836 protein-coding genes, 6 tRNA genes and 27 pseudogenes (2 of these 869 only partly in view) are annotated in these 908,069 nt (G+C 68.5%); 497 read left to right on the plus strand and 372 right to left on the minus strand.

All coding sequences use genetic code 11. The features are described 5' to 3' along the window. Both MJQ72_RS14885 and MJQ72_RS14890 read right to left on the minus strand, forming a co-directional pair. A protein-coding gene (locus MJQ72_RS14885) for a PHB depolymerase family esterase (RefSeq protein WP_240599723.1) crosses the window boundary here: on the minus strand, window positions 1-393 show its start. Its footprint begins 546 nt before the window's first position; the window shows 393 of its 939 coding nt (coding positions 1-393); the start codon lies at window positions 391-393; its stop codon lies off the left edge, out of view. A gap of 146 nt (window positions 394-539) precedes the next feature. Beyond that, complete coding sequence (locus tag MJQ72_RS14890) at window positions 540-1,781, minus strand: glycoside hydrolase family 3 N-terminal domain-containing protein (RefSeq protein WP_240599724.1); 1,242 nt, start codon at window positions 1,779-1,781, stop codon at window positions 540-542. Window positions 1,782-2,062: 281 nt separating this feature from the next. On the opposite strand from MJQ72_RS14890, the gene MJQ72_RS14895 reads away from it, so the two are divergent. Genes MJQ72_RS14895 through MJQ72_RS14905 form a run of 3 tightly spaced genes read left to right on the plus strand, consistent with a single transcriptional unit; the run spans window position 2,063 to window position 3,509 of the window. Beyond that, window positions 2,063-2,413 carry a helix-turn-helix transcriptional regulator gene (locus MJQ72_RS14895; protein ID WP_240599725.1) on the plus strand — a complete coding sequence of 117 codons (351 nt, stop codon included), beginning with the start codon at window positions 2,063-2,065 and terminating at the stop codon, window positions 2,411-2,413. 29 nt (window positions 2,414-2,442) lie between these two features. Continuing rightward, the gene (locus tag MJQ72_RS14900; protein ID WP_240599726.1) at window positions 2,443-2,937 is read left to right on the plus strand and encodes an SRPBCC family protein; all 495 of its coding nucleotides are present in this window, start codon (window positions 2,443-2,445) and stop codon (window positions 2,935-2,937) included. Continuing rightward, the gene (locus tag MJQ72_RS14905; protein ID WP_240599727.1) at window positions 2,934-3,509 is read left to right on the plus strand and encodes a TIGR03086 family metal-binding protein; all 576 of its coding nucleotides are present in this window, start codon (window positions 2,934-2,936) and stop codon (window positions 3,507-3,509) included. Before MJQ72_RS14900 ends, MJQ72_RS14905 begins: the two co-directional genes overlap by 4 nt. 6 nt (window positions 3,510-3,515) lie before the next feature. Here the strand turns inward: MJQ72_RS14905 and MJQ72_RS14910 are convergent, their stop codons facing one another. Beyond that, window positions 3,516-3,929, minus strand: a complete 414-nt coding sequence (locus MJQ72_RS14910) for a MerR family transcriptional regulator (RefSeq protein ID WP_240599728.1) — start codon at window positions 3,927-3,929, stop codon at window positions 3,516-3,518. Between the two features lie 67 nt (window positions 3,930-3,996). Between MJQ72_RS14910 and MJQ72_RS14915 the strand changes: the two genes are divergently transcribed. Together MJQ72_RS14915 and MJQ72_RS14920 are read left to right on the plus strand one after the other, a co-directional pair. Then, window positions 3,997-5,091 carry an alkene reductase gene (locus tag MJQ72_RS14915; RefSeq protein ID WP_396426942.1) on the plus strand — a complete coding sequence of 365 codons (1,095 nt, stop codon included), beginning with the start codon at window positions 3,997-3,999 and terminating at the stop codon, window positions 5,089-5,091. Between the two features lie 28 nt (window positions 5,092-5,119). Continuing rightward, entirely contained in the window at window positions 5,120-6,445 is a 1,326-nt protein-coding gene (locus MJQ72_RS14920; protein WP_240599730.1) for an amidase, read from the plus strand. Between the two features lie 85 nt (window positions 6,446-6,530). Here MJQ72_RS14920 and MJQ72_RS14925 read toward each other — a convergent pair whose 3' ends face one another. The 4 genes from MJQ72_RS14925 to MJQ72_RS14940 all read right to left on the minus strand — a co-directional run bounded on the left by MJQ72_RS14925 (window position 6,531) and on the right by MJQ72_RS14940 (window position 12,027). Continuing rightward, on the minus strand, window positions 6,531-7,652 hold the full coding sequence (locus tag MJQ72_RS14925; protein ID WP_240599731.1) for a cell division protein DivIVA: 1,122 nt from the start codon (window positions 7,650-7,652) through the stop codon (window positions 6,531-6,533). Between the two features lie 118 nt (window positions 7,653-7,770). Next, complete coding sequence (locus MJQ72_RS14930; protein ID WP_240599732.1) at window positions 7,771-9,762, minus strand: SDR family oxidoreductase; 1,992 nt, start codon at window positions 9,760-9,762, stop codon at window positions 7,771-7,773. A gap of 99 nt (window positions 9,763-9,861) precedes the next feature. Beyond that, complete coding sequence (locus tag MJQ72_RS14935; protein WP_240599733.1) at window positions 9,862-10,545, minus strand: class F sortase; 684 nt, start codon at window positions 10,543-10,545, stop codon at window positions 9,862-9,864. A 12-nt stretch (window positions 10,546-10,557) separates the two neighbouring features. Then, window positions 10,558-12,027 carry a SpaA isopeptide-forming pilin-related protein gene (locus tag MJQ72_RS14940; RefSeq protein ID WP_240599734.1) on the minus strand — a complete coding sequence of 490 codons (1,470 nt, stop codon included), beginning with the start codon at window positions 12,025-12,027 and terminating at the stop codon, window positions 10,558-10,560. Between the two features lie 315 nt (window positions 12,028-12,342). Between MJQ72_RS14940 and MJQ72_RS14945 the strand changes: the two genes are divergently transcribed. The 5 genes from MJQ72_RS14945 to MJQ72_RS14965 all read left to right on the plus strand — a co-directional run bounded on the left by MJQ72_RS14945 (window position 12,343) and on the right by MJQ72_RS14965 (window position 17,697). Next, a complete protein-coding gene (locus MJQ72_RS14945; RefSeq protein WP_240599735.1) occupies window positions 12,343-13,179 on the plus strand; it encodes a Bax inhibitor-1/YccA family protein in 837 nt (278 codons plus the stop codon). 75 nt (window positions 13,180-13,254) lie between these two features. After that, entirely contained in the window at window positions 13,255-13,767 is a 513-nt protein-coding gene (locus MJQ72_RS14950) for a hypothetical protein (RefSeq protein ID WP_240599736.1), read from the plus strand. Between the two features lie 111 nt (window positions 13,768-13,878). Beyond that, a complete protein-coding gene (locus MJQ72_RS14955) occupies window positions 13,879-14,457 on the plus strand; it encodes a hypothetical protein (protein WP_240599737.1) in 579 nt (192 codons plus the stop codon). A 214-nt stretch (window positions 14,458-14,671) separates the two neighbouring features. Beyond that, on the plus strand, window positions 14,672-15,940 hold the full coding sequence (locus tag MJQ72_RS14960; RefSeq protein ID WP_240599738.1) for a YeeE/YedE family protein: 1,269 nt from the start codon (window positions 14,672-14,674) through the stop codon (window positions 15,938-15,940). A gap of 224 nt (window positions 15,941-16,164) precedes the next feature. Continuing rightward, entirely contained in the window at window positions 16,165-17,697 is a 1,533-nt protein-coding gene (locus tag MJQ72_RS14965) for a DHA2 family efflux MFS transporter permease subunit (protein WP_240599739.1), read from the plus strand. A 100-nt stretch (window positions 17,698-17,797) separates the two neighbouring features. On the opposite strand, the gene MJQ72_RS14970 is transcribed toward MJQ72_RS14965, so the two are convergent. Next, complete coding sequence (locus MJQ72_RS14970; protein ID WP_125694208.1) at window positions 17,798-19,018, minus strand: acetyl-CoA C-acetyltransferase; 1,221 nt, start codon at window positions 19,016-19,018, stop codon at window positions 17,798-17,800. 179 nt (window positions 19,019-19,197) lie between these two features. On the opposite strand from MJQ72_RS14970, the gene MJQ72_RS14975 reads away from it, so the two are divergent. The 6 genes from MJQ72_RS14975 to MJQ72_RS15000 all read left to right on the plus strand — a co-directional run bounded on the left by MJQ72_RS14975 (window position 19,198) and on the right by MJQ72_RS15000 (window position 25,266). Continuing rightward, window positions 19,198-20,568, plus strand: coding sequence for a cystathionine beta-synthase (locus tag MJQ72_RS14975; RefSeq protein WP_016337213.1), 1,371 nt, complete (start codon window positions 19,198-19,200; stop codon window positions 20,566-20,568). A gap of 233 nt (window positions 20,569-20,801) precedes the next feature. After that, a complete protein-coding gene (locus tag MJQ72_RS14980; RefSeq protein WP_240599740.1) occupies window positions 20,802-22,196 on the plus strand; it encodes a hypothetical protein in 1,395 nt (464 codons plus the stop codon). Between the two features lie 155 nt (window positions 22,197-22,351). Further along, window positions 22,352-22,912, plus strand: coding sequence for a hypothetical protein (locus tag MJQ72_RS14985; protein ID WP_240599741.1), 561 nt, complete (start codon window positions 22,352-22,354; stop codon window positions 22,910-22,912). Between the two features lie 37 nt (window positions 22,913-22,949). Continuing rightward, on the plus strand, window positions 22,950-23,420 hold the full coding sequence (locus MJQ72_RS14990) for a hypothetical protein (protein ID WP_240599742.1): 471 nt from the start codon (window positions 22,950-22,952) through the stop codon (window positions 23,418-23,420). 34 nt (window positions 23,421-23,454) lie between these two features. Beyond that, window positions 23,455-24,057, plus strand: coding sequence for a hypothetical protein (locus tag MJQ72_RS14995; protein ID WP_240599743.1), 603 nt, complete (start codon window positions 23,455-23,457; stop codon window positions 24,055-24,057). A 51-nt stretch (window positions 24,058-24,108) separates the two neighbouring features. After that, entirely contained in the window at window positions 24,109-25,266 is a 1,158-nt protein-coding gene (locus MJQ72_RS15000) for a cystathionine gamma-synthase (protein ID WP_240599744.1), read from the plus strand. Window positions 25,267-25,396: 130 nt separating this feature from the next. Here the strand turns inward: MJQ72_RS15000 and MJQ72_RS15005 are convergent, their stop codons facing one another. The 8 genes from MJQ72_RS15005 to hppD form a co-directional block, all read right to left on the minus strand. Beyond that, entirely contained in the window at window positions 25,397-25,675 is a 279-nt protein-coding gene (locus tag MJQ72_RS15005) for a hypothetical protein (protein WP_240599745.1), read from the minus strand. A 119-nt stretch (window positions 25,676-25,794) separates the two neighbouring features. Further along, window positions 25,795-26,661: a ferredoxin gene (locus MJQ72_RS15010; RefSeq protein WP_240599746.1), complete on the minus strand. Its 867-nt coding sequence runs from the start codon at window positions 26,659-26,661 to the stop codon at window positions 25,795-25,797. 20 nt (window positions 26,662-26,681) lie between these two features. After that, window positions 26,682-27,125 carry a hypothetical protein gene (locus tag MJQ72_RS15015; RefSeq protein ID WP_240599747.1) on the minus strand — a complete coding sequence of 148 codons (444 nt, stop codon included), beginning with the start codon at window positions 27,123-27,125 and terminating at the stop codon, window positions 26,682-26,684. Continuing rightward, complete coding sequence (locus MJQ72_RS15020; RefSeq protein WP_125694224.1) at window positions 27,125-27,571, minus strand: hypothetical protein; 447 nt, start codon at window positions 27,569-27,571, stop codon at window positions 27,125-27,127. The genes MJQ72_RS15015 and MJQ72_RS15020 overlap by 1 nt, the downstream gene beginning before the upstream one ends. Next, window positions 27,555-32,465: a hypothetical protein gene (locus MJQ72_RS15025; protein ID WP_240599748.1), complete on the minus strand. Its 4,911-nt coding sequence runs from the start codon at window positions 32,463-32,465 to the stop codon at window positions 27,555-27,557. The genes MJQ72_RS15020 and MJQ72_RS15025 overlap by 17 nt, the downstream gene beginning before the upstream one ends. Further along, window positions 32,465-32,779, minus strand: a complete 315-nt coding sequence (locus tag MJQ72_RS15030) for a type VII secretion target (protein ID WP_063277624.1) — start codon at window positions 32,777-32,779, stop codon at window positions 32,465-32,467. The genes MJQ72_RS15025 and MJQ72_RS15030 overlap by 1 nt, the downstream gene beginning before the upstream one ends. A 32-nt stretch (window positions 32,780-32,811) precedes the next feature. Next, window positions 32,812-33,369 carry a YbaB/EbfC family nucleoid-associated protein gene (locus tag MJQ72_RS15035; RefSeq protein WP_240599749.1) on the minus strand — a complete coding sequence of 186 codons (558 nt, stop codon included), beginning with the start codon at window positions 33,367-33,369 and terminating at the stop codon, window positions 32,812-32,814. 250 nt (window positions 33,370-33,619) lie between these two features. Continuing rightward, on the minus strand, window positions 33,620-34,819 hold the full coding sequence (hppD, locus tag MJQ72_RS15040) for a 4-hydroxyphenylpyruvate dioxygenase (protein ID WP_240599750.1): 1,200 nt from the start codon (window positions 34,817-34,819) through the stop codon (window positions 33,620-33,622). Between the two features lie 122 nt (window positions 34,820-34,941). Here hppD and MJQ72_RS15045 point away from each other — a divergent pair, with 122 nt between their 5' ends. Beyond that, complete coding sequence (locus tag MJQ72_RS15045; protein WP_038508367.1) at window positions 34,942-35,415, plus strand: Lrp/AsnC family transcriptional regulator; 474 nt, start codon at window positions 34,942-34,944, stop codon at window positions 35,413-35,415. On the opposite strand, the gene MJQ72_RS15050 is transcribed toward MJQ72_RS15045, so the two are convergent. The 3 genes from MJQ72_RS15050 to MJQ72_RS15060 all read right to left on the minus strand — a co-directional run bounded on the left by MJQ72_RS15050 (window position 35,412) and on the right by MJQ72_RS15060 (window position 37,452). Continuing rightward, window positions 35,412-36,215, minus strand: coding sequence for an MBL fold metallo-hydrolase (locus MJQ72_RS15050; RefSeq protein WP_240599751.1), 804 nt, complete (start codon window positions 36,213-36,215; stop codon window positions 35,412-35,414). The two genes, MJQ72_RS15045 and MJQ72_RS15050, sit on opposite strands and share 4 nt — an antisense overlap. Before the next feature lie 81 nt (window positions 36,216-36,296). Continuing rightward, window positions 36,297-36,797, minus strand: coding sequence for a transcription elongation factor GreA (gene greA, locus MJQ72_RS15055; protein WP_016337198.1), 501 nt, complete (start codon window positions 36,795-36,797; stop codon window positions 36,297-36,299). A 199-nt stretch (window positions 36,798-36,996) separates the two neighbouring features. Beyond that, the gene (locus tag MJQ72_RS15060; protein WP_240599752.1) at window positions 36,997-37,452 is read right to left on the minus strand and encodes a DUF4307 domain-containing protein; all 456 of its coding nucleotides are present in this window, start codon (window positions 37,450-37,452) and stop codon (window positions 36,997-36,999) included. A gap of 146 nt (window positions 37,453-37,598) precedes the next feature. Here MJQ72_RS15060 and mca point away from each other — a divergent pair, with 146 nt between their 5' ends. Both mca and MJQ72_RS15070 read left to right on the plus strand, forming a co-directional pair. Continuing rightward, the gene (mca, locus tag MJQ72_RS15065; protein ID WP_240599753.1) at window positions 37,599-38,492 is read left to right on the plus strand and encodes a mycothiol conjugate amidase Mca; all 894 of its coding nucleotides are present in this window, start codon (window positions 37,599-37,601) and stop codon (window positions 38,490-38,492) included. Next, window positions 38,492-38,812, plus strand: a complete 321-nt coding sequence (locus MJQ72_RS15070; protein WP_240599754.1) for a hypothetical protein — start codon at window positions 38,492-38,494, stop codon at window positions 38,810-38,812. The genes mca and MJQ72_RS15070 overlap by 1 nt, the downstream gene beginning before the upstream one ends. 279 nt (window positions 38,813-39,091) lie before the next feature. Here the strand turns inward: MJQ72_RS15070 and MJQ72_RS15075 are convergent, their stop codons facing one another. After that, on the minus strand, window positions 39,092-41,584 hold the full coding sequence (locus tag MJQ72_RS15075; protein ID WP_240599755.1) for a polynucleotide kinase-phosphatase: 2,493 nt from the start codon (window positions 41,582-41,584) through the stop codon (window positions 39,092-39,094). After that, window positions 41,581-42,948: a 3' terminal RNA ribose 2'-O-methyltransferase Hen1 gene (locus MJQ72_RS15080; RefSeq protein WP_240599756.1), complete on the minus strand. Its 1,368-nt coding sequence runs from the start codon at window positions 42,946-42,948 to the stop codon at window positions 41,581-41,583. The genes MJQ72_RS15075 and MJQ72_RS15080 overlap by 4 nt, the downstream gene beginning before the upstream one ends. 63 nt (window positions 42,949-43,011) lie before the next feature. On the opposite strand from MJQ72_RS15080, the gene MJQ72_RS15085 reads away from it, so the two are divergent. Continuing rightward, window positions 43,012-45,030 (plus strand): thioredoxin domain-containing protein, encoded by a 2,019-nt coding sequence (locus MJQ72_RS15085; protein WP_240599757.1) that lies wholly within the window; start codon window positions 43,012-43,014, stop codon window positions 45,028-45,030. Here the strand turns inward: MJQ72_RS15085 and MJQ72_RS15090 are convergent. After that, window positions 45,011-45,496, minus strand: coding sequence for a hypothetical protein (locus MJQ72_RS15090; protein WP_240599758.1), 486 nt, complete (start codon window positions 45,494-45,496; stop codon window positions 45,011-45,013). The genes MJQ72_RS15085 and MJQ72_RS15090 overlap by 20 nt on opposite strands. Before the next feature lie 156 nt (window positions 45,497-45,652). Here MJQ72_RS15090 and MJQ72_RS15095 point away from each other — a divergent pair, with 156 nt between their 5' ends. The 3 genes from MJQ72_RS15095 (at window position 45,653) to MJQ72_RS15105 (ending at window position 49,567) form a co-directional block, all read left to right on the plus strand. Continuing rightward, window positions 45,653-46,213, plus strand: coding sequence for a hypothetical protein (locus tag MJQ72_RS15095; protein ID WP_240599759.1), 561 nt, complete (start codon window positions 45,653-45,655; stop codon window positions 46,211-46,213). A gap of 69 nt (window positions 46,214-46,282) precedes the next feature. Continuing rightward, window positions 46,283-47,638, plus strand: a complete 1,356-nt coding sequence (locus tag MJQ72_RS15100; RefSeq protein WP_240599760.1) for a glycoside hydrolase family 28 protein — start codon at window positions 46,283-46,285, stop codon at window positions 47,636-47,638. Window positions 47,639-47,680: 42 nt separating this feature from the next. Beyond that, window positions 47,681-49,567 carry an acyl-CoA dehydrogenase gene (locus MJQ72_RS15105; protein WP_240599761.1) on the plus strand — a complete coding sequence of 629 codons (1,887 nt, stop codon included), beginning with the start codon at window positions 47,681-47,683 and terminating at the stop codon, window positions 49,565-49,567. Here MJQ72_RS15105 and MJQ72_RS15110 read toward each other — a convergent pair. From MJQ72_RS15110 to MJQ72_RS15120, 3 genes are all read right to left on the minus strand, one after another. Further along, entirely contained in the window at window positions 49,524-50,270 is a 747-nt protein-coding gene (locus MJQ72_RS15110; protein WP_240599762.1) for a potassium channel family protein, read from the minus strand. The genes MJQ72_RS15105 and MJQ72_RS15110 overlap by 44 nt on opposite strands. Window positions 50,271-50,308: 38 nt before the next feature. Further along, a complete protein-coding gene (locus MJQ72_RS15115) occupies window positions 50,309-50,680 on the minus strand; it encodes a pyridoxamine 5'-phosphate oxidase family protein (RefSeq protein ID WP_240599763.1) in 372 nt (123 codons plus the stop codon). Between the two features lie 290 nt (window positions 50,681-50,970). Beyond that, complete coding sequence (locus MJQ72_RS15120; protein WP_369797418.1) at window positions 50,971-51,657, minus strand: hemolysin III family protein; 687 nt, start codon at window positions 51,655-51,657, stop codon at window positions 50,971-50,973. Window positions 51,658-51,743: 86 nt separating this feature from the next. On the opposite strand from MJQ72_RS15120, the gene MJQ72_RS15125 reads away from it, so the two are divergent. Further along, window positions 51,744-52,520 carry an isoprenyl transferase gene (locus tag MJQ72_RS15125; RefSeq protein ID WP_037306485.1) on the plus strand — a complete coding sequence of 259 codons (777 nt, stop codon included), beginning with the start codon at window positions 51,744-51,746 and terminating at the stop codon, window positions 52,518-52,520. 59 nt (window positions 52,521-52,579) lie between these two features. On the opposite strand, the gene MJQ72_RS15130 is transcribed toward MJQ72_RS15125, so the two are convergent. Then, the gene (locus MJQ72_RS15130; protein ID WP_240599764.1) at window positions 52,580-52,825 is read right to left on the minus strand and encodes a hypothetical protein; all 246 of its coding nucleotides are present in this window, start codon (window positions 52,823-52,825) and stop codon (window positions 52,580-52,582) included. Between the two features lie 726 nt (window positions 52,826-53,551). Here MJQ72_RS15130 and MJQ72_RS15135 point away from each other — a divergent pair. Continuing rightward, window positions 53,552-54,838 carry a PhoH family protein gene (locus MJQ72_RS15135; RefSeq protein WP_126737523.1) on the plus strand — a complete coding sequence of 429 codons (1,287 nt, stop codon included), beginning with the start codon at window positions 53,552-53,554 and terminating at the stop codon, window positions 54,836-54,838. 60 nt (window positions 54,839-54,898) lie between these two features. Here the strand turns inward: MJQ72_RS15135 and MJQ72_RS15140 are convergent, their stop codons facing one another. The 3 genes from MJQ72_RS15140 to MJQ72_RS15150 are packed head-to-tail and all read right to left on the minus strand — an operon-like array spanning window position 54,899 to window position 59,009. After that, entirely contained in the window at window positions 54,899-56,497 is a 1,599-nt protein-coding gene (locus MJQ72_RS15140) for an alkaline phosphatase family protein (RefSeq protein ID WP_240599765.1), read from the minus strand. Further along, complete coding sequence (locus MJQ72_RS15145) at window positions 56,494-57,537, minus strand: glycosyltransferase family A protein (protein ID WP_240599766.1); 1,044 nt, start codon at window positions 57,535-57,537, stop codon at window positions 56,494-56,496. Before MJQ72_RS15145 ends, MJQ72_RS15140 begins: the two co-directional genes overlap by 4 nt. Before the next feature lie 32 nt (window positions 57,538-57,569). Further along, window positions 57,570-59,009 carry a GuaB1 family IMP dehydrogenase-related protein gene (locus MJQ72_RS15150; RefSeq protein WP_240599767.1) on the minus strand — a complete coding sequence of 480 codons (1,440 nt, stop codon included), beginning with the start codon at window positions 59,007-59,009 and terminating at the stop codon, window positions 57,570-57,572. Window positions 59,010-59,044: 35 nt separating this feature from the next. Between MJQ72_RS15150 and MJQ72_RS15155 the strand changes: the two genes are divergently transcribed. Next, window positions 59,045-59,515, plus strand: a complete 471-nt coding sequence (locus tag MJQ72_RS15155) for a DUF309 domain-containing protein (RefSeq protein WP_240599768.1) — start codon at window positions 59,045-59,047, stop codon at window positions 59,513-59,515. Here the strand turns inward: MJQ72_RS15155 and MJQ72_RS15160 are convergent. Then, window positions 59,501-59,905, minus strand: coding sequence for a helix-turn-helix domain-containing protein (locus MJQ72_RS15160; RefSeq protein ID WP_240599769.1), 405 nt, complete (start codon window positions 59,903-59,905; stop codon window positions 59,501-59,503). The two genes, MJQ72_RS15155 and MJQ72_RS15160, sit on opposite strands and share 15 nt — an antisense overlap. Window positions 59,906-59,914: 9 nt before the next feature. Here MJQ72_RS15160 and MJQ72_RS15165 point away from each other — a divergent pair, with 9 nt between their 5' ends. Both MJQ72_RS15165 and MJQ72_RS15170 read left to right on the plus strand, forming a co-directional pair. Then, entirely contained in the window at window positions 59,915-60,271 is a 357-nt protein-coding gene (locus MJQ72_RS15165) for a DUF4440 domain-containing protein (protein ID WP_240601332.1), read from the plus strand. 72 nt (window positions 60,272-60,343) lie between these two features. Further along, the gene (locus MJQ72_RS15170) at window positions 60,344-61,573 is read left to right on the plus strand and encodes an NADH:flavin oxidoreductase/NADH oxidase family protein (protein WP_240599770.1); all 1,230 of its coding nucleotides are present in this window, start codon (window positions 60,344-60,346) and stop codon (window positions 61,571-61,573) included. Here MJQ72_RS15170 and MJQ72_RS15175 read toward each other — a convergent pair. Continuing rightward, entirely contained in the window at window positions 61,517-62,218 is a 702-nt protein-coding gene (locus tag MJQ72_RS15175) for a Pr6Pr family membrane protein (protein WP_240599771.1), read from the minus strand. The genes MJQ72_RS15170 and MJQ72_RS15175 overlap by 57 nt on opposite strands. Window positions 62,219-62,334: 116 nt before the next feature. On the opposite strand from MJQ72_RS15175, the gene MJQ72_RS15180 reads away from it, so the two are divergent. The 3 genes from MJQ72_RS15180 (at window position 62,335) to MJQ72_RS15190 (ending at window position 64,058) form a co-directional block, all read left to right on the plus strand. Beyond that, entirely contained in the window at window positions 62,335-63,162 is an 828-nt protein-coding gene (locus tag MJQ72_RS15180; protein WP_240599772.1) for an NBR1-Ig-like domain-containing protein, read from the plus strand. 180 nt (window positions 63,163-63,342) lie between these two features. Continuing rightward, window positions 63,343-63,684, plus strand: coding sequence for a hypothetical protein (locus MJQ72_RS15185; protein WP_240599773.1), 342 nt, complete (start codon window positions 63,343-63,345; stop codon window positions 63,682-63,684). Further along, window positions 63,681-64,058 carry a hypothetical protein gene (locus MJQ72_RS15190; protein ID WP_037340871.1) on the plus strand — a complete coding sequence of 126 codons (378 nt, stop codon included), beginning with the start codon at window positions 63,681-63,683 and terminating at the stop codon, window positions 64,056-64,058. The genes MJQ72_RS15185 and MJQ72_RS15190 overlap by 4 nt, the downstream gene beginning before the upstream one ends. A 219-nt stretch (window positions 64,059-64,277) precedes the next feature. On the opposite strand, the gene MJQ72_RS15195 is transcribed toward MJQ72_RS15190, so the two are convergent. Both MJQ72_RS15195 and MJQ72_RS15200 read right to left on the minus strand, forming a co-directional pair. Beyond that, window positions 64,278-65,789, minus strand: a complete 1,512-nt coding sequence (locus tag MJQ72_RS15195; RefSeq protein WP_240599774.1) for an ATP-dependent DNA ligase — start codon at window positions 65,787-65,789, stop codon at window positions 64,278-64,280. A 256-nt stretch (window positions 65,790-66,045) separates the two neighbouring features. Continuing rightward, window positions 66,046-66,888 carry a helix-turn-helix domain-containing protein gene (locus tag MJQ72_RS15200; protein WP_240599775.1) on the minus strand — a complete coding sequence of 281 codons (843 nt, stop codon included), beginning with the start codon at window positions 66,886-66,888 and terminating at the stop codon, window positions 66,046-66,048. A 148-nt stretch (window positions 66,889-67,036) separates the two neighbouring features. Between MJQ72_RS15200 and MJQ72_RS15205 the strand changes: the two are divergent. Then, window positions 67,037-67,867, plus strand: a pseudogene (locus tag MJQ72_RS15205) (DMT family transporter); the annotation flags it as partial. Here MJQ72_RS15205 and MJQ72_RS45050 read toward each other — a convergent pair. Next, complete coding sequence (locus tag MJQ72_RS45050; protein ID WP_396426943.1) at window positions 67,865-68,365, minus strand: SRPBCC family protein; 501 nt, start codon at window positions 68,363-68,365, stop codon at window positions 67,865-67,867. The pseudogene MJQ72_RS15205 and the gene MJQ72_RS45050 sit on opposite strands and share 3 nt — an antisense overlap. On the opposite strand from MJQ72_RS45050, the gene MJQ72_RS15210 reads away from it, so the two are divergent. Continuing rightward, complete coding sequence (locus tag MJQ72_RS15210) at window positions 68,364-68,945, plus strand: TetR/AcrR family transcriptional regulator (RefSeq protein ID WP_240599777.1); 582 nt, start codon at window positions 68,364-68,366, stop codon at window positions 68,943-68,945. The genes MJQ72_RS45050 and MJQ72_RS15210 overlap by 2 nt on opposite strands. Here the strand turns inward: MJQ72_RS15210 and MJQ72_RS15215 are convergent. Beyond that, entirely contained in the window at window positions 68,942-70,339 is a 1,398-nt protein-coding gene (locus tag MJQ72_RS15215; protein WP_240599778.1) for a class II fumarate hydratase, read from the minus strand. The genes MJQ72_RS15210 and MJQ72_RS15215 overlap by 4 nt on opposite strands. Before the next feature lie 113 nt (window positions 70,340-70,452). Here MJQ72_RS15215 and MJQ72_RS15220 point away from each other — a divergent pair, with 113 nt between their 5' ends. Further along, window positions 70,453-71,442 carry an NAD(P)/FAD-dependent oxidoreductase gene (locus MJQ72_RS15220; protein ID WP_240599779.1) on the plus strand — a complete coding sequence of 330 codons (990 nt, stop codon included), beginning with the start codon at window positions 70,453-70,455 and terminating at the stop codon, window positions 71,440-71,442. A gap of 4 nt (window positions 71,443-71,446) precedes the next feature. Here MJQ72_RS15220 and MJQ72_RS15225 read toward each other — a convergent pair whose 3' ends face one another. The 6 genes from MJQ72_RS15225 to MJQ72_RS15250 all read right to left on the minus strand — a co-directional run bounded on the left by MJQ72_RS15225 (window position 71,447) and on the right by MJQ72_RS15250 (window position 75,922). Then, window positions 71,447-72,214: a trypsin-like serine protease gene (locus MJQ72_RS15225; RefSeq protein WP_240599780.1), complete on the minus strand. Its 768-nt coding sequence runs from the start codon at window positions 72,212-72,214 to the stop codon at window positions 71,447-71,449. Window positions 72,215-72,223: 9 nt separating this feature from the next. After that, window positions 72,224-73,294 carry a class II fructose-bisphosphatase gene (glpX, locus tag MJQ72_RS15230; protein ID WP_240599781.1) on the minus strand — a complete coding sequence of 357 codons (1,071 nt, stop codon included), beginning with the start codon at window positions 73,292-73,294 and terminating at the stop codon, window positions 72,224-72,226. 84 nt (window positions 73,295-73,378) lie between these two features. Continuing rightward, the gene (locus MJQ72_RS15235) at window positions 73,379-73,612 is read right to left on the minus strand and encodes an exodeoxyribonuclease VII small subunit (RefSeq protein WP_240599782.1); all 234 of its coding nucleotides are present in this window, start codon (window positions 73,610-73,612) and stop codon (window positions 73,379-73,381) included. Next, the gene (locus MJQ72_RS15240; protein WP_240599783.1) at window positions 73,609-74,010 is read right to left on the minus strand and encodes a hypothetical protein; all 402 of its coding nucleotides are present in this window, start codon (window positions 74,008-74,010) and stop codon (window positions 73,609-73,611) included. The genes MJQ72_RS15235 and MJQ72_RS15240 overlap by 4 nt, the downstream gene beginning before the upstream one ends. Further along, a complete protein-coding gene (xseA, locus tag MJQ72_RS15245; protein WP_240599784.1) occupies window positions 74,007-75,269 on the minus strand; it encodes an exodeoxyribonuclease VII large subunit in 1,263 nt (420 codons plus the stop codon). Before xseA ends, MJQ72_RS15240 begins: the two co-directional genes overlap by 4 nt. Beyond that, window positions 75,266-75,922 (minus strand): lipid droplet-associated protein, encoded by a 657-nt coding sequence (locus MJQ72_RS15250; protein ID WP_240599785.1) that lies wholly within the window; start codon window positions 75,920-75,922, stop codon window positions 75,266-75,268. Before MJQ72_RS15250 ends, xseA begins: the two co-directional genes overlap by 4 nt. Before the next feature lie 150 nt (window positions 75,923-76,072). Between MJQ72_RS15250 and MJQ72_RS15255 the strand changes: the two genes are divergently transcribed. After that, window positions 76,073-77,086, plus strand: a complete 1,014-nt coding sequence (locus MJQ72_RS15255; RefSeq protein ID WP_240599786.1) for a 4-hydroxy-3-methylbut-2-enyl diphosphate reductase — start codon at window positions 76,073-76,075, stop codon at window positions 77,084-77,086. Window positions 77,087-77,177: 91 nt separating this feature from the next. Here the strand turns inward: MJQ72_RS15255 and MJQ72_RS15260 are convergent, their stop codons facing one another. Both MJQ72_RS15260 and rmuC read right to left on the minus strand, forming a co-directional pair. Beyond that, entirely contained in the window at window positions 77,178-78,065 is an 888-nt protein-coding gene (locus MJQ72_RS15260) for a DUF6542 domain-containing protein (RefSeq protein WP_240599787.1), read from the minus strand. Between the two features lie 442 nt (window positions 78,066-78,507). Further along, window positions 78,508-79,422 (minus strand): DNA recombination protein RmuC, encoded by a 915-nt coding sequence (gene rmuC, locus MJQ72_RS15265; protein ID WP_016337155.1) that lies wholly within the window; start codon window positions 79,420-79,422, stop codon window positions 78,508-78,510. Window positions 79,423-79,601: 179 nt separating this feature from the next. On the opposite strand from rmuC, the gene MJQ72_RS15270 reads away from it, so the two are divergent. Both MJQ72_RS15270 and MJQ72_RS15275 read left to right on the plus strand, forming a co-directional pair. Continuing rightward, window positions 79,602-80,753 (plus strand): exonuclease SbcCD subunit D, encoded by a 1,152-nt coding sequence (locus MJQ72_RS15270; protein WP_240599788.1) that lies wholly within the window; start codon window positions 79,602-79,604, stop codon window positions 80,751-80,753. Beyond that, window positions 80,750-83,701 (plus strand): AAA family ATPase, encoded by a 2,952-nt coding sequence (locus tag MJQ72_RS15275; protein ID WP_240599789.1) that lies wholly within the window; start codon window positions 80,750-80,752, stop codon window positions 83,699-83,701. The genes MJQ72_RS15270 and MJQ72_RS15275 overlap by 4 nt, the downstream gene beginning before the upstream one ends. A 67-nt stretch (window positions 83,702-83,768) precedes the next feature. On the opposite strand, the gene MJQ72_RS15280 is transcribed toward MJQ72_RS15275, so the two are convergent. Both MJQ72_RS15280 and MJQ72_RS15285 read right to left on the minus strand, forming a co-directional pair. After that, window positions 83,769-84,269 (minus strand): methylated-DNA--[protein]-cysteine S-methyltransferase, encoded by a 501-nt coding sequence (locus MJQ72_RS15280; protein ID WP_016337152.1) that lies wholly within the window; start codon window positions 84,267-84,269, stop codon window positions 83,769-83,771. A 10-nt stretch (window positions 84,270-84,279) separates the two neighbouring features. Beyond that, window positions 84,280-85,724, minus strand: a pseudogene (locus MJQ72_RS15285) (DNA-3-methyladenine glycosylase 2 family protein). A gap of 105 nt (window positions 85,725-85,829) precedes the next feature. Between MJQ72_RS15285 and ychF the strand changes: the two are divergent. The 4 genes from ychF to MJQ72_RS15305 all read left to right on the plus strand — a co-directional run bounded on the left by ychF (window position 85,830) and on the right by MJQ72_RS15305 (window position 89,219). After that, the gene (ychF, locus tag MJQ72_RS15290; protein ID WP_240599790.1) at window positions 85,830-86,912 is read left to right on the plus strand and encodes a redox-regulated ATPase YchF; all 1,083 of its coding nucleotides are present in this window, start codon (window positions 85,830-85,832) and stop codon (window positions 86,910-86,912) included. 48 nt (window positions 86,913-86,960) lie between these two features. Next, window positions 86,961-88,061, plus strand: coding sequence for a hypothetical protein (locus MJQ72_RS15295; protein ID WP_240599791.1), 1,101 nt, complete (start codon window positions 86,961-86,963; stop codon window positions 88,059-88,061). Between the two features lie 31 nt (window positions 88,062-88,092). Continuing rightward, window positions 88,093-88,803, plus strand: a complete 711-nt coding sequence (locus MJQ72_RS15300) for a hypothetical protein (RefSeq protein ID WP_240599792.1) — start codon at window positions 88,093-88,095, stop codon at window positions 88,801-88,803. A gap of 89 nt (window positions 88,804-88,892) precedes the next feature. After that, the gene (locus MJQ72_RS15305; protein WP_240599793.1) at window positions 88,893-89,219 is read left to right on the plus strand and encodes a hypothetical protein; all 327 of its coding nucleotides are present in this window, start codon (window positions 88,893-88,895) and stop codon (window positions 89,217-89,219) included. Window position 89,220: 1 nt separating this feature from the next. On the opposite strand, the gene MJQ72_RS15310 is transcribed toward MJQ72_RS15305, so the two are convergent. Next, entirely contained in the window at window positions 89,221-89,589 is a 369-nt protein-coding gene (locus tag MJQ72_RS15310) for a hypothetical protein (RefSeq protein ID WP_240599794.1), read from the minus strand. Window positions 89,590-89,631: 42 nt separating this feature from the next. Here MJQ72_RS15310 and MJQ72_RS15315 point away from each other — a divergent pair, with 42 nt between their 5' ends. The 4 genes and pseudogenes from MJQ72_RS15315 (at window position 89,632) to MJQ72_RS45060 (ending at window position 91,870) form a co-directional block, all read left to right on the plus strand. Further along, complete coding sequence (locus tag MJQ72_RS15315) at window positions 89,632-89,772, plus strand: hypothetical protein (RefSeq protein ID WP_240599795.1); 141 nt, start codon at window positions 89,632-89,634, stop codon at window positions 89,770-89,772. Further along, the gene (locus MJQ72_RS15320) at window positions 89,760-89,927 is read left to right on the plus strand and encodes a hypothetical protein (protein ID WP_240599796.1); all 168 of its coding nucleotides are present in this window, start codon (window positions 89,760-89,762) and stop codon (window positions 89,925-89,927) included. The genes MJQ72_RS15315 and MJQ72_RS15320 overlap by 13 nt, the downstream gene beginning before the upstream one ends. A gap of 94 nt (window positions 89,928-90,021) precedes the next feature. Beyond that, window positions 90,022-90,683: pseudogene (locus MJQ72_RS45055) on the plus strand (DUF6357 family protein); the annotation flags it as partial. Then, window positions 90,680-91,870, plus strand: coding sequence for a DUF6357 family protein (locus MJQ72_RS45060; protein ID WP_396426944.1), 1,191 nt, complete (start codon window positions 90,680-90,682; stop codon window positions 91,868-91,870). The pseudogene MJQ72_RS45055 and the gene MJQ72_RS45060, both read left to right, overlap by 4 nt. 4 nt (window positions 91,871-91,874) lie before the next feature. Here MJQ72_RS45060 and MJQ72_RS15330 read toward each other — a convergent pair whose 3' ends face one another. Next, window positions 91,875-92,351 (minus strand): hypothetical protein, encoded by a 477-nt coding sequence (locus MJQ72_RS15330; protein ID WP_240599797.1) that lies wholly within the window; start codon window positions 92,349-92,351, stop codon window positions 91,875-91,877. 54 nt (window positions 92,352-92,405) lie between these two features. On the opposite strand from MJQ72_RS15330, the gene MJQ72_RS15335 reads away from it, so the two are divergent. Together MJQ72_RS15335 and MJQ72_RS15340 are read left to right on the plus strand one after the other, a co-directional pair. Next, window positions 92,406-92,777: a hypothetical protein gene (locus MJQ72_RS15335; protein WP_240599798.1), complete on the plus strand. Its 372-nt coding sequence runs from the start codon at window positions 92,406-92,408 to the stop codon at window positions 92,775-92,777. Window positions 92,778-92,790: 13 nt separating this feature from the next. Beyond that, the gene (locus MJQ72_RS15340) at window positions 92,791-93,852 is read left to right on the plus strand and encodes an ankyrin repeat domain-containing protein (RefSeq protein ID WP_240599799.1); all 1,062 of its coding nucleotides are present in this window, start codon (window positions 92,791-92,793) and stop codon (window positions 93,850-93,852) included. Between the two features lie 47 nt (window positions 93,853-93,899). On the opposite strand, the gene MJQ72_RS15345 is transcribed toward MJQ72_RS15340, so the two are convergent. The 3 genes from MJQ72_RS15345 to MJQ72_RS15355 form a co-directional block, all read right to left on the minus strand. Next, window positions 93,900-95,261: a M20/M25/M40 family metallo-hydrolase gene (locus MJQ72_RS15345; RefSeq protein ID WP_240599800.1), complete on the minus strand. Its 1,362-nt coding sequence runs from the start codon at window positions 95,259-95,261 to the stop codon at window positions 93,900-93,902. Between the two features lie 91 nt (window positions 95,262-95,352). Then, window positions 95,353-95,727 carry a hypothetical protein gene (locus tag MJQ72_RS15350; RefSeq protein WP_240599801.1) on the minus strand — a complete coding sequence of 125 codons (375 nt, stop codon included), beginning with the start codon at window positions 95,725-95,727 and terminating at the stop codon, window positions 95,353-95,355. 85 nt (window positions 95,728-95,812) lie between these two features. Further along, window positions 95,813-96,277, minus strand: a complete 465-nt coding sequence (locus MJQ72_RS15355) for a DUF2716 domain-containing protein (RefSeq protein ID WP_240599802.1) — start codon at window positions 96,275-96,277, stop codon at window positions 95,813-95,815. Between the two features lie 45 nt (window positions 96,278-96,322). On the opposite strand from MJQ72_RS15355, the gene MJQ72_RS15360 reads away from it, so the two are divergent. Further along, a complete protein-coding gene (locus MJQ72_RS15360; RefSeq protein WP_240601333.1) occupies window positions 96,323-96,685 on the plus strand; it encodes a helix-turn-helix domain-containing protein in 363 nt (120 codons plus the stop codon). A gap of 406 nt (window positions 96,686-97,091) precedes the next feature. Here the strand turns inward: MJQ72_RS15360 and MJQ72_RS15365 are convergent, their stop codons facing one another. Continuing rightward, the gene (locus tag MJQ72_RS15365) at window positions 97,092-97,382 is read right to left on the minus strand and encodes a 4a-hydroxytetrahydrobiopterin dehydratase (RefSeq protein ID WP_240599803.1); all 291 of its coding nucleotides are present in this window, start codon (window positions 97,380-97,382) and stop codon (window positions 97,092-97,094) included. Between the two features lie 75 nt (window positions 97,383-97,457). On the opposite strand from MJQ72_RS15365, the gene MJQ72_RS15370 reads away from it, so the two are divergent. The 3 genes from MJQ72_RS15370 to MJQ72_RS15380 are packed head-to-tail and all read left to right on the plus strand — an operon-like array spanning window position 97,458 to window position 101,145. Then, window positions 97,458-98,510, plus strand: coding sequence for a thiamine ABC transporter substrate binding subunit (locus tag MJQ72_RS15370; RefSeq protein ID WP_240599804.1), 1,053 nt, complete (start codon window positions 97,458-97,460; stop codon window positions 98,508-98,510). Beyond that, window positions 98,486-100,132: an ABC transporter permease gene (locus MJQ72_RS15375; RefSeq protein ID WP_396426945.1), complete on the plus strand. Its 1,647-nt coding sequence runs from the start codon at window positions 98,486-98,488 to the stop codon at window positions 100,130-100,132. The genes MJQ72_RS15370 and MJQ72_RS15375 overlap by 25 nt, the downstream gene beginning before the upstream one ends. Beyond that, on the plus strand, window positions 100,132-101,145 hold the full coding sequence (locus tag MJQ72_RS15380) for an ABC transporter ATP-binding protein (protein ID WP_240599805.1): 1,014 nt from the start codon (window positions 100,132-100,134) through the stop codon (window positions 101,143-101,145). Before MJQ72_RS15375 ends, MJQ72_RS15380 begins: the two co-directional genes overlap by 1 nt. Before the next feature lie 84 nt (window positions 101,146-101,229). On the opposite strand, the gene MJQ72_RS15385 is transcribed toward MJQ72_RS15380, so the two are convergent. From MJQ72_RS15385 to MJQ72_RS15395, 3 genes are read right to left on the minus strand one after another with little or no spacing between them, the layout of a single operon-like run. Continuing rightward, complete coding sequence (locus MJQ72_RS15385) at window positions 101,230-102,111, minus strand: ABC transporter permease (protein ID WP_240599806.1); 882 nt, start codon at window positions 102,109-102,111, stop codon at window positions 101,230-101,232. Next, window positions 102,108-103,103, minus strand: coding sequence for an ABC transporter ATP-binding protein (locus tag MJQ72_RS15390; RefSeq protein WP_240599807.1), 996 nt, complete (start codon window positions 103,101-103,103; stop codon window positions 102,108-102,110). Before MJQ72_RS15390 ends, MJQ72_RS15385 begins: the two co-directional genes overlap by 4 nt. Further along, complete coding sequence (locus MJQ72_RS15395; RefSeq protein WP_240599808.1) at window positions 103,100-104,185, minus strand: DUF2092 domain-containing protein; 1,086 nt, start codon at window positions 104,183-104,185, stop codon at window positions 103,100-103,102. The genes MJQ72_RS15390 and MJQ72_RS15395 overlap by 4 nt, the downstream gene beginning before the upstream one ends. Window positions 104,186-104,328: 143 nt before the next feature. Here MJQ72_RS15395 and MJQ72_RS15400 point away from each other — a divergent pair, with 143 nt between their 5' ends. The 3 genes from MJQ72_RS15400 (at window position 104,329) to MJQ72_RS15410 (ending at window position 106,949) form a co-directional block, all read left to right on the plus strand. Then, the gene (locus MJQ72_RS15400; protein WP_063277574.1) at window positions 104,329-105,057 is read left to right on the plus strand and encodes a response regulator transcription factor; all 729 of its coding nucleotides are present in this window, start codon (window positions 104,329-104,331) and stop codon (window positions 105,055-105,057) included. Then, window positions 105,054-106,382 carry an ATP-binding protein gene (locus MJQ72_RS15405; RefSeq protein ID WP_240599809.1) on the plus strand — a complete coding sequence of 443 codons (1,329 nt, stop codon included), beginning with the start codon at window positions 105,054-105,056 and terminating at the stop codon, window positions 106,380-106,382. Before MJQ72_RS15400 ends, MJQ72_RS15405 begins: the two co-directional genes overlap by 4 nt. A 177-nt stretch (window positions 106,383-106,559) precedes the next feature. After that, window positions 106,560-106,949: a (deoxy)nucleoside triphosphate pyrophosphohydrolase gene (locus tag MJQ72_RS15410; RefSeq protein WP_240599810.1), complete on the plus strand. Its 390-nt coding sequence runs from the start codon at window positions 106,560-106,562 to the stop codon at window positions 106,947-106,949. A 93-nt stretch (window positions 106,950-107,042) separates the two neighbouring features. Here the strand turns inward: MJQ72_RS15410 and trpS are convergent, their stop codons facing one another. Then, window positions 107,043-108,008 carry a tryptophan--tRNA ligase gene (trpS, locus tag MJQ72_RS15415; RefSeq protein ID WP_240599811.1) on the minus strand — a complete coding sequence of 322 codons (966 nt, stop codon included), beginning with the start codon at window positions 108,006-108,008 and terminating at the stop codon, window positions 107,043-107,045. Between the two features lie 345 nt (window positions 108,009-108,353). On the opposite strand from trpS, the gene MJQ72_RS15420 reads away from it, so the two are divergent. Beyond that, window positions 108,354-108,653 (plus strand): YciI family protein, encoded by a 300-nt coding sequence (locus MJQ72_RS15420; RefSeq protein ID WP_240599812.1) that lies wholly within the window; start codon window positions 108,354-108,356, stop codon window positions 108,651-108,653. Between the two features lie 7 nt (window positions 108,654-108,660). Here the strand turns inward: MJQ72_RS15420 and MJQ72_RS15425 are convergent, their stop codons facing one another. Beyond that, window positions 108,661-108,819: a hypothetical protein gene (locus MJQ72_RS15425; protein WP_007028942.1), complete on the minus strand. Its 159-nt coding sequence runs from the start codon at window positions 108,817-108,819 to the stop codon at window positions 108,661-108,663. Window positions 108,820-109,014: 195 nt separating this feature from the next. On the opposite strand from MJQ72_RS15425, the gene typA reads away from it, so the two are divergent. The 5 genes from typA (at window position 109,015) to MJQ72_RS15450 (ending at window position 117,466) form a co-directional block, all read left to right on the plus strand. Continuing rightward, a complete protein-coding gene (typA, locus tag MJQ72_RS15430; protein ID WP_240599813.1) occupies window positions 109,015-110,937 on the plus strand; it encodes a translational GTPase TypA in 1,923 nt (640 codons plus the stop codon). 601 nt (window positions 110,938-111,538) lie between these two features. Further along, window positions 111,539-113,248 (plus strand): ABC transporter family substrate-binding protein, encoded by a 1,710-nt coding sequence (locus MJQ72_RS15435; protein ID WP_240601335.1) that lies wholly within the window; start codon window positions 111,539-111,541, stop codon window positions 113,246-113,248. A gap of 287 nt (window positions 113,249-113,535) precedes the next feature. After that, window positions 113,536-115,341 (plus strand): ABC transporter family substrate-binding protein, encoded by a 1,806-nt coding sequence (locus tag MJQ72_RS15440; RefSeq protein ID WP_125689908.1) that lies wholly within the window; start codon window positions 113,536-113,538, stop codon window positions 115,339-115,341. Window positions 115,342-115,524: 183 nt separating this feature from the next. Beyond that, window positions 115,525-116,541 carry an ABC transporter permease gene (locus tag MJQ72_RS15445; protein WP_063277670.1) on the plus strand — a complete coding sequence of 339 codons (1,017 nt, stop codon included), beginning with the start codon at window positions 115,525-115,527 and terminating at the stop codon, window positions 116,539-116,541. Continuing rightward, complete coding sequence (locus MJQ72_RS15450; protein WP_123798646.1) at window positions 116,534-117,466, plus strand: ABC transporter permease; 933 nt, start codon at window positions 116,534-116,536, stop codon at window positions 117,464-117,466. The genes MJQ72_RS15445 and MJQ72_RS15450 overlap by 8 nt, the downstream gene beginning before the upstream one ends. A 269-nt stretch (window positions 117,467-117,735) precedes the next feature. Here the strand turns inward: MJQ72_RS15450 and MJQ72_RS15455 are convergent, their stop codons facing one another. After that, entirely contained in the window at window positions 117,736-119,514 is a 1,779-nt protein-coding gene (locus MJQ72_RS15455) for an ABC transporter ATP-binding protein (protein ID WP_240599814.1), read from the minus strand. 158 nt (window positions 119,515-119,672) lie between these two features. Between MJQ72_RS15455 and mshB the strand changes: the two genes are divergently transcribed. From mshB to MJQ72_RS15470, 3 genes are read left to right on the plus strand one after another with little or no spacing between them, the layout of a single operon-like run. Further along, window positions 119,673-120,515 (plus strand): N-acetyl-1-D-myo-inositol-2-amino-2-deoxy-alpha-D-glucopyranoside deacetylase, encoded by an 843-nt coding sequence (gene mshB / locus MJQ72_RS15460; protein ID WP_240599815.1) that lies wholly within the window; start codon window positions 119,673-119,675, stop codon window positions 120,513-120,515. Continuing rightward, window positions 120,512-120,919, plus strand: a complete 408-nt coding sequence (locus tag MJQ72_RS15465; RefSeq protein ID WP_240599816.1) for a hypothetical protein — start codon at window positions 120,512-120,514, stop codon at window positions 120,917-120,919. The genes mshB and MJQ72_RS15465 overlap by 4 nt, the downstream gene beginning before the upstream one ends. Further along, window positions 120,912-121,703, plus strand: a complete 792-nt coding sequence (locus MJQ72_RS15470; RefSeq protein ID WP_240599817.1) for a hypothetical protein — start codon at window positions 120,912-120,914, stop codon at window positions 121,701-121,703. The genes MJQ72_RS15465 and MJQ72_RS15470 overlap by 8 nt, the downstream gene beginning before the upstream one ends. Before the next feature lies 1 nt (window position 121,704). On the opposite strand, the gene MJQ72_RS15475 is transcribed toward MJQ72_RS15470, so the two are convergent. After that, the gene (locus tag MJQ72_RS15475) at window positions 121,705-122,466 is read right to left on the minus strand and encodes a site-2 protease family protein (RefSeq protein WP_240601336.1); all 762 of its coding nucleotides are present in this window, start codon (window positions 122,464-122,466) and stop codon (window positions 121,705-121,707) included. A gap of 171 nt (window positions 122,467-122,637) precedes the next feature. Between MJQ72_RS15475 and MJQ72_RS15480 the strand changes: the two genes are divergently transcribed. Further along, on the plus strand, window positions 122,638-123,021 hold the full coding sequence (locus MJQ72_RS15480; protein ID WP_007028952.1) for a WhiB family transcriptional regulator: 384 nt from the start codon (window positions 122,638-122,640) through the stop codon (window positions 123,019-123,021). Window positions 123,022-123,143: 122 nt separating this feature from the next. Then, window positions 123,144-126,416, plus strand: a complete 3,273-nt coding sequence (locus MJQ72_RS15485) for a glycosyltransferase family 2 protein (protein WP_240599818.1) — start codon at window positions 123,144-123,146, stop codon at window positions 126,414-126,416. A 551-nt stretch (window positions 126,417-126,967) separates the two neighbouring features. Here MJQ72_RS15485 and MJQ72_RS15490 read toward each other — a convergent pair. Further along, window positions 126,968-127,399, minus strand: a complete 432-nt coding sequence (locus tag MJQ72_RS15490) for a metallopeptidase family protein (protein WP_007028954.1) — start codon at window positions 127,397-127,399, stop codon at window positions 126,968-126,970. A 116-nt stretch (window positions 127,400-127,515) separates the two neighbouring features. On the opposite strand from MJQ72_RS15490, the gene MJQ72_RS15495 reads away from it, so the two are divergent. From MJQ72_RS15495 to MJQ72_RS15520, 6 genes are all read left to right on the plus strand, one after another. Then, on the plus strand, window positions 127,516-127,869 hold the full coding sequence (locus MJQ72_RS15495) for a DUF3499 domain-containing protein (protein WP_073848429.1): 354 nt from the start codon (window positions 127,516-127,518) through the stop codon (window positions 127,867-127,869). Window positions 127,870-127,941: 72 nt separating this feature from the next. After that, entirely contained in the window at window positions 127,942-129,297 is a 1,356-nt protein-coding gene (locus tag MJQ72_RS15500) for a phosphomannomutase/phosphoglucomutase (protein WP_240599819.1), read from the plus strand. Between the two features lie 52 nt (window positions 129,298-129,349). Next, on the plus strand, window positions 129,350-129,571 hold the full coding sequence (locus MJQ72_RS15505; protein WP_240599820.1) for a Trm112 family protein: 222 nt from the start codon (window positions 129,350-129,352) through the stop codon (window positions 129,569-129,571). Then, window positions 129,555-130,646: a hypothetical protein gene (locus MJQ72_RS15510; protein ID WP_240599821.1), complete on the plus strand. Its 1,092-nt coding sequence runs from the start codon at window positions 129,555-129,557 to the stop codon at window positions 130,644-130,646. The genes MJQ72_RS15505 and MJQ72_RS15510 overlap by 17 nt, the downstream gene beginning before the upstream one ends. A 66-nt stretch (window positions 130,647-130,712) precedes the next feature. Beyond that, a complete protein-coding gene (gene manA, locus MJQ72_RS15515; RefSeq protein WP_240601337.1) occupies window positions 130,713-131,936 on the plus strand; it encodes a mannose-6-phosphate isomerase, class I in 1,224 nt (407 codons plus the stop codon). Window positions 131,937-132,227: 291 nt separating this feature from the next. Then, window positions 132,228-132,737 carry a hypothetical protein gene (locus MJQ72_RS15520; protein WP_240599822.1) on the plus strand — a complete coding sequence of 170 codons (510 nt, stop codon included), beginning with the start codon at window positions 132,228-132,230 and terminating at the stop codon, window positions 132,735-132,737. 51 nt (window positions 132,738-132,788) lie between these two features. Here MJQ72_RS15520 and MJQ72_RS15525 read toward each other — a convergent pair whose 3' ends face one another. Then, complete coding sequence (locus MJQ72_RS15525; protein WP_240599823.1) at window positions 132,789-135,788, minus strand: BTAD domain-containing putative transcriptional regulator; 3,000 nt, start codon at window positions 135,786-135,788, stop codon at window positions 132,789-132,791. Window positions 135,789-135,932: 144 nt separating this feature from the next. Between MJQ72_RS15525 and MJQ72_RS15530 the strand changes: the two genes are divergently transcribed. The 3 genes from MJQ72_RS15530 (at window position 135,933) to MJQ72_RS15540 (ending at window position 139,559) form a co-directional block, all read left to right on the plus strand. Further along, window positions 135,933-136,847 (plus strand): cation diffusion facilitator family transporter, encoded by a 915-nt coding sequence (locus MJQ72_RS15530; RefSeq protein WP_240599824.1) that lies wholly within the window; start codon window positions 135,933-135,935, stop codon window positions 136,845-136,847. Between the two features lie 232 nt (window positions 136,848-137,079). Further along, complete coding sequence (locus tag MJQ72_RS15535; protein ID WP_240599825.1) at window positions 137,080-138,600, plus strand: amino acid permease; 1,521 nt, start codon at window positions 137,080-137,082, stop codon at window positions 138,598-138,600. Between the two features lie 257 nt (window positions 138,601-138,857). After that, window positions 138,858-139,559: an LPXTG cell wall anchor domain-containing protein gene (locus MJQ72_RS15540; RefSeq protein WP_240599826.1), complete on the plus strand. Its 702-nt coding sequence runs from the start codon at window positions 138,858-138,860 to the stop codon at window positions 139,557-139,559. Window positions 139,560-139,648: 89 nt separating this feature from the next. Here MJQ72_RS15540 and MJQ72_RS15545 read toward each other — a convergent pair whose 3' ends face one another. Then, window positions 139,649-141,943, minus strand: coding sequence for a hypothetical protein (locus MJQ72_RS15545; RefSeq protein WP_396426946.1), 2,295 nt, complete (start codon window positions 141,941-141,943; stop codon window positions 139,649-139,651). Between the two features lie 92 nt (window positions 141,944-142,035). Here MJQ72_RS15545 and ahcY point away from each other — a divergent pair, with 92 nt between their 5' ends. Next, window positions 142,036-143,508 carry an adenosylhomocysteinase gene (gene ahcY / locus MJQ72_RS15550; RefSeq protein WP_240599828.1) on the plus strand — a complete coding sequence of 491 codons (1,473 nt, stop codon included), beginning with the start codon at window positions 142,036-142,038 and terminating at the stop codon, window positions 143,506-143,508. Window positions 143,509-143,576: 68 nt separating this feature from the next. On the opposite strand, the gene MJQ72_RS15555 is transcribed toward ahcY, so the two are convergent. Then, window positions 143,577-144,572 carry a hypothetical protein gene (locus tag MJQ72_RS15555; protein ID WP_240599829.1) on the minus strand — a complete coding sequence of 332 codons (996 nt, stop codon included), beginning with the start codon at window positions 144,570-144,572 and terminating at the stop codon, window positions 143,577-143,579. A gap of 364 nt (window positions 144,573-144,936) precedes the next feature. Between MJQ72_RS15555 and MJQ72_RS45065 the strand changes: the two are divergent. From MJQ72_RS45065 to MJQ72_RS15570, 3 genes and pseudogenes are all read left to right on the plus strand, one after another. Then, window positions 144,937-145,209 (plus strand): annotated as a pseudogene (locus MJQ72_RS45065) (hypothetical protein); the annotation flags it as partial. A gap of 178 nt (window positions 145,210-145,387) precedes the next feature. After that, window positions 145,388-146,155, plus strand: a complete 768-nt coding sequence (locus MJQ72_RS15565) for a hypothetical protein (protein WP_240599830.1) — start codon at window positions 145,388-145,390, stop codon at window positions 146,153-146,155. 138 nt (window positions 146,156-146,293) lie between these two features. Beyond that, the gene (locus MJQ72_RS15570) at window positions 146,294-146,926 is read left to right on the plus strand and encodes a dTMP kinase (RefSeq protein ID WP_240601338.1); all 633 of its coding nucleotides are present in this window, start codon (window positions 146,294-146,296) and stop codon (window positions 146,924-146,926) included. Window positions 146,927-146,955: 29 nt separating this feature from the next. Here MJQ72_RS15570 and MJQ72_RS15575 read toward each other — a convergent pair whose 3' ends face one another. From MJQ72_RS15575 to MJQ72_RS15590, 4 genes are all read right to left on the minus strand, one after another. Then, complete coding sequence (locus MJQ72_RS15575; protein WP_240599831.1) at window positions 146,956-148,068, minus strand: aromatic ring-hydroxylating dioxygenase subunit alpha; 1,113 nt, start codon at window positions 148,066-148,068, stop codon at window positions 146,956-146,958. After that, window positions 148,065-149,210, minus strand: coding sequence for an N-methyl-L-tryptophan oxidase (gene solA / locus MJQ72_RS15580; protein WP_240599832.1), 1,146 nt, complete (start codon window positions 149,208-149,210; stop codon window positions 148,065-148,067). The genes MJQ72_RS15575 and solA overlap by 4 nt, the downstream gene beginning before the upstream one ends. Then, a complete protein-coding gene (locus MJQ72_RS15585) occupies window positions 149,207-151,645 on the minus strand; it encodes an FAD-dependent oxidoreductase (protein WP_240599833.1) in 2,439 nt (812 codons plus the stop codon). The genes solA and MJQ72_RS15585 overlap by 4 nt, the downstream gene beginning before the upstream one ends. 157 nt (window positions 151,646-151,802) lie before the next feature. After that, window positions 151,803-152,588 (minus strand): IclR family transcriptional regulator, encoded by a 786-nt coding sequence (locus tag MJQ72_RS15590; protein ID WP_240599834.1) that lies wholly within the window; start codon window positions 152,586-152,588, stop codon window positions 151,803-151,805. Between the two features lie 154 nt (window positions 152,589-152,742). Here MJQ72_RS15590 and MJQ72_RS15595 point away from each other — a divergent pair, with 154 nt between their 5' ends. The 8 genes from MJQ72_RS15595 (at window position 152,743) to secA (ending at window position 164,011) form a co-directional block, all read left to right on the plus strand. Then, window positions 152,743-153,060 carry a bifunctional 3-phenylpropionate/cinnamic acid dioxygenase ferredoxin subunit gene (locus tag MJQ72_RS15595; RefSeq protein ID WP_240599835.1) on the plus strand — a complete coding sequence of 106 codons (318 nt, stop codon included), beginning with the start codon at window positions 152,743-152,745 and terminating at the stop codon, window positions 153,058-153,060. Continuing rightward, window positions 153,057-154,205 carry an NAD(P)/FAD-dependent oxidoreductase gene (locus MJQ72_RS15600; RefSeq protein WP_240599836.1) on the plus strand — a complete coding sequence of 383 codons (1,149 nt, stop codon included), beginning with the start codon at window positions 153,057-153,059 and terminating at the stop codon, window positions 154,203-154,205. The genes MJQ72_RS15595 and MJQ72_RS15600 overlap by 4 nt, the downstream gene beginning before the upstream one ends. Before the next feature lie 189 nt (window positions 154,206-154,394). Then, the gene (gene mtrA / locus MJQ72_RS15605; protein WP_005150760.1) at window positions 154,395-155,072 is read left to right on the plus strand and encodes an MtrAB system response regulator MtrA; all 678 of its coding nucleotides are present in this window, start codon (window positions 154,395-154,397) and stop codon (window positions 155,070-155,072) included. 43 nt (window positions 155,073-155,115) lie between these two features. Further along, on the plus strand, window positions 155,116-156,795 hold the full coding sequence (gene mtrB, locus MJQ72_RS15610) for an MtrAB system histidine kinase MtrB (RefSeq protein WP_240601339.1): 1,680 nt from the start codon (window positions 155,116-155,118) through the stop codon (window positions 156,793-156,795). Further along, window positions 156,792-158,519, plus strand: a complete 1,728-nt coding sequence (locus tag MJQ72_RS15615; RefSeq protein WP_240599837.1) for an LpqB family beta-propeller domain-containing protein — start codon at window positions 156,792-156,794, stop codon at window positions 158,517-158,519. The genes mtrB and MJQ72_RS15615 overlap by 4 nt, the downstream gene beginning before the upstream one ends. A 550-nt stretch (window positions 158,520-159,069) precedes the next feature. Then, window positions 159,070-159,702: a ComF family protein gene (locus MJQ72_RS15620; protein ID WP_240599838.1), complete on the plus strand. Its 633-nt coding sequence runs from the start codon at window positions 159,070-159,072 to the stop codon at window positions 159,700-159,702. Window positions 159,703-160,254: 552 nt separating this feature from the next. After that, window positions 160,255-160,944 (plus strand): ribosome hibernation-promoting factor, HPF/YfiA family, encoded by a 690-nt coding sequence (gene hpf / locus MJQ72_RS15625; RefSeq protein WP_007028981.1) that lies wholly within the window; start codon window positions 160,255-160,257, stop codon window positions 160,942-160,944. Between the two features lie 235 nt (window positions 160,945-161,179). Next, window positions 161,180-164,011: a preprotein translocase subunit SecA gene (gene secA, locus MJQ72_RS15630; protein WP_240599839.1), complete on the plus strand. Its 2,832-nt coding sequence runs from the start codon at window positions 161,180-161,182 to the stop codon at window positions 164,009-164,011. Window positions 164,012-164,070: 59 nt separating this feature from the next. Here the strand turns inward: secA and MJQ72_RS15635 are convergent, their stop codons facing one another. Next, entirely contained in the window at window positions 164,071-164,574 is a 504-nt protein-coding gene (locus MJQ72_RS15635) for an Rv3235 family protein (RefSeq protein WP_240599840.1), read from the minus strand. Between the two features lie 112 nt (window positions 164,575-164,686). On the opposite strand from MJQ72_RS15635, the gene MJQ72_RS15640 reads away from it, so the two are divergent. Continuing rightward, entirely contained in the window at window positions 164,687-165,091 is a 405-nt protein-coding gene (locus MJQ72_RS15640) for an HAD family hydrolase (protein WP_240599841.1), read from the plus strand. A 69-nt stretch (window positions 165,092-165,160) separates the two neighbouring features. Here MJQ72_RS15640 and MJQ72_RS15645 read toward each other — a convergent pair whose 3' ends face one another. Further along, window positions 165,161-165,925, minus strand: a complete 765-nt coding sequence (locus tag MJQ72_RS15645; protein WP_240599842.1) for an RNA methyltransferase — start codon at window positions 165,923-165,925, stop codon at window positions 165,161-165,163. 34 nt (window positions 165,926-165,959) lie between these two features. Here MJQ72_RS15645 and MJQ72_RS15650 point away from each other — a divergent pair, with 34 nt between their 5' ends. Continuing rightward, entirely contained in the window at window positions 165,960-167,366 is a 1,407-nt protein-coding gene (locus MJQ72_RS15650) for a wax ester/triacylglycerol synthase family O-acyltransferase (protein WP_240599843.1), read from the plus strand. Further along, a complete protein-coding gene (locus MJQ72_RS15655; RefSeq protein WP_125689885.1) occupies window positions 167,363-167,854 on the plus strand; it encodes a DUF6912 family protein in 492 nt (163 codons plus the stop codon). Before MJQ72_RS15650 ends, MJQ72_RS15655 begins: the two co-directional genes overlap by 4 nt. 69 nt (window positions 167,855-167,923) lie before the next feature. Here the strand turns inward: MJQ72_RS15655 and MJQ72_RS15660 are convergent, their stop codons facing one another. The 6 genes from MJQ72_RS15660 to rsgA form a co-directional block, all read right to left on the minus strand. Further along, on the minus strand, window positions 167,924-168,808 hold the full coding sequence (locus MJQ72_RS15660; RefSeq protein WP_240599844.1) for an NAD(P)-dependent oxidoreductase: 885 nt from the start codon (window positions 168,806-168,808) through the stop codon (window positions 167,924-167,926). Window positions 168,809-168,869: 61 nt separating this feature from the next. Then, window positions 168,870-169,664: a hypothetical protein gene (locus tag MJQ72_RS15665; protein ID WP_240599845.1), complete on the minus strand. Its 795-nt coding sequence runs from the start codon at window positions 169,662-169,664 to the stop codon at window positions 168,870-168,872. 73 nt (window positions 169,665-169,737) lie between these two features. Continuing rightward, entirely contained in the window at window positions 169,738-170,418 is a 681-nt protein-coding gene (locus MJQ72_RS15670; RefSeq protein ID WP_240599846.1) for a hypothetical protein, read from the minus strand. Window positions 170,419-170,559: 141 nt separating this feature from the next. Next, the gene (locus tag MJQ72_RS15675) at window positions 170,560-171,435 is read right to left on the minus strand and encodes a hypothetical protein (protein WP_240599847.1); all 876 of its coding nucleotides are present in this window, start codon (window positions 171,433-171,435) and stop codon (window positions 170,560-170,562) included. Further along, on the minus strand, window positions 171,436-172,338 hold the full coding sequence (locus MJQ72_RS15680; RefSeq protein WP_240599848.1) for a hypothetical protein: 903 nt from the start codon (window positions 172,336-172,338) through the stop codon (window positions 171,436-171,438). A 60-nt stretch (window positions 172,339-172,398) separates the two neighbouring features. Further along, the gene (gene rsgA / locus MJQ72_RS15685) at window positions 172,399-173,409 is read right to left on the minus strand and encodes a ribosome small subunit-dependent GTPase A (protein ID WP_240599849.1); all 1,011 of its coding nucleotides are present in this window, start codon (window positions 173,407-173,409) and stop codon (window positions 172,399-172,401) included. A 101-nt stretch (window positions 173,410-173,510) separates the two neighbouring features. Here rsgA and MJQ72_RS15690 point away from each other — a divergent pair, with 101 nt between their 5' ends. Together MJQ72_RS15690 and MJQ72_RS15695 are read left to right on the plus strand one after the other, a co-directional pair. After that, window positions 173,511-174,269, plus strand: coding sequence for an SOS response-associated peptidase (locus tag MJQ72_RS15690; RefSeq protein ID WP_240599850.1), 759 nt, complete (start codon window positions 173,511-173,513; stop codon window positions 174,267-174,269). Beyond that, window positions 174,266-174,874: an alpha/beta family hydrolase gene (locus MJQ72_RS15695; protein ID WP_240599851.1), complete on the plus strand. Its 609-nt coding sequence runs from the start codon at window positions 174,266-174,268 to the stop codon at window positions 174,872-174,874. The genes MJQ72_RS15690 and MJQ72_RS15695 overlap by 4 nt, the downstream gene beginning before the upstream one ends. On the opposite strand, the gene MJQ72_RS15700 is transcribed toward MJQ72_RS15695, so the two are convergent. Next, window positions 174,824-175,387, minus strand: a complete 564-nt coding sequence (locus MJQ72_RS15700) for a hypothetical protein (protein ID WP_240599852.1) — start codon at window positions 175,385-175,387, stop codon at window positions 174,824-174,826. The two genes, MJQ72_RS15695 and MJQ72_RS15700, sit on opposite strands and share 51 nt — an antisense overlap. 314 nt (window positions 175,388-175,701) lie before the next feature. Then, window positions 175,702-176,178: a Cys-tRNA(Pro) deacylase gene (ybaK, locus tag MJQ72_RS15705; protein WP_240599853.1), complete on the minus strand. Its 477-nt coding sequence runs from the start codon at window positions 176,176-176,178 to the stop codon at window positions 175,702-175,704. A gap of 190 nt (window positions 176,179-176,368) precedes the next feature. Here ybaK and MJQ72_RS15710 point away from each other — a divergent pair, with 190 nt between their 5' ends. Next, complete coding sequence (locus MJQ72_RS15710; protein WP_026466946.1) at window positions 176,369-177,007, plus strand: sigma-70 family RNA polymerase sigma factor; 639 nt, start codon at window positions 176,369-176,371, stop codon at window positions 177,005-177,007. Beyond that, window positions 177,004-177,327: a mycothiol system anti-sigma-R factor gene (gene rsrA, locus MJQ72_RS15715; protein ID WP_240599854.1), complete on the plus strand. Its 324-nt coding sequence runs from the start codon at window positions 177,004-177,006 to the stop codon at window positions 177,325-177,327. Before MJQ72_RS15710 ends, rsrA begins: the two co-directional genes overlap by 4 nt. Window positions 177,328-177,393: 66 nt before the next feature. On the opposite strand, the gene MJQ72_RS45070 is transcribed toward rsrA, so the two are convergent. Next, on the minus strand, window positions 177,394-177,468 hold the full coding sequence (locus tag MJQ72_RS45070) for a 50S ribosomal protein bL37 (protein ID WP_369299112.1): 75 nt from the start codon (window positions 177,466-177,468) through the stop codon (window positions 177,394-177,396). Window positions 177,469-177,574: 106 nt separating this feature from the next. On the opposite strand from MJQ72_RS45070, the gene MJQ72_RS15720 reads away from it, so the two are divergent. Further along, the gene (locus MJQ72_RS15720; RefSeq protein ID WP_240599855.1) at window positions 177,575-179,095 is read left to right on the plus strand and encodes a sensor histidine kinase; all 1,521 of its coding nucleotides are present in this window, start codon (window positions 177,575-177,577) and stop codon (window positions 179,093-179,095) included. Window positions 179,096-179,413: 318 nt separating this feature from the next. On the opposite strand, the gene MJQ72_RS15725 is transcribed toward MJQ72_RS15720, so the two are convergent. Then, on the minus strand, window positions 179,414-179,668 hold the full coding sequence (locus MJQ72_RS15725; RefSeq protein ID WP_007028999.1) for a WhiB family transcriptional regulator: 255 nt from the start codon (window positions 179,666-179,668) through the stop codon (window positions 179,414-179,416). Between the two features lie 273 nt (window positions 179,669-179,941). Further along, on the minus strand, window positions 179,942-180,868 hold the full coding sequence (locus MJQ72_RS15730) for a diacylglycerol kinase family protein (RefSeq protein WP_240599856.1): 927 nt from the start codon (window positions 180,866-180,868) through the stop codon (window positions 179,942-179,944). A 245-nt stretch (window positions 180,869-181,113) separates the two neighbouring features. Here MJQ72_RS15730 and MJQ72_RS15735 point away from each other — a divergent pair, with 245 nt between their 5' ends. After that, complete coding sequence (locus tag MJQ72_RS15735) at window positions 181,114-181,653, plus strand: hypothetical protein (protein WP_016337065.1); 540 nt, start codon at window positions 181,114-181,116, stop codon at window positions 181,651-181,653. 63 nt (window positions 181,654-181,716) lie between these two features. On the opposite strand, the gene MJQ72_RS15740 is transcribed toward MJQ72_RS15735, so the two are convergent. Both MJQ72_RS15740 and MJQ72_RS15745 read right to left on the minus strand, forming a co-directional pair. Beyond that, window positions 181,717-182,199, minus strand: coding sequence for a GNAT family N-acetyltransferase (locus MJQ72_RS15740; protein ID WP_240599857.1), 483 nt, complete (start codon window positions 182,197-182,199; stop codon window positions 181,717-181,719). Further along, window positions 182,199-182,792, minus strand: a complete 594-nt coding sequence (locus MJQ72_RS15745; RefSeq protein ID WP_240599858.1) for an acid phosphatase — start codon at window positions 182,790-182,792, stop codon at window positions 182,199-182,201. The genes MJQ72_RS15740 and MJQ72_RS15745 overlap by 1 nt, the downstream gene beginning before the upstream one ends. 62 nt (window positions 182,793-182,854) lie before the next feature. Here MJQ72_RS15745 and MJQ72_RS15750 point away from each other — a divergent pair, with 62 nt between their 5' ends. After that, window positions 182,855-183,325 carry a hotdog fold domain-containing protein gene (locus MJQ72_RS15750; RefSeq protein WP_240599859.1) on the plus strand — a complete coding sequence of 157 codons (471 nt, stop codon included), beginning with the start codon at window positions 182,855-182,857 and terminating at the stop codon, window positions 183,323-183,325. 299 nt (window positions 183,326-183,624) lie between these two features. On the opposite strand, the gene MJQ72_RS15755 is transcribed toward MJQ72_RS15750, so the two are convergent. Beyond that, window positions 183,625-184,296, minus strand: a complete 672-nt coding sequence (locus MJQ72_RS15755; RefSeq protein ID WP_240599860.1) for a hypothetical protein — start codon at window positions 184,294-184,296, stop codon at window positions 183,625-183,627. 167 nt (window positions 184,297-184,463) lie between these two features. Here MJQ72_RS15755 and MJQ72_RS15760 point away from each other — a divergent pair, with 167 nt between their 5' ends. Next, on the plus strand, window positions 184,464-186,071 hold the full coding sequence (locus tag MJQ72_RS15760) for a GMC oxidoreductase (RefSeq protein ID WP_240599861.1): 1,608 nt from the start codon (window positions 184,464-184,466) through the stop codon (window positions 186,069-186,071). 1 nt (window position 186,072) lies between these two features. On the opposite strand, the gene MJQ72_RS15765 is transcribed toward MJQ72_RS15760, so the two are convergent. Beyond that, window positions 186,073-186,678 carry a dTDP-4-dehydrorhamnose 3,5-epimerase family protein gene (locus MJQ72_RS15765; protein ID WP_240599862.1) on the minus strand — a complete coding sequence of 202 codons (606 nt, stop codon included), beginning with the start codon at window positions 186,676-186,678 and terminating at the stop codon, window positions 186,073-186,075. 397 nt (window positions 186,679-187,075) lie between these two features. Between MJQ72_RS15765 and MJQ72_RS15770 the strand changes: the two genes are divergently transcribed. Then, window positions 187,076-188,236 (plus strand): NADP-dependent malic enzyme, encoded by a 1,161-nt coding sequence (locus tag MJQ72_RS15770; protein ID WP_240599863.1) that lies wholly within the window; start codon window positions 187,076-187,078, stop codon window positions 188,234-188,236. A gap of 96 nt (window positions 188,237-188,332) precedes the next feature. Here MJQ72_RS15770 and MJQ72_RS15775 read toward each other — a convergent pair whose 3' ends face one another. Continuing rightward, window positions 188,333-189,031 (minus strand): DUF4190 domain-containing protein, encoded by a 699-nt coding sequence (locus tag MJQ72_RS15775; RefSeq protein WP_240599864.1) that lies wholly within the window; start codon window positions 189,029-189,031, stop codon window positions 188,333-188,335. A gap of 46 nt (window positions 189,032-189,077) precedes the next feature. Beyond that, window positions 189,078-190,480, minus strand: a pseudogene (locus MJQ72_RS15780) (bis-aminopropyl spermidine synthase family protein). Between the two features lie 91 nt (window positions 190,481-190,571). On the opposite strand from MJQ72_RS15780, the gene MJQ72_RS15785 reads away from it, so the two are divergent. Genes MJQ72_RS15785 through MJQ72_RS15800 form a run of 4 tightly spaced genes read left to right on the plus strand, consistent with a single transcriptional unit; the run spans window position 190,572 to window position 193,925 of the window. Then, window positions 190,572-191,660, plus strand: coding sequence for an ABC transporter ATP-binding protein (locus MJQ72_RS15785; RefSeq protein WP_240599865.1), 1,089 nt, complete (start codon window positions 190,572-190,574; stop codon window positions 191,658-191,660). Continuing rightward, the gene (locus tag MJQ72_RS15790; RefSeq protein ID WP_240599866.1) at window positions 191,660-192,343 is read left to right on the plus strand and encodes an ABC transporter permease; all 684 of its coding nucleotides are present in this window, start codon (window positions 191,660-191,662) and stop codon (window positions 192,341-192,343) included. Before MJQ72_RS15785 ends, MJQ72_RS15790 begins: the two co-directional genes overlap by 1 nt. Further along, window positions 192,340-193,029 (plus strand): ABC transporter permease, encoded by a 690-nt coding sequence (locus tag MJQ72_RS15795; RefSeq protein ID WP_240599867.1) that lies wholly within the window; start codon window positions 192,340-192,342, stop codon window positions 193,027-193,029. Before MJQ72_RS15790 ends, MJQ72_RS15795 begins: the two co-directional genes overlap by 4 nt. After that, window positions 193,026-193,925 (plus strand): ABC transporter substrate-binding protein, encoded by a 900-nt coding sequence (locus MJQ72_RS15800; RefSeq protein WP_240599868.1) that lies wholly within the window; start codon window positions 193,026-193,028, stop codon window positions 193,923-193,925. The genes MJQ72_RS15795 and MJQ72_RS15800 overlap by 4 nt, the downstream gene beginning before the upstream one ends. A gap of 78 nt (window positions 193,926-194,003) precedes the next feature. On the opposite strand, the gene MJQ72_RS15805 is transcribed toward MJQ72_RS15800, so the two are convergent. Then, on the minus strand, window positions 194,004-194,519 hold the full coding sequence (locus tag MJQ72_RS15805) for a GNAT family N-acetyltransferase (protein WP_240599869.1): 516 nt from the start codon (window positions 194,517-194,519) through the stop codon (window positions 194,004-194,006). A gap of 393 nt (window positions 194,520-194,912) precedes the next feature. Here MJQ72_RS15805 and MJQ72_RS15810 point away from each other — a divergent pair, with 393 nt between their 5' ends. Continuing rightward, entirely contained in the window at window positions 194,913-196,478 is a 1,566-nt protein-coding gene (locus tag MJQ72_RS15810; protein ID WP_240599870.1) for a S8 family peptidase, read from the plus strand. Window positions 196,479-196,611: 133 nt separating this feature from the next. Continuing rightward, window positions 196,612-197,328 carry a hypothetical protein gene (locus MJQ72_RS15815; RefSeq protein WP_240599871.1) on the plus strand — a complete coding sequence of 239 codons (717 nt, stop codon included), beginning with the start codon at window positions 196,612-196,614 and terminating at the stop codon, window positions 197,326-197,328. Between the two features lie 87 nt (window positions 197,329-197,415). Here the strand turns inward: MJQ72_RS15815 and MJQ72_RS15820 are convergent, their stop codons facing one another. Next, complete coding sequence (locus MJQ72_RS15820; protein ID WP_240599872.1) at window positions 197,416-201,120, minus strand: multifunctional oxoglutarate decarboxylase/oxoglutarate dehydrogenase thiamine pyrophosphate-binding subunit/dihydrolipoyllysine-residue succinyltransferase subunit; 3,705 nt, start codon at window positions 201,118-201,120, stop codon at window positions 197,416-197,418. Between the two features lie 371 nt (window positions 201,121-201,491). Between MJQ72_RS15820 and MJQ72_RS15825 the strand changes: the two genes are divergently transcribed. Continuing rightward, complete coding sequence (locus MJQ72_RS15825; protein WP_240599873.1) at window positions 201,492-201,758, plus strand: hypothetical protein; 267 nt, start codon at window positions 201,492-201,494, stop codon at window positions 201,756-201,758. Here the strand turns inward: MJQ72_RS15825 and MJQ72_RS15830 are convergent. Continuing rightward, window positions 201,755-202,324, minus strand: a complete 570-nt coding sequence (locus MJQ72_RS15830; RefSeq protein WP_240599874.1) for a DUF4291 domain-containing protein — start codon at window positions 202,322-202,324, stop codon at window positions 201,755-201,757. The genes MJQ72_RS15825 and MJQ72_RS15830 overlap by 4 nt on opposite strands. Window positions 202,325-202,398: 74 nt before the next feature. Here MJQ72_RS15830 and MJQ72_RS15835 point away from each other — a divergent pair, with 74 nt between their 5' ends. Next, on the plus strand, window positions 202,399-202,710 hold the full coding sequence (locus MJQ72_RS15835) for a hypothetical protein (RefSeq protein WP_240599875.1): 312 nt from the start codon (window positions 202,399-202,401) through the stop codon (window positions 202,708-202,710). Window positions 202,711-202,912: 202 nt separating this feature from the next. Here the strand turns inward: MJQ72_RS15835 and MJQ72_RS15840 are convergent, their stop codons facing one another. The 3 genes from MJQ72_RS15840 to MJQ72_RS15850 form a co-directional block, all read right to left on the minus strand. Then, window positions 202,913-206,578 carry an ABC transporter ATP-binding protein gene (locus MJQ72_RS15840; RefSeq protein ID WP_240599876.1) on the minus strand — a complete coding sequence of 1,222 codons (3,666 nt, stop codon included), beginning with the start codon at window positions 206,576-206,578 and terminating at the stop codon, window positions 202,913-202,915. Between the two features lie 181 nt (window positions 206,579-206,759). Beyond that, complete coding sequence (locus MJQ72_RS15845) at window positions 206,760-207,644, minus strand: ABC transporter permease subunit (RefSeq protein WP_219148624.1); 885 nt, start codon at window positions 207,642-207,644, stop codon at window positions 206,760-206,762. Further along, on the minus strand, window positions 207,644-208,807 hold the full coding sequence (locus MJQ72_RS15850; RefSeq protein ID WP_016337043.1) for an ABC transporter ATP-binding protein: 1,164 nt from the start codon (window positions 208,805-208,807) through the stop codon (window positions 207,644-207,646). Before MJQ72_RS15850 ends, MJQ72_RS15845 begins: the two co-directional genes overlap by 1 nt. A 575-nt stretch (window positions 208,808-209,382) precedes the next feature. Here MJQ72_RS15850 and MJQ72_RS15855 point away from each other — a divergent pair. From MJQ72_RS15855 to MJQ72_RS15870, 4 genes are read left to right on the plus strand one after another with little or no spacing between them, the layout of a single operon-like run. After that, complete coding sequence (locus tag MJQ72_RS15855; RefSeq protein ID WP_240599877.1) at window positions 209,383-209,685, plus strand: YbaB/EbfC family nucleoid-associated protein; 303 nt, start codon at window positions 209,383-209,385, stop codon at window positions 209,683-209,685. Next, on the plus strand, window positions 209,682-209,954 hold the full coding sequence (locus MJQ72_RS15860; RefSeq protein ID WP_240599878.1) for a hypothetical protein: 273 nt from the start codon (window positions 209,682-209,684) through the stop codon (window positions 209,952-209,954). Before MJQ72_RS15855 ends, MJQ72_RS15860 begins: the two co-directional genes overlap by 4 nt. Continuing rightward, complete coding sequence (locus MJQ72_RS15865; RefSeq protein WP_240599879.1) at window positions 209,954-210,283, plus strand: hypothetical protein; 330 nt, start codon at window positions 209,954-209,956, stop codon at window positions 210,281-210,283. The genes MJQ72_RS15860 and MJQ72_RS15865 overlap by 1 nt, the downstream gene beginning before the upstream one ends. Beyond that, window positions 210,276-211,019 carry a WXG100 family type VII secretion target gene (locus MJQ72_RS15870; RefSeq protein WP_240599880.1) on the plus strand — a complete coding sequence of 248 codons (744 nt, stop codon included), beginning with the start codon at window positions 210,276-210,278 and terminating at the stop codon, window positions 211,017-211,019. The genes MJQ72_RS15865 and MJQ72_RS15870 overlap by 8 nt, the downstream gene beginning before the upstream one ends. Before the next feature lie 25 nt (window positions 211,020-211,044). Here the strand turns inward: MJQ72_RS15870 and MJQ72_RS15875 are convergent, their stop codons facing one another. Both MJQ72_RS15875 and ald read right to left on the minus strand, forming a co-directional pair. Next, entirely contained in the window at window positions 211,045-213,771 is a 2,727-nt protein-coding gene (locus MJQ72_RS15875) for a BTAD domain-containing putative transcriptional regulator (protein WP_240599881.1), read from the minus strand. 124 nt (window positions 213,772-213,895) lie between these two features. Next, window positions 213,896-215,011: an alanine dehydrogenase gene (gene ald / locus MJQ72_RS15880; protein ID WP_240599882.1), complete on the minus strand. Its 1,116-nt coding sequence runs from the start codon at window positions 215,009-215,011 to the stop codon at window positions 213,896-213,898. A 166-nt stretch (window positions 215,012-215,177) separates the two neighbouring features. Here ald and MJQ72_RS15885 point away from each other — a divergent pair, with 166 nt between their 5' ends. From MJQ72_RS15885 to MJQ72_RS15895, 3 genes are all read left to right on the plus strand, one after another. Beyond that, the gene (locus MJQ72_RS15885; RefSeq protein WP_240599883.1) at window positions 215,178-216,119 is read left to right on the plus strand and encodes a zinc-binding dehydrogenase; all 942 of its coding nucleotides are present in this window, start codon (window positions 215,178-215,180) and stop codon (window positions 216,117-216,119) included. Next, window positions 216,119-216,538, plus strand: coding sequence for a pyridoxamine 5'-phosphate oxidase family protein (locus tag MJQ72_RS15890; RefSeq protein WP_240599884.1), 420 nt, complete (start codon window positions 216,119-216,121; stop codon window positions 216,536-216,538). The genes MJQ72_RS15885 and MJQ72_RS15890 overlap by 1 nt, the downstream gene beginning before the upstream one ends. Window positions 216,539-216,654: 116 nt before the next feature. After that, window positions 216,655-216,882 (plus strand): hypothetical protein, encoded by a 228-nt coding sequence (locus tag MJQ72_RS15895; protein WP_007033850.1) that lies wholly within the window; start codon window positions 216,655-216,657, stop codon window positions 216,880-216,882. 121 nt (window positions 216,883-217,003) lie between these two features. Here the strand turns inward: MJQ72_RS15895 and MJQ72_RS15900 are convergent, their stop codons facing one another. Genes MJQ72_RS15900 through MJQ72_RS15910 form a run of 3 tightly spaced genes read right to left on the minus strand, consistent with a single transcriptional unit; the run spans window position 217,004 to window position 219,378 of the window. Further along, the gene (locus MJQ72_RS15900; protein ID WP_240599885.1) at window positions 217,004-218,557 is read right to left on the minus strand and encodes a CdaR family transcriptional regulator; all 1,554 of its coding nucleotides are present in this window, start codon (window positions 218,555-218,557) and stop codon (window positions 217,004-217,006) included. 36 nt (window positions 218,558-218,593) lie between these two features. After that, a complete protein-coding gene (locus tag MJQ72_RS15905; RefSeq protein WP_240599886.1) occupies window positions 218,594-219,031 on the minus strand; it encodes a VOC family protein in 438 nt (145 codons plus the stop codon). Then, window positions 219,028-219,378, minus strand: a complete 351-nt coding sequence (locus tag MJQ72_RS15910; RefSeq protein WP_240599887.1) for a PadR family transcriptional regulator — start codon at window positions 219,376-219,378, stop codon at window positions 219,028-219,030. The genes MJQ72_RS15905 and MJQ72_RS15910 overlap by 4 nt, the downstream gene beginning before the upstream one ends. 57 nt (window positions 219,379-219,435) lie before the next feature. Between MJQ72_RS15910 and MJQ72_RS15915 the strand changes: the two genes are divergently transcribed. The 3 genes from MJQ72_RS15915 to MJQ72_RS15925 all read left to right on the plus strand — a co-directional run bounded on the left by MJQ72_RS15915 (window position 219,436) and on the right by MJQ72_RS15925 (window position 222,309). Continuing rightward, window positions 219,436-219,834 (plus strand): VOC family protein, encoded by a 399-nt coding sequence (locus MJQ72_RS15915; protein ID WP_240599888.1) that lies wholly within the window; start codon window positions 219,436-219,438, stop codon window positions 219,832-219,834. A 79-nt stretch (window positions 219,835-219,913) separates the two neighbouring features. Next, entirely contained in the window at window positions 219,914-221,215 is a 1,302-nt protein-coding gene (locus MJQ72_RS15920) for a bifunctional o-acetylhomoserine/o-acetylserine sulfhydrylase (RefSeq protein ID WP_240599889.1), read from the plus strand. Then, window positions 221,212-222,309: a homoserine O-acetyltransferase gene (locus MJQ72_RS15925; RefSeq protein ID WP_240599890.1), complete on the plus strand. Its 1,098-nt coding sequence runs from the start codon at window positions 221,212-221,214 to the stop codon at window positions 222,307-222,309. The genes MJQ72_RS15920 and MJQ72_RS15925 overlap by 4 nt, the downstream gene beginning before the upstream one ends. A 136-nt stretch (window positions 222,310-222,445) precedes the next feature. Here MJQ72_RS15925 and MJQ72_RS15930 read toward each other — a convergent pair whose 3' ends face one another. After that, a complete protein-coding gene (locus MJQ72_RS15930) occupies window positions 222,446-222,943 on the minus strand; it encodes a hypothetical protein (protein ID WP_016337027.1) in 498 nt (165 codons plus the stop codon). Window positions 222,944-223,000: 57 nt separating this feature from the next. Continuing rightward, on the minus strand, window positions 223,001-223,591 hold the full coding sequence (locus MJQ72_RS15935; RefSeq protein WP_016337026.1) for a TetR/AcrR family transcriptional regulator: 591 nt from the start codon (window positions 223,589-223,591) through the stop codon (window positions 223,001-223,003). Between the two features lie 151 nt (window positions 223,592-223,742). Here MJQ72_RS15935 and MJQ72_RS15940 point away from each other — a divergent pair, with 151 nt between their 5' ends. The 8 genes from MJQ72_RS15940 to MJQ72_RS15975 all read left to right on the plus strand — a co-directional run bounded on the left by MJQ72_RS15940 (window position 223,743) and on the right by MJQ72_RS15975 (window position 232,931). Next, entirely contained in the window at window positions 223,743-224,552 is an 810-nt protein-coding gene (locus MJQ72_RS15940) for an SGNH/GDSL hydrolase family protein (RefSeq protein WP_240599891.1), read from the plus strand. A gap of 176 nt (window positions 224,553-224,728) precedes the next feature. Further along, on the plus strand, window positions 224,729-226,342 hold the full coding sequence (locus MJQ72_RS15945; protein WP_240599892.1) for a carboxyl transferase domain-containing protein: 1,614 nt from the start codon (window positions 224,729-224,731) through the stop codon (window positions 226,340-226,342). Between the two features lie 2 nt (window positions 226,343-226,344). After that, window positions 226,345-228,330 (plus strand): biotin carboxylase N-terminal domain-containing protein, encoded by a 1,986-nt coding sequence (locus MJQ72_RS15950; protein ID WP_240599893.1) that lies wholly within the window; start codon window positions 226,345-226,347, stop codon window positions 228,328-228,330. Next, complete coding sequence (locus tag MJQ72_RS15955) at window positions 228,327-229,481, plus strand: acyl-CoA dehydrogenase family protein (RefSeq protein ID WP_240599894.1); 1,155 nt, start codon at window positions 228,327-228,329, stop codon at window positions 229,479-229,481. The genes MJQ72_RS15950 and MJQ72_RS15955 overlap by 4 nt, the downstream gene beginning before the upstream one ends. 43 nt (window positions 229,482-229,524) lie before the next feature. Beyond that, window positions 229,525-230,292, plus strand: coding sequence for a type I methionyl aminopeptidase (map, locus tag MJQ72_RS15960; RefSeq protein ID WP_240599895.1), 768 nt, complete (start codon window positions 229,525-229,527; stop codon window positions 230,290-230,292). A 9-nt stretch (window positions 230,293-230,301) separates the two neighbouring features. After that, window positions 230,302-230,808 carry a GNAT family N-acetyltransferase gene (locus MJQ72_RS15965; RefSeq protein ID WP_240599896.1) on the plus strand — a complete coding sequence of 169 codons (507 nt, stop codon included), beginning with the start codon at window positions 230,302-230,304 and terminating at the stop codon, window positions 230,806-230,808. Window positions 230,809-230,894: 86 nt separating this feature from the next. Beyond that, complete coding sequence (locus tag MJQ72_RS15970; RefSeq protein WP_240599897.1) at window positions 230,895-231,758, plus strand: SDR family oxidoreductase; 864 nt, start codon at window positions 230,895-230,897, stop codon at window positions 231,756-231,758. 117 nt (window positions 231,759-231,875) lie between these two features. Further along, on the plus strand, window positions 231,876-232,931 hold the full coding sequence (locus tag MJQ72_RS15975) for an alpha/beta fold hydrolase (protein ID WP_240599898.1): 1,056 nt from the start codon (window positions 231,876-231,878) through the stop codon (window positions 232,929-232,931). 48 nt (window positions 232,932-232,979) lie between these two features. Here the strand turns inward: MJQ72_RS15975 and MJQ72_RS15980 are convergent. The 4 genes and pseudogenes from MJQ72_RS15980 to MJQ72_RS15995 form a co-directional block, all read right to left on the minus strand. Continuing rightward, window positions 232,980-234,187 (minus strand): annotated as a pseudogene (locus tag MJQ72_RS15980) (acyl-CoA dehydrogenase family protein). A gap of 18 nt (window positions 234,188-234,205) precedes the next feature. Then, window positions 234,206-235,501 carry an acyl-CoA dehydrogenase family protein gene (locus MJQ72_RS15985; RefSeq protein ID WP_240599899.1) on the minus strand — a complete coding sequence of 432 codons (1,296 nt, stop codon included), beginning with the start codon at window positions 235,499-235,501 and terminating at the stop codon, window positions 234,206-234,208. Window positions 235,502-235,611: 110 nt separating this feature from the next. Next, window positions 235,612-236,835 (minus strand): low temperature requirement protein A, encoded by a 1,224-nt coding sequence (locus MJQ72_RS15990; protein ID WP_240599900.1) that lies wholly within the window; start codon window positions 236,833-236,835, stop codon window positions 235,612-235,614. Window positions 236,836-236,873: 38 nt separating this feature from the next. Continuing rightward, window positions 236,874-238,061, minus strand: a complete 1,188-nt coding sequence (locus MJQ72_RS15995; RefSeq protein ID WP_240599901.1) for a TetR/AcrR family transcriptional regulator — start codon at window positions 238,059-238,061, stop codon at window positions 236,874-236,876. 145 nt (window positions 238,062-238,206) lie between these two features. Here MJQ72_RS15995 and MJQ72_RS16000 point away from each other — a divergent pair, with 145 nt between their 5' ends. Both MJQ72_RS16000 and MJQ72_RS16005 read left to right on the plus strand, forming a co-directional pair. Then, window positions 238,207-239,418 carry an acetyl-CoA C-acetyltransferase gene (locus MJQ72_RS16000; RefSeq protein WP_240599902.1) on the plus strand — a complete coding sequence of 404 codons (1,212 nt, stop codon included), beginning with the start codon at window positions 238,207-238,209 and terminating at the stop codon, window positions 239,416-239,418. A 10-nt stretch (window positions 239,419-239,428) separates the two neighbouring features. Continuing rightward, on the plus strand, window positions 239,429-241,600 hold the full coding sequence (locus tag MJQ72_RS16005; RefSeq protein WP_240599903.1) for a 3-hydroxyacyl-CoA dehydrogenase NAD-binding domain-containing protein: 2,172 nt from the start codon (window positions 239,429-239,431) through the stop codon (window positions 241,598-241,600). Between the two features lie 68 nt (window positions 241,601-241,668). Here the strand turns inward: MJQ72_RS16005 and MJQ72_RS16010 are convergent, their stop codons facing one another. The 3 genes from MJQ72_RS16010 to MJQ72_RS16020 form a co-directional block, all read right to left on the minus strand. Next, window positions 241,669-243,768: an MMPL family transporter gene (locus tag MJQ72_RS16010; protein WP_240599904.1), complete on the minus strand. Its 2,100-nt coding sequence runs from the start codon at window positions 243,766-243,768 to the stop codon at window positions 241,669-241,671. 109 nt (window positions 243,769-243,877) lie between these two features. Continuing rightward, window positions 243,878-244,546 carry a response regulator transcription factor gene (locus MJQ72_RS16015; RefSeq protein WP_037341177.1) on the minus strand — a complete coding sequence of 223 codons (669 nt, stop codon included), beginning with the start codon at window positions 244,544-244,546 and terminating at the stop codon, window positions 243,878-243,880. Continuing rightward, window positions 244,543-245,619 (minus strand): sensor histidine kinase, encoded by a 1,077-nt coding sequence (locus MJQ72_RS16020; protein ID WP_240599905.1) that lies wholly within the window; start codon window positions 245,617-245,619, stop codon window positions 244,543-244,545. The genes MJQ72_RS16015 and MJQ72_RS16020 overlap by 4 nt, the downstream gene beginning before the upstream one ends. A gap of 84 nt (window positions 245,620-245,703) precedes the next feature. Between MJQ72_RS16020 and MJQ72_RS16025 the strand changes: the two genes are divergently transcribed. From MJQ72_RS16025 to MJQ72_RS16045, 5 genes are all read left to right on the plus strand, one after another. Continuing rightward, on the plus strand, window positions 245,704-246,261 hold the full coding sequence (locus MJQ72_RS16025; protein ID WP_240599906.1) for a helix-turn-helix domain-containing protein: 558 nt from the start codon (window positions 245,704-245,706) through the stop codon (window positions 246,259-246,261). Beyond that, window positions 246,248-247,141, plus strand: a complete 894-nt coding sequence (locus MJQ72_RS16030; protein WP_240599907.1) for an SRPBCC domain-containing protein — start codon at window positions 246,248-246,250, stop codon at window positions 247,139-247,141. Before MJQ72_RS16025 ends, MJQ72_RS16030 begins: the two co-directional genes overlap by 14 nt. A 9-nt stretch (window positions 247,142-247,150) precedes the next feature. After that, window positions 247,151-247,903, plus strand: coding sequence for an SDR family NAD(P)-dependent oxidoreductase (locus MJQ72_RS16035; protein ID WP_240599908.1), 753 nt, complete (start codon window positions 247,151-247,153; stop codon window positions 247,901-247,903). A gap of 73 nt (window positions 247,904-247,976) precedes the next feature. Next, window positions 247,977-248,450, plus strand: coding sequence for a DUF3761 domain-containing protein (locus tag MJQ72_RS16040; RefSeq protein WP_240599909.1), 474 nt, complete (start codon window positions 247,977-247,979; stop codon window positions 248,448-248,450). Window positions 248,451-248,681: 231 nt separating this feature from the next. Next, window positions 248,682-250,109 carry an MFS transporter gene (locus MJQ72_RS16045; RefSeq protein WP_240599910.1) on the plus strand — a complete coding sequence of 476 codons (1,428 nt, stop codon included), beginning with the start codon at window positions 248,682-248,684 and terminating at the stop codon, window positions 250,107-250,109. 59 nt (window positions 250,110-250,168) lie between these two features. On the opposite strand, the gene MJQ72_RS16050 is transcribed toward MJQ72_RS16045, so the two are convergent. Both MJQ72_RS16050 and MJQ72_RS16055 read right to left on the minus strand, forming a co-directional pair. Next, window positions 250,169-251,722, minus strand: a complete 1,554-nt coding sequence (locus tag MJQ72_RS16050) for an acetolactate synthase large subunit (protein WP_240599911.1) — start codon at window positions 251,720-251,722, stop codon at window positions 250,169-250,171. A 12-nt stretch (window positions 251,723-251,734) separates the two neighbouring features. Next, entirely contained in the window at window positions 251,735-253,117 is a 1,383-nt protein-coding gene (locus MJQ72_RS16055) for an FAD-binding oxidoreductase (protein ID WP_240599912.1), read from the minus strand. 188 nt (window positions 253,118-253,305) lie between these two features. Between MJQ72_RS16055 and MJQ72_RS16060 the strand changes: the two genes are divergently transcribed. Next, a complete protein-coding gene (locus MJQ72_RS16060; protein WP_240599913.1) occupies window positions 253,306-254,097 on the plus strand; it encodes a Calx-beta domain-containing protein in 792 nt (263 codons plus the stop codon). Here the strand turns inward: MJQ72_RS16060 and MJQ72_RS16065 are convergent. The 3 genes from MJQ72_RS16065 to MJQ72_RS16075 are packed head-to-tail and all read right to left on the minus strand — an operon-like array spanning window position 254,081 to window position 257,066. Beyond that, window positions 254,081-254,938, minus strand: coding sequence for a lipopolysaccharide assembly protein LapB (locus MJQ72_RS16065; protein ID WP_240599914.1), 858 nt, complete (start codon window positions 254,936-254,938; stop codon window positions 254,081-254,083). The two genes, MJQ72_RS16060 and MJQ72_RS16065, sit on opposite strands and share 17 nt — an antisense overlap. Then, window positions 254,905-255,441, minus strand: a complete 537-nt coding sequence (locus MJQ72_RS16070) for a hypothetical protein (RefSeq protein ID WP_240599915.1) — start codon at window positions 255,439-255,441, stop codon at window positions 254,905-254,907. Before MJQ72_RS16070 ends, MJQ72_RS16065 begins: the two co-directional genes overlap by 34 nt. Next, window positions 255,387-257,066 carry an AfsR/SARP family transcriptional regulator gene (locus tag MJQ72_RS16075; RefSeq protein WP_240599916.1) on the minus strand — a complete coding sequence of 560 codons (1,680 nt, stop codon included), beginning with the start codon at window positions 257,064-257,066 and terminating at the stop codon, window positions 255,387-255,389. Before MJQ72_RS16075 ends, MJQ72_RS16070 begins: the two co-directional genes overlap by 55 nt. A 149-nt stretch (window positions 257,067-257,215) precedes the next feature. Between MJQ72_RS16075 and MJQ72_RS16080 the strand changes: the two genes are divergently transcribed. After that, on the plus strand, window positions 257,216-258,202 hold the full coding sequence (locus tag MJQ72_RS16080; RefSeq protein ID WP_240599917.1) for a hypothetical protein: 987 nt from the start codon (window positions 257,216-257,218) through the stop codon (window positions 258,200-258,202). A gap of 60 nt (window positions 258,203-258,262) precedes the next feature. On the opposite strand, the gene MJQ72_RS16085 is transcribed toward MJQ72_RS16080, so the two are convergent. After that, a complete protein-coding gene (locus MJQ72_RS16085) occupies window positions 258,263-258,760 on the minus strand; it encodes a DUF3830 family protein (protein ID WP_240599918.1) in 498 nt (165 codons plus the stop codon). Beyond that, window positions 258,760-260,010: an aspartate aminotransferase family protein gene (locus tag MJQ72_RS16090; protein WP_240599919.1), complete on the minus strand. Its 1,251-nt coding sequence runs from the start codon at window positions 260,008-260,010 to the stop codon at window positions 258,760-258,762. The genes MJQ72_RS16085 and MJQ72_RS16090 overlap by 1 nt, the downstream gene beginning before the upstream one ends. 88 nt (window positions 260,011-260,098) lie before the next feature. Here MJQ72_RS16090 and MJQ72_RS16095 point away from each other — a divergent pair, with 88 nt between their 5' ends. The 3 genes from MJQ72_RS16095 (at window position 260,099) to MJQ72_RS16105 (ending at window position 263,586) form a co-directional block, all read left to right on the plus strand. Further along, window positions 260,099-261,562 (plus strand): NAD-dependent succinate-semialdehyde dehydrogenase, encoded by a 1,464-nt coding sequence (locus MJQ72_RS16095; RefSeq protein WP_240599920.1) that lies wholly within the window; start codon window positions 260,099-260,101, stop codon window positions 261,560-261,562. Continuing rightward, window positions 261,559-262,620 (plus strand): tartrate dehydrogenase, encoded by a 1,062-nt coding sequence (locus MJQ72_RS16100; RefSeq protein WP_240599921.1) that lies wholly within the window; start codon window positions 261,559-261,561, stop codon window positions 262,618-262,620. Before MJQ72_RS16095 ends, MJQ72_RS16100 begins: the two co-directional genes overlap by 4 nt. A 489-nt stretch (window positions 262,621-263,109) precedes the next feature. Continuing rightward, on the plus strand, window positions 263,110-263,586 hold the full coding sequence (locus MJQ72_RS16105) for a DUF4262 domain-containing protein (protein ID WP_240599922.1): 477 nt from the start codon (window positions 263,110-263,112) through the stop codon (window positions 263,584-263,586). 4 nt (window positions 263,587-263,590) lie between these two features. On the opposite strand, the gene MJQ72_RS16110 is transcribed toward MJQ72_RS16105, so the two are convergent. The 3 genes from MJQ72_RS16110 to MJQ72_RS16120 are packed head-to-tail and all read right to left on the minus strand — an operon-like array spanning window position 263,591 to window position 265,842. Further along, on the minus strand, window positions 263,591-264,283 hold the full coding sequence (locus MJQ72_RS16110; protein WP_240599923.1) for a GntR family transcriptional regulator: 693 nt from the start codon (window positions 264,281-264,283) through the stop codon (window positions 263,591-263,593). 3 nt (window positions 264,284-264,286) lie between these two features. Further along, a complete protein-coding gene (locus tag MJQ72_RS16115) occupies window positions 264,287-265,057 on the minus strand; it encodes a maleate cis-trans isomerase (protein WP_240599924.1) in 771 nt (256 codons plus the stop codon). 44 nt (window positions 265,058-265,101) lie between these two features. Next, window positions 265,102-265,842: a maleate isomerase gene (locus MJQ72_RS16120; protein ID WP_016336992.1), complete on the minus strand. Its 741-nt coding sequence runs from the start codon at window positions 265,840-265,842 to the stop codon at window positions 265,102-265,104. Between the two features lie 100 nt (window positions 265,843-265,942). Here MJQ72_RS16120 and MJQ72_RS16125 point away from each other — a divergent pair, with 100 nt between their 5' ends. Together MJQ72_RS16125 and MJQ72_RS16130 are read left to right on the plus strand one after the other, a co-directional pair. After that, window positions 265,943-266,932: a D-2-hydroxyacid dehydrogenase gene (locus MJQ72_RS16125; protein ID WP_240599925.1), complete on the plus strand. Its 990-nt coding sequence runs from the start codon at window positions 265,943-265,945 to the stop codon at window positions 266,930-266,932. Window positions 266,933-266,940: 8 nt separating this feature from the next. After that, window positions 266,941-268,317, plus strand: a complete 1,377-nt coding sequence (locus tag MJQ72_RS16130) for an amidase (protein WP_240599926.1) — start codon at window positions 266,941-266,943, stop codon at window positions 268,315-268,317. A 52-nt stretch (window positions 268,318-268,369) separates the two neighbouring features. Here MJQ72_RS16130 and MJQ72_RS16135 read toward each other — a convergent pair whose 3' ends face one another. After that, window positions 268,370-269,590 (minus strand): MFS transporter, encoded by a 1,221-nt coding sequence (locus tag MJQ72_RS16135; RefSeq protein ID WP_240599927.1) that lies wholly within the window; start codon window positions 269,588-269,590, stop codon window positions 268,370-268,372. Continuing rightward, window positions 269,587-270,105: a helix-turn-helix domain-containing protein gene (locus MJQ72_RS16140; protein ID WP_240599928.1), complete on the minus strand. Its 519-nt coding sequence runs from the start codon at window positions 270,103-270,105 to the stop codon at window positions 269,587-269,589. The genes MJQ72_RS16135 and MJQ72_RS16140 overlap by 4 nt, the downstream gene beginning before the upstream one ends. A 107-nt stretch (window positions 270,106-270,212) precedes the next feature. Here MJQ72_RS16140 and MJQ72_RS16145 point away from each other — a divergent pair, with 107 nt between their 5' ends. Further along, entirely contained in the window at window positions 270,213-271,187 is a 975-nt protein-coding gene (locus tag MJQ72_RS16145) for an aldo/keto reductase (RefSeq protein ID WP_240599929.1), read from the plus strand. Here MJQ72_RS16145 and pqqB read toward each other — a convergent pair. The 5 genes from pqqB to pqqA form a co-directional block, all read right to left on the minus strand. After that, complete coding sequence (gene pqqB, locus MJQ72_RS16150; RefSeq protein WP_240599930.1) at window positions 271,184-272,041, minus strand: pyrroloquinoline quinone biosynthesis protein PqqB; 858 nt, start codon at window positions 272,039-272,041, stop codon at window positions 271,184-271,186. The two genes, MJQ72_RS16145 and pqqB, sit on opposite strands and share 4 nt — an antisense overlap. Continuing rightward, on the minus strand, window positions 272,038-273,117 hold the full coding sequence (pqqE, locus tag MJQ72_RS16155; protein ID WP_240599931.1) for a pyrroloquinoline quinone biosynthesis protein PqqE: 1,080 nt from the start codon (window positions 273,115-273,117) through the stop codon (window positions 272,038-272,040). The genes pqqB and pqqE overlap by 4 nt, the downstream gene beginning before the upstream one ends. Then, the gene (pqqD, locus tag MJQ72_RS16160) at window positions 273,108-273,380 is read right to left on the minus strand and encodes a pyrroloquinoline quinone biosynthesis peptide chaperone PqqD (RefSeq protein ID WP_240599932.1); all 273 of its coding nucleotides are present in this window, start codon (window positions 273,378-273,380) and stop codon (window positions 273,108-273,110) included. The genes pqqE and pqqD overlap by 10 nt, the downstream gene beginning before the upstream one ends. A gap of 2 nt (window positions 273,381-273,382) precedes the next feature. Next, a complete protein-coding gene (gene pqqC, locus MJQ72_RS16165) occupies window positions 273,383-274,063 on the minus strand; it encodes a pyrroloquinoline-quinone synthase PqqC (RefSeq protein ID WP_240601340.1) in 681 nt (226 codons plus the stop codon). A gap of 85 nt (window positions 274,064-274,148) precedes the next feature. After that, window positions 274,149-274,244, minus strand: coding sequence for a pyrroloquinoline quinone precursor peptide PqqA (gene pqqA, locus MJQ72_RS16170; RefSeq protein ID WP_007033797.1), 96 nt, complete (start codon window positions 274,242-274,244; stop codon window positions 274,149-274,151). A 279-nt stretch (window positions 274,245-274,523) separates the two neighbouring features. Here pqqA and MJQ72_RS16175 point away from each other — a divergent pair, with 279 nt between their 5' ends. Then, window positions 274,524-275,510, plus strand: a complete 987-nt coding sequence (locus MJQ72_RS16175) for a sorbosone dehydrogenase family protein (protein ID WP_240599933.1) — start codon at window positions 274,524-274,526, stop codon at window positions 275,508-275,510. A 51-nt stretch (window positions 275,511-275,561) separates the two neighbouring features. On the opposite strand, the gene MJQ72_RS16180 is transcribed toward MJQ72_RS16175, so the two are convergent. After that, window positions 275,562-276,938 carry a wax ester/triacylglycerol synthase family O-acyltransferase gene (locus tag MJQ72_RS16180; protein ID WP_240599934.1) on the minus strand — a complete coding sequence of 459 codons (1,377 nt, stop codon included), beginning with the start codon at window positions 276,936-276,938 and terminating at the stop codon, window positions 275,562-275,564. A gap of 96 nt (window positions 276,939-277,034) precedes the next feature. Here MJQ72_RS16180 and MJQ72_RS16185 point away from each other — a divergent pair, with 96 nt between their 5' ends. The 8 genes from MJQ72_RS16185 to MJQ72_RS16220 are packed head-to-tail and all read left to right on the plus strand — an operon-like array spanning window position 277,035 to window position 286,722. Then, complete coding sequence (locus tag MJQ72_RS16185; RefSeq protein WP_240599935.1) at window positions 277,035-278,048, plus strand: glutathione S-transferase family protein; 1,014 nt, start codon at window positions 277,035-277,037, stop codon at window positions 278,046-278,048. After that, entirely contained in the window at window positions 278,032-279,189 is a 1,158-nt protein-coding gene (locus MJQ72_RS16190; protein ID WP_240599936.1) for an FAD-binding oxidoreductase, read from the plus strand. Before MJQ72_RS16185 ends, MJQ72_RS16190 begins: the two co-directional genes overlap by 17 nt. Next, complete coding sequence (locus tag MJQ72_RS16195; protein WP_240599937.1) at window positions 279,182-279,805, plus strand: pyridoxamine 5'-phosphate oxidase family protein; 624 nt, start codon at window positions 279,182-279,184, stop codon at window positions 279,803-279,805. Before MJQ72_RS16190 ends, MJQ72_RS16195 begins: the two co-directional genes overlap by 8 nt. 52 nt (window positions 279,806-279,857) lie before the next feature. Next, complete coding sequence (locus MJQ72_RS16200; protein WP_240599938.1) at window positions 279,858-281,489, plus strand: thiamine pyrophosphate-binding protein; 1,632 nt, start codon at window positions 279,858-279,860, stop codon at window positions 281,487-281,489. Then, window positions 281,486-283,540, plus strand: a complete 2,055-nt coding sequence (locus MJQ72_RS16205; protein ID WP_240599939.1) for a hydantoinase/oxoprolinase family protein — start codon at window positions 281,486-281,488, stop codon at window positions 283,538-283,540. Before MJQ72_RS16200 ends, MJQ72_RS16205 begins: the two co-directional genes overlap by 4 nt. Next, window positions 283,537-285,234 (plus strand): hydantoinase B/oxoprolinase family protein, encoded by a 1,698-nt coding sequence (locus MJQ72_RS16210; protein ID WP_240599940.1) that lies wholly within the window; start codon window positions 283,537-283,539, stop codon window positions 285,232-285,234. Before MJQ72_RS16205 ends, MJQ72_RS16210 begins: the two co-directional genes overlap by 4 nt. A 2-nt stretch (window positions 285,235-285,236) precedes the next feature. Continuing rightward, window positions 285,237-286,022, plus strand: a complete 786-nt coding sequence (locus MJQ72_RS16215) for an SDR family NAD(P)-dependent oxidoreductase (protein ID WP_240599941.1) — start codon at window positions 285,237-285,239, stop codon at window positions 286,020-286,022. A 4-nt stretch (window positions 286,023-286,026) separates the two neighbouring features. After that, window positions 286,027-286,722 carry a GntR family transcriptional regulator gene (locus MJQ72_RS16220; protein ID WP_240599942.1) on the plus strand — a complete coding sequence of 232 codons (696 nt, stop codon included), beginning with the start codon at window positions 286,027-286,029 and terminating at the stop codon, window positions 286,720-286,722. Between the two features lie 41 nt (window positions 286,723-286,763). On the opposite strand, the gene MJQ72_RS16225 is transcribed toward MJQ72_RS16220, so the two are convergent. Beyond that, complete coding sequence (locus MJQ72_RS16225; RefSeq protein WP_240599943.1) at window positions 286,764-288,713, minus strand: NPCBM/NEW2 domain-containing protein; 1,950 nt, start codon at window positions 288,711-288,713, stop codon at window positions 286,764-286,766. A 216-nt stretch (window positions 288,714-288,929) separates the two neighbouring features. On the opposite strand from MJQ72_RS16225, the gene MJQ72_RS16230 reads away from it, so the two are divergent. Continuing rightward, window positions 288,930-290,201 (plus strand): aspartate aminotransferase family protein, encoded by a 1,272-nt coding sequence (locus MJQ72_RS16230; protein ID WP_240599944.1) that lies wholly within the window; start codon window positions 288,930-288,932, stop codon window positions 290,199-290,201. A gap of 158 nt (window positions 290,202-290,359) precedes the next feature. Here MJQ72_RS16230 and MJQ72_RS16235 read toward each other — a convergent pair whose 3' ends face one another. The 4 genes from MJQ72_RS16235 to MJQ72_RS16250 form a co-directional block, all read right to left on the minus strand. Next, entirely contained in the window at window positions 290,360-290,782 is a 423-nt protein-coding gene (locus tag MJQ72_RS16235; protein ID WP_016336971.1) for a VOC family protein, read from the minus strand. After that, entirely contained in the window at window positions 290,761-290,955 is a 195-nt protein-coding gene (locus MJQ72_RS16240; RefSeq protein WP_007028443.1) for a hypothetical protein, read from the minus strand. Before MJQ72_RS16240 ends, MJQ72_RS16235 begins: the two co-directional genes overlap by 22 nt. Window positions 290,956-291,312: 357 nt before the next feature. Beyond that, a complete protein-coding gene (locus MJQ72_RS16245) occupies window positions 291,313-291,807 on the minus strand; it encodes a GNAT family N-acetyltransferase (protein ID WP_240599945.1) in 495 nt (164 codons plus the stop codon). Between the two features lie 129 nt (window positions 291,808-291,936). Further along, complete coding sequence (locus tag MJQ72_RS16250) at window positions 291,937-292,716, minus strand: helix-turn-helix domain-containing protein (protein ID WP_315860906.1); 780 nt, start codon at window positions 292,714-292,716, stop codon at window positions 291,937-291,939. Between the two features lie 111 nt (window positions 292,717-292,827). Between MJQ72_RS16250 and MJQ72_RS16255 the strand changes: the two genes are divergently transcribed. After that, window positions 292,828-293,736: an SDR family oxidoreductase gene (locus tag MJQ72_RS16255; RefSeq protein WP_240599947.1), complete on the plus strand. Its 909-nt coding sequence runs from the start codon at window positions 292,828-292,830 to the stop codon at window positions 293,734-293,736. Here MJQ72_RS16255 and MJQ72_RS16260 read toward each other — a convergent pair. Both MJQ72_RS16260 and MJQ72_RS16265 read right to left on the minus strand, forming a co-directional pair. Further along, window positions 293,727-295,235, minus strand: a complete 1,509-nt coding sequence (locus MJQ72_RS16260; protein ID WP_240599948.1) for a PH domain-containing protein — start codon at window positions 295,233-295,235, stop codon at window positions 293,727-293,729. The two genes, MJQ72_RS16255 and MJQ72_RS16260, sit on opposite strands and share 10 nt — an antisense overlap. Then, a complete protein-coding gene (locus MJQ72_RS16265; protein ID WP_396426947.1) occupies window positions 295,232-295,771 on the minus strand; it encodes a PH domain-containing protein in 540 nt (179 codons plus the stop codon). Before MJQ72_RS16265 ends, MJQ72_RS16260 begins: the two co-directional genes overlap by 4 nt. Before the next feature lie 105 nt (window positions 295,772-295,876). Here MJQ72_RS16265 and MJQ72_RS16270 point away from each other — a divergent pair, with 105 nt between their 5' ends. Continuing rightward, on the plus strand, window positions 295,877-296,797 hold the full coding sequence (locus MJQ72_RS16270; protein WP_240601341.1) for a proteasome assembly chaperone family protein: 921 nt from the start codon (window positions 295,877-295,879) through the stop codon (window positions 296,795-296,797). A 65-nt stretch (window positions 296,798-296,862) separates the two neighbouring features. On the opposite strand, the gene MJQ72_RS16275 is transcribed toward MJQ72_RS16270, so the two are convergent. Next, window positions 296,863-297,516 carry an NAD(P)-dependent oxidoreductase gene (locus MJQ72_RS16275; RefSeq protein ID WP_240599950.1) on the minus strand — a complete coding sequence of 218 codons (654 nt, stop codon included), beginning with the start codon at window positions 297,514-297,516 and terminating at the stop codon, window positions 296,863-296,865. Window positions 297,517-297,659: 143 nt separating this feature from the next. Between MJQ72_RS16275 and MJQ72_RS16280 the strand changes: the two genes are divergently transcribed. After that, window positions 297,660-298,484, plus strand: coding sequence for a class I SAM-dependent methyltransferase (locus tag MJQ72_RS16280; protein ID WP_240599951.1), 825 nt, complete (start codon window positions 297,660-297,662; stop codon window positions 298,482-298,484). On the opposite strand, the gene MJQ72_RS16285 is transcribed toward MJQ72_RS16280, so the two are convergent. Continuing rightward, on the minus strand, window positions 298,481-298,807 hold the full coding sequence (locus MJQ72_RS16285) for a YciI family protein (protein WP_240599952.1): 327 nt from the start codon (window positions 298,805-298,807) through the stop codon (window positions 298,481-298,483). The two genes, MJQ72_RS16280 and MJQ72_RS16285, sit on opposite strands and share 4 nt — an antisense overlap. Before the next feature lie 8 nt (window positions 298,808-298,815). Continuing rightward, window positions 298,816-299,250, minus strand: coding sequence for a MarR family winged helix-turn-helix transcriptional regulator (locus MJQ72_RS16290; protein WP_240601342.1), 435 nt, complete (start codon window positions 299,248-299,250; stop codon window positions 298,816-298,818). A gap of 109 nt (window positions 299,251-299,359) precedes the next feature. Here MJQ72_RS16290 and MJQ72_RS16295 point away from each other — a divergent pair, with 109 nt between their 5' ends. After that, on the plus strand, window positions 299,360-300,019 hold the full coding sequence (locus MJQ72_RS16295; RefSeq protein ID WP_240599953.1) for a nitroreductase/quinone reductase family protein: 660 nt from the start codon (window positions 299,360-299,362) through the stop codon (window positions 300,017-300,019). Window positions 300,020-300,160: 141 nt separating this feature from the next. Beyond that, window positions 300,161-301,018, plus strand: a complete 858-nt coding sequence (locus MJQ72_RS16300; protein WP_240599954.1) for a hypothetical protein — start codon at window positions 300,161-300,163, stop codon at window positions 301,016-301,018. 143 nt (window positions 301,019-301,161) lie between these two features. Here the strand turns inward: MJQ72_RS16300 and MJQ72_RS16305 are convergent, their stop codons facing one another. The 8 genes from MJQ72_RS16305 to MJQ72_RS16340 form a co-directional block, all read right to left on the minus strand. Then, entirely contained in the window at window positions 301,162-302,382 is a 1,221-nt protein-coding gene (locus MJQ72_RS16305; protein WP_240599955.1) for an RNA polymerase sigma factor, read from the minus strand. Further along, window positions 302,383-302,778, minus strand: coding sequence for a YciI family protein (locus tag MJQ72_RS16310; protein WP_240601343.1), 396 nt, complete (start codon window positions 302,776-302,778; stop codon window positions 302,383-302,385). 206 nt (window positions 302,779-302,984) lie between these two features. Then, on the minus strand, window positions 302,985-303,977 hold the full coding sequence (locus MJQ72_RS16315) for an isopenicillin N synthase family oxygenase (protein WP_240599956.1): 993 nt from the start codon (window positions 303,975-303,977) through the stop codon (window positions 302,985-302,987). A gap of 31 nt (window positions 303,978-304,008) precedes the next feature. Beyond that, a complete protein-coding gene (locus tag MJQ72_RS16320) occupies window positions 304,009-305,574 on the minus strand; it encodes an MDR family MFS transporter (RefSeq protein WP_240599957.1) in 1,566 nt (521 codons plus the stop codon). 69 nt (window positions 305,575-305,643) lie between these two features. After that, complete coding sequence (locus MJQ72_RS16325; RefSeq protein WP_240599958.1) at window positions 305,644-306,981, minus strand: UDP-glucose/GDP-mannose dehydrogenase family protein; 1,338 nt, start codon at window positions 306,979-306,981, stop codon at window positions 305,644-305,646. Between the two features lie 104 nt (window positions 306,982-307,085). Continuing rightward, window positions 307,086-308,276, minus strand: coding sequence for a hypothetical protein (locus MJQ72_RS16330; protein WP_240599959.1), 1,191 nt, complete (start codon window positions 308,274-308,276; stop codon window positions 307,086-307,088). Further along, the gene (locus tag MJQ72_RS16335; RefSeq protein WP_240599960.1) at window positions 308,273-309,364 is read right to left on the minus strand and encodes a hypothetical protein; all 1,092 of its coding nucleotides are present in this window, start codon (window positions 309,362-309,364) and stop codon (window positions 308,273-308,275) included. Before MJQ72_RS16335 ends, MJQ72_RS16330 begins: the two co-directional genes overlap by 4 nt. Continuing rightward, on the minus strand, window positions 309,342-310,784 hold the full coding sequence (locus MJQ72_RS16340; RefSeq protein ID WP_240599961.1) for an FAD-dependent oxidoreductase: 1,443 nt from the start codon (window positions 310,782-310,784) through the stop codon (window positions 309,342-309,344). The genes MJQ72_RS16335 and MJQ72_RS16340 overlap by 23 nt, the downstream gene beginning before the upstream one ends. An 850-nt stretch (window positions 310,785-311,634) precedes the next feature. Between MJQ72_RS16340 and MJQ72_RS16345 the strand changes: the two genes are divergently transcribed. The 8 genes from MJQ72_RS16345 to MJQ72_RS16380 all read left to right on the plus strand — a co-directional run bounded on the left by MJQ72_RS16345 (window position 311,635) and on the right by MJQ72_RS16380 (window position 319,290). Continuing rightward, window positions 311,635-312,357, plus strand: coding sequence for an RICIN domain-containing protein (locus tag MJQ72_RS16345; protein WP_240599962.1), 723 nt, complete (start codon window positions 311,635-311,637; stop codon window positions 312,355-312,357). A gap of 140 nt (window positions 312,358-312,497) precedes the next feature. Then, on the plus strand, window positions 312,498-313,235 hold the full coding sequence (locus tag MJQ72_RS16350) for a bifunctional 2-polyprenyl-6-hydroxyphenol methylase/3-demethylubiquinol 3-O-methyltransferase UbiG (protein ID WP_240599963.1): 738 nt from the start codon (window positions 312,498-312,500) through the stop codon (window positions 313,233-313,235). Beyond that, window positions 313,219-314,310, plus strand: a complete 1,092-nt coding sequence (locus MJQ72_RS16355; RefSeq protein ID WP_240599964.1) for an iron ABC transporter permease — start codon at window positions 313,219-313,221, stop codon at window positions 314,308-314,310. Before MJQ72_RS16350 ends, MJQ72_RS16355 begins: the two co-directional genes overlap by 17 nt. Beyond that, complete coding sequence (locus MJQ72_RS16360) at window positions 314,310-315,098, plus strand: ABC transporter ATP-binding protein (protein WP_240601344.1); 789 nt, start codon at window positions 314,310-314,312, stop codon at window positions 315,096-315,098. The genes MJQ72_RS16355 and MJQ72_RS16360 overlap by 1 nt, the downstream gene beginning before the upstream one ends. Next, window positions 315,095-316,078 (plus strand): ABC transporter substrate-binding protein, encoded by a 984-nt coding sequence (locus tag MJQ72_RS16365; protein WP_240599965.1) that lies wholly within the window; start codon window positions 315,095-315,097, stop codon window positions 316,076-316,078. Before MJQ72_RS16360 ends, MJQ72_RS16365 begins: the two co-directional genes overlap by 4 nt. Continuing rightward, complete coding sequence (locus MJQ72_RS16370) at window positions 316,075-317,130, plus strand: cysteine synthase family protein (RefSeq protein WP_240599966.1); 1,056 nt, start codon at window positions 316,075-316,077, stop codon at window positions 317,128-317,130. The genes MJQ72_RS16365 and MJQ72_RS16370 overlap by 4 nt, the downstream gene beginning before the upstream one ends. Then, the gene (locus MJQ72_RS16375) at window positions 317,127-318,317 is read left to right on the plus strand and encodes an ATP-grasp domain-containing protein (protein WP_240599967.1); all 1,191 of its coding nucleotides are present in this window, start codon (window positions 317,127-317,129) and stop codon (window positions 318,315-318,317) included. Before MJQ72_RS16370 ends, MJQ72_RS16375 begins: the two co-directional genes overlap by 4 nt. Window positions 318,318-318,384: 67 nt before the next feature. Then, on the plus strand, window positions 318,385-319,290 hold the full coding sequence (locus MJQ72_RS16380) for an SDR family NAD(P)-dependent oxidoreductase (RefSeq protein ID WP_240599968.1): 906 nt from the start codon (window positions 318,385-318,387) through the stop codon (window positions 319,288-319,290). 430 nt (window positions 319,291-319,720) lie between these two features. Here the strand turns inward: MJQ72_RS16380 and MJQ72_RS16385 are convergent, their stop codons facing one another. Together MJQ72_RS16385 and MJQ72_RS16390 are read right to left on the minus strand one after the other, a co-directional pair. Beyond that, entirely contained in the window at window positions 319,721-320,287 is a 567-nt protein-coding gene (locus MJQ72_RS16385) for a hypothetical protein (protein WP_240599969.1), read from the minus strand. A gap of 48 nt (window positions 320,288-320,335) precedes the next feature. Further along, complete coding sequence (locus tag MJQ72_RS16390) at window positions 320,336-320,953, minus strand: TetR/AcrR family transcriptional regulator (protein ID WP_240599970.1); 618 nt, start codon at window positions 320,951-320,953, stop codon at window positions 320,336-320,338. 82 nt (window positions 320,954-321,035) lie between these two features. On the opposite strand from MJQ72_RS16390, the gene MJQ72_RS16395 reads away from it, so the two are divergent. After that, on the plus strand, window positions 321,036-321,740 hold the full coding sequence (locus tag MJQ72_RS16395; protein ID WP_240599971.1) for an SDR family oxidoreductase: 705 nt from the start codon (window positions 321,036-321,038) through the stop codon (window positions 321,738-321,740). Between the two features lie 99 nt (window positions 321,741-321,839). Further along, complete coding sequence (locus tag MJQ72_RS16400) at window positions 321,840-322,415, plus strand: dihydrofolate reductase family protein (RefSeq protein WP_240599972.1); 576 nt, start codon at window positions 321,840-321,842, stop codon at window positions 322,413-322,415. Window position 322,416: 1 nt separating this feature from the next. On the opposite strand, the gene MJQ72_RS16405 is transcribed toward MJQ72_RS16400, so the two are convergent. The 3 genes from MJQ72_RS16405 to MJQ72_RS16415 are packed head-to-tail and all read right to left on the minus strand — an operon-like array spanning window position 322,417 to window position 325,035. Then, window positions 322,417-323,088 (minus strand): response regulator transcription factor, encoded by a 672-nt coding sequence (locus MJQ72_RS16405; protein WP_240599973.1) that lies wholly within the window; start codon window positions 323,086-323,088, stop codon window positions 322,417-322,419. Then, the gene (locus tag MJQ72_RS16410) at window positions 323,088-324,197 is read right to left on the minus strand and encodes a sensor histidine kinase (RefSeq protein ID WP_240599974.1); all 1,110 of its coding nucleotides are present in this window, start codon (window positions 324,195-324,197) and stop codon (window positions 323,088-323,090) included. Before MJQ72_RS16410 ends, MJQ72_RS16405 begins: the two co-directional genes overlap by 1 nt. A gap of 16 nt (window positions 324,198-324,213) precedes the next feature. Beyond that, window positions 324,214-325,035: a hypothetical protein gene (locus MJQ72_RS16415; RefSeq protein WP_240599975.1), complete on the minus strand. Its 822-nt coding sequence runs from the start codon at window positions 325,033-325,035 to the stop codon at window positions 324,214-324,216. Between the two features lie 153 nt (window positions 325,036-325,188). Here MJQ72_RS16415 and MJQ72_RS16420 point away from each other — a divergent pair, with 153 nt between their 5' ends. Beyond that, window positions 325,189-326,661, plus strand: a complete 1,473-nt coding sequence (locus tag MJQ72_RS16420; protein WP_240599976.1) for a multicopper oxidase domain-containing protein — start codon at window positions 325,189-325,191, stop codon at window positions 326,659-326,661. A gap of 1 nt (window position 326,662) precedes the next feature. Here the strand turns inward: MJQ72_RS16420 and MJQ72_RS16425 are convergent, their stop codons facing one another. From MJQ72_RS16425 to MJQ72_RS16440, 4 genes are read right to left on the minus strand one after another with little or no spacing between them, the layout of a single operon-like run. Beyond that, window positions 326,663-327,040 carry a RidA family protein gene (locus tag MJQ72_RS16425; protein WP_240599977.1) on the minus strand — a complete coding sequence of 126 codons (378 nt, stop codon included), beginning with the start codon at window positions 327,038-327,040 and terminating at the stop codon, window positions 326,663-326,665. Window positions 327,041-327,099: 59 nt separating this feature from the next. Further along, the gene (locus tag MJQ72_RS16430; RefSeq protein WP_240599978.1) at window positions 327,100-328,341 is read right to left on the minus strand and encodes a WXG100 family type VII secretion target; all 1,242 of its coding nucleotides are present in this window, start codon (window positions 328,339-328,341) and stop codon (window positions 327,100-327,102) included. Next, entirely contained in the window at window positions 328,338-328,673 is a 336-nt protein-coding gene (locus tag MJQ72_RS16435) for a type VII secretion target (RefSeq protein WP_240601345.1), read from the minus strand. The genes MJQ72_RS16430 and MJQ72_RS16435 overlap by 4 nt, the downstream gene beginning before the upstream one ends. Next, window positions 328,667-329,242, minus strand: a complete 576-nt coding sequence (locus MJQ72_RS16440) for a YbaB/EbfC family nucleoid-associated protein (RefSeq protein WP_240599979.1) — start codon at window positions 329,240-329,242, stop codon at window positions 328,667-328,669. The genes MJQ72_RS16435 and MJQ72_RS16440 overlap by 7 nt, the downstream gene beginning before the upstream one ends. A 197-nt stretch (window positions 329,243-329,439) precedes the next feature. Between MJQ72_RS16440 and MJQ72_RS16445 the strand changes: the two genes are divergently transcribed. Then, complete coding sequence (locus tag MJQ72_RS16445) at window positions 329,440-329,916, plus strand: GNAT family N-acetyltransferase (protein WP_240599981.1); 477 nt, start codon at window positions 329,440-329,442, stop codon at window positions 329,914-329,916. 47 nt (window positions 329,917-329,963) lie between these two features. Here the strand turns inward: MJQ72_RS16445 and MJQ72_RS16450 are convergent, their stop codons facing one another. The 7 genes from MJQ72_RS16450 to MJQ72_RS16480 form a co-directional block, all read right to left on the minus strand. Continuing rightward, window positions 329,964-330,602, minus strand: coding sequence for an SRPBCC family protein (locus tag MJQ72_RS16450; protein WP_240599983.1), 639 nt, complete (start codon window positions 330,600-330,602; stop codon window positions 329,964-329,966). A 360-nt stretch (window positions 330,603-330,962) separates the two neighbouring features. Next, complete coding sequence (locus MJQ72_RS16455; RefSeq protein WP_396426948.1) at window positions 330,963-331,610, minus strand: response regulator transcription factor; 648 nt, start codon at window positions 331,608-331,610, stop codon at window positions 330,963-330,965. Window positions 331,611-331,704: 94 nt separating this feature from the next. Further along, a complete protein-coding gene (locus MJQ72_RS16460; protein WP_240599984.1) occupies window positions 331,705-332,037 on the minus strand; it encodes a DUF6235 family protein in 333 nt (110 codons plus the stop codon). A 79-nt stretch (window positions 332,038-332,116) separates the two neighbouring features. Continuing rightward, window positions 332,117-334,414: an excinuclease ABC subunit UvrA gene (locus tag MJQ72_RS16465; RefSeq protein WP_240599986.1), complete on the minus strand. Its 2,298-nt coding sequence runs from the start codon at window positions 334,412-334,414 to the stop codon at window positions 332,117-332,119. 149 nt (window positions 334,415-334,563) lie between these two features. Then, window positions 334,564-335,112 (minus strand): dihydrofolate reductase family protein, encoded by a 549-nt coding sequence (locus MJQ72_RS16470; protein ID WP_240599988.1) that lies wholly within the window; start codon window positions 335,110-335,112, stop codon window positions 334,564-334,566. A 32-nt stretch (window positions 335,113-335,144) separates the two neighbouring features. Further along, entirely contained in the window at window positions 335,145-336,386 is a 1,242-nt protein-coding gene (locus MJQ72_RS16475; RefSeq protein ID WP_240599990.1) for a cytochrome P450, read from the minus strand. 16 nt (window positions 336,387-336,402) lie between these two features. Further along, window positions 336,403-337,551: an MFS transporter gene (locus tag MJQ72_RS16480; protein ID WP_240599991.1), complete on the minus strand. Its 1,149-nt coding sequence runs from the start codon at window positions 337,549-337,551 to the stop codon at window positions 336,403-336,405. A gap of 301 nt (window positions 337,552-337,852) precedes the next feature. Between MJQ72_RS16480 and MJQ72_RS16485 the strand changes: the two genes are divergently transcribed. The 3 genes from MJQ72_RS16485 to MJQ72_RS16495 all read left to right on the plus strand — a co-directional run bounded on the left by MJQ72_RS16485 (window position 337,853) and on the right by MJQ72_RS16495 (window position 340,583). Beyond that, window positions 337,853-338,881, plus strand: coding sequence for an ATP-binding cassette domain-containing protein (locus tag MJQ72_RS16485; protein WP_240599992.1), 1,029 nt, complete (start codon window positions 337,853-337,855; stop codon window positions 338,879-338,881). Then, window positions 338,878-339,693 carry an ABC transporter permease gene (locus tag MJQ72_RS16490; protein WP_016336920.1) on the plus strand — a complete coding sequence of 272 codons (816 nt, stop codon included), beginning with the start codon at window positions 338,878-338,880 and terminating at the stop codon, window positions 339,691-339,693. The genes MJQ72_RS16485 and MJQ72_RS16490 overlap by 4 nt, the downstream gene beginning before the upstream one ends. Before the next feature lie 137 nt (window positions 339,694-339,830). Continuing rightward, window positions 339,831-340,583: a class I SAM-dependent methyltransferase gene (locus MJQ72_RS16495; RefSeq protein WP_240599993.1), complete on the plus strand. Its 753-nt coding sequence runs from the start codon at window positions 339,831-339,833 to the stop codon at window positions 340,581-340,583. A 516-nt stretch (window positions 340,584-341,099) separates the two neighbouring features. Here the strand turns inward: MJQ72_RS16495 and MJQ72_RS16500 are convergent. From MJQ72_RS16500 to MJQ72_RS16520, 5 genes are all read right to left on the minus strand, one after another. Continuing rightward, window positions 341,100-341,537 (minus strand): SgcJ/EcaC family oxidoreductase, encoded by a 438-nt coding sequence (locus tag MJQ72_RS16500; protein WP_240599994.1) that lies wholly within the window; start codon window positions 341,535-341,537, stop codon window positions 341,100-341,102. Between the two features lie 12 nt (window positions 341,538-341,549). Continuing rightward, window positions 341,550-342,719: an acyl-CoA dehydrogenase family protein gene (locus MJQ72_RS16505; RefSeq protein ID WP_240599995.1), complete on the minus strand. Its 1,170-nt coding sequence runs from the start codon at window positions 342,717-342,719 to the stop codon at window positions 341,550-341,552. Between the two features lie 76 nt (window positions 342,720-342,795). Further along, window positions 342,796-344,196 carry a cation:proton antiporter gene (locus MJQ72_RS16510; protein ID WP_240599996.1) on the minus strand — a complete coding sequence of 467 codons (1,401 nt, stop codon included), beginning with the start codon at window positions 344,194-344,196 and terminating at the stop codon, window positions 342,796-342,798. A gap of 11 nt (window positions 344,197-344,207) precedes the next feature. Next, entirely contained in the window at window positions 344,208-345,473 is a 1,266-nt protein-coding gene (locus MJQ72_RS16515; RefSeq protein ID WP_240599997.1) for an NAD(P)/FAD-dependent oxidoreductase, read from the minus strand. A 38-nt stretch (window positions 345,474-345,511) separates the two neighbouring features. After that, window positions 345,512-346,900 carry an NAD(P)/FAD-dependent oxidoreductase gene (locus tag MJQ72_RS16520; protein ID WP_240599998.1) on the minus strand — a complete coding sequence of 463 codons (1,389 nt, stop codon included), beginning with the start codon at window positions 346,898-346,900 and terminating at the stop codon, window positions 345,512-345,514. 204 nt (window positions 346,901-347,104) lie between these two features. Between MJQ72_RS16520 and MJQ72_RS16525 the strand changes: the two genes are divergently transcribed. The 4 genes from MJQ72_RS16525 (at window position 347,105) to MJQ72_RS16540 (ending at window position 352,258) form a co-directional block, all read left to right on the plus strand. After that, window positions 347,105-348,499 (plus strand): NAD(P)/FAD-dependent oxidoreductase, encoded by a 1,395-nt coding sequence (locus MJQ72_RS16525; protein WP_240600000.1) that lies wholly within the window; start codon window positions 347,105-347,107, stop codon window positions 348,497-348,499. A 186-nt stretch (window positions 348,500-348,685) separates the two neighbouring features. After that, window positions 348,686-350,071, plus strand: coding sequence for an NAD(P)/FAD-dependent oxidoreductase (locus tag MJQ72_RS16530; RefSeq protein ID WP_240600002.1), 1,386 nt, complete (start codon window positions 348,686-348,688; stop codon window positions 350,069-350,071). Between the two features lie 154 nt (window positions 350,072-350,225). Beyond that, window positions 350,226-351,200 carry an alpha/beta fold hydrolase gene (locus MJQ72_RS16535; protein ID WP_240600003.1) on the plus strand — a complete coding sequence of 325 codons (975 nt, stop codon included), beginning with the start codon at window positions 350,226-350,228 and terminating at the stop codon, window positions 351,198-351,200. A gap of 107 nt (window positions 351,201-351,307) precedes the next feature. Further along, window positions 351,308-352,258 carry an NAD(P)-dependent oxidoreductase gene (locus tag MJQ72_RS16540; protein WP_240600005.1) on the plus strand — a complete coding sequence of 317 codons (951 nt, stop codon included), beginning with the start codon at window positions 351,308-351,310 and terminating at the stop codon, window positions 352,256-352,258. Window positions 352,259-352,513: 255 nt separating this feature from the next. Here MJQ72_RS16540 and MJQ72_RS16545 read toward each other — a convergent pair whose 3' ends face one another. From MJQ72_RS16545 to MJQ72_RS16560, 4 genes are all read right to left on the minus strand, one after another. Then, window positions 352,514-353,212, minus strand: a complete 699-nt coding sequence (locus MJQ72_RS16545; RefSeq protein ID WP_240600007.1) for a bifunctional 2-polyprenyl-6-hydroxyphenol methylase/3-demethylubiquinol 3-O-methyltransferase UbiG — start codon at window positions 353,210-353,212, stop codon at window positions 352,514-352,516. Continuing rightward, window positions 353,209-354,447, minus strand: coding sequence for a glycosyltransferase (locus MJQ72_RS16550; RefSeq protein WP_240600009.1), 1,239 nt, complete (start codon window positions 354,445-354,447; stop codon window positions 353,209-353,211). Before MJQ72_RS16550 ends, MJQ72_RS16545 begins: the two co-directional genes overlap by 4 nt. Before the next feature lie 6 nt (window positions 354,448-354,453). Then, window positions 354,454-356,454 carry a glycosyltransferase family 39 protein gene (locus MJQ72_RS16555; RefSeq protein ID WP_240600010.1) on the minus strand — a complete coding sequence of 667 codons (2,001 nt, stop codon included), beginning with the start codon at window positions 356,452-356,454 and terminating at the stop codon, window positions 354,454-354,456. A 171-nt stretch (window positions 356,455-356,625) separates the two neighbouring features. Continuing rightward, on the minus strand, window positions 356,626-357,810 hold the full coding sequence (locus MJQ72_RS16560) for a cytochrome P450 (protein WP_240600012.1): 1,185 nt from the start codon (window positions 357,808-357,810) through the stop codon (window positions 356,626-356,628). A gap of 244 nt (window positions 357,811-358,054) precedes the next feature. Here MJQ72_RS16560 and MJQ72_RS16565 point away from each other — a divergent pair, with 244 nt between their 5' ends. After that, window positions 358,055-358,474: an enediyne antibiotic chromoprotein gene (locus MJQ72_RS16565; protein WP_240600013.1), complete on the plus strand. Its 420-nt coding sequence runs from the start codon at window positions 358,055-358,057 to the stop codon at window positions 358,472-358,474. Between the two features lie 254 nt (window positions 358,475-358,728). On the opposite strand, the gene MJQ72_RS16570 is transcribed toward MJQ72_RS16565, so the two are convergent. The 3 genes from MJQ72_RS16570 to MJQ72_RS16580 all read right to left on the minus strand — a co-directional run bounded on the left by MJQ72_RS16570 (window position 358,729) and on the right by MJQ72_RS16580 (window position 362,158). After that, on the minus strand, window positions 358,729-359,823 hold the full coding sequence (locus MJQ72_RS16570; RefSeq protein ID WP_240600014.1) for an LLM class flavin-dependent oxidoreductase: 1,095 nt from the start codon (window positions 359,821-359,823) through the stop codon (window positions 358,729-358,731). After that, complete coding sequence (locus tag MJQ72_RS16575; RefSeq protein ID WP_240600015.1) at window positions 359,820-360,818, minus strand: acyl-CoA dehydrogenase family protein; 999 nt, start codon at window positions 360,816-360,818, stop codon at window positions 359,820-359,822. Before MJQ72_RS16575 ends, MJQ72_RS16570 begins: the two co-directional genes overlap by 4 nt. 182 nt (window positions 360,819-361,000) lie before the next feature. After that, entirely contained in the window at window positions 361,001-362,158 is a 1,158-nt protein-coding gene (locus MJQ72_RS16580) for an acyl-CoA dehydrogenase family protein (RefSeq protein ID WP_240600016.1), read from the minus strand. 167 nt (window positions 362,159-362,325) lie between these two features. Here MJQ72_RS16580 and MJQ72_RS16585 point away from each other — a divergent pair, with 167 nt between their 5' ends. From MJQ72_RS16585 to MJQ72_RS16690, 23 genes are all read left to right on the plus strand, one after another. Next, the gene (locus MJQ72_RS16585; RefSeq protein WP_240600017.1) at window positions 362,326-363,465 is read left to right on the plus strand and encodes a steroid 3-ketoacyl-CoA thiolase; all 1,140 of its coding nucleotides are present in this window, start codon (window positions 362,326-362,328) and stop codon (window positions 363,463-363,465) included. A gap of 2 nt (window positions 363,466-363,467) precedes the next feature. Then, window positions 363,468-364,679 (plus strand): CaiB/BaiF CoA-transferase family protein, encoded by a 1,212-nt coding sequence (locus tag MJQ72_RS16590; protein WP_240600018.1) that lies wholly within the window; start codon window positions 363,468-363,470, stop codon window positions 364,677-364,679. A 37-nt stretch (window positions 364,680-364,716) separates the two neighbouring features. Then, window positions 364,717-365,457 (plus strand): 3-oxoacyl-[acyl-carrier-protein] reductase, encoded by a 741-nt coding sequence (gene fabG, locus MJQ72_RS16595; RefSeq protein WP_016336899.1) that lies wholly within the window; start codon window positions 364,717-364,719, stop codon window positions 365,455-365,457. Further along, complete coding sequence (locus MJQ72_RS16600) at window positions 365,454-365,831, plus strand: 3-hydroxyacyl-ACP dehydratase (RefSeq protein ID WP_240600019.1); 378 nt, start codon at window positions 365,454-365,456, stop codon at window positions 365,829-365,831. Before fabG ends, MJQ72_RS16600 begins: the two co-directional genes overlap by 4 nt. Then, on the plus strand, window positions 365,828-366,292 hold the full coding sequence (locus MJQ72_RS16605) for a 3-hydroxyacyl-ACP dehydratase FabZ family protein (RefSeq protein ID WP_240600020.1): 465 nt from the start codon (window positions 365,828-365,830) through the stop codon (window positions 366,290-366,292). Before MJQ72_RS16600 ends, MJQ72_RS16605 begins: the two co-directional genes overlap by 4 nt. A gap of 34 nt (window positions 366,293-366,326) precedes the next feature. Continuing rightward, window positions 366,327-366,581, plus strand: coding sequence for an acyl carrier protein (locus tag MJQ72_RS16610; protein ID WP_005155526.1), 255 nt, complete (start codon window positions 366,327-366,329; stop codon window positions 366,579-366,581). Window positions 366,582-366,584: 3 nt separating this feature from the next. Further along, window positions 366,585-367,787, plus strand: a complete 1,203-nt coding sequence (locus tag MJQ72_RS16615; RefSeq protein ID WP_240600021.1) for a beta-ketoacyl synthase — start codon at window positions 366,585-366,587, stop codon at window positions 367,785-367,787. Further along, window positions 367,784-368,893, plus strand: coding sequence for a beta-ketoacyl synthase N-terminal-like domain-containing protein (locus MJQ72_RS16620; protein ID WP_240600023.1), 1,110 nt, complete (start codon window positions 367,784-367,786; stop codon window positions 368,891-368,893). The genes MJQ72_RS16615 and MJQ72_RS16620 overlap by 4 nt, the downstream gene beginning before the upstream one ends. Further along, window positions 368,871-369,986, plus strand: a complete 1,116-nt coding sequence (locus tag MJQ72_RS16625) for a beta-ketoacyl synthase N-terminal-like domain-containing protein (RefSeq protein WP_240600025.1) — start codon at window positions 368,871-368,873, stop codon at window positions 369,984-369,986. Before MJQ72_RS16620 ends, MJQ72_RS16625 begins: the two co-directional genes overlap by 23 nt. Next, complete coding sequence (locus MJQ72_RS16630) at window positions 369,983-370,819, plus strand: beta-ketoacyl synthase N-terminal-like domain-containing protein (protein ID WP_240600027.1); 837 nt, start codon at window positions 369,983-369,985, stop codon at window positions 370,817-370,819. Before MJQ72_RS16625 ends, MJQ72_RS16630 begins: the two co-directional genes overlap by 4 nt. After that, complete coding sequence (locus MJQ72_RS16635) at window positions 370,816-371,613, plus strand: alpha/beta fold hydrolase (RefSeq protein WP_240600029.1); 798 nt, start codon at window positions 370,816-370,818, stop codon at window positions 371,611-371,613. The genes MJQ72_RS16630 and MJQ72_RS16635 overlap by 4 nt, the downstream gene beginning before the upstream one ends. After that, a complete protein-coding gene (locus tag MJQ72_RS16640; RefSeq protein WP_240600030.1) occupies window positions 371,610-372,530 on the plus strand; it encodes a thioesterase family protein in 921 nt (306 codons plus the stop codon). The genes MJQ72_RS16635 and MJQ72_RS16640 overlap by 4 nt, the downstream gene beginning before the upstream one ends. After that, complete coding sequence (locus MJQ72_RS16645; RefSeq protein WP_240600032.1) at window positions 372,527-373,159, plus strand: 2-hydroxychromene-2-carboxylate isomerase; 633 nt, start codon at window positions 372,527-372,529, stop codon at window positions 373,157-373,159. Before MJQ72_RS16640 ends, MJQ72_RS16645 begins: the two co-directional genes overlap by 4 nt. Next, complete coding sequence (locus tag MJQ72_RS44620) at window positions 373,156-373,278, plus strand: hypothetical protein (RefSeq protein ID WP_256464200.1); 123 nt, start codon at window positions 373,156-373,158, stop codon at window positions 373,276-373,278. Before MJQ72_RS16645 ends, MJQ72_RS44620 begins: the two co-directional genes overlap by 4 nt. Continuing rightward, a complete protein-coding gene (locus MJQ72_RS16650) occupies window positions 373,275-374,003 on the plus strand; it encodes a class II aldolase/adducin family protein (protein WP_240600034.1) in 729 nt (242 codons plus the stop codon). Before MJQ72_RS44620 ends, MJQ72_RS16650 begins: the two co-directional genes overlap by 4 nt. Before the next feature lie 20 nt (window positions 374,004-374,023). Then, window positions 374,024-376,894 (plus strand): cytochrome P450, encoded by a 2,871-nt coding sequence (locus tag MJQ72_RS16655; RefSeq protein WP_240600036.1) that lies wholly within the window; start codon window positions 374,024-374,026, stop codon window positions 376,892-376,894. Between the two features lie 105 nt (window positions 376,895-376,999). After that, the gene (locus MJQ72_RS16660; RefSeq protein ID WP_240600038.1) at window positions 377,000-378,670 is read left to right on the plus strand and encodes a (2,3-dihydroxybenzoyl)adenylate synthase; all 1,671 of its coding nucleotides are present in this window, start codon (window positions 377,000-377,002) and stop codon (window positions 378,668-378,670) included. A 218-nt stretch (window positions 378,671-378,888) separates the two neighbouring features. Continuing rightward, entirely contained in the window at window positions 378,889-380,211 is a 1,323-nt protein-coding gene (locus MJQ72_RS16665; protein ID WP_240600040.1) for an acyltransferase, read from the plus strand. Window positions 380,212-380,286: 75 nt separating this feature from the next. Then, window positions 380,287-382,023 (plus strand): CoA transferase, encoded by a 1,737-nt coding sequence (locus MJQ72_RS16670; RefSeq protein WP_240600042.1) that lies wholly within the window; start codon window positions 380,287-380,289, stop codon window positions 382,021-382,023. Then, window positions 382,020-383,240 (plus strand): aminotransferase class V-fold PLP-dependent enzyme, encoded by a 1,221-nt coding sequence (locus MJQ72_RS16675; RefSeq protein WP_240600044.1) that lies wholly within the window; start codon window positions 382,020-382,022, stop codon window positions 383,238-383,240. The genes MJQ72_RS16670 and MJQ72_RS16675 overlap by 4 nt, the downstream gene beginning before the upstream one ends. A gap of 74 nt (window positions 383,241-383,314) precedes the next feature. Then, window positions 383,315-383,671: a hypothetical protein gene (locus MJQ72_RS16680; RefSeq protein ID WP_240600045.1), complete on the plus strand. Its 357-nt coding sequence runs from the start codon at window positions 383,315-383,317 to the stop codon at window positions 383,669-383,671. Between the two features lie 43 nt (window positions 383,672-383,714). After that, window positions 383,715-384,098: a hypothetical protein gene (locus MJQ72_RS16685; RefSeq protein ID WP_240600047.1), complete on the plus strand. Its 384-nt coding sequence runs from the start codon at window positions 383,715-383,717 to the stop codon at window positions 384,096-384,098. A gap of 42 nt (window positions 384,099-384,140) precedes the next feature. Next, window positions 384,141-384,464: an ankyrin repeat domain-containing protein gene (locus tag MJQ72_RS16690; RefSeq protein ID WP_240600049.1), complete on the plus strand. Its 324-nt coding sequence runs from the start codon at window positions 384,141-384,143 to the stop codon at window positions 384,462-384,464. Between the two features lie 54 nt (window positions 384,465-384,518). Here MJQ72_RS16690 and MJQ72_RS16695 read toward each other — a convergent pair. Beyond that, a tRNA-Arg gene (locus tag MJQ72_RS16695) sits at window positions 384,519-384,591 on the minus strand. A gap of 232 nt (window positions 384,592-384,823) precedes the next feature. Here MJQ72_RS16695 and MJQ72_RS16700 point away from each other — a divergent pair. Together MJQ72_RS16700 and MJQ72_RS16705 are read left to right on the plus strand one after the other, a co-directional pair. Then, complete coding sequence (locus MJQ72_RS16700; RefSeq protein WP_240600051.1) at window positions 384,824-386,059, plus strand: epoxide hydrolase family protein; 1,236 nt, start codon at window positions 384,824-384,826, stop codon at window positions 386,057-386,059. A 39-nt stretch (window positions 386,060-386,098) separates the two neighbouring features. After that, window positions 386,099-387,016: a cation diffusion facilitator family transporter gene (locus tag MJQ72_RS16705; RefSeq protein WP_125689689.1), complete on the plus strand. Its 918-nt coding sequence runs from the start codon at window positions 386,099-386,101 to the stop codon at window positions 387,014-387,016. Between the two features lie 187 nt (window positions 387,017-387,203). Here the strand turns inward: MJQ72_RS16705 and MJQ72_RS16710 are convergent. Together MJQ72_RS16710 and MJQ72_RS16715 are read right to left on the minus strand one after the other, a co-directional pair. Next, window positions 387,204-387,901, minus strand: a pseudogene (locus MJQ72_RS16710) (DUF305 domain-containing protein). Window positions 387,902-387,910: 9 nt separating this feature from the next. Continuing rightward, a pseudogene (locus MJQ72_RS16715) lies at window positions 387,911-388,701 on the minus strand (DUF3105 domain-containing protein). A gap of 203 nt (window positions 388,702-388,904) precedes the next feature. On the opposite strand from MJQ72_RS16715, the pseudogene argS reads away from it, so the two are divergent. From argS to rho, 6 genes and pseudogenes are all read left to right on the plus strand, one after another. Next, a pseudogene (argS, locus tag MJQ72_RS16720) lies at window positions 388,905-390,559 on the plus strand (arginine--tRNA ligase). Window positions 390,560-390,565: 6 nt separating this feature from the next. Continuing rightward, entirely contained in the window at window positions 390,566-391,999 is a 1,434-nt protein-coding gene (gene lysA / locus MJQ72_RS16725; protein WP_240600053.1) for a diaminopimelate decarboxylase, read from the plus strand. A gap of 3 nt (window positions 392,000-392,002) precedes the next feature. Beyond that, window positions 392,003-393,313, plus strand: coding sequence for a homoserine dehydrogenase (locus tag MJQ72_RS16730; RefSeq protein WP_240600054.1), 1,311 nt, complete (start codon window positions 392,003-392,005; stop codon window positions 393,311-393,313). Further along, on the plus strand, window positions 393,310-394,371 hold the full coding sequence (gene thrC, locus MJQ72_RS16735; RefSeq protein ID WP_240600056.1) for a threonine synthase: 1,062 nt from the start codon (window positions 393,310-393,312) through the stop codon (window positions 394,369-394,371). Before MJQ72_RS16730 ends, thrC begins: the two co-directional genes overlap by 4 nt. Then, complete coding sequence (thrB, locus tag MJQ72_RS16740) at window positions 394,368-395,249, plus strand: homoserine kinase (protein WP_240600057.1); 882 nt, start codon at window positions 394,368-394,370, stop codon at window positions 395,247-395,249. Before thrC ends, thrB begins: the two co-directional genes overlap by 4 nt. A gap of 419 nt (window positions 395,250-395,668) precedes the next feature. After that, a complete protein-coding gene (rho, locus tag MJQ72_RS16745) occupies window positions 395,669-397,612 on the plus strand; it encodes a transcription termination factor Rho (RefSeq protein ID WP_240600059.1) in 1,944 nt (647 codons plus the stop codon). A gap of 299 nt (window positions 397,613-397,911) precedes the next feature. On the opposite strand, the gene MJQ72_RS16750 is transcribed toward rho, so the two are convergent. Continuing rightward, window positions 397,912-398,448 carry a CHAP domain-containing protein gene (locus tag MJQ72_RS16750; protein ID WP_240600061.1) on the minus strand — a complete coding sequence of 179 codons (537 nt, stop codon included), beginning with the start codon at window positions 398,446-398,448 and terminating at the stop codon, window positions 397,912-397,914. Window positions 398,449-398,670: 222 nt separating this feature from the next. Between MJQ72_RS16750 and rpmE the strand changes: the two genes are divergently transcribed. Both rpmE and prfA read left to right on the plus strand, forming a co-directional pair. Then, a complete protein-coding gene (gene rpmE, locus MJQ72_RS16755) occupies window positions 398,671-398,898 on the plus strand; it encodes a 50S ribosomal protein L31 (protein WP_007028345.1) in 228 nt (75 codons plus the stop codon). A gap of 80 nt (window positions 398,899-398,978) precedes the next feature. Further along, complete coding sequence (gene prfA / locus MJQ72_RS16760; protein WP_240600062.1) at window positions 398,979-400,049, plus strand: peptide chain release factor 1; 1,071 nt, start codon at window positions 398,979-398,981, stop codon at window positions 400,047-400,049. Window positions 400,050-400,065: 16 nt separating this feature from the next. On the opposite strand, the gene MJQ72_RS16765 is transcribed toward prfA, so the two are convergent. After that, on the minus strand, window positions 400,066-400,803 hold the full coding sequence (locus MJQ72_RS16765) for a hypothetical protein (RefSeq protein WP_240600064.1): 738 nt from the start codon (window positions 400,801-400,803) through the stop codon (window positions 400,066-400,068). A gap of 140 nt (window positions 400,804-400,943) precedes the next feature. Here MJQ72_RS16765 and MJQ72_RS16770 point away from each other — a divergent pair, with 140 nt between their 5' ends. Next, window positions 400,944-402,671 carry a hypothetical protein gene (locus tag MJQ72_RS16770; protein ID WP_240600066.1) on the plus strand — a complete coding sequence of 576 codons (1,728 nt, stop codon included), beginning with the start codon at window positions 400,944-400,946 and terminating at the stop codon, window positions 402,669-402,671. Window positions 402,672-402,674: 3 nt separating this feature from the next. On the opposite strand, the gene MJQ72_RS16775 is transcribed toward MJQ72_RS16770, so the two are convergent. Continuing rightward, complete coding sequence (locus MJQ72_RS16775; RefSeq protein ID WP_240600067.1) at window positions 402,675-404,108, minus strand: hypothetical protein; 1,434 nt, start codon at window positions 404,106-404,108, stop codon at window positions 402,675-402,677. 31 nt (window positions 404,109-404,139) lie between these two features. Continuing rightward, window positions 404,140-404,925 (minus strand): alpha/beta fold hydrolase, encoded by a 786-nt coding sequence (locus MJQ72_RS16780; RefSeq protein WP_240600068.1) that lies wholly within the window; start codon window positions 404,923-404,925, stop codon window positions 404,140-404,142. Window positions 404,926-404,984: 59 nt separating this feature from the next. Between MJQ72_RS16780 and MJQ72_RS16785 the strand changes: the two genes are divergently transcribed. From MJQ72_RS16785 to MJQ72_RS16870, 18 genes are all read left to right on the plus strand, one after another. Continuing rightward, window positions 404,985-405,332: a MerR family transcriptional regulator gene (locus MJQ72_RS16785; RefSeq protein WP_240600069.1), complete on the plus strand. Its 348-nt coding sequence runs from the start codon at window positions 404,985-404,987 to the stop codon at window positions 405,330-405,332. Window positions 405,333-405,340: 8 nt separating this feature from the next. After that, entirely contained in the window at window positions 405,341-405,889 is a 549-nt protein-coding gene (locus MJQ72_RS16790) for an HD family hydrolase (protein WP_016336863.1), read from the plus strand. A gap of 84 nt (window positions 405,890-405,973) precedes the next feature. After that, window positions 405,974-406,840 (plus strand): peptide chain release factor N(5)-glutamine methyltransferase, encoded by an 867-nt coding sequence (prmC, locus tag MJQ72_RS16795; RefSeq protein ID WP_007028336.1) that lies wholly within the window; start codon window positions 405,974-405,976, stop codon window positions 406,838-406,840. A 190-nt stretch (window positions 406,841-407,030) separates the two neighbouring features. Next, complete coding sequence (locus MJQ72_RS16800; RefSeq protein ID WP_240600070.1) at window positions 407,031-409,016, plus strand: M6 family metalloprotease domain-containing protein; 1,986 nt, start codon at window positions 407,031-407,033, stop codon at window positions 409,014-409,016. Window positions 409,017-409,100: 84 nt separating this feature from the next. Continuing rightward, window positions 409,101-409,751 carry an L-threonylcarbamoyladenylate synthase gene (locus tag MJQ72_RS16805; protein WP_240600071.1) on the plus strand — a complete coding sequence of 217 codons (651 nt, stop codon included), beginning with the start codon at window positions 409,101-409,103 and terminating at the stop codon, window positions 409,749-409,751. 88 nt (window positions 409,752-409,839) lie between these two features. Beyond that, window positions 409,840-410,991 (plus strand): glycosyltransferase family 4 protein, encoded by a 1,152-nt coding sequence (locus tag MJQ72_RS16810; protein WP_240600072.1) that lies wholly within the window; start codon window positions 409,840-409,842, stop codon window positions 410,989-410,991. A gap of 57 nt (window positions 410,992-411,048) precedes the next feature. After that, window positions 411,049-411,504, plus strand: a complete 456-nt coding sequence (locus MJQ72_RS16815; protein ID WP_016336858.1) for a hypothetical protein — start codon at window positions 411,049-411,051, stop codon at window positions 411,502-411,504. 379 nt (window positions 411,505-411,883) lie between these two features. After that, window positions 411,884-412,681, plus strand: a complete 798-nt coding sequence (atpB, locus tag MJQ72_RS16820) for a F0F1 ATP synthase subunit A (protein ID WP_240600073.1) — start codon at window positions 411,884-411,886, stop codon at window positions 412,679-412,681. A 62-nt stretch (window positions 412,682-412,743) separates the two neighbouring features. Beyond that, complete coding sequence (locus tag MJQ72_RS16825) at window positions 412,744-413,001, plus strand: F-type H+-transporting ATPase subunit c (protein ID WP_016336856.1); 258 nt, start codon at window positions 412,744-412,746, stop codon at window positions 412,999-413,001. 34 nt (window positions 413,002-413,035) lie between these two features. Further along, window positions 413,036-413,593, plus strand: coding sequence for a F0F1 ATP synthase subunit B (locus MJQ72_RS16830; protein ID WP_016336855.1), 558 nt, complete (start codon window positions 413,036-413,038; stop codon window positions 413,591-413,593). A 6-nt stretch (window positions 413,594-413,599) separates the two neighbouring features. Then, complete coding sequence (locus tag MJQ72_RS16835) at window positions 413,600-414,421, plus strand: F0F1 ATP synthase subunit delta (protein WP_240600075.1); 822 nt, start codon at window positions 413,600-413,602, stop codon at window positions 414,419-414,421. A gap of 54 nt (window positions 414,422-414,475) precedes the next feature. Then, window positions 414,476-416,113: a F0F1 ATP synthase subunit alpha gene (atpA, locus tag MJQ72_RS16840; RefSeq protein ID WP_240600077.1), complete on the plus strand. Its 1,638-nt coding sequence runs from the start codon at window positions 414,476-414,478 to the stop codon at window positions 416,111-416,113. Window positions 416,114-416,124: 11 nt separating this feature from the next. After that, window positions 416,125-417,063, plus strand: coding sequence for a F0F1 ATP synthase subunit gamma (locus MJQ72_RS16845; protein ID WP_063277154.1), 939 nt, complete (start codon window positions 416,125-416,127; stop codon window positions 417,061-417,063). Continuing rightward, on the plus strand, window positions 417,063-418,487 hold the full coding sequence (gene atpD / locus MJQ72_RS16850) for a F0F1 ATP synthase subunit beta (RefSeq protein ID WP_125673800.1): 1,425 nt from the start codon (window positions 417,063-417,065) through the stop codon (window positions 418,485-418,487). Before MJQ72_RS16845 ends, atpD begins: the two co-directional genes overlap by 1 nt. A gap of 114 nt (window positions 418,488-418,601) precedes the next feature. Continuing rightward, on the plus strand, window positions 418,602-418,967 hold the full coding sequence (locus MJQ72_RS16855) for a F0F1 ATP synthase subunit epsilon (protein ID WP_044852809.1): 366 nt from the start codon (window positions 418,602-418,604) through the stop codon (window positions 418,965-418,967). 25 nt (window positions 418,968-418,992) lie between these two features. Next, complete coding sequence (locus MJQ72_RS16860) at window positions 418,993-419,427, plus strand: DUF2550 domain-containing protein (protein WP_240600078.1); 435 nt, start codon at window positions 418,993-418,995, stop codon at window positions 419,425-419,427. A 117-nt stretch (window positions 419,428-419,544) separates the two neighbouring features. Next, on the plus strand, window positions 419,545-420,780 hold the full coding sequence (gene aroA, locus MJQ72_RS16865; RefSeq protein WP_240600080.1) for a 3-phosphoshikimate 1-carboxyvinyltransferase: 1,236 nt from the start codon (window positions 419,545-419,547) through the stop codon (window positions 420,778-420,780). A 68-nt stretch (window positions 420,781-420,848) separates the two neighbouring features. Continuing rightward, window positions 420,849-421,007, plus strand: coding sequence for a hypothetical protein (locus MJQ72_RS16870; protein ID WP_228688237.1), 159 nt, complete (start codon window positions 420,849-420,851; stop codon window positions 421,005-421,007). Between the two features lie 44 nt (window positions 421,008-421,051). Here MJQ72_RS16870 and MJQ72_RS16875 read toward each other — a convergent pair. Further along, window positions 421,052-421,623 (minus strand): annotated as a pseudogene (locus MJQ72_RS16875) (cob(I)yrinic acid a,c-diamide adenosyltransferase). 61 nt (window positions 421,624-421,684) lie between these two features. Between MJQ72_RS16875 and murA the strand changes: the two are divergent. Further along, window positions 421,685-422,959, plus strand: a complete 1,275-nt coding sequence (gene murA / locus MJQ72_RS16880; RefSeq protein ID WP_016336846.1) for a UDP-N-acetylglucosamine 1-carboxyvinyltransferase — start codon at window positions 421,685-421,687, stop codon at window positions 422,957-422,959. Window positions 422,960-423,155: 196 nt separating this feature from the next. On the opposite strand, the gene MJQ72_RS16885 is transcribed toward murA, so the two are convergent. The 4 genes from MJQ72_RS16885 to MJQ72_RS16900 form a co-directional block, all read right to left on the minus strand. Continuing rightward, window positions 423,156-424,028, minus strand: a complete 873-nt coding sequence (locus MJQ72_RS16885; RefSeq protein WP_240600081.1) for a trypsin-like serine protease — start codon at window positions 424,026-424,028, stop codon at window positions 423,156-423,158. Between the two features lie 149 nt (window positions 424,029-424,177). After that, window positions 424,178-424,768 carry a hypothetical protein gene (locus MJQ72_RS16890; protein ID WP_240600083.1) on the minus strand — a complete coding sequence of 197 codons (591 nt, stop codon included), beginning with the start codon at window positions 424,766-424,768 and terminating at the stop codon, window positions 424,178-424,180. A gap of 62 nt (window positions 424,769-424,830) precedes the next feature. Continuing rightward, complete coding sequence (locus tag MJQ72_RS16895; RefSeq protein ID WP_240600085.1) at window positions 424,831-425,454, minus strand: LysE family translocator; 624 nt, start codon at window positions 425,452-425,454, stop codon at window positions 424,831-424,833. Further along, complete coding sequence (locus MJQ72_RS16900; protein ID WP_125689671.1) at window positions 425,451-426,077, minus strand: LysE family translocator; 627 nt, start codon at window positions 426,075-426,077, stop codon at window positions 425,451-425,453. Before MJQ72_RS16900 ends, MJQ72_RS16895 begins: the two co-directional genes overlap by 4 nt. A 190-nt stretch (window positions 426,078-426,267) precedes the next feature. Between MJQ72_RS16900 and MJQ72_RS16905 the strand changes: the two genes are divergently transcribed. From MJQ72_RS16905 to ehuA, 7 genes are all read left to right on the plus strand, one after another. Continuing rightward, the gene (locus tag MJQ72_RS16905; protein ID WP_240600086.1) at window positions 426,268-426,819 is read left to right on the plus strand and encodes a hypothetical protein; all 552 of its coding nucleotides are present in this window, start codon (window positions 426,268-426,270) and stop codon (window positions 426,817-426,819) included. Between the two features lie 85 nt (window positions 426,820-426,904). Further along, the gene (locus tag MJQ72_RS16910; RefSeq protein WP_240600088.1) at window positions 426,905-427,531 is read left to right on the plus strand and encodes a hypothetical protein; all 627 of its coding nucleotides are present in this window, start codon (window positions 426,905-426,907) and stop codon (window positions 427,529-427,531) included. A 144-nt stretch (window positions 427,532-427,675) separates the two neighbouring features. Further along, window positions 427,676-429,697 carry a protein meaA gene (locus MJQ72_RS16915; RefSeq protein WP_396426949.1) on the plus strand — a complete coding sequence of 674 codons (2,022 nt, stop codon included), beginning with the start codon at window positions 427,676-427,678 and terminating at the stop codon, window positions 429,695-429,697. A gap of 117 nt (window positions 429,698-429,814) precedes the next feature. Then, window positions 429,815-430,708, plus strand: a complete 894-nt coding sequence (gene ehuB / locus MJQ72_RS16920; RefSeq protein ID WP_240600089.1) for an ectoine/hydroxyectoine ABC transporter substrate-binding protein EhuB — start codon at window positions 429,815-429,817, stop codon at window positions 430,706-430,708. 14 nt (window positions 430,709-430,722) lie between these two features. Then, window positions 430,723-431,418, plus strand: coding sequence for an ectoine/hydroxyectoine ABC transporter permease subunit EhuC (gene ehuC, locus MJQ72_RS16925; RefSeq protein ID WP_240600092.1), 696 nt, complete (start codon window positions 430,723-430,725; stop codon window positions 431,416-431,418). After that, on the plus strand, window positions 431,418-432,074 hold the full coding sequence (gene ehuD / locus MJQ72_RS16930; protein ID WP_016336837.1) for an ectoine/hydroxyectoine ABC transporter permease subunit EhuD: 657 nt from the start codon (window positions 431,418-431,420) through the stop codon (window positions 432,072-432,074). The genes ehuC and ehuD overlap by 1 nt, the downstream gene beginning before the upstream one ends. 7 nt (window positions 432,075-432,081) lie before the next feature. Continuing rightward, window positions 432,082-432,846 carry an ectoine/hydroxyectoine ABC transporter ATP-binding protein EhuA gene (gene ehuA, locus MJQ72_RS16935; protein WP_240601348.1) on the plus strand — a complete coding sequence of 255 codons (765 nt, stop codon included), beginning with the start codon at window positions 432,082-432,084 and terminating at the stop codon, window positions 432,844-432,846. Window positions 432,847-432,924: 78 nt separating this feature from the next. Here the strand turns inward: ehuA and MJQ72_RS16940 are convergent, their stop codons facing one another. Continuing rightward, complete coding sequence (locus MJQ72_RS16940; RefSeq protein WP_240600094.1) at window positions 432,925-433,485, minus strand: cysteine hydrolase family protein; 561 nt, start codon at window positions 433,483-433,485, stop codon at window positions 432,925-432,927. 72 nt (window positions 433,486-433,557) lie between these two features. Here MJQ72_RS16940 and MJQ72_RS16945 point away from each other — a divergent pair, with 72 nt between their 5' ends. Beyond that, a complete protein-coding gene (locus MJQ72_RS16945; protein ID WP_240600096.1) occupies window positions 433,558-434,544 on the plus strand; it encodes a GlxA family transcriptional regulator in 987 nt (328 codons plus the stop codon). Further along, entirely contained in the window at window positions 434,517-435,290 is a 774-nt protein-coding gene (locus MJQ72_RS16950; protein ID WP_240600098.1) for an enoyl-CoA hydratase-related protein, read from the plus strand. Before MJQ72_RS16945 ends, MJQ72_RS16950 begins: the two co-directional genes overlap by 28 nt. Window positions 435,291-435,297: 7 nt before the next feature. Here the strand turns inward: MJQ72_RS16950 and MJQ72_RS16955 are convergent, their stop codons facing one another. After that, complete coding sequence (locus MJQ72_RS16955) at window positions 435,298-435,840, minus strand: NUDIX hydrolase (protein ID WP_240600100.1); 543 nt, start codon at window positions 435,838-435,840, stop codon at window positions 435,298-435,300. Between the two features lie 37 nt (window positions 435,841-435,877). On the opposite strand from MJQ72_RS16955, the gene nucS reads away from it, so the two are divergent. The 13 genes from nucS (at window position 435,878) to MJQ72_RS17020 (ending at window position 448,255) form a co-directional block, all read left to right on the plus strand. After that, window positions 435,878-436,537 carry an endonuclease NucS gene (gene nucS / locus MJQ72_RS16960; protein ID WP_037341446.1) on the plus strand — a complete coding sequence of 220 codons (660 nt, stop codon included), beginning with the start codon at window positions 435,878-435,880 and terminating at the stop codon, window positions 436,535-436,537. 329 nt (window positions 436,538-436,866) lie between these two features. Further along, a complete protein-coding gene (locus MJQ72_RS16965) occupies window positions 436,867-437,829 on the plus strand; it encodes a patatin-like phospholipase family protein (protein ID WP_240600102.1) in 963 nt (320 codons plus the stop codon). 44 nt (window positions 437,830-437,873) lie between these two features. Beyond that, window positions 437,874-438,650 carry a hypothetical protein gene (locus tag MJQ72_RS16970; RefSeq protein WP_240600104.1) on the plus strand — a complete coding sequence of 259 codons (777 nt, stop codon included), beginning with the start codon at window positions 437,874-437,876 and terminating at the stop codon, window positions 438,648-438,650. 67 nt (window positions 438,651-438,717) lie between these two features. Continuing rightward, window positions 438,718-439,518 carry a hypothetical protein gene (locus MJQ72_RS16975; RefSeq protein ID WP_240600105.1) on the plus strand — a complete coding sequence of 267 codons (801 nt, stop codon included), beginning with the start codon at window positions 438,718-438,720 and terminating at the stop codon, window positions 439,516-439,518. A 164-nt stretch (window positions 439,519-439,682) separates the two neighbouring features. Continuing rightward, entirely contained in the window at window positions 439,683-441,380 is a 1,698-nt protein-coding gene (locus MJQ72_RS16980) for a sodium:solute symporter family protein (RefSeq protein ID WP_240601349.1), read from the plus strand. 10 nt (window positions 441,381-441,390) lie between these two features. Then, a complete protein-coding gene (locus MJQ72_RS16985; protein ID WP_240600107.1) occupies window positions 441,391-441,654 on the plus strand; it encodes a hypothetical protein in 264 nt (87 codons plus the stop codon). A gap of 47 nt (window positions 441,655-441,701) precedes the next feature. Further along, entirely contained in the window at window positions 441,702-442,703 is a 1,002-nt protein-coding gene (locus MJQ72_RS16990) for a DUF3558 domain-containing protein (RefSeq protein WP_240600109.1), read from the plus strand. A 69-nt stretch (window positions 442,704-442,772) separates the two neighbouring features. Continuing rightward, window positions 442,773-443,774, plus strand: a complete 1,002-nt coding sequence (gene dhaK, locus MJQ72_RS16995) for a dihydroxyacetone kinase subunit DhaK (protein WP_240600112.1) — start codon at window positions 442,773-442,775, stop codon at window positions 443,772-443,774. After that, the gene (gene dhaL / locus MJQ72_RS17000; protein WP_240600115.1) at window positions 443,774-444,397 is read left to right on the plus strand and encodes a dihydroxyacetone kinase subunit DhaL; all 624 of its coding nucleotides are present in this window, start codon (window positions 443,774-443,776) and stop codon (window positions 444,395-444,397) included. The genes dhaK and dhaL overlap by 1 nt, the downstream gene beginning before the upstream one ends. Continuing rightward, window positions 444,394-445,068, plus strand: coding sequence for a dihydroxyacetone kinase phosphoryl donor subunit DhaM (gene dhaM / locus MJQ72_RS17005; protein ID WP_240600118.1), 675 nt, complete (start codon window positions 444,394-444,396; stop codon window positions 445,066-445,068). The genes dhaL and dhaM overlap by 4 nt, the downstream gene beginning before the upstream one ends. Before the next feature lie 191 nt (window positions 445,069-445,259). Continuing rightward, entirely contained in the window at window positions 445,260-447,035 is a 1,776-nt protein-coding gene (locus tag MJQ72_RS17010) for a 3-hydroxyacyl-CoA dehydrogenase family protein (protein WP_240600122.1), read from the plus strand. A gap of 10 nt (window positions 447,036-447,045) precedes the next feature. Continuing rightward, window positions 447,046-447,411, plus strand: a complete 366-nt coding sequence (locus MJQ72_RS17015; RefSeq protein ID WP_240600125.1) for a hypothetical protein — start codon at window positions 447,046-447,048, stop codon at window positions 447,409-447,411. 10 nt (window positions 447,412-447,421) lie between these two features. Next, complete coding sequence (locus MJQ72_RS17020) at window positions 447,422-448,255, plus strand: hypothetical protein (protein WP_240600128.1); 834 nt, start codon at window positions 447,422-447,424, stop codon at window positions 448,253-448,255. Here the strand turns inward: MJQ72_RS17020 and MJQ72_RS17025 are convergent, their stop codons facing one another. After that, a complete protein-coding gene (locus MJQ72_RS17025; protein WP_240600131.1) occupies window positions 448,256-448,729 on the minus strand; it encodes an Lrp/AsnC family transcriptional regulator in 474 nt (157 codons plus the stop codon). A gap of 59 nt (window positions 448,730-448,788) precedes the next feature. Between MJQ72_RS17025 and MJQ72_RS17030 the strand changes: the two genes are divergently transcribed. After that, window positions 448,789-449,907, plus strand: coding sequence for a PLP-dependent aspartate aminotransferase family protein (locus MJQ72_RS17030; protein ID WP_240600133.1), 1,119 nt, complete (start codon window positions 448,789-448,791; stop codon window positions 449,905-449,907). Between the two features lie 234 nt (window positions 449,908-450,141). Next, window positions 450,142-450,525 (plus strand): DUF6401 family natural product biosynthesis protein, encoded by a 384-nt coding sequence (locus MJQ72_RS17035; RefSeq protein ID WP_240600136.1) that lies wholly within the window; start codon window positions 450,142-450,144, stop codon window positions 450,523-450,525. A 34-nt stretch (window positions 450,526-450,559) separates the two neighbouring features. Here MJQ72_RS17035 and MJQ72_RS17040 read toward each other — a convergent pair whose 3' ends face one another. Next, window positions 450,560-451,480: a mechanosensitive ion channel family protein gene (locus MJQ72_RS17040; protein WP_240600138.1), complete on the minus strand. Its 921-nt coding sequence runs from the start codon at window positions 451,478-451,480 to the stop codon at window positions 450,560-450,562. Window positions 451,481-451,578: 98 nt separating this feature from the next. Further along, on the minus strand, window positions 451,579-451,791 hold the full coding sequence (locus MJQ72_RS17045) for a zinc ribbon domain-containing protein (protein WP_240600141.1): 213 nt from the start codon (window positions 451,789-451,791) through the stop codon (window positions 451,579-451,581). Between the two features lie 50 nt (window positions 451,792-451,841). Here MJQ72_RS17045 and MJQ72_RS17050 point away from each other — a divergent pair, with 50 nt between their 5' ends. Continuing rightward, window positions 451,842-452,966 carry an alkaline phosphatase family protein gene (locus MJQ72_RS17050; protein WP_240600144.1) on the plus strand — a complete coding sequence of 375 codons (1,125 nt, stop codon included), beginning with the start codon at window positions 451,842-451,844 and terminating at the stop codon, window positions 452,964-452,966. On the opposite strand, the gene MJQ72_RS17055 is transcribed toward MJQ72_RS17050, so the two are convergent. Continuing rightward, a complete protein-coding gene (locus MJQ72_RS17055; RefSeq protein ID WP_240600146.1) occupies window positions 452,963-454,087 on the minus strand; it encodes a serine hydrolase in 1,125 nt (374 codons plus the stop codon). The two genes, MJQ72_RS17050 and MJQ72_RS17055, sit on opposite strands and share 4 nt — an antisense overlap. A 60-nt stretch (window positions 454,088-454,147) precedes the next feature. Beyond that, window positions 454,148-454,711: a class I SAM-dependent methyltransferase gene (locus tag MJQ72_RS17060; protein WP_240601350.1), complete on the minus strand. Its 564-nt coding sequence runs from the start codon at window positions 454,709-454,711 to the stop codon at window positions 454,148-454,150. 51 nt (window positions 454,712-454,762) lie between these two features. Between MJQ72_RS17060 and MJQ72_RS17065 the strand changes: the two are divergent. After that, window positions 454,763-455,514 (plus strand): annotated as a pseudogene (locus MJQ72_RS17065) (AraC family transcriptional regulator). A 351-nt stretch (window positions 455,515-455,865) separates the two neighbouring features. Continuing rightward, complete coding sequence (locus MJQ72_RS17070; RefSeq protein ID WP_037342519.1) at window positions 455,866-456,153, plus strand: hypothetical protein; 288 nt, start codon at window positions 455,866-455,868, stop codon at window positions 456,151-456,153. 1 nt (window position 456,154) lies between these two features. On the opposite strand, the gene MJQ72_RS17075 is transcribed toward MJQ72_RS17070, so the two are convergent. Further along, complete coding sequence (locus MJQ72_RS17075) at window positions 456,155-456,655, minus strand: GNAT family N-acetyltransferase (protein ID WP_240600149.1); 501 nt, start codon at window positions 456,653-456,655, stop codon at window positions 456,155-456,157. A gap of 40 nt (window positions 456,656-456,695) precedes the next feature. Between MJQ72_RS17075 and MJQ72_RS17080 the strand changes: the two genes are divergently transcribed. After that, entirely contained in the window at window positions 456,696-457,433 is a 738-nt protein-coding gene (locus MJQ72_RS17080; RefSeq protein ID WP_240600151.1) for an alpha/beta fold hydrolase, read from the plus strand. A 111-nt stretch (window positions 457,434-457,544) separates the two neighbouring features. Beyond that, window positions 457,545-458,753, plus strand: coding sequence for a glycosyltransferase (locus MJQ72_RS17085; RefSeq protein WP_240600152.1), 1,209 nt, complete (start codon window positions 457,545-457,547; stop codon window positions 458,751-458,753). Window positions 458,754-458,799: 46 nt separating this feature from the next. Here the strand turns inward: MJQ72_RS17085 and MJQ72_RS17090 are convergent, their stop codons facing one another. Then, window positions 458,800-459,639 (minus strand): aminoglycoside phosphotransferase family protein, encoded by an 840-nt coding sequence (locus MJQ72_RS17090; protein ID WP_240600155.1) that lies wholly within the window; start codon window positions 459,637-459,639, stop codon window positions 458,800-458,802. Window positions 459,640-459,774: 135 nt separating this feature from the next. Here MJQ72_RS17090 and ctaD point away from each other — a divergent pair, with 135 nt between their 5' ends. The 5 genes from ctaD (at window position 459,775) to MJQ72_RS17115 (ending at window position 465,810) form a co-directional block, all read left to right on the plus strand. Next, entirely contained in the window at window positions 459,775-461,553 is a 1,779-nt protein-coding gene (ctaD, locus tag MJQ72_RS17095; RefSeq protein WP_240600158.1) for a cytochrome c oxidase subunit I, read from the plus strand. 87 nt (window positions 461,554-461,640) lie between these two features. Continuing rightward, the gene (gene serB / locus MJQ72_RS17100; protein ID WP_240600161.1) at window positions 461,641-462,870 is read left to right on the plus strand and encodes a phosphoserine phosphatase SerB; all 1,230 of its coding nucleotides are present in this window, start codon (window positions 461,641-461,643) and stop codon (window positions 462,868-462,870) included. After that, a complete protein-coding gene (locus MJQ72_RS17105) occupies window positions 462,867-463,625 on the plus strand; it encodes a peptidyl-tRNA hydrolase (protein ID WP_240600164.1) in 759 nt (252 codons plus the stop codon). The genes serB and MJQ72_RS17105 overlap by 4 nt, the downstream gene beginning before the upstream one ends. 17 nt (window positions 463,626-463,642) lie before the next feature. Then, window positions 463,643-465,394: a serine/threonine-protein kinase gene (locus MJQ72_RS17110; RefSeq protein WP_240600166.1), complete on the plus strand. Its 1,752-nt coding sequence runs from the start codon at window positions 463,643-463,645 to the stop codon at window positions 465,392-465,394. A gap of 11 nt (window positions 465,395-465,405) precedes the next feature. Then, complete coding sequence (locus tag MJQ72_RS17115; protein WP_240600168.1) at window positions 465,406-465,810, plus strand: OsmC family protein; 405 nt, start codon at window positions 465,406-465,408, stop codon at window positions 465,808-465,810. 48 nt (window positions 465,811-465,858) lie between these two features. On the opposite strand, the gene MJQ72_RS17120 is transcribed toward MJQ72_RS17115, so the two are convergent. The 3 genes and pseudogenes from MJQ72_RS17120 to MJQ72_RS17130 all read right to left on the minus strand — a co-directional run bounded on the left by MJQ72_RS17120 (window position 465,859) and on the right by MJQ72_RS17130 (window position 469,042). Then, window positions 465,859-466,212: a hypothetical protein gene (locus MJQ72_RS17120; RefSeq protein ID WP_240600170.1), complete on the minus strand. Its 354-nt coding sequence runs from the start codon at window positions 466,210-466,212 to the stop codon at window positions 465,859-465,861. 57 nt (window positions 466,213-466,269) lie between these two features. Further along, a pseudogene (locus tag MJQ72_RS17125) lies at window positions 466,270-468,326 on the minus strand (ATP-dependent DNA helicase). 125 nt (window positions 468,327-468,451) lie between these two features. Then, entirely contained in the window at window positions 468,452-469,042 is a 591-nt protein-coding gene (locus tag MJQ72_RS17130; RefSeq protein ID WP_240600173.1) for a biotin transporter BioY, read from the minus strand. Between the two features lie 143 nt (window positions 469,043-469,185). Between MJQ72_RS17130 and MJQ72_RS17135 the strand changes: the two genes are divergently transcribed. Continuing rightward, window positions 469,186-469,380, plus strand: a complete 195-nt coding sequence (locus MJQ72_RS17135; RefSeq protein WP_240600175.1) for a hypothetical protein — start codon at window positions 469,186-469,188, stop codon at window positions 469,378-469,380. Then, window positions 469,359-469,850, plus strand: coding sequence for a choice-of-anchor P family protein (locus tag MJQ72_RS17140; protein WP_240600178.1), 492 nt, complete (start codon window positions 469,359-469,361; stop codon window positions 469,848-469,850). Before MJQ72_RS17135 ends, MJQ72_RS17140 begins: the two co-directional genes overlap by 22 nt. A gap of 67 nt (window positions 469,851-469,917) precedes the next feature. Here MJQ72_RS17140 and MJQ72_RS17145 read toward each other — a convergent pair whose 3' ends face one another. Genes MJQ72_RS17145 through MJQ72_RS17155 form a run of 3 tightly spaced genes read right to left on the minus strand, consistent with a single transcriptional unit; the run spans window position 469,918 to window position 472,468 of the window. Then, complete coding sequence (locus tag MJQ72_RS17145; protein WP_240600180.1) at window positions 469,918-470,571, minus strand: bifunctional 4-hydroxy-2-oxoglutarate aldolase/2-dehydro-3-deoxy-phosphogluconate aldolase; 654 nt, start codon at window positions 470,569-470,571, stop codon at window positions 469,918-469,920. Beyond that, the gene (locus tag MJQ72_RS17150; protein ID WP_240600183.1) at window positions 470,568-471,143 is read right to left on the minus strand and encodes an isochorismatase family protein; all 576 of its coding nucleotides are present in this window, start codon (window positions 471,141-471,143) and stop codon (window positions 470,568-470,570) included. Before MJQ72_RS17150 ends, MJQ72_RS17145 begins: the two co-directional genes overlap by 4 nt. 20 nt (window positions 471,144-471,163) lie before the next feature. Beyond that, window positions 471,164-472,468 carry a nicotinate phosphoribosyltransferase gene (locus MJQ72_RS17155; protein ID WP_240600185.1) on the minus strand — a complete coding sequence of 435 codons (1,305 nt, stop codon included), beginning with the start codon at window positions 472,466-472,468 and terminating at the stop codon, window positions 471,164-471,166. 74 nt (window positions 472,469-472,542) lie between these two features. On the opposite strand from MJQ72_RS17155, the gene clpS reads away from it, so the two are divergent. From clpS to MJQ72_RS17190, 7 genes are all read left to right on the plus strand, one after another. Continuing rightward, on the plus strand, window positions 472,543-472,842 hold the full coding sequence (gene clpS / locus MJQ72_RS17160; RefSeq protein WP_005165655.1) for an ATP-dependent Clp protease adapter ClpS: 300 nt from the start codon (window positions 472,543-472,545) through the stop codon (window positions 472,840-472,842). Next, a complete protein-coding gene (locus tag MJQ72_RS17165; RefSeq protein WP_007028265.1) occupies window positions 472,839-473,396 on the plus strand; it encodes a DUF2017 domain-containing protein in 558 nt (185 codons plus the stop codon). The genes clpS and MJQ72_RS17165 overlap by 4 nt, the downstream gene beginning before the upstream one ends. Further along, window positions 473,393-474,385 carry a P1 family peptidase gene (locus MJQ72_RS17170; RefSeq protein ID WP_240600188.1) on the plus strand — a complete coding sequence of 331 codons (993 nt, stop codon included), beginning with the start codon at window positions 473,393-473,395 and terminating at the stop codon, window positions 474,383-474,385. The genes MJQ72_RS17165 and MJQ72_RS17170 overlap by 4 nt, the downstream gene beginning before the upstream one ends. A 62-nt stretch (window positions 474,386-474,447) precedes the next feature. Further along, window positions 474,448-474,864 carry a Mov34/MPN/PAD-1 family protein gene (locus MJQ72_RS17175; RefSeq protein WP_016336788.1) on the plus strand — a complete coding sequence of 139 codons (417 nt, stop codon included), beginning with the start codon at window positions 474,448-474,450 and terminating at the stop codon, window positions 474,862-474,864. 75 nt (window positions 474,865-474,939) lie between these two features. Continuing rightward, entirely contained in the window at window positions 474,940-475,212 is a 273-nt protein-coding gene (locus MJQ72_RS17180) for a MoaD/ThiS family protein (RefSeq protein WP_005165659.1), read from the plus strand. Between the two features lie 3 nt (window positions 475,213-475,215). Further along, window positions 475,216-476,166 (plus strand): PLP-dependent cysteine synthase family protein, encoded by a 951-nt coding sequence (locus MJQ72_RS17185; protein ID WP_240600191.1) that lies wholly within the window; start codon window positions 475,216-475,218, stop codon window positions 476,164-476,166. 101 nt (window positions 476,167-476,267) lie between these two features. Next, on the plus strand, window positions 476,268-476,981 hold the full coding sequence (locus MJQ72_RS17190) for an aspartate/glutamate racemase family protein (RefSeq protein WP_240600194.1): 714 nt from the start codon (window positions 476,268-476,270) through the stop codon (window positions 476,979-476,981). On the opposite strand, the gene MJQ72_RS17195 is transcribed toward MJQ72_RS17190, so the two are convergent. Further along, a complete protein-coding gene (locus MJQ72_RS17195) occupies window positions 476,942-477,814 on the minus strand; it encodes an arylamine N-acetyltransferase (protein WP_240600196.1) in 873 nt (290 codons plus the stop codon). The two genes, MJQ72_RS17190 and MJQ72_RS17195, sit on opposite strands and share 40 nt — an antisense overlap. 82 nt (window positions 477,815-477,896) lie before the next feature. Between MJQ72_RS17195 and MJQ72_RS17200 the strand changes: the two genes are divergently transcribed. Genes MJQ72_RS17200 through rdgB form a run of 5 tightly spaced genes read left to right on the plus strand, consistent with a single transcriptional unit; the run spans window position 477,897 to window position 481,567 of the window. Then, complete coding sequence (locus MJQ72_RS17200) at window positions 477,897-478,565, plus strand: rhomboid family intramembrane serine protease (RefSeq protein ID WP_396426950.1); 669 nt, start codon at window positions 477,897-477,899, stop codon at window positions 478,563-478,565. Then, window positions 478,562-479,368 (plus strand): glutamate racemase, encoded by an 807-nt coding sequence (murI, locus tag MJQ72_RS17205; RefSeq protein ID WP_007028257.1) that lies wholly within the window; start codon window positions 478,562-478,564, stop codon window positions 479,366-479,368. Before MJQ72_RS17200 ends, murI begins: the two co-directional genes overlap by 4 nt. A 29-nt stretch (window positions 479,369-479,397) precedes the next feature. Then, entirely contained in the window at window positions 479,398-480,165 is a 768-nt protein-coding gene (locus tag MJQ72_RS17210; protein ID WP_240600199.1) for an MBL fold metallo-hydrolase, read from the plus strand. A 23-nt stretch (window positions 480,166-480,188) separates the two neighbouring features. Beyond that, on the plus strand, window positions 480,189-480,965 hold the full coding sequence (rph, locus tag MJQ72_RS17215) for a ribonuclease PH (protein WP_240600201.1): 777 nt from the start codon (window positions 480,189-480,191) through the stop codon (window positions 480,963-480,965). Beyond that, a complete protein-coding gene (rdgB, locus tag MJQ72_RS17220) occupies window positions 480,962-481,567 on the plus strand; it encodes an RdgB/HAM1 family non-canonical purine NTP pyrophosphatase (protein WP_240600203.1) in 606 nt (201 codons plus the stop codon). The genes rph and rdgB overlap by 4 nt, the downstream gene beginning before the upstream one ends. 51 nt (window positions 481,568-481,618) lie before the next feature. On the opposite strand, the gene bcp is transcribed toward rdgB, so the two are convergent. The 3 genes from bcp to MJQ72_RS17235 form a co-directional block, all read right to left on the minus strand. Next, window positions 481,619-482,092, minus strand: a complete 474-nt coding sequence (gene bcp / locus MJQ72_RS17225; RefSeq protein WP_016336780.1) for a thioredoxin-dependent thiol peroxidase — start codon at window positions 482,090-482,092, stop codon at window positions 481,619-481,621. Window positions 482,093-482,118: 26 nt separating this feature from the next. After that, window positions 482,119-482,664, minus strand: coding sequence for a hypothetical protein (locus tag MJQ72_RS17230; protein WP_240600206.1), 546 nt, complete (start codon window positions 482,662-482,664; stop codon window positions 482,119-482,121). A gap of 201 nt (window positions 482,665-482,865) precedes the next feature. Beyond that, complete coding sequence (locus MJQ72_RS17235; protein ID WP_007028251.1) at window positions 482,866-483,048, minus strand: hypothetical protein; 183 nt, start codon at window positions 483,046-483,048, stop codon at window positions 482,866-482,868. Between the two features lie 129 nt (window positions 483,049-483,177). On the opposite strand from MJQ72_RS17235, the pseudogene MJQ72_RS17240 reads away from it, so the two are divergent. Both MJQ72_RS17240 and MJQ72_RS17245 read left to right on the plus strand, forming a co-directional pair. Further along, window positions 483,178-484,136 (plus strand): annotated as a pseudogene (locus tag MJQ72_RS17240) (glycoside hydrolase family 25 protein). Window positions 484,137-484,231: 95 nt separating this feature from the next. Next, window positions 484,232-484,534, plus strand: coding sequence for a hypothetical protein (locus MJQ72_RS17245; RefSeq protein ID WP_240600210.1), 303 nt, complete (start codon window positions 484,232-484,234; stop codon window positions 484,532-484,534). A gap of 4 nt (window positions 484,535-484,538) precedes the next feature. On the opposite strand, the gene MJQ72_RS17250 is transcribed toward MJQ72_RS17245, so the two are convergent. From MJQ72_RS17250 to MJQ72_RS17270, 5 genes are read right to left on the minus strand one after another with little or no spacing between them, the layout of a single operon-like run. Further along, complete coding sequence (locus MJQ72_RS17250; RefSeq protein ID WP_038509022.1) at window positions 484,539-484,994, minus strand: (2Fe-2S)-binding protein; 456 nt, start codon at window positions 484,992-484,994, stop codon at window positions 484,539-484,541. Further along, a complete protein-coding gene (locus tag MJQ72_RS17255; RefSeq protein ID WP_240600213.1) occupies window positions 484,991-485,887 on the minus strand; it encodes a xanthine dehydrogenase family protein subunit M in 897 nt (298 codons plus the stop codon). The genes MJQ72_RS17250 and MJQ72_RS17255 overlap by 4 nt, the downstream gene beginning before the upstream one ends. After that, window positions 485,884-488,214, minus strand: coding sequence for a xanthine dehydrogenase family protein molybdopterin-binding subunit (locus MJQ72_RS17260; RefSeq protein ID WP_240600215.1), 2,331 nt, complete (start codon window positions 488,212-488,214; stop codon window positions 485,884-485,886). The genes MJQ72_RS17255 and MJQ72_RS17260 overlap by 4 nt, the downstream gene beginning before the upstream one ends. A gap of 4 nt (window positions 488,215-488,218) precedes the next feature. Further along, on the minus strand, window positions 488,219-489,184 hold the full coding sequence (locus MJQ72_RS17265) for a LysR family transcriptional regulator (RefSeq protein ID WP_240600218.1): 966 nt from the start codon (window positions 489,182-489,184) through the stop codon (window positions 488,219-488,221). 8 nt (window positions 489,185-489,192) lie between these two features. Then, window positions 489,193-489,702 carry a DinB family protein gene (locus MJQ72_RS17270; protein WP_240600221.1) on the minus strand — a complete coding sequence of 170 codons (510 nt, stop codon included), beginning with the start codon at window positions 489,700-489,702 and terminating at the stop codon, window positions 489,193-489,195. Window positions 489,703-489,756: 54 nt separating this feature from the next. On the opposite strand from MJQ72_RS17270, the gene MJQ72_RS17275 reads away from it, so the two are divergent. The 7 genes from MJQ72_RS17275 to MJQ72_RS17305 all read left to right on the plus strand — a co-directional run bounded on the left by MJQ72_RS17275 (window position 489,757) and on the right by MJQ72_RS17305 (window position 494,711). Then, a complete protein-coding gene (locus MJQ72_RS17275) occupies window positions 489,757-490,530 on the plus strand; it encodes an aminotransferase class IV family protein (protein ID WP_240600222.1) in 774 nt (257 codons plus the stop codon). Window positions 490,531-490,544: 14 nt separating this feature from the next. Further along, window positions 490,545-491,132 carry a short chain dehydrogenase gene (locus MJQ72_RS17280; RefSeq protein ID WP_240600223.1) on the plus strand — a complete coding sequence of 196 codons (588 nt, stop codon included), beginning with the start codon at window positions 490,545-490,547 and terminating at the stop codon, window positions 491,130-491,132. Then, entirely contained in the window at window positions 491,129-492,136 is a 1,008-nt protein-coding gene (locus MJQ72_RS17285; protein WP_240600225.1) for a methyltransferase, read from the plus strand. Before MJQ72_RS17280 ends, MJQ72_RS17285 begins: the two co-directional genes overlap by 4 nt. Window positions 492,137-492,169: 33 nt before the next feature. After that, entirely contained in the window at window positions 492,170-492,970 is an 801-nt protein-coding gene (locus tag MJQ72_RS17290; RefSeq protein ID WP_240600226.1) for a metalloregulator ArsR/SmtB family transcription factor, read from the plus strand. A 5-nt stretch (window positions 492,971-492,975) separates the two neighbouring features. Then, a complete protein-coding gene (locus MJQ72_RS17295) occupies window positions 492,976-493,575 on the plus strand; it encodes a dihydrofolate reductase family protein (protein ID WP_240600228.1) in 600 nt (199 codons plus the stop codon). A 133-nt stretch (window positions 493,576-493,708) separates the two neighbouring features. Continuing rightward, the gene (locus MJQ72_RS17300; RefSeq protein WP_240601352.1) at window positions 493,709-494,311 is read left to right on the plus strand and encodes a nucleotidyltransferase domain-containing protein; all 603 of its coding nucleotides are present in this window, start codon (window positions 493,709-493,711) and stop codon (window positions 494,309-494,311) included. Window positions 494,312-494,354: 43 nt separating this feature from the next. Continuing rightward, window positions 494,355-494,711: a hypothetical protein gene (locus MJQ72_RS17305; protein WP_240600230.1), complete on the plus strand. Its 357-nt coding sequence runs from the start codon at window positions 494,355-494,357 to the stop codon at window positions 494,709-494,711. 25 nt (window positions 494,712-494,736) lie between these two features. Here the strand turns inward: MJQ72_RS17305 and MJQ72_RS17310 are convergent. Next, window positions 494,737-494,810, minus strand: a tRNA-Leu gene (locus tag MJQ72_RS17310). A gap of 125 nt (window positions 494,811-494,935) precedes the next feature. On the opposite strand from MJQ72_RS17310, the gene MJQ72_RS17315 reads away from it, so the two are divergent. Then, window positions 494,936-495,157 (plus strand): DUF3618 domain-containing protein, encoded by a 222-nt coding sequence (locus MJQ72_RS17315; RefSeq protein ID WP_005165704.1) that lies wholly within the window; start codon window positions 494,936-494,938, stop codon window positions 495,155-495,157. Between the two features lie 3 nt (window positions 495,158-495,160). On the opposite strand, the gene MJQ72_RS17320 is transcribed toward MJQ72_RS17315, so the two are convergent. Together MJQ72_RS17320 and MJQ72_RS17325 are read right to left on the minus strand one after the other, a co-directional pair. After that, the gene (locus MJQ72_RS17320; RefSeq protein WP_240600231.1) at window positions 495,161-495,568 is read right to left on the minus strand and encodes a hypothetical protein; all 408 of its coding nucleotides are present in this window, start codon (window positions 495,566-495,568) and stop codon (window positions 495,161-495,163) included. A 233-nt stretch (window positions 495,569-495,801) separates the two neighbouring features. Beyond that, window positions 495,802-496,359, minus strand: coding sequence for a TetR/AcrR family transcriptional regulator (locus MJQ72_RS17325; RefSeq protein ID WP_240601353.1), 558 nt, complete (start codon window positions 496,357-496,359; stop codon window positions 495,802-495,804). A 122-nt stretch (window positions 496,360-496,481) separates the two neighbouring features. Here MJQ72_RS17325 and MJQ72_RS17330 point away from each other — a divergent pair, with 122 nt between their 5' ends. Beyond that, window positions 496,482-497,942: an NAD(P)/FAD-dependent oxidoreductase gene (locus MJQ72_RS17330; protein WP_240600234.1), complete on the plus strand. Its 1,461-nt coding sequence runs from the start codon at window positions 496,482-496,484 to the stop codon at window positions 497,940-497,942. Between the two features lie 70 nt (window positions 497,943-498,012). Here the strand turns inward: MJQ72_RS17330 and MJQ72_RS17335 are convergent, their stop codons facing one another. The 4 genes from MJQ72_RS17335 to MJQ72_RS17350 all read right to left on the minus strand — a co-directional run bounded on the left by MJQ72_RS17335 (window position 498,013) and on the right by MJQ72_RS17350 (window position 504,041). Beyond that, window positions 498,013-498,483: a helix-turn-helix domain-containing protein gene (locus MJQ72_RS17335; protein WP_240600237.1), complete on the minus strand. Its 471-nt coding sequence runs from the start codon at window positions 498,481-498,483 to the stop codon at window positions 498,013-498,015. 240 nt (window positions 498,484-498,723) lie between these two features. Beyond that, complete coding sequence (locus MJQ72_RS17340; protein ID WP_240601354.1) at window positions 498,724-500,130, minus strand: LCP family protein; 1,407 nt, start codon at window positions 500,128-500,130, stop codon at window positions 498,724-498,726. 377 nt (window positions 500,131-500,507) lie between these two features. Next, window positions 500,508-502,670, minus strand: a complete 2,163-nt coding sequence (locus MJQ72_RS17345) for a phospholipase A2 (RefSeq protein ID WP_240600240.1) — start codon at window positions 502,668-502,670, stop codon at window positions 500,508-500,510. Window positions 502,671-502,820: 150 nt separating this feature from the next. After that, window positions 502,821-504,041, minus strand: a complete 1,221-nt coding sequence (locus tag MJQ72_RS17350; RefSeq protein WP_240600243.1) for a GGDEF domain-containing protein — start codon at window positions 504,039-504,041, stop codon at window positions 502,821-502,823. 66 nt (window positions 504,042-504,107) lie between these two features. On the opposite strand from MJQ72_RS17350, the gene MJQ72_RS17355 reads away from it, so the two are divergent. Beyond that, window positions 504,108-504,302: a hypothetical protein gene (locus tag MJQ72_RS17355; protein ID WP_240600246.1), complete on the plus strand. Its 195-nt coding sequence runs from the start codon at window positions 504,108-504,110 to the stop codon at window positions 504,300-504,302. Between the two features lie 389 nt (window positions 504,303-504,691). Here MJQ72_RS17355 and MJQ72_RS17360 read toward each other — a convergent pair whose 3' ends face one another. Further along, complete coding sequence (locus MJQ72_RS17360; protein ID WP_240600248.1) at window positions 504,692-505,906, minus strand: MFS transporter; 1,215 nt, start codon at window positions 505,904-505,906, stop codon at window positions 504,692-504,694. Window positions 505,907-506,276: 370 nt separating this feature from the next. Here MJQ72_RS17360 and MJQ72_RS17365 point away from each other — a divergent pair, with 370 nt between their 5' ends. After that, entirely contained in the window at window positions 506,277-507,170 is an 894-nt protein-coding gene (locus tag MJQ72_RS17365; RefSeq protein WP_240600250.1) for an SDR family NAD(P)-dependent oxidoreductase, read from the plus strand. Between the two features lie 111 nt (window positions 507,171-507,281). Here MJQ72_RS17365 and MJQ72_RS17370 read toward each other — a convergent pair whose 3' ends face one another. Next, entirely contained in the window at window positions 507,282-507,938 is a 657-nt protein-coding gene (locus MJQ72_RS17370; protein ID WP_240600253.1) for a maleylpyruvate isomerase N-terminal domain-containing protein, read from the minus strand. Window positions 507,939-508,112: 174 nt separating this feature from the next. Continuing rightward, window positions 508,113-509,974, minus strand: a pseudogene (locus MJQ72_RS17375) (AMP-dependent synthetase/ligase). Between the two features lie 154 nt (window positions 509,975-510,128). Here MJQ72_RS17375 and MJQ72_RS17380 point away from each other — a divergent pair. The 6 genes from MJQ72_RS17380 (at window position 510,129) to MJQ72_RS17405 (ending at window position 516,186) form a co-directional block, all read left to right on the plus strand. Then, window positions 510,129-511,310, plus strand: a complete 1,182-nt coding sequence (locus MJQ72_RS17380; RefSeq protein ID WP_240600257.1) for a kynureninase — start codon at window positions 510,129-510,131, stop codon at window positions 511,308-511,310. 279 nt (window positions 511,311-511,589) lie between these two features. Beyond that, complete coding sequence (locus MJQ72_RS17385; RefSeq protein WP_240600260.1) at window positions 511,590-511,940, plus strand: hypothetical protein; 351 nt, start codon at window positions 511,590-511,592, stop codon at window positions 511,938-511,940. 373 nt (window positions 511,941-512,313) lie between these two features. Next, window positions 512,314-514,821, plus strand: coding sequence for a nitrate- and nitrite sensing domain-containing protein (locus tag MJQ72_RS17390; RefSeq protein ID WP_240600264.1), 2,508 nt, complete (start codon window positions 512,314-512,316; stop codon window positions 514,819-514,821). After that, the gene (locus MJQ72_RS17395) at window positions 514,822-515,232 is read left to right on the plus strand and encodes a roadblock/LC7 domain-containing protein (protein ID WP_016336740.1); all 411 of its coding nucleotides are present in this window, start codon (window positions 514,822-514,824) and stop codon (window positions 515,230-515,232) included. It abuts the gene before it with no gap. Further along, window positions 515,229-515,600 carry a DUF742 domain-containing protein gene (locus tag MJQ72_RS17400; RefSeq protein WP_016336739.1) on the plus strand — a complete coding sequence of 124 codons (372 nt, stop codon included), beginning with the start codon at window positions 515,229-515,231 and terminating at the stop codon, window positions 515,598-515,600. Before MJQ72_RS17395 ends, MJQ72_RS17400 begins: the two co-directional genes overlap by 4 nt. After that, window positions 515,581-516,186: an ATP/GTP-binding protein gene (locus MJQ72_RS17405; RefSeq protein WP_026466899.1), complete on the plus strand. Its 606-nt coding sequence runs from the start codon at window positions 515,581-515,583 to the stop codon at window positions 516,184-516,186. Before MJQ72_RS17400 ends, MJQ72_RS17405 begins: the two co-directional genes overlap by 20 nt. A 63-nt stretch (window positions 516,187-516,249) precedes the next feature. Here MJQ72_RS17405 and MJQ72_RS17410 read toward each other — a convergent pair whose 3' ends face one another. Next, window positions 516,250-516,675, minus strand: coding sequence for a DoxX family protein (locus MJQ72_RS17410; protein ID WP_240600267.1), 426 nt, complete (start codon window positions 516,673-516,675; stop codon window positions 516,250-516,252). Window positions 516,676-516,860: 185 nt separating this feature from the next. Then, window positions 516,861-517,297 (minus strand): annotated as a pseudogene (locus tag MJQ72_RS17415) (DoxX family protein). A gap of 141 nt (window positions 517,298-517,438) precedes the next feature. Here MJQ72_RS17415 and MJQ72_RS17420 point away from each other — a divergent pair. Further along, window positions 517,439-517,906: an NUDIX domain-containing protein gene (locus tag MJQ72_RS17420; protein ID WP_240600270.1), complete on the plus strand. Its 468-nt coding sequence runs from the start codon at window positions 517,439-517,441 to the stop codon at window positions 517,904-517,906. A 167-nt stretch (window positions 517,907-518,073) separates the two neighbouring features. On the opposite strand, the gene MJQ72_RS17425 is transcribed toward MJQ72_RS17420, so the two are convergent. Continuing rightward, window positions 518,074-518,718, minus strand: coding sequence for an HAD-IA family hydrolase (locus MJQ72_RS17425; protein ID WP_240600271.1), 645 nt, complete (start codon window positions 518,716-518,718; stop codon window positions 518,074-518,076). A gap of 147 nt (window positions 518,719-518,865) precedes the next feature. Here MJQ72_RS17425 and MJQ72_RS17430 point away from each other — a divergent pair, with 147 nt between their 5' ends. The 3 genes from MJQ72_RS17430 to MJQ72_RS17440 are packed head-to-tail and all read left to right on the plus strand — an operon-like array spanning window position 518,866 to window position 522,737. Next, on the plus strand, window positions 518,866-520,452 hold the full coding sequence (locus MJQ72_RS17430; RefSeq protein WP_240600273.1) for a discoidin domain-containing protein: 1,587 nt from the start codon (window positions 518,866-518,868) through the stop codon (window positions 520,450-520,452). Between the two features lie 60 nt (window positions 520,453-520,512). Beyond that, window positions 520,513-521,757: an MFS transporter gene (locus MJQ72_RS17435; RefSeq protein WP_240600276.1), complete on the plus strand. Its 1,245-nt coding sequence runs from the start codon at window positions 520,513-520,515 to the stop codon at window positions 521,755-521,757. After that, entirely contained in the window at window positions 521,754-522,737 is a 984-nt protein-coding gene (locus MJQ72_RS17440; RefSeq protein ID WP_240600279.1) for a hypothetical protein, read from the plus strand. Before MJQ72_RS17435 ends, MJQ72_RS17440 begins: the two co-directional genes overlap by 4 nt. On the opposite strand, the gene MJQ72_RS17445 is transcribed toward MJQ72_RS17440, so the two are convergent. The 4 genes and pseudogenes from MJQ72_RS17445 to MJQ72_RS17460 form a co-directional block, all read right to left on the minus strand. Then, window positions 522,720-523,259: an O-acetyl-ADP-ribose deacetylase gene (locus MJQ72_RS17445; protein ID WP_240600281.1), complete on the minus strand. Its 540-nt coding sequence runs from the start codon at window positions 523,257-523,259 to the stop codon at window positions 522,720-522,722. The two genes, MJQ72_RS17440 and MJQ72_RS17445, sit on opposite strands and share 18 nt — an antisense overlap. 13 nt (window positions 523,260-523,272) lie before the next feature. Continuing rightward, entirely contained in the window at window positions 523,273-524,070 is a 798-nt protein-coding gene (locus MJQ72_RS17450; protein WP_240600284.1) for an alpha/beta fold hydrolase, read from the minus strand. 23 nt (window positions 524,071-524,093) lie between these two features. Next, on the minus strand, window positions 524,094-524,738 hold the full coding sequence (locus MJQ72_RS17455) for a DUF998 domain-containing protein (RefSeq protein ID WP_240600287.1): 645 nt from the start codon (window positions 524,736-524,738) through the stop codon (window positions 524,094-524,096). Window positions 524,739-524,863: 125 nt separating this feature from the next. Then, window positions 524,864-525,996, minus strand: a pseudogene (locus MJQ72_RS17460) (metallophosphoesterase). A 137-nt stretch (window positions 525,997-526,133) separates the two neighbouring features. Here MJQ72_RS17460 and MJQ72_RS17465 point away from each other — a divergent pair. Next, window positions 526,134-526,976: a hypothetical protein gene (locus MJQ72_RS17465; RefSeq protein WP_240600290.1), complete on the plus strand. Its 843-nt coding sequence runs from the start codon at window positions 526,134-526,136 to the stop codon at window positions 526,974-526,976. Here MJQ72_RS17465 and MJQ72_RS17470 read toward each other — a convergent pair. Further along, a pseudogene (locus tag MJQ72_RS17470) lies at window positions 526,973-529,233 on the minus strand (ATP-binding cassette domain-containing protein). The gene MJQ72_RS17465 and the pseudogene MJQ72_RS17470 overlap by 4 nt on opposite strands. Window positions 529,234-529,311: 78 nt before the next feature. On the opposite strand from MJQ72_RS17470, the gene MJQ72_RS17475 reads away from it, so the two are divergent. The 5 genes from MJQ72_RS17475 to MJQ72_RS17495 all read left to right on the plus strand — a co-directional run bounded on the left by MJQ72_RS17475 (window position 529,312) and on the right by MJQ72_RS17495 (window position 533,353). Continuing rightward, the gene (locus MJQ72_RS17475) at window positions 529,312-530,094 is read left to right on the plus strand and encodes a TetR/AcrR family transcriptional regulator (protein ID WP_240600293.1); all 783 of its coding nucleotides are present in this window, start codon (window positions 529,312-529,314) and stop codon (window positions 530,092-530,094) included. Between the two features lie 10 nt (window positions 530,095-530,104). Further along, entirely contained in the window at window positions 530,105-530,536 is a 432-nt protein-coding gene (locus MJQ72_RS17480; RefSeq protein WP_240600296.1) for a nitroreductase/quinone reductase family protein, read from the plus strand. A gap of 115 nt (window positions 530,537-530,651) precedes the next feature. Continuing rightward, complete coding sequence (locus MJQ72_RS17485) at window positions 530,652-531,131, plus strand: pyridoxamine 5'-phosphate oxidase family protein (RefSeq protein ID WP_240600299.1); 480 nt, start codon at window positions 530,652-530,654, stop codon at window positions 531,129-531,131. Between the two features lie 30 nt (window positions 531,132-531,161). After that, the gene (locus tag MJQ72_RS17490) at window positions 531,162-532,709 is read left to right on the plus strand and encodes a GAF domain-containing protein (protein ID WP_240600301.1); all 1,548 of its coding nucleotides are present in this window, start codon (window positions 531,162-531,164) and stop codon (window positions 532,707-532,709) included. Then, entirely contained in the window at window positions 532,706-533,353 is a 648-nt protein-coding gene (locus MJQ72_RS17495; RefSeq protein WP_240600304.1) for a response regulator transcription factor, read from the plus strand. Before MJQ72_RS17490 ends, MJQ72_RS17495 begins: the two co-directional genes overlap by 4 nt. On the opposite strand, the gene MJQ72_RS17500 is transcribed toward MJQ72_RS17495, so the two are convergent. After that, on the minus strand, window positions 533,350-533,982 hold the full coding sequence (locus MJQ72_RS17500) for a sigma-70 family RNA polymerase sigma factor (protein WP_240600307.1): 633 nt from the start codon (window positions 533,980-533,982) through the stop codon (window positions 533,350-533,352). The two genes, MJQ72_RS17495 and MJQ72_RS17500, sit on opposite strands and share 4 nt — an antisense overlap. 244 nt (window positions 533,983-534,226) lie before the next feature. Between MJQ72_RS17500 and MJQ72_RS17505 the strand changes: the two genes are divergently transcribed. Continuing rightward, complete coding sequence (locus MJQ72_RS17505) at window positions 534,227-535,996, plus strand: chitinase (RefSeq protein WP_240600310.1); 1,770 nt, start codon at window positions 534,227-534,229, stop codon at window positions 535,994-535,996. 521 nt (window positions 535,997-536,517) lie between these two features. Here MJQ72_RS17505 and MJQ72_RS17510 read toward each other — a convergent pair. The 3 genes and pseudogenes from MJQ72_RS17510 to MJQ72_RS17520 all read right to left on the minus strand — a co-directional run bounded on the left by MJQ72_RS17510 (window position 536,518) and on the right by MJQ72_RS17520 (window position 540,222). Then, entirely contained in the window at window positions 536,518-537,855 is a 1,338-nt protein-coding gene (locus tag MJQ72_RS17510; protein WP_396426989.1) for a cellulose binding domain-containing protein, read from the minus strand. A gap of 37 nt (window positions 537,856-537,892) precedes the next feature. Next, window positions 537,893-539,529 (minus strand): annotated as a pseudogene (locus tag MJQ72_RS17515) (glycosyl hydrolase family 18 protein). Between the two features lie 261 nt (window positions 539,530-539,790). Continuing rightward, window positions 539,791-540,222: an RpiB/LacA/LacB family sugar-phosphate isomerase gene (locus MJQ72_RS17520; RefSeq protein WP_240600316.1), complete on the minus strand. Its 432-nt coding sequence runs from the start codon at window positions 540,220-540,222 to the stop codon at window positions 539,791-539,793. 60 nt (window positions 540,223-540,282) lie between these two features. Here MJQ72_RS17520 and MJQ72_RS17525 point away from each other — a divergent pair, with 60 nt between their 5' ends. Continuing rightward, window positions 540,283-540,912, plus strand: a complete 630-nt coding sequence (locus MJQ72_RS17525) for a TetR/AcrR family transcriptional regulator (RefSeq protein ID WP_063273720.1) — start codon at window positions 540,283-540,285, stop codon at window positions 540,910-540,912. On the opposite strand, the gene MJQ72_RS45075 is transcribed toward MJQ72_RS17525, so the two are convergent. From MJQ72_RS45075 to MJQ72_RS17535, 3 genes are read right to left on the minus strand one after another with little or no spacing between them, the layout of a single operon-like run. Further along, window positions 540,909-541,256 carry a DM13 domain-containing protein gene (locus MJQ72_RS45075; RefSeq protein WP_396426951.1) on the minus strand — a complete coding sequence of 116 codons (348 nt, stop codon included), beginning with the start codon at window positions 541,254-541,256 and terminating at the stop codon, window positions 540,909-540,911. The genes MJQ72_RS17525 and MJQ72_RS45075 overlap by 4 nt on opposite strands. After that, window positions 541,238-541,456, minus strand: a complete 219-nt coding sequence (locus MJQ72_RS45080) for a hypothetical protein (RefSeq protein WP_396426952.1) — start codon at window positions 541,454-541,456, stop codon at window positions 541,238-541,240. Before MJQ72_RS45080 ends, MJQ72_RS45075 begins: the two co-directional genes overlap by 19 nt. Window positions 541,457-541,502: 46 nt before the next feature. Further along, window positions 541,503-542,528, minus strand: a complete 1,026-nt coding sequence (locus MJQ72_RS17535; RefSeq protein ID WP_240600319.1) for a medium chain dehydrogenase/reductase family protein — start codon at window positions 542,526-542,528, stop codon at window positions 541,503-541,505. A gap of 169 nt (window positions 542,529-542,697) precedes the next feature. Here MJQ72_RS17535 and MJQ72_RS17540 point away from each other — a divergent pair, with 169 nt between their 5' ends. The 3 genes from MJQ72_RS17540 (at window position 542,698) to MJQ72_RS17550 (ending at window position 545,194) form a co-directional block, all read left to right on the plus strand. After that, a complete protein-coding gene (locus tag MJQ72_RS17540) occupies window positions 542,698-543,564 on the plus strand; it encodes a bile acid:sodium symporter family protein (protein WP_396426953.1) in 867 nt (288 codons plus the stop codon). A 14-nt stretch (window positions 543,565-543,578) separates the two neighbouring features. Next, complete coding sequence (locus MJQ72_RS17545) at window positions 543,579-544,382, plus strand: alpha/beta fold hydrolase (RefSeq protein ID WP_240600322.1); 804 nt, start codon at window positions 543,579-543,581, stop codon at window positions 544,380-544,382. Between the two features lie 203 nt (window positions 544,383-544,585). Beyond that, entirely contained in the window at window positions 544,586-545,194 is a 609-nt protein-coding gene (locus MJQ72_RS17550; RefSeq protein ID WP_240600323.1) for a hypothetical protein, read from the plus strand. Window positions 545,195-545,253: 59 nt separating this feature from the next. Here the strand turns inward: MJQ72_RS17550 and MJQ72_RS17555 are convergent, their stop codons facing one another. Then, on the minus strand, window positions 545,254-546,582 hold the full coding sequence (locus tag MJQ72_RS17555) for an aspartate aminotransferase family protein (RefSeq protein WP_240600324.1): 1,329 nt from the start codon (window positions 546,580-546,582) through the stop codon (window positions 545,254-545,256). A gap of 87 nt (window positions 546,583-546,669) precedes the next feature. On the opposite strand from MJQ72_RS17555, the gene MJQ72_RS17560 reads away from it, so the two are divergent. Continuing rightward, on the plus strand, window positions 546,670-547,566 hold the full coding sequence (locus MJQ72_RS17560) for a LysR family transcriptional regulator (protein WP_240600326.1): 897 nt from the start codon (window positions 546,670-546,672) through the stop codon (window positions 547,564-547,566). Here the strand turns inward: MJQ72_RS17560 and MJQ72_RS17565 are convergent. Beyond that, on the minus strand, window positions 547,487-548,713 hold the full coding sequence (locus MJQ72_RS17565) for an MFS transporter (protein WP_240600328.1): 1,227 nt from the start codon (window positions 548,711-548,713) through the stop codon (window positions 547,487-547,489). The genes MJQ72_RS17560 and MJQ72_RS17565 overlap by 80 nt on opposite strands. Before the next feature lie 64 nt (window positions 548,714-548,777). Here MJQ72_RS17565 and MJQ72_RS17570 point away from each other — a divergent pair, with 64 nt between their 5' ends. Together MJQ72_RS17570 and MJQ72_RS17575 are read left to right on the plus strand one after the other, a co-directional pair. After that, on the plus strand, window positions 548,778-549,140 hold the full coding sequence (locus MJQ72_RS17570) for a MerR family transcriptional regulator (RefSeq protein WP_240600330.1): 363 nt from the start codon (window positions 548,778-548,780) through the stop codon (window positions 549,138-549,140). A gap of 151 nt (window positions 549,141-549,291) precedes the next feature. Beyond that, a complete protein-coding gene (locus tag MJQ72_RS17575; protein ID WP_240600332.1) occupies window positions 549,292-550,431 on the plus strand; it encodes a Gfo/Idh/MocA family protein in 1,140 nt (379 codons plus the stop codon). Here the strand turns inward: MJQ72_RS17575 and MJQ72_RS17580 are convergent. Further along, complete coding sequence (locus MJQ72_RS17580) at window positions 550,428-551,171, minus strand: GAF and ANTAR domain-containing protein (protein WP_240600335.1); 744 nt, start codon at window positions 551,169-551,171, stop codon at window positions 550,428-550,430. The genes MJQ72_RS17575 and MJQ72_RS17580 overlap by 4 nt on opposite strands. Before the next feature lie 59 nt (window positions 551,172-551,230). Next, on the minus strand, window positions 551,231-553,126 hold the full coding sequence (locus MJQ72_RS17585) for a translation factor GTPase family protein (protein ID WP_240600337.1): 1,896 nt from the start codon (window positions 553,124-553,126) through the stop codon (window positions 551,231-551,233). A gap of 259 nt (window positions 553,127-553,385) precedes the next feature. Between MJQ72_RS17585 and MJQ72_RS17590 the strand changes: the two genes are divergently transcribed. The 6 genes and pseudogenes from MJQ72_RS17590 to MJQ72_RS45085 form a co-directional block, all read left to right on the plus strand. Continuing rightward, window positions 553,386-556,955 (plus strand): CARDB domain-containing protein, encoded by a 3,570-nt coding sequence (locus tag MJQ72_RS17590; protein WP_240600340.1) that lies wholly within the window; start codon window positions 553,386-553,388, stop codon window positions 556,953-556,955. A 99-nt stretch (window positions 556,956-557,054) separates the two neighbouring features. Continuing rightward, the gene (locus MJQ72_RS17595) at window positions 557,055-557,654 is read left to right on the plus strand and encodes a TetR/AcrR family transcriptional regulator (RefSeq protein WP_240600342.1); all 600 of its coding nucleotides are present in this window, start codon (window positions 557,055-557,057) and stop codon (window positions 557,652-557,654) included. After that, a complete protein-coding gene (locus tag MJQ72_RS17600) occupies window positions 557,644-558,525 on the plus strand; it encodes a crotonase/enoyl-CoA hydratase family protein (RefSeq protein ID WP_240600345.1) in 882 nt (293 codons plus the stop codon). Before MJQ72_RS17595 ends, MJQ72_RS17600 begins: the two co-directional genes overlap by 11 nt. After that, window positions 558,522-559,412 carry a diiron oxygenase gene (locus MJQ72_RS17605; RefSeq protein WP_240600348.1) on the plus strand — a complete coding sequence of 297 codons (891 nt, stop codon included), beginning with the start codon at window positions 558,522-558,524 and terminating at the stop codon, window positions 559,410-559,412. Before MJQ72_RS17600 ends, MJQ72_RS17605 begins: the two co-directional genes overlap by 4 nt. Window positions 559,413-559,429: 17 nt before the next feature. Then, entirely contained in the window at window positions 559,430-559,687 is a 258-nt protein-coding gene (locus MJQ72_RS17610; protein ID WP_037341666.1) for a hypothetical protein, read from the plus strand. 109 nt (window positions 559,688-559,796) lie between these two features. Further along, window positions 559,797-560,609, plus strand: a pseudogene (locus MJQ72_RS45085) (glycosyltransferase 87 family protein); the annotation flags it as partial. On the opposite strand, the gene MJQ72_RS17615 reads toward MJQ72_RS45085, so the two are convergent. Both MJQ72_RS17615 and MJQ72_RS17620 read right to left on the minus strand, forming a co-directional pair. Further along, window positions 560,603-560,764, minus strand: coding sequence for a hypothetical protein (locus tag MJQ72_RS17615; RefSeq protein WP_240600350.1), 162 nt, complete (start codon window positions 560,762-560,764; stop codon window positions 560,603-560,605). The pseudogene MJQ72_RS45085 and the gene MJQ72_RS17615 sit on opposite strands and share 7 nt — an antisense overlap. Window positions 560,765-560,936: 172 nt before the next feature. Continuing rightward, window positions 560,937-562,148, minus strand: a complete 1,212-nt coding sequence (locus tag MJQ72_RS17620; RefSeq protein WP_240600353.1) for a DUF3100 domain-containing protein — start codon at window positions 562,146-562,148, stop codon at window positions 560,937-560,939. Between the two features lie 50 nt (window positions 562,149-562,198). Between MJQ72_RS17620 and MJQ72_RS17625 the strand changes: the two genes are divergently transcribed. Beyond that, the gene (locus MJQ72_RS17625) at window positions 562,199-562,522 is read left to right on the plus strand and encodes a hypothetical protein (RefSeq protein ID WP_240600355.1); all 324 of its coding nucleotides are present in this window, start codon (window positions 562,199-562,201) and stop codon (window positions 562,520-562,522) included. 4 nt (window positions 562,523-562,526) lie between these two features. On the opposite strand, the gene MJQ72_RS17630 is transcribed toward MJQ72_RS17625, so the two are convergent. Further along, window positions 562,527-563,483 carry a helix-turn-helix transcriptional regulator gene (locus MJQ72_RS17630; protein WP_240600357.1) on the minus strand — a complete coding sequence of 319 codons (957 nt, stop codon included), beginning with the start codon at window positions 563,481-563,483 and terminating at the stop codon, window positions 562,527-562,529. Between the two features lie 48 nt (window positions 563,484-563,531). On the opposite strand from MJQ72_RS17630, the gene MJQ72_RS17635 reads away from it, so the two are divergent. Beyond that, window positions 563,532-563,960, plus strand: coding sequence for a hypothetical protein (locus tag MJQ72_RS17635; protein ID WP_240600359.1), 429 nt, complete (start codon window positions 563,532-563,534; stop codon window positions 563,958-563,960). 134 nt (window positions 563,961-564,094) lie between these two features. On the opposite strand, the gene MJQ72_RS17640 is transcribed toward MJQ72_RS17635, so the two are convergent. Then, window positions 564,095-564,397, minus strand: a complete 303-nt coding sequence (locus tag MJQ72_RS17640; RefSeq protein WP_240600361.1) for a hypothetical protein — start codon at window positions 564,395-564,397, stop codon at window positions 564,095-564,097. A gap of 801 nt (window positions 564,398-565,198) precedes the next feature. Next, window positions 565,199-565,271, minus strand: a tRNA-Lys gene (locus MJQ72_RS17645). Window positions 565,272-565,507: 236 nt separating this feature from the next. On the opposite strand from MJQ72_RS17645, the gene MJQ72_RS17650 reads away from it, so the two are divergent. Then, window positions 565,508-566,686 (plus strand): Ig-like domain-containing protein, encoded by a 1,179-nt coding sequence (locus MJQ72_RS17650; RefSeq protein ID WP_396426954.1) that lies wholly within the window; start codon window positions 565,508-565,510, stop codon window positions 566,684-566,686. Between the two features lie 53 nt (window positions 566,687-566,739). Here MJQ72_RS17650 and MJQ72_RS17655 read toward each other — a convergent pair whose 3' ends face one another. The 3 genes from MJQ72_RS17655 to orn all read right to left on the minus strand — a co-directional run bounded on the left by MJQ72_RS17655 (window position 566,740) and on the right by orn (window position 568,005). Further along, entirely contained in the window at window positions 566,740-567,129 is a 390-nt protein-coding gene (locus MJQ72_RS17655) for a hypothetical protein (RefSeq protein ID WP_240600364.1), read from the minus strand. Between the two features lie 114 nt (window positions 567,130-567,243). Beyond that, window positions 567,244-567,319: transfer RNA gene (locus MJQ72_RS17660), tRNA-His, on the minus strand. A 77-nt stretch (window positions 567,320-567,396) separates the two neighbouring features. Beyond that, window positions 567,397-568,005, minus strand: coding sequence for an oligoribonuclease (orn, locus tag MJQ72_RS17665; protein ID WP_240600366.1), 609 nt, complete (start codon window positions 568,003-568,005; stop codon window positions 567,397-567,399). A 112-nt stretch (window positions 568,006-568,117) separates the two neighbouring features. Here orn and MJQ72_RS17670 point away from each other — a divergent pair, with 112 nt between their 5' ends. Continuing rightward, window positions 568,118-569,644 carry a helicase HerA-like domain-containing protein gene (locus tag MJQ72_RS17670; RefSeq protein WP_240600368.1) on the plus strand — a complete coding sequence of 509 codons (1,527 nt, stop codon included), beginning with the start codon at window positions 568,118-568,120 and terminating at the stop codon, window positions 569,642-569,644. A gap of 47 nt (window positions 569,645-569,691) precedes the next feature. After that, window positions 569,692-570,069 (plus strand): DUF3224 domain-containing protein, encoded by a 378-nt coding sequence (locus MJQ72_RS17675; RefSeq protein ID WP_240600370.1) that lies wholly within the window; start codon window positions 569,692-569,694, stop codon window positions 570,067-570,069. Window positions 570,070-570,155: 86 nt separating this feature from the next. On the opposite strand, the gene MJQ72_RS17680 is transcribed toward MJQ72_RS17675, so the two are convergent. From MJQ72_RS17680 to MJQ72_RS17690, 3 genes are all read right to left on the minus strand, one after another. Then, on the minus strand, window positions 570,156-571,103 hold the full coding sequence (locus MJQ72_RS17680) for a S1C family serine protease (RefSeq protein WP_240600371.1): 948 nt from the start codon (window positions 571,101-571,103) through the stop codon (window positions 570,156-570,158). An 80-nt stretch (window positions 571,104-571,183) separates the two neighbouring features. Continuing rightward, window positions 571,184-572,512, minus strand: coding sequence for a M20 family metallopeptidase (locus MJQ72_RS17685; RefSeq protein WP_240600372.1), 1,329 nt, complete (start codon window positions 572,510-572,512; stop codon window positions 571,184-571,186). Continuing rightward, window positions 572,509-573,279 (minus strand): class I SAM-dependent methyltransferase, encoded by a 771-nt coding sequence (locus tag MJQ72_RS17690; RefSeq protein WP_240600374.1) that lies wholly within the window; start codon window positions 573,277-573,279, stop codon window positions 572,509-572,511. The genes MJQ72_RS17685 and MJQ72_RS17690 overlap by 4 nt, the downstream gene beginning before the upstream one ends. Before the next feature lie 142 nt (window positions 573,280-573,421). On the opposite strand from MJQ72_RS17690, the gene MJQ72_RS17695 reads away from it, so the two are divergent. From MJQ72_RS17695 to MJQ72_RS17705, 3 genes are read left to right on the plus strand one after another with little or no spacing between them, the layout of a single operon-like run. Further along, entirely contained in the window at window positions 573,422-574,363 is a 942-nt protein-coding gene (locus MJQ72_RS17695) for a DNA-3-methyladenine glycosylase (RefSeq protein ID WP_240600375.1), read from the plus strand. 35 nt (window positions 574,364-574,398) lie between these two features. After that, the gene (locus MJQ72_RS17700) at window positions 574,399-575,112 is read left to right on the plus strand and encodes a M50 family metallopeptidase (protein ID WP_240600377.1); all 714 of its coding nucleotides are present in this window, start codon (window positions 574,399-574,401) and stop codon (window positions 575,110-575,112) included. A gap of 52 nt (window positions 575,113-575,164) precedes the next feature. After that, window positions 575,165-576,397, plus strand: a complete 1,233-nt coding sequence (locus MJQ72_RS17705) for an aldehyde dehydrogenase family protein (RefSeq protein ID WP_240600379.1) — start codon at window positions 575,165-575,167, stop codon at window positions 576,395-576,397. 271 nt (window positions 576,398-576,668) lie between these two features. Here MJQ72_RS17705 and MJQ72_RS17710 read toward each other — a convergent pair whose 3' ends face one another. From MJQ72_RS17710 to ccrA, 4 genes are all read right to left on the minus strand, one after another. Further along, window positions 576,669-577,835 (minus strand): adenylate/guanylate cyclase domain-containing protein, encoded by a 1,167-nt coding sequence (locus tag MJQ72_RS17710; RefSeq protein WP_240600381.1) that lies wholly within the window; start codon window positions 577,833-577,835, stop codon window positions 576,669-576,671. Beyond that, window positions 577,835-578,284, minus strand: a complete 450-nt coding sequence (locus MJQ72_RS17715; protein WP_240600383.1) for a universal stress protein — start codon at window positions 578,282-578,284, stop codon at window positions 577,835-577,837. The genes MJQ72_RS17710 and MJQ72_RS17715 overlap by 1 nt, the downstream gene beginning before the upstream one ends. A 105-nt stretch (window positions 578,285-578,389) precedes the next feature. Beyond that, the gene (locus tag MJQ72_RS17720) at window positions 578,390-579,499 is read right to left on the minus strand and encodes a chromosome segregation protein (protein ID WP_396426990.1); all 1,110 of its coding nucleotides are present in this window, start codon (window positions 579,497-579,499) and stop codon (window positions 578,390-578,392) included. Between the two features lie 104 nt (window positions 579,500-579,603). After that, window positions 579,604-580,944, minus strand: coding sequence for a crotonyl-CoA carboxylase/reductase (ccrA, locus tag MJQ72_RS17725; RefSeq protein ID WP_240600387.1), 1,341 nt, complete (start codon window positions 580,942-580,944; stop codon window positions 579,604-579,606). Between the two features lie 204 nt (window positions 580,945-581,148). Between ccrA and MJQ72_RS17730 the strand changes: the two genes are divergently transcribed. Both MJQ72_RS17730 and MJQ72_RS17735 read left to right on the plus strand, forming a co-directional pair. Then, a complete protein-coding gene (locus tag MJQ72_RS17730) occupies window positions 581,149-581,517 on the plus strand; it encodes an SPW repeat protein (protein ID WP_240600388.1) in 369 nt (122 codons plus the stop codon). Between the two features lie 16 nt (window positions 581,518-581,533). Further along, on the plus strand, window positions 581,534-582,097 hold the full coding sequence (locus MJQ72_RS17735; protein ID WP_240600390.1) for a TetR/AcrR family transcriptional regulator: 564 nt from the start codon (window positions 581,534-581,536) through the stop codon (window positions 582,095-582,097). Here the strand turns inward: MJQ72_RS17735 and mce are convergent. Beyond that, window positions 582,091-582,540, minus strand: coding sequence for a methylmalonyl-CoA epimerase (mce, locus tag MJQ72_RS17740; protein WP_240600392.1), 450 nt, complete (start codon window positions 582,538-582,540; stop codon window positions 582,091-582,093). The two genes, MJQ72_RS17735 and mce, sit on opposite strands and share 7 nt — an antisense overlap. Window positions 582,541-582,671: 131 nt before the next feature. On the opposite strand from mce, the gene MJQ72_RS17745 reads away from it, so the two are divergent. Beyond that, entirely contained in the window at window positions 582,672-583,853 is a 1,182-nt protein-coding gene (locus MJQ72_RS17745) for an acetyl-CoA C-acetyltransferase (protein ID WP_240600394.1), read from the plus strand. A gap of 5 nt (window positions 583,854-583,858) precedes the next feature. Next, complete coding sequence (gene meaB, locus MJQ72_RS17750; protein ID WP_240600396.1) at window positions 583,859-584,827, plus strand: methylmalonyl Co-A mutase-associated GTPase MeaB; 969 nt, start codon at window positions 583,859-583,861, stop codon at window positions 584,825-584,827. 41 nt (window positions 584,828-584,868) lie between these two features. Here meaB and MJQ72_RS17755 read toward each other — a convergent pair whose 3' ends face one another. Next, a complete protein-coding gene (locus MJQ72_RS17755; protein WP_240600398.1) occupies window positions 584,869-585,456 on the minus strand; it encodes a hypothetical protein in 588 nt (195 codons plus the stop codon). 146 nt (window positions 585,457-585,602) lie between these two features. Here MJQ72_RS17755 and MJQ72_RS17760 point away from each other — a divergent pair, with 146 nt between their 5' ends. Further along, on the plus strand, window positions 585,603-586,283 hold the full coding sequence (locus MJQ72_RS17760; RefSeq protein ID WP_240601355.1) for a peptidylprolyl isomerase: 681 nt from the start codon (window positions 585,603-585,605) through the stop codon (window positions 586,281-586,283). A gap of 74 nt (window positions 586,284-586,357) precedes the next feature. On the opposite strand, the gene MJQ72_RS17765 is transcribed toward MJQ72_RS17760, so the two are convergent. Continuing rightward, window positions 586,358-587,737, minus strand: a complete 1,380-nt coding sequence (locus MJQ72_RS17765) for a PLP-dependent aminotransferase family protein (protein WP_240600400.1) — start codon at window positions 587,735-587,737, stop codon at window positions 586,358-586,360. Window positions 587,738-587,783: 46 nt separating this feature from the next. Between MJQ72_RS17765 and MJQ72_RS17770 the strand changes: the two genes are divergently transcribed. Continuing rightward, complete coding sequence (locus MJQ72_RS17770; RefSeq protein WP_016336647.1) at window positions 587,784-588,248, plus strand: carboxymuconolactone decarboxylase family protein; 465 nt, start codon at window positions 587,784-587,786, stop codon at window positions 588,246-588,248. Further along, complete coding sequence (locus MJQ72_RS17775) at window positions 588,245-588,988, plus strand: isocitrate lyase/phosphoenolpyruvate mutase family protein (RefSeq protein ID WP_240600402.1); 744 nt, start codon at window positions 588,245-588,247, stop codon at window positions 588,986-588,988. The genes MJQ72_RS17770 and MJQ72_RS17775 overlap by 4 nt, the downstream gene beginning before the upstream one ends. A 63-nt stretch (window positions 588,989-589,051) precedes the next feature. Here MJQ72_RS17775 and MJQ72_RS17780 read toward each other — a convergent pair whose 3' ends face one another. From MJQ72_RS17780 to MJQ72_RS17805, 6 genes are all read right to left on the minus strand, one after another. Next, a complete protein-coding gene (locus MJQ72_RS17780) occupies window positions 589,052-590,680 on the minus strand; it encodes a cation acetate symporter (protein ID WP_240600404.1) in 1,629 nt (542 codons plus the stop codon). Then, window positions 590,677-591,018, minus strand: a complete 342-nt coding sequence (locus MJQ72_RS17785) for a DUF485 domain-containing protein (protein ID WP_007031706.1) — start codon at window positions 591,016-591,018, stop codon at window positions 590,677-590,679. Before MJQ72_RS17785 ends, MJQ72_RS17780 begins: the two co-directional genes overlap by 4 nt. Window positions 591,019-591,085: 67 nt before the next feature. Beyond that, on the minus strand, window positions 591,086-592,819 hold the full coding sequence (locus tag MJQ72_RS17790) for a cation acetate symporter (RefSeq protein ID WP_240600405.1): 1,734 nt from the start codon (window positions 592,817-592,819) through the stop codon (window positions 591,086-591,088). After that, window positions 592,819-593,166 (minus strand): hypothetical protein, encoded by a 348-nt coding sequence (locus MJQ72_RS17795; protein WP_240600407.1) that lies wholly within the window; start codon window positions 593,164-593,166, stop codon window positions 592,819-592,821. The genes MJQ72_RS17790 and MJQ72_RS17795 overlap by 1 nt, the downstream gene beginning before the upstream one ends. Then, window positions 593,163-593,933: a LytTR family DNA-binding domain-containing protein gene (locus tag MJQ72_RS17800; RefSeq protein ID WP_240600409.1), complete on the minus strand. Its 771-nt coding sequence runs from the start codon at window positions 593,931-593,933 to the stop codon at window positions 593,163-593,165. Before MJQ72_RS17800 ends, MJQ72_RS17795 begins: the two co-directional genes overlap by 4 nt. Further along, window positions 593,930-594,976 (minus strand): sensor histidine kinase, encoded by a 1,047-nt coding sequence (locus MJQ72_RS17805; RefSeq protein ID WP_240600411.1) that lies wholly within the window; start codon window positions 594,974-594,976, stop codon window positions 593,930-593,932. Before MJQ72_RS17805 ends, MJQ72_RS17800 begins: the two co-directional genes overlap by 4 nt. A gap of 71 nt (window positions 594,977-595,047) precedes the next feature. Between MJQ72_RS17805 and MJQ72_RS17810 the strand changes: the two genes are divergently transcribed. Then, the gene (locus MJQ72_RS17810; RefSeq protein ID WP_240600413.1) at window positions 595,048-595,527 is read left to right on the plus strand and encodes a hypothetical protein; all 480 of its coding nucleotides are present in this window, start codon (window positions 595,048-595,050) and stop codon (window positions 595,525-595,527) included. A 65-nt stretch (window positions 595,528-595,592) separates the two neighbouring features. Here the strand turns inward: MJQ72_RS17810 and MJQ72_RS17815 are convergent, their stop codons facing one another. The 5 genes from MJQ72_RS17815 to MJQ72_RS17835 are packed head-to-tail and all read right to left on the minus strand — an operon-like array spanning window position 595,593 to window position 600,469. After that, entirely contained in the window at window positions 595,593-596,582 is a 990-nt protein-coding gene (locus MJQ72_RS17815; RefSeq protein WP_240600415.1) for an ABC transporter substrate-binding protein, read from the minus strand. A 29-nt stretch (window positions 596,583-596,611) separates the two neighbouring features. After that, window positions 596,612-597,673, minus strand: coding sequence for an ABC transporter permease (locus MJQ72_RS17820; protein WP_240600417.1), 1,062 nt, complete (start codon window positions 597,671-597,673; stop codon window positions 596,612-596,614). Then, entirely contained in the window at window positions 597,670-598,434 is a 765-nt protein-coding gene (locus MJQ72_RS17825) for an ATP-binding cassette domain-containing protein (RefSeq protein ID WP_240600420.1), read from the minus strand. The genes MJQ72_RS17820 and MJQ72_RS17825 overlap by 4 nt, the downstream gene beginning before the upstream one ends. Next, window positions 598,431-599,486: a class I mannose-6-phosphate isomerase gene (locus MJQ72_RS17830; RefSeq protein ID WP_240600423.1), complete on the minus strand. Its 1,056-nt coding sequence runs from the start codon at window positions 599,484-599,486 to the stop codon at window positions 598,431-598,433. The genes MJQ72_RS17825 and MJQ72_RS17830 overlap by 4 nt, the downstream gene beginning before the upstream one ends. Beyond that, window positions 599,483-600,469 carry a LacI family DNA-binding transcriptional regulator gene (locus MJQ72_RS17835; RefSeq protein WP_240600424.1) on the minus strand — a complete coding sequence of 329 codons (987 nt, stop codon included), beginning with the start codon at window positions 600,467-600,469 and terminating at the stop codon, window positions 599,483-599,485. Before MJQ72_RS17835 ends, MJQ72_RS17830 begins: the two co-directional genes overlap by 4 nt. A gap of 263 nt (window positions 600,470-600,732) precedes the next feature. Here MJQ72_RS17835 and MJQ72_RS17840 point away from each other — a divergent pair, with 263 nt between their 5' ends. Together MJQ72_RS17840 and MJQ72_RS17845 are read left to right on the plus strand one after the other, a co-directional pair. After that, complete coding sequence (locus tag MJQ72_RS17840; RefSeq protein ID WP_240600425.1) at window positions 600,733-603,120, plus strand: GH92 family glycosyl hydrolase; 2,388 nt, start codon at window positions 600,733-600,735, stop codon at window positions 603,118-603,120. 202 nt (window positions 603,121-603,322) lie between these two features. Beyond that, window positions 603,323-603,688: a DUF3817 domain-containing protein gene (locus MJQ72_RS17845; RefSeq protein WP_034315490.1), complete on the plus strand. Its 366-nt coding sequence runs from the start codon at window positions 603,323-603,325 to the stop codon at window positions 603,686-603,688. 58 nt (window positions 603,689-603,746) lie between these two features. Here the strand turns inward: MJQ72_RS17845 and MJQ72_RS17850 are convergent, their stop codons facing one another. After that, on the minus strand, window positions 603,747-604,247 hold the full coding sequence (locus MJQ72_RS17850) for a MarR family winged helix-turn-helix transcriptional regulator (RefSeq protein ID WP_037341773.1): 501 nt from the start codon (window positions 604,245-604,247) through the stop codon (window positions 603,747-603,749). Between the two features lie 87 nt (window positions 604,248-604,334). On the opposite strand from MJQ72_RS17850, the gene MJQ72_RS17855 reads away from it, so the two are divergent. After that, window positions 604,335-604,634, plus strand: coding sequence for a thiamine-binding protein (locus MJQ72_RS17855; protein ID WP_016336630.1), 300 nt, complete (start codon window positions 604,335-604,337; stop codon window positions 604,632-604,634). A gap of 1 nt (window position 604,635) precedes the next feature. On the opposite strand, the gene MJQ72_RS17860 is transcribed toward MJQ72_RS17855, so the two are convergent. Then, a complete protein-coding gene (locus MJQ72_RS17860) occupies window positions 604,636-605,019 on the minus strand; it encodes a hypothetical protein (protein ID WP_396426955.1) in 384 nt (127 codons plus the stop codon). Between the two features lie 131 nt (window positions 605,020-605,150). Between MJQ72_RS17860 and MJQ72_RS17865 the strand changes: the two genes are divergently transcribed. Further along, entirely contained in the window at window positions 605,151-606,122 is a 972-nt protein-coding gene (locus MJQ72_RS17865) for a tetratricopeptide repeat protein (protein WP_240600427.1), read from the plus strand. Between the two features lie 61 nt (window positions 606,123-606,183). Here the strand turns inward: MJQ72_RS17865 and MJQ72_RS17870 are convergent, their stop codons facing one another. Further along, window positions 606,184-607,647, minus strand: a complete 1,464-nt coding sequence (locus tag MJQ72_RS17870; RefSeq protein ID WP_240600428.1) for a neutral zinc metallopeptidase — start codon at window positions 607,645-607,647, stop codon at window positions 606,184-606,186. Window positions 607,648-607,791: 144 nt separating this feature from the next. Here MJQ72_RS17870 and glgP point away from each other — a divergent pair, with 144 nt between their 5' ends. After that, on the plus strand, window positions 607,792-610,332 hold the full coding sequence (gene glgP, locus MJQ72_RS17875) for an alpha-glucan family phosphorylase (protein WP_240600429.1): 2,541 nt from the start codon (window positions 607,792-607,794) through the stop codon (window positions 610,330-610,332). A gap of 104 nt (window positions 610,333-610,436) precedes the next feature. Then, window positions 610,437-611,258 (plus strand): hypothetical protein, encoded by an 822-nt coding sequence (locus MJQ72_RS17880; RefSeq protein ID WP_240600430.1) that lies wholly within the window; start codon window positions 610,437-610,439, stop codon window positions 611,256-611,258. On the opposite strand, the gene MJQ72_RS17885 is transcribed toward MJQ72_RS17880, so the two are convergent. Next, the gene (locus MJQ72_RS17885; protein WP_240600431.1) at window positions 611,255-611,650 is read right to left on the minus strand and encodes a rhodanese-like domain-containing protein; all 396 of its coding nucleotides are present in this window, start codon (window positions 611,648-611,650) and stop codon (window positions 611,255-611,257) included. The two genes, MJQ72_RS17880 and MJQ72_RS17885, sit on opposite strands and share 4 nt — an antisense overlap. After that, window positions 611,647-612,195: a cysteine dioxygenase family protein gene (locus MJQ72_RS17890; protein ID WP_240600432.1), complete on the minus strand. Its 549-nt coding sequence runs from the start codon at window positions 612,193-612,195 to the stop codon at window positions 611,647-611,649. Before MJQ72_RS17890 ends, MJQ72_RS17885 begins: the two co-directional genes overlap by 4 nt. A 323-nt stretch (window positions 612,196-612,518) precedes the next feature. Between MJQ72_RS17890 and MJQ72_RS17895 the strand changes: the two genes are divergently transcribed. The 6 genes from MJQ72_RS17895 to MJQ72_RS17920 are packed head-to-tail and all read left to right on the plus strand — an operon-like array spanning window position 612,519 to window position 617,492. Next, window positions 612,519-613,331: an ABC transporter ATP-binding protein gene (locus MJQ72_RS17895; RefSeq protein WP_240600433.1), complete on the plus strand. Its 813-nt coding sequence runs from the start codon at window positions 612,519-612,521 to the stop codon at window positions 613,329-613,331. A gap of 55 nt (window positions 613,332-613,386) precedes the next feature. Continuing rightward, a complete protein-coding gene (locus MJQ72_RS17900; RefSeq protein WP_005167845.1) occupies window positions 613,387-614,166 on the plus strand; it encodes an enoyl-CoA hydratase/isomerase family protein in 780 nt (259 codons plus the stop codon). Between the two features lie 5 nt (window positions 614,167-614,171). Continuing rightward, entirely contained in the window at window positions 614,172-615,134 is a 963-nt protein-coding gene (locus tag MJQ72_RS17905) for a class I SAM-dependent methyltransferase (protein WP_240600434.1), read from the plus strand. After that, window positions 615,135-616,304 carry a THUMP-like domain-containing protein gene (locus MJQ72_RS17910; protein WP_240600435.1) on the plus strand — a complete coding sequence of 390 codons (1,170 nt, stop codon included), beginning with the start codon at window positions 615,135-615,137 and terminating at the stop codon, window positions 616,302-616,304. 11 nt (window positions 616,305-616,315) lie between these two features. Then, window positions 616,316-617,080, plus strand: a complete 765-nt coding sequence (locus tag MJQ72_RS17915) for an HAD family acid phosphatase (protein ID WP_240600436.1) — start codon at window positions 616,316-616,318, stop codon at window positions 617,078-617,080. 37 nt (window positions 617,081-617,117) lie between these two features. Continuing rightward, on the plus strand, window positions 617,118-617,492 hold the full coding sequence (locus MJQ72_RS17920; protein ID WP_038509252.1) for a DUF427 domain-containing protein: 375 nt from the start codon (window positions 617,118-617,120) through the stop codon (window positions 617,490-617,492). Between the two features lie 3 nt (window positions 617,493-617,495). Here the strand turns inward: MJQ72_RS17920 and MJQ72_RS17925 are convergent, their stop codons facing one another. Further along, the gene (locus tag MJQ72_RS17925; RefSeq protein WP_240600437.1) at window positions 617,496-618,215 is read right to left on the minus strand and encodes a hypothetical protein; all 720 of its coding nucleotides are present in this window, start codon (window positions 618,213-618,215) and stop codon (window positions 617,496-617,498) included. Window positions 618,216-618,240: 25 nt separating this feature from the next. Between MJQ72_RS17925 and MJQ72_RS17930 the strand changes: the two genes are divergently transcribed. Then, window positions 618,241-619,059 carry a helix-turn-helix domain-containing protein gene (locus MJQ72_RS17930; protein WP_240600438.1) on the plus strand — a complete coding sequence of 273 codons (819 nt, stop codon included), beginning with the start codon at window positions 618,241-618,243 and terminating at the stop codon, window positions 619,057-619,059. 28 nt (window positions 619,060-619,087) lie between these two features. After that, window positions 619,088-619,513 carry a thioesterase family protein gene (locus MJQ72_RS17935; RefSeq protein WP_240600439.1) on the plus strand — a complete coding sequence of 142 codons (426 nt, stop codon included), beginning with the start codon at window positions 619,088-619,090 and terminating at the stop codon, window positions 619,511-619,513. Here the strand turns inward: MJQ72_RS17935 and MJQ72_RS17940 are convergent. Next, window positions 619,505-620,032, minus strand: coding sequence for an N-acetyltransferase (locus MJQ72_RS17940; protein WP_240600441.1), 528 nt, complete (start codon window positions 620,030-620,032; stop codon window positions 619,505-619,507). The two genes, MJQ72_RS17935 and MJQ72_RS17940, sit on opposite strands and share 9 nt — an antisense overlap. Window positions 620,033-620,060: 28 nt before the next feature. On the opposite strand from MJQ72_RS17940, the gene MJQ72_RS17945 reads away from it, so the two are divergent. Continuing rightward, entirely contained in the window at window positions 620,061-620,942 is an 882-nt protein-coding gene (locus MJQ72_RS17945; protein WP_240600443.1) for an aminoglycoside phosphotransferase family protein, read from the plus strand. Continuing rightward, entirely contained in the window at window positions 620,939-621,082 is a 144-nt protein-coding gene (locus MJQ72_RS17950; RefSeq protein ID WP_240600445.1) for a hypothetical protein, read from the plus strand. The genes MJQ72_RS17945 and MJQ72_RS17950 overlap by 4 nt, the downstream gene beginning before the upstream one ends. A 331-nt stretch (window positions 621,083-621,413) precedes the next feature. Here the strand turns inward: MJQ72_RS17950 and MJQ72_RS17955 are convergent, their stop codons facing one another. Further along, window positions 621,414-622,670 carry an HNH endonuclease signature motif containing protein gene (locus tag MJQ72_RS17955; protein WP_240600446.1) on the minus strand — a complete coding sequence of 419 codons (1,257 nt, stop codon included), beginning with the start codon at window positions 622,668-622,670 and terminating at the stop codon, window positions 621,414-621,416. 546 nt (window positions 622,671-623,216) lie between these two features. Between MJQ72_RS17955 and MJQ72_RS17960 the strand changes: the two genes are divergently transcribed. Together MJQ72_RS17960 and MJQ72_RS17965 are read left to right on the plus strand one after the other, a co-directional pair. After that, window positions 623,217-624,002 (plus strand): nitroreductase/quinone reductase family protein, encoded by a 786-nt coding sequence (locus tag MJQ72_RS17960; RefSeq protein ID WP_240601356.1) that lies wholly within the window; start codon window positions 623,217-623,219, stop codon window positions 624,000-624,002. A 450-nt stretch (window positions 624,003-624,452) separates the two neighbouring features. After that, the gene (locus tag MJQ72_RS17965) at window positions 624,453-625,439 is read left to right on the plus strand and encodes an acyl-CoA desaturase (RefSeq protein WP_240600448.1); all 987 of its coding nucleotides are present in this window, start codon (window positions 624,453-624,455) and stop codon (window positions 625,437-625,439) included. Window positions 625,440-625,442: 3 nt separating this feature from the next. On the opposite strand, the gene MJQ72_RS17970 is transcribed toward MJQ72_RS17965, so the two are convergent. The 4 genes from MJQ72_RS17970 to MJQ72_RS17985 are packed head-to-tail and all read right to left on the minus strand — an operon-like array spanning window position 625,443 to window position 628,453. Further along, window positions 625,443-626,243, minus strand: coding sequence for an alpha/beta hydrolase (locus MJQ72_RS17970; RefSeq protein ID WP_240600450.1), 801 nt, complete (start codon window positions 626,241-626,243; stop codon window positions 625,443-625,445). After that, window positions 626,240-627,181, minus strand: a complete 942-nt coding sequence (locus MJQ72_RS17975) for a sigma-70 family RNA polymerase sigma factor (protein ID WP_240600451.1) — start codon at window positions 627,179-627,181, stop codon at window positions 626,240-626,242. The genes MJQ72_RS17970 and MJQ72_RS17975 overlap by 4 nt, the downstream gene beginning before the upstream one ends. 5 nt (window positions 627,182-627,186) lie before the next feature. Then, window positions 627,187-627,843: an enoyl-CoA hydratase/isomerase family protein gene (locus tag MJQ72_RS17980; RefSeq protein WP_240600453.1), complete on the minus strand. Its 657-nt coding sequence runs from the start codon at window positions 627,841-627,843 to the stop codon at window positions 627,187-627,189. Between the two features lies 1 nt (window position 627,844). Then, window positions 627,845-628,453, minus strand: a complete 609-nt coding sequence (locus tag MJQ72_RS17985; RefSeq protein WP_240600455.1) for a TetR/AcrR family transcriptional regulator — start codon at window positions 628,451-628,453, stop codon at window positions 627,845-627,847. 133 nt (window positions 628,454-628,586) lie between these two features. On the opposite strand from MJQ72_RS17985, the gene MJQ72_RS17990 reads away from it, so the two are divergent. Then, window positions 628,587-628,934: a DoxX family protein gene (locus MJQ72_RS17990; RefSeq protein WP_240600457.1), complete on the plus strand. Its 348-nt coding sequence runs from the start codon at window positions 628,587-628,589 to the stop codon at window positions 628,932-628,934. A 2-nt stretch (window positions 628,935-628,936) separates the two neighbouring features. Here the strand turns inward: MJQ72_RS17990 and MJQ72_RS17995 are convergent, their stop codons facing one another. The 3 genes from MJQ72_RS17995 to MJQ72_RS18005 all read right to left on the minus strand — a co-directional run bounded on the left by MJQ72_RS17995 (window position 628,937) and on the right by MJQ72_RS18005 (window position 630,400). Next, window positions 628,937-629,191 (minus strand): VOC family protein, encoded by a 255-nt coding sequence (locus tag MJQ72_RS17995; protein ID WP_240600458.1) that lies wholly within the window; start codon window positions 629,189-629,191, stop codon window positions 628,937-628,939. Window positions 629,192-629,304: 113 nt separating this feature from the next. Next, window positions 629,305-629,961 (minus strand): transcriptional repressor LexA, encoded by a 657-nt coding sequence (gene lexA, locus MJQ72_RS18000; RefSeq protein WP_240600460.1) that lies wholly within the window; start codon window positions 629,959-629,961, stop codon window positions 629,305-629,307. Then, window positions 629,939-630,400, minus strand: a complete 462-nt coding sequence (locus tag MJQ72_RS18005) for a nuclear transport factor 2 family protein (RefSeq protein WP_240600462.1) — start codon at window positions 630,398-630,400, stop codon at window positions 629,939-629,941. The genes lexA and MJQ72_RS18005 overlap by 23 nt, the downstream gene beginning before the upstream one ends. A gap of 128 nt (window positions 630,401-630,528) precedes the next feature. Here MJQ72_RS18005 and MJQ72_RS18010 point away from each other — a divergent pair, with 128 nt between their 5' ends. Beyond that, a complete protein-coding gene (locus MJQ72_RS18010; protein WP_240600463.1) occupies window positions 630,529-630,963 on the plus strand; it encodes a hypothetical protein in 435 nt (144 codons plus the stop codon). Between the two features lies 1 nt (window position 630,964). On the opposite strand, the gene MJQ72_RS18015 is transcribed toward MJQ72_RS18010, so the two are convergent. Beyond that, entirely contained in the window at window positions 630,965-631,402 is a 438-nt protein-coding gene (locus MJQ72_RS18015; protein WP_240600465.1) for a MarR family winged helix-turn-helix transcriptional regulator, read from the minus strand. A gap of 7 nt (window positions 631,403-631,409) precedes the next feature. Next, window positions 631,410-632,264, minus strand: coding sequence for a helix-turn-helix domain-containing protein (locus MJQ72_RS18020; protein WP_240600466.1), 855 nt, complete (start codon window positions 632,262-632,264; stop codon window positions 631,410-631,412). A 102-nt stretch (window positions 632,265-632,366) separates the two neighbouring features. Between MJQ72_RS18020 and MJQ72_RS18025 the strand changes: the two genes are divergently transcribed. The 3 genes from MJQ72_RS18025 (at window position 632,367) to MJQ72_RS18035 (ending at window position 635,776) form a co-directional block, all read left to right on the plus strand. Beyond that, on the plus strand, window positions 632,367-633,272 hold the full coding sequence (locus tag MJQ72_RS18025; protein WP_240600468.1) for an MBL fold metallo-hydrolase: 906 nt from the start codon (window positions 632,367-632,369) through the stop codon (window positions 633,270-633,272). A gap of 9 nt (window positions 633,273-633,281) precedes the next feature. Further along, the gene (locus MJQ72_RS18030; RefSeq protein WP_240600469.1) at window positions 633,282-634,547 is read left to right on the plus strand and encodes a carboxylesterase/lipase family protein; all 1,266 of its coding nucleotides are present in this window, start codon (window positions 633,282-633,284) and stop codon (window positions 634,545-634,547) included. A 98-nt stretch (window positions 634,548-634,645) separates the two neighbouring features. Then, on the plus strand, window positions 634,646-635,776 hold the full coding sequence (locus MJQ72_RS18035) for an NAD(P)/FAD-dependent oxidoreductase (protein WP_240600471.1): 1,131 nt from the start codon (window positions 634,646-634,648) through the stop codon (window positions 635,774-635,776). 1 nt (window position 635,777) lies between these two features. Here the strand turns inward: MJQ72_RS18035 and MJQ72_RS18040 are convergent, their stop codons facing one another. Further along, window positions 635,778-636,302 carry a TetR/AcrR family transcriptional regulator gene (locus MJQ72_RS18040; protein WP_240600472.1) on the minus strand — a complete coding sequence of 175 codons (525 nt, stop codon included), beginning with the start codon at window positions 636,300-636,302 and terminating at the stop codon, window positions 635,778-635,780. A gap of 88 nt (window positions 636,303-636,390) precedes the next feature. Here MJQ72_RS18040 and MJQ72_RS18045 point away from each other — a divergent pair, with 88 nt between their 5' ends. From MJQ72_RS18045 to MJQ72_RS18060, 4 genes are all read left to right on the plus strand, one after another. Continuing rightward, window positions 636,391-637,740 carry a carotenoid oxygenase family protein gene (locus MJQ72_RS18045; protein ID WP_240600474.1) on the plus strand — a complete coding sequence of 450 codons (1,350 nt, stop codon included), beginning with the start codon at window positions 636,391-636,393 and terminating at the stop codon, window positions 637,738-637,740. A 26-nt stretch (window positions 637,741-637,766) separates the two neighbouring features. Then, window positions 637,767-638,711, plus strand: coding sequence for an RNA polymerase sigma-70 factor (locus MJQ72_RS18050; RefSeq protein ID WP_240600475.1), 945 nt, complete (start codon window positions 637,767-637,769; stop codon window positions 638,709-638,711). A gap of 82 nt (window positions 638,712-638,793) precedes the next feature. Next, a complete protein-coding gene (locus MJQ72_RS18055; RefSeq protein WP_240600477.1) occupies window positions 638,794-639,960 on the plus strand; it encodes an NAD(P)/FAD-dependent oxidoreductase in 1,167 nt (388 codons plus the stop codon). A gap of 21 nt (window positions 639,961-639,981) precedes the next feature. Beyond that, a complete protein-coding gene (locus MJQ72_RS18060; RefSeq protein ID WP_240600479.1) occupies window positions 639,982-640,800 on the plus strand; it encodes an NAD(P)H-binding protein in 819 nt (272 codons plus the stop codon). Here the strand turns inward: MJQ72_RS18060 and MJQ72_RS18065 are convergent. Continuing rightward, window positions 640,776-641,306: a hypothetical protein gene (locus tag MJQ72_RS18065; RefSeq protein WP_240600480.1), complete on the minus strand. Its 531-nt coding sequence runs from the start codon at window positions 641,304-641,306 to the stop codon at window positions 640,776-640,778. The genes MJQ72_RS18060 and MJQ72_RS18065 overlap by 25 nt on opposite strands. 4 nt (window positions 641,307-641,310) lie before the next feature. After that, window positions 641,311-641,931, minus strand: a complete 621-nt coding sequence (locus tag MJQ72_RS18070; protein WP_240600482.1) for a TetR/AcrR family transcriptional regulator — start codon at window positions 641,929-641,931, stop codon at window positions 641,311-641,313. Between the two features lie 101 nt (window positions 641,932-642,032). On the opposite strand from MJQ72_RS18070, the gene MJQ72_RS18075 reads away from it, so the two are divergent. Then, window positions 642,033-643,052 carry a hypothetical protein gene (locus MJQ72_RS18075; RefSeq protein ID WP_240600484.1) on the plus strand — a complete coding sequence of 340 codons (1,020 nt, stop codon included), beginning with the start codon at window positions 642,033-642,035 and terminating at the stop codon, window positions 643,050-643,052. Here MJQ72_RS18075 and MJQ72_RS18080 read toward each other — a convergent pair. Together MJQ72_RS18080 and MJQ72_RS18085 are read right to left on the minus strand one after the other, a co-directional pair. Next, window positions 643,049-644,182, minus strand: a complete 1,134-nt coding sequence (locus MJQ72_RS18080; protein ID WP_240600486.1) for a bifunctional lysozyme/C40 family peptidase — start codon at window positions 644,180-644,182, stop codon at window positions 643,049-643,051. The two genes, MJQ72_RS18075 and MJQ72_RS18080, sit on opposite strands and share 4 nt — an antisense overlap. Then, window positions 644,182-645,141, minus strand: coding sequence for a nucleoside hydrolase (locus tag MJQ72_RS18085; protein WP_240600488.1), 960 nt, complete (start codon window positions 645,139-645,141; stop codon window positions 644,182-644,184). The genes MJQ72_RS18080 and MJQ72_RS18085 overlap by 1 nt, the downstream gene beginning before the upstream one ends. A gap of 53 nt (window positions 645,142-645,194) precedes the next feature. Between MJQ72_RS18085 and MJQ72_RS18090 the strand changes: the two genes are divergently transcribed. After that, a complete protein-coding gene (locus MJQ72_RS18090; protein WP_240600490.1) occupies window positions 645,195-645,953 on the plus strand; it encodes an acyltransferase in 759 nt (252 codons plus the stop codon). Between the two features lie 69 nt (window positions 645,954-646,022). Here MJQ72_RS18090 and MJQ72_RS18095 read toward each other — a convergent pair whose 3' ends face one another. Beyond that, complete coding sequence (locus MJQ72_RS18095) at window positions 646,023-646,589, minus strand: NADAR family protein (RefSeq protein WP_240600492.1); 567 nt, start codon at window positions 646,587-646,589, stop codon at window positions 646,023-646,025. Window positions 646,590-646,684: 95 nt separating this feature from the next. Between MJQ72_RS18095 and ilvA the strand changes: the two genes are divergently transcribed. Next, window positions 646,685-647,941, plus strand: a complete 1,257-nt coding sequence (gene ilvA / locus MJQ72_RS18100; RefSeq protein ID WP_240600493.1) for a threonine ammonia-lyase IlvA — start codon at window positions 646,685-646,687, stop codon at window positions 647,939-647,941. 68 nt (window positions 647,942-648,009) lie between these two features. Here ilvA and MJQ72_RS18105 read toward each other — a convergent pair whose 3' ends face one another. Continuing rightward, window positions 648,010-648,834: an NAD(P)H-binding protein gene (locus MJQ72_RS18105; protein ID WP_240600495.1), complete on the minus strand. Its 825-nt coding sequence runs from the start codon at window positions 648,832-648,834 to the stop codon at window positions 648,010-648,012. Window positions 648,835-648,912: 78 nt separating this feature from the next. Next, window positions 648,913-650,340, minus strand: coding sequence for a short-chain fatty acyl-CoA regulator family protein (locus MJQ72_RS18110; protein ID WP_240600497.1), 1,428 nt, complete (start codon window positions 650,338-650,340; stop codon window positions 648,913-648,915). Between the two features lie 228 nt (window positions 650,341-650,568). Between MJQ72_RS18110 and aceA the strand changes: the two genes are divergently transcribed. From aceA to MJQ72_RS44625, 3 genes are all read left to right on the plus strand, one after another. Next, a complete protein-coding gene (aceA, locus tag MJQ72_RS18115; protein WP_072030536.1) occupies window positions 650,569-651,855 on the plus strand; it encodes an isocitrate lyase in 1,287 nt (428 codons plus the stop codon). A 100-nt stretch (window positions 651,856-651,955) separates the two neighbouring features. Next, window positions 651,956-653,560, plus strand: a complete 1,605-nt coding sequence (aceB, locus tag MJQ72_RS18120; protein WP_240600499.1) for a malate synthase A — start codon at window positions 651,956-651,958, stop codon at window positions 653,558-653,560. A gap of 453 nt (window positions 653,561-654,013) precedes the next feature. After that, window positions 654,014-654,145 (plus strand): hypothetical protein, encoded by a 132-nt coding sequence (locus MJQ72_RS44625; protein WP_256464201.1) that lies wholly within the window; start codon window positions 654,014-654,016, stop codon window positions 654,143-654,145. Window positions 654,146-654,342: 197 nt separating this feature from the next. Here MJQ72_RS44625 and MJQ72_RS18125 read toward each other — a convergent pair whose 3' ends face one another. Further along, entirely contained in the window at window positions 654,343-655,596 is a 1,254-nt protein-coding gene (locus MJQ72_RS18125; protein ID WP_240600501.1) for a glycosyltransferase family 4 protein, read from the minus strand. A 108-nt stretch (window positions 655,597-655,704) separates the two neighbouring features. Between MJQ72_RS18125 and MJQ72_RS18130 the strand changes: the two genes are divergently transcribed. Continuing rightward, window positions 655,705-657,471: a glycoside hydrolase family 2 protein gene (locus MJQ72_RS18130; protein ID WP_240600503.1), complete on the plus strand. Its 1,767-nt coding sequence runs from the start codon at window positions 655,705-655,707 to the stop codon at window positions 657,469-657,471. Here MJQ72_RS18130 and MJQ72_RS18135 read toward each other — a convergent pair. The 5 genes from MJQ72_RS18135 to MJQ72_RS18155 form a co-directional block, all read right to left on the minus strand. Next, window positions 657,459-657,686, minus strand: a complete 228-nt coding sequence (locus tag MJQ72_RS18135; protein WP_240600505.1) for a hypothetical protein — start codon at window positions 657,684-657,686, stop codon at window positions 657,459-657,461. The two genes, MJQ72_RS18130 and MJQ72_RS18135, sit on opposite strands and share 13 nt — an antisense overlap. Next, window positions 657,686-658,747: a S1 family peptidase gene (locus MJQ72_RS18140; protein WP_240600506.1), complete on the minus strand. Its 1,062-nt coding sequence runs from the start codon at window positions 658,745-658,747 to the stop codon at window positions 657,686-657,688. The genes MJQ72_RS18135 and MJQ72_RS18140 overlap by 1 nt, the downstream gene beginning before the upstream one ends. Window positions 658,748-658,974: 227 nt before the next feature. Beyond that, on the minus strand, window positions 658,975-659,460 hold the full coding sequence (locus MJQ72_RS18145; RefSeq protein WP_016336571.1) for a glutathione peroxidase: 486 nt from the start codon (window positions 659,458-659,460) through the stop codon (window positions 658,975-658,977). 16 nt (window positions 659,461-659,476) lie between these two features. After that, the gene (locus MJQ72_RS18150) at window positions 659,477-660,988 is read right to left on the minus strand and encodes a glycoside hydrolase family 57 protein (RefSeq protein WP_240600508.1); all 1,512 of its coding nucleotides are present in this window, start codon (window positions 660,986-660,988) and stop codon (window positions 659,477-659,479) included. Next, a complete protein-coding gene (locus tag MJQ72_RS18155) occupies window positions 660,985-661,758 on the minus strand; it encodes a class I SAM-dependent methyltransferase (protein WP_240600510.1) in 774 nt (257 codons plus the stop codon). Before MJQ72_RS18155 ends, MJQ72_RS18150 begins: the two co-directional genes overlap by 4 nt. A gap of 70 nt (window positions 661,759-661,828) precedes the next feature. Here MJQ72_RS18155 and MJQ72_RS18160 point away from each other — a divergent pair, with 70 nt between their 5' ends. Continuing rightward, complete coding sequence (locus MJQ72_RS18160; protein WP_240600511.1) at window positions 661,829-662,251, plus strand: hypothetical protein; 423 nt, start codon at window positions 661,829-661,831, stop codon at window positions 662,249-662,251. Here the strand turns inward: MJQ72_RS18160 and MJQ72_RS18165 are convergent. Next, a complete protein-coding gene (locus MJQ72_RS18165) occupies window positions 662,232-663,083 on the minus strand; it encodes a DegV family protein (protein ID WP_240600513.1) in 852 nt (283 codons plus the stop codon). The genes MJQ72_RS18160 and MJQ72_RS18165 overlap by 20 nt on opposite strands. A 243-nt stretch (window positions 663,084-663,326) precedes the next feature. Here MJQ72_RS18165 and MJQ72_RS18170 point away from each other — a divergent pair, with 243 nt between their 5' ends. The 4 genes from MJQ72_RS18170 (at window position 663,327) to MJQ72_RS18185 (ending at window position 666,940) form a co-directional block, all read left to right on the plus strand. Next, window positions 663,327-664,112, plus strand: a complete 786-nt coding sequence (locus tag MJQ72_RS18170) for an electron transfer flavoprotein subunit beta/FixA family protein (protein WP_007031634.1) — start codon at window positions 663,327-663,329, stop codon at window positions 664,110-664,112. Window positions 664,113-664,138: 26 nt separating this feature from the next. Beyond that, the gene (locus MJQ72_RS18175; protein WP_016336565.1) at window positions 664,139-665,098 is read left to right on the plus strand and encodes an electron transfer flavoprotein subunit alpha/FixB family protein; all 960 of its coding nucleotides are present in this window, start codon (window positions 664,139-664,141) and stop codon (window positions 665,096-665,098) included. 175 nt (window positions 665,099-665,273) lie between these two features. Then, the gene (locus MJQ72_RS18180; protein WP_240600515.1) at window positions 665,274-666,056 is read left to right on the plus strand and encodes a GNAT family N-acetyltransferase; all 783 of its coding nucleotides are present in this window, start codon (window positions 665,274-665,276) and stop codon (window positions 666,054-666,056) included. Next, a complete protein-coding gene (locus tag MJQ72_RS18185; RefSeq protein WP_240600517.1) occupies window positions 666,053-666,940 on the plus strand; it encodes a 1-acyl-sn-glycerol-3-phosphate acyltransferase in 888 nt (295 codons plus the stop codon). Before MJQ72_RS18180 ends, MJQ72_RS18185 begins: the two co-directional genes overlap by 4 nt. Window positions 666,941-667,014: 74 nt before the next feature. On the opposite strand, the gene MJQ72_RS18190 is transcribed toward MJQ72_RS18185, so the two are convergent. After that, window positions 667,015-667,905, minus strand: a complete 891-nt coding sequence (locus MJQ72_RS18190) for an NADP-dependent oxidoreductase (RefSeq protein ID WP_240600519.1) — start codon at window positions 667,903-667,905, stop codon at window positions 667,015-667,017. 134 nt (window positions 667,906-668,039) lie between these two features. On the opposite strand from MJQ72_RS18190, the gene MJQ72_RS18195 reads away from it, so the two are divergent. The 4 genes from MJQ72_RS18195 to mnmA are packed head-to-tail and all read left to right on the plus strand — an operon-like array spanning window position 668,040 to window position 673,055. Beyond that, window positions 668,040-669,293, plus strand: coding sequence for a LuxR C-terminal-related transcriptional regulator (locus tag MJQ72_RS18195; RefSeq protein ID WP_240600520.1), 1,254 nt, complete (start codon window positions 668,040-668,042; stop codon window positions 669,291-669,293). A gap of 24 nt (window positions 669,294-669,317) precedes the next feature. Continuing rightward, complete coding sequence (locus MJQ72_RS18200) at window positions 669,318-670,712, plus strand: MFS transporter (protein ID WP_396426956.1); 1,395 nt, start codon at window positions 669,318-669,320, stop codon at window positions 670,710-670,712. Between the two features lie 49 nt (window positions 670,713-670,761). After that, entirely contained in the window at window positions 670,762-671,958 is a 1,197-nt protein-coding gene (locus tag MJQ72_RS18205) for a cysteine desulfurase family protein (protein WP_240600524.1), read from the plus strand. A gap of 5 nt (window positions 671,959-671,963) precedes the next feature. Beyond that, on the plus strand, window positions 671,964-673,055 hold the full coding sequence (gene mnmA, locus MJQ72_RS18210) for a tRNA 2-thiouridine(34) synthase MnmA (protein WP_034315910.1): 1,092 nt from the start codon (window positions 671,964-671,966) through the stop codon (window positions 673,053-673,055). Window positions 673,056-673,131: 76 nt separating this feature from the next. Here the strand turns inward: mnmA and MJQ72_RS18215 are convergent, their stop codons facing one another. From MJQ72_RS18215 to MJQ72_RS18225, 3 genes and pseudogenes are all read right to left on the minus strand, one after another. Then, window positions 673,132-673,575 carry a GNAT family N-acetyltransferase gene (locus tag MJQ72_RS18215; RefSeq protein WP_240600526.1) on the minus strand — a complete coding sequence of 148 codons (444 nt, stop codon included), beginning with the start codon at window positions 673,573-673,575 and terminating at the stop codon, window positions 673,132-673,134. After that, window positions 673,572-674,609: an MBL fold metallo-hydrolase gene (locus MJQ72_RS18220; RefSeq protein WP_240600528.1), complete on the minus strand. Its 1,038-nt coding sequence runs from the start codon at window positions 674,607-674,609 to the stop codon at window positions 673,572-673,574. The genes MJQ72_RS18215 and MJQ72_RS18220 overlap by 4 nt, the downstream gene beginning before the upstream one ends. Window positions 674,610-674,786: 177 nt before the next feature. Beyond that, window positions 674,787-675,595, minus strand: a pseudogene (locus MJQ72_RS18225) (phospholipid scramblase-related protein). 121 nt (window positions 675,596-675,716) lie between these two features. On the opposite strand from MJQ72_RS18225, the gene MJQ72_RS18230 reads away from it, so the two are divergent. The 6 genes from MJQ72_RS18230 to MJQ72_RS18255 are packed head-to-tail and all read left to right on the plus strand — an operon-like array spanning window position 675,717 to window position 680,766. Then, entirely contained in the window at window positions 675,717-676,754 is a 1,038-nt protein-coding gene (locus tag MJQ72_RS18230; RefSeq protein ID WP_240600531.1) for a methionine synthase, read from the plus strand. A gap of 22 nt (window positions 676,755-676,776) precedes the next feature. After that, the gene (locus tag MJQ72_RS18235; protein WP_240600532.1) at window positions 676,777-677,469 is read left to right on the plus strand and encodes a hypothetical protein; all 693 of its coding nucleotides are present in this window, start codon (window positions 676,777-676,779) and stop codon (window positions 677,467-677,469) included. A gap of 10 nt (window positions 677,470-677,479) precedes the next feature. Beyond that, window positions 677,480-679,612 carry an NAD-dependent DNA ligase LigA gene (gene ligA, locus MJQ72_RS18240; RefSeq protein ID WP_240600534.1) on the plus strand — a complete coding sequence of 711 codons (2,133 nt, stop codon included), beginning with the start codon at window positions 677,480-677,482 and terminating at the stop codon, window positions 679,610-679,612. Beyond that, window positions 679,605-680,099, plus strand: a complete 495-nt coding sequence (locus MJQ72_RS18245) for a GNAT family N-acetyltransferase (protein WP_240600535.1) — start codon at window positions 679,605-679,607, stop codon at window positions 680,097-680,099. The genes ligA and MJQ72_RS18245 overlap by 8 nt, the downstream gene beginning before the upstream one ends. 33 nt (window positions 680,100-680,132) lie before the next feature. Continuing rightward, window positions 680,133-680,354, plus strand: coding sequence for a type II toxin-antitoxin system VapB family antitoxin (locus tag MJQ72_RS18250; RefSeq protein ID WP_240600537.1), 222 nt, complete (start codon window positions 680,133-680,135; stop codon window positions 680,352-680,354). Then, window positions 680,344-680,766: a PIN domain nuclease gene (locus tag MJQ72_RS18255; protein WP_240600539.1), complete on the plus strand. Its 423-nt coding sequence runs from the start codon at window positions 680,344-680,346 to the stop codon at window positions 680,764-680,766. The genes MJQ72_RS18250 and MJQ72_RS18255 overlap by 11 nt, the downstream gene beginning before the upstream one ends. 70 nt (window positions 680,767-680,836) lie before the next feature. Here the strand turns inward: MJQ72_RS18255 and MJQ72_RS18260 are convergent, their stop codons facing one another. Next, window positions 680,837-681,490 (minus strand): amino acid-binding protein, encoded by a 654-nt coding sequence (locus MJQ72_RS18260; protein WP_240600541.1) that lies wholly within the window; start codon window positions 681,488-681,490, stop codon window positions 680,837-680,839. A 244-nt stretch (window positions 681,491-681,734) separates the two neighbouring features. Here MJQ72_RS18260 and gatC point away from each other — a divergent pair, with 244 nt between their 5' ends. The 6 genes from gatC to MJQ72_RS18290 all read left to right on the plus strand — a co-directional run bounded on the left by gatC (window position 681,735) and on the right by MJQ72_RS18290 (window position 687,745). Then, entirely contained in the window at window positions 681,735-682,034 is a 300-nt protein-coding gene (gene gatC, locus MJQ72_RS18265; RefSeq protein WP_005162012.1) for an Asp-tRNA(Asn)/Glu-tRNA(Gln) amidotransferase subunit GatC, read from the plus strand. Beyond that, window positions 682,031-683,548, plus strand: a complete 1,518-nt coding sequence (gene gatA / locus MJQ72_RS18270) for an Asp-tRNA(Asn)/Glu-tRNA(Gln) amidotransferase subunit GatA (RefSeq protein WP_240600543.1) — start codon at window positions 682,031-682,033, stop codon at window positions 683,546-683,548. Before gatC ends, gatA begins: the two co-directional genes overlap by 4 nt. Next, complete coding sequence (gene gatB, locus MJQ72_RS18275) at window positions 683,545-685,050, plus strand: Asp-tRNA(Asn)/Glu-tRNA(Gln) amidotransferase subunit GatB (RefSeq protein WP_240600545.1); 1,506 nt, start codon at window positions 683,545-683,547, stop codon at window positions 685,048-685,050. The genes gatA and gatB overlap by 4 nt, the downstream gene beginning before the upstream one ends. Continuing rightward, on the plus strand, window positions 685,043-685,552 hold the full coding sequence (locus tag MJQ72_RS18280) for a hypothetical protein (RefSeq protein WP_240600547.1): 510 nt from the start codon (window positions 685,043-685,045) through the stop codon (window positions 685,550-685,552). The genes gatB and MJQ72_RS18280 overlap by 8 nt, the downstream gene beginning before the upstream one ends. 70 nt (window positions 685,553-685,622) lie before the next feature. Beyond that, on the plus strand, window positions 685,623-686,318 hold the full coding sequence (locus MJQ72_RS18285) for a cupin (protein WP_240600549.1): 696 nt from the start codon (window positions 685,623-685,625) through the stop codon (window positions 686,316-686,318). Window positions 686,319-686,344: 26 nt separating this feature from the next. After that, window positions 686,345-687,745: a DUF6351 family protein gene (locus MJQ72_RS18290; protein WP_240600550.1), complete on the plus strand. Its 1,401-nt coding sequence runs from the start codon at window positions 686,345-686,347 to the stop codon at window positions 687,743-687,745. A gap of 7 nt (window positions 687,746-687,752) precedes the next feature. Here MJQ72_RS18290 and MJQ72_RS18295 read toward each other — a convergent pair whose 3' ends face one another. Next, the gene (locus MJQ72_RS18295; protein WP_240600551.1) at window positions 687,753-688,976 is read right to left on the minus strand and encodes a sorbosone dehydrogenase family protein; all 1,224 of its coding nucleotides are present in this window, start codon (window positions 688,974-688,976) and stop codon (window positions 687,753-687,755) included. 62 nt (window positions 688,977-689,038) lie between these two features. On the opposite strand from MJQ72_RS18295, the gene MJQ72_RS18300 reads away from it, so the two are divergent. From MJQ72_RS18300 to MJQ72_RS44825, 5 genes and pseudogenes are all read left to right on the plus strand, one after another. Beyond that, complete coding sequence (locus tag MJQ72_RS18300; RefSeq protein ID WP_240600552.1) at window positions 689,039-689,944, plus strand: 2-hydroxyacid dehydrogenase; 906 nt, start codon at window positions 689,039-689,041, stop codon at window positions 689,942-689,944. Between the two features lie 32 nt (window positions 689,945-689,976). Next, window positions 689,977-690,795: a DUF72 domain-containing protein gene (locus tag MJQ72_RS18305; protein WP_240601357.1), complete on the plus strand. Its 819-nt coding sequence runs from the start codon at window positions 689,977-689,979 to the stop codon at window positions 690,793-690,795. Between the two features lie 222 nt (window positions 690,796-691,017). After that, window positions 691,018-691,560 carry a DoxX family protein gene (locus tag MJQ72_RS18310; protein ID WP_240601358.1) on the plus strand — a complete coding sequence of 181 codons (543 nt, stop codon included), beginning with the start codon at window positions 691,018-691,020 and terminating at the stop codon, window positions 691,558-691,560. A 162-nt stretch (window positions 691,561-691,722) separates the two neighbouring features. Beyond that, window positions 691,723-691,920, plus strand: a pseudogene (locus MJQ72_RS18315) (cold-shock protein); the annotation flags it as partial. Between the two features lie 30 nt (window positions 691,921-691,950). Next, entirely contained in the window at window positions 691,951-692,670 is a 720-nt protein-coding gene (locus MJQ72_RS44825; protein ID WP_315860907.1) for a cold shock domain-containing protein, read from the plus strand. 38 nt (window positions 692,671-692,708) lie between these two features. On the opposite strand, the pseudogene MJQ72_RS18335 reads toward MJQ72_RS44825, so the two are convergent. The 3 genes and pseudogenes from MJQ72_RS18335 to MJQ72_RS18345 form a co-directional block, all read right to left on the minus strand. Further along, window positions 692,709-692,810 (minus strand): annotated as a pseudogene (locus MJQ72_RS18335) (IS5/IS1182 family transposase); the annotation flags it as partial. A 122-nt stretch (window positions 692,811-692,932) separates the two neighbouring features. After that, window positions 692,933-694,777, minus strand: coding sequence for a dihydroxy-acid dehydratase (gene ilvD, locus MJQ72_RS18340; RefSeq protein ID WP_240600553.1), 1,845 nt, complete (start codon window positions 694,775-694,777; stop codon window positions 692,933-692,935). A gap of 63 nt (window positions 694,778-694,840) precedes the next feature. Further along, window positions 694,841-695,299 carry a PH domain-containing protein gene (locus tag MJQ72_RS18345; RefSeq protein WP_240600554.1) on the minus strand — a complete coding sequence of 153 codons (459 nt, stop codon included), beginning with the start codon at window positions 695,297-695,299 and terminating at the stop codon, window positions 694,841-694,843. 321 nt (window positions 695,300-695,620) lie between these two features. Here MJQ72_RS18345 and MJQ72_RS18350 point away from each other — a divergent pair, with 321 nt between their 5' ends. The 4 genes from MJQ72_RS18350 (at window position 695,621) to MJQ72_RS18365 (ending at window position 699,378) form a co-directional block, all read left to right on the plus strand. After that, a complete protein-coding gene (locus MJQ72_RS18350) occupies window positions 695,621-697,489 on the plus strand; it encodes an acetolactate synthase large subunit (protein ID WP_240600555.1) in 1,869 nt (622 codons plus the stop codon). Beyond that, window positions 697,486-697,992: an acetolactate synthase small subunit gene (gene ilvN / locus MJQ72_RS18355; RefSeq protein ID WP_240600556.1), complete on the plus strand. Its 507-nt coding sequence runs from the start codon at window positions 697,486-697,488 to the stop codon at window positions 697,990-697,992. The genes MJQ72_RS18350 and ilvN overlap by 4 nt, the downstream gene beginning before the upstream one ends. Before the next feature lie 33 nt (window positions 697,993-698,025). Continuing rightward, on the plus strand, window positions 698,026-699,039 hold the full coding sequence (gene ilvC / locus MJQ72_RS18360) for a ketol-acid reductoisomerase (RefSeq protein WP_016336537.1): 1,014 nt from the start codon (window positions 698,026-698,028) through the stop codon (window positions 699,037-699,039). A gap of 75 nt (window positions 699,040-699,114) precedes the next feature. Beyond that, entirely contained in the window at window positions 699,115-699,378 is a 264-nt protein-coding gene (locus tag MJQ72_RS18365; RefSeq protein ID WP_240600558.1) for a DUF397 domain-containing protein, read from the plus strand. Here the strand turns inward: MJQ72_RS18365 and MJQ72_RS18370 are convergent. The 5 genes from MJQ72_RS18370 to MJQ72_RS18390 form a co-directional block, all read right to left on the minus strand. Next, window positions 699,375-700,256: a nuclear transport factor 2 family protein gene (locus tag MJQ72_RS18370; protein WP_240600560.1), complete on the minus strand. Its 882-nt coding sequence runs from the start codon at window positions 700,254-700,256 to the stop codon at window positions 699,375-699,377. The two genes, MJQ72_RS18365 and MJQ72_RS18370, sit on opposite strands and share 4 nt — an antisense overlap. Window positions 700,257-700,337: 81 nt before the next feature. Continuing rightward, a complete protein-coding gene (locus tag MJQ72_RS18375; RefSeq protein ID WP_240600562.1) occupies window positions 700,338-701,279 on the minus strand; it encodes an NADP-dependent oxidoreductase in 942 nt (313 codons plus the stop codon). A gap of 121 nt (window positions 701,280-701,400) precedes the next feature. Then, entirely contained in the window at window positions 701,401-702,345 is a 945-nt protein-coding gene (locus MJQ72_RS18380) for an ankyrin repeat domain-containing protein (RefSeq protein WP_240600563.1), read from the minus strand. Beyond that, on the minus strand, window positions 702,329-703,165 hold the full coding sequence (locus MJQ72_RS18385; protein WP_240600564.1) for a TIGR03620 family F420-dependent LLM class oxidoreductase: 837 nt from the start codon (window positions 703,163-703,165) through the stop codon (window positions 702,329-702,331). The genes MJQ72_RS18380 and MJQ72_RS18385 overlap by 17 nt, the downstream gene beginning before the upstream one ends. Beyond that, window positions 703,162-704,070, minus strand: a complete 909-nt coding sequence (locus MJQ72_RS18390; RefSeq protein ID WP_240600565.1) for a TIGR03620 family F420-dependent LLM class oxidoreductase — start codon at window positions 704,068-704,070, stop codon at window positions 703,162-703,164. The genes MJQ72_RS18385 and MJQ72_RS18390 overlap by 4 nt, the downstream gene beginning before the upstream one ends. A gap of 96 nt (window positions 704,071-704,166) precedes the next feature. Here MJQ72_RS18390 and MJQ72_RS18395 point away from each other — a divergent pair, with 96 nt between their 5' ends. The 6 genes from MJQ72_RS18395 (at window position 704,167) to MJQ72_RS18420 (ending at window position 714,173) form a co-directional block, all read left to right on the plus strand. Further along, window positions 704,167-704,733, plus strand: coding sequence for a TetR/AcrR family transcriptional regulator (locus MJQ72_RS18395; RefSeq protein WP_240600566.1), 567 nt, complete (start codon window positions 704,167-704,169; stop codon window positions 704,731-704,733). 140 nt (window positions 704,734-704,873) lie between these two features. Further along, the gene (gene serA, locus MJQ72_RS18400) at window positions 704,874-706,472 is read left to right on the plus strand and encodes a phosphoglycerate dehydrogenase (protein WP_240600567.1); all 1,599 of its coding nucleotides are present in this window, start codon (window positions 704,874-704,876) and stop codon (window positions 706,470-706,472) included. 304 nt (window positions 706,473-706,776) lie between these two features. Further along, window positions 706,777-710,181: a S8 family serine peptidase gene (locus tag MJQ72_RS18405; RefSeq protein ID WP_240600568.1), complete on the plus strand. Its 3,405-nt coding sequence runs from the start codon at window positions 706,777-706,779 to the stop codon at window positions 710,179-710,181. Window positions 710,182-710,417: 236 nt separating this feature from the next. Further along, on the plus strand, window positions 710,418-711,461 hold the full coding sequence (locus MJQ72_RS18410; RefSeq protein WP_007031599.1) for a 3-isopropylmalate dehydrogenase: 1,044 nt from the start codon (window positions 710,418-710,420) through the stop codon (window positions 711,459-711,461). A 296-nt stretch (window positions 711,462-711,757) separates the two neighbouring features. Further along, entirely contained in the window at window positions 711,758-713,383 is a 1,626-nt protein-coding gene (gene cimA, locus MJQ72_RS18415; RefSeq protein WP_240600569.1) for a citramalate synthase, read from the plus strand. Between the two features lie 19 nt (window positions 713,384-713,402). Further along, window positions 713,403-714,173 (plus strand): fumarylacetoacetate hydrolase family protein, encoded by a 771-nt coding sequence (locus MJQ72_RS18420; RefSeq protein WP_240600571.1) that lies wholly within the window; start codon window positions 713,403-713,405, stop codon window positions 714,171-714,173. A gap of 50 nt (window positions 714,174-714,223) precedes the next feature. Here the strand turns inward: MJQ72_RS18420 and MJQ72_RS18425 are convergent, their stop codons facing one another. Beyond that, window positions 714,224-715,462, minus strand: coding sequence for an FAD-dependent oxidoreductase (locus MJQ72_RS18425; RefSeq protein ID WP_240600573.1), 1,239 nt, complete (start codon window positions 715,460-715,462; stop codon window positions 714,224-714,226). A 552-nt stretch (window positions 715,463-716,014) separates the two neighbouring features. On the opposite strand from MJQ72_RS18425, the gene MJQ72_RS18430 reads away from it, so the two are divergent. The 3 genes from MJQ72_RS18430 (at window position 716,015) to MJQ72_RS18440 (ending at window position 717,075) form a co-directional block, all read left to right on the plus strand. After that, entirely contained in the window at window positions 716,015-716,749 is a 735-nt protein-coding gene (locus tag MJQ72_RS18430; protein WP_240601360.1) for an HAD family hydrolase, read from the plus strand. A gap of 51 nt (window positions 716,750-716,800) precedes the next feature. Continuing rightward, window positions 716,801-716,872: transfer RNA gene (locus MJQ72_RS18435), tRNA-Gln, on the plus strand. Between the two features lie 130 nt (window positions 716,873-717,002). Continuing rightward, a tRNA-Glu gene (locus tag MJQ72_RS18440) sits at window positions 717,003-717,075 on the plus strand. Window positions 717,076-717,720: 645 nt separating this feature from the next. Here the strand turns inward: MJQ72_RS18440 and MJQ72_RS45090 are convergent. Continuing rightward, window positions 717,721-718,305: pseudogene (locus MJQ72_RS45090) on the minus strand (recombinase family protein); the annotation flags it as partial. Between MJQ72_RS45090 and MJQ72_RS18450 the strand changes: the two are divergent. The 20 genes from MJQ72_RS18450 to MJQ72_RS18545 all read left to right on the plus strand — a co-directional run bounded on the left by MJQ72_RS18450 (window position 718,204) and on the right by MJQ72_RS18545 (window position 740,873). Beyond that, window positions 718,204-718,749 (plus strand): hypothetical protein, encoded by a 546-nt coding sequence (locus MJQ72_RS18450; RefSeq protein ID WP_240600574.1) that lies wholly within the window; start codon window positions 718,204-718,206, stop codon window positions 718,747-718,749. The pseudogene MJQ72_RS45090 and the gene MJQ72_RS18450 overlap by 102 nt on opposite strands. An 883-nt stretch (window positions 718,750-719,632) precedes the next feature. Next, window positions 719,633-720,466, plus strand: a complete 834-nt coding sequence (locus MJQ72_RS18455; protein ID WP_240600576.1) for a transposase family protein — start codon at window positions 719,633-719,635, stop codon at window positions 720,464-720,466. Between the two features lie 64 nt (window positions 720,467-720,530). Beyond that, a complete protein-coding gene (locus MJQ72_RS18460; RefSeq protein ID WP_240600578.1) occupies window positions 720,531-720,773 on the plus strand; it encodes a hypothetical protein in 243 nt (80 codons plus the stop codon). Between the two features lie 2 nt (window positions 720,774-720,775). Beyond that, window positions 720,776-721,690 carry a conjugal transfer protein gene (locus MJQ72_RS18465; RefSeq protein WP_240600580.1) on the plus strand — a complete coding sequence of 305 codons (915 nt, stop codon included), beginning with the start codon at window positions 720,776-720,778 and terminating at the stop codon, window positions 721,688-721,690. Between the two features lie 8 nt (window positions 721,691-721,698). Continuing rightward, complete coding sequence (locus MJQ72_RS18470) at window positions 721,699-721,944, plus strand: hypothetical protein (protein WP_034315664.1); 246 nt, start codon at window positions 721,699-721,701, stop codon at window positions 721,942-721,944. A gap of 80 nt (window positions 721,945-722,024) precedes the next feature. Further along, the gene (locus MJQ72_RS18475) at window positions 722,025-722,420 is read left to right on the plus strand and encodes a hypothetical protein (protein ID WP_240600582.1); all 396 of its coding nucleotides are present in this window, start codon (window positions 722,025-722,027) and stop codon (window positions 722,418-722,420) included. Next, the gene (locus MJQ72_RS18480; protein ID WP_240600584.1) at window positions 722,420-724,981 is read left to right on the plus strand and encodes an ATP-binding protein; all 2,562 of its coding nucleotides are present in this window, start codon (window positions 722,420-722,422) and stop codon (window positions 724,979-724,981) included. Before MJQ72_RS18475 ends, MJQ72_RS18480 begins: the two co-directional genes overlap by 1 nt. Window positions 724,982-725,042: 61 nt before the next feature. Next, the gene (locus tag MJQ72_RS18485) at window positions 725,043-727,067 is read left to right on the plus strand and encodes a hypothetical protein (protein ID WP_240600586.1); all 2,025 of its coding nucleotides are present in this window, start codon (window positions 725,043-725,045) and stop codon (window positions 727,065-727,067) included. After that, on the plus strand, window positions 727,064-728,209 hold the full coding sequence (locus tag MJQ72_RS18490; RefSeq protein WP_240600588.1) for a bifunctional lysozyme/C40 family peptidase: 1,146 nt from the start codon (window positions 727,064-727,066) through the stop codon (window positions 728,207-728,209). The genes MJQ72_RS18485 and MJQ72_RS18490 overlap by 4 nt, the downstream gene beginning before the upstream one ends. A 22-nt stretch (window positions 728,210-728,231) precedes the next feature. Next, window positions 728,232-728,621: a hypothetical protein gene (locus MJQ72_RS18495; RefSeq protein WP_240600590.1), complete on the plus strand. Its 390-nt coding sequence runs from the start codon at window positions 728,232-728,234 to the stop codon at window positions 728,619-728,621. A 196-nt stretch (window positions 728,622-728,817) separates the two neighbouring features. Then, window positions 728,818-729,678, plus strand: a complete 861-nt coding sequence (locus tag MJQ72_RS18500) for a M48 family metalloprotease (protein ID WP_240601361.1) — start codon at window positions 728,818-728,820, stop codon at window positions 729,676-729,678. A 218-nt stretch (window positions 729,679-729,896) separates the two neighbouring features. Continuing rightward, window positions 729,897-730,394, plus strand: coding sequence for a hypothetical protein (locus MJQ72_RS18505; protein ID WP_240600592.1), 498 nt, complete (start codon window positions 729,897-729,899; stop codon window positions 730,392-730,394). Between the two features lie 490 nt (window positions 730,395-730,884). Further along, window positions 730,885-732,588, plus strand: a complete 1,704-nt coding sequence (locus tag MJQ72_RS18510; protein WP_240600594.1) for a type IV secretory system conjugative DNA transfer family protein — start codon at window positions 730,885-730,887, stop codon at window positions 732,586-732,588. Between the two features lie 3 nt (window positions 732,589-732,591). Beyond that, window positions 732,592-733,476 carry a replication-relaxation family protein gene (locus MJQ72_RS18515; protein WP_240600596.1) on the plus strand — a complete coding sequence of 295 codons (885 nt, stop codon included), beginning with the start codon at window positions 732,592-732,594 and terminating at the stop codon, window positions 733,474-733,476. Further along, window positions 733,476-734,573, plus strand: a complete 1,098-nt coding sequence (locus MJQ72_RS18520; RefSeq protein WP_240600598.1) for a ParB/RepB/Spo0J family partition protein — start codon at window positions 733,476-733,478, stop codon at window positions 734,571-734,573. Before MJQ72_RS18515 ends, MJQ72_RS18520 begins: the two co-directional genes overlap by 1 nt. 5 nt (window positions 734,574-734,578) lie before the next feature. Beyond that, complete coding sequence (locus MJQ72_RS18525; RefSeq protein WP_240600600.1) at window positions 734,579-735,685, plus strand: DUF4417 domain-containing protein; 1,107 nt, start codon at window positions 734,579-734,581, stop codon at window positions 735,683-735,685. Then, entirely contained in the window at window positions 735,685-736,008 is a 324-nt protein-coding gene (locus MJQ72_RS18530) for a hypothetical protein (RefSeq protein ID WP_240600602.1), read from the plus strand. Before MJQ72_RS18525 ends, MJQ72_RS18530 begins: the two co-directional genes overlap by 1 nt. 10 nt (window positions 736,009-736,018) lie before the next feature. Next, a complete protein-coding gene (locus MJQ72_RS18535) occupies window positions 736,019-738,442 on the plus strand; it encodes a hypothetical protein (RefSeq protein ID WP_240600604.1) in 2,424 nt (807 codons plus the stop codon). Further along, window positions 738,442-740,415, plus strand: coding sequence for a hypothetical protein (locus MJQ72_RS18540; RefSeq protein ID WP_240600606.1), 1,974 nt, complete (start codon window positions 738,442-738,444; stop codon window positions 740,413-740,415). The genes MJQ72_RS18535 and MJQ72_RS18540 overlap by 1 nt, the downstream gene beginning before the upstream one ends. A 14-nt stretch (window positions 740,416-740,429) precedes the next feature. After that, window positions 740,430-740,873: a hypothetical protein gene (locus MJQ72_RS18545; protein WP_240600608.1), complete on the plus strand. Its 444-nt coding sequence runs from the start codon at window positions 740,430-740,432 to the stop codon at window positions 740,871-740,873. A gap of 45 nt (window positions 740,874-740,918) precedes the next feature. Here the strand turns inward: MJQ72_RS18545 and MJQ72_RS44635 are convergent, their stop codons facing one another. Next, window positions 740,919-741,044, minus strand: coding sequence for a hypothetical protein (locus tag MJQ72_RS44635; protein WP_256464202.1), 126 nt, complete (start codon window positions 741,042-741,044; stop codon window positions 740,919-740,921). 273 nt (window positions 741,045-741,317) lie between these two features. Between MJQ72_RS44635 and MJQ72_RS18550 the strand changes: the two genes are divergently transcribed. Further along, entirely contained in the window at window positions 741,318-741,953 is a 636-nt protein-coding gene (locus tag MJQ72_RS18550) for an A24 family peptidase (protein WP_240600610.1), read from the plus strand. A 78-nt stretch (window positions 741,954-742,031) separates the two neighbouring features. Next, window positions 742,032-742,274, plus strand: coding sequence for a hypothetical protein (locus MJQ72_RS18555; RefSeq protein WP_240600612.1), 243 nt, complete (start codon window positions 742,032-742,034; stop codon window positions 742,272-742,274). Between the two features lie 10 nt (window positions 742,275-742,284). Here MJQ72_RS18555 and MJQ72_RS18560 read toward each other — a convergent pair whose 3' ends face one another. Together MJQ72_RS18560 and MJQ72_RS18565 are read right to left on the minus strand one after the other, a co-directional pair. Further along, window positions 742,285-742,692: a hypothetical protein gene (locus MJQ72_RS18560; protein ID WP_240600614.1), complete on the minus strand. Its 408-nt coding sequence runs from the start codon at window positions 742,690-742,692 to the stop codon at window positions 742,285-742,287. Beyond that, complete coding sequence (locus MJQ72_RS18565) at window positions 742,689-743,750, minus strand: hypothetical protein (protein ID WP_240600616.1); 1,062 nt, start codon at window positions 743,748-743,750, stop codon at window positions 742,689-742,691. Before MJQ72_RS18565 ends, MJQ72_RS18560 begins: the two co-directional genes overlap by 4 nt. A 996-nt stretch (window positions 743,751-744,746) precedes the next feature. On the opposite strand from MJQ72_RS18565, the gene MJQ72_RS18570 reads away from it, so the two are divergent. Continuing rightward, the gene (locus tag MJQ72_RS18570; RefSeq protein WP_240600618.1) at window positions 744,747-745,529 is read left to right on the plus strand and encodes a DNA/RNA helicase domain-containing protein; all 783 of its coding nucleotides are present in this window, start codon (window positions 744,747-744,749) and stop codon (window positions 745,527-745,529) included. A 178-nt stretch (window positions 745,530-745,707) separates the two neighbouring features. Here the strand turns inward: MJQ72_RS18570 and MJQ72_RS18575 are convergent, their stop codons facing one another. The 3 genes from MJQ72_RS18575 to MJQ72_RS18585 all read right to left on the minus strand — a co-directional run bounded on the left by MJQ72_RS18575 (window position 745,708) and on the right by MJQ72_RS18585 (window position 749,166). After that, window positions 745,708-746,259: a hypothetical protein gene (locus tag MJQ72_RS18575; RefSeq protein WP_240600620.1), complete on the minus strand. Its 552-nt coding sequence runs from the start codon at window positions 746,257-746,259 to the stop codon at window positions 745,708-745,710. 203 nt (window positions 746,260-746,462) lie between these two features. Continuing rightward, window positions 746,463-748,316, minus strand: coding sequence for a hypothetical protein (locus MJQ72_RS18580; protein ID WP_240600621.1), 1,854 nt, complete (start codon window positions 748,314-748,316; stop codon window positions 746,463-746,465). A gap of 256 nt (window positions 748,317-748,572) precedes the next feature. Further along, window positions 748,573-749,166 (minus strand): hypothetical protein, encoded by a 594-nt coding sequence (locus tag MJQ72_RS18585; protein ID WP_240600622.1) that lies wholly within the window; start codon window positions 749,164-749,166, stop codon window positions 748,573-748,575. 127 nt (window positions 749,167-749,293) lie between these two features. Between MJQ72_RS18585 and MJQ72_RS18590 the strand changes: the two genes are divergently transcribed. Next, the gene (locus MJQ72_RS18590; RefSeq protein WP_240600623.1) at window positions 749,294-749,455 is read left to right on the plus strand and encodes an AlpA family transcriptional regulator; all 162 of its coding nucleotides are present in this window, start codon (window positions 749,294-749,296) and stop codon (window positions 749,453-749,455) included. Window positions 749,456-749,883: 428 nt separating this feature from the next. Here MJQ72_RS18590 and MJQ72_RS18595 read toward each other — a convergent pair whose 3' ends face one another. Next, entirely contained in the window at window positions 749,884-750,177 is a 294-nt protein-coding gene (locus tag MJQ72_RS18595) for a hypothetical protein (protein ID WP_240600624.1), read from the minus strand. 359 nt (window positions 750,178-750,536) lie between these two features. Between MJQ72_RS18595 and MJQ72_RS18600 the strand changes: the two genes are divergently transcribed. From MJQ72_RS18600 to MJQ72_RS18615, 4 genes and pseudogenes are all read left to right on the plus strand, one after another. Beyond that, complete coding sequence (locus tag MJQ72_RS18600) at window positions 750,537-751,523, plus strand: TauD/TfdA family dioxygenase (RefSeq protein ID WP_240600625.1); 987 nt, start codon at window positions 750,537-750,539, stop codon at window positions 751,521-751,523. Window positions 751,524-751,603: 80 nt separating this feature from the next. Then, window positions 751,604-752,607, plus strand: a pseudogene (locus tag MJQ72_RS18605) (threonine aldolase family protein). Beyond that, a complete protein-coding gene (locus MJQ72_RS18610) occupies window positions 752,594-753,337 on the plus strand; it encodes an SDR family NAD(P)-dependent oxidoreductase (protein ID WP_396426957.1) in 744 nt (247 codons plus the stop codon). The pseudogene MJQ72_RS18605 and the gene MJQ72_RS18610 overlap by 14 nt, the downstream one beginning before the upstream one ends. A gap of 145 nt (window positions 753,338-753,482) precedes the next feature. Next, a complete protein-coding gene (locus MJQ72_RS18615; protein WP_240600626.1) occupies window positions 753,483-753,683 on the plus strand; it encodes a hypothetical protein in 201 nt (66 codons plus the stop codon). 484 nt (window positions 753,684-754,167) lie between these two features. Here MJQ72_RS18615 and MJQ72_RS18620 read toward each other — a convergent pair whose 3' ends face one another. From MJQ72_RS18620 to MJQ72_RS18650, 7 genes are all read right to left on the minus strand, one after another. Continuing rightward, window positions 754,168-755,037 carry a DUF3050 domain-containing protein gene (locus MJQ72_RS18620; RefSeq protein WP_240600627.1) on the minus strand — a complete coding sequence of 290 codons (870 nt, stop codon included), beginning with the start codon at window positions 755,035-755,037 and terminating at the stop codon, window positions 754,168-754,170. Window positions 755,038-755,558: 521 nt separating this feature from the next. Further along, entirely contained in the window at window positions 755,559-755,822 is a 264-nt protein-coding gene (locus MJQ72_RS18625) for a hypothetical protein (protein WP_240600628.1), read from the minus strand. A 334-nt stretch (window positions 755,823-756,156) separates the two neighbouring features. Then, window positions 756,157-756,942 carry an IS21-like element helper ATPase IstB gene (istB, locus tag MJQ72_RS18630; protein ID WP_240600629.1) on the minus strand — a complete coding sequence of 262 codons (786 nt, stop codon included), beginning with the start codon at window positions 756,940-756,942 and terminating at the stop codon, window positions 756,157-756,159. Further along, window positions 756,939-757,826 (minus strand): Mu transposase domain-containing protein, encoded by an 888-nt coding sequence (locus MJQ72_RS18635; RefSeq protein WP_240600630.1) that lies wholly within the window; start codon window positions 757,824-757,826, stop codon window positions 756,939-756,941. Before MJQ72_RS18635 ends, istB begins: the two co-directional genes overlap by 4 nt. 1,297 nt (window positions 757,827-759,123) lie before the next feature. Continuing rightward, window positions 759,124-760,626: an NAD(P)/FAD-dependent oxidoreductase gene (locus MJQ72_RS18640; protein ID WP_240600631.1), complete on the minus strand. Its 1,503-nt coding sequence runs from the start codon at window positions 760,624-760,626 to the stop codon at window positions 759,124-759,126. Continuing rightward, a complete protein-coding gene (locus tag MJQ72_RS18645; RefSeq protein ID WP_396426958.1) occupies window positions 760,623-767,585 on the minus strand; it encodes an SDR family NAD(P)-dependent oxidoreductase in 6,963 nt (2,320 codons plus the stop codon). Before MJQ72_RS18645 ends, MJQ72_RS18640 begins: the two co-directional genes overlap by 4 nt. Before the next feature lie 388 nt (window positions 767,586-767,973). Continuing rightward, complete coding sequence (locus tag MJQ72_RS18650; protein WP_240600633.1) at window positions 767,974-768,885, minus strand: helix-turn-helix transcriptional regulator; 912 nt, start codon at window positions 768,883-768,885, stop codon at window positions 767,974-767,976. A gap of 198 nt (window positions 768,886-769,083) precedes the next feature. Here MJQ72_RS18650 and MJQ72_RS18655 point away from each other — a divergent pair, with 198 nt between their 5' ends. From MJQ72_RS18655 to MJQ72_RS18670, 4 genes are all read left to right on the plus strand, one after another. Further along, on the plus strand, window positions 769,084-769,230 hold the full coding sequence (locus tag MJQ72_RS18655; RefSeq protein WP_240600634.1) for a hypothetical protein: 147 nt from the start codon (window positions 769,084-769,086) through the stop codon (window positions 769,228-769,230). A 664-nt stretch (window positions 769,231-769,894) separates the two neighbouring features. Next, entirely contained in the window at window positions 769,895-771,253 is a 1,359-nt protein-coding gene (locus MJQ72_RS18660) for a helix-turn-helix transcriptional regulator (RefSeq protein ID WP_240600635.1), read from the plus strand. Window positions 771,254-771,270: 17 nt separating this feature from the next. Further along, window positions 771,271-772,068 (plus strand): class I SAM-dependent methyltransferase, encoded by a 798-nt coding sequence (locus tag MJQ72_RS18665; protein ID WP_240600636.1) that lies wholly within the window; start codon window positions 771,271-771,273, stop codon window positions 772,066-772,068. A gap of 207 nt (window positions 772,069-772,275) precedes the next feature. Continuing rightward, complete coding sequence (locus tag MJQ72_RS18670; RefSeq protein ID WP_240600637.1) at window positions 772,276-774,948, plus strand: MFS transporter; 2,673 nt, start codon at window positions 772,276-772,278, stop codon at window positions 774,946-774,948. Here the strand turns inward: MJQ72_RS18670 and MJQ72_RS18675 are convergent. Further along, on the minus strand, window positions 774,945-775,328 hold the full coding sequence (locus MJQ72_RS18675; RefSeq protein WP_240600638.1) for a helix-turn-helix domain-containing protein: 384 nt from the start codon (window positions 775,326-775,328) through the stop codon (window positions 774,945-774,947). The genes MJQ72_RS18670 and MJQ72_RS18675 overlap by 4 nt on opposite strands. A 290-nt stretch (window positions 775,329-775,618) precedes the next feature. Between MJQ72_RS18675 and MJQ72_RS18680 the strand changes: the two genes are divergently transcribed. The 17 genes from MJQ72_RS18680 to MJQ72_RS18760 all read left to right on the plus strand — a co-directional run bounded on the left by MJQ72_RS18680 (window position 775,619) and on the right by MJQ72_RS18760 (window position 791,440). Continuing rightward, a complete protein-coding gene (locus MJQ72_RS18680; RefSeq protein WP_240600639.1) occupies window positions 775,619-775,786 on the plus strand; it encodes a hypothetical protein in 168 nt (55 codons plus the stop codon). Continuing rightward, entirely contained in the window at window positions 775,783-776,427 is a 645-nt protein-coding gene (locus tag MJQ72_RS18685) for a hypothetical protein (protein WP_240600640.1), read from the plus strand. The genes MJQ72_RS18680 and MJQ72_RS18685 overlap by 4 nt, the downstream gene beginning before the upstream one ends. Beyond that, window positions 776,424-776,987 (plus strand): hypothetical protein, encoded by a 564-nt coding sequence (locus MJQ72_RS18690; RefSeq protein WP_240600641.1) that lies wholly within the window; start codon window positions 776,424-776,426, stop codon window positions 776,985-776,987. The genes MJQ72_RS18685 and MJQ72_RS18690 overlap by 4 nt, the downstream gene beginning before the upstream one ends. Before the next feature lie 212 nt (window positions 776,988-777,199). After that, entirely contained in the window at window positions 777,200-777,859 is a 660-nt protein-coding gene (locus tag MJQ72_RS18695) for a hypothetical protein (RefSeq protein WP_240600642.1), read from the plus strand. A gap of 67 nt (window positions 777,860-777,926) precedes the next feature. Continuing rightward, complete coding sequence (locus MJQ72_RS18700; RefSeq protein ID WP_240600643.1) at window positions 777,927-778,493, plus strand: flagellar biosynthesis protein FlgA; 567 nt, start codon at window positions 777,927-777,929, stop codon at window positions 778,491-778,493. 136 nt (window positions 778,494-778,629) lie between these two features. Further along, window positions 778,630-779,397: a hypothetical protein gene (locus tag MJQ72_RS18705; RefSeq protein ID WP_240600644.1), complete on the plus strand. Its 768-nt coding sequence runs from the start codon at window positions 778,630-778,632 to the stop codon at window positions 779,395-779,397. After that, complete coding sequence (locus MJQ72_RS18710) at window positions 779,387-780,727, plus strand: CpaF family protein (protein WP_240600645.1); 1,341 nt, start codon at window positions 779,387-779,389, stop codon at window positions 780,725-780,727. Before MJQ72_RS18705 ends, MJQ72_RS18710 begins: the two co-directional genes overlap by 11 nt. Next, window positions 780,720-781,586, plus strand: a complete 867-nt coding sequence (locus MJQ72_RS18715; RefSeq protein ID WP_240600646.1) for a type II secretion system F family protein — start codon at window positions 780,720-780,722, stop codon at window positions 781,584-781,586. Before MJQ72_RS18710 ends, MJQ72_RS18715 begins: the two co-directional genes overlap by 8 nt. Continuing rightward, window positions 781,583-782,449: a type II secretion system protein gene (locus tag MJQ72_RS18720; RefSeq protein WP_240600647.1), complete on the plus strand. Its 867-nt coding sequence runs from the start codon at window positions 781,583-781,585 to the stop codon at window positions 782,447-782,449. The genes MJQ72_RS18715 and MJQ72_RS18720 overlap by 4 nt, the downstream gene beginning before the upstream one ends. Window positions 782,450-782,464: 15 nt before the next feature. Beyond that, on the plus strand, window positions 782,465-782,683 hold the full coding sequence (locus MJQ72_RS18725; RefSeq protein ID WP_240600648.1) for a hypothetical protein: 219 nt from the start codon (window positions 782,465-782,467) through the stop codon (window positions 782,681-782,683). Beyond that, the gene (locus tag MJQ72_RS18730; protein ID WP_240600649.1) at window positions 782,680-783,075 is read left to right on the plus strand and encodes a hypothetical protein; all 396 of its coding nucleotides are present in this window, start codon (window positions 782,680-782,682) and stop codon (window positions 783,073-783,075) included. The genes MJQ72_RS18725 and MJQ72_RS18730 overlap by 4 nt, the downstream gene beginning before the upstream one ends. A 20-nt stretch (window positions 783,076-783,095) precedes the next feature. Next, entirely contained in the window at window positions 783,096-783,485 is a 390-nt protein-coding gene (locus tag MJQ72_RS18735; protein ID WP_240600650.1) for a hypothetical protein, read from the plus strand. Beyond that, the gene (locus tag MJQ72_RS18740; protein WP_240600651.1) at window positions 783,482-783,886 is read left to right on the plus strand and encodes a pilus assembly protein TadG-related protein; all 405 of its coding nucleotides are present in this window, start codon (window positions 783,482-783,484) and stop codon (window positions 783,884-783,886) included. The genes MJQ72_RS18735 and MJQ72_RS18740 overlap by 4 nt, the downstream gene beginning before the upstream one ends. A 10-nt stretch (window positions 783,887-783,896) precedes the next feature. Then, the gene (locus MJQ72_RS18745) at window positions 783,897-786,590 is read left to right on the plus strand and encodes a LysM peptidoglycan-binding domain-containing protein (protein WP_240600652.1); all 2,694 of its coding nucleotides are present in this window, start codon (window positions 783,897-783,899) and stop codon (window positions 786,588-786,590) included. A 47-nt stretch (window positions 786,591-786,637) separates the two neighbouring features. Next, complete coding sequence (locus MJQ72_RS18750) at window positions 786,638-786,916, plus strand: hypothetical protein (RefSeq protein ID WP_240600653.1); 279 nt, start codon at window positions 786,638-786,640, stop codon at window positions 786,914-786,916. A gap of 1,986 nt (window positions 786,917-788,902) precedes the next feature. Further along, the gene (locus MJQ72_RS18755) at window positions 788,903-790,048 is read left to right on the plus strand and encodes an AMP-binding protein (protein ID WP_240600654.1); all 1,146 of its coding nucleotides are present in this window, start codon (window positions 788,903-788,905) and stop codon (window positions 790,046-790,048) included. 633 nt (window positions 790,049-790,681) lie between these two features. Further along, window positions 790,682-791,440 (plus strand): SDR family oxidoreductase, encoded by a 759-nt coding sequence (locus MJQ72_RS18760; RefSeq protein ID WP_240600655.1) that lies wholly within the window; start codon window positions 790,682-790,684, stop codon window positions 791,438-791,440. 46 nt (window positions 791,441-791,486) lie between these two features. Here the strand turns inward: MJQ72_RS18760 and MJQ72_RS18765 are convergent, their stop codons facing one another. From MJQ72_RS18765 to MJQ72_RS18780, 4 genes are all read right to left on the minus strand, one after another. Further along, window positions 791,487-793,280, minus strand: a complete 1,794-nt coding sequence (locus MJQ72_RS18765; RefSeq protein ID WP_240600656.1) for a fatty acyl-AMP ligase — start codon at window positions 793,278-793,280, stop codon at window positions 791,487-791,489. Beyond that, window positions 793,277-794,428, minus strand: a complete 1,152-nt coding sequence (locus tag MJQ72_RS18770; RefSeq protein WP_240600657.1) for a cytochrome P450 — start codon at window positions 794,426-794,428, stop codon at window positions 793,277-793,279. Before MJQ72_RS18770 ends, MJQ72_RS18765 begins: the two co-directional genes overlap by 4 nt. Before the next feature lie 104 nt (window positions 794,429-794,532). Next, a complete protein-coding gene (locus MJQ72_RS18775; RefSeq protein ID WP_240600658.1) occupies window positions 794,533-796,860 on the minus strand; it encodes a thioesterase domain-containing protein in 2,328 nt (775 codons plus the stop codon). A gap of 31 nt (window positions 796,861-796,891) precedes the next feature. Then, on the minus strand, window positions 796,892-798,373 hold the full coding sequence (locus MJQ72_RS18780) for a carboxylesterase/lipase family protein (RefSeq protein WP_396426959.1): 1,482 nt from the start codon (window positions 798,371-798,373) through the stop codon (window positions 796,892-796,894). A 641-nt stretch (window positions 798,374-799,014) separates the two neighbouring features. Between MJQ72_RS18780 and MJQ72_RS18785 the strand changes: the two genes are divergently transcribed. From MJQ72_RS18785 to MJQ72_RS18800, 4 genes are read left to right on the plus strand one after another with little or no spacing between them, the layout of a single operon-like run. Beyond that, window positions 799,015-800,667: a PfaD family polyunsaturated fatty acid/polyketide biosynthesis protein gene (locus MJQ72_RS18785; RefSeq protein WP_240600660.1), complete on the plus strand. Its 1,653-nt coding sequence runs from the start codon at window positions 799,015-799,017 to the stop codon at window positions 800,665-800,667. Between the two features lie 15 nt (window positions 800,668-800,682). Next, complete coding sequence (locus MJQ72_RS18790) at window positions 800,683-806,361, plus strand: type I polyketide synthase (RefSeq protein ID WP_240600661.1); 5,679 nt, start codon at window positions 800,683-800,685, stop codon at window positions 806,359-806,361. Then, entirely contained in the window at window positions 806,283-806,657 is a 375-nt protein-coding gene (locus MJQ72_RS18795) for a polyketide synthase dehydratase domain-containing protein (protein ID WP_240600662.1), read from the plus strand. Before MJQ72_RS18790 ends, MJQ72_RS18795 begins: the two co-directional genes overlap by 79 nt. Window positions 806,658-806,680: 23 nt before the next feature. Beyond that, entirely contained in the window at window positions 806,681-814,297 is a 7,617-nt protein-coding gene (locus tag MJQ72_RS18800; RefSeq protein WP_396426960.1) for a beta-ketoacyl synthase N-terminal-like domain-containing protein, read from the plus strand. Here the strand turns inward: MJQ72_RS18800 and MJQ72_RS18805 are convergent. Beyond that, the gene (locus MJQ72_RS18805; RefSeq protein ID WP_240600664.1) at window positions 814,294-814,521 is read right to left on the minus strand and encodes a hypothetical protein; all 228 of its coding nucleotides are present in this window, start codon (window positions 814,519-814,521) and stop codon (window positions 814,294-814,296) included. The genes MJQ72_RS18800 and MJQ72_RS18805 overlap by 4 nt on opposite strands. Before the next feature lie 421 nt (window positions 814,522-814,942). After that, window positions 814,943-815,611, minus strand: coding sequence for a hypothetical protein (locus tag MJQ72_RS18810; protein WP_240600665.1), 669 nt, complete (start codon window positions 815,609-815,611; stop codon window positions 814,943-814,945). Window positions 815,612-816,178: 567 nt separating this feature from the next. On the opposite strand from MJQ72_RS18810, the gene MJQ72_RS18815 reads away from it, so the two are divergent. Next, the gene (locus MJQ72_RS18815; protein WP_240600666.1) at window positions 816,179-816,487 is read left to right on the plus strand and encodes a hypothetical protein; all 309 of its coding nucleotides are present in this window, start codon (window positions 816,179-816,181) and stop codon (window positions 816,485-816,487) included. Window positions 816,488-816,741: 254 nt separating this feature from the next. Here MJQ72_RS18815 and MJQ72_RS18820 read toward each other — a convergent pair whose 3' ends face one another. Beyond that, the gene (locus MJQ72_RS18820) at window positions 816,742-817,086 is read right to left on the minus strand and encodes a hypothetical protein (protein WP_240600667.1); all 345 of its coding nucleotides are present in this window, start codon (window positions 817,084-817,086) and stop codon (window positions 816,742-816,744) included. Window positions 817,087-817,101: 15 nt separating this feature from the next. Here MJQ72_RS18820 and MJQ72_RS18825 point away from each other — a divergent pair, with 15 nt between their 5' ends. Beyond that, entirely contained in the window at window positions 817,102-817,299 is a 198-nt protein-coding gene (locus MJQ72_RS18825) for a hypothetical protein (RefSeq protein WP_240600668.1), read from the plus strand. Window positions 817,300-817,311: 12 nt separating this feature from the next. Here the strand turns inward: MJQ72_RS18825 and MJQ72_RS18830 are convergent, their stop codons facing one another. After that, a complete protein-coding gene (locus MJQ72_RS18830) occupies window positions 817,312-818,736 on the minus strand; it encodes a DUF6924 domain-containing protein (protein WP_240600669.1) in 1,425 nt (474 codons plus the stop codon). A gap of 583 nt (window positions 818,737-819,319) precedes the next feature. Between MJQ72_RS18830 and MJQ72_RS18835 the strand changes: the two genes are divergently transcribed. Both MJQ72_RS18835 and MJQ72_RS18840 read left to right on the plus strand, forming a co-directional pair. Continuing rightward, complete coding sequence (locus tag MJQ72_RS18835; protein WP_240600670.1) at window positions 819,320-820,186, plus strand: triacylglycerol lipase; 867 nt, start codon at window positions 819,320-819,322, stop codon at window positions 820,184-820,186. A gap of 93 nt (window positions 820,187-820,279) precedes the next feature. After that, on the plus strand, window positions 820,280-820,555 hold the full coding sequence (locus MJQ72_RS18840; protein ID WP_240600671.1) for a hypothetical protein: 276 nt from the start codon (window positions 820,280-820,282) through the stop codon (window positions 820,553-820,555). Window positions 820,556-820,908: 353 nt separating this feature from the next. Here MJQ72_RS18840 and MJQ72_RS18845 read toward each other — a convergent pair whose 3' ends face one another. Further along, entirely contained in the window at window positions 820,909-823,227 is a 2,319-nt protein-coding gene (locus MJQ72_RS18845) for a bifunctional diguanylate cyclase/phosphodiesterase (RefSeq protein ID WP_240601363.1), read from the minus strand. Between the two features lie 1,671 nt (window positions 823,228-824,898). Here MJQ72_RS18845 and MJQ72_RS18850 point away from each other — a divergent pair. The 6 genes from MJQ72_RS18850 (at window position 824,899) to MJQ72_RS18875 (ending at window position 830,605) form a co-directional block, all read left to right on the plus strand. Next, the gene (locus MJQ72_RS18850) at window positions 824,899-825,249 is read left to right on the plus strand and encodes a DoxX family protein (protein ID WP_240600672.1); all 351 of its coding nucleotides are present in this window, start codon (window positions 824,899-824,901) and stop codon (window positions 825,247-825,249) included. Between the two features lie 73 nt (window positions 825,250-825,322). Next, complete coding sequence (locus tag MJQ72_RS18855; RefSeq protein ID WP_240600673.1) at window positions 825,323-826,369, plus strand: monodechloroaminopyrrolnitrin synthase PrnB family protein; 1,047 nt, start codon at window positions 825,323-825,325, stop codon at window positions 826,367-826,369. After that, on the plus strand, window positions 826,369-827,637 hold the full coding sequence (locus MJQ72_RS18860; protein ID WP_240600674.1) for an FAD-dependent monooxygenase: 1,269 nt from the start codon (window positions 826,369-826,371) through the stop codon (window positions 827,635-827,637). Before MJQ72_RS18855 ends, MJQ72_RS18860 begins: the two co-directional genes overlap by 1 nt. Next, on the plus strand, window positions 827,634-829,391 hold the full coding sequence (locus MJQ72_RS18865) for a type I polyketide synthase (protein WP_240600675.1): 1,758 nt from the start codon (window positions 827,634-827,636) through the stop codon (window positions 829,389-829,391). The genes MJQ72_RS18860 and MJQ72_RS18865 overlap by 4 nt, the downstream gene beginning before the upstream one ends. Then, entirely contained in the window at window positions 829,388-830,350 is a 963-nt protein-coding gene (locus MJQ72_RS18870) for a beta-ketoacyl-ACP synthase III (RefSeq protein WP_240600676.1), read from the plus strand. The genes MJQ72_RS18865 and MJQ72_RS18870 overlap by 4 nt, the downstream gene beginning before the upstream one ends. A gap of 21 nt (window positions 830,351-830,371) precedes the next feature. Continuing rightward, window positions 830,372-830,605: an acyl carrier protein gene (locus MJQ72_RS18875; protein WP_240600677.1), complete on the plus strand. Its 234-nt coding sequence runs from the start codon at window positions 830,372-830,374 to the stop codon at window positions 830,603-830,605. Between the two features lie 144 nt (window positions 830,606-830,749). Here MJQ72_RS18875 and MJQ72_RS18880 read toward each other — a convergent pair whose 3' ends face one another. The 8 genes from MJQ72_RS18880 to MJQ72_RS18910 form a co-directional block, all read right to left on the minus strand. Continuing rightward, window positions 830,750-830,875: a transposase gene (locus tag MJQ72_RS18880; RefSeq protein WP_240600678.1), complete on the minus strand. Its 126-nt coding sequence runs from the start codon at window positions 830,873-830,875 to the stop codon at window positions 830,750-830,752. A 123-nt stretch (window positions 830,876-830,998) separates the two neighbouring features. Beyond that, on the minus strand, window positions 830,999-832,828 hold the full coding sequence (locus MJQ72_RS18885; RefSeq protein WP_240600679.1) for an amino acid adenylation domain-containing protein: 1,830 nt from the start codon (window positions 832,826-832,828) through the stop codon (window positions 830,999-831,001). A gap of 28 nt (window positions 832,829-832,856) precedes the next feature. Then, window positions 832,857-834,209: a condensation domain-containing protein gene (locus MJQ72_RS18890; protein WP_240600680.1), complete on the minus strand. Its 1,353-nt coding sequence runs from the start codon at window positions 834,207-834,209 to the stop codon at window positions 832,857-832,859. A gap of 23 nt (window positions 834,210-834,232) precedes the next feature. After that, on the minus strand, window positions 834,233-835,966 hold the full coding sequence (locus MJQ72_RS18895; RefSeq protein WP_240600681.1) for an acyl-CoA dehydrogenase family protein: 1,734 nt from the start codon (window positions 835,964-835,966) through the stop codon (window positions 834,233-834,235). 9 nt (window positions 835,967-835,975) lie between these two features. Further along, a complete protein-coding gene (locus tag MJQ72_RS18900) occupies window positions 835,976-836,770 on the minus strand; it encodes a thioesterase II family protein (RefSeq protein ID WP_240600682.1) in 795 nt (264 codons plus the stop codon). A 94-nt stretch (window positions 836,771-836,864) separates the two neighbouring features. Beyond that, a complete protein-coding gene (locus MJQ72_RS45095; RefSeq protein WP_396426961.1) occupies window positions 836,865-836,981 on the minus strand; it encodes an MbtH family NRPS accessory protein in 117 nt (38 codons plus the stop codon). Between the two features lie 23 nt (window positions 836,982-837,004). Continuing rightward, on the minus strand, window positions 837,005-839,989 hold the full coding sequence (locus MJQ72_RS18905) for a type I polyketide synthase (protein WP_240600683.1): 2,985 nt from the start codon (window positions 839,987-839,989) through the stop codon (window positions 837,005-837,007). Next, the gene (locus tag MJQ72_RS18910) at window positions 839,986-841,863 is read right to left on the minus strand and encodes an amino acid adenylation domain-containing protein (protein ID WP_240600684.1); all 1,878 of its coding nucleotides are present in this window, start codon (window positions 841,861-841,863) and stop codon (window positions 839,986-839,988) included. Before MJQ72_RS18910 ends, MJQ72_RS18905 begins: the two co-directional genes overlap by 4 nt. Before the next feature lie 640 nt (window positions 841,864-842,503). Here MJQ72_RS18910 and MJQ72_RS18915 point away from each other — a divergent pair. Beyond that, window positions 842,504-842,887: a VOC family protein gene (locus MJQ72_RS18915; protein ID WP_240600685.1), complete on the plus strand. Its 384-nt coding sequence runs from the start codon at window positions 842,504-842,506 to the stop codon at window positions 842,885-842,887. A gap of 21 nt (window positions 842,888-842,908) precedes the next feature. Here MJQ72_RS18915 and MJQ72_RS18920 read toward each other — a convergent pair whose 3' ends face one another. Then, window positions 842,909-843,817 carry a polysaccharide deacetylase gene (locus MJQ72_RS18920; RefSeq protein ID WP_240600686.1) on the minus strand — a complete coding sequence of 303 codons (909 nt, stop codon included), beginning with the start codon at window positions 843,815-843,817 and terminating at the stop codon, window positions 842,909-842,911. 340 nt (window positions 843,818-844,157) lie between these two features. Here MJQ72_RS18920 and MJQ72_RS18925 point away from each other — a divergent pair, with 340 nt between their 5' ends. Further along, the gene (locus tag MJQ72_RS18925) at window positions 844,158-845,204 is read left to right on the plus strand and encodes a DMT family transporter (protein ID WP_240600687.1); all 1,047 of its coding nucleotides are present in this window, start codon (window positions 844,158-844,160) and stop codon (window positions 845,202-845,204) included. Between the two features lie 952 nt (window positions 845,205-846,156). On the opposite strand, the gene MJQ72_RS18930 is transcribed toward MJQ72_RS18925, so the two are convergent. The 10 genes and pseudogenes from MJQ72_RS18930 to MJQ72_RS18975 form a co-directional block, all read right to left on the minus strand. Beyond that, window positions 846,157-849,720, minus strand: coding sequence for a hypothetical protein (locus MJQ72_RS18930; RefSeq protein ID WP_240600688.1), 3,564 nt, complete (start codon window positions 849,718-849,720; stop codon window positions 846,157-846,159). A gap of 236 nt (window positions 849,721-849,956) precedes the next feature. Further along, a pseudogene (locus MJQ72_RS18935) lies at window positions 849,957-850,341 on the minus strand (DUF4360 domain-containing protein). Window positions 850,342-850,735: 394 nt separating this feature from the next. Then, on the minus strand, window positions 850,736-850,900 hold the full coding sequence (locus tag MJQ72_RS18940) for a helix-turn-helix domain-containing protein (RefSeq protein WP_240601364.1): 165 nt from the start codon (window positions 850,898-850,900) through the stop codon (window positions 850,736-850,738). Window positions 850,901-851,061: 161 nt separating this feature from the next. Continuing rightward, window positions 851,062-851,357, minus strand: a pseudogene (locus MJQ72_RS18945) (tyrosine-type recombinase/integrase). 68 nt (window positions 851,358-851,425) lie between these two features. Then, window positions 851,426-852,241 carry a DUF5677 domain-containing protein gene (locus MJQ72_RS18950; RefSeq protein WP_240600690.1) on the minus strand — a complete coding sequence of 272 codons (816 nt, stop codon included), beginning with the start codon at window positions 852,239-852,241 and terminating at the stop codon, window positions 851,426-851,428. Between the two features lie 281 nt (window positions 852,242-852,522). Continuing rightward, complete coding sequence (locus MJQ72_RS18955) at window positions 852,523-852,801, minus strand: hypothetical protein (protein ID WP_240600691.1); 279 nt, start codon at window positions 852,799-852,801, stop codon at window positions 852,523-852,525. A gap of 1 nt (window position 852,802) precedes the next feature. Continuing rightward, window positions 852,803-853,009 (minus strand): hypothetical protein, encoded by a 207-nt coding sequence (locus tag MJQ72_RS18960; protein ID WP_240600692.1) that lies wholly within the window; start codon window positions 853,007-853,009, stop codon window positions 852,803-852,805. A 293-nt stretch (window positions 853,010-853,302) separates the two neighbouring features. Further along, window positions 853,303-854,820 carry a wax ester/triacylglycerol synthase family O-acyltransferase gene (locus tag MJQ72_RS18965; protein WP_240600693.1) on the minus strand — a complete coding sequence of 506 codons (1,518 nt, stop codon included), beginning with the start codon at window positions 854,818-854,820 and terminating at the stop codon, window positions 853,303-853,305. Further along, window positions 854,820-855,068: a hypothetical protein gene (locus MJQ72_RS18970; protein ID WP_240600694.1), complete on the minus strand. Its 249-nt coding sequence runs from the start codon at window positions 855,066-855,068 to the stop codon at window positions 854,820-854,822. Before MJQ72_RS18970 ends, MJQ72_RS18965 begins: the two co-directional genes overlap by 1 nt. 616 nt (window positions 855,069-855,684) lie before the next feature. Then, window positions 855,685-855,867, minus strand: a complete 183-nt coding sequence (locus MJQ72_RS18975; protein ID WP_240600695.1) for a hypothetical protein — start codon at window positions 855,865-855,867, stop codon at window positions 855,685-855,687. Window positions 855,868-856,076: 209 nt separating this feature from the next. Here MJQ72_RS18975 and MJQ72_RS18980 point away from each other — a divergent pair, with 209 nt between their 5' ends. The 4 genes from MJQ72_RS18980 to MJQ72_RS18995 all read left to right on the plus strand — a co-directional run bounded on the left by MJQ72_RS18980 (window position 856,077) and on the right by MJQ72_RS18995 (window position 863,037). Continuing rightward, the gene (locus tag MJQ72_RS18980; protein ID WP_396426962.1) at window positions 856,077-856,526 is read left to right on the plus strand and encodes an SRPBCC family protein; all 450 of its coding nucleotides are present in this window, start codon (window positions 856,077-856,079) and stop codon (window positions 856,524-856,526) included. 811 nt (window positions 856,527-857,337) lie between these two features. Further along, entirely contained in the window at window positions 857,338-857,541 is a 204-nt protein-coding gene (locus MJQ72_RS18985) for a cold-shock protein (protein ID WP_240600696.1), read from the plus strand. Between the two features lie 631 nt (window positions 857,542-858,172). Continuing rightward, window positions 858,173-858,556 carry an effector-associated constant component EACC1 gene (locus tag MJQ72_RS18990; protein ID WP_240600697.1) on the plus strand — a complete coding sequence of 128 codons (384 nt, stop codon included), beginning with the start codon at window positions 858,173-858,175 and terminating at the stop codon, window positions 858,554-858,556. Between the two features lie 38 nt (window positions 858,557-858,594). Then, the gene (locus MJQ72_RS18995; protein ID WP_240600698.1) at window positions 858,595-863,037 is read left to right on the plus strand and encodes a caspase, EACC1-associated type; all 4,443 of its coding nucleotides are present in this window, start codon (window positions 858,595-858,597) and stop codon (window positions 863,035-863,037) included. A 446-nt stretch (window positions 863,038-863,483) separates the two neighbouring features. Here MJQ72_RS18995 and MJQ72_RS19000 read toward each other — a convergent pair whose 3' ends face one another. Next, on the minus strand, window positions 863,484-864,419 hold the full coding sequence (locus MJQ72_RS19000; RefSeq protein WP_240600699.1) for an ABC transporter substrate-binding protein: 936 nt from the start codon (window positions 864,417-864,419) through the stop codon (window positions 863,484-863,486). Window positions 864,420-865,635: 1,216 nt separating this feature from the next. On the opposite strand from MJQ72_RS19000, the gene MJQ72_RS19005 reads away from it, so the two are divergent. From MJQ72_RS19005 to MJQ72_RS19060, 12 genes are all read left to right on the plus strand, one after another. After that, the gene (locus MJQ72_RS19005) at window positions 865,636-866,598 is read left to right on the plus strand and encodes a TOTE conflict system archaeo-eukaryotic primase domain-containing protein (RefSeq protein ID WP_240600700.1); all 963 of its coding nucleotides are present in this window, start codon (window positions 865,636-865,638) and stop codon (window positions 866,596-866,598) included. Between the two features lie 38 nt (window positions 866,599-866,636). Next, the gene (locus MJQ72_RS19010; protein ID WP_240600701.1) at window positions 866,637-868,226 is read left to right on the plus strand and encodes a DEAD/DEAH box helicase; all 1,590 of its coding nucleotides are present in this window, start codon (window positions 866,637-866,639) and stop codon (window positions 868,224-868,226) included. Between the two features lie 42 nt (window positions 868,227-868,268). After that, window positions 868,269-868,871 carry an ADP-ribosyltransferase gene (locus tag MJQ72_RS19015; protein WP_240600702.1) on the plus strand — a complete coding sequence of 201 codons (603 nt, stop codon included), beginning with the start codon at window positions 868,269-868,271 and terminating at the stop codon, window positions 868,869-868,871. 499 nt (window positions 868,872-869,370) lie between these two features. Continuing rightward, window positions 869,371-869,727 (plus strand): ACT domain-containing protein, encoded by a 357-nt coding sequence (locus MJQ72_RS19020; RefSeq protein ID WP_240600703.1) that lies wholly within the window; start codon window positions 869,371-869,373, stop codon window positions 869,725-869,727. Between the two features lie 1,433 nt (window positions 869,728-871,160). Then, window positions 871,161-871,403: a hypothetical protein gene (locus tag MJQ72_RS19025; protein ID WP_240600704.1), complete on the plus strand. Its 243-nt coding sequence runs from the start codon at window positions 871,161-871,163 to the stop codon at window positions 871,401-871,403. A gap of 816 nt (window positions 871,404-872,219) precedes the next feature. Beyond that, window positions 872,220-872,624 carry a hypothetical protein gene (locus MJQ72_RS19030; RefSeq protein WP_240600705.1) on the plus strand — a complete coding sequence of 135 codons (405 nt, stop codon included), beginning with the start codon at window positions 872,220-872,222 and terminating at the stop codon, window positions 872,622-872,624. Between the two features lie 331 nt (window positions 872,625-872,955). Beyond that, window positions 872,956-874,788, plus strand: coding sequence for a class III lanthionine synthetase LanKC (lanKC, locus tag MJQ72_RS19035; protein ID WP_240600706.1), 1,833 nt, complete (start codon window positions 872,956-872,958; stop codon window positions 874,786-874,788). Beyond that, a complete protein-coding gene (locus MJQ72_RS19040; protein ID WP_240600707.1) occupies window positions 874,785-875,729 on the plus strand; it encodes a lanthionine synthetase C family protein in 945 nt (314 codons plus the stop codon). The genes lanKC and MJQ72_RS19040 overlap by 4 nt, the downstream gene beginning before the upstream one ends. Before the next feature lie 20 nt (window positions 875,730-875,749). Continuing rightward, the gene (locus tag MJQ72_RS19045; RefSeq protein ID WP_240600708.1) at window positions 875,750-875,896 is read left to right on the plus strand and encodes a SapB/AmfS family lanthipeptide; all 147 of its coding nucleotides are present in this window, start codon (window positions 875,750-875,752) and stop codon (window positions 875,894-875,896) included. Window positions 875,897-875,964: 68 nt separating this feature from the next. Further along, on the plus strand, window positions 875,965-877,614 hold the full coding sequence (locus tag MJQ72_RS19050) for an ABC transporter ATP-binding protein (protein WP_240600709.1): 1,650 nt from the start codon (window positions 875,965-875,967) through the stop codon (window positions 877,612-877,614). An 8-nt stretch (window positions 877,615-877,622) separates the two neighbouring features. Continuing rightward, window positions 877,623-879,362, plus strand: coding sequence for an ABC transporter ATP-binding protein (locus tag MJQ72_RS19055; RefSeq protein WP_240600710.1), 1,740 nt, complete (start codon window positions 877,623-877,625; stop codon window positions 879,360-879,362). Window positions 879,363-879,556: 194 nt separating this feature from the next. After that, window positions 879,557-879,739, plus strand: coding sequence for a hypothetical protein (locus tag MJQ72_RS19060; RefSeq protein ID WP_240600711.1), 183 nt, complete (start codon window positions 879,557-879,559; stop codon window positions 879,737-879,739). A gap of 330 nt (window positions 879,740-880,069) precedes the next feature. Here the strand turns inward: MJQ72_RS19060 and phoU are convergent, their stop codons facing one another. Both phoU and MJQ72_RS19070 read right to left on the minus strand, forming a co-directional pair. Next, window positions 880,070-880,726, minus strand: coding sequence for a phosphate signaling complex protein PhoU (gene phoU, locus MJQ72_RS19065; RefSeq protein ID WP_240600712.1), 657 nt, complete (start codon window positions 880,724-880,726; stop codon window positions 880,070-880,072). Window positions 880,727-880,923: 197 nt separating this feature from the next. After that, window positions 880,924-881,328: a hypothetical protein gene (locus tag MJQ72_RS19070; RefSeq protein ID WP_240600713.1), complete on the minus strand. Its 405-nt coding sequence runs from the start codon at window positions 881,326-881,328 to the stop codon at window positions 880,924-880,926. Window positions 881,329-881,385: 57 nt separating this feature from the next. Here MJQ72_RS19070 and MJQ72_RS19075 point away from each other — a divergent pair, with 57 nt between their 5' ends. Further along, window positions 881,386-881,520, plus strand: coding sequence for an SAM-dependent methyltransferase (locus MJQ72_RS19075; RefSeq protein WP_240600714.1), 135 nt, complete (start codon window positions 881,386-881,388; stop codon window positions 881,518-881,520). A gap of 19 nt (window positions 881,521-881,539) precedes the next feature. Here MJQ72_RS19075 and MJQ72_RS19080 read toward each other — a convergent pair whose 3' ends face one another. The 3 genes and pseudogenes from MJQ72_RS19080 to MJQ72_RS19085 form a co-directional block, all read right to left on the minus strand. Next, a complete protein-coding gene (locus MJQ72_RS19080; protein WP_315860879.1) occupies window positions 881,540-882,919 on the minus strand; it encodes an EAL domain-containing protein in 1,380 nt (459 codons plus the stop codon). Continuing rightward, window positions 882,891-883,268: pseudogene (locus MJQ72_RS44830) on the minus strand (GGDEF domain-containing protein); the annotation flags it as partial. The pseudogene MJQ72_RS44830 and the gene MJQ72_RS19080, both read right to left, overlap by 29 nt. Before the next feature lie 189 nt (window positions 883,269-883,457). Further along, entirely contained in the window at window positions 883,458-884,309 is an 852-nt protein-coding gene (locus tag MJQ72_RS19085) for an SAM-dependent methyltransferase (protein WP_240600715.1), read from the minus strand. 237 nt (window positions 884,310-884,546) lie between these two features. On the opposite strand from MJQ72_RS19085, the gene MJQ72_RS19090 reads away from it, so the two are divergent. Both MJQ72_RS19090 and MJQ72_RS19095 read left to right on the plus strand, forming a co-directional pair. Then, window positions 884,547-885,464 (plus strand): MEDS domain-containing protein, encoded by a 918-nt coding sequence (locus MJQ72_RS19090; RefSeq protein WP_240600716.1) that lies wholly within the window; start codon window positions 884,547-884,549, stop codon window positions 885,462-885,464. Further along, window positions 885,461-885,859 (plus strand): ATP-binding protein, encoded by a 399-nt coding sequence (locus MJQ72_RS19095; protein ID WP_240600717.1) that lies wholly within the window; start codon window positions 885,461-885,463, stop codon window positions 885,857-885,859. The genes MJQ72_RS19090 and MJQ72_RS19095 overlap by 4 nt, the downstream gene beginning before the upstream one ends. On the opposite strand, the gene MJQ72_RS19100 is transcribed toward MJQ72_RS19095, so the two are convergent. The 3 genes from MJQ72_RS19100 to MJQ72_RS19110 all read right to left on the minus strand — a co-directional run bounded on the left by MJQ72_RS19100 (window position 885,816) and on the right by MJQ72_RS19110 (window position 889,950). After that, window positions 885,816-888,059 carry a LuxR C-terminal-related transcriptional regulator gene (locus MJQ72_RS19100; RefSeq protein ID WP_240600718.1) on the minus strand — a complete coding sequence of 748 codons (2,244 nt, stop codon included), beginning with the start codon at window positions 888,057-888,059 and terminating at the stop codon, window positions 885,816-885,818. The two genes, MJQ72_RS19095 and MJQ72_RS19100, sit on opposite strands and share 44 nt — an antisense overlap. Before the next feature lie 75 nt (window positions 888,060-888,134). Beyond that, on the minus strand, window positions 888,135-889,112 hold the full coding sequence (locus tag MJQ72_RS19105) for a sensor histidine kinase (protein WP_240600719.1): 978 nt from the start codon (window positions 889,110-889,112) through the stop codon (window positions 888,135-888,137). A gap of 1 nt (window position 889,113) precedes the next feature. Continuing rightward, entirely contained in the window at window positions 889,114-889,950 is an 837-nt protein-coding gene (locus MJQ72_RS19110) for an MEDS domain-containing protein (protein ID WP_240600720.1), read from the minus strand. Between the two features lie 181 nt (window positions 889,951-890,131). Here MJQ72_RS19110 and MJQ72_RS19115 point away from each other — a divergent pair, with 181 nt between their 5' ends. After that, the gene (locus tag MJQ72_RS19115) at window positions 890,132-892,489 is read left to right on the plus strand and encodes a LuxR C-terminal-related transcriptional regulator (RefSeq protein ID WP_240600721.1); all 2,358 of its coding nucleotides are present in this window, start codon (window positions 890,132-890,134) and stop codon (window positions 892,487-892,489) included. A 56-nt stretch (window positions 892,490-892,545) separates the two neighbouring features. Here the strand turns inward: MJQ72_RS19115 and MJQ72_RS19120 are convergent, their stop codons facing one another. Further along, window positions 892,546-892,920, minus strand: coding sequence for a hypothetical protein (locus MJQ72_RS19120; RefSeq protein WP_240600722.1), 375 nt, complete (start codon window positions 892,918-892,920; stop codon window positions 892,546-892,548). Window positions 892,921-893,178: 258 nt separating this feature from the next. On the opposite strand from MJQ72_RS19120, the gene MJQ72_RS19125 reads away from it, so the two are divergent. After that, window positions 893,179-893,628 (plus strand): CAP domain-containing protein, encoded by a 450-nt coding sequence (locus tag MJQ72_RS19125; protein WP_240600723.1) that lies wholly within the window; start codon window positions 893,179-893,181, stop codon window positions 893,626-893,628. Window positions 893,629-894,046: 418 nt separating this feature from the next. Here the strand turns inward: MJQ72_RS19125 and MJQ72_RS19130 are convergent, their stop codons facing one another. From MJQ72_RS19130 to MJQ72_RS19155, 6 genes are read right to left on the minus strand one after another with little or no spacing between them, the layout of a single operon-like run. Then, window positions 894,047-895,420 carry an acetyl/propionyl/methylcrotonyl-CoA carboxylase subunit alpha gene (locus MJQ72_RS19130; protein ID WP_240600724.1) on the minus strand — a complete coding sequence of 458 codons (1,374 nt, stop codon included), beginning with the start codon at window positions 895,418-895,420 and terminating at the stop codon, window positions 894,047-894,049. An 11-nt stretch (window positions 895,421-895,431) separates the two neighbouring features. Next, the gene (locus MJQ72_RS19135; RefSeq protein WP_240600725.1) at window positions 895,432-895,935 is read right to left on the minus strand and encodes a biotin/lipoyl-containing protein; all 504 of its coding nucleotides are present in this window, start codon (window positions 895,933-895,935) and stop codon (window positions 895,432-895,434) included. A 5-nt stretch (window positions 895,936-895,940) separates the two neighbouring features. Further along, complete coding sequence (gene accD / locus MJQ72_RS19140; RefSeq protein ID WP_240600726.1) at window positions 895,941-897,659, minus strand: acetyl-CoA carboxylase, carboxyltransferase subunit beta; 1,719 nt, start codon at window positions 897,657-897,659, stop codon at window positions 895,941-895,943. Between the two features lie 6 nt (window positions 897,660-897,665). Continuing rightward, window positions 897,666-898,097 (minus strand): nuclear transport factor 2 family protein, encoded by a 432-nt coding sequence (locus tag MJQ72_RS19145; protein ID WP_240600727.1) that lies wholly within the window; start codon window positions 898,095-898,097, stop codon window positions 897,666-897,668. A 39-nt stretch (window positions 898,098-898,136) separates the two neighbouring features. Beyond that, the gene (locus MJQ72_RS19150) at window positions 898,137-899,063 is read right to left on the minus strand and encodes an aldo/keto reductase (RefSeq protein WP_240600728.1); all 927 of its coding nucleotides are present in this window, start codon (window positions 899,061-899,063) and stop codon (window positions 898,137-898,139) included. Beyond that, window positions 899,060-900,229 carry a type III polyketide synthase gene (locus MJQ72_RS19155; protein ID WP_315860880.1) on the minus strand — a complete coding sequence of 390 codons (1,170 nt, stop codon included), beginning with the start codon at window positions 900,227-900,229 and terminating at the stop codon, window positions 899,060-899,062. Before MJQ72_RS19155 ends, MJQ72_RS19150 begins: the two co-directional genes overlap by 4 nt. A 378-nt stretch (window positions 900,230-900,607) precedes the next feature. On the opposite strand from MJQ72_RS19155, the gene MJQ72_RS19160 reads away from it, so the two are divergent. Continuing rightward, the gene (locus MJQ72_RS19160; RefSeq protein ID WP_240600729.1) at window positions 900,608-902,026 is read left to right on the plus strand and encodes a multicopper oxidase family protein; all 1,419 of its coding nucleotides are present in this window, start codon (window positions 900,608-900,610) and stop codon (window positions 902,024-902,026) included. A gap of 652 nt (window positions 902,027-902,678) precedes the next feature. Beyond that, on the plus strand, window positions 902,679-903,581 hold the full coding sequence (locus MJQ72_RS19165; RefSeq protein WP_240600730.1) for a hypothetical protein: 903 nt from the start codon (window positions 902,679-902,681) through the stop codon (window positions 903,579-903,581). A gap of 18 nt (window positions 903,582-903,599) precedes the next feature. Here MJQ72_RS19165 and MJQ72_RS19170 read toward each other — a convergent pair whose 3' ends face one another. Then, entirely contained in the window at window positions 903,600-904,166 is a 567-nt protein-coding gene (locus MJQ72_RS19170; protein WP_240600731.1) for a DUF402 domain-containing protein, read from the minus strand. Between the two features lie 212 nt (window positions 904,167-904,378). Next, complete coding sequence (locus MJQ72_RS19175; protein WP_240601617.1) at window positions 904,379-904,810, minus strand: hypothetical protein; 432 nt, start codon at window positions 904,808-904,810, stop codon at window positions 904,379-904,381. Between the two features lie 3 nt (window positions 904,811-904,813). On the opposite strand from MJQ72_RS19175, the gene MJQ72_RS44640 reads away from it, so the two are divergent. Both MJQ72_RS44640 and MJQ72_RS19180 read left to right on the plus strand, forming a co-directional pair. Further along, a complete protein-coding gene (locus MJQ72_RS44640; protein WP_256464203.1) occupies window positions 904,814-905,557 on the plus strand; it encodes a S8 family serine peptidase in 744 nt (247 codons plus the stop codon). Beyond that, window positions 905,554-908,069: the 5' portion of a S8 family serine peptidase gene (locus MJQ72_RS19180; RefSeq protein ID WP_256464204.1), read on the plus strand. 382 nt of this gene lie beyond the right edge of the window; 2,516 of the gene's 2,898 nt are visible here — the first part of the coding sequence; it begins with the start codon at window positions 905,554-905,556; its stop codon lies off the right edge, out of view. Before MJQ72_RS44640 ends, MJQ72_RS19180 begins: the two co-directional genes overlap by 4 nt.

The raw sequence follows: 908,069 nt of genomic DNA on the forward strand, positions 1-908,069 counted from the left end.
CGCGCCGGCCCATGCCGACTCCCCGTCCGTGCCCGGAAGTCCTTGTGGGTAGACGGAAATCGCGTCATACGCGGAAAACCCGGACAGCTCCTCCTGATATTTCGACGTCCGCTTGTGGCCATGGAACGACAACACCAGCGGATACGGCCGCGAAGACCGGTACTGCGCCGGCACGTGCACCGTGTACTCGCGGACCAGACCGCCGGACGTCAAAGTCCGCAACGTCGTCGCCCCGGCGGGGACCGGGGACGGACGCTGGCAGCCGGTCGTCCGCACTGGATGGTCGACCGGCGATGGCGTGGCCGACACCATCGGAGCGGTGAGCAGGCTCAATCCGGCAGCGGCGGCGGCCGTCAGCGCGAGACGGCGCAGGTATTTCGTGGGACCAGGCACGCGATCCTCCTTGATCGGGCGGCAGGGCGGTGATCAGGGTCACTCCTGACGCGCGCCTGGTCAGCATTGTGTTCATTGAGTTTTCGGACCGCTTTTCACGGGACCCTGCCGAGCGCCCGCCTGATCGCCGGCCTGGCCGTCGATGGTCAGCCGCAGGCGCGTTTCGCCGTGAGCACGCGGGTCAAGGCCTCGTCGACCCGGGCCGCGGGGAGGTCGCCGGACGCCAGCGCTTGCTCCAACGTGGCCAGCACCGTGCCGACATTGCCGCCGGAGGACCACAACGCCTGATCCGCCCCAGCCTGCAATGCCTTGAGCACAGCCGTCTGCAGCGGGTACTGCGACGTGATCGCCTTCATCGCCCCGAGATCGTCCGTGATCACCGGGCCGTCGAACGCGTAGTCCTTCCGCAGTAGCCGGTACGCCGGCGCCGACAGGGTCGACGGTGTCCCGCCGGTCAGGTCGGGCACGTCCAGATGTCCGACCATGACGCCGATCTCGCCGTACTCGCCGATGTCGCGGTACGGAACCAGGTCGACCTTCCGCAGCGACGCCAGCGGCGGTGTCCGCACCAGTCCCTTGTGGGAATCACCGCTGGCGTGCCCGTGGCCGGGGAAGTGCTTCAGTACCGGCTGCACTCCGGCGTCCCGCAAGCCCTGCGCGAACGCCAGAATGTACTTCCGCGCGACTTCGGGATTCGCTCCGAACGACCGGTCGCCGACGATGTCGCGGTCCGGTTGGTCGGTGATGTCGGCGTCGGGCGCGTAATCGACGGTGACGCCACGAGCCAGCATCTGCCGCCCTCGTTCGGCGGCCTTCGCTCGTACCTGTGCCGGTGTCAGGGTCGAGGCCATCTTCCGTGCGCTCGGCATGTCGCCGTCGAGGGCGTCGATCCGCTGGACACGGCCGCCTTCCTCGTCGATCGCCACCGATACCGGAACCTTCGCGGCACGCTGGACCTCGTCCAACGCGCGGTTGCGCAGGAGGGCCGTCTCGTTTCCGCCGAGGAAGATCCCGCCGATCTGCTGGTCGCGTACCAGCTTCACCGCCGCCTGCGGGTCACCGGCGTTCACGCCGACCACCACCAACTGGGCCAGCCGCTGCCGGGGGCTCATCCCGGCGATGACCGCTTCGCAGCCTGGAACGGGCGCCTGCTCCGCCCTCGGTGACGGCGAGGGCGCGGGCCTGCTGGAGCTGGGTGGGACTGAAGCGACGCTGCTGTGCAGCGGGGGTACCGTCCCCGCCGGCTGCGCGGATCCGGCCTCGTCGTTCGCCGTACCGCACTGCACGCTGGTGAGCAGAACGGTCGCGGCTCCCAGGACTACGGTCGCCCATCGCTTCGTCGTCTTCGGTCGCCCGGAGTTCATCGGCTCGTTTCGTTCGTCGTCCATGCCGGTATCGACGGTAACCCGGCTTGCCCGTTCGTACGCGCTTGCGTGCCCTTTCGGGCGTGGGCGCGCCTGCCGGACCTTCGGCCCCACCTCCCTTCTTCTCCGTGTTCTCCCTCGTCAAGCGGACGTTCGGACTTGACAGCTCGATCTGCTCCGCCGTAGATTACCACATGGTTATGGAACCGCAAGGTTATCCAGCAGGTCGGCGGATGCCGAAGCGATCGTGAGAAGTCGAAATCGTGAGAACTGCTCGAACAGAGGAAACGGAAAGGCGGGCGACCGTGGCACAGGATCTGCTCGATGTCACCTTCGCGGCGCTCGCCGACCCCACTCGCCGCGCGATCCTGGCCCGGCTCGCGCGTGGCGATGCCACGGTGACGGAGCTGGCCGAGCCGTTCGCGATGAGCCAGCCCGCCATCTCCAAGCATCTGAAGGTGCTGGAGCGGGCTGGGCTGGTGGCGAGGGGGCGCGACGCTCAGCGCCGCCCCTGCCGGCTGGTGGCCCAGCCGCTGAAGAACGCGAACGAATGGCTCGGTGGCTACCGCCGCTACTGGGACGAGACCTTCTCGAAGCTGGATCTCGTCCTGGAAGGGGAGATCCAGCACCCCGAACGCCGGGACGAGACCGATTGACCACCGCACGAGCGGAAAGGAACAGCACGATGGGACGAACTCTCAGCGTGACGAAATCCGGCGATCTCGAGATCGTCATGACGAGATCCTTCGACGCACCGAGGGCGTTGGTGTTCGACGCCTGGACGAAACCCGAGCTGGTACGCCGCTGGTTCGGTCCGCACGACTGTGAGGTCGTCGAATGCGAGATCGATCTGCGGGTCGGTGGCAGATGGCGTTACCGGCTGCGCCACGGCGGCGGGATGGAGATGCTGCTGCAGGGCGTCTACCAGGAGATCGACCCCCCAGGACGGCTGGTCTCCCTCGAGACGAACGAGGACTGCGAGGCGTCGGAAGGGCAGGCTTTGGCGACTTTGACCCTGGCCGAACACGACGGAGTCACCACACTGACCCAGGTGGTGCGGTACGGCTCGAAACGGATCCGGGACGCCGTGCTCGAATCCGGGATGGAGCGGGGCGTCGGTGAAGGCTTCGACAAGCTGGCCGAGGTCGTGGTCGCTCCGGTGCGGGCGGGAACACGATGAACGCCATCGCCGACCGTTATCGCGTCCGGGCCGACGCCTTCGAGAGCAAGGTCGCCGCTGTCGAAACAGGCCGGTGGGAGAGCAAGTCTCCCTGTGAAGACTGGAACGCCAGGGATGTCGTCGGGCACATCGTCGACATGCACGCCGCGATGCTGAGCCCGTTCGGACGTGACCTCGGGCCGGCGCCGTCGCTCATGGAAGACCCGCTGGGTGCCTTCCGGGCGGCTCGCGCCGATGTCGAGGCGGTCCTCGGCGACCCAGTGCTCGCGGCAACGGAGCACGAGACGCCGACAGGGAAGATGACCGCCGAACAGCACATCGATCAAGTCGTCAGCGCCGACATGGTGATCCACGGCTGGGACCTGGCCAGGGCCACCGGTCAGGACGACACGATCGATCCGGAGGAGGTCGCGCGGATGTGGCCGGCCGCGCAGGCCATCCCCGACCAGATGAGGATCCCGGGTGCTTTCGGGCCCGGCATCGTCGTCTTCGGTCCTGAAGTGAAGGTGCCCGAAGACGCACCCCTGCAGGACAGGCTGCTCGGATTGATGGGCCGAGACCCGAACGCCTGATACGGGTCAGACATGGATCCCGCGATGGCGCCGGACGGGCCGAGCGGGAACCGGTACCGCGGCGGTATCGGTCCCCTTGGCCGCGGCCAGGACACGTTCCAGAACCGACAGAGAGGTGGTGAGCAAGGAAATCTGGTTCTGGATGCGGGTTTTGGCGATCTCCAGCTCGTCGGTCATCTCCGGCGAGGGCACCAAATGCGTGTGGTCCCCGGAAACGCAAGGAAGGAGTTCCGCGATCTTGCCGCTGCACAACCCGGCTGAATAGAAGAGCTGGATCTGCAGCACCCTGGCGATGTCGTCTTCGGTGAAGGTCCGGTAGCCGTTGCCGCATCGGTCGGGCCGCAACAGGCCTTCCGTTTCGTAGTACCGCAACGATCGGACGCTCACCCCGGTTCGCTTCGCCAGTTCGCCGATCCGCATGAGTCCACAGTAGCCGCGGAATCCGCGGTTGACCGTGACGCCGGTGTCAGGGTTTAGCTTCGCGTCCATGAGGTTGCTAGAAGCGTTCCGCGGTACCGCGATCCGACTGCCGAACCGCATAGCGATGGCTCCGATGACCCGGGGACGCGCCGACGATCCCACCGGCGTGCCACATCCGCGGACGGCCGAGTACTACGCCCAACGTGCGAGCGCCGGGTTGATCGTGAGCGAAGGCATTTGGGTGAACAAGACCGGCAAGAGCGGCCCTGGAATCCCAGGCTTGGCGACAGAGCAGCAGGCCGAGGCATGGCGTGAGGTGACGGCGGCCGTGCACGAGAAAGGCGGCCGGATCTACGCGCAGCTCTGGCACGCGGGACGGGTCAGCCACCCCGGCGTGACGGGCCGGACACCGGTGGCGCCGTCGGCGGTCCGGCAGGCCGGGCGGATCTTCTCGGCCGGCGGCTGGACGGACACCGTCGAACCCCGGGCGCTCGGCGAGGAGGAGATCGGCGAGGTCGTCCAGGACTTCGCCGAGGCGGCACGCCGGGCCGTCGAGGCGGGATTCGACGGCGTGGAACTCCATGGCGCCAACGGCTACCTCATCCAGGAGTTCCTCGCCGGCAACACCAACCGCCGGGAGGATCGTTACGGCGGCTCGGTCGCCGCCCGGCTCACCTTCCCGCTCGAGGTGGTGGCGGCCGTGGCCGAGCAGATCGGTGCGGCCAGGGTCGCTCTGCGTATTTCGCCGGGCAACCCGGAGAACGACATCGTGGAAGACGATTGGAAGGAGGTGTACTCACGACTGCTCGCGGAACTCGGCCGGTACGAGCTCGCATACCTGCACGTCATCGATACCCCTGACGTCGAGGTGCTGTCGCACCTGCGGCTTTTGTGGCCAGGAACGCTCGTCGCGAATCTGCGATCCGAGAAGCCGACCAGCCGCGCCGAGGGTGAGTCCTTGATCGGAGCCGGTCTGGCCGACGTGGTCGCCTTCGGCAGGTTGTTCATCGCGAACCCGGATCTGCCTGCGCGATTCGCTCTCCACGCGCCGCTCGCCGAAGCGGATCGCGACGTCTACTACGGCGCCCGGCTCGACGGCTACACCGATTTCCCGGCGTTCGAACCGGACTCGGCGAAGTTCGCCTGTTCGGCGCGCAGCTGATCTTGCCCGCCCGTTCTACAGTGCGGGGATGGTCAAGACGGCAGTGGAAATCGCGGCGGCTGTCCGCGCCAAGGAACTCGACCCGGTCGAGGTGACGCGTGAGGCGTTGGCCCGGATCGCGGCGGCGGACGGGGTGGTCGGCGCGTTTCGCCGGGTCCGGGTCGAGGAGGCGCTCGCTGAGGCCGCCGCCGTCGGCGAACGCGCGGACCTGGCCGATCTGCCCTTGGCCGGGGTGCCCGTCGCGGTCAAGGACGTCGCGCCGATCGAGGGCGAATACGCCTCGTGGGGGTCACGCGCGGGTTCGTCGACGCCGTCCACAGAGGACGGTGAGATAGCGCGGAGGCTGCGCGCCGCCGGTGCGGTGATCGTCGGCCTGACCCGGGTGCCGGAGCTGTGCATCTGGCCGTCGAGTGACGATCCGGACGGGATGGCGCGTAATCCGCGCAACCCGTCGTACGCCGCCGGCGGTTCGTCGGGAGGGAGCGCCGCGGCCGTCGCGGCCGGACTCGTGCCCATCGCACACGGCACCGACGGTCTGGGCTCGATCCGGCTGCCTGCCGCGATGTGCGGGATCGTCGGTCTCAAACCGGGCAAGGGCGTGGTCCGAGTGCCGGGGGAGGACGGTTGGTTCGGCCTGTCCACGCACGGTCCGATGACGACCACGGTGGCAGACGCCGCCGTGCTGATGTCGGTCCTCGCCGAACAGCCCGGCTTGGCCGACCTCGCCGAACCGAAGCGGTCTCGCATCGCCCTGTCGACCCAGGTCCCGTTGACGAGGGCGCCGCTGCCGCGCGCGTTCAGCCGGGCCGTCACGCGGGCCGGAGAGCTGTTCCGCGAGGCCGGGCACACCGTCGCGCCCGGAACACCGCGGTACAACGCCGGAGCGATCGGTGGCCTTCTCGCGCGATGGGTCGCGGGTCCGGCCGAGCAAGCGGCCGAGTTCGACCTCAGCGCACTCCAGCCCCGTACCCGTATGCACGTCCGGCTCGGGCGGCTGATGGCCAAGCGGGTCCGGGAGGCCACCCGGGAGCGCTGGCTGGAGCGTGCCGAAGAGTTCTTCGCCGACCACGATGTCCTGGTCACCCCCATGATCGCGACCCTCCCGCTCAAGGCGCGCACGTGGCACGACAGCCGATGGATCGCCAACGTACTGCCGTCCCTGCGCGTGGCGGGTTTCGCCGGGCTGTGGAATCTCGCCGGCTATCCGGCGATGTCGGTGCCGATCGGCGTGCATCCTTCGGGCATCCCGGCGTGCGTCCAGCTCGTCGCCGCGCCCGGTGGGGAAGCGCTCCTGCTGGGCCTTGCCGCCCAGCTCGAAGCGGCCAACCCCTGGCCACGCACCACCGCCCCCTGACCGCGCCCGGAAAGAGAGCAAGGGACCTTTGCTATCACTCTCTTTTGGAGAGTGATAGCAAAGGTCCCTTGCTACTTCGCGCTGGTCAGGAGCCGGTTTTGGCCGGTGACGGCTTCTGCCCGTTCGCCTTCGGGCCGTTCTGCTCGGTCTGTCCGTTCTTCGGCGCAGCGGCGGCAGGCGCCGAAGAAGCGGGCTTGGCGGGAGCGGGTTTGGCGGCGGCCGGAGCGGCGGCCTTCGACGCGGGCTGCTCGGCCGGCTTGCCCGCCGGCTTCGTCTCCTCGGCCTTGCTGTCGCCGCCGACGAGCTTCGAAGCGTGCGGGATCACCGACTCCTCGGGCAGCGCCGCGAGCATCGCCTCGCTGCCCTTCAGGACCTCGTCGGCCTGCATGAGGCTCTTCCGGGCCTGCTCGCGGATCTCCGCCAGCCGTTCGACCTTCCGCTGGGCGGCCGTCGTGCGCTGGGCGGCTGTCGTCGTGGCTTCGTCGAGCCGACGCTTGGCCTCGGTCGTCGCCTCGTCGATGCGTCGCTTGGCCTCCGCGGTGGCCTCCGCGATCCGGCGTTCGGCCTGGTTCTTGCTGGCCGTCTGCTGGTCGGCGATGTGCTTCTCGTGCGCCGCCTTCTGCGCCGCGATCGTCTGCTCGAACTCGCGCTCGATCTTCCGGCGCTTGCGCTCGGCTTCGTTGTCCAGCAGTTCCCGGCGCTGGGCGGCCTCGACGGTCAGCCGCTGGACCTCGGCTCGCGTCTCGGCGAGTGCGGACTCGTGCTCGGAGTGCAACGCGTCCGCCTGCTTGTCCAGTTCGGCGACGAGCCGCGTGTAGCGCTCGCGGAGCTTCTTCGAGGCTTCGCTCGAAGAAGCCCAGTGCTTCTCGGCGGCGACTTCGGCACGCTTCGTGATCTCGTCCGCGCGCGCCTGCGCGAGCGTGACGGTGCGCTGCATCCGCTCGTCGAGGTCTTCGAGCCGCTCCGGCGGCTTCTTCAGCTCCTCGATCCTGGCGTTCAGCTTCGCCACCTCGTGGCGAACGGTTTCGAGTTCGCGCGTGGCCGAGGTCGCCTGCGCGATCGCGGCGTCGCGGTCGGTGATCACGCGATGCAGCTGGGCTTCGAGATGATCCAGATACTGGCGCACTTCGTTCCGGTCGAAGCCGTGCCAGGCCTGGGTGTACTCGCGCCGCAGGGGCAACAGGCCGTTGTCTCGCTCGGGAACCATGGCCACGACGGTACCTGCGTACGCGGGGTCGCCGTTGTCAGGCTTGGTGATTCACCGACGTGTGTCGTCTCTCAGCTGCTATCCCTCACCTGAACGGCCGCCACCCGTGTGCGCAGTGTCACCAATGGAAGCCGCGGCTGAGCCGGGCGAGCGCCATCGCCGCGCGGGACAGATGCTGCTCGCCCTTCCCGATCTTGAGTCCGCCTTCGCCGCCCGCGGCCGCGGAATCCGGGAACACGCGGAATCCTTGGTAGGCCACGGCATCCGTGAGCCCCGGCGTGAGCGTGTACGCGAGCCCGATCGCCTGCCCGGCGGGCGTGCCGATGTGCTTGGGACGTTCCCGCAGTGCCTTCATCACCATGTCCGCGGCCTGGTCCGGCGATTTGGTCGGAAACGCGTCATAGATCTTCGTCGGCCGGATCATCGGCGTGCGCACGAGTGGCATGTGGATGGTCGTGAAGGTGATTCCGTCGCCGTGGGTCTCGGTCGCGGCGATCCGGGAGAAATAGTCCAAAGCGGCCTTCGACGCCGCGTATGCCGAAAAGCGCGGCGCGATTCCCTGCACGCCGATCGACGAGACGTTGACGATATGCCCGAATTTCCGCTCGGACATATGCGGCAGCACCGCGAGGATCAGCCGCACCGCGCCGAAGTAGTTGATCGCCATCGCGCGTTCGTAGTCGTGGAACCGGTCGTACGACAGTTTGATCGACCGCCGGATCGAGCGGCCGGCGTTGTTCACGAGCATGTCGATGCGGCCGTGCTCGGCGAGCATCGCGTCGACGGCCTTGTGCACCGATTCCTCGTCGGTCAGGTCGGCGGGGTACACCGACGCCGTGCCGCCGGCGGCGATGATCTCGTCCCGCACTTCTTCGAGTTCGTGACGGCGCCGCGCGACGAGCAGCGGCACCCCGCCCGCGGCCGCGACCTTGATCGCGGTCGCGCGGCCGATACCCGAGGACGCGCCGGTGATGATCACGCGACGGCCGTCCAGTTCGCCGCGCGGGCCGTGCTTGCGCGCGCGGAACGGGTCGAGGTGCTCCCGCCAGTAGCGCCACAGGGTGGGCGCGTACTCCTCGATCCGGGGTACCTCGACACCCGAGCCGATGAGTGCCTTGCGCGTCGACGCCGACGAGAACACCGACGGGAAAGCCATGGTCTCCAGCAGCACCGGCGGGATGCCGAGCCGCTCCATCACGGCGTCGCGCGCGATCGTGAAGCCGGGGATGTGCTCGCTCAGCTTCACTAGGTTGACGATGCCCTTGGACACGCGTTCGTTGAGCTGCACGGAGATGGTCGGCGCGCCCGCGGCTTTCGCGAAGGCGTTGTAGACCGAGACGACCGGCTGGGGCTCCGGGTTGACCAGGTGGAACGCGCGCCCGTCGAGGCCCTTCGTGGTGATCAGGGCGTTCAGCGACTCGGCGACGTAGTCGACCGGGACGACGTTGGTGTCGCCGAGGTCGGGGCCGACGATCGGCACGTCGGGCAGCCCGGCCAACCTGCTGATGGCGGGGAACAGGTAGTACGGGCCGTCGATCTTGTCCATTTCGCCGGTCTCGGAGTTCCCGACGACGACCGCGGGCCGGTACACCCGCCACGGCACGTCCTGCTGTTCGCGCACGAGGCGCTCCGCCTCGAACTTCGTGCGGTGATACGGCGTGACGAGCCGCTGGCCGACGTCGAACATCTCCTCGGTGAACATGCCCTCGTGGTCGCCGGCGACGGCGACCGAGGACACGTGGTGCAGGCAGCCTGCGTTCAGATCCGCGGCGAGGGCGATCACCTGCGCGGTGCCTTCGACGTTGGCCTTGATGCTGGCTTCATCGTCGGCGGTGAGGTCGTAAAGGGCGGCGAGGTGCACGACGTGGTCGACGCCGCGAAGCTTCTCTCGATCCTCTTCGCCGACGCCGAGCAGGGGCTCGCCGAGGTCGCCAGTGACGAGGGTGACGCGTTCGGGATGCGGCCAGGCGTTCACGAGTTTCGCGAGTTTGTCCCGCGAGGAGGCGCGGACGACGAGCGCGACCTTGTCGACGTCGTCCCTGGTGAGCAGTAGCCGGGTGAACTGGCGCCCGATCAGTCCGGTCGCCCCGGTCACCAGAAAAGTCGCCATCTGCCTCACCCTTCACCGTGCTCGCCCGCGTCCCCCGGCATTCTGCTGCATCGGGACGGCGAGGACCACCACGGCGCCGGTGAAGTTACTCACGGGTAACTAGGCTGGGTCGGCGATGACGACCCGGTTCTCGGCGTAGCCGGTCTCCCCGCCGACCCAGCGGCCGCCGCAGGTGACGAGGACTATCCGATGTGGACCGGACTGGCCGAACAGCTCGTCCGCCCGCTGTGGCAGCTCGTTCTTCTTCAGCGTGATCAGCTGGGAGACCTTGTACTGCCAGGACTTCCCGGCTTTGTCGACCACGGTGACGGCGCCGCCGATCCGCTCGGTCCACAGCTCCGCGAACGGGCCCGTCGCGCCCTTCCAGTTCACGTGCCCGGCGAACACGCTCGCCCCGGTGGCCGAATTCAGCTCGGCGCCCCACCAGGTCACCTCGCCGAGGTTCTCCGGCACCGGGAGTTCCGCGCCCGGTCCGAGCTCCTTGCGCACGAGTTTCGCCGCGCCGCCCGCCGGCAGCCGGATCGTCCCCGGACCCTGCGGCTTCGGGGCTTCAGGCTCCTTCGGCGGCGGCGGAGCTGCCGTCGGAGTCGTGGGGATGATGTCCGGCGGAGGCGGGACCTCCTGCTGTGCGGGCGCGGCGGGGGCGCCACCCGCGACGGAAACGGAGACGGCCTGAGCCGTCCCCGTCACCACGGTCGTCGGCGGCCAGATGAGCAGGGCCGCGACGAGGTCCGCGCACAGGACCGTGACCGCTCCCAGCGCGAACCCGCGTCGTACTGACATTCCAGAACCCTCTTAGCGTCGCGAAGACCGCCGCGCGGCCACGCCCACCATCACCGAACCGAGCAGCGCGAGCGCGCCGACGCCGAGGATGCCGGCGGTCGACGCCGAGTTCTCGACGGTGCCCTGCATCATCGCCACCGGCCGGTCGCCGGCGGGGATGGTGCGCGGTACCTCGTTGGGCGTGTTGGCGACCTTGAGCGCCAGCGTCTCACCCGGCTTGAGCTCACCACAGGCGGACGGCGGATTCTTCGGGTCGAACGCGTTGGTGTAGCCCGGCGGCGCGCTGACCTCGACCACGCAGATCTCCTGCGGGGTCCGCAGGTTCTCCACGGTGACCGTGCCGTTCTCGCCTTCGGTGGTGACGACGGCGGGTTTGCCGTCGGCGCCGTTGAGCGGTTTGCCGTCGTGGCCGACGGCGGCGGTGGACTTGTCCTTGGCGGTGATCCGCAGTGCGGCGCCCGCGATGCCCTTGCCGGTCTTCGCGTCGACCTTGGTCACCTGGACCTTGCCCGGCTTCGAAACGACCGCGACGCCCTGGGCCTTCAGCTCCTTCTCGCCGCCGGTCGACACGACCTTCTGCACGCCGGTCTCGACGGGGAACTGCACGTACGGGCGGTCCGCGGGGGCGGACAGCGAGCTGGCCAGCTTCGGCTGGTCACCGGTCGGCGTCACCTTGACCGTGACGGTGCCGTCTTCGCCGGTCTTCACCGTGGTGGCCTTCTCGGCCTTGGCGTTCGAGGTCGACGCGGGTTTGGTGCTTTCACCGCTTTCGATCGTCGCGTTCGACGGCGTGAGCTGCACGGGCACGCCGGAGACACCCTTGCCCTTGGCGTTCTTGACGCTGATCGTCCACTCGCCCGCGGTGCCGATGTGCTGGTCTTCCTTCGGCGGCGCGATCGCGGTGGTCCACGGACCGCGGTTGGCTTCGGCGTCCTTGGTCAGCTTCTCGACGGCCGTGGCGGCGTCGGCGTGCTGCGCCTTCAGCTTGTCGAGGTGGCTCTGGACGTCGTAGCCGATCTTCTCCGGGGGGAGGTTCGGCTTGAGGTCGTCGGCGGTACGCGGCTTCGACGTCCACGAGTGCAGCAGATGCGCGAGCGCCGCCGCCTCGGCGTTGTCCTTGGTGCCGCCGTAGCGAAGCAGAAGGTAGGAGATGTTGGCCGCGGTGTCCTCGGGGAGCTTCGCGCCCCACTTGTCGAGGAGTTCATCGCCGGGCTGGTACTTCTCGTTGGTGTCCGGCGCCTTCAGCTGGAAGGAGACGCAGAACACGTGCTTGCCGTTGACGACGTAGGAGCCCAGCCAGTCGCGATCTCTGGGCTTGCTGTCGACCGTCTGGCCTGGCGTGACCTGGTAGCCGACGCCTTCCTCCTTGGCGGCCGAGGCCGGTGTCGCCGCGACGGTGGCGGACAAGGCGCCGAGCAGGCACGTCGCGATCAGGCTGGTCAAGGCGCGCGAACGCACGCTCGGGCGTGTGGTCCACCCCATGGTGTGTTGACTCCTTTGGCCGTGCTCTGCCCTCGACGCCTGTACGTCGACGCAGGTCACACGATCGATAGGTTCCCCGACACGCCTTCGGTGATTATCCGAACACGCAACGTGGAGGGTGGCGTGTGAGCAGCGGTTTTGGCAATAGGGCATCAGGTGGGGTATCGGTGAACGGTCGGTGATCTCCGCCGCATACGGTGTGGGGGATGGGCGCCGCGCCGATTGTGAGTAAAGTCGTCTTTACTTCGACGGGAACCGGGCGGCCCACGCGGTCGTTGAACCCGATGCAGGTGCCAGTAGATCCAGGAGGATCAGGTGCGATCCAGTAGCAACCCGGCGTTCCGGAACCTGCCGCGTGGCGCGGCTCAGTACGGACCCAACGTAGGCTTCAACCAACCCCAGGGCGGCGTGCCCGGCTACGGCCCTCCGCAGACCTCCGCCGGCGCCGACGACCGTCCGATGACCGTCGACGACGTCGTCATCAAGACGGCGCTGAGCCTCGGCACCGCGCTGGTGACCGGCGTGCTCACCGCGATCTGGGCGATCAGCCAGCTGCCCGTGGACGCCGCGGGCCGGATCACCGGTATCAGCGGCGGCGTGATCGGCGCCCTCGTCGGCGGCATGCTCGTCGGCCTCGTGATCTCCCTCGTGATCATCTTCAAGCAGAAGCCGAGCGGCCCGCTCACGCTGGCGTACTCGGCGGCCGAGGGTGTCTTCCTCGGTGCGATCAGCGGCCTTTTCGAGGCGCTGTACCCCGGTATCGCGCTGCAGGCGATCATCGGTACCGCGGGTGTCTTCGTCGCGATGCTGGTCGTCTACAAGACCGGCGCGGTCAAGGTCACCCCGAAGCTGACGAAGTGGATCATCGGCGCCGTCGTCGGTGTCGCGATCCTGATGCTGGTCAACCTCATCACCAGCTTCTTCGGCTTCAACCCGCTGCGTGACGGCGGGCCGATCGCGATCATCTTCAGCCTCGTGGTGATCGGTGTCGCGGCGTTCAGCTTCCTGCTCGACTTCGACCAGGCCGACCGGATGATCCGCGAAGGCATGCCGTCGAAGTGGGCGTGGTTCGCCGCCTTCGGTCTCATGACCACGCTGGTCTGGCTGTACCTCGAGATCCTGCGGCTGCTGTCGTACTTCCAAAACGATTGACGCCGATTCTCCGCGAAAGGGCGCTCCGAGCGATCGGGGCGCCCTTTTCCGTGGTGGCGAATACCCTCTGCTGACATGACCGAACACAGGCGTTCCAAATGGTTCTGGGTGAGCATCCTGGTGCCGGTCGCGATCGTGGTGCTCAGCGCGTCTTCGTGGATCTTCGGGTACCTCGCCGACACCGACGACGTCCGTGTCGGCGACTGCTACGCGGTCACCACCTTCGGCGATGTCGGCGACGACCCGGTCAAGGCGGACTGCGGTTCTGTCGAGGCCAACGCGAAGGCCGGGGCGAAGACCGACGCCGGCGGCGCGTGCCCGGCGGGCGAATACGACCAGCTCACCGTCGACAAGACGTTCGCCTCGTACCGGCTCTGCATGATGATCAACGCGAAGCAGGGCGACTGCCTCGAGAACTTCCTCGCCGACAGCGTGGCCTATCAGAAGGTGCCCTGCTCGGACCCCGCGAAGGACGCCGAAGTCCTGAAAGTGGCCGACGGTGTCGCGACCTGTGACGACACGGAAGCCACTCATCTCAAGAGCTACTCCACACCGCCCTCGACGGTTTGTGTGAAGAGCCTCAAATAGCCGGTTCGACCAGGGTGTTTCACTCGTTCGGGGGCCCGGTGCGTGTGGTTGATCACGGTACGTGTTTGATACCGAGGTTCTTATTCCTCTTCACACCTGTGAGGTTTCTCGGTGACCACTTCCCAGCCGGCCCCTGGGGGCCAAATGCCGGTGGGACAGCCCGACGCTTTCGGCCAGCCGTCAGCGCCCAAGAAGTCCAAGCTCCGCTGGCTGAGATTCGCCATCCCGGTGCTCGTCGTCGTGATCGGCGGCGGCCTGTTCCTCTTCAACTACTTCACCGGGACGGGCAGCGCCCAGGCCGGTGAATGCCTGAGCGTGACCGAGTTCTCCCGCGCGGCCGACGAGCCGAAGAAGGCCGACTGCGGCGCGCAGGAGGCGAACGTCAAGATCGCCGCCCGCGTGGGCGGCGGCGAGTCCTGCCCGGAGGGCGACTACGACACCATTTCGATGTCCGGCCGGATCTCGTACAAGCTGTGCCTGATCGTCAACGCCAACCAGGGCGACTGCCTGACGGGCTTCAAGTCGGATACCGCGGGCTACCAGAAGGTGTCCTGCACCGATCCCGCCAAGGACGCGGAACTGGTGAAGATCGCCAATGTCGCGGACAAGGCGTCCTGTGAGGGCACCGAAGCCACGGCAGTGGCGGTGTACTCGACGCCGCCGACCACGATCTGCATCAAGACGGCGTAGTAGACCGAAGCGCGTGAAGGCCCCCTTTCCTTGGCTCAGCGGAGGGAAGGGGGCCTTCGCGCGTGCCGGGGGGAGCAAGGGACCTTTGCTACCACCCGCCATCCGGCCGCGCGGGAGCCGCCGTTCGTCGCACAGTGTGGGACGGGCTGCGATCGGGCGGTCACCGGTCCTAACGTTGCTCGTCCCCCACCCCGCCGATCGATCTGGAGTCCAGGTGGCGACGACGGAAACCCAAGCCGGTGAGAAGAAACTCCTCGACTTCCCGACCTCATGCGCCGCCCCGGTCCCGCAACCGGAAGAGCCGGTCAAGGTCGTGCCGCTGGCGGTCGCGGGCGCGCTCGCGGTTGGGCTGACCTGGTACGTCTGGGCCGCGCATGGGGCGAAGTTCGGTGTGCTGCTCATCCTCGGCCTGCTGCTCGGGCTCGCGCTCTTCCACTCCCGTTTCGGGTTCACCTCGGCCTGGCGCCAGCTCATCGCGGTCGGGAACGGCCAAGGCCTGCGGGCGCACACGCTGCTTCTCGGTACCGCCGCGACGTTGATCGCGCTGATCGTGGGCACCGGCTCCGGGCTCTTCGGCAGCACGCCGAAGCCGACCGCGGGCGGACTGGGGCTGGCGTTGTTCGCCGGCGCGACGATCTTCGCGATCGGCATGCAGCTGGGCGGCGCGTGCGCGTCGGGAACGTTGTTCGCCGTCGGTTCCGGGCAGTCGACGATCGTGCTCACCCTCGGCGGGTTCATCACCGGTTCGGTGCTCTACACCTGGGCGTATCCGCTGCTGTCGGGCTGGCCCGAGTTCAAGGGTGTCCTGCTCGCCGACCACGTCGGCTGGTTCGGTTCGTGGGTGATCACCGTCGCCGTCCTCGCGGCGATCGTGCTGGGGACCCGGTTCGTGCAGAAGCGCCGCAACCCGCCGCCGGTCGACGTCGTCCCGACCGCGCGCGGTTTCGCCCGGATCTACCGCGGGTCCTGGCCGATTCTCGTCGGCGCCGTCGTCCTCGGCGTGCTGGCGGGCGCGGTCTTCCTGGTCTCCGGCGGGATCTGGGGTGTCACGAGCGCGTTCAGCCTGTGGGGCGCCAAGATCCTGCAGGTGTTCGGCCTGCACCCCGAGACCTGGGAGTTTTGGCGGATCAAGGCGAACGCGGCTTCGCTGGCCGGGCCGATCTGGACGGACAAGAACAGCCTCACCGACATCGGCATCATGATCGGCGCGGGGGTCGCGGCCGCGGCGGCCGGCGCGTGGAAGATCCACAGTTCGATCCCGTGGCGGACCGCCGTGGCCGCGGTGCTCGGCGGGATCCTGATGGGTGTCGGCGCGCGGATGGCGGGCGGTTGCAACATCGGCGCCTACCTCGGCGGTATCTCGGTCGGCAGCCTGCACGGCTGGCTTTGGGGCGTTTTCGCGCTCGGCGGCACCTGGATCGGGCTCAAGCTGCGACCGCTGTTCGGTCTCGGCAATCCGGCTCCGACCGACAGCGTCTGCTGATCACTCTTCGTGACATCTCGTATGCGGGCCTGCCCTTTCGGCCCGTATACGGGGAAAAAGTTGGCAGGTAAAACCCGTGTTCGGCTACCCTCGGCTACATACCTGAGCTTGCGCCTAAATGCACAAGCTCGGTTGGGGAAGGCCCGGCGCCGCGCCGGGCGTCGAATCCGTAGTCGCGACCACGGGGGTCGTCGCGTCCACTCAGTAACAGGGACGGACTTTTCATGTCAACGCAAAGCCCGGCCGCACCGGGCGGCGACAAACTCGACGCCGGGGTGCTCAAGGTCGCCGGCGTCGTCATCCTCGGCGCGATCATGGCGATCCTCGACACGACGGTCGTCAACGTCGCGCTCCAGAAACTGACCATCGAGTTCCAGACCTCGTTCGACACCATCCAGTGGATCGCGACCGGCTACATGCTCGCCCTGGCGACGGTCATCCCGATCACCGGCTGGGCTTCGGACCGGTTCGGCACCAAGCGGCTCTACCTCACCGCGATCGGCTTGTTCCTGATCGGCTCGATGCTCGCCGGCATGGCCTGGGACGTCGAATCGCTGATCATCTTCCGGGTCCTGCAGGGCTTCGGCGGCGGCATGCTGATGCCCGCCGGCATGACGATCCTGACCAGGGCCGCGGGACCGCACCGGATCGGGCGCGTGATGGGCGTGCTCGGGGTGCCGATGCTGCTCGGCCCGATCGGCGGCCCGATCCTCGGCGGCTGGCTGGTCGACGCGGTGAGCTGGCGCTGGATCTTCTACATCAACGTGCCGATCGGCCTGATCACCATGGCGCTGGCCTGGCGTGTGCTGCCGAAGGACCGGCCGGAGCCCAGCGAGCGGTTCGACTTCGTCGGCATGCTGATGGTGTCGCCGGGGCTCGCGGCGCTGATCTTCGGTGTCTCGAACATCCCGTCGGCGGGTGGTGTCGGCGCGGTCGACGTCTGGCTGCCCGCGCTGGCCGGGATCGCGTTGCTGGTGGCGTTCGTGTTCCGGGCGAACCGGGTCACGAACCCGCTGCTCGACCTGAAGCTGTTCAAGAACGGGTCGTTCACCGTCGCGATGGTGACGATGACCTTCTTCTGCGTCGCGTTCTTCGGCGCGATGCTGCTCCTGCCGACGTATTTCGTGCTGGCACGCGGTGAAACGGCGATGAACGCCGGTCTGCTGCTCGCCCCGCAGGGGTTCGGCGCGATGCTGACCATGCCGATCGCGGGCAGGCTCGCGGACAAGATCGGCGCGCGGAAGATCGTGCTGCCCGGTCTCGTGCTGATGCTCGCCGGGCTGGTCGCCTTCACCCAGCTCTCCGCGACGACGCCGTACTGGCTGCTGCTTTCGGCGCTGTTCGTGATGGGGCTCGGCATGGGCGCGACGATGATGCCGATCACCTCGGCCGCGTTGCAGACGCTCAAGTCGGAGGACATGGCGAAGGCGTCGACGGCGACGAACATCTTCCAGCAGACCGCGGGGGCGATCGGTTCGGCGGTGCTGTCGATCATCCTGGCGGCGCTGCTGGCCGGGAAGTTCGGCGTGCCGACCGCGCAGGGGCAGCTGGCCGCGACGGCGGCGGTGATGAACCCGGCGACGCGCGAAGCCGCTTCGGGGCTGACCGCGGACGCGTTCTCGACGACGTTCCTGTGGTCGATGATCCTGCTCGCGCTGTGCCTGATCCCGGCGGCGTTCCTGCCGAAGACCAAGCCCGCGCTGCCGGAGGGTGCGGACGGTGAGGGCGCCGCGGCCCCGCCGATCCTGACCCACTAGGACGCCAAAAAGAGAGCAAGGGACCTTTGCTACCGCTTACTTAGCCACGCTAAGCGAGTGGTAGCAAAGGTCCCTTGCTCTCTTTCCGCAGGTCAGCGGGTCAGGAGAGGCGCTCCAGCACCATCGCCATGCCCTGGCCGCCACCGACGCACATCGTCTCGAGGCCGAACTGCTTGTCGTGGTGGCGCAGCGAGTTGATCAGCGTCGAGGTGATCCGCGCGCCGGTCATGCCGAACGGGTGGCCGACGGCGATCGCGCCGCCGTTGACGTTCAGCTTGTCGAGGTCGATCCCGAGGTCCTTGTAGGACGGGATGACCTGCGCGGCGAACGCCTCGTTGATCTCGACGAGGTCGATGTCGCCGATCGACATCCCGGCGCGCGCGAGCGCCCGCTTCGACGCCTCGACCGGGCCGTAGCCCATGATCTCCGGCGACAGCCCCGAAACACCGGTCGAGACGACGCGGGCGAGCGGGGTGAGGCCGAGCTCCTTCGCCTTGGTGTCGGACATGATGATCACCGCGGCCGCGCCGTCGTTGAGCGGGCAGCAGTTCCCCGCGGTGATCCGGCCGTCGGGGCGGAACACCGGCTTGAGGCCGGAGACGCCTTCGAGGGTGACGCCGGCGCGCGGGCCGTCGTCCTTCGAGACCACGGTGCCGTCCGGCAGGGTGACCGGCGTGATGTCCTTGGCCCAGAAGCCGTCCGCGATGGCCTTCTCGGCGAGGTTCTGCGAACGGACGCCGAACTCATCCATCTCCTCACGCGAGACGTTCTTCAGCCGCGCCAGGTTTTCGGCGGTCTGGCCCATCGCGATGTAGACGTCCGGCAGGGCGCCGTTCTCGCGCGGATCCGTCCAGCTGTCGGCGCCCTCGGCCGCCACCTGCGCGGTGCGGGCCTCGGCGTCGGCGAACAGCGGGTTGTGCGTGTTCGGCCAGGAGTCCGAGCTGCCGTTGGCGAAGCGGGAAACCGTCTCGACGCCGGCGGAGATGAACACGTCGCCTTCGCCCGCCTTGATCGCGTGCAGCGCCATGCGGGTGGTCTGGAGGCTCGACGAGCAGTACCGCGTGATCGTGCAGCCGGGCAGGTGGTCGTAGCCGAGTTCGACGGCGACGGCGCGGCCCATGTTGAAGCCCTGCTCGCCGCCGGGGAGACCGCAGCCCAGCATGAGGTCTTCGATCTGCGTCGGGTCGAGCTCGGGGACCTTGTCGAGCGCGGCGCGGACCATCTGCACGGTGAGGTCGTCCGGGCGGATGCTCACCAGCGATCCCTTGCCGGCGCGGCCGATCGGGGATCGGGCGGTGGAGACGATGACGGCTTCGGGCATGGAACGACACTCCCTTGTTCTCGATCCAGACGCGCTAAGCGGTTGCTCACCTCGCATCCTCCACCGGAGGGAGGTGCGGGTCAAAGGCGAACGCGACCCACGCCACTCTCCGAAAGTGCGGTTTTCACGCCGCCCGGTTGAGTGGACACATCCCGACCAGCGGCGTTTAGGCTGTGGGAGTGGAATACGTCGAGCACATCGTGGACCTCGTGGGCAACACCCCTCTGGTCAAGCTGAACGCACTGGCCGAGGGGCTGCAACCGCTCATCCTGGCCAAGGTCGAGTACGTCAACCCCGGCGGCAGCGTCAAGGACCGCATCGCGCTGCGGATGATCGAAGCCGCGGAGCGTTCCGGCGAACTGAAGCCCGGCGGCACCATCGTCGAGCCGACGTCCGGCAACACCGGCGTCGGGCTGGCCATGGTGGCGCAGCGCAAGGGATACAAATGCGTGTTCGTCTGCCCGGACAAGGTCAGCGAGGACAAGCGCAACGTGCTCAAGGCCTACGGTGCCCGCGTCGTGGTCTGCCCGACGGCGGTGGCGCCGGAGCACCCGGACTCCTACTACAACGTCTCCGACCGCCTCGTTCGTGAGATCGAGGGCGCCTGGAAGCCGAACCAGTACGCCAACCCCGAGAACCCCGCCAGCCACTACCACTCGACGGGCCCGGAGCTCTGGAGCCAGACCGAGGGCAAGATCACGCATTTCGTCGCGGGCGTCGGCACGGGCGGCACGATCTCGGGCACCGGCAAGTACCTCAAGGAGGTCAGCGACGGACGCGTCCAGGTCATCGGCGCCGACCCCGAAGGCTCGGTGTACTCCGGCGGGACCGGGCGGCCGTACCTGGTCGAGGGTGTCGGCGAGGACTTCTGGCCGGACACCTACGACCGCGACATCGCCGACCGCATCATCGCGGTTTCGGACGCGGACTCCTTCGACATCACCCGCCGCCTCGCGCTGGAAGAGGGGCTGCTCGTCGGCGGCTCGTGCGGCATGGCCGTCGCCGCCGCGCTCAAGCTCGCCGAGGGGCTCGGCCCGGACGACGTCGTCGTCGTGCTCCTGCCCGACGGCGGCCGCGGCTATCTCACCAAGGTGTTCAACGACAGCTGGATGTCCTCCTACGGCTTCCTGCCGCCGGACTCCAGCGGCGCGACCGTCGGCGACGTCCTAATGAAGAAGAGCGGCTCGCTGCCCAGCCTCGTGCACAGTCACCCGAACGAGACCGTCGCCGAAGCGGTGGCGATCCTTTCGGAGTTCGGCGTCAGCCAGATGCCCGTGGTCAGCGCGGAGCCGCCGGTCATGGCGGCCGAAGTCGTGGGCGCGGTCAACGAGCGCGACCTGCTCGAAGCGCTCTTCACCGGCAAAGCCCAGCTCGCCGACCGGCTCGAGCAGCACATGTCGCCGCCGTTGCCGACCATCGGCGCCGGTGAGCAGGTCGGCGCGGCGATGAACGCGCTCTCGGGCGCGGACGGCGCGCTGGTGCTGGTCGACGGCAAACCGGCGGGGGTCGTCACCCGGCACGACCTGCTCGCGTTTCTCGCGGGACGGTAAAGAAGCATTTCATCGGATGGTCGGGCCGGGGCGTTACGAGCGGCCCACCCGGCTATCCGATAGCGTGTCGGGTGAGTTGAACTTTTATGTCCTCGTCAAGGGGGTTCAAGACCCAAATGAGTGCTCCGCAGCCACCGAATCAGCCTTGGGGTGGCGCCCAGCCACCGCAGGGACCCCCGAGTGGCCCTCAGCCGCAGCAAGACAACCCGTTCGGTTCCCCGGAACCGACCCAGGTGGTGCAGCCCGGTCAGCCGGCCCAGCCCGACTACGGGCAGCCGCAGTACGGGCAGCAACCTCCCCAAGAGCAGCAGCCCCAGGGCGGCGGGTTCGGCGACACGCCGGAGCCCACGCAGGTAGTGCAGCCGGTCCAGCCGGGTTCCGGTGACGCGAACGCGACCCAGGTCGTGCAGCCGGTGAGCGGTGGCGGGGAAAGCCCCACCGCCGAGTCCACCCAGCTCGTGCCGCCGGGTTCGCAGCCGCCTGCCATCCCGTACGCCCCGCCGCCGAGCGCGGCCGACAACCCGGCCGCCGGTGCCTACGGCGCCCAGGGCGGCGGCTTCGGTCAGCAGCAGGGCTTCGGCGGGCCCCAGCAGGGCGGGTTCGACCCGTCGCAGGGCCAGCAGCAGCCTGGTTTCGGCCAGCCGCAGCAGGGCTTCGGCGGACCGCCGCAGGGCGGCTTCGGCCAGCAGCCCGGTTTCGGCGGGCCGCCCCCGGGCTACAGCGCCGCGGGTGCCGGCGGCGGCGGTGGGAACCAGATGTTCGGGTTCATCGCCGGCGGTGTCGTGGCGTTGCTCGGCCTGATCGCCTTGATCGTGTCGTTCGTCTACTTCGGTGACGCCAGCGACTACTCGAAGATCTTCGACAGCGCGCCGAACCAGGAACAGATCGACAAGTTCCTCGACGAGGCCGGTGTCGCCGGTCCGGGCGCCACGTGGTTCTACGTGATCATGCTGCTGGTCGGATCGCTCGTCTCCCTCGCCGGTGGTGTGGGGCTCGCCCTCGCGGGCAAGCTCCCCGGCACGGTGAAGAAGATCGCGCCGATCATCGTCGCCGCCGGTGGTGCGCTGCTGGTGCTGTTCGGCGTCCTCCTGCTCAGCGGTTCGACCCCGTCGTCGGACTTCCTGGACAAGCTGCCGCCTTCCGCCAGGGAAGGCGCCGGTATCGGCGGTGGCCTGCTGCACCTGCTCCTCGGCATCGTGATCCTGATCGTCGGTGTGCTGGGCCTGATCCCGGCGACCGCGCAGTTCGTCGGCCTCGGTGGCGGCGGTTCGGTGCTGGGCGCTCCGCAGAGCGGACAGCCCGGTGGGTTCGGCGGTCCGCCGCAGGGTGGCTTCGGCCAGCCGGGACAGCCCGGTCAGCCGGGTCAGCCCGGACAGTTCGGCCAGCCGCAGGGTGGCTTCGGTCAGCCCGGGCAGCCCGGTCCGTCTTCGGGTGGTTTCGCGCAGCCGGGTCAGCAGGGCCCGCCCAGCGGAGGGTTCGCCCAGCCGGGTCAGCCGCCGCAGGGTGGTTTCGGCCAGGCTCCGCAGCAGCCCGGCGGTTTCGGGCAGCAGCCCGGGCAGCAGGGGCCGCCCAGTGGCGGCTTCGGCCAGCCGGGCCAGCAGCCCGGTCAGCCCCCGCAGCAGTGGTGATTCGCCGCCGCTGAACGGTTTCGTTCGAAACGCCCCCGGCCCGTGGCCGGGGGCGTTTCGTTTTCGCCGGGGTATGCCGATTCGCCTGCCACGGCCAGTGCCCGCGGGCTAGGGTGAGCGCCGTTAACCTCCACACCCGGCCTGACGGGAGCGACGTGACCGGTCCGTACGGATATCCCGCCCAGCAGCCCGGACCGCCAGGTTTCGGGTATCCGGCACCGCAGGCCAAGCCGTCCGGGGCGACGGCGATCATCGCCGCGGTGCTCGGCCTCGTCGGGGCCCTCGCGTCCGGTTTCATCCCGATCCGCTACTTCATCGAGCTCCCGTCGGGGTTCAGCCTTTCGAACCTGCCCGGCTTCGCGCTCGTGGAGCTGGTGCTGTACCTGGTCGCCGCGTTGTTCCTCCTGATGGGCGCGTTGACGACGTTCTTCCGTTCACTGATCGGCGCCATCCTGCTGATCCTCGGCTCGCTGCTCGCCATCCTGGCCGTCGTGCTGGAACCGATCGCGTTCCGCGTGCCGTACCGGATCCATCTCGACATCCTGCTCCGGTTCGCGACCTTCGACGGCGTGCTCCGGCTGGCCATGGTCGTGTTCGGCCTGGTGGCGCTGCTGCTGGCGGTGCTCCCTCCGACGTTCAGGTACCTGCGCTGGCGGCCTGCCCCCGTGCAGCCGTATCGGCCGCAGAATCAGGTTCCCCGCCAGGGCGGATGGTGAGATCCTGAGCCGTCCGGCTCGGCTTTGGGGGAGTTCGATGGGTCAGAACCAGTCTTCGCGGACCGCGATCGGCGCGGCCGTTCTCGCCATCCTGTGCGGCATGCGGTACTTGTCCGAGGCGGGCACCTTCGTCGGGCAACTCGCCTTTCTCGAACCGGCTCCGCGGTACTTCGTCGGAATGGCGTGGAACGGGGCGCTGACGGCGGCCCTGTTCGTGGGCGGCGTCTTGTTGCTGCTGCGCAGGACACTCGGCCGCACCCTCGTCGCGGTCGGGTCGGCGCTCGCGCTGGTGGCCACATTGCTCGCGAACGGCGCGGCCCGCCCCTACTTCTTCGCCGAAGTGGACGGAGAGACGTTGGTGACGGGTGAGGTGGTCGCCTTCATGCTGTTCGTGATGACCTTCTCCGCGCTGGTGCTGTCGGTGATCAGGCCGACCTCGGACTGGCTGGAGGGACGACGGCGCGACGACGAAGAGCCGTCGAAGCAGGATCGGCTTCCCGGCTGGTAGCCGGGGTTGGCACAAGGAATCGGCAAGGGGAGAAATGACTTACCAGCACTACCCGCCGCAGGGCGGCTACCCGGCACCCGGCGCCTACCCGCCGCCGGGAATGGCACGGCAGCCGAGCGGTGCGACCGCGATCATGGCCGGGATCTTCGCGATCCTCGGCGGGCTCTGGTTCCTCGCCGGGACCGTGTCCCACGTCATCGAGCTCTCCCATTACGTCATTTCGTTCCTCGTGGTCGGGGCGGTGCTGGACCTCGTCAGCGCGGCCTTGCTCTTGAGCGGCGGGATCCTGCTGCTCGTGCGCAAACGCGCCGGGCGGCTGCTCACCGTGATCGGAGCCGCGGCCGCGATCGGTTTCGTGGCGCTGACCTTCCTGCTCCGGGCGCTCGGCTCGCATTTCTACTTCTCGTACGGCGGGGTGATGCTGCATTTCGGTTTCGGCTGGCTCCTCTTCGTGGTCCTGATCCCGGCGATCGTGACCCTCGTGCTGGCGCTGATCCCGCCGACGGCGCGCTGGCTGGCGGCCAAGAACACGGCCGCGGGCGCCGTGCAGCCGCCGAACTTCGGATACCCGCCGCAGCCCGGGTACCCGCCCGCTCCCGGTGCCCAGCAGCAGGGACAGCCACCCGCGCAGTGGTGAGTTCAATCCCAGACGATGGGATCTCGAGTGGGTGGCCGTACCCTTGGAGGTATGGCCGACGATTACTCTCTGCTGGGCTTCGAGACGCGCGCGATCCACGCCGGGCAGACCCCTGATCCCCGGACCGGCGCGGTCATCGTGCCGATCTATCAGACCTCGACCTACGCGCAGGACGGCGTCGGCGGCACGCGCGAAGGCGACTACGAGTACTCCCGGACCGCGAACCCCACGCGCACCGCGCTGGAGGTCGCGCTCGCGGCGCTCGAAGGCGCGCGGCACGGTCTGGCGTACGCGTCGGGGATGGCGGCCAGTGACGTCCTGCTGCGGGCGACCCTGCGGCCCGGAGATCACCTCGTGCTCGGCAACGACGCGTACGGCGGCACGTTCCGGCTGATCGACAAGGTGCTCAGCCTGTGGGGTGTCGAGCACACGGTCGCCGACCTGGGGAACATCGCCGAGGTCCGGGCGGCGATCCGGCCGGAGACGAAGCTGATCTGGTGCGAGTCGCCGACGAACCCGATGCTGGGGATCGCCGACATCGCCGCGCTGGCCGAGGTCGCGCACGGCGCCGGCGCCCGCCTGGTCGTCGACAACACCTTCGCCACCCCGTACCTGCAGAACCCGCTTTCGCTGGGTGCCGACGTCGTCCTGCACTCGACGACGAAGTACCTCGGCGGGCACTCCGACGTCGTCGGCGGCGCGATCCTGACGAACGAGGACGAACTGCGCGAGCAGCTGTTCTACCTGCGCAACGCCGCGGGCGCGGTGCCCGGCCCGTTCGACGCGTGGCTGACCCTGCGCGGGATCAAGACGCTCGCGCTGCGCATGGAGCGGCACAGCGACAACGCCGAACTGATCGCCCGGATGCTGCTGAAGCACCCGAAGGTCGAGCGCGTCTACTACCCGGGCCTGCCGGAGCACCCCGGCCACGAGGTCGCTTCGAAGCAGATGCGGCGCTTCGGCGGGATGATCTCGTTCACCCACGTCGACGGCGAGCAGGCCGCTCTCGAAGCCGCGTCGAAGACGAAGCTGTTCATCCTCGCCGAGTCGCTGGGCGGGATCGAGTCGCTCATCGAGCACCCGGGCCGGATGACCCACGCGAGCACCGCCGGGTCCACCCTGGAGGTGCCGGACAACCTGCTGCGCCTGTCGGTCGGCATCGAGGACGGCAGCGACCTGGTCGCCGATCTGGCCAAGGCCCTGGGCTGACCGCCGCCGAGCCCAGGGAGTGAGCAAGGGACCTTTGCTGTCGTTCGCGTAGCCATGCTAAGCAAATGGCAGCAAAGGTCCCTTGCTCTTTCGCGCTGGTCAGCGCGGTGTGGTGGGAGGAAGCGCCCGGTCAGGGGCGGTAGTTGCTGGGGGTGACGCCGCTCTTCGCGTCCGCCTCGTGTGAAGTCCCCTTCGGCGTGGCCGGCAGCTCCGAGCCGTCGATGCAGCCGCCGACGAGCTCGATGTGGTTGTCGTGCCGGATGTACTGGCCCGGGTCCACGCAGCCGGCATGGTCGACCGTGTAGACGGCGGCGCCGGTCAGCAGCGCGGCCGAGGTGAGGGCCAGCACGACCGGGAGCATCCCGGCGGAGCGGGTCGCCCGGACCCTGCCGATGTTCCCCCGTGCCATGTTCGCTCCCTGGTCGCCTTCGCCGACGCCGTCAAGAGTACCCGGACCGCGAACTTGTCACGTGACGTATCCGTCAGGTGGCAACTTCCGGCCGCGGATCGGCCTCGGCCGCCTGAGTCCTAAGTGGACGGCCGGCCGGTGATCGCGGCGACCGCGAGCTCCCGTTCGGGCTCGCCGACCTCGGGCAGGGTGAACCGCAACGCCCGGATGTGCCCGAGGAGCTCGGGGTCGGGAGCGACGTCGTGTTCGCGCAGGTAGTAGGCGACCGCGCCCGGCCAGTACCACCGGCCGTCCGTGCGGAAGTTCAACGGCACCAACGGTTCCCTGTCGGGGTCGAAGGCATCGGCGTCGTAGGTCCGCGACGCCAGCACGACCGGCGCGCCGTCGAGGTACTGCAGCACGCGATCCCGCTCGGCCGGCGACAGCGGCTCGCGGTTCACCACCGGATGCCCTGACTCGTCGAGGCCGTCGTGGACCCGCGGGACGCGCAGTGCCTCCGGGGTTTCGGCGAGCGGAGTCGCCACCGCGGGTTCGGCCGGCGGGGCGGCGTCGAGCCCTGCTCGCTGCCGCAGCCAGGGCGGGATGGACTGCTCGGCGCGCGGGAAGAACCGCAGTTCGTCCTGGAAGCCGATCTGCGGCGGCGCCTGCCGCCACGGCGGCTCCACGTCCGCGAGGAAGTCCGTGCTGAGCACGGTCGCCGAACCGTAGACCAGGATCGCGCTCAGCCAGGTCCCGCGGCCGGGCAGGTACATCCCCGCCCGCAGGTTGCCGAGCAGCTGCACGGCTTCCTGGCTCGGCTGCACCGGACGCGGCAACCCGTCCTGGCCGGTGACGAGCAGGTCGACTTCGACATGCCTGCCCGCAGCGCGGTACTCGACGCGCATCTGCTGCCAGCCGGGCGGCAGCGGCGTCGCGAGGGCATGGCCGATCTGCCAGACGAGCTGCTGTTGCTGCTGCTGGTTCAACGGCACTTGTGGTCGGCTCATGTCCCCTCGCTCACCGATGGTCAGTCCGCCTGGCCGGCGGCACGTCGCTGAAGCCACTCCGCGCGTTCACCGGTCCGCGGGTAACGCTCCAGCTCCTGGGCGAAGAACCCGGCGGGCGGGACGTGATCCCAGTCGGGCTCGCCGTCCCAGTCGTACTCCACGGAGTATCCGCCCGGGTGCACCATGTGATAGCGGACCGAGGTCCAAGCGCCCTCGTCCGGCTGGGCCATGCTGTCCCGCAGCTCCACGAAGAAGTCCGCGACCCCCGTCGGCGGCGTCCACGGCGTGCTCGTGCCCATCACGGTCAGCACGTGGGCCGAGATCTCGACGTAGTCGCCCACCGAACGGAAGTTGAGGAACAGCTGCTCGTAGTCCGACGGTACGGAGTGCACCATCCAGGTGGTGAAGTCCTTGAACAGTTGATTGGCCTGTGCCGCGCTCGTCGGCACAACGGGCATGGGCATCAGTCGCGCTCCTTGTCGTTCGCCGCCGCGAGCTTCTCACCGAGCCAGGCCGGGATGTGTTCGGGATCCCTGGGGAACATCTTCAGGTCTTCGACGTAGTGCTCGGGCTCCATGGGCGGCGTGAGCACCGGTTCGTAGTCGTTGTTGTAGTTGTAGAAGATCGCTCCCGGCGGATTCATCGAGATCCGGGCGGAGAACCACGTGCCGCGGCCGGGCCGGTACAGCAGCGTGCGCAGCTTCGCCAGGATCACGTTCAGCTCGTGCGGCGGCGAGATCTCCGGCCGGGAACCGTCGTCCATGATGACGGTGAGGCCGAGATCCTGCGCCGGCACCGTCATCGCGCTGACCAGGTCGATGCGCCGCCAGCCTTCCACGGGGACGAGATTCAGCAGCGCGGTGCCGAGCTGCTGGATCAGGTCCTCGTGACTCTCACCCCCGGAAGTCATTGGGCCAGAGTGGGTCGTTGTGGTCATTGGGGAAGCTCCTGACGATTACCGAGATCCGGCCTTCGGCGTCCGGGCCGTATGCCCGGTACTGGCGGGTGTGCGCGTCGTCGACGCCGGGATCCCGGAGTTCGAAAATATCCTCGTTCTCCAACCTACTAGCGAGGCCGGAGTCGTCCCGATTCCGCTCCATCTGGTACCAGCTGTCGTCGGGATCGTAGGTGCCTTCGAGCTCCTTGGCGCCCGCGTTGCTGTTGTCCACCCTGCCTTGCGCGCCCTGGTTGCTGCCTTCGCCGGAGCCGCCGACGGACGTGCCGCGGTGGTGGCCGCCGTCGTCGATGTTCTTCCCCGACGCGTCCTTGCCGCCGTCCGCCCCGATGGTGGACTGCGCCGTACCGTCGCGCCGGACGTTGCTGGCGCCACCGGGATCCGGCGGGGCGGAGGTCACCACCGAGTTGCCCCGCTCGTCGGTCCGGTGGATCTCGCCCGGGGAACGACGGTTGAGCGGGTTGCCGTCCTTGTCGTGCATCTCCAGGCCGTGGTCGACCCGGATCGTCGCGTTGGGCGGCGGATTGTTCAGATCCGGGTTGAACGGCTGCCCGGTGTGCAGGTGGGTGATCCGGCCGTCCGGCCCGGTCTGGAACGAGCCGTAGGGCAGGCCGTCCTTGTCCACCACGTGGATACGGGTGTTGGGCGGCAGGTTGTCGCGGCCCGCGATCGGGTCCTTGGCCGCGATCTTGTCGCTGATCGCCTTGCGCTGGGCGTCGCTGAGCGCGTCCGGGTCGCCGTCGACGAATCCGCGTGGATCCTTGCTCCGCGGCGGCGGCTGATGCGAGTAGGTGACCTCGCGATCGGGCGTGGGCCAGGAATCCTGGACCTTGCTGGCGTTCTTGGTGCCGTAGTGGCCGTCCTGGGTGATGTCCGCGCCCTGGGCGGCCCCCACCTCGGCGTTCGTCCGGCCACGCTGACCGCTGGTGGTGTCGACGTGGGTGATACGGCCCGTGTCGTCGGTGTAGAAGTCGCCTCGCGGATGCCCGTACTCGTCGGTCGGCTGGTGCACGCTGTTCGGCCTGAGCGTGGGGTTGCCGTCCGCGTCGAGCTTTGGGCTGCCGTCCTCGTTGGCGTGGAGGCGGTTGAAGGGCTGGTCTTGGCGCACGGCGTTCGGGTGCGGCACCGGATCGCCTTGCGGCGGCGGCGGGTTGAACTCCTGGCCGTGTTCCGGGCGCCCGTCCGGCCCGACGTGGTACTCCTCGTGGAGCGGCCCACGGTCGATCCGGTAATTGCTGTCCGGCAACGGTTCCCTGAGTTCGGGGTTCGGCCGGTCCGGTGTGCTTTCCGGGGTTTCGACCCATTTGACCTTGCCGTCACCGTCGGTCTGGAAGCTGCCGCGGGGATTCCCGTCGGCGTCCGTGACGTGGTAGCGGGTGTTCGCGTCGAGGTCGGTGCGCCGGCTGAACGCGTCGTTCGCGCCGGGTGCGCGTGGGTCGTCCGCCTCGATCCGCACCTGATCGCGGGGCTTCGGCGGCGACTCGATGTGGTCGACCCGGGTGACGTCCTGTTTGCCGTGCGGGGTCTTCACGTCGGTGTGCGTCACCGTCCGGACGTTGCCGTCCGCGTCGGTCGGGAAGGTGTCGTGCCGATGGCCGACCTGCACGCGGTAGTCGGAGTTCGGCGCCGGGCGCATGACCTCCGGGTTACCGGGGCCGTGCAGCTTGTTCGGCGCGACGGCGTCGACATGTGTCACGTTGCTGTTCGCGTCGGTGTAGACCCGGCTGCGCACATTGCCGTCCGCGTCGGTGATGTCGTACCGCGTGTTGGCGTCGAGCCTGCGCGGAGGCGTCGTGGGGTCGAAGAACGACTGATCGTCGCCCAGCCGGACGGGACGGGCGGGCGGCGTGAAGTCGGGCTCCTCCCAGCGTCCGTCGATCTGATGCTGAGGGTTGAGGTCGTCGCCCTGCCCGCGATCGCGGGCGCTGTCGGCGTCCACGTCCTGCTTGTCCGCGTGCGAGGTGTCCGGGGTGAAGCCGTCGTCACTGGCCCGGCGGGCGGTGCCGTCGGGGCTGTGGACGTCCCATTCGCCGTTCGGCGGGATCTTGGGCCGGGGGCGGCCATCGGGACCGATCTCGTAGTCGGACGAGAAGACGCGCCCGTTCGAGTCGGTCCAGGCAGGCTTGCTCGGTGCCATCACCTCGGTGTCGAGTTCCTGCGACAGACGGCGCGCGAAATCGTTCGAGCCGGCGTCGCAGCCGATCAGCCGGACCGGGCGGCCGTCGTAATCCCCGTTGCGGCGCAGGATGTCCGCGAACTCTTCCGGGGTGTAGGTGCGGTTGCCGATGCGGGCGTGCCCGTCCGGCGTGACGTGCACGTCGACGGTGTAGCGGCCGTCCGGATCCGGGTGGACCCGGTGCGGCAGGTCGCCCATGTCGGCGTCGCCGCGGTGGTACGAACTACCCGCGGGCGTGCTTTCGGAATGCCGCTGGTTGACCTCGTCCGGCGTCAGCGGGCGATCGGGCTCGCCGTCGGGGCCGCGGTCGTGCGGCGAACCGTCGGGGTGACCGTTCGGGTCCTGGCGCGGGCCGTGCCCGTCCGGCGAGTGTGGCGGCCCGGAGTGGCCTCCGGGGCCGCGGCCGCCCGGGCCGGTGTTCCCGGGGCCGGTGCCGCCCGGCCGGTTGCCGGGGCCGTGCGTGCCCGGCGAACCGGGGGTGCCGGTGTGCGGCTGGGCGCCGGGGCCGAAGTCGTTGCCACGGGCGACCGGCTGAGGCTGATGCGGCTGGTTCGGCCGTCCGCCGGGGCCGGTCTGACCTGGACCGCGGCTGGGGCCGGTGTGGGTGTCGGGCGTGCGCGGGGCATGCGGGTCCGGGGTGCGCGGCGAACCGGGCGTGCCCGTCCAGCCGCCACCCTGCGGCCTGCCGCCGGGTGAACCCGGAGCGCCGCCGGGGGTGCCGCCCGGAGCGCCTTGAGGCGGCATGCCGCCGGCGATCGGCTGGCCCTGCGGCGGGACACCCGGCGAACCGTCGCCGCCGGTGCCGCCGCGCTGCGAAGGCATGTGCGACGGACCGGCGTCGCCGAGACGCGGTGCCGTGGGCGCGGTGCCGCTGGTCGTCGTGCCGCTGTCGGTCGGCCTGGTGGGGCTGCCGCCGTCGTTGCCGCCGTGGTGGCCGGGCGACGAGTCGGTGCGCGGGGTGGGGGAACCGCCGCCGCCGTCGCCGCCGTGCGTGCGGGGCGAGCCGCCGCCGTCGCCGGTGTGGCTGGGGGATCCGCCGCTGTCGGCGCGTGCGTGCGGGGCGGGGGAACCGCTGTCCGGGGTGTGGCTGGGGGAGCCGCTGTCGGTACGGGTGTGCGGAGCGGGCGAGCCCCCGTCCGGGGTGTGGCTGGGCGATCCGCCGCTGTCGGCCCGCGTATGCGGGGCAGGGGGACCGCTGTCGGGGGCGTGGCTCGGGGAGCCGCCGGTGTCGGCCCGCGTGTGCGGAGCGGGCGAACCGCTGTCGGCGCGGGTGTGCGGGGTGGAGGAGCCGCTGTCCGGGGTGTGGCTGGGCGAACCGCCGCTGTCCGCCCGCGTGTGCGGGGTGGGAGAGCCGCTGTCGGGTGTGTGGCTGGGCGAACCGCCGGTGTCCGCGCGGTTCGGGCTCGGCGAGCCGCCGTCGGACCGGGTGTGCGGAGACGACGTGTCGGAGCGGGCGGTGCCGGGGGAACCGTTGCCGCCGGCATCACCGTCCGAAGTGGACGGTCCATCGCCGGCGCGGTTGGGGGAGCCGCCATCGGAACGGGAAGACGAGCCGCCACCGTCGCCGCTGCGGGTGGTGTTCGACGGGGTGTCCCCGCTGGACCCGCCGTTCGAGCCGGAATCACCCGGCCGGCCGGTGTCACCGCCGGAGCCGTCGTTCGGGCCGCTGCCGGTGTCGCCGGAGTTGCCGCCGCCGGATCCATCGCCGGAACCGCTACCGCTACCGCTACCGGAACCGTCGCCGTCCGGACCGTCCCCGGAACCTGAGCCCGACCCGCCGCCGGACCCACCGGATCCGCCGCCGCTGCCGCCGCGCTGGATGAATCCGCCCGGCTTGATGTTCTTGGTGTTGATCACGTCCAGGCCGGTGACCTTGCCCGCGATCTTGCCGAAGATCTTGATGATCTTCTCGAAGACGTCGGCCAGCTTGCCGAGCAGCGGCGAGACCCGCCGCATCGCGTCGCACAGTTCCTTGAGCTTGTCGGCGATCTTCGCGGCCCACTTGGCGATCGCGGTGACGGCCTGCGCGACCACCACGGGCGTGCCGAAGCCGAGGGAGAACACCGTCTCCATGACCCACGCGATGAGCTTGCCGACCGCGTCCGCGATCAGCTGGCGGATGAACTCGCGGACGAACGCGACGATCTCGCCGAAGATCATCACGACGGTGCTGATCGCGCCCGCGACCGTCGCCGCGCCGCTGATCGCCTCGGCCTGTTCCGCGGCCTGCTTGCGGTACTGGTCGGCCGCCTCGCCCGTCCAGCCCGTGGTGCCGTTCTTGACCGCGTTCGAGAACTCGACCTGGGTGTCTTCCAGCTTCTTGGCTACGTTGCCCCAGGTTTCGGAGTACGACTGGATGACCGGCGGGTCGCCGGCGACGGCGTCCAGCATGTCCTTCAGCGGCTGCATGTGTTCCATCAGGAACGAGGCCACCGACGACATCAGATAGCCGAACGGGTCGATCGCGGCGCTGGCGAGCTCGCCCGCGAGGCTCAGCACACCGAGCCCGCCGCCGATCCAGTCGCCGTTCGAGATGCCGTTGAAGGCGTCCATCGCCGACTCGGCGACACCGATGCCCGCCGCGTAGCCGTATTCGCTGTTCCCGGCTGTCAGCGGCCCTGGGCCGTCGCCATCCGTCGGCGCCTTTGCGACGAGCGGGTTTCCCTCGGGCATCAGTCAGGCACCTGCGCGTTCTTGAACTCGGCGGCGAAGTTCTCGTCCTGCGTCTGGTAGGCGTTCGACGCGGACCGCACGTTGTTCGCCACCGCGGTCGCGGCCTCGACGGCCTTGTTCAGCGCGTTGATGCCGAACTCCTCGACCGGGTCGAGCATCATCCGGAACGGCTGGCAGATGATGCCGTACGCGTCGGTCGGCATGCTCACCTGCTGCGCGGCGTCGACCGCCGTGCGCAGGCCGTCGGCGATGCCGTCGATCTGCTTGGCGTGCGCGTCGAGGTCGGCGCCGAGCTCAAAACCCTTGCCTGCCATGGTTTCTCCCCTCTACCAGGCCGGATGAACGTCTACGAAAGGATGCTGCCGCCGAAGTCGTCGTCATCGTCGTCCTGCGTGCGGCGGCGGCGCGGGATTGGCTTCGGCTGAGGTGGATTCTGGGGCGGGTTCGCCTGCGCGGGCGGCAGCGAGGGCTCGTCCTCCTCCGGGCCGAAGCGGTGGTGCCGCTCGGGTTCCGGCGGTGCGAGGTTCTCCTCCGGCGGAGCTTCCGGGAAGGTGCTCTGCGCTTCCGCGATCACCCTGTTCGCCGTCTCGTCGGTCGTGCCGACGGTCTCGGCCATCGCCGCCTGCAGCAGTTCGGGGATCCGCGACTGCGCGAGCTGGACGAGGCGCATGACCTGCGACGAGATCTCCGCCATCCGTTTGCCGCTCGCGGCTTCGGAGATGACGAGGTTCGTGAGGAGGCCCTTCGAGTCGATGGTGACCTCGATGGTGTTGTCCTTCGACCGCTCGGTCACGGTCTGGCCCTGCATGCGGGCGGCCATCGCCTGATAGCGCGCCGCGGTCTCCTGGATCTGCTTCGTCCAGTTGTCCACCATGCGTTCGCTGGCGTCGACGTTGTCCGGCATCGGGACCCTTCCAAGCTGCGTGCTGACGTCTTCACACTGACGGTTCGAAGACGCCACCGGTTCCGGTGTTTCGCGTATTTCGTCGAACAGCCTAGTGCTCGTCCGGTGTACCACCCCGGGGCGACAAAGTCGGCCCCGTCACGCAGCGAAAGGGCTCTTCACCACACGAAGTGCGATGAAGAGCCCTTTCACGCCTTGCGAACTGCCGGGGTCAGTGGTCGCCTTGGTCCAGCCTGATGGCGTCTCGCCGTCAGAGGTTGCCGCGGCGCTCCTGCTCACGCTCGATGGCCTCGAACAGGGCCTTGAAGTTGCCCTTGCCGAAACCGAGCGAACCGTGCCGCTCGATGAGCTCGTAGAACACCGTCGGGCGGTCGCCGATCGGCTTGGTGAAGATCTGCAGCAGGTAGCCGTCCTCGTCGCGGTCGACCAGGATGCGGTTCTCCTTGAGCTTGTCGATCGGCACCCGGACCTCGCCGATCCGCGCGCGCAGCTCCGGGTCCTCGTAGTAGGAGTCCGGGGTGTCGAGGAACTCGATGCCCGCCGCGCGCATCGCCTTCACCGTCGTGACGATGTCGTTGGTGGCCAGCGCGATGTGCTGGCAGCCCGCGCCGCCGTAGAACTCGAGGTACTCGTCGATCTGCGACTTCTTCTTCGCGACCGCCGGCTCGTTGAGCGGGAACTTGACGCGGTGGTTGCCGTTGGAGACCACCTTGCTCATCAGCGCCGAGTACTCGGTCGCGATGTCGTCGCCGACGAACTCCGCCATGTTCACGAAGCCCATGACACGGCGGTACCAGTCGACCCAGTAGTCCATCTTGCCGAGCTCGACGTTGCCGACGCAGTGGTCGATGGCCTGGAACAGCCGCTTCGGCGCGCCTTCGGGGCGGACGATGGCGCTCTCGCGCGGCACGTAGCCGGGCAGGTAGACGCCGGTGTACTTCGACCGGTCGACCAGCGTGTGGCGGGTCTCGCCGTAGGTCGCGATCGCGGCGACGCGCACGGTGCCGTGCTCGTCGGAGACGTCGTGCGGCTCCTCGAGGACGGTGGCGCCCTGCGCGCGGGCGTGCTCGATGCACCGGTCGACGTCGGCGACTTCGAGGGCGAGGTCGATCACGCCGTCGCCGTGGCGGCGGTGGTGGTCGAGCAGCGGCGAGTCGAGCTGGACGCCGCCGGTGATCACGAAGCGGGCCGAGCCGGACTTCAGCACGAACGACTTGCGCTCGAAGTTCCCGGTCTCCGGACCGGAGTACGCGACGAGCTGCATGCCGAACGCGACCTGGTAGAACCACGCGGTCTGCGTGGCGTTGCCCGCGATGAACACCACCGCGTCCATCGACTTCACCGGGAAGGGATCGGTCGAAGAGTCGTGGTCGACGAGGCCGACGAGCTGACGCAGCTGGTCGTAGCTCACGTCGTCAAGAGCACCCTGGGGTTCCGCTGTGTGCGTCATGTCCTGAAGCATCGGAGCACGTGACAAAATGTGCAACGGTCAAAGATTTCACTGCGCACTATGACCAGTCGACGAGGGGGATGCGCAGTCAAAGTGGACAACCTGTTCAGGAGGTAGGCCCGATGTCGGAAGCGCTCGACGCACTGGACGCGCGGCTGCTGCTGTTGCTCACCGACTCGCCCCGGCTCGGCGTGCTCGAATGCGCCCGCCGTCTCGGCGTCGCGCGGGGCACCGTACAGGCGAGGCTGGACCGGTTGACCGAGCGCGGGATCCTCGGCGGGTTCCCGCCCGAACTCGACCTCGCGGCGATGGGATACGGCCTCACCGCGTTCGCCGTCCTGGAGATCGCGCAGGGCCGCCGGGCCGAGGTCGCGGAGGCGCTGTCCGCCATCGACGAGGTCTGCGAAGTCCACGCGACGACCGGGCAGGGTGACCTCTTCGTGCGGATGGTGGCGCGCAACAACGACGACCTGCAGCGGGTGGTGGACGAGGTGGTCGGCGCGCCGTACGTGCGGCGGACGTCGACGTCGATCGCGTTGTCGACGCCGGTTCCGCCGCGCGTACGGCCGCTGCTGGAACGGCTGGCGAGGAGCTAGCCCACCTGGCTCAGATACCGCTTCGCCGACCGCTGGACGGCCTCGTGCCCGTCGGTGCGGATGATCGCATCCCACCAGGCGCCGTAGATCGCCTCGAACGCGTACGGTTCGAGCAGTTCGGCCGCCCGGCGGACGACCTCGGGCCGCTCCGGGATCAGGTTCGGGTAGCTGTACATCATGCCGACGAAGCGGCGGTCCGGGATGACCTGCAGGATGTCGCCCGAGAGCACCGCGCCGCGGCCGTTCTCCCCACCCGGCCAGTGCAGCACGGTCCCGCCGGCGAAATGCACGCCGAGGTTGATGAGCCGCAGGCCGGGGGCGACGTCGAGGGTCGTCCCGCTCCACAGCTTGATCGCCGGATCCGGCCTGCCGATCCACTGCCGGTCGCCCTCGTGCAGGTAGATGGGCGCGTCGAAGGCGTGGGCCCACTCGACCATGGTGGTGTAGTAGTGCGGGTGGCTGATCGCGATGCCGGTGAGGCCGCCGAGGTCACGGACCTTGGCGACGAGGTCGTCGTCGATGAAGCCCGCGCAGTCCCACAGGAAGTTGCCTGATTCGGCCTTGACCAGCAGCGCGCGCTCGCCGATGGCGAAATTGGGAGTGGACCCGACCCCGATGAGGCCGGGGCCCTGCTCCTCGATGCGTGCCTGGTACGTCCCGCTCGCGCGGACGGTGTCCAGATCGGTCCAGCGCTGTCCGGCCTGCGGGATGTACTGACGTTCGTCCTCGCAGATCGGGCAGTCGGACCGGGGTTCCGCGTACTGCATGCCGCAGGCGACGCAGATGGGTAGTTCGCTCATCGTTTCCCTCCAGAATTCTCCGGAGGTCACGCTAACGGCTCATATGCGCGCCCGGCCATGTCGGGCCGGGCGCGCGGAGGCTCACTTGCCGGTGTACGGCACGGCCTTGACGAGCGTCACCTTCTGGATGCTGCCGTTGGGCAGCTCGTACTCGCGGGTCTCGCCCTCTTTGGCGCCGAGCAGCGCCTTGCCGAGCGGCGACTCCGGCGAGTAGACGTCCAGGTCACCCTCGGTGCCCTCTTCACGGGTCGCCAAGAGGAAGTTCTCGTCCTCGTCGTCGCCGTCGTAACGCACGGTGAGGACCTTGCCCGGTCCGGCGCTGCCGTCGTTGGCGGGCGGCTCGCCCACCTTGGCCGAGCGGAGGAGCTCCTGGAGGTGGCGGATGCGGGCCTCGTGCTGGCCCTGCTCCTCACGGGCGGCGTGGTAGCCGCCGTTCTCCTTGAGGTCGCCCTCTTCCCGGCTGTCGTTGATCTTCGCAGCGATGACCGGGCGGAGCTCGATGTAGTGGTCGAGTTCCTGCTTGAGCCTGTCGTAGGCATCCTGGGTCAGCCAGGTCACCTTTGTGTCGCTCACGGTCACCATCTCCTAGTAGGGCCTGCCAGGCTTGGGTGTACAAGCCGGCCACCGGACCGGCATGGCGCGCCGGCCTGGCTGAGATAAAGGAAAAACACGGCCCGTCTTGGGCCGTGCCGGTAGATCAGAGTAACACGGCGCGAGGTATCGCCGCCGGTGGAATTCGGTCGCGCCTCGGCGTTGGGCGCCTGTTTCACCCCGTTGGCCGCTATGGCCTTGACAGGTACCGTGGTACGTCGTATGAGCATCCGAAGATATCAGCCGTGACCGGCTTTCCGATGCTCTTGATGGTGGTCGTCACCCGGCTGTTCTTCGAACCAGGCTGAACGAGGACCTCTTTACGGCCGCTTTCCGCGCCGGCCTTGTCACGGACCCGGACGACGCAGACGCCGGGACGGTTCACATCGTCCCTGGTCACGTTGATGGTGATCTCCATCGCGTCGCCCGGCTTCTCGTCGAACGAGACGCGTTCGCCCTCGATGGGCGCGCTGCCGAAGTTCGTGTACGCGACATAGGCGATCCCGCCGCTGACCAGCAGCGCGATCACGCCGAACACCAGCCGCCGCCAGCGGGCGGGCTTCGCGGCACGGGCCTTGCCGTACCGGCCTTCGGGCACGTCCGTCCGGGTGCTTTCCGCGCTGGGAGCGTCCTGTCCCGTGCTCAACCCGGGCCTCCCGGTTGGTGTCGTCGTGCTCGCAGGGACAATGGGGTCGTATGCGAGTGGTTCCCCTCGAGTATCCGCGCCCGGCCGGGCGGCCCGTCAGGCAGGGTCTGGAGGGGAATAGGGAACGAGAAGGGGACGTTCGGAGCATGGTGTCTGCCGAAGAACCGCCGAAGTCACGCCTCCGCCTGATGGCGGTGCACGCGCACCCCGACGACGAGTCGAGCAAGGGTGCCGCCACCATGGCCAGGTACGCCGCCGAAGGGCACGAGGTCATGGTCGTGACCTGCACCGGCGGTGAAGCGGGCAGTGTGCTGAACCCGGCCATGGACCGTCCCGAAGTACTGACCAACATGACCGAGATCCGCCGGGAGGAGATGGCCCGCGCGGCCAAGATCCTCGGCGTGAGCCACACCTGGCTCGGGTTCGTCGACTCGGGCCTGCCCGAGGGCGACCCGCTTCCCCCGGTCCCCGAGGGCTCGTTCGCGGTCGTCCCGCTCGAAGAGTCCACCGGTGCCCTGGTGAAGGTCATCCGCGAGTTCCGCCCGCACGTGATCGTCACCTACGACGAGAACGGCGGGTATCCGCATCCCGACCACATCCGCACGCACGAGATCTCGGTCGCGGCCTTCGACGCCGCGGGCGAGGCGGAGCGGTACCCGGACGCGGGCGAGCCGTGGCAGCCGATGAAGCTGTACTACGTGCACGGGTTCTCGCGCGCCAGGATGACGGTGTTCCACGAGGCCCTGCTCGAACGCGGCCTGGAGTCGCCGTACGAGGAGTGGCTCAAGTCGTGGGACCCGGACAAGGCCGACGTCATGGAGCGGGTGACCACCCGCGTCGAATGCGGCGAGTACTTCGAGCAGCGTGACGAAGCGCTCAAGGCGCACGCCACCCAGATCGACCCGAACAGCCGCTGGTTCGCCGTCCCGCGCGACCTGCAGCGCGAGGTCTGGCCGACCGAGGAGTACGAGCTGGTCCGCTCACTGGTGGACAGCACCCTGCCGGAGGACGATCTGTTCGCCGGCTTGAAGGAGGGCTAATGAGTTTCGTGGTGCCGGCGTTCGCCGTCGTTCCGGTGACGGTGTCGTCGCAGTTCCTGGCGCAGCAGCCCGGCAACGGCGACAACGGCGGCCAAGGTGAGGACTTCGGCAAGTCTTCGCCGGTGGGTTTCCTGATCCTGATCCTTTTCCTGATCGCCGTCGCGCTGCTGGTGCGGTCGATGACCAAGCATCTGAAGCGGCTGCCGGAGAGCTTCGACGAGCCCGCCGCCGCTTCTTCCGCGGAGGAGCCCGAGGCGCAGAAGGCCGAAGCGGCGGAGCCTGAGGCGAAGGCCGAGAAACCGACCGCCAAGTCCGACTGACGCCTCGCCGCCGCCCTTGCCCTGGAAGTAGGTGAAGGCCCCCTTCACCGCGCTAGACGCGGTGAAGGCCCCCTTCACCGCGCTAGACGCGGTGAAGGGGGCCTTCACGCGCTACCGCTGTGGCTGCTGGGGCAAGTGGTGTTGCCGGGGCCTCGGGTGGCGATCGCGTAGTCCGTGAGGGCCTCCTTCTCTACCCTCAAGGTAGGCAAGGAGGCCCTCACGGACCTGCGACCAACGGCCACGTCCGGTAGGTCGCCTCGGCGCGAGAGCCGAAGCGCGTCAGAGGCGCGGGTCGACCGGATCCGACTCCAGCGCCAGCACGGCGAACACGCATTCGTGCACCCGCCACAGCGGCTCCCCGCGCGCCAGCCGCTCCAGCGCCTCCAGCCCCAGCGCGTACTCGCGCAACGCCAGCGCCCGCTTCCGGTTGAGACCCCGTTTGCGAAGGCGCGAGAGGTTCTCCGGCAGCGTGTAGTCCGGCCCGTAGATGATCCGCAGGTACTCCCGCCCGCGCACCTTCACCCCGGGCTGCACCAGTCCGCGCGCGCCACGAGTCAGGTTCGCCGCCGGTTTGACGACCATGCCCTCGCCGCCCGCGCCGGTCAGCTCCAGCCACCATGCGACGCCGCGCGCCACGGACGCCGGGTCGGTCGTGTCGACGGCCAGCGTCCGTGTGCGTGTGAACAGGTCGCCGGTGAGCCGGTCCAGCAGCGCGAGGTGCCCCTCGTGCGGCCGGTCGTGGTACGTGCGGCCCTCCGACGCCAGGATCTGGAACGGCGCCAGCCGGACGCCTTCGAGGCCGTCGGTCGGCCAGCAGTAACGCCGGTACGCCCGCCGGTAAGCGTCCACAGTGGACTCGCGGGTCCGGGTGCGCGCCAAGAGCTCCGACACGTCGATCCCGCGAGCGGCGGCCGCGTCCAGCGTCGCGACGGCGGCGGGCAGCACGGACTGCGCCGCCGCGCCCACGGCCGCGTACTGGCCCGAGATCAGCGACCCGGCTTTCGCGCTCCACGGCAGCAGTTCCGTGTCGAGCAGCAGCCAGCCGGTGTCCAGTTCCTCGAACAGTTCCGCCGCCGCTTCCCGCACACCGGCGAGCAGCCGCGCGTTCTGCTCGGGCGCGAAGAACGGACGGCCGGTGCGGGTGTACACCGCGCCGGAGCCGTGGATCCCGAACCGCGCGGGAGCCACGTCGTCGTCGCGGCACACGAGCACGACGGCACGTGAGCCCATGTGCTTCTCTTCGCACAGGACGTGATCGACACCCGCCGCGCGGAATTCGGCGAAAGCCTCCTCGGGGTGTTCGAGGTAGCCGTCCACGTCGGACGTCGAACACGGCGCCATGGTCGGCGGCAGGTACGGCAGCCAGCGCGGGTCGACGGCGAAGCGGCTCATCACCTCGAGCGCCGCCGCCGACTGTTCGGCGAAGACCCCGACCCGGCCGTGGTGCCGGGTCTCGACGATCCGCTTCCCGGTGACGTCGCCGAGCTCCAGTACCGCGGGCTCGCGTCCGCCCAGCGGCCGCGCCGGTTCGAGCGGACGTGACGGCTCGTACCAGACCTTTTTGGCCTTCACCGAGACGACTTCCCGCTCCGGGTAACGCAAAGCGGTCAGCTTGCCGCCGAAGACACAGCCCGTGTCGAGACACATGGTCCCGTTGATCCATTCCGGTTCCAGCGTCGGCGTGTGTCCATAAAGGACCATCGCCTTGCCGCGGTAGTCGCGCGCCCACGGCAACCGGACCGGCAGGCCGTATTCGTCGGTCTCGCCGGTGGTGTCGCCGTAGAGCGCGGTGCTCCGCACCCGGCCGGACGCGCGCCCGTGGAACTTCTCGGGCAGGCCCGCGTGCGCGACGACGAGCTTGCCGCCGTCGAGGACGTAGTGCGCGATGAGTCCTTCGCAGAAGGCGTGCGCCTTCGCGCGGAACTCCTCGTCCTGCACGGAAAGCTGCTCCAGCGACTCCGCGAGGCCGTGCGTGGTCTTGACGTTGCGCCCGTTCAGCGCGCGGACCAGTTTCTGTTCGTGGTTCCCGCAGACGACCAGCGCGCTGCCCGCCTCGGCCATCGCCATCACCCGCCGCAGCACGCCGGGTGTGTCGGGCCCGCGGTCGACGAGGTCGCCGACGAACACGGCGGTCCGTCCCTCCGGGTGCACGCCGTCGACGTACCCCAGCTCGGAGAGCAGTTCGTCCAGTTCCTCGCGGCAACCGTGGACGTCGCCGATGACGTCGAACGGCCCGGTCAGCTCGCGGCGGTCGTTGCGCAGGGGCTCGACGACGATCTCCGCTTCGGCGATCTCGGCCTCGCTCCGCAACACGTGCACCCGGCGGAAACCCTCGCGCTCCAACGACTTCAGCGAGCGGTGCAGTTCGCCGCGCTGACGACGGACGACGTGCTCGCCGAAGTCGCGATCCGGCCGGGCCTCGTTGCGTTCCTGGCAGACCTTCACCGGCAGGTCGAGCACGATCGCCGTCGGAAGGACGTCGTACTCCTTCGCCAGCTTCAGCAGGCTGGCCCGCGACGCGCGCTGGACGTTCGTCGCGTCGATGACGGTGATCCTGCCCGCTTCGAGCCGCTTCGCCGCGACGTAGTGGAGCACGTCGAAAGCGGCGCCCGACGCGCTCTGGTCGTTCTCGTCGTCGGCCACCAGGCCGCGGAAGTAGTCGCTGGACAGTACCTGTGTGGGCGCGAAATGCGTCCGCGCGAAGGTCGACTTGCCGGAGCCGGAGGCGCCGACGAGCACGACGAGGGACATGTCGGGGATGGTCAGTTTCATGCCACGGCCTCCTTTCGAGACGTGAAGACCGCCATCTGGGTCGGCGGTCCTGATTCCTGGGACTCCTGTCCCACCGGCAGGTGGCGGACGTCGTAACCGCGCCGTCCCGCGACGCCTTCGGCCCACGTGCGGAACTGCTCGCGTGTCCACTCGAAACGGTGGTCGGCGTGCCGGAACCGGCCTTCTTCGAGGAATTCGAAGTGCCGGTTGTACTCGGCGTTCGGCGTCGTGACGAGCACCGTCCGCGGCGCGGCGACCCCGAACACGGCGTGCTCCAGCGCGGGCAGGCGCTCCTCGTCGACGTGCTCGATCACCTCCATCAGCACGGCCGCGTCGTATCCGGCCAGCGACGGATCCGCGTAGGTCAGCGCGGACTGCTTCAAGGTGATCCGGGACTTGTCTTTGAGCCGTTTCTCGGCGATGTCGAGCGCGCTCGCGGACACGTCGACACCCACGATCTCCGTGAACGACGGCTCCTTCTGCAGCACACGCAGCAACGCGCCACCACCGCAGCCGAGGTCGAGCACGCGCCGCGCGCCCGCCGCCCGGAGCGCCGCGAGCACGCTGCCCTGACGCTGGACGGCCAGCGGTTCCGGCCGGTCCGGCAGCTCGGTGACCCGGGCTTCGGCTTCGGCCGGCACGTCGTCCGCTTCGGCGAGCCGGTCGAGCGCGTACGAGACGATCGGGCGGCGTCGTTCGAGGTACCGGTTGGTGATCAGGTCACGTTCCGGGTGCCCGGCGAGCCAGCCTTCGCCGACGCGCAGCAGCTTGTCCGCTTCGTCCTGGCCGATCCAGTAGTGCTTGTCGCCGTCGAGCGCGGGCAGCAGGACGTACAGGTGCCGCAACGCGTCGACGACCCGCTGGGTGCCGGTCAGCCGGAGATCGACGTAGCGGGAATCGCCCCACTGCGGGAACTCGGGGTCGAGCGGGACGGTCTTCGCTTCGACCTGCCAGCCGAGCGGCTCGAACAGCTTGTGGACGACCTCGGCGCCGCCGCGCGCGGTCAGCGACGGGACCCGGATCTCCAGCGGGAAACGCTCGTCGACGAGCTCCGGCCGGTTCGCGCACCGGCCCGCCAGCGCCGTGGTGAAGGCGGCTCGCAGCGCCACCGCCAGATACGAGCCACCCGCGTACGGGCGGTCGTTGACGTACTGGGTCAGCGACGTGCCGCCACCGCGCACGAGGTCGACCGGGTCGATCTCGACCAGCAGCGCGACCGTGCAGCGTTCGTCGGCCGCCTCCGGGTAGAAGACGTGCGCCGTGCCGGCCGAGAGCGTGAGCGATTGCGCCTTCTCCGGATGCTTGTGCAGAAGAAAGCCGAGGTCGGTGGCCGGGTTCCGGGTGGTCGTCATGGTCAGGAGCACCGGACGAGTGTCGCGCAGACCGCCGCTCTGCACCCCCGCTTTTCCGCATGCGACCCTGGTGACATGTCGAACCGCCTGAAGGCCGCGACCAGTCCGTACCTGCTGCAGCACGCCGAGAACCCGGTGGACTGGTGGCCATGGGGCGAGGAGGCGCTGGCCGAGGCGAAACGGCGGAACGTGCCGATCCTGCTTTCGGTGGGCTACGCCGCTTGCCACTGGTGCCACGTCATGGCGCACGAGTCCTTCGAGGACGAAGCCACCGCGACGCTGATGAACGCGAACTTCGTCAACATCAAGGTGGACCGCGAGGAGCGGCCGGACATCGACTCGGTGTACATGGCGGCCACGCAGGCGATGACCGGTCAGGGCGGCTGGCCGATGACGTGTTTCCTGACGCCGGAAGGGGAGCCGTTCCATTGCGGCACCTACTATCCGCCGTCGCCGCGTCCGGGGATGCCGTCCTTCTCGCAGCTGCTCGTCGCGGTCGCCGAGGCCTGGGGCGAGCGGCCGGACGAGCTGCGTTCCGGCGCGCGGCAGATCATCGCCCACCTCACCGAGAAGAGCGGCCCGCTGCCCGAGTCCGTTGTGGACGGTGCCGCGCTGGAGGCCGCGGCCGCCACCCTGCGCAAGGAATTCGACACCGCGAACGGCGGCTTCGGGGGAGCGCCGAAGTTTCCGCCGACGATGGCGTTGAACTTCCTGCTCCGCCACCACGAACGCACCGGCTCCGACCTCGCCGTGGTCGAGCACACCGCCGAGGCGATGGCGCTGGGCGGGCTGAACGATCAGCTCGCGGGTGGGTTCGCGCGGTACTCGGTCGACGCGCGCTGGGAAGTGCCGCATTTCGAGAAGATGCTGTACGACAACGGTCTGCTCCTGCGGTTTTATGCCCAGTTCCACGGCGTGACCGGGCACGGGTACGCGCGGCGGGCGGTCGAAGAGACCGCGGAGTTCCTGCTGCGCGACCTCGGGACGGCCGAAGGCGGTTTCGCGGCGTCGCTCGACGCGGATACCGATGGCGTCGAGGGGCTCACCTATGTCTGGACGCCGGCGCAACTCGCCGAAGTGCTCGGCGAGGAGGACGGTGCCTGGGCGGCGGAGCTGTTCCAGGTGACCGAGCGGGGCAATTTCGAGCACGGCGCCTCGACGCTGCGGCTGCGTGAGCCGCATCCAGAGGACGAAACGCGTTATGAGCGGGTCCGGCGCGCGCTGCTGGCCGCCCGTGACGAGCGCCCCCAGCCCGCCCGCGACGACAAGGTGATCGCCGCGTGGAACGGCCTCGCGATCGGCGCGCTCGCCAAGGCGGGCTCGCGGCTCGATCGTCCACAGTGGATCGAAGCGGCGGCTCGCGCGGCGGCTTTCCTGATGGACACCCATTTCGTGGCCGGACGCCTGCGCCGGACCTCCCGCGACGGCGTCGTCGGCACGACGGCCGGGGTGCTGGAGGACTACGCGTGCCTCGCCGAGGGGCTGCTCGAACTCCACCAGGCGACCGGGGAACCGCGGTGGCTCGCCGACGCCCTCTCCTTGCTGGACCTCGCGTTGGCCCATTTCGGCGTCCCGGACTCGGCGGGCGCCTACTATGACACGGCCGACGACGCGGAAGTCCTGGTGCAGCGGCCGTCCGACCCGACGGACAACGCGAGCCCGTCGGGAGCCTCGGCGCTGGCGAACGCCTTGCTGACCGCGTCCGTGCTGGCCGGGCACGAACGGGTGGGCCGCTACCGCGAGGCGGCAGAACAGGCGCTCGCCCGCGCGGGACGGCTCGCCGCCCACGCGCCGCGGTTCGCCGGGCACTGGCTCACCGTGGCCGAAGCCGCCGCGGCAGGCCCGGTGCAGGTCGCCGTCGTCGGTCCGGATGCCGCTTCACACGCGGATCTGCTGGCCGCGGCGGTCGCGTCGTCGCCCGACGGCGCGGTCTTCGTGGGCGGGGTCCCGGACGCCGTCGGCGTGCCGTTGCTGGCCGATCGGCCGCTGGTCGACGGCGCCGCCGCCGCGTACGTGTGCCGCGGGTACGTGTGCGAGCGCCCGGTCACCACCGCGGAGGAGCTGCGGTCTCAGCTCACCAGTCCCACGCCATAGGGGCGAAAGCGCCGCCACCGGTCTGCGGCGCCCCGACCGGCTTCACCGCGACCTGAGGCTTCGGCTTCGGCTTTGGCGTGGTCTTGGTGGGTTTCGGCGGCTTCGTGGTGCTGGACGGCGGGACCCCCGTCACCGTGAACGTCCGGGTCGACTTGCGGCCGTCGGTGCATTCGAGGGTCGCGACGTACTTGCCGGGTGTCTTCACCACGCGTCCGTACCCGCCGTACTTCCCGAAGTTCCCGCCGATGGTCCACCCGATCGGCTCGGCGAGCCCCGGCGAGGTCACCGGGCCTTCCGGGACACAGCCGCCCGCGCCCGCCCTGGTTTCGGCGTAGATCTGCTCGCCCGGCCCGAGCGGGCTCGGGCCGAGGTACCAGCTGGGATCGGTGGTCGCCGCGGCCGGCGCGATCACCGCCAGCTGGGCGGCTCCGAGCACGAGAGCGCCGATCATGGCCTTCTTGAGCATGAGGTTCCCCTTCCTCGTCCACTGCTGGTGGGAACACGTCCACGCAGGTCATCAGGTTGCCCTGGGTTTTCGCCGGGGGAGAACACGCGTGAATATCGGCCGTTGCGAGCGTAGCGTCGGTAGCGTTGTAATCATGTAATCGTTGAGGAGACGCAGATGGGACGCGGAAGCTGGAAAGGCCGGGGCGGCTGGCAGCAGGCGGACATCCCGGCGGCGGACGACGCGGCCGCGTGGTTCGGCGGCAGGCTCCCCGAGGGCTGGTTCACCGGAGACCCCGAGGTCACGGTGGATCGCGAAGAGATCGTCATCGTCGGTGAACTCCAGCCGCTCGGTGGTGAGTACGCCGACGACGCCGCCCGCGCGGCGGCCGAGGACGGCCGGATCAGCCGGTTCCGCGAGGAGACCCGCGACCAGCGGATCGAGATCGCGCGGCAGGCCGAGCACCGTTATCAGCGCAAGGTCGCCTGGGGCGCGAGCCTCGGCGGCACGCGGCACCTGTTCACCACGCATTCGGCGCCGGTGATGACCAGGCTGCGGCAGCCGGAGCGCCTGGTGCTCGACACCCTCGTCGACGCGGGTGTCGCCCGGTCACGCTCGGAGGCCCTGGCCTGGGCGGTCCGGCTGGTCGGGGAACACGCGGACGCCTGGCTCGCCGAGCTTCGGGAGGCGATGACCAAGGTCGACGATCTCCGCTCACAGGGACCGGATCTTTCCTGAGACCGGGGTCCGCCCGTAGAGTCGGGATTCCGCCGTCTTCACCGAAGTCCTCTTGCGAAAGAAGGCATCATGGACGGCAGATTCTCCCGGCGTCGGCTGATCAAGGGCGGTCTCGTGGTGGCCGCGAGCCCACTGCTCGCGCCCACCGCCTCGGCGGCCCCCGCCCTTCCCTGGCCCGCGGCGGAAGCCATCGTCGCGCGGACGAAGCGGCCGGTCTTCCCGGACCGGACCTTCTCGGTGCTCGACTTCGGCGCCAAGGGCGACGGGAAGACCGACGACACCGCCGCGATCAGGAAGGCGATCGAGACGGCCAACGCGCGCGGCGGTGGACATGTCGTCGTGCCGAAGGGCACCTTCGTCACCGGTGCGGTGTACCTCAAGAGCAACGTGGACCTGCACCTCGCGGCGGGCGCGGTGCTCGCTTTCGGTTCCGACGCCTCGAAGTTCCCGAACGTGCTCACCCGCTACGAGGGCATCGAGTGCGTGAACCGGTCGCCGATGATCTACGCGTACAAGGAATCCAACATCGCGGTGACCGGGAAGGGCACCCTCGACGCGGCCGGTACGGCGTCCTGGAACAAGGGCAAGGATCGCGAATACCTGGAATCGCTGGTGGCCGAGGGGATTCCGCCGGAGCGCCGGATCGTCCCCGGCTCCGGGCACGCCCTGCGTTCCACGTTCGTCGAGCCGTACTCGTGCGACACCGTGCTCATCGAAGGGATCACACTGAAGAACCCGATGTTCTGGCAGCTGCATCCCACGCTGTGCCGGAACGTCACGATCGACGGCGTCCGCACGGACGCGAGCACCGCGCGTTCCAACACCGACGCCTGCGATCCCGAGTCCTGCGACCACGTCGTGATCGTGAACTCCCACCTCGGCGCGCACGACGACAACATCGCGCTGAAATCGGGCCGGGACGACGACGGCCGCAGGATCGGCGTGCCGTGCCAGAACATCGTCGTCGCGCACTGTGTGATGGACGGGAACTGGGGCGCGATCACCTGCGGCAGCGAACAGACCGGCGGCATCCGGAACGTCTACGCGTACAAGCTCACCGTCACCGGCGAGACGAAGTACGGGCTGTACGTCAAGTCGAACACCTTGCGCGGCGGGTTCACCGAAAACGTCAACCTCGCTCATGTCTCCGGCACGTTCGTCCGCTCGGTCGTCTATGTCCTGCCGGACTACAACGGACAGACCGGCGCGCACGTCCCCCGGTTCGGGCCGTTCACCCTCAGCCGTTCCAGCGGTACGAAATGCGGGCAAGCGGCGTTCAACGTCCGGGGGTTGCCCGACTCACACGTTCGGGGGCTGCGGGTGAGCGATTGCCGCTTCGACGGCGTCGCGAACCCGGCGAACACCCTGAACCACGTCGACGACCTGCGGTTCGAGAACACGACGATCAACGGGGAACCGGTCTGATTCGTCCTGCGCTTCCCGATGCGGTGCGGCAGGCTTGGTGAAGTGGACACACCAGGACTTCCCGCGAAGATCGACCCGGACGTGCTGACCACCGTCCTCGATGGACGGTGGTCCGGGCTTCGCCGCGCGGTGCGCGAGCAGATGGCCGCGGAGGACTTCAAAGACCCGGTCGACATCGACACCGAAGCGCATCGCGCCCAGGTGCTCGAATGGCTGCGCAAGCTCGCCGAAACCGACCGCCCGGGCCTCGGCTTCGACCCGGCGTACGGCGGTGGCGGCGACGTCGGCGGCGCGTTGACGTCGTTCGAGATGCTGGGCTTCGGCGACCTCTCGCTGATGGTGAAGGCCGGTGTCCAATGGGGGCTGTTCGGCGGTGCCGTCCAGCTACTCGGCACCGAACGCCACCACGAGCGCCATCTGCGCGCGATCAAGGATCTGGAGCTGCTGGGCTGTTTCGCGATGACCGAGCACGGCCACGGGTCGGACGTCCAGCATCTGCGCACCACCGCGACCTACGACCCCGCGACGCGCGAATTCGTCGTGCACACGCCGGACCGCGGCGCGATGAAGGAGTACATCGGCAACGCCGCCCGCGACGGCGAACTCGCGGTGGTGTTCGCGCAGCTGATCACCGGCGGCGAGTCGCGCGGGGTGCACGCCTTCCTGGTGCCGATCCGCGGCGAGAAGGCGCGCGGCGTCGAGATCGAGGACTGCGGCCGTAAAGCCGGCCTCAACGGCGTCGACAACGGGCGGCTCACGTTCGACCAAGTGCGGATCCCGCGCGAGGCGCTGCTCGACCGGTTCGGCGACGTCGCCGAGGACGGGACGTACACGAGCCCGATCGAAAGCGACGGCCGCCGGTTCTTCACGATGCTCGGCACGCTCATCCGCGGCCGGGTCAGCGTCGCGGGCAGCGCCGGCAGCGCGACGAAACGCGCGCTGGCGCTGGCCATCCGGTACGGCGAGCAACGGCGGCAGTTCGCGCGGCCCGATGGCGAGGAGGTCGTGATCCTCGACTACCGCGCCCACCAGCGGAAACTGCTGCCCGCGCTGGCGACGTCGTACGCGCTGCACTTCGCGCAGGAAGGGCTCGTCTCGAAGCTGCACGACATCGCCGAGGACGCGCCGGAGGAGGAGCAGCGAGAGCTGGAATCGCGCGCCGCCGGGATCAAGGCCGTCTCGACCTGGCACGCGACGGCGACGATCCAGGCGGCCCGAGAGGCCTGTGGCGGCTCCGGCTATCTCTCGGAGAACCTGCTCGCCGGGCTGAAGGCAGACACGGACGTCTTCACCACCTTCGAGGGCGACAACACCGTGCTCCTGCAGCTGGTCGCGAAGGGCCTGCTGACCAGCTACAAGGACCACTTCCAGGATCTCAGCCCGCTCGCGACCGCGCGGTTCGTGGCGGAGCAGCTCGTCGAGGCCGTGATCGAACGGACGTCCGCGCGGAAGGTCGTCGAGCGGCTCACCGAAGCCGACGACGGCGACGTGCTCTTCTCGCGCGAATGGCACCTGAAGCTGTTCGAAGACCGCGAAGAGCACGTGCTCGCCGGCGTCGCGCAGCGCCTGCGTAAGGCGGGCTCGGACCCCTTCGGCGTCTTTAACGACGCGCAGGACCACGTGCTGCGCGCCGGACGGGCGCACGTCGACCGAGTGGTGCTGGAAGCGTTCGCCGACGCCATCGAACGCTGCGCCGACGCCGAGGCGCGTGAGCTGCTGGAGCGGGTCTGCGACCTCTACGCGCTCGCGAACATCGAGGCGGATCGGGGCTGGTTCCTCGAACACGGACGCCTGACCTCCGGACGCTCGAAGGCCGTCACCGCCGCGGTGAACGCGCTGTGCGCCGACCTGCGCCCGCACGCGCGGACGCTCGTGGACGCGTTCGCTATCCCCGAGCAGTACCTAGCGGCTCCGATGCTGCGGGACTGACCTCGGCACGCTGCTCGGCGAGCTCGGCCCGCAACGCCTTGACCTCGCGGGTCAGCTCGTCGATATGCTCGCGGGTCACGGCCTGCGCGTTCTCGTCGGCCTCGGTCACGCGGCGGATCAGCCACGACGCGAGCGTCGCGGTGACCACGCCGAGCAGGGCGATCCCGGCCACCATCAGCCCGACCGCGACGACCCGGCCGGTGCCGCTGACGGGATAACGGTCGCCGTAGCCGACCGTGGTGATCGTCGTGATCGACCACCACACCGCGTCCGGGAAATCGGTGATCGGCGCGTCGGGTGTGGTGCGTTCGGCGTCGAGTACGGCGAGCGCCGAACAGAACACGATGAGCGCCGTCGCGCCCACCGTGTAGACCACGACGCGGCCGCGCAGCGACAGGCCGGCGTTGCGGTTGAGGACGTTGAGCACCGTGACCAGCCGGAGCAGCCGCAGCTGCCGGATCAGCGGGAGCACGATGATCAGCAGGTCGAAGAGGTTCTTCTTCAGGAAGTCACGCTTGTTCGCGGCGTGCTTGAGGCGGACACCGTAATCCAGGGCGAAGACCGCCCACGCGAGCCACGTGACGACCTCGCACCAGACCCGCCCGGTGTGCCCGAGCGAGGGCTGGAGGATCGGCCAGGCGTAGGCGGCCAGGAACAGTACGGCGGCGGCGTTGAGCGGCCACTCCATCCGCTTTTCCCACATCGGACGTCTCCTCACCTGGCCTTTCCCAGGTGCGTACGTTAAGCGATGTCGAGGGCCGTTCCATAGAGTTTGTCGGTTTTGAGGGTGATGTAGAGCCTTCGCTCGCCTTCGGGTGTTCGCGTGACTTCGGAGAGTTCCGCCTTTCCTTCCACGACGGCGAATTTCCAGTGGTCGTCGCTGGAGACGTAGAGGGAGGCCGTCGGGTTGTTGCGCAGTTGCTTGACCTTGAGGCGGTCTTCGGTCGTGCTGATCCTGATCTCGCGCGTCTCGGGGTCCCACGCGTAGAGGACGGTGGAGAGATGCGGGCGGCCGTCACGCTTGACGGTCGCGAGGGCGCCGAAGGTGTGTTCGGCGAGGAAGTCGCTGAGGGCCGCGTCGTCGAGGCGGCGGGGCGGTGCGTTCTTGGCCATGGGGCGATCATGGCTCCTCGGCCGAGACGCCGGAAGAAGGCACTTTCTTGTGCCAGAGGGAACACGCGTGTGTCCGTCCTGGTCATGGTGGTGACGCGGCGCCGACAAACGAGCCGATGATCGCCCGACCGCGGTTCCCCCAGGTTCCCGATTCGGGTTGATGCGGGCCTGCATTGCCTGATGCGAGGTGACCCGGCCTCGTCGTGCCGTTCAAGCCTGGTGCCGACATGGCGAGCGGGGAGGATTCCGGACGTTCAACGTCCGAAATCCTCCCCGCTCACCGGGATCGCCTAGGCGTACATCGCCAGCCAGATCGCGATGTAGTGCGAAACCGCCGCGAGAACCGTGCAGGCGTGGAAGTACTCGTGGTACCCGAAGGTGTCCGGGAAGTGGTTCGGCCACTTCACCGCGTAGAACACCGCGCCCAGTGTGTAGAACAGACCGCCGACGCAGAGCAGGACGAGCGCCGCGACGCCGGCGTGCGTGGCCAGTTCGGGCAGGACGAAGACGGCGACCCAGCCCAGTGCGATGTAGATCGGCACGCCCAGCCAGCGTGGCGCGTTCGGCCACAGCATCTTGAGGGTGACGCCGCCGATCGCGCCGCCCCATACGATCGCGAGCACGATGTACCCGGTCGGCTGGGACATGGCCAGAAGGGTGAACGGCGTGTAGGTGCCCGCGATGAACAGGAAGATCATCGAATGGTCGGCGCGCTTCATCCATTCGTATGCTCGTGGGCTCCACAAGCGACGGTGGTACAGCGCGCTGACGCCGAAGACGCCGAGGACGGTCAGGCCGTAGACCGAAGTGGACAAAGCGGCGATACCCGACACGGTGGACGCCGCGAGGCTGATGAGGGTCGCGGCTCCGGCGACAGCGCCGAAGAAGGACCAGAAATGGATGTGCCCACGCAATCGAGGACGCGTGTCCACCACGGGCGCGGGGCCGGACGGCTGGGGTTCGGTCGCTACGCTCACTCACTCAGGTTACGGCACCGTAGGTTTTTCGCCAGTGTCCGTGGCGCGTCCCACTGGGGCCCGTGGGGTGACTACTCTCCACTGGCGTGAGTCTTCGGTCGTTCTTGTCAGACGTCGTGTACAGCGCCTACGGCAGGCGCCTGATCCAGCAGGCCAAGGGGCGCCATCCACGCCACATCGCCATCATGCTGGACGGCAACCGCCGCTGGGCGCGTGAGGCCGGCTTCACGGACGTCGCCGACGGACACCGGGCCGGTGCCAAGAAGATCGCCGACTTCCTGAGCTGGTGCAACGAGGCCGACGTCGAGGTCGTCACCATGTGGCTGCTTTCGACGGACAACCTCGGCCGCGCGGCCGAGGAGCTCAGCCCCCTGCTGAAGATCATCACCGACGTCACCGACGAACTCGCCGCACCGCACACGCCCTGGCGGCTCCGCATCGTGGGAGCACTCGACCTGCTGCCGCCGGAGGTCGCGAAGGCCCTCAGTGCGGCCGCGGAGCGCACTGAGGGGCGTTCCGGGATGGAGGTCAACGTCGCGGTCGGTTACGGAGGGCGTCAGGAGATCGCCGACGCGGTCCGCAAACTCCTGCTCCAGCACGCCGACGAGGGCACCTCGATCCGCGAGCTCGCGAAGATCCTGGACGTCGACCATATTTCCGAACACATGTACACCTCGGGCCAGCCCGATCCGGATCTGATTATCCGCACCTCGGGTGAGCAGCGGCTTTCCGGATTCCTGCTCTGGCAATCGGCGCATTCTGAATTCTGGTTCACCGAAGCTTATTGGCCCGCATTCCGCCGGGTCGATTTCCTTCGCGCCATGCGCGATTACGCGTGGCGGCATCGGCGCTTCGGTTCCTGACCGGTGACATGACGAAGGCCCCGGCGTGCACTCCGGGCCTTCGACGTCGTCACTGAAGATCAGTGGTTGTGCTCCAGCGAGTGGAGGATCAGGGCCGGGGTGGTGGCGATGCCCGTGTAGGCACCGGCGACCAGCGAAGCGGCACCGTAGCCGAGCGCGCCGCCACCCTCGATGAAGGTGTTGTAGGCGTCGCCGAACGTCGGGTCCGGGGTGCCGGAGGTGTCGCCGGTGGCGGCGAACGCGGTCCCGCCGGCCATCATGATGCCCGCGGCGACGGCGGAAACGAAAGCAGCCTTCTTCAGCACTTCGCACTCCTTGGTAGAGATATTCAGGGGTCGGGGGCACCGAATCCGGTGGGGGTGTCCCGCAGTGAGAAAATTACTCGCTATTCAGGATTTGTGACCGTCTCGTAAGCCCATTGTGTGAGGCGAAAAAGGCGCGTTTCACTCGGTCCGGTTCTCTGTCTCGGTCACAAAATGCGGCCCGCTACCAAGCGTGGTAGAACCCTCGATCCCATCAGGTGAGCGCCCTGCGTCGCGTTAATCCGTCCGGGTCGCATCGACGAGCGTCCCTGAATGGAGATCATCATTACCCACGGTGACGGTGACCAGGTGTTGATGTCACGCGACCGACAGTGAGATGACGGTTTGGCGAATCACCGTGGTGGCTGCCTGCGCGATCGGCCGGACGCAGGTACCTTCCGGAAGTGAGGGTTCGCGTCCCATGCGGACTCTCGCGGGAGGCCCTGGTCGTGGCGGTTGTCGACAGGGCGGCTCAGCCGCCCAGTGGATGCACGAGGGGGCCGGCACCCGGCCCTCGTGGCCGTGCCGACTGACGCGAAGAGCGTCAGAAGGAGCGGTTAGCCAGGGAGGTGCCCGGCCCAGCGAGTGCGGGCGTGGTGCCACGCCCACGAGGGAGATGCCGTCGTGACTGCGCAGCGTTCACCCCGCAAGGCCTCTGGCCGTTCTTCGACCGGTGCCTCTGGCCCGGAGAAAGCCTCGATCTCGCCCGAATCCCAGCGGTCCACTTACGTGCTCGACACGTCGGTCCTGCTCTCTGACCCCTGGTCGGTGACTCGTTTCGCCGAACACGCGGTCGTGCTCCCGCTGGTCGTCATCAGTGAACTGGAGGCGAAACGTCACCATCCCGAACTGGGGTGGTTCGCGCGCGAAGCGCTCCGCATGCTCGACGACCTGCGTCGTCAGCACGGCAGGCTCGACGCGCCGATCCCGATCGGTGAGCACGGCGGCACCCTGCAGGTGGAGTTGAACCACTCCGATCCCACGGTGCTCCCGGTCGGCTTCCGCACCGACTCCAACGACCACCGCATCCTCGCCTGTGCGCTCAATCTGGCGGCGGAACGCGCGTCGGTCACGCTGGTGACCAAGGACATCCCCTTGCGCGTCAAAGCGGGCGCGGTCGGTCTCGAAGCCGACGAGTACCGCGCGCAGGAGGTGACGCCTTCGGGCTGGACGGGGATGGCGGACGTGGACGTCCCGCAGACCCTGGTCGACGCGCTGTTCAGCGGGTCTTCCGTGGATCCGGCGGAGTTCGGGATGCCCGAGGTGGGCGAGCTGCCCTGTCACACCGGCTTGCGGCTGCTCGCGGGCAGTTCGAGCGCGCTGGGCAGGGTCACCGCGGACAAGCGGATCCGGCTCGTGCGCGGTGACAAGGAGGCGTTCGGGCTGCACGGCCGGTCGGCCGAGCAGCGGGTGGCGCTGGATCTCCTGCTGGACTCCGACGTCGGCATCGTCTCGCTGGGCGGGCGAGCCGGGACGGGCAAATCGGCGCTCGCGCTCTGCGCGGGGCTGGAGTCGGTGATGGAACGCCGCCAGCACCGCAAGGTGGTCGTGTTCCGGCCGGTGTACGCGGTCGGCGGCCAGGATCTGGGCTACCTGCCCGGTTCCGAGAGCGAGAAGATGCAGCCGTGGGCGCAGGCGGTGTTCGACACCCTCGGCGGGCTGGTCAGCCAGGACGTCCTCGACGAGGTCTTCGACCGCGGCATGCTCGAAGTGCTCCCGCTGACCCATATCCGCGGCCGGTCGCTGCACGACACGTTCGTCATCGTCGACGAGGCGCAGTCCTTGGAGCGCAACGTGCTCCTGACCGTGCTTTCGCGGCTGGGCACGGCCTCGCGGGTCGTGCTCACGCATGACGTCGCGCAGCGCGACAACCTGAGGGTCGGGCGGCACGACGGCGTTTCGGCGGTGATCGAGAAACTCAAGGGGCATCCGCTGTTCGCGCATGTCACGCTGACCCGTTCCGAGCGTTCGCCGATCGCGGCGCTCGTCACCGAGATGCTGGAGGACCACGGCTAGCGCGTGCGCTGAAAGGTCCTTTCCTTGCGGAATTCGCAAGGAAAGGACCTTTCATAGCGCCTAGGTGACCGGTTTCGCCCAGGGGAGCGGCCGTCCGTCCACGTCGTCGGTGAGTTCGACACCGAGCATGGCCGAAAGGGTCGAGCCCAGATCGACGACGTCCAGATCCGGCAGTTTCGCGCCCGGTTCGAAACCGGGGCCACTGGCGAGCAGGAGCCCGTCCGGCCGGTGGTCTCCGGTGCGCCAGTGCTCGTCCGGGCCGTAGACGACGCCGGTCTTGGGCGACCAGACCGTCTCGATCGGCCCGGTGCGGGCCCAGTCGATCAGCAGATCCGGCAGGGTGTCGTCGGCTTCCCGGTCGTAGTGGTCGCTCGTGCGGGAAACCTCGCGCACGACGGGTTTCCCCGACGCGACGTTCACCAGCGAGAGCAGGTCCTCGGTGAGCTGCTCGCACACGGCTTCGTATTCGGCGCCGGGCCGGACGACGCCGTGCGGCTCACGGCCGGCCAGGTTGATCCGCACCCCGCCGAAGACGAAGTTGTTGGGAGACAGGTAGAACCGCTGCTTCGACCGCTGTTCGGCGGTCGCCCAGTTCGGCACCGCGGGCAGCGGGGACGCCGCCAGCCGCTTGCGCAGCAAGGGCATCGCGGCCGACGCGAGCTTCGTCCTCAAAGGATAGGGGAGCGCGGAGTAGGCGCGTTTTGCCTTCGTCATCGCGCCGCCGCCTCGCAACCCTTCGGTCTCCACGGTGTCGAGGAGCCGCAGGATCTCGTGCAGCAGATGGCTTCCCTCGTACCGTGATCCCATGCCGTGGCTCAACAGCACGAAGACGGTGGTGTCCGGTCCGGTCAGCGCGAGATGTTCGCCGATCGCCTTGTCCAGCTCGCGGTAGACCGCGCGGATCGGGTCCAGCTCCGCGGCGAGCGCGACGTCGTGGTCGCGGTGCCCCGGGTCGTGCAGATGCCACTGCTGATGGCCGATGCTGTGGGATTCCCCGTACACCGAAAGGAAAAGATCCCAGTCACCCTCGGCGAGCAGCTTCGTCGACACCTGGGTCTTCTGCCCGATCCCGGCGACGAGCCCGTTGGTCAGCGCGCGTTCCTCGTCGGGTGTCCGATGTGGACCTTCACGGTGGAGGTAGTCGTCCGGTGCCCAGTCGCGGACCAGATCGGGCTCGGCGGTGAGGATGGGCGTGAGCCCGAAGTCGGCCTCGATCTCCTTCGCCAGCTCCGGCGGCGAGGTGTGGAAGCCGAAATGCCGGTCGTGGCAGGCGTATTCGCTCACCATGACCCCGTTGAGCGGCTTGTCCGCGCGGGAATGCGGGACGTCGAGCACGGCGACGCGTTTCCCGGCGCCGGAAAGCGTCTCCCAGAACGGGGTGCCGCGGATCTCCAGCGGGCTGGTCAGCCGCCGTTCGTAGGTTTTGGTGTCGACCTCTTCCCAGCAGTGGAATCCGGTCCGCGCGGCGGTGCGCGCGGTGAAGAAACTGCTCCACAGCGAGCCGACGAACAGGCCGTAGGGATTGTGCGTGGTCGCCGAAGCGCTGGTTTCGAGCAGACGCGCCAACGTCGGCACTTCGCCGGCGGCGGCCAGATCGCGGATCGTGTCGGGATCGCAGGCGTCGAGGGCGACCACGAGGATCTTGGCGGGCTCGGTCATGGTCGGTGCTCCGGTCCTGAATGCTTGCGGCGGATGGCCGCGAAGTCGTCGTCGTAGGTCGGGCCGTGGGACAGCCGGTCCCCGGAAGTCGTGGTGTAGAAACAGGAGATCGCCGGGACGACCAGGGGCGCGCGGTCCGCGGTCAGCGCCAGGAGCAGATCCCAATCGCCCATCTCGACCAGCGATTCGTCGAACCGGGCTTCTCGAAGGCCCGCCCGATGCGCGACGGCGCCGATGTCGGCGAGATTCTCTCGCAGCAGGGTCTTCCGGTCGTAGCGGCGCAGGAACAAGGTCGGCAGGCCGCCGATGTCGTCGATGACGAAGCCGCCGTAGGCCGCCGTGATCTCCGGATGCCCGCCGAAGGCCCAGCCCAACGCCTTGAGCCACAACGGATGCATGGTGTTGTCGTCGTCGAGGTAGGCGACCACGTCGCCGGTGACCTCGGCCAGCCCGGCGTTGCGGGCGGCGCAGACGCCGCCGTGTTCGACCCGGATCGAGCGGATACGCGGGTCTTCGAAACCGGCGATCACCTTCGGCGTGGAATCCGAACTGGCGTCGTCGACGATCACCAGTTCCCAGTTCTCGTAACGCTGCGCCAGCACCGAAGCGACGGCGCGCGGCAGCAGCGCGGCCCGGTCGTGCGTGGGCAGGACGATCGAGATCTTCGGCGAGGCAACGAGTTCGTGCTGATCGAGCCAGTGCGTGAAGGTGCGGACGTCACGCGCGGCTTCGAGGCTTTCGGTGCGGAGGTGCAGGCCTTCGAACGCGGTGTCGTGGCCGCCGAGCCAGCCGTCGAGCGCTCCCTGCCGTGCGTCGAGGGCGGCCTGCCTGTCCTCGACGGTGGAGATACGCGCGTCACCGTCTCGCAGGGCTTTGCCGTGATCCTCGAGCCAGGCCGTGCGATGTTCCAGTGTCGCGCGCAGCCGCTCGATCTCCGCCGCCTGCTCCGCGAGCGCGGACCGCAGCTCGGCGATTTCCCCGTTTTCCGCGTGGCGGCGGTCGTCCCTCGCCGCCGCCACGATCCGTCTCAGGCGTCTCACCCGGTGCACCCTAGTGCTTCCGGGGTCCGGAATCACCAGCCCGACGGCAGCGGGCGTCCTTCCGCGAATCCGGCGGCGGACTGGATCCCGAGCAGCGCGCGCTCGTGGAACTCCTCCAGCGTCCGGGCGCCCGCGTACGTGCAGGCCGAACGGACACCGGAGCCGATGGAGTCGAGCAGGTCTTCGACGCCGGGCCGAGCCGGGTCCAGTGCCATCCGCGACGCCGAGATGCCCTCTTCGAACAGGCCCTTCTTGGCGCGCTCGAAGACGTTGTCCGTACGCGTGCGGGCGCCGACGGCGCGCTTCGACGCCATGCCGAACGACTCCTTGTACGGCTTGCCCTGCTCGTCGTAGCGCAGGTCGCCGGGGGATTCGTGGGTGCCGGCGAACCACGAGCCGACCATGGCCGCCGACGCGCCGGCGGCCAGCGCGAGCGCGACGTCCCGCGGATGCCGCACGCCGCCGTCCGCCCAGACGTGTTTGCCCAGTTCACGCGCCGCGGCCGCGCATTCGGCGACGGCGGAGAACTGGGGCCGCCCGACCCCGGTCATCATCCGGGTCGTGCACATGGCGCCGGGGCCGACGCCGACCTTGACGACGTCCGCGCCCGCGTGGATCAGGTCGCGCGTGCCCTCCGCGGTGACCACGTTCCCGGCCACGACCGGGACCTGCGGGTTCACCGACCGGACGGCCTTGAGCGCGGAGATCATCTTCTCCTGGTGGCCGTGCGCGGTGTCGACCACCAGCACGTCGACGCCCGCCGCGAGGACGGCCTCGGCCTTCGCCGCGACGTCGCCGTTCACGCCGATCGCGGCGGCGACACGCAGGTTGCCGCCGTCGTCGACGGCCGGGGTGTAGATCTCCGCGCGCAGCGCCGCGATCTCGGTCAGGACTCCCGCGAGCCTGCCGTTCTCGTCGATGCCGAGCGCGAGACGGCCACCGTGGTCGTGCAGGCGCTCGAACACCTCGCGGGGCGGAGTGTCCAGCGGCACCGTGACGACCGCGGGCTCCGCGACGTCGGCCAGCCGCGCGAAGCGGTCTACGCCGGCGCAGGCCGCTTCGTCGACGACGCCGACGGGTTTGCCGTCCTCGTCCACCACGACGACGGCGCCGTGGGCACGTTTGCCGACCAGGTTCAGCGCGTCGGCCACCGCGTCGCCGCCGGTCAGCACGAGCGGGGTGTCCCATACGGTGTGACGGCTCTTGACCCAGGTGACGATGTCGGCGACCGCGGCCGCGTCGACATCCTGCGGGAGGACGACGAGCCCGCCGCGCCTGGCGACCGTTTCGGCCATCCGGCGGCCGGCGACGGCGGTCATGTTGGCGACCACGATCGGGATCGTCGCGCCGGTGCCGTCCACAGTGGACAGGTCGACGTCGAAGCGGGACTCCACGTCCGACCGGTTCGGCAGGAGGAACACGTCGTCGTAGGTCAGGTCGTGAGCGGGCCGATGCCCGTCGAGAAAGCGCACGAGGCCCCAGGATACCCGCGTGGGACACTGGCGGCATGACGGACCGGGACCGTGACGAAGCCGGACGAGCCCGCAACGCGCGCCCGCGGGACGGTCTCGGCAGGCCGCTCCCGTACGGCGCCGACGGTGTCGAACGGCAGCCCGAGGGCATCGAACGCAGCCCGGAGGACACCATCTCCGAGGCCCAGGGCCTGCTCGACGCGGGCCGCCCGTTCCACGCGCACGAGGTGTTCGAGGACGCGTGGAAGTCCACCGACGGGCCGGAGCGGGAGCTGTGGCGCGGTCTCGCGCAGCTCGCCGTGGGCCTGACCCACGTGGCCAGGGGGAACGGCAACGGCGCGGCCTCGCTGCTGGAGCGTGGCGCGGACAACATCGAGCCGTTCCGCGAGGCCGGACCGCACGGGATCGACGTCGCGGGGTTGCAGGCCTGGGCGCGGGCGATGGCCGAAGAGGTGAAGGTGCGGGCTCGGGTGGAGCCGGTCGCGCCTCGCCTAATGGGCCAGTAACACCGAACCCGAGCGATACAGCTCGATCAGCAGCGGCCGCAGCGAGAGTCCCGCTTCGGTGAGCCGGTAGCTGGTCCGGCTCGGGAAGCCCGGCAGTTCCTCGCGGACGGCGAGGCGCCGGGCGGTCAGGTCGCCGAGGCGCTCTGTCAGCACCTTCGCCGACAGCTCGGGCAGCGCCGCGCGTAGATCGCTAAAGGACTGAGGCCCGCCCATCAGTTCTCGCAGTACCAGCGTCGTCCAGCGGCCCGAGATCGCGGCGAGCGCGACCTCGACCGGGCAATCCGGCTCCGGCCGGCGGGTGCGGCCGCGGGCGTCCGGCACGAGTTCGCCGTCGAAGGTTTCCGTTTGGTGACCTGCTTCGCGGTCGGTTTCGCTGTCCGCATGACGCATTCCTCCAGTGTGCCCTTGACCACCGAAGCCGCCGAACATCCCTTCGTCTTCCAGGCCGCCTTCAACACCGGATCCGCCGAAATCCTCGACACGGTCTACGAACCGGGCGCCGTGTTCGTCCGCCGGGACGGCGTGCGGGTGACCGGCGCGGAACGCCGGGCCGCGAACGGCGGGATCCTCGCGCTCGGGCGGCCGATCGAGGTGACCCCGCGCCAGGTGCACGTCGCCGGTGACCTGGCCCTGCTGATCGTCGACTGGATCATCGAGGGCCACCTCGCGGCGACGGCGACCGACGTCGCGAGGCGCGGCGAGGACGGGCTCTGGCGCTACGTGATCGACAACCCCTTCGGCATCGACGCACCTTGAGTACTCGACATACCGCGAGTATGTTACTTCAAGTAGGGATACTGATCGGTAGGTAACGGCGGGAGAAGCGCGATGAGCGAGCCCAAGGAACTGCTGGCCGAGCCGCTGAAACTGCGCTGCGGCGCGACCCTGCCGAACCGGCTGGCCAAGGCCGCGCTCAGCGAGCAGCTCGGTGACCGCCGCAACCGGCCGACCGCGGAGCTGACCGAGCTGTACCGGACGTGGTCCCGCGGCGGCGCCGGGACGCTGATCACCGGCAACGTCATGGTGGATCCCACCGCGCTCGGCGAACCGCGCAACGTCGCCGTGCCCCGGGAACCGGACGCGACCGAGTTCAAGCCGTGGGCGCGGTCGGTCGACGGGACCGAGACCCGGCTGTGGGCCCAGCTCAACCATCCGGGCAGGCAGAGCCCGCGCTTCCTGTCCCGCCAGCCGGTCGCGCCGTCGGCGGTGCCGTTCGGCGACCGCGGTATCCGCTCGGTCTTCGCGACGCCGCGCGCGCTCACCGTCGGCGAGATCGAGGCGATCGTCGACCGGTTCGGCGTGGCCGCGCGGACCGTCGTCGACGCGGGATTCGCCGGTGTCCAGATCCACGGCGCGCACGGCTACCTCGTCTCGCAGTTCCTTTCACCGCTGACCAACCAGCGCACCGACGGCTGGGGCGGCGACGCGCTCCGGCGGCGTCGTTTCCTGCTCGAAGTGGTCGCCCGCGTCCGTGCCGAGGTCGGTGACGCGGTGCCGATCGCGGTCAAGCTCAACAGCGCGGACTTCCAGCGCGGCGGTTTCAGCGAGGAGGACTCGCTCGAAGTCGTCCGCGATCTGGGTGAAGCGGGTATCGACCTGCTGGAAGTCTCCGGCGGGACCTACGAGAAGGCCGCCATGATGGGCTCGGCCAAGGCGAGCACCCTCAGCCGCGAGGCCTACTTTCTCGACTACGCCGCGAAGGCGCGGCAGGTCACCGACGTCGCGCTGATGGTCACCGGCGGCTTCACCAGCGCGGAGGGTATGGCCGAGGCGCTGCGGTCCGGGGCGCTGGACGTCATCGGTCTCGGCAGGCCGCTGATCGTCGACCCGGCGCTGCCCGGACGGCTGCTCGGCGGCGAGGACGTCCGCGCCCGGCGCACGGCGCCGAAGACCGGCATCCGGCTGGCCGACAGCCTGCTCGAGATCCAGTGGCACACCCAGCAGATGCACCGGGTGGCCGCCGGGAAACCGGTGGACCCGCGGCTCGGGGCGGTGCGGACGCTAGTACGTGCCGGCGTCGCGGATCCGCTCAACGCTTTCCGCCGGGTCCGGGGCTAGGTAGTCGTCGGGTTCGTCTCGACGGCTGAAGGTGCGGTCGAAGCCGACCGCGGCCGCCGCGAGACCGATGAACAGCACACCGATCAGCACGCAGTTGAACGCGACACCGCCGTAGCCGTTGATGCCCGGGTCGACGAACGGGTACGGGTAGAACCCGATGATCGCGCCCCGCACCAGCGTGACGGCGAGCCAGGCCAGCGGGTACAGCAGCGACCACCACAGGACCCGCCACGACAGCTGGCCGCGCGGCCCGAACAGCAGCCAGCCCGCGACGCACATCAACGGCGACACCTTGTGCAGCATCGTGTCGGCGAACACCGCCCAGCCGTGCAGCTCGTAGAGATCGGCGAGCGCGACCTGGAAGACGACGCCGGTCACGGTGATGCCGACGAGCCCGGTGAGCCGCAGCACGCCGAACCAGGTCGACCGGCCCGCGACGCCGAGCGCGAGCAGCAGGCCGCCGACGCCGACCAGGATGTTCGAGTCGATGGTGAAGAACGCGAGCAGGTTGGCCACCCGGCCGGCCGGGGTGTGGAAGGTGCCGCCGGTGGTGCCCGCGGAGACCGGGATCTGCGCGGCGAGCCCGGCGATCACCACCAGCGCCGTCAGGGCGGACCAGGCACGCGCGATCTTGGAAGCCTGCATTCGCCCACTTTATGGGTGATCGGACGGGGACGTCCCGTCACCACCGCGCGCCGCCACTCGATCGGGGCGGGACGCCGCACGGTCTTCCCGGCCATCGGGTCATATCGTGGGAACCGATGGACGTCGAGCGGAGGCCCGGACGCCGCGGCCGGGTCGCGCGGGGGCCGGCGGAGGACAGCGGACCCGTCGCCGAGTTCGCGCGGCGGCTGTGGGAGCTGAAACGGGCCGCCGGTGACCCTTCCTATGACCGGATGCGTGACGAGTACGGCGCGCTCGCGTCGAAGTCGGCTCTTTCGGCGGCGGCCCGCGGAGAGCGGCTGCCCAGCTGGGAAACATCCTGGGAGTTCGTTCGCGTGCTGGCCGCCGGGGTGCTCGGCGGCGACGAGGACGAGGTCCGCCACGAATGGCGCGGCGAGTGGGAACGCGCGCGGGACGCGTTGACCGCCGGTGCCGTGACGGCTCCGGCGCCCGAAGCCGCGCCGGAGCGGTCGCGCCGGACGGCGTTCGTCCTCGCCGGGGCCGTGGCGCTCGTGCTCGTCGCGGCGCTGGTGTTCGTCTTCGCCGCCCCGTTCGGTTCCGAGCCCGCCGCCCCGGCCGGCGACGCGTCGGAATTCGTCGCCGACGTGACCGTGCCCGACGGCAGCGAGGTCGCGGCCGGGTCGGTCTTCGTGAAGACGTGGGAGTTCCGCAACGCGGGAACGGTCGGATGGGTGGGCCGCTATCTGGTGCGCGCCGGTTCGTTCGGGAATCCCGGCGAATGCGCCACACCCGAACGTGTCCCGGTTCCGCAGACCGCACCCGGCGAGCGAGTGCGGGTCTCCGTCGAGGTGCGTGCGCCCGACCGCCCCGGGCATTGCCAGGTGTACTGGAAGATGGCCGACGAACAGGGCCACATCCTGCTGCCGAACACCCGCGCCGTGTTCTTCTCGGTCCGCGTCATTTGACTTTCCGGGCCGATGGCCAAAGCGCTGACCTGCGCGGACATCGTTCCTTCGGCCATGGCCATTTCGCGGCCGTGAATCGCTTCCGGAGCGGCTTCCGGCGCCCTTAACGTCGTCGGCGTCCGGGAATTCCGGATGGGGATTTTCCGAAACACTCTCACATTATTTGCGGAAAGGGAATCCATGCGTCCGTACGTCAAGGTCGCCGCACTGGCCGGGGCCGCGCTCACCGTGGCGCTCCTGCCGGCCACCGCCGCACAGGCGGCTCCGGCGCCCGCTTCGGGCAGTGATCCGATCATCACCTGCGAATCCGGCTATCACGGCTGGATGCGCCGGGCCGGGAAGGACGCGATCTGCCTCAAGCCGGGCACGCGCACCTGGGACGTCAAGGTGTTCGAATGCGCCGGGGATCTGACGGTGCATTTCAAGAACGGCGAGAAGGCCTACTGCGGGGGAAACATGAAGATCGGCCTCGACCTGGCCGTCCAGTCCAATGTCGTCAAGACCGTTGTGGGGAACCGATGAAGAAGAAGCTGTTCGCCGTCGTCCCGGTCGCGCTGGCCGGCACCCTGCTGATGGCACCGTCCGCCTCCGCGGCGTCGAAGGTCTGTGAGGGCGGACCGTTGATGGGCGGCAAGACGAAGGTCGTCGAGGTGAGCGCGGGGCAGAGCATCGACATCACCGTGCACAACCACGACTACCGGGGAATGCTCGTCCAGATCATCGACGACGTCTTCGACAAGGGCCTCTGGAGCGGGGCCATCGCGCCGGGCAAGGAGCGTACCGTCAAACACGGCGTGCTCGGGGAGCCGCCGGTGTACCACAAGATCCGCTTCGAGGTGACCTCCAACCTTTCGAACAACTACACGTACAAGATCTCGTCGGACCGCTGCTACTGACGCGTTTCGTCCTCTGGACGCGGTCAGGTCCGGGTGGGGAGGAATCCTCCCCGCCCGGCGTCGGGACCCGAGCGGCCCTCGACGGTGGAGGATTCAGGACACTCGACGTCCCGAATCCTCCACGCTCGACCGTGCCGCTCTTGTGCGCGCGTTTAGTCCTCTGGATGCGATCGTTGCACGCGCAAGGACCGCATTCAGAGGACTAAACGCGCGGAGGGGTCAGGGCTTGAGGAGGCCGCGCACGGTGTCGATAGTGTCGGCGTCCGCGGCCTCCTTGTCCGGCCGGTAACGCACGACCCGCGCGAAGCGCAGCGCCAGCCCGCCCGGATACCGCGTGCTCACCTGGGCCCCGTCGAGCTCGATTTCGACGACGAGCTCCGGCCGCACGTGGACCGCCCAGTCCGTGCGATGGGTCTCGATCTCCTGGAACGTCTTCGTCTGCCAGGCCAGCAGCTCGTCGGTCATACCCTTGAACGTCTTGCCGACCATGATCGGCGGACCGCCGTCGGGGTCGCGGGCACCCAGATGCAGATTCGACAATGTGCCGGTGCGCCTGCCGTGCCCCCATTCCGCGGCGAGCACGATCAGATCGATCGTGTGCACCGGTTTCACCTTCAGCCACGCGCGGCCCCGGCGCCCCGCCGCGTACGGCGAAGCGAGATCCTTGACCATCACGCCTTCGTGCCCGGCGGCCATCGCCGCTTCCAGCACTTCCCCGGCCGAGGCGGGCCTGAGCTCGCCCGGGATGACGTGCTCGCCCGCGACCCGGCGCAGGGCGGTGTTCCGTTCGGAGAGCGGCGCGTCGAGCAGGTCGGTGCCGTCGAGGTGCAGGCAGTCGAAGAAGTACGGCCGCAGCAACAGCGCCTTGACCTGCTCCTCGCGGCTGCTGCCGAACCGGCTCATCGTCTGCTGGAACGGCCTGGGCCTGCCGTCGTCGGTCAGGGCCAGCGTCTCGCCGTCGAGGACCACCGACGTGCAGGGCAGGGACCGCACCAGGTCCACCAGTTCGCCGACGCTGTCGGTGATCTCCCGCAGCGTCCGCGTGTAGATGTGCACCTCGTCGCCTTCGCGGTGGACCTGGATCCGCGCGCCGTCCATCTTGTACTCGACCAGCGCCTCGGCGTGCTCCGCGATCGCCTCGTCGAGGGACTCCGCCGGGGAGGCCAGCATCGGCCGGATCGGCCTGCCCAGCGCCAGTTTGAACTCCGCCAGCCGCTCGCGGCCGCCCGTCATCGCGGCCAGGCCCGTCACCGGGAGCTGCCCGGACAGCATGAACGCCCGCCGGACGTCCTCGGCCGGGATTTCGGACGCCGCCGCGATGGCGTCCACCATGATCCCTTCGAGCGCGCCCTGCCGGAGCTCGCCGGTGAGCAGCCGGAACAGGAACTCCTGCTCCTCCTTCGTCATCTTGGTGAGCAGGGCCCGCAACGTCTCCGCGCGCAGCTTCACCGACCCCGAACCCGCCGCCGCGCCCACCGTGTCGAAGGCCGTGTCGACCTCGGACACGGTCAACGACGGCTCGGCGGCCGGGGCCGCGTCCAGTGCGGCCAGCGTCCGCCAGCCGGCGCCGATGCGGCCCTGGGTCAGCTGCCCGGTGAGGAACGCGACGACCGCGGGCAGCTCCAGCTCGCCGGCGGCGCGCAGCACCGCTGCCAGGGTGGCGATCTTCGCCTTCCTGGACCTCGTGGCGGCGAGCTCGGCCGACGCGGTCACCACCGCGGTGAGCAACATGGATCCATCATGGACCCGGGCACCGACAGTTTCGCGTTCAAGCGTGCTCTTCGCCGCTCGCGATTCGGACCGGCCTTCGCCGGCTTTCCGGTGACGTGGTGTCCCCGCTGACCGGCGGCCGTCCGACCGCCGGAGTCCTGGCGCTGGTCGCAAGGAAAGGGGGCTTCACGTACTTGGAGTACTCGGTTCTTTGTGGATGGCCAGGATCCCGGGAGCCGCCCGCTCAAGGGAGGGAAGGGGGCCTTCACGGACCGGGCTAGGCGTGCGCGGGATCGGCGACCCAGCTGGCGAGCAGGCGGAGCGCGCGCTCGCTGTCGGAGCCGGGCTCGGCGGTGTAGATCACCAGGGCCTGGTCGGGATCGTCGGGCAGCCGCAGCGTCTCGTAGCGCAGCCGGAGCTCGCCGACGATCGGGTTGAGCATCACCTTCCACGCGTGCGCCTTCTCGCGCACGGTCTGCTTCGCCCACAGCTTCCGGAAGTCCTCGCTGCCGAGGGAGAGTTCGCCGACCAGCTGGGCGAGGTACGGGTCGTCCGGATACCTCCCGCTCTCGGAACGCAGGTTCGCGACGATCTCCTTCGCCACGGTTTCCCATTCGGGATGCAGCACGCGGGCTTGCTCGTCGAGGAAGAACATCTTCGGGATGTTGCGCTCGCCCGCCTGCCGCGAGGCGAAGTCGAAGGAGAGCGCGGCGCCGAGGGGATTCCACGCCAGTACGTCCAGGTAGCGGCCGAAGACGAACGCCGGGGACTGGAGGGCGTTCAGCATCGTCTGCAGTTCCGGCCGGAGCCGCTGCGCCCGCGGCCGCGCGACGCGGTTGCGTTTCGGGGCGGCCAGATTGCGCAGGTAGGTGTCCTCGTCGCGATGCAGCCGCAGCGCCCGGCTCAGCGAATCGAGGACCGAGTCGGACACGTTGCGCGCCCGGCCCTGTTCGAGCCGCGTGTAGTAGTCGACGCTGATCCCGGCCAGCTGCGCCAGCTCCTCACGCCGCAGCCCGGCGACCCGCCGCTGGTTGAACCCCGTCGGCAGGCCGAGATCCGCCGGGTCCAGCGCGGCCCTGCGTGCCTTGAGGAACTCGCCCAGTCCGGCCGTCTCGGTCATGTCGGCAAGTATCCCGGATCTCGCGGGGCGCCTGCCTGGTCCTGGCAGACCCAGGCTGGCCGCGTGACGCCGCTCGCACTTATGGTCCTGTCGGTACGCCAATATTTGGCTCTTCGGTTCGGGCCAAAGAGCCGTCATCGTGAAAGCCATGGACATCGAACGAAGAGGCGTGACGATCGGCGTACTGGGGGTGCTGATCGTCGGCGCGTCCGTGCCGGTGACGGGGATGCTCGACGGCTACCCCGTGATCACCGGGCAAGCGCTGCGGTACGCGCTGGCGGGAGTGCTCCTGCTGGCGTGGGCCCGGCTGAGCGGGCGTCCGTTGCCGTTGCCGGGCGCGCGCGACCTGCCGTCGCTGATCGCCCTCGCGGCGACCGGGATGATCGGGTTCCAGGCGTGCCTGCTGTTCGCGCAGCGCTACGCCGAACCCGGCCTCGTCGCCGCTTTCCTCGGCGGCACACCGCTCGTGCTCGCGCTCGCCGGCCCGCTGGCGAAGGGGAAACGGCCGTCATGGGCGCCGGTGACCGGGGCGGTGCTCGCCGGGCTCGGGATCGCCGTGCTCTCCGGCGGAGGTGCGGCGCGCTGGCAGGGGCTGGTGCTCGCCGCGCTGGCCATGGTGTGCGAAGCGCTCTTCACGTTGCTCGCCGTCGGCGTGCTCGAAAGGCTCGGACCGCTGGCGACCGCGACCTGGGGGTGTTTCGCCGCGGGAGCCGGGGGCGCGGCCGTCGGGACGATCGCCGACCCGTCCGGCGCCTGGGCCTGGCCGGACGGGCGTGAACTGATCGCGCTCGGCTACCTGACGGTCGTCGTGACCGCGATCGCGTTTCTTCTCTGGTACTCGGCGGTTTCCGCGCTGGGGGCCGACCGGGCCGGGGTGCTGGTCGGCTTGATGCCGGTCTCTGGGCTCGCCGTGTCGCTCCTGCTGGGAATGCAGGATTTCCGCTTCTCACAGGTGATCGGGGTGGCGCTCGTGTCCTCAGGCGTCGTGATCGGCTTGCGTCGTCGCAAGCTCGACGAGCCTGGCGCATTTGACGTCGAAGTGCTTCACGACGTCGCCGCCGATGATCGCGACCATGACCGCGCGCATCGGCCCGCCGAAGGTGACCTTCTGGACGAACTCCGTCCCGCCGTCGACCGCGGTCAGCCGCAGCGCGAGATCCATGGCGCCCAAGGGAATCGGCTGCCGAAGGGCGATCTCGCGGTCCTGGATCAGGGACGTGATCGTGAACGGCTCGGCGACCCGTGAGTGCACGCGGCCGCGGAATCCGTTCGGTATGAGGAAACCGGTCGAGCCCACCTCGGCGGGGCCGTGCAGTTCGACGCCGACGAGGTCGGGATCCCAGTCGGGCCACCGGGTGAAGTCGGCCAGTGTCGCCCAGAGCGCCGACGGCGGGCAGGGAAGGATTTCGCGGGAGGTTCTCGTCCAGGTCATACCCGGACGATATACGGAACTGCCAGTCTCGTAAACTGGGGGCATGGCACGAGGCAGGCCGAGGGAAGAAGGAATCGACGACGCGGTCCGCGAGGCCGTGCGGGCGTTGCTGACCGAAACCGGTTACCAGCGCTGCACGATCGACGCGGTCGCGGCGCGGGCGGGCGTCGGCAAGGCCGCGGTGTACCGGCGATGGCGATCGAAGGCGGAGCTCGTGTTCGCCGCGGTGATCCATCCCGTCGAGCTCGACCCGCCGTCGGACACGGGCTCGCTGCGCGGCGACGTGGCGGCGGTCCTCGCGGTGATCCAGTCCTCTTTGGACGGTGTGGAACTCCGGCAGGCGCTGCCGTCGCTGCTCGCCGACGTCCGGGCGGACCCGGCGCTGGAGGCCCGGTTCGGCGAGGTCTTCCTCGGCCGCGAACGCGGTTATCTGGTCCAGATGCTGGATCGGGCCGTCGCGAGAGGGGAGCTCTCGCGACGGCCCGATCCGGCTCTCGTCCACGCGATCCTGCTCGGCCCGGTGCTGACGTGGCTGCACCTGTTCACCGAGACACCGCCTTCGGGTGGGCTGGCGGCTTCGCTCGCCTCACCACTTCACGCGGCTGTGGTCGCTCTCGGCGCTTAGCGGCCTCCGCGCGCCATGCGGAGGACGTCGAGAGCCTCGTCCAGCTGCGCTTCGGTGAGTTTGCCGTTCGCGACGTGACCGCGTTCGATCACGACCTCGCGGATCGTCTTCAGCTCTTTGAGTGCCTGCTTCGCGATGGCGGCGGCCTCTTCGTAGCCGATGTATTTGTTCAGCGGCGTCACGATCGAAGGCGAGCCCTCGGCGTACTCGCGCGCGCGGTCGGCGTTCACCGTCACACCCGCGAACACCTTGTCCGCCAGCAGCCGCGAGACCGCGGCGAGCAGCCGCGCCGATTCGAGCACGTTGCGCGCGATCACCGGCAGGTTCACGTTGAGCTGGAAGTTGCCCGCCGCGCCGGCGAAGGCGACCGCCGCGTCGTTGCCGATCACCTGGGCGACCACCTGCAGCGTCGCCTCCGGGATCACCGGGTTCACCTTGCCCGGCATGATCGACGAACCCGGCTGGAGATCCGGCAGGGCCAGCTCGGCGAGCCCGGTGCGCGGGCCGGACCCCAGCCAGCGCAGGTCGTTCGCGATCTTGTTCAGCGACACCGCGACCGTGCGCAGATGCCCGGACGTCTCGACGACGCTGTCCTGCGTCGCCTGCGCCTCGAAGTGGTCGCGCGCCTCGGTCAGCGGAAGACCGGTCACCGAAGCCAGCTCCTGCGAGACCGCCGCGCCGAAGCCCTCGGGCGCGTTCAGCCCGGAGCCGACCGCGGTCCCGCCGATCGGCAGTTCGCCGAGCCGCGGCAGGCCCGACTTCAGCCGCTCGACACCGAACCGGACCTGCGACGCCCACGCGCCCGCCTCCTGGCCGAACGTGATCGGCACGGCGTCCATCAGATGCGTGCGGCCGGATTTGACGATGTCCGCCCATTCGCCCGCGCGCGTCTCGATGGCGGCGGCCAGGTACTCCAGAGCGGGGATCACATCGGAGAGCACTGCTTCCGTCGCGGCGACGTGGATCGTCGTCGGGAAGGTGTCGTTCGACGACTGCGAGGCGTTGACGTGGTCGTTCGGGTGCACGTCGCGGCCCAGCGCCTTCGACGCGAGCGTCGCGATGACCTCGTTGGCGTTCATGTTCGACGAGGTCCCGGAACCGGTCTGGAACACGTCGATCGGGAAGTGCGCGTCGTGCTTGCCTTCGGCGACCTCGTCCGCGGCCTTCGCGATGGCCTCGGCGACCTCGGCGTCCAGTACGCCGAGCTGCGCGTTGACCCGCGCCGCGGCGGCCTTCAGCAGGCCGAGCGCGCGGATCTGGGCGCGCTCCAGGCCCCGGCCGGAGATCGGGAAGTTCTCGACGGCGCGCTGCGTCTGCGCGCGGTAGAGGGCGTCGACGGGGACGCGCACCTCGCCCATGGTGTCGTGTTCGATCCGGTATTCCTGTTCAGCCATACCCCAAGTCTCGCGCAGCGCCTCCCGGCGCGCTCCGTGTCTTTCGGCACGCGAGGGCTAGGATCGAATGTGTTCTCGATCACGCCGCCCACCACCGGCCGGGAGAGTGCCGAATGAGCGAGTCCGCTGGGGAAACGTCGTACGACCTCGTCATCATCGGGGCCGGTCCGACAGGTCTTTTCGCCGCCTACTACGCGGGATTCCGCGGCCTTTCGATGGCCGTCGTGGATTCACTGCCGGAAGCGGGTGGCCAGGTCACCGCGATGTACCCGGAAAAGATGATCTACGACGTCGGCGGGTTCGCCGAGGTCCGCGGCCGCGACCTGGTGCGCGGTCTCCTCGACCAGGCGGCGCCGTTCAAACCCGTGTATCTGCTCGGGCGCAAGGCCGAGAAACTCGAAAGCGTCGAAGGCGGCGTCACCATCACCCTCGACGGCGGGCAGGTCCTGCGTGCCGGCGCGGTGCTGATCACCGCGGGGATCGGCGAGTTCACCCCGCGACCGCTGCCCGCCGGCGACGGCTGGCTGGGACGCGGCATGGTCCATTTCGTGCCCTCGCTGCGGGCGCACGAAGGGCAGCACGTGGTCGTCGTCGGCGGCGGGGACTCGGCGTTCGACTGGGTGCTCGCGCTGCACCCGGTCGCCGCGAGCGTCACCCTCGTGCACCGGCGCGCGAAGTTCCGCGCGGCCGAGTCGATCGTGCGGCAGGCACGCGAGCTCGGCGTGCGGATCGTCACCGACGCCGAGGTCACCCGGTTCCTCGACCGTGACGGCACGCTGGCCGAGGTCGAGATCCAGGTCAAGGGCGCCGAGCCCGAGGTGCTGCGCGCCGACACGGTGGTCGCCGCGCTCGGCTTCACCGCGGATCTCGGGCCGATCGAAAGCTGGGGGCTCCAGATCGACCATCGCGCGATCGCCGTCGACTCGACCATGGCGACACCGCGGGAGCGGGTCTACGCGGCGGGCGACGTCGCGGCGTATCCGGGGAAGGTGAAGCTGATCGCGACCGGGTTCGGGGAAGCGGCGACGGCGGTGAACAACATCGCGGTCATGCTCGACCCGGAGGCGCATCTGTTCCCCGGTCATTCGAGCAACGCGGAATAGCGCGTCACGCCGCGGGCGGCGTGATCTTCTCCGCGATCCACTGCGCGTACGCGACCACGGAAGTCGCGATCGACGGCGAGGTCGCGCATACCGGATCCGCGTTGCCCGGGCGGCTGATCGTGCCCAGCAGCACCCACTTCTCGTCGACCTTGGCGATCTCCGGCCCGCCGGAATCGCCGTAGCAGGAGCCCGTGTTCCCGCCGGGGTTGTCGGTGCACAACTCGACGGCGCCGTCGAACTTCGCGGTGCATCGCGTGCCTTCGACGATCTTCGTGTCCAGTTGCTGCAGCTTCGCCGGACCCTTGCCACAGCCCGAAGTCGGGCACGTCTGGCCCCAGCCGAGCAGCCTCGTCGGGGTCCCGGGCGCCACGACGGCCCCGATCGCGATCGGCGCCGCCTTCACCGGTGCGGCCAGCCGCACCAGCGCGAGATCCCCGCCCGCGTGCTCGGGTTCGGGGTTGTAGGACGGGTTCACGATGATCTCGGCGAGCTTCGCGATCTCACCGCCCTGGGTGTTGTCGGTGCTGCCGATCCGCGCGCCCAGATTCGCCGAGTTCTTGCCCTCGACGCAGTGCCCCGCCGTCACGAGCCAGTCCGCCGCGATCAGCGTCCCGGCGCAGAAAGCCTTGCCGGAGGCCGAATGCAGGGACGCGATGAACGGATAGGGCTCGTCGGCCTCTCTCCCGCCGACGAGGTCGCCCGCGCCCGTGGCCTGCCCGGCCGGCGTGAGGACCATCGCCGCGAGCAGGACCACGAGCACGCGCTTGAGCACGGTTTCTCCTTAGGGGAGCGGGGGAACGACGTCGGCTTCCAGAGAATCGTCGAGGTGACCGTCGAAGTTGACGGACGAGTACGAGCGGAGCTTGGTCAGCCGGTGGTAGCCGTCGATCATCCGGACCGTGCCGGACTTCGACCGCATCACGATCGACTGGGTCGTGGCGCCGCCCGCGCGGTAGTGCACGCCGCGCAGCAGGTCGCCGTCGGTGACGCCGGTGGCGCAGAAGAACACGTTGTCGCCGCGGACGAGGTCGTCGTTGCCGAGCACGCGGTCGAGATCGTGGCCCGCGGCCAGCGCCTTCTCGCGCTCCGCGTCGTCCTTCGGCCACAGGCGGCCCTGCAGTTCGCCGCCGAGGCACTTCATCGCGCAGGCCGCGATGATGCCTTCGGGGGTGCCGCCGATGCCGAGCAGCATGTCGACACCGGTGCTCGGCCGCGCCGCGGCGATCGCGCCCGCGACGTCGCCGTCGGAGATGAAGCGGATCCGGGCGCCCGCCTCGCGGACCTCCTTGATCAGCTGTTCGTGGCGCGGCCGGTCGAGGATGCAGACGGTGACGTCGGAGACGCTGGAGTTCTTGGCCTTCGCGACCCGGCGGATGTTCTCCGCGATCGGGGCGGCCAGGTCCACCTTGCCGGCGGCGTCCGGGCCGACGGCGAGCTTCTCCATGTAGAACACCGCGGACGGGTCGAACATGGCGCCGCGTTCGGCGACCGCGAGCACGGCCAGCGCGTTCGGCATGCCCTTGGCCATCAGGGTCGTCCCGTCGACCGGGTCGACCGCGACGTCGCAGTCCGGCCCGTCGCCGTTGCCGACCTCTTCCCCGTTGAACAGCATCGGGGCTTCGTCCTTCTCGCCCTCGCCGATGACGACGACACCGCGCATCGACACGGTCGAGACCAGCTGGCGCATCGCGTCCACTGCGGCACCGTCCCCGCCGATCTTGTCCCCGCGGCCGACCCAGCGGCCCGCGGCCATCGCGGCGGCTTCGGTCACGCGGACCAGTTCCATCGCGAGGTTGCGATCGGGGGCTTCAGGACGTCGCGAAGAGCTGGCGGACGAGGTGGGGGTGGGCATGCGGCCTCCCGGGTCAGGAACTCGGCGGGGTCCCAGTCTCTCAGATACCCACGGTGGTTCGGTGGCGCACGAGCATGGTGAACGTCACTGACCGTCGCCGGCCTCGTCCTCGACGGACGACAGCGCGGCCTCGATCCGCTCACGCGCGCCCTCGAGGTGGTGCTCGCAGACCTTCGCCAGCTGCTCGCCCTTCTCCCACAGGGCGAGCGACTGTTCCAGGGACAGCCCGCCCGCTTCGAGCTCGCGGACGACCTCGACCAGCCTGTCGCGGGCCTGTTCGTAGCCGAGTTCGGCGGTCTCGCCACCGGGTTTGCTCACGCTGTGCTTCCTTCTACCGGACGTCGGTGCTTGCCGATACCCGCGCACACTACCGCGCCGGCCATGGCGTTGTCGTAACCCACGAAGGCGAGAGCGAACTCCTGGCCGTCACCCTCCGCGATCGCGGCGACAAGGTTCTCCTGGGCCCGCGCCACCCGTTTGCGGTGCACGGAACCGCCCGCGAACCACCATCGGGTGCCGACGTGGTCGGCCGTCGCTTCGGAGAGTTTGCGCAGCTGGGCGTCGAGACCCCGCTTCGCCGAAAGCTCACAGCCCGCCAGCAGCACGGTCCAGCATTCGGCGGCCGCGCGATCGGTCAGCAGCGCGTTGCGCAGTACCTCGGGTGCGTCGGCCCGTCTCGCGGCGTCGATGGTCAAAGGCAGGAAACTCGCCGTCAACGCCCCTCCTCCGGCTCTCCTGAGACGACGGCGCCGAGCGCGCCGTCGACCACGCGGACGCGCAGTTTCGCGCCGTCCACGACCTCGGAGACGGACCGGAGTACCTGGAGGTTGCCTTCGGAATCGGTGTACTGCACCACGGCGTAGCCGCGTTCGAGGGTCGCCGCCGGGCCGAGCGCGGTCAGGCGCGCGCGGGCGCTGGCGATCTCGGCCTGGTCCTTCGCGAGCAGCGTGAGCATCGCGCGGCGCCCGCGTTCGCGGTGGATCTCGACGTCGTCCGAGCGCCGCTGGATCGGCCCGAGCGGGTCGGCGAGCACGGGGCGGCTGCGCATCTGGTTCAGCAGCCTGACCTGTGTGTCCACCCAGCCGTGCAGGGCGCGGCGGCCGCGATCGCGCATCTGCCGGACGCGCTGGGTCTCCTCGCGCACGTCGGGCACGATGCGCTTGCTGGCGTCGGTCGGCGTCGAACAGCGGAGGTCCGCGACGTGATCGAGCAGCGGGGTGTCGGGCTCGTGCCCGATGGCGCTGACCACCGGCGTCCCGGCCGCGGACACGGCGCGGCACAACGCTTCGTCGGAGAACGGCAGCAGGTCTTCCACGCTGCCGCCGCCGCGCGCGATCACGATGACGTCGACGTCCGGGTCACGGTCCAATTTGGACAGTGCCTGGAGGATCTGCGGGACGGCGAGCGAGCCCTGCACGGCGGTGTTGATCACCTTGAACGCGACATGCGGCCAGCGGGCCTGCGCGTTCACCAGCACGTCGCGTTCGGCGGCGGACGCACGGCCGGTGATCAGCCCGATTCCCTTGGGCAGGAACGGGAGCTTGCGTTTGCGCTCCGGCGCGAACAGGCCCTCGGCGGCCAGCAGCCGTCGCAGCCGCTCGATCCGCGCCAGCAGCTCGCCGATGCCGACCGCGCGGATCTCGTTGGCGCGCAAGCTCAGCGAGCCGCGGTTCATGAAGAACGTCGGCTTCGCGTGCACCACGACGCTCGCGCCCTCGCGCAGCGGCGGTTCGATCGTGCGCAGCAGACCCATCGGGCAGGTCACCGACATCGAGACGTCCGCGGACGGGTCGCGCAGGGTCAGGAACGCGGTGTTGGTGCCCTGGCGGGCCGAGATCTGCGTGACCTGGCCCTCGACCCAGACCGCGCCGAGGCGGTTGATCCATTCGCCGACCTTGCGGGCGACCGTGCGGACCGGCCACGGGTTCTCGGCGGTGGTGGACGGGCCCGCCGCGGAAGTGGGTTCGGCGCTCACTGGCCTTCCGCGCCGTCGCCGTCGGCCTTCTTCACGTTCCCGATCCGCCGCGCGAGCATGCCGACGAAAGACGCCCTGTCGGCGTTCGCTTTCTCGTAGGTCAGCAGCTCTTCCAGCTGTGCGAGGTCGAACCGGCGCAGCCGGGCGCGCAGTTGCGGCAAGGTGAGCGTGTCGTAGTCGTCGAGCCCGGCCGGGCCGGAGGTCACGGGGGCGCTCGCGCTGTCGAACTCGCCGTCGGCGTGGTCTTCGGCGAGCGCGCGCTCCTCCTCGGCCCACGGGTCCTCGGTGAGCGCTTCGAGATCGTGAAGATGGCCGTTGGTCTCGGCGCGTGGCTCGGGAACCTCGGCGTCTTCTCGCAGCGGGACGACGCACGAGTCGCGTTCGTACCGGCGTTCGCCCAGGTCCGGCGGGAGATCTTCGTCGAAGGTCGCCCAGCTGGGCGTGTCCTCGACCGGGCGAAGGCCCGACAGCGCGTCGTCGCCCTTGATCGCGAGCTCGGTGACGTGCTGCTGGACGCGCATGGAGAACTGGAGCACCTGGCTGACCACCGTGACGGGGAGCCCGGTGAGCTGCTTGGGGAGTTCGCGAACCCGCTCGGCGGTGGTGACGGCGAGGCCCGCGGCGACCCGGAGGGGGAGCGGGAGAGGCTTCATGCGTCTAGCCTGCCGTATTCGGCCCATCCTGCCCAACCGAACGGGTGTGTCGGCTCACAGGACGTGACTCCCCGCACATACTTTGGAGGGGTTCCCTGGTCACCTGAACGTGAGTGCGAGGAGCCCCGGGGCAGCCCGTACCCTGGGGGCATGAGTTCTGCGAGTCCCGGAATCACGCCCGCCGGCAGTCCGACGATCACCGAGTCCGGTGTGCCGGCAGGTGGCAAACGTGTCCTGCTCGCCAAGCCTCGCGGCTATTGCGCGGGTGTCGACCGCGCGGTCATCGCCGTCGAAAAGGCACTCGAGCTCTATGGCGCACCCGTGTACGTGCGCAAGGAGATCGTGCACAACCGGCACGTCGTGGAGACCCTGCGCGAGCGCGGGGTGATCTTCGTCGACGAGACCTCCGAGGTGCCCGAGGGCGAACTGGTGGTGTTCTCCGCGCACGGCGTCTCGCCCGCGGTGCACGCCGAGGCGGCCGAGCGCAACCTGCGGACCATCGACGCGACCTGCCCGCTCGTGACGAAGGTGCACAAGGAAGTCAACCGGTTCGCGAAGGACGACTACGACATCCTGCTGATCGGCCACGAAGGTCACGAAGAGGTCGAAGGCACCGCCGGCGAGGCTCCCGACAAGGTGCAGCTCGTCGACACCGCCGAGGACGTCGACAAAGTCCAGGTCCGCGACCCGTCGAAGGTCATCTGGCTTTCGCAGACCACCCTTTCGGTGGACGAGACCATGGAGCGCGTGGATCAGCTGCGGGACAAGTTCCCCGGCTTGGCCGACCCGCCCAGCGACGACATCTGCTACGCCACCACGAACCGCCAGGTCGCGGTCAAGGCCATGGCCGCCGAGTGCGACCTGGTGCTGGTGGTCGGCTCGACGAACTCGTCCAACTCGAAGCGGCTGGTCGAGGTCGCGCTGAAAGCGGGGGCGCGCGCGTCGCACCTGGTCGACTTCGCGCACGAGGTCGACGAAGCCTGGCTCGAAGGTGTCGAGACCGTCGGTGTCACCAGTGGTGCTTCGGTGCCGGACGTGCTGGTGATGGACCTGCTGGCGTGGCTGGCCGAGCGTGGCTGGGACAACGTCGACGAGGTCACCACGGCGAACGAGAAGATCGCGTTCGCGCTTCCGCACGAGCTGCGCAAGGCCGCGAAGGCCTGACGTTCCTGACGAGAAAGGGCCGCCCGAGGAAGTTCCTCGGGCGGCCCTTTCCGCTGGTCAGCGACTCAGGTGGTAGCAAAGGTCCCTTGCTTCACCGCTCGTCGTCCCACGGACGGCGGCGGGGCGGCTGCCCTCCTCGGCGTGGGTCGTCCGCACGCGGCGGGCGGCGGCGCGGGGCGCCAGGGGCGCTTTCGCCACGGGGGTCGCGGCGGCGCGGTTCGCCGTCTTCCGGACGCGGCCGCCGGGGCTGACGTCCCGGGGGCGGCGGTTTGCGGGCGCCGGGTTCGGCGTCGCGGCGGGGACGGCGCTCGTCGTCGATCGGACGGCGGCGGGGCGGAGCACCGTCACGCGGCCCACCGTCCCGCGGAGCTCCGCGACGCGAAGGCGGCGGCGGGGTCTGGCCGGTCCGGGCGGCCGGACGGCCACGTCCCGGCGCGGCGGCCGCGGCGGGACGGGCGGCGGGCTTGGCCTCGTCGCGACGTTCCGGTTTGGTGCCCGGTTTGACCTTCACCGGGGCGTCGGGATCGCGTTCGCGGTAGATCCGGAAAAAGCCGATCGCCAAGGTGACACCGGTGGTGATGGCCATCGTCGGGAAGCCGTTGATCAGCGGCGTGCCGACGTCGAAGGCTCTCGAAAGAAGATCCGTGCCCTTGCTGCCGTCCGAGGTCAGGAGGATGACTCCCGGGACGGTCACGGCGAGGACCAGGGGCGGCTGCACCATCGGGCCGAACAGCCCGCGGCGCTGGACGGCCACCACCGCGGCCACCGCGCCGAGCGCGTAGCAGGCCTTGAACAGCAGGCCCAGGTCCTTCTGCATCATCATGTCGACGAAGGCGCCAAGGATGGCGAGCCCGAAGCCCACCAGGACGGCCGCCCACCAGGGCAACCCGCGCCTGGCGCCGACGAGCGGACGCTCGTCCCAGGCAACGGGGACGTCGTCGGCATCAGGATCGCTCTGGCGATCGCGAATCGCGGTCACAGGCTCCACCGTATATCCAAGCTGCGGGCATACCGCCAACAGGCGGTGTGTCTATCGCCTGGTAGTGGTCATTCCGGACCACCCGGACGGACCGTCCGGGTGCTTACCGGAGGTACTACGAGTAAGGGGGCGACAAGGTTGCCGGCCGGGCCGAAACGGAGCCCGCGATTCCGGAAACCGCTGGTGGGGCGGTTCGGTCCGCGTTGGGCTCGTGGGTTCCAGGGTGCTCCTTCGCTCTCCGGCGGCCACTCGATGTGCTTGATCGGCGCGTCAGTGTTACCGCGGGTGAGGGGTGTGGGCCGCTTCGAGGCGGGACTGTGTGGATTTCCGGTCATCCAACGCCCCGAAATCCACACAGTGGGCGTCCGGGGGGCGACGTCACGCAAAGTCGCTGACCTGCGCCACGAACTCGCCACCTTTGCGTCAACCCTGGTCAGACCCCTCACGAGGCCGGGAGTTCGTCCGCCTTCCTGATCAGGGGCACCGGCGCCGGGCTGCCCGCGGCGTCCGTCAGCGGCGAGACCGTGCTCCGGAAGCTTTCGAGCGCCTCCAGCTCCCGCCGCCGGGCCGAGATGAAACGTTGCAGGTGGGTGCTCGACAGGTTCAGGGCGTCGACCGCGTTGCCCGCGGCCCGGTGCGCGGCCGCGGCGCCCGCTCGCACCTGCTCGACGTCCTCGACCAGTGCCCGTTCGGTCGCGGCGAACAGCGCGGCGGAGGCCAGCACGGCGAACCCCGTCGGCCCGCAGAGGAAGACCCGCCTGTCCAGCATCCAGCGCAGCAGCTCCGGATCGGTGTCCAGCGCGGCCACGACGGCCGCGTCGGACGGGACGAACATGATCGTCCCGTAGATCGCGTCCGCCCAGCGCTGGTAGCCCTTGCCCGCCAGCTCGGCCGCGCGCGACCGGAGCTGCCGGACGTGGACGCGCAGCGCGTCCAGCCGTTCTTCGGGGTCGTCGGTCTCGACGGCCTCGGCCCAGCAGGCCATGCTCGCCTTCGCGTCGACAGGCACCGTCCGGCCGCCGCCGACCCGCAGCACCATGTCCGGTTTCGCGGCACCGCCGCCCGCCAGGTCCGTCTGCAGCGTGAAGTGCAGCTCCTCACGGAGCCCGAGCGCGCGAGCGGTCTCCAGGAGCACCTGCTCACCGAGCTCGCCCCGGCCGCTGATCGAGGCGAACGCGACCTCGTACCGGCGCAGCGCGAGCTGCTGCTGATCCGCCTTCGCCCGCTCGGCCGCGACCTGTTTCGCCGCCGCGTCCGCCCGACGCATGCCGTCGTTGTACAGCCGCCACAGCAGCGCGACGGCCGCGAGCAGCAGCAACGCGAGCACGACGGCCGCGGTGGTGATCACCGTCGCCACCGGTACCTCCCCTCCGGATCCGAGTCGGAGGACATCATGGCGGAACCCACCGACAAAACCGGAGCGGCGCGGTCGCGCTCCGTATCTGACCAGCGCCGTCCCCGGCGTGTCGGAAAGCGCGGTGCCGCCAAGGGCGCGCCTCCCCTGTCCGGCCGGTGCGCGGCCCTACCTTGGGCTGCGTGAAGCTCCTGCACACCTCCGACTGGCATATCGGCCGCACCTTCCACGGCGCCGATCTGCTCGCCGAACAGGAAGCCGTGCTGGGTCACCTCGCCGATCTCGTGGTCGCCGAGTCGGTCGACGTCGTGCTCGTGTCCGGGGACATCTACGACCGTGCGGTGCCCTCGGCGGAGGCCGTGCGCGTGGCCACCACGGCGCTGGGCCGGATCCGCCAGGCCGGGGCGAAACTGGTGATGACACCCGGCAACCACGACTCCGCGCCGCGGCTGGGCGCGTTCGCCGAATTCGCCGCGGCGGGCGGGCTGCATCTGCGCGCCACGATCGACGGGCTCGCCGAGCCGGTGCTGCTGTCCGACGAACACGGCGAGGTCGCCCTCTACGGGATCCCGTATCTGGAACCGGAACCCGCGCGCCACGCCCTCGGCGTCCCCGAGGCCCGCGGCCACACCGGCGTGCTCACCGAAGCGATGCGGCGGATCCGTGAGGATCTCGCCGGGCGGCCGTCCGGGACGCGGTCGGTGGTGCTCGCGCACGCCTTCGTCACCGGCGGCGAGCCGACCGAATCCGAGCGGACCATCGCGGTCGGCGGCGTCGAGCAGGTGCCGGGTTCGGTGTTCGACGGCGTCGATTACGTCGCGCTCGGTCACCTGCACGGCCCGCAGACCCTCGCCGAGCACCTGCGCTATTCGGGCAGCCCGCTGGCGTACTCGTTTTCCGAGACACGCCAACGGAAATCGGTCTGGCTGGTGGAACTCGGCGCCGACGGGCTGGCCGAGGTCCGGCGCCACGAACTGCCCGTGCCGCGCCGGCTCGCGATGCTGCGAGGCGAGCTGGCGGAGCTGCTTTCGGATCCTGACCACGACGGCCTCACCGAACACTTCCTCTCCTTCACCGTCACCGACCGGGTCCGCCCGATCGACGCCATGCGCAAGCTGCGTGAGCGGTTCCCGTACGCGGTACACATGGACTGGCAGCCGGAAGGCGGCCACGACGGGGCCGCGCTGAAATACGCCGAAGCCGTCCGCGGGCGGTCCGACGTCGAGATCACCCGCAGTTTCCTGGAGGACTGCCGTGGCTCCGCGCCGTCGGAGAGCGAGGAGCGGCTGGTGCTGGCGGCGCTGGGCGCGGCGGGCAGGGAGCGCGAAGTATGAGGCTGCACCGGTTGGAGGTCGCCGCTTTCGGTCCGTACGCGGGCCGGGAGGTGGTGGACTTCGACGCGCTCGGCGCCGACGGCCTGTTCCTGCTGCACGGTGACACCGGCGCGGGGAAGACGACGCTGCTCGACGCGATCGCGTTCGCGTTGTTCGGCACCGTCCCCGGCGCTCGCGGCGAGGTCAAACGGCTGCGCTGCGACCTCGCCGAGCCGGATCAGGTCACCGAAGTCGTCCTCGAACTGACCGTGCAGGGCCAGCGGATGCGGATCGCGCGCAACCCCGAGTACCAGCGGCCCAAGCGCCGGGGCGAGGGGATGACCGTCCAGCAGGCGAAGGCGGTGCTGAGCTGGGTCGGCACGGTGCCCGCCGGCCACGTGGCCGAGGGCATCACGCGGATCGACGAGGTCGCGCGCACGGTCGAACGGCTCATCGGCATGACGCACGAGCAGTTCTTCCAGGTGGTCCTGCTGCCGCAGGGCGAATTCGCGCGGTTCCTGCGCGCGAACACGGCCGAGCGCGAGGAGCTTCTGGAGCGGCTGTTCGGCACCGAGCGCTTCTCGGATGTCGAGCACTGGTTCGCGAATCTGCGTGCCGAACGCGGCCGGGAGTTGCACGCCCGGCAGCAGACCCTGCGGGAATGGGTCGCGCGGTTCGCGCAGGTCGCTGGGCAGGAAGCACCCGAAGAGGGGCAGGCCGAATGGGTCGGCGAGGTGCTCGCCGAGTCGGCGCGCCAACTTGGCGAGGCGCAGGAACGCGACACGAAGGCGCGTGCGGCGGCCAAGAAGGCTGAAGCCGTTTGGCAGGAGAACCGGAGCACCGCCGAGCGGATCCGCCGGGTGCGCACCGCGTACACGCGGCTGTCGGTGATCGCCGAGCAGGCGGACCAGCGCGCGGAGTGGGCGGAAGAGGTCGAGGCGGCTCATCGCGCGGCCGGGGTGGTCGCGGAAGCCGATCTGCTCGAACGCAGGCTGGACCAGCTTGCCGAGGCCGAAGCCGCCGAAGCTCTCCGGGCCACGGAAGTCCCGGACGCCGCGGACAGCTCCGCCGCGGAGCTGCGCGCTCGGGCCGGTGGTCTGCGTGAAGAGGCGGGGGCGCTCGCCGAACTCGTGGCGGAAAGCGAGCAGCAGCACCGGGATCTGGCTCGGCGTGAGCAGCTGACCGCCGTCGCCGTCAAGGCGGAGAAGCAGGCTGAGGAGTTCGCCGCCGAGCTGGGCGCCGCACCGGAGAAGGTCGCAGCCTTGCGTGCCGAGGTGGCCGCTGCCGCCGAGGCCGAGGCGAAGCTCGACGGTGCCCGCACGCGCGTCGACGAGCTGACCGCGCTGGCCCGGGACGCCGACGAGATGCCTCGGGTGAAGCAGGCCGTCGAGCGGGCGCGTGTGGCGGTCAGCGAGGCCGTGGACGCCCAGCAACTGGCCCGGCAGCACCGGCTGGATCTGCGGGAGCGGCGTCTCGAAGGGATGGCGGCCGAACTCGCCGCCGGTCTCCGCGCGGGTGAGGATTGCCCGGTCTGCGGGGCGACGGACCATCCGTCGCCGGCGACGCACACCGGCGGCCTGGTCGACCCCGAGGACGAACGCCGCGCCGAAATCGCTGAGCAGCAGGCGCATACGCGGCGTGAGAAGGCGAAAGCCGTGTTGCAGGAGGCCGAAAACCGCCTGACCGTCCTGATCGAACGGTTGGGCGAGCACACCGCCGAAAGCCTGTGGGCCGGGCTCGGCGAGGCGCGCGACCTGGTCGCCACGCTGTCGGAAGCCGCTCGCCGGAGGCCTGCGCTCGAGACCCGGATCGGTGCCCTGGAACGGAAGATCGAGCAGCTGACCGGCCAGCGCGGGGCGGCCGAGCGTCGGGCGGTCGAAATCGCGACCGAGGTACGCGGTCTGTCGGAGCGGCTGGCCGAACGTGAGCGTCGGTTGGAGAGCGCGCGCGGGGAATTCGCCGACGTCGCGGCCCGGCGGCGGCATCTGCTCGGCTTCGCAACCCGACTCGACGCGCTCGCCGAAGCACGGCTGAGCGTCGCGGGGGCAAGAGAACGGCGTGACGAGCAAGCGAAGCTGGTCAAGGAAGCGTTGCGGGCCAAGGGTTTCGCCGATCTCGACGAGATGCGTGCCGCGGCGCGGCCGGACGAGCAGATCACGAAACTGGAGGCCAGCCTCGCCGACGCGAAGGTGATGGAGCGGGCCGCCCGCGAGGAACTCGCGCAACCCGACCTGTTCGGCATCTCGCCGGAGGACGAGATCGACGTCGGCGCTTCGGCGGACGCGGCGCAGGACACACGAGGCGAGGCCGAACAGGCTTTCGCGGCCCTGCGGACGGCGAAGACGCGGCACACGGACCTGACCGGCCTCGCCGAGCGGGTGACGTCCTTGATGGCGGAGCTGGCGCCGGTCGAAGAGCGGTACCTCGAACTGAGGGCGCTGGCCGAAGTGGTCAACGGACGCGGGCAGAACGCGCGGAAGATGTCGCTGCGCTCTTATGTGCTGGCCGCGAGGCTGGAGGAGGTCGCGGTCGCGGCGACCGCGCGCCTGCGGACGATGAGCCAGGGCCGCTACTCCTTCGTGCACTCCGACGCGGCCGGGGCGCGGGGCACGCGCGGCGGCCTCGGGCTCGACGTGCTCGACGACTACTCCGGCACCATCCGGCCCGCGAAGACGCTTTCGGGCGGCGAGTCCTTCCTCGCGTCACTCTCGCTGGCCCTGGGGCTCGCCGACGTTGTCGCCGCCGAAACCGGCGGAGCGCTGCTGGACACGCTGTTCATCGACGAGGGCTTCGGCACGCTGGACGCCGAGACGCTCGACATCGTCATGAACATCCTCGACGAGCTTCGCGCCGGCGGGCGAGTGGTCGGGCTGGTTTCGCACGTGGAGGAGCTGCGGCAGCGGATCCCGACGCGGCTACGCGTCCGGAAGGCGCGTACGGGCTCTTCGGTGGAGATCCACGCCGCCTGACAAGACCGCGATGGGTCTCGTGAGTGGTAAGGACGGTTAGAACCGTCCTTACCACTCACGAGGCGGTTCAGGCGGCTTCGTGGGTCAGCAGCCACTGCTTCGCCGGAACGCCCCACCGGAAGTTCCCCACGCCGCCGCCGGTCCGCACCACCCGGTGGCACGGCACGAACAACGCCGCCGCGTTCTTCGCGCACGCCGACGCGGCCGCCCGTACCGCCGCCGGGTTCCCCGCCAGCGCCGCGTACTCCGCGTAGCTCACCGGCTCGCCCGCGGGCACCTTCCGCAGGATTTCCCAAGCGTGCTCCCGGAAAGCGCCGGACCGTTGCCGCACCTCGATGTCGGCGACGGCGTCCAGGTCGCCGTCGTGGTACCGGCGGATCGCGGTGCTCACCGGCCCCAGATCCCGTCGCTCCTTCACCTCGCCGGGGGCGAGCGACGGCGAGATCAGCGGCGTCAGTTCGGCGACGTCGCCGGTCCAGCCCGAGGCGAGCACGGCCCCGTCACCCGCCACCACGGCGGTGAACGGGCCGATCTTCGTGTCCATTGTGGACCAATACGCGATGCTCATCGTCTTCCTTTCAAGCGCGCAACAGGTACATGCCGGCGTACGAGGACCAGGGCTGCCAGGCCCGTCCGCGTTCGGCCAGCGTCTTTTCGTCGTCGGTGATGCCCAGCGCCGCCGCTCCACGGCGCAGCGCCGGGTCGCCGGTCAGCAGGACGTCCGGTGCGCCGAGCACCCGCATCAGGACGTAGTCCGCGATCCCCGGCCCGATCCCCGGGAGCTCCAGCAGCTCCGCCCGCAACTCCAGGGGATCGCGGCCGACGTGGACCGACACCTCGTCCGCCAGCGCGCGGGCCACCGCGGCCACACGGTCCGGGCCGTGTTCGGCGATCTGGGCCGCCGTCGGGAACACGATGGTCAGCCCTTCGAGTGACTCGTCGCAGCTGGGCACGCGTTCGCCGAGGCTTTCGGCGAGCGCGGCCGTCTCGGCGGGGGTGAGCATCGCGCGCAGCACGAGCTCGTCGCCGTCGACGGCACCGGGCACCCGGATGCCGGGGATCGCCTCGACCAGCGGCGCGAGCGCCGGATCGGCCCCGAGTACCCGCGCGACCGCCTCGGGGTCGGCGTCGAGGTCGAGCAGCCGCCGCACCCTGGCCACCGCACTGCCCAGGTCACGCAGGTCGGTGAGCCGCAGGTCGCAGCGGACGTGGTCGTCCTTCGCCGTCAGCCACACCACGCCGATGCCGTGCGCGAGCCGCAGCGTGCGGCCGTAGCCGGTCACCTCGGATTCGTCGCGCGTCACGTGCTCGACGCCGGGAATCGCCTGGTCGGCCAGGAAGTTCAGCGTCCCGTCCGCGTCGAACGGTTTCCGGAACGGCAGCCGCAGGCTCAACCGCGTCCCGGTCGGCGGCTCCTCGGCCTTGCGACGGCGAAGGCTCGCCGCGCGAAGCTGCGAGGGCGTCGTCGCGAAGACCTCTCGGATCGTCTCGTTGAACTGGCGGACGCTGGAGAACCCCGCGGCGAACGCGACGTCGGTCAGCGGGAGCCCGGACATCTCGATCAGCAACCGCGCCGAATGCGCCCGGTGCGCCCTGGCCAGCGCCAGCGGACCGGCCCCGAGCTCCGCGGTGAGGACGCGCCCGAGCTGGCGTTCGGAATAGCCGAGCCGCCGCGCGAGCCCGGGGACGCCGTCCCGTTCGACGGTGCCGTCCGAGATGAGCCGCATCGCCCGCGCGGCGAGGTCGGCCCGGATATCCCAATCGGGGAGCCGGGGACCGCGTCGGGCAGGCAACGGCGGCAGGCGCGGAAACCGTGGGACTGGGCGGCCGCCGACGTCGGGTAGAAGCGGACGTTCTGCTGCTTCGGCGTCGAGGCGGGGCACGACGGACGGCAGTAGATCCCGGTGGTGGAGACGGCCATGATGAACTGGCCGTCGAACCGGGAATCACGGGCGGCGACGGCGCGGTAACACCGTTCGGTGTCGCGCCACACGGCCCGCTCGGCCAGGGTCTGCTCGGTCATGACATCGATCGTGCCACCAGGTCGGGGGCGCGGCTGGCGGAAATCCGACACCGCGATCAAGGCCTCGGCGGATGGGGCGGCGGGCGGCACGTAGACTTCTGGCCCGTGAGTCTCACCCTCGGCATCGTCGGCCTGCCCAACGTCGGCAAGTCCACCCTGTTCAACGCGCTGACCCGCAACGACGTGCTCGCCGCGAACTACCCGTTCGCGACGATCGAGCCCAACGTCGGTGTCGTCCCGCTGCCGGACCCGCGGCTGGACAAGCTCGCCGAGGTCTTCGGCTCCGAGCGGACCGTGCCCGCCGTCGTGTCCTTTGTGGACATCGCGGGGATCGTGAAGGGTGCCTCCGAGGGCGCCGGTCTCGGCAACAAGTTCCTCGCGAACATCCGCGAGGCCAACGCGATCTGCCAGGTCATCCGCGTGTTCGACGACCCGGACGTGATCCACGTCGACGGCCGGATCGACCCGGGCAGCGACATCGAGACGATCAACACCGAGCTGATCCTCGCCGACCTGCAGACCCTGGAGAAGGCGCTGCCGCGGCTGGAGAAGGAAGCGCGGACGAAGAAGGAGAACAAGCCCGCGCTCGACAACGCCCAGAAGGCGAAGGAGATCCTCGACGCCGGCCGGACGCTGTTCCAGGCGCAGAAGGAGGTGGACTTCGAGGCGCTGCGCGAGCTGAGCCTGCTCACCACGAAGCCGTTCCTCTACGTCTTCAACGCCGACGAAGGCATTCTCACCGACGAGTCGCGCCGCGAGGAGCTGGCCAAGCTGGTCGCCCCGGCCGACGCGGTGTTCCTCGACGCCAAGGTCGAGGCCGAATTGCTCGAACTGGACGACGAGGAGTCCGTGCGCGAGCTGCTGGAGTCCGTCGGCCAGCACGAGCCGGGCCTCTACTCCCTCGCGCGCGCCGGCTTCCACACCCTCGGCCTGCAGACGTACCTGACCGCCGGCCCCAAGGAGTCGCGCGCCTGGACGATCCCGCAGGGCGCGACCGCCCCGCAGGCCGCGGGCGTCATCCACACCGACTTCGAGCGCGGCTTCATCAAGGCCGAGGTCGTCTCGTTCGACGACCTGATCGAGAACGGGTCGATGGCCGCCGCCCGGTCCGCGGGCAAGGTGCGCATGGAGGGCAAGGACTACGTGATGGCGGACGGCGACGTGGTGGAGTTCCGCTTCAACGTCTGATCGATCGAGGCAACTTGCGGTCTGCGGTTCACCGCGTGGAGTGACTGTTTGGTGTTCGGTATTGACCGAACACCGAACAGTGTGGAACATATGCTCGTGGATCCCCTTCAGCGAGCGAGGAATGCTCTGGATGCCCTGACCAGCGCGGTCGGGTCACTGGGGCTCTCCACGCGTCAGGGAGATGTCGATGCGCCCCCCGGCCGCGATCTCGTCATCGTGTTTCCTGACGACAGGGAAGTCGCCCTTCAGGTCAAGACGGTCGCGTTGATCACGACCGACAGCTTGCCCGGTCTGCTCCGTCGCTGGTCGACGAGCGAGATCGAGGGAGGCAGAAGAGTGGTGGTGGCGGACAGGATTACGGCGGAGGCGCGGAGCACCCTCAACCAGGCTGGTTGGGGATGGCTGGACCTACGCGGCCATCTGAGGCTTACCGGTCCAGGGCTGTTCATAGACTCGGATGTTCCCGTCCTCGTAGGGCCGGAGACGGACCGGCAGGGGATCATCGGCAGGGTCGGTATCGAGCTCGCCGCTCTGCTGCTGCTCGACCCCGCTCGGCGGATCGGTGTTCGTGCGGCTGCTGCCGCGTTGTCTCGCGCGCCCAGTTCGATCTCCGAAACCTTCGCGGCATTGCGAGGCGCGGGCCTCGTGGATGAAGACAACAAGCCGGTTCTGCCTGCACTTTTCTGGGAGCTCGCCGAGCACTGGAAGCCGGTCAGCCGTGATGTGGCGAGTGTCCCTGCTCCGGACGGAGGACGGGACAACGCCGCGCTCCGGTTGGGCATGGACGACGTCGAATCGAACGTTGGATGGGCCTTGACCGACACTGTCGCGGCCGCGGCCTACGGTGCACCTGTATCCATCCGTGCTGATCACCCGCCGGATTTCTACGTTCCTGATCAGGGCACGCTGAGACGATCCGTGCAACTGCTGGGGACGGCCACGACGGCCACCATGCGGGCGGGTCGTGTCCGTATCGCCCCGGTGCCGCTGGTGTGCGCTCGTCGCATAGATGCCACAGAGTGGTCGGACGAGAAGTGGCCGCTGGCGAATCCGCTGTTCGTCGCCCTGGATCTGGCGCAGGATCCGGGTCGGGGCGCGGAAATCCTTGACGGCTGGACTCCTGAGAGGGTCGGGGTCCGTGTCTGGTGAACCGGCGGTCGTGGTTCTCGCTGGCAGGTCGATGACCCAGATCGTCAGCGCGATACCCGTGGTCGCCGAGCAGACGGGACGTCCGGTAGTGCTTGTGGGCGGTCTTGCCGTCATGTGCCGGCTGACGACGCCGTACCGGGTGACAACCGACCTCGACACGGTTGATCGTCGGGCCGTGAACGAGGACTCTCAGCTGCAACTCCTCGTGGCGGCCGGTGCGACGCCGAGCGGGCCGGCCGGTGCCTTGGTCCGTACCCCGTGGGGCGAGGTGCAGGTCGACGTCCTTGAGGTTACCGACGCAGACATCGATGAACTTCCGGATGACCCGACCGATCGCCTTCATGTCCAAGCTCATGCGTGGGCGGCGTCTACTGCGTCTGAGCTCCTGCTCAGCGCGGAGGGGATTTCGCCCCTCGCAGTGCGAGTAGCCGAGCCGGGTCCCATTGTCGCGATGAAACTGCAGTCGATAATGAATCGCGGCGCCGCCAAGGAGGGGACGGATCTCTTGGACGTCGTGCGCATCACGCTTGACCGCACCTGCGGGCCAGTGTCGCGAGATCAGCTTGAGTCCGCTGAAGCGCAGTTACGCGCCGACGCACTCCTTCATACTCGACAATGGTTCGATCGTTTTGAAGCTCAATCGCTGAGAAAGATCAGAGCCGTGCCCGAGGGTCGAGATGTGGAGATCGACGACTTGAGGTTGGTCGGTGACCTGCTCGCCGGGGCGCTCGACCGGCCATGAGACCGCTTGGTCCGTAGCCAGCTGACGTTGTTTCAGCGGGTAATTCGGCGGAGTTCCGCTTCAACGTCTGACACCAAGGAGCCAAGGGCATGAGTGCCGATCGCGACGTCTCGTTCATCGATCGCTGGGGCGTCCAGATCGAAGACGACATCTCCGTCGAGGCCTTCGGTGCCCTGCTCGACGCGCTCAACGACGACGACGATGCCGAGCACGTCGTCGTCGACATCAACGACAGCGACGACTGGTTCGTCGAGTTCACCCGTCGCTCTGTCAGTTTCCAGCAGGCAGAACGAGGCGGGGAAGTCGTCGGCACCCTTGACTACGCCGACCGCGACGAGGCGCTCGCGATCGCCAAGGAGTTCATCGACGGTGACTTCGAGGCGCTTCGCGCACGCTCCTGGAAGTCCGACGGGTGAATCACACGCCGTAGCGATCCTGGAACAGCTTCGCGGGTGCCTCGCCGTGCCTCGCCGTATAGGCCGCCACGATCTCGTCCGCGACATCCTCACCGGCTTGAAGACGGACGAGATACGGAACCACCCAGTGCAGCTCGGCGGCGTCGAAGTTCTCCTCCCACAGCGGGCTGAGCCCGGCCCGCGACTCGTCGAGCACCGCGGAGAGCGGGACCTGCCCGCCCGCGTTCACCGGATGCGGGCCCACCGAGATCGAGACGCGGGAAGCGGCCCCCGCGGGGTGCAAGGCCACCTCCATGGGATGCGGGTGACGGCCGGGCGCCGTGCGTGCGATCACGAGGAACCGCAAGGGCCGCCGTTTCGTCTTCTTCATGCGGCCATTCGAGCACGCCGCCACGGACCGAGGATGAACCGCATGACGAGCCCCGCCCTCTCCCCGCTCGCCGGTGCCCTGGCGCGCACGGACTTCGCGGAGAACAGGTACCGCTGGTGTTCGCGCGGCCGGCGCCAAGGTCTCGCGAGGCTCGGCAGGCAGGAGACGTCGTGTGCGGCCTGACGGTCCAGCTCGGACGCGTGCTCGACTTCGCGGACGACAAGCGGCAAGGGGAGCCCGAGATGCTGCACGCGCCGGATCCGGAAGCGCCCTACCTGCGGCCGATCATCGGCGGCCGCGGTCAGCTGGGCCACGTCGCCCGAGGCCGGACGTCATGACCGAGGTCCTCTTCTCCCGCGAGAACGGCTGGATCCCCGCGTGATTCGCGAGGATGGTGAGCTCAGGCTCGAACTCGGCGCGGGAGCCGACGCCAACCACGACCCCGCAGGTTCACCGTCCCGATCTCGGAAGCCCATTTCGAGGTGATCCGCGACGATCTGCTCCGGCATCTGCTGCTGTGGAGCGCGATCCTCCCGCTCTGCGCGGCGGCCGGAGTCCGGGGCCCGCTCGACGAACGCGCGGCGGCCGCCTTGCTGGACCCGATCCTCCTCGGCGCGCCCGCCGACGTGGAGTCGTTGTTCCGGGACATCCGCTGGGACGAACGACGGCTCGTCGCCCAGGGCGCGGACGTCGAACTGCTCGGGCAGGGACGGCTCTTCGCCGCGTTGGGTTCCGCGACGGAGCGGTCCGACTGGTCGCTGGTCCAGCAGTACGACGCGAACCGCGAGCGCGCCCGGCGCGGCGTCCGGCTCGGCCCGCTCGACGAGGCGCTCCTCAGGTATACGGGCCGCTACCTGCATGGCGGGAAGGTCCCGGGCCGGAACCCCGATGCCGTCGATCCCGCGCTGCTGCCCGAGGTCCTGCGGGTGATCGCCACGGCGGAAGAGGCCCGGCTCCCGTTCGCCCGGCGGAAGCGCGCGTGGCGGCGGATCGAAGAGGCGGTCGAGCGCGCGGTTCGCCGCGCCTACCCCGACCTCGTCGACGACGCGGTGCGCACGGTGAGTTTTCTGATGTGTTCGGAAGGACGACGATGAGGCCACTGACCTTCAGTGACGACAAGGACAACGAGGAGAAGTGGGTCCCGGGCGGTGCCCGATCCGCCCCCGACGCGTTCCGCGCGTTCGTCGATCGGCACCGTGCCGACGACAACGCGTCTTTCTGCATCGAGGACGAGGAGAACGAAGAGGCACTGCTGCTCATGTTCGACGCCGGCACCATCTGCCGGATCAAGGGCGCACAGGATTCGCGGGTCGAGTACCGCCTCGTCACCAACGGCGGCGACTACCGGAGCCAGGTGGCCAACTTCGTTCGCGGCGGGCTGACCGCGCTCGACCGCAGCGGGCCGTGGTTGCCGGACGTCGCCGCCCTCAACCGGGCGAGTCTCCGCTTCGCGTTCGACGGGTCCGTGTTGCGACGGACCCATCCGCGCGAGCTGCGCCGCCGCCTGGAGATCCTGACCGTCATCGACGGGCACGAGCCGGTGACGGTCGACGGGGTCACGCACGTCGGCTTCGGCAACGGTGGCGGCGACACGGTCAACGCCTGGTTCACCGCCGACGGGCGCGGCCTGGTGACGACGTTCGACCACACCGGAGCGCTCAACTTCTCCGAAGACCCGCAGGCACAGGCTGCCCTGTACGACGGCGTCCCGGCGGACCTTCTCGCCATGGTGAGGAACGTGCCGGAGGCGGACACGACGCTCGCCGTCTCCCATCCGGACGGCGGCACCGTGGTGGCCGCCAGCGGCGTCTTCACCTTCTCGGGACCCTGCGCCATGGCGGAGGGACTGGTGTCCCGGCTTCAGGAAGCACAGCTGGGCATCGAGGACACCGGGGTCGGCTGGCTGCTGGAAGGCCTCCTCTCGCTGGAAGACTTCACCCCCGCCGCGGTTTCGGAGGCAGTGGCCTGGTGGAGCGCCGGGGAAATCGAGAAAGGGTTCGCCGCGGGCGCCCAGGAACAGCCCGCCCCGCTCGACCAGGATGTGGTGGATCGCTTCTGCAAGATTTGGGCCGACTCCGGGTACAACGATCGCTGGGACGTGCACTACGTCCTTTTCGACGGCCACACGGTCGAGGACGCGGGCGAGGCCAGGGACGAGCTCCTGGCCTTGGTCCGGACACTCGGGCTCGAGCGCGTCGACGCCCCGCCCGGAGCCCCCACCGGCGAAGTGTGGGTGCGCACCGATCCCCGTATCGACGCCGGGCTCGAGCGCTGGTCGTGACCCGTCAGGGCAGGCCCCGGACTTGCCGCCCGGCGGTTCGGATGAACACGGACAGGGTTTCCTGGCCGCGCTCTTCGTGCTGTTTCACGGCGGCGAGATCCGGGGCTCGATGCAGGGCCGCGATCGGTTCGAAGGCGGCATCGACGAGCCGGAGGATCTCGGCGTCCTCGGTGAGCATCTGGATCCTGAGCCGCGCGTGATCGGCCGTCGCTCCGCGTTCATCCGATTCCGTGTGCGCGGCCCGCAACTCGTCGTCCGGGGCCGAGCGTTGCTTGAGGAACCACTTCGCGATCACGCCTTGCCGCAGCTCGGTCATGGCTTCGGCGAAGGCGACGTAAGCGGCGATCCGTTCCTGCCGGAGGCGCTCGTCACGAGCGGTCCGCTCGGTCCGTCGTGTGTTCAGTAAGCCGAGCAGGTACGTGAGGGTCGAACCGGCCAAGGTTCCGGAGATGGCGACCACACTGGTCAGCACGCCGTTCATGGTCGGGATCGTAGGATCCCCGCAGTCGCGCAGGAACCGGATCAAGGGAGAACAGTGCCGAACGACGCCACCGTCGATCTCATCGGGTCGCTGGTCGATGCCATGGGACCGGCCGACGGCTGGGAATCGTTCGCGATGATCCTGGAGTTCGGGGAAGGGTTTCGCAGTGCGTACGGGTACGCGTACTCGCCCGAAGGCGTCACGCCCGTGGCCTGCGAGTGGCCGAGCATCGAAGCCGCGGTGGACGCGTACCTGGGCGGCCACTACCGGCCCGGTGAGAGGTTGCCGGTGAAGATCCTCGTGCAGTTCGACCGGACTGCCGGGAAGTACGAGGTGACCTTCGAGGACACCGACGAAGACCGCTGGGCCGTGAAGCCGAAGAACTTCCGGCAGATGCGCGAACAGCTGCGCCCGAAGTTCGGCTGAGGGGACGAGAACGATGGCACGGAAGCGGAAGACTCTTCCCAAGGACTTCGAGGAGATGTTGACCTCGGCCTCGGTGGAGGAACTCAAGGCAGTCTTCGGCAAATGCGAGATCGACGCGCGGGGCGGCTATTACAAGGGCACCGCCATCAGCTTCCCGGCCTGCCCGGACGAGCTCGTCGTCTGGCTGACCGGGCAGGGGCTCGCCGTCGACACCCCGGACAGCTACGGCAGGACACCGCTTCACGCGCGGGCTTCCCGCGGTGCTCCGAAGCAGATTCCCTTGCTGCTCTCGCTCGGCGCGGACATCGATGCGGCCGACACGTCGGGGCAAACACCGCTCGGGTCCGCCGTGGGCAGGCTGAGCGTCGAGACGGTGCGAGCGCTGATCGAGCACGGGGCCTCGACCGAGGTCGTCGACCGGCGCGGCAACACCTTGCTGATGTGCTGCCTGATCCGTACGGAGAACGCCTATATCCGGGAGTCCGCCGAGATCGCGAAACTGCTGCTCGAACGCGGGGCGAGCATCACGCCCGAAATGCGCCGGAAGGTCGAGCGGATCGGTAGTGGGTTCGAGTTCCATCGCGAGACCTTCAACCGCGACCTCCTCGAAGAGACCGACGCCGCGCTCGGTGAGCTGTACCGGATCTTCGGGGTCGAGCCGGTCGCCCGGCGGTCGAAGCACGACGGGGTTTCGCCGATCGTCGTTCCCGACGGATCCTGGCGGGAGCGGCACAAAGCGCTCTGGGAGTTCCTCGTGCCGTCGAGCGGCGCGGGTGAGACAGTGCAGTGCGAGGCCATCCGCGTCACCGGCCGGATCTCCGACGAGATGTTCCGGAACGGCGGGGCGAACTGGGACCGTGATTATCGTGCGATGGCCGACGCGTTCCCGGGTTTCCTGGCGCAGGGCGAGCCTCTCCGCGAGGAAGAACTCCAAGAGGCCAAGGAGATCGCCAAGCGGGTCAGGTCCGGTCGCGGCGGGGACGAACAGCTCGATCGCTTGAGCGAACTCGCCGTCGCCTGGGTCGCGAGGAATCCGGGCCCGATCGCCTTGGAAGCGGTGGACTACTCACGATGAGGACCGCCGGGTGTCCCCGATGAAGCGTCGAGGACACCCGGCGCGGCTCACTTCCGCAGCAGGCTGTACGCCGCCGAACCGATCAGCTCCAGCGAGACCTGAAGCCGCTCAAGGGAAACGTTGTCCTTGATGGTGTCTTCCGGCGTGTGGTAGGTCGGCTCCAGCAGCGCCGGGCCGGTTTCGCCACGCCAGCTGAAGTTGCCCGACGCGATCCCGCGCTCGAAGAACGGCACGTGGTCGCTCGAACCGCGCGCCACCGGGCCCTTGACCTGAGGGTCGTAGCCGAGCCGCTTGGCGGCGGCGTTGACGGCCGCGGTCGTGGCGTTGTCGGCACCGTCGACCGAAAGCAGCCAGTAGGTCACCGCCGGGTCCCAGCTGGTGGCGACCATATCGTTCTGGAAGCAGCCCGCGATCCGCTTCGCTTCCGGTTCGGACAGGTTCTTGACGTAGTGCCGCGAACCGATCAGCCCGTACTCCTCCGAGCCCCACAGCGCGAACCGCAGCGTCTTGTTCGTCGGCAGGTGGCGCAGGACACGCGCCAGCTCCAGGCACAGCACGGTGCCGCTGCCGTCGTCGTTGGCACCGGGGGAGCCGGGGACGCTGTCGTAGTGCGCGGTCACCATGACCACGCCGTCGTCCTTGCCGGGGAACGTGGCGGGCCGCTCGGCGATGACGTTGTAGGACGTCAGGTTCTTGTGGTGCGTCGCCGTCGCCTTGACGGTGACCGAGCCCTTGGCGAGCCGTTCGCGCAGGCGCTCCACCTGTACTTGGGCCAGGCCCAGCACCGGGATGGTGACCGGCGTGGCGAGCGTCGGGGAGAACGCGGACAGCTTGCGTGCCGGGTCGGCGCCGATCCGGCCGAGCAGCACGGCGTCCGCTCCGCGCTGCGCCGCCGTCAGGTACGCGTCGGCCTTGTTCGCCACGGCGGCGATCAGCACGATCTTGCCGGTCAGGTCGTCGGGCAGGGTGCTGCCGTCACCGGCGTCGACGACGACCGCCTCGCGGGTGACGTCCTGCAAGCCTTGCGGCGACGAGCCGGTCTGCCAGCTGTCACGCCCGATCGACAGGCCGCCCAGGAACTTGTCGGCGATCGGGAACGGCTGCAGCGTGACCTGATAGCGCAGGTCGCGAAGCACCTTCGCGATGTAGTCCCTGGCCCGCAGTTCGCCTTCGGTGCCGGCGATCCGGGGACCGATCTTGTCGCTGAGCACCCGGAGGTGCTCCAGCGCCCGCCGCGAACGGACTCGTGCGACCACGGGGTAATCACCGAACTCCAGCGACGGCGGGAACTGCGCGCCCGGACGTTGTTGCGTGGCCGCGGCGGCGGTGCCGGGGTTCAACCCGATCGTCGCCGCGCCCGCCAGTGCCACCGCGCCCGCGAGCACCTCACGTCTGCGCAGACCTGCCATGGAACACCCCTCACTTCTCGGAGAAACTCGTTCGAGTAGCCAATAGTGCGCCGGTCACCGGAGCAACCTCCGATCGTCCCCTTTTTCCGGTTCAGCGCGCGGCGACCCGGCGGTAGGCGTGCGAGACGGCGACGACGCCGGAGACCGCCGCGGCGATCACCCCGCCGATCAGCAGCACGGTCCCGACGAAGGGCCCGAAGCCGCCGACGTCGGCGAGCCGCCCCCAGAAGGAGCCTTCGAGGAGCGCGCCGACGAGGATGAAGACCGGCGCGGCGACGCCGAGGAAGAGGATCCACCGGTACTTGGCGGCGAGCGTCAGTACGAGGATCCCGGTCACGCCGAGGATGAACGGGCCGGGCGGGATGTCCGGAAAACCGGGGACGCCCGAGGCGATCTGGATGAGCAGGCCGGCGACGCCGACGAAGAGGAAGAAGGCGTTGGAGACGGCGGCGGTGGAACGGTTCATGGTGAACTCCTCACTGGGTTTCAAGACCACTGAAGAGTCCCGTTCACGGCGGCCGAGGGCGTCCGCCCGGAAGCGGCAATCGGGCCTACGCGGACCTACGTAGCGGCTTGCCGAGGATCAGGGTGAGTTCGGCCGAAATCGCGGTCACCAGTGGTTCGCCGAACACGCAGATCGTGTACTCCCAAGGGTGACCGAACGTGCCGAGCCGGAAGTCCGGGGTCAGGTAGATGTGGTAGTCGCCGTCCGGGAACGGGCTGAGCGGCCACTCCTTCGCGGTGGTCGCGAGCCGGTACGACTCGTGGCGCCAGTCGAGCGCGTACACCTCGTCGGCACACGAGATCAGGCCTTTCCGGATCACGGAGACCATCCACTCCAGCAGCTCGTACTCCGGATGCTTGTCGAGGGCGGTCAGGCGCCAGGTCGCCGACCCTGGGGGCTCCACGATCCCGGGCCAGTTGAGCGGGTCGTTGCCGGCTCGGAACGAGAAGTCCGCGAAGAAACGCTTCCACACCCGTGTGTATTCGGGGCCGGGCAGCGGCTCGACGCTCATCCAGCGAAGGGTAACTTCGGAGTGGTGAAGCCGCTGAGTCCCGACATGTTCGCGCCCGGCTGCCCGTCGAACCTGACCCCGTTCCGGATCGGCGACAAATGGGCGGGCCTGGTCGTGCAGTGCCTGGAAGAAGGGCCGCGTCGGTTCTCCGAGCTGCGGGTGCCCTTGAGGGGAGTCACGCCGAAGGTCCTCACGGAGACCCTGAGGGCTCTGGAGCGCGACGGCATGATCACGCGGACGGCGTACGACGAGACGCCGCCGCGGGTGGAGTACGAGCTCACTTCGCTCGGCCGGACGTTGTTCGAGCCGATGGAGGCGTGCCGTAAGTGGGCGGCGGAGCACCTTCCGGAGCTCGTCGCCGCCCGTGAGGCCTCCTTGGCCGGCAGCCAGGCGAAGCCTGCCCGTTGAGGGTGGCGGTGGGGCGGGGCCCGGGCTAGCCGAGCAGGCCGAGCACGACGATCGTCAGCAGCGTGATGGCGGCGGCGAACGTGGTCACCCAGGCGCGCTGGGCGGCGGTGATGGAGGCGTTGTTCACGGCGGTTCCCCGGGGGAGAGAAGCGACAGGTCCGCCGGGAACAGCGCGTTGATCAGGCTCCGCGTTACCTGCCGGGCGCCGGTGTGATCAACGTCACTGGTCGTGCTGGTGATGCCGTTCGCGCGCCGTGTACCAGAGCACTCCGGCAGCGGCCGCCACCATCGCGCCGAACGCCGAGAACCCCACCACGATCGCTTGCGTCATCACTCGTCCTCTCTCGTTGTGTCCCTACCGGGAAGACGTCCGAGACGCGGGGTTGTGGCGCGGTCGTAGCGGACGTCACATGCCCGCGAGTACCCCGTCGATCTGCGACGCGAGCGAGAAGTCCTTCTCCGTCAGCCCTCCGGCGGAGTGCGTGCTGAGCCGGAACGTCACCGTCCGCCAGCGGATGTCGATGTCGGGATGGTGGTCGGCCGCCTCCGCCAATTCGGCCACCTTGTCCACCGCTTCGATGGCCTTGGGGAAGCTCGGCAGCTTCGCCGTCCGCTCGATCGTCGCGCCGTCACGGGTCCAGCCGGAGAGCTTGCTCACGGCTGCGTCGGCCTGCTGGTCGTTCAAGATTTCCGCCATGACTCCATGGTGGTACGCCGTCGGCTACGCTGCACGTTTGCCACGGGTCCCCCCTTGAAGAACGCAGGAGGCTAGATGAAACGCGCCCTCCGCACGGTCGTTGCGGCTGGCACGGTGGCCGCCCTCGTCGCGGGCTGCTCGCTCTCCGGGAACACGGGGAACGACCCGCAGGCGCCGGCGACGGTCACGCTCGTGACACACGACTCGTGGCTCGCGCCCCAGGAGGTCCTCGACGCGTTCGAGCGGCAGTCCGGGATCAAGATCTCCGTGCTCAAGCAGGGGGACGCGGGCGCGCTGACCAACAAACTGGTGCTCACCAAGGCGAACCCGATCGGTGACGTCGCGTACGGCATCGACTCGACGTTCGCCTCGCGCGCGCTCACCGAGGGCGTTTTCGAGCAGTACACCAGCCCGGAGGCCGACCGCGGCCCGCAGCGCTACTCCGTCGACCCCGAGCACCGGCTCTCCGCGGTCGACCTCGGAGACGTCTGCGTCAACGTCGACACCCGGTACTTCGCGGACAAGGGGATCCCGGAGCCGAAGTCGTTCGCGGACCTGGCCGACGCCAAGTACAAGGACCTGATGATCGCCGAAAGCCCCGCGACGTCGTCGCCCGGCCTGGCGTTCCTGCTCGGCACCGTCGCCCAGTTCGGCGAGCAGGGCTGGCAGGGGTACTGGACACAGCTGAAGGCCAACGGTCTCAAGGTGGTCAGCGGCTGGGAAGAGGCCTACTCCAAGGAATTCTCCGGTTCCTCGGGGAAGGGCCCGCGCCCGATCGTCGTCTCCTACGCCTCTTCGCCCGCCGCCGAGATCGGCGACGACGGCAAGCCGCGTACGAAGGCCCTGCTGGACACCTGCTACCGCCAGGTCGAGTACGCGGGGGTGCTGAAGGGCGGCAAGCAGGTCGAGAAGGCCCGCAAGGTCGTGGACTTCCTGCTGTCCCAGCAGTTCCAGGTGACGGTGGCGAGCAACATGTACGTGTACCCGGCCCGTCAGGGCGTCGAGCTCCCGCAGGGCTGGGCACAGGCCGCGCCGCAGCCGCAGCAGCCGAAGACGCTCGAACCGGCCAAGATCCAGGCCGGGCGCGAGCAGTGGATCGCCCAGTGGCGCACGCTACTCGAAGGCTGACCTCCAGGCCGACTTTCCGCGGAGCCGGGCTGGCCGCCCTCGCCGTGCTGCCGCTCGGTTTCCTCGTGGTTTTCTTCGCCTGGCCGGTCGCGGCGATCGTCGCGCGCGGATTCGGCTCCGGCGGGGTCGGCACGGCCATCGGCGACCCGCTGACCTGGGAACTCGCCGGGTTCACCGTCGCCAGTGCCGGTGTCTCGACGATCGTCGCGGTGCTGGCGGGCCTGCCGGTCGCGTTCCTCCTCGCGCGGGTGCGGCTGCCGGGGGTCTCGCTGGTCCGGACGCTCGTGCTGGTGCCGTTCGTGCTGCCGACCGTCGTGGTCGGCCTGGCGTTCCGCGCGCTCTGGCCCGACGGCGGGCTGCTGCCGCTGGTGCTGGCGAACGCCTTCTTCAACGTCGCCGTCGTCGCGCGCACGGTTTCCGGGCTGTGGAGCCATCTCGACCCGCGCGCCGTGGACGCGGCCCGTGCGCTCGGCGCGTCGCCGTGGCGTGCCTTCCGTTCGGTGACGCTGCCCGCGCTCGCCCCGGCCATCGCGTCGTCGGCCGCGGTGGTGTTCCTGTTCTGCGCCACCAGTTTCGGGGTCGTGCTCATCCTCGGCGGAGCGAAGTACCGCACCCTGGAGACCGAGATCTACCTGCGCACGGTGGAACTGCTCGACCTCTCCGGCGCGGCGGCGTTGTCGCTGGTGCAGTTCGCCGCCGTCGTCGCCGCGCTCGTCGTCGGCGCGCTGGCGAGGCGGCGCCGGGAGAATGCGGTGCGGCTGCGTTCGCGCAGCGAGACCGCGCGGCGGCCGAGGGGCGGCGAGTGGTGGGCGGTGTCCGCCGGGCTCGCGGTGGTCGCGCTCCTGATGACGCCGATCGTGGCGCTGCTGGTCGAGTCCGTGTCCACTTCGGACGGTTGGAGCCTCGCAGGCTACGAGGCGCTCGCCGGACAAGGCTCCCGTGGCGCCCTTCAGGTCTCCGGCTGGGACGCGGCGTCGATGTCGCTGCGGACGGCGTTCGACGCGACGACGCTCGCGATGATCGTCGGGGTGCTGGCCTCGGTCGTGCTGGTGGCTTTGCGCCGCACGCCGGGCAGGCTGGCCCGCGGCATGGGCGAGACGATGGACGCCGCGCTGATGCTGCCGCTGGGCGTGTCCGCGGTGACCGTCGGTTTCGGCTACCTCGTCACGCTCGACGCGCTGCCGGGCGACCTGCGGACGTCACCGCTGCTGGTGCCGCTCGCGCAGGCGCTGGTGATCATCCCACTGATCGTGCGGATGGTGCTGCCGGTGCTGCGGTCGGTCGACGTCCGGCTGCGGCAGGCCGCGTCGACCCTCGGCGCGAGCCCCGGCCGGGTGTGGCGCGAGATCGACCTCCCGCTGACGGCGCGTTCGCTGGTCGCGGCGGCCGGCTTCGGTTACGTGGTCGCGCTCGGCGAATTCGGCGCGACGAGCTTCCTGGCCAGGCCGGACGCGCCGACGCTGCCGGTCGCCGTCGCGACGCTGATCTCGCGGCCGGGGGAGCTGAACAACCAGATGGCCTACGCGGCCTGCGCGCTGCTCATGATCGTGACGGTGGTGGCGGTGGTGCTGATCGACCGGTTCGGCGCGGTCCGCGGGCAGAATTCGGTAGGGGAGTTCTAGTGTCGCTGTCGGTACGGGACTTGACCGTCCACTATGGATCCTTCGCGGCGGTGAAGCACGCCTCGCTGGACATCGCCGACGGCGAGGTGCTGGCGCTGCTCGGCCCGTCCGGTTCGGGGAAGTCGACGCTGCTGCGGGCGATCACCGGCCTGGAGCCGCTGACGTCGGGCACCGTGCGGTGGGACGGCGAGGACCTCGCGGGTGTCCCGGTGCACCGGCGGGAGTTCGGGCTGGTCTTCCAGGACGGGCAGCTGTTCCCGCACAAGGACGTCGCCTCGAACATCGCGTTCGGCCTGCGGATGCACGACGTCCCGCGCGCCGAGCACGCGGACCGTGTCGGTGCGCTGCTGGAGCTGGTCGGGCTCGTCGGCTACGAGCGGCGGAGGGTGACCGAGCTGTCCGGCGGGCAGGCGCAGCGCGTGGCACTGGCCCGCGCGCTGGCGCCGGAGCCGCGGTTGCTGCTGCTGGACGAACCACTGTCCGGTTTGGACGCCGGACTGCGCGAACAGCTGGCGATCGACCTCGCGGCCCTGCTGCGGCGCAGCAAGATCACCGCGCTGCTGGTCACACACGATCAGGAAGAGGCGTTCACGCTCGCCGACCGGGTCGCCGTGCTCGACGACGGCGAGATCCGGCAGGAGGGCGCCGTGCGCCGCGTCTGGCGGCAGCCGGTGGACGAGGACGTGGCGCGGTTCCTCGGCGTGACGACGTTCGTCGAGGGCGAGGCTTCCGGCGGTGTGGTGCGGACTTCGCTCGGGGAGGTCGCGCTGCCGGACGTCGAGGACGGCGCGGTGCGGCTGGGGCTGCGGCCGCACGGTCTCCGAGTTGCACCGGACGGCGTCGAGGGCGAGGTCGTCGCCGTCGTGCACCGGCGGGAACACGTCCGGCTCGTGGTCGCGCCCGGCGGTGATCTGTCCACTGTGGACGCCGTCGCACCGGTCACGGCCGATCTGCGCCCCGGCGACACCGTGCGGCTCGCCCTGGACCCGGACGGCGTCGCCCTCGTGGGCTGAAAGGGCCTTTCACCTCATCTCACGCGACGAAAGGGCCCTTCACCGCGTCGCATGCGGTGAAGGGCCCTTTCAGCCCACGTCGGGTCAGCCGTCTCGCGTGGTCAGGCGCGAGTAGGCGATCGAGAGCCCGATGACGATGTAGCAGGCGGCCCGCAGGGCGCCCTCGCCGAGCATCGACACATCCAGCGGATCCATCAGCACCGCGGCCGGCGCCTGCGCCCAATCCTTGTTGAGCAGGAACGGATGCAGCCACGAAACCGCGTCCAGGAAGCCGAGGATGGTGAACACGATCGTCCCCGCGAGCACCGAGGCGACCACCAGCATCGGATGCTCGGTGAACGACGAGATCGCGAGCGCGACCGCGCCGACCGCCCACAGCTGCAGGGTGATCCACAGCGCCACCACCAGAAGCCTGCCCAGCGCGTCCCAGACGGTCAGCGTCGACCCGGTGAGGGTGAACATCGAATCGGTGCCGCTGATGATCAGCCCGGTGACGAAACCGGTGAACGTCATCGCCAGCACCGCGACCACCGACACCGTCGCGACGCCGAAGGCCTTGATCGCGAGCAGCCTGCCCCGCCCGACCGGCGCGATCAGCCAGCCTCGCAAGGTGCCGTGCGCCGCCTCGCCGGCGATCGCGTCCGCCCCGGCCATCGCCGAGGCGAGCGGCAGGAGCAGCGCCAGCGTCATGGTCAGCGCCGCGACCGGCAGGATGAAGCCGTTGTTCATCGCGGAGGCGAGCAGTGCGCCGTCCCCGCCGCCGCCGTTGCCGCCGTTCGCTTCCGACGGGTCCACCAGCGTCAGCGCGACCCCGATCACGATCGGGATCAGCGCGAGCAGGCCCAGTACGGCCAGCGTGCGGGGTCGCCGGAAGATCCAGCGCAGTTCGGCGCGGTACAACCGGAGCAGGCCGATGCTGTCCCGGCCGGTCCTCGCCGCGGGTGCCGCGGCCAGAGTGTGGGTCACGACTCCCCCTCACCGTCTACAGTGGACTCCGGCTGGGTCAGCCGGGCGAACAGGTCCTCCAGGCCGGTGCGCGCCCGCGCCGCCTCGTGCACGGCCACCCCGGCCGTCACCAGATGACGCAGCACGTCGGGGGCCTCGGCGGCGGTGAGGTCCACGCGGACGCCGTCCGGGGTGAGCCTGCTGCCGATCCTGTTCTCCCGCAACGTCTCCACCGCGAGTTCGGCGTCCGGCGTCCGCACCAGCAGCGCCGCGTTCCCCGATTCCAGCAGCTCCGAGAGCTCGCCCTGGGCGATCACGTTCCCGGACTGGAGCACCGCGACATGCGTGCAGGTCGCCTCGACCTCGGCCAGCAGATGCGACGACACCAGCACGGTGACGCCGTCGGCGTGCAGTTCGGCGATGATCCGCCGGATCTCCCGCGTCCCCGCCGGGTCGAGGCCGTTGGTCGGCTCGTCGAGCACGACCATCCGCCGCGGCACGAGCAGCGCGCTCGCCAGCCCCATCCGCTGCTTCATCCCCAGCGAATACCCCTTGTAGCGCCGGGTGGCGGCGTCGGTCAGCCCGACGCGCTCAAGCGCCGCGTCGACCGCTCCGGGGATCCCGGCCGAGGCCAGCCTCGGTTCGGCCGCGGCCACGCGCAGCAGGTTCTCCCGCCCGGAGAGAAAAGGGTGGAAACCCGGCCCTTCGACGAGCGCGCCGACGTCGGGCAGCGCGTGCGCCGCCTCGTCGGGCATCTTCTTGCCGAAGAGTTCGACCTCGCCCTCGGTGGGCCGCACGAGACCGAGCAGCATCCGGATGGTCGTCGTCTTGCCCGAACCGTTGGGGCCGAGCATCCCCAGCACGGCGCCTTCGGGAACGTCGAGATCGACGTGGTCCACGGCCACCGTGCGGCCGTAGACCTTGCGCAGGCCCCTGGTGCGGGCCGCCATGGGTACCGCCGGAGCGGACGCCTCCTGGGAGGCGTCCGTCCCGGCTTCGAACGTGGTGGTCACTTCGCGGCCAAGGCCTCGAAGAGGACCTGCTCCGGCACCGCGCCGACGGCGTAACGGCCGTCGTCGGTCAGCACGCCGCTGCCGACCTTGGTGGTCACCAGCCAGCCGCTGCCCCAGGCACCGCTGACCGGCTTGGCGAACCGCGAAAGCAGCGCCTTCGGGTCGACCTGGCGGCCTTCCTCGTCCTTGGCCTGGCCGGCCTTGGCCAGCGCGTCGGCCGGGATCTTGCCCGTGATCGCGGTGTCCCAGCCGTCGCCGACGACCTTGAGGTCGGACTTCGCCTGCTCGGCCAGCTCACGGTTCTTCGGGTCGACCTCGGCGGTCTTCTCGGTCACCTTCGCGCCCTTCGGCGGGGTGAACTCGAAGTTCGACGCGGGCTGGGCCGCGAAGTTGATCTCGCTGAACGAGACCTCCAGTGCCGGGGACGAGGTGCCGTTCGCCAGCACCGTGACGCGCAGCGGCAGCCGGGTCTGGTCGTCGATCGCGACGCGGATCTCGCGCAGGAGCGTCCGCTCGGTCGGCTTCGGGGTCAGCACCAGTTCGTACGCGGACCGGTTCGCCACCGAGGCCGTCCCGCTGACGGCGATCGTGCTGCTCTCGCGCACCTTGCCGAGCAGTTCCGACGCCACCGTCGCCGGGTCGACGTCCTTGCTCTTTTCCCGGTGCTCCTTGGCCAGCCCGTCCGGGATGGTCACCTTGGTGGCCGAGTTGTCCTTGGAGCTGTACTCCCAGACGGTCTGGCCGTTCCGGACGATGGTCTGCTGGCTGGAGCCCTCGGTGAGCGAAACCTTGCTCTTGCCCGCGCCGTCGGTCGAAATCTGCGCCGAGTCGACGTCGAGCGCCGAGACCCCGGGCAGGGTGCTGCCGACCTGCGGCAGGCCGAGGTCGTTGCTGACCTTGACCTTCCCGTCGAACGCCGACGGCTTCGCGTTGAGCGTCGACTGCACCAGCTCTTCGGCGCTGATCTGCGGCAGGACGGGCGCGTCGCCCGCGGTGGCCGGCATCGCGACGACGGCGAGCCCGCCGACGCCGAGCGCCGTACCCACCACCGCCGCGGTGAGGGCCTTCCTCTTCGGATCCATGCTGTCTCTCCCTGTTTCCCCGAACCCCAGTGTGCTCGGGTCTTGGCGACAACGCTTCCCCGGAAACGCTGAGACACCACTCAGACTCCGCCCCGCGGCTGAGATGGCGCTGAGAGGTCGCGCGTGAGCTGGTGAAAGCGTGAATGATGAAGGGCGTGAAACCTCGAGTACTGGTGGTCGACGACGAGCCCGGCGTGCGCAAGGCGTTGCAGCGGGGGCTGCGCGCCGAAGACATGGACGTGGTCACGGCGGCCGACGGGCCCAGCGGCCTGCGGCTCGCGCAGACGGGCTCCTTCGACGTCGTCCTGCTCGACATCATGCTTCCGGGGCTTTCCGGCTACCGCGTGCTCGAACGGCTGCGCGCGCTCGGCGTCACCACGCCGGTGCTGATGATCTCGGCGAAGGACGGCGAGGTCGATCAGGCCGACGGCCTCGACCTCGGCGCCGACGGCTACCTCGTGAAGCCGTTCTCGTTCGTCGTACTGGTGGCGCAGGTGCGCGCGGTGCTGCGGCGGGCGTCGCCGGACGGGACGCGCGGACCGCTGCGCATCGGCGCGCTCGAAGTCGACCGGAGCCTGCGGCAGGTCCGCTACGACGGCGTCGACGTGGCGTTCAGCCCCCGTGAGTTCGCGCTGCTGGAGGTGCTGGCCGGCCGGGCCGGGACGGTCGTCACCAAGGACGAGCTGTTGCGCGCCGTCTGGGGCGACGAACAGGCCGCGACCCGCAACGTCGTCGAGGTCTACGTCGGCTACGTGCGCCGCAAACTCGACGCGGTCGGCGCGGGCGCGCTGGTCAGGACCGTGCGCGGGCACGGATACCTGGCTTCGGATCCGCAGCTCGACGAAGTGATCGCCCCGGCGGGACAGGGGTGATCGGCTCGCCGTCTTGGTGGCGCCGCCGCTCGCTCCAGGTCCGGATCACCCTGCTCGCGGCCACGGTCACGCTCGGCTTCCTGCTCGGGCTGGCGGCGGTCGCCGGGGACAATCTGCAGCCGCTGCTCATCGGCTCGGTCGACGACGAACTGAGCGCTCAGCTGGAGACCGCGAAGGCCGACGTCTCGGCCGGGCGGACGCCCTCGGGGTCGGCGGTCACCGTCCGCGTCCTCGACACCGCCGGCGGGCCGGTGGACGGCCTGCCGCCCGCGAACCTCGGGCCTACGGACATCCGGGCGCTGAAGGCGGGCGAACCGGTCACGACCGGCGGCGAGCACAGCTGGCGCTGGGCGGGCACGGTCGTCACCGCACCCGACGGGCAGCAGCGGCTCGTCGTCGCGGGCGCGGGCTTGGTCGGCTTCGCGACGGCCGTGCACTCCGGCGGGTTGTGGCTGTTCGTCGTCGCGTCCGTGGGCGCGGTGGCCGCGGGGATCGCGACGTGGCTGCTCGTGCGGTTCGCCCTGCGGCCGGTGGCACGGATGCGCGGCTCGGTGCGGGCGCTCCCGCCGGGCGCGCGGCTGCCGCTGCCGGATTCGCACGACGAGCTCCGCGCGCTGGCCGAGGAGTTCAACGCGCTGCTGGCGCGGCAGGAGGAGGGTGCCGACCGGCTCCGGCGGTTCACCGGTGACGCCGCGCACGAGCTCCGCTCGCCGGTCGCGTCGATCCGCGTGCAGGCCGAGGTCGCCGTCGCCAATCCCGATCCCGACCTCTCGCAGGAGACGCTTTCCGACATCCTGGAGGAGGCGGAACGGCTTTCCGCGCTGCTCGACGGGCTGCTGGCGCTGGCGAGGTCGGACGCGGGGGAGGTCCCGCCCGCGGAACCGGTCGAGCTGGTGAGCGAGGTGCGGGCCGCGGTCGCGCGGATGCCCGCCGGCGCACCCGAGATCCGGGTGAGCGGCACGGTCGGGACGGCGTGGGCGCTGGCCACGCACGCCGAGGTCGAGCTGGTGCTGAGCAACCTGCTGCGCAACGCCTGCCGGTACGCGCGGAGCGAGATCGTGGTGTCGGTGCTCGCGGCGCGGTCCACCGTGCGGGTGGTGGTCGACGACGACGGGCCGGGCGTCGCGCCGGAGCACCGGGAACGGGTCTTCGACCGCTTCTACCGCGTGTCCGATTCGCGGGCCCGGTCCTCCGGCGGCACCGGGCTGGGGCTGGCGATGGTCGCGGAGGCCGTCCGGCGCCGCGGAGGCCGCGTCCGCGTCGGCGAGTCACCCGATGGCGGCGCTCGGTTCCAGGTCGTGTGGCAGGCGGCCCGCCCTCAGTAAGGGTTCGCCGCGCTCCAGAGAGGCCGACACGCGTGATCGGAGAGACGGCACGCGTGCTTGGACGGACGACACGCGTGCGGCACGATTCCGCCGCCGTGTCGTCCGTCTGATCACGCGTGCCGTCCCCTTGACCACGTGTGCGGTCCATCCGGTCACACCCGGTCGTAGGGTGTGCGCGTGGTGATCGTGGGCGCCGCCATCGTGCGGGACGGACAGTTGCTGGCGCAGCAGCGGGCTTGGCCCGCCGACCACGCCGGGCAATGGGAGCTGCCGGGCGGGCGGGTCGAGGACGGCGAAAGCGACGAGGCCGCCTTGGCGCGGGAATGCCTGGAGGAACTGGACGTCGCCGTGACGGTCGCGGGCCGGGTCGGCGAAGACGTGCCGCTGCCGAAGGGGAAGGTGCTGCGGATCTACGCGGCTTCCCTGGTCAGCGCGGGGGACGAGCCGCGGGCGGTGGAGCACAAGGACGTCCGGTGGATCTCCGCGCGCGAACTCGACGACCTCGACTGGCTGCCCGCCGACCGCGTCCTCCTTCCCGCCCTGCAAGCCCTGCTCACAAGTCCGTGAGGGCCTCCTTCCCTACTTTGAAAGTACGGAAGGAGGCCCTCACGGATCTCGGCGTTCACGGGAGCGCCACCGGACCGCGGCGGCACGAGAACTTCAGCCGGCGCCGATGAGCCGCAGCGCGGACTGCAGCCGGTGCTCACCCCGTTCCGCCGCCCGGACGGCACCGGCCTTGCGGACCCGCTCCAGCTCACCGGGGTCGGCCAGCAGTGCCAGTGCGCGCTCCCGGACCGGCCGCAGCTCCTCGATGAGCGCCTCGGCGACGGCCTCCTTCACCTGGCCGTAGGAGTCGAACCGATCGGCGAGGACCTCGGGCTTCTCGCGGGCGCACGCCGCGAGGATGTCCAGCAGGTTCGCCATCCCCGGCCTGGCTTCCGGCGCGTAGGCGGGCTTCGACCCGCCGTCGGTCTTCGCGCGTTTGACCTTCCGCCGGACCTGGTCGGGCTCGTCGAGGACGAAGATCACCCCGGCCTCTTCCTTCGTCGACTTCGACATCTTCCGCGTCGGCTCGGCGAGGTCCATGACCCGCGCGCCGGCGGGCGGCAGCACCGCCTTCGGCATGGTGAAAACGTCGCCGTAGGTGGTGTTGAACCGCTTCGCGAGCGTTCGAGCCAGCTCGACGTGCTGCCGCTGGTCCTCGCCGACCGGGACCTCGTCCGCGCCCTGCAGCAGGATGTCGGCCGCCATCAGCACCGGATAGGTCAGCAGGGAGAGCCGGACGCCGGCGCGGCCCTTCGACTTCTCCTTGAACTGGATCATCCTGGCGGCCTCGCCGTAGTTGCAGGTGCACTCGAGGACCCAGTTGAGGGCGCCCAGTTCGCGGGCTATGTCGGACTGCACGAACACCCGGTCCGGCTCGATCCCGGCCGCGATCAGCACGGCCAGCTGCTCCGACGCCATCGAGCGCAGTTTCGCCGGATTGTGCGAGTTCGTCATGGCGTGCAGGTCGGAGACGAAGTACAGGTCGTCCGGCCCGCCTTCGTCGGCCCAGCGCCGGATGGCCCCCAGGTGGTTCCCGACGTGGACGTGGCCGGACGGGGTGATCCCGGACAACCTGATCATCTGCCTTCTTCCTTCCGGATTCGGGCCGCCCCAGGGTCCGGGCACGAAAAAGGCCGCCCGGTGGGGCGGCCTGGTGGTGCGCTCGTCTGGTTCAGCGCAGGACTTCGGGGCCGCCGGAGGGCGGCCACCACTGGGCGTTCTGCGCGCGCATCCGTCCATCCTACCGAGCCGTCCGCGTTTCGTCCTCTGGACGCGGTGGTTCGACGTCGAACCACCGCATCCAGAGGACGAAACGCGGCGTGGAACGAGGAGCGAGTCACTCATTCCGGGCACAGCGCGTCAACACTTCATATCGGCCGGGGCAGTACGTCCGTCATATTGGCGATCCGGGTCTACCTTCAACACATGTTTGTCGTCCTGCTGACCTACACCGCGCCCATCGAAGAAATCGACTACGTGCTCCCGGATCACGCCGACTGGCTGACCAAACAGTACGAACACGGCAATTTCCTCGCCTCCGGCAGGCGCAACCCGCGCATCGGCGGCGTGATCATCACCAAGCCCATGGCCAGGGGAAAGCTGGACGCGATCCTCGCGACCGACCCCTTCTCGATCAAGCACATGGCCGCCTACGAGGTGATCGAGTTCTCCCCGACCCGCACCGCGCCGGAACTGCGGGCGATCAATGAGGCGGTGGTGCATTGACGATCTTCTAAGCGGCCTTCGCGATCTTCGTCTTCGCCTTTTTCAGTGCGAGGACGGGGCATTTGCCGCACCGCGACTTCGACCGGCAGCATTTCTTCTTGACCTTGCCGGACTTCATCCATTTGCGCACGAGCTTGTGCGGGTCGTCGGGTAGTTTCTTGCCCACTCGCGCTCCTTCTCCGACCGGTGTCGGCGACCTCTACACGTTAGGTGAGCCTAACCGATCTGGGGGCGTGGGGCTGCTCACAGTCGGGCTACAGGTATCCTGGTTTGGTCCGCGTAAGGCCAAAGTCGGCCAGGCGTGTCTCGAACGCGCGAGCGCGGGCACCACACCCGAACTTGAAACCTTTGGAGCCTTCGCGTGCCCGCAGCCAGCGCCACCGCAGTCGATGCCGGCCGCTCGTCCGGCAAGACCCGGCCCGACCTGCGCAACGTCGCCATCGTCGCACACGTCGACCACGGCAAGACGACCCTCGTCGACGCGATGCTCCGGCAGTCCGGCGCGTTCGAGGAGCGCGCCGAACTCGTCGACCGCGTGATGGACTCCGGTGAGCTCGAACGCGAAAAGGGCATCACCATCCTCGCGAAGAACACCTCCATCCGGCGGAAGACCGACGAGGGCATGGTGACGATCAACGTCATCGACACCCCCGGTCACGCCGACTTCGGCGGCGAGGTCGAGCGCGGCCTGTCCATGGTGGACGGTGTCGTGCTGCTGGTCGACGCCAGCGAGGGCCCGCTCCCGCAGACCCGGTTCGTGCTCCGCAAGACCCTGGAGGCCGGCCTGCCGGTGATCCTGGTCGTCAACAAGACCGACCGGCCCGACGCCCGGATCACCGAGGTCGTCGAGGAGACCCACGACCTCCTGCTCGACCTGGCCGGTGACATCGAGGACGCCGACCTCGACGCGATCCTCGACCTCCCGGTCGTCTTCGCCTCCGCGCGAGCGGGCAAGGCGAGCCTGGAGCAGCCCGCCGACGGCGCGGTGCCCGAGAGCGAGAACCTCGACCCGCTGTTCGAGACCCTGATGCGCCACGTGCCGCCGCCCTTCGCCGACCGCGAAGGCCCGCTGCGCGCACTGGTCACCAACCTCGACGCCTCCAACTTCCTCGGCCGGATCGCGCTGATCCGCATCCACTCCGGCAGCCTGCGCAAGGGCCAGACGGTGGCGTGGATGCGCGAGGACGGCACCATCCAGAACGTCCGCATCTCCGAACTGCTGGTCACCGAGGCGCTCACCCGTGTACCGGCGACCGAGGCCAGCGCCGGCGAGCTGGTCGCCATCGCCGGTATCCCGGAGATCACCATCGGCGACACCCTCGCCGACGTCGAGAACCCGGAGGCGCTGCCCCGGATCGCCGTCGACGAGCCCGCCATCTCGATGACCATCGGGGTCAACACCTCGCCGCTGGCGGGCCGCAGCGGCGGCGACAAGGTCACCGCCCGGCTGGTGAAGGCGCGCCTGGACCAGGAACTGATCGGTAACGTCTCGATCCGTGTCCTGCCGACCGAGCGCCCCGACACCTGGGAGGTCCAGGGCCGTGGCGAGCTGGCGCTGGCCATCCTGGTCGAGCAGATGCGCCGCGAGGGCTTCGAGCTGACCGTCGGCAAGCCGCAGGTGGTCACCAAGATGATCGACGGCAAGCTGCACGAGCCGTTCGAGCGGCTGTCGATCGACTCCCCGGAGGAGCACCTCGGCGGCATCACGCAGCTGCTGGCCGCCCGCAAGGGCCGCATGGAGCACATGGGCGGGCACGGCACCGGCCGCATCAAGCTCGACTACGTCCTCCCGGCGCGCGGCCTGATCGGCTTCCGCACCGACTTCCTCACCGAGACCCGCGGCACCGGTATCGCGAACCACGTGTTCGAGGGGTACTTCCCGTGGGCGGGCGAGATCCGCACCCGGCACTCCGGCTCGCTGGTCGCCGACCGGTCCGGTCCGATCACCGCGTACGCGATGATCCAGCTGGCCGACCGCGGCACGTTCTTCGTGGAACCGGGCGCCGAGGTGTACGAGGGCATGGTCGTGGGCGAGAACCCGCGTGCCGAGGACCTCGACATCAACATCACCAAGGAGAAGAAGCTGACGAACATGCGTCAGTCCTCCGCCGACGTGATGGAGACGCTGGCCCGCCCCCGCAAGATGGGTCTGGAGGAGGCGCTGGAGTTCTGCTCCGTCGACGAGTGCGTCGAGGTCGCCCCCGACGTCGTCCGGATCCGCAAGGTCACGCTGGACGTCAACCAGCGCGCCAAGGAGCGCAACCGCAACAAGAACCGCGGCTGACCCGCTCGGCATACGCCGGAGGGCGCCTGCTCACTCACCGTGAGTAGGCGCCCTTCGGCGTTTCCGGCGCCGAATGCGGTCACGCACCGTATTCGATCGAGCGTTCTTCGTTAAAGAAAGGTCCTTTCCGTACAATTCCGATGGAAAGCCGATCGCCCTTTTCGGACGGTGTTCACAACACCGGAACGGACGCGGCGGAACGACGGCGGAGCCGCCGCGCGCGCCGGTTCGAGAACGCGGATCCGGACCGCCGCGAAACAAAAGTTCCTAAATGCGTCCGGAGAGGACTCGCGATCGCGATCGTTTCGGTCGTGAATCGTCCGGTGGCGAACATTCCGCCGGGCGTTCCGGAATGTTCCGGGTTGCGGAACCGATTGCCGGAGTATCGCGCTCCGGTGCGGCCGAAAAGCCCCGGCGCGGCAGGAACCCGGAGGGGCTCCCGGACGTCCACCGGAGGAGGACGGCATCCGGTCGGGCGGCGGCCGGGCCGATATGGGAATCTCGCTGCCGAGGCCATGTCCGGCGTGATAGCTCTATGGCGACGGGGCGAGGGACAAACCAGGAGGATCCAGGCGTGCGGTCACGGACCACAGCGGCACCCATGCTGGCGTGCGCGGCGGTGCTCCTCGCCGCCTGCAGCAACACCCCGCCCCCGCCCGTGGTCAGCTCTTCAGCCTCTCCGGTGAGCACGTCGACCACGAAGACGCCTTCGCAGGTGGTCGTGGGTGTCGACGACGTCCTCGGCGGCTACAACCCCCACAACCTCGCCGACGCGTCGCAGGTGACGTCGGCGCTCTCGCAGCTGCTTCTCCCGTCGGTGTTCCGCCCCAAGGACGACGGCAGCTTCGAGCTGGACAAGAACCTGATGAAGTCCGCCGAGGTCGTGTCGCAGCAGCCGTTCACGGTCGCGTACACGATCCGCCCGGACGCCTCCTGGTCCGACAGCGCGCCGATCGCCGCGGAGGACTTCGCCTACCTCCGCGAGGCGATGCGCGACCAGCCCGGTGTCATCGGCGCCGCCGGCTACCGGCTGATCTCGGACATCCAGTCGCGCGAAGGCGGCAAGCGGGTCGAGGTCACCTTCTCCAAGCCGTACCCGGGCTGGCAGACGCTCTTCGACAACCTCCTGCCCGCCCATCTGCTCAAGGACGCCCCGAACGGGTGGCAGGGCGCGCTGGCGACGGCGTTCCCGGCCGTCGGCGGCCCGTACTCGATCAAGGGCCTCGACACCGCGCGCGGAGAGGTCACCCTGGAGCGCAACGAGCGCTATTGGGAGAAACCCTCCGCCCTCGACCGGATCGTGCTCCGTGCGGCCGATCAGGAGGGCACACTGGCCGCGCTGCGCAGCGGCAACGACCAGTTCGCGATGACCAGGACCGACGGCACCGGCCTCAAACGGCTCGGCGAACTCGGCTCGGCGGTCCAGCTGCACACGGTCGCGCGGCCCACGGTCGCGCAGATCCTCCTGCGGCCGGTGAGTCCGACGCTGTCGGATCCCAAGGTGCGCGAAGGCGTCACCGCGCTGATCGACCGCGGCAAGCTGATCACCGAAGCGACCGACGGCGGCCCGTCGGACAAGCTCCGTGCCGACGCGCAGATCCGCGTCCCGTCGGCTCCCGGTTTCCAGCCGACGATCCCGGCCCCCGGCCCGCCGTCGGCTGCCGACCCGGTCAAGGGCGAGGAACTGCTCAAATCCGCCGGATACGCCAAGGAAGCCGGAACCTGGCGGAAGAACGGGAAGAACCTTTCGCTGGTCGTCGCGTCGCCCGCCAAACAGGAGCCGTACGCGACGATCGCCAAGGAACTGACGGCGCAACTGGTGGCCGCGGGGATCGAGGTCAACGCGATCGCGCCGCAGCCGAGGGAGCTCTTCTCGACCCTGCTGGCCATGCCGGTGCTCGACGGGATCCAGCAGACGACACCGGAGGGCGCGGGCAACGTCGGCATCGACATCGCGGTGATCGGGCAGGTCACGGGTGGTCCGGACGTGGCTTCGGCGCTGGCGTCCACCTTCGGCTGCCGTCCCGATCAGCTCGCCGACAAGACCAAGGCCGTCGTCCCGGCGAACCCGCTGGGCTTCTGCGATCCGGCCCTGCAGCCGTCGATCGACGCCGCGCTGACCGGCGCCACCCCGGCCGCGGCCGCGCTTTCGGCCCTGGAACCGGAATTGTGGCGTCGGAATGTTGCCATTCCGTTGTTCCAGCTGGCCGATACCCTCGCCATCGGCTCTGGTATTTCCGGAGTAACCGCAGGTCCTCCTATGGTGGGCCCTTTCGGGTCGGCGGTGAACTGGACGAGGGGTCCGAAGTAGCCGTTTCGAGTCCGAGTCCGACCCTGGAGGGTGACCTTTCCCGGCACGTTCGAGTGGCGGACTGATTCCTCAAGGTAACCGGTGTATTTCTTGATGTCAGCCGCAAGTTACCCTTTGGTCACGATCGCCCCGGAACTGGTGACTGTTCGTGCATTTCCTTTCTAGCGTGCACCCGCAGTGCGCCAAATGAGTGTCGCTTGGCGTGTCATAGGCTCCGGGCCATCTCACCGGAGCGGTGTGGGGTCCTGTTCCGATCTCAGGAGCCCAGTGCTAGGAGGGCACACTTCATGAGGAAGTCCAAGGCAGTCTCCGCCTGGTCGCTGGTCGCGGCCTCCGCGCTTGTGCTGAGCGCATGCAGCGGTGGCGACAGCGGTAGTACCGACCAGAACGGGTCGTCGACCGATATCAAGAGCATGGCGACCGGCAAGGCGCAGAACGGCGAAAACTTCAAGCTCGCGGACACCCCGGGGTACGAAGGCACCGTCACGGTGGGCATCGACGACGGGTACTCGGGCTACAACAACGACACGCCCGACACCAACACGTCGTACAACACCTACATCCTGACCGCCGTGCTCGCCGGTGCCGATGTACTCGACGGCAACAACAAGGTGCTGCTGAACAACGACGTGTTCGACTCCTGGGAGGTCACCTCCAAGGCGCCGCAGACGGTCGTCTACAAGATCAAGCCGAACGTCAAGTGGTCGGACAACGAGGCGTTCGACTGCGACGACATGTACCTGTCGTGGCTGGCGCACTCCGGCAAGGCGAAGACCGCCGACGGCAAGCAGGCCTTCCTCGCCGCTTCGACGACCGGCTACCAGCTGATCAACGAGGCGACCTGTAAGGACGACCTGACCTTCGAGACCAAGTACACCGAGCCGTACCTGGACTACAAGGGTCTGTTCAACTCGACCGCGATCATGCCCGCGCACATCGTCGAGAAGAACTCGGGCGTCGCCGACATCACCAAGCTGACCCCGACCAGCGACGCCGCCCAGCTGACGAAGGCCGGCGACTTCTGGACCAACGGCTTCAAGGGCTTCAAGGCCGACGTCATGCCGGCTTCGGGCCCGTACAAGATCACCGCGTTCGACGCCAACCAGAAGGCCGTCACGCTCGAGAAGAACCCGAACTGGATCGGTGGCAAGGGTGGCCCCTCCAAGATCGTCGTGAAGGCGATGGAGGACACCAAGGCCATGGCGACCGCGCTGCAGAACGGTGAGATCGACGTCGCCGCTTCGACCCAGCCCGACGCCACCGCGGCCAACACCATGAAGGGCCTTTCCGCCCAGGGTGTGACCTACGGTTCGGCTTCGCAGCTGACCTTCGAGCACATCGACCTCAACTACAAGCGCATGTTCAAGGACAAGGACCTGCGCAAGGCGTTCTTCGAGGTGGTCAACCGCCAGGAGATCACCGACAAGCTGCTCAAGGAGGTCCAGGCCGACGCGACCCCGCTGAACAGCATCGTGTTCATGCCGGGCGAGCAGGGCTTCAAGGACCTGTACAGCAGCAAGGCCGGTCTGGGCGCCGAGGCCGCGGCCAAGACGCTGACCGACGCCGGCTGGGTCAAGGGTGGCGACGGCATCTTCGCCAAGAACGGCCAGCGCGCGTCGTTCAAGATCTCGCACAACCAGAACACCCGCCGTCAGCAGACCGTCGAGATCATCATCTCGCAGGCCAAGGCCGCCGGTATCGAGATCACGGACGACCAGGACGCCAACTTCCTGAAGGGTGGCCGTCTCGCGGCCAGCGACTACGACGCCGCGCTCTTCGGCTGGTCCGCCGCTCCGTTCAAGGCCGAGCAGAAGTCGATCTACATCACCCGTGTCGACGACAGCAGCCAGAACTACCAGGGCCTGTCGAACCCGACGATCGACTCGTCCTTCGAGGCGGCCGTGAAGGCCACCGACGAGGCCGTGCAGCTGGAGAACTACCAGAAGGCCGACCAGGCGATCGCGGACGAGTACGCGACGCTGCCGCTGTTCCAGACCCCGTCCATGTGGGCGTTCAAGGGCATCGACCGCACTTACATGCAGTCGTACAACGGTGTCCTGTGGAACGTCGGTGAGTGGGAGCAGAAGAAGTAGGGCCTTCCGCCCCGCTTTTTCACCACTCGCTTACGCGATCCTGGTGGTACGGGGGCCCGGCCACAAGCCGGGCCCCCGTACCCGCCGGAAGTAGCTGTTGACCGTAGGGTTACCGCCACTACGGTGGACAACCGGGCAGCGGTCCAGCACTTCGGCGACCAGGCCCGGATGAGGAGCAGTTCGTTGAACCTGGTGATCTACATTCTTCGCCGTCTGGCGATATCGATTCCCGTCCTGCTGGTCGGGACTTTCCTGTGTTTCGTCATGGTCGCCGGCACCGGTGACCCGCTCGCCGAGATGAAGAGCAACCCGGCGATGAGCAAGGAAGCCATCGCGCAGATGGCCTCGCAGCTCGGGCTGGACCAGAGCATCGTGCCCCGGTACTTCACTTGGCTCGGCAACTTCGTCACCGGCGACTGGGGCGTGTCCATCGCACAGGGCAACGCGCAGGCCCCGGTGTTCCCGAAGGTCATGGCCGCGTTCGAGGTCACCTTGAAGCTCGTGGTCGGAGCCGAGATCCTCGCGCTCGTCCTCGGCGTCCTCGTCGGTGTGGTCGCGGCGGTCAAGCAGTACTCGATCATCGACTACATCGCCACCACCCTGGCGTTCCTGCTGTTCTCGATGCCGATCTTCTGTGTCGCCATCGTGCTCAAGCGGTACGCGATCGAGTTCAACGGCTGGGTGCGCGACCTGGGACTGTCCGATGTGCTCGGTAACCCCTGGATCCGCACCACGAGTCCGGAATCGCTGAATTTCGACGGTCCAGGCGGATTCCTGGCCAGTTACATCGGCGCCTATCTGCTGCCGACCCTGTCCATCATGGCCATCAGCTTCGCCGCCTACAGCCGGTTCCAGCGCGCTTCGATGCTGGAGACGCTGAACGCGGACTACGTGCGGACCGCGCGTGCGAAGGGACTCGCCAACGGCCGGGTCATCTTCCGGCACGCCTTCCGGAACGCGCTCATCCCGGTGACCACGCTGTTCTCCGTCAACTTCGGTGCCGTGCTCTCGGGCGCGATCATCACCGAGACGGTGTTCAACTGGAATGGCATGGGCAAGCTGCTCGTCGAAGCCGTGACCAAGAGCGATACGCAGGTGATGATGGGGTGGCTGGTACTCATCGCCAGCAGCATCATCGTCGCCAACCTGATCGCCGACCTGATGTACGGCATCCTGGACCCGAGGATTCGCGTTGGCTGACTTGAACTCCCTTATCGCGGCGGAAGGCTCCAAGTCCGCCGACGGCACGCTCCCCGACGAGGCGCTGCCCGAGCCCCAGAGTCAGGGCAAGCTGGTCCTGCGCAAGTTCCTGCGGCACAAGCTGGCCATGGTCTGCACGGGTGTCCTGCTGCTGCTCGTGCTGACCGTCATCATCATGCCGATCTTCTGGCCGCACAGCTACGAAGACAGCTCCTTCCCGTCCTTCGCCAAGCCCAGCGCGGAATATCCGCTCGGGACGACGCAGGTCGGCAAGGAAATGGTGTCGCAGATCCTGCGCGGCACCCAGTACTCGCTGCTGATCGCGCTCATCGTGTCGCTCGTCGCCACCACCATCGGCACCGTTTTCGGTGCCATGGCGGGGTATCTGCGCGGCTTCACCGACTCGGCGATCTCCCGCGTGACGGACCTGTTCCTGATCGTCCCGCAGATCGCCGCCGCCGCCATCCTGGCGAAGGTGTTCGGCGGTGGCACCTGGTACATCGTCGCGATGGTGCTGGCGGCCTTCGGCTGGATGCCGATCGCCCGTATCGCCAGGGCCGAGTCGATGTCGCTGTCCCAGCGCGAGTTCGTGGACGCCGCCCGCGCGTCCGGTGCCGGCACGTTCCACATCGTGTTCAAGCACCTGGTGCCGAACATGGTCGGCCTCATCACGGTCAACGCGACCCTCGCGATCGCGCAGGCCGTGCTGATCGAGGCGGCACTGTCGTTCATCGGGCTCGGGGTGCAGCTGCCGGACACGTCGCTCGGCCGCGTCATCCTCGAGAACTACGCACAGCTGCAGGCGCGGCCGGCGCTGTTCTTCGGCCCGTTCATCGTGCTGGTGCTGATCTCGCTGACGATCAACTTCATCGGTGACGGCCTGCGGGACGCTTTCGACCCGCGGCAGCGCCGCCAGAAGGCGTAAGGCCCTCTATAGCGCGTGAAGGCCCCCTTCCCCCGGCTCAGCCGCGGGAAGGGGGCCTTCACGCGCTTCAGGACCTGGAGCCGCAACTCGCGTGATTGGAGGCGCAACATGCGTGATCGGAGGCGTAACTCGCACATACGGCCCCAGGCACGCGAGTTACGTCTTCAAGCACGCGTGATCCGGCTCCAGGCACGCGAGTTACGTCCAGATGCACGGAAGGCCCCCTTCGCCACACAGAGCGGCGAAGGGGGCCTTCAGGTACTGGAGCGTCAGTCGGCCACCGGGGCCAGCTTGCCCGCCTCCCAGGCCGCACGCCGTTCGGCCTGCAGCACCGGGTCCGCGACCGGGGCGGCCGACAGCAGACGACGGGTGTAGTCCTCGCGCGGCGAGTGCAGCACCTGGTCACGCGTGCCGACCTCGACCAGCTTGCCGTGCTGCATCACCGCGACGCGGTCGGCCAGCAGGTCGACGACCGCCAGGTCGTGGCTGATGAACAGGCAGGCGAACTGCAGCGAGCGCTGCAGGTCCAGGAACAGGTCCAGCACGCGGGCCTGCACCGACACGTCGAGCGCCGAGGTCGGCTCGTCCGCGATCAGCAGCGCCGGGTCGAGCGAGAGCGCCCGCGCGATGGCGACGCGCTGGCGCTGGCCGCCGGACAGCTCGTGCGGGTACCGGTTGCGGTAGTGGCCGCCGAGCTCGACCTTGTCCAAAAGGGACTTCACGCGCTCGTTCAGGGCCTTGCCCTGCAGGAACTTGTGCAGCACCATCGGCTCGGCGATCGATTCGCCGATGGTCATCTTCGGGTCCAGTGTGGACGCCGGGTCCTGGAACACGATCGAGAAGTAGCGGCGCAGCGGGCGCAGCTCCTTGTTCGACATGTTCGTGATGTCCTTGCCCGCGATCGCCACGGTGCCCGCGGTCGGGGTCAGCAGGCGGATCGCGCAGCGGCCGACGGTCGACTTGCCGGAGCCGGATTCGCCGACCAGGCCGACGATCTCGCCCTTGGCGATGCTCAGCGAGACGTCGTCCACCGCGCGGTTCTTCGCCTGGCCGCGGCGGCCGGGGTACTCCAGCACGAGGTTCTTGATCTCGAGCGCGGGCGCGTTCTCCTCGATCACCGCGGCGAGCTCGGAGTCCTCGAGCCGGATCTCCTCGGCGATCTTCGTGGCCTCGTCGCTGTCGGCGGAGATGCCCTCTTCGAGCAGGCGACGGCCTTCCGGACGCTGGCCGAGCACGGGGACCGCGGCGAGCAGCTTGCGGGTGTACTCCTGCGACGGCGACGCGAACAGGTCGCGCACCGGCGCCTCTTCGACGATGTTGCCCTGGTACATCACGACCACGCGGTCGGCGAGGTCGGCGACGACGCCCATGTCGTGCGTGATCAGCACGATCGCGGTGTTGAGGGTGTCGCGCAGCTTGCGCAGCAGGCCGAGGATCTCCGCCTGCACGGTGACGTCGAGCGCGGTGGTCGGCTCGTCGGCGATGATGACCTTCGGGTCGCACGAGATCGCCATCGCGATGACGACGCGCTGGCGAAGACCGCCCGAGAGCTGGTGCGGGTACTGCTTGAAGCGCAGCGGCGGGTTCGGGATGCCGACCATCTCCAGCAGCTCGATGGCGCGCTTGTCGGCGGCTTCCTTCGAGATGTCCTGGTGCGAGCGGAGGGCTTCGCGCAGCTGCCAGCCGACGGTGTAGACCGGGTTCAGCGCGGTCATCGGCTCCTGGAAGATCATCGCGACCTGGTTGCCGCGGATCTTCTGGAGGTCCTTCTCCTTGAGGTCGGCCAGGTTGCGGTCGCCGAGGCGGAGCTCGCCCGCGATCCGGCTCGTCTTCGGGAGCAGCCCGAGCACCGACATCGAGGTCACCGACTTGCCGGAACCGGACTCGCCGACGACGGCGACGATCTCACCCGGCTTGACGTCGAATCCGATGCCCTTGACGGCGTCGACCACGCCCTCGTCGGTCGGGAACGAGACGCTCAGGTCGGAGATGGACAGAACCGAACCCGACACGCCGCCGAGGTCCGACGATGCTGCTTCAGTGCTCACCAAGATGCCCTTCGTGGGGGTACATATGGTCACGGCACGCAGGCCATGACTCGCGCGAGGATAACCGAGAGTCGCCCTACTAAGGTCGGTGCTCTCCGGCTTCCGTTCCCGACACCCTATAAAGGAAAGCGCGCCGTGTTCGAATTAGTCTTCAAGCCGTGATCTCAGACCGGCCCAAATTGCTCCTGGTGCACGCCCATCCGGACGACGAAAGCATCACCACCGGTGGCACCATCGCGCGCTACGCGGCCGAAGGCGCCGAAGTGACCGTCGTCACGTGCACTCTCGGTGAGGAAGGCGAGATCATCCCGCCGTCGCTCGACGGGCTCGGTTCGTGGGCTTCCGATCAGCTCGGCGGCTACCGCGCCGGCGAGCTGGCGTCGGCCTGCGCGGCGCTGGGGGTCACCCGGCACCGGTATCTCGGCGGGATCGGCCGCTGGCGTGACTCGGGGATGGCCGGGACGCCGTCCGCGGCCCATCCGCGCGCGTTCTCCGGCGGAGACCTCGGCGAGCAGGCGGCTCAGCTCGCCGAGATCCTCGACGAGGTCCGGCCCCAGGTCGTCGTCACCTATGACGCTTTCGGGGGTTATGGGCATCCCGACCACATCCGCGCGCACGAGGTCACCATGGCCGCGGCGCCGAAGGCCGCGTCGGTCGAGCGGGTGTTCCACACCGTTTCTTCCCGTGACGCCGTCACGGCCGGGCTCGCCGCGCTGCGCGGACGGTCGCCGTTCCGGGTCCCCGAAGACGGTGAGCTGCCGGTGACTCCGGACGAGACCATCACGACCGTTCTGGACGTCAGCGCGCACATCCCGGCGAAGGCGGCCGCGCTGCGGGCGCACGAGACCCAGGTCAGCGTGCCCGCTCCGCCGCAGCTCGCGGATCACTTCGCGCTGAGCAACGACATCGCGCAGCCGATCACCCCGGACGAGTACTTCGTGCTCGCACACGGACCGGCCGAAGGCGCCGCGGCGGATCTGTTCGGGGGGCTCGCGAAGTGAGCGCGCCGCTCACCTCGCGGCAGCGTCTGCTGCTCGCCTTGCTGACCTTCGACGCGGTTCTGCTCGGCCTGCTCGAACTGTTCTTCCTGCCGCTCCGGCTCGACGGGATCGTGCTGCCGAAGCTCGGCGACGCGCCCTTCCCGGTGACCGTGGTGCTCGCGGTGATCACGACCCCGCTCCTGGTACGGACGACCGCCAAAGTGGTCCGGCCCACCTTTTCGGTGATTCCGCTGCTCGTCTGGGTACTCGTCGTACTCGGGATGGGCATGGCCGGGCCCGGGGGTGATCTGGTGCTCATACAGGACTGGCGGGCACTGCTGCTGATCGGCGGCGGGGCGCTCCCGGGAGCGCTGGCGCTGGGTGGCGGTCTGGGAAGGTCGGCGAAGGGAGTCAGCGGTGGGTGAAGCGATTTCGGACCGCCAGGTCGTGGCGGTGCTGCGGCCGTTCGTCCGCGCCTGCGGGCCGATGGTCGACGCGCTGCGGGACGCGGATCCGTTCGGGCTGCAGGCCAGGGGCCGCCGCCACGAGGATCTGGACGGCGTCGAGCCCGGGCTGAAGGACAAGCTGCTCAACGGGATCACCTCGGTCAAGGTGCCCGGCACCGCGGCATGGGCGGAGATGTCGAACTACCAGCGGACCGACTGGTGGGTGAACCGCGTCGGCCGGTTCACCGCGTTGATCACCGCGATCCCCGGCCTCGGCGGCGCGCTCGCCGACCGGCTGCCCGTGCAGGACGCGCTCGGTTCGGCGGCGCAGGGGGTGCTGCTGTGCGCGATCGCGGGGGAGTACGGCGTGACCGACGTCGGCGCCCGCGTCCGGCTGATCGCGTGGGTCCTTTTCGAACGCGACATCGATCCGGTGCTCGCGGCGGGCAAACACGCCGAACACGACAAGGCCGCCGAAGACGACGAAGCGGCGAAGCTCACCGAAGAACTCGACGACGCGAAGAAGAAGCACGGCAAGATCACCTTGAAGGCCGCCGCGGGCACGCTGTGGCGGCTCGGCCGGGGACTGCTGGGCATCGTCGACGAACTGGAGAAGCGGCCCCGCGGCCGCCTCGTCCACCGCGCGCTCGGGAAGCTGCCGGTGGTCGGCATGGCGGGCGACTATCTCGGTGAGCGGTCCGGTCTCAAACGCGTCTGGAAACGGGCGCACGAATGGTTCACCGAGCACCCCGACGGCGCCTGAACTACTTCCAGAACATGAACGCGTCCTGTCCGTACATCGCGGCGAGCTTGAACCCGCCGACGGCGTCGAAGATCGCGAAGGACCCTTGCCACAGCAAGCGGCTCGCTTCGTCCACGAGGAACAGCACGGCGAACAGCACGATCGGTGCCCACGGCCGGGCCTTCGCGCCGAATTCCCTCGCACCGGGTGAGAGATACGGCTCGATCGCGCCCCAGCCGTCGAGGCCGGGGATCGGCAGGATGTTCAGGATGAACGTGACGATCTGAAGCAGGGCCAGGAACGAGAGCCCGATCACGAGACCGGACGCCATCGGCACCAGCGCGACGACGAGGGTCAGCAGGACACCGACGGCGAGGTTGCTCAGCGGCCCGGCGAGCGAAACCCACGACTGGACCCCGCGCGACCGGAGGCGTCCGTGTTCGATCCACACCGCGCCACCCGGCAGTGGGATGCCGCCGATGATGAGGAATACCAACGGCAGGATGATGGACAGCGCGGGATCCGTGTATTTCCGGACGTCCATGGACAGGTAACCCTTGTGGGCGACGCTGTGGTCACCGCCGCGGAACGCCACGATCGCGTGACCGAACTCGTGCAGCGTCAAGGACGCCACCCAGCCGCCCGCGACGAGCATGACCACGCCGGCGATGGTCAGCGGGTCGTATTGCCGGGTGGAAATCGTGGTCGCATCACCGAAAGCCGCCAGTACACCGCCCAGGACGGTGACCGCGAGGATGCCGAGGAAGATCGGGCTTGGCCGCACTGCTGATCTCTGCACCCCTCCAGTCTTCCGTATGCCCGATGTGAAGTTCTCGGCGTGTCCCCTTGCGCGATGAGGCGTGAGTATCCCCCGAACTCGCTACTCCGCTTGACCTGACCGCACTACACGGGTGTAATCACAGTGATGTCATTCGTCGCTGGAAGGGGGCGGCGGATGGTGTTTCAACACCGCCAGCCTGGGGAGTGCGTGGACAGCGAGGAGGCGGACGTGCGGTTGGAAGCAGATGGAAGGGAATGGGGGCAAGTCGTGGGTTGGGGTGAGGTCCCGGAGCAGCAACTGGGCGATCTCACCGAGCTTTTCGACGATGCCTCCGCGGAAGAGCAGGACTGGCAGGAACGGGCCCTCTGCGCGCAGACGGACCCGGAGGCGTTCTTCCCCGAGAAGGGCGGCTCCACCCGTGAAGCCAAGCGGATCTGCCTCGGTTGCGAGGTCAAGGACGAGTGCCTCGAGTACGCCCTCGCGCATGACGAGCGGTTCGGTATTTGGGGCGGGCTCTCCGAACGTGAGCGTAGGAAACTGAAAAAGCGAGCTGTGTGACGGCGATCTCCGGCGGCCTCGTGCGCCGGAGATCGCTTCCACATAGTGGGGCCACCAACGGGTGACAGGGTCGCGTCGTAGGGTGGCGGCACTCGACTTCGCCGCCACATCTGGAGTGCCCGTTGTCTCGCACTGCCGCGTCATCTGTGCCGCGCACGGCCCCCGTTCTGGCCATTGTGGTCTGTCACAACGGCGAGAACTGGTTGCCACTGGCGCTTTCCGCGCTGCGGCGCAGCGGTGTCCGGCCGCGGCACGTGCTCGCCGTCGACACCGGATCCACCGACGGGACGGCGAAGATCCTCGCCGACGCGGCGGCCGACGGCGATGCGCCGGTCTTGGACGGGGTTCTCACACTTTCCGGTGAGGTCGGCTTCGGCGCCGCGGTCGCGGAGGCCGTCGAGCACGCCGTCGAACGATGGGGAGACCCCGGCGGATGGCTCTGGCTGCTGCACGACGACTGCGCGCCGGAACCCGGCTGTCTCGAAAACCTGTTGGCAGCGGCCGAAAACGAGCCCGAGGCGACGGTGCTCGGCCCGCTCGCGGTCGACTGGAGCGACCCGCGCCTGATCGTCGAAGCCGGCTTGTCGACCGACGCCATCGGCCATCGGCAGCAGATCTCACCGGACGAGAAGGACACCGCGGTGCTCGCCGTGCCGAGCGCGGGATCGCTGGTGCGCCGGGAAGTCTGGCACGAACTCGGTGGCTACGACCCCGGCTTTCCCTTGCTGCGAGAGGATCTCGACTTCGGCTGGCGGGCGAACGCCGCGGGCGGCCGAGTGCTTTCGGTGCCGTCGGCCCGGCTGCGGCACGCCCGCGCGCTCAGCACCGGACAACGCGAGCCGGACGCCCTTGGCCTTTCCCTCGCGACGGCGAACCGCGCGCACGGGCTCCGGGTGTTCCTCGTCAATTGCCCGCCACTGTCCTTTTGGTTCGGTCTTTTTCGAATTCCGGTTTTCGCGGTGCTGCGGGCGCTCGCGTTCCTGGTGCTGCGGCGCACCGGCGAGGCGAGCGCGGAACTCGCGGCCACCTGGCACCTGCTGCGCGGTCGCGGCGGACTGCGCGCGGCCCGCGCGGAACGCCGGAAGACCGACCAGCCGGGCAAGGTCCGCGGCCTGTTCACCGGACGGATGACGCGGGTGCGCAACGCCGTGCGCGCCGGTGTCGTCGGCCTCGTGCGGCGTGGCGTGGAACGGGATTTCGCCCTCGGGACGGTGCCGGAGGGCGTGGATCAGGAAGGCGCCTGGATTCCACCGGAGGCGTTGAAGGCCGGGCAAGATCGTCCGGTCGGCCCAGGCGCGCTGCCCGCGGGCGCGATGCGCGGCGTCGGCTCGCGGGGGACGGGTCTTCGGCGGCCCAGCGCGGTCGTCGCGGTCGCGGTTCCCGAAAAGCCCGCCTCGGAGGGGCCGAAACCGTCGCCGGTGCCGCGGGACGGCGGGCGGCGGCCGGAACCGGAACTCGTCTTCGTCGAGGTCGACCGGAAGCGGGTGCTCGGCGCGACCGTGTTCGCCCCGCCGGTGATCGTGCTCGCCGTGCTGACGGTGCTCGCGTTCGTGGTCAACGGATCCCGGCTCGGGCTCGATCTCTTCGGCGGGAAACTGCTGCCGGTCGGCGGGCTCGGCGAGATCTGGGCGTCGTATCTCGCGCCGTGGCACGCGATCGCCGGCGGGACGGCGAGCCCCGCCCCCGCGACGCTGCCGGTGCTGGGCACGATCGGCGCGATCTTCGCTCCGATCGGCGGCCCGGCCGCGCTGGTCGCGATCCTGCTGATCGGTGACATCCCGCTCGCCGCCCTGAGCGCGTACGCGGCTACTCGGCACCTTCGCGTGCGTCGCTGGGTGCGGGCCGTCGCGGCGGCGGCGTACGGCGTGCTTCCCGCGGCCACGGCTTCGGTCGCGCAGGGACGGCTCGACGTCGTCGTCGTGCATCTGCTGCTGCCTTTGGTGATCGCGGGCATCGTGGGGCTGCTGGTCCGCGCGGACTCGCGCTGGCTGCACGTTTCCGCGCTGAGCGCGATCGGGCTGGCGCTGATCGGCGCCTTCTCTCCGCTGGCGCACGCGCTCGCGCTGGTCGGGCTGGTGATCGGGTTCGTGGTGCTGCCTTCGCCGACCGGGCTCGCGCGGCGGATCGCGTCGGTCGGCATCGTGGTCTTCCTGCCGCTGGCGTTGTTGCTTCCGTGGCCGAGTGTGCTGCTGAGGCATCCGGAACTGTTGCTGCACGGGCTCGGCGGGGGCGCCACGGCCGCGTCCGGCGCCGATCTCGCCGGGCTGGACCCCGGCGGCCCCGGCGCCTGGCCGATCGGGGTGGCGCTGGTCGCGGCCGCGATCGTCGCGCTGGTGGTGCGGCCGACGAAGGGCGCGGGCGGCGGTGTCGCGGTCGTCGTACTGGGTGTGCTCGGGCTCGTCGCGGTGCGGTTCGTGGCGGTGACGCCGATGTCGGGCGGCGCGCACGCGACCGGGTACGCCGGGGTGCCGCTGCTGGTGATCGGCGTGGGTCTGTTGTGGACGGTGCTGGCGACCTGGCAGCGGGGCGGGTCCGGCGTCGACCCCGCGCCGTGGCTGGCGAAGGTCACGGCCGTGGCGGGGGTGCTCGTGCTGCTGGCGCTGGCGACCGGCGCGGTCGTCGCCGGGCGGGAAGGGCCTCTGCGGGCGGGCGCGCGTCCCTCGCTGGCTCCGGAGATTTCCGCGGAGCTGGCTTCGAGTGGGCGTTCGGTGCTGGTGATCGGTGACGTCGCCCGGCAGACCGGTGGACGGCTGCCGAGTTTCGGCGACGACGAATTCGCGCCGACACCGGGCAGCGCCGATCGGCTCGCCTCGTGGCGCCGGGATCTCCTGCAAGGCTCACCGGACGCGGTGAAGCAGGCCTTCGCGGCGGCTCTGGCGTCGGGCGTTTCGTATGTCGTGCTGCCGAGCGGCGCGGATGGTGGCGCCTTCGTCGAACTCGCGCGAGACCTGGTGGTTTTGGCGGCGCAGACCTCGGACGGGCGTCCGGTGCTGCGGTTGCTGCCCGCCGGCGGGCAGGTGGCGCTGATCTCGCCGGAACTGGCGCAGGCTGCCGTGACCGGGAAGGGCGCGCCGGGGGCGTCGCCCGGGGTGGCGCCGGTGCAGGCCGGGCTGCCCGACGTGCGGGTGCGCGTCTCGGAAGGCCCGACCGGGCGGCTGCTCGTGCTGGCCGCGGAGTTCGAGGCGGGCTGGCAGGCGAGCGTGGACGGCAAGGCCGTGCCGATCGTGCGGGCCTGGGGGCACCAGGTGGCGGTCTCGGTGCCGCCCACGCCTTCGGAGGTCGTGGTGGAACATCAGGGGACTACGCGGAACCTGTTGCTGCTGGCACAGGTGGCGGCGGTGCTGTTCACGCTGCTGACCGCTGTTCCTACGCGGAGGCGTTCTTCGGTTTCTTGAGGGTGCGTTCCAGTGTCCAGAAGGCCTCCTTTGAGACGTTGGACGCCTCGAAGGGGGCCTTCAGGAGACTGGTCGCTTGGCTCTGCTGCGCTTTGCCCGCTGCAGGCTCTGCTTGCGCCCGCTGCACAGGCTGCACGCGCTTCGCCGCTGCCCCCCTCGCTGCACGCGCTGCCCGCTTCGCGCTCTGCTCCCGCTTCGCGCGCCTCGCGCCTACGCCGCGCGTTGGCTTCGATGCCCCCAATGTGGCATTGGGGACACCCAGCAGCCCCAATGCCACATTGGGGGCCTCTTCCCTCCGGCCACCGGGTGCTGCGGCTCCGGTTCGCTTGCCAGCTGTTCCCAATGTCGCATTCGGGTCGCTCAGCGTCTCAAATGCGACATTGGGAACCCTCTGCGCTACCGGCCCCCGAGTTGTCCACAGCCTCGTCCCCTTGTGGACAACTTCGCCCTCCGGGCCCGTTTTCGCAGGTCCCGTCGGTCCCTCCCGATACACTGGGCTGGGGACGCCCCCCGGGAAGGGCGGGGGCTGGGCTGGGGTACGGAGGTGAGGGTTATTCGCCTTCGATGACGTCGGGTTCGACGCCGAGGTAGCCCGCCACCTGTTCCACGAGGACGTCGTGGACGAGTTCCGCGAGTTCGCCGGGGTCCTTCGCGCGTGCTTCGAGGGGGCGGCGGTAGAGGACGATGCGGGCCCGCGTCGGGAGGCCGGCGCGGTCGACGCCCGCGGGCACGAGCCGCGAGAGCGGGACGGCGCCGTCGTGCAGCACGCCGTCCACTCCGGTCGGTGCGCCATCCGAGCGAACTTCGGGGACGTCGTCGACGGCGACGTCGAGCTTCGTCAGCTCGTGCCGCCACCGCGCTTCGATCGGTTCGAGCGCGTCCAAAACCAGCGCGTCGAACCTTTCCGCCCTGCTAGCGGCGGCGGGAAGGGTCGACGGATACAGCGCTCCGCGCAGGCCCCGGCCGTGCCGGTCCCGTCGCATCCGCCGTCGCTGTCGGGAATCACGAGCCGTCGCCACGAACCGAAGGGTACGCGCTCGGCGATTCAAAGCGCGTGTCGCCGGTACGCCGGGCTCGCGACGCGCTATCGTTCTCGATCGTGCGGAGCGTACGAAAGTGTTCGCGAACGGGTTGTCTCGAACCCGCTGTCGCCACGCTCACGTATGCCTACAGCGATTCGACAGCCGTCGTGGGCCCGTTGGCCACCGCGAGCGAGCCGCACTCCTATGACCTCTGCGAGGCCCACGCCCTCCGGCTGACCGTGCCCAAGGGCTGGGAAGTCGTGCGGCACGAAGGGGCCTTCGCCGCCCCGGATCCCTCCGCCGACGAGCTGACCGCGCTGGCCGAGGCCGTGCGCGAAGCGGGCCGCTCCGACAAGCCCGCGCCCGAGCCCGAACCCGAGGGACCGTCAGGCAGGCGCGGCCACCTGCGCGTCCTGCCCGGCCGCGCCTGACACGAGGGCTCGCCGGTAGGCTTTCGAGCGCGCCAGAGGGCGTTGTAACGAGACTATTGGCGGGGAGCAGGCGTGCCAGACCTTTCGGGCATCGTGAAGGCCTACGACATTCGCGGCGTGGTCGGTGAGCAGCTGGACGCGGCACTCGTCCGCGACCTCGGATCGGCGTTCGCCCTGTTGATCAAGCCGGAGTCCGACTCCGTGGTGATCGGCCACGACATGCGCGACTCCTCGCCCGAGCTGTCCGCCGCCTTCGCCGACGGCGTGACCTCACAGGGCCTCGACGTCGTGTCGATCGGCCTCGCCAGCACCGACCAGCTGTACTTCGCGTCCGGGTCGCTCAACCTGCCGGGCGCCATGTTCACCGCCAGCCACAACCCGGCGAAGTACAACGGCATCAAGCTGTGCCGCTCCGGCGCCGCCCCCGTCGGCCAGGACTCCGGTCTCGCGGAGATCCGCGACACCGTCGAGCAGGGCGTACCCGCCTTCGCGGGCCAGCGCGGTTCGGTGACCGAGCAGGACGTCCTCGCGGACTACGCCGCGTACCTGCGCAAGCTCGTCGACCTCTCGGGCAGCCGCCCGCTGAAGGTCGTCGTCGACGCCGGCAACGGCATGGGCGGCTACACCGTCCCCACGGTCTTCGCGGGCCTGCCCATCGAGGTCGTCCCGATGTACTTCGAACTCGACGGCAACTTCCCGAACCACGAGGCCAACCCGCTCGACCCGAAGAACATCGTCGACCTCCAGGCGAAGGTGCGCGAGGAAGGCGCCGACGCGGGCCTCGCCTTCGACGGCGACGCGGACCGCTGCTTCGTCGTCGACGAGCGCGGCGAGCCGGTCTCGCCGAGCGCCATCACCGCGCTGGTCGCGATCCGCGAGCTGGAGAAGGAGCCGGGCGGCACCATCATCCACAACCTGATCACGTCGAAGGGGGTCCCGGAGATCGTCGCCGAGCACGGTGGCAAGCCGGTGCGCACCCGGGTCGGGCACTCGTTCATCAAGGCCGAGATGGCCAAGACCGGCGCGATCTTCGGCGGAGAGCACTCCGCCCACTACTACTTCCGCGACTTCTGGCGAGCCGACACCGGCATGCTGGCCGCGCTGCACGTCCTCGCCGCCCTCGGCGAGCAGGCGGGCCCGCTGTCCGAGCTGACGGCGGAGTACTCGCGTTACTCGGCCTCCGGTGAGATCAACTCCACCGTCGACGACCAGGTCGCGCGCATGATGGCGGTCAAGGACGCGTTCGGCGCCCGCGACGGCGTCGAAATCGACGAACTGGACGGGCTCACCGTGCAGCTCCCCGGCGGCGGCTGGTTCAACCTGCGCCCGTCCAACACCGAACCGCTGCTCCGCCTGAACGTCGAGGCCGCCGACGCCGAGGCCGTCCGGGCGCTGACCGAAGACGTATTGGCGATAGTCCGTGGGTAACGAATGTGTCGTGAAAACACACATAGAGACGTCCCACAGGTAGGGAGTAACGATGGCCGTCACGTTCGACGCACAGTTGCTGGAGATCCTGGCCTGCCCGTCCCCCGACCACGCGCCGCTGCGGCCGGGGACGACGGCCGATCCGGAAGCCGATGCGCTGACCTGCACGGAATGCGGTCGCGTGTATCCGGTCCGTGATGGAATCCCGGTATTGTTGCTGGACGAAGCCACCGAGCCGACGACCCCGGATGGCGCTCATGCCGACGGTCCCTGACGAGTCCCTGCTCGACGATCCCGCGAGGCTGGCCGAGGCCGACACCGCGGGGCTTCTCCGTGCCGCCGCGATGGCGGGCGCCCAGGTCCGGGCGACCGCCGAAGCCGCGGCCGAACTCGAGCTGAGCGATCGCCTGGACGTCGGGCGCCCGCGCTCGCTCGTACTCATCGACCGGCCGGGGGTCAGCCGGACGCTGACCCGGCTGGTCGCCGCGCTCCTGACCCCGTCGTGCCCGGTGCCGGTCGTCGTCGCCGAGGTGGTGCCGAGCTGGATCGGCGCGCTCGACGTGGTCTTCGCGCACACCGACGACGCCGGCGACCGCGAGCTGGCCGCCTCACTGGAACGCGCCGCCCGGTTCGGCGCGAGAGTCGTGCTGTCCGCTCCCGACGAAGGCCCGGTCGCGGCCTCCGTCGCGGGCAAGGGGCTGCTGCTCGCGCCGAGGCTCCCGGTGCCGCCGGAGATGGCCTTCCCGCGCGGGCTCGCCGCGGCCCTCCTCACCGCGAACGCCCTCGGCCTGCTGGTGGCCGATCTGGAGCAGCTCGCGGACCATCTCGACGCGGAGGCCGAGAAGGACTACCTGGCCAGGGATTCGTTCGCGAACCCGGCCAAGGCGATGGCGCTGAGGCTGGCCGAGCGCCAGCCGCTGCTGTGGGGGCTGGACCCGGTCGCGGTCGCCGTCGGCGAGCACGCGGCCCACGCGTTCGCCGCGCACGCCGCCGTGGTCTGTGACGTGGAGGACTACCGCCAGGCACTGGCCAGGCCCGCTTTGCGGCGGGCGGCGTTGTCCGGCGGCGTGGATCGCGATATCTTCGCGGACCCGGAGGAGGGGGCCGGCGCGACGCCGAGGGTGCTGCTCCTCTCGGTTCGGACCGGGCCCGCCGCGGAGGCGGCCCGCTATCAGGCGGAAGACCTGCTGCCCGGCGGCGACGTGATCGCCCCGGCCGAAGAGATCGAAACGGACGAGATCGTGCGTGCGGCCGTTCTCGCGCTGCGTTTCGAGCTGGCCGCGGTCTACCTGGGGCTGGCCGTCGGCAGCATCGGCGGCGCCGGGAGGTACACGCCCGCAACGGCGTGAGTCCCGAGCGCGACGTAAGCAATGAGGGCCGGCACCACCCGTGCCCGGCGAGGAGTTGAGGTGACAGTGGAGCTGCTGCGAAATGCCGTGCGGCCCTACGCGTGGGGGTCCAGAACGACGATCCCCGAGCTGCTGGGGCGTCCGGTGCCGGCGCCGCATCCGGAGGCGGAACTGTGGATGGGCGCCCACCCCGGCGACCCGTCCCACGTCATCGGCCCGGACGGCACCGAGCGGAGCCTGCTGGAGCTCGTCGAAGCCGATCCGGTCGGCCAGCTCGGCACGACCTGCGCCGGCCGCTGGGGCGGCAGGCTGCCGTTCCTGCTGAAGATCCTCGCCGCCGAAGAGCCGCTTTCGATGCAGGCGCACCCGTCGGCCGCGCAGGCGGCGGAGGGGTACGCGCGCGAGGAGTCGGCGGGGATCCCGCGCGACGCCTCGAATCGCAACTATCCGGATCCGACGGCGAAGCCGGAGCTGGTCTGCGCGCTGACGGAGTTCCACGCGCTGGCGGGCTTCCGCGACCCGGAACGCACGATCGCGTTGCTGAAGGCGATCGAGACGCCCGGGCTGGCGAAGTACGCGGTGCTCTTGGAGGCCCAGCCGGATCCGGCCGGGCTGCGCGCGCTGTTCACCACCTGGATCACGCTGCCGCAGGCCGCGCTCGACGAACTGCTGCCCGAGGTCCTCGATTCGTGCGTGAAGCACGTCCAGGAACGCGGCGAGTTCGACGTCGAATGCCGGACCATCCTGGAGCTCGGCGAAGCGCATCCGCGTGACGCCGGGGTGCTCGCCGCGCTGCTGCTCAACCGGCTCACCCTCAGCGCGGGCGAGGCGATCTACCTGCCCGCCGGGAACCTGCACCTGTACCTGCACGGCACCGCCGTCGAGATCCTGGCGAACTCGGACAACATCCTGCGCTGCGGGCTGACCCCGAAGCACGTCGACGTGCCGGAGCTGTTGCGCGTCGTCGACTTCGCGTGCGGCGAGATGCCGGTCCAGAGCGGCGAGCGCGAGGAGCGCATGTCGGTGTACCGCACCGACGCGCCGGAGTTCGAGCTGTCGCGGATCGAATGGGACGCCGGCGACGACGGCGAGGTCGCCGTCCACGACGTCGGCCCGCAGATCCTGCTGTGCACCGCCGGTGGCCTGCTGGTGACGGCCGACGACGGCGAACAGGTCGAACTCCGCCGAGGCCAGTCGGTGTGGCTCCCGGCCGCCGACCCGGAGGTCCGCGTGCGGCCGCTTTCCGGTGAACGCACCCAGGTGTTCCGCGCCACCGCCGGCACCTGCTGATCCTCCGCTCGCGTTCAGTGGTGAGGTGACCGCCTCGGTGTCCCGGCCCGTCGCCGGGTTCGTGGCGTGACCGAAGGCGAAACTCGCGTGCTTGAAGCCGTAACTCGCGTGTTTAAAGGCGTAACTCGCGTGGTCGGCGGCGCGGGCGAGGACCGCGTTCAGAGGACGAAACGCGTGCTTGGCCGAAGTGTGTGCGTTCCGTGTGGCGGGTTCCGCAACTATCGCCCGAAGGGGTGACCCGGCGCTTGGCGTCGGCTCGTCCCGGACGTCGATAGCCAAGGAGCGACAGCAGTGACTTCCCATCCCGACGCGGCGAGCGGACGCGCTTTCCGGGTGCCGGTTCCCGTGCGCCCCACCGCCCTGCTCGCCGCGCTCGGATTCGCCGTCGTGACCGCGCTCGTCCCGGTCGTCGACCTGGTCCTCCCGGTGCCGAGCGGCCAGGACCTGGTCGGTTCGGCGCAGGCGATGGCGGGGCTCGCCGGTGACGCGATCGAGTCGGTCAAGGCCGCGGGGAGCGGCCTGCACGAGCTCGCCGCGGGCGCGGAGAGCAGGCTGAACCTCCCGCTGGTCGTGCTCGTCTCGCTCGGCGCGCAGGTGCTGCTCACCGCCGCGCTGGTGGTGACGGGCACCCAGCCCGTCCGCGTGATGCTGACCGTCGCCGGGTTGATCAACATGTTCGCCGTCTCGCGGCTCGGGGCCGCCTCGCCGCCGGTGTGGGACGCCGTGGCCAACGGCGTGCTGGCGATCACGCTGGCCTGGTTCTCCGCCGGACGGCGGGAATCGCGGCCCGCCGCCCGGTGAGCGCCGATGACTTCCGGGTGGTGCCCGTCTGAGGGGTCGGGCACCACCCGGTCAGGCCGGGGCGGGTTCGGTGAGCGACAACAGCAACCGGACGAGGGTCGAAGCGTTGGCGTCGTGGGGGACTTCCAATCGCTTCGCCTCTTCACCCGCCGCCTCGGCCGCCCTTGTCTCCCCGACGGCCTCGTACGCCCTGCGCAGCACGTGCAGGGTGAGGCCCGTCGCCGGTTTCCCGCCCATGGCGCGGAATTCGTCGAGACAGCGGCGCAGCACGGGAATCGCGCGGTCGGCCCGGCCGTCGCCGATCCAGCTCGCCGCGATCGCGCGCGTGCAGGAAAGCTCTCGCGGCCGTTCTTCGAGCGCTCCGGCCAGGCGCCGCGCGTTCTCGTACGCCTTCACCGCGCCGGCGCGCTGCCCGGCGCCCGCGAGGATCGCGCCCTGGGTGCGCAACGACTTCGCCAGCGCCGATCTGGCCGTGGTCCGGCGAAGGACGCGGACCGATTCCTCGATCGTCGCCAGTGCCTCCTCCTGGCGGCCGTCGAGCATCAGCGACCACGAAAGCCCTTGCAGGGCAACGCCGAGCTGCCGGTCGTCGGCCGATTCCCGTGCCTGGGCGAGAATTCGGCGATCGATCTCCAGTGCTTCGGAGATCTTGCCCAACCGGTGCAGCGCGGCGGATTCCGCCCGCCTCGCATGGGTGCCGGAATCCTCCACAGTGGACATTTCGCGGGCCTGGGTGGCGGCGTGCAGCGATTCCCCGGCCCGGCCGAGCCCGACGAGGCAGTGCGCCAGATTGGTCTCCACCCACGCCCGGGTGGCGAGGTCGCCCAGCGTCGCCAATTCCTTCGAGCAGCCGCGATAACCCTCGGCCGCGCGTTCGTACTCGCCGCGAACATGCAGCAACACCGCCAAATTCGCGTCCGCGATGACGGCGATGTGGCGGTCGCCCGCCTCGCGAGCGGCGTCACGCAACGTCTCGTACGCCGTCCGCATGTCGGTGTAATGACTGTGCAAGTACAGGTACGCGCTCAGCCTTTCCAGTATTCGCAACGCTTTCCGCCGCCAGCCCACGGCGCACAGCGACGAGACCACGGAGACGAGGTTCGCCCGCTCCACGGAGAACCAGGTGCCGGGATCGCGCAGCAGCCGCTCGACCAGCTCGCCGTCCAGCGGCTGGGCGGGGAGGTCGTGATCCGACAACGGCATCGGCACCGTCCTCGGCAGACGGCGGGCCGCCGTGTCGGCGAGGCACAGCGCCGCGTCCGACACCTTCGCGACGGTGGCCACCCGCTCGGCGTGGGTCTCCAGCTCCCGGCCGAGCTCCGTGGCGAACACGCGGACGAGGTCGTGCACGCGGAACCGCTGCTCGCCCGTCGGGTCGAGACCGGTGGCTTCGAGCAGGCTGGCCTCGACGAGTTCGTCGATGGCCTCGTCGGCGCCTTCGTCATCGATCAGCGTCGTCACCGCCCACGCGGGCAGGTCGAGGGTGCGGCAGCGGCCGATCAGACGGAACGCGCGCCGCGCCGCCGGGCTCAGCGCCTGATAACTCAACGCGATGCTGCCGCGGACCTGGAGATCGCTGACCTGGAGCTCGTCGAGGCGCGAGACCTCGTCCTCCAGCCGCCCGGCGAGCTTCCCGAGCGGCAGACCGGGCCGCATCGCGAGCCTGCTGCCCGCGATCCGCAACGCCAGGGGGAGATTGCCGCAGGCCTTGGCGATCCGCTCCGCGTCGGCGCGTTCGGCGCCCACCCGGTCCGGCCCGGCGAGCCGGGCGAGCAGGGTCACCGCCTCGGCTCCGGACAGCGGCGCGAGCGGGAGACGATCCGCCCCGGCGAGCCCGGAAAGCCGTCGCCTGCTGGTGATCAGGACCGCGTTGCCCGGCGTTCCCGGCAGGAGCGCGCGGACCTGCTCGGGGTTCGCGGCGTCGTCGAGCACGACGAGGACCCGCCGATCGGCGAGACGGCCCCGGTAGACCGCCGCCCTGGCCTCGACGTCGTCCGGGATGGCGGGCCCGGTGACGCCCAGCGCGCGCAACAGGTCGCCGAGGACGTCGGAGAGTTCGCGAGGGTCGGAGGCGCCGGCCAGCGGGACGAACAGCTGTCCGTCCGGGAAGGACCGGCGGAGCCTGTGCGCGGTGGTGACCGCGAGGGTCGATTTGCCCGCGCCCGGCTCGCCGGTGATCAGCGCGACCGGGACACCGGTGCCGGCGCCGAGCAGCCCGGAGAGCTTCGCGATCTCGCTCTCGCGGCCCGCGAGATCCGCGATGTCCGGCGGCAGCTGGCAGATCGGGAAGATCGGCGTGGCCTTGGCCGAGGGCACCGGATCCTCACCGCGCAACACGGCGGCGTGCACCCGGCGGACCTCGGCGCCGGGCTCCACGCCGAGCTCCTCGACGAGGGTGGCGCGCAGATCCCGGTGGACGGCCAGCGAATCGGCCTGACGTCCGGCGCGGTGCAACGCGATCATCAGCTGCGCGGCCAGCCGCTCGCGCAGCGGATGTTCGGTGATCATCGCCTGGAGCTCACCGGTGAGCTCGCCGTGCCTGCCGTCGGACAGCTCGGCGTCGACACAGTCTTCGAAGGCGGCGAGGCGCTCCGACTCGAGCCGGGCGACGTCGGCGTCGAGCCGGGGGATGTGCAGTCCGGAAAGGACCGGCCCGCGCCACTCCGCCAGCGCCCGGCGGTAGTGCCCCGCGGCCGCCGCCGGATCGCCCGCCCGCGACGCCGCCTTCCCCGCCGCGGCGGCCTCGCGGAAGGACAGCAGATCGAGGTCGGCGGGCTCGACGACCAGCCGGTAGCCGTGCGGTTCCCGCTCGATCTCCAGCCCCTCGAACCGGGCTCGCAGACGGGAGACGTACGTGTGCAGATTCGAGGAGTACGACTTCGGCGGCGTGTCCGGCCAGAGCGTCTCGACCAGGGCGTCGACCGGGACGGACGAGTTCGCGTTCAGCAGCAGGACGGCCAGCAGGGCACGCTGATGATCGCCGCGCGGCGTCGTGCGCCGCCCGGGCGGATCCTCGATCGTCAACGGTCCGAGCACGCCGAATCGCGGCACGGGCACCTCCCCAGGTCATGAGAGGGGCGAGACTAGCGAGGGGGCCCGACAATTCTGTGACCTGTCCCGCCCGGCGAGTACCGGCTCATCTGCACTGCTAGCCTTCGAACCCGGCATATCGGGACACCATTTGGGGAGTTGCAAGTGTCTGCAGGTGGCGGAACCAAGGCGATCATCGCCGCGCTCGTGGCGAACGCCGGAATCGCGGCCGCGAAGTTCACCGGCTTCCTCATCACGGGGTCGTCCTCGATGCTGGCCGAGTCCGTGCACTCGCTCGCGGACACCTCGAACCAGGGCCTTCTGCTGCTCGGCCAGAAGACCTCGCAGCGCAAGGCGACCCGCACCCACCCGTTCGGCTTCGGGCGGGACCGGTACTTCTACTCGTTCATCGTCGCGCTGATGCTCTTCAGCCTCGGCTCGGTGTTCGCGCTGTACGAGGGCATCCACAAGATCTCGCATCCCGAGGACCTGACCTCGCCGCTGGTGGCGGTCGGCATCCTCGTGGTCGCGATCGGGCTGGAGTCGTACTCCTTCTACACCGCGATCCAGGAATCGAAGAAGATCAAGGGCGACGCGGGCTGGTGGGCCTTCATCCGCCAGGCCAAGACCCCGGAACTGCCGGTGGTGCTGCTGGAGGACGCGGGCGCGCTGCTCGGTCTGATCTTCGCGCTCGCCGGCGTCGGGCTCTCGGTCATCACCGGCGACCCGGTGTGGGACGGCATCGGCACCGTGACGATCGGTGTGCTGCTCGGCATCATCGCGATCATCCTGATCATCGAGATGAAGAGCCTGCTGATCGGCGAGGGTGCCTCCGAGACCGACCTCGACGTGATCGTCGACGAGCTGGCCGCGGGCAAGGTCGAGCGGGTCATCCACATCCGGACGCTGTACATCGGGCCGGACGAGATGCTGGTGGCCGCGAAGCTCGCACTGGTGCCGGGGCTGGAGACCGCCGACATCGCGCAAGCCATCGACGACGCCGAAGCGCGTGTGCGGGCGAAGGTGCCGACGGCGAAGCTGATCTACCTGGAGCCGGACCTGGACCGCGCGCTGGCGTGACGCTAGGCGCGTCGCGAAAGCCACTTTCGAGACGTCAGATGTCCCGAAAGTGGCTTTCGCGACTCTGGGGCCGCGGGATCGGGGCAGCGACGCGACCGCCATCCGGCGCAACTGTCCGTACTCCGCCGACTACCGCCACGACCTCCGGGTACTTCGTTGCTCTCCCACCGCGCTGCCGACACGACCGGGCGATAGGGTCCGTTGAACCGCAGTCAGGTGTAGGAGGTCAAGGGTGCCCGGAAACGGCCTGTGGCGTACGAAAACCATCGAGCAGTCCATCGCGGACACCGACGAACCGGGGACCAAGCTCAGGCGGAACCTGAGCGCGTGGGACCTGACCGTGTTCGGCGTCGCCGTCGTCATCGGTGCCGGTATCTTCACCCTCACCGCCCGCACGGCAGGCGACTACGCGGGCCCGTCGGTGTCGCTTTCGTTCGTCTTCGCCGCCATCGCCTGCGCGCTGGCGGCTCTCTGTTACGCGGAATTCGCGTCGACCGTCCCGGTGGCCGGGAGCGCGTACACGTTCTCCTACGCCACCTTCGGCGAGTTCATGGCGTGGATCATCGGCTGGGATCTCATCCTGGAACTCGCGGTCGGCGCGGCCGCGGTGTCGAAGGGCTGGTCCGCCTACCTCGAAACGGTGCTCTCCTACATCTTCGGCAAGGGCACGAAGACGACGTTCGAGATCGGTGGCGTCCCCGTCGACTGGGGCGCCCTGATCGTGGTGCTGGTGCTGGCGACCCTGCTCGCCCTCGGCACGAAGCTGTCTTCGCGGTTCTCGATGGTGATCACCGGGATCAAGGTCGCAGTGGTGCTGTTCGTGATCGTGCTCGGCATCTTCTACATCAAGGCCGCCAACTACAGCCCGTTCATCCCGGAGGCCCAGACCGGCGCCGAAACCTCGGCCACCGGGGTCGACCAGTCGCTGTTCTCGGTGTTCGCGGGCAGCAGCAGTAGCTCGTTCGGTGTCTTCGGCCTGCTGGCCGCGGCGTCGCTGGTGTTCTTCGCGTTCATCGGTTTCGACATCGTCGCGACCACCGCGGAGGAGACCCGCAACCCGCAGAAGGCCGTGCCCCGCGGCATCTTCGGCTCGCTCGCCATCGTCACGGTGCTCTACGTCGCCGTGTCGCTCGTGGTCGTCGGCATGGTGAACTACAAGGAGCTCGCCACCTCGGCGGGTGACGGCGGCAAGAAGACGCTCGCGTCCGCCTTCGCGGCCAACGGCGTCGACTGGGCGGCCAACATCATCTCCGTCGGTGCCCTCGCCGGTCTGACGACCGTCGTCATGGTGCTGATGCTGGGCCAGATCCGGATCATCTTCGCGATGTCGCGCGACGGCCTCATGCCGCGTTCGCTGGCGAAGACCGGTGCGAACGGCACACCGAAGCGGGCGACCATCGTCGTCGGCGGACTGGTCGCCGTCGCCGCGACCTTCTTCCCGGCCGACAAGCTGGAAGAGATGGTCAACGTCGGCACGCTGTTCGCCTTCATCCTCGTTTCCGCGGGGGTCATGGTGCTGCGCAAGACGCGGCCGGATCTGCCCCGCGCCTTCCGCGTGCCGTGGGTGCCGGTGGTCCCGATCCTGGCGATCCTCGCCTGCCTGTGGCTGATGCTGAACCTGACCGTTTTGACCTGGTTGCGGTTCATCGCGTGGATGGCGCTGGGTGTCCTCATCTACTTCGTCTACAGCCGTCGCCATTCGCTGCTCGGCAAGCAGAAGAAGGACGAGGCGCCGACGTCCGTTTCGGACTGATCATTCTCGTTTCGACGGCCCACCATTCCTTTGTGGATGGTGGGCCGTTTTCGTGTCCGGTCCGTCCGGTCTCGGAGCGGTAACACCTGGGGGTCCCGGTGCCGCCGTAAAATCCGTGTGCGATACCGTCCGGGGCCTTGCCTCCCCCTGATGGGTTAACGCGACTCCTGCAGAAGTACCGCGAGTTGACCGCGTTCCCTCGGAGGTGGCGCCACGCTTCGCTCGTTTGTCCCCCGATCGGTACAGGAGAGCTCCGAATGCAGATCAAGCCCAGACGGCGTGTCCGTTCCGCCGTCACCGTCGTCGCCCTCGCCGCCGTGGCCCTCGTCGGGACCGCCGGCACCGCCCTCGCGACCCGCAGCGACGACCGCGCGACCCAGGTCGTGGGCAGCAACGCCACCACCTGCGAGGGGGCCAAGGTCCCGGGCAAGCTGGTGCCCACCTCGGACCTGACCTTCACCGGTGGCACGGAGAAGGACCTGTACCTCGACATCACCGCGGTCGCCAAGGGCGTCACCGTCACGGCCATCGTGGTCAAGGGCGGCCACGGCTACAACGTCTACGTGCCCGGCGAGAAGGGGCTGCCCGAGAACCCGCCGTGGACGAAGCTGCGTTCGCCGCTGAACAAGGGTGACCAGCAGGCGCAGATCAGCCACTGGTTCGTCTGCGGCGAGAAGACCAAGCCGAGCGAGCCGACTAAGCCGAGCGAGCCGACGAAGACCACCACGGCCAAGCCGCCGACGTCGGCCCCGACCACCACGGATAAGCCGTCCCAGACGTCCGAAGCCCCGAGCAGCACCACCGCTCCGGCCCCCGTGGTCGACGGCAACGGTGGCAACGGCGGCGGCCTCGCGGACACCGGTTTCGACAACGCCTGGCTGCTGTGGGCCGGTGGCCTGCTGGTCCTGGCCGGTGCCGGCGTCCTGGTCCTGCTTCGCGTGCGCCGCAAGGCCGACTGACAACCGACTTAGGTTGCTGAAAGGGCCCTTCACCGCATGACACGCGGTGAAGGGCCCTTTCGCTGCGTCCAACGCGGGGAAAGTCCCCTTCAGCGCATCTGCGGGAAGTCCCCGAACAGCGATCCCTGCTCGCCCCAAGGATTCGTCGGGCGGGGACGGCCGAGACCGGCGGCCATCGCGACGGCGTTGTCCCATTCGGCGTCGACGACGTAGTCCGTGTGCTTGAGGACGCCGGGCGCCCAGCGGTGCCGTCCGGTCGGCCCGCGCATCGGGTCGGGCAGCCAGTGATCGCCGCCGAGCACCAGGACACCCTGCTCGTCGGGCTCGGCGGCCAGCGGTCCGGTGCCGCCGCCGGGCAGGTAGCCGTCGCCCAGCAGTTTCCCGCCCACCACGCGATGCCGCCACGTCGTGACGCCGCCGCCGAAGATGTCCGTGCCGCGGCACAGCGCCCGCCAGCGGCCGTCGAGACCTTCGTACAGCCCGGCCAGCTGCTTCTGCGGCAGCATCGCCGGGAAGGCGCGCTGATAACCCCATTGCAGTGGTGAACCCGCGGTCAGCAGCCCGACGCGGTCGCGGTCCTCCGGCGGGAGATCGGCGAGCACGCGCGCGGCGGCGAGCACGGTCAGCAGGCTGCCGAGGTTGTAGCCGGACAGCACGACCCGCGTGCCGGGGTCGGCCAGATGTTCCTTGACGCGGTCCGCGAGTTCCGGGACGACCCGGAGCGCGTAACTCGGCGGGACGGTCGGATGGGCGGCACGCGGCCAGAAGCACACGAGATCCGCCAGCGCGCCGAGGTGACGGCTGCGTTTGGGGGTCGTCGCGGCGGCGAACACGACGCGCAGCAGCCCCGCCGCCATCGCGCCCAGCGCGAACACGCCGATCGCGGAGATCGGCTTGGACCAGTCGCCCAGCGGGCCGAAACCGAAGCGCAGCACCAAGAGCCCGCCGCCACCGGCCGCCATCGCGAGCGCCACCGTGAGCGCGAGATGGTGCAGATGCTTGCGTTCCCACGAGGCACGGGCCCAGACCCGGGCGGCCTCCTCTTCCTGCGCCTTGCCGATTTCCATGAGCGCGACGATCTTCGGGACGCCGCGGCGCAGCCGTCGCAACGGGACGGCGACCGCGAAGCCCAGCACGCCGAGCACGAGGGCGAGCGCGAGACCGGCGCCCCACAGCACGGTCACCAGGGAGTACGTGTCGGGCAGCCGGAGCTCGCTCGCGCCGACCAGCTGCCGCAGCGCGACCGCGAGCCCCGCGCCGAAACCACCGCCGAGCAGTCCGGCCAGCGCGACGACCGGTGCCGCGGCCCAGCCGCCGAGCCAAGGCCGCAGCCGGTGGGGCAGGTGTTTCCAGGTCGGGCGGCCGAGCAGGGCCGCCGGGACGAGCATCAGCGCGAACAGCACGGTGACCGTGACCATCGCCGCGCCCAGCGCTTCGACCGTCCCGTCCGCTCCGCCGAGCCCGCCGCCCGGCAGCCCCGCGGGCAGCGGAGTCCGGCGCACGACGGCGACCCCGACCAGCGCGACGGCGAACGTGATCAGCCCGCCCCGGATCACCGGCCCGGCCGAGAAACCGACCGTCGAGGCCACCAGCGCGGCGAGGACGAGCGCCAGCGCGCAGATCCAGACGACCAGGTCGAAGGTCGCGGACGGCAGCCGGAACGGCCCGCCGAGCAACGGAAGCGCGACACAGGTCAAGGCGGCGACGGTGTGCAGCGTGCGCAGACCCGGCGTCCGCGGCAGGTCCTGCGGTTGCAGGGGGCTCGAACTGTGGGCGCGGTGCACCCTGTCCCGCGAGCGCCAGTCCGACGAGGGGATCCGGTCGAGCACGAAGATCAGCACCAGCAACGGCAGCACACCGATCGCCGTCCGCAGCGGCGCGAAGTCCCGCAGGAACGACGGCGCTCCTTCGAGGCAGGTCGAACCCGGCGCGAGGCACTGCGCGGCGAAAAGGTCGAGCGAGACCACCGCGAGCTGGCTGATCAGCAACATCGTCAGCAGCAGCGACGCCACCCGCAGCAGCCCCCGGCAGGCTCCGCCGAGCAGCGCCGCGGACCGCCTGCCTTCCGGGACCGGCGGCAGCATCCAGTGCGCGACGTTCGCCAGCGAGAACGGGAACAGCAGCGCCCAGGTGGCCTTCGCCGCGCCCCCGGAGGTCATTCCGCTCCACAGGTAGCCTTCGAGGATGCGCGGGATCGAACGGCCGAGCGCGGGCAGCACCGGACCGGGAGCGGGACGGCGCAGCCGGTCCGACGGCCGGATCAGCCTGCCGACGCCGTCGCCCGCGACGTCGACCACCGACGTCGAATCCAGCAGGCTTTCACCGCTCGTGCCCACTAGCCCGGGTACGCGTATTTCGACGACGCGGGTATCGGGACCCGGCATGACCACGGTGAAGGCCTCCAAACCGTTTCAGTGGGGACTGAACCGACAACGGTACTGTTCCGATGTCATCCAACCTTGGAGGAAGCGCGCATATGACCCCCGAAAGCGTTGCCAAGCGGCACGACACCCGCAACGGCATCGAGTTCGCCGTCGCCGATCTCGAGGCCGCCGAGTTCGGCCGCAAGGAGATCCGCCTCGCCGAGCACGAGATGCCGGGCCTGATGGCGCTGCGCCGCGAATACGCCGAGGTGTATCCCTTGCGGGGAGCCCGGGTTTCGGGCTCGCTGCACATGACGGTACAGACCGCGGTTTTGATCGAAACCCTCGTCGCGCTGGGTGCCGAGGTGCGCTGGGCCTCCTGCAACATCTTCTCCACCCAGGACCACGCGGCCGCGGCGATCGTCGTCGGCCCGCACGGCACCCCCGAGGAGCCCAAGGGTGTTCCGGTGTTCGCCTGGAAGGGCGAGTCGCTGGAGGAGTACTGGTGGTGCACCGAGCGGATGCTCACCTGGGACGGTGAAGGTCCCAACATGATCCTCGACGACGGCGGCGACGCCACCATGCTGGTGCACAAGGGAACCGAGTACGAGAAGGCCGGTGTGGTGCCCACGCCGGACGAGGACACCTCGGACGAGTTCCGTGTGTTCCTGCAGCTGCTGAGCGCCTCGGTCGCGGCCGACACCGGCAAGTGGACCAAGATCGGCGAAGGCGTCCGCGGGGTCACCGAGGAGACCACCACCGGCGTGTTGCGGCTCTACCAGCTCGCCGCGGCCGGTGAGCTGCTGTTCCCGGCGATCAACGTGAACGACGCGGTGACCAAGTCGAAGTTCGACAACCGCTACGGCATCCGGCATTCGCTGATCGACGGCATCAACCGCGGTACCGACGTCCTCATCGGCGGCAAGGTCGCGGTCGTCTGCGGGTACGGCGACGTCGGCAAGGGCGCCGCGGAATCGCTGCGCGGCCAGGGCGCGCGGGTGATCGTCACCGAGATCGACCCGATCTGCGCGCTGCAGGCGGCGATGGACGGCTACCAGGTCAAGAAGCTGGAGAACGTCCTCGGCGAGGCCGACATCATCATCACGACCACCGGGAACAAGGACGTCGTGCTCGTCGAGCACATGGCGAAGATGAAGCACCAGGCGATCCTGGGCAACATCGGCCACTTCGACAACGAGCTCGACATGGCGGGCCTGCAGCGTTACCCGGGCATCCGGCGCATCACCATCAAGCCGCAGGTCGACGAGTGGGTCTTCCCCGACGGCAAGAGCATCATCGTGCTGTCCGAGGGCCGCCTGCTGAACCTGGGCAACGCGACCGGGCACCCGTCGTTCGTGATGTCGAACAGCTTCTCCAACCAGGTGATCGCGCAGATCGAGCTGTTCACCAAGCACGAGGAGTACGACAAGGAGGTCTTCCGCCTTCCGAAGAAGCTCGACGAGAAGGTCGCGAAGATCCACCTCGACGCGCTCGGCGGTGAGCTCACGAAGCTGACCAAGGAGCAGGCGGAGTACATCGACGTGGACGTCGAAGGTCCGTTCAAGACCGACCACTACCGGTACTGACCGCTACCAGGCCTCGTGAGTGGCGAGGACGGTTCTAACCGTCCTTACCACTCACGAGGCCCGAGGCGCTACTGCCACTCCACCTCGATGCCGGCCAGCCCCGGCCCGGCGTCGACGAAGAAACCGCTGGTCACCCCGCCCATGTCGAGCGGCAGCTCCTCGGACTCGACGGGCACGGCGTCGTCCCGCGTCCGGAACTGCCGGGTGCAGCGGGCGGGCAGCGCGCCGAGCGCGAACTTCAGCTGCACCAGGTAGCTGGCGCACTGGTCCCGCAGCATCCGGAAGTACCCGGGCGAAGCGGTGCCGGAGTCGTCGCGGACCTCGAAGCAGAACACGTGGATCTCGCCCTCGGCGAGCTTCCGGTCGAAGAGCAGCTCGGTGGCCATCGTCTCGGCGTCGGCGTTGCGCCGGATCCGGCCGACGCGGCAGCCCTCGGCGGTGATCAGCTCGACGTCGCCGATGTTGCAGCCGGGGTCGCCGTTGTAGACGGTGACGTACCGGTCCGGGCCGTGGCGCCGCGCCCGGCACACCAGCCGGGTCTGGAGGCCGACCTGCCGGTGCGCGGCGTCGAAGGTGATCGTGTCGTGCACCGCGAGCATCTCGAGGTCGGCGTTGTAGCGGTTGGACGACGGGTACGCGCCCAGCTCGGCCAGCAGCTGGTCGACGATCGAGCCCATGTCGCCGGACCGGATGTCGTGGAACGACGCGGCCATCTGATGCCCGCGCGCCCGCGCCGTCCGCGGCCCGATCAGCACGACCAGCGCGTCCGCGGGCAGCTGTAGCACCGATTCCAGCGCGCGTACCGCCGGGAGCGCCTTGGGTACCTCCGGCTGGCGCAATCCGCGCTGCCAATAGCTCAACGTCGACTGTCCGATTTGGACACCGCGGAGCCCGAGGTGGGCGCGGAGCCGCGCGAGGGACAGGCCGCGGTAGGCGATCGCCTGCCGGAGCGCGTGGTGGAATTCGCCGCTGCGGAGGGCCTCGACGAGCTCCTTGGGCAAGGCTTCGAGCGGTTGACGGCGCGTGCCGTCGATGATCGTCGGGGTGTCCCCGTCTCGTGTCACCGCTCGTCCCTTCACCAGACCAGTGTGTGCGCTGAGCGTGAACACCGCGGAACGTTCACGTTAGCAGCGCACTGTGAACACTACGTCCCCCGTTCGGGGTTGTTGACCCCGGAAGAGTGACCGTTCCGGGGTGTGGAAACGCCCCGGAACGGTCCGTTCCGCCGAGTGCCCATCTTGCTCTGTGTGAGCCTGCTGTTCACCGTTGTGACCACATTGGTTCGCCATGGTGACCAGGAGGCCCGTCGTGCCTGTGTTCTCGAGGAGGGTTTGCGCCGCTGGCGCCGCGAGTCTCGTGGCGTGGCTGGCGATCCAGACCCCGGCGAGCGCGCTGCCATCGGCGCCCGCCCGCCAGCACCCCATCGCCATGCAGGCGCAGGAGAAGTCCCAGTGGTGCTGGGTGGCTTCCGGCAACACCATCGCGGCACACCACGGCGTGACGGTCACCCAGAACGAATTCTGCCGGATCGCCCATGCCGAGCGACGCCGGGAGTGCGCCGACAAGCCGGGAACGCTCGGCGACGTCCGGCGCGCCTTCGGCAAGCTCGACTTCTCGGCCCCGGGGAATTACCTCAAGGGCCGCATCCCCTTCGCCGCCGTCCAGGCGCAGACCGGCGACGGCAAGCCCGTCCAGACGCGGGTCGGCTGGGCCTCGGGCGGCGGCCACATGCATGTCCTCTACGGCTCGGACGCCGGCCGGAAGTGGGTCTCGTGGGGGATCCACTGCCCACCGGCAGCCGCTACAACTGGTCGACCTACGACTTCTATTCGGCCAACAAGTCCTTCACCTGGACCCATACCCTCACCGGGATCCGGCGATGAGCGCGCGGCGGTTCCTCGGGCTCGCCGGGCTGGTCGCGGTCGCGCTGCTGATCTCGGCACCCGGTGCGCGCGCGGACCAGCTGTCGGGTGAAGATCTCGCGGCCGCGAAGGCGGCTGCCGACGACCCCACGCTGCGTGCTGAACTCGGGCGCTTCTTCGCACAGACGGGTGGTTCGAGCCACGCGCCGTCGGTGAGCGTCGTCGACGAATCCTTCCCGGTTTACGAGCTTTCGAGGGACTTCGTCGCCGGTGACGGCGCGATCGCCGGACGGCTCGCCTACGTCGCGGTGCCGGTGACGGCGTCCGACGGGCGGACCGCGACCGTGTGGTCGGTCCGCGGCGACGACGGCGCCTGGCGCGTCGGCAACATCGCTTCGGGCGATCGGGAAAGCGAACTGGCGCGGCGGTTGCCCGCCGGAGCGACGCTGCTCCACGAACCCCAGGTCGACGCCTGGTACGCGCTGCGCGACGGCCAGGTGACCCTGCTCGACTCGGGTGCCAGCGGCTCCGCGACCGGTGCTTCGGCCACCCTCGCGGAGTATCAGAAGACCGTCTCCGGCCGCTACGGCGACATGCTCGCGAGCTCGCCGTACGCCCAGGAGGGCAAGGCCGGTGGCTACAACGCCCAAGTGATGCCCCGCGGCGACGGCGGCCCCGCGCCCGACGCGCAGGACACCGGGTTCGTGCCGCTGCTGATCTTCGGCGGCCTGCTCCTCATCGGTGTCGCCGGCTTCTTCCTGCACTCGAAGAGGCGCGTCCCCTAGCGGACCGGTGGGCCGGACGTGAGCTGACCCGTCTGGCCCGCCGGTCGACCATCGCCCCGTATCCATCCATGCCCCGCCACCACCCTCAACGGAACCGCTTCGCGGTGCTCGCCATATTCTGGGTGCGTGGGACGACTCGTGGTGATCGAAGGTCTGGACGGCGCGGGCAAGCGCACGCTCGCCGACGCGCTGACCGGCGCGCTGAACGCGGCCGGGGCGAGCGTCACGTCCATCGCGTTCCCTCGGTACGGCGAAAGCGTGCACGCCGACCTCGTGAAGGAAGCGTTGCACCGCGGGCACGGCGACCTCGCCGACTCCGTCTACGGCATGGCGATGCTCTACGCGCTCGACCGCCGGGGCGCGGCCGACGAGATCCGCGCGCGGCTCGGCGACCACGACGTCGTGCTGCTCGACCGGTACGTCGCGTCGAACGCCGCGTACGGCGCCGCCCGCCTCCACCAGGGCGCGGACGGCGAGTTCGTGCGCTGGCTCAAGGAACTGGAGATCGGCCGGTTCGGCCTGCCGGTGCCCGTCGCGCATCTGCTGCTGCGGGTCACCGCCGACGTCGCCGCCGACCGCGCGCAGCGCCGCGCGGAGACCGACGCCGACCGCGCGCGGGATTCGTTCGAGACCGACGACGCGCTCCAGAAGCGGTGCTCGGTGGTTTACGACGAGCTCGCCGCGACGGGCTGGCTCGCGCCCTGGCACGTTCTCGACGGCGTCGCCGGTGTCGACACTCCTGCTCTCGCGACCGCCCTCCTCCGCGATTAGTCCTCTGAATGCGGTCCTTGCGTGTGCAACTACCGCATTTCGTCCTCTAAACGCGTGAGCAGCCAGGTGTGGAACTCGCCGATGTGGTGCTCCGACGGCATCAGCACCCCGCCCCCGCGGTAGGCGCGGGACGCCATCGCGGGCTGGCAGCGTTCGCAGGCGTCGAAGTCCTGCTCGTTGACACGGTGGAACAGCTCCACCGACCGTGACACGTCCCGCCCCGACGCCACGACCTCCTCCGAATAGAGCCAGTCGCATTCGACGACCGTCCGGTCCGGCGCGAGCGGATACATCCGGTGGAAGATCACGTGGTCCGGCACCAGGTTCACGAACACCTGCGGCCGGATGGTGATCGCGTAGTACCGCCTGTCCTGGTCGGTCGCGACGCCGTCGAGCCGGTCGAAGCCCGAGCCGCCGTCGATGGTGAACCCCTCCACGTCCTCGCCGAATTCGGCGCCGTGCCCGACGTAGTACTGCGCCGCGTACCCGTCGGCGAACTCCGGCAGCACCTCGGTCAGCTCCGGATGGATGGTCGCGCAGTGGTAGCACTCCATGAAGTTCTCGACGATCAGTTTCCAGTTCGCCTTGACGTCGTAGGTGATCCGGCGCCCGACCGACAGCTTGTCGAGGCGGTACCGCTCGATCGACTCCAGATCGCCCAGCCGTTCGCGCACCGCGCCCTCGACGTCGGCCTCGAACGACGGCGGGTCCGCGGCGAGACAGACCCACGCGTAACCCAGCCATTCCCGCAGGTGCACGGTGTGCAGCCCGTACTCGGTCCGGTCGATGTCGGGGAGGTTCGCCAGGTTCGGCGCCGCGATCAGCTTGCCGTCGAGCCCGTACGTCCACGCGTGGTACGGACATTGGAACGCGCGTTTCACCGTGCCGGATTCCTCTGTGCACAGCCGGGCTCCGCGATGGCGGCAGACGTTGAGGAACGCCCGCAGCCCGCCGTCCCGGCCCCGGCTGACGAGCACGCTCTCCCGTCCTATCCGGACGGTCCGGAAGTCGCCCGCCGACGGCAGATCAGCCGATCGGATCGCGCAGAACCACCGGCGTTCGAAGATCTTCTCCTGCTCGGCCGCGAAGATCGCGGCGTCGGTGTAGTAGCCACCACCCAGGGTGGGAATGAGACTCGTCATCTCGCGACTCCGGCGAACCTGGCGGGGTCGAACAGGCCGATCGGATGCGCGGTGGTGCCGTCCGCGACCAGGTCGGCGAGTATTTCGCCGACCACCGGGACGAATTTGAAGCCGTGCCCGGAGAAACCGCAGGCGACCACCACCCGCTCGTGCGCCGGATGGCGGGCGATGACGAAATGCTCGTCGGGCGTGTTCGTGTACATGCAGGTCGCCCCGCGCAGGAACGCGCCGGGCAGCGACGGCATCTTCCGCCCGACGAATTCCGAGATCTCGCCGACCTCTTCGGCGTGCACCGTCCGGTCGATGGTCTCGGGCGTGCAGGTCTCACCGCCGCGGAAGAACGCGACCTTCACGCTTCCGGCGTCGTCGTGTGAAGGGAAGCCGTAGAACTGGCGGCCGCCCTCGCCTTCCCAGACGTAGATCGGATGCCGCTCGGCCCGGAACGGCGCCGCCCCGCCCGACGGCGTGAACCAGTACTGGACCTGGCGTTCGACGGTGAACTCGATCCCGAGCTCGGTGAGCAGTTCCGGTGCCCAGGCGCCGGGGCAGATCACCAGCTGGTCCGCGGTGTAGACGTTCTGCGACGTGCCCACCCGGACACCGGTGGCCGTCTCCCGCCACGACAGGACCTCCTCCTCGTGGTGCAGGTCCGCCCCGGCCCGCGCGGCGAGCTGGAGATGCGCCGCCACACTGCCTTCCGGCACCACGAAGCCGGCGTTCTCCTCGTACAGCGCGATTTCGTGGTCCGCCGGGTTCATCGTCGGGAACCGGCGCCGGATCTCGGCCGCGTCGAGCAGCTCGTGCGGCAGATCCCAGGTCCGCGCGCTGGCCAGGCTGCCCGACACCGTCCGCGAATCGGGACCGCCGAGCATGATCCCGCCGCAGCGGGTGAAGATCGTCCGGCCGGAGTCCCGCTCGACGCCCTCCCACAGTTCGTGCGCCCGCAGCAGAAGCGGGACGTACGCGGGATCCTCGAAGTACGCCTGCCGGGTGATCCGCGAGCCGCCGTGGCTGGACCCGAGGTTGTGCACGGGGGCGAACCGGTCGATGCCCAGCACGCGCTGTCCTCGCCGGGCGAGCCGGTACGCCGCGGCACTGCCCATCCCGCCGAGGCCGATGACGATGACGTCGTAATGGCTCATGCGGCGCTCCTGATCCGGGCCATGGCGGGGTCGAACAACGGCTCGCTCGCGACGACGGCGGGGATCCGCTCGCCGAAGTACTCGATCTCCAGCGGCCTGCCCGGCCGGGTGAACTCGACCGGAAGCCAGGCGTAGGCGATGTTCTTGCCGACGGTGTAGCCGTAAGCGGCGCTCGTGACGTACCCGGCGGGACGGCCGTCGGCGAACACCGGTTCCTTGCCGAGCACGACGGCGTACGGATCGTCGACGGTGAGACAGGTCAGCTTCCTGGTCACCGTCTCCTCCGAACGGCCTGCCAGCGCGTCCCGGCCGATGAAGTAGCCCTTGTCCATCCGCACGGCGAACCCGAGCCCGGCCTCGTACGGATCGTGCTCGGCGGTGACGTCGGTGCCCCACAGCCGGTACCCCTTCTCCAGCCGCATGCTGGAGAAGGCGTCCCGCCCGGCGGCGATGATCCCGTGCGCCTGCCCGGCCTCCCAGAGCGTGTCCCACAGCTCGCGGCCGAGGTCGGCGCTCGTGTACAGCTCCCAGCCGAGTTCGCCCACATAGGACAGTCGCATCGCGGTCACCGGCACATGGCCGATGTACGCCTGCTTCGTCTTGAAGTAGCCCATGGCCTGGTGTGAGAAGTCCGTTGTGGACAGTGGTTGCAGCACGGCTCTCGCGAGCGGGCCCCAAAGCCCGATGCAGCAGGTGCCCGGGGTGGTCTCGTGGATCTGCGCGGCGCCGTCGCCGGGGAGATGCCGCCGGAGCCAGTCGATGTCGATGGCGCTGTTGACGCCGACCTGGAACCGTTCGGTGCCGAGCCGGGCGACGGTCAGGTCGCTGCGCACGCCGCCGTCCTCGTCGAGCAGCAGGGTGTAGGTGACCGAGCCGGGTTTCTTGCCGAGCTGGTTCGTGGTCATCGTCTGCAGGAACGGCAACGCGCCGGGGCCGGTGACCTCCACCCGTTTCAACGACGTCATGTCGAACATCGCGGCCCGCTGCCGCGCGACCATGGCCTCGGCGCCGCCGATCGGCGACCAGTAGCGCGCGGCCCAGTCGTTGCGCGCGGGGACCCGGTCGACCTCGGGGAGACCGGCGTTCGCCTCGTACCAGTGCGGACGTTCCCAGCCGCCCGCTTCGAGGAAGAACGCGCCGAGTTCCTTCTGCCGTTCATAGAAGGGACTCGTCCGCAACGGCCGTGGTTCTTCCATGGGCTGCAAGGGATGGACGATGTCGTAGACCTCGACGAAGCTTTGGCAGCTGCGTGCCATTACGTGGTCCGGGGCCAGCTGCACCGGCTCGAACCGGGCGAGATCGCAACCGTGCAGGTCGGTGTCGGATCGGCCGTCGACCAGCCACTGCGCCATGGCGCGCGCGACCCCGGCCGAATGCGTGATCCAGACGGCTTCGGCGACCCAGAACCCGTCGAGGTCCGGGTGCTCGCCCAGTAGCGGCATGCCGTCCGGGGTGAAGGAGAACAGGCCGTTGATGCCCTCCTCGACCTTGGTCTCGCCCAGCGAGGGCAGCAGGTCGACGGCGGCGGTCCACGACGGTTCGAAGTCCGCGGGGGTGAACGTGAGCTCCGAGGGCATTCCCTCGCCGGTGCCGATCTCCTTGGCGGGCAAGGGCATCGGCCGGTGCCCGTACGCGCCGATGCCGATCCGGTCGACGTGTTCGCGGAAGTAGAGGTCGGCGTCCTGATGCCGCAGGATCGGCCTCGTGGCCTCCTCGGTCACGCCGGCGAGTGACGGCAAGGGACTGGTGCGCGCGTACTGATGCGCCATCGGGACCAACGGGATCGTGAGGTCCACCAGCTCGCCGAGCACCGGGCCCCACATCCCGGCGCACGAGAGCACGATGTCCGCGCGGAAGCTCCCGGTCTCGGTGGTCACGCCGGTGACCCGGCCACCCGAGCGTTCGACACCGACGACCTTCTGTCCGGCGAGGAACCGCGCGCCGCGCCCGATCGCGCGGCGGGCCTGCGCCTCGGCCGCGCGGAGGGGATGGGCCAGGCCGTCGGAGGGGATGTGGAACCCGCCGAGCACCTTGGCCGGATCGAGCAACGGATGCAGCGCGGCGCATTCGCCGGGATCGATCAGCCTGCTCTCGACGCCCGAGGCGGTGGCCCAGCCGTGCCGCCGCTCCAGGTCGGCGAGCCGTTCCGGCGTCGTGGCCACCTCCAGCCCGCCGACGGTGCGGAAACAAGGGTTCCCGTCGAGGTCGAGCCCGCCGTACTTGGCGACGGTGTAGCGGGCGAACTCGGTCATCGTGCGGCAGGCGTTGGTCTGGAAGACCAGACCGGGCGCGTGCGAGGTCGACCCGCCGGTGGCGAACAGGTCGCCCTGCTCCAGGACGGTGACGTCGGTCCAGCCGCGTTCGGTGAGTTCGTCGGCGAGCGCGCAGCCGACGATGCCGGCGCCGATCACGACGACGCGGGGTGCTGGGGGCATGGTGAGGGGTACCTCCTGCCTGCCCGGTGAGTCCACAAAGGACAAGCGGGCATCGGGGTGACAGGCGCTGTTGCGGATGAGGCACGTTGTTCCGTCTTCAGCAACAAAGTGCGGCACGGGCGGGCGCGCTGTCAAGAGCCCGAAAAGGTCGGCCTCTTCACTCCGCGAAGTACCCCAGCTGCGCCGAAAGATCCGCCGACGCCTCGGTCAGCGGCCGGACGATCTGCCGCACCCGCTGCTTCGAAAGCCGGTACGACGGACCCGAAGCGCTCATCGCCGCGACGACGTCGCCGCCGGGGCCGTGCACCGGCACCGCGACCGCGTGCATCCCCAGCTCCAGCTCCTCGAAACAGGCCGCGTACCCGTCCTCGGCGACCCGCTCGAGCTCCGCGGTCAGCTCGTCCGGATCGACCGTGGTGCGCGGTGTGAACTGTTCGAGCTTCCGCCGGAGCAAACGTTTGCGCTCGACGTCCCCCATGTACGCGAGCAGCACTTTCCCGCTGGACGTCGCGTGCAGCGGGGTGCGCTGACCGGTCCAGTTCTGCGTGGTGATCGCGGCCGAGCCGCGGGCCTGGCTGACGTTGATCGCGACGCCGTCGTCGGCGATCGCGATGTTGACCGTCTCGCCGAGCGTCTCCGCCAGGCTCTGGCAGGTCTGCCTGCCCAGTTTCGCCAGGTCCATCCGCCCGGTGGCGGCGCCGGCGAGCCGGACGACGCCGAAGCCGATCGCGTATTTCCCGCGTTCGCCGAGCTGCTCGACGAGGCCGCGGTTCTCCAGGACACTCAGCAGGCGGGAGGCCGTCGACTTGTGCACGCCGAGCTCGCCCGCGATCTCGGTGATCCCCGTTTCCCCGTTACGCGCCAGCAGTTCCAGCACGCTGATCGCGCGGTCGACGGACTGCACCTGACTGGGCGTTGCGTTCCCCGCGTCCTGGTTCCGCATGACGCAACAGTAGCCGTTTCGCCCGCATCCGCTCGGCTGAGTGGGCGAATCCCTTGACGCATGGGCCCCTCGGGGGTGATTGTTGCGCAGAGCACGTCCCGTCTCGTAATACGCAACATCAACAACCCCGTCGGTCCTTTCCCCGGAGGCCCCGATGATCCGTGCCTGCTCCGTCTCCGAACTGCCCGAAGGCGAAGCCGTCCGTTTGGCGGGCCCAGTGCCCGTCTCGGTCTTCCATTCCGAGGGCGCGTACTACGCGCTCGACGACACCTGCAGCCACCAGGACGCGTCGCTCGCCGACGGCTGGATCGAAGGCTGTTACGTCGAATGCCCGCTGCACGCCGCGCGGTTCGACCTGCGGACCGGCGCGCCGGACTGCCTGCCGGCCAAGAACGCCGTGCGCACGTACCCGGTCGTGGTCGCCGACGGGGTGATCTACGTGGACACCGAGGCGCGCCAGGAGGTGGCTTGAGAACCGTCGCCGTCGTCGGTACCTCCCTTGCGGGGCTCCGCGCGGCACAGGAGTTGCGCGCCCAGGGCTTCGACGGGCGGCTGGTGATGATCGGCGCCGAGCCGCCGTACGACCGGCCGCCGCTGTCGAAGGATTTCTTGCTGGGCAAGGTTTCCGCCGGCGACATCGCGCTCGCCGGGCAGGACGACCTCGACGCGCTGGCCGCCGAATGGCACCTCGGCGTCCGCGCCGAGAAGCTCGGCCGCGAAGGCGTGACGCTCGGCGACGGCACGACGATCGCCGCCGACGGTTACGTCGTCGCGACCGGAGCGGTGGCCAGAACCCTTGACGCGGCAAGGAATCTGGGTGGCGTGCACACCCTGCGGACGCTCGAAGACGCCGTCGCCCTGAAGCAGGCTCTCGCGGCGGGACCGTCCTCGGTCGTCGTCATCGGCGCGGGATTCATCGGTGCGGAGGTCGCGTCCGCGTGCCGCCTGCTCGGCCACGAAGTGACCGTGATCGAGGCGATGCCCGTGCCGCTCGCCCCCGTCCTCGGCGCGCGAATGGGCGCGGTGTGCGGGGAACTGCACGCGGAGAACGACGTCCGGCTGATCACCGGCGTCCCCGTCGCGGGATTCACCGGGGACGGCCGGGTCGCCGGTGTGCGGCTCGCGGACGGCCGTGAGGTCCCCGCCGATCTCGTCGTCGCCGGAGTGGGGGCGCGGCCCGCCACCGAATGGCTGACCGGCTCCGGGCTCGCCGTCGACGACGGGGTGCTGGTCGATTCCGGCTGTGTCACAGCGTATCCCCGAGTGATCGCGGTGGGTGACGTCGCGCGATACCGCTGCCCGCTGCGCGGCGTACGGGTCCGCGCCGAGCATTGGACGGCGGCGGGGGAACAGCCGGGCGTCGCCGTCGCGAACCTGCTCGCCGGCTCGACCGTCACGCATTTCGCACGACACGGTTACTTTTGGTCCGATCAGTACGGGCGGCGGCTCCAATTCGCCGGAGTGGCCACGGAAGACGTGCGCATCGTCGAGGGCGACACCGCTTCGAAGCGCTTCGTCGCGGCCTATCACCGCGGCGATGTGCTGACCGGTGTCTTCGCGATCGACTCCCCGCGGCCGTTCACCAGGCTCCGGCGTGCTCTCCAGCGTTGTCGGTGAACCCGCCGAGTCGGCACAGCGGGTTCACGCGTCGGTCACTTTTCCGGGTGCATCCCCAGCTCCGCCAACAGGCTCTAGGGCCCGAAGACCCTACTCGGATGGAGCAATTTGCCCGATTCGATGATCTTTCTGGTGGTCACATCGCCGGGTCGCGCGTCCGCGCGGGGAAACTAGTGCGAACATAGGTTTATGAAGGCACGTGTTCTGGTCGTCGACGACGACCCTGCTCTCGCGGAGATGCTCACCATCGTGCTGCGTGGGGAGGGGTTCGACACAGCCGTCGTGGCCGACGGCTCACGGGCGCTGCCCGCGCTTCGTGAGCTGAAACCGGACCTGGTCCTCCTCGACCTCATGCTGCCCGGCATGAACGGCATCGACGTCTGCAAGGCGATCCGGGCCGAGTCCGGCGTGCCGATCGTGATGCTCACCGCCAAGAGCGACACCGTGGACATCGTCCTCGGGCTCGAGTCGGGGGCCGACGACTACGTGGTCAAGCCCTTCAAGCCGAAGGAGCTCGTGGCCCGCGTCCGCGCCCGGATGCGCCGCACCGAGGCCGAGCCCGCCGAGTCGCTGACGATCGGCGACCTCGCGATCGACGTCCCCGGCCACGAGGTGACCCGGGAGGGCAAGGCCATCCCGCTGACCCCGCTCGAGTTCGACCTCCTGGTCGCGCTCGCCAGGAAGCCGCGTCAGGTGTTCACCCGCGAGGTGCTCCTCGAGCAGGTGTGGGGTTATCGCCACGCCGCCGACACCCGGCTGGTGAACGTGCACGTCCAGCGGCTGCGGTCGAAGGTGGAGAAGGACCCGGAGCACCCCGAGGTGGTGTTGACCGTTCGCGGTGTCGGGTACAAGGCCGGCCCGCCGTGATCACCCTATGAGCGGACGCTTGCGAAGGCTTGCCCAGACCACGATGCGCCAGTTCCGGCGCATCGTGGTTTTCGTGCGCCGCAAGATCGTGTCGTTCAACGAACTGTGGCGGTATTCGCTGCAGTTCCGGGTCACCGTGTCCACGCTGGCGCTGTCGTCGGCCGTGGTGTTCGTGCTGGGCATGGTGCTGCAGAACCAGATCACCGACCGGCTGGTCGAGACCAAGCAGAACGCGGCGATCGCCCAGACCAGGGCGGTCGTCGAGACCGCGGCCGCCGAGCTGGTCGGTGTCGGCACCGAGAGCCCGGAAGCGCTCACCGCGCGGATGAACAACGCGCTGAAGAAGATCTCCAGCACGACGTCGTCGCAGGACGGCGCGGGATCGACGGCGGGCACCTTCGAACCGGTACTCGCCGCGGGCGGCCGCGACCAGTCCAGCAAGCCGGTGGCCGCCGGTCCGTATGACCGGGTGCCGGTGCGGCTGCGCCAGTTCGTCGAGACCGAGCAGCTCAGCTACCTGACCCACACGGTCACCGAGGCCGACGGCGGCAAGACGACGTATCTGATCGTCGGCGCGCCGGTGAGCACGATGATCAACCCGCTCCAGCTCTACCTCCTGTACCCGCTCACCAGTGAGCAGAACACCATCTCGACGGTGCAGAACACGCTGCTCGTCGGCGGGCTCGTCCTGCTGCTCCTGCTGGCCGGGATCACGAACCTGGTCACCAGGCAGGTGGTCCGGCCGGTCCGGCAGGCCGCCGCGGCGGCCGAACAGTTCGCGGGCGGGGAGCTCGACCAGCGGCTCGCCGTGCTCGGCGAGGACGATCTGGCCAAACTCGCCGTTTCGTACAACGAGATGGCCGCGAGCATCCAGCGGCAGATCCGGCAGCTGGAGGAGTTCGGCGGGCTGCAACGCCGGTTCACCTCCGACGTCTCGCACGAACTGCGCACCCCGCTGACCACCGTCCGGATGGCGGCCGACGTGCTGCACGCTTCGCGCGAGCAGTTCCCGGCAGGGCTCGCCCGCTCCACCGAACTGCTGGTCGACGAGCTCGACCGGTTCGAGGCACTGCTCGGCGACCTGCTGGAGATCAGCAGGCTGGACGCCGGCGTCGAGGAGCTCTCGGCCGAGCTGATCGACGTCCGGCCGATCGCGACCAGGGCCGTCGAGCAGGTCCGGGTGATCGCGGGCAACGCCGGCAGCTCGGTCGAACTGGTGCTGCCGGAAGAGGAGGCGCCCGCCGAAGTCGACGCGCGCCGCGTCGAGCGGATCCTGCGCAACCTGCTGGCGAACGCGGTGGACCACAGCGAAGGGAAACCGGTGGTGCTGACGCTGGCGGTCAACGAGACCGCGGTCGCCATCACCGTGCGGGACCGCGGCGTCGGGCTCCGGCCCGGCGAGGCGGAACTGGTGTTCAACCGGTTCTGGCGCGCCGACCCGTCCCGTAACCGCCGGACCGGCGGAACCGGTCTCGGCCTCGCGATCAGCCAGGAGGACGCCCGGTTGCACGGCGGCGTGCTCGACGCCTGGGGCGAGACCGGCCACGGTGCCTGCTTCCGGCTCGTGCTGCCGCGGCGGCAGGACACGCCGATGGGGGAGAGCCCGCTGCTCCTGCCCCCGCCCGATCACAAGGCGACCGACACGCACGGGTCGTCCGGACTGCTCGAAGTCCGGCCCGCGCCCGACGCGATCCTCGCCGAGCCCGAGGAGGTCGGCCGGTGAAACGGCTGCTGGCCCTGCTCGCGGTGTTCCTGCTGGTCGCAGGCTGCGCGAACATCCCGCTCGAATCCCAGCCCGTCGTCGTCTCCGGGGACAAACCCGGGCAGGCGCCGGCGGACGTCCCCGAACCGGCGGCCGGGATCGACCCGCTGACCGTCACCCGTCAGTTCATCCGCAACTCGGCGGCACCGGGCACGGCCAGCGCCGCCGCGCGGGTCTATCTCGACGACGAAGCCAGGCGCAACTGGAAGCCGTCGCCGGGGCTGACGATCATCGACGACACGTTCGGCACCGTTTACGACACTTCGTCGTCTTCGGGGAACCCGGACGAGCAGGTGGTGAACGTCCGCGGGTTCAAACTCGGCACCCTCAGCCCCGACAGCGCGTTCCTCCCGGTGAAGGCGGAGTACTCGCAGCAGTTCAAGCTGCGGAAGCAGCCGAACGGGCAGTGGCGGATCGTGGATCCGCCGCAGGAACTCGCCGTCACCGACGAGGATTTCGCGCTCAACTACTTCCGGGTGCCGATCAGCTTCTACTCGCCGGACTCCGGCGCCTTCGTCCCCGACCTCCGGTACGTCGCGGCGAAACCGCAGGCCGGATTGCCCGGCCGGGTGATGGACCTGGTGCTGCAGGGCCCGTCGGAGGGGTTGAAGGGCGCGGTCAAGGACCTCCTCGGCGACCAGGTCACCATCGAAAGCAACGTGCGCAGCACGGACGACGGGACACTGGACATCAACCTGACCGGCGTCGGCGGGGCCAGCCTCGTGGACCGGAACCTGATCGCCGCGCAGATCGTCCTGTCGCTGCAGACGGTGACGCTGAGCCGGGTCCGGCTGCTGGCCGACGGCACCGCGCTGGTGCCGGAACACGAATACTGGCGCTCCAGCGAACTGCCCAACTACAACGTGGACATCGCGCCCAACTCGGAACTGCAGGGACTGATGACCGTGAACGGCCGGGTCCGGTCGCTCGAGAACGGCCAGCCGGTCGGCGGGCCCGCGGGCAACGGCGGGTACAAGGTCGTCAGCGCCGCGCAGTCCGTCGACGGCAAACGTCTCGCCGTGGTCGAGGAACGGGACGGCAGGCAGTGGCTCCGGGTCGGCGACCTGGGGCACGACCTCGCTTCGGTGGACCTCTTCGGGGGCAGCCTGAGCCGCCCCACCTGGCGTCCGGTCGCCCGCGGCGGCGGGGTCTCCGGCGAGGTCTGGACGGTGGTCGACCACAACACCGTCGCCCGGGTCACCCTGGCCGCGGACGGCCGGTGGGTGAAGGCCGGTGTCGACGCGACCATGCTCACCGGGCTGGGGCAGATCACCGAACTGCGCCTTTCGCGGGACGGGTCACGGCTGGCCGCGGTGGTCAACGGGCAGCTGGTGGTCGCCTCGATCGTGCGGACGGCGGACTCGGTGGCCCTGCGGGCACCGCGGAAACTGCAGGAACGCGACCTCAAGGACGTCGTCGACGTCGACTGGGCGACCCAGGACCATCTGATCGCCGCGACGTCGTCGAGTTCGCTGCCGGTGGTCAAGGTGCCGCTGGACGGGCAGCGGATGGACGCCTTCAACAGCTCGAACCTGACCCCGCCGGTGCACGGTGTCACCGCGGCGCCGAGCAGGCAGAACCTGGTCGCGGATGCGGGCGGGCTGTGGGTCGCCTCCGAACTGGGCGAGGTCTGGCGGCCGCAGGCGCACACCGTCACCGACGCGGACCCGTTCTATCCGGGCTGAGGTCTCGTTCGCTTCGCAACGTGCCCACCTCGCCCCGCGAACGCACCTTGCCGGGAGCAAGGGACCTTTAGTATCGCTAGCTTTTCTAGCGGCGCTAGTGCGACGGAGGGTTCGTGAAGGGCCCTCGTTTGGGGTCCAGGGGTGTGCGCCCAATGTGGCATTGGGGACGTTGGGTGCTCCCAATGCCACATTGGGAGCGCAGGTCCGTGTCTTGAAGGTCGCCTTTGAGGCGTTCAGCGTCCTAAAGGTGGCCTTCAGGGTGTCGCCAGGGGGAGCAAGGGACCTTTAGTGCCGCTAGCTTTCCTAGCGTCGCTAGCAAGGGCGGAACCCGTCGGAAGTCCGTGAAGGCCTCCTTCCCTACCCTCGAAGTAGGGAAGGAGGCCTTCACGGACCGAGACCCACACGCGAGGGAGTCGCGAAGCGGCGAAGCGCCCTTCTCCTCGATTGACTTTTTCAACACCGGCCCCCTGACGACGCAAAGTGTCCAAAGCGGACCACTCGCACCCCGGCGGCGTCCGGAACTGTCGGAGCCCCGGCCGACACTCGCCCCATGTCCAAGATCCTGGATCTCCTCATCCCCGCCCGCTGCGCGTCCTGCGGAGCACCGGGCGCGCCCTGTTGCGCGATCTGCCAGACCGCCTGGGGTTCGCTCAGCGAGATCATCCGTGGCCCGACGGCCGGTCTCGTCCCCGTCTACGCCCTGGCTCCCTACGCCGACGACGCCCGCCGCCTGATCCTCGCCTACAAGGAACGCGGCCGCCGCGACCTTGCCCCGTCCTTCGGGCTGGCCGTCGCCGAAGCCCTCGTCCAGTTGCCGGAGCCGGAACCCTGCCTCGTCCCGGTCCCTTCGCGACGGTCCGCCTCCCGTGTCCGAGGCGGACCGCATGTCCGGCGCGTCGCCGAGGAATGCGTGAAAGTGCTGGCGGACAAGGGAAAAGCGGCGACTGTCGCACCTGTCCTCAAGCTCGGGGCCGGCGTCCGTGACGCGGTGGGGCTCACCCGTGCCCAGCGGTCGGCGAACCTCGACGGTCGCATCCGGCTGGTCGCGGGAGCCTGCCGGGAGAAGGTCGTTCTTCTTGACGACGTGATCACAACCGGAGCGACCGCCGCCGCTTGTGTGCGCTTTTTGGACATAAGCGGAATTCACGTTTTCGCGGTGGTAGCGCTGGCCGCCGCCGGGTGATCGGGATGTCACCTACAAGAGTGATGAATGATCGGGAACGGGAATGGGTACATGGGCGTTGACGGGATATGAGGGACCTTCTGGGGAACACTCCGACGGCCCGCCACTCCACCGGGGTGGCGGCGGATTCCCTCGGGGGCGGCGCTCTAGGCACCCTCCGCATTTTCCTGTCCGAAGGCTTGCGCCGTCCGCGTGAAAACAAATCACGGGGACGACGCCCGACAAGCCGGATTGTCCCGCTGACCACACGGTCGTCGTCGCGTGCGGTGACGAGGTCTCACGTCCTGATATCCCCCGGCTCGGGGGCTGTTGCTCGCGGCGTGATGCAGCTAACGTGCAGCGCTATCAGCAATCCCGGCAGGCAGGGAGGTGACCAGCCCATGTCCCTGGCGCCGGAGCCGCGCTGAGTCCGCGCTCGGACATCCGACACGAGACGTCGTGGCCGTATGCCGAGTTCCCTCATCGCCCGCGATCCGGGCTTCGTCCCCGCATTACCGGCGCCCTAGTGAACACATCTACAGCTCGCAGTCATTTCAGCGAGGGAGGTCGTGTATGGACATCGTCGTTAAGGGCCGCAACGTGGAGGTGCCCGACCACTATCGGGCACTCGTCAGCGAAAAGCTGGCCCGGCTAGAGCGCTACGACAAGAAGGTCATCCGTTACGACGTGGAGCTCTTCCACGAGCCCAATCGCCGGCAGTCGAAGAACTGCCAGCGCGTCGAAATCACCGGTAAGGGCCGTGGCCCCGCCGTACGCGCCGAAGCGTGTGCAGGCGACTTCTACGCAGCGCTGGATTCCGCACTGAACAAGCTCGAGAACAGGTTGCGGAAGACACACGACCGCCGGCGCGTGCACTACGGCCGCAGCCGCCCGGAATCCGTCGCCGAGGCGACTTCGATGGCGGCCGCCGGTGGAATGACCACCGACACCCGACATCTGGCGGGTACCGCTGTGCTCGAAGCGCCGGAGGCCGAACCCATGGCCAACGGTTTCGCTGTCGAGAGCGGTGACTTCGAGATGCCCCAGCAGCAGCGCTGGGATGACGGGGTGACCGAACACCAGCCCGGTCGCGTCGTCCGCGAGAAGAAGCATGACGCGGAGCCCATGACGGTCGACCAGGCTCTCTACGAGATGGAACTGGTCGGTCACGACTTCTATCTGTTCAACGACTCCGACGCCGGGTGCCCGAGCGTCGTCTACCGGAGGCGAGGCTTCGACTACGGCGTCATCCGGCTGAGCTAGCCGGCCACCACTGCCCTGACGGCGGCCCGCACGCGTCCCGTGCGGGCCGCCGTCATGTCCGGATCAGGCAGGACCCGCCCCCGTCTCGTCAGGTACCGACAGACGGTGCGTGCGCGAACACCGAGGTGTTCCCTACGATGGGGGCGGACGGTGGTGCGTTACCAGGCACCACCGCGGACGAGATTGCCCGGGACCGGCTCGGGTGCGATCACAATCAGCTAGTGAGGTCGACCGGATGGTGCTGAACCGCCTGCTCCGCGCGGGCGAGGGCAAAATGGTGAAGCGGCTGCGACACATCGCCGATCACATCAACACCCTCGAAGACGACGTCAAGGACCTTTCGGACACCGCGCTGCGGGCCAAGACCGAGGAGTTCCGTAAACGGCACGCGGACGGCGAGTCACTCGACGACCTCCTGCCGGAGGCGTTCGCGGTGGCGAGGGAAGCGGCTTGGCGCGTGCTCGGCCAGCGCCCCTACGACGTCCAGCTCATGGGCGGCGCCGCGCTGCACCTCGGCCAGGTCTCCGAGATGAAGACCGGTGAGGGCAAGACCCTGACCCAGGTCCTCCCCGCGTACCTGAACGCCGTCTCCGGCAAGGGTGTGCACGTCATCACGGTGAACGACTACCTCGCCAAACGTGACGCCGAGTGGATGGGCCGCATCCACCGCTTCCTCGGCCTCGAGGTCGGGGTCATCCTGGCCGACCAGACCCCCGAGGTCCGCCGCCAGCAGTACGCCGCCGACATCACGCACGGCACGAACAACGAGTTCGGCTTCGACTACCTCCGCGACAACATGGCGTGGAGCCTCGAAGACTGCGTGCAGCGCGGCCACAACTTCGCGATCGTCGACGAGGTGGACTCCATCCTCATCGACGAGGCCCGGACGCCGCTGATCATCTCCGGCCCGGCCGACCAGTCCTCGCGCTGGTACGTCGAGTTCGCCCGGATGACCCCGCTGATGAAGCCGGACATCCACTACGAGGTGGACATCCGCAAGCGCACCGTCGGTGTCACCGAAAAGGGTGTCGCCTTCGTCGAGGACCAGCTCGGCATCGACAACCTCTACGAGGCCGCGAACACGCCGCTGGTCGGCTACCTGAACAACGCGCTGAAGGTCAAGGAGCTCTACAAACGCGACAAGGACTACATCGTCCGTGACGGCGAAGTCCTCATCGTCGACGAGTTCACCGGCCGCATCCTGCACGGCCGCCGCTACAACGAGGGCATGCACCAGGCGATCGAGGCCAAGGAAGGCGTCGAGATCAAGGCCGAGAACCAGACGCTCGCCACGATCACGCTGCAGAACTACTTCCGGCTCTACGACAAGCTGGCGGGGATGACCGGTACCGCCGAGACCGAGGCGGCCGAGTTCCACCAGACCTACAAGCTGGGTGTGGTGCCGATCCCGACGAACAAGCCGATGGTCCGCGCCGACCAGGCCGACCTCATCTACAAGACCGAGCAGGCCAAGTTCGAGGCCGTCGCCGAGGACATCGCGGAGCGGCACGAGAAGGGCCAGCCGGTGCTGGTCGGCACCACGAGTGTCGAGAAGTCCGAGCACCTGTCGAAGCTGCTGCTCAAGCTGGGTGTCCCGCACGAGGTCCTCAACGCCAAGCACCACGACCGGGAGGCCCTGATCGTCGCCCGCGCCGGGCGCAAGGGCGCGGTCACGGTCGCCACCAACATGGCGGGCCGCGGTACCGACATCGTGCTCGGCGGCAACCCGGACATCATCGCCGACGAGGTGCTGCGCGACCGCGGCCTCGACCCGGTGGAGCATTCCGAGGAGTACGAGGCCGCCTGGCCGAAGGTGCTCGAAGAGGTCCAGGCCGACACCAAGGCCGAGGCCGAGGAGGTCCGCGAGGCGGGCGGGCTGTACGTGCTCGGCACCGAGCGGCACGAGTCGCGCCGGATCGACAACCAGCTCCGCGGTCGTTCCGGCCGCCAGGGCGACCCGGGCGAGTCCCGGTTCTACCTGTCGCTGGGTGACGAGCTCATGCGCCGCTTCAACGCGACGATGGTCGAGCGGGTCATGACCACGATGCGGCTGCCGGACGACGTGCCGATCGAGCACAAGATGGTCTCCAAGGCGATCAAGAGCGCTCAGACGCAGGTCGAGCAGCAGAACATGGAGATCCGCAAGAACGTCCTCAAGTACGACGAGGTGATGAACGAGCAGCGCAAGGTGATCTACGCCGAGCGCCTGCGCGTCCTCGAGGGCGAGGATCTGCGCGAGCAGATCGAGCACATGCTGGTCGACGTCATCAACGCGTACGTCACCGAGGAGACCTCCACCGGCTACTCCGAGGACTGGGACCACGAGAAGCTGTGGACGGCGCTGAAGCAGCTGTACCCGGTCAAGGTCACCTGGGAAGAGCTCACCGAGGATGACGACCTCGACGCCGACAAGCTGCGTGAGGCGCTGCTCGAAGACGCCCACCGCGCGTACGACGAGCGCGAAGCCGAGATCGACGGAAAGGTCGGCGAAGGCGCGATGCGGAGCCTGGAGCGCCAGGTGATGCTCACCGTGCTCGACCGCAAGTGGCGTGAGCACCTCTACGAGATGGACTATCTCAAGGAGGGCATCGGCATGCGTGCCCTGGCGCAGCGCGACCCGGTCATCGAGTACCAGCGCGAGGGCTACGACATGTTCCGCGCGATGCTGGAGTCGCTGAAGGAGGAGGCCGTCGGCTTCCTGTTCAACCTCCAGGTCGAGCAGGCCGAGCCCGCCGCCCCGGCACCGGAGTCCGCTTCCGCGCTGCCCGCCGGTGTCGGATCCGGGAACGGCCAGGCCGCGAACGGCGACGGCAGGCACGCCCGCCCGACGCCTCCGCAGGGGCCGGCGACCGACACCCAGTCCGTGCCGTCCGCCTTGCGGGGCAAGGGACTCGGCGGCGGTTCGCAGTCCGGGCTGACCATGTCGGGCCCGTCCGAGGACGGCGGCGTCGAGTCGCATTCGGACAGTGCCGGCAGCACCGGTGGCGACCAGGGCGGAACCCGCCGGGAGCGTCGTGCCGCGCAGCGCGCCTCCCAGAAGAAGGGCAAGAAGGGCCCGCGCCGCTAAAGGCCCAAAGCGTGTGAAGGCCTCCTTCCCTCAGCCGGGGAAGGAGGCCTTCGCGCGCTTCAGGCCGCGAGCGCGGACACGCGCCGCGGCGGCTTCAGCAAATGGAAGCGGGTGCACACCCAGCCCGACGGCGTGCGCTCGAAGCGTGCCGCCAAGGCGAGGCTGCGGCCGTTCTGCTCGACGGTCGCGCAGGCTTCGACGACGCCGTCCGCCGGATGCCCCAGGTGGACCGACTTCGGCCGGTAGCCACCGGTCGGACGGCGGCGGCCGCTGTCGAGCAGCGCGCGGTGGAGCGCCGGGTCGAGGATCGGCCGCACCTGGACCGCCGGACGGCGGCCGTCACAGGCTTCGAGGATGGTGGTCAGCAGCCTGCCGATCTGCCTGCCGTCCGGCGTGTCCGGTGACGGCCGCGGTTCCTCCACGACGCGTTCCCCGGACAGCGGCAGATCCAGCACGAGCTGGTTGTCCGGCGACGCCGCCCGGTGCACCAGATCGTCCGGCCTGCCGGCGACCCGGTACGGCGGTTCGTACGGTTCGAGCCGTCTCAGCACGTACGACTTCATCAAGCAGTCCCCCTCCGCGGCCCCCTCGGCCACGCCCAGCAACTAAGGGGCAGGCGGCGGCCCCGGCCGCGACAAGGACCGCCCGAGAGGATGAACCGTGCGGTGATCGCTTGTGTACGGTGGGCCCGTGCTGAAAGGGCTGGTCGTCGACTACGCCGGGGTGCTCACCGATGTGGGCGCGGACGAGCTGTACGCCTTCCTGCTTTCGGCGCGGGAGCGCGGTATCAAAACGGCCTTGCTCTCGAACGCCCCCGGCGCGTCGGACGAGGCCAAGCGGTCACTCGGCCCGTTCTTCGACGCGCTCGTCTTCTCCGGCGAGGTCGGCGTGGCCAAACCCGACCGCGAGGTCTACCTGCTCACCGCGGGACTGCTCGACCTGCCCGCCGACCGGTGCGCGTTCGTCGACGACGCCGCGCGCAACGTCCGCGCGGCGGTCGCGGCCGGGATGGCGGGGGTGCACCACACCTCGGTCGAGGAGACGCTGACCGAGCTCAGCGCGTTGTTCCCGGTGGGCTGAAAGCGTCCTTCACCGCATGTCACGCGGTGAAGGGCCCTTTAGTGGCGTCGGATGCGGGGAAAGTCCCCTTCAGCCCCCGGCCCGGCGCACCAGCTCGAACGACAGCACCGCGGCGGCCGCCGAGACGTTCAGAGACTCGACTTCGCCGGGCATCGGGATCGACACCCATTCCGTCACCAGTTCGCCGACCTCGGCGCCGACGCCGTTCGTCTCGCCGCCCAGCACGAACGCCGCGCGCTGCGGCAGTTCGACGTCGAACACCGAGCTGCGAGCCGAAGCGCCCAGCGCGTAGATCCCGTAGCCGGCTTCGGTGAGCATTTCGGCCGCCTCGCGCGCGCTGCCGCATCGCAGCACCGGCGCGCGGAACGCGACCCCGGCCGAAGCCTTGACCACCATCGGGTCGAGGGCGGCGACCCCGCGCCGAGGTACGACGACCCCGTCCAGCCCGGCGGCGGTCGCCGTGCGCAGGATCATCCCGACGTTCGCCGGGGTGGTGATGCCGTCGAGCAGCAGCACCCGCGACGGCGGCCTGCCGTCGGACAGCGCCGCGTGCAGCGACCGCATCCGAGGGGCGACGACGTCGGCGAGCACGCCCTGGTCCTGCTTGCCGTTGCCCGCCAGCACCTTGACGCGATGCGCGCTCGCCCGCTGCACCGGCACCCCGGCGGCCTTGGCGGCACGCTGGATCTCGGCGGCGTTCGGCCCGCGCACGGTGTCGGCGAGGATCACCTTGTCCACCTCGAGCGCCGCGTCGTCCAATGCCTCGAGCACCGGTTTGCGGCCGTACACCGTCAGGAACCGGTCCTTCGGCGAGATCACCGACTCATCACCCACACCGGCGAGTGTCCCACTATGTAAGGATCGGCCCATGCCCGACCGCCTCTCCGCGCTGGACGCCTCGTTCCTGTACGTGGAAGACCACTCGACCCCGATGCACGTCGGCGGTGTGGCGATCTTCGAGCGACCGCGCGAGGGTTTCACCTACGAGCGGCTGCTGGACCTGATCGGGCAGCGCCTGGCGTTCCTGCCGCGCTACCGGCAGCGGGTGCTGGAGGTGCCCGGCCACCTCGCCCGGCCGGTGTGGGTCGACGACGTCGACTTCGACCTCAACTACCACGTCCGGCGGTCCGCGTTGCCGCAGCCGGGCTCCGACAGCCAGCTGTTCGACCTCGTGGCGCGGCTGATGTCGCGGCGGCTCGACCCGGGAAGGCCGCTCTGGGAGGCGTACTTCGTCGAGGGGCTCGCGGGCGACCGTGTCGCGCTGGTGACCAAGACGCATCAGTCGGTCGTCGACGGGATCGGCACCATCGAGATCGGGCAGCTGATCCTCGACGCCACCCCGCAGGAGCCGGAGCCGTTCGACGACACATGGCATCCCCGCCGGGAACCGAGCCGCACGCAGCTGATCCTCGACGCGGTCGCCGAGACCGTGCAGCGGCCGACGGAGCTGGTGGAGAACGTGCGCTCCATCGCCCACGACGCCACCGCGATGGCGGGCAAGGTCACCGAAACGGTCGGTGACGTCGCGTCGGCGCTGAAGACCATGGTGCATCCGGCGCCGTCCGGGCCGCTCAACGTCCGCACCTCGGGCGGCCGCATGTTCGCCGTGGTCCGCACGCGGCTGGAGGATTTCCGCAAGGTCCGCGCCGCGCACGGCGGCACGGTCAACGACGTCGTGCTCGCCGCGATCACCGGCGCGCTGCGGGAATGGCTGCTGTCGCGTGGTTCGAACCTGACCGCGACGACCACCGTGCGCGCGCTGGTGCCGATGGCCGTCCGCGACGCCGAGACGGCCGAGTATTCGACGCCGGCGCTGGTCGGGAACCAGGTCGACGCCTATCTGGTCGATCTTCCGGTCGGGGAGCCGAACGCGGTCCTGCGGCTGCAGCACATCGGTCACGCGATGGCGGACCATCTCGACTCCGGCCGTTCGGTGGCCGCGCGCGGGCTGCTGACGGTCGGCGGTTTCGCCCCGCCGACGCTGCATTCGCTGGGCGCGCGGGCGGCCGGTTCGATGTCGGGACGCATTTTCAACGTGCTGATCACGAACTCGCCGGGCCCGCAGGTGCCGCTTTACGCGGGACAGGCGAAGATGGTGGAGATGTTCCCGGTCATGCCGCTGGTGCGCAATCAGGCACTGGCGATCGGGGTCACCTCGTATCACGGCGGTGTCTACTTCGGACTGAACGGCGATCGCAAGGCCGTGTCCGATGTGGACCTGCTCGCCGGGATGATCGAGGAATCGTTGGAAGAGCTGAAGGGTGCGCACTGGTGAGGGTCTATCTACCCGGGACGATCGCGATGCTCCGTGAGCTCGAAACCGCCGGAGAGCTCCGCGCGCGCAGCGGCACGGGATTCGCATTGACCCCGGCGCTGCGGGAGTCCTACGCCAGCGGATCCGACGAAGAACTCGAGTACGCCGCGCTGCTCGACGCCGCCAGGGCGTCGCTCCGGCTGATCGCGGCCGAGGAGAAGCCCGAGCCGCGGCGGGTGGTGATCTCGGCCGACATCGACGAGGTCACCCTGCGCCCGGATCTCGACGCCGCCGTCGTCCGGCTGTCCGGGCCGGTGAAGATCGCCGACGTCGCCGCGATCCACGTCGACGCGGCCGAAGCGGCGGAGTCCGTGCAGGCCGCCGCCGCGGTGATCGACCAGGCCGATCTCGGCGATCCGGACGCGGAGTTCACCCTCGGCGACGCCGAAGACCACGAACTCGCCTGGTACGCGCCCCAGGAGCTCCCTTTCCTGCTGGAACTCCTGTAACCCCCCGCGTTTCGTCCTCTGAATGCGGTCCTTGCACGCGCAAGGACCGCATTCAGAGGACGAAACGCGTCAGAACCAGGACGGGCCGGGCACCGGGCGTTCGGGGCGCCAGCCGGTCGCCTCGGTGAGCCGGGACGAGACCACCCGCTGCGAGCGCGCAAGTACCGACATCAGGCCCAGCCGGTTCGCCAGCCACTTCGGCAGCGCGCGCGGCCGCCGGACACCGGCCGCGGCGGCCATCGCCTCGCCGAGTTCCTGCTTCCGCACCGGATCCGCGGCCAGGTTGTAGACGTCGCTCGGCGCCCGCAGCGCCGCGATCGCGCCCGCCGCCGCGTCGGCCGGATGGATCGCCGCGGTCCAGTCGGTCCGGCGGCCGAAGATCAGCGGCGAACCGCGCCGCGCGGCCGCCAGCATCGTCTTGGTCATCGGGTCGTCGCCGACCAGCAGCCCGATCCGCAGCCGGATCGCGGTGCGTCCCTCGTCCACCAGCTCCGCGATGTTCGCGTGCGCCACCGTCGAAGACGCGATGTTGCCGCGCAGCGCGAGAGGCGCGTCCTCGTCCAGCTCCTCGTCGCCGCCGTCGGCGTAGACGAACGAAATCCCTTCCTGCACCACGATTCCCAGCTCGCCGACCCGTCGCACGGCGGCCGCCAGGGTCCGGCTTCCGGTGCTCCGCACGCGGTCGTTCTCGGCCCAGCCGGACAACGTCATCGCCCGCCGCGCGTCCGGGATCCGGGTCGCGACGTTCACCACCGCGTCGTGCCCGCGCAGCGCGACGGCCAGCGCATCGACGTCGAACAGTGAACCCAGCACCGGTTCCGCGCCGGTCGCGCGCACCGCGGCGACCCGGTCGACGTCGCGGGCCAGTCCGCTCACCTCGTGGCCTTCGGCCAGCAGACGCCGCACCAGCGGACGCCCCAGCATCCCGGTCGCCCCGATCACCATCACGCGCATGTTCGCTCCTCGTGTCCCGCCTTCACGAACCGGACGAGACGACTGCGGGAAACGTGACGGATCAGCCCGCCGGGATCTCCCCGATCTCCTCCGGCGGCGGTGCCTGGATGTCGGCCTGCGTGCCCCACTCGCTGTAGCGCGTGACGATCCTGGCGGTCGCGCTGTCCGGAGCGCCCGAAGCGGCGAGGACCGGGGCGAGGTCGAGCACGATCTGCAGCGGCAGGCGCGCGTCGTCGAGCCAGACCTCCATGGGGAGCTTCCCGACCTTCCCCCGCAGCTCGGCGACGGCCTCGGGCGACAAACCGGCGGGCAGGTCGCCGCCCAGCGCGGCCAGGTCGACGTCCAGCCGGTAGTGCTCGGCGGCCACCCCGTCGAGTTCGGCGTGCCCGGAACCGGTGAGCGTGCCCGCCTTCCGCGCCTGGTCGAGCGCGCGGGCGGGGTCGTTCTGCTTCGCCAGCTGGTCGATGCTGCCGCCGGCGACCTGCGAGAACGGGTCGGCGCCGTCGGGGGAGACCCTGACCCAGGGCTTCCCGCCGGGAACGTCTTCACGGGCGGTCTCGGGGACCTTGGCGAAGACGATCTTGTCGACAAGGCGGAGTTCGATCGGCTCGCCGAGGAAGTCCGTGGTCATGGCCAGCGCGGTACCCGTCCCCGCGACCTTGGCCTGTCCCTGGCTCTTCGACCGCATCGTGCCCGCGGTGACGTCGGTGGTGAACTTCGCGGCCTTGCCGTCCATGGCGGACGTCGCTCCGTCGGCGAGCGCGCGGGCGTCGGCGAACGAGACGGCATCGCCGTCACAAGCGCCGAGCAGCGCACCGAGTACGAGCACGACGGTGGACAGGGCCGTTCTCCGCATGAGGACCTGCTTTCGATCGCGGGCACCCAAGCGAAACACAGCCGCGGGCCGAACCCCGATCGGGGGAACGGGCTCAGCGGCTGTCGCCGACCGCCTCGGGCGGCGGCGCGATGATCACCACGTCCGAAGCCCAGCTGTCGTACTTGACCGTGGCCTTGCCCATGCTGACCTGCACCGGACGCTGCTCGGCGTCCAGCCACAACTCGGCGGGCGCGCCGGCGAGATCGAGGACGTACCGCGTGGCGGCCGTGCCGTTCACGTCGCCCTGTTCGGATTTGGTGACCTTGCCCGATTTCGAGATCCGCTCGATCGTGCGAGTCGGATCCATCGTCTCGACGACGTTCGTCATCAGCGCGCCGTTGGCGGCGGAGAGCGAGTCCTTGCCGCCGGCGGTGATCTTGACCCATTCCTTGCCGGTCTTGAGTTCCTGCACCTGGGTGTCCGACAGGTGGTAGTAGAGGACGCCGTCGGCGTAGATCAGGTCCCGTTTCTCGCCCGCGACCTCGGCGACCATGGAGAACTTGCTGTTCGGCCCCTCATAGAGCCCGGAACTGGTGACCACGACCTTGCGGCCGTCGTCCGCGGTGGTCTCGAGCGCGATCTTGGACGAACGGGCCTTCTGTGTGCCCGCGGCGGCGACCGAGGCCAGCTGCGCCACGTCGGTCACCGGTGGTGCCGCCGGTTTCTCTTCCCCGGAACAGCCGCTCAGCAGCAGGAGGGCGGTACAGACGGCGGCGAATCCGGTGGCACGCATGGGACTCCCTCGGGTGAATGGTCTGTACCACCACCGTAGTGCCTGTCGCGTGAATTTCCACCGTCCGAATGTCTGGGTACGTGAAGGCCCCCTTCATTGCGTCTAGCGCAATGAAGGGGGCCTTCACGTACTTGCGGGAGACTAGCCGCCCGCCTGCCGGATCATGGCGGCGTAGTCGCCCACCTCGGCGGCCGGCGGCGCAGTGACGTCCACCGGCGTACCCCAGTCGCTGTAGGTGTAGGTCGACTTCGCCTCGCCGGTCTGCGACCCTCCCGCCGACTGCATGAACGAGGTCATGTCCATGGTCATCTTCAGCGGCAGCTGCTCGGCGTTGAGCCAGAGCTCGGCGGGGATCCGCAGATCCTTGCCCGCGAACCGCTTCTCGACCTCCGCCCGCTGATCGGCGGGGAGGTCTTCGCCGAGGAACAAGTCGATCTGCTTCTTGGCGTCGAATTCGACGAAGTAATGGTTCACCGGGACGCCGTCCAGCTGGGTCTGTTCCGACCTGACGACACGGCCGGTCTTTTCGACCAGCTCCAGCTGTTTCGCCGGGTCGCTCATCTCGAAGGACCTCAGCATGGCCTTCCCCACGGCCTTCGCCTGGGGATCCTCGCTGTTCAGCGGGATCTTCCCCCAGACCTTGTCCGTTTTGAGCCGGGCCTTCTCCTCCGCGGGCAGTTTGACGAACACGGTCTGGTCGACCAGGCGCATCCCGACCGTTTCACCGTCGACGGTCATATTCGCCTCGAGCCTCGAAGCGGGACCGTCGTAGAACGCCTTCACCGTCCCAGTGACCGCTTTGGTCCCGAGCATGCTGTCGACGATCGTCGTGGAGGATTTCGCCTTCCGAGTTCCCTGCTTGGCGGCCTCGACGAGGCCGAACGCGTCGGTGAACGGGTTGGCCAGCGCGAGCTCGCCGCCCTTGTTCTCGGCCGTCGCGTCCGGGCGGGTGCCGCAGCCCGTGACCACGAGGGTCAGGGCCGCGGCCACCGCGGCGAACTTGAGAGTGGCACGCATCTACCGGCCGCCGGCCTTCTTCATGATCTCCGCCAGGTCGCCTACCTGAGCGGCGGGCGGGGCGGTGACCTCCACCGGGCTGCCCCAGTCGGTGTACTTGACCGTGGTCTTGGCGACGCCGTCACCGGGGACGCCCATGGCCTTCATGAACGCGGTCTGGTCCGAGACGACCTGCACCGGCAGCTGGTCGGCGTTGAGCCACAGCTCGGTGGGGATGGTGATGTTCTTGCCCTTCAGCTTCGCGTCGAGCTGCTTCTGGACGTCCGCCGGGAACGGGACGCCCACCTCGCCCGCGATGAGGGCGATGGCCTTCTCGACCTCGATCTCGACGACGTAGTGGTTGGTGAGCTCACCGTTCAGCTCGACCTGGTCCGACTTCGTGATCTTGCCTGCCTTCGAGACCTGCTCGAGAGTGCGCGACGGGTCGCTGTCCTTGATGGCCTTCGACATGATCTTGCCGAGCATCTGCGAGAGGGGGTCCTGGCCGTCGGCGGAGATCTTCACGTACGACTTGTCGGTCTTCATCTCGGCCTGGTCGGACGCGTCGAGCTTGAAGTACAGCGCGTTGTCGACGAAGACCGCTTCCAGCTTCTTGCCGTCGCTGTCCATGGTCATCGAGAACTTGGTGTTCTCGCCGTCGTACAGGCCCTGCCCGGTCATCGATTGCTTCTCGGTGCCGGCGACGGACTCCATCGTCACCTTGGACGACTTGGCCTTCTTGGTGCTCTCGCGGGTCAGTGCCGCGAGCTGGATCGGGTCGCCGAGCGGCGACGCGAGCAGGCTCTTCTGCTCGGAAGGAGCAGGAGCGGGAGCAGCCGCACCGGACTGCTTCTCGCCACCGCAGGCGGACAGCGCCAGGACGGCGGCCGTGGTGATGGCGGCGAGTGTGGTTACGCGCTTCAAAAGGACCCCTCAGAAAAGTTGATCTAATCCGAACGGGGTATCGCGCGAGGGCGGATTTAGTTACCGGTCGTCGTCGTGACCGGCTCGGGAGCCCAGAAGACGGCGCAATGAGTCCAGTCGCTCGTGACTGGCATCACCCTCGGTGACCACGTCGTCGAGGGCGCAGTCCGGGTCCGAAGGCGGCCCGAGGTGACCGCAGCCGGAAGGGCATTCTTCGGCGGCCGCGGCGAATTCCTCGAACGCGAGCACGATGTCGTCGGCGGTGACGTGCGCCAGCCCGAACGAGCGGACGCCGGGGGTGTCGACCACCCAGCCGCCGCCGGGCAGGGGGAGCGCGACCGCCGCGACGGACGTGTGCCTGCCCTTGCCGACCGCGCTGACCACACCGGTCGCCAGCCCGGCGTCGGGCACCAGCCGGTTGACCAAAGTGGACTTGCCGACCCCGGAATGCCCGACCAGCGCGGTGACCCGGCCCTTGAGCCTGCCGGTCAGTTCCTCCGGATGCTCGTCGTGCCGGGTGACCACGGCCGGGATGTCGAGGCCCGCGTAGCCGGCGAGGAGTTCGTCCGGGCTGGCGAGGTCGGCCTTCGTCAGGCAGAGGACCGGTTCGAGACCGCCCGCGTAACAGGCGACGAGACACCGGTCGATGAATCCGGTGCGCGGCGGGGGATCGGCCAGCGCGGTCACGATCAGCAGCTGTTCGGCGTTGGCGACCACCACTCGCTCGAACGGGTCGGTGTCGTCCGCCGTCCGGCGCAGCACACTGGAGCGTTCGTCCACCCGGATGATGCGGGCGAGGGTGTCCGGTTTGCCACTGACGTCGCCGACGATGCCGACGGTGTCGCCGACGACGACCGGCACCCGGCCCAGCTCACGGGCCCGCATCGCGGTGACGACGCGATCCGGATCGGAGTCGATCGCGCAGGTCCAGCGGCCGCGATCCTTGCCGATGACCATCGCCGTGGAGGCGTCCGCGTGCTCGGGGCGGCGTTTGCTGCGCGGCCTGGTGCCCTTGCCGGGACGGATCCGCACGTCGGATTCGTCCAGCCTGCGCCAGTCCTTGCCCGCCAAACCGCCTCCTGCTCTTCGAACACCGCGGAACAATGATCCCATGCTGCTCGCCATCGTCTGGCCGGCGTGTAACGATGGCTCTCGATTAGGGAGGTTTTCGCATGTGCGGGCGTTATGCCGCCACCAAGGACCCGGCGGCGCTGATCGACGAGTTCGCCGCGGTGGACCTGACCGAAGGCCGGATCCGGACCGATCACAACGTGGCGCCGACCAAGGACGTGCCCACCGTCGTGCAGCGGCATCCGCGCGACGCCGACGGCGCGGTGCTCGAAGACGAGCCCGCCGTCCGGTCGCTGCGCATGATGCGCTGGGGCCTGGTCCCGTTCTGGGCGAAGGACCCGGGCGTCGGTTCGAAGATGATCAACACGCGCGCCGAGACGGCCAAGGAGAAGCCGTCCTTCAAGAAGGCGGTCTCGGCGAGGCGTTGCCTGGTCCCCGCCGACGGCTGGTACGAGTGGCGGCGTGACGGCAAGGAGAAGCAGCCCTTCTTCATGACCGGGCCAGGTGACGGATCGCTCGCGTTCGCCGGGATCTGGGAGACCTGGCGGCCGAAGGACGACAAGGACGCCGATCCGCTGATCACCTTCTCCGTGATCACCACGGACTCGGTCGGCAGGCTCACCGACATCCACCACCGCATGCCGCTGCTGATGCCGCGCGAGAAGTGGGACACCTGGCTCGACCCCGACCGGCCCGACGTCACCGAACTGCTCGTCCCGCCGCCGGTGGACCTGGTCGACACGATCGAGCTGCGGCCGGTGTCCAGCCTGGTCAACAACGTCCGCAACAACGGCCCGCAGTTGCTGGACCGCGTCGAACCCGCCGCCGACAGCGCGCTCTTCGAACTGCCGAACTCATGACGAAGCTGGAGATCGACACCGCCTACGGCCCCGCGCGGGCCGAGCTGCACTGCGCCGAGGAAGGGATCGCGGTCCTGATGCTCGGCCACGGCGCGGGCGGCGGGATCGGCGCGAAGGACCTGGTCGCGGTCACCCGCGCGGCGCAGGCGGCCGGTGTCCACGTCGCGCTCGTCGAGCAGCCGTACCGGGTGGCGGGCCGTCGTGCGCCGGCCCCCGCCACCCAGCTCGACACCGCCTGGCTCACCGTCGTGGACGAGATCTCCGAGCGCTTCGACGACCTCCCGATCGTGTTCGGGGGCCGGTCGTCCGGGGCCCGCGTCGCCTGCCGGACCGCCGCGGCGGGGCAGGCGGTGGCGGTGCTCTGCCTGGCCTTCCCCGAGCATCCGCCGGGAAAGCCGGAGAAGTCGCGGCAGGCCGAATTGGACGCCGTCGAGGTCCCGACCCTGGTGGTGCAGGGCGAACGTGACCCGTTCGGCCTGCCCAAGGCGGGGCCGCATCACGAGATCGTGGTGCTCCAGGGAGATCACAACCTCAGCGCCGATCTCGAAGGCGTGTCACGCGCGGCCGCCGAGTGGCTGGAGCGTGTGCTGCGGCCGCTCACCTGAGAACCGCCGCCGGGCGTAGTGCACGGTGACCGCGGCCAGCAGCGGGCCCCAGAGCAGGAGCGGCGCGTAACAGGCCGCCATGACGATGTCGTAGACCGGCGAGTCCTCTCTGGTCCCCGGAGGCACCGAAGACCCGGCCTGTGCCCAGCGGAACAGCCACTGGGCGCTGAGCGCGATCAGGGCGATCGCCCCCGCGGCGGCGGGGAGGATCGCCGCGAGCGGCGGGATCCGGCGGCCACGCAGCCCCGGGATCCAGCGCGGCCACACCTCACCCCACGGCCGGACCAGCCCGAGGGTGAGGAACGCGAGCGCTTCGGAGAGCAGGCTCAGGCCGAAGACGTAGACCGTGCCCCAGCCGGGGATCCCGAACTCGGCCAGGCCCCGCGCGGTGAACCCGACCGGGAGGCCGAGTCCCATCGCGATCCGCCACAGCCCGGACGGCACCGTCACCAGCGCCGCCGCGTGGGCGGCGAGGTTCGCCCATCTCGGTACGCCGGGCAAGGTCTCGGTCATTTCGTCGCTCCCGGGAGTCGTCTTTCGCTTGCCGATGACGATTCCCGGGCGCGGCCGCGTGATCTTCCCGCTGCGGACCGACTCCACTCCCTCGCGAGGGTGAGTCCCTTCTCCCGCGATCGGGCGGTTTCGCGTGATCAGACGGACGTCACACGTGATCGGACGGACGTCACCTGTGTCCAGGCGGACGACACGCGGCGGACCGGCCGCAGGCGCGTGTCGTCCGTCCAGTCACGCGTGTCGTCCGTCTGATCACGTGTGCCGTCCCGGCGGTCACGCGACCTACCGCATTCAGAGGACGAAACGCGGGAAGATCAGCCCGCGATGGGGGCGACCACGGCACCGGTGAGCCGCACCAGATCGCCGGGCGCGAGTTCGACCTCCAGCCCCCGCCTGCCTGCCGAGCAGTGCACGGTTTCGAACTTCTCCGCCGACGAGTCGACCACCACCGGAAGCCTGCTCCGGTGCCCGAGCGGCGAGATCCCGCCGAGCACGTATCCCGTCGCACGCTGCGCGGCGGCGGGGTCGGCCATCTTCGCCTTCTTCCCGCCCGCGGCGGCCGCCAGCGCCTTCAGATCCAGCTGGCCGGTGACCGGGACCACACCGACGGTCAGTTTCCCGTCGACCTCGGCGACGAGTGTCTTGAACACGCGCGCGGGGTCGAGCCCCAGCGCTTCGACGGCTTCGAGGCCGTACGACTCGGCCCGCGGATCGTGGTCGTAGGCGTGCAGAACATGCGCCACCTTCTGCTTCGCCAGCAGCGCCGTCGCCGGGGTTCCCTTGCCTGCCATGGGCGGAGTCTACGAGCGTGCCGGGAATGCCCGGCCGGGCCTCACTGTTGGAAGGCACGTGTCCACCACACTCGAAGCTCCCCGAATCCTGATCCCGCGCACGCCGGGCGGCCAGGTGATCCGTCCGCGCGTAAACTCGTCGGCGTCTCATGCGCACAAGCGCATCGACGCCGATCGGGAAGGGAACGGTTTGCCGAGCACGCAGAATCCCGCGCCGGACACGGGCACGGACGCCGAAGAGGCGGCCGCGCGGGCCGAGCGCTTCGAGCGGGACGCGATGCCCCTGCTCGACCAGCTGTACTCGGCCGCCATGCGGATGACCCGGAATCCCGCCGATGCCGAGGACCTCGTCCAGGAGACGTACCTGAAGGCGTACGCGGCCTTCGCGTCCTTCAAGGCGGGCACGAACCTCAAGGCGTGGATGTACCGCATCCTCACCAACACCTACATCAACGGCTATCGCAAGCGTCAGCGCCAGCCGGTGCAGCAGCCCACCGAGGAGATCACCGACTGGCAGATCGCCAAGGCGGAGAGCCACACCTCCAGCGGGCTGCGCTCGGCCGAGGTCGAGGCGATGGACAACCTGCCCGACGCCGACGTCAAGGAAGCGCTGCAGAAGCTGCCCGAGGAGTTCCGCCTCGCGGTCTACCTCGCCGATGTCGAAGGTTTCGCGTACAAGGAGATCGCCGAGATCATGGACACGCCCATCGGCACCGTGATGTCCCGGCTGCACCGCGGCCGCGCCCAGCTCCGCGACCTGCTCGCCGACGTCGCGCGTGAGCGCGGCTTCATCCGCGCGGGCAAACAGCAGGAGGTGGCGGGGCGATGAACGAGGACTACTGCGCCGGAGCGGACGACAAGGTCAGGTGCGAGGAAGCCCTCGCCGACATCTACCTGCTGCTGGACAAGGAGTGCAGCGCCGAGCGCGACGCCGCCCTGCGCAAGCACATCGAGGACTGCCCGCCGTGCCTCGAGGAATACGGCATCGACGAGCACATCAAGCAGCTGCTCGCCCGCAAATGCGGTGGCGACCACGCGCCGGACGACCTCAAGTCCCGGCTGCGGGCCTCGATCCGCCAGACCGTGCAGGCCAAGGGCTCGATCACCATCGAGCGCACCGAGGTCAAGATCGAGCAGACGTTCGAGTAGTGCCCAAGGACACACGAAGGCCCCCGTACCGGATCGGTGCGGGGGCCTTCGTCGTCTGATCGATGATCAGGAGTTGGGCTTCTTGCCGTGGTTCGCGCCGTTCTTCTTACGGTCGCGACGCTTGCGGGCGCGCTTCGACATGTTTCACTCCTCGTCCGAGTGGCCCGCGCGGGGTGATACGACACCGCTGGGCCAGGGTCAACCTCTCCAGTGTGTCATGCGGCCCTCACCCTGCTTGGATGGGGACGTGTCCACCCTTTCCGATCTGCTCGCGGAGAACACCGGCCTGTCCGGTCAAGCCGCGGACCATCTCCAGACCGTGGTCGCCGAATGGCAGCTGCTCGCCGACCTGTCCTTCGCCGACTTCCTGCTCTGGGTCGCCGTCTCGGAGGAGCTGCAGCCCGACGGCGGCGACTACGTGTGTGTCGCGCACGCGCGCCCGACGACGGCGCCGACGGCCCATCCGGAGGACGTCGTCGGCTCCCGGTTCACCGAGGACGAGCATCCGCAGCTGGCCAAGGCGAGCCGCGAGGTGCGGATCTGCCGCGAAGAGGACCCGCATTGGTACCGCGACCTGCCGATGCGGCGCGAGGCCATCCCGGTGGTGTTCGGCGGCACGGTGATCGCCGTCCTCAGCCGCGAGACCAACCTGGCCGCTTCGCGGGTGCCGAGCCCGCTCGAGATCGCCTATCTCGGCAGCGCGGGCGACCTGTGCCAGATGATCGTCGACGGCACCTTCCCCAGCCCGGGGAACCAGACGGACACGCACACCAGTCCGCGGGTCGGCGACGGTCTCATCCGCCTCGACCCGACCGGCACCGTGGTCTTCGCCAGCCCGAACGGGTTGTCGGCCTATCACCGGATGGGGCACGAATCCGACCTCGTCGGCCAGCGTCTCGCGCCGTTGACCAGGTCGCTCATCCGCGACCCGTTCGACGCGACCGAGGTGTCGCACCGGATCATCGAGGCGCTCGACGGCAAGCCCAGCAGCCGGACGGAAGCGGACTCGCGGCGCGGCGCCGTCGTGCTGTTCCGTGCGCTGCCGCTGCGGCCCGCCGGGCAGCCCGCGGGCGCGCTGGTGCTGGTGCGCGACGTCACCGAGGTGAAGCGCCGTGACCGTGCCCTCCTGTCGAAGGACGCGACCATCCGCGAGATCCATCACCGGGTGAAGAACAACCTGCAGACCGTCGCCGCGTTGCTGCGGCTCCAGTCGCGCCGCACGTCCAGCGAGGAGGCGCGGCTCGCGCTCGGCGAATCCGTGCGCCGGGTCTCGTCGATCGCGATGGTGCACGAGGCGCTGTCCATCTCGGTGGACGAACGGGTCGATCTCGACAAGCTGCTCGACAACGTCCTCCCGATGGTCGGCGAGGTCGCGACCGCCGAATCGCAGGTCGGGCTTTCGCGCACGGGCTCGTTCGGTGTCGTCGTCGCCGAGATCGCGACGCCGTTGGTGATGGTGCTGGCCGAGCTGGTCCAGAACGCCATCGAGCACGCCTTCCCCGACGGACGGCCGGGCAAGGTCGAACTCGAGGTGGAGCGCTCGGCGCGCTGGCTCGACGTCGTCATCCGCGACAACGGGCGCGGGCTGCCGTCGGGGTTCTCGCTGGAACGCAGCGACGGCCTCGGGCTCCAGATCGTGCGGACCCTCGTGGAGTCGGAACTGCGCGGATCGCTGTCGATCCGGGGACTGCGCGGGGATTCCGAAGAAGGCGCCCGCCGGGTGGGCACCGAAGCGGCGTTGCGGATCCCGCTGTCCCGACGTCTGTGAATTCCGGTCTCACGGGGTCTGGAGTGGACTGTCCCTTTTGATCGTCCTCAAAGGACAGTCCCACCCGGACACGTTTTAGGGCCGGCGCCCGAAGAGAAGTGGCGCCGGCCCTGTAACGGTTCCGCGGGAGGACTTGGGAAAAGTCCGCTGAAGCCGTACCCCCGTGGGGGCGTGTCGGCCTCGCTTGTTAAGCTCAAGTCGGGTACGTGTCACCTCGCAGCGCACGGCCATACGGCCACTGCGCCGCGGGAGTTTCCCGAAGCTTGGGGTCTTGCTCAGTTGTGAGTAATGCGATGAAGCGTGCTGAGTCCGAAAGACTCAGGCGGAGGTACGCGTGCCGATGTGCGTACGACGGCGCTTCAGGGCCCGTCGCTCGTCCTCGCTCATCCCGCCCCAGACGCCTGCGTCCTGCCCGCTGGCCAATGCCCAGGCCAAGCAGTCGGAAGCGACGGTGCAGCGGTGGCACACGGCCTTCGCCTGCGCTACCTGCGACAGAGCAGGACCGCTGGTTCCCACGGGGAAGAACAGCTCGGGGTCCTCGTCTCGGCAGGCCGCGTCGTGGCGCCAGTCCATGTTTCTGAGCTCCTTCATAACGGCGCGGTACTCCGCGCCATAGTCGTCATGGCGGTCGTTTTTTTGGGTGCTTGTGAATGCTTTCACGAAGCACCCGTTTCGACAAGGGTTTTCTGAAGATCGGTGAGTCAGCTCACCCGGCCGAGCGACGCTTCTGACCTGCGGTTTCGTTCCGAAACGGCCTTCCGATGGGAAGGCCGATGCGGTGAGCGGAGGTTCTGCGTCGATGAGCGGCAGTTCGTACTTTGCCGCAGGCGATCAGCGGTCCGGTCGTCAGACGATTACCGTCAGTGCTTCCGGGACGCTGAAGAACTCCACCCTCTTCCGCTGGCCGACGAGGTCGCCGTCCACCTGGAAGTTTACCGGTTCAGCAGCGTCTATGCGGATCATCGGCAGGTCATCGTGACGAAGGAGACGTCGCCCGCGTTGATCGCTCTTAGTGAGCAATGCCTGCCGTACATGCTTGAACACGGTGGGCAATCCCAGACCGCTCAACGCGAAAAGGCCCAGTCCGGTGTCGAACGAGCTGTCCGGGTTCAGATGGACGGGGCGGTCGCCCAGGTAGCTCCACGGATCGGTGTTCGACACGAAAGCGGTCAGCACTTCGGTGGGCTCTTCACCCGGGATGCGGACCGTGAGGGGCGGACGGCCGAGCGGCGGCCGCAGATGCGACGCGACCGCGGCCCTCAGGTAGAGCCCCGCGGTGGTCTGCTTTCCCCGGCGCTTGGCCACGCGGCCGACGACGTCGGCGTCCCAGCCCATGCCGGCGTTGAAGGTGAACCAGTGGCCGTCGGCGATCCCGAGGCCGACTTTGCGGCTTCGGTCGTTCTCGATGGCGTTGAGGAGCTGATGGGTGGCTTCCACGGGATCGTGCGCGATCCCGAGCGCGCGGGCGAAGACGTTCGCCGAGCCGCCCGGTACGACGCCGAGCATGGGGACGTCGCCGACCCGCGCCGGATCGCCGTCGGAGTCCGCGAGGAGACCGTTGACGACCTCGTTGACCGTGCCGTCGCCGCCGTGGGCGACCACCAGGTCGATCCCGTCGCGGGCGGCGGAACGCGCCACGGCCATCGCGTGGCCGCGGTAGTCGGTCTCCACCACGTCGAGTTTGACCTGGCTGGCCAGTGCGTGCGCCAGCACGTCACGGCCACCGGCGGTGGTCGAGGTGGCCTGGGGATTCACGACGAGGATGGCACGCACATACCGCAGGGTAAGCCCCTTCGGCCCGAAGAGGGGAGCGTCAGGTGACGCGAAGCTCAGTGGCCCGTGCGTCCTCGAAGCAGCACCGTATGACCCCTGTGGCGGGCGTTCCTCCTCATCGCCGGCGGCTCTCGCGCGTCGTGACAAGTGCACCCGGGCCGACCGCCCGCTCATCGACGACACTTCCAATTCTTCCCATGCGGCGGCGAGGGGAAACCGGCCGACCGGGTGGCATACGATCGAAAGTGCTCACGTACGGTGACCCGCCCTGGTGGGGCGCCGTGTCCGGAAGCCTGGAAGGCTGTTTCGCCGTGTCCATCGCCGACAAGCTCTCGCCCGCGCCCCGTGAAGTCCGCCTCGCCGGCGCCGTCACCGCGCTGCCGGGGCTCGCCCTGATCGTGTTCGCGATCCTGCTCCTGGTCAACGGCCGGGCCGGACCGGAGAACCTCCTGGCCGAAGTCGCCTACTACCTCGTCCTCGCCGCCGGGACGCTGGCCTGCGCGGCCGGGCTGATGATGGGGAAGACGTGGGCGAGGTCGCCCGGCGTGGTCGTCGCGCTGATCCTGGTGGGCGTCGGCTGGTACGGCGCGGGCCCGTCCGGGCAGCCGTTGTGGGGAGTGCCGCTGGGGCTGGTCGGTGTCGCCGTCATCGTGCTGCTGTTCCGCCGCCCTTCGCGCGCGTGGGCGCTCGGGATGCAGGAAGGCGAGACCGAAGAGGAAGCCGCCGAGCGGGACGGTGCCGCGGGTCGCGCGGCGCGCCGCGAACGCGAAGAGCGCGACTCCTGACTCCGCACTCGCGTGCTTGAAGGCGTAACTCGCGAGATACGCCTTCAAGCACGCGAGTTACACCTAGATCTGGGCGGCGAGCGCCTTCAGGGGTTCGTCGGTGAGGCGGTCGACGGTCCATTCGTCCATCGGCACCGCGCCGAGTGACTTGTAGAACCCCTGCGCCGGGTTCCAGTTGAGCACCGACCATTCGAGCCGGGCGTAGCCGCGCTCGACGCAGACCGCCGCGAGGGTGGCCAGTAGCGCCTTGCCGAGGCCGGAGCCGCGCTGTTCGGGGCGGACGTAGAGGTCCTCCAGGTAGATGCCGTGCACGCCGCGCCAGGTGGAGAAGTTGAGGAACCAGAGCGCGTAGCCGACGATCTCGCCGCCGACCTCGGCGACGTGCCCGAACAGGGCCGGCGCCTCGCCGAACAGCGCGGCGCGCAGCTGCTCGGGCGTGAGGTGGCACTCGTCCGGGGCGCGCTCGAACTCGGCGAGGTCGTAGACGAGCCGGACGACGGCGTCGACGTCTTCTTCGCGGATACGCCGGATTCGGTCGTCGGCCACTAGTCCTCCGTCGTGGGGAGCAGGTTGAGGTGTTCGATCTGCGGCTCGCCGCGTTCGTCGCCGAGTACCGCGACGCCGGCCGGGTCGAGTCCGAAGTGGACGCCCGCCGTCGACGGGAGGCCGATCCAGCGCGCGACCAGGACGCGGCTGAAATGCCCGTGGCCGACCAGGATCACGTCACCTTCGCCGAGCGGTTCGCGGACGCGTTCGATCAGCTTGTCCGCGCGGGCGTTGACGTCTTCCGCGCTCTCACCGCCGGGAATCGGGTGCGACCAGACCGTCCATCCCGGAACGGTCTCCCGGATCACCGGGGTGGTGATGCCCTCGTAGTCGCCGTAGTCCCATTCGGACAGTTCTTCGGTGACCTCGTCGACGCGCAGGCCGGCCAGCTCGGCCGTGCGCAACGCCCGGGTGCGGGGGCTGGAGAGGACCAGCGCCGGGCTGCCGCCGAGAACGGCGCGCAGGGTGCCGCCCGCCGCGCGGGCCTGCCCCTCGCCGGCGGCCGTGAGCGGGATGTCGGTGCGTCCGGTGTGCCGTCCGTTGACGGACCACTCGGTCTGACCATGCCGGAGGAGGAAGAGCCGATGTGCCACGTTGCGAATATAGCCTGCCGTCCGGTTATGCTACTGGTGAGTAACATGATGAGGAGACCGTGATGGCGCAGAATCCGACCTACGCGATGTGGAACCGGCTGGCGGGCAAACCGGTCGGCAAACAGCTGTTCTCGGCGGCGATGTGCCTGCGTGTGCCGTACTTCCGGACGGTGCTCCCGTCGGTGCGCGACCTGGGTCCCGGCCGGTGCGAGGTGACGGCCCCGAAGTGGTGGGGTGTTTACAACCACATCAAGACCTTTCACGCGATCGCGGCCTGCAACCTCGCCGAGATCGCGATGGGCATGCTCGCCGAGGCGACCGTGCCGACGACGCATCGGTGGCTGCCGAAGGGCATGACGGTCGCGTACGTGGCGAAGGCAGAGACGAGCCTGCGTGCCGTCGCCGAGCTGCCGGAGCTGCCGGAATTCGGCGACGAGGGCTTCGAGCTGCCCGTGCCGGTGACGATCACGGACACGAACGGGAAGCCCGTCGTGACCGCGACCATCACCATCTGGGTGACCAAGAAGAAGTAGGCACCTTCGCGCCCGGTCCCCTCGAATGCCTTCGCGTGACTGTGTGGACGACACACGTGATCCGGCGGACGACACACGTGTCCAGACGGACGACTCGCGGCGGACCTCGGCCGTGCGGGAGTCGGCCGTTCGATCACGCGTGTCGTCCATCCAGTCACGAGAGGCGTCCGTCCGGTCACGCGTGCCGGCCGTCCGCGCACCGGCGGTGGGCACCCAGCGCGCGCTTCTCTCGCGTTTAGTCCTCTGGATGCGGTCCTTGCGCGTGCAACTACCGCATTCAGAGGGCGAAACGCGGGTGGTCAGAGGGGCTTGAACTGCACGTAAGTGGCCATTTTGAAGGTGTTCCGCCCGCTCGCCGACGGGAGGCCGAGCAGCTCGTCGGCCACTCGCGCCAGCGGGCCGCAGCCGGTCGTGCGCGGCAGGGCGAGCTGCGAGTCGACGACGCCGAACCGCACCGTCGCCGGCTTCTTGGAGATCACCTCGAACGGGACCGCGGGGTCGTCCTCGACCACCGAGTGCAGCGGCGCGCCGAGGGTGCCGATCGTGCATTCCTTGGGCAGCAAGGGATGCCGCAGGGAGGCGTAGAGGTCCAGCTCGCCGCGGCGCTCGTCGTTCGACTGGAAGTCCGAGTAGCCGCCGTACTTCAGCTGCAAGGTCGCGCCGAAAGTGTCGCGGATCCGGGCCGGAGCGTGCCGCAGTTCCCCGAACACCTGCGCGTATTTCCCGTCCACTTTGCCTTCGGAGAACGTCAGCCGCATCTCCCCGAGCGGGATCTCGCGATCGCCGATGGTCAGGGCTCCTTGGGCGACAAAGGCTTCGCAACGCCATGTGCCGGGGTCGGCGTCGGCGGGCGGAGCGGGGCAGGCGGAGAAGTCGAAGTCGGGCAACGCCGCCGCGGAGGCTTGGGCGGGGAAGGCGAAGAGGGCGGCTGCGGACAGTGCGGCCGCGGTCGCGGCGAGAAGACGTCTCATGCCTCGAAAGAGTGGTCTGTGCCGGTTTGGGCCACATCGGGGAAGCCACCCAAGGGACCCCTGAATCGCCACGTTCGAGTGAAAATAAACGGTGTTTACCCAGCTGACGCGAATCGGCTTCGGATTCGCTCTTGAAGGCGGCTCGAACAGCGGGCGATCATCGGCCCATGTCCCCACTGTCGCGCCGCAAGTTCCTCGGGTACACCGCGCTCAACTCCGCCGCCGCTCTCGGGCTGACCACGATTTCCACCGCACAGGCCGAAGAAACGTCCCCGGGTTTCTCGACGGCCGTGGTCATCGGCACCGGCTACGGCGCCGCGGTCACCGCGCTCCGCCTGGGCGAGGCGGGGATTCCCACGGTCATGCTCGAAATGGGCAAACTGTGGGCCGACCCCGGGCCGGACGGCAAGGTCTTCTGCGACATGCTCCGGCCGGACCGCCGCGCCGCGTGGTTCAAGAACCGCACGCAGGCCCCGCTCGCGTCGTTTCTCTGGATGGACCTGGCGAACCGGGACATCGGCCGGTACCCCGGCGTCCTCGACCGGGTGAGCCACGGCGACATGTCCGTCTACGTCGGACGCGGCGTCGGCGGCGGTTCGCTGGTCAACGGCGCGATGGCCGTGACACCGAAGCGGTCGTACTTCGAGGAGATCCTGCCCGCCGTCGACGCGGACGAGATGTACGGGAAGTATTTCCCGCGGGCCAACCAGGCCCTCGGCGTGAACCACATCGACCCGCACTGGTTCGAAACCTGCCGTTCCTACCGCTACGCGAGGGTGTCCCGGAAGGCCGCGACGCGCGCGGGCCTCAAGACGGTTTTCGTGCCCAGCGTTTACGACTTCGAGTACATGAAACGGGAAGAAGCGGGCACGGTGCCGAGGTCGGCGCTCGCGTCCGAGGTCATCTACGGCAACAACCACGGCAAACGGTCCCTCGACAAGACCTACCTCGCGGCCGCGCTGGGCACCGGGAAGGTGACCATCAAGACGCTGCACGAGGTCCGCGGGATCACTCGGCAGACCGACGGCACGTACGTCCTCACCGTGCACGAGACCTCCGAAGACGGCGCGATCGTGGCGAGGAAGCAGCTCGGCGCGAAATACCTGTTCCTCGGCGCCGGCAGCCTCGGTTCGACGGAGCTGCTCGTGCGGGCGCGGGAAACCGGGACGCTGCCCGAACTCGGCGACGCGGTCGGCCGCGGCTGGGGCACCAACGGCAACGTGATGCTGGGCCGCGCCAACCACGCGTGGGATCTCGGCGGATCGCTGCAGTCGGGTATGCCCGCGCTCGGCATCGACGCGTGGGACGACCCGGTGAACCCGGTGTTCGCCGAGGTCGCGCCGGTGCCCGCCGGGGTCGAGACCTGGCTGAGCCTGTACCTGGCGATCACGAAGAACTCCGAGCGCGGCCATTTCACCTACGACGCCGCGAGCGACTCCGCGCGGCTCCACTGGCGCGCTTCGCAGGGGAAGCCGTCGATCGACGCGGCGAAGTCGTTGTTCGACAAGGTCAACCGGGCGAATCGCACGATCTACCGCAGCGACCTGTTCGGGGACACACGGTCGTTCGAGAACCGGTTCACCTATCACCCGCTGGGTGGTTTGGTGCTGGGCGAGGCCACCGACTCGTACGGCCGCGTGAAGGGCTACCGGAACCTCTACGTGACCGACGGATCGCTGATCCCGGGAAGTACCGGCGTGAACCCCTTCGTCACGATCACCGCGCTGGCGGAACGGAACGTGGAACGGGTGCTGGCCGAAGACGTGGCGCGCTAGCTCAGTTCGCGGCGCGCAGCTTCTCGTAGTACGCCACACAGTCGTCGTACCGCGGCAGCAGTCCCTGCTCCAACGCCTCTTTCAGGTAGGGCGCAGCGGTGTCCTTTTCGGACACGACGGGTTCGATGTCCTGGGGCCAGGGCAGCGCGAGATCCGTGTCCATCGGGTTGACGCCGTGTTCGCCCGCCGGGTTGTACGGCTCGGAGCAGAGGTACGCCATGACCGTCTCGTCTTCGAGCGCCATGAAGGCGTGGCCAAGGCCTTCGGCGATGTAGACCGCTTTGTACTCGGTGCTGTCGAGCACGACGGACGCCCATTCGCCGAAGGTGGGCGAGCCGACCCGGAGGTCCACGATGACGTCCAGCAGCGAACCGCTCGGGCAGTACACGTATTTCGCCTGCCCTGGCGGGGTGTCCGCGAAGTGCACGCCGCGGATGGACCCGCGGCGCGAGACGCTGGTGTTGGTCTGCCCGAGACGCAGCCGGTGCCCGACCGCTTCGACGAACGCTTCTTCCTGGAACGGCGCGACGAACAGGCCGCGGTGATCGGGGAAAGTCCGCGGGGTGAACTCGAAACAATCGGGGATGCCGAGGCGCCTGGCTTGCATGTCCCCAATGCTAACGAGCCCTTCCCAAACCGGATGGACGTCTTGCGAAACCTCCTTTGAACTGCGGAAAACCGGGCCGGTTTGTGACATCAACCGCACCAGAGGGGCACACTGGTCCGCACGCCTGTCACAATGATCGGACCGCTGCGTCCGCGGCCGTCGCCACACCCACGGCACCGATGGCCGATTGGACGCTTCGCCGACAGGCCGGCGCTACCGCGCTGGGCTGCCGTGTCGGAGGACGAGTTACCCCAGGTGGCCGGGCCATGCCCAATTTTGGCCTGCTCACCGGCCAGTTCCCCCGCTCGCAGTCCCAGGAGAAATTCCAATGACCTTCGCTCGAATCGAGACTTCGCCGTCCTTAGACACGGCGGAAGCAATGACGGGAACCACCACGATGACCACGCCAGTGACGGACACCGAGATCTTCGAGGGGCATGAGGGCGGCAAGCTCTCCGTGGCCGCCACGCGACCGATCTCCTCGCCCCGTGACCTCTCGGTCGCGTACACGCCTGGGGTGGCGAAGGTGAGCCGGGCGATCGCCGAGGACGCGGCCAAGGCGAAGCGGTACACGTGGGCGGACAGGCTGGTCGTGGTGGTCAGCGACGGTACGGCGGTGCTCGGCCTCGGTGACATCGGCGCGAGCGCTTCGCTGCCGGTCATGGAGGGCAAGTCGGTCCTGTTCAAGACCTTCGGCGGGCTCGACTCGATCCCGCTGGTGCTGGACACCACCGACGTCGACGAGATCATCGAGACCCTGGTCCGGCTGCGCCCGTCGTTCGGCGCGGTGAACCTGGAGGACATCTCGGCGCCGCGCTGCTTCGAGCTGGAGGACCGCCTCAAGGAGGCCCTCGACTGCCCGGTCATGCACGACGACCAGCACGGGACGGCGATCGTCACGCTGGCCGCGCTGCGCGGGGCGAACCAGGTCCTCGGTAAGGACATCTCCGGCCAGCGCGTGGTCGTCTCGGGAGCCGGCGCGGCGGGTGTGGCCTGCGCCAGGATCCTGCAGAACGCCGGCGTCGCGGACGTCACCGTGCTCGACTCGCGCGGCATCATCCACTCCGGTCGCGAGGGCCTGAACCCGATCAAGCAGAAGCTCGCCGAGACCACGAACACGGCCGGTCTGCGCGGCGGCCTCGGCGAGGCGCTGAAGGGCGCCGACGTCTTCCTCGGCCTGTCCGGGGCGACCATCGACGAGACCCTGCTGGCCGGGATGGCCGACGACGCGATCGTGTTCGCGCTGTCCAACCCCGACCCGGAGGTGCACCCGGTCGCGGCGTCGCGGTACGCCAAGATCGTGGCGACCGGGCGCAGCGACTTCCCGAACCAGATCAACAACGTGCTGGCGTTCCCCGGCGTCTTCCGCGGCGCGCTCGACTCCGGCGCGCGGGCGATCACGGAGAACATGAAGCTGGCCGCGGCCGACGCGATCTTCGCGGTCGCGCAGGACGACCTCGGCCCGGACCGGATCGTCCCGAGCCCGCTGGACCCGCGCGTCGCGCCCGAGGTGGCCGCCGCGGTCGCGAAGGCCGCGGAGGCCGACGGCGTGGTGTGACGGTCCCGTTCACGCTCGCTCAAGCGCTATGAGAGGTCCTTTCCTTGCGAATTTCGCACGGAAAGGACCTCTCACAGCGTTCGGGGGTCGCGCACGTCAGCCGGTCGGGACAGCGAGGTCCGCACCGGGGACGAGGACGGAACCGGTCAGCTCCGAACCGGGCGAGTGGAGCGTGCAGAAGACGGTGCGCACGCCGTGCTTCCACTCGTCGCGCCCCGGCTTCCAGGTGACCAGGTCGGTGTAGACACCCTCCGCGTTGAGCCGCGGACTGTCCACGTTCTTCGCCATGATCCGCTGGCAGTGCGTCAAGGCCTCCGCTTTCAGTTCCCCGCCGCTGGGCCAGGGGCCGTCCGCCGCAGTGAAAGCCCCGATCACCTCGGTGCTGTGCGCGCGGTCGCACGTGGTGAGTTCGACGCTGGTGTAAGTACCCGTGACCGCGGGCTGCTGGAAGCAATCGCCCGGCTTCAACGTGCAGACGTTGGCGTGCCCGGACGGCGGCGTCGCGCAACTCGCGCCCGTCGGGCTCGCCGTGTAGCGGTCCGGGTCCCCCATGGTGTTCCCGAGCAGGGCGACCCAGCCGATGGCCCAGAACCCGGCGGCCACGAGGCCACCGATCGCCAGGCCCCGGCCCTGCTGCTTTCCCGGGCCGGTCTGGGTGAGCGCGATGATGCCCAGGATGATCGCGGGCAGCAGCGGCAGCGCCAGGCAACCGGCCAAGCCCAGTACGAGCGTGGCGATCGCGAGACCGCTGGTCTTGGGGCGTTGCGGGTAGGCGAACCCGTACGGCTGGTTCATGGGACCGAACCTAGGAGCGGCTCATGACGTTCCGATGACACGCGCCTCAGGCGAGCAGTTCCGCCAGCCGGTGCCGCGGCAGGTCGATCAGCCGTGCGTCCGTCAGCTCCGGCGGAACGTCCAGCGAGACGTTCGCCAGCCGGGCGTGCGCCCTGGTCAGCAGCTCATCCTGGTGCTCGACGGCGTCCGCGACGACGACGGCGTGCCGGTTGTCCGGGGCGCTCCGCAGCAACCGCAGCTTGTACTTCGCCCCGACCAGCCGGTTCAGCGCGCCCTGCGCCTCGGCGTTCGTCAGATCGGGATGCGAGTTCGGGACCAGCAGCGCCAGCCGCCGCGCGTTGGTGCCCAGCAGGGTCCGCAGCAGCCACGGGCCGGGGTCGGCCGAGAGGTCCATCGCGACCGCGTCGCCTTCCGGCCCGGAAACGGACCAGTCCACCGGCCGTGACTCCAAGGCCAGCCCGCCCTCGGTGGCGATCTCGTGCAGCTTCTCCAGCAGCGACGGCTTGGCCGCGCCGGCGGACTCCACCGACTGCGGGCCGTGCGTGTAGATCGCGGCCTTCCCCTTGCCGCCGCGGTTCTTCTTCGACTTCGCGGTCGGCTGGCAGACGTAGAGGTCCGCCGCGCTCCCGATCGCCTGCGCGCCGAAGTACCGGTTGAAGCCGGGCAGGATCGCTTCGAAGGTCAGCCCGAGCGTCGCGAGTGCCCGCTGCACCTGCGCGCCCAGCGCGGGGTGGCGGGGCTGTAGCCGTAGGCGAGCAGCAACCGGCCGTCCGAGGGTTCGGCGAGCGCCTGAACGCCGCGCGCCGCGAACAGGCCCATTCCTTCGGGGGTGTAAGGCGGATCACTGAACACGAGGTCCATCCGCCCGGTCACCGAGGGCGGCAGGCCGACGCGCAGATCCGTGTGCAGCGTGCGGACGGACCGCTCACTGAGTTCGTCGATGTAGGAGAGCACGCGATCGTCGAGATCGACGACGGTGAGGTCCGCGTCCGGCCGCAACGCGCGCACGGCCAGGGAAGTGAGGTCGTGGTCGCCGAGGAACAGCAGCTTTGCTGTGCCGAGGTCGTAGCGCTCGTCCAGCCACAGCGCCCGGTTCAGCACCGTCTCCGGCGTCGCCTGCACGTGATCGAGCGCGGCCAGCGGCGCGGGCACGTTCTCGACGTAGCTGGTGATGGTCTTCAGCAGGTCGGGATCGGATTTCCGGTCCCGTGCCCCGAAGTGCGCGTACTTCTCGCGGGCGGCGGGGGCGAGCCGCAAGCGGGACTCGTTCCGCTCGAGGTCGTCGCCGAGAGCGTTCAGGACGTCTTCGACACTCCGGCGCGGCGCGGTGCTGACGCGGACCAGCTCGCCGAGGTCACGCCAATCCGTCCGGAGCAGGGAAATCACCTGATGGAGCGGTCGCACGTGGACACCGTGCGCCGCGAGGACGTCATCGACGGAGGAACTCACAGGCAGCAGCCTAGTGACCCGCCTCCTGGGACACCGTGCCAACAGGCAGGATCTGGGCTACGGTTTTTCGACCAGACATGGGGAGAGACACGTGACTATCGAGTTCCGTGGCGTGACCAAGCGGTATCCGGACGGGACGGTCGCGGTCGACGACCTGAACCTCACCGTGGAGGACGGCACCATCACCGTCTTCGTCGGGCCGTCCGGCTGCGGCAAGACCACGTCGCTGCGGATGATCAACCGGATGGTCGAGCCGACTTCGGGCACGGTGCTGCTCGACGGCAAGGACGTCAGCGACGGCGACCCGGCGTTGCTGCGCCGCGGCATCGGTTACGTCATCCAGCACGCCGGCCTCTTTCCACACAGGACGGTCCTGGACAACGTCGCCACCGTGCCGCTGCTGTCCGGCTGGGACAAGGGCAAGGCGCGCAAACGCGCGGCGGAACTGCTCGAGACCGTCGGTCTGCCCGCGGAACTCGGCAAGCGGTACCCGGCCCAGCTTTCCGGCGGCCAGCAGCAGCGCGTCGGCGTCGCGCGGGCGCTCGCGGCGGATTCGCCGGTGCTGCTGATGGACGAGCCGTTCTCCGCCGTCGACCCGATCGTCCGCGAGGAACTGCAGGACGAACTGCTGCGCCTGCAGTCGCAGCTGGGCAAGACGATCGTGTTCGTCACCCACGACATCGACGAGGCCGTGCGGCTCGGCGACAAGATCGCGGTGCTCCGCGTCGGCGGGGTGCTCGCGCAGTACGGCACGCCGTCGGAGGTGCTGCGGCATCCCGTCGACGATTTCGTCGCGTCGTTCGTCGGCAAGGACCGCGGCTACCGCGGGCTCTCCTTCCTTTCGGCGGAAGGGATCGTCGTCGAAGAGGTCAAGCGGGTCGAGGTCGGCAAGCCCGCCCCCGGCCCGTCCGACGACTGGCAGGTCGCGGTCAACGCCGAAGGGCAGCCGCGCGGCTGGCTGCGGCCGGGGTCCACTGTGGACGGAGAGCTCGCGGAGACCGATCTCGTCGCCGGCGGTTCGCTGTACCTCCAGGGTTCGCCGATCCGGGGCGCGCTCGACGCGGCGCTTTCGTCGCCCGCGAGCCTCGGTGTCGTGGTGGACGCCGACCAAAAGGTCCTCGGCGTGGTCAGAGCCCAGCAAGTCCTCGAGGTGATCGAAACGCCGTCGCTGAGTTCCTGATGGGGGACTTCTTCGCGGAGCTCGGCCGCTACCTGGGCAGCGCCAACAACAGGTCGCAGTTCTTCGGCGACCTGCTCGACCACGTCTATCTCTCGCTGGTCCCGCTGGCGCTGGGCCTGGTGATCGCGGTGCTGGCGGGCTGGCTGGGCCACCGGTTCGCCGCGGTGCGTTCCGTGCTGCTGGTGGTGGCGAACCTGCTGTACACGATCCCGTCGCTCGCCTTGTTCGTGGTGATCCCGGGCATCATCGGCTCGAAGATCCTCGACAGCGTCAACGTCATCGTGGCGCTCACGATCTACACCGCGGCCCTGCTCGTGCGCCCGGTGCTGGACGCGCTCGACGCCGTCCCGCCGCACGTCGTCGCCGCGGCCACGGCGATCGGCTACAAACCCGCGCGCCGGTTCCTCACCGTGGAGCTGCCGCTTTCGGTGCCGGTGCTCGCGGCGGGCGTCCGGGTGGCCTCGGTCAGCAACATCAGCCTGGTCAGCGTCGGCGCGCTGATCGGCACCGGCGGGCTCGGCGTGCTGTTCACCGACGGCTTCCAGCGCGAGTACTTCTCGCCGATCGTCGTCGGGATCGTCGCGACCCTGCTGCTCGCGCTGATCGTGGATCTGGTGCTGGTCCAGCTGCGCAATGTCCTCACACCCTGGGACCGGGTGGCGACCACGGCGGGGGCGAAATGATCGGCGACGTGCTGAACTGGTTCGGCGACCCGGCCCACTGGCAGGGCCCCGACGGCGTCCCCGCCCGGCTGCTGCAGCATCTCGGCTACACGGCGCTGGCGCTGGTCTTCGCGCTGATCATCGCGATCCCGCTCGGCCTCTACGTCGGGCACACCGGTCGCGGCGCGGTGCTGCTGGTGAGCGGCGGCAACGCGATCCGCGCGCTGCCGACGCTGGGGCTGGTGACCTTCCTGTTCCTGCTCTTCACCGAAAGCGAGCTCTCGACGATCATCGGCCTCGTGGTGCTCGCCATCCCGCCGATCCTCGCCGGGACGTACGCGGGCCTGCAGGCGACCGATCACGGCGTGGTCGACGCGGCGCAGGGCATCGGAATGACCGGCTGGCAACGGTTGTGGAAGGTGGAGGTGCCGATCTCGCTGCCGCTGGTGCTCGGCGGGGTGCGGAACTCGGTGCTGCAGCTGGTGGCGACGGCCGCCGTGGCCGCCTACGTCGGGCTCGGCGGGCTCGGCCGGTTCCTGCTCGACGGACTGGCCATTTTGGACTATCCGCAGGTGGTCGCGGGCGCCTTGCTGACGACGTTGCTGGCCGTCGTGCTGGACCTCGCGCTGGCGGGCGTCCAGCGGGTGCTGGTGCCCAAGGGAGTTCGGCTGGCGCAGGCCGCGAGCGGGAAGAAGGCGAAGGTATGAGGCGGAGGGTGGCGGCGCTGTTCGCCGGGATCGCCTTGCTGACGGCGAGCTGTGGCAACCCGCTCGCCGGGGGAGCCGAGGGCGGTGCGTCCGGCGACATCATCATCGGCGCGTCCGATGTCGGGGAAAGCCTTCTGCTGGCCCAGATCTACGCGGGCGCGCTGCGCAACGCGGGCGCGGAGAACGTGACCGTGCGCCCGCCGGTCGGCAGCCGCGAGGTCGTCGTCAAGGCACTGCAGGACAAATCGCTTTCGGTGGTGCCGGACTACAGCGGGAACCTGTTGCGCTACTTCGACAAGGACACGCAGGCGACCACGCCTCAGGACGTCTACGCGCAGCTGAAACAGAAGTTGCCGCAGGGATTCGAAGTCCTCGAACAGGCGCCGGCGGAGGACAAGGACCTGCTGGTGGTGCGCAAGGAACTCGCCGATTCCGGTATCCGGACCTTCTCCGATCTCGGCAAGCGGTGCAAGGAACTCGTGTTCGGCGGCCCCGGGCAATGGAGCAGCCGCTGGAAGGACAAGATCAAGTCGCTCTACGGCTGCGAGTTCGCCGAGATCCGCACGACCGACACCGGCGGCCCGGTCACGGTCGCGGCGCTGAAATCCGGCGACATCCAGGTCGCCGATCTGTTCAGCACGTCGTCGTCGATCGCCGCCAACGGGTTCGTGCCGCTGGTGGACGACAAGAACATGTTCCCCGCACAGAACATCGTGCCGCTCGCGGCGAAGGGGACGTTGTCACCGAAGGAGGTCGACGCGCTGAACCGGGTTTCGGCGGCGCTCACGACCGACCAGCTGACCGAGCTGAACGTCCAGTTCAGCGAAGAGAAACGCAACCCGCTCGACGTCGCCGAGGAGTTCCTGCGCCGGAACAACCTCCTCGCGCCCGCCTGACCCTCCATGCGTTTCGTCCTCTGAACGCGGTCGTTGCACGCGCAAGGACCGCATCCAGAGGACGAAACGCGGGAGGGGCTAGAGGCGGTCGAAGGCGGCCGAGTAGCGGAACTCGCCCTGGAGCTCCGGCGTGTACGCGCGGAGGGTGCGGACCTGGAAGTGCGGCGCCCATTCCGCGACCGGCGGCGTGATCCCGTGCTGTGCGGCGAGAACGAAACCGAAGCGGGAGTAGTAGTTCGGGTCGCCCAGCAGGACCACCGCGCCGTACCCGAGCGCGTCCGCCGCGCCGAGCACGGCGTGTACGAGCGCGGAGCCGACGCCGGAGGCGTGGTACTCGGGAAGGACACCGAGCGGACCGAGACCGACCGCCGACTTCTCGTCGTCGCCGAGCTTCGCCGGGCTGCAGCAGACGTGCCCGACGACCTTGCCGTCGCGTTCGGCCACGATGGACAGTGCGCCGATCAGGTCGCCGTCCTCTCGTAGCTCGTCGACGAGTTTCGCCTCGACCACCGGGACACTGAGTTTCGCGAACGCGGCCAGATGCACGGCGTGGATCGCATCGCGGTCGGCCGGGATTTCCTGTCGGAGCAGCATGCGCCAGAGTGTGCTCCATCCGAAGGTAGGATGGAAATCGTTTTCCGCCCGACGGCGTCACGACTTTCGTAGGCGGCCATCCGTGTGTACTTCCACGAGCGTGAAACGCCGGGAGGGCGGGAGAACGACCACCAGATGTGCGGATCCCCAATTCTTCGTGGGCCGTACGGGCGCAAAACGCGACTAAAGGCGGGGGCTGAACGGTGCCCGAGCTGCGCCGACGCGACGTCCATTACTACCGGGATGTCCGTAATGCAAGGTCTTCCTTGGGGTGAAATCGCCACTTAGTCTCAGCCTGCGCTCCTAAGTGGAACGCGCTTCACCTCTGAGTCACCCCAACGATCCGGCGGGCTTCTTCATGCCCGTGGGTCGCCCCTGCCTGGGAGGAATATCTTGAACAATTCCCTGGGAACCTTGAAGAGACGACTGCCCGCCTTCGGTTTGGCCGCGGCCGTCGCCGTGCTGACGGCGCTGGGCGGAACCACCGTCGCGTCGGCGGCCGAGGGTTCGATCGTCAACGCGGGTAGCGCCAAGGCGATCAAGGACAGCTACATCGTCGTGCTGAAGGACGGCTCGTCGGTCGAAGCCACCGCGAAGAGCGTGACCCAGCGCCACGGTGGCACGGTCGAGAAGACCTTCGCGTCTTCGGTCCGCGGCTTCTCCGGTGCGCTGACCGAAAAGCAGGCGAAGCGCGTCGCCGCCGACCCCGCCGTCGCCTACGTGGAGCAGAACCAGACCGTCTCGATCTCGGCGGACCAGCTGAACCCGCCGTCGTGGGGCCTGGACCGGGTCGACCAGCAGAGCCTTCCGCTGGACCAGAAGTACAGCTACAGCACCACGGCGTCGAACGTCACCGCGTACGTCGTCGACACCGGCATCCTCACCACGCACCCCGACTTCGGCGGGCGCGCGACCCACGGCCGTGACACCGTCGACAACGACAACGACGCCACGGACTGCCAGGGCCACGGCACCCACGTCGCCGGCACCATCGGCGGCACCGCGCACGGTCTGGCCAAGGGCGTCAAGCTCGTCGCCGTCCGCGTGCTGAACTGCTCCGGTTCGGGCACGACCGCCGGCGTCATCGCCGGTGTCGACTGGGTGACCGCGAACGCCGTCAAGCCCGCCGTCGCGAACATGAGCCTCGGTGGCGGCGCTTCGACGACCCTCGACCAGGCCGTCCAGCGGTCGATCGCGGCAGGCATCACCTACGGTGTCGCGGCCGGTAACGACACCGGCGCCAACGCGTGCAACACCTCGCCCGCCCGCACGCCGGAAGCGATCACCGTCGGCTCGACGACGAACACGGACGCGCGGTCGAGCTTCTCCAACATCGGCACCTGCCTCGACATCTTCGCGCCGGGCAGCGGCATCACGTCGACGTGGCTGAACAACGGCACCAACACCATCAGCGGTACCTCGATGGCGACCCCGCACGTCGTGGGCGCGGCGGCCCTGTACGCCTCCGCCAACCCGTCGGCCACGCCGAAGCAGGTCCGTGACGCGCTGGTCGCCAACGGCACCAAGGACAAGGTGACCAACCCGGGCACCGGTTCGCCGAACGTGCTGCTCTACACGGGCACCGGCGGTGGCCCCGGCCCCGAGCCCACCCCCTGTGGCACGCAGACCAACAGCGGCGTCGTCGCCATCCCCGACGCCGGTGCCGCGGTGACCAGCACGATCACCGTCGCCAACTGCGCCCGCAACGCCTCGGCCACCACCAAGGTCGCGGTGAACATCACGCACACCTACGTCGGTGACCTCGTCATCGACCTGGTCGCGCCGGACGGCAGCTCCTACCGCCTGAAGGGTTCGAGCAACGACTCGTCCGACAACATCAACACCACCTACACCGCCAACGTCTCGTCCGAGGCCGCCAACGGTGCCTGGAAGCTGAAGGTCCAGGACGTCTACCGGATCGACACCGGCTCGCTCAACAGCTGGTCGTTGACCGTCTGATCCACCCCTGGAGTACGTGAAGGCCCCCTTCCTCCTGCTGGGAAGGGGGCCTTCCCGTCTCCGGAGAGTGATTCGGCGCCCAGTTGCGGCGTTCGTCCACTAAGGACCTTCGCGAGGCTTTAACCTCTCTCGCATGCAGCCCGGACCGCCCTATCAGCAGGGACCTCAGCAGCCGTATCCACCGCAGGGATATCCCGGCTACCCGCAGCCCGGATACGGGCCGCCGCCCAAGAAGTCGAACACCGGACTGATCGTCGGGCTCGTCATCGGCGCGGTGGTGCTGCTCGGTGGTGGCGGGGTCGCGGCCTTCCTCCTGCTGTCCGACTCCGGTTCGTCGACGTCCGCCGCGCCGACTTCGTCGAAGAAGAGCGGGCCGCCGGACAAGTACACCTCCATGCCCGCCTGCGAGCGGATCGGGAGCAAGGTGCGGAACCTTCCGCCGCTCGAAACGCCGAAGGGCGAGGAGCCGGCGAGCACGTCGAACGACGAGATCACCTACACCCGGTCGTCCTGCTCCTGGCGTGAACCGAACGCGCCGTCGGCGACCGTTTCGATGTACCTGTCGAAGTCGAAGGAGCCGGGCTCGGGCGCGGGGGAGGCCTGGGCCAAGGCCGGGGTCGAGAACGCCGTGACCGATGGCGGCGTGCTCATCCCCACCATGGCGAAGTCCACCAAAGCCGTGCACACCAAGCTCGATTCGCCGAGCCAGTGCCAGATCAAGTTCTACCAGGGCAACGTCGAGGGCGAGATCATCGTGACCGGCCCCGACCCGTCCGGGACGGTCAACCAGACGGTGTGCAAGGAGAACGCCCTGAAGATGGCGAGGGCGACCTCCGAGGCGATCGGCTGAAGGACGCTTTCCCCGCATCAGACGCAGCGAAAGGGCCCTTCACCGCATGAGATGCGGTGAAGGGCCCTTTCAGCTCACGTCAGGCGATCAGTCGAAGGCCCGCGCGATCAGCGCCTTCTGCTCGACCTCGTGCACCTTGGACGAACCGGCCGACGGGGCGGCCATCGGACGGCGCGACACGACGTCCAGGCTGGAGAACACCTCCGGGAGCTTCCGCGGCAGGTTCAGGCCGAAGAACGGCCACGCACCCTGGTTTTCCGGCTCCTCCTGGACCCAGACCGCGGGAGCGCCGTTGTAGCGCTCCAGCGCCGCCAGCAGCTTCTTCTTGGGCAGCGGGTAGTACTGCTCGACGCGCACGATCGCGACGTCGTTCGCCTCGCGCTTCGTGCGCTCGGCCACCAGCTCCCAGTACAGCTTGCCCGAGGTCAGCAGGACCTTGCGCACCTTCGACGGGTCGACAACCGCGTCGTCGATGACCGACATGAACTTCGTCTGGCCGGTGAAGTCCTCGACCTGCGAGGTCGCGGCCTTGTTGCGCAGCATCGACTTGGGGGTGAAGACCACCAGCGGGCGGTTGACCCCGTCGAGGGCGTGCCGGCGGAGCAGGTGGAAGTAGTTCGCCGGGGTCGACGGGACCGCGACGGTCATCGAGCCTTCGGCGCACAGCGAGAGGAAACGCTCGATGCGGCCGGAGGTGTGGTCCGGGCCCTGGCCCTCGTGGCCGTGCGGCAGCAGCAGCACGACGTCGGAGAGCTGGCCCCACTTGGCCTCACCGGAGGAGATGTACTCGTCGATGACGGTCTGCGCGCCGTTGACGAAGTCACCGAACTGCGCTTCCCACATCACCAGCGCTTCGGAGTTGGCCACGGAGTAGCCGTACTCGAAGCCGACCGCCGCGTACTCGGACAGCGCCGAGTCGTAGATCATCACGCGGCCCTGGTTCTCGGCCAGGCTGGCCAGCGGTGAGTACTCCTGGCCGGTCTTGCGGTCGATCAGCACCGAGTGGCGCTGCGTGAAGGTGCCGCGGCGGGAGTCCTGGCCGGACAGCCGCACGAGGCGGCCTTCCATGGCCAGCGAACCGAAGGCGAGCAGCTCGCCGAACGCCCAGTCGATGCCGCCTTCGCGGGACATCTTGTGACGGCGTTCCATGACCGGCTTGACCCGCGGGTGCGGGGTGAAGCCCTCGGGCACGTTGAGGAACGCGTCGCCGATGTGCTCGATGACCTCGGTGGTGGTCGCCGTGGGCACCTTGGCCGGGACCTGCTGCTCCTCCTCGACCGAGGGGCTGGCCTTCGCCGGGTGCTTCTCCAGCTCGCGGACCTCGTTGAACACGTGCTCCAGCTGGCTGGAGAAGTCGCGCAACGCGGCTTCGGCCTCTTCGACGGAGATGTCGCCGCGGCCGATCAGCGATTCGGTGTAGGTCTTCCGGACCGAACGCTTCGTGTCGATGATGTCGTACATCGCCGGCTGGGTCATCGAGGGGTCGTCGCCCTCGTTGTGGCCGCGGCGGCGGTAGCAGATCAGGTCGATCACGACGTCCTTGTGGAACGCCTGGCGGTAGTCGACGGCCAGCTTGGCCACCCAGTGCGCGGCCTCGGGGTCGTCGCCGTTCACGTGGAAGATCGGCGAGCCGATCATCTTCGCGACGTCGGTGGCGTACTGGCTCGACCGCGAGTGCTCGGGCGCGGTGGTGAAGCCGACCTGGTTGTTGACGATGACGTGCACGGTGCCGCCGGTGCGGTACCCGCGCAGCAGCGCCAGGTTCAGGGTCTCGGCCACGACACCCTGGCCCGCGAAAGCCGCGTCGCCGTGCATCAGGACGGGGAGGACGGTGAAGCCCTCGCCACCCTTGTCGAGGATGTCCTGCTTCGCGCGGACGATGCCCTCGAGGACCGGGTCGACGGTCTCCAGGTGCGACGGGTTCGCGGTCAGCGACACCTTGGTCTCGCCGTCGCCGAACATGCGGAAGTACTTGCCCTCGGCGCCGAGGTGGTACTTCACGTCACCGGAACCGTGCGCCTGGCCCGGGTCGAGGTTGCCCTCGAACTCCTGGAAGATCTGCGCGATCGGCTTGCCGACGATGTTCGCGAGCACGTTCAGGCGGCCGCGGTGCGGCATGCCGATGACGACCTCGTCGAGCTCGTGCTCGGCGGCCTTGTCCAGCAGCGTGTCCAGCAGCGGGATCGCCGTCTCGCCGCCTTCGAGGGAGAACCGCTTCTGGCCGACGTACTTGGTCTGCAGGAAGGTCTCGAACGCCTCGGCGGCGTTGAGCTTCGAGAGCACGTACTTCTGGACGGCGGGGTCCGGCTTCTCGTGCGGGATCTCGACGCGGTCCTGGATCCAGCGGCGCTCCTCGGGGTCGAGGATGTGCGTGTACTCGATGCCGACGGTGCGGCAGTACGAGTTGCGCAGCACGCCGAGGATGTCGCGCAGCTTCATCCGCTCCTGGCCGGCGAAGCCGCCGACCGGGAACTCGCGGTCCAGGTCCCACAGGGTCAGGCCGTGGGAGAGGACGTCGAGGTCGGCGTGGCTGCGCTGCCGGTAGTTCAGCGGGTCGGTGTCGGCCATCAGGTGACCGCGCATGCGGAAGGCGTCGATCAGCTCGATGACACGCGCGGTCTTGTCGACCGGGCCGTCCGGGATGTCGGCGACCCAGCGGATCGGCTCGTACGGCAGGCGCAGGCTGGTGAAGACGTCGTCGTAGAAGCCGTCCTCGCCGAGCAGCAGCTCGTGGATGCGCTTGAGGAACTCGCCCGACTCCGCGCCCTGGATGATGCGGTGGTCATACGTCGAGGTCAGCGTCATGATCTTCGAGACGCCGAGGTCGACCAGCGCCTTCTCGCTGGTGCCCTCGAAATGCGCCGGGTACTGCATGGCGCCGACGCCGATGATCGCGCCCTGGCCCGCCTGCAGCCGCGGCACCGAGTGGTTGGTGCCGATGCCGCCGGGGTTGGTCAGCGAGATCGTGGTGCCGGCGAAGTCGTCGGCGGTCAGCTTGCCGTTGCGGGCCTTCTTGACGATCTCCTCGTAGGCCTGCCAGAACTGCATGAAGGTCATGTTCTCGGTGGCCTTGATGGAGGCCACGACGAGCGTGCGGGCGCCTTCCTTGCCCTTCATGTCGATCGCGAGACCGAAGTTCACGTGCTCCGGCGTGACCGCGAACGGCTTCCCGTCGATCAGCTGGTAGTGCCGGTTCATGTTCGGGAAGTTCTTCAGCGCGCGGACCATCGCGTAACCGATGAGGTGCGTGAAGGAGATCTTGCCGCCGCGCGTGCGCTTGAGGTGGTTGTTGATGACGATGCGGTTGTCGGCCATCAGCTTCGCCGGGACGGCGCGCACACTCGTGGCCGTCGGCACGGACAGCGAGGCGTCCATGTTCTTCGCGATCGCCGCCGCGGCGCCGCGGAGCTGCTTCGACTCCGCCTCGGCGTCCTTTTCGGCCGGCTTGGCGGGAGCCTTCTCGGCGGCCTTGGGGGCGGCCGCCTTCGGGGCGGGCTTCGCCTCGGCCTTCGGAGCGGCCTTCGCGGGGGCTGTCTGCTTCGCGGTGGGCTCGGTCTTCGGGGCAGGCTTCGTGGCCTGGCCGTTGGAGGCCGCGCTCTCCTTGGCGGGAGCCGCGGGGGCCGGACGTGCGTCGTCAGTCTTGGCCTGCGCGTCCTGCGTTGGCTTGAAGTCCGCGAAGAAGTCGTGCCAGGCGGCATTGACTGAGCTGGGGTCGGCAAGGAACTGGTCGTACATTTCCTCGACGACCCACTCGTTGGGGCCGAATTGTGACGCAGGGCTGCTGCTGGACACGGCTTGGACTCGCCTCTATCCGTCTCGAGATCTTGAACACCGCTGATGCGCCTACCAGGCTAACCCCCTCGGTCGCAGCCGTGTGATGGAACTGGCCTGTGTGAGGCGTGGCGCACTAGGTGATGGGTCACTGTCTCGATCAAGAGACCGAAAATATGCCACTCGCCGCCTCGCGCGCCGCCGTCCGGGGGAGCAAGGGACCTTTGCTACCACTTTTACTGTCCGTGCTGGTCAGGTCACTGGTTCGTCGGTAAAGGTTGGCTGGGTCGTCGTGCCCGGACAGCCTGGAGTTCACGTCGGGGCGCTTCGCTGGGTGGAGGATGCGGCCGGTGTCGTGCCGGCCGCCGATCCCCGCGAGGTGGTGGCGGCCCATGTGGCTGGACGAGTGCCCGTCGTTCTGGGACGAGGGGCGCGTGCGCCCGCTGGTCACCGAGTCCGGCAAGGTCGTGCTGATGTGCGACTCGTGCTCGGCGGTCTGGCCGACGCTCGACGACTTCAAGGAGATGGAGCACGTCGAGCCCGACGAGCCGGACTGGACGGTGGCGGCCGGCGTGCACGTCCGGCCGGGGACCGTCCGGTGGGCTTCGGTCAAGGACCTCGAGGTCGCAGGGATGGGCGGCCTCAAGTGGCGGCCCTAGCCGGGGTACGGACGCTCCGCGGGTAGCAGCGCTTCGGCGTCTTCGATGCGGTTCGCCGCCACCAGTGCGCCGACCTCGCGCATGAGCGGGGTGACGTCGGTGACCGCCGTGATCCATTTGTCGACATAGCGATCGACGGCCTCGCCGCTCAGCCCCATCTGGAGCGAACGGTGCTTCAGGGGACCGAGCCGGATGCTGCGTTCCGGATCCCATTGGACGCGGACCGGGCTGGTCTTGACGGCGTTCTGCCACGTCTGCCGGTCGGGATGGACGTCGGGGTCGTAGTGGCTGAGCGCGGCGTGTTCGAGCGCCCAGGCGAAACCCTCGCGAGTGATGTCGAGGGCGAGTACGCGCTCTTGGCCGGGCTTCGCGGCCCAACCGCAGCGGTACGCCATCCAGAGGAAGGACGGCTTGATCCAGGTCATGCGTTCGCGTTTGAACGGCGGCACGAAGGTGCCCGCCTTCAGCGCGGCATCGGCGATGGCCGGGGCGTACGCCTGATAGACGCGGATCGTGGTTTCGGTGTACTGGGCGCGGATCTGCCGCGCCGGGATCTCTTCTTTCATTTCCCGTTCAGCGTGACAGGTGCCGCGGGTATGCGCGACCGAAATTCCCTTGCCCGCCCGTTCATGCTGGCTTCATGGCATTGCTGCGCAAGGGATCGCGACGGATCGTGGTCGACGACATCGCTTACCGGTGGCTCGTCCGGCGGAAGCCCACCTACGCACAGGACGGCGGGTATTTCCTTTCGTACGGGGTGGAATTGGAGGACGCGCGGGGTGCGGTGCTGGTGGTTCGGACGGATCACGCGCACCCGTTGAACTACATGGGGGTGCCGTCGAAGGCCGTGCTGCCTTCGGATGTCGAAAGCGCGATCCGGCTGGCGCTGGCGCGTGGGTGGGAGCCGGAGGCTCCGGGGGCGCAGTTCCAGCTCGATCTCGTGGCCGGGTGAGGGTGGCCGCGGTGTCGTGAAGGGCGTTCTGACGTGCTTGGAGGCGCGACTCGCGTGATTGGGGGCGCGACTCGCGTGATTGAAGGCGTAACACGCGTGATTGGACGGACGACACGTGGCGGGACCTGGCCGCGAGGGTGGCGGCATGGCTCGTGAGTGGCGAGGACGGTTCTAACCGTCCTCGCCACTCACGAGGCGCTGGTCAGCCCAGGGACCAAAGGCGGGCGTAGTGGCCGCCTGCGGCGACGAGTTCCGCGTGGGTGCCCTGTTCGATGATCCGGCCGTGGTCCAGCACCACGATCCGGTCCGCCTTGGCGGCGGTGGCGAGACGGTGCGCGACCACGAACGTCGTGCGGCGGCGCGCGAGCTGTTCGGTCGCGCGCAGGACGGCGGCTTCGGTGGACGGGTCGAGCGCCGCGGTCGCCTCGTCGAGCAGGAGGACGTCCGGGTCCACGAGTTCGGCGCGGGCGAGGGCGACGAGTTGCCGTTGCCCGGCCGAAAGGGACCGTCCGCGTTCACCGACGGGCTGGTGGAAACCGGCCGGGAGCGCGGCGACACCGTCGAGCGCGCCGACGGACCGGACCGCCTGTTCGACCTCAGCGTCCGTCGCGGAAGGCCTGCCGTAGCGCACATTGTCCGCGACGGTTCCCGAGAACAGATGCGCTTCCTGTGGTACCACACCCATCCGCGTGCGGAGGGCGGCGAGGTCGTACTCGCGGATGTCGGTGCCGTCGATCCGGACCACGCCGCCTGTCGCGTCGTAGAAGCGCGCGACGAGCTTCACCGCCGTCGACTTCCCGGCTCCCGTCGCGCCGACCAGTGCGACCGTCTCGCCGGGCGCGACTTCCAGTGAGAGCTGCGAAAGGGCGGGTTCGTCCGTTGCGGTGTAAGCGAAATCGACGTCCTTGAAGGAGACCTCGCCGCGCAGCCGGTCCGGCATGGCGACCGGGTTTTCCGCCTGCGGAACGGAAGTCGGCGTGCGCAGGAGATCACCGATCCGCGTCAGGCCGACCCGCGCCTGCTGGTAGCCGTCGAACACCGAGGACAGTTGCTGGATCGGCGAGAAGAACTGGCCCAGGTACAACAGGAACGCCACCAGCACACCGGCCGACAACGTGCCCGCCGCGACCCGGTTCGCGCCGACGATCAGCACGACGACCTCGGCCAATCCGGAAAGCATTGCCGCGAAAGGGAAGTACGTCGCGACAAGACGCTGGGCGCGAAGCCGCGAACGCCGGTATTCGTCGCTTCGGGACGCGAACTTCTCGGCAGTGCGCTCCTCGCGCGTGTACGCCTGCGCGACCCGCAACCCGTTCACGTTCTCCTGCATGTCCGCGTTGACGACACTGACCCGTTCCCGGGCTTCGGTGTACGCCTTGGACGACGCGCGGCGGAAGATCACCGTCGCCACGACGAGGATCGGCAGCACCGCGAGCGCGTACGCCGCCAAACCGATGTCGGTGATCATCAACGCCGCCGCGATCCCGACCAGCGTCAGCGCGCTCACCACCGCCTGCGCGACGCCGGTCTGCAGGAACGTCGAGAGCGCGTCGACGTCGGTGGTCATCCGGGTCATGATCTTCCCGGACAGTTCGCGTTCGTAGAAGTCGAGCCCGAGCCGTTGCAGATGGGCGTAACTGCGCACGCGCAGCGAGTACAGCACCGTCTCACCGACCCGCGCCGTCATCCTCGTCTGGAGGTACACCACCAGCCAGTCGGTGAGGATCACCAGCGCGCCGATCCCGGCGGCCAGCCAGATCACCGCCTCCGCGCCGGCGCGCACGCCGTTGTCGATGCCGTGCTGATACAGCGCGGGCATCGCGATGGTGGCCAGCGCGTCCGCCGCGACCAGTCCGATCACCACGGCGAGCGGGCCGCGCACGGGCTTCAGCAGGCGGCCGAGGCGGAACTTCGGTTCGGGCGCGGTGACATCGGTGCCCGGCAGTCGCGGGACATCCGTGGCGGGCGGCAGCTTCCGCACGCCTTCGATGAGTTCCCGGCTCGGCGGCAGGTCGACGTCCCATTCGCCGCCCGAGCCCTTCCGCTCGCTCGCCAGCTCGTCGGCCTTGTCCTGCTCCGGCCACAGCGCGGGGGTGATCCCGGCGGGGCCGCAGTCGAGACCCTCGCAGCGATGCGGCTCCTCGACGTCGTCACCCGGGCCGGCGACGAGCTCGCGGAACAGCGGGCAGCGCGCGAGCAGCTCCTCCTCGGTGCCGACGTCGACGACGCGGCCCTTGTCGAGCACGGCGATCCGGTCGGCGAGGGCGAGGGTGGAGCGGCGGTGCGCGATCAGCAGGGTCGTCCGGCTCGCGGTGACCGAGCGCAGCGTGTCGTGGATCGCCGCCTCGGTGACCGTGTCGATGGCGGAGGTCGCGTCGTCGAGGACCAGCACGCGCGGATCGGTCATCAGCGCCCTGGCGAGGCCGAGCCGCTGCCGCTGACCGCCCGACAACGTGAGCCCGCGCTCGCCGACGAGCGTGTCGTAGCCGTCGGGGAGGCGCTGGATGAACTCGTCCGCCTCCGCCGCCCGCGCGGCCGCTCGGATCTCTTCGTCGCTCGCGTCCGGCCTGCCGTAGGCGATGTTGTCGCGGACCGACGAGGAGAAGAGGAACGCCTCTTCGAAGACGACGCCGATCGCGCTGCGCAGATCGTGCTGCCGGACGTCGCGGACGTCGAGGTCGCCGACCTGGACCGAACCGCTGTGCACGTCGTAGAACCTGGGCAGCAGCAAGGAGATCGTCGATTTACCCGAACCGGCCGTGCCGACCAGCGCGAGTGTTTCGCCCGGCCGCGCCTCCAGGGTGAGCCCGTCGAGCACGGGATCCGACCGCGTGTAGCCGAAGGAGACGTCTTCCAGCCGGACACCGAGCGGGCCGTCGGGCAGGGGGCGCGCGTCCGGGCTGTCGACGACGTCGGGCTGCGCGTCGATGAGTTCGTTGACGCGTTCCGCGCCCGCCCTGGTCAGCTGCGCCTGGACGACGAGGCTCGAGATCATCCGCGCCGGGCCGATCAGGATGGACAGATAGGTCGCGAAGGCCAGGAAGGTGCCGAGGCTGACCTCGCCCTTCAACGCCAGGATGCCGCCGACCGCCAGCACCGCGACCTGACCCGCCGCGGGGAGGGCCGCCGTCGTGGCCGTCGGCAAGGACGAGAGCCGCGCCGCGCGCATGCGTTCGGCGAAGAGCTTCCTCGCCGTCTTCTCCAGCTTCGCGACTTCGCGCGCTTCCTGGCCGAAGCCCTTCACGACACGTACGCCGGTGACGGTCTCCTCGACCTGTTGCGCGACGTCGGCCGCGCGCTGCTGGGCCGCCCACGTCGCCGGGAAGAGCCGCTTCCGGCTCACCGCCATGATGATCGCGATCGCCGGGGCGACCACCATCGCGATCAACGTCAGCGTCGGCGACATCCACAGCATCGCGCCGAGCGACAGCAGCGCGAAGATCACCGAACCCGCCGAGAGCGGCACCTGCATCAGGACCGAGGTGACCAGCTGCAGATCCGAGATCGCGCGCGAGGCGACCTGGCCGGTGCGCAACGCGTCCTGCTTGCCGCCGTCGAGCCGCGAGACCGCGCCGAACACCTGGCGGCGCAGGTCGTGCTGGACGTCGAGGGCCAGCCGCCCGCCGACGTACCGGCGGGCGAAGGCGTTGCCGAACGTCAGCACCTGCAGCAGCGCCATGACGGCGGCGAGCAGGCCGAGCCGGGAGGTGTCTCCCGCGACGGCGTCGTCCAGCGCCTCGCGGATCAGCAGCGGGCCGGCGGCCTGGAGCCCGACGCCGATGATCGCCGCGCCCAGCGAGAGCACGACGAGCCAAGGATGTTTCCAGCACGAAGCGGCCAGGCGGCGGATCCAGCCTCCGGTGGGCACCGGGGCCGTCTCACGTGCCGGACTGGCTTGACGGGGACGAGGTGGAGCAGTGGTCACCCCGCAAGCCTATGCGTCCGCACCGACAGGACCGGGCGGTTCGCGCAGGGCCGAACGCGATGAAAGGCCCCTTCATCGCGGATTTCGCGATGAAGGGGCCTTTCAGGTCACGTGTGGGTGTGACTCAGGTGATGTCCTTCTTCTGGTTCACGGCCCATCCGGCGAGGAAGAAGATCATCGTCCAGCCGAAGAAGATGAGCGCCGAGGCCCACCACGAGAACGCGCCCGGAGCACCGGCCGCGTACTGCAGCGCCCACGCCGTCTCGTCCTGCAGGCCGGGCACCTTCACGCCGGCGGCGCCGAACGCCTCCGCGCCGATGGCGCCCACGATGCCGTTGACCGTGCCGTTCGGCAGGACACCGCCCAGCCAGGTGATGTCCGCGGCGCCGAACATGACGAACACCAGCACGTTCTCGACCACCAGCATCCAGATGGTCAGCGTGATGATGCTGCCGACCACGCTGCGCCAGACCGCGCCGACCCCGATACCGAACAGGGTCGCCAGGATCGTCGCGAGGACACCCGCGCCGAGTACGCCGAGCCACTGGCCCGCGGTCGGAAGGCGCTGGCTGTCGACCGTGATCACGGTGCCGAGGCTCGCCGCGGCCACGATGATCACGCCGTAGATCGCGCCCCAGGCGATGTAGGTGATCATCTTCGCGCTCAACGCCGAAACCCGGTTCGGGGCGGTGAGGAACGTTGTCGTGATCGTCTTCTTCGTGTACTCGCCGGCGAGGGCGAAGACGCCGAAGATGATCGGGATCATCGTGCCGATGTTGATGCCGTGCCCGAGGGCGAGCAGGCCGACGGGCAGCTCACCGGTCGAGATGCCGAGCGCCTCGGTCAGCTCGCGGGTGTCCGAGCGGCCGAGGAAATCGCTGAAGTCGTTGGTGACCATGCCCCAGAACAGGGCGAACGCGAAAGCGAAGACCACCGCGGGGATCATCAGCGCCCACCACGCCTTGAGCGTGAGCGTCTTGCGGAACTCCGCCTTGATCAGGTTGCCCATCAGCCCTGGCCTCCCCAGCCCTCGTTCTGGCCCTGCTGCTGCGCCTGCTGCTGAGGCGGCGCCTGCTGGTACTGCGGTTGCTGCGGCGGCTGGCCCTGCTGCTGGAACTGCTGCGGCGGCGCGAAACCGGGCGGCGGCGTGTTCTGCGGCGCGTAGCCGGGAGGCGGCCCCTGATACCCGGGCGGCGGGCCCTGATAACCCGGAGGCGGACCCTGGTAGCCCGGCGGCGGGCCCTGCTGGAACCCGGGCGGCGGCGCGGCGTACTGGCCCTGCGTCAGCTGGAAGAACATGCGCTCCAGATCCGCCGTCTCCTCCTGCATGCCGTAGACCGCGATGCTCGCCTTCGCGGAGACGTCACCGATCTGCTGCACCGTCGCGCCGGAGACCGCGACCCGGCCGTCCGGCATCGGCGCGACCTGCGTGATCCCCGCCTCCTGCAACGCGGAGACGAGGCCGCTCGCGTCGGCCGACTGCACCAGCACCCGGGACTGGTTGCTCTTGCGCAACTGGTCCAGCGAGCCGTTGTAGCGCGTCATGCCCTGGCTGATGATCACGACCTGGTCGATCGTCTGCTCCACCTCGTTCAGGAGGTGACTCGAGACCAGCACCGTGCGCCCCTCACGCGCGTACGCGCGCAGGAAGTTCCGAAGCCACAGGATGCCTTCGGGGTCGAGCCCGTTCGTCGGCTCGTCCAGCACCAGCACCTGCGGATTCCCCAGCAACGCCGTCGCCAGCGCCAGCCGCTGCCGCATACCGAGCGAGAACCCGCCCGCCTTGCGGTCCGCCGCCGACGAAAGACCCACCAGCCCCAGGACCTCGTCCACCCGCTGATCCGGCATCCCGATCGCCGCCGAGTACACGCGCAGGTGATTCCGCGCCGTGCGTCCCGGGTGGAAACCCTCGTTCTCCAGCACCGAACCGACGACCCGCGCCGGATTCCCCAGCTGGTCGTGCGGGCGCCCGTTGATGGTCGCCGTGCCGTTCGTGGGCGTCACCAGCCCGAGCAGCATCCTCAGCGTCGTGGTCTTCCCGGCCCCGTTGGGCCCCAGGAAGCCGGTCACCGAACCGGGCTCCACCGTGAAGCTCAGATTCTGGACCGCGTTGACCGCACCGAACTGCTTGCTCAGGTTCTGCACCGCGATGCGGCCACTGCCGTCGTGCATACCGTCCCTTTTGTTGACGAAGGCCGATCACGCGACATCCTGCCTCACGGGGTGAGCCCGCACCCGAGGAAGGGGCCAATCCGCCGAAAGCGACCTTCGTCACGTTCCCTCGAGTGACGAATCCGCCCTCCAGTGCACCCGCCGCTGCGCCGAACGGCCGCTGACTACCGGATATACGACGCAAAGCGTGGAAAATCACCGACCGCACCAGGGGTCTGTGAAGAAATAATTCGGAAGACATGGCAACCCCATGCAGCGCGACGGCGACTTATTACCTACGATGTAGGAGGCGGCCCGCTCCCAGTGACCCCCAGGCTGGTCGAGCGGGCCGCCCTCAGCCCCTTTGCCCTGCCCCGGTCGACGCTGGCGCGTCTTCCCGGAGGTGGGGCTTCGTCGTATCACCCGGGGGGCCGAGCCCCCCGGACCCCCGCGGCGCGGTCGGCGCCGGTTCGCGAGGGGGTGGCCTAGGGCGCGGGGCGCCCTGGCCTGGCCCTGATCGCGAAAGTTGGGGAAAGGTGCAGGAAAGGTGTGGGAGTGATCCTGTCGTCGTTCAGGTGACGAGGGGAGAGCGACCGGTGGACACCGATCCGGTACGGAAGATCAGAGAGTTCGGGGAGTTCCTCGCCAGGAGCAAGGCCGCGTTGGGGCGGGCCGAGGGGGAACTGGCGGGGCGGCACTACACGGCTTCGGCGCGTGGGGGACTCGTGCGTGCGGAGGTGGATCATCGGGCTCGGCTCGTCGGGATCCACATCGACCGGGCCGCCGTGGCCCGCAGCCGCGGCGGCGAACTCGGCGCGTACATCGTCGAGGCGGTCGGCCAGGCGCGTGACGAGGCCCGCGCCGAATACCGGCGGCAGTTCCAGGCGAGCGTCCGATGAACGGCCTGCTGCGGCTTCACGACCTCGATGACGAGGAAGACGACAGGCGGCCCGCTTCCCGGGGCGAAGAACACTTCGCCGGCGCGGACATCGACGCCGGCCTCGGCAGGGTCCACGTCGACGAGGCCGGTGACCTGGTCGCCGTCGACCTCGACGAGCGGGCACTGCGCGCGATGAACCCGGCCGCCCTCGGCGGCCACCTCCTCGCGGCGATCGAGCGGGCCGAACAGGCCGCCAGGACCGAGCGAGTCGAACGGAGGAAGCGCTGATGGCGGAGGGAACCGGCTACGAGGTCGTCCCGGAATCGCTCGCGAACATGGCGACGGAGTTCCAGGCCGCGGCCGACTCGTGGACCACGCTCAAGGACACGGTCGGCGGGTTGACGATGCAACCGGGCGACCTCGGCCTGCTAGCCACCGGCGCGGGATACATCGAGGCGTACAACGCGGCGTGCACGCTCGTCGTCGAGAAACTCGGCGAGGCGATCAAGAGCTTCGAGGACACCGAGTCCGCGCTCGTCACCGTCGCCAACACGTACGCCGCGCAAGACGCCGAGTACTACGAGCAGTTCGGCTATCTGGGGAGCGACGATGACTGAACCCGCGCCGTACCCGGAAGAAGACGCGGCGACCGTGCAGGACGCCGCGGATTTCGTGAGCGTCGTCTGCGGTCCCGCGGTCGCGACCGGCGTGAAGGTGGTTCTCGACGAGATCCGCAAGATTCTCGGCGACCACACGATCCCGTCGGCGCGCGCCGGCCAATGGGGCGAAGCGCAGAAGACACCGAGCACGGTGGCCGACGGGCTCAACACGAAACTCGGTTCACTGGACGCGTATTGGCAGGGTGGCGCGTTCGACGCGTTCAAGACCCATACCGATCGGATCGTCCAGGAGTGCGACCTGACGGCCGCGAAACTGGGGGAAGTGGGCACCCTGCTCGCCCAAACGATCGCCTTCGTGCACGAGACGTGGGGGATGGCCATCGGGTTCATCACGAAGGCGGCCGCCGGCTGCGCCAGTCTTCTCGACCCGACCGAGGTGCTCGGCGCGATCAACGATCTGGCCACCAGCTACGCCGATCTCATCGAGAACGCCCTCTCGACGATGGGCGAGTTCGCGGCCAACGTGAAGGCCATCGAGATCTCCGCGCTCAGCTTCCCGGCGCCGGGAACACTGCCGTCCGAAGTGGGTAACCCGGACAAGTGGGTCCTCGAACCGGCGCCCGAGCACCCGCCGGAGGACAAGAAGCTGCCTGCCGAAGCCGGGATGGGCGTGTCGCAAGGCGGCGTCACGACCCCCGAAGAACCGGACACGGCCGAAGCGGAACCCGCCTGAGCCGTCCGCCTCGGCGCGTGAACCCTCACGCGCCGAGGCGGGCCCGGATCTTGTCGGCGATCGGGTCGCCGGTCGCCGTGCACAGCAGGAGTGCCTCGTTGAGGTGGTCCCGCGCCTCGGTTTCCCGTCCGTCCGCCGCCGACAGGTCGGCGAGCTGGACGAGCAGCCGGGCCGAGCCCCATCGGTCGTCCAGCTCGCGGGTGATCGCGAGCGCGTGCCGGTATTCCTCGCTCGCCTGCTCCCGCAGCCCCCTGTCCCGGTACAGGTCGCCGAGCGTGCGCAGGGTGAACCGCAGCGACGTGCGATCGCCGCTGTTCCGCTGCAGATCGACGGCGTCCCGCAGATGACGCAGGGAGTCGTCGAACAGGCCCTGCTGACGGCGCAGATCGCCGAGGTTGTTCAGCGCGATGCCCTCGCCGTGGACGTCGCCGTCCGCCCGGAACATCTCGAGTGCGGACGTGTAACTCCTCGCCGCATCGGCGAAGCGGCCCATGCTGTCCTGCGTCACGCCGAGGTTGTTCGACGTCCACGCCTGCCCGTGCCGGTTGCCGAGTTCGCGGAACACCTCCGCCGTGGTGCGGAAGTACTCGATCGCCTTCTCGAAGCCGCCGACGTCGTCGTGCGCGATCCCGAGGCCGAGCAGCAGGTAGGCCTCGTCGGCGCGCCTGCCGGACCGCCGGGCCGCGGACACCGCGATCTCGTGGGTGACCAGCCAGTCGTCCCAGTGTTTGGTCAAGTAGAACAACCGCATCAGCGCGGCGGCCAGCAGGCAAGCGACGTCCTCGGCGCCCTGTTCCGCCGCGGTCCGCACCACGGTCACCAGGTTCGCGCGCTCGGCGGCGAACCAGGTGAGCGCGTCTTCACGGGTGTGGAACGGTGGTTCGGTCCTCGTCTCCTCCACGCCGTCCAAGTCGATCACGCGGGCCTTCGGGTCGACGAGGGCGCGTGCCGCGATCACCGTGTGCAGGAACCACACGAACAGACGCCGTGTCGCCGCCTCGCGGCAAGCGGGCTCGACCTCGTCCGCGAGTTCCCGTGCGTAGGCGCGGAGCAGGTCGTGTGTCCGGTACCGCCCGGCGAAGCCCTCCTCGACGAGGTGCGATCGGGTGAGCGCGTCGAGGGCACGCCGGGTGGCGCGCAGGTCCTCGCCGGAGAGCGCGGCGAACGCGGGAGCCGTGAGGTCGTGCCCGGGATGGAGGCCCCACAGGACGAAGAGCCGCGCGGACGGCGGCGGCAGGTGATGGAAGGACCGGGAGAACACCGAGCGGATCGCGGTATGGGCGTCGCCGTCGGCGTCCATCAGGTCGAGGCGCCGATGCTCGTCCGCCAGTTCGGCGGCGAGGCCGGCGACGCTGATGTTGTCGCGTGCCCGGAAGATCTCCGCGGCGACCCGCAGGGCGAGCGGCAGCCGGACGCAGTGCCGCACCACCTTGTCGATCGCGTCCGCGGCGTCGTCCGTCCGTTCGCCCGCGAGCCCGCGGAACAACTCCCGCGCGTCGGAAGGCGGGAGCCGTCGCAGGACGATCCGGTTCGCGCCGTCGCGGGCCACCAGCCCGGCGAGTGAATCCCGGCTCGTCACGACGACGTGGCAGGACGAACTCATCGGCAGCAAGGGCCGGACCTGCTCGCAGGTACGCGCGTTGTCGAGCACGACGAGCAGACGGCGGCGGGCGGCCAGCGACCGGAACCGCGCCGCGCGCGCCGCGAGATCGCGGGGGATCGCCGGGCCTTCGACACCCAGTGCCTGGAGGAATCCTTCGAGCACGTTCGCGGCCGAGGGCGGCTGCTCCGGCCCGTAACCCCGGAGATCGACGTACAGCTGGCCGTCGGGGAACCGGGAGCGGACCCGGTTGCCCCAGCGGACCACCGTCGCGGTCTTGCCGACGCCTGCCGTGCCGACCACGACGCACACCGGCGCCGAGTCCCGGCCGGACAGCACGAGCTGATCGTCCAATTCGGACAGTTCCGCCGTTCTGCCGACGAAGTTCCGCACGGTGCGGGGTAATTCCGACGGTACGACCGCCGGTGCCGGCGCGCCCGCCGGTTCGATCGGTAGCCCGGCGAGGATTCGTCTTTCGGCTTCGCGAAGCTCCGGGCCCGGTTCGATCCCGAGCTCCTCGACGAACAGTCTTCGTGCCGCGCGGTAGACGGCCAAGGCCGCGGTGCGCCGCCCCGCCCGGTACAGCGCGATCATCAGCAATTCGTGCAGGCGTTCCCGGAACGGGTGACTGCGTACCAGTTCGGTCAGCTCGTCCACCAGGGACGTGTGCTTGCCTGCGGCGAGTTCGGCCTGGCACAGCGTCTCGATCGCGGCCAGCCGCCGCTCGGTGAGCCGCCGTGCCTGATCGGCCAGCTCCGGCGAGTCGAGGCCGTCGTACGGCTCACCGCGCCACAGGCCGAGCGCCTCACGCGACAGTTCGGCGCACCGCCGCGGATCGCTCGCGGCGGCTTCGTCCACGAGCGACTCGAACCGCTCGGCGTCGAGCTCCCCGGGCAGCACACGCAGGCGGTAGCCGCCCTCTCCGCTCGTCAGCCGATCCGGCTCGCCGAGCAGCCGCCTCAGCTTGTGGACGTGCAGGTACAGCTTCGACGCGGAGTCGTCGGTTTCCCCCGGCCACAAGACGTCGACGAGAGCACTCGCCGGGACGTCGCGGTTGGCGTTCGCGAGCAGCGTCCCCAGCAGGATCCTCTGCATACGTCCGGTGACGGTGATGTTACGGACGCGGAGCGGCCCCAGTACCTCGAATTCCATCGAGTACCTCCCCGCGGGACAGTGTGCCGCGACGCGGGGATCCGGGGGCCGGAAAGACGCAAAAAGGAGCGAGGGACCTTTGCTCTCGGGCAAAGGTCCCTCGCGTGGGAGTGTGGCGTGGGGGTCAGGCCAGGACGGTGGCCAGGTCTGTGGCGGGCAGGCCGTGCGCGGCCGCGACGGGGGCGTTCGTGAGGGCGCCGGCGTGCGTGTTGAGGCCCTTCGCCAGCGAAGCGTCGGCCTGCAGCGCCTTGTGCCAGCCGTGCTCCGCCAGCTGCACGGCGTACGGCAGCGTCACGTTGGTCAGGCCGTAGGTCGAGGTGCGGGGCACCGCGCCCGGCATGTTCGCGACGCAGTAGAACACCGACTCGTGGACCTTGTAGGTCGGCTCGTCGTGCGTGGTCGGCCGCGAGTCGGCGAAGCAGCCGCCCTGGTCGATCGCGATGTCCACCAGCACGCTGCCCGGACGCATCCGCGAGACGAGATCGTTCGAGACCAGCTTCGGCGCCTTCGCGCCGGGCACGAGCACCGCGCCGATGACCATGTCGGCCTCCAGCACGGACTGCTCGACCGACAGCGCGTTCGAGGTCACCGTGCGGATGCGGCCGCCGAAGTCGTTGTCGATCTGGCGGAGGCGGTCGACGTTGGTGTCGAGGATCTCGACGTCCGAGCCGAGGCCGAGCGCGACCCGCGCCGCGTTGAGGCCGGCGACACCGCCGCCGATCACGACCACGCGCGCCGGGTGGACGCCGGGGATGCCGCCGGGCAGCACACCGCGGCCACCGCTCGGCTTCATCAGGGAGAACGCGCCCACCTGCGGCGCCAGCCGTCCGGCGACCTCGGACATCGGCGCGAGCAGCGGCAGCGCGCGGTTCGGGGTCTGCACCGTCTCGTAGGCGATCGCGGTGGTGCCCGCGGCCAGCAGCGCGTCGGTCAGCGGCCGGTCCGCGGCGATGTGCAGGTAGGTGAACAGCACCTGGTCGGCACGCAGCCGCGGGTACTCTTCGGCGATCGGCTCCTTGACCTTGAGCACGAGTTCGCCCTCGGACCAGGTCTCCTCCGCCGTGGCGAGGATCTTCGCGCCCGCGGCGACGTACTCGTCGTCGGAGATGGACGAGCCGACGCCCGCGCCGGTCTCGACGAAGACGTCGTGGCCCCGCCCGGTCAGTTCGTGCACGCCCGCCGGGGTGAGCGCCACCCGGTATTCATGCTTCTTGATCTCACGGGGGACGGCGATACGCACGGAAAGCCTCCTGGCGACGGTTCTGCGAACAAAGGTGCTGCCACTCACGGTGAGCCACCCGGACGGCGGTGTCATCGTCCGCCCGCGACAGGATTGAGAACCGATCATGGTTTTCGCGGCACAATCGCTTGACCTCCAGTCAACTGGAGCTTGCACCTTGGGTGACATGAGAGCCGTGTGGTTGAAAGAGTTCGGCGGGCCCGAAGTGCTCGTCGCGGGCGATGCCCCGGATCCGGTGCCCGCAGCGGGCCAGGTGCTGATCGAGGTGGCCTTCGCCAACATCACGTTCGTCGAGACGCAGTTCGGGGCGGGCGGGGGCGGGCCGTTCCGCGCCGAACCGCCGCTGATCCCGGGCAACGGGGTCGGCGGCGTGATCAGCGCGGTCGGTGAAGGAGCGGACCTCGGCCTGGTCGGCAAACGCGTCGTGACCTCGACCGGCGGTTCCGGGGGCTACGCGGAACGGGTCGCGGTCGACGCCGATGCCGTCTTCGAGGTGCCGGACGGTCTGGCCCTCGACGCCGCGGTGGCGATCCTCGCCGACGGCCGCACGGCGACCGCGCTGGTGACCGCCGCGCGGATCCGGCCGGGGGAGCGCGTGCTGGTCGAGGCCGCGGCGGGCGGGGTCGGCGGGCTGGTCGTCCAGCTCGCCAAGGCCGCCGGTGCCGAGGTCGTCGGCGCGGCGGGTGGTGCGGCGAAGACCGAGCACGTCCGGGAGCGCGGCGCCGATCTGGCGGTCGACTACCGCGAGCCGGGCTGGGCGGACAAGGCGGGCGAGGTCGACGTCGTGTTCGACGGGGTCGGCGGCGAGATCGGGACGGCGTCGTTCGGCTTGCTGAAACCGGGCGGCCGGATGCTGATCTACGGCCTGTCGAGTGGTTCGTGGACGGAGGTGTCCGAAGAGGACGCCGCCGCGCGCGGGGTGACGGTGATCCGGGGCCTCGGTGGACCCGCTCAGATGCGGGCGTTCACCGAGTCCGCGCTCGCCGAAGCCGCCGCCGGACGGCTGGAACCCGTGATCGGCCAACGGTTCCCGCTCGCGCGGGCGGCGGACGCGCACGAGGTCATGCAGTCGAGGGGCACGCTCGGCAAGACGTTGCTCGAGGTCTGATGTTCGACGTCGACGAATTCCTCGCCGGTCCGCTCACGGCCAGGGTCGCCGCGGTCGGGCCGACCGTGCGCCCGACCTGGTACCTCTGGGAGAAGAAGGCCTTCTGGATCCTCACCGGACCGTGGGCGCGGCTGGCCGGGCTCGTCCGCGATTCGCCGTCGATCGCGGTGACCGTCGACGTCTGCGACGTCGGCACCGGCCAGGTGCGGCAGGTGCTCGCGCGCGGTGAGGCCGAGGTGCTGCCGTTCGACGTCCCTCGTGGACGGCGGCTGCTGAGCCGGTATCTCGGTCAGGACGAGCGCAAATGGGATGCGCGTTTTCGTTCTTACCTGCACGATGATCCCGAGGTGAAAGGGACCGTCTGGGTCCGGATGGTGCCGAAGAGATTCGTCGCCGAAGACCTCGGTTATCGGGTATGACGCACGGCCGCGTTCGCTGGGGTGGGCGCGGTCGTGCAACCTGCGGATCGGTAAATGCAGCACGATCGAGTCAAGATGTTGATCTTACTGGCCGGTAAGCTGCCATTCTGTTCCGCATGACAAATCAGGACTGGCGGCGGGAGCGGCGTGTCCGCACCGTCGACACCGAAGGCAATCCGGCCGATGTCATCGTCGGCCTTGTCGAAACCCCAGGGCACGGATACGAAGCCGCGCTTCGGGTCGACGGTGGCCCCGGTGTTCTTTTGCCGCTTTACCCCGGTGCCGATCTGCTCGCCGCGGTACGGCAGACCATTGAGGACGGATATCGCGCCAGCGCGCACTGAACCGTCGAATGTCATGAAAGGGTCTTTCAAGACGTTTTCCGTCCTGAAAGACCCTTTCCTGACGTCCGGGCTCGGAATGTCGCGCTACAAAGTGTTCGTTATCGAGCAGTTTGTAGTGGAATCAACTCCAGCGCAGGGAAACGAGTTGCGTGATCAACGCCAGCCGGACGTCGGGATCGTCGAGATCCAGCGGGACGAGATCGAGCAGCCGCCGCATCCGGTACCGCAGGGTGTTGGGATGGATCCGGAGTTCCTTCGCGGCCGCGCGCGGGTCTCCCGGATGCCGTAGCCACTGGTAGAGCGTGTCGACGTAGCCGCTCTCGTGGGCTTCGTCGTGCGCGCGCAGCAGACCGAGCGGGCCGAGCTCGGCGACCTTCGAGGTGCTCGCCGCCGTCGCGCCGCGATGCAGCGAAAGGGCTGTCCATGCCTCGTCGAAGACCACGACGCGGCCGGGGACGAGCTTCGCGCGAAGCAGGCCCAGCGCCTCGTCGGCCTGGAGCCGTGACGTCGCGAGCTCGCCGATTTCGCACGCCGAACCGGCGGCAGCCCGCGGTGTCCCGCCCTTCCGCGACGACGGCAGGGCTTCGAGGGCAGCCCGGAGTTCGTCCCAGCCGTCGCCGTCCGGGACGACGGCGTAGAGGACGCCGCCGAGTTCGGTGGCCACCGGCCGCCTGCCGACACCCTGCGAGATCCGTTCGAGGAGCGCGAGCCGCAAGCCCTCGTCGTCGCGGCCGTCGCCGCCGGAGACCTCGATGACGACCACACGGTGTGGTTCCTCGGACAGGTCGAGTTCCGCGATCGCCTTGCGCGGGCTGGCCTTCCCTTCGAGGAGCGCGCGCAGGAGCTCGGCGGAGACCCGGCGTTGCGAATCGGTGTGCGCGCGGCGGCGCAGCAGATGCAACGCGACGACGGGGGCCGCGTCGGCGAACGCGGCCGCGCGTTCGTCGGAGACCGGGCCCGCGACGACCGCCCACATCGACCCCAGCAGTTCGCCGCCCATCCGGATCGGCACGATGAGCCGCGGCAGGGTGCCGTCGCGTTGCGCGGGCACGAAGATCGTCTGCCGCCCACGGGAAAGCTCGCGGAACACCCCTCGCGACCGGAACCGCGCGAGCACGTCGTCCGGGATGCGGCGGCCCATGATGGTCGACACGCGCGCCGAGTCGGTCAGGTCCTGCCGGGCCGAGTACGCGAGCACCCGCGAGTTGGTGTCCTCGATGGTCACGGGCGCGTCGACCACCGAAGCGACCGCGTCCGCGAGCCGGAACAGGTCACCGGAACCGGGGCCGCCGCCGTCCTCCAGCGCGTCCGACTCGTCGGCCAGCGCGTCGAGGACCGTCCTGAGCAGCCAGACGAGCTGGGCCCACGACGTCGCGGATCGCACCTCGATCAACGCGATGTCGGCCGATTTCGCCGCCCGTTTCACCGAGGGCTTCGCCGCGAGCGGGGGTTTCAGCAGGACGGCGGCGGCGCCTTTGGCCGCGCTGACCTTGACGAGTTCGGCGGCGTCCGGGGTCTCGGTGATCGCGACGCCGAGGACGAGGTCCCCCGCGGCGAGGGTGTGGCCGGGCTCGGCGATGACGACGTCGCCGACCGCGGGGGACTCCTCGGGGACCTGGAGGGCGTGCAACAGCGTCGGCCCCACCCGGTCGACGACACTGCGCACGGAAACCATGGGGCGATTGTCCAGCAGGTGGGACCGCCGCACACGTCAGACCTCGCGGGGCGTCCTCGCGTCGATGTCCTCGGGCGTGAACCGCTCGCGTTTCGTGGTCAGCGCCCACCGGTGGCCGTCGGGATCGACGATCCGGCCGTAGCGCTCGCCGAAGAACATCTCCTCGACCGGCGCCTCCACCCGGGCGCCCGCGAACACCGCGCGGCGGACGAGGTCGTCGGGATCCTCGGTCTCCAAGGTCAGCAGCATCGGCGTGCCGCCCAGTGTCGACGGGGCGAGCGCGTCGAGCTGCGGGATCTCCTGGCTCACCAGCAGCCGCGCGTCGCCGACGGCGAGCTCCACGAACAGCACGACGCCGTTCGGCAGGACGTTGCGGAACAGCTCAACGGCGCCGAACGCCTTGCCGTAGAAGGAAAGCGACGCATCGACGTCCTTGACGAACAGATGTGGCGTCAAGCCGAGCGCCCGGCTCACGCCGACTCCGCGCGCTTCAGCAGCCCGGCCTGGCCGGCGACCGCGACGAGCCTGCTCAGGAACTCCGCCTCGCGGGCCGCGACGGCCCGGCCGGCGCGGGTGAGCCGGTAGTAGCGGCGGCGGGAGTCGTGCGGCTGGTCCTCGCTCGTGTCCGGGGCCTCTTCGACCAGGCCGTCGGCGACGAGCCGGGCGAGGGTCCGGTACAGCGTGCCCGGCCCGAGCTGGGCGGTGCCGCCGCTCACCTCGTCGACGAAACCCATGATCGCGTAGCCGTGCGCGCGCCCCTTCGCGAGCGCCAGCAGGGTCTGGAACGCCGCGGGGGTGAGCTGCGGGTTGCCGTCGGCCATCCGCGAAGCATACACTCCGATCTCGTTATATCCATGATGGATACAAAGGAGCCGGACGTGGCGATTCGAGGCGTGCACAAGATCGTGGTCGGGGTGCGGGACCAAGAGCGGGCGAAGCGGTTCTGGTCCGAGGTCGTCGGATTCGAGATCACCACCGACGTGCCGTACGACGACAAAGGGAACCGATGGGTCGAGGTCACGTCCGCCGACGGCGCGACGGCACTCGTCCTGAGCACCGCGCCGGAGGACCTCAAGCGCTTCGAAGTGCGGGACGAACTCCCGACGGGCAATTTCTTCTTCTACGCCGACGACATCGAAAAGACCTACGAGGAGCTTTCGGCGAAAGGCGTCGAGTTCCCGGCGCGGCCGGAGAAGCAGCCGTGGGGCTGGTGGGCGATGTTCACCGATTCGGAGGGCAACAGGTTCGCTCTCCAGGAAAGGAATCCCACCTCCTGAGAGCAGTTGGGTGCTCCGTCCGGCGGAGCTAGCTTCGGTGCCAACAGCCGAAACCCCTTGAGCCGCTAGGAGAATCGCGATGAGCGCGGACGGATGGTCGTTCGAGACCAAGCAGATCCACGCGGGTGCGGCGCCGGACACCGCCACCGGCGCGCGGGCGACCCCGATCTACCAGACCACCTCGTACGTGTTCCGCGACAGCCAGCACGGCGCCGATCTCTTCAGCCTCGCCGAGCCCGGCAACATCTACACGCGGATCAACAACCCCACACAGGACGTGCTGGAGCAGCGGCTCGCCGCGCTCGAAGGCGGGGTCGCGGCGCTGGCGTTCGCCTCCGGGACCGCGGCCACGACGGCGGCCATCCTCAACCTCGCGAACGCCGGCGACCATTTCGTCTCCAGCCCGGCGCTTTACGGTGGCACGTACAACCTTTTCCACTACACGCTGCCGAAACTCGGCATCGAGGTGTCGTTCGTCGAGGACCAGGACGACATCGAGCAGTGGAAGGCCGCCGTCCGGCCCAACACCAAGCTGTTCTTCGCCGAGACGCTGGCCAACCCGGGCAGCAACGTCCTCGACATCCGCAAGGTCGCCGACGCCGCGCACGAATCCGGTGTCCCGCTGGTCGTGGACAACACCGTGCCGACGCCGTACCTCGTCCGGCCGATCGAACACGGCGCCGACATCGTGGTCCACTCGGCGACCAAGTACCTCGGCGGGCACGGCACCACGGTCGCCGGGGTGCTGGTCGACGGCGGCACCTTCGACTTCGGCAAGGACCCGGCGCGCTTCCCCGGCTTCACCGAGGCCGACCCGAGCTACCATGGTCTCAAGTACTGGGAGGCGCTCGGCCCCGGCGCGTACGCCGCCAAGGCTCGCGTCCAGATCCTGCGCGACACCGGCGCCGCGATCGCGCCGCTCAACAGTTTCCTGATCCTGCAAGGGATCGAGACGCTTTCGCTGCGTCTGGAGCGGCATGTGTCCAACGCGCAGGCGCTGGCCGAGTGGCTGGAGCAGCGCGACGAGGTCGAGAAGGTGTACTACGCCGGGCTGCCGTCGAGCCCGTATCACGAGGCCGCGAAGAAGTACCTGCCGAAGGGCGCCGGCGCGGTGCTTTCGTTCGATCTGCGTGGCGGGGTCGAAGCCGGACGGGCCTTTGTGGACGGTACGGAACTGCACAGCCAGCTGGTCAACATCGGCGACGTGCGCAGCCTGATCGTGCACCCCGCCTCGACGACGCACAGCCAGCTCACGCCGGAGGAGCAGCTGTCGAGCGGTGTCACGCCGGGCCTCGTGCGGCTCGCCGTCGGGCTGGAAGGGATCGAGGACCTCAAGGCCGATCTCGAAGCCGGATTCCGGGCGGCCAAGGCCGCTCTGTGACCGGTGCTTGGCGAGAGGGAGAGCCGCCTGGACGCCGCCGCTTCGTCAGCGGCGTCCAGGCGCTCGAAACCGGCGGGACCTTGCCGTTCACGCTCGCCTATGAGACCTGGGGGTCACTGAATTCCAGTGCCACCAACGCGATTCTCGTCGAGCACGCCCTCACCGGGGACAGTCACGCCGTCGGTCCCGCGGAGGAAGGTCACGTCAGCCCCGGCTGGTGGGACGGCCTGATCGGACCGGGCAAGGCGATCGACACGGACGCGTTCTTCGTCGTGGTCCCGAACGTGCTCGGCGGCTGCCAGGGCTCGACCGGCCCGTCCTCGGCGCATCCGGACGGAAAGCCTTGGGGCAGCAGGTTTCCGGCGGTGACGGTGCGGGACCAGGTGGCCGCCGAGACCGCCGTCGCCGACGCGCTCGGCATCGGCCGGTGGGCCGCGGTGATCGGCGGCTCCATGGGCGGGATGCGTGCGCTGGAATGGGCGGTGGGCGAGCCGGAGCGGGTGGCGGCGCTGCTCGTCCTCGCGTCGACCGCGCAGGCGTCGGCCGACCAGATCGCCTGGGCCGCACCGCAACTGCACGCCATCCGGTCCGATCCGGGCTGGCACGGCGGCGACTACCACGACGTCCGCTCGATGCCGAGCCCGGACGCCGGGCTCGGCGTCGCGCGCCGTATCGCGCACGCGACTTATCGCAGCGAAGCCGAACTGGCGCAACGCTTCGGCCATCGCCATCAGGACGGTGAAGACCCGCTGCGCGGCGGCCGGTTCGCCGTCGAGTCCTATTTGGATCATCACGCCGCCAAGCTGTCGCGCCGGTTCGACGCGGGCAGCTACGTGGTGCTCACCGAATCGATGAACACCCACGACGTCGGCCGCGGACGGGGCGGCGTCGCGAACGCGCTCGGCCGGATCACCGCGCGGACGGTCGCGGCCGGGGTGGACAGCGACCGGCTCTACCCGCTGTACCAGTCGCGGGCGATCGCCGACGGGGTCGCCGGGGCCGAATTCGCCGTCATCGCGTCGCCTTACGGGCACGACTCGTTCCTGATCGAGACCGAGCAGATCGGGCGGCTGGTGAAGCTCCTGCTGGGTTAGCCGACTCGCGTGATCGGACGGACGACACACGTGACCAGACGGACGACTCTCGTGATCAGGCGGACGACACGTGCGACGTCCGGCTGATCACGCGTGTCGTCCATCCAGTCACGCGAGGCGGCCACGCGCGCGAGCGCTAGTCCGCGACGGCGTCCGAGATCCAGGGCGCCACCGGCAGATCCCGGTCCAGGCATTCCGCCGACAGCCGGATCGTCCAGCGCAGCGCCTGCAGCACGAGGCTGTCGACCTCGTCCGGCGCGGCGTTGGCGAGCGCGATCTCGACCTGTTCCTGCGCGGCCTCGCTGTTGCCGTGCACCTCGGCCAGCAGCGTGCGGACGGCCGTCCGCACGGGCGGGTCCGCCTGGTCGATCGAGACCTCTTCACCGTCCTCGTCGAACACCTGCACCTTGACCGGCGCACTTCCTCCATCACCCAGCGTCGACACCATGGCGCTGCATTCGCCGAACAGCATCATCACGAGCTCTTTGGTCTCGTCGGAGCGGGCCTGCGGCTCGGCGGCGGTCGGCATGAGCTCGTCGAGCGCCTCCGCGTCCTCCCCGAGGCTGATCGCCACGAGCGCACGCTGCGCCTTTTCGACGAGCCTCCGCTCGTACTCGCTCCTGTCCGGCTCCACGTGCCTATCAAACACCAGAGGACGGAAAAGTGGGGATAGGCCGAAACCCGGTCGTGGTCACTTGGCGGAGTGCAGTGCACCCAGCGCGAGACGGCAGAGCATCTCGGCCAGTTCGCTGTCACCGAGATGGCGGTTGTACGGCGTCGAGTTGATCAACCCGAAGACCGCGTGCGCCGCCGAGCGCGCCTGCCGCTCGCCGATCCCGGGGACGGCGTCGCTGATCGCGCGCACCCAGACCTCGACGTACTGGCGCTGCAGGGCGCGGACCTGCTTGCGGTCACTGTCGGTGAGATTGGCGAGGTTGCGTTCCTGGACGGTGATCAGCGCGGGATGCGTGAGCGCGAAGTCGACGTGAAAATCCACCAGTGCTTCGAGAACCTCGCCCGGCTCGTCCCGCTGGCTCGCCCTGGCCGTCCCGCCGTCGAGGAGGTAGCGGCTGATCGAGTTCAGCATCTCGCCGAGGATGGCGTCCTTGCTGCGGAAATGCCGGTACAGCGCCGGGCCGGAGATGCCGACGGCCGCGCCGATGTCGTCGATGCCGACGCCGTGGAAACCGTGGTGGGCGAAGAGCTCGGCGGCGGCGGCCATGATCTGTTCGCGCCTGTTCGCCTTCTCGCCGTTCACGAGTGGGGTGGGGTTCGCCGGCATCTGGCCATATTAAGGCCGCGTGTTAGCGAGCGCTAACACGCGGCCGTACTTCCAGCCTGAGCCAAGTGGGCTACCTGGGGAAATGACCCTTTTGCGTGGGGTTACCACCTGGTAATGCTGTCTCTCGTCAACTTGTCACGAAGGAGTGACCATGGCCGTCCCTGCTCGGATCAAAGCTCTTTCCTTCACTCGTTTAGGTGCGGCCCTGGGGGTCGCTGTCCTCGCCACGCTCGGTCTCGCGGGCACCGCCCAAGCGGCGACCAACTACGTGGCGCTCGGTGACTCGTACTCGTCCGGCGTCGGTGCCGGCAGTTACGGGAACTCGGGCGACTGCATGCGCAGTGCCAACGCCTATCCCCAGCTGTGGGCCAACGCCCACGCCGGGACCACCTTCAAATTCGTCGCGTGCTCGGGGGCGCGCACCGGCGATGTCTTGAACCAGATCGCGAACGTCACCTCCAGCACCACGCTGGTGACGGTCTCGGTCGGCGGCAACGACGCCGGTTTCGCCGACGTCATGACCACCTGCACCACCGGCAGCGACCAGACCTGCATCAACCGGGTCAACACCGCGAAGACCTACGTGAACAACACGCTTCCCGGGCTGCTGAACAACGTCTACAGCAAGATCAAGGCGAAGGCGCCCAGCGCGAAGCTGGTCGTCCTCGGGTACCCGCGCTTCTACACGGTGCCGGGTTCGTGCTCGGTCGGGCTGAGCGACACGAAGCGCACCGCGATCAACTCGGGTTCCGACGCGCTGGCGTCGGTGCTCTCGGCCCGTGCCGCGGCGAACGGCGCCAAGTTCGTCGACGTGCGGGGTGCCTTCACCGGGCACAACATCTGCTCGTCGGCCGACGACTACCTGCACAGCCTCACCTGGCCGATCGTGAACTCGTACCACCCGACGGCCACCGGCCAGCGGGGCGGCTACTACAACCCGCTGGTCTCCGCGATCGGCTGAGTTCCCGTAGCGAGGGCTGAAAGGGCCCTTCACCGCATGCCATGCGGTGAAGGGCCCTTTCGTCGCGTGTCATGCGGGTATGGCGTCCTTCGGCCCCGGCCCGGTGGACAAGCGACGTTAGTGGGCGTTAACCTGTGCACGCGAGTTAACGACGGCTAACTTGGCGACGAGGAGCCATGGACACACCCGTACTGAGCACTTCGGCGGATCCGGGCAGCGACGAGTACGCCCGCAGCGTCACCTCCCATGCCGAGCTGGTCGAAGACCTGCGCAAGCGGCTCGCCGCCGCCCGGCTCGGGGGCCCGGAGAAATCCCGCACCCGCCACGTCGAGCGGGGCAAACTCCTGCCACGCGACCGGGTCGACACCCTCCTCGACCCGGGTTCGCCGTTCCTGGAGCTGTCCCCGCTGGCCGCCACCGGACTGTACGACGACGAGGCGCCGTCGGCCGGGATCATCACCGGGATCGGGCGGGTCTCGGGCCGCGAATGCGTGATCGTCGCCAACGACGCGACGGTCAAGGGCGGCACGTACTACCCGATGACGGTCAAGAAGCACCTGCGCGCGCAAGAGGTCGCGCTGCACAACAACCTGCCGTGCGTCTACCTGGTGGACTCCGGCGGCGCGTTCCTGCCGAGGCAGGACGAGGTCTTCCCGGATCGTGAGCACTTCGGCCGGATCTTCTACAACCAGGCGACGATGTCCGCGCGCGGTATCCCGCAGATCGCCGCCGTGCTCGGCTCCTGCACCGCGGGCGGCGCGTACGTCCCGGCGATGAGCGACGAAGCGGTCATCGTGCGGAACCAGGGCACCATCTTCCTCGGCGGCCCGCCGCTGGTGAAGGCCGCGACGGGCGAGGTCGTCACGGCCGAAGAGCTCGGCGGCGGCGACGTCCACTCGCGTCAGTCCGGCGTCACCGATCATCTGGCCGAGGACGACGCCGACGCCTTGCGCATCGTTCGCTCGATCGTGTCGACCTTGGGGCCGCGCACGCCGCGCCCGTGGGACGTCCTCCCGACGGAGGCCCCGGTCGCCGACCCGAACGAGCTCTACGGCGTCGTCCCGACCGATCCGCGGGTGCCCTACGACGTCCGCGAGGTCATCGCGCGGATCGTCGACGGCAGCCGGTTCGGCGAGTTCAAGAAGGAGTACGGCTCGACGCTGGTCACCGGGTTCGCCCGGATCCACGGCCACCCCGTCGGCATCGTCGCGAACAACGGCGTCCTGTTCGCCGAGTCCGCGATGAAGGGCGCGCATTTCATCGAGCTGTGCGACAAACGCTCGATCCCGCTGCTGTTCCTGCAGAACATCACCGGTTTCATGGTCGGCCGCGCCTACGAGGCGGGCGGTATCGCCAAGCACGGCGCGAAGATGGTCACCGCGGTGGCCTGCGCGCGGGTGCCGAAGCTGACCGTCGTCATCGGCGGCTCGTTCGGTGCCGGCAACTATTCGATGTGCGGCCGCGCGTACTCGCCGCGGTTCCTGTGGATGTGGCCGAACGCGCGGATCTCGGTGATGGGCGGCGAACAGGCGGCGTCGGTGCTGTCCACGGTCCGCCGTGACGCCATCGAGGCACGCGGCGGCGAATGGTCCACTGAGGACGAAGAGGCCTTCAAGGAGCCGATCCGCGACCAGTACGAGGCGCACGGCAGCCCGTATTACTCGACGGCGCGGCTGTGGGACGACGGCGTGATCGACCCGGCGGACACCCGCACGGTGCTCGGCCTCGCGCTGTCCGCGACGGCCAACGCACCACTTTCCGATGTCAACTACGGCGTCTTCAGGATGTGAGCATGTTCGACACGGTTCTGGTCGCCAACCGCGGGGAGATCGCGGTCCGCGTGATCCGCTCGCTGCAGGGGCTCGGCATCCGTTCGGTCGCGGTGTACAGCGACGCGGACGCCGACGCCCGGCACGTCCGGGAGGCGCATACGGCTGTCCGCATCGGCCCGGCCGAAGCGGCGAAGAGCTACCTGTCCATCCCCGCGATCGTTCAGGCGGCGCTCGACACGGGCGCGCAGGCGGTCCATCCCGGCTACGGTTTCCTCGCGGAGAACGCGGAATTCGCCCGCGCGTGCGCCGAGGCGGGGCTGGTCTTCATCGGTCCGCCGGTCGCGGCCATCGACGCCATGGGCGACAAGATCCGCGCCAAGGCCACGGTCTCCAAGGCCGGGGTCCCGGTCGTGCCCGGCGCGTCCGATGTGGACATTCCCGAGGGTGGTTTCGCGACCGCCGCCGAAAAGGTCGGCTTCCCGTTGCTGCTCAAGCCGTCCGCCGGTGGTGGCGGCAAGGGGATGCGGCTCGTCACCGAACTGTCCGAATTGGACGCGGCCGTCGAGTCCGCTCGCCGTGAGGCCAAGGGTTCCTTCGGTGACGACACGCTGCTCATGGAGCGGTTCGTCACCACACCGCGCCATATCGAGATCCAGGTGCTCGCCGACACGCACGGCAACGTGATCCACCTCGGCGAGCGCGAGTGCAGTCTTCAACGGCGGCACCAGAAGATCATCGAAGAGGCACCGTCCGTGCTCCTCGACGAAGCCACGCGCGCGAAGATGGGCGCGTCCGCCGTCGAGGCCGCGCGCTCGGTCGGGTACGTCGGCGCGGGGACGGTCGAGTTCATCGTTTCGGCCACCGCGCCCGACGAGTTCTTCTTCATGGAGATGAACACCCGGCTGCAGGTCGAGCATCCGGTGACCGAGCTGGTGACCGGCCTCGATCTCGTCGAGTGGCAGGTCAAGATCGCCGCCGGTGACGTGCTCACCGTGGCGCAGGACGACGTCCGGCTGGACGGTCACGCCGTCGAAGCCCGTGTCTACGCCGAAGATCCCGCTCGCGGCTTCATCCCGACGGGTGGCACGGTGCTCGCGGTCCACGAGCCGTCCGGCGAGGGCGTGCGCGTCGACTCGTGGATGAGCGAGGGCGCGGTCATCGGCTCGAACTACGACCCGATGCTGGCCAAGGTCATCGCGTGGGGGCCGGATCGCGCGGCCGCGTTGCACCGGCTCGACCTGGCGCTCGCGGACACCGCGTTGCTCGGCCTCGGCACCAACGTCGCCTTCCTGCGCGGGCTGCTCGCCGACGGCGACGTCCGTGACGGCAAGCTCGACACCGGTCTCGTCGACCGTCAACTGTCCACTTTGGTCTCCGGAGACGTACCGCCGGAGTTCTTCGTGGCGGCGGCGCTCGACAGGTTGCTTTCCCTGCAACCCCAGGGAGACGTCGTCGACCCGTGGGACGTCCCGGACGGCTGGCGGCTCGGCGGGTCGGGTGGGATCGACTTCGCACTGAAGTCGGGAAGCTCCGAAGCCGTCGTGCGGGTGCAGGGCACTCCGGCGGCCGCGCTCGTGTCCGTCGACGGCGCCGAGCCGGTCCGCGTTTCCGCGCGGCGCGACGGCGATCTGCTGGAAGTCCGGCATCCCACCGGTTTCCACCGCTACCGGCACGCGGCCGGGAGCGGCCGGACGGTGTGGCTCGCGCGTGACGGACAGAGCTTCGCCATCGGCGAGCGCGAGCGGCTGCGTTCGTCCGCCGGTGCCGCGGGCGGCGCCGGACCGGTCACCAGCCCGATGCCCGGGACCGTGCTCGTGGTCAAGGCCGCCGCCGGTGACGTGGTGACCGCGGGGACCCCGCTCGTGGTCGTCGAGGCGATGAAGATGGAGCACACGATCACCGCGCCGATCGACGGCGTGGTCAGCGAACTCCCCGTCCGCGCAGGCCAACAGGTCGCGCTGGACGAGACGGTAGCCGTGGTGACACCCCAAAAGGATGAGCGATGATCGACTTTCGGCTGGATGACGAGTACGAGGCGCTGCGCAAGACGGTCGAGGAGTTCGCGCGCTCCGAGGTCGCCCCGGTCATCGGCGACCTCTACGAACGGGAGGAGTTCCCGTACGAGATCGTCGCGAAGATGGCCGAGATGGGGCTGTTCGGCCTGCCGTTCCCCGAGGAGTACGGCGGCATGGGCGGCGACTACTTCGCGCTCTGCCTGACCCTGGAGGAGTTGGCGCGCGTCGATTCCTCGGTCGCGATCACCGTCGAGGCCGGCGTTTCCCTGGGTGCCATGCCGATCTACCGGTTCGGCACCGAGGAACAGAAGGAGAAGTGGCTCCCGGAGCTGTGCGCCGGGACCGCGCTCGGCGCGTTCGGGCTCACCGAACCCGGCGGCGGCTCGGACGCGGGCGCCACCCGCACGCGCGCGAAACTCGACGGCGACACCTGGGTGATCAACGGCAGCAAATCGTTCATTACCAACTCCGGCACCGACATCACGAAACTGGTGACGGTCACCGCCGTCACCGACGTGAAGGAGAACGGGCGCAAGGAGATCTCGGCGATCATCGTCCCGTCCGGCACGCCGGGCTTCGGCGTCGCGCCGAAGTACTCCAAGGTCGGCTGGAACTGCTCGGACACGCACGAGCTCTCGTTCGACGACGTCCGCGTCCCGGCCGAGAATCTGGTCGGCGAACGCGGCCGCGGCTACGCCCAGTTCCTGTCCATTTTGGACGAAGGCCGGGTCGCGATCGCCGCGCTGAGCGTCGGGCTCGCGCAGGGTTGCGTCGACGAATGCCTGAAGTACGTCAAGGAACGCGAGGCGTTCGGGCACAAGATCGGTGAGTACCAGGCGATCCAGTTCAAGATCGCCGACATGGAGGTGCGCACCCACACCGCGCGGCTGGCGTACTACGCGGCGGCGTCGAAGATGCTGCGCGGTGAGCCGTTCAAGAAGGAGGCGTCGATCGCGAAGCTCGTCGCGTCGAACGCCGCCATGGACAACTCGCGGGACGCGACGCAGATCTTCGGCGGGTACGGCTTCATGAACGAGTTCCCGGTGAGCCGCTTCTACCGGGACGCGAAGATCCTGGAGATCGGCGAGGGGACCTCGGAGGTGCAGCGGATGCTGATCGCGCGGCATCTCGGCGTCGCCTGACGCCCTTGACCATGTCGATAACTATACCGGTATAGTTATCGGCATGGTCGAGTTGAAATCCGCCACCGAGCTGGACGCCATGCGCGAGTCCGGCCGTGTCGTGGCGCAGACGTTGCAAGCGGCGAAAGAGGCGTCGGCGATCGGCGTGAGCCTGAAAGAGCTGGACGAGATCGCCGCGCAGGTGATCAGGGACGCGGGCGCGAAGCCGTCGTTCCTCCACTATCGGCCACATTCCGCGCCGACTCCGTTCCCGGCCGTGATCTGCGCGAGCGTCAACGACGCCGTGGTCCACGGCATCCCGTCGGACTACCGCCTGCGTGACGGTGACCTGGTCAGCATCGACGCCGGCGCCTACATCGACGGCTGGCACGGCGACGCGGCGATCAGTTACGTCGTCGGCGAGGCCGATCCCGCCGACCTCGAACTCATCGCCACCACCGAACGCGCGCTGGCCGCGGGCATCGCCGCCGCTCAGGCGGGCGGCAAGATGGGCGACATCTCCCACGCCGTCGGCACTGTCGGTCGCGAAGCGGGCTACGGCCTCCTCGTGCACCACGGTGGTCACGGAATCGGCCGCAGCATGCACGAGGACCCGCATCTGCCGAACGAGGGCAGGCCGGGCCGCGGCATGCGGCTCCAGCCGGGGCTGGTGCTGGCGATCGAGCCGATGCTCATCGCCGACGGCCGCGACGCCTACCGGACCGACGACGACGGCTGGACGTTGCGCACCATTCGTGGCGCCAGGGCCGCGCACGTCGAACACACGGTCGCGATCACCACAGAAGGGCCGCGCGTGCTCACGATGTTGTAGAACGGAAGGATGAGCGACTTCATCATCCGCCAGGGTGGTTCTGGGGACTTCCAAACGCTGCTGGACATGTTCGACGAGGTCGTCGCGTGGCTGGCGTCGCGCGGCAGCGAAGGGCAGTGGGGGACCGAGCCGTGGTCCACGATCCCGAAGCGGGTCGAGCGGGTCCGCGGGATGGCCGACGGGCCGGGGCTGTATCTCGCCGAAATCGACGGCGAGGTGGCCGGGGCGATCATCCTCGGTGACCGTTTCCCGCATGTCTCGCCGGTCGACGAGCCGGAGATCTACATCGGCCTGCTGCTGACCTCGCGCCGGTTCACCGGTCACCGGGTCGGCGCGCGGCTCATCGAGTTCGCGCTGGCCGAGGCGCGGGAACGCGGCATCGGGCTGGTGCGGGTCGACTGCTGGGCCGGCGGCGACGGCGACCTGCAGCGTTATTACGAGAGCCAGGGCTTCAAGCCGACGGAACGCTTCGACGTCAAAGGCTGGATCGGGCAGGTGCTCGAGCAGCGTCCGTAGGACTGGCGTCCTCGCGGCTTCCGGTGCACCATAGTTGACACATCGCCAACAGTGCCCCGGACAGTGAAGTCGCAGAGGAGACCGGCATGGCCAAGCGTGAACGTTCCCTGGCGGGCAAGGTCGTCGTGATCACCGGAGCGGCGCAGGGCATCGGGGCCAGTACCGCGACGGCGCTGTCCCGGCTCGGCGCCAAGGTGGTCATCGGCGACCTGGACCAGGTCCTCGCCGAGAAGACCGCCGCCGAACTGGGCGCGGAGGCGCTGCCGCTCGACGTCACCGACACGAAGGGCTTCACCGAGTTCCTCGACGAGGTCGAGCGGCGCGTCGGCCCGATCGACGTGCTGATCAACAACGCGGGCATCATGCCGCTCGCGCCGCTCGACGAAGAGGACGACGCGGCGACCCGCAGGCTGCTGGAGATCAACCTGCACGCGGTCATCCACGGCACCAGGGAAGCCGTGAAACGGATGCGCCCGCGTGGTACCGGCCACATCGTCAACATCGCGTCCATGGCGGGGAAGGCCGGATTCCCCGGCGCGGCGACCTACTGCGCGACGAAACACGCCGTCGTCGGGTTGTCGGAGTCGGTTCATCTGGAATTGCACGGGACCGGCGTGCTGGTGTCCTGCGTGATGCCCGCGGTGGTGCGCACGGAACTGGCCAGCGGGCTCGGCGAGGCGAAGTTCTTCAAATCGGTGCAGCCCGAAGATGTGGCGCAGGCCATTGTCGAAGCGTTACGCCGTCCCAAGTTCGACGTCTTCGTTCCCGCATCGCTGGACGCCATGGGCAGGATCACACGGCTGCTTCCGCGTCGTCTCGGCGAAGGACTGCTCCGTGCGCTCGGCGGGGACAAGATTCTGTCCTCCGCAACGCATTCCTCCGCTCGTGCGGAGTACGAATCGCGGGCCGCGCGCAGCGCCCCGGCGGCGGAAAAGGGCGCCGATTCTTAACTCGGACGGCCTAGCGACTGTCCGAAATGGACGACGTGTGACGGCGGCGGTGTTGAGTAGTGCGCCCCCAGGCGGCAAGATTACGTCTTACCGCGTTGATTCCCCAGGAGGCACACCATGGCCACACCCCCGGCACGGCTCGCCGCCGCCGCGTCGAACGTCGTCGGGAAGGTGCTGCACGGTGGTGTCGCGGATCTTCGCCCGGTGCCGCGCGTCCTGATCGACCAGGGGCCCAACCGTTCCCTGTACCGGCTGACGAACGGCAAGGAGCCCCAGTCCGGCCCGCCGGTGCTGCTGGTTCCGCCGCTGGCCGCGCCCGCGCTGTGCTTCGACCTGCGCCGCGGCTGCAGCCTCGCCGAGCACCTGGTCGAGGGCGGCCGCAACACGTACCTGGTCGACTACGGGAACGTCGCCTTCTCCGACCGGCGCCTCGGTATCGAGCACTGGATCGAGGAGGTGCTCCCGCGCGCGATCCGCAAGGTCAGCGAGGACTCCGGCGGCCAGGGCGTGCACGTCGTCGCCTGGTGCCTCGGCGGGATCTTCTCCCTGCTGACCACCGCGGACCAGCCGGATCTGCCGATCGAGTCGATCGCGACCATCGCGGCGCCGTTCGATTTCACCGCGATCCCGCTGATCGCCCCGTTCCGCCCGCTGGTGGACCTCACCGGCGGCCACCTGCTGACCCCGTTCTACCGGGCGCTCGGCGGCGCACCGTCCTATTTGGTCAGCCGCGTCTTCCGCGCCACCGGGATCAGCAAGGAGATCACCAAACCCCTTGCCATCCTGAAGAATCTCGACGACCGGGACTACCTGGCGCAGATCGAGGCCGTCGATCACTTCATGGACAACATGATCGCCTACCCCGGCCGGACGTTCGGCCAGATCTACCACCGGTTCTTCCGCGCCAACGACCTCGCCGAGGGCACGGTCGATCTCAACGGCCGCATCATCGCGTTGTCCGGGGTGAAGGTGCCGACGCTGGTCATCGCCGGGCAGAACGACACGATCGCCCCGCGCGCCGCCGTCGAACGGCTCACCGAGCTGCTGGACAACTCGCCGTCGGTGACCTTCGAGACCGCGCCCGGTGGGCACCTGGGCGTCCTCACCGGCCGGAAGGCCCGCGGGACGACGTGGCGCTACCTGGACCGTTTCCTGGACGAACAGACCTCGTGAGTGGCAAGGACGGTTAGAACCGTCCTTGCCACTCACGAGGCCCAGTGCTTACTTGAGTTCCGCGCTCGTCTTGCCGAGGATCCGGCGCGCCACGATCAGCTGCTGGATCTGTTGCGTGCCTTCGAAGATGTCCAGGATCTTCGCGTCCCGGCTCCACTTCTCCAGCAGCGATTCCTCGGTGTAGCCCAAGGTTCCGGCCAGCTCGACGCATTTCAGCGTGATCTCGACGACCGACCGGCCCGCCTTCGCCTTGGCCATCGAGGCCTGCAGCGAGTTCGGCTTGCGGTTGTCGGCCATCCACGCCGATTCCATGGTCAGCAGGTACGCCGCTTCGTAGTCGGCCTCCAGCTGCAGGAACGTCGCGGCCGCGGCGTGCTGGCTGTGGACGGGCTTGTCGTAGTCGATGGTCACGCCGGCGTCGGTGAGGATCTTCCGCGTCTCTTCCAGTGCCGCGCGGGCGACACCGATGGCCATCGCGGCGACCAGCGGACGGGTGTTGTCGAAGGTCTGCATGACCCCGCGAAACCCTTGGCGGTGTCGATCTCCGGCGTACCGAGGAGATTCTCCTTGGGCACACGGACGTTTTCGAAGCGCAGCACGGCGGTGTCGGAGGCGCGGATGCCGAGCTTGTGCTCGACGCGCACCACCTCGAAGCCGGGCGTGCCCTTCTCGACGACGAACGACTTGATCGCCGCGCGGCCCTTCGTCTTGTCCAGGGTGGCCCAGACGACGACGGCGTCGGCGCGTTCGCCCGCGGTCACGAAGATCTTCTCGCCGTTGATCACGTACTCGTCGCCGTCGAGGCGCGCGGTCGCGGTGATCGCGGCGGAGTCCGACCCGCAGTCCGGTTCGGTGATCGCCATCGCGGCCCACAGCCCGGAGAACTTCTTGAGCTGCTCGTCGGTGGCGACCGAGCCGATGGCGGCGTTGCCGAGCCCTTGGCGCGGCATGGACAGCAGCAGACCGACGTCGCCCCAGCACATCTCGATCGTGCCGAGCACGATGTTGAGGTTGGAACCGTTGCGGTTGCCCGGTTTCTCGTTCTTCTCGGACCGGCGGACCCCCGCCGCGCCCGCGCCGCCCTCGCCGGAGGAGTTCAGCCCGTCCAGCAGCGCGGCGAACATGTCGAGTTCGGCCGGGTAGGTGTGCTCGGCGCGGTCGTACTTGCGCGAGATCGGCCGGAACACCTCGGCCGCGGCCTGGTACGCCTGGTTGATCAGGGTGCCGGCCTTCTTCGGAACCTCAAGGTTGATCATGATTGCCTTTCGAAAGTCCTAGAGAAGGACGGCGCCTTCCATGACGCCGATCGCGCGGAGGTCGCGGTACCAGCGTTCGACCGGGTGCTCCTTGACGAACCCGTGCCCGCCGAGCAGCTGCACCCCGGCGCTGCCGATCTGCATTCCCTTGTCGGCGGCCAGTTTCCGGGCCAGCGCGACCTCGCGGGCGTACGGCTTGCCCTGTTCGGCGCGGGCGGCGGCGCGGAGCGCGACCAGCCGCAGTCCTTCCAGTTCGATGGCGATGTCGGCCACCGAGAACGCGACGGCCTGCCGGTGGCTCACCGGTTCGCCGAACGCCTTGCGCTCGTTGACATACGGCACCACGTAGTCGAGGACGGCCTTCGCGGTACCGGCGGCCAGCGCGGCCCAGCCGAGGCGCGAGAGCCGGACGACCTCGGTGAAGACCTCGGCCTTGCCGCCGCCGAGCAGCGCTCCGGCGGGCAGGGCGACCTTCTCCAGGTGCAGTTTCCCGGTCGCCGCGCCGCGCAGGCCCATCGCCGGTTCGGACTCGATGGTGACGCCGGAGTTCGAAGACTCGACGAGGAACAGCGCCGGTCCGCGTCCTTCGAGGTCGGCCGACACGATGAACAGCTCGGCGTCCGCCGCGCGCGGGACCAGCGACTTCACGCCGTCGAGCTGGTAGCCCTTCGGCGTGCGGCGGGCCTTGGTGGCCGGCTTGAACGGGTCGAACAGCGCGGTGCGCTCCTGCAGCGCGAGCGCCGCGGCCGGGACGTTCTCGCCGACGAACGCGGGCAGGTAGTCCGCCTGCTGCTGCTCGTCGCCGTAGGACACCAGCGCGGTGCTGACCGCGGACGGCGCGAGCACCGCGACCGCGAGCCCCAGGTCGCCGTGCGCGAGGGCCTCGGCGACCAGCGCGTTCGTGACCACCGACCGCTCGGTGCCGACGCCGCCCAGCTCCTCGGGGATGCCGACGAGCGTGATGCCGAGTTCCGCGGCGCGGCTCAGCAGGCCCTCGGGGGCATGGAGCTTCGCGTCGGCGTCGGCCGCGGCGGGCCGCAGCTGCTCGGCCGCGAACTCCGTCACGGTCTCGACGATGAGCTGCTGATCCTCACTCGGGGTGAGGTCGAACAGTCCGGTGTCCTCGGCAGGCGCGAGCCGCGCGGGTTTGCCGAGCTTCTGTGCGGATTTGAAGGTCCGTCCCGCCGCGCCCGCGACCCGGAAGCCGTTGCGCGTCCCGGCACTGACCAGGTTCTGCACGGGCTTCCGAAGTCCGGCCCGTTCAATGACCTTGCTCCCGGCCAGCCGGGTGAGCGCGGACAGGCCAAGGCCCATCGCGTCTCGTTTCCTAGGCGCACCCACGGTGAGTCTCCCTGCCTCGCTTACCTACTCGTGAGTAGGTTAACTCCCCTCGGGCGGATGCGCTACCACGGGGGAGGCGAACGTCACGCCGATGAGTGATTCCGAGGGTGGAGGAGTCCAGGATTACTCACGAGCTTGCGCCTCTCGAACAGCACCAGCGCCACCGCCGCCACCGCCACGACACCGACCAGCACGATCGCCGGCACCAGTTCCAGCAACGGCGTCGCCGCCAGCAGGACCGCCGCGAGCACCAGCCGTTGCGGGTTCCACGAGCCCAGGTTCCGCCGCCGCAGCCCGCTCAACGCGATCAGATAGAGCGCGAGCCCGCCGGTGAGCGCCCAGATCGGCGTCCCGTGCAGACCGTCGGCGAGCGAGTGGTGCTCGGTGTCGGACACGTACAGCAGCGTCTTCTTCAGCCCCAGCGCCACGAGCACGATCCCGGCGATGAGCGGGAGGTGCAGGAACGTGTAGGTGTCCGTCCCGATCTGCACCCGCTCGACGCCCTCGGCGCGTTTCAGGTTGCGCTCGGAAACGTGCGCGACGACGGCGAAGTACATCCACCACATCGCCGAAGCGAGCGTGAGCCCGAAGACGGCGGCCAGCGTGATCGGCCAGGACATCGGATACGAGCTGATCCCGATGCCGATCGCCACGATCGACTCGCCGAGCGCGATGATCACGATCAGCCCGAATCGCTCGGCGAAGTGGCCGGGCTGGTGCAGCCGCCAGTCCGAGGAGCGGGTCCGGAAGACGTTGACGTAGTCGGCCAGCAGCGCGACGGCCCAGATGCCGAGCTGCACCCAGCCCGAGAAGAAGGCCGCGACGGTCAGCAACGCCACGCTCGGCAGCAGCCCGACGAACATCTTCAGGACGACCTTGCGCAGCTCCGGATCGGTCCGTGCGGCGCCGAAGTACGCGGTGAGATGCAGCAGCCGCACGAGGAAGTAGCAGCCGACGAACATCAGCGGCGCGTACAGGCCGCCGGGCAGGTCGGTGAACGCCTCCGGGATGGTCAGCGAGACCAGGAACATCGTCCCCATCGCGGCGAACATCGCGAGCTGGGCGATGCCGCGGTCGACGTGCAGGGTGTTGGCCAGCCAGGCGTAGGCGCACCAGCACCACCACAGCACGGCGATCATCGCGACGCCCCGCCCGATGCCGAGCGGGGTGAGGTGATCGGCCATCAGCTGAGTGGTCTGGGTGATGGCGTAGACGAAGACCAGGTCGAAGAAGAGTTCCAGCGTGGTGACCTTGTGGTCTTCGTCCCGGGTCACCAGATGCAGGCCGCGTTTCGTGGGCACGCGCATATCGTGCACCGCCTGCCTTCGCGGGACACGCGAGTTTGCTAAGAGCTGACTTTCAGGACGGCGTGTGTCAGCGCGGTCAGCTCGGCCTCGAAGTTCGGGCGGCCGTTGACGCGCCGGGTGCGGGCGAGGTCGTTCGCGATGGTCAGCGCCGCGTGCACGGTGATCTTCACTTCGCGCAGGCTCAGTTCCGGGTGGACTTCCGAGGTCAGCGCGATCCAGCGCGCGACGTAGTCACGCTGGACCCGGATCAGGTCCGCCTTGTCGCGTTCCGGCAGCTCCATGGGACTGCCGGAGAAGGACACCAGCAGCTCGGGCGTGCGCAGCAGGGTGTGCACATAGGACGCCGCCAGCCTGCGGAGCGCGTCGCGTTCGTCGTCGGTCCGCAACGCGCGTTCCGCGGCGAGCGCCAGCCGGTCGGCCGCTCGATGCCCGATCGCCACCATCAGCGCGGCCTTGCTGGGGAAGTGCCGGTACACGCTCGGCCCGGCGATCCCGGCGGCCGCGCCGATCTCCTCCATGCTCACCGAGCGGAAGCCGCGTTGCCCGAACAGCTCGGTCGCGGCGGCGAGGATCTGCTCGCGCCGGGACGGCTCGCCGAGCGCCATCGACGGCGTCTCCTCCGGCGTCTCCTCGGGTTCGGGGAGTGTGACATGCAGCACCGACTCCGCCAGCTGCACGAGGATCTGCGCGAAGCGTTTCTTCGCCACGGACGTGTGATGCACGGAGACGCTGCCGAAGACGCTCAGCCCGGCCCAGCACAGCAGCTCGGCGTCGTCGGCGGTCAGTTCCGGACGCAACGCGCGCAGCGCCTTGGACCACGCTTCGAGTACCGCGCCGGACCGGCGGCGGATCTCACGCCGTTCCTCCCGGGGCAGATGCCTGCCCTCCCAGCGCCACAGCGCGGCGACCTCACGCCGCTCCACCGCCTGCGCGGCGAGGGTGCCCAAGAGGGCGTTGACCTGGGCGGGAACGGGGAGACCGTCGGCGAGCGTCTCGGTGGTGGCCGCCTCCATGTCGTCGATGCCGGACAGCACGACGTAGGACAGCACGGCCTGCTTGTCCGCGAAATGCCGGTACAGCGCGGGCCCGGTGATCCCGGCCGCGGCGGCGATGTCGTTGATGCCGACGCCGTGGAACCCGCGGGCGCGAAAGAGCTCCGCGGCGAGGCCTGCCAGCTGGGCCTTGCGGTCGCGCGGTCGGGCTGAACGCTCGGTCGGGTGATCCATAGGTGAACACACGATAGCGCCGGTTGCGTGCATCGCAACCCATTGACACCATGGGGTTATCGCGGTTTATGTTAATCGGCATTAGCATGACTACTGGCCGGTACGTTTCATCCTGTTACAGCGCCGTACGCGGAGGAGTTTTTCTGTGAGTAGCGAGGCCTACATCTACGAGGCGATCCGTACGCCTCGCGGCAAGAACAAGGGCGGTGCCCTCCACGGCACCAAGCCGGTCGATCTCGTGGTCGGCCTCATCGAAGAACTGAAGGTCCGGCACCCGAACCTCGACCCCGCCGTGATCGACGACATCGTCCTCGGCGTCGTGTCCCCGGTCGGCGAGCAGGGCGCCGTGATCGCGCGCACCGCCGCCTTGAACGCGGGCCTTCCCGAGTCCGTCGCCGGTGTGCAGCTGAACCGCTTCTGCGCCTCCGGCCTCGAAGCCACCAACACCGCCGCGCAGAAGGTGCGTTCCGGCTGGGACCAGCTGATCATCGCCGGCGGCGTCGAGTCGATGTCGCGCGTGCCGATGGGCTCCGACGGCGGCGCGCTGTTCATGGACCCGGCCACCGCGTACGACAACTACATCGTCCCGCAGGGCACCGGCGCCGACCTGATCGCGACCATCGAGGGCTTCTCCCGCGAGGACGTCGACGCGTGGGCCGTGCGTTCGCAGGAGAAGGCCGAAGCGGCCTGGTCCGGCGGCTACTTCGCGAAGTCCGTCGTCCCGGTGAAGGACATCAACGGCGTCACGATCCTCGACCACGACGAGCACCGTCGCCCGGGTAGCACCATCGAGGGCCTTGGCAAGCTCAAGCCCGCCTTCGCCGGCATCGGCGAGCTGGGCGGCTTCGACGCCGTCGCGCTGCAGAAGTACCACTCGGTCGAGAAGATCGACCACGTCCACACCGGCGGCAACTCGTCCGGCATCGTCGACGGCGCCGCCGTCGTCCTGGTCGGCAACGAGCAGATCGGCAAGGACTTCGGCCTGACCCCGCGCGCCCGCATCGTGGCGACCGCGACCGTCGGCTCCGAGCCCACGATCATGCTCACCGGCCCGACCCCGGCCACCGAGAAGGTCCTCAAGATCGCCGGTCTCACCCCGGACGACATCGACCTGTGGGAGCTGAACGAGGCCTTCGCCTCGGTCGTCCTCAAGTGGATCAAGGACCTGCACCTCGACGAGGAGAAGGTCAACGTCAACGGCGGCGCCATCGCGATGGGGCACCCGCTGGGCGCCACCGGCGCGATGCTGGTCGGCACCGTCGTCGACGAGCTGGAGCGCCGTCAGGCGCGCCGCGCCCTGGTCACCCTGTGCATCGGCGGCGGCATGGGCGTCGCGACCATCATCGAGCGGGTCTGAGGAAGAGACAATGACTGAAGCGAAGACCATCCGCTGGGAGCAGGACGCCGACGGCATCGTCGTGCTCACCCTGGACGACCCGAAGCAGTCCGCCAACACGATGAACGCCGACTTCCGCGAGTCGCTCGGCGTCGTCGTCGACCGCCTGGAGGCGGAGAAGGACAACATCACCGGTGTCGTCCTCACCTCGGCCAAGAAGACCTTCTTCGCCGGCGGCGACCTCAACGACCTGATCCAGGCCAAGCCGGAGCACGCCGCCGAGATCACCCAGAGCAGCTCCCTGATGAAGGGCCAGATGCGACGGCTCGAGCAGCTCGGCAAGCCGGTCGTGGCCGCCATCAACGGCGCCGCGCTCGGCGGCGGCCTCGAACTCGCGCTCGCGACGCACTACCGCATCGCCGCCGACGTCAAGGGCAGCCAGATCGGCCTCCCCGAGGTCACCCTCGGCCTGCTCCCCGGCGGCGGTGGCGTGGTCCGCACCGTACGCCTGCTGGGCATCCAGAGCGCGCTGCTGAACGTGCTGCTGCAGGGCCAGCGGCACCGCCCGGCCAAGGCCAAGGAACTCGGCCTCGTGCACGAGCTCGTCGGCACCGTCGAGGAACTGGTCCCGGCCGCGAAGGCGTGGATCAAGGCCAACCCCGAGGGCGGCGTGCAGCCGTGGGACGTCAAGGGCTACAAGATCCCGGGTGGCACCCCGTCGAACCCGAGCTTCGCGGCGAACCTGCCCGCGTTCCCGGCGAACCTGCGCAAGCAGATCAAGGGCGCCAACATGCCTGCCCCGCGGGCGATCCTGGCCGCGGCGATCGAGGGTTCGCAGGTTGACTTCGACACCGCGATCACCGTCGAGACCCGCTACTTCATCAGCCTCGCCACCGGCCAGGTCTCGAAGAACATGACGAAGGCGTTCTTCTTCGACCTGCAGAGCATCAACTCCGGCGGCTCGCGTCCGGACGGCTTCGAGAAGTACACCGCCAAGAAGGTCGGCGTCGTCGGCGCGGGCATGATGGGCGCCGCGATCGCGTACGTCTCGGCGAAGGCCGGTATCGACGTCGTGCTCAAGGACGTCACCCTCGAAGGCGCCGAAAAGGGCAAGGGCTACGCGGTCAAGCTGGAGGAGAAGGCTCTCTCCCGCGGCAAGACCACGCAGGAGAAGTCCGACGCGCTGCTCGCCAAGATCAAGCCGACCGACAAGGCGGAGGACTTCGCCGGCGTCGACTTCGTGATCGAGGCCGTCTTCGAGAGCGTCGAGCTGAAGCACAAGGTGTTCCAGGAGATCGAGGGCATCGTCAACCCCGACGCCGTGCTCGGCTCCAACACCTCCACGCTGCCGATCACCGCGCTCGCCGAGGGCGTCCAGCGGACCGAGGACTTCATCGGGATCCACTTCTTCTCGCCGGTGGACAAGATGCCGCTGGTCGAGATCATCTGCGGTGAGAAGACCTCGCCCGCCACGCTGGCGAAGGTCTTCGACTACACCCTGCAGATCAAGAAGACCCCGATCGTCGTCAACGACAGCCGCGGTTTCTTCACCTCGCGCGTCATCGGCACGTTCCTGAACGAGGCCGTCGCCGCGCTGGGCGAGGGTGTCGAGCCGGCGTCGATCGAGCAGGCCGGTTCGCAGGCCGGGTACCCGGCCCCGCCGCTGCAGCTGATGGACGAACTGACCCTGACGCTGCCGCGCAAGATCCGCAAGGAGACCCGCGAAGCGATCGAGGCCGCCGGCGGTACCTGGAACGCGCACGCGTCCGAGGGCGTCATCGACCGGATGGTGGAGGAGTTCGACCGCAAGGGCCGTTCCACCGGCTCGGGCTTCTACGACTACGACGAGTCGGGCAAGCGGACCGGTCTCTGGCCGGGTCTGCGCGACGCGTTCAAGTCGGGCAGCGCCGAGGTCCCGTTCGAGGACCTCAAGGAGCGCATGCTGTTCGCCGAGGCGCTCGAGACCGTGAAGTGCTTCGACGAAGGCGTGCTCACCACCGTCGCCGACGCCAACATCGGCTCGATCTTCGGCATCGGCTTCCCGGCGTGGACCGGCGGTGTCATCCAGTACATCAACCAGTACGAGGGTGGCCTGCAGGGCTTCGTCGACCGGGCCCGTGAGCTGGCGGAGCGCTACGGCGACCACTTCACCCCGCCCGCTTCGCTGGTCGAGAAGGCCGCGAAGGGCGAGATCTACGAGTAAGCACGTGCCAGGAAAGGCCCCTTCATCGCAAAATTCGCGATGAAGGGGCCTTTCCTGTCATCCGGGGCCTAGCGCGACGACGGTTCCAGCGCCACGTGCGGCAGCCGCCGGTCCAGCCACTGCGGCAGCCACCAGGCGCGTGCCCCGAGCAGCCGCATCACCGCGGGCACCACGAGACAGCGGATCACGAACGCGTCCACCAGCACCGCGACCGCCAGCCCGAGCCCGAACTGCGCCAGCATCCGGTCGGGGTTGAGCAGGAACGCCCCGAACACCACGATCATGATCGCCGCCGCGGCCGTGATCACCCCGCCGGTGGAGGCGAGTCCTTCGCGGACCGCGTGGCGTGCGTCGCCGGTGCGCCGCCACTCCTCGTGCATCCGGGACACCAGGAACACCTCGTAGTCCATGGAAAGCCCGAACACGATCGCGAAGATCAGCACCGGCACGAACGCCTCGATCGGTCCCGCCTGTGCCCCGAACAGGCCGTCGCCGAACACCGCTGTCATCACGCCGAGCGCGGCGCCGATGCTCAGCAGGTTCAGCACCGCCGCCTTGAGCGGGATCAGGATCGAGCGGAAGACGACCATCAGCAGCAACGCCGACAGGCCGACGACCACCAGCACGAACAGCGGCAACCGGTCTCCGACGGCGTCCGCGAAGTCCACCGCCGCCGCGACACTCCCGCCGACCAGGTACTTGCCCGGCAGCCCCGGCAGAACCTCGGTCCGCAGCCGCTCGACGAGTTCAGCGGTCGCGGCGTCCTGCGGCGAAGACGCGGGGAAGGCGAGAACCGTCGTGACACCCTGGCCCATCGGCGGTGTCACCTCCGCGATCCCTGGTGTGGCTTCGAGTTTCCGTTGCAGCGCGGCACCATCGCCGTTCTCGGTGACCACGATCAACGGCTCGCTGAACCCGGGGCCGAAACCCTCCGCCATCAGGTCGTAGGCCTGCCGGGTGGTCGACGCCTCCGGGTCCGTGCCCGCGTCGGCGAATCCGAGGCGCATGCCCAGCGCGGGCAAGGAAAGCCCGATGAGGACGAGCAGCCCGATCGCGAGCGGCACGATCGGCCGCCGTTGCACCGCGTCCCCGAGCTTGCCCCAGGCCTTGCCGTGTTCGCGTTTCGCGGCATGCTTGCGGATGCCCTTTTCCAGGCGGCGCCCGAAAAGCGAAAGCAGCGCGGGAAGCAGGGTGATCGAGGCGAGCATCGTCACGAGCACGGTCAGCGCGACTGCGAGAGCGACCCCGCGCAGCGATCCGAGGCCGAGCGCGAGCAGGCCGAGCAACGCGATGATCACCGTGCCACCGGCGAACAGCACCGACCGGCCCGCGGTGTCCAGCGCTCGCCGCGCCGCCTGCTCGCGGTCGAGACCACCGAGGATTTCGCCGCGATAGCGGGAAAAGATGAGCAGCGCGTAGTCCACGCCGACGCCGAACCCGACCAGCATCATCAACGGCGCCGTGTAACTGGCGATGTCGACGAACCTGCTGACGAGCACGATGACGCCGAGCGTGCTGCCGACGGCGAAGATCGCCGTGATCACCGGGAGCCCGGCGGCGAGGATCGAGCGGAACAGGAAGACGAGGATCACCAGCGCGGCGAGCAAGCCGACACCCTCCGACGGGCCGCCGCCCCCGCTGGTCCGCTTGATCGGCTCGCCTCCGAGTTCGACCTGGAGCCCGGCGGTCTCCGCCTTCTTCGCGGTGTCGACGACACGCACGATGTCGTCGTAGGGCAGATCTTTCGATTCCAGGTCGAAAGCGACCGCCGCGTAACCGATCGTGCCCTCACGCGAGATGGCGGACGGGGTGTCGAAAGGACTCGTCACCGATTTCACGTGTGGCTGGTTCCGTACTTCGGCGAGCATCGTGTCGATCGGTCCGCGTGCGGTCGCGAGCCCGCTCTCGGTCTTGAAGACGATCTCGGCCGTCGCGCCGGTCTGTGCGGGAGCCTGCGCTTGGAAGAGGTCCATGATCTGCTGGGATTCGGTGCCCGGCAAGGAATGGTCGTCGTGATAGGCGCTGCCCGCCAGCTGCGAGCCCAGCGTGACACCGACGAGGGTGAGCAGCCAGAGCGAAACGGCGAGCCAGCGGTGGCGCTGAGACCAGCCCGCCAGCTTCGAGAGACCGCCCCCAGGCCGCCTCTCGGAAAGAGTGATGGTGTCCATGGCGGAAAGCATCGGCTTTTCCCAGCCGCATAGCGTCGGGCCCGGGCGGGCACTCGGGCCGCAACTTCTGGGTACCCCTAAGGCGCTTCCCGTACTACCGGGGTTGTGGTCACGGGGTCAACCAGCGCGGGGTGACCATGCCCGATTCATAGGCCAGCACGACGAGCTGCGCGCGGTCACGGACGTCCACCTTGGTCATGATCCGGCTGACGTGCGTCTTCGCCGTCGCCGGGCTGAGCACGAGTTCCTTCGCGATCTCGTCGTTGGACAGGCCTGCCGCGACGAGGCTCATCACCTCGCGTTCCCGCTCGGTGAGCCGGTTCAGGGTGGGCGAGGGGGCCGGCCGGTCCACCCGGCCGGCGAACTCGGAGATCAGGCGGCGCGTGATCGACGGCGCGAGCAACGCGTCGCCCCTGGCGACCACGCGGACACCGTGGATCAGTTCCTCCGGTTCGGTGTCCTTGACGAGGAACCCACTGGCACCCGCGCGCAACGCGCCGTAGACGTCCTCGTCGAGGTCGAAGGTGGTGAGGATGACGACCTTGGTCCCGGCCCGCGCCGGGTCGCCGAGCAGATGCCGGGTCGCGGTGAGCCCGTCCATCACCGGCATCCGGATGTCCATCAGGACGACGTCGGGTTCGTGTTCGCGCGCGGCTTCGAGGGACTCACGCCCGTCGGCCGCCTCGGCGACCACACTGATGTCGTCCTCACTGTCCAAAATGGATTTGAAGCCGGCGCGGACCAGCCGTTGATCGTCGACCAGCAGGACCCGGATCATTTCTTCACCCGCAAGGGAAGCCGGGCGCGCACCCGGAAGCCGCCGTCCTCGCGCGCGGCCGCGACGAGTTCGCCACCGAGCGCCTCGGCCCGTTCGGTCATGCCGCGGATCCCGTTGCCGGGCTCCGCCGCGCCTCCCCGGCCGTCGTCGTCGATCTGCACGGACACATCATGGGGTGTGTAGCCGATCCGCACCACGACGGTGTTCGCGGCGGCGTGGCGTGCGACGTTGGTCAACGCCTCCTGGACGACACGGAAGGCGGCGTGTTCGACGTCGGGCGGCAGCTCCGTCGCCGTGCCGTCGATCTCGGTCCGGACGGTCAGCCCGTGCGCGCCCGCCGACTCGGCCAGTTCGGCGACCCGTGCCAGGCTCGGTGTGTCCGCCTGCCGCAGCATCCCCAGTGTGGCGCGGAGTTCGCGCAACGCCTCCTTGCTGGTCTGTTTGATCGTGGTCAGCGCCTCCTCGGCTTTCGCCGGATCCTTGCCGTGCAGGGCCGCGCCCGCCTGGACGTTGATGAGCGCCAGGTTGTGGCCGAGGACGTCGTGCAGTTCGCGTGCGATCCGGAGGCGCTCGTCGGTGGCCCTTCGCCGCGCTTCGGCCTCCTTGGTGCGCTCGGCCTCTCGGCGGTAGTACGTCACGGCGCCGACCGCGACCAGCGCGAGGAACCAGCCCGCCATCAGCAGGAACGCGAAGTTGTCCACCTGACGTGACGCGCCGGCCGCGGCTTCGCCGATCGCGACGCCGCCCATCGAGGCCGCCGCGACGACTGCCGCGCTCCGGATCCGCCCGGTCGAGGCGTTGTTGTACAGCGCGAAGGCGAACGCGAGCAGGACGAAGCCGTCCGGATCGGTCTGCGGGTAGTAGACCGCGCAGCAGGCCGCGGTGAAGATCGCGACGGGGAGCGGGTACCGGCGGCGCAGGAACAACGCCGCGCAGGCGAGGACCACGCAGACCCAGCCGACGGCCGCGTTGCGCGGTGTCTCCGCGCCGGCTCCGAGCGAGACCACGACGGAACCCGCGATCACCGCCACGGTGACCGCGATTTCCGCCGCGTACCGCCGCAGGATCGCCACACGACGAGAGTAGCGCGATCCGAGCCGATTGACAAAATGGATTTTTACGTTCAAACTCATTTTTGTGATCAAGGGTGTGGCGCCGTGAAGGATGTGGAGTACCTCGATCGGCTGGAGCAGGCGGAGGCGTTGCTCAAGCCGCAGCGGGTGGATGTCCTGCGGCAGCTGGCGGAGCCGCGGTCGTGCACCGAGGTGGCGACGGTGCTGGAGCAGACTCCGCAGCGGGTCTACTACCACGTGAAACGACTGGTGGAAGCCGGTCTCGTGAAGCAGGTGTCGGAGCGGAAGGTGCGCGCCGTCAGTGAGGGCGTGTACCAGGCGACCGCCCGTTCGTACTGGCTGTCACCCGGGCTGGTCGGACGGCTCGGCCCGCGGGCGGCGCGGGACGAGCTGAGCCTGGGGTACCTGGTGGACCTCATGGAGGAGGTCCAGGCGGACGTCGCCGCGCTCGACAGGACCGCGCCGGAGCTGCCGTCGATCGGCGTTTCCGGCGAGATCCGGGTGGAGCCCGAGCGGCGCCAGGAGTTCCTCGACGAACTGAAGACGACTTTGCAGGATCTGTTCACCCGCTACGGCGGAGCGGAAGGCGACGCCTTCAAACTCGCCGTGGCCTGTTACCCGAAGGGAGATGCCCGTGACTGAACCGACGAGGTTCCAGGTGCGCCTGCGCGCGCCGATCGACGAGGTCTGGCACGCGCTGACCGATCCCGGGGCGCTGTGCGAGTGGCTCGCCGAGTACGCGGAAGTCGACCTGCCGTCCCGGTACGAGTTCTGGGGGCGCTACACACCGGATGGCGATCGTCCGCGCCAGCGGCTGTTGCTGGCCGAGGGCAACGTCCTGCGGTTCGCGTGGACCGTCGGCGGCACGGAGACCGTCGTCGAGATCGCGCTGTCGGAGGACGGGGACGGGACGTCCCTGTCGTTCAGCCAGAGCGGTCTGCCGGATTACACCGCGATGCTGGCCGATTCGGATTCGGCGCTCGGCATGATGTACACGTACTGGGCGCTGTCCATCGCGAACCTGGCCGACCACGTCGAAGGACGGCCGCTCACCGCCCGCTGCGACCTCACCTCCCCGCTCATGAGCGAGGAAGTGCGCATCGACGCGCCGCGAGGTGAGGTGTATTCCTCGATCGCCGATCCCGCCGTGTTCACGCGCTGGTTCGGCGCCCGGATCGAGGCGGAGACCGAGGTCGGCGGCCGCTGGGCGATGGGGTCATTGGAGATCGACCCGGATCCGGCGAAGATCGTCGATCTGGTGCCCGGCTCGAAGATGACGCTCGCCTATCAGGACGGTGTCGTCGCCTCCTGGGAACTCGAGGATTCCGAGGGCGGCACGAAGCTGACGTTCGTCCAAAGTGGATTTTCCGAGGAGAAGCCGCCCTACGGTTCGTGGATGGGCTGGCTCAGTGGTTTGGCGGAACTGCGCAGGTTCCACGAGATCGACCCGTGGCTTCCGCTGTGGGCCGACGTCCGCCTGGAAGGAATGCCCGAAGGACTCATCACCCTGGAAGGAAAGTAGGAGGAAGCGATGTTGCTCGAAGGCAGGAACGCGATCATCTACGGGGCGGCCGGCGGAATCGGGAGCGCGGTGGCTCGCGGATTCGCCAGAGAGGGCGCGACCGTCCACCTCACCGGCCGCACACTGAAGAAGCTCGACGCGGTGGCCGACGAAATCCGGACGGCGGGCGGAAAAGCCGAAACGGCGGAGTTCGACGCGCTGGACGAGGCCGCCATCGACGAGCATGCCGCGTCGGTGGCTTCCACGGCGGGCAGTGTCGACATCTCGATGAACGTGATCACCCACAACGACGTCCAAGGCACTCCGCTCGTCGAAATGTCGATGGAGGACTTGGAAAGCCCGGTCCGGACGGCGGTACGGACGAACTTCCTGACCGCACGGGCGGCCGCTCGGCACATGATCGGGCAGGGGTCCGGGGTGATCCTGATGTTCGGTGGCGACGGTGACCCGCTGCCGGGCTACCACCTCGGCGGTTTGCAGGTCGCGTTCAGCGCGATGGAGGCGTTGCGGCGAGGGCTGGCGTGCGAACTCGGGCCGCAGGGCGTCCGTGTCGTGACCCTGCGCACCGGCGGGATCCCGGAGACGATTCCGGCGGGCGCCGGGCTCGACGACGCCATCCGTGACATGGTCGATGCGACCATGCTCAAGCGGACGGCGTCACTCGAAGACGTCGCCCGGGTCGCCGCCTTCGCCGCATCGGATCACGCACGCAGCATGACGGCCACGGCGCTGAATATCAGTTGCGGCACGATGGTCGACTGACCCACCAACCGCCGTTAACACCGGCGGACGATCTCCCGACTACGCGGCACTACCAGGTGCTGGGGAGGTCGTTATGCCGAAGAGAACGACGAAGCTGGGCGTGGCGTTGGCGATCGGGCTTCTGGTCGCCGGTGGCTGTGGGGTGGAGACGGTGCCCCGCGGGCGGGTCACACCGCAGAGCAGCCCGGTGCCAACGGTGCCGACATCGACCAGCACTTGGGCGCCGCCCACGAGCACGCCCACACCGACTCCGGCACCCCAGCAGTTCGTACCGACGACCACAGCCGCGGTCGAGGTGCCGAAGCAGGTCGAGCCCAAACCGACGAAAACGCCGCCGAAGACCACGCAAGCCGCGAAGGCGCCAAACCCGGCGGAATGCGGAAGCGATCACTACCGCAACACCGACGGCGTGTGCGTCCATCGGCCGGCGACCGGCCCCGGCGCGGCCGACGGCGCGACCGCCCTCTGCAAGGACGGTTCGTACAGCTACAGCCAGAACCGCCGCGGCACCTGCTCCGGGCACGGTGGGGTCCGCACCTGGCTGTGATCCCACCGCGCAGTGCCTGTCGGTGAACCCGCGGCCGCGATCGACGTCGGGCAGGGCGCCGGTCGGTGATTCGAGTCCCGATGGAGGAACAGACGCCCTGCCACCGCGATAGCGGGCCTTCGGCGAGGCGGGTTCACGCGTTCGGCCGCGTTCCAGGTGCACGTACAGCCTGACGGCCGGCTCTCCGGCGTTCACTGAGAAGGGTGGTGCTGTGTAAGGTCGGATCATGGGATGCGCATGGTGAAACCGGCCGGACGGGCACCTTCGCCCCGGATCTTCGTGGTCGTGCTCGCCACCTGCGGGCTGGTGGCCTCGTTCATGCAGACGCTCGTCGTCCCGCTCATCCCGGCGTTTCCCCGGCTGCTGAACACGACTCCGTCGGACGCGTCGTGGGTGGTGACGGCGACCTTGATCGCCGGAGCCGTGGTGATGCCGGTGAGCGGCAGGCTCGGTGACCTCTACGGCAAGCGGCGGTTGCTGCTGATCAGCCTGGGGTTCCTGGTCGCCGGTTCGGTGGTGTCGGCGCTGACGAGTTCGCTCGCGCTGATGGTCCTCGGCAGGGGGCTCCAGGGCTGCGCGATGGGTGCGATCCCGCTGGGCATCAGCATCATGCGCGACGAACTCGCGCCGGAACGGGTCGGTGCCGCGATCTCGGTGATGAGTTCGACGCTCGGTGTCGGCGGTGCCATCGGGCTCCCGGTGTCGGCGCTGGTCGCGCAGAACGCCGACTGGCACGTCCTCTTCTGGGCGTCGGCGGGGCTCGGACTGGTCTGCGGCCTGCTGATCCTGTTCGTGGTGCCGGAGTCACCGGTGAAGACACCGGCGCCGTTCGACTATCTCGGCGCGCTCGGGTTGACGGTCGGTCTGGTCTGTTTGCTGCTGCCGATCGTCAAGGGCGGCGAATGGGGCTGGGGCAGTGGCCGCACGCTCGGCTTCGGCGGGAGCGCGGTGGTGATCCTGCTGGTCTGGGGTGCCTACCAGCTGCGGCGCCGGGATCCGCTCGTGGACCTGCGGGTCTCCGCGCGGCGTCCGGTGTTGTTCACCAACCTCGCGTCGATCATGATCGGGTTCGCGCTGTACTCGATGGCGTTGTCGTTCCCGCAGCTGCTGCAGGCGCCCGCGTCGACCGGCTACGGCCTCGGCCTGACGATGGTGCAGGCCGGCCTCTGCCTCGCGCCGAACGGTCTGGTCATGTTCATGCTGTCGCCGGTCTCGGCCCGGCTCATCGAGCGCTACGGACCGCGTACGACGCTGATGGTCGGCGCCACCACCATCGCGACCGGCTATGTCTTCGCGACCGTGTTGATGGACAACGCCTTCGAGCTGATCACGGCGTCGATCATCATCGGCGGTGGCGTGGGCATCGCTTACGCGGCCATGCCCGCGCTGATCATGGGTTCGGTCCCGGTGACCGAGACCGCGTCCGCGAACGGGCTGAACTCGCTGATGCGCTCCGTCGGCACTTCGACGTCCAGCGCGGTGATGGCGTCCATGCTCGCGTCACTGGCGATCACCGTCGGCGGCGTCTCCGTCCCGTCCGCGGCCGGATTCCGGCTGAGCTTCGTGGTCGCCGCGGGTGCGGCGCTCCTCGGGCTCGTCTTGACCGCTTTCGTCCCGAAGCAACGCCAGCCCGAGCCGATGGTCGCTTCGGTCCACTAGCGTCCTTGCGTTGCGATGAAGGGATTTCATCGCAACGCAAGGACGTTCCGCTCAGACGCTCAGAACAGGGTCGGGACGATCGCGTCGATCAGATGCGGTCCCGGCTCGGCGAGTGCGCGCTGGAACTGCTCGGCCAGCTCCTCCGCGGTCGTCGCCCTGGTCGCCGGGACGCCCATGCCTTCGGCGATCTTGACGAAGTCCATGTCGGGCCGGGAAAGGTCGAGCAGTTCGTTCGCCTTGGGGCCGTTGGCGTCCGCGCCGACCCGCTGCAGCTCCAGCCGCAGGATCGCGTACGCGCGGTTGTTCAGCAGGACCGTGGTGACGTCGAGGTTCTCCCGTGCTTGCGTCCACAACGCCGAGATCGTGTACAGCGCGCTGCCGTCGGACTGCAGGTTGATCACCGGCCGGTCCGGCGCGGCGACGGCGGCGCCGGTCGCGACGGGCATGCCGTAGCCGATCGCGCCACCGGTCAGGGTCAGCACGTCGTGCCGGGGCGCCCCCGCGGTCGCGGCAGGCAGCAACAGCCCGGAGGTGTTCGCTTCGTCCGCGATGATCGCGCGTTCCGGCAGCAGCGCGCCGATCACCTCGACCCAGTTCTGCGGGGTCAGCGGCCCGGACGGCAGCGCGGGCCGGGCGGCCTCCTGCAGAACCGGCTCGGTCTCGGCGGCGACCAGGTCCGCCACGTCGGTCAGCGCTCGCGGCACGTCCTGCGCGACTTCGGCCAGCACGTGGACCTGCGCGCCTTCGGGCACCAGATTGCTCGCCTTGCCGGGGTAGGCGAAGAACGAGACAGGTGCCTTCGTGCCGGCGACGATCACGTGCTTGATCCCGTCGAGCTGGTACGCGACCTGCTCGGCGAGATAGCCCAGCCGCTCGATCGTCGGCAGGCCTTCGCCGCGTTCGAGCCGGGCGGGGAAGGTCTCGACGAACGTCTTCACACCGGTCGCGGCCGCGATCCGGCTGGTCGCGCGCAGCCCGGCCTCGCGGCAGCCGCCGCCGCCGACGAGCAGGGCCACCGGTTCGCCGCTGGTCAGCACTTCGGCGATGTTCTTCACCGTCGTCGCGTCGACGACCTGGGGGATCCGGGGCGGGATGGGCGCGCAGGTCTCGCCGCCCTCGCCCCAGGACGCGTCGGCGGGGAGGATCAGGGTCGCCACCTGTCCGGGGGCGTCCTGGGAAGCCGCGACCGCCGCCGCGGCATCGGCACCGACGTCCTTCGTGTGCTCCGAGCGGCGGACCCAGCCGTCGAGCGAGCCGGCGACGGCCTCGATGTCCGATTCGAGCGGGGCGTCGTACTGCTTGTGGTAGGTCGCGTGATCGCCGATCACGTTGACGATCGGGGTGTGGGCGCGGCGCGCGTTGTGCAGGTTCGCCAGCCCGTTCCCGAGCCCGGGGCCGAGGTGCAGCAGTGTCGCGGCCGGCTTGTCGGCGATGCGGGCGTACCCGTCCGCGGCGCCGGTGACGACGCCTTCGAACAGGCCCAGCACGCCGCGCATCTCGGGCACGGAGTCGAGCGCGGCCACGAAGTGCATCTCCGAGGTGCCCGGATTCGAAAAGCACACGTCGACACCGCTGTCGACGAGCGTGCGGATCAGGGACTGGGCGCCGTTCATCTCACTCACTTTTCAAGCCCTCTCAGCGAAAAGAACGCCGGGGTTGAGGATCCCGGCCGGGTCGAAGCTCTCCTTGATCCGCCGCATCAGCGCGATCTTCGCCGGGTCCTCCAGGTCGAGGAAGTAGCCGGCCTTGGCCCTTCCGAGGCCGTGTTCGCCGGAGATCGCGCCGCCGAGTTCCATGCCGAGCGCGAAGATGTCGGTCAGCAGCTGCTTCCGTTTGTCCGGGTCCTTGCAGAAGATGGCGAGGTGTACGTTGCCGTCGCCGGCGTGCCCGCAGCCGAGCGCGCCCGACTCGCGGGACAACGCCATTTCCCTGGCCTTGCGCAGGAATTCGGGCATGGCAGAGCGCGGGACCACCACGTCGATGACGTCGTCGGCACCGGCTGCCTTGGCCGTCCAGAACGCCTTTTCGCGGGCCTCGATGAGCTTACGGGCCGAAGGACCTTCGAGCACGTACACGTCCATCGCGCCGAGGTCTCCCAGCAGTCCGCCGAGTTCCTCGATGTCGGAGTGCAGCCGGTCGCTGTCGCGGTTTTCCAGCGCCACCACCAGATAGGCCTGCGCGGTATCCCGGATGGAGTCCGGCACGCCGAGACTGAGTTTCTCGTTGTAGCTGATCGCGGCGAGCGTCAGGTTGTCGATGTATTCGAGGATGTGCGGCGCGAGCCCGCTTGAGATGATCTTCGGGACGACGGTCATCACTTCGTCGAAGGTTTCGAACGGGGCGAACACCGTGGCGCCGTGCGGCAGGCGCGGGTACAGCTTCACGATGACCTCGGTCGCGATCGCGAGCGTGCCTTCGGAACCGATGATCAGCTGCGTCAGGTCGTAGCCTGTCGACACCTTCGAGGTCTTGCCGCCGGTGCGGATGATCTCGCCGGTCGGCAGCACGGCCTGAAGGCCCACGACGTTGTGCCGTGTGACGCCGTACTTGACCGCACGCATTCCGCCGGCGTTCGTGCCGACGTTGCCGCCGACGCTCGCGCTCAGCTCCCCGGGGTAGACCGTGTAGCCGAGTCCGGCCGCCGTGGTCTTTTCGTCCAAATCGGACAGCGTGACACCCGGCTGGACGACGGCGACGTGGTTTTCGGTGTCGATCTCCAGCACGGCGTTCATGCGTTCGAAAGAGATCACCAGGCTGTCTTCGCGTGGAGTCGAGCCGCCCGAAAGCCCGGTGCCCGATCCTCTCGCGGTGACGGGCACACCGTGTTCGCTCGCGGCCTTGAGCAGCTCCGCGACCTCTTCGGCGCTTCCCGGTTTCACCAGGTAGGCGGGCCTCTGCGCCGAGGTGGTCAAAGCCTCGTCGTGTGCGTAGTCCTCGGGGATCGCCTCGCCTGACAGCAAGTTCGCGTCCCCGACGATCTCGGCGAACCGTGCCGCAACATCGCCCATCGACTGCCCTTCCTCACGCTTCTTTGCCTGGTTACCGAAGCGTAGTACGTCGTGGGCGAGGATGGCCATGAATCATTTTCATGTTTGTTCCCGCTGGTCACAACCTCACGACAACCTCACTCGGATACCCATGTCGCAGCGGGCCGCGGCGGCCCGCCGGAAGGGGTGGACGCTCGATGGGATCAAGGATGAGGCGGATCGCGGCGCTGGGGGCGTCGTTCGCGATCGCGTTCGGGCTCGCGGTACCGGCGGCCGAAGGCGGGGAAATGGGCTGCACCGCGCCCGTGGCGAACGTCAGCGGCGTCAGCCAGGCCGAGGGGACAAGCACCGGGTACACCACCCTTCTCTTCACCGTTTCGCTCGCCGACGGCGGTTGCGCGCCGCAGGGCTCGGTCGAATACCGGACGATCGAGGGCAACGGCTCACCGGTCGATCCGGCGTTCGTCGCGAAGGAGAGCGTCGACTATCTGCCGCGTGCGGGCACGCTGACCTGGTCGGGGCGGGCGGACACGCAAACGGTCGCGGTCAAGGTCCGCGCCGATTCCTTCGCCGAGAGCGACGAGATGTTCTCGCTGCGCCTGTACGGCGAGAAAGGCGTGCGGATCGGGCACAGCGTCGGCGTCGCCTGGGTGGCCGACGACGACGCGGTCAAGACCGCTCCGCTGGCCACCACCCAGGAAGGCGAGATCTGCTGGTCGATCCCGCCCAACTTCGCATCGGGAACCACCTGCAAGGTGCCGCTCGTGCTCTCCCGGCCGTGGCTCGCGGGACCGCTCACGATCCGCTACCGCACGGACGGCTCCGCCCACGAGCCGGTGAAGGACGGCGTCGTCACCTTCCAGCGCGGTGAGACCAGGGGATACGCCGAACTCACGATCGTGCCCGGGCAGACGGGGAAGGCACGGGTCGAGTTCTTCGAGCCGTCGCAGGGCAGGCTCGTCTACGCGACCTCGACCGTGGTGATCAGCCCCGCCGGGTGACGAGGTCGGCGTCGGCCGTCGCGTTCGCCCGCCGGTACAGCTCGATCGCTCGAGCCCAGTGGGCGGCCGCGGCGGCCGTGTCGCCGCACCGTGTCTCCAGGTCGCCGAGGTCGCGGTGCAGATGGGCCTCCTCGTACGGATCCGGGACGCCCGCGCGGACCGCGACGCCGCGTTCGAGGCTTTCCCGCGCCGCCGCCAGATCGCCGAGCCCCAGGTGGGCGCGGCCGAGCCGGTCGAGCGCGGCGGCCTCGCTGTGCCGGTTCCCGACGTCCCGGCTGATCAGCAGCGCCTGGTCGAAGTCGTCCCGCGCGGCCCGGAAGTCCTTGCGTGCGAGGTGGACCTGGCCGGCGTGCAGCAGGGACTCCCATTCCTGCCAGCGGTCGCCGATCGCCCTGGACGCGGCCAGGGCCTTGCCGAGATGGTCCAGCGCGACGGCGTGATCGCCGAGTTCCTCGTAGGCCTCGCCGAGCGTGTCCAAGGTGGCCGCTTCCAGGCGGGCGTTGCCGAGTTCGCGGAACGTCTCCAGCGCGGCCGTCAGCGGACTGAGGCCGTCCATCGGCTGACCGCGGCGGATGTAGGCGTGGCCGAGGTTGCGCTGGGACAGGGCACGCCCGAGCCGGTTGCCCGCCGAGGTGCACCGTTCCACCGCGAGCCGGTACGCGGTGATCGCCTCGTCGAACCGGCGAAGCGCGGCGTAGGCGTTCGCGGTGTTGTTGTAGATATGCCCTTCGCCTTCGAGATCGCCCGCCGCGCGGGCGGCCTTCAACGCGCGGGCGTTGGTTTCGAGCGCGTCCGTCAGCCTGCGGGTCATGAAGTAGGCCGCGCCCAGCGCACGCAGCATTTCCGCCTCCGCCAACGGATCGTCGAGTTCGGCGGCCGCCGCGGCCCCTCGCGGCAAAGCCCGATCCGCTCGTTCCAGCCGCCCGTGGTGTCGTAGAAACTGGTGAGCAGGTAGGTGAGCTGCCAAGCGGCGGTGTTGCGGCCGTGTTCGCGTGCGAACCGCACCACGGGCAGCAGATTCGCGCGTTCGGCCCCCAGGAACGCCAGCGCCGCACGTCTTTCCACCGGGAACGGACGACCGGGCGCCGGGTACCGCAACGCCGGGGTGACCAGATCGCGGTTCGGGTCGATGATCCTGTTCGCCTCGGCGGCGACGTGCAGGTACCAGTCGATCAGCCGGTCCGCGACCTCGGCGCGGCTCGACGTCGTTTCGTCGGTGCGGGCGCAGGCGACGGCGAACTCACGGATCAGATCGTGGAGGCGATAGCGATCCGGGCCCGCCGGGGTGATCAGATGCGCCGCAGACAGCTCGGCGGCCGAGGCCCGGCCCGCTTCGGCGGGCACCCCGCACAGCGCGCCGCCGAGGGCAGCGCTGAACGACGTCCCCGGACCAGCCCGGACAGCCGGAACAGCCGGGCCGGAGCACGGTCCAGCGGCAGGTAGGCACTCGCGAGCACGGTTTTGACCGTCCGGGAATCCCCTTGCACCGCAAGGGTTTCCAACCGGCCGGCACCGGTGAGCTCCTGGGTGAGTTCCGCGATCGGACGGCTCGGTTCACCGGTCAGGCGCGCGGCGGCGATCCGTAACGCCAACGGCATCCCGTCGCACAGCCGGGCCAGCCGTGCGGCCTGCGCGGGTTCGCGGGCGACGCGGTCGGCGCCCAGCACCCGGGTGAGCAGCGTCATCGATTCCGGGTCGGCCAGCGCGTCGAGGGCGAACACCCGGACGGCGTGCCTGCTGCCGAGTGCCGCGAGCGACTGCCTGCTGGTGACGATCAGCATCGCCTTCGCCGTACCTGGGACGAGGGGAAGGATCTGATCGACGCCGCCCGCGTTGTCGGCGACGATCACGCACCGCCTGCCGTGCAGCAGTGAGCGGTAGAGCGCGGCGCGTTCGGCCGTCGCGTCGGGCAGCCGGTCGTCAGGGAGGCCGAGCCCACGCGACAGATGTGCGAGCGCGTCGCCCGGCGAGACCGCCTCGTGCGGGTCGTGCCCGGCGAGGTCGAGGAAGAGCTGACCGTCGGGGAAGCGGTCCGCGATGCGGTGCGCCCACTGCACGGCGAGCGCGGACTTCCCCATCCCCGCCGCCCCGGAGATGACCACGACCGGCGGCTCGGCTTCGTCGAGGAGCTCGTCGAGTGAAGCGAGCTCCCGCTGCCGCCCGGTGAAGTGCCCGACACGGGCAGGGAGCTGTGCGGGCGCGGTGCCCCGTGCGGGTGCGTCGAGTTCGGGCGCGCGTCGCAGGATCGAGGTGTGCAGCTCGACCAGTTCCGGTCCGGGATCGGCCCCGAACTCGTCCGCCAGTCCCCGGCGTACGGCCTGGAACGTCTCCAGCGCCTCGGCATGCCGTCCGCAGCGATGCAGGGCGAGCATATGCAAGGCGGCGAGCCGTTCGCGGTACGGCTGTTCGGCCCGGAGCCGCGGAAGTTCCCGGAGGACCTCCTCGTGTTCGCCGAGGCTGAGCTCGGCGTCCCAAAGTTCTTCCCAGGCGGACAGCCGTAGCTCCTGGAGCCGTTCGACCTCACGCAGGCCCCAGCCGTCGAGTTCGGCATCCGCGAAGGCTTCGCCGCGCCAGAGCCGCAACGCCTCCCGCAACGCCGTCACCGCCTCAGCGGGATTACTCCGCTTGGCGGCACGAAGTTCTTCTTCGAAGCGAAGAGCGTCGACAGAGGACGGTGCGACCGTCAGGACGTATCCGGGTTTGCGCGTCTGGAGGACCAGGGGGAACCCGCAATCCTCCAGCGCCTGCCGGATCCGTGCGACATGGCTGTGCAGGGTTTTCACCGCGGTGCGTGGCGGATCTTCACCCCAGAGCACGTCGACCAGCCGGGGGATCGGGACGACCGAACCCGCGTGCAGGGCGAGAACGCCGAGCACGGCTCGCTGGCGGGCGCCGTGCAACTCCGCCCGCCCGGTGGGGCCGATCGCTTCGACCGGGCCCAGCACCCGTAGTTCCCCTGGCCCGGGCACCCTGCTCCCTCCGGCATCTGACCCCGGTGAGCGTATCCGGGCGAAGACCCACCGAAATCGGCCAATTAGGGCACACGATCTCGACAACCCCGCCACAACCGCTCTGGCCGACGGTCAACGGGTCGAACGTTTCGCCCAAGGAGGGGACCATGATCAGCAGGAATCCACGGCGCCGACGAACACTGCTCGCCTCGGCCGTTTTGGCCGCCGCGACGCTGTTCGCGGGGGTCGCGCCGGCGGTGCAGGCCGCGCCGGAGGCCCGGAGTGATGTCTTCATCCGCGACAACTCGTCCGATGTCGGGTTCGAACCCTCGACCGGTTCGCTCTACTCCAGTCCTGACATCCGGGTGTGCAAGGGAATACCTCCCTGCGCCACCGACCAGCCGGTCCACCAGGGAGAGCAGGTCTACATCCATGTCACGTTGAACAACCCCGGCCCGTACGGGGATGCCCTCGAGAAGGGGACACTGCAGGTCTACTACACGAAACAAGGCACCGCGGCCCAATGGGCGAGCCAGTGGACCTACATCGGTTCGAAGACCGGCGTGTCCGTCCCGTACGGCACCAAGACGGTCGTCATCCCGTGGACGGTCCCGTTCGGCTCGCACTTCTGCCTGCTGGCACGGTGGCTTTCGCCCACTGACCTGCCGACCGAAGGTTTGAGCACGTCCACCAACGCGCGCAAGAACAACAACATCGGCTGGCACAACGTGAACGTCCTGCCGTTCAAGATCAAGATTCCCGAGTACCGGCCGATCGTGTTCGGCTGGGACGGCCCCGATCCCACCGCGGTCGGCGACATCGTCTTCACCCAGCCGGGCAGGCCGTTCACCGGCCCGGGACGGATCACCATCGACCTCGGTCCCGACCTCGCCGCACGCTGGCGGGCAGCCGGAGCGAAGGGTGAGGGTGTCGAACGGATCGGCGAGACCGAGCTGGCCATCGTGAACCCGCAGAGGGCGCGGATCAGCGGTCTGACGTTCAAATCCGGCGAACAGGTGGACGCCAGACTGAGTTTCACCGCGGGAGCCGAGGCGGCCGGTGGGCAGCAGTACACGGTCAACGTGACTCAGGTCGACCAGCGCGGCGAAGAGGTCGGTGGCGTCGAGTACCGGCTCTCCGAAGCGCGACAGTAAGCCAGGGTGGGGTGCCGGCCCGTGGGCGGTGAGGGTGGAAACCCGCACCGCCCACGGGTTTCACGCGCGGGCGAACGAAAGCGTCTCGCCCTCGACACCGCGCAACCACAGATCCTGCGCGGCTTCCGCCACCTCGGCCAGCCCCTCTTCGATCGTCGCGAACACGTTGCCGGGCACCCAGCCCGCGTCGCCGTTGATCAGCAGGTTGTTGCGGCCGTAGAAGATCGCGAGATCCGTCGCGCCTTGGTCACTGTGGGCCTCACTGCCTTCGTCGTAGCCGTACGCCGGGTTGCCGATCTCCCAAGCCTCGAACCCGAAGTACACGACATCCCCTGGAATCGGGGTCACCGTGGGGTTTTCCCGGCCCGGTTTCGGCTCGGCGAAAGGCGGCACAAGCGTGTAGACCTCGTTGCGCGCGTACTTCGCGTGGTAGGCCGAACCGCTCTGCGGCAACGCGTCCCAGACCGCGCGGCAGGTGCGCGGGGCTTCGGCGTCGAGCAACCGGGCGCGGCAGGACACCCCGCGCTTGTCCAGGGTGATCGTGATGTAGCGGGCCATCACTCGACCCCCGCCACGACGTCACCCCAGATCCGCAGCGCCTCGTCGACCTGTGCGGAGTCGACGATCAGCGGCGGCACCATCCGGACGACGTTCATGTACGCCCCGCAGGTCAGCAGGAGCAACCCGTTGGAGGACGCGGCTTTCTGCGCCGCCTGGGCCTTCGCCGTGTCCGGCTCGCCGTCCGGCGTGGTGAATTCGGACCCGACCAGCAGCCCCAGCCCGCGCACGTCACCGATCGACGGCGACTTGTCCGCGATCACCCGCACACCTTCCAGGAGCTGGCGTCCTCGTTCGGCCGCGTTCTCGACCAGACCTTCGCGCTGGATCACCTCGAGCGTGGCGATCGCCGCGGCGCAGGCCACCGCGTTGCCGCCATAGGTCCCGCCCTGGGAACCGGGGAGCGCCTTGGCCATCAGCTCCTCCGACGCGGCGATACCCGAGATCGGGAAGCCGCTCGCGAGCCCCTTCGCGATGAGCACGATGTCCGGGCGCACCCCGAAATGCTCGTGTCCCCAGAAGCGGCCCGTCCGGCCGAAGCCGGTCTGGATCTCGTCCATCACCAGCAGGATCCCGTGCTTGTCGGCGCGTTCCCGCAGCCCGGCGAGGAACTCGGGGTTCGCCGGGACGTACCCGCCCTCGCCGAGCACCGGCTCGATGAAGAACGCGGCCGTCTCGTTCGGCGCGCAGACCGTCGCGAACAGGTAGTCGAGCTCGCGCAGGGCGAACTTCGTCGCCGTCTCCTCGTCCCAGCCGTAGTGGAAGGCATACGGGAAGGGCGCGACGTGCACCCCGGACATGAGCGGCGAGATCCCGGCGCTGAACCGGGTGCCCGACGTCGTCATGGTCGCCGCCGCGACGGTCCGGCCGTGGAACCCGCCCTGGAAGACGATGACGTTGGGCCGCTTGGTCGCCTGTCGCGACAGCCGGAGCGCCGCCTCGACCGCCTCACTGCCGGAGTTCGCGTAGAAGAGTGAATCCAGGCCTTCCGGCAGGAGACCGCCCAGCTTCTCGGTCAGCTCCAGCATCGGCTTGTGCATGACCGTCGTGTACTGCCCGTGGATGAGTTTGCCGATCTGCTCCTGCGCCGCGCTCACCACGTGCGGGTGACAGTGGCCGGTGCTGGTCACGCCGATACCGGCGGTGAAATCCAGGTGACGTTTGCCATCGGTGCCGTAGAGGTAAACCCCTTCACCGTGGTCGACCACGACCGGCGTTGCCTGCTTGAGCAGCGGTGATAGCTGGGCCATGGGCTGCGCTCCTAGGTCGGCTGAGCTGTTGTCGATTGTTGACAATATCCATAGCATGGCGTTCGGGACAACATGGAGGAGCGTTGGGATGACCTCGATCAGTGAGGCCGGCGTGGTCACGTCGGTCGACAAGGAACTGTTCATCGGCGGCAAATGGGTGCCCGCCGCCGACGGGAAGACCTTCCCCGTTCTCGACCCCTCGACGGGCGAAGCCCTGTGCGAGGTGGCCGACGCGTCACCGGCGGACGGTGTCAGCGCACTCGACGCGGCCGTCGCCGCGCAGGCCGACTGGGCGAACGTCGCCCCGCGTGAACGCGGCGAGATCTTGCGTCGCGCCTACGAACTGCTGATCAAACGCGCCGACGAACTCGCGCTGCTGATGACCCTCGAGATGGGCAAGCCGCTCGCGGAGTCGAAGGGCGAGATCACCTACGCGGCCGAGTTCTTCCGCTGGTTCGCGGAGGAAGCAGTCCGGATCGACGGTGGTTACGCCGTCGCTCCCAACGGGACGGGCCGGTTCCTCGTGACCAAGCAGCCGGTCGGCCCGTGCCTGCTGATCACGCCGTGGAACTTCCCCATGGCGATGGGCACCCGCAAGATCGGGCCCGCGGTGGCCGCAGGCTGCACGATGATCATCAAACCCGCTGCTCAGACCCCCCTTTCGATGTTGGCCCTCGCGGCGATCCTCGCCGAAGCGGGATTGCCGGAAGGTGTGCTGAACGTGCTCACGACGTCGGATTCCGGCGGCGTGATGGAGCCGTTGATCCGGGACGGTCGTGCCCGGAAGCTGTCCTTCACCGGCTCGACCGGCGTCGGACGGAAGCTGCTGGAACAGTGCGCGGACAAGGTGCTCCGCACTTCCATGGAACTCGGCGGCAACGCTCCCTTCCTCGTCTTCGAAGACGCCGACCTCGACGCGGCGATCGACGGCGCGATGACCGCGAAGATGCGCAACATCGGTGAGGCCTGCACGGCCGCGAACCGTTTCTATGTCCAGCGAGGCATCGTCGACGAGTTCTCCCGGCGTCTCACCGAGCGCATGGAGGCCCTGCCCATGGGACGCGGCACCGAGGAGGGTGTCGTCGTCGGTCCCCTCATCGACGAAGCCGCCGTCGAGAAGGTCAGCGGCCTGGTCTCGGACGCCACCGAGCGAGGCGCGCGCGTCCTCACCGGTGGATCCACTGTGGACGGTCCAGGAAACTTCTATCAGGCCACGGTGCTCACCGACGTGCCCAAGGACGCCAGGCTCGCATCGGAAGAGATCTTCGGGCCGGTCGCCCCGATCACTCCGTTCGACAGCGAGGACGAGGCCATCGCGGCCGCGAACGACACCGAATTCGGTCTCGTGTCCTACGTGTACACCTCCGATCTCAAGCGGGCACTGCGGGTGTCGGAACGGCTGGAGGCCGGCATGATCGGTCTCAACCAGGGCCTGGTTTCGAATCCGGCGGCGCCGTTCGGCGGGATCAAGCAATCCGGCCTCGGCCGCGAGGGCGGCACCGTCGGCATCGACGAGTTCCTCGAGACCAAGTACATCGCGGTGGCTCTGTGACTTCTTCGTATCGGATCGCGAGCATTCCCGGCGACGGGATCGGCGTCGACGTGACTGCCGAGGCCCGGAAGGTACTCGACCGCGCGGCGGCATCGCACGGTTTCTCCTTGTCCTGGACGGAGTTCGATTGGAGTTGTGAGCGGTACACCAAGACCGGCTCGATGATGCCCGACGACGGTATCGAGCAGCTTTCCCGGTTCGACGGGATCTTTCTCGGCGCCGTCGGCTTTCCCGGTGTCCCGGATCATGTTTCGTTGTGGGGTCTCCTCATTCCGGTTCGGCGGGCGTTCGGTCAGTACGTCAATCTCCGGCCGGTCCGGCTGCTGCCGGGGACGACGTCGGCACTGGCGGGCCGGAGCGCCGACGAGCTGGAGATGGTGATCGTCCGGGAGAACTCCGAAGGCGAGTACTCGGAGATCGGTGGCAGGCACAATCGAGGTCTCGGCAACGAGTTCGTCTTACAGGAATCCGTGTTCACGCGGGTCGGGGTGGAGCGGATCATCCGCTATGCCTTCGAGCTGGCGAAGACGCGGACGGGGCGGGTCTGTTCGGCGACGAAGTCCAACGGGCTCATTCACTCGATGCCGTTCTGGGACGAGATCTTCGCCGAGATCTCTTCGGAGTATCCGGACGTGCACGCCGAACAATGCCATGTCGACGCGCTCGCCGCGCGGATGGTGCAGGCGCCGGACCGGCTCGACGTCGTGGTGGCTTCCAATCTGTTCGGCGACATTCTGAGCGACCTGGCGGCGGCCGTGACGGGCGGGCTCGGAATGGCGCCTTCGGGCAATATCAATCCGACCGGTGAGCTCCCTTCCATGTTCGAGGCGGTGCACGGCAGCGCTCCCGACATCGCCGGACAGGGCATCGCGAATCCGGTGGCGCAGATCCTGGCGGGGGCGATGCTGCTCGAACATCTCGGGGAAACCGTTGCGGCACAAGATGTACGGGCCGCGGTGGAAAAGGTTCTCGAAGAGGGGACCGTGCAGACCCCTGACCTCGGCGGGAAGTCCACCACCGCCGAACTCGGGTCCGCGGTGGTCGCCTCTCTATCTTGAACCATCCGCCTGGTGGCGTGTCAAGTCCCGGATGTCATGAACGGTCCATTCATGGTTTCGAGTCGTACATGAAGGGGCCTTCGGGTGGTCCGGTGTTCCCAATGTCGCGTTAGAGACGCTCACCGTCTCTAACGCGACATTGGGGACTTGGGCCGGCTGTCGACTCGTTGCTCTCAGCGTGCCTTGGTGTTGGACTGGATTTCTTTGTGGGGCAACACACTGCCTTCGTCGTACGCCCTCATTAGTGCCGACCCGCGCCAGCGGCTCGGTGAACTCCGCAGGTCCTTGCCCCTCGGCGATCCGCAACGGGGGCGGCTAGTCCGCCGATTTTCTCTGGACTAGTAAAAACGTTGCCGTGAAAGGGAATCCCGGCGCGAGTTCCAGTACGAAAGCCCGTTCATCGCACGCGTGCCGCTCCGGGGCGCGAGTTTTTGTCGGTGCCCCGGTGCACAGTGTCGATCATCGGATTCGACGACTGGAGGAGTGCCGATGTGCTGGCATTGCGACAACCCCGGGAAGACCCGCGACGACTACCTCATCGAGGAGGTCCGTCCGCTGATCCGGAAGTACGGCTGGATGGTGCAGACGGTCGAGCGCGGAATAACGCAACCAGGTTTCGCGTACACGGTCGGGCTCACCGACGCCGGGCTTCCGGAACTCGTCGTCACCGGCCTGAGAGAACGAAGATCCGGCCAGCTGCTGAACTATTACGCCCAGCGGGTGGTCCGGTCGGGGCCGCCGGAGCCGGGGGAGGTGCTGCCCGCCGAGGTGGGATGGCCGTCGTTGGAGGTCGTCCCGCTCAGTTCGCCGCCGGCGCATCTGCTCACCGCCGTCCTGCTGTACGGCGAGAACTTCCGTGCGCTGCAACTGGTCTACGCGGACGAGCACGGCAATTGGCCGTGGGACAGGGAGTTCCGCGGCGGGACGGGTGGGCAGCCGGTGCTGGGGGCGCGGGGCCGTGGCTGAATCCCTAGGGCACCGCGGGAGCTTCGCCCTCCCGCAGGCTGGTTCCCGGCGCCAGCCGTTGGACGGCGTCCTCCATGTGGGCTTCCAGCAGCGAAAGCGCGGTCTCTTCGTCGCCCGCCCGCAGGGCCTCGATGATCTTGGTGTGCTCGGTGACCCGCTCTTCGACCTGCTGATAGGTCCCTTGCAGGGCGGTGAGGCACATCCGGGTCTCGATCAACAGGGTCCGTGCCATGCGCACGAGCCGTTTGCTGCCGGAAGCGGCGATCAGCGCCTCGTGGAAACGGAGGTCCGCCCAGGAGAGCGCGGTCGGGTCGTCCTCGTCCGCGGCGGCGGCCATGGCGCGCACGGCCTCTTCGAGTTCGGTCGCGACCCGTTCCCGGTCCCCGCGCAATGCCCGCAGCATCGCGGCGCGTTCGATGGCCGAGCGCGCCGAATAGATGTCGTAGACGTCGCCGGGTTCGAGGTCGATCACGAACAGTCCGCGGTGACGCTCGCTGCGCAGGAGCCCTTCGGAGACGAGGTGCTGCATTGCCTCGCGCAGCGGCCCCCGCGAAACCTGGAACCGGGAGGCCAGGTCCGTCTCACCGAGCTGGGTACCGGGAGGGAGGGCGCCGGTCATGATCGCGTCCCGCAGCTGGCGCGCGATGATCCCGGCGGTCGATTCCCGGTTGACCGGCTCGATATCCGGCAAGGACATGGTTCAGCTGCTCCTCTGTCCGAACAGGGCGCCCAAGGTGCGGACGAGCGGGGCCTTCCCGGTGAGCCGCAGGCCCTCCCAGACGGTGACCTGGTTGGCGGTCAGCACCGGCTTGCGGAGCCTGGTTTCGAGCGTGTTGATCTCGCCGAGCGTCCGCATGGCGGTGTCGGGGACGAGCAGGGCGTCGGCGGCCGGGTGGTCACGGCCCACCGCGAGTTCGACGACGGCTTCCGGGCTGAGTTCGCCGACCTCGGCGGCGGTGTCGATGTCCGCGCTGCCCATCGAGACCACTTCGATCCCGCCCGCGCCGAGGAACTCGACGAACAGCCGGGCGACGTCGTCGGGGTAGCTGGCGGCGACCGCGACCCGCCGGACGCCGAGGGCCCGTGCGGCGTTGACGAAGGCGAAGGACGTGCTCGACGCCGGGACACCGGCGACGGCGGCCAGCCGGTCGGCCTGGTCGCGGGCGCCTTCCCAGCCGTAGACGAAACTGCCGCTGGTGCACGCCCAGACCACCGCGTCCGGCTCGTGTTTGGCCAGCAGCGCGGCGCCGTCGGCGAGCCGGCTTTCGCTGCCGAGGTCCAGGAGCTCGGGCACGGCGTGCAGATCGGTCCCGTAGATGTGCTCGACCGGCAGTTTGATCCCGGCCATGTCCCCGCCGAGGAGCTGTTCCGCGAGCGGGTAGTCGTCTTCGGCCGCGTGATCGGGGTAGATGAACCCGATGGTGGTCGTCTCGGACGGCGGCTCGGGTGGGGCGAACGGCGTGATGGGCACGGAACCTCCGGAGGGCAGATTGTCGACAATCGTAAGGGAAGAGGTCAGTCGACCTCCCGGAGCCACTTGCCGGGCCCGACGATCGGCAGGTTCATCCGCCGGAGGCAGGCCCACATCGTGAGCTGATTCGCGGTGAGGACGGGCTTGCCGAGCGCGCTTTCGAGTGGCTCGATCAGATCGTAGGTGGGGAGGTTGGTGCAGCTGACGAAGATGGCTTCCGCGTCGGCGTGGTCGGCGGCGAGGATGCGTTCGGCGATGGTCCGGTAGCTGACCTTCCAGATGCCGCCGCCCAGGCCGAGATGGTCGCTAGAAACGGTGCGAACGCCGAGTTCGGCCAGGAAGTCGTGCAGCTTCCCGGTCAGGTCTCCGTCGTAGGGCGTCAGCACCGAGACCCGGTGGAGGTCGAGCTGATGCAGGACCTCCGCCAGCGCTCCGGACGTGGTGACGGCGTCCGTCGCGCCCGCGTCGCAGATCGCCTTGGTCAGCGAGCGTTCGTAGTCCACACCGTTGACGAAACTGCCGGAGGTGCACAGGTAGGCGACGACTTCGGGCTCCACGTGGAGCACGTCCCTCGTGGCGGCGGCGAGATGCCTGCTGTCGCTGACGAGCTGGGCCATCTCCATGCTGACGGGCACGGGCTCGTACGGCGTGCGCGCCAGATGGAGGGAGACCTCCATGGGAACCCAGCGCCACAGTTCGCGTTCCAGGGCGAGGTCGAAGGGGGCGATCACGCCGATACCGCGCTGCGCCAACGGGCCTTCGAACTCCAGTAAGTCGAAATCCAAGTCTCAGCCTCCGGAAAGCTTCTGCTGTCACAGGTCCGGTGCTCCGGGGTCCGTTCCTCGGATTGTTGACAATCATACGAGCCACTTTTACGGTGTCAACGTGATCGCCTCGGAGACCCCTGTGCTGGCGGTGCTCTGCGGAGACACGCGCCCACCGGACATGCGCGCTATCGAAGCCGAAGCGGTGGTTCGTTACACCGACGCGGCCGGATTAGCCGACGCGTTATCCGGCGCCGACGCGTTCTTCGTCTACGACTTCCTGTCCACCGCCGTCCCGGGCGCCTGGCACGCGGCCGACAGGCTGCGCTGGCTGCACATCGCCAGTGCGGGCGTCGACCCGGTGCTCTTCCCGGGGCTGCAGGAGAGCGACGTCGTGCTCACCAACTCGCGTGGGGTGTTCGACGGGGCGATAGCCGAGTACGTGCTCGGGGTCGTCCTCACGTTCGCCAAGGATTTCGCCCGGTCGTGGGACCTGCAGAAGCAGCGGCAGTGGAAGCACCGGGAGAGTGAGCGGATCTCCGGCCGCCGGGTCCTGGTGGTCGGCACCGGGCCGATCGGCCGGTCGATCGCGCGGATGCTGCGGGCTGCCGGGATGTCGGTGGCTGGGGTCGGACGCCGTCCTCGTGAGGGCGATCCCGACTTCGGTGACGTGTACGCGTCTTCGGAGCTGTCTCGTCATCTTCCCGGAGCGGACTACGTCGTCGCGGTCGCGCCGCTGACCGAGCAGACGAAGGGCATGTTCGACGCGGAGGCCTTCGCCGCGATGAAACCCGGCTCACGATTCGTCAACGTCGGCCGCGGTGAACTGGTCGTCACCTCGGATCTGATCGGAGCGCTGCGGGACGGGCCGCTCGGCGGTGCGGCGCTCGACGTCTTCGACATCGAGCCACTGCCCGCCGACAGTCCTTTGTGGACTATGGAGAACGTGCTGATCTCGCCGCATATGTCGGGCGACTTCGTCGGCTGGCGTAATACTCTGGTAGAGGTGTTCGCGGACAACTTCCGTCGCTGGCGCGCGGGGGAGCCACTGCGCAACGTCGTGGACAAGCAGCTCGGGTACGTGCCGTCGGAGACGCTTCGCCAAGGTTAGGGGCCGGATTGAACGACACCAAGTTGACCGCGAGCGAGCTCGTCGCCGCGTATGCCACCGGAGAGCTGTCGCCGGTCGAGGCCACCCAGAACGCGTTGCGTGTCATCGAGGAACGCGACGGTGAGACCAATGCCTTTTGCCTGGTCGACGCCGATGGCGCGCTCGAGCAGGCGAAAGCGTCCGAGGTTCGGTGGCGGGACGGTAATCCGATCGGCTGGCTCGACGGTGTCCCGGCGTCGATCAAGGACATGTTCCTGACGCAGGGCTGGCCGACGCTGCGCGGTTCGCGCTGCATCGACCCCGACCAGCCGTGGGACGTCGACAGCCCGGTCACCGCGCGGCTGCGCGAGAACGGCTTGGTACTGCTGGGAAAGACCACGACGCCGGAACTGGCGTGGAAGGGCGTCACCGACAACACGCTGACCGGGATCACCCGCAACCCCGTCGACCCGTCGACGACGGCGGGCGGCTCCAGCGGGGGCAGTGCCGCGGCCGTCGCGGCGGGGATGGGCGAACTCTCCGTCGGTACCGACGGTGGCGGCTCGATCCGGATTCCGGCTTCGTTCTGCGGAATCGTCGGTCTCAAACCGACACACGGCCGGATCCCGCTGTTCCCCGCGAGCCCGTTCGGACCGCTCTCGCACGCCGGCCCGATGGCGCGTTCGGTGGACGACACGGCGTTGCTCCTCGACGTTCTCGCGATGCCCGACTACCGCGACCCGGCCGCGCTCGCCCCGCCCGTCTCGACCTACCGTGAGGCCGTCCGCCGGGACGTGCGCGGGCTGATCGCCGCGTACTCGCCGACGCTCGGCTATGTCGACGTCGACCCGGAGGTCGCGGAGATCGTCAAGTCGGCGGTCCGATCGCTCGGGGACGCGGGCCTGCACATCGAAGAGGCCGATCCAGGGTTCACGGATCCCAAGCCCGCCTTCGACATCCTGTGGTCGACGGGGGCGGCCAAGTGGCTGGACACCTTCCCCGCCGGTTCGGAGACCAAGGTCGACCCCGGGCTGCGGAAGGTCTGGGAACTCGGCAAGACCTTCTCGGCGAGCGACTACCTCGGCGCCAACGCCGAACGGGCCGCGCTGGGCATCCTGATGGGCGAGTTCCACACGCGCTACGACGTGCTGATCACGCCGACCCTGCCGATTCCCGCCTTCGAAGCCGGGCACGAGGTGCCGCCGGGCAGCGGGCTGAGCGGCTGGCCGGACTGGACGCCGTTCACCTACCCGTTCAACATGACCCAGCAGCCCGCCATCAGCGTGCCGGCGGGCCGCACCTCCGGCGGCCTCCCGGTCGGCCTGCAGATCGTCGGCCCGCGGCACTCCGACGACCTGGTGCTCGCGGTCGCGAAGCTCCTCGAGGAGGTTCGTCCCTGGCCGTGACCTGCGGAAAGGGAGCAAGGGACCTTTGCTACCACTTTGGCCGGGCGCCGCGTCAGGGCCGGGCGGCGTGCGTCTTCCGGACCAGCCCGCGCACCTGACCGCTGCACAGGGCGAGGCAGGTGGCGGCCACGACCAGGGCGGCGCACGCCAGCAGGGTCGTGCTGACCCCGAAGTGCTGCGCGGCCGGCCCGGCCGCCATCTGGCCGAGCGGCAGGGCGATGAAGGAACCGAGCATGTCGTAGGAGTAGACGCGCGCGAGTTTGTCCTCGGGCACGTTCTCCTGCAGCGAGACGTCCCACGCGACCACGAACTGCTCGATCGCCAGGCCGGAGACGAACATGGCCGCGAGCAGCAGCGGAAGCCAAGGCGCCTGGCCGAGGAGGATCAGCGGCGGCGCTTCGAAGAGGATCACCGCGACACCGACGAACAGCGCTCGCCGCGGCTGCCATCGGGCCACGAGGATCCCGCCGACGAGTGAGCCGATCGTCTGGGCGGCGAGGGCGAAACCCCAGCCGGAGCGCCCGAAGGTGCCGTCGGCGACGACGGGGCCGAGCACCGCGATCCCGCCGGCGATGACGGCGTTCACCACCATGAACTGTACGACCACGACCCACACCCATGTGCGCGACCGGAACTCGTGCCAGCCTTCGACGAGCTCGGCCAGCGGGCGGCTGCCGGGGACCCGTTCCCGGCGGTTGAGACGGATGCACCGGTAAGACAGGGCGGAGCCCAGGAACAGGAGCGCGTTCCCGCCGAGCGCCCAGCCGGGGCCGACCGCGGTGACCAGGATGCCGCCGAGCCCGGCACCGGCGATCCGGCCGGAGTTCGACAGCAGCCTGGCCAGCGCGTTCGCCTGCGCGAGCTGGGTGGCGGGCACCGTCAACGGGGTGAGCGACGCCGACGCGGGGGCCGAGATCGCGGCCACCGCGCCGTTGACCACGCTCAGGCCGACCAGCAGCGGGATCGACGCGAATCCACAAAGGACACTCGCGGCGATGACGGCCTGGGTCAGGGTGGCGGCGATTTCGGTGCCTTGCAGGATCACCGATCGCGGCAGCCGGTCCGCGAGTACGCCGCCGAACAGCAGCAGGACCACGCTCGCCACCGAGCGGGCGCCGACGACGATGCCGATGTCGACGGCGGAACCGGTCAGGTCGATCACGGCGAAGGCGAGCGCGAGCGGGGCGACGGCGTTGCCGAACTCCCCGAACGTGCGGCCGCCGATCAGCCAGCGGAAGTTGTGATGGCGCAGCGGTTCGCGCAGGGAGGTCACGGTCGCCTCATCTCGAACATCGCGACCGTCGCGCTGACCGGGATCGTGCCCCGGGTGCGAGGCGGTTTGGCGGCCGAGTGCAGAAGCTCACTCAGCTCATGGGCGTGGGCGAGCGCCTTCTTCCAGGTCTCACGGTCGACCCACATCTCCACGTCGGCCGTCAGGCCGCGTTCACCGCGGACGTGGAATTCGCTGCGGCGCTTGAGTTCGGAGGCCATCGTCGTGATGAGAAGCCGGTGTTCCTCCGGATCCGTCGACGTGAACCGCGATCCCGACTCCGGATCGTGGCGGTAGCGTTTCGCCAGCCCACCCCGGATCCGGACCTCCTCGGTCACGTCGAGCAGCCCGGCCTCGTGCAGCCGCCGCAGGTGATAGCTGACATTCGCTTGTGTCTCACCGAGTTCGCGTGCGGCTTCGGCCGCGCTCATCGCGACACCGGTCAAAAGCGACAGAATGCGCAGCCGCACGGGATGGGCGAGGACGCGAAGCCCGTCGAGGCTGGGGGACTCGGACATGTCACGAGTATCGACTGCCGGGACGTCGACCGTCAAACAGTTATTTGGGGGTTTCATTGGCCGGGAGAATCGGTGCGGTGATCCGATGTCTGTGCTCTGCTGGAGTCATGCGTACGACGACATTGGGCAGGAGCGGCCTCGAGGTGTCGAGGATCGCCTTCGGCACCTGGCAGCTCGGCGGGGACTGGGGTTCGTTCGACGAGGACACGGCGATCGCCGCGATCCACCACGCCCGCGAACTCGGGGTCACCCTCTTCGACACCGCGCAGGCCTACGGTTTCGGGAAGTCCGAAGCCATGGTGGGGAAGGCGCTGCGCGAGGAACTCAAACGCGACCGCGACAATCTCGTCATCGCGACGAAGGGCGGCATCAAGCCGCGCTCCGAACGGCCACGCGACTCCCGGCGCGAGTGGCTGACGCAGGGTGTCGAAGACAGTCTCCGCTTCCTCGGCGTCGACCACATCGACCTCTACCAGATCCACTGGCCCGACCCCGACGCCCCGGCCGACGAGACGGCGGGGATCCTTCAGGAGTTCGTCGACGCCGGGAAGATCCGGCATGTCGGAGTCTCGAACTACGACGCCGCGGGCCTGGCCGCCTTCGACAAGACCCGCCCGGTGGAAACCCTGCAGCCGCCGTATCACTTGTTCCGCCGTGACATCGAGACCGATCCTCTGCCGTACGCGCGGGAGAACGACATCGGTGTACTCGTGTACAGCCCGCTCGGCAGCGGCCTGCTGACCGGAGCCTTCACACCCGGGACGACGTTCGAGAAGACCGACTGGCGGTCCCGGTCGTCGGCGTTCACCGGCGAGACCTTCCAGCGCAACCTCGCCGTGGTCGGCAGGCTCAAGGAATTCGCCGCGGGCAAGGGGATCTCGGTCAGCCAGCTCGCGATCGCGTGGACGCTCGCCCAGCCGGGCGTGCACGTCGCGATCGTGGGCGCGCGCAAGGCGGCCAACATCGAGGCGAGCCTGGCCGCCGCCGACATCGACCTGACCGCGGACGAGCTCGCGGAGATCGACCGGCTCACCGCCGACGCCGTTCCCGTTTCGGGCGCGAGCCCCGAAGGGGTCGCCTAGAGCTTGAATTCCGTACCGTCCAGGGGAAGGGAGGCGCCGCCGGACAGTACGGCGGCGTGCTCCGGCGAGGCCGGGTCGACCACCGGGTTCGTGTTGTTCAGATGCGTGTACGCCCAACGTGGGCCGGGGCGGAGCTTCCCGAGGCTGGCGGTGATCGGCAGATGCCCCATCGCCGGCTGGGCGCCTGCCTCGGCCGCGGTGGTGCCGGCCATCTCGTCCGGCGAGTAGAAGGTTCCGTCCAGCAACACCAGATCCGCGTCGCGGGTGAAGTCGTCGAACCCGTCCGGCCAGCTCTTCAGGCAAGGCGCGTACACGAAGACGCCGCCGGTCTGGACGTCTTCGATCCGATACGCCACCACCCACGGACCGTCCTCAGTGGACGAACGCGCGTACTTCGGCCGCTTGTCGCTCACGGGAAGCACGCTCACCCGGAGCCCGTCGATGGAGACATCCGACGACGGTGACCAGTCCCAGCCGCCGTAGCCGTCGATGATCGCCCGCGCGGGGAAGTGCTCGGAGAGCGCGCCCAGGACGGCGTCCGGTGCCCACACGGGAAGTCCGCCGGCTTCACGCAGCAGGAGCAAGCCGAGCGAATGATCGAGTTCGGCGTCGGTCAGCAGCACCCCGCGCAGCGGGATCTCCCGCGGTCCCGGTCCGGCACGCAGTGCCGCGGTGGCGAGGATCTGCGCGCGGATGTCCGGTGACACGTTAAGCAGGTACCAGCCCTCGCCGTCCGCGCTCACCGCGACACAGTCCTGGGTCCTGGGCGGCGCGTCCGAGACGCACAGCGCGCAGGCGCAGTTCCATTGCGGGAAACCGCCGCCCGCCGCGGTGCCGAGCAGGATCACCCTCATCGCGGCGCCCGCATCACGAGTTCGTCCGTTTTCGCCGGCGTGGCGAGAATGAGATCGACGACGCCGCGATGCGGCGAACGCGAGCACACCGGGTCCGTCGCCGCGGCGTCGCCGGTGAGCTGGAACGCCTGGCACCGGCAGCCGCCGAAGTCGATCGCGCGCCGATCGCAGGTGCCGCAGGTGTCCGGCATCCAGCCCTCGCCGCGATAAGCGTTGAAGGAGGCGGATTCGTACCAGATCCACGCCAGCGGCCTGTCCCGGACGTTGTCGAATTCCAGCGTCTCGATCGCTGTCGACGCGGGGCACGGCAGGACGTTCCCGTCGGGCGCCACGGTCAGCTGCCGAGCGCCCCAGCCGTACATGCACGGCTTCGGGTGCTTCTCGTAGTAGTCGGCGACGACGTAGATGATCTCCATCCGGCCGCGCAGCCGTTCGGTGGCGGCGCGCACGATCGGCTCGGCCTCGTCGAGCTGCCGCCTGGTCGGCATCAGGGCGTCGCGGTTGCGCAGGGCCCAGCCGTAGTACTGCGTATTGGCCAGTTCGAGCCGGTCCGCGCCCATTTTCTCGGCCAGGTCGATGATCCCGGCGAGCTGGTCGTGGTTCTGGCGGTGCAGGACGACGTTCACCGAAAGCGGCAGCCCGGCCTTCTTGATCAGTCCGGCGGCGACCAGTTTCCGGTCGTGGGCCCGCGCGCCGGCGAGCCGGTCCGCGCGGTCGGCGGTCGCGCCCTGGACGGAGAGCTGGATATGCGCGATACCGCGTTCGACGAGATCGTCCAATCTGGACTCCGTCAGCCCGAGCCCGGAGGTCACCAGGTTGACGTAGCACCCGAGTTTCGTGGCGTGCTCGACCAGGATGGGCAGATCCGGCCTGGCGAGCGGTTCGCCCCCGGACATGTGCACCTGGAGCACGCCGAGTTCCCGCGCCTGTGAGAGCACGGACAGCCATTCCTCTGTGGACAGTTCGCCGTCACGGGCGATCAGCTCCACCGGATTCGAGCAGTACGGGCAATGCAAGGGGCAGCGATGGGTCAGCTCGGCCAGCATGCCCAGCGGTGCCGCGGTGGTCAGGTCCATTCGACGATCCGCCGATCTCCGAGCCGGGACAACACGTCCAGGATTTCTTCCTCGCGAACACCGGTGTAGCGCTTGCGCAACGCCGAAGCGATCCCCGCGACGTCTTCGACGCCGTCGCAGAGGGAAAGCACGGCCGCCGCCGTGGGATTCGGGACGAGCACGCCTTCGGGGAACAGGAGGACGTGCGTCGCCCTGGTCTGGTCGTAGCTCAGCCGGACTCCGCGCCGCAGCCGCGGCACCGAGCCCGGTTCGAGGGTGGTCATGGCTACTCCTTGGCCGCCGCGCGCTCGATGGCGTCGAGCATGGACCAGAGCACGTCGGTCTTGAACGACAGCGCGGCGATCGCCTTCTCCTGCTGTTCACGGGTGACGGCGTGCCGCACCACGATGTCGAGCGTTCCCTTGCCCTCACCGGAGACCTTGTCGATGCGGTTGGTGAAATAGGCGAGGTCCTCCGGCGCGATCCACGCATAGTTCGCCAGCATGTCGGCGACCCGTCGCTGCATGAGATGGCCGGCGAACATTTCGGTCAGCCCCGAAGCGACCGCTTCGAGCCAAGGTTTCGTGCGGGCGAAAGTCACGTAGGCGTCGACGGCGAACCGTACGCCGGGGGCGACGTGCCGCTGATCGAGAACCTCTTCGCGGTCGAGCCCGACCGCGGTGCACAAACGGAGCCATCGCTCGATTCCACCGTCCCCGGCCCTCGCCCCGTCGTGATAGACGATGCGGTCGAGCCATTCACGGCGGATCTCCGGCAGCGGGCAGTTGCTGATGATGGCCGCGTCCTTCTGCGGGAGCACGCATTGGTAGTACCAGCGGTTCGCGGCCCAGATCTTCAGCTCGTACTCGGACAGGTCACCGGCGTGCATCCGCACGTGGAACGGGTGGGTGCCCCAATAGCGATGCGAAAGCCCGCGCAGAGCCGCGATGAACTCCGACGACGACATGACGGACACCGGGCTGCCTCCAACGGCTCGCTGATCGGGACGGCGGCGCGGTGGTGGGGGACGGCCCCCACCACCGGATGCGGATTCAGTCCTCCATGCGGGCCGCGTAAGCGGTGACCTCCATGGGGGTTTCGTACTCGACGAAGTCGGGCGTGGTCCATACCTCGATGGTTTCGATCATTTCCGCTCCTAACGTCCACATGGGATCGAACCGTCACCCTAGAAGCGTGCCGCCGATTTCCGGAGGCATTTTGTAAAGTTTCCTACCTATGGCGGATCGCGGCGCCCGATTCGTCACGCTCGGCGCACACAACGGTTAACAGCTCGCGCGCCCGATAGCCCGTCCAGTGGTGTCCGTTTCGTTACGTGGTGTGTTTCTATCCAACTCGACGGGTGCACCCCGACCACCCGCCTACCGCCGCCATCCGAGCTCCAGGGGTGTAGCTGAAGGAGGCGTCCCATGTCCTTACGTCGTACTCTCGCCGCCACGTTCGCCGCGGCGACGGCCGTGTCGATCGCGGCCGTTCCGGCGGCGGCCGCCGAAGCGCCGTCCGTCCAGGCGATCAGACAGCTCGCGAGCGGTCTCAACCAGGCCTGGTCGATCGACTTCCTGCCCGACGGCACCGGCCTTTTCACGCAGAAGGACGCCAAGACGATCAGCAAGATCGACAAGGCGGGCAAGGTCACCACGGTCCAGACCATCCCCGGTGTGAGCGTCACCGCGGAGGCGGGCCTGCTCGGCATCGCCGTCTCGCCGAAATACGCCACCGACGAGACGGTCTTCATCTACTACACGACCAGCTCCGACAACCGCATCGCCAAGCTGAAGCTGGGCCAGACGCCGTCGCCGATCGTCACCGGCATCCCGCGTGGCTCGCAGTACCACCACGGCGGGCGGATCCGGTTCGGGCCCGACGGTTACCTCTACGCGGGCACCGGCGACGGCCAGAACGGCGCCAACGCGCAGAACAAGAACTCCCTCGGCGGCAAGGTCCTGCGGGTCACCACCGACGGCGCGGCCGCGCCCGGCAACCCGTTCAACAGCCGCGTCTACTCCTACGGCCACCGCAACGTCCAGGGCCTGACCTGGGCGAACGGGCAGCTGTACATCTCCGACATCGGCGCGAACAAACTCGACGAGCTGAACAAGATCGAGCCGGGCAAGAACTACGGCTGGCCGACGTGCGAGGGCCCGTGCAACACGGCCGGGATGACCAACCCGGTCAAGTCCTGGCCGACGTCCTCGGCGACGCCGAGCGGGCTCGCCGCCTACAAGGGTTCGCTGTACATGGCGTCCCTCAAGGGCGGCACGTACAAGCTCGACCTGAACGGCAACGGCGGCAAGCTCTGGACCAACCTCGGCCGCACGCGTGACGCGACCGCCGGCCCGGACGGGCAGCTGTACACGATCACCCCGGGCGGCCTGTACGTCTCCGACGGCAGCTAGCCCCCGGCGCGTCCGGTCCTCTGGATGCGGTGGACCACCGCATCCAGAGGACTAGACGCGGGGCAGGGAGACCGCGTGTTCCAGTTCGGCGAGCGCGGTGTCCAGATGGGTCAGGATGCGCTGCAGATGCGGCACGCTCCGGCGGCAGCCGGTGACCCCGAAGTCCAGGTTGTCGCCGTTGCTGGTCAGCGTGATGTTCAGCGCCTGCCCGTCCAGCAGCACCGACGCCGGGTAGATGCCGTCGAGCGCGGCGCCGTTCCAGTACATCTGCTTGCGCGGCCCCGGCACATTGGAGATCACCAGGTTGAACGGCGGTTTCGTGTTGTTCACGAAGCCTGGGATCGGCGAGATGCCGAGCTGCGCGACGTTGATGCCCGACAGCAGCAGCGTCTGCAACGGGGTCAGCTCCGAGAACAGCTTCTTCCCGTTCCGCATGGAGGCGTGGATCGTCGCGAGCCGCGCGGCCGGATCGGTCAGGTGGGTGGCGAGGTTGCACAGCAGCGCGCCGATGTTGTTCCCCGCCGCGTCCCCGCTGTCCTTGCGCCGCAAGGAAACCGGGACCATAGCGGTGAGCGGCGCGTCGGGCAGCGCGTTCTGTTCGATCAGGTAGTCGCGCAGCGCGCCCGAGCACATCGCGAGGACGACGTCGTTGCGCGACACCCCGGCGGCGGTCGCCACCTTGCGCACCCGGTCCAGCGACCACGACTGGGCGGCGAACCGCCGGGCCCCGCCGATCGGCACGTTCAGCATCGTCTTCGGCGCCTGCGCCGGCAGCGTGAGCGTGTGCTCCTGGAACGCCTCCCTCGCCACCTTCATCGCGGCGGGCGCGATACCGGCGAGCTGGTTGACGGTCTTGCCGAAGGTGCTGAGCATCGAGGGTGACGCCTTGCCGTTGCGGCCGCCGTCCGGTTTGGCGCGGCGGCCCCAGGGCGGCGGGCAGTCGAGGTCGGCAGGGTCGTCCGAAAGCGTGCCCTGCAGATGCCGCAGCGCCGAGACGCCGTCCATCAGCGCGTGGTGGATCTTGCTGTAGATCGCGAACCGGCCGTCCTGCAGCCCCTCGACCAGGTGGATCTCCCACAGCGGGCGGTGCCGGTCGAGCAGGGTGCTGTGCCAGCGTCCGGTCAGCTCCAGCAGTTCGCGGATCCGGCCGGGCTGGGGCAGCGCCGAGTGGCGGAAGTGGTAGTCGAGTTCGAGGTCGGTGTCGGTCGACCAGGCGAGGTGGCCGGCGGTGTTGACCGGCCGGGCGGGACGACGGCGGAACACCGAGCGCATGTTGTCGGAATCGAGCAGTTTCCGGCGGATGTCGCGCAGGTAGTCGGGCCCGGCGTCCTCGGGTTTCTTGAACAATTGCAGTCCGCCGACGTGCATCGGATGTTCGCGCGTCTCCACGAGAAGGAACATCGAATCGGTCACGGGCATGAACGGCATCGTCGGGACCACCTTCCGCGCGGCGGCGTGCGGACACGCCGGGTGCCAGAGTCTACGCACACCGAAACCACCATCTCACGCTTTAGGGTGGCTCACATGACGATCCCGACCGATCCGCAGACGGGTGAGTTCCGTCGGTCCGCCAACCATTTCGACGCGCGTATCACCGCCGACGGCCGCGACGGCTGGCCGGTGGAGGCGGGAAGATACCGGCTGGTGGTCAGCCGGGCCTGTCCCTGGGCGAGCCGCGGGCTGGTCGTCCGGCGGCTGCTCGGGCTCGAGTCCGCGCTGAGCGTGGCCGTGGCCGACCCGATCCAGGACGAGAAGAGCTGGCGGTTCACCCTCGATCCCGGCGACCGGGATCCCGTGCTCGGGATCAAGTACCTGGCCGAGGCCTACCACGCGGCGGATCCGCACTACATGGGCGGGATCAGCGTTCCGGCCATTGTGGACATTCCGAGCAAACGGCTGGTGAGTAACGACTATCCGCGGATCACCCTCGATCTGTCCACCGAATGGACCAGCCTCCACCGGCCCGGCGCGCCCGACCTCTACCCAGAGCGACTGCGCGACGAGATCGACGCCGTCAACGCGGGCGTCTACGCCGACGTCAACGCCGCCGTGTACCAAGCCGGTTTCGCGACCAAACAGGCCGCGTACGAGGACGCCTACACCCGCCTCTTCGCGATGCTGGACGTGCTGTCCGAACGGCTCGAAACGCAGCGCTACCTCGTCGGTGACACGATCACCGAAGCGGACATCCGGCTGTTCACCACGCTCGTCCGCTTCGACGCCGTGTACCACGGGCACTTCAAATGCAACCGGAACAAGCTGGCCGAGCTGCCGGTGCTGTGGGCCTACGCCCGCGACCTCTTCCAAACGCCGGGTTTCGGTGACACCGTCGACTTCGACCACATCAAGCGGCACTACTACGCGGTGCACGAGCAGGTGAACCCGACGCGGATCGTCCCCTTGGGACCGGACCTGTCCGGCTGGACGACCCCGCATCACCGGGAGCAGCTGGGCGGGCGCCCGTTCGGCGACGGCACGCCGCCGGGACCGCCGCCCGAGGACGAACGGATCGGGGACACGGATGGAGCCACTGCCTGAACGCACCGACGTCGTCGTGATCGGCGGCGGCATCATCGGGGTCGCCTGCGCGTACCGGCTCGCCGCGGCCGGGGTCTCGGTGCTGCTGCTCGAACGCGACACCCTCGGTGCGGGCTCGACGGCGAAGGCGGCGGGCGGGATCCGGTCGTCGTTCACCACCAGGGTCAACATCGAGATCGGGCTGCGCGGGCTGGCCGAGTACGCCTCGTTCGCCGAGACGTACGGCACCGAGATCGACTTCCGCCGCGACGGCTACCTGTACCTGATCACCGACGCCGCGGACCTGCCCGAATTCGAGCGCTGCGCCGAGCTGCAGAACTCCTACGGCGTCCGCAGCCGTCTCGTCGAGCCCGCCGAAGCGCGGCGGTTCTCTCCGCTGATCGACACCGAAGGCGTGATCGCCGCGCTGTGGTCGCCGGACGACGCCAAGGCCACCCCGGACTCGGCGGTCCAGGGCTACGCGCGGGCGGCCCGCGGGCACGGCGCGGTGCTGCGGACCGGCGTCGAGGTCGTCGGGATCGAACGCGACGGTGACGAGATCACCGGTGTCCGGACCTCGGCCGGTTTCGTGCGGACGGACGCGGTGGTCTGCGCCGCGGGCGCGTGGTCGGGGCGGATCGGCGAGCTGGCGGGCGTCGACCTGCCGGTGCGGCCGTACCGGCGGCAGGTCGTGTTCACCGGCCCGGTCGCGGACCTGCCCGGGCAGGTGCCGCTGACCATCGAGATGCCCTCGGCGTTCTACTTCCATCGCGAGGGCCTCGGCCTGGCGATGTCCTTCTGCGACGGTGACGGCGACCCCGGCTTCGACACCCGCTACGAGCCGGGCGAGTGGCTGCCGGAACTCGCCGAGATCGCCGCGCGCCGGGTGCCCGCGGTGCTCGACGCGGGGATCCGCGGCGGCTGGGCCGGGCTGTACGAGGTCACCCCCGACCGCAACCAGATCGTGGGGGAAAGCGTCCACCTGGCGCGGTTCTTCTACGCGACCGGGTTTTCGGGACACGGGTTCCAGATGGGCCCGGCGGTGGGGGAGCTCGTGCGGGACCTCTACCTGGGGCGGGTCCCGGCCATCGACATCACCGGGCTCGACGTCCGCCGGTTCGCCGGCGACCGGGCCGTGACGAGGGAGCACAACATTGTCTGAGTTCGTCGAAGTCACCACCGAGGCCGAGCTGCGCGAGATCCTGCCGCCGCCGCTGGAGCGGACCGCGAACAAGGCACGCCCGAAACTGCACGAGATGGACCGGCGGTGGCTCGCGGAGTCGCCGTTCGTGCTGATCGCGACGTCCGCGGCGGACGGCACCTGCGACGTCTCGCCGAAGGGCGACCCGGCCGGGTTCACGCTGGTGCTGGACGACACGCGGATCGCCATCCCGGAGCGGCCGGGCAACCGGCGCGCCGACGGGTTCCACAACGTGCTGTCGAATCCGCACGTCGGGCTGATCTACCTGATCCCCGGCCGCGGCGACACGCTGCGGATCAACGGCCGCGCGCGGCTCGTGCGGGAGGCGCCGTTCTTCGACGACATGATCGTGAAGGGCAACCGGCCGAAGCTCGCGCTGGTGGTCGACATCGAGGAGATCTTCCACCACTGCCAGAAGGCGTTCATGCGGTCGAAGCTCTGGTCGCCGGAGACCTGGACGCCCGAGGCACTGCCGTCGCGGGCGGCGATCGCGAAGACCTTCGAGCGGCCGGAGGATTCCCTGGCCGACCTCGAGGCGTACTACGAGCCGGGGCGATACGCGGCGGGCCTGTACTGAGGCTCCGCGCGTTGGTTGCTGGATCGTTGAACGATCTGGCACTATCGGCGGGGTGCCTGCACCCACCGGAGCCCAGCATCTCGCCGACGCGCTGACCGCTCTGGGGACCGAAGTCGTCTTCGGTCTCCCCGGGGTGCACAACCTGCCGTTATGGGAGGCGCTGGCCGATACGGACATCCGGCTCGTCGGGGTCCGGCACGAGCAGACGGCGGGGTACGCGGCCGACGGTTACGCCCGCGCGACGGGCAAGCTCGGCGTCGCGCTGGTGACCACGGGGCCCGGCGCAGCGAACACGCTCGCCGCCGTCGGCGAAGCCATGGCGTCGGCGGCGCCGGTGCTGATCATCGCGACCGACATCCCGTCCACGCTGCGGCGGCCGGGAGTGGTCCGCGGCGTGCTGCACGAGACGTCGGACCAGCAGGCGATGTTCGCGCCGGTCACCAAGGCCGGGTTCACCGTCACGAGTGCCGATCAGGTCGCCGCCACGCTGCACCGCGCGGCCCGGCTCGCGCTCCAGCCGCAGAGCGGGCCGGTGTACCTCGGCATCCCCACCGACTTCCTGTCCGAGCGGACGCCCGCGCGCCGTCCGCCGCGTTCGCATGCCCGGCCCGCCGAGATCCCGGATCTCACCGAGGCCGAGGCCCTGCTGGCCGCCGCCGACCGGCCGCTGATCTGGGCAGGCGGCGGCGCGCTGCGCGCCGAGGCTGGCGAGGCGATCGGGAAACTCGCCGAACGGCTGGCCGCGCCGGTGCTCACCACGTTCGGCGCCCGCGGGCTCCTGCCGGTCGATCATCCTTGTCTCGCCCCGAATCCGGTGCACGCGCCCGAGGTCGGCGCGCTATGGGACGAGGCCGACGTCGTCCTCGCCATCGGTACCGACTTCGACGGGCTGATGACGCAGAACTGGCTGATGCCGAAGCCGAAGAAGCTCATCGCGATCAACGTCGACCCGGACGACGCGGCCAAGAACTACCAGCCGGACATCACGCTGGTCGGCGACGCCCGGGTGCTCGTCGAGGCGCTGAAGGTCGAGGAACGGTCCGGTATCGCGGCGCTCGTCGGCAGGCTCGCCAAGGTCTCCGCCCGGGTCCGTCGGCGGATCAAGGAAGAGGAGCCGCAGGCCGCGGACCTTCTGTCCACTTTGGACGAGGTGCTGCCGCCCGACGCGGTCGTGGTCGCGGACATGTGCGTGGCCGGGTACTGGATCGGCGGGTTCCACCGGGTCCGTGCGCCGCGCAAGCTCGCGTATCCGATGGGCTGGGGCACTCTCGGCTACGGTTTCCCGGCGGCGCTCGGCGCCAGCGCCGCGGGGTCGGGCCGCGCGATCTGCGTCACCGGTGACGGCGGTTTCCTCTTCGGTTGCGGTGATCTCCACACGCTCGCGCAGGAGCAGTTGCCGGTCACGACGATCGTCGTCGACGACGGCGGGTACGGGATGCTGCGCTACGACCAGGATCGTGCCGGGCTGCCGCGGCGCGGCGTCGACTGGGACAGCCCTGATTTCGTCGGCCTGGCGAGGTCGTTCGGCGTGCACGCGGATCGCGTCTCCGGGTTCGGGCGGGCATTCCGGCGGCTGCTCGGCGAGTTCGTCGAGTCCGACGAGCCGAACGTGCTGGTCGTCCGCGCGAAGATGGCGCCGCCGCTCAACACCTCACCGCGCTGGTATCGCAAGGAATCCCCGTGACCGGGCTTCGCGTCGGCGTGGACATCGGCGGTACGTTCACCGATCTCTGCGTGCTCGACGAGACCGGGGTCGTCGCCGTCGGCAAGGTGCTGACGACGCATGACGAGCCCGCCCGAGCGGTCGAGGAAGGTCTCAAGAGGACACTCGCCGACGCCGGGCTGGACGCGGGCGACGTCGAGCAGTTCGTCCACGGCACCACGCTGGTCACGAACGCGCTGATCGAACGCAAGGGAGCGCGCACCGCACTGCTCGCGACCGCCGGTTTCCGTGACGTGCTGGAGATGCGGCGCGAGCACCGGTACGAGCTGTACGACCTGCTCATCGAACTCCCCGCCCCGTTGGTGCCGCGTCATCTGCGGTTCGACGTTCCCGAGCGGATCCACGCCGACGGAACCGTCCACACGGGACTGGACGAGGAGTACGTCGCGCGGCTCGGCCGCGAGCTCGACGCCCGCGGGATCGACGCGGTGGCGGTCTGTTTCCTCCACGCCTTCACGAATCCCGTGCACGAACGACGCGCCGCCGAGGTGCTGCGGGATGCCGCGCCCCGGTTGCGGGTCGCGCTGTCGAGCGAAGTCGTCCCCGAGATCCGCGAGTTCGAGCGCGCTTCCACGACGGTCGCGAACGTCTACGTCCAGGACCTCACCGAACGGTATCTGCGTGACCTGGAGCGGCGTCTGCACGAGGCCGGGGTGCGCCCGTCGCCGCACATCATGCTGTCCAACGGCGGGATCGCGACCGTCGACACCGCCGCGCGCTACCCGATCCGCATCCTCGAATCCGGCCCGGCGGGCGGCGCGCTGGCCGCGTCCGCGATCGGCGCCGCGGCCGGTGTCGAGGATCTGCTGGCCTTCGACATGGGGGGAACGACCGCGAAACTGTGCATGATCTCCGGTGGCGCGCCGCTGGTGACGCACGAGTTCGAAGTGGACCGGAAGTACCGGCTGCTGCCGGGATCCGGGCTGCCGGTCAAGGTTCCGGTCACCGACATGATCGAGATCGGCGTCGGCGGCGGCTCGATCGCGCGGATCGACGCGCTCGGCCTGCTCACCGTCGGCCCGGATTCGGCGGGGTCCGAGCCCGGCCCGGTCTGCTACGGACGAGGCGGCACCGAGCCGACCGTGACCGACGCCGACCTCGTGCTCGGCTACCTGGATCCGGGATATTTCCTCGGCGGCGGAATGACTTTGGACGCTGAGGGCGCGCGGGAGGCGATCCGCTCGAAGATCGCGGGACCACTCGGCGTCAGCGTCGAAGAGGCGGCTTGGGGTATTCACACCAGCGTCAACGAGGACATGGCCAACGCCGCCCGCGTCCACGCCGTCGAGCGCGGCAAGGATCCGGCGAAGCTGCCGATGTTCACCTTCGGCGGCGCCGGACCGGTGCACGGCGTCGGCGTGGCGCGGGCGCTCGGCGCGCCCGAGGTGGTCGCGCCGCCCGCCGCCGGGGTGCTGAGCGCGGCGGGATTCCTCACCGCGCCACTGGCCTTCGACTTCGTCCGTTCGGCGCGCTCGGCGGTGCTCGATCTCTCGTGGGAGCAGGTCGACGCGCGGTTCGCCGAGATGGAGGCCGAAGGCGCGGAACTACTCCGAAAGTCCGGTGTGGACGATGTGACCCACCGCCGGATCGCCGAGATGCGGTACTCCGGGCAGGGCTACGAGATCCGCGTGCCGGTCGAATGGGGGGACTGGCCGGAATCGCTCATCGGCGCGTTCACCGAGACCTACCGGACGCTGTACCGGCGGACCGGGCCGGACGTCGCGATCGAGGTGCTCAACTGGCGGGTCGTCTCCAGCGGGCCGACGCCCGAAGTCACGCTGAAGCTCGCGGGTGCCGAGGCGGAGGGCGACGCGCGCAAGGGGAGCCGGCCGGCTTACTTTCCCGCCGTGGGTGGATTTGTCGACACGGCGGTGTTCGATCGGTATCGGCTCAAGGCCGGTGACCGGGTCGAAGGACCGGCCATCGTGGAGGAGCGAGAGTCCACTGTGGTCGTTCCGCCGGGCGCGCGCTGCGTCGTCGGCGAAGACGCCAGTCTGGTGGTGACGGTATGAGCGTCGACCCGATTCTCGTGGGATTGCTGGGGAACCGGCTGCATTCGATCCTGGCCGAACAGCAGAACGCGCTGGTCAACACCGCGTTCTCGTCCGTGGTGCGGGAGTCGCTCGATCTGGCCTGCGCGGTGTTCGACTCGCGCGGCGAGATGATCGGCCAGTCCGTCGGCGGCACCCCCGGCCACATCAACGCGATGGCGACCGGGATGCACCATTTCGTCGCCGCGTATCCGCCCGAGACCTTGGAGCCGGGCGACGTCCTGCTCACCAACGACCCGTGGCAGACCGCCGGGCAGATCAACGACATCACCGTCGCGACGCCGGTGTTCCTGCGGGGACGGCTGGTCGCCTGGTTCGCTTCCTGTTGCCACGCCCCGGACATCGGCGGGCGGCTGGTCTCCGCCGAGGCGCACGAGGTCTTCGAAGAGGGACTGCGCCTGCCGATCATGAAGTTCCTCCGCGCCGGCGAGGTCAACGCGGATCTCGAACTGCTGATCCGTGCCAACGTCCGCACCCCGGAGGAGACCATCGGCGATCTGTACGCCCAGGTCACCGGCAACGAGGTCGGCGCGGCCAGCCTGGTGCGGCTGCTGGAGGAATTCGGCCTCGATTCGCTCGACGACGTCGCCGCGGAGATCATGAACCGCTCCGAACGGGCGCTTCGTGACGCGCTGGCGAAACTTCCGGACGGCACGTACACGAGTGAATTGGCGACGGACGGTTTCGACGACGAAGAGGTCGTCCTCAAGGTCGCCGTGACCATCGACGGTGAGGACATCCACCTCGATTTCGCGGGATCGTCGCCGCAGAGCCGCCGCGGGATCAACGTCGTCCTGAACTACACCAGGGCGTACGCGTCGTTCGCGATCAAGGCGGCCATCTCGCCGGAGGTGCCGCACAACGCGGGCTCGTTCCGGCCGGTGCACGTCACCGCGCCGGAAGGGTCGGTGCTCAACTGCACGCCGCCCGCTCCGGTCGCGTCGCGGCATCTGATCGGGCATTTCCTGCCGTCGCTGCTGATGACCGCCTTGCCCGGCAACGCCATGGCGCACAGCGCGGACGCGTTGTGGATGACCATCTGGCGTGGCGCCGACGCCGGGGGCCGTGAGTTCATGCTCAACGTCTTCCAGACCGGCGGGATCGGCGCGAGGTCCACAAAGGACGGTCTCAGCACCACCGGGTTCCCGAGCGGCCTGCGGTCGACGCCGACGGAGGTCATCGAGACGATGGCGCCGCTGATCCAGCGCGAACGCGTGCTGCGCACGGACTCGGGCGGCGCCGGGAAGTGGCGCGGTGGCCTCGGCCAGTGCACGACCATGGCCGCCCGCGGTGAGATCTCCTGGAGTGTCAACGGAAACGTCGACCGGGTTCACCGGCCCGCGTCCGGTGTGGACTCCGGGCACGACGGCGCGGTGGGCCGGTTCGAGCTGACCCGCGGCGTCCTGCCGTCGAAGAGCCGGGTGAACCTGCGGCCGGACGACGTGGTGAACGTGGTCCTGCCGGGTGGCGGCGGTTACGGCGATCCGGTGGACCGGGACCCGGATGCCGTGCTCGCCGACGTCGTCGACGGATACATCTCGGTGGAAGCGGCGCGCGAACTGTACGGCGTCGAGGTCACCTATCACGGGGAGCCCGGGGCGCTGGTGCGTCTTCCGGAGGACTACACGGCGGTTTCGCCGAGAGGGAGGAAATGAGCATGGGCCGGCTGGCAGGCAAGGTCGCGGTGGTCTTCGGGGGAGCGAGGGGCATCGGTCTCGCGACCGTGAAGGAGTTCGTCGCCGAGGGCGCGACCGTGTTCTCCAGTGACATCCGTGAACCCGCGGAAGCCGTCAAAGGCGCCCGTCACTCCCTTGTGGACGCCACCGACGAAGGGCAGGTCGACGAGTTCGTGCGCGGCGTTGTCGCCGAAACCGGCCGGGTCGACGTGCTGTTCAACAACGTCGGCATCCACCTCGGGAAGCCGCTGGCCGACACCACGTTGGCGGAATTCGACAACATCTTCGCGTTGAACGTGCGGGCCGCCTTCCTCGGCACGCGGGCCGTGCTGCCGCATATGATCGCGAACAAGGCGGGCAGCATCGTCACGACGTCGTCCAACGGCGGGATGATGGGCAGGCCCGGCGACCCGGTGTACAACGCCACCAAGCACGCGCTGGTCGGCATGATGAAGTCGATCGCCGTCGCGCACGCGCACCAGGGGATCCGGGCGAACACGATCAACCCGGGCGCGATCGACACGGACATGCTGCGCGGCACCCTCGCTTCGCCTGAAGATTTCGAAGCCAAGCAGCACCAGCTCGTCGCGAGCACACCCGCCGGGCGGGTCGGCGAGGCGTGGGAGGTCGCGAAGGCCGTGGTCTTCCTGGCCAGCGACGAATCCCGGTTCGTCAACGGGGTCGCGCTCCCGATCGACGGCGCGAAGGCCGCCGGTGCCATGCCGGGCAACCGGTACAGTCTCGACTTCGAGCTCGGCGTCAGGTAGCGCCGTGTCCACATCTGCCGCCGAGGAGACACTGGCCCGCGACAGACCCTTGCTCGAACGGAGCGGGACCGCGGAGCGCGTCGCCGAGATCCTGCGCCAGCGCATCACCGAAGGTGTCTTCCCGCCGGGGTCGAGGCTTTCCGAACCGTCGATCAGCGCCGCGCTGGGCGTTTCGCGCAACACCCTGCGGGAGTCCTTCCAGCTGCTGGCGCACGAACGGCTCGCCGTGCACGAGCTCAACCGCGGGGTGTTCGTCCGTGAGCTGACCGCGCAGGACATCTCCGATCTTTACGTGATGCGGCGGGTCACCGAATGCGGTGCGCTGCGGCGCGCGTCGGAACTGTCCACTGTGGATCTTTCGGCCGTCGCGGACGCCGTGCGGGCCGGCCGTGCCGCGGCCGACGAGGGCGACTGGCAGGCCGTCGGAACCGCGAGCATCGCGTTCCATCAGGCAGTGGGAGACCTGGCGGGCAGCGAGCGGGTCAGCACGACGATGCGCCAGGTGCTGGCGGAGACGCGGCTCATCTTCGTGCTGGCGGAGAACACGCGCGCGTTCTTCGAGCCGTTCCTGGAGCGGCACGAACGGATCCTGCGGGACCTGGAGCGAGGCCGTTTCGGACCCGCCGAGACGGCGCTGGAGAAGTATCTGCGGGATGCGGAGAAGCAGCTTCTCGCCGCTTATGACCGCCGGGACTCGTGAGTGGTAAGGACGGTTAGAACCGTCCTTACCACTCACGAGCTCTAGCAGGTGAGCGTGGCGCCCGCCCAGTCCGCGTGGTCGGAGTCGACCCCGTCACCGCCGTCCGTGACAACCAGATCGAGCACCTGAACCCCGCTCAGCGGCACGGAAAGCTTCTCCGCGGCCTGGCCGCGTTTGAGCACACCGGTGCCTGCCAGCCGTTTCCCGTCCCCGGCGACCTCGAAAGCCACGCTGCCTCCGGCCTTCTCGTCGTCGACCCCGACGGACGAGGTGAACGACGCGCATCCGCCGCCGAGGTAGAGCCGGACCTTCGACGGCGCGTGGACGCCGAGCCCGTCGTCGTAGGTCACCCCGCCGATGCTCATCCGGTGCCCGTCGCCTGCTTGCGATTCACCATTGCTGGTCCCGCGTTCCACCGGGCCGTAGCCGTTGTCCGCCGTCATGAACACCGCCTTCGACAGCGCGTTCGCCCCCGGCGCGGGTGGCTTCACGAGGGGAGCGCTTCCGTCCACGGACAACGACCGCGCACCCCAGGACGTCCGGTAGCCGAACAGCCCGGAGAGTTCGACGCGGTCGCCGCCGGGGGACGACGGCCGCACGGTCCACGTCTGTGCCCACGATTTCCCCGGCGCGACGGCGGGGATTCGCGCTTCGGTGGCACCGTCGGGCTTCCAGCCCGCGCCGACCACCAGCTTCACCACACCCGACCGGATCGGCGTCCGGCCGTCGTTGAACACCCGCAGCGTCGTGGTGAACGGCTTGTCGGCGGCCGCGTATTCGGGCGAGGTCAAGGAAAGCGTCGTATGCGGCGCGGCCTTCGGCTGGTTCGACGGCCAGACGCGGAACACCGCGGAGCCGTGGCTCGGCAGCCCGGCCCGCAGGGTGCCCGCGGATTCGGTCTCCGCGCCGGTCCACAGATCCCGGACCCGGTAGCCCGACGCCGCCGGGGCGCCGATCTCGGTGGCGGTGGCGGACAGGGTCGCCGGGGCACCGCCGCGATTGAACAGCACGACGACGTTCGAGCCGTCGGACATCGGCTTGGCCCAGACCTCGGTGTCGCCGTCGTCGCGGATCTTGCGGCCCTGCTTGCCGCCCCAGTCCTGGTCGACCGCGAGAAGATCCTTGTTCAGCAAGATCTTTTTGGTCGCCTCGGACATCGAGCGCAGGTCATTGCCCGCCAGCAGAGGCGCGTTGAGCAACGACCAGAGCGCGAAGTGGGAGCGGTATTCCGTGTCGGTCATGCCGCCGTTGCCGACTTCGAGCATGTCCGGATCGTTCCACCCGCCTGGCCCGGCATAGCCTTCCAGGCCGACCTGCTGGTCGAGGAGGCTGGTCATACTCGACCAGGTGTCGCTGATGTCACCGGTGGTGCGCCACAACTGCGCCCCCGCGCTCCTACCCCACTCCCACGGCTTGTTCTCGCCCCATTCGCAAAGGGCGTAGACGATCGGGCGGCCGGTCTTCTTCAACGCCTCGCCCATTTTCGTGTAGCGCTCCAGCGCGGGACGGCCCTGGTTGTGACAGTTGTCGTACTTGAGGTAGTCGACTCCCCAGTCCGCGAAAGTCTGCGCGTCGACCTCTTCGTGGTCGAGTGAACCGGGCATGGTCCGCGCGCAGGTTTCCGTGCCGGCGCTGGTGTAGATGCCGAGCTTCAGGCCCTTCCCGTGCACGTAGTCGGCCAATGCCTTGATACCGCTGGGAAAGCGTGTCCGGTGTGGTTCGTACTTCCCGTCGGCGGTGCGGTTCTTCTCGGCCCAGCAGTCGTCGATGTTGACGTACTGATAGCCCGCGGCCTTCATCCCGGACGACACCATCGCGTCCGCGGTCTCCCGGATCAGCTTCTCGTTGATGTCACAGCCGAACTTGTTCCAGCTGTTCCACCCCATCGGCGGGGTCGAGACCGGTGGTGGGCTCTCGGCGGCGGCCGCCGGGACGACACAGAGGGCGGTGAGCGTGCAGGCGGCCACGAGCGTGCCGGCGAGACGACGCATAAGTTCCTCCCAGAATGCTCAACTTTGAACAAACTCACTCATCAAACAACAGGATCGACCGACGCCGGTCAAGAGCCGAAGGGATGGTGTTGGAGATTCACCGGCGGGCGCCGCGACAAGCCGGACAGGTCCGGCGCGCGAACTGTGCACGATGGAGTGTTCGCGTCCCGGCCGGATCCGGGTGAGGATGGGGGCACGAGCACGAGGAGGAAGATCATGGTTTCGTCGGCGTCCGCGCGCAATCCGCTGTGGCACCCGTTCGCGGACATGGGAGCGGTCGACGGCGACCGGCTCGTCGTCACCCGCGGTGAGGGTTCCTATGTCTGGGACGACGAGGGCAAGCGGTACTTCGACGCGACGGCGTCACTCTGGTACGCGAACTTCGGGCACGGGCGCGAGGAGATCGCGCAGGCGGTCGCGGATCAGCTGCGGACGCTCGATTCGTACAACCTGTTCGGCTACAACGCCAACGAGCCCGCGCTGAAGCTCGCCGAGCGCGTTTCCGCGCTGGCGCCCGAACCGGGCTCGAAGGTCTTCTTCGGCTCGGGCGGTGGTGACGTCATCGACACCGCGGTCAAGATCGCCCGCTCGTATTTCGCGCACACCGGGCGGCCGGAGAAGGTGCACGTCATCGGCCGGGTGCAGGGCTACCACGGCACGCACGGTTTCGGCACCGCCGTCGGCGGCATCGCGGCCAACGCGGCGGGCTTCGGGCCGCTGCCCGGCGACATCTCGCACGTGCCCTACGACAGTGCCGAGGCGCTCGAAGCGGAGATCCTGCGGGTCGGCGCGGAGCGGGTCGCGGCCTTCTTCTGCGAACCGGTGATCGGCGCGGGCGGCGTCCTGCTGCCTCCGGACGGGTACATCGAGACGGTCGCCGAGATCTGCCGCAGGCACGACGTGCTGTTCGTCGCGGACTGCGTGATCGCCGCGTTCGGGCGGCTCGGCACCTGGTTCGGGATCGACCGGTGGGCCGTGAAACCGGACATGATCACGACCGCGAAGGGCATCACCGGCGGGACGATCCCGCTGGGCGCGCTGATCGTCGCGCCCCGGGTCGCCGAACCCTTCTTCACCGGGAAGCCAGGCGCGCCGGTGCTGCGGCACGGCGCGACCTACGCCGGGCATCCGGTGGCCTGCGCAGCGGGGAACGCGACGCTGGACATCTACGAGCGCGACGGGCTCATCCCGCGCGGGCGGGAACTGGAGAAGCCGTTGGCCGACGCGCTTTCCGGGCTGGCTTCGCATCCGCTGGTCAAGGAGGTCCGGGCTGGGCTCGGCTTCCTCGGCGCGGTCGAACTGAAAGCCGACGTCGTCGAGGCGAACCCTGGCGCGGCGAACCGGCTGCAGCGGCTGGCGCGGGACGAAGGCGTCCTCGTGCGGAACCTGGCCAAGGGGATCGCGGTGTCGCCGCCGCTGATCGCCGGGGAGGCCGAGCTCGACCTGCTCGCGACCGCGTTGCCGCGCGCGCTGGACAAGCTGGCCTAGACATCGGGCCTCGTGAGTGGCGAGGACGGTTAGAACCGTCCTCGCCACTCACGAGGCCTTGACGCGCACGAGGGCCGCGCGCTCGGTCATGAAGGGCACAGCCGACGGGACCAGGTCCCTTCATGACACCCCCAGTGGCGGGCCCTCGTGGGCCCGCCTCAGGAGAGGCAGAGTTCGTTGCCTTCCGGGTCGGCGATCGTGATCCACTCGGCCGGACCCTGCTTGCCGCGGTGCAGGAAGGTCGCGCCGCGCGCGGTCAGCCGCTCGAGCTCGGCCTCGATCTTGTCCGCCCCCATCCGGATGTCGAGGTGCAGGCGGTTCTTGACCGTCTTCCCCTCCGGCACCAGCTGGAAGAGGAACCGCTGCTTCGTCTCGGGATGGACGATCGCCGCGCCGTCCTTCCACACCAGGACACCGTTGTGCGTGGTGGTCGCCTCTTCCGGGGCATAGCCCTTGGCGACCATCTCGCGGATGAACTCCTCGTTGCTCCCCTCGACCTGCCAGCCGAGCATCTCGGCCCACCAGTCGGCGAGGTCGTGCGGATGAGCGGAGTCCACGGTCACCTGGAAGTCATACGCCATACCGGCACATTAACGACCCGCCCCGACAATTCCGGGCGCTCATGCCCGCTGACCACGGTGAACCGCCATTTGTCGACCCCGCCGCCGATGATCTCGGCGTAGCGGCGGGCGCCGTCCGCGTTCGCGAAGCGCACCTGCTGCCCGTTGGTGAGATGGGTGATCTTGACCGCCATCCGTGCCTCCCTGAAGTCCGGTGCCGGCCCGCGGAGCTTCCCCCTCCGGGACCGGCGCGGACAGTAGAACACATGTTCGATGGCTGTCGCCAACCCAACCCCCGCGCGGGTCACCGGCGCCGGTTGGGTCGTGAGTGGCGATCGGCCGCACTCACGTGATCGAAGCCGGAACTCGCGTGATCGGCGGCGGAACACCCCGAGTGCGGCTTCCGGTCACGCGAGTTACGTCCCTGATCACGCGAGTTCCGCCTGCGCTCACGCCGCCCGTGTGCCCAAGTCCGTGAAGGCCTCCTTGAGGGACCCAGAGTCCCTCAAGGAGGCCTTCACGGACAGGCGCCTTCAGTAGGAGGTGCCGGGTCACCGCCGCATGGTCACCCGCGGCCACACGTCCAGGCCGCGGGCGATTTCGTGGGCACGGACGGCCCGCAGGCCTTCGGTGAGGCTCTCTTCGTCGAGTGTCGTGAAGCCGAGCCTCGCGTAGTACGGGGCGTTCCACGGCACCTCGGCGTACGTCGTCAGCGTCAACCCGGCGAGGCCTTCGCGCGAGGCCCACTCCGCGGCGTGTTCGATCAGCCGCCGCCCGAGGCCACGGCGCGCGTGATCCGGATGGACCGACACCTGCTCGATGTGGCCGTGGCCGTCGACGACCTCGGCGAGCAGGTACGCCACCGGGCCCTCGCCGGCGTCCCAGACCCAGGCCCGGCCGTCGCGCTGGAAGGCCGTGAGGTCCGCGATCGACGGCGGGTCGTCGTCGGCGATCGCGGCCATGCCGAGCGCGCGGAACGGTTCGCCCGCGGCGCGTTCGATGTCCTGGAGCGCGGGAAGGTCTTCGGGAGTGGCGAGTCGGATCACGGATCGAGTTGTACCCGCCGCGCCGGGCGGCCGCGCGCGAATTACCGCGAGGGGGGACACGCGTGATCAGAGGGCGCACACGCGTGATTGAACGGCGATCACACGTGATTGGAGGCGTAACTCGCGTGATCAGAGGGCGAACGACGAAACGGCGCGGTGGATCCGGCCCGCGTACGACTGGAGCGCGACGATGGCGGCCCGTTTCGCGTCGTCGCCGATCCGGGTCGCGGGGGCGGCCAAGGTGAGCACCGCGGGCCGGTGCCCGGTGCTCGGGATCGGCACCGAACACGACCAGACGCCGTCGTCCAGCTCGCCCCAGCTCACCGAATACCGGTTCGCCCCGGCGCGTTTGACCTCTTCCCGCACGCTCGGGCCGCGACGCTGGACGATCGACGAAAGCCGTCTTTCGCGTTCGCCCTCCGGCAGCATGGCGAGCAGCATCTTGCCCGACGCGCCGGTGCCGAGCGGGACGGAATGTCCCGGCTGGAAGGTGAAACGCATCGCGCGTTCGCATTCGACCCGGTCCGCGCAGACCGCGGAATCGCCGAAATGCTGGAACAGCAGCACCGTCTCGCCGAGGTCGCGGGCGGCCTCCTCCATCGACGGCCGGGCGAGGCGGGCGAGGTCGTTCGCCAGTTGCGCGGCCCGCGCGAGCGGCATCACCTGGCTCGTCACGTGATAGCGCCCCGTCTTGCCCTCCTCCAGGAGCTGGAGTTCCTTCAACAGCGCCACATAGCGGTACGTCGTGGCGACCGGGGTGCCGATCCTCGCGGCCAGTTCGGCGACGCTCGCGTCCCAGCGGCGTTCGGAAAACGAGAGCAGCAGCTGCAGGACCTTGCGTGAGCTGCTGGCGCCGGGGGTGCGTTTCGGCGGGGCGGTGGTGTCCAGGGATCGTGCGGCAGGCGTCATCTCGACCTCTCGCCGGAGAATCACGAAGAGTCAAGAAAGTAGCACATTGTGTGAATTGCGGACCAGGGACTTTGGTCCACGAACAAGCGGACTTCTTGCTAGGTTCGGGCCATGGAAAAGCCATTGGCGGGCAAGATCGCGTTGGTCGCCGGGGCGACTCGCGGGGCGGGCCGGGGAATAGCGGTCCAGCTGGGCGCCGCCGGCGCGACCGTTTACGTGACCGGCCGCAGTACCGGTTCCCGGCGATCGGAAATGAATCGCCCGGAGACGATCGAGGAGACGGCGGCGCTCGTCGATCGGGCCGGCGGGCACGGGATCGCGATCGGTGTGGACCATTTGGCGGCAGACCAGGTCCGCGAACTGGTGGAACGGATCGACGCCGAGCAAGGCGCGCTGCATGTGCTGGTCAACGACATCTACGGCGCACCCATCGAATGGGACAAGACGGTCTGGGAGTCCACTTTGGACGTCGGACTGCGGACGCTGCGGCTCGCCGTCGACACGCATGCGATCACCAGTCATTTCGCGCTTCCGCTCATGATCAGGAATCCGGGGGCGCTGGTCGTCGAGGTCAACGACGGCACCACCGAGTACAACTCGGAGAACTATCGCGTTTCGTTCTTCTACGATCTCGCCAAGACCGCGGTGAACCGGATGGCGTTCGCGCTCGGCCACGAATTGGCACCGCACGGCGGTACCGCGGTGGCCGTCACGCCGGGGTGGTTGCGGTCCGAAGCGATGCTCGACGCTTATCGGGTGACGGAAGAGAATTGGCGTGACGCGACGAAGGTGCAGCCGCATTTCGCCATTTCCGAAAGCCCGGCGTTCGTCGGCCGGGCGGTCGCGGCGCTGGCCGGTGACGCGGAAGTCGCCCGCTGGAACGGGAAATCGGTGTCCAGCGGCGAATTGGCGAAGGAATACGGATTCACCGACCTCGACGGCAGCAGGCCCGACTGCTGGCGCTATCTCGTCGAAGTCCAGGACCCCGGCCTGCCCGCGGACGTCACCGGCTACCGCTGAGCGTCCCGGCGGAGGAAGGGCGTGAGCAGACCGGGCGCGGCCTGCTCCGCCATCGCGAGCCCCGCCGATTCGCCGACGTCGACCACCTGATAGCCGCCCCTGCCCGCCGCGATCGGCGCCGTCACGGTGATCAATCCGGCGCGGCGCTGGAAGAACGAGCGGCTGACGACGATGCCGGTGACACCCTCACGCCGGATCGCGACCGTCGCCCGCGCCAGCGAACCGGACCGGCTGACCAGGTACCGCCCGACGATCGCGTGGCCGAGGTTGCGGTAACGGTCCCAGCCCACCAGCGCGGCGAACGGCACCAGGCCGAGCGCGACCTGCCACATCCACGACGGCAGGAAATCGATCCAGGCCAGCCCGAACAGTGCTGCCGCGAGCAGCAGCACGCCGCCGATCGCGCGGGTGAGCCGCCTCGTCAGCGCCCGTCTCGGATGCCGGTTCAGCGGCACGGTGGCCGGGTCGAAGTTCTCCCGCAACACCTCGGCCGCGACCTCGTGGACCCGGCCGACGGGCGCGGGCGGCAGCAGGAGCCCGCCGCCCTTGTCGCCGCCCTTGCCCTCGCGCAGCCCGCCCGCGATCGCGGTGAGCCGCGCCCCGCCCGCGATCCGCAGCGGCAGCGGCTCCTTCACCTCGACGCCGCGGAGCCGTTCCTCTTCGATGGACACCGAACGCGTGGTGATCAGCCCGCGCCGGACGTGCAGCGTGCCCTCCGATTCCCTGGTGAGCTTGAAGTTCCAGAACGACAGCACGTAGCCGCCGACCGACAGCAGTGAGACGACCACGAGCAGGCCCGCCGCCGCCACGACGACGATCAGCCACAGCGCCGTGTCCGCCAGGCCGTCCAGGAGGTCCCGCAGTGGTCCGACGTTCTCCGGGGCGATGTCCAGCTGGTGCGCGAAATGCCAGACCGCGGCGAACACCGCGCCCACCACGGCGAGCCCGGACAGGGTGAACGGCGCGTACCGCACCCACTTGCGGTCGACTTCCGCGACGACCTGTTCGGGTGGCCGGGTGGTCTCGGTGATCTCCTTGCGGTGCAAGAGAACCGTGCGCAGGCGGTGCGCCTCGGCCTGGCTGACGGCGTCGAGCACCAGCTGATCGTCGCCCGCGCCCTGGACCGCTGAATGCCGTCCGGTGCCGATGCGCACGGCGCTGAGGGAGAACAAACGGTGCTTCGGTTCCGAAGTGACGTCGACCGTGCGGATCCGGTCCAGCGGGATCGCGCGATGTTTGCGCAGCAGCAGTCCCGTCGTCCACTCCACCTGGCCGTCCGCGATCCGGTACCGCGACGTGAGCACGTGCGAGACGCCGACCATCACGGTCAGCGCGGTGACGCCGAGGCCGAACCACTCCCAGCCGTTGCCGCGGCCGAGGAGCACCGTCCCGATCAGCACCGGCAGCGATTTGACGACGTCGAGGACGGGGCGGATCAGCAGCATCCGGCGGTCGAGCCGGTGCCAGTCGCCGGGGTCGGGCGGTGCCTCGGTGCTCATGTCGCGTCACCCGGCGTGGCCTGCGTGGTCCTGGTGAGTTCCGCGGCCAGCGCGAGCGCCTGGGCGTGGTCGAGACCGGAGATCTTGACCGGGCCCGCGGCCGACGCCGTCGTCACGGTGATCTTCGCCAGCCGGAACAGCTGCTCGACCGGGTCGCGTTCGATGTCGACGGTCTGGATCCGCGAGATCGGCGCGATCCGCCAGTCCTGTTTGAGCCAGCCTTCCTGGGTGTACACGGCCTCGCCGGTGACCTCCCAGCGGTGGATCCGGTAGCGCCACTGCGGCATGACCAGCAGATGCAGGGGCGCGAGCACGCACGAGATCGTCAACGTCACCGTGAGCCACGTCGGCGCGTCGTCACTCGTGAACACGAACACGGCCTGCGCCGCGACGAGGATCACCCAGCCGACCGCGGCCCACACCGTCCAGTAGCCGATGGCGCGCCTGCTCACCCGATTGGCGGGCGGACGCAGGGCCAGGATCTCTTCCGTCACCCCTCCACCCTGCACCACCTCGGTGCGGACCGACCACGACACCTGTCACGGACCGATAGGATTTCGGCCACGGCCGGCGGAATGGATACCCCCTATCGGGGCGTTGCCACCCGTAGACGGTTGCACGCACGAAACCTGGAGGATCTGGTGGCGCTGGACCCGGAAGACCTGTACGAGGTGGACTCGGACGTCCCTGACCTCGGCGGGGCCGTGCTCCTGCACTACTTCGACGGCTTCATGGACGCGGGCTCCGCGGGCAAGCTCGTCGCAGAGCAGCTCCTGAACTCCTCCGAGCACCGCGTGATCGCGCGGTTCGACGTCGACCGGCTCATCGACTACCGCTCGCGGCGTCCGGCGATGACCTACGCCATCGACCACTGGGAGGACTACGACACCCCCGAACTGGTCGTCCACCTGCTGCACGACGCCGACGGCGTGCCGTTCCTGCTGCTCACCGGGCCGGAGCCGGACCACGACTGGGAGCGGTTCTGCGCGGCCGTGCGCGGGCTGGTGGAACGCTGGGACGTCCGGCTCACCACCGGTTTCCACGGCATCCCGATGGGCGCGCCGCACACCCGCCCGCTCGGCGTGACCGCGCACGCGACGCGGAACGAGCTGGTCGGGGAGCACCGCCCGCTGCCCAACCGGATGCAGGTGCCGGGCAGTATCGCCGGGCTGCTGGAGTTCCGCTTCGGCCAGTGGGGGCACGACGCGTCCGGGTTCGCCGCGCACGTGCCGCACTACCTGGCGGACTCGACGTACCCGAGCGCCGCGCTGAACCTGCTCGGCGCCGTCGCCGCGGCGACCGGGCTGAACCTGCCGGACGGGGAGTTGCGGGAGGCCTCGCACGAGGCCGAGGCCGAGATCGCCCGCCAGGTCGCCGGCTCGGAGAAGGTCGCCGACGTCGTGCGCGCGCTGGAGCAGCAATACGACACGTTCATGGAGGCGTCCGGCAAGGAAAGCCTGCTCGCGGAGTCGGTCGAGCACATGCCGACGGCCGAGGAGCTGGGCAACCAGTTCGAGCGGTTCCTGGCCGAGCAGAACGGCGGGGACTCGCCGGAGCGCTGAGTCACCTCGTGAGTGGCGAGGACGGTTCTAACCGTCCTCGCCACTCACGAGGCTTGAGCTGGGGGTCAGTAGTCGACGGCGACCATCGCCCTCGAATGCTCCGGCCGCTCGATCTCGTCGACCAGCGCGACCGCGAGATCCGCGTAGGAGAACGGCTTCGCGTCCTCGGCGCGCGGCAGCACCCGGTGGTCCCCGCTGCGGTACACGCCCGTGCGCTCGGCGTGTTCGTCGAGGAACACCGGTGGCGGCGCGACGACCACCCAGTCGAGCCCGTCGCCGGACGCACGGAAGACCTCCAGCTCCGCCGTGTGCCCGAGCGAGAACTCGCGGTGCTCCGGCGGCACGCCCGGCCGGTCGTGCAAGGCGACGCCCGGCTCGACCTCCAGCGCCGACCCGATACCGACGACGACCAGCCTCGCGACACCGGCCCGCCCGAGTCCGTCGATCAGCGCGTGCGCGGCGGCCGGGTAGTACTCGCGTGACGGGAGATCCGCGCGGTAGATGGAACTGATCGCGGCGTCGTGCCCGGCGGCGGCCTTCGCGACGTCTTCCGCGACGGTGACGTCGGCGGCGGTCAAGGTGACGTTGTCCCCGGCGAGATCCGCGTGGCGGCTGGGATCCCGGACGGCGGCGGTGACCAGATGCCCGCGGCTCACGGCTTCGGCGACGGCGCGGCGCCCCGCGCGTCCGCCCGCCCCGAAGATGACGATGCTGCTCATCGTGCTCCTTTTCTCCGTGCCGGTACCCGAGTACCGGCGGCGAACGCGATGCTAGGAGCGGACCCCTCGGTTACCGCAACGAAACCGGCCCCGGGGATGTTCTGGTCCCGTTCACCCGAACGGTTCTGGTGTATCGTCCCGGAATGCGTCACCTGGTACCCCATTCAGCCCTGAAGACCTTGGGCCGTTCGGCCCGCGGAACGTTCGGCCGGGGCCTGCACCGGCTCGCCCGGCGATTCCATGATCCCTATACGGCGGAACTGGAACGGGTCGCCGCGGAATTGCGGGCGGAGATCGTCCGCCAGGGGGACCGCTGTTTCGATCGGATCGTCGAGTTCGAAATCCGGAGCCGTCGCGACATCATCTACGCGGGCGATCAGGACGCGGCCCGCGACAGCAACCGGTTCGCCCGTGAGCACCTCACCGGGACCAAACACTTCGCACGTCCACAAGAGACTCTCGCGTACGCGCTTTCCCTTGCCCCGTCAGGAGGAATGGCCCTCGAATTCGGCGTCGCGAGCGGGAACACGCTGCGCGTGATCGCCCGGGCCCGTGGCGGCGTCGAGACCTACGGGTTCGACTGGTTCCAGGGGCTGCCGGAGAACTGGCTCAACGGGATGCCCGCCGGTTCCTTCGCGCGCGACGACCTGCCGGACGTCCTCGGTGCCGAGCTCGTCGTCGGGCTTTTCGCCGACACGCTTCCCGGCTTTCTCGAGCGGCACGAAGGCGTCGTCGATTTCCTGCACGTGGACGGTGATCTGTACAGCTCGGCGAAAACCGTGCTCGACCTGGTGGGACCGCGGCTGCGGTCCGGCAGCATCGTGCACTTCGACGAGTTCTTCAATTACCCCGGCTGGCAGCGGCACGAGCACAAGGCGTGGCTGGAATACGTCGAACGCACCGGTGTCGAATTCGAATACGTGGCCTACACCTATGCCGACAACCAGGTCACCGTGCGGATCGCCTAAAGCATCTCGCGGACTTCGATAGTGCCGATCGCGGCCCACGGATGGGTCTTCGCCGCCTCGACGGCTTGCTCGCGGCTCTCGCATTCGAGGATGGTGATGCCGCCGATCTGTTCCTTCGTCTCGGCGAACGGGCCGTCGGTGAGCAGCGCCTCGCCACCCCGGACACGGACGGTCGTCGCCGTCTCGGGCGGGTGCAGGCCCATCCCCTCGACGCGCAGGCCGCGCCGCGTCAGCTCCCCGGCCCAGGCACGGCAGGGTTCGGTGATGTCCGTGTCGAGCCCTTCGTCGCCGACGGTTCCGCCGAGCATGAGCAGGTAGCGCACTGGTCCTCCTAGTCCGTCAGTCCGTCTTCGTACGCGCGCAGGGTGTCGACGAACGTCCGCCGCTCGGCCGGGCTCAGCGGCGCGAGCGCCTTCTGCCAGGCGCGGGCACCCTGCGCGAGCCAGCCGTCGATCGCGGGCCGCATCCGGTCGGTGATGGCGACGATCCGCCGGCGGCGGTCCGTCTCGTCCTCGCGCCGGTCGAGCACGTCCTTCTTGCTCAGTTCGCCGACCATCAGGCTCACCGTGGTCGGGGCGACCTCGAGCCGTTCGGCCAGCTCGTTCACCGTCATCGGCCCGTCGAAAAGCAGGTACGACAGCAGCGACAGGTGCCGCGGAGCCAGCGACAGCGACTGGAGTTCTTCGGGGATCTTGATCCGCTTCGCCCGTCCGACCATCCGCGGCATGAGCAGCAGCAAGGCCCGCACGGCGTCGTCGACTTCCATGTCCTCGGTTGACACCGGCCACCCTCCTGGATACCTTTGCGAGCAAAGAGGCTTTGCTTGCAAAGCAAATAGCTCTCACGCTGATGCTACCTGGGGAGTTCCGTTGCTGATGACCACCGCGGACGCCGAAACGGGGCGTCCCCGCACCACTCGCGTCGCGTGCCGCCCTTCCGGGAGCCGGTACCTGGTGTCCGCGCCCGGCGACGATTCGCCTTGGTATCGCGACCTTCTCGCCAGTCCACAAGCGACACTCGAGATCGACGGGGTGTCGCACGCCGCGCGTGCCGTGCCGCTCGAAGGCGAGGAACGCGGGTTCGCGTTGCACCTGCTGGAAGTCGATGCCGCCCGTGGCCGCGCGATCGCCGATCAGCTGCTCGTCCACCATGGCGAGCTCAGGAAGACCCTGGCGGCGGCACGGGCCGAACTCGACGGCGGCCCGGTCGCGGACCGGTCCGGCCTGCGGCGCGAACTGCTCGGCCATTGCGTGACCTTCTGCAACGACCTGCGTATGCACCATCTCCGGGAGGACGGCGCGTTCACCGCGATCGAGAAGGCCCATCCCGGGCTCGCGCCGGCGTTGGAACGGCTGCGCCGGGAGCACGAAACCGTGTCCCGCGCGCTGCTCGATCTCGACGCCTTGCTTCAGAGCGAGGGAGACCGCGGTGCCGTGCGCGAGAAATTCGAACGGGTCGCCGCCGGGCTCGAGGAACATTTCGCCTACGAGGAGGCGAATCTGCTTCCGGCGCTTCGCGGTGAGCCGACCTGGTGACACGCGCCCCGGTTACTCCGAGCGGGTGAGGCCGACGGGCCACTTGGCGGGACACGGTGGTAACGAATGTCCGTTCCTTGGCGACTGATCGTTGTCCGCACCGATCGGCGCGACGCCCCCGACCGGAATAGTGAGAACCGAATGAAGCTTCGAAGAGCCTCACTTCTCTCTCTGGTGGCCGCGGTGGCCACGATCATGCTCGTGGCGCCCACCTCCGCTCTCGCCGCCCCGCCGACCAGCGCGGTGGAGGTCTCGCCGACAACCGTCCAACGTGGACAGACGTTCACCGTGACGCAGACCGTCTACAACGCCGACGCGACGTCGACGATCGAGGGCGGCAAGGCGACGCTCTACGGCAAGGAGTCCTCGCTGCCTGGGATCGTCGACCTGGTGTCCTGTCCCGGCGCGTTCGCCTGCGACGTGCTCGGCGGCAGCATCCGCGGCGGCGTCGGCACCGTGCCCCCCGGGCAGAGCAAGACCGTGGTGTTCACCTTGCGGGTCAAGGACGACGCCCCGCTGGGCGATGTCACGCTGCAGCACCAGTTCGTCGGCGACAACTACAGTTTCGAGATTCTCGACGGCCCCGTGCTGACCATCTCCGGCACGCCGAGCGCGGCGGATCTCGGGGTCACGCTGACCGCGTCCCCGCGCGGGATCCTGACGTCGTCGATCGACTACACGGTCAAGGTCACGAACGCGGGCCCGGCCGCGGCGTCCGGGATCCGGGTGGCGTCCACCCTCGGCAACGGGCTGCGCTTCACCGGCTCGTCCGTCTGCTCGAACCCGAGCGGCACGAAGGTCGTCAATTGCGACTTCTCGTCGCTCGCGTCCGGAGCCAGCGCGACGGCGAAGTTCACGGTGGCCGCGGGACTGCTGAGCGTCGGGCCGGTCAAGACGACCGCGAAGATCACGCAGAGCTCCGCGGCCGACCCGAACGCGGCCAACGACACCGCGTCGTCGACCTGCACGGCGATCACCGGGCTGCTGCTCACCTGCTGACCCCTCGGCCAAGTCCGTGAAGGCCTCCTTGAGGGACTCTGGGTCTCTCAAGGAGGCCTTCACGGACCGGCTCGACGTGCTCGAACGGCGATCACGCGTGATTGGGGAGCGATCATGCGTGATTGGAGACGGAACTCGCGTGATCAGCGGAGGCGCTCGGCGCGGGCGTGGAGGTAGCGCTGGTGCGGCAGGCCGGGCGCCCGCCGTGCGGCGTCCACATAGGACTCGACGGCTTCGGCGGTGTCCCCGGCCATTTCGAGCAGATGGGCGCGAGCGGCGTGGAACCGGTGGTCGCCGGAGATCCGGTCGCCGAGTTCGTCCAGCGCCGCCAGCCCTTCCCGTGGCCCGCGGGCCATTCCGACGGCGACCGCGTGGTTCAGCGCCACCACGGGATTGTCGGAGAGCCGCAGCAGAACCTCGTACAGTGCCACGATCTGCGGCCAGTCGGTCTCCTCGGCGCTCGGCGCCTCGTCGTGCAGCGCGGCGATCGCCGCCTGGATCTGGAACGGCCCGGTCGGCCCGTTCGGCAGCGCTTCGGACAGCAGCGCGATGCCCTCGGCGACGTATCCGGCGTTCCACCGGCCCCGGTCCTGTTCGGACATCGGGATCGGCGCGCCGTCCGGCCCCGTCCTCGCCGGGCGGCGCGCGTCGGTGAGCAGCATCAGCGCGAGCAGGCCGGTGGCCTCGCCGTCGTCCGGGGCCAGCCGGTGGACGATCCTGGCCAGCCGGATGGCTTCGGCGGAAAGATCGCTCCGCACCAGATCGGGCCCGGACGTGCTGGCGTAACCCTCGTTGAAGATCAGGTACAGCACGTGGAGCACCGCGTCGAGCCGCCCCGGTTCCGGCGGCAGGCCGAACGGGACGCCGCTGGCCTTGACACCCGCCTTCGCGCGGGTGATCCGCCGGGTCATCGTCGCCTCGGGGACCAGGAACGCGCGGGCGATCTCCGCCGTGGTGAGGCCGCCGACCGCCCGCAGGGTCAGCGCGATCTGCGACGCGGGCGAGAGAGACGGGTGGCAGCACAGGAAGAGCAGGATGAGCGTGTCGTCCGTGTCGGCCGCCGTCCGGTCCGCCGCGGGGGCGAGATGCTCCTCCGGCAGCTTCCACTGGACGACGGTGTCCTCGCGACGGCGCCGTGCCTGCTCAGCGCGGAGCAGATCGGTCAGCCGCCGTGAAGCGACGGTGATGAGCCACGCGCGCGGATTCTCGGGCCGCCCTTCGGCCGGCCATTGCGTCGCGGCCGCGAGAAGTGCCTCCTGCGTCGCGTCCTCCGCCAGGTCGAAATGACCGTAGCGGCGGACGACGGCGCCGAGGACCTGCGGCGAAAGCTCACGCAGCAGATCCTCGACGCCGATGTCCGGCACTTAGAGCTCCAGTTCTTCGAAGCTGTCGGCGCACGGCCGGATGTCGACGTACCAGTCGCGGCCGAGGTCGCTGCCTTCCGGATGCGGGGTGTTCGCCAGCTGGGCGGCGATCTCGGTCGCGCGGTCGTAGCTCGCGCAGTCGACGGTCGTGTACCCGACCAGGACCTCCTGCGTCTCGGCGTACGGTCCGTCCGTCACCACGGGCGCGCCGTCCCGCAGGGAGACGCGGCGCGCGTGCGCCGGCTGGGAGAGACCCTGCGCGTCGACGAACTCGCCGGACTCGACCAGATCGTTGTTCCACTTGGCCATGAACTCGTGCAGGGCCTTGACCTCGTCGGCGCTCCAGGAGCCGCCGATGTCGGCGAGGTCCTTCTGCGACCCGAACATCATGATCATGTACTTCACGGTTTTCTCCTCTCGGCCGGCACCTTTCCGGTGCCTTCTGCCGGGGACGTCGGAGCCGCCGGGCCGGACCGGACATCGTTCTCCGCGAATTTTCCCTCAGTGCCGGTTTCGGCTGCCGATAGTGGGCTGAAGGCTCCCTTCGCCGCGTCTGATGCGACGAAAGGAGCCTTCGGCCTCGGCGGCAGGGATAGTCTCCCTCAGCCGCGGCCGGTCGCGGTGTTCATCGCGTCGGCCGGTTCCAGGGTCCGTCCGCCGGTGATCTTGGCGTACAGGTGCGCGCCACCGAGGACCGGCGGATATTTCGGCGGGTTCTCGGCGGACCGGCAGGTCGGGAGGCATTCGAACCGCGCGTCGTGGTCGCCGTCGAAGAAGAACGCCACGCTTCGCCGTCGTGACGGCCCCGGCCCGGACGGTGGCACGACCCGGTGCAGGGTGGAGCGCCAGCGGTCGTTGGTCCACTGCGCGGTGAGGTCGCCGAGGTTCACGACCAGCGCGTCTTCGGCGGGGATCACGTCGTGCCAGCCGCCGTCGGGGCCGTGGATCTGCAGGCCGGGGACGGGGTCGGCGTAGAGCACGGTGACGATGCCGTAATCGGTGTGCGCGCCGAGCCGCATCTGGCCGGGCAGGGGTTCGGGGGCTCCGGCCCGCCGTTCGAAGTGATTCACCCGCAAGGTGCGTGTCGGGTGCCGGGTGTACGCGCCGAGGTAGCCGTCGGGGAGCCCGAGTGCCTTCTCAAAGATCTCCAGCAGCACTCGTGCGACACGGTGCGCTTCGTCGGCGTACGCCGTGAGCGCGGGCCGCAGGTTCTCCGGCAGCTCTGGCCAGATGTTCGGCACGAAGAAGCCGTACGGGTCTTCGCCGTCGATGTGCTCCGCGCCGATGACGAACGATTCCGACAGGTCGGGCGGCGTCGTCTCCCCGAGGCTGTACGCCAGCCCTTCGGTGCCTTCGGCGGCGTATCCGCGATCCGAGGCGCGGTCGGCGGGCGCGGAACGGAGCTTCTCCTCGACAGGGAGCGCGAAGAAGGCCGCGGTCGCTTCGCACATGGCGTCGATCGTCGCCCGCGGGATGCCGTGCCCGACGATCTGCAGGAACCCCACGCGCGTCAACGCCTCGTCGACGGCGCGCGCGAGCCGTGTGCGGTCGCCGCCGTCCCAGATGCTCAGATCGACCGTCGGTACGAGTGTCATATCGCGACGGTAGCCAGGGTGGCGCCGGTGATCACCGGGTCGCGGTCATCCGATCGGGCGATCTGTCCTGCCCGATCGGCCCGCGCAGGCTCACCGCGCACAGCACACCGAGGAGCAGCGCGCCGGCCGGAAGCAGGAAGGCGGCCTTGACGGCGTCCGTGAGCGCGGCACTGGTGACCTGGGCGACCAGCTCCCGTGCCTGGACGGGCAGATCCGCGGTGACTTCGGGGACGCCGCCGAACTCGCCTGCCGCGACCTCTTCCGTGAACTGGTCGAGGAAACGCTGCCGCAGCTCGGCGGGCAGCCCGGCCGCGGCCTCGTTCGCCCGGTCCGCCATCGAGGCACTGGTCCGCGCCTCCAGCAGGACTCCGACGGCCGCGCTGCCGAGCACGCCGCCGACCTGGCGCGCGGTGTTGAAGATGCCCGAAGCGCTGCCGACCAGCGACCGCTCGACCGAGTTGATGGTCACGTTGTTCATCGGGGAGAAGGTGAACCCGACACCGAGACCGCAGAGCAGCAGCCCGGGAAGCAGGGCCAGCGGCGAGCTCGCCGGGATGAGCACCAGCGAGACGACGCAGAGCCCGCCGCACAGGGCGAGCATCCCGGACATCAGCAGGTACTTGGGGTTCACCCGGTCCGACAGCCTGCCCGCGAACGGCGCGACGCCGCCGGACACCACGGCGAGCGGCGCGATGAGCAGACCGGCGTCGGTGGGGGACAGGCCGAGTACCGACTGTATGTAGACGACGAACACCAGGAGCATGCCGGTCATCGTGAAGCCGACCGTCACCGCCGACGCGGCGCCGAGGGAGAAGTCGCGATGGCGGAAGATCCGCAACGGCAGCAGCGGTTCGCGGCGGTTGACCCGCTGCCACAGGACGAAACCGCCCAGCAGCACCACACCGGCCCCGATGATGTCGAAGGCCGTTCCCCAGCCGTACGTCTGTCCATTTTGGATACCGAAGACGACGCAGACGAGGCCGGCGCCGAAGAGCAGGATCCCGGGAACGTCGAAGCGATGCGAGTTCCCCGGCCGCCAGTCGGGCACGAGCACGACGGTGAGCACCAGCGCGATCAGCCCGACCGGGACGTTCGCGAAGAAGATCCACTCCCAGCCGAGCTGATCCACGAGCAGCCCGCCCAGCACCGGACCGGCGATCATGGCGAGGCCCGCGACACTGCCCCAGGCACCCATCGCCGGGCCTCGTTCGTCCGGCGGGAACAGATGCGTGATGAAGGCCGTGGTCTGCGGGGTCATCAACGCGGCGCCGAGACCCTGCACCGCACGGGCGGCGATCAGTGTCTCCACGTTGCCGGAAAGCCCGCACCACAGCGACGCCGCGGTGAACACGAGCAGCCCGGCGACGAAGACGCGCTTCGGCCCGAGCCGGTCGCCGAGCCTGCTGGCCGGCAGGATCGGGACGGCATAGGCGAGCAGGTACACGCTGGTCACCCAGATCACCGCGGTCAGCTCGGTGCCGAGTTCGCGCACCATCGACGGCACCGCGATGTTCACGATGCTGATATCCAGCATGACCATGAAGAAACCCAGGCACAGCGCGAAAAGCGCGGGCCAGGGCCGGGTTCGCTTCGGCATCCGTCCTCCTGTTCCCGACGCCGGACGGGTGGGACGACGAGCGGGACCACCCGCCGTCCACCCCGGTGGTCACCCCGCGTGCGCGACCATGGCGACGGCGGGCGCGCCGGTACCGCCCGGACGACCGATGCCCTGATAGGCCAGTCCCGTCCGGGCCACGGTGTGCGGGTCGAGCAGGTTCCGGGTGTCGATGACGGTCCGGCCGTGGAGCCGGTCGGCGATCCGTCCCCAGTCGAGGGCGCGGAACTCCGGCCATTCGGTCAGCAGCACGATCGCCGCCGCGCCCTTCGCCGCGTGATAGGCGGTCCCGGCGATCCGCACGTCGTCGGTCACGCCCGGCACCGGCGCGTGGACGCTGGGGTCGTAGCCGGACAGTTCCGCGCCTTCGGCGGCCAGCCGGGCCGCGATCGCCAGCGAGGGGGAATCCCGCAGATCGTCCGTCCCGGCCTTGAACGTCAGGCCGAGCAGGCCGATCCGGACCCCGGCGAGGTCGCCGCCGACGGCCTTGCGCACCTTGTCGACCACCAGTTCCTGCTGTTTGACGTTGGTGTCGATCGCCGCGCGCAGCAGGGCGAAATCGCTGCCTGCCGATTCCGCGGTGCGCAGCAACGCGAAAGTGTCCTTCGGCAGGCAGGAGCCGCCCCAGCCCGGCCCCGGCCGCAGGAACGCCTTGCCGATCCGGTCGTCGTATCCCATACCGGCCGTCACGTCGTCGATACTCGCGTCGAGGTACTCGCACAGCTCGGCGACCGTGTTCACAAAGGACAGACGGGTGGCGAGATAGCAGTTGGACGCGTACTTGATCAACTCCGCGCTCGCGGAATCGGTCACCAGGACGGCGGTGTCGAGTTTCTCGTACAGCGCCGCGACCCGCCTGGCGGGGACCGGGTCGCGATCGGCCGAGCCCACCACGATCCGGTCGGGATTCAGGAAGTCGTGGACGGCGAATCCCTCGCGCAGGAATTCGGGGTTGGACACGACCGCGACGTCGGCCCGGTCGATCAGCTCCGCGACGCGGGCCGCCGTGCCGACGGGAACCGTCGACTTGTTCACCACGACACAGCCGTGCGGCAGCAGATCCCGCACCTCGGTCACGACGGATTCCAGCACGGTCAGATCCGCCGCGCCGGTCGCGCCCATCGGCGTCGGCACGCAGAGGATCACGATATCCGCGCTCGCCGCCGCCGCGCTCGCGCCGAGCACGAAGTCCAGCCGCCCGGAAGCCAGCCCGTCCACCACGAGTTCGCAGATCCCCGGTTCCCTGATGGTCGCCTCACCGCGCCGCAACGCGTCGACCTTCTCCTGATCGACGTCCGCGCAGACGACGCGGTGTCCCAAGGACGAAAGGCACGCGGCCGTCGTCAATCCGACGTAGCCCGCGCCGATGACGGCGACTTCGGCCCCCATGGTTGCACCCATTCTCTTACCCTCCAGTTTCGATGCCGCCGGGCGGCGCGGAGTCGCCCCGCCCGGCGGCATCGCGAGATACGGATTTCGTGTTCAGCCGTGCGTCACTTGGCGTGCGGGATGGCGCGGATCCCCTCGTACGGGGTCTCCTTGCCGAGGTAGTCCACCGTTTCGAACAGACCGATCGCGTGCATCGGGTACCGGGCGCCCGCTTCCGCCGCGAAGACACAGGGAAGGATCTGCTTCCGCTCGGAGGCGGCGGCCTGGCCGCCCTTGCGGATGTGCTTGTGGGTGTGGATGAGGATCGGCATGTACCCACCGCCGAGGAACGAACCCGACTGCAGCACCGCCCCGCCGACGCAGTCGATCACGCAGCCCTTGCCGAGGATCGCGTCGCGGCCTTGGTAGTAGTACGAAGGCGTGGCGAGCGTGCCGTGCTCCACATGGAACACACCGGCCGAGAGCCCGATGATCGACCGGCCGCAGGTGCGCAGCACCGAGCGGTAGAAGTCGACCAGGATCGGCCGGACGGTCGTGTCCGGAAGCGAGAATTCCCCGCACATCAGGGTGATGCGCACCAGTTCCGCGAGCGTGAGGCCGGAGCCGTGCTCGCCGGGGAATTCCTGGTCCCACGGCACCAGGTAGTCCGACGGCGCCACCATGGTGGTCCCGACGTCTTCGAGGATCAGCCGTTCCGCGTCGCCGACCTCCTCCGAAGGCACGACGCCGCCCGCGAGGACGCGCACGGCGAGCAGGTGCCTGCTCTCCAGCGTCTTCGCCCTGCTGGCCGCGATCAGCAGGTTGAGCCTGCCGGTCACCGTTTCCGGGATGTCGAAGAGATGGTCGATACCGTCGGTGGGGACGGCGATCTTCGCCTGCAGGCCGCGTTTGGGCAGCGGCTCGTAGGCGTCGACGACCTCCTGGAGGGCACCGGTGTACTCGCCCGCCCCGACCTGGACGAGCCTCTCCGCGGCCAGCGCGCGGTAATCGAAGGGGATCGAGGTCGACGTCGACAGCACGACGTCGGCGAGCAGGGCGCGATAGCGGTCGTCGTCCAACGAGGACGCGGCCAGTTCCAAGGACAGGTAAGGGGATTCGTCGCCGGGGCCGTGGATCCAGCTCGCGGTGTAGGGCGCCTCGAACCGGCACGCCTTCGCGAACAGCGCGCGGGCGGCGTCGTCGTTCTTGACCTGGCCGGTGACCTCGGCCAGTGCCACGTCGCGGTCCGAGACCTCGGGCAGCATGTCCTTGGCCGGCCGCAACAGTGTCGAAAGATCCTCGATGCTTCGCGTCATGCTTCGCTCCCAATTCGTGCGTACTTCTCGTTTTCCGTTGTCTGCGGGAAGGTGCCGGTGAACATCGCCGAACCCAGCGCGGCGAGGAACCGGTGCTCCGCGGGGCGGACCAGCGTGGTGCCCTCGTCGAGGTGCCGCAAAAGATCAAGCTGCGTCAGAAGTGCCTCCTTGAAATGATTGACGGCGATGCGGAAATGGCGGGCCGGGTGCCGGACGTGGACCGCGTGGATGTTCTTGTGATCGGGGTCCACCCCGAAAAACGGCTCGAAGACCAAGGTGACGTGGTTCCCGGACCGGAGTTCCACGTCCGCGAAGCGGTACCGGAACTCCGACCCGTACGGGATGACCGAAGGGACGATGAAGTCCCGCGAAACGCTCTCGGGGAAGGCGAATCCGGCCAGTTCGGGGAAGGCGATGGCGCCGGTCGACGACGTGTAGAGCTCGATGTCGGGCAGGCCGGGAACCGTGGTCCGCACTCGCATTTCCGCCGTCACGGAAGTGGGCACCGCGCCCAGGTAGGTCCGGTACTGCTCGGCGGGGAGGACCGCACGCAGGATGCTCAACATGTGGAAGCCCTCGTAGCCGGCTTCGCCGTACTGGGTGTCGACGAACCTGCCGTTCGCGACGTCGAGCTCCCGGTTCTTGGTGAATTCGATGGTGATCTTCTCGATCGGATCGGACTCGCCGAGCTCCCGCACGGAGGCCGCGAACCGTTGCACGGCTTCGCTGTGCCAATACACGTCGTTGACGATGATCCGGGCCCGGGGATGACGCCGGACCGTGCGGCTGAGACCGGCGATGTCCTCCGGGTAGCAAGCCGGTTTCTCCAGCAGGACACGGGCATCGGGTCGCCGCCGCAGGATCTCGTCGACGACCGCGAGATGGGTCGCGGTCGGGGTGGCGACCACCCAGGTGTCGACCGACGCCGGATCCGGCACCTGGGCGACCCGCTCCCAGTCGGCTCCGTCGCCGATGTCCACGGTGCGGACGCGGTGTCCCGCGTCGCCGTAGCAAGCGGCGTACAGCGACCCGATCTTGCCGAGCCCGACGATGACGATCGTCTTCTCAGCCAGCGACGGTGCCGACACGGGCTTCCCCTTCCCGAGACCGGATGGCGTGGCGGGCGGCGGACGTGCCGGCCGCCCGGCCGAGCACGGCACCCGCCATCAGGCCGGTGCCGCCCGGATAGCCCTGGTCGTAAAGACCGCCGACGATCACGCCCGCCGCGTAGAGGCCGCTGATCGGCTCGCCGCCGCCGCGCACTTCGGCGTCGGGGGTCACGGAGAGCCCGCCGTAGGTGAAGGTCAATCCGCAGACCACCGGGACGAACAGGTACGGCGGGGTGTCGAGCCGCTTTTCGTCCTGGTCCGCGTGCAGCCGCTCGATTTCGGCGGTCAGGTTCGCGGCGTCGATCCCGAGCCGCCGGGCGCCTTCCTCGATCGAGGAGACGGTCACCGACGCGGGGTCGCCGACGTAGCCCTTGGGGAGCGCGCCCGCCGAGACCACCTTGTCGTCGAAGATCTGGAAGGCCGTCCTTCCCGGCTGCTCCTGGATCTTCTGGCCCAGCGTGACGTAGGTGAGGTTGCTGTAGCCGCCGGACTCGTCGAAGAACCGGCGTCCTTCCCGGTTGACCACGACGCCCAGCGGATAGGCGTACCGGGCGAGGCCGTGGGATTTGTGCATCTGCCCCGGCAGCATGTGGTCGGGCAGCTCGATGCCCTGCGGCGTGGTGTGGCACTTCTCCCAGTTGCCGGCCGTGTCCGCGCCGAGCCCGACGGCCGCCGTCAGCGGAGCGCCTTCGTTGAACGGGACACCGCGCAGCTTCACGTCCCGCCACGCCTCGCCGAGGTGGCGTTCACGCAGCCGGTCGTTCGCCTCGAAGCCCGCCGATGCCAGCACCAGCGCGTCGGCGATCGCCGGGAACGCGGGCCCGGAACCGTGGAGCAGGTACCGGCCGTCGGCGGTCTTCTCGAAGCCGGTGACCGCGCTGTCGTAGAAGACCGTTCCGCCGAGCCGTTCGAGCCGGTCGAAGTTCCGGTCCTGCAGGCTCTGGCCGCCGCCGTCGAGGACGATCGGCACGTCACCGGGCAGCGGGGTCGGTCTCGGGGCCCAGCGCTGGCCGAAGTCGCGCATCCAGGCGATCGTGTCCGTCGAACGGCGGATGATCGACTCGATGAGAGCGACGTCGACCTGGTCGCCGGACACCCGCAGCCAGTCGTCGAGGTACTGCTCGTCGGTGTAGCCGGAGCGGCCGTCCAGTATCTCTTCGACCCGGTCCTTGTCCGCCTGCCGCAACAGGGCGGCGATGAAGGGACTTCCCTGCCAGGAGAAACGCATTGTCCTGGTCAGGGAACTGTTCCCGCCGCGCAGTTCTTTCGGCGCGGCTTCGAAGACACCGACGGAGGTCGCACCCGCCTGCAATGCGGCTATCCCCGCGCAGAGCCCCGCATTACCCCCGCCGACGACGGCTACCTGCCATTCGGCCGTATCATTTCGCCCGTTATGCATCGACAACGCTCCACAATCCGGTGTTCGCCATTCAGGGACGACCGAGCTCGAACAGACCGAGCCATACCGCCGGAGCGCATGGGGAATGGTTATTTCCACGCACGGTCACCGGGCGAATACGGACGGGGCCTGTGAACAGCCGGTCCGCTGCTGGATTCGCAGCTTTCTTTCCTCGCGTGTGCTCAGACAGGCGGCGCACGAGGATGAACCTTCGGAATCAGTGGCCGACGCCGGATTCGGGCGACGGCAGACGTCATCCGGTCTTCAGAACAGAGATTTCAGTGGATGCCTTCCGAGATGAACCAGCCGTTTCCGCCGGGTTCACCGTCGCCCTTGACGATGGTCGTACGGATTCCTCTGGTTTGCTCATTTTCCTCGGCCCGGGATTCTCGGGCCTCCCCAGACGTGACCGGCGTGGGGGCCGGCTGACGCCAGCCTGACTTCCTGACCAGCGCAGGGGCAACCTTCGGGTAGTTCGGCCTTGTTCGAAATCGTTCGAGTGGTCCGAACAGCAGATTCCGGCGCCGCTGAATGGCGGTATCGCGGCTCAGATCGCCTCAGTCAATCTAGAGCGATGATCGTTGAAGAGGGGGACGGCGACGGGGAGTCGCCGACGACGGTTCACCCACCGGACTCGACGGCTTCACCGGCTGAGTTCACAGCGGCACTGCGTGTATTGAGAACGTGGTCCGGATTGACTTATCGGCAGCTGGCCGGAAGGGCTAAAGAGCTCGGGGAACACTTCCGGCGAGTACGGTCGCGACCACTCTCGGCCGCACCACACTGCCCGCGAATCGTTCGTCGAGACGTTCACGCGCGCGTGCGGGTTGACCGACGAAGAGGTGCGGCGGTGGCTCGACTCCCGGACACGGATCGCGATGGGGACCCCGGCCCGCCCGCCGACGAGGTGAAGGTGGAGGCCGTCCCGCCGCCCGAACCGGACCCGGAACCTCGGCGCCGGCGGCGCTGGCGGGCGCCGTTGATCGTGGCCGCGATCATGAGCGTCGTCCTCGTCGGGACACTGGGCTATTTGACGCGTTCCTTCGGGGCTTCCTCCAAGGCGAAGGACACCGCGGTCGTGGTGCCCGGGCTGGACGTGCGGGAGGTGGGCAGCTGGGCGCGGATCCGGCCCGCGCGCTCACCCGAGTTCTGCCTGGCCGAGGGGACGGACCGGACCCGGCTCTACTCCGGCACGATCGTCGCCCAGCAGGCCTGTGGCGGCGACGCGTCGCCGCACCTGTTCCTCGATCCCGTCGGGGAAGAGAACGCCGTGCAGATCCAGTGGCACCATCCGGAGACCGGGGTCGGCTGTGTCACCGTCGTGAACGAAGGACTGGGGCACGACCTGCTCGAACCCCGCGACGACTGCGACGACGATGGTATGGACCAGTTGTTCACCATCGGCTCGGCGGGCCCGGAGGAACCGGGGCGGTTCGTCATCCGGCCCGTCGGTACCAGCCAGTGCCTCGGCCTGCGTGACCTGGACACCGTGGCGGGTACCGAGGTCGTGCGGGAACGCTGCTCCGGGGCGCCCGACCAGACGTTCTTGATCGACCTGATCCCGCCTCCGTGATCATCTGGTGCTGTCTCGTGAGTGGTTAGGACGGTTCTAACCGTCCTTCTCACTCACGAGGATTTGGCGGCGCCGGGAACCGAAGACGGCCTTTCGACGACTTGTGGGGCTGAATCGTGCGGCCCGGCGAGCGGAGAGAGATGCACTGGTACGAGGACGACGACCTGTGGGTCGGCTTCGCGGACGTGATGTTCCCGCCCAGCCGGGCCGCGGAGGCCGAACGCCTGACGGCCACGTCTCCGCTGCTCGAAGTCGCCGACGGCGCGAAGGTGCTCGACCTGGCGTGCGGTCCGGCGATCCACGTCGTGCCGCTGGCCAGGAGGGGCGCCGACGTGACCGGCGTCGACCTCAGCCCGGCGATGCTCGAACGCGCCCGCGAGGCCTGCGAAAGCGCGGGAGTCGCCGCGAAGCTGATCCAGGCCGACATGCTCGAATACACCGAGCCCGGCGCGTACGACCTGATCATCAACATGTACACGTCGTTCGGCTACTTCACCGAGCCCGGCGACAACCTCACGGTGCTGCGAAACGCCTACGCCAGCCTCGCGCCCGGCGGCAGGCTGCTGATCGACGTGCTCGGCAAGGAGGTGCTGGCCGGCTGGGTCGGACGGCCCAAGGCGGTCGACGTCGACGGCGGGACGGTGTTCATGCGCGACACCATCCTCGACGACTGGACCCGCCTCGAAACCGAGTGGACGCTGGTTCGCGGCGGCGAGGCGAAGCGGGCGTCGATCCTCTCCTTCTTGTACAGCGCCGCCGAACTGAAGGCGCTGTTCGAGACGGCGGGCTTCACCGGTGTCGAATGCTTCGGTGACTTCGACGGCTCGCCGTACGACAACCACGCGCGCCGCCTGATCGTGCGTGGTGAACGTGCCTGAACCGCTCCGCCTCTTCGCGGAACCGGAGGAAGACACGGCACGCCCGCTCCGGCTCGCCGGTCCGGTGCTCCTGCTGTCGGCCGCGCTCGTGCTCTCGCTGATTGCGGGCATCGCGCTCGGGCCGTCCAACGTCGCTCTCGCGGACGTCCTGCGTTACCTGGGAAAGGCGATCACCGGCGGCACCATCACCGGCGACGAGGTCACCGGGTACTCGATCGTCTGGCAGGTTCGTACACCCCGCGTGCTGCTGGCGGCCGTGGTCGGCGCCGGGCTCGCGGTGGTCGGGGTGGCCGTGCAGGCGCTGGTCCGCAACGCCCTCGCCGATCCGTTCGTGCTGGGGATCTCCTCGGGCGCGTCGGTGGGCGCCGCGGCCGTCGTGGTGTTCGGCCTGTTCGCCGGGCTCGGTGTGCTGGCGCTGTCGACGGCGGCCTTCCTCGGCGCGCTCGGCGCGACGGCGCTGGTGTATCTGGCCGCCCGCAGCAGATTCGGGCTGACGCCGTTGCGCCTCGTGCTCACCGGGGTCGCGCTCACCTACGCCTTCCAGGCCGTGATGAGCGTGCTCGTCTATCTCTCGCCGAACGGCCAGGCCGCGCAGACCGTGCTGTTCTGGCTGCTCGGCAGCCTCGGCTCGGCGACGTGGGCGTCACTGCCGCTGGCCGCGCTCGGGGTGGCCGTCGCGGTCGTGGTGCTGCTGCGCTACGGCACCGCGCTCGACGTCCTGTCCATGGGCGACGAGACCGCGATGAGCCTCGGCACCGACGCGGCCGCCTTGCGCCGCTGGCTGTTCCTGCTCACGGCGGTCGTCACCGGGTTGCTCGTGGCGGTCAGCGGGTCGATCGGGTTCGTCGGGCTGGTCCTGCCGCATGTGGTGCGGATGATCGCCGGTTCGGGGCATCGCCGGGTGCTGGCGCTCGCGCCGCTGGTGGGCGCGGTCTTCCTGGTATGGGTCGATCTGCTGGCCCGCACGCTCGTCGCCCCGGAGGAACTGCCGCTCGGCGTGATCACCGCGCTGATCGGCGTCCCGGTGTTCCTTGTCGTGATGCGGCGCCGCGGCTACGCGTTCGGAGGCCGATGATGTTGTCGCTGCGCGAACTTTCCGTCGAGGTGGCCGGGACGACGTTGATCCGTGAGCTGCGCTTGGACGTCGGCGAGGGCGAGGTCGTCGGTCTCCTCGGCCCCAACGGCAGCGGCAAGTCGACCGCGTTGCGCTGTGTCTACCGCGCGCTGGCCCCGTCCGGCGGCGCGGTCCTGCTCGACGGGACCGACATCGCCGAGCAGGGCTTGCGCGAAACCGCCCGCCGCGTCGCCGCGCTCACCCAGGACAGCCGAGCGGATCTGGACTTCACCGTCGAGGAGGTCGTCGCGCTCGGCCGGTCGCCGCATCAGCGCGGCAATCTCCGGCTTTCGGCCCGTGAACGCGCGCTGTGCCGGGAAGCGTTGCGGCGGATGGACATCACCCATCTCGCGCAGCGGAGTGTGCTGACGCTTTCGGGTGGCGAACGGCAGCGCGTCCTGGTGGCGAGGGCGCTCGTGCAGGAACCGGAGGTGCTGGTCCTCGACGAGCCGACCAACCACCTCGACGTCCGCCACCAGGTGGAACTGCTGAAGTTCTTGCGCGGCTGCGGGCTCACCGTGCTCGTCGCGCTGCACGACCTCAACCTCGCCGCCGCCGTCTGCCACCGGATCGCGTTGCTGCGCGCCGGATCGCTGGCCGCCTGCGGCACCCCGGCCGAAGTGCTCACGCCGGAAACCGTCCACGCCGTGTTCGGCGTCGAGGTCACCCAGGTGACCCATCCCGTGACCGGCGCGCTCCAACTGCTCTACGACCTTCCCGCCGACGAAACCGAGGGGATCTCACGATGAAGCCGTCCAGGGTGACCGCGCTCTTCGCCGCGGCACTGCTCCTGAGCGCCTGCGGTGCCCAGGTCGAGGCAGGGCCGACCGCGCCGGCGCAGGCCACGGTGACGAATTGCGGGGCACAGGTGACGTTCCCGGCGCCGCAGCGTCCGGTGGCGTACGACGTTTCCGGTGCCGAGAAGCTGTTCGCGCTCGGGCTCGCCGGCCGGATGCGCGGCTACGTGATGAACTCGCTCGGCGACCCGTCGATCGCCGGTTCACCGTGGAAGGACGACTACACCAAGGTCGAACGGCTCGGCACTTCGCGCGTCACCCGCGAGATCCTGGTCAACGCCAAGGCGGATTGGGTGATCGCGGGCTGGAACTCCGGGTTCAGCGAAGAACGCGGGATCACGCCGAAACTGCTGGAGCAGGTCGGCATCCGCAGTTATCTGCACACCGAGACCTGCTGGGAGTATCCCACCGCGAAGTCGGACGTGACACCGCTCGAAGCGCTCTACACCGACTTGCGCAACCTCGGCGACATCTTCGGCGTGCGGCAGCGTGCCGACGAACTGGTCGCGGAACTCAAGGGGCGCTTCGACAAGGTCCGCGCCGGAGCGCCGAAAACACCGCCCGCCAAGGTGTTCGTCTACGATTCCGGCACCGATCAGCCCTTCACCGCCGGAAAACACGCCGCCCCCAACGACATCATCGACGCCGCGGGCGGGACGAACGTCTTCCGCGAACTGCAGGACGGCTGGGGAAGCGTCGGCTGGGAAGCGGTGGTGAAGGCCGAACCCGAGGTGATCGTCGTCGTGGACTACGCCGACCGGCCCGCGCAGGACAAGATCGCGTTCGTGAAATCCTCGCCACAGCTGAAGAACACGCCCGCCGTGCGCGACAACCGGTTCCACGTCATCTCCTACGGCGACCTCGTGAGCGGCCCGCGCAACGCGGCGGGCGCCGAGTCGCTGGCCGCGTACCTGCGTTCGATCGGCCGGTGACCGCGATGTCCGCGCTGGTCCACGAACACGTCACCGACGCGATCAAGACGCCGTCGCTGATCCGGCTCGAACCGAACGTCGTGCTGATCCGCTTCGAAACACTGAAGGTCTACGCCGCGCTCGGCGCCGTCCGGTCGTTGCTCGCCGACGGATCCGTCCGAAAAGGACAGACGCTGATCGACAGCTCCAGCGGGATCTACGCGCTCGCGCTGGCGATGGCCTGCCACCGCTACGGCCTGCGCTGCCATATCGTGGCGTCGACGACCGTCGACCTCACGATGCGTTCGCAGCTGGAGATCCTCGGCGCGACGGTGGATCAGATGCCGCCGTCGGACGACCTCCGCCTCGACCAGCGGCGCCGGGTCGCGCGCGTGCGTGAACTCCTGGACCGGTATCCGGACATGCACTGGATGCGCCAGTACCACGATCCCGTGCACTACCTGGGATACGCCGAGGTCGCCGATCTCGTCGCCCGCGCCCTGCCGTCCGGGCCGCTCACCGTCGTCGGCAGCGTCGGCACCGGCGCGTCGACCGGCGGGATCGCGCGCTCGCTGCGCGAACGCGATCCCGATGTCCGGCTGACCGGGGTCCAGCCCTTCGGCAGTGTCACCTTCGGCAGCGAACGCTTCACCGACCCGGACGCGATCATCGCGGGTATCGGCTCCGCCATCCCGTTCGACAACGTCGACCACGAGCTGTACGACCGGATCCATTGGCTGGACTTCGCGCACGCCATGGCCGCGACCGTCGGCCTGATGCGCGAGCACGCCGTGTTCGCCGGGCTGTCCACCGGCGCCGCATACCTCGTCGCGGGCTGGGAGGCGGCGCGGAATCCGGAGCGGACGCATGTGGTGATCGGCGCCGACACCGGACATCGCTACACGGCAAGGGTTTTCTCCCGGCATCGCGAGGCGGTCGACCCGGCTTCGCTCGCGCCGCGCGAGATCGCTTCGCTGGACGAACTCGCCCTGCCGTGGGCCGCGATGGATTGGCGGCGCCGCCGATTCGGGAAACCTTCGCCGCGGTTGTACCGGAAGGAGCGGGCGTCGTGACCGTCGTCCTGTTGGAAGCACTCACCTTCGGCCTGGGCAGGCTGGCCGACGCGGCGGCGGAGGCCGGGCGGAAACTGGTGCTGTACACCGGAAACCGCGACATCTACCGCTACGAGCTCGGCGTGCTCGGGCCGGACAGGGTCGAGGTCGTCGACATCGACACCACCGACATCGAGGCCTGCGAAGCCGCCTTGCGCGCCATCCCGGATCTCGCCGGGATCATCAATTCGACGGATACCTGGGCGTTGCCGGGCGCGGAACTCACCGCCCGGCTCGGCCTGCCCGGCCCGGACGCGGCCGCCGTCCGGGTGCTGCGGGACAAGGGCGCGGTGCGCGATCTGCTGTACGAACACGGGCTCACCCGCGGCAGGCCGGTCCCCGTCATGGTCGCCGAAGAACTCGGCTTTCCCTTGGTGGTCAAGGACTCTTCGGGAACGTCTTCACGTGGGGTGTGGCTCGCCCGCGACCAGGCCGAACTCGACCGGGCGCGGCTGGAGGCGAAGGACACGCCGCTCAAGGGACATCTGATCGCCGAGCCGTATTTCGCCGGGCCGCTCTACAGCGCGGAAACCGTCACCTGGCAGGGGAGGACCCGGTTGCTCGGAATCCTCTCCCGCCAGTTGTCGCCCGAACCCGTGCGGCGCGAGGAAGCCGCCGCGTTCCCGGTGGCCTTCCCCGAGGCCGAGTACGCCGGACTCGCCGACTGGATCGGCCGGGTGCTCAAGGCCGCCGGCCACGAGCAGGGCTTCGCGCATACCGAATTCGTGCTCACCGCCGAGGGGCCGGAGGTCGTCGAGATCAACATCCGGATCGGCGGGGCGATGCTCGGCGAGGCGTTGTGCCGGTCGTTGGACACCAACGTCTATTCCGCGATGATCGCCATGGCGCTGGGCAAGGAGCCCGCCTTGCTCACCCGGAAGATCGGGGGAGGGCCAGGGGTCGGGTTCGTTCTGGCGTATCCCGCCGCGGAAGGTGTGCTGAAGGGCTGGTCGGGGCTCGACAGATTGCCAGGGCTGCCCGGCGCGCCGGAGTGGTATCCGACGGCGAGCCCCGGCGACGAGATCCGGCATCTCACGGATCAGCGGTCGTGCACCGGGATCGTCCTCGCCGAAGGGCCAACGGCCGAACTCGCACTGCATCGCGCGCTCGCCGCGGCGGGCGGGATCACGCCGGAGATCGATTCTTGAGAGTCCTCTCAGATGGATAGCTCTACTTTCTGCTTTGGGAAGTGGAACTATCCATCTGGAGGGAACTGTGGGCGAAGCAGTGGGCAGGCGCGCGGTGCTCGGAGGCGCGGCGGCGGCCGGGGTCGCGATGCTGGCCGCGAACACCGCCGTGGCTGGGGAAGACCGGCGACGGTTCGCGGGCAAGGTCGTGATCGTCACCGGGGCGACGTCGGGGATCGGCCGTGAGACGGCCATCGCCTTCGCCGCGGCCGGGGCCAAGGTCGGTTTCTGTGGCAGGCGGGAAGAACTCGGCCGCGGGGTCGAGCGGGAGATCCGCCGGGCCGGCGGGGAAGCGACCTATGTCCGGGCGGACGTCCGGGTCCCGGAACAGGTGCAGGCCTTCGTGGACGGCGTCGCCCGCCGGTACGGCAGGCTCGACATCGCGTTCAACAACGCCGGGATCCACCTCGGCAAGCCGCTGCACGAGACCTCTGTCGACGAATGGGAGGACGTGCAGCGCACCAACGCGCGGGGCGTGTTCCTCTCGATCAAATACGAGGTGCCGCATCTGCTCAAGGCGGGCGGCGGGGTGATCGTCTGCACCGCGTCGGCGCAGGCCGAGCAGACCAGGCCGGGGCACGCCGCCTACACCTCGAGCAAACGTGCCGTGCAGGGTCTCGTGCGCGCGGCCGCGCTGGACTACGGGGCGAAGGGGATCCGGGTGCTGTCGATCGATCCGGGGACGACGGACACCCAGCTGGTGCGTCCGCCGGGGATTCCGGACGACCAGTGGGCGCGGTTCAAGGAGGCTTGGGGGCCGCTGAACGTCCACGGTCTGCCCCGGATGGGTGAGGCGGCGGACATCGCTTCCGCCGTCCTCGCTCTGGCGTCACCGGATTTCGGCTATCTGACCGGGACTTCCGTGCTCGTCGACGGTGGGTTGAACACCGGGCGGCCGATGGTCATGCCGCCCGGTTTCACGCCGCCGGGCTGAGGGGTTGTGTTGCGGGGTGAGGCAAAGGTGGCTTTCGCAACCTCCGCGGCGGTGGGGGCCGCGAGTGGGCGGCCCGGGCGGTTTGCGAGGGCCCTTTGCTGCCTTGATGGCCGGATGCCCGTCGGCCAGGTGGGGCAAGGGTGGCGTGTGACCCTGCGTCATCGGAGGGCCGGTCATGCGCTGTCCTGAAGGTCGCCTTTGAGACGTCGAGAGTCCCAAAGGGGACCTTCAGGACGTCCGAACGCCCCTGGCCTGCGGGAAGAGAGCAAGGGACCTTTGCTACCACTCTGGACTCTCCCTGGGCGAAAGTCCGTGAGGGCCTCCTTCCCTACCCTCAAAGTAGGGAAGGAGGCCCTCACGGCATCGCCGACGTGGTTTCGACGCGACACGGGCGCGAGCCGGCCGCGAAGCCTAACCGCTCACGAGCCCCTCAAGCGGGCTTGCACTTCTTGGCCTCCGCGGCGGCGGCCATCAGCTCCGGTGTCTCGATTTTGAGCGCGGGCAGGAGATCGGGAGTGTCGGTGACCGGTTTCTGGGTGGCGTCCATCGCCTTGATGGCCGCGTCCATGGCGGCTTCGTTCCCGGACTTCTCCAACCGCTGCTTGCCCGCGGCGACCGCGTCCCTCGCGGCGGCGAACTGATCCACAAGGGACTTCTTCACCGCGTCGCCGCCGGGAATCGGCGACGGGGGCAGCGCGGCCAGATCGTCGACGGCCTTGCCCGCGAATCCCGCGCGGATCCCGAGTTCTTCCTTCAGTGCGCCGCGGGTCACCTCGGTTCCCGATCGCGGCTTGGTCGCGTAATCGCTGGAAGCCTTCATGTAGCCGTACACCGCGCCGCATACTCCGTCGAGCCAGGCGACGGTCTTGGCGTCGGGCCCGGCAGGCGCCGAGGACGACGGGGTGACGGTGACCGTCGCGGGGGCCGATGGCGGTTCCCCGGAACAGGCTGTCGTCACGAAAAGTGTCAGGGCGATGAGCAACAATTTTCTCTTCATGGGATCCCCTCCGGGGTGAACACGCGCCGGAGGGGCGGAGGGTTGCCCTCAGCCGCAGCCGCCCATGACCCGGGCCAGTTCCGCCGGCTGAAGCGGGGGCTCAGGTAGCGGATTCGCGGCGGGTGCCCGCATTCCGTCGAACAGTAGCGCGAGGTGCCGTCGCCAGGCCTCCGGGCGGACGGTCGCGGTCGCTTCCACGGTGCGCGCGATCCCCCATGTCACGAAGGCCATGTCTTCGAGGGTGAAGTCTTCGCGCAGGGCGCCGCTCTCCTTGGCGCGTTCGACGATCCGGGTCATGAGTTCGTAGCCGTGTTCGAGGTCCTCGGCCTGCGGTGGCCGCGTCGAGACCAGTTCGTTGTAGCCGTGATCGGCGGCCTGCAGTTCGCAGACCCGTTCGACGAACGAGGTCAAGCCGGTCCAGGCGTCGTCGAGGGAGAGCGCGTGTTCGGCCAGTTTCGCGACGGTCTCGGTCCGGTCGGCGAACACGGCGTTCACCAGATCCGCGCGCTGCGGGAAGTGGTTGTACAGCGTGCCGATGCTGACGCCGGCCGCCTTGGCGATCTCTTCGAGCGCGACGTCGAGGCCGCGTGCCGCGTAGAGCCCCCTGGCCGCCTCGATCAGCAGGTCGCGGTTGCGCCGGGCGTCCTTCCGCAGGGGTTTGGTCATGACCGCATCGTAGTCAAGTTGAAGGTCGCCTCAAGTTATGGGTATAAGTTGAGGAGCACCTCAACTTAACTTCGGAGGACAGATGACCAAGACACTCGCGATCTTCGGCGCCGGACCGGTGCTGGGACTTTCGCTCGCCCGCCGGTTCGGCCGCGAGGGCTTCCGGATCGCCCTCGTCGCGCGCACCACCGAGAACCTCGACGCGCTCGTCGCCGAACTCGCCCGCGACGGCATCGAGGCGAGCGGGTTCGTCGCCGATGTCTACGAACCGGATCGGATCGCCGCCGCCGTCACCGCCATCGGCCGGATCGACGCGGTCGCGTTCAACCCCGGCGGCGGGACCATGGGCGAGGGCATCGTGCCGGTGCTCGACGTGGATCCGGAGAACCTGCGGCTCATCCTGGACCGGTTCCTGGTGTCCGCGGTGGCACTCGTGCGCGCCGTCCTGCCGGACATGACCGAGCGCGGCGACGGCGCGATCCTGTTCACCGCCGGGCAATCCGGCCTGCACCCGGCGCCCTTCCTCGGCAACGTCGGCATGGCGCAGGCCGCGCTGCGGAACTACTTCCACAACCTGAACGCCGTGCTCGCGGACAAGGGGGTCTACGCCGGGGCCGTCAACGTCGGCGCGCTGATCGAGGGCAGCGTGCCCCATCGGGCACTCACCGCGAGCTCCATGGACTTCGAGCCCGAGGTGATCCACCCGGACGTCTTCGCCGACGCCTTCTGGAAGCTTTACGAGACGCGCGAAGCTCCCGAAGCGCTCGTCGGGTCTTTCGGGAGGTAGCCGTCATCCCCACGGAGTACGGGCGGATGTACCACTGTGGACGGATGTGACCGCCCGGCCCCGTGCCCACAATCGGGGAAACGGACAAGGGAGGCCACGGTGGGGAAGACGATCGTCGACATCAGCCCGTCGCTGGACGGGTACATGGCGGGCGAAGGCGTCGGTGTGGACGCGCCATTCGGGACCGCGGGACAGCGGCTCACCGCGTGGAGCATGGAGGACCCGGACGACGCCGACAAGTCGGCGGCCAGGGTGATGTTCGAGAACACCGGCGCGTTCGTCATCGGCCGGACACTGTTCGACGTGGGGATCGGGCTGTGGGGCGAGGACGGGACCTGGGGGATGCCGGTCTACGTCGTCACTCATCGGCCGGGACCCGATCTGGTGAAGGGACCGACGCGGTTCTCGTTCGTCGACGGCGTCGAGGAGGCGCTCCGGCTGGCGAAGGAGACGGCGGCCGGGCGTGACGTCGTGATCGCGGGCGGGGCGTCGGTCGTCCGGCAGGCGCTCGCCGGTGGCTGGGTCGACGAACTGCGGCTGCACGTCGTGCCGGAGATGGTCGGCGGCGGCACCCGCTTGTTCGAGGGGGTGAGTCCCGCGTCCCTCGTCCAGGTAAGTGCGGCCGCCGGAAGGCACGCGGTGCATGTGACCTACCGCGTCGAGGGGCGCGACTAGTTCACCGGCCGGGCTCGGGTGGGCTGACCAGGCCGTGCCGATAGGCCATGGCGACCAGCTGAGCCCGGTCCCGCGCGCCGAGTTTGCCCAGCGCGCGGCTGACGTGGGTCTTGGTCGTCGCCATGCTGATGAACAACCGGGCGGTGATCTCCGCGTTGCTCAGTCCTTCGGCGACGAGCGCGACGACTTCTCGTTCCCGCACGGTGAGTTCGGCGAACACCGTGTCGTCCACCGTCGGTGGCGCGGGGGTGACGAGCCGCGCGATCAGCCTTCGGGTCAGCCCGGGGGCGAGCAGCTCCTCACCGCCCGCCACCACCCGGATCCCGTGCAGGAGCTGGGCGGGTGCGGTGTTCTTGAGCAGGAAACCGCTCGCGCCCGCGGTGATACCCGCGACCGCGTACTCCTCGGTGTCGAAAGTGGTGAGGATGAGGACGCGCACCGCCGAAAGCTCCGGGTTCGCGGCGATACGCCGGATGCCCTCGATCCCGTCGGTGCCGGGCATCTGCACGTCCATCAGGACCACATCGGGGCGGAGCCGCTCGGCGAGGGCGGCCGCGGTGGCGCCGTCTCCGGCCTCGCCGACGACCTCCATGTCGTCCTCGGACTCCACGAGCACCCGGAAGCCCGCCCGGACCAGGGATTGGTCGTCGGCGATGAGCACCCGGATCGGCATCAGCGGTCCACCGGCAGCGTGGCGGTGACCTCGAAGGTCTCACCGGACCGCGCCGCGTGCAGGGTGCCGCCCAAGGAGGTGGCCCGCGAGCGCAGCCCGGAGATCCCGTTGCCCCCGGTGGGAGACGGGGCGCTCTCGCCCGCTCCGTCGTTGCGAACCCCGATCTCCAGCACGTCGTCACCATAGAGCAGGGAGACCCGGATCGACGTCGGCCGCGCGTGCCGTCGCGCGTTGGTCAGCGCTTCCTGGACGGTCCGGAACGCGGCCAGGTCCACCCGTGGCGGCAAGGCGCGGCGTTCGCCCGTCACCACCAGTTCCACGGGGACACCGGTCGCCCGCGTCACGTCCAGCAGGGTCTCCAGCCGCGAGAGGCCGCCGCGGTCGGCCGCGGTCCCGTCGACGCGAAGCATGCCGAGCAGCGCTTGGACTTCGGCCAGCCCTTCGTCGCTGATCGTCTTGATGGTGCGCAGCGCGGCCGCGCCCTGTGCCGGATTCCGTTCCAGCACATGGGTCGCGACGCCCGCCTGCACGCTGATCGTCACCATGGTGTGGCCCACCACGTCGTGCAGTTCGCGGGCGATCTCCAGCCGCTGTTCGGTTTCCCGCAACCGGTCTCGCAGTGCCCGTTCCCGTGCGCCCGCGGCGTACGCGCGGTGGTAGTGGACGGCGGAACCGAGTGCCACCGCGGCCAGTTCCAGCGAAAGCGCGTTCACCGCCCGGTCGTCGAACCACGCCACGCCGAGGGTTCCGTGCACCACGACGGTGGATACCGCGGCGGTGACCGCCCAGGCCGCCGCGCCGAGCCGCCAGCCGCGTTCGGCGGCGACGGTGTAGCAGGCGATCAGCGCCGCCACGGTGATCAGCCTGCCGGGGAAGTCGAGGACGAACCACGCCGCGACGATGGCGTTGACGGCCACGAGCACCCCGAACGGGAACATCCGGCGCGCGGTGAGCAACGCGGCCAGCAGCACGAGCAGGACGGCACCGAGCGGGCCGAGCGTGCCTTCCGGTCCGCTCGGCCCGATCCGCGTCACCGCCGAGACGGCCACGAGCGCCGCCACGCCGATCCCGGTCGCGGTCTCGGCCGTCGTGGGTCGTCTCACGCTCATCAGGACCTCTGTGATGTCAGGCAATGCGCACCAGGGCACGCGCGCCGCGCAGCGCCAGCGGTTCCCCGGTGCGCAGGTCGCGCACCCAGGTGACCAGCGCGTACTCGCCGGGAGGGAGCGCCGTGGTGAGTATCGCCGAACGCCACGGCGACAGCGGCACGACCCCCGTCGGGCGGCCGGTGAACGGGCTCGGCCCGGTGCGGGCGAAGAACGCGTCTAGGTCGGTGAGCGCGGTCCCCGGCCGCACCGGCAAAAGCATGGCTTCGGTGAACTGGCCGGACGCGTTGAGCACGAACACCGGCGCACCGGACTTGAGCGAAGGCGGCGTGAGGAATCCGTTGTCGGTCGCGATGATCGCCGCCGTCGCCTTGGCCGCGTTCGACGTCGTCCCGGTGCCGATCCGCAGCGGCCGGATCCGCGAGAGGAAGTCCGGCTCGGCGACGTCGCGGAAATCCACCAGATGGTAGTCACCGGGGGACACGGCGATCTCGGCCGACGCCGGGACGGCGGCCACGGCGACGCCGCCGAACATCTCCGCGTCGGCGGTGACCGCCCTGCCGCCCGCCATCGCGTCCGCGGGATCGTCGGACATCGCCTGTTTCAGGTGCCGTGTATAGGTTTCGAGCGCGACTCCCGGGCGCAGCCGCACCAGGCCCACCCACGCGCCCGCCGGGTCTTCCGACCGCACCTTCAGGGTGAGGACACCCGCACGGGTGGTGGACGGCGCGGTGAAGCCCGACGGGGTCACGACGAGGTCGAGCCCGTCCGGCTCGGCGAGCGCGGGCGAACCGGTCAGGAAGGCGGCGACGGCGATCGCCGTCGTGACGATTTTTCTCATGGTGGCGACTCTGGTCGAGCCCGTCCCGCGGCGCGTCGGTCCGTGACGGGCAATGGCCTACCGCATCGGGATGACGTACCGCGCCGGTCGGATTTCCCGGATTACCGTTCCGGGCCGACGTGCCGGGCACCCTCGCGCCGCGACCATCGCGTCATGGACCGACGTTCCTTCTTGAAACTCGGCGCGTTCGTGGCCGCCGGTACCGTCGTCGCGGGCTGTTCGGCGGAAACGGCCCATCGGCCGGGAGCGTTCGCCAACCGGCTGCGGGTGCCGCCGCTGCTGTCGCCGGACCCGGACGCCTCCGGTGTCCGCCGGTTCGAGCTCACCCTCCGCCCGGGAAGCACCGAACTGATCCCGGGCAAACGGGCGGACACGTGGGGGATCAACGGCGACCACCTCGGCCCGACGCTGCGGATGCGCCGCGGTGACCGGGTGGCGATGGCCGTCACCAACCGGATCGGCGAGCCGACCACACTGCACTGGCACGGGATGCGCCTGCCGGCGCGGATGGACGGCGGTCCGCACCAGACGATCCGGCCGGACGGGACCTGGCGTCCGGAGTGGACGGTCGACCAGCCGGCCGCCACCGGCTGGTACCACCCGCATCCGCACGAACAGACCGCCCGGCACGTCTACCGCGGCCTGGCGGGGATGATCCAGATCGCCGACCCCGAGGCGGCCGCGCCGGGGCTGCCGTCGGAGTACGGGGTGGACGACATCCCCCTGATCCTCCAGGACAAGCGGCTCGACTCCGACGGGCGGCTTGTGGAGGACTTCGGCGGCACCTTCGGGTTGACCGGCGACACGATCCTGGTCAACGGCACGTTCGATCCGTTCGTCGAGGTGCCCGCGGGCCGGACCCGGTTCCGGGTGCTGAACGCGTCGAACGCCCGGATCTACTTCCTCGAATTCGCCGATGGCCGCGAGTTCCACGTGATCGCCGGCGACGGCGGCCTCCTGCCCGGGCCGGTGGGCGTCCGGCGGGCGGTCCTCAGCCCCGGCGAACGGCTGGAGTTCGTCGCCTCCTTCACTTCCGGCGAGCAGGTGGTCCTCCGGAGCGTCGGCGAACGGACCGAGGCGGCGACGGACATCGAGGAGGGCGACTTCGACCTGCTCAAGATCATCGCGACGGGCCCGCGGCGCGACGAGTCACCGTTGCCAGGGCGGCTTTCCGCGGCCGCCTTGCCCGAGGTGCCGCCAGGAGCCCGCGTCCGGCGCATGACGCTGACCGGATCGGAGATCAACGGCAAGGACATGGACATGACGCGGATCGACGAGGTCGTCCCGGCGGGCGCGCGCGAGATCTGGGAGATCCACAACACGACCTACACGCACAACTTCCACATCCACGAGGTCGCGTTCCGGATCCTGGAGATCGACGGCGCGCCGCCGCCCGCCTATCTGAGCGGCGCCAAGGACACCGTCTACGTGCCGAAACACGCCACGGTGAGACTCGCCGTCGAATTCGGCCGCCACGCGGATCCGGCGGCGCCCTACATGTACCACTGCCACATCCTCCGCCACGAGGACAAAGGGATGATGGGGCAGTTCGTCATCGTCGCCCCCGGCACCGAAGACCGCGTGTCGCGGCTGCTTCCGATGCCGGGCCACGACCACGGCGGTTGAGCTACTTCTCGATGGCGTAGGCCTCGATCTCGACCTTCATCTTCGGGTCGAGCAGCGCCGAGACCTCGACCATGGTGGCCGCCGGCAGCACGTCGGCGAAGGCTTCGCGGTGCGCCCGCGCCACCAGGTCGGCGTCCTTGATGTCGGTGACGTAGGTGACCGTGCGGACGACCGCGGCCAGGCTCGAACCGGCCTCCCGCAGCGCGGTCTCGATGAGGGAAAGCACGGCCGAGGCCTGCTCGTACGCGTCACCGGAGCGGGCGGGTTCACGCGCCGTCGTCCCGGAAACGTGGATGTGCTCGCCGACGCGTACCGCGCGGCTGTAGCCGAACACCGGCTCGTAGTCGCCGCCGGAGGAGATGTTCACCCGTTCAGTCATGATCGGTACAAAAGCACAGGCGGCCCCTGCCGGGACACCGGTACGGGGGCCGCCTGCCGTCACTTCTCTTCCTTGTCCTCCGGCGGCTTCTCGTTCGCGGCGGGCGGGATGGCCTTCGTCAGCTCGACGATGGTCTTCCCGGCCATGCCCGACGCGCCGTAGGTCGGGTCGCTGAGGATCTTGGTGGTCTTCTCGATCGCGTCCGCCACCTTCGGGAACCTCTTGTGGAGGTCGCCGATCGGGAAGCTGTTCCAGTAGTCGAACCGCTTCAGGATGTCGGCCGCCCCGTCCACCCCTTCCAGTTCCTTCGCGAGCTTCTCGCGCACGATCCGGAGGGGCATGTCGCTGAGCTTTTCCCGAGGGGGCTTGGGCGTGGCCTCCGGCGTGGTGTCGCCCGGCTTCGGGGGCGGGCCCTCGATCGGCTTCTTGCCGCCGGGCATCGGGGTGCCGCCGGCGGGCTTCGGCTTGGGCAGCTTGATCTTGCCGCCGCCGAGCGTCAGCTTGACGACGTCGTCGGCCGCGCCGCGCGTCTTCGCCAGGATCTTGATCATCTCGGCGAGCTTCTTGGCGGTGTCGGCGATCTGCTTGGCGATCTTGGCGATCGCCACGCCGACCGTGGTCATGATGGAGGTGATCGCGGCGATGATCGAACCGCCGAAGGTGACCGGCGCCAGCGCCACGGCCACGATCGCGGCCTTGAGGATGCCCGCCAGCGTCATGGCGATGATGTCGCGGACGATGCCGCGGACCGCGCCGATGACGGCACCGGCGATCCCCATCTGCTTGCCCGCGAACTCGATGTACCCGGCGAGCGCGTCGATCTGCGCGGCGACGCCCTCCATGTCGGCGCGGAAGGTGTCGGCGGCCTCGCCTTCCCACTTCTCCATGAACTTCTTGGTGGCGGCGTCGTGGTCCTTCGCCCACTCCCGGACTTCCGCGCCCTCTTTGTAGATCGCGGTCTTGGCCGCCTCGATGCCCTTCGGGTCACCGAGCAGGAAGTCCAGCGGCCAGCGGAAGATGACGATGTGCTCGATCAGCCAGCCGATCCCGGCGGTCAGCAGCGAGCCGATCGGGTCGACGACCATGCCGAGGATCTCGATCGCCATCCCCGCCGAGGCCAGCCCGATGCTGAGGCTGTCCCCTTCGTCGACGGCCTTCTTCAGCGAGAACGCGGAATCGAAGAACCCCGCGCCCGCGGTGTCGCCGCTGCCCGCGAGGAAGTTGTTCTTCTCGTCCTTGAAGTCGCTGGCCTTGGTGCCGCTGTTGTTCCCGAAATCGTTGCGGTGGTACTCGTCGCTCACTTGACCTTCACCTCGTCGATCCCCTTGCCGGCGTCGGTGATCAGCTTCTCGGTCTCCTGCTCGTTGGCGTTGTACTGCTTCGCCGCCTCGCGCACCCTGTCCGAGAACTCCTGCACGTTCTCCGAGTACTTGTTCAGCTGGTCCCGCGCCTTCCCGCAGTGCATGCTCGCGCCGGCGCCGTAGATCTGGCCGCCGAAGATGCCGAAGATGCCGGGGTCCGCCACGCAACTGCCCACCATGTCGGCGCTCTTCCGCAGCGCGTCCTCGAGCTGGTCGAGGTGACCGGCGAACTCGGTCATGGCTTCCGTCTTGACACCGAATCCGGTCACCAGGGGCTCATCTCATCGTCGTCGGGGGAGGCCGGTCGCCGGGGTCGCGGCGCCGGGGGGTTCGGCGGCCGCACGGGACGGCCGGGCTGCGGCGGCATCGGGGGACCCGCCTGCGGTGGTGGCGGCGGCCGGTATCCCGCCTGAGGGCGCGGCGGCTCGTTGTGCGCCTCGGGGGCCCACTTGTCCTGTTCCGGGCTGTCCGGCGCGGTTTCCTCGTCGTCCACCTTCGGCAGGAAGGTGCGGACCAGCTGGGCGGCCTCGTCCTCGCCGTTGATCTCGGTGTAGGACTCGGTGACCTTCTCGACGGTCTTGCGCTGGGCTTCGCGCACCGTCTGCATGACCAGCGAGGAGAGCCGGGCCGGTCCCAGCGAGGTGGCGCGGTTGCCGAACTCGATGGCGCTCAGCGAGCCGTTGGCCTCCACCGTCACCGTCACCGAGCCGTCGGGAGAGGTCACCGTGGACGCCGAGGCGGTGAACGCGGCGGTCAGGGCTTGGGCTTTTTCCTCGAGTTTCCTGGCCTCTCGCTCCAGAAGGAGTGCGAAGTCCTCACCTGCGTCGAAATTGGGTTGCATGCGTCGCCTTGGCTCGATTGGGATGGGGCACGATCGGGGAGAATGCGAGAGGTCGACGAGACCGTCCCGATTCCGCAGTGAACCGATCGGTCGCGAGGTGGATCGCCCGTATCGTTACCACCGGACGCACACCGGGACAAGCCGGATGATCGGAGACTGCCCGAAAGTGCCTCCCGGGTGGAGGATCGGGGCAGGCGATGGAAGGCGGGCCGATCGTGCGGGACGCCGATCGCGACGACGTCATGGCCGTCTGCCGCTTCGGCGAGGAGCACGTCCGGGCCTGGTGGGCGCCGTTGATCGGCGAAGAAGAGGCCGCGCGGCGGGTGCGGATGTGGTGGAACGCGACGGATATCGCCGGGGCCGTCGCTCGCGGCGCGGTCGTGGTCGCCGAGGACGGCGGGTGCCTGTCCGGTGTCGGGCAACACGATTTCGACGGCGGCGAGCACGTGATCCGCAAGCTGTCCGCGCTTCCCCGGTATCGCGGCTTGGGCTTGCGGCTGCTCGAAGTCCTCATCGGACGGTTGCCGGTGGACGTCGAGCGGGTGTACGCCGAGCATCTCGTGGCGGACGAACGCGCGGGCGCCTTCTTCGAGCGCGAGGGTTTCACGGTGGAGCGGGCCGGACCGAGTGCCGATCCCCGGCTCGGCGTCGTGCGGCGGAGCCGGGACAGGTGACCCCGAGCGACGCGGCCCCCGGACCTGGCGGCCGCGTCGCTCGGACACTACCGGTGTTCGGCGGCCTTCTTGAGGTCCTTGAGCCAGATTTCGAGGCCCTGCCCGAGCATCGCGGTGGAGTTGGGCACGTCCTTGTCGACCTGCGGGCCGGTGTGGCTCTCTTCGGTGCGGACGATGACGCCGCCGGGCACCTTGACGAAGTTCCAGACGTGGACGCCGTCGATATGCATCCCGCCGGGGCCGTCGAGCGGGCCGGTCCAGCGGATGCATTTGCCGGGCTGGAGTTGCCGGACGGTGGAAACGATGGTCACGTCGCCGGGCGGGTACGGCATTCCGGGCGGGACGGGGATCGTCCACCGGAAGCGGGAATGCTTGCGCAGCGGGCCGTCGTCCAGACGCTTCATGGTGACCGGGATGACCGGGTTCTGCCAGGTCGGCCAGGCCTCCACGTCGGTCTGCAGGTTCCAGATGGTGCGCAGCGGCGCCTTGACGAAGGTCTCGGTCCGGTAATGCACCTTGGCCGACCGGTCGATGCCTTTTCCTTGGCAGGTAAGGGAAGTCGGTTTGGCGTGGTGGACGGGGGCGGCCTGGGCCGGTGCCGTGACGCCGAGGACGCCGGCGATGGCCAGTGGGACGGTGAGCAGGGCCGCGCGGGTGCCGATCCAGCGGCTTGAGATGCCGAACATGGTCCTTCTCCTTGGGTTGTTAGCACTTGTTGCGATAGTTAGAAGCTATAGCGCTAGCGTGGTGGGCGTCAAGAGCGAGAAGGTTTGACCGAACGGGCAGGCGGGCTGAAGGCTCCCTTCACCGCGCCTGCCGGAGACCGACCTCGGGATCGGCGCGGCGACCGTGTGGATTTCGGGGCGTTGGACGACCTGTAACCCACACGGTCCCCAGGCGAGCGGTCCGGTCATGCCGGGGTGGGCACCACGCGCGTCCCGTGCCACCGGGAGCGAAGGCGTAACTCGCGTGCTTGAAGGGCGAACACCGAGTTACGCCTTCAAGCACGCGAGTTACGCCTCTGATCACGCGTGATCGCCCGAGGGTTACAGCCATTCCGCGTCGGTGGCGATGCGGATCGCGTGCACCCGGTTGCGGGCGTTGAGCTTCGTGACGATGGCGGCCAGGTAGTTCCGGACCGTGCCGGGGGACAGGAACAGTTCGGCCGCGATGTCGGCGACGGTGCGCCCGCGCGCGGTCACCCGCAGGATCTCGATCTCGCGGGTGGTCAGCGGGCAGTCGTCGGTTTCCCAGGCGGCGAGCGCCAGTTCGCTGTCGATCACCCGGCGCCCGATCGCGACCGACCGCACCGCGTTGGCCAGCTTGTCCGACGGCGCGTCCTTGAGCAGGAAGCCGTTGACCTTCGCGTCCAGCGCGCGCCGGACCGTGCCGGGACGGCCGAGGCTGGTGAGGATCAGCGTATGGCAGCCGGGCAGGCTTTCGCGGATCTCCATGGCCGCGGTCAAACCGTCCTTGCCCGGCAGATCTATGTCGATGACCGCGACGTCGGGCTGGACGGCCTTCGCCGTCGGAAGGATCTGGTCACCCGCGGCGACTTGGGCGACCACTTCGATATCGGATTCCATGTTCAGCAGGGCGACGAGCGCCCCGCGAACCATGTGCATATCTTCGGCAAGCAGCACTTTGATCACCACGAAGCACCTCGCACCCCAGTTCAGTGGCTCCGTCGTCATCCTACGGGATTCTCACCCCAGGGGGTGCTGTCGAAGAATACGCTTTCCGATCATGCGATCGGCCTAGGCCGTATGCAGCAAGGGAAAAACCGCTTCAGAGCACGTCCAGCTCTCGCGGCCATTCGACGGGTTCCCTGCTGAGCCCGAGCAACTCGAACTCCGAACGCGCCCAATCGATCCGCACCCGGATCGCCAGCGCGGGCGCCACGGTCAACAAAAAACGGCCGGGACCGCCGCCGACCTTGAAAACACCGTAGGTCAGGAACGCGGATCCGTCGCAGACGGCGAACAACGCGGTGAAAACCGTCGCGCGTTCGCTTTCCGGAATCGAATCCAGCCATTCCAGCCCGCCGGTCAGCACCAGCCGTACCGCCATCCGAGCCTCCCTCGCCGCGCCGGCTTCCAGCATGGCCGCCTTCGATGGCATGGGGCGTCTCGTATCCTGCGCCGGACGCGACGAAGGGGACGTCCCGCGCGGGACGTCCCCTTCGTCGAAGAGCCGGGTCTCAGCCCGCCTGCTGGTAGCGCTTGAGGTACTCGCCGGTCAGTGAGCTCTCCGCGGTCAGGAGCTTCTCGGGCGGGCCGGTGAAGACGATCTCGCCGCCGTTCTTGCCGCCGCCGGGCCCGAGGTCGATGATCCAGTCCGCCTGTTCGATCACCGCCAGGTTGTGCTCGATCACCACCACCGTGTTGCCCGCGTCGACCATGCCGTTGAGCAGGCCCAGCAGCATGTCGATGTCGGTCATGTGCAGGCCGGTGGTCGGCTCGTCGAGGATGTAGACGTTCCCGCCGCCGGAAAGCCGGTCCGCCAGCTTGATCCGCTGACGTTCACCGCCGGACAGCGTGCTCAGCGCTTGGCCCAACCCGAGATAGCCGAGCCCGGTCTCGATCAGCGCGTTCACCTTCGCCAGCACCGGGGCCTCGGTGAAGTACTCGGCCGCCTGCTCCGCGGACAGCTCCAGCACGTCGGCGATCGACTTGCCCCGCAGCTTGTGCGCGAGCACCTCGTCCTTGAATCGTCGCCCGTCGCAGCTTTCGCAGTGCGTCGTGATCGGGTCCATATAGGACACTTCGGTGATCAGCACGCCACGGCCCTGGCATTCCTCGCAAGCGCCCTGGGAGTTGAAGCTGAACAACGCCGCGTTCGCGCCGCTCGCCTTCGCGAAGAGCTTGCGCACCGGGTCCATCAGGCCGAGGTACGTCGCCGGAGTCGAGCGGGAGGACGCCGCGATCGGCGTCTGGTCCACGAAGATCGCGTCGGGATGCGCCTCGCGGAAGACACCGGAGATCAAGGAGCTCTTGCCCGAGCCCGCGACACCGGTGACGGCGGTGAGCACACCGGTCGGGATGTCGACCGAAACGCTCTTCAGGTTGTGCAGTGAAGCCCGTTTGATCGACAGTTTTCCCTTGGCGCGCCGCGGATCCTCCTTGACGACACCCGAGCGGGCCAGCCCGGCCCCGGTCAACGTCTTGCCGGCGCGCAGCTGCCGGTACGTTCCCTGGAAGACGACCTCGCCGCCGTGCACGCCCGCCCGCGGCCCGATCTCCACGATATGGTCGGCGATCTCGATGACGTCCGGGTCGTGTTCGACCACGAGGATCGTGTTCCCCTTGTCCCGCAACGCCCGCAGCAGGTCGTTGAGCCGCCCGACGTCGCGGGGGTGCAGGCCGACACTGGGCTCGTCGAAGATGTAGGTCAGCCCGGTCAGGTCGCTGCCCAGATGCTTGACCAGCTTGAGCCGCTGCCCCTCACCGCCGGACAGCGACGTCGTCGCCCGGTCCAGCGAAAGGTAGCCGAGGCCGATCGCTTCGATCCGTTCGAGCGCGGCCAGCACGCCCTGCGCCATCGCGGCGGTCTGCTTGTCCTTGATGGACTTGATCAGCTCGATCAGATCGGTGATCTGCAGCTCGCACCACTGCGCGATGTTCTTGCCCGCCAGCTTGGTCGCCAGCGCGGCCTCGCTCAGCCGTCCGCCGCGGCAGGCCGGGCAAGGTCCCTCGGTGATGAACTTCTCCGCCTGGGCACGGGTCTTCTCGCTCATCGAGCCGGTGTCGCGTTTGAGGTGGCGGCGGGTGAAGTTCGCGACCAGGCCCTCGAACGTCAGCGTCTGCGTCTTGCCGTTCTTGAAGGTGAGCTGGACCTTGCCCTCCTTGCCGTGCAGAAGGGTGTCCATCTCCTTCGCGGTGTACTTGTTGAGCTTCTTGGCCGGGTTGATGGCGTCGTGGTTGGCGTAGAACTGCCAGCCGGGGCTGCCGACCGGGTAGCCCGGCACCAGGATCGCGCCCTCGTCGAGCGATTTCGTCATGTCGAGCATCAGCTCGGGATCCGGGCGCAGCGCGCGGCCGATGCCCTCGCAGTCGGGGCACATCCCGTTGGGGTCGTTGAACGAATACAGCGAGGGATTGCCCGCGCTGGGCTTTCCCTGCCGCGAGAACAACACCCGCAGCAGCGGATGGATGTCGGCGACCGTGCCGACCGTCGAGCGCGCGTTCCCGCCGAGCGGGCGCTGGTCGACGACGACCGGCGTGGTCAGGTTTTCGATGCTGTCCACATGCGGGCGTTCGTGTTTGGGCAGCTGGTTGCGGATGAACCAGGGGAAGGTGGCGTTCAGCTGACGCTGCGCCTCGACGGCGATCGTGTCGAACACGACGGAGGACTTCCCGGAACCCGAAACCCCGACGAAAACCGTGATCTGGTTCTTCGGGAGTTCGAGTGAGACGTCCTTCAGGTTGTTCTCGTGAGCGCCGGTGACGCGGATTCCCTCACCCGCCGGTTGCTTGGTCTTGCGGGCTGCGGCAGTCACAGAATTTCCTTTCCTCGCCGGTGCGCGTGAAAGATCGCGCCTGCTCGCCAGTATCGCAGCGCCGCCGAATGCCCGGTAGTCGATTCGTGTGTGATCGGGCTATGTTCTGGTCACGAAGTGATCGTGAAATTTTCACGGTCCCGGTGAATTCAGGCGCGGGTGTAGACGGCGCCGATGACGCCGGTTTTCAGCGCGTTCGCGCGGGTCAGCTTCAGTGGGATCTCCTTGGCCGTGCCGTCGAACAGTTTCGCTCCCTCGCCCGCCACCAGCGGCATGATGTTGAGCGCCAGTTCGTCCAGGAGTCCTTCGGCGAGCAGCCATTGGACGAGCTTCGGGCTACCGGGCACCCGGATCGTCTTGCCGGGCGCCTCCTTCAGCCGGGTGATCTCGCCCGCGATGTCACCGGTGATCAGGCTCGTGTCCGGCCAGGTCAGCGAGGCTTCGTCCAGCGTCGAAGAAACGACGTATTTGTGCGTGCCGTTGAGGAACGCCGCCATCGGGTTGCTGTCACCCTGCGGCTTCCACATCTGTTCGAAAGCGACGTACGTGTCCTTGCCCATCAGAATGGCGTCCGAAGCGGCGAGGCTCTCCGCGATTCCTTCGCTCATCTCGTCGGACCAGTACTGGCCCATCCAGCGGTCCGGCCGTTCGGCCACCCCGTCCAGGGACATGAACAATCCAGCGGCGATTTCGCGCATGACGAACTCCTTCGTTGTCCGGTGGCCCGTGGTCAGGCCGCGGGCCGATCTTCCCACCGTCGCCCGCGACGCTCCAAGGGATCGAGCACACCGGAAGAAGTCCAGCGGACCGGCAGCGCGGACAATGCGCGCATCGTCGGAGAGACGGTCCACTCCAGGGAGTCCTCGGGCACGGCGAGGGAGAGTTCCGGCGCACGACGGGAAAGCGCGCGCAGCGCCGACTGGATCTCGACCCGGGCCAGGTGGGCGCCGATGCAATGGTGCGTCCCGTGCCCGAACGACAGATGCCTGCCGTTCCTGTCCATCGCGAACCGGTCCGGATCGGCGAAGACGTCCTCGTCGCGGTTGACCACCGGCAGCAACGCGGTCATCAGGTCGCCCGGTTCGATCCGCGTGCCCGCGATGGTGACCTCCTCCGTCGCGACGCGCGTCATGCTGAAGTTCACCGCCGGGCTGTACCGGAGCGTTTCCTCGACGGCCGCGTCCAGCAGTGCCGGGTCCGCGTCCAGCGAGGCCAGCAGGCCCGGCCGGGAGATCAGGCAGAACACCGCGTTGGCGATCTGCGCGGCAGCCAGCGCGTGCCCGTCGAAGAACAGCGACGCCGCCAGCCCGGTCAGCTCGGTTTCGTCGAGCGCGCCCGTGCGATGTGCCCCGATGAGTTCCGCCATCAGCCCGGACGGCGGGTCTTCGGTGTCGGCGAGCATCATCGCGACCTCGTCGTGCAACAGCAGTTCGCCTTGGTAGACGGCGGATCGCGGGGAGCCCGGCTTGCCGAGCCGCGCGTTCGCGCGTTTGCGGACGGCTTCGCGCCGCGACGGCGGAACACCCAGCAGTTCGGCCTGTGCGGTGAAGGTCAGCGGGGCGCAGAAGTCGGCGATCAGATCCGCGGTGGGGCCCGTGTCGATCAGCCTGTCGAGGAGGCCGACGGCGCTGGTTTCGACGTACTCGCGCAGCTGCTCCGCACGGCGGGCTGAGAACGCGCCACCGATCAGCTTCCGGATCCGGGTGTGCCTCGGCGGATCCAGATCGGTCACCGACATCCGGGTGGCCGGTCCGCGCGGATGGGTCGTCTCGGCCAGCACGGCCCGGCTGAACCGCTTGTCACGCAGGAAATCGCGCGCTTCGGAATAGCTGCTCACCAGCCATTCACGGCGCCCGTCGCGCCGGCGTGAACCGAACGGGCAGCCGGTGGGGATGTCGTCCCCGACGAGCTGCCGCCGTTGCCGCCCTTCGGCGAAGTCCGAGCCTCCACGACCCCCTGTTACGTCGCCCATCGGGTCCATCCTCCGATCATCGATTCCGTGCGGGCACGCGCAGCGCGAGCAGGCAGACCGCGACCGAGGCCACGGACAGCGCCGCGATGGCGACCCGCAGGTCGGTATGCCCGGCGATCTGGCCGACCACGGCCGGCCCGAGCAAGAGGCCGACACTGGCCAGTGACGCCGCCGAGCCGATCACCGCGCCGCGGTCCTCCGCGGTCGCGCGGCGTCCGATCAGTCCGTAGACGGTGGGCGTCGACACCGAGATCGCGCCGCCGACCACGGCGGTGCCGAGCAGGCCGTGCACCGGCGCGTCGGCCATCGACAGCAGCAGCACGCCCACCCCGGAAAGAGCGCCGGAAGTGAGCAGTACCAGGCGATCCGACGCGCGGCCGGACAGCCAGTGCCCGCCGAACCTGCCCAGCGCCATACCGGCGGCGAAGATGCCGGGCGCGGCGGCCGAGATCCCGACCGGCGCCCGGGTGACGTCGGACAGGAACACCGCGCTCCATTGCTGGACGCCGCTTTCCACGACCATCGCCAGCGCCGCCAGCAGGCACAGCAGCAGGACCGCCGGGCCCAGCCGCGGGTGCCGTCCCGGTTCGCGGCCCTGCCGCACCAGCCGTCCCGGGACGGAATTCCGCGCCGCGATCGCGCCGAGCACGACCAGCGCCGAAAGCGTCAGCGCGATCACTTCGGCCGGTACTCCCGCGGTGCGGGCAGCCCCGGTGCCGAGACTGCACGTCAACAGGCCGATGCTGAACAGAGCGTGCGCGCGATTCATCACGCGTGGCCCGTCGCCCGCTTCGGCGGACGCCGCCAGCGCGACCACGACGACATTGCAGGCGCCGGAACCGAATCCGAACAAACCCAGGGTCAGGAACAAGGCCGGAACGGATCCGGCCAAGGCCGGGGTCGGCGCGATGAGCGCGAATCCGGCGAAGGTCGCGACCGCCACCGGGCGGCCGAACCGGTCGAGCAAGCGGCCGATCGCGAACATCGCGGGCATCGCCGCGAGCGCGCCGATCAGCAACGCGGCGCCCAGTTGTGCTTCACCGGCGCCGGTGGCGTGGCGGACGTCCGGCAACATCGAAAGGTACGGGCCCCACAATGCGCCGTACGCGGCGAATCCCGCGAAGACCGTGCTGGTCCGCGGGGCTGCGGTGATGACGGCGACCATGAGACGTGCCGGTCCTTTCCGTGCTGATCGGCGGAATTTCGCCAAGAGGCGGACATTCGCAGGTTAGCAGCGGGATTCGAGAACGGGCCACGATTATTTACCGCATTTATGGAGAAGGACGGCGAAGCGATCCGCCGGTATTCTCGGCGAAGGTGCGGTTTTTCAGGCTGGGACAATCATCCCAAAAATGAAGAATTCATACCCGGAAGGTTAACCATTCACTGCTCCCACGCCGCACTTCCTCGCATGATGTAACCGCACGAGAGTGTCTCCGTTGTGAGGAACAGGAAGGTAGTGCGTCATGTTGCAGAACGTCGAACCCGCGACCGCGTCGAGGGCCGGCCCGGGGCCGCGGGGGACCGAGACCGAATTCGCGATCCGCGCCGAGGGGCTGGTGAAACGGTTCGGCGAGACGACCGCGCTCGACGGGGTCGACTTGACCGTCCGCTCGGGCACCGTGCTCGGGGTACTCGGCCCGAACGGTGCCGGGAAGACCACCACGGTCCGGATCCTGTCCACACTGGTGACTCCGGACGAGGGCCACGCCACCGTCGCCGGGTACGACATCGTGAAGGACGCCCACCAGGTGCGGCAGCTGATCGGCTTGACCGGGCAGTACGCGTCGGTCGACGAAAGCCTGACCGGTGTCGAGAACCTGCTGCTGATCGGGCGGCTGCTCGGCCTCTCGCGGCGGGCGGCCAAGGCCCGCGCGCACGAGCTCCTGGAGCGGTTCTCCCTCACCGAGGCCGGCGGCAGGGCGGCAAAGGGCTACTCGGGTGGTATGCGCCGTCGGCTCGACCTGGCCGCCAGCCTGGTCGGGGACGCGCGACTGCTGTTCCTGGACGAGCCCACCACGGGTCTCGACCCGCGCAGCAGGCTCGAACTCTGGGACGTCGTGCGCGGCTTGGTCGCCGACGGCGTCACGGTGCTGCTGACCACGCAGTACCTGGAGGAGGCCGACGCGCTCGCCGACGAGATCGTGGTCGTCGACCACGGCAAGGTGATCGCCAAGGGCACCCCGGACGAGCTCAAGGCCAGCACCGGCGCCCAGCGCCTGACGGTGCGCGGCGCCCAGGCGGGCGACCTCGAGAAGGTCGTGCGGCTGGTCGGCGAGATCGCCGGCGCGACGCCGGACGTCTCGGGCCAGGTCGTCAGCGTCCCGGTCACCGACCCGGCGGCGTTGCCCGGCGCGGTCCGGCGGCTGGATGAGGCGGGCATCGTCATCGGCGAGCTGTCGCTGCGCAGCTCCAGCCTGGACGAGGTGTTCCTCAGCCTGACCGGGCGTCCGGCCGAGGAGACCGCCGAAGAGACCGAGGAGGAGATCCGATGACCGCCGCGACCACGACGCTGCCGCCGCGGCAGTTGTCGGCCCGGGTCGGGTTCTTCCAGGGCATCTCGCAGATGTTCACGCTGGCCTGGCGCAGCACCGTTTCGGTGAAGCACGAGCCGAAGCAGCTGGCCGACATCAGTTTCCAGCCGATCATCTTCACGCTGCTGTTCACGTTCGTGTTCGGTGGCGCGATCTCCGGCGACCGGAGCGCGTACCTGCAGTTCATGATCCCGGGCATGCTGGTGATGAGCATGCTGTTCGCGACCATCAACGTCGGCATCGGCCTCAACACCGACCTGTCCCAGGGCGTGTTCGACCGGTTCCGCTCGTTGCCGATCGCGCGCTGGGCGCCGCTGGCCGGCCGGATCATCGGCGACCAGTTCAAGCAGGTCTGGTCCGTGCTGCTGGTGGTCGGCGTCGGGCTGCTGCTCGGCTTCCGGCCGGAGAAGGGCTTCCTCGGCGTGCTCGCGGCCGGGTTGCTGCTGCTGGTGTTCGCGATCGCGTTCTCCTGGGTGCCCACGCTGGTGGGCGTCGCCGCCGACCAGGCGGAGAAGGTCCAGGTTTTCGCGTTCGCGGTGATCCTCCCGCTGAACTTCGTCAGCGGGGTGTTCGCCCCGGTCGAGACGATGCCGTCCTGGCTGCAGGCGTTCGCGGAGGTCAGCCCCGTGGCGATCCTGCTCGAAGCGTGCCGCGGACTGATGAACGGTGGCGACAACGTCACCTCGGCGGTGATCTGGTCCCTGGTCTGGGCGGCCGTGATCGCGATCGTGTTCGGGGCGCTTTCGGTCCGTGCCCTGAAGAAGCGGATCTGAGCACTAGCCGTTCGATCACCGGAGCCGTGACGCGTGCGCGCGCCACGGCTTCGGTGTTCCAGAGCCCGGTGGCGGAGCTGAAGACAGCCCGAGACGGGGACTGAACGCGTGAACCCGCTCTGCCGAAGGGAGCGCCGATGGACGAGCTGGACTACAACACGTGTAACGCCACCTTCCGCAGCCTGACAGATCAGCAGCGGCTGATGGTCGAGGAGACGTCGAGGCTGATCGGGGCGGACACCGATCTCGAACTGACGTCGTACGGCTGCGGGTTCGGCATGTTCGAACTGGAGCTCATCGCGCGGGTGCCGCGGAGAACGGTGTGGTTCCAAGGCGTCGACACCAACGGCGAAGCGGTCGAACGATTGCGCGCGAAGCTGGCCGGGCTGCCGAAGGTCCGCGGTCACCGTGTCTTCACCGCGAGCATGGCCGACGTCGCCGACCGCCGGATCACGCCGACCGAGTACGGCCTGTTCGTCCAATCGTTGTGCTACCTCGGCGCGGACGAGGGGATGGCGGTGCTGAAGGAGGCGCGCAACCGGCACCGGCGGCTGGTCGTCGCCGTGCCCCCGCTGAACCGGCTGAACGGTCCCTTCGCGGAATCCCTCGCCCGGCAAGGCGTCGTGCGGCCGTTGTTCGCGCGGACGCTGGCGGAGGAGCTGACGCGGTTCGGCGTCGAATTCCGGTCCGTCACCGTGGACGCGGAGATCACGGTGCCGGTTTCCGAGCCGGCACACCGTCTTCTGGAGTTCTTGACCTTCGCGCGGCATCAGCCTTGGCGTGGCGGGACCGGGCGGGCGGAGCTGCTCGTCGCGGTCGCCGGGCTGGGCACGGTCTCCGCGGGGCAGGTGCGGATTCCGCATCCGGTCGAGGTTTTCAGCATCGGTTAGGGCACGGCTCCCGCGCCCCACTGAAGCGTTGCGAAAGCCACTTTCGCCACGTCCGAGCCTTCACCGCCTCGACCCGCTTTCGCGGCATGTCACCGAGCACCAGTACGTCTTTATTGCCTGCTCGCGGGATTCGCTTCGTTCTGCGCGCCGTTGTCTTTGTCAGGTGGCGTGTATGCGGGGAGGATTTGGGACGTTGAACGTCCGTGATCTTCCCCGCTGGGCAGTCGGCTGGGGAGATGGCGGGGTCGCTCGAGCGGTCCCCTCGACGATGGAGGATTTGGGACGTTGAACGTCCCAAATCCTCCACCGTCGACCACTGACACTCCACATTCGCCCTGTTCAGGTGCCCGCTCTAACGCTAGTCACCACTCACGCCCCGCGGCGCTGACCAGCAGCCATCCGACTTCGCCCCCGCCGATACCGGTCGACGCCCGCGGCCGACGGCCCGCTTCCAAACCCCGGAAAGGGCGGAACCCGGGCCCTGAGGAGGGAGGCCCGGGTTCCGGTGGGGAGGGGTCAGGCGGCCGTGCCCGGCTTCGGCAGCTGCTGCTTGGCCGGAGTGTTCTGATAGGACGCCAGCTGCCAGGCGCCGTCCCGCTTGACGACCGTCCACGAGGCGCGGATCGACTGGGAGTCCGCGACCTCGGTCTCGCCGGGGCCGAGCACGCCGCCCTGCGTGATCAGGACGCCGGAGTCCGGGGTGAAGAAGCGGATCTCCAGCGGGCGGCCGGTGACCTGGGTGCCCTTGTAGTTGCCCGCGAAGGATTCCACGAGGAACGCCCGGATGTCGTCGCGGCCCTTCTTGAACACACCGGGGAGGATCATCGTGCCGTCCTCGGTGAAGACGCCGGCGAAGGCGTCGGCGTCGTGGTACGCCCACGCGGCGATCACCTTCTGGGTCAGCGCCGCGATCGCCGCCTGGTCGGCGGCCGTGCCGGTTTCGGTGGTGGTCATCGGAGGATCCTCCTAGATGTAGAGGGTGTTGGGCTCGAGCCCGCAGAGCACGCGGCCGTACAGTTCGGTGTTGGTGTTGGGGTGCATCAGCGCGTGGAGGTTGACCGCGGCGACGTCGCGCGCGATGCGCTGGATCGGGATGCCGTGGTAGATCGACGAACCACCGGAGGCGGCCGCGAGGATGTCGATGCCTTCCTTGGCGCGGCGCACCACGGCGCCGAGGTCGGCCCGCGCGATCGCGCGTTCCTCGAGTTTCCAGGGGGTGCCGTCCGCGGTCTTCGTGTCGACCAAAGTGGACAGACGGTGCGCGTGGAACCCCGCCTCGTCGATCTTCAGCGCCGCTTCGGCCACCTGGTGGTGAGTGATCGGGGCTTCGCGCTGGGAATCGTAGGCGGTGTAAGTGATCTTGCGGTCCGGCAGGCGCTTGAGGAAGGTGTCCTGCGCGCTCCGCGCCATCCCGACCAGCGTGCCCACCGACGACGCCGACGCGACCGGAAGCAGCGGCGCCCGGTAGATCGAGGCCGAGGCCGCGCCCTGTCCTTCCAGCACCGCCGGCAGCGGGAGCACTCGCTCCGCCGGGATGAAGACGTCCTGGGCCACCGTCGACACGCTGCCGGTGCCGCGCAGGCCCGAGGTGTCCCAGTCGTCCACGATCAGCAGATCCGAGATCGGCACCAGCGCCATGATCGGATACGGCTCGCCCTCCGGCGGCACGAGGATCGCGATGATCTCCTGCCACTGCGCGTGCAGCGCCCCGCTGATGAAGCCCCATTTGCCGTTCACCACGACGCCGCCGTCGACCGGCGCGGCCATCGCGGATGGGCTCAGCGTGCCGCAGATCCGCACGTCCGGGGTGGCGAACACCTCGTCCTGCACGGCCTCCGGGAACTGGCAGGCCATCCAGGTCGGGATCCAGTACACCGAGGCCACCCAGGAGGTCGAGCCGTCGGCCCGGCCGATCTCGGTGGCGACGTCGACCAGGGTGCGGGTGTCGGCCTCGTAGCCGCCATAACGCTTGGGGCGGCGCAGCTTGAAGACGCCGGCCTCGGCCAGTGCTTCGATGGATTCCTCGTGCACCCGCCGGTTCTGTTCCTGCCAGGCCGAGTGCTTCTTCAGTGCGGGTGCCAGTTCGGCCACGCGGCGAACCAGTTCCTCCCGCGTCGGAACATCGGTGCTCGACACCTTGACCTCCTAGATCGTCGACTGGTCCAGCTTCGCAGCGGGCGGACGCCGGGTCGTCTTCCCGTTTGCCGGTGCGTCAGGCTGCCGCACGTTCGGAGGTGCGGCCGGGGAAATCCACCACGTTCCGGCCGTCGCGGCGTGCGAACCAGGTCGCCAGCGGCGCCGCCATCGCGGTCGAGACCAGCGCCATGATCACCAGCATGGTGAACAGCGTCGGGGAGAGCACGCCGAGGTCGAGCCCGATGTTGAGCACCACCAGTTCGGTCAGCCCGCGGCAGTTCATCAGCGCGCCCACCTGCAGCGACCGATTCCAGTTCTCGCCGACGGCCCGCGCGGCCAGTGCCGAGCCGCCGAACTTGCCCGCGACGGCCACGAGCAGGATCACCCCGCACCAGAGCCACGCGCCGCCGCCGGAAAGCAGGCCGATGTCGGTGCGCAATCCGCTGTAGGCGAAGAACAACGGCAGCATCAACGCCGTCGTCAGCCCGCCGGCCTTGTCGTGCAGCCAGGTCGCCATCGGGTTGTCCCTGGGGAACACCACGCCGAACACGAACGCGCCGAACATCGCGTGCACCCCGATCCACTCGGTCGCCATGGCGCATACCAGCACCCCGACCACCGACAGCGGCGCGACCTTCTGCAGCCGCGCCGCCGTCGACCGCGCCACGAACTTCCGCAGCAGCGGCCGGACGACCAGCCCGAGCAGCGCGACGAACGCCGCGGTGAGCACGACCGTCAGCACCACCCCGAACAGCGAGGACGCCGTGGTCAGCGCGATCACCAGCGCCAGCAGGCTCCACGCGGTCACGTCGTCGATCACCGCGCAGGTCAGCGCCACCACACCGATCTCGCTGCGGAAGAGCCCGATCTCGTGCAGGATCCGCACCAGCACCGGCAACGCCGTGATGCTCATCGACACGCCGAAGAAGAGCGCGAACGGAAGGAATCCGCCGCCGGTCCCGAACCGGGTGTAGGCGAGCATGGCGAGCCCGACGCCGAGCAGGAACGGCAGCGCGATGCTGACGTGACTGACGACCAGCGCGAGCCGTCCGCGGCCGCGCAGCAGCCGGGTGTTCAGTTCCAGCCCGGCGAGGAACACGAAGAAGATCACGCCGAGCTGCGCCACGACGTTCAGCTGCGGCACCGTCGCCTTCGGGATCAGCGTGGCCGCGCCGGAAGGCCACAACGCGCCGAGCACCGACGGGCCGAGCAGGATGCCCGCGGTGATCTCGCCGATCACCGCGGGCTGCCCGATCCGCTGGGCCAGCCAGCCCACCACCTTGCACGCGCCGACCACCACGGCGATCGCCAGCAGCAGCTGTGCCAGCGAAGGCCCGCTCGCCTCCTTGGCGACGGCCACACCGGCGCCGCCTTCGCCCTGTCCCAGCAGGATGATCGCGGCCACGACGGGGAGCACGACCAGTCCTGAGTAGACCATCAGCGCCCGGCGGCCGGGGCGGTGTTCGCTCTCCACCATGTCCCTTCCGCTCAGGGTTCGGTGACGTTCGCGACCAGATCGTCGAGGTTGATCTTCAACAGCGGGTGCTTGCCCGACAGCCCGGAGATCAGCGTGACGAAGTCGGTGCTCGGCGCGTGCAGCTGCTCCGGGTCGACGATTTCCTGAGCGAGGTCGTAGTAGTACTCCTTGTACTTCGTCCGGTCGTAGAACCGCTCGACGAAGTTGCGGATCTCGTCGAAGAACGCGCGGTAGTTCCCGGCGTACCGGTCGAGCGCCTTCTCCTCGATGGCCGGGTGGTCCAGGATCCGGTCGACCACTTTGGACAGTGAGCTGCCCGCCAGCGTGGCCAGCGCGACCCCGGTGGAGAACAGCGGGTCGACGAACGCGGCCGCGTCACCGACGAGTACCCAGCCGTCGCCGTAGAAGGTTTCGTTGGTGTAGGACCAGTCCCGCGCCGTCCGGTACCCGGCGTGCTGACGGGCGTTGGCCAGCAGCCCCTTGAGCCGGGTGGTCTTGTCCCGCTCGGTCAGGAAGAGCTGCTCCAGTGACTTGTCGTCGGCGTTCGCGAGATCGGACTTGGTCACGTAGCCGACGCTCATCGTGCCCTTGTCGATCGGGATGCCCCAGAACCAGCCGTCGGCGGTGCCTTCGATGAGGATGTTGGTCCACTCGTCGCCGGGCAGGCGGTCGCAGTTGTCGTAATAGGTCCAGACCGCGACGTTGCGGAGCTCGTTGTGCCAGGTGATGTCGCTGAACTTCCGGCCGATCACCCGTGACTGACCGGACGCGTCGACGACCAGCGCCGCGCTGGCCTCGTAGTCGCCCGCCGAGCCGCGCAGGGTGAACCGGACACCGGTGACGCGGCCGGTGTCGGACTGGATCACGTCCTTGACCGTCGTCTCCTCCACGACGTACGCGCCGAGTTCACGCGCGCGGTCGAGGATCAGCGTGTCCAGGTCGGCGCGGCGGGTGTGGTAGGCATAGGTGCCTTCCGCGGCCTTCATGAACGAGAAATTCCATGGCACGTCCCGGTTCCCCCACACCAGGCTGCCGCCGTACTTGCGCTCGAAGCCGCGGGCCTCCATGCGGTCGAGCAGGTCCAGCTCCTGCAACGGGCGCATGCCGACCGGGATCAGGGATTCGCCGATGTGGTAGCGGGGAAAGCGTTCGCGTTCGAGGACCAGGACCGTGCGCCCCTCCTTCGCGAGGAGACCGGCGCAGGTCGCGCCCGCCGGGCCGCCACCGATGACGATGACGTCGAACCGCTCGGGCATACCGTGGAGCGTGGCTGACATGAGGAACCCTTCCTGGGCCGATGGACGAGTGGAGGCGCTCACGCGCGCCGGATGCCGATATGCGGCTCGTAGCTCAGGTACAGCCCGTTGATCGCCTTTTCGGGCTTCTCCGGAGCCTGCTTGTGCTCGTGGACGCGGTTGAGGTTGTCCAGCGGGTTGTGCTTGCCGCTCTCGTCGCCGAGCAGGTGGCCCTGGATCCGGCGGTAGACCTCCTCGGTGTCCTCGAGGTCGGCGATACCGGTGACGAACCGGTCGAACGCCGCCTGCACGTCCATCCCCTCCCAGTCCTTTTCGGACAGTTGCTGCGCACGGAAGAAGTGGTGCTCCTTGCCGCGGTAGCTCTCGTAGAAGGTGGACACCAGCACCAGCAGCCGTTCGTAGGCGCGGCGGTAGACGACTTCGTAGAAGTCCCATGCCTCGCGTTCGCCGAGTTCGCCGCGGATGACGCTGCTGATCGCGGCGGTGCCGATCAGGGCGCTGTAGGTGCCCAGGTGCACACCGGTCGACAGCAGCGGGTCGAGGAAGCAGGCGGCGTCGCCGGCCAGCAGGAAACCGGGGCCCTGGAACTGTTCCGCCGCGTACGAATAGTCCTGCTCGACCTTGACCTCGGTGACCTGCTCGGCCTCGACCAGCAGCTGCTGAATCGCCGGGCAGTCGCCGATCGCCTTGTGGTACACCGGGTCCACGCCGCCGAGTTCGTTGCGCGCGGCGTTGAAGGAGTCCTTTCCGGTGACCAGCCCGACGCTCAGCGTGCCGTCCGGCAGCGGGATTCCCCAGAACCAGCCGTCGCCGACCGAGGCGACGGTGATCGCGCCGCTCGGCCCGCGGTCGAGCGGTTTCGCGTCCTTCCAGTACGACCAGGCGGCGACGTTGCGGAAGACGTTGTGGAACTTGCGGTTCTTCAGGTACTTGGTGGCCATCACGCCGCCGCGGCCGGAGGCGTCGACGAGGTAGTCGAACTCGATCCGTCCGCTGTTGGCCGGGTTCTTGGCTTCGGCCCAGTGCGCCGCGACCGGCCGGTCACCGTCGAAGTCGAGCTTCTTCACCGCGATGCCCTCGGTGACCTCGACGCCGACCTCGCGCGCGTGGTCGAGGAGGATCTTGTCGAAGTCGGCGCGGATGACCTGCCACGCGCTGGTGCTGCCGTCGCGCCCGTGCGGCCGGAAGCGCACTTCCCATTCCTCGGGGCCCCAGAAGTAGTAGGCGCCGCCCTTGGGCTGGAACCCGGCCGCGGCGATCTTGTCCCAGACCCCGAGGCGTTCGAGGATCGGGCGGCACGAAGGAAGCAGCGATTCGCCGATGTGATAGCGCGGGAAATGGTCCCGCTCGAGCAGAGTGACCTCGAAGCCCTCTTTGGCCAGAAGCCCGGCCGCGGTGGAGCCCGCCGGTCCACCGCCGATCACGAGGATCTGGGTCGTTGCGCGCATGACACCTCTCCAACTACGCCGACAGCCGGAATTGCTTGCCAGACGCTAACAACCGTGAATGGAGATCCACTCAAGAACCGGTTGCCCGGTAAGGCTTTTCCGGAACAGCAGTCGAAGAGACGCTCCCCGCGCGGAGGCGGACGACGATTCTTCCCGTGTCGGACTCCGACGGCCCGGCCGAAGACCTAATGGAGGAATCCCGCGATGGGCGAATACCTTGGCGAACGCGCCGTCGTGCTCGGCGGCGGTATGGCCGGCCTGCTGACCGCCCGCGTACTTTCGGAACGCTACCGCTCCGTCGTGATCGTCGAGCGTGACACGATCGTCGGCGTCACCGGCACCCGCCGCGGCGTGCCGCAGGCGCATCACGCGCACGCGCTGCTCGCCCGCGGCCAGCAGATCCTCGAAGACCTCTTCCCCGGCCTGCAGGCCGAGCTGACCGCCGACGGCATTCCCAGCGGCGACCTCTCCGGCAGCCTGCGCTGGTACTTCAACGGGAAACGCCTGCAGCAGAAGAAATCCGGTCTGCTCAGCGTGTCCGCGACCCGCCCGGAGCTCGAAGAGCACGTCCGCGGCCGCGTCGTCGCACTGCCGAACGTCGAGGTCCGCGAGCGCACGGTGATCCAGTCGCTGGTCGCGACCGGCGACCACTCGCGCGTCACCGGTGTCCGCGTGACCGGTGAGGACACGGAGCCCGAGACGCTGCTCGCCGACCTCATCGTCGACGCCACCGGCCGCGGCAGCCGTTCGTCGGTGTGGCTGGAGGAACTCGGCTACGAGCGTCCGGCCGAAGAGAAGATCAAGATCGACCTCGCCTACACCTCGCGGCTGTTCGAACTGGACACCGATCCGTTCGGCGACGACCTGGCGATCAACCCGGTCGCCTCGCCCGCGAACCCGCGCGGCGCGTTCTTCGTGAACCTGCCGGGGAACGTGGCCCTGCTGTCGCAGACGGGCCTGCTCGGGGACCACCCGCCGCGTGACGCCAAGGGTTTCCTCGAGTTCGCCAAGACGCTGGACGCGCCCGAGATCTACCGTGCCGTGCGCAACGCGAAGCCGATCAGCGACATCGCCAGCTTCAAGGTGCCGGCCAGCGTCCGCCGCCGGTTCGACAAGCTGCGCCGCTTCCCCGAAGGCCTGCTCGTGATCGGGGACGGTGTCTGCGCGTTCAACCCGGTGTACGGCCAGGGCATGACCGTCGCGGCCATGGAAGCCGCCCAGCTGGGCACGCATCTCGACGCGGGCGGCGTGCGCCCGCTGCGGTTCTTCAAGGAGATCGGCCCGATCATCGACGTGCCGTGGGACATTTCGGCCGGCGGGGACCTCGCCTTCCCCGGCGTCGAGGGCCCGCGTCCGCTGAAGGTCAAGATGGGCAACGCCTACATGGCGAAACTGCACTCCGCGGCGACCGTCGACGGCCGGTTCACCGAGGCGTTCTTCCGGGCCGCCGGCCTGGTCGACCCGCCGACCGCGCTGATGCGGCCGAGCCTGGTGGTCGGCGTGCTGCGCACCGCGCGGCGCGTCAAGACGGCCGCCCCGCTCGCTCCCACCGCCACGATCGGCCAGGCCCCGCCCGCGTCCGGCGACCTCGCGGCCTAGGTGGTCACCATCGGAAGTCCTTCGGGGGTCTCGACGGCCCAGCTTCCTGCTGGACGCACGGCCGAAAGGCCCGAGTACAACACCGGTACGAGGACCTTCCGGCCGCACACCCAGCAGAAACCTGGATCCGCCGAATACCCCGAAGGACTTCCGATGGCAGCCACTAAGCACCAAGGAGCCATGGTCATGAACGAACCCGTCGGCAAACGCGCGGTGGTGATCGGCGGCAGCGTCGCCGGCACCCTGGCGGCGAGAGTGCTTTCCGAGTTCTATCGCGAGGTCGTGGTCGTGGACCGCGACGAGGTGCTGGGCGTCGACAAGCCGCGGCGCGGCACGCCGCACACCTGGCACGCGCACGGACTGCACGCGCGCGGCTACTTCATCCTCGAAGAGCTCTTCCCGAACCTGCTCGACGAGCTGCGGGAGTCCGGGATCCCGGTCGGCGATCTCGCGCGGATGAAGTGGTACTTCAACGGGAAGCAGGTCGAACCCGCCGACAGCGGGCTGCCGTCGATCACCGCGCTGCGCCCGGTGCTGGAGCACCATCTGCGGAAGCGCACCGCGGCACTGCCGAACGTCACCTACCGCGAACGCACCGACGTCCACGGCCTGCTCGCCACGCGGGCGGGTGACCGGATCGTCGGGGTCCGCGTGCAGGCGCGCGACGGTTCGGCGGAGGAACGGCTCGGCGCGGACCTGGTCGTCGACGCCTCTGGACGCGGTTCGCGGACGCCGGTGTGGCTGGAGGAACTGGGCTACGCACGGCCGTCCGAGGAACGCGTGAAGATCGGGCTGGCCTACACCACCCGGATGTTCCGCAAACGGCCGGAGATGTTCGACGGCTGGCAGTCGATCAACCCGGTCGCCTCGCCTGAGCATCCGCGGGGCGCGTTCTTCGGGCAGGTGAACGAAACCGAGTGCATCCTTTCGCTCACCGGGATCCTCGGCGACCATCCGCCGACCGACGCGCGCGGCTATCTCGACTTCGTGAAGTCGTTGCCCGCCCCGGAAATCTACGAAGCGGTGAAGGACGCCCAGCCGTTGATCGAGCCGGTGACGTTCAAGTTCCCGGCGAGCTCGCGGCGGCGCTACGAACGGCTCAAGCGGTTCCCGGCGCGGCTGTTCGTGCTCGGTGACGCGTTCTGCAGCTTCAACCCGGTGTACGGACAGGGCATGACGGTCGCTTCGATGGAGGCCATCGCGCTGCGCGAGCACCTTTCGCGACGGTCCGAACCGGACTCGCGGCGGTTCCTGCGCGAGATCGGCAAGGTCGTCGACGACCCGTGGGAGATCTCGACCAGCGGCGACCTCGACTTCCCCGGCGCGGAAGGGAAGCGGACGCTGAAGGTCAAGATGGGCAACGCGTACATGGCGAAGCTCCAGTACGCGGCGACGATCGACCCGGACGTCACGGCGGCGTTCATGCGGGTGGCCGGGCTGATCGATCCGCCGACCGCGCTGATGAAACCGAGCCTGATGCTTAAGGTGCTGCGGGCCGTCCGGCGGCGTCCCGCCCCGCGGGCGACGGTGACCGAGTTGCCGCGCGCCGACCGCGGGTCGCGCGCCGCCTGAATAACCTCGTGAGTGGTAAGGACGGTTAGAACCGTCCTTACCACTCACGAGGTTTCTTTATTTTCCTCCGCAACAAGCGAGATGCGTCTGTCGGCCCTTTCGGCTGATCATTGAGGTGTCGATGACCATTTCCCTGGCGGTGGGAGAGAAATTCATGCGCAAGTTCAAGAGGGTCATGACCGCGCTGGCCGCGGTCGCGGCGGTGGTACTGCTGGGGGGCACGGCGACGGGTGCGTCGGCGAACACGGGGTGGAGACATTCGGACGCGGCGCTCGCCCGCTCCCTGCCGGGCGGATTCCAAAGCTCTTACGCCGACGTCAACGGTGTCCGCCTGCATTACGTCGCCGGTGGTTCCGGCAGCCCGGTGGTGCTGCTTCCCGGCTGGCCGCAGACCTGGTGGGCGTTCCACAAGGTGATGCCGGCGCTGGCCCAGCACCATCGCGTGATCGCTGTCGACCTGCGGGGGATGGGCGGATCGTCGAAGCCCGCGGCGGGCTACGACAAGGAGACGCTCGCCGCCGACGTCCACGCGCTGGTCGTCAAGCTCGGGTACGCCAAAGCGGATCTGGTCGGCCACGACATCGGCGCGATGGTCGCGCACAGCTACGGGATCAAATATCCGCAGGCGGTCGGGAAACTGGCGCTGATGGACGTGGTCGCGCCCGACAAGAGCCTCTACCAGCTGCCCCTGCTGCCCAGTGCGCCCGGCCAGTTCTCGCCGTGGTGGTGGACGTTCAACCAGTTGCAAGGCCTGCCGGAGCAGCTCGTCTCGGGCCGCTCCAGGCACCTGGTGGACACCATGATCGACCAGCTTTCGGTGGTGCCGTCGGCTGTGGACGACTTCGACCGGAGCGTCTACGCGCGGGCCTACTACACGCGTGAGGCCGTCCGGGCCGGGAACGGCTGGTACCGCACGCTCAACCAGGACATCGCGGCCGGCTCGGCGTACGGGAAGCTGACGATGCCGGTGCTGGGCCTCGCCGGCGAGTTCAACCACCAGTACTTCGTGCAGGTGATGCCGTCGAAGGCGGTGGATCCGCAGGTGGTCAAGATCGCCGGGGCCGGGCATTACCTTTCCGAGGAACAGCCGGCTCAGGTGATTGGCGCGCTCACGAAGTTCCTGGGCTGAAACCGCCTTTCGAGGCAGTATTGGAGGCGTCCCGGCCGAGTCGCCGATGGGATTCTGCGAAAAGGAAAATCCTGGAATTCCCAGCCTATCGGGAAAAGGTGGCTAAAATGAAGGTTGGTGTTACCGGTGGCACCGGGTTCATCGGGCGATACGTCTGCGAGGAACTCGCCGCACGAGGGCATACGCCGGTCGTGTTCGACCATCGTGGCGAGGGGGACGGCGGGCCGTGGGAGGTCATGCTAGGCGACATCCGCGACGCGACGGCGCTGACCGAGCTCGCGGCGCATTGCGACGGGATCATCCACCTGGCCGCCGTGCTGGGCACCCAGGAGACGATCACCAATCCGCGGCCCGCGGTGGAGACCAACGTCATGGGCGGCCTGAACTTCCTCGAGGCCGTCGCCCAGTACGACCTGCCCGGCGTGTACATCTGCGTCGGCAACCACTGGATGAACAACAGCTACTCGATTTCGAAGACGACGGTCGAGCGGTTCGTCCGCATGTTCAACGCCGACCGCGGCACCCGCGTGAACTGCGTCCGCGCGGTGAACGCCTACGGCCCGCGCCAGAAGGCCGCGCCGCCGTTCGCCGCGGGGAAGGTCCGCAAGATCACCCCGGCGCTGATCTGCCGGGCGCTGTCCGGGATGCCGGTGGAGCTCTACGGCGGCGGACGGCAGATCTCGGACATGGTGTGGGTCGGTGACGTCGCCCGCACCCTGGTGGCCTCCCTGGAGGCCGCCGCCGAGGGGCGGGTGCTGGAGGACACGGTCGAGATCGGGCCCGCCGAATCGGTCACCATCCGCGAGGTGGCGGAGCTGGTGATCGACCTGTGCGAGCAGCGCGGCCACTCGCGGGTGGGCATCACCGACCTGCCGATGCGGCCGGGCGAGACGCCGAACACCCCGGTCACGGCCGACGTCTCGACCCTGCTCGCGGTCGGCATCGAGCCGGAATCCCTTGTCACACTGGAAGAAGGCATGGCGAAGACGGTGGACTGGTACCTCGAGCACCGCGGTACCGCCTGGGACGTCCCCGGGCCCGGTCTTCGGGCTGCCTGACTCCTGCGGCAGGCCGCGAAAGCCACTTTCGGGACGTTCAACGTCGCGAAAGTGGCTTTCGCGACGTCCGGGGCGGGTGGCCGGTGGGCCGAAGGCTCCTTTCGCCGCATCAGATGCGGTGAAGGGCGCCATCAGCCCACTCGCGATCCCTTTATGGCGCCCCGGGAGACCTTCACGGAAGCCGCCCCCCGAAGCGCGTGAAGGCCCCCTTCCCTCAGTCTCAGCCGAGGGAAGGGGGCCTTCACGCGCGAGCCGTCAGGGCTTGTGCGCCTTCAGGATCAGCGAGACACCGCGCCGCGAGCGGGTCGGGAGGTAGCGCTCGGCCGTCACGATCGCGGTCAGGGCCCGGTTGACCAGCCAGGGCGTGTGCTCGTTGAGTTCGTTGCCCCGCGCCGAGCGCCGCCGCAGCGCCACCACCGGCCGCAGCAGGACGTTCCAGCTCCACAGCTCTTCGACGACGAAGCCGGCGTCCTCGACGACCTTCCGCAGCGAAGCCCGGTCGTACCGGCGCACGTGGTGCACCGCGACGTCGTGCGCCGACCACAGGTCCATTCCGGACGGGACGCTGATCAGCGCGGAGCCGCCGGGCCGCAGCACCCGGAACAGCTCGGCCGCGGCCTGGTCGTCCTCCTGGATGTGTTCGAGGATCTCGAACGCCACCACCAGATCGAACGACGAGGACGGCAGCGGCAGGTCACGGGCGTCGGCGTGGATCGCGTCGAGGCCGCGTGAGCGCGCGATCTCGACGGCGTTCTCGTCGTAGTCCGTGGCGACGACTTCCCAGCCGCGCGAACGCAGCACCCTCGTGTTGCCGCCGCCCGCCGCGCCGATGTCGAGCGCGCGACCGGGCGGGCCGAGCCGCTTGAGCTCGTCGGCGAGCATGTGCCGCTTCTCCCGGAACCACCAGTGACGGTCCTCCATCTCGGTGATCCGGGCGACGTCCTCGGTCTTCACCGGCGCTCCTTCCGATGCCGGGCGAAGACCCAGCGGTCGAGGGCCACGAACCGCAGCAGCGTCATCAGCCCGTAGGCGACGATGAGCACGAACAGTTCGACGACCGGCCCCGAGCCGGGGGCGACGAGATGGAGCCCGGTCACGGCCAATGTGGTCAGCAGATACGTGGTGGCGAACAGAATCGCGGCCCGCGTGTGCAGGCCGAGCCGGTGCCCGCCGCCGCGGTTGAACGTCCAGCGCCGGTTCGCCTCGGTGTTGGCCACCCCGACGAGCACCAGCGCGACCAGGTTCGCCCCCGCCGGAGTCAGCGGGACACGCAACGGGAGGTACAGGAGCGTGTAGAGCACGGTCGAGATGACGCCGATCACCGCGAACCCGAGGAACTTCGCCAGGGTCGCGGCCCGCGGCTCGGCCAGCACGGCGTCCGGATGGGTGGCGCGCAACTGCGGGATCTCCGGCACGTTCACCCGTCCTTTCCCGGCGGCGATCGCCCGGCCCACGCGGACCAGGCCCTTCAGGTTCCCCATCGCGGTCTGGGTGACCTTGACCCGCGAATCGACGTCCTCGACCCAGTCCAGCGGCACCTCGTGCACCCGGAGGCCGTTGTGCTCGGCCAGCATCAGCATTTCGGTGTCGAAGAACCAGTGGTCGTCCTCGACCGCCTCCAGCAGCCCGGTCACCGCCTCGCGCCGGGCCGCCTTGAAGCCGGCGGACGTGTCGGTGCTGCGCAGCCCGAAGACGTGCCGGGTGATCGCGTTGTAGGTACGGGAGACGATCTCGCGTTTGAGGCTGCGGCGGATCCGCGAACCGCGCCCGAGCCTGGTCCCGATGGTGATCTCGCAGTGTCCGCTGACCAGCGGTGCGATGAGGGGGAGCAGGCTTTCCAGGCCGGTCGAGAGATCGACGTCCATGTAGGCGACGATGTCGGCGGTACTCGACCCCCACGTCGCCTTGATCGCCGCGCCCCGGCCGCGGACCGGGATCCGCCGCGCGGAGATGCGCGGGTTCTCCGCGGCCAGTCCGGTGGCGATCTCCCAGGTCCGGTCGGTACTGCCGTTGTCGGCGATGGTGATCGACCAGGGGAACGGGAAGTCGTCGCCGAGGAACGCGCTCAGCGTGGTGATGCAGCCCAGCAGGGCGCGTTCCTCGTTGAGCACCGGGATCACGATCTCGACGGTCGCCGTCGTGCGGTTTCCCGGTGCGACGCGGGGTGCCGCGGTGAGTTCAGCCGTCATGGGGCATCACGCTCCCGGCTTGCAGTCGAACAGGGCGGAGGTGAAGCCCATCCACGGGTTGGCCGTGTAGGCGGGCGGCGGGATCCGCACGCAGTTGCGCACCACCCAGTCCTTGCGGGCCAGCGCGGTCGGGCTGTCGTAGGCGAACCCGCCGAACAGGACGTACCTCAGCTGTCCACTGTGGACGGCGTCGGCGAGGCCGCCGGCGGTCGGCATCGGCATGGTGCCGACGAAACCGCCCATCGGCATCACGGACAGTCCGGCACGGATGTAGGGCGAGGCGCCGGTGCCGCCGACCGTCGCCAGATCGAAGCGCTCGCCGCGCTTGTTGGCCTTGAGGAAGCCGAGAAGCTTCGGGTCGGCGTCGGACGGCATCATCTGGAACATGATCGGCGGCGGCAGCGGCATGGCCTGCCCGCCGGACGCGCCGGGCTTCGGGCCGCCGGCCATCAGCTTGGTCAGGTCGATACCGGTCGAGAGCGCGTTCGGGTTCGGTCCCGCGAGGGGGTTGAAGTTCTGGAACATCGCCGTGCGCGGATCCGTCGGCGGCTGGAAGGTGGGGGCCGCCCAGGCGACCGGTCCGGCCAGCAGCGCGACCCCGGCCACGGCGCCGGTCACGACGGCGAACTTCCCGGTGCGGCGCACGAGCACCAGCACCGCGGCGGCGACGGCCGCGATCGCGACGACGGGCCGCAGCCACGGCACGTAATCGCCGGAACGGCTCATCAGCACGAACGCCCAGGCGCCGGTGGCGAGCAGGCCGGCCGGCAGCGCCCACGTGAAGCGGCGATCCGTCCACGCGAGGTGCAGGCCCGCGCCGGCGATCGCGGCGATGGCGGGCGCCAGGATGCTCGTGTAGTACGGGTGGATGCTCTGCGAGAAGCTGAGCGCACCGGCGAAGAGGACCAGCCAGCCACCCCACAGCAGCCAGCCCGCGCGCGCCTTGTCGGTGCGCGGCGCGCGGCCCGCGGCGACCAGGCCGACGACCAGCAGCAGCACGGCCAGCGGCAGCAGCCACGAGATCTGGCCGCCGATCAGATCGTTGAACAGCCGGAAGACGCCGGTGTCGCCGCCCTGGTCGACCGGCGTGACCTTGCCGTCGGGAAGGACGGGCAGCTCGGCCGAGTTCCCGGCCTTCGCGGCGTCCGCGCGGTCGAAGAGGTTGTAGGACCAGACCATCTGCCACACCGAGTTCGAGGTGCTGCCGTCCATGTACGGGCGGGAGCCCGCGGGGGTCAGCCCGACGATCAGCATCCAGACCGACGACACCGCGGCGGTGACCGCTCCGGCGCCGAGCAGGTGCAGCACCCGCCGTCCCGGCGAGGCCGGCGCGGCGACGAGGTAGACGATCCCGAGCACCGGAAGGATGGCCAGTGCCATGGCGAGCTTGATGTGGAAGCCGACGCCGACGAGCGCGGCGGTGAGCAGCAGCCAGCGCGGGGACGCCTTCTCCAGCGCCCGCCAGAAGGCGTAGGTCGCGACGAGCAGCGTCAGGATCAGCGTCGAGTCGGGCAGGTTGACCCGGGTGCCCGCGATCGTGATCGGGGTCGCGGCGAGCAGCACGGCGGCCAGCGCGGCGGGCGCGTGCCCGGCCCAGCGGCGTACGAGCACGAACAGCACGTACACCGAGACTGCTCCGGCGATGACGCCGGGCAACAGCAGCGCCCAGGTCTCGTAACCGAAGACACGGACCGAAAGCGCCTGCAACCAGAGCGCGCCCGGCGCCTTGTCGACACTCATGAACCCGGCGGGATCGTAGGCGCCGTAAAGGAAGTTGTGCCAGTTCGCGGACATGCTGCGGACCGCGGCGGCATACGCGTAGTGCGCGGCGTTCCCGCCGATACCCCACCCGTAGGCGACGCCGGCGACGAGCGCGCTCAGGACGGCGATGCGCTTGGCGGCCAGTGCCGACAGCCCCGTCTTGGTCTTCTTCTTCGGCGTCCGCGCGGTCGGGGCGGCGGCCCGTGGCGGGGCGCTCGTGACCGGGGTGCCTAGGTCTTGGGACACGTTCTACTCCCTTCCCAGGAATAGGAGATGACGCGGCTCACGGACGTGAGATACGCACCGCGAATCCGTGATCGTCTCAAAAAGTGTCGCACCACGGTTTCGCGCGCGTCTTATCCCAGCCTGCTTGTTTGTCACCCGGCCCGGGACAGGGAAGTCCTTTGAGGACAGACGTCAGCGAAGACGGACGGGAAGGGATTCGAGGCCGTGCATCACCATGCTGACGCGCCAGCGGAGACTCTCCGCGGGGACGGCCGCGCGCAGTTCCGGGAACCGGGTGAGCAGGGCGGACAGCGCGATTCCGCCTTCGAGCCGGGCCATCGGCGCGCCGAGGCAGTGGTGGATACCGTGCCCGAAGGCGAGCTGCGGATTGTCCGCGCGGTCGAGCTCCAAGGCGTCCGCGCCGGGGAAACGGGCGGGGTCACGGTTGGCGGCCAGCAGCGAAACGATGACCAGCGAACCGGCCGGGATCGTCACGCCGCCGAGCTCGACGTCCTCGTTGGCGTACCGCATCGCCGCGTGCACGGGGCTTTCGTAGCGCAGGAATTCCTCGACCGCGGAGGGCATCCCGTCCGGGTTCGCGCGCAACGCGGCGAGCTGTGCCGGATTTTCGAGCAGCGCGAGAGTGGCGTTGCCGATGAGGTGGACGGTGGTCTCGTGGCCGGCGATGAGCAGGAGGAAGACCATCGACGTCAGCTCGTGCTCGGTGAGCCGATCGTCGCCGTCGTGCACCGTGACGAGCGCGGAAAGCAGGTCCGTGCCGGGGTTCGCGCGTTTCTCGGCGAGGAGTTTCCTGACATAGCGCAGCATTTCGGCGGCGGCCGCGTCGAGCTCCTCGACGGGCAGCGCGCTGGCGGTGAGGATCTCGGTCCAGCCGTGGAAGGCGCCGGCCTCGTCCTCCGGTACGCCGAGCATCTCCGTGAGGATGCGGATCGGCAGCGGCAGGGCGAGCGCCTTGATCAGGTCGACCTCGTCGAAGTCGGCGACGGCGTCGAGGAGTTCGGCCGTGATGGCCTCGATCCTGGGGCGCAGCTGGGCGATCCGGCGCACGGTGAACGCGGCGGACACCAGCTTCCTGAGCCTGGTGTGGTCCGGCGGATCGAGATTCAGCATATGCGTGTTCATACCGAGCCGGACGTCTTCGGACAGCCCGCGCCGATCGCCGACGGCGCCGGTGCGTCCGCTCAGCCCGGGATGCGCGAGCGCCTGGCGGACCTCGGCGTAGCCGCTCACCAGCCAGCCGGTGGTGCCGGAGGAAAGGGTGATCCGGCGGACCGGGCCGCTTTCGCGCAGGGCGGCGTAGGCGGCGTGCCTTTCGGGCGCGCCCCCGAACAGGAATTCGGAGCTGGAAGAGGTCACCGAATCAGGTTCCCGTGCCCGCCGTCGTACCTTCTTCTCCTGCACTGCCCGGCGCCTATGAAATACGCACGAAGCGCGCGAGTTTATTGCACCTTTTTTCTTGCGGCCTACTCGAAAACTGCTCGAAGAAATGATTGACGATCTACGTCCGATGATCGTAACGTTGTTACCAGGACGCCGGGGGCAACGGAACCCGCGCCTGGTGAAGTCAGAAAATCCCTAGCAATGAATCGGAGTGATTACTGTGTCCGCAAAGCTTGCCGCCAAGTTCGCCGGTTCCGCCATCGCCGCTCTCGGCCTGCTGGCCGTCGTCGCGCCGGGTGCCTCGGCCGCCGCGGCCGTGACGGTCACGCCGTCGTCGGGGCTCTCGGACGGTGCGGTGGTCCAGGTGACCGGAACCGGGCTGACGCCGGGCGCGACCTATCGCGTCGGCGAATGCGCCCAGGACGCGCAGGGGCAGTTCCCTTGCAGCCCTTCGCAGCAGTCGCTGGTCGCTGACGCGGCCGGCAAGATCTCGGCCTCGGTCACCGTGCAGAAGAACTTCACCGGAGTCCTGCCCGACGGCAGCAGCTACGGCGCGGTGGACTGCACGGCCATCACCTGTGTCGTCGGCCTCGGTGACGCCGCGGGCAACGGTGGCGGCGTGATCATCAGCTTCAGCTGACGCTGACGCGAAAGCGGCGATGAAGGAATTGGGACGTCGCGTGTCCCAATTCCTTCATCGCCGGTCAGGAGCATAGAGCGCGCAGGAAAGGAGATGAAGGGTAATTCTGCCGGTGCCGGGAAGGCGGCGGGGATGGTAGGTCGCCTCCAGTCGCCGCCGGATCGCTCCGCCGAGCTGCGGACGTCGGGCAGGGTTCCCAATGTCGCATTTGAGACACTCAGCGTCTCAAATGCGACATTGGGAACCCTTGAGCCTCAGAGAGTCTCCGCGAGAAGCCTCCGCTTACGCAGCAGCGGCATGACACCTTCCCCGAACGTATAAGCCTCTTCCAGATGCGGCTGAGCGGAAAGGATCAGATGATCCAGGCCGAGGGCGTGGTACTCCTCGATCCGCTCGGCCACTTCTTCGTGGCTGCCCACCAGCGCCGTGCCGACGCCGGGGCGCACCAGGCCGTAGCCCGCCCAGACGTTGGGGTGGATCTCCAGCGAGTCGGTGCGGCCGGCGTGCAGCGCCGCCATCCGCCGCTGGCCCTCGGATTCGGTGGCGGCGAACCGTTCCTGCGCCTGCCGGATCCGCGCGGGGTCCATTCCGGCGAGCAGCTGGTCGGCCACCTTCCACGCCTCGGCCGAGGTGTCGCGGCTGATCACGTGGAATCGCGTGCCGAAGCGCAGCGAACGTCCCAGTGCTTCCGCGCGTTCCCGCGACCGGGCGAGATGCGAGGCCATCGCCGACGGCGTTTCGCCCCACATCAGCAGCACGTCCGCCTGCGCGGCCGCGACCTCCAGCGCGGCCGAAGAAGAACCGCCGAGGAACAGGGTCGGCCGCACCGGATGCGGCCGCGCGACCATCCCGGCTTGCAACGTGTAGTGCGTGCCGGAGAAGTCGAACCGCGAACCCGGCCACGCCTGCCGGAAGACGTCCATGAACTCGCCGGTGCGCGCGTACCGCTGGTCGTGGTCGAGCCAGTCGCCGTAGCGGCGCTGCTCGTCGGGGTCGCCGCCGGTCACGATGTTCAGCAGCAGCCGCGAATCGGAGACGCGCTGGAAGGTCGCCGCGGTCTGCGCGGCGAGCAGCGGCGAGACGAACCCCGGCCGCAGCGCGATCATGAACTTCACCGACCGGGTCGCCCCCGCGAGTGCCGAGGCGACGACCCACGGGTCTTCGCAGAACAACCCGAACGGCGTGAGCATCCCGGTGAACCCGAAACGGTCCGCGGCGAGCGCGACCTGGGTCAGGTATTCGAGATCCGGTTCGCGGCGGGCGCCGGGGGCCGCGACACCGTCGGCGGTCTTGGCGATCTCCCGCCCGTCGCCGTGTGACGGCAGGAACCAGTGCAGTTGCAGGCTCATGAGTGCTCTCCGAACAGTGAGTGCGCGATCGCTTCCAACGGTCCCGAGGCGAGTTCCGCTTCCAGCCACAGCGCGCGCCGGAACCAGCGGTGCAGCGGGAACTCCCAGGTGACGCCCATCCCGCCGCACACCTGGATCGCCGTTTCGCAGACGGAGACCGCCGCGCGGCTCGCGGCGTGGGCGGCGCACGCGACCGCTTCCGCGCTGGGGGCGGCAGCGGCGCGGTAGGCCAGTGATCGCGCGAGTTCGACCTCGGCGTAGCCGTCGGCGAGCTGCTGGCTCACCGCTTGGAACGAACCGATGGGCCGGTCGAACTGGGATCGCGTCTTCGCGTGGTCGACGGCGATCGCCAGCGCCCGGTCGGCGACGCCGATGGCCTCGCCCGCGAGCAGGGTCGTCGCCCGGCTCCGGATCGCGGCGAGCAACGGCGCGGCGGAAGGCGGCCCGGCCAGCAGCCTGCCCTCGGCACCGGCCAGCGCGACGTCCGAGGTGGCCCGGAGCGGGTCGATACCGGCACACGCGGACACCGAAGCGGCGGCGCGGCCGACGCCGAACAGCGCCACCCCGGCCGGCGTGCGAGCTGCGACCACGATCTCGGTGGCGACGTCCGCGTGCAGGACGGCCTGCACCGCGCCGTCCAGCCGCCAGCCGTCGTCGCGGCGGGTCGCGCGGCAGGTGCCGGAGCCATCGGCGAGCGTCGCCGGGCCGGCCGGTTCGACGCCCGCCGCCCGGTACACCGGCAGGGCGAGCCCGGCCGTGGCGAACCAGGGCACCGGATGCAGGGCACGCCCGCCTTCCTCGGCCAGCAGGACGAGTTCCGCCAGACCGAGATCCGGATCCAGCCAGCCTTGCCGCACGAGCTCCGGCCAGGCGGCGAGGTCGTTCTCGCCCTCGTCGGCGAACGCCGCGATCCGCTCGAAGCCGTACGTGTCCTCGAGGTACGTGCGGGCCGCGACCTTGAGCGCGGTTTGGTCCTCGGTCAACGCGAAGTCCATCGGTGGCCCCTCCCTGGATTGGTGAACCCGCGTCCGCGATCGACGTCGGCAGGGCGCGGCTCGGTCTTCCACCTCACGAGGGCCGGCAGGGCGCCCTGCCACCGCGATTGCGGGGCCTTCGGCCGGGCGGGTTCACGCGTTTGGTCACTTCTCGAGTCCATCTTCAGCTCCGCCAACTGGCTCTAACGTGATTTCGGCAGGCCGAGGACCCGCTCCGCGACGATGCCGCGAAGGATCTCCGATGTCCCGCCCTCGATGCTGTTGGCCCGGCTGCGCAACCGCTGGTGCTGCCAGTAGCCGCCCCAGAAGGCGTCGGTCCCGTCGGCCGCCGCGCCGGCGCCGAGCAGCCGCAGCGCGAGCGCGCTCACCCGCTGGTTCGCCTGCGACCAGCGCAGTTTCAGGATCGAGCTCTCCGGTCCCGGCTCGCCGGTCCGCTCCATCGCGGCCAGCGCGCGGTATCCGGTGAACCGCAGGCCCTGCAGGTCGACGTACAGCTCGGCGATCTCGGCACGGACCCGCGGGTCGGTGTCGGCTCCGCATGCCTTCGCGGTCTTGACCAGCCTGTCGAGCTGCACGGACAGCCGCGCGGTGAGGGTGATGCCGAACGTGCCGCGTTCGTGCGCGAGGGTGGTCAGCGCGACCCGCCAGCCCTGTCCGGGCTCGCCGAGGACGCGGTCGTCGGGGATCTCGACGCCGCTCAGCAGGATCTGGTTGAAGTCGGTGTCGCCGGACAGCTGACGCAGCGGCCGCACCTCGACGCCGGGCGCGCGCATGTCGAGCAGGAAACAGGTGAGGCCGCGGTGTTTGGCCGCGTCCGGATCGGTGCGGGCGAGCAGCAGGCAATGGTCGGCCAAATGGGCGTAGGAGGACCAGACCTTCTCGCCGTCGACGACGTAGCCGCCGTCGACGCGGCGGGCCCGGGTGCGCACCGAGGCGAGGTCCGATCCGGCGTCCGGCTCGGAGAAGCCCTGACAGAAGATCGTTTCCCCGGAAAGGATCCGGGGGAGGTGCTCGGCCTTCTGCGCGTCCGTTCCATAGTGGACGATCGCGGGGCCGACCATGCCGAGCCCGATCACCCCGGCGTGGTCCGGCGCCTCGGCCAGCGCGCTCTCCTCGGCGTAGATCGCTTGGTACGACGGGGAAAGGCCGCGTCCGCCGTGCTCGGACGGCCAGGTCAGACCGGCGTATCCGGCCGCGTGCAACGCCTTGCTCCAGGCGCGCAGTTCGTCGGCGGACCACGCGCGAGGCGCGCTCGGCGTGGCTTCGGGTAGCTGTTCGGCGAGCCAGGCTTTCAGGCCCGCCCGGAATGCCGCCTGATCTTCGCTGTCGTCCAGCCGCATGTAGGCACCATAGCCAGCGCCGATGATCGTGAGGGGCCGCGCGAACCATTCCCGCAACTACGGAGAACCCCCGGTCGGCACCGCAATCGGAGAGACGTTCCCCCCTCGGGGGCCGCACCACGATGGTGGAGCCGGGCACCGCGTCCGGTGGAGAGGCAGGTATCCGCGTGGCCGCGCTGAACGACCGGACCCCGGTCATCGTCTCCGCCGTCCGCACCCCGCTCGGCAAACGCGGCGGGGTGCTCGCCGGGCTCAAGGCCGTCGAGCTGATGCGGCACGTCCAGCTGGAGGTCATCGCCCGGGCCGGCATCGAACCCGGCGACGTCGAGCAGATCATCGGCGGCTGCGTGACCCAGTCCGGCGAGCAGAGCCTCAACGTCACCCGCAACGCCTGGCTCAACTCCGGCCACGACCCGGCCGTCGGTTGCTCCACAGTGGACGTTTCGTGCGGCTCGGCCCAGCAGGCCAACCATCTGATCTCCGCGCTGATCGCCGCGGACGCCATCGACACCGGGATCGCCTGCGGCGTCGAGTCGATGAGCCGGGTGCCGATCGGGACGAACCTCTACCAAGGGCCCGGGCACTACAAGACGGCCGACTATCCGTGGGAAGACCCGCCCAAGGCGCAGTTCGGCGGCGCCGAGCGGATCGCCGCGCGTGAGGGCATCGGGCGCGCGGACGCCGACGACTACGGCCTTCTTTCCCAGCAGCGGGCGGCACGGGCGTGGGAAGAAGGCCGGTTCGACCGTGAGGTCTCGCCGGTCGGTTCGGTCACCCGCGACGAAGGCGTGCGCGACACGACGCTCGAAGGTCTCGCCGCGTTGCGCCCCAACGTCGAGGGCGCGGTGCACACCGCCGGATCGACTTCGCAGATCTCCGACGGGGCCGCCGCCATCCTCTGGATGTCGTACGGGAAGGCCCGCGCGCTGGGCCTGACCCCGCGGGCGCGGCTGGTCGGCCAGGTCGTCACCGGCGCCGATCCGTACTACCTGCTCGACGGGCCCGTCGTCGCCACCGAACGGGTCCTGCGCAAGACCGGACGACGGCTGTCCGATGTGGACATCTGCGAGGTGAACGAGGCCTTCGCCGGGGTGGTGCTGAACTGGGCGAAGGCCCACGGCGCCGACATCGATCGCGTCAACGTCAACGGCGGCGCCATCGCGCTCGGTCATCCCCTCGGCGCGACCGGGACCCGGCTGCTGGTGACGGCGCTGCACGAACTCGAACGCACCGGCACCTCGACCGCGCTGATCACCATGTGCTGTGGCGGTTCGCTCGGCACCGCCTCCCTGCTGGAAAGGCTTTGATCATGCGCGAAGAAGAGTTCTTCCGGCGGGCGCGAGCCGGTTCGGTGGGGCCGCTGGAAGGCGTGCGCGTCCTCGACGTGACCAAGGTCTGGTCCGGCCCGCTCGCCACCTGCGTCATGGCGGACATGGGGGCCGACGTCGTCCGCGTCGAGCTCGCCGACGGCCACGACGGCGAGGTGCCGCCGAACATCCCCGGCACCGGGCTGTCGTGGTTCCGGGAGACCGTGCACCGCAACAAACGCAGCGCCGGGCTGGACCTGCGTGACGACACCGATCGCGCGCGGTTCCTGGAACTGGTGGCCCACGCGGACATCGTGGTCGAGAACTACAAGCCCGGAACGCTGGACGGCTGGGGTGCCGGCTACGAGGCCTGCCGTGCGGCGCGTGAGGACATCGTGTTCGTGTCGGTGTCCGGCTTCGGGCAGTACGGCCCGAAATCGCATCTGCCCGCCTACGATCCCGCGATCCAGGCCGCGGCAGGCTGGATGTCGCTCAACGGACTTCCGGAAGGCCCGCCGGTGCGCGCGCCGACGTTCCTCGCCGACGAATTGGCCGGCCTGCACGCGGCGATCGGCGGCCTCGCCGCGCTGACGCACCGGAACCGGACCGGCGAAGGGCAGCACGTCGACGTGTCCATGGTGGACTGTCTGCTCGCCAGCAGCAGCGGTTTGCCGACGCTCGCCGCGACGGGCGCGCCGCCGCAACGGCTCGGCAACGAGACCGACTTCGTGGTGCCTGCCAACGTCTACGCGTGCGCGGACGGGCATTTGTACCTCGCCGTCGCGATCAACCGGCATTGGCGCGCGCTCGCCGAGATCATCGGCAGGCCGGAACTCGGGCGCGCCGAGGGATTCGGCACGGCGCCCGAACGGCTGGCCAACCGGGACGCGGTCAACGCGATAGTCGCGGGCTGGTGCGCCGGGCGTCCGCTGGCCGAGGCGCTCGAAGTGCTGAACGGCCGCGGCCTCGTCGCCGCGCCGGTGCGCACACTCACCGAGGCCGTCGCCGACGAGCACGTCCAGGCGCGGGCGATGTTGCAGGAAACGGTGCTGAGCAACGGATCCGTCGCGCCGATCGTCGGGCCGGCGGTGAAATTCTCCCGTACTCCGACGAAGGTCCGTCGCGGTGCGCCGCGGCCGGGCGCGGATACCGAAGAAGTTCTTTCGGAGCTCGCGGCAAACGATGAGAAGAACAGTTTGCGCCGCGCTTCATAAAATGGAAACAAAATGTGCTGGAAAACGAGGAGGCGTCGTGGCGGAGCACCACCGGGCCCTGATCACCGGGGCTTCACGAGGGATCGGCCGAGCCGTGGCGCTGCGGCTGGCCCAGGAGGGCTACGCCGTCGCCGGCTGTTTTTCGAAAGCGAGCGCGGCGTCGGCGGAAACCGAAGAGGACATCGCCGCGATCGGTGTTCCCTCCTATTTCGCCGAATGCGATGTCACTGATTCCGAAGCCGTCGAGCGATTCGTGAAGGACGCCGAAGAGAAGCTCGGCACGATCGATCTGCTGGTCAACAATGCCGGGATCACCAAGGACAGCCCGCTGGTGCTCGCCAACGCCGAGGACTGGCACGCCGTGCTCGACACGAACCTCACCGGCACCTGGAACTTCTGCCGTGCCATGGCTTTCCGGTTCATGAAGAACCGAGGCGGCGTGGTGGTCAACATGTCCTCGGTCGCCGGCGTCTACGGCCACGCGGGCCAGACCGCTTATTCCGCCAGCAAGGCCGGGATCATCGGCTTCAGCAAGTCGCTGGCCAAGGAGGTCGCCGGGCATGGTGTCCGGGTCAACGTCGTCGCGCCCGGTTTCATCGAGACCGACATGACCGGCGCCCTTGGCGACAAGCAGCGTGCCAAGGCGCTGACCCAGATCCCGGTCAAGCGGTTCGGCACCGGGGAGGACGTCGCCGAACTGGTCGCGTTCCTGGTCTCCGACCGCGCCTCCTACATCACCGGACAGGTGCTGCAGGTCGACGGGGGGATCACGCTGTGACCGACTTCGCCGCGCCGCTGCGGGCGGTCGACCTGCTGGACGTCCGTGCGTGCGGGGACGACCTCGAACTGGTCGCCCAGATCACCGTGGACGGCAAGGAACCCAACCTGCGCGGGCATTTCCCCGGCCAGGCCGTATATCCCGGCATCTTCGTCATCGAGACGCTGGAACAGGCGATGCGCGAGGCCGCGAACGCCCGGCTGCGCACCGTCCGGTCCGTCCGCTTCCTCGCCCCCGTGCTCGACGGCGACCGCATGGTTCTCACGGCCACCGCGAAGCGCACCGAGGAGGGCTGGGACGTGACCGGCAAGGCCGCCCTCGGCGAGACGACGACGGCCAAGATCCGGGCCACCTTCGAGGAGGACGCGGAATGACCGAGCACCACGACGTCCGGATCCTGCTCCCGCAGCGCTATCCGCTGCTGCTGGTGGACCGCGTGCTGGAGCTGGTCCCCGGCGAATCGATCGTGACGATCAAGGCGGTCACCGGCACCGAGCCGTGCTACGCGGGGATTCCCGACGGCGCGCCGGCGAGCCGGTACGACTACCCGAAGTCGCTGATGATCGAGTCGTTCGGGCAGAGCGCCGCGCTGCTCTGGCTCGACGGCCGCGCGCCGGTCGAGGACGACGACACGACGTTGATGTTCATCGGTGCCCGTGACTATCGCTTCATGGGTGCCGCCCGCCCTGGTGACGTGCTCCGCCACGAGGTCCGCCTGGAGTCGGTGCTGGCCGACACGGCCTTCGCCACCGGCCGGACCTGGGCCGGTGATCGCCTGATCGCCACCGTCACCACCCTGACCGCGACGCGGCGCCCTGTGCGGCCCGCGGCGTGAGAACCGCACGGGACAACGAAACCGGAGGATCGTCATGACGCAGACCGACACCCAGCTCGAGGAGCTCCGCGAGCTGGTCGCCGAGGTGCTCGAGCTCGAGCCCGAGGAACTCGAGGACAACGGGGACTTCATCGACGACTACGAGGCCGACTCCCTGCGCGCCATCGAGATCCTCGCCCGGATCGACAAGCAGTACAAGATCGAGATCCCGCAGGCCGAACTGCCCGAGCTGCGCACGCTCAAGGCGGTCAACGACGCCCTGATCCGGCACTCCGTCAAGAAGGGATGAACCGTGGCCCGCGTTGTCGTTACCGGGGTCGGCCCGGTGTCGAGCATCGGGATCGGGATCGCCGCGTTCGCCGAGGCGCTCCGCACCGGCCGATCCGGTATCTCGCCCATCACCAGCTTCGACCCGGCCGGGTTCCCGCACCGGAACGCGGGCGAGGTCCAGACCTTTGATCCGGGTGCTCAGCTCCGCCGGGTCGACCCGGCGCACTGGGGCCGGTCCAGCCAGTTCGCGGCGAGTGCCGCGCGGCTGGCGGTGGCCGACGCCCGGCTCGACCTGACGTCGGTGACGCCCGGGCGCGCCCACGCGATCATGGGCACCACCAGTGGTGAGTCCGCGGTCGCGGAGGCGCTCACCGAGCAGATCATCGACGGCGGGTTCGCCGCGCAGGACCCGGCCCTGCTGACGCAGCTGCCCGCCAACCGGCTGGCGAACGCGGTCAGCGAGGAGCTGGGACTCGCCGGGGAGTCGCTGACCATCGCGACCGCCTGCTCGGCGAGCAACTACGCGATCGGCTACGCCTACGACCTGCTGGCCGGCGGTGAGGCCGACGTCGTCTTCGCCGGCGGCGCCGATTCGGTGTGCCGCTGGGCGCACGCCGGGTTCTACCGGCTCGGCGCGCTGGCGAAGGACGCCTGCACCCCGTTCGACAAGGACCGCGCGGGCATCCTCACCGGTGAGGGCGGCGCCGTGCTCGCACTGGAGACCTTGGAGCACGCCACGAAGCGGGGCGCCACGATCTACGCGGAACTGCTCGGGTACGGCGTCAACTGCGACGCCATCCACCCGGTCACGCCGGACGCGCCGACGGTCGCGGAATGCATGCGCATCGCGCACCGCAACTCCGGGATCTCACCGTCCGATGTGGACTACATCTGCGCGCACGGCACCGGCACGCAGGTGAACGACCTGGTCGAGAGCAAGGCCGTGCTCGAGGTCTTCGGCGAGCGCCCGCCGCCGATCAGCTCGATCAAGTCGATGCTCGGCCACACCATGGGCGCGGCCTGCGGGTTCGGGGCGATCGCCTCGACGATCGCGATCGACCGCGGTTTCCTGCCGCCCACGGTCAACTGGACCACCGAGGACCCGGAGCTGGGCGTCGACCCGGTGCCGAACGCGGCCCGGCAGGCGAACGTGCGGGTGGTCCAGAACGACGGTTTCGCCTTCGGTGGCAACAACGCCATCGTGATGTTGGGAGCGCCAGAATGAGCGGTGTGGTGGTGACCGGCTGGAGCGCGCTGACCTCCGCGGGCGTCGGCGTGGACGCGCTGGCGAAGCGGCTCGAGCTGGCCGAGGCCGGTCAAGTCGAGAAGGGCCAGGAGATCGGCGATCTCTACGAAGAGCCTTTACCCGCGGCGAATGGGCACTTCCTGCCGAGCTTCAGCCCACGGGAACACCTGGGACGTAAGGGAACCAGCACCTACGACCGGGCCACCGGGCTCGCCGTGGTGTGCTGCCAGGAGGCGCTGCGCGAGGCGGGGGTCGAGCTCGACGACGAGGTCCGGCCGCGGATCGGTGTGGTGCTCGGGACCTCACTGGGCAGTTTCAAGTCCACCAGCGACTACACGCGCGAGACCCTCGTGCAGGAGAAGCCGTACCTGGTGAACCCGATGCTGTTCCCGAACACGGTGATGAACTGCGCGGCCGGGCAGGTCGCCATCCGGTTCGGCCTGCGCGGGGTGAACACCACCATCGCGGGTGGCACGCTCGGTTTCCTCAACGCCCTGCGCTACGCCGGCAACGCGATCGAGCGCGGCCACGTCGACGTCGTGGTCGCCGGTGCGGTGGAGGAGTTCACCCCGCACCGCGCGTGGTCGACGCATCTGACCGGGGCGACCGAGGTCGTCGCCGCCGGTGAGGCGGCCGGGATGTTCGTGCTGGCCAAGGAGAACACGCCCGAGTGGGCGGGCACGCGGCGGCGTGCCGGCGTCCTCGCGGTCGCCACGGCGTACGGGCCCGGTGGTGGTGACGCCGCCGAAACCGCGCTCGCCGGATGTGTGCACCGGGTGCTGGCGAAGGCCGGTGCCGACGCGTCCGAAGTGTCCACTGTGTACACGGGCGAGGCCGACGACGGCGACCGCCGTGAGTACGGCCCGATCGTCCGTGCGCTCGGCCACAGCCCGGAACGGGTCATGGTCAAGCGGCTGTTCGGCGAATGCGACGCGGCGTCCGGCGCGGTGGCGCTGGGTGTCCTGCTCGCCGAAGACCGCGACACCCGGCCCGGGCTGAGCCTGCTCACCGCGCGGGGCGCGGACGGTGCCGTGGGCGCCGCCATCGTGAGGAGGTACGCCGATGGCGGTCCTGATCGCGGGTAGCGCGGTGCGCACCTGCCTCGGTTCGGGAGCGGAGACGTTCGAGGGCCTGCTTCGCGGCGCCTGCGGCGTCTCACCGCTCCGGTACGGCGACCCGGAAAAGCTGAACGTCGCCCACGGCTACCACGCCGATCTGGCCGACGAGCCGTTCCGTGCGGGACGGCTCCTCGCCGAATGCCTGGCCGAAGCCGTCGCACAGTCCGGTGTGGACACCGACACCCAGCGGGTGGCCGTCCTCGTCGGCACGGGGCTGCGTGAGCTGTCCGCGGTGGAACGGCTGGCGCTCACCGGTGAGTCCGTGCCCGCCGATCGGCTGGACTTCGCCGACGTCGTGGCCCGCGCGCTGCCCGGCGTCACGGACGTGACCACGGTCGTCAACGCGTGCAGCGCGGGCGGCCACGTGCTCGCGCTCGCGCAGGATTTGCTGGAGCTGGGCGAATGCGACGCCGTCGTGGTCGCCGCCGCCGACGCGATGACACGGTCGATGCTCGCCATGATCGGCCGGGTCGCCGAGGAGCCGACCGGGCGGGTGCGCCCGTTCGACCGCGACCGCACCGGCGTGCTCCTCGGCGAGGGCGCGGCGGTGCTCGTCGTCGTCCCCGAGACCTGGGAAGGGCCGTCGCTCGGCAAGGTCACCGCGACCGGGCTCTCCTGCGACGCCTACCACGCCACGGCGCCGGACATCGAGGGCATCGCCCGCGCGATGTCCGACGCCTACACCCGTGCGGGCCGGATACCGTCCGATGTGGACGTGGTGGTGGCGCACGCGACCGGCACCGCGCTCAACGACCCGGTCGAATGCGACGCGCTGCGCAAGGTCGTCCTCGGTGGCGGCGGGAACCCGCTCGTCACCGCGGTCAAGGGCGCAACGGGGCACACCTCCGGCAGCGCCGCACTGGTCAATGTGGACGTCGCGTTGCGGATCTTCGCCTCCGGCGAGGTGCCCGCGGTCACCGGCCTTTCCGAGCCTCTGGACGAGGCCACCGGACTGCGCCTGGTCATCGGCGAAGCCGTCACCGCCCGGCCGGAACTGGTGCAGGTCAACGCGTTCGGCTTCGGCGGGGTCAACGCCGTCACACTGCTGGAGCGGGCATGAGCGGCCGCGCGGGGGAGACCCGCCTGCTCCTCACGGGCTGGAGCCTGCACCTGCCGGGGATCGAGGGGTTCGACGGCGCGCCGCCGGAGAAGGCCGCCACCGTCCTCGGCCGGAAAGGCCTGCTGTACAAGGAACCCTCGACCCGTCTGGCGTTGTGCGCGGTCCATCGCGCGCTCGGCTGGGAGCCGGGGCAGCGGGCCACCGGGTCGATCGAGACCGGCACGGCGGTGGTCGCGTGCAGCAACCTCGGCAACGTCGAGACGGTCGCGAAGGTGACGCGCGCGGTCGAAGCGGAAGGCGGCCGGGCGGTGAGCGTGCTCGACGCGCCCAACGTCTCGCCGAACGTCGTGGCCAGCACGGTCGCGCTGTGGTTCGGTTTCGGCGGCCCGAATCTGATGCTGTGTTCCGGCAGCACGGCGGGGCACGCGGGACTGCGGATGGCGAGCCTGCTGCTGCGCTCCGGCCGCGCCACGCGGGTGGTGCTCGTCGGGGCCGAGCCCGACGACGAGATCGCCTCGATCCTGCACGACGGACCGCTGCGCGCGGGGAGCGCGTGCGCGATCCTCGAACCCTGGCGCGAAAACGCCGGGCGCGTTGTCGTCGACGTCGGTCCTGGAAAGCCCATGCCCCGGTGCACGGTCGGCCCCGGCGGCTTCGACGTCAAGGAACGGTGGGGCGACTTCTACGGCGCGCACGGGGTCGTGGAGCTCGCGCTCGCCGCCCACCTCGCCGTCACGGAAGGCGAAGGCCGCGTGGGCATCGGCCCGCGGCGTCCGGACGGCGGGCCGTCGGTCACCGTCACCGAGCACAGCGACGAGATGGGGTTCCGGTGAACGGTTCGGCGGTGAAGGCGCACACGATCGCGCCCGGCAGGCCCGGTGCGCCGCTGGTGCTGTTCGCGCACGGGATGGAAGGCCACTGGAAGAGCTGGACGCCGCTGGCCGCGCACCTCGATCAGGGCTACCGGATCGTTTCGCTGGAGCTGCCGTGGAAGGCGGGCAACGACTTCCGCTGGCGCAACCGCTCCTTCGGCAAATGGCTCGGCGACGGGCTGGACATGGTCGGCGCGACCCCGGACGTCCTCGTGGCGCATTCGTTCGGCGCCAACGCCGCGCTGGAGCTGATGTGCGCGCTCGACCCGCGCGTCGGTTCGTCGGTGGCGTTGTTCTGTCCCTTCTACCGCCTGCCCCGCTACGAGGTGACCTGGCGGATGTTCGAACGCTCGCGCGAGACGTTCACCGCGCACGTCGGTGAGGGTGTCCGCGCCCGGCTCGGCAAACGAGCGGCCTCGCTGGACCCCGAGGTCGTCGACGGCATGGTCAAGATCGCGCTGAACCGCGCCGGCCCGCTCGGCTTCGCGGCGGTGTTCGACCGCTACGCCGCGAGCGCCGATCTCCAGCTCGGCAACGTCGAGATCCCGACGAAGGTGCTGGTCGGTGGCCTGGACCCGACGCTGCCGGCCGAGTCCGCGCGCGTCCTCGCCGACGGTATGCCGGGCGCGACGCTGCACACGCTCGACCGCGGTGACCACTTCTTCCACGTCCGCTACGCCCGGTACGCCGCGGCCGAGGTGACCGGCCTCGTCGAAGACGTCCGGACCCTTCCGAAGGTAGGTGAACTCCGATGACCGCAGTCCTGCGGCCAAGCCGGACCGTCACGCACGGCCGCCCCGCGTTCGAGGGCGCCAACATCCGCACCTGGATCGGTTTCAAGCACTTCATGTACCTGGTCGAGCAGGGTGTCCTGCAGTGGCTGCGCGACCAGGGCACGAGCGCGCGCGACCTGTTCCTCGAGCACGGTCTCGGCGCGGAGATCGTGGACTGTTCGGTGCAGCTGCCCGCGGTGCTGGAACTCGACGACGAGGTCGAGGTCGAGGTCACGCCCGGCCGCGGCGACAAGCTGAACGTCCAGCTCTCGGTGGTCCGCGAGGGTGAGAAGGTCACCGTGCTGCGCGGCAAGGTCACCGTCGCGCTGGTCCGTGAGCGGGCGGCCGACGCCAGGGCCGCGGCCCCCGAAGCCTTGGCGCACCTGGAGGTCCCGGCGCTGGAGTCCGCCGCCGCGCGGATCGCGATCCCGGACGGGGAGACCGCCGAGTCGGTGCTGACCGCGTCACCGGGCGCGTTCCTGTGGTCGTGGCGGGCACCGTACTTCTACTGCCACTACTCCGACCGCGTCCAGCACTCGGGCTTCGTCCGGACGCTGGAGGAGGTCGTCGACCGGTATCTCGCCGACCGCGGCATCTCCGTCGGCCGCATGCTGTCCGAACGCGCCTGGATCCCGGTCGTCTCCCGCGCCCGCGTGCGGCTGCTGGAGGACGCGCGGATGGAGGAGACGGTGCACACCGTCTTCACCGTCACCGACATCCTGCGCGGGGTCATGTTCGACGGCCGCATGGACTGCTATGTCCAACGTGGACAGGAACTCGTCCCGGTCGCCACCGCCCAGATCCTGCACGGCTACGCCATCGCGGCCGGGCCGGGCGCGGGCGGCATGGCCGAGCTGGACGAGGGTGTCGTGCACGCGCTGATCGGGGACCGGACGTGAGCCGGCCCGCCAAGCTGTACTTCTCGCTGCGCAGCCCGTACAGCTGGCTCGCGATCAACAAGCTGCGCGACGAGGTGCCCGGCGCCCTCGAACAGCTGGAGTGCTACCCGTACTGGGATCCGGACACGGTGACCGGCGCCGGCCTCGACGAACGCGGCGGCGAGTTCCACTACGTGCAGATGAGCCGCGCGAAGCATCTGTACATGCTGATGGACACCAAACGGATCGCCGAGGGGCAGGGCCGGAAGATGGCCTGGCCGATCGACATCGAGCCGTGGTGGGAGCTGCCGCATCTGGCCTGGCTGCGTGCGCGCCGCGAGGGCGTCGAGTGGCCGTTCTACGACGCGCTGAACGAGGCGCGCTGGGGCCGTGGCGAAAACATCTGCGAGCCCGACATCGTGCGCGCTGCGGCGGAGCAGGCCGGGCTCGACCCGGAGCTGGCCGTCGGCGCGGTCGACGACCCGGAGATCCGCGCCGAGGGCGTCGACTGTCTCTACCAGGCCTATCTCGACGACATCTTCGGCATCCCTTACTTCAAATGGGGCCGCCACCGCTACTGGGGATTCGACCGGCTGGACGGCTTCCTCGGGGTCTGGCGGCCGACGGTGCGAGAGGAGCGTGCGGCATGAGCGAGGAGCAGGAGGCCACGGTCACGGAGCTGCCCACCGATCAGTGGTACGGCGTGCCCGCGGAATTGCTGGACGAGGGCGCCGCCTACGACTGGGACAGCCCGGGCGGCTGCGGATGAGGACCGTCGAAGAGGAACGGCTCTACCGCAAACAACGGCTGGCGGCGACCATGCGGCTGTTCGCGGTGCGCGGTTTCGACGAGGGCGCGGGCGGCCACGTGACCGCTCGCGACCCCGGCGACCCGGACCGGTTCTGGATCAACCCGTTCGGTGTCCACTTCGGACACGTGCGGGTCAGCGATCTGCTGCTGGTCGACGGGCGGGGTGAGATCGTCGAGGGCGACGGGAGGATCAACCCGGCCGGGTTCGTCATCCATTCCCACGTCCACGCCGCGCGGCCCGACGTCGTCGCGGTCGCGCACGCGCATTCCACCTATGGGCGCGCGTGGGCGGCGCTCGGCCGCAAACTCGACCCGATCACCCAGGACGCGTGCGCCTTCTACGAAGACCACGAGGTCTTCGACGAATTCGGCGGCGTGGTGCTGGATTCCGACGAGGGCAAGCGGATCGCGGTCCGGCTCGGCACCGGCAAGGCGGTGATCCTGCGCAACCACGGGCTGCTCACGGTCGGCGGCACGGTGCAGGAGGCGGCCTGGTGGTTCACCAACATGGACAGCTCGTGCCACGTGCAACTGCTCGCGGAGGCGGCCGGGAACCCGGTGCGGATCGAGCCCGAGGTCGCGCGGCACACCGCGTCGACCATCGGGACACCGGGGATGGGACGGCTCAATTTCCGGCCGTTGTACGCCGATCTCGTGCGGCGCCAACCGGATTTGCTCGACTGAATGTCACTGAGGGGAAGGTCATGCCGGCTCTACTGAACGACTACATCGCCGAGGGCGGTACCGGGACCGCGATCGCCGACGAGGCGGGCGCGGTCGGCTGGCGCCTGCTGGGGGAGCGGGTGAACCGCTGGATCGCCCTGCTGCGGGATCGCGGGCTCGGCGAGGGAGACCGGCTGGCCTGTGTGCTCGGCAATCGCCGGGAGACCTTCGAGGTCCTCTTGGCATGTCTGCATTCCGGGGTCACGGTGGTGCCGATCAACTGGCACCTCACCGATCCCGAGATCGCCTACATAATCTCGGATTCCGGCAGCAAGGCCCTGGTCGTCGAGCCCGCGTACGCGGAAACGGCGGGGCGCGCGGTGGCCCGGTCCACCGGCGAATGCACGACGCTGCTGGTCACCGGATCCGCGGCCGAGTCCGGGTTCGAAGCGGTGGAACCGTTGCTGGCCCTGATGTCCTCGGCCGAGCCGGAAGGACAGACCTGCGGTGCCACGATGTTGTACACGTCGGGGACCACCGGGGCGCCGAAAGGCGTGGTGAACGGCCTGTTCGTGGTCGGCGCGCCGTTCTCCAGGGTGGCGAAGCTGACGCGGTACGCGCACGTCGTCCTCGACGTCCCGTCGCGTGAACGGTGCCTGCTCGACGGGCCCTGGTACCACTCGTCCCAGCTGTTCTTCTCGCTGCTCGGGCTCCTGCTGGGCTCGACACTGGTGATCCGCCGGTCCTTCGACCCCGAGTCCACTTTGGACATCATCGACCGGGAGCGGATCACCGCCGCGCATCTGGTGCCGACCCAGTTCATCCGCCTGCTGCGGCTGCCCGCCGAGGTCCGTGAGCGGTTCTCGGGGGCGAGTCTCGGCCGCGTGTGGCACGGCGGCGGTCCGTGCTCGCCGGACGTCAAACGCCGGATGATCGACTGGTGGGGCCCGGTGCTGACGGAGTACTACGGCGCCACCGAGGGCGGCGCCGTCACGCTCACCGGCTCGCGGGACTGGCTCGCGCATCCGGGCAGTGTCGGCAAGGCCGTGCCGCCGAACGAGATCGTGATCCTCGGCGAGGAGGGCACTCCGCAACCGGCGGGAGCCACCGGGCAGGTGTTCGTCCGGCGGGTCAAAGGCCAGAGCTTCTCGTACCACAACGCCCCCGAGAAGACGCGGTCCGCGCATCTGGAGCCCGGCACCTTCACCTTCGGCGACGTCGGCCATCTCGACGAGGACGGTTTCCTCTATCTCACCGGGCGCGCGCAGGACATGATCGTCTCCGGCGGGGTCAACGTCTACCCGGCCGAGATCGAGGCCGTGCTGATCAACCATCCCGCCGTCCAGGACGTCGCGGTCATCGGCGTCCCCGACGACGAGTTCGGCGAGCGTGTCGCGGCCGTCGTGGAGGTCGCCGGCGACGCCCCCGAGGACTTGTTCGCCGTGCTGGACCCGTTCTGCCGCAAGTCGTTGGCGGGGTTCAAGACACCGAGGTCGTACCACGTCATCCCGCGGCTGCCCCGCGAGGCGACCGGCAAGCTCCGCAAGGACGTGCTGCGCAAGAGCTTCGCGGCGATCGGGATCGAGCGGCCCGACATCGCGCATCCCTCGACCTTCGCCGACGGCGTGCCGCACGCGGAGTTCGCCCGCCGCCGGGAGACCGAACCGGTGGCGTGGACCCCGGAACCGTTGCTGACCAGGCACTCCAGCGCCGGCAGGACCACTCAGCGCGGTTCCGGCTATTGGGCGGTGACGCGGTACGACGACGTCTACTCGGTGTCGCGGCGGCCGGAAGAGTTCTCGTCGGCGGCCAAGGGCGCCTTCCTGCCCGACCCGCGCACCCCGGGCGATCTCAAGCAGACCCGGCAGCTGCTGGTCAGCATGGACGGCCCCGAGCACGTCCGGATCCGCCGTCTGGTGGCGACGGTGTTCACCCCCAAGTCGGTCCGCGGGCTGAGCGACAGCATCGCCGCGCACGCCCGGCGCCTGGTGGAGAAGGTCACCGGCGGTGAGGAGTTCGACGCCGTCGCCGACTTCGCCGCCGAGCTGCCGCTTCTGGTCCTCTGCGACCTGCTCGGGTTCCCGCCGGAAGACCGGCACCTGCTCTATCGCTGGAGCAACGCGCTGGTCGGCTTCGACGACCCGGAGTTCGGCGGCGGCGATGTCGAGGCCTACCGCCGGACGTTCGCGGAGGCGTTCGCCTACGCGATGAAACTCGGCCTGACCCGGCGCGAAACCCCGACCGACGACCTGATCAGCCGCCTGGTCAACGCGGAGGTCGACGGGAAACGCCTGTCGGACCGGGAGTTCTGCAGCTTCTGGCTGCTGCTGGTGGTCGCGGGCAACGAGACCACCCGTCACCTGATCTCCGGTTCGCTGGAGGCACTGGTGAACAACCCGGCCGAACGCGAGCGGCTGGTGTCCGGCGAGGTGCCGGTGGCCACCGCGGTCGACGAGCTGATCCGCTGGGTCACGCCGATCATGCAGTTCCGCCGCACCGCCGTGCGGGACACGGAGATCGCCGGGCAGCCGGTCGCCGAGGGCGACAAGGTCGTCGTCTACTACACCTCGGCCAACCGCGATCCGGCCGTGTTCACCGACCCGGACCGCCTCGACCTCGGCCGCGACCCCAACCCGCACCTGTCCTTCGGCATCGGCCCGCATTTCTGCCTCGGCGCGCATCTGGCCAGGCTGGAGATGGCGACGCTGCTGACCGAACTGCTGCCGCATCTGTCCAGCCTGCGCCTGACCGGTCCGGTGACCCGGCTCGAGTCGAATTTCGTCAACGGCGCCAAGTCCATGCCTGCCCGCTTCGTGTCCGTGGGTGAACCCGCGTCCGCGATCGACGTCGGCAGGGCGCGACCTGGTCTTTCAGATCGCGCAGGTGATGAAGGCGCCCTGCCACCGCGATAGCGGGGCCTTCGGCCGGGCGGGTTCACGTGCATGGTCACTTTTCGGACAGAACCTCAGCTCCGCCAACCGGTCCTTCGGATGAGTCCACGAGAAAGGGAGGCCGTCGTGCCCTCGAAACCTGTCCAGCCGAGCCGTGCGGGAACGGTCCCCTGGCCCGCCGACCTCGTCGAGCGTTACGTCGCCGAAGGGCACTGGAAGGGCCAGGCGCTCGCCTCGCGCTTCGTGGCCGCCGCCGACGCGACCCCGGACGCCGAGGCACTGACCGACGGCGATTTCCGGCTGACCTACGCCGAACTTCTGTCCCGTGTGGACGGTGCCGCCCAGCGGCTGCGCGCGCTGGGGCTCCGGTCCGACGACCGGCTCCTGGTCCAGCTGCCCAACGGCTGGGAGTTCGTCGTGCTGACGCTGGCGTGCTTCCGGCTCGGCGTGATCCCGGTGATGGCGCTGATCCAGCACCGCAGGCACGAACTGTCCTATCTGGCCGAGCTGTCCGAAGCGCGGGCGATCGCCGTGCCTGACCGGGTGAAGGACTTCGACCACCAGGAACTGGCGGCCGGGATCGCCGCCGGGGCCGAGACCATCGAGCACGTCATCGTCGCCGGTGACGCCCGCGACGGGCACGTGGATCTGCGTGCGCTGTGCGCCCCGGCCGCGGATCCGGCCGCCGCACGCGCCGAACTGGACGCGTCGGCGCCCGACCCGCGGTCGGTCGCGCTGCTGATCCTGTCCGGAGGCACCACGGGGCTGCCGAAGCTCATCGCACGCACGCACGACGATTACGCCTGCTATGTCGACGGATCCGCCGACGCGTTCGGCTTCGACGCGTCGTCGGTGTACCTCGCCGTGCTGCCGTTCGGGCACAACTACCCGCTGAGCGCGATCCTCGGCGTGCTGTGGGCAGGCGGCCGCGTGGTCGTCTCGCCGTCGCCGTCCCCGCGGGACTCGCTGGGCGCGATCGAAGCCGAACGCGCGACGGTGACGTCGGTGGTGCCGGCGATCGTGGTGCGCTGGCTGGAGTACCGCGAAGCCGACAAGCACCACGACCTGTCCTCGTTCAAGGTGCTGACGCTGGGCGCCGCGCGGCTGCAGGATCAGCTGGTCCGCCAGATCAGCTCGGTGTTCGGCTGCACGCTGCAGCAGGGCTACGGGATGGCGGAGGGGCTGACCAACCTCACCCGGCTGGACGACCCGTTCGACATCACCTGCGACACCCAAGGCCGTCCGATCAACCCGGCCGACGAACTGCTCGTCGTCGACCCCGACGGCAACCCGGTCCCGCCGGACGAACAGGGTGAACTGATCACCCGCGGCCCGTACACGATCCGCGGCTACTACCGCGCGCCCGAACACAACGAGCGCGCCTTCACCCCGGACGGCTGGTACCGCACGGGCGACGTCGTGCGGCTGCGCCCGGACGGCTACGTCGTCGTCGAAGGACGTACCAAGGACGTGATCAACCGAGGCGGCGAGAAGATCGCCGCCGAGGAGGTCGAATCCTTCGCCTACCAGCTCGATTCGGTGGAGATGGCGGCCTCGGTCGCGATGCCGGACCCGGTGCTCGGCGAACGCGGCTGCCTTTACGTCGTGCCGACGCCCGGCACCTCCGTCGCGCTGCAGGACGTCATCGACGTCATGGAGACGGCGGGGGTCGCCCGGTTCAAACTCCCCGAACGGCTGGTGATCGTCGACGCGATGCCGCGCACCCCGATCGGCAAGATCGACAAGAAGGTGCTGCGGGCCGACATCGCACGACGGCTCGAAGAAGAAGCCGCCTGATCCTCCCCCCGCTCGTGAGTGGTAAGGACGGTTCTAACCGTCCTTACCACTCACGAGCTTTTTTCACGCCGCGCATTCTCGCAGAATGGAATAAGACGAGCCCCTCCCCGCGATGCGAAGCTTGCAGTGCAGCCGGTTACCGGCCTGGGTTCCGCCGCGTGACGTGGAAATGCTCGAACGCGGTTCACCCCCATCGCTTTTGGGAGAAAGGACGCACAATGAGCGTTACCGCAACGCGGAAAGGCGGGCCGCCCGCAGCCGCGGAAAAGCCGGCCAAACAACGCTATCTGGCCGTCGACGGACTGCGCGGGGTCTGCGCACTCGCCTTGCTTTTCACACATGTCGCGATGATCGCGGGGGTACTGGGCACCAAGGAGCTCGGCGGCACGATCGCTTCGACCAGCGCCGTCGGCGGGTTCTTCACCGGCGGCCTGCAGATCTTCGCGGGCGTTTTCTTCGTGCTCACCGGCATGTTCGTCTACCAGGGGTTCGCGAAGTCGGTCATCAACGGAACCCCGCGCAAACGCGAAGGCACGGTCATCCGCCGTGTGCTGCGCCTGCTCCCCGCGTACTACGTGATGTACTTCGTGGTCCTCATCGCGCTGAACCTCCAGCAGATCGACAGTGTGTGGGACGTCTTCCGGCCGTTGGCGTTGCTGCACATCTACGACTGGGACGGCTGGAGCAACGGCATGGAGATCACCTGGACCGTGCCGGACATGGCGCAGTTCTACCTCCTGCTGCCGCTGCTGGCCTGGGCGACCTTCAAGTTCGCTTCCCGCGGCGAGACCGCGCGGGCGCGGGCGTACCGGATGATGCTCCCCGTGCCGCTGCTGTTCGCCGCCGGTATCGCCTGGCTGCTGTACTCGCAGATGAACGGCCTCGGCACCCGCGCGCTGTTCTGGTACCCGATGGGCCTGATGCCGGAGGTCGCGATCGGCATGGTCATCGCGATCTGGCTGGAGCTGCAGAAGGCCTCGCCGAACGAGGCGCCCAAGCTGCTCACCTTCGCCGGCCGCCACCGCGTCCTGTTCCTGGGCATCGCGCTGACCTGCCTGCTCATCAACTGTGCCCGTCCCGGCAGTGAAATCGGCATGGACGATTACTACAGTCTCACCGCGCTGGGGATCTTCTACGGCCTATTGGCCATTCTTTCGGCGAGCCTGTTGCTTTCGATGGTCGCACCCGGACCCGAGTCGCGCGTGATCCGCGCCGTGTTCACCAACCGGGTGATCCTGTTCGTCGGCAAGATCTCCTACGGGGTCTACCTGTGGCAGTTCGCGGTGATGCATTTCTATCTGCAGAAGCCGAACGCCTACTTCAACGGGGAGCCGATGCCGTTGATGCTGATCCGTGCCGGTACCGGCTTCTGGGAGCTGCAACTGGTCACCCTGGTCGGCACGATCATCCTGTCGACGATCTCGTACTACGTGCTGGAACGTCCCTTGATGAACTGGGGCGAGCGGGTCATCAAGCGCCGTGCCGCCCGCAAGGCCGCGGCCGAGCTGCCGCGACCGCGCGAGGAATCGGTTCCGGTCTAGTCCCTTGTTCCTCGATCCGCCGGCCTGGCGTCCGCCACAAGCGGACGCCAGGCCGTTCCAGCATGGAGGTTCGCCGTGTCGTTTTCCGCGCCCTTGAAGGGTTTTCAAGCCCATCTCCCCGGATCCGGGCCGGTCGTCGAGACGGTTCTCGACCGGCTGCGGATGCTGGAGGCCGACATCGGTGGCGGCCCGCCCGATACCTTCGGCCTGAGCGGGCCCGGTGTCTCGGTCGAGGCCTGCCTGCACGGGCCGTTCTCGGAGAACCTCGTGCAGGCAGGTTGCGGGATCATGGCACTGCACGGGCGGTCCGAAGCGCAGCCGCGGCCGCTGGGTGTCGACTACGTTTCGATCCTCACCGGGATAGCCACCGTCCAGGGCATGCTGGCCGCGACGTTGGCTCAACTGCGAGGAAACCCCGTGTCTCGCGTCGAGCTGGGCGCGGACGGGGTCGCGTTGCTCGCGGTCGGGCAGTACATCGCGGCGGCCACCGCGGACGAGGATCCCGAGAGCTACGAAGACCTGCCGTCGACGGCGCGGCCGCCGTTCGTCTCCGCGGACGGGATCGCGTTCGAGGTCGAGTCCTTCAGCGGTGAGGCCTGGCAAGGATTCTGGGCCTCGCTGGGGACGCCGGAGCGCGCGATCGCCCGTGGCTGGCGGCCGTTCCTCCTCCGCTACGAGCGCGCGTCGGCGGTGCTTCCGCGCGAGCTGCACGAAGCGGCCGAGTCCGCCTCGTTCGAGGAGATCCGCGCGCTCGCCGCCGCGACCGGAATGCACGTCTGTCCTGTTAGGACAGTGGTGGAGCGGCGTGCTGACCCGGACGCGGGCCTGCCCCCGTGGACACTTCGGGCCGGACCGGCGGCGCGGCCGGCGCCCGGTGTCCACGCCGGCCTGCCGCTCGCCGGGATCCACGTCGTCGAGTCGACCCGCCGGGTGCAGGGCCCGCTGGCGACCCGGCTGCTGTCGCTGCTCGGCGCGACCGTCACCCGGATCGAACCGCCGGGCGGCGATCCGCTGCGGGGTATGCCGCCGATGGCGGGGGACTGCTCGGCGAAGTTCCGCGTGCTCAACGACGGCAAGCGGATCGCCGAGATCGACTTCAAGTCGGCCGCGGGCCGCGACGAGGTCATGGACCTGATCCGCGACGCCGACGTGTTCCTGCACAACTGGGCGCCGGGCAAGGACGTCGAGCTCGGCCTGGACGCGGCCGCGATGCACGCGGTGAACCCCGGGCTGGTCTACGCGGCCGCGTGCGGCTGGGGCGACGCGCTGGGGAAACACCCGCCCGCCGGTACGGACTACATGGTCCAGGCCTACTCCGGGGTGGCCGACGCGCTCACGCCCGCCGGCGCACCACCGCGTCCGACGCTGATGATCATGGTGGACATCGCGGGCGGTTTCGTTTCGGCGGAAGGGATCCTGGCCGCGCTGGTGGCACGCGAGCGCGCCGGCCGGGGCGGCGCGGTCACGACGTCGCTGCTCGCCGCGGCCGACGCGCTGCTGCGCGAGCCGTCGCCTGCCGCCGTCGACGGTGTCTTCGCCGCGGCCGACGGGCTGCTCGCGATCGTGACCGAAGACGTCGGGGCCCTGTGCTCGAAACTGGATATCCCCGTGCCGCCCAAGGAAGAACTGCCGGACGCGATCACCAAGGCGCTGGGCACACGCCCGGCGGCGGACTGGGAAAGCGTGCTGGGCTCGATCGCGGTGCCCGTCCGGCGCGATCTCGGCGCCCTCGTCTCGCGTCATCCCGGCCGGTTCGAACGGAACGGCTGCGCGATCGCCGTCTCACCGTGGTTCTTTGGAGGAGCTTCATGATGAGTGGGAACACGCTGGGTGTGCTGGGCTCCGACGTCAAGGTGGGGCTGGCCGACGGGACGAAGATCGCCTACGCCAACCTGGACTACGCGGCCAGCGCGCCTTGCCTGCGCGAGGTGGCCGACGTGGTGGGAGAACTGCTCCCGCTCTACGCGAGCGTGCACCGGGGCGCGGGCGCGCTTTCGCGGCTGTGCACGGAAAAGTACGAACTCGCCCGCGCGTCCGTCACCACGTTTCTCGGCTGCCGCGCCGACGACGTGGTCGTGTTCACCCGCAACACCACTGACGCGCTGAACCTGCTGGCCCACGCCGTTCCGCCGGACACCGTGGTCGTCACGTTCGACGGCGAGCATCACGCGAACCTCTTGCCGTGGAACGACGTCGTCCGCCTCCCGGCTCCTTCTTTGCCGGAGGGCGCGGTTTCCGCCGTCGAGACCGCGCTCGCCGCGCAGGCCGCCGGGCGTCCGGTCCTGCTTGCCGTCACCGGCGCGTCCAACGTGACCGGTGAGGTCTGGCCGCTCGCCGAACTGGCCGCCACCGCCCACCGCTTCGGCGCCCGCATCGCGGTCGACGCCGCCCAGCTCGCGCCGCACCGGCGAATCGACGTCGCCACGCTCGGCCTCGACTACGTGGCCTTCTCCGGCCACAAGCTGTACGCCCCGTTCGGCGTCGGCGTACTCGCGGGCCGGGCCGACTGGCTGGACCGCGCGCGGCCGTACCTCTCCGGTGGCGGGGCCACGGCACATGTCGGAGACAGACCCGGCGACGTCGACTGGGCGGCCGGCGCCGCGCGACACGAAGCGGGCTCCCCGAACGTCATCGGCGCGGTGGCGCTGGCGTCCGCGTGCGATGCCCTCGCGGCGGCGGACCTGGACGTGCTCCGAGCCGAAGAGGACGCCCTGACCACGCGGCTGCACGACGGCCTCGCGGAGATCCCCGCGGTACGGATCCTGGGCGGCGGCTGGCCGGACAGGCTGGGCATCGTGTCGTTCACCGTCGACGGCGTCGAGACGCGCACCGTGTCCACCCGGCTGGCCGAGGAGTTCGGCATCGGCGTGCGCGACGGCCTGTTCTGCGCCCACCCGTTCACCCGGCGGCTGCTGGACCAGGCGGGCGCGACCGCGCCGACGGCGGTGCGCGCGAGCATCGGCATCGGCACGACTCCCGAGCACATCGACCGCCTGATCGCCGGGATCCGGGTCATCGCCGGATCCTGAGCCGGACTCGATGGCTTGTCTCGGGAGCGGTTGGTAGCTTGCGCACGACACGGTCATTCCACGAGGGAGCCGCGATGGGCTTGGGGGAGCTTGTCTTCCCTGGTGACGACGAGTGGGTTGATGCTCTCGGCGTGGAAACAGCGCCGGTGGGCGGAGACGCCACCGTTCGCGGCCTGGGTTACGAGACGGTATCCGGGGACTTGATCGATCTTTCCTGCGATATCCTCGGGAACTCGATTCGTTGTCGCTGGATGCGCGGTCAGGATGTTCTTGCCGACATCTTCCGGGAAGGTGTCGTCATGTTGTCCCTGAGTCAGAGAGAGGGAGTTATCGAAATTGTCGTCACCTCTGATCTGGAGTCACTGAAGGCCGAGTTGGCGGTCAGAGTTCACCCCGATGTGCAAATCCGGGATCAAATACTCCTCAAGTGACTCTTTCTGATTCGTTCCGTTCCCGCAGTGGCAGGTATGCGTCATGATCGTGGCGAGAGACGTGGTCGAGGCTCTCTCTGTGCACGGCGTAGTTGGCTGGTATCGCATCGCCGTGGGTCGAAGTGTCCTGAGCGGTCTCGTCTGCCCGCCGATGATCGTGTGGCGCTATCTCGAGCCGTCCGCGGCCGTTCGAAGAGGTATTTCCCAATGTGTGCAAGAGTTTTCCGGCACGTTGGAGTGGGTAGGTGGTTTCGAGCATCGAAACTGGACACTGATGCCGGTCAAGGTTCGTGACGCCTTCGCGAAGGCTGATCCGACCTATGTCAACGTTATGTCGGATCTGGCTGCGGCCGACCAAAATTTCTGTCTGGCGGCCAATGCCGAGCTTGTCTCTTTGCTGGACTCGATAAAAACTATCGAGTCCTAGCCGGAACATCGGCAGGTATTCACGATGGGGGATCATTCACCGGTGAACGACCTGAGTCCTGCCCACTGGGCTGTCGAGATGTGCGATCTTCCGCTGCTTCGTGAACTCCTCGATGGCGGCGCCGACATCAACGAAGAGCATGGCGGGCTCACGTTGCTGCACCATGCCGTCGACGTCGAGATCGACAGTCACGCGCAGACGGGCGAGCCACTGCACGTGGATGTCACGGCTTACTTGCTGGCGCGGGGAGCGGACCCGAAGCGTCGTTCCGATGGCGGTTGTGGCGTCAGCGCTGAGCACATGGCTTTCGTAAGCCGTCATTGGCTGGCGTCGGCCCTCTTCGAGGCGTGGGCATCAAGGCCCTGATGAGATGTCGTGAAGATCGCCATGACGGAGTGCTGAAAGCGCCGTCCAACTGTGTGCCCTCGGCAGGATTCGAACCTGCGACACCTGCCTCCGGAGGGCAGTGCTCTATCCCCTGAGCTACGAGGGCGTTGCCGCCTGGGCGACGTTGGAAGCTTAGCGCATGTCCCGCGGGCCCTCGCGAGTGGTGGTCGTTAACCGGCGAGGCGGGCCATCAAGCAGGTCGGTTGTGCGGTTCGGTGGCGCCAGGAACCGGTCCTGAATGTCTCTGACCAGGTCCTTCGGCTGGTTCAGGCGCAGAGCGAGCCGGTGGGCAGCCGAAATGCGTAGCGTTGGTGGCACCGACGAACTGGGAGGACCTGGTGATCGAACCGTTCGAGGTGCGGATCCCCGAAGTCGCCATCGAAGACCTGCGCACCCGGCTGCGCGCGACGCGCTGGCCCGAGCCGGCCACCGTCGACGACTGGGAACAGGGTGTCCCGCTGGACTTCGCGCGGGAGTTGTGCCGGTACTGGGCCGAAGACTACGACTTCGGGCTGGCCGCCCGGGTCAACGCTTTCCCGGGCTTCAAGACCACTGTGGACGGTCTCGGGATCCACTTCCTGCATGTTCGCTCGCCGGAGCCGGACGCGACGCCGCTCGTGCTCACGCATGGCTGGCCGGGGTCGGTCGTGGAGTTCCTCGACGTGCTCGGGCCGCTGACCGATCCCGTCGCGCACGGGGGCGATCCCGCGGACGCGTTCCATGTCGTGGCGCCGTCGCTGCCGGGGTTCGGCTGGAGCGGCAAACCGTCGTCGACGGGGTGGAACGTCGAGCGCATCGCCAGGGCCTGGGACGAGCTGATGGGCCGGCTCGGCTACGAGCGGTACGTCGCGCAGGGTGGCGACTGGGGCGCAGGGGTGACGAACATGCTCGCCAAGGTCGTCCCGGAGCGGCTGATCGGTGTCCACGTGAACATGGCGGGCGTCCCGTACGACGAGGCCGTGCTGGGTGAGCCGACGGCGGAGGAGAAATCGGCGATCGCCGATCTCGGGCGGTTCCGCGCAGTCGGGTCGGCGTACGCGCAGCAGCAGGCCACGCGTCCGCAGACCGTGGGCTACGGGCTCACCGACTCACCGGCGGCGCAGGCCGCGTGGATCGCCGAGAAGTTCTGGGAGTGGACCGACAACGACGGCTCGCCGGAGAGTGCGCTGTCCTGGCGGCGGATGCTCGACGCGATCTCCGTCTACTGGTTCACCGCGACGGCGGCCTCGTCGGCGCGGATCTACTGGGAGAGCAAGGAGCGGGACGTCTCGGTCGTTGAAGTTCCTTCGGGTATCTCCATCTTCCCGCGCGAGATCATCCGGCCGTCCCGGCGCTGGGCAGAGCTGCGCTACACCGATCTTCGCTGGTACGAGGTGCTGGCCAAGGGCGGTCACTTCGCCGCGTTCGAGCAGCCCGAGGCCTTCGTCGGCCAGTTGCGGGGTTCTTGCGGTCGCTTCGGTAGCGGTGCGTGGCGGTTCCAGGTTTCGGGAAGGCCCTCCTGGGGGATGGCTTCCTTGTGTGGCTTAAGACATGGTGAACTTAGGCTCACCTGTATTGCACATATGCGCATGTGACAATATATTCGGCCTGTCGACTTCACGAGAGGCGGAGCAATGGGTCACGGGCACGGGCATGGGACGGCCTCGCCGTCGAGCGCGTCAGGCCGCTACCTGAAGAGCTTGACGATCGCGCTGGTCATCGGCGCCGGCTTCATGGTCATGGAGTTCGTCGTCGGGTTCGCCACCGGCTCGCTCGCGCTGATCTCCGACGCCGCGCACATGTTCACCGACGTCCTCGGCGTCGGCATGGCGCTGGCGGCCATCCTGCTCGCCCGGCGCAGCGGCCCGACGCTCACCAGGACGTTCGGCTTCTACCGCGCCGAAGTGCTCGCCGCGCTGGGGAACGCCATCCTGTTGTTCGGCGTCGCGGGCTATGTCCTGGTCGAGGCCATCGGCCGGATCAGCGACCCGCCCGCCGTGCCCGGCCTGCCGGTCCTGCTGGCCGCCGCCGCGGGCCTCGTCGCCAACATCGTCTCCTTCATGGTCCTGCGCAAGGGCGCGGAGGAGAGCATCAACGTCCGGGGCGCGTACCTCGAAGTCCTCGCCGACCTGATCGGCTCCGTCGGGGTGCTGCTGAGCGGCGCGATCACGCTGCTGACCGGCTGGCGCTACGCCGACCCGATCATCGGTGTCGCGATCGGCCTGTTCGTCCTGCCGCGTACCTACGCCCTGGCCCGGCGCGCGCTGCGGATCCTGTTCCAGCACGCGCCCAAGGGCGTCGACGTCGCCGGGATCCAGGCCGAACTCGGCGGGCTGAAGGGCGTCGAGGACGTCCACGACCTGCACGTCTGGACGCTGACTTCGGGCATGGAGGTCGCTTCGGCGCACCTCACCATCGCGCCCACCGTCGAGCAGGCCGAGGTGCTCACCGAGGCGCAGAACCTCCTGGCGAACCGCTACTCGATCGAGCACGCGACCCTGCAGATAGAAGTGCCCCAGTGCGCGCAACGCTGCCGGGAACTCTCCTGGTAGCCCGCGTTTCGTCCTCTGAATGCGGTAGTTGGCAGAGCGAACTACCGGGCGTGACCGGCGATGACACGTGTCGTCCCTCTGAGCACATGTGTCGTCCATCCAGTCACGCGACATCGCCATCCGCGCATCCGGCGGTACGTAGTTGAGACGCACCTGGCTCTGACCCGAATCGCGAAGAATGTAAGGGTCAGGCGGGCAGGGGAGCGGCGCCGCGTTCCTGGAGCAGGCCCTTCATCAGGGTCATCTCCGCGCCCTGCGAAACGAGCATGCTCTGCGTCAGCGACTTCACGTCCGCGATCGACGTGTGGTCGTGGCCGTACTGTGCCATCTCCGTCCCGCCCATGTGGTGCCGCAGCATCAGCTGGAGGAAGAAGACGTCCATCTCCTTGCCGGTCAGCGACCGCAGTTTGGCGAGTTCGGCGGACGTCGCCATCCCCGGCATCGGCGCGCCGTTCGACGGCTTCATGTCGCCGCCGTGCCCGCCGTGGCCGGACGGCTCGGTCATCCACGTCATGTAGGCGCCGGTCGTCTGCTCGGGCTGGCCCCACAGGCCGAGCCAGCCCTTCATCCGGCCGACCTGCCCGGTCTGCGTGCGCTCGATGTCGAACGCGAGGGTCTTGATCGCCGGATCGGTCGTGTGGTCCCGCGCCCAGCCCGCCATGGTGACGGCCTGGAGGTGGTGCACCGACATGTCCTGCGCGAAGCCGACCTCGACCGAGCCCGCGCCGGGGTCTTCTGCTCCGGCTCGGAGTCGATCAGCCGGGTCGTCAGGGCGCCGAGGCCGAAGCCGAGGATCACCATGACGACCAGGGCGGCCCCGATCACCAGCCATCGGCTCTTGGCCGACCGTGAAGTGTCGTCGACGGTCTGGAGATCGGGGTCCACTTGGCTCACTTACTTGCTCGCGGGCGCCGAGGGCTGGGTCGCGGGCGCGGACGGCTGGCCGGCGCCGGGCTGGTCCTGCTGCGTGCCCGCGGTGCCCTTGTAGTCCATCGGCTTCGCGTCCGGCCCCGGCGGGGTCGGGTCGAAGTCGCCCGGCTCGATCTGCGCGTCGCAGGTGGCGTCACGTTCGGGGTACGCGCCGTACGGGTTGGTGCGCAGGGCGGCGATGAACTGGTCGATCCGCTCGTCGGAGGCGGAGTCCAGCTTCAGCTGGTGGCCCAGGACTGCAGCGAGATCGGCTTGTCCAGGTTCGGGTACGGCGACATCACCGTGTACGGCTTGCCCTCGACGCGCACCTTCAGCAGGTCGAGCGCCTCGCCGGTGATCTGCTGGGGGTTGTAGGCGATCCAGACCGCGCCGTGCTCGAGACCGTGGACCATGTTCTCGTTGCGGACGGCCTTCTCGTAGACGACGCCGTTGCACGCGGCCCAGGCCTGGTCGTGCGGACCGCCGAAGGGCGGGGTCTTGTCGTACGCGACGCGCTCGGCGGCCGAGACGTGCACGGAACCCTCATAGGTGGCCGTGGTCACGCCGGCGATCCGCTTGGACGGGTCCGGGTCCTGCTGCGAAGGCGCGAAGGCGGCCGCGGCCTCTTCGCGGCTCTTCTGATCGCGCTTGGGCGCCGAAGCGACCATGTAATAGGTGACCACCGAGGCAGCCAGGACGACGATCGCGACGACGGCGATGATCGTGCCCCAGGGCGTGCCCTTCTTGGACACGACGGAACTACGGGCGGCCTTCATGGCGTTCTTCGACGACGCGCCCTTTTTTCTGGTTGTCCCGTTAGCCATGGCTCCTGCGTTCTCCGAAGGGGGTGGTCCCTGCGCGGGCCAGTGTAGAGACCGCGCGTCTGATCACCGTGAACAGTCGCAAGATCACCGGCTTGGCTCACACCTTCCGGCGGTCGCTGCGAAGCCCGGACCAGGTCACACCTAGAATTCCGCGAGTGACTCCCGCAGCTCTCGCCGACCTGGTCCGTAACTCCGCCGTGCAGGTTCTCACCGCGCGCGGCCTCGACGATTCCGTGCTGCCGGAGAAGGTGACGATCGAGCGTCCCCGCAATCCCGAGCACGGCGATTACGCGACCAACCTGGCGCTGCAGGTGGCCAAGAAGGCGGGCATGAAGCCCCGCGACTTCGCCGACGCGCTGGCCGAGGCGCTCTCGGCCACCGACGGCATCGACTCGGCCGAGGTCGCCGGGCCGGGCTTCCTCAACCTGCGGCTCGCCGCCGACGCGCAGGGCCAGATCGTCCAGCAGGTGCTCGACGCCGGCGAGAAGTACGGCCTCGGCGACGCGCTCGCGGGCGTCAAGATCAACCTGGAGTTCGTCTCGGCGAACCCGACCGGCCCGATCCACCTCGGCGGCACCCGCTGGGCCGCGGTGGGCGACGCGCTGGGCCGCGTGCTGTCCGCACAGGGCGGCCTGGTCACCCGGGAGTACTACTTCAACGACCACGGCGCGCAGATCGACCGCTTCGTCCGGTCCCTGATCGCCGCCGCCAAGGGCGAGCCCGCCCCGAGGACGGCTACGCGGGCGGCTACATCAACGACATCGCCGCCGAGGTCATCCGCCAGGAGCCGAGCGCGCTCTCGCTGCCCGACGACGAGCGGGCCGAGACCTTCCGCCGCGTCGGCATCGAGCTGATGTTCACCGAGATCAAGCAGAGCCTGCACGAGTTCGGCACCGATTTCGACGTCTACTTCCACGAGAACTCGCTGCACGAGTCCGGCGCGGTGGCGTCCTCGGTCCAGCAGCTGAAGGACTCCGGGAACCTGTACTTCGAGGACGGCGCCTGGTGGCTCAAGTCCAAGGAGCACGGCGACGACAAGGACCGCGTCGTCATCAAGAAGGACGGCAACCCGGCCTACATCGCCGGTGACCTCGCCTACTTCCAGGACAAGCGCAAACGCGGCTTCGACCTCTGCATCTACATGCTCGGCGCGGACCACCACGGTTACATCGCCCGGCTCAAGGCCGCCGCTGCCGCCTTCGGTGACGACCCGGCCGTCGTCGAGGTGCTGATCGGCCAGATGGTCAACCTCGTCTCCGAGGGCAAACCCGTCCGGATGAGCAAGCGCGCCGGCACCGTGATCACCATGGAGGACCTCGTCGGCACCGTCGGCGTCGACGCGGCCCGCTACGAGCTGATCCGCTACTCCGTCGATTCCACTTTGGACATCGACCTGGACCTGCTTCGCAAGCACTCCAACGACAATCCGGTCTACTACGTCCAGTACGCCCACGCGCGGCTGGCCTCGTTGCAGCGCAACGCCGCCGACCTCGGCCTGAAAACGGATGGCGCTGTCGACTTCGGGCTGCTTACGCTGCCCGCCGAGGGCGATCTGATCCGCACGATCGGCGAATTCCCGACCATCCTCCGCCGGGCCGCACAGCTGCGCGAACCGCACCGCGTCGCCCGGTACCTCGAAGAACTCGCCGGCGCGTACCACAAGTTCTACACCGTGGGCCGTGTTCTTCCCCAGGGCGACGAGGAGGCCACCCCCCTCACGTTCGCCCGGCTCGCGCTGTGCCAGGCCGCCCGCCAGGTGCTGGCGAACGGCCTCAACGTGCTCGGTGTCTCTGCTCCGGAACGGATGTAACCCAGAATGGCTCACCCCGCGGGCCCCCGCCACGCCGACGTCTACCCCCACGCCGACGCCTCCGGTTTCCCGCCGTCGAGTCCGGAAGAACTCGACAGGCTGTACCCGAAAGTCTGGCCCCGCAACACTTTCCGCGGCGGCGACGGTGTCGTCCGCATCGCCGGCGTCGACGTCCGCGAACTCGCCGAGAAGTACGGCACGCCGCTGTTCGTCGTCGACGAGGCCGATTTCAAGTCCCGGTGCGCCGACTACGCCGAGGCGTTCGACGACCCGGCGCTCGTGCACTACGCGTCCAAGGCGTTCCTGTCCATCGAGATCGCCCGCTGGGTGGCCGAGCAGGGGCTGAGCCTGGACGTCTGCAGCGGCGGCGAGCTCGCCGTGGCGCAGCGCGCGAACTTCCCGGCCGAGCGGATCACCTTCCACGGCAACAACAAGTCGCTGTCCGAGCTGGAAGCCGCCGTCGAAGCCGGCGTCGGCACGGTCGTGGTCGACTCCTATTACGAGATCGCGCGGCTGGCCGACGTCGCCGCCCGCCACGACGTCGTGCAGAACGTCCTCATCCGGGTGACCGTCGGCGTCGAGGCGCACACCCACGAGTTCATCGCGACCGCGCACGAGGACCAGAAGTTCGGTTTCTCGCTGGCCTCCGGTGACGCGGCCGAGGCCGTGCGACGCGTGCTCAACGCGCCGTCGCTCAAGCTGATCGGCCTGCACAGCCACATCGGTTCGCAGATCTTCGACGCCGACGGTTTCGAGGTCGCGGCCCGCCGCGTGGTCGGCCTGCTGGCCGAACTCGCCAAGGAGCACGGCTCCGATCTGCTCGACCAGCTGTCGATCGTCGACCTCGGCGGTGGTTTCGGTATCGCCTACACCGACAAGGACAACCCGCCCCCGCCCGCGCAGATGATCACGCAGATCCGCGAGATCGTCCGCAAGGAATGCGAGTACGCGGGCCTTCCGGTGCCGAAGATCGCCGGCGAGCCCGGCCGCGCCATCGCCGGCCCCGGCACGATCACGCTGTACGAGGTCGGCACCATCAAGGACGTCTCGCTCGGCGACAAGGCCGCGCGCCGCTACGTCAGCGTCGACGGCGGGATGAGCGACAACATCCGCACCGCCCTCTACGACGCGGTGTACGACTGCCGTCTCGTATCGCGGTCCTCCGACGACGACGGGGACGGCCAGGCGGGCGCCGCACTGTCCCGGGTCGTGGGAAAACACTGTGAGTCCGGCGACATCGTCGTCCGTGACTGCTGGCTCCCCGACACCCTTGCTCCCGGCGACCTGCTCGCCGTGGCGGCCACCGGGGCGTACTGCTACTCGATGGCCAGCGGGTACAACCGGCAGCCGCGGCCCGCGGTGGTGGCCGTGCGCAACGGCAGCGCCCGCGTGCTGCTGCGGCGGGAGACGACGGACGACATGCTGCGCCTGGAGGTCTAGCAAGTGTCTACTGTAGACGGACGCGTGATCAGGGTCGCCCTGCTCGGCTGCGGGACGGTCGGTGGCGAGGTCGTCCGGCTGCTCACCGAGCAGGCCGAGGAACTGGCCGCCAGGGCGGGCGCCAGGGTGGAGCTGGCGGGTATCGCGGTGCGGCGCCCCGACAAGCACCCCGAGCTGCCGCCGGAGCTGGTGACGTCCGACGTGACGAAGCTCGTGACCTCCCCGGACGTCGACGTCGTCGTCGAGCTGGTCGGCGGTATCGAGCCGGTGCGGCAGTGGCTGCTCGACGCGCTCAAGGCCGGGAAATCCGTTGTCACGGCGAACAAAGCGCTGCTGGCCGAGCATTCCGCGGAGCTGTTCGAGGCCGCCGACGCGGCGGGTGTGGACCTGTACTTCGAGGCGGCCGTGGCCGGGGCGATCCCGTTGCTGCGCCCGCTGCGCGAATCGCTGGCGGGCGACCGCATCACCCGGGTGATGGGCATCGTCAACGGCACCACCAACTACATCCTCTCCGCGATGGACTCCACCGGCGCCGGTTACGCGGAAACGCTGGAAGAGGCCAGCAGGCTCGGATACGCCGAGGCGGACCCGACCGCCGACGTCGACGGCTACGACGCGGCGTCCAAGGCCGCGATCCTCGCCTCGCTCGCGTTCCACACCCGGGTGACCGCGTCCGACGTGCACCGCGAGGGCATCGCCGACGTCACCGCGTCGGATCTCGCCGCGGCGAACGTACTGGGCCGCACGGTGAAACTGCTCGCCATCTGCGAGCGCGTCACCGCCGACGACGGCACCGAATCCGTTTCGGCGCGCGTGCATCCGGTGATGATCCCGCGCGGCCATCAGCTCGCCGGGGTCGGCGGCGCGTACAACGCCGTCTACGTCGAGGCCGACGCCGCCGGTGAGCTCATGTTCTACGGTCAGGGCGCCGGTGGCGCGCCGACCGCGAGTGCCGTGCTCGGCGACCTCGTCGCGGTGGCTCGAAACCGGGTCGTCGGCGGCCGTGGCCCGCGCGAATCCGCGCACGCCGCGCTCCCGGTCAGGCCGATGGGCCAGACGCCGACGCGGTACCACGTCAGTCTCGACGTGGCCGATCGAGCGGGCGTCCTCGCCCAGGTGGCCCAGGCGTTCGCCGGGCACGGTGTCAGCATCGCCGCCGTGCGCCAGCGCGACGCGAACGACACGGCCAGCCTGGTCGTGGTCACCCACCTGGCGCCGGACGCGGCATTGCGGTCCACTGTGGACGACATTGCCAAACTCGATGTGGTGAACCAGGTCGTCAGTGTGATGCGCGTGGAAGGCGAAGACCAGTGATTTCCCAACCGTGGCCGGGGATCATCCAGGCTTATCCGGACCGGATCCCGGTCCCCTCCGGCGCGAAGGTGATCACGCTCGGCGAAGGCAACACCCCGCTGCTGCCGGCTCCGCATCTGTCGGAACTGACCGGCTGCGAGGTCTACCTCAAGGTCGAAGGGGCGAACCCGACCGGGTCGTTCAAGGACCGCGGGATGACCGTGGCCATCACGCACGCGCTCGCCAGCGGGCTCCAGGCGGTCATCTGCGCCTCCACCGGCAACACGTCGGCGTCGGCCGCGGCGTACGCGGCCCGCGCCGGGCTCACCTGCGCGGTGCTCGTCCCGCAGGGCAAGATCGCGATGGGCAAACTCGCCCAGGCCGTCCTGCACGGCGCGCGGATCCTGCAGGTGGACGGCAACTTCGACGACTGCCTCGAACTCGCGCAGAAGACCGCGATCGACTACCCGGTGACCTTGGTCAACTCGGTCAACCCGGTGCGGATCGCCGGCCAGAAATCGGCCGCGTTCGAGATCTGCGACGTGCTCGGCCGGGCGCCGGACATCCACTGCCTGCCGGTCGGCAACGCGGGCAACATCACCGCTTACTGGGCCGGGTATTCCGAGTACGCGGGCGACGGTGTGGTGAAGAACACCCCGCGGATGTTCGGTTTCCAGGCGGCCGGTGCCGCGCCTCTCGTGCACGGCGAGCCGGTGGCCGATCCGGACACGATCGCGACCGCGATCCGCATCGGCAGCCCCGCCTCCTGGGACGGCGCGATGAAGGCGAAGAACGCCTCCGCCGGGCTGTTCGAGGCCATCACCGACGAGAAGATCCTCGAGGCGTACCGGCTGCTCGCGCGCAAGGAAGGCGTGTTCGTCGAACCCGCCTCGGCGACCAGCGTCGCGGGCCTGCTCGCCACGGCCGCCGACGGACGCCTGCCGAAGGGCGCGACCGTTGTGTGCACCGTCACCGGACACGGTCTGAAGGATCCGGCCACGGCGCTGGAGGGCAACGTCGAGGTCGAGCCGCTCGCCGTCGACCCGACCGCCGTCGCCGCCGCGCTGGACCTGCGATGACGCTGCTCAAGATCAAGGTCCCGGCGTCTTCGGCGAACCTCGGCCCGGGGTTCGACGCGCTCGGCCTGGCGCTCGCGCTGTACGACCGCGTCGAACTCCAGATCACCGACGCGGGGCTCAAGATCGAAGTGACCGACGTCGGCGCGGGCGGCGTGGACGACGTCCCGACCGACGAATCGCACCTGGTCGTGCGGGCTTTCCGGCGCGGTTGTGAGCACCTCGGCCTCCGGCCGCCCGGCCTGCACCTCCGCTGTTTCAACGCCATCCCGCACGCCCGCGGCCTCGGCTCGTCCGCGTCCGCCGTGGTGACCGGTGTCGCGGCGGCGTACGCGCTGGCTGAGAAGCCCCTGGACGACGAAGCCCTGCAGCTGGCCGCCGGGTTCGAGGGACACGCCGACAACGCCGCGGCGAGCCTGCTGGGCGGCTTCGTGGTGGCGTGGAACGAGGGCGAGCGGTTCCGCGCCGAACGGCTCCAGCCGCATCACGACATCCGGCCCGTGGTCGCCGTCCCGGCGCTGCGGTCCTCGACCGACGCCACCCGCGGGCTGCTTCCCGCCCAGGTCCCGCACGCCGACGCCGCGTTCACGGCCGGTCGCGCGGCGCTCGCGGTGCACGCGCTGACCGCGCGCCCGGACCTGTTGCTCTCCGCGACCGAAGATCGGCTCCATCAGCATTACCGGGCGTCCGCGTACCCGGCGAGCAGCGAATTGGTGCGCGCGCTGCGGGCCGAAGGGGTGGCCGCGGCCATCTCCGGCGCAGGTCCGACGGTGCTCGCGCTGACCACCGAGGGAATACTCCCGGCCGGCGTCGACGTTACGTCTTTCGACGTCACCGAGCTGCCGATCGATCCGGGCGGCGTTCAGGTTGCGGCTCAGTAAAGCCTCGGTCACATGCCGGAGCCCCGCCCCGCCACGCGGGGGGTGGTTGTTGCACCGGACCGTGGCGCGGTCTACCCTCGGGGGCGTTCGATCACCGTGCGTTTCCGCACCCGGTGCCGGTCCAGGTGACCAGTGTCATCCTTGGCCCGCATCCTTCGTTGATCCGCCAGTTCCGTACACCGCCTGGCAAGCGGGGAGTAGCGGATGGACGCAGGCGGGTTCCCGGTTCCGGCGGTGCCGAATTCCGCTTCCTCCGTTTGGAGGACGCAAATCCCTGTGCTGGAGGCCTTCTAGCTGTGTTCAACACGGCCGAGGAGCTGATCGCCCGTATCGGGGGCCAATTACGCCGTTTCGCAATCGGACGCGAGCGGCGGTCCGCTGATCCACCTGGAGGCGTGGATCGGTCAGGAAGGACATTTGTGAGCAACACCGATCTTTTGAGCGACGTCGAAGGTGGCGCCGCCGAGTCGAACGGCGTCGTCGCTCCCAAGCGCACGGTCGGCGGATTGACCGGCAAGACCGTCGCCGAACTGCGCTCGATCGCTGGGGACCTTGGCATCGGCGAGACGACGGGTATGCGCAAGGGCGATCTGATCGCGGCCATCCGCGAGCGCCAGGGCAAGACCAAGCGCAAGACCCCCGCCGCGGCGAGCGAAACGCTTCCGCTCGAGGGGATCGACGCACCGCGCAAGGCCCCGAAGGCCGAAGCGCCCAAGACCGAGGCCCCGAAGCAGGAGGCCCCGAAGGCGGAAACCGCTCCGGCCGAGGCTCCTCGTGCGGAGAAGGCCGAGAAGGTTTCGGAGAACGGCTCCGCGCCCGCCGCCGAGCGGCCCGCGCAGCAGGAAAGCGGGCAGCAGGACGGCCAGCCGCAGCAGGAAGAGGGCGGCCGCAGCCGTCGTCGCCGCGGCTCCAACCGTGCCGCGGGTTCGCCCGAGCAGGGCGGCCAGCAGCGTGACCGCAACGAGCGCGGCGACCGCGGCGACCGCGGTGACCAGGGCGGCAACCGCCAGGGCAACCGCGACGGCCGTGGCCAGGACAACCGCCAGCGCAACCAGCAGGGCGGCGGCCAGGACAACAGCCAGCGCCAGGGCCAGGGCCCGCAGGGCGACGACGACGAGGAAGGCGGCCGTCGCGGCCGTCGCTTCCGCGACCGTCGCCGCCGGGGTTCCGGCGGTGGCCGCGAACAGGGCGGTTCGCCCGACACCGAGATCCGCGAGGACGACGTCCTGCTGCCCGTCGCGGGCATCCTGGACGTGCTCGACAACTACGCGTTCGTGCGCACCTCGGGCTACCTCGCCGGGCCGAACGACGTGTACGTCTCGCTTTCGCTGGTCCGCAAGTACGGCCTGCGCCGCGGTGACGCCATCACCGGTGTCGTGCGCCAGCCGCGTGACGGCGAGCAGCAGCGGCAGAAGTTCAACCCGCTGGTGCGCGTCGACTCGATCAACGGCCTGGAGCCGGACGAGTCCAAGCGTCGTCCCGAGTTCACCAAGCTGACCCCGCTGTACCCGAACGAGCGGCTGCGCCTCGAGACCGAGCCGCACAAGCTCACGACCCGTGTCATCGACCTGGTGATGCCGGTCGGCAAGGGGCAGCGTGCCCTGATCGTGTCGCCGCCGAAGGCCGGCAAGACGACGATCATGCAGGACATCGCGAACGCGATCTCGACGAACAACCCCGAGTGCCACCTGATGGTCGTGCTCGTGGACGAGCGTCCCGAAGAGGTCACCGACATGCAGCGGTCGGTGAAGGGCGAGGTCATCGCCTCGACCTTCGACCGCCCGCCGTCCGACCACACCTCGGTCGCGGAGCTGGCCATCGAGCGGGCGAAACGCCTGGTCGAGATGGGCCACGACGTCGTCGTCCTGCTCGACTCGATCACCCGTCTGGGCCGTGCGTACAACCTCGCGGCCCCGGCGTCCGGCCGGATCCTCTCCGGTGGTGTCGACTCGACGGCGCTGTTCCCGCCGAAGCGGTTCCTCGGCGCTGCGCGCAACATCGAGAACGGCGGCTCGCTGACGATCTTCGCCACGACGATGGTCGAGACCGGGTCCACCGGTGACACGGTCATCTTCGAAGAGTTCAAGGGCACCGCGAACGCGGACCTCAAGCTCGACCGGAAGATCGCCGAGCGGCGCGTGTTCCCCGCGGTGGACATCAACCCGTCCGGTACCCGCAAGGAAGACCTGCTGCTTTCGCCGGACGAGCTCGCGGTCACCCACAAGCTGCACCGGGTGCTGCACGCGCTGGACTCGCAGCAGGCCATCGACCTGCTGATCTCGCGTCTGCGCAAGACGAAGACCAACATCGAGTTCCTCATGCAGGTCTCGAAGACGGCCCTCGGCTCGAACGACGACGACTGAGTTTCGTAGCTGAACCGAAGGGGCCCTTCACCGCATCCGATGCGGTGAAGGGCCCCTTCGCCTCGTCCGGGGAGGATTTGCCTGCGGTTGGCCGCAAGTCCGTGAAGGCCTCCTTGCCTACCTTCAGGGTAGGGAAGGAGGCCCTCACGGACTTCTCGATCGCCCCCCGCGGCTCAGCAACACCACCAGCCTCAGCAGTCACAGCAGATGCGCGTGAAGGCCCCCTTTCCTCGGCTCAGCCGAGGAAAGGGGGCCTTCACGCGCTGTCGGGGCGCCTTGGCTCGCGAGAGCGGAGGAGATCAGCGGTGCGGAACGGCCGCAGGGGTCCAGCCGCGGTAGTTGTTGAAGTAGTGCACGCTCGAAGCGTGGCCGATCTTGCCGCCGATGCTGGAGGCGTAGATCCCGCCGGAGCCGTCCGCGATGCCGACGTGACCCCACTGGCTGATGTTCCAGTAGACAAAGGAGCCCTTCGGCGGCGTCCCGGTCGTGTGCTTCGGGCTCGCGCCGTTCCAGTGCGCGTTGGCCGAGGCCCAGACGCCGGTCGTGCCGTACGCGTTCTCGACGGCCTTCTCGCAGAGGCCCTGGTACGCGGTGGAGCCCATGTGGTTCTTGAACCACTGGACGGCCCCGGCGGGCGTGCCGTCGCCGGCGCCCTGGATGGCCAGGTCACCGTCGGACAGGGTGGTGAACGTTCCCGCGGCCGGGTTGATGTCGGCGGCGGTGATGGTGGCGCCCGTTTCAGGGGCCGCCCCGGCGGCCGGGGCCACGGCGAGGGCCGCGATGGCCAGCGCGGCGACGGCCGCCGGCTTCGCCACCTTGGCGAGGATGCTGCGCATGATCAATACCTCCTGTTGAGGAATCACCAACAGGAAGACGGTCCCGTGATCAAGTACAAATTTCGTACAACTCACCGTCGATAGTTGATAACTCAACGTGCTGGAATATGCCGGGGCAGGGGTGCGTTGACGCCACTGCCAGCACATCTGGCAAAATCATCCGCTGAAGTCCGGCACCGGTTCACCCCGCTCGGGGACCCGGGGCCAACGAGAGAGGACACCATGAAAAGCGGTATTCACCCCGAGTACGTCGTCACGCACGTGAACTGTGACTGTGGCAACGAATTCACCACGCGCAGCACCAAGACCTCCGGCAACCTCCACGTCGAGATCTGCTCGAACTGCCACCCGTTCTACACCGGCAAGCAGAAGCTCATGGACACCGGCGGCCGCGTCGCGCGCTTCGAGGCTCGCTACGGCAAGCGCAAGAAGGCCGAAGACGCCAAGTAGCTTGAACGACGGCGCCTACCCGCATGTCCGGGTGGGCGCCGTTTTTCATGGTTTGTCAGGGTCCGTTGAGAGGTGGAGTGGTGGATTCGAGTTCGCTGAAGGGGCTGCTCGAAGAGCACGCCCAGCTGGAAGAGCAGCTGGCCGACCCGTCCGTGCACGCCGACCAGGCGCGCGCCCGCAAGCTCGGCCGCCGCTACGCGGAGCTGAGCCCCGTCGTCAAGACGGTCCGTGAGCTCGACACCGCCCGCGACGACCTCGAGACGGCGAAGGAGCTGGCCGCGGAAGACGCCGCCTTCGCGGCCGAGGCCGAGGAGATCTCCGCCAAGATCCCCGTGCTCGAAGCCAAGCTCACCGAACTGCTCCTGCCGCGCGACCCGTACGACGGCTCCGACGTGGTCATGGAGATCAAATCGGGTGAAGGCGGCGAGGAGTCGGCTCTGTTCGCCGGCGACCTGCTGCGCATGTACCTGCGCTACGCCGAGCGTCACGGCTGGAAGGCCGAGGTGCTCGACTCGGTCGACTCGGACCTCGGCGGCTTCAAGGACGTCACCGTGTCCATCAAGAGCCGTTCGGCCGAGGCCGACGGCGTCTGGGCGCGGCTGAAGTTCGAGGGCGGGGTGCACCGCGTGCAGCGCGTGCCCGCCACCGAATCGCAGGGCCGCATCCACACCTCCGCCTCGGGCGTGCTGATCTACCCCGAACCCGAGGACGTCGAGGTCGAGATCGACCCCAACGACCTGCGGATCGACGTCTACCGTTCGTCCGGCCCCGGCGGCCAGAGCGTGAACACGACCGACTCGGCCGTGCGGATCACGCATCTCCCCACCGGCGTGGTCGTCTCGTGCCAGAACGAGAAGTCGCAGATCCAGAACCGCGCCCGTGCCCTGCAGGTGCTGCAGGCCCGCCTCCAGGCGATCGCCGAGGAGGAGGCGGCCGCGAAGGCGTCGGACGCCCGCCGTTCCCAGGTTCGCACCGTCGACCGTTCCGAGCGGGTCCGCACGTACAACTTCGCCGAGAACCGCATCGCCGACCACCGGGTGAACTACAAGGCGTACAACCTGGACCAGGTCCTCGACGGCGACCTCGACGGCGTGCTGGACGCGCTCATCACCGCGGACCGCGAGGAGCGGCTCGCCGCCCACGCCGGCTGAATCGGCGTCCGGGCCGCTAGCCCGGCTCGGTATAGAACGGATCGTCCTCCAGCGCGGTATGGATCGCCCGGACGGACATGCCCACGTGCGCGAGCCTGTCGGTCACCTCGTTCGTCACCCGGCTGAGCGCATCTTCGCCGCTTTCCCCGGCGAGAGCGGGAAAAGCCGACAGCAGCACCGCTTCGCAGGGGCCCGCGTCCGTGCTGATCCGGACCAGCGACGCCGAAAGGTCGGTCGCGGGGCGGCCGCACAGGTCCACGGCCAGCCGCAGGTCACCGGTGGGGACGTAGAGATGCACCCGTGAAATGACATCGGTTTCCACGCGCTGGGTGAAATCGTGCCTGGTGACGTACGCGGGCTCGCGGGGATCCGTACCGCCGACGGACGCCATCAGCGAATAAAGCGTGAATCCGTCCGCCGGGATGTCGTAGGCGTCGTAGCTTCCGTATTGGCCGGTCTCCGGCGTGCCGTGGATTTCGAAGAATTCCGCATTCAGGCCGAAGTGGAAAAGCGCGGGCACGACCGCTCGGTGCAGTGTTTCGGCGGGATCTTCGCCCTCGGCCGGAGGCGTGCGATAGCCGACGGAGACCAGGTATCCCGTCCAGCCGCCTTCCGGGTCCGCCCGGCAGATCTCCAGCTCGGTGGCCTCGAACTCACCGATGAGACGTTCGCCCAGTGCGGCGGCCGTGGCGAAAACCTCGGTTTCGATATTCGCCGATATCCGCGTGACGACTGTCGTTTCCCGGAGATCCATGACTGTTCTTGAGCCCTTCGGCGCGTACGGGTTCGTTCAGCGTACGGGTGGCGGGGAGAGGCGCCCGATCGGGCCTGTCGTCGATTCCCCGCTTCCGCTACGTTCCCTGGGCGATAAGGGAACCGCCCGGGAGAACACCAATGGAAAGATCGTTTCCGGCGGCCCGGAAACGTGTTCCGCGAGCTCTCGTTCTCGCCGCCGGAACGGGACTGCTGAGCGCGGCCGTCGTCGCGAGGATCGGCCGGTTCGGGTTCAACCCGACCGACCAGGGTTTCGTGCTCGCCCAGGTGTGGCGCGTCCGGCACGGCGAGATCCCGCAGGTCGATTTCCTCGGGCCGAGGCCGTTCGGTTCGGCCTATCTGCATTTGATCGATCACCTCGTCCCCGCGCCGCTGATGATCGGCTCGGGGTTCGTGATGATGGTGCAGCTGACCGTCGCCACGTTCGCCCTCGCCGCGTTCCTGACCGGGACATCACCGCTCGACTGGGGCCCGTTACGGCTCGGGTCGGTCTTCACCGCCGTGCTGGTCGGCCTGAACACGTATCCGGTGATGGCCTGGCACACCGTCGACGGCGTCTTCCTGGTCGCGGTCGGCTGGTGGTCGCTCGACAGCGGGCTGCGTTCGGGCTCGCGGTGGCGGCGCCTGCTCGGCCTGTTCTGCCTCGGGTTCGCGGCGATCGTCAAGCAGAGTTTCCTGTTCGCGGTCCCGATCGGGGTGCTGATCCTGCTGTTCCACCCCGCCGCGCCGCCGAGGAAGGCCTCGCGCCTGGCCGGCGACTTACTCGCGCTCGGCGCGGCGCCGTCGCTGTACTTCGGCATGATCACCGTCGCCGGGGGACTGCGGCCGGCGATCGCGCAGCTCTCCGAGGGCGAACAGACCTGGGGTGAAGGCCTTTTCCGGTTCTGGACGGCGGAGTTCGCGGGCCGGGCGGACCCGAGGACGTACTTCTTCCCGGTGCTGCTCGGCGTATGCGTGCTGGCCGTGGCGTGGTCCGCCCGCGACCGGTTCGGCGAGCCGGGCCGGTGGCTCCGGGGCGCGACGGCCGTCTGCGTCGTGGCGGTCGTGGTGTTCGTCGTGGCGGACGGCGAGTTCGAGCACGCGGGCGGCTGGCCGATCACACTGCTGTGGCTTTTCCTGGCCGCTGCGGTGCTCGACGCCGTCGTCCGGAACCGGATGCCCTGGCAGTACCTGGCGATCGCCGCGCTCGGCTGGATGGCCAGCCTGTCCTGGGGTTACCCGCTTCCCGGCCTGCTGGCCGGGATCTTCGCGCTGGGTGTGCTGGAAGCCGTGCCGCCGCCGAGGCCGCCCGAGGTCGCGGGCGGGGTTCTCGGCGCGGTCGCTTTCGTACTCGCCGGGCTGCTGCTGATGTCCGCGCACGACAAGGCGCCGTACGCGGACAGGCCGCAGGGTGAGCTGACGAAACATCTCGGGGACATCGCCCCGGCATTGAAGGGCGTCCGCACGAATCCCAGCGTGTACACCTACGTCGCCCAGATCCGTGAGTGCCTGGACCGCTATCCGGCGTCGAAGGTGGCCGTCCTGCCGGACAATCCTTTCGTCGCCCCGGTTTTCGGCGTCCGCAACCCGTTCCCGCTGGACTGGCCACTCCCGATGGAGCTGACCGGTGACAGTCCGGAAAGGATGGTCGAGGCCGCCGAACGCCTTGACCGGGAAGGGGATTACCTCGTGCTCTTCCAGACGGTCAAGGCGGGTTCGCTGACTGCGGGCGCCCCCGTGCCCGACGCCGTCACGCCGGACGCGGCGACGGTCGGCTTGAGCGGGGTGGAAGACCGGATCAAGGACGAGCTCACGGGCGCGAGGGTCGCGTGCGGCAGCTTCGCCGGATTCTGGGAACCCGCGCGCTGAACCTCAGGCGGAGATCGACGCCGTCTCCGGCTCGCGTTCCTCGGCCGCCGGCGGTTCTTCCTTGCGCCGCGGCAGGAAAGAGAGCGCGGCGAAGGCGGCGGCGAGCAGGGTCGGGTAGATCGTCAGCTGCTGGTGCTTGACGTTCTCGATGCCTTCCGCGAGACCGGACACCAGGATCTGGCCCATGGCGAAGAGCAGGAACATGAGCACCACGATGCCGACGTCGCGGCGTCCGGTGCGGTTCCGGAAGGCCCGGAGCCCTGCCCACCCGATGAGCAGCCAGATCGGCAGCAGGGCGAACAACCCCAGCGGTGCGAGCCAGCCGGTGATCCCCGACAGGACCGGGATCCGGTACTCCTTGGCGAGCGGCGGCTGCCCGGCGTGCTCACCGAAGCTGCCGAGGTTCGGCACCCGCGCGGTCAACGTCTCCTGCGCGGACCGGTGCAGCATCTCGACCACTCGCACCGGGTGGTCCAGGTAGTACTGGGCGACGTTGCGGCGGCTGATCTTGTCGCGGTACTTGGCGTACTCGGGGTCGCGCCAGGCCGCGTTCGCGCTCCACCAGCCCGTGCCGACGTACTTCGCGAACTCGGGCGGGAGGCCCAGCGCGGCGAGGTCGGCGGTGGTGTCGTGTTTCCCGTCCACGATCCCGTTGAACACGACGTGGTACATGTTGGCCTCGCGGTACTCCGCGTTGGCCGAGTCACCCGCGCCCTGCACCAGCGCGGTACCGGTGCCGACGACGGCGAGCACGGCCAGCGGCAGCGCCCAGCGGGCCAGGCCGCGGCTGCCCGCCGGCCGGACGAACAGCAGCGCGAGCGCGAACAGCGGGATCAGCAGCAGCGTCTGCGACTTCGCGTTGATCCCGATCATCGCGCCGAGCACGGTGACCGCGGCCCCGGTGTAGCGCCACGGCCCGGTGCGGTGCATGAGCAGGAGCCCGCCGGCGAGCAGGAGCATCCCGAGGAAGGCGGCGCCCTCGCTCAGCACGGAGGCGAAGTACCCGAAGAAGGCGGAGTCCGCCGCGACCAGCAGCAGCGCGGCCGTGGCGATGACGCTGTTCCGGACCGAAAGGCGCAGGCCCACGACGATCGAGGCGATCCCGCCCGCGACCAGCAGACAGCCCAGCACACCCAGTACCAGCAGGTTCAGGATGGCGGACGAGCCGAGCAGCTGCCCGATCTCGCTGGCGATCTTGTCGATCCAGCTCTGGCTGGAGATGTATTCGCTGTTACAGGCCGGGGCGGGGCCGTAGGAGAAACGGACGAAGTATTCCGACGGCCGGTCGAGCTCGCGGGCGCCGAGCTGGCACAGGATGCGCCAGCCGTCGCCGTTGTCGGCCATGCCGATCGGCCGCGGCACCAGGAAACGGACGAGGAGCACCCCGAGCGCGGCGAAGAACACGCCCAAGGTCAGTCGGATTTCCCGGATCTTCACCCGCGTCACCTTAGAAGATTCCGCAGGGTGATCAGTCCGTACCCTCTCCAACACTCGCCGAGAGGAACTTCTGGATCACGCCGAGCCATTCGTCGCGGGCCTCGACGCCGATACCGTGCCCGGACTGGATCTCGACCAGTTCGGCGCCGGGGATCCCGGCCGCGAGCTCGCGGGAGTGGGCGGGCGGGACGAGCCCGTCGCGTGTCGTGGCGACGACCAGCGTGGGGACCGCGATCGCGGCCAGTTCGGCGCTGGTGTCGACACTCGCGACCAGGTCCACCTGTTCGGGGCTGCCCTCCGGGATGAACCCGGCGAGTCCGTCGATGGCGGCTTCGAGCTCCGAAGGCGACAGCGCGTTCAGGTGCTGTCCGCCGGTGGCGGCGAAGGTGGCGAACTTGGCCACCAGCCTCCGGTCGCCGTCCAGCAGCTCCCGCCAGATGTCGAGGGCCAGCCGCAGCCGGTTGTCCGGTTTCGCGAACCCGGCGGTCAGGATGAGTCCGGTGACCCGATCGGGGTGCCGGGTGGCGGCCCGGACGGCGACTGCGGTGCCGAGCGAGTAGCCGAGGATCGCGAAGCGCTCGAGACCGGCGTCGAGAGCGATGGAGACCAGTTCGTCCGCGACGGTGTCGAGGTCCAGCGGTTCGGTGCTGCGCGGAGTCGCCCCGGAACCGGGGTAGTCGGGGCCGACGACGGTGTGGGTGCCGGCGAGGTCGTCGAGGATGCTCCCGAAGTTGCCTTCGACGCTGCCGCCGGCACCGTGGGCGAGCAGCAGGCCGGGACCGGAACCGCGGACGACGTGCGCGAAATGATTCGTCATGCCGGCGACGTTAGGTACTGACATCGATGTGAAGGTCAAACTCGGATGACGGGGGTCACATGCTGATCGGCGAGCTGTCCCGGCGGACCGGCGTGAGCCAGCGGCTGCTGCGCTACTACGAGGAGCAGGGGTTGCTGGTGCCGCGGCGCGATTCCAACGGCTACCGCACCTTCGACGACGACGCGGTCATCACGGTGCGGCAGATCCGCGCGCTCCTCGCGGCCGGGCTGAGCACGCAGGTCATCGCGAAGATGCTGCCGTGCGCGAACGGTGAGCTGCCGGAACTGGACATGTGCCCCACAGTCGTGGCGGAGATCCGGCGCGAACTGGCCGAAATGGACGACCGCATCGACACGCTCCGGCAGCGGCGCGGGACACTGGCCGGATATCTCACCGTCGACGCGTAGGAGACCTTGTGGAAGCCCTGGCCAGATTCGGCTTCGAACTGGGTGTGCTCAAGCGGATCCGGCGGGCCGGCTGGTGGCAGGCGGGCGTCCGCGATCCCGAATCGGTGGCCGAGCACACCACGCGGGTCGCGCAGCTGGCCGGCCTCCTCGCGGCCGAGGGCGGCGCGGACCCGGCGAGGGCGGCGTATCTCGCGCTGTGGCACGACACGCAGGAGACGCGGACCGGCGATCTCCCGCACACGATCAAGGGTTTCGTCGAGAAGCCGGATCCGCGGGCGATCACCGCCGCTCAGACATCGGCCCTCCCCGGCGCCGCGCGTGACTCGGTGCGTGACGCCGTCGACGAGTACGAGTCCGCCGAAAGCCCCGAGGCGCTCTACGCGCGCGACGCGGACAAGCTCGAAATGTTGCTTCAGGCCGTCGAGTACCGCGACATCGGTGTACGGAACGTAGACGAATGGATCGCTTCGGCGACGAAGAGCCTCCAGACCGACCTCGCGCGGCGGGTGGCCGAAGCGGCGCTGACGTTGTCTTCGCTCTCATGGCGGGTGCGCTGAAAGGAATCGATACCCTGAGCCCGCGTGTATCGACCCCGGCACGCGTGCCTCGTGTGTCAGGCTTGACTCTGTGAAGGAACACCAGTGAACCGGCAGCCGTTGCGCCTCGCCATCATGGAAGCGACCCGCATCCTCACCGAGGCCGGAGTGGCGTCACCGCGTTCGGACGCGGAACTGATCGCCTCCCACGTCCTCGGTGTCGAACGCGGCCGCCTGCCGATGGTGCCGCTGGTGGACCCGCCCGTCATCGACGCGATCGGCCAGCTCGTGAACCAGCGGGCCAAACGGATCCCGCTGCAGTACCTCACCGGCTGGGCCGCGCTCGGCGACATCACGGTCAACGTCGGCGCCGGGGTGTTCGTCCCGCGCCCGGAGACCGAACTGCTCCTGGAATGGGGCCTCAAACTGCTGCACGGACGCGAGTACCCGGTGGTGGTCGACCTGTGCACCGGATCCGGCGCGCTGGCGCTGGCCGTGCAGCACGCGCGGCCGGACGCCGTCGTCTACGCCGTCGACATCGACGCGCAGGCGCTCGCGTGGGCCCGGCACAACGCCGACGTCCACGCCGACGCGGGGGACACGCCCATCCGGCTGTACTCCGGCGACGTGGCGGACAGCACGATGTTCGCCGAACTCGACGGGCTCGTCGACCTGGTCCTGTGCAACCCGCCGTACGTCCCGGAAGGCACGCCGGTGCCGGCCGAGGTCGCCGAGCACGACCCGCCGCGGGCGGTGTTCGCGGAGGAGAGCGGGCTGGCGGTGATCCGGCACGCGATCGCGGCCGCCGCGCGCCTGCTGCGGCCCACCGGCGGGATGGCGATCGAGCACGACGACACGCACGGTTCCGCCGTCCCGGCGCTCGTGCGGGCACGGCGGGTGCTCACGGACGTGCAGGGGCACCTCGACCTCGCCGGCCGGCCGCGTTTCGTCACCGCGTTGCGCGTCTCCTGACCCTCGCGTTTCGTCCTCTGGATGCGGTAGTTCGTGATGTGAACCACCGCATCCAGAGGACGAAACGCGGTAGGGCGTTCGGCGGATAGTTAGCGAGACTCACGACTTCCGGCGGTGCCCAGGGCAAAGCCCACCTCCTAACGTCGATCACGGCCGCCTCATCGGCGGTCCGACTGGGAGGTGTACCCCGATGCGATCGTCTCTCCGACGAGCCCCACTCAGAACACTCGCCGTCCTCGCCACCGTCGCGCTACTGCCGGGTCTGGTCGCCCAGCCCGCGTCCGCCGCGGCGCCGGTGCGAGGCTGGCCCGCCGCGATCGACGGGTCGACCTGGGAGAACCAGGACCACATGACGTGGGACGACTACCGCAAACCGCCCGGCACCAACTGGGCCGACCCGGCGCTGAAGCCGACCAAGCGGATGTTCAAGGGCGCCGTGGTGCTCGCGGACTACCCGGACCAGGAATTCGCCGTCACGCAGGCCCCGCGTTCGACGGTGTTCGGGAACCCGGGCCCCGCCGCGAGCAACATCCCCCGCGTGGAAGTCGCGAAGTTCTACCAGGACTTCCTCAACAAACCGCAGGCGCTCAACCAGGGCCACACGATCAACGAGTACTGGATGGAGGACTCCGGCGGCAGGCTGGGCGTCGAACTGACCGCGTTCGGCCCGTACCGCCTGCCCGGCAAGTCCTTCGAATACGGCATGGAGTTCCAGCCCGACGCGTGTCCGCCGGACGCGAACTGCAAACGTGACCTGCGCACCGACGCGGGCGCCGCCTGGCGGGCGGACGTCGGCGACGTCTCCAAGCAGTTCGATTTCGTCTTCTATCTCTCCGCCGGTCAGGACGAGAGCTCGACCTGGCAGGAATTCGGCGTGATGAAGTTCGGCGAGAAGGAGAACGTGCCCGACGAATTCGGGCCCGGTGTCGCCGGCATGCCGAACGCCGCGTCCACCCGCTACGTCCCGTGGACGTCGTGGAAATCCGCGGCGAGCATCTGGCCGAACGCGATCACCGGCTCCTCGACCCAGGCGGAAAGCTCGGGCCAGGGCGTCTACGCGCACGAATTCAGTCACATTCTCGGCATCGGCGACAACTACAACAATCCCTTCGGCAATCCGCCGTCCCGTACCTACACCGGGCCGTGGGAGATGATGTCGCGCGGCAGCTTCAACGGCCCCGGCGGACCGCACACCCGCTGGCAGATCCCGGCGACGCAGGGCGGCTCGATGGGCTCGCACCACATGCTGCGCACCAAGATGAAGCTCGACATCATCGACCCCGAAGACGTCCTGAAACTCGACCGGAACTCCCTCGCCAAGACCGGCCCGGTTTCGGCGAGGATCACGGCGCGTTCGGTCCTGCCGGGACAGGGTGCCTACAGCGGCATCAACATCGCGCTCACCGGCGGGGACCTTTCGCCGAAATGCGACCGCTCGAAGGATCCGTTCTGCGACGGCGGCGGCTACCACAATTACACCGTCGAGGTCGTCGACCGGATGGGCAGCGATTCCTTCGCCCCCGATTCCGGTGTCCTCATCGCGAAGACGAAGAACCAGGACAACGCGCCGTTCGAATGGATCGTCGACGCGAACCCGGCCGACATCGGCATGACCGACTACAAGAAGCCGGACGGCACCCCGGTGCCGATCCCGATCGGCGACTACCGCCAGCTGAACGACGCCGCGTTCAAGGCGGGCACCGGGTCCGCGAGCAAGTACGAGTACACCGACGAGGCGAACAGGCTGAAGTTCCTCGTCTCCGACATCGAGCGTGACCGCAAGGGCGTGCTGTCCTACGTCGTCACGGTGGCTTCGCTCGACGGCGCGGGCTCGCGGGCCAGGGGTGTTTCGCTGTGGCCGTCGGCCCCGGCGTTCGCCAAGCAGGGGCTCGCGACCTGCTCGTTCCCGGTGATCAACACGGGCGACGCGAAGGGCGCGGTGGCGCCGTACAACACCGACACCTATCGCCTGAGCGCGTCCACCAGCGCGAAGGGCTGGGAGGTGCGGCTGCCGAACGAGCTGTCCACCGTCCCGTTCGGCGGCCGGTCTTCGGCGACCGCGCACGCCAAGCGGGCCGCGGGCGGTGACCACGTCGCGCACATCAAGCTGACGGCGACGTCGATCGCGGACCCGGCGAAGACGGCGTCCGCAACCTGTACCGCTTTCGCCTTCTGACAGGAGGGGTCTCGTGAGTGGCAAGGACGGTTAGAACCGTCCTTGCCACTCACGAGAGATCGGGCAGGGCTACGCTCACTGGCCATGAGCGCGGTGTACGACTGCAGCAAGCGTGAAACGCGGGCCGACGGGCTCGCCGCGGCGGCGAGCGCGGTGCGCTCCAGCCGCCTCGTCGTCCTCCCGACCGACACGGTCTACGGCATCGGCGCGGACGCCTTCGACGGCGGTGCCGTCCAGTCCCTCCTGCGGGCCAAGCACCGCGGCCCGGACATGCCGGTCGGCGTCCTGGTCGGCTCCTGGTCCACTGTGGACGGACTCGTGCTCGGCACGCCCCCGCAGGCCCGCGCGCTCATCGAGGCCTTCTGGCCGGGCGACCTCTCGATCATCCTGCCGCACGCGCCGAGCCTGCAGTGGGATCTGGGCCAGTCACGCGGGACGGTGATGCTGCGCATGCCGCTGCACCCGGTCGCGCTGGAACTGCTGCGTGACGTCGGCCCGATGGCGGTCTCGAGCGCCAACGTCTCCGGCCGCCCGCCCGCCACCACCGCGCAGGAAGCCGTCGACCAGCTCGGTGACAGCGTCGCGGTGTACCTCGACGGCGGTTCGTCCGGCGAGCCCGTCCCGTCCACGATGGTCGATCTCACCGGCGACGACCCGGTCGTCCTGCGGGAGGGCGCGGTCAGCCGGGCCGCCGTCGCGGAAGTACTGGGTGTGCCCGCGGAGTCACTCGCCTGATTCACCGGGTGTCAGTACCGTTCGCCGCCGTATCCCCCTGGCGCGGTAGCGTGTTCGAGTGACTTGGACCTCGGCGGCGTAACGCACCATGCCTCCTACGCAAGGCCTCCCGATCCGGGAGTACCTCCTCGTCGCCCTCACCGCGGCGGCCGTGACCTTCCTGCTCACCGGTGTCGTGCGCCGGGTCGCCATCCGGATCGGCGCGATCGCCAACCCGCGGGCCCGCGACGTCCACGTCACCCCGATCCCGCGTATGGGCGGGATCGGCATCTTCCTCGGTGTCGCCGCCGCGATGGGGCTCGCGCACCAGCTGCCCGCGCTGAGCCGCGGCTTCGACTTCTCCTTCGACTCGCTGGGCGTGCTGCTCGCCGCGGGCGTGATCTCCCTGATCGGCGCGCTCGACGACCGGTTCGAGCTGGACGCCTGGACGAAGCTGGCGGGCCAGGTCATGTGCGCCGGGATCCTGGTGATCTTCGGCGTGCAGTGGGTGTCGTTCTGGGTGCCGTGGGGCGGCGGTGGCGAGTCCTTCGGGCAGGTCCTGGTGCTGGACAAGAACCAGGGCGCGCTGCTGACCGTCGTGCTGGTGGTCGTCATGGTCAACGCGATGAACTTCGTCGACGGTCTCGACGGCCTCGCCGGCGGCCTCGGCTTCATCGCCGCCGCGGCGACCTGTTCCTTCTCGCTCGGCCTGCTCGACTCCTCGGGCGGGGACGTCGGCGCGTACCCGCCGGCTCTCATCGCCGCCACGCTCGCCGGGGCCTGTCTCGGCTTCCTGCCGTACAACTTCCAGCCCGCGAAGATCTTCATGGGCGATTCGGGCTCGATGATGATCGGGCTCATGCTGGCGGGCGCGACGACGTCCGCGTCGGGCCGCGTGCCGTATCCGCAGTTCAGCGGCAAGGACGCGCTCGCGCTGCTCTCGCCGCTCGTCGTGGTCGCCGCGGTGCTGTTCGTGCCGCTGCTCGACCTGATCATGGCGGTCGTCCGCCGCACCCGCCGCGGCGAGAGCCCGTTCGCGGCGGACAAGATGCACCTGCACCACCGCCTGCTGGAGATCGGGCACTCGCAGCGCCGCGCGGTGCTGCTCATCTACTTGTGGGCGGGGCTGCTCGCGTTCGGCGCCGTTTCGGTGACGCTCTTCGACAGCGTCGCGGTCTTCTGGATCGTCGGATTCGGCTTCCTGCTGGCGACCCTGGTGTCGATCGTGCCGAGACTGCGGTCCCGGAACCGGACCGCCTGAACCGCCCGCCTCGGCGCGGGCCTACACTGGCGGGCTGAGACGAGCAGGGAGTTTTCTGTGAGCGAGACCGAGAAGACCGTCGAGGCGGAGGAGAACCCCCACGCCAAGGTGGTTCTGCAGGCGGCCAACGCGATGATGAAGGCTTCCCTGAAGCTGGTTCCGCCGGCGGTGCTGATCTGCATCGTGGTCTTCACCATCCTCAATGGACTCCCGGGCCTGCTCGGCTCGGTCATCGGCGGCGTGCTCGCCATCGTGTCCGCGCTCGCGACGCTGGGCTTGATGCGCTTCAGCGCGGGCATGGACCCGATGTTCGTGATGGTGATCGCGCTCGGTGGTTACGTGCTCAAGGTCGTCGTCCTGTTCGCGGCGCTGAGCCTGCTCCGCGGAGTGACCTCGATCCACCCGATGGCGCTGGGCGTGACCATGATCGTCGCGATCCTCGTGGCCGCCGCGGTGGAGTTCGCGGCCTTCCGCAAGACCAAGATCCCGACGATCATCCCCGCCTCCCGCTGATTCCGGGACCGAGGTCCTGACCTGGGGCGGGACCTAGGTCCTCGGCCGATCGGGGGCAATGTAGTACGCCTGTACGGCCCGTCGGTACCCCCTGATATGGTCCGCGTATGGGCGGCGGCCTCGGCTGCCGGCTCCTGATGACGAACCCCGAACAGCAGTGTGGCGGCGGCGTTGAATCGTCCCTCATTACCCGCTGGTAGGCGTCTGTCTCCCGGGAGCACTGCATCGAGAATCCTCGTGTGCGGAACGTGAAACCGTGTTCAGCACATCGTGGGGTGGCCGCCTCCGACGGCCCGATACGTGTCGGGTACGTTAAGTCCAGATCGTGACGATTCCCCCGGCGGAGTGAACGCCGGCCGGGAGAACCGGAAGGAGCCCAGTGGGCGCGCTGGTACTAGCCGAGGGTGCGGAGTTCGCGCCGCCTGGTGTCAAAGACTTCAACCTGCCGCCGTTGTTCGGTTCCGGCTATTGGTTGAGCTTCACCAAGCCGATGCTGCTGGTGGTCATCTCCCTGATCATCATCGTCACCTACTTCATGGTGACGTCGCGCCGCCTCAAGGTCGTCCCCGGCAAGGGACAGTTCATCGCCGAAAGCATTTACAACTTCGGCCGCAACAACATCGCGCGTGAGCAGATCGGTTCGGCCGACTTCAAGCCGTTCATTCCGCTGATCCTGGGGTTGTTCAGCTTCATCCTGGTCAACAACCTCTTCGGGATCATCCCGTTCTTCCAGTTCCCGACGATGGCCCGATTCGGCTTCCCCGTCGCTCTCGCGTTCCTCGTTGTTTACCCGGTGTACCACTACGTCGGCATCAAGCGCCACGGCTTCGGTCACTACATGAAGAAGGAACTGGCGCCGCCCGGCATCCCCGGATTCGTTCTGCCGCTGTACTCCACCATCGAGTTCGCGCAGAAGTTCTTCATCGCGCCGGCCACCCTGGCCATCCGAGTCTTCGCGGCGATGTTCGCCGGGCACCTCATCATCATGGTCTTCACGCTCGGCGGGAGCTTCCTGCTGACCGAAGGTGAAGGCATCGTGAAGGTCGCGTCGCCGGTGGCGTTCCTGTTCGCCATCGCGATGACGTTCCTGGAGGCATTCATCCAGGTCCTGCAGGCATACATTTTCGCACTGCTGTCCGCAGGGTACATCGGCGCCGCGCTGGCGTCGGAGCACTGAGAAAACACCAAAAGCCCCCGATCCGCGTGAGTCGCGCGGACCGAGTTTGAAGGGAAACGCACGTGAGCAACATCGTTCTTGCGCAGGCTGCCGAGGCCGCTTCCAACATCAACCCGGGTCTCGCCGCCATCGGCTACGGCCTCGGCGCGATCGGCCCCGGTATCGGTGTGGGTCTGATCTTCGCCGCGGTCATCAACGGCACCGCCCGTCAGCCGGAGGCGCAGGGCAAGCTGCAGAGCATCGCCTTCTCGACCTTCGTGCTGACCGAGGTGCTGGCGCTGATCGGTATCGTTATCTACTTCCTCGCCTCCGTCGGCTGAGTTTTTCCTGGCTCATCTCGCTTAAGGAGACGTTGTGCTGAAGACCGAATTGGTGTTGGCCGCAGGAGACGCGCCCAACCCGATCGTGCCGCACGTTCCCGAGCTCATCCTCGGGTTCATCGCCTTCCTTCTGCTGCTGTTCGTTCTGAAGAAGTACGTCGTTCCCCGTTTCGAGGCGACCTACGAGGAGCGGACCAAGCTGATCGAAGGTGGCATCGAGCGGGCCGAAAAGGCTCAGGCCGAAGCCGAAGAAAACCTTGCGCAGTACAAGGCGCAGCTGGCGGAAGCCCGATCCGAGGCCGCGAAGATCCGCGACGACGCCCGGCTCGAAGCCGAGCAGATCAAGGCGGAACTGCGGGCCGAAGCGGAGGCCGAGTCCCAGCGCATCGTCGCCCAGGGGCAGGCTCAGCTGCAGGCCCAGAAGGCGCAGATCATCGCCGAGCTGCGCGCCGAACTCGGCCGTAACTCCGTCGAGCTGGCCAGCCGCATCGTCGGCGAGTCGCTCGCGGACGACGCGCGCCGTCACGGCACCGTGGACCGGTTCCTCGCCGAGCTGGAGACCGCTGGTGCCTCCAACGGAGCAGGAAAGTAGACCAGAATGACGCTGCATGCTGCGAGCCGTGAAGCGCTCGACCTCGCCGAGAAGCGTCTCGGCGAGGTTCTGGCCGCCGCGGGTACGGACCCGGCGACGGTCGGCGACGAGCTGCTTTCGGTCGTCGCCCTGCTGGACCGGGAGATCGGCCTGCGCCGGGCCGTCGCCGACGGTTCGGCCTCGTCCGAAGCCCGGATCGGCCTCGCCCGCGGGATCCTCGCGGGCAAGGTTTCCGAACCGGCCCTGCAGGTGCTCGACTCCGTGGCGGGCAGCCGCTGGTCGAGCCCGCGCGAACTGACCGACGGGCTCGAGGCCCTCGGCCGCTCGGCGCTGCTCACCAGTGCGGAGAAGTCCGGGAACATCGACGCTGTCGAAGACGAGCTGTTCCGGGTCAGTCGTATCGTCGCGGGTGAGCCGGAGCTCGAACGGGCACTGTCCGACCTGACCGCCCCCGCGGAGGCGAAGCGGACCCTGGTCCGCACCTTGTTCGCCGACAAGGTGGACGTGGTCACCAAGACCCTCGTCGAGCAGGTCGTCCTGCGCGCCAAGGGCCGTGGGGTCGGCAACGCCCTCGAAGAGCTGGTCCAGCTGGCCGCGGAACGCCGTGAGCGCTCGGTCGCCCGGGTGACCAGCGCGAGCGCGCTTTCCGACGAACAGCAGGCCCGGCTGAGCGAGAAGCTCAACGCCCTTTACGGGCGGCAGCTCGCGCTGCACGTCGAGGTCGACCCGTCACTCGGCGGCGGGCTCGTCGTCCGCGTCGGCGACGAGGTCATCGACGGCAGCACCGCGGGGCGCATCGACGCCCTGCGTCGCCGGCTGGCCGGCTGAACCCACAACAACGACTTTGCACACTGGCACGAACGAAGCGAGAGCGGGAACGAAATGGCGGAGCTGACGATCTCCTCGGATGAGATCCGTAGCGCGATCGAGAACTACGTCTCGAGTTACGCCCCGGACGTGAGCCGGGAAGAGGTTGGCGTCGTCGTCGACGCCGGTGACGGTATCGCCCACATCGAGGGTCTTCCCTCGGCGATGGCCAACGAGCTGCTCGAGTTCCCCGGCGGGGTCCTCGGCGTGGCGCTGAACCTGGACGCGCGCTCCATCGGTGCCGCGATCCTCGGTGACTTCGAGACCGTCGTCGAAGGTCAGGAAGTCAAGCGGACCGGTCAGGTCCTCTCGGTTCCGGTCGGCGAGGGCTACCTCGGCCGCGTCGTGAACCCGCTGGGCGCCCCGATCGACGGCCTCGGCGAGATCGAGACCACCGAGCGTCGCCCGCTGGAGGTCAAGGCCGCTTCGGTGGTCGAGCGCCAGCCGGTGTCGGAGCCGCTGCAGACCGGTATCACCGCGATCGACGCGATGACCCCGATCGGCCGTGGCCAGCGTCAGCTGATCATCGGTGACCGCAAGACCGGTAAGACGGCCGTCGCGGTGGACACGATCATCAACCAGAAGGCCAACTGGGAGACCGGCGACCCGAAGAAGCAGGTTCGCTGCATCTACGTCGCGGTCGGCCAGAAGGGCTCCACGATCGCCGCGGTCAAGAAGTCCCTCGAGGACGCCGGCGCGATGGAGTACACCACCATCGTCGCGGCCCCCGCGTCGGACTCCGCCGGCTTCAAGTGGATCGCGCCGTACACCGGCTCGGCCATCGGCCAGCACTGGATGTACGAGGGCAAGCACGTCCTCATCGTGTTCGACGACCTGACCAAGCAGGCCGACGCCTACCGCGCGATCTCGCTGCTGCTGCGTCGCCCGCCGGGCCGTGAAGCCTTCCCCGGCGACGTCTTCTACTTGCACTCCCGTCTCCTCGAGCGGTGCGCGAAGCTCTCGGACGAGCTGGGGGCGGGCTCGCTGACCGGTCTCCCGATCATCGAGACCAAGGCGAACGACGTGTCGGCCTACATCCCGACCAACGTCATCTCGATCACCGACGGTCAGTGCTTCTTCCAGTCGGACCTGTTCAACGCCGGTCAGCGCCCGGCCATCGACGTGGGTATCTCGGTCTCCCGCGTGGGTGGTGCCGCGCAGGTCAAGGCGATGAAGGACGTTTCGGGTTCGCTCCGTATCGACCTGTCGCAGTACCGCGAGCTGGAGGCCTTCGCGGCCTTCGCCTCGGACCTCGACGACGCGTCGAAGGCGCAGCTCGAGCGTGGTGCCCGGCTGTACGAGGTGCTCAAGCAGCCGCAGTACTCGCCGATCCCGGTCGAGGAGCAGGTCGTCACGGTGTACCTCGGCACGAACGGTCACTTCGACACCGTTCCGACCGAGGACGTGCGCCGCTTCCGCGACGAGTTCGTCGACTCCGCGCGTCGCAAGCACGGAGAGCTCCTCAAGGACATCCGCGAGTCGGGCAAGTTCTCCAAGGAGACCGCCGAAGGGCTGGTCGACGCGGTGAACGAGTTCAAGAAGGAGTTCACCACCTCCGAGGGCAAGAGCCTGGTCGAGGTCTCCGACGCGATGGACGCCGAGAAGGTCGGGCAGGAGACCGTCAAGGTCAACAAGCCCGCCCCGAAGAAGTGAGCTGATAGCTCATGGCCGCACAACTCCGAGAACTCCGGTCGCGTATCAAGGCGACCAAGTCCATCGGCAAGATCACCAAGGCGATGGAGCTCATCGCCACCGCGCGCATCACCAAGGCGCGGGCGAAGGTCGCGGCTTCCCGGCCGTACTCGGACGAGATCACGAACGTGCTCTCGGCCCTGGCCGGAGCCTCGGCGAACCTCGACCACCCGCTTCTGGTCGAGCGTCCGAACCCGAAGCGCGCGGCGGTCCTCGTGATCACCAGCGACAAGGGTCAGTGCGGTGGGTACAACTCCAACGTGCTGAAGGCGACCGAGGAGCTCCTCACGCTGCTGCGTGAGCAGGGCAAGGAGCCGGTGGTCTACGTGACCGGCAACAAGGGCCTGAGCTTCTACCGCTTCCGTGGCCGCGACGTGGCCGAAAGCTGGACGGGCTTCTCCGACCAGCCCGGTTACGTCAACGCCGCGGAGGCCGGTGAGCTCATCGTCGAGTCGTTCCTGAACGGCGCCGACGACGAGTCGGGCAACGCCGACGGCATCCTGGGTGTCGACGAGATCCACGTCGTCTACACCGAGTTCGTCTCGATGCTCACCCAGCGTCCGGTCGCCAAGCGCGTCGCGCCGCTCGAGGTCGAGTACGTCGAGGGCGAAGAGGAGAAGCCGGAAAGCCTGCTCCCGAGCTACGAGTTCGAGCCCAGCGCCGAGAAGCTGCTCGCCGCGTTGCTGCCGAAGTACATCAACACGCGGATCTTCGCGGCGATGCTCGAGTCGGCGGCGTCTGAACTCGCGGCCCGCCGCACCGCGATGAAGGCGGCGTCGGACAACGCGAACGAACTGGTGAACACGCTGACGCGGGAGGCGAACCAGGCCCGCCAGGCGCAGATCACCCAGGAGATCTCCGAAATCGTCGGTGGGGCGAACGCTCTCACCGCAGCAGGAAGTGATGACTGATGACCAGTACTGAAGCCCGTGCCAAGGGGCGCATCGTCTCGGTGACCGGCCCGGTCGTCGACGTCGAATTCCCGCGCGGTTCCGTTCCCGACCAGTTCAACGCGCTCAAGGTCGAAATCGAGTTCGAGCAGCTGCGCAAGACGGTGACGCTCGAGGTCGCCAGCCACCTCGGCGACAACCTCGTCCGCACCATTTCGCTCCAGCCGCAGGACGGTCTCGTCCGTGGCGCCGAGGTCACCGACACCGGCGGCCCCATCACGGTCCCGGTCGGCGACAAGGTCAAGGGCCACGTCTACAACGCGCTCGGCGAGTGCCTGGACGAGCCCGGCTACGGCGACGACCTCGAGCGCTGGGGCATCCACCGCAACCCGCCGTCCTTCGACCAGCTCGAAGGCAAGACGGAGATGCTGGAGACCGGCCTCAAGGTCGTCGACCTGCTGACCCCGTACGTGCAGGGTGGCAAGATCGGCTTGTTCGGCGGTGCCGGCGTCGGCAAGACGGTGCTCATCAAGGAGATGATCACCCGTGTCGCCCGGAACTTCGGTGGTACCTCGGTGTTCGCCGGTGTCGGCGAGCGCACCCGTGAGGGCAACGACCTCTTCCTGGAGATGTCCGAGGACGGCGTCATCAACGACACCGCCCTCGTCTTCGGTCAGATGGACGAGCCGCCGGGCACCCGTATGCGGGTCGCGCTGTCCGCGCTGACCATGGCGGAGTACTTCCGCGATGTGCAGAACCAGGACGTGCTGCTCTTCATCGACAACATCTTCCGGTTCACCCAGGCCGGTTCCGAGGTGTCGACCCTGCTGGGCCGCATGCCTTCGGCCGTGGGTTACCAGCCGACGCTGGCCGACGAGATGGGTCAGCTCCAGGAGCGGATCACCTCGACCCGTGGTCGTTCGATCACCTCGATGCAGGCGATCTACGTCCCCGCGGACGACTACACCGACCCGGCCCCGGCGACGACGTTCGCCCACCTGGACGCCACCACGGAGCTTTCCCGTGGCGTGTTCCAGAAGGGCATCTTCCCGGCGGTGGACCCGCTGGCGTCGACGTCGACCATTCTCGACCCGGCCATCGTCGGTGAGGACCACTACCGCGTGGCCTCCGAGGTCATCCGGATCCTGCAGAAGTACAAGGAGCTGCAGGACATCATCGCGATCCTCGGTATGGACGAGCTGTCGGAAGAGGACAAGCTGACCGTTCAGCGCGCGCGCCGCATCGAGCGGTTCCTGTCGCAGAACATGCTGGTCGCCGAGGCCTTCACCGGTCAGCCGGGCTCGACCGTGCCGCTGTCGGAGACCATCGAGTCGTTCGACCGCATCACCAAGGGCGACTTCGACCACTACCCGGAGCAGGCGTTCCTGGGTATCGGTGGCCTCGAAGACCTCGAGAAGAAGTACAAGGAAATCACCAAGAAGTGATGTTCCGATGAGCGGCGGGATCAGTGTCTACTGTGGACGCTGGTCCCGCCGTTCGCTTACTGGGATCGTCGACTATTACACTCGGTGCCAGCACCTGAGGTGAAGGGAAGCTACGTGGCTGAGATTTCTGTCGAGCTGGTAGCCGTCGAGCGCCGTCTCTGGTCCGGTACCGCCACGTTCGTGGTGGCGCAGACCACCGAAGGCGAGATCGGCATCATGGCCGGTCACGAGCCGGTTCTGGGCCAGCTCGTCGAGGGTGGTGTCGTGAAGGTGACGACCACGGACGGCGAGACCGTGACCGCCGCGGTGCACGGCGGGTTCCTGTCGGTCACCGCGACCGGCGTGAGCATCCTCGCCGAGAGCGCGGAGCTTTCGGACGAGATCGACGTCGACGCGGCCAAGAAGGCGCTGAGCGGCGAAGACGAGCAAGAGCGGGCTAGGGCGACCGCCCAGCTTCGCGCGGCCGGTCAGTCAGTCTGACCGGGCGAAGGACAGGGGCCGGGCCGTGGAAATCGCCGTGGGTGTTCTCGGGGCCCTGACCGTCCTGGCCGTTCTCGCGGCCTGGTATTCGTTGCGGTGGGTCCGGATGCGCCGCGGTGGCGGCGTGAGCGTCGCGCTGCGGTGGCGTCCGGACGAGGCGCGGTCCAGCTGGCATCTGGGGCTGGGCCGCTACGAGGGCGAGAAGTTCGTCTGGTTCCGGGTGTGGAGCCTGCGGACGGGCCCGGATCGCGTGTTCGAGCGCGAAAGCATGGAGATCGCGGACCGGCGGGACCCCTCCGGCACGGAGGCGTACGCCGTCCCCGAAGGTTCGATCGTCCTGCGGTGCGAGTCCGCCAGGCAGGAGGCGATCGAGATCGCGATGGGTCCCGGCGCCCTCACCGGCTTCCTTTCCTGGCTGGAGTCGGCCCCACCGGGCCGCCGCCTCCCGCGCGCTTCCTGAGATACGCCTCCAATCACGCGAGTTACGCCTCCAAGCACGCGAGTTACGCCTCCAATCACGCGTGTCGTCCCTCTGATCACGCGAGTTCGCCGTTCCGGCACGCCGTATGCTCACGCCGTGACCATCGTCGACATCCCCGGTTCGAAGTCGATCACCGCCCGAGGCCTGTTCCTCGCGGCCGCCGCCCACGGGACGACCGTGCTGAGCAGGCCGCTGCGTTCGGACGACTCCGAGGGCTTCGCCGAGGGCCTCCTCAAGCTCGGCTATCAGGTTTCCCGCGCTTCCGGCGAGTGGACGATCGAGGGCAGGCCGGAGGGCCCCGCCGTCGACAGCGCCGACGTCTTCTGCCGTGACGGCGCCACCACCGCGCGCTTCCTGCCCGCACTGGCCGCCGCCGGGCACGGCACCTTCCGGTTCGACGCCTCCGAGCAGATGCGCGCCCGGCCGCTGGGGCCGCTCACCGACGCGTTGCTGGAGCTGGGCGTCGACCTGACCTTCGAAGGCTCGCCGGGCCACCATCCGCTGGTGGTGCGCGCCGCCGGGATCAAGGGCGGCGAACTGACGCTGGACGCGGGGCTGTCCTCGCAGTTCCTGACCGCGTTGCTGCTGGTCGGGCCCCTGACCGCCGAGGGCCTGCGGATCACCGTCACGGATCTCGTTTCGGTGCCCTACGTCGAGATCACCATCGCGATGATGCGGCGCTTCGGCGTCGAGGTCGTCCGTGACGGCGACACGTTCGTCGTGCCGCCGACGCCGTATCAGGCCTGCCGCTACGAGATCGAGCCCGACGCGTCGACGTCCAGCTACTTCTTCGCGGCGGCGGCGTTGACCGGTCGTTCGGTGACCGTGCCGGGGCTCGCCGAGGGCGCTCTGCAAGGGGATCTGGCCTTCGTCGAGGTCCTGCGGCAGATGGGCGCGGACGTCGAGGTCGGCCCGGACGCCGTGACCGTGACCGGGACGGGCGGGCTGCGCGGCGTCACGGTGAACATGCGCGACATCTCCGACACCGTGCCGACGCTCGCGGCCATCGCGCCGTTCGCGGACGGGCCGGTGCGGATCGAGGACGTCTACAACACGCGGATCAAGGAATGCGACCGGCTGGCGGCGTGCGAGGAGAACCTGCGCGCGATGGGCGTCTCGGTCGAGACCGGGCGGGACTGGATCGAGATCCGGCCTGGCACGCCGGCGGGGGCGCTCGTGAAGTGCCGCCGGGACCACCGGATCGCGATGGCGTTCAGCATCACGGGACTGCGGACGCCGGGGATCACGCTGGACGACCCCGGTTGCGTGAAGAAGACCTTCCCCGGCTTCCACGACGCCCTGGCTTCGCTTCGGGCTTCCTGGGGCCTCTGAAGCATTTAGTCCTCTGAATGCGGCATTTCTACCGGGCTTCGGACGTGATCCGCGTCTATTCTCGGTCCATGACTCAGAGCGAGGACACGAACCGCTGGAGCCACCTTCCCGAGCCCGTGTCCCTGGAGGACACGATCACGATGAAGGCGATCGACCCGGGCAAGGACGGCACGCCCGACGTCGACCTCGAGCGTTATTGGGCAGCACAGGAGCAGGGCCGATTGTGAGCTGACGGACGCTTTCGCCGCATCGGACGCGGTGAAAGCGTCCTTCAGTCCGCCCCGCCGGGCTGCCACAAGATGTCCCGTCCGGATTCGCCAGCCGCGACAGGATGAACAGCAGATCCGAGAGCCGGTTCAGGTATTTGATCGCCAGCTGGTTCGTCGTGGCCTGCTCGGCCTCGAACAGTGCCCAGCCGGACCGTTCGGCCCGCCGCGCGACCGTGCGGGCCTGATGCAGGAATGCCGCCCCCGGGGTGCCACCCGGCAGGATGAACGACGTCAGCTTCGGCACGCGCTCGTTGAACTCGTCGCACCAGCCTTCCAGCCGCTCGATGTACCGCTCGGTGATGCGCAGCGGCTCGTACGGCGGGTTCTCCACGATCGGCGCGCACAGATCCGCGCCGACGTCGAAGAGATCGTTCTGTACCGCACGCAGCACCTGCGTGATCTCCTCGGGAAGACCGCCCATCGCGAGCGCGAGCCCGATGACGGAGTTGGCTTCGTCGACGTCGGCGTACGCGCCCAGCCGTGGCGACGTCTTCGGCACGCGGGAGCCGTCGCCGAGCGCCGTGGTGCCGTTGTCGCCGACCTTCGTGTACACGCGGTTGATGCGAACGACCATGAAGCCGACTCTACCGGCCCGGCGTAAGGCAAATCCGGGCGAGAGGGCATGATTGGCGCCCATGAGCGAGCACTTCGACGTGCACGGCGGAGCACGGCTGGTCGGCGAGGTCGACGTGGTCGGGGCCAAGAACAGCGTGCTGAAACTGATGGCCGCGGCCCTGCTGGCCGAGGGTACGACGACCATCACGAACTGCCCCCAGATCCTGGACGTTCCCCTGATGGGCGACGTCCTGCGCAGTGTCGGCTGCGACGTCGTCATCGACGGTGACACCGCCAAGATCACCACCCCGGCCGAGCTGTCGCACCGGGCCGATTCGGCCGCGATGGGCAAGCTGCGCGCGTCGGTGTGCGTGCTGGGACCGCTGGTCGGACGGCTCAAGCAGGCCGTCGTGGCGCTGCCGGGCGGGGACGCCATCGGTTCGCGGCCGCTGGACATGCACCAGAACGGCCTGCGCAAGCTGGGTGCCACCAGCACCATCGAGCACGGCTGTGTCGTGGCGAAGGCCGACGGGCTGCGCGGCGCGCAGATCTGGCTGGACTTCCCGAGCGTCGGCGCCACCGAGAACATCCTGATGGCCGCCGTGCTCGCCGAGGGCACCACGGTCATCGACAACGCCGCGCGCGAGCCCGAGATCGTCGACATCTGCACGATGCTGACCGAGATGGGCGCGAAGGTCGAAGGCGCGGGCACCTCGACCCTGACCGTCGAGGGCGTCGAGAAGCTGCACCCCACCGAGCATCGCGTGATCGGCGACCGGATCGTCGGCGCGACCTGGGCGTTCGCCGCCGCGATGACCCGCGGCGACCTGACCGTCCGCGGCGTCAACCCGCACTACCTCGACCTGGTCCTCGACAAGCTCCGCCTGGCGGGCGCCGAGGTCGAGACGTTCGACGACAAGGGCTTCCGCATCGTCCAGAACGAGCGCCCGAAGGCCGTCGACTGGGTGACGCTGCCGTACCCCGGTTTCGCGACCGACCTGCAGCCGTTCGCGGTGGCGTTGTCGGCGGTTTCCGAAGGCACGTCGATGATCACGGAGAACATCTACGAGGCCCGGTTCCGGTTCATCGAAGAGATGATGCGGCTTTCCGGCGACGCGCGCACCGACGGGCACCACGCCGTCGTCCGCGGCGTGGAGAAGCTTTCGAGCGCTCCGGTGTGGGCGGCGGACATCCGTGCCGGCGCCGGGCTCGTGCTGGCCGGGCTCTGCGCGGACGGCGTCACCGAGGTCTGGGACGTCTTCCACATCGACCGCGGTTACCCGCATTTCGTCGAGAACCTGAACCGGCTCGGCGCCCGCATCGAACGCGTCGCGGGCGAACCCGAGCGGGCTTGAGCGAAGTTGCAGAGTTGCTGGTCGGCGCCGCTCCCAGAAGGGCGACCGACGTGAGGGGTGTGTGGATATAGGGACATTGAACGTCCCTATATCCACACACCCCTCACTAGCGGTAACACTTGCGCGCCGCCGGCCACAGCGAGCGACGTGACCGGCGACGTCCTGCGACTTTGCCGAGCCTCGGCGTTAAGCGCGATCAGGGCAGGGCGACGAATGGCGCGAGGAAGTCCCGCGACGTCGGCGAGTCCAGCCGGTAGGTGACGTTGGTGGCGTAGCAAGGGCCGTCACCGGTGATGGTCGTCGACACGAGGACGCGCTGACCGCCGATCGTGGCGAAGTTCGGCCCGCCGGAGTCGCCGTAGCAGGCGCCGCCGTTGCCCTGGGGCGCCGTCATCGCGAGCCGCACCCAGGTCTTGTTGAGCGCGTCGAAGGTGACGGGCGCCTTCATCCGGACGCCGCCGCCGGGATGCGTGTGCCCGCCCGGCCCGTTCACGGCTTCCTGCGTGCCGTAGCCCGCGACCACGAACGGCGTCGAGTTCAGTCCCTGCGGGCCGAGCTTGTCGAGCTGACCGGCGCTGGGCAGCTTCGCGGGGGTGAAGCTCCAGCGTGCGGCGACCTGCTTCGCGGGCAGCTGGACGACGGCGATGTCGTGCGAGTCGGCCGAGTTGCCGGGGTAGCCGGGCTCGTTGTGCGCGACGCCCTCGACGGCGACGGCCTTGGCGACCGCCGCCGGGTCGCCGGGGTACTTCTTCGCGGCCGCGTCGAGTCCCGCTTGCACGTCCTGGTCGAGCGAGACGAAGAACCGCACGTTGGCGGGCCAATCGGTGGTGCAGTGCGCGGCGGTGAGGAACGTGTCGGCGTCGATCATGGTGCCGGAGCACACCCAGTCGACCCGGTCGGGTGTGGCGGGGTCGCCGTCGTTGTCCCAGGTGGCGACGAGCGCGCCGACCTCGGTGCGCTCGGGCGCCGGGGTGGCGTTGTAGGAGTTGATCGCGGTCGCGGCGGTGGCGCCGCCCAGCAGCAGGGCGGCGGCCATCGCCGCGACGGTGGCGGCGGGGGTGAACCTCACGAACGGCCTCCTCGGCTAGATGCTTCTGGAGACGGGATTCAACGTGGTGGACGCGGGAAAGTCACCCGCCGAAAGTAGTCACGCGTTCCCGCGCCGCCGGGTTCCGGCGTAGAGCGCGGCACCGCCCGCGGCCAGCGCGCCCAGCCCGGTCAGCAATACGGGTTCGAGATCGAAACCGGTCTTGGCCAGTGCGGGCGAGCTCGCGACCGCGACGTCGGCGCGGGGCGTGGCGGCCGCGGCGACGGCCGCCACCGGCACGGCCGCGGGGCGGACGGCCTCGCGCGCGGTCCCCCGGGCGGGGGAGTCTCGACCGGCGGCTTCGTGGCGGGCGGCGTCCGGTCCGGCACGCAGGCGGTGTGCGCGGGGTTGCCGCGTCCGACGCCGTGGTTGCGGTCGCATTCGTAGCCCGCGTTCGCGTCGGAGCCTCCGGGCAGCTGCCCGGGCGGGTTCTTGTTGTCGGCCTTGCCGACGCAGCCGGCGCACGGCTTCCCGGCGGCTTCACCACCGCCGTTGCCGTTGGCCGACGGCGAACCGTCGCGTGTGGAGTCATAGGGCCCGTGCTTGTTGGCGCCGTGGCCGGAGAAATCCGCTTGGGACGGAGGCTGCGGTTTGGTGGTGTCCTTGGCGTGGCCGGGAGGAGCGCCGCCGTTGCCGCGCCCCTCGGCGTCGGCGGGGCCCGCGCCGAGGAGAAGGAGGGAGAAGGCGGCTCCGGCGATAACGCCGTAGGTCTTCTTGTTCATCGAAGCCTCCTAGAGGTCGCGCCATTGCGACAACTGGAGTATCGCGTAAACGACCGAAGGGGTTACTCCAGCACGAGCGCGGCACCGAAGCCGACGAGCGCGGTGCCGGTGACGCCGTCGAGCGCGCGGCGCACCTTGCGGCGTTCGAGCCAGGTCCGCACGCGGTGCACGAAGAACAGGAGCAGGAGCTGGGCGACGGTGCCCGCCGCGGCGATCGTGTACGCCAGCAGCAGCGCGTCCCCGGTGCCGGTGACGCCCGGGGTCAGGAACTGCGGCAGCACCGACAGGTACAGCACGAGCACCTTCGGGTTGGTGACGTTGGAGAGGAAACCCTCCCGCCAGCGGCGGAATCCGCTCCGCCGGGCGGCGGCGGTGTCGGCGAGCCCGCCGTAGTCGCCGCGGAAGGCGCCGATCAAGGCCCGGACGCCGAGGTAGCAGAGGTAGGCCGCACCCGCCCATTTCACGGCCTCGAACACCGGCCGTGAGTTCATGATGACCGCGCCGAGACCGAGCGCGGCCGCGGTCGCCTGCGCGAGGTTCGCGGCGGCGACGCCGAAGCAGGCCCAACCCCCGCCGCGGACACCGCCGGACAGCGCGTTCTTCAGCACCACCATGTTGTCCGGGCCGGGGACGAGCGCGAGCGCCAGCATCATCAGCGCGAAACCGCTGTACACACCCCAGGTCATGACTCGAACACCAAAGCCGCGCCGAAGCCGACGAGCGCGGTGCCGGTGACGCCGTCGAGCGCGCGGCGGACCTTGCGGCGTTCGAGCCAGGCCCGCACGCGGTGCACGAAGAACAGCAGCGTCAGCAGCCAGATCGCGCCCAGCACGGCGACCGTGTAGGCGAGCAGCAGCGCGTGCCACGCCGACGTCGTCACCGGGTCGAGGAACTGCGGCAGCACCGACAGGTACAGCACGAGCACCTTCGGGTTGGTGATGTTGGACAGGAAGCCCTCGCGGAAGCGGCGGAACCCGCTCGACCGCTGCTGCTTCACCGCGGTGACACCGGAATAGTCGCCCCGCCACGCGCCGCGCAGCGCCTGGAAGCCGAGGAAGACCAGATACGCGGCGCCGACCCATTTGAGCGTCACGAACACCGGCTGCGACTGCGCGATCACGACTCCGAGGCCGAGCGCGGCGGCGGTGCCCTGGACGGCGTTGGCCACGAAGATCCCGGCCGTCGTGAGGAACCCGCCGCGGGTGCCGCCGGACAGCGAGTTCTTGAGCATCACCATCGTGTCCGGCCCCGGCGCGAGGACGATCAGGACGACGATGACCAGATAGCTGCTGTACGAACTCCACGTCACGGTCACCCACGCTAGACGCCGGGCGCGGGGGAGTCTCGCGGATTTCGGTCACAGTCCACGGCGCGGTCAGGCTGCTCCGGCTCGTGAGTGGCAAGGACGGTTAGAACCGTCTTTGCCACTCACGAGGACCGCGGGCACCCGACGAACGGACACTCCTCGTGCGTGCCCCGGACGGGTAGTGTGCCGTGGCATGCATGAGGGGCAGATCGACCTCCTTCCAGGCGAACGGGTCATCTGGGCCGGGCAGCCGGTGCGCAGGCCCCTCTTCAATCCCGGCGACTACTTCAACGTCCCTGTCGGCCTGCTCTGGCTCGGCGTCGTCACGGCGTTCTTCGCGGGCAACCACGACACCGCGTTCCACACGGCCGCGTGGGTCGTGCTCACCGTCGCGGGCGTTCTGCATCTCGCCGGCAGGCCGCTGATCCGCTACCTCAGGCTCGCCTCGACCACGTACGCCGTGACGGACGGCCGGGTCATCGCGACCAGTTCGCTCGTCCGCCGCAAGGAGGAGTCCGCGGCGCTGGCCGGGCTGGCGGACCCCGTCGTCACCCCCGGGCCGGGCAAGACCGGGACGATCACCTTCGGCAGGCTCGGCGTGCTGGCGTGGGCTTCGGCGAACTTCGGCGCGGGTACCGGGAAGGACCGGAGGCCCCCGGTCATCCTGGTGGGCGTCAGCGACGTGGCGAAGGTCCGGGAGAAGCTGGCGAAAGCCGTCGAAGAGGCGCGAAACCGGAACCCTTAGCGGCCACAACACCTTCACAACATTTCCCGGTGGTGCCGGATGTGACTCTCTCCGCGTTGGCACGGATTCCCGACAGGAGAGAGAAATGCGCAAGCTTTGGAGCAGAAACCTCGCCCTGCTGGCCGCGGGCGGGCTGTTCGTCACCGTCGCCCCGGCGACGGCGGAGGCGGTGGAGCCGCCCAACTTCAGGATCGGTATCCAGCTGGCCGACAACGGCGGCCGGGGCGGATTCGGGGTCGAGCAGTTCACCGGGTTCGCCAATTTCGGCACCAGCGTGTCGCAGTGGGCCGGGGACAGCAACAACTTCGACCCGGACGGCGCCAGAATCGATCTCAACCCCGCGTTCGGTGGCGGCAGGCTGAACCAGATCGACTTCCGGATCGGCGGACAGGCCCGCGACGGCGGCAGGGAACTCGGCCCCGTCGCGTACACGCCTTGGGCGAGCCAGGGCGGTGGCACGACCGACCTGATCACCGACAGCAACTCCTTCGACCCGGACCAGTACCGGCTGTTCCTGGAGACGCGCCCGCTGCCGCCCGGCGTGCAGATCACCGACCTGCGCCTGTCCATCCTGGCCGTCGACCGCGGCGCGCCGGAGGGCGTGCCCGCCTTCACCCGCTGGGCCAGCCAGGGTGGGGGCCACAGTGGCTTCGCCCTGGACTCCGACGCCTTCGACCCGGACGGGTTCCGGATCGGGCTCGAAGTCGTCTGATCCCGGCGCTCGGGTCCCGTGCCGTCCACCGGGGCCCGGGCGCCTTCCAGCCGGGAAGAATGACCCGACTGTGTTCGATTCAACTGCGCATCGCATGTTACCGGCCGGTACACTCAGGCGGTCGTCCAGCGCCGGAGGTAGACCGTGCCCTATCCCACGGACCGTGAACGGGACCGCCCCTGGGTGATGCGGACCTACGCGGGTCACTCGTCCGCGGCCGCGTCCAACGAGCTGTACCGCCGCAATCTCGCGAAGGGGCAGACCGGCCTCTCGGTCGCCTTCGATCTGCCGACGCAGACCGGCTACGACCCGGATCACCAGCTGTCCAAGGGCGAGGTCGGCAAGGTCGGCGTCCCGGTGTCGCATATCGGCGACATGCGGCGCCTCTTCGACGGCATCCCGCTCGCCGAGGCCAACACGTCGATGACGATCAACGCGCCCGCGATGTGGCTGCTGGCGCTCTACGTCTCCGTGGCGCGTGAGCAGGCCGAAGCCGAGGGCCGCGACGTGGACGAGGTGCTGGCGAAGCTCACCGGCACCACGCAGAACGACATCATCAAGGAATACCTTTCCCGCGGCACCTACATCTTCCCGCCGGGCCCGAGTCTCCGCCTGATCACCGACATGATCGCGTGGACCGTGCACCACGTGCCGAAGTGGAACCCGATCAACATCTGCAGCTACCACCTGCAGGAAGCCGGCGCGACGCCGACGCAAGAGGTCGCGTACGCGTTGTGCACCGCCATCGCCGTCCTCGACGCGGTCCGCGATTCCGGCCAGGTCGAGCAGGCCGACATGGCCAAGGTCGTCGCGCGGATCTCGTTCTTCGTCAACGCCGGCGTGCGGTTCGTCGAAGAGATGTCGAAGATGCGCGCGTTCACCGCGCTCTGGGACGAGATCACCCGGGATCGTTACGGCGTCACGGATCCCAAGGCGCGGCGGCTGCGCTACGGCGTGCAGGTCAACTCGCTGGGCCTGACCGAGGCGCAGCCGGAGAACAACGTCCAGCGCATCGTGCTGGAGATGCTCGCGGTCTCGCTTTCCCGCGGCGCGAGGGCCCGCGCCATCCAGCTGCCCGCGTGGAACGAGGCGCTCGGCCTGCCCCGGCCGTGGGATCAGCAGTGGGCGCTGCGGATGCAGCAGGTGCTGGCGTTCGAGACCGACCTGCTGGAGTACGAGGACATCTTCGACGGCTCGCACGTCATCCAGGCCAAGGTCGACGAGATCATGACGGGCGCGCGCGAGGAGATCGCGCGGGTGCAGGATCTCGGTGGCGCGGTGGCGGCCGTCGAGAGCGGCTACATGAAGTCGCAGCTCGTCGCCTCGCTCGCCGAGTACCGGCGCGGCATGGAGAACGGCGAGCGGATCCTGGTCGGGGTCAACAAGTTCGAGACCACCGAGCCGTCCCCGCTGCAAGCCGAAGGCGCGAAGGCGATCGAGACGATCGACCCCGCCGTCGAGAAGCAGGCGGTGACCGCGATCGAGGAATGGCGGACGCACCGCGACGACACGGCCGTCGAGTCGGCGCTGGAGAAGCTGAAGGCCGTCGCGAAGACCTCGCAGAACCTGTTCGAAGCCACCATCGACTGTGCCCGCGCCGGGGTCACCACCGGTGAATGGTCGGGTGCGCTGCGCGAGGTGTTCGGCGAATACCGTGCTCCCACCGGGGTTTCCGCGTCGGCGGCCGCGGGCGAGGGCAACGAGGAGATCCGCCGCGTCCGTGACCGGATCAAAGCGACGAACACCGAGCTCGGCGAGCGGCTGCGGATCCTGGTCGGCAAACCCGGCCTCGACGGGCATTCCAACGGCGCCGAGCAGGTGGCCGTGCGGGCGCGTGACGTCGGCTTCGAGGTGGTGTACCAGGGCATCCGGCTCACACCGGAACAGATCGTCGCGGCCGCCGTCCAGGAGGGCGTGCACGTGGTCGGGCTTTCCGTGCTCTCGGGTTCGCATCTCGAGGTCGTGCCGCAGGTCGTGGACGGCCTGCGGGCCGCGGGCGCGGGCGACATCCCGGTCATCGTCGGCGGCATCATCCCGCCCGACGACGAGAAGCTCCTGCTGGAGCGGGGAATCGCGCGCGTGTTCACGCCGAAGGACTACGAACTCACCGACATCATGGACGGGATTGTCGGATTGGTACGCGAGCGCCACGGTCTGAGCACCTAAAGTCACCGTAAATCTCGGTCGCGTAACAGCGGGTGGTTCGCCACCCGCTCACACTGCTCACGCATGGGTACCCACCTACGTTTCGATTAAACCGATTAATCGAAAAGAGGTGCCGCGATGGTGCACGGCGAATGGTCGAGGCGGGAGTTCTTCCGACGGTCAGCGGTTCTGGGCGCGGTGACGATCGGCGGTCCGGTGCTGTTGTCCGCGTGCACGTCGACGTCCTCCGGAGACGCGCTGCAGGCCGCCAAGGACGCGAAGAAGATCAAGATCGGGATCGCGAACGAGGCGCCGTACGGTTTCACGGACCAGAGCGGCAAGGTCACCGGCGAGGCGCCCGAGGTCGCCCGCGCCGTCTTCAAGGCCATGGGCATCGACAACGTGGAAGCCGAAGCGGTCTCCTTCGACCAGCTGATCCCCGCGCTCAACGCCAGGAAGTACGACATCGTCGCGGCCGGGATGAACATCAAGAAGGAACGGTGCGACGCGGCGGCCTTCTCGATCCCCGACTACTCGGCGCTGACCGCTTTGCTGGTACCCAAGGGAAATCCGCAGCAGGTGCTGAAGTTCGAGGACATCGCGGCCAAGAAGGTCAAGGTCGCCGTGCTCTCGGCGGCCGTGGAGAAGGGGTACGCCACCGACTCCGGCGTCGCCGAGGACCAGATCGTCACTCTCGATTCCCAGGACAACATGCTCCGCGCGGTCACCGACGGCCGCGTCTACTGCGCCGCGCTCACCGACATCTCCCTCAAGGACGTCCTGGCGAAGAGCCCGGGTGCCGCGGCGGAGGTGACGCCGGGCTTCGACCCGATCAAGGACGGCAAGCCGGTCATCTCCGCCGGTGCGTTCGTCTTCCGCAAGGACGACAATCCGTTGCGTGAGGCCTTCAACGCCGAGCTCAAGAAGCTGCACGACAGCGGCGAATGGACCAAGATCGTGACGCCGTTCGGGTTCTCGGCGGACAACCTGCCGAAGGCCGACGTCACCACCGAGAAACTCTGCGCGGTGTAGGTGGGGCTGACGTCATGTCGTCGTCGGTATCGCATATCATCACGACCGTCCTCAGTGGACTGACCGCGACCGTCGCCGCCGCCGTCGGCGGGATCGCGCTCACCGTGGTGCTCTCCCTGATCGCCGGGCTCGCGCTGGGCTCTCCATCCCGGACGGTGCGGGGAATTTCCCGTGTCTACGTCGAGATCTTCCGTGGCACCTCGGAAGTCGTGCAGCTGTTCTGGCTGTACTTCGTGCTTCCGGTGCTGGTCGGTTTCCAGCTGGTGCCGATGTTCGCCGGGATCCTGGTGCTGGGCCTCAACCACGGGGCATACGGCGCGGAAATCGTCCGCGGCGCGGTGAACTCGGTCCCCCGCGCGCAGTTCGAAGGCGCCGTCGCGCTCAACCTGACACCCGCCCAGCGGATGCGGCGGGTGATCCTGCCGCAGGCGTTCGCGGAAATGCTGCCACCGTTCAACAATCTCTTCATCCAGTTGCTGAAGAGCACCGCGCTGCTGTCGTTCATCGCTGTCCCGGAGATGGCGCGTCAAGGTGAACTGCTGCGGCCGGTGTTCGGCGCCGAGCTGGGCTGGATCTACGGCACCGAACTGGTGCTCTACCTCCTGCTGGCGTTGCTGATCACCAGCGGGATGCGGCTGCTGGAACGGATCGCCGCGCGGCGCCTCGGCCGGGCCCCGGCCAAGATGACGGCCACCGCGGGAGGTGTGTGATGGACTGGAGCTGGGAATCCGCCGCGAAATCGGTTCCCCTTCTGCTGGAAGGGCTTCTCGTCACCGTCGAGATCACCCTGCTGGCCTCGGTGGTCGCGTACGCGCTCGGCCTGGTGTTCGCGCTGATCCGCCGGACGGGGATTCCCGTGCTGTCCCAAGCGGTCCTGCTGTTCATCGAGTTCGTCCGCAGTACGCCCTTGCTGATCCAGGTGTTCGTGCTCTACTACGTGATCCAGCCGGTGGGCGGGATGACGTTGTCCCCGTTCACCACCGGTGTCATCGCGCTCGGCGTGCACTACGCGACGTACGCCGCCGAGGTCTACCGTGCCGGGATCGAAGCGGTCCCGAAAGGACAGTGGGAGGCCACGACCGCGCTGAACCTGCCGAGGTCGCGGGTGTGGACCGCGGTGGTCCTGCCGCAGGCGGTGCCGCGGGTGCTGCCCGCGCTCGGCAACTACACGATCTCGATGTTCAAGGAAACCCCGCTGCTGCTGGCGATCGGCGTCGTCGACGTCCTGGCGAGGGCGAAGGAGGTCGGCGCCGACACGTTCCGCGTCACCGAGCCGTACACCCTGGCCGGGGTGCTGTTCCTGCTGGTGAGCCTGCCGGCTTCGATTCTGGTGAGAAGGTTGGAGCGACGTGCCGCCCACAGTTGATTCCCCGATGATCCGGTTCTCGCAGGTGGTCAAGTCCTACGGCGACCACGTGGTGTTGCGGGACCTCGATTTCACCGTCGCGCCAGGGGAGTTCGTCTCGCTGATCGGGCCGAGCGGGTCCGGGAAGACGACGATCCTGCGGCTGTTGATGACGCTGGAGAAGGTCGACGGCGGCACCATCGAGGTCTGTGGTGACTACCTGAGCCATATGAAGCGCGGCGAGAAGCTGGTGCCCGCGGACGAGAAGTACCTGCGGGAGGCGCGCAAGCGGATCGGGATGGTGTTCCAGCAGTTCAACCTGTTCCCGAACATGAACGTGTTGCGCAACATCACCGAGGCGCCGATCCATTCGCTCGGTGTCCCCCGGGACGAGGCCGAGGCGCGGGCCGTCGAACTGCTGGAGATGGTGGGGCTCACGGACAAGAAGGACGAGCACCCCACCCGGCTTTCCGGCGGTCAGCAGCAGCGCGTCGCGATCGCCCGCGCGCTCGCGATGCGGCCGGACGTGCTGCTGCTGGACGAGGTGACTTCGGCGCTCGACCCGGAACTCGTGGCCGACGTCCTGCGCGTGCTGCGCGAGATCGCGACGTCCACCGACATCACGATCCTCTGTGTCACGCACGAAATGCAGTTCGCGCGGGACGTTTCGGACCGGGTGATGATGTTCGACCAGGGGCAGGTGCTGGAGGACGCCACGCCGGACAAGCTGTTCAACGATCCGGACCACGACCGGACGCGGCGGTTCCTCAAAGCGGTGATCGACCGCGCCTGAGGGTGCCGGGTCTCGTGAGTGGCAAGGACGGTTCTAACCGTCCTTGCCACTCACGAGACCCACGGCTCTCCGCCGGCCTCAGAACCCGCTGAGGATCTCGTTCGTCGAGGTGACCGTGGCGAATCCGCCCCCGTGCAGGTTCGTCGCGGTCGCCCGGTACAGCTCGTCCGCGGTCAGGACGCCGCCGTCCGGCCCGGCGAGGTCGAAGGTGAAGGTGGCGTCGAGCGCGAACGTCACGTCGTAGCCGAGGTTCCCGCCGACGCGCGCGGTGGTCTCGCAGCAGAAGTTCGTCTGGATGCCGGCGAGCACGAACGAGGTGATGCCGCGCGTCTTCAGCCAGCCGTCGAGATCGATGTCGCCGTGGAAGGCCGAGTTGACCTTCTTGCCGAACACCAGATCCGCGCGCACGCCGTCGAGTTCCGGCTTGAAGTGGTTGCCCTCCTGCCCCGGCCGCAGCGACGAGCCGGGTTTCACGGAGTCGTGGTGCACCAGCACGATCGGCAGCCCGCGGTCTTGCCAGGCGTCGACGAGCGCCTTGATGTTGGCCTCCGCGCCGGGGTTGTTGCGCGGGCCCCAGACGGGCTTGTCGAAGCCGCGCTGGACGTCGATCACGATCAAGGCCTTGGTCTCAGTGGTCATGGCTTCGAGTTTCGTCCCTCGCGTGGCAGCCGAGGGAGTGGCAGAAGACGCGCGATGCGGTACTTTTCTGCCATGCGAACCGTGGGTGTGCTCCTCCTGCCGGGCAGCCGGTCCTTCGACCTCGGCGTGATCGGCGAGGTCTGGGGCGTGGACCGGACCGACAGCGGCATCGGCCCCTTCGAGGTCCGGCTCTGCGCGCCCGGCCGCGGCCGGGTCGCCATCCACCCGTTCGGCCAGGTCGAGGCGACGCATGGCCTGAGTGGGCTGGTGGGATGCGATCTCGTCCTCGTGCCCGGCCGGGTCGATCCGCACGCCGAGGTGCCCGCGGCCGCCGTCGCCGCGCTGCGCAAGGCGCACCGGGCCGGGATCACCGTGGCGTCGCTGTGCTCCGGCGCCTTCACCCTCGCGGCGGCCGGGCTGCTCGACGGCCGGTCCGTCACCACGCACTGGCGGCTGCTGGACGACCTCGAAACCGCCGCTCGCGACGCGATCGTCCAGCGGGACGTCCTGTTCGCCGACGAGGGTGATGTCCTGACCTCCGCCGGTGTGGTCGGCGGGCTCGATCTCTGCCTGCACCTGGTGCGCCGAGACCACGGCGCGGAGGTCGCCGCCGCGCTCGCCCGGCGGCTCGTGATGCCGCCCGCGCGGGAAGGCGGCCAGCGGCAGTACGTCGACAATCCGTTGCCGCCCAAGCCGTCGCGGCCGAGTGTTTCGTCCACAATGGACTGGGCGCTGGCGCGGATCGCCGACGACATCGGCGTCGACGACCTCGTCGGTCACGCCGGGCTCAGCGAGCGGACGTTCCATCGCGAGTTCGCGGCGGCCACCGGTGTCACGCCGGGGCGCTGGCTGCGCGCGCAGCGGGTGCGGCTCGCGCGGCGGCTGCTGGAGACCACCGAGCTCCCGGTCGAGCGGGTCGCGCAGCGGTCCGGCCTCGGCACCGCCGCCAACCTGCGGCGAAGGCTCCGGGCCGACGTCGGTGTCGGGCCCGATTCGTATCGCCGGACGTTCCGGTCGGTTACCGTCGAAGCATGGCCGAGTACGAACACATCCTCGTGAAGCGGGACGGCGACACCGTCACGATCACCATGAACCGCGCCGCCCGGCGGAACTCGCTGTCCGCCGACCACCTCGGCGAGCTGCTCGCGGCGTTCCGCGAGGCAGGGGACACGGACGCCACCGGGATCGTCCTGGCGGGCGCCGGGCCGGTGTTCTCGGCGGGACACGACTTCGGCGACGTCGCCGCCCGCGACCTGATGGGCGTGCGCGAGCTGCTGCGGCTGTGCACCGATCTGATGGGCACGATGCAGTCCGTGCCGCAGGTCGTCGTCGCGCGGGTGCACGGGCTCGCGACCGCGGCGGGCTGCCAGCTGGTGGCGTCGTGCGACCTCGCCGTCGCCGCGGAATCCGCCGGGTTCGCCCTGCCGGGCGGCAAGGGCGGCTGGTTCTGCCACACGCCTGCGGTGCCGGTGGCCCGCGCGATCGGGCGGAAACGGCTGATGGAGCTGGCGCTCACCGGCGACGTCGTCGACGCCGCGACCGCGCTGGACTGGGGCCTGGTGAACCGCGTGGTCCCGGACGACGAGCTGGACGAGGCCGTCGCTTCGCTGCTGGGGCGTGCGACGCGCGGCGGCCGGGCGAGCAAGGCGATGGGCAAGCAGACCCTCTACGCGCAGCTGGACCGGCCCGAGGCCGACGCCTACGCGCTGGCGCTGGAGGTGATGGCTTCGGCCTCGCAGCTGCCCGGCGCCCGTGAGGGGATGGCGGCGTTCCTGGAGAAGCGCTCCCCGGTCTGGCCGGACTGAGCGGCCGTCACAGCACGCGCTCGCGCACGAGCAGGAGCGTGTAGGCGGCCAGGGTCTGCGCGTCGGTGATGTCCCCCGTGGCGATCATCTTCTCGAACTCGTCGAGGTCGAACCACGCCGTCCGCATGTCCTGCTCTTCGATCTCGCGCTGGGCTTCGCTCTGCGTGAGATCGGTGGCCAGGAACACGCGCCCGCGCTGGCTCGACATCCCGGCGGCGACGTCCGTCACGCCGAGCTCGGCCATCGAACCCGCGACCAGCCCGGTCTCCTCGCGCAGCTCGCGGGCGGCGAGTTCGAGCGGCGGGACGTCGGCCAGCTCGGGAGCGGTGCCCATGGGGAACTCCCAGCGCCGCAGCCCGAGCGGGTAGCGGAACTGCTCGACCAGGTGAAACCTGGCCCCGTCGAAGGGGATCACGACGGCGCAGGTGGGTTTGTCGACGACCGCGTAGATCCCTTCGGAACCATCGAGCCGCCGGACGTCGTCCTCGCGCACGGTCATCCAGTTGTTCCGGTACACCTCACGCGAGCTGACACGCTGAACGGGGTCCATGCGCACAGTATCGCCGTGCTTGTCCTACCCTCGCGGGGTGCGCCTTGTGATCGCTCGCTGCCAGGTCGACTACGCCGGCCGTCTGACCGCCCACCTGCCGATGGCCACCCGGCTGCTGCTCGTGAAGGCCGACGGCTCGGTGTCCGTGCACTCGGACGACCGTGCCTACAAGCCGTTGAACTGGATGAGCCCGCCGTGCTGGCTGATCGAGGACGGCAAGCTGTGGATCGTCGAGAACAAGCAGGGGGAGAAGCTCGTCATCACGATCGACGAGATCTTCCACGACCACGCCCAGGAACTCGGCGCGGAACCGGGCCTGCAGAAGGACGGCGTCGAGGCGCACCTGCAGGAACTGCTCGCCGAGCACATCAAGACCCTCGGCGACGGCTACACCCTGGTGCGGCGGGAGTTCCCGACCGCGATCGGCCCGGTCGACATCATGGCCCGCGACGCAGACGGGGCCAGCGTCGCCGTCGAGATCAAGCGGCGCGGCGAGATCGACGGCGTCGAGCAGCTGACGCGGTACCTCGAACTGCTCAACCGCGACCCGCTGCTGGCGCCGGTGCAGGGCGTGTTCGCGGCGCAGGTCATCAAGCCGCAGGCGCGGGTGCTGGCCGAGGACCGGGGGATCCGGTGCCTCACGCTGGACTACGACGCGCTGCGCGGCATCGAGTCGGACGAGTTCCGCCTGTTCTGAGGCTTCCCTCTCTCGCGTTTAGTCCTCTGGATGCGGTAGTTGCGCGCGCAACTACCGCATCCAGAGGACTAAACGCGGCAGGGTTCGGGCGCTGAACAGCCGATATCAAATCGAGTCCTCGGTTGTTGTATCTGCATTCTTTCTCGCGCCACAGAATGCCCGAAAGGGCGGCGGGAAATTAACGAACTCGCGTTCTTTCGCAAAAGAACCAGCTACTTCCGGGCCATTCGGGTGAACGCCGGATTCCCCGGTCTCGCGCTGTGTCACACTCGATTTCCGCGAGGGGTACCGCCGACATACGGCGGTCGCGGGTGCAGAGGTGAAGTGCCATGGCTGATTCTCCGAAGTATGTCGATCTGGTGCTGGAAGGCGGCGGTGTCAAAGGCATCGGGCTGCTGGGCGCCGTGCTGGAGTTGCACGAAGCAGGCTATTCGTTTCCCCGGATCGCCGGGACGAGCGCCGGGGCGATCGTGGCGACGCTGGTCGCCGCCTATCAGAAGGCGGGGAAGGATCTCGGCGGTCTGGAAGCGGTGATGAACGACCTGGACTGCCGCCGTTTCCAGGATCAGTCCCTGCTCGACAAGGTCGCCGGCCCGCTCGGTGACGGCGTGGATCTGCTCCTGCACGACGGGATGCACTCCGGCGACTATCTCGCGGAATGGCTCACGCCGTTGCTCGAAGAGGTCGGCGTGCGCACTTTCGCCGATCTCGCCATCGACGATCCGGAAAGCACTTTGCTTCCGTACCAACGGTATTCCCTCGTCGTCCACGTCAGTGATCTGACGCGCCGCGTGCTCGTCCGGCTGCCTTGGGACTATTCCCAGTACGGCCGGGATCCCGGTGCGGAGAAGATCGTCGACGCGGTCCGCGCGTCCATGTCGATCCCGCTGTACTTCCGGCCGGTGCAGTTCGACGTCCGCCCCGAGGGCACCGTCACCTGGGTCGACGGCGGGCTGCTGTCGAACTTCCCGATCACCGTCTTCGACCGGACCGACACGAAGAAGCCGCGGTGGCCGACCTGGGGCGTCAAGCTTTCCGGGGAACCGGTGGGCGGCAAGGACAAACCGGTGAAGAGCGCGTTGCGGATCGCCATCGGTTCGCTCGAAACCCTGCTGTCGGACTGGAACCGTTACCGGCTGCACGAGGAGGGTGTGAACCGGCGGACGGTGTACGTCGACACGACCGGGGTTTCCGCCGTCGACTTCGGGCTCGGCGAAGAGGAGAAGAAGCGCCTCTTCGAAAGCGGGCGGGAGGCCGCGCGGCGGTTTCTGGAAAAGATTGTGCCGCAGTGAACTCGCCGGCGGTATTCCGGTGGGATGAGGGATAGGAGGATCCCATGCGTTATCGCCCGATCGGCAGTGACCCGGCGGACGGCCGCCTCGGCCGGTTCGTCCCGGACGACTGGCGCCACGTCGAGCGCTATCCGCTGACCGCGCTGGCCACCGAGGACCGGCCCACCCGGTCGCCGGTCGTCATCGGTGTCAACTGGTACAAGGAATTCGACGTACCGGAGAAGGACGAGAAGTCCGGCGAGTTCTTCGTCGCGAAGGGCGGCGCGAAATCGCTCACCAGGATCCGCGGCGGGCACTGCGTCTGCCTCGAACCCGGCGAGTCGACGGACGGCGAAACCCAGTACGCCTTCTACGACCAGGGCAAGGAAGGCGCCTGCGTCGGCTTCGGCTGGTCGCGCTGCATGACGATGTTCAACGGCGACCTGTACGCCGCGCGGTGGCTGTGGGACCAGTCGAAGCTGCGTGACGAATGGGACGAGACCAACCCCGGTGACAACAACGGCACGTCCGTCCGCGCGGCGGCCGAGGTCCTGCTCGAACTGGGCCACGTCCCGTGGTCGGAGACCTACGCCGACGACGACCACGTCGAGCGGGCCGCCTACACGCCCGATGCCAAGAACGGCCTCCAGGCCTATCGCTGGGCGACGTCGGTCGACGAGGTGCACGAGGTACTCGGCAACCCGCGTGCCGACGAACTCGGCGCCGTGCCGTTCCTCAACTCGTGGGGTTCGGGCTACCCGCACCGCACGTACATGCCGGACGACGTCCTCGCCCGGTTGATCAAGGAGGACGGCGAAGTGGGCCTGCCCACGGACCGGTAAACCCCCACCGGTCACGGGAGAGGGCCGTTCCGGCGACGGAGCGGCCCTTTTCCGCGATCATGACGGAGTGCCACGAGAACCGCTGTCGAGAACATGGCCGCTCGCGCCGTCCGGCGCCACCGACTGGCTGCGCGAGTTGTGCGGCGACGGCCTGACCGGGTTCATGCCGCCACCGATGCCGGACGCGGTGTGGGTGCTCAACGCGATGTACGAGCACGAGCAGGGGCCGTCCGAAACGTCGTACCACGAGCATCGCCAGGCTCTGGTGGCCGAAGGGAGCGTCGAGCCGCACATCATCGGAGACCTCGACCTCGACCTCGACGCCGTGGGCGTGACCACCGGAGGGGGAATCGGCCGCGCCGGGCATCCCGGTCCCGGATGGCGGCGGCTGCGCTGGGCGGAACTCGCCCGCCGCACCGGCGATCCGGTGGTCCCGTCGGGGGTACTGCCGTGCTTCCGATGCTTCCCCTCGGTCAGGAAGGACGGCAGCTGGCCGCTCGGGATCATCCCGCCGACCGAGGGGAGCCTGGACCGCGAGACCTGGACGAGGCTAGTCGCCGTGCTAGCCGAATTCAGTCCGGCGGGTCCGGATACTCCCTGCTTCGCCTACTACAACCCGCTGACCCTGGGCGCCGAGGACTTCGACAACCTCCACGTGCGCGCTGGGCGCCTGGGTGACGCCGGGTTCCTGTACGACCATTCCGAGGCGGACTTCAGCCCGTCCAATCTGTGGGCCGAAGATCGGTCCTGGTGCCTGTGCACCGACTACGACCTGTGGGCCACCAAGGTCGCCGGTCCGCGATCCCTGATCGAAGCGTTGCTGAGCGACCTCGAAATCGAAGCGATACGGCTACCGCGGTCGTCTTGAAGCGCCGCCGACCGGACAGGAATTGTCAAGAATCGCCCTGAAACAGACACGTCAGGTCAGTCGTCGCCCACCCGCACTGCCGTTCCTGAATCCATGCAGTATGGTCCGCGATTGACGCGATACCGGCGTTTCTCGTGGACATTTTCACTATGGAGGTGAGTCGGTTGCACGTGCTGGCCGATGCGAACCTGCGGCTCGACGCAAGTCCGATCGACTACGTCCTGCTCGCCTTCTATTTCGCGCTGGTGCTCGGCATCGGGTACATGGCGCGGAGGTCGGTCTCGAGCAGCCTCGACTTCTTCCTCTCGGGCCGGTCGCTGCCCGCCTGGGTCACCGGTCTCGCCTTCATTTCGGCGAACCTCGGCGCGGTCGAGATCATGGGCATGTCGGCCAACGGCGTGCTCTACGGCCTGCCGACCGTGCACTACTTCTGGATCGGCGCGATCCCGGCGATGCTGTTCCTCGGCATCGTGATGATGCCGTTCTATTACGGCTCGAAGGTCCGCAGTGTCCCGGAGTTCATGCTCCGCCGGTTCGGCAAACCCGCCCACCTGGTCAACGGCATCAGCTTCGCGAGCGCGCAGATCCTCATCGCGGGCGCGAACCTGTTCCTGCTCGCCAGCGTGGTGAACCTCCTGCTCGGCTGGCCGCTGTGGGTTTCGATCATCGTCGCGGCCGCGGTCGTGCTCTCCTACACCGCGCTCGGCGGCCTTTCCGCCGCGATCTACAACGAGGTCCTGCAGTTCTTCGTGATCGTCGCGGCCCTGCTGCCGCTGACCATCGTCGGCCTGGTGAAGGTCGGCGGCTGGCAGGGCCTGGTCGACAAGGTCACCGCGAGCCCCGGCGGCGAAGCGCAGCTGCACTCGTGGCCGGGTGACAACCTCACCGGCTTCGGCAACAGCTTCCTGTCGATCCTCGGCCTCGTCTTCGGTCTCGGTTTCGTGCTGTCCTTCGGCTACTGGACCACGAACTTCGTCGAGGTCCAGCGCGCGATGGCGTCGAAGAGCATGTCGGCCGCGCGCCGCACGCCGATCATCGGCGCCTTCCCGAAGATGCTGGTCCCGTTCATCGTGATCATCCCCGGCATGATCGCCGCGGTCACCGTTTCCGAGTACGTCCAGGACAAGCAGGTCCTGCTCGACGGCGGCGAAGCGCCGAGCGGCGTGACCGCGAACAACGCCATCCTGCTGCTGATGCGCGACCTGCTGCCCAACGGCATGCTCGGCGTCGCGCTGGCCGGTCTGCTCGCCTCGTTCATGGCCGGGATGGCCGCGAACCTGAGCTCGTTCAACACCGTGTTCACCTACGACATCTGGCAGTCGTACGTGAAGAAGAACGAGTCGGACGGCTACTACCTCCGGCTCGGCCGCCTCGTCACCGCCATCGGCACCGTGCTGGCGATCGGCACCGCGTTCATCGCGTCGAACTCCGGGAACATCCTGACCTACCTGCAGGACCTGTTCTCCTTCTTCAACGCGCCGCTGTTCGCCACCTTCATCCTCGGCATGTTCTGGAAGCGGATGACGCCGACGGCGGGCTGGGTCGGCCTGGTGTCCGGTACCGCCTCCGCGATCACCGTGTGGCTGCTGTCGCAGGCCGGGGTCCTTGGGCTCACCGGGCAGGGCATCAGCTTCGTGGCCGCCGGTACGGCGTTCGTCGTCGACATCGCGGTCAGTGTCGGGGTCTCGCTCGCCACCGCGCCGAAGCCGGAGGCCCAGCTGGTCGGCCTCGTCTACTCCCTCACCCCGAAGGAGTCGCTGAAGCACGACGAGACCGGCGACGACGCGGGCTGGTACCGCAAGCCGGGCCTGCTCGCGGGCATCGTGCTGATCCTGACCATCGTGCTCAACATCATCTTCTAGGAGGCCGGAGATGGCTGCTTCGCAAGCTCCCAAGAAGGCCGGCGTTTTCGACATCCGGCTGATCATCGCGCTGCTCATCGGCGGTTACGGGCTGGTGCTCACGATCATGGGCATCGGCTTCACCACCGAGGAGGAGCTGGCCAAGGCCGCCGACGTCAACATCAACCTGTGGGCGGGCATCGGCATGCTGGTGTTCGCGGCGCTGTTCGTGCTGTGGGCGAAGCTGCGGCCCATCGTGGTGCCGCCGAGCACCGAGGGCGAGGGCGGCGAATAGCCGGGTTGTCCGGACAGCGGCGAAGGGCTCCGGCTACCGTGCATCTCGTGCTGCTCAACGCTCGACGTCGCCGGATCGCGTCCGTGCTGGCCCTGGTCGCCGCACTGGGCGTGCTCTCGGCCTGCGGTCAGAACCTCGGCAAGTCCAACTTCGCCCGCACCACCGTCGCCGCCGAACCCGGCTCCGGTTCCGGCTCGGTGCCCGACGGGGACATCAACGATCCGGCGGTCACCCCCGCGGTGCTGCGCACGATCGACCCGTGCGGGCTGGTGAGCAAGGAAGTGATGAGCGGCCTCGGCACGCCGGAGGAGCCGACGGCGAATCTCAGCTCGTTCGGCACCTGCCGGGCGAAGGCCGTGGACGCCGGCGGCAAGGCGCTCACGGTCAGGGTCGAGATCGGCGCGTCGACCTACTCCTCGATCAACGGCGTCACCGTTTCGGCGGTCGACGGGCTGCCGCAGATCGAGCGGAAGGACAAGGACGGGAAGAGCTGCGACGTCGGCATCATGACCCTGCGCAAGCCCGAGCGCGGGATCAGCTTCTCGGTCACCTACGACGGCGGCGACGCGTGCGCGACAGGCCGTGCGGTGGCCGCGAAGGCCGTGAAGAGCCTGCACGCGTCACCGGCGAAGTACCAGGCGGGCGCGGGCACGCTCACCGGGGTCGATCCGTGCACCGCCGCCGACAGCGCCGTCCTCAACGAGGTGGTGCCGCACGGCGCGACCACGCTGACCTCCTTCCACTCCTGCGACTGGACGCCGGGCTCCAACCCGAGGATCTCGATCGGCTTCCGCCGCGGCCTTCCGCCGGAGGAACGCGACGGGAACAAGAAGGTCGACCTCGACGGCGTCAGCGCGTACCAGAAGATCGGCAGCGGCAGCGACGCCGAGTGCAAGATCGAGTGGCAGCACAAGCCGTGGGCCGACGACGAGGTCGAGATCGCCAGCGTGATCTACAAGAACTACGACGAGAAGTCCGACGAAGCGGCGTCGTGCGGCAAGGCCGTGAAGATCGCCAAATCGGTGATCTCCAAGCTGCCGAAGCCCTGACGCTGGCGGCATCCGGCCGGGAGAGGTAGGAAGGGGACACCCCACCCGCCGACGTGCCGGAGGCCACCCTTGAAGAAGATCATCAACGACCCGAAGACGGTGGTCGCGGAATCGTTGCGCGGACTCGCCGCGGCGCACGCGGACGTCCTGCGCGTGGAGGACGACCCGGCGATCGTGGTGCGCGTGGACGCGCCACTGGACGGCAAGGTCGCGGTGATCTCCGGCGGCGGCTCGGGGCACGAACCACTGCACGGCGGCTTCGTCGGGCAGGGCATGCTCGCCGCCGCCGTCCCGGGCGCGGTGTTCACCTCGCCGACGCCGGACGCCGTGGAAGCCGCGGTCAAGGCCACCACCGGGGACGCGGGCGCGCTGCTGATCGTGAAGAACTACACCGGCGACGTGCTCAACTTCGAGACCGCCGGGGAACTCGCCGCCGCCGAAGGGCTGGACGTGCGCAGCGTGGTCATCGACGACGACGTCGCGGTCAAGGACTCCACCTACACCGCGGGCCGTCGCGGTGTCGGCGGCACGGTGCTGCTGGAGAAGATCACCGGTGCCGCCGCCGAACGGGGCGACACGCTCGACGCGGTGGAGGCTTTGGCGCGCAAGGTGATCGGTCAGGTGCGGTCGATCGGTGTCGCGCTCACCGCGCCGACCGTGCCGCACGCGGGCGAGCCGAGTTTCGACCTCGCCGACGACGAGATCGAGTTCGGCATCGGCATCCACGGCGAGCCCGGTATCGAGCGGACCGCCGTGGTGACGGCCGACGAACTCGTCGCGCGCATGGTCGAAGCGGTGGTCACGGACCTGCCCTTCGCCGAGGGCGACAAGGTCCTGCTGTTCACGAACTCGATGGGCGGGACCCCGCTGGTCGAGCTGTACCTGGCCCACGGGATCGCCGAGCGGCTGCTGGCCGAGCGTGGGATCGTGGTCGAACGGCGGCTGGTGGGGCCGTACATCACCAGCCTCGAGATGCAGGGGATGAGCCTGACGTTGCTGAAACTGGACGACGAGCTGACCGAGTTGTGGGACGCGCCGGTGAACACCCCGGCCCTGAGGTGGGGAGTCTGATGGCCTGCACCGCCGAGACGCTCGCCGCCGCCTTGCGGGCGGCGGCCGCCGTGATCGCCGAGCACCGTGCCGAACTGGTCGACCTCGACCGCGCGATCGGCGACGCCGACCACGGCGAGAACATGGACCGGGGCTTCACCGCCATCGTGTCCGCTTTGGACTCCGCCACGCCCGAGACTCCCGCCGCGGTCGCGAAGCTCGCCGCCACGACGCTGATCTCGAAGGTCGGCGGCGCGGCGGGCCCGTTGTACGGCACGGCTTTCCTGCGCGCGTCGGTGAAACTGGGCGACGCGGCCGAAGTGGACGGCGCGCTGCTGGTCGAGGCCCTGCGCGCGGCGCTCGAAGGAGTGCAGGCACGCGGCAAGGCCGTCGGGGGAGACGCGACCATGGTCGACGCCCTGATCCCCGCGGTCTCCGCCGCCGAGGAGGCCGCGGGCTCCGGCGTCGCGGAGATTCTGACGGCGGCGGCGGACGCGGCGGACAAGGGTGCCGAGTCCACTGTGGACCTCGTGCCGCGCAAGGGACGGGCGTCGTACCTGGGCGAGCGGGCCAAGGGACATATGGATCCCGGCGCCCGTTCGACGGCGCTGCTGCTGCGCGCTTTCGCGGAGGCCGCCAAGTGAGCGTCGGAATCGTGCTCGTCTCCCACAGCGCCAAACTCGCCGAAGGGCTCGCGGAACTCGCCGCGCAGATGGCGCCGGACGTCACCATCGCGGCGGCGGGCGGCCTGGCCGACGGCGGGATCGGAACGGATTACGACGAGGTCGTCGCCGCGACGCAGCGCGCCGATTCGGGATCGGGTGTCGTCCTGCTGTACGACCTCGGCAGCGCGCAGATGACCGCGGAACTGGCGGTCGAATCGCTCGCCGACCCGTCGGCCGCGGTCGTCGTGGACGCGCCGCTGGTCGAGGGCTCGATCGCCGCCGCCGTCGCGGCGCAGGGCGGGGCGGACCGCAAGGCCGTCGCCGAAGCGGCCGCGTCGGCGGGCGCGCCCCCGGACCTGACGTTCGACGGAGGCGCGCAGGACGGCGAGAGCAGTGTCGAACTCACGCTGCGGAACGACGTCGGGCTGCACGCGCGGCCCGCCGCTGTCCTGGTCCGCAGCATCGCGGGGCTGGACGCGCAGGTCACCGTGCGGCTGGGCGACGAGACCGCGGACGCCAACAGCGTGCTCGCGCTGATGGCGCTCGGCGCGCGCCAGGGCGACCGGATCGAGGTCCGCGCGAAGGGCGCGCAGGCCGACGAAGCGCTCACCAAGATCAAGGACCTGGTGGACCAGAACTTCGGCGAGTGAGCTGAAGGACGCTTTCCCCTCATCTCGCGCGGTGAAGGGCGCTTTCCCTGCGTCACATGCGGAGAAAGCGTCCTTCAGCTCTCTTACGCGAGTGACACTTACTCGATTCGGAGGGTGACAGCCGCTGCTTTCCGCGCCCCGGCATGGCACGATCGGAGAAACTACCAGCGAGTAACCTCCGGAGGCCGGTTGTGGCGCGGGAAATCTCGAGTGTGGGAGTCATCGGTCTCGGCACCATGGGTGCCGGGATCGCCGAGGTGCTCGCGCGGAGCGGCGTGTCGGTGGTCGCGGTGGAGATCGACGACGACGGCGTCCACCGCGGCCGGGGTCATCTGGAGCATTCGACCGAACGGGCGGTGTCCGGCGGCAAGCTCGACGCCGACGGCCGGAGCGCTCTCCTGGACCGGATCCGGTACACCACGTCGTTGGCGGAATTGTCCGATGTGGACCTGGTGATCGAGGCGATCCCGGAGAACCTCGAAGCGAAATCCGACGTGTTCGCGCAGCTGGACAAGATCACCGGCCCGGACACGATCTTCGTCTCGAACACCTCCTCGCTGTCGATCACCGAGATCGGCGTGCACACCGCGCGGCCGGGCAAGGTCGTCGGGATGCACTTCTTCAACCCGGCGCCGATCCTCAAGCTGGTCGAGGTCGTCCGCACCGTCGTCACCGAACCCGACGTGGTCACCGACGTGGTCGCGTTCGCCGAACGGCTCGGCAAGACCCCGGTGGTGATCGGCGACCGCGCCGGGTTCATCGCCAACGCCCTGCTCTTCGGGTATCTCAACCACGCCGTGCGGATGTACGAGCAGCGCTACGCCACCCGCGAGGATCTCGACGCGGCGATGCGGTTCGGCTGTGGATATCCCATGGGGCCCTTGGCTTTGCTCGACCTCATCGGGCTGGACACCGCGTACGAGATCCTCGACACGATGTACCACCAGTCGCGCAACCGCCTGCACGCGCCGGCCCCGCTGCTGAAGCAGATGATCACCGCCGGGCTGCTCGGCCGGAAGACAGGTCAGGGTTTCTACACCTACGACGAGCCCGATTCACCGACGGTGACCGACGCGGTCACAGTGTCCAATTCGGACACCGCGGCGGCTCGCGAGGTGCGCAAGGTCGGCGTCGTCGGGACCGGGACCATGGCGACGGGCATCGTCGAGGTGTTCGCGAAACGCGGCTACGAGGTCATCCTGCGGGCCCGGAGCGCGGAAAAGGCCGCGGCATCGGTCGCGCGGGTGAAGAAGTCGCTGGACAAGGCCGTCGTCAAGGGCAGGCTGTCCGAGGAGGACGCCGCCGCCGCGCTCGGCCGGATCTCGCCGGCGGTGGAGTTCGAGGAACTGGCCGACGTCGACCTCGTCGTCGAGGCGGTGGCCGAAGACCTGGCCGTGAAGCAGGCCGTCTTCGCCGCGCTCGACGACGTCGTGAAGCCGGGCGCGGTCCTGGCGACGACCACGTCCTCGCTGCCGGTCATCGAATGCGCGGCCGCCACCTCGCGGCCTTCCGACGTGGTCGGCGTGCACTTCTTCAACCCGGCGCCGGTGATGAAACTCGTCGAGGTCGTCTCCACCATCGCGACCGCTCCCGACGTGATCGCGACCGTCGACGCCGTCTGCGCGGCCGTGGGCAAGCACCCCGTGCACTGTGGGGACCGGGCCGGGTTCATCGTGAACGCGCTGCTGTTCCCGTACCTGAACGACGCGGTGAAGATGCTCGAGGCGCACTACGCGGAGGCCGACGACATCGACACCGCGATGAAGGTCGGCTGCGGGCTGCCGATGGGTCCCTTCGAACTGCTCGACGTCGTCGGGCTGGACGTTTCGCTGGCGATCCAGCGGACGCTGTACAACGAATTCCGGGAAGAGGGCTTCGCGCCCGCGCCGCTGCTGGAGCACCTGGTGACCGCCGGACGGCTGGGCCGGAAGACGGGGAAGGGTTTCAAGGACTACTCGGCGCGGTAACTTGGGTGCCATGCCGGTTTCCTCGGGGGTCAGGAAACGGATCAAGGAACTCCTCGATCCGGACGACGAGATCCACTATGTGTTCCCGGCGGACGTCTTCGGCAGCACCAACCCCAGTGTGTTCTTCGCGGTGACCCGCGCGACGATCACGATCCTGACCACCGGGTACCTGAGCCGGAAGATGCCGAAACGCGTCGTCGCGACGACGACGCGAAACCATCGGATCGGGCCGGTCGACACCTCGACCGTCCCGTGGTTCAAGTTCAACGGCGTCGACTACGAGATCGACGACGAGTACATCGCCGTCGTGCACGCCGCCGACGCGGAGATCATGCGGGACGGGGCAAAGCCTGAAGATCCGCTGCCGGACCTCTAAGCTCCCGGGAGTGCGTCAGCTCACCTACGACGGGGTGCCCATCCCCGGTCTGAACGACCTGGTCCGGACGGCCATCCGGCTGCACCCCGCGCCGGGACTGCCTCGTCCGGACGAAAGCCACTTCGGCGGCCCGCTGCTCTGGCCGTCGGACGAGCCCTGGCCGGAGTGCCCGGTGACCTGGCCGCCGGACCCCGACGCGTCCGACGACGCGTGGCCGGGCGGGCATCCGCTCGACGAACCGGTCCCGGCGATGGTCGGCGCGGCGCAGTTCTTCCGCGACGACTTCCCGGAGCAGCCGTTCCCGGAGGGCACCGACGTCCTGCAGATCCTGTTCTGCCCCCTGGAGCACGACAACCCGTACCACCGCGGCCCTGCGGTCCGGCTGGTGTGGCGCGACTCCGGCGAGGTGGGGGACATCGCGGACCCGCCGCCCGCCCCCGAAGACGCCGAAGACGCCTACCTGCCGGAACCCTGCGTCTTCGAGCCGTGCTCGATCGACGAGCTGCCCCGGCTCTGCGACTTCCCGCCGGAGACCCGCGCCGCGCTCGGCATCCCCGAAGGCGCGAGCGAAGACCCGGAGGGCTGGCCCGAGCTGGACCACTACGCGAAGATCGGCGGCTGGACGGCCTGGCACGCGGCCGGTCGCGTCGATCTGGGCTGCCGGGAGTGCGGCGCCGAGCTGAGACAGACGATCGCGCTGGCCACGGAGGAACACGAGGTCGGCTGTGGCTGCGGGGTCGACGAGGACGGACCGGCGGGCTGGGCTTTCGGCGACCGGGGAGTGCTGAACATCTTCACCTGCCCCACCGATCCGCGGCATCCGTTCAAGGTCCGCATCGCCTGATCAGCCGGGTGGTAGCAAAGGTCCCCCGCTCCAGTGCTGGAAGACGAGGTTCGTGTGCACCCGGGCGACCTCGTCGCGGGCGGTCAGTTCGTCGAGCACCAGCCGTTGCAGCTCGGTCGCCGAAGCGGTGGCGACATGCGCGAGGAAGTCGTCCGGGCCGGTCAGGTGGTAGACGGCGCGGACCTCGGGCAGCGCGAGCAGATGCTCGACGAACGAGTCGACCAGCGCTCGCCGGTGCGGGCGGACCTGGACGAACAGGAGCGCTTCGAGCGGGCGGCCGAGTTTGGCCGCGTCCACCTCGGCGCGCTGGCCGATGATCACCCCGAGCTCGCGCAGCCGGTTGACGCGGTCGAGACAGGTCGAGGGCGCGACGCCGACCTCGGCCGCCAGATCCTTGTTCGAGATCCGGGCGTCGTTCTGCAAGAGCCGCAGAATTCGAAGATCAACCGTGCTCAGTTCGACAGAATCCGCCATCGGCGAATGATATCCGAGCATATTGCGGCAGGTCCGGAGAAAATCGCACCATCTGGCGTATGACCGCAACGCTGCGCACCCGAGCCGTCCACGCCGGCCGTGACGATCTCACGGACCTCGGCGTCCACGCCGCTCCGCTCGACCTGTCCACGACCTACCCGTCGCGGGACAGCGTCGAGGAGGCGGGCCGCATCGACGAATTCGCCGCCACGGGCTCGCTGTCCGGGCTCCCGGTCTACGGGCGCCTGAGCAACCCGACCGTCGAGCGTTTCGAGAAGGCGCTGGCCGAACTCGAAGGGTTCGAAGACGCCGTCGCGTTCGCCACCGGCATGGCCGCGGTATCGGCCTCGCTGCTCGCCGCGGTGGCGCAGGGCAAGCGGCATATCGTCGCCGTCCGACCGGTCTACGGCTGCACCGACCACATGCTCACGTCCGGGCTGCTCGGCACCGAGGTGACCTGGGCCGATCCGGAAAGCGTGGCCTCGGAGCTGCGCCCCGACACCGGGCTGGTGCTGCTCGAAACGCCCGCGAACCCGACCCTGCGCGAGGTCGACATCGCCGAGATCGTGCGTGCCGCGGGCGAGGTCCCGGTGCTGGTCGACAACACCTTCGCGACTCCGGTGCTCCAGCGGCCGGGACGGCACGGCGCCCGGTTCGTCCTGCACAGCGCCACCAAGTTCCTCGGCGGACACGGCGACGTCATGGGCGGCATCGTGGCTTGCGACGCCGAAGACGCGGGGATGTTGCGACAGATCCGCTTCGCCACCGGAGGCGTGCTGCACCCGCTTGCCGGATACATGCTGCTTCGCGGCCTCTCGACCCTTCCGCTGCGCGTCAACGCCGCGTCCGCGACGGCCGCCGAACTCGTCGAGCGGCTTCGCGGCCACGCGAACGTGAGCGCCGTGCACTACCCGGCCGTCGGTGGCCCGCTGATCGCGTTCGAGGTCGACGGCGATCCGCACGCGCTCATCGGCGCGGTCCGGCTGATCACCCCGGCCGTCAGCCTCGGCAGCGTGGACTCGCTCATCCAGCATCCCGCCTCGATCAGCCACCGGATCGTCGCCGAGGACGACCGGCGCGGCGCGGGGGTCACCGACCGGCTGATCCGCATGTCGGTGGGGCTGGAGGACGTCGAGGACCTGTGGCACGACCTGGATCAGGCACTCAAGGCGTGCTGAGTTCCTGTTGGTGAACCCGCGTCCGCGATCGACGTCGGCAGGGCGCCGCCTGGTTGTCCACCTCACGGACGTGGATAAGGCGCCCTGCCACCGCGATAGCGGGGCCTTCGGCCGGGCGGGTTCACGCGTCTGGTCACTTTCCGGATGGATCTCAGCTCCGCCGACAGGCTCTGAGTTCTGCGATCGTCATCACCGGGATGTCGACAAATCGTCCGGCCTGGTTAACCTGGTCGGGTGAAAGATCTGGTCTCGTCCTGGGTGGAATCTTCGGCTCGTAGCACGCTTTCCCGGCTGCACCAGCAGATCGGGGTGGCCGGGCTCGCCGCCGCGGCGGCCGTGCCCGGGCTGTCGGCCGTCTTCGATCAGCACTCCGCCGCGGTGCGGGACATCCTCGCGGTCGGGGTCGAAGGCTCGGCGGCGGTCGCGGGGGTCGTCCTCCTCGCCGGCTACACGCGCGGGCTGCTTGACGAGGCGAAGGCCAAGGGCTGGACGCTGCGGGCTCCGGCCGATCTGACCGCGTGGACCACCAGCGACTGGCTGACCGCGCGGCTGGTCGGCGTGTGTTCGCTGGCCGCCTCGATGGACGACCGGCGGACCCAGCCGACCGGGAACGGGTAGGGCGGCCGGACGCCCCACCCGCTCCCGTGGAAGGTCAGCGGTACTCCGGCGGAGGGGGCATGTTTCCACCGGGGGGCCGCTGGCCGGGATCCTGGTGCTGCGGCACCTGACCCTGGCTGGGCGGGAACTGCTGGTGCTGCGTCGGCGCGTTCGGGTTCGCGGCGTGGTGTCCGGCGGACACCGGCTGGTTGACCGTCGTCCGCTCGGCGGGCACCTCACCCGAGCGGCCGGCGTCCTCGCGACCGCGCTGGTAGGCCTCGGCCTGTGCCTTCGCGGCGGGGATCTCCGCCTCGGCCCGGCCGAGCCAGGTCTCCCAGCGCTGCTGCATCGGCTTGATGAGACCACCGCCGACACCGACGACGGCGATACCGCCGACCGTGGCGAGCACGGTGATCAGCACCGGCATCGTGACCGCGGTGGCCACGCCGATCTGGTTCAGCGCGGCGATCGCGCCGAGGCCCCAGATGAACACCGACGCGATGGTGGCGAGCACCTTGCCGTAGGAGACACCGCCGAGGGCGTTGCCGATCAGATCCTTGACCGCCTTGGCGACCGCGCCGGCGATCACCACGATGACGATCGCGACGATGGCGCGCGGCAGCCACGCGACGATGTCGTTGAGCAGCGCGCTCACCGGGTTCGGGCCGAACACGCCGAACGCGAACTGCAGGGCGATCAGCAGGATCGCGTAGTAGACGATCTTGCTGATGATGCCCGAGGCGTCGAACTGGCTGCGCGCGAGCATCTGTTTGAAGCCCCCGCGTTCGAGCAGCCGGTTGAACCCGACCTTCTCGAGCACCATGCTCACGGCCTTCGAGAGCGCCTTGGCGATCAGCCAGCCGATGAACAGGATGACCAGGAACGCGAGCAGTTTCGGGACGAAGGTGGCGACCGAACTCCAGGCGCTCGACACGCCTTGACCGAAGTCGACGGCCGCCAGTGCTGATGTGGCCACTGGACTTTCTCCCTTCCCACCACTGGAGCTTCCAGACTGGTGGGAAGGGGGTACCCGCCATTCGGGCGATCACACGTTCCGCCACCCGAACGGGTGGGTCAACTGCAGCAGCCTCCACCGCAACAACCGCCTCCACCTGCGGAAACAGGGGCAGGACCGGAAGCCGATCCGGTCAGCGCGACGGTCGTCAGCAGCTTGACGGTGTCCTGATGGCCCTCCGGGCACGGAGCGGGCGCACCGGACTCGCTCATCGGCCGCAGCAGTTCGAAGGTTCCGGCGCATTCGCGGCAGCGGTAGGCGTAGGTCGGCATTCCGCCATTATCCCATCTCCTTCCGGCCGCCGGGATGGCAAGCTGGCCTGGTGGAACTGCCTGTCGCGGCGCATGTGCCGCACCTCGGCCAAGTCGTCCCGTCCGTGCTGTCCGCCCTCGGCGCCGGAGAGTTCGCCAATTCGCTGAGCCTCACGGAGGCCTCCAGCGCCTGTGTCCTGCTCATCGACGGGCTCGGCTGGGAGCTGCTGGCCGAGCACGCCGCCGACGCGCCCGTCCTCACCCAGCTGGCGAAGTCGCCGCTGAGGGTCGGTTTCCCGGCGACGACGGCGGCCGGTCTCGGCGCGATCGGCACGGGGCTGGCGTCAGGGGAGCACGGCCTGGTCGGGTACAGCTTCGAGGTGCCGGGCACCGGCGTCCTGAACGCGCTGCGCTGGAGCAGCCACGTGGACGGCGGCGACCTCCGCGGGGCGTTGCCGCCGCGCGAGGTGCAGCCGCTGCCGACGACGTTCGAACGCGCGGCGGCCGCCGGGATCACGACCAGCGTGGTGTCTTCGGCGAAGTTCGCCGATACCGCGCTCACCCGGGCGACGCAGTCCGGCGCGCGCTATGTGGGTGTCCACGCGCTCGGCGACCTGGCCGCCTGCGTCCTGCACTGCCTCGAAGCGCGGCCCGCGTTCTGCTGGGGCTATCACAGCGAGCTCGACATGCTGGGCCACATCTACGGACCGGGTTCGGCGCCGTGGCGGATGCAGCTGCGGCAGGTCGACAGGCTGGTGGAGTCCATTGTGGACGGGCTGCCCGCCGGGGCGCTGCTGGCGGTGGTGGCCGACCACGGGATGGTGACCGTCGAGGGCGCGCTCGACATCGACGAGACCCCCGCCCTGCTCGGCGGGGTCCGGGCCATCGGGGGCGAGGTCCGGGCACGGCACGTCTACAGCGAAGCGGGCGCGGAAACCGACGTCCTGGCGGCCTGGCGCGAGGTGATCGGCGACCGGGCCTGGATCCTCCCGCGCGACGAGGCCGTCGAGGCGGGCTGGTTCGGGCCGGTCGCCGATCGGGTCCGCCCGCGCATCGGTGACGTGGTCGTGGCGGCGAAAGGCCGTTTCGGGCTCGTACGGGAACTGGCGGAGGCAGTCGAGTCCTCCTTGGTCGGCCAGCACGGCTCGCTCACGCCGGCCGAACAACTCGTCCCGCTGGTCCTCGCGCGCGGCTAGCCGCAGAACTCGGCGAACATCGCGCGCAACACGGCCGAGCGCGCGGCTTCTGAGGTCAGGTTCGTGGTGACGCCGACCGTGATCTGCCTGGCCCCGTCGGAGGTCCGCATGCTCCAGGTGTTGTAGCCCGGCACCGAACCGTTGAAGCCCCATGCCTCCGGCGCGGCGCAGCCCTGCGGGAGCCGGAGCCGCATGACGCCCAGGCCCGAGTCCACTCCGGGAACGCCGCTGGGCACGGTCTTGCGCATCTCGGCGAGCTGCGCGGCGGGGAAGAGCCGTCCGCTGAACAGGGCGCCATAGAACCGGTTCAGGTCGTCGGTGGTGGAGATCAGGTTCCCGGAACCCCAGAACCGCGACATCTCGTAGTCGGTGACATCGGTCAGCGGCGCGTCGGGGCCGTACAGCCGTTCGTAACCGCGGGCGGCCGCGTGGTGGACGTAGGGATAGCGGTACGGGAGGGAGCTGTCCCGCATCCCCGCCTTGTCGAGAACCCGTCGCTGCAGCACGGAGTTCAGCTCCTCGCCGGTGACCTTTTCGACGAGTTTCCCGAGCACGGCGTAATTGGTGTTGGAGTACACCATGCCCTGGCCGGGCGGGAAGGCCAGCGGCTTGCCCTCGGTGCCCCGCCGGATGGTCTCTTCCGGTGGCTGGTGCTGCCAGCGGGTGGTGTCGATCTCGGGCAGGCTGTTCCACCGGTCGGTCGCCGGGATCCCGCTGGTGTGCTGCAGCAACTGGCGTACGGTGATCGGCTCGGTGTACGGCAGCAGCCCGGGAAGGCGGTCCTGGACGCGGTCGTCGAGGCCGACCTCGCCCGCACCGGCCAGTTGCAGGACGGCGGCGGCCACCACGCTCTTGGTGATGCTGCCCGCCCGGAACCGGCCGCGGGGGTCCGGCGCGCCGCCCGTCGTGACGTCGCGGACGCCGCTCTGGCCGTGCCAGCCGCCGTCCTGGTCGAGCACCGCGGCGTACGCGCCGGGCGCACCGGCGGCGACGGCGTCGTCCAGCGCCTTTTGCAGGCCTTCCCTGGCAGGGGCGGCGATGGCCTGGCCTGCGGTGAGTGTTCCGGAGAACAAGGCGGTGCCGGCGACGATCGCCGCCATACCGCGAAACAGACGATTCATACGCCCGACGCTAGGAGGCGCCCGGCGCCGGGACAGCCCCTATAAACCCCTCTTAGCCGGTCAGGAGGGCTTCCTGGCCGAGAACCGCACGCTCCGCTTCGGCACGTGGTCGACCTTGATGTCGGTGAACCCGGCGTCGGTGAGCCGGGGCCAGAGCGAGACCGGGTCGAGCGTGTTCATCGTGTCGCCGATATGGAGGAGCCGGAACGGCAGGCTCTCCAGGCTGTCGATCGCGCGCAGGACACCGCCGGGGCGGAGCACGCGGAACGCCTCGGCGAAGATCGAGTCCTGCAACGCCGTGGTCGGCACGTGGTGCAGCATCGTGAAGCAGACGACCGCCGAGAACTCGCCGTCCTCGAAGGGCATCGCCGCTCCGTCGCCCTCGACGATCCGCACCCGGCCGTCGAATTCCCGTTTGAGGAGGTCCGCCGAGGCCTCGTCGATCTCGACGGCGGTGAGCCGGGGGACGAGCCCGACGAGCGCGCGCGTGGTCGCACCGAAGCCGGGTCCGATCTCCAGGACGGAGTCGCCGAGGTCGAAGCCGGCGACGTTGCCCGGCATCTCGGCGGCGACGGCCTTCGCCCACAGCGCGGAACTGCAGAGTTTGCGGTGCACCAGGTTCATCGGCATGAATCCGAAGCTAACGGTGACCGGTAGGCGATAGGCTGCCAACCGATGTCGAATATCGGACTCCTGCCGCCGATGTCCACGGCGATGGTGCTCGGTGAGATGGACCTGCCGGCGGGCACCTGGCTCCCGTGGCACGAACACGACGGCCACCAGCTCGCCTGGGCGGCGCGGGGGATCCTGAGCGTGAACGTCGGCGAGCGGTATTGGGTGCTGCCGCCGACGCGGGCGCTCTGGATCCCGGCCGGGGTCGTCCACCGGACCGGCGCCACCGCGCAAACCGTGCTGCGGGGGATCTACGCCGCTCGCGACCGATGCCCGGTGCGCTGGCCCGAACCGACCCTCGTCGCCGTCCGCCCGCTGCTGCGCGAACTGCTGGAGCACCTCGGCGCGGCCGACCTCGGCGACGACGCGCGCCGCCGGGCCGAGGCGGTCGCCTTCGACCTGCTCGAACCGGTGGACGTCGTACCGATCACCGTGCCGATGCCGTCCGACGAGCGGGCGCTGGCCGTCGCGCGAGCGGTGATCGCCGATCCTTCGGACCGCCGCGCCCTCGCCGATTTCGTCCAGCACGCGGGTGCGAGCGAACGCACCCTCGCGCGGCTGTTCCTCACCGAATGCCGCACGACGTTCGGCGCGTGGCGGGTCCAGGCCCGCCTGCGCGCGTCACTGCCCTTGCTGGCCGGGGTATGCCGCTGACCGCGGTCTCCCGCCGGATCGGCTACTCCTCGCCGAGCGCTTTCGTCGCCGCGTTCCGCCGCGCGGTCGGGGTGACGCCGGGCGCCTACTTCGGCGGCTGACCCCGAGTTACGCCTTCAAGCACGCGAGTTCCGTCTCTGAGCACGCGTGTTCCGGCTTCCGTCACGCGAGTTCCGTCTTCCGTCACGGATGTTCCGGTTCCGCCGCGCGTGATCGGGCGGACGACACGCGTGATCCGATGGACGACACCCGTGATCAGGCGGACGACACACCCGTTGCCGAGTCCACCGCGCGCCGTCCTCCGGCATCGTCGTGCTTGGAGGCGGAACTCGCGTGCTTGGAGGCGTAACTCGCGTGCTTGGGGGCGTAACTCGCGTGCTTGGGGCGGATCTGATGTGACCCCGGGCGCTCAGCTCGCCGGCCGGGCGGGCCCGCCGTATACCGTTTCGGGCGTGCCACGACGTAACCGGCCCGAACGCGGTGGACGCCCCGACCTCGGCGCGTCGACCGGCTGGGCGCGCTCCGAATCCGCCTCCGACGGCGAGTGGCTGGTGCGCACCGTGCCCGGCGCGCAGGCCACCAAGGATTACCGCTGTCCCGGTTGCGACCACGAGATCCGGCAGGGGACCCCGCATGTGGTCGCCTGGCCCGCCGACGACACCGGCGGGGTCGCCGACCGCCGCCATTGGCACAAGGCGTGCTGGGGCGCGCGGTCCCGGCGCCGTCCGGGCCGCTGGTGACTCAGCGCCGCATGTGCAGCGAGGGCGCTCCCTCGAACTCCTCCTCCGTGTGGACCTTGAAGCCGAGCCGCTCGGCGACCCGGATCGACGGTTCGTTGGACACCATGATGTTGGCGATCACCGGGACGTCGGGGATCTCCCGCTCGGCCCAGTCGACGACCGCGGCCGCCATCTCCGTCGCGTAGCCCTTGCCCCAGGCGAACGGCCAGAAGCGGTACGCGAGGTTCAGCACGCGCTCGCCGTTCCATTCGTGATACCGGACGCCGCCGAACCCGACGATCACGTCCGGATCGTCCGAAGCGGACACCCTGAGATAGCCGAACCCGTGCTCGGCCCATTGCTTCATCCAGGCGTCGTACAGCTCACGCGCACCCTCGACGGTGTGCGGCACGACGTTGAACTTGTTCGTCTCCGGATCGGCCTGCAGCGCGACGATGTTCTCGCGGTCCGCCTCGCGCAGCCTCCGCAGCAGCAGCCTCTCCGTCTTGATCTCTGTCAGCACGGTTCTGACGGTAGCGTCAGGGTGCGACAGAATTATCGCCATGAACGATCTCCCGCTGGTCCTGCTGCACGCCTTCCCCGTCGACGCCCGGATGTGGGACGCGGTCCGCGCGCCGCTCTCGGAACGCCTGCGGCTGATCACCCCCGACCAGCGCGGTCTCGGCCGCAGCCCGTTGCCGGAAACGGACCGGGAGCCGGATCTGGACGACGCCGCCCGCGACGTGGTCGCGCTGCTCGACCGGCTCGGGCTCGACAAGGTCGTCCTCGGCGGCTGTTCGATGGGCGGCTACCTGACGATGGCGGTGCTGCGCCTCGCGCCGGAACGCGTGGGCGGGCTCGTGTTCATCGACACGAAGGCGACGGCCGACACGCCCGAGGCCGCGCAGGCCCGGCACGACGTCGCGGCCCGGGTGGAAGCGGAAGGCGCCGGCTGGATGCCCGAAGCCGTTACACCCGGATTGCTCGCCGAAAAGGCACGCCCGGAAGTGGCCGAACGGCTTCGCGAACTGATCACGACTCAGCCGCCGTCCGGCATCGCGTGGGCGGCGCGCGCGATGGCGGCCCGGCCCGATTCGCTCGAACCGCTGCGCTCGGCGGACGTGCCGGCGCTGGTCGTGGTCGGCGAAGAGGACGGCCTGACCCCGCTGGAAGCGGCGAACACCCTGGTGGAAACGCTGCCTGACGCGACCTTGGTCGTACTGCCGGAGGCGGGGCATCTGACGCCGCTGGAGGATCCGGCCGGAGTCGTCGAAGCGATCTTGGGCTGGTATCCCGCCTGAGAAAGGTTCCCCTCGCCCCTTTAAAGGTATAGCGGACCCCAGGGCTTGCGGCAAGCCCCCATTCCCGGTGCACAATTCGTGCCTTCACGTTTTTGCCGAAGGGGGATTCCCATGCGTGTACTCCTGTCCACTATCGGGACGAGGGGTGAGGTACAGCCGCTGGTGGCACTGGCGGTGCGATTGCGGGAACTCGGCCGGGAAGTCCGGCTTTGCGCGCCGCCGGATTTCCGTGAGTGGGCCGAACGTCTCGGGATCTCCTTCGCGCCGTTGGGGCCGGAACTGCGGTCGACGGCGAAGCCGGATTCCGCGATGACCAAGGCGATGGCCACGCCGGAAGGGCGGCGCGCGATGGCCGAGGCCATGGTGGTGAACCAGTTCGAGACGATGCCGGACGCGGCCGAGGGCTGCGACGCCGTCGTCGCGGGAATGGCCTTGAACATCGCCGCCCATTCGGTGGCGGAACAAAAAGGGATTCCGTATTTCTTCACCGCCTACTGCCCGATAACGCTGCCTTCACTGCACCATCGTCCGCCCGTTTTCCCGGGATGGGCGCCGAAAGATCCCGATGCCGCGATACCGGCCTTGTGGGCGGACGACGCGGAACGGTGGAACGGCCAATGGGGCGGCGTGCTGAACGCGCAGCGGGAAAAGCTCGGCCTCGGGCCGGTGGACGACGTCCGCGGGCATATCTTCACCGAGCATCCGTGGCTGGCCGCCGATCCGGTGCTGGCGCCGTGGCTGGGCCCGTCGGCGCTGGACGTCCACCAGACCGGTGCCTGGCTCCTGCCGGACCACAGCCCGTTGTCGCCGGAACTGGAGGCGTTCCTCGACGACGGGGAACCGCCGGTCTACTTCGGCTTCGGGAGCATCCGCGCGCCGGAGGAGATCGCGAAGGCGATGATCGAAGCGGCGAGGGCGCACGGACGGCGGGCGATCGTGTTCCGCGGCTGGACCGAGCTGGCACTGATCGACGACGAACCCGACTGCATCGCGATCGGGGACGTCAACCAGCAGGCGCTGTTCCCCCGGGTCGCGGCGGTCGTGCATCACGGCGGCGCCGGTACCACCACCGCGGCGACCCGGGCCGGGGTGCCGCAGGTGCTGGTGCCGCAGATGTTCGACCAGCCGTACTTCGCGCGGCGTGTCCGCGATCTCGGGGTGGGGACGTCGATCTCGGGGGAGCCCTCGGCCGAAGCGCTGACGCTCGCTTTGGGCGAGGTGCTTCGCCCCGAGGTCGCCTCTCGGGCCGGGCAGATCGGCGGCGAGGTGCGGACGGACGGCGTCGATGTGGCGGCCCAGCTCCTGATTTCCAGCGTTTAGTCCTCTCGATGCGGTACTTGCGCGTGCAACGACCGCATCCAGAGGACTAAACGCGGGAGGAGAGATAGCGCTCGAGGGCGGCTTCGGCCTCAGGGAGCCGCTCCGGGAACCGCCGCGCGATCACGAACCGCCACGGGACCTCGAACAGCCGTCGCAGCGCGATGAACGGCTCCAGCGACGAAGGCGCCAAGCCGGCCGGGTACGCGTCCAGAGTCGCGCGTCCGGCCTCCGCGTAGAGCACGCCGAGGTCCCAGCCGAGCGGCCCGCGCCAGGTGTCCTCGAAGTCGAGCCAGCACGGCCCGGCCGCCGTCGCGACGACGTTCCCCCGGTGGGCGTCTCCGTGCAGCGGCCGGGCCTCGCCGTCCGGAAGCGCCGCCGCGACCCGTTCGAGTTCGTCGTACAACCGGGGCAGCGCGGGGCCCATGGCGGCGCCGTGCCGGTCGAGCAGCGTCCGGAGTTCGCGGACCGGCCCGAGTTCGGGCAGTTCACCGGGGTAGTCGGCGAGCGCGTCGTGCACCCGGGCGAGGGAAAGCGCCACCTCGCGTGGCGACAGCGTGTGCCCCGGCTCGTGCGGGGTGTAGTGCCAGAGAGTGACCGGGAGTCCGTCGGCGAAATGCGGTCCTGCCGGGGGATCCATGGTCGGTGAGACGACGAGCACATCACGTTCCGTGAGGTGCTTCGACAGCTCGACGTCGCGCGCGAGCCACTCCTCGGGCGAGGACCGGGCGAGCCGGGTCGTGCCGGGGACCCGTGCCACCACCGGACCCAGTCTCACCAGCACGTTCGACTTGAAATGCAGGACCTCGGGGCGGCCGGTCGGCAGGCCGAACCGGTCACCGATGGCGACCGCCGCCGCCACTCCCGCACGTGTGTGTCCGTCGGTCACGGCCCGATCTTGCCAGCCGGTGCGCGCGACTGTCGGTAGTGAGGGCTACGATCCCCACTAGCCGCCGGAATGGGTCCCGAACCCGCCCGGCGACCGCAAATTGACCACCACAAGGTTTGAGTGTTGGAGGCAGGAGTGACGGCCGTAGCCCCCAAGCCGATCGCCACGCGCCCGTATCCCGCGCGCGAGTCGGTTAAGGGTTCGTACCTGCTGCGGTTGTTCCGCACGACGGACCACAAGCAAATCGGCATCATGTACCTGGTCACGTCGTTCGCCTTCTTCATGGTGGGCGGCGCGATGGCGATGCTGATCCGCTCCGAGCTGGCGCGTCCCGGGCAGCAGTTCCTTTCGCAGGAGCAGTACAACCAGCTGTTCACCATGCACGGCACGATCATGCTGCTGCTGTACGCGACGCCGATCCTCTTCGGCTTCGCGAACTTCATCCTGCCGCTGCAGATCGGTTCGCCCGACGTCGCGTTCCCGCGGCTGAACGCGTTCTCGTACTGGCTGTACCTGTTCGGCGGCCTGATCGTGATGTCCGGCTTCCTGACCCCGGGTGGCGCCGCCGACTTCGGCTGGTTCGCCTACACCCCGCTGTCGGACGCCATCCACTCGCCCGGCGTCGGCGCCGACCTGTGGATCTCCGGTCTGGTCGTGTCCGGTCTCGGCACCATCCTCGGTGGCGTCAACATGATCACCACGGTGATCTGCCTGCGCGCCCCCGGTATGACGATGTACCGGATGCCGATCTTCACCTGGAACATCCTGGTCACCAGCATCCTGATCCTGCTGGCGTTCCCGATCCTGACCGCGGCCCTGATGGGCCTGCTGGCGGACCGGCATCTCGGGGCGCACGTGTTCGACCCCGCGAACGGCGGCGTGATCCTCTGGCAGCACCTGTTCTGGTTCTTCGGCCATCCAGAGGTCTATATCGTCGCGCTACCGTTCTTCGGGATCGTGTCGGAGATCTTCCCGGTCTTCAGCCGCAAGCCGATCTTCGGTTACAAGGGCCTGGTCTGGGCGACGCTGGCGATCGCCGCGCTGTCGGTGGCCGTGTGGGCGCACCACATGTACGCGACCGGCGCCGTGCTGCTGCCGTTCTTCTCCTTCATGACCTTCCTGATCGCGGTCCCGACCGGCGTGAAGTTCTTCAACTGGATCGGCACGATGTGGAAGGGCCAGCTGTCCTTCGAGACGCCGATGATCTTCTCGATGGGCTTCATCGTCACGTTCCTCTTCGGCGGTCTGACCGGCATCATGCTGGCCGCGCCGGCGATCGACTTCCACGTGTCCGACAGCTACTTCGTCGTCGCGCACTTCCACTACGTGCTCTACGGCACGATCGTGTTCGCCACGTTCGCCGGGATCTACTTCTGGTTCCCGAAGATCACCGGCCGCATGATGGACGAGAAGCTCGGCAAGTGGCACTTCTGGACCACGTTCATCGGCTTCCACGCCACGTTCCTGGTGCAGCACTGGCTCGGCGCCGAAGGCATGCCGCGCCGGTACGCGGACTACCTGCAGTCCGACGGGTTCACGACGCTGAACACGATCTCCACGATCGGCGCGTACATCCTCGGTGCCTCCACGCTGCCGTTCATCTGGAACGTCTTCAAGAGCTACCGGTACGGCGAGATCGTCACGGTGGACGACCCGTGGGGCTACGGCAACTCGCTCGAATGGGCGACGTCCTGCCCGCCGCCGCGGCACAACTTCACCGAGCTGCCGCGGATCCGGTCCGAGCGCCCGGCGTTCGAGCTGCACTACCCGCACATGATGGAGCGCATCCACTCCGAAGGTGAGATCGGCTTCTTCGGGAAGCAGAAGGTCAACACCCACCGGGCGCCGTCCCAGGTGCTCACCGAAGCGGCCATGCCGGGTGACCACTCCAAGGACAACTCCAGCGAGAAGTGACCCGATAAGCGGAATCGGCGCGTGCCTTGCCTCACACAGGGGCAAGGCACGCGCCTTTTTCGTCGTCGGCTGAGGGAGACTGACCCCGTGACGCAGACACCAGTTCTCATCACCACCACCGGACCCGACAAGCCGGGTGTGTCCTCGGTGCTGTTCGCCGTGCTGTCGCGCCACGACGTGGACGTCCTCGACGTCGAGCAGGTCGTCATCCGCGGCCAGCTGGTGCTCGGCGTGCTCGCCGGGGTCTACCGCGACCCCGAGGGCCTGCAGGAGTACGTCGAGCAGGCGATGGCGTCGGTCGGGATGCAGGTCGAGGTGAAGATCGGCTCGGCCATCGGCGCCGATCCGTTCGCCATCGGCCAGAAGGACTCGACGCATGTCCTGCTGATGCTCGGCCGCCCGGTGACCGCGCGGGCCTTCTCCGACGTCGCGCGCCGTCTCGCCGCGCTGGACGTCAACATCGACTCGATCCGCAGCGTCGCCGACTACCCGGTGACCGGGCTGGAGCTGTACGCCTCGCTGGCCCAGGACACCCCGGAGGCCGACGCCGCGCTGCGCACCGCGCTCGCGGACGCCGCGGTCGAGGCCGGGATCGACATCTCCGTCGAGCGGGCCGGGCTCGCCCGCCGCGCCAAGCGCCTGGTCGTCTTCGACGTCGATTCCACGCTCATCCAGGGCGAGGTCATCGAGATGCTCGGCGCGCACGCCGGGGTCGAACCGCAGGTCCGCGAGATCACCGAGGCGGCGATGCGCGGCGAGCTGAACTTCGGCGAGTCCTTGGAGCGCCGTGTCGCGTTGCTGGAAGGGCTGCCGGAAACGGTGCTGGACGAGGTCGCCGCGTCCATCGAGCTCACGCCTGGCGCGCGCACGACCATTCGCACGCTGAAGCGGATGGGCTTCCGCTGCGGTGTCGTCTCCGGCGGGTTCACCAAGATCATCAAGTCCCTCGTGGACGACCTCGGTCTCGACTTCGCCGCCGCGAACGAGCTCGAAGTGGTCGACGGCAAGCTCACCGGCAGGGTGATCGGGGAGGTCGTCGACCGCGCGGGCAAGGCGAAGGCGCTTCGCCGCTTCGCCGACGAGTACGAGATCTCGCTGCAGCAGTGTGTCGCGGTCGGTGACGGGGCGAACGACATCGACATGCTGTCGGTCGCCGGGATGGGGGTCGCCTTCAACGCCAAGCCCGCGCTGCGCGAGGTCGCCGACACCGCGCTTTCCCACCCGTACCTCGACGCCGTGCTGTTCCTGCTCGGCGTCACCAGGGCCGAGATCGAGGCGGCCGACGCGGCCGACGGTCTCGAGCTTTCCCGGCCATGAGCGTGCTGGAGCCGTTGGCCGCGCGCTACGCCCATTGGCTCGGCCTCCCCGCGGAAAGCACGGTGGACACCTCCGACGAGGATCCCGCCGAGGTCCGCGCCATGCCGGTGATCCTGCGGATGGAGCGCGCCGAACCGCCGTCGCGGACCGCGTTGCTGGAGGCGGCCGCTGCCGCGGCGGTCGCGGTCTGTCTCGACGAACGCGCCTTGCCCGGAGGCGAATGGCACGACCCGCTCAAGGCGTGGGTCGACGGCCGGATCCGCAAGGTCGCCCGGCGGGCACGCGGGGCGCATTGGCAGGCGGTCCAGGAGCTGCCGGGTATCACGATCGAGGTCGACGGTGCCGAGGCGCGGGCGTTGCTGCCCGGCCGGGTTCTGGACTCCCCGAAAGAGGTCTCGCGGCTTCAGATCTCCGGGAGCGAGCTCCCCTCCGACGAACCGGGGCCCGCGCTGGACGGCGTCCCACGGTTGCTGCTGAACCCCGAGGTCTCGATGACCGTCGGCAAGGGCGCCGCCCAGGTCGGGCACGCGACGATGATCCTGGCCTCGGTGCTGGACGAAACCGAGCTGGCCGCGTGGGCCGCGACCGGGTTCCGGTGCTCGGTGCGGACTCCGCCGGTCGCGACCTGGAAGGCACTCTGCCCGGTCGAGGATCCCGAAGGCTCGTGGCGCCGTGACGGGGTCGTCGCGGTCCGGGACGCCGGGTTCACCGAAGTGGATCCCGGAACCGTCACGGTCATAGCCCAAAGGGCTTAGCCTCATATACTCCCCGCATGGGTGACCGGCTGATCGCCGGGCGCTACCGCTTGGAGGAGCGGATCGGCGCCGGGGGTATGGGCGTGGTCTGGCGTGCCACCGATCTGGACCTCGGGCGGGTCGTCGCTCTCAAGCGTTCGCAGGCCGGGGACAGCGGTCAGATCCGGCGCGAGGCGAGGATCGGCGCGGGCCTGCATCATCCGAACGTGGTCACCGTCTTCGACGCCGTGATCGACGGTGACGATCGCTGGCTCGTGATGGAGTACCTGCCCTCGCGCAGCCTCGCCGACGTCATCGACTCCGACGGGCCGCTGCCACCTGGCAAGGTGGCCAAGATCGGCGTCCAGCTCGCCGCGGCGCTCGCGGCGATGCACGAGAAGGGCATGGTCCACCGCGACCTCAAACCGGGCAACGTCCTGGTGGCCGAAGACGGCACCGCGAAACTCACCGACCTGGGCATCGCGCAGTGGGCGGAGGTCACCCGCACCGGCGGCGGACTCGACGTCGGCACGCCCGGCTACGTCGCGCCCGAGATGGCCGAAGGACAGCAGGCGGGTGCCGCGGCGGACGTGTTCTCGCTCGGCGCGACCCTGTTCGCCGCCGTCGAAGGCACCTCGGTGTGGGGAGACGCGAGCGTGGGACCGTTCGTCCAGCTCCGGCGGGCGACGTCGTACAACCTGGAGCCGATCCGCCGGGCGGGACAGCTGGCGCCCGCGCTGACGGAACTCCTGCGGCGCAAACCCGCGGGCAGGCCGAACGCCGTCCGCGCCGCCGAACTGCTGTCCGAGGTCGCGGATGTCGGCGTGCCCGAGCGAATGCGGCGGTTCCGCGTGACCAGGCGCGCGGTCGCGATCGGTGCCGTCGCGGCGGTGCTGATGCTGATCGGCGGCCTGCTCTACGCCACACGGGAACCGGCGTCGATCGCGGCAGGACCCACGCCGATGGACTCGGTCGGGGATCCGCGCACGGCCGACCCCTGCGCGCTGGTGGACCCGTCCGCGCTGAAGCACCTCGGGACGCCGCGGCTCGACACCGCGAGCGGCAACTTCAACGCCTGCGGTGTCCTGCTGAGGCTGACCCCGGACGAAGAGGACGTCGTCGACGTCCGGCTCGAATTGACCATCCCGGGGTCGCCGATGCTGGAGAAGCCCCTGCCCGGGCAGCTGCGGGTGCGTGAGTGGCCGAGTGACACCGAAGAGAAGTGCCAGCGGGCCATCGAGCTGCCGGACGGCAACCAGCTCTGGGTGCACTCCCGGCATGTCCAGAACTGGCACGCGCACCTGTGCGACTTCGTCGACGCGGTCGGCGCGCACGCCGCCGCGGTGCTGAACCGCGGACCGCTCGAACGGCGTCCCGCCCCGTTCCCCGCGGGTTCGCTCGGGACCCTCGACGCCTGCGCGCTCGGCGGTGAACTGCCCCAGGCGATCGTCGGCGGGCCGGCGAAACCGGATCCGGTGTTCGGCAGCTGGGAGTGCTACTGGAACCACCGCGAGACGGCGGTGACGATCCGGTTCGAGCGGGAGCAGGCGCCGCTCGAAGACGACGGCAGGCGCGTCGCTCTCGGATCGCGAGAAGCCTTCGTCGAAGTCTCGACCGAGTGGAAGGCTTGCCAGGCGGAGATCCCGCACCGGACGTTCACCGGCGACGGTCGTGCCATGATCGAAACGGTGGAGATCTACGTCGCGAACAAGGTCAAGCGGCCGGAGGAGATGTGCCCGGCCGCGGAACGGCTCGCCGGCGAGATCGCTCCCCGGCTGCCGCCACTGTGAAAGGGAAAACCGTGTCTTTGGAAGTCCAGCGCGACGGCGAGCATCGCTTCGTCGGCCGCAACGAACGCGGTGCCGAGGTAATGATCGGCCGCAAGGGCGCCGAGGGCGCCTTCTCGCCCGCCGAACTGCTGCAGATCGCGGCGGCGGGCTGCTCGGCCGTCACCGCCGAGAACCTCATCACGCGCCGGATCGGGGAGGACTCGAAGTTCCGGGTCGGCGTGACCGCGGACAGGCGCGAAGACGCTTCGGAGCTCGACGCCGTCCACGTGGCTTTCGACGTCGACGTGTCCTCGCTGCCCGCCGCGGATCGAGAGGCGCTCGCGGCGGCGGTGGATCGCGCCATCGAGCGGCTGTGCACGGTGAGCCGGACGCTGAAGAAGGGCATCCCGGTCACGGAGAGCTTCCCGACCTCGTGAGTGGTAAGGACGGTTAGAACCGTCCTTACCACTCACGAGGTGCCGGGCTCAGTGTTTGGCGGGGTGGCCTTCGGCGCTCCAGACCACGTACGCCTCGTCGGCGTCGGTGGTCATGGCCTCGATGAACTTCTCGTTGTCGAAGCCGGGCAGCGTCTGCAGCCGCTCGATCAGCGCGTCGGCGGCCGGGTCGCCGCTGGGGATCGCGGTGCCCTTCCCGTCGGCGCCGGCGAGCATAAAGAAGACGTCTTCCTTCCACGGGCCTTCAGGGATCACTCTGACCACCACCGCGGACAGCTCGGACCACGTGACGGCTTCTTCGCTGCCGTCCGCGAGCTGGCGCCGCACTCCGGTGTCATCGACGCTGACGGTCCGGGATTGTGCGTTGGGCGACTCCTGGGACAACCGGTTCTCCCTGTCTTCGGCGTTCCGTTAACGGTACTCGGCCGTGTTCCAGGCCACTCAGGCCGGGGCGGCCGCGTCGAGGCGGCGCAGCGCGTCGCGGGCGACCTTCGGGTCCATGGTCGGCCAGAACGGCGGCAGCGAGGCGCGCAGGAAACCGCCGTAGCGGGCGGTGGCGAGCCGTGAATCCAGGATCGCCACGACGCCGCGATCGGTGACCGAACGGTGCAGCCGTCCGGTGCCCTGCGCGAGCAGCAGCGCGGCATGGGTGGCCGCGACGGTGAGGAACCCATTGCCGCCCCTGGCTTCCACGGCCCGCTGCCGTGCCGAGGAGACCGGGTCGTCCGGGCGGGGGAACGGGATCCTGTCGACCACGACCAGCTGGAGCGACGGGCCGGGCACGTCGACGCCCTGCCACAGCGACAGCGTGCCGAACAGGCAGGTGCGGGCGTCTTCGGAGAACTTCTGCACCAGCAGGCCGGTGGCGTCGTCGCCCTGGCAGAGGATCGGCAGGTCGAGCCGCTCCCGCATCTCCTCTGTCGCCTGCTTCGCCGCGCGCATCGAGGAGAACAGGCCGAGCGTGCGCCCGCCCGCGGCCTCGATCAGCTCGGCCAGCTCGTCCATGGTCGAGGGCTGCAACCCGTCCCTGCCCGGCGGCGGCAGGTGTTTGGCCAGGTAGAGGATGCCGTTGCGTTTGTGGTCGAACGGGGAGCCGACGTCGAGGCCGGTCCACTTCGGGCCGTCGGCGTCGTCGCTGTCGGCGGGGCGGCCTTGTCCGTCGCCGCGCCCGGTGCCTTCTCGACCCTGGCCCCGCCGGGCGGGAGACCCCACTGCCGGGCCATCGTGTCGAACGTGCCGCCCAGGGTCAGCGTCGCCGAGGTGAGGACGGTCGTGTGCTGGTTGAAGACGCGCTCCCGCAGCAGACCGGCGACACCCAGCGGAGCGACCTTCAGCGCGGGCGGGCGCGGATTCGTGGAGAAACGGTCCCCGGTCAGCCAGACGACGTCGCGCTGATGCGCCTTGTCGTCGTCGAAGGCTTCGAGCAGCCGGACCGCCGTGTCGTGGACCTCTTCGAGCAGTGACCGCGCCAGCTTGCGGGCGGTCGCCTCGTCGACGTCCTCCTTGCGGTCCTTGCCGAGCGCGGTGAGGCAGCGGTGCGCGGCGTCGCGGACCGCGGGGATCGCGCCGGTGAGGGCCTGCGGGAGCGAGTCCATCCGGCCGGACGGCAGGTCGTCGAGGATCAGGGCCAGCCCGTCGCTCGCCTCCAGCAGCTGATCGGCCACTTCGTCGTCGACCAGTTTCCCGCAGCGCCTGGCGGCGGCGGAGACCATGCCGCTGGTCAGCTCGCCGGTCGCCACTGAGGTGACGCGGTCCACCAGGTCGTGCGCCTCGTCGATGATCACCAGATCGTGCTCGGGGAGCACCTGGTAACCCTGCAGCGCGTCGATCGCCAGCAGGGCGTGGTTGGTGATCACGACGTCGGCCTTGCCCGCCTCGGCGCGGGACCGCTCGGCGAAACAGTCCGTGCCGATGGGGCAGCGTGACGCGCCCAGGCATTCCTTGGCGGTGACGGACACCTGGCGCCACGCCTGGTCCGAGACGCCGGGGACCAGCTCGTCGCGGTCACCCGTTTCGGTGTCGGACGACCATTCCCGCAGCCGGGTGACCTCCTTGCCCAGCCTGGAGACGGCGAACGGGTCGAACAGCTGCTGATCCTCCGGCTCGTCCGGGGCGCCGGAATCGAGCCGGTGGAGGCAGAGGTAGTTACGGCGGCCCTTGAGGATCGCGAAGGTGGGCTCGCGGCCGAGGGGCTTCTTGAGCGCCTTCGCCAGCCGGGGGAGATCCCTGTCGACGAGCTGGCGCTGCAGCGCGATGGTGGCCGTGGAGACCACGACCGTGGCCTCCTTCTCGACCGCGTGCCGGATCGCGGGAACGAGATAGGCCAACGACTTCCCGGTGCCCGTGCCCGCCTGGACGGCGAGGTGCTCACCGGTGCGGATGGCCCGGCCGACGGCGTCCGCCATCTTGACCTGGCCCTCGCGCTCGGCACCGCCCACGGACTCGACCGCGTGGGTCAGGAGTTCGAGGACACCGGGGAAATCAGCACGGGAGGGCACGGGACAAGACGATAGCCGGGGGCACCGTCAAGATCGTCCGCCCCGTGCGATGAAAGGTCCCTTCCTCGCAGATTTCGCAAGGAAGGGACCTTTCATCGCGGCTTGTGGGGTGGTGAAAGGGCCGGTCACGACTCCTTGCGGAAGCGAGAAACGAGCGCCCAGGTGCCCGGAAGCAGCGCCGCCGCGACGGCGATCTTCAGCGCGTCCCCGATGAGGAACGGCACGACACCCTTCTCCAGTGCGGTCGACAGGCCGAAGCCGGTCGACGCCATCAGCCACGGCACGCCGATCGAGTAGATGGCGAGGTTGCCGAGCACCATCGTCCCCGCCGTGCGCAGCGGCGTGCGGTCACCGCCGCGGCCGGCGAGCGCGCCCACCAGGGCGCCCGCGAACACGAACCCGACGATGTAGCCGGCGCTGGCGCCGAACAGGCCGGAAGAACCGTTCTGGAACCAGCCGAACCCGGCCGCGCCGACGGCGAGGTACAGCGCCATCGACAGCGCGCCGCGCTTCCAGCCGAGCGCGGCGCCCACCAGCAGGGCGGCGAACGTCTGGCCGGTCATCGGCACCGGCGAACCGGGCACCGGGATCAGGATCTGCGCGGCCGCGCCGGTCAGGGCGGCACCACCGGCGACCAGGACCGCGTCACGGACCAGGGCGCCGGGAACGAGGTCGGCGAGAACCGGACGGGTGCCGGTCACAGACAGCGAAGACACTCAGACCTCCTATGAGTACACGAATGTGAACCGAGGTTAACGTCAGAAGACGGGTCGCGGACCGAATGTCGGGCACCTCACGATCCACTCGACCGGGTGGCATGACCCTGCACGGGACAGGCGGTTGGTGGAGGCTGCCGGATATGAGGAAACCCGTTTCGAGGCTGTTGTCGGTGACGATGCTGACCGGGGCGCTGGTGACGGGAGGGCCGTCGATCGCGTCGGCCGATCCCGCGCCCGCGACGGCGGCCGCGTCGGTCGGTTCGCTCGACGTGGAGATCGGCGACGAACACGTGGTCACCGGCGAGCTGGCGCCGTGCGACGTCGACGGTCCCTGAACGCGAAGACCCAGGGCGGGGCCACCGGCGACTTCGCCCGGTTCGGCGGCGGTGAGTCGCGCTGCGGCCGGAACGGCGAGGTGGCCATCGGCGAGGCGGCCGGGCGGCGCTTCGAGACCACCCTGCTCAAGCGGTTCGGCGGCCCGGTGATCAAGGTCCGCACGTTCATGGCGAAATGCAGCACCACGAAGGACGGCAGTCTCGGCTACATCGAGTTCGGCGACGTCACCGGGTTCACCCTGCCGGAGAACATCCCGCAGAACTACCGGCTGACCATCGCCGGTGGCAAGGGCGGGACGGCGCTGGCGTCGCTCACGGTCAACGAGACCGTCACGCCCACCCCGCCCGACGGGAGCCTCGTGACGCACATGCTGCACATCAAGCTGTTCCCGCAGGGCGGCGGGCCGGCGAAGGGCGACATCTACCTCGGGACCGCGCGCTGCGACCCGTACGGCAAGAAGAAGCCCTGACCTCGCATTTCGTCCTCTGGATGCGGTCCTTGCACACGCAAGTACCGCATTCAGAGGACGAAACGCGTCAGGTGCGCGAGACGTACTTCGCGGCCGCGGCGACGAACTCGCTCGCCCGGGTCGCGAGATCGGCCAGCGAACCGCTGGAGGTGAGCGCGTCGCCGAGAAGCGGCGTGGCGGCCGCGACGGCGATCGAACCCGACTCGAGGTACTTCGCGACTTCGGCCAGGTGGACGCCGCCCGTCGGGACGAGCGGGATGTCCGGCATCGGCGCCCGGATCGCCCGCAGGTAGGCGATCCCGCCGACGGCCGCGATCGGGAACACCTTCACCGCCGCCGCGCCGAGCCGCCAGGCCTGGTCGATCTCGGTCGGGGTCAGCGCGCCGCAGATCACCGGCAGGCCGCGTTCGTGCGCGCGCTCCATGACCAGCGGGTTCACCGTCGGCGTGACCAGGAACGTGGCGCCGGCGTCCGCCGCTTTGTCCACATCGGACACCTCGCGCACGCTCCCGGCGCCGATGTGCGCGTCGTCGCCGAGCTTCTTCCGGATGGTCGCGATGGCGTCCGTGGCGCCCGGCGTGGTCAACGCCGCTTCGAGCACCCGCACGCCCGCCGCGTGCAGCACCGTCGCGGCGTCGGCGAACCGGCTCGCGTCTGCGGCCCGCAGGATCGCGACGAGCCGGTTTTCGATCAAGGTGTCCTGGAGGTCGTGCTGGATCATGCGGCGGGGACCGGCGCCTTCCCGGTGTAGGTCACGCCCGCCTCGTCGAAGTCCTTGAGTGCGGCGTCGACGGTGGGCTGCGAACCGCCGACCGTGAGGTCCAGCAGCACCCGGACCTTGAAGCCGGCCTTCGCCGCGTCGAGCGCCGTCGCGCGGACGCAGAAGTCGGTCGCGATGCCGACGACGTCGACCTCGGTGACGTCGTGCTCCTTCAGCCACGCGTCGAGCGTCTTGCCGTCGCGCGCGTTGCCCTCGAAGCCGGAGTACGCGGCGGTGTACTCGCCCTTGGAGAAGACCTCGCTGATCGGGACCACGTCGAGCGCGGGGTGGAACGACGCGCCGGAGGTGCCCGCGACGCAGTGACGCGGCCAGCTGTCCTTGAAGTCCGGCGTCTCGCTGAAGTGGTCGCCCGGGTCGATGTGGTAATCGCGAGTGGCGACGACGTGCGCGTAGCCGCCCTCCGCGGCCCGCTTGGAGATCGCTTCGGCGGCGGCGGCGCCACCGGGCAGGCCGAGCGACCCGCCCTCGCAGAAGTCGTTCTGCACATCGACCACGATCAAGGCGGTCCCCATGTGTTGCTCCTGAGTCTCTTTTAGACGAATACGGTCGGGATGGCGGGCTCCCCGTGCGAGAGCTTGAGGCCTTCCCACGGAAGGCTCACCAGCGCCCGCCGAAGCCGCTGGCGCGCGTCGTCCAGCGTGGGCAAATCATCCACCGTCCGGCCGTCCCGGACCAGCGGAATCTGCAATTCGTGGTCGTTCGGTCCCCGTTCCGGGACCGGCGAGGCGGCCGTCCAGATCACCTCTTCGACGGCGGTGCCGGTCTCGCGGTGCCGTCGCAGCGCGGATTTCCGTCCGCCGCGGGATTCCTTGTGCGCGCTGCGCTTGGCGACCGGTTTCCCGTCGACCTCGACGAGTTTGTAGACCATCCCCGCGGTCGGCGCGCCGGAGCCGGTGACGACCGAGGTCCCGACGCCGTACGCGTCGACGGGTTCCGCCCGCAGCGCCGCGATCGCGTGCTCGTCGAGGTCGCCCGACACCACGATGCGGGTGTCCTTGGCGCCGAGGGCGTCCAGTTGCTCGCGGGCCTTGCGTGCCAGGGGGCCCACGTCGCCGGAGTCGATGCGGATCGCGCCGAGTTCGGTGCCCGCCACCCGGACGGCCGTTTCGATGCCCTTGGTGATGTCGTAGGTGTCCACCAGGAGGGTGGTGTCCGCGCCCATCTTGTCCACCTGTGCGCGGAACGCGGCCTCTTCGCTGTCGTGCAGCAACATGAACGCGTGCGCGACGGTGCCCCGCGTGGGAATGCCGTAGCGGCGCCCGGCTTCGAGGTTGGAGGTCGTGGCGAAGCCGGCGAGGTACGCGGCCCGCGCCGCGGCGACGGCGGCGTACTCGTGCGTGCGGCGGCCGCCCATCTCGATGATCGGCCTGCCGTGCGCGGCGCCCGACATCCGCGCCGCCGCGGACGCGATCGCGCTGTCGTGGTTGAGGATCGAGAGGATCAGCGTCTCCAGCACGACGGCCTCGCCGAAGGAACCGGTGACGGTCAGGATCGGGGAGCCGGGGAAGTACAGCTCGCCCTCGGGGTAGCCGTCGACATTCCCCGAGAAGGAGTAGTCCGCGAGCCACGAAAGGGTGGCGTCGTCGACCACGGCCGTCGCTTCCAGCTGGCTCAGCTCGGCGTCGGTGAACCGGAAGTCCGCGATCGCGTCGAGGACCCGCCCGGTGCCCGCGACGACGCCGTAGCGGCGGCCGTCGGGCAGACGACGTGCGAAGACCTCGAAGACGCACGGCCGGTCCGCCGTCCCGTCGGACAGGGCGCTGGCCAGCATGGTCAGCTCGTAGTGGTCGGTGAGCAGCGCGGTGCTGGCGCCAGTGGCCGCCTCGGGGAAACCCATGGCACCAGCCTATTCACCCACATGGCCGGACCTGCCAGCCCATACCGGAACCGGCCCGTGACACCATGGAGTGCATGTCCACGCCTGTCGCATCCGAGCAGACGCAGGTTGATCCACAGGGAGTAGAGGTCGTCTCTGAGGACAAACCCTGGCGGACGGTCGTCTGGAACGATCCGGTGAACCTCATGTCGTATGTGACGTACGTGTTCCAGAAGCTGTTCGGTTACAGCCGGGACCACGCGACGAAGCTCATGCTCGACGTGCACCAGAAGGGCAAGGCGATCGTGTCCTCCGGTTCCAAGGAGAAGGTGGAGACCGACGTCGCGAAACTCCACGCCGCCGGCCTCTGGGCCACCATGGAGCAGCCTTCATGAACGGATGGCGTCGCAAGGGCGAGACCATCGTCGCCGGGTTCGAGCAGCAGGAGGCCGCGGTGCTGCGCGGCCTGGTCAGCCAGCTGGAGGACATGCTCACCGCGCGCGCCGAGGAGGCGCCGCAGGACGAGCTCGCGGAGCTGACCGGGATCCGCACCGGCCCGACCGAATCCCCGGACGACCCGGTGCTCTCACGGCTGCTGCCGGACTTCCACAAACTCGACCCGGACAACCCGACCCGCGAGGACATCGACTCGGCCGCCGCGATGCGGTCGATCCACGAGCCCGAGCTGCTGGACAAGAAGGTCGGCGTCGCGAAGATCGTGCTGGACACCCTGCCGCGTGACGGCGGGAACGTGCGGCTGACCTTCGAGCAGGCCGACGCGTGGCTGGGCGCGCTCAACGACGTCCGCCTCGCGCTGGGCACCGCGCTCGACGTCACCGAGGACATGCCCGACGAACTGCCCGAAGACGATCCGCGCGCGCCGCATCTCGGCGTCTACCACTGGCTGACCTGGGTGCAAGAGACCCTCATCCAGTCGCTGACCTCATGATCACCGACGTTCCCGGCGTGCTGGTCGGGCACCACGAGCGGGTCGGCGACGGCTGGGCGACCGGGACGACGGTGGTGCTGGTTCCCGGCGGCGCCGTCGGGGCGGTCGACCAGCGCGGCGGCGCGCCCGGCACGCGGGAGACCAACCTGCTGGAGCCGGAGAACCTGGTGCAGCACGTCAACGCGATCTGCCTGTCCGGCGGGAGCGCGTACGGGCTGGCCGCCGCGGACGGCGTCATGCGCTGGCTCGCCGAGCGGAACCAGGGCATCCCGGTCGGGACCCAGCCGCACGAGGTGGTGCCGATCGTGCCCGCCGCGGTGCTGTTCGACCTGCCGCGCGGTGACTGGGGCAACCGTCCGGACGCCTCCTTCGGCTACGCGGCGTGCCAAGCCGCCAAGGACGGACCGGTGTCGTCGGGGACCGTCGGCGCGGGCGCCGGGGCGAAGACCGGATCACTCAAAGGCGGGATCGGGTCGGCCTCGGAGAGGGTCGGGGAGTTCACCGTCGGCGTCGTCGCCGCCGTGAACGCCGCCGGCGAGGCCGTCGACCTCTCGACCGGCCGCGCCTTCGCGGCGGATCACGAGGTCGACGGCGAGTTCGGCGTCCGCTGGCCCGACCGGCCCGGCGACGTCGAGGCGAAGGCGTCGGGGCTCAACACGACCATCGGCGTGGTCGCGGTCGACGCGGCGCTGTCCAAGGCGGAGGCGCGACGGCTCGCGGTGGCCGCTCAGGACGGCCTCGCCAGGGCGGTGCGGCCCGCGCACACGATGTTCGACGGCGACACGGTGTTCGCGCTGGCGACCGGCGACCGGGAGCTGCCCGGTGGCACGGGCCCCGTCGCGGCCGCGCGGCGCGCGATGGTGCTGGACACGCTGTGCTCGGCGGCCGCGCGGGTGTTCGGGCGGGCGATGGTGCACGGTGTGCTCTCCGCCACTTCGGCGGGCGACATGCGCGCGTACCGGGATGTCTGGCCCGAAGCCTTCTCCTGACCGGCCGAGGTGCCGAGTGGCGGCAATCTCAGAGTATGGACCGGCTCTGTCCAGCACCTAAGATGGGCGACGTGCTCCGGATCCGCCGTGAACTCGTCGACGAGATCGTCGCCCACGCCCGTCGTGACCATCCCGATGAGGCGTGCGGGGTGATCGCCGGTCCCGAGGGATCGGACAGCCCCGAGCGGTACATCCCGATGCTGAACGCGGCGCGCTCGCCCACGTTCTACGAATTCGACTCGGGTGATCTGCTCAAGCTCTACCGCGAGATGGACGCCAACGACGAGGTGCCGGTGGTCATCTACCACTCGCACACCGCGACCGACGCCTATCCCTCCCGCACCGATGTCTCGTACGCCTCGGAACCCGACGCGCACTACGTGCTCGTTTCCACCAAGGACCCCGATTCGCACCAGTTCCGGTCGTACCGGATCGTGGACGGGGAGATCACCGAGGAGCCCGTCGAGATCATCGGCTGAACCCGCCACGTCCGGGAATAACCCGGACCGGCCCGAACGTCTGCGTTGCAGAGAACCCACCGGAGGTAGAAAACCATGGCCGTGACCGTGTCCATCCCGACCATCCTGCGTACGCACACCGGCGGCGAGAAGTCCGTCGAGGCGACCGGCAAGACCGTGCTCGAGGTGATCGACGACATCGAGTCCCGCCACGGCGGCCTCAAGGCCCGCCTGGTCAAGGAAGAGAAGCTGCACCGCTTCGTCAACGTCTACGTCAACGACGAGGACGTCCGTTTCTCCGGCGGTCTCGAGGCCGAGGTCAAGGACGGCGACACCCTGACCATCCTGCCCGCCGTGGCCGGTGGCTGATCGATGGCTCGCTTCGAGTCGCTGCTCGACGCGCTCGGCGGCACGCCGCTGGTCGGTCTTCCCCGGCTTTCGCCCACCCACGACGTGCGGTTGTGGGCGAAGCTGGAGGACCGCAACCCGACCGGTTCGATCAAGGATCGTCCCGCGCTGGCGATGATCGAGGCCGCCGAGCGTGAAGGCACCCTCCGGCGCGGCTCCACGATCCTGGAGCCGACGTCGGGCAACACCGGGATCGCGCTCGCCATGGCCGCGAAGCTCAAGGGCTACGGGCTCGTGTGCGTGATGCCGGAGAACACCTCCACCGAGCGCAAGCAGCTGCTGCAGGCGTACGGCGCGCGGATCGTCTTCTCCCCGGCCGCCGGCGGGTCCAACGAGGCCGTGCGCCGGGCGAAGGAACTCGCCGAGGTCAACCCGGACTGGGTCATGCTCTACCAGTACGGCAACCCGGCCAACGCCGACGCGCACTACCGCGGCACCGGGCCCGAACTGCTCAAGGACCTGCCGACGCTGACGCATTTCGTCGGCGGCCTCGGCACCACCGGCACGCTGGTCGGCGTCGGGCGCTATCTGCACGAGGCGAAGCCGGACGTGCAGATCATCGCGGCCGAACCGCGCTACGGCGAGCTGGTGTACGGCCTGCGGAACCTCGACGAGGGCTTCGTCCCGGAGCTTTACGACGCGAGCGTGCTCAACGGCCGGTACTCCGTCGGCGCGTACGACGCGCTTCGCCGGACACGCGAGCTGCTGGAGCACGAAGGCATCTTCGCGGGGATCTCGACCGGTGCCGTGCTGCACGCCGCGCTGGCCGTCGCCGAGAAGGCCGCCGCCGCGGGGAAGCCCGCCGATGTCGCGTTCGTGGTCGCCGACGCGGGGTGGAAGTACCTCTCGACGGGCGCGTACTCCGGCTCGCTCGACGAAGCGGCTCAACGGCTCGACGGGCAGCTCTGGGCCTGACCGCCCGTGCTCGGGCCTCGTGAGTGGTAAGGACGGTTAGAACCGTCCCTACCACTCACGAGGCCCATCGCGAACCGCTCGCGGCTGGCACGATGGCGGGCATGAAGACCATCGGCCTGCTGGGCGGCATGAGCTGGGAATCGTCGGCCGAGTACTACCGGCTGGTGAACGAGCGCGTCCGTGAGCTGCGCGGCGGGTACCACTCCGCGCGCACCGTGCTGTACTCCGTGGACTTCGCCGAAATCGAAGCGATGCAGGCCGAGGGCCGCTGGGAAGACGCCGGACAGGAGCTGAACCGCGCCGCACGCGCCCTCGAAGCCGCCGGAGCGGACTTCGTCGTCCTCTGCACGAACACCATGCACAAGGTCGCCGACCGGCTCACCGACGGTCTGGGCGTCCCGCTCCTGCATCTCGCCGACACCACGGCCGTCGCGATCAAGGCCGCCGGCATCGGGCGCGTCGGGCTCCTGGGCACCGGTTTCACCATGGCCCAGCGGTTCTACCGCGAACGCCTCGCCGCGCACGGCCTCGACGTGCTCGTGCCGGATGAGAACGACCGCGAGACGGTGCACCGGGTCATCTACGACGAACTCGTCCACGGCGTGGTCACCGAGGAGTCCCGCGAGCGGTACCGCGAGGTCATCGCGAGGCTCGTCGAGGCGGGCGCGGAAGGCGTGATCTACGGCTGCACGGAGATCGAGCTGCTCGTGGGCCCCGAAGACAGCTCGGTGCCCACCTTTCCCACCACCAGGCTGCACGCCGAAGCGGCCGTGGACTACGCGCTGGGCAAGGCCTCACTCCCTCCCTCGGTGTGACGTTCGTGCTGGGCGACTGCCTGCCGCCACAGCCTGTCCTGTTCTTCACCGGTGAATCCGCCGCGAGCCACGCCGAAGACGTCCTCGATCGCCGTCCACCACTCGGCCGGCGATTCCAGTACGGTCTTGCCGCCCGGCAGCCCGCTCAACGTCAGCGCCCGCAGCGAATCCACTCCCTCCGCGTCGCGCCGCTGCACCACCAGCGTGCGGACGAAACCGGAATCCTCCGACGTCGACAGCTCGACGTGCTTTTCGGCGAAGTCGGCCATCACGGCCGTCTCCGGCGCGAAATCCATCCCGACGAAGCTGCCCTCCGGATCGTGGTCGAACCGCCAGCCGCCGGGTGTGATCTCCGAGGGCCGTATCCGGAACACCAGCGGGCCTTGTTTGTACTCGCCCTCACGCAGCGGGAGCGGCTCGTGGATGCCGTCCCCGAGCCCGACGTCGACCAGCCAGCCGTCGCCGGGCGTCTCCGGCAGCCCGGTGACTGTCAGCGCTAGGTGGTTGAGGTGGATCCCGGCCTCCGCGCCCGGCATCTGCGCACCGCTCGGATGCCGGCTGACCTGGTAGCCGAGCGCCCGCAGCAGGGCCGAGAACGCGCCGTTGAGGTGATAGCAGTAGCCACCGCGGCCGGCGGCGATCCGGCTGAACGACACCGCCGGATCCAGCGAGGTCACCCGGCCGAGCTGGACCTCGAAATCTTCGTACGGCACACGTTCCACGTGGGCCTTGTGCAGGCGGAAAAGGGCGTCGACGCTCGGCGGCTCGTGCTCGAGGCCGAGTCGCGCGAGGTAGGCGGGCACGTTCACGTGCTCGGAAGAAGGGAACCCCATGTGATCGACCGTAGCGGGCACCACCGACAAATCAGGGTTCTCACGGAGGCGATCCCGCCGATCCGCGTCGTAGCCTGGGGAGGTGACCACATTGCCTCCCCAGCCGGTCCCGGCGAGCGAGTCGTCCGGTGCGGATCCGGCCAAACGCGTCCTGCCGCCGAACCCGAAGGCCGCCGCGATCGTGGCGCTCGCCTTCACCGCGCTGCTCTACCTGGTCGAGCTGGTCGACGTCGTGCTGCCCCTCGACCTCGATCAGAGCGGGGGTATCGGCGCTCGGGAGATCTCCGATCTCGACGGCGTGCTCTGGGCGCCGCTGCTGCACGCGGGCTGGGGGCATCTGTTCTCCAACACCGTCCCGGTGCTGGTGTTCGCCTTCCTCGCGATGTCCGCGGGTATCGGCCGGTGGGTGCTGGTCACCGCGATCATCTGGGTGCTCTCCGGCCTCGGCGTCTGGCTGATCGCGCCAGGCGGCACGGTGACCGTCGGAGCGTCCGGCGTCGCCTTCGGCTGGCTCGCGTTCCTGCTGGTCCGGGGCATCTTCAACCGCGCCGTCGGGCAGATCCTGGTGGCCGTGGTGCTGCTGGGCATCTGGAGCGGGATGCTCTGGGGACTGCTTCCGGGCGACCCGGGCGTCTCCTGGCAGGGGCACCTGTTCGGCGCGCTGTCCGGCGTCTTCGCGGCCTGGTTGATGGCGCGCGCCGACAGGTCCCAGGCCAGGAAAGCGGCCGGCCCCGGTAGCCTCGCCGTGTGACCAAGCCGAGCGCCGACGCCCCGATCGGCGTCTTCGATTCCGGAGTGGGCGGGCTCACCGTCGCCAGGGCGATCCTGGAGCAGCTGCCCGGTGAGCAGCTGCGCTACGTCGGCGACACCGCCCGCAACCCGTACGGCCCGCTTCCCATCGCGACGGCACGCCAGTACGCGCTGGAAGCGCTGGACGACATCGTCGAAGGCGGGGTGAAGGCGCTGGTCATCGCCTGCAACACCGCCTCCGCCGCCTGCCTTCGCGACGCGCGGGAGCGCTACGACGTCCCCGTGATCGAGGTCGTCCTCCCGGCCGCGCGCCGGGCCGTGTCCGCTACGCGTTCCGGGCGTATCGGGGTGATCGGCACCGAAGGCACCGTCCGGTCCCGCGCCTACGACGACGCCTTCAACGCCGCGCAGGACGTCGAGATCACCAGCGTCGCGTGCCCGCGGTTCGTGGACTTCGTCGAACGCGGGATCACCACCGGGCGCCAGGTGCTCGGCCTCGCGCAGGGCTACCTGGAACCACTGCTGGACGCGCAGGTCGACACGCTGGTCATGGGCTGCACGCACTACCCGCTGCTGTCCGGGGTGCTGCAGATCGTCATGGGCCAGGACGTCACGCTGGTGTCCAGCGCCGAGGAGACCGCGCGTGACCTCGTGCGTGTCCTCACCGAAGCCGATCTCCTCGCCGAGCGCGACACCCCGCCGCGGCACGAGTTCGTCGCCACCGGATCCGCCGAGCCGTTCACCAGACTCGCTCAGCGGTTCATGGGCTTCGCTCCGGGTGTGCTGGCTCCCACCAGCGCCTAAATCGCCGATTCCGTGTTTAAGGTGTCACAGTGCGTCTCACGATCCTCGGCTGCTCGGGCAGCATCCCCGGACCCAACGCCGCCGCGTCCGGCTATCTGCTCGAAGCGGACGGGTTCGTCCTGGGGCTCGAACTCGGCAACGGGACGCTCGCCAGGCTGCAGGCCCTGCGCGACCCGTTCGACCTGGACGCGTTGATCCTTTCGCACCTCCACCCCGATCACTGCGCCGACGTCAGCGCGCTCACCGTGCTGCGCCGCTACCATCCGGCGTTGCCGTATCCGGCGAGGCCGCGGCGGCTCCCGGTGTACGGGCCGTCGGACGTGCACGAGCGGCTCGCCCACGCGTACGCCGCGAACGAGGAGGAGCGGGCGACCACCGATCTTTCCGACGTCTTCGCCTTCGAGGCGCTGCGGCCGGAGCCCATGGAGATCGGGCCGTTCGAGGTCACCGCGGTCCCCGTCGACCACCCGACCCCGGCGTTCGGCCTGCGGTTCGCGTACGGCGGCAAGACGCTGGCCTACACCGGTGACACGGGCGTCTGCGACACCCTGACCGATCTCGCCTGCGGCGCCGACGTCCTGCTGTCCGAGGCGTCGTGGACCGACTCGCCCGACCGGCCCGCCGGCGTCCACCTGTCCGGCAAGGAAGCGGGCGAGCTGGGACGCAAGGCCGGGGCGGGGCGGCTGCTGCTCACCCATGTCGCGCCCTGGACCGACCGCGACGCCGTCCTCGCCGAGGCGGCCGTCGCGTTCCCCGCGGCCGAGCTGGTCGAGCAGGGCGCCGTCTACGACCTCTGACGCGGGGTTCTAGAGTGGCGGCCGTGGCGAGAAAAGACGGCAGGAACGACGACCAGCTTCGCGACATCAAGATCACCCGCGGCTTTCAGCGGTGGCCCGCGGGATCGGTGTTGATCGAGTTCGGCGACACCCGGGTGCTGTGCGCGGCGAGCGTCACCGAAGGCGTTCCCCGCTGGCGGGCCGGTTCCGGCCTCGGCTGGGTCACCGCGGAGTACGCGATGCTGCCGTCGGCGACCAACACCCGCAGCGACCGCGAATCCATCAAGGGCCGCGTCGGCGGCCGCACGCACGAGATCTCCCGGCTGATCGGCCGGTCCCTGCGCGCCTGCATCGACCTGGCGGCGTTGGGGGAGAACACGATCGTCATCGACTGCGACGTCATCCAGGCCGACGGCGGCACCCGCACGGCCGCGGTGACCGGCGGCTATGTCGCCCTCGCCGACGCCGTCACCTGGCTCGGCGCCGCGGGCCGCCTCGCCGACCCGCAGCCGCTTTCGTCTTCGGTGGCCGCGGTGAGCGTGGGCGTCGTCGACGGACGGGTGCGCCTCGACCTGCCCTACGAAGAGGACTCGCGCGCGGAGGTCGACATGAACGTCGTCGCCACCGGCGCGGGCACCCTGATCGAGGTGCAGGGCACCGGTGAGGGCGCCACCTTCGCGCGGTCCACTTTGGACAGCATGCTGGACGTGGCGCTCGCGGGCTGCGAGGAACTGACCCGTCTGCAGACCGAAGCGCTCGCGTTGCCGTACCCCGGCGAACTCCCCGAGCCGCGTCCCGACAAGAAGAAGGGCGCCAAGTGACCAAGCTGCTCCTCGCCACCCGTAACGCGAAGAAGCTCGGCGAGCTTCGGCGGATCCTGGTGGCGGAGGGGATCGAGGGCGTCGAGGTCATCGGCCTCGCCGACGTCCCCGAGTTCCCCGAAGCACCCGAGACCGCTCCGGACTTCGAAGGCAACGCGCTCGCGAAGGCCCAGGACGCGGCCGCCGCGACCGGTCTCCCGGCGATCGCCGACGACTCGGGCATCGCCGTCGACGCGCTCAACGGCATGCCGGGCGTTCTCTCGGCGCGCTGGTCGGGCAAACACGGCGACGACGACGCGAACCTGGATCTCGTGCTGGCGCAGCTGTCCGACACGCCCGACGACCGGATGGGCGCCGCTTTCGTCTGCGCGGCCGCGCTGGTCGTCCCCGGCGGGGACGAAACCGTGGTGCGCGGGGAATGGCGTGGCTCGCTGATCCGGGAACGCCGTGGCGCCAACGGATTCGGCTACGACCCGATCTTCGTGCCGGAAGGCGAGACGCGGACCTCGGCGGAGCTGGAACCGTCCGAAAAGGACGAAGCTTCACACCGGGGGAAGGCGTTGCGCGCGTTGGTGGGAGAGCTGCGGAAGCTGGCGGGTTGAGTCTCGTGAGTGGTAAGGACGGTTAGAACCGTCCTTACCACTCACGAGGCTTTACGCCAGAGAGAGGTCACGCAGCAGCTTCGCGACGTGCCCCGTGGCCCGCACGTTGTACTGCGCCACCGCGATCTTGCCCTCGGGGTCGACGACGAACGTCGAGCGGATGACGCCTTCGTAGACCCTGCCGTAGTTCTTCTTCTCGCCGAAGGCGCTGTACGCCTTCAGGACCGTCTTCTCCTCGTCGGACAGCAGCGGGAACGTCAGGCCTTCCGCCTCGACGAACTTCGCCAGCTTCGCGGGCTTGTCGGGCGAGATGCCGAGCACCTGGTAACCGGCGTCGTTGAGCTGCGCGAGGCTGTCCCGGAAGTCGCATGCCTGCTTCGTGCAGCCCGGCGTGCCGGCGTTCGGGTAGAAGTACACGACGACCGACTTGCCGCGGAAGTCGCTGAGCTTGACGTCGTTGCCCTCGCTGTCGGGGAGGGTGAAGTCGGGCGCTTTGTCGCCGGGGGAAAGTCGCTGCTCGGTCATGACCACACGGTAGCGAACCGGTGGCGTCAGACCTTTCCGCAGTACTTCGCGGCGACGGGCTCCGCCGGACTCGGCCGCACCTGCAGACGCAGCCTCACCGGCCTGTCCGGAACGGCGAACGCCAGGCTCAGGTGGACCGACCGGCCGGGCGCCACGTCCTTGCCGGCGTCCGCGACGCCGTTGTACCCCTGCACCGGGTCGACGACCTGTTTGACCGCCGAGCTCTCCCCGTCGACCTCGCCGGTCACGGACAGCCCGGAGAGCCGGTACGTGCCGTCGCCCGCGTTCGTCACCTCGATGCCGAAGGCCACCGCGCGCGGGCTCTGCGGATACGCCGACGCGCTGGGACGGAACGATTTCGGCGCGGAAACGGAGATCGTGACGCCGGTCGCGAACCGGTGCGGGGCGCCGAACGCCAGGTCGCCTTCCGCGTGCGTCGCGGCCAAGCCCTGCGCCGGGGCGTCCGCGCCGAGCACGGCGGCACCCTTTTCCGGTGCCGGAACCCCGCACGCGGCCGCCAGCATCAGCGAGCAGGCGGCGATGAGGAGCTTCGGGGTGCGCGGGGGCGCCATGTGCGGTTACTCCAGTCGGAGGTTCGGGTGGGCCGTTCGAGGTAGGTATTAGTGCCGAAGAGTCCAGGGTGACGGTCTTCCGCAGCCGAGAGGAGCGGCACGGCCGGGTTGAGGCGCACCTGGTGTACAGCCGTGGCCGATCCGTGATCGGAAGGGTACGGCTAGTGACAGCCGTCACTGCGATGGCACATCCGCGGCGGGTCAGACGGCGAAGGCGAAGAACAGGATGAAGATCGCCAGACCGGACACCCAGGCCACGATCAGCCAGCCGAAATCGCGCATCGGATCGACCGCCCGGCTCTCCTCGCCCGGGACGTAGACGCCGCGCTCTTCGAACCAGTCCGCCCAGCGGGTCAGCCAGCGAAAGGGGCTTCGAGACGCCATGTGGTCACAGTACGGGCATGGGTGAATCGCGTCAGCTACGGAGGGGCCGCCCGAAAGGGCGAATCGGACGGACCAGTTATCGCCCACTAGGCTCTTTTGTCCAACTGGTTCACCCGTCAGGCTGTAACGATGGCGCTGGGAATAGATATCTACAGTCGCTTTCAATCCGTTACCAATTGGCAGGCCGTCAAGAACCATGGCGTGACGTTCGTCTTCGTCAAGCTCAGCGACGGCGGCGGTCTTCCGAACGGCGGCCGTAACACCGGCGACGCGTTGGTGGCAGGCGCGAGATCCGTCGGAATCCCGGTGGGGGCTATCACTACGCCCAGGCGAGTCCCTCGCCGGAGGCACAGGCCGACGTGCTGATCGGGGAGGTCCGGCGCCTAGGGGCGACCGGATGTGTCCCGATGCTCGACCTCGAGGACAACCCGCCGGGGTCGGGGACGCCGAACATCCCCGACGCGCGCAAGCGGGACTTCTCGATCAGGTTCTGCAACCGTGTGGCGGGGCACGGCTTCCGGCCTGGCATCTACATGAACAACTCGCTCGCCAAGATGCTGCGCCCGGACCAGTTCGGCGTGTCGAACCTCGTCATCTGGATCGCGCGCTACGGCGCGAAACCCGATCCGGCCGCCGGCCGGTACGACATCCACCAGTATTCGGACGCCGGTCACATCCCCGGCATCCGCGCGAGCGCGGTCGACCTCAACGAGTCCTACACGAACGCCCACTTGACCGGCGGCGGCGCCGCCCCGAAACGGAAGGCGACGACAGAACTCATGGAACGCAGGACCATTCCGGCCAGCCCGTCCGTCACGTCCGTGCGCTTGTTCCTCTCCGGCAGCGAGACGGCCGCGATCATCGTCCGCCCGCGGGTCGACGGGGACGGCATCACCGACGCGCCCGTATGGCAGGGGAACATCTACGCCTGGGGCAGCGACAAGGTCGGCGTCGGCGGGAATCCCATGCAGACGCCCGGATTCAACCCGAAGACGGTCTCGCACCGGCGGTACCACCTGCCGGGCGCGGTGTGGGCCGACTTCGAATACAGCTCGAACGTGGAGTTCGAGATCGACATCGTCGGCTGAGACCGGAGTACATGAAGGCCCCCTTTCTTGCGCCTGGGTACAGGAAGGGGGCCCTTCATGTCATGATGAACGCATGACGAGCTTCCGAAAGGCCGATGCCGCGTAAGCCGCCCGCTCGGGTCCGGCAGGAGTTCTCGCCCGCGCTCGCCGCCGGGATCTCCCGTCTCGAACGTTCCCGGAACTATCTCGGGCCGGGTGCGGTCCGGACCGCGCTCCGCCTCTGGCAAGAGTTCATCGCGGATCCGTACCGGCGGCTTCGGGTCGACAGCGAAGGCTGCGGCGTCTGGGAGTGTTGCGGCGGTCCCTGGCAGGCGAGGGAAATGCTCGAGGGGGTGCTCCTCTCCCTCCCGAGGCGGGCCGCCGGCGAGCTGAGGCGGCACGTCGACGACGAGTGGTGATCGCTCACCGGGCCGCGTCCCGGACGGCGTCCACGATGAACTGATATCCCGTGCACCGGCACAGGTTCCCCGAAATCGCCTGCCGGATCTCGGCGTCCGTCGGGTCCGGGTTCTCCTTCAGCAGCTCCGTCGCCGTCGCCAGCATCCCCGGTGTGCAGAAGCCGCATTGCAGCCCGTGGTGCTTCCGGAACGACTCCTGCAGCGGATGCAGTTCGCCGTCCGACGCCAGCCCTTCGACCGTCACGATCTCCGAGCCGTCCACCTGCACCGCCAGCAGGCAGCACGCACGCGCGCTCGCCCCGTCGAGGGTGATCGTGCACGAGCCGCAGACGCCGTGTTCGCAGCCGACGTGCACCCCGGTGAAACCCAGGTCGTGGCGCAGGAAATCGGCCAGCGTCCGCCGTGGTTCGCAGTCGGCGCGGTAGGTCCGGCCGTTCACCGTCAGGGTGACCGTGATCATGCGCCCTCCTTCGCCTGCTTCTCCTCGGGGTGACCGTGATCATGCGCCGACCACGACTTGGCTCGCGCGAGCGCCCGCCGGGTGAGCACCGCGGCCATCTCGCGCCGGTAATCGGCTGGAGCGTGGAGGTCGCCGGGCGGATCGGTCGCCGCGGCGGCGAGGTCCGCGGCGTGAGCGATGGCGTCGCCGGTCATCGGGCCGCCGGTGAGCGACTCTTCGGCGGCGGTGGCCCGGATCGGTACCGGACCCGCGCCCGCGACGGCGATCCGCGCGGATTCGCAGACGCCGCCGGACATGGTCACCGTCGCGAAGACGGCGACCAGCGCGAGATCGCGACTCCGCCTGCTCAGTTCCTCGACGGCCCAGCCGCCTCGATGCGGCGGCACCGAAATCCGCGTCAGCAGCTCGCCCCGGCCCAGCGCTGTGCGATGCGGGCCGAGGAAGAAGTCCCGTGCCGCGACGATCCGCTCCCCGGAGGAGCCGCGGACGGTGAAATCGGCGTCGAGCGCGACCATCACCGCGGGCAGTTCCGCGGCCGGATCGGCGTGCGCGAGGCTGCCGCCGATCGTGCCCCGGTTCCGGATGGCCACATGCCCGACGTGGCCGAGCGCGTCGGCGAGCAGCGGGACTTCGGACCGGACCACGGCGGACGTCTCGATCGTCCGGTGCCGGGTGAGGGCGCCGATCTCCAGCCGTCCGTTCTCCTTGCGCAGGAAGGAAAGTTCGTCGAGGCGGTTGATGTCGACCACCAGCGAGGGGCGTGCCTGGCGCAGGTTCAGCAACGGCACGAGACTCTGTCCGCCCGCCAGCACCCGCGCGTCCGGGGTGCCCAGCGCCTCGATGGCCTCGTCGAGCGACGAAGCCCGCAAGTACTCGAACGGCGCGGCCTTCACCGGGCCGCTCCCCGCTTCAGCGCGGCCAGCAGCCGTGGCGGCGTGATCGGCAGTGAGGTGATGTCCACGTCGTGTTCGCGCAGCGCGTCCTCGACGGCGTGCGCGATCGCCGCGCCACCGCCGATCACGCCCGCTTCCCCCATCCCCTTGAACCCGCCGGGAACGTGCTCGGCGGGAGTCGTCATATGCGACACGGAGAACGGCGGGATCTCGGTCGCGGTCGGCAGCAGGTACCCGGTGAACGACGTGGTCTCCATCCGCCCGTCGGCGCCGTAGACCAATTCCTCGTACAGCGCCCCGCCGATCGCCTGCGCCGCGCCGCCGTGCAGCTGCCCGTCCACGATCATCGGGTTGATGACGGTGCCGCAGTCGTGCGCGATCAGGTAGTCCAGCAGCGTCACGACGCCGGTCTCCTTGTCGACTTCGGCGAGGACGGCGGTGCAGCCGAACGACGTCGCGACATTGACCGGGTCGTAGACCTCGCGTTCCTCCAGCGTCGGCGTCTCGTCCTCGGGCCAGACGCCGTTCAGCCGCCGGTACGCCGCGTCGCCGATCGCGGCGAGGGTGACCTGCCTGCCGGGTACGCCGTTCACCGTGACGACACCGTCCTCAAGGGACAGATCGTCGGGCGATGCCTCCAGGATGTGCCCGGCCACCCGCAGGATCTTCGCCCGCAGCCGGGTCGACGCGTTCAGCACGGCCGCGCCGCCGACGGCCGCCCCGCGGCTCGCCGCCGTGCCGTAGCCGGTGTACGGACAGCTTTGGGTGTCCCCGGAGAGCACGGTGACATGGTCGAGCGGGACGCCGAGCGTCTGCGCGGCCACCTGCGCCAGTGTGGTGTGGATGCCCTGCCCGATCGCGGACAGTCCGGTGTGGACGGTCACGTGGCCGGTCGAGTCGACCCGCACGACCTCCTCGTCGAAACCGGAATGCCCCAAGCCTGCCAGGTTGATGATCCGGCTCGGCCCGAACCCGGTCAGCTCGTTGTGGAACGCGTATCCGATCCCGACGCCGTTTCCGCGGCGCTCCGCCCACCCCGCGTCCTCGACGGCCTTCAGGCAGAGATCCAGGCAGTCCTCGTAACGGCCGCTGTCGTAGACGAACACCGGGCCCTGGTACGGAAACGCCTCCGGCGGGATGAAGTTCTTGCGCCGCACCGTGTGCGCGTCCATGCCGAGACGTTTCGCCAGCTGTTCCACCAGGTGCTCGTGCACGAAGTTCGCCTTCGGCAGCCCGTAACCGCGGAACGATCCGTACGGCGACCGGTTCGTCATCACGGCGACGAGGGTCAGCTCCACGTTCGGGATGGCGTACGGACCGGTCAGCAGCGCCGTCGTCGTCCAGCACGGGCTGGCGCCCACGGTCCCGAGCACACCGCCGAGCACGCCGTACACGGTGGCGCGCAGGCCGGTGATCGTGCCGTCGTCCTTGGCCGCGAGTTCGACGTCGATCTTCTGCTCGCGCGAGTGCGCGTTGGCGACGAAGCTCTCCGCCCGGTCCTCGATGAGCTTGACCGGTTTCCCGGTGCGCCGCGAGAGGATCGCCGCGACGACTTCTTCGGCGTAGAAGTCGAATTTGTTCCCGAAGCCGCCGCCGACGTCGGGCGTGCGCACGCGGATCCGGTCCATCGAGAGCCCGAAGACCTCGCCGAACAGTTCGCGCGCGAGGTTGGGCGCCTGCGTGGCGAGCCAGACGTCGAGCCGGTCGGTGAACGGGTCCCAGGTCGCGACCACACCCCGCGTTTCGATCGGCGTGCCCATCTGGCGGGCGAACCGGAACGACTCGGTGAGCACGACGTCGGCCTCGGCGAACGCGGTGGCCACGTCACCCATCGGGATGGTGCCGGTGCCGGCGATGTTGTCCGGCCAGTCCTCGTAGAGCTTCGGCGCGTCGTCCGCCAGCGCCTGTTCGAGCGTGCCGGCGGCCGGGAGTTCCTCGTACTCGACCTCGATCAGTTCCAGCGCGTCTTCGGCGGTCGCGCGGTCCTTCGCCGCGACGGCCGCGATGCCTTGACCGTGGTAGCGCACCTTGCCGGTGGCCAGGGCATGGGTCTCGGGCGTCCGCATGTCCGGCAGGTTCGACCAGATCACCGGCTGGGGTGTCTTCGTGATCGCCCGCACGTCCTCGCCGGTGATCACGGCGAACACACCGGGATGCGCTTGCGCAGCGGTGGTGTCGATACGCAGGATCCGCGCGTGCGGCAGGGGGCTGCGGAGGACGGCGGCCTCCAGCATCCCCGGCAGCCGGACGTCGTCGATGTACTGCGCCCGCCCCGTGAGCAGGCGGACGTCCTCCTGCCGGGTCACGCTCGCGCCGATCAGCCCCATGGCCTCACTTTTCCGTACCGGGGGCCTCTCGCGCATCGTGCACACGGGTCATGGCCTCCCGATCGGACACCGGGAGCCACTGCCGCTCCGGATCGAAGGGCCGGTAGGCGGAGCGGACGTGCTCGATCAGCAGCCGCAGCGTGGGATGCCGGTTCTCGTGCCGCCACAGCAGCGAGAACGGGTACACCGGCGTCGGGTCGACGAGCGGGATCTGGACGACGTCCGGACGCCAGGGCACGTGCATCTTCGAGCCCACGAAGCCCAGGCGGTCCTTCGACGCGCCGATCACCTCGATGTGGTGTTCGAGCCCGAAGTTCGGACCGTCGGTGTCGACCAGGATGCCGAACGCCGGGCACAGTTCCGCCCAGAACCCCGCCCATTCGCCGGACCGCGCGGTGTAGGGCATCCAGGCCGTCAGTCCTTCGAGCTCCGCCATCGCCACCTTTCGCCGCCGTGCGAGCGGATGCCGCCGCCCGACCAGCAGATTCACCGGTTCCAGATAGGCGGGCGCGCGGCCGGTCCCCGGATCCGGCACGGTGCTGACGCGGGCGAAGGCGGCATCGACGGACTCGGGCAGCATGGACCGGCGCGCCGCGCCCAGCCCGGGCGTGACCAGCTCCAGTTCGTCGTCGTGGCAGGCGTGGAACGCGCGGATGACCTCCATGGTCGCCAGCCGCGTGCCGAGGACGTCGACGCGCAGGGGACGTCGCCTGCCCTGAAGGCGCTCGACGGCTTGGTCCGCGAGGCTGATCAGCGCCCTGGCGTGCTTGAGGAACTCCTCGCCGTCTTCGGTCGGCTCGGCGCCTCCGCGCGTTCGCGACAGCAGCCGCACGCCGAGATCGGACTCGAGTTTGGCGACGCGTTTGGAGACCGCCTGCTGGCTCAGGTCCAACCGGATCGCGGCCTCGCTGAAGTACCGGTCCTCGGCCACCGCCACGAACGCGCGTACCGCGCCCAGATCCAGCTCCATTCCCGGTATCACACCACGGCGCGCCGCTGCATCCTGAGCTGCCCGATCTCCGACACGTTCTTCATCAGTTCGGCGTTCACCCAGGCGACGGTGTGGGCGAAGGTCAGCCCGGCCTCCTCACCGAACGGGTAGGCGGACGGCGCGTCGAGGTCGGCGTCGGTCAGCCTGTCCAGCACCGCCAGCCATTCCTCGCGAAGGCCGCGAAGCCAGGCGACGGCGGTTTCCGTGCCGGGCCAGGTGATCTCCGTGCGCTCGCGCGGAGTCCGCCCGTTCGCGTGGTCCAGTGCGACGCTCCACCACCAGCCGATATGCCAGGTGAGCCAGGCGATCGTGGGGGCCGGGACGGGATCGGGTTCGGTGTCGGCCCAGTCGGGTGTGCCGTCCGGCCGGATCGTCCAGCAGAGGGACGTGGGCTCCCAGAGGAAGTCCCCCGGCTCCAGATCGGCGAGGTGGTACTCGAACAACGACCAGGTCAGGTCGAACTGCCAGCGGGACAGCTCTGAACGCGCTACGGACACTCGCCGGATCCTCCATTCGGGACACGGCGGTCGCAACCGGTTTACGGTGCGGGCATGAGTCCCTTTGTCGCGCAGCGGAACGGCCGGACGGCGACCGCCGAAGACCTGGCGCCACTCGCCTTCGCGGGCTTCGCCCACTTCACGGCCATGCAGGTGCGTGACGGCCGGGTCCGTGGTCTCGACCTTCATCTCGACCGGCTCCGGACCGCTTCGCTGGAGCTGTTCGGCGACGCCCTGCCGGACGACCGGATCCGCTCGTACGTGCGCGAGGCGCTGAAGTCCGGACCCGCCGACGTCTCCCTCACGGTGACGATCCACCTGCCGGGTGATCTCGAAGCCCTGGTGCGCACGCGGCCCCCGGTGTCCGGTCCGCGAGCACCGATGACGCTGACGGCCGCCGGACACGAGCGTGTGCTGCCTGCCATCAAGCACACCGGTGAGATGGCGAAGACCTACTTCCGGCGGCGGGCCGTCGCCGAAGGATTCGACGACGCGGCGTTCGTCGATCGCCGCGGCAGGCTGAGCGAGGCGACGATCTGGAACCTCGCCTTCCTCGACGGCGATACGGTGGTGTGGCCCGACGCGGACCTGCTGCGAGGAACCACGATGGGCATCGTCCGGCGACGGCTGGCGGCGCTCGGTGTGCCGCAACGGGTCCAGGAGGTCACGCTCGCCGGCCTGCCGGGGCTCGCGGGCGCGGTGGTCATGAACTCGTGGACGCCGGGGATCGCGGTGCACCGCATCGGCCCGGCGCCGTTGCCGGAAGCGCCGTCGTTCGTCGAGGCGCTGCACCGGGCTTACGAAACAGAACCTCTTGTGCGACCTTGAAAGGAAAGACGCCGATGAAGATCCTCGTGGTCGGTGCCACCGGGACGATCGGGGCCGCGGTCTCGGCCGCGCTCACCGCGCGCGGGCACACCGTGCTCGCCGCGTCCCGCTCCGGTGAGTTCCCGGTGGACGTCGAGCGACCCGCCACGCTCGACGCGCTCTTCGCCGCCGAGCCGGGTATCGAGCACGTCGTGTGCTGCGCGGGGAGCGGTTCGCTGGTCCCGGTCGACGCCGGCGGCGACGAAGAGTTCACCCATGGCCTGCAAGGGAAACTGCTCGGACAGGTGTTCCTGCTGCGGCACGCCGTCCCGCATCTGCCGGACGGCGGCTCGGTCACGCTGACCGCGGGCCGGATCCCGGAAACGTTGCGCGGCAGCGCTTTCGGCGTCCTGACCAACGCCGGTCTCGAAGCGTTCGTCGCCGCGGCGGCCCGCGAACTGCCGCGCGGCCTCCGCGTCAACGCCGTCAGCCCCGGCTGGGTGAGCGAAACACTCGCGGCGCTCGGTGAACCGGAAGGCGGCACCCCGGCGGCCGACGTCGCGCGCAGCTACGTCGAGAGCGTGGAGAACGCGGACCTCACCGGACGGACGTTGACCCCGTGACCACCCATGACCAGGACAGACAGGAATTCCTCCGGCTGGCCGGGCTGGCGACGCCGATGGCGCTGCGTGTCGCGGTGACATTGGGGCTGCCGGACCGGTTGTCCGGCGAGGGCGCGACCGCCGGCGATCTGGCGGCGGACCTCGGCCAATCCCCGCTCGCGCTCGATCTGCTGCTGGGGCATCTGACCACCCTCGGCGTCCTCGAACGGGCGCCCGACGGCTACCGCACCACCGAGTACGGCGCGAAACTCCGCCCCGACGCGGGAAACGGGCTCGCCGGGCTTCTGGACATCAACGCCGCCGGCGGGCGGGGCGAACTGGCCTTCGTCGAACTCGCGCACAGCATCGCCACCGGCGAGGCGGGCTACATTCGCCGCTACGGCAAGGACTTCTGGGCCGATCTCGCCGAGCATCCCCATCTTCGGGAGACGTTCGACCGGCAGATGACCCAGCGGTACCTGACGCAGGTGCCGCGGTTCGTCAGCGGCTTCGACTGGTCCCGCTTCGGCACGCTCGTCGACGTCGGCGGGGGTCACGGCAGCCTGCTCGCCGCGATCCTGAAGGCCAACCCCTTGATGCGCGGCCATCTCGTCGATCTCGCGCCGACCGCGGCGGCCGCCGAGCGGGAACTACGCGAGCAGGGGCTCGGAGACCGCGTCGAGGTGAGCGCGGGCAGCTTCTTCGACCCGCTCCCGCCCGGGGCGGACGCCTACCTGCTGTCCGACATCCTCCACGACTGGGACGACGAGCACGCCCATCGCATCCTGGCCCGGTGTGCCGAGGCGGCCGGCACCGGAAGCCGGGTCCTCGTCATCGAGGCGGTCGGCGGTCTCGGGGCGCAGACCGAGTGGGACCTGGTGATGCTCGTGCTCTACGGCGGTCGCGAGCGGCGTCTCGACGAGCTTCGCGAGCTCGCCGCCGCGCACGGCCTGGTCTTCGACTCCGTCACCACCCTGACCGAGCAGCGCAGCCTGCTGGAGTTCCATCGCGGAGATATTCCTTGACAAGAATATTCTGCCAAGTGAATACTTCTCGGCATGGAGCAGATCGCAGCAGCACTGGGAGACGGGGCGAGGTGGCGCCTCGTCGAGCTTCTCGCCGAGCGGCCCCGGTCCGTCGGTGAGCTCGCCGAGCTGACCGGCCTGCGGCAACCGCAGACCACCAAGCACCTGCAGACCCTCGCCCGCGCCGGGCTCGTGACGGTGTTCCCGCTCGGGCAGCGTCGCGTGTACGCGGTCGAAGCGGGGCCGCTGAAGGACCTCGAAGGACGGCTGCGGACGCTGATCACGACCATCGAGGCGAACGCGGGCGAGCGAGACGTCCTCGCGCGCTATCAGGCCGCGATCGGCGCTGACACCGAGGCCGCGAAGGAAGACCGGTGGGCGGACGGGCGGGCGTTCTCGTTCGACCGTCTGCTCGCCGCGCCACGGGACGACGTCTGGCGGCACTGGACCGAACCCGCGCTGCTCGCGTCCTGGTGGGCGCCGCCCTCGATGACCGTCACCGACTGCGTCATCGAGCCGTGGGCCGGTGGCCGGGCCGTGCTCGACTACCGCGACGCCGAAGGGCGCTACCGGTCCGCGGGGAAGGTCCGCGCCGCTGCCGAACCCGAACACCTCGAATTCGACCTCTCGGTGCTGACCGCCGAGGGCGACACCTTCTTCACCGGTCACTACGACCTGAAGTTCACCGAGGCGCCGGGCGGGACCCGGCTCCGGCTCGACCTGCGCATCACCGAAACCACGGTCGATGCCGTCCCGTTCATCGCCGGCATCGAAACCGGCTGGGGCCAGGTGCTCGACAACCTCGCGACTCGGCTCACCAAGGAAAAGGACTGAACGACATGACGAACCACACCGGCCGCCGCGTCACCGCCAACATCAGCCTCACCCTCGACGGCCACTACAGCGGCCCCGGCGGCCCCGGCGACATGGGCGCGATCGTCTCGTACGCCACCACCGACGTCGCCCGCGCCCACCTCGCCCGCATCCACGAAACGGCGACCACCGCGGTGCTCGGCAGGCTGAACGCCGAGGGCTTCCTGGGCTTCTGGCCGACCGTCGCCGCCGACGAGAACGCCGACCCCCGCGACCGCGCCTACGCGAAGTGGCTCACGGACGCCGAAAAAGTCGTCTTCTCCACGACTCTCGCCGAAGCGCCATGGGACCGCGCCCGCGTCGTGAACGCCCCCGCCGCCGAGGTCGTCGCCGGCCTCAAGGCGAACGGTGACGGCGACATCCTGGTCAACAGCAGCGCCAGCGTCATCAAGGCCCTGCTCGCGGACGACCTGATCGACCGGCTGTACCTGATGATCTGCCCCGAGATCACCGGCGGCGGACAGCGGCTGTTCGCCGACGGCCTGCCCGCGTCGAAGTGGGGGCTGGCTTATCAGGAGGCCGGAGAGCTGGGGGAGATGGCGCTGGTCTACGACCGGGTGCGCTGATCTTTGTGTCTCGTGGGTCATGCACCTCAAGCCTCGCCAAACCCATACTATAAGACAGGTTCATGTACTATAGTTGGTGTTCCGGTACTATAGTTGTCTGGGAGTCAGGCAAGTGGACTTGAGTCGGCCGTTGATGGCGGTCACCCCAACGCTCGATGGCGATGTGCTCGCCGTCCTCGCCAGCCACGACGGCATCTTCACGACCGGGCAGCTGCATCGCCTGCTGGTCCGGCACTCAGAGGAGGGCATCCGCAAAGTGCTGCGGCGCCTGACGAAGCAGGGGGTCGTCGAGTCCGACAGAGTCGGCAACGCCTTCACGTATCGGCTCAACCGTGACCATCTCGCGGCGGAGTACATCGTCGGGCTCGCCCGGATGCAGAAGACGCTCCTGGAACGCATCGAGGACCGGCTGGAGTCTTGGCAGGTCCCGCCGGTGTACGCCGCGGTCTTCGGCTCGGTGGCACGCGGGGAGATGACGGAGGACAGCGATCTGGACCTGCTGCTGATCCGGCCCGACGACGCGGATGACGACCGTTGGGAAACGCAGGTCGATGAACTGGCGGCAGAGGTGACCCGCTGGACCGGTAACGACACCCGGCCTCTGGAGTTCACCGAAGCCGAACTCGCCGGCCGCGCGTACGACGAGGCTGTCCTGCGTGATGTGGCCCGAGACGGGCTGACCGTGGCCGGTAGCCGGGCATGGCTGACCGGTCGCCTGCGAAAGAGAAACGGCTGACGTGCGAATCAGAAAATGCGACGCGAGCGTTCAGCGAGGGCGTATGCACAAGGCGACCCAGTTCAACGAAGCGGCGGACATGATTCGCGAACTCGCCGACGAGCATGAGGACATCGCCGACGCGTACGTGACCTTGTGCGTCCACGCCGGCATCGCGGCGTCCGACGTCATCTGCTGTGCCAGGCTGGGCGAACACGCGCAGGGTGAGAACCACGACGAAGCGATCAGCTTGCTGGCTCAGGCGGACAAGGAAATCGCGAAGCACCTGAGAGCCCTGCTCAAACTGAAGACCAAGGCGGGCTATAGCCACACACCGGCCACGGTCGACGAGTTCAAGCGTGCTGGCCGGGCGGCCCAGACGCTGGTCGAGGCTGCGCGCCGGGTGGCCACCGCGCGCTGACGCCATGCGTCTCGAGCTGGTGGGGTGGGCCCGGAGAGACTCGAACTCTCACTGGCACGGACCTAAACCGTGTGCCTCTGCCAATTGGGCTACGGGCCCCCAGTACTGCCCCGAAATCGTAGCGTGCGACACGATCCGCGTTTCTCGGCGTGGCCGGTGCCACGATGCGGGGCGGCGTCCTCTAACGTGGGCTTCCAGCAAGTCCGTCGCGGCGAGGAGGACACGTGGCTCGCGATCCCGAGACCATCGAGCGTGAGATCGAGCAGGCCAGGAACGCGCTGGTCGCCACGCTCGACCAGCTGGGCACGAAGGCGAACCCGGCGAAGCTGGTGGATTCCGCGAAGACCGGCCTGCGCGCGAAGCTGGACGAGCCCAAGGTGAAGTACCCGCTCATCGGCGGGGCGGTGCTGATCGGCGTCCTGCTGATCCGCAAACTCCTGAAGTAGGTCTCAGGAGGTCTGGGCCGCCTTGGCGGGTGTCTTGGCAGGCTCGGGCTTCTCCTTGGACTTCGCCTCGTCGACGGCCTTCGGGAGTTCCTTGCCCTGGGGCACTGGCGGCTTGGCGGCCTTGTCCTTGGCTTTGCCGTTCGCCGGCGGAGGAACCTCGAGCGGCTCGATCTCCGGGAGCGTCAGCCTCGCCGTCATGTAGGCGGCCGTGAACTCGAGCGCGCTGCCGTTCAGCAGGTGCACCACGGTCGAGTGCTCCGGCGGGGACAGTTTCTCGACCAGCTGGTCGGCCCGGTCCCGTGCCGCGATGATGCCCGGCGCGCGACCGGTCAGTTCCTTACCGGAGCCGCTGACCGTTATCTTCCAGTCGTCGTCCTCCTGGACGTACGACGCGGTGATCGGTTCGGTCATCCGCCTCACCCCTCTCCTCGCGAGCAAGCGTCACTCAATGGACCTCGTCACGCCGCCGTCATGACGCCACTTTCGGGTGGTGGCGCCCCCTCCTGACGGAGGTCGCGACTGTCCATCAGACTTTCTACAGTGTCATCGATACAGTAGGACAACTCTGTGTCACAAGACACTGGCGGCAATGTGCTCTGAGTGACGACCGAATGGCCTAATGCACGAGCATCTTCACGGTCGTTTCAGCGGGCCCTCGCGGACAGGCCTGACCAGAGGATGTCCATCGCGTATCCGGTCGCCGTTTCGGGGCTGACGTCCTCGTGTCGTTCGCACCAGATCGCGAGCCGTTCGCACGCCCCGACCACGAACTCCGCGGAAGCCTCGGCGCGGAGTTCGTCCCCGGCTTCGAGGTAGTCACCCATCAGGGCGGCGATCAGGTCGGTCTGCTGACGCCGGGTCTGCTCGATCTCGTCGGCGGCGCCGGTCCCGATCAGCGCCATCTCGTGGCGGAGCAGTGACCAGGCCTGCCGCCGTTCCCGGATGAAGACGAAGAAGGCGAGCAGTCCGCGCCGCAGCGCGTCCTCGGCGGACGTCGCACCGACGGTCGCCCGTTCGGTGACCTCGCGCAAGGCCGTCCTCGACTGCTGGATGCAGGCCAGCAGGAGTCCCTCTTTCGAGTTGAAGTACTCGTAGAGCATCGGCTTGGAGACCCCGACGCGTTCCGCGATGTCGTCCATCGACGCCGCGCTGTAGCCGCGATCGGCGAAGACTTCCTCAGCGATTTCGATCATTTGCCGCATCCGCTCTGCTCGTGGCATGCGTTTGCGCTTCGCCGTCGTCACCACAACACTCTACCGAAGGTAACCTACTTCGAGTAAGGTGGACTCCTGGTAACAGGTAAACGCGAGCGAGAGGTCGGGTCATGGGCAACCGCACCGAGACCGGTGTCGTCATCGTCGGAACCGGCTTCTCCGGGCTGGGCATGGCCATTCAGCTGCGGAAAGAGGGCCGCGAGGACTTCGTCGTCCTGGAGAAGGCCGACGACGTGGGCGGCACGTGGCGCGACAACACCTACCCCGGCTGCGCCTGTGACATCCCCTCGCATATGTACTCGTTCTCGTTCGAGCAGAACCCCGGCTGGTCCCGCGCGTACTCGCCGCAGCCCGAGATCTGGCAGTACATGCGCGACGTCGCCGCGAAGTACGACCTGCACCGCTTCATCCGCTTCGGCCAGGAAATGACCGGCGCCCGCTGGGACGCCGACGAGAACCGCTGGCACGTCGCCTCGAAGTCGGGTGACGAGTTCGTCGCGCCCGCGCTGGTCGCCGGGGTCGGCGCGCTGCATCTTCCGCAGATCCCGAAGCTGCCCGGCATTGAGCGGTTCAAGGGCCGCGCCTTCCACTCCGCCCAGTGGGAACACGACTACGACCTCACCGGCAAGCGGGTCGCCGTGGTCGGCACCGGCGCGAGCGCGATCCAGTTCGTGCCGCAGATCGCGAAGGACGTCGCCGAGCTGACGCTCTTCCAGCGGACGCCGCCGTGGATCATGCCGAAGCCGGACCGCGAGATGCCCGAAGCGCTCCGGAAGACGTTCAGCTCGGTGCCGCTGCTGCAGCGTGCCTTCCGCGACCTCCTCTACTGGGGCCTCGAAGCCCGCGCGATCGGCTTCAACGGACAGCCGTGGGTGATGAAGATCGGCCAGCGCATCGCGAAGCGCAACATCTTCAAGAGCGTCAAGGATCCCGAGCTGCGCCGGAAGCTGACGCCGGACTACACCATGGGCTGCAAGCGGGTCTTGATCTCCAACGACTACTACCCGGCGCTCGCGCGGGACAACGTCGACGTCGTCACCGACGGCGTGAAAGAGGTCCGCGAGCACAGCGTGGTCGACGGCGCCGGCGTCGAGCACGAGGTCGACGCGATCATCTACGGCACCGGATTCCACGTCACGGACGCCTTCGACGATCTGGAGATCATCGGCCGCGACGGGCGCAACCTCGGCAAGGAGTGGGCGACCGAGGGGATGCGGACCTACCAGGGCATCACCGTGTCCGGGTTCCCGAACCTGTTCTTCCTGCTCGGCCCGAACACCGGGCTGGGGCACAACTCCGTGGTCTTCATGATCGAAGCGCAGATCTCGTACGTCGCGCAGGCGCTGAGGCTCGCGCGCGGCAAGGCGCTCGACCCGCGGCCGGAGGCGCAGGAGCGCTTCAACGGCGAAATCCAGCGCAAACTCGCCAAAGGGATCTGGACCCAGGGTGGCTGCAAGAGCTGGTACCTCGACGCGAAGGGCGTCAACCGCACGATCTGGCCGGGCTTCACCTGGCGGTACTGGCTCGACACCCGCAAGGTGCGCCGCGAGGACTACGAACTCCTCGGCTGAGGAAACGGGGGAGGGTCCGTGAAAGCCAAGATGGGGGGCATGGCCTTCACGGACCCGGGGAATGCCGCGCTCATGAGGGGTTGAGCCGGCGAAGCCTTCCGATGAGATCGACGGTGGGGATGCCGCAGAGCTCGGCCATCCGTTCCAGCGCCGCGAAGTCGAGGTGGACCTCGGCGGAGCCGTTGTCCCCCGACGTCTTGAGCCGGTCGTCCGCCCACCTTCGCAGGGGGAGCAGTTCCTGTTGCTCGTCCTTGATCACCAGGCGCAGGTCGATCCGCACCCGGCCCGGTTCGTCCACGAACACCCGGCGGTGCACCTTGGCCAGCAGATCCTGTGGCAGCTCGTCCATCGCGACGCACAGTTCGACCAGCCGCACCACGGAACAGTGGCGGGTGCCCAGCTCGTAGGTGGCCAGCGTCTGGAGCGAGATCTCGCTCTGCAGATGCTGGTTCAGTTCCTTGCGTGTCCAGCCACGTTTACGGCGGAGCTTGCGGAGCTCGTCTCCGAGTATCCGCTGATAGCTCTCAGCGTCGATCAGCACTCCCCATCCCCTGCCTTGCCAACCTTCTCCACCGCCCGCCCCGTGTGACAAAACCCGGGACGAGCGCGCTCACGTGTATGAAAGTCGGCAGGGGCGTCGCTCTTACGCGGTTTCGGGGGTGGTTTTCCTATCGATTTTGGTCCGCTGGGCCGAATGGGTGAAGAAACCGGGTGCCGACCTGCCGCGAAAGCCACTTTCGGGACACCTGATGTCCCGAAAGTGGCTTTCGCGACACGAGCGTCAGTTGACGCAGGGCACGCCTTCGGCGGTGATCGGCTTCTCGTCGGACTGCTCGGGAGGCGGCGCGGCGGCCGAAGAGCCGGCGGCGTTCTGCGAGGAGCCGGAGCCTTCGGCACCACTCGGCGCCTTGAAGTCCGAGCCGAGGAAGACCATCACGTGCCCGGCCTCGACACTCTTGTCCTCTTGGACGGTCGGGTTGCCGCCGAGCGCGTCGGCGACCGCCTGGCCCGCCGCCTTCTCGCCCTTGGCGACCCAGACCACCGTCTTCTTGCGCGCGCTCGCGGTGGCCGTGTCGCCCGCGGTGAAACCCTTGTCGACGAGCGTCTTCAGCACCGACGAGGCCAGCCCGTCCCGGTTCGTGGAGTTGCGGACGTCGACCGTGGTCGCCTTGTTGGGCGATTCGGCGGGCGGCGCCTGCTGCTGTTCGCCGGGCTGCGGGCCCGCGAGCCCCTGGACGAAGCTCTTGACCTGCTTCGGGTCGACCTGGATGGCGACGCCGTCGTTCGGGGTCTTGTACTCGATGTTGACGATCGGGATCGTCCGGAACTCGAGCTGACCGCCGGTCAGGCTCTTCATCTGCTGCGCGAACCCGAAGACGTCCCAGTTCTGGTTGAGCACGACCGACTTCTTGATGGCCGTGATCAGGTCGTTGAGCTTGCCCGGGTTCGCGAGCGTGCCCGCCGACAGCACCTTCCGCGCCATCCCGGCCATGAACACCTGCTGCCGGACGACCCGGTCGAGGTCGCCGCGCGGCAGCCCGTGCCGCTGCCGGACGAAGCCGAGCGCCTCGACACCGGAGATGGTGTGCGGGCCCTTCGTGAACTTCGCGCCGGAGAACTGGTCGTTGACGTCGTCGTTGAGGCAGACGTCGACCCCGCCGATGGCCTGCGTGATCTCGCTGAAGCCCAGCAGGTTGATGGCGGCGTAGTTGTCGATGGTCGAGCCGGTCAGCTGCTCGACCGTCTTGATCAGGGTCTTCGCGCCGGCCTCGTTGGCCTTCTGGTCGAGTTCCTTCGGGTCGGAGACGCCGTCTTCCTGCAGCTTCTTGCGCTCGTCGAGCATCGCGCGGGCGTAGGCGGAGTTGATCTTGTGCTTGCCGTAGCCGCCGGGGATGTCGACGTAGGAGTCACGCGGGAGCGAGATCGCGACGGCCTTGGAGCCGTCGTTCGGGATGTGCACGAAGATCAGCGAGTCGGTGTTCAGCTCGCCGTCGGCCTGCCCGGCGCGCAGCTGGGCGAGCACTTCCTTCGACAGCGGGTTGCCCTGCGCGTCCGTGCGGCTGTCGAGGCCGACGAGCAGGATGTCGCGGGCGCCGTCGGCGGGTTTCTCGCCTTCGTCCGCGCCGATCCCGACGTTCGCGAAGGTCAGGCCGTCCATCGCGGCCCACGCGTAGCCGGTCAGGCCCATCACCAGCAGCGAGACGAGGCCGAGGGCGATCTTGGGGCCGCGGAACGACCTGCGTCGCGGGGCCGGGCGTCGGGGCGGCTCGCCCGCGGACTGGCGGGCGGACATCGGGCGGGCACCACGAGGCGGGGCCGGGCGGGAAGGAACGCGTCCGGGCGCGTCCTGCCTAGGCCGGGCGGGACGTCGATCCCCATGCCCATTCCGAGGCGGGTACTCCACGCGGTCTGCTCCTTCTGTTCGTTACCGGTTCGGCGGTCTCTTCAAGGGACGCATGGTGCCTGTTGCGGGTTGTCGCAGGATTACACATCCCCCGAAGATGTGGCACGCACCACCGGTTTCCTCTCAAGGGTACGGAAATCGCCTGGTCAGCGCCGTGTGGTTCAGGGGAGGACACGCCGGGCCGCGCGGGCGGGGACCAGCGTGGCGGCCGCCGCGAGCATCGCGACGACGATCGTCGCGACCGGCAGCGCGACGGAAGCGGCGCTCACCTGCTCGCCTTCGAGAGCGGTCATCAAGGGCGGCGCGCACGCGACCGCGCAGACCAGCCAGGTCCCGGTCATCCGGCTCGTGCCGTTGCGCACGGTGTGCAGCAGGTACACCCCGAGCAGCAGGTTGACCAGGCTCTGTACCGGTCCGAAGCGGATCCCGAGCAGGTCGGCGTCGGCGGAGGCGCCGCCGAAACGGGTCAGCGCGAACCCGAACACGCCGAGCATCGCGTACGCCATCCCGACCGTCGCCGCCGCGCGGCAGAACACCATGGCCCGCAGGCCCGGCTCGTCGACCGTCCGCTGCTGCGGCCCCGAATGGCGCTCGAACCACCAGAAGACGAGCACGGCGGGCACGGCCAGCAGGGCCATCGCGAGTAGGACCCTCGGGCGGGCCAGCCAGCTGAGCCCGTCCACGAACGGCCCCGGCAGGTAGACGACGGCCACGAGCAGCAGCATCGCGGACAGGAAGCCGAGGTAGAGGCTCATCGGGGCGCGCAGGACGAGACGCGCGGCCGCGGCGACCGCCGGACGGCCGCCGAGCCGGGCCAGCGGCCGGGCGAGCAGGCCGAGGAGCGCGAGCTGCACCAGGCCGAGCAGGAGCACACCCCACGGTGAACCCGACAGCGCGGCCGGGGCGCCGGGGCCGCCGAGCAGCATCGGTCCTTCGCCGCGGACGGCGATCGCGAGGCCCAGCCCGGCGGCGCCGGTGAACGCCGTCGCCACGAGGACGCCGCGCGGCAGGCGGGCGCCGGCGGCGTGGGCGAACGCCAGCTGCTGGACGAACAGGGCGAGGAACAGCGTCTCCGCGTAGCGAGGCACTGCCGAGCCGGACCATTGCGCGGCCGCCTCGCTCGCCAAGGTCAGCGCCAGCAGGCCGGCGACGGAGGCGGCCCGCGTCCGGTGATACAGCGCCAGCAGCGCCGGCGCGAGGACGACGGTCAGCAGGAAGACACCGAGCAGCCACAGCGGGTGCAGCGCGATCCGCATGACCGTGGCGTTCGTGCCCGTCGGGATCCCCAGCACTTCCAGTGCGAGGGGGACGACCAGCGCGACCACGGCGAAGATCAGCGCCGGGCGCAGCAGCGGGCTCGCCCGGTCGGCGAGGTACTGCGGGTAGCGGCCGCCGCTCGCGCGGATCGACCGCCAGCCCGCCTCGTTGATCCGGCCGACCGCGAAGAAGATGAGCGGACAGAGCTGGGCCAGCCAGGTGAACGGCCACAACGACCGCTCCGGCGCTCCCGCCCAGTGCGCGAGCGCGACGGCGGATTCGCCGAGCATCATCAGCACGACACCGGCGACCCCGAGCAACGCCCACCGGCCGACCGGGACGACCGGCCGCGGTTCGCGGGGGAGCGTGACGGCGGTCCGGCGGGTGCGGACCCAGCCGCGGAGGCGGAACACCAGCAGCGCGCCGATCACCAGCACGCCGACGATCATCGGGCCGAGCGGGTCGCCGACCGGCGGCCCCCAGCGCTGATGCCAGGAGTTGAGGACGAGCCCGGCGGTGTAGAGGGAGGCGACGACGTCGCAGGTGCCGCGCGAGTCCATCGGGTTGAGGACGCAGGCGTTGTGCATGTCGGCGGAGAGCCGGTCGTCGAGCGAGGCCCTCGCCTCCTGGCCAAGCGGATGCCCCTTGCGCTCGGCGTAGCGGAGGATGTCGTAGCCCAGGTCGTGGGCCCGGCAGGGGACCGCGTAGTCCCATTTGGTGTTGTCGTCCCCCCAGGGCGCCGAGCAACCGCCGTCGGTGTGGACGGCGCGCACGGTGCCGTCCCGGGCGGTCATCACGCCCGGGGTGATCCCGCTGACCGCGGTGAAATCGGCGGGCAGTTCGGCGATCACGTTCTCGACCGGGCCCGGCCGCACCAGCGCGTCGACCGCGTTCTGCGCGGCGAGGATGTCACCCGTCGGTGGTCCCTGGTCGGGCGGTGAGGCGGGCCGTGACGCGATCAGGCCGAAACCGAACACCAGCACCGTGACCAGCAGTAACCAGCCCGAAGTCGACCATGGCCGCCGGATCCGGGCAGGACGAGCGGCGGCGTCGGCTGTCGCTGGCATGGCGTCAAGGGTGCCATCCGCCGATCGGGGCCGACATCCGGATAACCCCCGGGTTCCGCCCGGAAGGGTGACCTGGGCTGAAGGACGCTTTCACCGCATGCGACGCGGTGAAGGGCCCTTTCGTCGCATGTGACGCGGTGAAGGACGCTTTCAACCCTCGTCGGCGGGCGGGGGAGCGGGCCGGTCCACGTCCTGGGCGAAGCGCACCTGGTTCCGGCCGTTCTCCTTGGCGACGTAGACGGCGGCGTCGGAGGAGTGCAGGAGTTCCTCCAGGGATTCACCGTGACGAGGGAACAGGGCTGCCCCGATCGAGGTGGTGCGACCCGAGATGGTCACCCGGCTGCCCCTTTTGTCGGTAGTCACTATATGCAGTTCGGCGATAGCGCTGCGCACTCGCTCGGCGGCGAGTTTGGCCGCCGTTTCGTCGATATCCGGCAGGAGTACGAGGAATTCCTCGCCGCCGAACCGGCCGATGACGTCGGCGGGCCGGGTGACCTCGTCCAATTTCCGCGCCACATCGCGGAGGACGTCGTCGCCCGCCGGGTGTCCATATGTGTCGTTAATCCACTTGAAGTGGTCGAGATCAATCATCAGAAGTGCCAGGTTGTCGTCCGATCGGGCAGTCCTTCCGAGTGCCCGTTCGGCCGACTCCGACCATCCGCGCATGTTGAGAACACCGGTTTTCGGGTCCGTGCGCGCGTCGTTTTGCAGTTGGTCGATCTCGGCGAGGCGATTGAACACCACCGTCACCACGGCCATCACGATCACCATCGGCGGCATGATCAACAGCAGCACCGCGGTGACCGCGCCGAGGCCGATCGTGATGGCCTCCAGCAGGTTGTCCGCCGCGTTGCCGAGCACGGTGGACATCGACGGCCGCTTCGGTGAGCCGATCGCGAGGATGCCGCCGATGTAGGCGATCTGCACCGCCTCGAAGACCATCCCGGTGACGATCAGGACACCGAACTCGCCAAGGGTGTCCCAGCCGGAAATGCGTCCCCATTCATGCGGCCCGAACGCGGCGAAGGTGAGCGAGGCCAGTGTCACCGAAACGCCGTGGGTGACCGACGAGAACACGAAGTTGTGCGCGGGCCGCCGGGCGATGAACCAATGCTGGATCCGGACGATCGCGATGATGGAAAGCGTCAGTGAAAGCGGCAGGATCACCGCGGCGGGAAATGTCCATACCGCGGTGAGGTCGATGAGGACGGTCCGGCTTCGATCGCGGCGCCTTTCCTCTTGCCGCTGGGTGAGCTGAATATGCGCCGTGGCGCCGACGGCGAGAATGGCGAAACGAACCCAGTCGATTCTTCCCGGATTCGTGGAATTCATCGTCGCGACGACCATGATCGCGATTCCGATGACCTCCATCGCGAAAAGGAACGCGATGAACCGCTTCGGCCGCTGCCACAGCGCCCACGCCCTGGGATCGTAGGGATGGCGCTCCGGAGGTCCGGCCTGGTCACCTTCCGGGCTTGCCTGCCCGCGTTCGGTCACCGGTACACCGCTGTCCGCGGCGGCCGTCGCCGTTGCGTCGTCAAGGTCGCCGGTGCCGTCACCGTGCTGGCGACGGTCGCCGGTCTCGGCTGGCAATTGCTACCTCTTTTCCGCCCGGACGGCACGGCTGAGTAATCTCACCGGTACCGACTGATACACCGTTCGTATTCCACGGCCGGTATCATCCCATCGCAACAGTTGTCCGACAGCGGCAAGGGTGCCCGCGAACACGGACCGGAGGTGGCAATCGTGTCCCGTGATTTCTGATCTTGGCGGCTGAATGTTTTTCGAGACGCGTCGCGGAAGGGGTGACGGATAGTGTCCAGTCGTGACTTCTGAGCCCGGACAAGGTATTAGTTCGCAGCAACGAGGTGGCCGGGAGGTGTCGGACAGTGTCGAGCCGTGACTTCTGATCGAGAGTCGTTTCTTTTCACCGAGGTGTGGAAGCAGTGTCCCGTCGAGATTTTCGCGTACGAACCCGCCGGGCGGCCGTGCCGCCCCAGGGGTCGTCCAGTGTGGATTCCTCATGACAGCAACGGTTCCGGGCTGGATCCGTTGATATGCCCCCAGCTGAGCGCGACCAGTACGGCCAGCAGCAGGCCGACCACGCCTGCCAGCGCGATGGCCGAGGTCGCCGACCCGAGCCGATCGGCGGCGAGCCCGCCGAGTCCCGCCCCTATTCCTTGAGCCACCCGCAATCCCGTGCGGTACACCCCACCCGCACCGCCCCGGAGTTCGTTCGGGACCCAGGTGATGAACGTGGCGCTCACCGTGATCAGGTACGCCCCCGCGGCACCCGCCGCCGCCAGCAGGAGCAACGCCGGAATCAGCCCCGGTTGGAGCGCGAAGGCGATCAGGGCGACCATCGGTAGTGCCGCCAGCACGCCGAGCAGCTTCCGCCGTTGTCCCGCGGAGACGAACCGGGACAGCAGGAACGCCCCGATCACGAATCCCAGCGGATCGGCGGCCAGCAGCCAGCCGACGGCCTGTTTCCCCACGCCCATCTCCGCGGCGAGCGGCGCGGCCAGCCCTTCGGGGATGACGGCGAGGCCGACCAGCCACGAGAACCAGATCAGCACCCGCAGATGGCGGTTGCCGAAGACCTGCTTCACCGCGCCGAACCAGCTGCCGTTGCCGTCGGACGCCGCCGCCCGCCGGGAGACGGAGAAGCGGACCACGGCCGCGCTCAGCAGGAACGTCGCGGCGTCCAGCGCCAGCGCCCAGCTCGCCCCCACCTGGGACACCAGCAGGCCGCCGCCCGCCAGGCCGAGCAGCATCGCGGTGTTGGTCGAGATCCCCCGGATGTCCTGGCTCTTGAGATAGAGGTCGTCGTCGGTGAACACCTCGCGGGTGAGCGCGTTCTGCGCCGCGTTGCCGGGCGCGTTCACGAGCCGTGCCAGCACCACCAGCCCGCACAACAGGGCGAGCGGGGTGCCCGGGATCGCCATGATCGCGATCAGCGAGCCTTGGAGCAGGGACGACACGACGAGGACGGTGCGTCTCGGGTAGCGGTCGGCCAGCTGGGAGAGGCCGAGACCGCCGGCCAGCGCGGGCAGGAAGGTCAGGGAGTAGACCACCGCGGAGAGCAACGCGGAGCCTGTCCGGTCGTAGACGAGGATCGCCAGCGCGACGATGGTGAGCTGGTCCCCGATGAGGGACTGCACCTCGGCGAGCCAGAGTGCGCGGAACTCGCGGTTCGCCAGGGCGGCGGTCATCCGCGGCGCCGCGTTCGTCTTCACTGCGTGACCACCTCCCCCGATCGGGTGAACTTGCTTTCCTCGCATTCTTGCCTGCCGTGTTACGTGGTCAGCGAGGGAGTCACAGTTGCCGTCCCGCCGGACGACGTTCAGTATGCCTCCGGCTACAGGGAGACGAACAGAAGACGCCCCGATCCTTCGCCTCTTGGGCCGATCGGGCTACGCCGTCTGACCGGTGGGTGACGCCGGCCTGACTCGCCCGCGGGTATCTGCGCGCCGATCGCCCCGCCCTCGCTCGGCGCAGCCGGGCCGCCGTTCGCCGCCGCCGCCGTTCCGGCTGGGCCGAATGGGCCAACACTGAGTGGAGACCGGCCTGGAGGTGGAGGCCGGCTGGGTCAAAGGGGTGAAGGCGATGAACGGTTTGCTCGACGACAAGGCCGTCGTCGTGACCGGGGCGGGACGGGGCCTCGGCGAGGCGTTCGCGGTGCACGTCGCGAGGGCGGGCGGGGCCGTCGTGGTCAACGACATCGACGCCGGATTGGCCGAACGGACGACGGAGAACATCCGCCGGTTCGGCGGCAGGGCGGTCGCCAGCGGGCACAGTGTCGCCGATCCGAAGCAGGCGCAGGAGATCGTCGACCTCTGCCTCGCGGAGTTCGGCGCGATCGACGGGCTGGTCAACAACGCGGGCCTGAACTACGAGGCGCTGCCGTGGGAGGACGACGTCGAGCAGGCCCGCGAACTGGTCGAGGTGAACGTCCTCGGCGTCATGTACACCGGGCTCGCCGCGATCAAGGCGATGGTTTCGCGGGGCACGCCGGGCTCGATCGTCAACATCTCGTCCGGGGCGTCGCTCGGGCAGCGCAAGCTCGGCGTGTACGCCGCCAGCAAGGGCGCCGTCGCGTCGCTCACCTACTCCTGGGCACTCGACCTGGAGGAGAGCGGGATCCGGGTGAACGCGGTCTGCCCGCTCGCGCACACCCGGATGGTGTGGAAGTCCGAACGGTCGCTGCGGGCCTGCCCGCCGGACCGGACGCCGTCGCGGATCGCGCCCGTCGTGCTCTTCCTGCTCGGCGCCGGATCCGACGGCATCACCGGGCAGATGATCCGCTGCAACGGGCCGCAGCTGCACGTCATGGGGCAGCCGTTCCTCAAGCAGCCCATCCTCGAACGGCCGGTGTGGGACACCGAGACCGTGCAGCGCGCCTTCGACGAGGTCTTCAGCGCGCACCTGGAGAACTACGGCCTCGAAAAGCGCGTGCCGCCCCGGCTGCGCAAGTGGACGGAGTCGACCCGGACCGCGTGACTCACGTGATCAGATGGACGACACGCGTGATCAGACGGACGACACGCGTGATCGGGCGTGCCGTCCATCCGATCACGTGAGTCGTCCATCCGATCACGAGTGTCGTCCGGTTCAGCCGATCACGAAGGGCAGCTTCGCGGCCAGGTCACCGAGTTCGGCCTTCTCGGCGTCCGTCGGCTGACGGCGGCCGGTGCCGACCAGCAGCGCGTCGGTGTCGGAGAACGACGCCGGGAACGTCTCGCCGGTGCGCCGCTCCATGATCTGCCGCGTCTTGGCGAGGCCGTCGGCGGCAGGGCCGTCGAGATGCGGCAGATGCGCGACCAGGTCGAGGTGGTGCAGCGTCCACTCCAGGACGTACGCGGAGAGGAAGTCCCCCGCGGTGAGGACGATGTCGCGGGTGGCGACCCTGGCCGCCGGATCGGCGAGGCCGGCGGCCCGGCCCGCGGCGGAACCGACGTCGTCGAGGTGGAACTTGAGCAGCCGCGGTTCCTGGTACGCGGCCGCGAGCCGCACGATCAGCGCGTCGAGGTCGTCCTCGCCGGTGGGCGGCTTGGTGGAGACCTCCCAGTAGGTGACCTCGTCGCGCGTCGGTTCCGTGCCGGCGGGGGTGGCGAGGGTGATCAGCACGTCCTGGGCGTCGATCACCAGGTGACACACCAGGTCCCGCACCAGCCAGCCGGCGCAGCCGGACGGCTTGGCGAAGTCTTCGTCGGGGGTTTCGGCGACGGCGGCGAGCAGCGCCGCCCAAGATCGGGAAAAGAGATCCACGGCGGCAAGTTAGCAGCGGTCGCCGACCGGTCGCGACTCCTTTCGTCCCGTGCCCGAAGGCGTAACTCGCGTGCTTGAAGCCGTAACTCGCGTGTCTGGAGGCGTAACTCGCGAGTTACGCCTCCAAGCACGCGAGTTACGGCCGGGAGCACGCGTCCTACGACTTACCGCACATCAGGAACCGGCGGCCGGGGCGGGTTCGGGGGCGGCCGCGTACAGATCCGCGATGGTCGGCGCGTACCGGTCGTTGATGACCCGCCGCTTCAGTTTCAGCGTCGGGGTCACCTCGCCGGTTTCCGGCGTCCACGACTTGGGGATCACGTGATACCGCTTGATCTGCTCGATCCTGGCCAGCCGCGCGTTCGCCGCCTCGACGGCCTTCTCGATCTCCGCGCGGACCTCCGCGTTGTCGGCGAGCGATTCGCCCTCGGCGAGCTGGATGCCGTTCGCGGTCGCCCAGCCCGGCGCGATCTCGTCGTCGACGACGATCAGCGCCGTGACGTACGGCCGTTTCTCGCCGATCGCGACGGCCTGCCCGATCAGCGGGTGTTCCTTGAGCAGCCCCTCGATCTTCGTCGGGGCGATGTTCTTGCCGCTCGAGGTGATGATCAGTTCCTTCTTGCGGTCGGTGATCGTGACGAAACCGCGTTCGTCGATCGTCCCGATGTCGCCGGTGGCGAGCCAGCCGTCGGCGTCGACGTCCGGTTTGATCGTGCCGTCCGCCTGCAGGTAGCCGAGGAACACGATCGCGCCGCGGACGAGGAGTTCGCCGTCTTCGGCGACCTTCACCTCGATACCCTCCAGCGGGCGGCCGACCGAACCGGCCTTGAACGCCGTCGGCGTGTTCGACGTGACCGCGCCGGTGGTCTCGGACAGTCCCCAGACCTCCTGGATCTCGACGCCGAGCCCGGCGATGAAGTACAGGATCTCCACCGGCAGCGCGGCGGCGCCGCTGGAGGCGACCTCGATCTGGTCGAGGCCCAGCATCGCCCGCACCGGCGCGAGCGCGGCCGCGTCGGTCTGCGCGATCTTCTCCGCGAGCTCCGGCGGCACCTCCTTGCCGTCACTGCGCAGTTTGTAGCCCTGCTGCAGCAGTTCGTTGGCGCCGATCAGGCCGTTCCGCTTGTCCTCCGGCAGTGAGCCGAGCAGGTTCTTCAGGCCCGCGACCATCTTTTCCCACACCCGCGGGACACCGAAGAAGCTCTTCGGGTGCACTTGGCCCAGCGCGCCGACGACCCCCGTGGGGTCGCCGACGGTGTGCACGTGGCCGGCCCACACGATCGGCATGTAGATCGACAGCTCCCGTTCGGCGATATGCGCGAGCGGCAGGTACGCGATGTTCGTGGCGTGCATCGGGGAGTCGTGCAGTTTCTGGACGGCGACGGCCTGATAGATCGCGTTGCGATGCGACAGCACGACACCCTTGGGGTCGCCGGTCGTGCCGGAGGTGTAGATCATCGACAGCGGGTCGTCCGGGGTGATCGCGGACCACGCCGACTCGAACGCCGCCGGGTCGGCCGCGTGCGCTTCGGCGCCCGCCGCGCGGAGATCGGCGAAGGACAGGAAACGCTTGTCGTCCGGGGGATCACCGACGCGTCGAGCAGGACGACGTGCCTCAGCGCCGGCAGGTCGTCGAGGACCTGGGACCAGCGGGCGAGTTCGTCGGCACCGGCGAGGACGACGACGCCGGCGGCGCTGTGCCGGGCGACGAACCCGATCTGCTCCGGGCTGAGCGTCGCGTACGCGGTGCAGGGGATCGCGCCGAGATGGGCGGCGGCGAGGTCGGCGATCAGGTGGTCCGGACTGCTCGGCGCCATGATCAGCATCCGGTCGCGGACGCCGAGCCCGAGACCGGCGAGCCCGCGTGACACCTCCGCGATGGCGGTGCGGAATTCGGCCCAGGTCAGGGTCGGCTTGCCCTCGATGTCGAGTGACGTGACCGCCGGCAGCTCACCGAACTCCTGGGCGTTGCGGTGAAGCAGGGCGGGGATGGTCTGGCCTTCGATCTGCTCGGCGACGGTCGGCTGGGTGGTCAACGCTGGCCTCCTCGATGCTGCCTGATCAGGCACACTGTAAGGGCTGTCGGCAGTGCTGGATAGAGAATCGCGGCCACGGTTGCGCTTCGCGAAATGTCCACCTTTTCCGTTTTCACCGCGTCAGTCATGGACTTCCGGAACACTCTCGCCGACGATGGTGGCCGTGACTGACCTCGTAGCCGAGGCCGCGGCGCTGGACGCGGCCGATCCCTTGGCGCACAAGCGAAACGAATTCGACCTCGACGCGGATGTCGCCTACTTCGACGGCAACTCGCTGGGTGCCCCGCCGAAACACGTGGCCGGACGGCTCGCCGCGGTCGTCCGCGAGCAATGGGGCGGGCGGCTCATCCGGTCCTGGTCGGAGGGCTGGTGGGAGGCGCCGGTGCGGGTCGGCGAGCGGATCGCGCCGCTGGTGGGCGCCGCGCCGGGGCAGGTCGTCGTGGCGGACTCGACGAGTGTGAACCTGTTCAAGGCGCTGGTCGCCGCCACCCGGCTCCGGCCCGGCCGCGACGAGATCCTCGTGGACGCAGACACCTTCCCGACCGACGGTTACATCGCCGACGAGGCCGCCCGGCTGACCGGCCGCACGGTGCGCCGGTTGGTCGCCGAGGACATGCCCGCCCAGGTGAGCGAGCGGACGGCCGTGGCGTTGATCAACCACGTCGACTACGTCACCGGGCGCGCGCACGACATGGCCGAGCTGACCGCGGCGCTGCACCGCGCCGGCGCGCTGGCGCTCTGGGACCTCTGCCACAGCGTCGGCGCGCTGCCGGTCGAGCTCGACGAGGCAGGCGTGGATCTCGCCGTCGGCTGCACCTACAAGTTCCTGAACGGCGGCCCCGGCTCGCCCGCTTTCCTTTACGTGGCGGCGAAATGGCTGGACCGGTTCGAGCAGCCGCTGGCGGGCTGGGCGGGCGACCGCGACCCGTTCGCGATGCGGGGCGCGTACGAGGCGCACGCCGGTATCGCGCGCGGCCGCGCGGGCACACCCGACATCCTTTCGCTGCTCGCGCTCGACGCCGCCCTCGACGTCTGGGACGGGGTGGATCGCGGACTGCTCCGGGAGAAGGGCCTCGCGCTCGGCGACTTCTTCTTCCGGTGCGCGGACGAACTCCTCGACGGCGCGATGATCCCGACCCCGCGCGGCCGGGACCGCGGGCACCAGATCTCGGTGCTCGACGACGACGCGGCCAAGACGATGGCTGCCTTGATCGACCGCGGGGTGATCGGGGACTTCCGGCCGCCCAACGTGCTGAGGTTCGGGCTCGCGCCGCTCTACACCACGTATGGCGAGGTGCTCCGCGCCGTCACGACGCTTCGGGAGCTCCGAAGCTGAGCCAAGTATTTCGAGCATTTTCGAAGGATCGGGTTCGGCTTGGAGATGACACCACCGGTGGCGAAAATGGTGAACCCCATTCGGAAATGGGTGGCAAATAGGTGATCGCCTCGCCCCGGCGGGGGAGATCGGGAGATCCCTCGCGAATTCGCTGTTAGGCTCGTCATTCGCTCTCGCCGCGAGTGTGACGTAGATCCTTCCCCTGTGGCGTAAGGGAAACCCCCGCCGCCCGTCTCACCGGCGAGGCGCGGGCCACGGCGCCTGGAGAAGGAGGGGATCGTGTCGTTCGCCTATGTCGTCGTCGCCGTTTTCGGTGTCGCCTCCGGTTTTCTGCTCAACGAATTCGGCTCCCGGTACCCGGTGGAGACGGTTCTCGTCGCGATCCTGATCTGCGGGGTGGCGACCCTGTGCTGGGCGGGCGTCCGGATGCTGCGGGACGCGTCCGGGAGGGTCGAGGCGCTCATCGACGACGAGCTCGGCCGCGCCGAGGAAGATCATTTCGCCGATTCCTCCGTGATAAGCGTCGGCAATTCTCGATTCCGTGGAGCGAAGGGTGTGACGACGGCGTTCCTCCGCGGTGATGTCGTTCGCAAACCGAACGGTATGTGGAGCCCTGGTCCAAAAGCGTGAGCGACGTCACGGCGAGTAGTTTTCGCCGGCTTTTTCGCTGAGCCGCGGAGCCCGCGAGGGGTGACTTGATCGAGTCCGAAGAGCGTCGATCAAGCCGCTGCCTGCGCTAAACCGCCAGGTGACCTACTGGTCGGTCACTTGGCCGGGCACCCCGTCCCACGTGGTGGACTTTCCTGGTCCGGCCGCCTCTCGTCAGCAGGTCACGGCCATACGCGACTACCCTTCGCGTCTGGACTTGACTCACCCGTTTGGGTCTCCTAGCGTCTTCGCGGGCGGAGCGGACCACGCTGTGTTGATCCGGCTATCGGATCCCGCGGGTATGAGATCCCCGGCGACCCGACACCAAAAACTGCCGGAAGGAAAACGGACCACGGTGAAGCAGATTTCCCTTCGACGAGGCCGCGGCTCTTCGATTCGTTCGCGCGTTCTGACGATCGCGCTCATTCCGAGCATCGCGCTGATGCTGGTCGGTCTCGCGATCGGCGGGTACCTGATCTTCGACGCGGTCAATGGTCGTGACTACGCGCAGCGGATCCGTGACTCGGAAGCCCCTTCTCTCCCCTTCTTCGTCCAAGTACAGGAAGAGCGGCGGCTGGCGCTGCGCGAGCTCGCCGGCGACCGCTCGCAGCACGCCACCCTCACCGAGCAGCGCGCCAAGACCGACGCCGCCGCCCAGGGTGTCGCCGCGCATCTGCAGAAGTTCGTCGGGGACTCGCCCGACAGCGTGCAGCGCAACATCGCCACGCTGAACGGGCTCCTCCAGAAGATGCCGCAGATCCGGCAGTCGGCCGACTCCGGTCAGCTTCCGCTGCTGGACGCCTTCACCTTCTACAACCAGATCCTCGACCAGTTCGTCGACGGTCTCACCGGGCTCGCCCAGGACGCGCCGAACGCCGAGAACGCGTATCAGCGGATCACGGCGGTCCCGCTGTTCACCGCGATCGACCAGATGCAGCGCGCGAACGCCCTCGCCGCCGCGGCCGTCGCGGGCGGCGGCTTCACCGACGAGACCTACCGCGCGTACGTCACGGAGGTCGGTTCCTACCGTTCGCAGCTGGAGTCGTCGGTCTCGCGGATGCTCCCGGACGTCAAGGCGAAGTTCGACCAGCTCGTCGCGAGTGATCCGTGGAAGGCCGTCAACACTGTCGAGAACACCTTCCTGCAGAACAGCAAGGCCACGCTCCCCATCCCCGAGCAGACGTGGCTGCAGGCCGCGCGCGGCGTCAGCGACGCGATGATGCGCGGCTTCGTCGAGCAGAGTGGTACGGCCACGACGCAGGCGGTCGACGACGCCGACCGGACGCTGATCACCTCGGCCATCGCCGCGGCCATCGCGCTGCTGGTGGCGATCGGCGTGTTCGTCGTCGCCCTGCGGCTGTCCAACCGGCTCATCGGGCGGCTGGCACGGCTGCGGGAGGACACCCTCGACGTCGCCGAGATCCGGCTGCCGGAACTGGTGGACCGGGTGCGGGCGGGCGAACCCGTCGACCTCGACGACAAGGGTCACTTCCTCGACCACGGCGACGACGAGATCGGCCAGGTCGCCGAGGCCTTCAACAAGGCGCAGCAGACCGCCATCGCTGCCGCCGTCGAAGAGGCCAGGACCCGTGAGGGCACCAAGACGGTGTTCCTCAACATCGCACACCGCAGCCAGGTGATCGTGCACCGCCAGCTCAAGGTGCTCGACCAGGCCGAGCGCAAGCAGGAGGACCCGGAGCAGCTGGACACGCTCTTCCAGCTGGACCACCTCTCCACGCGCGCCCGGCGCAACGCGGAGAACCTGATCATCCTCGGTGGCGGCCAGCCCGGCCGTCAGTGGCGCAAGCCGGTGACGCTGGCCGAGCTGACCCGTGGTGCCTCGGCCGAGACCGAGGATTTCGCCAGGGTGAAGACGGCCAAGATGCCCGCGATGGCGGTGCAGGGCCCGGTCGTCGGCGACCTCGTGCACCTGCTCGCGGAGCTGATCGACAACGCGACCTCCTTCTCGCCGCCGCAGTCGCGCGTCGAGCTGCGGGGCAACGTGGTCGGCAAGGGTGTCGTGATCGAGGTCGAGGACCAGGGCCTCGGTATCGAGGCCGAGCAGGCCGCCGAGCTGAACGCGATGTTGGCCGATCCGCCGGACTTCGGCATCATGGCCTTGTCAGCCGAGCCACGGCTGGGCCTGTTCGTGGTCGCGCGCCTCGCCGCTCGGCACGGGATCTCCGTGCACCTGCGCGAATCCGCGTACGGCGGCACCAGGGCCATCGTGCTCGTCCGCACCGACCTGCTCGCGCCGGTCCCGTCTGATCAGCCGGAGGACGAGGTGGACCCCGAGAGCACCGAGGTGCCGGAGGCCGCGCCGCTGCTTCCTGGCCGTCGTGCCCGCCACCGCACCGAGTTCCCCGCGGAGCGGCCCGAGCTGCCCGTGCCGATGCCGGTCGCGCCGCAGCCTCAGCCGCAAGCGCAGCAGGGTCCGGAGCAGCCTGGAGGCGCGTTGCCGCCGCTGCCCCCGCGCCCGCCGCGCGTGCCCCGGCCGGAGACGCCGCGGCCCGAGCCGATCCGCCCGGAGCCCGCGCGCGCCGAGGCCCGGCCGCAGCCGGTGCAGCCGCCGGCCTGGCCGCCCGCCGACACCCGGCCGCAGGACGGCCGTCCGCCGCAGACCCGGCGGCCCGGCCCCGAGGCGCCCGGCAGGCCACCGCTGCCGCAGCGCCGCCGTCAGGCGAACCTGGTCCCCCAGCTCATGGAGGACCGGCCCGCCGCCCAGCGCGAGGAGGTCCGCGAGGACACCCCCGAGCTGGCCAGGAACCGGCTCGCCGCGTTCCAGCAGGGCACACGCCGCGCGCGGGACACCGAACCCACCGACGATTACACCGACCTCGACATGTACGGAGATCGTGACTAGATGGCCAACGCGGGAGTCAGTGAACTCGACTGGTTGCTGGATGACCTGGTCAAGCGTGTCGCCGGTGCCGACAGGGCGGTAGTCCTGTCCTCCGACGGCCTGCTCATCGGACGGTCCGGGAACCTGTCGGAGCAGGACGGCGAGCACCTGTCCGCGGTCGCGTCGGCGTTCCAGAGCCTCGCGCGGGGCACGGGACGGCACTTCGGCGGCGGCAACGTCCGCCAGACCATGGTCGAGATGGACCACGCCTTCCTGTTCGTCACCGCGGCCGGCCGCGGTGCGTGCCTCGCGCTGCTGGCGAAGGAGGACGCGGACATGGGCCTCGTGGCCTACGAGATGAACCTGATGGTCAAGCGGGTCGGCGCGGTGCTCACCTCGGCGCCCCGCGCCGCGACTCCCACGTCGCCATGAGCGGGCGGCACGAGTCGTGGTTCGAGGAGGAGGCCGGGCCGCTGGTCCGGTCGTACGCCGTCACGGGCGGGCGCACCCGCTCGGACACGCTCGGCCTCGACCTGATCACCCTGGTGGTCGCCATGCGTTCCTCGCACGAGGTCGCGGGCTTCGAGCCGGAGTACGGGCGGATCCTCAACCTGTGCCAGAGACCGACGTCCGTCGCGGAGGTCGCCGCGCGTATCGATCTGCCGCTGCCGGTGGTGAAGGTGCTGCTGAGCGACCTCATCGAACAGAACCTCGTGCTGTTCCGCACCGCGACCCCGGTCACCGACACCCCCAACAAACACGTACTCCAGGCGGTTCTTGATGGCATCCGGAAACTCTGAGCCCAGGCGATCCTTGACCGCGAACGCGGTCAAGGTCCTCATCGCCGGCGGGTTCGGGGTCGGTAAGACCACGATGGTCGGTTCGGTCAGCGAGGTTCCCCCGCTGCGCACCGAGGAGGTCATCACCGCGGCGTCCGAGGGCGTCGACGACCTCACCGGTGTCGAGAAGAAGACGACCACCACGGTGGCCCTCGACTTCGGCCGCATCACCATCAACCCCGAGCTGATCCTGTACCTGTTCGGCACGCCCGGTCAGGACCGGTTCTGGTTCATGTGGGACGAGCTGGCCGAGGGCGCGCTCGGCGCCGTCGTGCTGGCCGACACCCGGCGGCTCGACAGCTGCTTCGCGGCCGTGGACTTCTTCGAGCGCCGCGGGCTGCCGTTCGTCGTCGCCGTCAACTGCTTCGACAACGCCTACCGCTATGGCACCGAGGAGGTCCGGCAGGCGCTCGACGTCGGCATGGACGTCCCGCTGCTGCTGTGCGACGCGCGGGAACGCGAGTCGACGAAGCAGGTGCTGACCGTGCTGATGGAGCACGTGCTGGCGCTTTCGGACCTGGCCGCGGGGTTGCCACAGGGCCGCTGAGAGTTTGTCCGTGAAGGCCTCCTTGAGGGACCCAGGGTCCCTCAAGGAGGCCTTCACGGACTTTCAGGACTTGCGGCGGCGGCGCAGGGTGTCGAGCGCGTAGGTGCCCGGTCCCACCACCGCGAACAGCAGGAAGATCCAGGAGTACAGCGCGGCCGTCTCGCCCTTGTTCTGCAACGGCAGCAGCGCGTCGGGCTGGTGCACGACGAAGTACGCGTACGCCATCGTGCCCGAGAGCAGCACCGCGACCGGGCGGGTGAACAGACCCGCCAGGACGAGCAGCGAACCGACCGTTTCGATCACCCCGGCGTACCAGCCCGGCCAGGTGCCCACCGGCACGGCGGCCTTGTCGAACAGGCCCATCTTCTGCAGGCCGTGGCAGAGGAAGAGGAACGAGACGACAACGCGGACGGCGGAGAGGGCCAGTCCCTGCCACTTGGGAGCGGTCGGGCCCACCTCGGTGCTCGTGGCGGCGGTTGTCTGGGTCATGACGCATCCTTCCGGCTCAAGGTGGTCTAAACCATTGATGTGCTAGAGGATGCCGGACAACCCTATCGGTACGGAACTTTCTTTCGGGGGGTAATTCTGTGTTATGCCCGAATTTAACGACGCTGAAACGCGTCAAGGCCCCTTTCCTGGAATGAATCCAGGAAAGGGGCCTCGTGATTCCCGATTCAGCGGCGGCGGCGCAGTGTGTCGAGGGCGAAGGTGCCCGGGCCGATCGCGGCGATCAGCAGGAAGATCCAGCAGTAGAGGGTCGACAGCTCGCCCATGTTCTGCAGCGGCAGCAGGCCTTCCGGCGCGTGCACGGTGAAGTAGGCGTAGGCCATGACACCGGAGAGGAGCACCGCGACCGGCCGGGTGAACAGGCCCACCAGCACGAACGCGGCGCCGACGAGTTCGATCACGCTGCCGTACCAGCCGGGCCAGGAGCCGAGTTCGACCGAGCCGCCCGCGCCGTCGACGCCACCGAAGAATCCGAATCCCTGCAAACCGTGGCAGAGGAAGAGGAACGAGACGACGATCCGGACGGCCGACTGGATCGCGCCCTGCGCCTTGGCGGCGCGCGGGTGGTGGCGGTGGTCTTGGCGGGGGTGATGGTCTGCGTCATGGTTCCGGTCCTTCCGGGAGTGTCTGTCGGGCGGCTTCTGACAACGCGTCGGATGGGATCGACGCGAATCGACATCCGAGCGGAAACTTTTTTCGCGGGCCGGTCACATCACCCGGTCGGAGCAAGGCCAGACTGGACGCCATGGCGGGTAAGACGAGTGCCGGGATCCTGCTCTTCCGCAGGTCGGGCGAGGTGACCGAGGTGCTTCTCGGGCATATGGGCGGGCCGTTCTGGGCGAAGAAGGACGCGGGCGGCTGGTCGGTGCCCAAGGGCGAGTACGAGCCGGACGAGACGCCGGAGGCCGCGGCGCGGCGCGAGTTCCAGGAGGAGTTGGGGCTGCCGGCGCCGGAGGGGGAGTACCTCCCGCTCGGTGAGGTGAAGCAGTCCGGCGGCAAGGTCGTGACGGTCTGGGCGGTGGAGGGCGACCTCGACCCGGCTCAGGTCGTGCCGGGGGTCTTCGAGATGGAGTGGCCGCCGCGGTCGGGCCGGACGCAGGAGTTCCCGGAGGTCGACAGGGTCGCCTGGTTCGGGCTGGCCGAAGCCGAGGAGAAGCTGCTGAAAGGCCAGCGCCCGTTCCTCGCCCGGCTTGGCGAGCTGCTCAACGGCTGAGGGCTGGGGGCGCTTCGGGCTCTGATGGCGAGTGTGGAGGATTCGGGACAGTCAACGTCCCGAATCCTCCACATTCGACCGGTCCGCTCCAACCCGAACTGCCACTCGCGACCACCCTTGTGCGGGCTGATCTCGCGTGTCGTCCCTCAGCGCACTGCTGGCGCTGCTCAACGGCTGAGCAGCTCGCCCAGCGGTTTGTCGGCCAGCGAGCCCAGCACGAGGTCGGCGTGGTCGAAGTTCAGCACCGCGGTGATCGCGTTCGGTACGGCGACGCACTCGAGCCCGGCGGCCTTCGCCGCGGTGACGCCGTGCGGTGAATCCTCGAACGCGATCGCCTCGGCCGCGGGCAGGTCCAGCGCGGCGAGCGCGGCCAGGTACAGGTCCGGGCTCGGCTTCGCCTCGTGGAGGTCGCCGGTGAGCACGGCCTCGAACGCGTCCGCGAGACCGAGCCGCTTCAGGTGCGTGGTGACCCAATCGCCGGTCGAGCTCGACGCGATGGCCAGCCGCAGGCCCTGTTCCTTCGCGTCGGCGAGGTACTCCTCGACACCTGGCCGTGGCCCCACGGCTTCCAGCAGCTCGGTGACCCTGGCGCGGACGCCGGTGCGGACGGCGACCCGGTCGAGGTTCTCGTCGTTCTTCTCCAGCAGCTCGAACATCGCGACGGCGGTGTTCTGGGTGCCGATCACGGTGTGCCAGACGTCGAGGGGGAGTTCGTCGCCGCGGGCGCGGAAGGTCTCCTGCCAGGCCACGAGGACGGCCGCTTCGGTGTCGACCAGCGTCCCGTCGAAGTCGAAGATCAATGCGCCGGTCATGGGACGAGTCTACGTCTTGACTCACTGAGTGGTACGGATTACCGTACGCATTCGTTAGGAAACTTACCAAACGAACAATGTACTCGAAGTGAACGCCGCGCACCCGTCCCTCTCAACCCGCCGCCACGGATTCCCGGGGAGATCGATGTGAAGGCCCGAACCCGACTACTGCCACTAGGCGCGGCCGCCATCCTGTTGCCGACGCTGCTCAGCGGCAATGCGCAAGCCGCTGATGTCCTTTTGTCCCAAGGAAAGCCCGTCCTCGTCTCCTCGGTGGAGTCGTCGTCCTACGGCGGCCCGCTCGCCGTCGACGGCAAGACGAGCACCCGCTGGGCGAGCGCGGAAGGTGTCGACCCGCAGTTCATCCGCATCGACCTCGGTGGCCCGTCGGCCATCAACCGGGTCAAGCTGAACTGGGAAGCCGCGTACGCCAGCGCGTATCGCCTGGAAGTCTCCAACGACGGCTCGGCGTGGACCTCGATCAAGTCCGTCACCGGCGGCAACGGCGGGACCGACGATCTCACCGGGCTGTCCGGCCGCGGCCGGTACCTGCGCCTCGTCGGCACCAAACGCGCCACCAGCTACGGCTACTCCCTTTGGGAGATGCAGGTTTACGGCACGTCCGACTCCTCGGGCGACACGCAGGCGCCCACCGCGCCGTCGAACCTCAAGGCCGGTTCGGTCACCGCGTCCACTGTGGACTTGACGTGGACCGGTTCGACGGACAACGTCGGCGTCAGCGGCTACGAGGTGCTGCGCAACGGCCAGGTCGTCGGCACTACAGAAAGCGCTTCCTACACCGACAGCGGGCTGAGCGCGTCGACCGCGTACACCTACACCGTCCGAGCAAAGGACGCCGCCGGTAACACCTCGGCGGCCAGCAACCAGATCCAGGCGACCACGCAGGCGGGCGGCTCGTCGTTCGTCCTCGCCGCCTCCGGTGACATCGCCGAACAGTGCACCGCTTCGTCGTCTTCGTGCGTCCACCCGAAGACGGCCGCGCTGGTCGGCCAGATGAACCCGGCCGCGGTGATCACCATGGGCGACAACCAGTACGACGACGCCCACATCGAGGACTTCACGAAGTACTTCGACAAGACCTGGGGCAAGTACAAGAGCATCATGCACCCGGTTCCCGGCAACCACGAGACCTACGACCACACCCCGCTGGGCGCCTACAAGCAGTACTTCGGCAAGATCGCGACGCCGAACGGGAAGACCTACTACAGCTGGGAAATGGGCAACTGGCACTTCGTCGCCATCGACAGCACGGAGTTCTCGCCCGGTCTCGCCGCGAACGCGATCAGCGACGAGCAGCTGAACTGGATCAAGCAGGACCTGAAGAGCAACACCAAGCCCTGCGTCGCCGCGTACTACCACCACCCGCGCTACACCTCGGGCGACCACGGCGACAACGACAAGATGGCCACGCTCTGGGAGACCCTGGTCCAGAACAAGGTCGACCTGGTGCTCAACGGGCACGACCACCACTACGAGCGCTTCTATCCGCAGAACGTCGACGGTGACAAGGACCCGGCGGGTCCGGTGCAGATCATCGGCGGTGGCGGCGGGGCGACCCTGTACCCGGTCAAGACCGAACACCCGGCCACCGCGAAGGCGATCTCCACCTACGGCGTGCTCAAGCTGAACATGTCGGACAACGCCTTCTCGACCCAGCTGATCGGGCTCGACGGCAAGACGATCGACTCCTCTCCCACCTACACCTGCCACTGATTCCCGTGAGGAGGTGCCGCGTCGCGCCGCGGCACCTCCTTCCGGCGCTGGAGGTCCCCCATGTACATAGCCACCAGTAGGGGAGCGGACGCCGCGGCGGAGGTCCCGAAGAGCGGCGTCAAACGGGCCGTCACCGGGAACGTCGTCGCGCTCGGCCTGGTCAGCCTGGTCACCGACATCTCGTCGGAGATGGTGACCGCGGTCCTGCCGCTCTACCTCGTCCTCGGTCTCGGCCTGAGCCCGCTGCAGTTCGGCGTGCTCGACGGCCTCTACTCCGGTGTCACGGCCGTCGTCCGGCTCGTCGGCGGCCATCTCGCGGACCGCTGGCAGAAGCTCAAGGCGGTCGCCTGCTTCGGTTACGGGCTCTCGGCACTGGGCAAGATCGGCCTGATGCTGGCGGGTTCGTCCACCGTCGCGATCGGCGCGGTGCTCGCGGCCGACCGCACCGGCAAAGGCGTCCGGACCGCCCCGCGCGACGCGCTGATCACCTTGAGCAGCGATCCCGAACATCTCGGTCGCGCGTTCGGCGTGCACCGCGCGATGGACACCTTCGGCGCGTTCCTCGGCCCGCTGGTCGCGATGGCCGTGCTGTGGCTCAGCCTGGGCAGCTACGACTCGGTGTTCTTCACGAGCTTCTGCATCGCCGCGATCGGCGTGATCATCCTGGTGGTGCTGGTCAAGGACCACCAGCCGAAACCGCGCGCCGAACGGGCCAAGGTCTCCTTGCGGGAGACCGCCGGCCTGATCCGGCAGGCGTCGTTCCGGCGGATCTGCGTGTGGGCGGCGCTGCTGGGGCTGGTCACCCTCAGCGACTCGTTCCTCTACCTCGTGCTGCAGCGCCGCTGGGACCTCGGCGCGGTCTTCTTTCCCTTGCTGCCACTGGGAACCGCGGGCGTGTACCTGCTGCTCGCCGTGCCGTTCGGCAGGCTTTCGGACCGGATCGGCCGCTGGAAGGTGTTCCTCGGCGGGCACATCGCGCTGGTCGTCGCGCTGCTGGCGCTGCTCGGCCCGGTCGACGGCGGCATCCTCGCGGTGCTTGCGCTCGTGCTGCACGGTGTCTTCTACGCGGCCACCGACGGTGTCCTGATGGCCGCGGCCGGACCGCTGCTGCCCGAACACCAGCGGGCGAGCGGGCTGGCGCTGGTGCAGACCGGGCAGGCGACGACGCGGATGCTCGCGTCCGTCCTTTTCGGACTCGCCTGGACCACCTGGGACCTGCACGCCGCGGTCTTGGTCGCCGCGGGCGCGCTGGCCGTGGTGGTCGTGGCGGCCGCCGTCCTCCGTCCGTTGCGGACCTACGCGTGAGGGCGCGGATCCTGGGCGTGGTGGCGGCGGTCGTCGTCCTGATCGCGGCGGCCGTCGGCTACGGCGTCCTGTCCCGGGACCGCGGGCCCGCCGTCAACTCGGTCGCCGTCGTCACCGGGCAGCCGGTTTCGGTGCAGGCCAAGGGACAACTGCTGTTCCGCAACACCGCCGAGGGCCCGGACTTCGGCCATCTCGCCACCGTCCCGGCCGATCGTCCCGGCGAACCCCGGAAGGTGTCCGGCCTCAGCTGCGACCGGTTCGCCGCGTCGGCGGGGACGGCGCTGTGCCTGGCCGCGCAGCCCGGGGTGCTGCCGCCGATGACCGACGTGATCGTGCTGGACAAGGACCTCAAGGAGATCCGCCGGATCGAACTGCCCGGCACCCCCAGCCGCGGCCGGGTCTCGCCGGACGGGAAGCTCGCCTACTGGACGCTGTTCGTCAACGGGGATTCCTATGCGGAGACCGGGTTTTCGACCAGGGCGGGGATCTTCAACCTGACCACCGGGAAGCTGATGAAGAGCATCGAGGAGATGGGGCTCCTGCTCGACGGCAAGCCGTACTACTCGTCCGACGTGAACTACTGGGGGATCACCTTCGCCCCCGACGGCAAGAAGTTCTACGCGACGGTCGGGACGAAGGGGAAGACGTACCTGGTCGAGGCGGACTACGAGAAGCTCGTCGCGAGGATGATCCGGGAGAACGTCGAATGCCCGTCGCTCTCGCCGGACGGGAAGCGGATCGCCTTCAAGAAGAAGGTCTCCGCCGATCTCGCGGCGCCGTGGCGGCTGGCCGTCCTCGACCTGGCCTCCGGCAAGGAAACCCTGCTGGCCGAGACGCGGAGCGTGGACGACCAGGCGGCCTGGCTCGACGACCGGACCGTGGCGTACGGCGTGGACTCGGCGGTCTGGTCGGTTCCGGCGGACGGGAGCGGGGCGCCCCGGGAGCTGGTCGCGCAGGCTGCTTCACCCGCGGGTGTGTAGGCCCATCGCTTCCGCCTGCTCGCGGAACACCTCGTAGGCGTCGGTCCCGAAGAGCACGAACCGCACCAGCTCCACCGAACACGACCCGGCCGCGAGCGTGTTCACCACCGTTTCGAGGGCGATTTCCGCCGCGGACTCGACCGGCCACCGGTAGATCCCGGTCGAGATCGCGGGGAACGCCACGGTGTGCGCGCCGAGGTCGGCGGCCACGTGCAGCGAGTTGCGGTGGCACGCCGCCAGCAGTGCCGAGCGGTCTTCGGAGCCGGACCACACCGGCCCGACGGTGTGCACCACCCAGCGCGCCGGAAGGCGGCCCGCCGTGGTGGCGACCGCCTCTCCGGTCTTCAGTCCCTTGCCGTAATGCCCCGCACGCAACGCCCGGCATTCGGTGAGGATCTCCGGCCCGCCGCGGCGGTGGATCGCGCCGTCCACCCCGCCGCCGCCGAGCAGTGACGAGTTCGCGGCGTTGACCACGACGTCGACCTGTTGTTCGGTGATGTCGCCTTCCACCAGTTCGATCATCGTGATCGCTCCGTCAGTCGGTGAAGTACTCGATCAGTACCGGGGCCACGGCCTTCGGCTTGAGCATATGCGTCTGGCCCTCGATCGTGCGGTGCTCGGCGCCGGGGACCGCCTTCGCCAGCGCGGCGACCCCGTTGCGGATCCACGCGGGGCTCTTGCCACCGTCCATGACCAGCGTCGGCACGGAAACGCCCGCCCAGCGGCCTTCGGGCAGCGGGGTGCCGTCGTGCAGGCCGTCGAACAACGCGGCGTCGTAGCGCAGGGTCGGCGCGACCTTCTTCAGCTTCGGCCACGCGGGCATGAACTGCATCATGAAGACGACCGGGGCCGGGACGCGGACGCCTTCCCGCATGAAGGTCTTGATCGCGGTGCCGGGTTTTCCGGCGGCGATGGCCTTCTCCAGCCGTTCGTCGTAGTCGGCCGGGGCCGGCGGGCGGGTGTCGTCGACGACCAGCGGGAATTCGTAGACCGCCAGTTTCGTGATCGGCAGCCCGGCTTTCGCGGCTTCGAGGGCGAGCGCGGCGCCGGAGGAGATCCCGTAGACGTGGGCCGTCCCGCCCGCTTCCTTGATCAGTGCCGCGATGTCCTCGACTTCGCGGGCGACGGAGAACGGCGCGGTGTCGCCGCTTTCGCCGCGGCCGCGGCGGTCGTAGGTGTAGACGGTGAAGTGCGCGGCCAGTTCGGCGGCCAGCGGTTTGGCCGGGCCGAACTCGCGGTGGCACATCGCGCCGTCGACCAGGATGACGGCGGGGCCGGAGCCGGTGCGGGTGTAGGCGATGGTGGTGCCGTCTTGCGAGGTCACGGTGCTCATGGCGGGAATTCTCCTAGGGTTGTCTAGCGGCTTGCGCGGAGGATGACGGCGGTGACCCAGCCCCAGGCCAGCATCACGGTGGCCCAGAAGGCGAGCATCACGACGGCGTTCGCGTTGCCGGAGCTGATCCCGGCGAACGAGGCGAAGAACGCGATGCCGGTGGCGCGGGAGTAGACGGCCCAGCCGCGGTGGCCCTCACGGGAGAAGCGGCTCGCGAACACGAAGGTCGCGACGATCAGCGAGAGGAATCCGACCGAGCCGGCGGCCATGTGCAGGACACCGGCGGTGCTGATGGTGGCCTGGCCGGAGCCGGCCGGGAACCCGTTGCCGGGGTCGGCCTTGAAGACCGCGGCGAAGAGCAGGCTGACGCCGAAGACGCCCAGCAGCCGTGGCCCCCACGTGCTGCCTCTTCCCGGTTCGAGCGTCCGGCTCAGCCCGATCGCCCCCGCGATCATCAGCACCCCGGTGACCAGGAAGTTCGCCACCTGGATCCAGCCGGCGTCGCCGTTGCTCAGCATGCTCGCCGGGTGCTTCGTCATGTCGAAGCCGTCGCGCACGGCGGCCTGGGTGAGCGTGGTCAGGAAGTACAGCGGACCCGAGACGGCGCCGCAGGCGAGCAGGGCGCGGGCCGGGAGCGCGACGTGGGTGCGGGTGGCGGTGATGGTCATCGGTTTCTGCCTTTCGGGGCGCTGGGTGCGTTGGCACTACCTTCGCTCCGAAAGTCTCGATTGTCAAGACAAAAAAATTTGTCGGTGGTGCCGCCGGGGCACCGCGAGGTGTCGCGACGGGGTGGCTACTTGCCGTTTCGCAAGGTCAGGAGGGTGATCTCGCTCGGCGCGAAGACGCGCAGCGGCGGTCCCCAGAAGCCGGTGCCGCGGCTCGTGTAGAGCTGCGTGCGCTCGCCGTGCCGCGAAAGCCCGGCCAGCACGGGCTGGTCGAGCCGGACCAGGAGGTGGAACGGCCAGATCTGGCCGCCGTGGGTGTGCCCGGAGATCTGGAGGTCGATGCCCGCCTCGGCGGCCTGCTTGACCTGCTTCGGCTGGTGGGCGAGCAGGACGACCGGCGTGTCCGAGGCGACGCCGTCGAGCGCGGCGGGGAGGTCGGGGCCGTGGCCGGGCAGGCCGGAGGCGGCGCCGGTCGGGTCGTCGATCCCGGCGAAGACCAGCGTGTCGCCGCCTTGGCGGACCTTCGCGTGCCGGTTGTGCAGCGTGTCCCAGCCGAGGTCGCGCATATGGTCGAGCCAGGCCTGCGCCTCGCCGAAGTATTCGTGGTTGCCGGTGATGTAGAACTTGCCGAGCTTCGCCCGCACCTTCCCGAGCGGCGCGACCTGCTCCTGCCGCTTGGTGACCGAACCGTCGGCGAGGTCACCCGCGTGGGCCACGACGTCGGCGTCGAGCTCGTTCGCCACTTCGACGACCTTCTCCGACCATTTCGTCCGGTTCAGCGGGCCGAAATGGGTGTCGGTGATGATCGCGAAGCGGAGACCGTCGAGCCCCGCGCCGAGGCGGGGGAGCACGACGTCGAGTTCCTTGAGCCTCGGCACCCGCCGGGCCTCGAACATCCCGTACGCCGCCAGCCCCGCGAAGGCGGCCAGGACGACGCCGGACACGATGCCCGCCGCACTGTCCACTCCGGACACGGCGAGGACGAGCCTCAGCACGTTTCCGAGTACGGACAACGAGAACAGCAGCCAGATCAGCCCGAGGGAGAGGTCGCCGATCTTCGCCGCGACGTCGCGCTGCCACGGCCCGTGGCCGAGGACCATGCACGCGGGCACGGCGAGGGCCGCGGCGGCGAACACGATCGTGCCGAGGACTTCGAGCGCGGACGGGAGTTCGGGGAGCCGACGATCGTCCACCACGGCACACCGAACAGGAGGGCGAGAACGGCGATCAACGCGGCGACGCGGACAAGGATGCGGGGCATGATGACGGCAAGACTAACAGCCCATTGGTCTCTACCGCCGTCTTCGCTGAGGGGCGTCTCAGGTACGTAGGCGGGCGTACGCGAGATGTCGCTTCACGGCCGACGCTTTTCGTCTGGCCGCGGAAGACACTCGACGCATGATTCGGACGATCGAACGTGTCGCCTACGCGACCGGGGCGCTCCTGTTCCTCAGCGGTCTCGTGCACGCGGTCGTGCTGGTCGCGTCCGGCGGTTCGTGGACCGGGCCGCTGTCGATGCGGAAGGCGGTCACCTTCGGCCTGTCGTTCGGGCTGACGCTGATCACCGTCGCCTGGGCGACGTCGTACGTCGCGGTGCGGCCGCGCGTGCGGAACGTGCTGCTCGGCGTCTTCACCGGGGCGAGCGTCGTCGAGACGGTGCTGGTGGGCATGCAGGCCTGGCGCGGGGTGCCGTCGCACTTCAACTTCGAGACCGGTTTCGACAATGCCGTGTCGACGACGCTCGCGGCGGGCGGCGGCGTCCTCATCCTGACGGCGGTGACGTTCACGGCGGCGGCTCTGCGCGGCGACGGGGAGACGTCGGCGAGCATGCGGCTCGCGGTGCGGTTCGGGCTCGTCGCGCTGCTGGTGGCGCTGGGCGCGGGCGCGGCGATGATCGCGAGCGGTGTCGTCGAGGCGCGGGGCGGGAACCCGCAGCTCGCGTACACCACGGCCGGCGCGCTGAAGCCGCTGCACGCGGTGGCGATGCACGCGATCCTCATCGTGCCGGGGCTCGCCTGGCTGCTGCGGTTCGCGGACTGGACGGAACGGCGGCGCGTGCGGCTGGTGTGGGTGGCGATCGGCGCTTATTCGGTGCTGACCGCGGTGGTGGGGGTGGAGTCGGTGACCGGGGTTTCGCCGCTGGCGGCCTCGCCGATCGAGATGGTGACTTCGGGGCTGGCTTTGGCGGTGCTGGGTTCGGCGGGCTTCGCGGCTCTCCTCGAAGCCCGCCGAGCTCGCTAGCGGCCCACGTAGGTGCGAAGGTGCCGCGCCGTGAGCGTCTCCCCGGAAGCGACCAGATCGGCCGGAGTCCCCGTGAACACCACCTGACCCCCGTCCGAACCGGCGCCCGGCCCGAGATCGACGATCCAGTCCGCGTGCGCCATCACCGCCTGGTGGTGCTCGATGACCACCACCGTGTTCCCGTCGTCGACGAGCCGGTCGAGCAGGCCGAGCAACTGGTCGACGTCGGCGAGGTGCAGACCGGTGGTCGGCTCGTCGAGGACGTAGGTCGCCGACTTCTCCGCCATCCGGATGGCGAGTTTGATCCGCTGCCGTTCCCCGCCGGACAGTGTCGTGAGCGGCTGCCCGAGCCCGAGGTAGCCGAGGCCGACGTCGGAAAGCCGGTCCAGGATCGTCCGCGCCTGCCCCGACGGGAAGAACTCGCGCGCCTCGGCGACGGGCATGGCGAGGACCTCGCTGATGTCCTTGCCCCGCAGCTTGTAGGTCAGGACCTCCGCGGTGAACCGCTTGCCCTCGCATTCCTCGCAGACCGTGGCCACGCCGGCCATCATCGCCAGGTCGGTGTAGATCAGCCCGATGCCCTTGCACTTCGGGCACGCGCCTTCGGAGTTCGCGCTGAACAAGGCCGCCTTGACGCCGTTGGCCTTGGCGAACGCGGTGCGGATCGGGTCGAGCAGGCCGGTGTAGGTCGCCGGGTTGCTGCGCCGCGAGCCGCGGATGGCCGACTGGTCGAGCACCACGACGTCGTCCCTTGTGGACAGTGAACCGTGGATGAGCGAGCTCTTGCCCGAACCGGCGACTCCGGTGACCACGGTCAGCACGCCCAGCGGGATGTCGACGTCCACCCCGCGCAGGTTGTGCCGGGTCGCGTTCCGGATGGGGATCTGCCCGGCCGGCACGCGGACGTCCGTGCGCAGCCGCGCCCGGTGGTCGAGATGCCGTCCGGTCAGCGTGCCGGACGCCCGCAGGCCGGCGACGTCGCCGGTGTAGCAGATCCGCCCGCCGTTCGGCCCCGCGCCGGGCCCGAGATCCACGACGTGGTCGGCGATCTCGATCGTCTCCGGTTTGTGCTCGACGACGAGCACCGTGTTCCCCTTGTCCTTCAACAGGAGCAGGAGACCGTTCATCCGCTGGATGTCGTGCGGGTGCAGCCCGACGGTCGGCTCGTCGAACACGTAGGTGACGTCGGTGAGGCTGGAACCCAGGTGCCGCACCATCTTCACGCGCTGCGCCTCGCCGCCCGACAGTGTCCCGGATTCGCGATCGAGGCTCAGGTAGCCGAGGCCGATCTCCACGAGCGAGTCGAGGGTGCCGCGCAGGGTCTGCATCAGCGGACCCACCGACGGATCGTCGATCTTGCGCAGGAAATCGGCGAGATCGTTGATCTGCATCGACGAGCAGTCGGCGATGTTCAGTCCCTCGATCTTCGAGGACAGCGCCGCCTGGTTGAGCCGCGCGCCGTCGCACGCCGGGCAACGCCGGAAGGTGATCGCCCGGTCCACGAACGCCCGGATGTGCGGCTGCGTAGCGTCCTTGTCCTTCGACAGGAACAGCCGCTGCACCTTCACCAGCAGGCCTTCGTAGTTGGTGTTGATCCCGCCGAGCTTCATCTTGGTGGCCGGCTTGTGCATGAAGTCTTCCCACTGCTGCGGGGTGTAGTCCTTCAGTTTGACCGCGGGATCGACGAAGCCGGACTCCGCCAGCCCCTTCCAGTACCAGCCGCCGGGGGCGAAGTTCGGGACGGTGATCGCCCCTTCGTTCAGCGAAAGCTCTTTGTCGACGAGCTGGTCGCTATCGATGCTGGAGACCTTCCCCAGCCCTCGCATTCGGGGCACATCCCCTCGGGGAGGTTGAAGCTGAACGCTCCCGACGTCCCCACGTGCGGTTTGCCCAGCCTGCTGAAGACGATCCGCAGCATCGTGTGCGCGTCGGTCGCGGTGCCGACCGTGGAGCGGGAGTTGGCCCCCATCCGCTCCTGGTCGACGACGATCGCGGCGCTCAGGTTCCGCAGCGTGTCCACGTCCGGCCGGCCGACCGGGGCCATGAAGGACTGGATGAAGGCGGTGTAGGTCTCGTTGATCAGCCGCTGCGACTCCGCGGCGATGGTGCCGAACACCAAGGACGACTTCCCCGAGCCGGAGACACCGGTGAAGACGGTGAGGCGGCGTTTGGGGATGTCGACCGAGACGTCGGCGAGGTTGTTCTCTCTGGCTCCGCGCACCTGGATCATGTCGTGGCTGTCGGCGGCCGAAGGCATGGCTCTCCCCTGGTTGGAACTCTTTAGCCTGTAAAGTGAGGGTAGCAGAGGTTAGTTTATGCTGTAAGGAGTTGGCAAGTGGTCGTCTACGCGGCGCAAGGGGACCCCCGGCGGTCGATGGCCCTGCTGTGGCGGGCCGAGCCGCCGGACGCCGAACGGCCCGGCCCCAAACCGGCGCTTTCGGTGGACCTGATCGTCGAAACCGCCATCACCATCGCGGACGCCGAAGGCATGCCGGGCCTCTCGATGCGCGCCGTCGGGGACAGGCTCGGCCGGACGGCCATGGCGCTCTACACCTATGTCCCGAGCAAGAGCGAGCTGGTCGATCTCATGTACGACAAGGCGCTCGCCGAGCTTCCGGCCACTTACGACGGAGACGGCTGGCGCGCGGACGTGGCCCGCTGGGCCGAGGATCTCTGGGACTTCTACCTGCGGCACCCCTGGGTCCTGCAGGTCTCGCAGGCGCGGCCGGTGCTCGGGCCGAACGAGTACGTCGTGCTGGAGGCGCTGGTGAAGATCCTGCGCCGGACCGGGTTGCGCCCGGCGGCGCTGCGACGGCTGGTCAGCGCGCTGTACTCGTGCGTGCGCGAGCCCGCCAGGACGGCTTCGGAGGCCCGGCTGGCCGAAAAGGTGACAGGGCAGTCCGACGACGAGTGGTGGTACGCGCGGTCCGCGCATCTGAAGGAGGTCTCGCCGGACTTCGCCGAGCGATTCCCGACGCTGACCTGGATGGAGGCCGAGCAGGCGTTCCGGATGGAGGACGAAACGGTGTCCTATCTGGAGCAGGAGGCGAGGGAGGCCTTCGAGTTCTCGCTGTCCGTCCTGCTGGACGGAATCGAAGTCGCGACCAAAGCGGAGTAGCCTTCTCCGCATGCCCTCCGATTTCGCCTTGAAGACCATGAACGCCGTCCACCGCGTCATCCAGAAGGTCAGCGGCGGCCGCGCCGGCTGGCAGGTCGCCGGGATGACCGTGCTGGAGCTGACCACCATCGGCCGCAAATCCGGCCAGCCGCGCACCGTCCTGCTGACCTCGCCGCTGCGCGAGGGCGACGCGTACGTCATCGTCGCCTCCCGCGGCGGCGACGACCAGCACCCGGCGTGGTTCCTCAACCTCCGCGACAACCCCGACGTCCAGGTCACGCTGAAGGGTGAGGCCGCGCAGCCGATGGTCGCGACCGTGGCCGACGCCGGGCAGCGCGCCCGCCTGTGGCCCAAGATCACCGCGGATTTCAAGAACTACGCGCAGTACCAGACCAAGACCGAGCGGGAGATCCCCGTGGTGCTGCTGTCGCCCAAGGCGTAGCCCGGGCACCGACCGCGCCGCATCCCCCGCACGGGCCGGGTCCATCGGCCCTACCGGCGAGTCGGTAAGCCGGGGACCGTGGACCTCGACGCAGAGGAACTACGAGAACGCGGGGATGCCGATGTCCGACTCCTTGGGTCTCGAAACGCTCGGCCGCGAGCAGTGCCTGGCGCTGCTCGCGGACGCCGGGCTCGGCCGGGTGGTGTTCACCTCCCGGGCGATGCCCGCCATCCAGCCGGCGCGGTTCGCGCTGCACCACGGCGCGATCCTGCTGCGGACGCCGTCGCACAGCCCGTTGTTCGCCGGGGTGCTCGACACGGTGGTGGCGTTCGCCGTCGACGAGTTCGCCAAGGACCTGGGGACGGGCTGGTTCGTCACCGTCGTCGGCCGCGCCGCCGAGGTGCGCGATCCGCTGGTGATCGCCGAACTCGAGACCTTGCCGCTGGGCTGCTGGACCGGCCGGGCGGACTCCCGGTATCTCCGTATCCCGATCGAGTCGGTAACCGGTCGAAGGATACTCGGCGTTCGCGGTAACGAAGCACTGTCCGTGATCGACGCACCAGATGAGCGATCCGGGCGCGTTTGTCATTCCTGACCCCACTGCCCGGGGAGTTACTCCGGGACGGTGACGGCGGTGCGGCGGGTGAATGCGGCGAGTGACGCCAAGGCGCCGAGGATTCTGGACGCGGTGGCGGGGATCGCCCACGATCTCAGCCTGTCCGACATCCTGCGGCGGATGGTCGAATCCGCCTGCGAGCTCACCGGTGCGCCGTTCGGCGCGCTCAGCGTGCTCGATTCGGACGAGTTCATCCGCTTCGGCGACGCCTGGGAGCGGCCGCCGTCCGGTGACGACGCCCGCGTGGTGCCCATCCGGATGCGCGGCCGCATCTTCGGGATGCTGTACCTCGCTCCCAAACCGGACGGTGAGGAGTTCACCGAATCCGAGAACGACCTGCTCGTCGCGCTCACCGCGGCGGCCGGTGTGGTGATCGAGAACGCCGCGCTGTTCGACCAGGTGCAGCGGCGTGAGCGCTGGCTCGAAGCCTCGTACCACGTCACCGGGGCGCTCCTGACCGACCAGGATCTGACCGCGACCCTCCGCCTGATCGCCGAACGCGCCCGCGTCGTCGCCGGTGGCACCGCGGGCGCGGTGGCCCGCCCGCGCGGTGACGGGCACTTGGTCTTCGAGATCGTCGAGCCGCCGGGCCCGGACTCGGACCGGCTCGCCGGGATCGCCGTGCCGGCCGAGGGCACCGCGACCGGGCTGGCGTTCACCACCGGAAAACCCGTCGTGGTGCGGGATTACGGGGAGAAGGTGGTCGAGTACCAGGGCGGTCGCGGCGCCGTGATGCCCGCGGCGATCAAGGACCTCGACTCCACGGTCGCCGTCCCGCTGATCGTCGGCGAGGAGAAACTCGGGGTCCTGCTGGTGGCGAAGTTCCGCGACCGGACCCCGTTCTCCGCCTACGACGTCCAGCTCGCCGAGACCTTCGCCGCGCACGCCGCCCTCGCGGTCGAATTCGCTCGCGCGCAACAGGACAGGCAGCGGCTCGCCGTCTTCGAAGACCGCGACCGGATCGCCCGCGACCTCCACGACCTGGTGATCCAGCGGCTGTTCGCGATCGGGCTCGGGCTGGAGGGGCTCAGCAGGCTCGCGAGCGAACCCGCCGTCGCCGACCGGGTGACCGGCTTCGCGCACGAGATCGACCGCACCATCCGCGAGATCCGCAACAGCATCTTCTCCCTACAGGAACCGGCGGAGGCACAGGGCAGCCTCCGGTCGGAGCTGCTGAGGGTCGCGCTCGACGCGGGCTGCGCGTCGGAACCCCGGGTCGGGTTCGACGGGCCGCTCGATTCGACGGTGCCGGACACGGTCCGCACGGACCTCATCGCGACACTGCGCGAGGCACTGTCCAATGTGGTCAGACACGCCGCGGCGACGACGGTCTCGGTCGACGTCGCGGTCGACCGGGACGGGCGATGGCTCGAACTCTCGGTGGTGGACGACGGTGTCGGCATGCCAGCCGAGCCCGGGCATCGCAGCGGGGTGACGAACCTCGCCGAACGCGCGGCCCGCTGGAACGGGACGTTCCGGGTCGCGGCGAGACCCGAAGGCGGGACGAGGCTCGACTGGTCGGTGGAGCTGCCGGCCCGACAGGGGAGTGTGGGATGACGATTTCGGTGTTCCTCCTGGACGATCACGAACTCGTCCGCACCGGGCTCAAGACCGTCTTCGAGGCCGAGGACGACTTCACCGTGGTCGGCGAAGCCGCCACGGCCGCCGAGGCGTATGTGCGGATCCCCGCGGTCAAACCGCAGGTCGCGGTGCTCGACGTCCGGCTGCCGGACGGTGAGGGAGTGAGCGTCTGCCGGGAGATCCGGGCGTCCGTCGACCCGCCGCCCGCCTGCCTGATGCTGACGTCCTATTCGGACGACGACGCGTTGTTCGGCGCGATCATGGCGGGCGCGGCGGGCTACATGCTCAAGCAGGTCTCCGGCGGTGCGCTCGTCAAGGCCGTCCGTACGGTCGCCGCGGGCGGGTCGCTGCTGGACAGCACGCTGACGGCGTCGGTGATGAACCGGCTGCGCGGCGAGACCGACCTCCCGGACCCGCGATACGAACAGCTGAGCCCGCAGGAGCGGCGGGTGCTCGACCATATCGCCGACGGGCTGACCAACCGCCAGATCGCGGAAAAGCTGTACCTGGCGGAGAAGACGGTCAAGAACTACGTGTCGTCCCTGCTGCACAAGCTCGGTTTCGAACGCCGCACCGCCGCCGCCGTCTACGCCACCCAACGCCGTAAGCCCACTTCCTAGAAGAAGGTGAACCCGCCGGCGAAATCGGGATCCTCGCGCAGCACGCGGCGCAGTTCGTTGAGGGCCCGGTGCTGGGTGACGCGGACCGCGCCCGCGCTCGCCATCCCGAGCGCGCCGGCGGTCTCCTCGGCGCTGTACCCGTGGATCACGCGCAGCACCAGCACATCGCGCTGCTTCGCCGAAAGGACCTCGAACAGCCGCGACAACCGGCGGCGGCGATCGGCCCTCTCGACCTCCTCGAACGTCGGGTTCCACGGTCCGTCTTGGTCGGGCTCCGGATCGGGCACCGGCGCGGACGGGTCGCGGGCGAGGCTGCGGCGGACGTCGGCGACCTTGTGCGAGGCGATCCCGAAGACGTACGGCAGGAAGCTGTTGTCCTGGTAGCTGTAGCGCGGCAAGGCGACGAGGACGGCCATCAGGACTTCCTGCGCGCAGTCCTCGGCGTTGGAGACGCCGCGGATCGTCCCGCCCAGCCGGCCGGCGCAGTACCGGAACACGATCGGCCGGAGGAGGGCCAGCAGGCTCTCGACCGCGCGCCGGTCGCCACTGATCGCCGCGCGGATCAGTGCGCCGTCCGGCTCGCCCGGGCGGGGCACGTAGGTCGGGCGCACCGCTTCGGACACGGTCATCACGCCGGATCGGCCGTTCTCGGCGCGCCCCTGTGCGTTCCCATCATCCCCACCTCCCGAAAGCCCCCAGCCCTCTTTGGTCCTGCCGACGTTACGGAGCGCGCCCGCGCGTCACACCGGTATAGGAGCCCGGAGTAGTCGGGTCTTTGGACCCTGGTGGGCCGCGGGGTATGGACTTTCGCCAGATTGGTCTAGACAATTAGCCCAGCGCGGCGGCAGGCCGCCCTTTCACGGAGGAATCGCGATGAGGCGTTCCAGATCCTTGGCATTTCTGGCCGTTTTGGTGCTCACCTTCACCGGCCTGATCACCGGCGGTGGCACCGCGAACGCGGCCAACCTGCTCCTCAATCCCGGTTTCGAGGCGGGTTCGACCTCCGGCTGGTCCTGTGCGGCGGGCTCGGCCGTGCGCACACCGGTCCGTTCGGGCGGTTACGCCGTTTCGGTCACGCCCGGCTCGACGATCGGCAAATGCGCACAGACGGTATCCGTCCTGCCGAACACGACCTACGCGGTTTCGGCCTGGGTGAACGGGAATCCGGTGTACCTCGGCGTCACGGGCGGACCGTCGACCTGGACCGCGGCGACCTCCTACACCCGGCTTTCGCTCTCGTTCACGACGTCGGCCACCCAGACGACGGCCGAGGTGTACGTGCACGGGTGGTACGGGTCGGGCACCTTCTACGCGGACGACATCAGCCTCGACGGACCCGGCGGTGGCACCCCCGGCGCGCCGCCGACCCCGGGCAACCCGGCCGTGGGCACAGTGACGAACTCGTCGATCGCGCTCTCGTGGGGCGCCTCGGCGGGCACGGTGACCGGCTACCGCGTGTACGAGGGCGGGACCGTGGTCGCGACGGTGACCGGGACTTCGGCGACGATCTCGGGACTGACGGCGTGTTCGTCGCACAACTACTCGGTGGCCGCGTACAACAGCGCGGGCGAATCGCCGAAGACCACCGAGGCGGGCGCCACGACCTCCGGCTGCGTCGACACCGGCCTGCCGAAACACGCGCTGATCGGCTACCTGCACGCGAGTTTCGCCAACGGCTCCGGCTACACGCGGATGGCCGACGTCCCGGCGGCGTGGGACATCATCAACCTGGCCTTCGGTGAACCGACTTCGGTGACCTCCGGCGACATCCGCTTCACGCGGTGCCCGGTCGCGGAATGCCCGACGGTGGAAAGCGACGCGGATTTCATCGCCGCGATCCGTGCGAAACAGGCGCAGGGCAAGAAGGTCCTGATCTCCATCGGTGGCCAGAACGGTCAGGTCCAGCTGACCACGACCGCCGCGCGCGACGCCTTCGTCAGCTCGGTGTCCGCGATCATCGACCGGTACGGGCTGAACGGGCTCGACATCGACTTCGAGGGACACTCGCTGTACCTCAACTCCGGCGACAACGACTTCCGCAACCCGACCACACCGGTGATCGTCAATCTCATTTCGGCGTTGAAGACGCTGAAAGCCCGCTATGGCGCGGGTTTCGTGCTGACGATGGCGCCGGAGACGTTCTTCGTGCAGACCGGATACCAGTACTACGGCGGCCTCGGCGGCGCCGACAACCGGACGGGGTCGTACCTGCCGGTGATCCACGCCATGCGGGACGCGCTGACCGTGCTGCACGTCCAGGACTACAACTCCGGACCGGTGATGGGTCTGGACAACCAGTACCACTTCATGGGCGGCGCGGAGTTCCACATCGCGATGACCGACATGATCAAGGCGGGTTTCACGGTGTCCTCGACCGGGTTCCGGTTCCCGGGGCTGCGTGAGGACCAGATCGCGTTCGGCCTGCCCGCCGCGGTGAGCGCGGGCAACGGGCACACCGCGCCGGCGGCGGTGCATTCGGCACTGAACTGCCTGGTGAAGAACTCCGGGTGTGGGTCGTACTCGTTGCGCGGCGGTGCTTCGCCCGCGCTGCGGGGGCTGATGACGTGGTCGATCAACTGGGATCGGTACTACGGGTGGGAGTTCCAGAACGCCCACGAGCCGTTCCTGAACGCTCTGCCCTGAACGCATTTAGAGGACTGAATGCGTCGGTTGTGAGTACGGCTACGGGCGTACGGTTCGTTAGTACGTGAAGGCCCCCTTCACTGCGCTAGACGCAGTGAAGGGGACCTTCACGGACTTCAGGGCTTGTGGGCGTCGGCCACGGGCCGGGAGGCGTTGCGAAAGCCGCTTTCGCAACACGTTCGCGCGGCCTCGGGGGCGACCTGACCTGTGCGCCCCAGCGGCCGTGTCGCGAAAGCCACTTTCGGGACATCAGACGTCGCGAAGGTGGCTTTCGCGACACTCTCGCCCGGCCGCAAGACCCAGCATTTAGTCCTCTGAATGCGATCGATGCACGCGCAAGGACCGCATTTAGAGGACTGAACGCGGGCAAGGGAGCGGGCCCGCACCGTGCAGCATCGGTGCGGGCCCGCGGTTCGGGGAGCCGGGGGCTGAAGGGGCCCTTCCCCGCATCTGACGTGGCGAAGGCTCCCTTCACCGCGTCGGATGCGGCCATGGGCCCCTTCAGCCCCCGGCCAGGGACGTCAGAAGCCCGCGGTGATCCGCGTGAAGTCCCAGTCGTTCTGTGCGATTCCGCTGCAGTTCTCGGCGACCCCGCCGTTCGGGCAGCCCCGGTCACGGTTGGTCGACCAGAACGCCAGCCGGGCGATCTTGTTGGTCTTCGACCAGTTCGTGATCCGGGTCCAGGTGTCGAGACTCGTCAGTTCCCGCTGGTCCGAAAGGCCGTTCATCCCGCTGATGCCCAGGTGGGCGTACGCCGTGGCGTCGTCCCACCCGAAGGCCGACTTCAGCTTGTCCCGCAGCCCGTTCGCGGCGTTGATCGTGTTGCCGTACATGTCCGCGCCGCCACCGAAGTCGAACGGCATGATCGTGTAGACGTCGATCCCGGCGTTCAGCGCCTTCGACTGGTCGATCAGCCGCTGGCCCCAGAAGTTCGGGCCGGTGGTCGTCGTGCCGAAGGTGAGGATGGTCTGGATGCCGGGGTTGTTCGCCTTCACGATCTTCAGCGCGTTCAGCACACGGTCCTGCACGGCCGCGTTCTCGAACTCGTCGGTGTTCTCGATGTCGATGTCGATCGCCTTGAGACTGTAGGCGTCGATCACCTTCTGGTAGGCGCCGGCGAGCGCTTCCGGCGTCGAGCAGTTCGGGCCGAGCTTGTTGCCGCTCCAGCCGCCGAAGGACGGCACGATCTGCCCGCCCGCGGCCTTGATCTGCGCGATCGCGTTCGCGTCGACGCCGCCCTGCAGCGGACGGCTGCCGTCCCAAGCCGGATTGCAGCCCCCGGACGACAGGATGAACGCCATCGTGAACCACTTGATCCCGGTCGCGTTCATGACGGTCTGCGGGTTCGGCGGGCTGCCCCAGCCCATGTACAGGTACGGCGCGCCACGGCCGCCGGGCAGCGGCGGGTTGCTCGTGGTCGTCGTCGGAGAGGTCGTGGTCGTGCTGGTGGGGGTGGTCGGCGTCGTGGTCGTGCCACCGCCCGGATCGCACGAACCACCGTTGATCTTGCAGTTCGCCGGGGCGACATAGCCGCCGGAATACTTGACGTTGAAGCCGAAGCTGGTGGAACCGCCGTTGGAAAGGTTGCCATTCCAGGTGTTCTTCACTGTCACGTGCTGCCCGGAGACCGAGTAGCTGCCGTCCCACAGCGAAGCGATCGAGTGCCCCGCGGGGAGGTCGAATTCGACCGTCCAGGCGGGAAGGCTCGAACCCGAGTTGTTGCTGATCGTGTACTTGCCTTCCCAGCCCGAGCCCCAATCGGAGCCCTTGCTGAAGGCGGCGCCGACGCCGCCGGCCGCGGAGGCCGGCGCGATCACGAGGACCGCGCCGGCCGTTGCGGCAGCGGCGGACAGGCCGATGGCCTGGATCCAAGTCCGCTTAGCCACTGTCAACCTCTCAGTTCAGGCCATTGCGCATGGCCGTGACCAGTTCACCGTTGGAGGTGTCACCACTGAGCTCCCAGAAGAACGCGCCGCCGAGACCCTGGTTCTTGGTCCAGCCCATCTTTCCGTTGATGGTCGCGGGAGTGTCGTAGCTCCACCAGTTGTTGCCGCACTTCGCGTACGCGGTGCCCGCGATCGTGCCGGTCGACGGGCAGCTGTTCTTGAGGATCTTGTAGTCCTCGATGCCCGCCTCGTAGGTGCCGGGTGCCGCGCCGGTCGCGGTGCCGCCCGGGGCGTCCTGGGTCACGCCGGTCCAGCCTCGGCCGTAGAAACCGATACCCAGCAACAGTTTGCTCGCCGGGACACCCTTGGCCTTGAGCTTCTGGATGGCCTCGTCGGAGTTGAAGCCCTGCTGCGGGATGCCGGGGTACGAGGTCAGCGGCGAGTGCGGGGCCGTCGGGCCCTGCGCCGCCCAAGCGCCGAAGAAGTCGTACGTCATGACGTTGTACCAGTCGAAGTACGCCGACGCGGGGCCGTAGTCGGCGGCGTCGATCTTGCCGCCGCTGCTGGCGTCCGCGGTGATCGCGGCGGTGACCAGGAACGAGGAGCCGAACTTGGTGCGCAGCGCCTGTGCCACGTTCTTGATCGCGGCGGGACCGCTGGTGTCACAGGTGAGACCGCAGGCGTTCGGGTACTCCCAGTCGATGTCGATGCCGTCGAAGACGTCGGCCCAGCGCGGGTCCTTGATCAGCTTGTAGCAGGACTCGGCGAACGCGGCCGGGTTCTTCGAGGCCTGGCCGAAGCCGCCGGACCAGGTCCAGCCACCGAACGACCACAGCACCTTCAGGCCCGGGTACATCTTCTTCAGCTTGCGCAGCTGGTTGAAGTTGCCGCGCAGCGCGCCCGCGTCCCACGTGTCCGCGACACCGTCCACACTGGACGCGGCGTCGTAGAACTTGTCGTAGTCGGCGTAGGTGTCGTCGTTCGCGGTGCAGGAACCGTTGGTCACGTTGCCGAACGCGTAGTTGATATGCGTCAGCTTGGCCGCGGAACCGGAAGTGTGGATGTTCTTCACGTGGTAGTTGCGGCCGTAGACGCCCCACTGCACGAAGTAGCCGAGGTTCTTCTTCGCGCCCGGGTTCGGGTTCGAAGTCGTGGTGGTCGGCGGGTTGCTCGTGCTGGTCGACGTCGGGGATTGGACGTCGTGGTGGTCGGTGTGGTCGGCGTCGTGGTCGGGTTACCGCCGCCCGGGTCGCAGGAGCCGCCGTTGATCTTGCAGTTGGCGGGCGCGGTGTAGGCGCCGGAGTACTTGACGTTGAAGCCGAAGCTGGTGGAACCGCCGTTGGAAAGGTTGCCGTTCCAGGTGTTCTTGACGGTCACGTGCTGGCCGGAGACGGTGTAGCTGCCGTCCCACAGCGAAGCGATCGAGTGTCCCGCCGCGAGGTCGAACTCCACCGTCCAGGAAGGGAGACTCGATCCCGAGTTGTTGGTGATCGTGTACTTGCCTTCCCAGCCGGACCCCCAGTCCGAACCCTTGGTCAGGGTGGCTCCGACCCCTCCCGCCGCGTTCGCCGGGACGGTCACCAGACCGACCGCCAGCGCCGCGACGGCCGTGAACAGGCCGACCAGATGCCATCTTTTTCTCGACATTTCACTCCTTACAACCCGGTGCCGGGAAATGATCTTGGAGATGATTTCGTCAAAGGGAAATCGGCGACATCGCGTTGCCTCGGCCGAAACCGGGCAGGCGGGGATGAGTCTTCATCGACCACCTCCATGCGGAACGCTTTGTTGCGGGAGACGGTACGTGGTCTGGACCAATATGGGAAGCATCACTACGTAGAGTGGTGATTTTCCTGCGAACGGCCTAATACGTTCGACAGCGTTAACCGTTCACTGGTTCGGTGCCATTCAGCGGCGGAATTCGTCCATTTCGCCGAGGCGGGCGATATTGGCCGATTCATCGGGGTCGGGCACGACCCCGGAAAGGAACACGTCGGTGATTTCGACGGCCACGTCGGGAGCGAGCCGCTTGAGGCTCAGTGCCAGCACGTTCGCGTCGTTCCACTTGCGCGCGCCCGCGGCGATCCAGGTGTCCCAGGCCAGCGCGGCGCGGACTCCTGGCACCTTGTTGGCCGCGATGGCCGTGCCCGTCCCGGTCCAGCACATCACCACGCCGAAATCGGCCTCGCCGTCCGCGACCGCCCTGCCCACCGCCGCGCCGAGTTCCGGCCAGACGTCCGACGCCGCGGGCCGGAGCACCTCGTGGCCCGCCTCGGCGAGATAGGCCTGGACGGCGTCCGTGGTGGCGTTCCGGTCGTCGGCGGCGAAGGCGATCCTCATGTCCGGATCGTAACGCCGCGTCGACAGGTGACGAACCGCAAGTCATGGGAGGATCTCGGCGTGGACTCGTCTGCGGAGGAGCACCAGGTCCAGCGTGACCAGGAGATCGCACGGACACGGATTCTCGAAACCGCCGCCCGCCTGATCGGCGAGGCAGGCTTCGCCCGGCTCAAGATCGGCATGATCTGCGCCAGGACCGGCTATCCCAGCGGCGTCGTCTACCAGTTGTTCGGGTCGAAGGAGACGCTGGTGCAGCGGCTCGTCGAGTTCGCCGCGGAGAAGTTCGCCGACGTCTTCAGCGCCGCGGTCGCCACGCGGACCGGCGGGCTGACGCCCAGCCCGATGGACATGCTGCGCGCCCTGCTGGACATCTTCTTCGAGCTGCTCACCGACATGCCGCCGCTGAACCGGGCGTTCGTGGTGCTCTGGACGGACGCGACCGTCGGCGATCCGGCGGTGCGGTCGGCGATGACCGAGGCCGACCGCCGGTACCGGTTCGCCATCGCGCAGACCGTCGCCGCCGGGCTCGCGGACGGGTCCATCACCGGCGTCCGCGACCCGGACGCCTACGCGGCCGCGCTGGTGGGGCAGCTGCGGGGGATCGCCGTGGCCTCGATCATCGACCCCGGCGGGATCGATCTGCGCGCCGTCCGCGCGGAGATGGAGTACGCCGTGGACCGGCTCGCCTAAAGAGTCTTGGCCAGCTCGGCCGCGCCGAAGGAGACGTTGAACCGATCGCACCAGATCGTCACGCTCGAATAGCGCGCGAGATCGGTGCCCGCGGGCAGGGTGTAGTTCTGGCTTCCCTTGTTGCCCTTGAGTTTTCCGGCGCTCACGTACGCGCCGTCGTCGAACACGGACCAGCCGGCCTTGCCGGGAATGACCGGCGCGTCGGTGAGCCAGACCCGCAGATCCGGGCCGTTGCTCGTGTCGAGGTTCTCGAGGCGCAGCACCAGGGATCCGTCGGCCGCGCGCAGGATCCGGACGTCGCCGGTGGTCGCGTGCTCGTGGCTGATCAGCGCGCCGGTCGCCACGACCGTGGGCTCTTTCGGGCGGGCGCGGCACTTTCCGACGGCAGAGCCGAGGGCGCGGCCGAAGGCTGGGCGACGACGGGTGCGGCCTCCTGGACCGTTTCGTTCACCCAGAGCTTCCACGGCTGGAACCAGTAGAGGCCCGCGGCCACCGCCACCACCAGTCCGGCCGCCACGACGGCGAGTACGCGCTTGCGTTTCATGCGTTCATTGAACCCCGTGAGCGCGGGAAACGCGGTTACCGAACTCTTACGGCGTGAGCACCACCTTGCCCGCGATCGTGCCGGACTCGGCCAGCCGCATCGCTTCCGCGGCCCGGCTCAGCGGCAGCCGCGCCGCGACCTGGGCCGTGATCGTGCCGTTCTCGAGCGCCGTGAAAACCTGGGTGAGGTCCTCGCGCAGGCGCGCGCGGAACCGGTTCTTCGCGAAGGATCGTCCGGCCCAGACATTGAAGAAGTACGCGTTGCGGCTGTTGGGCAAGCTGTTCCAAAGCAGCACGCGAGCGAGGATCTTGAGCACGGGCAACCGCTTGGAGCCCTCGTCGTCGCGCGTCGCGGCACTGCCGTAGGAGACGAGGGTGCCGCCGCGGGCGAGCAGCTTCCACGAAGCGGGCACGCTGGCGCCGCCGACGTGGTCGAAGACGGCGTCGACCCCCTCGGGCGCGAGCTCGCGGACACGTGCGGAGATGTCTTCGGTCCGGTAGTCGATCGGCATGACTCCCTTGCGCCGCAACGCTTCGTGGTGCCGCTTCGACGCCGTGCCGAGCACCTGCACGCCCGCGTGCGCGGCGAGCTGGACCAGCAGCGAGCCGACGCCGCCGTTCGCGCCGTGGACCAGGATCGTCTGCCCGGCGCGCACCCGGGCCTTGCGGTGCAGCATCTGCCAGGCGGTGATGCCGTTGACCACCGCGGTCTCGGCCTCTTCCGCGCCGAGGCCGTCCGGGACGGGCACGACGTCGGCGGCGTCGAGGAGCACGTGGCTGGCCCAGCTCCCGACCTTCGTCAGCGCGGCGACCCGGCGGCCGGCGAGGGCGCTGCCGACCCCGTCGCCGGTGGTCAGCACGGTGCCGACCAGGTCGTAGCCGGGGACGAAGGGGAAGGGCGGCTGGTCGTAGTACTTGCCACGGCGCATCTGCTGCTCGGCGAACGAGACGCCGGTCGCCTCCATCGCGATCACGACCTGGCCGGGGCCGGGTTCGGGGAGCGGGCGTTCCCGCAGCTCCAGGCCTTCCGGCTCGACCTTGCCCGGCAGGACCACTTCGGTCAGCGTGCTCATCCCGTACTCCCTGAGTGCTTGTCGGTTGCGTTATAGCTTGTAACTATAGTGAGCACTGCTCTCGGGAATGTCAAGCGGGATCACGGCTGGGTTTCGGTGCCTTGACCGGGTTCCCGCCGCTTGACACGATTGCCGATCTGAAAAGGGCATATCGGACGGAGGCCCCTCGATGGGTTCGGCGATGTTTTCGATCCTCCTGCCGGTAGCGCTGGCGCTCGTCATGTTCGGGCTGGGGCTGACCCTGACCGTCGGCGACTTCACGCGGGTGCTGAAGTACCCGAAGGCCGCCGTCATCGCGCTGGTGTGCCAGATGATCGTGCTGCCCGTGATCTGCGTCGGCCTCATCCTGCTGTTCGGCCTCGAAGGCGTGCTCGCGGTCGGCATGATGCTGCTCGTCGCCTCGCCCGGCGGAACGTCGGCGAACCTGTTCAGTCACCTCGCCGGTGGCGACGTCGCCCTCAACGTCACGCTCACGGCGATCAACTCCGTGCTGGCCGTGTTCACCCTGCCGCTGGTGGTCGGCCTGTCGATGGCCGGATTCCTCGACGGCGGCGGCTCGGTCGGGCTCCAGCCCGCGAAGTTCGTGCAGGTCTTCGCGATCGTGCTGATCCCGGTCGTGGTCGGGATGGCCGTGCGGAGCCGGTTCACCGCCTGGGCCGAGCGGATGCGCAAACCGGTCAAGATCGGCTCCGCCGTGGTGCTCGTGCTGGTGATCGCGGCCGCGATCGCGCAGGAATTCCGGACGCTGGTGGACAACATCGGCACCCTCGGGCCGGTGGCGCTGGCGCTTTCCGTGCTCAGCCTCGCGATCGGGTACTACGTGCCGCGGCTGTTCCGGGTGGACCGCGGGCAGGCGATCGCGTCCGCCATGGAGATCGGTGTCCACAACGCCACCCTCGCGATCGCCGTGGCGTATTCCGTGCTCGGCGACAAGGCGATGGCCGTGCCCGCCGGGGTCTACGGCGTGCTCATGTTCCTGCCCGCCGGGATCGCGGCCTTCCTGTTGTCCCGCAGCAAGGAGAGCGCGCCGGTCTGAGCTAGTTTGGGGGCGTGGTTCGTTCCCCCATCGGCGAAATCCTCGACGTGAACGGTGTCGCCGTCCATGTGCGCCAGGACGGCGCCGGGCCGCCGATGGTGCTGCTGCACGGGTATTGCGGCTCGGTGCACTGGTTCGACCGGCTTACCCTCGGCCTGTCCGCGGCGCATCACGTGATCCGCGTGGATCTGCTGGGGCACGGCTGCACCGGTGGTTCTTCCGGGCTCGACGCGGTGTCGCAGGCGCGCATGGTGGCCGGCGTCCTCGATGCGCTGGGCGTCGAGGATGTCCTGGTCGCCGGTCATTCCTTCGGCGCGGATGTCGCGTTGGCGCTGGCCGGGATCACGCCACGGGTGCGGTCCGTGGTGCTGATCGGGCAGGCGCCGGACTACGGCTACGCGTCCTTTCCGCCGGGCAGCGCGGTTTTGCTGCCGATGGTCAGCGCGCTCGTGCGGCTCGTGGCCCACCGCCCGTGGGTGCGGTTCGCTTCACGGTTCCGGCGTTCGGACTGGTTCGGCGATCCCTTGCAGGACCTTGCCGATCACGCCGTTACTTCGCCCGCGATGGCGCGAGTGGTGCTCATGGAACGCGCGCGACTGCTCGCGTTTCGTCCTCTCGACGCGCAAGTGGCGGCGTTGGGGTTGCCGTGCCTGGTGATTCTCGGGCGGCGGGATCGTTTTTACGACTGTGACAAGACTTTCGCGCGTTATTCGGCGGTCGGGGCGCGCGTGGAGGTCGTGGAAGGTGCCGGGCACTCGCCGTTCTTGGAGCGGCCGGGCGAGGTCGCGCGGTTGCTTCGGGAGTTCAGGGCCTCGTGAGTGACCTTGGTAGCTTGCTGCGACCGTGTGGATTTCTGGGCATCCAACGTCCCAAAATCCACACGATCGGCGGCGACCCACGAGTCGGCGCACGACCTGAGATGTCGCCGGAATTCGGCAACAGGCTCCATCGCGCGGACTGTAACGCGCACGATTCCTTCGACGACCGACTTCGTGCCACGCGCAGTCGCTCTGGAGGGGAAATGGTCCGATACGTAAAGAAGCCCGTCACCTACAGTGCCATCAAGTACACCGGAGACGTAGCAGCGTTCACGAACGCGCTTGCCGCGGCTTCCACCCAAATCGGGTTCGAGGTCTTCGCCGGAGCCAATCACTTGGTTGTGCGATGCGGAGCCACGGCGTTCACCGAGATGGTCGAAATCTGGCCGAATCAGTACTTGGTTTTCGGTGAGTCGCAGGCGGAAAGGCCGTATGCGAGCGATTTGGCAGGACTGGCACCGTATGGCGATGTCTACGTGACGACGAGTGGAGGTGAGCCGGGTCAAAGTGAAGCCGGGACAGTGCAGTACTTCACCCTTCGCCCGGGAAAAATCGCCGCGATCGAATGGACAGGCGCGAACTTTTCGGCCGTCCAGGGGTTCTGCTCGCACTGGGGAATGGAGGCAGTGAACAACGGTGACGGAACCATCAGTGTCAGCGGGGGGACGGGGGCGGGCGACCACATTCCTACGGGCTATTGGATCTCCAACGGCCTGGCGATGGCCACGTCGACCGAGCAACTGAATCAGGGATATGTGCGGCTGCCAGGGGACGGTGTGGGCCCGTACCAGTACGACATCCGGCTGAGTTAGCTCTCATGTTCGGCGGTGGAGCGGTGACGGCGGCCCGGCATCGCTCCACCCCGATCCACTCACTTGCCGGCGTCCCCGATCGCCTTGTCCAGCACCCCCAGCCCCTCCGCCAGCTCGTCTTCGGTGGCCGTCAGCGGGGGAGCGATCCGGAAGACCCCGCCCATCCCCGGCAGCTGCACGATGTTCATGTGCAGCCCCAGTTCGAGGCAGCGCCGCGTGACCAGGGCGCCCAGTTCGTCGGAACTCCGTTTCGTGGCACGGTCCACGACGAGTTCCACGCCGACCAGCAGGCCCCGTCCTCGGATGTCGCCCACGACGGGATGGCGGGCGGCGATGTCGTCGAGGCCGCGGCGGAGGAAGGCGCCCAGTTCGGTGGCGCGTTCGTCGAGGCGGTCGCGGGTGAGGACGTCGAGCACCGTGTTCCCGACGGCCGCCACCAGCGGGTCCGCGACGTGCGTGGTGAAGAACAGGTAGCCGCGGTCGTGCGCCTCCTGCTCGATTTCCGCGCTGGTGATCACCGCCGCCAGCGGGAGACCGGCGCCCAGCGTCTTGGACAGCGTGAGGATGTCGGGGACGACGCCGTCGCGTTCGAAGGCGTACCAGTTTCCCGTGCGGCACAAGCCGGTCTGCGCCTCGTCGAGGATCAGCAGCATCCCGCGTTCACGGCATTTCTCTCGCAGCGCGGCGAAATAGCCCACCGGCGGCTCGATGATCCCGCCGGAGCTGAGGATCGGTTCGACGATGCACGCCGCGAGGCTGCCGACGGACTGGGCGTCGATCATCTCGAACCCGAAGTCCAGCTGGCGTTTCCAGTCCAGTTCCCCGTCCGGGCCGAGGAAGTCGGGCCGGTACGAATTCGGCGCGGGGATGGCGAAGTTGCCGGGCGCGGTCGGGCCGTAACCCTTGCGGCCCGCGCTGTAGGTCGCGTTCGCCGCCGCTTGCGTCATCCCGTGCCACGACCGGGCGAACGACACGATCTCGTGTTTCCCGGTCACCAGTTTCGCCATCCGGATCGCGGCCTCGTTCGACTCCGCGCCGGTGGTGAGCAGCAGTGCCTTTTCCAGCGGTGAAGGCAGGGTTTCGGCCAGCCGCCGCGCGAGGTCGACGACGGGGCGGCTCAGCATCCCGCTGAACAGGTGGTCGAGCGAGCCGATCTGCCGCCGCACTGTCTCGACGATCTCGGGATGCGAATGCCCGAGGATCGCGCTCATCTGCCCGGACGTGAAGTCGAGGATCCGCCGCCCGGATTCGGTGAACAGGTAGCTCCCGGCGGCGTGGTCGATGATCTCGCGGGTGAAGTCGCCGGCCCCGGCGTAGCGCACGAGATGCCGGTCGGCGTCGGCCCAGAAACGGTCGGTGGTGGACAGGTCGGTGAGGGGAGCAGCCATGTCCCGACGGTAAAACCCCGCCGAGCGACACGTCCAGCTCACGATTCCGGCTGTGCTGTTCGGCTGATCCGTACAACAATGGGTGCCATGCTCAATCCTTGGAGGCTCAGCCTGTTGAGCAGGCTGGACACGCTCGGCACCGTCCGCGCGGTCGCGAAAGCGGCCAACCTGAGCGCGTCGAGCGTGTCCCAGCAGCTCGCGGTCCTCGAGGCCGAGACGCGCACGCAGCTGCTGGAACGCACCGGCCGCCGCGTCCGGCTGACCCCGGCCGGGCGCATGCTGGCGCGCCGCGCGCGGGCGATCCTCGACCACATGGACACCGTCGAGGCCGAGTTGCGAGGTCTCGGCGAGGGGCCCGCTGGCCACGTCCGCCTCGGTGCCTTCCAGAGCGCGATCCACACCATCGCCGTCCCCGCGGTGAACCGGCTGGCCCGTTCGCATCCGCGGCTCCAGATCGAACTGCTCGAACTCGAACCGCACGTGAGCATGCCCGCGCTCCGGGTCGGCGACGCCGACGTCATCATCACGACCACGGATTTCGTCGAGCAGCCGCTGGGGCCCGACATCGATCTGGTGCCGCTCGCGACCGACCCGATCGTGCTGGTCGTCCCGCCCGGCCATCCGGCCGTGGGGCGGGGTCCCGCCGACCTCTCCGCCTACGCGAGCGAGCCATGGGCGTTCGACATCCCCCAGTCGTACATGGCGAATCTCGCCACCCGGCTCTGCCGCGAAGCCGGTTTCGAGCCGCGCGTGATCGCCCGGTTCAGCAACTACATGATGACCTTGCAGCACGTCGAGGCCGGGCTTTCGATCGCGCTCCTGCCCGGCCTCGCCGTCGACAAGCGATACCGCGTCGCGACTCGCGAGCTCGCGACGCCGGTCGATCGCTCCATCACCGCGGCGATCAGGCGTGGGTCCGCGCCTCGCGCCGCCGTCGACCTGGTTCTCGAGGCGATCCGGAGTCATCCGGAACTGCCGCTGTGAACCCGTGTCGTCGCGCCACCAGCACCACGGCCAGCGTCGGCACGAGCAGTGCCAGGACACTCCAGGGGAACGACTCCGCGCCGAAGCCGTCGAGGAGGACGCCGCCGGCGATCCCGCCGCCCGCCATCGCCGCGTTCCACAGGGTGACCAGCATGGCCTGCGCGATATCCGCCGCGCCGCCCTGGTTGCCCGCCCGCGCGGCGGCGGTCTGCAGCAGTGTCGGGACGCCGCCCCAGCCGAGCCCCCACAGTGTCACCGCGACGTAGACCAGTGCCGGATTCTCGCCTAGCAGAGCCAGAATCGTCGCCCCGAGCGCCACGAGAAGGGTGCCCGCGACGGTCAGTGCCCGCAGCCGCCGGTCGATGTGGACGCCGACGAGCCAGATGCTGACCATCGACGCCAAGCCGAACACCAGCAGGATCGCATCGACCGAGCCGCCCATCGACACGTGGTCGAGGAAGGTGGCGATGTAGGTGTAGAGGATGTTGTGCGCCAGCACGAAAGTCAGCGTCACGAAGAGCACCGCGGCGACACCGGGCACGGCGAGCGTCTTGCGCACCGGGAGCCTGCCGCTCTTGTCCTGGCCGGGGAAGTCGGGGACGCCCAGCGCGATCCAGCCCAGCAGGCCGAGCGCGAGCAGCGACATCAGGGAGAACGTCACCTGCCAGCCGAAGACGCCGCCCAGGAACGTGCCGGCGGGGATGCCGAGCGAGAGCGCGAGCGGGATACCGGTCATCACGATGGCGATCGCCTTGCCCTGCATCGGTTCCGGCGCCAGCCGCCGGGCGTAGCCGGCCAGCAGCGCCCAGACCACGCCCGCCGCGATCCCGGCGACGAACCGCGCGCCGAGGGTCAGGGGATAGTTCGTGGACAACGCCGTGACGGTGTTGGCGACGGCGAAACCGGCCACCCCGGTCAGGAGCAAGCGTTTGCGGCGCCAGCCCGCGGTCGCGGCGGAGAGGGGGATCGCGGTCAGTGCGGTGCCGATCGCGTACACCGTCACGAGCTGCCCGGTCGCCGCTTCGCCGACGCCGAGCCCGGCGCTCATCGCGGGCAGCACGCCCGCGGGCAAGGCCTCGGTCAGGACGGTGACGAACGCCGCCGTGGTCAGCGCGAGCAGCGCGCCGAGCGGGAGTTTCGAAGTCATGCTCCGTATGCTCGAACCATCACATAGATGTGAAGGTCAAGTCGGCCGGGGTGAGGTGGCGCACATGCGGATCGGGGAGCTGGCGGAGCGGACGGGGACGTCGCGCCGTCTGCTGCGGTACTACGAAGAGCAGGGTCTCATCGTCTCGGAGCGGCTGGCGAACGGCTACCGCGACTACGCCGAGCCGTCGGTCGACCGGGTCATCCAGGTGCGCGGCCTGCTCGACGCCGGGCTGCCGACCAGGATCATCAAGCAGATCCTGCCGTGCCTGGACAAACCCCGGCAGATCTACTTCCCGGACGCGACCCCGGAGATGCTCGAAACCCTGGAGGCCGAACGCGACCGGATGACCCGGCGCGCCGAATGCCTGCTCCGCAACCGGGACGCCATCACCGAGTACCTCGTCGCCGTCCGCGCCCGCCGGTGAGCTGAAGGGAGCTTTCCCCTCATCTGACGCGGGTAAAGCGCCCTTCGCCGCGTCTCATGTGGGGAAAGTCCCCTTCGGCGCACATCGCTCTTGACAGGGTGAGAAAGCGCTTTCAGGATGTGGCTAGGAAAGCGCTTTCAAAGGAGAACGGATGACCACGCGGAAACTCGGCGTCGTGATGAACGGCGTCACCGGGCGGATGGGCTATCGGCAGCACCTGGTGCGCTCGGTCCTGGCGATCAGGGAGGCGGGCGGGGTCGAGCTGGCCGACGGTTCGCGGGTCCAGCTGGAGCCGGTCCTGGTGGGGCGCAACGCGGACAAGCTCGAAGAGATCGCCACCCGGCACGGGCTGACCCGCTGGACCACCGATCTCGACGCCGCGCTCGGCGACGAAGACCTCCCGCTGTACTTCGACGCGCAGCTGACCGCGGTCCGCGAGAAGTCGATCGTCCGCGCCATCGACGCGGGCAAGCACATCTACACCGAGAAGCCGGTGGCCGAGTCGGTCGAAGGCGCGCTCGCGCTGGCGCGGCACGCCGAGGCGGCCGGGGTCAAGAACGGCGTCGTCCACGACAAGCTGTACCTGCCCGGCCTGCTCAAGCTGAAGCGCCTGATCGACAGCGGTTTCTTCGGGCAGATCCTGTCCGTGCGCGGCGAGTTCGGTTACTGGGTCTTCGAGGGCGACTGGCAGTCCGCGCAGCGTCCCAGCTGGAACTATCGCGCCGAAGACGGCGGCGGCATCGTCGTCGACATGTTCTGCCACTGGAACTACGTGCTGGAGAACCTCTTCGGCGCCGTCAACGCCGTGACCGCGAAGGCAGTCACCCACATCCCGGAGCGGGTCGACGAGAAGGGCGACCGGTACGCGGCCACGGCCGACGACTCCGCGTACGCGATCTTCGAGCTCGAAGGCGGCGTCATCGCCCAGCTCAACTCGTCCTGGTGCGTGCGGGTCCACCGCGACGAACTGGTGGAGTTCCAGGTCGACGGGACCAAGGGCAGCGCGGTCGCCGGGCTGCACAAATGCGTCATCCAGCCGAGGGAGGCCACGCCGAAGCCGGTGTGGAACCCGGACCTCGCGGAGACGCGGTCCTATCGTTCGCAGTGGCAGGAAGTGCCGGACAACGAGGACTTCGGCAACGGTTTCCGCGCACAGTGGGAGCAGTTCATCCGCCACGTCGTCGAGGACGCCCCGCACCCCTACGACTTCATGGCGGGGGTGCGCGGCATCAGGCTCGCGGAAGCCGGCCTGGAGTCCTCACGCGAGGGCCGCCGGATTTCGCTGGCCTAGCGGCCGAACACCGCTCCCGGGTCTTCCGCGATCAGTACCGAGATCTCCCGGATCTTGCGGTTCGTGTGCTGCGACGCCTCGGTGAGCCAGCGGAAGGCCTCCTCGGCGTTCAGCTCCAGACGCGCCATCACGATTCCCTTCGCGGTGGCGATGGCGTCCCTGGTCTCCAACGCGGCGACCAGGGTCTCCGCCTGTCGTTCGGCGGCGGCCCAGCGGGACGCGGTCAGGATGATCGCCGAGATCGCCGAGGTGAACATCGCGACCAAGGCCGCCTCCACCGGGTCGAAGGCGTTCTCCTGGAAGCTCCAGACGTTGAGCGCGCCGGACAGCGGCTCGGTTTCGCGCCGCCTGAAATGGGACTCGTCCGGGACGAACAACGGGCAGGCCAGCGCGGTCCGCACGCCGAGCAGCTCTGCGGTGGCGGTGAAATCCGGCCAGCGGGCGGCCGCGTCGGCGTCCAGCAGGGTCCGGACGATCGTCCCGCTCTCGGCGGCCTTCAGGCACGGGCCCTCGTCGGCGCTGTACTGCGCTTTGTCCAAGGGGAGCAGGGACTCGTCGGTGGCGGCGACGGTGCTCGGTTCGTTGTCGGAGTACAGCGTCACCGTGGCCGCGTCCGCGCCCGGCAGGAGGCCGACCACCTTCTTCGCCACCCGTTCCAGCAACTCGTCGCGGGGCTCGTCGAGCCGCATCGACTCCGTGAGTTCCCGCAACGCCGAAGCGGTGTCGCGAAACTGATCCATCGTGGCCCTTTCCCTCGGACGGCGGATTTCGCCGACCATCAAGAACGTACTCGTTCCGGCTAGCCGGGCATTGGCCGATTCGGGCTAACCCCGGGCCGGTGCCCCGCCGGTTCGGTGACCATCAGGCCTTCGCCGTGCGTGAGACCGGGCAGCCGCTGCTCGAACCGGGCGACCTCGCCCAGCGGGAGCACGCCCGTCAGCTCGGCCCGGTCGCCGCGCACCACCGAACCGGTGACGATCCCGCCGCCTTCGGCCAGCCGGGAAAGCGTCGCGGGCACCGAGCCGGCCGGCAGTTCCACCTCGACCCGGCTGACCGGTTCGAGCACCTCGGTCCCCGCGTCCCGCAGCGCTTCCGCCAGCACGAACGGGGTGACCTTGCGGAAGTCGCCCGCCGCGCTGACCGGGCTGAAGTAGCCGGTATGGGTGACGGTCACCACGCAGTCGATTACCTCCCGGCCGGAGGGGCCCCGCCGCAGCGTCGCGCCGACGGTCTCCTCGATGGCCTTGTGGAAGGCGAGCGGGAGGGAGCCGAGTTCGACGTCGAGGCCGAAGGTCAGGCCGGATCCGGGGGCGCCGGGGCCGACCCGCAGCCCGAGCGTCGCGAAGTACGGATTCCGCTTCTCGGTGATGAGCCACACCGAATGTCCCGTGCCGATGGGCCGTTCGACGAGGACCGGCCGGGTGAGGCTGAAGCCGACGTCGAGGCCGTACTGCGTGGCGAGCGTCTCCGCGATGATCTCCTTCTGCACTTCGCCATAGAGCCGCACGGAGATGCGGCGGGTCTCGTCGTCCTGCCGGACGGTGATCAGCGGATCCTGTTCCGCCAGCTCCTGCAGGGCGGCGAACACCGACGCCGTCTCGGCGGGCACGGCCGGGCTCACCACGGTCTCCAAGGCGGGCGGTGGGAACTGCGTGGCCGCGCCCTCGTCTTCGGGAACACCGACGAGGTCGCCGATCCGGATCTCCTTGAGCCCGGTGATCTTGGCGATCTGGCCGGCCCTCGCGCGGGCCTCGACGGTCTCGTCGCCGAGTTCGAAGACGTGCACCGTGCTCACTTTCGCCTCCGCCGCGGCCGCCCCGCCCGGGCGACGGAACCGGACGTGGTCCCGCGCGCCGAGCTCGCCGGAGAACACGCGGACATAAGCGATCTTCTCGTGCGCGCGGCCGCGTTCGATCTTGAACACCGTGGCGCGCAACCGGTCGTCGGGTACGGGTTTTCCCGCTCCCGCAAGGAATTCGCGGATCCCCGACGTCAGCTCGGCGATCCCCTCGCCGCTTCGCGCGGAGCCGGAGAAGACGGGCGAGACGACTCCGAGCCGGGTCTGGCGGACGACCTCGGCCCGGTAGTCCTCGGCCGTCACGCTGTCATCTAGATACGCGGTGAGGAAGGCGTCGCTGTGCTCGGCCAGTCGTTCGGCCAGACCGGGCGACGGCGCGACCGGGCGCGGCCGGACCTTCGCGGCCGCCGTGCCGAGACCGTCGACCTCCGACATCGGCACGCAGGCGACGCCGAGGCGTTCGGCGAGGTCGGCCAAGAGACCGTCGTGGCGGGCGCCCGCGCGGTCGATCTTGTTGACGAAGATCAGCACGGGGATCCGCAGCCGCCTGAGCGCGCGCATGAGCACGCGGGTCTGCGCCTGCACGCCCTCGACGGCGGACACGACGAGGACGACGCCGTCGAGCACCCGCAGCGCGCGTTCGACCTCGGCGATGAAGTCCGGATGGCCGGGGGTGTCGATCAGGTTGACGCGCAGGTCGCCGACGCGGAAGGCCACGACGGCCGAGCGGATGGTGATACCGCGACGGCGTTCCAGATCCATCGTGTCGGTGCGGGTGTCCCCGGCGTCGACGCGGCCGAGGGTGCCGATCGCGCCGGTGTGATGGAGCAGGCGCTCCGTCAGGCTCGTCTTACCGGCGTCGACATGGGCGAGGATTCCGAGGTTCAGGTACTCCATGGATGAACGGCTCCAGGGCTGTCGAGAGGTCCATACGGCTGGGGGACTCGACAGCTCGGCGCACGCCGTTCTCCTTCTTCCCGGGAAAGCACCTGGTCGGGCCGGACGTTAGCAGCGTGTTTCCGGCCGGTCACGCGATTTAGGCCGGGCCGTTGACTTGCGGCGGCCCATGAGCTGTAATTCTCGAACAATTCAGCGCAAGAACATGACAAGAGTCAGGAAGATTCCGCTCAGTCCCCTCCCGGAACAGAGGAATGTCATGAGAACGAGGCGCCTTCTGACGTACGCCGCCCTGTCCCTTCTTCTGGCCCCACCCGCCGTCGCCGCGGCCGATCCCCCAACGGCCTTGGCGCCCCCTGCCGCAGCCGCCGAAGCGGCCGACGCGACGTACACCGCCAGCAGCCAGCTGCCCGGGTACGCCGTTTCGAACGTCGGCGACGGGAACCAGGCGACCTACTGGGAAAGCACGAACAACCAGTTCCCGCAATGGATCCAGGCCGACCTCGGCGCGGCCACGAACATCGCCCGGCTCGTGCTCAAACTGCCTTCCGGCTGGGAAGCCCGCACCCAGACGTTCTCGGTGCAGGGCAGCGGAAACGGCGCGAGCTTCAGTGATCTCGTCCCGTCGGCAGGCCACCGGTTCGACCCGGCGACGGGCAACACCGTCACCCTCGACGTCACCGGGAACACCAGGTTCGTGCGGCTGAACATCTCCGCCAACACCGGCTGGCCCGCGGCCCAGCTCTCGGAGTTCGAGGTGCACGGTCCGGCGGGCGGGGACACGCAACCGCCGTCCGCGCCGGGGAACCTCGCCTACACCGAGCCGTCGAGCGGCAAGATCCGGCTCACGTGGTCGGCTTCGACCGACAACACCGGCGTCACGGGGTACGACGTGTACGCCAACGGGCAGTTGCGGGGCAGCGTCGGCGGTGACGTCCTGACCTACACCGACGACCAGCCGGAAAGCGCGACCGTCGCGTACTCCGTGCGGGCACGCGACGCGGCGGGCAACCAGTCGCCGAGCAGCGGCACCGTGACGAGGACCGGTACCCAGGCCGGGACGAATCTCGCGCTGCGCAAGCCGATCACGGCGTCTTCGGTGCAGCACTCCTACGTCGCGGCCAACGCCAACGACGACTCCACGGCCACCTATTGGGAGGGTGCGGCGTACCCGAACCTGCTGACCGTGGCGCTCGGGTCCAACGCCGACCTCGACCGGGTCGTGGTCAAGCTCAACCCGGATCCCGTCTGGGCCCAGCGGACGCAGACGATCGCGGTCGAAGGGCGTGACCAGGGCGCGGCCGCGTTCACCACGCTGGTGCCCGCGCAGACGTACACCTTCACCCCGTCGAGCGGCAACACCGTGACGATCCCGGCCGGTGGCCGCGCCGCCGACGTCCGGCTGCGGATCACCGCCAACTCCGGAGCCCCGGGCGGGCAAGCCGCGGAGTTCCAGGTCTTCGGCGTCCCCGCCCCGAATCCCGACCTCACGGTTTCGGGGGTTTCGTGGTCGCCCGAGAACCCGGTGGAGACCGACACGATCACCGTGTCGGCGACCGTCCGCAACGCCGGGACCGCGGCGTCGGGCGCGACGAACGTGAACCTCTACCTGGGCACGGCGAAGGTCGGCACGGCACCGGTCGGCGCACTCGCCGCGGGAGCGTCGGCGACCGTCTCGGCGGACATCGGCACCCGGGAAGCGGGCAGTCACCAGATCACCGCGAAGGTCGACGAGGCCAACGCCGTCGTCGAGCAGGACGAGGGCAACAACTCCTACACCGGCGCGACCGCGCTCGTCGTCAGCCCGGTCCAGAGTTCCGACCTCGTCGCGGCCACCGCCTGGTCGCCGAACAACCCGACGCCGGGTGGCACCGTGACCTTCTCCGCCACGGTGCGCAACCAGGGCACGGTCGCTTCGGCCGCTGGGGCCCACGGCGTCACGGTGACGATCACCGACCAGAACGGCGCCGTCGTCAAGACGCTCAGCGGCTCGTACTCCGGCGCGATCGCCGCCGGGGCCACCGCGCCGCCGGTGAACGTCGGCACCTGGACCGCCGGGAACGGCCGGTACACGGTCAAGACCGTCGTCGCGAACGACGCCAACGAGCTGCCCGCCAAACAGGGCAACAACACGAGCACGCAAGCGTTGTTCGTCGGCCGCGGCGCGAACATGCCCTACGACCTGTACGAGGCCGAAGACGGTGTGGTCGCGGGCGGCGCGTCCGTGATCGGCCCGAACCGGAAGATCGGCGACCTCGCGGGGGAGGCGTCGGGCCGCAAGGCGGTGACGCTGAACTCGACCGGTGCCTCGGTCGAATTCACCACCCGCGCGGCCACGAACACCCTGGTGACCCGGTTCTCGATGCCGGACGCCGCGGGTGGCGGCGGGCAGAACTCGACGTTGAACGTCTACGTCGATGGCACGTTCCTGAAGGCCATCGACCTGACTTCGCGCCACGCGTGGCTTTACGGCCCCGAAGCCTCTCCGCAGAACTCTCCCGGAGCCGGGCCCGCCCGCCACATCTACGACGAGGCCAGCATGCTGCTCGGCACGACCGTGCCCGCCGGGCACAAGATCAAGCTGCAGAAGGACGCCGGCAACGGCTTGAACTACGCGATCGATTTCGTGAACTTCGAGCTGGCCACGGCGGCCGCGAACCCCGACCCGGCGCACTACGCCGTCCCGGCCGGGTTCAGCCAACAGGATGTGCAGGCCGCGCTGGACAAGGTCCGCCAGGATCCGAACCTCACCGGCGTCTTCCTGCCGCCGGGGCAGTATCCGATGACGAACAAGGTCACCGTGTACGGCAAGCCGGTCACGGTGCTCGGCGCCGGGCCGTGGTTCACGAGGTTCACCGCGCCCGCCGGACAGGAGAACACCGACATCGGGTTCGACGCGCAGGCGAGCGCGAGCGGTTCGACGTTCGGCGGATTCGCCGTGTTCGGGAACTACACGTCCCGGATCGACGGCCCCGGCAAGGTCTTCAACTTCACGAACGTCACGAACATGACCATCGACGACATCTGGGTGGAGCACCAGATGTGCCTGCTGTGGGCGACCAATGTGGACAACACGACGGTGAAGAACTCGCGGATCCGCGACATGTTCGCCGACGGGGTCAACTTCACCAACGGCAGCACCGGAAACCGGGTCACCAACAACGAGGCCCGCTCGACCGGTGACGACAGTTTCGCGCTGTTCGCCGCCACGGACCTCAACGCGGGTAACCAGTACGACAACGTGTTCGAGAACCTGACCGTGCTGCTTCCCTGGCGTGCGGCCGGATTGGCGGTGTACGGCGGGTACGGCAACACCTTCCGGAACCTCTACATCGCGGACACGCTGACGTACTCGGGGATCACGATCAGTTCGCTCGACTTCGGCTATCCGTTCCTCGGATTCGGTCCGCAGCCGACGACCGTCCAGAACGTCTCACTGGTTCGCACCGGTGGTCATTTCTGGGGACAGCAGACGTTCCCGGCGATCTGGATGTTCTCCGCCTCCAAGGAGTTCCGTGGTATCCGGGTGTCCGATGTGGACATCCAGAGCCCGACGTACAGCGGCATCATGTTCCAGACCAAGTACACCGGGAACCGGCCGGAGCACCCGGTCGAGGACACGGTGCTGACGAACGTGTCGATCACCGGCGCGCACCGCAGCGGTGACGAGTTCGACGCGAAGTCGGGGATCGGGATCTGGGTCAACGAGCTGCCGGAACCGGGTCAGGGCCCGGCCGTCGGCTCGGCGACGTTCACCGGGCTCACCCTGGGCGACAACGCCGAAGACATCCGGAACACGACGAGCACGTTCACCATCAACCGCAACTGAGTGCCCCCTCGTGAGTGGCAAGGACGGTTAGAACCGTCCTTGCCACTCACGAGGCCCAGGGCGTTGCCGAAGCGCGGAATCCGTGCTTCACTCCTTGCCATGCCGTACCGACGGACCCCGAAGACGCAGGCCAGACTGGACTCGCAGCGAGGCGAGATCCTGGCCGCGGCCATCGCGCTGCTGGCCGAAACGGGCTACGCGGGCTGCTCCATGGCCGCGGTCGCCACGCGGGCGGGCGTGGGCACCGGCAGCGTGTACCGGCAGTTCCCGTCCAAGGCCGACCTCGTCGTCGAGGTCTTCCGCGAGGTGGTCTCCCGCGAGGTCGACGCCGTCGAGGCCGCCGCGTCCCACGGCGACGTCCGCGAGCGGGTGGTCGCCGTGATCGAGACCTTCGCCGGGCGGGCGTTGAAGGCGCCGAGGCTGGCGTACGCGTTGCTGGCCGAGCCGGTCGACGCCGTGGTCGAGGCCGAGCGCCTGGTCTTCCGGCGCGCGTTCCGCGAGGTCATCGCCAGGAACATCGCCGACGGCGTGAAGCGAGGGCTGTTGCCTTCGCAGGACGCGGAAGCGACCGCCGCGGCACTGGTCGGAGCGGGTGCGGAAATGCTGGTCGGCCCCCTGGCCGGGGACGGCGGCCCGGACACGATCCCGCACCTGGTCACGTTCACCCTTCGCGCGCTGGGAGGTTCCGATGGCGTTTGAGACGCTCACGTACCGCGTCCAAGACCGGAAGGCCTACCTGACCTTGAACCGCCCCGAGCGGCTCAACGCGATCAACGAAGTCATGCCCGGCGAGATCCGGCGGGCCGTGGAGCGGGCGAACGAGGACGACGCGGTCCGGGTCATCGTGGTGCGCGGCGAAGGACGGTCGTTCTGCGCCGGATACGACCTCAAACAGTTCGCCGAGGGAGACGCCGAAGGCCGCTGGAACCAGGGCCCGGTCTGGGATCCGATCAAGGACTACCGGGTGATGAAGCGCAACACCGACGACTTCTTCAGCCTGTGGCGGTCGCTGAAACCCACCATCTGCCAGGTGCAAGGGCACGCGATCGCCGGCGGCAGCGACATCGCCCTGTCGTGCGACGTGCTGATCATGGCGGCCGACGCGCGCCTCGGCTATCCGCCCGCCCGGGTCTGGGGCTGCCCGACGACCGCGATGTGGGTCTATCGCGCCGGAGCCCAGCGCGCGAAGCGGATGCTGCTCACCGGCGACACCATCGACGGCACCACCGCGGCGGAATGGGGACTCGCGCTCGAGGCGGTGGAACCGGACCGGCTCGAAGCCGCCGTCGAGGAACTGGCCGACCGGATGGCGGGCGTGCCGACGAACCAGCTCGTGATGCAGAAGCTGATGATCAACCAGGCCTACGACAACATGGGGCTGGCGGGCACCCAGACACTCGCGACGCTTTTCGACGGCATCACCCGGCACAGCCCGGAAGGCCGCTGGTTCCGCGAGTTCGCCGAACGCGACGGCTTCCACGCGGCGGTGGCCTACCGCGATTCCGGACAGGTCATCCCGGACGGCGGCGGACCGCTGCCGGAGCACACGGATCCGAGGAGGTCGTCATGACCGCGAACACCGAAAGCGAGCGCGTCGCCGAGCGTCTGCAACGTTCCTCCGCGCGGCACTCCTACGACCCGGACGTCGACGTCGACTGGCTGGCACCGCTGGTCGACGGGGCGTACGGCAAGGCACCGGAACGTTGTTCCTTGTACGGCACCGAATTGTGGGAGCGCCTCGACGATCGGCAGCGCGCCGAACTGAGCCGTCAAGAGGCCGCGGCCGCGGCGGCGTCGGGGATCTGGTTCGAGCTGATCCTCATGCAGGGCCTCGTACGCCACGTCTACAACAGTGACCCGACGACCCACAACGCGCAGTACGCGCTCACCGAGATCGCCGACGAATGCCGTCACAGCACCATGTTCGCCCGCTCGATAGAGAAGAGCGGCGGCGTCGTCCGGCGCCCGAGCCGCACTGCGCACCGCGCGGGCAAGGTGTTCGGCGCGATCTGCGGCCCGGCGTTGCTGTTCGCCGGCGCCATCTACGTCGAAGAACTCGCCGACGGCATGCAACGCGAGATGATGCGCGACGACAGCCTGCAGCCGATGATCCGGATGATCTCCCGGATCCACGTCATCGAAGAGGCACGCCACATCAGCTTCGCGAAGGACGAACTGGGCCGGGCCTGGGCCCGCCACGGCCGCGTCGGCCGCGAACTGATCCGCTGGGCCATCGCCGGGATGGCCTACGTCGCGACCTCGGAGTTGTTGCACCCCAAGGCCTACACGTCCGTCGGTCTCGACCCCCGTGAAGCCCGCGTGGTCGCCACCGCGAATCCGCACTGGCGCCGGACCAAGGCCGCGTGGGCGGCCAAAGCCGTCGACTACTTCACCGAGATCGGCCTGATCGGCGGCCCGAGCCGCCGGCTCTGGCGCCGCGCCGGCGTCCTCGACTGAACAAGGAAGGCACCTCCATGTCCGCACGCACCGGCAAGCTCCTCGGCCTCGGCATCGCCGCGACCGGTCTCGCCCACTTCGCCGCTCCGGCCGCTTTCGAACCCGTGACGAAGATGGCCTTCGCCGACGACGTCCGCAACTGGACCTACCGCAACGGCGCGACCGAACTCGCCATCGGCCTGGCGATCGCGGCCCGCCCGACCCGGAAGGCCGGTGTCGCCGGGCTGGCCGTCTACGCCGGATGGCTGGGCAAGCGGGTCCTCACCCGGCGCTGAGATCGTGGTACCGGGGTAGGGGGTCGCGCTCCGGCGGTACCCGGGTAGCGGGCCAAGACGGTTCCGCCGGGCGATGTGCCCCGGCCTCGAAGGGGAGATCGTTCTCCCCATGGTCCGGATCAACGCCCCGCTCGCCGTCGGCTTCGCGGTCACCGTATTCGTCGCGATCGCGCTGATCTGGTGGCTTTCGGGCACCCCGCTCGGGATCGACTCGGCCGTCTACCGCGCCGGTGGGTCCGCCGTGCTCCACGGGGAGCCGTTATACGCACCCCTGACCGCATTGCCCGGCTGGGCGCCGGAACTGCCGTTCACCTATCCGCCGTTCGCCGCGCTGCTCTTCGTCCCGCTGACCGCGCTGCCGGCGCAATGGTGCTGGGGCCTGCTGGCGATCGCGGCGGCGCCCTCGCTCTATGTCGCGCTCCGGCCCTTCACCGAGCGCGCGTACCTCCCGCTCCTGCTGCTCGGCGCGTTCGCGCTGCAACCGGTGTGGCAGACGATCGGACTCGGCCAGGTCAATCTCCTCCTGATGGCCGTCGTGGTCGCGGATGTGCTGCTGCTGCGCGATTCACGGTTCCGCGGGATCGGGATCGGGCTCGCGGCGGCGGTCAAACTGATCCCGCTGATCTTCATCGTCCACCTCGTGCTCGTCCGGCGGATCGCCGACGCGGCCCGCGCCTCGGCGGCCTTCCTCGGCGCGACGACGCTCGCGTTCGTCCTGCTGCCGGAGGATTCCGTGCGCTACTGGACGTCCGCGATCTTCAACGGCCACTTCGCGGAGATGAAAGGCTGGGTGGGAAACCAGTCGTGGCAAGGCTTCGTCGCCAGGACACTGCCTGAGGGCCGAGCAGCGACAGTGCTGATCGGCTGCTTCGGCGTCCTCTGCGCGGTGGTGATGATGTGGCTCGTCCGGCGGCTTCACCGCGCGGGCGACGACCCCGCCGCTCTGCTGGTGACGGCCGGTTGCGCCTTGCTGGTCAGCCCGATCTCGTGGACGCACCACTGGGTATGGGTGGTGCCCGCCCTCGGGTACCTGTGCGCCAGGCGGCCGGTGATGGCCACGGCCGCCGTCGTGTTCACGGGCTGGACCGTCGCCGTGGTTCCCGGTGGAGGCGGCGCCGAACGCACCTGGAACGTCGGTCAAGCCGTCGTCGGCAATGCCTACCTGATCACGGCGCTGGCGCTGCTGTTCGTACTCGGCCGCCGTCCGTCCGATGTGGACAGCTCGCTTGAGGACTTCGGAGGTTTCCGCTCATCCGGTGAACCCGAGGACGAGCTGGGCCAGCAGGGCCGAGGTGAAGAAGGAACCGGCGAAAACGAGAAGGGTGACGACCACCGCGCGCCAGCTCAAGGTCCGAAGGATCCTCAGCTGCCGGATGGTCACGCACAGACCGACGCAGCTGAGCACGGCGGTGGCCAGCGTCAGCAGGTCGACGGCGGACAGGATGCGCAGCATGGTCGCCGCCCACGGCAGTCCCGGAACGGTCAACGCGGCGCCGACGAACGCCGCCCACAGCACGGTTGGTACGAACCGGCCGGTCCGGTCGCCGAGGATCCGTACCCCGAAGGCGAGGGCCAACAGCAAGAGCATCCCGGGCGCCGCATGCCATCCTGCGGTGACGAGAAGGAGCACGGTCACGGCCGAGCCGGTCACCAGCCGAGAGGGCACGACGGTCGCCTTCTGCTCGACCGTGCCCCCGGATATCAGCCGATTCCGCACGGCGGCGGGGGAACGGTACAGCCGCTCCAGCACCGGAAGGACGACGAAGGCGGCCAGCAGCACCGTGGTGACGTAGGTCAGCACGTCACTGGCCGTCGCCAGCGCGAGGATGTCGTCCTGGGGCAGGTCCAGGGAACCGTGCGCGAGCGAACCCGCGCAGGAGATCGTCATGCCTCCACTGCCGACCCCGCAGGCCATCGCCAGCGCCGTGGAACTGAACAGCGGAATCGTCGAGCCGATGCCCGCCAGTACGGAGAAGAACAAGGACCCGAAGAGCGTGCCGCTGACGTAGGTGGCGAGAACGCCTGAACCTTCCGGCCCGGAGATGCCGTACCGCTCGGTCACCAGGGCGATGCTGGGTTCGCGGCCGATCGAGAAGGTGGCGCCGATACTCGCGCGTCCGAAGCCGAGCAGCAGGGCCGCCGGGAAGGCCAGCAGCGCTGTTCCCACCTTTCCGAGGCTCTGCACGAGGATCGCCGGCCCGGCCGCGACGATCGTGGGAAGCGCCGTTCCCAGCACGACCCCGGCACGCACCACGAAGACCACCGTCAGCAGTTGCAGGAGCTGCCCGGCACAGGACCAGACCGGTGCGGCGGCCTCCGGGCGCCGCCAGGACAACGACAGGTTGAGGGCGACCGTGATCACGAAAGCGAAGAAAAGCGGAAGCAGGACGAGCGCGAACGTGCCGATCCGTAGCTCCAGCGCGCCCGCGTACTCCGTTCCCACGGTGACCAGCGCGCACACCGTGGTGACCCCGATGGCGACCGCCGTCCCCCCCCCCCCAGGAACCCACCATGCCCGAAGATCCTCTTTCCGAACCGGGTCGCCAAGCCGGTTCGGCGGTGACGCTGTCTGCGGTTTTCCGCTCTGGCGCAAAAGCCTCGCCGGACGGCGGGGACGGACGGCAAGCTGTCCCCATGCCCGCGGAGGGCCAAGGGGAGGGGAACGATGATCCGGAAAGCGATGATCTCCGCGCCACGCGCAGTACGACCATCGGCGACAGCAATGGTTCGAAGATCGGCCGCGGCCACGTCAAGATCCCGGATGTGACGTCGTTCCGGGTCTGCGAGGACGACGCTGGAGAGGACAGTTGCTCGCCGTGGCGGCTCGCCCGCTGAGTGCTCAGCCCAGCAGCGCGGCACCCGTCGGCGTGAGATTGTGCAGCACCACGGCCCCGTGGCGTCGGCTGGCGATGAGCCCGGCGTCGCGGAGCACCGTGGTGTGCCGCGAAACCGCGGCCGCCGAAATGCCGAGCCGGTCGGCGAGTTCGCCGCTGGTGGGGAAGCCCGCGACCCCGTACAGGACGGCGGCGCGGGTCCGGCCGAGCAGGGTGGCCAGGTGCTTCGGCAGGGGAGCCGGCTCGTGCTCGTGGGACACCGGGAAGACGAGGACCGGTGGGAGGTCGTCGTCGGCGAGGGCGACCGGGGTGTCCCAGCAGAAGTAGGACGGAACGAGCCGGATACCGCGGCCGTCGAGGTGGAGGTCGCGGTCGATGGGGTAACGCACGGCCAGGACCGGGGCCTCCCAGCGGAAGGCCGGCCGGAGCGACTCGAGCAGACCGAGGGTTCCGCTCTCGCCGGCGAGGCGCGACCGTAAGGCCCGGTCGGCGTCGACCTGGGTCCGGACGGTCGTCCATTGGGGAGCGACCAGGGTGTCGTGGGCGATCTGGAGCGCCTCGGCGACCTGATCGAGCGCCGCGCCCGCACCCGCCGCGAGCCCGAGTGTCCAGCTCGGCAGACGGGTCTGCTTCGCCATCAGCCCGACTTCGCGCCCGAGCCGGTCCGACGGCGTCCCACGGAGCGCCTCCAGCCCCGCCTTCAGCCCGCACGCGGACTCGGCGGGAGTGAGGAAGTCGGGAAAGTACCGGGCAGGCGGCGCGATCGTCTGCAGGAACCGCACCGCGGTCCGGGCGTCGCGCTCCCGCAGCCCTTCCCGCACCCGGCGCCGCCAGCGCGCGAAGGCGGGAAGACCGTCGAACGTGAGTTTCTGCATGGCCAGAACGGTTTCCCACAGTGGATCCGGTGCGGCCGCGACGCGGACACGGGCCAGGTCATGGCCGGTGAAGTGAATACGAAGCATGACGCCTCCCCCTGGAGTCGTCATTCATTTATCACAACGGAGGGGACCATGAAGGGGATTCTGAGCAGGAACCTGCGGCGGGCGGCCACGGCGACCGTGGTGGCGTCGGCGGCGACACTGGCGTTCACGGGCACCGCCTCGGCCGCGACCGGCGCGGCCACCGGCTCCGGGAGCGAGGTCTACGGATCGGCCAACTGGACCTGGACGTTCAGCGGGATGACGGGCATCAACATGGCCGTGCGGGACACGAAATGCGACGGCAACCCGGTCTACGTGTTCTTCGAGGCCGACCTCGGCATGGGGACCATCGACCCGACGCCGTACCGCTGGAACGAGAGCGGATGCGGCACCACGAGCTCCTGGAGCAACCTGAAGTACAGCTCGGGCACCAAGCTCGGCAGGGTCCGTGTCGTGGTCTGTGTGGACGACGCCGGCTGGGACACCTGCTATCGGAGCGGATGGCAGTACAACCGCTGAGGCGTAGCCGCGAACCGGCCGCACCCACGACCGAAGCCCACCGACGGCACCCGGAAATCCGGGACAAACCGTGGGTGGGCTTCGTGTCGAAACTGTGCGCCATGCCGCGGGGTGCGTCCTTGTGTAATGTGTTCTCACCCCGGGTGAGAACAATTAGCCACGATTTCGAGCTCTCGGGCCTGCTTCACGAGATCGACCAACTCCGTTACGAAGTCGTACGCTTCGTCGTCGCCCGGGTACCATTCGGCGACCGTGGGCAGGAGCGACTCTCGGATCACGGTCATGATCTCTTCGGCTTGCTCGCTTGTGTATACGCTGAGAGAAAATATGCTGTAGCCCCCTTCGGCGAAGTGGTGCAACTCTTCGGAAAGCGAATTGTCCGAAACTTCGCCTGCGACAAATTCGACTACTCGGAGCAGTAGTCCCCGCGAGGGCATCCATGACAGCATCTGCGGTGGCTGAACGCGCCCCAGTGGAGCCACGAATGAACACGAATGGTTTCGTGTGGTCGCATAAAGCCCTTGGGCTTCTGGAGCTGCTCGGAAGTCAGTCCTCGCGCGTCGATCGGCACGTAATCCGCCCGACGCGGACAGGTGATCGTCGCGCGAGGAGCTTAACCGCACCTGTCGATCCTTCGTCCGCTCGCACCGCCTCTCGGCGCCGACCCGCTCAGCTCATGGGATCTCGTTGGCGAGGTAGCTTCGGCGTCTCCCGCCGGCACCCAGACGTCTTCGGCAAGGCCGCGGAGGCTGCGTCCTCTGTTCGTTCCGCGATCAACCCTCGATGTCGAGGGTCTTCCCGAGCTGCGTGACGGCGTGTGGTGAGGTCCGGCCGCGGGATCCACGGCTGATCGGTGGGGGAACGGCACCACGGCGACGAGTCGCGGGTCGGCACAGATCCAGCGGAGCGGGCGTGTGGTGAGTAGCCGTCCGAGGCCTCGCCAGGCCGGGCGAGCCGTACTCCGGTCGATGATGACGACGTGGCTGGTGCGGGGCGGGGCTGCCGGTACGGTTCGGCGACGTTGTCGCAGGCGCCGCGGCAGCAAGCCGGTTCGTCGCGCCTGCTACGAAGCAGGCCAGAAGATCCACAGGTCACGTGCCACTCGCGGCCGACAAGGAAGTCAGTGCGGCGGCCGAGGGACGCCCCTCACGGTGGCGCGCCTTGGGCTCACATCAACAAAGCCCACCAACGACATCCCTGAGTCACGGGAATCGTTGGTGGGCTTCGCCTCAGAACTGTGCGCCATCAGGGACTCGAACCCCGAACCCGCTGGTTAAGAGCCAGCTGCTCTGCCAATTGAGCTAATGGCGCCTGGTTGTTCCGCCGCTTTGGTGTTCCCCTCGGCGACGTGGAAAACATTAACACAGGGTTGCTGGGGCCCGTTTCAGGGGGTCCCCTAACGACGGACCGGGACGTATTCGGCCATCCGGCCGCGAGCGTTGCGGCCGGTCAGGCAGACTATAGCCAGACGTAGGGGTTGGTACCACGCGAAACGGGCGGTGTGCATGAGGGTCTGGGGAGCGACGGGGCGGTCGCGGGTGGTTTTGGTGGCTTTGGTGGCCGGGCTCACGCTGGCCGCGTGCACCAGTACACCGTCGGGTGAATCGCCGTCGCCGGGTGGCGCCCCCGGGGGCTCGCAGCCGAGCGGAGCGCCCGCGCCTGAGCCGAAGCCCGCCGTGATGACGCTGACCCCGGCGCAGGGCGCGGCGAACGTGGCACCCGGCGAGCCGGTCACGGTGGCCGTCGGCGACGGCAAGGTGGGCGAGGTCAAACTGACCGGTGCCGACGGCAAGGTCGTCGCGGGCAAGCCGAAGGAGGACGGTTCGGGCTGGGAGTCGGCGGAACCGCTCGGCTACGGCAAGACCTACACCGTCACCGCGGCCGCGACCGGGACCGACGGCAAGCCGGTCACCGCGACGTCGACGTTCTCCACGGCCAAGCCCGGCCGCCAGATCGGTGTCTCGATCAACCTCGTCGAAGGGGAGACGGTCGGCGTCGGCCTGCCGTTGATCTTCACCTTCACCGGCAACGTGCCGGACAAGGCCGCGACCGAGAAGACGCTGAAGATCGTCACCGAGCCGCAGACCGAGGGCGCGTTCCACTGGTTCGGCGAGAAGACCGTGATGTGGCGGCCCAAGGAGTACTTCAAGGCGGGCACGAAGATCTCGGTCAACGCGGCGATCTACGGCAAGAACCTCGGCAACAACACCTTTGGCCGTGAGGACAAGCCCGCCAAGGTGGTCGTCGGCGACAAGCTGGTCGCGACCGCGGACGGCGGCACGCACCAGATGAAGGTCGTGGTGAACGACCAAGAGGTCAAGCAGATGCCGATCTCCATGGGCAAGCCGTCGAGCAGCACCCCGGCCGGGACCTACACGGTGATGAGCGAGCACAACGGGTACACGATGGACTCCAGCACGTACGGCGTCCCGACGGACAGCAAGGCCGGCTACCGGACGTTCGTGAAGTACGCGGTGCGCATGTCGAACAGCGGCATCTTCTACCACTCGGCGCCGTGGTCGGTCGGTTCGCAGGGCAAGCGGAACGTGAGCCACGGCTGCATCAACCTGTCGACCGAGAACGCGCAGTGGCTGATGGACACTTCCAAGAAGGGCGACATCATCACCGTCACCAACTCGGGCCCGCAGGTGCTGGAGCCCACCGACGGCTGGTCGGTGTGGCAGATGTCGTGGGACGACTGGAAGACCGGCGGCGACCGGAACTGACCTGTTCTTCATGAGGGGTCCTGTCAGGACGGATTTCGTCCGGACAGGGCCCCTCATGGCGTTCCGGGCGGCAAGGTGCCGTAGAAGTGCTCCCACTGCACCTCGCCGCTGGTCTTGTAGCGGCACTTCTGGGTGCCGGTGTCCCAGATCTTCTCCGGATCTCGGAGGCACTTCTGGTACTCGAGTTCGGCGAGGTACTTCTGGGACTGGGCTTTCGTGCAGTTCGGGTGACCCGGTTCGCATCGCCACGGTGACTTCTTGACCGAGGTCGTCACCGGTGGGGGCGGGCTCACGGTCACCGGCGGCGGCACCGAGGTGGACGGCGTCGCCGTCACGGTCGTGACCGGTTTCGGAGTGATCGCCGGCACGGGCACTTGGTTCGGTGGAGACGTCGTGCAGGCTCCGGCCGCCATGAAGACTCCCAAGATCAGCCAGCGTCTCATGGCATCCTCCGCGCGAGTTCCTTCCTGAACTCGCGCGAGCGCCACGCCGCGTTACCGATACCCGGAAAAAGCGAAACCCCAGCCTGCCGGAAGAACCGGCCGAACTGGGGTTGATGGGGTGAGCGACGGGTTTCGAACCCGCGACCTCCTGGACCACAACCAGGTGCTCTACCAGCTGAGCTACGCCCACCATCGCCGGGCTCGGGGAACCCCCCATCACCTCGGCCGCACTATATTAGCGTGCCCGTTTCGGGGGCTCGCAACGGGTTACCGTTCGTGGCGTTCCTGCACTTCAGCGGCCGCGGCCTTGGCCTGTTCGGTGGTCGGGCCGGGCTGCGGGACGAAGGCGGCGCGGCGGTAGTAGTCGAGCTCGCCGATGGATTCCTTGATGTCGGCGAGCGCGCGGTGCGCGAGGCCCTTCTCGGGCTTGGCGTAGTAGATCCGCGGGTACCAGCGCCGGACGAGTTCCTTCACCGACGAGACGTCGACCATGCGGTAGTGCAGGTGCGCGTCGAGAAGGGGCATGTCGCGGGTGATGAAGCCGCGGTCGGTGGCGATGGAGTTGCCGGCGAGCGGGGCGACGTTGGCCTCGGGCACGTGCGCGCGGATGTACTCGAGCACGCGCTGCTCGGCTTCTTCCATGGTGACCGTGGACCGCCGGACCTCTTCGGTGAGGCCGGAGCGGGCGTGCATTTCGCGGACGACCTCCGGCATCCCGTCGAGGGCTTCGTCGTCGGCGTGGATGACGATGTCGACGCCTTCGCCGAGGACGTTGAGCTCGGCATCGGTCACCAGCGCGGCAATTTCGATCAACGCGTCCTTGCCGAGGTCGAGCCCCGTCATCTCGCAGTCGATCCAGACTAGGCGGTCGTTCACCCCGAAACCCTAACCCGACCCGGGGATTCGTGACGCGCGACGTGCGGGTTGGGCGCGTTGCTGGCACCGTGTGCATCCTCAGGTGAGTCATGTCACAGATCGGGGAGCGACAGTGGCCGAACAGGGTCCAGCCCAGGAGATCGCGCAGGGGTATGTGAGCGACGGGGCGGCGGTGGAGCTCGGCGCCGTCGTGATCGACGGCAAGGCCGACGCCGGCGCGGCGGTCCGCCTGCCGCTGGCGACGCTGAACCGGCACGGGCTGGTCGCGGGCGCGACCGGTACCGGCAAGACGAAGACCTTGCAGCTGATCGCCGAGCAGCTGTCCGCCGCGGGAGTGCCGGTGGTGCTGGCGGACGTGAAGGGTGACCTGTCGGGCCTCGCCGCGCAGGGCGAAAGCAACGACAAGATCGCCAAACGCGCGGAAGAACTGGGCGACTCCTGGGAGCCCGCCGCGTTCCCCGTGCAGTTCCTGTCGCTGGGCACGGGCGGCAAGGGATCGCCGATCCGGGCGACGATCACGAGTTTCGGCCCGATCCTGCTGTCGAAGGTGCTGGGGCTCAACGAAACGCAGGAGTCGACGCTCGGCCTGATCTTCCACTGGGCCGATCAGCGCGGCTTGGCGCTGCTGGACACGAAGGACCTTCGCTCGGTCATCACGCACCTGACGAGTGACGAGGGCAAGGAGGACCTCAAGGGCATCGGCGGCGTCTCGGCCGCGACGGCCGGGGTGATCCTCCGGGCGCTGTCCAATCTGGAGGCCCAGGGCGGCGAGGACTTCTTCGGCGAGCCCGAACTGGACGTCCACGACCTGATGCGCGAGGCCGGCGGCAAGGCGATGGTGACCTTGCTGGAGCTGGACAACCTCCAGTCGAAGCCCGCGCTTTTCTCGACGTTCCTCATGTGGCTGCTGGCCGAGCTGTTCGAGGAGCTGCCCGAAGAGGGCGACCTCGACAAGCCGAAGCTGGTGTTCTTCTTCGACGAGGCGCACCTGCTGTTCAACGACGCGTCGAAGGCGTTCCTGGAGCGGATCGAGCAGACCGTGAAGCTGATCCGGTCGAAGGGTGTCGGCGTCTTCTTCTGCACCCAGCTTCCGACGGACATCCCGAACAACGTCCTGTCCCAGCTGGGCGCGCGGGTGCAGCACGCGTTGCGCGCGTTCACGCCCGAGGATCAGGCCGCGCTGACGAAGACGGTGAAGACGTATCCGAAGACGAAGCACTATGAGCTGGACTCGGCGCTGACGTCGCTCGGTATCGGCGAAGCGATCGTCACCGTCCTTTCCGAACGCGGCGCGCCGACGCCGGTCGCGTGGACCCGTCTGCGCGCACCGCGGTCCAAGATGGGCTCCATCGGTGCCGAAGCGATCTCCGCAGCGACGACGTCTTCGGATCTGCACGCGAAGTACGCCGAGACGATCGACCGTGAGTCGGCCTACGAGAAGCTCGCCGCGAAGGTGGCCGCGCCGCCCGCGGGTGAGGCGCTGCCGCCGGAAGCGCCCGCTCCGAAGCAGGAGAAGCAGGAGCCGGGGATGGTCGCGCAGGCGATGAGCAATCCTGCGGTGAAGTCGTTCCTCCGCTCGGCGGCGAGCGCGCTCGGCCGGGAGATCACGCGCGGCCTGTTCGGGAACCGGCGGCGGTGACGAATACCTGACGCAATCTGTCAGGTATAGGCGGCAGACTCGGCGGCATGACCAACACCGCGACCGCGTCGTTCACCGTGGACGGCTGGGATCCCCAAGCCACCGAGAAGGCCGAAGGCACCGAGTTCTCGCGGGTGCTGCTGACCAAGACGTTCACCGGTGACGTCGAAGGCACCAGTGCCGTCGAGATGCTCACGGCGGTGAACGAGACGTCGTCGGCGTACGTCGCCTTCGAACGGCTGGCCGTCTCCGTCGGCGGACGCAAGGGCGGCTTCGTCCTGCATCACTCGGCGGGGGAGAACGGGCATCACCTGATCGTCTTGCCGGGCTCCGGCCACGGCGAGCTGACCGGCATCACCGGAACGGCGGAGATCGTCAAGGACGACGAGGGCAACCACACCTTCACCCTCACGTACGAACTCTGAAAGCCCGTGAAGGCCTCCTTGCGCTAGGAGGCCTTCACGGACTGTGCCTGCTGGGCCGCCCCCTGACAGCGGTCCAGACGGCGGGATCAGCCGACGATCTGCTCGACGATCTTCTTCGCGTCGTTGATGGGGATCGCGAAACCGATGCCGATGCTGCCGGTCGAGGCCGGGTTGTACAGCGCCGAGTTGATCCCGATGACGTTCCCCTGCGCGTCCACCAGCGCCCCGCCCGAGTTGCCCTGGTTGATCGGGGCGTCGGTCTGGATCGCGGTATAGCTCGGCCCGGCTTCGTTCGTGGTCCTGCTGTAGGGCGAACGCCGCTCCTGGCCGCTGCTCAGCTCGTCGAGCTTGCGGTTCAGCGCGCTCACGATGCCGGTGGTCACCGTGTTCTGCAGGCCGCCGGGGGAGCCGATCGCGACGACCTGCTGGCCGACGGCGAGCTTGCTGGAATCGCCGAGCGAAGCCGGTGTCAACCCGCTCGCGTCCTTCGCCTGGAGCACGGCGATGTCGGCCTTCGTGTCGGCGCCGACCACGCTCGCCTTGTACTGCTTGCCGTCGGACAGCGTGACGGTCACGTCGCCCTCGGCGTCCGCGACGACGTGGGCGTTGGTGAGGATGCGCCCGTCCGCCGTCAGGATGACGCCTGAGCCGACCGCCTCACCCTGCGCGGTGGTCACGTTCACCTGCACCACGCTCGGCGTCACCTTCGCGGCGACCCCGCTGACGTCACCCGAGGTGTTGTTCCCGACCAGTTGCCCGTTGGCGACTGCGGACGAACCCGTGCCCGACGCCGACGACGTGGAGCCGAGTCCCATGATCGCCGCTCCGCCGACCCCGCCGACGAGTGCGGCGGCGAGTGCCGTCGCACTCACCAGGACGGCCACCCGGCCGCCCTTCCTACGGGGTGCGGGCTGCGGCGTGAAGAGCGGATTCGGCGCGGCCTGCCAAGGGGTGTAGCCGGGGTACTGCTGCTGGTGCGGCGGCTGGTGCCCACCGGTGGAGGCGGGGCCGGGCCGACTCTCGTTCTCGGTCATGGAACAAGATTCGCGCCCGTACTTGTGAACCGCCTGTGGAATACCCCTGCGCTTTCCTGAGAAGAATTACCTGAGAACGCTCAGTCGAAGAACGCCGGCACGTCCAACGCGCCGCCCGACGCTTCGAACTCCTCGTGCACCGCGGCGCGGAGTTTCGCGTCGGCCAGGTAGTCGACGGCCGTCAGCGCCAGCCCCAGCGCACCGTCGACGACCGCGCGATCGCCGTCCGGCGAACCGGCCGCGGCCGCGAACTCCTTGGTGTGCAAGGCGGTCGTCGGCCCGGCGATGGCGATCATCGGGTGGATCGCGGGCATCCGGTAGGAGAGGTTGCCGAGGTCGGTCGAGCCGGTGAGGAACTCGGGCACGATCCCCGGCGGCAGCGGTTTGCGGCCGGCGTCGACCTGATGCACCGACCAGCGTCCGGCGAGGGTGGTGTTGAACCGGATCGGCAGATACGCGGGCTGGGCGTCCCATCGGAGTTCGACTCCGCAGCCGGTCATCTCCGCCGCGCCGCGCGCGACCGCCGAAACCCGCTCGGCGAGGTCGCGCAGCGTGTCCGGTTGCGCGGATCGGAGATAGAACAGCAGCGCCGCGCGTTCGGGGACGACGTTGGGCCGCGCGCCGCCGTCGGTGAAGACGCCGTGCACGCGGTCACTGGAGGGCAGATGCTGCCGAAGCGCCGCGACACCCTGGTACGCGGCGACGGCGGCGTCGAGCGCGTTGCGGCCCATGAACGGCTGAGCCGACGCGTGGGCGCCGACGCCGTGGAACACCATCTCCAGCTGCCGCCTGCCGAGGAACGGGTGCATGGCGATGTCGTGGCTGAACGGGTGCAGCATGAGCACGGCGTCGACGTCGTCGAAAACGCCGGCGCGGGCCATGGTCTCCTTGCCGCCACCGCCTTCCTCCGCCGGCGTGCCGATCAGCGAGACCCGGCCGCCCAGCCGTTCGGCGACCGCCGCCGCGCCGAGGAAACCACCCGCGCCGGCGGTGCAGATGACGTTGTGCCCGCAGCCGTGGCCGAGCCCGGGAAGCGCGTCGTACTCGGAGAGGACCGCGATATGCGGACCGCTGCCGGGGGTGGTCGCGACCAGGGCGGTGTCGAGCCCGCCCGCGCCGATCGTCACCTCGTGGCCGTGCCGCCGGAGCAGGTCGCCGAGCGCGCGGACCGAACGGTGCTCGGCGAAACCCTCTTCGGGGTGAGCGTGCAGGTCTTGGCTCAACCCCACCAATTCCGCCTGGAGCGCGTGGATCTCGGTGCTGACGGCGTCGCGCGTGGCGGCGTCCGCGCCGTCATGGGACGAGCCGAGTGGTTCGGCCGCGGCGACGGCGTCCGCGGTCGCTTCGACCAGTGAACGGAGGTAGCTGTCGTCGGGAGGAATCGGCGAAGCGTGCTCAGAGCGGGTCATTTCCGGATGTTAACTCCTAGCTCGCCCGTGACGATCTGCGTGACACCGGAGTACCGCTCGCCGACGTGCTCGAATCCGCGACGGAACAGTTTCCCCGCGATCTCGCCGCGGTCGAACATCCGCTGCCCGCTCAGCCCGCCGAGGACGGTGTCCGCCAGCCGCATCGGCTGCTCGTCGTGCCGGGCGCTGGTCAGCATCACCAGCGAGCCGCCGGGTTTCAGCACGCGGGCGAACGAATCCAGGGCCGCATCCGGGTCGGCGAACATGTGCAGCGCGGCGAAGCAGCAGACGGCGTCCACAGTGGAATCGTCGAGTGGCAGATCGACGGCGTCGGCGCGCAGATACGTCACCGAGGCGGGATTGGGCGCGGCGAGCGCCTTCTCCAGCATGGTGACCGAACCGTCGAGGCCGATCGAGAGCCCTTCCGGGCCGACAGCCTCACCGAAGGCCCTCGTGAACCGGCCGGTGCCGCAGGCGACGTCCAGCGAGATCTGTCCGGGGCGCAGGCCGAGCGCCTCGATCGCGATGCGGACCTCGTCCGCCATGCTGGGGCCGGTCAGTCCTTTCGCGACCCTGCCCAGCGTCGGGCGCCAGTACCGCTCGTAGATCATCGGCACGGCGGAGGTGCGCATCAGCCGCTGCGCGAGTCCGGTCGGCGGCCCCGCCTGCGGGATTTCTCCCAGCAGATCAAGGAAACCTTGGTCCGCTGCGGCGGCCGTGGTGCCCGGCCGCAGCAGGCTCGTCAAACGTTCGCGATGGTCCGGCACGGCTGCTCCCTCCACGAGGTTCACCCGAGAATCTGCCATGACCGGCCCATTCGCGACATCCCCGCCGCCGCGACCCGAAACTGTCGGTGGCCCTCTCTAACGTCGGAGGGAGTCGCCGTTCCCCAGCCGAAGGAGCCCGAAAATGACCGGCTCGATCCTGCAGCACACCGCCTCGACCACGCTTCGCATCCCGGTGCGCGGTCCGTTCGATCTCGGCAAGTCCATCCGCTTCCTGACCGACTTCCCGCCCGCGTGCCGCACGGACGCCGCCGCCGAGCCGGGCACCCTGCGCTTCGCCTTCCCCGCCGAAGCGGGTTGGGAGCACGTCGGTGCGGCCGTCAGACAGAGATCGCCCGGCACGATCGAGGTGGAGGTCTTCGCCGAGGAAGGGCTCGCCGTCGAGGTCGGTGCCCAGGTCCGGCGGATCCTCTCGGTGGATGTCGACGGTGTCGGCTTCGCCAAGATCGGCGCGGCGGATCCGGTGGTGCGCCGCCTGCAGCAGGCGTATCCCGGCCTGCGGCCCGTGCTCTTCCATTCGCCCTATGAAGCGGCTTGCTGGGCGGTCCTGAGCCATCGGGCGGGGATGTCGCAGGCCGCCACGGTGAAATGGCGGCTCGCCGAGGAGTTCGGCAGGCCGGTGGACGTCGGCGGGCACGTCCTCAGGTCGTTCCCCGGGCCGGACGTGCTGGCCGGGCCCGAAGCCGGGCGCGGCCTGCCGGAGGTGAAGGCCGAGCGGCTGCGCGCGGTGGCCAACGCCGCCAAGGACGGCCTGCTCGACGCCGCGTATCTGCGCGCGATGCCGGTGCCGGACGCATTGCGCTGGCTGCAGCTCCTGCCGGGGATAGGCCCGTTCTCGGCGCAGCTGATCCTGATCCGCGGCGCCGGGCATCCCGACGTCTTCCCCGCCGGCGAGCCACGCTTGCAGGAGGCCATGCGGGCCGCGTACGACCTGCCGCTGGCACCGCCCGAGGAGCTGGAGGAGCTTTCCGCGGTCTGGCGTCCCTTCCGCAGCTGGGTGGCCTTCGCCCTGCGCAACGACCCGGAGTTTCGCACGCGGGGGATCGGGGGTTCCATGACCGCCTGACACAGGACATATCCGGCTTGTGGTGAGCTGGTGAGGTGAGCTCGTCTCCCGCCGAAACGGTTTCCGACATCGCCCAGTCCACCCCGCCCGGCACGATCACCCTGGTCACCGGTGGTCTCGCACTGCTCGTGGTGCTCTCGGGCAGGCCATGGCGGATCGCCCGCAACCTGATCACGCTCGTCCACGAGGCCGGCCACGCGCTGGCGGCGGTGCTGGTCGGACGACGGCTGCAGGCCATCAAGCTGCACTCGGACACCTCCGGCGTCACCGTCTCCCGTGGCAAACCGGAGGGGCCGGGGATGGCGTTCACCGCGCTGGCCGGGTATCCGGCCGCCGCCGTGCTCGGGCTGGTGTTCGCGTCGCTGCTCTCGTCGGACCTGATCACCGTCGTTCTGATCGTGATGGCGCTGATGCTGCTGGGTGTGCTGGTGATGGTGCGCAACACCTACGGGGTGTTCACCGTGATCGCCAGCTCGGTGGTGCTCGGGCTGGTCGCGCTGGTGGCGCCGTCGTGGTTCCAGGCGATCTTCGTCTACCTGCTGACCTGGTTCCTGCTGTTCGGTGGCGTCCGGCCGGTGGTCGAGCTGCAGATCAAGCGGCGCCGGGGTGCGGCGAGGGATTCCGACGCCGACCAGCTCGGCAGGCTCACCGGGATGCCCGCGGTGCTGTGGGTGCTGGTGATGGCCGTGCTGACGGTGAGCTGTCTCTTCGCGGGCGGGTTGTGGCTGCTGGAGCCGACCGTCGCCTGACCGGGGCGGTACGGCAGACTGATGGCTCGTTCCGCACGGAAGGAGTCAGCAGATGGACGAGGTCGCCAAGGCCGTCGAGGAATGCGCTCGATCGGCGAAACGGGCCGCGCCGTCGCTGGCCGCCGCCTCCCCGGAAGCGATCGACGCCGCGCTGAACGCCATGGCGGACAAGCTCGTCGAGCACGCCGACGTCGTGCTCGAGGCGAACCAGGCCGACATCGCCAAGGCGCGCGAAGACGGTATGAGCGCGGGTCTGCTCGACAGGCTCACCATCACTCCCGAGCGGCTGAGCGGCATGGCCGAACAGCTCCGTCTCCTGGCGGGTGCGCCGCATCAGGAGCGTTCCGTCGACGTGTCCACTTTGGACGGAGGACTGCGGCTCGTGGAACGCCGTCGTCCGGTCGGCGTGATCGGGGCGAACTACGAGGCACGCCCGAACGTCACGGTCGACGTCGCGTCGCAGCTGGTGAAGTCGCGCAACGGTGGTGTGCTCCGCACGGGTTCCGCCGCGCTCGGCTCGGCCCAGCGCCTGCGCGAGACCGTGATCGCCCCCGCGCTCTCCGAGGCGGGCATCGACCCGGACGTCATCCAGCTGGTGCCGCGTGCCGAACGTGAAGCGGCCTCCGCGCTGGTCCGTTTCCCCTCGCTCGTGCCGCTGGTCATCCTGCGCGGCAGCGGTGACAGCACCAGGGCGCTGGCCACCGAGGCTGCCGTCCACGGCGTCCGCACGCTGGCACACGCCGACGGCGGCGGCGTGCTGTACGTCGACGAAGCGGCCGACACCGACAAGGTGCGTGACCTGGTCTTCAACAGCCTCGACCGGCTCGGTGTCTGCAACCGGCTGAACCTGCTGCTGATCCACGAAGACGCGCACGACCGCGTGTGGCCGGGCATCTCCGGCGCGCTGGCCGAGCGTGGCGTCACGCCGTCGCTCGCCCCGCACGAGCACGCCATCGGTTACGAATGGGCGCTCGACTCGGACCGCGAAGCGACCGTCACCGTCGCGAAGGTCTCCGGCCTGCCCGAGGCGGCGGAGATCGCCAACGAGCGGACGTCGGGCCTGGCCGCCGGCATCGCGACCGAAAGCAGCGAAGCCGCCGACGCGTTCTTCGACGCGTACACCGGCACCGGCGTCTTCTGGAACGCCCCGACCCGGCTGCTCGACGGCTTCAAGCTCCTAGCCGTCCCCGAGACCGGCATCAACCTGGACAAGGTCCCCGGCCCGCGCGGTCCCGTCACCTACACCGACCTCTACGTCCGGCAATACGCCGTGCTGCCCGCCTGACCTCACGACCTGGCGTGAAGCGGGAGCTTCGCGTGACCGGGCGGACGGCATGCGTGATCAGACGGACGACACGCGTGACTGGATGGACGACACGCGTCGGCGGCCGGTGCCGCCGAGAGCCGTCCGCCTGATCACGCGTGTCGTCCATCTGATCACGCGTGTCGTCCCTCCAGTCACGCGAAATCGCCGACCGCAGGCCGGCGCTGACCCGAATCGCCACTCGCGACCGCCCGGCGGTGGTAGCAAAGGTCCCTTGCTCTCCCCGCCAGGGTCAGCGACGACGGCGCCGCTTGGGCCGAGGCCGGGGCGGCGTCGAGTCCGCGGCGGCGTCCTCGACCTCGTCCGGGACGTCTTCCGGCACGGGAGCGGAGGCCGGAGCCGGAGTGGCGTCGGCCAGCCCCAGCATCTCCGCCGCGAGCTGCTGCGAGGACGCGAACATGCCCGAAGGCCGGTCCCGCGCCCGGCGCAGGGACGAAGGCCGCAGCCGGTTGTACCCCCGCACCGAAACCGGCCGCCGCGTGCGGATCTCGAACTGCGGGAACTCCGAGAGCTCGGCGGCGAGTTCCTTGTCCACCAGGATGGTGCCCGGCCGCGCGGTCGAGGTGAGGCGGGCGGCGAGGTTCACGACCGAGCCGTAGACGTCGCCGAACCGGCTGAGGATCCGTCCCGAAGCCAGGCCGGCGCGCACGGAGGGCAGGGTCTCGTCGGCGTCGGCGCGTTCGGACAGGGCGAGGGCGATCTCGGCGCCGTCGACGGCGGAATCGGCGACGAACAGGACCTCGTCGCCGATCATCTTCACGATCCGCCCGTGGTGATCGGCGATGACCTCGGTGGCGACGGATTCGAACCGGTCGAGGATGTCGGTGAGCTCGTCCTCGTCGACCTGCCTGGTCAGCCGCGTGTAGCCGACCATGTCGACGAACCCGACCACTTCGGTCCTGGCCTCGAGGTCCTCGTCGGGCAGGGCCATCGCCCGGCCGGCGTAGGCCGCGAGGTGGCGGCGCCAGACGAACTCCTGCACCTTCTCCAGCTCGGGCAGCAGCCGTTCGACGAGCCGCCCGATCTGGCGTTCGCTGCTGCCGATCTCCTTGTTCTCGGTGATCATCGTCCACAGCATGTGGACCTGCCATTCCGCGAGCCGCGAAAGGTGCTGGCCCAGCGCGCGGGTCACGGCCAGCTCGATGCTCGGGTCGATCAGGCCCGAGTTCATCAGCTGGTCCGCCGTGCGGATCGCCTCGATGTCGGCGTCGGTGAAGACGACCTCGTCGTCATCGACGGTCGCGAAGCCCAGCGCACGCCAAAGCCGCCGAGAGCGTTCCTCGGGAACGCCTGCCTTCTCGGCGACTTCGAGCCTGGTGTATTTGCGTTTTCCGCCGAGCAGGATCCGTTCGAGGCGCTGTTGCAGCGCGTCGGGCGAGATCTCGCCGGGTTCGGGCATCAGGTGGTGTGGACGATGAGCACGTCCACCCCGGACTTCCGCGCGACTTCGGACGGCACGGAGCCGAGGATGCGGCCCGCGAGCGTGTTCAGGCCACGGTTGCCGACCACCAGCAGGTCCGCGGAGCGTTCGGCGACGACCTTGCGCAGCGAGTCGACCGGGTCGCCGACGACCGCGGCGGTGTCGATGTTCTTGGCGCCGGCCTTCGCCGCCCGGTCGCGGGCGGACAGGAGGGTGTCCTCGGCCGGAGCCGAGCCCACCACCTGGTACGCCTCGTCACCGAGGACGTCCTGCGCCTTCTCCACGTCGCCCTTGTTGGCGGGGTAGTAGGCGCACACGATGACCAGGGTCGCTCCGGAATCCCCGGCGACGCTCGCCGCCCGGTCGACCGCGGCGAACGAAGAATCCGAGCCGTCCGTGCCCACGACCACGGTCCGATATGCAGCCATCCGCAACCTCCACCGATCTGACAGCCCGCACCAGCGTGCGAGCAGCGACGATAACCGCTCGTCGGCGGCCTCGCAGGCCGTCGTGAGCACGGTCGGGTGAAAAGGTTACTCGCCAGTCGGTTTCTGCGCTGCCGCAGGTCGCGGTGAAGGCTTCGCGCCGGATGTGGCCTTCGGCACATCGGCCGTCCGGAGCTGCACGGTGGCTTCGGAGTCGGGCGACGGCTTCGCCTTCAGGTCCGCCGGGACATGCGGCTCGTCGCCGAGCACGTGCGTCGCCTCGGCGAGCGCGGTCCGCGCGGAGCGGACCTGCTCGGCCAGGCTGGAGCGCACCTTGCGGAGCGCTTCGACCCGTTCGGTGGCCTGGGTGATCCGCCGGTTGGACTCTTCGGTGGCCTGCCGGACGCGGCGGCGTGCCTCGTCGGCCGCCTCGGCGAGCCGGGCGTTGGCCTCGGTGATCGAGTCCTGCTTGCGCTTGTTGGCGTCGGCGACGGACTCGCGCTGACGGCGCTCGATGTCGGCCTTGGCCGCCGTCTCCTCTTCGAGCACCTTCGCGCGGATGGCGGCGGCGTCCTCGGTGGCCTCGCGGACGCGGCGGGCGGCCTCGGCCTTGCTCGCGGCCTCCTGCTCGGCCAGCGCGTGCATGGCCTCGGTGCGCCGCGACGCCATCGCGATCTCGAAGTCCTCTTCGACCTGGGTGCGGCGCTGCTGCGATTCGGCGTCGAGCTTGTCGCGCTCGGCCTTCGCCTTGTCGGTGATGTCCTTGGCCTCGGCGCGGGCCTTCTCGAGCACGCCGCGGTGCTCGGCCTCCATCTCCTTGCGACGGAGGTCGAGCTCGTTGAGCAGCTGCTCGTAGCGCGCCCGCATGGCGCTCGCGTCGGTCTCCGCCTTGGCCCGGATGTGCCCGGCTTCGGCTTCCGCGCGCGCCTTGGTGTCGGCGGCCTCGTCCTGCGCGAGCCGCAACATTCGCTGCAGGCGCTCGGAAAGGCCTTCGACACTCGTCGGCGGCTGGGCGAGCCTGTCGACCTGTCCGCGCAGGTCCGCGATCTCGCCGCGTGCGATCTCCAGCTGCCGTGCCAGGTCGCCCGCCTGTCCGATGGCGGCATCGCGATCGGCGGTGAGCATCTTCAGATCGGCGTCCAGCCGTTCGAGATGTTCGTCGACCTGCGCACGGCTGTAACCGCGCTTCGCCACGTCGAAGCCGGCTCCCAGCGGCACTAGCTCCCGTTCCTCGCCAAGGCTCATCCTTCTACCGTAGTCGAGCTGGAGTCACGGAAGGGTGAGCACCCACGCAACGCGCGGCGAAAGCGCGTTCTGGCGCGCTAAACGTTCCGGAACGCGTTGATCCCGTCGATGTGCTTTTCGCGCAGCTCGTGGTTGCGGACGCCCAGACCTTCTTCCGGCGCAAGGGCGAGCACGCCGACCTTGCCCTGATGCGCGTTGCGGTGGACGTCCAGCGCGGCCTGCCCGGTGTCCTCGAGCGCGTACGTCTTCGACAGCGTCGGGTGGATCAGACCTTTCGCGATCAGCCGGTTCGCCTCCCACGATTCGCGGTAGTTCGCGAAGTGGCTGCCGACGATCCGCTTCAGGTTCATCCACAGGTAACGGTTGTCGTACTGGTGCATGTAGCCCGACGTCGACGCGCACGTGACGATCGTGCCGCCCTTGCGGGCGGCGTAGACCGACGCGCCGAACGTCTCGCGGCCAGGGTGCTCGAAGACGATGTCCGGGTCCTCGCCGCCGGTCAGCTCGCGGATCTTCTTGCCGAACCGCTGCCACTCCTTCGGGTCCTGGTTGTTTTCGTCCTTCCAGAACTTGTAGCCCTCGGCGTTGCGGTCGATGATCAGCTCCGCGCCCAGCTTCCGGCAGATCTCCGCCTTTTCGGGGCTGGAGACCACGCACACCGGGATGGCGCCGCCGTTGAGCGCGTACTGCGTCGCGTAGGAGCCGAGGCCGCCCGAAGCACCCCAGATCAGCACGACGTCGCCCTGCTTCATGTCGGCGCCGTTACGCGAGACCAGCTGGCGGTAGGCCGTGGAGTTCACCAGGCCGGGGGAGGCGGCCTCTTCCCAGGTGAGGTGGTCCGGCTTCGGCATCAGCTGGTTCGACTTCACGAGCGCGATCTCGGCGAGCCCGCCGAAGTTCGTCTCGAAACCCCAGATGCGCTGCTCGGAGTCGAGCATCGTGTCGTTGTGCCCGTCCGGGCCTTCGAGTTCCACGTTGAGGCAGTGCGCGACGACCTCGTCGCCCGGCTTCCAGTTGTGCACGCCGGCGCCGGTGCGCAGCACGACGCCGGACAGGTCCGAGCCGACGACGTGGTACGGCAGGTCGTGGCGCTTGGCCAGCGGCGAAAGCCGCCCGTAGCGCTCCAGGAACTTGAACGTCGAGATCGGCTCGAAGATCGAGGTCCAGACGGTGTTGTAGTTGATCGCGCTCGCCATGACCGCGACCAGCGCCTCGCCGGGGCCGAGCTCCGGCGTCGGGACCTCGTCCACGTGCAGCGACTTGCGCGGGTCCTTGTCCCGGCTTTCGAGGCCTTCGAACATGCCGGCCTCGTCCTTGTGCACGGTCACCCCGCGATAGGTCTCCGGCACGTCGAGCGACGCCACGGCGCCGAGGTCATCGTTCAGAATGGCCTGCTGGATCTCGCCGAGCTGCGACATCGGAACCTCCGCGAATGGGGGGACGGCGTTTGGCGGCTTAAATTACTCATGGGTAACCGGCTTCACAACTGTACGAGACGTGGAGCACGTCCACATCCCGAAGTGTTATCGGCCGGTCTTGACCGGCCGGCCAACCAAGCGGACCATGGGCGGTGGAGATCTCTCCGACCTGCAGGTTCAGCCGATATTCGGAGGTGAGCACGCATGAACGAACCCACGACGCGCCCTTGGACCCGTCCCCATGACTGGGCGGAGGTGGTCATCGGTGTCGTCGTCGCTCTTTCACCCCTCTGGATGACCACGGACAACACCGCCATGTGGACGCTCGTCGTCCTCGGCGCGCTGGTCGCCCTCGACGGTCTCGCGTCGCTTGCGATGCCTGGCATGGTCTACGGCGAAGGCATCCAGATCGTTCTGGGCGCGCTGCTGTTCATTTCGCCCTGGGTGATGGGATACGCCGACTTCATGGGCGCGTCCTGGACCGCTTGGATCGGTGGCGTCCTGACCGTGGTGGCCGGGGCGGCGGCGATGCCGATCGCCCAGGCGACGCACAAGACGGCGGGACAGCACTGACCCGGGAGGAAAAGGCGTGAAAGAGGATTCGGCGAAACAGCGCATCCTGCGAGCCGCGGAGGCGCTTTTCGCCGAATCCGGTTTCGACGCCACGCCCACTTCGCGGATCGCGGAGCGGGCGGGCGTGCCGAAGGGCCTCGTGCACTACTACTTCCGGCGTAAGTCGGATCTGCTGGCCGCGCTGGTCGCCGAACTGCCCGACGCCCGGATCGAACCGGCCGTCGTGGTGGTCCCCGGCGACCTCGCGGGCAGCCTGCGCGGCCTCGTCGTGGAGCTCGACAGGCGGTTCAACCGGTCCTTGGCGTTGTCACACCTGCTGTGGCGCGAGGCCGACACGCACCGCGCGGTCCGCGACGCGCTGGCCGATCGTTTCCAGCAGCTCGTCCGGCAGGTGAAGGCCGTGATCGTCGCCGCGACGGGCGGCAAGGTCGCGCTCGCCGACGTCGATTCGGCGTCGGGACTGCTCGCGCGGGCGGTCAGCCACCGGCACGCGACGGCGCGGCACACCGAAGACGGGGACCCCGCCGAGATCGACCGCGAGGTCCTCTTCATCGCCTCAGCGTTGACGCGCGGTCAGTGACCGTCCTTCGCGGGCTCCACCAACTCGACGAGCACTCCGCCGGCGTCCTTGGGGTGGACGAAGTTCACCCGGCTGTTGGACGTGCCCCGCTTCGCCTCGGCGTAGAGCAGCCGCAGCCCCTGTGCGCGCAGCGCCGCGGCCGCGGCGTCCACATCGGACACTCGATACGCCAGCTGCTGCAGCCCCGGCCCGCTCTTCGCGAGGAACTTGCCGATCGCGGAATCGTCGCGCAGCGGCGCGAGGAGCTGGATCGCGGTCTCGGTCCCGGCGGTGCCCGGCGCCCGCAGCATCGCCTCGCGGACCCCCTGCTCCTCGTTGATCTCCTCGTGCGCGACCTCCAGGCCGAAATGCTCGGCGTGGAAGGCGATCGCGGCGTCGAGATCGGGTACCGCGATGCCGACGTGGTCGATGGCCGTCACGAACGGTTTCAGCGCCTGGTTCATGCAGAGCAGGATAGGTGCGCGGGCGGGTGGACCGGCGTGCGCCGCCTCACACTGGCTCCATCAAGAGGCCCGCGACCCGGGTATGGTCGCGAAGACCCCCTTTGCCCTTGCGCCGATGCTTGGAGGACGCCGTGTCCGGTTCCGTGATCCTGGGTGCCGCCCGTACACCGATCGGGCGATTGCTCGGTTCCCTGAAGGATTTCTCGGGCGCACAACTCGGCGGATTCGCCATCAAGGCGGCGCTGGAGCAGGCCGGTGTCTCCCCGGACGCGGTCCAGTACACGATCATGGGCCAGGTGCTCACCGCCGGCGCGGGCCAGATCCCGGCCCGGCAGGCCGCGGTCGCCGCCGGTATCCCGATGAGTGTCCCGGCGCTGACCATCAACAAGGTCTGCCTCTCCGGTCTCGACGCCATCGCGCTGGCCGACCAGCTCATCCGCGCGGGTGAGTTCGACCTGATCGTGGCCGGTGGCCAGGAATCGATGACCCAGTCGCCGCATCTGCTGCCGAAGTCCCGCGCGGGCTTCAAGTACGGCGACACCACGCTCGTCGACCACATGGCCTACGACGGTCTGTTCTGCGCCTTCGACCAGGTCGCCATGGGCTCGTCGACGGAGAAGTACAACAGCCGCTACGGGATCACCCGCGAGCAGCAGGACGAGTTCTCCGCGCGTTCGCACCAGCGCGCCGCCGCCGCGATCGCCGAAGGCCGCTTCGACGCCGAGATCGCGCCGGTGTCGATCCCGCAGCGCAAGGGCGACCCGGTCGTCTTCTCGCAGGACGAAGGCGTCCGCGCCGACACCACCGCCGAAGGCCTCGCGAAGCTGCGTCCCGCCTTCGCCTCCGACGGCACCATCACCGCCGGCTCGGCTTCGCAGATCTCCGACGGCGCGGCCGCGGTCATCGTCGCGAGCAGGGCCAAGGCCGAGGAGCTGGGCCTGACCCCGCTCGCCGAGATCGGCGCGCACGGTGTGGTCGCCGGTCCGGACGCCAGCCTGCACGAGCAGCCGTCGAACGCGATCCTGGCCGCGCTGGCCAAGGAGAAGCTGACTGCGGACGCGCTCGACCTGATCGAGATCAACGAGGCCTTCGCCGCCGTCGGGCTGGTCTCCGCCGACAAGCTCGGCGTCAGCGCGGACAAGGTGAACGTCGACGGCGGTGCCATCGCGCTCGGTCACCCGATCGGCGCGTCCGGCGCGCGGCTCGCCGTGCACCTGGTCCACGAGCTCCGCCGTCGCGGCGGTGGCCTCGGCGCGGCCGCCCTCTGCGGCGGCGGCGGTCAGGGCGACGCGCTGCTCCTCCGGGTTCCGTAAAGCCCTTGCCGGTACAGCTGGACATCGACGAACTGGTCGGTCGCGCGCGGGATGGCGTCCCCCGCGCGATCGCCCGGTTGCTGTCGCTGGTCGAGGACGCCCATCCGCGGTTGCCCGAGGTCGCGGCGAAGCTGACACCGCACACCGGCACCGCGCGGGTCGTCGGCCTGACCGGGCCGCCCGGTGTCGGCAAGTCGACATCGACTTCGGCGTTGCTCACGGCTCTGCGGGCCAAGGGTCTGCGCGTCGGCGTGCTGGCGATCGACCCGTCTTCGCCGTTCTCCGGCGGAGCGCTGCTCGGCGACCGGATCCGGATGACCGAACACGCCACCGATCCCGGCGTGTTCATCCGTTCGATGGCCACGCGCGGCCATCTCGGCGGGCTGTCGTGGGCGACTCCGCAGGCGGTCCGGGTGCTCGACGCGGCCGGGTTCGACGTCGTGCTGATCGAGACCGTCGGCGTCGGCCAGTCCGAAGTGGACGTCGTGAAACTGGCCGACACCACGGTGGTCCTGCTCGCGCCGGGGATGGGCGACGGGATCCAGGCGGCCAAGGCCGGCGTGCTGGAGATCGCGGACGTGTTCGTGGTCAACAAGGCCGACCGCGAGGGCGCGGACGCGACCGTGCACGACCTCAAGCAGATGATCTCCTTGGTGCGCCGGGAGATCCGCGGCCCGAGCTGGCGTCAGCCGATCGTGCGAACGGTGGCCTCGCGCGGCGAAGGCGTCGACGACGTCGTCCGCGCGCTCGACGAACACCACGATTGGCTGGTCCGGCGCGACGAGCTGCCCCGCCGCCGTGCGGCGCGGGCCCGGGACGAGGTCGAAGCGATCGCCGTGCAGCGGCTGCGCGCGGAAATCGTCGACCTGCGCTCCGGGGACCGGCTCACCGAATTGGCCGAACGCGTGGTCACGCGGAAACTCGACCCGTTCGCGGCGGCCGACGAACTCATCGCGGACCTTCGCGGCTCGTGAGTGGTAAGGACGGTTAGAACCGTCCTCACCACTCACGAGGATCAGAATTCGACGTACATCTTGATGTCGCCGAAATCGCTGTCGAGATTGTCCAAATGGGCGATCGCGTCCTCTTTCCAGACTTCGAGCTGGTTGGTCTCGCCGTAGGTGAGCTCTTCGCCGTCGGCCACCTTGTGCGCGTAGTTCGTGATCGTGACGGTCTGCCCCCGGCAGAACTCGACCCGCTCCAGGAACCTGTCCGCCATGTCGGGATCGAAGACGCGGCCCATCCGGACGTAGCCGTTGTTGATGTGCTCCTCGCAGTAGAAATGCGCCGCGGCCGAGGCGATCCACTCGGTCAGCGACGGTTCGCGGGGCGGCCACTTCTCCCGGACGTGCGACTTGATCTCCCTGGCGAGGCGGATGACCCGGCGCCGTTCGAGATCGGTCAGCCCGTCCTCCTTGCGGAAGTCGAGGATCATGTCGTCGACGACCTTGGCGAGCCTGAGCATGCGCGGTTTGTCGAGTTCGGCCGGTTTCTCCGGCGGCAGCCCCGCCATGACCCGCTCGTGCACGAGGACGTACTGCGTGTACGCGTACAGGAAGGTCAGGGCGTTCAGCTGCCATTGGTGTCGTTCGGCGATCTCCACGGCTTCGACCCTAACCGCGGACCTACTTCCGGACCTGTGTGAGCGCCGGGGATTCACCCTATGCTCTGCTCTTCGTCCACGGCTGGGAGGCAGGAACCGTGCAGAGGATCGCGAAGGTCTTTGTGGCAGTGCTGGGAGCCGGGCTGATGCTCGCGGCCGGCACTGGAACGGCGTCGGCGGAAGGCGCGCCGCCGAAGGTCACGAAGGGGCCGTGCCAGTACACGCAGACGCCGGACGAGCCGGCCGCGCGCCCGGTCCCGCTGCCGCCGGACCCCCGGCACACGCCGGACCGGGGCAAGGTCGCGGTGCAGCTGAAGACCAACCAGGGCAAGATCGATCTCACCCTCGATCGGGCGAAGGCGCCGTGCACGGTGCAGAGCTTCCTGCATCTGGCGAAGCACCGCTTCTACGACCGCACGACGTGTCACCGGCTGACCGCGTACCCGACGTTGAAGGTGCTGCAGTGCGGTGACCCGAGCGGCACCGGCGAGGGCGGCCCCGGCTACAAGTACAAGGACGAACTGCCCGTCGGCCTGCCGCCCGCGCCGACCGACCCGACCGGCGAGCGCAAGGTGTATTCGCGCGGTGTCCTCGCGATGGCCAACGCGGGCCCGGCGACGAACGGGAGCCAGTTCTTCGTGGTGTACGGCGACTCCGCGCTGCGCCCGAACTACACGATCTTCGGCACCGTCGGTCACGAAGGTCTCGAAACCCTCGACGACGTCGCCGCCGGTGGCATCAAGCCGACCCCGGAGAACCCCGCCCCGGTCGACGGCGCGCCCGTCCTGAAGACCGACATCCTCCGTGCCCGTGCCTGGTTCTGCTGACCCCACGCATCTAGTCCTCTGAATGCGGTAGTTGGCAAAGCGAACCACCGCATTCAGAGGACGAAACGCGGGGGCTAGGTGACTTCGAAGATGGCCTCGCGCAAGGCCTGGGTGGCGCCGCCGAAAGCGTGCTTCGCGGCGGCGCCGTACCCGATGATGAGCCCTTCGCGCTGCGGCTCGCCGATCCAGTGACCGCTGAGCCCTTCGAGCCCGATCGCGCGACGGCGGCAGGCGGCCAGCACCTCCATCTCCTTCGGGAGCTCGCCGGGGAACTGGAGCACCAGATGCAGCCCGGCGGAGATCCCTTGCGGCAGCACGGAATCCGGTAAGGCCGCGAGCAGCCTGTCCCGCCGGGAGCGGTACTCGACACGGCACCGGCGGATGTGCTGGTCGTAGGCGCCCGATTCGATCAGTTCGGCCAACGCCAGCTGGTCCAGCAACGCCGGCCGCGCCCCGCTCTCGGCCAGCGCCGTGCGCACCGGTTCGACCAGGAAGCGCGGCAGCACCATCCACCCCAGCCGGAGCGACGGCGCGAGCGTCTTGCTCGTCGTGCCCACGTACACGACCCGTTCCGGTGCCAGCGCCTGCAACGCACCGACCTGCTGGTGGTCGAACCGGAACTCGCCGTCGTAGTCGTCCTCGATGACGACGGCGCCGGTTTCCTCCGCCCACCGGGTGAGTTCCGCCCGTCGCCGCGGGGCGAGTGTGACGCCCAGCGGGTACTGGTGTGCCGGGGTGACCACCACCGCCGGACTGTCCAAAGCGGACACCGTGATCCCGTGGTCGTCGACGGGGACACCGACCACGCGGGGACCGTTGGCGGCGGCGATGTTCCGGTAGATGTGCAGCGACGGGTTCTCGAACGCGATCTCGTCCGCGCCGCGCGCGTGCAGGACCCGCGCCAGGATCGCGATCGCGTGCGAGAACCCGGAACACACCAGGATGCGGGCGGGGTCGGCGATCACGCCGCGGCTGCGGGCGAGATACGCGGCGAGCGTCTCCCGCAGTTCCGCGGCGCCGGATTCGGCCGTGTAGTCGAACGCCGTCATCGGTGCCCGGTGCAGGGCCCGGCGGGTGGCCGCCAGCCAGGCGGACCGGGGGAACGCGGACAGGTTCGGCCTGCCGGGGCGCAGATCCCAGCGCGGCGCCGGGTCGCGCGGGACGGGCCTCGGCGGCGACGCGGGCAGCGCGCCCGCCGTCGCGACCCGGGTCGGGGCGCCCTGCGCCGTCCGCAGGTAGCCCTCGGCGGCGAGGTCGGCGTACACGCGGGTGACCGTCCCCCTGGCGACCCCGAGGTCCTGCGCCAGCGCCCTGGTCGAGGGCACCGCGGCGCCCGCTTGCCAGCGCCCTTCCCGGATGGCCGCGCGGATCGCCGTCGCGAGCCCGGTCCGGCCGCTTTCGGGACGCCAGTCCAGGTGGACGTCTATTCCCGAACTGGACCATGATTCTGCCATGTGACTGGACCATACTCGTGGGCCAGTCGCCGCTAGATTCGACGGCATGACCGAGCGAATCCACGTGGGCAAACGAGTGCCCGAGATCTACCAGGCCATGGCGAAGCTGCAGGCCGAAGTCGAGAAGGCCGCCGCCAACGCCGGTGTCGACCAGAAGATCCTCGAACTGGTGAAGATGCGGTCTTCACAGATCAACCACTGCGCGTTCTGCCTCGACATGCACTCCCACGACGCGTTGCAGATGGGCGAGTCGCCCCGGCGGCTGTTCGTGCTCCAGGGCTGGCGCGAGACCGAGCTGTTCACCGAGCAGGAGCGCGCCGCGCTCGCGCTCACCGAGGCGATCACCAATGTCGCGACCCTGCACGACGTCCCGGACGACGTCTACGAAGAGGCCACCCGCGTCTTCACCGAGGAGCAGTACCGCGCCATCGTCTGGGAGGCCATCGCGATCAACAGCTGGAACCGGATGTGCGTGACCAGCCACGCGCCGCTGCCCGAGCGCGCCGAATGACGGCGGCCCGGCTGCGGGAACTGCACGTCGCGGGAACCCCGCTGCTCCTGCCGAACGCGTGGGACGCCGACAGCGCGCGGCTCGTGGAAGCCGCCGGATTCCCGGTCGTGGCGACGAGTTCGTTCGCCGTGGCCAAGGTCCTGGGGTACGAGGACGGGGAGGACGCGCCAGCCGGCGAGATGTTCGCGGCCGCCGCGAGGATCGCGCGGGCGGTCTCGGTGCCGGTGACCGTCGACGCGGAAGGCGGGTACGGGCTCGAAGCGGGAGAACTCGCGGCGAGGCTGGCCGAAGCGGGTGCCGTCGGCTGCAACTACGAAGACACCGATCACGCCTCGGGCGGAGTCCGATCGTTGGAGGCGCAGGCGGAACGGGTCGCGGAGTTGCGCGAGGCCGCCGGGGACGCACTGGTGATCAACGCCCGCGTCGACGTCTTCCTCGGCGCGTCCGACGAACGAGCGGTACTGGACGACGCGATCTTGCGGGCCAAGGCGTATCTGGAGGCCGGGGCGGACTGCGTCTACCCGATCATGGTGAAGTCGCCGGAAGTGCTGGGCGAGTTCGTGAAGGCGGTGGCGCCGGGGGCGGTCAACGCCGCTCCGATGCCCGGAGGCCCCGATCTCTCCGCGCTCGCCGCACTGGGGGTGGCGCGGATCTCGCTGGGTACCGGGCTGTGGAAGTCGGTCCGCGCGGATCTCCGCGCGAAGCTGACCGGGCTGACGGCGGGAAAGCTGCCGTACTAAGGGGAAATGGGAACCGGGGCGGTGCGGCCGGGGGCGTTGGTGCCGGCCGCACCGTCCCGGCGATCAGTGGGCGACGGCCTTTTCGGCGCCCGCTCCGGTGAGGGACCGGACCTCCATCTCGGCGTACTTCTTCTGGTTGTGTTCCTTGGACAGCACGGTGCCGAGCCAGCCGAGGAAGAACGCGACCGGGATCGAGACGATGCCGGGGTTGTCCAGCGGGAACCAGTGGAAGTCGACGCCCTGGATCATCGAGGCGCTCTTCCCGGTCTTGGCGTCGACGGGTTTACCCGAGACCGCCGGGGAGAACACGATCAGCACGATGCACACCGCGAGGCCGCCGTAGATGCTCCACAAGGCGCCTTGGGTGTTGAATCGCTTCCAGAACAGCGAGTAGAGGATCGTCGGCAGGTTCGCCGACGCGGCCACGGCGAACGCGAGCGCCACCAGGAACGCGATGTTCTGCCCGTTGGCGAGGATGCCGCCGAGGATCGCGACCGCGCCGATCACCAGCGCGGTGATCCGGGCGACCTTCACCTCCGAGGCCGGGCTCGCCTTGCCCTTCTTGATCACGTTGGCGTAGACGTCGTGCGCGAACGACGCCGACGCGGTGATCGTCAGTCCCGCGACCACGGCGAGGATCGTCGCGAACGCGATCGCCGCGATCAGGCCGAGCAGGATCGGTCCGCCGAGTTCCAGCGCCAGCAGCGGAGCCGCCGAGTTCACGCCACCGGGCGCGGCCTTGATCTTGTCCGCGCCGACGAGCGCGCCGGCACCGTAGCCGAGCACCAGCGTGAACAGGTAGAAGACGCCGATCAAGCCGATCGCCCACACCACGGAACGACGGGCTTCCTTCGCGGTCGGCACCGTGTAGAAGCGCATCAGGACGTGCGGCAGACCCGCGGTGCCGAGCACCAGCGCGATACCCAGCGACAGGAAGTCGAGCTTCGTCGTGCCGGTCTTGCCGTACTGGTTGCCCGGCCCGAGCAACGCCTCACCGGCCTTGCCCGCCTTGTCCACGGCGCCCTGCAGCAGCGCGGAAAGGTTGAAGCCGTACATGCCCAGCACCCACAGCGTCATCGCCAGCGCACCGACGATGAGCAGTGCCGCCTTGATGATCTGGACCCACGTGGTGCCCTTCATCCCGCCGATGAGCACGTAGGCGATCATGATGATGCCGACGATCACGATGATCGCGGCCTGCCCCGCCTTGCTCTCGATCCCGAGCAGCAGCGCGACGAGGCCACCGGCGCCCGCCATCTGCGCCAGCAGGTAGAAGAACGAGACGGCCAGGGTGGACGTCGCCGCCGCGGCCCGCACCGGGCGCTGCCTCATCCGGAAGGCCAGCACGTCGCCCATGGTGAACTTGCCGGTGTTGCGCAGCAGTTCCGCGACCAGCAGCAACGCGACGAGCCACGCCACCAGGAAGCCGATGGAGTAGAGGAAACCGTCGTAGCCGTAGACGGCGATCGCGCCCGCGATCCCGAGGAACGAGGCGGCGGACAGGTAGTCACCCGCGATGGCGACGCCGTTCTGCGGGCCGGTGAACGCGCGGCCTGCGGCGTAGTAGTCCGACGCGGTCTTCGTGTTGCGGCTGGCCCGGAACACGACGAACAGCGTGACCACCACGAACAGGCCGAAGATGGTGATGTTGAGTACGGGGCTGCTGCCCTCGACTCCGGCGGCGAGGGTCATTTGGTCTCACTCTCGATGTCCGTGCGGATCTTCTCCGCGATGGGGTCGAGTTTCTTGTTCGCGTAGCGGACGTAGAGCCCCGTGATCACGAAGGTCGAAACGAACTGCAGCAGACCGAAGACCAGGCCGACGGTGATGTTGCCGACCAGCTTCGTGCTCATGAAGCCGTGCGCGTAGTCGGCGAGCAGGACGTAGAGCAGGTACCAGAGAAGGAACAAAGCCGATACGGGGAACACGAACCGGCGCAACCGAGCCCGCAGTTCCTTGAACTCCGCGCTGTCATGGGCTTTGTCCCAGTCCGTTTCCGGCGGACTGGGAGCGTTCGTTTCGGTACTCATCGTGCTCTCCTCGCACCGCGAATGTGTTCCGCGACACGTTAAGGAGAGGTCAAGGAGACCGGAACCTTCAGCGGTTCAAACGTCTGCCGAGACGACGAACGGTCGACGAACGGTGGTCGGACCACGACGAAGGGGTCTCGGCTGTGCGATCGTCCAAGTGCAGCCGCAGCATGGCGGCCGTGGACCAGGCGGGAGGCCTGCCCCGCAAGGAAACCACGATCATTACTCCGAATGCCAGCGGAACCGACCACGGCGCGGGCTGCGACACCAGGATCGCGGGCAGACCGCTCAGGCTGGGAACGAACAGGGCCACGAGGATCGAGCCCGAAGACGCGACGAGCCCGGCGAGGACACCGCTGATCGCGCCCGCGGCGGTGAGCCGGTTCCACCAGATGCCGAGCACCAGCAATGGGCAGAACGTCGACGCGGCCACGGTGAAACCCCAGGTGACGAGGACGCCCGCGTCCAATCTGGCCGACGGCAACGCGAGCAGGACCATCACCGCCGCCGCGCCGAGCACCGACCATCGGAGCCGCCGCAGGCCGCCGGGCGCGAGGTCGTGCGCGACCGCGCCGGAGATCACCAGCAGCAGCCCGAGCGACGTCGCCAGGAACGCGGCGAACGCGCCGGCCGTCAGCAGCCCGGTGAACAGCGATCCCGCCCAGCCGTCGTCGATCTGCGCCGGCAGCGCGACGACGACCGTGTCCGTCGCACCGGAGACGTACAGCTCGGGCACCAGCACCCGGCCGAAGACGCCGTAAACCCCGGGGAACAGGTAGAAAACGCCGAGCAGGGCGACGGTGATCGCCGCGGTCCGGCGGGCGGCGCGCCCGTCCGGGCTGGTGTGGAAGCGCATCAGGACATGCGGCAGGCCCATCGTGCCGAGCATGGTGGCGATCAGGATCGCCCACGTGCCGAGCAGCGGATAACCCTGGTCGCCGAGGTCGAGCAGCGGCCGCTGCCAGTCCGGCCCGCCCAGCGGGGCACCGCCCCGGACGGCGGGAACCGGGGTCCCCGCGGCGAAGTGCAGGGTCTCCCCGCTCCTGGCCACCAGCTCACCCGGCGGCAGGACCTGCTTTTCCGGGGTGAGCAAGGTGGTCGGCTCGCGCAGGGTCAGCGTCACGTCGATCTCGAAGGACAGCTGGGTGTCGCGGGCGAAGTGGGTGAATTCGACCGGATGCACCGAAGCCGATCGCTGCTCCGGGGAAACCTGGGAGACCAGCCAGATCGCGGGGACGATGAACAGCAGCAGCTTCAGCACGAACTGGAAGGCCTGGACGTAGGTCGCCGCGCGCATCCCGCCGAGCGCCAGTGTCGCGCTGACGGCGGTGCCCGCGATGACGACGCCGACCCAGTACGGCGTGCCGCCGACGGCGGTCAGCACGAGCCCCGCGGTGCGGAATTGCGGGACCAGGTAAAGGGTTCCGATCACGAGGACGACGACGGCGGCGAGACGGCGCAGGGCAGGGGAGGCGAGCCGCGCTTCGGCGAAGTCCGGGACGGTGAGCGCGCCGGAGCGCCGCATCGGCGCCGCGACGAGCACCAGCATCGCGATGTACCCGGCGGTGAACCCGACCGGATACCAGAGCGCGCCGATACCGTCCTTCACCACCAGCCCCGCGACGCCGAGGAACGACGCCGCGGACAGATACTCGCCGGAGACCGCGGCGGAGTTGACCAGCGGCGAGATCCGGCGCGACGCGACGAGGAAATCCGACGTCGTGCGCATGGCCGCGACGCCGCGCAACCCGATCAGCAGGGTGACCAGCACGACGGGGGCGACCGAGAGTGCCGCGACCACTAGTCGTCCTCGATCTTTTCCGCCCGGCGCAGCTGCCACCACGACAGCAGCGCCATCGCCGGATACGGGAGGATCGCGATCATCAGCCAGGACAACGGGATCCCCGCCAACCGCACCGAATCCAGCCCGGGGAACAGCCCGAACACGAGCGGCAGCCCGAAGACCAGCCCGAACATCCCGGCCAGCGCGGGGAGCCCGCGACGGCGCTGGGCCCGGTACAGCCGGTCCGCGCGTTCGGCGTCGCTCGCCGCCAGCCGGGGGACCCGCCAGCGTCCGCGTGCTCGGCGCCGCGACCGCGCGAGCCTGGTCTGCGGGCTGGTGACGGCGACCCGTTTGACGCGGCTCACGGCCGGCTTCCCCGGCCCAGTTCGCCGCGTTGCGCGGCGGCGAGCAGCCGGTCCCGCAGGTCGCGCGCGTGGCGGCGGCTCACCGGTACGTCACCCGCCTCCGTATGCGCCAGCAGCCCGCCGGTGGTGTCGCTGCGCAGTTCGAGCACCGCGTCCACGGCCAGCAGGAAACCGCGGTGCACGCGGGTGAATCCCGTGCCCTCCCAATACTCTTCGAGCCGGGAGATGGGCATCCGCGTGACATGCACGCCGGACTTCGTGTGCAGCCGGACGTAGTCGCCGTGCGCCTCGACGAACTGGACGTCGTCGCGCCGGACGTACCGGGTGCGCCCGCCGGATTCCACCGGCAGCGCGGACATCGCGTCCGGCGCGGGTTTCGGCTCGTCGGCCTGGTTTCCCGCCATCCGGACCACTTTGGACAGTGCGGCGGACAGCCGTTCCGCGCGGACCGGTTTCAGCAGGTAGTCGACCGCGCCGATACCGTACGCGGCCACGGCGTGCCCGTCGTGCGCGGTGACGAACACGATCACCGGTGGTTCGTTGAGCCGCGCCAGCAGGGAGGCGAGTTCGAGCCCGTCGAGACCGGGCATGGAGATGTCGAGGAACACCGCGTCGAAATGACTGCCCTGCAGCAATTTGAGCGCGTCGACGGCGTCACCGGCGGCGACCACCTCGGCGACTTCGGGAGCCTCGCGCAGCAGGCTGCACAGCTCGTCGAGGGCGGGCGGGACGTCGTCGACCGCCAGCACCCGCAGCCCGTTCGTCACGGCAGCACCCCCGGCTGGAATCGGGGCACCCGCACCACGACCCTGGTGCCCGCCCCGGTCTCGGTCTCGACCGTCAGGCCGTACCAGGGCCCGTAGACGCTGCGCAGCCTCCGGTCCACATTGGCCAGTCCGACGCCGCCGTCGTCGCCACGCCCGGCCAGGATCGCCGCCGCGCGCGCGGGGTCCATGCCGACACCGTCGTCCTCGACGCTGATCACGCAGTCGTTCCCTTCCGCCATTCCCTGAACCTGGATGAACCCCGCCTCGGAGCGTGGCTCGATCCCGTGCCGGATCGCGTTCTCCACCAACGGTTCCAGCACGAGGTACGGCACCGCGACGGCCAGCACCTCCGGCGCGACGCGCACCTGCACCCGCAGCCTCTCGCCGAGCACGGCGCGCTGCAACGCCAGGTACGTCTCGATGGCGCGGAACTCCTCGGCGACCATCGTGTACTCGCCGTGCCTGGCGAGGCTGTAGCGCGTGTACTCGGCGAAGTCGAGCATCAGATCGCGGGCGCGGTCCGGATCGGAGCGGACCAGCGAGGAGATCACGGTGAGCGCGTTGTAGACGAAATGCGGCGAGATCTCGGCCCGCAGCGCGCGTAGTTCGGCCTCGGCGGCCTGCTCGGCGGAGGCCTCCAGCCTGCCGCGTTCGAGCGCGTGGACGACGAGTTCGACGGCCTGGCGGGCGACGGTGCTGGTGGTTTCGGTGACCAGGAGGACCCCGGCCAGCTCGTCGTGGACGTGCAGGGGCAGCGCGAGCAACCCTGGCTCGGACACCGGCGTCTCGGAGTGGAGGACCTCGTCGAGCGCCGCGATCACGACGTCGTCGGCCGCCGGTCGGCCCGACCAGATCAGCGAGCCGGAAAGGTCGGTCAGCCCGAGGCCGGGGAGGTCGAACAGGCGGCGGAGGCCGTGCGCCGCGTGGCGGGCGCGGGGTCCGGCGAGGCCGTCCATGAGATCGTCGGCGACGCGCTGGGCGGCGGCGAGCACCGGCACCGGATCCGCGCTCGCGGCCGGACGCCAGGGCAGACGGGTGGTCATCCGGCCTCCTCCACGACGTCGGGGCCTAGATCCTAACGTCGGTGCGTGGTTTCGCCGGTTACGCTCCGGTCATGGTCCCCGGTGATGCGGTGAGGATGCGCTTGGACGTCGTGATGCGGCGGTTCGCGATGGCCGGTTTCGTGGTGTTCGGCGTCGGGGGCGTGGTCGCCGTCGTGGTGTCGCTGTCCACGCCGGGCTGGTCCGGAGAGGTGTTCGGGCTGCTCAGCGTGGCCTTCGCGGGGCTGATTCTGCTCGCGCTGCGGAAGTCGGCCGGCACGCTGACGATCTCGGCCGAGGGGTTCTCGGTCGCCGGGGTTTTCGACGTCCGGTGGACCGAGGTGACGCGGCTGCGGGTGTACCGCGAGAAGCGGCGGGTCGGGCGGTGGATGCAGTGGTGGCACTACCGGCTCGACTGGACCGGCTCGGGGCCCGAAGTGCTGCTTGAGGACGGCGAGTACTCGTACGCGCTGGGGCACCTGGGCGGTGGCGCCCGGCTGTACGGAGCGTTGGAGACGCTGGTTCCGGGCACGACGCGCCTGGAGCTGGCGTGAGCAGTCGGTCCGGTCTCGTGAGTGGTGAGGACGGTTAGAACCGTCCTCACCACTCACGAGGTGAGTCAGCAGCTCTGCTTGTAGAAGTACTGGGCGTTCGCGTCCATGTTCGCCTTGGTGATCGAGTGCAGCGAAGCGGTCAGGTTCCGCGTCACCGGCTTGCCCTCCAGCGCCGCGATGGCCTGCTGGACACCCTGCTGCCCGATGGCGGCCGGGTCCTGCGCGATGAGGCCCTGGTACTCGCCCTTCTTCAGGCCCTCGATCTCCGACGGCGAGGCGTCGAAGCCGATCAGGTTGACCGCGCCGATCTTGCCTGCGTTCCGCAGGCCGGTCGCGGCGCCCTCACCGGTGTTGAGGTTGGTCGCGAAGATGCCGATCAGGTCCGGGGTGGACGCCAGCGCGGCGGTCACCTTGGACGCGGCCTGGTCGGGCTCGTTCTGGGTGAACTGCACACCCGCCGACTTCAGGTTCGGGTAGTTCTTCAGCTCGTCCTCGAAACCCTTCGCGCGGGTGTTCGTGGTCGACGTGCCGGCGATGGTGTCGAGCACCAGCACCGAGCCGGTCTTGCCCGCGGCCAGCTCCGCCATCGTCTTCGCGGCGAGCTTGCCGCCCTCGGCGTTGTCCGAGGAGATCGACGATTCGGCCACGCTGGTGTCCTTCAGCGCGGTGTCGACCTCGATGATCTTCGAGCCGCGGTTCTTGACCTGCTGGATCGGCGCGAGCATCGCCTGGGCGTCGGTCGGCGCGATGAGCAGCGCGGCGGGCGGGTTGGAGCCCAGCGCGTTGACGAGCTGGGTCTGCATGGCCGCGTCGAACTTCTGCGGCGCCTGCGTGGTGAGCTCGTAGCCCGCCTTCTTGGCCTCTTCCTGGGCACCGCACTGCATCGAGATGTAGAACGGCTCGGCCTGCACGCCCGGGATGAGCGACAGCTTCTTGTTGTTCGTCTTGGCGCCGGAGTCGCCCGACGGCGCCTGGCCGACGGTGCCGCCGCCGCACGCGGTCAGCAGGAGGGCCGCGGAAACGGCGGCACCGGCGGCGAGCAGGGTCTTCTTCATGGGGAATGCACCTCTTTGTGCGTAGGGAATCAGCGAGAGTTGCGGCGACGACGGCGCCGCTGGTCGAACCAGACCGCGGCGATCAGCACCGCGCCGACCGCGATCATCTGCCAGAAGTCCTGGACTTGCGTGATGTTGAAGCCCTTCTTCAGCACGGCCGGGATGAACACGCCGATCACCGTGCCCAGCACCGAACCGACGCCGCCGAAGAGACTCGTCCCGCCCATCACCGTGGCGGCGATGGCGTTGAGGTTGTCGGTGGTGTGCGCCGAAATCGTCGTCGACGCGTAGTACGCCAGCGAGAGGAAACCGGCGACACCGGCGAGGAAACCGGTGAGCGTGTACACCTTCAGCAGATGCGCGGTCACCCCGATGCCCGCCCGGCGCGCGCCCTCGGCGTTGGAGCCGACGGCGTAGGTGTAGCGGCCGAATTTGGTGGTGTGCAACAGCCAGGCGCCGATCAGCGTGATCACCACGGCCACCAGCACCAGATTCGGCACGCCGCCGAACGACGTCCCGTAACCGAGCGTCTTGTTGAGCTCGGTCGGCACGCTGCGCACGTCGGACCCGTTGTTCAGCAGGTACGCGGCGCCGAGCGCGGCACCCATCGTGCCGAGCGTGACGATCAGCGGCGGGATGTTCGCCACCGCGATCAGGAAACCGTTGATCAGGCCCCAGATCGTGCCCGCGACGACCGCCGCCACGAGCCCGGCGGTGATGACGCCCCAACCCGCTTTGGTGGCGTCGCCGTCCGGGCTCAGCGCCTCCATCGTCTTGCCCGCCACCATGCCCGCGAAGATCAGCACCGAACCGACCGAAAGGTCGATCCCGGAGGTGATGATCACGAACGTCATGCCGACCGAGAGCACCAGCAGCACCGAGGTCTCGATGAGCAGGGTCTGGAAGGTGAACAGGGTCGCGAACTCGGCGGGCGCGATCGCGGTGAACACGATGATCAGCGCCAGCAGCACCAGCGCGATCCAGAACGTGTTCGCCCCGATCATCCGCTGCCCGATCGAGCGTTTGCCGAAGCCACCGTCCACTGTGGTCTGGATCTCGGGGCCGTTCTTCGTCGGTGTGGACACGGTCACGCCGCCTCCTCTTGTACGAGGGCGCCCGTCATCGCGGCGACCAGGTCTTCCAGTTTCGTGTCCGCGCCGGTGAACCGGGCGACACGCTTGCCGAGCCGCAGCACCTCGATGCGGTCGGCCACCGACAGCACCTCGGGCATGTTGTGGCTGATCAGCACGACGGCGATGCCCTTGTCGCGCACCTTCTTGATCACATCGAGCACCCGTTCGCGCTGCACGACACCGAGGGCGGCGGTCGGCTCGTCCATGAACACGACCTTCGACGCCCAGACCACCGACCGCGCCACGGCGACACTTTGCCGCTGCCCGCCCGAAAGCGAGCCGATCGGGACGTCGGTGCTCTGCAGGGTCACGCCGAGCCGCTGGAACTCCTCCACGGCCTGGCGTTTCATCTCCTTCTTGTCCAACATCCCGAGTTTGCCGAGGATCCCCTTGCGGTGGATCTCCCTGCCGAGGAACAGGTTCGCGGCCGGGTCGAGTTCCGGTGCGACCGCGAGGTCCTGGTACACCGTCTCGATCCCCATCCGCCTTGCCGTGGTGGGGGAATCGAGGACCACAGCGGAGCCGTCGAGCAGGATGCTGCCCGACGTCGGCTGCTCCGCGCCGGACAGGCATTTGACCAAAGTGGACTTCCCGGCGCCGTTGTCGCCGATCAGCGCGGTGACCTCACCGGCGCGGGCCTGGAAGGAAGCGCCGCGCAGCGCTTCCACCGAGCCGTAGCGTTTGACGAGGTTCTGTGCGTCGAGCAGGAGTTCGCTCACGATCGCTCCCTCTTCTCGGGGGCCGGCGGACGGCAGCGGATGACGGTGACGTCACCCTCCACAGTGGATTGACCGGCGTCGTGCGGGACCACGTACGTTTCGCCCTTGCGCAGCGCGTACTCGCCGCCGTGTTCGGTGCGGAGCGTGCCCGAACCGTCCATGACCACCAGCACCGCGAACGACGGATCGAGTGACAACGTTGTCGCCCTACCCGAAACAGCCGGACGGAGCTGGTCGGCGCGGAAGAACGCGTCACTGCCGTCGGCGAGGAGGTCCACAGTGGACGCTTCGTCGCCCGCGGTGCGCTTGACGATCGAACCGAGCCGTTCTTCGTCCCAGCCCGTGGTGTCCAGGGTTTCGATGGCGGTCTCGAAGCCGATCCCGAGGTGCGCCTTCTCCGGGTTCGCCAGGAAGTCCCGCCATTCCAGGGTCAGCGAGAAGTCGGTCGGCTGCTGGAGTTCGACGACGAACACGCCTTCGCCGATCGCGTGCGGCAGGCCCGCCGGGATGTAGACCGTGTCGCCGGGGGTGACCGCGACGCTGTTCAGCGCGTCGAGCATGGCGGGCGCGTCCTGGGTGCGGGCCCATTCGTTGACCGTCGCCTTGTCGACGGTCTCCTTGAATCCCGGGTAGACGCGGGGATCGTCGCCGTAGGTGCCGACCACGATCCACGCCTCGGTCTTGCCGAAGTGCGAGTCGAAATGCCGCTTGGCGAACGAGTCCGAAGGGTGGAAGTGCACGGGCAGGCGCTGGCCCGCGTCGAGCAGTTTCACCAGCAGGCCGGTCGAATCGCCGAGTGCCTCTACGTGTTTGGCGCCGAGCCAGGCCGACGGGTTCTCGCGGACGGCGTCGCGCAGCCAGACCCCGCTGGGCAGCTTGGTCAGGCCGTTGGTCTCCTGGCCGAACATCGTGGTGGCCGAGCCGACCCAGTCTTCGGGCCCGAATTTGGACTCCGACGGGGCGCCCCGCAACGCGGCGATGGCGTCGCCGCCGCGGTAGAACTGCGGCGGCTGGTTCGCCGGCAGGCGGATCGGTTCGAGGTGGCCGCTCATGAAGGGGCGACCTCCCCGGAACCGCGGGCTACGAGATGCACGGGCAGAACTACCTTTCTCGGTGCGGATTGATCTCCCTGTACCCGGGCGAACAGCAGTTCCGCGGCCGCCCGGCCCAGCGCGCTCACGTCGTGCGCGATCACGGAGACCGGCGGATCCAGCAGATCCGCCAGTTCGAAGTCGTCGAAGCTGATCATCGCGGGCCGCCGCTCGGCGTGGGCCAGCGCGCGCAGCAGGTGCACGGCGACCCGGTTGTTGCCCGCGACCACGGCGGTGGCCGGGTTCGCGCCGGTGAGCAGCCGTTTCACGGCGTCGCCGACGCTCTCGGCGGTCGGCGTCCGCATCACGACGAGGCCGTCGTCGAAGGGGATCCCGTTGCGGACGCAGCCTTCCCGGAAGCCGCGCAGGCGTTCGCCCGCGGTGAAGATGTCGGGGCTGTCGGCGAGGAACGCGATCCGGCGGTGGCCGTGTTTCGCGAGGTGGGCGACCGCTTCGACGGTGCCGCCGATGTTGTCGACCAGCACCGTGTCGGCCATGATGTCGCCGGCAGGCCGGTCGAGGAACACCACGGGCGTGCCCGCGCGCATCTCGGGGACCAGGTAGCCGTGCTGCATCCCGGCGGGGACGACGAGGATGCCGTCCACGCGGCGGGAGCAGAACTCCAGGACCAGTTCGCGTTCGCGGTCGGAGTTCTCCTCCGACGAACCGGTCAGCACCTGGCGGCCGAACGAGGTCGCGATGCGTTCCACGGCGCGGTTGAGCTCGGAGTAGAAGGGGTTCCCGACGTCTTCGACGATCAGGCCGATCGTCCCGGTCGTCGAGCCGCGCCGCAGGTTCCGCGCGCCGAGGTTGCGCCGGAACCCGAGCTGCTCGATCGCCGCCATGACGCGCTCCGCGGTGTCCGGATGGACGGCGGGCTCGTCGTTCACTACCCGCGAGACGGTCTTGATGCTCACGCCCGCGAGCCGGGCCACGTCACTCATCGTGGCCCGTCGGCTGGTGGTGCGGTGGCCGTTGTCCGGTCCGCTGGAAGACAACGTTGTCATAGTGGCGGGAATTGAACGCCAGCGACGCGGGGATGTCAATGCCCGGTTCGTCCCGGGACCGACTTCCGAGTTCGAACCGTTACGGCCCCCGGAGTCGCTGTCCGGAATCGGACAGGGTTTGGCGGACCTCTTGACCAGGTGGTCTGTTCTTGTCGAAGGTGGGCGGGCAGCGACAACGTTGTCAGGAGGCGGCCTTTCCCATGCCTGCACGCACTTCGACCCGCGTCGCCGGGTTGCTCACCGCGCTTGTCGTCCCCGCCGGGCTGGTCACGCCCGTCGCGGCGGCGGCGCCCGGTGGCGACCCCGTGGACGCGGTCAACACCTTCATCGGCACCAAGGACGACGGCAACACCTTCCCCGGCGCTTCGGCCCCGTTCGGGATGACGCAGGTCAGCCCGATCTCGTCGCATTACGCCGGCTACCGCTACGACGACACCGCGATCCGCGGTTTCGGGCATTTCTTCCTGTCCGGGGCGGGTTGCTGGGAGCAGGGCGGCCTCGTGTCGACCCTGCCCACCACCGGCGCGGTCGGGCCCGGCGCGGCGTTCGACACCACGAAACCCGAGACGTTCGATCACAAGAAGTACGCCTCGCCGTACACGCACGAAGGCGAGGTCGGGAAACCCGGCTACTACAAGGTGCGGCTCACCGGTTACGGCGGCGTCGACGCGGAGACCACCGCGACCACGCGGACCGGTGTCGAGCGGTACACCTTCGCGAAGCCGGGCGACGCGAACGTTTTCGTCAACGTCGGCCAGGCCAACGACAAGGAACCTGTGACGGCGAGCCAGATCCGCGTCGTCGGCGACCGGACGGTCGAAGGAATGGTGGAGTCGCAGGCGTTCTGCGGCGGGAAACCGTACAAGACCTGGTTCACCACGACGTTCGACAAGCCGTTCAAATCCTTTGGCACCTGGTCGCCGACGGGCGGCGCCCCGGGCTCGAAGGAGTCCGCCGGCGGTGAAGGGCTGCGCGGCGCGTGGCTGACCTTCGGCGGCGGGCAGGTCACCGCGACGACGGCGATCTCCCATGTGGACGCTTCCGGCGCCAAGCTCAACCTGGCCTCGGAGAAGGCGCGTTCGTTCGACGCGGTCCGCGACGGTGCCCAGCGCGCTTGGCGCAAGGAACTGTCCTCAGTGGACATCAAGGGCGGTACGAAGGACGACCGCACGGTGTTCTACACGTCGCTGTACCACGCGCTTCTGCAACCGTTGACCGGCAACGACGCCGACGGCCGCTACCGCGGGTTCGACGACAAGGTCCACCGAGCGCTGGGCTGGACGTACTACGAGTTCTTCTCGTTGTGGGACACCTATCGCACGCAGAACCAGCTGCTCGCCCTCCTGCGGCCGTCGCGGGCGAAGGACGTCGCGAAGTCGGTCCTCGCCATCCACGACCAAGGTGGCTGGCTGCCGCGCTGGGCCTACGCGAACCAGGAGACGAACACGATGACCGGCGACCCGGTCACCCCGTTCCTGGTCGACCTGTGGCGTTTCGGCGCGCTGTCCGGACAGGAACTCAAGGCGTACCAGGCACTTCTGCAGAACTCGCGGGAGATCCCGCCCGCGTCCTCGCCGTTCCAGGGCCGCTCGGGGAACGCGAGCTACCAGAAGGACGGATTCGTCCAGTACGACAAGGACTTCCCGAAGAAGGGGCAGGACACCGACCCGAACCACGGCGCTTCGGCCACGTTGGAATACGCGCTCGCGGACTGCTCGCTGTCCATCATGGCCGCCGGTCTCGGCAAGAAGGACGACGCGAAAGCCCTGTCCGACAAGGGACGCAGCTATCGCACGCTGTGGGATTCCTCGGTGACGGATCGCGGCTTCACCGGCTTCTATCGCCCCAAGGTCACCGGTGGGGACTGGTTCAGCCCGGCGGACAAGCCGTACACCCCGCAGAGCCCGGACGGATTCCACGAGGGCACGTCCTGGCAGTACCAGTGGCTGACCCAGCAGGACGTGCCCGGTCTCGTCGAGCGCATGGGCGGCAAGGAGAACGTCGGCAAGCGGCTCGACGACTTCTTCGCCTACGGGGATCTGCTCAAGGACCCGGCGAAGACCGTGCGCGAGGAATGGGTCGTCGGCCCGTACAACTACTACAACCAGTTCCGCTACAACCCGAACAACGAGCCGGATCTGCACTCGCCGTGGATGTACACGCTGACCGGGCAGCCGTTCAAGACCTCGGCCGTCGTCCGCGCGGCGCACACGTTGTTCACCAACGCGCCCAACGGCGTCACCGGCAACGACGACCTCGGCACCATGTCCGCGTGGTACGTCTTCAGCGCGCTGGGGCTCTACCCGGCGGTGCCGGGCACCGGGCAGTTCCTGCTGAACGCGCCGCGGTTCGAGAAGTCGGTGGTGCGTCTGGAGAACGGCCGCGACATCACGATCAAGGCCGACGGCGCCGACGGGTCGAAGCTCCAGTACGTCCAGGGACTGGGATCCGGGTCGCAGCGGGCGTATGTCGGATTGGAACAGTTGACGCGAGGGACCACTTTGGACTTCAAGCTGACCGGGGATGTGGCCGAGGCCACCTGGGCGACCGGTGCCGAAGGGGCGCCGAAATCGCCCTGCGCGGGGTGATCCGAGTGGTTTAGACCGGTTCGTGCCGGGGGTCGTGAGCAGCATCACGACCCCCGGTGTTCCGGTGAGGGCCGTCACGCCTCACACTGGTATTACCACGTCCGACAGCGCTGTTGACGTTCTTGGCGAGTCCGCCTTGGACAGTGCTCGTCGGACGTAGTCATGTGTGTACCCATAGTGGTGAGACCCCACAGGAGGAGAAGTGTCCAGCAAGGCCGCTCTAGTATTCCGCGTGGCCGCGGTAGCCGAAGCCCTCTCCTGGGCCGGGCTGCTGGTCGGGATGTTCCTCAAGTACGCCGTCAAGCTCGGCGAGGGCGGCGTTCCCGTCCTCGGCATGGTGCACGGCGTCGTGTTCGTCCTCTACGTGCTGGTCTCCCTGTCCGTGGCGAAGCCGCTCGGCTGGCGCCCGAAGACCCTGATCCTCGCGCTGCTCTCCAGTATCCCGCCGCTGTTCACCTGGCTGTTCGAGTCCTGGGCGCTGCGCAACGGCAAGCTGGACGGCCCGCAGCGGCTGTCGCACGGTGGGGTCGGCCTGTTCGCCAAGACCCCCGAAACCGCCGCCGCCTGATCTTTCAGCGCGTGAAGGCCCCCGTCCTGCCGGAAGGGGGCCTTTCGCGTGCTCGCGGTTATTCGGTGAAGTCGCCGGTGGCCTTGCGGACCTTGGTGAGCAGGTCGGTCAGCTGCTCGGTCTGCTTGCCGGTGAGCCCGGTCAGCCCGAAGTCGATTTCGGTGACCGCCTTCGTGGCCTCTTCGCGGCGTGCGCGGCCTTCGTCGGTGATCTCGACCAGCGTGGTCCGGCGGTCGGTCGGATGGGGCACACGTTTGACCAAGCCGTCCTTCTCCAGCCTGTCGACGATGTTCGTGACGCTCGTCGGGTGCAGCTGCAGCCGCTCGCCCATCACGCGCATCGGCAGATGGGACGCGCGGGCGAAGGTCAGCAGGACCAGTGCCTCGTACCGGGCGAAGGTCAGCCCGTGCGGTTTGAGCGCGCCGTCCACCGCGGACTGGATGATCTGTTGCACGCGCATGATCCCGGTCACCGCGGCCATGGTTTCGGACGGCCCGATACGGGCCTCCCACAGCTGCGCCGCGCGGGCGATCGGGTCGAACGGCAACGGACGGCTCATGGCGCTCGAAGTTACCAGCGGGTACCCGTGCCACGCCGCACCACCGGGTGTTATGCGTGGGAAAAGCGTCTGAACGAGGAGCAGAAGATGATCGTGGCCTTCAGTGTCAGCCCGTCCGCGGCCGAGGAAGACGGCGGGGTCAGCGAGGCGGTCGCCCGCGCGGTGAAAGTGGTCCGCGAGTCCGGACTGCCCAACTCCACCAACGCGATGTTCACGAACATCGAGGGCTCGTGGGACGAGGTCATGGACGTCGTCAAGCGGGCCGTCGAGGCCGCGGGCGAGGGCTCGTCACGGGTCGGGCTGGTGCTCAAGGCCGACATCCGGCCGGGATACGAAGGCCAGCTGACCGCGAAGGTGGAGCGCGTCGAGAAGCACCTGAGCGACTGAGTCAGGGGAGCGGCGGGGTGAACGAGACCAGCCACAGCTTGTCCTTGACCGCGATGGCCAGCGGATAGCCGAAGGAGCGGCCGTCGCGGAGCTTCCCGCTGACGGTGGCCGAAGTCGGCGCGAGATCGTCCGGCGCGAACTTCACCGTGACGTCGTGGGCACCGCGGCCGGCCAGCGTGTCGATATAGGACTTCGCGAAGTCTCCGGCCGACGCGGGCGGGTAGTCGATGAGTCCGGAGAGGGCTTCGACGTCGTGCTCGTTGAGTGCGGCGGTGAGGCCTTCCCGGAGCTGCCCGGGACTGGCGACACCGGGGTCGGGCTGATGGGCGATCAGGACCGTGATGACGCTCACCCACGTGACGGCGATGGCGATCGCGACGGCCACGGTGGCCGTCCTGCGTGTCGGAATGTCGATCACCCCCTCGTGGCGAGCCTGCCGGAACACCGACGTCCTGCCAAGCGGGCAGCCGGGGGCATGCGGTGAAACGCTCGGGGATGCGTGCCAGGATGGAACCCGTGACACACCCACGCGGATCAGCATCGAAGACGGCGGCCCTGTCCGCCGCGCTTTCCGGCGCGGTCGACCTTTCCGCGCTCAAGGCGCGTGCCGAGGCGCCCCAGAAACAGCCCCCCGCCCCGCCGCGGCCCGCCGGAGGCGCCTCGCCGGGCGCCCCCGCCACGGCGGGCGCCGTGATCGACGTCACCGAGGCGACCTTCCAGGCCGAGGTCGTCGAACGCTCCATGCAGCAGCTGGTGGTCGTCGACCTGTGGGCCGAATGGTGCGGCCCGTGCAAGCAGCTCAGCCCCGTGCTGGAACGCCTCGCCGCCGAATCCGGTGGCGCCTGGGTGCTCGCGAAGGTGGACGTCGACGCGAACCCGCGCATCGCGCAGCTCTTCGGCGCGCAGTCGATCCCGACGGTCATCGCCATCGGCGGCGGCCAGCCGGTCGACGCGTTCTCGGGCGCCCTGCCCGAACCCGAGATCCGCAAGTGGCTCGGTTCACTGCTCGACGCGCTGCGCGACCGGCTGCCCGGGATCAAGGCCGCCGAGGAGAACGGCGGCGGTGTCGAGGTGCCGGAGGACCCGCGGTTCACCGAGGCCGAAGAGGCCTTCGAACGCGGTGACTTCGCCGCGGCGCAGGCGGCCTACGAGCGCATCCTGGACGTCGAACCGGCGAACGAGGAGGCCAAGACCGCGCTCGCGCAGGTCAAGTTCACCGCCCGCGCCGAGGCCGCCGGCCCGGACGCGATCGCGAAGGCCGACGCCGACCCGGCCGACCTCGACGCCCAGCTCGCCGCCGCCGACCTCGAAGTCGCGGGGCAGCAGCCCGAGGCGGGCTTCGCGCGGCTGATCGCCGTCGTGCGGCGTACGGCGGGCGACGAGCGCAACAAGGTGCGGGAGCACCTGGTGGCGCTCTTCGACCTGTTCGACTCGGCGGACGAGCGTGTCATGAAGGCGCGCCGGGATCTGGCGAGCGCTCTTTACTGAGCCAGGCCTCGTGAGTGGCAAGGACGGTTAGAACCGTCCTTGCCACTCACGACCCCCATCCTTACCCGTACTGCTGCGAACAAACCGCGGAGCTCTCCAGGTAGCCCTTCCGCAGGGCCTCGAGCCGCTCGAAACCGTTGTCCACGCGCTTGCCGTTGACGTCGGCGGAGACCAGGCTCTCCGGGCTCAGCAGATCCGAGATGGCCTCGTCGAGGTCACCGGCCGAAAGCCGCAGCGTCGCGCCGGGCACGGTGCTGGCCTTCGCCCACGCGCCGACCAGGCAGGCGGTGCGCAGTCCCGCGTTCGCGTTGTCGATCGACGCGCCGACACCCTTCTGGATGCCCATCGCGTACCGGGACGCGATTTCCGAGAACGCGGCGAAGTCGCCCTTGCCCTCGCTGTGCCCGCTTTCCCATTCGGCCTGCTGGTCGACCGGCTGGGCGAGCTCGCGCAGCTTGGCCATGTCGATGCTGACGGTGTTGTTCGACGGGCAGTACGACGCGGGCGGGGTGCTGGGGCCGCCGGGGCAGCTGCCGTTGCCGTCCTCGGTGATCTCCGGGCCGGGGACACCGGCGCCCTCGAAGGCCTTGTCCAGGCTCTTCTTCAGGATCCCGATGATCTCGGCGTCGAGCTTCTCGTCGCCCTTGCCCTTGTCACCCTTGTCGAACGGGCGCTCGGTGATCCGCGCCTTGATGTTCTCCTCGTTCATCGCGGCGCATTCCTTCGGGCCCTTCTCGAACCCGACCTGGAACGCGTACGTGCGGTCGAACGCCGTGCCGTGCGCGCCCTGTTTGGTCGCGCTGGTGCCCGCCTGGTCGCGGATCAGGAACAGCGACGCCATGACCTGGTTGAGGCCTTCGGACGTGGAGACCCGGTAGTACTTGCTCTTGTCCTCGGCGACCCAGCGGAAGTAGCCGCCGGCGAAGCAGTCGGCCTGCTGTTCCTTGACGATCGACGGGGTGTTCTTCTTGATGCCCGCCTTCTCGGCGAGCCGGTACTGCACGGCGTGCCCGAGCTCGTGCGACAGCACGACGGCGCCCGCCATCTTCCCGAACCGCTCGCGCAGCATCGGCAGCAGCACGCCGCGGTCCCACGCCACCAGGTCACCCGGCGGGCAGTAGAACGCGTTGACGAGCTTCTTGACGCTCCCGCATTCGGTCTCTTCGTCGTCGGTCTTCGCGCTGTAGGACAGCAGCGACTTCAGCGGCTCGTACGGCTGCCCGAAGTCGCGCGGCATGACCTCGGTCCAGTAGGCCTGCGAGTCGGCGATCGCGGCGATGGCGAGCTGGTCGTCTTCGGAGCCGTCCTCGTTGCGGACCTGCAGGTCCGGCTTCGGCGCGTTCGGCTTGAGCCCGCTCTCGAAATGCGTGACCGGCAGGCCGGCGATGTCACCGGCTCCCGGCTGGCTGCCCTGCTGGCCGGTCGAGCTTCCCTTGTCGCTGCACGCGCTCAGCCCGAGGGCCAGCACCGTCGCGACCGCGATCAGAGCCGGGCGGCGAAAGCCCCGCACTCCCCCTTGGATCATGTTCACTCGCTTGTCGTCAGGGCCCCGACCGGGCCGCGTACTCCGGCAAGCACGGACCCTACCCAGCGCTTATGGCCCGCGTGCAGGTAATCCCCGAAGTGGGTCTTGAGCGGGGCGGGGGCCCTGCCGATATGGTCGCTCCTCATGAGAGCAGTCCGCCGGTTCACCGTCCGCGCGAGCCTGCCGGAGTCGCTTTCCGGCCTCGGTGACCTCGCCACGAATCTGCGCTGGACCTGGCATCCGCCCACGCGCGATCTGTTCGCGTCGATGGACGCGGAGCTGTTCGACCGCGTTCGCGATCCGCTGCGGATGCTCACCGCCCTGCCGCCCGCCCGGCTCGACGAACTCGCCGTCGACGACGCGTTCCTGGCCCACGCGCGCGAGGCGGTCGCCGATCTGGACCGCTATCTCGCCGAGCCGCGCTGGTACCAGAAGCAGGACGACCCCGATCTCCCGTCCGCCGTCGCGTACTTCTCGATGGAGTTCGGCGTCACCGAGGCGCTGCCGAACTACTCCGGCGGCCTCGGCGTGCTCGCCGGCGACCATCTCAAGGCGGCGTCGGACCTCGGCGTGCCGATGGTCGGCGTCGGGCTGCTCTACCGCGCCGGGTACTTCCGGCAGGCGCTGTCGCTCGACGGCTGGCAGGTCGAGCACTACCCGGTGATCGACCCCAACGCCTTCCCGCTGGAGCTGCTGACCGACGGCGGCGAACCGGTGCTGGTCGACGTCGCGATGCCCGCCGGGCGCACACTGCACGCGCAGATCTGGAAGGCCCGCGTCGGCCGGATCCCGCTGCTGCTGCTGGACACCGACACCGAGGCCAACGACGAAGACCTGCGCGCGGTCACCGACCGGCTGTACGGCGGCGACGCCGACCACCGCATCCGGCAGGAGATCCTGTCCGGGATCGGCGGCTTCCGCGCGGTGCGGCGCTACTGCGAGCTGACCGGGCATCCGCAGCCGAAGGTGTTCCACACCAACGAAGGCCACGCCGGATTCCTCGGGCTGGAACGGGCCCGCGAGATCATCCAGGCCGACGGGCTGGCGTTCGACGAGGCGCTTCCCGCCGTCCGCGCGGGCACCGTGTTCACCACGCACACGCCGGTCAGCGCCGGGATCGACCGGTTCCCCGTCGATCTGGTCCAGCGGTACTTCACCGACGGCAGGCTGGTGCCGGACGTCGATCCGCGCCGCGTGCTCGCCCTCGGCGCGGAGGACAACCCAGGCCTGTTCAACATGGCGCATATGGGCTTGCGGCTGGCCCAGCGCGCGAACGGCGTCTCGGCGCTGCACGGCCGCGTCTCGCGGCGGATGTTCTCCCGGCTGTGGCCCGGGTTCGACTTCGACGAGGTGCCCGTCTCCTCGGTCACCAACGGCGTCCACGGGCCGACCTGGGTGGCGCGCGAGCTGAGCGCGCTGCTCGGACGTAACTACGAGGAGCTGGGCCTCGACGGCGCGCAGGGCAAGCCGCTGCGGGACGGCGTCACCGACGAGCAGCTGTGGGCGCTGCGGCGGGAGCTGCGCGAGAAGCTGGTCGCCGAGGTGCGGCGCCGGGTGCGGGCCGCGTGGATGCAGCGTGGCGCGTCCGCGCTCGAACTCGGGTGGACCGACACGGTCTTCGACCCGGACGTGCTGACCGTCGGCTTCGCGCGCCGCGTGCCGACGTACAAACGGCTCACGCTGATGCTGCGCGACCCGGAGCGCCTGCGCGCGCTGCTGCTGGACGAGCGGCGCCCGATCCAGCTCGTCGTCGCCGGCAAATCGCATCCGGCCGACGAGGGCGGCAAGCAGCTGATCCAGCAGATCGTCCGGTTCGTCGACGATCCCGAGGTCCGGCGCCGGATCGTCTTCCTGCCGGACTACGACATGTCCATGGCGCGCTACCTCTATCGCGGCTGCGACGTCTGGCTGAACACGCCGGTGCGGCAGCTGGAGGCGTGCGGCACCTCGGGGATGAAGTCCGCGCTCAACGGCGGCCTCAACCTGTCCATCCGCGACGGCTGGTGGGACGAGTGCTACGACGGCAGCAACGGCTGGGCGATCCCGACCGCGGACGGCGTCACCGACCCGCTGCGCCGCGACGAACTGGAGGCCGCGGCGCTCTACGACCTGCTGGGCCACCAGATCGCGCCGCTGTTCTACGACCGCGGTGCCGACGGCGTGCCCGGTGGCTGGCTGTCGATGGTGTGGCACACGCTGGAGACCCTCGGGCCGCGTGTGCAGGCTTCGCGGATGGTGCGGGAATACGTCGAATCGGGTTACCTGCCCGCCTCGCGCATGGTCGCGGAGGCCACCGGCGACGGCTATCGCGGCGCGTTGTCGCTGGCCGACTACCGGACCAAACTGGACGTTTCCTGGCCGCGGGTGCGGATCTTCGACACCGAACTGCTCGTCGAGGATTCCGCGCCGATGGTCACCGGCACCGAGGTGACCATCCGGGCGAGGATCGACCTCGCCGGTCTCGAACCGTCCGAAGTGGACGTCCAGGCCGTCGTCGGCAAGGTGGGGGACGGGGACGAATTGAGCGACCCGGTCACAGTCGGCATGTCGGGCGACGGGATCGGCGCGTTCGCGGCGCGGCTGAAACTGCCGCATCCGGGCTCGATCGGCTACACCGTCCGCGTGCTGCCGAAGCACCGTCTACTGGCCACACCGGCGGAATTGGCGCGCGTCGTCCACGCTTAGGCCGGTACCGAACAAAAGAAACCTCCGATTCTCGTTTTCCGCCGAACAATGCGGAATGGCCCGGTGAAATAGACTTTGCCGGGCCGATCGCGAATCGCGGAGGAATGGTGGCTTCGGCGAAGGAAACGAAAACATCGCGCAGGGCGAAGGACCGGCTTCACCATGTCCACGCCCGCGCCGGGATCCGGCAGGACGGCCTGCGTCACGCGCTGGGGCCGGAACTGCGGGACATCTGGGGCATCGCCGACGACGCCGAGCCGGGCCGGGTGCGCGAGATCGTCCTTCTGCGGCTGAACCGCGTTCTCGAGCGGTTCGCCGACCCGCTCATGCCCGAGATCGTCTGGACCGCCTACAACCTCGGCGTCGATCCGGTGACCGGCGGCGCGGGCATGGTCGGCCGGATCAGGACCATGGTCGGCCGCGGCCGGGTCGCCGTTTCCGAGCGGACCTGCACCAGGCGGTTCTACGACTTCCTGGGGAGTGTCAAGAACAGCCTGGACGGTTTCCAGGAGGACCTCACCGGCGAAGATTTCAAGCTCGCTTCGCGGTGGATCACCGAAAACGTGCGTCCCGAGCGGGAGCGAGGTCCGCGCGATCCCGTCCCCTCGATCATGCGGATGTTCCTCGACGGCACGGTATGCGGTCCGGCGGACGAGGCGGGCGCCCCGATCCCGGCCCGCCTCGGCGCGCACGGCGAGTGGCTCTGCGTCTTCACCGACGAGCGTCTGCTGGCCGAGTACCGCGCGGTCACCGGCGCGGGCTGGGCCCGGATCCGGCACCGGACCGGCCGCGAGGTCGTGCTCGCCGCCGCCGGCCGCGACGCGGCGACCGGGGTGCTGGTCAACCCCAGGCCGACGCGAGGCGCCGGGATCCACGCCGCGCTCCCGCTCTCCCCGGATTCGATCGCCCGGCTCGTGGTCCGCTAGGGAACGGCCGGCGTGCCGCCTTCCCGGATCGGGAGGCCGGCCGAACGCCAGGCGCGGAAACCGCCTTCGAGGTCGGTGGCGCCCGGCAGGCCGAGCCGCTGCAGGTCGGCCGCGGCGAGGCTCGACGAGTAACCCTCGTTGCACACGACGATCACCGTCGAGTCCGGTTCCACCTGCGGCAGCCGCCACTCGCTGTCCGGCGCGAGCCGCCATTCGAGGTGGATCCGCTCGACGACCACCGAGTCCGGGATCTCGCCCTCTTCGAGCCGGTTGACGTGCGGGCGGATGTCCACGATCAGGGCGCCGTCGCGCTGCAGCCGCAGCGCCCGCTCGGGCACCGCCCGGTCCAGTCCGGCCCGGGCGGTGGCCAGCAGCGTGTCGATCGCGCTCATCGGCCCAGTATCGGGGCCAGCGAGGGGATCTCGGCGGGAACGTCGGCGAGCGTGGTGTATTCGCGGGTCGCGACCAGCGGCGGCGAGTAGGCGTGGACGCTGGCGGCGGGTTCGGTGCCGATACCGGTCACCTGGTGCGCGCGGCCCGCGCCGAAGCCGATGCCCTCGCCCGCGACGTGCGTGCGGCGCCGGACCGGGCCGCCGGGGTAGCGGTACTCCTCGCCGAGTTCGCCCTGCAGCACGGTGAACGAGCCGGACGCGCCGCCGTGGTCGTGCGGTTTGGTCAGCTGGCCGGGCAGCCAGGACAGTAGCCAGAGTTCGACGCCGTCGGTCAGCGCGAGGCGCGCCCACCAGCGGTGGTCCGCGTCGAAGCGCAGCAGGCCGCGCAGGCCCGAGGTCAGTTCGGTGGCGACGGTGGAGGTCAGGTCGGCCAGTTCCCGGGGCGTCCAGAGCAGACGGTCGGGGTGCAGCAGTTCCGGCAGCAGCGGGTCGACCAGCTGCGGATGGATTTCGAAGTCCTGGCGCGGGGTGATGGACGTGGTCACGGTGAGGCTCCTCGTGGAGGTTCGCGGGCTCGGAAGCAGGGCCGAACGCGGCGCGACACGGGGGTGCCGTCGGAAGAGTGAGGACTCAGCCGTGTCGCGCGGTGGTACACCCGCACGAGGCGACGAGGAGCAGGTCGATGGCCCGGCGGCGCCAGAAAGAGCCCCCGATGACGGGGAAGGCGGCGGCCACGGACCTGATCACGTGCTCGATGCTGCCACAGCGGCCGCGTCCGGGTCGCTTCGTCCCACTCCCTGGACCAGCCGCTTTCCACCGACCGGCGGCCCGGTGCACACACGCGCGCGAGTGCGGACACAATGGGCGCGTGAGCGAGCCGATCCAGCCCAGCGAACTTGACGACCTCGTGGTGAGGATGACCGGTGTCGGGGTCCGCCGAACAGGCAACGACCTCCTCGCCGACCTCGATTGGACCGTGGAACTGGACGAGCGCTGGGTGGTGCTCGGCCCGAACGGCGCGGGCAAGACCACCCTGCTCCGGCTGGCCGCGGCTGAACTCCACCCGACCTCGGGAACGGTCGACCTGCTCGGCGACCGGATCGGCAAGGTCAACATCTTCGAGCTGCGCCCGCGGATCGGGTTCACCTCGGCCGCGATCGCCCAGCGTGTGCCGGGTGAGGAGCGCGTCGTCGACGTGGTGGTGAGCGCCGGGTACGCCGTCGTCGGCCGCTGGCGTGAGGAATACGACAGCCTCGACACCGACCGCGCCATGGAGCTCCTGGGCGCGCTCGGCATCGCGCACCTGGCCGAGCGCACCTTCGGCACGCTGTCGGAGGGCGAGCGCAAGCGGACCCTGATCGCGCGTTCGCTGATGACCGACCCGGAGATGCTGCTGCTCGACGAGCCCGCCGCGGGGCTCGACCTCGGCGGCCGCGAGGACCTCGTCGCCAGGCTTTCGGAGCTGGCCCTCGACCCCGAGGCGCCCGCCATGGTGCTCGTCACCCATCACGTGGAAGAAATCCCGCCGGGATTCACCCACGCGCTGCTGCTGCGCGACGGGCGCGCGGTCGCGTCCGGGCTCGTGGACGACGTCGTGACCAGCGACAACCTGTCCAAGACATTCGATCAGGACCTGCTGCTCGAACGGTCCGGTGATCGCTTCTTCGCCCGTCGCCGCTGACGGGTCGTACTGACCGGTAGCCTGCAATCTGTCTTGGACGGTTAAGGAGGACGGCGTGGGAGAGTTCGTAAGTCTCGAGGTCGAAGGCGGGGTCGGCACGATCCGGCTGGACCGCCCGCCGGTCAACGCGCTGAACAACCAGGTGCAGGCCGAGCTGGCCGAGGCGGCCCGTGAGGCCTCCGAGCGCGACGACGTGCGCGCCGTGATCCTCTACGGCGGCGAGAAGACCTTCGCGGGTGGCGCGGACATCAAGGAGATGGCCGAGCGCACGTACCCCGAAATCGCGAAGTTCGGCGCCGCGCTGACGGCGTCGCTGGCCACCATCGCGAACATCCCGAAGCCGGTCGTCGCGGCCATCACCGGCTACGCGCTGGGCGGCGGCCTCGAACTCGCGCTGACCGCCGACCGCCGGATCGCCGGCGACAACGTCAAGGTCGGGCAGCCGGAGATCCAGCTCGGCGTCATCCCGGGCGCCGGTGGCACGCAGCGCCTCGCCCGGCTCATCGGCCCGAGCAAGACCAAGGACCTCGTGTTCACCGGCCGGTTCGTGAAGGCCGAAGAGGCCCTCGCGCTGGGCATCCTCGACGAGGTCGTGGCACCGGACGACGTCTACGCCGCCGCGCACAAGTGGGCCTCGCAGTTCGCCAACGGCCCGGCTGTCGCGCTTCGCGCCGCGAAGGCCGCCATCGACGGCGGTCTCGACACCGACCTCGCGAGCGGGCTCAAGCTCGAATCCCACCTCTTCGCCGCGCTCTGGGCGACCGAGGACCAGCGCAACGGCATGAAGTCGTTCATCGAAAACGGCCCTGGCAAGGCCACCTTCGAGGGGAAGTAAGCGCGATGACCCAGGTGAACGACCCGGCGCCGAATCCGCACGCCACCGCCGAAGAGGTCAAGGCCGCCTTCGACGACCCCAAGCTCGCCAACGTGCTCTACCACGACTGGGAAGCCGGGACGTACGACGAGAAGTGGTCCATCTCCTACGACGAGCGCTGCATCTCCTACGCGACGGACGTGTTCAACGCCGTCGCCGGTGAAGACGGCCAGCCGTACCCGACCGCGATGGAACTGGGCAGCGGCACCGGTTTCTTCCTGCTGAACCTGATGCAGGGCGGGGTGATCAAGAAGGGTTCGGTCACCGACCTCTCGCCGGGCATGGTGCAGGTCGCGCTGCGCAACGCCGAGAACCTCGGCCTCGACGTCGACGGCCGGGTCGCCGACGCGGAACGGATCCCGTACGAGGACAACAGCTTCGACCTCGTCGTCGGGCACGCGGTGCTGCACCACATCCCGGACGTCCGCGCGGCGTTCGCCGAGGTGCTGCGGGTGCTGAAGCCGGGCGGCCGGTTCGTCTTCGCGGGCGAGCCGACGAAGGTCGGCGACTTCTACGCGCGCAAGCTCGGCCAGATCACGTGGTACCTCACCACCAACCTGACGAAGATCCCGGCGCTGAACGGCTGGCGTCGCCCGCAGGAGGAACTCGACGAGTCCTCCCGCGCGGCCGCGCTGGAAGCCGTGGTCGACATCCACACCTTCGACCCGTCCGACCTCGAGTCGATGGCCCGCGGCGCGGGCGCGCAGGACGTCCGCGCGGTCACCGAGGAGTTCGCCGCGGCGCTGGCGGGCTGGCCGATCCGGACCTTCGAAGCCGCCGTGCCGCAGGAGAAGCTGACCCTGCGCTGGCGTCTGTTCGCGTACCGGTTGTGGCTGCGGCTGTCCGCTTTGGACAAGAAGCTGCTCGCCAAGGTGCTGCCGCGCGAGCTGTTCTACAACGTGATGATCACCGGTACCAAGCGTCCCTAGGTGCCGTATCAGTTCACGCTCGACGACGTCGCCTTCCTGTGCTCCGGCACGGGAAGCGCGGCGCTCGCCGAATGCTCGTCGCTGCCGCTGACCGACAAGACCCGTATCGCCGACGTCGCCGCCGTGCGCCGCATCGCCCCGGACCACGCGGCAGCGGTGCTGGAGACGGTGGTGCTGCGGCGGAAATCGTCGTCCAAACTGGACTCCGCGGGCTCGTGGCTGTTCACCGGCGATGCACTCCAGCAGGCCAGCGCCACCCTGGTCGCCCGGCACCGGGCCGCGCGGCTCGCCGGCCGTGACGTGCACGACGTGACGTGCTCGGTCGGTGCGGACCTGGTCGAGATCGCCCGCGTCGCCTCGACGGCGCTGGGCTCGGATCTGGACGAAGTCCGGCTGGCGATGGCGCGGCACAACGCTTCCGAGGCCGGGGTTTCGCCCGCCTTGCTCAGGGCCGACGCGTTGCGGCCGGTCAGTCGTGATTCGGTCGTCGTCGCCGACCCCGCCCGCCGTGACTCCGCCGGGCGCCGGGCGTGGAAACCCGCCGACTTCCTGCCGCCGCTGGACGGTCTCGTCGAGGCGTATCCGGGCCGCGAACTTTCGGTGAAATGCGCGCCGGGTCTCGATTTCTCGATCGCACCCTGGGCGGACGAGGTCGAACTGGTCTCTTTGGACGGTCAGGTCCGCGAGGCGTGCCTGTGGCGCGGCGTGGGCTCGACGGTGTCGCGCCGGGCGACGGTGTTGCGTTCGGACGGTGCACAGTGGACGGTCACCGACGCCGACCCCGACGAGATCCCCGCACGCGAGCCTGGCGAATGGATCGTCGACCCCGACGGCGCCGTCGTCCGCGCCGGACTCGTGCGGCATTACGCGGCGCGGCACGGTTTGTGGCAGCTCGACGAACGCATCGCGTACCTGACCGGCGACACTCCGCCGCCGGGAATCCGGGCGTTCCGGGTGTTCGAGCACGGACCGTACAGCGAGAAGAATCTTCGTGTAGTGCTGAAAAAACACGATATCGGTCGGCTGGAGATCCTCGTCCGCGGTCTCGACATAGACCCGGATGCCTTGCGCCGCAAGCTGAAACCTCGCGGAGGTGAAGAAGCTACTTTGGTACTGACCAGAATCGGTCGTTCTGGAGTAGCGTTCCTTTGCCGCGCACAGCTGACGTGAGGAGCATTTCCATGAGCCGGTTCACCGGTCTGCTGAAACTGGCCGCCGCCGCGGCCGCCGGAGCCGTCCTCGCGGGCGGCGCCACCGCCGTCGCGAACACCGACGACGCCACCTGGCGGCGCGGTCACGAACCCGCGAACATCGGCCAGGTCAAACTCGACGTGAAGGCCTACTACGGCGATGTCGTCGGCAGCGACGGCAAGCACGCGTACTCCGAGGGCAGCCGGTTCGTATCCGACACCAAGCGCCAGGTCGAGGACGCCAAGCGCTACCTCACGCGGCGGCTGGACCGCGGCGTGGAGAACCCCGCCGTCGTGTTCGACGTCGACGACACCGCCGAGGTCACCTACGGCTGGGAAGCGGACAACGACTTCGGCTTCGACCCGAAGAAGCAGCAGGAAGCGATCGACAAGGGCACGTTCGTCGCGAACAAGCCGGTACTGGAGCTGGCGAACTGGGCCGCGCAGCGCGGCGTGAAGATCTACTTCCTGACCGGGCGCAACGAGTTCCAGGGCCCGCAGTCGCTCAAGAACCTCGCGAACGAGGGCTACCCGGCGCCGGCGGGGGCGTTCTTCAAACCGAAGACCACCGCGCCGGACTACCTGCCGTGCGGGCTGACCTGCACCACCGTCCAGTACAAGGCGGGCACGCGGAAGCACATCGCCTCGACCGGCGTGACCATCCTGGCCAACTTCGGCGACCAGTTCAGCGACCTCGAAGGCGGGTACGCCGAGTTCCCGGTCAAGCTGCCGAATCCGATGTACTACCTGCCCTGACGGGAATATCCGCGCGTTCGGCGTCGCTGTGCCCGGTATGTCTGACAAAAAGGTGTTGAAGCCCAGCGCGGACCACCCGATCACGGTGGCGCCGAACGAGGCGCGAGTGGTCGTCACGATCGGCGGGAAGGTCGTGGCGGACAGCGCGAACGCGCTCACCCTGCGGGAGGCGAACTACCCGCCCGCGCAGTACATCCCGCGTGCCGACGTCGACTTCGACCTGCTGGAGCGGACGGACCACTCGACGTACTGCCCGTTCAAGGGCGACGCGTCGTACTACAGCATCCGCACCGGCGATGGCCTCGCCGAGAACGCCGTCTGGACCTACGAGGCGCCGCACGACGCGGTCGCCGAGATCAAGGACCACGTGGCGTTCTATCCGACGAAGGTCGACTCGATCGAAGAGCGCTGACCCTCACGGGAGCTGGTTGATCCGGTCCCCGTCGGCCGCGAGCGAAGTGTCGGACTCGATCCGCCAGGCCTCCAGGCCCGGCGTGTCCAGCAGCGCGTCGATCAGGGCCTCGTCACCCGCGACGAGGGTCGAATCGAAGTCGACCTCGGTGGCGACGCACCACGCGCGGTCGTCCGGCCAGAACAGGTTGGGGGACTGCGCCTCGAACCAGTTCGGCCGGGGCCGCCAGCCGAGTTCGGTCGCGGCCGTCAGCGGCCCGTGGAACAGCAGGTAGTCCCGGCCGGGATGGCGCAGGCGAGGCGCGGCGAGGTGCTCGCGGGACAGCGTCGCCTCGTCGGCCCAGCCGTAGCCCTCCCAGAGGCAGAACCAGACGTCGGACGTGGCCGTGTGTTCGCCGAGCACGGCCAGCAGCGCGGTGAGGCTGTGCGACGGCAGCGTGCCCCGGTCCGGCGGGGAGCCACGCCAGAGCGAGCCGGTGAGATTCACCGGATCCGGGGAGCCGACGAGCGCGTGCCACTGCATCGCGCCATGGGCCCGGCGTCCCGTCTCGGCCGCGGCTTCGCGCCAGCTCGCCCAGCCGCCGCGATCGCGCTCGGCGGGATGACAGAGGCGCGCGTACGCGGCGTAGCCACGCGGAACCGTGCGGCCCGCCGCGCCGAACGCCCCACCGAGCCTGGGGGAGATCCACTCGGCGGGGGACGGGTCGAGCACCGGCAGCAGCACGACGGCAAGTCTTCAGCATGATCAAGTGACGCGCATCTTGTCGGTGGCCGGGGGCATACTGCCGGACGTGGGTGTTCCGCTGCGTCGGCGTTCGGGCCGTTCGGTGTATCGCGAAAGCAGGCCGGTCGCGGCGGTGGCCGGCGTCGTGGAGAGCGTCTGGACGGGCTTGGTGGGCTGTCGCCGTCCGCTGCGGGTGTTCCCGGACGGCTGTGTGGACCTGGTCTGGAACGGGACGGAGATCGCCGCGGTCACGACCGTGCGAGGTGTGCTGCGGCACGAGCTGCCGTCGGCGGAGTGGACCGTCGGGCTCCGCCTGAAGTGCGGCGTCGGCGGTGCGGTGCTGGGCCTGCCGATGACGGAGTTGCCCGCGGGCGCCACCCCGTTGCGCGACCTGTGGGCCGCCGGTGCTCGTCGCGCGGAGTCCGAGCTGGCCGGGTGCGGGACGCCCGGCGAGGCGCGGACGGTGTTGGAGACGCTGGTCGCCGAGCGGCTCCGGGACGTCGAGGTGGACGGGCTGTCGATCGCGGCCGCTCGCGCCTTGAGCGCGCCCGGTGCCCGCACCGATCGGGTGGCGGCCCGGCTGGGTGTGAGCGAGCGTGGGCTTCGGCGGCATGTCCGGAACGACGTCGGCGTGGGCCCCAAGGAGCTTCAGCGGGTGCTGCGCTTCCACGGGTTCCTGAAGCGGGTCGAGGCCGTGGCGCGCGATCACGCGTCGCTCGCCGATGTCGCCGCCGATGTGGGCTACGCGGATCAGTCGCATCTCGGGCGGGAGTGCCGCTGGCTGTCGGGCGCCTCGCCCGGCGCGCTCGTGCGTTCCTGGACTGGCCGAAACGTTCCAGACTGAGCCGGCCCGCCGGGGCGAAGATCGGGAAGTGCTCGAACCTTTCCGCGTCACCATCGACATCCGTACGGACGATCTCGACATCAACGGTCACGTCCGCGGCCCCGCCTACCTCGCGTACGCCGATCACGCGCGGTGGGAATGCGTGTGGGCGGCCGGGGTGGACCCGTTGGCTTTGCGGGCCGGGAACCTCGGCCCGGTCAACCTCGAAACGACGATCCGGTTCCGCCGCGAGCTCCGCGCCCGCGCGCGCATCGACGTCTTGACCCGGTTCGCCTGGGAGCCGGGCAAGGTGTCCCGGGTCGTCCAGGAGTTCGTGGCGCCGGACGGTGCCGTCGTCGCCGAGGTGGAAAGCCTCTCCGGGCTGATGGATCTCGAGTCACGGCGCCTGGTCCCGGACCCGGGGCGGCATTGGCGGCAATACGCGTCACGGCCGGAAGTCCTCGGCCTACCGTGATCCGGCTGCCGGCCTTTCGTAGAGGCTGGTGGGCCATTTCGCTTGAGGCGGGTCTGCGACGTGCTCGAAACCCGCGCGCTCGTAGTACCCGCGCAAGGCCGGGTTGTCCCTCGTGGTCGCCACCCGGACGAAGGCCTTGTGGTGAGCCGTGGCCTTCTCACCGACCCAGTCGACGATCCGGATTCCGAGCCCTGCACCGGCCGCTTCCCGGGCCACCGCGAGGCGGCCCACATAGTAAGCCGGTTCCGTGGTTTCGCCCCAGAGCTCGGGATCCGCCTCGGACACCGCGCAGGTCGCGATCGGTCCACCGGACCCGACGATCAGCAGCGCCTCGCCCGCCCGGATCTGTTCGTGGACGGATTCCCGGGGAAACCGTTGCGGCCATTGGTGAATTCCGCGCGTGGCCAGCCAAGCCGCGGCTTCGGCGAGGAGGTCGAGCACGACGTCTTCCTCGCCCGCGCGGGCCGGGCGGATGGTGGTCTCCGGGGTGAGCGGCTCGGGCCCGGCGAGGATCGGCATGCCTCGATGATGCCCCGGCGGTGGTTGGATGGCCGTCGTGGTCGACGAGAACCTCGTACGGAAGCTGATCGCGGCACAGTTCCCTCGGTGGGCAGAGCGGGCGATCGAACGATGGCCCTCGGGTGGCACGGTCAACGCCATGTTCCGGCTGGGCGACGACCTGGTCGTGCGGTTGCCCCTGACCAAAAGCGGCGCGAAGGACGTCGCGCTGGAACAGGAGTGGCTTCCCCGAATCGCGCCGAGGCTGCCCACACCGATCCCGGAGGTGCTCGGGGCAGGCGTGCCCGCCGACGGATACCCGTGGCCGTGGTCGGTGTACCGCTGGCTGCCGGGCGAGAACCCGCGGCCGGAAGCGCTCGGCTTACCCGTGCCGCTGGCCGAAGACCTGGCCGAGTTCGTGCTGGCGATGCGCTGTGTCCCGCCTGGATCGGCGCTTGCGCACCGCGGCGGACCGCTCGCGACGTTGGACGCGGAGACCCGGTCGGCGATCGAAAGCCTGCGCGCGATTCCGGAGGAGAACGTCGATTGCGACACCGTCCTCGCGCTCTGGGAGGAGGCTTTACGGGTCCCGGCATGGGAGGAGGCACCGGTGTGGCTGCACGCCGATCTGATGCCGGGCAATCTGCTGGTGGTTGGCGGCCGCCTTTCCGCGGTGATCGACTTCGGCTGCATGGGCGTGGGTGATCCGGCCTGCGACCTGTTCCCGGCGTGGAACCTGCTGCCCGCCGACGCGAGAGGCGTCTTCCGGGAGGCGTTGGGCGTGGACGACGCGACCTGGAACCGCGGCCGCGGCCGGACGCTCTCGCAGGCGCTGATCGCCCTGCCGTACTACCGCACGACCAACGTGGCCATGGCGGGCAACGCTCGGCACGTGATCCGGGCGGTGCTGGAGGAAGAAGGGCAGGCATGACTCTCCGGCTGGCCGAGGTCACGCCCGCGAACTTCGACGCCGCGATCGATCTGAAGGTCCATCCGGCACAAGAGCATCCCGGCATCGCTTGGCCCCGCCTCATTTTCGACGGCGACCGGCTGGTTGCCAGGTGGCGGTGAGGCGGTTTCCACCGCGGCGGCGGATCTCGGCGGTCACGGCCTCGGCCACGAAGCGACCGTAGTCGCGACAGACCAGAGCGGATGTCGGTGCCGTGCCCTCACCCGCGAAGTCGATGTCCAGGAAGGCCATGAGGAAACCCACCGGCGAGGACGGTCCCGAGCGCTTCTACCCTCAAGCTCGGCTTCCGGTTGACGGGAGAGATGAGCGGCGACCAGGTGGTCGGGGAGCTGGCGTTGGCTTAGGAGTACCTGATCGGCGGGCAGGGGCGGACCCCGGCCGTGAGTTCTCACGGTGGCCGGCTGTTCGGTTTCGGCAGCTTCACAGGTCGGCCTATGTCCTGAGGTGCATGGTGTTGCGTCGTGGTGTGCCGGTGGGGTCGAGGTAAGCGGGTGGAGTGAATTCGGGTAGGCCGTCTTGGGCGATCTGGACTTTCCATTCACTGCGGTGGATCAACCGATGATGCCGAGTGCACAACAGGACGAGGTTGTCTATTTTCGTTTCGCCGTGGTGTCGCCAGAAAACAATGTGATGAGCCGTGCAACGCGGGACTGGCATGTCGCAACCCGGGAAGGCGCAGCCGCCATCGCGGATAGTGAGCGCATATTTCTGCGCCAGTGACACGGTGCGTTTCGATCGGCCGATGTCGAGCGGTTCGCCTGCCGTGCCGAGGACGCCGGGTCTGACGCGGGCGTCGCAGGCGAGAATCCGGGCGTCGGTGGCGCTGATCGGACCCACCAGGTCCAGGTGGGCTTCACCGATGTCCCGGATCAAATCGTCGTAGGACATGGTGATGAGGATGTGGGTGGCTTCGCCTGCTTGGCCGGGGAGATTGCGGCTGGTGGTTTTCAACCGCACGTAGTCGGTGAAGGCGTCCCCGTAGCGTTCATCCTGAGTACGGGAGTCCCGCACGCCGTCGATGGCCTTGTGCGGCTTCGCCATCGGATCCAGGTCGGACTTCAGGCGAGCGTAGGTTTCGAGGTCGAGTCTGGCTTTGAGTCCCAAGGTGCCGTCGCGGTGCTTGATGAACCGCAGTTCCGGGCGGGTGTCTTTGGGATCCTCGTTGCGGGGTTCTTTGCCATCAGGATCGAGTTCGTCGAGCAGGCGGCGTCCGGCCCGGGCGATCTGCCGTGGCCCCGCACGCCGGGCCAGCTCGACCAAGATCTTCTCCCCGGCCCGCACGTCCGCTTCGGGCACCGTGGAGGGGATCCGGGCGAGGGTCTTGATGATGGCGTCGATCTGGCCGCCGCCGATCGCGCCTTCCGCGGCTGCTTCGGCGGTGAGCGGTGCCAGGGGCGGCTCGGGGTCTCCGCCAATCGACGGACCGGGATGCAGGGCCAGCACCCGGTCGGCGCGGGCGCTGGCTTCCTTGTCCGACAACAGGAAATCCTCGAGAATCAGCCCGGCCAACGTCGAATGACCGCTGCAGCCACGTATCCCGCGGGAGTTGATTTCCGCGAGGATCGCGTTCTGCTCGGCATCCAGTTGGCGTTTCAGGACTTCGAGTTCTTGTTTGCGGGCGTGCAGCGTCGCCGTGTCGACGCGCCACCACTCGGTGGACGTCTTCGGGGAGGCATCGTCGCTGGACACAAGATCAACGATACGCCGATTCGAACACCTGTGCTATCACATATTCAGACTATATCGAACGATGTAGGGCGCCTAAACGTAATACGGAGGAGGCATAGGGAGAAGGAAGTACCGACACTCGCCGTGTGATGCCAGCCGGCAAGTGGACACCGACTTTCCTGACCACGGCCAGGAAAGTCGCCGTCGGCGGCCACCATGCTCACCCGCGCGGGTGGTGTGGCCGCAATTAGTCGACTAACTGCGGCCGGAACAAGGCGCGTGCGTGTCATCCCGGTCCCGTGCTAACGTCGTCCCTGAGCCCCGTATGGGCCTACGCATGGAGGTAGCGGCTACTCGGCCACCAGAGACCGGCACACACCGTCTCTCCTTTCACTCATCCCCGCGTCGTGGGATGACGCCTCCATGTGGTGCGCCCGAAAACCGGGCGTATGTGTGCTCCTCCGGTGACGGTTCCGCGCCCTCCTGTCGACAACGCATCGATGGGAAAGGAACGCAGTGACCTTCAACGACCAGGTGATCGAAGAATTCAGGCAGGGCAAAGACGGCATGATGGGCAGGGAACTGATCCTGCTCACCACCACCGGCGCCAAGACCGGCAAGCGGCGGACGATTCCGTTGGGGTATCTCGAAATCGACGGCAAGACCGTCGTCGTCGCTTCGAACATGGGAGCGCCGGCGCATCCGGGCTGGTTCCACAACATCCGGCGTGACCATCGGGTTTCGGTCGAGACGGAGACCGGGACTTATGAGGCCATCGCGTCCATCCCGCCCGCCGCGGAGCGTGCCGCGTTGTTCGCGAAGGTCGTCGCCGAGGAGCCGGGATTCGCCGAATACCAGGCGAAAACGACGCGCGAGCTGCCTGTCGTGATCCTGCACCGGATCGACGACCGGGTGCGCGGGTTGGGCAGCTTCCTGGTGGAGGTTCACGATTGGCTGCGGGACGAGCTCAGGACGTTGCGCGCCGGGGTGGAGGACATCGTGGCCGGCCGCGCGGACGCGCTCGTCATGGAGAAATCCTTGAAGGCGCACTGTGTTTCGTTCTGCGAGGCGCTGACCAAACATCATACCGGCGAGGACATGGGCGCGTTTCCCCTGCTGGCGCAACGGTTTCCCGCGCTCGCGCCGGTGTTGACGGAGCTCGGGGAAGACCACGTCGTCGTCGCGGCGGCGCAGAAGCGGATCCGGGCGCTGGTGGAGGGCTACGTACACGGCGAGAGCGATCCTGTGCGCTTGCGTGACGAGTTCGACGCGCTCGCGGGGAGGCTCGAAGCACATTTCGCCTACGAAGAGCGAAGCGTCGTGGCCGCGCTCAATGTGACGACGGCCGGCTGATCGGGGTGGACGCCCTGGGGTTTCGGCCCCGGGGCGTGTACCGTGGGAGGTGGCGCCGCCCTCGGCGTGACGCCGCGAGGCGGGTGGAATCAGCCCCTGGCCTCGCCGAAGACCGCGAAACAGCGGTCCCCCTCGAAAGGTTTCACAGTCAAAACTCACAGCACCGACAGTGCGCTGTTCAGCCACCCGCTCGACACCCAGGTCGAGCGGCACGACCCGGCGACTCCTCAAGGGGAGCGATACGTGGATCTTTTTCGCGAACCTTCTTATCCCGCACCGGAACCTTCGGCCGACGCCGTTCGTTGACCGGAGTAGACCAACGTTTTGGGTGTCGTGTTGTCCAAGCACGCTCGCGCAGAATTCGTCGCGGGCGTCGCTTTCTCTGCGCCGCGCCGTGACATCGGCTGACACAGCCGGTACAAGTCCTGGCCATCGACAAGAAGCGACGATATGACTTCAGTTCTAAGAAACCCGGACAGCGTGGAGCGGCGGGCGTCACAGCCCCTGTTGTCCGGGGAGCAGACCAACACCGAAAACTTTCTCGTGAAGCTGTTCGCGGTGGTGCCCCTGGTGGCGCTGGCCGCGTCCGTCCCGTTCGCGTGGGGCTGGGGCCTGGGCTGGGTGGACCTCGGCCTGGCCGCCGGGTTCTACTTCCTCACCGGCCTCGGCGTGACCATCGGTTTCCACCGCTACTTCACCCACGGCGCCTTCAAGGCCAACCGCGGCCTGCGGATCGCTCTCGCGGTCGCGGGCAGTATGGCGATGCAGGGCCCGGTCATCGGCTGGGTGGCCGACCACCGGCGGCATCACGCCTTCGCCGACCGCGAGGGTGACCCGCACTCCCCATGGCGGTTCGGCACCACCCCGGCCGCGCTGGCCCGCGGCTTCTGGCACGCCCACATGGGCTGGCTGTTCGACCGGGAGAAGACCAACGCGCAGCGGTTCGCCCCGGACCTGCTCGCCGACCGTGACATCGCCCGGATCGATCGCCTGTTCCCGCTGCTGACCGTGGTGACGTTGCTCGCGCCCGCCGTTCTCGGCGGCGTGATCACGATGTCGTGGTGGGGCGCGGTCACGGCGTTCTTCTGGGCGAGCCTGGTCCGGGTGGCGTTGTTGCATCACGTCACCTGGTCGGTGAACTCGTTGTGTCACATGATCGGTGATCGTCCGTTCGCCGCGCGGGACAAGTCCGCGAACTTCTGGCCGCTGGCCATCGCCTCGATGGGCGAGTCCTGGCACAACTCCCACCACGCCGACCCGACCGGTGCCCGGCACGGTGTCCGCCGCGGGCAGCTCGACATCTCCGCGCGGCTGATCTGGTTGTTCGAGAAAGCGGGCTGGGCGACCGACGTCCGCTGGCCGAAAGCCGACCGGCTCAGCCGCAAACTCAACCCCGGCCACTCGTTGTCGATGCGCCGCCGGGCGCAGCGGGCCTGATCCTCAGCGGATCGCGCCCGCGATGGCGTCGATCAGCTCCGGCCCGTCGGAAAACGCCGGGTCGTTGTGATCCGCGTCGGGGACTTCGATCGTCCTGGCACCGGCGGCCTGGGCCACCTCACGGCTCTGCTGGGCAGGGACGATCGAGTCTGCGGAGCCGAACACGACGGTCACGGGCGCCTTCACCCGGGTGACGGCGTCCTTCGTCGGATACTCGTCCCGCAGCAGCCAGCGGACCGGCAGGAACGGGTAGTGCCGTTGCCCGACCGACGCGAGGTCGACGAACGGCGAGCGCAACACGAGCGCGGACGGCGGGCGTTCGGTGGCCAATTCGGTGACGACCGCCGAGCCGAGGCTCTCGCCGAAGTAGATCAGCGGCGTTCCGGCCTCGCGTACCAGGAAGTCCTGTGCGGCGCGGACGTCCAGCGCGAGCCCCTCCTCGGACGGTTCGCCGGGATTGTCCCCGTAGCCGCGATAGTCCAGGAGCAGCACCGAGAGCCCGCGCGCGGTCAGCGCGCGGGCCAGCGGCGTGCGGAACGACCGGTTCCCGGCGTTGCCCGGCGCGACCAGGACGGCCGCCTTCGCGCCGGCGACCGGGAAGTACCAGCTCGCCAGGCTCAGCCCGTCCGAGGTGGTGAGCGTGACGTCCCTGCCGCCGGGCAAGACCGCGGCCGCACCAGGCACCGGACCCGCCTCGGGGAGGTAGATCAGCTTGCGCTGGAAGGCGAACACGCCACCGAAGACCACACCGACGAGGGTGACGGCCACCGCCAGCGCGATCAACACCTTCTTGCGCTTTTTCAAGACTTCGCCAGGGGAAGGCCGAACCTCGTGAACAGATCCGCGTCGAGGAACGAGGTGATGTCGCGGATCCGATCGTCGCGGAGGGACAGCACGGTGATCGACCAAGGGTGGTGGACGGCGTCCGCCGCTTCGCCGAGGTAGCAGGCGACGGCGGGCTGCCCGTTGGCGGTGACGATCTCGGTGCGCCAGCTCGGGCACCGGCCGAGCGGGACCTCGGCGGCGAAGCCGGAGACCGCCTCGATGCCGCTGTACCACTGCGCGAGCGGCGGCATGGACCAGGTGACGTCCTCCGCCAGCAGCGCCACGAGCGCGTCGGCGTCGCCACGCTCCAGCGCGGAGGCGAAGCCCGCGGCGATCTCACGCGTCCGGCTGTCTTCGGGCCGGCCGCCGGTTGGCGGGACCTTTTCGGCCACGATCGCCCGCGCGCGTTGCAGCGCGCTGTTCACCGCCGCGACCGAAGTGTCCATTGTGGACGCGATCTCGGCGGCGGAGAAACCGAGGACGTCGAAGAGCACGAGCGCGGCCCGCTGGTTGCCCGGCAGATGCTGCAGCGCGGCGACGAACGCCAGCTCGATGGCCTCGCGCCGCTCGTACCGGGTCTCAGGGCCGTCGGGATACGGGCCGAGCCACGCCACCTCGGTGAGCGGGGTCTGTTCGAGCACGACGCGCTCACTCGACGGGCCGAGGTCCATCGGCAGCGCCCGCTTCCCGCGCGCCGCCGCGATGTCGAGGCACGTGCGGGTGGCGATGGTGTAGAGCCAGGTGCGCATCGAGCTCCGGCCCTCGAACCGGTCCATCCCCCGCCAGGCCCGCAGAAGCGCGTCCTGCAAAGCGTCGTCGGCGTCGTGGGCCGAGCCGAGCAGGCGATAGCAGTGGGCGTGCAGCTCGCGGCGCAGCGGCTCGACCAGGCGATCGAACTCCGCTTCGTCGGTGCGCACGACGGCTACTTGGCGCGAAGCGCGGTGACGGCGGGGGTGAACATCGTCGTCTTGATCGCGGACAGCGTGCCGCGGTCCTTGCCCGCCAGCGGACGGACGAGATCGGCCGCGTACTCCAGCAGCGCGGGCTTCTCGGCGACGGCGTCCACGAGCCCGAGATCCCGCGCGTCGGTGCCGCCGAACCGTCGTCCGGTGGTCATCGACGCGATCGCGGCGGAGGGGGTGAGCTTGCCCTGGATCAGTGCCGCCATCCCCGGCGTGAACGGGATGTTGATATCCGCCTCGGGGAAGCAGAAGTACCCGCGGTCGGCACGCATCACCCGGAAGTCGTGCGCCATCGCCAGCATCGCCCCGGCGCCGAAGGCGTGCCCGTTGATCGCCGCGACCGTGTGCACGCCGAGGGTGAGCACGCGGGCCAGCAGTTCGTGGACGTCGGCGACGTACTGCGCGGCCTGGGCGGGGTTGCTGGTGAGCCAGTCGAGGTCGAGGCCGTTGGAGTAGAACTTCCCCGAGCCGACGGTGACCAGCACCGCCGGATCCGGATAGGCCACGACGGTGTCGAGCTGGGAATGGACGGTTTCCAGCCAGGACGGTGAGAAACGGTTCTCGTCGTCCCCGAGGTCCAGCAGGAACACCGGGGCGTCGTGGCGCAGAGTGGGCATGTCAGTCCTTCCGTGGGGGTGGGAGCTGGAGTATGGCGTGAACCGCCGCGGACAACCTGGCCCGGGCGTCTTCCGGGATCGGCTCGCCCGCGGTGAACGCGCGCCGGAACAGCGCCGTCGGCAGGTCGACGACGCAGGCCGTCAGCACTTCGACGGCCTGCGCGTCCCGCCTGGCCCAGAGCCGTTCGGCGAGCGTGACGAGGAGATCGACCAGGCGTTTGTCGAGGGCGTGGAGGTCGCCGGCGAGGTCGTCGGGGATCTGCGGGCCGAGCAGGTGCTCCTTTTTGACCGTGATGAGCAGGCGTGCCGCTTCCGGACGGCGGACGGCGAACTCCGCCGGCGCGTCCGCCGCGGCCGCGACCGCCGAAGCCGGGCCATCCGCCTGATCGGCCAGCTCGGTCTGGAGGTCGAGAAAGGCGCTCGCCGCGCGGAGCCAGACACGGGCCAGCAGCGCGCCGAGCGAGCCGAAAGCGTGGTAGATCGTCCCGTTGGACACTCCCGCGGCGGCCGCGAGGGACCGCACGGTGACGCCCCGGGCGCCGACCTCGACGACGAGCCGCTCGGCGGCGTCGAGCAGCCCGTCCAGGTCGTGCACGCGGGGCCGGGGCATGGGGCGAGGATAACAGAGCGCTTGCTCTAAAACTCGGGGAGCCCTGTGACGTGCTTCACCAGGTGTGCTGTCACGTCGGGCCGGTGGCCGGGGTCAACCCCACGAATCACCGAGAAGCCAAGGAGAAACCGAAATGACCACCGCCTATGTCATCGTCACCATCGTTGGAGCGTTCATGGCCGCGTTCTCGGCCGCTTCGATCTTCTTTCGCGCCAAGTGGGTCGTGCAGCCGCTGGCCGACTACGGCGTTCCCCGTGCCTGGTGGACTCCGCTCGGGGTCGCCAAGGCGGCGGGCGCGCTCGGCCTGATCGCCGGCCTGTGGGTGCCCGCGCTCGGCGTCGCGGCCGGGATCGGCCTGGTGCTCTACTTCACCGGTGCCGTGATCACCGTGCTCCGCGCGCACTGGCCTTCGCACGTCGCGTTCCCGCTGATGTACATGGCGCCTGTCGCCGCTTCGCTGGTGCTGGGCTTCGCGGCCTGACGTCAGGAGCCCGGGGACCACACCGCGAGTTCGGCGCCGCCGGGCTCGCGGAAGTGGAACCGGCGCCCGCCGGGGAACGAGAACGGCTCGACCGTGACGATTCCGCCCGCGGCCTCGACGGAAGCCCTCGCCCGTGCGAGGTCGTCGGTGCGGATCGTCACCAGCGGCGCGGCCGTCTGCTGCGCGGTGTCCTGCTGGAAGCCGAACGAGACCGCGCCGCCGCTCTGGACGTCGGGCCGTAGGACGTCGCCGTCCACCCGAAGGCCTTTCGAAGAACCCGCTCGAGCCCGCCGCCGAACTCGACGGGAACTCGACGAAGTCGATTTCGTACATGGGCCGCAAACTACTCCGGCCCACCGACAAAACCGCGTCAGACGCTGCGCAGCACGGAAACCACGACACCGAGCACGGTCGCGCGGTCGCCGTCGATGACGTCGTAGGCGGGGTTGCGCGGTTCGAGGTACACGTGGCCGTCGCGGCGGCGGTACACCTTGACCGTGGCCTCCTCGTCGATCATCGCGGCGACGATCTGGCCGGAGTGCGCCTCCTGCTGCTGCTTCACCACGACGATGTCGCCGTCGCAGATCGCCGCGTCGATCATCGAGTCGCCGCGCACCCGCAGGCCGAAGACGTTGCCCCGCCCGGTGAGTTCACGCGGAAGGGTCATCACGTCGTCGACGTGCTCGACGGCGGAGATCGGCGTGCCCGCGGCGATGTCACCGACGACGGGGACCGGCACGGAGTCCTCTGTGGACTCCTTCGACGCGGTGCCGTGCAGGAAGGCGCGTACGTCGATGGGGCGCGAGATCGAGCTGCTGCGGCGGAGGAAACCCTTCTCCTCCAAGGCCGCCAGATGCTTCGACACCGAGGACGTCGAGCGCAGCCCGACCGCTTCGCCGATCTCGCGCGTGCTCGGCGAGTAGCCGTACTCCACCACCCATTCGCGGATGGTCAGCAGGATCTTCTGCTGCCGCTCCGGCAGGGAAGCGGCTTCCTCGAACAGCTCAAGATCGTGGTAGGCGGTCATCAGCGGAATGGTAGTTCGTGCAGGCGGCCGCGATCGCCGCGGTGTCCCAGTAGAACGGCCGCACCTCGGTGATGCGCCCGTCCTCCACGGTGATCGTCTGCAGGATGGGGAAATCCAGCTCGCGCCCGGTCGCCCTGGCCCGGACGTGCACGTGGGTCAGGATCACCAGCGGATCGGTCTCGCTCAGGAAGCTCTGGTCCACCATGTCGAAGACGTCCCAGGTGTCGCTCATGGCGACGAAGAACCGCTCCATGCCCTCGTGGCCGCGCCAGATCCCGCCGTAGGGCAGGCCGTCCGCCTGGTGCAGCACCACATCGGGGGAGAAGAACGGGGCGAGCGGCGCGAAGGACGCCTTTCCCGGGCCGCCCGCCGCGAAGTACTCGGCTTCCGCCGCGTACATGCCTTTGAGCACGGACAGTGCGTCTGTCGTTGTCGTCACGACGCACACTGTGGTCGGCGGCGTGGCCGATCGCTGGCGGTTATCCGCCGTGGAGATCGGCCGGATGGCGGCGCGGCCGGGCCGAAAGTCCGATCCCGCGCGCGTTTCCGCGAGGTTGACTCGATCGTATGAACACGAAGATCACCGCGGCGGTACTCGCCGCCGCGACGGCCACGGTCGCCCTGTCCGGTTGCGGGCTCAAGGAAGGTCTGACCGAAAAGGCGAACGGACACGTCAAGACGGTCGGCTACGCGACCGGCGCGGAGGGCAAGCGGGACAAGGACGCCAGGCTGCCGGAGTGGGTGCCGGACGGGGCGGCGTCGGTCACGGAGGTCATCCGGACGACGGGTTCGGAGCGGCTCCTGAAGTTCACCGGCGGGACACTGCCCGCCCTCTGCGTGCCGGGAGCGGCCGCGACGCAGGCGGCCACGCTCTCCGCCCAGTGGTGGCCGCAGGGCCAGGAGAGCAGGACCGACAAGGTCTGCGGCGAATGGCATGTGCTGGTCCAGGGCGCCGACGTGTACGCCTTCAAGCCGGAGACGCTGGTGAACACGAGGTCCTGAGTCACTCCTCGGGCGTGAGCGCGTCGGCACAGGCGGCGAGGTCGTGCACCAGCCGCTCCCGTCCGGCTTCCGAAAACGGTGCGAGCATCCGGTCCTGGACCTCGCGCACGACGCCGCTCGCGGCGCGGAGCCGGGCGCGGCCGGCGGGGGTGAGCGTGCTGGGCAGGGCGCGGCCTTGCGGCGCCGTCGTCGGCCGGGTGACCAGCCCGCGGTCCTGCAGACCGCGCAGGACCAGGTTCATCGACTGCCGGGTGACGAACACGGCCCTGGCCAGTTCCGCGTTGGACAGCCCCGGCCGCTGCGAGAGCACTTCGAGACAGGAGTACTGCGGCACGGTCAGGTCGAGGGGGCGCAACGCGGTGTCCATCGCCGTCCGGAGTGCCGTCGCCGCCCGCTTCAGCAGGTAGCCCGCCGATTGGTCCAGTGGTCCGACCGTCATGTCAGCATCATGACATATTCGCGGCCTGGCGGAGCAGCGCGAGGGCCCGCTCGTCCGGCGAGCCCGCCGGGGTCGTGCACACGATCAGCGACTGGTCCGGCGAACGGGCGATCGACAACGTCTGCTGGGTCACCCGGACCGTGCCGACCACCGGATGGCGCAGTTCGTAGGACTCGGCGTCGCAGGGCCGGACGCGATGGTCGCTCCACAGCGCGACGAACTCGGGGCTCTTCATCGTCAGTTCGCCGATCAGTTCCGCGAGCAGCGGGTCGTCGGGATACCTGCCGACGGCGATCCGCAGACTGCCGACCACCGCGCGGATCTTCCGCTTCCAGTCGGCGTAAAGCTCCCGGCAGTGCGGGTCCAGGAACAGCATCCGGCTCGTGTTCGGCCGTCGTGCCGGGTCTTGCGGGGCGTGGAAGTCGAGATGCCCGCCCAGCAGGGCGTGGCCGAGCGCGTTCCACGCCAGGACGTCGGAGCGGCGGCCGAGCACGAGCGCGGGAGCGTCGACGGTGCTCAGGAGATCGCGGGTCTCGTCGTGGAGCTTCTCGGGCCGTGGACGGCGCGCCCGCGGGGTGCGGCGGGCGGCGCCGGCGAGCCGGTCGAGGTGCCCGCGTTCGTGGTCGTCGAGCCGGAGCGCGCGGGCGATGGCGTCCAGCACCTCGGCCGAGGCGCCGCGGGACATGCCCTGTTCCAGCCGCGCGTAGTAGGAGACGCTGACCCCGGCGAGCTGGGCCAGTTCCTCGCGTCGCAGGCCCGCCACCCGGCGGCGCGACCCGAAATCGCGCAGGCCGACGTCTTCCGGCCGCAGCCGCGCCCGTCGTGCCTGCAGGAAGTCGCCGAGCGGGCCAGGTCCGTCCATGGGGCCGAGTATCCGGGGCCCGGTCCGCGTCAGCCACACCCTCCCGGTGGGAGGACAAGCGGGGCGTGGTCCGCGTCCGGCCGGGTCCGCAGGCTCGGGGACATGGACGAGATCACCATCGGAGACGTCACGGTCACCCGCGTCAAGGAGTTCTACGGTTCGCTCGGCATGTCCCCGGCCGAGTTCATGCCGGACAGCCCCGACGGGGCGTGGGACGAACACCGCGGCTGGCTGGCGCCCGACTTCTGGAACCCCGAGACCAACGAGTGCCACACGGCGCTCCAGTCCTGGCTGATCCGCAGCGAAGGGCGCACGATCCTCGTCGACACCGGTGTCGGCAACCACAAGGACCGGCCGTACGCGGCGGTGTGGAACCGCCTCGACACCGCGTACCTCGACAACCTCGCGGCCGCCGGGGTGCGGCCCGAGGACGTCGACGTCGTGGTCAACACCCATCTGCACATCGACCACGTCGGCTGGAACACCCGGCTCGACGGCCGCACCTGGGTGCCGACCTTCCCGAACGCCACGTATCTGATGCCGCGGCCCGATTTCGACTTCTGGAACCCGGCCGAAGCGCACGATTCCGTGCTGGGACGCGGAAATCAGAACGTCTTCGAGGACAGTGTCGCGCCGGTCCACGAGGCGGGGCTGACCCACCTGTGGGACGGCACGTACCGGATCGACCGGAATCTGCGGCTCGATCCCGCGCCCGGTCACACGCCCGGCTCGTCCGTGCTCACCCTGGAATCGGGCGGGGAGCGGGCGTTGTTCGTGGGCGACCTCGTGCACACCGCGCTGCAGATCGTGGAGCCGGACACCAATTCGCCCTATTGCGAAGACCCGGCCGGGTCCAGGGCCACCCGGCACAGGCTGCTCGGCCGGGCCGCCGACGAGCACGCGCTCCTCTTCCCGGCGCACTTCGGCGCCCAGGGCGCGGTGCGGGTCGAGCGCCGCGGATCGAAGTTCGCGATCGCGCGGTGGGCCGCGTTCTCTCAACTCTCCTGAGGAGTTTTCGTGTACGTGCGAGCAGAAACCCCGGCCGGTGCCGTCCGCGGCGGCCGTGATTCCTTCGGTGAGCTCTACCGCGCCATCCCGTACGCGGAGGCGCCGATCGGACCCGGCCGTTTCCTCCCGCCGGCGCCGCATCCGGGCTGGTCCGGCATACGCGACGGGACACGGCCGGGGCCGACGGCACCCCAGCCGGTGCGCGACTTCGGCGGGCTCGACATGACGCCGTATTTCGGGCCCGGCTGGGTGCGCGGCGAGGAGTACCTCACCGTCGACGTCCGGACCCCGGCGGCGGACGACAGACGGCGTCCGGTCATGGTCTTCGTGCACGGCGGCGGTTTCGTCACCGGTTCGACCCGTGCCGCGCTCTACGACGGGAGGGCGTTCGCGCGCGACGGCGTCGTCCTGGTGACGGTGAACTACCGCCTCGGTGTCCCCGGTTTCCTCGATCTGGAAGGCGCCCCGCCCAACCGGGGCCTGCTCGACGTGCTCGCCGCGCTCGGCTGGGTGCGGGACACGATCGCGGTGTTCGGCGGCGATCCGGGCAACGTCACCGTGTTCGGGCAGTCCGCGGGAGCGACGCTCACCGGCGCGTTGCTCGCGACACCGGAGGCCAAGGGGCTGTTCCGCCGGGCGATCGTCCAGAGCGGCAGCGGAACCGGCGCCTTCACGCCGGAGCAAGCGGCCCGGGTCGGCCACGCGGCCGCTTCGGCGCTGGGAGTCGAGCCCACCGCGCGGGCGTTCGGCGAGATCCCGGACGAGCGGTTCCTGGAGATCCTGCCCGCGCTGGCCGGGCTCGATCTGCGGACCGAAACCGCCGCGGATCCCTTGGCCGGGCTGAGCCCGTTCAGTCTCGTCCTGCCGGTCCAACCCGCCGACGGTCCACTCGACGGAGACGTCGCGCTCCTCATCGGTACCAACACCGAGGAAGGAAACCTTTACGGCGAAAGGGATCTCGGGCGGACGCTGTTCGGCGACGGCACCGAGCGTCTGGCGCGGGCGCACGCGGCGATCTCGGCGGGGCACACCCACCGGTACTCGTTCGGCTATCGGTCGACGGCGTTGGACGGACGGCTCGGCGCCGCCCACACCGTCGAGCTGCCGTTCGTCTTCGACGTCGCCGACGAGCCGTGGCTGCACGGGGAGACCGGCCTGCTCGGTCCCGATCCGGTTCCGGAGGGTCTTGCGGCCAGGGTGCACGGTGCGTGGGTCGCGTTCGCGAGGACATGTGATCCCGGCTGGGGAGGAGACACCGTCGAGTACTTCGGCTGACAGTGCCTGCCAGACCGGTGCCAGTGTCGTGTGCGGCGTCTGCCAGCGGCCCGCGACACGCTCTGGAATGTCATTCCAGAAGCGACCGAGGGGTCACCATGAACACATCTGTCACGATCATCGGCGCCGGTCTCGGCGGGCTCACCCTGGCCAGGGTCCTGCATGTCCACGGCATCCAGGCCACGGTTTACGAGGCGGAAGCGTCCCCGACCTCGCGGCTGCAGGGCGGGATGCTCGACATCCACGACTACAACGGCCAGCTCGCGCTCGAAGCCGCCGGGCTGATGGACGAGTTCCGCGGCATCGTCCTGGAGGGCCGTCAGGCCCTGCGGGTGCTCGACATGGACGGGACCGTCCTGTTCGAACGGGGCGACGACGGCACGGGCGGCCGCCCCGAGGCGCAGCGCGGCGACCTGCGGCGGATGCTGCTCGACTCGCTCCCCGAAGGCACCGTCCACTGGGGACGCAAGGCCGTCGGCGCCCGGACGCTCGGCGACGGCCGCCACGAGGTGGCCTTCGACGACGGCACCACCGTGGTCGCCGGGCTGCTGGTCGGTGCCGACGGCGCCTGGTCACGGATCCGGCCGCTGCTCACCGAGGCCGTTCCCGAGTACTCCGGCACGTCGATCGTCGAGACCTATCTGTACGAGGCGGACACCCGGCACGTCGCCGTGACCAAGACGGTCGGCGGCGGATCGATGTTCGGGGCCGGGACCACGGAGGGCATCGGCATCAACGCCCACCGCGAACGCGGCGACACCCTGCACGCCTACGTGGAGCTCGGCAAACCGCTGGAGTGGTTCGACGCCATCGACTTCTCCGACGCCGAAGCGGCCAAGGCGCGGATCGTGGCGGAGTTCGACGGCTGGTCGCCGGAGCTCACCGCCCTCATCACCGAAAGCGACGTCGCGCCGATCCACCGTCCGGCCTTCGCCCTGCCGTTCGGGTTGCGCTGGGAGCGAGTGCCCGGCGTGACCTTGCTCGGCGACGCCGCGCATCTCGCGCTGGCGAACGGGGAAGGTGCCAACCTGGCGATGCTCGACGGCGCCGAACTCGGCAAGGCGCTCGCCGCGCGTCCCGACGACGTCGAGGCCGCTCTCGCCGAGTACGAACAGGCCATGTTCGTGCGCTGCGAAACGCCGATCAAGGAGGACTTCCTGATCGAAAGCATCTTCGGCGAGGACGTTCCCGAGCGGCTGCTCGCCATGTTCGAGGAGCGGAAGGCCTGAGTCAGGCCGTGCCGCCGGCGAGGGCCTTCAGTCCGCGGACGATCGTTTCCGCGCTGGGGGCCCGGTCCGGGGCGACGAGGTGCTGCATCATCACGCCCGCGATGAGGGCGAACTGGACGGCGCCTGCCGCGTCGGTGTCGGTGGCGGACAGGCGTCCACCGAGGACCTTCCGGGCTTCGTCCTGGGCGTCGGCGAGCCGTCCGCGCAGTTCCGGGAAGCGGATGGCCTGAGTGGCGCTCTCCAGGACGGCGGTCCACAGGTCGCGCTGCTCGGCGAAGGAGCCGACAAGGCCCTGCCAGGTGGCGGTGAGTGAAGCGCCCTCCGGCACCCGTAGGTGCTCGACCACTTCGGTGGACAGCTCGATCATGGCCTCGTTCATGAGGGCCTCTTTGGAGCCGAAGTGGTACCCGATGGAGCCGAGGTTCGCCCCCGAGGCGGCGGTGATGTCCCGCGCGGTGGTGTGCGCGTAGCCGCGTTCGATCAGGCAGCGCTTGGCCCCGTCGAGGAGGTCCTCTCGTTGTCCCATGCGGCGATCCTAGCGGGTGGCTGTGACAAGCGTCTTATACAAATGTATTATACAAATGTTCAAGACACCTCGCGGTAAGGAAACGACGATGAATCGCTACGTCCTCGGCAACTTCGCCCCGGTCACGGAGGAGATCACCGCCTTCGATCTGCCCGTCAGCGGGAAGATCCCGGACGATCTCGACGGCCGCTACCTGCGTATCGGCCCGAATCCGCTCGGCCTCGAAGACGCGTCGGCGCATGTCTGGACCCTGGGGGAAGGCATGGTCCACGGCGTGCGCCTGCGCGGCGGCCGCGCCGAGTGGTACCGCAACCGCTGGGTCCGGTCGGCCTCCGTGGCGGACCGGCTCGGGGAACCGCGGCGCGGGCAGGTCGCCGACGAGAGACTGGACTTCGCGCCGAACGTCCAGGTCGCGGGCCATGGCGGCCGCCTCTACGCGCTCATCGAAGGAGGGCTGGCGCCGTACGAGCTGACCGACGAACTCGACACCGTCGGACCCGCCTCCCTGGGCGCCACGGAACAGGGTTTCTCCGCCAACGCGCACAGCAAGTTCGACCACGCGACCGGCGAGCTGCATTCGCTGGCCTTCCGGTACGGCGCGGATTTCGTGCAGCACATCGTGATCGGCCCCGACGGTCGCAACCGGAGCGTCACCGACATCAAGGCGCCGACCCTGCCGTACATGCACGACTTCGCGCTCACCGAGCACTACGTGGTGCTCTACGAGTCCCCGATGGTCTTCGAGCCCGAACGCCTGGCGACGGGTGTGCCGTTCCGCTGGAACCGGGAACTGCCGTCACGGCTGGGGCTGCTGCCGAGGGCGGGCGGGACGGTGCGGTGGTTCGAGACCGCGCCCGTCATGGTCGGTCACACGCTGAACGCCTTCGAGGACAACGGAACCGTGGTGGTGGACGTGGTCGTGCATCCCCGGCCGGTCGACTTCGCCGACATCGGCGCCTCGAAGCCCGTGCTCGAACGCTGGACGGCGGACCTCGCGGCCGGCCGGGCCACGCGCGCCCTGCTGCACGACCGTCCCCAGGACTTCCCGCGCCTCAACGGCCGGTTCGGCGGAAAGCCTTATCGCTACGGCTATTCGGCGGCGGCCGAGCTGTACGCCACCCCGAGCGCCACGGAACCGGATCGCCCCGACGAGGGTTTCAGCAGTGCTCTCCTCAAACACGATCTCCTGACCGGTGTCACCGAAGCCCACGAGTTCGGCCGCGACGCGAGCGCTGGGGAGACCGTCTTCGTCCCGTCGGCCAGGGCCGCGGCGGAGGACGACGGTTACAACCTGGTGTACGTCCACGACCGCGACCGGGGCGCGGCGGATCTGGTGATCCTCGCGGCGCAGGACTTCACCGGCGAGCCGCTGGCTCGGGTCCATCTGCCCGCCCGTGTCCCACTGGGACTGCACGGCAGCTGGATTCCCGCCGCCTGACTCCGGCGTTTGGCTAATCTGGGCCCATGCTGACCGGTGCGCGCGAGGTCGAGGTGTTCGAGGCGGCCCGTGGCCGGTTGGAGGCGATCGCGTACCGCCTGCTGGGGTCGGCGAGCGACGCCGAGGACGCGGTGCAGGACACGTTCCTGCGCTGGCAGTCCGCCGATCGCGAGTACGTCGAGACACCCGAGGCGTGGCTGACGAAGGTGCTCACCAACCTCTGCCTCAACCGGCTCACCTCGGCGCGCGCCCGGCGGGAAACCTATGTGGGCCAATGGCTTCCCGAGCCGGTCTTCGCGGGGGACCGGATGCTCGGCCCGTCCGACACCGTCGAGCAGCGCGAATCGGTCTCCATCGCGATGCTCACGCTGATGGAGCGGCTCTCGGCGAAGGAACGCGTCGTGTACGTGCTGCGCGAGGCGTTCGGGTATTCGCACGCCGAGATCGCCGAGGTCCTCGACGTCACCGAGTCGAACTGCCAGCAGATCCACCGGCGGGCCAAGCAGCACCTGGCCGCCGACCGGCGCCGGGTGGAGGTCGACGCGGCCGCGGCCCGCAAGATCGTCGAGGAGTTCCTCGCCGCGGCGCTCAGCGGCCGGACCGACGCGCTGGTGCGGATGCTGGCCGACGACGCGATCAGTGTGGGCGACGGCGGCGGCGTGCTCTTCTCGCTGCCGCGGCCGATCACCGGCGCGGTCCGGGTGGCGAGGTTCCTGCGCGGCCTCTTCAAGCCGAGCGCGGCCAAGTGGTCGTTGATCGGCGGCAAACCCGAGCTGTTCTCCACCATCGCCAACGGCGTGCCGGCGCTGGTGCTGATGGTGGAGGACAAGCTCGTCGGCGTCGTCTCCCTGGAGGTCACCGCCGACGGCATCGCGGCGGTCCATGCCCAGGTCAACCCGGCCAAACTGGACCGGGCGGCGGGTCAGTGGGCCGCGTCCGGACAGGGGGAGCCCCTCACCGTCGACTGGTGACTCGGATCACAGTCCGTCCCTGTCAGGTTTCGTGCCGCTGTCCGGTTCAGGAGGCGAACACCGACCGGACAGGAGTGAGACCATGAAGCACCGAATCGTCGTTCTCGGGGCCGGATACGCCGGAGCCAACGCCGCCGGGCGGCTGGCCAAGCGGCTGCACCCCGCCGACACCGAGATCACCCTCGTCAACGCCGATCCCGAGTTCGTCGAGCGGGTCCGCATGCATCAGCTCGCGACCGGCCAGGACCTGAAACCCCGCCTGCTGACCGATGTCTTCGCCGGCACGGGCGTGCGGGTGCGGATCGCGCGGGTCAGCGGCGTCGACGCCGAACGCAAGACCGTCGTCCTCGACGACGGCGAAATCACCTACGACACCCTCGTCTACGCCCTCGGCAGCGCCGCCGCCGACTGCGGCGTTCCCGGCGTCGCCGAGCACGCACACCACATCGACGGCAAGGGTTCCGCGCTCCGGCTGCGGGCGCGTCTCACCGACCTCGCCGCGGGCGGGAGCGTGCTTGTCGTCGGCGGGGGCCTCACCGGCATCGAAGCCGTCACGGAAATCGCCGAAGCGAGGCCGGATCTCGACGTCGCGCTCGCGGCTCGCGGCGGTCTCGGCGACTGGATGAGCGAGAAGGCCCGGCGCCACCTTCGCGGGACCTTCGAGAGGCTCGGCATCATCTTGTACGAGGACACCGACATCACGCACGTCGGGCCGGACGGCGCGAAGACCGCGGCCGGTCGCGAGATTCCCGCCCAGGTGACCGTCTGGACGGCCGGTTTCGCCGTCCACCCCATCGCCGCCGCCACGACCCTGGACGTCTCCGCGACGGGGCAGATCGTCGTCGACGACACGATGCGGTCGGTGTCGCACCCGGACGTCTACGCCGTCGGTGACGCCGCGTTCGCGACGGGCGTCAACGGGACGCCGCTGCGGATGTCCTGCGCCTCGGGGGTGCCCACGGCCTACCGCGCGGCCGACGCCATCGTCGCCGTCCTGACCGGTGGCACGCTCCCCGAGAACAAGATCGGCTACACCGGCCAGTGCGTCAGCCTCGGCCGCCGTGACGCCGTCGTGCAGTGGGTGACCCCGGACGACCGGCCCAAGGATTCGGCGCTCACCGGTAAAACCGCCGCCCGCCTCAAGGAGATCATCTGCAAGGCCGCGGCCTGGAGCATCTCGCACCCGACGTCGATGCTGCCCGCGCGTCGCCGCCGCATCGTCAAGGCCGCGGAACCCGTCAGCGTGTGACCCCAGAACGAAGGAACGATCATGATCCTGATCACCGGAGCGAACGGCGTCGTGGGACGTCAGGTGAAGAATGTCCTGCTGCGCCAAGGTATCGACGTCACCGCGATCACCCGCGGCGACGGGGACCTGTTCAGTCCTGCCTGGATCGAACCGGCGTTGGAAGGTGTCGAAGCGATCCAGATCAGCCCGCGGGCGACCGGCCCAGGCCTCGAAGAGCTGCTGAAGCTGGCGGCCGGACGAGGGGTACGGCGGGTGGTGCTGCTGTCGGCCACCACTGTCGAGTACCCGGCGGGGGAGGCACGCTTCGCCGACCAGTTCAAGAAAGCCGAAGAGCTCGTCACCCGCTCCGGTCTGGAGTGGACGGTCCTGCGCCTGGCGGATTTCGCCGCCAACGCGCTGGCCTGGGTGCCACAGATCCAGGCGGGTGACGTGGTGCGCGGTGCGTACGGACGGGCCGCCACCTCCCCGATCCATGAAACCGACATCGCCGCGGTCGCCGCGCGAGCCCTGCTCGGCGACCTCCCGGCGGGGTCGGTGTACACGCTGACCGGTCCGGGATCGGTGGACCAGCACGAGAAGGTGCGGCTCATCGGCGCGGCCATCGGCCGCGCACTGTCCTTTCAGGAGCTTCCGCCCGAGCGGGTGCGGCAGGGGATGCTCGCGCAGGGGCTACCCGAAGAGGTTCCCGACCGCCTGCTCGGTTCCCTCGCCGACTACAGCGAGCGCCCCGGCCCCACGACCACCACGGTGGAAGACCTCCTCGGACGGCCCGCGCACACGTTCGCCGACTGGGCGCGCGACCACGCGCCGTCCTTTCAGGCCCAGCCGATCCGCTCGTAGAACGGCGTGATCCACGCCCGGAAACGATCTCCGTGGGCTTCCTTGGCGGCGGCCACGACGGCGTCCGGATCCTCGGACGGCGTCAGGCCGCGCCCGCGGAGCCACTCGGCGAACAGCTCGTGCGAGCCGCTGTGGTCGTCGTCTTCCGCCCGGTAGTAGTAGGCCGACTCGTGGTCGACCATGATCTCGGCGTCGAAACCCAGCAGTCGCAGGAAATCCGTGAAGTCGCGGGCGACGACGTGCTCGCCGCCCTCGTCGCCGAAGACCACGATCGGCGACTGGGCGAGGTCCGTCTCGTCGTCGGCCCGCCAGATCGCGTAAGTCGAGCCGCTCCCGTTCGCCTGGGCGAAGGGGATCACCCGCGAGAGGAATTCGGGGTCGTCCAGCTCCTGGGGGAAGCGGCCTTTGTCGTCGTAGTCGTGGAACTCGAAACCGTCGGCGAGGTAGTCGCGGGTCGAGTCATAGAGGTCCTTCAGCTCGTTCAGGACCGGAATAGGTGAGTACACGCGGTCACTTTATGCGGGCTTGGGCCTCGGCGGCGTCGAGTGCGGGGGCGAGTGGTGCGAGCGCGGCTCGGAGCAGATCGGTCAGCGAGCCGGAGGGCACGACGAGCCCGCCGGCCGTGCTCGGCTGCAGCCATCGCTGGAGCGCGATCCGCACCGCGGCGGTCACGCTCGCCGCGAGTACGTGGGCGGTCTGCGGCGGGATGTCGCCGAGGCGTTGGACGATCGCGTCGGCGAGGGGGAGTTCGAGCGCGTTGGTGGTGTCGGCGAACGCGGCACGCAGTGCCGGCCGGGTGGTGATCAGCAGCAGCGCGTCGCGGTGGTGTTCGCCCGGGTCGGTGTACTGCTCGACGAGCGCTTCGAGCACGGCGTCGGCGAGGCCGGTGTCAGCGGGCCGGGCCACCACCGCCGCCGCGATCCGCGCTTCCCGCTCGGCGGTGACGGCGGCGACGATGGCCTGTTCACGGCTGGAGAAGTAGTTGTTGTAGGTCCTGGGCGAGACTCCCGCGGCTTCGGCGATGTCGTCGACGCGCACGTTTTCGGGGCCACGCTCCAGGGCCAGCCGCAGCGCCGCCTCGCGCAAGGTCTTCCTGGTGGCCTGTTTCTTCTGGTCGCGCAATCCGGTCACCGGCCGAGTATCCCAGTCAACTTGCGCGGACGCAAACTTGCGTGCACGCAAGTTTCCTTCTAGTCTCGGGCTCCACATTCCGAGACGAGAGGACCGAACCCATGCGTGCCAAAGGCATCGCCTACGACACCGGCTTTGTCCGGGGCGGCGAGAACTCCCGCGAGAACTTCGATCCCGACCTGGTGAAACGGGAGCTCGCCATCATCCGTGACGAGCTGCACTGCACCGCCGTGCATCTCGTCGGCGGCGATCCGGAACGGCTGGAACTGGCCGCCAACCACGCCGCCGAACTCGGGCTGGAGGTCTGGTTCTCGCCCTATCCGCTGGAGCTGACGACCGAGGAGATGCTGGCGTTGTTCGCCGACTGCGCGCGGCGGGCGGAGCGGGTCCGGCGGACGGGCGCCGAAGTCGTGTTCGTCACCGGCGTCGAGCTGACCCTCATGGACCACGGCTTCCTGCCCGGTGACGACATCACCGAACGGCTCGGACGACTGTTCAGCAGGCCGGAGAGCCTGGGCGAGCGGACCGCCGAGGCGAGCGAGCGCCTCAACGACTTCCTCGGCGAGGCCGTGGCGACGGTCCGGAAGCACTTTCACGGGAAGATCACCTACGCGTGCATCCCGTTCGAGCGGGTCGACTGGACCCTCTTCGACTTCATGTCGGTCGAACTCATCCGGTCCGCGGAGGTGGCGGACCGGTTCCAGGAAGGGGTGCGTGCCCTCGTGGCTCAAGGAAAACCGGTCGCGATCACCGGCTTCGGCGCGGCCACCTGGCGCGGCGCCGGCGATCGGGCGCCGCGCAGCATGGAGATCGTCGAGCACGACGAGGCCGGCCGTCCGGTCCGGCTGAACGGGGAGTACGACCGCGACGAGGCCGGACAGGCCGCCTACCTTCGCGAGCTGCTGGAGATCTTCGACGCCGAAGGTGTCGACGGCGCCTTCGTCTACCTTTTCGCGCTCTACAACTATCCGCACCGTCCCGGCGACCCTCGCCGTGACCTGGATCTGGCCAGTCTCGGCATCGTCAAGGTCCTCGAAGACCGCGACGGCGAAACCTATCCGGGCATGCCTTGGGAACCCAAGGCCGCGTTCACCGCCCTCGCCGACTACTACCGTTCCTAAGCCGTCGGGCGGCCCGCTCCGGCGTAGTCGTCGCCCTGCTTCCGGTAGGTGTGCACCTGCACCGCCTGCCCGGTCTGCGGGGCGTCGATCATCTGCTGATTCCCGATGTACAGCCCGACGTGGTGGATCTTCGTGTTCGGCTCGCCGTAGAAGATCAGGTCGCCCAGCTGGGGATCGGTCACCTTGTTCACGCTGTGGTACTGGGTGTGGGCGGTGCGCATGAGCTTGACGCCGGCGCTGGCGTACGCGGCCGTCGTGAGGCCGGAGCAGTCGAATCCGGGGTCGCTGCCGCCGGTGCCGTTGCCGCCCCAGACATACGGCAGCCCGATCTTGTCGATGGCGAAGTTGACCGCGCTCAGGGCCGCCGCGTTCGGCGGCTGCGGGCTCTGGCCGACCGTGCCGTAAACGTTCACCGTCGCGAGCGTGCGGTGCATCAGCAGCGGCGCGGGCTGCAGGGTGCTGACGGCGTTCCACCACGTCTGGCCCTGGCCGAGGTCGCGCCCGCCCGCGCACAGGGCGCGTCCGGCGGTGAGGGTGGCGTCGTCGATGTTCTGCGGGTCCGGTTTCCCGCCGCTCGCCGAAGCCTTGAACCGGTCCCACACCGACGGCGTCAGCTGCAGCGGGCCGCTCGCGTTCGCGGACGAGACGACCTTGTTGTAGAAGTCGCGGACCTCGACCGCGCCGAGCGGTTTGGTCAGCACGCCGTCGGCGTTCAGTCCCGAACCGGCGGCGCGGCCGTGATCGGAGGCGATCTTGCCGAGCGCGGCCAGCGTCACCCAGGAAAGGCGGCAGCCCGGCGTTTCCTTGCTCAGCGCCACGGTGGTCTTCGCGTACCCGGTCATCGCGCGCAGCGGGATGTCGAGCCAGCCGCTGGTCTTCGACACCCAGGCGTCGAACTCCTGCCCCATCTGCTGCGGGACCTTCGGCTGTTCCTTCGGCATCTCCGCCGGGGCGGACGACGACGGCGGCGACGGTGGCGCGGCCGGGGCCGAGGACTCGACGGCGGCGGCCTCCGGCTTCGGCTCGTCCTTCGGCGCGAAGGTGATGGCGGCGACCAGTGCGGCGCCCGCGACGACGACCGCGGCGGCGATCACCGGGAGTCTGCGGCGGCGCGAGGTTTCCTGTTCCATCACCGGCCCCCGGTGATCCGGCCGAGGACGAACTCGCGGAAGGCGTCGACATCGGTGGTCAGCGCGACGTCGATGGTGCGGCCGGGCACGGCCTGCGGATCGGTGCTTCGCAGCCTTCGCCGGTCCACCAGTGTCGCACCGCGGGCGGGGCCGAAGCCGCACTCGACGTCCACGGGGTACGACTCGACGTCGAGGATGCCCGGCCGGATCGCCTCGGCCACCGCGACCGCGTCGTGCATGACCATCCCCGGCATGCCGAGGATCGGGGTGTAGTGCTCGACGTAGGTGGGTGTCAGCGCTTCGAGCGCCGCGCCGAGCGGCCCGGACGCGGCGAGCTTGCCGAGCCACGTGGTGTCGACCGAGCACTGGTGCGTGATGTCCAGCGGGACCAGCACGGTCGGGATGTCCTCGTCGGCCAGCACCCGGCGCGCGGCTTCGGGGTCGCTCCAGATGTTGAACTCGGCTGCGGTGGTGGAGTTCCCCTTGGTCACCCCGCCGCCCATGATGACGATCCTGCCGATCTTTTCGCGGATGTCCGGATGAGCGGCCAGCAGCAGCGCGATATTCGTCAGCGGGCCGATCGGGGCGATGGTCACCGGTTCGTCGGCGGCTTCCAGCAGATCCACCAGCAGGCGGACGGCGCCGCGTTCGTCGAGCGGGCGTTTCGCCTCCGGCAGGGTCCCGGCGTGGCCGGACAGGCCGTCCTCGCCGTGGACGAATCCGGCGGGCTTGGCGTTGTCGTAGACCATCGGCCGCGCGGCGCCGGCGGCGACGGGGACGTCGTCGCGGCCGAAGAGCTGAAGCAGGCGGCGGGCGTTGGCGGTGGTGTGGCTCAGCGGGACGTTGCCGAACACCGTGGTCACGCCGAGCAGGTCGACGTCCTCGGATCGCGAGGCCAGCGCCAGCGCGAACGCGTCGTCGACCCCCGGGTCGGTGTCGATGATCAGCTTGGTGCCCATGCGCGTGCTCCCCTTTGCGGTCGGCGGCCTGTTCACAGGTTACGGTCACCGGTATGACGTCCATGTGGGGTGCGCCCGCGCTGTCGCGGCTCCGCGCCTGGGGCCAGGCCCGTCGTGATCCGCGTCAGGCGAAGTTCCTGACCAAGGACTCGCTGCGCTGGGTGCTGCGAAACCGCGCGTACACGCCTTGGTACCTGGTCCGGTACTGGCGGCTGCTGAAGTTCCGGGTCGCGAACCCGCACATCATCCTGCGCGGGATGGTGTTCCTCGGCAAGGACGTCGAGATCCACTGCCGTCCCGGCTACGGGCGGCTGGAGATCGGCCGCTGGGTGCATATCGGCGACGGCAACGCGATCCGCTGCCACGAAGGTTCGCTGCGCATCGGCGACAAGGCCGTCTTCGGGCGGCAGAACGTCCTCAACGGCTACCTCGACATCGAACTCGGCGCGGCCACGCTCGTCGCGGACTGGGTGTACATCTGCGACTTCGACCACGTCACCACCGACATCACCGTCCCGATCAAGGATCAGGGCATCGTGAAGTCGCCGGTGCGGATCGGGCCGGACACCTGGATCGGCACCAAGGTCTCCGTGCTCAAGGGCACCCGGGTCGGCCGCGGCTGCGTCCTCGGCGCGCACGCCGTGGTGCGGGGCGAGATCCCGGACTACTCGATCGCCGTCGGCTCGCCGGCGTGCGTCGTCCGGAACCGGCAGGACGACTACGCCGCCGACGCCGCCCGCCGCGAGGCCGTCGCGGACATGGCGCGCAAGGCGAACAAGGCGCTGCAGAAGACTCTGGGCGTCGAGGGCTGAAAGCGTCCTTCACCGCATGAGACGCGGCGAAGGACGCTTTCACCGCATGAGACGCGGGGAAAGCGTCCTTCAGCCGCGCAGCTGCTCGCGGACCTCCATAAGCGCGAAGCCCAGCAGGTTCTGCCCGCGCCAGTAGTCGGGGCGGGTGGCGTTCTTGTCCTCGCGGGCGAGGCCGCTGCCCCAGACCAGGTCCATCCTCGACGCCTCGACGATCACCTTGTCGCCGGTGCTCAGCAGGAACTCGCGCTCCTCGGCGTGCTGGCGGAACTTCTCCAGGTTCCCGTCGATGACGATGTCGAAGCGGTGCCGCTCCCACACCTCGGCGTCGAAACCGGCGACCTCACGGCCGAGGATCTTCGCGGTCTTGGGATCCGGCGCCTGACGGATGTTCGCCGCCGCCGCGTGATCGCCGAACAGTTCCGCCTTGCTCGCCATCATGTAGTGCTCGGCCGTCGGGTACCGCTCGCCGTCCACCACGAACGGCGCCAGCCACCACTGGCTCAGGCAGGCCGCGTTGACCCTGCCGCTCTTGAGCGGGGTGTGGCCGTAGAAGAGCTGGTACCCGGGCTCCGCGCCGCTGTGGACCAGCTCGCGCAACGCATCGAGACTCCGGACTCCGTCGACCTTGCTCACCATGGCGACCAGTGGACCACAGGCCACCGACAAGCCTGTGAAGCACCCACTGGACCACTCTCCGTCGTGGCCCGGGGCGGTCAGTACATTCAGCATTCGTGCAAGGGATCGAAACGGTGAGCGCCCGAACGGTCGAAGAGGCCGCCAAGCGATTGGCCGGGGTGGTGACCCGCACGCCGCTCGAACCGAACGAGCGGCTCTCGGCCCGGGTGGACGCCCGGGTCTGGCTCAAACGCGAAGACCTGCAGACCGTGCGCTCGTACAAGATCCGCGGCGCCTACAACTTCATCGTCCAGCTCGACGCGGAGCACCGGGAGCGCGGCGTCGTCTGCGCGAGCGCGGGCAACCACGCGCAGGGTGTCGCGTACGCGTGCCGCCGCCTCGGCGCGAACGGCCGCGTCTACGTCCCCGGCACGACTCCCCGGCAGAAGCGCGAGCGGATCGCGACCCTGGGCGGCTCGCATATCGAGGTCATCGTCGTCGGCGAGACCTACGAGGACGCCTTCACCGCCGCGAAGCACGACGCGGAGACCACCGGCGCGACGCTGGTCCCCGCCTTCGACGCGCCTGAGACGGTCGCCGGGCAGGGCACGGTCGCGATGGAGGTCGTCGCGCAGCTCGGGTTCGTCCCGGACGTCATGGTGGTGCCGGTCGGCGGTGGCGGCCTGCTCGCGGGGATCGCGGCGTGGGCCGCGGAACGCGCGCCCGAGATGCGGATCGTCGGGGTCGAGCCGGCGGGCGCGACCTGCATGGCCGCCGCGCTGGCGGCGGGGGAGCCGGTGCGGCTCGAAAGCGTCGACACCTTCGTGGACGGTGCGGCGGTCGCGCTGGCCGGATCGGTGACGTATCCGCTGGTCCGCGACGGAGGCGTCGAGCTCACCGACGTCGCCGAGGGCGCGATCTGCACCGAGATGCTCGCGATGTACCAATCCGACGGTGTGATCGCCGAACCCGCGGGCGCGCTCGCGACCGCCGCGCTCGGCACGACGGTGAAGATCGACCCCGGGCAGATCGTGGTGTGCGTCGTCTCCGGCGGCAACAACGACGTCAGCCGCTACGGCGAGGTGCTCGAACGGTCGCTGATCCACGAAGGGCTGAAGCACTACTTCCTGGTGGGGTTCCCGCAGGAGCCCGGCGCGCTGCGGCGGTTCCTCGACGAGGTCCTCGGGCCGGACGACGACATCACGCGGTTCGAGTACGTGAAGCGCAACAGCCGCGAGACCGGCCCGGCGCTGATCGGCGTCGAACTCGCGCGCCCCGGTGACCTGGAAGGCCTCCTGCACCGGCTGGACGCCAGCCCGCTGCAGGTGGAGCGGGTGGAACCGGGCAGCCCGCTGTTCCACTTCCTGGTTTGACGCTGCCTGGTCTAGAGCCTCGTGAGTGGCAAGGACGGTTCTAACCGTCCTTGCCACTCACGAGACCCTTAGCGGAAGGAGGCCAGGTGCGTCCGCGCCCACTCCGCGAACGGCCGTGGCTCCCGTCCGGTCAGATCCTGGACGGCACCCGTGACCTCGGAGTCGTCGAACTCGCCCTCGGCGAAGAAGCGGAAGAAGGCGTCGACGTACTTCGCCGGCATCTCCGCGCTCATCGTCACCCGGGCCTCGGCGTCCGGCAGCGGATCCAGGCGCAGCTCCCGGCCGAGCAGCTCGCTGAGGACGCGGAGCCGGTCCGCGGGCCGGAGTGAACCCGGACCGGTGATGGCGTACGCCCGGCCCTCGTGTCCCGGCGTGGTCAGCGATTCCGCGGCGACGGCGGCGATGTCGTACGGGTCGATCGTCGCGACCGGCACGTTCGCGAACGGCTCGCGGACGACGTCCCCCGCCCGGAGCTGCGGGATCCACTGCAGCGTGTTCGACATGAACCCGCTCGGCCGCAGGAAGGTCCACGCCAGCTTCGAAGCGCGCACCGCGGCCTCGGCCGCCATGTGCATCCCCGCGACGGCGTTGTCCGCGTGCCCGCCGACGACCGAACGGGACGACAGCAGCGTCACCTGCTCGACACCGGCGTCCCGCATCACCGCGAGCGCGCCGGGCATGTCCTCGTAGCCGCCGAGCAGGAAGACCGCGCGGACACCGTCCAACGCGGGTTTCAGGCTCGTCGCCTCGTTGAGGTCTCCTACCACCCCGTCGACGCCGTCCGGCAACGGCCGCGGTGTGCGGACCAGCGCCCGGACGGGATGCCCGCCGCGCGCCAGGATTCCGGTCAGTTCCGAGCCGACGTTGCCGCCTGCCCCGGTCACCAAGATCATCCAGTTCTCCCCAGTGCGGTGGCCGCCGTCGCAGGCGGCGGCCGTCGACGGCAACCCTGCCAGGGAGAACAGGACGGCTCAAGGCGACTTGGGCACCGCCGGGTACGGGACGAAGGTGCTCGTGTTCTCGTCGACGGTCAGCTGCTTGCCGATCGTCGGGAACGCGCGCTGCGAGCAGGCCGGGCGTTCGCAGACTTTGCAACCCATGCCGATCGGGGTGGCCGCGGCACGGTCGTCGAGATCGAGCCCGGTCGAATAGATGAGCCGTTTCGCGTGCCGCAGTTCGCAGCCGAGGCCGACGGTGAACGTCTTGCCGGGGCTGCCGTAGCCGCCGATGTTGCGCGACACCGTCCGCGCGATCCAGAAGTAGCTCTTGCCGTCGGGCAGGGTCGCGATCTGGGTGAGGATCTTGCCGGGCTGGGTGAACGCCTCGTAGATGTTCCACAGTGGACACGCGCCGCCGACGCGGGAGAAGTGGAAACCGGCCGCGGACTGGCGTTTCGACATGTTCCCGGCCCGGTCGACGCGCACGAACGAGAACGGCACGCCGCGGTTCTTCGGCCGCTGCAGCGTCGAGAGCCGGTGACAGACCGTCTCGAAGCCGACGCCGAAGTGGTCGCACAGCCGCTCGATGTCGTAGCGGAAGCGTTCCGCGGTCGACAGGAACGGTCCATAGGGGAGGATCAGCGCGCCCGCGAAGTAGTTCGCGAGCCCGACCCTGGCCAGCGAACGCGCGGCGGGCCCGGAGAACGCCCACGAGTCGGCGAGTTCGGTGATCAGGTCGTCGTATTCGAGCAGGGCGATCTGCGAGGCCATCCGGAACGCCTGCTGCCCGACGCGCAGGCTCGGCGCCAGCCGCAGCACCCGCGGCCCGGGTTCGTAGCGATGCTGTTCGCCGTTGGTCTCGTCGATGCCTTCGTTCGTGACGTCGACGCCGTAGCGCTGGATCAGCGTTTCCTTCAGCGCGGCGAGCACCTGGCCACGGTTCAACGGGATGTCGTGCGCCATGCGTTCGGCGCGTTCGTCCAGCTCGGCGACGTAATTCTCCCGCTCGTAGAAGAAGTCGCGGACCTCTTCGTGCGGCAACGAGCCCGCCGCGCTGCCGTGCATGCCCAATCCGTTTTCCGTGGTCAGCGCGGCGGTGTTCTCGACGGCGTTGCGGTAGCTGCGGTGCAGTTTGACCAGGGCCTGGGCGATCGTCGGCAGGTTCGTGGCCAGGTCGTTGAGCTCGCTGGTGGTGACGTCCACGCCGAGGACCTCGTCGAGCAGCGCCTCTTTCACGTCCGCGACCAGCCGGGCGGTGTCGTTGTTCGCGAAGAACTCGGTGTCCACTCCGAACGCTTGCGTGATGCGAAGGAGCACCGGGACGGTCAGCGGACGCGAGTTGTGCTCGATCTGATTGAGGTAACTGGGTGAGATCTCCAGCACACGAGCCAGATCTGCCTGGCTCATCGACCGGCTTTCGCGCAGATGCCGCAGCTTCGCTCCGGCGAAGGTTTTGTCCACTGAGGCCTCTCTGTCCGCAAGGTTTCCGGGCCTGAACGATTCAGTGAACGGTCAAGCCCGTGGATTTTGCCCCGGCTTGCGAACCTGCGATTCGCAACCTTTGCAAGATGCTACGGAAGCTTCGCAGAAATTGGCAAATTGGAGGGCTGGATCGGATTTCCCCAGTCATGTCAGGGTCGGATCAGGAAAGGCGATCACTCGCAAACTTCGCAACACCGGGAGAATCCGATGACTCAGCACGCGCAGCAGCTGGAGCAGGCGGCCGCCGAACTGGCCAAGCAGTGGGAGACCGACCCCCGCTGGGCGGGCGTGAAGCGGTCGTACTCCGCGGCTGACGTGGTCAAGCTGCGCGGCAGCGTGGTCGAGGAGCACACGCTCGCTCGCCGCGGTGCCGAGAAGCTGTGGGACCTCCTGCACAACGAGGACTACGTCCACTCGCTGGGCGCCCTGACCGGTAACCAGGCGGTGCAGCAGGTGCGCGCCGGCCTCAAGGCCATCTACCTGTCGGGCTGGCAGGTCGCCGCCGACGCCAACCTCTCCGGCCAGACCTACCCGGACCAGAGCCTCTACCCGGCCAACTCGGTGCCCGCCGTCGTCCGCCGCATCAACAACGCGCTGGGCCGCGCCGACCAGATCAACTGGGCCGAGGGCAACACCGACATCGACTGGTACGCCCCGATCGTCGCCGACGCCGAGGCCGGCTTCGGTGGCCCGCTCAACGCCTTCGAGCTGATGAAGGGCATGATCGCCGCCGGTGCCGCGGGTGTGCACTGGGAGGACCAGCTCGCTTCCGAGAAGAAGTGTGGTCACCTCGGCGGCAAGGTGCTGATCCCGACCAAGCAGCACGAGCGCACGCTGAACGCCGCCCGCCTCGCCGCGGACGTGCTGAACGTGCCTTCGCTGATCGTCGCCCGCACCGACGCGCAGGCCGCCACGCTGATCACCAGCGACGTCGACGAGCGTGACCGCAAGTACGTCACCGGCGAGCGCACCGCCGAGGGCTTCTACAACGTCACCAACGGCATCGACCCCTGCATCGACCGCGGTCTCGCCTACGCCGAGTACGCCGACCTGCTGTGGATGGAGACCTCCAAGCCGGACCTCGAGGTCGCCCGCCAGTTCGCCGAGGCGATCAAGGCCAAGTACCCGGACCAGATGCTGGCCTACAACTGCTCGCCGTCGTTCAACTGGAAGAAGCACCTGGACGACGCGACGATCGCGAAGTTCCAGCGCGAACTCGGCCACATGGGCTACAAGTTCCAGTTCATCACCCTGGCCGGTTTCCACGCCCTGAACTACTCGATGTTCGACCTGGCGCACGGTTACGCCCGCGAAGGCATGACCGCCTACGTCGACCTGCAGGAGCGCGAGTTCGCTTCGGAGGACCGCGGCTACACCGCCACGAAGCACCAGCGCGAGGTCGGCACCGGCTGGTTCGACAACGTCGCGACCGCGCTGAACCCGGAGAGCTCGACCACCGCGCTCGCCGGTTCCACCGAGGCCGAGCAGTTCTGATCCCTCGCAAGTAGGTGCCAGGTGGCGGTCTCTCGACCCCCAGGGGAGACCGCCACCTCCCATCCCCTCTATCTCTCGCGAAGCCCAGCGGAGGCACACCATGGTTGAGAAGCTGAACTACCGGATCGACGTCTGCGGACCCGCCGGTGACCGGTTCGCCGAGATCCTCACCCCGGCCGCGCTGGACTTCGTGGCCAAACTGGACAACGCGTTCGCCGGCCGCCGCCGCGAACTGCTCGACGCGCGCCGCCTGCGCCGCGAGAAGCTGCAGTCCGGTGAGGAGCCGCTGGGCTTCCTGCCCGAGACGCACGCGATCCGCGACGACAGCAGCTGGTCGGTCGCCCCGTCCGCGCCCGGTCTCGAAGACCGCCGCGTCGAGATCACCGGCCCGACCGACCGCAAGATGACGGTCAACGCGCTCAATTCCGGCGCGAAGGTCTGGCTCGCCGACTTCGAGGACGCGACGTCGCCGACCTGGCACAACGTCATCGACGGGCAGCTCAACCTGTTCGACGCGATCCGCCGCAACATCGACTTCACCACCGAGGCGGGCAAGCGCTACACGATCGGCGACGAACCCGCGACGATCGTCGCCCGCCCCCGTGGCTGGCACCTGGTGGAGAAGCACATCCGCATCGACGGCCGCCCGGTCTCGGCGAGCCTGGTCGACTTCGGCCTCTACTTCTTCCACAACGCGCGCCAGCTGCTGGCCCGCGGCAGCGGCCCGTACTTCTACCTGCCGAAGCTCGAGAACCACCTCGAAGCGCGGCTGTGGAACGACGTCTTCCTGCTGGCGCAACGGGAACTCGGCATCCCGCGCGGCACGATCCGGGCGACCGTGCTGATCGAGACGATCACCGCCGCGTTCGAGATGGAGGAGATCCTCTACGAGCTGCGCGAGCACATCGCCGGGCTGAACGCCGGCCGCTGGGACTACATCTTCAGCGTGATCAAGAACTTCTCCTCGCACGGCGCGGACTTCGTGCTCCCGGACCGCGCGCAGGTGACGATGACCGTGCCGTTCATGCGGGCCTACACCGAGCTGCTGGTGCGCACCTGCCACAAGCGCGGGGCGCACGCCATCGGCGGTATGGCCGCGTTCATCCCGAGCAAGGACCCGGAGATCAACGCGACCGCGCTGGAGAAGGTCCGCCAGGACAAGGAACGCGAGGCGAACGACGGTTTCGACGGCTCGTGGGTCGCGCACCCCGGCCTCGTCCCGGTCTGCCGCGAGGTGTTCGACAACGTCCTCGGCGGCTGGCCGAACCAGCTCGGCAAGCTCCGTGAAGACGTCACCGTGACGGCCGAGGACCTGCTCGACGTCGCCAGCGCGGGCGGCGAGGTCACCGAAGCGGGTGTCCGGGCCAACATCAACGTCGCGCTGCGCTACATCGACGCGTGGCTGCGCGGCACCGGCGCGGCGGCGATCCACAATCTGATGGAGGACGCCGCCACCGCCGAGATCGCGCGATGCCAGGTGTGGCAGTGGATCCGCAACGGCACGAAGCTCGAAGACGGCACCGCGCTCACCCGCGAACTGGCCGTGTCCTATTTGGACGAAGAGCTGGCGTCGGTGCGGGCCGAACTGGGCGAGGACACCCGTCTCGGCGACGCCTACGAGATCTTCACCGAGACCGCGCTGGGCGAGAAGCTGCCGAGCTTCCTCACCACCGGCGCGTACGCGCGATACCTGACCACTCACTGAATCAGGCTCCGGCCGCCCCTACCTGACGCGGGGCGGCCGGGTTCCACACCGGTTTGGGACGGTGTGGCCCAACGGGTCCGGTGGCGGAGGCTCCCCGCCACCGGACCCGCTTCACGCGCGCGCCCCTCCGGTAGCGCCAGTCGGGCGTGCGCCTCGCCGCGGAGACCCCGTCCTCACCACACCACCGTGGACGGGGTCTCCGCGGCTTTCCCATGCGTAACTCGCGTGTTTAGAGGCGTAACTCGCGTGCTTGAAGGCGTAACACGGTGATACGGCTCCAAGCACGCGAGTTACGCCTTCAAGTACGCGAGTTACGGCTCACGGGACCGGACGAATCGGTCACGGACCGCGATTAGGTAGGGGTACCTAGTGATACCCCCGTTGTTTCGGCGGCGGGTCGCGCGGATGCTCGGCGCCGGGCGGGAAATCCGCCCGTTCCCCCGAGGAGCCACCATGAAGAAGCAGTTGAGAACGCTCTTGGCCGCGACCTTCGCCGTCCTCGCCGTCGCCCTCGCCGCCCCCGCGGTGTCCGCCTCGGCCGGGGTCCCGGCGCGGCCGGACTGTGTCCGGCCCTGCCACTTCTGATCTTCGCCACCTAGAGCAGACCCGGGGGTCGCGCCCCTCGCGACCCGCGACGCTCGTGGAGGGGGATCCGGGTCCCCCGACGTCCCGGATTCCCCTCCGCCCCCGACTTCCCGCGGCACGCATGTCGCGAAAGCCACTTTCGGGACATCAGACGTCGCGAAAGTGGCTTTCGCGACAGCGCCGGAACGCATCGGGGGTCACGGCTCGAAGGCGTTGCCCGTCGCGATCTTCGGCCGTCCCAGTTCCACCGGCTCCCCGACGCGAGCCCGCCGGTAGACCGCCACGGTCGCCTCGGCGATCCGCCCCCAGTCGAAATCCGCGGCCAGGCGCGACTGCGCGGTCAGCGCCCGGCGGGCGGCGGCGACCTCGTCGTCCAGCACCGCCTCGACGGCGTCCCCGAGGGCGTCAACGTCGCCGGGGCTGAACGCCAGGCCGGTCTCGCCGTCGACGACGACCTCGCCGAGCCCGCCCGCGGTCGACGCCACTAGGGGCGCCTTCGCGGCGGCGGCCTCCAGCGCGACGATCCCGAACGGTTCGTACCGGCTGGGCAGCACGACCGCGTCGGCCGCGGCCAGCACGGCGCGCAGTTCGCGGTCGGACAGATGCCCGACGAAGTCCACCGCGCGCCGGACCCGCAGTTTGCGGGCCTGGTCGACCAGTTCCTCCAGATGCCTGCCCTTGCCGGCGACGACCAGCCGCGTCCCCGGTTTGGCACGCCGGATCCGGGGGAGCGCGGCGAGCAGGTCCTGCACGCCCTTCTCCCATTCCAGCCGCCCGAAGTAGAGCAGCAGCGGCGCGCCGGAGGGGCTGTAGACCTCGCGCGCGTGCGCGACCTCCTCCGCGGGCACCTGCCAGGTGCGTTCCTCGATGCCGTTGTGGATCACGGTGACGGCGTCGCCGTCGACCTCGAACAGATGCGCCACCTCGCGGCGCATGGCCTGCGAACAGGTGATCAGCGCGTCCGAGCGGTTCGCGAGCCACCACTCGACGGAGTGCACCTGCTGGTTCAGCGGATGCGAGAGCCAGCCGGAGTGCCGTCCGGCCTCGGTGGCGTGGATCGTGCCGACCAGCGGCACGCGCGCGGCCTCCGCGATCGCGATCGCGGGATGGGTGACCAGCCAGTCGTGCGCGTGCACGACGTCCGGCTGCCAGGTGCGCAGCAGGTCGGTGGCGGCGCGGACCATCGCGTGCCCCATGGCCAGCGTCCACGCGACGAGGTCCCGTTCGAAGGTCACGTGCATCGGGTCTTCGGCGACCCGGATGATCCGGACGCCCTCGACCACGCGATCGGTCCTCGGATGGGTCTCGGCGTCGGTGCCCGCCGTGTGACGGCACAGGACGACCACGTCGTGCCCCTGCCGGGCGAGATGCCTGGCCAGGGCGTGGACGTGCCGTGCGAGTCCGCCGACGACCACGGGTGGGTACTCCCACGACAACATCAGCACGCGCATGGGTGGAGGTTACTCGTGAGTCGGTCGGCGCCGGGACGGGGCGATCACCCCTCCCGGTGAACCCGATCGGGGGCGACAGGAGCGACGATCTTTGCCACCATCGGGTCGATGACGCCCTCGGTGAACGCGGCCGGACCGGCCTTCAAGCCCGTCGAACCGGTGCTCTCGACGCCGTGGTCCGCGCAGGTCGGACCCGGCGACGCGCTGCCCGAATACCCGCGTCCCCGGCTGGTCCGGGAACGCTGGCTGAACCTCAACGGCGTCTGGGAGTACGCGGGCAGCGGCGCGCCCGGCCGCACCGGGTACGGCGAGCGGATCCTGGTGCCGTTCCCGCCGGAATCGGCCCTCTCCGGGATCGGGCGGCGGGACGAAACGCTCTGGTACCGCAAGGTTTTCCACGTCCCGTCCGAATGGGACGGTCAGCGGGTGCTGCTCCATTTCGGCGCCGTCGACCAGTCCGCCGAGGTCTGGGTGAACAACCAGAAGGTCGCCGTCCACGAAGGCGGGTACACGGCCTTCAGCGCCGACATCACCGACGTCCTGCGCCCGTCGGGATCGCAGGAACTCACCGTCCGCGCGACGGACCTGACCGACGCAGCGACGCATCCCGTCGGCAAGCAGCGGAACGACCCGGAAGGGATCTTCTACACCGCCGCGTCGGGTATCTGGCAGACCGTCTGGCTGGAGCCGGTGCCGTCCGCGCATATCCGGGAGCTGCCGCTGATCCCTGACCTCGAAGGGGTGGCGGTTGTGCCGAAGGTCACAGGTGGCGCCCGGGTGGAGGTGATCGTGAGCGAACCCGATGGCCCGGAAGTGGCACGCGTCTCCGGAGACGTGGGACGGCGGTTGCGCGCGGACGTGCCTTCGCCGCGCCTGTGGACGCCGGACGATCCGTATCTCTACGACCTCCAGGTCCGCTTGCTCGACGAGAGCGGCGACGTGCTCGACGTCGTCGAGTCCTACACCGGGCTCCGGACGATCGGGACGGTGGCCGACGCCCAGGGCAGGCCGCGGATCGCGCTCAACGGCCGGATCACCTTCCTCCACGGCCCGCTCGACCAGGGTTACTGGCCCGACGGGATCCACACCGCCCCCACCGACGAGGCGTTGCGGTTCGACCTGGAGAAGACCAAGGAGCTCGGCTTCAACTTCGTCCGCAAGCACGTCAAGGTCGAGCCGGAGCGGTGGTATCACTGGGCGGACCGGCTGGGCCTGCTCGTCTGGCAGGACATGCCGTCGCTCACCGTCTCCTTCGACGGCCCGCCCGGCACCGCGCCCGACCCGGTCCCGGAGGCGCAGGAACGGTTCGAGGCCGAGCTGACCGAGATGATCGAGCAGCTGCGCGGGGTGACCTCGATCGTCGGCTGGGTGCCGTTCAACGAGGGCTGGGGGGAATTCGACACCGCGCGGATCGCGAAGCTGGTGAAGGACCTCGACCCGACCAGGCTCGTCGTCGCGAACAGCGGGGTGAACTGCTGCTTCTCGCGGCCGGACGCCGGCGCGGGCGACGTCTACGACGACCACACCTACGTCGGGCCGGGGAAACCCGCGGTGACGGACGGCAGGGTGATCGTCGACGGTGAGTACGGCGGCCTCGGCCTGGTCGTCGACGAGCACCGCTGGCCCGGGGAACCGCAGGCCTATGAGATGACGCTGACCTCGGCAGAGCTGACGAAACGCTATGCCGAGGTCAGCGAGAACCTCGAACGGATCGTCGCCGGAACCGGCCTTTCCGGCGCGATCTACACCCAGACCACCGACGTCGAGAACGAGGTCAACGGCCTGCTCACCTACGACCGGCGGGTGACGAAGGCGGACCCGGCGACCGTCGCCGCCCGCAATCGCGCGGTCATCGAGGCGGGTCAGTCCGGCTGAGCTTCCACCGGACCGCCGGAGTCACGGATCCGGACGGGCACTCCGAGCAGCTGAGAAGGCAGCTGCCCGGAGTCGTGACCGGGGGTCATCCACACGTCGATCGTGGGTGCCCCCTCGGCCTCGCCCTGTCCGACCCCGACCACACCGGGGACGTCGTCGAGCCATCGGGACGCCGTCACGAGGGCGGCGTCGACATCCGGCACGTCTTCGGCCACTACGGGTGCACCTTGATCCCGAGCGCGGCCTCGACCAGCGTGATCCGGTTGATCACGGTGACCACCGGCGAACCGGCGAACAGCAGGCCGACGGCGTTCTCGCTCAGATCCGCCACGAGGCTGCCCGAGTCGCCGCCCGCCGACATGTCGGTGGTGAGCAGTTGCTGCGCGAACCGGGCCACCCGGCCGCCGCCGTAGTTCACGTCGACGGTGGCGTTGATGTTCGTGATCCGCCCGGTGGTCCAGTTCGTGGTCCGGCCGGTCTTCTGCACCACCGTGCCGACCGCGGGGGCCACGTTGGTGCCCTTGAGGTCGCCGACCCAGAAGATCCGCCGGTCGAGGTCGTGGAACTGGCCCTCGGCGATGGCGGCGTCGACGAAGTTCAGCGGCACCGGCTGGCCCGCGGCGATGAACTTGATCGGCACGAACCGGCTCAGCCTGGCGATGACGTCGGTGGGGACGACACCGCCGTCGAACGGGCCGGGCTGCAGGATGGGATCGCCGATGGCGGCCGCGTTGGAGTTCGCGAGCACGTGGTTGTTGCTCAGGATGTAGTACCTGGCCGGTTTGCCGGGCAGCGCCGTGGCGTCGTAGACGGCGGTGCCGTAGGTGCCGGCGGTGATCTTGAAATGGCCGAGGCTCAGCCCGCCGAACGCCGGGCGGAACCGCTTGGCGAGGGTGAACGGGCCGACCTGCTCGCGGGCGAGTTCGTCGGGCCGGGCGAGTGTCGGAGCCTGGGGCTCGTCGAGCATCGTGGCGGCGCCGTTCACCTTCGGCGCGGCGATGCTGCGACCGGCCTGGAGCACGCCGACCTCTTGGACGTCGGTCGGCACCCCGGACAGTGCCGCCGGGACGAGGTCGTCCTCCCGCAGCATCTCGTGCGGCATCTTCGTGTCGACGAGGACGGTGATCGCCTTCTCGCCGGTGTCCCTCCCGCCGGACCATTTGGTGCCGAGCGCGACACCCACCACGTTCTGCCGGTTCAGCAACGCGTCCTCTTCCGCCGCCTGCACACTCGCGAGGGAGAGGAAATCGTCCGGGATCATGTTGTTTTCGATCATGTCTGCCACACTTTTCCTGTTGTCGGCGTTGACGAAGTGCGGGACTCCCGACAAAAGAGTGTTCCCCCGCGCGACGGGTGGCGCCATAGTGCAATCGGGTATGGCGCTTCACTATGGACCGTCAGGATTTCCCTTGTGTGGCAAGGGTTTGTGATCGAGCAACCGGACATCGCGCGAGCGGCCGGGGTATTCGGGGACTTTGGTCCCCGAATACCCGGAAAAAGGTGTCAGCCGATCGCGGCGTCGATGGCCTTGGTGATCGTCTCGTCCTCGGGTTCGGTGCGCGGGCGGAATCGGCCCACCACTTCACCGGAAGGGGCGACGAGGAACTTCTCGAAGTTCCACTGGACGTCGCCGGCGGCGCCCTCGGCGTCGGCGGCCTTGGTCAGTTCGGCGTAGAGCGGGTGACGGCTTTCCCCGTTCACGTCCAGCTTTTCGAACAGCGGGAACGAAACGCCGTACGTCGTCGAGCAGAAGGTCTGGATCTCCTCGGCGGTGCCCGGCTCCTGGCCCGCGAACTGGTTGCACGGGAAGCCGACGACGGAGAAACCCTTGTCCGCGTAGCGTTCCTGGAGCTTTTCCAGCCCGGTGTACTGCGGGGTCAGGCCGCATTTCGACGCCACGTTCACCACCAGCAGCGTCTTGCCTTCGAGCGCGCCGAGTGTCGTGTCCTCGCCCGCGAGCGTCTTCAGCGGAATGTCGTGGATCCCCATGGTGGTGCCCCTTTCGTCATTTCCTCAGCAGGTCACGCGCGTCGACGTGACCGAACGGCCCGTCGTCGCGCCGGAACGCGGCCGCGGTCTCCCGCGCGCGGTCGAGCGCACCGTCCCGGAGCAGTCCGGCGAGCGTGTCGAACCGTTCGGTGTGCACTTTCGCCCGCCGCCGCGCGTAGTCGGCGGCGGAATCCTTGGTGACCATGAACGCCCAGTCGCTCGAAAGCGCCAGCATCGCCTCGGCGACGGCCTGGTCGCGGACGGAGTCACGTGTCGTCGTGTCCATTCCGGCGACGAGGTCGAGCATCCGGTCCTGCAACGCGGTGTTGTCCCGCACCATGTCGGCGACCTGCTCGCCGTCCCAGACCCGCCAGTCCTTGCCCGAACCCCACGACGACGCCGGGAGGTCGACCTTCCCGCCGAGGTGGCCGGCTTCGAGCGCGCCCTTGAGCGTCGTCACGCGGACTCCCGCCTCGGGCAGCGCCCGCAGGACGCCTTCGAGCCAGGCCGGGCCCTCGTGCCACCAGTGGCCGAAGAGCTCGGTGTCGTACGCGGCGACGACGAGCGATTCGCGGCCGTGCTCGGCCTTGAGCGAACGCAGCCGGGCGACGACGGTGTCGACGAAGTCCTGGACGTGACCGCCGAGGGTGGCCGTCGCCATCGCCGGGTCGTACGGCGCCTTGTCCGGCGGCTCGACGGTCTTGCCGGTCACCCGCGACGGTTTGAGGCCGACCTCGTGCGCCCAGGTGTGGAAGTCGCGATAGGCGGCATGGCCGGGATACCCGGCCTTCGGCGACCAGACTCGGTACGTGACTTCGAGGTCGCGGCCGAAGCAGACGACGTCGGAATCGCCGACGGTCCGCGCCGCCGAGGTGTCGCCGTGCAGGGAGGGGCCGTCGACCATGAACCGCTTGACGCCCGCCGCGGCGTAGCCGGCTTCCATGCCGGGCGCGTAACCGCATTCGGGTGCCCAAATGCCTTCGGGACGGCGTCCGATCCGCAGCGCGGTGTCGGCCAGGCCGCCGCGCAGCATGAAGTCGCGGACCGCCGGGTCGAGCAGCGGCTGGAACGGATGCGCCAGCGGGCCGCCGAGCAGCTCGATCGTCCCGTTGTCCACAAAGGACCGAAGGATCGGCGAGAAACCGTGCCGCCAGCGGGTTTCGAGCTCTTCCGATGCCTTGAGCGCCGTCCGGTACTCGCTCGCCGCGAGGTCGCGCAGCAGCGGGTCGCCGCGCCAGAGCGTGGACGCGTGCCAGGAGCGCAGCTGCCAGTGGCCGAGCCAGTCGTGGAAGGCGTCGATGCAGTACGGGTCGTCGAGCTGGGCGGCGAGGATCGGCGTCATCCCGAGGGTGAGGACGTCTTCGCGGCCCTCGTCGGCGAAGCGGCGCAAGAGATCGACCATCGGCAGGTAGGAATGCGCCCACGCCTGATAAAGCCATTCCTCGCCGACCGGCCAGGATCCGTGGTGCGGCAGCCACGGCAGATGGCTGTGCACCACGAGGCAGAACGTGCCCTCGTACTCGCTCATCGGCGCACCGCCACGGCCACGAGGTCGAGGCTGGCGTCGAGGTCCTCACCGTGGATGGCGAAATCCGCCGCCTGGATGCTTTCGACGTCGGCGAGCAGTTCCGCCGGCCAGGTCGCCTGCCCCGGCAGCTGCCCCATGACGACGTCGAGCTGGGCGTCGATGATCGAACCGCCGTACTTGGCGTCCAGTTTCGCGACCCCCTCGCCGTGGTGGAGACCGTGCAGCGTCTCGACCTCGAAACCGGCGTCCCGCAGCAGTCCGTCCAATTCGGACGGTGCGAGCTCCCTGGTGTGGAACGGGTTGAGCGGGGTGTCACTGTCCGGGGTGAAGGTCAGCCGGTTGGGCGTGGTGACGATCAGCCGCCCGCCGGGGGAGAGCACACGGAGGCATTCGGCGAGGAAGGCGCCCTGATCCCAGAGGTGCTCGATCACCTGGAAGTTGGCGACGACGTCGACCGAGGCGTCCCGCAGCGGCAGGAACACCAGGTTCGCCCTGGCCACGCCGATGCCGGGGTAGCGGCGGGCGACGTGCTCGGTGGTGGGGACGTCGTAGTCGAGGGCGAGCACCCGCTCGGCGACGGTGGCGATGAGCCCGGCGCCGTAGCCCTCGCCGCACCCGGCCTCCAGGACGGTCTTGCCTTCGCACAGCGGCAGGAGCTTTTGATACGCGGCCTCGTGGCGCCGGAACCAGTAGTTCTCCTCGGCGATGCCCGGCACGGTGCGTTCACCGGTGAGGTGCAGCGCTTCGGCCCTGGTGGCTGGGGTGGTCACGCCGCGACCCTACCGGCCGGTCACTTCGGCCCGCGTGTCACGTTTCGGGGCGCCGCGCAGTCCAGGAGGTATGCAACGGACAATCACCCGCGTACTGCTCGTCGTCTTCGGCCTCATCGAACTGCCCGTCGGGCTGTGGCCGCTGGTCAGCCCGGACGGCTTCTACCGGGACTTCCCGGGGTTCCGCACCGGCTGGGTGGCGATGGACGGCCCCTTCAACGAACACCTGATCCAGGACTTCGGCGGCCTCAACCTCGCGCTCGCGGCCATCCTGATCGGCGCCGCCGTGATCGGGACGACCGCCGTGGCCAGGCTGGCCGCGCTCGCCACCTTCTGTTTCGGACTGCCGCATTTCCTCTACCACCTTGGCCACGTCTCGCATTTCGAGCCGGTGGACCAGGTGCTGATCGTCGCGACGACGGCGCTGGGCGCCGTGCTCCCGATCGTGCTGGCGTTGATCCCCTCGAAGCGGGCTACACCGGCGACACCGTGATGCCGATGGCACCGGGCCCGAGGTGGGCGCCGAGGATCATGCTGGCGTCCACCAGGGTGCTGTCGACCATATGCGGCAGCCGCGCCCGCAGCCGCCCGCCGATCTCCAGGTCGCGTTCGTCCGGGCCGAACCGGGTGATGGCGACCTCGACCTCCCGGTCGCCCGCGCATTCCACCGCGAGGTCGACGAGTTTGTTGAGCGCCCGCCGCTGACCCGGCACCCGGGTCAGCGGCGCGACCTCGCCGTTCTTCAGCGTCAGCAGCGGCTTGATCGAGAAGGCGGAGCCGAGGAACGCCTGCGCCGCTCCGATCCGGCCGCCGCGGCGCAGGAACTCCAGCGTGTCGACGTAGAGGATCTCCCGGCTGCCGCGGAACCGGCGTTCGGCCGCGTCGATGACGCGGGTGGCCTGCCCGCCGGCGGCGGCGACCTTGGCCGCCGAGGTCGCCGCGAAACCGAGGCTCATCCCGGTGGTCCCGCTGTCGAGGACGTGCACCGGGATGTTCACCTGCTGGGCGGCTTCGCGGGCGGCGTTCACCGTCTCCGACATGCGGCCCGAGATGTGGACGCTGACGATCGCGGACGCGCCCTTGCTCGCGGCGTCCTGGAAGGCCCAGAAGAACGCGGCGACCTCGGGCGGCGCCGTCTTCACCGGTGTCCCGGCCCGCAGATGGCCGATGATTTCCTCGCGGTCGTAGCGGTTCTCCTCGTCGAACTGCTCTCCGACCTGCAGTTGGACCTGAACGACGCCGATCCCCCAGCGTTCGGTGACCGGGGTGGGAAGGCAGGCGGTCGAGTCCGTGATCACGGCGACTGGGCCGGGCATGGAACGCATGGTGGGGCAGGTTATCCCTTCACCATCTCCGGGAGTACCCCGGAATACGGCCGTTCGGGTTAGTCGGCCGGTTACACTCACTTCCGGGTGAATTACCTGGACGATGGTCCCACTAAAACGTGCATCCAGGTGAATGAGGTCACCTCGGCGGGCCGCGGGGCTGAAATGGCCCTAATCTACCGGCCAGTAGAGCTGTTGCCCCGTGGCCGACGCCGGCCACTAACGGGAGGTCGAAGTAGACCCATGACGAACATCGTTGTCCTGGTCAAGCAGGTACCGGACACCTACTCGGAGCGGAAGCTCTCCGGTGCCGACAACACTCTTGACCGCGAATCCGCCGACGCCGTGCTCGACGAGATCAACGAGAAGGCCGTCGAAGAAGCACTGAAGATCAAGGAAGCCGGCGAGGGCGAGGTCACCGTCGTCTCGGTGGGTCCCGACCGCGCGACCGACGCGATCCGCAAGGCGCTGTCCATGGGTGCCGACAAGGCCATCCACGTCTCCGACGAGGCCCTGCACGGCTCCGACGCGATCGCCACCGCCAAGGTGCTGGCCGCCGCGATCTCCAAGGTCGAGGGCTTCGACCTGGTCATCACCGGTAACGAGGCCTCCGACGGCCGCGGTGGCGCCGTGCCGGCGATCATCGCCGAGCTGCTCGGCCTGCCGCAGCTGACCCACGTGAACGAGCTGACCGTCGACGGCACCTCGATCAAGGCCGACCGCTACACCGAGGACGGCGTCACGCACCTCGAGGCGAACCTGCCCGCGGTGGTGAGCGTCGGCGAGAAGATCAACGAGCCGCGCTACCCCTCCTTCAAGGGCATCATGGCCGCGAAGAAGAAGCCGGTCGAGACGCTGACCGTCGCGGACCTGGGTGTCGACGCGGCCGAGGTCGGCCTCGGCAACGCCTGGTCGTCCGTGCTCGAAGCCTCCCCGAAGCCGCCGCGCACCGCCGGTGAGCGCGTCGAGGACGAGGGTGACGGCGGCAGCAAGGTGGCCGCCTACCTGGTCGCGCAGAAGCTCATCTGAGACAGGTTTCGAGGAGGAATAGGGAAATGGCTGAAGTACTCGTCCTCGTCGACCACGTCGACGGTGAAGTCAAGAAGGTCACGCTCGAGCTGCTGACCGCCGCTCGTGAACTGGGTGAGCCGTCCGCGGTCGTCGTCGGCCCGACCGGCACCGCCGCCAAGGCGAAGGAAGCCCTCGCCGCGCACGGCGCAGCCAAGGTGTACGTCGCCGAGGGCGACAACGCCACCGGCTTCCTGGTCACCCCGAAGGTGGACGTCCTCGCCGCGCTGGCGGAGCGGACCTCCCCGGCCGCCGTGCTCGTCGCGGCCAGCGCCGAGGGCAAGGAGGTGTCCGCCCGGGTCGCGGTCCGCCTCGGCTCCGGTCTGCTGTACGACGCCGTCGGCGTGAACGGCGACGGCAGCGTCGACCAGTCCATCTTCGGTGGCGCGTTCTCCGTGAAGTCCAAGTCCACCAAGGGTGTCCCGGTCATCTCGGTCCGCCCGGGCGCGGTCGAGGCCGCTCCGGCCGAGGGCGCGGCCGCCGAGGAGACCGTCGAGGTCCCCGCGGGCGACCCGGCGAAGTCCGCCAGGATCACCGGCGTCGAGCCGATCGTCGGCGGCGACCGGCCGGAGCTCACCGAGGCCTCGGTCGTCGTCTCCGGTGGCCGCGGTGTCGGCTCGGCCGACAAGTTCGACGTCGTCGAGGCGCTCGCCGACTCGCTCGGTGCCGCCGTCGGTGCTTCCCGCGCCGCGGTCGACTCGGGCTACTACCCGGCGCAGTTCCAGGTCGGCCAGACCGGTAAGACGGTCTCGCCGCAGCTGTACATCGCGCTGGGCATCTCCGGCGCGATCCAGCACCGCGCCGGTATGCAGACCTCGAAGACCATCATCGCGGTCAACAAGGACGCCGAGGCGCCGATCTTCGAGATCGCCGACTTCGGTGTGGTGGGCGACCTGTTCAACGTCGCGCCGCAGCTGACCGAAGAGGTCCAGAAGCGCAAGGGCTGAGCCCCACGTTTCGCGGGGGCCGTCCGGGATTTATTTCCCGGGCGGCCCCTTTTCCGTGACCGGGAAGTGACTTCTCATCCTGAGAGAAGCCTGAGAACCCGCAATTAACTGAACGTGCACTAATCGGCCATCGGGCGCATTGTCGTTGGTACCCCTCCAGGGGTAGACCTGGGTCATGACGACGTCACAGCTCCTCGTCAGTACTGACCAGGCAGGTGTCGAACTCCCGGCCGACGCGCCGCGTTACTCCCTTCTCGTGGCGAACGGAAACGAAGAAGTCGTCGCCGCGCAACGCCTGCGCCATCAGGTGTTCGCCGAGGAAATGGGAGCGACGCTCAATTCCCCCGAACCAGGCCTCGACGTCGACTACTTCGACGAGTTCTGCGATCACCTCGTGGTGCGGGACGACAACACCGGCGAGATCGTGGGCACGTACCGGATGTTGCCGCCCGATCGGGCCGCGCGGGCGGGAAAGCTGTACTCCGACAGCGAATTCGATCTCACCGCGCTCGACGCGCTGCGTCCTTCGCTGGTCGAGACGGGCCGTTCGTGCGTGCACCCCGACCACCGCAGCGGTGCCGTGGTGAGCCTCGTCTGGGCGGGGATCGGGCGCTACATGCTGCTGGCCGGTCACCGGTATCTCGCAGGCTGCGCCTCCGTGCCGCTGACCGACGGCGGGGTCTACGCGGCGGGCGTCTGGGATGTCCTGCGCGCCAAGCACTACGCGGATGAATCCCTTCGGGTGACGCCGCTGAACCCGTGGCGGGTCGAAGGCGTCGAGCGTCCGGCCCGCGCGATCCTCCCGCCGCTCATCAAGGGCTACACGCGTCTCGGCGCGAAGATCTACGGCCCGCCCGCGCTCGACGCGGATTTCGGTGTCGCGGACTTCTTCGTCCTGCTGGATCTGCACAACGTCGACGAGCGGTACCTCAAGTTCTTCCTGGGAGTGCAGGGATGACTCACGCCTGGATGCCGAAATCGCCGTGTGGCGACGGCTGCCTGACCGAAGGGGCGCCGACGGTGGCGTTCGGCAGGCGGGTCCTGCGGTTCACCGCGGCGATCGGTGTCATCTTCGGTGCCTTCCTGAGCGCGCCGCTCGTGCTCGTACTGCGCGGCATGCCCCGGGAACGGTTGGTGCGCCTGCTTTTCGCGGGGATCCTTCGCTCGTTCGGGGTAAAGCTGCGCGTGCTCGGCGACGAGCGGTTCCGCGCCGTGCCCGGCCGTGGCGCGCTCGTGGTGAACAACCACATCTCGTGGCTGGACATCATCGCGGTCAACGCCGTCCAGCCGATGCGGGCGCTCGCGAAGAAGGAGGTCGGCGCCTGGCCGGTGCTCGGCCTGCTGGTGCGCCGCGGCGGCAGCATCTTCCTCGACCGGGAGAACCTGCGGAGCCTCCCCTCGACGATGGACGAACTCGCCGAGGCCATGCGCGGCGGATCACTCGTCAGCGTGACACCGGAAGGCACCACCTGGTGCGGTCTCGGCTCGGGCCGGTTCCGCCCGGCGACCTTCCAGGCCGCGATCGACGGCGGTGTCCCGGTGCGGCCGCTCGCGCTGCGGTTCCGGCTCGCCGACGGGCGGGAGACGACGCAGCCGGCGTTCATCGGGCCGGAGTCGCTCATCGCTTCGCTGCGGCGGGTCGCGGCTCTGCGTGGTCTGGTGCTGGAGGTGCACGTATGCCCGGAGATCGCGCCGGGCCGCGCCGCGGATCGGCGGGAACTGGCCGCACTGGCGGAATCCGCGGTGCAGGCGGCACTGGGGCGGGTGCAGATCCCGGTACAGCGGCGGCGTCGCCCGGCAGTGGTTCCGGTGCCCGGCCCCGCGCGGACTCCGGCGGGCTGAAGGGGACTTTCCCCGCATAGGAAGTGGTGAAAGCGTCCTTCACCGCGTCCTATGCGGGGATGGGCCCCTTCAGCTCAGCCGAAGGTCAGCGTGATCTTCCCGCCCGCGTGACCGGTAACGCTTTCCCGGTGTGCCGCGGCGGCGTCGGCGAGCGCGTAACTCGATCCCAGCTTCAACTTCAGCCCTCGCGCGACCAGATCCTCAAGAACCGCTTGAGTTTCCGAGCCGCCCGCCGAGAACTTCAGCCCCTGCGCGTAAGCCGCCGGGTCCGCGATGGTGATCAGCCGGTCGGGTGAGCCCAGCAACTCGACGGAATCACCCAGGACACCGAAGCCCGCGGCGTCGAACACCGCGTCGACGCCGTCCGGAGCGGCCGAGCGGACTCGCGAGAGCCAGCCGTCGCCGTACTGGACCGGCACCCCGCCGAGGTCCTTCACCTCGTCCAGCGACGAAGCCCCGGCGAGCCCGATGACCGTGGCGCCCAGCGCGACGGCGGCCTGCGTCGCGATCCGGCCGACCTGCCCGCTCGCGCCGTGGATCACCACGGTCTCGCCCGGCTTGACCTCCAGTTCGCCGAGCACCCGCAACGCGGTTTCCCCGGCGATGGGCAGCGCGGCGGCTTCGGCCCACGACAGCCCAGCGGGTTTGCGGATGACCGTGCTCGCCAGCGCGTACTCCGCGTACGTTCCGGTGTCCGACCAGCCGAAGACCTCGTCCCCGACGGCGAATCCGGCGCCTTCGCCCACCGCGTCCACCACGCCCGCCAGCTCCAGGCCGAGGATGTGCGGGAATTCGACGGGCCGGACCTCCGCCATGGCGCCCGACCGGATCTTCCAGTCGATCGGGTTGACGCCGGCGGCCTTGACCTTCACCCGCACCTGGCCGGGCCCGGGCTCCGGCAGCGGGACCTCGGCAGCCCGCAGGACGTCAGGTTCGCCGTACTGGGTGATGGTGATCGCTCGCATGTTCACTCCTACTCGGTTTTCTTCGCTGCGATCAGTCAACCGGCGCCCGGACCCCGCCCGAACCAGCCGGACGAGCAGTGTTCACTAGCCGGGAGAGCAGCGTCCCCGCGCCGGGACGCGCCTACTGTGGAGCCATGGATCCGCTGCAAGTGCTGAGCCAGGTCGAGTACATGCTCGCCGCTCCGCGTCCCGAACTCCTGCCGCGTTTCTCCGCGACGGCCGCGGCCGTCCTGCCGCACCGCGCCGCCGCCATGGAGACCGGCGACTGTTCCCGTCTGCCGACCAAGGTCGACGGCGACCCGGCGATCACCGCCGCGGTCACGAGCGCCGAGCTTCAGCGGCTCGCCGCGCTCGGCGTCCCGGGGCAGGCCGTGGTGGCCGAAGAGACGCTCGGCGGGAAGCGCCGGAAGCTCGTCCTCCTGACCTCGGCACCGGTGATCGGCAAGGGCGCGATGGTCGCGCTCGTCCCCACCGAGGACGAGCCGTCGGACAGCGCGCTGGAGATCGTCGCCAAGCTGTGGGACATCGTCAGCGTGAACGCCGCCCAGCGCGCCACCGACCCCGAGCCCGCCGTCCTGGAAAGCAACATCGCGGCGGCGACCGCGCGGGCGCGGGCGATCACCGATCTGGGCCAGACGCACGCCACCACGCTGACGTCGCTGCTCGCGGTGCTGCGGTCCCGCAAGCTCGGCGACGCCGCCGCCCGGCAGACCGCGACCGATCTCGCCGCGGCCGCGCTGGTCGAACTGCGCTCGATCGCCGACCGCGACCAGGAGCTCTCGGCGGAGCCGGCGTCCGCGGCGTTCGACACCCTCGCCGCGCAGCTGGACCCCTTGGTACGCCACGACGACGTGACCGTCGACCTCGCCGGCCCCGGCGACGAACGGCCGCTCCCGCAGGACATCGCGCACACCGCCCGCACGGTTTCGCGCGGTCTGGTGCTCGCCGCGCTGGAGCGGGGCAGCACCCGGGTCCGGGCGTCCTGGCGCATCGACGGGCAGAACCTCCGCGTCACCGTGCGGGACAACGGCCCGGACGTCGCCCGCGCCGTGCCCGCCACCGGCCTCACCGAACGGATCACCCCGCTCGGCGGCCGCTGGGAGGTCGACGCCGTACCGGACTGGGGCGCCACCATCACCGCCGCCCTGCCGCTGGGCGTGCAGGAAACGCCGGAACTGCGCCCGCTCGACCGGCTGAACCCGCGTGAACTCGAAGTCCTCGCCGGGATCGCGCGCGGGAAACGCAACCGGCAGATCGCCGACGAGCTGGCGCTGACCGAGCACACGGTGAAGTTCCACGTGCGGAAGATCTTGGGGAAACTGGAGGTCACGTCGCGCGGGGAGGCCGCCGTGCTGGCGCGTGAGCTGCGCCTGGAGCCGGCGTCTTGAGCTTGACCTCCACCGGGCTGGAGGTTGCAGGCTCGTCGTATGACGATCACTGGGGACAAGGCCAAGCCGAAGGGTGTGCTCTGGACACCTGAGCACCGCGTGACCACCATCGGGCTGCTGCTCATGGTCACGCTCATCGCGTTCGAAAGCATGGGCGTCGCCACCGCGATGCCGACGATGGTGGCCGACCTCGACGGTCTCGCGCTGTACGCCTGGCCGTTCACCACCTTCCTGGTCGCCAGCGTGGTCGCGACCGTCCTTTCCGGACGCCTCGGCGACCGCAAAGGCCCGGCTCCCGCGCTGCTCGCCGGCACCGCGCTGTTCGCCGCCGGGCTGCTGGTCGCGGGGCTCGCGCACGACATGCCGCTGCTCCTGCTCGGCAGGGCGTTGCAGGGCTTCGGTTCCGGTCTCCTGCTGGTCTCGGTGTCGCTGCTGATCGCGCTCACCTTCAGCGACCGGGAACGCCCGGTGATCTACGCCGCCAACGCCGCCGCGTGGGTGCTGCCCGCGGTGATCGGCCCGTCGGTCGCGGGGGTGGTGACCGTGAGCGTCGGCTGGCGATGGGTGTTCCTGGGGCTGATCCCGCTGACCGGGATCGGGCTCGCCCTGCTGATCGTCGTCACGCGCAAGCTGCCCCGGCACGCGCCCGCCGAATCCGCGCGGCGCGCCGGGGTCGTCCCCGCGGTGGTCGCCGCCCTCGGCGTCGCGGCGCTCACCTGGGCGGCTCAGCATCCGTCCCTCGCGGCGCTGGCCTACGGCGGCGCCGGCCTGATCGCCCTCGCGTACGCGCTTCGCAAACTCCTGCCCGCCGGGACGTTGTCGTCGCGGCCGGGGTTGCCCACAGTGATCGCCTCACGCGCGTTGATCGCGGGCGCGTACGCCGGGATGGAGGCGTACCTGCCGCTCACGATGACCGAGGTCCACGGCTACAGCCCCGCGCTGGCCGGGCTGCCGCTGACGGTGACCGCGCTGGGCTGGTCGGCGGGGTCGATGCTGCAGGGCCGCATGCTCGACTGGTCGCGCGAGGCGTCGCTGAGGACGGGGTTCGCGCTGGTCGCGGCCGGTCTGGCGATCTTCGTCTTCGTCCCGCTGCCCTCGTTCCCCGGCTGGATGGCGTTCGTGGCGTCGGCGATCGGCGGCTCCGGGATGGGGATCGCGATGCCCGCGATCTCGGTGCTGCTGCTCCGGTACTCGCCGGAGGCGGAACGCGGGTTCAACACCTCGGCGCTGCAGCTCGGCGACTGGGTCGGATCGGCCCTGACCATCGGTTTAGGCGGTGTCCTGCTCGCGTCGCTGGCTTCGGCGAAGGACCCTTCGGTGGCGATCGTGGTGCTTTCGGTGGTGCTGACCGGCATCGCGTTGCTGGGGGTGCGGGTGACCGGACGGTGGCCGTCGGATATGAGCGCCGCCACCCGCTGACCAGGGTGGGCTTGGTCACGCCCCGGAACGGGCTACCCTGAAGGATGCGATGACCTATCTCGACCACGCGGCGACCACCCCGATGTTGCCCGAAGCCGTAGCGGCGATGTCCGAGGCGCTGTCCACAGTGGGCAACGCCTCCGCGCTGCATTCCTCGGGACGCCGGGCCCGCCGCCGGGTCGAAGAAGCCCGCGAGGTGATCGCGGAGGCGCTGGGTGCCCGGCCGTCCGAGGTGATCTTCACCGCCGGTGGCACGGAGAGCGACAATCTCGCGGTCAAGGGCATCTTCTGGGCCCGCAACGGCGAGAACGCCGAGCGCCGCCGGGTGTTGTGCAGCACCGTCGAGCACCACGCCGTCCTGGAGTCCGTCGAGTGGCTGGAGCAGCACGCGGGCGCCGAGATCGTCTGGGTCGAGGTCGACGAGGCCGGCCGGGTGACCCCGGAATCGCTGCGCACCGCCATCGGCGAAAGCCCCGAGACGGTCGCGCTGGTCACCGTGATGTGGGCGAACAACGAGGTCGGCACGGTCAACCCGATCGCCGCGCTCGCCGCCGTCTGCGCCGAGCACGAGATCCCGCTGCACACCGACGCCGTCCAGGCCGTCGGCGCGGTGCCGGTCGACTTCGCCGAAAGCGGCGCCGCGGCGCTGACCCTCACCGCGCACAAGCTCGGCGGCCCGTACGGCGTCGGCGCGCTGCTGCTCGGGCGCGACACCGCGTGCGTGCCGGTGCTGCACGGTGGCGGCCAGGAGCGCAGCGTGCGTTCGGGCACGCTCGACGTTCCCGCGGTGATCGCGTTCGCGACGGCGGTGAAGGCCACGGTCGAGGGGCGCGAGGAGTACGCGAAACGCGTCGCCGAACTGCGCGACGACCTGATCGAGGCCGTCCGGCGCGAGGTGCCGGACGTGGTGCTCAACGGCGGCGAGGGCGAGCGCCTGCCGACGCACGCCCATTTCACCTTCCCCGGTTGCGCGGGTGACAGCCTGTTGATGCTCTTGGACGCCAAGGGCATCGAATGTTCCACCGGATCGGCGTGCACGGCGGGTGTCGCGCAGCCGAGCCACGTGCTGCTGGCCATGGGTGCCGAACCCGCGGCCGCGCGCGGGTCGCTGCGGTTCTCGTTCGGGCATACCTCGGCACCGGAAGACGTTGAAGCGGTTTCGAGGGAGATCGCGGGCGTCGTCGACAGGGCGAGGCAGGCGGGACTCGCCGGAATGCGCAAGCAGACGCAGAAGCAAGAGGTGTGAGGAAGATGCGCGTACTGGCCGCGATGAGCGGGGGAGTGGACTCGGCGGTGGCCGCCGCGCGCGCCGTGGACGCCGGGCACGAGGTCGTCGGCGTGCACCTGGCGCTGTCGGCGAAGCCCGGCACGCTGCGCACCGGATCCCGCGGCTGCTGCACGATCGAGGACTCCGGCGACGCTCGGCGCGCGGCGGACATCCTCGGCATCCCGTTCTACATCTGGGACTTCGCCGAGCGTTTCACCGAAGAGGTCATCGAAACCTTCGTCGGCGAGTACGCCGCCGGCCGGACGCCGAACCCGTGCGTCACCTGCAACGAGAAGATCAAGTTCGAGGCGTTGCTGGACAAGGCGATGGCGCTCGGCTTCGACGCCGTCGCCACCGGGCACTACGCCCGTCTGTCCCTTGTGGACGGTGTACCGGAGCTGCGGCGCAGCGTCGACACCGGCAAGGACCAGTCCTACGTGCTGGCTTCGCTCACCCCGGAACAGCTGCGGCATTCGCTGTTCCCGCTCGGTGATTCGTGGAAGACCGACGTCCGCGCCGAGGCCGCGAGCCGGGGCCTGTCGGTGGCGAAGAAGCCGGACAGTCACGACATCTGCTTCATCCCGGACGGCGACACGAAGAGCTTCCTGGAGAAGCGGCTCGGCCAGCGTCCCGGGCAGCTCGTCGACGCGGAGACCGGCGCCGTGCTCGGTGAGCACACCGGTGTGCACGGCTTCACCGTCGGCCAGCGCAAGGGTCTCGGCATCGAGGCGCCGGCGCCGGACGGGCGGCCGCGCTACGTGCTGTCGCTGGAGCCGGTCTCGGGCACCGTGAAGGTCGGTTCCGCGCGGGATCTCGGCGTGAACGTGATCGAGGCGGATCGTCCGATCTGGCCCAGCGAGCGGCCGCTGGACGGCCCGACCGAATGTGTCGTCCAGGTGCGCGCGCACGGCGGGATCGTCGAGGCCGTCGCGGAGGTCTCGGGCGACTCGGTGAGCATCCAGCTTCGCGAGCCGCTGCGCGGGGTCGCGCCGGGGCAGGTCGTCGTGCTGTACCGCACCGACGCCGCCGAAGGCGACCTGGTGCTCGGCAGCGCGAAGATCTCCGGCACTCGCTGACCCCCGCATTTAGTCCTCTGGATGCGGTCCTTGCGCGTGCAAGTACCGCATTCAGAGGACGAAATGCGGCAGGGGGTTAGAACTTCAGCTTGAAGCCGGTGTGCGTCGCCTCGAAGCCGAGGCGTTCGTAGAACCGGTGCGCGTCCACGCGTTTCACGTCCGACGTCAGCTGCACGATGGCGCAGCCCCGCCGCCGCGATTCGTCGATGGCCCACGTCATCAGCTCGCCACCCAGGCCGGAGCCGCGATGGCTCGCCCGCACCCGGACGGCCTCGATCTGCCCGCGCAGCGCGCCTTTCCTCGCCAGGCCGGGAATGATCGACAACTGGAGCGTGCCGACGGCCTCCCCGCCGTCGTCGGCGACGATCAGCAGTTGCGCCGGGTCGGCGGCGATCTGCTCGAAGGCCTTCAGATACGGCGTGAGGTCATCGGCGGAGTCACGGGTGCTGCCGATCTGGTCGTCGGCGAGCATCCCGACGATCGCCGCGACGTCTTCCCGGCGCGCTTGACGGATGATCATGAGGCGTAGTGTCGCACCCCGTCGGTCTCGGCCGCGGTGAGTTTCCCTTGCGCCACCAGCAGATCCAGATGCGAGCCGGTCTCCAGGACGGCGAGCATCTGGTTGAACGGGTCCATGTCGGGCAGCTTGCGCTGTTTGCGCGTCCACCCCAGCCGCAGCGCGACCTCGTACGCCGTCGTGACGTCCGCGGTGATCTCGCCGCCCATGACTTCGAGCCGGTCCCGGTGGTGCTCCAGCAATTCGTCCACGCGGGCGTGGACGCTGCCGGTGACGGGGCCGTGCGCGGGGAGCATGCGCCGGTCCGGCATCTCGCGGACCAGGCGCAGGGAGTCGAGGTAGTCGCTCAGCGGCAGTTCGGTGGGCACCGGCTGGAACCCGATGGACGGCGTGATGTGCGGCAGCACGTGGTCGCCGGAGAACACCAGCCCCGCCTCGTCGTCGACGAAGACGACGTGCCCGTCCGTGTGGCCCGGCGTGTGCACGACGTCGAATTCGCGGCCGGGCACGATCGCGCGTTTGCCGGGGACGAGCCACTCGTCGGGCTGCTCCCACAGATGCGCCTCGGTGTGCCGGACGCCGCCGAAGGCCCTGGCGAGCTCCTCGACGACGGGGTCCGCGCCACAACGCTGGAGCAGGCCGACCTGCGCTTCCATTGGGAACCGGTCCGGATCGCCGGAGCGCACCAGCGACGGCTCTTCCCGCTTCCCGAGCCCGAGCTTGCCGCCGAACTCGCGCCGAAGCTCCACGGCGAGCGTGTAGTGATCGCGATGCACGTGGGTGATCAGGAACTCGTCGATGTCGCCGAGATCCGCTCCGAGCGCCTTCAACCCGCGCGAAAGCCGCTCGCGCGCCGACTCCAGCGCCCAGCCCGAGTCCACGAGGACCAGGCGGGTGCCGTCGGTGACGACGTACACGTTGACCGCGCGCAGCGCGTCCTGCGGCAGGGGCAGCGGGATCCGGTGGACCCCCGGTGAAACCGTGTAGACGCCTGGCTCGGCCCAGTCCCGTTCGCCGTCTTCCGGCAACGGCTCCATGGTGACCTCCGTCCCGGACGCACTCCGGTGTGCCGCCCAGTCCCACCACTTTGTGCCGCCGGAAGCCGAGTGTCCACTTGAGCGGGGTGAGACCCCGGTCACTACCTCAGCGTGGTGCAGGGCCTCGTGAGTGGCAAGGACGGTTAGAACCGTCCTTGCCACTCACGAGGCGCGGCCTCAGCCCTTGTCGTCCTGCTTCAGCGCCGTGTCGATGGTCAGTGCCGAGGCGACCACCATCGACGCCAGCGGATCCCGCAGCGGCCGGTGGATCTCGACGACGTAGTTGTCGGCGGTGGTGAACGCGGCCTTCACGAAACCGCCCCAGGTCTTGGTGATCCGCGCGATCTCGACGTCGGCGTGGTCCTTGATGACGAAGTTCCACGCCCGCCAGTTTTCCGCGAAGATCCCGCCGACCTTCTGGCCGTTCACCACGAAACCCAGCCGGATCTTGCCGAAGACGTTCTCCTGCACGATCTCCCCGATGGGGGAGTCGTCGGCCTTCGTCACCAGGAACCGGGATTTGAACACCTTCGCGGGCCGCGTCACCTTCAGCACGGTGCTGTGGTTCGCGTCGCGGATTTCGAAGCGGTGGGTCAGGAACTGGTCGTAGTTCGTGAGCAGCCGGATGGCCTTCTTCAACGTGCTCTGCCCGACCTGGACGACGCCGCCGAGGCGGTTGCCGTTCTGGTCGAACACGCCGAACTCGTTCGACATCTCGATGAGTTTCGCGCGCTGGTTGACCACCAGGACGGGTTCGGAGAACAGTGTTCCGCCGCCGACCACCCCGGTGGCCCGGCCTTGGGTCCCCCTCGCCGCCTGCGCCCGGATCTTGTTCGGGTCGGCAGCGCCTTCGATGTCCAGCTCGATCATCTCGGCGTCGTGCGACGGCCGCGTGTTCGCGGTCCAGGCCTGCCCGTCCCACCACCGGTACACCCGGGGTTCTGCTGGTCGGGATACCAGCCGGCGGGCTGTGGAGAGCTCGTCATGGCAGGTCAGCGTAATGCGCTCGGTGCCGTCTCGGGCCCGTCGACGGCAATTGCGTCGAATGTCCGTGTCCTCGGCGTGCCCCGCCTCCCCGCACACTCGGACCAAGGGGAGAATCCGGGTGTGAACGAACGACCTTGGCCCCCTGGCGCGGCCACCGCGATCGGTTCCCTGCCCGGTACCGATCCGGTCGAGGCCGCTTCGATCGTGTTCGGCGAACTGCCCGAATTCCCCTGTATGCCGGAACTTCCCGCCCGCGGCGTCGGTGCCGACATGATCGGCCGGACGGCGGCGCTGCTGGTCGACCTCGCGGTCGAGGTGGTGCCGAGCGGCTACCGCGTCACCGCCCGTCCCGGGCACGACCACCGCCGGGCCCTCGACCTGATGAACTGGGACCTCGACGCCGTCCAGGAGGCGAGGGAAAAGGCGGGCGCCGCGCCGCCCGCCTTCAAGATCCAGGTCGCCGGGCCGTGGACGCTCGCGGCGAACGTCGAATTGCCGCGCGGGCACCGTGTCCTCACCGACAGGGGCGCGTTGCGTGATTTCGCCGCTTCGCTGCTCGACGGACTGGCGGAGCACGTCGAGGAACTGAAGTCGCGCATCGGTGCGCCGGTGGTGCTCCAGTTCGACGAGCCGTCGCTGCCCGCGGTCCTCGCCGGTGACCTCCCGACGGCGTCCGGCTACGGCACCGTTCCCGCCGTGCCCGCGCCTGAGGCCCGCGAACTGCTGTCGACGGTGATCTCGGGGGCGGAGCGCATCACCGGTCAGCCGGTCGCGGTGCACTGCTGCGCCGAAAAGCCGCCGATCTCGTTGCTGCGCGCGGCGGGGGCGAAGGCGATCGCGTTCGATTTCGCCTTGCTGAAAGGCGCTTCGCCCGCGCTGCTCGACGAAATCGGCGAGACGCTGGACTCCGGAACGACGCTGATGCTCGGACTCGTCCCCACCACCGACCCCGGCGTGCCGGTGGAACTGCGTGACGTGGTCTCGCCCGTGCTCAAGCTCGTCGACCGGCTCGGTTTCCGCCGCGAGATCCTCGCGGAGCAGGTCGTGCCGACCTCGGCGTGCGGGCTCGCGGGTGCCACTCCCGAGTGGATGCGCCGCGCGCTCACGCTCAGCCGTGAGGCCGGCAAGGCTTTCACCGAACCGCCTGAAGGCTGGTGAGCGGCGCGGTAGCGTGCCCGTCATGCGTTTGTTCCGCCGTTCCCGCACATCCGAGGACGTTCCCGACCCCCGCACCGCCTGGCCGGAGCAGCCGGTCCCCGAGGACGCGGCCGCCGCGGCGGCGACGTTCTGGGAGGCGTGGTTCGCGCTTTTGCCGGAGGTCAGCGCCGCCCTCGGCGACCGCGAACCGCATCGCGTGGAACACGACCTCTGCACCATCGTCGAGGCGTTGCACCTGCGGCTGCACTTCTCCCTCGATCGCGGGCACCGGGCGATCTACTCGCTGGTGCTGACCGGCCAGGAGGATCCGGAGCTGCGCCCGTACACCGACGCGTGGAAGGCCGCGGCACCGCCGGAGGACGCGATCTGGGAGTACCACGACTCGGTCCCGCCGGTCCCCGATCCGAGTGAAGTCACCGTCAACCTCGGCGAGACCCGGATCGCGCTCGCCGACGTCCGGGTGACCGCGAAGGTCGACGAATCAGCCGGACGGGTGGACGTGACCGTGTTTCATCCGTTGATCGACGAGCTCGCGCCGGAGACCCGGACGACCATGACCTTCCTGCCGCTGGACGCCACGCTGGGTGAGCGTGTCGCGGCCGAACGCCTCGGGAAGGTCGAGCTGGTGACCGAGGCCCAGGACGGGCAGCTGACCCTCCTGGAACTACGCGAGGTGGTCGGCAGGCTGTCCGGAAATGTCGGTACCCCCGACTAGGGTTACCCCCGTGAGCAGCGAACTTCCCGAGAACCCCGGTCCGGCGCAGGACGTCACGGACGTGCCCGCCGACGTCCGCGAAAGGCATGCCGAGCTGGCGGAGGAGATCCGCGGGCACCAGTTCCGGTACTACGTGCTGGATTCACCGATCGTGTCCGACGGCCAGTTCGACGAGCTGCTCAACGAACTCCAGGCCATCGAGGACGAACATCCGGGGCTGGTGACGCCGGAGTCGCCGACGCAGAACGTCGGTGGCACCTTCTCCACCGAGTTCGTCGCGCACGACCACCTCGAGCGCATGCTCAGCCTCGACAACGTCTTCGACACCGAGGAGTTCGAGACCTGGGTCGAGCGGGTCCAGAAGGAGATCGGCGCGACGAAGTACCTCGCCGAACTGAAGATCGACGGGCTCGCGATCAACCTGCTGTACGAGAACGGCCGCCTCACCCGCGCGCTGACCAGGGGCGACGGCCGCACCGGTGAGGACGTCACGCTCAACGTCCGCACGCTGGAGCAGGTGCCCGAGCGGCTGACCGGGACGGACGAGTTCCCTGTGCCCGCGCTGGTCGAGGTCCGCGGCGAGGTGTTCTTCCGCGTCGAGGACTTCCTGGCGCTGAACGCGAAGATGGTCGAGGCGGGCAAGGATCCGTACGCGAACCCGCGCAACACGGCCGCTGGTTCGCTACGGCAGAAGGATCCCAAGATCACGAAGTCGCGCAATCTGCGGCTGATCTGCCACGGCCTCGGCAAACGCGAGGGTTTCGAGCCGAAGCGTCAATCCGAGGCGTACGACGCGCTCGCCGCGTGGGGCCTGCCGGTCTCGCCGCACAGCAAGGTGCTGACTTCCGGCGAGGAGCTGCTGGAGCACATCCGGTACTGGGGCGAGCATCGCCACGACGCCGAGCACGAGATCGACGGCGTCGTCATCAAGGTCGACGAGGTCGCGCTGCAGCGGCGTCTAGGCACGACGTCGCGGGCGCCGCGCTGGGCGATCGCCTACAAGTACCCGCCCGAAGAGGCGATCACCACGCTCCTGGACATCCAGGTCAACGTCGGCCGCACCGGTCGCGTCACCCCGTTCGCGGTGATGGAGCCGGTGAAGGTGGCCGGATCCACGGTCGCGATGGCGACGCTGCACAACCAGGAAGAGGTCAAGCGCAAGGGTGTGCTGATCGGGGACAAGGTCGTCATCCGCAAGGCGGGCGACGTCATCCCCGAGGTGCTCGGCCCGGTGGCGGACGCGCGCACCGGCGAAGAGCGCGAGTTCGTCATGCCGCTGCGCTGCCCCAACTGCGACACCGAACTGGCGTACCAGAAGGAGGGCGACATCGACATCCGTTGCCCGAACGCGCAGTTCTGCCCCGCGCAGCGGCGGGAGCGGCTGTTCCATCTGGCGAGCCGGAACGTCTTCGACATCGAGGTGGTCGGGTACGAGGCCGCGGTGGCGCTGCTGGACGCCGGTGTCGTGCACGACGAGGGCGACATCTTCGACCTGGACGAGGAGAAGCTGCTCCAGGTCGAGCTGTTCCGCACCAAGGCGGGGGAGCTCTCGGCCAACGGGCGCAAACTGCTGGAGAACCTGGAATCGGTCAAGGATCGTCCACTGTGGAGGGTCATCGTCGGGCTGTCGATCCGGCACGTGGGCCCGACGGCCGCACAGGCGCTCGCCCGGGAATTCGGTTCGCTGGAACGGATCGAGAACGCCTCCGAAGAGGAGCTCGCCGCCGTCGACGGGGTCGGGCCGACCATCGTGCGGGCCGCGAAGGAATGGTTCGAGGTCGATTGGCACCGCGAGATCGTCGAGAAGTGGCGCGCGGCGGGCGTGCGGATGGAGGAGGAGCGCGACGAGTCCGTCCCGCGCAACCTCGAAGGCCTGTCCATCGTCGTCACCGGCTCGCTGAACGACTACTCCCGAGACGAGGCCAAGGAGTTCATCATGGCCCGCGGCGGGAAGGCGGCCGGTTCGGTGTCGAAGAAGACGGCGTTCGTCGTCGTCGGCGACGCGCCGGGCACGAAGTACGACAAGGCCGTGCAGCTGAAAGTGCCGGTGCTCGACGAGAACGGCTTCCGCGTGCTCCTGGAAGACGGGCCCGAGGCCGCGGCCGAGCTGGCGCTGGTGACCGAGGAGGAACCCGGTGACTGACCTGGAGATCCGGCCCGCGCGGCCGGAGGAGCTGACGGCCGTCGGCGAGCTCACGCTGGCCGCGTACTCCGCGGACCGGAGCCTCGTCGACGGCGTGGGCTACGCCACCGAACTGCTCGACGCCGCCCGGCGGGCGGAGCTGGCCGAGCTGCTGGTCGCGGTCGACGGGGACGGCACGCTCGTCGGCACGGTCACCATCGCCCGTCCAGGGACACCCTTCGCCGAGCTTTCCCGCGACGGCGAGCTGGAGTTCCGCATGCTTGGGGTGCTGCCCTCGGCGACAGGGCGCGGCATCGGCGAGGCCCTGACCAGGGCGGTCATCGCGCGGGCGCGGGAACTCGCCGCCGCGAGGGTGGTGCTGTGCAGCCTGGTCACGATGGAGCGGGCACACCGGCTCTACGAGCGGCTCGGCTTCGTGCGGCTGCCCGAACGGGACTGGGAGCCCCATCCCGGGATCACCCTGATCGCGTACCACTTGGAGCTCTGAAGACGATACACCAAGTTGGTGTATCGTTGGTGTATGAGCCGGACCAATATCGACATTGATGACGAGCTGGTCGCTGCCGTGATGCATCGCTATGGATTCAAGACCAAGAAGGACGCGGTGGATTTCGCGTTGCGGAAAGCGGCGCCGGTGATCACCACCGCCGACATCCTGGAGCTGGAAGGGATCGGTTGGGAAGCGGATCTGGACGAGCTACGCGATGACTCCGCGGATCGCAAGTGGCGCGATGCCTCCTGAACAACGCTGCCTGATCGACAGTTCGGTGTGGATCGACTTCCTTCGCAAACGCGCCACCCGGGCGAGGGATCTGGTCGTCGAGCTGGCCGCGCAGCCGAAGATGATCGTGACCTCCGAGCCGATCGTCATGGAACTGCTCGCGGGAGTGAGCGCCGAGGCGCTCCCGCGTCTCGAGAGGACCCTCGCAGGCTTCGTGAACCTGGGCGTCGATCCCGCGATCGACTTCAGGAGCGCGGCAGAGATCTCCCGCGCCGTCCGTGCGGATGGGCACAGGGTCCGTTCCGCGATGGATTGCCTCATCGCGGCGGTGGCGGTACGGCACAAGGCGGTGCTGATCCACAAGGACGTCGACTATGTGCGCATCGCCGAGGTCGTCCCAGAGCTTCGGGCCGAGGCGATCTTCGACTCCTGAGTGGCGTTTAGTCCTCTGAATGCGGTACTTGTACGCGCAACGACCGCATCCAGAGGACGAAACGCGAAGGTCAGCTGTCCAGCACGACGGCGACGATCCCCGCGAAGTGCGCCAACCGCGCCACCTCGGCGGCCCGGAAGTTCGGCCCGCCCGGCCGGGCGACCAGCAGCGCCTTTCCCGGCTTCCCCAGCGGCGTCGCCGCGAGTTCGGTCCCCAGTTCCTTCCACGTCTCCGGCACCCAGGCCTCCTCGGCGTCGAGGATGGTGGCGCGTTCCAGCGGCAGCCACGGCAGGTCGGTGATCGGCGTTTCGGGCGCGGCGTTGGACGACGCCAGCCGGATCGCGCCCGCCTCGGCGTGCTCGACGACGACGGCCCAGCCCGCCCGGATGATCCGTGGCACACCTTCGGCGAGGATCTCCAGCCCCGTGGCGGGCTGGGCGGCGATCTCCTCGACCAGTTCGAGTTCACGATGGGTGTCCAGCACGCCGGCGTACGGCCGGACGGCGTCGACCTCGACCCCGTCGACGCTTTCGGCGGCGGTGATCAGCGCGTCCGGCAGCCTGCCGGAGGGGATTTCGACGACGAGGTCGTCGATGGCGACACCGCCGCCCCGTTCGACCACGTCCACGCTCAGGATGTCGGCGCCGACGGTGCCGAGCGCGGTGGCGACCGCGCCGAGGGTCCCCGGGGTGTCCGGTAATTGGACCCGGATCAGGAACGACACACGCGCCCCTCTCGCCTCAGGCGTCCCAGCCTCGCCGTGGAACGCGCTACGCCGGGCGCCGATTGTGACAGACCGGACGAGGTAATGGGGCACGACGTCCGGGGCGCGGGATAACGAACCAGGCACTCCTTACCCGACATGGGAGCGCAGGCCGCGGCATAACCCAGTCGAGTCCGCCGACGCCGCCACCATAGACTTGCAGCTTCCGACAGAACCCGCACAGCACACCCCGGGAGTCACCCGCGTGCCCAACATTTCCCGCGACGAGGTCGCACACCTCGCCAAGCTGGCCAGGCTTGCCGTCACCGAAGAGGAGCTGGACGTCTTCGCAGGCCAGCTCGACCAGATCCTGGACTCGGTGGCCAAGGTGAGCGAGGTCGCAGGCGAGGATGTCCCGCCCACGTCGCACGCCGTGCCGCTGACCAACGTGTTCCGTGAGGACACGGTCCGACCGGGGCTGACCCAGCAGCAGGCGCTGGCCGGTGCGCCGGCCAGCGAAGAGGGTCGTTTCCGGGTGCCGCGGATTCTGGGAGAAGAACAGTGACCGAACTCATCAAGCTGACCGCCGCCGAGCTGGCGGAGAAGATCCAGTCCCGTGAGGTGTCGGCCGTCGAGGTCGCGCAGGCACACCTGGACCGGATCGCCGAGGTCGACGACCACATCCACGCGTTCCTGCACGTCGACACCGAGGGCGCGCTCGAAGCCGCCCGCGCGGTGGACGCCGACGTCGCCGAGGGCAAGGCGCCGAAGTCGCCGCTCGCCGGTGTCCCGCTGGCGCTCAAGGACGTGCTGACCACCAAGGGCATCCCGACCACGGTCGGTTCGAAGACCCTGGAGAACTGGCTCCCGCCGTACGACGCCACCGTGACGCGCAAGCTGCGCGAGGCCGGTGTCGTGGTGCTCGGCAAGACCAACATGGACGAGTTCGCGATGGGCTCCTCCACGGAGAACTCCGCGTTCGGCCCGACCCACAACCCGTGGGACCACGCCCGCATCCCCGGCGGTTCCGGCGGTGGCTCCTCGGCGGCGATCGCGGCGTTCGAGGCCGCGATCGCGATCGGTACCGACACCGGCGGCTCGATCCGCCAGCCCGGCGCGGTCACCGGCACCGTCGGCGTGAAGCCGACGTACGGCGGCGTCTCCCGCTACGGTCTCGTCGCCTTCTCGTCGTCGCTCGACCAGGCCGGTCCTTGCGCGCGGACGGTGCTCGACGCCGCGCTGCTGCACGAGGTCATCGCCGGGTACGACCCGATGGACTCGACCTCGATCGACGCGCCGGTCCCGCCGGTGGTCGCCGCGGCCCGCCAGGGCCTGACCGGTGACCTCAAGGGCGTGCGTGTCGGCGTGGTGAAGGAATTCGCCGGCGACGGCTACCAGCCGGGCGTGTTGCGGTCGTTCGAGGCCGCCGTCGAGCAGCTTCGTGCGCTCGGCGCCGAGGTCGTCGAGGTCTCGTGCCCGTACTTCACTTACGCGCTGCCCGCGTACTACCTGATCGCGCCGAGCGAGTGCTCGTCGAACCTCGCCCGGTTCGACGCCATGCGCTACGGCCTGCGCGTTTCCGACGACGGCGAGCACAGCGCCGAAGAGGTCATGTCGCTCACCCGCGAGAAGGGCTTCGGCCCCGAGGTCAAGCGCCGCATCATGCTCGGCACGTACGCGCTGTCCTCGGGCTACTACGACGCCTACTACGGCTCGGCGCAGAAGGTCCGCACGCTCATCACGCGGGACTTCGACGCCGCGTTCGAGAAGGTGGACGTGCTGGTCTCGCCGACCACGCCGACCACCGCGTTCAAGATCGGCGAGCGCGTCGACGACCCGATGGCGATGTACCTCTCGGACATCTGCTCCATTCCGGCGAACCTCGCCGGCAACGCCGCGATGAGTGTCCCGAGTGGACTGTCGCATGAGGACGGCCTGCCGGTCGGCCTGCAGATCATGGCCCCGGCGATGGCCGACGACCGGCTGTACCGCGTCGGCGCCGCGTACGAGGTCGCGCGCGACGCCGCCAACGGTGGCTCGCTGGTGCACGAGGTTCCGGAGCTGGGAGGAAAGAAGTGACCGCCGTGGTGGAACTCATGGACTACGCCGACGTCATCGAGCGGTTCGACCCGGTGCTGGGCCTCGAGGTGCACGTCGAGCTGAACACGAACACCAAGATGTTCTGCGGCTGCGCCAACGAGTTCGGCGGCGAGCCGAACACCAAGGTGTGCCCGACCTGTCTCGGCCTGCCCGGTTCGCTGCCGGTCGTGAACGGCAAGGCGGTGGAGGGCGCGATCCGCATCGGCCTCGCGCTCAACTGCGAGATCGCCGAGTGGTGCCGGTTCGCCCGGAAGAACTACTTCTACCCGGACATGCCGAAGAACTTCCAGACCTCGCAGTACGACGAGCCGATCGCCTTCAACGGCTACCTCGACGTGACGCTGGACGACGGCGAGGTCGTGCGCGTCGAGATCGAGCGCGCGCACATGGAGGAGGACACCGGCAAGTCGCTGCACGTCGGCGGCGCCACCGGGCGGATCCACGGCGCCGAGCACTCGCTGCTCGACTACAACCGCGCCGGCGTGCCGCTGATCGAGATCGTCACCAAGACGATCGAGCACACCGGCGGCCGCGCCCCCGAGGTCGCCCGCGCGTACGTGAGCGCCCTGCGGGATCTGCTGCGCGCGCTGGACGTCTCCGATGTCCGCATGGACCAGGGTTCCCTGCGCTGCGACGCGAACGTCTCACTGATGGCCAAGGACGCGACCGAATTCGGCACGCGCACCGAGACCAAGAACGTCAACTCGCTGCGCAGCGTCGAGCGCGCCGTGCGCTACGAGATGACCCGTCAGGCGGCGATCCTCGCCGAGGGCGGCTCCATCAAGCAGGAGACGCGGCACTTCCAGGAGGCCGACGGCACCACGTCGCCGGGCCGCACCAAGGAGACCGCCGAGGACTACCGGTACTTCCCGGAGCCCGACCTGGTCCCGATCGCGCCGTCACGCGAATGGGTCGAGGAGCTGCGCAAGACGCTGCCGGAGATGCCGTCGGAGCGCCGCAAGCGCATCCAGCGGGAGTGGAACCTGACCGACGAGGCGCTGCGCGACCTGCTCAACGTCGGCGCGGTCGACCTGGTCGCCGCGACGGTCGAGGCGGGCGCCACGCCGGACGAGGCCCGCAGCTGGTGGGTCAACACGCTGGCGCAGGAGGCCAACTCCCGCGAGATCGAGCTGGCCGAGCTGGCGATCACCCCGGCGCAGCTGGCCGAGGTCATCGCGCTGGTCAACGCCGGCGAGCTGACCAACAAGCTGGCGAAGGAGGTCGTGCAGGGCGTGCTCGCAGGCGAGGGTTCGCCGTCGGAGGTCGTCGAGAAGCGCGGCCTGAAGGTCGTCTCCGACGACTCCGCGCTCATCGCGGCGGTCGACGAGGCGCTGGCCGCGCAGCCCGACGTCGCCGAGAAGATCCGCGGCGGCAAGGTGGCCGCGGCCGGGGCGATCGTCGGCGCGGTCATGAAGGCCACCAAGGGCCAGGCCGACGCCAAGCGCGTGCGCGAACTGATCGTCGAGCGAGTCGGTGCCTGAGCTCGCTTTGAAGAAGGCCACCTGGCGTGAGTGGCTCGGCCTCGCGGCCGGGCTGCTCGCGCTGGTGGCCTTGTTCCTTCCGTGGACGACGCTGACCGCCTCGCGCCCGGAGATCGAAGACGTGCTGAAGACGTTGCCCGCCACCGACGTCACGCGTGACGCGTGGCGTTCGGGCTTCCTCGCGTGGGCGCCGCTCTTCCTCCTGTTCCTTCCCAGCCTCGCGGTCGTGCTGTTCGGCCGCGTCGACGCCGTCCGCCGGGCGGGCTTGCCGCATTTGTGGCTGATGGCGGCCATCGGCGCGCTGCTGCTGATGGCGCTCGGCTGGACCACCCTCGACTGGCAGTTCGACGCCGACCAGCGCGGGATTCTTTCCGCCGCCGGTATCGAGATCGGGACCGGTCTCGGCCGCTATCTCGGCCTGGTGGCCGCTGCGGTCTCCGTCGTCGTGGCGTTCTTCGACGTCCGCGTGCTCCGCGCCGAAACCCGCACCCGTCGTCCCTGATTCCCCTTTCGCATTTAGTCCTCTGAATGCGACAGGGTATGGAGAAAGCGCTTTCTCAGAGGAGGTCATCGTGTTCCCTCTTCCCGGCGGTATCGGACTTTCCCACCTGTGCGCCTATGAATGGGAAGCCGCGGACGGGGTGTGCGGAGGAAGCCCGCATCTGCATCTCGCCTGTACCGAGGCTTACGTCGTCACCGGCGGACGTGGCGCCGTGCAGACGCTCGACGTCGGCGGCTACCGGGAGACCGAACTCGAAGCCGGTGTCGTCGCGTGGTTCGCGCCCGGCACGGTCCATCGGATGGTGCAACGCGAGGATCTGCGGATCACCGTGCTCATGCAGAACAGCGGGCTGCCCGAAGCGGGCGACGCGGTCTTCACCTTCCCACCGCCGGTCCTCGCCGACCCGGACGCGTACGCGGAGGCCGCCGCGATGCCCGCGGACGACGAGGCGGCCCGCCGTCGCCGTGATCTCGCGATCGAGGGCTACCTGCCGATCCGGGACGCGCTCGTCGCGGGAGATCCGGGCCCGCTGAGGGATTTCTATCGCGCGGCCGTCGCGCTGGTCGCGCCGAAGGTCGAGGCCTGGCTCCCGCGCTGGCGGGCCGGCGCGCTGGCCGCCGCCGAGCTGACCGGCGAGCACCTGAGGGCGCTCGCGAACGGCGACGCGAGCCACTTGGAGCACTCCGGCGTGCGGATCGCCGGTCCTTCCGAGGAGGACGGCTACGGGATGTGCGGGAGGCGGACGGAGTACCGCATTGACATGTGACCATTTGGTCACCTATTTTGTCCTGCATGACCACTTCACGCAGGACACTCGTCACCGTGCTCGTCGCAGTCCTTCTCGGCGCGCTGTTCACCGCCGCCCCGGCGACCGCCGAGGAGCGCTGGCGCACCCACGAGGGCACCATCGACGGCGCCGACTACCTGGTCAAAGTGCCGAAGCGCTGGAACGGCACGCTGGTGCTCTACAGCCATGGCCTCTACGTGGAGCAGGGCGGCAAACCGGCGCAGATCATGCTGGCCACCCGGCCGGAGACCGAAAGATGGTTGCTCGACCAGGGTTACGCGCTGGCCGCGTCGAACTACAAGGGCGTCTTCGGGCACGTGATCGAGGAGGCCTTGACCGATCAGATCGCGCTGCTGGACTGGTTCGAGGCCAACGTGGGCGAGCCGCGGCGGACCATCACGAGTGGAATGTCCATGGGCTCCGTGATCTCCCTGAAGCTGGCCGAGAACAACCCGGGCCGGTTCGACGGCGTCCTGGCGCAATGCGGCGAGTACGACGCGCAGGGCACCTGGAACACCGCGCTGGACATCCTCTTCGCCCTCAAGACACTGCTGGCGCCGGACGCGGACATCGACCTGGTCCGGCCTCGTGACCCGGAGGCCTCGAAGGCGGCCCTCGAAGCCGCCGTGGCCGAAGCGCAGAAGACCGACGCGGGCCGGGCGCGGATCGCGCTGGCCGGAGCGCTGGGCACCGTCCCGGGCTGGGCGCTCGCACACGAGCCGGAGCCGACGGCACTGGCCGATCGCCTCGCCCAGCAGGCGATGTGGGTCGCCGGCGCCTACCTGTTCGGCTACGGACCGGGCGCGCGTCCGGAGATCGAGCACCGGGCAGGAGGGAACCCGTCGTCGAACACCGGCATCGACTACCGGCGTCAGCTCGCCCGGTCCACCGGTCTCGACCTGGTCCGGCAGGCCTACCGGACGGGTGGCGTCGATCTGGAAGCCGACCTCGACCGGCTCGCCGACGCTCCGCGGATTTCGGCGGATCCGAAGGCGCAGGCGTACATGGAGCGCCACACCGTGGCGCGCGGCACCACGCCGTCGCCCGTGCTGACCACGCACACCACCGGTGACGGCGGCGCCGTCGCGGGACAGGCCCGCTGGTACGGCGACCAGGTCCGGCGCAACGGCGATCCCGCTCTGCTGCGGCAGACCTACGTGAGCCGGGGCGGTCACTGCTCGTTCAACGCGGCCGAGGAGATCGTCCTGCTGCGCACCCTGCTGACCCGGGTGGACACCGGCCGCTGGCCGTCCACCGAACCGCACCGCCTCACCGCCGCCGCGAACGCGCTGGGGGACGGTTACCGGCTCGTGCCGGAGCTGTTCGACCCGCAGGCCGGGGAAAAGGCGATGGCGCCGTCGTTCACACGGTTCACCCCGGCGCCGCATCCGCGGCCGTCCAGGTAAGGACCGCTCAGTCCTTACCGCCCCCGCCGGAGCTGGCCGACGGCGTGATGATGACGACGCGGTCGTCGCTCGAAACCGGGGAACCGCCGTCCTTGTTGACCGTCCCGGCGAGCGCGATCTGCGGGTTGACCATGCTCATCGCGGACAGCCTGCCGAAGGTCTTCGGCGGCTTGCCGACCTTGCCGTCCATGACGACGTTGGGCTTGCCGGTCACCGCCCCGTCCGGGGTGACCGGCAGGTTCTGCAGGTTGCCCGCGACGGACGTGGCGATCGAGAGATGGCCGGTGGCACCGACGAAGTCCGCGCAACCCGCGACACCGGGTTTGTCGGTCCAGCTCCAGGCCGGGGTGGTCAGCGGCTGGCCGCCGCGAAGCCGGTACAGGACGTCCTTGTCGGCCAGCCTGTCGGTGAGCCACACGCGGGAACCGGCCTGGTCGCGGCAGATCCCGCCGGGGGAGTGCACACCGGTCGAGAAGACCGCCGAACCGGCGGTGGGGTTGCCCGCCGCCGGTTTGCCGGAGGTGTCGATGCGCAGCACCTTCCCGGCCAGCGACGCCGGATCGGCCGCGAGCCCGGGGTTGCCCGCGTCGCCGGTGGCGACCAGGAGCGCGCCCTTGGCGTCGGTGCCGATCGCGCCGCGGTTGCCGGTGGGCCCCTTGGGGATCCCGGTCAGCACCGGTTTCGGCGCCTGGCCCTTCGCCAGGCGGACGACCCGGTTGTCGGTCGGGGTGGTGATGTAGGCGAAGACGAGCTGGTCTTCGGCGAAGCCGGGGGAGAGGGCGAGCGACGTGAGGCCGCCGTCGCCGGAGCCGTCCACGGGAACCGTCGCCCAGTCGGCCGGGTCCTTCTCCGCGGCGGCGAGCAGGATCCGGCCGCTCTTGCGTTCTCCGGCGAGCGCGCTGGGAGCGGTGCCGTCACCGGGGATCGCGGCCACGGCGGCGACGGTGTCCAGGCAGGTCGCGATGACGGCCTTGTCGAAGTCCTTGCAGCCCTGGGGCGGCGGCACCGGCGTCGGCGCCCGGTTCGGCCCGTTTCCCCGGCCGGGACCGGCGTCGCCCGCTTCACCGCCCGGCCCGATCTGCGGCGGGACCTCGGGGGACGGCGGGTTGACCGGGGTGAACTTCTGCCCGGCGGCCGTGTTGTCGAATTCGGCGCAACCGGAGAGCATCAACGCGCCGCAGGCCAGTATGGCCAGCGGCGCGGTCCATTTCCGCCGGTACCGGGTACGCACGGGCCCAGCCTAGGTGGGCGTACGTGAGCCACGGGTAAGAGCTCCTGGATACCGTGGTGATCATGACAGTGACCGTTCTCGTGCCCGACGAAGAGGGAGTGGCCGCGCTTTCGGAGATCGAAGGCGTGCGTCCGGTGGTGTACCGCCGCGGCGAGCCGGTGCCCGCCGAAGCCGCCGAGGCCGAGGTCCTCGTGACCGGTGACGGGCCCAGCGACGAACTCTGGCGCGAACTGCCGAACATCAAACTCGTGCAACTGCTGGCGGCGGGCGCCGAGGACTGGGTCGGCAAGGTGCCGGACGGCGTCCTGCTCTCGACCTGCCGAGGCGCGCACGGCGGAAGCTCGGCCGAGTGGGTCGTCGCGGTCCTCCTGACGATCTACCGCGACCTCGGCGGATTCGCCGACGGCCATCGGCGGAAGCACTGGGAACGCCGGATCACCGACACCCTGCAGGGAAAGCGGGCGCTCATCGTCGGCGCGGGCGACCTCGGCAGGCATCTGTGCCGACGGCTGGAGACGTTCGACGTGCGCTGCACGATGGTGGGCGCGACGGCCCGCGAGGGCGTCCACGGCAACGACGAGCTCCCCGCCCTGCTGCCCGAACACGACGTCACCGTCCTGATGGTGCCGCTCACGCCGCATACGCGGGGCATGGCCGACGCGGCGTTCCTGGCCGCGATGCCGGACGACGCGATCCTCGTCAACGTGTCGAGGGGCCCGGTCGTGGATACCGACGCGCTCGTCGCGGAGCTCGCGTCGGGACGGCTGCGCGCCGCCCTCGACGTCACCGACCCGGAGCCCCTGCCCGAGGGGCATCCGCTGTGGGACGTGCCGGGACTGCTGCTGACACCGCATGTCGCGGGCGCGGTGAGCGGGCGGCGGCGACGCGCCTACGCGGTGGTGGTCCGGGAACTGAGCCACTATCTGGGCGGGGAGCTGCCGAAGAACCTGGTTCACGGCGAATACTGAGCATCGTGGCGAATCTTCATGTCGGCTGCGCGATGTGGACGCACAAGGCGTGGGCAGGCCGGTTCCTGCCGCGGTCGCTGCCCGCCGGGGAGCGCCTCCGGGCCTACGCCGGCTGGTGCAACGCGGTCGAGGGCAACACGACCTTCTACGCGACCCCGGCCAGGGAAACCGTCGAAACATGGGCGCGGCAGACCGGCCCCGGCTTCCGGTTCGTGGTCAAGCTGCCCAAGGTCGTCACGCACGAGAAACGGCTCGCCGGCGTCGAGACCGAGATGCGGGCGTTCCTGGACGCGATCGAACCGCTCGGCGAACGGGCGGTCCTGTGGACCCAGCTGCCCGGCTCGTTCGGCCCGCCGGACGTCGACGCCCTCGGCCGCTTCCTGCGCCGTCTCCCTGCCGGGCTCCGGCGCGCCGTGGAGGTGCGTCACCCGGCGTTCTCCACCGAAGCGACCTCGTTGCTGGAGAGGACTCTCGCCGACGCGGGCGCCGAGTGGGTGCCGTTCGACACCACCGTCTTCTTTTCGAGCCCGCCGATCAGCGAGGCCGAACAGGACGCCTGGGCGAAGAAACCCCGGCTGCCGCGGCGGACGCGGGCGCTGACCGACCGGCCGATCGTCCGCTATCTGGGCCGTGACGCGGCCGAGGAGACCGTCGCGGGATGGCGACCGTGGGCCGAGGTGGTCGCCGGATGGCTGCGCGAGGGCCGGTCGCCGACGGTCTTCGTGCACACGCCCGACAACGACGACGCCCCGGCGCTCGCCCGCCGTTTCCACGACGACGTGCGCGCCCTGGTGCCCGGCCTCGACCCGCTGCCGGAGCCCGAACCGGTCGAGCCCGCGACCCTGTTCTGAACCGTCATGGACAACACACGTGTCCAGATGGACGACACGCGTGACTGGACGGACGACACACCTCGAGGCCGGTTCCGTCGCCGTGTCGTCCGTTCCGACACGCGTGTCGTCCGTCCGATCACGCGAGATGTCCGTCTCGACACGGGGACGTCCGGCGGTTCGGTCGCCTGACGGGCCGGTTTCCCCTACCCTTCGCGCGTGAGCGATGACTATCAGACCAGCATGATCTCGGACGTGGCCGACGCCGACAGCGGCCCCGGCCCGGCGGAGACCAGGGGCGGGATCGATCTCGGTCTGCTCGTCCTGCGAGTGGTGCTCGGCGTGACGATGGGCGCACACGGGCTCCAGCACCTCTTCGGTGCCTTCGGCGGCCCGGGGGTCGGCGGCTTCGCCAGGGCACTCGGCGGCATGGGCTACACAAGCCAGACCACGCTGCTTTCCTGGATCACCGGGATCAGCGAAGTGGTCGGCGGCGCGCTTGTGCTGGTGGGCCTGTTCACCCCGATCGGCGCCGCCGCGCTGCTCGGCGTCTGCGCGAACATCGTCTACGTGAAGTTCGGCGGCGGGTTCTTCCAGAAGCAAGGGCAGGGCTTCGAGTTCGAGCTCCTGCTGGCCGCGGCTTCGCTGACCGTCCTGTTCGCGGGCTCCGGGCGGATCGCGCTGGACGTCAACACCCCGTGGCGGAAGCGGCCGCTTTCGTTCGGGCTGATCGGGTTGCTGCTGGCCGCCGCGGCTTCGGTCGTGGTGATCGTCCTCTGCCGCTGACCGCTCGCCTTTGGACCTGGTCTCAAAACTCGGCGTGTCGCTAGGTGAACCACCGGCCCGCCCCTGGCTCCGCACCGCCCGCCTGTGGGCCCGGCCTGACGGACCGGAGGTCTGTCAGGGAGACTGGGGGCCAGTGCCCGCCCTCTCGACCTGGAGTTTTTGATGCCGCAAGGGACTGTCCGTTGGTTCGACGCCGAACGGGGTTTCGGCTTCCTCGCGCCCGAGGACGGCTCGCCGGACGTGTTCGTGCACGCCTCCGAGATCGTCGGGGACGGCGGCGCGAAAGTGCTCCGCGAGGGGCAGGCCGTCGTGTTCGAGGTCGGCGAGAACGACCGCGGGCCCCAGGCACTGGGCGTTCGCGTCACTGCCGATGCGGCCGCCGGCAGCGCCGTGGGCCTGCTCGGCACCATCAACTGGTACGAGCCGGGCAAGGGGTACGGCTTCGCGTCGCCGGACGGCGGCGGCGCCGACATCTTCGTGCACAGCTCCGCCATCGTGACCGGCGGCGTGGTCACCGAGGGGCAGCGGGTGGCCTTCCTGATCGTCGAAGGCGAGCGCGGCCCGCAGGCCGGGCACGTGATCCCGCTGGGAGCAGGGGCCGGCTCACCCGCCGCGGCTAGTATCGCGGACGGTGCCGACGGCACGGTGGCCTGGTACGACGAGGACAAGGGCTTCGGCTTCATCAACCCCGACTCCGGCGCCGGGGACGTCTTCGTTCACGCCCGGGCCCTGGCCGAGGGGCTGACGTGGCTCGCGGAGGGCGACCGCGTCGCCTACGAGGTGACTAGTGGGGACAAGGGCCCGCAGGCCCGCGACGTGCACCTGGTCCGGGGCGCCGAGCCCCAGACGGCGCCGCAGCGGTCGGCACCTGCCGCGGCCGCGGGGCCGGCGGCGCGGGACGTGCCCGTACGAGGCGGCGAGGGCGTCGTCGCGCGCTACGACGACGAACGCGGCTTCGGCTTCATCACCCCGGACGCAGGCGGCGACGATCTCTTCGCCCACGCGTCCGTGATCATGGGGTCGGAGCCGCTGCAGAAGGGTGACCGGGTCCGGTACGCGGTGCGTCAGAGCGACCGGGGCCCGCAGGCCGACCGCATCGAACGCCTCTGAAGAGGCGGCCCCACCGATGGCTGCTCTCTGGTCCAGTCGAGCACGGACAAGATCCTCTCTAGCGCGGCACGGTCATCGATCCGGGGCCGCCCACCCGGACCGCGCGGCGCTGGTCGGGACGGGATCAGGGGTTCGATCAGCTCCCAGAGCCGGTCTTCGACCCGCCGCTGCTGCGTCGTATTCGCCCACCGGGGCGTGCTAGGAAAGGTCCTTTCCTCGCAAATTTCGCCAGGAAAGGACCTTTCACAGCAGCCGGAGCGACCTACTTGTTCGGGTCGCGGACGGCGCCGGTGTCGGCCGAGGTCGCCATCCGCGCGTAGGCCCGCAGCGCGGCGGTGACCTTCCGGTCCCGCGAGACCGGCTGCCACGGCCGCTCGCTCGCCTCCATCTTCGCGCGCCGCTCGGCGAGCACGTCCTCGTCGACGAGCAGTTCGAGCCGCCGCTCGTGGACGTCGAGCAGGATCCGGTCGCCGTTCTGGACCAGGCCGATCGCCCCGCCCGCGGCGGCCTCGGGCGAGATGTGCCCGACCGAGATGCCCGACGAGCCGCCGGAGAACCGGCCGTCGGTGATCAGCGCGCACTTCTTGCCCAGCCCCGAGCCCTTGAGGAACGCCGTCGGGTGCAGCATCTCCTGCATCCCCGGGCCGCCCGCCGGGCCTTCGTAGCGGATCACCAGCACCTCACCGGGCTGGATCTCCTTCTTGAGGATGGCCGAGACCGCCTCTTCCTGGCTTTCCAGCACCCGGGCCGGGCCCTCGAAATGCCACAGTTCCTCGTCGATGCCCGCCGACTTGATGACGGCGCCGTTCTCGGCGAGGTTGCCGCGCAGGATCGCGAGCCCGCCGTCCTTGGTGTACGCGTGCTCGACGTCGTGGATGCAGCCGCCGACGGCATCGGTGTCCAAAGAGGACCAACGGTTCTCGGTGGAGAACGCCTCGGTGGTGCGGACTCCGCCCGGAGCCGCGTGGAACAGCTCGATCGCGCGCTCCGACGGTTCCTTCGCCCGGATGTCCCAAGTGGACAGCCACGACTCCAGATCCGGCGAGTGCACGGAGTGGACGTCGGGGTTCAGCAGCCCGCCGCGGTGCAGTTCGCCGAGGATGGCCGGGATGCCGCCGGCCCGGTGGACGTCCTCCATGTGGTAGTCCGAGTTCGGCGCGACCTTCGACAGGCACGGCACGCGACGGCCGATGGCGTCGATGTCGTCGATGGTGAAGTCGACCTCGCCCTCCTGCGCGGCGGCGAGGATGTGCAGCACCGTGTTGGTCGAACCGCCCATCGCCATGTCGAGGGCCATCGCGTTCTCGAACGCCTTCTTCGACGCGATCGAGCGCGGGAGCACGGACTCGTCGTCCTGCTCATACCAGCGCTTGCACAGCTCGACGACCGTGCGCCCGGCGTCCTCGAAGAGCGCCTTGCGGGCGGCGTGCGTGGCGAGGGTGGAGCCGTTGCCCGGCAGCGAGAGCCCGAGCGCCTCGGTGAGGCAGTTCATCGAGTTCGCGGTGAACATGCCCGAGCACGAACCGCAGGTCGGGCAGGCCGAGCGCTCCACAATGGACAGACCGTCCTCGTCGACCTCGCTGCTGGCCGACGCGGCGATCGCGGTGATGAGGTCGGTCGGAGCCTGCGCGACCCCGCCGACGACCACGGCCTTCCCGGCCTCCATCGGCCCGCCGGAGACGAACACCACCGGGATGTTCAGCCGCATGGCGGCGTTCAGCATGCCCGGGGTGATCTTGTCGCAGTTGGAGATGCAGACCAGCGCGTCGGCCTGGTGGGCGTTCACCATGTACTCGACGGAATCGGCGATGATCTCGCGCGACGGCAGCGAGTAGAGCATTCCGCTGTGCCCCATGGCGATCCCGTCGTCGACGGCGATCGTGTGGAACTCGCGGGCGACCCCGCCCGCCTCCTTCACCGCACCGGCCACGATCTCGCCGAGGTCCTTGAGGTGCACGTGCCCCGGCACGAACTGGGTGTAGGAGTTCGCGATGGCGACGATCGGCTTGCCGAAGTCGCTGTCGGTCATTCCGGTGGCGCGCCAGAGCGAGCGGGCGCCCGCCGCGTTGCGGCCGTGGGTGGTGGTCCGGGAACGGAGTTGAGGCACGGCTGACTCCAAGGTTCGGGATGGGGACCAGGGCGAACGAGCGCCAAACTGGTCCTACCAATCCTACTCCCCGGAATCGTCGCGCTTCTCCGGAGCCTCGGCCACGTCGTCGGTCAGCCCGGAGGGATCGGCCATCCGGCCCGCGCTGACCAGCGAGATCACCGGAAGATGGCGGGTGCGCACGGCGGGCAGGGCGACCTTGGTCTCGTCCTTCAGTACCGCCTGCACCTTCGCCTTCTCGGTGATGGCGAGGCCCTTGAGGGAGGTCCACGGCAGGTCCTTGTGCCCGAACATCGTCCGCACCTCCAGTCCCTTGGCCGTCGCCGTCGTGCGGGTCCGGATCACGAACACCGCCAGCGCGATCGGGAAGAGGTAGAGCCACTGGAGATACGGCACGTCGCCGAACGCGACAGGCGTCACACAAACGACGAGGAAAGCGATCGCCAGCAATGCCGTGTTCGGAATCTTGAAGACGGCCTTGCGGTCCTCGTTCGCCTGTTCCGACTGCTTTTCTTCTGCCACGTCAAAGATGGTGCACCGCCGCCTTCGCGGCCCCGAACGCGGGTCGCGTCACGCACCGAAGGTGTCCAGCATGCGGAATCGCCGTCCCGCAGAGTTGACACTCTTGACGGCGACCGGCTAGCTTCACTCTCGTGACAACGCAGACCGGCCTCGTACTTCCCAAGCGCGTCGACGCTTAGGGAAGTCTCCGCTGCGTCGACGCGCGACCCTCGTGCGACCACTCCGGTCGGCGGGGGTTTTTTGTTGCCTGGATAGAGTTTCACTGCCCGACCAGCCAATGAATACCCGAACGAGTGACTAGACAAGACGAGGCAAACAGCGATGACTAGTGCCACCTCGCGAGCAGAAGCGAACACCTCTGGAGCTCGTCCCAAGCCGGCGCCGCCGGCCGGGACCCCGGTGCGGGTCACGGGCGCGCAGTCGCTCGTCCGCTCGCTCGAAGCGGTGGGCGCGGAGGTCGTGTTCGGTATTCCCGGCGGCACCATTCTCCCGGCGTACGACCCGTTGCTCGACTCGACGAAGGTCCGCCACGTCCTGGTCCGTCACGAACAGGGCGCCGGCCACGCCGCCACCGGGTACGCGCAGGCGACCGGCAAGGTCGGCGTGTGCATGGCCACCTCCGGTCCCGGCGCGACCAACCTGGTCACCCCGCTGGCCGACGCGAACATGGACTCGGTGCCGGTCGTCGCCATCACCGGCCAGCAGTCCCGCGCGCTGATCGGCACGGACGCCTTCCAGGAAGCCGACATCTGCGGCATCACGATGCCGATCACCAAGCACAACTTCCTGGTCACCGACCCGGCGGACATCCCGCGCACCATCGCGGAGGCCTTCCACCTAGCCTCGACCGGCCGCCCCGGCCCGGTCCTGGTGGACATCCCCAAGGACGTCCTGCAGGAGATGACCTCCTTCTCCTGGCCGACGGAAATGCGGCTGCCGGGTTACCGGCCCACGCTGCGCCCGCACGGCAAGCAGGTCCGCGAGGCCGCGCGGCTGATCAGCAAGTCGCGGCGCCCGGTCCTCTACGTCGGCGGCGGCGTGGTCAAGGCCGACGCCTCGCGCCAGCTGATGGAACTGGCCGAACTGACCGGGATCCCCGTCGTCACGACGCTGATGGCGCGCGGCGCGTTCCCCGACTCGCACCCGCAGCACCTCGGCATGCCGGGGATGCACGGTTCGGTCGCCGCGGTCGCCGCGATGCAGCGGGCGGATCTGCTGATCGCCCTCGGCGCCCGCTTCGACGACCGCGTCACCGGGCAGCTGTCCTCGTTCGCGCCGGACGCCGCCGTCGTCCACGCCGACATCGATCCGGCCGAGATCTCCAAGAACCGCAAGGCGGACGTGCCGATCGTCGGCGACTGCGCGGAGATCATCACCGAGCTGATCGAGGCCGTCCGCGCCGAGACCGACAAGTCCGCGAAACCGGATCTGAAGGACTGGTGGACGCAGGCGAGCGCCTGGCGTGACGACTACCCGGCCGGTTACGAATGGCCCGAGGACGGGACGCTTTCACCGCAGTACGTCATCGAGCGCATCGGTTCGCTCGTCGGCCCGGACGCCGTCTACACCGCGGGCGTCGGCCAGCACCAGATGTGGGCCGCGCAGTTCGTGAAGTACGAGAACCCGCGCACCTGGATCAACTCCGGCGGCCTCGGCACGATGGGCTTCGCCGTCCCCGCCGCGATGGGCGCCAAGTTCGGCGTGCCGGACAAGCAGGTCTGGGCCATCGACGGCGACGGCTGTTTCCAGATGACGAACCAGGAACTGGCCACCTGCGCCATCGAAGGCGCGCCGATCAAGGTCGCCGTCATCAACAACGGCAACCTCGGCATGGTCCGCCAGTGGCAGAACCTCTTCTACTCCGAGCGGTACTCCAACACCGATCTCGGTACCCACAAGCACCGCATCCCCGACTTCACCCTCCTCGCGGAGGCGCTCGGCTGCGCCGGGCTCCGCTGCGAGACCAAGGAGGACGTCGACGCCACCATCCGGCGCGCCATGGAGATCAACGACCGCCCCGTCGTGATCGATTTCGTGGTGGGGAAGGATGCCCAGGTGTGGCCCATGGTGGCCGCGGGCACCGGTAACGACGAAATCATGGCCGTGCGCGGAATCCGCCCGCTCTTCGACGACGACGAGGTCGCCGCCGAGGCGGAGCTGAACGCCGCCACAGAAGGAGACGCCCGATGAGCGTGCACACCCTGAGCGTTCTGGTCGAGAACAAGCCCGGTGTCCTCGCTCGGGTTTCCGGACTGTTCTCCCGGCGGGGTTTCAACATCGAATCCCTCGCCGTCGGGCCCACGGAGAATCCCGAGGTGTCCCGGATGACGATCGTGGTCGCCGTTGAGGAGCTACCGCTCGAACAGGTGACCAAACAGCTCAACAAGCTGGTCAACGTCATCAAGATCGTGGAATTGGAAAAGTCCACAGCCGTGCAGCGTGAACTGCTGCTCGTGAAGGTCCGGGCCGACAACACCGTGCGCAGCCAGGTCCTCGAAACAGTGCAGCTGTTCCGCGCAAAGGTGGTGGACGTGTCGCCCGAGGCGCTCACCATCGAAGCCACCGGGACCTCGGACAAGATCGGTGCCCTGCTGCGGATGCTGGAGCCCTATGGCATCCGCGAACTGGTCCAGTCCGGAATGGTCGCGGTCGGCCGGGGCGCCCGGTCCATCACCGCCACCTCCGCTCGATAACTTTGTAAGTCAGGAAAGGAAGTAGTACCCCTCATGGCAGTGGAAATCTTTTACGACGACGACGCGGACCTTTCGATCATCCAGGGTCGCAAGGTCGCCGTGATCGGCTACGGCAGCCAGGGCCACGCGCACTCGCTGAGCCTGCGCGACTCCGGCGTCGACGTCCGCATCGGCCTGCCCGAGGGCTCGAAGTCGCGGGCCAAGGCCGAGGAGCAGGGTCTCCGCGTGCTCACCCCGGCCGAGGCCAGCGCCGAAGCCGACCTGATCATGATCCTCGCGCCGGACACGAAGCAGCGCTTCATCTACGAGCAGGACATCGCGCCGAACCTCAAGGACGGCGACGCGCTCTTCTTCGGGCACGGCTTCAACATCCGCTACGACCTGATCAAGCCGCCGTCGAACGTGGACGTCGCCATGGTCGCCCCGAAGGGCCCGGGCCACCTGGTCCGCCGCCAGTTCGTCGACGGCAAGGGCGTCCCGGCGCTCATCGCGGTCGAGCAGGACGCCTCCGGCAACGCGCAGGCGCTCGCGCTCTCCTACGCGGCCGCCATCGGTGGTGCCCGCGCCGGCGTCATCAAGACGACCTTCACCGAGGAGACCGAGACCGACCTCTTCGGCGAGCAGGCCGTGCTCTGCGGTGGCGCCTCCGCGCTGGTGCAGACCGGTTTCGAGGTGCTCACCGAGGCCGGCTACGCCCCGGAGATCGCCTACTTCGAGGTGCTGCACGAGCTGAAGCTGATCGTCGACCTCATGTACGAGGGCGGCATCGCGCGTCAGCGCTACTCGATCTCCGACACCGCCGAGTACGGCGACCTGACCCGCGGCCCGCGCGTCATCTCGCCGGCGGTCAAGGAAGAGATGAAGAAGATCCTCGGTGAGATCCAGGACGGCACCTTCGCCCGCGAATGGGTCGCCGAGGACGAGGCCGGGCGGCCGAACTTCACCAAGCTCGAGGAGCAGGGCAACCAGCACCCGATCGAGGAGACCGGCAAGAAGCTGCGCGACCTGATGTCGTGGGTGGACCGGCCGATCACCGAGACCGCCTAGTCGTCACCACGAAGGGGCCCTTCCGCGCGAAGGGCCCCTTCGTTTTGCGTACCGGAAAGCGATAGCGTGGGCACCATGAGTGAGCAGCCGGTGGACGACAAGGCTCATATCAGGCCGGACCTGGACTTGAGCGACGCGGTGTGGATCCGTGCGGAACCGGAGGGCGCGAATCTCGCGGACCGTGCCGAGTACGCGCTGGTGCCGCACACCGACGGCGTCACCTACACCGCGATGCGCCAGGCCTCGGATCCGGACGGCCACATCCTCGTGTTCACCCCGGCGGAATGGGACGCCTTCGTGAAAGGCGTCCGGGACGGCGAATTCGACCTGCCCGCCTAGAGCCGGGAAATCAGCTCGTCGAGCCGTCCGGTGGCGGCCGCGATGGCGAGATGGTCGGCGTAGTCGCGCGATTCGACGATCAGCCCGTCGCGAACGCGCAGCACGAAGATGTTGGAAACGCGGAATTCCGCGCTGCCGCCCGCCGTCCCCTGGTAGTCGAACTCGCCGATCACGACCTCGGGGTCGAGGGTTTCGTGGATCACCAGATCCCGGACCTGGAAGCGGACCGCGCCGCGCTCGCCGAACTTGAAATGCTCACGCAGGTCTTCCCTGGTCTTCATGATCTCCGCCCCGGGCAGAAACGGGTGCGTGACATGGGTTTCCTCGGCGTAGAGCTCCGGTAGCCCGGCCCAATCACCGTCCGCGACACCGTGGACGAGTCGTTCGAAAACGCCGCGCGGGCTCTTCGGGTCCGCCGTCGACGTGGGCCGCGGCGGCACCGGCGTGAGCTCGCGCTCCGCGGTTTCGTAGCTCTTCTTCAGCTTCTCCAGGCCGTCCTGTGCCGCGATGAGGGGCAGGTAGTCGTGGTAGTCGCGAGAGTGGACGATCAGCCCGTCCCGCACACGGAGAAGCTGGATGTTGGCGATGTCGAAGTACTTCCCGGTGTCCAGCGCCTCGCCGGCGTTGCGGTACTCGGCGATGATCACCTCCGGGTCGGTTGTCCCGTGAATCAGGACATCCGCCCTGTCCATGCGCACGTTCAGGCCGCCGCCGAAGTTCTTCCGCAAGGTCTCGCGGCCCTCGTACCGGGTCGGCACCGGTGGTCGCTGCGGGTTTTCGACGACGGCGTCTTCCGCGTAGAGCTCGAAAATCTCGTCCCAGCGCCGAGCGGTGACGCGTTCGGAAAGCTCGTCGAAGACGTCGCGGGGTGTGGTCATGAAGGTCTCCCAGTCAGACGTAAACGGAGTCTGTAGTCCGCCTTTGACGATACGGACTACAGACTCCACTTGTCCACCGGGTCACTCCACGACGGAGAGCACGACCTTCCCCGTGGTCTTCCCCGCCGTCACGAGTTCTTGGGCTTTCGCGGCCTCTTCCAGCGGGAACACCGTGTCGATGGTCGGCTTGAGCCGCCCGCTGTCGACGAGTCCGGCCAGCGCGAGCAGCCCAGTACGGTCCGGCTCGGCGAGGGTGAACCCGGCGGTGACCCCGGCGGCCTCGGCCAGCTCCGGCAACCGCTCGTCGTTCGTGCGGGTGAGCTGGACGAGCCTGCCGCCGCGGCGCAGCGTCTTGAGCGATCGGGGCCCGTACTCCAGGCCGATCGTGTCGAGGACGACGTCGACGTCGCGGACCTCCTCGGCGAAGTCCGTCGTGCGGTAGTCGACGAGTTCGTCCGCGCCGAGACCGCGGAGGAACTCGTGTTTGGCCGCGCTGGCCGTCCCGATCACGTACGCGCCGCGGGCCTTGGCGATCTGCACCGCGAGATGCCCGACCCCGCCCGCCGCCGCGTGGATCAAGACCCGTTGCCCCGGCTGGATATCCGCCGTGTCGACGAGGCTCTGCCAGACGGTCAGTCCCGCGAGCGGGACCGCGGCCGCGTGCACATGGTCCAAAGTGGACGGCTTGCGCGCGAAGTGACGGCTCGGCGCGGCGACGTACTCGGCGTACGCGCCCGCCTGGAACGGGAACGACGGCATGCCGAAGACCTCGTCGCCGGGGGAGAACAGGGACGCGCCCGCGCCGACCTCCTCGACCACGCCGGACACGTCCCAGCCGAGGATGAACGGCGGATCGCCCATCGGGCCGATGCCGCCGGTCTCGCGGGTCTTCCAGTCGACCGGGTTGACGCCGGCGGCGTGCACCCGGACCAGGATCTGCGTCGGGCCCGGGACGGGTTTTTCGACGTCGACGAGTTGGAGGACTTCGGGGCCGCCCAGGCGGTTTTGGCTGATCGCTCGCATGGGTCCATTGTTCGGCGAGCGTCGTACCTTCGGCGAGAGTGCGGCGGGCCAGCGGTCGTCAGGATCGGGACACGCTTCTGGCCTCGTGAGTGGTAAGGACGGTTCTAACCGTCCTTACCACTCACGAGCGCCGCGATCTCGGTCTGCTCGAAGTGCTCGGCCCACCCCAGGGCCGACGACGAGTACAGCGAATCCTCCAGCGAAGGATCCGCCCCGCCTCCAGCAAGGCCCGCACCGCGTCCACGTGCCCGCCCTGCACCGCCAGATGCAGCGCCGTGACGCCCTCCCCATGCGAGAGCCCGCCGAAGGTGCCCTGACGGTTCACCGAAGCGCCCAGCTCCGCCAAGGTCCTGATCGCCGAAGCCTTTCCCTGGGCGGCGGCCCACGTCAGCGCCGTGCCCCGATAGACGTCGGCGTCGACCGAGGCGCCCCGCTCCACGAGGGTGCGCACAGCCGGGGAACGGTCGTTCCGCGCGGCCCACGAAAGTGCCTCGTCGACGACCTCGGCGGGATCGTCGCTCGGCCGCCATTCCGGGAAACCGCTGTGCGGCCGGTGGAATTCGCGATGCGCGCCCGCCGCGGGGGCGAGCGTGCCGTCCGGCGCGAGCAGCTCGTCGAGCAGGTCGGCGCGGCCGAGCCCCGCCGCCACCCGGAGGTTGCCGGGGGAGAGGCTGTGCGAAGCCAGCAGCTCCGCGGCCTCGCGGTGGCCCCAGAACAGCGCGACCACCAGCGGCGTCCCGCCGTCGCCCCGGGCCGGGACGTCGACCGGGGCACCCGCGTCGAGCAGCATCCTGACCAGCAGCGGTAGCCCGGCGTACCCGGCCTGGTGCAGCGCCGTCCAGCCGTGCACGTTGGCGGAGGCCGGATCGGCGCCGTGGTCGAGCAGGATCCGGCACAGCCGCTCGTCGCAGGTCGCGGCGGCCATGCCGAGCAGGTCGTTCCCGTTCTTCCCGTGCGCGTGGACAAGCGTGGGCAGGTCGCCGATCAGGCGCGCGAGCCCGGCCAGGTCTCGCGCGTCGATCAGTTCCCGTGCCTTCTCGAAGGCGAGTTCAGCCGGTGACGTCACGCTCCCGCACGCTACCCCCGACCCCCGACAGAACCCGCCATTCGGCCAGCGGGATCCGCTCGTCCCCGGTCAGGACCTGCAGGCAGACGTGGTCGGCCCCGGCGTCCAGATGCGCCTGGACGCGCGCGGAGATCTCGTCCTCCCCGACGGCGACCAGCGCGTCCACCAGTTCGTCGGAGCCGTAGTCCGCCTCGGTGAACCCGAACCGCCGAAGATTCGCCTGATGATGGGTGGCCAGGTCCAGGTACATCGACACGTGCCGCCGCGCGATCTCCCGGTCCGGCCCCAGCACGACGGCCTGCTCGACGGCGAGGAAGGCGGACGGCCCGATGGCCTCCCGCGCCAGCGCGGTGTGCTCGACGGGGACGAAGTACGTATGCGCCCCATCGGTGCGTTCCGCGGCCAAGGCGAGCATCTTCGGCCCCAAGGCGGCCAGCACGCGCCGGCGCGGGGAGTCCGGTGTGGACAGTTCGGTCGCGTCCATTTCGTCGAGGTAGCCGCGCATTCCTTCCAGCGGTTTCGCGCCCGGAAGATGCCCGCCCAGTCCGAGGACGAAGCGGCCGGGGTACGCCTCGGCGAGGGTTCGCTCGGCGGCGGCCGCGGCGACGGGGGCCCGGTGGGAGAACCGCGCGATCCCGGTGGCGACGGTCAGCCGTGACGTCGCCGCCAGCAACAGTCCGGCCTGCGTGAACGCCTCCCGGCCCAGGTACTCCCCGAACCACAGCGTGTCGAAGCCGAGCTCCTCGACTTCCGCGGCCGCCTCGCGGACTTCACCGATTTCCTTGCCGTCGAAGGAAAACGTCCAGATCCCGACGCTCATCGGGTCACCGCCGTCAAGGCAGGGGCGAGCCGTTCCAGCTGGTCCACGATGGACGCGAGGTCGTCTCCGACGGGGTTGACGAGCACGGTGTCCGCACCCGCGTCGACGAGTTCCTTGAGCCGCCCGGCGATCCGCTCTTCGTCGCCCCACGCGGTCAGTCCGTCGACGAGCCGGTCGCTGACGTCGTCGATGTCCGCCTCGGTGTAGCCCAGTCGTTTCCAGCCCTTGAAGTAATGGGGGATGCCGTACTGCTTCATCAGCCCGATGTCCCTCGCCACACTCTTCCGCGCCTGTTCACGGTCGCCGAGCAGGACGGAATGGGTGGGGATGAGCAGCTTGTCCGGGCCGAGGATCTCGCGCGAGTACGGCGTGTGCTCGAAGGGCTGGGCGAACGGATGCGCCCCGTCCGTGAGATCCCGCGCGAGTTCGAGCATCTTCGGCCCGACGGCGGCGAGTACCCGCGGGAACGGGACCGGCGAAGGGAATTCCTCCGCCGCCGCGGCCATGGCCGTCAGGTAGTCGCGGGTCTGGTCGAGCGGCCGGTAGTCCGAGCCCGCTTTCGCCGCCTGATACGAGTGGCCGATCCCGACGCCGAGCACGAACCGGCCCGGGAACGCCTGTGCGAGCGTCCGCCCGCCGCTGTGGGCGGTGTACGCGGGCCGGGACCAGATGTTCGCGATCCCGGTGCCGACCACCACGCGCTCGGTGGCCGCGAGGGTGATGGCGCTGTACGCGAACAGCTCCCGGTTGCCAGGCCCCTCGCCACCCCACGCGGTGCGGTAACCCAGCTCTTCCAGGCGCCGGATCGCCCGCCGTTCTTCGTCGGGTGTCGGCGCGAACATGCCGACCGGCAGCCAGACACCCACCGGGCCCAGCCGCTCCCGGGTTTCTTCGATCAGATCCATCACAGTCTCCCCAGCTAACATGAGGCAGCCTCCGCTTACGTCGCCCAACTATACGGAGGCTGCCTCCGATTTGTCGAGACTAGGCTCGGGAGCGCGATGGACACCGAGAAGAAGCCGCTGCGGGCGGACGCCCGGCGCAACTACGAACGCCTCCTCGACGAGGCGAGGCGCGCCTTCGCCGCACATGGGGTCGAGGCGTCGCTGGAGGAGATCGCGCGCCGGGCCGGAGTCGGCATCGGAACGCTCTACCGGCACTTCCCCTCGCGGGAGGCCTTGGTCGAGACGGTGCTCCGCGAGGGCTTCGACGCGCAGGCCGAGGCGGCTCGCGAGCTGCTGAGCTCTCCGGAGCCGGTGGAGGCGCTGAAGGCCTGGTTCGCCGGGATGGGTGAACAGTCGGCGCGCTACCGGGGGCTGCCCGAGCTGATGGTCGACGTCCTCAACGACGAGACCTCGCCGCTGTACGCCTCCTGCCACGCCATGCGGGACCAGGTGTCCCAACTGGTGGAAAGGGCGAAGGCCTCGGGGGAGCTCCGGGCCGACGTCACAGTGCACGAATTACTGGTGCTGCTGCACGCGCTTTCCTGGGCCAGCGAACACCTTTCGGGTGACAAGGGCCTCGAACGGCTCCTCGATCTCGTTTTCGCGGGATTACGGGCGAGTTAACAATCCCCTGTCACCAGGGCTAAACTGCGGCGCAACCGGGCACAACGGCGTGACCGTCAACCGCTTCGAGGCACTTTTTCCCGCTGAGAAGCCAATCAACCCCGAGTCGCAGGCACAGACCAGATAGTGGGAGCCGTATCGTGACCAAGCCGAACAAGCCCGTCGTCCTCATCGCCGAGAAGCTCGCGCCCTCCGTGCTGAGTGTCTTCTCCGACGAGGTCGAGGTCCAGCATGTGGACGGCACGGACCGCCCCGCGCTGCTCGAGGCCGTGAAGACGGCGGACGCGCTGCTCGTGCGGTCCGCGACGAAGGTCGACGCCGAGGTCCTCGGCGCCACCACCTCGCTCAAGGTCGTCGCCCGCGCCGGCGTCGGGCTGGACAACGTCGAGGTCCCCGCCGCCACCGAACGCGGTGTCCTGGTGGTCAACGCGCCGACGTCGAACATCGTCTCCGCCGCCGAGCACGCCGTCGCGCTGCTGCTCGCCGTCGCCCGCCGGGTCCCGGCCGCGGACCAGAGCCTCCAGGGCGGCGCGTGGAAGCGCAGTGCCTACTCCGGCGTCGAGATCCAGGGCAAGACCATCGGCGTGGTCGGCCTCGGCAAGATCGGCCAGCTGTTCGCGCAGCGGCTCGCCGCGTTCGACACCAAGCTCATCGCGTACGACCCCTACGTCTCGGCCGCCCGTGCCGCGCAGCTCGGCATCGAGCTGGTCACGCTGGACGAGCTGCTGGAGCGCGCCGACGCGATCTCCATCCACTTGCCGAAGACCCCGGAGACCAAGGGCCTGATCGGCGCCGAGGCGCTCAAGAAGACCAAGCAGGGCGTCATCATCGTCAACGCCGCGCGCGGTGGCCTGATCGACGAGCAGGCGCTGGCGGACGCGGTCAGCTCCGGCCACGTCGGCGGCGCCGGTATCGACGTGTTCGTCACCGAGCCCACCACCGAAAGCCCGCTGTTCGGCCTGCCGAACGTCGTCGTCACCCCGCACCTGGGCGCCTCGACCGCCGAGGCGCAGGACCGCGCGGGCACCGACGTCGCGAAGTCCGTGCTGCTCGCGCTGCGCGGCGACTTCGTGCCGGACGCGGTGAACGTCGCTGGCGGCGGCACGGTCGGCGAGCACGTCCGGCCGTACCTCTCGCTCACCCAGAAGCTCGGCACCCTGCTGACCGCGCTGAACCCGAAGGCCCCGGCCTCGGTCACCGTCGTGGTCAAGGGCGAGCTGGCAGCCGAGGACGTCAGCGTGCTGCCGCTCGCGGCCGAGCGCGGCGTGTTCTCCGGCGTCGTCGAGGACCAGGTCACCTTCGTGAACGCGCCGCGCGTGGCCGAAGAGCTGGGCGTCCAGGTCGAGCTGGTCACCGAGACCGAAAGCCCCAAGTTCCGCAGCCTGGTCACCGTCCGCGCGGTCCACGCCGACGGCACGACCCTTTCGGTCTCCGGTTCGGTCACCGGCAAGGACGAGGTCGAGAAGCTCGTCGAGGTCAACGGCCGTCACTTCGACCTGCGCGCCGAGGGCAACGTGCTGCTGCTCGAGTACCCGGACCGCCCGGGCATCATGGGCCGCGTCGGCACGCTGCTCGGCGAAGCGGGCCTCAACATCGAGGCCGCGCAGATCAGCCAGACCACCGACGGCGCGGACGCGGTGATGCTGCTGCGTGTGGACCGTTCCGTCGACTCGCATCTGCTGGAGCCGATCGGCGCCACCGTCGGCGCGCACACGATCCGCGCGGTCAACTTCGGCTGACCTCCCGGCACCTGAAGGCCCTCTTCCCGCGGCTCAGCCGAGGGAAGGGGGCCTTCACGCGCATTTCGCAATTAGCCGACTAAATGCGTTCGTTGTGTGTGCAAGGTTCTCGGGATCGCAGAGCAAGATTCAATAACGGTGAAAAATGCCTACTGAAGTCGGGCTGGTCCCCGGATAGGTTCTTCCGGCGAGGCCGAACCATCGCGTCGTCAAGGGCACGGCGCGGCGCCGGGGCTCACCGTCGGGGGTGTGTTCGAGCGGTAGGCAGGTTCCGAGTCCAGGCCTCGAGTGAGGGCACGTACTCATGAACAGATCCCGCGTACCCCGATGGGCGATCCGCTCGTCGGCCGCGGTCTTCGCCGCGTTGCTCGTGACGTCCGTGACCGGGGCGTCCGCTGCCGCGCAGGATGTCCCCCTCGCGGACGGCGTCACGCCGGCGAAGATCGACCGTAACGGATTCCAGGGGAAGGTCGAGCCGAAGCTCAAGGCCGCCCAAGGCAAGATCACCGCCTTCGTCGAGCTGGCCAAGCAGCCCGCCGTCGACGCCTTCAACGCCGAGCAGAACAAGGGCGCGGGCAAGGAAAAGGCGAAGAAGGCCGCGAAGGACGCCAAGGCCGACGCCGCCGCGACGGTGAACTCCGTCGTCGGGCAGCTCAAGGCCGCCGACGCCGGCACCCAGCTGGTCACGCAGACCGCCAACGCGGTCGCCGGCGCGGTCGTCACGGCCGACGCGGCGAAGATCCGCGAGCTGGCGAAGCGGCCGGACGTCGTCTCGGTCAAGAAGGTCGTGCCGAAGACCCGCACCAACTCCAGCGCGGTCCAGCTGACCAACACGCTCGCCTCCTGGCAGCAGACCGGCCGCTACGGCGACGGCATCCGCGTCGGCGTGATCGACGACGGCATCGACTACACCCACGCCACCTTCGGCGGCCCGGGCACGGCCGAGGCGTACAAGGCGATCAACCGCGACCAGGCCACCCCCGCCTTCCCGACCGACAAGGTCGTCGGCGGTATCGACCTGGTCGGCGACGCCTACGACTCGGGCAGCGACGACCCGGCCCTCAACACCCCGAAGCCCGACCCCAACCCGATCTCGTGTGGCCACCACGGCACGCACGTCGCGGGCACGGTCGCCGGATTCGGTGTGGACGAAGCGGGCAAGACCTTCACCGGTGACTACAAGAAGCTGAACAAGAAGAAGATCGAAGCGATGCAGATCGGCCCGGGCACCGCGCCCAAGGCCCTGCTGTACGCCATCAAGGTCTTCGGCTGCGACGGCTCGACCAACGTCACCTCGCAGGCGCTCGACTGGTCGCTCGACCCGGACGGTGACGGCGACTTCACCGACCACCTCGACGTGGTCAACCTTTCCCTCGGCGGCGACTTCGCCACCCCGGACGACCCGGACTCCCTGTTCGTGCGCAAGATCGCCGCGAACAACGTCGTCCCGGTGTTCTCCGCGGGCAACGGCGGCGACCTCAACGACGTCGGCGGCGCGCCGGGCAACACGCCCGAGGCGCTGACCGTCGCCAGCAGCCGCGACGCGTCCGTCCTGCGCGACGCCGTCGAAGCCGTCGCTCCCGACGGCGTGAAGGGCGCGAAGACCGGCCAGTTCAGCCAGAACTACGCGACCTACGACACGCTCGACGTCACCGCGCCGGTGGTCACGCTGTCGGCCGACAACGCCGCCGGCTGCAAGCCGTACTCCGAGGCCGACAAGGCCAAGGCCGCGGGCAAGATCGTGTTCCTCGAATGGGACGACAACGACGCGACCCGTGCCTGCGGTTCGGGCGCCCGTTCGAACAACGCGCAGGCCGCGGGCGCCAAGGGCGCGCTGTTCTCGTCCACGCTGGAGCACTTCACGGCGGGTATCGCGGGCAACGCGGCCCTGCCGACGTTCCAGCTGACCGGCAGCGCGACCGCCTCGGTCCGTCCCGCGGTCGCCGCGGGCACGCTGCAGGTCCGCATGACCGGCAAGGGCCGCGTGTCCGTGCCGACCACCGACCAGTCCATTGTGGACACCCCGAGCTCGTTCACCTCGCGTGGCGGGCGTGGCCCGGCCGTCAAACCGGACGTCGCGGCGCCCGGTGACTCGATCGCTTCCGCGCTGAGCGGCAGCGGGGCAGGCCGCCTGGTCATCTCCGGGACGTCGATGGCGGCTCCGCACACCTCGGGTATCACCGCCCTGATCCGTCAGGCGCACCCGGACTGGTCGGTCGAAGAGGTCAAGGCCTCCGTCATCAACACCGCCGGCCACGACATCCGTGACGCTTCGGGCCGGGTCTACGGTCCGCAGCGCGTCGGCAGTGGTCGGATCGACGCGAAGGCCGCGCTGGACAACCAGGTCCTGGCCTACGTCGTCGACAACCCCGGCTTCGTCTCGGTCAACTTCGGCGTCGTCGAAGCGGGCGGCCCGGTCACCCTGACCAAGACGGTCAAGGTGGTCAACAAGGGCATCAAGCCGGTCGAGTACTCGGTGGGCTACGAAGCCGTGAACTCGCTCCCCGGTGTCGAGTACACAGTGGACAAGCCGACGGTGAAGCTGAGCCCGCGCGGTATCGCGCTGGTGAAGGTGACCTTGAAGATCGCCGACCCCAAGGCACTCCGCAAGGTCATGGACCCGACCATGGCGGCGACGCAGGTCGGCCTCGCCCGTCAGTTCGTGGCGGACGCCTCCGGCCGGATCGCGTTCACCCCGAAGAGCGGCACCACCGTTCCGCTGCGGCTCTCGGTGTACTCCGCGCCGAAGCCCGTCTCGTCCATCAACACCCCGGGCAACGTCAACTTCGGCGCCGGCCAGAACCAGGCCGTGCTGAACCTGACCGGCAAGGGCGTGGACCAGGGCTCCGGTGCGCAGCGGTACCGCTCGCTGATCAGCGTGCTCGAACTGCAGGCGGAATCCCCGCAGCTGCCCGAGTGCGACGGCAACGTCACGACCGACTGCACCCTGAACCAGACGGCCAAGGGCGCCGACCTGCGCTACATCGGCGCGGCGTCGACCGCTCCGCTGGCCAAGGCGCAGGGTGAGCCGGAGAACGCGTTGCTGGCCTTCGGTCTCACCACCTGGAGCGACCTGGCCAACCTGGGCAGCAACACCTCGCCGTTCGTGGACATCGACACCACGGGCGACGGGCAGCCGGACTTCGAGACCTATGTGACCAAGGTGACGTCGACCGACGTCCTCGTGGCGGTCACCGTGGCGCTGAAGCCGGGCTTCCCGCAGGTGGACATCCAGCCGGTCAACGGCCAGCTCGGCGACGTCGACACGAACGTGTACGACACCAACGTCGTCGTGCTGCCGGTGAGCATCGCCGCGCTGGGCATCGACCCGAACGCCGCGTCGCACAAGATCAGCTACACGGTCGGGACCTCCGGGTTCTACGCGGCGCCGGGTGCGGACTCGTCGACGATCGACTACGTCGGCACGCCGCTTTCGTTCGACGCCTTGGCTCCCGCGTACTCGGTCCAGGGCGGCGGCGACTCCGCGCTGGGCTACGTCGCGAAGCCGGGCACGGCGCTGGTGGTCAACCGCAACGCGGCCGCGCAGGACACCGTGCTGGGCCTGCTGGCGATCGAGCACCACAACGCCTCGGGCAACCGGGCGAACGTGGTGAAGATCCAGACGAACGCGGGTGGTGGCGACACCGGTGTCGACCGGCCGGGCAACGGCGGGCGGCACACCGGACGTCAGCCGATCGGTGTGGGCTGACGCGATAGTGCGATAACCCGCGTTCGATGAGGTGAGGGACGCCCTGGCGGCATGCTTTGCGCCAGGGCGTCCCTTCTTGTTTTCACTCTTTCGGCTGTCTCGCTCTGTGGGAGGTTCCGGCATAAGGGTGGTGCGGCTACGGCTACCGGGCTACGGCCGGTAACCTTCCGCTGCTGGCGTTTTCTTGCGGATGGGCCATCCGGACTGCCGGTGGCCTGGTCTACGGAGGTGTGTGGATGCGGCTCGCGGTGATCCCAGGAGACGGGATCGGGCCCGAAGTGGTCTCCGAGGCGCTCAAGGTGCTCGGTGAGGTCGTACCGACGGCGGAGATCACGAACTACGACCTCGGCGCCGCCCGGTGGCACTCCACCGGCGAGCTGCTCCCGGAGTCGGTACTCGGTGAACTCCGTCAGCACGACGCGATCTTGCTGGGCGCGGTGGGCGACCCGACGGTGCCGAGCGGCATCCTGGAGCGTGGCCTGTTGCTGCGGCTCAGGTTCGAACTCGACCACCACGTGAACCTGCGCCCCGCCCGGTTGTACCCGGGTGTGCGCGGACCGCTCGCCGAGGCGGGCGAGATCGACATGGTCGTCGTGCGTGAAGGCACCGAAGGCCCGTACGCGGGCAACGGTGGCTTGCTGCGCAAGGACACCGAGAACGAGATCGCGACGGAGGTCAGCGTCAACACGGCGTTCGGCGTCCGGCGCGTGGTGACCGACGCGTTCAACCGGGCCGAGGCGCGGCCCCGCAAGCACCTGACGCTCCTGCACAAGACGAACGTGCTGGAGTACGCGGGCTCGCTGTGGTCGCGGATCGTCGAAGAGGTCTCGCTGGAGCACCCGGAGGTGACCGTCGCCTACTCCCATGTGGACGCCGCGACCATCCACCTGGTGACCGACCCGTCCCGGTTCGACGTCGTGGTGACGGACAACCTGTTCGGCGACATCATCACCGACCTGGCGGCCGCCGTGACCGGCGGCATCGGGCTGGCGGCGAGCGGGAACCTCGACATCACCCGGCGGAACCCGAGCATGTTCGAGCCGGTGCACGGCAGCGCGCCGGACATCGCGGGCCAGGGTCTCGCCGACCCGACCGCCGCGGTGCTGTCGGTCTCGCTGCTGCTCGACCACTTGGGACAGAAGGAGGCGGCGCGCCGGATCGAGGCCTCGGTGGCCTTCGACCTCGCGACCCGCGACCAGGCGTCGCCCGGTGCGACGCACGCGATCGGTGACCGGCTGGCGGCCCTGGTGTCGTCGAACGTGCGCCCGGTCACTCAGTAGTTTCTTCGGGCTGAAGGGGCCCTTCGCCGCATCTCACGCGGTGAAGGGCCCCTTTGCTGCGTCTGATGCGGGGAAAGTCCCCTTCAGCCCTCCCAGGAAGTGGGAAACATCGCCCGGCCTGTGGACGCCCGCCGGACCGTGTGCCATGATGCGTCCGTGACCTCCTGCACCATCATTATCGCCGAGCGCGCCGGATAACAGCTCCACAAGAGCCCCCGGCGCGCAACCTCTCGCACCCATGCGGGAGGTTTTTTTGTTGCCTGAACACGTTTTGCCACCACCACGAGGAGATTCCCGTGACCCGCAAGGAGCCCGCCGATACACCGCTCGGCGACGCTTTCCACCTTTACGACACGACGTTGCGCGACGGCGCGCAGCGTGAGGGGATCTCCTACTCCGTCACGGACAAGCTGGCGGTGGCGAGGCTGCTCGACGATCTCGGGGTCGGGTTCATCGAAGGCGGATGGCCGGGCGCGCTGCCCAAGGACACGGAATTCTTCGCCCGCGCCGCTTCGGGCGAACTGAAGCTGCGCCACGCCGCGCTCGTCGCCTTCGGCGCGACGCGGAAGGCCGGCGCCAAGGCCGAGCAGGACCAGCAGGTGCGGGCCCTGCTCGATTCCCAGGCACCGGTGGTCACCCTGGTGGCCAAATCGGACTTACGTCACATCGAGCGCGCGCTGCGGGTCGATGTCGGCGAAGCGTGCGAGATGGTGCGCGACACCGTCGCGTTCCTCGTCGGCGAAGGACGCCGCGTCTTCCTTGACGCGGAACACTTTTTCGACGGCTACGCGTTCTCCCCGGACACCGCGCTGAAGGTGCTCGACGCGGGAGTGAACGCGGGCGCCGACGTCGCCGTGCTGTGCGACACCAACGGCGGCCAGCTGCCGCTCGGCCTCGCGGAAACCGTCCGCGAGGTCAAGGAAAGGACCGGATTCCGGCTCGGAATCCATTGTCAGGACGACACTTCCTGCGCGGTGGCGAATTCCGTCGCCGCCGTGCAGGCCGGCGTGACGCACGTCCAGTGCACCGCCAATGGTTACGGCGAACGGGCGGGTAACGCCGATCTGTTCGCCGTGACGGGAAATCTGGTGACCAAGCTCGGTATGGAGGTGCTCCCGACCGGAGGCGCCGCCGAGCTCACCCGGGTCTCCCATGCCCTTGCCGAAATCGCGAACATCGCCCCCTACACCCACCAGGCTTACGTAGGGGCGTCGGCCTTCGCCCACAAGGCGGGACTGCACGCGAGCGCGATCAAGGTGGATCCGTTGCTGTACAACCACATCGATCCAGCTTCGGTCGGCAATGACATGCGGGTACTGGTCACCGAGATGGCCGGCAGGGCCAGCCTGGAGCTCAAGGGACGTGAGCTCGGGGTCGACCTTGCCGGCCAGCCCGAGGCGCTGACGAGCGCCGTGAAGAAGGTGAAACGCCTCGAATCCGAAGGCTGGTCCTTCGAAGCCGCGGACGCTTCGCTGGAACTGCTGCTGCGGCGGGAGGTCGACGGCCCGCAGAGCGACGTCCTCGACGAACCGCCGTTCGAACTCGAGTCGTACCGGGTCGTCCTGGACCACCGGTCCGACGGCGAGGTCGTCTCCGAGGCGACGGTGAAGGTGCACGTCGCCGGCCGGCGGGTGATCGCGACCGCCGAGGGCAACGGCCCCGTGCACGCGCTCGACGCCGCCCTGCGCGAGGCGCTCAGCCCGCATCTGTCCTGGTTGGACAGTGTGGAGCTGGCCGACTACAAGGTGCGGATCCTGCCCGGCCACCCGGGCACCGACGCCGTCACCCGCGTGCTCGTCCAGACCAGCGACGGCGAGCGCGAGTGGACCACCGTCGGCGTGCACGGCAACATCGTCGAGGCGAGCTGGCTGGCGCTGTGCGACGCGCTCGTGCACAAGTCCCTCAGGGAGGGCCCGGCGTGAGGAGTCGTACAGTGGGGGAGTGCGTCTAGCCCGAATTGCTCATCCCGGTGGTGTCGCGTTCGCTTCGATCGAAGGGGACGGCGACGACGCCCAGGTACTGGAAATCGCCGAGCACCCCTTCGGCAACCCCAACTTCACCGGCAAACGCTGGCCGCTCGCCGACGTCCGGCTGCTCGCGCCGATCCTGCCGTCGAAGGTGATCGCGGTCGGCCGTAACTACGCCAAGCACGCGGCCGAGTTCGGCAACGAGGTCCCGCAGGACCCGATGCTGTTCATCAAGCCGTCGACCACGGTGATCGGGCCGAACGTGCCGATCCGCCGCCCGCGCGGCGTCGGCCGTGTCGACTTCGAGGGCGAACTGGCGATCGTCATCGGCCAGCCGGTCAAGAACGTGCCCGCCGCCCGCGCGGCGAGCGCGATCCTCGGCTACACGGTGGCGAACGACGTCAGCGCGCGTGACCTGCAGAAGTCCGACGGCCAGTGGGGCAGGGCGAAGGGTTTCGACACCTTCTGCCCGCTGGGCCCGTGGATCGAGACCTCGCTCGACGCGGCCGATCTCGCGCTCAGGTCCGAGGTGGACGGTGTCCTCAAACAGGACGGCCGGACGTCGGACCTGGTGCACAAGATCCCCGAGCTGGTCGAGTTCGTGTCCGGCGTGATGACCCTGCTGCCCGGCGACGTCATCCTGACCGGCACGCCCGAGGGCGTCGGCCCGATCGAGGACGGCCAGTCGGTCTCGATCACCATCGACGGCATCGGCACCCTGACGAACCCGGTTCAGGACATCTAGCGCGCGATGAACGGGCCGGTCCTTTCGCAAGGACCGGCCCGTTCACGCGTTCAGCTCCCGGCCGGCTCCATCGCCCGCCGCGCGAACGCCGGGGCGTGCTCGGGCCGCAGCCCCAGCCCCAACAGCCGTGCGGGGACATAGGACAGCACGGGGAACCGGCTGAACAGCTTCACCATCGGCGCGGGCGGGCCGTTGCGCTTGCCCGCCATCACCGGCCCCATGACGTTCTTGTGCAGCATCCGCTGCAGCCCCTGCACCAGCATCGTGGGCGCGAGACGGCGCTTGCGGACCTTCGCCAGCTCCGCCACCGACGGCCTGCCCCGTCGCAGTGGTTCGGCGAGCAGGGTGGCGGCCGCGACCGCGTCCTGCACCGCGAGGTTGATCCCGACCCCGCCGACCGGCGACATCGCGTGCGCCGCGTCACCGATGCACAGCAGCCCGTCGAGGTGCCACTTCCGCAGCAGGTTCATCTTGACGTCGAGGAACTTGACGTCGTCCGTCGTCTTCAGCTCGTCCACGCGGTCGGCCAGCTCGGGCAGGATCGCGGCGACGTTCTCCCGGAACGCTTCGATGCCCTGGTCGCGCAGGTCCTGGCCCTTGGGGCTGAGGTAGGCGATCTGGAAGTAGCCCTTGCGGGGCAGCGGCACGGCGAAGCGGCGATCCCGCATTGTCGGAGTCAGTACGCCCTCGCGTTCGCCGTCCCGCCGTGAGATCCGGAACCACCACGCGTCGAACGGGATGGGGTAGTCCTTCGTCATCAGCCCGGCCTCGCGGCGGGCCAGCGACCAGCGTCCGTCGGCGGCGATCACCAGGTCGGCGCGTAGTTCGCCGGTCTTCCCGTCGGCGTCGCGGTAGCGGACACCGCTCACCCGGCCGTGTTCGAAGATCAGCCCGGTCATCTCGGTGCTCTGCCGCAGCGTGAACGTGGGTTCCTTCGCGCCGGCGTCGGCGAGCAGGTCCAGGAAGTCCCACTGCGGGACCATCGCGATGTACGGGTGCGCCACCTTCAGCCTGGTCAGGTCGGCGAGGCGCATCATCGTGCCGTCCTCGGCGGGGAAGCCGGCGTAGGCGATCTGGCTGTGCGGCAGGCTCAGGAACTTCTCGCTCAGGCCCAGCTCGTCCAGCAACGTCAACGTCGACGGGTGCACGGTGTCGCCGCGGAAGTCCCGCAGGAAGTCCTCGTGCTTCTCCAGCACGGTGACCTCGACCCCGGCCCTGGCCAGCAGCAATCCGGCGACCATCCCCGCGGGGCCACCGCCGACGACCACGCAGTTCGTACGTTCGTTCATCCGTCCCACCCCTTCGAACCCTTATTCATCACTTGTTGAATAAGCTCAGGATGCACCCCCGCGACGGGCGCGTCAAGCGCCATCCGGGCGGATACGCTGTTCGGGGTATGGCGCAGGTCTCACCGGACCGTGTGAGCCGGACGGCGGTCGGGCTGAATGTCCAAAAAGGACATGAGGGTGCGCGACCGTCCCGGAAGGACGACGATCGCGGAAAAGCCCTTGTGGACGGTCTTGCGACTCAAGCCGGGTAAGGATTTCGTTGTCATCACGGGGTGTGCGCGCCGCGAATCGGATGGGGCGCCGCGTATCGACATTTCACCCGGCCGCTCGCGTTAGCCGTTGTCCGGTAACTAAAACACGTCATCTCACCAACTGGGAGTAGAGTGCCCGCGCCGGAACAGAGCAGCCTTAATCACCTCATCGGCAGAGTCGCGATCGCGCTGAGTGCCCTAGCCTCACTTGGTGGATTTCGCTCTCGTGCCCCGGACCTCGTCACGAACCACGCCGGACGCTCCGGACGGAGCCCCGTGGGAGCCCCCGGAGTTACGGTTGGTGTGCCTCGACATCGATGACACGTTGATCGACTGCACGGCGGCGATCCGGCTCAGCCTGCGCGCCCTCACCGGCCAGAACGACCTTTGGCCGCTGTGGGATCTCATCACCGAAGAGCATGTCGCGCTGGTGGTCGCGGGCGAAATCGATTACGCGACCATGCATTACAAGCGTACGGAATGCTTCCTCGCCGAGATCGGCATTTTGGCCGACGAAGACCAGGTCAGCGGCTTCGAAAGACGCCGCCGTGAAATTCTCACCCATTCGTGGCAATTGTTCGAAGATGTCCTCCCATGCCTGGAATGGCTGCGGGCCGCCGGCGTTCTCGTCGCCGCGGTCACGAACGCCTCGGGCGCGCATCAGCGCAAGAAGATCGCCGACCTCGGCCTCGCCCGGTTCTTCGACCACGTGGCCATCGCCGGTGAACTCGGAGTAGCCAAACCCGACCCGGCGATGTTCCACTCGGTCTGCCTCGGCCTCGGCTGCGACCCGGCGCAGGCCGTCCACGTCGGCGACAAACTCGACACCGACGCGATCGGCGCACGCGACGCCGGCCTGGGCGCCGTCTGGCTCGACCGTGACGGCATCGCCGAGCGCGCCCCGGCGGGCGTGCACACCATCTCGGGCCTCGACGAGCTGCCTGAGCTGCTCGTTTCCGAGTTCGCGAAGCTCGGCGTGCCCGCTCAGCGCGCTACCGAGACCCCCGCTTTCACGGTGCGGAACGGCGTGCTCTAGTATTCTTTCTCGTGCGGCACCGAGCCGGTCAAGATCGGAACGGTACCTCACTGGGGTATGGTGTAATTGGCAGCACGACTGGTTCTGGTCCAGTTAGTCTAGGTTCGAGTCCTGGTACCCCAGCTGGAGAACTCTCCGGAGTGAACACAGAGTGACCCCCCTGCGAAGGCGGGAAACCCGGTCTGGTAAGTTTCTCCACAGCAACACAGCAGGTGAACAACTGAAAATCTCCTCCCAGAGGAGAGAGATCCTAGCCCCCGTCGTCTAGCGGCCTAGGACGCCGGCCTCTCACGCCGGTAGCGTGGGTTCGAATCCCATCGGGGGTACGTACAGCTACCACGCAAAAAGCGTCGATCATTCTGATCGGCGCTTTTTGCTATTTCAGTAGCCGACATGGCGTCTGTGATCCTTTCTCCTGCTTCCGCTATCGAGGGCACTTGATCTGCTGGCAGTTTAACCCCGATCGTCACGACGTCGCCGAGGCCGTTTAACTGCACGGTGAGTTGTGTCACCTCGAAGAGTGTCTGTAGCAGGGACTGTGGAGCCCTGGCCAAGTTGACCCGCAAGTAAGGGACGGCGTCCAGAAGGCTCAGGTCCGAGGGTGTGGGTGGTGCTGGAGTCTCGATGTCTTGCGCGTCCAGCTGAACCATCTCGGCTTGAACGGTGTTCTTGTTCGCCGCCAGTTCGTTGTAGTTCTGCCTCAGCGCCTTCGCGAAGGGGTCATCGGGTGCGCCGTCTTGGGCTTGGCGGAGCAGGGCTTCCTGTTTGCGCTCGATGTCGGCGAGCTGTCGTTGTAGACGCTCTCGGTCCTCAGCGCGTGCTCGTGCGGCAGTGTCGTCCACAGTGGCCAGGTCGGCTTCCAGAATGGACGTACGGTCAGGTCCGAAGATCCGGTCGGCGAAAAAACGTCCGACCGCGTCTAGAAGTTCGTCTTCGCGAATCCGGACCGCGGTGGGCAGATCGGCGTGAGGGTCGGCGACGCCGCGGTTGTTCTTTCTGGGCCAGCACAGGTAGTACGTCGGCCGTCCCTTCCGGGAGTCGCCGATCATGCGGCGTCCGCAGCTGTGGACGACCCGTCCACGGAACAGGTACGTGCGGTTGGTCTGCGGGTGTTGATTGGTGGTCCCGTCGGCCCGTGAACCGCGTCGTGCCGTCCGACGGCCGGTGAGTTCGTCGAACATCCACTTGGGCACCAGCGGCTCGTGAACAGGCTTCGGTGACCAGACCCACTTGTACGGCTCGTTGACCTTGCCCCGCCGGGACTTCGTGGCTCGGCGGTTGAAGACCTGGTAGCCGGTGTACTTGGGGTTGGTGGTGATGCCGTGCACCGAGCTCTTGCCCCAGAAGCCGCGAGTGCGTGCCTTGCTGGGCGCGGTCGGTGGCGGGTAGCGCTCGAGATCGGCGTTCAGCAGGTCTGCGATGGTCTCGCAGCCGAGACCGTCGTAGTACCGCCAGTGGAAGATCTGCGTGACGGTCTCGGCGCGTCGGCCGTCCGGTTCGAGACGAGACTTGGTCTTCCCCTTGTCGGCCTTCGTCGGGTTGGGATGCGGAAGCACCTTGGCCTTGTAGCCGTACGGTGGCTTGCCGATGTTCCAGCCGTCTCGGACGTGTGTGCAGAGCCCGCCCCAGGACTGCTCCAGGGTGTTGAGGACCTCATACTCGGCGATGGACTGGTTGATACGGCGCTGGAGGACGCGCTGCGCGCGGCTGCCGGACAACGTGATGGGCTCGTTCGACGCGAAGAGAGGCACATCCGCGCGCTCGAGTTCACGCTCGATGGACAGTCCCTCGAACGCCCGGCGCGCGACACGGGAAATCCCCTCGCAGATCACCACGTCGAACGCCCGAGTGTGACCAGGGGCTTCCTTGAGCAGGTCGCTCACGCCACCCGCTCGAGGGATCGGGATGTCGAAGCGCTCGTAGTCTGTACCGCGGCCTCGGTTGTCCAGGGCAAGCCGACCGGACTCGACGTCGTAGAAGTGAGCCACGATCACCCATGAGTCGGGTATCGCGGCCTTGCAGTTGGCGAGCTGGCGCAGCATCGACTGGCGAGGATCCTGCAGATCCTCGGTGGATGTCCGGCCGAGGAAGGCCACCCGGACTTCGTCGCGGAGCAAGGCTGCGGGCATGCCCAGGGGCGATACGGCGTAGTCGGACAGCCCGGAAGGCCCGGAGACGTAACTGCCGGGCGCCGGAGGATCGTTCACTTGCTCGAAGGTTGTCATGTAGGCGGTTCGTCCTCGGGACTTGCTGGGCCGGACTGGTGCGCGGCCCACTGGAGTAGCTCGCTGATCGCGGCGTTGAGCCGCCTGCGAAGACGATCGCCCGGGACACCCGAAATTGTTGTGCCGTAACCAGAATAGCGGCGATCGCCAGATTTGAGACGTTGATCGTAGCACCAAACGAGCCCGTCGCTTCGCCCTTCCGACGGCTCAGGAGCGACCGCGCTGTCCCCAGAAGTATTCATCCAGTCCACCCCGAACTGCCGAGACCTGCCTCGGTCAACGGCGAGACTTCGCCGCCGCGGAGAGACGGAACGACGAATCGAAAGAGATCGACCGAGACATGTATTTTCGGTCGCCGCTCGAATTCACCGATCGGTCGACGGCAAGGTGTACGCCGCGCGAGACGCCTATCGAGACTGGCCGAGACCTCGTCTCGTTCGGCTGGAAGAGCAGCGAGACTCAGCGGTGGCTCTCGTCTCGCGAGGTTGCCCTCTCCGCTGGCGGCCCTAGCGCGGAAGTGTTCGGTGCGAGGGGGCGCACTCCGATCAGGTGAAAGTCGGCTTGCCCCAGAGCCGGGGCAAGGTTCTGAGCCAGGGAAAGGGCGAGGGGCGGTTTCGAGCCTCGTGGCGATCTTGCCGCCGCTCGAAGGGCCACCACGATGTCCGCCACCTCCAGCCCGCTCACCGTGCTCCAACGCCAGTTCGCTGACCCGAAGTCGCGCTCGCGGTTCGACACCGCCCTCTGTTCCTGGGCGGCGCAGGACCCAGCGTTGGCAGACCTTGGTAGTCACGAGCGGCTTTCGGAAGCCCTCGCCAGCCGTGACTACGCGCGTCACGACGAAGTTCTGTACGCGCTGTTGCAGCGGGCCGCGCTCGCTGGAGCCCAAGGCGTCGTCGCTGGGGAAATCGTGCTGAACGCCATGTTGCCCGCGGTGCCAGGCATCGTCGGCCGCGTCGTCCGGGCGAGCCGGGCTGCCATCGGCACTTTCGGCGCGCGCCGCGGCATAACCGGAGGCGGAGTCTCGGCGAACGAAGCCAACGCCGATGTCCAGGCCGCGGCCATCGGTCACCTCTGGGAGCAGATTCGCTGCTACCCGCTTCGACGACGACACCACGTCGCGGCCAACCTGGTCTTCGACACCCAAAGGGCCGCGCTTCGCGCACTCGGTGTCGACATCACGCAGGCTGCCGCCGAAGTCGTGAACATGGACGATGTCGCGGTGCACCAGCCGCCGGCCGAGAAGGACGCGTCGGAGGAGTTGCTGGAGCTGCTGTCATGGGCGGTTGAGCAGCGATGGCTCGACGAACAGGAAGCGGCGATCCTGACCGCTCGGTACTTCGGCGAGCAGATGGGCCGGGACGGAGTCGCGACCGACCGGCAGCTCGGGGCGCTGTTCGGCGTGAGCCAGCCGACGGCGACGCGGAGGCGGAATCGAGCGCTCGACGCGTTGGCAGAGGCTGGTCGTGAATGGCAACGCGCCGGCCGAGGGTGAATCAAAGGCCGGCGGGCCAAGCGTGTCTTGAGCACCTCGATCCGTCAGATCTCAGGGAGTTTCCGTGACCGGATCCCGTGCCGACCTCGCCCCCGGCGAACTGCTCATCGCCCATGCCCGTGTTCGAGCGCGGGACCTGGGCCGCCGGCTCGAGTCGACGATGGTCGATCGGCAGCTGTACGACGAGCTCCGGCGGTTCCTCGACGAGGTCGGATTCCCAGCTTGTGATGCCCTCGACGTGCTCGCCGGTTCTGGTGATCGGGAGCTGCGCAAACGCCTGCACCAGGTGCTGGGCATCGAGGCGTAGTGATGAAGCGTCGCGAGAGTCGAATCGTGCAAGCGATCCCCGATGCTCAACTGGAGTCCGTGGTCCACACCGCGGCTCGAAGGGTCGGCCGGGCGCTGGGGTGGTGCCTGATCATCGCGAGCCCACTGGCCGTGATCGTGGGCTTGGTGGTGCTGCGGCCGACGGCGCCTTCTGAAGCCCCGAGGCCGGAGCAGCAGTTCGCGACTGCAGAGCCGCAGGGCTGGGCGGAGATGTACGTACGGTCATGGCTCTCGGCCAACCGTGACGACTCCGGTGGGCTGGAGGCCTTCTACCCGGCGGGGATGAAGTCGACGCGTGCGGTCGGCACGCAGATCCCGGTCGATACCAGCACGTTGTCGGTGGTATCGCCGCGACCGGGCGCGTGGTCGGTGCTCGTCGCGGCCAACGTCTTGGTCCAGCAGCCCGACGGCAAGCATCGAGCGAGGCTGGCCTGTGCCGTGGTCAGTCTTGTCGGGAGTGCAGAAGGATATGTCGCTACGTCGCTTCCGGCACCGGTGGCGTGTCCGCGCACGCTCGCCGCGGTCGATCTCGATTACCCGGAGTCCGCGGAGCTGAACGGGCCGATCGGTCAATCCGTGCACGGCTTTCTGGTCGCCTACCTGGCCGGTCGAGGGGAGCTGAGTCGCTATATCGCGCCAGGGACGAACGTCGGCGCGATTGCACCGCCGTTGTACGCCGAGCTCCAGCTGCTTGACCTGCGTACACACGAGCCGTTCGAGCCCGGCCAGGCGGCCCGGCCGCTGGACGAGACCGAGGTTCATACAACCGCTCGAGCCTGGGGATATGACGTCCTTGGGCAGGTCACCACGATCGACTACGCCCTCACTCTCGTCGCGCGGGCAGGTCGCTGGGAAGTCAGCCGAATCGACCCCGCTCCGCTTCTGGCCGGAGAATAGGAGACGAGATGTCGACCTTTGTGCTCGCAGCCGACGTCAAGACCTGGATCGACACCAACCTCGCCTGGGGAGATCAGGCCGTTCGCCGCCTGATCCTGCTCGCGGCCGTCGTCGGTGGTATCGGTCTGCTGATCGGGACACGGGGCAACTTCACCCGCTCGATCAAGTACGGCGTGATCGCCGCGATCTTCCTCGGCATTTTGCTCAACCTCGATGGTGTGTCGGGCATGTTCGGCGCCTGGTTCACGAAATGACCGCGCAGCGCACGCGCGGTGATGTCCTAGTTGGACGGTCGTACACGAGGTCGCGCAGGTTTCCGCGGATGTTCGGGCGGATGCCGGGCAGGGACGGCGGATACCTGCCTGGTGGGCCGTACACGCTCACTCAAGGCGTGGTCTTCCTCGTCCTCCTGCTGGTCGTGTGGAAGCTGCCGCTCCTGGACTGGCTGGGCCCAGCGCGCTGGGGTGTGCCGCTGTCCGCGATCGCCGTCCGCCGCGCACGGATCGAATCGCGGACGCCGGCTAGCTGGCTGGTCGGCCTCGTAGCGCATCTGCTCGCGCCGTCTTCGGGAATGCTCGCAGGTCGGGCCTACCGGCCGGAGCGTCCGGTGTCGTGCACGCCGCGGTTCCACCTGCATGGTGTGGATGTAACTGTGGATAACTCACACTTGCCTGTGGATAGCGGACCGCCGAGGTCGTCACTGCAGCGGCTGCTCGCTGGAGTCCGGTGATGGAGAATCAGATCCAGGACATCAGCGGCAATCTGTTGTTTTGCGCGGACGGGTCGGTCTGGGCGGTATGGCGAGCACATCCGCGGGAAAGCGCTCGCTCGACGGGAAAGCAGCTGCATGAGCTGTACAACCGCACCGTCACGTTCATGAAGTCCCTGCGCGGCGAGGTGATGCTGGCGTCGCTGTGTGAACAGGTCCAGCCTCACGCGATCATCCGGCGCTGCCTCGGCGGTATCGACCTCGATGAGAACCCGCACTGGGCGGAGACTGTGCACAACGCCTGGGACCAGCTCGACGACCTGGACGTGCTCGGCCGCAGCTACTGGATCGCCAAACCTCTCGCCGGCACCGGCTGGCGCGACGGAGGCCGTGCCCTGCTGCGAGCCGCGGGAGCGGCACTGAGCGCAGGCCTCGGTCTCCCGCCGCGACCCGTGTCGCCTCAAGCTGTCTCTGAGGCACAGGACCTTGCGCGCGTTATCGAGCACGACCTCGGCGGCGCGATCCCACTTCGCCCCGCGACCGAAGCCGAACTGCTGTGGTGGTTGTGCCGCGCTCCGGTCAGAGGCGTTCGCGAGCCTCAGCTCGAACGCGCGTCGACCGTGCACAACACCGGCGCCACCCTGTCACGCGGCCGAAGCCGTGCTCGGCTTGTGACGTTGCGCGGGACCGTGTTCGACGAAGGCGGCCGCAGCGACGAAGGCAGGCGTCTGGGAAACCCACTACAGGTCCTGAACAAGCGGTTCCTCAAGTGCGTCACACCCGACGACGATGGACTCGTCGAGAGCTACCAGGCCAATCTCGTACTCGCGGAGATGCCCCGCGCCTTCACCTTTCCTGGGCACGAGATCTTGTCGCGACTGGCGAACATCGGCTTCGGAGTCGACTACGCGCTGCGCATCGCGGCGAAGACGAACGACGAGGCTCGTGCGGCCAACCGGCGCCGCACCCGCGACCTGATGAGCCAGGACGACGAACACGGTGGAGACACCGCGGGTGTACCGGCCGACGTTCACTCCGCCCAGGAGGAGATCCAGCACAAGAACGCCCGCCTCGGCGCGAGCACCACCGAAATCGAACTCGAGGTCGGCGTCGTCGCCTGCGTGTGGGGTGCCACCGCCGACGAGTGCGACGCACGGGCCAAGACGTTGCGGCAGATGTTCTTGGGCGGCGAGTACAAGTGGGAGAGGCCGCTCGGTGGACAGAAGCAGCTCTATCAGGCGCTGCTTCCCGGCTACCGGACACCACTCGTCGTCCGAGAATGCAGCCAGAACCTCCTCGCCAGCGACTGCGCGATGCTGCTCCCGATGTCGTCCGCCGAGTTCGGCGACCCCAGCGGCGCCCTGTTCGGCATGGTCCTGGACGGCGGCGCGATCACCCCGTTCCTGCTCGACCCGACCTATGGACCCACCCACGACTCGTCCGGAGGCGTCGCGGTGATCGGCGAACTCGGCTCCGGGAAATCGGTCGTACTGAAGAACCTCGCCGCAGTCGTCCGGCTGATGCTCGACGGCCGCGTGATCGCCATCGACCGCACCCGGAGCCGCGAATGGGCGCCGGTCGCGAAAGCACTCCCGGGCAACTGCCAAGTGGTCGACATCGTCGACCCCACTCTCGACAGCGAACGCGCCGCGGACACCGAGCTCCGGCACTCCTGCGACCCCCTCCGAGTCTTCCACGGCAAGACGAAGTCCAGCACCGGCATCGCCGAAACCTTCTTCGCCTCCTGGCTGGACCTGGAATCCAACTCGGCCGAACGCGACGCGCTCGGCCGCGCCCTCGACCAGGTCAGCGGCTCGACCGCGTCCAGCAACGCCCTCATCGACGTCCTCGCCGACCACGGCGCCACGGACCCAGCGTCTCGAGGCCTCGCCGACCGACTGCGGCGCCTTCGCCGTGATCCGATCACCCGCCCGATCTTCGATACCGAGCTTGAGCCCGTCGACCTGCTCGCTGCGGACATGGTGGTCTTTTGCACCAACGAAGTCCCGCTCCCGAACACCCTCGAGATGAGCAGCGAGCGCATGGCCGCCCGCATCCCGCCGAGGAAGCTCTTCGGCCGTGCCTTCCATCTGCTGATCGCGGCGATCGCCAAGGAGATCTGCTTCGGAACCCAGCGATGGGGCCAATTCATCTGCGATGAGGCTTACAACGTCACCGGCACACCCGAGGGACAGCAGATCGCCTTGGAGTTCGTCCGGGATGGGCGCAAGCACGGCGCCGACGCCGCCTTCGGCTCGCACTCCGAAAGCGACCTCGGTGACGAAGTCCTCCGCGGCCTGATCGCCGTGCGGATGCTCGGCCGCCACCGTGACGGCGGTCTCGCCCGACGCGGGCTGGCGTGGCTCGGCGTCGACGCCGCCGATACCCGCTACCAGGAGATCGTCACCAAAGATCTATCACCGCTCAACCCCGCAGGCGGCGACGAAGAACGCGGAGCGCGCGCCGGGGAGTTCCTGGTCCGCGACCACGCCGGCCGGGTCGGCAAGGTCAAGATCTTGACCCAGCCCTACCGGACGCTGCCTCAAGCCGTTCTCACCACGCCCACCGTCCGGCGGTCCTGAATCAAACCCGCTGGTACGCGCCATGTCTCGGACACCACCGGCGCGACCCCGGGAGACGTTCATGACGGTCAACGCGCGTGCCGCGAAACCTCTCGCGTTCGCCACCATCGTGCTTGTCCTACTGCTCGGCAACGCCGCGCCCGCCACTGCTCAAGCCGTCCCGCTGCCACCGAACGAACCACGGCCGTGCCAGCCGTACCCGTTGTGCCTTGTCGTTCCCGATCCCCGCGCTCCACAGCCGAATCCACCGAGCTTGGACCATCCCGATCCGGATGCGCCGACCCTGCCCTTGCGGGACGACCCCGGGCACGCCGCCCACCTCAAGGGCATGTTCACCATCGACGACGGCTACGGCCGCGACCTGCGCAACTACGACCTCTTCGCCAACCTGCCCTCGCTGATCAGCAACCCCATGCCGACGATCTGGCTCTGGCTGGCGAACATGGGCTTCGCCGTCGGCAAGTACGCACTCGGCTTCTCCGTCTGGTTCACCGAATGGTCCATGACCGCCGGCGTGGTCGACTGGATCAAGGCGCCCGCGCAGGACCTCGAGAAGATCTGGCAGACGACGATCATTGGCGGGCTGAAGCTCCGAGAGCTGGCTCTCTTGATCGCGACCGGCTACCTCGGCCTGCTGTTCGTGCGCGGCCTCACCACCCGAGCCTGGCGCGAGACCGTGTCCACGATCGCGGTCAACGTCCTGGCCATCGCGATCATCACCCATCCCGTCGACTTACTCGTCGGCGACGGGGGAGTGCTCAGCCTCAGCCGAGACCTCGGCGCCGACGTCAGCGCCGTGATCATGGGCAAGCAACCCGGCGGCACCGGCAATCCCGCCGCGCCGATCGGGCAAGCCCTCATCGACAACCTGCTCATCGCGCCGTGGGAGACGCTCAACTACGGGACTCCGGTCTCCGGCAGGCAGGGCACGGGCGCCTGCCAGTACTCGATCAAACAGATCCTCGACCAGGGCCCCTGGTCCGGCAAAGACAGCACCCCGGCCCGCGTACTCGCCGGTTGTCCCAGCGAGTACGGCAAGTACAACGAGGTCGCCGATGGCGACCGCATGCTCGGGGCGTGGGAGTACGCCGTCGCGATGATCCTGTTCGCGATCCTCACCATCTGCCTCAACGCGATCCAGATCCTTGCCCCGTACTTCCTGCTCTTCGAAGGCCTCCTGCTCAGCCTGGCCCTGATCGCGGCCCTGATCCCGACACTGCAGCACCAGCTGGCCTACCGCATCAGCTCGATCGCCGGAACCATCGCCAAGCTGCTGATGGGCATATTCTTCATCGCCGTCATGACCGTGCTGCTGCGGTCGCTCATGCTCGCCGACCTCGGCCCACAGCTGGTCAAGTTCGCCGTCATCGACATCGTCGTGTTCTCCGGCTTCCTGTTCCGCAAGCGGCTCATGGCGAACATTCAGCGGATCCGGTCCAACGTCAATTCCGGTGTCCAGCGGCTCGGCAGGCCACGGAGCGGGCCGAAATCCATGCCCTTGCCCGTCGTCGAGCCTGGGCCGCATCGGATCAGCCGGACGATCAAGACCGGTGCCGGTGCCTTCACTGAGGCCATCGCCCCGGCGAACTACCTGAAGAACCGGCTGGTGACCGCGGGTAAAATGGGCGGGAAGGCTGGCAGCAAGGCCGTCTCGTTCACACTGGGTGCTCCGGTGTCCTGGCCTGCGGCCGCGAATCGCGCGCATACCGCCCTCACCGCACGGGGCACCGCGGCCAAGACAGCACTCGGGCGCAAGGCGAGCGCCGTGAAGGCCTACACCTCCACGTACGCTGGAAATCTCGGTGCCGCCGCAAGCCCCTTAGTTAATGTCGCGACCACCGCGGCGTCGGTACTCGGCAGCCGCCGTTCAGCCGGTGAGTCGCCAGCTGCGCCTCAGCCACCCGCCAGGATTTCGGCCACGCCCGAATTCACCGGCACCGACCTCGCGGCTTCCGCTGCCGCGGGGAGAAGGGCACGCGGCCAGAGCCCAGTCCCGGAACCGACTGCGCTGCCGCCTGGGATGTTGCCGATCACGCCGACGTGGTCGCAGCGTTTGCGTACGCGGTTGAACGAGCATCGGTCATGAACCCGCTGCTTGCACTCCAAGTCGCCGAGCACGTCCGCAACGAGGTCCGCGAACATCCGAAACGGTGGGGCTGCCTTGCTCTCTTTCTCCTGTTCGGACCTGCCATCGCCTGCGTACTCGTAGCCGTCCTGATCATCGTCGTCATCGCCGGGGGAGCAGACGGATCTAGCCCGGCGCCAGGACACGTACCCGGCCTCCCGGGCGTCATGCTCACCGCCTACCAACAGGCGTCCCAGCGCATCGGCGGCATTCGCCCTGCCTGCGCTGGGATGCGCTGGTCGATCCTCGCAGGCATCGCCGAAGTCGAATCCCGCCACGCGTCCGGACGGACGATCGCACCCAACGGGGACATCACGCCACCGATCCTCGGCCCACCTCTCGACGGCAGCGGCGTCGGAGGCAACCGCACTCCCATCCGAAATCCCGACGGAACCTTCGCCCGCGCCGTCGGCCCGTTCCAGTTCCTTACGACCACCTGGGCCGGCGTCGAACAGGACGGCAACGACGATGGCGCCCGAAACCCGCACAATGCCTTCGACGCCGCTCTCGGCGCGGCGGCGTACCTCTGCGGAACCGGGCCTCGGAACTTGAAGGACCAGGCCCAGCTACGCGCCGCGCTATTGCGGTACAACGCCAGCCAGAACTACGTCACCCAGGTCCTCGCCAACATCGAGCGATACGACGCGGTTGACCTCCGGCCTGTCGTCAGCGCTTCCGGGGCAGCGAAGATCGTGATTGACGCCGCGATGTCGCAGCTCGGTGTGCCGTACGCCTGGGGCGGTGGCACGGCTGCTGGGCCGAGCCGCGGGATCCGGGACGGTGGCGTCGCCGACCGGCACGGGGACTACAACAAGACTGGCTTCGACTGCAGCGGTCTTGTTCTCTTCGCCTACGCGAAGGTCGGTATCACCTTGCCGCACAACAGCAGGGCTCAGTTCGCGATCGGTGCCCCCTTGTCGAAAGAATCAGGCCTAGCAGCACTTATGCCAGGTGATCTTGTTTTCTACAGTCCTGGTCTCATTCACCACGTTGGCATCTACCTGGGTGACGGCAGGATGATCAATGCGCCGTACTCCGGGGCTGCGGTTCGACTCGACACCATCGATCTTGGTGAGTACGTAGGAGGAAGGCGGCTGCTATAGCCGTCGAGCTCGACGTGATGTGATGGGCGATCTGCTGCCTCGCGTGTGGTGCCGTAGATTGCGTCTGGTGTGGCAGTACGCCTTGTGGGGTCTGATCGGTGCCGCGACCAACCGTGCCGTGCTGTTCCTGGAAGCATGCCATCGTGTCAAGGGCTGGCCTTGGGCTCGGCCGAGGGGTCCTGGGGGCGGCGTTTACGGGGTGTCGATCGTCCTGCACCTCGGTATCGCTACGGCGACCGCCGCTGCGCTTGCCACGACCGAGATCGTCGCCAATGGGTTTGTCGCTTTTGGGATAGGAGCTGCGGCGCCTGTCGTGGTGAAGAAGGTTGCGAGGTACGCGGAGGCGATCATCCCTGATGGCGAGGGCGATGGTCGGCAACCTCGGGATCGAGGTGACAACGATGCCTCGTGACGGAGTGGGTCGTAGGCTCTTGTCTGCCATCGCGGACTCCTCGGCCGCTTTCAGCCACTCGCCAACTGCGGAGCAAGGTGGGCGTGGCAGGCGGCTTTTAGCAGCGTTCGCGGACTCTCCTGCCGCTTTCCGCAACGGAGGTGACTACGACACGTTCGTTTCGGGACTGCCGGCGCAGCCCCGGTTCCGCTATGGCATGTACAAGCGAAGTAGGTCGAACATCACGCGAACTGTGTTGACGCTCGGCGGCACTATCGGGTTGGTCGTGCTGGTTGCGTCCCTGTGGGGCCGCACCGCGCTGTTCGTTGGCCTCGGAATCGCGCTGCTGTTGACGGGTTACGCGTACTACAGCTCCAACAGGCTTGTGCTGAAGGCGATGCGAGCTCGACCTGTCTCACAGCCCGAGCAACCTGTCCTCTACCGCATCGTCAAGGAACTTGCCCTGGCGGCACGCCAACCCATGCCACGGATCTACGTCAGTCCAACAATCGCGCCGAACGCCTTCGCGACTGGCCGCACTCCGAGAAACGCCGCAGTGTGCTGTACCGCAGGCATTCTGGAATTGCTGGACGAACGTGAGCTACGTGCGGTCCTTGGACATCAGCTGGCTCGTATCTACAACCGCGATACTCTGCTGCTGTCCATCGCTGGGGCGTTGTCCGGCACCGTCAGCCTGATCGGCATCCTGGGCTATACCGCTCCGATCGTGGCGGACGATGACCAGCCGAACCCGCTCGCTGTCTTGTTCATGGCCATCCTGGGGCCGGTGGCCGCCATCTTCGTACGTGTTCCGGTGAGCAGTTCCATCTATCAGCATGCGGACGCGGACAGTGCGGATCTCACGGATGATCCCTTGGCGTTGGCCTCGGCGTTGCGAAAGCTGGAGACCGGCGTAAAGGCCGCGCCGCTTGCGCCGGAGGCCGCTATCGTCACCCAGGCTCACCTGCTCATGGTCAATCCTTTCCGGGACGGCGATGGAATATCCCGGCTGTTCCTCAGGCACACTCCGATAGCTGATCGCGTCCGTTTCCTGGAGGAGATGGCTGAGCGCGGTTGACCTCAACGGGCATGCCTGCCCGTTAGGGCCGCTCGGAACAGGATGATTCGTCGGCGCTGCCTGCATTGAACTGGTTCGTACGGACGCGTGTCTCAAGCATGATGAGGCGCAGCTGTTTCGCGATTGACCTTGCGGTTGACCCAGCGCCGGCGTGTTCTGTGTCTGCGGAGGCTTCCGCTGCTCAGGCGCTGTGGACAAGCCCAGTCGGAAAGGCCGACTTGTTCCCCCATGGCCGCCAGGCCATCCAGGGAACCAGCGCGCCGAAGGCGCTCGATATTCACCACGTGCTCGCCGAGCCCGCGCTGTGGTGGGTGACCACGGCGGTGGTCGCGATCTTGATCGCGGTCTTCGTCCTCCACCGACACTTACGTTCCCACCACCTCCGCTCCAGAGTCAGTTACGACCTCCTCCCGACCGCCACGTTCGACCCGTCCCTCCAGGGCGTCCTGGCGTTCGCGCACCAGCTCGGCCGGGTGCGCCCGGTGCACGGCTGGGTGCCGAAGTCCGCGGTCGGTGTCCGGGTGCGATTCAGCACCGACGAGGCGCTCGGGAAGCTGGCCATGAGCGTGGAAGGCCGGGAGTCGATCACCGGCGTGATCAACAAGCTGACCTACCCGGAAGTCGAGATCCGCCGCAACTCGGGTGACCAAGGAGATACGTCCCGGGACCACGGACGAGGGCGAGATGACCTCCGTGCGGACGGGGGAACGCGATGAACTTGCGAGACCTCCGGGCACGCCGAGCTGGGGAGACTTTTCCTTCCGCCAGGAGGGCTGCACCGCAGGTGCACGTGGCACGCGCCGAGCTGGTCCTCGCACGTCCGGCCCACCTCGCGCTCAAGGCGCTACCGCTTCGGCCGGACGACCCTCTGCAGGCTCTGGCGAACGCGCTGGGTGACGTCCGGCCAGACCTCGGAGAGAAGGTCGATGTCTGTCTCGACTTGATTCCGCTGACTCCCGCGAGGATCCGCCACCTTGCTCGTCAGACGACCAAGCAGGACGGGGCGGTAGGACGTGCACTCGTCGAGGCTGCGGGCGAGATCGTCGGTGAGTTCGTGCCGACCGCACGCGGGCCGGCCGGTCTGCCCCGCGACAGCAAGCGCCGGTACCGAACAAGTTCGCGACGGACGAGCCGGTCTTCGCGGTCCAGCTGCTGATCCGGTGTCGTTCGGAGATCCCCGGCCGCGCGGAGGCGCATCTGCGCAGCGTGATCGGCGCCTTCGACGTCTACCGCGGCGACAACTACTGGCGAGCTCGAGGGCCGCGTGTGCTGGGTTGGCATCTCGGCGCGGACACCATCCTGATCCGCAGGTTCTTCGACCGGCGTTTCCACACAGGTTTGGCCAAGAGCCGGTCATACGTGACAGCCAGCGAGATCGCGGCGCTGCTGAAGCCACCATCCGGACGTTGCCTGTCACCGGTGATCGCCCGCAGCCGGGGCTGGGTCATGCCCGCTCCCAGAGAGATCCCGCGGTACAAGCCCGGTGCGGGGCTGGTTCGACTTGGCTACGTCACCGACCTCAACGGCGAAGACCGGCTCGTTGGGGTCCCGATTCGCGAGCTGCTGTTCTCGGCGCGGTTCGGGAAGGCCGGTTTCGGCAAGACCGAGGAGGCGCTCGCGCAGGCGATCGAGATCGCTCGGCTCGGCGGTGGCGTTTGGTTCCTTGATCCGCACGCTGATGGTTGGAAGCGCGCGAAACCGTACCTTTCCGATCCAGAACTGCGGAATCGGCTGTGGGAGGTCAACCTCGATGTCCGCGGGCGAGACAAGCGGCTGCCCGGCTGGAACCCGCTCAGCATGCAGGGCTTCTCCGAAGAGGACATCGAGGACCGCGTCGACGCCGTCGTCACCTCGTTCGCCACGGCGCTGGGATGGGGAGACTCCGCGCCGCGGGCGAAGTCGATCCTGACCAAGGCGTGTGAGGCGCTTTGCTATCTCGCGATGCGGCTGCCGCCGGAGTGCGCACCGACGATCTTCCAGATCCCGACGCTCCTCGACGACGCCACCTGGCGCGACGAGGTGTTGCGTTTCCTCAAGCCGAGCATCCGCCGCTATTGGACGGACTCGTTCACGAAGCTGGCGCCGGACGCGACCACGGTCGTCACGAATATCATCAACCGCTTGCGCACCAGCCCGACCTTGTCCGCCTTCCTCGGCTCGTCGGTTACGACGTACAACGTCCGCCGGGCCATGGATACGGGGAAGATCGTCTTCGTCTGCACCACCGGCACCGGCGAGACGAACAAGCTGATCACCTCGTTCATGATCTACGACCTGTTCCGCGCCGGTCGCTCGCGCGCGGACACGCCGGTCGATCAGCGCCGCAGGTGCGACGCCTTCGTCGACGAGCTCGCCGCGGTCGACGGAGCGTCGCGCGGATACCTCGCCGCGATCCTGGAACAGCTGCGGAAGTACCGCGTCGCGCTGCACGCGATGAACCAGATGCCCGACCGGCTCGCTCCCGAAACCCGCAGGGCGCTGCTGCAGAACCAGTCGCTTCTGATGACAAGCGCCGCCGCGATCGACGGCGCCCGAACGGTGGCCCGCGAGTACGGCGGCCTCGTCCAGCCCGCGACGATCACCGAACTCGAGCAGTTCCACCACGTCGTCACCGTGACGCTCGGCGGCCAGCGCACCACGCCGTTCAAGATCCGCGGTCTCCACGTGGACGACGAATTCGCCGACCACTTCCATCCCGAGTGGAACGATGACGTCGACCGGTGCCTCGACCGGAACCTGACCCGCAGGCCGATCGGGGAGGTCCTGGACGAACTCGAGGACCTCGACGACCGGATCCTCGTCGCGCTGCGCGGGAACCAGCCGGCACCTCGCTCGCGGCGAGGACGCCCTCCGTCCCGCGGAAGCGGTACAGGCATTGAACTTCCGTCACCCGAGTCGACGGTGGAGTGATCGATGCCGCGACTCGACCCGTTCAAGCGCGAGGCCCTCGTTGTTCTCTACTGGCATCGCATGGTCTCCACGGAGCAGATGCGGCGGCTGATCGCGCCAGCCACGTCGATCCGTACCGTCCAGCACAAGCTCCTTGCCCTACAAGCGGACGGTCTTGCCGACGGCTTGCACCGGCACCATGCTCCCCGGACCTGGCACGTCACCGAGAGCGGTGCGGAACTGGTCGAGGAGTCCGGGCGAGTGGATACCCGCCCGTACCGGGTCCCTCGGGCGGCAACGGTGGAGCTGCTGCAGGAGCATGCGCTCGACGTCGTCGAAACCGGGCTTGCCTTTGCGGTGGCAGCCCGTCGGCGCGGGGACGAATGCGGGCCGCTGTCCTGGACCCCGGAGGTCGCGCACCGGTTTCGAGACGGCCGTGGACGGCGCCAGGGCGTAGTCATCGCGGACGCGGTCCTCGACTACGTCCTCGATGAAGACGGGCGGCGCTCACAGCGCACCTTCTTCATCGAGCTGGACCGCGCGACCATGCCCGTCGCACGGCTGGCGCAAAAGCTCCGCTCCTACGTCCACTACCACGACTACATCCCCGGAAAGCCGAACTCGGCTGGGCAACCCGCATGGCAAAGCCGGTATGCGCGCTTCCCGCGGCTTCTCATCGTTCTGTCCGGCGCTGCCGAGCACGTCCTCGAGCGCCGGCTCGCGGACCTGCGGGCCTACGCACAAGCGATGCACGGCCTGGCGCTCGCCGGCGATCGCGTATGCGCGCTGGGCACGACCTTGCGGAGGCTCCGAGAGTCCGGGCCGACAGCCGACATCGCGGTGCCGTTACTCGCCGAGAGCGGCGCACCGGTATCTGCGTTCACTTGGCCCAAGACGGGTAGCCAGTAATGGACGAACCAGTCGATTTTGTTGGGCAGCTTGGGTTTTCGTCCCGGTTGCGCCAGCGTCGATTCACCTTGCTTCCGCTGCGAGGTGAGGGAACTCCGTTCACGGAGTCGCAGGGACGAGCGCCCGGCGACAGTACCGCGCCGGAAGAGCTCGCTGACCTGATTTCTTCCATCGCGACCGTCGGCGTCCTTCAACCGGTCCTCGTCGAGGAGATGGACGTCGGCGACGACAAGGCTCCGGCTATGAGGCTAACGGCGGGGGAGAGGCGCTTGCGGGCCTGCCGCTGGGGTGCCGTCCACAAGCCGGACAACCCACACTTCACCGCGCTCCCAGCGGTCGTGTGCCCGGGACCGTTGTCGGACGAGGAACGCCGGATCTGGCAGCTGGTCGAGAACCTCGCGCGCGAGAACCTGCGTCCCGGCGAGCTGGCGGCAGCGCTCGTCCTCGATCGCTGCGCCGTGCTGCTGGGCAAGCTGATCGCGCACGGCTACAAGGTCCCAGCCGACGTCTACGCCATCGACGATCCGATCGCCCGGTTCTCTGCCATGGAGCGGATCCGCGGCGCAGACAAGAAATGCGCGGCGCCATGGTCTCAGGTCTTGACCCGCCTCGGCCTGCAGCTGACCCCGCGGAAGGCACGCGAGCTGGTGCGCGCGTTCGCCGAGATGCCCCGCGAGATCGCCGAAGAGATGGACGAGGCCAAGATCAGCCTCAACACCCGCATCCGGTTCATCGAGCTCAACCGAGGGAGAGCGCAGGCCGCACAGGACATCTGGGCCGCGGTGAAGAAGACCAACCGGACGCGACTGTTGAGCTCGGCCCTGGCCGCTGCGGCTGACCCGGCGATTACGCCGGACGAAGCTCTTGCCGAAGCCGAGCAACTGCACGAACAAGCAGACAGTGCGCGTGCCGACAAGCTCCGCGCCGACTCGCCAGCGACCGCTGATCCCGTCCCATTGGTGGATCAACGACTTGTCGACAACGTCCTCGCCAGCCTTCGCCACTTGACCGCCGCACTGGCACACGGTGCTCGGCTCTCCGCACACGATCTGGCATCGCTCCGCCTTCTGACCGATCAACTCAACGGAACGGAGTGAGTCCCTTGTCCGTATTCCTCGGCCTGCCCACCGACGCCGCGCCGGCCGCGCGTTGTGACTGCAGGCGCTGCCCCTGGTACGCGGGCCCCGACGCTGAGCCGGGGGTTGTGATCGCGCCGGTGTGCTCGGGGTGCAATTCGGACTGCAGCTACTGCGGCTGCGCACGCGCAGAGACCGCGCGGACAGGGACCGCGTGCTCGAGTTGCCCGATCCGGTGCGGTTCCCGAACCGACATCAAGGCGTGGATGGCCGATGTCGGGGAGACCCTCGAATTCGACGACGTTATCGTCGGCGGCCGCTTGCCCGAAGGCTTACCCGCCTTCATCCCACAGGTCGACGGATCCGGCGCCGGCGACCTCGACGCCGCGTTGGGCTGGCCCGCCTACGCCGTCGGTCTTCGTCGCGTGTTCTCTCCGCAGACGCACGCCATCTACCCGCGGTGGGATCAAGCAGCGACGGCCGCCGAAGCGCTGGGCCTCCCGGCCACGACGCTGACCGTCCTCTCGGGATACGGAGAGGACCCGCTGGTCGAAGCGTTCTGGACGGCACGGCACCGCGATCGGTTACTCGATCGGCTGGCGACACTCAAGTTCGATCTCGTCCTGGCCCCGAACTACTCGATCTACGGCAACTGGCCGCGTGCCGAACATCTGATCAACATGCGCAGGTCGCTGCTGCTCACGGAGGAATTCGTCCGGGCCGGGATGCCGGCCGTCCCGAATCTCTACTGGTTCCGGCTCGAAGACCTCCAGCGATACGCCACGTGGATCGCCGACACCACGCCGCCCGCGATCGCGATCAACCTTCAGACCGTGCGCGAGAACAAGAACTGGGAAACCTGGGCATTGCCCGGTCTCAGCTGGCTCGCGGAGAACATCCCGGCCGGCCTCCCGGTCATCATCACCGGCTTGTCTCGTCAAGACCGCATTGCCACCGCCGTCGACCTCTTCGGCAACGGTCTGATTCTCGTCAGTCAGAACCCGGCGCAGTACGCGCTTCACGGAGCTGTGATGACTTCCGAAGGGCGCAAGGACTTGCAAGCCCGCATCCCGGACGCCTTTGCCAGCTCGGTGCGCTACCTGGCTTCGCTCTTGCCCGAAGGAGACGACTGATGAAGCGGACGCTCTGGATCCTGCTCGGCTGGTCGCCCGAGTACGGGGCCGCCACGACCGTCGTCGCGGTGCTTGGTGTCGATCAGGGAGACGACGGCGGGATCGACCGGCACATCGAATGGGTCCCGCGGGAGTATCAACGCTGCCTCACCTGGCGCGAACGCATCGCCTCCACCCCAGTGGACGACCTTCCCGCCCACATGGAGATCTGGGAAAACTCGCTCACGGCACCCGCCGCACGCATCGACCTCATTCCCTCGGCACCTGATCTCGGTGCCGCTGTTCAATACCAGCTCGACGACCTGCTCGGTAGCACCGGCTGATCGAGTCCTCATGGGAACGAACTCCAAGACCACGCACTCCACCTACGCCGTCGGCCCGTCTGATGCGTCTGCGCACGAGACTTCCGTCGACGAAGGTCCGAAGTGGACTGATGCGGAGATCGCCTTGTCGGTCGTGGAAGGTTTCGCGCTCAACGGAGTCGACCCGGAGAACCCATTCGAGCCGACCACCCTCGATCTGCCCGATGACGTCGGGGAACGGTATGCGATGTTCGTGGAGGCGGTTCACGAGGCCCAAGGAGAAATCGCGAAGATCGCCGGAGACCCCAGCGCGTTCGAGGACGCGTTACACACCCAGTGTGAGCTGTTCCTGAACGGCCTTACGCAGGACGAGCTCAAGGAGCTCGCTGTTGCGAAGGGGTTCAAGCATCCGGCGTTGGTGGGGTTGTCCGAAACCAGCGGAAACCCCTTGGTGCACTGGCTCGATCCATCCTATCCGGACGATGTAGTCACCAAACAGACGATCCAGAGCGTCGCGATCAACAGGTTCATCGCGTTGTGCTCCGGCGAAACGGTCGGAGGCAAGACCCTTGAGCAATGGCAACAAATCGACGCGAGCTTGGTCGCGAAGCCAATCCATAGCGTGCCTGCGGGCTTCACCACCTGGATGCCGACTGCCGCAGAAGTGCAGGCAGCACAGGAAGCGATCAATGCTGCTGTCAGCGCGGTCGGGGCTGCCAAGACCGACGGCTCGTGGGCCGATCCCGACCTCGTCTCGGCTCTGATCGCCGCGGAAAACAAGCTGGCGACCGCGCACAACCCAGCGCTCGCCGACCTGGCGACGATACGTTCAGCGGCAAAACATCAAGTCAATCAAGCTTTCACCGACATCGCTCCCCATGAACTTTCCGCCGCGATTCAAGCCGCGAAGGACCTTGACCAGATATCGCCATTCCATGCCAAGGTGCTCAATGCTCACCAGGTTCTGAAGCTGCTGCGTGCGTCGACCGAGAAGCAGGAACGGCTCGACCTCCAGAGCCTCGCGGTCGAGCGCGCGGCCACAAAAGCGACGTTCGAAGCCCACATCGCCGACCTGCACAACGCGATCGGGCACGGTGGCCTGCCTAACCTCGCCGACCCGGGCGGCGTCGCGGCTATGACCAAGTTCCTCGACCACGCGCATCAGGCGGGGAACGCCTACACGGACATAAGTGGCTGGAAGCCCGTCGAGCCGACACTCGCACACAACGAGACTCTGCAGATCGCGCAAACAGAAATTGGGCCATGGGCCGACCAGCAAGAGCTGAAGGACCTGCGAGCGTTCGTCGTTTCCACTGGCATCCTCACAACCGATCAAGCTGCGGCGGCGACGAAGTCGTTCTGCAAAACGCTCCTGGTACATCAAGCCTATGGGGTCAGCGCGTCGGTCGCGTCGCTGAAACACAGCTTGCAAGAGAAGCTTGCTCTCAAGGACAGTGCGAAGTCGTTACCAGCCAAGGCAGGTAAAGCCCCGATCCTGGCAGCGCCCCGAAGCGCGTTCGGCCGACAGCATGCCGAGATGCTCTCAGCGCTGAGGCAGACCAAAGCCGCCCTCTCAGCGTTGCCGAAATCGGTCGATCCGTCCGCTGTCGCGGCCTGGGACTTCGGAACGGGCAAGCCCGCGGACCTCGGCGGGACGCACCCGAAGACGCTGCACACCGGGCCAGACGGCAAACCATGGCTCGCCAAAGGAGAAGCAACGCCACGGGGCGGCGCGGTCATCGCAGCGGAGGCCGCTACTTCGCGGGCACTTCACCGTGCAGGTCTGCCCGTTGTACCTGTGTATGCCACCAAGATCAACGGAAAGCCGGCCTCCGTACAGCCGATGCTTGTCGGCGCGACCGAGATGTCCGACAACCCCTCCACCTGGTCACAAACCGACGTCGACGACATCGTCCGGCTGCACGTCGCAAGCTGGGCTCTGGGAAATCACGATCCGCACGCCGGCAACGTCCTCCGGACCGGCGAGGGCGGTCTCGTCCCGATCGACCACGGGCAGTCGTTCAAGTTCTACGGTCAGGACAAGCTGTCGATGTCGTTCCGGCCGAACAACACGACAGCGGTCTATCACCGGGCGTACGACGCCTTCAAAGAGGGCAAGCTGCCCAAAGGGGTTCGGGTCAATCCCGCGGCCGCGCACTCGGTGATCAAACATCTCGAGTCGGTTCCAGACGCCGAGTGGCGCGGACTGCTGCGATCGGCGGCCTACGCGGGAGCCGCGCAGAAGCAGATGAAATGGGTTCCGGCGATGCGTGCGAAGGCGGCCAAGCACCATGGCATCGCTGAAGCCTCGGTGACCACGAAGCAGGTCGCCGAGGCATTCCTCGACTACGCGGTCGAGCGCAAGAAGAGTCTGCGCAAGGACTTCGCCGAGTTCTTCCTCGGTGAGTTGAAGCTGGAGAACGCCGCGGCCCTTCAGCACGCAGGGAAGACGTGATGGGGACCAACTCCAAGACGGCTCACGCGAGCTACTCGATCACCCCGTCGGCCCCGGCAGCCGAGCCCGAGCCGCTCGAAGCTGAGCCGCCCACGGAGGTACCAGGTCCTCTGCCTGACGAGGAGATCTCCGTTGCAGTGGACAGCCCCGAGGAACTTGGCGCTCAGCCGCTGACGCCTATCCCGGATACGCCGGACGTCGGCAAGCCGTTCGGCGAGCCGATTTTGGTGGGCGGGACCGACCTGCACGCATCGAGTGCCACCCTGGTGAGTTACGCCAGCGCTGAAGGCCCACGCACCGTTCTGCACGCACTCGTCAGCGAGGAGGCAGAGGACAAGCTGCTCGATGCCATCCACGTCACCAAGGAGACAGCACCGGTCCAGGTCGAGCAGATCGTCCACGGCCGGCTCCCGGTCGACGAACAGCACGAACTCGCGGACAAGATCATCGCGGCCGCGAAGAGCGTGAACCACCACATCAAAGCGGGAGATCTCTCCGTCGGGAATCTCCCGTCGACAACTGAGCAGAAGATCAACGACGCGAAGACGGCGATGGACGCTGTGGCGAAGGATGTCGGCGACAGTCCAGGACCAGCGGACTCCGCGATGCTCGCGCACTACGCGGCGAAGCTGGCCGACGTCGAGGCTGCGGCCGCTGCAGCGAAGAACGTTGGGCACGTCAACCCGTACCTGCACGAAGGCGTCGCGACCGTCACCGTGACCATGCCCGTGCTCGCGAGCGACACTGGCGACCACCGAGTCGCCGGCCTCCTGCGTGACGCGACCCGGATCAAGCCGACCCTGGACTCCGAGACCGGCCAGGCCAGCTGGAACGGCAAGGCTCGGTGGGAGAACGTCGAAGGCAAGGAGTACATGATCAACCTTGGCGATGGATTCCAGGCTGTCTACCGGCCCTACAGCGTCAACTCGCCGAAGACGACGGAGTTCTCCTTGCGCGGCCGACTCGAGATCATCGCGCCCGCAGGTGAGGGGCACGGCCCGGACGTGGTCAAACGACTCGGGCAGCTCAACCTGGCCAACCGCCCGATGACCCGAGCTGAAGGCGAATACGGTTACCTCGCCGCGAATGTCAAGGCACAGAACCTGGCAGGCAAAACTGAGGTGCAGGCAGCCATCACGACCGGCGATCAGCTCGAGGAGATGACACGTCAGGAGCTCTTCCACGAGCGTGCTCACCTCGCCATCGGCCTGGATGACGCTCAGCTCGCGCGGTTCGCCAAAGACATCCAGTTGGACGCGCACACGCAGGCACTGCCGACGAGGGTGAGGGTTCTGCGCGAAGCCGTAGCGAAGGTGACTGGGCACCAGACCGGCGACGCACTCGCTGCCACGGCGGGCTACGATCCTGCTCCCCGGCGGTCTGGCGGCTGGCTCACGTGGAACCGGTTCGATGTCGGCAACTCGATGACGAAGCTGACCGCCGCGTTCAAGGGGAAGGCCCTGGTCCACGCCACGTCAGCGACGGGGCTGAAAGCGATGCTGGCAAACGGTGTGCTCGCCTCCACCGAGCGCCGCACCTTGATGGGAGTGAGCCGCGGCGTCGGCATGAGCGAAGACCAGGACAAGTTCACTGGGGGAGCGAGTTCGGTCTTCCTGCGAGTGCTGGGCAAGCCGCCGTCGCATGGTGGCCCGAAGCTGGTGTGGGACCAGCCTGAGCGGCTGTTGCACCGCGCGGACTACTACGGCGCGAACGCGGACACCTATGGGGCCGTCAATCCCGCCAAGGCTGGCGAATATGCGTCGTCCACACGGGATCCCTTCAAGATCGCCAAGTTCGCGCATGCCGCCAACGAGGTCATGTTCGGTGACGGAATCGACCTGCTGGGCGCCGAAGGACCGTCGAGAATCCTCTGCGACAGCAAGACACAGCGCGACGAGATCCACGCCATGTTCACTGCCAAAGGCATCACGCACATCGCCGGCAAGCCGATCGACGACGTTTTGAAGGCATGAGGGAGAGATGACCCGTGAATCGTGAGATCGACCTCGACGAGGCCGAGCGTGTCCTCGAAGACCTGGTCATCGGCCGCACACAGAAGAGGGCTGACGACCTGCTGCCTGGCGCCGAACTCGTCATCGACGGCGGCCAACGGGTCGCGCTGGCAAGGCACGTACGACGGGATACGGATGAGCCCGGTCTCTTCTGGATCCGACCGCTGAGCGCGGCCTTCCAGGACCCGGAAACGCGGCTACCCGTCTTCGATCCCACGATCGTCCGACGCCGGGCGCTCCACGTCGCCGCGGCACGGCGCGATGGCCCACGCCTCCATCTCGAGCTCGTCAGCGGCTCGACCGTGACCGTGCAGCCGGCGCGGTCCGGCCGTCTGATGGTTTTGCAGGACTTCGACACCTGGATGACCACGATTTCCGACGGCGAGCGTAAGGGGCTCGAAGCGCTCCATCACGACTGAATCGTGCCGCTCATCACCGGGCTTGTCTCGGGTATGAGTGCGACTTCAGAACCTCAGCTGAACGACGTCGAATGGGTCGGCGAGCACCACGAAGCGCACGGTCAGCTGCTTGTTCGCGGAGCCTCGCTCGACGAGATCATCGCGAAGGCGACCGGAGCGCTTGCCGACCACTTCCCACCCGTGGGTCAGACGGCTTTGCGGGTGCGGCCTGGGTGGTGGTGCGTGACCACCTGCGAGTGCCGCCGAGGGCTCGCGGCATCGAATCATCCGGGGTGGCACTACCGCCGAGCACGGTCGAGCGAAGCCGGTTCTTGGTACGGCGCCGAGATCCGTTTCGGCCTACGGGGTCACACGGTCGAGCGATGTGATGGCTGATTCGGAGGGCCAGCCTCCGAGGCCGTGTGACGATGACCGGATGGACCAACTGAGGGTGCCGACCGTTCGATGAACCTCGACCTGCGCTTCGCCGTCGGGTTCGCCCTCGGCGGCGGGTTGGCTACGGTATCGGTACTGCTGTTCCGCGTCACTCTCAAGATGGCGCCAAAGCGTCCCCACTACATTGCGATCGTGACCGCAGCCGCCGTGGTCGGGGCGGCCGTCGCGGTGTGGCCGCCCAGCCTGATCGCCGCAGGGGTCCTCCTCGTGATGCTCGGCGTGCCGGCCGCCGCTGTAGACGTCGTCGAGCACCGGGTACCGGACCGACTCACCGCACCCCTCGCCGCGGGAATGACTGCCACGCTGGTCACCGCGGCGCTGATCGCCGGCTCGGCGACGTCGTTGACCATGGCGCTGGCCGGTGCCGCCGTGTGGGGCGGCGTGCTGCTGGTGTCGTTCCTCTTCACCGGCGATCCAGGACCGGGCGACGTCAAGCTGGCGCCGAGCCTGGGGATGCTGCTTGGCTCGCTGGGGTGGCAGTGGCTCCTGACCGGGATCGTCGCTTCCTATCTGCTGGCCGCCCTGTTCGCCGGGCTTGGCCTGCTCGCGAAGCGATGGAGTCTTCGCGACGGTCGTCTGCCGCTCGCGCCGCCGATGCTGGCCGCCACGGTTCTGAGCGCGACGATCGCCGCGCTCAGTGGCTGAGCGACGGCTCCGTGAATCGAACACACGGACAGAACACCATGTTCTGAGGGCTCAAGACACCAGCGAAGGAGCCCGCCGATGTACGAACCTCCGTGGTACGACCAGGATCTCGAACAAGCCGCATCGAACGCGGCTCAACGGTTCGACCTCGATGACGACCAGGCCCGTGGGCTGGTCGAGATGGTCGTCGACGCGCTGGAAGACGGTGGCGACGCCGTTGGCGACGCGGCCTGGGACGTGGAGAACGAACATCCGGGCGTCCCAGGCGAGGACTTCGTCGAGGACGTCGCCGCGGGCCTCGGTTACGACGACCTGCTGTGAGCTGACCGGTTCAGTATTCGGCGTCAGCCGTGCCCGGCTTCGAGAGCCATCGTTCCCGACCGTCGCGCGGCTGTCCGCCGATGAACCCGTCCCAGCAAACGACCTCGTGGGCCACGTCCGTGCCGAGAAGCCGGGGGTCCAAAGTGGACGAGGCACGGTTGTAGGTCAGCACGAGATTGCTGCCCTGCGTGATGACCTCTGCCATCTGGAGATGGAAACGCGCCCACTCCAGATAGGTCTTGTACGACCGCTCGAGCTTTTTGGACAGGCGACGGTGGAAGCCGTTCCGTTTCCGCGGGACGTCCGCGATCTCGTCGTAGAGCTCTTTGGCACGAGCGAAGAAGTTCTCGGCCGCGAGACAGTGATGGGCCGCCGACATGACGTCCTCGGTCGGATTCGTTCGTTTGACTGCGATCATGATTCCTGCCTTACGTCAGTCGTGCCAGGTGGGGGAGCGTCGATCAGGTTGACCTTCTTGCCGATCCGGACCGGTGCGTCAGCCGGACCGCGCCAGTGGCCGGACACGACCTTCCACCGTCGGAGTGAGTGATTGGGTCCGTATGCCTGCCTGCGAAGGAACGGTGCGACGGGGAAGCGGACACCCACGGTGCGTCCGGTCGGTTCGTAGGCACGCGCCGGTCGAGGAGGTGTCTTCCGGCTGACCGAAAGCACTCGTACCGGGTCCGTGGAATGACCGGCTCGTGCGGACCGCTTCCGCAACGTCTTCGGAAGGTGCTCGTCGGTTACCTCCGTGAAGCCGTTCGGCTGGCAGAAGATCCAACCGGCGTGGACTACGCGCAGCCAGTCGATCGTCGTCTTGGCGGCGGCGACCCTGGTGGGGTCGAGGGCTCGTCCGCCAGGCTCGTCGGGGACGACGGCCTGAGTAGCTCCCCAGGGCATGTAGATCTCGTTGTCCCACGTCAACTCGGCATTCTGTGCGTGCGCGAGCCGGGTCGCTTCGGCCGTCGGGAAGCCCACCGCGCGGAACTTGGCGACGACCGCCGCGAAGTCGGTGGCGCTCCAGAAGGTCAACCAGAGTCCACCGTCGGGATGGCTGATGAGGGTGGTTTCTCCCCAGGAGACGGCGACGATGGCGACGTCCTTGCCGTCTTCTCTGGCGTAGGTCGCCAGGGGTTCGGCGAAGAGCATGAAGCCGGTCAGCGCGGGCAAGTCCTGAGGCTCGATGTCCCAGCGGTCCCGAAGATTCCGGGCGGCGTGGTGCACGAGCGGCGTGATGTCGCTGGTCACGTAGAACAGCCGCGCTTGATGGAGCCGACGGTACTCATCCGCCAGCATCAGCTCGGCGCCGACGTCCGGATCACCGATCGGACGAAGCGTTCCTCGGCCCTCGTGCACCATCGCCGAGGTGAACAGGTGAGCGACGGAGGTCGTGAGGTATCCGGCCAGATGCTCGCGCAAGGCGGGAAGCTCGCGCGGCTCGGGCGGGCACCAGGCCGCTTCAGCGTGCTCGGCCATGGCGACGCCCCTCGAATCGCTTCCGAACGGGCTGTGACCTGGTGTTTGAGTGGTGCATGGTACCTCCCGGTGAAACCTTGAATACGAAGTGAGCAAGGTTCAGGGTAAGCAAACTTTGCACACTTAGTCAACAAGGTGTGCTCGGGTTGGACATGCCGTATTGCCGCTGGTGCAAGTCGGACGTGCAGGTGCCTGTTAACTTCAGCCTGGTGAGCGGCGAAAACCATCGGGTGGAAGATGGCCGTCCGGCCGGCGAAGGGCTGACCCTTCGGTACCTCGGGATGGTCGAGATCGGGGAGTGGTTCGAGGTCTCCCATCGGACGGTCGCCCTGTGGCGGCGCCGCTACGCTGCCGACCACCCGTTCCCAGAGCCGGACGTTGTGATTGGGCGAACGCCTGGTTGGTCATCTGCGCGCGAGGCGGAGATCCGAACGTGGGAGCGGGCGCGGCCGGGGCAAGGCGCAGGTGGTGGTCGGCCAAGGAGGGCGACCTAGCCGGTTGTTCAGCTGTGCCTCATCCACGCCTTCGCCTGTGTCATCTAGGCGGGCTGGTTCGATGCGCAGGGAATCGGTCGGACGCTGCTAATCGGAGGGGGCTCGGTTCGAACTCGCTAGTGGGTCTGGATTCCCGCGGCACTCGCGGTGATCCATCGGACCCCGTACGCGAATCCCGGCGCGAGGTTGCGGAACTCTACGTGTATTTCGCCTATGGCGTCTGGTGTCAGCGGCACGCCGCTGGTGCCCTTGTCCCGGACGTCTTCTTGGAACACCTTGTCCAGCCGTACGACTTGGACTGGTGCAGGGCTGGTGAACCGGATGTGTAGGTTAACAGGTCGACTGGGTGCCGGGGCACACAAACGTAATGTGCGTACTGCATGGGGCCACGGAATCTTAAGGCGAACTCGTGCTTTCCGTGGCGGGTGAGTGGCTTTGGCAGCCGCAGTCCGAGCCCGATCCGCTCACTTGATTCACTGACGCTGGTGGTCAAGCGTCCACCATGGAAAACATCAACGTTCAGGTCCTCCTGAGCAGGGTCACTGACGAGGAGCAGGCGATCCGCCCCGGCCAGATTGGCACCCGCGACTACCTCGCGACCGCCGCTCGCGCCAGCGGTGCCACCGTGCACAGCGCTGAGCTGACGAGCCAGCACCGCCATCACAGCGCCCGCTACGACAGCTGGGTCCGACGTCTGCTCGGCCTCGACGACCCGCCCAGGCGGCCGACTCCATGGAGCCCGGACAAGGGACCCTCGCCGCCGCGGTTCGAGTTACGGGTGGCTGACAGCCCCGGCGAGCTGGAGCAGCTGCTGCGCGCGAAGACCGAGCTCGGGGCGAGCGCTCGGATCACGGCCGGGTTGTGCTGGCCGTGGAGCGACGCGACCCCTGGAAATCCGATGGTCGAGGACATCGTGATCGGCGGCTGGCGGCGCCCGTGGAGTGTGAAGGGCCAGCGCGCGGTCAACGGCCTTCCGCCCTCGCCGTTGTGGGCGATCGATCCCGCGGGCTCCGGACAGGTCGGCAGCGTGTACAGCGCGCAAGGCTTCGAGTACGAGTACGGCGGCGTCATCCTCGGCCCCGACCTCATGTGGCGCGACGACCGATGGGTCACCGATCCTGCAGCCACCCGCGACGACGCCCTCGACGGCGCGTTTGTGGCGAACGTCGACCTTTGGATACGCCGCACCTACCGCGTGCTGCTCACCCGCGCCACGGCGGGCACCGTGCTCTACTCCACCGACACCGACACCCGTGCCCTGCTGCACGCCCTGGTCGCCAGGTAATCAGCGGGGCCCTCGTCACCGACGCGGAAAGGTGGTTTTGTCGGTCTGATTTGGCTCTGGCACAGGCTTGTGGTCCGGCATACGGCACTGCTGGCAGGTGCACAACGAGGCATGTCCGAGGTGTTCCAGGCACTGCGACTGCGGGCTCCTCAGCCGATCGCACGGCAAAGGACCACGGTCAGGTCAGTGTGGTCGTGGGGGTGGTCGATGCCTCGTTCATGTGGAGGAATTCCTGGTAGAACCCTGCGGCGTCGTCGATCCAGTCGGCCTGGCAAGAGTCGTGCTCGCAGCGAATTGGTCCGCAGGGAGCTACCCCGATCGCGCCTGCCTCGAATTGCAGCGTTCGCAGGCGACGGACCGCGTCGTCTGCGCGTTCGGCCAGCGTGGCTCCTTCGGCCGAGTCGCGCGCTTCCACATGCCAGGCTGCGCATTTCGCCATCCACCGGCGGAATTTCGCTTTCTCTCGTTCTAGCGTTTCGTTCTCTTCCATGCTGAGGCCTGCGACGCCGTCACCAGGCTGCTCCGGCGTGACGCCGAGGCCGACCGCGACCTGGCTCCGTAAGTCTTGGACGACCGCTTTGCCTGGCTGAGAGATCCCCGCTTTCAGCGCGATACGTTCATAGCCAAGACAGTCGCCGCAGACGATGGTTTCCGGCTCGCTGACGCTGGCGCCGGGCAACTCCCCGAACCGGAAGAACACGTCATCGCACCACGGGCATTTCTCGTCCATGGGGGCAAAGAATGCCCAACGTCTGACGACGGCGCCAGCGTGACCCTCAACCCATATAGGTGATCCCGGGCCGGGAACCAGACTGCTATCCACTGCATTGTCTGAGGTCACCGGCGGTCCTCGGTGTCGCTCTCAGACGTTGGGGATTGTCCCCGAAGGTCTGGTTCCCGCTAGCAGGACCGTGTCGCTCGACGGCCGGTGTATCAAGAGGTCTGAAGGTGCGGGCCGAGGTAGCCGATGCAGAGCGGACCACCGTGGTCGGTGGCGTCCAGGAAGTGCAGGCGCGGGTAGGGGGAGGCTTGGCCGATCCTGACGTGGGCGAAGTGCGGGGCGAGTCCGCTCGGATCGACTTCGACGGGGACGCGGTGCAGCCGCTGCTTCCGGAGCCGGGGGTTGTTCTGCACTGTTTCGCTTTCCCGCAGGGCCACCTGGGTCGCGGAGATCTTGGTGCCGGCGGTGTCGGAGTCCAGGTAGGCGGTGAAGTTACGGATCGTTGTGCTCGGCAGGCCGGCAGCGTTGGCGGTGTGTTTCGCGGTGGCGTAGTCCGAGAGTGCGTGAAGCGCGCGCCAGGTGGTGGTGATCCAGTCGCGTCGTGTCGGCAGCTGATTCGCCTGTTCGGCCAGGTCGGGGCTGCACCAGACATGTGGCAGACCGGTGGCCGTGGTGATCAGCTCCGGCCAGGACGCGGGGACGTCGTGCGGAGCGGGGATGCTCTCCTGGGCCGCAGGAGGCTGCGGGTTCCAGGCCTGCCGGGCGGTCCGTTGGTCCAGTTGCTGCTGAAGCTGCTGCACCCGGTTCTCGAGGCCGGCGATCGTGGTGGTCGCCGCCGCGAGGTCTGCGTCACGCCGGTGCAGCTGCGCGGTCAGCGCGTCCAGATGCGCGGGGCTGCCGACGGTCGCGGCCTCGGCCCGGTAGCGCAATGCCGCGTGGGCGAGACGACGACGTGACGCCTGCAAGTCAGCGATGGTGGCTTTGTCCCGTGCTGCGCGGGCATCCAGTTCGATCGTGCGGGCACGCAGTGTCTCGGCGAGCTCGGTGACATCATGGAGCTTCTGGCGCATCTCGGCGAGCTCGGCGGTTGTCGAGGTCAGCGCTTTGTCGAGGGTGCGGTCGAGGTGCCCGAACACCACCGTCGGCTCCTGGGCGGAATCGGCAGCTGTCCATATGGTGCGGAAGCTGGCGGGCCCGGTGTCCTGGGCGGTCTGTCGTGCCTCGGCCAGCGCGGGTCCGTGCTGCCATCCGACGGGGTAGATCTGCGGAGGCTTGGCCTGCTTGCTCTTCCCTCGGCTGGCTCCGCCGCGCTGGGGTGCGGGTTTCGTGGCGATCTCGGCCTGATCGCTGCACAGATAGAGCATCGCATGGAGAGCGGCATGGGTCAGCGTACTGACCCAATCCTTGACCTTGTCCAGACGGGCCATTATGCCCGGCTCGAGCGCGAAGGCCTTGAGCGTGTTCTCGACGGTGTCCTCGATGGTGAAACGGTCCCGTCCGATCGGCACGGTGAGCCTCGTGAAATCGAGGTCCTTCTCCTGGCCGTGCTCGTCAACCAAGCTGGTGACCGCCATGATGCCGATCGCGTCGCGTTGCGGGTCATGGGTGGAGCACAGCTGCCGCCGTCTCTCGGCGCGGCGACCGTAGATGTAGAACCCGAGAAGCTCGCCGAGGTGCCCGTCCGGCGTCGTGACAGGCAAAGGCCGCGGAAACAGCACCAGCGGGTTCGCATGCGGCAACCGGTCGAAGATCGCTCCCGGCAGGTCGCCCGACGCGCTGTCCTCCAGCTCGTCGACCAGTGAAGGATGGAACGGGAGCACCACACGCTTCGATGTCGTCCACAGCTTGTGGACCGCTGAAGCCATGATGCAGTGGTAGACCAGCTGTCGATGGTCGCCTGGCACGTGTGGCGGTATCACGAGCTCAGGGGAGCCCTCGGCGACTGTGCGCACGAGCGGCCAGCAATCAGCCGCTCTGACCGCGGTCTCCTGCGCTCCCAGCCACCGCGAAAGCCGCTCAAGAATTACCGGGGCCTGCTGATTCAGGCCAAACTCCAGGACCACCACCCGCTGATTCTAGTGCCCGTCGCGATACGCGACGGGCCAGCCCGATCAAGCATTCAGGGCCCGGACCCCAACCGTTCGGCCTCGAAAGTCAGGATGTCGATCGATCGGTAAGGCCCTTGCACGATTCATGGAACTCGCGCCGCGTCTGAGCCGTGCCACGACCAGCACTGCGCGGGTCAGCATCATCGCCTGCCGCCGTGACCTCAATGATCCACCACCTCGGCTCGCTCCGGAGCAGGCCGCGCGCAGGAACCGGCTATTCCCGAGGCAAGGGTGGCGGTTCTGCGCGCGGCTCAGGCGTGGCAGGCGTCAGGCATTCAATGCGGGCTCGGTGTTGTCGTTCGTTGCCGAGACATCGGTCTTGTCCGGGTTGATGGCGAACCGCTTCGGCGCCTCGCAGGTCTTGCGCGCGTACCCCGTCGGCGACGAGCTTCTCCAGGGCGTTGTTGACCGCCCCGCCTGAACGGCCGAGGTCCTTGCCGATCCTGGCGGGCCCGAAGGCGTCGCCCGGGTGGTCGGCCAGATATTCCTCCACCAGAGCCCGAAGATCGCCCTTGGGCAGACGTTCCTTGTCCCTGGCGGAGGTGTTGGTGTCCGCAGGCGATTCTGCTACCGACGGCCCGGTTCCGGTCGCGCTGTCTCCCGGAGCATCCGATGCGGAGTTGGGCAACGGACTGGTGCCGTTCTCGACGTCGGCGGTAGTAGCCGCCCTGGCGCCGTCGTCGACGGTGGTGTCCGTGGCAGCGGCCTCCGGGGCGTCATCGGCGGCCGGACTGGTGGCAGCCTCCCTTATTGCCGTGGTGTCCGGTCGCGTGTCCTCGGTGCCGGGTGCGTTGGTGTCACGTTCCACCGGGGGCGAGCGCCCACGTGTCGGGATTGCGCGGACCGTCTCCGCCGGTCTGATCACCGCCGCTCCCGCGCGGCCAAGACTGGCACTGTCCCGGCAGTTATGGAGTCTTGGTGTCACGACCGATCTGATGACGGCCGCCCGTGTGCTCGGCGTCGGCCGCACCACGGCCTACCGGCTCGCCCGCGAGGGCACGTTCCCGGTTCCGGTCGAACGGGTCGGCCGCAACTACCGGGTCGTGGGCGCCCGGCTGGCGGAATTCCTCGGGCTGGACGAAGAGCCTCGTGGTTGACGCTTCCTCTTTGTCCCGAATGGAGCGTCGATGGGCGCTGTCCGGAACACATCCCACCTGATCGTGGCAGGAACGAATCCGATGGCACAGAACTTCTCCGGCAGCACCTATAAACGCTGCACCTGCAAACACCCGAAGAGCAGCAAGCAGCTGGGTGCCGCGTGCCCGAAACTCAAACGCCGCAACGGTGCCTGGACGTTCCGAGCACGGAACTTGGTACTACCAAGCCGAACTTCCCGCCCGCGCCGGCGGAGCCCGCCGTACTCGCAGGCGCGGCGGGTACGCGTCCCAGACTGACGCGCAAGCCGAACTGGACAAGATGGCGGCCCTGGTCGAGACCGCCGAACCCTACGGTGCCGCCGCTGCGATCGGCGACGTCATCGATAAACACCTCAAGACCAAGGAACCCCTGCCCTCACCGGGAATCCTCAGCGCACGACTCGATGCCGGTGCCGTCGACGGTGGAGGACCTCGATACGCCCCTCGTAGTCGAGCATCGACGAGGTCTCCGGATCGCGGCCTTCCGATCCGGCATCATGGCTACAGAGCAAATCCAGCAACATGAGCGGTGAAACAGGACTCCCGATCACCGGCCACCGAACCGGCAAGCCTGCGCGGGCATTGTCGTAGCCTTTCGAATCACGCTGCTGGGAGACATCGACTCCGTACATGACATTTCCGATGAGCGCCCTGATGCAGCCACGCTCACGGCGGATCGCCACTCCGGCCGACAGTAAATGTCCCTCCTCGAGGGTGCTGCGACTCCAATACCTATCACCATCTCGAAATAGATACCATCACGCCGCGAGATTCCCGCCGAGCGGGTACCGGCAAGCCACCTTTTGTAGCGGGATGCGCAGCGTGCTGCCTTGGTGAACCTTCGTGGTAAAGCAACCAGTCTACGTTTTGACCCGGCTCCGGCGCCATGACGGGTGCGCATTGGCGGAAGATACTTCCCTTTTGAACGCAGATGCCTCCATGTCATCTGGACAGACGGCTCACCAACCGGCTGAATGGCAGGCGTTGCAGACCGGACGAAGCCGTCCCGGCTTCAGGGGATCAACGGGGAAGCGAGCTGTCCATGAGCGTCGAGGTGGCCACTGAAAGGCAGCCAGGGGCCGGGGGTATCCGGCGACTCGTTCTCGAGCCGGCCGAGGCAGCGGAGATCGCCGATCAGGCCGAAAAGATGCTGTCGAGGTTCCGCGGCACGTCGCTCGAGGACAACCTCGGCCACATCCGGGCGGCCGCCGAAGACTTGCCGCCACGATTGCGCAAGTTCCTCGTCGAGTCCCGGCTGATGGAGTCAGACGTCTTTCTCGTGTCCGGGTTGCCTCTGAGCACCGACCTTCCCCCCACCCCGATCGGGTGGCGCGCGGCCGAAGAGGCCGGTACGGGTTCAAGGGAGATGCTGGTATTACTGCTCTGCGGATCGCTCGCCGGAGACCCGTTCAGCTGGGTCACGCAGCAGGATGGCCGGATAGTCCACGATGTTTGCCCCTCGCCGCGTGCCGCGCATTCCCTGACCAGCGCGAGCAGCCTGAGTGATCTTTCGCTCCACACCGAAGACGTCCACCACTCCTGTCGCGCCGACTACGTGTCGCTGATGTGCCTGCGCAACCCTGACGCCACGGCCACGACCGTGTCCCACGTGGACGATGTCCAGTTGTCCCCGCGGATCCGCAAGCTGCTGGGCGAAACCCGGTTCCGGTTTCACCCCGACGACTCGCACGCAGAGAATGAGGGCTTGCCACCGGACACCGGAGCGGTGCTGTTCGGCCCGCCAAACCGGCCTTACGTAAGATTCGACGTGGATTTCATGAGCGCGAGCGACGATGCCGCAGCGGATGCGATCCGAGTCGCCGGCGAGGCCTTCGAAGCGGCCGCCCAGCAGTTGGTCCTCAGGCCCGGGGACATCGTCTTCCTCGACAACTACCGGGTGGTACACGGTCGTCAGGCATTCGCCCCGCGCTACGACGGCAATGATCGCTGGCTCAAGCGGATCAACCTCGCCCGGGACATCCGGCGGACGTACCGCGAGACCGGCCGACTCTCCCGAGCCCTCCGATGAGCCCGGTCGGCTCGTACGACGTGCTCGCCGACCTCAGGTCCGACACGGTGACCAGACCGGATTCCGAGATGCGGCGCGCCATGATGCACGCCGAGGTGGCCGACAACGTCATCGACACAGATCCCACGATGGCCGCCCTGGAGCGGCGGGTCGCTTCCCTGCTGGACATGCCGGCCGCTCTTTGGATGCCCAGCGGGTCAATGGCGAACCTCGTCGCGTTGATGGTGCACCTTCGCCGCGGCGACCGGTTCCTCGCGCCACGCGATGTCCACGTGCTCGCGGACGAGCTGGGCACGGCCGCCTGGCTTGCGGGCGGCATGCCCGTACCGCTGCCCCATGACGGCGGAGCCGGCAGGCCGGCTCCTGCGACAGTGCGGGCGGCCTGTCCGCAGCACGCGACCGGGTTCACTGAACTGAACACGACATTGCTGTGTCTCGAAAACACCCACAACGCCGCCGGGGCGTGGTCATCGCGCCCGGCGACCAGGCGGAATTGGTGACGACCGCCCGGGAACGCGGACTTCGGGTGCACCTCGACGGAGCCCGGCTGTGGCACGCTTCGGTGGCTTTGGGCGTGCCGTTGCCGGCATTGACGACCGGCGTCGATTCGGTTCAGGTCTGTCTTTCGAAGGGGCTCGGTGCGCCGGTCGGTTCCGTGCTGGCGGCTGACGAGGGGTTCATTTCTCAGGCGCGGCGTGTCCGCCAGATGCTCGGTGGTGGGGTACGACAAGGCGGTGTCCTCGCCGCCGCGGGACTGGTGGCGCTGACCAGGATCGATGAACTGGCAGCGGACCACGAGAAAGCGAAGGCGTTCGCATCGGGACTGGCCGAACTGGGCTGGCCGGTGAACCGGCCGGAGACCAACATCGTGCTGGCCACCGTGGCGGACGTACAGCAGGCGCTATCCACCTTGCGCGACATCGGAGTACTCGCGTCGGAAATCGCCGGCCGGGTCCGGTTCGTGGCGCACCGTGACATCTCCAGGTCAACGGTCGATGCCGTGCTCGACCGGATCAGTTCCGCCGGTGGCGCACCGGAGGCACTCGGCCTAGAACGAAAAGGAGCCGTCAGTGGAGTTCAGTGACAGACGCGTCCTGGTCACCGGGGCATCGCGGGGCATCGGCAGGGCAGTCGCCCTGATGCTGTGTAACGCGGGCGCTCGCGTTGTGGGTACCTTCCGTACGGGAGTCGAAGAAGCCCGCGAACTCGCGCGGTGCGGGGTGGAAGAGATGGTCCAGGTCGACTTCGCTGATCGTGATTCGACTTCCGCGTGGATCGATGCCCTGGCCGGCTCGGAACCGTTTCACGGAATCGTGAACAACGCCGGCGCCATCGAGTTCGAGAAGTGGGAAGACCTCAGCCTCGAGTCTTGGGACAGGGTGTTCGACATCAACCTCCGCACCGTGCTGGCGGTGACGAAGGTGCTCAGCGGAACCATGCCCCCCGGCGGCTCCATCGTCAACGTCACCAGCAAGGACGGGATGATCGGGACCTATGCCTCCCTTTCGTACTCGGCGAGCAAGGCGGCGCTCATCAACCTGACCAAGAGCTTGGCCAACGTCCTCGGGCCCGCCGGCATCCGCGTGAACGCCGTATCCCCGGGCTGGGCGGACACCGGGATGTCCACCGAGCCATCGCTCGAAGCCGGCCGTATGACACCGCTCGGCCGCAACGCGCGGCCCGAAGAAGTCGCCGAAGTGATCAAGTTCCTGCTAAGTGACGCTTCGTCGTTCGTCTCCGGAGCCAACTACCTCGTCGACGGCGGCTACACAGGTGTCGATCTGATCATGAAGAAGGAGTCGGAAAGCTTGTGATCAGTGCCGAACGACCGCCGCTTCATAATGGAAGGTCACCCATACTCGGGACAGCTGCGCCTCCCGGCTCCTCGGGGTGGGTGGAGATCACCACCCGATCGACGTGTCCGCATACCGCTGGGGGCTAGCCGCCAGACTTCACCTGGTGCATACCTTTGAACCTACTCTCCGCAACGGACATTACTTCCCGAAGTCGGTCAACCCCGAGCGGATCGCCACCGACTTCGACGTGTTCGACTTCGAGTTGACCGCGGACCAGATCGCCGCGATCGACGACCTGACACCGGCGTCGCGGCGGGCCCGGCGCCGACGTCCCTCGGCTGCGCAGAACCCGCGTCCCGCCTGATCGTGTCGATCGTCGAGTACGGTGCCGCCCAGCTGCGTCGTTGGTGGCGGACCACAATGCCCGCCGCCACTGAGCACGTGCAGCGATGGCCGCGTGGTCAGTGACAACACCGCGGCGAGGGGGACAGCCACCTCGCCGCGTGGATCGGTCGGAACCTGTACGGAATCCACGATCTGCTGCACCTCTACACGCGCGAACTTGTTCTAAGCCGAAGATTCCGCGGAGGAACGGAACGCAGCGCTCCGCAGGCTCTTCGACCGTGGCCCCAAGGCAGGGGAAGCCCGTCGGTGGGCTGCGCTCGATATCTGCTGTGCGCAGTCGCAGAACACCAACGCGATTACGGGGTTGAGAGTTGTTCGCGGTCTACACCGCCATGATGATCGTCCTCGTAGTCGCGAATGGACAGCCGTTCCTTGGGAGTTCAGTGCCACACCAGGCATCGTTCATCCAGCTTCAGCACACGCTGTTCTGCCTGGTATGACCGTCACCGGGCACCGCTCAGCGCGGTGTCCATCGCCGAGACGATGCCGTCCCAGAAGTGGATCCTGGCGTGCATCGCTGTGCGGACGGTGCCGACACACTGGTCCCATTTGACCTCGTCGTCGCCGCAGAGATCGGCGAGCATCTGCATCGCCATCGGCGTGTGCTCGTCGGCATCGACCGCGATGTGCCGTTCGAGGTAGGCGCGGAACAGCCGGAGGCGGCCGTCTGCCGGCTCGGTGGCGATCACCTTGTCGAACATTTCCGGTATGAGGTCTTCCCGGCTGAAGGCGAACGCGGCGGCTTGGCAATGCACGGGACTGTCGGTGATGATCCGCCAGGTCGCCGAAACGAATTCGGCTGACGGCCGCGGTACGCCGGCGATGGCCAAGGCATCTGGCACGGGTTTCCCCATCCGTAGGGCGTCGAGGAACTTGTCGATGGCCCTGGTGTTCGCGCCGACCTGTGCCATGGCGGCCCGGTAGAGTTCGAAATGGCTGCTGAATCCCGAATCCAGCTCGTCGCTCTCTTCGACCAGGACGATGTCGTTGATGAGTCGCCTACTGGTCGCGTGTCCCCGCGGAATCCAGGGCACCTCGACGCAGGTCAGCTGACGTTGCAGGGTTTTCAGCAGCGACATGAAATCCCAGACGGCGAACACGTGGTGTTCCATGAAGACGGCGATGTCGGAAGTCGACGCGAAGCAGTCATATATCCGGTGAGTGGTCACCTCGTCGCGTTCGGGCTCGATCTTGGCTCGAATCATGTCGATTCCGGGATGGGTGGTTTCCCATTTATAGCGCGACATCGGGGGTTCCTGTCTGAATAGTGGTAGTGGCCCGTTCGTTGCTGCCTGGTCGTAGGCAGGAGTCATTCGATGGGTATGCGGTGGCCGCCGCCCTCGTGCCTTGGCTGGAGCGGCCCACCTGTCGGTGCGACAGAGGACTATGGCCTCGGTATGCGTGAGATCGCACCGAGTTAATTCGTGAAGGAGTTTCGGCTCGAGGTGCTCCTGTCTTTGAACTAGAGCGGTCAATTCCAATTCGAACGTAGTGTCGTACGCAACTGGTCGAAATAGCTGTTCAACGTTAGTACCCGCCTGGGTGTCGATCTCGTCTGAAAGCAGGAATCCTTGATGAGCGGTGTGTGATCGGGCGCAAGGGATTCGGCACGCTGGTGGGTGCCCGGACACGCACGGTGGAGTTTCGCTGAGTGTGCGTTCCGCCCCAGGTTTGATGGAGGCATCGAACACCCGGAGGATTCGGAGTCATGGCGGACGCCGCTACCGATCTTCAGCACCTCATTGGCCGCTGTCTGCGGACGCTGACAGTGTGCTTTGCTCGGTGGCGTGGAGTCGGTCCTGGTCGGCTTGGTAGAAGTACTGCGTTTCCGATATCACCTCGGCGTCCTGCGGCGTGCCAGCGTCTCCGTGTCGTGGAGCTCTTCCGCCTCGATGTCGATCGACTCGTCATCTTCCAGCTCGGAGCCGAAGGGGGCGACCTGGGTCGGGTGCGCCCACTCGGCCTCCACGCTCTGGCCCGCCCCACGCAAGAGGACGCCGTCCTGGTGTCCGGTCAGCCACTTCAGTGCGATCTTCGCCCCCTGCGCGCCGCCATAACGAGGAATCCAACTGGCCGTGAACCGCGCGCGCTTTTTCACGTGTCACGACGAGCCGCGCAAACGACCTGATGTTGATGTACCGCATTATCCCTCCAGCAAAAACCTGGAGTGCTAAGTGATCAAGGTTTGAGTAAGTTTCTCGGGTCAGACATGCCGTATTGACGCCGGTGCAAGTCGGACGTGCAGGTGCCTGTTAGCTTCAGTCTGGTGAGTGGCGAAAACCATCGGGTGGAAGATGGCCGTCCGGCCGGCGAAGAGCTGACCCTTCGGTATCTCGGGATGGTCTGTCAACGGTCATCGTGACCTCCGGGCGGGCGGACTTCGGTTCTGCGGGCTGGCGGACATGGTTTCTCCGGATGGGCGGACATGTGGGTCACTCGGTGGTGTTGGTCAGCGGGTGCACCCCCTTGCCGGCGAGGGCTTCGGCGAGGCGATGGCTGTCGCCTTTGGTGGCGACGAGGTGAGCGTGGTGGAGGAGCCGATCCACTGTCGCTGTTGCCGTGGTCTTGGGCATGATCGTGTCGAAGCCAGACGGGTGAATATTGCTGGTCAGCGCAATCGAGCGCCGCTCATATGCGACGTCGGCGACCCGGTAGAGGGCCTCGGCGGACTCGGCTGCGACCGGGAGCAGCCCGATGTCGTCGACCACGATCAAGTCGTTGCCGCAGATGCGGGCGACCGTCCGCGCGATCGTTCCGTCCACTTTGGACTTCATGATGGTCGCGGTGAGGGTTTCGAGGGTGTGCCAGGCGACCCGCATGTCCTTCTCGATCGCGAGGTTGGCCAGCGCTTCGGCGAAGTGGCTCTTGCCTGTCCCGGACGGGCCGCTCAGGACAAGATTCTCGTTTCGCTGCAACCATTCCAGTGTGATCAACGCGTTCTGGGTGGCCTCGCTGATCGAGGACTCCTCCGGCCGCCAGGACGAGAGCGTTTTGCCGTTGGGCAGCTGCGCTTTCTTCCTTCGCATCCGCCGGGTCGCGGCGTTGCGGCCGGAGGCTTCCTCGTCTAGCAGGACGCGCAGGACCTCGGCGGGGTCCCAGCGTTGCGCCCGCGCGGTCGCGAGGACCTCAGGGGCGGCTTTGCGCAGGTAGGGCAGCCGCATCCGGCGCAGCACCCGATCGAGGTCCTCCGGCAGCGCCGGCGATGTCGAGGCGCTCATTCGCCCAGCCCCTCCCAGGCCGAGGTCCCCGGTTGCGCGGAATGGCCTTCGTCGGCGCGGACAACGTCGGTGATGGACGCGGAGGTGGCCAGGTGATCCACGATCGAGGGCAGGTCCTCCTCGGCGAACCGCCCGGCGATCGCGGCCAGGCCCAACGCTTCGTCAACCCTCTCCGGGCCCAGCGCGGCGGCGAGTTCGAGGGCCTTGCCCATCTTGGTGCGAATGCGGGTGACTCCGGTCGAGGCGGCCTCGACCAGCCAGCGATGCGCGCCTTCGCCCAAGTCGAGGAACGCGACCTCGGTTTCGGTCCGCGGCCGGATCTTCGGCGGACGCGGCGAACCCGTGCAACGGCTGGCCGAGTAGTGCGCGTCGAGAATCCGCGGCTTCCCGGGGGTCGAGAGCCGGTGCCGTGCGATCTCGGCCAGCCCTGCGGCGCTCCGGGCGGTGACGACGAGCTCATCGCCGACGACCCGGACCCAGACCTTGCTGCTCTGGTGTCCGTCCGGGGTCGAATACCGGACCGACCCGAACCTGATCGTCTGGTCCGTCTCGACCAGGCGCTCTTCCCCGAGAGCGAGCGCATGCGGCTGCTCGGGAAGAACGTGCAGATGCGCCCGTTCGATATCGAGCCGAGCGTTCGGAGTCGCCGCGGTCTCGCGATGGACGCGGGCGTTGACGCGTTCGCACCACTCGAAGCAAGCGTCAGCCAGCTCGGCGAACGAGCGGTATTCGGGCAGCAGGTTCGCCGAGGTCGGCACCAAGTCGGCCTTGGCGATCTTGACGGTGTTCTCCGCACCGCCCTTGGATTCCGGGTCGAACGGCTCACACGTTTCGACCTTGCAACCGTAGTGCCGCCCGGCCGAGACGATGTCCGGATGCCGCACTGGAACCCCGGCGACCCGGTCGCCGTGACCGTCCGCGGATTGTCGGTCAGCAAATATGTTGGGGCGCCACCCATCCGGCGCAACATCGTGTCCAAACAGGACACCAACGTCCCGAGAGTTTGGTCCCAGACCGGGATCACCACCCGAAACCGCGACCAGGGCAGCCAGCCGCAGAACAGCTGCGTCCGCCGCCCACCGACCTTCGGCCCCTCACCCCAGTCAAACTGACACCACATGCCCGGATCCGGGATCCAGGGACGATATTTTCGCCGGTGGCCAGCCTTCCACGCCTGCTTAGCGCGAGCGACGGCACGACGAGTGGTCCGCTCGACGCCGGCGAACCCCATCGCGACCAGACGCTCATGCACCACGTCAGCACGGACCTTGCCCTCCGACGCCTCGACCAGCTCCTCGATCTTCTCCGCGAACGGGTCGATCTTCGGCCGCGTCACCGGACGCCCGATCGGGTCACCACCAGCGTCACGGATCGCGACATACCGGGCGACGGTCTTCTCATCCACCCCGACCAGCTGCGCAGCCGAGTGAGCGCAGCGTGTCAGATCGAACGCTTCCAGAATCTCCATGATTTTCCTGTCAGACTTGGTCACGAGGGGCCCTCCTCGAGCGGCTGGTCTGGAACCACACAAACCAGAGCCAACCCGCCCGACAGGGCCCCTCCCTGCATTGATCAACAAGGGCGTGTCGCGCCCAGCAACCAAGTCCGTCAACCCGGAGATTTCATGTCCGCCGACCCGGAACGCGATGTCCGCCTATCTGGATCTTCGCGTGTCCGCCGACAATGGTCGAGATCGGGGAGTGATTCGAGGTTTCGTTTCCGGATCCGGACGTTGTCATCGGTCGGGCGCCTGGTTGGTCACCCTCGCGTGAGGTAGAGATTCGGACGTGGGAACGGATGCGACCGGGGCAGGGCGCAGTTCGTCCGTCGCTCGGCTCAATGTGGGGCTGATTTCGTGAACCGGAAAGCCCTTGACGAGAGTCCAAGTGAGGTGAGCGCAAACGTAGGCGGGCACATCCTGGGCCCTTTCTGTTGTCTCATCGCGACGTCATCATGATTTGTCTCAACCCGTGGCATTTCCTTCGCTCGGCGAAGGGTCGATGGCAGCGGCGGTCGTGTCGAGACGGCAGCGCCCCGGCCATAAGGGCATACCAGGGGCTTCGCCGCATCCGGGCGAAGCCCGCGCCGGTGATCAGCAAGACCCTTGACTTTCAACGCGTCCAGCTCGAGAGGTAACAGCTCTCAGGGACGTCTCACGCGATCAGTCACGTCAATTGGTGCTTAGCCCGGTGACGATGATTCACTTCCCGATCGAACGGATTCCTGTGCGGGCAGGAAATCGTAGTCGGTCCTCCGCAGCCTGCGCAGGCGCAGGCGATAGCGCAGGATCGAGTCCGGCCACAAGACCGTTCCGCTAGGCGAGGCGTTCTGGTACCAGTTGCGGCAGTTGCCGGGGGCCCAGACGGTCCGGGCGAAGCGTGTCCGCGTCTCGGCCAGGAAACGGTCGGTCGCGTCGTGGCGGACGGTCAGGGCTCGGGCGCCGGTCGAACGCGTCGTGCGGATGGCTTGGACCACGTAGCGGGCCTGTGTCTCGATGTTCGGCACGACGCTCGTGTAGGGCGCGAATCCGTTCGGTCCCAGGAGCGTGAACATATTGGGGAAATCCGGCACCGCGAGCCCGTGATATCCGTGCATGCCGTCCCGCCACGCTTCCTTCAGCAGCCGACCGCCGAGACCGGCGATCTCGATCCGGTCGAACGAGCCGGTGAGGTCGAACCCGGTGGCGTAGACGAGCACATCGGTCCGGTGTTCGCCCCCGGCCGTGTCGACGATCGTGTCCGGGCGGAGCTCGGCCGGGCCGCCGGGCACGACATGCACGTCCGGCCGGTTCAGCGTCGCGTAGTAGCCGGTGGAGAACAGGACTCGTTTGCAGCCCAGCGGGTAGTCCGGCGTCACGAGCACGCGCAGCGACGGATCTGTGATCTGCTCGGCGATCCGCCGCTGGACGATCGGCTCGGCGACACGCAGCAGTTCCGGGCGAGTGTGGAAGCCGAAGCCACGTTTCTCCCGTTGCAGGTAGATCCCCAGCCGGTGCAACGACCGCGCGGCGGGGAGCCAGGCGAAAAGCCGTTGGCGCCAGGCCGGGATCGCCGCGTCCGCCTTCGGTAGAACCCACGGCGCGGTGCGCTGGAAGATCGTCAAGGACGCGGCCCGTTCGGCCAGGTGTGGCGCGACCTGCACCCCGGAGGCGCCGACGCCGACGAGCGTCACGTGCTTGCCCGCCAGGTCGATGTCGTGGTTCCAGCACGACGTGTGCCAGGTGCTGCCCTGGAACGTCGCCGCGCCGGGCACGTCGGGAATCCGGGGGACGTGCAGGCCACCGACTCCGAGTATGAGGAACCGGCTGACGTAGGTGGCGCCGTCCCCGGTCTTGACGGTCCACTCCGCGGTCGCCTCGTCCCAGCGGGCGCTCGTCACCTGGGTGCCGAAGCGGATCCGAGGCAGGAGTCCGTGGCGGTCGGCGACACCGCGGAGGTACCCGAGGATTTCCTCCTGACCGGCGTATGTCGAGCGCCAGTACGGATTTTTGGTATGCGAGTACGAATACAGGTGTGCCTCGACGTCACAGGTCGCACCGGGATACGTGTTGGCCCGCCAGGTGCCGCCGAGGTCCGGCGCCTTCTCCAACACCACGAAATCGATCCCGGACCGCGTGAGGGCCACGGCCTGCCCGATCCCCGATAGGCCGGCGCCGACGATCAGTGCCTCCGTTCGCGTCGTCATCGCGGGCCTTCCCGGAGGAACTGGCCGATCTCGGGCCACAAGCCGGTCCATACCCGGTCTTCATGTTCGCTATCGTGTGACAGCCCTGGCACCGTGACCATCTTCACGGGCAATCCCGCCGCCTGGATTTGGGTGGCGAGTTCTTCCGACTGGGCAAGGGGAACGACCGAGTCCGCGTCGCCGTGCAAGATCATCAACGGTGTGCCGAGCGTGCCGACGTCGGTGAGCGGCTGCCGTTCCGGCGCGGAGAAGTAGCTTTCGACGTCAGCCGAGCCGAACCCGGAGTCCGTCGGAAGCAGCGTACCGGGCTGGGCTTGTTCGGCAGCCACGAGTGTCGCAGGGTCGTACAAGCCCATCAGCAGAGCCGCGTGCCGCCACAGATCAGGACGGCGTTCCAGCGCCAGCAACGCGGTGTAGGCGCCGCGGCTGGTGCCCACGATGCTGATCCGGCTGCCGTCGATCCCCGGCAGATCGGCGAGGTACCGGGCGGCCGCGATGACGTCGTCGACGTCTCCACCGCCCATTTCGGCCCTGGCGGTGAAATCGGGACCGTGCCCTGGCGCGCCGCGCTGGTCGACGGTGAGGACGGAGAACCCCGCGGCGAGCAGTGGAGCGTGCTCGCTGAGGTGAGCGTAGTCACCGTCTGCGTTCAACGCCCCACCTTCGCCCGCCGTGCACACCACGACGGCCGGATGCGGTCCGGGGCCCGCGGGAACGCTCAGGTGGCCGTAGATCGTCAGCCCGTCCGCCGAAATGATCTCGTGCGGAACGGCGGCCGTTTCGGCCTGCGAGCGGCCCAGCTCGTCGACGAGAAGATCGACGAGCACACCCACGCTGAGGTTGCGCTGCAGCCGCACCGCCGGCACCGCGACCCCGAGGTGTTTCTGCAGCAGCACCCGCATTTCAACCGCGGTGAGCGAGTCCACGTCGACCGCGTGCTCCTCACCGAGCTGGCGCTCGGTAAGGCCGGTGGTGCGCTGCAGCAACGGCGTGACGAGCTCGGGCAGCATAGACGCACGATCGGCCGGGGTCGCCTCGCGCAGTCGCTTCCCGACGGACTCGTCCCCGTTGTCGGCGGCGCTCGACGGAACCACGCCGGCGAACCTCGGCAACGGTGCGAGCTGCGGATTGGCGCGCGCCCATCGCGGCCAGTCGATGTCGGCGACCGACACCTCCGAAGGCTGTGTGTGCAGCAGCGCTCCCAGCTCGGCGACCAGCCGAGCGGGGGAAATGCCGACGTGGCCGGTGCGGCGAAGGACATCGCCTACGTAACCGTCGCGGCTCACCGCGACCCCGACGTCGTCGATCATTCCCCAGCCGACGCTGGTCGCGGGGAGTCTCTGTGCGCGCCGGTAGCGGGCGAGGCCGTTGAGGAATTCGTTGGCTGTGGTGTACGCGCCAGCGCCGACCGCGCCCAGTTGAGCCGCTACCGACGAGAACAGCACGAAGAAGTCGAGACGGTCGCCAAGAGTCTCCCGGTGCAGATGCCAAGCACCGTCCGCTTTCGGCCCGGTAGCTGTGAGCAGCCGGTCAGCGTCGGTGTCGGCAAGCACGACGTCGTCGAAATCGGCCGCGGCATGCAGCACACCGGCCAGTGGGGGCAGTCCGGCGCGGATGCCGGTGAGGAGTGCGCGCACCTGCGCGTAGTCACCGACGTCGACCTTCTCGACCCGCACCTCGACCCCTCCGTTGGTCAGGTCCGTCACCAACTGGTCGGCAACAGGCGTGGTGACCCCGCTGCGGCCGACCAGCACGAGGTGCCGCGCGCCCTGTTCGGCGAGCCAGCGCGCCACCGTCCGGCCGAGCCCTCCGAGACCACCGGTGATGACGTACGTCCTGTCCGGCCGGATCGGTGCCTCGGGCATCGACGCCGCCGGGACCAGCACTTCCTCCTCGGCCATGCGCAGCACGATCTTCCCGCGGTGCTCAGGACCCGCCATGGCGCGGAAGGCCTCGGCGGTGTCCTTCGCCGGCCACTCGGTGACCGGCAACGGTGCGATCACCTTCTGTTCGCAGAGTTCCGCGACCGCCTGCATGCATGCCCGGACGTCACCGGGGCGCAGAGCCATCATCTGGTCGTAGTCGAAGGAGTGGAACGACAACGCCCGCCGGGCCGAGGCAAGCCGCACCGCGTGATCCGCGACGTCGCTTGGCTTGCCCAGCTCCACGAACCGGCCGAAAGTGCTCATAGCCCGAAGGCTGTGGTCGATCATGGCTCCGGGCAACGAGTTCAGCACCACGTCGACGCCCGCGCCGCCGGTCCAGTCCAGGATGTCGTCCGCGAACGACGGAGACCGCGAATCGGCGACGAGCGCAAACCCCTCCTGGCGCAGGAAATCACGCCGCTGTGCGCTGCCGGCGGTGACGAGTACCTCCGCGCCGAGCCACCTTGCGATCCTCGCCGCAGCCAGTCCGACGCCACCGGCCGCGGAGTGGATGAGCACCCGCTCGCCGGAGCGGAGGCCCGCGAGCCGGACAAGCGACAGGTGCGCGGTGACCACGGGCAGCAGCGACGCCGCCTCAGCGGCCGACAACGCGTCGGGCTTCTTGACCACGCGCACCGCCTCGAGCGTCACGTACGAGGCGAACAGGTCTCGGCTGTGCGCGAACACCTCGTCCCCGGCCTCGAAACCGGCTACGCCGTCGCCCACCGCCACGACCGTTCCCGAGCATTCGAGCCCGAGCGTCTCACCGGAATGGCTTCCCTCGATCGCGTGCGGCGAGATCAGGCCGGTGTGTTTGAGCACGTCCTTGAAGTTGAGCCCGACGTGGGATACCCGGACCTCGACCTCACCTGGACCGGCCGGACGGCGAGTGGTGGCGAGGAAACCGAGCGCACCGCCGGACGACGCCAGCCGCACCGGGGTGAGGTCGGTGCGCGTGCGGACATGGTCGAGTTCCGAGCCGTCCTCGGCCTGCTTCAGCCGCCGCACATACCGGCCGTCGGGCCGGAGGGAGACCTCGTCGCCCTTGTCGTGAAGGACTTCGGCGAGCAACGCCTTCCCGGACACGCCTGGGGCGAGATCCACCAGCCGGCATCGCAGTTCCGGCCGCTCGGCGGCGACGACCCTGCCGAAGCCCCACAACGAAGCCGCCGACGGGTTCGACGTGGAGGCGCCTTGTGCACCCATGGTCACGAGGAACAACGGCACAGCGGGCAGTTCTTGTACGAGCCGCAGCGGTGCGGCGATCGGTGCGCACGCGACCTCGGGGTCGATGTTGTCGATGTAAACCACAGCGCGGCAGCTTGAAATCGAGGAAAGAACTCGCTCGACCCAGTCATCATCGGCCGGGTCCACAGCGACGACGTCCTCCACCGCCGCGACGAGGTCGAGGGCGAGCTCGGATGCCGTGGCCGACGATCCGACGACGATCCACCGGCCATCCGCTCGCCCTGGGGAGCCTTCCGAGGCCTGTTCCAGCGATTCCGGCTGCCACGTGTGCCCGTAAACCAGCGACGACGGCTCGTCCGCCACCTCCGCGAGCCGCCTGGCCTGCAGGCCCCGAATCTCGGCGACCACGTCACCGTCGTCGGTCACAAGGGACAGGTCACAGTCGATCCGGTCAGGTCCCGCGGGGTGTCGACCCCGGCCGTGCACCCACAACCGCGTGCCCGGGGAACGGAAGAACCGCAGCGCATCGATTCGAGCCGGGACGTAGGTGACGGATTCCACATCGTCGCCGAGCATCAGCGCACCGGCGATCACCGCCTGCAGTGCCGCGTCGAGCACCACGGGGTGCAATCGGTGGCCGTCCTGCTCGACGGTATCCAGCCGCAGCTCGGCGTACACTTCGTGGCTCTCCCGCCGCCACCACAACCGCTCCACGGCACGGAACGCCGGGCCATAGTTCAGGCCAGTGCCTCCCAGCCGCGCGTATACCTCGTCGTGGCCGAGTTCCGGCAGCCCTTCGGTCAGCACGGCTGGCGTTCCGGTGCGCCGTTCGGGCAGCAGCGTCTTGGTGACCTGGCTGCGACGCAGCTCGGTGTGTAACGTCCACAGTGGATCGTCGGGCTGGGTGCGGCTGTGCAGGGTGAGCAGCTGCCGCGCCGGGTCGTAGCCTGCCCGTAGCGTCGGGATCGACGACGGTGCCAGCACGAGCGGACGGTGGAACACGACATCTTCGAGCAGACACGTCTCGTCGTCCGGAAAAGCGGCCAGCGCGGCTTCCAGATAGCCGGAGCCTGGGAACACCACGGCCTCGCCGATCCGGTGATCGTTCAGGTACGGCAACGCAGAGGCCGACAGCTCGACGTCGTGGACCGGCGTGACCCCGGCGACAGGCCGTCCGCCGAGCCGCAGTTCGCCAGTACCCAGCCGCTTTTCCCGCGACACCACCGATTCCACCCAATGTCGCTCTCGCTGCCACGGATACCGCGGCAGGTCCAGGTGTTCGCGTGTCCCCGGATGCACCCGGTCCCACGCCGGATCGGCGCCGGCGGCATATCGGTGACCGAGCGCGGCGAGCAGGTACTCGCGCTGCGGTTCCTCGCGGCGCGCCGATGCCAGGCGGACGATCTCGTCGGTGCGGTCGGCCAGCGCCTCGTCGATCGCGGACGCGAGCACCGGATGCGGTCCGATCTCCAGCACGGCACCGGGCGCCCGAGTGAGCACGCGCCGGAACGCGTCGGCGAACAGCACAGTCTCGCGGACGTTGCGCCACCAGTAACCCGCATCGAGTTCCGGACCATCGACCTGGTCACCGGTGACCGTGGAGAACAGCGGGATTTCCGCGCGGCGCGGCCGGATATCCCGCAACGCGGCGAGCAACGGTTCGCGGATCTCCTCCATCTGGTGGCTGTGGTACGCCACCTCGACGCGGAGCGGCTTCACCGACGCTCCCGCCGCGCTCAGTCGCTCACCCACCGCCGCCAGGGCGTCGTGATCGCCGGCGAGCGTTGTCGCGTACGCGCTGTTGACCGCGGCAACCGCTACGCCCTCCCGCAGGTACGCGGCGACCTCGTCCGCGGGAAGGTCCACGGCCGCCATCGCGCCGCGACCGGCAAGGCGCGACTGAAGGTGCGCACGGTGGAAACTGATGGTGAGGGCGTCTTCGAGCGTATACACGCCCGCCGCGTACGCGGCTGCGACCTCGCCCACGCTGTGACCCACGATGAAGGCCGGCTCGATTCCCCACGCGCGCCACAGCGCGGTGAGCCCGGCTTGCACGACGAAATTCCCGACCTGCGCGTACAACGTCTTGGTGAGCCTCGACTCAGCCTCGTCGCGGCCGAGCTCGTCCGCCATGCACACGCCGAAATTCGCCAGTACCTCGTCGCAAGCCGCGATGACCTCGGCGAAGCGCGGCTCCGTCGCCAGGAGCTCCCGGCCCATGCCCCACCATTGCGGGCCCATTCCGGTATACACGAATGCATTTCCCGGTCTCGTCGGCCGCCTCGGCTCGACGGCCAGCTCCCGCAGCTTCGCCGCCGCCTCGTGTGCGTCCTCGGCCACCACGAACGTGCGCAGCGGATGGTGCTCGCGCTGCCGTGACGCCGCCCGGGCGACCCGCCGCAGCGAGGGGCTTCCCGGTCCGTCCAGCACCTTCGCGTAAGAACCCACCAGTGCACGCAGGGCTTCCGGGCTTCTCGCCGACAGCGGCAGGAGAACCGGCCCCCGCTCTTTCTCGGTAGTCGCGACGGGCTCGGATCCTGTCCACTGCTCCAGGATGGCGTGCGCGTTCGTCCCGCCGAAGCCGAATGAGTTCACCCCGGCCCGGCGCGGCCCCGCTGACTCCGGGAACGGCACCATCTCCGTCGGAACCCGCAACGGAAGCCGGTCGAACGGGATCTTCGGGTTAGGCCGTTCGAAGTGCAGGTTCGCCGGGATCAGCCCCTTGCCGAGGGAGAGGACCGCCTTGATCACCCCGGCGACGCCGGCCGCCGCCTCGGTGTGCCCGAAGTTCGATTTGACCGATCCGATCCAGTGCGTACGCGGCGAATCACCCAGCACCTCACCGATCGCGGTCGCCTCGATCGGATCGCCCACCGCGGTACCGGTTCCATGAGCTTCGAAGTACCCGACGGACGCGGGCTCGACGTCCCCGACCTGGCAGGCCCGCTCGATCAGCAGCCGCTGGGCGTGCACGCTGGGCACGGTGATCCCCGGCGTGCGGCCGTCCTGGTTCACCGCCGTGCCACGCACGACCGCGTGGATGCGGTCACCGTCACGCACCGCTGCGGGCAACGGCTTCAGCAGCAAGACGCCCGCGCCCTCGCCGCGGGCGTAACCGTTGGCGCGGTGGTCGAACGACCTGCAGCGGGCGTCCGGTGAAAGGAACTGCCCTTTGGACATCAGGACGGTCGTGACCGGATTGACCATCACGTTCACCCCTGCCGCCACGGCGAGGTCGCAGTCCCCACGGGCGAGCGCGCCCACCGCGTGGTGCAGCGCGACCAGCGACGACGAGCATGCGGTGTCGAGAGTCAACGCCGGACCTCGCCAGTCGAACGCATACGACAACCGCGCGGCCAGCATCGTCATGCTCACGCCGGTCGGCGTGGCCGAACCGACGAGATGCCGGTTCGAGTCAGTCAACTGCAGCGTCGCCGCGTCGAAGGTGAACCCGCCGACGTAGACACCGACATTGGCGGCCGCGGTCGACTTCGGCGGGATCCCGGCGTCCTCCAGCGATTCCCAGGTGACCTCCAGCAGCAGCCGCTGCTGCGGATCGAGAGCAGCCGCTTCGCGCGGCGACATCCCGAAGAAGCCCGCGTCGAATTCGTCTACCGGATCCCGCAGGAAACCACCCTGTCGCACGAACATCCGACCCGGCGCGGCCGGGTCCGCGTCGTAGTGGTCACGGATTCGCCAACGGTCGGCCGGGACGTCTCCGATCGCGTCGGTCCCGGATGCGACCAACTCCCAGAAACCCGGCATATCCTCGATCCCGCCCGGAAAACGGCAGCCGATCCCGACGATAGCGACCGGCGTGCCTGCCGCATCCCCTGTGCCCGACAAATGAACCTCCCGATCGGAATCCCCGCGCTTGCCAGGGTGCGCGATCATGGTCGCCGAAGCCGATGTCAAAAACAGAATGTGTCCGGATCTGCTGTCGGTTATGCACGAAGACACCCGTGACGAGGTCAGAGGACCTCTTACGACGTGGTGGACGGGCGGCGGACGATCAAGACGCCCTCAGGTAGCCTGCCGCGCTCGTCTGCTGCGAGGGGCCCGAGAACGCTACGGCCGTCCATCCGGTCCAGGTACCGATGAGCTGTCCTGACGCGTTGCACGGCTCCGCAGGGTTGGATGCCCAGGTCGGCGCCAAGCATGCGCAGTCAGAGGGGCGCGTGCTCCAGCAGAGTGGGATTTGGAGGTGATGTCACCAGGTTGACTTGCTCGATTTCTATGTTCGCATTGCCGAGTTGATCATTTCTGCGGATTCTTTCTCGCTCAGAGCAGTCTCGCGAAGTTCGCTCAGCCTCCGCCGGTAAGGTGCCATGTCTTCGGCATCTTCCAGTACCAACATCGCGGTGACGGTGTGAACGGCGAGGACAGAGTTGTCGTCGTAGTCCTCGAAGAATCCGAACGCCGTCTGAAGATCTTCGTCGATGCAGTCGGATGGAACGATGTGCACGTGGCAGTGCGGGACAGTGGAGGTGATCGTCAACTGAAGGAGCTGTTCATCGAGGACGCTGCGCATGGTCGGGTCGTGGAGAGCGACTTCGTCGATGTAGAAGGTGGCGTCGAAGCCTGCCTTTACACCTTTGAGCACTTCCTGGCGCGATAGCCTTGCCTGCAAGGCTTTCTTGACGAGTGGGTCCTTGGGGTTCCGGTTCTGCCGCAGCATCACGTCCGCGTACTGCTCGCTCTGCAGTAGGGAAGGGATTCGCCGCGGTTCGTAGAAGGTCGTGGTCTTGGCGCTCGTGTGCAGGAAATCGAAGGTGGGGAGCAGGTCGGGCATGTTCTCTGGGTGACGCTGGAGGTCGTAGCCGTTGGGCGGTGACTCGGCCAGTTTCTTCAGGCGATCGAAATTGGCCGGTTCCGTCGTGGCTTTCGCAAGGTACGTGACGATGTCCAGAAGGGACCCTTCGCGCTGCCCGCTCTCTATTCGAGAGACTTTCGGGGCTCCCCAACCGGTTGAGCCGCAGATCTCAGCCTGAGTCAGGTCAGCGTGTTTCCGCGCTCGCCGGAGCGCGGCGCCAAGCTCTCGGCTCTTCGCCGTGGACTCCTCGACGTGCCTGGGTTGTGTCGGTTGTTTCGGTGCGGATTTGAACACGATGGATCGCTTTCTCAGGTCTAGCTCGGCCCTGGCCATTGAGGACTTTGTGGCCAGAGTCGGTGGTGGAGTTCGGACGGGACGAGAGCCGCCAGCGAGAGCCGGGCGGCAAGTACTTCCCTTGCAGCGATGTCGAACCGTTCGCACGGCCACTGCTTGCCGAAGCAGACAGAGCAGAGGAACGTCATGTCAGGGTCGGGGAGGTGTGCGGTCAGGTCACATACTGAGGAGGCGACCTTGCCCAACGGACTGTCGCTGTCGACGATCAAGCAGTTCCACGACCGGATCGAGGGCGGTTCCTCCATGACCGGCTCACCCGCCTCGGGTTCGGGAAGCTACTTGCGCCCGCTTGATCTCGTGGGACGCCGGAAGCAGGGGTTCTAGGTACGGTCGTGGCTGTGGAGGGAGAACGAGGGCTTCGGGCGCCTCGTCATCCAGAACGTCAGGCTCGACCGAAGGCCATCCTGCTTCCTCATCGTCGTGCTGTCTTCTGACCCTTGCGACGATCGCCAGAGCCGCCCAGTACGGCTGCCCTCGGAATCGGTGGATTCGACGACGCCTTCTGAGGTGGTTGACCATGAGACAGGTCAGGCAGCCGATGACTACGGCAACGCCGACAAACCAGAACATCGACATGACGGTCTCCCGGACGACATTCGCTCAGAAGCCTTCTCGGAGCCGGTAGGCCAGCCGGACGGATACGCAGGGCCAGCACTGTCCGCAGCACGAGCATCGGCCGTGGAGTGGATCGGTGTCGGGAAGAGGCGCGTGCACGGCGAGATAAAACGTCAGCAAGCTGTACAACTGGATGGGTTCAGGATCCTGCGATCGGTTGGCCCGCAATTTGGCCAACCAGAACGGAAGCCTGCGCCTTGAGTCGCGGTGCATCGAGTTCTTGCAGACGGTTGTCGTCATTGTCGACCTCCGGACGCGAGTGGTTTTCCTGGACTGTCACCACTCTGGCGCGACCGCTATAGTTACGTAACGGGGTAACGTCGCTACGTTTGGTATTTACCTTCATTTACCCCCTGGCGGAGCCGGAGAGCGCATGGCCGACGAGAGTGTCACCGCCGAGACGGCGCACGCCCGTCTTGCTGGGGAGATCAAGCGGCTCCGAAGTGCGGCCGACTTGAGTCAAGCCGGCTTGGGCGAGCGGGTGGGGTACACCCGGAACTACGTTTCCATGGCCGAGCGGCTCGGTGGGAATCTTCCTTCGCAGAACCTCGTCGAGGCACTCGATCAGGCCCTGGGTGCCGCAGGACAGCTGTGCGCGCTTTGGCGTGAAGCCAAGGAAGAACAGCAGGCTCGTCGTCGCCTGGGGAGAGCGACGGTCTTGAGCAGTTCTCCGCTATCGACCGAAGGGGTTGAAGATGCAGAGCTCAGCCGGCAGGCGATCGCCGAGGACGCGCGCGATGCCGCGCGGGTGGCGCGCATGATCGCTTCTTCGGGAACGACGAACGAGGCCGTCGAACAGTTCGACTCCGAGATCCGCAGGATCGCTGCGGCGTACATCTCCCGGCCTCTGGTCGACGTCTTCGGCGAGATTCGGGAGCTACGTCTAGAGGTCTTCCGGCTGCTTGATAGCAATCGGATCCCGAGCCAGCTGCGTGACCTCTATTTGCACGCGAGCAGGCTCGGCGGTTTGCAGGCGCACGTGTCGCTGGACCTTGGCGACTACCGCGCAGCCGACATCCACGCACAGACCGCGTGGCTGTACGCAAAACTCGCCGGACATCAGGACATGCTCGGCTGGATCAAGGCGCTCCAAAGCCTGATCGCCTACTGGGACGACCGGCTCGAGGACGCTGTCGAACGGGCACGGGAAGGTGCTTTGTTCCGGCCGCGAGGAACGACTGGAGCTCGTCTGGCGAGTCTCGAAGCGCGGGCCTGTGCGGCGCGCGGTGACGAACAAGGAACGCTGGCCGCTCTTGATGTCGCGGAGAACGCTCGCGCCGACGCGACCATGGACGAGTACTCCGGCGTCTTCACCTTTCCCGCGGCGAAGCAGTCGGTGTACGCCGGAACTACGCTGCTGACCTTGAAGAGCAGTTCGGCGCTGGCGAAACAGGCCATCGGGAAGTCGCAGTTCGCGCTCGACGTCTATCAGGTGGCGGCCCCAGCCGATCGTTCCGCGGGAGACATCCTCGCCGCCCGGCTCGATCTGGCTGGTGCGCATATGGTCTTGGGCGATCTGGATGCCACGCAGTCGTACTTGGTTCCCGTTCTCGCCGCGCCTCAGGTGCGCCGAACGGCCAGTATCGTCAAGAGGGCCCGCGACATCGGAGATCGATTGAGCTCCACGAAGTACCTCACAACGGCTCGCGCCAAGGGGCTGCGCAACGAGATCCGGGAGTTCTGCGTGCCGCCGCCCGCGCTTCCGCCGGGATCTGCGGTGGGCGCGAAGTGACGCCGCGACCTGAGGGCGTGGACACGACGAGCCGCGCCAAGCTCGCTGGAAGCGCGTACAAGGACGAGGCCGATCTGGCCGCACGGCAGTCGCTGTACAGCTGGCAGCAGCCGCGCTACGACCTGCCTGGCATCGTGCTCGAACATCTACCGGCTTCGGCTACGCGCGTGCTCGACCTGGGCTGTGGGAATGGGAAGTTCCTCGACCGCATCCGCCGTGACCGTCCGCAAGCGCTCGTCATCGGAGCTGACATCTCGCCGGGAATCCTGGCGCCCTTGCCGCCGCCGACCGTGGCAGCAGACGCGGCGGCTCTGCCGTTCGCGTCCGGGCGGTTCGACGTCGTCCTGGCGCTCCACATGCTGTACCACGTCGCCGACCTGGCTGCGGCGCTCGAAGAGATCCGTCGTGCGCTCGTTCCCGGCGGCTTTGTCTTCGTCTCGACGAACGCGCACAGCGACAAGGTCGAGCTGGACGACCTCTGGTCGGCGGCTGCCGGCGACGTCCTCGGCATCGCCAACGGGCCGAGGCGAGTGGCCCTCAGCGAACGGTTCGCCCTCGAAGACGCACCTCGCCTCCTTGATCCATACTTCGAACAGGTCACCTCGATCGATCTTCCCGGAGTGATCACCGTCCGCGAGCCCGAACCTGTGCTCGCACACCTCCGTTCGTATCGGGCTTGGGCTGACGAAGGCGGTGTGCCCTTCGACGCGACGATCGATCGCGCGCAGCAGTTGCTCGTCCGGCACCTCGAACGGCACGGCGAGTTCACGATCTCCTGCCTGGGCGGCGTCATCGTCGCCCGAAAGCCCCTTTGACCAGGCAACTCACAAGTTGATCACCTTGGGTAGCCAGGTACTACAAACGGGCGAAAAGTCGCTGATCGTGGTCATCTGACGACACTCCGGGCATACCGTGAGTTCCGGGAGAGGGACGAACGACCCGGCATGGTCAGTCCGGCGGGAGCGCGAGTGCGCGACCGCATGCTGAGTTGTCGCCTGGGAGTGCGTGTAGGGGGAACGGATATGGCGGAGCGCCGCCGTGCCGGCTTTGCCGTGCCATTGCGGAACCGGGAATTCCGGGCGCTTTGGGTCGCCGAGCTGCTGTCGATCGGCGGCGATCAGATCGCCCGGGTCGCGTTGTCGTTGCTGGTGTTCAAGGAGACCTCGTCCGCGGCGCTGACCGCGTTGACGTACGCCTTGACCTTCATCCCATCCGTGCTCGGCGGCTTCCTGCTGTCCGGCCTCGCCGACCGCTATCCGCGTCGAGCGATCCTGGTCGTTACCGACGTCATTCGCGCAGTCCTCGCCGCGGCGATGGCGTTGCCTGGGCTGCCGCTGCCTGTGCTGTGGGCGTGCGTCGCCGTGCTCAGCGCCGCGGCGGGCCCGTTCAAGGCGGCGCAGTCAGCGTTGCTGCCGCAGGTTCTCGGGCGCGAAGACTTTCCGGCCGGGCTCGCGCTGCGGCAGTTCACCGGTCAGGTCGCACAGGTGGTCGCGTTCGGATCCGGCGGGCTCGTGCTGACGCTGATCGAGCCGCATCTCGGAATGCTGGTCAACGCGGGCACCTTCGTGCTGAGCGCCCTGATCATCCTCAAAGGTGTGTCGTCGAGATCGGTCAGCCGAGCCGCCACCGAACAAGAGGAGTCGGTACACGCGCCTGCCCGAACGTGGGTCCTGCTTTACGCCTTGGTTCTGCTGGTGGGCGTCTACGTCGTGCCCGAGGGCTTGGCGGTGCCGTACGGACACGCCCTGGGAATCTCCGCCTTCGGCATCGGCCTGCTGCTCGCTGCCGACCCGCTGGGGAGCGCCATCGGCGCCTGGCTCACGACCCGGTTTCGGCTGCCCGCTACGCCGCTCACCGCGCTGCTCTTCGCGGTAGTGGCCGGCGTGCCTCTCGCCGCCTGCGTCTTCGAACCGGGAGTGGTCACTTCGATCGTCCTTTGGGCCGCGTCCGGCGCCGTTTCGACAGCCTTTCTCATCCAGGTCCAGACCGTGGTCGTCGACCTGGTGCCGGATGCCCGTCGCGGCGGAGTGATGGGTCGGATGTCGACGTGCCTGCACTGTTCGCAGGGCATCGCGATCCTGGGCGGCGGGGTGGCCGCCCAGCAATTCGGGCCCTTCAAGGCTGTTGCCGCGGCAGGCGCTGTCGCGATCGGCGTTGCGGCGGGAATCAGCGTGCTGTGGGTCCTGACTCGCTCCCGGCGGCGAGCCGGGAGCGAGCGTGGTTCAGCGAATGAGGACGCGCGAGATCACCAGTCCTTGTTGGTCATCGATGAACCCTCCTCCCAGCGAACGGACTGCCTGGACGGCCCGCCCGCTGAGAACACCCCGACGACGGCGTCCGCCGGAGGACCGCCTGGGGACGCAAGCGACTCAAGTATGCAGGTCAGGGCCTCCAATGTGGTCCGCGAGGCCTCCCGTGATACGGAACGTATTTGGAATGTCACGCGGTGGAAGCTCTGGTCGCTGCGTCGCCGGGTGATCGCCTTCGTGCTGGCGGTCGAGATCGCCGCGGTCGTACTCACGCTTCTGCTGGACGGATTCACGCAGGTAAGCCGATCCGATCTCTTCCGTTTCGGCGTCCTCGTGGTGCTCGGTCTCCTCGCGGCGGAAGTGACCAGGGCCGTCGAGCAGATGCGACGCCGGTTCTCCGATACGCCGCACGTCAACATGAGCTCGGTATGGACCCTCGCGGCGGCCTTGCTGGTCACGCCGGCGCTGGCGGCGGCGACCGCGGTCATCCTCTACGGGCACTTGTGGTGGCGCAGCTGGCGTCGAGTGTCCGGCATGTGCCTTTACCGGGTGGTGTTCAGCGCGGGCTCGGTGGTCGTCTCCTGTTGTTCGGCGATCGCAATGGCGCGCTGGCTCCCCGCCGTCCAGATCCTCGAAACCGTCGACGACGGTGCACTGCTCGGGCTTGCCGTAGTGGTCGTCTGCTACTGGCTGGTGAACTCGGCTTTGGTCGGCGGCGTGATCGCGTTGTCGCCCGGCAGGCGCTCGGTTGGAGCGTTGGTCGGAAGCTGGAGCGAGAACAGCCTCGAGTTCGCGACGTTGTGCGTCGGCGTCCTGGTCACGTTGTTGATGGTCTGGCATCCACTCGCGCTGGTCTTCGTCATGCTGCCGCTCTACGTGCTGACGCGCAGCGTTCTCGTTCGGCAGCTCGAAGCCGCGGCGACGACGGACAGGAAGACCGGCTTGCTCAACGCCGAGACGTGGAAGACCCTCGCGGAGAACGAGGTGGCCAAAGCTCGGCGCCACGAGGCGCCGATCGGTGTGCTGATGATCGATGTCGACAAGTTCAAGTCAGTGAACGACACCTACGGACACATCGCCGGGGACAGAGTCCTGCGCGAGATCGCACAGGCGATCGTCGAAAACGTTCGGTCGTACGACATCGCCGCACGATTCGGTGGCGAAGAGTTCGTCGTTCTGCTGCCGAGTGCTGATACGGCGGCCTCGGTCGGCATCGCGGACCGTGTCTGCAAGGCAGTCCGCGGAATGAGGTTCGATGACGAATTGGGTGATTTGCGCCTTAGTGTCTCAATTGGCGTAGCTTCCTATCCGGAAGCCGGCGAAGCCCTCAACGATGTGCTCGTCGCGGCGGACAACGTCCTGTTCGCGGCGAAGGACGCTGGGCGGGACAGGGTTCGCTCGTTGATTCCGGACCCTCGCCGTACGGCATCCGCCAGGGCAAATTAAGCGCCTCGGCGGTCGGCTTCATCGGCGTGGCGTTCCGCTTGGTAACCCTGAGCCCACTCGGCCAGCGGCCGGATGGCGCGGAGCAACGAGCGTCCCGTCGGAGTGAGCACGTACGAGACTGTCGCGAAGTTGCCCGATTCGGCGTGCCGCTCGATGAGCCCGTCCTCGCGAGCACGCTGCAGGGTGTCGCTCAGCACCCGGTTCGAGAGTAAGCGGTCTCGGTCGGTGCGCTTCTCGACGTCGTTGATCGAGGCCAGCAATTCCTTGAAAGGCGTCTCGCCGCGGGCAAGCCCGGCCAAGACGGCGACGGTCCACCTGCCCCTCAAGAGATCCAAGGCGGTCTGGACGCTGTGCCGGTACGGAATTTCCCACCCCTCCATACCGACCAGCTAACACGATTCGCGACGACTTGCGCGCGAGCAATTCTACTCATCCCTACACCCGGACGAGTGACAAAAGCCCTGATGAGCCAAGGCTCACCCGGTGTTGACCTTGCCCTCACCGGGCCGGAAGGCGGTATTCCTGACCTGCCAGGAACGGACTGCCTGGCGACGCAGGAGAAAGAAACGAAGGCCGGCTGGACATCCTCCCCTCGCTCGAGGAACTCGCAAGCGCCTCGGGCAGCTCCAGCCGGCCTTCGCCTTCAGACAGGTTCACGGAGGGAGGCCGGATGCCAGCCGAGTACGTTCTCGACTGCGGTGATCGAACGAAGGTTCCCGCAGGCGAAGACGACGACGAATTGTTGAGCCGGTACGTCTGGTGCGACGAGTGCCGGATCTGGCGGCGCGTCATCAAGCAGGTGGATCCCGCCGATCTGGATGCCGAGGTCGGACGATGACCGTCACCGATTTCACCGAACGCTTGAGGAAGGCCGGGCCGCCGTCGAAGAGTTCGTCGCGTTGGCTCAACCTCGCCACGGTCGTCGTCGCTCTGGTGTTCGCTCTGGTCATCGTCCATCTCGTCGCGGTCCTCACAGACAGGACGGTGCCCGCACTTGTGCTGGCCAGGGATGTCGGCGCGAGTCAGCCGTTCACCGAATCAGACCTGGCCACTGTCGACCTGGTCCCTGACCACGACGTCCGCTTCGTCCGAGCGTCCGACCGAGCCACTGTCGTCGGCCGGGCGCCGGCCGTCGGCCTGCAGAAGGGGACGCTCCTCGCCGCGGCCAGCCTCATACCGGAGGGTGTGCCGGGACCTGGGTTTCAGCTGGTCGGCATGCGGGTGGAAGCCCGGCCACCGACCGAGTCAGCCCCTTTGGCCGCATGCGCAAGTCTGCGTGTCCGCGTTGCCGCAGGCACAGCCCTGCAACACGTCATCGCCGGTGGGCAACGCGTTCTTCGCCCGGGTCGCCGGAGTCGGTTCACCGGACTCTTCCGGGACGGTCGTCGTCGACGTGATCGTCGATCCAGAACACCTCGGCCCGGCTCTGGCCGCGGCAAGCGGTTCCGTGATCATCAGCCTCAGGGGAGCGTGACATGAAATCCAAGCTCTTGATCGCCTTGCTCGTCGCGGCCGCTACGGCGGCGTGCAGCGAGAGCGGAAGTACGCCCTCGACCGTGCCCTCATCACCCCCGGCACCAAGCTGGAGCCCGACCGCTGAGGACGTGGCGAAGCAGAAAGCGCTCGAGGCTTACGAAGGTTACTGGCGCGTCAGCACCGCCGCGGAGAAAGCGCCTCGGTCGAAGGATTGGCGCTCAGCTCTGGGCGAGTACCTCGTCGACCCGGAGCTGACGCGCCACCTCGCGGAAATCCAGAACCTGGCCTCAGTGCCATCGCATATGGAGGGTGACTACCGGCGTTCCCCGGCGGTGACCGCGGTGTCGCTCGACAAGGCCGACCCGCGGATCAAGATCACCGACTGCCTGGATCGGACCGGACTCCACCTGGTCAGCGACAAGCCGGGCGAGCAAGGGCGGGTTCTCGACAACCCGGACCAGCCGCGACGGTACGAGTTCCGGGCCGAGGTCGTCCGGTACGCCAGCCTGAACGATCGGTGGCTGGTCCAGGTCGTCGTAGCCGCCTTGGACAAGCCATGCTGACGAAGGCGATCGGCTCGGCTCTGCTGATGGCCGCGACGGTCAGCCCGGCGACGGCGTGGGCAGACCCAGGTGGCTGCCAATCCTCGGGGGTACGCGGGACCTGCTGGGTCGGCGCGACGGATCCCGGCCGACCGGGCCGCGAGGGAGGACAGCCGGGGACAGGCCCGGCAAGCCACGGAAGGCGCGCCGGACCTGCACCGCAGTGCGTTCCGATGGAGATCCCCCAGCCGGCGGTCGGTGACCCGATGTGGGCGGGGAAGGACGCGGCGAAGGGTCGGTTGGTCGTGATGATCTGCGGCGTCGGCGGGCCCGGCGGTGGATATCCCGGCGACTCTCGGGTGGCTTACGTGCCCAATGGGGTCCCTCCCGTCCCGCAGGTTTCGCCGGCCGAACTCGCTCGGCAGGCGATCGACCAGATGGGACTCTCCGCGCCCGACATCAGGCTGGCTCCGCCCGCCGATTCGCCGCACGGAGCAACGATCGGCTTTCCGGTGTGGATGTGGAGCGCGCGTAGCGAGGCCACCACCGGCCCGGTCACCCGGACGGCGACCGCTGGGACAGTCAGCGTGACGGCCACCGCCAAGCTCACCGGCATCACCTGGAGGATGGGCGACGGAGCAGCGAAAGCTTGCGCTGGACCGGGTACGCCGTTCACCGAAGACCGCGCCGGCCTCGCGTCACCTGACTGTGGGCACGTCTACCTGACCAAGGCCCCGTCCGGCGCCTTCTCGATCACGGCGACCGGTCACTGGGAGATCAGCTGGACCGGCGGCGGGACGTCCGATTCCGAGGCAATGGATCTCACTTCGAATGCTCAGCTGCCCGTCCGCGAGATCCGCACGCTGAACTCCAGAGGAGGCAGCCATGAGTGACCCGGCTCAGCTTGAAAGGCCGCCGCTCGCGCCAGAGGTTCGGCCGCTTCGGAGGCGACCGTCGAGGGTGCTGATCCTCGTGGGTCTCGTGCTGGCCGCGTTGTGCGCGACCGGGACGGTGTTCGTCTATCGGAACGTCGACACGACGATCGCCGCGGTCGGTGTCGGCGCGCCGGTCCGATACGGGCAGGTCGTGCTCGAGAGCTCCGTGCGTGAGGTCCAGGTCCGACCTGATCCTGGTCTCACGCCGGTGTTGTGGAAGGACCGGTCGCAGCTCATCGGGCGGAAGGCCACGACGAATCTCTGGCCAGGGAGCGTGCTGACCGCGCAGGCTGTCGGAGGCGAGCTCCCGCCCAGGCCCGGAGAGCAACTACTGGGCATCGCCGTCAAGCCGACTCAGCTCCCGGCGACGCCGTTGGAACCGTTAAAACCCGTTCTCCTCGTTCCTTCGGGTCAGGGCGGCACAGTCGTCGAGACCTGGGAACCGGTGCAAGGAACGGTGGTTCGCGTAGGGGAGCGGGATCAGACCGGACTCCGCGTTGTCGATGTCGTCGTCGCAGAGCACCAGGGCCCGAAGCTCGCTACCAAGGGTTCGGTGGGCACGGTCGCGATCGTCCTGCTGCCGGGGAGTTGAGCCAACCATGCTGATCACTTTCACCTCTCTGCGCGGAAGCCCGGGAACGTCGGCCGCGACGCTGGCCTTGACGTGGGCTTGGCCGCGCCACGCGGTCGCCGCGGAATGCGATCCGTCCGGCGGTCAGGCGCTCGCGGTGTTCGACCCGAACGGTGCCCTCGGGCACCGAGGGATGCTCGAGGCGATGCTGGCCGCGCGGACGATGCCGTTGCCGCAGGCGTTGTGGCAGCAGACGATCACACTGCCGGACGGCACCGGACGGCACTTTCTCCTACCTGGGCCGCAGACGACCCGGATCGCGGAAAGCCTGCAATGGCAGCGACTGGCGCTGGCTTTCCGGACCTGGGAGTCGGTCGACGTCCTGGCGGACTGTGGCCGGCTCCGTTCCCGCGGCATGCCGCACGCTGTTCTGGGAAACGCCGACCTGACGGTGCTGGTAGTGCGCAACGATCGACATTCGCTCCGAGCCCTGTCGTCCTCTGTGGACTTGATTCGCGAGGAGATCGGCCTCCTCGGTACAGCGGATGACGGCTTGGTGGTCGTTCTTGCGGCTGCTCCCGCCGGGTTTCCGGTCAAGGAGGTCGAGAGGCAGTTCGCGAAACTCGGTCTGCCGGTCATCGGCGAAATGCCGTGGGACCCCTCGGCCGCCATGCAGTTCACGGACACGTTCAGGCCAGGCAAACGCTTCGAGGTCTCGCCGTTGCTTGAAACGTCCCGGAAGCTTGGGTTTGAAATCGGCAAGCGAGCCTTCACGCGGTCGCGAAGGCTTCGAGGGCGGGCGATCCCTCAGCAGGTGCCCGCCAGGAACGAGGCGCCACGACGTGAACTCGTGAGAAGGCCACCGCCTCCTTCGATCCCACGGCCTGCCGCGTCTGCTGGGGGAGGGGATCGCCATGGTGGTTGAGCGGGATTTCGCCGGGGCTGACGAACTCGTCGATCGTGTCCAGCAAGCCCTCGCGAAGCAGGTTGAGGAAGCGATGGCACGCCACAGCGAGCCGGAATCACAAGGTTTCGAGCGTGCGTTGGCCGGAAAGCTGATCGACGAGGTGCTCTCGGTTGCGATCAAGGAGTGGGCTGGCCGAGGGCGGCCGTTTCTTGATCCAGGCAAGGAGTGGTTCGTCAAGCAGGCCGTGATGGCGGAGATGTTCGGCCTGGGACGGCTGGAGCCGCTGCTGGCCGACGAAGGCGTCGAGAACATCGACATCATCGGCAACGAGCCCGTCTGGCTGTCCTATGCGGACGGAACGGTCATGCGCGCGCCCCGGATCGCACCGACCGATGAAGCCTTGCTTCGTTGGCTGCAGCGTCTGGCCGCCCGCCACGGACGGACCGAGCGCTCCATCAACAGCACGTCACCACTGCTGAACATGGAACTACCGGGAGGCGAGCGCCTGGCTGCCACCATCGAAGTCAGCGACCGCCCGCACGTCTCCATCCGACGGCACCGGCTGTCCAAGACCGGACTGGCGGACCTCCGCAAGCGGAGGATGATCTCGACGGCGCAGCTCGCACTCTTGCGCGCGGCAGTGCGAGCGGAGAAGAACATCGTCGTTTGCGGCAGGCAACGGGCGGGGAAGACGACGCTCCTGCGAGCTCTCTGCTGGGAGATCCCTCCGTACGAACGGTTCGCGACGCTGGAGACCGAGTTCGAGCTCGGCCTGCACCGGCATCGTGATCGCTTTCCCGCCGTGGTCGCCTTCGAGGAACGGGTCGGCAATTCGGAGCGGTCCGGCAGCACCGTTGCCGACCTGTCGCACTTGGTCTGGCAGTCGCTGCGCATGCACATCACACGCACGATCGTCGGTGAGGTCCGTGGCCGCGAGATCATCCCGATGCTCGACGCGTTGTCGACGGGCGGATCGGGCTCACTCTCCACGCTGCATGCGCGGAACGCGGGGGACGCCATCAACCGGATGGCTCGTCTATGCCTTGAGGGGAACTCGGCATGGACTCCCGAGCTGGCGCAGGAAACCGTCGCGCACGCGATCGATCTCATCGTGCACGTCGATCTCGTCGCCGACGGAAGCAGCCTCGATCGCTACGTTGCCGAGATCGTCTCCGTCGAGGCCGGTGAGTACGGCCGGCCCGCGCGGACCTACCTCTTCCAACGCGCTGCAGGTCGTCGTTCTGTGCCTACCGGGAATCTGCCGACCGACATCGAGGACTACGAGCGCGCCGGGTTCGACCGGGCTTGGCTGACCTGCGGTAGCGATGGGGAGTGGGCCCATGCCTGAACTCGTCCTTGTTCTGCTTGGCGTCGGTCTCGTCGGCGGCCTGGCCCTCATCGGCGCCGGGGCGTTCGGATTCGGACGGCGACGGAAGGTCGCCTTCCAGCCAAAGATGCTGTGGTGGCGTCGTCGTGCAGATCGTGGCTTGCGTTGGCGAGGACCGCTCGCGCTGTCTGCAGGTGCTCTCGTCTGGCTTGTCTCCGGCTGGCCGGTCGCCGGGGTGGCCATCACGATCTTCATCGTCTTCCTGCCGTGGCTTTTCGCGGCGGGTGCGATCGCCAAGCAGCGCATCGAACGGCTGGAAGCCCTTGAAACGTGGTTGCGACGTCTCAGCGATGTCATGGCGGCGGGAAACACCGGCCTCGTCAGCGCCATACAGAGCTCGACCCGCGAAGCGCCTGCCTGTCTCGCCAGCGAGCTGACCACGCTGGCGCATCGTCTGCGGACCTGGGACGTGCAGGAAGCCTTGCTCGAGTTCGCCGACGACGTCGACGACCAGATCGGGGATGCCGCGGTGGCCGGCCTCTGCGTCGCACACCGCCAAGGCTCAGGGGTCGCCGTCCTGTTGCGTGCGCTCGCTCGCCAGGTTGCCGAGGACATCGTCGCTCGCCGGACCGCGGAATCCGAACGGGCACGGAGGAGATCTACTGCGCGGGTCTTGCTCGGCATCTGGGCCGCGATGTTCTCGGGGATCGCTCTCTTCGGTAGCTCGATGTACACCGCGGCCTATGCCACTCCGGTCGGACAGGTTGTCCTGGCCGTCGTGCTCGGGCTGGTCGGCGCCTCCGCGGTATGGCTGCGCCAGCTGGGCCTTGAGCCACCTGCCGCCAGGTTCCTTGCCGCACGGGCTCGGCGGCGGACATGAGCACACTCGGCCAACTCATCCTGCTGGCACTGGGGATCGCCGGCGGCACGACACTGATCGTCGCGGCATACGTGCCGGGACGTCTCCGGCTCAGCGATGTCCTGAACGGTCCGCCAGCCGTCTCGGACAGCTCGTCGCTGAATCCCGCCTTTCGAGCGATGATCCGGCTCGCCGACCGCTGCGGAGCGAGAGCGCCGGCCACAGACCTCGACCTTGTCGGCCAGACGCGCGAATCCTTCATGCTGAGCCGCATCGGCTACGCGTCCGCCGGAGCCCTGGCGGTCCCGCTGACGAGCGCCGCGCTCGCCGTCCTCGGTGCTGGGACACCGGTCTTCCTAACCGGAGCGATGTCGCTGTGCGTGGCGGCATTCGGCTGGACATTTCCGCGACTTCTGCTGCGCGCTAAGGCGCAGAGAGCACGGGCCGCGTTCCAGGGCGCACTGATCGCTTACGCACACCTCGTCGCTCTCGGGCGTCTCGGTGACCGCGGTCCGGTCGAAGCGATGCGCTACCCGGCCTCGTTGGGCGAAGGCTGGGCATTCCACCGGATCCGGCTGGCGATGAACGAAGCGTCCTTGCGCGGCCGGATGCCGTGGGAAGGACTTGAGCGCCTCGCCGGCGAGCTGGGTGTTCGCGAACTCAGGGATCTCGGCCACATCATCACCAGCGCGAGCGAGGGCGGAGCGAGCATCGCGGACACCCTGCGCTCGAAAGCGGCCTCGATCGCCCAGCAAGGCCTGGCGGATCAGAAGACCGGCTCGTCGATCCGTTCGGATCGGATGGACATGCCGATCGCCTTGATGGGCCTGGCATTCATCGTCTTTCTCGCCTTCCCCGGCATTTTCACGATGCTCGGCACCTGAACAGAGGAGAAGCCCATGCTCAAAACAGTGGTGGCCCGCCTGCAGCTCGCCGTACTCACGATCGGATGCGTCCTGCAGAAGCGCGGAGTGCAGTTCGTGCGCGAAGCCGAGCGCGGTGACGAGAACATCACCAAAGCCATCTACGCCGTACTAGGTCTCGTGCTGGCCACCGCGATCGCCGGGGCGGTCACGGCCTTCGTGAACGGCAAGCTTCCGTTGATCGGAGGGCAATGAACCTCCGTCGCCGCGCCGCGGACCTGACTGGCGACCGCGGCGACGAGAACGTGTCAGCGATCCTCGGCCTGGGAGCACTTCTTCTGATCACCTGGGTCGTCTTGCAAGCCGTTCTGCTCTTCCTGGGGCGAAACGTGGCCTTGGAGGCGGCGAGGGATGGCGTCAACGTCGCGCGGCTGCCGCCCGTCGACGTGGTGGCCGCTGAGCAGCACGCCGAGAGCTACATCAGCCAGGTGACCGGAAGCTGGCTGTCCAATGTGGATGTGGAAGCCGTAAGCGACGGTCGAAACGTCACTGTGGTCGTCACTGCCGAGGCTGCTTCGCTCGTACCCTTCGCGCGTTTCTCCGTGAGCCAGCGAGCCTCCGGGCCGATCGAACAGCTGACGCCATGAGGTACGGAGATCGTGGCGACGTGAACGTCGAAGTCGTGATCGGCGTGTCGACGTTGATCGTCCTTTTCGGTCTCGCACTCGTCGGAATGCGGGTAATCACAGCAGAATCCGCGGTGGACGAGGCCGCCCGCTCCGCCGCACGTGCGGCTTCCATCGCCCGTGACGGTCATGCCGCTGCGTCGGTCGCCGAGGCACGGGCGCGAGCTGTCATCACTCAGCAGGGCTTGAACTGCACCGAGCTCAACATCGCCGTCGATGCTCGAGACTTCGCCAAGCCGCTGGGCGAGACCGGCTACGTGATCGCCACCGTCAGCTGTGAAGTCACGTTCGGCGATCTCATGATCCCGGGTTCCCGACTCGCGGCCGCGGAGTTCCGGTCACCGATCGATCGCTATGGAGCACGCCGATGATCCGTTTGCAGGGTGAACGCGGGTCTGTCTCGGTGTGGTTGGTCGGGCTGAGTATCGCCCTGATCATCGCGATCGGGTGGGCGGTCGACGGCAGCCGCAAGGCCCAAGCCCATTCGGAGGCGATGTCGATCGCCGAAGAGGCCGCGCGTGCAGCCGGGCAGGCGCTCCGCGTACAGGCTCTTGCCTCGGGCCAGGTCGCTGACGTCGATCCGCAGAAGGCCGTCGCTGAAGCGGAGCGCTACCTCGCGGCGACGGGCGTCGCCGGAACCGTTGTCGTGCAGGGCAATCGGATCGTCGTCGACACCGCTGTCACCAGAAGCACGATCTTCCTCGTCATCGTCGGTGTTTCGGAGTTCTCCGTGCGCGGTCATGGTGCCGCCGATCTGGTTTCCGACGGATAGGAGCCCGGCTATGAGAAGGTTCCTGCGGCTCCTCATCGGCCTCCTGGGACTGGGCCTGCTCGTCGTCGGTCCGCCGCTCCTCCTGTGGACGTTCAAGTCGGCGTTCCTGCCGGACCACGTGCCGGATCTCCGGGAAGTCGCCGGCTGGATCACCGACCGGGACTCCGGCCAGGTGTTCCTCCTCGTGGTGGCGGTCGCTGGCCTGGTCGCCTGGTTGCAACTCGTTGTCGCTGTCGTGCTTGAATGCGTCGCGCTCGCACGTGGCGTGGCGGCGCCGCGACTGCCCGGATTCCGCTGGGCTCAACGACTCGTGGCGGGAGTCCTCTTCGGGCTGGTAGTCGGTACGACGGCCGCCGAGGCTTCGCAACCTGCCGCCCCGGCTTCCATCGCCGCCCCGCAGATCTCCGGACAAAGCAGCCACCAGCTCCCGGAGCAGGCAGAGCCTTCACCCGTAGGCGGGTACACAGTCGTTCCCGGCGACTCGCTGATGAGCATCGCGGCCGAACAGCTCGGGGACGAGAACCGCTACGAGGAGATCTTCGCCCTGAACCAGGGGCGGCGTCAGGCCGATGGAGAGGCTCTCCGAAGCGTTGGCTTGATCAAGCCTGGTTGGCGCCTTGAGCTGCCTGCCGAAGATCGCTGTGTCGAGATCGTTGTCAAGGAGGGCGACACGCTGACGGCGATCGCTCAGACGCGCCTCGGCTCGGCTGCCCGGTACGTCGAGATCTTCGAGCTCAACCGAGGTCGCCCGCTGCCAGGAGGCCGGATCCTGAACGACCCGGACCGGATTCATCCCGGCGATGTCCTTCGGCTTCCTGGTGCGGCCACGCCGGCACACGGCGGGGGAGCAGCATCTGGGACTGCTGCTGTTCCTGCTCCGGTCGTTTCACCTGGTTGTGGGCCAGAGCCTGCGCCACCAGCTGCCCGGTCACCGGAACCGAGTTCGCCTCTGCCGGAGCGAGTACCGGCACCAATCCCTGCTCCGGCGCCCGCCGAGGTCGCTCCCGACAGCGTGTTACCCCTGGTCGCCGTTGGGCTTGGAGGACTACTTGCCGCCGGCATTCTGGCGACCTTCGCCCGGCACAGGATGCTCGTGCAACGACGTCGTCGGCCTGGGCAGCGAATCCGCCGTCCACCGTCCACGGATCTGGAGACCGCACTCAGGAAAGCCGAAGAACCTGCCACTGCGGAGGCTCTTGACGTCGTGTTGCGCAGTCTCGCCCGACGTGCCCGAGAAGAGGGCACCTCACTGCCGACGGTTCGGTCTGCCGTGGTGGGTAGCCGAGGTGTAGTCCTGTATCCGCAGGGATACAGCGAAGCCTTCGCCGATTCACTGGATGCCGAGGAGCTTGACGTGGTTCCAGCGCCGTACCCAGCTCTTGTCACCCTCGGCCACGACACTCGCCGTGACCTTGTCATGGTCAACCTCGCTGAGATCGGCACGATCGCGCTCGACGGAACCACGGAAGAAGTCGAGCCTGTCTTGTTGGCCATGGCGTGGGAACTGGCGACGTCAGCTTGGTCCGAGTCCGTGCCCGTGACCTTGGTCGGCTTCGGTCGTTCCACCGCTGCACACAACCCTGATCGCTTCCGCCACTTCACGTCGGTGGACGAGTTTTCTGCAGCAGACCCGGCCCGAGCGGGCGTCATCCTGTCCACTGAACCGCTCGACTTGGAGCATGAGTGCCTTGCCGCTGTGGTCGCTACCAGCACGTCGGTCTCGGGTGCCTGGCGGCTGGATGTTTCCGGGAAATCCACGTCGATCGACGAACTCGGCATCGAAGTCGAGCCCCAGCGTCTGACCGTCGACCAGGCGGAAGAGCTCATCGCGACGCTCGCTGCCGAGGCCAACGCCGAGCAGGTACCTGCGGTTGAGTCCCCGGATGTTCCCTTCGTACCGCAGTCGGCTACGGGGCCCGAGCTGAGACTGCTCGGGCCGGTTGGGCTGCACAAAGTCGACCCGATGAAGGTCGAGGGCAAGAAGATCAACCGGCTCACCGAACTCGCCGCGTTCCTGCTACTCCATCCCGGCGCGACCGCCGACGAAATCTCGCGGCAGCTCGGAACGGACACTCGCCCCTGGTCCGCGGCGACGCGGCAGGGCTATATCTCCCGGTTGCGGACCTGGCTCGGCCACGACGAGAACGGCGACCTCTACCTCCCGAACGTCGAGGCCAACGGAGGCGGCTACCGCCTGTCGAAGTCGATGAACAGCGATTGGCATCGGTTCCGGCAGCTCGCCGGCTCCGGACTGAACCATGACGCGTCAGATCGGCGGGCTCGACTTGAAGCCGCACTGGAACTCGTCACCGGCATGCCCTTCAGCAACATCGGGCCCGGCCGCTACGCCTGGAACTCGTGGCACCAGCGAGAAATGATCGACGCCATCGTCGACGTCGCCCACGCCCTGGCCGAAATCTGCCAACAGGACGGCGATCTGCCAGCGGCCCGTCGCGCGATCTTGCGCGGTCTCCTCGCCGAACCCGTCAGCGAGCTCCTCTATCGAGACCTTCTCCGCGTGGAGTACCGGGCCGGAAACCTCGTCGCGGTGAAGGCCACCGCCGAGAAGTTGGCTGACCTCGCGGCCGCACTCGATGTCGACCTCGACGAGGAAACCGCCGCGCTCGTGGACACCCTGGTGGGCCCTGGTGAAGGCAGACTCACCAGGGATTTACGTTGCACTCACCCGAATACGTCGCGATAGGCATGGTCTTGCCTTCCCTCGAAGGCGAGAAACCTTTAGGAGAGAACATGTCTGTCGCAACAAAGATTCTGCCCATTGGCTTCGCCTTTGCGGCCGTCTTGGGAGTCAGTGAGGCCCAAGCTTCGGCCTCGCCGCGCGAGGAGCTCTATCAGTGCATCGTCCAGGACAACGTGCCGCTGTGGTACCACGGTGTAATCCTTCGGTTCGTCAACAAGGGGCAGGGCCTGTATGACGTACTCGACTTCGGTGGTCAGAGGATCTGGGCAACGCTCTGGGGCGGTGGCATGTCGTACCAGATCGACCGGTGGAACGTCGGTTGGTGCTAAAGGCTTGTACAAGGGACTTTCCGGCTCTAGCGCGGAAAGTCCCTTGCGGCCGGGATAGGTGGACTTCTGCCAGCGATTCTCCTCCGCTGGACGCTGATACTGGTGTGGAGGCACCTTCGATCGGCGCGTGTGCATCTGCACCATGAAGACCATGGACCTTGTCAAATGCGACGAGGCGACCTCTATGAATAGTTGATCGATCAGGCAACGGTGACGATGTCTACGAGGATCGCGGGCGGCGAGGCGCTGTCCGACCGTCTCGCCGCTCAATTCGTGCCCGCTCACCGCGCTCCAGTGGCAGCTCGCCGGCCAATAGCCCCTCTCACGATTCGAGGCGGCTCTGCGCGCCTGGGGGCGATCCAGCACTGGCCGATGTGCCGACACACCCTCTTAGAGGAGACCCTGTCGGGCCGCGACTAGGCGCGTCACGACGAGGTACACGCGCTCCTGCGTCGCGCAGCTCGTTCCGGCGCTGAGAACGTCGCCACCGGTCTCGTGCTGACCGCCGTCGTCGGCGGGTTGTCCGCGCAAGTCGAGCCGCAATCGGCGCCTCCGGGGTTCGCCGTGGTGTCACTGGCGGCGGCGTGTCAGTGACCGAGGTGAACACGCATGTGCATACCTCGGTCACCGGGCACCTGTGGGAGCAGATCCGGTGCTATCCGCTTCGCCGCCAGCCTCATGTGGTGGCCAACCTGGTTTGCGATGCCCGGCGGGCGGCTCTTCTGGCGCTGGGCATCGATACCTCGCAGGCCGCTGCCGAGATCGTCAGCATCGGCGCGGCCATCCTTACCGCCCGCCGGCGGAACCGAGCGCTGAGCAGTGATCAGGGCTGCGCTGTTTGCGGGAGCAACGTACCTGGGCAACCAGGCCACCGCCTACCCGTGGGGACCAACCCCGGCTGGGCGGGGACGACGGGTTCGCATCGTTCGAGCCGAACTAAGGCCAGGGGCCAGCCCCGCCTGAGCGGGGAGACTTGTCAACGGCTTCGGTCCTTAGGCTGCGTTCACAGGACAACTCGCCTGCACGGAGATGAGCTGTTGGTGGACGTGACGGCGTTGCCGTACTCGGGATCAACTCGCTTGGGCGAGGGCAACAGCATATCGAACATTGACGAGTTCGGTGGGTGAGGGACCAGTCTCGCTAGCTCTGCGTGACCGCAGCGCGGATTCGAACACTGTCGCCGTATGTGGATCAGTGGCTTTCGTGTCGGGATTGTCCCCATGTCGACCACCAGGTTGGTGCGGACCTCAGGTTCCGAATCAGCACGTTCGATCAGCAGGTAAGCCCGTGGATTACATCCACGGGCAAGAGCATCGCTCTAGTCCGCGTCGACGCCACGTGAACCGGTCAGTTCGAGGAATTCGGTCGGCTGAACCAATCGCCCAAATTCGTCATCGCCTGGTTCGTGCACGCGGGCATGGTACGGGGCGTGTCGCAACATTTTCTGACGATGCCACAAGAGTTCAAGTCATGGCCTACCTCGGTCTCGATGATGGACGCATCGAATGCGGGGCAAGCAACGATCATGGCGCAGATCTGCGGGTCGGAGAAGACGCGGGCTCATTCGCTGAACGTCGAGTTGCTTGGGGTCGCGATGTTCGAAGTCAGATTATGCGGAGGCCTGGACTTGTATGTGCCCAAAGGGGCAGGCACTCTGGACGGTTAGGGCACCCTCCTCGGCTGTCATGTGGTCGCGACTGCCTATGGGGAGGGGACATCATGGCGGTAGGCGGCACGCCGTTCTCCCTGGTCAAGCGCGGTACTTGTCCGGGACGTGAACGGTTCGGCGATGCCCCTCGACCATCGCGGTCATAGCACCGCCAGGTGATGCACTCAGGTGCATGGTCATCGGCGACGAACATTCGACGCATCGGTTTCCCGAAACCGTGGTGACGATGGGCAGCTGGAGCTTTAGGGCAATTCCGTTGCCCTAATGTACCCCGCTAAGCCGGTCGACACGTCCATCCACCTTATCGTAACAATACGGTGAACGTGAACGAGCCCTTTTTGGGCAGTGGTACTATCTCCAATACAGTATCACGGTTCGCGATCACCGTAATGCTCCCGGCGCGGAAGACTGAGTCGAGCCATCAGGATGCCCCCGACGACTGCGCAGCGACTCAGTCTCACGACGTTGCTATAAGTGCGGTGATTCAGGTGCACCTGACGAAATTGGCTGACCAGCTCAACGAAAAGCCTGCCATTGTGATGTGGCCCGATGGGGACATGCTCTCGTATCGAGAGCTGGAAGTGCGGTCGAACCGCTGCGCACATCTCTTTCGTGCCCTTGGTCTCGGGCTTGGCGACTCCGTTGCTCTTTTCATGGCAAACCAGCTTGAACTGTTCCCGTTGCTGTGGGCCGCACAACGCACCGGACTTCGCTATACCTTGGTGAGTTGTCGCCTTACGGCTGTTGAAGCAGCGTACATAGTGAGGAATTGCGACGCTCGTGTCCTCGTCTACTCCGCAGGGCTGAAACATGTCGCGGCAAGAATCACCGGTCCCGCCTTGCGGCACCGGATGGCGGTGGGCGCGACCGGGATGTCGGATGTCTTCCTGGATGCCCGCCTGGAGTACTCACTCGCAGGCTGCCCCGATGCTCCGGTTGAGGACGAGGTCGAAGGGCAATACGTGACCTACTCCTTTGTCACCTCCGGCTTCCCCAAAGGAAGCCCGCCGGAGGTGTCCGAGGTTCCTTTCGGCGCCGGCTTGCCACTCGACCACCTGTTGGCTGCGAAGTTCGGTTTGGATGTGACGACTCGTTACCTCAATCCAGGTCCTCTTCATCACGTGGCACCGTTGTCGTGGGCACTCGCCACCATTCGCAATGGTGGCACCGTCATCGTCATGGATCGATTCGACGCCCAGGGTGTACTCGGCGCGATAGAACGTCATCGAGTGACACATGCGCAGTTTGTGCCTACGATGTTCGTCCGTATGCTCAAGCTGCCGCGAGAGTGTCGCTGCCGGTACGACGTCTCCAGCCTCCTGCACGTCGTCCACGGAGCCGTGGCCTGTCCTGTCTCGGTCAAAGAGAGAATGATCGACTGGTTCGGTCCCAAACTGATCGAATACTGCGGCACCGAGGCAAGGCCATTTGCCAGGGTGGCCGGAACGGAAGCGGCTCTGTGAGCCCATGTGTCCACGGCGCGGCAGCGGGCCGACGGGGGTGTAATGGGGTCAACTGGTCCGCCCGAGGCCATCTATTTGACGGTGCGACGGTACCGCCCCTGGCCGGTGAAATCTAACCCCAGGAGATCGCGAGCGTGTTGAACCTGCACCGGACATAACGGGGTGTGTCGCGGTCATCGGCGTCCTGGCGAGGAGCGGCGACGGGCACGCATTCGTGTTTTGTCGGTCGACAAGTCCGCCGCCGCGGCCGGCCTCGGCGCCTGCCATCGTGGCTGTCAAGAGTTCTTCCTGCAACGACGTGACGCCATTATTTTGATGATCTCCAGGTGGGCAAGCTAACAGTGCATGGTGATCGGAACGGGGTCGTGGGAACGGCGCCCGTGATGGAAATGAGCATCAGTGTCCTCGTGACACTCTTCCCCGAACGCCTGCCATTCTCTAGAATCAGGTGGAGTAGGTATCCATCATGGCCTGTCGCATGTGGATGTTGGTCAGGGAAGACGCGTGCGGCGCGGTGGAAAGCCGCGAGTTGCCGATCGGGTGATTACTGTCGGCATTGTGTTCGTGTCGGGCAGTTGGCGACGTCTGATACCTGACTGTGTCAGGTGGAAATTCTAGGCGAAAGGGATTCTTATGGGAAAGACGGCGTTGGTGACAGGTGCGAGCCGCGGTATCGGTCGCGCTATCGCGCTTCGGCTGGCTGCGGACGGAATGCTGGTCGGCGTACACTATGGGCGGGACGAGGGTGCGGCGAAGTCGGCGATACGGGAAATCGAACAAGCGGGCGGCCGGGCGTTTCTCGTGCATGCGCTCTTCGGTTCACCCGGTGATGTGGAGCGGTTGTGGGATGAGTTCGATGCCGCGCTCGCGGAAACAGGAGCGGAACCGGGGCTGGATGTCCTTGTCAATAACGCCGCCACTGTCGCGTTCGCTGATATATCGGAAGTGACGCCGGATCAGTTCGACACCGTTTTCGCGGTCAATGTCAAGGCGCCGTTCTTCATTGTCCAGCAGGGGCTCGATCGGCTGCGGGACAACGGTCGGATCATCAACATATCGACCGGGGGGACACGCACCGCACTACCCGGTGTGATCGCGTATTCGATGACCAAGGGTGCGGTGAACACGTTCACTCACACGCTCGCGCAAGCGTTGGGGACTCGGGGGATCACCGTGAACGCGGTGGCGCCGGGGTACACCGACACCGACGTCAACGCCGGTTGGCTGAGCATTCCGGAGATGGCCAAGGCTGCGGCCGGGCAGTCTGTTTTCGACCGTATCGGGCAACCGGCCGACATCGCCGACATCGTGGCGTTCGTCGCCTCCGACGATGCCAGGTGGATCACCGGGCAGTGCATCGATGCGACGGGTGGTGTGCTCCTGGGCGCGTGAATAGGTGAATGTCACGTTCAGTCCGCTGTCGGACTGAACGTGACATTCACACCACGTGTGCATTCTTGACCGGACCGGCGAGAAAGTCTTCTCGGCATGCGTTACGTCGGATCTTGCCGCTCGTCGTCTTCCGCACTAGTCCTTGGTGTCCGATTACGACTGTGGAACAGGGGATCTGATGATCCTCGAACAGGCGGCGTCGAACCACTCTGGCCAGTTCGGTGGCCTGGTCGACCACCAGTTTCTTCCCCCGGATCTCCACGAACAGCACTACTTTTTCACCGGCCACCACGTCCAGTTCGTCCGCAGGAACACCAAAGGCGGCGATACCGCCGGGACGGATGAGCGGATGCGCGGTGCGTACGCTGTCTTCGAGGTCTGCAGGGTGCACGTTCCGGCCATTGATGATGATGAGGTCTTTCAGCCTGCCGGTGACATAGAGGTTGTCGGAGTGGAAGAAGCCGGTATCACCTGTGCGAAGATATTCTCGGTCTTCGCCGTCGATCCGGGCGTGGAAGTAGTGCTCGGATTCCTCTGGCAGCCCGTAGTAGCCTGCGGCTTTTGTATCCGAATCGACCCAGATCTCACCTATCGTTTCCGCCGAACAGGGCAGCCGTGTCTCCGGATCGACGATCCGCACGCTCGAGCCTGGCTTGGTGACCCGTCCGCTGCTGAAATACGTGGTGACCGGCCTGCCGATATCGGGGTCGACCGGAATGGCGCGGTTTTCGGCCAGGGAGTACCGGTCCACCGCCAGGCGGTCCCGTCCGCCCATCGTCACGGTAACGGTGTTCTCGGCCAGCCCAAAGGCGCCATAGATCGCTTCGGGAGGAAAGCCGGAGTCTCGGAAAGCGGCCAGGAACCGGTCCACGCTGGCCGGTCGGACAGGCTCGGCGGACCACAACGCTACTTTGAGCGAGCTGAGATCCCATTTTCGCCGCATCTCCGGTGTCGTGCGGCGAACCAGTAGTTCGTAGGCGAAGTTCGGTGCGCAGGTGTGCGTCGCTCGCACTCGTGACATCACCGTGCCCCATAGCTCGGGCGCGCCGAGAAAGGTCAAGGGGGAGAGCAGGTAGGTATGACCGTGGCCGGCCAACGTGCTCAGGATGACGCTGATCAGGCCCATGTCGTGGTACTGAGGGACCCACGAGACAGTGACAGTGTCCTGGTTCAACCCGAGGTCGCGGCGATTGTGCCCGATTTCCGCGGTGAGGTTTCCATGGGTGATCATCACGCCACGCGGCGAACTTGTCGAGCCCGACGTGTACTGAAGGAGCGCCACCTCGTCCGCGCTCGCGGGCTCGTGCCAGGTGACCGGGGAGCTTGAGGCCGACTCATCGGTTACGTACCAGGGCACGTGCTCTGCGGGCTTCCACCGCCGTGCCATCGAGCCGATCCGGCGGATCCGGTTGTAGCTTTTACCGGTCAACACCGCTTTCGCGCCGGTGGCGTCGATGATTCCGCCGAGCCGGGTGACTCCGGTGCCCGGGCGCAACGGATCAGGGGGATACGCCGGCGCGGCGATGACGCCCGCCATCAGGCAACCCAGCAGTGCTTGCACGAACTCCAGCGACGGCGGGTAGACCAGTAGTACCCGATCACCTGCTGACAGTCCCCAGGCCGCGAGATTCTCGGCGACGCCCTCGCCCGCACGCCGCAACTGCGCGACTGTCATCGAGTCCGCGTTCCGGCCGGAGTCATCGACGAAGGTGAACAGCGTACGGCGCGGATCCTGCTCGTACAGGGCCCGAAACGAGTCCAGGCAGGATGACGAACGCTGGGTGGGCGACGGTACGGAGCTCGCCGGCAGTGGACTTTCCATTGGCACCGACTTCCTCATGTGTGCTCCAGGACAGCAGGCAGGGTCGTGAGACTGCGGACGTGCGAGACGGCGCGGAATTGGGGTTCCGGCGAGGCGTGATCGAGGTGAATCCCGGGAAATCGCCGAACGAAGCGGGGAATGATCTCCTGGCCTTGCTCGCGCGCGAGAGCGGCGCCGAGGCAGTTGTGCAACCCGACTCCGAATCCCAGGTGATGGTTCGGCGGCCGGTGCAGATCGAGCACGTCGGGATCGGGGAAGCGCGCTGGGTCCCGGTTGGCGGCACCCAGTACCAAATGGACCAGGTCCCCGCGATTGAGGGTGTGTCCGTTCAACGAGATGTCCTCGGCGATCAGTTGTGGAACGGCGATCTGCACGGGGGACTCGAAGCGAAGGAGCTCTTCGGCCGCACCTGCTGCCGGACATCGGCCATCTATCAGGTCTCGCAGGTTTTGCGGATGGTTGAGCAGCGTGAACATCGCGTTGCCCAGGTAGTAGGCGATTTTTGGGATCGCGGTGAGGAAGACCAGCGCGATGTTGACGATGAGATCTTCGTCGCTGATGCGGCTGTCGGTGTCGGCTTCGGCGATCAATTGTGACAGTTTGTCGGCCGACGGGCTGTGGCGTCGGGTGTCGACCAGGTCTGTCACGTACTCGGTGAGCCACAGCAGGTTGGCGTTGTACTTCTGGGCCGCGTTTTCCTGGTTTGGGCTGTGGCTCGGCTCGTAGATGATCGCGAGCATGCCGGGCATGACAGTGGCGATCGTGTCACGGTCGTCCGCGGCGAGGCCGAGGAATCCCATGATGGCCGCCGTCGCCATCGGAAACGCGAAGTCGCCGACCAGGTCCACCTGACGCCTGGCGTTCAGACCCTCCAGGACCTCGTCCGCGATCGCGGCGAGCTGAGGGCGGAAGGTCGTGACGCTGTCCTGCCCGAAGACGTGACTGAAGACTCTGCGCAGCCTGGTGTGCTTAGGTGGATTCGAGACAAGCATCATGGCGTTGAGAACCCTGCCCAGGTTCTCGACACTGGACTCATGGCCGTGATCGGGCCGAAGATGCCCGGTCGTGCTCATCGGCGGGTGGATCAGCCTCGGATCGCCCATCAGGCTCGAGACCTCGGCGAAACCGGTGAGCCACCACCCTCCCAGCGACGCGTCGTGGTACACCGGGTCTTCTTCGCGAAGCCGCCGGTAAAAGGGATACGGGTTCGCGACGAACGCCGGGTCCGCCGGATTGAACAGCACGGGGGTGCGCATGCGAAGGCCTTCCGTCAAGAGTGGGCCGATACGGTCGGTGCCACTCGCGCACCGAGGTACTCGTGCATGGCGTGCGCGATCTCGGTTCGTCCGGGCTCGTAGACGATCGAATAGTGGTCACCGGGCACGACTCGGACGTCCAGGTTCGCGACCGAGGGAGATTCCCAGCCGGCGAGTTGCCCGGGAAGGATCCGTGGGTGCAGCTGCTCCGCCTTCAGCAGTAATGCGGGGACGTCGAGCCGAGCTGGCCAGTAGGCGCGACACGCGTGGACGTGGGCCGACAACAGGCGGAACAATGCCTGGATGACCTCGTCGGCGGGCGTCCAGCCGCTCTCTACGAGCTGCCCGGCCAACCAGCGGCGTGCCGCGATACCCGACAGCGACGGGTCGATCGCCCCTGCCGCCGATGCCTTGTCGCGGCCGTGATGCCGCCCGTCGGCGATGAGCTGAGCCATCTCGGCGTCGGTCATCGTGAGTTGCCCGAGGTAGGAGTCCGGTAGCTCGAGGAAAGGGTCGAGCATGATCACGTTCACCTGTTCGCCTTGGTCGGTCAGCTGTCTGGCCATCTCATAGACGACCACTCCACCGGCTGAGTGACCGGCCAGGAAGTAGGGGCCATTCGGCTGCACGGAACGGATCTCGGCCACGTGATGTTCCGCGATCTCTTCGATACGGTCCAGGGGGACGCCGAGCCCGTCCAGCCCTGGCGGCAACAACCCGTACGACGGTCCCTGCCAGGCGACACGGTCGACGAGCCCGCGCAGGTAATCGACGTACCCCACGCCGGCGCCGACCCAGAAGAACGGAGGCTGGCACTCGGTGCCGGCTTCGCCCGGCTCGGAGAGGGGGACCAAAGAAGGCGAACGAAGCTCGGTGTATTCATGCCCCGACAAAGCCTGTGCGAGATCTTCGATGGTCTCGTGTTGGAGAAGGACGGTGTGCGGGACATAGGTGCCGAGCCGGCGCCTGAGCGCGACCGACAGTTCCATGACGGCCAGTGAGTGCAGACCGAAGTCCGCCACGGGCGCCGACGGGTCGATGTCCTTCTCCTGCGTCCCCAGCAGCGCAGCCACCTGTTCGACCAGCCACTCGCACAGGTCGTCCGCCACATCGCCGGCCGCCTGGTTCGCGACGCGGAACGATCGCTGGACGAGGTCCTGCGCGTGGGCGATTTGGCATTCGAGCGCGGCGAAGCCGGGCAAGCTGCCTGTGTGGTACGTGTTCTGCTTGCCCTGCAGGGCATCGAGACGTTGGTAAGCGCCGCTGTTGATGCCCTCGACCGGGAAATGTGGCATGTGGCGTCCGCGGCGCAGCGCCTGCACCCCGTCGAGACGAGCCCCTAACCGCCTGACGTCGTCCCGCAGTGTGGCGATCACCTGCTCATCGTCTACTGCCGGTCCTGAATAGAGGTAACAGGAGAAGCTGTCGTGCTGTCCGCCGTCCGTGGACACCAGAACGCATCTGCCCGGTGACGGGGTCTCGTAGCGGATCACGGCCAGATCGGGGTATGGCCATCCGGTGATCGCGCATACGACCTCGACGTACTCGGTGTAGCGAACGCTGCTCGCAAGCCGTCTTTCCTCGGCCGTGGGCGCATCGAGCAGCGGGACGAACTCATCCAGAGGCAGTGCGACGACGAGTTTGTCGACCTCGATCGTGTTCGTCGTCGTCTGGATGGTGATTCGCTCTCCGAGGCGCGCGATCCGCTCGACCTCGACATTACAGCGCACGCACTCGAGTTCGGCCGTGATCCTGTCGCACAAGGCGTCCGTTCCACCGGCGATGGTGAAGCCGGCACCAACTGAGACCGGGGCCAGGCTCGACAGCAGTCCGTTCACCTCGAGAAACTTCACGAAATGAAGCGCCGAAGACCTTTCGTCCAAGCAGCCGTAGCCGGCCGCGATGAATTCCGTTCCGACAGTGTCGGCGAGTTCCTCCAACTCGTTGTCGGACAGCCACTCAGGCACGGGCGTCGCCAAGGCGGAGGCGGAGTGGGCGAGACCCGGTTCCGCGACTCGCGGAAACTCGAACTCGCGCACCGGGTAGTACCGCTGGCGCATCACTCGCGTCCGGCTTTGAAACGCCCCGGCCGAACCGTCGTCGAATTTGACGACGGATAGTGGTCCGGCGTCCTGAGTGGACAGTGAAAGGCGAGCGGCAAGCTGAGCCACCCGGCTTGACTGTAGGCCGAAACGCCACGGCCAGAACGTTCCCCTGTCGCCGACGGACGATCCGCCCTCCAGCACGATCACCGTATGCCCGGCGGCTTCGAGTTCGCTCGCCGTGACCAGGCCTGCCGTGTTCGCGCCCAGTACGCACACCCGCTGCGCTTCGACTTCCACGCCTTCCTCCGATCTCCGGTCCTGACGGGGGTTACCGGAACGACGCCCAGAAACCGCAGTGATGTTCGGCGGCGAGGTCGACCAGGCGGATCCCACCGTCGCCAGGGGCCAGAGACAGTGTTCGCGAACCTGCGAATCTCGGCCACAGGGGGACGTCGGGGCCGTTCGGGTTGCCGGTCTCGGCGAAGCGGGTCCAGTAGTCGATCATTCGATCGGCAAGGCGGCGCTGGTCCGGGGTGAGCTGCTCGGTGAAGCCAGCCCGATCGAACACATAGGCCAGTTCCGAGGAGTGGTAGGCGCCCGAGGGAAGGTCCGCTGGGAAGGGGAAGAAGCCGCGAGGAGCCTGGGAGTCGGCGAACTCGTAGGTGTAGACAGACGTATGCCTGGCGAGCAAGCGGTCGTCAGTCAGTTGCGTGCACGACCATACCCGGTCGGTCGCCATGGTCGACCACGCCAACGCCGGGGAACCGTATGTGCTGGACAGGTATCGCGTCGCCACCTGGGAGGCTTGCTCGCCGAAGCCGTCGTCGAGCATGCTCCGGTATTGCTCCTCGGTGAAGGGCTGAGGAGCGAACGCCGCGCTCAGCCTGCTTTCGTCGCGGTTGCTGCCCCAGATCACCGGTACGCGGTGGAATCGGCCTTGCCGTAACATCTCTGCCGGATTTTCGGGCAGGACCCTGGTGCCGAAGGCGACAGCGGTCAGCCCGGCGGTTTCCGGGTCCTTCGCGAGATCCGCGGCGGGGATGCGGCGCAGGCATTCCGCGGCTGTCGCCGGTTCGGCGCAACCGAACCTGCCGGCGAATGCCAGTCCGCTGGCCTTGGCTTGTGTCAGCGGCAGCCACGGTGCACTGGCAGAGCCCCCGTAGACGATTCCGTGCGCCGGCCACGTGGTCGCGCATGAGCCGCTCTGCGCGATCGCGCGCTGGAACAGCCCCCGGGCGGCGGGCGCGGTCAGCTGGGCGCACACGTCGAACGCGCCGCCGGATTCGCCGAACAACGTCACGTTGCCAGGGTCGCCGCCGAAAGCCACCGCGTTGCGTCGCACCCAGCGCAATGCCGCTTGCTGGTCCTCCAGCCCGAAGTTCCCGGAATCACTCAACGCCGGATGTGCGAGGAACCCGAAGACGCCAAGACGGAAGTTGGTGGTGACCACGACGACATCTCCCCTGATGGCGAGCCGCGCGGCACCGTAGTCCGCCGCGGTTCCGTAGCTGTTGCCGCCGCCGTGCAGCCAGAGCATCACCGGCTTCAGCCGTCCGTGGCCGGCCGAAGCCGGTGTAGTGACGTTGAGGTAGAGACAGTCCTCATCGGTAGGCCGTGGGTCCCCACTGAACGCCTGTGCGCACAGGTTCCCGGGTTTCGTGGCGTCCCGGGGTTCCGACCATCGTCGCGGGGGTTGCGGAGACCGCCACCGGAGTTCGCCTGTCGGCGGTGCGGCGAACGGAACTCCTTGGAAAGTCCGGTGGCTGGAGGTCACTGTGCCGCGTACCGGGCCGGAATCGGTCCGCACCACCGCGTCAGCACCATTCTCGGCGGCCTGGGCCGGCCCTGACGATGCGACAAGTGTGCTCGCGACAATGACCGCCAATACCCGCATGCTGCACTTCTTCATCGTGAGTCTCGATTCCGCGTGGACAGTCGGATTCAGACGGGAGAAGTCTCACAAACACTCCTGCCGCCGAAAGACGCTATTTCGTGCTCGGGTGAACGTGCTATTCGCGGCCGTGCAAGCCAACGGTGGAGATTGGCGAATTTGAGGATGAACAGCACTACAAGATACCCGTGATCTGAATGGGGTAAGGCAGGGTTCCCTTTTGTTCGGGGCACTCTGCCCGTTTGTACCTCGTGGCACGTTCGAGGCTTGTCCGGCCCGGCGGATTGTGCAGCTCTCTGAAGGGTGTCGACCTGGTCGGTCCTGAAGGTGTGGGCCCCGTTCTGCGCAAGCCTGGACTGCTCGGCCGGGTGCGTTGGGGCAGTGCCGGCGAACTTTTCGGGCAGTCATGAGTGGCTTCTCCTCACGAGTTCAAGCCCCTGCGTAACCTGACTCGCCGGATCTGGACCAACGAATTTTGTTCGCGCATGTGGTTTCCGGCACTTAATTTCGTTCTCGATTTATATCGGCGGCCTTGAGGGGCGCAGGGGTCGGAGGTAACGGTGATCGGAACGGTCAACGGCCCGAGTGCCGCTGCGCTGCCGAACTCGTCCTTCTTTTCGTCGATCGGTACCTGGGAGCCCGGCGATCAGCCGCCGGCGTTCGGCTCGGCCGCGCTGACCCTCGCGCTCGGGCGAGTACGTGAACCGGTACACGTCCTCGCGGACAGGGTGAACAGCCGGATCGGGGTCGGCTTCGGTGGGGTGGTCTCCGGGGTCGACGCCTCTGGTTACGGCCTGCTCGGCACGTTGCCGCCGCTGTACCCGGAGTGGCTCGGTGATCGCTCGTTCGGCGAGGCGCATGGTGTGCGGTTCCCGTATGTGGCGGGGGAGATGGCGAACGGGATCGCGACGTCACGGCTGGTCATCGCGATGGCGCGGGCGGAAATGCTGGCCTTCTTCGGTGCCGCGGGATTGGCGCTGTCCCGGGTTGAGCAGGCTGTGAACGAGCTGTCGGCAGCACTCGGCGATCGCCCCAACTGGGGAGTCAATCTCATTCATTCGCCTGCCGAGCCCGCGCTGGAGACGAAGGTCGCCGACCTGCTGATCCGAAGCGGGGTGCCGCATGTGTCGGCGTCGGCCTTCATGCGGCTCACGCCCGCTGTGGTCAGGTGCGCGGTGGCGGGATTGCGTGTGGACGAGGCAGGTCGAGTCGTACGAGCCAGGCACCTATTCGCGAAGGTGTCCAGAGCCGAGGTGGCGGGGCAGTTCATGTCACCCGCGCCGGCGGAACTGCTTCGTGCGCTGGTCGAACGAGGTGAGCTGACCGAAGAGGAGGAGCGGCTGGCCTGCCGTGTCCCGGTCGCCGAAGATGTGACGGTCGAGGCCGACAGCGGCGGGCATACCGACAACCGCCCCTTGGTGTCCTTGCTTCCGGTGATCTTGGCGCAGCGAGATCAGCTCAGTCTGCGCTACGGCTACGCCCGGCCTATCCGTGTCGGCGCCGGTGGGGGGCTCGGGACACCCGCCGGGGTGGCTGCGGCATTCGGGCTGGGCGCGGCCTATGTGGTCACTGGCTCGGTGAACCAGGCAACGACGGAAGCCGGAATCTCCGACGACGCGAAGGCGATGCTGGCTCGCGCGGGTGTGGCGGACACGGTCATGGCGCCGGCCGCGGACATGTTCGAAATGGGGGTGAAACTGCAGGTCCTCCAACAGGGCACCATGTTCGCGAGCCGCGCCGCGCGACTGTACGAGCTGTATCGGACCTACGAGAGCCTGGAGGACATTCCGGCCGCCTTGCGAGACAAGCTTGAGCGCCAGGTTCTGCGACTGCCCCTCGCTGATGTCTGGGCGCAGACCGCCGCGTTCTGGGCCGACCGCGATCCGGGCGAACTGGCTCGCGCCCAACGGGAACCGAAGCATCGAATGGCCCTGGTGTTCCGGTGGTACCTGGGGAAGTCCAGTCGCTGGGCTATCGACGGCGATGTCGACAGACGTACTGACTACCAGATCTGGTGCGGGCCCGCGATGGGTGCGTTCAACGGCTGGGTGGCGGGGTCGTTCCTCGCCGAACCCGCTGCGCGGTCGGTCGTCCAGATCGCCCGCAACCTACTCGAAGGCGCGACAGTGCTCAGCCGTGCGCAACAGCTGCGGACCTACGGAGTGGCACTTCCGCCCGAGTCCTTCCGGTTCACCCCTCGACGGCTGAGTTGATTGAGGATGGAACACATGCCGGCTCTTCGCTCAAGGCCGCTCTCCGTCGCTATCGTCGGAGCGAGCGCGATTCTTCCCGGATCCACCGATGTCAGCGGGTTCTGGCGGAATGTGCTGGAAGGACGTGATCTGGTCACCGAGGTGCCACCGACGCACTGGCTCGTCTCGGACTACTACGACCCGGATCCCGCGGCGCCGGACAGGACCCACGCTCGGCGCGGTGCGTTTCTGGACCCGATCGAGTTCGACCCACTGGCCTTCGGTATACCGCCGAACACGTTGCCTGCCACCGACACCACTCAGTTGCTCGGGCTGCTCGCCGCCGAGCACGTGCTGCGTGACGCGCTCGGCGAGGACCTCACGAGCCTGGACCGGAGCAAGGTCAGTGTGGTCCTGGGTACGTCGGCGTTGGAGTTGCTGACCACGATGTCACAACGGCTGCAGCGGCCGGTGTGGCTGAAGGCACTGCGCGAGTCGGGTGTGGCGGAGGACCAGGCGCAGGCCATCTGCGACCGTATCGCCGAGCACTACGTGCCTTGGCAGGAGGCGACCTTCCCTGGGCTGCTGAGCAACGTGGTGGCCGGGCGCATCGCCAACCGGTTCGATCTGGGTGGTGCGAACTACACCACCGATGCCGCCTGCGCGAGCTCGCTGGCCGCGATCGCCACCGCGGTGAACGAGCTGTCCTGCGGCCAGTCCGATCTGGTGATCACCGGCGGTGTGGACACCCTCAACGACATCACCATGTACATGTGTTTCTCGAAAACACAGGCGTTGTCCCCGCAAGGGGACTGCCGCCCGTTCTCCGACCAGGCCGACGGCACGATCCTGGGTGAAGGCGTGGTGATGTTCGCGCTCAAGCGGCTTGCCGACGCCGAACGTGACGGCGACCGGGTTTACGCGGTCATCAGAGGTATCGGTGCGTCGTCCGACGGTCGTGGCACCGCCATTTACGCGCCGCTGCCACGAGGGCAGGCGAGCGCGTTGCGCCGTGCCTACCAGGCGGCCGGGTACGGGCCGGAAACGGTCGAGCTGGTGGAAGCGCACGGCACCGGAACCAAAGCGGGCGACGCCGCGGAGTTCAGCGCGCTCCATGAGGTATTCACCGCGACCGGCCGGGAGGACGCCGGCTGGTGCGCCCTAGGGTCGGTGAAGTCCCAAATCGGTCATACGAAGTCCGCCGCCGGTGCGGCCGGCCTGCTCAAAGCGACGCTCGCCTTGCATCACAAGACGTTGCCACCGACGATCAAGGTGGACCGGCCGAATCCCGGTCTCGACCTCGACGCCGGACCGTTGTACGTGAACACCTGTTCCCGGCCGTGGGTTCGCGGCTCCGATCACCCTCGTCGCGCCTCGGTGTCCAGCTTCGGGTTCGGCGGCAGCAACTTCCACCTCACACTGGAGGAGTATCTCCCTCAGCCGGACTCGTCTGCTCAGCCACAATGGCTGGCCCGCGCCGTTCCGACCGAGCTGGTGCTGCTCAGCGCGGCCAGTCCGGCCGAGTTGGTCGCACAAGCGCGGGACGTGCTGTCGGATGACAGTCCACTTGCCACGGTCGCGCGCAGGTCCCAGCTCACTTTCCGCGCCGATGACGCCGCACGCCTGGCGGTCGTCGCCGTCGATCGCGGAGATCTGGCCGGCAAACTCGGACAAGCGATCGACCGGATCGGGCAAAGGCCGACGGAACCGGTGACCTCGCCGACCGGACTTTACTACGCCGCAGGCGTAGCTGAGAGCTGGCGGATCGCGTTCCTATTTCCCGGACAGGGCAGCCAGTACGTCGGTATGGGAGCCGAGCTTGCGATGCATTTCCCGGCCGCGCAGTCGGCATGGGATCACCATTCGTCCCTGCGCATCGGAGACCGGCCGCTGCACCAGGTCGTTTTTCCAGTTCCTGTGTTCACCGACGGTGATCGGAAAGAGCAGCAGACACGGCTGACCGCCACCGAGTGGGCACAGCCGGCGTTGGCGGCACAGAGTCTGGCAATGCTCGGTGTGCTGAGCGTCTCTGGTGTCACTCCTGACGTCGTCGCCGGACACAGCTTCGGCGAGCTGATCGCGCTGCATGCCGCCGGTGCGTTCGACGCCGATACGCTGATGCGGTTGGCGAGGAAACGCGGTGAGCTGATGCGGGACGCCTCGGCCACACGGGGCGCGATGTTAGCGGTCTCGGCCTCGCGTAGCCGGCTCGAAGAGATCATCGGTGATTGGAGCGAGCTGTGGCTGGCCAACCACAACGCGCCGGATCAGGTAGTCATCGCGGGCACGCTCGACGCGGTGAACGTGGCGGCGGACAAACTGGCCGCCGAAAGAATAACCGTACGCCTGCTCGACACCGCGACCGCGTTCCACACACCCTTGGTCGCGCCGGCCACCGAGCCACTGCAACGGTTCTTGGACGAGGCCGACGTCCGAACGCCCACTCTTCCCGTCTACTCCAACACCGACACCACGCCCTATCCGGCTGAACCTGACGCGGTACGGGCCAGACTGGCCGGGCAACTGGCGAAGCCGGTTCGGTTCGCAGAACAGATCGAGACGATGTACCGCGACGGTGCGCGGATCTTCGTCGAGGTCGGCGCGGACGCGAAGCTCACCAATCTGGTCGGACGGATCATCGGCGACCGCGAGCACGTCGCGGTCGGGCTGGACAGCAAAGGCAGGCATGGCGTCACCAGCCTTCAGCACGCCTTCGGCAGGCTGAGCGTGGCCGGTGTGCCGATCAGCTTCTCGCCGTTATGGGAGCCTTACGCGGCCCCGGCCGAGGCGTCCGCACGGCGTGGGACACCGGTGGAAATCCTCGGTACCAACTTCGGGAAAATGTATCCCCCAGCCGACGAGGCCGAGCTCCCGGAGCCGAATCCGCCGCAGTCATTGTCGGAGGCCCTGCCGGTCGGCGGTGTATCGCCGAGCACCGTACGGCCGGAGGAGATCGAGTATCCCGGTAGCGAGTTGCTCGGTGTGGTCGCCGACAAGGCCGCCGAAGCACATATCGCGTACCAACGGGCGATGAGCGAGAGTCACCTGGCTTTCCTGAAGCTGTTCGAATCCGCGAGCGGCGGGACCATACCGGAAGTGATGGCCACGCCCGCTGCCGAGACAGCGGGCTCGCCGACGAGCCCTCCGCCCGAACCGGTGTCGTCGGTTCCGATTGAGTCCTCACGGGTGGTGGTGGAGGCGTCGGTTGTTGCTGGGGTGTCCGATGTGGAGTCGTTGGTGTTGTCGGTGATCGCGGAGAAGACGGGGTATCCGGTGGAGATGCTGGATGCGGGGATGGAGCTTGAGGGTGATTTGGGGATTGATTCGATCAAGCGGGTGGAGATTCTGTCTGCGGTGAGTCGTCGGTTTCCGGAGATGGCGCGGTTGGATGCGAGTGAGTTCGCCGCGGTGCGTTCGGTGGGGCAGATCGCGGCCAAATTGCGTGACCACAGCCCAGTGTCGCCGGTTCCGGTGGTGAAGGCGCCGGTTGTTGCTGAGGTGTCCGATGTGGAGTCGTTGGTGTTGTCGGTGATCGCGGAGAAGACGGGGTATCCGGTGGAGATGCTGGATGCGGGGATGGAGCTTGAGGGTGATTTGGGGATTGATTCGATCAAGCGGGTGGAGATTCTGTCTGCGGTGAGTCGTCGGTTTCCGGAGATGGCGCGGTTGGATGCGAGTGAGTTCGCCGCGGTGCGTTCAGTGGGGCAGATCGCGGCCAAGTTGTGTGACCACAGCCCCGCATCGCAACCCGGCGAGGTGATCCCCAGTGCCACCCGAGCGGCCGGATCCGCCGCACCGGTGACGCGGTCCGTTGTTCGCTCGCTCCCTGCGGCTGCCCCCGGCACGCCGCTCGCCGGGCTGGCGGACGGCCCGATCGCCGTGACTGACGACGGCACCGGGATCGCCCGATACATCGCCGAGAAGCTCGTCGTGGCCGGTATCCCTTCAGCTGTGGTGGTCGGCGACATTCCCGCTGACGCGCAGGGCGTGCTATTCCTCGGTGCTCTCGGCGAGGTCGATTCCCTGCGGGACGCGGCCGCGGTGCAGCGGGCAGCGCTGCGGGCCGCGCGCTCTGTAGCCGCACGGTTCGGCGAAACCGGCGGAGTGTTCGTCACCGTGCAGGACACTGGGGGCGACTTCGGCCTCAGCGGACACGCTGCCGATCGCGCCTGGCTCGGCGGTGTCGCCGCGCTGGCGCGCACCGCCGCCCATGAGTGGCCCAGTGCCGCCGTCAAGGCCATCGACTGCGAGCGGGGCGGACGCGAGCCGGAGGTCCTCGCTGACGCGATCGTGACCGAGCTGCTCACCGGCGGGACGGACACCGACGTCGGATTGCGAGCCGACGGCCGCCGTCACATCCTCGTTGACGTCGACCTGCCCAGTGGCGTAGCGGCTACCGGGCCTGCGAGGGTCGGGCCGGAGTCGGTGATCGTCGTGACCGGAGGCGCGCGCGGGGTGACCGCCGCGGCCGTGCGCGCCCTGGCAGAGGCACATCGTCCACGGTTGGTGCTGCTCGGCCGTACCCCTGTCGAGGAGGAACCGGAATACCTCACCGGAGTCACTGAGCAGGCGGAGCTGACTCGGGCGGTGATCGAGGAGTCGATCCGCCGCGGTGGGGAAAGGCCTACGCTCGCCGCCGCGGCCACGGTTGTTTCCAGGGTCGTCGCGTGCAGGGAGATTCGCGCAACACTCGAAGCATTGCGCGAGGCCGGCTCGGAGGTCCGGTACATGCCGGTCGACGTCCGGGACACCCGGCGACTTGACACGGCGTTGGCGGAGGTGCGCGAGACGTGGGGGCCGGTCACCGGCATCGTGCACGGCGCGGGTGTGCTGGCGGACAAGTGGATCGCCGACAAGACCGACGAACAATTCGACCGGGTCTTCGGCACGAAGGTCGAGGGGTTGCACGCGCTGCTGGCCGCGACCGCCGCCGACCCGGTTGACCTGCTGTGTGTGTTTTCCTCGGTGGCGGCGCGTTACGGCAACGCGGGGCAGTGCGACTACGCGATGGCCAACGAAACCCTCAATCATGTCGTCGCCGCCGAGGCGGCGAGGCGGACAGGCGCCACGATGCGGGCCTTGGTCTGGGGGCCGTGGCGGGGCGGCATGGTCGACGCGACCTTGGCCGGACACTTTCACGACCGTGGTGTCGCACTGATCGGACAGGAGGAGGGGGCGGCCGCGTTCGTGGCCGAGCTCGATGGAAGTGCGGTAGACGAGACCCGGATCGTGCTCGTCGCCGAGGCCGCTGATGGTCCGGTCCAACAGCCGATGACCGAGGTCCGATTGAGTTCCCGCTCCCACCCGTACCTGGGCGATCACGAGATCGCCGGTAAACCTGTGCTGCCGATCGCGATGGCGCTCGAATGGTTCACCGCCGCGGCAGCCGCCGGAGCCCCGGAATCACCGATGACCGTGCTTCGGGACATACGCGTCCTGCGCCGCGTCAGCCTGGACAACTTCGCCGCCGGCGGCGATCGGCTGACCGTTCGGGGCCGGGAGGCACTGGAGCTGGTCGGTGACGGTGGCACTCGCCACTATCAGGCTGTCGTCCACCCCGGCGCGCCGCACGCGGGCGACTGGCCGGAGCCAGAGAACCTCCAACCCGCCCGCGGCCCACCCTCTACGACGGGTACGTGTTGTTCCATGGCCCACTGTTCCAAAGTATCCGGAGCCTGCTGGGTATCTCCCGTGACGGCGCGGAGGGAACGGTGATCGGGGGGCGGGATCTCGGCTGGCCGGCCGCCGAGTGGAAAACCGATCCCGCGGCGGTCGACGGCGGGTTGCAGCTGGCCGTCCTGTGGGCGGAACGAGTGCTGGGCGGTGCGTCGCTTCCCATGTCGGTGTCCGAATTCCGGGTCTACCAGTCAGGACCGCTCGAGGGGCCCGCCCGCTGTGTCGTGCGGGCAAGGCAGGCCATCGGCGGTGTCGCCGAATGCGACGTGGCGCTCATCGACACTGCGGTGCGAGTGGAATTGCGTGGCGTCTCGCTCGTCCGCCGACCCGACTGACCGATGAGGAAAGAAGGTCGCAGATGTGGCGTGAGCCGATTGCCATAGTCGGGGCAGGCTGCGTGTTGCCGGACGCGTTGACTCCTGGCGCCTGGTGGGACAATCTCGCGCGTTCCCGGGACAGTCTGCGTCCCGCGCCGGCAGGCCACTGGCGATTGCCCGCCTCCGCCGTCATCGGCACGCCCACCGAGTCCGGCGATCGGGCCTGGTCCGACAAAGGCGGTTATGTCGACGGCTTCGGTGCGGTGTTCGACCCGGACGATTATGACCTCGACGCCACCTTGATCGGCGATCTCGACCCGCTGTTCCAGTGGGTGCTGCACTGCGGGCGACAGGCGTTGGGCCAGGCAGGCCGTCAAGGTCCCGAACCGGACGCCGGCCTTGTGCTGGGCAACTTGTCGTTTCCCTCGGCGTCGATGGCCGCGTACGCGGAGAATGTGTGGCTGGACACGCTCCCGGAGGCAGCGCGAGACGCCCTCGTCCGCACCGGTACCCGGCCGGATCCGCACAACCGGTTCTGTTCCGGGCTGCCCGCCCACCTGGCCGCCACCGCCCTTGGCCTTGGCAGGGGCGGGTTTTCCTTGGACGCTGCGTGCGCGTCCTCGCTGTATGCGATCAAGCTGGCCTGTGACAGGTTGCACGACCACACGGCCGGGCTCATGCTCGCGGGCGGGGTCAACCGGGCCGACGATCTGTTTCTCCACATGGGATTCAGCGCGTTGTCGGCGATGAGCCGTACCGGGCGGAGCAGGCCTTTCCATCGTGGTGCCGACGGACTGGTGCCGGCGGAAGGAGCCGCGCTGTTCGCGCTCATGCGCCTGACGGACGCGAGTGCGGCCGGTACGCCGATCCTGGGGGTGATCCGCGGCATCGGCCTGTCCAACGACGGGCGTAGCGGCGGATTCCTGGTGCCCGCGCTGGACGGGCAGATCCGGGCGATGGAGCAGGCGTATCGCCTCGCCGGGCTGGCACCGGAGACCGTGTCCCTGGTGGAATGTCACGCCACCGGTACGCCGGTCGGGGACGCGGCCGAGGCGCAGGCCATGGCGAAGGTGTTCGGCGCGGCGCGAGACCTTCCGATCGGCTCCGCCAAATCGAATGTCGGCCATCTCATCACCGCGGCCGGCGGGGCAGGCCTGCTCAAGGTCCTCGGCGCGTTGCGGACAGGTATCCGCCCAGCCACGCTTCACACCGAAGAGCCGATCGACGCGTTGCGCGGCACCGCGTTGCGGCTGCTCACCGAACCGGAGGAATGGTCTGGACCGCGACGTGCCGCGGTCAGTGCGTTCGGTTTCGGCGGTAACAACGCGCACATGATCGTCGAAGCCTGGGATGGCGCGCGCACGGCACCCGGTGCCCCGTTCGTGGCCGCCGCTGATCCGGTGGCGATCGTCGCCGTCGCTGTGCGGGCGGGCGACGGCGACGACACAGCCGATTTCGTCGCGTCGCTACTGCACAGCGCGCCCTGCCGACGTCGCCGGGACACGGTCACCTCGGAGATGACCGGTCTGCGTTTTCCGCCGGCGGACCTGCGGGAGGCCCATTCCCAGCAGTCGCTGCTACTCGACGTGGTCCGCGAAGCGACGCGAGGGATCTCCTTGGCCAGGGATCGGACCATCGTGCTGGCCGGAATGGGTTGCGATCCGGAGGTGGCACGTCACGGTGCGCGCTGGCGGATCGCTTCCCTGCTGGCCGAAGCCGGGATTGTGGCCGACCCCGCGCAACTGGCCGAGTTCCGCGCGGCGTTCGCGCCACCGTTGAGCGCGGCCACAGTGGTCGGCACGATGCCGAATATCATCGCGAACCGCCTCAACGCGCAGCTCGATCTCACGGGGCCCAGCTTTGCCGTTTCCGCCGAAGAAGCTTCCGGCACGGTCGCACTTTCCCTTGCCGCACGGGCGATCCGCGCAGGAGAGGCGGACGCCGCGATCGTCGCCGCGGTGGATCTGTCCGACGAGCCGGTCCACCGGAAGGCGCTGGCCGAACTCGGCAGAGATGTCGACACCGGTGACGCCGCGGTCGCACTCGTACTGAAACCGCTGAGAGCCGCGCGACGTGACGGCGACGACGTCATCGCTGTTCTGGCCACACCGGACACGAAGGACACGCGGGCTACGAAGCTCGTCGTCGGTGCGAGTGGTTTCGACCCAGCCGGGCTGTTCGGCAGCGCCCATGCCGCCGAAGGGCTGCTGGCGGTCGCCGTGGGCGCGCTGGCCTTGCGACACCGGGCCCTCCCTCGGTCCGGTCACCCGGCCGACCCGGCTCTCGGTCTTCGTGCTGCCGATGTTCTCGTGACGCCCTTGGCGGCGCCCGAGAGCCGGGTACAGATGCTCGCCGGGGCTGCCGTCGGCACACTGGCCGCACCGCCACCCCGGATGTATGTCTACGCCGGGGCAGACGTCGACGGTGTGCTCGCCGCACTCACCGAGGGCCGGGAATCGCGCGAAGGGCCGGCGCGGCTGGTCATCCTGGCGGCGGACGCCGAAGAGCACGCCCATCGAGCTGCCGCTACCCGTCGCTGGCTGACCGCGGGCGCGCCCAAACCTCCCGGTGTCGCGTTCCGCGAGCGGCCGTTGCCGGGGGAAGTCGCGTTCGTCTTCACCGGCGGGATGGCCGCCTACCCTCGTATGGGCCGTGAGCTGATGATGGCTTTCCCGACGCTGGTGGACAGCGTGGAGCCTCGCCCTGGGTGGCTGCAGGAGCACATCGGCTGGGCCTACACGGGCTCGGACGGTGGAGCTCCCCGGGCGCTCGACCAGATCTGGGGCACAGCACTGCTCAGTCAGCTTCATGCCACGATCACCAGGACCGTGCTCGGCTTGCGGCCCACCGCCACCATCGGCTACTCGGCGGGTGAAACGAACGCGCTGGTCGCCATGGGTGTGTGGACCGATTTACCGGAACTGGTTGCGCAGATCAACAGGTCGACGTTGTTCACCCAGGACCTGGCAGGCGACTTCGCCGCGATCCGCCGGGTGTGGACCCGGGACGGGATCACCGGTGAACCGTGGGCCAATTACCTCGTGGGTACCTCGGCCGCGCGTGTGCGTGCCGCTCTGGCCGGCGAGCCGGGCGTTCACCTGGTCACGATCAACGCGCCGGATTCCTGTGTCATCGGCGGTGACGCCGTCGGTTGTGAACGGGTTTTGGCCCGGCTCGACGGGGTGAACGCGCTGCACCTGCCGTATCGGCTGGCGGCCCACGTACCTGAAGTCGGCGAGGTCCGCGCGGAATGGCGGCGCCTGCATCACCGTTCCACCGATCCGGCGCCCGGTGTGCGCTTGTACTCGTGTGCGACCGCCGACAGCTATACGCCTACAACCGATGCGGTCGCCGACGCGCTCACCGCACAAGCCGTGAGCACGATGGACTTCGCCGCCACCGTCGAGCGGGCCTGGGAGGACGGCGTCCGGGTGTTCGTCGAACATGGCCCCCAAGGCCTGTGCACCCGATGGATCAAGTCCACCCTCGGTGATCGCGATCATCTTGCCGTCGCGCTCGACCCGGGAGACGGCCGCGACGCCGACCAGCTGATGCAGGTCGCCGCCGAACTCGTCGCCGCGAACGTCGACGTCGATGCCGAGGCGCTCTACGAGCGTCTCTCCGCCTGTGTTCCCAGTCGGGAACAAGCTGGACGACGCTTGACGCTGCCCGCCCATCCGCCACTCGTCCGGCTGCCCGACCTCGCACAGGCTGATCAGGTCATGCCCCCGGCTCCGCCGCTGGCTCCCGTTCACCCCCGTGAACCCGCTCGGTCATCGGCGGCGCTCGCCACGTCACGTCCGGACGGAACGCGAGCCGCAGCCGTGAATCGGCTTTCGCGCCTTGCCGCCGTCCACCGGGATTTCATCGAGCGACAGGCCGAGGTGCACCAAAAATACCTGGAGGTGCACAAGAATTTGCTATCCGTGGCGCGCCGCGGTACTGAGTCCCCGAACACTGTCCCCGCAGCGGCGCCTGTCTCCACCACACCCGGTCAGCCCGAGCCGACGCGCGACAACCATCGGCGCGGCCCGGAATTCGATCGCGCCCAGCTCGAGTTGCATGCCTCCGGCCGTATCTCGGCGTTGTTCGGCCCGGCGTTCGCCGAACAAGACGGTTACGAACGGCAGACCCGCATGCCTCAGCCGCCCATGTTGCTGGCCGACCGGGTGACCGGCATCGACGCCGACCCCGGCTCCATGGGCACCGGGACGATTTGGACCGAGACCGACGTCCGGGCCGATAGTTGGTACCTCGATCACACCGGGCGCATGCCGACCGGTCTGCTGGTCGAAGCCGGTCAGGCCGACCTGTTGTTGATCAGCTGGCTCGGAGTGGATCTGCTGAACCGGGGGCAGCGGGTATACCGGCTGCTCGGCTGCGAGATGAGCTTCCACGGCAGCCCGCCGCGTCCAGGCGAGACCTTGCGCTACGAAGTCCACATCGACGGCCACGCCGAGCACGACGGTGCCCGGCTCTTCTTCTTCCACTACGACTGTTTCGTCGGAGACGAACTGCGCCTCACCATGCGAAACGGCCAGGCCGGATTCTTCACCGACGCCGAACTGGCCGCCAGCACGGGTTTGCTGTGGACACCTGACGACGATCCGCCCACCGCCGAGGAGAAGACCGGAGATCCTGCCGGCCCCGCCGACAGCGCCCGATTCGACGCCGCGGCGGTCCGTGCCTTCGCCGGCGGACGGCCCGCCGACTGCTTCGGCCCCGCCTGGCGCGCCACCGAAGCACACGTTCGCACTCCGCGGATCGCCGATGGGCGCATGCTCCTGCTCGGCGAGATCACCGCGTTCGATCCGTCAGGCGGATGGGGAACGGGCTATCTGCGCGCCGAGACCATGGTTCGTGCCGACGACTGGTTCTTCGCGGGGCATTTCCAGAACGACCCCTGCATGCCGGGCACCCTGATGCTCGAAGGGTGCCTGCAGGCAATGGCGTTCTACCTGGCCGCCGCCGGATGCACGATCGAACGCGACGGCTGGCGCTTCGAACCCGTACCGGGCACCGCCTACCCCATGCGCTGTCGCGGCCAGGTCACCCCGGACAGTCGCTGCCTCGGGTACGAGGTGTTCGTAGCCGGATTCTCGATGAGTCCTTACCCGACGGTGTACGCCGACGTGCTGTGCACGGTCGACGGGATCAAGGCGTTCCATGCCCGCAGACTGGGACTCCGGCTGGTTCCGGACTGGCCGTTGGACCACTGGCGCCACCTCGGCCCCCCTGCTACCCAGAACAGCGGCCAACTCGTCCCGTTGCCGGTACTCGGCGGCCTCGCCGGGCACGCGGACCGCGGCGTCGTCGCGGAGCAGAACGGATTCGCCTACGGTTACGCCGCCTTGCTGGCCTGTGCCTGGGGCCGGTCCACTGACGCTTTCGGCCCCGCGTACGCGCGCTTCGACGGACCACGGCGGATGCCTCGGTTGCCAGGGCCGCCGTATCACTTCATCACCAGGATCACCGCCGTCGACGAGAAGCCGGGCACCATGCTGCCCGGTGGGCACGTGGAAGCCGAGTACGACCTACCCGAAGACGCCTGGTACCTCCGCGACAAAGACGCGACGACGATGCCGTTGGCCGTTTTGATGGAGATCGGGCTTCAGCCTTGTGGATGGCTCGCCACCTACGTCGGCTGTCCGCTCAGCGTCGACACCGATCTGTTGTTCCGCAACCTCGATGGAACCATGACCATCGGCGATGAGATCCCCGCCGGTGCCCGGACCGTCCGCACCCGGGCTCACCTGCGTGATATTTCACAGACGTCCGAGATGATCCTGGTGTTCTTCGACGTCGAGTGCCTGATCGACGAAGTACAGGTACTCGCGATGTCCACCAGCTTCGGGTTCTTCCCGCCGGCGGCCTTCGCCGATCAGTCAGGCCTGCCGGTGCTCGCCGAGGACCGTGTCGCACTTGCGGCACCAGGTGAGCAAGTCGACCTCACCGACCGCCGGGATCGCGACGGCGCCGGAAAACCACGGCCTGCCGGCCAGATGCTGCTGATGCTCGATCGGATCACCGGTTACTGGCCTGATGGCGGTCGCGCCGGTCTGGGGCGGGCCCGCGCCGAGAAGGATGTCGACGCGGGGGAGTGGTTCTTCAAGGCACATTTCTTCACCGACCCCGTACAGCCTGGTTCACTCGGCATCGAAGCGATGTACCAGCTTCTGCAGTGGTGTGTGCTCGAACGAGGTACCCATGCGTCGAACCCGCGCTTCACACCGATGCTCGATCGGCCGATCGAGTGGAAGTATCGCGGTCAAGTGTTGCCCACCAACGACCGGATCACCATCGAACTGGAGATCACCGACGCCGGTTCCGACAGCCGCGGGGAGTACGCGATCGCCGAGGCCTGGTTGTGGGTCGACGGTACGCGGATCTACCACGCCCGCGGACTGGGCATCCGCGTTCTCGCCGGATCCCCGAGCGGCTCCGCCGCCGTCCCGCCGCAGGCCACCGAGGTGATCGATCCGGCCGCCGAATCGTGGCTGGCCGACCATTGCCCCACCTTCACCGTGCCTGCGTTGCCCATGGCCTCGATGGTCGACCGGCTCGCTCACGCGGCACTCACTCACCGCGGCCGTCCCATCGCCGGACTCCGGGATGTCCAGGTGCGCCGCTGGCTTCCCCTGCCAGGTGCGGTCCGAGCCGAATACAGGGTCGACGGTGTGGACGATGACATCTCCGTGACGATGCTCGCCTGGCGAGAGGCGCGTACGGCCGCGATGTCCCGTTTCGAACCCGTCGTGACCGGCCGGGTGCTCCTCGGCGACCCACCGCGCCGGCGTCCAGCCATGTTCGAGTCGCTGTCCGACGCCGTCGCCATTCCCGATCCCTACGAATCGGGAAGATTGTTCCAAGGCCCAGCCCTGAGGTACCTGACATCGCTGCGGGTCGGCACGACCGGGGCGTCAGGGGTGCTCGACCCGGCCAACGGATCGGCACCCCACGGTGAGCTTCATCAGGGGTTGCTCGATGGAGCACTCCAAGTAGTCCCGAGCGACCGTCTGTGGTTGTGGTCCCCCGATATCCCGCAGGGCGTCGCCGCGTTCCCGCACGGCTTGGTCGCGCTTGACCTTTACCAGCCGTTGCCCGATGCCGCCGAAATCCGGGTGGAGGCACGGTTCGCCGGTTTCCGCGCCGATCAAGCAAAGGTGTCCATCGGGATACAGTTGATAGCCGATGAGCAGGTCTGTGTCGCGATGGACTCGGTCTGGGCACTGCTGCCCATCGGGCGGCTCGCACTCGTCGCTCCCGGTGACCGCCGTGCGTTTCTCCGCGACCGGGCTGCCGTACCCGGTGCGGGTTTGTCCGCCCAGGAAGGTGGATGTACTCGCCTCGCGCGCCGTGACGTCGAGTGGTGTGACTGGCTCGCCGGAACCGTCGCCCACGTATACGGCCTGGCACCCGGGGCCCGGGGAATCGATCATATGGTGGAGATCGCGGTCCAAGACCACGTCGCCGCCCGAGCCGGCGTGCACCCGTCCGAAGTCCGTGTCGCGCCGGATCACCGGACGGCCTATCCGGCAAACCGGCCGTCCGAAACCTATCGGCTCTGTGTCGAGGAGGGCCTTGACTGTGTCCTCGTCAGCGACGACAGCCAGCAGCTCTCCGGTGGGCCCGCGGAGGGGCGGATCTCGACGATCTAAAAGGTCTCAGGTTCGGTTGCAAGCCCCAGCATCTCGAGCAGCGTGGCCCGGTCGGCGTCGTTGTGTGCCAAGCGGCACACGATGCGAACGGCGCGGGTGCGCGTTTCGAGGTCGAGCTGTCGCGCCGTGGTGTCCATGTCGATGGGCAGGGTGTAGTCAGGTGGGCGGCGAGGTTGTGCCGTGGTGCCCTCGCGTGTGTTCAGTCCTGGTGAATCGGTGGCCACATGCAGCCTCCTCCCGGCAAGTCCCGACGCTGTCCAAATGCGACACATAAACGACGCGTTGGACGTCACAGGTGTCAATGACGTCGGCTCGACCTGTCCCCTTGGACACCCATGCGTGGTCCGCGGCGTCAAGTCCCTGCTGACCGGTCTGCTGGTGGCGAACGATCATTCCAGTGCCGACCCCGATCGTCGTGGGGCGGGTGACCACACACACACCCGCCCCACGACGCCTATCCCCACCGCGGATCACACCCGTCCCGAACGGGTGCGGCCCCAGCAGGCCTTTGCCGGGTGGCGCGACGCCCGGTCCCGTTCTGCTCGGCACCGTTCAAGTCAGTGCTCCGGGCATCGAGCAGGTGCTCGACCAGCGGCATCGGGCTCAGCACCGCGACCTGGGGTGAGGTCGCGAACAACAGCCCGATCACCCGGCATGCCAGGTCGGTGACGACCGCACCAGAGTCCTCGCCAGGGGACAAGGCCCCGAAGTGATGATCTGCTTGGCGAACCGGACTATCCGGCCGCTGGAGTAGCTGATCGCGATGGTGGCGTTAAGACCCAAAATCGGGGCGGTGTGGTCGCCGGCTCGGCCGCTCATGCCCAGGATGTCCCCGACCTGCGGGGTCGGATTGCGCTCGGAGGTCCCGATGCCGCCGATCGCCGCGCGGGCGCGGGTGGCCGAGTTCGCCGCTGCGACCTGCTGGGCGCGCGGTAGCGTCGGCGACACTGCCCGCAGATCCGTTACGTCCGGGAGGTGGACTCGCTTCTCACAGTAACGTTCCGCCCAGTCCCGGGCGCGCGACGGTGTCAGCTCCGACCCGGAGCACGCCTCCACCAGTCCGACTTCGATCACGTCAGTGGGGGTCGCCCCGATCTTCATGGGCACGATCTCATCCGGCTGCAGGAGATCTGGAGACACTTTCATGTCCACGAGCACCTGCACGCACGGCGTACCCGTGTCCCCGCTTTCGGTGAGCTTGTGTCCGAGAGCCACACCCACCACGTTCGGCAACGCGAGCAAGTCGTCTTCATACGCGGCTTGTGTCGGAGTCAGCTTCCGCAGATCCGCAGGGATCAACAAGTCGGTCACCATCAACGTTCCCTGCTTCCTCGAGGGGGAAGGCTCGCTGGCTCGGCGTGCTCGGAAGCCGGAGCATTCCGCGATCCGCGCCAGGAAATCCACACCCGGAAAATCGTTGCACCCGAACGGTGTCGATCTTCACGCGAAAGAATATCGGATTCGGGCCGGCATGAGCCGACCCCGGCGCGTGATTGCCGGGCGGGAGGGCTTGCAGCTTCGGCAGACCGTGCTCAATACTCACTTCGCTGTGGAAACCATCGACCTGCCCCAAACCGCGATACGGGGCATGGGCTCACAAGGTCCACATCGGATGCTACCCGGAGTCTGATGTGGACACCCGGCTGGAAACAAGTAGACGGAACGGCCCCTTCCAGGGGATTGGTCTTGCTGTCGAGGCGGAGTCGTCTTCACGATGTGTCGTGTGGCAGCCCGCCGCGGCACGCGTCAGGAGGTCCGATGAAACGCTCCACTGCAGGTGAACGGTGGTTCTTTCTGGACATCAGCACTGGTGACGCAGACTGTGCGGGCACTGTCGGTGACGTACATCTACGTCTGTGCGACGCGCATGAGGTGTGCACGGTGGAGCAGGTGCTCGGCCAGGCCAGCCACGACCACTTCGAGCGAGGCCGCACGGAGCGGCACTTCGTCCGCGTTCCGCCGGAGTTCGCTGAACCCGACCACGTCCGCGTACGGCTCGCGTCCGGCGGCCGTTGGCTCCTCCACTACATTCGCGTCAGCACCCCGGACACCCGCGCAAGCTATACCAGCGGACCCGCTGATGTGTGGCTGACCAGCGATACCGATGGCACCGGTGAAGAGGTAACCCTACGCCTTACGCCCGACCAGCAGCGCACCACCGCCACCGCGACACAGCATGCGCGCATCTGACACCTGTCGTTCGTGCCCCGCGCCAGTGGCCTCTCGAGCAACCTGATGAACACATTTCGTAGAAGTAATGCGAGTAACGCCGCGAGACTTCTTCAACAGTTTGCTGAGCCTGTGGTCGTTTGGTGAATTATTCACGTCGCGGCTGCTGCGTTCTGGCCTGCGGATGCACCGCGTGCCCTGTCCGGGCAGTTGGCAAGGTGCCAGATGTCGACGGCGATCGCCCGTCATGCGGTCATTCGTCCACGAAGTCAGACTCACTCACGGCGGTTATTCAACTCGGGTGAATACGTTGACGAAGGCGCGTTCAGCGCCAAGTTCGGTCGGTAGGCCACCAGTGTCCTGGAAGGATTCAGACGTCCACCCGCCGATCGGGTCACACCGAGCGGCAGACCGTGGCATGACACGCGATGGGAGAATGAGGCCGCCGGATCCCACGGGCGCAGGTGCGGCGGACGTGTTTGCGCACGCAGCCACGCAATCGGCGCACCGGTGCCGACCTGCTGGACGCCCGGCACGACAAGATCTTGTTCGACCTCGTCGTCACTTCGCTCGCGACTGAGGTACCAACGGCGGATTGTCGCAACTGTGCTGGTGGTCATGGTGTCAGCGTGGCTGTGAAAGCCGATGGGGTGCGCCAGTCGAGCGCGTTGCGCGGCCGTGACAAGTACCTGCCCGAACGCGCCCGCTCGGGCAACGTCGGCGGCTATTGCCCCGTTCCCGGCACGGCACAATTGCGTCCTGTGGCGATGCTCAACCGGCGGCATGCCCCTTGCCGCTCCGAGATCGGTGGCACTGCAGGGTCTCTCCAGTAATGTCACCTGAGGTCAGTTTTCGGGGTGGCCGGGGGTGACTTCGGCGAGCATGGGTCGTACGACGCCGTCCTCATCCGCGGAGTCGGCGAAGTCTTCCCAGTCCATGTTGGCCAGTGACAGGTTGTTTTCGATCTCCTGAACGGCGGGTGGGGTCGCGCGGAAGGTCCGACCGCGGCTGTCGTCATCGAGGTCGACCACCAGTACGTGGTGTTCGGCGGATTCCATGGTCATGATGTCCGCGACGAGCAGGAAAGCCCACGACGTGCCGGCAGGTACTAGTTCGAGGAGTTGCGCCGCTGTCAATTCTGCGAACGCGGCGTTGTCGACCGGCTCCACGTCTGCGCTGAAGGTGTCGCCGCCGGAGAAGTGTCGCGGCGTGGTGACTTGAGTGCAGGTGGTGGCCCATGCGTCGTTGTTGGAGAAGTCGGTGCGTATCAGCGGCACCGACTCGACCGATGGCAGTTGTGGAGTGACAGCCGGAACCGCGGGGCGGCGGGCTGTCCGTTTTCGGCTTGTTCGCGCCTGTGGCTGGTTCGAGGATTTCGCGAACTTGGGGTGCTCGCGCTTGTACCCGTTGCGCCACATGATCTCGCCGTCGGCGTCCAGCATTTCCAGGTCGCCGTTGTCGCGGACCACGACTTGTTTGGGGTGGAACGGGGACCGGGGTGTGGTGAGGCTGTCCCATGCCTTGCGGACGCCACGCAGGTCCACCTGGTCGACCTCGTCCTTGGACCATCGCAGGAACAGGCCGTCCTCCTCCAGTGAGAGACGGGTTCCGAATGGATCCGGATACCCCGATGGGACCAGGTAGAACCAGCTGGTGATCCGACCGTGTGGCCCGTAGAGGAAAGTGCCGCCGTGTTGGTGGTCGTGTACCAGGACGTACTGGCCGTTGGGGGAGGTCAGGCTTTGGTCGGCCAGGCTCTGCCCGACCAGCATCCGGTCCCCACGTGCCACGGAGAACGGCGATGGTGTGATGTTCGCGGTCGCGGTGTCGGTGTGCCACACGATTTCGCCGGCGCTGTCCAGCAGGACGACGTCGCCGTCGCCACGGACTTCCAGTAGTTCAACGTCACGGCCTGCCGTGTCGGTGGACCACAGCGGGGTGCCGTCCTCGTCGTGCGCCACGAGATTGCCGTCCGGCTGCAGGGTGACGTCACTGACGCCGTGACCGCGACGTTTCCGTCCCCAGTCCTCATCCGCAGGGCTGAACGCGCTGGACCACCACAGTGGCTCGCGGTCGTGGTTGCGAATCAGTATGAGATCGTCGAATCCGAAGTGTTTGAGGGTGAAAGCGTCGTTGAGCGAGGTCAACGACTGCCGTCGCAAGCTTTCGCCGACACGTAACCGGTGTCCCTCGGGCATGGGGTGCTCTTCTTCCGTTGGCAATTTTTGCACCGAAGCGGATTCGGCATGATGGACGGCGACTGTAGTCAAGGCTTCAACAGCCTGTCATCAGATCCAGTCTGGACAGCCCGAACAGGCAACGCAGATTGTCCTGCTGGGACACAAGCTTCTCGCCAGAAAGTGTCAAACTGACAGTCGCCAGCGTGACGAGTTTCCAGGAATAACGCGCCGAAGACGTGTTCGACATCAAGGAGCGGGGTGCCGCGGGCAGCGAACACGGCCCGTGGCGAATGGCGGGATTCGGTGCCCGGCTGCGATGCTGGTTGCAGCCGGGCACTTGTGCAAGTTGGCTGGCCGACGTCTTGCGGGACGTAGGCGCGCAGCCCGTCTTCGCTACGCGGGGTTGTGTCCGGAGCTGTTCTGGGCGAACGGCGTCGGCCTGCTCGAACGGCGGCGCCCAAGTCACATGGCCGTGCAGATCGGCGACCCTTCGCCCGTTCGAGGGGCGTACTCACCCTCGTAGGAGCCATTGGTGCAACTCCTTGTCGCTCTGGGTGCACATCGGCTGTCAGAACGACGTGTGCAGGGGGCCGATCTGTCAGTCTCGGCTGGGTCAGGGAACGCCGAGTTCGATCTCTGCGTTTGGCTGCCCAAGGCGTAGGCGGTGTGCCCAATGCTGAAACTCGATCCAGCCGAGTGTCCGAACCGGGGCGAAGGGGTCGTCAGGGAACCAGTCGGAGCCCTCCGGCTCGGATTGTTGCTCCGGTCGGCGGCCGGACGGTTGCCGTTGCTGCACGAGGCTCAAGCGCTCTGCCAGCGCCGCGTGATCGAACAGCATGAGCTGTGGCGTCATCCACCGTTGGACGCCGACGGACTCGCCGTTGTGCTGGTGGGTGGGTTGGGCAGTACGCCGACACTGCTCTCCCCGTTGGAGGATCTGCTGCGACGGCTTGGTTGTCAGGTCAAGGTCGCACCGGTCCGCCTCGGTATCGGGTGCGGCGAGATGACGGCGCAGCTGGTCGAGGCCGCGTTGGTGGAGTTGACCGAGGCGGTGTCCGCGCCGGCCGTGGTCATCGCACACAGCCGCGGCGGACAGTTCGCCCGGGCTGTGGCGCTGCGGAGGCCAGAGCTGTTGCGAGGCCTGATCACCCTGGGGGCACCGCTGACTCGTATGCTCGCTGTGCATCCGTTGCTGCTCGCGCAGATTGCCGCCCTCGGCGCAGCAGGAGCCCTCGGCGTGCCTGGGCTCCTCCGGCCGGGTTGCCGGTGGGGTGGGTGCTGCGCACGGTTGCGTGCGGATCTCGCGGCTCCGTTTCCTGAGGGGTTGCCTTTCCTGTCGGTGTACTCCCGCACGGATCGCGTGGTCGACTGGCGAAGTTCCTGTGATCCGGCCGCGCGTCACCAGGAAGTCCGTACAAGTCATGGCGGTCTGATCTGGGATCCGGTCGGCCTGACGGCGATCGTGGACGAGCTCGTCCACCTGCTCGCCACGTCATCGCCTGCTGTCCAGGACCCCGCTGACCAGCGGCTCGTCGCATAGCGCTCTGAATCTGGCGCTGGAGCGGACGACTTAAAGAAAAAATGAAGAAGCATGTCCGAGAGTGGTATGAGGAAACCAGCCGAGCTGGGACGGATGATCATGATGGCAGAAAACCGGATCGAGTTGAACAGACGCGAGTACGCGATCCTGCGGGCGGTCGCGGCAGGGCGTGGAACACTGGTCGCATGCAGTGAGCCAGACCTCGCCGTCGACGGTGGATGGTGCGACCATATTTCCGTGCACCGTCTCGTTGAATTGGGACTCATCGAGGGAGAGCGGCGGGTGCCATTCGGGCAACTCACCCTTGCGGTGGTGACCCGGCTGGGCGCGGCACTGCTTCTCGAGGAGGGTGGCGCGATGGCCGCGTAGGCCTGCGTCCGTAGCACGAGGCACTCCCGGCTCAAGTTGGTGCGCGCCCATCGCAAGGTCGCCGAACTCGAGCGCGACGTCCGGGGACGGAACAACGATCGCGTGGCGCGAGCGTTGGCGGGCCTCTCTGGGAATGATCTTCGTTGGCGCCTTCAAAGGGCTCTAGCGGCCCCAGATTCACCGAACGGCAGGAGCGTCCGTCACCGGAGGGGCTCGCGGCCGAGGCCATGAACCGGGGCATGTTCTGAGCCGGGGCCCCTGCGGCCGCGCGATCTCCCTCGGGCTCAGCTATGTGATCGACGCTTCTCGTGGCGGCATACCTATGTCGAACGGACTGCGGCGGTCGAGGCCGATCAGGAACCGTGCTGTGTTTCGGTGGCGGCCAGAATACCGGTAATTTTCTCGGCAGGGCAAGGGCGACCGAAAAGCCAACCTTGCCCGGAATCGCAGCCTAACTCTCGCAGGATGTCTGCCTCGATCGCATTCTCCACACCTTCTGCCGTCACGGTCATCCCCAAGGTGTGTGCGAGCGAGACGAGAGTACTGATGATCGACTCGTCAACGGAGGGTCCACTGGCGACTCCTCCGAGGTCACGTACGAATGATCGATCCAATTTTATCGTATCCGCCGGAAGTCGTTTCAGGTAGGCAAGATTGGAGTAGCCGGTGCCGAAGTCGTCGATCGCGATCCTGACGCCCATTGCGGCCAGTTCCTCCAGGACTCGCAGTGGCCGGCCCGCGGTTGCCATAATCTCGTTCTCCGTCAACTCCAGTTGCAGAAGAGACGCCGATAAACCTGTTCGCGCAAGTAGCTCTTCGACGTCGTCGACGATCGCCGAATCGCGAATCTGGCGCGAGGCGACATTGACACTCACATGCAGGCCATTTCCACGGCCGGCGTACGGGAATTGTTGCGCCCACGTGGCAGCTTGTTGACAGGCCTGGGCAAGGACCCAGCGCCCGAGCGGTATGATCGCACCAGTTTCTTCGGCGAGACTGATGAAGTCGCCGGGTGGCACGACACCAAATTGTGGATGCCGCCATCGTACGAGCGCCTCCACCCCGATGAGCTTCCGCTCAGCCAGGCTGACCAGTGGTTGGTATTCGATCAGGAACTCTTCGCGTTTCAGGGCGTCCGGCAGCGCGGCGAACAAGCCAAGCCGGGTTGCTTCGCGCGCGTTGCGATCTGCGTCAAACACCGCATACCTACCCCGTCCTTCCTCTTTTGCCCAGTATAGCGTCATATCTGCGGCTGCCATCAGCTCCTTGGCGGAGGTGTTCGCAACCGATCGTTCGACAACTCCCACACTTGCGGAAATCGAAAAGCTGCTTCCGGCGGCCTCAATGGGTGACTCCAGCGCTTGCAGTGCCGCTTCCGCGGTCGCTACTACGTCGTCCAGTCCGCCCGAATCGTCAACCAATATCACGAACTCGTCACCGCCGATCCTTGCGATCATCCGACCGTGTGCACTGACGCAGCGCTTCAGTCGAGCGGCGACGGCGACAAGCAACTGATCTCCAACCGCGTGTCCCAAGGTGTCGTTCACGGCTTTGAATCGGTCTAGATCGAGGTAGCAGATGCCCACGCGAGCACGCGGGCGATCCGCGTTACGCTCAAGCACCTCGTCGAGGCGTTCAAAGAACAATGTGCGATTAGGCAGATCTGTGAGGTGATCATGGGTAGCCTGATGACGTAGATTCTGCTGAAAGTGCCGGCGTTCGGTGATGTCTTCCGCCATCGCGACCGTGTAGAGCGGCGCGCCCGCGGCATCGCGAATCAATGATACGGTGAGATTGGTCCAAATCAGCTCGCCATCTTTGCGTCGGTATCGTTGTTCCATCTGCATGTATCTCGTCTCGCCTTGGATTAACGCTTGATAGGCCATTAATGCCTCAGGTGCGGTTTCGCCTTCGAGTAACTGGTCCCATCTCATCTCTCGAAGTGATTCCCGGTCATATCCCAGCAAGTCGACAGTCGCTTGATTTACGTCAATAAAGCGGCCGTCCAGTAAGGCGACCGACATCCCGATCCCGGCGGAGTTGAATACAGTGCCAAACCATTCATTACTTGATCCTGATGAAATACTCGGAGCTGACCTCGCAGGCTTACGTCGCAGCTGCCTGTCGCCATTGCTCGACGGTGAGGTGTGAAATGCTCTCACGTAACCGTCCGCTATCGCGCCCTGAAGCAGAGAAACGCGAGCCGTGACATCCAAGTCGGGGATCTGATCGTCGACAATGTCGGTGACATCATGACCGTTGTCGTGGTCTGCGAGACGAAATTCAGTGGCCTCCCGATCAAGCATGGGAAGAAGTCTCCCAATCAAGCCAACGCTGGTCTCGAGCACCGATTCTCCGGCCAGGCTCCCGCTGGCCAAGCTGGCGCCGACCTCGCACGCGGCGTCGACGCTGAAAGGTGTCGACCACAATGCCACGCAGAGTTTCTTGCTGAGAAGTCGGAGCGATGTTTCGATCTCGGGCTCACCGGCTGCCGCGCAGCCAGTGGCCGCCAAGGCGTCTGCCCAGGTTCGGGCGAACCATGCCGTGTCCCGGACCGCGTTGACGCCGCCGCGCTTGAACCCCGCTGCGGAGAAATTGCTGATCCAAGTCACGATATTTCCTCGTCCACCGCCGGTGAGCGCTGCGTCGAGCTGATAGCCAGACTCCTGCATGGTGGCCACCTCTCATTACTCTGAGTGCTTGCGGCACAGCTGTTCGTTCAGATGGAGGAGGACTGTCACCCGTCCAACGTAGTGATGCTACGTTCCGGCAAGGAAACGCCCAAGTGGACGAGTGTAGCTAAGCCCGAACGGGTTACGACAGCTGTGCTCGGGATATCATTCATATGTAACATTTAGCTCAGGCTTGTGTATCAGTCTTTCGACATGATCAACTGGAACTGGTCGAGCCCGCGCGGCACCGGCGACGTGCCCGTTGGGTCCACGGAAACGGCCCGCGTCCCTGATCAGGAACCCTTGGGGGCCTAGCCGGTGGTTGCATCACCAACTGCGAGAGTGGTGCACTGACTAGATCCTGGTGATGCGGACGAACCGCGGCCGAGGTGGCGGGGCGCGACCCGCGCCTGCGCGGCGATTGCGCTTGTCTGGAACCTCTTGTCCTCCCGGCACAGGTAGAGGACGACCTGAAGCGCGTGAGCCATGCCGGACGTCCTGCATGTACTGGTGCGATTCTGCGTGCTGCTGATTACTCTTCAGGCGACAGTTGCAGGAGACTCTTATTGAGGGGTAAGTCAAACATGGCGTGGTCGGTGCGGGGTGGTTGTGAGTGGCGTTTCGTGTTCTAACCCGAAACGCCACTCACGACCCGCGCTTGACAAGGGCCGAAGGCTCCCTTCGCCGCATTAGACGCGGCGAAGGGAGCCTTGATCGCGCCACCGACCCACCCGAGAATACGCCACGTTTGCCTTACCTCTCAATAGATGGCCTTCGGGGTTGCGGACAGCACCAGACCGCGGCTTGAGATGGATCGGCTCTACTGATGCTGGCACCAAGACCGCGCCCGGCATCCAAGAAGCGTTGCTGTCACAGGTTCCGGCGGAGACCGCGTGGGCAAGCTCTCCGGTGCTCGCGCGGCGGGACGAACGGTACACGCTGGCGACTCCTATACGCGTGTTTCGACGAGCGCACTCGTGGGCTCAGCCTGTAGTCGGCGCTGTCCGCGCGAGTGATCGTGGCTGTGGTGGAATGTGTGCGGAAAGGGTGACCCGTCAGTAGAGCTGATGATTCCCCGCAAGATCGTGATTAATAGCCAGAGCTGTCTCCGATGCAGGGACGTGTCCGCACAGGTCCGCCCGTCGGCTTCAAGTACCTGGCGAGTATTGTGTATGCGCCAGTATGCGGATATGCACAGACCGCCGCTGCGGAGTTGGCTCGTAACAGTTGCGACACGAATTTCCACTCGGTTGTCGGCCGGTCGAAGCTGATGAACGGTGACCACGTGCAGCGTCCCGTCATGTGGCGGTTGCGTGCCCACAGTCTTCGCTGCTCGCCGGAGCAGGTCCCGGTGCGTGCCCTGCGACGAAGACCGCGGTCTCACCGTCCAAGATCGCGAACGAGCCTGCGTCCGTACTGAAGCCTCGCTGGTGCAACCGAGCAGCCAGCGTCTGTCTGGCCGCTCGGCCGAAAATTCCGAGGGCAGTGCCTCCTATGTCTCAAATCCCAATCACGTTCATTGGGCCAAATGGAGTCACATGAACTTTCGGGCAGAAAGATTGCCAGTTTGTACCTAGGCAATCGAATCTGCTTGCTGCTTGGATCCGTTCTTAATCAAAGGGGCAGAGGCCCCGCTGCAAGGCATTCGTGAGCTCAGAAATGGGGATTGCGGTGGCGTTCTCTGCCTTCGTTGTGGTGATCAGCCTGTTGTTCATGGGCGGAGGTTTGGCGAAGCTCGCAGGAGTCGATGTGATGCGCAGGGACGCGGAGCGCTTCGACCTCAAGTACGGCACCTATCGGCTCATCGGCGCAGCCGAGCTTGCCGGCGGACTGGCCTTGTGTGTTGCACGGTTCGCGTCGCAGCCCCTGCTCGGCATTGTTGCGGCCGCAGGACTGACTGCGCTGATGTCAGGTGCTGTGGTAGTGCACCTGAAAGCGAAGGATGCTGTGGCCAAGACGGTACCCGCCGCTGCCTTCGGAGTCATCACAGCGGTGATCGCATACTTCTTCGCGGCGAGTTGATATGTCCCTGCCTCGCTTGCAGGCTATCACTGAAGCCGACAAATTGGATTCTTTTGACGAGTGTATTCAGGCCTTGGATCCGATCGACTTGGATCGACTGCTTCCGGCGGTGTGGCAGGCGAACGCTGCCGGCGATGTTCGGGCACTGCTTTCATTGATCCGGGAGATCGCCCCTCCGGTGGCGGACGTCGAGCGGATGTCCATATCGGAGACTCTGGCCACGATGCGCGATCTTGGCATACTGCTCGGGTCGGTAAAGCGGAACGGCGCAGAGCCGGTATCCGAGATTTCCACTCTCGAGGAGGTGCTGCGGCTCCTCGCTCAGCGCAGCGGGTTGATTCCTCGTGACACCATCCATCACTACATCAGGTGGAATCCGACAGGGCGTCGGGAGCGGATGTACACAGGCTTGCCGATGGAGCGGTTACTCATGGCCGCCGTGCGGATCAGCTTGCCGCGCCTCAGTGATGCGGTCGACCTGTGTGTCGTGCTCGACTCAGCGGACGCGGGTGACCTCACCTTTGCTCTGGCCGCCAACGAGCTCGCCGCTTTGGTCGGGGCCATGGAGCACTCGATCGACACGGTTCTGGCCGGCGTCACGCCGGAGTTCTTTGCCAGGACCATGCGGCCGTTCTTCGAGGAGATCCGTGTCGGGGACGAGGTCTATCTCGGTCCGGCCGCAGCACATGTGCCTCTGTCGGTCGTGGACCTCCTCGTATGGGCGTGCGATCACGGCGGAGACGAGTACCTCGAGTTCGCGGACGACTCGGTCGTGTACGGCTTGGAACATTGGAAGCCGTTGCACGGGAAGTGGCGACGAACTACGTCGCTTGTAACCAGAGTCACCGAGGAGCTCAAGCGGTGCTTGCCGGACGAAACACTCTCGCTAGGGCTGTACGCGAGCGCGGAGGCACTGTGTCGCACGATGCGATCACTCATGGTGTTCCGAGGTAAGCATCTCACGATCGCGAGGAAGGCCTATGCGGCTGACATCGGTCTTTACGAACTCGGCAGCGGCGGTGGGAGCGTGGCGATGCTCGAAGCGATCACCGACGCGACCAGGGCCACCTCGACGTTGCTGCGACGATCCGTCACCACTCACTTGAAGGACCTGGGCTGATGGCAAGGGTGGTGATCGGCGGCGGTGGCGTGGGCGGCCTTGCGGCGGCCTTGTGTCTGCACCACCTAGGAATCGGTGACGTTGTCGTGCTGGAGGCTGCGCAAAACATCGAGCCCCTAGGCGTAGGGTTGAACATCCTGCCCAACGCGGTCCGGGTCCTGCGTGATCTGGAAGTGCTCGACCAGTTGTCCGTTCAGGCGATCCACACCAGCGAACTGCGCTACTACAACTGTCACGGCGATCTCATCTGGGCTGAGCCCCGTGGCGTTGCGGCCGGATACATCGTCCCGCAGCTTTCGATCCATCGCGGCGATCTGCATGGGGTCCTGCTGGCCACAGTCAGAGACCGACTGGGGTATCAGGCTGTTTTGACCGGCGCATCGATCACGGGTGTTGCCGAAGATGAGACCGGCGTTCACGCGCGAGTCGAACATGCCGACGGTTCATTCTCCACAATCTCTGGGGATCTCATGATCGGTGCCGACGGCATGAATTCCACTGTCCGCGCGGCACTATGGCCGGAAGAAGGTGCACCGGCGCGCAACGGGGTCGCCATGTGGCGCGGAACATCATGGACAGAGCCGTTCCTAGACGGGCGCACCATGATCGTCAGCGGTGACGACGTCCGACGCATCGTGTTGTACCCGGTTCGTGCCGACGGCCGGTCCGGCCGGGTGATGGTGAATTGGGTTGCAGCTCAGCCCGCGCCCGGAGGCCTCTCACTTCGGTCCGGGGGCCCCTCGGATCCCGAGCGTTTCTGGTCGTCCTTCGACGTGTGGAGTTTCGACTGGCTGGACATCTCGGCGATCATCGCCGCATCCGAACAGGTACACGAGTATCCGATGGAGGACCGTGATCCGTTGCCGAGGTGGACATGTGGCCGGGTGACCTTGCTCGGTGACGCGGCGCACGCGATGTACCCGATGGGCTCCAACGGCGCGACACAGGCGGTGATGGACGGCTGGGTTCTCGCGAGAGCGTTGGCAGAGCACGATTCCCATGACGAAGCGCTGCTCGCGTATGAGACCGAGCGCAGGCCGATCACCACCGAACTGCAGATCAAGAACAGGAGCATGGGGCCGGAAGCGGTGATCTCCGTGGCGCACGAACGGGCACCACATGGCTTCGTCAACGTGAACGACGTGTTCACCCCGGGGGAGCTCGCTGCCATCTCGCAGAAGTACGCCGTGGTCGGAAATTTCGACATCGACTCGGTGAACCGACATTCGGGCCCCGAGAACCCACCAGAAGTGAGGCGCAAGACATGAGCACCGAGGAGCCGGAGCAGACGTCGACCTGGGGCGGCGCCGGCGGCGAGCAAGCGATCGCGGTGGTGGGGATGGCTTGCCGTTTCCCGGGAGCCGATAGCGTGGATACTTTGTGGCAGTTGATGCGGGACGGGGTGGACGCGACCGGTGACACCCCGGTGGAGCGCTACGACGCGAAGGCGATGTACTCGCCCCATCCGGAACCGGGCAAGGTGATCAGCCTCCGGTCCGGGTACGTCGATGGCATCGCCGGTTTCGACGCGGAGTTCTTCGGCATGTCGGAGAACGAAGCCCGTAGCCTCGATCCGCAGCAACGGCTCCTGTTGATGACAACGTGGGAGGCGTTCGAAGACGCGGGACAAGTTCCCTCCGCGCTCGCGGGCAGCCGAACGGGTGTGTACGTGGGCAGCATGCACCTCGATTACTGGGATCTTGTCGCCAAGCGCGGTGTGCAAGCGATCGGCCCCAGCTCGGTCTATAACTACCGGTCAGTGCTTTCGGGCCGCCTGTCCTACACGTTCGATCTCCGCGGGCCGAGCATAACCCTGGATACGGCGTGCTCGTCGTCGCTTGTGGCCGTGCATCTGGCGAGTCAGAGCTTGCGCCTGGGCGAGACGAACATGTCGGTAGTGGCCGGCGTGAATCTCAAGCTCACTCCTGACGAGGACGTGCTGCTCTCGCAGGTTCGGATGCTGGCGCCGGATGGACGGTGCAAGTTCGGGGACGCGTCGGCGAACGGGTTCGCACCGTCGGACGGCGTTGGTGTGGTGGTCCTGAAACGGCTCGCAGACGCACTCGTCGACGGTGATCGTGTGCATGCCGTCGTCCTGGGAAGTGCCGTAACCAATGATGGTGCCAGCAGCGGATCGTTGCTGGCACCCTCGGTCGAAGGGCATGTGCAGATGCTGCGGTGGGCTTACGAGAACGCCGGAGTGGCACCTGGTGAGGTCGACTTCGTCGAGGCGCACGGCACTGGTACACCTATGATCGATCCGATCGAGTTCGCCGGATTGGGCGAAGTGCTGGGTGAGGGACGCGACCAGTCCCGTCCGGTCCTGGTCGGATCCGTCAAGTCGAACCTCGGTCACACCGAAGGCGCGGCAGGCGTCGCAGCGCTGATCAAGACGGCCATGTGCCTGCGGCACCGCCAGGTCGTTCCGAGTCTGCATCACCACATGCCCAACCCGAAGGTGCCGTGGAGCGAACTGCCGGTGCGTGTGCCGACCGAACTGCGCCCGGTCGAGCCTGTGGGGCGACTCGCCATCGCGGGCATCAGCGGTCAGGGAATCTCATCGGTCAATTGCCACATCGTGGTGGGAGAGGCTGACCCCACGTGGCGACGTGCGAACAATGCTCATGTCACCAGGCCATTGCCGTTCGCAGTGTCAGCGCGTACGCCCACAGCGTTGGAAGACCTCCTGCGGCGCTACATCACTTATCTCTCTCCATGTGGCCAGGGACGACAGGAATCCCTTCTCGACGTGTGCTTCAGCGCAGCGACGAGCAGGGAGCACCACACGCATCGCCTTGTTTTCGAAGCCGCTACCGCGGATGAACTCGTGGACAAGATGCGGCGCTACCTTGGAGGCGAGACCGATGTGGAAGCCGCGACGGTGGTGGCGGCGGTGTACCGCGCGGGTGGTTCTCCCGACTGGGCCGACGTGTTCGAAGGCGAAGGCCGGTGCGTGTCGTTGCCGCACTACCCCTGGCAGACAAACGACTACTGGCTTGATGGCGTGGCGGTGACATCATGACGCGCGCCGCGGTGCTGTCCGGGTTGGGGGCGTGGGCCCCGCCCCATGAAGTGTCCAACGACGAGATCGCAGCGCTGATCGGTCGCGATGACGAATGGATCCGGGCCCGGACAGGAATCGCCAGCAGACGCAGGGTCGCGCCGGGCGTATCCACGGGAACGTTGGCTGTCGGTGCGGGCAGGCGTGCGCTGCGTTCAGCCGAAGTCAGCACGGTAGACCACGTGATTCTGGCAACCACCACTCCGGAACGGATCATGCCGGCCACCGCCCCGGCGGTCGCTTCCGCGCTGGGACTTTCCGCGCCCGCATTCGATCTCAACGCGGCGTGCTCCGGTTTCGTCTATGGTCTGGCCGTCGCGTCGAGCCTGATCATTGCCGGCACCGCGGAGAGTGTGCTGTTGATCGGCGCCGACACGCTCTCTTCGATCACCGACCCGACCGATCCGATGACCGCACCGCTGCTCGCGGATGGGGCCGGCGCGGTCGTCCTGAGAGCGGGACACGCGGAGGAACTCGGGGCTCTGCACGCATTCGACCTGCACAGCGAGGGCGAGCACGTCGAATCCCTGAAAGCTGAACACGGGGGCCGCGTCGTGATGCAAGGTAGGCAGGTCTTCATGGCCGCGGTGCGGAACATGGCGGCGTCAGCCGTGGCGGCAGTCGAGACCGCCGGTTTCGCACTGCCCGATCTGGACAGGGTCATCGGGCATCAGGCAAACATCAGGATCCTGCACGCCGTCGCCGATCAGCTCGGTCTGACACCAGACCGGCTGGTAACGAATCTCGTGCGGTTCGGCAATACTTCCGCCGCGTCGATCCCACTCGCGATGGTGGACGGCGTCTCGACGAGCCAGCTGAATCCCGGCGAGCTTGCTCTCGTTACCGCCTTCGGTGCGGGGTTCACCTGGGGGGCGACGACGCTGCGGTGGCCCGCCCTTGTAGTGGAGAAAGTCGACTGAAGTGATCAATGAGGAGTAGGCGTGAATGAGAACTTTCGCAGGTTGGCCAGAGTGCTTGATCGTTGGTCCACAGTCGCGGGCGAAGACATCACACCGCAGTCGGAGATCGACGACGGTCTGGACATCGACTCTCTCACCCGGCTGGAAGTGGTGCTAGCCATGAACAAGGAGTTCGGGCACACATTCGACGACGTCGATGTACTTGAGGCGAAGACCGTATCTGACCTGCTAAAACTCGTCCCGGTTTCGGGCTGAATCACACAGGCGAGTTCATCGTCCGCATCCTCACCACGTGAACTAGACGGCTCCAGCAAATTCGATCGGCCGGCTGATTCAATCGCCGGTCGTTATAGTCGGTGACGAGTAATTTGCCGACCTCGAGGACCTGCTTGAGGTCTGTCAAACGAGCGGTGTAACTCGGGTTGACGAAACGACGGCTTGCTCGTTAGGAAAGGGATCGCGGGCCTTGAGGGCGCGGCGGATGCGGGCGTTGACACTCTCGATAGCGATGGTCGAGCCGACCATCTGCCGATCTCTGGATCGAACGCGAGGAACGTCATGACTCGGCCCAGGTGTTGTCCCGCAGCCGCTCGATCGCCGGAGATCGGGCGCACCAGGTGTCGCCGAACCGCTCCATCGCGGCGGCCTCTATGGGGTCCTACTTGGCGCTGCGGCGATCAGCGCAGCGATGGCACTGAGGTTGGGCTGTCGCATCACTTCGCTGGCTTTGACCCGAATCTCGAAGGTGCTCTCGATCAAGGCGAGCAAGCGCGCTATGGCCAATGACGTACCGCCCGAATCGGGTAGGCTGTCGACGAGATTGAGCTCAGGTTGGTCGAATACTTGTCGGCAAGCCGCGAGCAGGAAGTCCTCGGTACCTTGGGGCGCGTGTGATCGCACGGCCTCAGGAGAAGCGGTCGCAGCCGCCGCTGCCTGCCGCACGAGGTCGGCGCGATCGACTTTCCCGTTGGTGTTGATGGGAAGACTGTCGACGAAACGCACCATGGCAGGCACCGCCTGTTCGAGCACCCTGGTTCGGGCGTTGTCCAAAACCGCGACGGTGTCAGCCTCTGCCCCGTCTCTCAGCAGCAGGAAGGCAGCCAAGCGTAACGAACCGCCGGTTCCCTGGAATGGCACCACTACGGCACTGCGGACCGATTCGTGTGTCTCCAGTGCCGCCTCGACCTCCGCCGGCTCTATCCGCGCACCGCTGATCTTGACCTGCTCATCCATGCGGCCAAGGAATTCGAACAGCCCGTCGGCGCGTAACACCGCTCTGTCGCCGGTCAGATATACCCGATCCGCATACGACTGCCCACTAGGTGCGGATACGAAGCGTTCGGCCGTGCGCTCCTGGTCGACGTAACCAAGAGCCAGGCCAACTCCGCCGATGCGGATCTCGCCGGCCTCGCCCCGGGGCAAGATGCGGCCATCCTCGTCCGTGATGAAAACGCTGTATCCGGCCAGCGGTTCTCCGATGGGTATCGCACCCTCCGGATCGTCACTTTGCGGCCGCAGCCGGTAAGTGGTGGTTAGTACGGTGGCTTCAGCTGGGCCGTAGCCATTGTGCACGACCGCGGAGCATTCGGTCGGTGGACGTTTGCGCATCCGGTCCCCGGCTACGAGGATGTGGCGCATCGTGAGGTCGTCCGGCCATCGTTGGTCGAATGCGAGTTCAGCCAGCTGTGTCGGCAGCGCGCAATGGGTGATGGCTGACTCCATCCACCACCGGAAAAGCTCGGAGACTGAGCCGCGCGAGTCCTTTGGAGCGACGTGTAGGGTGCCGCCGGAGGACAGCGCTCCCCACAGCTCGTAGACGTGCAAATCGAAGGTAGGGCTGGCGAACAGGCCGACCCGGGATGTCGAATCGATCTCAAACCTGCTGCATGTGCAGCTGATCAGGTTTGCCACAGCGTCCTGACACAGCAGCATGACCTTGGGCTTGCCGGTGCTACCCGAGGTCGCGACCGCGCAAAACGCCTCACGCGGATACCGGTGGGCCGGGCCATTGCGTGACCCGATGCTCAGGCCACCGACCTCCGCAGCGGGTTCAATCCTCCAACCAGACGTCAGTGTGGCGGAGTCTTCAATGAGCAGGTGATCTATCTTCGCGTCATCCGCGATCGACTGGATCCGGTCGGCTTCGGGTCGCACACCGAGGCCGAGATAAATGGCGCCGATCCTGGCTAGTGCCACCGCTGAAGCCACCAGCAGCGGGGAGCGCTCCAAACAGACACCGACCAGCTGGCCAGGACTGACCCGGCCGTCGAGGGCTCGGATGATGCGGGCGGCGGTACGGTTGAGATCCCGGTAGCTCCAGGTGACTTGTCCGGACACGACCGCCGGCGCCTCGGGCTGTTTTGTCAGCCAGGTGTCGAACCACTCGAGCGGACCGCACCCCGTGACCAGGGCCTGAGCCGTGTCCCCGCCCCACGCAATGCTGAGCGAACGGGAGTGGCCGCGGTTGTCGATGGTCATCGAAGTCTCCTTCAACTCTGTGAGTCCGTTACCGTCCGGTGGCACGATCAAGATCAGTCAGGCTCCTGCCGGAGTCGAGGACATAGGACTCGAGTAGCTGTGCGAACTGTCGTTGCAGTTCAGAAATCCGTTCAGTGTCGTAGAGGTCGGTCGCGAAATCCCAGATCAGCAACATTCCGCCGACGGTCGATCGGGGGTTGACCGTTCGCTGAGAGTCCGGGATGAGCACTACGTCGAGGTCAAAACGCGAGGTCCCGGTGTTGAGCGCCTCTTGGATGGACACGTCGAGGCTGAGCCCATCGATCTGGGGTAGAGGAGCGTCGTGCGCGCTGAACATGACACGGAACAGGGGGTTGTCCAGGCCGGAGGCGGAATGCACGCCGAGCTCACGAGCAAGGTCTTGGACCGGTATGCCCTGGTGCGGTAGCGAGCGAACCAGTACTTCTGTGACCTCGTCTGCGGCGTGTCGGGCGCTCTGCCCAGGCTGGAGCTGGATGCGCAGTGGGATGGTATTGACGAACATCCCGATGCACTCCTCGTATCCAGGCGGACGATTGCCGACGGCGCTGCCGATCACCAGATCGGTCCGGCCGGTGTCCCGGCGCAACAGTTCTGCGAAGAGGGTGAGGAAGATCGAGAAGACTGTGTGCCCGTCGCGTCGAGCTGTGGCGCGCAACCGGTCGGCCAGTTCGGGCGCGATCAGTTGTCGCCTTTGGTCACCGTGGGGTATCGACCGCACTCGCGTGGAGGGAACCAGCCCAGGTAAAGGGAGGTCGAAGGTTGCGCCATCGAGTGCGCGGCGCCAGTATGCCATGGACTCGGTACGGGGACCCGCCTGTTGGTCCGCGGCACCCGTGTGCTCGACATATTCGGTGTAGGACCGAGGCTTCGGCAACTCGGCCGCAGTACGGCGCGTCAGCGCACGGTAACTGATGAACAGGTCGCGTATGACGAGGGCGAAGGACCACCCGTCATGCACCAAGTGATGCTCGGTATGCAGCAGTCTGTGGTGGCGGTCGGAGAGCCGGACCAGTGTCCAGCGCACCAACGGAGCCTCGGCGATCTTGAAGGGCTCGTCATGCTGCTCTCTCCAAAGCTTCTCGAAATCCGCTTCCTGGTTTGAGCTCTCTGGGATCTCCACAGCTCTGTAGCGCATCTCGCACGCGCGATTCACCCGTTGCTTCGGAGGACAGTGCACGGTGTCGACTTCGAGCTGGAACGCCTCGTGACGTGAGAGAACGGTGGCCAGACTTTCTCGCAGGGCAGGCTCGTCCAGCATGCCGCGTAAGTCGAGAATGGCCGTGAAGTTGTAAGCTCGGCTCTCCGGGAAAAGTTCCTCGTGGAGCCAGACGATCTCTTGGGAACGAGAAAGGGCGGTCATCGATGTGGCTCTTTCAGGAGGGGCTACAAGGTGGTGATGGTGTCCCGGAGCAGGTACTCCAGACCGTTGCCGTGCAGCCATTCGGCGCAGACCTTGGCGTGTTCGGGGCGATCGGTTTCAGACAGACGCTGCTGGGCGTCCGCAGCCCGGTGCCGGGCCTCGGTACAGAACACGTCAGCCAGGTCCTGTGTCGGCCCCGCGCCACCGGGGTCCAGTCGAGCGGCTTTGGCCAGCACCAACGACATGCTGAAAAGCTCGGTGGCGATCCGGTTGAGCAGGATCAGCATGTGTTCCTTGGTGAAAAGTCCTTCGGCATCGGGATGGCGGTCTACTAGATCACGACACTCGCGTGCGAAGGACACTGCCTGGCCCGCAACGAAACGGAGGTGGTCCTGGTTGCGCCTGGAGAGCGAACCGCCCGCCGTTCTAAGCTCGCTCGGTTCCCGCGCCACAGGCTTTGGCGCGGAATAGTGACGTAGCAGAAAGTTCCTGGCCGCCCAGCGGTCGATATTGAAGTCCACGCCGCCGGTGACTCGCAGTCCTCGCGCGTCGCGGAAGAACCGCTCGACCGGCAACGGCTGGGCACCGCGCCTGGCCTTGCTTGACGCGGTCTCGTAGCCCTCGGCGGCCAGCAGGGATAGCGTCCGGTCGACAATTCGCCAACTCGTCATCGTGATGATGTTCTTTGCGAGAACCTGTTCCGGATCCAGATCAATTCCTGGGTGGTGCTGCTCGGCGAGCATGCACCACTCGGCGACGCTTTCCATCGCGAAGGTCTCGGCGAGGTTTGCCGCTACAACGCGCTGGATCTCATCATGGTCCTCCAGGCCGCTGCCGTCGACACTGCGCCGCTTGACGAACTCTCGGGACCAGTGCAAGCAGAGGCGGCCGATGGCAAGGGCTGGAGCCGCATTGGGATACATCCGGCCGCGCACGCTGATGGAATGCAATTCGGGAACCAGTCGCCATTCCTCTTTGGTGTGCATCCCGTCGAAAGCCAAGACCCGGCCACGCGGGACGAATACCCGGTCGAACATGAGGTTCGCGCTTGGCATTCCCTTCAGGCCCAGGAACTCGTGGCAGGACCGGACAGAGAATCCCGGGTCCGAGGTGTCGACGAAGAACAGTCGAATATGATCGATGCCGTTTTCGCGCACGGTGGCTGAGACGCGGAGCAGGCCGGCGATCGGGCCGTTGGTGATGTAAACTTTCTCGCCGCTGACGTAGAACCCAGTACCGTCGGCGGCCGGGACCGCTTTGGTTGCTCGTGCTCGGTTGATCGCGCCGGTCGGCTCGGTGTCCGCGTCTCCTGAGATCAGGCCCATTGCCAGCAGCCGTTCAAGCTCCGACTTCAACTCACCGTCAGCGAGGATCGGTAGATACGCGCCTGCGCCGAGGCCGAGGTGGATGGCCATGGCGAAGCTCGCGGCGACCGACCAACTGGCCACGGCCTGGATCATCCGAAACGCGTTGTAGGCTGACAGGCCGAGGCCGCCGTGCTCGAGCGGAGCCTGGAGCCGGAAATAGCCGCGGGCAGCGCAGGCCTCGTGAAAGCCGTCCGGGAGTTTCGCGGTGCGGTCAACCTCAGCCGGGTCGACGGTCTGCTTGAGGAAGTTCATCACCGCGGCGACGACGGCGTCGCCACGGGCACGTTCACTCTCCGACTGCACGGGGAAGGGACTGATCAGATCCCAACGGAGCCGACCGAAATGCAGTTCGTCAAGGAAGCCCGCACGGGTTTCTTCGAGGGGGTTCATCGTCCGCCTTCAAAGTCGGGGAGTAACGTGGTCGGCCGGCGACGCGGCAAGGTCACGGCTCGCCAGAGTTGCCTGGATCAGTCCGAAAAGGCCGGAACTTCGTTGGCGAAGGTAGAAATGTCCGCCAGGGAGCAACTTCAGTGTGAACTGCCCTTGGCAATGGTCTCGCCACGCGGCGAGTTCCATGGCCGTGAGCCGGTCCTCGATCCCACCGACGGCATGTATCGGCATGTTCAGCGGAGCCCCGTCGACGTACTGATAGCTGTCCACGAGTTCGAAATCGCACCGGTGCGAGCTCATCACGATGGCCAGCAGTTCGGCATCCTCGGCTATCTCGTTCGGCAGTGTGCAGTACTCGCCTTGTATTTCGGCGAAGAGTTCCCGGTCGCTGAGCTGGTGGATCGGATGCAGCCTGCGCGGCAGGTGTGGAGCCGGGCAAGCGGAGACCATCAAATACTCTGGAGCCGGCAACCCGAGCCGGTGCAGTGACCGCGCTGTCTCGTAGGCCAGTAAGGCGCCGAGGCTGTGGCCGAAGAAGGCAAAGGGTCCGTGGAACTCCGCCTGCTCCACCAGATCGTGGACCAGCGAGTCGACCCTGGTGTAGTGTGGATCGGAAATTCGCGAGCCCCGGCCGGGAAGCTGGATCCCCCACACTTCGATATCGGGTAGGTCATCGGCCCATCGGACGAACTCGGCTATCGAACCGCCGCTGTGGGCGAAGCAATACAAGCGTAAGGGTGCTTCAGGACGCCTGCGGCGGTTCATCAGCCACCGTGGAGCGTGTCGTTCCTGGATGTCGAGCACGACGACCTCCTATTCCGCGTTTGTCGGCTATATTGGAGGACCGGCCGGGCTTGCCCGTGCAGTTGGCAGCTTAGCGGCCCTCACGAGGGGTTCCCTAACGCTTTTCGGGCACAGGGTCGTACCACCGTTTCCGATCCGCCGGCCAGAGTGAGTATTGCTCCTTGTTGTTGCGCGCCACGTCATACAGGCGGTCGCCGTCGTCCTCGAACATCGGTTTCTCCAGTTGGTAGTCGGTTAAGAGATGTCAACCGTGGACCTTTCCGATGGCTGATCGGTCCGAGCGGATTCGACCAGGCGGGCCAGCAGGCGAGGGGTAGGTGCGGTGAAGATCTGTTTGACGGTGATCCGTGTACCGAATGCCGCTCGGACGGCAGCGGCGAGTTGGATGGCGATCAATGAGTCTCCGCCCAACTCGAAGAAGTCGGCCTCGGCGGTGACCTCCTCCAGGCCGAGCAGCTGGCCGAAGATCTGGGCGAGCCTGTGCTCCGCCACGCCTTCGAGAGCTGATTCGGGAACGAGCGGTGCTGCGCTCCCAGCATTCGCCGGACCGGAATCATCAGGTGCCAGCGGTGAGTACCGCTGTGGACTGAACGGATAAGTCGGAAGCTCGACACGACGTGGTTGGTTGCCGTTGTGCAGCCGTGTCCAATCGAGAGCAATTCCTGCGGCCCAGAGCCTGCCTGTGGCGGCGAGGGAGGTGCGCACTGAAGATTGTCTGTCGGCAGGGTGAGGCAGGCTTGGCAGAATCAAATGACGTTCGGTGCGGGAAGGGTGGCGGCGGGCAAGGGTCGTCAATGTATGGCCGGGCCCGACCTCGAGCAGGATCTGGTCGGGTTCGGCGAGCAACGTGGCGAGGGTTTGGCTGAATCGCACGGTCGTGCGCATGTGGGTAGTCCAGAAGTCCGGTGTGGGCGCCCCTTCCATAGGGACCCAGCTTCCAGTGCTGTCGCCGATCCAGGGTATGGAAGGCGCCTTGGCATCGAGTTGTCCGACCAGCGCGGCGAACTTGTCGAGGATTGGCTGGACTAGGGCACTGTGTGCGCCGGCGGTGACGTGTAGCCGGCGCGCATCGATCCCGACTGCCGTAAGGCGAGCGCAAAGCGAGTCGATAGCGGCTTGCGATCCCGACACTACGCACTGATCGGGTCCGTTGACCGCCGCGACTTCTAAGTCGCCATCGAGTAGCTTGGCGACATCGCCCTCGGGCAGCGCGACGGCGAGCATCGCCCCGGGTGGCAGGGTTTGCAACAACCTGCCGCGTTCGGCGACCAGCCACAACGCGTCGGGTAGTGAGAAAACTCCTGCTACGCAGGCGGCGACGAAGGCGCCTAGGCTGTGCCCGGCGACGGCGGCCGGTTGCACTCCGCGCGCTTGCCACATTCGGGCTAGTGCGTACTCCACCGCGAAAACGGCCGGCTGAGCGATACTCATGTCCTGTAGCGCTGCTTCTGCGGCAGTGCTTTCCTGCGCGTTCTCCGGGTAGAGCACCGTCGTGATCTCGCGGTCGATCGCGGGCCTCAGCAGCCCACAGCACTCCTCGATCGTATCGTGGAACACCCGGTCATGATGGTAAAGCTCGCGGCCCATGCCGACGTGCTGACCACCCTGCCCGGGGAAGAGGAAGGCCACGGGGCGATCCCGGCCCTCCGACAGATAGCTGACGGATGTCGGGTCGACGAGGGCGTTGACCGCCTCAGCATGGTCGGTGGCCACGGCGAACCGGCGATATACGAAAGCGCGCCGCCCGGCTTGCAGCGTCCAAGCGGTCTCAGCTAGCCCTCGACCGAGTTCGTCGGTACACGATGCCTGCTCCTGAAGATGCTCGGCTAAACGTACGGCGGCCCGGTCCAGCTCTGGGATGGTGCGCGCCGACACAACCAAAAGGTGACTTTCCGGTGTCGCGACGACGCTCTCCTGGGTGGGGGGCTCCTCCAGGATGGCATGAGCGTTGGTGCCGCCGATTCCGAACGAGCTGACTCCTGCTCGCCGGGGGCCGTCCGAGTGCCACGGGTGTAGTGCGGTGTTCACTACGAAGGGGGTGTCCTCGAAGGCGATCTCTGGGTTTGCCGACGTGTAGTTCAGACTTGGTGGGATCAGGCCGTGCTGAACTGTCAGTACCGTCTTGATGAATCCAGCCACTCCGGCGGCGGAGTCGGTGTGACCGATGTTGGTTTTCACCGAGCCGATCCGGCAGGAGCCGTGTCGATCGGTACCACGTCTGAAGGACTCGGCCAGCGCGGCCACTTCAATCGGGTCACCGAGTGGCGTTCCCGTCCCATGTGCTTCGACGTAGCCAATACTGCCCGGATCGACTTCGGCCACCAGGTGAGCCGTGCGGATGACGTCGGCTTGTCCGGCCACGCTGGGGGCGGTGAACCCCACCTTCTCCATACCGTCATTGTTCACAGCTGTCCCACGCAGCACAGCGCGTATGAGGTCCCCGTCTTCCAGCGCATCGCCGAGCCGCTTGAGTACGACGATACCGACGCCATTCGAGGCAACCGTCCCTCGTGCTCGCGCGTCGAAGGCAGAACAGTTGCCATCCGGTGAGAGGATGCCACCCTCGGTGTATTCAGGCACTCGCGATGGGACTGTTACGCTGGCGCCGCCTGCCAGTGCCAGATCACACTCGCCGCACAGCAGCGCCTGGGCGGCGATGTGAATGGCGACCAAAGAAGTCGAACACGCTGTCTGCACCGTCACGGCCGGGCCAGTGAGCCCGAGCTTATGGGCGACACGCGAGGTCAGAAAGTCCACCCCGGTGGCCAGGCGTAATTGCCATTCAGTGACCGGTCCGAGCTTGTCGCGGTGCGCCTTCAGTGTCTCCAGATAGTCGGTCTGGCCACTCCCGGCGTAAACACCCACCGAACCAGCGTAGTTGTGAGGGTCGTATCCCGCGTTCTCCAATGCCTCCCACGCACACGTCAAAAAGAGTCGCTGTTGGGGATCGAGAAGCAGAGCCTCTCTGGGTGAATAGCCGAAGAATGCCGCATCGAACTCGTCCGCGCCCTCCAGCACGCCGAGAGCGGGGATGTACTCCTGGATCGCGGGGTCACCAGGAAAGCGAGTGATCGAGTCCCTGCCATGCGTCAGATTGTCCCAGAACGCGCGAACGTCTGGGGCACCTGGAAACCGTCCAGCCATGCCGATGACGGCGAGAAACGAGTCGTCCGCTGCCAGCGGATTCCGTTGATCCATCGAAAGCTCGGGCGCGGTCACTCGATACCTCCGGCGGTTTGGCGAGCGCGACGCTGCCGCATCCGGGCGCGCCCATCCGTGCGCTGGTACTCGCGTTCGTGAGTGGATAGCGGCATCGGCTGGTGAGGCTGTACCTGGCGCAAATGGCCGGCGAGTTTACGAATCGTCGGAAAGGCGAAGAGTGCCACGCCGGGCACCTGGTGTCCCAGCAGGCTGGTCAGCTTCCGCTGCACTTGGACAAGCAGCAGTGAGTGCCCGCCGACTTCGAAGAAGCTGTCGTCGAACCCGACCTGCTCGAGCCCCAGCAGCTCACGCCAGATGGTCGCGATCTGCTCCTCAAGGTTGTCCGGGGCTGCGGCCTTCGGCTCAGGCGAGGCGATGGCGAGGGCCAAGCGTGGTGCCGGAAGAGCGTTGTTGTCGATCTTGCCATTCGCGGTTATCGGCAGCCTGTCAAGACAGACATAGCCGGCCGGAACCATTGTGGGGTGCAGGCGTTCAGCCAGGAATCTCCGCAACCGATCCGGCTCGATGGTAGTCCCGACAACGTACGCGACCAGCGTTTTGCCCACCGCTTCGTCGTCCACAGCTCTGACATAGGCCTGGCGCACCTGCAGATGGGTGCACAGGGCTGTGGCGATCTCGGCCGGCTCGACCCGCTGACCGCGGATCTTCACCTGATCGTCGACCCGCCCGAGAAACACCAGGGCGCCATCGGGTCGACGGACCGCGAGGTCTCCGGTGCGATAGAGCCGAGCGCCAGGCGCGGTGGTGAACGGGTCTGGAACGAAGCGCTCGGCGGTTGAGACCGGCTGACCCAAGTAGCCGCGGGCCAAGAAAGCTCCGCCGATGTACAGTTCGCCCGGACAACCGGTCGATACCGGCTCCAATTCGCCGTCCAACAGGTGAACCTGAGCTCCGGCGAGTGGTTCGCCTATCGGCAGCGTGTCCGTATCGGGTAACGACTGGCTGTAGAACCTCCCAAGTGTCACGGTGATGGTGGTCTCAGTGAGCCCGTACGCATTGAAAACAGGTACGGTGCAGTGGCGCCACCAATCAGCCAGCGTGTGGGTGTAGGCGGTGTCGCTGCCGACGATCAGGAGCCGCAAGGTCGCGGGCAGGGCCCGGGGATCTGCTTCGAGGTCGTGAACCCACTGATCCCAGTACTGAGTGGGTAGGTTGGCCACTGTGACCTGATTACGGTGGAGGTGCTCTTCCAGTTCGGTGGGCGAGGGCATCGGGTCTGGCGCTATCGAGAGGCGGGCGCCCGCCAGTAAGGTGGGATATACTTCTTCGCCGAAGACGTCAAATCCTGGCCCCGCGAACTGCAGCACACTATCCGCGTCGGTGAGATCGAACGCCGCACATATAGTGGTCGCGTGGTGCGCCAGCGACGCGTGAGTGACTGCCACTGGCTTCGGTTGTCCGGTTGAACCCGAGGTGAAGATGACATAGGCGAGATCGCCCGGTGCGACGACTACCGCAGGGTTCTCCGCCGAGTGCCCGGCCAGTTCGGGAGCTGACGGATCGAGTGCGTCAAAGCCGCCATGCGATTGGTTGCCGATTAACAGAGAAGCCCCGGCGGCTGCCAGCTGATAAGCACGGCGCGCGGCGGGCAGCGCCGGGTCGAGCGGTAGATAGCCGGCTCCAGACTTGAGCACGGCTAGAACTGCCGTCACAAGGTTCCGTCCTCGCGGCAGGTTCACCCCTACGATTCCGTCGGCCGTGGCGCCGCGCTCGATGAGTGCGGCGGCCAGCCGGTTGGCAGCGGCGTTCAGTTCCGCGTAGGTGAGATACCCGTCCTGGTCGCTGGTCGCGATCGCATCGGGGCAGGTTCGCACTCGCTGCTCGAACAGTTGCGGCACGCAGGCCCCGATCTCGGAAACCGCACTGTCCACCAAGATCGTTGATCGGCCTTCACCGGATACGGGCATTGTCGGGCCCTCTCGATAGGCTCGCTGTTATTGACGGCGTGCAGACCGGTGTCCGCTTCAAGATTCCCGGGCACGACAAGTTGTCGGCGTGGGACTCTTTTCTGGTGGGAAATTTCCGTCGTACAGTTGGTGAACCGGTTCGATCCGGGCCTTCGAACTCGGCAGGCTTTGCCCTTTCAGTCAGGGAACCAGGTGTTCTGGTGCAGCCAAAGTACAACTATGCCGCAGGAAGGCACTTCCGGCTGGCATGGAAGGGCAAGAATCAAAAACTAACGTGCAAATAGGTGCAGTCCGCAGTGGCGTGTGGTAAGGTAGATATTTTTTGGCGCATCTCACTGTCCTATGTCGACGTCGCTTGTTGCGTCGGTGGGCATCAGTGCTTGGCCCCGGGCGCACGCTCACCGGCCAGGCGAGCCTCGTCTGTCCGGGCAAGTGCGTCTGGGGCGCCGCACATGATCGGACTGATCGATGGAGCGCTTCCCCTCAGGGTGGCGGCGATGCTGTGAACCCCGCAAGGTGCGGTCGGCTTCAACACCCCGTCGCACTATATTGTCGCCACTGTGATCGCGTCGACTGTGTGGGCATCTGATGGTACGGTGCCTGCATGTCAAAAGTCTACGGTTTGACGATCAGTATCCATGTCAGTGATTTGCCAAATGCGCTTTCCTACTACTCCGCCTTGCTGGACCGTGCGCCGGACAATTTCGCCCGCGGTGATCGGCCTGAATGGGAGATTTGCGAAGGTGCCTGGTTTCAGCTCGTTGGCGGGTGCGATGTTGTCGTACTCGCCAGTCGAGTGCGATTCGAGGTCGCCGATGTGGCCGCTGAAATCGCTCGACTGCGCAGCATTGGCATCGAAGTTACCGAGCCCACTACGCTACCTGGGGTGGCGATTTTCACCGACTTTGAAGACCCCTGGGGAAATCCCCTCGGTATCTACCATGATTTCGTCGGAGCGGAAGCTCAGTCGCCGATGGCGGAAGGGTGATTGTGATGGTCCGTATGCTGCTCAGTCTTCGCGATGTATGGCTGGCCCGCCATTTCTCTCGCGTACATGAACGGATGCCTCTTGACGCCACTGTTCGAGCGGGTGGGCGTTTCTCCAGCGTTCCGCGTAGGTGATTATTGACTCGAATACGACACCTGGGCGAGAAGACATATGCTCGATGAGGCGCCTGAGCATCTCGAGACGTGAGCCGCGGCCGATTACCTGCGGATGCATGGTGAGGTCGAATACGCCCCCGGGGACGTTCGCGTACGCATAGTCGAACTCGGCGCGCCAAATCTCCTCTACCGCCGAACACGGCTTGCCGGGGCCCCACTCGGCGGTGAACTCTAAATGGACCCAGTCGTCGAGGTCCCATGAGAATGGAATCGCGACAAGACTCGAAGGTGCCCCGAATTGAAATACTGAGTCCAGTGAGACTGTGTCTCCTTGGCGAACGTAATAGGGCGTGAAGTCACTGCCGCTCAGTGTGGCGTCGTATACCATGCCGTTTTCGACGAGGATATCGATCGTGTGGGGGCTGAATTCGGGTCCGGGTGATCGGTAACCCCTGGGTCTGACCCCGATCGTCTTCTGCAGTGCCTCCATGCCCAGGTCGAAAACCTTGCGCTCGGTGGTCTCGTCGAGGGTTGCGGGAATCTCGTGTACAAAGCCGTGGTGCCCGATCTCATGTCCTTCGTCGTGGATGCGGCGAAGGACGTCAGGATAAGCCAAGGCGGTGTGGCCTGGCACGAAGAACGTCGCGACGATGTCATAATCCGCAAGTAATTTGAGGATGCGGGGCATCGCGAACGGCCCGAACTCGCCACGCGACAGGCTCTGAGAGTCCTGGGTCCCGAAGATACCCAGGTGAACGGCAAGGGCATCGAAATCGAAGGTGAGGCAAACCGAAAGCCTCGGCTCAGTGGCCATACCGCTCTCCCAACTTGGTGGATGGAGGTGGCAGCACCTCCGCGGACCTCTGCGGCCGAGCTCGCCCGGCTGCTGCATTGCGCTGGCACGACTAGTGGTTTGCCTGTGGCAATCGAAGTTGTAGAACTTGGTTTGGTGACGGGCATATCGGTGGCAGGCTGCTATCGCGGGGTTATCAGGGTACCCCCAACGCCCCGACAATGTCCATCCCGGAAGGCAAAACATCGTTCCGGTGGACCGTCCGTGACGCTCTGTCATGTGCGTCGGGCGCGACCTTGCACATAACAGGGCGGCGCTGCACATCACGTGCGAACTTCGGGTGGGAGCTTGGATCACCACAGTGGCGTTCTCCATGTCGCTCTTGTACAGTCCAGAGGAACCTTGGGACATCGGTGCTCACTGTTGCAGTGTCGACCTGCTAAAACGCATTGCCGACCACAAGTCATCCACCTATGGTCTCCTGTCGATCCCTCTTCTGACAGGTTTCCCGCCGGGAGATCATCCTCAACCTTACAAGATCCGGGACACTTCTCCAGGAGCCAGGACAGGCCGAAACGTGAGCGTATTGTTAGCCTTGGCTGCCAGCGTATTGGCCGGCACCGGCGATTTCCTGGGAGCGTTGTTGTCGCGGCGTGTCCGGTCTGTCGCTGTAGTCGGTATGGGGTTTGCTGTCGGCCTGCTCTTTCTCACGGCCGTGGCGGTTCCCTTGGCTGGCGGGTTCGCTGGGCCGAGCGATTGGGTTCCCTGGGCGGCGGCGGCCGGCATCTCTGCGGTTGCGGGTCTGGGCTGCTACTTTGCGGCGCTGAGCGCGGGAAGCATGGGAGTGGTGGCACCGATCGGCGCACTGGGAGCGATCATCCCGGTGCTTGCCGGTATGGCGATGGGTGAGCGGTTCGGCCCCGTCACTTTGCTGGGAATCGTCCTCAGTTTGGCTGGTGTGGCTGCGGCCAGCGGGCCGAAACTTCAACGGGGCACGGGTTCCCGGCCCGTGATTCTGGCGGCTGCGGCCGCCATCTTCTTCGGACTGACCCTGACCTTCATCGCCCGCGGCGCCACAACTAGTGCCGTACTGACATTATGGGGTATGCGGCTGGCAGGGGCCGTCCTCGTCGTGCTCATCGCGGTCGTCAAACAGAGCGTTGGCGGCGTGCGGGGCCGTTACGTCGTCCCGATCGTCCTCGTTGGATTGGCCGACGCCGGTGCCAGCCTTCTTTTTGCCTTCGCCAGTCAACGCGGCTACATCGGTGTCACCGCCGTGCTTTCCTCGCTATACCCAGTAGTCACCGTGCTGCTGGCCCGCACGATCGCGAACGAGCGCCTGGCGCCAGTACAGGCCGTCGGCGTCGTGGGCACCTTTCTGGGTGTCGCGCTGACGGTCATCGCCTGAAGCCTGCAGGGTCTCAGCTCCTGTCGCCGGGATACCGGATGTTGTGCTGGGGGGCGCTGTCGCGGCTGCGAAGAAGATTGACTTTAATTTACCCGAATTGTGTCATCTTGGCCGAGAGGTGCAAATGCCCGAGAAAAACTTACCTCGGCCCGAGGTTGCCCCGCTCAAACTCCTCCTCGACGGGAATGGGGTCGGGCTGCTGGGACATTTGGACGAGGCCTCCCGCGCCATGTGGACCGTCCGCCGGACGTCGCGGGACGAGGCCGACAGCGCCGACTTGATCGCGATGCTCGGATTGGACCGGGCTGACGCTGTGTTGGTGGATAGGGGAATCGCGGGGCTATCCGCCGCGGAACGGCCCTCCGTCCGCCGTCAGGTGCGGGGCAGCCGTGTCCGTATCGATGTCAGCTGTGGAAGTGAAGCCCGATTCGAGGTTCTGCACTGTGCGGAGTCTTGTGACAACACTCCGGAAGTGGTGAGCGGGTACGTCGATCGAGAGGTGTTCCACCCATTCGATGAGCCAGGGAACACCAGTGCAGTCTAGTCCCACTGAATTGAGGCAGTGTGGACCGCGACACTGTCCATTCGGGAAGACCTTCGTGATGATCGGGCATCGCACGGCAGGCTGTTGGTGCCGAATCGCTTGGCCGGGTGACGATCGATTCACGTCTGTGAACAGTTTTGCCTCATCCGCCTAGGCGTGCGGACGAGCTGCACTCCGGTCCCTCCTTGATATCCTCTGAACTGCATCATGTTGGTCAAAGAGCTGGCAAAATGATCGAGCCCCCTTTCTCAAACTCCTCCTTGATGAGAAGGAGATCGGGCCGGTAGGCACTCTGGACGGAGGGTCCTCGTCCGCGGCGTGCAGACAACCCGTCGGATGTCGCTCTCAGCGGTCAATCGGTGCAGGTCCAGCCCACGGGTCGACGCGCAAAGATCAGGAGGCTTCGACCTAAACGAGCGACGTGGGGCCATAGCCTGCCTCGTGAGCACGCAGTTCCTGCAAGGCCGCCTCAAAGTCGGCCAGCATCTCGGGTGTAGGCTCGCGCAATCTCCGAGCCATCGCGTGAGCGTGCCTCGCGGCGTCCGCGATCTGATCTTGCGCCTGGGCCATCTCCGTGTAGGTCAGGTACTGCTTCGACCCGAAGCACCGCACCTCGATCACCGCCAACGGTATGCCGTCCACCACGTCGAAATTGTCCAGTACAGTCATTCGCTTGAAGCATGCCTTCATCACGTACTGGTGGTCGTGCTGGTTCGTGAGTGCCGCCTCCCAGTACATGCGCGTGTGGTTGTCACTCGCTTGAAGCCGCTCCTCCGAGTCGATGACGTTCTGCGACCTCGCAAGAGCGAGGCGGTCCGGTATCCGCCGGGTGACCATGGCGATCATCAGGTGATAGATCTTCCGAGCGAACAGCCGGAGGAACTCCTGGGACTGGGCGGGCAGAGCTCGACGCAGGTCCTTGGGCTCATGTCGGGTCAGATCGGCTGCGTGGTATTTCACCGGATCCATGGTGGCCGGCTCTGTGAAGACCGCTGCTGCATGGACGTAGGCCGACAACACGTGGGAGCGCACGGCCTGTGCCGACAGGTCCGCTACGCCGACGAAGCTCCTCGCCCGGTCCATGCGTTCCGAGATATGGCCTAGGGCACGCCAGCTCAAGTACCAGGCTGCGACCTCATCGGCGAATCGCAACGCGTCATGGCGGTGGGCCAGTGTGTGCAAGCCCCAGGTGGAAGCAACAGATGTTTGCGCCTGCAGATACTGCCGGAAAAGGTAGCCCGTCTCCGCGGGCACACCCACATTGAAGTGGACCGCAGCCGCAGTTCCACCAGCCCCCAATGCCGAGGGGCCGATCCAGGCTGCATGACCCAGCTCGGTCACTTCCCAGCCGTCCTGCGGACGGAGCACGTCCGCCAGCGCAGTGCCGGGCTGATCACCCAGGGCTCCGGGTACCCCTGCCAACGCCTCGCCCACCATCTGGTAGGCGGTCCTGCCGTCGTCCAGGGAAATGTCGCGTGCCTCGCCGGGCAGGTGCGGCATGACCCACAGGACAAGCTCGGGGAGTCCGAGGATTCCCGATCTTATTCTGCCCGCGGACGCTGACAGTGCGCTTTGCTCGGTAGCGTGGAGTCGGTCCTGGTCGTCTTGGTAGAAGTACTGTGTTTCCAATATCACCTCCGCGCCCCTGCGGCGTGCCAGTACCTCCGTGTCGTGGAGCTGTTCCACTTCGATGTCGATCGACCCGTCATCTTCCAGGTCGGAGCCGAAGGGGTCGACCTCGATCGGATACGCCCACTCGGCCTCGACGCTTTGGCCTGCGCCGGGAAGCTGGACGCCGTTCTGGTGCCCGCTTACCCAGTAGTGTGCGATCTTGGTCCCCTGTATGGACAACGGGTGCTGCCACAGTGAGGGATGCAATTGGCTGTGTGCCGCGTGTACGTCTTCTCGTGTCACGATGATCCGCGCCATTCCCGGTTTGCGTAGTGTGCGCAGCTCTTTCTGGACCTCGGCCGCGAGCATCGACAGTTCGTCTTCGGTCAGCTCGGGTGCCGTAGGCAGCGGTTGTCCCGGTCGGCCCAGTTCCAGTGTCGTGGTGGGGGCGGCGCGGCGCACGTGTCCGTGGAACGGGATCTGCCACACTCTCCCGCCTCCCACGGGTGTCGCGTAAACCCCGGCCGGCGTCGCGGACAACGTGAACTGTTCCGCCCCGTGCGCAGCGAGGGCGGATCGAACGCCGGGTAGTTCCGCGGCTGTTAGCCGTCCGATCCAGCCCGTGTGTCCTCGTAGCACTACTCCCGTTGACGGGTGGATGAGATCGTGTCCCCACTGTGCCCATCCCACTCCCGGTACCGGGTTCGCCCATCCGGGTATTCCGATCCGGCCCCAGCTGGAGACCCGGTAAATCACTATCCCCGCTCCTTCCCGGTCCAGGATCTCGAACCACTCCTGCGGCCCGGACCGCCCCAGCGGCCCCTGTTCCACCAGTGCTGCCTTGCCACCCGCCGAGCGTGCCACCGCTGACACCGGCAATCCCACCGGAACCGGCATCCGCACCCGCCCCAGCTCCTCGGCCGGGGAACGCTGTACTACTCCGCTGCCGGGTGTGTCCGAGGTGGTCGAAATAACACGAATATCGGCAGGCCGGGACACCATGGTGGACGTACCGGCGGAAGTCGTGGCCGTCCACACCGGCGGGCCGACGGTGCCCTCGGCCGGAAGCAGCGCGATGCGCGCTGTGGGAACACCACCCTTTGGGTCGGTTTCGTCGAGGAACAGGGTCGCGGGTGTGTTCGCGGTGATCAGCGTCGTACCGTCCAGGCCTGGCATGATCTGCTGGCGAGCCAGGGTAGGGACCGCGTCGAAGTCGGTCAGCAGCAGCACCCGCGAGGGCATCGGGTCCCCGGCCGCGGTCAGATCCCTGCGCAGGCGCCGCCCGAACGCCGACGGTGTCTCCCAATGGGTCAGGTCCTGCCGCACGTCGTAGACCGCGAACCTGCCGTCAGCGAAGTAGCCGGCCACGATGGCTGTGGCGGGCAGGTCGAACGGCAGCCGCCCTAGTTCCCGGCTGTGCCAGGGCCGCGCTGTGACCGGGTCACTGTGTGCCCGGATCCCGGGCTGGTAGGCGTGGTTCGGGGTCCAGGCCACATACGAAGACCCCAGTCGGGCGTTCAGGGCAGCGAAGCGGGAGTGGTGGTCACGCCGGTCGAAGTAGGACAGGCCGCGGGTGCGCAGGCCACCGAACGGGTACGGGCGCAGTCCGGCGGGAGCCACAGCACCGGGTGGGGCGGACCGTTCGGCCAGCCAGCCGGTGGGGTCGGCGGGGAACCGGGACCGGTACGCCCACCGCACCCGGTCACCAGCCGGGCCCTGGGGATAGACGGAGGTGAACCGTCCACCGCGGCCGTCCTGAGTGTGGTGCAGACCCACCCTCACCTCGGCCCCCGGGGCGCGGCCGGCCGGGTCAAGGAACAACGCCGACATGTCACCGTGCGGAAACCAGACCAGGCGTCCGAGCTGATCGGCCAGCCCCTGCCGCGCGTCCACCCTGCTGCAGGTCAAGAGAACCAGCGGGTCCTCCAGCGGCCGGCTCGAGGCACTCAGCTCCGGCAGCACCCGAAGCCACGAACCCAGCGCCTCATCGGTAACAGGCTGCGCCTGACCGTCCACCACCAGACACAGCTGCTCCCGATGAAGGGAATGAGCCATCAGGACGAACGGATCCACCCCCGGTTGCCACGGCCAAGGCCTGACTCCCTCGTGCACCCCGGGTCGCTTCACGGCCTGGGGAAAGGACGCCGCCGGCACCGGCCCGACAAGGTAGTAGCCGCCGAACCCACCGGCGGCGGCCCGCGCATCGCGGGAGTGCCCCGGCCCCCGGCCCCGAGCCGCCGAGACCTCCGGGGCGACCTCCGGCAAAGAGACGTGCACGACCAACTCGCCCATTTCCTTGGGGAAGAGGGCGACATCCCTGCCAGCCAGCCCGGTCAAGACCGGCGCGTCCGTTAACAGCAACGACAATCCTCCTCATGATCGCAAGGTCGAACTCAGCCTCCAGGACTTCAGGACTTCAACCCCAAGAGCTTGCCCTACCGCAGACCACGGCTCGATTATGAGGATCAACATGGGCCCTTTCTTCGCAGCTTCTGCCCGATCGATCACAGCTACAATCGCGCCCTGCGGTGACATCATCGCCACCGTCGCCGAACGAACGCTCGGATCATCCCCGCCCTGACCCAAATAACGAACCCCTACTCCGAGGCTTGGGTCCGCGTCGGGAGTCCGAAACTGGTGGTCTTCTTCGGATCGGAAGTGCCGACCGCGGCCCGCAGTTCCGTGTTGATGTTGAAGTTCCGGTCCTCATCACAGGGCTTGTAGACGATGGCGCCGACTTCGATGTCGTCGATGAACTGCCAGTTGTCCTCGAACGGGCCTTTGAGGTTGTGGTTCACGTACGACGTCGGCGAATTGCCGTGGCAAGTAGTAGTCGGCGCGTTCCAGTCCGGTGGCTCCCGCGGCCAAGGAGGCGAATCCGCGGTAGTCGGTGCCCGCGATGCCGTAGGTGAATCCCGGCGGATCGCTGGCGTGAGCGGCTTTCTGTCCGCGCGGGCCCGTAGTCGTGGCAGTACTTCCCATGTGACGAAGCGGCGTACCAGCTGCGCGTGCTCCGGGTCGGCGACCGAGGCGAGGTGGACAATCACCCACCGTTCGAATGTGCAGATCTGCTTGTCGACCACAGGCAGGACACCGCAGGCCATCAGCAGCTCCCGCAGATGGGCTGCGGCTCGCCAGGGTTGGAGGGCTTGGAATGCCTCATAGGTCAGCTCGATCTCCCCGCGGCCGAGTTCCTGGAGCAGCACCGCCGGCGGCCGGGCCGGGCGATGGGACGGACGCAGCCATGACAGCCCCGACTTCGAGTTGTTCATCGCGAGCAAATGCTTGGCGAGTGGGACCAGTTCGGGCCGGATGCGGCCGGTACCGTCGTCGAGGAGTTCGGCGAGTTGATCGGCGAAGGTGCAGCGGGCGCGGCTCATTCGCCGAGGATTCGGGCGGGCCGGGGCCGCAGCCTGGCTGCGGTCGAGGGAGGTGCTGGCTGGTCGTAGGTGGCGGTTTTGCGGACGCCGGCGTTCTCGGCGGTGGTCGTGACCAGGTCGGCCGGGGTGCAGCCGAGGATGTCGCAGAACGCCGACAGCACCTGCAACGACAGCCGCTCGGGGTGCCGGAGACCAGCCGGTGGACCTGGGAGGCGGACAGGTCGATGCCGCGGTCCTGCAGCAGGGGACGAGTTCGGTGGCGGTGAAGACCCCGCGGGTGGCCATGATCTCCCGCAGCTCCAGGCGTAGCCGACTTTCCGCTTCACGACAGCACTTCCGGACCGGCCAGCGCCTCGGCGACCGCAGCATCGAGGTGACGGCGCAGGGTGCGACGGCGGAAGTCCGAGCCCACGCAAGTGTAGATTAAGTCGTGGAAGCGTGCTCGTGACCGACCTGTTCCTGCACGAACCGCGGATCCCATCCGGCCTCGATCAGATGCGTCACATAGGAGTGCCTTGTGTCCGCAGTCGCCGTGTGCGGTTGGGTTCGTGTGGCGATTGAGCTGCGCGAGGTTGGTGATTGCGGAGTTCGCGACGCAGACCGTGGTTGGTGTTGCAATAGCCCCTCTTCGCTGTGGCGGGTATCACTTCCTGACTTGCTGGACCAGCTCGGACATCAGGTGATGGTCAGACGTCTCGGGACGGCTGATTTGGTTTGCTCGATGTGCGATGTGATGTCGACTTGGACGGCTTTTGCCGCCGAGTCCAGAGGCCGATCTCGGTGCCAAGACGTGTCTCAGCACGAGTGATTACATCGTTGAGGGGTTGACCTTCGATGAGGGGGTTGAAGGTGCGGGCGGCCTGGATCAGACACATGGCCGTCTGGATCAACAGCCCCCAGGTCTGTTTGGCGGCGTAGTTGCTGAGCGTGCCAGTGTCGTCAACGTAGGCCATCCCGCCCTGCGGGCTGGGATGAATCTGAGCTGAGAGCAGGCGGTAGGCGACGTAGAGCTTCCTGGCGTCGTAGGCAATACAGAGGTCGGCGAAGTTTTTGATCATGCCGAGGAGTCGATGGGGAACCTGCGGTTCGCTTGGTTTCTCCCGCTCCGCGCCCGGTGGGATCGGCCATTCCGCTCGTTCGAGGTCTTCCATGAGCTTGCGCGTGTTGTCCTCCCCGTATTCGACCAAGGCGTCCAGGGCGTCGTCGCCTTCGTCGAGAACCCATTGGAGCACCAGCGTGTGCTGGATGATCGAGCGGACAATCGGCCCGGATTCGTGTCCCAATCGGTTGTTGTGAGCCAGGGCAACCAGCTGGCTGCTGCGGTTGATCTTCGCCCACCAACCGAAGAGCGCCTTGAACAGCCTGCTTGTGTCGTGGTTGACGGTGATCTCACCGGCTTCGGTGATTCTCTCGAACTGATCGGTAAGCATCGCTATCGCTTCGTGCGCCCGTTGGCCTGTTGCCTCGTCGTCGGCGATGACGGTGTTGTCGCTGTCGTTCACTTGATCTTCCCTCGATTGGTATTGGGCAGACTGAAGGGTAAGTCCACTCGCGCTCGGAACCCTGAGTTCGGTGATAACGCTGGCATGAAGCCCTCGACGAGGTCAGCTACATGATCCGATAGCGGCCGCTCGCTGCGGCAGTCGGCTGACTCGGCTTGCGGAGGTGGCGGCGTTCCGCAGGCGGCTGATCTCGTCGTGTTGAGCGGCGAATTGTGCAAGAGCTTGGGTCTGGAAGTCGCTGAGTTCGGCGATTGCGTTGGTTGCCTTCGTAAGACGGTCCTTCAGCGCGGTGATCTCGTTCTTGAGACGGGTGATCTGGGCGTCGCGCGGGTCGGGTTGCTCGCCGGTCTCCTGGAGGGCCGCAGGCGCCGTTCGAACTCGGCGCGCAGGTGGGCGTAGGGCCGGTTGCCGTAGAAGGCGGTGCGGTCGACGTCGGCCTCGGCGGCGAGGGTCTTGATGTCGCAGTGGCCGCCGGGCGGGATTTCGCCGCGCAGGAGCCGATCCATGGCAGCGCGGACCCGGTTCTCGTTGGCTGTGCGCTGTGCCGCAGTGATCCGCATGTCACTCCTTGTTCTGGTCGGTGGCGGTGGCGATGGCGTCAAGGACGCCCAGGGCGCGGTCGAGATCGGTTTGCAGGCGGGCGCGTTCGGTCTTGCGAGTCGGGCCGAGGCTGCCGAGGAAGGTTGTGGTCTGCGCGGCATGCTCGGCCCAGACCGGGCGGTGGCAGGGGTGGTGGGTGGCTTGCGGGCAGCGCGCGGAGTCACACATGCCGGCCAGAGGCTGGTCGGCATGCGGGGTGCCGGCGAGTTTCAGGCAGAGCGCTCGAGACGGGTCGGTGAACCAGCAGTAGTTGGCCGCGCCCAGGTGCAGCGTCTGGGCGCGTTTGGTAAGCAGGTTGAGGACTTCCCGGTCGCTGCGCGCGGTCGAGGACGCCGATCTTGACCGGCGCCTGGCGCGCTACGCCCAGCCACAGCTGAGAATCCCTTGGTCCTTGAGCGGAGAGGAAACCGGACCCGTCCTGTCGTGACGACGAAATCCGCTCACCGCCGAGACTCCACGTGTCATCCGGTAGTGTCGGCGAACTCGGCCAACGCTGTTGGGATGGCCTCGGCGAGTTTGTCCAGGTCAGGCAAGATGTCACGGTCCGCGTGCAGCCCGACGTGGACGGCGCCGTCGTGGTGGCACAGCGCTACTCCCAGGGCGTGCCCGGGGGTGAGCGGCACCAGCGGGTACACCTCGCCCACGGCAGCGCCGCCGATGGTCAACGGCACCGCGGGCAGCCGGACGGTGGTGACAACCAGGTCGAACAGGACCCTGGCGTGCCGGGCGGCCAGCGGGGTCAGCACCCGGTGCGCCGCTGGCGGGACCGCGTGCGCGAACAATGCCATCGCAGCTGCGCCGCGCCGCGGACCGGCGGCCTTATTCGCCTGCATCGCCTCTCGTACCACGGCCAGCCGCGCGGCGGGATCCGATCGGTCGACGGGCAGGTCGCACAGATAGCCCGATACCTGATTCGCACCACCGGTGCCGCGGGCGCGAGGGCGTTGGTCGACCGGGATCAACGCCCGCACCCGGGCCGTCTCGACCGGTTCGCCCCGACTGGCCAACCAGGTCCGCAACGCACCGGCGAGCACCGTGAGCAGCACGTCATGGCTGGTGCCGCCATGACTATGCCGGACCCGGCGGATGTCCTGGTCGTCCAGCCGGATCATCCGCACCAGCCTCTCCCGTGGTAGCCGCGGCCCCCTCAGCGCCGTGAACGGTGGCCGCCGGGGCAGGGGGAAGGGGAATGCGTGCACCGGCGCGGACAACGGCGAGCGTGGCGCGGGCCACCGGACCTGGCGGGCCACCGCGACAGCGATGTCGGTCCCGGCGCTGAGCCGCGCTCGGGCTTGGCGGGCCGCGCCGGCCGGGTCACGGACTGCGACCGTCGCCTTCGACACCGCAGTGTTCACGGCCAGGGTGGCGGTCGAGAGCGCGGTGCGCAGCACACGTCCGGGACGGGCCGATGACACCGGACTCGGCGATGGGCTCTGTGGGGCGGCCAAGCCATCGGCAGCGTGGACCCCATGGGCTGCGGTGGTATCGAGCAGGGACATGCCGAGGCGGATGGCACCGGCTCCGTCGCAGAGGGCGTGGTGGAGGGTGACCAGCACCATGATCCGGCCCCCTACCGGATCATGGTCGAGGCAGCCGAGCACATGCAACGCCCAGGGCGGACGAATCAGTTCCAACGGCCGGCGCATCAGGTCCTCGGTCAGCGCGGATACCGCGTCCCACCCGCCACCGGAGGGCAGTTGATGGGTGTGCACGTGCGTGTGGACGTCGAAGCCGGGATCTGTGGTCCAGGTAGCACCGCCTGGCGGGGACCAAGTGGGGGTGATCCGTTGCCGTAGTCGTGGCAGCCGCGCTGCCCGCGTCGCCAGCAAGGCGGCCAAACCCATCACCGTGGGCGGATCCTCGCCGGGGGCGGCGGTGAGGGGCAGGAGCGCGCCCAGGTGCATCGGCGCGGCGTGCTCGAGCGCCAGGAAGGCCACATCCAGCGGCGAGAGCTGTTCCTCAAGTTCGTGGCCGGTCATCACAGGTCGGTGTCCTCGAGGTGGCGGGCATGGCGCCCGGAGGGTGTGCGGGGAGCGGGTACCACGACCGCGGGCAAGCCCAGGCAGGTCAGGCGCATCGGCACACCGTGCCAATAGGTCGGGATCGGCTCCGCGGCCGCGCGGTCGGTGACCCACACGTCGATCACCGGTCCGCCGGAGTCGGTACCCGGTGTCACGCCGATGACCCCGCGCAACCCGCCGAGCCGCTCAATCGCGGAAGCCAGCACTCCATCAGTCGATCCGCGCGGCCTCATCCACTGCGCGGACGAGTCGGTACCGGCTCTCATCGGCCACCCGCGGACGCACCCAGGCCCGGTCGCTGACTGGGGCGACGAGCACCACGGCGGGACAGGCCGGCGAGTACGGTGCCCGCCAGCAGGCGCCCGAGCGCCGCACCCATCACCGCGAGCGCCGCCGCACCCAGTCCCACCGCCCCCGTCAGCAACACTCCTCGGCCGAATGCGCGGTGCCGCACGGACATGAGCCCGGGCGCCGACGGCATGGCACCTGCCAGGACCGGTCGCTCGGAATCGGCCGCCTTGATGTCCACGGAGGTCGGGTCCGTCCCCATGCCCGCTCCGGAGGGGTAGGTTGGCTCGAGGGTATGCACCACATGGAGTCTGGTGGCAAGCCCTCCGGCAGCGGTATACGGGCACATCGATCGTGTGGCGATCTCCACCCACCCGATGAGCCGGACGGGATTCGGCTAGCCCGCCGGGCGTTGCTGGGGCTGACCGCGAACGCGACGCCTGTGAAGAACACGCCCACGCGCTGCTGGTATCGCAGGCATGAGTCGCACTGGGCACGGGACCTGCGGGGCGGTCCTGACCATTCAGGAATGATTCAGCCGACGGTGTCGGTCTGCGTCTCCACCGCGATGTCGTGTTCGGCGGCGAGATCGAACAGGTCGGCCAGCCGAGCGGCATGCAGCTCCGCTTCGTCGGAGCGACCGGCTTGCCGCGCGGCCGCTTCGGCCTTCGCCGCGTCGGCAATCCGGCTCCGCAACACCGTCGCGAATACGTCCATCCCCAGACTCTACGGGGCCTGCGGCGCCAAATATAGCCAGCGTGGGCCAGATCGCGACCTCACCCGACCTCGCCCAGTCACCCCGGGCTTCGACACGCTGGGGTGATCTCGTTGCCGGCCGTCGTGTCGGCCACCTCGTCGTGGCGCCTAGGTGTGCCACGATGGTCTGCCGTACCTGGACACGATGAGCGACAACGAAAAGGGCCTACATGGTGACGACAGAGGAACAGACCCGGTCGAGCATCACGATCACTGCGTCCCCTGCGGCTGTGATGGCGGCGATCGCCGACTTCGAGTCCTACCCACGGTGGGCCGGTGAAATCACTCACGCCGAGGTCCTCGAACTCGACACCGACGGCCGAGCATACCGGGTACGGATGCACATCGACGCCGCGGCGATCCGCGACGAACAGACCCTGCGCTACCGGTGGGACGGTGACCGGGCAGTGCAGTGGACGCTGGAATCCTCCCGGATGCTGCACAGCCTCGAGGGCTCCTATACTCTGACGGCCACCGACACCGGGACATTGGTGACCTATCGGCTGAGCTTGGCGCTGAAAGTCAAGGTGCTCAGCGTTCTGCGCCGCCAGGCCGAACGAATCATCACCGAACGCGCCCTCTCCGGGCTTGCCCGGAGAGTCCTGGCCACGGCCTCCTAACACTGTTCAGCGCCCCACACCGATGTACAACGGCAGGAGCCGACCCCCGGCTGCACTGTGAAGCGCGCCGCGACACCGGTTCGGTGATCACGGGCTTTCACCATATTAAGAATGAATTTGGCGAGCTTGCGAGCCGGTATCGGCCGCTGGTGTGGATCAGTGCCGGAGACGTCAGGTCGGCGGCATGGGCGTGGTGTGGGGGCTCCGGACACCGAGCTCGACCGGGCAATGGGGTCACGGACGTGCTCACCGATGAGGTCGGCGAGCACGGCGTGTGCCTGCCGCTGCTCGCCAACGCGGCCGGAATTAACCCCTCCGACACCCTGCAGCGCCTGGAAACTTTCCAACGAGTTGAGCCGATCTGCAAAACGACCGTCCGTGGGGGACGATCTTGGACACGCCACCGCCGGGGCGGTGAACTGGGCACGTGCGGAATGTGAGACGCAGGCTCAGTCGCTGCCTGCGTTGCAGGCCTGCGCGCGATCTTGGCCGTGGTGTGCTGCGCGGAGAATATCGAGCGGATGGGTGATCTCGCCGCACACATCGCCGACACAGCCCGCTTCACCCATCCCGAGCGAGCCATTCCGGCGGAGTTCGGGGGTGTCTTCACAGGACTGGGCGGGATCGCTGCCGACATGCGGACCGAGTCGGCGAGGTGTTCCTCGGGCTTCACCGACTTGAGGGCGACGAGTCAAGCGCAGGCTGTTACCTTGCGATGAGCGACGGTGCCTCCGGCCCATCCGCGAGAACGAATGCCAAGATCGGGCCATCCGAATTCGCTCCGATCACGACGAAGAGAATAGGTAAAAGTATGGCTCAAGGCAGTGTGAAGTGGTTCAACGGAGAGAAGGGTTATGGCTTCATCACGCAGGACGACGGTGGGCCGGACGTCTTCGTGCACTACTCGGAAATCCAGGGCACCGGCTTCAAGTCCCTGGATGAGGGGCAGCGGGTCGAATACGAGATCGGCCAAGGTCAGAAAGGGCCGCAGGCGCAGCGCGTCACCGCCATCTGACGGTTCAACCCCGAAGGCCCTTGCTCGGTTTGACGAGCAAGGGCCTTCGCCCGTTGTGAAGCCGACCAACGCCGCCGAAGATCGACGTCTATTGCCAACGGCGGCATACTGCGAGTCGCCGCGACGGGGAGGACGCGTTCGGTCACGTCGGCAACGTGGGCAATCTCAGCGGCTTCGGCCTGCTACGGGCGGCGTGTTCGCGGGGTTGCAGTCTGGGTGTTGGTTGAGCCGGGCCAGGCCACCGAAGTCGAGGCGGTACTGGGCACGGGTGATTGCGACGTAGGCGAGGGGGCTTCGCCGGGTTCGATCTTGCCGCGCTCGCCGCGCGGCTGGCCGAACACCCGTAGTACGGTCACGCGAGGACTCGTTCGTTTCGTTACTCGGCCCGGGGGATGCGAAGTCGGTCGTGAACGGGCAACAAATGAGGTCGGCATTTCGACATTGGCTGTCGCGGAGGCGCGATTGGGATGACATAAAGCGCCTGTCAGGTAACAGTACGAGCACTCTGGAGTTGACGCGTTCCGCCGCAGGGGTGTTTTCTGCGGTGCCCGGTTACGCTGCTGCGAGAGGCTGCGATTATCAGTCACGGGCTTCAGGCACGTGGTGGACGGAGTCCGGTCTAGGGGTTTTTGTGAACTTGACGATCACGGTTCAGGCAGAGCATGCGTCCGACGAGCTCCGGTCGCTGGATCAGGAACTGGCCGAGGCCAACGAGTTGCGCGGTCGTGTGCGGCCGGTGGCTGGGCTTGCGAAGGCCTCGGAGCTGGGGGTCATCGATTCTGCGTTGGTGGTCGCGCTGGGGCAGGGGGGTGCGGTGACGGTGCTGGTGACAGCGGTGATCACGTGGTTGCGGCGCCGGGTCGGCAACGTCTCGGTGAAGGTCGCCGGACCTGACACGACGATCGAACTGAACGCCGAGAACGTGCGCGGGCTGACCGCCGACCAGATCCAGGTGCTCATAGCCGAGATGCGTGACGTACTGCCCGCCGGGTCCGACGCCGGATCGGCGACGTGACGTCGTCGCCGGCGTTGAGTACGCCAGGTGCGCAGGTCGTGTTGATCGGCAACGGCAATCACGCCGAAGGGTCCTCTCTCTCCTCGGTCCAGGCGGTACGGCGATCGGTGGACGCGCTTGCGGAGGTGCTGATCGATCGTTGCGGGGTGGACCCGGCGGCTCTGCGCCTGGTGCACGATCCGGCGCATCCGCAGGAGCTGGGCAGCGCGATCACGGCGGCCGCGAACGCGGCGGAGAGTGTGCTGTTCGTCTACTACGTAGGGCACGGGCTGGTGGGTCCGGGCAATGGCGAGTTGTATCTGGCCACATACGCGACCGACGATCTGGTCGAAGGCTTGGCGTACAAGGCTTTGCCTTATTCGGCCGTGCGCGATGCGCTGATGCGGTGCCGTGCCAGGTCGATCGTCGTCGTGCTCGACTGTTGTTTCTCGGGCCGCGCCGGAGGTGCGTATGGGACGGCCGTGTCAGACGCGTTTGCCGTGGCCGCGGTCCGGGGGACTCATGTCCTGACGTCCGCGGCGCGTGACGAGGCGGCTCTCGCGCTGCCGGAGGAGAGCTACACTGCTTTCACAGGACGCTTGCTGAAGCTGCTCACTACCGGCGACCCGACGCGCGGCGAATGGTTGAGCCTGCTCGATGCCTACGACTGGCTCGATCGGACCTTGTCGGCCGACGGGTTGCCCCGCCCGCGTCAGCACGTCAGCGACACATCCGGGCGGTTGCTGCTGGCGCCCAACGCCGCCGCTGGCGCAGGGCGCTCCGTTGAGGTGCGGACCGAGCCGCCCGCGGACGTGGATTGTCCGTACCGCGGTATGGACCGCTACGGGCCGCAGGACTCCCGTTACTTCTTCGGCCGTGACAACGCGATCGCCGAGTTGGTCCGGCATCTCGGCGAGCCGGCCTTGCAGGGACCGGTCGTGGTGATCGGACCGTCCGGGTCGGGGAAATCGTCCCTCCTGCACGCCGGGTTGCTTCCCGCACTCGAGTCCGGCGCACTGCCAGGCTCCTCACGATGGACCTCTCGCGTGTTCACCCCGGGAGAACATCCACTCGCCACACTCGCGGAACAACAGCCGCCCGCCGACGAGGGCCAGGCGGTTCTGGTGGTCGATCAGTTCGAGGAGGTGTTCACGGCCTGCCGCGACGAGGACGAGCAGACCGGGTTCATCCGGGCTCTCTGCGCCGCTGCCGACGAGGGCACCCGCGTCGTTCTCGGTGTCCGGGCCGATTTCTACGCGCAGTGCATGGCGCATCCGGACCTGGTGCCGGCGTTGCGCGACAATGCTTTCCTGGTCTCGCCGATGACCGATGCCGAGCTCCGGACGGTCATCGAGAAGCCCGCTCGCGCGGCCGGCCTCGAGCTCGAAACCGGGCTTGCCGATGTCGTGCTTCGCGACCTGCGCGCCGGCCACGCGGAGTTCGACGCGGGCGGGGTGCTTCCCCTTCTTTCCTATGCCCTTCTGGCTACCTGGCAGCGGCGAGCGGGTGTCACGCTCACACTCGCCGGCTACGAAGCCAGCGGTGGCATCTGGGAGTCGGTCAGCAGGCGGGCCGAAGCGACCTACGGCGCGCTCGCCCCCGAATCGCAGAAGGTCGCGCGGCGGGCGTTGTTGCGGATGGTCCGGGTGAGCACCGGCGCCGAGCCCACGCGTCGCGCCGTGCCGCGCGGGGAACTGCTCGCCGCCGGTTCCGAGTCCGAAGTGGACGTGGTTCGAAAAGTTCTCGATGTGTTCGCCCGGGACCGGTTGATCACGGTGGACGCGGAAACCGCCACCCTCACCCACGAATCCCTGTTGCGGGCCTGGCCGCGCTTCCGGCAATGGATCGAGCGCGACAGCGCTGATCTTGTCGTTCACCAGCAGATCAACGACGCGGCCGAGCTGTGGGAACGCCTGGAGCGGGACGCCGGTGGACTGTATCGCGGGCGTGCTTTGGCCGAAGCGGATCTGTGGCGGGAATCCCGGGACAACGAACACGGGCTGACCGCGCTCGAACGGGAGTTCCTGGACGCCAGCTCGGCCGGCCGCCGAGTGCGAGAAGCGGAAGGCGAGAGACAGCGGCTCCGGGAGCGCAAGCAGAACCGTCGGCTCCGGCTGCTCACGGCAGGCCTGGCGCTACTGGCTACCGTCGCCGTGGTGGCGTCGATCCTGGCGGGGCAGCAGACCCGGGCCGCGGTCGAGCAGCGTGCCGCGGCGGAGGAACAGCAACATGTCGCCACCGCCCGGCTGCTCCTTTCACAGGCCGAAGCCGCCCGCGCCGGCGACCCGCGGCTCGCGCTGCAGCTCGGCATCGCGGCGGAGAAGATCCACTCCGACTCCCAGACACGCGCGAGCCTGGTGGGCACGCTCGCCGGAACCTCGTACGCGGGAACGCTGAACGGCTTCAGCGATGGCGTCAAGCTGGTGGCCGTCTCGCGGACCGGACTTCTCGCGACCGCCAGCACGACTCGCGTGCCGGACGAACCCTCGTCGCCCGACGCCGGGGGCGCCGCCAAGGCACAGGCTGGGAGCGGACCGACTACCTCCGCGGGGCCGAAGACCAAACCCCAAGGCACGATCACGTTGTGGACGCTGCCGGCAACCGGCCTGCCGCGTCGGACTGGCTCCGACATCCTCATCGACTCCGACAGGGTCGAGTTCATGGTCTTCTCGCCCGATGGCCGGTTCCTCGTCACTCCCGGCGACGACGACCAGCTCGTGACCGTCTGGGAGGTGTCCGATCCCGCGAAGCCTGTCCGGCGTGGATCACTGGACGCCGGCGAACGCACGGACGTCTACGCCGCGGCGTACTCGCCGGATGGTCGCACGCTGGTCGCCGCTGGACGCCAAACGATCACTGTGTGGAACATGTCCTCACCTGCCCGTCCCGTGCAGGTGAGCCGGATCGGCTCCACAGCGGACGGTGGCATCGACTCAGTGGCCATCTCGCACGACAGTGCGACGATCGCCGCCGGCAACGACAAGGCGGTGACGCTGTGGGACATCGGCGACCCGGCCAGGCCGCGCCAGGTGGGCGCGCCGCTCGCGGCTCGTTCACCCATCGCGTTCTCACCGGGGAAATCCCTCCTCGCGACGCACGACAAGGATCCGAAATCGAAGAACCAGAACGCGTTTGTGCTCTGGGACCTGAGTCGGCCCGCTGAACCCGCGCGGATCGGCGCGCCCCTGAACGGGAACAATGCCGCGGTCGCGTTTTCCCCGGACAGCACCTTGGTCGCGACAGGCGCCTTCGACGGCACCACAACGTTGTGGGACATCGCCGATCCCGCCACACCGAAGCGAACCGGAAACTCCCTGACCGGCCACACCGACTATGTCCTGTCACTGGCCTTCGCGCCGGACGGCAGAGCCTTGGTCACCGGCAGTGACGACAAGTCCGCCCTCCTGTGGCATCTCGCCGCAGCCGGACGTCTCCGCCAGACCGGAGCCATCGCCGGAAACACCGACTCGATCGCATTCCGGCTGGCAGGAGACACAGTCGTCAGTGGCGGAACCAGCGGTACGGTCTCGGTTGCCGATCTCACCGATCCGGCGCGGGCCGTGACACGAACCCACGCCATATCCGGGAACTTCGCTCAGCTCTCGCCCGATGGGCGCATGCTCGCCGCCGGCGGTGACGGCAAGACGACGTTGTGGGACGTCTCGGATGCCGCCAGGCCTGTCCGCGGGCTCACCTTGCCGGACAGCGGCAATCCGGCGTTCTTCTCCCCGAACAACGCGATGCTCATCACCGGGGACGAGAAACGGTCGATCCTCTGGGATGTGTCGGATCCGGGGCATCCGGTCAAGCGCGCCGAGGATCTGCCCGCCATCATCGTGCTGGTCGCCAAGTTCACCATGGACAGCAAGAAGCTGGCGATCAGCAACATCTACGACTTCGACGGCGAAGTCACGCTGTGGGATGTGGCGGACCCCGCGCGGCCGGTACAAGAACCGAGGCGCGTTGTCGCGGGCGACGCCACCAACGTCACGGCTGTGGCTTTCAGCCCGGACGGCCGGACCCTCGCGACCGGGCGTGCGGACGGCCGGATCATCCTCTGGGATTTGTCTCGTGGCGAACCGGTCCGGCTCGGGCAACCGTTGGCCGGTCCGGGCGAACCGAACGGCAACGCCAGCTCGCTCAGCAGCACTGTGAGTGTGCTCGGCATGGCCTTCTCGCCGAACGGCAGGCTCCTCGCGACGACGAATCTCACGAAAACCCTCATCCTGTGGGACGTGACCGATCGCGCTGCCGCACATGACCTCGGTGCCCCGGTACCGATACCCACCCATGCGGCGCGCGAGGTCGCGTTCTCTCCGGATGGCACCAGGCTCGCAACTATCGGATTCGACAGCAAGGCAGTCCTCTGGGACACCGCCGACGTCGTGACGCTCCAGGACCACGCGGCCGAAAGCGCCTGCGCCATAACGGGAACCGGCCTCGACGAGACGGCATGGCCCCGCTACATCCCGGGAATGCCCTACCGGCCCACGTGCCCTTGACGGCCAGCCATCTCCTGACAGATCCCGCCGCTTCCCTTCTGGTCTCTGTCCAGGCAAGAACGCTTCGAGCACTTCCTACCTGATCGGATGTCAAGGGCGAAATGGATCTGGACACCGCTGCATTGCCAATTCCTGAGCCTGGTAGTGCAAGCGCGGCACGACGTCAGCGAAGAACTGTGTAAATGCCGTGAGGCCTGGATCGCCGTATCACGATTCCTTGTCATAAAAACGGAATCGAGGTAGATGAACAGGCGTGATCGGATTCACGCTACCTGATGTCGACCCGACGCCTGTTCGCCAAACTCGTGCTGTGTGCCGCCGACACCGCCGACCACATCTGGCACTGGTCGCCGCCGCTGCCATGGCGTCGTCGATCGGGCCTGGTGTCACGACTACTACTGCTGGAACGTGGGCGACGTCATTCGGGCCGTCGCGGGGGTTGGGCGTCATCCGACCTGTGGAACGAGCATTGGCGCCGCGTCAAACCTCGCGGCGATTACTCCGGTCCGTAAGAGGAGATCGGGTACGCGCTGCTGCCTTCGGGCGTCGAGCATGGACTCGAACTCAGGAAGAATGGCGAGTGAGGCGGTGTCCTTGTCAAGCTTGGAATACTTGACCAGAAGGCGTTCGATCGTGGAACGATTGGCGGTGTCGCGCACAGCTTTAGCTAGTGCGCGTTGAAACGCCGCAATCGCCCTCGGGTTACTCCTCGCAAATTTGCCAAGCGTTCCGAAACCGGTCAAGGGAAAGTTCTGCGTGGAGCCGGTCGAGATGTCGGCGACTGATATTGCACCCACGCGCTTGGAAGCCTGAATTAGGTATGGTTCGGTCAAATAGGCGGCGTCGACATCGCCAGACGCAAGGGCGGCTGCGACGTCCGTTGATGGTGTTGGCACCCATTTCACCTTATCGACAGCGACACGACGATCCATCATGGTCGAAATGGTGAGCAAATGAGAAGCGGTTCCCGGTTCGGCGATTGCGATTCTCTTGCCGGCAAGGTCATTTATCGACTTGACCCGAGAGTCGGGCGCCGTTGCCACAACATTACTTCGAGCGCTGGCGAAAGAGTTTCCCGCGATGATCTTAATGTCAGCAGAATCGTTGTTTCTTGCGGCAAATAGTTGTAGATATGAAGACAGGGCCACGTCGACATCACCATTGACGAGTTCGCTCGTCGATGCCCGATCGTTGTCGACATCGACAACGTCGACTTCAAGTCCCTCGGCCTTGAAGTATCCGCGCTCTTGAGCCAGGCGCAGTGGTATGAAGTCGACGGTATTGAGTGCTGCTACCTTGATTCTGTCTCTCTCTGGAAGGTTATGGCCGGCAGTTTTAGATCGGTCATCCAGAGAAGTGCAGCCGACCAGTGTGGTCAACATCAGAACGACAGTGGTGATTCTGATCGCATACTTTACCTGGTGCGGTCGGCCTCGCTCTACAATGAATCGAGGCAAATGCAACTCCTGGCAACTTGGGCGTCAAATGACAGGGGCCATGATTGGCGCGTATACTTCGACGCTGATGCGTTCTGTCAATGATATGCGCAGACATTGCCTGCAGCACCTAGGGAGACACGTTCGGGCACATCAACTGCACTCGTGTCACCTGAAGCGAAAAACCGCTTGCCTTCGCGTGGTCGCAGTACTAATGGAGGACTGAGTCCTCCGGGTGAGGCTGTCGCTGACTGACATCAGAACGAAAGACGTCGACCATAGTCGACGTCTGCATGCAATAAACCGTCAAGTTGTGCACGAAGGGAACTTCGGTTCACGTGTGACCTTGGCGCGACGGGCATGTGCCGCCACAGTAAGGCTCGACAGAATCATGGCATAGCAGCGATCAGTTCGGCCAGGCTGCGAATTTCGGTCTGCCTCATGATGGTCAATGGTCAGTTATTTTTGGCCCTGGCTCAAAGTTCGGTGCGCCACGAGGCGCGAGGAAACGGTGTTGTTACGCCGCTTCATGGGCCGCCAGCTCGAACCCGGTGGATCTGGGCTGGTACGCGGTGCGCACCCACACTTCTGGTCGGGTATCGAATGCCTGGACTGGGAGGTCACGGTGAAGGACTACGGCGTAGCCGTGACGAAGCCGCAGTGGAAAGCCGGATGTCCAGGATCTGATCAAGGTGGCAGGGGCACGCTGGGCGATCGAGGACTGCTTCCAGGCCGCCAAGGCCGACGTCGGCCCTGGATCGGTACTAGTTCCGCTGCTACGACGCCTGATGCCGGCATGTCGCCCTGGCCATGCTCGTCCACACTTACCTCGCCGTCGCCGCCGCGATTGCCCCAAACCCCTGGTAGCGGCCTCATCCCAGCCACATTGGGCGAGGCCAAGCATCTCCTGGCACGCCTATCACCACCCCGTTGGACCGTCTCGCCACCGCCACCGGGCTCAACAAGCCCACTGTCAGCCAAGACGCACCATCAATCACGAAGTGCAGCTAGAGCACTAGGTCACCACATGCTAGGCGAAGAGTTCAGCCCGCGGTCTCCGCTGGCCGCCGCCTTGGCCTCCTTGAGGTTGTCCACGACAAGGATCTCGGGCCCTTGCTGACCGGGTCGGGCCGCCAGCACCAGGTCACTCCCGCTGGCGCAAATGAGCAGTCGCCGCTTCCGGGGCGCGGTCGCCGCGACGTTCACCAAACCGGTCACGGCGACCTGGAACAGCACTACCGTCGGCGCCATCTACGGCAGACGTTCCACCGTGCTCGTCCGCCGGAGCATGGACGCGTCGAACTCTGCGAATCTCGGCATCTGGCATCCCTCGCAATCGGTCCTGCAGACTTCTTCGCCCCGGGCGACCACGGGAAGTGCGGCCTTGTTCGCCGCTCGCACTCACATCTACGCCACGCGGTGGGAGAACGTTCGTGTCGGTAAAGCGGGATGGTTGCCGTCAGTGCGTGGCGGATGGCGCAAGGGCATCCGCCATGAGGACCGCGACTACCTGCCTCTAAGCAAGGATGTACTTCGTGCGCATCTGACCGGTGAGGTGCATGTCGGGCTGTATCCGCTGTTGGACGGCGATCTGTGCTGGTGGCTGGCCGCTGACTTCGACGGGCCGATGGCGATGCTGGACGCACTGGCTTACCTGAAGGCCGCCAGAGCGTGGTCGGTGCCGGCGGCATTGGAGGTATCGCGTTCGGGGGTGGGGGCGCATGCGTGGGTGTTCTTCATCGCGCCCGTGCCCGCCGAAGCCGCGCGCAGGATGGACCTGGCCAGCTATGACCGGCTGTTCCCCTCACAGGACGTGTTACCGGCGGGCGGTGTGGGCAATCTGATCGCCGCACCACTACACGGCAAGGCTCGTCAGGACGGGGCGATGGTGTTCCTCGATCTGGCCACGATGGAACCCCACGATGACCAATGGGCGTACCTGTCCTTGCTCGGCCGGATGAGCCCGGCCGAAGCCAACCGGGTCGCCCGCCGCGCCGGCCGGGTCACGGTCGGCGCCGGCATCGACAAGATCGGCGCGGCCGTCTCCACTCGGATCAGGGCCACCGCGTCGCCCAGCGTGCGTGCCAGGCTCAACTCCGGAATCCGCTGGAATCGGGCGAGCTGACCCCGGCGTCGCACGCGACGTTGAAGCACGCGGCATCGATGACGAACCCGCTGTTCTACGAGCGCCAGCGGCTCCTAATGTCCACATGGGACACGTCGAGGTTCCTTCGTTGCTACGACGAAACTCTGGACGGCGGGCTCATCCTGCCGCGGGGCCTGCAGGACACGGTGGTGTCACTGGTCGAGCAGGCAGGTAGCCGCCTTGAGGTCACCGACGAACGGCAAACCGGCGAGGCAAGGGACTTCACGTTCACCGCCACCCTGACTCGCGAGCAGCAGAGCGCCGTGGACGATGTGCGCGACCATGACATCGGTGTGCTTGTCGCGCCGCCAGGCGCGGGTAAGACCGTGACCGCCTGCGCGGTGATCGCCACCCACGCGACCTCCACACTCGTGCTCGTCGACCGCAAGGCCCTCGTCGACCGCAAGGCCCTCGCCGACCAGTGGCGCACCCGCATCAGCGACCTCTTGGGTGTCAAGGCCGGCCAACTCGGCGGCGGTCGGCGCAAAATCCGTGGGATAGTCGATGTCGCGATGCTGCAAAGCCTGGCCCGCGAAACTGACGTCGAGCAGGTTACCAGCGGCTATGGGCTGGTTGTCGTGGACGAGTGCCATCACATCCCCGCCGCGGCGTTCGAGCATGCCGTCAAGCAGATCCCAGCCCGCCGCTGGCTCGGGCTCACCGCAACGCCCTACCGTCGCGACAAACTCGACGACTTGATCGCGCTCCAACTCGGCCCGGTCCGACACACCATCACCCAATCCACCCCACCAGGCGGCGACAGCGAACCCCAACTCCAATTCGAAAAGCCCGCCCAGTACCCGACGCCCGACCTCCACCTCCACGACACTGCCTACCGCCACCTCGGTGACGCGGACTCGACAAAGCCCGGCGGCACGGCAGCCATCTACCGTGACCTCGTCGCAGACGACGCCCGCCTCACCCAGATCATCGAGGACGTGATCGCCGCGCTGAACCGCGGCAGGAATTGCCTGCTGCTCACCCAGTGGACAGCACACGTCGAACGGTTCGCTGACCAGTTCCGGCAACGGTCCCTCGACGCGGTCGTGTTACGTGGCGGCATGACCTCCACCGCCCGCCGTGAGGCCCTTGCTCGACTCCACACTCCCGGCGAAGGGGCGCCGCTGCTGGTCGTGGCAACCGGACCCTTCGTCGGTGCGGGATTCGACTGCCCTGTACTGGACACCCTGTTCCTCGCCGTGCCGATCGCGTTCATGGGACGCCTGGTCCAATACGCGGGCCGGATCCTGCGAGTTCATCCTGGCAAGACCACCGCCGAAGTCCACGACTACCACGACGTCAACACCGGTGTCCTGGCATCTTCACTGGCTAAACGTGCACCTGACTGCGTCAGTCTCGGCTTCCCGGATCCTCGCCGATCGGGCATGACACCGCGCCTGACGCACACCGACCTGGACCCGGAGAACCGCCACCGGCGCCGCGTGCAAGCTTGTATGGGGACCTGCGGGACAAGGCGAGGCGACGTTTACCGGCCGGTTCTGTCCTCCGTGACAGCGTCGCGCAGGGCAATAGCGTCCAGGTTACTTCTGGCTTTGGCGCACCGGAGTCATCCCCTGACGTGTGGGTCCCCGGCCTCGTCCGGGTGATGGTTGTCGGGCTGCCGCCGCAGGCGCCCTAGCGTCCTTGTCATGATGAGAACCCTTCTGCGCAGCCGGGCCGCAGCTGTCGTCTTGTCCCTCGCCGCCGTCCTCACGGTATCCGCCGCCGCGCTCTCAGCGACCGCTATCGCTGCTCAAGCGGCCAAACCCTTCTGCCCCCAATTCGACGACCCGGTCAAAGCAGCCGCGGACCGCCGCGTCGACGTCGGCCGGATCACCCCGGAACCCGTCTGGCGCAAGACCTGCGGCACCCTCTATCGCTCCGACAGCCGCGGGCCCTCCGTCGTCTTCGAGCAGGGATTCCTCCCCAGGGACGTCATCAACGGCCAGTACGACATCGAGAAGTACGTTCTTGTCAACCAGTCCTCCCCGTACGTCAGCACGACCTACGACCACGACCTCTACAAGACGTGGTACAAGTCCGGATACAACTACTACATCGACGCTCCCGGCGGAGTCGACGTCAACATGACCATCGGGGACACCCACAGGTGGGCCGACCAGGTCGAGGTCGCCTTCCCCGGAGGGATTACCCGGCAGTACATCATCGGCGTGTGCCCGGTCGACAAGATCACCAAGACGGAGATCATGAACGACTGCAAGGACAACCCGCACTACAAGCCCTGGCGCTAGGCCTGGATGACGACTGTGCTGACATCCTCGCTTGGTGGCGTGGCCAAACTGAGGATGTGTCGAACCGGTGGATGCCTTTCGCTCGCTGGGGCCAGTCGCTGTGCTCGAAGCTGATTATGGCCCCCTGGGATGTCATCGCCTACGCGGTCTGGATCAGGCTTCGCCTGCGATGTCTCTAACGCGCCGGTGGCGCTCTCTCGTTAACTGAATCGTGACAGGCGGGGAAGCCGGAGGTAAAGGAGCCGGCAGAAGCTTGTCCGCATGAGCGAATCGGAGGTGCGGTCGAAGGCCGCAAAGGGGCGAGGACCTCGCTAACTCGCGAGCTGATCGAGCTCGCGGCTGTGTTCATCGCCGCGGGTGTCGCCCACCTGTTCGTCGGCATGTTGTCGCTCAACAGCGTCGGGCCGGTCGTGCTGTTCGCGCTGGGTGTGCTCCTGATCGCCACCGCTGCTTGGCGGCGATGGTGGACCCACCGTCCACGAGCGAAGGTGACCCGGTCGTGGCGGACGAACACGCGCCGCTGCCAGGAGTGGCGTGGCGGCTCCGCGCCACGGTGCGCGATGTGCCCGGGCGCCTGGCGGCGGTGGCGGCCGCATTGGCGGCGCACCGGTACGACATCGTGTCCATGCAGGTCTTTGCCGTGCCGGATGGTGTGGTCGACGGGTTCCTCCTGAGCGCGCCGGCCGGTGCGACAGCGGCGGACATCGCCGCGGTGACCAAATTGGGCGGAGGCAAGGACGTGCGGGTCGTTCCGGGCCGACGTCCACGAGTTCGTCGATCTGCCCACCCGGGCCCGCCGCGCAGGTCACCGGGCCGTCACTGGCTTGCACCGACACGACGTGCTGAAGCTGGCTGACGAAGTCCTCGAAGCTCTTGCAGACATAGTTCCGCTCATCGAACGACGGGGGTCCGGCGGCATTCAAGGTGGGTACATCCGGGCCTCGGTCATCATGCGCCTGAGTGTCGCCGTGTCGAGCGGGAACGGGGCGTGCCTGATGACGACCGCGATGCGTCTTCTAGGTCCGTCCATGAAGAACGCGAACGGGTGCCGGGGTGAGTCGCTGATCTCCCACGAAATCGAGGGCGGGCTGGGCTGCCGAGTCGCCGCATGAGCCGGGTACGGATCCGTTCGGCGTCCTTCGGGTGCGGGCTGCCGGAGGCCCCGTTCAGTGCTTCGGCGACTCCGTCTTCGACCCGGAGGCCGATCCGCCGGGTGATCGCGTGTTCGACGAATCCGAGTGGTGCCAGCAGGAGCATGTTGGCGCCTACTACCAGGAGCACGGGATTGCAGGTAGCCATCACAGCGCCAGCCGGTGGGCACGGCGGCGACATCGAGGCCCGGTATGAGGACCCCGATGCCGATCACGCCGTGCTCGCGGAGCGGTCTCACGCTGACAGCTCGGTGACGTTCGAATCGCGCACCAGCTCGGCTGGGCCTCGTCGATTTTCATCGATCTGGACGGTCAATTCCTGGTCGCGCTGGTAGCGGTCAACCCAGGCCAGTAAGCCTGTCTCGGGTTCTCCGGCGTTGTGAGTGCCGCGACGTGCTGCTGCAGTTGTCGGATAGCGGTTACCTGGCTGGCGCGTCCGGGAATCCCCTGCGACATCACCGGACCAGCATCGTCGGCCCACCTCCTCCTGCGGTCGTGGCCAGGTGTCATGACAACGTTCCGGTCACCCGTCGGACTTGGCTGTCGAGTGCCAGAACCCATGCACATGGCAGGCGACACAGCGGAGGCGGGGTAAGCCTGTGAAACCTGTTGAGCTCCGCGGCTTGTGGCGCGATTCAGCCTTTGTCGGGGCCCACGCGTTTCGCTGCTGGAGCTCCGGCGCAACTCGCGGCTGATCGTTATCACTACCAGAAGCCGACAGTGGACATCGCCGACGCTCTGTACGGCGACACAGCATGCGTGGCGACAGCATCTCCCAGCGTGTGCACGGCGCGGGAGAACCCGGAGGTCCAGCCTGCTGAGTCCTGACCGCCAGCGCGGCCTGGTGTCCGGTGTTCACCGGACACCAGGCCGGTCATTGCCAGCTTACGGTGGCTTGGTCGTACTTTGTTCGGAAGGACGCAGGGGAGCTTTACTGTCGGGAATCAGGAAGTTGATCGCGTCCGTATCAGCGGCGCTGGCCCTCAGCACACTCTTCGTCGTCGGTGGCGCGACCCAGGCCAGCGCGGCTGGCTGTCGCGGATCCGGAGCACCGATCTCGGTGACGAAGTCGTGTTCCGGCGGTGGGCTGACGGTAGGTGTTACGTATAACTACACGACCTACAGGGCCTATGCCGCAGTGACCAACAGCAACACGAACGGGCTGGGTGAAGCGAAGATCACCCTGTACCGGCCGCGTAGCGGCAGCTGCAGCGACAGCACCGCCAACGGCACCAAGCTCAAGGACTGGAGCGGCACGATCACGGGCAACACGGTCCAGACGATCAGCGAGAGCGCACAGCCCGGCTACTGTTTCCGCATGTACTTGAACGCGCAGGGCTTCCCGCTCGACTCTGTGCAGGTCTACGCCAAGAAGTACTGAGCGCGGACAACCCGCGCGACCGAACTGAGGGACGCCTTCCTCATACCCACCGCGAGGAAGGCGTTCCTCAGCGGGTCTTTCCGAGTGACCGGGCCGGTCAGGCGGTGGCTGGGTTCGCGCTGCCAGGGGCTGTTTTGGGGACCGCGCGGAAGACCAGGAACGCGGCGGCGGTCGACACCGGGGGCCAGGAGGAGACCGACGATCGGGTCTTCACGTCCCGCTGGGGGCCAGGCGGTAAACGAGACTGGCCGCTTCTGGAGAGCCCGTGTGCACGCGGGTAAGGCGCACCTCCTGACCGGGGAGACGGGGCTTTATCGGGGATCAATCAGAGGCCCTTGCCCGCCGGATCCAGTTGGGGTGCTTGCCGTCGAACAGCGTCCCGACGGGCTTGTCGGGCGGCAGTGTGGACCGGAACGGCGCGCGCGCCGACACGACACCCGGCTTGCGCGATGGGCACGTCGCCGAAGGTCGAACACATCCGGGGGTGGAGCCGGCGCCGTCTCTGCGCGCTGCACCGTTTGGCGGCAGAGCACACACGTGCTGGGCGATCACGACGAGCCCAGCGCGCAAACCCCAAGGCGTCACCCCGGCATGACATTCGCGACCTGAAAGCCCTGATTTGGGCCACCGCGAGCGGTGCGTCTTCGACGCCGGCATGCGTCAGGTATGAATACAGGTACTTGTACGGGTGTCGTCCTGGCGGAACAGAGGCAACCTGATAGGGCTTTCAGTGGAGCCCGAAAGGTCGAGACCCGCATGGTGCCAAGTGCTTCATCGCCTTCGCGAGCCCATCTCCGGCTGGTCTCGCCGGATGACGTGGCCCTGGCCCCGTCGGCGACCGGTCGCAGGGAACGCTACAGCGGGATCGCCGACCGGCGGCTGGCCGCGATCCTCGCCGCGGAGGACGTGGCCGAGGAACACGGGCTGAGCGCACATGTGCGCACCACCTGCTACGTGCACCGATGCTGGGCACACCAGTGCGTCTCCGATCCGTTGCACGTGCTGGTCGTCACCGGACACCGCTGGTGCCGCCGCTGCGACCGCACGGTCCACGTCGAGGTCGACGAGACCGCCCCGGGCTCGGTCGAGATCTATTGCGACGGCTGTGGCGTCCCACCGGACACCGTCGCGAACCGAGAAGTGGTCTTCGCCTGCCGGACCAGCCTCATCGCCATGCACGGCGGCGAGGCGTCGACACTGTACGTGGTGCCGGACTGCTGAGGACGGACTGGGCTGACCGAGCGAACGGCACGCTACGTTCAAGGCAGCGCATCACACGGCTGTCGAGACTTGTGGCTCTCTGGCGCAATCGTGACGGTGACGTGTTGTGGCCATGCCTGGCCCCTCCCAAGAAGCGTGGCGAGACATATGATGAAAAGTCAGCTCGTGTCTCTCCCGTGGAGGTGTGCTCTGATGACAGCTCGTTTGTCCACTGTGGAGAGACGAAGTAAAGTGGGCATGTCATCGGAAGGCGGTCGCGAGGCTTGGAATCGGTTCGCCACGGTCGGCGAACCGGGCAAATTGTTGATTCAGTCGTTCAGCCGTCTGAAGTGTGTCCTCGCGAGCATATACATTCGCGCGCTGCCGCAGTGACTTTGGGTTCGGCCGGATTGATCCAGAGGTCGACAGCAACTCATCCCGGTCAGCCCGACGGCCGCTGCGAAGACAGGCGAGCCGGCAGAGGTCTATTCCACTGAACGTGAGAATGAATCCGCTACCGAATCGAGACGGCATGGACGAGAGATATCAGGCGTTCCTCATGGCGGACCCGTCGTTCTACGACGCGATGCACTCCGAGGCCACGGCCGGTGTGTCCTTCCGGGTCGCCGAGCGTGAGCTTCCTGACGGCTGGCGGCGCTCCGAGCAGGACGACTGGTTCGTCATCGACCCGCAGATCGGCGGGTTACCCACTCAGGGCTGGAAGATCCACGCGTCGGCGACCCAGGGCAATGCCGAACGTGTACTCGAGGCGGTGTGGGACTACTGCGTGCCACGGAAGATCGAGTTCAAGTTCTTGCGCTCGCCCAACGCGTTGACCGCACGGGTCGCCAAGTACGCCGAGCGCGGGTACAGCGGCAAGCTCGTCACCATCTACCCGGCGGACGACGGCATATGCGAATCCATCTTGGAGGAGCTGGGTGAGCTTCTCGATGGTGAGCCGAATCCGTACATCCTCAGCGATCTGCGCTGGCGCAAGGGGCCGTTGTTCGTGCGTTACGGTGCGTTCGCCAATCAGTACACCGTGAACGACGCCGGGCGGGTCGTAGCGGCCATCGCCGATGGTGACGGGAAGCTGGTGCCGGACCATCGGGATCCTGTTTTCCACTTGCCGCCATGGGTGACGTTGCCGGACTTCCTTGTGCCGCACCTCGCCGCGCGCAACGAGGTCACCGTCACCGGCTTGCCTTACACTATCGAACGTGTCCTGCACTTTTCCAATGGCGGCGGGATATATGTCGGCCACGACAAGCGTACTGGCGCCGAGGTGGTGCTCAAGGAGGGCCGTCCGCACGCGGGACTCGACGCCCAGGGGCAGGACGCGGTGCGCCGGGTCGAGCGTGAGTACGAGATTCTGCGGCGGCTCGCTGGGATTCCCGGTGTGCCGAAGGCGCACGACCTGTTCTGGCTCGGGGAACACCGGTTCCTGGTCATGGACTTCGTCGACGGTGATGTACTCGGCAAGGCGATCACCCTGCGCTACCCGTTGATCGATCCGTCCGCCGGGCCTGCCGACTACCGTAAGTACGCCGAATGGGCGACTCGTATCCAAGAACACTTGGAATCGATACTGGCCGCGGTGCACGAACGGGGCGTGGTGTACGGCGATCTGCACTTGTTCAACGTCGTTGTCCGGGCGGACGACACCATCGCGTTGCTGGACTACGAAGTGGCATCCCCGGTCGAAGAAGCGACCCGTCCCGCGCTCGGCAATCCCGGTTTCTTCGCGCCACGGGGCAACACGGGCTTCGCCATCGACCACTACTCGTTGGCCTGTATGCGCTTGGCGTTGTTCCTGCCCATGACCAATCTGCTCGGCCTGCATCGGGTCAAGGCGCGGGAATTCGCTGGGATCATCGCCGAGCATTTCCCGGTCGAGCGAGATTTTCTTGCCAAGGCCGTCGACGTGATCGTACCGCCGGGCACCCCGCATCTTCCGAGCCCCCGCATCGAACCCGATCCGGCCGAATGGCCCGTCTGCGCGAGCGCCTTGTCCGGGCCATCGTCGCCAGTGCCACGCCGGACCGCGAAGACCGCCTGTTCCCCGGCGACATCGAACAGTTCGACCTGGGCGGCCTCGGCTTGGCGTACGGGGCAGCCGGTGTGCTTTTCGCCATCTCGGTTACCGGGGGCGGACGTCTCCCGCAGCTCGAGGACTGGCTGGTGACCAAGGCGACGGAGCCGCGGTCCGGTACCCGGCCCGGCTTGTTCGACGGCCTGCACGGGGCGGCTTTCGCCCTGGGAAGCCTTGGTTACCGACAGGACGCACTCGACGTCTTGGACATCGCCCTGCGGGAGAACTGGGAAACGTTAGGGCCGGATCTCGGTGGCGGTCTCGCCGGGATCGGGCTGAACCTGTTGCATTTCGCGGAGGAGTCCGGCGAGTCGGAGTTGCGCGCGGCCGGGTTGCGCGCTTCAGGACTCGTCGCGGAACAACTCGGGGACGAGCCGGACGACGAGGCCCCGGTGGTCAGTGGTGGCGAGCTTCCGTACGCCGGACTGATGCGGGGCCGGTCAGGTCAGGCTCTTCTGCTTCTGCGCGCCTACGACGACACCGGCGACTCCGGTTTTCTCGACCGGGCAGCGGTAGCGCTGCGACAGGACCTGCGCCGCTGCGTTGTCCGCGGCAATGGCTCTCTGGAAGTCAATGAGGGCTGGCGCAGCATGCCCTACCTGGGAACCGGCAGCACCGGCATCGGCCTGGTCCTCGACGAATACCTGGCCAGGCGGCACGACGACCAGTTCGCCGAAGCCTCCCGTGGGATCGAGCTCGCCGCGCGCTCGAAAATGTACATCCTGCCCGGGTTGTTCAACGGCCGAGCCGGGATCCTCTACTACCGCGCTCGTCGATCCGCCTCTCCGGTCGCCGATCCCGAGATGGCCACGCAGATCCGCAACCTCGCCTGGCACGCGCTCCCTTATGTCGGCGGGCTGGCCTTCCCCGGAAACGAAATGCTCCGGCTTTCGATGGATCTGGCCACGGGCACCGCGGGCGTGTTGCTCGCGCTCGGCGCCGCACTGCACGACCGGCCGGTCACGATCCCGTTGCTTTCGCCTGCCAGGAAGGCCACCCCACAGACCCCCGCGCCAACCGGAGCGGGCCAGTAACACCAAACCAGGAGAAGAAAATGTCGGTCTTCGACCTGCAGGGCATGGAAACCCCTTTGTCGACCGCTGGCGGTGGCAGCAGCAACAGCGGCCACAGTTGCCCGAGCGGCCTGAGCGTTGCCGCCTGTGGCGGCCCGAGCGGCCTGTCCGTGACGATCTGCCACTGATTTGACGACGAGTCGGGGTCCCGGACGATTGCTGCTCGTCCGGGACCCCGACTCATGAAGGAGTGTACGTGAGGCCGTTCACCGCAGTGGTCCGTCGCAGCGGCGGTTGGCTGCCGCTGATCGGCTTGCCGGGCCTCGTGGGCACCTTGGTCGCGTTGGCCCGCCCGGTCGTGTTCGGGAATGCGGTGGACGCGATTTTCGCCGGATCCGGCAGCGGTAGGTGGTTCGCGATCGCGGCCGGGCTGATCGCGGCCGGTGTCCTCGCCGACTTGATCGGCGCGTACGCCGACGACATGTGTGTCGCGAGCACCACCGCATGGCTGCGTGACCGGCTCGTCCGGCATGTGTTCGCCATCGGCCTGGAACGCTCCCGCCGGTTCGACGGAGGCGACCTGGTCAGCCGGGTCTCCGGCAACGCCGTGGACGCCGCGGAAGCCGGGCCGAGTGTCGTCACCGCGGGCCTGTCCCTACTCCCTCCGGTGGGCAGCCTGTTTCTCCTGGCCTTCATCGATCCTTGGCTCGCGGTGGCTTTCCTCGCTGGAGTCACCCTCGTCGGGCTGGTGCTGTGGGCGTTCACCAAGCACACCACCGAAGTCGTCATCGCCTACTCACGGGCGTTGGGACGCATCGCCGCCAGACTTTCGGAGTCTTTGTCAGGCGCGAGGACCATCGCGGCGGCGGGCACCGTCGAGCGGGAACAGTGCCGGGTTCTCGAAGCCCTGCCCGCCTTGCACGAACAGGGGCGTCGAAGCTGGCTGGTGCTGTCGCGCTCGGTCGCCCAGGCCGCGGTGGTCGGGCCGCTGGTCATCGCAGCCGTACTGACCGCGGGCGGGTTCGCGCTCCTGGCCGGCCGGATCAGCCCGGGCGAGATGTTCGCGGCGAGCCAGTACGCGGTCATGGGAGCCGGTCTCGGCGGCCTCACCGGGGTGTTCGGCCGGTTGGCCAGGGCCAGAGCCGGTGCTGGACGGGCAGGTGAGGTTCTTGCTGTTTCCCCTGTCGAATACGGCGGGCTGACCCTGCCGGACGGTCCGGGGAAGGTGGAATTCCGGGCCGTGAGCGCGTTCGCCGGGGATACGACGCTGGTGGAGGACGTCGACCTGGTCGTGCCCGGGGGCACCTCGGTCGCGGTGGTCGGCCGCTCCGGCGCGGGTAAATCCGTGCTAGCCGAACTGGCCGCGAGGTTGCGCGACCCGGAAAACGGGCAGGTATTGCTCGACGGCGTGCCCCTGGCCGAACTCAGCCATGAGGTGCTGCGAAAGGCGGTCGGCTGTGCCTTCGAGCGTCCGGTGCTGGTCGGCGCTACGGTCGGGGACGCGATCGGCGTAGGCGCCGATCCGGACAGGATCCGGGAAGCCGCTCGGGCGACGCACGCGGATGACTTCGTCACCCGGCTTCCTGACGGCTATCACACGCCTTTGGCCGAGGCGCCGATGTCCGGCGGTGAGGCGCAGCGGCTCGGCTTGGCTCGTGCGTGGCCCGCCGAGCGGCTGCTCGTCCTCGACGATGCGACGTCCAGTCTGGACATGGTGACCGAGATGCAGATCAGCCGGACGCTCGCCGAGGATCACGGCCGGCGCACGCGGCTCGTCGTCACCCATCGCGTGAGCATGGCCGCGAGGGCCGATCTGGTGGTGTGGCTGGAAGACGGCCGGGTCCGGGCCGTCGGCAGCCACGAAGAACTGTGGGAACAGGCGGCCTACCAAGGGGTTTTCGGATGAAGAGAGAGGTGCGATTCGCGTTTGCCGCCCTGCGCCGACGGCCCTTGCTCAGGCTCCTGGCCTGGTCGGTTCCGGAGGTGGCGCCCGCGATGATCTCCGGCGTGGCGCTCGCTCGCGCCGTCGACGACGGATTCCTGGCCGGACGCCCGGCTGTCGGTCTCGCCTGGCTGGCAGGTCTGCTGGTGGCAGGGGGAATCGGTGCGATCGGCTCCCGCCACGTCTTCCGCTGCCTGGGCGATCTGGTCGAACCCCTCCGGGACGACCTGGCCCGTCGGGTGGTCGGCGGGGCCCTGCTGACCGCCGTGGCCGGCAAGCCCGACCGTGGTGCGCTGGCGCGGCTGACCCGCCAGGTCGAGATCGTCCGGGACACCTACGCCGGACTACTCGTCGTGCTGCGCGGTTTCGCCGTCACGGTCGCCGGTGTGGTCATCGGCCTGCTTTCGGTCGCGCCCATCCTGATTGTGCTGATCGCGCCTCCGTTCCTCCTCGGCTGCGCCGCGTTCGTGGCCACACTCGGGCTTGCCGCCGACCGGCAGCGCGATGCGGTGATCGCCGACGAACGGCTGGCCGCCGCTGCGGCTCTCGCCCTCAGCGGCACCAGGGACGTGGTCGCCAGCGGGGCCGAAGAACATGCCTCGGCCATGGTGGCCGAGCCGATCGAGCGGCAGGCCTCCGCTGCACGAGCGCTCGCCAGAGTGGACGCGCTGCGTACCCTGTGCTTCGCTCTCGGCGGCTGGGTGCCGCTGCTGGCCGTGCTGATCGCCGGGCCTTGGCTGGCAGGCCGTGGCCTGACCACAGGCGAGATCATGGGTGGTCTCACGTATGTCCTGATCGGGCTTCAGCCGGCCTTGCGGGAGCTGATGTCCGGCCTGGGAGGAACGGGCCTTCGCTTCGTCATCACGCTCGGCCGCATCCTCGACGCTGGCCCGCCACCGCTGTCCGCCGGCCCACCGCCAAGCCCCGCGCTCAACGGTTACGACGTGGTCGTCCGGGGACTGACCTTCGCCTACGGCCCAGGCGCCGAACCCGTGCTGAACGACCTCTACCTGTGCGTCCCCGAGGGGGAACACCTCGCTGTCGTGGGCCCGAGCGGGATCGGCAAGTCCACCCTGGTCGGCCTGTTGTGCGGGCTGCTTCGGCCCAGCGTCGGCGTGATCGAGCTGGGCGGGGTGCCGGTCGACGCGCTTCCGGCCGGACGGCTGGCCGACGCCCGGGTCCTGATCCCGCAGGAAGCCTACGTCTTCACTGGCACGGTACTGGCCAACCTGACCTACCTCCGGCCCGACGCAACCCGGTCCGAAGTGGACCTCGCGGTCACCGCCGTGGGCGCGGACCACGTGATGGCAAGGCTGGGCGGATTGGAAGCCGAACTCACGCCGGCCGGTCTCTCCGCCGGAGAGGGCCAGCTCATCGCCTTGGTCCGTGCCTACCTGTCGCCCGCACCCGTCGCCGTGCTCGACGAAGCCACCTGCCACCTCGATCCGGCTGCGGAGCGACGCGCCGAGAATGCCTTCGCCGAGCGTGGCGGCACCCTTGTCGTGATCGCGCACCGGATCAGCTCGGCACTGCGCGCCCGGCGGGTTCTTGTGCTGGACGGCACCGGCGCGACCATCGGCGATCATGACACCCTGGTCAGGACCTCTCCGCTTTATCGCGAACTCCTCGGCCATTGGCACCCTGATGCTCTCGCGAGGCCGGACAATGTCGGGACACCGCGACCGGAGGGCGTCAGAGTCCGTGCGTGGTGAGGTCGTCGACGAGGTAGGTGAGGTTGTTGTGGACGGTGATGACGCCGGGCATTTGTTTGGCTTCGTTGGCGGTGGCGTCGGTGTAGCTGCGCAGGCGCAGGGTGCCGTCGAGGGTGTCGACGCCGTCGTCGATCTGCTCGCGTTGCCCGGCCTGATCTACGCGATGCGGGACACCGCGATCGGCGGCCTGGCCGGTGACCTACTGGAGCATCTCGACGCTCACCCGTGCCTGCGCCCAGGCCTTGGCGGGGCTCACTCCGGTGGACCGGATGCTGCCGGATCTCGCCGATCCCGAGCTCACCCACCGTGTCGCCCGCGCGGTCACCGAGGCGCTGCGGCCCCGCCGGGGCGTCGCCGCCAAGACGCGGGGAGGGTGAGGCCGCAACGATGATGCGGGCGTGAACGTGGACCTGTGCTAACTCGGCGCGTTGGTCCCGGCGCGGGGATATAGTCGAGGCGACGGTCGGCCTTAGGGAGGTGGCGCGATGTCGCCATTCCTCTGGGGCGTGGTGTTGATGGCGGGTTTGAGTGGAACGGGGCTGGCAGTCGCGCTCGTGCTGCGTCCGGGCCGCGTCGAGGAATGCGGTGCCCCCGAGCGAGAGGCCCTGCTGCGGCAGGAGGCACGACAGCTGATCGCTGAGTTGGATGAGCGACACGACCAGGAACGTGGGACTACATAGTCCCTGTCTGCTCTGTCGTGTCGGCGATCATGCTCCTGGTTTGGGTGGGAGTTCGCCGGTTTCGGCGAACTCCAGTCGTTTGGCGACCGAGACGGCCTGATCGGCGAACCGTTCGTAGAACCTTGCCAGCAGCGCGAGGCTGGTGGCGGGTTGGACGCCGTGCTGCCACTGCCGTCCGGTGATCAGGCCAAGGACCCGGGCGTGCAGGGTGTCGACGGCCTGGTCGGTCTCGTCCAGCTCGGCGAACCCGCCTGCGGCTTCGCTGGTGATGCGTTCGGCGAGCCGGTCGGCCATGCCGGCCGCGATGGTGCTCATGTCCGTGAACAGGGGTTCCAGTTCGGCGGGAACAGCGTGGGCGGGGTGGGTGAAGCGAGCCGTGTCGGCGACATGGGCGGCAAGGTCGCCCATGCGCTCGATCTTCTCGGCACAGTAGACCGCGGCCAGAATGGTCCGCAGGTCACCGGCTACCGGCGCTTGCAACGCCAGAAGGGCCTGAGCTTGGGTCTCGCAATCCGCGCGAGCCTGGTCGAGGTCGGCGTCGGCGTCGAGCACCCGCTCGGCCAGCGTCAGGTCGGCGGTCAGCAACGCTTTGCTGGCCTGGCGCATCGATTCCGCCGCCAAGCGGCACATGTGCGTCAACTGCTCGCCGAGCTTGGTCAATTCGCCGTGAAAACTCTCGCGCATGCGAGGAGCCTATTGCCTGATCACCGACACGGCCCGGGCGCGTGGCGAACGGGCGGATGAGGTGTCGGTGACGCCGCGTCAGCCTCCCGCACGCCATGTGCAGGTCAAGCCGAGAATTCCGACGCGACCACGCTGCTGCGCGGGGACGCCCGTCACGCTCCGTGCCGCGGGCGGCGTCCTCACTGGTTGACCGACGATCAGGCTTCGGAGGAGGGCTCGTCGGCGAGGGAACGCAGTGCCTCGACGGCGGACGATAGCTTGGCGGGCCAGTGGGCGGTGATGATTTTCCAGGCTTGCCGCAGCGGCACTTGTTCGGCGAGGACGAGGTAGGGCGGGTTTCCCCAGCGGGACGCGACAACCGTGCCGGCCTGGTCCGGTTCGCCTGGTTCCGGCGCGCCGCCGGGCAGGAAGTCCAGGGTGTGCCGCTTCTCGCTGGCGATCAGGTCGTCCACCAGCCCGGCGCCGGCGCAGGTGAAGCTGCGAAGTGTGTTGCGGGCGTCGGAGCTCAGCGGCATCGGCGCGTCCGGATGGGCGGCGTTGTAGGCGAACACCGAGGTGTGGGCGGTATACCGCCGAGCGCCGACTCCGCATTTCGCTGACATACATCAGATCCTAAGAGGACAAACATGGGGCACGTGCGCTGCCCTGGTGAAGGTGGAGTGGGAGGGAGAATATTCGACGGGCTGGAGCTGGTCGAGCCCGGCGTGGTGAGCGCACCGCTGTGGCGCCCCGAATTGGGCATCTGCCACGTGGAACCGGACGACGTCTACGCGGGCCTCGGCCGCAAGGCCTAGCTGTATTGAGCTAGCCGGCTCAGCCCGCGAGCGCGGGGCAAGGGACGTGTGGCCGTGGTTCGGGCAGCGCGTGGCGGCCTTGTCGTGGGTGGAGGACCTCGGCTCGGTCGGCGCCGGGCCAACCGTTGACCCAACTGGCCCCGCGAATGCTTTTCGCGTGTTTCTTCAGCGGCGCCAGCCGCCGGGAAGCGTCCCGATAGGACTGTGTCGAGGACTTCTCACAGATCAGGGTCGCGAGTGAGAGCGTGGCCGGCAGTCCGTCCGCTGACCATGGGGTGTTCAGGAGCGCGTCGGCGATCGTCGTGATCTCGCCGATGCCGCAGGCGAGGAGGAAGTCGTCGCCGCCGAGGTTGCTGATCGTGACGTCGCGCAGCCCGGCCCTCAAACCTGACAGAACACGTCCCAGCTCGCGGATGAGATCGTCACCCGCGGCGAAACCGGCGGTGTCGTTGATCTTCTTGAATCCGTCGATGTCCACCCAGGCGACCACGTGTGCCTGACCGTCCGCGATCCGCCGGTCGACCTCTCTGGCCACTACGTCGCTGCCGGGCAGCCGGGCGAGCGGGTTGAGCATGGTCGCTTCCTCGATCTTGGCGTCGGCGACACCGCGCACGAGTTCGGCGACCAGCACCACGCCCAGGCGGCGACCGGATCCATCGACGACGATGACCTCGTCGCCGCAGCGGTCCCAGGCCGCGTCGGCGAACAGTTCCAGCATTTCCCGGGCTCCCGCACCGACCGGGATCACGCGCGGGGGATCGGCGAGCCGGGAAGCGGGTTTCTTCGCATGCAGCGCATACCCGAACGGGCCGGTGAAGGCCGAGAGGAACCGGCCGCGGTCGGCCATCCATTGTGGACGCAACTGTGGGGTCAGCCCGACGACGCCGCTGGGGGCGTCATGGGCGAGCAGCGCGGCCCGGACATCCTCACACGTCGCGGTGTCTGGCAACGTCGATGCGGGCTGCAGGAAATCCTCGACGCGCAACTCCGCCGCGCGTGCGAATCCGGCGGATCGAGGATGGTCCGCAGTGGCAGGAACAGCCAATGCTGTCGTGCTCAAAGCGATCTGCCGTCGCGCCGGCGCGAACAGGTTTCCTTGTGCGATCCGGATCCCCGCTTGCCGCACCGCGGCCAGCTCGGCCTCCGATTCGACCCCGGTCGCCGCCAGCCGCGAGCCGATCCGGGCCGCGAACTGGGAAAGTGCGTCCACGAGCGCCATCCGCGCCGGATCTGTCGGTAGCCGCCGCAAGGTCGTGCGATCCAACTTGAAGAGATCGAACTGTGCCTCGGCGAGTACGCTCAGGGAGAGGTTCGCGCATGCCGAGACCGTCCGCGGCCAGCCGGAACCCCATCTCCCGTAACCGGCGCAACCCGGCCAGCAGCGGTACGTAGCCGACATCGCCGTGGAACGCGCCGACTTCCAGCACGATCTCCCGGTTCCGGCGCCCGGCCTCGGCGATGGCCGAGAGCAACGGCGCGATTGCCACCGGCGCTGCGGCGGCGGTCAGCGCGGTGAGGTTGAGATGGAGCGGAAGCAGCGTCTGATGCCGGGATTCCTCCAGCACCGCGCGGGCCGCGAGAGCGACGTCGAGCTCGACCAGACGGTCGTCCCGGGAGGCCGCCGCGAGCAGGTCCGTGATCCTGCCCGAGGGTGGTCGCGCCAACGCTTCGACCGCGACCGCCGCACTGGAGTGCAGGCTGTACAACGGTTGAAACGCGAAGCCGATTTCGCTCACATCAGCGTTCACCGGCAGATATTCACCCGCCCTGTCCCGGATTTCACCTGACCGAGCCCGGAACGTTATACGTGAATTCGTTTCCGGAAGCCAAAACCCGGCGCGACCAGAGAATCGATTCCGTTACCTTACTGTTATGTGCGTGACATCACAGCGTAGGCGAGGGTGGTCGTGTGGAGACCGGTCGGGTTGGGTAGCGGCTCAGGGTTTGCGTGCGACGACGGCGGCGATGCACCGTTCGACCTGGTTGAGCGGTGTCAGCTTCGGTCCGTCCGGCCACCAGTAGTCGCAGAGTTCGAGCTTGGGTTCTTTGCCCGGCCCTGACGGCATGATCTCAAGCCCGTCCACGAACTCCAGGATTTGCCGTTCCGTCCGGAACATGCCGGACCCCATCGGGCTGTGGATGAACAGATCCTCCATTTTGCGGGCCAGGTCGCTCAGCTCGGCGGTTTCGGGGTCGAAGAAGTGGGCGATGACCACGAAGGAGCCGCTGGGCAGCGCGGCGATGTACTCGCGCATCAGGTCGGCACCGTTGTCGGCGACGTAGTGGTGCAGGGTGCCGACTTGGAGCAACGCCAGCGGCTGGGTGAAGTCGAGGTTCTGGCGGACCACCTCGTTGTTCAGGACCTGCTTGGGCTGGAAGATGTCCTCGGCGACGAAGTAGGTGTTCGCGTTCTCGGCGAGGATCGCGCGGCCGTGCGCGATGACCACCGGGTCATTGTCGACATAGACCACCTGGGTGTCGGAGTCGACCCGTTGCGCGATCTGGTGGGTGTTCTCCGCGGTCGGCAAACCGGAACCGCAGTCGAGGAACTGCTTGATCTTCGCCTGCTGGGTCAGGAATCGCACGGCCCGGGTCAGGAAGTTGCGGTTCGACCAGGCCAGGTCGGCGACTTCGGGGGCCTTCGTGGCGACCTGCCGCAAGACCAGCCTGTCGATCTCGTAGTTGTCCTTGCCGCCGAGTGCGGCGTCATACACCCGGGCGATGCTGGCGCGGGTGGGATCAACGCCGACCGGGACCGAACTCGGCGCCAGGTATTCGGACCGCGTCATCTCGACCTCTCGTGCGCGCGACTACTCCCTGGACCCTACCAGCGTAGTTGCTCGAGTACAGGCTGTACGCGGGGCAGGCCTCCCCAACCGCCCGGCCTTACAGGTAATAGCGAGGCCGGAATACGACAATGGCCGGAATTCGCCGCACGCTTACCCGGCTACCCCCTTGCACGACGTCTGATATCGGGAAAAGCTGAATTAGGGCGCACAAGACGAACATCCATCGTCGGATAAAGCGTGTCAGTGAAAGTGGCGGTGATGATGGCCGAGTCAACGGGCGGATCACACCAAACCGTTCCGGTCGAACGGCTGCGGCCGGGAGATCACTCCTGTCTGGCGTTCGCCGACGTCGAAGCCCGCTGGCAGGTGCTCACCACCTACACCCGGACCGGTCTGGCCAGAGGTGAGAAGGTGCTGCTCATCCTGGATCCCGATGACCTCGGCGACGACGACGTGGTGGCGCACATGGACTGCGGCAGCGGTCACGTGGAAGCCGCCAGGGACAGCGGGCAGCTGGTGCTCGAACGGAACACGTCCGTCTATCTGCCGGATGGTCGCTTCGACAAGGACCGTCAGGTGGCGACGTACGCCGCCGTGGCCGAGAGCTGCAAGCGTGAGGGCTGGCCGTGGCTACGGGGCGCGGCCGACATGAGCTGGGCGTTGAAGCCTGGTGTCGACTTCGATGAGGTGGTGGCCTACGAGGCCTTCTTCGAGCCGATGTTGGCGGATTCCCGGCTGAGCGCGATCTGTTGGTATGACCAGCGGCAGTTCAGCGACCATATGGTGGCCGCGGTGGGCGCGGTCCATCCGATCCAGGTCATGGAGCGCCTCGACGCGGTCCATGTCACGCGATTCCCGAACGGCAGACGGATCGCCGGCTCCGCGGAGCTGTCCACTCGCGCTGAGTTCGTCGAGGCCCTGCGCGAAACCTTGAAGCAGCGGGATGCCCTGGCGTCATTCCACTTCGAGCTGGACCTGACCGACCTGTGCTTCATGGAGGCGTATTGCGCCGGGCAGCTGATCAGCTTCGCCGCCGCCCTCCCGGAAGGGAGCAAGGTCACCGTCCGCTGCGGGCCGATGCTGGAACTGGTCCTGCGCAGCCTCGGCTCCGACGCCGTATCGCAGTTGCGGCTCAGCGTGCAGGAGGAACCGTGAGTGAGGATCGCCTGCTGAGACTCGGTTTCACCGGCTCCGATCTCCCGCTGGTGCGAGCCAGGGTGGCCGAGAGCTTGTTGTGGGCAGGGGTGAGCGAACCTGTGCGGAGTACGTTCGTTCAGGCGGCAGTGGAGATCGCGTGCAACGCGGTCGTCCACGGCGGCGGTTCGGGCCGTCTGGTGCTGTGCCTGGCGGATGGGGAACTGCGATGCGAGGTCATCGACGAGGGCTCTGGCCTGCCTGACAATGGATCCACACGGGCCACGTTCGTGCACAGTGACCCTGGCTTACGGCTGGCCGAGGCGCTCACCGGACGGCTCAAGTTACGCAGCGGTCCCGGTGGCCGGGGCACTATCGCGACTCTGGCCGTTCGCCTGGAGGCCGTGTCGAACTGAACCAGGCCGCCAGTTGGGTGCGGTTGGTGAAGCGCAGCTTGGTCAGAATGCGCCGCACGTGCCACTCGGCGGTGCGCTGCGCGATCACCAGGGCGGCGGAGATCTGCTTGTCTGTCAGGCCCTGGGAGACGAGCTCGGCGACTTGTCTCTCGCGCGGCGTCAGCCGGGTATCGGCTGCCTCGCCGGGAGACGCTGGGCTCGGCTTGGGTGATTTGCCGGAAATCTTGGAACGCTCTTGCAGAGCGTAGGTGACGACGTCATTCCGTGAGAGCTCTTCGCCACGTTTGAAGGCCTGCTCGAAGCCGCGGTCGCCCAGAGTCTCGCGGGTCCGCCGCTCGCTCGCCCGGATCCGCCCTGCCTGACGAGGCCGCGACGCCAGCGGACGTTGGCCGGTGTCGTGCCGGATCCGCTCGGTCGCGCCCTGCAGCACGGTGGCGCGCTCGGCATCACCCTTGTCGGCGGCGATGGCGGCCAGCAGTTCGAGGGTCCTGCCGAGGCTCGGCTGGTCGTGGACGACGTACTCGAGCCGCAGGCATTCGCGGGCATGTTCGGTGGCGCCGTCGTATTCGCCCAGCGCCCACTGTGCCAAAGCGAGAGTGCGCAGCGCGTACGACCGGGCCCACTGCTCGTCGTAGGCCTGGCAGACGGCGAGGGCCTCACGGCACAGTGGCACGGCCTGGTCCGGTCTGGCGTGGAACACGAGCGTGCAGGCGAGCTCGATCTGGCTGAGCACGACGAAGCTCATCAGCTCGCGTTCGCCGGGCCGCCAGCCGGCCACCGGCGTGGCCGCCGGCCGGTCGTCGCGCGCCCGCGCGGATCCGTCAGGCGGAGCCGCGGCTTGCAGCACTTGGGTCGAGCGGCCGTGGATCACCATCACCATGCCGCACACCCAGAACCCGGTGGCCCAGCGGCCGCTCGGCTTCGCTCCTCGATGCACGGCTTGCTGGAACCAGTACCGCATCTCGTCGTTGGCCCCACAAGGGGTCCAATGGCACCACAGGATTGCGGCCAGGCGCAGTCCAATCTGGACCTCGCTCGGCGTGGTGGTACAGAAGTTCAGCACCGCACGGAAGTTGTCCAACTCCGACCGGAGACTCCCCGCGATCTCCAGCTGGCGGGGGCCGAACCACTGCCGCTCACACGCCTCGGCCAGACGCAGATAGTGATCCCGGTGCCTTCGGCGGGCGGCGAGTACCGTGCCGAGCTCGGCAAGCTTCTCCAGACCGTAGTCCCGCAACGAGCTCAGCAGCTGGTACCGCATCGCGTCACCGCTGCGCCGGCCGATCAGAATGGACTTGTCCACCAGCCCGGCGACGACGTCCAGGACGTCGGTGTGCTCTCCGTCGTCCTCGGTGCAGACCGCTTCCGCCGCATCGAGATCGAAGCTGCCGGCGAACACCGACAGCAAGGCCCATACCCGCTGCTCCTCCTGGGTGCACAGCCCGTAACTCCACTCGATCGCGGCACGCAGTGTCTGGTGACGGGGCGGCACACTCCGGCCGCCGCCGGTGAGCAGCCGGAAGCGGTCGTCCAACTGCTCGACGAGCTTCTTGATCCCGACTGTCCGCAGCCGCACGGCGGCCAGCTCGATCGCGAGCGGCAGACCGTCGAGCCGGCGGCATAGCCGGGCCACGTACTCCAGGTTGCCTGCGGTCATCGCGAAATCCGGAACAACGGCGGTCGCGCGATCACTGAAGAGTTCAAGGGCAGGGAAGGTTTTGGTCCCGGACACCCCCTCGACTGGTTCCTCCGGTGCTGGAATTCCCAGTGGCGGCACCTCCAGCAGATGTTCCCCGGTCAGATTGAGCCGATGCCGGCTGGTGGCCAGGATCCGCACCCCCGCCGCCCTCGGCAGGACCGCACCCACCAGTGCCGCACAAGCGTCAAGCAGGTGCTCGCAGTTGTCCAAGACCAGCAGCAGCCGCCGTGCCCGCAAGTATTCGACAACGAGATCGAGCGGCTGCCTGCCGGTGTCATCGCTGATCCCGAGCGCGTCCGCGACGGCGTGGGCCACCGGCGCACCATCCTGGAGCGGCGACAGCGACACCAGCCACACGCCGTCGGGAAACGCCCGCGAGAGCCGCTCCGCTATCCGCAGGGCCAGCCGGGTCTTGCCAACCCCGGCGGCGCCGGTCAGCGTCAACAGCCTGCCCGCCGACAGCAGCCGCTTCACCTCGGCCAGCTCCCGCCTCCGGTCCACGAAACTGGTCGTCTCGGTGGGAAGGCCTGCGACCCCCGCGTGCCGGAACTGGCCACGATCCTCAATACGGCGGTATCAGCGGCGCGGTTCGACGACCTGCAGACCGGACATATGCAAGCGCACCGTGGCGCCGCAGTATCCGGAACGAGTCTCGACCAGGTGACTGAGCTGACGGGTGAGCCACAGGCCATCGCCGGGTGCCGGGTCGAGGGTGGGGGGCAGGTAGCCGAGGAACGGGTCGGTGATGCGCCCGGCAGGTTCGTGGACGTCGCACACGATGCTCCCGGATTCGGCCCACAACCGGATGGTCGCGCGGCCGCTACCTCGCTGCACGACGTGGTTGGCGACCTCGCTGACCGCGGCCGAGAGCAAAGCGGCTTGGTGTCCGGGCAGCCCATGGAGCGAGGCGTGCGCGGTGACGAAGCGTCGCACGCTGGACAGGTCGCCCGTGAAGGGCAGTACCGCGGCGTCCGGTGGGGAAGCCGGCAACGGGTCGGCGTCGCTGCTGTCGACGAAGATCGCGGGGTCGACGTAGGCAGAGCATGGGCTCGCCTCGCGGCCCGCCAGCCGAGCGGGGTGGGTGCGCTGGGCGTCGGCGATGATCGGCGGCGCCAGTACCCGGGCGTCGTACGGGCAGACGATCCATGCCGACGAGTCCGCGAAGGCGACGTTGAGAATCGACTCGTATCGCCTCCACTCGACGGCCTCTTGGTCCGACCGTCCTGTCCAGATCGGTTCGCCGATCATGCGTACGTGCCCTGGCCGCTCGGCGTGGCGGTCCGTGTAGTAGTCGTGATATCCGAGCAGAGTCGCCGCGGGGCGGCGGTACCAGCCGTATGCGTCGATGAATTCGACCCGGTCGGCGTCCGCACCGAGGGTGTCGGTGAGCATCTCGATGTTGTTCGGCGTGGTCACGGCCAGCGTGGCTTCCCCGCATGCCAGACCGTCTTCGATGAACGGCATCGCCATGTCGAGGAATTCCGTGTCAGAGCTGTAAATGCAGGCCTGATGCACGAAGGACGCGACGGCGGTCGGGGCTTCCTGCACGCTCATCTCAGGACGCCTCCTCTGTGGCCACCGACGTCAGGGACGGTAACTGGTCCCAGCCATAGTTCCGCAGGATCGCGCGGATGATGGGGCCCGGTGAGCGCAGTACGAACCGGTACCCGTTGCGGAGGTTGGCCGCGGAGTGGGCGAGCAGCCGGACGGTGGCCACATCGACGTAGCGCAGTTCTCTGACATCCAGATGGAAATCGTCATCGTCGCAGTATGTCGATTCCAGCGTCGCGGCGAACTCGGCGAGGTTCGACCGGTCGATCTCGCCGGACAGTCGTAGCCCGCATTGCCCTTCCAGCGGAGTCATCCGTAACAGGGGTTCTCGCTGTTCGGCCTGTTCAGCGGTCAGCGACTTGGAATGGGCCTGGCGCACGGCCTCCAGATGCTCATTCGTGAGCTGCCGCCGGTCGTAGTAACAGAATCCTGTCAACGTCGGCAACTCGCCAGTAGCGGCCAGGGCTGTGACCTGCCTTTCGTAGGCCAGGAACAGCTCGCTGTCCGCCAGTTCCGGTAATGCCCAGGTCATGTCCGCACAGATATGCAGACCCAAATAGCCGGCACGTGTCGCCGCATTCGACTCTGCCTGCAGCCGGCTGATCACACGATCCGACTCGAACCCCGCAGCCTGGTAGAACTCGTCGGCGGATGAGATGACGAGCTGTTCTCGCCGGGTCAACGCGTCCAGCTCCGGCCCGGTCAGAGACAACCAGGAGAGAACAACGGGAGGAGTGCGGTTGGTGAGGTACGTGATCTTCTGGCCCTGTTCCACCGCAGCGAGGAAATGAAGCCGCGCGAGTCGCTGGTATTCGTGGTCGGTGTCGTACCAGACGCACACGTGCTCTCCTGCCACCCAAGGCCTGACCATGACTCCCTCCTCGCACGAGGCCAGAGAAGCTCTTATCGTAGGCCGATTCGAGGGTCTCGCGTTGTCCATGAACGGTCATTGGCGGACATACGCCAAGGCGCCTCGATGATGTTCTGTCCGGGGGTGGCGGGCTTGGGCTAACTTGTCTGATGTGGGGCCACCGCTGAAACGCCTGGGCAGCATGCCGGTCGAGGTGAGCAGTTTCGTCGGGCGCCGCGGTGAGCTGGTCGAAGTGCAGCGGGCCTTGACCGCCTTCCGCTTGGTGACGCTGACCGGCGTGGGAGGGGTGGGCAAGACGCGGCTGGCGTTGCATGTGGCCGAGAAGATCCGGCGGGCGTTTCCCGGCGGGGTGTGGTTCGTCGAGCTTGCCGCGCTGGGGGATTCGGCGCTGCTGGAGCAGACGGTCGCGGATGTCTTGGGGGTCCGCGATTACTCGGCTCGGTCACCTCTGGCTGCCTTGGCTGGTGTGCTTGAGGCCAAACGGCTTCTGCTGGTGCTGGACAACTGCGAGCACCTGCGGGACGCCTGTGCCAGGCTGTGCGCCGAACTGCTCGCGCTGGCGCCCGGGCTGCGGATTCTGGCCACCAGCCGGCACACCCTGTGCACGACAGGGGAACGAGTCTTTCCGGTATCCCCGTTGCCGGCACCGGATCCTGACCACATGCCGGGGGCGGAAGAGCTGAGCCGTGTCGAATCGGTGCGTCTGTTCGTGGAACGAGCGGCCGCTGTCCTCTCTGATTTCGACCCCGACGCCGCCACGCGGGCGACGATCGCACGGATCTGTCATCGGCTGGACGGGCTTCCGCTGGCCGTCGAACTGGCGGCGACCCGGATACGGGTGCTGGCACCGGAGCAAATCCTGCGGCGCTTGGATGATCGCTTCCGGTTCCTGGTGGGGGGCTGCCGTTCGGTGCCCCGGCATCGGACACTGCAAGCGTCGATCGACTGGACCCGCAGCCAATGCACAGTGCCGGAACGGACTCTGTGGGCGCGTGTTTCGGTGTTCGCCGACGGATTCGACCTCGACGCCGCGGAAGCGGTCTGCGCCGGAAACGGCATCGAACGGGAGGGTGTGATCGATCTGCTGGCCGCGCTGGTGGACAAGTCGATCCTCACCGCGGCGGGCCGTGGCCGGTCGGTCCACTACCGGATGCTGGAGACCCTCCGCCTGTACGGGCGCGACATGCTGCTCGGCACCGGCGAGGAACCGGGACTGCGGCGGCAGCACCGCGACTACTACTACGCGCTGGTCGCGCGGGTCGAGGCCGGATGGCTTGGTCCGGATCAGGTGGCCGGATGCGAGCGGCTGCGCCTCGAACATGCGAACGTCCGGATCGCATTGGACTTCTGTCTCAGCGAACCAGGCGAGCACCAGGTCGGTCTTGCCATGGTCGCCGCGTTGTGGACCTACTGGATCGCTTGCGGCGCGGTGAGTGAAGGCCACCACTGGCTGACCCACGCGCTCGCGCTCGCCCCCGAGCCGACGCCCGTCCGCGCGAAGGCCTTGTGGATCACCGGATGGGCGGCCCAGACGAGGGGTGACTTCTCCGGGGCGGCCACCGCGCTGCAGGAATGCCGTGCACTGGCCGAACAGTTGCGGTACGAGGCGGCTCTGGCCTATACCGTGCGCTATGCGGCCAGCGCCACGATGGCGCAGGGGGACTACTCGAGTGCCTTGACCTTGTTCGAGGACGCCTTGGCGCGTCACCGTGCCCTGGGTGACAAAGTGGGTGTCGTCACCCTGCTCGTCATGATGGCCTTCTGCTATTGCCTGCGAAACGACGACACGCACGGAGACCTCGACCACGCGAAAGCCTTGTGCGACGAGTGCGTCGAGCGCTGTTCCGCAGTCGGCGAGAGCTGGTGCCGGTCCTACGCGTTGTACGTCCACGGTCTCGCGCTGTGGAAGCAAAACGAGTGTGGCGCGGCCACTAAGAAGGTGACGGAGAGCCTGCGGTTGAGCCATGCCCTCAACGACCTGGTGGGCATCGGCCGGAGCTTGGAGCTACTGGCCTGGATGGAGGCGGCGGATCGGTGTGGTCGCGCCGCCACGCTGCTCGGAGCGGCGGCGACCATCTGGCGCGCGGTCGGCGTGCCGCTGGCCGGAATCACCCCGCTGCTCAGCGATCGCGAGAACGCGGAGCAGCGTGCCAGACGGGCGCTGGGTTTCCACAGCGCCTTTCAGGATGGCGAGAAGTTGAGTCCGGACCAAGCGGTCGCGTACGCGCTCAGAGACGACGCGACCATCCAGATCAGTGCTTCGCTCCCCGCACCCGAGAGTCACGCGCCGGCGGTGACGTTGACCCGGCGCGAGCTACAGGTCGCCGAACTGGTCGCGCAAGGCATGTCCAACAAGGAGATCGCCGCCCGGCTGGTGATCGCCCGGCGCACGGCCGAGGGGCATGTCGAACGCAGCCTGGCCAAGCTCGGCTTCACCAAGCGCGCGCAACTCGCGGCATGGATGGCAGGACAACGGGGAATTCGGGACCAAGGACATCGGCCGGACTGATCGGGGCTTTCGGGACGGCGTGGCTGATCCGTAAGGCAATAGTGGCGTATGTGTTCCTAGCGCGTGAAGGACTCCTTCCCTCGGCTCAGCCGAGGGAAGGAGTCCTTCACGCGGATACCGGTCGCCTCGTTGCCGAGGATCGCGGCGACCGTTATGGGTTTCCCCGCCCCAGCTCCTTCATCACGGCGGCCGAGAACTACTCGGCGTCCGCAGCCGTGGCGGCCAAGTCGCGCCAGACGTGGTACTGATCGGCGCCGAGAAATGAGTTTCAGCGCGGTGAGGTGCTTGCCCTCTTCCTCGGCTTCGAGCGCTTCGAGCGGGTACTCCTGCGGGCTGGGCAGAGTGAAGCGCGTGCCGCGCCACATCACGGCCAGGGCCGCGCCGGGTGAGGCGGGCTTGCTGGTTGCTTCCGCGCGTTGACGGGTCGCCATGGTCGGGTGCTCCTTCGGTGATATGCGGTGCTCGGGCGGGTGACCCGCGATCGGGTGGCTTACCGGCTGCATGGTGGTCGGTGACACCAGAATCCCCTTTGTCGTAAGGGATTCTACTGAACAGACCAGGAGGACGTTGTGGCGCGTATGCGCGGTGGTGTGGCGGCAGGGGTTGTGGCGGTGTGTTTGGCATTGGTGGCGAGCGCTGGACCTGTCCAGGCAGCAACCGGGCCGCGGGCCGAGGGGGGCCGGTCTGGCATGGGGGTGACTGATGCGTGGCGCGACCAGGTCCTCGCCCAGCACAACCAGGCCAGGGCGCAGTATGGAGCCAGGCCGCTGTACTGGAGCCACTCGCTGTACTCCGGCGTCCTCCAGTTGGCGCACAACTGCCGCTTCCACCATTCCGACTTGCAGGCCAGGTATGGGGAGAACCTGTATGCCGGCACCGGCAGCGCCGGAATCCAGGACGCGATGAATTCCTGGATGGACGAGGCGTCGAAGTACGACTACAACCACCCCGGGGTCTCGCCAGCGACGGGGAGGTTCACGCAGGTGGTGTGGAAGTCGACCACCGGCGTCGCCGCCGCCATCGTGCATTGCCCGGCGGGCACGATCTTCCCGCAGCCGAGCGTGTTCATCGTCGCCCGCTACACGCCCCCGGGAAACGCCCCGGGGGCGTTCCCGCAGAACGTGGGCCGGCACGTGTGATTCCGTGCGGGCCGGGTGCATTCACACTGGTGCGCCCGGCCCAGGGCGGCACTGCGCAGCTACGCGTGCTCGTCGGTGCATCCTCGCTGATCACGTCCAGGCGCCGGTGGCGACCGCCGGAGCGCCGAACAGGACTGTGAGGTCGTTGGTCAGCCACACCGCGACGCCCAGTCGACGGTGAGCCGCCGGGCACGGCCGCGCGGACCAGTTCGGGGACCAGCCGTGCTACCTCCCGTCTCAAAGGGGCTTCAGGACTGCTCAGGCCGCGGAACCCCGCCGGACGGCCCTGGTTTGCCTCGGTGGTCCGTGAAGGGCCCCTTCACCACCTTCAGAGTAGGCAAGGAGGCCTTCACAGTCAGGCGAAACCCCTACGCCACCTTTGCCTTACCCCTCACAGGATCACCTTTCGGCAAGCGCTTCAAGCGGATCTTTCGGCTGAGCGGCTCTCTGCGTGCAGCATCTCGTCAACCAGCGCGGTGCTGTGCTCGGCGGCGGCGAATTTGGCGTTGCGGAGCACATCGACCAGGAAATCCTTGGTGGTCTTCACCGTTGAACCCGCGATGTGGAACTCTTCGAGCGCGCGACGCATCCGGCTAATCGCCTGGGGCCGGTCCGGAGCCCACACGATGAGCTTGGCCAGCAGAGAGTCGTAGTTCGGTGGCACCGTATAGCCGGGGAACGCGTGGGTGTCCACTCGCACGAAGGGACCGCCGGCGGGGATGAACTCCTCCAGTCTGCCTGGCGTAGGGGCGAAACCGCGTTCCGGGTCCTCGGTGTTGATCCGGCACTCGATGGCCACTCCTCGAGTTCGGGTGTCCTCCGGCCGGAGGGTGAGCCGGTCTCCCGCGGCCACCTTGATCTGTTCGGCCACCAGGTCTATGCCGGTCACTGCCTCGGTTACCGGATGCTCGACCTGGATCCGGCAGTTGACCTCCATGAAGTAGTAGTCGTTGTCCGGGCCGACCAGGAACTCGAAGGTGCCCGTTCCTACGTATCCCGCCGCCAGCGAACCGCGGATGGCGGCCTGCCCCATGCGCTCGAGCAGGTCGTCGGACAGCCGCGGCGCAGGGGACTCCTCCACCAGTTTCTGGTGGCGGCGTTGCACACTGCAGTCCCTGGAGCCCAAGTGGACGGCGCTGCCGTGGGCATCGCACAGCACCTGGATCTCCACGTGCCTTGCGACAGCCAGGTACTTCTCGAGGTAGACCTGGCCGTCGCCGAAGAGCGACCGTGCGGTCGCCTCGGTCCGCCGATAGGCGTCCACGAACTCGTCCTTGCCCGGGATCACCCGCATACCAAGGCCACCGCCGCCCGCGGCCGCCTTGACGATCACCGGGAAGCCGATGTGCCCGGCGAGCCGGGCGGACTGCTCGGCTCGGAGGGGGGTGAGGCTGCCTGGCAGCAGCGGCAGGCCGGCATCCGCCATCAGGCCGCGAGCCGAGATCTTGCTGCCCAGCCGTGCCATGACCTCGGCGGAGGGGCCGATCAGCGGGATCCCGTTCGCCGCGCAGACGTCGGCGAAGTCGGGGTCCTCGGAAAGGAATCCGTAGCCGGGATGAATGGCTTCCGCGCCCGTACGCCGTGCAACTTCGAGGATCGCCATCGCGTTGAGGTAGCTCAGTTTGGCTTCTGGCGGACCGATCCGCACTGCTTCGTCGGCGAACCGGACGACGGCGGAATCCCGGTCCTGACTGGAGTAGATCGCGACCGTACGCACTCCGAGTTCGCGGCAGGTCCGCGCGATGCGCAGGGCGATCTCACCTCGGTTGGCGATGAGTATCTTCGAGAACATCGGCTCCCTGCCTATTCGTCCTCGGCCGGGGCAAGCTCGATGAGCCGCTCGCCGTACTCGACCGGATGCCCGTTTCCCTTGAGCACCCTGGTCACGTGGCCGCCCAGGTCGGCCTCGACCGGAAGCATCAGTTTCATCACCTCGACGATGCCGACCTGCTGGCCGGGGCGCACCACGTCGCCTTCGGTGATGTACGGGCCGGCGCCCGGCTCGGGGGAGCGATGGAAAGTGCCGACGCTGGGTGCACAGATGTAGTGCGCCGTCGCCCTGAGCTCCCCCGCGGATCCGTTCGACGAGTCGAGGGCAGGAACGGCAGGGGTAGGTGCGACCGGAGGTGTCGCGGTTCTCTGCGCCGGCCAAGCGATTTCGATGGTCACCTGGCCCGTTCGCAGGCGCAGGCTTTCCGGTTGCCGGGGCAGCGTGTCCAGCAAAGCGCGTACTGTGCTGACAACCTCTTCGGCCGTGTCGCGGGTCCGTGTGGACAAGAGAGCGCCGACCCATTTGCGAGCGTCCACAGTAGTCACCGTGCAATCTCTTGATTCGTCCCTGTTTCGGCCGCGGACCCGAGTCCGCCGAACCGCCGGAACCGTTGTCTCCGGTCGTGTACCAGTTCTCGTGCGGTCAGCGACGTGAGCTCGGCCAGAGTTCTCATCAGCGCCGAACGCAGCCGGTCCGCGCTGAGCGCGGGATCCGCGCCGGTGCCGCCTTCCGGTTCGGGCAGCACACCGTCGACCACGCCCAGCGACAGCAGGCTGCGCGCGTCGATGCCGAGCGCGCCGGCCGCCAGTGGGGCCGCGGCCCGGTCGTGCCACAGGATCGCGGCGCAGCCCTCCGGACTGATCACCGAATAGACACCGCCGGCACACATCAGCACCCGGTTCGCGGTGGCCAGCGCGAGCGCGCCACCGCTGCCGCCCTCGCCGGTGATCACGGCGATGACCGGCACCGGGAGCGAGGTCATCAGCTGGATGCACTCGGCGATGGCGACCGCCTGACCTTGTTCTTCGGCCCGCGGTCCGGGATGGGCACCCGGAGTGTCCACCACGGTGATCACCGGCAGTCCCAGCTTCGCGGCCAGGCGCATGATCCTGGCCGCCTTCCGATATCCGGATGGCATGGACATGCCGAAGTTCCGTCGCGCCAGTTCGGCTGGTGTGTGGCCTTTCTGGTGGCCGATCACGACCACCGGCCGCTCGCCCAGCCAGGCTGTACCGGCGACCGTCGCGGCGCAGTCGCCGGAGATTCGATCGCCGTGCAGTTCCTGGAAGCCGGTGAAGGCCAGAGAGGCGTACTCCAGCGTGGTGGGACGGTCAAGGGCACGAGCCTTGCCTATGGTGTCCCACGGATCGTGCTGGGGGAGCAGACGCGGGTCCTGGACCAACTGGTGCTGGTCGAGCGAGCCGAGCTGAACGTCGTCCGCCTCGGATGTCCGGAAATTACCGACACGGAGGAGGTCGGCGAGCGTGTTCCCGAGCCGCTGCCTGGGCACGATCATGTCGATGAAGCCCTGTTCCCTCAGGAATTCGGCGGTCTGGAATTCCGGCGGTAGTTTCTGCCGGATCGTCTGCTCGATCACTCGGCGCCCGGCGAAGCCGAGCCTGGCGCCGGGCTCGGCGATGATCACGTCGGTCACCGTCGCGAACGAGGCGGCGACTCCACCGAACGTCGGGTCGGTGATCAGTGAGACGGTGAGGATCCCGGCCTCGTCGAGCCGGGCGAGCGCGGCGCTGGTCTTGGCCATCTGCATCAGCGAGATGGCGCCCTCCTGCATCCGCGCCCCGCCGGACGCGGTGACGATGAGCAAGGGGGTGTGCTCGGCCAGCGCGGTCTCCGCGGCGAGGGTGATCAGGTCGCCGACAGTGGCACCGAGGCTGCCGCCGAGGAACCGGAAGTCCATCACGGCCATGATCACCGCGTGGCCGTGGATGGTGCCGCCCGCACAGACCACGGCCTCGTCCAGCCCGGTCTGTTCCCTGGCCTGGGCCAACCTTGCCGGATAGGGCAAGGTGTCGACGAAGCCGAGGACGTCTTCGTTCGCCGGTCGCAGGTGGATTCGGTTCAGGCTGCCCGGATCAAGCAATGTCTCGAGTCGCCGCTGCGCGGTAAGGCGCTCGTGCTTCCCGCATTCCGGGCATACCTGGATAGTGCGTGCCATCCTCTTGTGATAAATGGGTGACTTGCAGCCCGTGCACAGTACCCATGCCGTGTCGTGCGTTGTCCTTCCGAATGCCGGGGCCATCAGAGCTCAGTCGGCTTTTGATTGATGAGCGTGGGTGACGAAGCGGGTCAGTGCGCTCTGGTCGTAGGCGTTTTCCCAGTGCTCGACGACTTTTCCATCGCGAAAGCGCCACAGGCCGCAGAAGGGCACAGCGAGGTTTTCGTCTCCGCGATGCGCTCGCAGGACACCGAGAACCGCTCCGAAATGGTCGTTGGCGGTGATCTGTTCCACGTCCATGACGAGTGTGTTACCCGTCAGACGGATAAGTGCCTGTTCTTTGGCGACCACAGCGCGCTTGCCCGTGTGGCGGCCATTACCGGATCCTCGCTCCGCCGCGTGCAAGACGATGTCGTCGCAGGCGTATTCGCCGATGCGAGTCAGGTCGGCGTAGATGGAAAGAAGGACATTGACGTTGGGGTGCGGGCTCACGCTGACCGTTTTGGGTGTTTCGGCATTCATCTCTTCTCCAGCTGGGCACATTCCCGGAATCGGTCGCGGTCATACCGCCGACGGACGCCAGGTGGGTTTCGGTGACTGGGCGGCCGCGGTGTCCAGAGCCGCCATTTCGCGATCGTCGAGCCTCAGCTCGGCGACCCGCATGTTGTCCTCGAGGTGATCGATCGAGGTGGTGCCGGGAATGAGCAGGATGTTCGGGGACCGGTGGAGCAACCAGGCGAGGGCGAGTTGCGCCGGCGACACTCCGTGCTGTTCGGCGGCCGCGGCGAGCACGCTGTCCCGTCCGGTGAGGTCGCCATGGCCGAGCGGGAACCACGGAATGAAGGCGATGTCGTGCTCCTCGGCGTAGCGCAGCACCCCGTCACCTGCCTGGTCGGCGATGTTGTAGAGGTTTTCCACCGCGACGATGTCGGTGATCTGGCGAGCCTTCTGGAGCTGGTCCACCGTGACTTCGGGTTGCCCGGAGAGGCCGATGTGGTGGATTTTGCCCTCTTCCTGGAGCTTGGCGAGTTCGCCGAGTTGGTCGGCGAGGGGGACGGCCGGGTCGATGCGGTGGAGCTGGTAGAGATCGATGCACTCGACACCGAGATTGCGCAAGCTCAGCTCGACCTGCTGGCGCAGGTACGCGGGGCGGCCGAGGGGGACGATGTAGGGATCGCCTTCGCGGACCCAGTCCGAGGGGCCGGAGCGCAGTAGTCCGCCCTTGGTACTGATGACGAGGTGTTCCGGGTAGGGATGTAGCGCGCGGTGGATGATCTGCTCGTTGAAGCCGGGGCCGTAGGAGTCGGCGGTGTCGATGAAGGTGACACCGAGATCGACGGCCCTGCGCAGCACGCGGAGCGCGTTCTCGGGGTCGCTGGGCGGACCCCAGAAGCCCGGGCCGGTCAGGTGCATCGCGCCGAAGCCGATGCGGTGGACGGGAACGTCCCCGCCAAGGGACAGGATGAGATCTTTCTTCGTGACGGTCATTCCGGTGGGCCCTTTCCGTTACTTGATGATTTCCGGCGAAACGCGTGGGTGGGGTGGCCGTCTCGACCGGAACTCCAGGTGCCGATCGCCATCTCCGCGGTGATTCCCGGACCGAACCCGGCGATCACTCCACGCCCGTGTTCTTGGACCCGTCCCTCGGCGAAGAGCCTGGCCAATGCGTCGAGCACGACGGCACTCGCGATGTTCCCGCATTCGGTGAGCGTCGCCCTGCTGTGCCGGAACGCCCGGCTGTCGATGCCGAGGTATCCGGACAGATCGTCGAGGATGCGCGGGCCGCCGGCGTGGACGATGTAGAAGTCCAGATCGCCGATGTCCCAGCCGTGCCCGTCGACCAGGCCACGCAGTACCGGAGCGAGGGGTTGCATCGTCGTGGGTACGCGCTTGTCCAGCCGGAAGTGAAAACCGGTCGACTTGACCGCGTAGAAGATCCAGGACTCGGTGTGGGGAATGAGGTGGGAGCCGTTGCGTGCCAACCGCACCCCGGTACCGCCCGAGCCCCGTACCACCGCGGCCGCGACCGCGTCACCGAACAGGCCGTTGGACAGCAGGGAGCCGACGTCGGTGTCGGACGGTTGATAGCACAGCGAGCAGAATTCACACGACACGATCAGCACATTCGCCTCGGGATAGCCGCGGCAGAAGTCGTGCGCGCGGTTGATCGCCGCGCCCCCGGCCGCACAGCCCAGTTGGGCGATGGGGAGCTGGCGGGTGCCGGAGCCGAAGCCCAAGTTGTTGATCAGCCAAGCGGTCATCGACGGCATCATGAAGCCCGTACAGGACACGTAGATGATGGCGTCGATGTCGACGGCGGCCAGGCCCGCGTTCTCAAGTGCCCCCTGGATCACTTCAGGGAGGCGCGCCTTGGCATGCTGCTCGTATATCCGGTTACGTGTCTCGAAACCTGGATGCTCCAAGGTTTTCCCGATCGGCTGGATCAAATGCCGTTCGCGAACGCCGGTGTTTTCGATCAGGCGTAGCGCGAGCGGCAGGTTCGGGTCGCCGGCATGGAGCAAGCGGGCGAGATCCAGGGTCTCCTCCTGGGTGATGACGTACTCGGGGAGCATCACTGCAGGTCGGCACAAGGTGGGCATGGAGAATTCTCCGATGCCTTTTTCGTCGCTGTTTTCATCGGAAAGAAATTCCATACGGAACCTCCCGAACACTCGCATACCGGCAGAGCATGACTTCCTGGCCGCGTCGCGGTTCCATAGCTTCGGTTGATTTCACCGCACCCCCTCCTTCCGCTCGAACGGGCGAATAATCCCGCACTCGCCGGCCAGGGGAAGAAGACACAATTCTCAAGTGTTGCTGCCCGTTCGGGCAAGAGGCCAACCCTTCGGCTCCCAAGCCGATGCTCACCGCACCGCAGGTCGGCGCATCACTGTGCCGGAAATGAACCGGCGGTGAAGCCGTGGCGGGCAGCATCCGGTTGGCGGCGCTGACGCGGTCGGAAGGGAAGGAAGATCAACAGTGTCAGCGGTGTTCGCCAGTTCCGCAATTCCGGCTCGTCGAAAGGAATATTTTTGAACCGCAGGGATCTTCTCAAAGCCGGTGCACTTGCTGCTGCCTGCGCCGTACCGGCCGTACGGCCTGCTCTCGCCGGAGCGGCTCCGGCGATCGGAGCGGCACGGGCATTCTCGGTGCCGCTGCCGATACCGCGTGTCCTGCATCCGTCGGCCATTACTTCTGAAGGCGCGATCTACCAAATGACGATGGCGGAGACCGCCGTCGAAGTGCTGCCCGGCCGGATGACCAGGGTGCGTACGTTCAACGGCCGGTTTCCCGGACCGACGATCGTCGCGCGACGGGGAAGGCCCGTCATCATCCGGCAGACCAACAAACTGCACGTGCCGACGGCGGTTCACCTGCACGGCGGCCACGTGGCGCCTGGCGACGATGGCTATCCGACCGACACCATCGAGCCTGGTGGCTCGCGCGACTACCGCTATCCCAACGAGCAGCGTGCGGCTTCGCTCTGGTACCACGACCACGCCCACCACCATGAAGCGGAAAACGTGTTCCGAGGGTTGGCCGGGTCGTATCTGCTGACCGACGAACACGAGGAGAGCCTGCCACTGCCCAAAGACGAGTTCGACGTGCCGCTGCTGTTCCGTGGGGGACGTTTCGACGCTGAAGGTAATCTCGTCTACGGCTCGGATCATGTCAAGGGGCCGGACAACGGCACCGTTCTGGTCAACGGCAGGCCCCGGCCGTATTTCCGTGTCGCCGCGCGGAAGTACCGATTCCGGATGGCCAACATGGCCAATCAGCGACCCTTCGAGCTGAGGCTGCGAGACTCGTCCGGCATGATCCAGATCGGCTCCGACAACGGATTGTTGCCGGAGCCGGTGTGCGTCGACTCGGTGACGTTGTGGCCCGCCGAGCGGGCGGACGTGATCATCGACTTCAGCCGCTACCGGCCCGGCACCCGGCTGGTGCTGGAGAATGCCGCGCCACCATGGAATGAGCCGCCGGAGGTGCTTCGCTTCGACGTGACATGCGACGCCGAAGATGACAGCCTGATTCCCGATCGGCTCGCTTCGATCGAGGACTTCGGCAGGCCGGTCGCCGAGCGTGAGTTCCGCCTGAGTTCCGACCCGAAGAACCATCAATTCCTCATCAACGGCAAGGAATTCGATCCGAATCGGGTCGACATCCGGCCGGGGCGCGGCGATACCGAGCTGTGGACGATCTTCAATGCCGATGAGCGGGTCCCGCATACCTTCCACACTCACCTGGAGCCGTTCCGGGTGATCGACCGTGACGGGCGCGGGCCGCGCGGACCCGAGAGCGGGCTGAAGGACACGATCGTCGTGCGTCCACGTGAGATGGTGCGGATCCTGTTGCGGTTCCACCGCTACACCGGTCGATACGTTTATCACTGCCACCAATTGGAGCACAACTCCATGGGCATGATGGGCCAGATGGAAATTCGCGGCTGACCAGTGCGGGGTCGTGAGCGGTGGTCCGTCTTCCCTGATGACCGCTCACGACTCCGTGGTCGGCATATCGGCCAGTGACGACTATTCGCCACGCCAATACCTTCAGCTGTTCATGGAATGCTGCCATGCTGCTACAGCAGTACGGACAATTAGTTGATAGGGGAGGAATGATGCTGACGAAAGGGCGAGTTCGCGGCCGTACGGCTGTCGCGCTCACGGCTGGTGTCGCTCTCATGTCCGGTGGCTCGACGCTGGTGGCGCCAGAGGCGGCGGCTTACCCCCAGGACCTGGGGAGATCAGGGTCTGCAAGCAGGTTCGCGGCCTTGAGGACCCGCAGCAGAAGTTCAGATTCGTCATCCGTCACCCCGGCGAAGGAAAGATCGCCGAGTGGTTGTCGCGTGGCTGGGAGTGCCGCACGGAGCGGAAGCTCGCCGCTGGTACCTACCGGGTGCGGGAACGGGAAATGCCCAAGAACTGCGAAGTTGCCGCCATCAGGGTGCTGGGATCTTTCGAGCTCATAAATGTGAAGAAGGCGACCGCCGTGGTCAAGGTCGAGAAGGATAGGACCACCACGGTCATCTTCGTCGACTTGTGTCGGAAGCCGAAGCCGTAAGTTCTCCTGCGGACGCGGGCTCGGTAATAGACTTCCCGAATGCGTAGCCGAACACCAGTGGTCGCAGCGATCAGCGTCGCAATCGCGTTGACTCTCGCCCTCGTCGCGATCATCACTCTCGGCCGTGGATCCCATGAACCGCCCAGAGGCCTCGATCTGGCTCCGCATCTCTCGTCCTTCGCCGCCGGGCTTGATCCAGAACGACCGTACCGGCCGCCGAACGAGGCTGAACGCCGCGCTGGAGCCGATGGGTTCACTGCGCTTCTCGATGGCGGAAACGTAGCAGGAACCCGGCTGGAGGAGCTGGGATTCTCCATACGGGACGGTGTCGACTCGGTGACCGGTCGACGTTACACGCTTGCGATGAACGAACCTGAATCCGAGCGTGCCTGGGGCGTCTACCTGATCGATCGTTCAGCGCCCCCGTCGGTCGTTGTCGAGATACCGCATCCCAACTCGGACCTGCGGACCGAACAGATGGGACTGTCCTATTTCAGAATGGTTCCGGGCGCGGTACTGCTGATGGCGGGAGCGCACCGGCGTGCCGGTGTGCAGGCGGATGTCGCGCACCGGGAGAATTCGATGTTTCACGCTATCGCCACGGAATTGGCCGAACGCGGATACGGCCAGATCCAGCTCCACGGATTTCACGACTCGAGCCAGCCCGGCAAGGATATCGTGCTCTCCACGGGAGCGGCACGGGTCGACGACACGGCGTTGCACATGGCCGATCGGTTGGAGGCGGCCGGATTCGCGCTGTGCCGTGCTTGGGCTGAATCGTGCCGCGGCCTCGAAGGTGCCGCCAATGTGCAGGGCAAAATGGCGGCCGCCAACGGCACGGCCTTCCTGCATATCGAGGTGAGCAGCACAATTCGCGCCGACGAGCGGAGCAGAGAGGTTGTGGTAGGCGCCCTCGCCGCCGCACGCGAGGCGAGCTACTGAGCTGTGATGGCCTGATGATCAGTCCGGTGCGATGACGATCGGCCCCAACGGGCTGGGGAGTGCGGCCAGGTCGCGCAGCCGCCGGGGCGGAAAGTCGGTCCACGTCTCGCTGGGGTCGCGGGCGGCGTGCAGATGCCGGTCGAGGAAGCGCTGCCAGCGGCGCAGTCCGTCGACGGCGGTGGTGACGTCGAGTTGCCCTGCTTCGATCGCGTCGGCGAACTCGTCGAGGTCGAGCAAGCGCTGATGGCGTCCATCGGTGGGTACCAGGACGTCGGCGTAGAGGTCGCGGACGGTGATCGAGTCCTGCGTGGTCGAGACGTGCACGAGGTCCACGTACCAGGTGGCCGGTCCGCTCTTGACGCGGTCGGTTCCGGGTGTGGACCGCCAGGCGGGTATGGACATTCTCACACCGAGGTCGAGCAACACGAACACGCGTTCCAGGAGCGTACCGCCAGGCCATGGAACGAAGCTGTCCGGCAGCTGGAACTCGTAGGCGAGGGTGTCCCCCAGACGGATGCCGGGCAGTGGCCCGAACAGCGGTGCCGGATCGCCATGCGCGCCTCGCCAGACCTCAACCTGTTCCATGAACCATTCGTACCCGACACGGCGTGAAGGGGCTTCACATACTGAGGCAATCGGTCAAGCTGGCAGCAACCGGACACCTCGACCCATCATGCGTCCTTTGTGGACAGGTGGGGATCTCGGGTGCCACCCCTTCGCTACCGTCAGGGTAGACAAGGAGGCCTTCACGACGACTTGAGCTGGCAGCTTTGGCAACCTCCAACGTTCCCTTACCCTCAACAGACCCGGCCGCGTGCCGCAGGCCCGGCCTCGTTGAGCGCGTCCTCCCGCCCCTGCGTATGACGGCGAGTAGTGGTCATTGACGAGATTCCGCCGACGATTCTTATGACCAGGGGCCAGAGAAGCAGGTCATCATGCGTTAGCGAAACGAACGACGGATGGCAAAGGAGCGCGAACGTGCCGGGCGGATGAAGGCAGAAGAGCCTGCAGTCGACGCCCTGTCCATATTCGGTGTGCTTCTCGGAAATGAGGGTGTCATGCAGGCTTATTCGAATCCGCAGGCTGGTCGGGTCAGACGCAACCGGCCGTGTCTGCTCCTGGTGGTTTTCAGCCTCCTCTTCGCCATGATCGTCGTAGGCCGAGCGTCGGCGGAGCAGGCCGGTACCGACCGTGTGGACAAGCTCGCCGGCGGCGGTGAGCAGTCGCATCGCGTGACCTTGCTGACCGGTGACGTCGTCACGTATTTCGAACGTGCCGGTGGCCAAGCGGGGGTGTCGATCGAGGCAGCTCCCAGGTCCGGGGAGGCCCCCATCTTCCGGACCAGGACCGATTCGGACGGCTTCTCGGTGATCCCCTCGGATGCGGAGCCCTACCTGGCGTCCGGGGCGATCGACCCGGAGCTGTTCGACGTCAAGGAACTCGTCCACCAGGGTTTGACCGACGCGAAGACCGGGAAACTGCCGGTGATCGTGAGCTATGGGAAAGGCACTCCTGCCGACGTCGTCACCCATCAGGCAGATGCCTTTCCCGCGAGCGACCGGACGCAGACCCTGCCGACCCTCAACGCGGCGGCCGTGAAGGTCCGTCGCGCCGAGGCGGGAGCGTTCTGGCGGGCCCTCGTCGGCCAAGGTAGCGACCCACAGACGTTCAATGGTGGGGTGAAACTTCGCCTCGACCGCAGGGTCAAGGTGAATTTGGACGAGAGCACGGCGCAGATCGGTGCTCCCGAGGCTTGGCGGGCAGGGCTCGACGGCAGCGGTGTCACCGTGGCGGTGCTGGACACCGGAATCGACGCCGCGCACCCTGATCTGGCGGGCCGGATCGCGGGTTCGCGGAACTTCACCACGGACCCGGACACGACTGACGGGTACGGCCACGGCACGCACGTGGCGTCGATCATCGCCGGATCGGGCGCGGCCTCCGCGGGCAAGTACCGCGGCGTGGCCTCGGGGTGAAGCTGCTCAACGCCAAGGTCCTCGACAGTACGGGTTCCGGTGAGGAATCGCAGCTCATGGCCGGTATGGAGTGGGCGGCTCAGTCCGGCGCCCGGGTGATCAATCTGAGTCTCGGGGCGGGCCCTTCGGATGGCGGCGACCCGCTCAGCGAGATGGCCGACAAGCTCACCGCGGCAACCGGTGCGCTTTTCGTGGCTGCCGCGGGTAACACGGGTGGGATCGCCATGGTGGAGGCACCGGCGGCGGCGGGTACGGCGCTCGCAGTGGGCGCTGTGGACAAGGCGGACAGGCTGGCCGCGTTCTCCAGCCGGGGACCGCGGCTGACCGATGCGATGGTGAAACCCGAGATCGTCGCGCCGGGCGTGGACATCGCCGCCGCCCGAGCCGCGGGAACCGACATCGGGAAACCGGTGGGTGACCGTTACACGCGGCTTTCCGGTACGTCCATGGCCACGCCGCATGTCGCCGGCGCGGCGGCCATTCTCGCGCAGAAGTATCCGCGGTGGCGGTCAAGCGAACTTAAGGCGATGCTCACCGCGACGGGTAAGGACGCCGGTGTCACCTGGTACGAGCAAGGCGCCGGCCGAGTCGACATACCCAAGTCGCTGGCCAGCACGGTTCTCGCACCGGCGTCGATCTCCTTCGGACGCCTGGCTGGCTCCACCGGTAGCGCGAAGGTGAAGCGTCCGGTGACCTACACCAACCTCTCCGACCGCTCCGTCACGGTCTCGCTCAAGGCTTCCGTGACGACGTGGAAAGGTGATCCGGCGCCTGCCGGCATCGCCGCGCTCGATTCCGGCACCCTCGTCGTGCCGGGCGGCGGAACGGCCACGGCCATGCTGACGATCGATCCCGCGGTCGGCCGATCGGGTGCCTATGGCGGCGTGGTCACGGCGATGGCCGCTGGTGGCAGGGCTGACGTCAGGACCCCGATCAGCTTCTACACGGAGCCCGAAATGGTCCCCTTGACCGTGAAGCTGACCGATTCCCAGGGCAAAGCGCCTGCGGCGCAATCGCTCACCGTCATTCGTGACGACTTCGACTGGATCGATCAGAAGAACAACGATCCGTTCCTCCCGCCGGTCTACCCGGTGATGGTGAAGGGCGGCGCCGGTGCCGTCTCCGTGCCGAAGGGGCACTATTCGGTGACGGCCACGATCGCCGAGCGGAGGGGGCAGACGCGGCGTGCCAGCCTGCTGGCCGCGGCCGGTGTCCTCGTGGACAAGCCGAGCGCCATCGCGCTGGACGCGCGCGCCACTGTGCCGATGCAGATCCAGACCCAGGAGCTCACAGACACCCGAGAGCGCTTCAGCTCAGTACAGCGCACTATCCCCGGCGCACCGGTCGCCTTTGCGAGTGGTGTGCTCACGTCGGGAACCGGCTGGAAGATGTTCGTCACGCCGGCCGCGCCTGCCGGGCACGGAACGGTGGGATCCCAGGACTATCTGACGCTCGGACAGGCGCTCGTCAGCCTGCGAGTCCGGACCGGAGCCGGGGAGCAGGTACTGCACCCTGAGTACGATCCCGTGGCACTGGCCGGGAAGTTCGCCGGCGAGCGGCAGGTGGCGGTGCCCTCTTCGATGGCCATGCCGGGCTTCGAGCCCGCCAAGGTCCTTGGCATGCTGACCGGTGACGCGGCTCAGCTGTCACTGGACCGGCGGGAAAGCGAACGGCTTGAGCAGCTTGTCCGTGGTGGCGACGCCGTGCTTCTGCTGAACGTGCGGAAGCAGCCGGAGTACATGTACAACGTCTATTTCCGTGATCGGAACGGCGTGCCCGCGCAGCACGTCAACAAGGTCGATCATCGACGGATGCTGGCGATCGACACCCGCTATCACGGTGACCGCGCCGATCTCGTCTACCGGAAGAAGTGGTTCGCGTTGCCCACGGACGGCCCGTCCAGCATCGCGCTCAGCGGGACCCAGTTCCAGGGGCCGGGCAAATGGACGGAGTACGTCGGGCCCGCCGACGACACGGTGTTCTGGAAGCGGTACGTGACTCAGATGGCACCGGGCAAGGACGGTGCGCCGGACTTTTCGACGACCTTCACCATGATCGCGGAGAATATCTTCGCCACCGCGGGACGTGGGCCGGCGGAACGGTGGTTCCAGTCGCCGATTCGCGGTGGAGCGGCGAGCCACAACACAGGCGCCTTCCCCGTGCTGTGTTCGCTGTGCCGCGGCGATACCGGTGAATTCTTGCCTGCCGCTCAGTGGATGGATTCCACGCCGGGGCACTACAGCGAGCCGTGGCAGTCCGGCGAGTACCTCAGCAAAGTCGCCTTGCGTCAGGGCGGCGAAGAAATTCCTGCGGTGCGGCACCCGGAACTGCCCATACCGCTGTTCCCGCTCGGCCGCGGAACCGGGACCTACCGGCTGGTGTCCGAGGACACAGTGCCGGACCGTCCGGTGTTCGGCTGGCCGAACAAGGCCGTGCACAGGTTGACACCGCGGATCAGTACGGCATCGACGTTCGAATCGGCTCTGCCGACGACCCTCCCAACCGGGTACGG

Source organism: Amycolatopsis sp. EV170708-02-1 (assembly GCF_022479115.1).
Lineage (GTDB): Bacteria > Actinomycetota > Actinomycetes > Mycobacteriales > Pseudonocardiaceae > Amycolatopsis.

Bases quoted from the DNA above. Each gene is read 5' to 3' on its own strand.
- MJQ72_RS14890 (WP_240599724.1), bottom strand. From the start codon at position 1,781: ATGGACGACGAACGAAACGAGCCGATGAACTCCGGGCGACCGAAGACG.
- MJQ72_RS14900 (WP_240599726.1), top strand. From the start codon at position 2,443: ATGGGACGAACTCTCAGCGTGACGAAATCCGGCGATCTCGAGATCGTC.
- MJQ72_RS14905 (WP_240599727.1), top strand. From the start codon at position 2,934: ATGAACGCCATCGCCGACCGTTATCGCGTCCGGGCCGACGCCTTCGAG.
- MJQ72_RS14910 (WP_240599728.1), bottom strand. From the start codon at position 3,929: ATGCGGATCGGCGAACTGGCGAAGCGAACCGGGGTGAGCGTCCGATCG.
- MJQ72_RS14915 (WP_396426942.1), top strand. From the start codon at position 3,997: ATGAGGTTGCTAGAAGCGTTCCGCGGTACCGCGATCCGACTGCCGAAC.
- MJQ72_RS14920 (WP_240599730.1), top strand. From the start codon at position 5,120: ATGGTCAAGACGGCAGTGGAAATCGCGGCGGCTGTCCGCGCCAAGGAA.
- MJQ72_RS14925 (WP_240599731.1), bottom strand. From the start codon at position 7,652: ATGGTTCCCGAGCGAGACAACGGCCTGTTGCCCCTGCGGCGCGAGTAC.
- MJQ72_RS14930 (WP_240599732.1), bottom strand. From the start codon at position 9,762: ATGGCGACTTTTCTGGTGACCGGGGCGACCGGACTGATCGGGCGCCAG.
- MJQ72_RS14935 (WP_240599733.1), bottom strand. From the start codon at position 10,545: ATGTCAGTACGACGCGGGTTCGCGCTGGGAGCGGTCACGGTCCTGTGC.
- MJQ72_RS14940 (WP_240599734.1), bottom strand. From the start codon at position 12,027: ATGGGGTGGACCACACGCCCGAGCGTGCGTTCGCGCGCCTTGACCAGC.
- MJQ72_RS14950 (WP_240599736.1), top strand. From the start codon at position 13,255: ATGACCGAACACAGGCGTTCCAAATGGTTCTGGGTGAGCATCCTGGTG.
- MJQ72_RS14965 (WP_240599739.1), top strand. From the start codon at position 16,165: ATGTCAACGCAAAGCCCGGCCGCACCGGGCGGCGACAAACTCGACGCC.
- MJQ72_RS14970 (WP_125694208.1), bottom strand. From the start codon at position 19,018: ATGCCCGAAGCCGTCATCGTCTCCACCGCCCGATCCCCGATCGGCCGC.
- MJQ72_RS14990 (WP_240599742.1), top strand. From the start codon at position 22,950: ATGGGTCAGAACCAGTCTTCGCGGACCGCGATCGGCGCGGCCGTTCTC.
- MJQ72_RS14995 (WP_240599743.1), top strand. From the start codon at position 23,455: ATGACTTACCAGCACTACCCGCCGCAGGGCGGCTACCCGGCACCCGGC.
- MJQ72_RS15000 (WP_240599744.1), top strand. From the start codon at position 24,109: ATGGCCGACGATTACTCTCTGCTGGGCTTCGAGACGCGCGCGATCCAC.
- MJQ72_RS15005 (WP_240599745.1), bottom strand. From the start codon at position 25,675: ATGGCACGGGGGAACATCGGCAGGGTCCGGGCGACCCGCTCCGCCGGG.
- MJQ72_RS15010 (WP_240599746.1), bottom strand. From the start codon at position 26,661: ATGAGCCGACCACAAGTGCCGTTGAACCAGCAGCAGCAACAGCAGCTC.
- MJQ72_RS15015 (WP_240599747.1), bottom strand. From the start codon at position 27,125: ATGCCCATGCCCGTTGTGCCGACGAGCGCGGCACAGGCCAATCAACTG.
- MJQ72_RS15020 (WP_125694224.1), bottom strand. From the start codon at position 27,571: ATGACTTCCGGGGGTGAGAGTCACGAGGACCTGATCCAGCAGCTCGGC.
- MJQ72_RS15025 (WP_240599748.1), bottom strand. From the start codon at position 32,465: ATGCCCGAGGGAAACCCGCTCGTCGCAAAGGCGCCGACGGATGGCGAC.
- MJQ72_RS15030 (WP_063277624.1), bottom strand. From the start codon at position 32,779: ATGGCAGGCAAGGGTTTTGAGCTCGGCGCCGACCTCGACGCGCACGCC.
- MJQ72_RS15035 (WP_240599749.1), bottom strand. From the start codon at position 33,369: ATGCCGGACAACGTCGACGCCAGCGAACGCATGGTGGACAACTGGACG.
- hppD (WP_240599750.1), bottom strand. From the start codon at position 34,819: ATGACGCACACAGCGGAACCCCAGGGTGCTCTTGACGACGTGAGCTAC.
- MJQ72_RS15045 (WP_038508367.1), top strand. From the start codon at position 34,942: ATGTCGGAAGCGCTCGACGCACTGGACGCGCGGCTGCTGCTGTTGCTC.
- MJQ72_RS15050 (WP_240599751.1), bottom strand. From the start codon at position 36,215: ATGAGCGAACTACCCATCTGCGTCGCCTGCGGCATGCAGTACGCGGAA.
- greA (WP_016337198.1), bottom strand. From the start codon at position 36,797: ATGGTGACCGTGAGCGACACAAAGGTGACCTGGCTGACCCAGGATGCC.
- mca (WP_240599753.1), top strand. From the start codon at position 37,599: ATGGTGTCTGCCGAAGAACCGCCGAAGTCACGCCTCCGCCTGATGGCG.
- MJQ72_RS15070 (WP_240599754.1), top strand. From the start codon at position 38,492: ATGAGTTTCGTGGTGCCGGCGTTCGCCGTCGTTCCGGTGACGGTGTCG.
- MJQ72_RS15075 (WP_240599755.1), bottom strand. From the start codon at position 41,584: ATGAAACTGACCATCCCCGACATGTCCCTCGTCGTGCTCGTCGGCGCC.
- MJQ72_RS15085 (WP_240599757.1), top strand. From the start codon at position 43,012: ATGTCGAACCGCCTGAAGGCCGCGACCAGTCCGTACCTGCTGCAGCAC.
- MJQ72_RS15090 (WP_240599758.1), bottom strand. From the start codon at position 45,496: ATGCTCAAGAAGGCCATGATCGGCGCTCTCGTGCTCGGAGCCGCCCAG.
- MJQ72_RS15095 (WP_240599759.1), top strand. From the start codon at position 45,653: ATGGGACGCGGAAGCTGGAAAGGCCGGGGCGGCTGGCAGCAGGCGGAC.
- MJQ72_RS15100 (WP_240599760.1), top strand. From the start codon at position 46,283: ATGGACGGCAGATTCTCCCGGCGTCGGCTGATCAAGGGCGGTCTCGTG.
- MJQ72_RS15110 (WP_240599762.1), bottom strand. From the start codon at position 50,270: ATGTGGGAAAAGCGGATGGAGTGGCCGCTCAACGCCGCCGCCGTACTG.
- MJQ72_RS15115 (WP_240599763.1), bottom strand. From the start codon at position 50,680: ATGGCCAAGAACGCACCGCCCCGCCGCCTCGACGACGCGGCCCTCAGC.
- MJQ72_RS15140 (WP_240599765.1), bottom strand. From the start codon at position 56,497: ATGACCGAGCCCGCCAAGATCCTCGTGGTCGCCCTCGACGCCTGCGAT.
- MJQ72_RS15155 (WP_240599768.1), top strand. From the start codon at position 59,045: ATGACGGACCGGGACCGTGACGAAGCCGGACGAGCCCGCAACGCGCGC.
- MJQ72_RS15160 (WP_240599769.1), bottom strand. From the start codon at position 59,905: ATGCGTCATGCGGACAGCGAAACCGACCGCGAAGCAGGTCACCAAACG.
- MJQ72_RS15170 (WP_240599770.1), top strand. From the start codon at position 60,344: ATGAGCGAGCCCAAGGAACTGCTGGCCGAGCCGCTGAAACTGCGCTGC.
- MJQ72_RS15175 (WP_240599771.1), bottom strand. From the start codon at position 62,218: ATGCAGGCTTCCAAGATCGCGCGTGCCTGGTCCGCCCTGACGGCGCTG.
- MJQ72_RS15180 (WP_240599772.1), top strand. From the start codon at position 62,335: ATGGACGTCGAGCGGAGGCCCGGACGCCGCGGCCGGGTCGCGCGGGGG.
- MJQ72_RS15185 (WP_240599773.1), top strand. From the start codon at position 63,343: ATGCGTCCGTACGTCAAGGTCGCCGCACTGGCCGGGGCCGCGCTCACC.
- MJQ72_RS15190 (WP_037340871.1), top strand. From the start codon at position 63,681: ATGAAGAAGAAGCTGTTCGCCGTCGTCCCGGTCGCGCTGGCCGGCACC.
- MJQ72_RS15195 (WP_240599774.1), bottom strand. From the start codon at position 65,789: ATGTTGCTCACCGCGGTGGTGACCGCGTCGGCCGAGCTCGCCGCCACG.
- MJQ72_RS15200 (WP_240599775.1), bottom strand. From the start codon at position 66,888: ATGACCGAGACGGCCGGACTGGGCGAGTTCCTCAAGGCACGCAGGGCC.
- MJQ72_RS15210 (WP_240599777.1), top strand. From the start codon at position 68,364: ATGGCACGAGGCAGGCCGAGGGAAGAAGGAATCGACGACGCGGTCCGC.
- MJQ72_RS45050 (WP_396426943.1), bottom strand. From the start codon at position 68,365: ATGCCCCCAGTTTACGAGACTGGCAGTTCCGTATATCGTCCGGGTATG.
- MJQ72_RS15215 (WP_240599778.1), bottom strand. From the start codon at position 70,339: ATGGCTGAACAGGAATACCGGATCGAACACGACACCATGGGCGAGGTG.
- MJQ72_RS15220 (WP_240599779.1), top strand. From the start codon at position 70,453: ATGAGCGAGTCCGCTGGGGAAACGTCGTACGACCTCGTCATCATCGGG.
- glpX (WP_240599781.1), bottom strand. From the start codon at position 73,294: ATGCCCACCCCCACCTCGTCCGCCAGCTCTTCGCGACGTCCTGAAGCC.
- MJQ72_RS15250 (WP_240599785.1), bottom strand. From the start codon at position 75,922: ATGAAGCCTCTCCCGCTCCCCCTCCGGGTCGCCGCGGGCCTCGCCGTC.
- MJQ72_RS15255 (WP_240599786.1), top strand. From the start codon at position 76,073: ATGAGTTCTGCGAGTCCCGGAATCACGCCCGCCGGCAGTCCGACGATC.
- MJQ72_RS15275 (WP_240599789.1), top strand. From the start codon at position 80,750: ATGAGGCTGCACCGGTTGGAGGTCGCCGCTTTCGGTCCGTACGCGGGC.
- MJQ72_RS15280 (WP_016337152.1), bottom strand. From the start codon at position 84,269: ATGAGCATCGCGTATTGGTCCACAATGGACACGAAGATCGGCCCGTTC.
- MJQ72_RS15300 (WP_240599792.1), top strand. From the start codon at position 88,093: ATGACCCAGATCGTCAGCGCGATACCCGTGGTCGCCGAGCAGACGGGA.
- MJQ72_RS15305 (WP_240599793.1), top strand. From the start codon at position 88,893: ATGAGTGCCGATCGCGACGTCTCGTTCATCGATCGCTGGGGCGTCCAG.
- MJQ72_RS15310 (WP_240599794.1), bottom strand. From the start codon at position 89,589: ATGAAGAAGACGAAACGGCGGCCCTTGCGGTTCCTCGTGATCGCACGC.
- MJQ72_RS15315 (WP_240599795.1), top strand. From the start codon at position 89,632: ATGACGAGCCCCGCCCTCTCCCCGCTCGCCGGTGCCCTGGCGCGCACG.
- MJQ72_RS45060 (WP_396426944.1), top strand. From the start codon at position 90,680: ATGAGGCCACTGACCTTCAGTGACGACAAGGACAACGAGGAGAAGTGG.
- MJQ72_RS15330 (WP_240599797.1), bottom strand. From the start codon at position 92,351: ATGAACGGCGTGCTGACCAGTGTGGTCGCCATCTCCGGAACCTTGGCC.
- MJQ72_RS15340 (WP_240599799.1), top strand. From the start codon at position 92,791: ATGGCACGGAAGCGGAAGACTCTTCCCAAGGACTTCGAGGAGATGTTG.
- MJQ72_RS15345 (WP_240599800.1), bottom strand. From the start codon at position 95,261: ATGGCAGGTCTGCGCAGACGTGAGGTGCTCGCGGGCGCGGTGGCACTG.
- MJQ72_RS15350 (WP_240599801.1), bottom strand. From the start codon at position 95,727: ATGAACCGTTCCACCGCCGCCGTCTCCAACGCCTTCTTCCTCTTCGTC.
- MJQ72_RS15355 (WP_240599802.1), bottom strand. From the start codon at position 96,277: ATGAGCGTCGAGCCGCTGCCCGGCCCCGAATACACACGGGTGTGGAAG.
- MJQ72_RS15360 (WP_240601333.1), top strand. From the start codon at position 96,323: ATGTTCGCGCCCGGCTGCCCGTCGAACCTGACCCCGTTCCGGATCGGC.
- MJQ72_RS15365 (WP_240599803.1), bottom strand. From the start codon at position 97,382: ATGGCGGAAATCTTGAACGACCAGCAGGCCGACGCAGCCGTGAGCAAG.
- MJQ72_RS15370 (WP_240599804.1), top strand. From the start codon at position 97,458: ATGAAACGCGCCCTCCGCACGGTCGTTGCGGCTGGCACGGTGGCCGCC.
- MJQ72_RS15395 (WP_240599808.1), bottom strand. From the start codon at position 104,185: ATGGATCCGAAGAGGAAGGCCCTCACCGCGGCGGTGGTGGGTACGGCG.
- MJQ72_RS15400 (WP_063277574.1), top strand. From the start codon at position 104,329: ATGATGAAGGGCGTGAAACCTCGAGTACTGGTGGTCGACGACGAGCCC.
- trpS (WP_240599811.1), bottom strand. From the start codon at position 108,008: ATGATCAGGTTGTCCGGGATCACCCCGTCCGGCCACGTCCACGTCGGG.
- MJQ72_RS15420 (WP_240599812.1), top strand. From the start codon at position 108,354: ATGTTTGTCGTCCTGCTGACCTACACCGCGCCCATCGAAGAAATCGAC.
- MJQ72_RS15435 (WP_240601335.1), top strand. From the start codon at position 111,539: ATGCTGGCGTGCGCGGCGGTGCTCCTCGCCGCCTGCAGCAACACCCCG.
- MJQ72_RS15440 (WP_125689908.1), top strand. From the start codon at position 113,536: ATGAGGAAGTCCAAGGCAGTCTCCGCCTGGTCGCTGGTCGCGGCCTCC.
- MJQ72_RS15480 (WP_007028952.1), top strand. From the start codon at position 122,638: ATGGTGTTTCAACACCGCCAGCCTGGGGAGTGCGTGGACAGCGAGGAG.
- MJQ72_RS15490 (WP_007028954.1), bottom strand. From the start codon at position 127,399: ATGCGACGGGACCGGCACGGCCGGGGCCTGCGCGGAGCGCTGTATCCG.
- MJQ72_RS15505 (WP_240599820.1), top strand. From the start codon at position 129,350: ATGGCCGTCACGTTCGACGCACAGTTGCTGGAGATCCTGGCCTGCCCG.
- MJQ72_RS15510 (WP_240599821.1), top strand. From the start codon at position 129,555: ATGCCGACGGTCCCTGACGAGTCCCTGCTCGACGATCCCGCGAGGCTG.
- MJQ72_RS15540 (WP_240599826.1), top strand. From the start codon at position 138,858: ATGCAGATCAAGCCCAGACGGCGTGTCCGTTCCGCCGTCACCGTCGTC.
- MJQ72_RS15545 (WP_396426946.1), bottom strand. From the start codon at position 141,943: ATGCCGGGTCCCGATACCCGCGTCGTCGAAATACGCGTACCCGGGCTA.
- ahcY (WP_240599828.1), top strand. From the start codon at position 142,036: ATGACCCCCGAAAGCGTTGCCAAGCGGCACGACACCCGCAACGGCATC.
- MJQ72_RS15565 (WP_240599830.1), top strand. From the start codon at position 145,388: ATGAGCGCGCGGCGGTTCCTCGGGCTCGCCGGGCTGGTCGCGGTCGCG.
- MJQ72_RS15575 (WP_240599831.1), bottom strand. From the start codon at position 148,068: ATGACGAGTCTCATTCCCACCCTGGGTGGTGGCTACTACACCGACGCC.
- solA (WP_240599832.1), bottom strand. From the start codon at position 149,210: ATGAGCCATTACGACGTCATCGTCATCGGCCTCGGCGGGATGGGCAGT.
- MJQ72_RS15585 (WP_240599833.1), bottom strand. From the start codon at position 151,645: ATGCCCCCAGCACCCCGCGTCGTCGTGATCGGCGCCGGCATCGTCGGC.
- MJQ72_RS15590 (WP_240599834.1), bottom strand. From the start codon at position 152,588: ATGCGGAACCAGGACGCGGGGAACGCAACGCCCAGTCAGGTGCAGTCC.
- MJQ72_RS15595 (WP_240599835.1), top strand. From the start codon at position 152,743: ATGATCCGTGCCTGCTCCGTCTCCGAACTGCCCGAAGGCGAAGCCGTC.
- mtrA (WP_005150760.1), top strand. From the start codon at position 154,395: ATGAAGGCACGTGTTCTGGTCGTCGACGACGACCCTGCTCTCGCGGAG.
- mtrB (WP_240601339.1), top strand. From the start codon at position 155,116: ATGCGCCAGTTCCGGCGCATCGTGGTTTTCGTGCGCCGCAAGATCGTG.
- MJQ72_RS15620 (WP_240599838.1), top strand. From the start codon at position 159,070: ATGTCCAAGATCCTGGATCTCCTCATCCCCGCCCGCTGCGCGTCCTGC.
- hpf (WP_007028981.1), top strand. From the start codon at position 160,255: ATGGACATCGTCGTTAAGGGCCGCAACGTGGAGGTGCCCGACCACTAT.
- secA (WP_240599839.1), top strand. From the start codon at position 161,180: ATGGTGCTGAACCGCCTGCTCCGCGCGGGCGAGGGCAAAATGGTGAAG.
- MJQ72_RS15635 (WP_240599840.1), bottom strand. From the start codon at position 164,574: ATGAAGTCGTACGTGCTGAGACGGCTCGAACCGTACGAACCGCCGTAC.
- MJQ72_RS15650 (WP_240599843.1), top strand. From the start codon at position 165,960: ATGCCCGACCGCCTCTCCGCGCTGGACGCCTCGTTCCTGTACGTGGAA.
- MJQ72_RS15660 (WP_240599844.1), bottom strand. From the start codon at position 168,808: ATGCGCGTGATGGTGATCGGGGCGACCGGGATGCTGGGGCGTCCGCTG.
- MJQ72_RS15665 (WP_240599845.1), bottom strand. From the start codon at position 169,664: ATGCGGAGAACGGCCCTGTCCACCGTCGTGCTCGTACTCGGTGCGCTG.
- MJQ72_RS15670 (WP_240599846.1), bottom strand. From the start codon at position 170,418: ATGCGTGCCACCGGATTCGCCGCCGTCTGTACCGCCCTCCTGCTGCTG.
- MJQ72_RS15675 (WP_240599847.1), bottom strand. From the start codon at position 171,435: ATGCGTGCCACTCTCAAGTTCGCCGCGGTGGCCGCGGCCCTGACCCTC.
- MJQ72_RS15690 (WP_240599850.1), top strand. From the start codon at position 173,511: ATGTGCGGGCGTTATGCCGCCACCAAGGACCCGGCGGCGCTGATCGAC.
- MJQ72_RS15695 (WP_240599851.1), top strand. From the start codon at position 174,266: ATGACGAAGCTGGAGATCGACACCGCCTACGGCCCCGCGCGGGCCGAG.
- MJQ72_RS15700 (WP_240599852.1), bottom strand. From the start codon at position 175,387: ATGACCGAGACCTTGCCCGGCGTACCGAGATGGGCGAACCTCGCCGCC.
- ybaK (WP_240599853.1), bottom strand. From the start codon at position 176,178: ATGGCAGGCAAGGGAACCCCGGCGACGGCGCTGCTGGCGAAGCAGAAG.
- rsrA (WP_240599854.1), top strand. From the start codon at position 177,004: ATGAACGAGGACTACTGCGCCGGAGCGGACGACAAGGTCAGGTGCGAG.
- MJQ72_RS15725 (WP_007028999.1), bottom strand. From the start codon at position 179,668: ATGGACTGGCGCCACGACGCGGCCTGCCGAGACGAGGACCCCGAGCTG.
- MJQ72_RS15750 (WP_240599859.1), top strand. From the start codon at position 182,855: ATGGCGCAGAATCCGACCTACGCGATGTGGAACCGGCTGGCGGGCAAA.
- MJQ72_RS15755 (WP_240599860.1), bottom strand. From the start codon at position 184,296: ATGAGACGTCTTCTCGCCGCGACCGCGGCCGCACTGTCCGCAGCCGCC.
- MJQ72_RS15760 (WP_240599861.1), top strand. From the start codon at position 184,464: ATGTCCCCACTGTCGCGCCGCAAGTTCCTCGGGTACACCGCGCTCAAC.
- MJQ72_RS15765 (WP_240599862.1), bottom strand. From the start codon at position 186,678: ATGCAAGCCAGGCGCCTCGGCATCCCCGATTGTTTCGAGTTCACCCCG.
- MJQ72_RS15770 (WP_240599863.1), top strand. From the start codon at position 187,076: ATGACCACGCCAGTGACGGACACCGAGATCTTCGAGGGGCATGAGGGC.
- MJQ72_RS15775 (WP_240599864.1), bottom strand. From the start codon at position 189,031: ATGAACCAGCCGTACGGGTTCGCCTACCCGCAACGCCCCAAGACCAGC.
- MJQ72_RS15790 (WP_240599866.1), top strand. From the start codon at position 191,660: ATGGGGGACTTCTTCGCGGAGCTCGGCCGCTACCTGGGCAGCGCCAAC.
- MJQ72_RS15795 (WP_240599867.1), top strand. From the start codon at position 192,340: ATGATCGGCGACGTGCTGAACTGGTTCGGCGACCCGGCCCACTGGCAG.
- MJQ72_RS15800 (WP_240599868.1), top strand. From the start codon at position 193,026: ATGAGGCGGAGGGTGGCGGCGCTGTTCGCCGGGATCGCCTTGCTGACG.
- MJQ72_RS15805 (WP_240599869.1), bottom strand. From the start codon at position 194,519: ATGCTGCTCCGACAGGAAATCCCGGCCGACCGCGATGCGATCCACGCC.
- MJQ72_RS15815 (WP_240599871.1), top strand. From the start codon at position 196,612: ATGCAGCCCGGACCGCCCTATCAGCAGGGACCTCAGCAGCCGTATCCA.
- MJQ72_RS15825 (WP_240599873.1), top strand. From the start codon at position 201,492: ATGTGGCTGGACGAGTGCCCGTCGTTCTGGGACGAGGGGCGCGTGCGC.
- MJQ72_RS15830 (WP_240599874.1), bottom strand. From the start codon at position 202,324: ATGAAAGAAGAGATCCCGGCGCGGCAGATCCGCGCCCAGTACACCGAA.
- MJQ72_RS15835 (WP_240599875.1), top strand. From the start codon at position 202,399: ATGGCATTGCTGCGCAAGGGATCGCGACGGATCGTGGTCGACGACATC.
- MJQ72_RS15845 (WP_219148624.1), bottom strand. From the start codon at position 207,644: ATGGGCAACCTGATCAAGGCGGAGTTCCGCAAGACGCTCACGCTCAAG.
- MJQ72_RS15850 (WP_016337043.1), bottom strand. From the start codon at position 208,807: ATGCACGACGGCAGTGGCCGCATCGCGGTGCAGAACCTGAGCAAGCAG.
- MJQ72_RS15860 (WP_240599878.1), top strand. From the start codon at position 209,682: ATGAACGGCCTGCTGCGGCTTCACGACCTCGATGACGAGGAAGACGAC.
- MJQ72_RS15865 (WP_240599879.1), top strand. From the start codon at position 209,954: ATGGCGGAGGGAACCGGCTACGAGGTCGTCCCGGAATCGCTCGCGAAC.
- MJQ72_RS15870 (WP_240599880.1), top strand. From the start codon at position 210,276: ATGACTGAACCCGCGCCGTACCCGGAAGAAGACGCGGCGACCGTGCAG.
- MJQ72_RS15875 (WP_240599881.1), bottom strand. From the start codon at position 213,771: ATGGAATTCGAGGTACTGGGGCCGCTCCGCGTCCGTAACATCACCGTC.
- MJQ72_RS15885 (WP_240599883.1), top strand. From the start codon at position 215,178: ATGAGAGCCGTGTGGTTGAAAGAGTTCGGCGGGCCCGAAGTGCTCGTC.
- MJQ72_RS15890 (WP_240599884.1), top strand. From the start codon at position 216,119: ATGTTCGACGTCGACGAATTCCTCGCCGGTCCGCTCACGGCCAGGGTC.
- MJQ72_RS15895 (WP_007033850.1), top strand. From the start codon at position 216,655: ATGACAAATCAGGACTGGCGGCGGGAGCGGCGTGTCCGCACCGTCGAC.
- MJQ72_RS15900 (WP_240599885.1), bottom strand. From the start codon at position 218,557: ATGGTTTCCGTGCGCAGTGTCGTCGACCGGGTGGGGCCGACGCTGTTG.
- MJQ72_RS15910 (WP_240599887.1), bottom strand. From the start codon at position 219,378: ATGGCCGACGGCAACCCGCAGCTCACCCCCGCGGCGTTCCAGACCCTG.
- MJQ72_RS15920 (WP_240599889.1), top strand. From the start codon at position 219,914: ATGAGCGCGGACGGATGGTCGTTCGAGACCAAGCAGATCCACGCGGGT.
- MJQ72_RS15935 (WP_016337026.1), bottom strand. From the start codon at position 223,591: ATGCCGGCGAACCCCACCCCACTCGTGAACGGCGAGAAGGCGAACAGG.
- MJQ72_RS15940 (WP_240599891.1), top strand. From the start codon at position 223,743: ATGGCCGTCCCTGCTCGGATCAAAGCTCTTTCCTTCACTCGTTTAGGT.
- MJQ72_RS15945 (WP_240599892.1), top strand. From the start codon at position 224,729: ATGGACACACCCGTACTGAGCACTTCGGCGGATCCGGGCAGCGACGAG.
- MJQ72_RS15950 (WP_240599893.1), top strand. From the start codon at position 226,345: ATGTTCGACACGGTTCTGGTCGCCAACCGCGGGGAGATCGCGGTCCGC.
- MJQ72_RS15955 (WP_240599894.1), top strand. From the start codon at position 228,327: ATGATCGACTTTCGGCTGGATGACGAGTACGAGGCGCTGCGCAAGACG.
- map (WP_240599895.1), top strand. From the start codon at position 229,525: ATGGTCGAGTTGAAATCCGCCACCGAGCTGGACGCCATGCGCGAGTCC.
- MJQ72_RS15965 (WP_240599896.1), top strand. From the start codon at position 230,302: ATGAGCGACTTCATCATCCGCCAGGGTGGTTCTGGGGACTTCCAAACG.
- MJQ72_RS15970 (WP_240599897.1), top strand. From the start codon at position 230,895: ATGGCCAAGCGTGAACGTTCCCTGGCGGGCAAGGTCGTCGTGATCACC.
- MJQ72_RS15975 (WP_240599898.1), top strand. From the start codon at position 231,876: ATGGCCACACCCCCGGCACGGCTCGCCGCCGCCGCGTCGAACGTCGTC.
- MJQ72_RS15985 (WP_240599899.1), bottom strand. From the start codon at position 235,501: ATGGGCCTTGGCCTGTCCGCGCTCACCCGGCTGGCCGGGAGCAAGGTC.
- MJQ72_RS15990 (WP_240599900.1), bottom strand. From the start codon at position 236,835: ATGCGCGTGCCCACGAAACGCGGCCTGCATCTGGTGACCCGGGACGAA.
- MJQ72_RS15995 (WP_240599901.1), bottom strand. From the start codon at position 238,061: ATGGATCACCCGACCGAGCGTTCAGCCCGACCGCGCGACCGCAAGGCC.
- MJQ72_RS16005 (WP_240599903.1), top strand. From the start codon at position 239,429: ATGACTGAAGCGAAGACCATCCGCTGGGAGCAGGACGCCGACGGCATC.
- MJQ72_RS16010 (WP_240599904.1), bottom strand. From the start codon at position 243,768: ATGGACACCATCACTCTTTCCGAGAGGCGGCCTGGGGGCGGTCTCTCG.
- MJQ72_RS16015 (WP_037341177.1), bottom strand. From the start codon at position 244,546: ATGATCCGGGTCCTGCTGGTCGACGATCAACGGCTGGTCCGCGCCGGC.
- MJQ72_RS16030 (WP_240599907.1), top strand. From the start codon at position 246,248: ATGCCCGTGACTGAACCGACGAGGTTCCAGGTGCGCCTGCGCGCGCCG.
- MJQ72_RS16035 (WP_240599908.1), top strand. From the start codon at position 247,151: ATGTTGCTCGAAGGCAGGAACGCGATCATCTACGGGGCGGCCGGCGGA.
- MJQ72_RS16040 (WP_240599909.1), top strand. From the start codon at position 247,977: ATGCCGAAGAGAACGACGAAGCTGGGCGTGGCGTTGGCGATCGGGCTT.
- MJQ72_RS16045 (WP_240599910.1), top strand. From the start codon at position 248,682: ATGCGCATGGTGAAACCGGCCGGACGGGCACCTTCGCCCCGGATCTTC.
- MJQ72_RS16050 (WP_240599911.1), bottom strand. From the start codon at position 251,722: ATGAACGGCGCCCAGTCCCTGATCCGCACGCTCGTCGACAGCGGTGTC.
- MJQ72_RS16055 (WP_240599912.1), bottom strand. From the start codon at position 253,117: ATGGGCGATGTTGCGGCACGGTTCGCCGAGATCGTCGGGGACGCGAAC.
- MJQ72_RS16060 (WP_240599913.1), top strand. From the start codon at position 253,306: ATGAGGCGGATCGCGGCGCTGGGGGCGTCGTTCGCGATCGCGTTCGGG.
- MJQ72_RS16065 (WP_240599914.1), bottom strand. From the start codon at position 254,938: ATGCTGCGTGCGCTGGGCGCGGCCTACTTCATGACCCGCAGGCTGACG.
- MJQ72_RS16080 (WP_240599917.1), top strand. From the start codon at position 257,216: ATGATCAGCAGGAATCCACGGCGCCGACGAACACTGCTCGCCTCGGCC.
- MJQ72_RS16085 (WP_240599918.1), bottom strand. From the start codon at position 258,760: ATGGCCCGCTACATCACGATCACCCTGGACAAGCGCGGGGTGTCCTGC.
- MJQ72_RS16090 (WP_240599919.1), bottom strand. From the start codon at position 260,010: ATGGCCCAGCTATCACCGCTGCTCAAGCAGGCAACGCCGGTCGTGGTC.
- MJQ72_RS16095 (WP_240599920.1), top strand. From the start codon at position 260,099: ATGACCTCGATCAGTGAGGCCGGCGTGGTCACGTCGGTCGACAAGGAA.
- MJQ72_RS16105 (WP_240599922.1), top strand. From the start codon at position 263,110: ATGTGCTGGCATTGCGACAACCCCGGGAAGACCCGCGACGACTACCTC.
- MJQ72_RS16110 (WP_240599923.1), bottom strand. From the start codon at position 264,283: ATGTCCTTGCCGGATATCGAGCCGGTCAACCGGGAATCGACCGCCGGG.
- MJQ72_RS16140 (WP_240599928.1), bottom strand. From the start codon at position 270,105: ATGTCCGAGTCCCCCAGCCTCGACGGGCTTCGCGTCCTCGCCCATCCC.
- MJQ72_RS16145 (WP_240599929.1), top strand. From the start codon at position 270,213: ATGCGTACGACGACATTGGGCAGGAGCGGCCTCGAGGTGTCGAGGATC.
- pqqB (WP_240599930.1), bottom strand. From the start codon at position 272,041: ATGAGGGTGATCCTGCTCGGCACCGCGGCGGGCGGCGGTTTCCCGCAA.
- pqqE (WP_240599931.1), bottom strand. From the start codon at position 273,117: ATGGACCTGACCACCGCGGCACCGCTGGGCATGCTGGCCGAGCTGACC.
- pqqD (WP_240599932.1), bottom strand. From the start codon at position 273,380: ATGACCACCCTCGAACCGGGCTCGGTGCCGCGGCTGCGGCGCGGAGTC.
- pqqC (WP_240601340.1), bottom strand. From the start codon at position 274,063: ATGTCGTCGTCGGAGTTCATCGCGGCTCTGCGCGGGCTTTCGCATCGC.
- pqqA (WP_007033797.1), bottom strand. From the start codon at position 274,244: ATGATCGAAACCATCGAGGTATGGACCACGCCCGACTTCGTCGAGTAC.
- MJQ72_RS16175 (WP_240599933.1), top strand. From the start codon at position 274,524: ATGTCCTTACGTCGTACTCTCGCCGCCACGTTCGCCGCGGCGACGGCC.
- MJQ72_RS16180 (WP_240599934.1), bottom strand. From the start codon at position 276,938: ATGCCGTTCATGCCCGTGACCGATTCGATGTTCCTTCTCGTGGAGACG.
- MJQ72_RS16185 (WP_240599935.1), top strand. From the start codon at position 277,035: ATGACGATCCCGACCGATCCGCAGACGGGTGAGTTCCGTCGGTCCGCC.
- MJQ72_RS16190 (WP_240599936.1), top strand. From the start codon at position 278,032: ATGGAGCCACTGCCTGAACGCACCGACGTCGTCGTGATCGGCGGCGGC.
- MJQ72_RS16210 (WP_240599940.1), top strand. From the start codon at position 283,537: ATGAGCGTCGACCCGATTCTCGTGGGATTGCTGGGGAACCGGCTGCAT.
- MJQ72_RS16215 (WP_240599941.1), top strand. From the start codon at position 285,237: ATGGGCCGGCTGGCAGGCAAGGTCGCGGTGGTCTTCGGGGGAGCGAGG.
- MJQ72_RS16225 (WP_240599943.1), bottom strand. From the start codon at position 288,713: ATGCGTCGTCTCGCCGGCACGCTCGTGGCCGCCTGCACGCTCACCGCC.
- MJQ72_RS16230 (WP_240599944.1), top strand. From the start codon at position 288,930: ATGGTTTCGTCGGCGTCCGCGCGCAATCCGCTGTGGCACCCGTTCGCG.
- MJQ72_RS16235 (WP_016336971.1), bottom strand. From the start codon at position 290,782: ATGGCGTATGACTTCCAGGTGACCGTGGACTCCGCTCATCCGCACGAC.
- MJQ72_RS16240 (WP_007028443.1), bottom strand. From the start codon at position 290,955: ATGGCGGTCAAGATCACCCATCTCACCAACGGGCAGCAGGTGCGCTTC.
- MJQ72_RS16250 (WP_315860906.1), bottom strand. From the start codon at position 292,716: ATGACGCCTGCCGCACGATCCCTGGACACCACCGCCCCGCCGAAACGC.
- MJQ72_RS16255 (WP_240599947.1), top strand. From the start codon at position 292,828: ATGGAAAAGCCATTGGCGGGCAAGATCGCGTTGGTCGCCGGGGCGACT.
- MJQ72_RS16260 (WP_240599948.1), bottom strand. From the start codon at position 295,235: ATGAGCACCGAGGCACCGCCCGACCCCGGCGACTGGCACCGGCTCGAC.
- MJQ72_RS16275 (WP_240599950.1), bottom strand. From the start codon at position 297,516: ATGAGCAGCATCGTCATCTTCGGGGCGGGCGGACGCGCGGGGCGCCGC.
- MJQ72_RS16280 (WP_240599951.1), top strand. From the start codon at position 297,660: ATGCGTCACCTGGTACCCCATTCAGCCCTGAAGACCTTGGGCCGTTCG.
- MJQ72_RS16290 (WP_240601342.1), bottom strand. From the start codon at position 299,250: ATGGAAGTCGACGACGCCGTGCGGGCCTTGCTGCTGCTCATGCCGCGG.
- MJQ72_RS16295 (WP_240599953.1), top strand. From the start codon at position 299,360: ATGACCACCGCGGACGCCGAAACGGGGCGTCCCCGCACCACTCGCGTC.
- MJQ72_RS16300 (WP_240599954.1), top strand. From the start codon at position 300,161: ATGAAGCTTCGAAGAGCCTCACTTCTCTCTCTGGTGGCCGCGGTGGCC.
- MJQ72_RS16310 (WP_240601343.1), bottom strand. From the start codon at position 302,778: ATGATCATGATGTTCGGGTCGCAGAAGGACCTCGCCGACATCGGCGGC.
- MJQ72_RS16315 (WP_240599956.1), bottom strand. From the start codon at position 303,977: ATGACACTCGTACCGACGGTCGATCTGAGCATCTGGGACGGCGGCGAC.
- MJQ72_RS16320 (WP_240599957.1), bottom strand. From the start codon at position 305,574: ATGCCGAAGCGAACCCGGCCCTGGCCCGCGCTTTTCGCGCTGTGCCTG.
- MJQ72_RS16325 (WP_240599958.1), bottom strand. From the start codon at position 306,981: ATGGGGGCCGAAGTCGCCGTCATCGGCGCGGGCTACGTCGGATTGACG.
- MJQ72_RS16330 (WP_240599959.1), bottom strand. From the start codon at position 308,276: ATGACGCGAAGCATCGAGGATCTTTCGACACTGTTGCGGCCGGCCAAG.
- MJQ72_RS16340 (WP_240599961.1), bottom strand. From the start codon at position 310,784: ATGCATAACGGGCGAAATGATACGGCCGAATGGCAGGTAGCCGTCGTC.
- MJQ72_RS16350 (WP_240599963.1), top strand. From the start codon at position 312,498: ATGCACTGGTACGAGGACGACGACCTGTGGGTCGGCTTCGCGGACGTG.
- MJQ72_RS16360 (WP_240601344.1), top strand. From the start codon at position 314,310: ATGTTGTCGCTGCGCGAACTTTCCGTCGAGGTGGCCGGGACGACGTTG.
- MJQ72_RS16365 (WP_240599965.1), top strand. From the start codon at position 315,095: ATGAAGCCGTCCAGGGTGACCGCGCTCTTCGCCGCGGCACTGCTCCTG.
- MJQ72_RS16385 (WP_240599969.1), bottom strand. From the start codon at position 320,287: ATGAAGAGAAAATTGTTGCTCATCGCCCTGACACTTTTCGTGACGACA.
- MJQ72_RS16390 (WP_240599970.1), bottom strand. From the start codon at position 320,953: ATGACCAAACCCCTGCGGAAGGACGCCCGGCGCAACCGCGACCTGCTG.
- MJQ72_RS16395 (WP_240599971.1), top strand. From the start codon at position 321,036: ATGACCAAGACACTCGCGATCTTCGGCGCCGGACCGGTGCTGGGACTT.
- MJQ72_RS16405 (WP_240599973.1), bottom strand. From the start codon at position 323,088: ATGCCGATCCGGGTGCTCATCGCCGACGACCAATCCCTGGTCCGGGCG.
- MJQ72_RS16410 (WP_240599974.1), bottom strand. From the start codon at position 324,197: ATGAGCGTGAGACGACCCACGACGGCCGAGACCGCGACCGGGATCGGC.
- MJQ72_RS16415 (WP_240599975.1), bottom strand. From the start codon at position 325,035: ATGAGAAAAATCGTCACGACGGCGATCGCCGTCGCCGCCTTCCTGACC.
- MJQ72_RS16420 (WP_240599976.1), top strand. From the start codon at position 325,189: ATGGACCGACGTTCCTTCTTGAAACTCGGCGCGTTCGTGGCCGCCGGT.
- MJQ72_RS16425 (WP_240599977.1), bottom strand. From the start codon at position 327,040: ATGACTGAACGGGTGAACATCTCCTCCGGCGGCGACTACGAGCCGGTG.
- MJQ72_RS16440 (WP_240599979.1), bottom strand. From the start codon at position 329,242: ATGCAACCCAATTTCGACGCAGGTGAGGACTTCGCACTCCTTCTGGAG.
- MJQ72_RS16445 (WP_240599981.1), top strand. From the start codon at position 329,440: ATGGAAGGCGGGCCGATCGTGCGGGACGCCGATCGCGACGACGTCATG.
- MJQ72_RS16450 (WP_240599983.1), bottom strand. From the start codon at position 330,602: ATGTTCGGCATCTCAAGCCGCTGGATCGGCACCCGCGCGGCCCTGCTC.
- MJQ72_RS16455 (WP_396426948.1), bottom strand. From the start codon at position 331,610: ATGACGACGGAGCCACTGAACTGGGGTGCGAGGTGCTTCGTGGTGATC.
- MJQ72_RS16460 (WP_240599984.1), bottom strand. From the start codon at position 332,037: ATGCCATCGAAGGCGGCCATGCTGGAAGCCGGCGCGGCGAGGGAGGCT.
- MJQ72_RS16470 (WP_240599988.1), bottom strand. From the start codon at position 335,112: ATGCGCGAAATCGCCGCTGGATTGTTCATGTCCCTGGACGGGGTGGCC.
- MJQ72_RS16475 (WP_240599990.1), bottom strand. From the start codon at position 336,386: ATGGGCGACGTAACAGGGGGTCGTGGAGGCTCGGACTTCGCCGAAGGG.
- MJQ72_RS16480 (WP_240599991.1), bottom strand. From the start codon at position 337,551: ATGGTCGCCGTCATCACCGCAGCCCCGCGGACCAGCACGGTCTTCGCG.
- MJQ72_RS16485 (WP_240599992.1), top strand. From the start codon at position 337,853: ATGTTGCAGAACGTCGAACCCGCGACCGCGTCGAGGGCCGGCCCGGGG.
- MJQ72_RS16490 (WP_016336920.1), top strand. From the start codon at position 338,878: ATGACCGCCGCGACCACGACGCTGCCGCCGCGGCAGTTGTCGGCCCGG.
- MJQ72_RS16495 (WP_240599993.1), top strand. From the start codon at position 339,831: ATGGACGAGCTGGACTACAACACGTGTAACGCCACCTTCCGCAGCCTG.
- MJQ72_RS16500 (WP_240599994.1), bottom strand. From the start codon at position 341,537: ATGACCACCACCGAAACCGGCACGGCCGCCGACCAGGCGGCGATCGCG.
- MJQ72_RS16510 (WP_240599996.1), bottom strand. From the start codon at position 344,196: ATGGTGGAGAGCGAACACCGCCCCGGCCGCCGGGCGCTGATGGTCTAC.
- MJQ72_RS16515 (WP_240599997.1), bottom strand. From the start codon at position 345,473: ATGTCAGCCACGCTCCACGGTATGCCCGAGCGGTTCGACGTCATCGTC.
- MJQ72_RS16520 (WP_240599998.1), bottom strand. From the start codon at position 346,900: ATGCGCGCAACGACCCAGATCCTCGTGATCGGCGGTGGACCGGCGGGC.
- MJQ72_RS16525 (WP_240600000.1), top strand. From the start codon at position 347,105: ATGGGCGAATACCTTGGCGAACGCGCCGTCGTGCTCGGCGGCGGTATG.
- MJQ72_RS16530 (WP_240600002.1), top strand. From the start codon at position 348,686: ATGAACGAACCCGTCGGCAAACGCGCGGTGGTGATCGGCGGCAGCGTC.
- MJQ72_RS16535 (WP_240600003.1), top strand. From the start codon at position 350,226: ATGCGCAAGTTCAAGAGGGTCATGACCGCGCTGGCCGCGGTCGCGGCG.
- MJQ72_RS16540 (WP_240600005.1), top strand. From the start codon at position 351,308: ATGAAGGTTGGTGTTACCGGTGGCACCGGGTTCATCGGGCGATACGTC.
- MJQ72_RS16550 (WP_240600009.1), bottom strand. From the start codon at position 354,447: ATGACGGCTGAACTCACCGCGGCACCCCGCGTCGCACCGGGAAACCGC.
- MJQ72_RS16570 (WP_240600014.1), bottom strand. From the start codon at position 359,823: ATGAGCCTGCAACTGCACTGGTTCCTGCCGTCACACGGCGACGGGCGG.
- MJQ72_RS16575 (WP_240600015.1), bottom strand. From the start codon at position 360,818: ATGGACTTCGCGTTGACCGAGGACCAAACCGCGCTCAAGGTCGCGGCC.
- MJQ72_RS16580 (WP_240600016.1), bottom strand. From the start codon at position 362,158: ATGCGGCTGGACGACAGCGAAGATCAGGCGGCATTCCGGGCGGGCCTG.
- MJQ72_RS16590 (WP_240600018.1), top strand. From the start codon at position 363,468: ATGCGCGAAGAAGAGTTCTTCCGGCGGGCGCGAGCCGGTTCGGTGGGG.
- MJQ72_RS16605 (WP_240600020.1), top strand. From the start codon at position 365,828: ATGACCGAGCACCACGACGTCCGGATCCTGCTCCCGCAGCGCTATCCG.
- MJQ72_RS16610 (WP_005155526.1), top strand. From the start codon at position 366,327: ATGACGCAGACCGACACCCAGCTCGAGGAGCTCCGCGAGCTGGTCGCC.
- MJQ72_RS16620 (WP_240600023.1), top strand. From the start codon at position 367,784: ATGAGCGGTGTGGTGGTGACCGGCTGGAGCGCGCTGACCTCCGCGGGC.
- MJQ72_RS16625 (WP_240600025.1), top strand. From the start codon at position 368,871: ATGGCGGTCCTGATCGCGGGTAGCGCGGTGCGCACCTGCCTCGGTTCG.
- MJQ72_RS16630 (WP_240600027.1), top strand. From the start codon at position 369,983: ATGAGCGGCCGCGCGGGGGAGACCCGCCTGCTCCTCACGGGCTGGAGC.
- MJQ72_RS16640 (WP_240600030.1), top strand. From the start codon at position 371,610: ATGACCGCAGTCCTGCGGCCAAGCCGGACCGTCACGCACGGCCGCCCC.
- MJQ72_RS44620 (WP_256464200.1), top strand. From the start codon at position 373,156: ATGAGCGAGGAGCAGGAGGCCACGGTCACGGAGCTGCCCACCGATCAG.
- MJQ72_RS16650 (WP_240600034.1), top strand. From the start codon at position 373,275: ATGAGGACCGTCGAAGAGGAACGGCTCTACCGCAAACAACGGCTGGCG.
- MJQ72_RS16655 (WP_240600036.1), top strand. From the start codon at position 374,024: ATGCCGGCTCTACTGAACGACTACATCGCCGAGGGCGGTACCGGGACC.
- MJQ72_RS16665 (WP_240600040.1), top strand. From the start codon at position 378,889: ATGAGCGTTACCGCAACGCGGAAAGGCGGGCCGCCCGCAGCCGCGGAA.
- MJQ72_RS16675 (WP_240600044.1), top strand. From the start codon at position 382,020: ATGATGAGTGGGAACACGCTGGGTGTGCTGGGCTCCGACGTCAAGGTG.
- MJQ72_RS16680 (WP_240600045.1), top strand. From the start codon at position 383,315: ATGGGCTTGGGGGAGCTTGTCTTCCCTGGTGACGACGAGTGGGTTGAT.
- MJQ72_RS16685 (WP_240600047.1), top strand. From the start codon at position 383,715: ATGATCGTGGCGAGAGACGTGGTCGAGGCTCTCTCTGTGCACGGCGTA.
- MJQ72_RS16705 (WP_125689689.1), top strand. From the start codon at position 386,099: ATGGGTCACGGGCACGGGCATGGGACGGCCTCGCCGTCGAGCGCGTCA.
- lysA (WP_240600053.1), top strand. From the start codon at position 390,566: ATGGCTCACCCCGCGGGCCCCCGCCACGCCGACGTCTACCCCCACGCC.
- thrB (WP_240600057.1), top strand. From the start codon at position 394,368: ATGACGCTGCTCAAGATCAAGGTCCCGGCGTCTTCGGCGAACCTCGGC.
- MJQ72_RS16750 (WP_240600061.1), bottom strand. From the start codon at position 398,448: ATGCGCAGCATCCTCGCCAAGGTGGCGAAGCCGGCGGCCGTCGCCGCG.
- rpmE (WP_007028345.1), top strand. From the start codon at position 398,671: ATGAAAAGCGGTATTCACCCCGAGTACGTCGTCACGCACGTGAACTGT.
- MJQ72_RS16765 (WP_240600064.1), bottom strand. From the start codon at position 400,803: ATGGATCTCCGGGAAACGACAGTCGTCACGCGGATATCGGCGAATATC.
- MJQ72_RS16770 (WP_240600066.1), top strand. From the start codon at position 400,944: ATGGAAAGATCGTTTCCGGCGGCCCGGAAACGTGTTCCGCGAGCTCTC.
- MJQ72_RS16780 (WP_240600068.1), bottom strand. From the start codon at position 404,925: ATGACGAATCATTTCGCGCACGTCGTCCGCGGTTCCGGTCCCGGCCTG.
- MJQ72_RS16785 (WP_240600069.1), top strand. From the start codon at position 404,985: ATGCTGATCGGCGAGCTGTCCCGGCGGACCGGCGTGAGCCAGCGGCTG.
- MJQ72_RS16800 (WP_240600070.1), top strand. From the start codon at position 407,031: ATGCGATCGTCTCTCCGACGAGCCCCACTCAGAACACTCGCCGTCCTC.
- MJQ72_RS16805 (WP_240600071.1), top strand. From the start codon at position 409,101: ATGAGCGCGGTGTACGACTGCAGCAAGCGTGAAACGCGGGCCGACGGG.
- MJQ72_RS16810 (WP_240600072.1), top strand. From the start codon at position 409,840: ATGCCTCCTACGCAAGGCCTCCCGATCCGGGAGTACCTCCTCGTCGCC.
- MJQ72_RS16835 (WP_240600075.1), top strand. From the start codon at position 413,600: ATGACGCTGCATGCTGCGAGCCGTGAAGCGCTCGACCTCGCCGAGAAG.
- atpA (WP_240600077.1), top strand. From the start codon at position 414,476: ATGGCGGAGCTGACGATCTCCTCGGATGAGATCCGTAGCGCGATCGAG.
- MJQ72_RS16845 (WP_063277154.1), top strand. From the start codon at position 416,125: ATGGCCGCACAACTCCGAGAACTCCGGTCGCGTATCAAGGCGACCAAG.
- atpD (WP_125673800.1), top strand. From the start codon at position 417,063: ATGACCAGTACTGAAGCCCGTGCCAAGGGGCGCATCGTCTCGGTGACC.
- MJQ72_RS16870 (WP_228688237.1), top strand. From the start codon at position 420,849: ATGACTCAGAGCGAGGACACGAACCGCTGGAGCCACCTTCCCGAGCCC.
- murA (WP_016336846.1), top strand. From the start codon at position 421,685: ATGAGCGAGCACTTCGACGTGCACGGCGGAGCACGGCTGGTCGGCGAG.
- MJQ72_RS16890 (WP_240600083.1), bottom strand. From the start codon at position 424,768: ATGAACAAGAAGACCTACGGCGTTATCGCCGGAGCCGCCTTCTCCCTC.
- MJQ72_RS16895 (WP_240600085.1), bottom strand. From the start codon at position 425,454: ATGACCTGGGGTGTGTACAGCGGTTTCGCGCTGATGATGCTGGCGCTC.
- MJQ72_RS16905 (WP_240600086.1), top strand. From the start codon at position 426,268: ATGCATGAGGGGCAGATCGACCTCCTTCCAGGCGAACGGGTCATCTGG.
- MJQ72_RS16910 (WP_240600088.1), top strand. From the start codon at position 426,905: ATGCGCAAGCTTTGGAGCAGAAACCTCGCCCTGCTGGCCGCGGGCGGG.
- ehuB (WP_240600089.1), top strand. From the start codon at position 429,815: ATGGTGCACGGCGAATGGTCGAGGCGGGAGTTCTTCCGACGGTCAGCG.
- ehuC (WP_240600092.1), top strand. From the start codon at position 430,723: ATGTCGTCGTCGGTATCGCATATCATCACGACCGTCCTCAGTGGACTG.
- ehuD (WP_016336837.1), top strand. From the start codon at position 431,418: ATGGACTGGAGCTGGGAATCCGCCGCGAAATCGGTTCCCCTTCTGCTG.
- ehuA (WP_240601348.1), top strand. From the start codon at position 432,082: ATGATCCGGTTCTCGCAGGTGGTCAAGTCCTACGGCGACCACGTGGTG.
- MJQ72_RS16940 (WP_240600094.1), bottom strand. From the start codon at position 433,485: ATGACCACTGAGACCAAGGCCTTGATCGTGATCGACGTCCAGCGCGGC.
- MJQ72_RS16945 (WP_240600096.1), top strand. From the start codon at position 433,558: ATGCGAACCGTGGGTGTGCTCCTCCTGCCGGGCAGCCGGTCCTTCGAC.
- MJQ72_RS16950 (WP_240600098.1), top strand. From the start codon at position 434,517: ATGGCCGAGTACGAACACATCCTCGTGAAGCGGGACGGCGACACCGTC.
- MJQ72_RS16955 (WP_240600100.1), bottom strand. From the start codon at position 435,840: ATGGACCCCGTTCAGCGTGTCAGCTCGCGTGAGGTGTACCGGAACAAC.
- MJQ72_RS16965 (WP_240600102.1), top strand. From the start codon at position 436,867: ATGGCTGATTCTCCGAAGTATGTCGATCTGGTGCTGGAAGGCGGCGGT.
- MJQ72_RS16970 (WP_240600104.1), top strand. From the start codon at position 437,874: ATGCGTTATCGCCCGATCGGCAGTGACCCGGCGGACGGCCGCCTCGGC.
- MJQ72_RS16985 (WP_240600107.1), top strand. From the start codon at position 441,391: ATGGCTGCTTCGCAAGCTCCCAAGAAGGCCGGCGTTTTCGACATCCGG.
- dhaL (WP_240600115.1), top strand. From the start codon at position 443,774: ATGGCCTGCACCGCCGAGACGCTCGCCGCCGCCTTGCGGGCGGCGGCC.
- MJQ72_RS17015 (WP_240600125.1), top strand. From the start codon at position 447,046: ATGCCGGTTTCCTCGGGGGTCAGGAAACGGATCAAGGAACTCCTCGAT.
- MJQ72_RS17025 (WP_240600131.1), bottom strand. From the start codon at position 448,729: ATGGCGGATTCTGTCGAACTGAGCACGGTTGATCTTCGAATTCTGCGG.
- MJQ72_RS17030 (WP_240600133.1), top strand. From the start codon at position 448,789: ATGACCGCAACGCTGCGCACCCGAGCCGTCCACGCCGGCCGTGACGAT.
- MJQ72_RS17045 (WP_240600141.1), bottom strand. From the start codon at position 451,791: ATGCCGACCTACGCCTACCGCTGCCGCGAATGCGCCGGAACCTTCGAA.
- MJQ72_RS17055 (WP_240600146.1), bottom strand. From the start codon at position 454,087: ATGAATCGTCTGTTTCGCGGTATGGCGGCGATCGTCGCCGGCACCGCC.
- MJQ72_RS17060 (WP_240601350.1), bottom strand. From the start codon at position 454,711: ATGAACCTGGTGCACCGCAAACTCTGCAGTTCCGCGCTGTGGGCGAAG.
- MJQ72_RS17080 (WP_240600151.1), top strand. From the start codon at position 456,696: ATGAACGATCTCCCGCTGGTCCTGCTGCACGCCTTCCCCGTCGACGCC.
- MJQ72_RS17085 (WP_240600152.1), top strand. From the start codon at position 457,545: ATGCGTGTACTCCTGTCCACTATCGGGACGAGGGGTGAGGTACAGCCG.
- MJQ72_RS17105 (WP_240600164.1), top strand. From the start codon at position 462,867: ATGAGCGTGCTGGAGCCGTTGGCCGCGCGCTACGCCCATTGGCTCGGC.
- MJQ72_RS17110 (WP_240600166.1), top strand. From the start codon at position 463,643: ATGGGTGACCGGCTGATCGCCGGGCGCTACCGCTTGGAGGAGCGGATC.
- MJQ72_RS17135 (WP_240600175.1), top strand. From the start codon at position 469,186: ATGAGGAAACCCGTTTCGAGGCTGTTGTCGGTGACGATGCTGACCGGG.
- MJQ72_RS17145 (WP_240600180.1), bottom strand. From the start codon at position 470,571: ATGATCCAGCACGACCTCCAGGACACCTTGATCGAAAACCGGCTCGTC.
- MJQ72_RS17150 (WP_240600183.1), bottom strand. From the start codon at position 471,143: ATGGGGACCGCCTTGATCGTGGTCGATGTGCAGAACGACTTCTGCGAG.
- MJQ72_RS17155 (WP_240600185.1), bottom strand. From the start codon at position 472,468: ATGGGTTTCCCCGAGGCGGCCACTGGCGCCAGCACCGCGCTGCTCACC.
- clpS (WP_005165655.1), top strand. From the start codon at position 472,543: ATGTCCACGCCTGTCGCATCCGAGCAGACGCAGGTTGATCCACAGGGA.
- MJQ72_RS17165 (WP_007028265.1), top strand. From the start codon at position 472,839: ATGAACGGATGGCGTCGCAAGGGCGAGACCATCGTCGCCGGGTTCGAG.
- MJQ72_RS17170 (WP_240600188.1), top strand. From the start codon at position 473,393: ATGATCACCGACGTTCCCGGCGTGCTGGTCGGGCACCACGAGCGGGTC.
- MJQ72_RS17175 (WP_016336788.1), top strand. From the start codon at position 474,448: ATGGGCGACGTGCTCCGGATCCGCCGTGAACTCGTCGACGAGATCGTC.
- MJQ72_RS17180 (WP_005165659.1), top strand. From the start codon at position 474,940: ATGGCCGTGACCGTGTCCATCCCGACCATCCTGCGTACGCACACCGGC.
- MJQ72_RS17185 (WP_240600191.1), top strand. From the start codon at position 475,216: ATGGCTCGCTTCGAGTCGCTGCTCGACGCGCTCGGCGGCACGCCGCTG.
- MJQ72_RS17190 (WP_240600194.1), top strand. From the start codon at position 476,268: ATGAAGACCATCGGCCTGCTGGGCGGCATGAGCTGGGAATCGTCGGCC.
- MJQ72_RS17195 (WP_240600196.1), bottom strand. From the start codon at position 477,814: ATGGGGTTCCCTTCTTCCGAGCACGTGAACGTGCCCGCCTACCTCGCG.
- bcp (WP_016336780.1), bottom strand. From the start codon at position 482,092: ATGACCGAGCAGCGACTTTCCCCCGGCGACAAAGCGCCCGACTTCACC.
- MJQ72_RS17230 (WP_240600206.1), bottom strand. From the start codon at position 482,664: ATGGCGCCCCCGCGCACCCCGAAGCTCCTCATCGCCGCCTGCTCGCTG.
- MJQ72_RS17235 (WP_007028251.1), bottom strand. From the start codon at position 483,048: ATGGCGTCTCGAAGCCCCTTTCGCTGGCTGACCCGCTGGGCGGACTGG.
- MJQ72_RS17245 (WP_240600210.1), top strand. From the start codon at position 484,232: ATGCCGCGTAAGCCGCCCGCTCGGGTCCGGCAGGAGTTCTCGCCCGCG.
- MJQ72_RS17250 (WP_038509022.1), bottom strand. From the start codon at position 484,994: ATGATCACGGTCACCCTGACGGTGAACGGCCGGACCTACCGCGCCGAC.
- MJQ72_RS17260 (WP_240600215.1), bottom strand. From the start codon at position 488,214: ATGGGGCTGATCGGCGCGAGCGTGACCCGGCAGGAGGACGTCCGCCTG.
- MJQ72_RS17265 (WP_240600218.1), bottom strand. From the start codon at position 489,184: ATGGAGCTGGATCTGGGCGCGGTACGCGCGTTCGTGGCGGTGGCCGAG.
- MJQ72_RS17275 (WP_240600222.1), top strand. From the start codon at position 489,757: ATGAGTCCCTTTGTCGCGCAGCGGAACGGCCGGACGGCGACCGCCGAA.
- MJQ72_RS17280 (WP_240600223.1), top strand. From the start codon at position 490,545: ATGAAGATCCTCGTGGTCGGTGCCACCGGGACGATCGGGGCCGCGGTC.
- MJQ72_RS17290 (WP_240600226.1), top strand. From the start codon at position 492,170: ATGGAGCAGATCGCAGCAGCACTGGGAGACGGGGCGAGGTGGCGCCTC.
- MJQ72_RS17295 (WP_240600228.1), top strand. From the start codon at position 492,976: ATGACGAACCACACCGGCCGCCGCGTCACCGCCAACATCAGCCTCACC.
- MJQ72_RS17300 (WP_240601352.1), top strand. From the start codon at position 493,709: ATGGCGGTCACCCCAACGCTCGATGGCGATGTGCTCGCCGTCCTCGCC.
- MJQ72_RS17305 (WP_240600230.1), top strand. From the start codon at position 494,355: ATGCACAAGGCGACCCAGTTCAACGAAGCGGCGGACATGATTCGCGAA.
- MJQ72_RS17320 (WP_240600231.1), bottom strand. From the start codon at position 495,568: ATGACCGAACCGATCACCGCGTCGTACGTCCAGGAGGACGACGACTGG.
- MJQ72_RS17325 (WP_240601353.1), bottom strand. From the start codon at position 496,359: ATGCGGCAAATGATCGAAATCGCTGAGGAAGTCTTCGCCGATCGCGGC.
- MJQ72_RS17330 (WP_240600234.1), top strand. From the start codon at position 496,482: ATGGGCAACCGCACCGAGACCGGTGTCGTCATCGTCGGAACCGGCTTC.
- MJQ72_RS17340 (WP_240601354.1), bottom strand. From the start codon at position 500,130: ATGGGCCTGACCGGCTACGCGTGGGCCGCGATGGACGGCCTGACCTTC.
- MJQ72_RS17345 (WP_240600240.1), bottom strand. From the start codon at position 502,670: ATGCCAGCGACAGCCGACGCCGCCGCTCGTCCTGCCCGGATCCGGCGG.
- MJQ72_RS17350 (WP_240600243.1), bottom strand. From the start codon at position 504,041: ATGGAGGTCATCGGAATCGCGATCATGGTCGTCGCGACGATGAATTCC.
- MJQ72_RS17355 (WP_240600246.1), top strand. From the start codon at position 504,108: ATGGCGCTCCGGAGGTCCGGCCTGGTCACCTTCCGGGCTTGCCTGCCC.
- MJQ72_RS17365 (WP_240600250.1), top strand. From the start codon at position 506,277: ATGAACGGTTTGCTCGACGACAAGGCCGTCGTCGTGACCGGGGCGGGA.
- MJQ72_RS17380 (WP_240600257.1), top strand. From the start codon at position 510,129: ATGGTGGCCGTGACTGACCTCGTAGCCGAGGCCGCGGCGCTGGACGCG.
- MJQ72_RS17395 (WP_016336740.1), top strand. From the start codon at position 514,822: ATGGCCAACGCGGGAGTCAGTGAACTCGACTGGTTGCTGGATGACCTG.
- MJQ72_RS17400 (WP_016336739.1), top strand. From the start codon at position 515,229: ATGAGCGGGCGGCACGAGTCGTGGTTCGAGGAGGAGGCCGGGCCGCTG.
- MJQ72_RS17405 (WP_026466899.1), top strand. From the start codon at position 515,581: ATGGCATCCGGAAACTCTGAGCCCAGGCGATCCTTGACCGCGAACGCG.
- MJQ72_RS17410 (WP_240600267.1), bottom strand. From the start codon at position 516,675: ATGACCCAGACAACCGCCGCCACGAGCACCGAGGTGGGCCCGACCGCT.
- MJQ72_RS17420 (WP_240600270.1), top strand. From the start codon at position 517,439: ATGGCGGGTAAGACGAGTGCCGGGATCCTGCTCTTCCGCAGGTCGGGC.
- MJQ72_RS17425 (WP_240600271.1), bottom strand. From the start codon at position 518,718: ATGACCGGCGCATTGATCTTCGACTTCGACGGGACGCTGGTCGACACC.
- MJQ72_RS17435 (WP_240600276.1), top strand. From the start codon at position 520,513: ATGTACATAGCCACCAGTAGGGGAGCGGACGCCGCGGCGGAGGTCCCG.
- MJQ72_RS17445 (WP_240600281.1), bottom strand. From the start codon at position 523,259: ATGATCGAACTGGTGGAAGGCGACATCACCGAACAACAGGTCGACGTC.
- MJQ72_RS17450 (WP_240600284.1), bottom strand. From the start codon at position 524,070: ATGAGCACCGTGACCTCGCAAGACGGCACCACCATCGCCTACACCCGC.
- MJQ72_RS17455 (WP_240600287.1), bottom strand. From the start codon at position 524,738: ATGACCATCACCGCCACCCGCACCCACGTCGCGCTCCCGGCCCGCGCC.
- MJQ72_RS17465 (WP_240600290.1), top strand. From the start codon at position 526,134: ATGATTCGGACGATCGAACGTGTCGCCTACGCGACCGGGGCGCTCCTG.
- MJQ72_RS17480 (WP_240600296.1), top strand. From the start codon at position 530,105: ATGCCCTCCGATTTCGCCTTGAAGACCATGAACGCCGTCCACCGCGTC.
- MJQ72_RS17485 (WP_240600299.1), top strand. From the start codon at position 530,652: ATGCCGATGTCCGACTCCTTGGGTCTCGAAACGCTCGGCCGCGAGCAG.
- MJQ72_RS17495 (WP_240600304.1), top strand. From the start codon at position 532,706: ATGACGATTTCGGTGTTCCTCCTGGACGATCACGAACTCGTCCGCACC.
- MJQ72_RS17500 (WP_240600307.1), bottom strand. From the start codon at position 533,982: ATGACCGTGTCCGAAGCGGTGCGCCCGACCTACGTGCCCCGCCCGGGC.
- MJQ72_RS17505 (WP_240600310.1), top strand. From the start codon at position 534,227: ATGAGGCGTTCCAGATCCTTGGCATTTCTGGCCGTTTTGGTGCTCACC.
- MJQ72_RS17520 (WP_240600316.1), bottom strand. From the start codon at position 540,222: ATGAGGATCGCCTTCGCCGCCGACGACCGGAACGCCACCACGGACGCC.
- MJQ72_RS45080 (WP_396426952.1), bottom strand. From the start codon at position 541,456: ATGAAACGCAAGCGCGTACTCGCCGTCGTGGCGGCCGGACTGGTGGTG.
- MJQ72_RS17535 (WP_240600319.1), bottom strand. From the start codon at position 542,528: ATGAGCACGCTGACCGAAGTGGTCCTGCCGGGCAAGGTCGAGCCGGAA.
- MJQ72_RS17540 (WP_396426953.1), top strand. From the start codon at position 542,698: ATGGGTTCGGCGATGTTTTCGATCCTCCTGCCGGTAGCGCTGGCGCTC.
- MJQ72_RS17550 (WP_240600323.1), top strand. From the start codon at position 544,586: ATGGTCCGATACGTAAAGAAGCCCGTCACCTACAGTGCCATCAAGTAC.
- MJQ72_RS17555 (WP_240600324.1), bottom strand. From the start codon at position 546,582: ATGGCTGCTCCCCTCACCGACCTGTCCACCACCGACCGTTTCTGGGCC.
- MJQ72_RS17560 (WP_240600326.1), top strand. From the start codon at position 546,670: ATGCTCAATCCTTGGAGGCTCAGCCTGTTGAGCAGGCTGGACACGCTC.
- MJQ72_RS17565 (WP_240600328.1), bottom strand. From the start codon at position 548,713: ATGACTTCGAAACTCCCGCTCGGCGCGCTGCTCGCGCTGACCACGGCG.
- MJQ72_RS17570 (WP_240600330.1), top strand. From the start codon at position 548,778: ATGCGGATCGGGGAGCTGGCGGAGCGGACGGGGACGTCGCGCCGTCTG.
- MJQ72_RS17575 (WP_240600332.1), top strand. From the start codon at position 549,292: ATGACCACGCGGAAACTCGGCGTCGTGATGAACGGCGTCACCGGGCGG.
- MJQ72_RS17580 (WP_240600335.1), bottom strand. From the start codon at position 551,171: ATGGATCAGTTTCGCGACACCGCTTCGGCGTTGCGGGAACTCACGGAG.
- MJQ72_RS17585 (WP_240600337.1), bottom strand. From the start codon at position 553,126: ATGGAGTACCTGAACCTCGGAATCCTCGCCCATGTCGACGCCGGTAAG.
- MJQ72_RS17590 (WP_240600340.1), top strand. From the start codon at position 553,386: ATGAGAACGAGGCGCCTTCTGACGTACGCCGCCCTGTCCCTTCTTCTG.
- MJQ72_RS17595 (WP_240600342.1), top strand. From the start codon at position 557,055: ATGCCGTACCGACGGACCCCGAAGACGCAGGCCAGACTGGACTCGCAG.
- MJQ72_RS17600 (WP_240600345.1), top strand. From the start codon at position 557,644: ATGGCGTTTGAGACGCTCACGTACCGCGTCCAAGACCGGAAGGCCTAC.
- MJQ72_RS17605 (WP_240600348.1), top strand. From the start codon at position 558,522: ATGACCGCGAACACCGAAAGCGAGCGCGTCGCCGAGCGTCTGCAACGT.
- MJQ72_RS17610 (WP_037341666.1), top strand. From the start codon at position 559,430: ATGTCCGCACGCACCGGCAAGCTCCTCGGCCTCGGCATCGCCGCGACC.
- MJQ72_RS17625 (WP_240600355.1), top strand. From the start codon at position 562,199: ATGCCCGAAGATCCTCTTTCCGAACCGGGTCGCCAAGCCGGTTCGGCG.
- MJQ72_RS17630 (WP_240600357.1), bottom strand. From the start codon at position 563,483: ATGCTTCGTATTCACTTCACCGGCCATGACCTGGCCCGTGTCCGCGTC.
- MJQ72_RS17635 (WP_240600359.1), top strand. From the start codon at position 563,532: ATGAAGGGGATTCTGAGCAGGAACCTGCGGCGGGCGGCCACGGCGACC.
- MJQ72_RS17640 (WP_240600361.1), bottom strand. From the start codon at position 564,397: ATGCCCTCGCGGGGACTACTGCTCCGAGTAGTCGAATTTGTCGCAGGC.
- MJQ72_RS17655 (WP_240600364.1), bottom strand. From the start codon at position 567,129: ATGAGACGCTGGCTGATCTTGGGAGTCTTCATGGCGGCCGGAGCCTGC.
- MJQ72_RS17675 (WP_240600370.1), top strand. From the start codon at position 569,692: ATGACCAACACCGCGACCGCGTCGTTCACCGTGGACGGCTGGGATCCC.
- MJQ72_RS17680 (WP_240600371.1), bottom strand. From the start codon at position 571,103: ATGACCGAGAACGAGAGTCGGCCCGGCCCCGCCTCCACCGGTGGGCAC.
- MJQ72_RS17685 (WP_240600372.1), bottom strand. From the start codon at position 572,512: ATGACCCGCTCTGAGCACGCTTCGCCGATTCCTCCCGACGACAGCTAC.
- MJQ72_RS17695 (WP_240600375.1), top strand. From the start codon at position 573,422: ATGACCGGCTCGATCCTGCAGCACACCGCCTCGACCACGCTTCGCATC.
- MJQ72_RS17705 (WP_240600379.1), top strand. From the start codon at position 575,165: ATGGACGAGGTCGCCAAGGCCGTCGAGGAATGCGCTCGATCGGCGAAA.
- MJQ72_RS17710 (WP_240600381.1), bottom strand. From the start codon at position 577,835: ATGCCCGAACCCGGCGAGATCTCGCCCGACGCGCTGCAACAGCGCCTC.
- MJQ72_RS17715 (WP_240600383.1), bottom strand. From the start codon at position 578,284: ATGGCTGCATATCGGACCGTGGTCGTGGGCACGGACGGCTCGGATTCT.
- ccrA (WP_240600387.1), bottom strand. From the start codon at position 580,944: ATGTCGCAGCTCGGCGAGATCCAGCAGGCCATTCTGAACGATGACCTC.
- MJQ72_RS17730 (WP_240600388.1), top strand. From the start codon at position 581,149: ATGAACGAACCCACGACGCGCCCTTGGACCCGTCCCCATGACTGGGCG.
- mce (WP_240600392.1), bottom strand. From the start codon at position 582,540: ATGAACCAGGCGCTGAAACCGTTCGTGACGGCCATCGACCACGTCGGC.
- MJQ72_RS17760 (WP_240601355.1), top strand. From the start codon at position 585,603: ATGCTCGCGGCCGGCACTGGAACGGCGTCGGCGGAAGGCGCGCCGCCG.
- MJQ72_RS17765 (WP_240600400.1), bottom strand. From the start codon at position 587,737: ATGGCAGAATCATGGTCCAGTTCGGGAATAGACGTCCACCTGGACTGG.
- MJQ72_RS17770 (WP_016336647.1), top strand. From the start codon at position 587,784: ATGACCGAGCGAATCCACGTGGGCAAACGAGTGCCCGAGATCTACCAG.
- MJQ72_RS17775 (WP_240600402.1), top strand. From the start codon at position 588,245: ATGACGGCGGCCCGGCTGCGGGAACTGCACGTCGCGGGAACCCCGCTG.
- MJQ72_RS17780 (WP_240600404.1), bottom strand. From the start codon at position 590,680: ATGACCCTCGCCGCCGGAGTCGAGGGCAGCAGCCCCGTACTCAACATC.
- MJQ72_RS17785 (WP_007031706.1), bottom strand. From the start codon at position 591,018: ATGAGTACCGAAACGAACGCTCCCAGTCCGCCGGAAACGGACTGGGAC.
- MJQ72_RS17805 (WP_240600411.1), bottom strand. From the start codon at position 594,976: ATGACCACCCGTCTGCCCTGGCGTCCGGCCGCGAGCGCGGATCCGGTG.
- MJQ72_RS17810 (WP_240600413.1), top strand. From the start codon at position 595,048: ATGGTCCCCGGTGATGCGGTGAGGATGCGCTTGGACGTCGTGATGCGG.
- MJQ72_RS17815 (WP_240600415.1), bottom strand. From the start codon at position 596,582: ATGAAGAAGACCCTGCTCGCCGCCGGTGCCGCCGTTTCCGCGGCCCTC.
- MJQ72_RS17830 (WP_240600423.1), bottom strand. From the start codon at position 599,486: ATGAGCGGCCACCTCGAACCGATCCGCCTGCCGGCGAACCAGCCGCCG.
- MJQ72_RS17835 (WP_240600424.1), bottom strand. From the start codon at position 600,469: ATGAGTGACGTGGCCCGGCTCGCGGGCGTGAGCATCAAGACCGTCTCG.
- MJQ72_RS17840 (WP_240600425.1), top strand. From the start codon at position 600,733: ATGCCTGCACGCACTTCGACCCGCGTCGCCGGGTTGCTCACCGCGCTT.
- MJQ72_RS17850 (WP_037341773.1), bottom strand. From the start codon at position 604,247: ATGAGCCGTCCGTTGCCGTTCGACCCGATCGCCCGCGCGGCGCAGCTG.
- MJQ72_RS17855 (WP_016336630.1), top strand. From the start codon at position 604,335: ATGATCGTGGCCTTCAGTGTCAGCCCGTCCGCGGCCGAGGAAGACGGC.
- MJQ72_RS17870 (WP_240600428.1), bottom strand. From the start codon at position 607,647: ATGATCCAAGGGGGAGTGCGGGGCTTTCGCCGCCCGGCTCTGATCGCG.
- glgP (WP_240600429.1), top strand. From the start codon at position 607,792: ATGAGAGCAGTCCGCCGGTTCACCGTCCGCGCGAGCCTGCCGGAGTCG.
- MJQ72_RS17880 (WP_240600430.1), top strand. From the start codon at position 610,437: ATGGTGGCTTCGGCGAAGGAAACGAAAACATCGCGCAGGGCGAAGGAC.
- MJQ72_RS17885 (WP_240600431.1), bottom strand. From the start codon at position 611,650: ATGAGCGCGATCGACACGCTGCTGGCCACCGCCCGGGCCGGACTGGAC.
- MJQ72_RS17905 (WP_240600434.1), top strand. From the start codon at position 614,172: ATGACCCAGGTGAACGACCCGGCGCCGAATCCGCACGCCACCGCCGAA.
- MJQ72_RS17915 (WP_240600436.1), top strand. From the start codon at position 616,316: ATGAGCCGGTTCACCGGTCTGCTGAAACTGGCCGCCGCCGCGGCCGCC.
- MJQ72_RS17920 (WP_038509252.1), top strand. From the start codon at position 617,118: ATGTCTGACAAAAAGGTGTTGAAGCCCAGCGCGGACCACCCGATCACG.
- MJQ72_RS17940 (WP_240600441.1), bottom strand. From the start codon at position 620,032: ATGCCGATCCTCGCCGGGCCCGAGCCGCTCACCCCGGAGACCACCATC.
- MJQ72_RS17945 (WP_240600443.1), top strand. From the start codon at position 620,061: ATGGCCGTCGTGGTCGACGAGAACCTCGTACGGAAGCTGATCGCGGCA.
- MJQ72_RS17950 (WP_240600445.1), top strand. From the start codon at position 620,939: ATGACTCTCCGGCTGGCCGAGGTCACGCCCGCGAACTTCGACGCCGCG.
- MJQ72_RS17960 (WP_240601356.1), top strand. From the start codon at position 623,217: ATGATGGGCAGGGAACTGATCCTGCTCACCACCACCGGCGCCAAGACC.
- MJQ72_RS17965 (WP_240600448.1), top strand. From the start codon at position 624,453: ATGACTTCAGTTCTAAGAAACCCGGACAGCGTGGAGCGGCGGGCGTCA.
- MJQ72_RS17980 (WP_240600453.1), bottom strand. From the start codon at position 627,843: ATGCCCACTCTGCGCCACGACGCCCCGGTGTTCCTGCTGGACCTCGGG.
- MJQ72_RS17985 (WP_240600455.1), bottom strand. From the start codon at position 628,453: ATGCCCCGGCCCCGCGTGCACGACCTGGACGGGCTGCTCGACGCCGCC.
- MJQ72_RS17990 (WP_240600457.1), top strand. From the start codon at position 628,587: ATGACCACCGCCTATGTCATCGTCACCATCGTTGGAGCGTTCATGGCC.
- lexA (WP_240600460.1), bottom strand. From the start codon at position 629,961: ATGACCGCCTACCACGATCTTGAGCTGTTCGAGGAAGCCGCTTCCCTG.
- MJQ72_RS18010 (WP_240600463.1), top strand. From the start codon at position 630,529: ATGAACACGAAGATCACCGCGGCGGTACTCGCCGCCGCGACGGCCACG.
- MJQ72_RS18015 (WP_240600465.1), bottom strand. From the start codon at position 631,402: ATGACGGTCGGACCACTGGACCAATCGGCGGGCTACCTGCTGAAGCGG.
- MJQ72_RS18020 (WP_240600466.1), bottom strand. From the start codon at position 632,264: ATGGACGGACCTGGCCCGCTCGGCGACTTCCTGCAGGCACGACGGGCG.
- MJQ72_RS18025 (WP_240600468.1), top strand. From the start codon at position 632,367: ATGGACGAGATCACCATCGGAGACGTCACGGTCACCCGCGTCAAGGAG.
- MJQ72_RS18035 (WP_240600471.1), top strand. From the start codon at position 634,646: ATGAACACATCTGTCACGATCATCGGCGCCGGTCTCGGCGGGCTCACC.
- MJQ72_RS18040 (WP_240600472.1), bottom strand. From the start codon at position 636,302: ATGGGACAACGAGAGGACCTCCTCGACGGGGCCAAGCGCTGCCTGATC.
- MJQ72_RS18045 (WP_240600474.1), top strand. From the start codon at position 636,391: ATGAATCGCTACGTCCTCGGCAACTTCGCCCCGGTCACGGAGGAGATC.
- MJQ72_RS18050 (WP_240600475.1), top strand. From the start codon at position 637,767: ATGCTGACCGGTGCGCGCGAGGTCGAGGTGTTCGAGGCGGCCCGTGGC.
- MJQ72_RS18055 (WP_240600477.1), top strand. From the start codon at position 638,794: ATGAAGCACCGAATCGTCGTTCTCGGGGCCGGATACGCCGGAGCCAAC.
- MJQ72_RS18060 (WP_240600479.1), top strand. From the start codon at position 639,982: ATGATCCTGATCACCGGAGCGAACGGCGTCGTGGGACGTCAGGTGAAG.
- MJQ72_RS18075 (WP_240600484.1), top strand. From the start codon at position 642,033: ATGCGTGCCAAAGGCATCGCCTACGACACCGGCTTTGTCCGGGGCGGC.
- MJQ72_RS18080 (WP_240600486.1), bottom strand. From the start codon at position 644,182: ATGGAACAGGAAACCTCGCGCCGCCGCAGACTCCCGGTGATCGCCGCC.
- MJQ72_RS18085 (WP_240600488.1), bottom strand. From the start codon at position 645,141: ATGGGCACCAAGCTGATCATCGACACCGACCCGGGGGTCGACGACGCG.
- MJQ72_RS18090 (WP_240600490.1), top strand. From the start codon at position 645,195: ATGACGTCCATGTGGGGTGCGCCCGCGCTGTCGCGGCTCCGCGCCTGG.
- MJQ72_RS18095 (WP_240600492.1), bottom strand. From the start codon at position 646,589: ATGGTGAGCAAGGTCGACGGAGTCCGGAGTCTCGATGCGTTGCGCGAG.
- MJQ72_RS18105 (WP_240600495.1), bottom strand. From the start codon at position 648,834: ATGATCTTGGTGACCGGGGCAGGCGGCAACGTCGGCTCGGAACTGACC.
- aceA (WP_072030536.1), top strand. From the start codon at position 650,569: ATGACTCAGCACGCGCAGCAGCTGGAGCAGGCGGCCGCCGAACTGGCC.
- aceB (WP_240600499.1), top strand. From the start codon at position 651,956: ATGGTTGAGAAGCTGAACTACCGGATCGACGTCTGCGGACCCGCCGGT.
- MJQ72_RS44625 (WP_256464201.1), top strand. From the start codon at position 654,014: ATGAAGAAGCAGTTGAGAACGCTCTTGGCCGCGACCTTCGCCGTCCTC.
- MJQ72_RS18125 (WP_240600501.1), bottom strand. From the start codon at position 655,596: ATGCGCGTGCTGATGTTGTCGTGGGAGTACCCACCCGTGGTCGTCGGC.
- MJQ72_RS18130 (WP_240600503.1), top strand. From the start codon at position 655,705: ATGACGCCCTCGGTGAACGCGGCCGGACCGGCCTTCAAGCCCGTCGAA.
- MJQ72_RS18140 (WP_240600506.1), bottom strand. From the start codon at position 658,747: ATGATCGAAAACAACATGATCCCGGACGATTTCCTCTCCCTCGCGAGT.
- MJQ72_RS18145 (WP_016336571.1), bottom strand. From the start codon at position 659,460: ATGGGGATCCACGACATTCCGCTGAAGACGCTCGCGGGCGAGGACACG.
- MJQ72_RS18150 (WP_240600508.1), bottom strand. From the start codon at position 660,988: ATGAGCGAGTACGAGGGCACGTTCTGCCTCGTGGTGCACAGCCATCTG.
- MJQ72_RS18160 (WP_240600511.1), top strand. From the start codon at position 661,829: ATGCAACGGACAATCACCCGCGTACTGCTCGTCGTCTTCGGCCTCATC.
- MJQ72_RS18165 (WP_240600513.1), bottom strand. From the start codon at position 663,083: ATGCGTTCCATGCCCGGCCCAGTCGCCGTGATCACGGACTCGACCGCC.
- MJQ72_RS18170 (WP_007031634.1), top strand. From the start codon at position 663,327: ATGACGAACATCGTTGTCCTGGTCAAGCAGGTACCGGACACCTACTCG.
- MJQ72_RS18175 (WP_016336565.1), top strand. From the start codon at position 664,139: ATGGCTGAAGTACTCGTCCTCGTCGACCACGTCGACGGTGAAGTCAAG.
- MJQ72_RS18180 (WP_240600515.1), top strand. From the start codon at position 665,274: ATGACGACGTCACAGCTCCTCGTCAGTACTGACCAGGCAGGTGTCGAA.
- MJQ72_RS18185 (WP_240600517.1), top strand. From the start codon at position 666,053: ATGACTCACGCCTGGATGCCGAAATCGCCGTGTGGCGACGGCTGCCTG.
- MJQ72_RS18190 (WP_240600519.1), bottom strand. From the start codon at position 667,905: ATGCGAGCGATCACCATCACCCAGTACGGCGAACCTGACGTCCTGCGG.
- MJQ72_RS18195 (WP_240600520.1), top strand. From the start codon at position 668,040: ATGGATCCGCTGCAAGTGCTGAGCCAGGTCGAGTACATGCTCGCCGCT.
- MJQ72_RS18205 (WP_240600524.1), top strand. From the start codon at position 670,762: ATGACCTATCTCGACCACGCGGCGACCACCCCGATGTTGCCCGAAGCC.
- mnmA (WP_034315910.1), top strand. From the start codon at position 671,964: ATGCGCGTACTGGCCGCGATGAGCGGGGGAGTGGACTCGGCGGTGGCC.
- MJQ72_RS18215 (WP_240600526.1), bottom strand. From the start codon at position 673,575: ATGATCATCCGTCAAGCGCGCCGGGAAGACGTCGCGGCGATCGTCGGG.
- MJQ72_RS18220 (WP_240600528.1), bottom strand. From the start codon at position 674,609: ATGGAGCCGTTGCCGGAAGACGGCGAACGGGACTGGGCCGAGCCAGGC.
- MJQ72_RS18235 (WP_240600532.1), top strand. From the start codon at position 676,777: ATGCGTTTGTTCCGCCGTTCCCGCACATCCGAGGACGTTCCCGACCCC.
- MJQ72_RS18250 (WP_240600537.1), top strand. From the start codon at position 680,133: ATGAGCCGGACCAATATCGACATTGATGACGAGCTGGTCGCTGCCGTG.
- MJQ72_RS18255 (WP_240600539.1), top strand. From the start codon at position 680,344: ATGCCTCCTGAACAACGCTGCCTGATCGACAGTTCGGTGTGGATCGAC.
- MJQ72_RS18290 (WP_240600550.1), top strand. From the start codon at position 686,345: ATGACCACTTCACGCAGGACACTCGTCACCGTGCTCGTCGCAGTCCTT.
- MJQ72_RS18300 (WP_240600552.1), top strand. From the start codon at position 689,039: ATGACAGTGACCGTTCTCGTGCCCGACGAAGAGGGAGTGGCCGCGCTT.
- MJQ72_RS18305 (WP_240601357.1), top strand. From the start codon at position 689,977: ATGTGGACGCACAAGGCGTGGGCAGGCCGGTTCCTGCCGCGGTCGCTG.
- MJQ72_RS18310 (WP_240601358.1), top strand. From the start codon at position 691,018: ATGATCTCGGACGTGGCCGACGCCGACAGCGGCCCCGGCCCGGCGGAG.
- MJQ72_RS18350 (WP_240600555.1), top strand. From the start codon at position 695,621: ATGACTAGTGCCACCTCGCGAGCAGAAGCGAACACCTCTGGAGCTCGT.
- ilvN (WP_240600556.1), top strand. From the start codon at position 697,486: ATGAGCGTGCACACCCTGAGCGTTCTGGTCGAGAACAAGCCCGGTGTC.
- ilvC (WP_016336537.1), top strand. From the start codon at position 698,026: ATGGCAGTGGAAATCTTTTACGACGACGACGCGGACCTTTCGATCATC.
- MJQ72_RS18365 (WP_240600558.1), top strand. From the start codon at position 699,115: ATGAGTGAGCAGCCGGTGGACGACAAGGCTCATATCAGGCCGGACCTG.
- MJQ72_RS18370 (WP_240600560.1), bottom strand. From the start codon at position 700,256: ATGACCACACCCCGCGACGTCTTCGACGAGCTTTCCGAACGCGTCACC.
- MJQ72_RS18375 (WP_240600562.1), bottom strand. From the start codon at position 701,279: ATGCGAGCGATCAGCCAAAACCGCCTGGGCGGCCCCGAAGTCCTCCAA.
- MJQ72_RS18385 (WP_240600564.1), bottom strand. From the start codon at position 703,165: ATGAGCGTCGGGATCTGGACGTTTTCCTTCGACGGCAAGGAAATCGGT.
- MJQ72_RS18390 (WP_240600565.1), bottom strand. From the start codon at position 704,070: ATGGATCTGATCGAAGAAACCCGGGAGCGGCTGGGCCCGGTGGGTGTC.
- MJQ72_RS18395 (WP_240600566.1), top strand. From the start codon at position 704,167: ATGGACACCGAGAAGAAGCCGCTGCGGGCGGACGCCCGGCGCAACTAC.
- MJQ72_RS18405 (WP_240600568.1), top strand. From the start codon at position 706,777: ATGAACAGATCCCGCGTACCCCGATGGGCGATCCGCTCGTCGGCCGCG.
- MJQ72_RS18410 (WP_007031599.1), top strand. From the start codon at position 710,418: ATGCGGCTCGCGGTGATCCCAGGAGACGGGATCGGGCCCGAAGTGGTC.
- MJQ72_RS18425 (WP_240600573.1), bottom strand. From the start codon at position 715,462: ATGAACGAACGTACGAACTGCGTGGTCGTCGGCGGTGGCCCCGCGGGG.
- MJQ72_RS18455 (WP_240600576.1), top strand. From the start codon at position 719,633: ATGTCCGCCACCTCCAGCCCGCTCACCGTGCTCCAACGCCAGTTCGCT.
- MJQ72_RS18465 (WP_240600580.1), top strand. From the start codon at position 720,776: ATGAAGCGTCGCGAGAGTCGAATCGTGCAAGCGATCCCCGATGCTCAA.
- MJQ72_RS18470 (WP_034315664.1), top strand. From the start codon at position 721,699: ATGTCGACCTTTGTGCTCGCAGCCGACGTCAAGACCTGGATCGACACC.
- MJQ72_RS18475 (WP_240600582.1), top strand. From the start codon at position 722,025: ATGCCGGGCAGGGACGGCGGATACCTGCCTGGTGGGCCGTACACGCTC.
- MJQ72_RS18480 (WP_240600584.1), top strand. From the start codon at position 722,420: ATGGAGAATCAGATCCAGGACATCAGCGGCAATCTGTTGTTTTGCGCG.
- MJQ72_RS18485 (WP_240600586.1), top strand. From the start codon at position 725,043: ATGACGGTCAACGCGCGTGCCGCGAAACCTCTCGCGTTCGCCACCATC.
- MJQ72_RS18490 (WP_240600588.1), top strand. From the start codon at position 727,064: ATGAACCCGCTGCTTGCACTCCAAGTCGCCGAGCACGTCCGCAACGAG.
- MJQ72_RS18495 (WP_240600590.1), top strand. From the start codon at position 728,232: ATGGGCGATCTGCTGCCTCGCGTGTGGTGCCGTAGATTGCGTCTGGTG.
- MJQ72_RS18500 (WP_240601361.1), top strand. From the start codon at position 728,818: ATGTACAAGCGAAGTAGGTCGAACATCACGCGAACTGTGTTGACGCTC.
- MJQ72_RS18515 (WP_240600596.1), top strand. From the start codon at position 732,592: ATGCCGCGACTCGACCCGTTCAAGCGCGAGGCCCTCGTTGTTCTCTAC.
- MJQ72_RS18520 (WP_240600598.1), top strand. From the start codon at position 733,476: ATGGACGAACCAGTCGATTTTGTTGGGCAGCTTGGGTTTTCGTCCCGG.
- MJQ72_RS18530 (WP_240600602.1), top strand. From the start codon at position 735,685: ATGAAGCGGACGCTCTGGATCCTGCTCGGCTGGTCGCCCGAGTACGGG.
- MJQ72_RS18535 (WP_240600604.1), top strand. From the start codon at position 736,019: ATGGGAACGAACTCCAAGACCACGCACTCCACCTACGCCGTCGGCCCG.
- MJQ72_RS18540 (WP_240600606.1), top strand. From the start codon at position 738,442: ATGGGGACCAACTCCAAGACGGCTCACGCGAGCTACTCGATCACCCCG.
- MJQ72_RS18550 (WP_240600610.1), top strand. From the start codon at position 741,318: ATGAACCTCGACCTGCGCTTCGCCGTCGGGTTCGCCCTCGGCGGCGGG.
- MJQ72_RS18555 (WP_240600612.1), top strand. From the start codon at position 742,032: ATGTACGAACCTCCGTGGTACGACCAGGATCTCGAACAAGCCGCATCG.
- MJQ72_RS18560 (WP_240600614.1), bottom strand. From the start codon at position 742,692: ATGATCGCAGTCAAACGAACGAATCCGACCGAGGACGTCATGTCGGCG.
- MJQ72_RS18565 (WP_240600616.1), bottom strand. From the start codon at position 743,750: ATGGCCGAGCACGCTGAAGCGGCCTGGTGCCCGCCCGAGCCGCGCGAG.
- MJQ72_RS18570 (WP_240600618.1), top strand. From the start codon at position 744,747: ATGGAAAACATCAACGTTCAGGTCCTCCTGAGCAGGGTCACTGACGAG.
- MJQ72_RS18575 (WP_240600620.1), bottom strand. From the start codon at position 746,259: ATGGACGAGAAATGCCCGTGGTGCGATGACGTGTTCTTCCGGTTCGGG.
- MJQ72_RS18590 (WP_240600623.1), top strand. From the start codon at position 749,294: ATGACGGCCGCCCGTGTGCTCGGCGTCGGCCGCACCACGGCCTACCGG.
- MJQ72_RS18600 (WP_240600625.1), top strand. From the start codon at position 750,537: ATGAGCGTCGAGGTGGCCACTGAAAGGCAGCCAGGGGCCGGGGGTATC.
- MJQ72_RS18620 (WP_240600627.1), bottom strand. From the start codon at position 755,037: ATGACTCCTGCCTACGACCAGGCAGCAACGAACGGGCCACTACCACTA.
- istB (WP_240600629.1), bottom strand. From the start codon at position 756,942: ATGAGCGCCTCGACATCGCCGGCGCTGCCGGAGGACCTCGATCGGGTG.
- MJQ72_RS18640 (WP_240600631.1), bottom strand. From the start codon at position 760,626: ATGACGACGCGAACGGAGGCACTGATCGTCGGCGCCGGCCTATCGGGG.
- MJQ72_RS18650 (WP_240600633.1), bottom strand. From the start codon at position 768,885: ATGGCCAGGGCCGAGCTAGACCTGAGAAAGCGATCCATCGTGTTCAAA.
- MJQ72_RS18660 (WP_240600635.1), top strand. From the start codon at position 769,895: ATGGCCGACGAGAGTGTCACCGCCGAGACGGCGCACGCCCGTCTTGCT.
- MJQ72_RS18670 (WP_240600637.1), top strand. From the start codon at position 772,276: ATGGCGGAGCGCCGCCGTGCCGGCTTTGCCGTGCCATTGCGGAACCGG.
- MJQ72_RS18675 (WP_240600638.1), bottom strand. From the start codon at position 775,328: ATGGAGGGGTGGGAAATTCCGTACCGGCACAGCGTCCAGACCGCCTTG.
- MJQ72_RS18680 (WP_240600639.1), top strand. From the start codon at position 775,619: ATGCCAGCCGAGTACGTTCTCGACTGCGGTGATCGAACGAAGGTTCCC.
- MJQ72_RS18685 (WP_240600640.1), top strand. From the start codon at position 775,783: ATGACCGTCACCGATTTCACCGAACGCTTGAGGAAGGCCGGGCCGCCG.
- MJQ72_RS18690 (WP_240600641.1), top strand. From the start codon at position 776,424: ATGAAATCCAAGCTCTTGATCGCCTTGCTCGTCGCGGCCGCTACGGCG.
- MJQ72_RS18695 (WP_240600642.1), top strand. From the start codon at position 777,200: ATGGAGATCCCCCAGCCGGCGGTCGGTGACCCGATGTGGGCGGGGAAG.
- MJQ72_RS18710 (WP_240600645.1), top strand. From the start codon at position 779,387: ATGGTGGTTGAGCGGGATTTCGCCGGGGCTGACGAACTCGTCGATCGT.
- MJQ72_RS18715 (WP_240600646.1), top strand. From the start codon at position 780,720: ATGCCTGAACTCGTCCTTGTTCTGCTTGGCGTCGGTCTCGTCGGCGGC.
- MJQ72_RS18720 (WP_240600647.1), top strand. From the start codon at position 781,583: ATGAGCACACTCGGCCAACTCATCCTGCTGGCACTGGGGATCGCCGGC.
- MJQ72_RS18725 (WP_240600648.1), top strand. From the start codon at position 782,465: ATGCTCAAAACAGTGGTGGCCCGCCTGCAGCTCGCCGTACTCACGATC.
- MJQ72_RS18730 (WP_240600649.1), top strand. From the start codon at position 782,680: ATGAACCTCCGTCGCCGCGCCGCGGACCTGACTGGCGACCGCGGCGAC.
- MJQ72_RS18740 (WP_240600651.1), top strand. From the start codon at position 783,482: ATGATCCGTTTGCAGGGTGAACGCGGGTCTGTCTCGGTGTGGTTGGTC.
- MJQ72_RS18745 (WP_240600652.1), top strand. From the start codon at position 783,897: ATGAGAAGGTTCCTGCGGCTCCTCATCGGCCTCCTGGGACTGGGCCTG.
- MJQ72_RS18750 (WP_240600653.1), top strand. From the start codon at position 786,638: ATGTCTGTCGCAACAAAGATTCTGCCCATTGGCTTCGCCTTTGCGGCC.
- MJQ72_RS18760 (WP_240600655.1), top strand. From the start codon at position 790,682: ATGGGAAAGACGGCGTTGGTGACAGGTGCGAGCCGCGGTATCGGTCGC.
- MJQ72_RS18765 (WP_240600656.1), bottom strand. From the start codon at position 793,280: ATGAGGAAGTCGGTGCCAATGGAAAGTCCACTGCCGGCGAGCTCCGTA.
- MJQ72_RS18790 (WP_240600661.1), top strand. From the start codon at position 800,683: ATGCCGGCTCTTCGCTCAAGGCCGCTCTCCGTCGCTATCGTCGGAGCG.
- MJQ72_RS18800 (WP_396426960.1), top strand. From the start codon at position 806,681: ATGTGGCGTGAGCCGATTGCCATAGTCGGGGCAGGCTGCGTGTTGCCG.
- MJQ72_RS18810 (WP_240600665.1), bottom strand. From the start codon at position 815,611: ATGGTGACCGACTTGTTGATCCCTGCGGATCTGCGGAAGCTGACTCCG.
- MJQ72_RS18820 (WP_240600667.1), bottom strand. From the start codon at position 817,086: ATGACCACCAGCACAGTTGCGACAATCCGCCGTTGGTACCTCAGTCGC.
- MJQ72_RS18835 (WP_240600670.1), top strand. From the start codon at position 819,320: ATGCTGAAACTCGATCCAGCCGAGTGTCCGAACCGGGGCGAAGGGGTC.
- MJQ72_RS18840 (WP_240600671.1), top strand. From the start codon at position 820,280: ATGATCATGATGGCAGAAAACCGGATCGAGTTGAACAGACGCGAGTAC.
- MJQ72_RS18845 (WP_240601363.1), bottom strand. From the start codon at position 823,227: ATGCAGGAGTCTGGCTATCAGCTCGACGCAGCGCTCACCGGCGGTGGA.
- MJQ72_RS18860 (WP_240600674.1), top strand. From the start codon at position 826,369: ATGGCAAGGGTGGTGATCGGCGGCGGTGGCGTGGGCGGCCTTGCGGCG.
- MJQ72_RS18865 (WP_240600675.1), top strand. From the start codon at position 827,634: ATGAGCACCGAGGAGCCGGAGCAGACGTCGACCTGGGGCGGCGCCGGC.
- MJQ72_RS18870 (WP_240600676.1), top strand. From the start codon at position 829,388: ATGACGCGCGCCGCGGTGCTGTCCGGGTTGGGGGCGTGGGCCCCGCCC.
- MJQ72_RS18880 (WP_240600678.1), bottom strand. From the start codon at position 830,875: ATGGTCGGCTCGACCATCGCTATCGAGAGTGTCAACGCCCGCATCCGC.
- MJQ72_RS18885 (WP_240600679.1), bottom strand. From the start codon at position 832,828: ATGACCATCGACAACCGCGGCCACTCCCGTTCGCTCAGCATTGCGTGG.
- MJQ72_RS18890 (WP_240600680.1), bottom strand. From the start codon at position 834,209: ATGACCGCCCTTTCTCGTTCCCAAGAGATCGTCTGGCTCCACGAGGAA.
- MJQ72_RS18895 (WP_240600681.1), bottom strand. From the start codon at position 835,966: ATGAACCCCCTCGAAGAAACCCGTGCGGGCTTCCTTGACGAACTGCAT.
- MJQ72_RS45095 (WP_396426961.1), bottom strand. From the start codon at position 836,981: ATGTTCGAGGACGACGGCGACCGCCTGTATGACGTGGCGCGCAACAAC.
- MJQ72_RS18915 (WP_240600685.1), top strand. From the start codon at position 842,504: ATGTCAAAAGTCTACGGTTTGACGATCAGTATCCATGTCAGTGATTTG.
- MJQ72_RS18920 (WP_240600686.1), bottom strand. From the start codon at position 843,817: ATGGCCACTGAGCCGAGGCTTTCGGTTTGCCTCACCTTCGATTTCGAT.
- MJQ72_RS18955 (WP_240600691.1), bottom strand. From the start codon at position 852,801: ATGCGGATCACTGCGGCACAGCGCACAGCCAACGAGAACCGGGTCCGC.
- MJQ72_RS18960 (WP_240600692.1), bottom strand. From the start codon at position 853,009: ATGTGTGACTCCGCGCGCTGCCCGCAAGCCACCCACCACCCCTGCCAC.
- MJQ72_RS18965 (WP_240600693.1), bottom strand. From the start codon at position 854,820: ATGACCGGCCACGAACTTGAGGAACAGCTCTCGCCGCTGGATGTGGCC.
- MJQ72_RS18975 (WP_240600695.1), bottom strand. From the start codon at position 855,867: ATGGACGTATTCGCGACGGTGTTGCGGAGCCGGATTGCCGACGCGGCG.
- MJQ72_RS18980 (WP_396426962.1), top strand. From the start codon at position 856,077: ATGGTGACGACAGAGGAACAGACCCGGTCGAGCATCACGATCACTGCG.
- MJQ72_RS18985 (WP_240600696.1), top strand. From the start codon at position 857,338: ATGGCTCAAGGCAGTGTGAAGTGGTTCAACGGAGAGAAGGGTTATGGC.
- MJQ72_RS19000 (WP_240600699.1), bottom strand. From the start codon at position 864,419: ATGTTGACCACACTGGTCGGCTGCACTTCTCTGGATGACCGATCTAAA.
- MJQ72_RS19005 (WP_240600700.1), top strand. From the start codon at position 865,636: ATGAGCAGTCGCCGCTTCCGGGGCGCGGTCGCCGCGACGTTCACCAAA.
- MJQ72_RS19010 (WP_240600701.1), top strand. From the start codon at position 866,637: ATGACGAACCCGCTGTTCTACGAGCGCCAGCGGCTCCTAATGTCCACA.
- MJQ72_RS19015 (WP_240600702.1), top strand. From the start codon at position 868,269: ATGATGAGAACCCTTCTGCGCAGCCGGGCCGCAGCTGTCGTCTTGTCC.
- MJQ72_RS19045 (WP_240600708.1), top strand. From the start codon at position 875,750: ATGTCGGTCTTCGACCTGCAGGGCATGGAAACCCCTTTGTCGACCGCT.
- phoU (WP_240600712.1), bottom strand. From the start codon at position 880,726: ATGCGCGAGAGTTTTCACGGCGAATTGACCAAGCTCGGCGAGCAGTTG.
- MJQ72_RS19070 (WP_240600713.1), bottom strand. From the start codon at position 881,328: ATGTCAGCGAAATGCGGAGTCGGCGCTCGGCGGTATACCGCCCACACC.
- MJQ72_RS19080 (WP_315860879.1), bottom strand. From the start codon at position 882,919: ATGTCGGCTACGTACCGCTGCTGGCCGGGTTGCGCCGGTTACGGGAGA.
- MJQ72_RS19085 (WP_240600715.1), bottom strand. From the start codon at position 884,309: ATGACGCGGTCCGAATACCTGGCGCCGAGTTCGGTCCCGGTCGGCGTT.
- MJQ72_RS19105 (WP_240600719.1), bottom strand. From the start codon at position 889,112: ATGAGCGTGCAGGAAGCCCCGACCGCCGTCGCGTCCTTCGTGCATCAG.
- MJQ72_RS19120 (WP_240600722.1), bottom strand. From the start codon at position 892,920: ATGGCGACCCGTCAACGCGCGGAAGCAACCAGCAAGCCCGCCTCACCC.
- MJQ72_RS19125 (WP_240600723.1), top strand. From the start codon at position 893,179: ATGGGGGTGACTGATGCGTGGCGCGACCAGGTCCTCGCCCAGCACAAC.
- MJQ72_RS19130 (WP_240600724.1), bottom strand. From the start codon at position 895,420: ATGTTCTCGAAGATACTCATCGCCAACCGAGGTGAGATCGCCCTGCGC.
- accD (WP_240600726.1), bottom strand. From the start codon at position 897,659: ATGGCCCCGGCATTCGGAAGGACAACGCACGACACGGCATGGGTACTG.
- MJQ72_RS19145 (WP_240600727.1), bottom strand. From the start codon at position 898,097: ATGAATGCCGAAACACCCAAAACGGTCAGCGTGAGCCCGCACCCCAAC.
- MJQ72_RS19150 (WP_240600728.1), bottom strand. From the start codon at position 899,063: ATGACCGTCACGAAGAAAGATCTCATCCTGTCCCTTGGCGGGGACGTT.
- MJQ72_RS19155 (WP_315860880.1), bottom strand. From the start codon at position 900,229: ATGGAATTTCTTTCCGATGAAAACAGCGACGAAAAAGGCATCGGAGAA.
- MJQ72_RS19165 (WP_240600730.1), top strand. From the start codon at position 902,679: ATGCGTAGCCGAACACCAGTGGTCGCAGCGATCAGCGTCGCAATCGCG.
- MJQ72_RS19170 (WP_240600731.1), bottom strand. From the start codon at position 904,166: ATGGAACAGGTTGAGGTCTGGCGAGGCGCGCATGGCGATCCGGCACCG.
- MJQ72_RS19175 (WP_240601617.1), bottom strand. From the start codon at position 904,810: ATGCGACTGCTCACCGCCGCCGGCGAGCTTGTCCACACGGTCGGTACC.